847 protein-coding genes, 18 tRNA genes, 1 other RNA gene, 6 pseudogenes and 3 riboswitches (2 of these 875 only partly in view) are annotated in these 922746 nt (G+C 54.0%); of the genes and pseudogenes, 456 read left to right on the forward strand and 416 right to left on the reverse strand.

Features of this window, described 5'->3' with window-relative positions:
• The 3 genes in view from ACOCF6_RS14965 to ACOCF6_RS14975 are tightly spaced (at most 27 nt apart) and all read right to left on the reverse strand, a layout consistent with a single transcriptional unit that may run on beyond the window.
• Window positions 1–112, reverse strand: partial view of a DUF4337 domain-containing protein gene (locus ACOCF6_RS14965; RefSeq protein ID WP_482461136.1) — the 5' portion only. The gene continues 419 nt to the left of window position 1, outside the view; only the first 112 of its 531 coding nucleotides appear in the window; it begins with the start codon at window positions 110–112; its stop codon lies off the left edge, out of view.
• Window positions 113–139: 27 nt separating this feature from the next.
• On the reverse strand, window positions 140–976 hold the full coding sequence (locus ACOCF6_RS14970) for a 1,4-dihydroxy-6-naphtoate synthase (protein ID WP_482461137.1): 837 nt from the start codon (window positions 974–976) through the stop codon (window positions 140–142).
• Window positions 973–2103: an aminopeptidase gene (locus ACOCF6_RS14975; RefSeq protein WP_482461138.1), complete on the reverse strand. Its 1131-nt coding sequence runs from the start codon at window positions 2101–2103 to the stop codon at window positions 973–975. The genes ACOCF6_RS14970 and ACOCF6_RS14975 overlap by 4 nt, the downstream gene beginning before the upstream one ends.
• 255 nt (window positions 2104–2358) lie before the next feature.
• On the opposite strand from ACOCF6_RS14975, the gene ACOCF6_RS14980 reads away from it, so the two are divergent.
• The 5 genes from ACOCF6_RS14980 (at window position 2359) to ACOCF6_RS15000 (ending at window position 9964) form a co-directional block, all read left to right on the forward strand.
• A complete protein-coding gene (locus tag ACOCF6_RS14980) occupies window positions 2359–4377 on the forward strand; it encodes an FAD-dependent oxidoreductase (RefSeq protein ID WP_482461139.1) in 2019 nt (672 codons plus the stop codon).
• A 38-nt stretch (window positions 4378–4415) separates the two neighbouring features.
• Window positions 4416–7046, forward strand: a complete 2631-nt coding sequence (locus ACOCF6_RS14985; protein WP_482461140.1) for a molybdopterin-dependent oxidoreductase — start codon at window positions 4416–4418, stop codon at window positions 7044–7046.
• A 91-nt stretch (window positions 7047–7137) separates the two neighbouring features.
• Complete coding sequence (locus ACOCF6_RS14990) at window positions 7138–8832, forward strand: radical SAM protein (RefSeq protein ID WP_482461141.1); 1695 nt, start codon at window positions 7138–7140, stop codon at window positions 8830–8832.
• The gene (locus ACOCF6_RS14995; RefSeq protein WP_482461142.1) at window positions 8829–9008 is read left to right on the forward strand and encodes a hypothetical protein; all 180 of its coding nucleotides are present in this window, start codon (window positions 8829–8831) and stop codon (window positions 9006–9008) included. The genes ACOCF6_RS14990 and ACOCF6_RS14995 overlap by 4 nt, the downstream gene beginning before the upstream one ends.
• Window positions 9009–9100: 92 nt before the next feature.
• Window positions 9101–9964: a GGDEF domain-containing protein gene (locus tag ACOCF6_RS15000; RefSeq protein WP_482461143.1), complete on the forward strand. Its 864-nt coding sequence runs from the start codon at window positions 9101–9103 to the stop codon at window positions 9962–9964.
• Between the two features lie 23 nt (window positions 9965–9987).
• On the opposite strand, the gene ACOCF6_RS15005 is transcribed toward ACOCF6_RS15000, so the two are convergent.
• The 3 genes from ACOCF6_RS15005 to ACOCF6_RS15015 all read right to left on the reverse strand — a co-directional run bounded on the left by ACOCF6_RS15005 (window position 9988) and on the right by ACOCF6_RS15015 (window position 12246).
• Window positions 9988–10488: a chemotaxis protein CheW gene (locus ACOCF6_RS15005; RefSeq protein WP_482461144.1), complete on the reverse strand. Its 501-nt coding sequence runs from the start codon at window positions 10486–10488 to the stop codon at window positions 9988–9990.
• Window positions 10489–10559: 71 nt separating this feature from the next.
• Window positions 10560–11960, reverse strand: a complete 1401-nt coding sequence (locus ACOCF6_RS15010; protein ID WP_482461145.1) for a methyl-accepting chemotaxis protein — start codon at window positions 11958–11960, stop codon at window positions 10560–10562.
• A complete protein-coding gene (locus ACOCF6_RS15015; protein ID WP_482461146.1) occupies window positions 11899–12246 on the reverse strand; it encodes an MCP four helix bundle domain-containing protein in 348 nt (115 codons plus the stop codon). The genes ACOCF6_RS15010 and ACOCF6_RS15015 overlap by 62 nt, the downstream gene beginning before the upstream one ends.
• 190 nt (window positions 12247–12436) lie before the next feature.
• On the opposite strand from ACOCF6_RS15015, the gene ACOCF6_RS15020 reads away from it, so the two are divergent.
• The 4 genes from ACOCF6_RS15020 to ACOCF6_RS15035 all read left to right on the forward strand — a co-directional run bounded on the left by ACOCF6_RS15020 (window position 12437) and on the right by ACOCF6_RS15035 (window position 17979).
• Window positions 12437–13144 carry a response regulator transcription factor gene (locus tag ACOCF6_RS15020; protein ID WP_482461147.1) on the forward strand — a complete coding sequence of 236 codons (708 nt, stop codon included), beginning with the start codon at window positions 12437–12439 and terminating at the stop codon, window positions 13142–13144.
• Window positions 13141–15270: a PAS domain S-box protein gene (locus tag ACOCF6_RS15025; RefSeq protein ID WP_482461148.1), complete on the forward strand. Its 2130-nt coding sequence runs from the start codon at window positions 13141–13143 to the stop codon at window positions 15268–15270. The genes ACOCF6_RS15020 and ACOCF6_RS15025 overlap by 4 nt, the downstream gene beginning before the upstream one ends.
• Before the next feature lie 228 nt (window positions 15271–15498).
• A complete protein-coding gene (locus ACOCF6_RS15030) occupies window positions 15499–16020 on the forward strand; it encodes a response regulator (RefSeq protein ID WP_482461149.1) in 522 nt (173 codons plus the stop codon).
• Window positions 16021–16056: 36 nt separating this feature from the next.
• Window positions 16057–17979 carry a methyl-accepting chemotaxis protein gene (locus ACOCF6_RS15035; RefSeq protein WP_482461150.1) on the forward strand — a complete coding sequence of 641 codons (1923 nt, stop codon included), beginning with the start codon at window positions 16057–16059 and terminating at the stop codon, window positions 17977–17979.
• 160 nt (window positions 17980–18139) lie between these two features.
• Here ACOCF6_RS15035 and ACOCF6_RS15040 read toward each other — a convergent pair whose 3' ends face one another.
• The 19 genes from ACOCF6_RS15040 to mraZ form a co-directional block, all read right to left on the reverse strand.
• Window positions 18140–18637, reverse strand: a complete 498-nt coding sequence (locus ACOCF6_RS15040; protein ID WP_482461151.1) for a chemotaxis protein CheW — start codon at window positions 18635–18637, stop codon at window positions 18140–18142.
• A gap of 53 nt (window positions 18638–18690) precedes the next feature.
• Window positions 18691–20316 carry a methyl-accepting chemotaxis protein gene (locus ACOCF6_RS15045; RefSeq protein WP_482461152.1) on the reverse strand — a complete coding sequence of 542 codons (1626 nt, stop codon included), beginning with the start codon at window positions 20314–20316 and terminating at the stop codon, window positions 18691–18693.
• Window positions 20317–20516: 200 nt separating this feature from the next.
• The gene (gene ftsZ, locus ACOCF6_RS15050) at window positions 20517–21689 is read right to left on the reverse strand and encodes a cell division protein FtsZ (protein ID WP_482461153.1); all 1173 of its coding nucleotides are present in this window, start codon (window positions 21687–21689) and stop codon (window positions 20517–20519) included.
• 164 nt (window positions 21690–21853) lie between these two features.
• Window positions 21854–23095 carry a cell division protein FtsA gene (gene ftsA / locus ACOCF6_RS15055; RefSeq protein WP_482461154.1) on the reverse strand — a complete coding sequence of 414 codons (1242 nt, stop codon included), beginning with the start codon at window positions 23093–23095 and terminating at the stop codon, window positions 21854–21856.
• 32 nt (window positions 23096–23127) lie between these two features.
• Window positions 23128–23952 (reverse strand): cell division protein FtsQ/DivIB, encoded by an 825-nt coding sequence (locus ACOCF6_RS15060; RefSeq protein WP_482461155.1) that lies wholly within the window; start codon window positions 23950–23952, stop codon window positions 23128–23130.
• Window positions 23953–23956: 4 nt separating this feature from the next.
• A complete protein-coding gene (locus tag ACOCF6_RS15065; RefSeq protein WP_482461156.1) occupies window positions 23957–24889 on the reverse strand; it encodes a D-alanine--D-alanine ligase in 933 nt (310 codons plus the stop codon).
• Between the two features lie 3 nt (window positions 24890–24892).
• The gene (murB, locus tag ACOCF6_RS15070; RefSeq protein ID WP_482461157.1) at window positions 24893–25792 is read right to left on the reverse strand and encodes a UDP-N-acetylmuramate dehydrogenase; all 900 of its coding nucleotides are present in this window, start codon (window positions 25790–25792) and stop codon (window positions 24893–24895) included.
• 5 nt (window positions 25793–25797) lie between these two features.
• Entirely contained in the window at window positions 25798–27174 is a 1377-nt protein-coding gene (gene murC / locus ACOCF6_RS15075) for a UDP-N-acetylmuramate--L-alanine ligase (RefSeq protein WP_482461158.1), read from the reverse strand.
• 30 nt (window positions 27175–27204) lie between these two features.
• Entirely contained in the window at window positions 27205–27426 is a 222-nt protein-coding gene (locus ACOCF6_RS15080) for a hypothetical protein (protein WP_482461159.1), read from the reverse strand.
• Window positions 27427–27429: 3 nt separating this feature from the next.
• Complete coding sequence (gene murG, locus ACOCF6_RS15085) at window positions 27430–28536, reverse strand: undecaprenyldiphospho-muramoylpentapeptide beta-N-acetylglucosaminyltransferase (protein WP_482461160.1); 1107 nt, start codon at window positions 28534–28536, stop codon at window positions 27430–27432.
• On the reverse strand, window positions 28533–29678 hold the full coding sequence (ftsW, locus tag ACOCF6_RS15090; protein ID WP_482463372.1) for a putative lipid II flippase FtsW: 1146 nt from the start codon (window positions 29676–29678) through the stop codon (window positions 28533–28535). The genes murG and ftsW overlap by 4 nt, the downstream gene beginning before the upstream one ends.
• A complete protein-coding gene (murD, locus tag ACOCF6_RS15095) occupies window positions 29675–31015 on the reverse strand; it encodes a UDP-N-acetylmuramoyl-L-alanine--D-glutamate ligase (RefSeq protein ID WP_482461161.1) in 1341 nt (446 codons plus the stop codon). The genes ftsW and murD overlap by 4 nt, the downstream gene beginning before the upstream one ends.
• A 20-nt stretch (window positions 31016–31035) precedes the next feature.
• On the reverse strand, window positions 31036–32112 hold the full coding sequence (gene mraY / locus ACOCF6_RS15100; RefSeq protein ID WP_482461162.1) for a phospho-N-acetylmuramoyl-pentapeptide-transferase: 1077 nt from the start codon (window positions 32110–32112) through the stop codon (window positions 31036–31038).
• A 163-nt stretch (window positions 32113–32275) separates the two neighbouring features.
• Window positions 32276–33655 (reverse strand): UDP-N-acetylmuramoyl-tripeptide--D-alanyl-D-alanine ligase, encoded by a 1380-nt coding sequence (locus tag ACOCF6_RS15105; protein WP_482461163.1) that lies wholly within the window; start codon window positions 33653–33655, stop codon window positions 32276–32278.
• Window positions 33656–35179 carry a UDP-N-acetylmuramoyl-L-alanyl-D-glutamate--2,6-diaminopimelate ligase gene (locus tag ACOCF6_RS15110; protein ID WP_482461164.1) on the reverse strand — a complete coding sequence of 508 codons (1524 nt, stop codon included), beginning with the start codon at window positions 35177–35179 and terminating at the stop codon, window positions 33656–33658.
• Between the two features lie 27 nt (window positions 35180–35206).
• The gene (locus tag ACOCF6_RS15115) at window positions 35207–37195 is read right to left on the reverse strand and encodes a penicillin-binding protein (RefSeq protein WP_482461165.1); all 1989 of its coding nucleotides are present in this window, start codon (window positions 37193–37195) and stop codon (window positions 35207–35209) included.
• Window positions 37192–37533, reverse strand: a complete 342-nt coding sequence (gene ftsL / locus ACOCF6_RS15120; protein ID WP_482461166.1) for a cell division protein FtsL — start codon at window positions 37531–37533, stop codon at window positions 37192–37194. The genes ACOCF6_RS15115 and ftsL overlap by 4 nt, the downstream gene beginning before the upstream one ends.
• Before the next feature lie 28 nt (window positions 37534–37561).
• Window positions 37562–38500: a 16S rRNA (cytosine(1402)-N(4))-methyltransferase RsmH gene (gene rsmH / locus ACOCF6_RS15125; protein WP_482461167.1), complete on the reverse strand. Its 939-nt coding sequence runs from the start codon at window positions 38498–38500 to the stop codon at window positions 37562–37564.
• Complete coding sequence (mraZ, locus tag ACOCF6_RS15130) at window positions 38501–38980, reverse strand: division/cell wall cluster transcriptional repressor MraZ (RefSeq protein ID WP_482463374.1); 480 nt, start codon at window positions 38978–38980, stop codon at window positions 38501–38503. It lies immediately after the preceding gene.
• Window positions 38981–39338: 358 nt separating this feature from the next.
• On the opposite strand from mraZ, the gene ACOCF6_RS15135 reads away from it, so the two are divergent.
• Entirely contained in the window at window positions 39339–39776 is a 438-nt protein-coding gene (locus ACOCF6_RS15135; protein ID WP_482461168.1) for a hypothetical protein, read from the forward strand.
• Window positions 39777–39826: 50 nt separating this feature from the next.
• On the opposite strand, the gene istB (ACOCF6_RS15140) is transcribed toward ACOCF6_RS15135, so the two are convergent.
• The 12 genes from istB (ACOCF6_RS15140) to queF all read right to left on the reverse strand — a co-directional run bounded on the left by istB (ACOCF6_RS15140) (window position 39827) and on the right by queF (window position 49130).
• On the reverse strand, window positions 39827–40564 hold the full coding sequence (gene istB / locus ACOCF6_RS15140; protein WP_482458893.1) for an IS21-like element helper ATPase IstB: 738 nt from the start codon (window positions 40562–40564) through the stop codon (window positions 39827–39829).
• Window positions 40551–42068, reverse strand: coding sequence for an IS21 family transposase (gene istA, locus ACOCF6_RS15145; protein WP_482458892.1), 1518 nt, complete (start codon window positions 42066–42068; stop codon window positions 40551–40553). The genes istB (ACOCF6_RS15140) and istA (ACOCF6_RS15145) overlap by 14 nt, the downstream gene beginning before the upstream one ends.
• 115 nt (window positions 42069–42183) lie before the next feature.
• Window positions 42184–43068, reverse strand: a complete 885-nt coding sequence (locus ACOCF6_RS15150; protein WP_482461169.1) for an HD domain-containing phosphohydrolase — start codon at window positions 43066–43068, stop codon at window positions 42184–42186.
• A 72-nt stretch (window positions 43069–43140) separates the two neighbouring features.
• A complete protein-coding gene (locus ACOCF6_RS15155) occupies window positions 43141–44121 on the reverse strand; it encodes an HD domain-containing phosphohydrolase (protein ID WP_482461170.1) in 981 nt (326 codons plus the stop codon).
• Between the two features lie 415 nt (window positions 44122–44536).
• The gene (locus tag ACOCF6_RS15160) at window positions 44537–44881 is read right to left on the reverse strand and encodes a hypothetical protein (RefSeq protein WP_482461171.1); all 345 of its coding nucleotides are present in this window, start codon (window positions 44879–44881) and stop codon (window positions 44537–44539) included.
• Window positions 44882–44918: 37 nt separating this feature from the next.
• Window positions 44919–45422: a hypothetical protein gene (locus ACOCF6_RS15165; protein ID WP_482461172.1), complete on the reverse strand. Its 504-nt coding sequence runs from the start codon at window positions 45420–45422 to the stop codon at window positions 44919–44921.
• A gap of 24 nt (window positions 45423–45446) precedes the next feature.
• Window positions 45447–45811, reverse strand: an RNA gene (gene rnpB / locus ACOCF6_RS15170) — RNase P RNA component class A.
• Between the two features lie 152 nt (window positions 45812–45963).
• Window positions 45964–46680 (reverse strand): zinc ribbon domain-containing protein, encoded by a 717-nt coding sequence (locus ACOCF6_RS15175; protein WP_482461173.1) that lies wholly within the window; start codon window positions 46678–46680, stop codon window positions 45964–45966.
• 42 nt (window positions 46681–46722) lie between these two features.
• Window positions 46723–47850: a Nif3-like dinuclear metal center hexameric protein gene (locus tag ACOCF6_RS15180; protein ID WP_482461174.1), complete on the reverse strand. Its 1128-nt coding sequence runs from the start codon at window positions 47848–47850 to the stop codon at window positions 46723–46725.
• Window positions 47851–47964: 114 nt separating this feature from the next.
• Window positions 47965–48041 (reverse strand) — tRNA-Ile (locus ACOCF6_RS15185).
• Window positions 48042–48109: 68 nt separating this feature from the next.
• Complete coding sequence (locus tag ACOCF6_RS15190; protein ID WP_482461175.1) at window positions 48110–48673, reverse strand: elongation factor P; 564 nt, start codon at window positions 48671–48673, stop codon at window positions 48110–48112.
• Window positions 48674–48698: 25 nt separating this feature from the next.
• Window positions 48699–49130, reverse strand: a complete 432-nt coding sequence (gene queF, locus ACOCF6_RS15195; protein ID WP_482461176.1) for a preQ(1) synthase — start codon at window positions 49128–49130, stop codon at window positions 48699–48701.
• Between the two features lie 90 nt (window positions 49131–49220).
• Between queF and ACOCF6_RS15200 the strand changes: the two genes are divergently transcribed.
• The 5 genes from ACOCF6_RS15200 to ACOCF6_RS15220 all read left to right on the forward strand — a co-directional run bounded on the left by ACOCF6_RS15200 (window position 49221) and on the right by ACOCF6_RS15220 (window position 54832).
• Window positions 49221–49697 (forward strand): MaoC family dehydratase, encoded by a 477-nt coding sequence (locus ACOCF6_RS15200; protein ID WP_482461177.1) that lies wholly within the window; start codon window positions 49221–49223, stop codon window positions 49695–49697.
• The gene (locus ACOCF6_RS15205) at window positions 49697–50434 is read left to right on the forward strand and encodes a hypothetical protein (RefSeq protein WP_482461178.1); all 738 of its coding nucleotides are present in this window, start codon (window positions 49697–49699) and stop codon (window positions 50432–50434) included. The genes ACOCF6_RS15200 and ACOCF6_RS15205 overlap by 1 nt, the downstream gene beginning before the upstream one ends.
• Window positions 50435–50445: 11 nt before the next feature.
• Window positions 50446–51621 carry an aminotransferase gene (locus tag ACOCF6_RS15210; protein WP_482461179.1) on the forward strand — a complete coding sequence of 392 codons (1176 nt, stop codon included), beginning with the start codon at window positions 50446–50448 and terminating at the stop codon, window positions 51619–51621.
• A 22-nt stretch (window positions 51622–51643) separates the two neighbouring features.
• Window positions 51644–51946, forward strand: coding sequence for a hypothetical protein (locus ACOCF6_RS15215; protein WP_482461180.1), 303 nt, complete (start codon window positions 51644–51646; stop codon window positions 51944–51946).
• A gap of 186 nt (window positions 51947–52132) precedes the next feature.
• The gene (locus tag ACOCF6_RS15220; protein ID WP_482461181.1) at window positions 52133–54832 is read left to right on the forward strand and encodes a sigma 54-interacting transcriptional regulator; all 2700 of its coding nucleotides are present in this window, start codon (window positions 52133–52135) and stop codon (window positions 54830–54832) included.
• Window positions 54833–54870: 38 nt separating this feature from the next.
• On the opposite strand, the gene ACOCF6_RS15225 is transcribed toward ACOCF6_RS15220, so the two are convergent.
• Entirely contained in the window at window positions 54871–56511 is a 1641-nt protein-coding gene (locus tag ACOCF6_RS15225; protein ID WP_482461182.1) for a choice-of-anchor L domain-containing protein, read from the reverse strand.
• A 473-nt stretch (window positions 56512–56984) separates the two neighbouring features.
• Here ACOCF6_RS15225 and ACOCF6_RS15230 point away from each other — a divergent pair, with 473 nt between their 5' ends.
• The 3 genes from ACOCF6_RS15230 to ACOCF6_RS15240 all read left to right on the forward strand — a co-directional run bounded on the left by ACOCF6_RS15230 (window position 56985) and on the right by ACOCF6_RS15240 (window position 63108).
• Window positions 56985–57587: a hypothetical protein gene (locus ACOCF6_RS15230; RefSeq protein WP_482461183.1), complete on the forward strand. Its 603-nt coding sequence runs from the start codon at window positions 56985–56987 to the stop codon at window positions 57585–57587.
• 76 nt (window positions 57588–57663) lie between these two features.
• On the forward strand, window positions 57664–62466 hold the full coding sequence (locus tag ACOCF6_RS15235; RefSeq protein ID WP_482461184.1) for a hypothetical protein: 4803 nt from the start codon (window positions 57664–57666) through the stop codon (window positions 62464–62466).
• A 105-nt stretch (window positions 62467–62571) separates the two neighbouring features.
• A complete protein-coding gene (locus ACOCF6_RS15240; RefSeq protein ID WP_482461185.1) occupies window positions 62572–63108 on the forward strand; it encodes a DUF3617 family protein in 537 nt (178 codons plus the stop codon).
• Between the two features lie 186 nt (window positions 63109–63294).
• Here the strand turns inward: ACOCF6_RS15240 and ACOCF6_RS15245 are convergent, their stop codons facing one another.
• From ACOCF6_RS15245 to ACOCF6_RS15265, 5 genes are all read right to left on the reverse strand, one after another.
• Window positions 63295–64851: a glycerol-3-phosphate dehydrogenase/oxidase gene (locus ACOCF6_RS15245; RefSeq protein ID WP_482461186.1), complete on the reverse strand. Its 1557-nt coding sequence runs from the start codon at window positions 64849–64851 to the stop codon at window positions 63295–63297.
• Window positions 64848–66338 (reverse strand): glycerol kinase GlpK, encoded by a 1491-nt coding sequence (gene glpK, locus ACOCF6_RS15250; RefSeq protein WP_482461187.1) that lies wholly within the window; start codon window positions 66336–66338, stop codon window positions 64848–64850. Before glpK ends, ACOCF6_RS15245 begins: the two co-directional genes overlap by 4 nt.
• A gap of 75 nt (window positions 66339–66413) precedes the next feature.
• A complete protein-coding gene (locus ACOCF6_RS15255; protein WP_482461188.1) occupies window positions 66414–67070 on the reverse strand; it encodes a DUF6989 domain-containing protein in 657 nt (218 codons plus the stop codon).
• Between the two features lie 82 nt (window positions 67071–67152).
• On the reverse strand, window positions 67153–68796 hold the full coding sequence (gene panP / locus ACOCF6_RS15260; protein ID WP_482461189.1) for a pyridoxal-dependent aspartate 1-decarboxylase PanP: 1644 nt from the start codon (window positions 68794–68796) through the stop codon (window positions 67153–67155).
• A gap of 233 nt (window positions 68797–69029) precedes the next feature.
• Window positions 69030–70643 (reverse strand): sensor histidine kinase, encoded by a 1614-nt coding sequence (locus ACOCF6_RS15265; RefSeq protein ID WP_482461190.1) that lies wholly within the window; start codon window positions 70641–70643, stop codon window positions 69030–69032.
• A 376-nt stretch (window positions 70644–71019) separates the two neighbouring features.
• Here ACOCF6_RS15265 and ACOCF6_RS15270 point away from each other — a divergent pair, with 376 nt between their 5' ends.
• The 6 genes from ACOCF6_RS15270 (at window position 71020) to ACOCF6_RS15295 (ending at window position 83477) form a co-directional block, all read left to right on the forward strand.
• The gene (locus ACOCF6_RS15270; RefSeq protein ID WP_482461191.1) at window positions 71020–73680 is read left to right on the forward strand and encodes a CBS domain-containing protein; all 2661 of its coding nucleotides are present in this window, start codon (window positions 71020–71022) and stop codon (window positions 73678–73680) included.
• Between the two features lie 173 nt (window positions 73681–73853).
• Window positions 73854–74246 (forward strand): hypothetical protein, encoded by a 393-nt coding sequence (locus ACOCF6_RS15275; protein ID WP_482461192.1) that lies wholly within the window; start codon window positions 73854–73856, stop codon window positions 74244–74246.
• A 129-nt stretch (window positions 74247–74375) separates the two neighbouring features.
• A complete protein-coding gene (ppnP, locus tag ACOCF6_RS15280) occupies window positions 74376–74690 on the forward strand; it encodes a pyrimidine/purine nucleoside phosphorylase (protein ID WP_482461193.1) in 315 nt (104 codons plus the stop codon).
• 129 nt (window positions 74691–74819) lie between these two features.
• Window positions 74820–75746: a tRNA glutamyl-Q(34) synthetase GluQRS gene (gluQRS, locus tag ACOCF6_RS15285; protein WP_482461194.1), complete on the forward strand. Its 927-nt coding sequence runs from the start codon at window positions 74820–74822 to the stop codon at window positions 75744–75746.
• 52 nt (window positions 75747–75798) lie between these two features.
• Window positions 75799–77004 (forward strand): NHL repeat-containing protein, encoded by a 1206-nt coding sequence (locus tag ACOCF6_RS15290; RefSeq protein WP_482461195.1) that lies wholly within the window; start codon window positions 75799–75801, stop codon window positions 77002–77004.
• Window positions 77005–77258: 254 nt separating this feature from the next.
• Window positions 77259–83477 carry a fibronectin type III domain-containing protein gene (locus ACOCF6_RS15295; RefSeq protein WP_482461196.1) on the forward strand — a complete coding sequence of 2073 codons (6219 nt, stop codon included), beginning with the start codon at window positions 77259–77261 and terminating at the stop codon, window positions 83475–83477.
• A 111-nt stretch (window positions 83478–83588) separates the two neighbouring features.
• Here ACOCF6_RS15295 and ACOCF6_RS15300 read toward each other — a convergent pair whose 3' ends face one another.
• Window positions 83589–84179, reverse strand: a complete 591-nt coding sequence (locus ACOCF6_RS15300; protein ID WP_482461197.1) for a DUF502 domain-containing protein — start codon at window positions 84177–84179, stop codon at window positions 83589–83591.
• Window positions 84176–85204 carry a tRNA 2-selenouridine(34) synthase MnmH gene (gene mnmH / locus ACOCF6_RS15305; RefSeq protein ID WP_482461198.1) on the reverse strand — a complete coding sequence of 343 codons (1029 nt, stop codon included), beginning with the start codon at window positions 85202–85204 and terminating at the stop codon, window positions 84176–84178. Before mnmH ends, ACOCF6_RS15300 begins: the two co-directional genes overlap by 4 nt.
• A gap of 138 nt (window positions 85205–85342) precedes the next feature.
• Between mnmH and ACOCF6_RS15310 the strand changes: the two genes are divergently transcribed.
• The 8 genes from ACOCF6_RS15310 (at window position 85343) to ACOCF6_RS15345 (ending at window position 95242) form a co-directional block, all read left to right on the forward strand.
• Window positions 85343–87277, forward strand: a complete 1935-nt coding sequence (locus ACOCF6_RS15310) for a right-handed parallel beta-helix repeat-containing protein (RefSeq protein ID WP_482461199.1) — start codon at window positions 85343–85345, stop codon at window positions 87275–87277.
• 166 nt (window positions 87278–87443) lie between these two features.
• The gene (ileS, locus tag ACOCF6_RS15315; RefSeq protein WP_482461200.1) at window positions 87444–90218 is read left to right on the forward strand and encodes an isoleucine--tRNA ligase; all 2775 of its coding nucleotides are present in this window, start codon (window positions 87444–87446) and stop codon (window positions 90216–90218) included.
• Complete coding sequence (gene lspA, locus ACOCF6_RS15320; protein WP_482461201.1) at window positions 90218–90718, forward strand: signal peptidase II; 501 nt, start codon at window positions 90218–90220, stop codon at window positions 90716–90718. The genes ileS and lspA overlap by 1 nt, the downstream gene beginning before the upstream one ends.
• Before the next feature lie 110 nt (window positions 90719–90828).
• Complete coding sequence (locus ACOCF6_RS15325) at window positions 90829–91212, forward strand: hypothetical protein (RefSeq protein ID WP_482461202.1); 384 nt, start codon at window positions 90829–90831, stop codon at window positions 91210–91212.
• A 123-nt stretch (window positions 91213–91335) separates the two neighbouring features.
• Window positions 91336–92718 (forward strand): cytochrome c biogenesis protein ResB, encoded by a 1383-nt coding sequence (resB, locus tag ACOCF6_RS15330; protein ID WP_482461203.1) that lies wholly within the window; start codon window positions 91336–91338, stop codon window positions 92716–92718.
• The gene (ccsB, locus tag ACOCF6_RS15335) at window positions 92715–93569 is read left to right on the forward strand and encodes a c-type cytochrome biogenesis protein CcsB (RefSeq protein ID WP_482461204.1); all 855 of its coding nucleotides are present in this window, start codon (window positions 92715–92717) and stop codon (window positions 93567–93569) included. The genes resB and ccsB overlap by 4 nt, the downstream gene beginning before the upstream one ends.
• Window positions 93570–93615: 46 nt before the next feature.
• A complete protein-coding gene (locus tag ACOCF6_RS15340) occupies window positions 93616–94587 on the forward strand; it encodes a Tim44 domain-containing protein (RefSeq protein ID WP_482461205.1) in 972 nt (323 codons plus the stop codon).
• A 7-nt stretch (window positions 94588–94594) separates the two neighbouring features.
• The gene (locus ACOCF6_RS15345; RefSeq protein ID WP_482461206.1) at window positions 94595–95242 is read left to right on the forward strand and encodes a cation diffusion facilitator family transporter; all 648 of its coding nucleotides are present in this window, start codon (window positions 94595–94597) and stop codon (window positions 95240–95242) included.
• A gap of 23 nt (window positions 95243–95265) precedes the next feature.
• Here ACOCF6_RS15345 and ACOCF6_RS15350 read toward each other — a convergent pair whose 3' ends face one another.
• The 8 genes from ACOCF6_RS15350 to ACOCF6_RS15385 all read right to left on the reverse strand — a co-directional run bounded on the left by ACOCF6_RS15350 (window position 95266) and on the right by ACOCF6_RS15385 (window position 103515).
• A complete protein-coding gene (locus ACOCF6_RS15350) occupies window positions 95266–95670 on the reverse strand; it encodes a hypothetical protein (protein WP_482461207.1) in 405 nt (134 codons plus the stop codon).
• Between the two features lie 5 nt (window positions 95671–95675).
• Window positions 95676–96845 carry a vWA domain-containing protein gene (locus ACOCF6_RS15355; protein WP_482461208.1) on the reverse strand — a complete coding sequence of 390 codons (1170 nt, stop codon included), beginning with the start codon at window positions 96843–96845 and terminating at the stop codon, window positions 95676–95678.
• 8 nt (window positions 96846–96853) lie between these two features.
• Window positions 96854–98107 (reverse strand): amidohydrolase family protein, encoded by a 1254-nt coding sequence (locus tag ACOCF6_RS15360; protein ID WP_482461209.1) that lies wholly within the window; start codon window positions 98105–98107, stop codon window positions 96854–96856.
• 240 nt (window positions 98108–98347) lie between these two features.
• Complete coding sequence (panC, locus tag ACOCF6_RS15365; RefSeq protein ID WP_482461210.1) at window positions 98348–99199, reverse strand: pantoate--beta-alanine ligase; 852 nt, start codon at window positions 99197–99199, stop codon at window positions 98348–98350.
• Entirely contained in the window at window positions 99196–99996 is an 801-nt protein-coding gene (panB, locus tag ACOCF6_RS15370; RefSeq protein ID WP_482461211.1) for a 3-methyl-2-oxobutanoate hydroxymethyltransferase, read from the reverse strand. The genes panC and panB overlap by 4 nt, the downstream gene beginning before the upstream one ends.
• Window positions 99997–100100: 104 nt before the next feature.
• Window positions 100101–102077 (reverse strand): methyl-accepting chemotaxis protein, encoded by a 1977-nt coding sequence (locus ACOCF6_RS15375; RefSeq protein ID WP_482461212.1) that lies wholly within the window; start codon window positions 102075–102077, stop codon window positions 100101–100103.
• 34 nt (window positions 102078–102111) lie between these two features.
• Window positions 102112–102483, reverse strand: coding sequence for a PilZ domain-containing protein (locus tag ACOCF6_RS15380; protein ID WP_482461213.1), 372 nt, complete (start codon window positions 102481–102483; stop codon window positions 102112–102114).
• A 54-nt stretch (window positions 102484–102537) separates the two neighbouring features.
• On the reverse strand, window positions 102538–103515 hold the full coding sequence (locus ACOCF6_RS15385; RefSeq protein ID WP_482461214.1) for a class II fructose-bisphosphate aldolase: 978 nt from the start codon (window positions 103513–103515) through the stop codon (window positions 102538–102540).
• 316 nt (window positions 103516–103831) lie between these two features.
• Between ACOCF6_RS15385 and ACOCF6_RS15390 the strand changes: the two genes are divergently transcribed.
• Together ACOCF6_RS15390 and ACOCF6_RS15395 are read left to right on the forward strand one after the other, a co-directional pair.
• Window positions 103832–104785: a peptidylprolyl isomerase gene (locus ACOCF6_RS15390; RefSeq protein ID WP_482461215.1), complete on the forward strand. Its 954-nt coding sequence runs from the start codon at window positions 103832–103834 to the stop codon at window positions 104783–104785.
• Between the two features lie 112 nt (window positions 104786–104897).
• Complete coding sequence (locus tag ACOCF6_RS15395) at window positions 104898–105977, forward strand: peptidylprolyl isomerase (RefSeq protein ID WP_482461216.1); 1080 nt, start codon at window positions 104898–104900, stop codon at window positions 105975–105977.
• 115 nt (window positions 105978–106092) lie between these two features.
• Here the strand turns inward: ACOCF6_RS15395 and ACOCF6_RS15400 are convergent, their stop codons facing one another.
• The 9 genes from ACOCF6_RS15400 to ACOCF6_RS15440 form a co-directional block, all read right to left on the reverse strand.
• Window positions 106093–106833 carry a response regulator gene (locus ACOCF6_RS15400; RefSeq protein ID WP_482461217.1) on the reverse strand — a complete coding sequence of 247 codons (741 nt, stop codon included), beginning with the start codon at window positions 106831–106833 and terminating at the stop codon, window positions 106093–106095.
• A 115-nt stretch (window positions 106834–106948) separates the two neighbouring features.
• Complete coding sequence (gene hldE / locus ACOCF6_RS15405) at window positions 106949–108415, reverse strand: bifunctional D-glycero-beta-D-manno-heptose-7-phosphate kinase/D-glycero-beta-D-manno-heptose 1-phosphate adenylyltransferase HldE (protein ID WP_482461218.1); 1467 nt, start codon at window positions 108413–108415, stop codon at window positions 106949–106951.
• Complete coding sequence (locus ACOCF6_RS15410; RefSeq protein ID WP_482461219.1) at window positions 108408–109367, reverse strand: GSU2086 family protein; 960 nt, start codon at window positions 109365–109367, stop codon at window positions 108408–108410. The genes hldE and ACOCF6_RS15410 overlap by 8 nt, the downstream gene beginning before the upstream one ends.
• A complete protein-coding gene (gmhA, locus tag ACOCF6_RS15415; protein ID WP_482461220.1) occupies window positions 109364–109945 on the reverse strand; it encodes a D-sedoheptulose 7-phosphate isomerase in 582 nt (193 codons plus the stop codon). The genes ACOCF6_RS15410 and gmhA overlap by 4 nt, the downstream gene beginning before the upstream one ends.
• On the reverse strand, window positions 109942–111003 hold the full coding sequence (locus ACOCF6_RS15420; RefSeq protein WP_482461221.1) for a glycosyltransferase family 2 protein: 1062 nt from the start codon (window positions 111001–111003) through the stop codon (window positions 109942–109944). Before ACOCF6_RS15420 ends, gmhA begins: the two co-directional genes overlap by 4 nt.
• A gap of 205 nt (window positions 111004–111208) precedes the next feature.
• On the reverse strand, window positions 111209–112252 hold the full coding sequence (locus ACOCF6_RS15425) for a rod shape-determining protein (RefSeq protein WP_482461222.1): 1044 nt from the start codon (window positions 112250–112252) through the stop codon (window positions 111209–111211).
• Window positions 112253–112386: 134 nt separating this feature from the next.
• Window positions 112387–112848 carry a dioxygenase family protein gene (locus tag ACOCF6_RS15430; RefSeq protein ID WP_482461223.1) on the reverse strand — a complete coding sequence of 154 codons (462 nt, stop codon included), beginning with the start codon at window positions 112846–112848 and terminating at the stop codon, window positions 112387–112389.
• A 5-nt stretch (window positions 112849–112853) separates the two neighbouring features.
• Window positions 112854–116429 (reverse strand): transcription-repair coupling factor, encoded by a 3576-nt coding sequence (mfd, locus tag ACOCF6_RS15435; protein ID WP_482461224.1) that lies wholly within the window; start codon window positions 116427–116429, stop codon window positions 112854–112856.
• A 28-nt stretch (window positions 116430–116457) separates the two neighbouring features.
• Window positions 116458–117033 (reverse strand): MXAN_5187 C-terminal domain-containing protein, encoded by a 576-nt coding sequence (locus ACOCF6_RS15440; RefSeq protein WP_482461225.1) that lies wholly within the window; start codon window positions 117031–117033, stop codon window positions 116458–116460.
• Between the two features lie 184 nt (window positions 117034–117217).
• Between ACOCF6_RS15440 and glmU the strand changes: the two genes are divergently transcribed.
• Complete coding sequence (glmU, locus tag ACOCF6_RS15445; RefSeq protein WP_482463376.1) at window positions 117218–118591, forward strand: bifunctional UDP-N-acetylglucosamine diphosphorylase/glucosamine-1-phosphate N-acetyltransferase GlmU; 1374 nt, start codon at window positions 117218–117220, stop codon at window positions 118589–118591.
• Between the two features lie 59 nt (window positions 118592–118650).
• Complete coding sequence (locus ACOCF6_RS15450) at window positions 118651–120768, forward strand: putative bifunctional diguanylate cyclase/phosphodiesterase (RefSeq protein WP_482461226.1); 2118 nt, start codon at window positions 118651–118653, stop codon at window positions 120766–120768.
• 127 nt (window positions 120769–120895) lie between these two features.
• Here the strand turns inward: ACOCF6_RS15450 and ACOCF6_RS15455 are convergent, their stop codons facing one another.
• The 6 genes from ACOCF6_RS15455 to ACOCF6_RS15480 form a co-directional block, all read right to left on the reverse strand.
• Entirely contained in the window at window positions 120896–122197 is a 1302-nt protein-coding gene (locus ACOCF6_RS15455; RefSeq protein WP_482461227.1) for a DUF4403 family protein, read from the reverse strand.
• Window positions 122198–122288: 91 nt separating this feature from the next.
• Window positions 122289–123704: a lipase family protein gene (locus ACOCF6_RS15460; RefSeq protein WP_482461228.1), complete on the reverse strand. Its 1416-nt coding sequence runs from the start codon at window positions 123702–123704 to the stop codon at window positions 122289–122291.
• A gap of 182 nt (window positions 123705–123886) precedes the next feature.
• Entirely contained in the window at window positions 123887–124153 is a 267-nt protein-coding gene (locus tag ACOCF6_RS15465; protein WP_482461229.1) for a Txe/YoeB family addiction module toxin, read from the reverse strand.
• Window positions 124147–124389 (reverse strand): type II toxin-antitoxin system Phd/YefM family antitoxin, encoded by a 243-nt coding sequence (locus ACOCF6_RS15470; protein WP_482461230.1) that lies wholly within the window; start codon window positions 124387–124389, stop codon window positions 124147–124149. The genes ACOCF6_RS15465 and ACOCF6_RS15470 overlap by 7 nt, the downstream gene beginning before the upstream one ends.
• Window positions 124390–124473: 84 nt before the next feature.
• Window positions 124474–124800: a CopG family antitoxin gene (locus ACOCF6_RS15475; RefSeq protein ID WP_482461231.1), complete on the reverse strand. Its 327-nt coding sequence runs from the start codon at window positions 124798–124800 to the stop codon at window positions 124474–124476.
• Window positions 124801–125198: 398 nt separating this feature from the next.
• Complete coding sequence (locus ACOCF6_RS15480) at window positions 125199–125678, reverse strand: T6SS immunity protein Tdi1 domain-containing protein (RefSeq protein WP_482461232.1); 480 nt, start codon at window positions 125676–125678, stop codon at window positions 125199–125201.
• Window positions 125679–125848: 170 nt separating this feature from the next.
• Here ACOCF6_RS15480 and ACOCF6_RS15485 point away from each other — a divergent pair, with 170 nt between their 5' ends.
• Window positions 125849–126034: a hypothetical protein gene (locus ACOCF6_RS15485; RefSeq protein WP_482461233.1), complete on the forward strand. Its 186-nt coding sequence runs from the start codon at window positions 125849–125851 to the stop codon at window positions 126032–126034.
• A gap of 36 nt (window positions 126035–126070) precedes the next feature.
• Window positions 126071–128950 carry an excinuclease ABC subunit UvrA gene (gene uvrA / locus ACOCF6_RS15490; protein ID WP_482461234.1) on the forward strand — a complete coding sequence of 960 codons (2880 nt, stop codon included), beginning with the start codon at window positions 126071–126073 and terminating at the stop codon, window positions 128948–128950.
• Window positions 128951–128964: 14 nt separating this feature from the next.
• Here the strand turns inward: uvrA and ACOCF6_RS15495 are convergent, their stop codons facing one another.
• From ACOCF6_RS15495 to ACOCF6_RS15555, 13 genes and pseudogenes are all read right to left on the reverse strand, one after another.
• The gene (locus ACOCF6_RS15495; RefSeq protein WP_482461235.1) at window positions 128965–130308 is read right to left on the reverse strand and encodes a radical SAM/SPASM family putative metalloenzyme maturase; all 1344 of its coding nucleotides are present in this window, start codon (window positions 130306–130308) and stop codon (window positions 128965–128967) included.
• A gap of 16 nt (window positions 130309–130324) precedes the next feature.
• Window positions 130325–130537, reverse strand: coding sequence for a hypothetical protein (locus ACOCF6_RS15500; protein ID WP_482461236.1), 213 nt, complete (start codon window positions 130535–130537; stop codon window positions 130325–130327).
• A 302-nt stretch (window positions 130538–130839) separates the two neighbouring features.
• On the reverse strand, window positions 130840–132471 hold the full coding sequence (locus tag ACOCF6_RS15505) for a methyl-accepting chemotaxis protein (RefSeq protein WP_482461237.1): 1632 nt from the start codon (window positions 132469–132471) through the stop codon (window positions 130840–130842).
• A 315-nt stretch (window positions 132472–132786) separates the two neighbouring features.
• On the reverse strand, window positions 132787–133641 hold the full coding sequence (locus ACOCF6_RS15510; protein ID WP_482461238.1) for an ABC transporter substrate-binding protein: 855 nt from the start codon (window positions 133639–133641) through the stop codon (window positions 132787–132789).
• A gap of 21 nt (window positions 133642–133662) precedes the next feature.
• Window positions 133663–134517: an ABC transporter substrate-binding protein gene (locus ACOCF6_RS15515; RefSeq protein ID WP_482461239.1), complete on the reverse strand. Its 855-nt coding sequence runs from the start codon at window positions 134515–134517 to the stop codon at window positions 133663–133665.
• 22 nt (window positions 134518–134539) lie between these two features.
• The gene (locus ACOCF6_RS15520; protein ID WP_482461240.1) at window positions 134540–134929 is read right to left on the reverse strand and encodes a molybdenum cofactor biosynthesis protein MoaE; all 390 of its coding nucleotides are present in this window, start codon (window positions 134927–134929) and stop codon (window positions 134540–134542) included.
• 327 nt (window positions 134930–135256) lie between these two features.
• The gene (locus tag ACOCF6_RS15525) at window positions 135257–137239 is read right to left on the reverse strand and encodes a (Fe-S)-binding protein (protein WP_482461241.1); all 1983 of its coding nucleotides are present in this window, start codon (window positions 137237–137239) and stop codon (window positions 135257–135259) included.
• A gap of 41 nt (window positions 137240–137280) precedes the next feature.
• A complete protein-coding gene (locus ACOCF6_RS15530; RefSeq protein WP_482461242.1) occupies window positions 137281–138630 on the reverse strand; it encodes an electron transfer flavoprotein subunit alpha in 1350 nt (449 codons plus the stop codon).
• 81 nt (window positions 138631–138711) lie between these two features.
• The gene (locus ACOCF6_RS15535; RefSeq protein WP_482461243.1) at window positions 138712–139524 is read right to left on the reverse strand and encodes an electron transfer flavoprotein subunit beta/FixA family protein; all 813 of its coding nucleotides are present in this window, start codon (window positions 139522–139524) and stop codon (window positions 138712–138714) included.
• 116 nt (window positions 139525–139640) lie between these two features.
• Entirely contained in the window at window positions 139641–139826 is a 186-nt protein-coding gene (locus ACOCF6_RS15540) for a DUF6290 family protein (protein ID WP_482461244.1), read from the reverse strand.
• Window positions 139827–139854: 28 nt separating this feature from the next.
• Window positions 139855–140727: a succinate--CoA ligase subunit alpha gene (gene sucD / locus ACOCF6_RS15545; RefSeq protein WP_482458956.1), complete on the reverse strand. Its 873-nt coding sequence runs from the start codon at window positions 140725–140727 to the stop codon at window positions 139855–139857.
• Window positions 140727–141896, reverse strand: a complete 1170-nt coding sequence (gene sucC / locus ACOCF6_RS15550) for an ADP-forming succinate--CoA ligase subunit beta (protein ID WP_482461245.1) — start codon at window positions 141894–141896, stop codon at window positions 140727–140729. The genes sucD and sucC overlap by 1 nt, the downstream gene beginning before the upstream one ends.
• 229 nt (window positions 141897–142125) lie before the next feature.
• A riboswitch (molybdenum cofactor riboswitch) is annotated at window positions 142126–142244 on the reverse strand.
• A 2-nt stretch (window positions 142245–142246) separates the two neighbouring features.
• Window positions 142247–143617, reverse strand: a pseudogene (locus ACOCF6_RS15555) (aldehyde dehydrogenase family protein); the annotation flags it as partial.
• A 383-nt stretch (window positions 143618–144000) separates the two neighbouring features.
• On the opposite strand from ACOCF6_RS15555, the gene ACOCF6_RS15560 reads away from it, so the two are divergent.
• On the forward strand, window positions 144001–145977 hold the full coding sequence (locus ACOCF6_RS15560) for a sigma-54-dependent Fis family transcriptional regulator (protein ID WP_482461246.1): 1977 nt from the start codon (window positions 144001–144003) through the stop codon (window positions 145975–145977).
• Between the two features lie 92 nt (window positions 145978–146069).
• Here ACOCF6_RS15560 and ACOCF6_RS15565 read toward each other — a convergent pair whose 3' ends face one another.
• The 6 genes from ACOCF6_RS15565 to ACOCF6_RS15590 form a co-directional block, all read right to left on the reverse strand.
• Window positions 146070–146243: a hypothetical protein gene (locus tag ACOCF6_RS15565; RefSeq protein WP_482461247.1), complete on the reverse strand. Its 174-nt coding sequence runs from the start codon at window positions 146241–146243 to the stop codon at window positions 146070–146072.
• Between the two features lie 141 nt (window positions 146244–146384).
• Window positions 146385–146975: a TetR/AcrR family transcriptional regulator gene (locus tag ACOCF6_RS15570; protein WP_482461248.1), complete on the reverse strand. Its 591-nt coding sequence runs from the start codon at window positions 146973–146975 to the stop codon at window positions 146385–146387.
• Between the two features lie 152 nt (window positions 146976–147127).
• Complete coding sequence (locus ACOCF6_RS15575) at window positions 147128–147955, reverse strand: SHOCT domain-containing protein (RefSeq protein WP_482461249.1); 828 nt, start codon at window positions 147953–147955, stop codon at window positions 147128–147130.
• 247 nt (window positions 147956–148202) lie between these two features.
• On the reverse strand, window positions 148203–148733 hold the full coding sequence (locus tag ACOCF6_RS15580; protein ID WP_482461250.1) for a hypothetical protein: 531 nt from the start codon (window positions 148731–148733) through the stop codon (window positions 148203–148205).
• 50 nt (window positions 148734–148783) lie between these two features.
• Window positions 148784–149056 (reverse strand): DUF4242 domain-containing protein, encoded by a 273-nt coding sequence (locus ACOCF6_RS15585; protein WP_482461251.1) that lies wholly within the window; start codon window positions 149054–149056, stop codon window positions 148784–148786.
• A gap of 35 nt (window positions 149057–149091) precedes the next feature.
• A complete protein-coding gene (locus ACOCF6_RS15590) occupies window positions 149092–150411 on the reverse strand; it encodes a hypothetical protein (protein WP_482461252.1) in 1320 nt (439 codons plus the stop codon).
• Window positions 150412–151106: 695 nt separating this feature from the next.
• On the opposite strand from ACOCF6_RS15590, the gene ACOCF6_RS15595 reads away from it, so the two are divergent.
• From ACOCF6_RS15595 to ACOCF6_RS15610, 4 genes are all read left to right on the forward strand, one after another.
• Window positions 151107–152249, forward strand: a complete 1143-nt coding sequence (locus ACOCF6_RS15595; protein WP_482461253.1) for an iron-containing alcohol dehydrogenase — start codon at window positions 151107–151109, stop codon at window positions 152247–152249.
• Window positions 152249–153466 (forward strand): two-component system sensor histidine kinase NtrB, encoded by a 1218-nt coding sequence (locus ACOCF6_RS15600; protein WP_482461254.1) that lies wholly within the window; start codon window positions 152249–152251, stop codon window positions 153464–153466. The genes ACOCF6_RS15595 and ACOCF6_RS15600 overlap by 1 nt, the downstream gene beginning before the upstream one ends.
• Window positions 153454–154839 carry a sigma-54-dependent transcriptional regulator gene (locus ACOCF6_RS15605; RefSeq protein ID WP_482461255.1) on the forward strand — a complete coding sequence of 462 codons (1386 nt, stop codon included), beginning with the start codon at window positions 153454–153456 and terminating at the stop codon, window positions 154837–154839. Before ACOCF6_RS15600 ends, ACOCF6_RS15605 begins: the two co-directional genes overlap by 13 nt.
• A gap of 358 nt (window positions 154840–155197) precedes the next feature.
• A complete protein-coding gene (locus ACOCF6_RS15610) occupies window positions 155198–156283 on the forward strand; it encodes a radical SAM protein (RefSeq protein ID WP_482461256.1) in 1086 nt (361 codons plus the stop codon).
• 195 nt (window positions 156284–156478) lie between these two features.
• Here the strand turns inward: ACOCF6_RS15610 and ACOCF6_RS15615 are convergent, their stop codons facing one another.
• Complete coding sequence (locus ACOCF6_RS15615; RefSeq protein ID WP_482459040.1) at window positions 156479–157567, reverse strand: IS5 family transposase; 1089 nt, start codon at window positions 157565–157567, stop codon at window positions 156479–156481.
• A gap of 624 nt (window positions 157568–158191) precedes the next feature.
• On the opposite strand from ACOCF6_RS15615, the gene ACOCF6_RS15620 reads away from it, so the two are divergent.
• From ACOCF6_RS15620 to ACOCF6_RS15645, 6 genes are all read left to right on the forward strand, one after another.
• On the forward strand, window positions 158192–159397 hold the full coding sequence (locus ACOCF6_RS15620) for an iron-containing alcohol dehydrogenase family protein (protein ID WP_482461257.1): 1206 nt from the start codon (window positions 158192–158194) through the stop codon (window positions 159395–159397).
• Window positions 159398–159633: 236 nt separating this feature from the next.
• Window positions 159634–160536 (forward strand): AAA family ATPase, encoded by a 903-nt coding sequence (locus ACOCF6_RS15625; protein WP_482461258.1) that lies wholly within the window; start codon window positions 159634–159636, stop codon window positions 160534–160536.
• A 2-nt stretch (window positions 160537–160538) separates the two neighbouring features.
• Complete coding sequence (locus tag ACOCF6_RS15630; protein WP_482461259.1) at window positions 160539–161948, forward strand: VWA domain-containing protein; 1410 nt, start codon at window positions 160539–160541, stop codon at window positions 161946–161948.
• Window positions 161949–161991: 43 nt separating this feature from the next.
• On the forward strand, window positions 161992–162303 hold the full coding sequence (locus ACOCF6_RS15635; protein ID WP_482461260.1) for a hypothetical protein: 312 nt from the start codon (window positions 161992–161994) through the stop codon (window positions 162301–162303).
• A gap of 39 nt (window positions 162304–162342) precedes the next feature.
• Window positions 162343–163452 (forward strand): glycerol dehydrogenase, encoded by a 1110-nt coding sequence (locus ACOCF6_RS15640; RefSeq protein ID WP_482461261.1) that lies wholly within the window; start codon window positions 162343–162345, stop codon window positions 163450–163452.
• Window positions 163452–165464 carry a PAS domain-containing sensor histidine kinase gene (locus tag ACOCF6_RS15645; protein WP_482461262.1) on the forward strand — a complete coding sequence of 671 codons (2013 nt, stop codon included), beginning with the start codon at window positions 163452–163454 and terminating at the stop codon, window positions 165462–165464. Before ACOCF6_RS15640 ends, ACOCF6_RS15645 begins: the two co-directional genes overlap by 1 nt.
• Window positions 165465–165466: 2 nt before the next feature.
• Here ACOCF6_RS15645 and ACOCF6_RS15650 read toward each other — a convergent pair whose 3' ends face one another.
• Both ACOCF6_RS15650 and ACOCF6_RS15655 read right to left on the reverse strand, forming a co-directional pair.
• Entirely contained in the window at window positions 165467–166678 is a 1212-nt protein-coding gene (locus tag ACOCF6_RS15650; protein ID WP_482461263.1) for an MFS transporter, read from the reverse strand.
• Window positions 166679–166905: 227 nt separating this feature from the next.
• Window positions 166906–167397 (reverse strand): NUDIX domain-containing protein, encoded by a 492-nt coding sequence (locus tag ACOCF6_RS15655; protein ID WP_482461264.1) that lies wholly within the window; start codon window positions 167395–167397, stop codon window positions 166906–166908.
• 352 nt (window positions 167398–167749) lie between these two features.
• On the opposite strand from ACOCF6_RS15655, the gene mftA reads away from it, so the two are divergent.
• From mftA to ACOCF6_RS15745, 18 genes are all read left to right on the forward strand, one after another.
• Window positions 167750–167857, forward strand: a complete 108-nt coding sequence (gene mftA, locus ACOCF6_RS15660; RefSeq protein WP_482461265.1) for a variant-type mycofactocin precursor — start codon at window positions 167750–167752, stop codon at window positions 167855–167857.
• Window position 167858: 1 nt separating this feature from the next.
• Window positions 167859–168107, forward strand: a complete 249-nt coding sequence (gene mftB / locus ACOCF6_RS15665; protein ID WP_482461266.1) for a mycofactocin biosynthesis chaperone MftB — start codon at window positions 167859–167861, stop codon at window positions 168105–168107.
• Entirely contained in the window at window positions 168097–169137 is a 1041-nt protein-coding gene (gene mftC, locus ACOCF6_RS15670) for a mycofactocin radical SAM maturase (protein WP_482461267.1), read from the forward strand. The genes mftB and mftC overlap by 11 nt, the downstream gene beginning before the upstream one ends.
• Window positions 169138–169208: 71 nt before the next feature.
• A complete protein-coding gene (locus ACOCF6_RS15675) occupies window positions 169209–171170 on the forward strand; it encodes a mycofactocin system FadH/OYE family oxidoreductase 2 (RefSeq protein ID WP_482461268.1) in 1962 nt (653 codons plus the stop codon).
• The gene (locus ACOCF6_RS15680; protein WP_482461269.1) at window positions 171170–172174 is read left to right on the forward strand and encodes an electron transfer flavoprotein subunit alpha/FixB family protein; all 1005 of its coding nucleotides are present in this window, start codon (window positions 171170–171172) and stop codon (window positions 172172–172174) included. The genes ACOCF6_RS15675 and ACOCF6_RS15680 overlap by 1 nt, the downstream gene beginning before the upstream one ends.
• Window positions 172171–173469, forward strand: coding sequence for an FAD-dependent oxidoreductase (locus tag ACOCF6_RS15685; RefSeq protein ID WP_482461270.1), 1299 nt, complete (start codon window positions 172171–172173; stop codon window positions 173467–173469). Before ACOCF6_RS15680 ends, ACOCF6_RS15685 begins: the two co-directional genes overlap by 4 nt.
• Entirely contained in the window at window positions 173466–173744 is a 279-nt protein-coding gene (locus tag ACOCF6_RS15690; protein ID WP_482461271.1) for a ferredoxin family protein, read from the forward strand. The genes ACOCF6_RS15685 and ACOCF6_RS15690 overlap by 4 nt, the downstream gene beginning before the upstream one ends.
• Before the next feature lie 77 nt (window positions 173745–173821).
• Window positions 173822–174706, forward strand: coding sequence for an electron transfer flavoprotein subunit beta/FixA family protein (locus tag ACOCF6_RS15695; RefSeq protein WP_482461272.1), 885 nt, complete (start codon window positions 173822–173824; stop codon window positions 174704–174706).
• 64 nt (window positions 174707–174770) lie between these two features.
• A complete protein-coding gene (mftF, locus tag ACOCF6_RS15700; RefSeq protein WP_482461273.1) occupies window positions 174771–176204 on the forward strand; it encodes a mycofactocin biosynthesis glycosyltransferase MftF in 1434 nt (477 codons plus the stop codon).
• A gap of 101 nt (window positions 176205–176305) precedes the next feature.
• Window positions 176306–176422, forward strand: a riboswitch (molybdenum cofactor riboswitch).
• Between the two features lie 29 nt (window positions 176423–176451).
• The gene (locus ACOCF6_RS15705) at window positions 176452–178188 is read left to right on the forward strand and encodes an aldehyde ferredoxin oxidoreductase C-terminal domain-containing protein (RefSeq protein WP_482461274.1); all 1737 of its coding nucleotides are present in this window, start codon (window positions 176452–176454) and stop codon (window positions 178186–178188) included.
• 133 nt (window positions 178189–178321) lie between these two features.
• On the forward strand, window positions 178322–178567 hold the full coding sequence (locus ACOCF6_RS15710) for a MoaD/ThiS family protein (protein ID WP_482461275.1): 246 nt from the start codon (window positions 178322–178324) through the stop codon (window positions 178565–178567).
• A 32-nt stretch (window positions 178568–178599) separates the two neighbouring features.
• Window positions 178600–179148 carry a hypothetical protein gene (locus ACOCF6_RS15715; protein WP_482461276.1) on the forward strand — a complete coding sequence of 183 codons (549 nt, stop codon included), beginning with the start codon at window positions 178600–178602 and terminating at the stop codon, window positions 179146–179148.
• A gap of 4 nt (window positions 179149–179152) precedes the next feature.
• Complete coding sequence (locus ACOCF6_RS15720; RefSeq protein WP_482461277.1) at window positions 179153–179377, forward strand: MoaD/ThiS family protein; 225 nt, start codon at window positions 179153–179155, stop codon at window positions 179375–179377.
• A 1-nt stretch (window position 179378) separates the two neighbouring features.
• The gene (locus ACOCF6_RS15725) at window positions 179379–180221 is read left to right on the forward strand and encodes a HesA/MoeB/ThiF family protein (RefSeq protein ID WP_482461278.1); all 843 of its coding nucleotides are present in this window, start codon (window positions 179379–179381) and stop codon (window positions 180219–180221) included.
• The gene (locus ACOCF6_RS15730; RefSeq protein WP_482461279.1) at window positions 180218–181105 is read left to right on the forward strand and encodes an IclR family transcriptional regulator; all 888 of its coding nucleotides are present in this window, start codon (window positions 180218–180220) and stop codon (window positions 181103–181105) included. Before ACOCF6_RS15725 ends, ACOCF6_RS15730 begins: the two co-directional genes overlap by 4 nt.
• Before the next feature lie 265 nt (window positions 181106–181370).
• Complete coding sequence (locus ACOCF6_RS15735; protein WP_482461280.1) at window positions 181371–181661, forward strand: hypothetical protein; 291 nt, start codon at window positions 181371–181373, stop codon at window positions 181659–181661.
• A 99-nt stretch (window positions 181662–181760) separates the two neighbouring features.
• Window positions 181761–182015: a type II toxin-antitoxin system Phd/YefM family antitoxin gene (locus ACOCF6_RS15740; RefSeq protein ID WP_482461281.1), complete on the forward strand. Its 255-nt coding sequence runs from the start codon at window positions 181761–181763 to the stop codon at window positions 182013–182015.
• Window positions 182015–182290 (forward strand): type II toxin-antitoxin system RelE/ParE family toxin, encoded by a 276-nt coding sequence (locus tag ACOCF6_RS15745; protein WP_482461282.1) that lies wholly within the window; start codon window positions 182015–182017, stop codon window positions 182288–182290. Before ACOCF6_RS15740 ends, ACOCF6_RS15745 begins: the two co-directional genes overlap by 1 nt.
• A gap of 337 nt (window positions 182291–182627) precedes the next feature.
• Here the strand turns inward: ACOCF6_RS15745 and glmS are convergent, their stop codons facing one another.
• The 3 genes from glmS to ACOCF6_RS15760 are packed head-to-tail and all read right to left on the reverse strand — an operon-like array spanning window position 182628 to window position 187187.
• A complete protein-coding gene (gene glmS, locus ACOCF6_RS15750; protein ID WP_482461283.1) occupies window positions 182628–184457 on the reverse strand; it encodes a glutamine--fructose-6-phosphate transaminase (isomerizing) in 1830 nt (609 codons plus the stop codon).
• A gap of 46 nt (window positions 184458–184503) precedes the next feature.
• On the reverse strand, window positions 184504–184965 hold the full coding sequence (locus ACOCF6_RS15755; RefSeq protein WP_482461284.1) for a response regulator: 462 nt from the start codon (window positions 184963–184965) through the stop codon (window positions 184504–184506).
• Window positions 184962–187187, reverse strand: a complete 2226-nt coding sequence (locus ACOCF6_RS15760) for a sensor histidine kinase (protein WP_482461285.1) — start codon at window positions 187185–187187, stop codon at window positions 184962–184964. The genes ACOCF6_RS15755 and ACOCF6_RS15760 overlap by 4 nt, the downstream gene beginning before the upstream one ends.
• Before the next feature lie 159 nt (window positions 187188–187346).
• On the opposite strand from ACOCF6_RS15760, the gene ACOCF6_RS15765 reads away from it, so the two are divergent.
• Both ACOCF6_RS15765 and ACOCF6_RS15770 read left to right on the forward strand, forming a co-directional pair.
• Window positions 187347–188411: a hypothetical protein gene (locus ACOCF6_RS15765; protein WP_482461286.1), complete on the forward strand. Its 1065-nt coding sequence runs from the start codon at window positions 187347–187349 to the stop codon at window positions 188409–188411.
• A 182-nt stretch (window positions 188412–188593) separates the two neighbouring features.
• Window positions 188594–189082 carry an outer membrane beta-barrel protein gene (locus ACOCF6_RS15770; protein WP_482461287.1) on the forward strand — a complete coding sequence of 163 codons (489 nt, stop codon included), beginning with the start codon at window positions 188594–188596 and terminating at the stop codon, window positions 189080–189082.
• Window positions 189083–189159: 77 nt separating this feature from the next.
• Here the strand turns inward: ACOCF6_RS15770 and ACOCF6_RS15775 are convergent, their stop codons facing one another.
• From ACOCF6_RS15775 to meaB, 8 genes are all read right to left on the reverse strand, one after another.
• A complete protein-coding gene (locus tag ACOCF6_RS15775) occupies window positions 189160–189894 on the reverse strand; it encodes a tetratricopeptide repeat protein (protein ID WP_482461288.1) in 735 nt (244 codons plus the stop codon).
• Between the two features lie 43 nt (window positions 189895–189937).
• Entirely contained in the window at window positions 189938–191416 is a 1479-nt protein-coding gene (locus ACOCF6_RS15780; protein WP_482461289.1) for a lytic transglycosylase domain-containing protein, read from the reverse strand.
• A gap of 52 nt (window positions 191417–191468) precedes the next feature.
• Entirely contained in the window at window positions 191469–192365 is an 897-nt protein-coding gene (locus ACOCF6_RS15785) for a YihY/virulence factor BrkB family protein (protein ID WP_482461290.1), read from the reverse strand.
• A gap of 61 nt (window positions 192366–192426) precedes the next feature.
• The gene (locus tag ACOCF6_RS15790) at window positions 192427–192738 is read right to left on the reverse strand and encodes a YtxH domain-containing protein (RefSeq protein WP_482461291.1); all 312 of its coding nucleotides are present in this window, start codon (window positions 192736–192738) and stop codon (window positions 192427–192429) included.
• A gap of 2 nt (window positions 192739–192740) precedes the next feature.
• Complete coding sequence (locus ACOCF6_RS15795) at window positions 192741–193136, reverse strand: DUF948 domain-containing protein (RefSeq protein WP_482461292.1); 396 nt, start codon at window positions 193134–193136, stop codon at window positions 192741–192743.
• A gap of 152 nt (window positions 193137–193288) precedes the next feature.
• Window positions 193289–194140 carry an energy-coupling factor ABC transporter ATP-binding protein gene (locus ACOCF6_RS15800; protein ID WP_482461293.1) on the reverse strand — a complete coding sequence of 284 codons (852 nt, stop codon included), beginning with the start codon at window positions 194138–194140 and terminating at the stop codon, window positions 193289–193291.
• 2 nt (window positions 194141–194142) lie between these two features.
• Entirely contained in the window at window positions 194143–194901 is a 759-nt protein-coding gene (cbiQ, locus tag ACOCF6_RS15805; RefSeq protein WP_482461294.1) for a cobalt ECF transporter T component CbiQ, read from the reverse strand.
• A complete protein-coding gene (gene meaB, locus ACOCF6_RS15810; protein ID WP_482461295.1) occupies window positions 194898–195845 on the reverse strand; it encodes a methylmalonyl Co-A mutase-associated GTPase MeaB in 948 nt (315 codons plus the stop codon). The genes cbiQ and meaB overlap by 4 nt, the downstream gene beginning before the upstream one ends.
• Before the next feature lie 216 nt (window positions 195846–196061).
• Here meaB and ACOCF6_RS15815 point away from each other — a divergent pair, with 216 nt between their 5' ends.
• On the forward strand, window positions 196062–197291 hold the full coding sequence (locus ACOCF6_RS15815) for a Tll0287-like domain-containing protein (RefSeq protein ID WP_482461296.1): 1230 nt from the start codon (window positions 196062–196064) through the stop codon (window positions 197289–197291).
• Here the strand turns inward: ACOCF6_RS15815 and ACOCF6_RS15820 are convergent.
• Together ACOCF6_RS15820 and ACOCF6_RS15825 are read right to left on the reverse strand one after the other, a co-directional pair.
• Window positions 197281–197439 carry a hypothetical protein gene (locus ACOCF6_RS15820; RefSeq protein WP_482461297.1) on the reverse strand — a complete coding sequence of 53 codons (159 nt, stop codon included), beginning with the start codon at window positions 197437–197439 and terminating at the stop codon, window positions 197281–197283. The two genes, ACOCF6_RS15815 and ACOCF6_RS15820, sit on opposite strands and share 11 nt — an antisense overlap.
• 24 nt (window positions 197440–197463) lie before the next feature.
• Entirely contained in the window at window positions 197464–198528 is a 1065-nt protein-coding gene (locus ACOCF6_RS15825; RefSeq protein WP_482461298.1) for a threonine aldolase family protein, read from the reverse strand.
• Window positions 198529–198684: 156 nt separating this feature from the next.
• Between ACOCF6_RS15825 and ACOCF6_RS15830 the strand changes: the two genes are divergently transcribed.
• Window positions 198685–199566, forward strand: coding sequence for a L,D-transpeptidase (locus tag ACOCF6_RS15830; protein ID WP_482461299.1), 882 nt, complete (start codon window positions 198685–198687; stop codon window positions 199564–199566).
• A 33-nt stretch (window positions 199567–199599) separates the two neighbouring features.
• Window positions 199600–200082 carry a hypothetical protein gene (locus ACOCF6_RS15835; RefSeq protein ID WP_482461300.1) on the forward strand — a complete coding sequence of 161 codons (483 nt, stop codon included), beginning with the start codon at window positions 199600–199602 and terminating at the stop codon, window positions 200080–200082.
• 6 nt (window positions 200083–200088) lie between these two features.
• Here ACOCF6_RS15835 and hemB read toward each other — a convergent pair whose 3' ends face one another.
• A complete protein-coding gene (hemB, locus tag ACOCF6_RS15840; protein ID WP_482461301.1) occupies window positions 200089–201066 on the reverse strand; it encodes a porphobilinogen synthase in 978 nt (325 codons plus the stop codon).
• Window positions 201067–201335: 269 nt separating this feature from the next.
• Here hemB and ACOCF6_RS15845 point away from each other — a divergent pair, with 269 nt between their 5' ends.
• On the forward strand, window positions 201336–202343 hold the full coding sequence (locus ACOCF6_RS15845) for an OmpA family protein (RefSeq protein WP_482461302.1): 1008 nt from the start codon (window positions 201336–201338) through the stop codon (window positions 202341–202343).
• A gap of 90 nt (window positions 202344–202433) precedes the next feature.
• Here ACOCF6_RS15845 and ACOCF6_RS15850 read toward each other — a convergent pair whose 3' ends face one another.
• The 3 genes from ACOCF6_RS15850 to ACOCF6_RS15860 form a co-directional block, all read right to left on the reverse strand.
• Window positions 202434–203687: a nickel-dependent lactate racemase family protein gene (locus ACOCF6_RS15850; protein ID WP_482461303.1), complete on the reverse strand. Its 1254-nt coding sequence runs from the start codon at window positions 203685–203687 to the stop codon at window positions 202434–202436.
• A gap of 104 nt (window positions 203688–203791) precedes the next feature.
• On the reverse strand, window positions 203792–204034 hold the full coding sequence (locus ACOCF6_RS15855; RefSeq protein ID WP_482461304.1) for a YtxH domain-containing protein: 243 nt from the start codon (window positions 204032–204034) through the stop codon (window positions 203792–203794).
• Between the two features lie 86 nt (window positions 204035–204120).
• Entirely contained in the window at window positions 204121–207099 is a 2979-nt protein-coding gene (locus ACOCF6_RS15860; protein WP_482461305.1) for an NAD-glutamate dehydrogenase domain-containing protein, read from the reverse strand.
• A 232-nt stretch (window positions 207100–207331) separates the two neighbouring features.
• On the opposite strand from ACOCF6_RS15860, the gene cobO reads away from it, so the two are divergent.
• Together cobO and ACOCF6_RS15870 are read left to right on the forward strand one after the other, a co-directional pair.
• Entirely contained in the window at window positions 207332–207859 is a 528-nt protein-coding gene (cobO, locus tag ACOCF6_RS15865; RefSeq protein WP_482461306.1) for a cob(I)yrinic acid a,c-diamide adenosyltransferase, read from the forward strand.
• A gap of 38 nt (window positions 207860–207897) precedes the next feature.
• Window positions 207898–208302, forward strand: coding sequence for a cobalamin B12-binding domain-containing protein (locus ACOCF6_RS15870; RefSeq protein ID WP_482461307.1), 405 nt, complete (start codon window positions 207898–207900; stop codon window positions 208300–208302).
• A gap of 70 nt (window positions 208303–208372) precedes the next feature.
• On the opposite strand, the gene ACOCF6_RS15875 is transcribed toward ACOCF6_RS15870, so the two are convergent.
• A complete protein-coding gene (locus tag ACOCF6_RS15875) occupies window positions 208373–209116 on the reverse strand; it encodes an ABC transporter ATP-binding protein (RefSeq protein ID WP_482461308.1) in 744 nt (247 codons plus the stop codon).
• On the reverse strand, window positions 209113–209811 hold the full coding sequence (locus ACOCF6_RS15880) for an ABC transporter permease (protein ID WP_482461309.1): 699 nt from the start codon (window positions 209809–209811) through the stop codon (window positions 209113–209115). Before ACOCF6_RS15880 ends, ACOCF6_RS15875 begins: the two co-directional genes overlap by 4 nt.
• Window positions 209812–210031: 220 nt before the next feature.
• Between ACOCF6_RS15880 and ACOCF6_RS15885 the strand changes: the two genes are divergently transcribed.
• The gene (locus ACOCF6_RS15885; protein WP_482461310.1) at window positions 210032–212383 is read left to right on the forward strand and encodes a penicillin-binding protein 1A; all 2352 of its coding nucleotides are present in this window, start codon (window positions 210032–210034) and stop codon (window positions 212381–212383) included.
• 143 nt (window positions 212384–212526) lie between these two features.
• Here ACOCF6_RS15885 and ACOCF6_RS15890 read toward each other — a convergent pair whose 3' ends face one another.
• Entirely contained in the window at window positions 212527–213768 is a 1242-nt protein-coding gene (locus ACOCF6_RS15890; protein ID WP_482461311.1) for a L,D-transpeptidase family protein, read from the reverse strand.
• A gap of 246 nt (window positions 213769–214014) precedes the next feature.
• On the opposite strand from ACOCF6_RS15890, the gene ACOCF6_RS15895 reads away from it, so the two are divergent.
• The gene (locus ACOCF6_RS15895; protein WP_482461312.1) at window positions 214015–215880 is read left to right on the forward strand and encodes a YgiQ family radical SAM protein; all 1866 of its coding nucleotides are present in this window, start codon (window positions 214015–214017) and stop codon (window positions 215878–215880) included.
• Between the two features lie 92 nt (window positions 215881–215972).
• On the opposite strand, the gene ACOCF6_RS15900 is transcribed toward ACOCF6_RS15895, so the two are convergent.
• The 8 genes from ACOCF6_RS15900 to mnmM all read right to left on the reverse strand — a co-directional run bounded on the left by ACOCF6_RS15900 (window position 215973) and on the right by mnmM (window position 222293).
• Entirely contained in the window at window positions 215973–216176 is a 204-nt protein-coding gene (locus ACOCF6_RS15900) for a cold-shock protein (RefSeq protein WP_482461313.1), read from the reverse strand.
• A gap of 190 nt (window positions 216177–216366) precedes the next feature.
• Window positions 216367–216957 (reverse strand): MlaC/ttg2D family ABC transporter substrate-binding protein, encoded by a 591-nt coding sequence (locus ACOCF6_RS15905; protein WP_482461314.1) that lies wholly within the window; start codon window positions 216955–216957, stop codon window positions 216367–216369.
• 11 nt (window positions 216958–216968) lie between these two features.
• Window positions 216969–218351, reverse strand: a complete 1383-nt coding sequence (locus ACOCF6_RS15910) for a TolC family protein (protein WP_482461315.1) — start codon at window positions 218349–218351, stop codon at window positions 216969–216971.
• Window positions 218352–218366: 15 nt separating this feature from the next.
• The gene (gene mlaD / locus ACOCF6_RS15915) at window positions 218367–218816 is read right to left on the reverse strand and encodes an outer membrane lipid asymmetry maintenance protein MlaD (RefSeq protein WP_482461316.1); all 450 of its coding nucleotides are present in this window, start codon (window positions 218814–218816) and stop codon (window positions 218367–218369) included.
• 56 nt (window positions 218817–218872) lie between these two features.
• Window positions 218873–219619 carry an ABC transporter ATP-binding protein gene (locus ACOCF6_RS15920; protein ID WP_482461317.1) on the reverse strand — a complete coding sequence of 249 codons (747 nt, stop codon included), beginning with the start codon at window positions 219617–219619 and terminating at the stop codon, window positions 218873–218875.
• Window positions 219620–219626: 7 nt separating this feature from the next.
• Window positions 219627–220397: an MlaE family ABC transporter permease gene (locus ACOCF6_RS15925; protein ID WP_482461318.1), complete on the reverse strand. Its 771-nt coding sequence runs from the start codon at window positions 220395–220397 to the stop codon at window positions 219627–219629.
• Between the two features lie 118 nt (window positions 220398–220515).
• Complete coding sequence (gene hpnI, locus ACOCF6_RS15930) at window positions 220516–221703, reverse strand: bacteriohopanetetrol glucosamine biosynthesis glycosyltransferase HpnI (RefSeq protein ID WP_482461319.1); 1188 nt, start codon at window positions 221701–221703, stop codon at window positions 220516–220518.
• A complete protein-coding gene (gene mnmM, locus ACOCF6_RS15935; protein WP_482461320.1) occupies window positions 221703–222293 on the reverse strand; it encodes a tRNA 5-(aminomethyl)-2-thiouridylate-methyltransferase MnmM in 591 nt (196 codons plus the stop codon). Before mnmM ends, hpnI begins: the two co-directional genes overlap by 1 nt.
• A gap of 86 nt (window positions 222294–222379) precedes the next feature.
• Here mnmM and ACOCF6_RS15940 point away from each other — a divergent pair, with 86 nt between their 5' ends.
• The 12 genes from ACOCF6_RS15940 to mnmL all read left to right on the forward strand — a co-directional run bounded on the left by ACOCF6_RS15940 (window position 222380) and on the right by mnmL (window position 233273).
• Window positions 222380–223273 carry an RluA family pseudouridine synthase gene (locus ACOCF6_RS15940; RefSeq protein WP_482461321.1) on the forward strand — a complete coding sequence of 298 codons (894 nt, stop codon included), beginning with the start codon at window positions 222380–222382 and terminating at the stop codon, window positions 223271–223273.
• Between the two features lie 193 nt (window positions 223274–223466).
• Window positions 223467–224240, forward strand: coding sequence for a ParA family protein (locus ACOCF6_RS15945; protein WP_482461322.1), 774 nt, complete (start codon window positions 223467–223469; stop codon window positions 224238–224240).
• Entirely contained in the window at window positions 224233–225090 is an 858-nt protein-coding gene (locus ACOCF6_RS15950; protein ID WP_482461323.1) for a ParB/RepB/Spo0J family partition protein, read from the forward strand. Before ACOCF6_RS15945 ends, ACOCF6_RS15950 begins: the two co-directional genes overlap by 8 nt.
• 152 nt (window positions 225091–225242) lie before the next feature.
• Window positions 225243–225668: an ATP synthase F0 subunit B gene (locus ACOCF6_RS15955; protein ID WP_482461324.1), complete on the forward strand. Its 426-nt coding sequence runs from the start codon at window positions 225243–225245 to the stop codon at window positions 225666–225668.
• A 2-nt stretch (window positions 225669–225670) separates the two neighbouring features.
• The gene (locus tag ACOCF6_RS15960) at window positions 225671–226282 is read left to right on the forward strand and encodes an ATP synthase F0 subunit B (RefSeq protein ID WP_482461325.1); all 612 of its coding nucleotides are present in this window, start codon (window positions 225671–225673) and stop codon (window positions 226280–226282) included.
• Complete coding sequence (gene atpH / locus ACOCF6_RS15965; RefSeq protein ID WP_482461326.1) at window positions 226279–226821, forward strand: ATP synthase F1 subunit delta; 543 nt, start codon at window positions 226279–226281, stop codon at window positions 226819–226821. Before ACOCF6_RS15960 ends, atpH begins: the two co-directional genes overlap by 4 nt.
• 8 nt (window positions 226822–226829) lie before the next feature.
• Window positions 226830–228338 (forward strand): F0F1 ATP synthase subunit alpha, encoded by a 1509-nt coding sequence (gene atpA / locus ACOCF6_RS15970; RefSeq protein WP_482461327.1) that lies wholly within the window; start codon window positions 226830–226832, stop codon window positions 228336–228338.
• An 18-nt stretch (window positions 228339–228356) separates the two neighbouring features.
• Entirely contained in the window at window positions 228357–229223 is an 867-nt protein-coding gene (atpG, locus tag ACOCF6_RS15975) for an ATP synthase F1 subunit gamma (protein WP_482461328.1), read from the forward strand.
• 57 nt (window positions 229224–229280) lie between these two features.
• Window positions 229281–230696, forward strand: coding sequence for a F0F1 ATP synthase subunit beta (gene atpD, locus ACOCF6_RS15980; RefSeq protein ID WP_482461329.1), 1416 nt, complete (start codon window positions 229281–229283; stop codon window positions 230694–230696).
• A gap of 39 nt (window positions 230697–230735) precedes the next feature.
• Window positions 230736–231152, forward strand: a complete 417-nt coding sequence (locus ACOCF6_RS15985) for a F0F1 ATP synthase subunit epsilon (protein ID WP_482461330.1) — start codon at window positions 230736–230738, stop codon at window positions 231150–231152.
• Window positions 231153–231341: 189 nt separating this feature from the next.
• Window positions 231342–232343, forward strand: coding sequence for a methyltransferase (locus tag ACOCF6_RS15990; RefSeq protein WP_482461331.1), 1002 nt, complete (start codon window positions 231342–231344; stop codon window positions 232341–232343).
• A 9-nt stretch (window positions 232344–232352) separates the two neighbouring features.
• Complete coding sequence (gene mnmL, locus ACOCF6_RS15995) at window positions 232353–233273, forward strand: tRNA modification radical SAM protein MnmL/YtqA (protein WP_482461332.1); 921 nt, start codon at window positions 232353–232355, stop codon at window positions 233271–233273.
• Here the strand turns inward: mnmL and ACOCF6_RS16000 are convergent.
• Window positions 233270–233905, reverse strand: coding sequence for a response regulator (locus ACOCF6_RS16000; RefSeq protein ID WP_482461333.1), 636 nt, complete (start codon window positions 233903–233905; stop codon window positions 233270–233272). The genes mnmL and ACOCF6_RS16000 overlap by 4 nt on opposite strands.
• A 259-nt stretch (window positions 233906–234164) precedes the next feature.
• Between ACOCF6_RS16000 and ACOCF6_RS16005 the strand changes: the two genes are divergently transcribed.
• From ACOCF6_RS16005 to ACOCF6_RS16035, 7 genes are all read left to right on the forward strand, one after another.
• Complete coding sequence (locus ACOCF6_RS16005; RefSeq protein ID WP_482461334.1) at window positions 234165–234464, forward strand: STAS domain-containing protein; 300 nt, start codon at window positions 234165–234167, stop codon at window positions 234462–234464.
• A 78-nt stretch (window positions 234465–234542) separates the two neighbouring features.
• Window positions 234543–234722 (forward strand): SAP domain-containing protein, encoded by a 180-nt coding sequence (locus ACOCF6_RS16010; RefSeq protein WP_482461335.1) that lies wholly within the window; start codon window positions 234543–234545, stop codon window positions 234720–234722.
• A 33-nt stretch (window positions 234723–234755) separates the two neighbouring features.
• The gene (locus ACOCF6_RS16015; RefSeq protein ID WP_482461336.1) at window positions 234756–235691 is read left to right on the forward strand and encodes a carbonic anhydrase; all 936 of its coding nucleotides are present in this window, start codon (window positions 234756–234758) and stop codon (window positions 235689–235691) included.
• Window positions 235692–235733: 42 nt separating this feature from the next.
• Window positions 235734–237470: a methyl-accepting chemotaxis protein gene (locus ACOCF6_RS16020; protein WP_482461337.1), complete on the forward strand. Its 1737-nt coding sequence runs from the start codon at window positions 235734–235736 to the stop codon at window positions 237468–237470.
• A gap of 72 nt (window positions 237471–237542) precedes the next feature.
• Window positions 237543–238034 (forward strand): chemotaxis protein CheW, encoded by a 492-nt coding sequence (locus ACOCF6_RS16025; RefSeq protein WP_482461338.1) that lies wholly within the window; start codon window positions 237543–237545, stop codon window positions 238032–238034.
• Between the two features lie 266 nt (window positions 238035–238300).
• A complete protein-coding gene (locus ACOCF6_RS16030; RefSeq protein WP_482461339.1) occupies window positions 238301–238636 on the forward strand; it encodes a hypothetical protein in 336 nt (111 codons plus the stop codon).
• 106 nt (window positions 238637–238742) lie between these two features.
• The gene (locus ACOCF6_RS16035) at window positions 238743–238952 is read left to right on the forward strand and encodes a hypothetical protein (RefSeq protein ID WP_482461340.1); all 210 of its coding nucleotides are present in this window, start codon (window positions 238743–238745) and stop codon (window positions 238950–238952) included.
• Between the two features lie 108 nt (window positions 238953–239060).
• On the opposite strand, the gene ACOCF6_RS16040 is transcribed toward ACOCF6_RS16035, so the two are convergent.
• The 9 genes from ACOCF6_RS16040 to ACOCF6_RS16080 all read right to left on the reverse strand — a co-directional run bounded on the left by ACOCF6_RS16040 (window position 239061) and on the right by ACOCF6_RS16080 (window position 252427).
• Window positions 239061–240074, reverse strand: coding sequence for a sodium:calcium antiporter (locus tag ACOCF6_RS16040; RefSeq protein ID WP_482461341.1), 1014 nt, complete (start codon window positions 240072–240074; stop codon window positions 239061–239063).
• 2 nt (window positions 240075–240076) lie between these two features.
• On the reverse strand, window positions 240077–241894 hold the full coding sequence (locus ACOCF6_RS16045; RefSeq protein ID WP_482461342.1) for a KUP/HAK/KT family potassium transporter: 1818 nt from the start codon (window positions 241892–241894) through the stop codon (window positions 240077–240079).
• A gap of 64 nt (window positions 241895–241958) precedes the next feature.
• Entirely contained in the window at window positions 241959–242666 is a 708-nt protein-coding gene (locus ACOCF6_RS16050) for a response regulator (RefSeq protein WP_482461343.1), read from the reverse strand.
• A gap of 46 nt (window positions 242667–242712) precedes the next feature.
• Entirely contained in the window at window positions 242713–245427 is a 2715-nt protein-coding gene (locus tag ACOCF6_RS16055; RefSeq protein WP_482461344.1) for a DUF4118 domain-containing protein, read from the reverse strand.
• Window positions 245424–245993, reverse strand: coding sequence for a potassium-transporting ATPase subunit KdpC (gene kdpC, locus ACOCF6_RS16060; protein WP_482461345.1), 570 nt, complete (start codon window positions 245991–245993; stop codon window positions 245424–245426). Before kdpC ends, ACOCF6_RS16055 begins: the two co-directional genes overlap by 4 nt.
• A gap of 136 nt (window positions 245994–246129) precedes the next feature.
• Window positions 246130–248196, reverse strand: coding sequence for a potassium-transporting ATPase subunit KdpB (kdpB, locus tag ACOCF6_RS16065; protein ID WP_482461346.1), 2067 nt, complete (start codon window positions 248194–248196; stop codon window positions 246130–246132).
• 4 nt (window positions 248197–248200) lie between these two features.
• Window positions 248201–249985: a potassium-transporting ATPase subunit KdpA gene (gene kdpA / locus ACOCF6_RS16070; RefSeq protein WP_482461347.1), complete on the reverse strand. Its 1785-nt coding sequence runs from the start codon at window positions 249983–249985 to the stop codon at window positions 248201–248203.
• Entirely contained in the window at window positions 249982–250215 is a 234-nt protein-coding gene (locus ACOCF6_RS16075) for a hypothetical protein (protein WP_482461348.1), read from the reverse strand. The genes kdpA and ACOCF6_RS16075 overlap by 4 nt, the downstream gene beginning before the upstream one ends.
• A gap of 229 nt (window positions 250216–250444) precedes the next feature.
• On the reverse strand, window positions 250445–252427 hold the full coding sequence (locus tag ACOCF6_RS16080; RefSeq protein WP_482461349.1) for an APC family permease: 1983 nt from the start codon (window positions 252425–252427) through the stop codon (window positions 250445–250447).
• Between the two features lie 242 nt (window positions 252428–252669).
• On the opposite strand from ACOCF6_RS16080, the gene ACOCF6_RS16085 reads away from it, so the two are divergent.
• Genes ACOCF6_RS16085 through ACOCF6_RS16095 form a run of 3 tightly spaced genes read left to right on the forward strand, consistent with a single transcriptional unit; the run spans window position 252670 to window position 255018 of the window.
• Window positions 252670–253572 carry a 4-deoxy-4-formamido-L-arabinose-phosphoundecaprenol deformylase gene (locus ACOCF6_RS16085; RefSeq protein ID WP_482461350.1) on the forward strand — a complete coding sequence of 301 codons (903 nt, stop codon included), beginning with the start codon at window positions 252670–252672 and terminating at the stop codon, window positions 253570–253572.
• Window positions 253569–253796, forward strand: coding sequence for a DUF4911 domain-containing protein (locus ACOCF6_RS16090; RefSeq protein WP_482461351.1), 228 nt, complete (start codon window positions 253569–253571; stop codon window positions 253794–253796). Before ACOCF6_RS16085 ends, ACOCF6_RS16090 begins: the two co-directional genes overlap by 4 nt.
• Window positions 253777–255018, forward strand: a complete 1242-nt coding sequence (locus tag ACOCF6_RS16095) for an exo-beta-N-acetylmuramidase NamZ family protein (protein WP_482461352.1) — start codon at window positions 253777–253779, stop codon at window positions 255016–255018. The genes ACOCF6_RS16090 and ACOCF6_RS16095 overlap by 20 nt, the downstream gene beginning before the upstream one ends.
• Before the next feature lie 30 nt (window positions 255019–255048).
• On the opposite strand, the gene ACOCF6_RS16100 is transcribed toward ACOCF6_RS16095, so the two are convergent.
• Together ACOCF6_RS16100 and ACOCF6_RS16105 are read right to left on the reverse strand one after the other, a co-directional pair.
• Window positions 255049–256755, reverse strand: a complete 1707-nt coding sequence (locus tag ACOCF6_RS16100) for a B12-binding domain-containing radical SAM protein (protein ID WP_482461353.1) — start codon at window positions 256753–256755, stop codon at window positions 255049–255051.
• Between the two features lies 1 nt (window position 256756).
• Window positions 256757–257779: a CapA family protein gene (locus tag ACOCF6_RS16105; protein WP_482461354.1), complete on the reverse strand. Its 1023-nt coding sequence runs from the start codon at window positions 257777–257779 to the stop codon at window positions 256757–256759.
• A gap of 82 nt (window positions 257780–257861) precedes the next feature.
• Between ACOCF6_RS16105 and serS the strand changes: the two genes are divergently transcribed.
• The 8 genes and pseudogenes from serS (at window position 257862) to ACOCF6_RS16145 (ending at window position 264350) form a co-directional block, all read left to right on the forward strand.
• Window positions 257862–259136: a serine--tRNA ligase gene (gene serS / locus ACOCF6_RS16110; protein WP_482461355.1), complete on the forward strand. Its 1275-nt coding sequence runs from the start codon at window positions 257862–257864 to the stop codon at window positions 259134–259136.
• Window positions 259137–259192: 56 nt separating this feature from the next.
• Window positions 259193–259280, forward strand: a tRNA-Ser gene (locus ACOCF6_RS16115).
• Window positions 259281–259341: 61 nt separating this feature from the next.
• Window positions 259342–259779, forward strand: a complete 438-nt coding sequence (locus ACOCF6_RS16120; protein ID WP_482461356.1) for a DUF6538 domain-containing protein — start codon at window positions 259342–259344, stop codon at window positions 259777–259779.
• 80 nt (window positions 259780–259859) lie between these two features.
• On the forward strand, window positions 259860–261377 hold the full coding sequence (istA, locus tag ACOCF6_RS16125) for an IS21 family transposase (RefSeq protein ID WP_482458892.1): 1518 nt from the start codon (window positions 259860–259862) through the stop codon (window positions 261375–261377).
• Window positions 261364–262101: an IS21-like element helper ATPase IstB gene (gene istB, locus ACOCF6_RS16130; protein WP_482458893.1), complete on the forward strand. Its 738-nt coding sequence runs from the start codon at window positions 261364–261366 to the stop codon at window positions 262099–262101. Before istA (ACOCF6_RS16125) ends, istB (ACOCF6_RS16130) begins: the two co-directional genes overlap by 14 nt.
• A 175-nt stretch (window positions 262102–262276) precedes the next feature.
• Window positions 262277–262414, forward strand: coding sequence for a hypothetical protein (locus tag ACOCF6_RS16135; RefSeq protein ID WP_482461357.1), 138 nt, complete (start codon window positions 262277–262279; stop codon window positions 262412–262414).
• 431 nt (window positions 262415–262845) lie between these two features.
• A pseudogene (locus ACOCF6_RS16140) lies at window positions 262846–263211 on the forward strand (JAB domain-containing protein); the annotation flags it as partial.
• A 137-nt stretch (window positions 263212–263348) separates the two neighbouring features.
• Window positions 263349–264350, forward strand: coding sequence for a tyrosine-type recombinase/integrase (locus ACOCF6_RS16145; RefSeq protein ID WP_482461358.1), 1002 nt, complete (start codon window positions 263349–263351; stop codon window positions 264348–264350).
• 457 nt (window positions 264351–264807) lie between these two features.
• Here the strand turns inward: ACOCF6_RS16145 and ACOCF6_RS16150 are convergent, their stop codons facing one another.
• Together ACOCF6_RS16150 and ACOCF6_RS16155 are read right to left on the reverse strand one after the other, a co-directional pair.
• A complete protein-coding gene (locus ACOCF6_RS16150; RefSeq protein WP_482461359.1) occupies window positions 264808–265380 on the reverse strand; it encodes a DUF2628 domain-containing protein in 573 nt (190 codons plus the stop codon).
• Between the two features lie 74 nt (window positions 265381–265454).
• Entirely contained in the window at window positions 265455–265811 is a 357-nt protein-coding gene (locus tag ACOCF6_RS16155; RefSeq protein ID WP_482461360.1) for a hypothetical protein, read from the reverse strand.
• Window positions 265812–265956: 145 nt separating this feature from the next.
• On the opposite strand from ACOCF6_RS16155, the gene ACOCF6_RS16160 reads away from it, so the two are divergent.
• Window positions 265957–266295 carry a hypothetical protein gene (locus ACOCF6_RS16160; RefSeq protein WP_482461361.1) on the forward strand — a complete coding sequence of 113 codons (339 nt, stop codon included), beginning with the start codon at window positions 265957–265959 and terminating at the stop codon, window positions 266293–266295.
• 93 nt (window positions 266296–266388) lie between these two features.
• Here the strand turns inward: ACOCF6_RS16160 and ACOCF6_RS16165 are convergent, their stop codons facing one another.
• A complete protein-coding gene (locus ACOCF6_RS16165) occupies window positions 266389–266724 on the reverse strand; it encodes a hypothetical protein (RefSeq protein WP_482461362.1) in 336 nt (111 codons plus the stop codon).
• 426 nt (window positions 266725–267150) lie between these two features.
• Here ACOCF6_RS16165 and ACOCF6_RS16170 point away from each other — a divergent pair, with 426 nt between their 5' ends.
• Both ACOCF6_RS16170 and ACOCF6_RS16175 read left to right on the forward strand, forming a co-directional pair.
• Window positions 267151–267405: a hypothetical protein gene (locus tag ACOCF6_RS16170; RefSeq protein WP_482461363.1), complete on the forward strand. Its 255-nt coding sequence runs from the start codon at window positions 267151–267153 to the stop codon at window positions 267403–267405.
• A gap of 235 nt (window positions 267406–267640) precedes the next feature.
• Window positions 267641–267832: a hypothetical protein gene (locus tag ACOCF6_RS16175; RefSeq protein ID WP_482461364.1), complete on the forward strand. Its 192-nt coding sequence runs from the start codon at window positions 267641–267643 to the stop codon at window positions 267830–267832.
• Between the two features lie 38 nt (window positions 267833–267870).
• On the opposite strand, the gene ACOCF6_RS16180 is transcribed toward ACOCF6_RS16175, so the two are convergent.
• Entirely contained in the window at window positions 267871–268305 is a 435-nt protein-coding gene (locus ACOCF6_RS16180; RefSeq protein ID WP_482463378.1) for a bacteriohemerythrin, read from the reverse strand.
• Window positions 268306–268575: 270 nt separating this feature from the next.
• Between ACOCF6_RS16180 and prmC the strand changes: the two genes are divergently transcribed.
• The 3 genes from prmC to ACOCF6_RS16195 are packed head-to-tail and all read left to right on the forward strand — an operon-like array spanning window position 268576 to window position 270245.
• Window positions 268576–269430, forward strand: coding sequence for a peptide chain release factor N(5)-glutamine methyltransferase (prmC, locus tag ACOCF6_RS16185; protein ID WP_482461365.1), 855 nt, complete (start codon window positions 268576–268578; stop codon window positions 269428–269430).
• 18 nt (window positions 269431–269448) lie between these two features.
• The gene (locus tag ACOCF6_RS16190; protein WP_482461366.1) at window positions 269449–269676 is read left to right on the forward strand and encodes a hypothetical protein; all 228 of its coding nucleotides are present in this window, start codon (window positions 269449–269451) and stop codon (window positions 269674–269676) included.
• A gap of 17 nt (window positions 269677–269693) precedes the next feature.
• Window positions 269694–270245: a hypoxanthine-guanine phosphoribosyltransferase gene (locus ACOCF6_RS16195; protein WP_482461367.1), complete on the forward strand. Its 552-nt coding sequence runs from the start codon at window positions 269694–269696 to the stop codon at window positions 270243–270245.
• 13 nt (window positions 270246–270258) lie between these two features.
• Here the strand turns inward: ACOCF6_RS16195 and ACOCF6_RS16200 are convergent, their stop codons facing one another.
• The 7 genes from ACOCF6_RS16200 to ACOCF6_RS16230 all read right to left on the reverse strand — a co-directional run bounded on the left by ACOCF6_RS16200 (window position 270259) and on the right by ACOCF6_RS16230 (window position 279122).
• Window positions 270259–272397, reverse strand: coding sequence for an ATP-binding protein (locus ACOCF6_RS16200; protein ID WP_482461368.1), 2139 nt, complete (start codon window positions 272395–272397; stop codon window positions 270259–270261).
• Between the two features lie 41 nt (window positions 272398–272438).
• Entirely contained in the window at window positions 272439–272984 is a 546-nt protein-coding gene (locus ACOCF6_RS16205) for a TOL_0243 family YfiR-like periplasmic protein (protein ID WP_482461369.1), read from the reverse strand.
• A 31-nt stretch (window positions 272985–273015) separates the two neighbouring features.
• Window positions 273016–275094 (reverse strand): TOL_0244 family TonB-dependent receptor, encoded by a 2079-nt coding sequence (locus ACOCF6_RS16210; protein ID WP_482461370.1) that lies wholly within the window; start codon window positions 275092–275094, stop codon window positions 273016–273018.
• A gap of 183 nt (window positions 275095–275277) precedes the next feature.
• Window positions 275278–275802, reverse strand: a complete 525-nt coding sequence (locus tag ACOCF6_RS16215; protein WP_482461371.1) for a YfiR family protein — start codon at window positions 275800–275802, stop codon at window positions 275278–275280.
• 11 nt (window positions 275803–275813) lie between these two features.
• On the reverse strand, window positions 275814–277847 hold the full coding sequence (locus ACOCF6_RS16220) for a TonB-dependent receptor plug domain-containing protein (protein WP_482461372.1): 2034 nt from the start codon (window positions 277845–277847) through the stop codon (window positions 275814–275816).
• Between the two features lie 224 nt (window positions 277848–278071).
• A complete protein-coding gene (locus ACOCF6_RS16225) occupies window positions 278072–278527 on the reverse strand; it encodes a ferritin-like domain-containing protein (RefSeq protein WP_482461373.1) in 456 nt (151 codons plus the stop codon).
• A 130-nt stretch (window positions 278528–278657) separates the two neighbouring features.
• The gene (locus ACOCF6_RS16230; protein ID WP_482461374.1) at window positions 278658–279122 is read right to left on the reverse strand and encodes a peroxiredoxin; all 465 of its coding nucleotides are present in this window, start codon (window positions 279120–279122) and stop codon (window positions 278658–278660) included.
• A gap of 345 nt (window positions 279123–279467) precedes the next feature.
• On the opposite strand from ACOCF6_RS16230, the gene ACOCF6_RS16235 reads away from it, so the two are divergent.
• Window positions 279468–279875 carry a 4Fe-4S binding protein gene (locus tag ACOCF6_RS16235; RefSeq protein WP_482461375.1) on the forward strand — a complete coding sequence of 136 codons (408 nt, stop codon included), beginning with the start codon at window positions 279468–279470 and terminating at the stop codon, window positions 279873–279875.
• A 2-nt stretch (window positions 279876–279877) separates the two neighbouring features.
• Window positions 279878–281500, forward strand: coding sequence for an ammonia-forming cytochrome c nitrite reductase subunit c552 (locus ACOCF6_RS16240; RefSeq protein ID WP_482461376.1), 1623 nt, complete (start codon window positions 279878–279880; stop codon window positions 281498–281500).
• A gap of 108 nt (window positions 281501–281608) precedes the next feature.
• On the opposite strand, the gene ACOCF6_RS16245 is transcribed toward ACOCF6_RS16240, so the two are convergent.
• From ACOCF6_RS16245 to ACOCF6_RS16280, 8 genes and pseudogenes are all read right to left on the reverse strand, one after another.
• Window positions 281609–282082, reverse strand: coding sequence for an SH3 domain-containing protein (locus ACOCF6_RS16245; RefSeq protein ID WP_482461377.1), 474 nt, complete (start codon window positions 282080–282082; stop codon window positions 281609–281611).
• Between the two features lie 108 nt (window positions 282083–282190).
• Window positions 282191–282424, reverse strand: a pseudogene (locus ACOCF6_RS16250) (type I restriction-modification enzyme R subunit C-terminal domain-containing protein); the annotation flags it as partial.
• Window positions 282425–282685: 261 nt separating this feature from the next.
• Window positions 282686–283678, reverse strand: coding sequence for a hypothetical protein (locus ACOCF6_RS16255; protein WP_482461378.1), 993 nt, complete (start codon window positions 283676–283678; stop codon window positions 282686–282688).
• 70 nt (window positions 283679–283748) lie between these two features.
• Window positions 283749–284054 (reverse strand): hypothetical protein, encoded by a 306-nt coding sequence (locus tag ACOCF6_RS16260; RefSeq protein ID WP_482461379.1) that lies wholly within the window; start codon window positions 284052–284054, stop codon window positions 283749–283751.
• Window positions 284055–284199: 145 nt separating this feature from the next.
• On the reverse strand, window positions 284200–284937 hold the full coding sequence (istB, locus tag ACOCF6_RS16265; protein ID WP_482458893.1) for an IS21-like element helper ATPase IstB: 738 nt from the start codon (window positions 284935–284937) through the stop codon (window positions 284200–284202).
• Window positions 284924–286441 (reverse strand): IS21 family transposase, encoded by a 1518-nt coding sequence (gene istA / locus ACOCF6_RS16270; RefSeq protein ID WP_482458892.1) that lies wholly within the window; start codon window positions 286439–286441, stop codon window positions 284924–284926. Before istA (ACOCF6_RS16270) ends, istB (ACOCF6_RS16265) begins: the two co-directional genes overlap by 14 nt.
• A 63-nt stretch (window positions 286442–286504) precedes the next feature.
• Window positions 286505–287011 (reverse strand): hypothetical protein, encoded by a 507-nt coding sequence (locus ACOCF6_RS16275; protein ID WP_482461380.1) that lies wholly within the window; start codon window positions 287009–287011, stop codon window positions 286505–286507.
• A gap of 500 nt (window positions 287012–287511) precedes the next feature.
• Entirely contained in the window at window positions 287512–287988 is a 477-nt protein-coding gene (locus tag ACOCF6_RS16280; protein WP_482461381.1) for an SH3 domain-containing protein, read from the reverse strand.
• A gap of 436 nt (window positions 287989–288424) precedes the next feature.
• Here ACOCF6_RS16280 and ACOCF6_RS16285 point away from each other — a divergent pair, with 436 nt between their 5' ends.
• The 5 genes from ACOCF6_RS16285 (at window position 288425) to ACOCF6_RS16305 (ending at window position 293694) form a co-directional block, all read left to right on the forward strand.
• Window positions 288425–289228: a LexA family transcriptional regulator gene (locus ACOCF6_RS16285; protein ID WP_482461382.1), complete on the forward strand. Its 804-nt coding sequence runs from the start codon at window positions 288425–288427 to the stop codon at window positions 289226–289228.
• 114 nt (window positions 289229–289342) lie between these two features.
• The gene (locus ACOCF6_RS16290; protein WP_482461383.1) at window positions 289343–290008 is read left to right on the forward strand and encodes a cobalamin B12-binding domain-containing protein; all 666 of its coding nucleotides are present in this window, start codon (window positions 289343–289345) and stop codon (window positions 290006–290008) included.
• Window positions 290005–291039: a uroporphyrinogen decarboxylase family protein gene (locus tag ACOCF6_RS16295; RefSeq protein WP_482461384.1), complete on the forward strand. Its 1035-nt coding sequence runs from the start codon at window positions 290005–290007 to the stop codon at window positions 291037–291039. The genes ACOCF6_RS16290 and ACOCF6_RS16295 overlap by 4 nt, the downstream gene beginning before the upstream one ends.
• Window positions 291029–291634, forward strand: coding sequence for a DUF1638 domain-containing protein (locus tag ACOCF6_RS16300; protein ID WP_482461385.1), 606 nt, complete (start codon window positions 291029–291031; stop codon window positions 291632–291634). Before ACOCF6_RS16295 ends, ACOCF6_RS16300 begins: the two co-directional genes overlap by 11 nt.
• Complete coding sequence (locus ACOCF6_RS16305; protein ID WP_482461386.1) at window positions 291631–293694, forward strand: hybrid sensor histidine kinase/response regulator; 2064 nt, start codon at window positions 291631–291633, stop codon at window positions 293692–293694. The genes ACOCF6_RS16300 and ACOCF6_RS16305 overlap by 4 nt, the downstream gene beginning before the upstream one ends.
• Window positions 293695–293704: 10 nt before the next feature.
• Here the strand turns inward: ACOCF6_RS16305 and ACOCF6_RS16310 are convergent, their stop codons facing one another.
• The 17 genes from ACOCF6_RS16310 to ACOCF6_RS16390 form a co-directional block, all read right to left on the reverse strand.
• On the reverse strand, window positions 293705–294517 hold the full coding sequence (locus tag ACOCF6_RS16310) for an Lcl C-terminal domain-containing protein (RefSeq protein WP_482461387.1): 813 nt from the start codon (window positions 294515–294517) through the stop codon (window positions 293705–293707).
• Window positions 294514–295380, reverse strand: coding sequence for an HDOD domain-containing protein (locus ACOCF6_RS16315; RefSeq protein ID WP_482461388.1), 867 nt, complete (start codon window positions 295378–295380; stop codon window positions 294514–294516). Before ACOCF6_RS16315 ends, ACOCF6_RS16310 begins: the two co-directional genes overlap by 4 nt.
• A 199-nt stretch (window positions 295381–295579) precedes the next feature.
• Window positions 295580–296881, reverse strand: a complete 1302-nt coding sequence (gene bamD, locus ACOCF6_RS16320) for an outer membrane protein assembly factor BamD (protein WP_482461389.1) — start codon at window positions 296879–296881, stop codon at window positions 295580–295582.
• Between the two features lie 2 nt (window positions 296882–296883).
• On the reverse strand, window positions 296884–298632 hold the full coding sequence (rpoD, locus tag ACOCF6_RS16325) for an RNA polymerase sigma factor RpoD (RefSeq protein ID WP_482461390.1): 1749 nt from the start codon (window positions 298630–298632) through the stop codon (window positions 296884–296886).
• A gap of 24 nt (window positions 298633–298656) precedes the next feature.
• Complete coding sequence (gene dnaG, locus ACOCF6_RS16330) at window positions 298657–300417, reverse strand: DNA primase (RefSeq protein WP_482461391.1); 1761 nt, start codon at window positions 300415–300417, stop codon at window positions 298657–298659.
• The gene (locus tag ACOCF6_RS16335; RefSeq protein WP_482461392.1) at window positions 300414–300905 is read right to left on the reverse strand and encodes a CvpA family protein; all 492 of its coding nucleotides are present in this window, start codon (window positions 300903–300905) and stop codon (window positions 300414–300416) included. The genes dnaG and ACOCF6_RS16335 overlap by 4 nt, the downstream gene beginning before the upstream one ends.
• Window positions 300906–301012: 107 nt before the next feature.
• Complete coding sequence (locus ACOCF6_RS16340; RefSeq protein WP_482461393.1) at window positions 301013–301456, reverse strand: GatB/YqeY domain-containing protein; 444 nt, start codon at window positions 301454–301456, stop codon at window positions 301013–301015.
• Between the two features lie 52 nt (window positions 301457–301508).
• Window positions 301509–301706: a 30S ribosomal protein S21 gene (gene rpsU, locus ACOCF6_RS16345; RefSeq protein WP_482461394.1), complete on the reverse strand. Its 198-nt coding sequence runs from the start codon at window positions 301704–301706 to the stop codon at window positions 301509–301511.
• A 147-nt stretch (window positions 301707–301853) separates the two neighbouring features.
• Window positions 301854–302180 carry a phosphoribosyl-ATP diphosphatase gene (locus ACOCF6_RS16350; RefSeq protein WP_482461395.1) on the reverse strand — a complete coding sequence of 109 codons (327 nt, stop codon included), beginning with the start codon at window positions 302178–302180 and terminating at the stop codon, window positions 301854–301856.
• Window positions 302177–302938, reverse strand: a complete 762-nt coding sequence (gene hisF, locus ACOCF6_RS16355; RefSeq protein ID WP_482461396.1) for an imidazole glycerol phosphate synthase subunit HisF — start codon at window positions 302936–302938, stop codon at window positions 302177–302179. The genes ACOCF6_RS16350 and hisF overlap by 4 nt, the downstream gene beginning before the upstream one ends.
• Window position 302939: 1 nt before the next feature.
• Window positions 302940–303671 carry a 1-(5-phosphoribosyl)-5-[(5-phosphoribosylamino)methylideneamino]imidazole-4-carboxamide isomerase gene (hisA, locus tag ACOCF6_RS16360; RefSeq protein ID WP_482461397.1) on the reverse strand — a complete coding sequence of 244 codons (732 nt, stop codon included), beginning with the start codon at window positions 303669–303671 and terminating at the stop codon, window positions 302940–302942.
• Window positions 303672–303689: 18 nt separating this feature from the next.
• Window positions 303690–304316, reverse strand: a complete 627-nt coding sequence (gene hisH, locus ACOCF6_RS16365) for an imidazole glycerol phosphate synthase subunit HisH (protein ID WP_482461398.1) — start codon at window positions 304314–304316, stop codon at window positions 303690–303692.
• Complete coding sequence (locus ACOCF6_RS16370; RefSeq protein ID WP_482461399.1) at window positions 304313–305869, reverse strand: bacteriohemerythrin; 1557 nt, start codon at window positions 305867–305869, stop codon at window positions 304313–304315. Before ACOCF6_RS16370 ends, hisH begins: the two co-directional genes overlap by 4 nt.
• Before the next feature lie 32 nt (window positions 305870–305901).
• Entirely contained in the window at window positions 305902–307965 is a 2064-nt protein-coding gene (gene glyS, locus ACOCF6_RS16375; RefSeq protein ID WP_482461400.1) for a glycine--tRNA ligase subunit beta, read from the reverse strand.
• Window positions 307962–308843: a glycine--tRNA ligase subunit alpha gene (glyQ, locus tag ACOCF6_RS16380; RefSeq protein WP_482461401.1), complete on the reverse strand. Its 882-nt coding sequence runs from the start codon at window positions 308841–308843 to the stop codon at window positions 307962–307964. The genes glyS and glyQ overlap by 4 nt, the downstream gene beginning before the upstream one ends.
• An 81-nt stretch (window positions 308844–308924) precedes the next feature.
• Entirely contained in the window at window positions 308925–309842 is a 918-nt protein-coding gene (locus tag ACOCF6_RS16385) for a PLP-dependent cysteine synthase family protein (protein WP_482461402.1), read from the reverse strand.
• A 38-nt stretch (window positions 309843–309880) separates the two neighbouring features.
• On the reverse strand, window positions 309881–311902 hold the full coding sequence (locus ACOCF6_RS16390) for a proton-conducting transporter transmembrane domain-containing protein (RefSeq protein ID WP_482461403.1): 2022 nt from the start codon (window positions 311900–311902) through the stop codon (window positions 309881–309883).
• Window positions 311903–312265: 363 nt separating this feature from the next.
• On the opposite strand from ACOCF6_RS16390, the gene rho reads away from it, so the two are divergent.
• The 12 genes from rho (at window position 312266) to ACOCF6_RS16450 (ending at window position 323628) form a co-directional block, all read left to right on the forward strand.
• On the forward strand, window positions 312266–313513 hold the full coding sequence (gene rho, locus ACOCF6_RS16395; RefSeq protein WP_482461404.1) for a transcription termination factor Rho: 1248 nt from the start codon (window positions 312266–312268) through the stop codon (window positions 313511–313513).
• A gap of 234 nt (window positions 313514–313747) precedes the next feature.
• The gene (gene rpmE / locus ACOCF6_RS16400) at window positions 313748–313948 is read left to right on the forward strand and encodes a 50S ribosomal protein L31 (RefSeq protein WP_482461405.1); all 201 of its coding nucleotides are present in this window, start codon (window positions 313748–313750) and stop codon (window positions 313946–313948) included.
• Between the two features lie 84 nt (window positions 313949–314032).
• Window positions 314033–314734: an FAD-dependent thymidylate synthase gene (gene thyX / locus ACOCF6_RS16405; protein ID WP_482461406.1), complete on the forward strand. Its 702-nt coding sequence runs from the start codon at window positions 314033–314035 to the stop codon at window positions 314732–314734.
• A complete protein-coding gene (locus ACOCF6_RS16410) occupies window positions 314734–315660 on the forward strand; it encodes a DUF1385 domain-containing protein (protein ID WP_482461407.1) in 927 nt (308 codons plus the stop codon). Before thyX ends, ACOCF6_RS16410 begins: the two co-directional genes overlap by 1 nt.
• A 62-nt stretch (window positions 315661–315722) precedes the next feature.
• The gene (prfA, locus tag ACOCF6_RS16415; RefSeq protein ID WP_482461408.1) at window positions 315723–316790 is read left to right on the forward strand and encodes a peptide chain release factor 1; all 1068 of its coding nucleotides are present in this window, start codon (window positions 315723–315725) and stop codon (window positions 316788–316790) included.
• Window positions 316791–316853: 63 nt separating this feature from the next.
• The gene (locus ACOCF6_RS16420; RefSeq protein ID WP_482461409.1) at window positions 316854–317123 is read left to right on the forward strand and encodes a cytochrome c3 family protein; all 270 of its coding nucleotides are present in this window, start codon (window positions 316854–316856) and stop codon (window positions 317121–317123) included.
• Between the two features lie 96 nt (window positions 317124–317219).
• Window positions 317220–318983, forward strand: a complete 1764-nt coding sequence (locus ACOCF6_RS16425; protein ID WP_482461410.1) for a transporter substrate-binding domain-containing protein — start codon at window positions 317220–317222, stop codon at window positions 318981–318983.
• 3 nt (window positions 318984–318986) lie between these two features.
• Window positions 318987–320411, forward strand: a complete 1425-nt coding sequence (locus ACOCF6_RS16430; protein WP_482461411.1) for a sigma-54-dependent transcriptional regulator — start codon at window positions 318987–318989, stop codon at window positions 320409–320411.
• Between the two features lie 354 nt (window positions 320412–320765).
• A complete protein-coding gene (locus ACOCF6_RS16435; protein ID WP_482461412.1) occupies window positions 320766–320993 on the forward strand; it encodes a DUF551 domain-containing protein in 228 nt (75 codons plus the stop codon).
• Between the two features lie 25 nt (window positions 320994–321018).
• Window positions 321019–322335, forward strand: coding sequence for a dicarboxylate/amino acid:cation symporter (locus ACOCF6_RS16440; protein ID WP_482461413.1), 1317 nt, complete (start codon window positions 321019–321021; stop codon window positions 322333–322335).
• A 27-nt stretch (window positions 322336–322362) separates the two neighbouring features.
• A complete protein-coding gene (locus ACOCF6_RS16445; protein ID WP_482461414.1) occupies window positions 322363–322563 on the forward strand; it encodes a ribbon-helix-helix protein, CopG family in 201 nt (66 codons plus the stop codon).
• A 273-nt stretch (window positions 322564–322836) separates the two neighbouring features.
• Window positions 322837–323628 carry a sulfite exporter TauE/SafE family protein gene (locus ACOCF6_RS16450; protein ID WP_482461415.1) on the forward strand — a complete coding sequence of 264 codons (792 nt, stop codon included), beginning with the start codon at window positions 322837–322839 and terminating at the stop codon, window positions 323626–323628.
• Window positions 323629–323688: 60 nt separating this feature from the next.
• Here the strand turns inward: ACOCF6_RS16450 and ACOCF6_RS16455 are convergent, their stop codons facing one another.
• From ACOCF6_RS16455 to ACOCF6_RS16480, 6 genes are all read right to left on the reverse strand, one after another.
• Window positions 323689–323970, reverse strand: a complete 282-nt coding sequence (locus tag ACOCF6_RS16455; RefSeq protein WP_482461416.1) for a hypothetical protein — start codon at window positions 323968–323970, stop codon at window positions 323689–323691.
• A gap of 74 nt (window positions 323971–324044) precedes the next feature.
• The gene (locus ACOCF6_RS16460) at window positions 324045–324827 is read right to left on the reverse strand and encodes a hypothetical protein (RefSeq protein WP_482461417.1); all 783 of its coding nucleotides are present in this window, start codon (window positions 324825–324827) and stop codon (window positions 324045–324047) included.
• 78 nt (window positions 324828–324905) lie between these two features.
• Window positions 324906–325349 (reverse strand): hypothetical protein, encoded by a 444-nt coding sequence (locus tag ACOCF6_RS16465; RefSeq protein WP_482461418.1) that lies wholly within the window; start codon window positions 325347–325349, stop codon window positions 324906–324908.
• 130 nt (window positions 325350–325479) lie between these two features.
• Window positions 325480–327249, reverse strand: coding sequence for a hypothetical protein (locus tag ACOCF6_RS16470; RefSeq protein WP_482461419.1), 1770 nt, complete (start codon window positions 327247–327249; stop codon window positions 325480–325482).
• Window positions 327250–327489: 240 nt separating this feature from the next.
• Window positions 327490–329625 (reverse strand): L-lactate dehydrogenase (quinone) large subunit LdhH, encoded by a 2136-nt coding sequence (ldhH, locus tag ACOCF6_RS16475; protein ID WP_482461420.1) that lies wholly within the window; start codon window positions 329623–329625, stop codon window positions 327490–327492.
• Window positions 329625–330173, reverse strand: a complete 549-nt coding sequence (locus ACOCF6_RS16480; RefSeq protein WP_482461421.1) for a LutC/YkgG family protein — start codon at window positions 330171–330173, stop codon at window positions 329625–329627. The genes ldhH and ACOCF6_RS16480 overlap by 1 nt, the downstream gene beginning before the upstream one ends.
• 411 nt (window positions 330174–330584) lie before the next feature.
• Between ACOCF6_RS16480 and ACOCF6_RS16485 the strand changes: the two genes are divergently transcribed.
• From ACOCF6_RS16485 to ACOCF6_RS16500, 4 genes are all read left to right on the forward strand, one after another.
• A complete protein-coding gene (locus tag ACOCF6_RS16485) occupies window positions 330585–332537 on the forward strand; it encodes an L-lactate permease (RefSeq protein WP_482461422.1) in 1953 nt (650 codons plus the stop codon).
• 174 nt (window positions 332538–332711) lie between these two features.
• Window positions 332712–334082 (forward strand): FAD-binding oxidoreductase, encoded by a 1371-nt coding sequence (locus ACOCF6_RS16490; RefSeq protein ID WP_482461423.1) that lies wholly within the window; start codon window positions 332712–332714, stop codon window positions 334080–334082.
• 142 nt (window positions 334083–334224) lie between these two features.
• The gene (locus ACOCF6_RS16495; protein WP_482461424.1) at window positions 334225–335463 is read left to right on the forward strand and encodes a (Fe-S)-binding protein; all 1239 of its coding nucleotides are present in this window, start codon (window positions 334225–334227) and stop codon (window positions 335461–335463) included.
• Between the two features lie 272 nt (window positions 335464–335735).
• Window positions 335736–336830, forward strand: a complete 1095-nt coding sequence (locus tag ACOCF6_RS16500) for a phosphotransacetylase family protein (protein WP_482461425.1) — start codon at window positions 335736–335738, stop codon at window positions 336828–336830.
• Between the two features lie 218 nt (window positions 336831–337048).
• Here the strand turns inward: ACOCF6_RS16500 and ACOCF6_RS16505 are convergent, their stop codons facing one another.
• A complete protein-coding gene (locus ACOCF6_RS16505) occupies window positions 337049–338035 on the reverse strand; it encodes an NAD(P)H-quinone oxidoreductase (RefSeq protein ID WP_482461426.1) in 987 nt (328 codons plus the stop codon).
• Window positions 338036–338221: 186 nt separating this feature from the next.
• On the opposite strand from ACOCF6_RS16505, the gene surE reads away from it, so the two are divergent.
• The 8 genes from surE (at window position 338222) to ACOCF6_RS16545 (ending at window position 343938) form a co-directional block, all read left to right on the forward strand.
• A complete protein-coding gene (gene surE, locus ACOCF6_RS16510) occupies window positions 338222–338965 on the forward strand; it encodes a 5'/3'-nucleotidase SurE (RefSeq protein ID WP_482461427.1) in 744 nt (247 codons plus the stop codon).
• A gap of 58 nt (window positions 338966–339023) precedes the next feature.
• Window positions 339024–339689 carry a protein-L-isoaspartate(D-aspartate) O-methyltransferase gene (locus tag ACOCF6_RS16515; protein ID WP_482461428.1) on the forward strand — a complete coding sequence of 222 codons (666 nt, stop codon included), beginning with the start codon at window positions 339024–339026 and terminating at the stop codon, window positions 339687–339689.
• Between the two features lie 32 nt (window positions 339690–339721).
• Window positions 339722–340684, forward strand: a complete 963-nt coding sequence (locus ACOCF6_RS16520) for a sigma-70 family RNA polymerase sigma factor (RefSeq protein ID WP_482461429.1) — start codon at window positions 339722–339724, stop codon at window positions 340682–340684.
• 39 nt (window positions 340685–340723) lie between these two features.
• Window positions 340724–341239: an adenine phosphoribosyltransferase gene (locus ACOCF6_RS16525; protein ID WP_482461430.1), complete on the forward strand. Its 516-nt coding sequence runs from the start codon at window positions 340724–340726 to the stop codon at window positions 341237–341239.
• A 36-nt stretch (window positions 341240–341275) separates the two neighbouring features.
• On the forward strand, window positions 341276–342247 hold the full coding sequence (locus ACOCF6_RS16530; protein ID WP_482461431.1) for an ABC transporter substrate-binding protein: 972 nt from the start codon (window positions 341276–341278) through the stop codon (window positions 342245–342247).
• 2 nt (window positions 342248–342249) lie between these two features.
• Window positions 342250–343017, forward strand: coding sequence for an ABC transporter permease (locus tag ACOCF6_RS16535; RefSeq protein WP_482461432.1), 768 nt, complete (start codon window positions 342250–342252; stop codon window positions 343015–343017).
• A 1-nt stretch (window position 343018) separates the two neighbouring features.
• Window positions 343019–343801, forward strand: a complete 783-nt coding sequence (locus ACOCF6_RS16540) for an ABC transporter ATP-binding protein (RefSeq protein ID WP_482461433.1) — start codon at window positions 343019–343021, stop codon at window positions 343799–343801.
• A gap of 60 nt (window positions 343802–343861) precedes the next feature.
• Window positions 343862–343938, forward strand: a tRNA-Arg gene (locus ACOCF6_RS16545).
• Between the two features lie 219 nt (window positions 343939–344157).
• Here ACOCF6_RS16545 and ACOCF6_RS16550 read toward each other — a convergent pair.
• From ACOCF6_RS16550 to ACOCF6_RS16560, 3 genes are all read right to left on the reverse strand, one after another.
• Window positions 344158–344577, reverse strand: a complete 420-nt coding sequence (locus ACOCF6_RS16550; RefSeq protein ID WP_482461434.1) for a hypothetical protein — start codon at window positions 344575–344577, stop codon at window positions 344158–344160.
• A gap of 33 nt (window positions 344578–344610) precedes the next feature.
• Window positions 344611–345012: a CHC2 zinc finger domain-containing protein gene (locus tag ACOCF6_RS16555; RefSeq protein WP_482461435.1), complete on the reverse strand. Its 402-nt coding sequence runs from the start codon at window positions 345010–345012 to the stop codon at window positions 344611–344613.
• Window positions 345013–345175: 163 nt separating this feature from the next.
• Window positions 345176–345553, reverse strand: coding sequence for a hypothetical protein (locus ACOCF6_RS16560; protein WP_482461436.1), 378 nt, complete (start codon window positions 345551–345553; stop codon window positions 345176–345178).
• Window positions 345554–345941: 388 nt separating this feature from the next.
• On the opposite strand from ACOCF6_RS16560, the gene ACOCF6_RS16565 reads away from it, so the two are divergent.
• A complete protein-coding gene (locus tag ACOCF6_RS16565; protein WP_482461437.1) occupies window positions 345942–346400 on the forward strand; it encodes a DIP1984 family protein in 459 nt (152 codons plus the stop codon).
• A 279-nt stretch (window positions 346401–346679) separates the two neighbouring features.
• On the forward strand, window positions 346680–347129 hold the full coding sequence (locus tag ACOCF6_RS16570; protein WP_482461438.1) for a hypothetical protein: 450 nt from the start codon (window positions 346680–346682) through the stop codon (window positions 347127–347129).
• A 300-nt stretch (window positions 347130–347429) separates the two neighbouring features.
• Here the strand turns inward: ACOCF6_RS16570 and istB (ACOCF6_RS16575) are convergent, their stop codons facing one another.
• A complete protein-coding gene (gene istB / locus ACOCF6_RS16575; RefSeq protein ID WP_482458893.1) occupies window positions 347430–348167 on the reverse strand; it encodes an IS21-like element helper ATPase IstB in 738 nt (245 codons plus the stop codon).
• Window positions 348154–349671: an IS21 family transposase gene (gene istA, locus ACOCF6_RS16580; RefSeq protein WP_482458892.1), complete on the reverse strand. Its 1518-nt coding sequence runs from the start codon at window positions 349669–349671 to the stop codon at window positions 348154–348156. Before istA (ACOCF6_RS16580) ends, istB (ACOCF6_RS16575) begins: the two co-directional genes overlap by 14 nt.
• A 723-nt stretch (window positions 349672–350394) precedes the next feature.
• On the opposite strand from istA (ACOCF6_RS16580), the gene ACOCF6_RS16585 reads away from it, so the two are divergent.
• A complete protein-coding gene (locus ACOCF6_RS16585) occupies window positions 350395–351600 on the forward strand; it encodes an ADP-ribosylglycohydrolase family protein (RefSeq protein ID WP_482461439.1) in 1206 nt (401 codons plus the stop codon).
• Window positions 351601–352146: 546 nt separating this feature from the next.
• Entirely contained in the window at window positions 352147–352452 is a 306-nt protein-coding gene (locus ACOCF6_RS16590; protein ID WP_482461440.1) for a hypothetical protein, read from the forward strand.
• 193 nt (window positions 352453–352645) lie between these two features.
• On the opposite strand, the gene ACOCF6_RS16595 is transcribed toward ACOCF6_RS16590, so the two are convergent.
• Window positions 352646–353578 (reverse strand): restriction endonuclease, encoded by a 933-nt coding sequence (locus ACOCF6_RS16595; RefSeq protein WP_482461441.1) that lies wholly within the window; start codon window positions 353576–353578, stop codon window positions 352646–352648.
• A gap of 130 nt (window positions 353579–353708) precedes the next feature.
• Between ACOCF6_RS16595 and ACOCF6_RS16600 the strand changes: the two genes are divergently transcribed.
• Complete coding sequence (locus ACOCF6_RS16600; RefSeq protein WP_482461442.1) at window positions 353709–354080, forward strand: helix-turn-helix domain-containing protein; 372 nt, start codon at window positions 353709–353711, stop codon at window positions 354078–354080.
• A 173-nt stretch (window positions 354081–354253) separates the two neighbouring features.
• Here ACOCF6_RS16600 and ACOCF6_RS16605 read toward each other — a convergent pair whose 3' ends face one another.
• The 6 genes from ACOCF6_RS16605 to ACOCF6_RS16630 all read right to left on the reverse strand — a co-directional run bounded on the left by ACOCF6_RS16605 (window position 354254) and on the right by ACOCF6_RS16630 (window position 364260).
• Complete coding sequence (locus ACOCF6_RS16605) at window positions 354254–357253, reverse strand: type I restriction endonuclease subunit R (protein ID WP_482461443.1); 3000 nt, start codon at window positions 357251–357253, stop codon at window positions 354254–354256.
• Window positions 357250–358311, reverse strand: coding sequence for a type II toxin-antitoxin system antitoxin DNA ADP-ribosyl glycohydrolase DarG (gene darG, locus ACOCF6_RS16610; protein ID WP_482461444.1), 1062 nt, complete (start codon window positions 358309–358311; stop codon window positions 357250–357252). The genes ACOCF6_RS16605 and darG overlap by 4 nt, the downstream gene beginning before the upstream one ends.
• A 16-nt stretch (window positions 358312–358327) precedes the next feature.
• Entirely contained in the window at window positions 358328–358990 is a 663-nt protein-coding gene (gene darT, locus ACOCF6_RS16615; protein ID WP_482461445.1) for a type II toxin-antitoxin system toxin DNA ADP-ribosyl transferase DarT, read from the reverse strand.
• Window positions 358987–360417: a restriction endonuclease subunit S gene (locus ACOCF6_RS16620; protein ID WP_482461446.1), complete on the reverse strand. Its 1431-nt coding sequence runs from the start codon at window positions 360415–360417 to the stop codon at window positions 358987–358989. Before ACOCF6_RS16620 ends, darT begins: the two co-directional genes overlap by 4 nt.
• The gene (locus ACOCF6_RS16625) at window positions 360414–362750 is read right to left on the reverse strand and encodes a type I restriction-modification system subunit M (RefSeq protein ID WP_482461447.1); all 2337 of its coding nucleotides are present in this window, start codon (window positions 362748–362750) and stop codon (window positions 360414–360416) included. Before ACOCF6_RS16625 ends, ACOCF6_RS16620 begins: the two co-directional genes overlap by 4 nt.
• Before the next feature lie 133 nt (window positions 362751–362883).
• Entirely contained in the window at window positions 362884–364260 is a 1377-nt protein-coding gene (locus ACOCF6_RS16630) for a tyrosine-type recombinase/integrase (RefSeq protein ID WP_482461448.1), read from the reverse strand.
• 644 nt (window positions 364261–364904) lie between these two features.
• Window positions 364905–364983: riboswitch (cyclic di-GMP riboswitch) on the forward strand.
• A gap of 318 nt (window positions 364984–365301) precedes the next feature.
• Between ACOCF6_RS16630 and ACOCF6_RS16635 the strand changes: the two genes are divergently transcribed.
• The 7 genes from ACOCF6_RS16635 to ACOCF6_RS16665 all read left to right on the forward strand — a co-directional run bounded on the left by ACOCF6_RS16635 (window position 365302) and on the right by ACOCF6_RS16665 (window position 374400).
• A complete protein-coding gene (locus tag ACOCF6_RS16635; protein ID WP_482461449.1) occupies window positions 365302–367593 on the forward strand; it encodes a multicopper oxidase domain-containing protein in 2292 nt (763 codons plus the stop codon).
• Window positions 367594–367986: 393 nt separating this feature from the next.
• Window positions 367987–368229, forward strand: coding sequence for a hypothetical protein (locus tag ACOCF6_RS16640; RefSeq protein WP_482461450.1), 243 nt, complete (start codon window positions 367987–367989; stop codon window positions 368227–368229).
• 104 nt (window positions 368230–368333) lie between these two features.
• A complete protein-coding gene (locus tag ACOCF6_RS16645; protein WP_482461451.1) occupies window positions 368334–368573 on the forward strand; it encodes a GSU2403 family nucleotidyltransferase fold protein in 240 nt (79 codons plus the stop codon).
• Window positions 368574–368764: 191 nt separating this feature from the next.
• Window positions 368765–370861: a fibronectin type III domain-containing protein gene (locus ACOCF6_RS16650; protein WP_482461452.1), complete on the forward strand. Its 2097-nt coding sequence runs from the start codon at window positions 368765–368767 to the stop codon at window positions 370859–370861.
• A 566-nt stretch (window positions 370862–371427) separates the two neighbouring features.
• Window positions 371428–372669 (forward strand): ice-binding family protein, encoded by a 1242-nt coding sequence (locus tag ACOCF6_RS16655; RefSeq protein ID WP_482461453.1) that lies wholly within the window; start codon window positions 371428–371430, stop codon window positions 372667–372669.
• Window positions 372670–373049: 380 nt separating this feature from the next.
• Complete coding sequence (locus ACOCF6_RS16660; RefSeq protein ID WP_482461454.1) at window positions 373050–373262, forward strand: hypothetical protein; 213 nt, start codon at window positions 373050–373052, stop codon at window positions 373260–373262.
• 295 nt (window positions 373263–373557) lie between these two features.
• On the forward strand, window positions 373558–374400 hold the full coding sequence (locus tag ACOCF6_RS16665) for an alpha-1,2-fucosyltransferase (protein WP_482461455.1): 843 nt from the start codon (window positions 373558–373560) through the stop codon (window positions 374398–374400).
• A gap of 561 nt (window positions 374401–374961) precedes the next feature.
• Here the strand turns inward: ACOCF6_RS16665 and ACOCF6_RS16670 are convergent.
• The 11 genes from ACOCF6_RS16670 to ACOCF6_RS16720 all read right to left on the reverse strand — a co-directional run bounded on the left by ACOCF6_RS16670 (window position 374962) and on the right by ACOCF6_RS16720 (window position 385271).
• A complete protein-coding gene (locus ACOCF6_RS16670) occupies window positions 374962–376113 on the reverse strand; it encodes an ice-binding family protein (protein ID WP_482461456.1) in 1152 nt (383 codons plus the stop codon).
• 443 nt (window positions 376114–376556) lie between these two features.
• Entirely contained in the window at window positions 376557–377498 is a 942-nt protein-coding gene (locus tag ACOCF6_RS16675) for a TerC family protein (RefSeq protein ID WP_482461457.1), read from the reverse strand.
• On the reverse strand, window positions 377480–377722 hold the full coding sequence (locus tag ACOCF6_RS16680) for a PGPGW domain-containing protein (RefSeq protein WP_482461458.1): 243 nt from the start codon (window positions 377720–377722) through the stop codon (window positions 377480–377482). The genes ACOCF6_RS16675 and ACOCF6_RS16680 overlap by 19 nt, the downstream gene beginning before the upstream one ends.
• A gap of 78 nt (window positions 377723–377800) precedes the next feature.
• Window positions 377801–378085, reverse strand: a complete 285-nt coding sequence (locus ACOCF6_RS16685; protein ID WP_482461459.1) for a TFIIB-type zinc ribbon-containing protein — start codon at window positions 378083–378085, stop codon at window positions 377801–377803.
• 362 nt (window positions 378086–378447) lie between these two features.
• A complete protein-coding gene (locus ACOCF6_RS16690; RefSeq protein WP_482461460.1) occupies window positions 378448–378666 on the reverse strand; it encodes a DUF6290 family protein in 219 nt (72 codons plus the stop codon).
• 57 nt (window positions 378667–378723) lie between these two features.
• A complete protein-coding gene (gene htpX, locus ACOCF6_RS16695; RefSeq protein WP_482461461.1) occupies window positions 378724–379590 on the reverse strand; it encodes a zinc metalloprotease HtpX in 867 nt (288 codons plus the stop codon).
• A gap of 223 nt (window positions 379591–379813) precedes the next feature.
• Complete coding sequence (locus ACOCF6_RS16700) at window positions 379814–380788, reverse strand: 4Fe-4S dicluster domain-containing protein (protein ID WP_482461462.1); 975 nt, start codon at window positions 380786–380788, stop codon at window positions 379814–379816.
• Window positions 380781–381422: a TorD/DmsD family molecular chaperone gene (locus ACOCF6_RS16705; RefSeq protein WP_482461463.1), complete on the reverse strand. Its 642-nt coding sequence runs from the start codon at window positions 381420–381422 to the stop codon at window positions 380781–380783. Before ACOCF6_RS16705 ends, ACOCF6_RS16700 begins: the two co-directional genes overlap by 8 nt.
• 114 nt (window positions 381423–381536) lie before the next feature.
• Complete coding sequence (locus tag ACOCF6_RS16710) at window positions 381537–382307, reverse strand: 4Fe-4S dicluster domain-containing protein (RefSeq protein ID WP_482461464.1); 771 nt, start codon at window positions 382305–382307, stop codon at window positions 381537–381539.
• Between the two features lie 86 nt (window positions 382308–382393).
• Entirely contained in the window at window positions 382394–384961 is a 2568-nt protein-coding gene (locus ACOCF6_RS16715; protein ID WP_482461465.1) for a molybdopterin-dependent oxidoreductase, read from the reverse strand.
• A gap of 10 nt (window positions 384962–384971) precedes the next feature.
• Window positions 384972–385271 (reverse strand): cytochrome c3 family protein, encoded by a 300-nt coding sequence (locus ACOCF6_RS16720; protein ID WP_482461466.1) that lies wholly within the window; start codon window positions 385269–385271, stop codon window positions 384972–384974.
• A 134-nt stretch (window positions 385272–385405) separates the two neighbouring features.
• Between ACOCF6_RS16720 and ACOCF6_RS16725 the strand changes: the two genes are divergently transcribed.
• Window positions 385406–385753: an ArsR/SmtB family transcription factor gene (locus ACOCF6_RS16725; protein ID WP_482461467.1), complete on the forward strand. Its 348-nt coding sequence runs from the start codon at window positions 385406–385408 to the stop codon at window positions 385751–385753.
• 145 nt (window positions 385754–385898) lie between these two features.
• Window positions 385899–386591 (forward strand): MgtC/SapB family protein, encoded by a 693-nt coding sequence (locus tag ACOCF6_RS16730; protein ID WP_482461468.1) that lies wholly within the window; start codon window positions 385899–385901, stop codon window positions 386589–386591.
• Between the two features lie 189 nt (window positions 386592–386780).
• Here the strand turns inward: ACOCF6_RS16730 and ACOCF6_RS16735 are convergent, their stop codons facing one another.
• Window positions 386781–389249, reverse strand: a complete 2469-nt coding sequence (locus ACOCF6_RS16735; protein WP_482461469.1) for a methyl-accepting chemotaxis protein — start codon at window positions 389247–389249, stop codon at window positions 386781–386783.
• A gap of 87 nt (window positions 389250–389336) precedes the next feature.
• A complete protein-coding gene (locus ACOCF6_RS16740; RefSeq protein WP_482461470.1) occupies window positions 389337–390104 on the reverse strand; it encodes a substrate-binding domain-containing protein in 768 nt (255 codons plus the stop codon).
• 425 nt (window positions 390105–390529) lie between these two features.
• Between ACOCF6_RS16740 and arsB the strand changes: the two genes are divergently transcribed.
• Together arsB and ACOCF6_RS16750 are read left to right on the forward strand one after the other, a co-directional pair.
• Window positions 390530–391582 carry an ACR3 family arsenite efflux transporter gene (gene arsB, locus ACOCF6_RS16745; RefSeq protein ID WP_482461471.1) on the forward strand — a complete coding sequence of 351 codons (1053 nt, stop codon included), beginning with the start codon at window positions 390530–390532 and terminating at the stop codon, window positions 391580–391582.
• A gap of 236 nt (window positions 391583–391818) precedes the next feature.
• Window positions 391819–392646: a phosphate ABC transporter substrate-binding protein gene (locus tag ACOCF6_RS16750; RefSeq protein WP_482461472.1), complete on the forward strand. Its 828-nt coding sequence runs from the start codon at window positions 391819–391821 to the stop codon at window positions 392644–392646.
• A 76-nt stretch (window positions 392647–392722) separates the two neighbouring features.
• On the opposite strand, the gene ACOCF6_RS16755 is transcribed toward ACOCF6_RS16750, so the two are convergent.
• The 3 genes from ACOCF6_RS16755 to ACOCF6_RS16765 are packed head-to-tail and all read right to left on the reverse strand — an operon-like array spanning window position 392723 to window position 396209.
• Entirely contained in the window at window positions 392723–393670 is a 948-nt protein-coding gene (locus ACOCF6_RS16755) for a diguanylate cyclase domain-containing protein (protein WP_482461473.1), read from the reverse strand.
• Window positions 393667–395271 (reverse strand): HAMP domain-containing sensor histidine kinase, encoded by a 1605-nt coding sequence (locus ACOCF6_RS16760; RefSeq protein WP_482461474.1) that lies wholly within the window; start codon window positions 395269–395271, stop codon window positions 393667–393669. The genes ACOCF6_RS16755 and ACOCF6_RS16760 overlap by 4 nt, the downstream gene beginning before the upstream one ends.
• Complete coding sequence (locus ACOCF6_RS16765; protein WP_482461475.1) at window positions 395268–396209, reverse strand: substrate-binding domain-containing protein; 942 nt, start codon at window positions 396207–396209, stop codon at window positions 395268–395270. The genes ACOCF6_RS16760 and ACOCF6_RS16765 overlap by 4 nt, the downstream gene beginning before the upstream one ends.
• A gap of 303 nt (window positions 396210–396512) precedes the next feature.
• Here ACOCF6_RS16765 and ACOCF6_RS16770 point away from each other — a divergent pair, with 303 nt between their 5' ends.
• From ACOCF6_RS16770 to ACOCF6_RS16790, 5 genes are read left to right on the forward strand one after another with little or no spacing between them, the layout of a single operon-like run.
• On the forward strand, window positions 396513–396824 hold the full coding sequence (locus tag ACOCF6_RS16770) for an ArsR/SmtB family transcription factor (protein WP_482461476.1): 312 nt from the start codon (window positions 396513–396515) through the stop codon (window positions 396822–396824).
• A gap of 11 nt (window positions 396825–396835) precedes the next feature.
• A complete protein-coding gene (locus ACOCF6_RS16775) occupies window positions 396836–397783 on the forward strand; it encodes a permease (RefSeq protein WP_482461477.1) in 948 nt (315 codons plus the stop codon).
• Between the two features lie 16 nt (window positions 397784–397799).
• Window positions 397800–398027 carry a thioredoxin family protein gene (locus ACOCF6_RS16780; RefSeq protein ID WP_482461478.1) on the forward strand — a complete coding sequence of 76 codons (228 nt, stop codon included), beginning with the start codon at window positions 397800–397802 and terminating at the stop codon, window positions 398025–398027.
• Window positions 398024–398413 carry a thioredoxin family protein gene (locus ACOCF6_RS16785; protein WP_482461479.1) on the forward strand — a complete coding sequence of 130 codons (390 nt, stop codon included), beginning with the start codon at window positions 398024–398026 and terminating at the stop codon, window positions 398411–398413. Before ACOCF6_RS16780 ends, ACOCF6_RS16785 begins: the two co-directional genes overlap by 4 nt.
• Window positions 398410–399093 carry a cytochrome c biogenesis CcdA family protein gene (locus ACOCF6_RS16790; RefSeq protein ID WP_482461480.1) on the forward strand — a complete coding sequence of 228 codons (684 nt, stop codon included), beginning with the start codon at window positions 398410–398412 and terminating at the stop codon, window positions 399091–399093. Before ACOCF6_RS16785 ends, ACOCF6_RS16790 begins: the two co-directional genes overlap by 4 nt.
• A 99-nt stretch (window positions 399094–399192) precedes the next feature.
• Here the strand turns inward: ACOCF6_RS16790 and ACOCF6_RS16795 are convergent, their stop codons facing one another.
• The 10 genes and pseudogenes from ACOCF6_RS16795 to ACOCF6_RS16840 all read right to left on the reverse strand — a co-directional run bounded on the left by ACOCF6_RS16795 (window position 399193) and on the right by ACOCF6_RS16840 (window position 407027).
• Window positions 399193–399462: a cytochrome c3 family protein gene (locus ACOCF6_RS16795; protein ID WP_482461481.1), complete on the reverse strand. Its 270-nt coding sequence runs from the start codon at window positions 399460–399462 to the stop codon at window positions 399193–399195.
• An 84-nt stretch (window positions 399463–399546) separates the two neighbouring features.
• Window positions 399547–400056: a hypothetical protein gene (locus tag ACOCF6_RS16800; RefSeq protein ID WP_482461482.1), complete on the reverse strand. Its 510-nt coding sequence runs from the start codon at window positions 400054–400056 to the stop codon at window positions 399547–399549.
• A gap of 54 nt (window positions 400057–400110) precedes the next feature.
• The gene (locus ACOCF6_RS16805; protein ID WP_482461483.1) at window positions 400111–400779 is read right to left on the reverse strand and encodes a cytochrome b/b6 domain-containing protein; all 669 of its coding nucleotides are present in this window, start codon (window positions 400777–400779) and stop codon (window positions 400111–400113) included.
• 90 nt (window positions 400780–400869) lie between these two features.
• Complete coding sequence (locus ACOCF6_RS16810; protein WP_482463444.1) at window positions 400870–401394, reverse strand: hypothetical protein; 525 nt, start codon at window positions 401392–401394, stop codon at window positions 400870–400872.
• Window positions 401395–401415: 21 nt separating this feature from the next.
• A pseudogene (locus ACOCF6_RS16815) lies at window positions 401416–401907 on the reverse strand (cytochrome c3 family protein); the annotation flags it as partial.
• A gap of 84 nt (window positions 401908–401991) precedes the next feature.
• The gene (locus ACOCF6_RS16820; RefSeq protein ID WP_482461484.1) at window positions 401992–402228 is read right to left on the reverse strand and encodes a hypothetical protein; all 237 of its coding nucleotides are present in this window, start codon (window positions 402226–402228) and stop codon (window positions 401992–401994) included.
• A 57-nt stretch (window positions 402229–402285) separates the two neighbouring features.
• On the reverse strand, window positions 402286–402666 hold the full coding sequence (locus ACOCF6_RS16825) for a response regulator (RefSeq protein WP_482461485.1): 381 nt from the start codon (window positions 402664–402666) through the stop codon (window positions 402286–402288).
• Between the two features lie 36 nt (window positions 402667–402702).
• A complete protein-coding gene (locus tag ACOCF6_RS16830) occupies window positions 402703–402984 on the reverse strand; it encodes a hypothetical protein (RefSeq protein ID WP_482461486.1) in 282 nt (93 codons plus the stop codon).
• Between the two features lie 313 nt (window positions 402985–403297).
• Window positions 403298–404710 carry a sigma-54-dependent transcriptional regulator gene (locus ACOCF6_RS16835; protein WP_482461487.1) on the reverse strand — a complete coding sequence of 471 codons (1413 nt, stop codon included), beginning with the start codon at window positions 404708–404710 and terminating at the stop codon, window positions 403298–403300.
• Window positions 404703–407027 (reverse strand): hybrid sensor histidine kinase/response regulator, encoded by a 2325-nt coding sequence (locus tag ACOCF6_RS16840; protein WP_482461488.1) that lies wholly within the window; start codon window positions 407025–407027, stop codon window positions 404703–404705. The genes ACOCF6_RS16835 and ACOCF6_RS16840 overlap by 8 nt, the downstream gene beginning before the upstream one ends.
• Window positions 407028–407211: 184 nt before the next feature.
• On the opposite strand from ACOCF6_RS16840, the gene ACOCF6_RS16845 reads away from it, so the two are divergent.
• From ACOCF6_RS16845 to ACOCF6_RS16855, 3 genes are all read left to right on the forward strand, one after another.
• Window positions 407212–407520, forward strand: coding sequence for a PilZ domain-containing protein (locus ACOCF6_RS16845; protein ID WP_482461489.1), 309 nt, complete (start codon window positions 407212–407214; stop codon window positions 407518–407520).
• On the forward strand, window positions 407520–407834 hold the full coding sequence (locus ACOCF6_RS16850) for a hypothetical protein (protein ID WP_482461490.1): 315 nt from the start codon (window positions 407520–407522) through the stop codon (window positions 407832–407834). The genes ACOCF6_RS16845 and ACOCF6_RS16850 overlap by 1 nt, the downstream gene beginning before the upstream one ends.
• A 263-nt stretch (window positions 407835–408097) precedes the next feature.
• Window positions 408098–408841: a septal ring lytic transglycosylase RlpA family protein gene (locus ACOCF6_RS16855; RefSeq protein WP_482461491.1), complete on the forward strand. Its 744-nt coding sequence runs from the start codon at window positions 408098–408100 to the stop codon at window positions 408839–408841.
• A 29-nt stretch (window positions 408842–408870) separates the two neighbouring features.
• Here the strand turns inward: ACOCF6_RS16855 and ACOCF6_RS16860 are convergent, their stop codons facing one another.
• A complete protein-coding gene (locus ACOCF6_RS16860; protein WP_482461492.1) occupies window positions 408871–409701 on the reverse strand; it encodes an HDOD domain-containing protein in 831 nt (276 codons plus the stop codon).
• A gap of 246 nt (window positions 409702–409947) precedes the next feature.
• Window positions 409948–410667, reverse strand: coding sequence for a FadR/GntR family transcriptional regulator (locus ACOCF6_RS16865; RefSeq protein ID WP_482461493.1), 720 nt, complete (start codon window positions 410665–410667; stop codon window positions 409948–409950).
• A gap of 160 nt (window positions 410668–410827) precedes the next feature.
• Here ACOCF6_RS16865 and ACOCF6_RS16870 point away from each other — a divergent pair, with 160 nt between their 5' ends.
• From ACOCF6_RS16870 to ACOCF6_RS16895, 6 genes are read left to right on the forward strand one after another with little or no spacing between them, the layout of a single operon-like run.
• Complete coding sequence (locus tag ACOCF6_RS16870) at window positions 410828–411355, forward strand: YkgJ family cysteine cluster protein (protein WP_482461494.1); 528 nt, start codon at window positions 410828–410830, stop codon at window positions 411353–411355.
• Entirely contained in the window at window positions 411352–412530 is a 1179-nt protein-coding gene (locus tag ACOCF6_RS16875; protein WP_482461495.1) for a class I SAM-dependent rRNA methyltransferase, read from the forward strand. Before ACOCF6_RS16870 ends, ACOCF6_RS16875 begins: the two co-directional genes overlap by 4 nt.
• A 16-nt stretch (window positions 412531–412546) precedes the next feature.
• On the forward strand, window positions 412547–413131 hold the full coding sequence (locus ACOCF6_RS16880; RefSeq protein ID WP_482461496.1) for a nitroreductase family protein: 585 nt from the start codon (window positions 412547–412549) through the stop codon (window positions 413129–413131).
• Window positions 413132–413145: 14 nt separating this feature from the next.
• Window positions 413146–413817: a metallophosphoesterase family protein gene (locus tag ACOCF6_RS16885; RefSeq protein ID WP_482461497.1), complete on the forward strand. Its 672-nt coding sequence runs from the start codon at window positions 413146–413148 to the stop codon at window positions 413815–413817.
• Window positions 413818–413865: 48 nt separating this feature from the next.
• Entirely contained in the window at window positions 413866–415152 is a 1287-nt protein-coding gene (locus tag ACOCF6_RS16890; protein WP_482461498.1) for a putative DNA modification/repair radical SAM protein, read from the forward strand.
• Window positions 415152–415904 carry a TIGR03915 family putative DNA repair protein gene (locus ACOCF6_RS16895; RefSeq protein ID WP_482461499.1) on the forward strand — a complete coding sequence of 251 codons (753 nt, stop codon included), beginning with the start codon at window positions 415152–415154 and terminating at the stop codon, window positions 415902–415904. Before ACOCF6_RS16890 ends, ACOCF6_RS16895 begins: the two co-directional genes overlap by 1 nt.
• Here ACOCF6_RS16895 and ACOCF6_RS16900 read toward each other — a convergent pair.
• The 9 genes from ACOCF6_RS16900 to hemW form a co-directional block, all read right to left on the reverse strand.
• Window positions 415891–417561 (reverse strand): mucoidy inhibitor MuiA family protein, encoded by a 1671-nt coding sequence (locus tag ACOCF6_RS16900; RefSeq protein WP_482461500.1) that lies wholly within the window; start codon window positions 417559–417561, stop codon window positions 415891–415893. The genes ACOCF6_RS16895 and ACOCF6_RS16900 overlap by 14 nt on opposite strands.
• A 276-nt stretch (window positions 417562–417837) precedes the next feature.
• Window positions 417838–418338: an RNA recognition motif domain-containing protein gene (locus ACOCF6_RS16905; RefSeq protein ID WP_482461501.1), complete on the reverse strand. Its 501-nt coding sequence runs from the start codon at window positions 418336–418338 to the stop codon at window positions 417838–417840.
• Between the two features lie 22 nt (window positions 418339–418360).
• Window positions 418361–419125 carry an SDR family oxidoreductase gene (locus ACOCF6_RS16910; protein ID WP_482461502.1) on the reverse strand — a complete coding sequence of 255 codons (765 nt, stop codon included), beginning with the start codon at window positions 419123–419125 and terminating at the stop codon, window positions 418361–418363.
• Window positions 419126–419176: 51 nt separating this feature from the next.
• Window positions 419177–420061: an RluA family pseudouridine synthase gene (locus tag ACOCF6_RS16915; RefSeq protein WP_482461503.1), complete on the reverse strand. Its 885-nt coding sequence runs from the start codon at window positions 420059–420061 to the stop codon at window positions 419177–419179.
• Between the two features lie 3 nt (window positions 420062–420064).
• Complete coding sequence (gene hisG, locus ACOCF6_RS16920; protein ID WP_482461504.1) at window positions 420065–420940, reverse strand: ATP phosphoribosyltransferase; 876 nt, start codon at window positions 420938–420940, stop codon at window positions 420065–420067.
• A complete protein-coding gene (gene hisI, locus ACOCF6_RS16925) occupies window positions 420937–421314 on the reverse strand; it encodes a phosphoribosyl-AMP cyclohydrolase (protein ID WP_482461505.1) in 378 nt (125 codons plus the stop codon). The genes hisG and hisI overlap by 4 nt, the downstream gene beginning before the upstream one ends.
• A 191-nt stretch (window positions 421315–421505) precedes the next feature.
• A tRNA-Met gene (locus ACOCF6_RS16930) sits at window positions 421506–421582 on the reverse strand.
• Between the two features lie 54 nt (window positions 421583–421636).
• Window positions 421637–421713, reverse strand: a tRNA-Met gene (locus ACOCF6_RS16935).
• 148 nt (window positions 421714–421861) lie between these two features.
• Window positions 421862–423013 carry a radical SAM family heme chaperone HemW gene (gene hemW, locus ACOCF6_RS16940; RefSeq protein WP_482461506.1) on the reverse strand — a complete coding sequence of 384 codons (1152 nt, stop codon included), beginning with the start codon at window positions 423011–423013 and terminating at the stop codon, window positions 421862–421864.
• A 68-nt stretch (window positions 423014–423081) separates the two neighbouring features.
• On the opposite strand from hemW, the gene ACOCF6_RS16945 reads away from it, so the two are divergent.
• The 4 genes from ACOCF6_RS16945 to ACOCF6_RS16960 all read left to right on the forward strand — a co-directional run bounded on the left by ACOCF6_RS16945 (window position 423082) and on the right by ACOCF6_RS16960 (window position 426190).
• Window positions 423082–423390 (forward strand): c-type cytochrome, encoded by a 309-nt coding sequence (locus ACOCF6_RS16945; RefSeq protein ID WP_482461507.1) that lies wholly within the window; start codon window positions 423082–423084, stop codon window positions 423388–423390.
• A 55-nt stretch (window positions 423391–423445) separates the two neighbouring features.
• Complete coding sequence (locus ACOCF6_RS16950) at window positions 423446–423733, forward strand: DUF507 family protein (protein ID WP_482461508.1); 288 nt, start codon at window positions 423446–423448, stop codon at window positions 423731–423733.
• Between the two features lie 7 nt (window positions 423734–423740).
• Entirely contained in the window at window positions 423741–424001 is a 261-nt protein-coding gene (locus tag ACOCF6_RS16955; RefSeq protein WP_482461509.1) for a DUF507 family protein, read from the forward strand.
• 95 nt (window positions 424002–424096) lie between these two features.
• Complete coding sequence (locus ACOCF6_RS16960; RefSeq protein ID WP_482461510.1) at window positions 424097–426190, forward strand: transglycosylase SLT domain-containing protein; 2094 nt, start codon at window positions 424097–424099, stop codon at window positions 426188–426190.
• Between the two features lie 58 nt (window positions 426191–426248).
• Here ACOCF6_RS16960 and ACOCF6_RS16965 read toward each other — a convergent pair whose 3' ends face one another.
• From ACOCF6_RS16965 to ACOCF6_RS16975, 3 genes are all read right to left on the reverse strand, one after another.
• Window positions 426249–426728 carry a hypothetical protein gene (locus ACOCF6_RS16965; RefSeq protein ID WP_482461511.1) on the reverse strand — a complete coding sequence of 160 codons (480 nt, stop codon included), beginning with the start codon at window positions 426726–426728 and terminating at the stop codon, window positions 426249–426251.
• A gap of 143 nt (window positions 426729–426871) precedes the next feature.
• Window positions 426872–427459, reverse strand: a complete 588-nt coding sequence (locus tag ACOCF6_RS16970) for an acyloxyacyl hydrolase (protein WP_482461512.1) — start codon at window positions 427457–427459, stop codon at window positions 426872–426874.
• Window positions 427460–427508: 49 nt separating this feature from the next.
• Window positions 427509–428930, reverse strand: coding sequence for a B12-binding domain-containing radical SAM protein (locus ACOCF6_RS16975; RefSeq protein WP_482461513.1), 1422 nt, complete (start codon window positions 428928–428930; stop codon window positions 427509–427511).
• A gap of 352 nt (window positions 428931–429282) precedes the next feature.
• On the opposite strand from ACOCF6_RS16975, the gene ACOCF6_RS16980 reads away from it, so the two are divergent.
• The 29 genes from ACOCF6_RS16980 to ACOCF6_RS17120 all read left to right on the forward strand — a co-directional run bounded on the left by ACOCF6_RS16980 (window position 429283) and on the right by ACOCF6_RS17120 (window position 463620).
• Window positions 429283–429873, forward strand: a complete 591-nt coding sequence (locus ACOCF6_RS16980; protein WP_482461514.1) for a flavodoxin family protein — start codon at window positions 429283–429285, stop codon at window positions 429871–429873.
• 41 nt (window positions 429874–429914) lie between these two features.
• Window positions 429915–430736 carry a polysaccharide deacetylase family protein gene (locus ACOCF6_RS16985; protein WP_482461515.1) on the forward strand — a complete coding sequence of 274 codons (822 nt, stop codon included), beginning with the start codon at window positions 429915–429917 and terminating at the stop codon, window positions 430734–430736.
• A complete protein-coding gene (locus tag ACOCF6_RS16990; RefSeq protein ID WP_482461516.1) occupies window positions 430733–431398 on the forward strand; it encodes a glycosyltransferase family 2 protein in 666 nt (221 codons plus the stop codon). The genes ACOCF6_RS16985 and ACOCF6_RS16990 overlap by 4 nt, the downstream gene beginning before the upstream one ends.
• A gap of 15 nt (window positions 431399–431413) precedes the next feature.
• Window positions 431414–432793 (forward strand): radical SAM/SPASM domain-containing protein, encoded by a 1380-nt coding sequence (locus ACOCF6_RS16995; protein WP_482461517.1) that lies wholly within the window; start codon window positions 431414–431416, stop codon window positions 432791–432793.
• 52 nt (window positions 432794–432845) lie between these two features.
• Entirely contained in the window at window positions 432846–433724 is an 879-nt protein-coding gene (locus ACOCF6_RS17000) for a lysophospholipid acyltransferase family protein (protein ID WP_482461518.1), read from the forward strand.
• Between the two features lie 123 nt (window positions 433725–433847).
• On the forward strand, window positions 433848–434105 hold the full coding sequence (locus ACOCF6_RS17005; protein ID WP_482461519.1) for a phosphopantetheine-binding protein: 258 nt from the start codon (window positions 433848–433850) through the stop codon (window positions 434103–434105).
• Complete coding sequence (locus tag ACOCF6_RS17010) at window positions 434102–435388, forward strand: B12-binding domain-containing radical SAM protein (RefSeq protein ID WP_482461520.1); 1287 nt, start codon at window positions 434102–434104, stop codon at window positions 435386–435388. Before ACOCF6_RS17005 ends, ACOCF6_RS17010 begins: the two co-directional genes overlap by 4 nt.
• Window positions 435385–436221 carry an ACP S-malonyltransferase gene (locus tag ACOCF6_RS17015; RefSeq protein ID WP_482461521.1) on the forward strand — a complete coding sequence of 279 codons (837 nt, stop codon included), beginning with the start codon at window positions 435385–435387 and terminating at the stop codon, window positions 436219–436221. Before ACOCF6_RS17010 ends, ACOCF6_RS17015 begins: the two co-directional genes overlap by 4 nt.
• Window positions 436218–436640: an acyl-CoA thioesterase gene (locus tag ACOCF6_RS17020; protein WP_482461522.1), complete on the forward strand. Its 423-nt coding sequence runs from the start codon at window positions 436218–436220 to the stop codon at window positions 436638–436640. The genes ACOCF6_RS17015 and ACOCF6_RS17020 overlap by 4 nt, the downstream gene beginning before the upstream one ends.
• Window positions 436637–438019: a lipid biosynthesis B12-binding/radical SAM protein gene (locus tag ACOCF6_RS17025; RefSeq protein WP_482461523.1), complete on the forward strand. Its 1383-nt coding sequence runs from the start codon at window positions 436637–436639 to the stop codon at window positions 438017–438019. The genes ACOCF6_RS17020 and ACOCF6_RS17025 overlap by 4 nt, the downstream gene beginning before the upstream one ends.
• Window positions 438020–438200: 181 nt before the next feature.
• Window positions 438201–438941 (forward strand): 3-oxoacyl-ACP reductase FabG, encoded by a 741-nt coding sequence (gene fabG / locus ACOCF6_RS17030; RefSeq protein ID WP_482461524.1) that lies wholly within the window; start codon window positions 438201–438203, stop codon window positions 438939–438941.
• A complete protein-coding gene (locus tag ACOCF6_RS17035) occupies window positions 438938–440143 on the forward strand; it encodes a beta-ketoacyl-[acyl-carrier-protein] synthase family protein (RefSeq protein WP_482461525.1) in 1206 nt (401 codons plus the stop codon). The genes fabG and ACOCF6_RS17035 overlap by 4 nt, the downstream gene beginning before the upstream one ends.
• Window positions 440140–441183 carry a beta-ketoacyl synthase N-terminal-like domain-containing protein gene (locus ACOCF6_RS17040; protein ID WP_482461526.1) on the forward strand — a complete coding sequence of 348 codons (1044 nt, stop codon included), beginning with the start codon at window positions 440140–440142 and terminating at the stop codon, window positions 441181–441183. Before ACOCF6_RS17035 ends, ACOCF6_RS17040 begins: the two co-directional genes overlap by 4 nt.
• Window positions 441167–441559 (forward strand): hotdog domain-containing protein, encoded by a 393-nt coding sequence (locus tag ACOCF6_RS17045; protein ID WP_482461527.1) that lies wholly within the window; start codon window positions 441167–441169, stop codon window positions 441557–441559. The genes ACOCF6_RS17040 and ACOCF6_RS17045 overlap by 17 nt, the downstream gene beginning before the upstream one ends.
• Window positions 441556–442179 carry a LolA family protein gene (locus tag ACOCF6_RS17050; RefSeq protein ID WP_482461528.1) on the forward strand — a complete coding sequence of 208 codons (624 nt, stop codon included), beginning with the start codon at window positions 441556–441558 and terminating at the stop codon, window positions 442177–442179. Before ACOCF6_RS17045 ends, ACOCF6_RS17050 begins: the two co-directional genes overlap by 4 nt.
• Window positions 442180–442204: 25 nt before the next feature.
• A complete protein-coding gene (locus ACOCF6_RS17055) occupies window positions 442205–442897 on the forward strand; it encodes a lipoprotein insertase outer membrane protein LolB (protein ID WP_482461529.1) in 693 nt (230 codons plus the stop codon).
• Between the two features lie 6 nt (window positions 442898–442903).
• Window positions 442904–445450, forward strand: a complete 2547-nt coding sequence (locus ACOCF6_RS17060; RefSeq protein ID WP_482461530.1) for an MMPL family transporter — start codon at window positions 442904–442906, stop codon at window positions 445448–445450.
• Window positions 445451–445488: 38 nt separating this feature from the next.
• The gene (locus ACOCF6_RS17065) at window positions 445489–446322 is read left to right on the forward strand and encodes a CvfB family protein (protein ID WP_482461531.1); all 834 of its coding nucleotides are present in this window, start codon (window positions 445489–445491) and stop codon (window positions 446320–446322) included.
• Between the two features lie 206 nt (window positions 446323–446528).
• The gene (locus ACOCF6_RS17070; RefSeq protein ID WP_482461532.1) at window positions 446529–450038 is read left to right on the forward strand and encodes a PAS domain S-box protein; all 3510 of its coding nucleotides are present in this window, start codon (window positions 446529–446531) and stop codon (window positions 450036–450038) included.
• Between the two features lie 201 nt (window positions 450039–450239).
• The gene (locus ACOCF6_RS17075; RefSeq protein WP_482461533.1) at window positions 450240–451148 is read left to right on the forward strand and encodes a GGDEF domain-containing protein; all 909 of its coding nucleotides are present in this window, start codon (window positions 450240–450242) and stop codon (window positions 451146–451148) included.
• Complete coding sequence (locus ACOCF6_RS17080; protein ID WP_482461534.1) at window positions 451141–454305, forward strand: GAF domain-containing protein; 3165 nt, start codon at window positions 451141–451143, stop codon at window positions 454303–454305. Before ACOCF6_RS17075 ends, ACOCF6_RS17080 begins: the two co-directional genes overlap by 8 nt.
• Window positions 454302–455579: a two-component system sensor histidine kinase NtrB gene (locus tag ACOCF6_RS17085; RefSeq protein WP_482461535.1), complete on the forward strand. Its 1278-nt coding sequence runs from the start codon at window positions 454302–454304 to the stop codon at window positions 455577–455579. Before ACOCF6_RS17080 ends, ACOCF6_RS17085 begins: the two co-directional genes overlap by 4 nt.
• Window positions 455572–456372 carry a response regulator gene (locus tag ACOCF6_RS17090; protein WP_482461536.1) on the forward strand — a complete coding sequence of 267 codons (801 nt, stop codon included), beginning with the start codon at window positions 455572–455574 and terminating at the stop codon, window positions 456370–456372. Before ACOCF6_RS17085 ends, ACOCF6_RS17090 begins: the two co-directional genes overlap by 8 nt.
• 3 nt (window positions 456373–456375) lie before the next feature.
• A complete protein-coding gene (locus tag ACOCF6_RS17095) occupies window positions 456376–457332 on the forward strand; it encodes an HD-GYP domain-containing protein (RefSeq protein WP_482461537.1) in 957 nt (318 codons plus the stop codon).
• Window positions 457325–458641, forward strand: a complete 1317-nt coding sequence (nosR, locus tag ACOCF6_RS17100) for a response regulator c-di-GMP phosphodiesterase, NosR family (RefSeq protein WP_482461538.1) — start codon at window positions 457325–457327, stop codon at window positions 458639–458641. The genes ACOCF6_RS17095 and nosR overlap by 8 nt, the downstream gene beginning before the upstream one ends.
• Before the next feature lies 1 nt (window position 458642).
• The gene (locus ACOCF6_RS17105) at window positions 458643–459296 is read left to right on the forward strand and encodes a GTP-binding protein (RefSeq protein WP_482461539.1); all 654 of its coding nucleotides are present in this window, start codon (window positions 458643–458645) and stop codon (window positions 459294–459296) included.
• Window positions 459293–460591, forward strand: coding sequence for a sensor histidine kinase (locus tag ACOCF6_RS17110; RefSeq protein WP_482461540.1), 1299 nt, complete (start codon window positions 459293–459295; stop codon window positions 460589–460591). The genes ACOCF6_RS17105 and ACOCF6_RS17110 overlap by 4 nt, the downstream gene beginning before the upstream one ends.
• A 20-nt stretch (window positions 460592–460611) precedes the next feature.
• Window positions 460612–463026, forward strand: a complete 2415-nt coding sequence (locus tag ACOCF6_RS17115) for an ATPase, T2SS/T4P/T4SS family (RefSeq protein ID WP_482461541.1) — start codon at window positions 460612–460614, stop codon at window positions 463024–463026.
• Window positions 463027–463062: 36 nt separating this feature from the next.
• Entirely contained in the window at window positions 463063–463620 is a 558-nt protein-coding gene (locus ACOCF6_RS17120; RefSeq protein WP_482461542.1) for a response regulator, read from the forward strand.
• Between the two features lie 101 nt (window positions 463621–463721).
• Here ACOCF6_RS17120 and ACOCF6_RS17125 read toward each other — a convergent pair whose 3' ends face one another.
• The 5 genes from ACOCF6_RS17125 to ACOCF6_RS17145 form a co-directional block, all read right to left on the reverse strand.
• Window positions 463722–464963 carry an ice-binding family protein gene (locus ACOCF6_RS17125; RefSeq protein WP_482461543.1) on the reverse strand — a complete coding sequence of 414 codons (1242 nt, stop codon included), beginning with the start codon at window positions 464961–464963 and terminating at the stop codon, window positions 463722–463724.
• 715 nt (window positions 464964–465678) lie between these two features.
• Window positions 465679–465960, reverse strand: coding sequence for a hypothetical protein (locus ACOCF6_RS17130; protein WP_482461544.1), 282 nt, complete (start codon window positions 465958–465960; stop codon window positions 465679–465681).
• Between the two features lie 4 nt (window positions 465961–465964).
• A complete protein-coding gene (locus ACOCF6_RS17135; RefSeq protein WP_482461545.1) occupies window positions 465965–466300 on the reverse strand; it encodes a hypothetical protein in 336 nt (111 codons plus the stop codon).
• A gap of 371 nt (window positions 466301–466671) precedes the next feature.
• Window positions 466672–468108: an ATP-binding protein gene (locus ACOCF6_RS17140; RefSeq protein ID WP_482461546.1), complete on the reverse strand. Its 1437-nt coding sequence runs from the start codon at window positions 468106–468108 to the stop codon at window positions 466672–466674.
• 93 nt (window positions 468109–468201) lie between these two features.
• On the reverse strand, window positions 468202–468399 hold the full coding sequence (locus ACOCF6_RS17145) for a hypothetical protein (protein ID WP_482461547.1): 198 nt from the start codon (window positions 468397–468399) through the stop codon (window positions 468202–468204).
• Between the two features lie 588 nt (window positions 468400–468987).
• Between ACOCF6_RS17145 and ACOCF6_RS17150 the strand changes: the two genes are divergently transcribed.
• The 9 genes from ACOCF6_RS17150 to ACOCF6_RS17190 all read left to right on the forward strand — a co-directional run bounded on the left by ACOCF6_RS17150 (window position 468988) and on the right by ACOCF6_RS17190 (window position 476234).
• Window positions 468988–470235 carry a tyrosine-type recombinase/integrase gene (locus ACOCF6_RS17150; protein ID WP_482461548.1) on the forward strand — a complete coding sequence of 416 codons (1248 nt, stop codon included), beginning with the start codon at window positions 468988–468990 and terminating at the stop codon, window positions 470233–470235.
• Between the two features lie 7 nt (window positions 470236–470242).
• Window positions 470243–470860 carry a hypothetical protein gene (locus tag ACOCF6_RS17155; RefSeq protein WP_482461549.1) on the forward strand — a complete coding sequence of 206 codons (618 nt, stop codon included), beginning with the start codon at window positions 470243–470245 and terminating at the stop codon, window positions 470858–470860.
• Between the two features lie 34 nt (window positions 470861–470894).
• A complete protein-coding gene (locus tag ACOCF6_RS17160; RefSeq protein WP_482461550.1) occupies window positions 470895–471143 on the forward strand; it encodes a hypothetical protein in 249 nt (82 codons plus the stop codon).
• Window positions 471144–471487: 344 nt separating this feature from the next.
• Window positions 471488–471718 (forward strand): helix-turn-helix transcriptional regulator, encoded by a 231-nt coding sequence (locus tag ACOCF6_RS17165; protein WP_482461551.1) that lies wholly within the window; start codon window positions 471488–471490, stop codon window positions 471716–471718.
• Window positions 471719–471902: 184 nt separating this feature from the next.
• Window positions 471903–472772 (forward strand): replication protein RepA, encoded by an 870-nt coding sequence (locus tag ACOCF6_RS17170; RefSeq protein WP_482461552.1) that lies wholly within the window; start codon window positions 471903–471905, stop codon window positions 472770–472772.
• 176 nt (window positions 472773–472948) lie between these two features.
• On the forward strand, window positions 472949–474466 hold the full coding sequence (gene istA / locus ACOCF6_RS17175) for an IS21 family transposase (RefSeq protein ID WP_482458892.1): 1518 nt from the start codon (window positions 472949–472951) through the stop codon (window positions 474464–474466).
• On the forward strand, window positions 474453–475190 hold the full coding sequence (gene istB, locus ACOCF6_RS17180) for an IS21-like element helper ATPase IstB (RefSeq protein ID WP_482458893.1): 738 nt from the start codon (window positions 474453–474455) through the stop codon (window positions 475188–475190). The genes istA (ACOCF6_RS17175) and istB (ACOCF6_RS17180) overlap by 14 nt, the downstream gene beginning before the upstream one ends.
• Before the next feature lie 330 nt (window positions 475191–475520).
• Entirely contained in the window at window positions 475521–475715 is a 195-nt protein-coding gene (locus ACOCF6_RS17185; RefSeq protein WP_482461553.1) for a hypothetical protein, read from the forward strand.
• Between the two features lie 243 nt (window positions 475716–475958).
• Entirely contained in the window at window positions 475959–476234 is a 276-nt protein-coding gene (locus ACOCF6_RS17190; protein WP_482461554.1) for a hypothetical protein, read from the forward strand.
• A gap of 676 nt (window positions 476235–476910) precedes the next feature.
• On the opposite strand, the gene ACOCF6_RS17195 is transcribed toward ACOCF6_RS17190, so the two are convergent.
• The 5 genes from ACOCF6_RS17195 to ACOCF6_RS17215 all read right to left on the reverse strand — a co-directional run bounded on the left by ACOCF6_RS17195 (window position 476911) and on the right by ACOCF6_RS17215 (window position 483948).
• Entirely contained in the window at window positions 476911–478281 is a 1371-nt protein-coding gene (locus tag ACOCF6_RS17195; RefSeq protein ID WP_482461555.1) for an InlB B-repeat-containing protein, read from the reverse strand.
• A gap of 120 nt (window positions 478282–478401) precedes the next feature.
• Window positions 478402–478713, reverse strand: coding sequence for a hypothetical protein (locus ACOCF6_RS17200; protein WP_482461556.1), 312 nt, complete (start codon window positions 478711–478713; stop codon window positions 478402–478404).
• Window positions 478710–483017: an RHS repeat-associated core domain-containing protein gene (locus tag ACOCF6_RS17205; RefSeq protein WP_482461557.1), complete on the reverse strand. Its 4308-nt coding sequence runs from the start codon at window positions 483015–483017 to the stop codon at window positions 478710–478712. Before ACOCF6_RS17205 ends, ACOCF6_RS17200 begins: the two co-directional genes overlap by 4 nt.
• A gap of 443 nt (window positions 483018–483460) precedes the next feature.
• Window positions 483461–483535, reverse strand: a tRNA-Cys gene (locus ACOCF6_RS17210).
• 53 nt (window positions 483536–483588) lie between these two features.
• Window positions 483589–483948, reverse strand: coding sequence for a hypothetical protein (locus ACOCF6_RS17215; protein WP_482461558.1), 360 nt, complete (start codon window positions 483946–483948; stop codon window positions 483589–483591).
• A gap of 123 nt (window positions 483949–484071) precedes the next feature.
• Between ACOCF6_RS17215 and ACOCF6_RS17220 the strand changes: the two genes are divergently transcribed.
• From ACOCF6_RS17220 to ruvA, 4 genes are all read left to right on the forward strand, one after another.
• Window positions 484072–484815 carry a YebC/PmpR family DNA-binding transcriptional regulator gene (locus ACOCF6_RS17220; protein WP_482461559.1) on the forward strand — a complete coding sequence of 248 codons (744 nt, stop codon included), beginning with the start codon at window positions 484072–484074 and terminating at the stop codon, window positions 484813–484815.
• A 63-nt stretch (window positions 484816–484878) separates the two neighbouring features.
• On the forward strand, window positions 484879–485364 hold the full coding sequence (gene msrA, locus ACOCF6_RS17225) for a peptide-methionine (S)-S-oxide reductase MsrA (protein WP_482461560.1): 486 nt from the start codon (window positions 484879–484881) through the stop codon (window positions 485362–485364).
• On the forward strand, window positions 485364–485894 hold the full coding sequence (ruvC, locus tag ACOCF6_RS17230; protein ID WP_482461561.1) for a crossover junction endodeoxyribonuclease RuvC: 531 nt from the start codon (window positions 485364–485366) through the stop codon (window positions 485892–485894). The genes msrA and ruvC overlap by 1 nt, the downstream gene beginning before the upstream one ends.
• The gene (gene ruvA, locus ACOCF6_RS17235; protein WP_482461562.1) at window positions 485891–486487 is read left to right on the forward strand and encodes a Holliday junction branch migration protein RuvA; all 597 of its coding nucleotides are present in this window, start codon (window positions 485891–485893) and stop codon (window positions 486485–486487) included. Before ruvC ends, ruvA begins: the two co-directional genes overlap by 4 nt.
• A 111-nt stretch (window positions 486488–486598) precedes the next feature.
• Here ruvA and ACOCF6_RS17240 read toward each other — a convergent pair.
• From ACOCF6_RS17240 to mutS, 11 genes are all read right to left on the reverse strand, one after another.
• Window positions 486599–486675, reverse strand: a tRNA-Pro gene (locus ACOCF6_RS17240).
• Between the two features lie 65 nt (window positions 486676–486740).
• On the reverse strand, window positions 486741–487517 hold the full coding sequence (locus tag ACOCF6_RS17245) for an SPOR domain-containing protein (RefSeq protein ID WP_482461563.1): 777 nt from the start codon (window positions 487515–487517) through the stop codon (window positions 486741–486743).
• Between the two features lie 11 nt (window positions 487518–487528).
• A complete protein-coding gene (argS, locus tag ACOCF6_RS17250) occupies window positions 487529–489217 on the reverse strand; it encodes an arginine--tRNA ligase (protein WP_482463393.1) in 1689 nt (562 codons plus the stop codon).
• Window positions 489218–489316: 99 nt separating this feature from the next.
• Window positions 489317–489466, reverse strand: a complete 150-nt coding sequence (locus ACOCF6_RS17255; protein ID WP_482461564.1) for a hypothetical protein — start codon at window positions 489464–489466, stop codon at window positions 489317–489319.
• 2 nt (window positions 489467–489468) lie between these two features.
• Window positions 489469–489771 carry an FtsB family cell division protein gene (locus ACOCF6_RS17260; protein WP_482461565.1) on the reverse strand — a complete coding sequence of 101 codons (303 nt, stop codon included), beginning with the start codon at window positions 489769–489771 and terminating at the stop codon, window positions 489469–489471.
• A gap of 4 nt (window positions 489772–489775) precedes the next feature.
• Window positions 489776–490711, reverse strand: coding sequence for a UDP-glucuronic acid decarboxylase family protein (locus tag ACOCF6_RS17265; RefSeq protein WP_482461566.1), 936 nt, complete (start codon window positions 490709–490711; stop codon window positions 489776–489778).
• A gap of 2 nt (window positions 490712–490713) precedes the next feature.
• On the reverse strand, window positions 490714–492069 hold the full coding sequence (locus ACOCF6_RS17270) for a UDP-glucose dehydrogenase family protein (protein WP_482461567.1): 1356 nt from the start codon (window positions 492067–492069) through the stop codon (window positions 490714–490716).
• 68 nt (window positions 492070–492137) lie between these two features.
• Window positions 492138–492980 (reverse strand): 16S rRNA (cytidine(1402)-2'-O)-methyltransferase, encoded by an 843-nt coding sequence (gene rsmI / locus ACOCF6_RS17275; RefSeq protein WP_482461568.1) that lies wholly within the window; start codon window positions 492978–492980, stop codon window positions 492138–492140.
• On the reverse strand, window positions 492981–494243 hold the full coding sequence (locus ACOCF6_RS17280; protein WP_482461569.1) for an N-acetylmuramoyl-L-alanine amidase: 1263 nt from the start codon (window positions 494241–494243) through the stop codon (window positions 492981–492983).
• A 203-nt stretch (window positions 494244–494446) separates the two neighbouring features.
• Complete coding sequence (locus tag ACOCF6_RS17285; RefSeq protein WP_482461570.1) at window positions 494447–499912, reverse strand: choice-of-anchor D domain-containing protein; 5466 nt, start codon at window positions 499910–499912, stop codon at window positions 494447–494449.
• 564 nt (window positions 499913–500476) lie between these two features.
• Window positions 500477–503089: a DNA mismatch repair protein MutS gene (gene mutS / locus ACOCF6_RS17290; RefSeq protein ID WP_482461571.1), complete on the reverse strand. Its 2613-nt coding sequence runs from the start codon at window positions 503087–503089 to the stop codon at window positions 500477–500479.
• A 230-nt stretch (window positions 503090–503319) separates the two neighbouring features.
• Between mutS and ACOCF6_RS17295 the strand changes: the two genes are divergently transcribed.
• Both ACOCF6_RS17295 and ACOCF6_RS17300 read left to right on the forward strand, forming a co-directional pair.
• The gene (locus tag ACOCF6_RS17295; RefSeq protein WP_482461572.1) at window positions 503320–505755 is read left to right on the forward strand and encodes a hybrid sensor histidine kinase/response regulator; all 2436 of its coding nucleotides are present in this window, start codon (window positions 503320–503322) and stop codon (window positions 505753–505755) included.
• Entirely contained in the window at window positions 505748–506062 is a 315-nt protein-coding gene (locus ACOCF6_RS17300; protein ID WP_482461573.1) for an Hpt domain-containing protein, read from the forward strand. Before ACOCF6_RS17295 ends, ACOCF6_RS17300 begins: the two co-directional genes overlap by 8 nt.
• A gap of 82 nt (window positions 506063–506144) precedes the next feature.
• On the opposite strand, the gene pta is transcribed toward ACOCF6_RS17300, so the two are convergent.
• Both pta and queC read right to left on the reverse strand, forming a co-directional pair.
• On the reverse strand, window positions 506145–507149 hold the full coding sequence (pta, locus tag ACOCF6_RS17305) for a phosphate acetyltransferase (protein ID WP_482461574.1): 1005 nt from the start codon (window positions 507147–507149) through the stop codon (window positions 506145–506147).
• A 115-nt stretch (window positions 507150–507264) separates the two neighbouring features.
• On the reverse strand, window positions 507265–507972 hold the full coding sequence (gene queC, locus ACOCF6_RS17310) for a 7-cyano-7-deazaguanine synthase QueC (RefSeq protein WP_482461575.1): 708 nt from the start codon (window positions 507970–507972) through the stop codon (window positions 507265–507267).
• A 92-nt stretch (window positions 507973–508064) separates the two neighbouring features.
• Between queC and ACOCF6_RS17315 the strand changes: the two genes are divergently transcribed.
• Both ACOCF6_RS17315 and ACOCF6_RS17320 read left to right on the forward strand, forming a co-directional pair.
• On the forward strand, window positions 508065–508901 hold the full coding sequence (locus ACOCF6_RS17315; protein WP_482461576.1) for a single stranded DNA-binding domain-containing protein: 837 nt from the start codon (window positions 508065–508067) through the stop codon (window positions 508899–508901).
• Between the two features lie 200 nt (window positions 508902–509101).
• A complete protein-coding gene (locus ACOCF6_RS17320) occupies window positions 509102–509524 on the forward strand; it encodes a pentapeptide repeat-containing protein (RefSeq protein ID WP_482461577.1) in 423 nt (140 codons plus the stop codon).
• A gap of 85 nt (window positions 509525–509609) precedes the next feature.
• Here ACOCF6_RS17320 and ACOCF6_RS17325 read toward each other — a convergent pair whose 3' ends face one another.
• From ACOCF6_RS17325 to ACOCF6_RS17410, 18 genes are all read right to left on the reverse strand, one after another.
• Complete coding sequence (locus tag ACOCF6_RS17325; RefSeq protein ID WP_482461578.1) at window positions 509610–511727, reverse strand: LPS-assembly protein LptD; 2118 nt, start codon at window positions 511725–511727, stop codon at window positions 509610–509612.
• On the reverse strand, window positions 511720–512997 hold the full coding sequence (locus tag ACOCF6_RS17330; RefSeq protein WP_482461579.1) for a bifunctional folylpolyglutamate synthase/dihydrofolate synthase: 1278 nt from the start codon (window positions 512995–512997) through the stop codon (window positions 511720–511722). Before ACOCF6_RS17330 ends, ACOCF6_RS17325 begins: the two co-directional genes overlap by 8 nt.
• 1 nt (window position 512998) lies before the next feature.
• Window positions 512999–513853, reverse strand: a complete 855-nt coding sequence (gene accD, locus ACOCF6_RS17335) for an acetyl-CoA carboxylase, carboxyltransferase subunit beta (protein ID WP_482461580.1) — start codon at window positions 513851–513853, stop codon at window positions 512999–513001.
• A 90-nt stretch (window positions 513854–513943) separates the two neighbouring features.
• Window positions 513944–514741, reverse strand: a complete 798-nt coding sequence (gene trpA, locus ACOCF6_RS17340) for a tryptophan synthase subunit alpha (protein WP_482461581.1) — start codon at window positions 514739–514741, stop codon at window positions 513944–513946.
• A gap of 25 nt (window positions 514742–514766) precedes the next feature.
• Window positions 514767–516926: a methyl-accepting chemotaxis protein gene (locus tag ACOCF6_RS17345; protein WP_482461582.1), complete on the reverse strand. Its 2160-nt coding sequence runs from the start codon at window positions 516924–516926 to the stop codon at window positions 514767–514769.
• A 102-nt stretch (window positions 516927–517028) separates the two neighbouring features.
• The gene (locus tag ACOCF6_RS17350; protein ID WP_482461583.1) at window positions 517029–517538 is read right to left on the reverse strand and encodes an LEA/WHy family protein; all 510 of its coding nucleotides are present in this window, start codon (window positions 517536–517538) and stop codon (window positions 517029–517031) included.
• Window positions 517538–518170: a transglycosylase SLT domain-containing protein gene (locus tag ACOCF6_RS17355; protein WP_482461584.1), complete on the reverse strand. Its 633-nt coding sequence runs from the start codon at window positions 518168–518170 to the stop codon at window positions 517538–517540. Before ACOCF6_RS17355 ends, ACOCF6_RS17350 begins: the two co-directional genes overlap by 1 nt.
• A gap of 396 nt (window positions 518171–518566) precedes the next feature.
• Window positions 518567–519172 (reverse strand): OmpW/AlkL family protein, encoded by a 606-nt coding sequence (locus tag ACOCF6_RS17360; protein WP_482461585.1) that lies wholly within the window; start codon window positions 519170–519172, stop codon window positions 518567–518569.
• Window positions 519173–519549: 377 nt separating this feature from the next.
• Window positions 519550–520605, reverse strand: a complete 1056-nt coding sequence (gene cydB, locus ACOCF6_RS17365) for a cytochrome d ubiquinol oxidase subunit II (protein ID WP_482461586.1) — start codon at window positions 520603–520605, stop codon at window positions 519550–519552.
• A gap of 3 nt (window positions 520606–520608) precedes the next feature.
• Complete coding sequence (locus ACOCF6_RS17370; RefSeq protein WP_482461587.1) at window positions 520609–521955, reverse strand: cytochrome ubiquinol oxidase subunit I; 1347 nt, start codon at window positions 521953–521955, stop codon at window positions 520609–520611.
• A gap of 268 nt (window positions 521956–522223) precedes the next feature.
• The gene (gene cydC / locus ACOCF6_RS17375) at window positions 522224–523876 is read right to left on the reverse strand and encodes a thiol reductant ABC exporter subunit CydC (RefSeq protein ID WP_482461588.1); all 1653 of its coding nucleotides are present in this window, start codon (window positions 523874–523876) and stop codon (window positions 522224–522226) included.
• Complete coding sequence (gene cydD / locus ACOCF6_RS17380; RefSeq protein ID WP_482461589.1) at window positions 523873–525615, reverse strand: thiol reductant ABC exporter subunit CydD; 1743 nt, start codon at window positions 525613–525615, stop codon at window positions 523873–523875. Before cydD ends, cydC begins: the two co-directional genes overlap by 4 nt.
• 90 nt (window positions 525616–525705) lie before the next feature.
• Window positions 525706–526113 carry an RrF2 family transcriptional regulator gene (locus tag ACOCF6_RS17385; RefSeq protein WP_482461590.1) on the reverse strand — a complete coding sequence of 136 codons (408 nt, stop codon included), beginning with the start codon at window positions 526111–526113 and terminating at the stop codon, window positions 525706–525708.
• A 232-nt stretch (window positions 526114–526345) separates the two neighbouring features.
• Window positions 526346–527434, reverse strand: coding sequence for a 6-phosphofructokinase (locus tag ACOCF6_RS17390; RefSeq protein ID WP_482461591.1), 1089 nt, complete (start codon window positions 527432–527434; stop codon window positions 526346–526348).
• Between the two features lie 15 nt (window positions 527435–527449).
• Window positions 527450–528295 (reverse strand): twin-arginine translocase subunit TatC, encoded by an 846-nt coding sequence (tatC, locus tag ACOCF6_RS17395; RefSeq protein ID WP_482461592.1) that lies wholly within the window; start codon window positions 528293–528295, stop codon window positions 527450–527452.
• Window positions 528296–528336: 41 nt separating this feature from the next.
• On the reverse strand, window positions 528337–530640 hold the full coding sequence (gene rnr / locus ACOCF6_RS17400; protein ID WP_482461593.1) for a ribonuclease R: 2304 nt from the start codon (window positions 530638–530640) through the stop codon (window positions 528337–528339).
• 62 nt (window positions 530641–530702) lie between these two features.
• Complete coding sequence (locus ACOCF6_RS17405; protein ID WP_482461594.1) at window positions 530703–531584, reverse strand: pseudouridine synthase; 882 nt, start codon at window positions 531582–531584, stop codon at window positions 530703–530705.
• Window positions 531584–532432 (reverse strand): PA4780 family RIO1-like protein kinase, encoded by an 849-nt coding sequence (locus ACOCF6_RS17410; protein ID WP_482461595.1) that lies wholly within the window; start codon window positions 532430–532432, stop codon window positions 531584–531586. The genes ACOCF6_RS17405 and ACOCF6_RS17410 overlap by 1 nt, the downstream gene beginning before the upstream one ends.
• A gap of 357 nt (window positions 532433–532789) precedes the next feature.
• Here ACOCF6_RS17410 and ACOCF6_RS17415 point away from each other — a divergent pair.
• Window positions 532790–533317, forward strand: a pseudogene (locus ACOCF6_RS17415) (M23 family metallopeptidase); the annotation flags it as partial.
• Window positions 533318–533327: 10 nt separating this feature from the next.
• Here the strand turns inward: ACOCF6_RS17415 and ACOCF6_RS17420 are convergent.
• From ACOCF6_RS17420 to ACOCF6_RS17530, 23 genes are all read right to left on the reverse strand, one after another.
• Window positions 533328–535376: a GspE/PulE family protein gene (locus ACOCF6_RS17420; protein ID WP_482461596.1), complete on the reverse strand. Its 2049-nt coding sequence runs from the start codon at window positions 535374–535376 to the stop codon at window positions 533328–533330.
• A 103-nt stretch (window positions 535377–535479) separates the two neighbouring features.
• Entirely contained in the window at window positions 535480–536472 is a 993-nt protein-coding gene (locus ACOCF6_RS17425; protein WP_482461597.1) for a hypothetical protein, read from the reverse strand.
• Window positions 536469–537197, reverse strand: a complete 729-nt coding sequence (locus tag ACOCF6_RS17430; protein WP_482461598.1) for an ABC transporter ATP-binding protein — start codon at window positions 537195–537197, stop codon at window positions 536469–536471. Before ACOCF6_RS17430 ends, ACOCF6_RS17425 begins: the two co-directional genes overlap by 4 nt.
• A gap of 2 nt (window positions 537198–537199) precedes the next feature.
• Entirely contained in the window at window positions 537200–538336 is a 1137-nt protein-coding gene (locus ACOCF6_RS17435) for an ABC transporter permease (RefSeq protein ID WP_482461599.1), read from the reverse strand.
• Window positions 538320–538622, reverse strand: a complete 303-nt coding sequence (locus tag ACOCF6_RS17440; protein ID WP_482461600.1) for a hypothetical protein — start codon at window positions 538620–538622, stop codon at window positions 538320–538322. The genes ACOCF6_RS17435 and ACOCF6_RS17440 overlap by 17 nt, the downstream gene beginning before the upstream one ends.
• Before the next feature lie 21 nt (window positions 538623–538643).
• Window positions 538644–539126, reverse strand: a complete 483-nt coding sequence (locus tag ACOCF6_RS17445; RefSeq protein ID WP_482461601.1) for a nitrous oxide reductase accessory protein NosL — start codon at window positions 539124–539126, stop codon at window positions 538644–538646.
• A gap of 84 nt (window positions 539127–539210) precedes the next feature.
• A complete protein-coding gene (locus ACOCF6_RS17450) occupies window positions 539211–539708 on the reverse strand; it encodes a nitrous oxide reductase accessory protein NosL (RefSeq protein WP_482461602.1) in 498 nt (165 codons plus the stop codon).
• A gap of 23 nt (window positions 539709–539731) precedes the next feature.
• Window positions 539732–540133 carry a hypothetical protein gene (locus tag ACOCF6_RS17455; RefSeq protein WP_482461603.1) on the reverse strand — a complete coding sequence of 134 codons (402 nt, stop codon included), beginning with the start codon at window positions 540131–540133 and terminating at the stop codon, window positions 539732–539734.
• A gap of 138 nt (window positions 540134–540271) precedes the next feature.
• Window positions 540272–540979, reverse strand: a complete 708-nt coding sequence (locus ACOCF6_RS17460) for an energy transducer TonB family protein (RefSeq protein ID WP_482461604.1) — start codon at window positions 540977–540979, stop codon at window positions 540272–540274.
• Between the two features lie 96 nt (window positions 540980–541075).
• A complete protein-coding gene (locus ACOCF6_RS17465) occupies window positions 541076–543364 on the reverse strand; it encodes a TonB-dependent receptor (protein WP_482461605.1) in 2289 nt (762 codons plus the stop codon).
• Window positions 543365–543595: 231 nt separating this feature from the next.
• Window positions 543596–544150 carry a hypothetical protein gene (locus ACOCF6_RS17470; RefSeq protein ID WP_482461606.1) on the reverse strand — a complete coding sequence of 185 codons (555 nt, stop codon included), beginning with the start codon at window positions 544148–544150 and terminating at the stop codon, window positions 543596–543598.
• 64 nt (window positions 544151–544214) lie between these two features.
• Complete coding sequence (locus ACOCF6_RS17475) at window positions 544215–545453, reverse strand: peptidase MA family metallohydrolase (RefSeq protein WP_482461607.1); 1239 nt, start codon at window positions 545451–545453, stop codon at window positions 544215–544217.
• A gap of 2 nt (window positions 545454–545455) precedes the next feature.
• On the reverse strand, window positions 545456–547333 hold the full coding sequence (dxs, locus tag ACOCF6_RS17480; protein ID WP_482461608.1) for a 1-deoxy-D-xylulose-5-phosphate synthase: 1878 nt from the start codon (window positions 547331–547333) through the stop codon (window positions 545456–545458).
• A gap of 7 nt (window positions 547334–547340) precedes the next feature.
• Window positions 547341–548234 carry a polyprenyl synthetase family protein gene (locus tag ACOCF6_RS17485; protein WP_482461609.1) on the reverse strand — a complete coding sequence of 298 codons (894 nt, stop codon included), beginning with the start codon at window positions 548232–548234 and terminating at the stop codon, window positions 547341–547343.
• Window positions 548235–548246: 12 nt separating this feature from the next.
• Complete coding sequence (locus ACOCF6_RS17490) at window positions 548247–548477, reverse strand: exodeoxyribonuclease VII small subunit (protein WP_482461610.1); 231 nt, start codon at window positions 548475–548477, stop codon at window positions 548247–548249.
• Window positions 548478–548532: 55 nt separating this feature from the next.
• Complete coding sequence (xseA, locus tag ACOCF6_RS17495; protein ID WP_482461611.1) at window positions 548533–549873, reverse strand: exodeoxyribonuclease VII large subunit; 1341 nt, start codon at window positions 549871–549873, stop codon at window positions 548533–548535.
• Between the two features lie 131 nt (window positions 549874–550004).
• The gene (locus tag ACOCF6_RS17500; RefSeq protein WP_482461612.1) at window positions 550005–550643 is read right to left on the reverse strand and encodes a TPM domain-containing protein; all 639 of its coding nucleotides are present in this window, start codon (window positions 550641–550643) and stop codon (window positions 550005–550007) included.
• A 5-nt stretch (window positions 550644–550648) separates the two neighbouring features.
• Window positions 550649–551509, reverse strand: coding sequence for a TPM domain-containing protein (locus tag ACOCF6_RS17505; protein ID WP_482461613.1), 861 nt, complete (start codon window positions 551507–551509; stop codon window positions 550649–550651).
• A 19-nt stretch (window positions 551510–551528) separates the two neighbouring features.
• Window positions 551529–552113 (reverse strand): LemA family protein, encoded by a 585-nt coding sequence (locus tag ACOCF6_RS17510; RefSeq protein ID WP_482461614.1) that lies wholly within the window; start codon window positions 552111–552113, stop codon window positions 551529–551531.
• A gap of 30 nt (window positions 552114–552143) precedes the next feature.
• Window positions 552144–552416, reverse strand: coding sequence for a SemiSWEET family sugar transporter (locus tag ACOCF6_RS17515; protein WP_482461615.1), 273 nt, complete (start codon window positions 552414–552416; stop codon window positions 552144–552146).
• Window positions 552413–553156, reverse strand: a complete 744-nt coding sequence (locus ACOCF6_RS17520; RefSeq protein ID WP_482461616.1) for an RNA methyltransferase — start codon at window positions 553154–553156, stop codon at window positions 552413–552415. Before ACOCF6_RS17520 ends, ACOCF6_RS17515 begins: the two co-directional genes overlap by 4 nt.
• 110 nt (window positions 553157–553266) lie before the next feature.
• A complete protein-coding gene (locus ACOCF6_RS17525; protein WP_482461617.1) occupies window positions 553267–553899 on the reverse strand; it encodes a DedA family protein in 633 nt (210 codons plus the stop codon).
• A gap of 123 nt (window positions 553900–554022) precedes the next feature.
• Complete coding sequence (locus tag ACOCF6_RS17530) at window positions 554023–555054, reverse strand: GTPase-activating protein (RefSeq protein WP_482461618.1); 1032 nt, start codon at window positions 555052–555054, stop codon at window positions 554023–554025.
• 260 nt (window positions 555055–555314) lie between these two features.
• Between ACOCF6_RS17530 and ACOCF6_RS17535 the strand changes: the two genes are divergently transcribed.
• Together ACOCF6_RS17535 and ACOCF6_RS17540 are read left to right on the forward strand one after the other, a co-directional pair.
• A complete protein-coding gene (locus ACOCF6_RS17535) occupies window positions 555315–557159 on the forward strand; it encodes a tetratricopeptide repeat protein (RefSeq protein WP_482461619.1) in 1845 nt (614 codons plus the stop codon).
• Between the two features lie 91 nt (window positions 557160–557250).
• Complete coding sequence (locus ACOCF6_RS17540) at window positions 557251–558210, forward strand: AMIN domain-containing protein (RefSeq protein WP_482461620.1); 960 nt, start codon at window positions 557251–557253, stop codon at window positions 558208–558210.
• Between the two features lie 95 nt (window positions 558211–558305).
• On the opposite strand, the gene ACOCF6_RS17545 is transcribed toward ACOCF6_RS17540, so the two are convergent.
• From ACOCF6_RS17545 to ACOCF6_RS17570, 6 genes are all read right to left on the reverse strand, one after another.
• Window positions 558306–558668 (reverse strand): cytochrome C, encoded by a 363-nt coding sequence (locus tag ACOCF6_RS17545; protein WP_482461621.1) that lies wholly within the window; start codon window positions 558666–558668, stop codon window positions 558306–558308.
• 78 nt (window positions 558669–558746) lie between these two features.
• On the reverse strand, window positions 558747–560210 hold the full coding sequence (locus ACOCF6_RS17550) for a hypothetical protein (RefSeq protein ID WP_482461622.1): 1464 nt from the start codon (window positions 560208–560210) through the stop codon (window positions 558747–558749).
• Window positions 560211–560254: 44 nt separating this feature from the next.
• Window positions 560255–562195 carry a multiheme c-type cytochrome gene (locus tag ACOCF6_RS17555; RefSeq protein ID WP_482461623.1) on the reverse strand — a complete coding sequence of 647 codons (1941 nt, stop codon included), beginning with the start codon at window positions 562193–562195 and terminating at the stop codon, window positions 560255–560257.
• A 71-nt stretch (window positions 562196–562266) separates the two neighbouring features.
• Window positions 562267–563016 carry a hypothetical protein gene (locus ACOCF6_RS17560; RefSeq protein ID WP_482461624.1) on the reverse strand — a complete coding sequence of 250 codons (750 nt, stop codon included), beginning with the start codon at window positions 563014–563016 and terminating at the stop codon, window positions 562267–562269.
• A gap of 102 nt (window positions 563017–563118) precedes the next feature.
• Window positions 563119–564084, reverse strand: a complete 966-nt coding sequence (locus ACOCF6_RS17565) for a DUF2226 domain-containing protein (protein WP_482461625.1) — start codon at window positions 564082–564084, stop codon at window positions 563119–563121.
• Between the two features lie 344 nt (window positions 564085–564428).
• A complete protein-coding gene (locus tag ACOCF6_RS17570; RefSeq protein WP_482461626.1) occupies window positions 564429–566678 on the reverse strand; it encodes an NADP-dependent malic enzyme in 2250 nt (749 codons plus the stop codon).
• Between the two features lie 231 nt (window positions 566679–566909).
• Here ACOCF6_RS17570 and ACOCF6_RS17575 point away from each other — a divergent pair, with 231 nt between their 5' ends.
• From ACOCF6_RS17575 to ACOCF6_RS17610, 8 genes are all read left to right on the forward strand, one after another.
• Window positions 566910–567392, forward strand: coding sequence for an HIT family protein (locus tag ACOCF6_RS17575; protein WP_482461627.1), 483 nt, complete (start codon window positions 566910–566912; stop codon window positions 567390–567392).
• Window positions 567392–568318, forward strand: coding sequence for an ROK family protein (locus ACOCF6_RS17580; RefSeq protein WP_482461628.1), 927 nt, complete (start codon window positions 567392–567394; stop codon window positions 568316–568318). Before ACOCF6_RS17575 ends, ACOCF6_RS17580 begins: the two co-directional genes overlap by 1 nt.
• A 19-nt stretch (window positions 568319–568337) precedes the next feature.
• On the forward strand, window positions 568338–570602 hold the full coding sequence (locus ACOCF6_RS17585) for a M6 family metalloprotease domain-containing protein (protein ID WP_482461629.1): 2265 nt from the start codon (window positions 568338–568340) through the stop codon (window positions 570600–570602).
• Between the two features lie 136 nt (window positions 570603–570738).
• On the forward strand, window positions 570739–571623 hold the full coding sequence (locus ACOCF6_RS17590; protein ID WP_482461630.1) for a DUF362 domain-containing protein: 885 nt from the start codon (window positions 570739–570741) through the stop codon (window positions 571621–571623).
• A gap of 4 nt (window positions 571624–571627) precedes the next feature.
• Entirely contained in the window at window positions 571628–573178 is a 1551-nt protein-coding gene (locus tag ACOCF6_RS17595) for a 4Fe-4S binding protein (protein ID WP_482461631.1), read from the forward strand.
• Between the two features lie 136 nt (window positions 573179–573314).
• On the forward strand, window positions 573315–573650 hold the full coding sequence (locus ACOCF6_RS17600; RefSeq protein WP_482461632.1) for a hypothetical protein: 336 nt from the start codon (window positions 573315–573317) through the stop codon (window positions 573648–573650).
• The gene (locus ACOCF6_RS17605) at window positions 573634–574476 is read left to right on the forward strand and encodes an HDOD domain-containing protein (protein WP_482461633.1); all 843 of its coding nucleotides are present in this window, start codon (window positions 573634–573636) and stop codon (window positions 574474–574476) included. The genes ACOCF6_RS17600 and ACOCF6_RS17605 overlap by 17 nt, the downstream gene beginning before the upstream one ends.
• Window position 574477: 1 nt before the next feature.
• Entirely contained in the window at window positions 574478–575398 is a 921-nt protein-coding gene (locus ACOCF6_RS17610) for a diguanylate cyclase (protein ID WP_482461634.1), read from the forward strand.
• 92 nt (window positions 575399–575490) lie between these two features.
• Here ACOCF6_RS17610 and ACOCF6_RS17615 read toward each other — a convergent pair whose 3' ends face one another.
• A complete protein-coding gene (locus tag ACOCF6_RS17615) occupies window positions 575491–576525 on the reverse strand; it encodes a cytochrome c3 family protein (protein ID WP_482461635.1) in 1035 nt (344 codons plus the stop codon).
• Between the two features lie 183 nt (window positions 576526–576708).
• Here ACOCF6_RS17615 and nadC point away from each other — a divergent pair, with 183 nt between their 5' ends.
• From nadC to ACOCF6_RS17650, 7 genes are all read left to right on the forward strand, one after another.
• The gene (gene nadC / locus ACOCF6_RS17620) at window positions 576709–577533 is read left to right on the forward strand and encodes a carboxylating nicotinate-nucleotide diphosphorylase (protein WP_482463395.1); all 825 of its coding nucleotides are present in this window, start codon (window positions 576709–576711) and stop codon (window positions 577531–577533) included.
• A gap of 3 nt (window positions 577534–577536) precedes the next feature.
• A complete protein-coding gene (locus ACOCF6_RS17625) occupies window positions 577537–578517 on the forward strand; it encodes a biotin--[acetyl-CoA-carboxylase] ligase (protein ID WP_482461636.1) in 981 nt (326 codons plus the stop codon).
• A gap of 1 nt (window position 578518) precedes the next feature.
• The gene (locus ACOCF6_RS17630) at window positions 578519–579283 is read left to right on the forward strand and encodes a type III pantothenate kinase (protein ID WP_482461637.1); all 765 of its coding nucleotides are present in this window, start codon (window positions 578519–578521) and stop codon (window positions 579281–579283) included.
• Between the two features lie 145 nt (window positions 579284–579428).
• Window positions 579429–581507 (forward strand): elongation factor G, encoded by a 2079-nt coding sequence (fusA, locus tag ACOCF6_RS17635; RefSeq protein ID WP_482461638.1) that lies wholly within the window; start codon window positions 579429–579431, stop codon window positions 581505–581507.
• A 36-nt stretch (window positions 581508–581543) separates the two neighbouring features.
• Window positions 581544–582659 (forward strand): SPOR domain-containing protein, encoded by a 1116-nt coding sequence (locus tag ACOCF6_RS17640; protein ID WP_482461639.1) that lies wholly within the window; start codon window positions 581544–581546, stop codon window positions 582657–582659.
• A gap of 111 nt (window positions 582660–582770) precedes the next feature.
• Window positions 582771–583724 (forward strand): hypothetical protein, encoded by a 954-nt coding sequence (locus tag ACOCF6_RS17645; RefSeq protein ID WP_482461640.1) that lies wholly within the window; start codon window positions 582771–582773, stop codon window positions 583722–583724.
• Between the two features lie 59 nt (window positions 583725–583783).
• Window positions 583784–584668, forward strand: a complete 885-nt coding sequence (locus tag ACOCF6_RS17650) for a GTP-binding protein (protein ID WP_482461641.1) — start codon at window positions 583784–583786, stop codon at window positions 584666–584668.
• Between the two features lie 52 nt (window positions 584669–584720).
• On the opposite strand, the gene ACOCF6_RS17655 is transcribed toward ACOCF6_RS17650, so the two are convergent.
• Complete coding sequence (locus ACOCF6_RS17655; protein ID WP_482461642.1) at window positions 584721–585158, reverse strand: methyltransferase family protein; 438 nt, start codon at window positions 585156–585158, stop codon at window positions 584721–584723.
• 265 nt (window positions 585159–585423) lie between these two features.
• Here ACOCF6_RS17655 and ACOCF6_RS17660 point away from each other — a divergent pair, with 265 nt between their 5' ends.
• Window positions 585424–586251, forward strand: coding sequence for a cytidylate kinase family protein (locus tag ACOCF6_RS17660; RefSeq protein ID WP_482461643.1), 828 nt, complete (start codon window positions 585424–585426; stop codon window positions 586249–586251).
• On the opposite strand, the gene ACOCF6_RS17665 is transcribed toward ACOCF6_RS17660, so the two are convergent.
• The gene (locus ACOCF6_RS17665; protein ID WP_482461644.1) at window positions 586233–587120 is read right to left on the reverse strand and encodes a PHP domain-containing protein; all 888 of its coding nucleotides are present in this window, start codon (window positions 587118–587120) and stop codon (window positions 586233–586235) included. The two genes, ACOCF6_RS17660 and ACOCF6_RS17665, sit on opposite strands and share 19 nt — an antisense overlap.
• Window positions 587121–587198: 78 nt before the next feature.
• Here ACOCF6_RS17665 and ACOCF6_RS17670 point away from each other — a divergent pair, with 78 nt between their 5' ends.
• From ACOCF6_RS17670 to ACOCF6_RS17680, 3 genes are all read left to right on the forward strand, one after another.
• Complete coding sequence (locus tag ACOCF6_RS17670) at window positions 587199–587855, forward strand: endonuclease III domain-containing protein (protein WP_482461645.1); 657 nt, start codon at window positions 587199–587201, stop codon at window positions 587853–587855.
• Between the two features lie 118 nt (window positions 587856–587973).
• Window positions 587974–588840, forward strand: coding sequence for an NAD(P)-dependent oxidoreductase (locus ACOCF6_RS17675; RefSeq protein ID WP_482461646.1), 867 nt, complete (start codon window positions 587974–587976; stop codon window positions 588838–588840).
• Between the two features lie 80 nt (window positions 588841–588920).
• Complete coding sequence (locus tag ACOCF6_RS17680; RefSeq protein WP_482461647.1) at window positions 588921–590525, forward strand: thiolase family protein; 1605 nt, start codon at window positions 588921–588923, stop codon at window positions 590523–590525.
• A 63-nt stretch (window positions 590526–590588) separates the two neighbouring features.
• Here the strand turns inward: ACOCF6_RS17680 and ACOCF6_RS17685 are convergent, their stop codons facing one another.
• From ACOCF6_RS17685 to ACOCF6_RS17700, 4 genes are all read right to left on the reverse strand, one after another.
• A complete protein-coding gene (locus ACOCF6_RS17685; RefSeq protein ID WP_482461648.1) occupies window positions 590589–591053 on the reverse strand; it encodes a hypothetical protein in 465 nt (154 codons plus the stop codon).
• Window positions 591054–591088: 35 nt separating this feature from the next.
• On the reverse strand, window positions 591089–594226 hold the full coding sequence (locus ACOCF6_RS17690) for an efflux RND transporter permease subunit (protein ID WP_482461649.1): 3138 nt from the start codon (window positions 594224–594226) through the stop codon (window positions 591089–591091).
• A 136-nt stretch (window positions 594227–594362) separates the two neighbouring features.
• Window positions 594363–595739 (reverse strand): efflux RND transporter periplasmic adaptor subunit, encoded by a 1377-nt coding sequence (locus tag ACOCF6_RS17695; RefSeq protein WP_482461650.1) that lies wholly within the window; start codon window positions 595737–595739, stop codon window positions 594363–594365.
• A gap of 129 nt (window positions 595740–595868) precedes the next feature.
• Window positions 595869–597155, reverse strand: a complete 1287-nt coding sequence (locus ACOCF6_RS17700; protein ID WP_482461651.1) for a TolC family protein — start codon at window positions 597153–597155, stop codon at window positions 595869–595871.
• Window positions 597156–597507: 352 nt separating this feature from the next.
• Between ACOCF6_RS17700 and ACOCF6_RS17705 the strand changes: the two genes are divergently transcribed.
• Window positions 597508–598803 (forward strand): HDOD domain-containing protein, encoded by a 1296-nt coding sequence (locus tag ACOCF6_RS17705; protein ID WP_482461652.1) that lies wholly within the window; start codon window positions 597508–597510, stop codon window positions 598801–598803.
• 76 nt (window positions 598804–598879) lie between these two features.
• Here the strand turns inward: ACOCF6_RS17705 and ACOCF6_RS17710 are convergent, their stop codons facing one another.
• From ACOCF6_RS17710 to ACOCF6_RS17735, 6 genes are all read right to left on the reverse strand, one after another.
• A complete protein-coding gene (locus tag ACOCF6_RS17710; RefSeq protein ID WP_482461653.1) occupies window positions 598880–600262 on the reverse strand; it encodes a sigma-54-dependent transcriptional regulator in 1383 nt (460 codons plus the stop codon).
• On the reverse strand, window positions 600259–601359 hold the full coding sequence (locus tag ACOCF6_RS17715) for a two-component system sensor histidine kinase NtrB (RefSeq protein ID WP_482461654.1): 1101 nt from the start codon (window positions 601357–601359) through the stop codon (window positions 600259–600261). The genes ACOCF6_RS17710 and ACOCF6_RS17715 overlap by 4 nt, the downstream gene beginning before the upstream one ends.
• A 22-nt stretch (window positions 601360–601381) precedes the next feature.
• Complete coding sequence (locus ACOCF6_RS17720) at window positions 601382–602053, reverse strand: ABC transporter ATP-binding protein (RefSeq protein ID WP_482461655.1); 672 nt, start codon at window positions 602051–602053, stop codon at window positions 601382–601384.
• 13 nt (window positions 602054–602066) lie between these two features.
• Window positions 602067–603227: an ABC transporter permease gene (locus ACOCF6_RS17725; RefSeq protein WP_482461656.1), complete on the reverse strand. Its 1161-nt coding sequence runs from the start codon at window positions 603225–603227 to the stop codon at window positions 602067–602069.
• Entirely contained in the window at window positions 603227–603691 is a 465-nt protein-coding gene (locus tag ACOCF6_RS17730; RefSeq protein WP_482461657.1) for a Fe-S-containing protein, read from the reverse strand. The genes ACOCF6_RS17725 and ACOCF6_RS17730 overlap by 1 nt, the downstream gene beginning before the upstream one ends.
• A gap of 171 nt (window positions 603692–603862) precedes the next feature.
• Entirely contained in the window at window positions 603863–604288 is a 426-nt protein-coding gene (locus ACOCF6_RS17735; RefSeq protein ID WP_482461658.1) for a heavy-metal-associated domain-containing protein, read from the reverse strand.
• A 388-nt stretch (window positions 604289–604676) separates the two neighbouring features.
• Between ACOCF6_RS17735 and ACOCF6_RS17740 the strand changes: the two genes are divergently transcribed.
• The 50 genes from ACOCF6_RS17740 (at window position 604677) to rplQ (ending at window position 639445) form a co-directional block, all read left to right on the forward strand.
• Window positions 604677–605525, forward strand: coding sequence for an RNA polymerase factor sigma-32 (locus tag ACOCF6_RS17740; protein WP_482461659.1), 849 nt, complete (start codon window positions 604677–604679; stop codon window positions 605523–605525).
• A 144-nt stretch (window positions 605526–605669) separates the two neighbouring features.
• Window positions 605670–605746 (forward strand) — tRNA-Thr (locus ACOCF6_RS17745).
• 28 nt (window positions 605747–605774) lie between these two features.
• Window positions 605775–605859, forward strand: a tRNA-Tyr gene (locus tag ACOCF6_RS17750).
• Window positions 605860–605963: 104 nt separating this feature from the next.
• A tRNA-Gly gene (locus ACOCF6_RS17755) sits at window positions 605964–606040 on the forward strand.
• A gap of 5 nt (window positions 606041–606045) precedes the next feature.
• A tRNA-Thr gene (locus ACOCF6_RS17760) sits at window positions 606046–606121 on the forward strand.
• 68 nt (window positions 606122–606189) lie between these two features.
• Complete coding sequence (gene tuf / locus ACOCF6_RS17765; RefSeq protein ID WP_482461660.1) at window positions 606190–607380, forward strand: elongation factor Tu; 1191 nt, start codon at window positions 606190–606192, stop codon at window positions 607378–607380.
• Window positions 607381–607450: 70 nt separating this feature from the next.
• Window positions 607451–607600, forward strand: coding sequence for a 50S ribosomal protein L33 (gene rpmG / locus ACOCF6_RS17770; RefSeq protein ID WP_482461661.1), 150 nt, complete (start codon window positions 607451–607453; stop codon window positions 607598–607600).
• 27 nt (window positions 607601–607627) lie between these two features.
• Window positions 607628–607704, forward strand: a tRNA-Trp gene (locus ACOCF6_RS17775).
• A 99-nt stretch (window positions 607705–607803) separates the two neighbouring features.
• The gene (gene secE / locus ACOCF6_RS17780) at window positions 607804–607986 is read left to right on the forward strand and encodes a preprotein translocase subunit SecE (protein WP_482461662.1); all 183 of its coding nucleotides are present in this window, start codon (window positions 607804–607806) and stop codon (window positions 607984–607986) included.
• Window positions 607987–607997: 11 nt separating this feature from the next.
• Window positions 607998–608525, forward strand: coding sequence for a transcription termination/antitermination protein NusG (gene nusG / locus ACOCF6_RS17785; protein ID WP_482461663.1), 528 nt, complete (start codon window positions 607998–608000; stop codon window positions 608523–608525).
• Between the two features lie 53 nt (window positions 608526–608578).
• Window positions 608579–609001: a 50S ribosomal protein L11 gene (rplK, locus tag ACOCF6_RS17790; RefSeq protein ID WP_482461664.1), complete on the forward strand. Its 423-nt coding sequence runs from the start codon at window positions 608579–608581 to the stop codon at window positions 608999–609001.
• A 42-nt stretch (window positions 609002–609043) separates the two neighbouring features.
• A complete protein-coding gene (gene rplA, locus ACOCF6_RS17795) occupies window positions 609044–609745 on the forward strand; it encodes a 50S ribosomal protein L1 (protein WP_482461665.1) in 702 nt (233 codons plus the stop codon).
• Between the two features lie 165 nt (window positions 609746–609910).
• On the forward strand, window positions 609911–610435 hold the full coding sequence (rplJ, locus tag ACOCF6_RS17800) for a 50S ribosomal protein L10 (protein ID WP_482461666.1): 525 nt from the start codon (window positions 609911–609913) through the stop codon (window positions 610433–610435).
• 48 nt (window positions 610436–610483) lie between these two features.
• On the forward strand, window positions 610484–610864 hold the full coding sequence (rplL, locus tag ACOCF6_RS17805) for a 50S ribosomal protein L7/L12 (RefSeq protein ID WP_482461667.1): 381 nt from the start codon (window positions 610484–610486) through the stop codon (window positions 610862–610864).
• Between the two features lie 156 nt (window positions 610865–611020).
• Entirely contained in the window at window positions 611021–615520 is a 4500-nt protein-coding gene (gene rpoB / locus ACOCF6_RS17810; RefSeq protein ID WP_482461668.1) for a DNA-directed RNA polymerase subunit beta, read from the forward strand.
• An 89-nt stretch (window positions 615521–615609) separates the two neighbouring features.
• Window positions 615610–619824 carry a DNA-directed RNA polymerase subunit beta' gene (gene rpoC / locus ACOCF6_RS17815; protein ID WP_482461669.1) on the forward strand — a complete coding sequence of 1405 codons (4215 nt, stop codon included), beginning with the start codon at window positions 615610–615612 and terminating at the stop codon, window positions 619822–619824.
• A 458-nt stretch (window positions 619825–620282) separates the two neighbouring features.
• Window positions 620283–620654, forward strand: coding sequence for a 30S ribosomal protein S12 (rpsL, locus tag ACOCF6_RS17820; RefSeq protein WP_173197011.1), 372 nt, complete (start codon window positions 620283–620285; stop codon window positions 620652–620654).
• Between the two features lie 27 nt (window positions 620655–620681).
• Window positions 620682–621152 (forward strand): 30S ribosomal protein S7, encoded by a 471-nt coding sequence (rpsG, locus tag ACOCF6_RS17825; RefSeq protein WP_482461670.1) that lies wholly within the window; start codon window positions 620682–620684, stop codon window positions 621150–621152.
• A 29-nt stretch (window positions 621153–621181) separates the two neighbouring features.
• Complete coding sequence (fusA, locus tag ACOCF6_RS17830; protein WP_482461671.1) at window positions 621182–623260, forward strand: elongation factor G; 2079 nt, start codon at window positions 621182–621184, stop codon at window positions 623258–623260.
• A 35-nt stretch (window positions 623261–623295) separates the two neighbouring features.
• A complete protein-coding gene (gene tuf / locus ACOCF6_RS17835; RefSeq protein WP_482461660.1) occupies window positions 623296–624486 on the forward strand; it encodes an elongation factor Tu in 1191 nt (396 codons plus the stop codon).
• Window positions 624487–624504: 18 nt separating this feature from the next.
• Window positions 624505–624813 (forward strand): 30S ribosomal protein S10, encoded by a 309-nt coding sequence (gene rpsJ, locus ACOCF6_RS17840; protein WP_309359003.1) that lies wholly within the window; start codon window positions 624505–624507, stop codon window positions 624811–624813.
• Between the two features lie 30 nt (window positions 624814–624843).
• Window positions 624844–625470 (forward strand): 50S ribosomal protein L3, encoded by a 627-nt coding sequence (rplC, locus tag ACOCF6_RS17845; protein ID WP_482461672.1) that lies wholly within the window; start codon window positions 624844–624846, stop codon window positions 625468–625470.
• 19 nt (window positions 625471–625489) lie between these two features.
• On the forward strand, window positions 625490–626113 hold the full coding sequence (rplD, locus tag ACOCF6_RS17850) for a 50S ribosomal protein L4 (RefSeq protein ID WP_482461673.1): 624 nt from the start codon (window positions 625490–625492) through the stop codon (window positions 626111–626113).
• Window positions 626110–626394: a 50S ribosomal protein L23 gene (gene rplW / locus ACOCF6_RS17855; RefSeq protein WP_482461674.1), complete on the forward strand. Its 285-nt coding sequence runs from the start codon at window positions 626110–626112 to the stop codon at window positions 626392–626394. Before rplD ends, rplW begins: the two co-directional genes overlap by 4 nt.
• Before the next feature lie 21 nt (window positions 626395–626415).
• Window positions 626416–627240, forward strand: a complete 825-nt coding sequence (gene rplB / locus ACOCF6_RS17860; RefSeq protein ID WP_482461675.1) for a 50S ribosomal protein L2 — start codon at window positions 626416–626418, stop codon at window positions 627238–627240.
• 20 nt (window positions 627241–627260) lie between these two features.
• Window positions 627261–627539: a 30S ribosomal protein S19 gene (gene rpsS / locus ACOCF6_RS17865; RefSeq protein WP_482461676.1), complete on the forward strand. Its 279-nt coding sequence runs from the start codon at window positions 627261–627263 to the stop codon at window positions 627537–627539.
• 14 nt (window positions 627540–627553) lie between these two features.
• Window positions 627554–627889 (forward strand): 50S ribosomal protein L22, encoded by a 336-nt coding sequence (rplV, locus tag ACOCF6_RS17870; RefSeq protein WP_482461677.1) that lies wholly within the window; start codon window positions 627554–627556, stop codon window positions 627887–627889.
• A gap of 24 nt (window positions 627890–627913) precedes the next feature.
• On the forward strand, window positions 627914–628546 hold the full coding sequence (gene rpsC / locus ACOCF6_RS17875) for a 30S ribosomal protein S3 (protein WP_482461678.1): 633 nt from the start codon (window positions 627914–627916) through the stop codon (window positions 628544–628546).
• Window positions 628547–628579: 33 nt separating this feature from the next.
• Window positions 628580–629005: a 50S ribosomal protein L16 gene (gene rplP, locus ACOCF6_RS17880; protein ID WP_482461679.1), complete on the forward strand. Its 426-nt coding sequence runs from the start codon at window positions 628580–628582 to the stop codon at window positions 629003–629005.
• A complete protein-coding gene (gene rpmC / locus ACOCF6_RS17885) occupies window positions 628992–629180 on the forward strand; it encodes a 50S ribosomal protein L29 (protein ID WP_482461680.1) in 189 nt (62 codons plus the stop codon). The genes rplP and rpmC overlap by 14 nt, the downstream gene beginning before the upstream one ends.
• Window positions 629181–629190: 10 nt before the next feature.
• On the forward strand, window positions 629191–629448 hold the full coding sequence (gene rpsQ / locus ACOCF6_RS17890) for a 30S ribosomal protein S17 (RefSeq protein ID WP_482461681.1): 258 nt from the start codon (window positions 629191–629193) through the stop codon (window positions 629446–629448).
• A 17-nt stretch (window positions 629449–629465) separates the two neighbouring features.
• Window positions 629466–629834: a 50S ribosomal protein L14 gene (gene rplN, locus ACOCF6_RS17895; RefSeq protein ID WP_482461682.1), complete on the forward strand. Its 369-nt coding sequence runs from the start codon at window positions 629466–629468 to the stop codon at window positions 629832–629834.
• A gap of 18 nt (window positions 629835–629852) precedes the next feature.
• Window positions 629853–630179, forward strand: coding sequence for a 50S ribosomal protein L24 (rplX, locus tag ACOCF6_RS17900; protein WP_482461683.1), 327 nt, complete (start codon window positions 629853–629855; stop codon window positions 630177–630179).
• Window positions 630180–630197: 18 nt separating this feature from the next.
• Entirely contained in the window at window positions 630198–630737 is a 540-nt protein-coding gene (gene rplE / locus ACOCF6_RS17905; RefSeq protein ID WP_482461684.1) for a 50S ribosomal protein L5, read from the forward strand.
• 20 nt (window positions 630738–630757) lie between these two features.
• Complete coding sequence (locus tag ACOCF6_RS17910) at window positions 630758–630943, forward strand: type Z 30S ribosomal protein S14 (protein ID WP_482461685.1); 186 nt, start codon at window positions 630758–630760, stop codon at window positions 630941–630943.
• 39 nt (window positions 630944–630982) lie between these two features.
• A complete protein-coding gene (gene rpsH, locus ACOCF6_RS17915) occupies window positions 630983–631381 on the forward strand; it encodes a 30S ribosomal protein S8 (RefSeq protein ID WP_482461686.1) in 399 nt (132 codons plus the stop codon).
• Window positions 631382–631407: 26 nt separating this feature from the next.
• Window positions 631408–631947, forward strand: a complete 540-nt coding sequence (gene rplF, locus ACOCF6_RS17920; protein ID WP_482461687.1) for a 50S ribosomal protein L6 — start codon at window positions 631408–631410, stop codon at window positions 631945–631947.
• 19 nt (window positions 631948–631966) lie between these two features.
• Window positions 631967–632332 carry a 50S ribosomal protein L18 gene (gene rplR / locus ACOCF6_RS17925; RefSeq protein ID WP_482461688.1) on the forward strand — a complete coding sequence of 122 codons (366 nt, stop codon included), beginning with the start codon at window positions 631967–631969 and terminating at the stop codon, window positions 632330–632332.
• Window positions 632333–632352: 20 nt separating this feature from the next.
• The gene (gene rpsE / locus ACOCF6_RS17930) at window positions 632353–632841 is read left to right on the forward strand and encodes a 30S ribosomal protein S5 (protein WP_482461689.1); all 489 of its coding nucleotides are present in this window, start codon (window positions 632353–632355) and stop codon (window positions 632839–632841) included.
• Window positions 632842–632864: 23 nt separating this feature from the next.
• Window positions 632865–633044, forward strand: coding sequence for a 50S ribosomal protein L30 (rpmD, locus tag ACOCF6_RS17935; RefSeq protein WP_482461690.1), 180 nt, complete (start codon window positions 632865–632867; stop codon window positions 633042–633044).
• 15 nt (window positions 633045–633059) lie between these two features.
• Window positions 633060–633503, forward strand: coding sequence for a 50S ribosomal protein L15 (gene rplO, locus ACOCF6_RS17940; RefSeq protein ID WP_482461691.1), 444 nt, complete (start codon window positions 633060–633062; stop codon window positions 633501–633503).
• Window positions 633503–634810, forward strand: a complete 1308-nt coding sequence (secY, locus tag ACOCF6_RS17945; protein WP_482461692.1) for a preprotein translocase subunit SecY — start codon at window positions 633503–633505, stop codon at window positions 634808–634810. The genes rplO and secY overlap by 1 nt, the downstream gene beginning before the upstream one ends.
• Window positions 634811–634813: 3 nt before the next feature.
• Window positions 634814–635476, forward strand: coding sequence for an adenylate kinase (locus ACOCF6_RS17950; RefSeq protein ID WP_482461693.1), 663 nt, complete (start codon window positions 634814–634816; stop codon window positions 635474–635476).
• The gene (gene map, locus ACOCF6_RS17955; protein ID WP_482461694.1) at window positions 635463–636212 is read left to right on the forward strand and encodes a type I methionyl aminopeptidase; all 750 of its coding nucleotides are present in this window, start codon (window positions 635463–635465) and stop codon (window positions 636210–636212) included. Before ACOCF6_RS17950 ends, map begins: the two co-directional genes overlap by 14 nt.
• A gap of 18 nt (window positions 636213–636230) precedes the next feature.
• Window positions 636231–636344: a 50S ribosomal protein L36 gene (rpmJ, locus tag ACOCF6_RS17960; RefSeq protein ID WP_173197078.1), complete on the forward strand. Its 114-nt coding sequence runs from the start codon at window positions 636231–636233 to the stop codon at window positions 636342–636344.
• 22 nt (window positions 636345–636366) lie between these two features.
• Window positions 636367–636735 (forward strand): 30S ribosomal protein S13, encoded by a 369-nt coding sequence (rpsM, locus tag ACOCF6_RS17965; RefSeq protein ID WP_482461695.1) that lies wholly within the window; start codon window positions 636367–636369, stop codon window positions 636733–636735.
• A 27-nt stretch (window positions 636736–636762) separates the two neighbouring features.
• Entirely contained in the window at window positions 636763–637158 is a 396-nt protein-coding gene (gene rpsK / locus ACOCF6_RS17970) for a 30S ribosomal protein S11 (protein ID WP_482461696.1), read from the forward strand.
• 30 nt (window positions 637159–637188) lie between these two features.
• On the forward strand, window positions 637189–637815 hold the full coding sequence (gene rpsD / locus ACOCF6_RS17975) for a 30S ribosomal protein S4 (protein WP_482461697.1): 627 nt from the start codon (window positions 637189–637191) through the stop codon (window positions 637813–637815).
• Between the two features lie 67 nt (window positions 637816–637882).
• Window positions 637883–638905 carry a DNA-directed RNA polymerase subunit alpha gene (locus tag ACOCF6_RS17980; RefSeq protein WP_482461698.1) on the forward strand — a complete coding sequence of 341 codons (1023 nt, stop codon included), beginning with the start codon at window positions 637883–637885 and terminating at the stop codon, window positions 638903–638905.
• Between the two features lie 39 nt (window positions 638906–638944).
• Window positions 638945–639445 carry a 50S ribosomal protein L17 gene (rplQ, locus tag ACOCF6_RS17985; protein WP_482461699.1) on the forward strand — a complete coding sequence of 167 codons (501 nt, stop codon included), beginning with the start codon at window positions 638945–638947 and terminating at the stop codon, window positions 639443–639445.
• A 75-nt stretch (window positions 639446–639520) separates the two neighbouring features.
• Here rplQ and ACOCF6_RS17990 read toward each other — a convergent pair whose 3' ends face one another.
• Complete coding sequence (locus ACOCF6_RS17990) at window positions 639521–639973, reverse strand: YaaR family protein (RefSeq protein ID WP_482461700.1); 453 nt, start codon at window positions 639971–639973, stop codon at window positions 639521–639523.
• A gap of 115 nt (window positions 639974–640088) precedes the next feature.
• On the opposite strand from ACOCF6_RS17990, the gene ACOCF6_RS17995 reads away from it, so the two are divergent.
• From ACOCF6_RS17995 to ACOCF6_RS18005, 3 genes are all read left to right on the forward strand, one after another.
• Window positions 640089–642305 (forward strand): sensor histidine kinase, encoded by a 2217-nt coding sequence (locus ACOCF6_RS17995; protein WP_482461701.1) that lies wholly within the window; start codon window positions 640089–640091, stop codon window positions 642303–642305.
• A gap of 60 nt (window positions 642306–642365) precedes the next feature.
• The gene (locus ACOCF6_RS18000) at window positions 642366–643754 is read left to right on the forward strand and encodes a sigma-54-dependent transcriptional regulator (RefSeq protein ID WP_482461702.1); all 1389 of its coding nucleotides are present in this window, start codon (window positions 642366–642368) and stop codon (window positions 643752–643754) included.
• A gap of 163 nt (window positions 643755–643917) precedes the next feature.
• Window positions 643918–645246: a S41 family peptidase gene (locus tag ACOCF6_RS18005; RefSeq protein ID WP_482461703.1), complete on the forward strand. Its 1329-nt coding sequence runs from the start codon at window positions 643918–643920 to the stop codon at window positions 645244–645246.
• An 11-nt stretch (window positions 645247–645257) separates the two neighbouring features.
• Here the strand turns inward: ACOCF6_RS18005 and ACOCF6_RS18010 are convergent, their stop codons facing one another.
• The 7 genes from ACOCF6_RS18010 to secA form a co-directional block, all read right to left on the reverse strand.
• Window positions 645258–645488 (reverse strand): hypothetical protein, encoded by a 231-nt coding sequence (locus tag ACOCF6_RS18010; RefSeq protein WP_482461704.1) that lies wholly within the window; start codon window positions 645486–645488, stop codon window positions 645258–645260.
• Between the two features lie 21 nt (window positions 645489–645509).
• Entirely contained in the window at window positions 645510–646313 is an 804-nt protein-coding gene (gene trpC / locus ACOCF6_RS18015; RefSeq protein ID WP_482463397.1) for an indole-3-glycerol phosphate synthase TrpC, read from the reverse strand.
• Window positions 646314–646346: 33 nt separating this feature from the next.
• Window positions 646347–647399 (reverse strand): anthranilate phosphoribosyltransferase, encoded by a 1053-nt coding sequence (trpD, locus tag ACOCF6_RS18020; protein ID WP_482461705.1) that lies wholly within the window; start codon window positions 647397–647399, stop codon window positions 646347–646349.
• A gap of 139 nt (window positions 647400–647538) precedes the next feature.
• A complete protein-coding gene (locus tag ACOCF6_RS18025) occupies window positions 647539–648624 on the reverse strand; it encodes a response regulator (RefSeq protein ID WP_482461706.1) in 1086 nt (361 codons plus the stop codon).
• Between the two features lie 108 nt (window positions 648625–648732).
• Window positions 648733–650025 (reverse strand): serine hydrolase domain-containing protein, encoded by a 1293-nt coding sequence (locus tag ACOCF6_RS18030; protein ID WP_482461707.1) that lies wholly within the window; start codon window positions 650023–650025, stop codon window positions 648733–648735.
• Window positions 649988–651169: a bifunctional glutamate N-acetyltransferase/amino-acid acetyltransferase ArgJ gene (gene argJ / locus ACOCF6_RS18035; RefSeq protein ID WP_482461708.1), complete on the reverse strand. Its 1182-nt coding sequence runs from the start codon at window positions 651167–651169 to the stop codon at window positions 649988–649990. The genes ACOCF6_RS18030 and argJ overlap by 38 nt, the downstream gene beginning before the upstream one ends.
• Before the next feature lie 2 nt (window positions 651170–651171).
• Window positions 651172–653868, reverse strand: a complete 2697-nt coding sequence (secA, locus tag ACOCF6_RS18040; protein ID WP_482461709.1) for a preprotein translocase subunit SecA — start codon at window positions 653866–653868, stop codon at window positions 651172–651174.
• A gap of 195 nt (window positions 653869–654063) precedes the next feature.
• On the opposite strand from secA, the gene scpB reads away from it, so the two are divergent.
• Window positions 654064–654843, forward strand: coding sequence for a methylmalonyl-CoA decarboxylase (gene scpB / locus ACOCF6_RS18045; RefSeq protein ID WP_482461710.1), 780 nt, complete (start codon window positions 654064–654066; stop codon window positions 654841–654843).
• Window positions 654844–654903: 60 nt separating this feature from the next.
• Here the strand turns inward: scpB and ACOCF6_RS18050 are convergent, their stop codons facing one another.
• The 3 genes from ACOCF6_RS18050 to ACOCF6_RS18060 all read right to left on the reverse strand — a co-directional run bounded on the left by ACOCF6_RS18050 (window position 654904) and on the right by ACOCF6_RS18060 (window position 657606).
• A complete protein-coding gene (locus tag ACOCF6_RS18050; protein ID WP_482461711.1) occupies window positions 654904–655854 on the reverse strand; it encodes a YbgA family protein in 951 nt (316 codons plus the stop codon).
• A gap of 3 nt (window positions 655855–655857) precedes the next feature.
• Window positions 655858–657099 (reverse strand): glucose-1-phosphate adenylyltransferase, encoded by a 1242-nt coding sequence (gene glgC / locus ACOCF6_RS18055; RefSeq protein ID WP_482461712.1) that lies wholly within the window; start codon window positions 657097–657099, stop codon window positions 655858–655860.
• A 231-nt stretch (window positions 657100–657330) separates the two neighbouring features.
• Window positions 657331–657606, reverse strand: coding sequence for a cytochrome C (locus ACOCF6_RS18060; RefSeq protein WP_482461713.1), 276 nt, complete (start codon window positions 657604–657606; stop codon window positions 657331–657333).
• Window positions 657607–657776: 170 nt separating this feature from the next.
• On the opposite strand from ACOCF6_RS18060, the gene ACOCF6_RS18065 reads away from it, so the two are divergent.
• Window positions 657777–658049: a BrnT family toxin gene (locus ACOCF6_RS18065; protein WP_482461714.1), complete on the forward strand. Its 273-nt coding sequence runs from the start codon at window positions 657777–657779 to the stop codon at window positions 658047–658049.
• Window positions 658009–658281 (forward strand): BrnA antitoxin family protein, encoded by a 273-nt coding sequence (locus ACOCF6_RS18070; protein WP_482461715.1) that lies wholly within the window; start codon window positions 658009–658011, stop codon window positions 658279–658281. The genes ACOCF6_RS18065 and ACOCF6_RS18070 overlap by 41 nt, the downstream gene beginning before the upstream one ends.
• Window positions 658282–658422: 141 nt before the next feature.
• Here ACOCF6_RS18070 and ACOCF6_RS18075 read toward each other — a convergent pair whose 3' ends face one another.
• The gene (locus ACOCF6_RS18075) at window positions 658423–658632 is read right to left on the reverse strand and encodes a hypothetical protein (RefSeq protein WP_482461716.1); all 210 of its coding nucleotides are present in this window, start codon (window positions 658630–658632) and stop codon (window positions 658423–658425) included.
• Between the two features lie 105 nt (window positions 658633–658737).
• Window positions 658738–659088: a hypothetical protein gene (locus ACOCF6_RS18080; RefSeq protein WP_482461717.1), complete on the reverse strand. Its 351-nt coding sequence runs from the start codon at window positions 659086–659088 to the stop codon at window positions 658738–658740.
• A gap of 795 nt (window positions 659089–659883) precedes the next feature.
• Here ACOCF6_RS18080 and ACOCF6_RS18085 point away from each other — a divergent pair.
• Window positions 659884–660057, forward strand: a pseudogene (locus ACOCF6_RS18085) (tyrosine-type recombinase/integrase); the annotation flags it as partial.
• A 77-nt stretch (window positions 660058–660134) separates the two neighbouring features.
• Window positions 660135–661034: a UV DNA damage repair endonuclease UvsE gene (gene uvsE, locus ACOCF6_RS18090; RefSeq protein ID WP_482461718.1), complete on the forward strand. Its 900-nt coding sequence runs from the start codon at window positions 660135–660137 to the stop codon at window positions 661032–661034.
• 53 nt (window positions 661035–661087) lie between these two features.
• Here uvsE and ACOCF6_RS18095 read toward each other — a convergent pair whose 3' ends face one another.
• Entirely contained in the window at window positions 661088–661792 is a 705-nt protein-coding gene (locus ACOCF6_RS18095) for a cytidylate kinase-like family protein (protein ID WP_482461719.1), read from the reverse strand.
• Between the two features lie 138 nt (window positions 661793–661930).
• Between ACOCF6_RS18095 and ACOCF6_RS18100 the strand changes: the two genes are divergently transcribed.
• The 10 genes from ACOCF6_RS18100 (at window position 661931) to ACOCF6_RS18145 (ending at window position 670927) form a co-directional block, all read left to right on the forward strand.
• Window positions 661931–662356, forward strand: a complete 426-nt coding sequence (locus ACOCF6_RS18100) for a DUF1499 domain-containing protein (protein WP_482461720.1) — start codon at window positions 661931–661933, stop codon at window positions 662354–662356.
• 36 nt (window positions 662357–662392) lie between these two features.
• Window positions 662393–662863, forward strand: coding sequence for a (2Fe-2S)-binding protein (locus tag ACOCF6_RS18105; protein ID WP_482461721.1), 471 nt, complete (start codon window positions 662393–662395; stop codon window positions 662861–662863).
• On the forward strand, window positions 662860–665031 hold the full coding sequence (locus ACOCF6_RS18110) for a xanthine dehydrogenase family protein molybdopterin-binding subunit (protein ID WP_482461722.1): 2172 nt from the start codon (window positions 662860–662862) through the stop codon (window positions 665029–665031). The genes ACOCF6_RS18105 and ACOCF6_RS18110 overlap by 4 nt, the downstream gene beginning before the upstream one ends.
• Window positions 665032–665035: 4 nt before the next feature.
• A complete protein-coding gene (locus ACOCF6_RS18115; RefSeq protein ID WP_482461723.1) occupies window positions 665036–665803 on the forward strand; it encodes an XdhC family protein in 768 nt (255 codons plus the stop codon).
• Complete coding sequence (locus ACOCF6_RS18120; RefSeq protein ID WP_482461724.1) at window positions 665800–666729, forward strand: NTP transferase domain-containing protein; 930 nt, start codon at window positions 665800–665802, stop codon at window positions 666727–666729. Before ACOCF6_RS18115 ends, ACOCF6_RS18120 begins: the two co-directional genes overlap by 4 nt.
• Window positions 666730–666768: 39 nt before the next feature.
• Window positions 666769–667224 carry a hypothetical protein gene (locus ACOCF6_RS18125; protein WP_482461725.1) on the forward strand — a complete coding sequence of 152 codons (456 nt, stop codon included), beginning with the start codon at window positions 666769–666771 and terminating at the stop codon, window positions 667222–667224.
• Window positions 667225–667749: 525 nt separating this feature from the next.
• A complete protein-coding gene (locus ACOCF6_RS18130; RefSeq protein WP_482461726.1) occupies window positions 667750–668652 on the forward strand; it encodes a pirin family protein in 903 nt (300 codons plus the stop codon).
• A 54-nt stretch (window positions 668653–668706) separates the two neighbouring features.
• Window positions 668707–669612, forward strand: coding sequence for a YceI family protein (locus ACOCF6_RS18135; protein ID WP_482461727.1), 906 nt, complete (start codon window positions 668707–668709; stop codon window positions 669610–669612).
• Window positions 669613–669631: 19 nt separating this feature from the next.
• Window positions 669632–670246, forward strand: coding sequence for an NAD(P)H:quinone oxidoreductase (gene wrbA, locus ACOCF6_RS18140; protein WP_482461728.1), 615 nt, complete (start codon window positions 669632–669634; stop codon window positions 670244–670246).
• A 177-nt stretch (window positions 670247–670423) separates the two neighbouring features.
• The gene (locus ACOCF6_RS18145) at window positions 670424–670927 is read left to right on the forward strand and encodes a ferritin-like domain-containing protein (protein ID WP_482461729.1); all 504 of its coding nucleotides are present in this window, start codon (window positions 670424–670426) and stop codon (window positions 670925–670927) included.
• Between the two features lie 67 nt (window positions 670928–670994).
• Here ACOCF6_RS18145 and ACOCF6_RS18150 read toward each other — a convergent pair whose 3' ends face one another.
• From ACOCF6_RS18150 to ACOCF6_RS18200, 11 genes are all read right to left on the reverse strand, one after another.
• A complete protein-coding gene (locus ACOCF6_RS18150) occupies window positions 670995–671237 on the reverse strand; it encodes a YheU family protein (protein ID WP_482461730.1) in 243 nt (80 codons plus the stop codon).
• A 41-nt stretch (window positions 671238–671278) separates the two neighbouring features.
• Complete coding sequence (locus ACOCF6_RS18155; RefSeq protein ID WP_482461731.1) at window positions 671279–672085, reverse strand: rhomboid family intramembrane serine protease; 807 nt, start codon at window positions 672083–672085, stop codon at window positions 671279–671281.
• A 49-nt stretch (window positions 672086–672134) separates the two neighbouring features.
• Window positions 672135–672512, reverse strand: coding sequence for a hypothetical protein (locus ACOCF6_RS18160; RefSeq protein ID WP_482461732.1), 378 nt, complete (start codon window positions 672510–672512; stop codon window positions 672135–672137).
• 377 nt (window positions 672513–672889) lie between these two features.
• Window positions 672890–673708 carry a hypothetical protein gene (locus tag ACOCF6_RS18165; RefSeq protein ID WP_482461733.1) on the reverse strand — a complete coding sequence of 273 codons (819 nt, stop codon included), beginning with the start codon at window positions 673706–673708 and terminating at the stop codon, window positions 672890–672892.
• A gap of 51 nt (window positions 673709–673759) precedes the next feature.
• Complete coding sequence (locus ACOCF6_RS18170) at window positions 673760–674164, reverse strand: helix-turn-helix domain-containing protein (protein ID WP_482461734.1); 405 nt, start codon at window positions 674162–674164, stop codon at window positions 673760–673762.
• A gap of 49 nt (window positions 674165–674213) precedes the next feature.
• Window positions 674214–675005, reverse strand: a complete 792-nt coding sequence (locus ACOCF6_RS18175) for an ABC transporter ATP-binding protein (RefSeq protein ID WP_482461735.1) — start codon at window positions 675003–675005, stop codon at window positions 674214–674216.
• Window positions 675006–675061: 56 nt separating this feature from the next.
• The gene (locus tag ACOCF6_RS18180) at window positions 675062–676240 is read right to left on the reverse strand and encodes an ABC transporter substrate-binding protein (RefSeq protein ID WP_482461736.1); all 1179 of its coding nucleotides are present in this window, start codon (window positions 676238–676240) and stop codon (window positions 675062–675064) included.
• Between the two features lie 87 nt (window positions 676241–676327).
• Window positions 676328–677371, reverse strand: coding sequence for a branched-chain amino acid ABC transporter permease (locus ACOCF6_RS18185; RefSeq protein WP_482461737.1), 1044 nt, complete (start codon window positions 677369–677371; stop codon window positions 676328–676330).
• Window position 677372: 1 nt separating this feature from the next.
• The gene (locus tag ACOCF6_RS18190; protein WP_482461738.1) at window positions 677373–678266 is read right to left on the reverse strand and encodes a branched-chain amino acid ABC transporter permease; all 894 of its coding nucleotides are present in this window, start codon (window positions 678264–678266) and stop codon (window positions 677373–677375) included.
• Window positions 678267–678277: 11 nt separating this feature from the next.
• Window positions 678278–680182 (reverse strand): AMP-binding protein, encoded by a 1905-nt coding sequence (locus tag ACOCF6_RS18195; RefSeq protein ID WP_482461739.1) that lies wholly within the window; start codon window positions 680180–680182, stop codon window positions 678278–678280.
• Between the two features lie 38 nt (window positions 680183–680220).
• Window positions 680221–680988 carry an ABC transporter ATP-binding protein gene (locus ACOCF6_RS18200; protein ID WP_482461740.1) on the reverse strand — a complete coding sequence of 256 codons (768 nt, stop codon included), beginning with the start codon at window positions 680986–680988 and terminating at the stop codon, window positions 680221–680223.
• A 523-nt stretch (window positions 680989–681511) separates the two neighbouring features.
• Here ACOCF6_RS18200 and ACOCF6_RS18205 point away from each other — a divergent pair.
• The 13 genes from ACOCF6_RS18205 (at window position 681512) to ACOCF6_RS18265 (ending at window position 696690) form a co-directional block, all read left to right on the forward strand.
• Window positions 681512–682381 carry a hypothetical protein gene (locus tag ACOCF6_RS18205; RefSeq protein WP_482461741.1) on the forward strand — a complete coding sequence of 290 codons (870 nt, stop codon included), beginning with the start codon at window positions 681512–681514 and terminating at the stop codon, window positions 682379–682381.
• 29 nt (window positions 682382–682410) lie between these two features.
• A complete protein-coding gene (locus ACOCF6_RS18210; protein ID WP_482461742.1) occupies window positions 682411–683223 on the forward strand; it encodes an enoyl-CoA hydratase-related protein in 813 nt (270 codons plus the stop codon).
• Window positions 683224–683265: 42 nt separating this feature from the next.
• Entirely contained in the window at window positions 683266–684435 is a 1170-nt protein-coding gene (locus ACOCF6_RS18215) for an isovaleryl-CoA dehydrogenase (protein ID WP_482461743.1), read from the forward strand.
• 12 nt (window positions 684436–684447) lie between these two features.
• Complete coding sequence (locus ACOCF6_RS18220) at window positions 684448–685254, forward strand: alpha/beta fold hydrolase (RefSeq protein WP_482461744.1); 807 nt, start codon at window positions 684448–684450, stop codon at window positions 685252–685254.
• A 28-nt stretch (window positions 685255–685282) separates the two neighbouring features.
• A complete protein-coding gene (locus ACOCF6_RS18225) occupies window positions 685283–686890 on the forward strand; it encodes a carboxyl transferase domain-containing protein (RefSeq protein ID WP_482461745.1) in 1608 nt (535 codons plus the stop codon).
• A 136-nt stretch (window positions 686891–687026) separates the two neighbouring features.
• Window positions 687027–687473: a PaaI family thioesterase gene (locus ACOCF6_RS18230; RefSeq protein ID WP_482461746.1), complete on the forward strand. Its 447-nt coding sequence runs from the start codon at window positions 687027–687029 to the stop codon at window positions 687471–687473.
• Window positions 687474–687480: 7 nt separating this feature from the next.
• Window positions 687481–688275 carry an enoyl-CoA hydratase/isomerase family protein gene (locus ACOCF6_RS18235; protein WP_482461747.1) on the forward strand — a complete coding sequence of 265 codons (795 nt, stop codon included), beginning with the start codon at window positions 687481–687483 and terminating at the stop codon, window positions 688273–688275.
• A gap of 37 nt (window positions 688276–688312) precedes the next feature.
• Complete coding sequence (locus ACOCF6_RS18240; protein ID WP_482461748.1) at window positions 688313–690322, forward strand: acetyl/propionyl/methylcrotonyl-CoA carboxylase subunit alpha; 2010 nt, start codon at window positions 688313–688315, stop codon at window positions 690320–690322.
• Window positions 690319–691239, forward strand: a complete 921-nt coding sequence (locus ACOCF6_RS18245) for a hydroxymethylglutaryl-CoA lyase (RefSeq protein WP_482461749.1) — start codon at window positions 690319–690321, stop codon at window positions 691237–691239. Before ACOCF6_RS18240 ends, ACOCF6_RS18245 begins: the two co-directional genes overlap by 4 nt.
• Before the next feature lie 47 nt (window positions 691240–691286).
• Window positions 691287–692945 (forward strand): AMP-binding protein, encoded by a 1659-nt coding sequence (locus ACOCF6_RS18250; RefSeq protein ID WP_482461750.1) that lies wholly within the window; start codon window positions 691287–691289, stop codon window positions 692943–692945.
• 144 nt (window positions 692946–693089) lie between these two features.
• The gene (locus ACOCF6_RS18255; RefSeq protein ID WP_482461751.1) at window positions 693090–694256 is read left to right on the forward strand and encodes a beta/alpha barrel domain-containing protein; all 1167 of its coding nucleotides are present in this window, start codon (window positions 693090–693092) and stop codon (window positions 694254–694256) included.
• A 213-nt stretch (window positions 694257–694469) separates the two neighbouring features.
• Complete coding sequence (locus ACOCF6_RS18260; protein ID WP_482461752.1) at window positions 694470–695774, forward strand: MFS transporter; 1305 nt, start codon at window positions 694470–694472, stop codon at window positions 695772–695774.
• Window positions 695775–695889: 115 nt separating this feature from the next.
• Complete coding sequence (locus ACOCF6_RS18265; RefSeq protein ID WP_482461753.1) at window positions 695890–696690, forward strand: class I SAM-dependent methyltransferase; 801 nt, start codon at window positions 695890–695892, stop codon at window positions 696688–696690.
• A gap of 125 nt (window positions 696691–696815) precedes the next feature.
• On the opposite strand, the gene ACOCF6_RS18270 is transcribed toward ACOCF6_RS18265, so the two are convergent.
• Both ACOCF6_RS18270 and ACOCF6_RS18275 read right to left on the reverse strand, forming a co-directional pair.
• The gene (locus ACOCF6_RS18270) at window positions 696816–697226 is read right to left on the reverse strand and encodes a nuclear transport factor 2 family protein (protein WP_482461754.1); all 411 of its coding nucleotides are present in this window, start codon (window positions 697224–697226) and stop codon (window positions 696816–696818) included.
• Between the two features lie 118 nt (window positions 697227–697344).
• Window positions 697345–698766 carry a sigma-54-dependent transcriptional regulator gene (locus ACOCF6_RS18275; protein ID WP_482461755.1) on the reverse strand — a complete coding sequence of 474 codons (1422 nt, stop codon included), beginning with the start codon at window positions 698764–698766 and terminating at the stop codon, window positions 697345–697347.
• A 310-nt stretch (window positions 698767–699076) separates the two neighbouring features.
• Here ACOCF6_RS18275 and ACOCF6_RS18280 point away from each other — a divergent pair, with 310 nt between their 5' ends.
• The 14 genes from ACOCF6_RS18280 to ACOCF6_RS18345 all read left to right on the forward strand — a co-directional run bounded on the left by ACOCF6_RS18280 (window position 699077) and on the right by ACOCF6_RS18345 (window position 713215).
• Complete coding sequence (locus ACOCF6_RS18280) at window positions 699077–702061, forward strand: PAS domain-containing protein (protein ID WP_482461756.1); 2985 nt, start codon at window positions 699077–699079, stop codon at window positions 702059–702061.
• A 1-nt stretch (window position 702062) separates the two neighbouring features.
• The gene (locus ACOCF6_RS18285) at window positions 702063–702452 is read left to right on the forward strand and encodes a response regulator (RefSeq protein WP_482461757.1); all 390 of its coding nucleotides are present in this window, start codon (window positions 702063–702065) and stop codon (window positions 702450–702452) included.
• Between the two features lie 254 nt (window positions 702453–702706).
• Window positions 702707–703207, forward strand: a complete 501-nt coding sequence (locus tag ACOCF6_RS18290; RefSeq protein WP_482461758.1) for a ferritin family protein — start codon at window positions 702707–702709, stop codon at window positions 703205–703207.
• A gap of 86 nt (window positions 703208–703293) precedes the next feature.
• Window positions 703294–703692 (forward strand): pyridoxamine 5'-phosphate oxidase family protein, encoded by a 399-nt coding sequence (locus tag ACOCF6_RS18295; protein ID WP_482461759.1) that lies wholly within the window; start codon window positions 703294–703296, stop codon window positions 703690–703692.
• A 50-nt stretch (window positions 703693–703742) separates the two neighbouring features.
• The gene (locus ACOCF6_RS18300; protein ID WP_482461760.1) at window positions 703743–704321 is read left to right on the forward strand and encodes a superoxide dismutase; all 579 of its coding nucleotides are present in this window, start codon (window positions 703743–703745) and stop codon (window positions 704319–704321) included.
• 108 nt (window positions 704322–704429) lie between these two features.
• Window positions 704430–704768 carry a c-type cytochrome gene (locus ACOCF6_RS18305; RefSeq protein ID WP_482461761.1) on the forward strand — a complete coding sequence of 113 codons (339 nt, stop codon included), beginning with the start codon at window positions 704430–704432 and terminating at the stop codon, window positions 704766–704768.
• 108 nt (window positions 704769–704876) lie between these two features.
• A complete protein-coding gene (locus ACOCF6_RS18310; protein WP_482461762.1) occupies window positions 704877–705356 on the forward strand; it encodes a class II SORL domain-containing protein in 480 nt (159 codons plus the stop codon).
• Between the two features lie 196 nt (window positions 705357–705552).
• Entirely contained in the window at window positions 705553–708543 is a 2991-nt protein-coding gene (gene fdnG, locus ACOCF6_RS18315) for a formate dehydrogenase-N subunit alpha (protein ID WP_482463399.1), read from the forward strand.
• 10 nt (window positions 708544–708553) lie between these two features.
• Window positions 708554–709438, forward strand: a complete 885-nt coding sequence (gene fdxH / locus ACOCF6_RS18320) for a formate dehydrogenase subunit beta (protein WP_482461763.1) — start codon at window positions 708554–708556, stop codon at window positions 709436–709438.
• Window positions 709428–710060, forward strand: coding sequence for a formate dehydrogenase subunit gamma (locus ACOCF6_RS18325; protein WP_482461764.1), 633 nt, complete (start codon window positions 709428–709430; stop codon window positions 710058–710060). Before fdxH ends, ACOCF6_RS18325 begins: the two co-directional genes overlap by 11 nt.
• Window positions 710057–710983 carry a formate dehydrogenase accessory protein FdhE gene (fdhE, locus tag ACOCF6_RS18330; protein ID WP_482461765.1) on the forward strand — a complete coding sequence of 309 codons (927 nt, stop codon included), beginning with the start codon at window positions 710057–710059 and terminating at the stop codon, window positions 710981–710983. The genes ACOCF6_RS18325 and fdhE overlap by 4 nt, the downstream gene beginning before the upstream one ends.
• A gap of 153 nt (window positions 710984–711136) precedes the next feature.
• Window positions 711137–711691, forward strand: a complete 555-nt coding sequence (locus ACOCF6_RS18335; RefSeq protein WP_482461766.1) for an acyloxyacyl hydrolase — start codon at window positions 711137–711139, stop codon at window positions 711689–711691.
• Window positions 711691–712755 carry a hypothetical protein gene (locus ACOCF6_RS18340; protein ID WP_482461767.1) on the forward strand — a complete coding sequence of 355 codons (1065 nt, stop codon included), beginning with the start codon at window positions 711691–711693 and terminating at the stop codon, window positions 712753–712755. Before ACOCF6_RS18335 ends, ACOCF6_RS18340 begins: the two co-directional genes overlap by 1 nt.
• A gap of 151 nt (window positions 712756–712906) precedes the next feature.
• On the forward strand, window positions 712907–713215 hold the full coding sequence (locus tag ACOCF6_RS18345) for a hypothetical protein (protein WP_482461768.1): 309 nt from the start codon (window positions 712907–712909) through the stop codon (window positions 713213–713215).
• An 84-nt stretch (window positions 713216–713299) separates the two neighbouring features.
• Here the strand turns inward: ACOCF6_RS18345 and ACOCF6_RS18350 are convergent, their stop codons facing one another.
• From ACOCF6_RS18350 to ACOCF6_RS18360, 3 genes are all read right to left on the reverse strand, one after another.
• Window positions 713300–713731, reverse strand: coding sequence for a response regulator (locus ACOCF6_RS18350; RefSeq protein WP_482461769.1), 432 nt, complete (start codon window positions 713729–713731; stop codon window positions 713300–713302).
• Between the two features lie 151 nt (window positions 713732–713882).
• Complete coding sequence (locus tag ACOCF6_RS18355; RefSeq protein ID WP_482461770.1) at window positions 713883–714185, reverse strand: hypothetical protein; 303 nt, start codon at window positions 714183–714185, stop codon at window positions 713883–713885.
• A gap of 116 nt (window positions 714186–714301) precedes the next feature.
• Window positions 714302–714490 carry a putative signal transducing protein gene (locus tag ACOCF6_RS18360; RefSeq protein WP_482461771.1) on the reverse strand — a complete coding sequence of 63 codons (189 nt, stop codon included), beginning with the start codon at window positions 714488–714490 and terminating at the stop codon, window positions 714302–714304.
• Window positions 714491–714664: 174 nt separating this feature from the next.
• On the opposite strand from ACOCF6_RS18360, the gene ACOCF6_RS18365 reads away from it, so the two are divergent.
• Together ACOCF6_RS18365 and ACOCF6_RS18370 are read left to right on the forward strand one after the other, a co-directional pair.
• Window positions 714665–715081: a thiol-disulfide oxidoreductase DCC family protein gene (locus ACOCF6_RS18365; protein WP_482461772.1), complete on the forward strand. Its 417-nt coding sequence runs from the start codon at window positions 714665–714667 to the stop codon at window positions 715079–715081.
• A 278-nt stretch (window positions 715082–715359) separates the two neighbouring features.
• Window positions 715360–715941: a type 1 glutamine amidotransferase domain-containing protein gene (locus tag ACOCF6_RS18370; protein WP_482461773.1), complete on the forward strand. Its 582-nt coding sequence runs from the start codon at window positions 715360–715362 to the stop codon at window positions 715939–715941.
• A gap of 80 nt (window positions 715942–716021) precedes the next feature.
• On the opposite strand, the gene ACOCF6_RS18375 is transcribed toward ACOCF6_RS18370, so the two are convergent.
• Window positions 716022–716438: a hotdog fold thioesterase gene (locus tag ACOCF6_RS18375; RefSeq protein ID WP_482461774.1), complete on the reverse strand. Its 417-nt coding sequence runs from the start codon at window positions 716436–716438 to the stop codon at window positions 716022–716024.
• Between the two features lie 249 nt (window positions 716439–716687).
• Between ACOCF6_RS18375 and ACOCF6_RS18380 the strand changes: the two genes are divergently transcribed.
• On the forward strand, window positions 716688–717005 hold the full coding sequence (locus tag ACOCF6_RS18380) for a cytochrome C (RefSeq protein WP_482461775.1): 318 nt from the start codon (window positions 716688–716690) through the stop codon (window positions 717003–717005).
• A gap of 46 nt (window positions 717006–717051) precedes the next feature.
• On the opposite strand, the gene ACOCF6_RS18385 is transcribed toward ACOCF6_RS18380, so the two are convergent.
• Both ACOCF6_RS18385 and ACOCF6_RS18390 read right to left on the reverse strand, forming a co-directional pair.
• Window positions 717052–717792 (reverse strand): J domain-containing protein, encoded by a 741-nt coding sequence (locus ACOCF6_RS18385; RefSeq protein WP_482461776.1) that lies wholly within the window; start codon window positions 717790–717792, stop codon window positions 717052–717054.
• A 61-nt stretch (window positions 717793–717853) separates the two neighbouring features.
• Window positions 717854–718453 (reverse strand): hypothetical protein, encoded by a 600-nt coding sequence (locus tag ACOCF6_RS18390; protein WP_482461777.1) that lies wholly within the window; start codon window positions 718451–718453, stop codon window positions 717854–717856.
• A gap of 243 nt (window positions 718454–718696) precedes the next feature.
• Between ACOCF6_RS18390 and ACOCF6_RS18395 the strand changes: the two genes are divergently transcribed.
• The 3 genes from ACOCF6_RS18395 (at window position 718697) to ACOCF6_RS18405 (ending at window position 721030) form a co-directional block, all read left to right on the forward strand.
• Window positions 718697–719254 (forward strand): Hsp20/alpha crystallin family protein, encoded by a 558-nt coding sequence (locus ACOCF6_RS18395; RefSeq protein ID WP_482461778.1) that lies wholly within the window; start codon window positions 718697–718699, stop codon window positions 719252–719254.
• Window positions 719255–719889: 635 nt separating this feature from the next.
• Window positions 719890–720270, forward strand: coding sequence for a rhodanese-like domain-containing protein (locus ACOCF6_RS18400; protein WP_482461779.1), 381 nt, complete (start codon window positions 719890–719892; stop codon window positions 720268–720270).
• A 40-nt stretch (window positions 720271–720310) separates the two neighbouring features.
• The gene (locus tag ACOCF6_RS18405; RefSeq protein ID WP_482461780.1) at window positions 720311–721030 is read left to right on the forward strand and encodes a lipid-binding SYLF domain-containing protein; all 720 of its coding nucleotides are present in this window, start codon (window positions 720311–720313) and stop codon (window positions 721028–721030) included.
• A 202-nt stretch (window positions 721031–721232) separates the two neighbouring features.
• Here ACOCF6_RS18405 and ACOCF6_RS18410 read toward each other — a convergent pair whose 3' ends face one another.
• The gene (locus ACOCF6_RS18410; RefSeq protein ID WP_482461781.1) at window positions 721233–721388 is read right to left on the reverse strand and encodes a hypothetical protein; all 156 of its coding nucleotides are present in this window, start codon (window positions 721386–721388) and stop codon (window positions 721233–721235) included.
• Window positions 721389–721561: 173 nt separating this feature from the next.
• Here ACOCF6_RS18410 and ACOCF6_RS18415 point away from each other — a divergent pair, with 173 nt between their 5' ends.
• The 5 genes from ACOCF6_RS18415 (at window position 721562) to istB (ACOCF6_RS18435) (ending at window position 726334) form a co-directional block, all read left to right on the forward strand.
• Entirely contained in the window at window positions 721562–722215 is a 654-nt protein-coding gene (locus ACOCF6_RS18415) for a protein-L-isoaspartate(D-aspartate) O-methyltransferase (protein WP_482461782.1), read from the forward strand.
• Between the two features lie 96 nt (window positions 722216–722311).
• Entirely contained in the window at window positions 722312–722716 is a 405-nt protein-coding gene (locus tag ACOCF6_RS18420) for a DUF4124 domain-containing protein (protein ID WP_482461783.1), read from the forward strand.
• A gap of 345 nt (window positions 722717–723061) precedes the next feature.
• Window positions 723062–723820: a hypothetical protein gene (locus tag ACOCF6_RS18425; RefSeq protein ID WP_482461784.1), complete on the forward strand. Its 759-nt coding sequence runs from the start codon at window positions 723062–723064 to the stop codon at window positions 723818–723820.
• 272 nt (window positions 723821–724092) lie between these two features.
• Window positions 724093–725610, forward strand: coding sequence for an IS21 family transposase (gene istA, locus ACOCF6_RS18430; RefSeq protein WP_482458892.1), 1518 nt, complete (start codon window positions 724093–724095; stop codon window positions 725608–725610).
• Complete coding sequence (istB, locus tag ACOCF6_RS18435) at window positions 725597–726334, forward strand: IS21-like element helper ATPase IstB (RefSeq protein WP_482458893.1); 738 nt, start codon at window positions 725597–725599, stop codon at window positions 726332–726334. Before istA (ACOCF6_RS18430) ends, istB (ACOCF6_RS18435) begins: the two co-directional genes overlap by 14 nt.
• A gap of 114 nt (window positions 726335–726448) precedes the next feature.
• Here istB (ACOCF6_RS18435) and ACOCF6_RS18440 read toward each other — a convergent pair whose 3' ends face one another.
• Window positions 726449–726919, reverse strand: coding sequence for a hypothetical protein (locus tag ACOCF6_RS18440; RefSeq protein ID WP_482461785.1), 471 nt, complete (start codon window positions 726917–726919; stop codon window positions 726449–726451).
• A gap of 82 nt (window positions 726920–727001) precedes the next feature.
• Here ACOCF6_RS18440 and ACOCF6_RS18445 point away from each other — a divergent pair, with 82 nt between their 5' ends.
• The 3 genes from ACOCF6_RS18445 to ACOCF6_RS18455 all read left to right on the forward strand — a co-directional run bounded on the left by ACOCF6_RS18445 (window position 727002) and on the right by ACOCF6_RS18455 (window position 729028).
• The gene (locus tag ACOCF6_RS18445; RefSeq protein ID WP_482461786.1) at window positions 727002–727652 is read left to right on the forward strand and encodes a hypothetical protein; all 651 of its coding nucleotides are present in this window, start codon (window positions 727002–727004) and stop codon (window positions 727650–727652) included.
• A 91-nt stretch (window positions 727653–727743) separates the two neighbouring features.
• Window positions 727744–728556: a hypothetical protein gene (locus ACOCF6_RS18450; protein WP_482461787.1), complete on the forward strand. Its 813-nt coding sequence runs from the start codon at window positions 727744–727746 to the stop codon at window positions 728554–728556.
• Between the two features lie 298 nt (window positions 728557–728854).
• A complete protein-coding gene (locus ACOCF6_RS18455) occupies window positions 728855–729028 on the forward strand; it encodes a DpnD/PcfM family protein (RefSeq protein WP_482461788.1) in 174 nt (57 codons plus the stop codon).
• A gap of 213 nt (window positions 729029–729241) precedes the next feature.
• Here the strand turns inward: ACOCF6_RS18455 and ACOCF6_RS18460 are convergent, their stop codons facing one another.
• Complete coding sequence (locus ACOCF6_RS18460; protein WP_482461789.1) at window positions 729242–729949, reverse strand: hypothetical protein; 708 nt, start codon at window positions 729947–729949, stop codon at window positions 729242–729244.
• A gap of 159 nt (window positions 729950–730108) precedes the next feature.
• Between ACOCF6_RS18460 and ACOCF6_RS18465 the strand changes: the two genes are divergently transcribed.
• The 7 genes from ACOCF6_RS18465 (at window position 730109) to ACOCF6_RS18495 (ending at window position 735276) form a co-directional block, all read left to right on the forward strand.
• Window positions 730109–730681, forward strand: coding sequence for a hypothetical protein (locus tag ACOCF6_RS18465; protein ID WP_482461790.1), 573 nt, complete (start codon window positions 730109–730111; stop codon window positions 730679–730681).
• Entirely contained in the window at window positions 730675–730863 is a 189-nt protein-coding gene (locus ACOCF6_RS18470; RefSeq protein WP_482461791.1) for a hypothetical protein, read from the forward strand. Before ACOCF6_RS18465 ends, ACOCF6_RS18470 begins: the two co-directional genes overlap by 7 nt.
• Window positions 730860–731318: a hypothetical protein gene (locus ACOCF6_RS18475; protein ID WP_482461792.1), complete on the forward strand. Its 459-nt coding sequence runs from the start codon at window positions 730860–730862 to the stop codon at window positions 731316–731318. Before ACOCF6_RS18470 ends, ACOCF6_RS18475 begins: the two co-directional genes overlap by 4 nt.
• Window positions 731308–732417, forward strand: coding sequence for an ATP-binding protein (locus ACOCF6_RS18480; RefSeq protein WP_482461793.1), 1110 nt, complete (start codon window positions 731308–731310; stop codon window positions 732415–732417). The genes ACOCF6_RS18475 and ACOCF6_RS18480 overlap by 11 nt, the downstream gene beginning before the upstream one ends.
• A 211-nt stretch (window positions 732418–732628) precedes the next feature.
• Complete coding sequence (locus tag ACOCF6_RS18485; protein WP_482461794.1) at window positions 732629–732937, forward strand: hypothetical protein; 309 nt, start codon at window positions 732629–732631, stop codon at window positions 732935–732937.
• A gap of 55 nt (window positions 732938–732992) precedes the next feature.
• Window positions 732993–733763, forward strand: coding sequence for a tyrosine-type recombinase/integrase (locus tag ACOCF6_RS18490; RefSeq protein WP_482463401.1), 771 nt, complete (start codon window positions 732993–732995; stop codon window positions 733761–733763).
• 247 nt (window positions 733764–734010) lie between these two features.
• On the forward strand, window positions 734011–735276 hold the full coding sequence (locus tag ACOCF6_RS18495; protein ID WP_482461795.1) for a phage integrase: 1266 nt from the start codon (window positions 734011–734013) through the stop codon (window positions 735274–735276).
• A 5-nt stretch (window positions 735277–735281) separates the two neighbouring features.
• On the opposite strand, the gene ACOCF6_RS18500 is transcribed toward ACOCF6_RS18495, so the two are convergent.
• Window positions 735282–736004 carry a helix-turn-helix domain-containing protein gene (locus ACOCF6_RS18500; protein ID WP_482461796.1) on the reverse strand — a complete coding sequence of 241 codons (723 nt, stop codon included), beginning with the start codon at window positions 736002–736004 and terminating at the stop codon, window positions 735282–735284.
• A 127-nt stretch (window positions 736005–736131) separates the two neighbouring features.
• On the opposite strand from ACOCF6_RS18500, the gene ACOCF6_RS18505 reads away from it, so the two are divergent.
• The 7 genes from ACOCF6_RS18505 (at window position 736132) to ACOCF6_RS18535 (ending at window position 740887) form a co-directional block, all read left to right on the forward strand.
• Window positions 736132–736386: a DNA-binding protein gene (locus ACOCF6_RS18505; protein ID WP_482461797.1), complete on the forward strand. Its 255-nt coding sequence runs from the start codon at window positions 736132–736134 to the stop codon at window positions 736384–736386.
• An 84-nt stretch (window positions 736387–736470) separates the two neighbouring features.
• Window positions 736471–737373 carry a helix-turn-helix domain-containing protein gene (locus ACOCF6_RS18510; protein WP_482461798.1) on the forward strand — a complete coding sequence of 301 codons (903 nt, stop codon included), beginning with the start codon at window positions 736471–736473 and terminating at the stop codon, window positions 737371–737373.
• Between the two features lie 578 nt (window positions 737374–737951).
• On the forward strand, window positions 737952–738917 hold the full coding sequence (locus ACOCF6_RS18515) for a hypothetical protein (protein WP_482461799.1): 966 nt from the start codon (window positions 737952–737954) through the stop codon (window positions 738915–738917).
• Window position 738918: 1 nt separating this feature from the next.
• Window positions 738919–739407, forward strand: coding sequence for a hypothetical protein (locus ACOCF6_RS18520; RefSeq protein WP_482461800.1), 489 nt, complete (start codon window positions 738919–738921; stop codon window positions 739405–739407).
• The gene (locus ACOCF6_RS18525) at window positions 739400–739870 is read left to right on the forward strand and encodes a hypothetical protein (protein WP_482461801.1); all 471 of its coding nucleotides are present in this window, start codon (window positions 739400–739402) and stop codon (window positions 739868–739870) included. Before ACOCF6_RS18520 ends, ACOCF6_RS18525 begins: the two co-directional genes overlap by 8 nt.
• Window positions 739867–740523: a hypothetical protein gene (locus tag ACOCF6_RS18530; protein WP_482461802.1), complete on the forward strand. Its 657-nt coding sequence runs from the start codon at window positions 739867–739869 to the stop codon at window positions 740521–740523. The genes ACOCF6_RS18525 and ACOCF6_RS18530 overlap by 4 nt, the downstream gene beginning before the upstream one ends.
• 22 nt (window positions 740524–740545) lie before the next feature.
• Entirely contained in the window at window positions 740546–740887 is a 342-nt protein-coding gene (locus tag ACOCF6_RS18535) for a hypothetical protein (protein WP_482461803.1), read from the forward strand.
• Window positions 740888–740895: 8 nt separating this feature from the next.
• Here ACOCF6_RS18535 and ACOCF6_RS18540 read toward each other — a convergent pair whose 3' ends face one another.
• The gene (locus tag ACOCF6_RS18540; RefSeq protein ID WP_482461804.1) at window positions 740896–741060 is read right to left on the reverse strand and encodes a hypothetical protein; all 165 of its coding nucleotides are present in this window, start codon (window positions 741058–741060) and stop codon (window positions 740896–740898) included.
• 73 nt (window positions 741061–741133) lie between these two features.
• Between ACOCF6_RS18540 and ACOCF6_RS18545 the strand changes: the two genes are divergently transcribed.
• From ACOCF6_RS18545 to ACOCF6_RS18615, 15 genes are all read left to right on the forward strand, one after another.
• The gene (locus ACOCF6_RS18545; protein ID WP_482461805.1) at window positions 741134–741757 is read left to right on the forward strand and encodes a nucleotidyltransferase domain-containing protein; all 624 of its coding nucleotides are present in this window, start codon (window positions 741134–741136) and stop codon (window positions 741755–741757) included.
• Complete coding sequence (locus ACOCF6_RS18550) at window positions 741735–742184, forward strand: hypothetical protein (protein ID WP_482461806.1); 450 nt, start codon at window positions 741735–741737, stop codon at window positions 742182–742184. Before ACOCF6_RS18545 ends, ACOCF6_RS18550 begins: the two co-directional genes overlap by 23 nt.
• A 356-nt stretch (window positions 742185–742540) precedes the next feature.
• Window positions 742541–744046: a sigma-54 interaction domain-containing protein gene (locus ACOCF6_RS18555; protein WP_482461807.1), complete on the forward strand. Its 1506-nt coding sequence runs from the start codon at window positions 742541–742543 to the stop codon at window positions 744044–744046.
• A 28-nt stretch (window positions 744047–744074) separates the two neighbouring features.
• Window positions 744075–747473, forward strand: coding sequence for a DEAD/DEAH box helicase family protein (locus ACOCF6_RS18560; protein WP_482461808.1), 3399 nt, complete (start codon window positions 744075–744077; stop codon window positions 747471–747473).
• The gene (locus tag ACOCF6_RS18565; protein WP_482461809.1) at window positions 747470–748996 is read left to right on the forward strand and encodes a type I restriction-modification system subunit M; all 1527 of its coding nucleotides are present in this window, start codon (window positions 747470–747472) and stop codon (window positions 748994–748996) included. The genes ACOCF6_RS18560 and ACOCF6_RS18565 overlap by 4 nt, the downstream gene beginning before the upstream one ends.
• Window positions 748993–750171 (forward strand): restriction endonuclease subunit S, encoded by a 1179-nt coding sequence (locus ACOCF6_RS18570; protein WP_482461810.1) that lies wholly within the window; start codon window positions 748993–748995, stop codon window positions 750169–750171. The genes ACOCF6_RS18565 and ACOCF6_RS18570 overlap by 4 nt, the downstream gene beginning before the upstream one ends.
• Window positions 750172–750188: 17 nt before the next feature.
• Window positions 750189–753455 carry a DEAD/DEAH box helicase gene (locus tag ACOCF6_RS18575; protein ID WP_482461811.1) on the forward strand — a complete coding sequence of 1089 codons (3267 nt, stop codon included), beginning with the start codon at window positions 750189–750191 and terminating at the stop codon, window positions 753453–753455.
• 6 nt (window positions 753456–753461) lie between these two features.
• Window positions 753462–754094, forward strand: coding sequence for a hypothetical protein (locus ACOCF6_RS18580; RefSeq protein ID WP_482461812.1), 633 nt, complete (start codon window positions 753462–753464; stop codon window positions 754092–754094).
• Between the two features lie 39 nt (window positions 754095–754133).
• On the forward strand, window positions 754134–755144 hold the full coding sequence (locus tag ACOCF6_RS18585; protein WP_482461813.1) for a PGN_0703 family putative restriction endonuclease: 1011 nt from the start codon (window positions 754134–754136) through the stop codon (window positions 755142–755144).
• A gap of 36 nt (window positions 755145–755180) precedes the next feature.
• The gene (locus tag ACOCF6_RS18590; RefSeq protein ID WP_482461814.1) at window positions 755181–756884 is read left to right on the forward strand and encodes a DUF3696 domain-containing protein; all 1704 of its coding nucleotides are present in this window, start codon (window positions 755181–755183) and stop codon (window positions 756882–756884) included.
• On the forward strand, window positions 756884–757825 hold the full coding sequence (locus ACOCF6_RS18595; protein WP_482461815.1) for a hypothetical protein: 942 nt from the start codon (window positions 756884–756886) through the stop codon (window positions 757823–757825). The genes ACOCF6_RS18590 and ACOCF6_RS18595 overlap by 1 nt, the downstream gene beginning before the upstream one ends.
• 349 nt (window positions 757826–758174) lie before the next feature.
• Window positions 758175–759482 carry a DUF2130 domain-containing protein gene (locus ACOCF6_RS18600; protein WP_482461816.1) on the forward strand — a complete coding sequence of 436 codons (1308 nt, stop codon included), beginning with the start codon at window positions 758175–758177 and terminating at the stop codon, window positions 759480–759482.
• 105 nt (window positions 759483–759587) lie between these two features.
• Window positions 759588–763019: an STY4851/ECs_5259 family protein gene (locus tag ACOCF6_RS18605; RefSeq protein WP_482461817.1), complete on the forward strand. Its 3432-nt coding sequence runs from the start codon at window positions 759588–759590 to the stop codon at window positions 763017–763019.
• 1 nt (window position 763020) lies between these two features.
• Window positions 763021–769266: a DEAD/DEAH box helicase gene (locus ACOCF6_RS18610; RefSeq protein WP_482461818.1), complete on the forward strand. Its 6246-nt coding sequence runs from the start codon at window positions 763021–763023 to the stop codon at window positions 769264–769266.
• A 234-nt stretch (window positions 769267–769500) separates the two neighbouring features.
• Window positions 769501–771669, forward strand: a complete 2169-nt coding sequence (locus ACOCF6_RS18615) for an AAA family ATPase (protein WP_482461819.1) — start codon at window positions 769501–769503, stop codon at window positions 771667–771669.
• Between the two features lie 14 nt (window positions 771670–771683).
• Here the strand turns inward: ACOCF6_RS18615 and ACOCF6_RS18620 are convergent, their stop codons facing one another.
• Window positions 771684–772685, reverse strand: a complete 1002-nt coding sequence (locus ACOCF6_RS18620) for a helix-turn-helix transcriptional regulator (RefSeq protein WP_482461820.1) — start codon at window positions 772683–772685, stop codon at window positions 771684–771686.
• Between the two features lie 135 nt (window positions 772686–772820).
• Between ACOCF6_RS18620 and ACOCF6_RS18625 the strand changes: the two genes are divergently transcribed.
• The 11 genes from ACOCF6_RS18625 (at window position 772821) to ACOCF6_RS18675 (ending at window position 787274) form a co-directional block, all read left to right on the forward strand.
• Window positions 772821–773399 (forward strand): hypothetical protein, encoded by a 579-nt coding sequence (locus tag ACOCF6_RS18625; protein WP_482461821.1) that lies wholly within the window; start codon window positions 772821–772823, stop codon window positions 773397–773399.
• A 72-nt stretch (window positions 773400–773471) separates the two neighbouring features.
• On the forward strand, window positions 773472–774797 hold the full coding sequence (locus tag ACOCF6_RS18630) for a hypothetical protein (protein WP_482461822.1): 1326 nt from the start codon (window positions 773472–773474) through the stop codon (window positions 774795–774797).
• A gap of 1 nt (window position 774798) precedes the next feature.
• A complete protein-coding gene (locus tag ACOCF6_RS18635; protein WP_482461823.1) occupies window positions 774799–776823 on the forward strand; it encodes a hypothetical protein in 2025 nt (674 codons plus the stop codon).
• Window positions 776807–779467 carry a DEAD/DEAH box helicase gene (locus tag ACOCF6_RS18640; RefSeq protein ID WP_482461824.1) on the forward strand — a complete coding sequence of 887 codons (2661 nt, stop codon included), beginning with the start codon at window positions 776807–776809 and terminating at the stop codon, window positions 779465–779467. The genes ACOCF6_RS18635 and ACOCF6_RS18640 overlap by 17 nt, the downstream gene beginning before the upstream one ends.
• 82 nt (window positions 779468–779549) lie before the next feature.
• Window positions 779550–780116, forward strand: coding sequence for an ATP-dependent Clp protease proteolytic subunit (locus ACOCF6_RS18645; protein WP_482461825.1), 567 nt, complete (start codon window positions 779550–779552; stop codon window positions 780114–780116).
• 9 nt (window positions 780117–780125) lie between these two features.
• Window positions 780126–782369, forward strand: coding sequence for an ATP-binding protein (locus tag ACOCF6_RS18650; RefSeq protein ID WP_482461826.1), 2244 nt, complete (start codon window positions 780126–780128; stop codon window positions 782367–782369).
• Window positions 782366–782797: a hypothetical protein gene (locus ACOCF6_RS18655; RefSeq protein ID WP_482461827.1), complete on the forward strand. Its 432-nt coding sequence runs from the start codon at window positions 782366–782368 to the stop codon at window positions 782795–782797. Before ACOCF6_RS18650 ends, ACOCF6_RS18655 begins: the two co-directional genes overlap by 4 nt.
• Before the next feature lie 8 nt (window positions 782798–782805).
• Entirely contained in the window at window positions 782806–783189 is a 384-nt protein-coding gene (locus ACOCF6_RS18660) for a hypothetical protein (protein ID WP_482461828.1), read from the forward strand.
• Window positions 783190–783207: 18 nt separating this feature from the next.
• Complete coding sequence (locus ACOCF6_RS18665) at window positions 783208–784806, forward strand: hypothetical protein (protein WP_482461829.1); 1599 nt, start codon at window positions 783208–783210, stop codon at window positions 784804–784806.
• Window positions 784807–784957: 151 nt separating this feature from the next.
• Complete coding sequence (locus ACOCF6_RS18670; RefSeq protein ID WP_482461830.1) at window positions 784958–785740, forward strand: hypothetical protein; 783 nt, start codon at window positions 784958–784960, stop codon at window positions 785738–785740.
• A gap of 49 nt (window positions 785741–785789) precedes the next feature.
• Complete coding sequence (locus ACOCF6_RS18675) at window positions 785790–787274, forward strand: DUF2779 domain-containing protein (protein WP_482461831.1); 1485 nt, start codon at window positions 785790–785792, stop codon at window positions 787272–787274.
• Window positions 787275–787288: 14 nt separating this feature from the next.
• On the opposite strand, the gene ACOCF6_RS18680 is transcribed toward ACOCF6_RS18675, so the two are convergent.
• From ACOCF6_RS18680 to ACOCF6_RS18690, 3 genes are read right to left on the reverse strand one after another with little or no spacing between them, the layout of a single operon-like run.
• Window positions 787289–788182, reverse strand: a complete 894-nt coding sequence (locus ACOCF6_RS18680) for a plasmid partitioning protein RepB C-terminal domain-containing protein (protein ID WP_482461832.1) — start codon at window positions 788180–788182, stop codon at window positions 787289–787291.
• A 5-nt stretch (window positions 788183–788187) separates the two neighbouring features.
• Window positions 788188–789054: a ParB/RepB/Spo0J family partition protein gene (locus ACOCF6_RS18685; RefSeq protein WP_482461833.1), complete on the reverse strand. Its 867-nt coding sequence runs from the start codon at window positions 789052–789054 to the stop codon at window positions 788188–788190.
• Window positions 789020–790561 carry a recombinase family protein gene (locus ACOCF6_RS18690; RefSeq protein ID WP_482461834.1) on the reverse strand — a complete coding sequence of 514 codons (1542 nt, stop codon included), beginning with the start codon at window positions 790559–790561 and terminating at the stop codon, window positions 789020–789022. The genes ACOCF6_RS18685 and ACOCF6_RS18690 overlap by 35 nt, the downstream gene beginning before the upstream one ends.
• A gap of 41 nt (window positions 790562–790602) precedes the next feature.
• Between ACOCF6_RS18690 and ACOCF6_RS18695 the strand changes: the two genes are divergently transcribed.
• Window positions 790603–791019, forward strand: coding sequence for a hypothetical protein (locus tag ACOCF6_RS18695; RefSeq protein WP_482461835.1), 417 nt, complete (start codon window positions 790603–790605; stop codon window positions 791017–791019).
• 21 nt (window positions 791020–791040) lie between these two features.
• Here the strand turns inward: ACOCF6_RS18695 and ACOCF6_RS18700 are convergent.
• Window positions 791041–791115 (reverse strand) — tRNA-Val (locus ACOCF6_RS18700).
• Window positions 791116–791375: 260 nt separating this feature from the next.
• Between ACOCF6_RS18700 and ACOCF6_RS18705 the strand changes: the two genes are divergently transcribed.
• Window positions 791376–792236, forward strand: coding sequence for a cytochrome c3 family protein (locus ACOCF6_RS18705; protein WP_482461836.1), 861 nt, complete (start codon window positions 791376–791378; stop codon window positions 792234–792236).
• Between the two features lie 134 nt (window positions 792237–792370).
• Here ACOCF6_RS18705 and ACOCF6_RS18710 read toward each other — a convergent pair whose 3' ends face one another.
• The 4 genes from ACOCF6_RS18710 to ACOCF6_RS18725 all read right to left on the reverse strand — a co-directional run bounded on the left by ACOCF6_RS18710 (window position 792371) and on the right by ACOCF6_RS18725 (window position 796968).
• A complete protein-coding gene (locus ACOCF6_RS18710; protein ID WP_482461837.1) occupies window positions 792371–793588 on the reverse strand; it encodes a putative nucleotidyltransferase substrate binding domain-containing protein in 1218 nt (405 codons plus the stop codon).
• Window positions 793589–793773: 185 nt separating this feature from the next.
• The gene (locus tag ACOCF6_RS18715; RefSeq protein ID WP_482461838.1) at window positions 793774–795774 is read right to left on the reverse strand and encodes a solute symporter family protein; all 2001 of its coding nucleotides are present in this window, start codon (window positions 795772–795774) and stop codon (window positions 793774–793776) included.
• Between the two features lie 16 nt (window positions 795775–795790).
• Window positions 795791–796102 (reverse strand): DUF485 domain-containing protein, encoded by a 312-nt coding sequence (locus ACOCF6_RS18720; RefSeq protein WP_482461839.1) that lies wholly within the window; start codon window positions 796100–796102, stop codon window positions 795791–795793.
• An 89-nt stretch (window positions 796103–796191) separates the two neighbouring features.
• Window positions 796192–796968: an IclR family transcriptional regulator gene (locus ACOCF6_RS18725; RefSeq protein ID WP_482461840.1), complete on the reverse strand. Its 777-nt coding sequence runs from the start codon at window positions 796966–796968 to the stop codon at window positions 796192–796194.
• A gap of 526 nt (window positions 796969–797494) precedes the next feature.
• Here ACOCF6_RS18725 and ACOCF6_RS18730 point away from each other — a divergent pair.
• The 8 genes from ACOCF6_RS18730 to ACOCF6_RS18765 all read left to right on the forward strand — a co-directional run bounded on the left by ACOCF6_RS18730 (window position 797495) and on the right by ACOCF6_RS18765 (window position 807440).
• Window positions 797495–799642 carry a PAS domain S-box protein gene (locus tag ACOCF6_RS18730; protein ID WP_482461841.1) on the forward strand — a complete coding sequence of 716 codons (2148 nt, stop codon included), beginning with the start codon at window positions 797495–797497 and terminating at the stop codon, window positions 799640–799642.
• 100 nt (window positions 799643–799742) lie between these two features.
• Complete coding sequence (locus tag ACOCF6_RS18735; RefSeq protein WP_482461842.1) at window positions 799743–800873, forward strand: SPFH domain-containing protein; 1131 nt, start codon at window positions 799743–799745, stop codon at window positions 800871–800873.
• A gap of 47 nt (window positions 800874–800920) precedes the next feature.
• Window positions 800921–802117 carry a M24 family metallopeptidase gene (locus ACOCF6_RS18740; RefSeq protein ID WP_482461843.1) on the forward strand — a complete coding sequence of 399 codons (1197 nt, stop codon included), beginning with the start codon at window positions 800921–800923 and terminating at the stop codon, window positions 802115–802117.
• Between the two features lie 157 nt (window positions 802118–802274).
• On the forward strand, window positions 802275–803603 hold the full coding sequence (locus tag ACOCF6_RS18745; protein ID WP_482461844.1) for a citrate (Si)-synthase: 1329 nt from the start codon (window positions 802275–802277) through the stop codon (window positions 803601–803603).
• A 149-nt stretch (window positions 803604–803752) separates the two neighbouring features.
• Window positions 803753–804133, forward strand: coding sequence for a desulfoferrodoxin (locus ACOCF6_RS18750; RefSeq protein WP_482461845.1), 381 nt, complete (start codon window positions 803753–803755; stop codon window positions 804131–804133).
• 117 nt (window positions 804134–804250) lie between these two features.
• Complete coding sequence (gene lptF / locus ACOCF6_RS18755) at window positions 804251–805399, forward strand: LPS export ABC transporter permease LptF (RefSeq protein WP_482461846.1); 1149 nt, start codon at window positions 804251–804253, stop codon at window positions 805397–805399.
• 2 nt (window positions 805400–805401) lie between these two features.
• Window positions 805402–806481 carry an LPS export ABC transporter permease LptG gene (lptG, locus tag ACOCF6_RS18760; RefSeq protein WP_482461847.1) on the forward strand — a complete coding sequence of 360 codons (1080 nt, stop codon included), beginning with the start codon at window positions 805402–805404 and terminating at the stop codon, window positions 806479–806481.
• A gap of 32 nt (window positions 806482–806513) precedes the next feature.
• A complete protein-coding gene (locus ACOCF6_RS18765) occupies window positions 806514–807440 on the forward strand; it encodes an IPT/TIG domain-containing protein (protein WP_482461848.1) in 927 nt (308 codons plus the stop codon).
• A gap of 42 nt (window positions 807441–807482) precedes the next feature.
• On the opposite strand, the gene ACOCF6_RS18770 is transcribed toward ACOCF6_RS18765, so the two are convergent.
• The gene (locus ACOCF6_RS18770) at window positions 807483–810143 is read right to left on the reverse strand and encodes an MMPL family transporter (protein WP_482461849.1); all 2661 of its coding nucleotides are present in this window, start codon (window positions 810141–810143) and stop codon (window positions 807483–807485) included.
• A 196-nt stretch (window positions 810144–810339) separates the two neighbouring features.
• On the opposite strand from ACOCF6_RS18770, the gene ACOCF6_RS18775 reads away from it, so the two are divergent.
• Both ACOCF6_RS18775 and ACOCF6_RS18780 read left to right on the forward strand, forming a co-directional pair.
• Entirely contained in the window at window positions 810340–810741 is a 402-nt protein-coding gene (locus ACOCF6_RS18775; RefSeq protein WP_482461850.1) for a secondary thiamine-phosphate synthase enzyme YjbQ, read from the forward strand.
• Between the two features lie 65 nt (window positions 810742–810806).
• A complete protein-coding gene (locus ACOCF6_RS18780) occupies window positions 810807–811064 on the forward strand; it encodes a hypothetical protein (RefSeq protein WP_482461851.1) in 258 nt (85 codons plus the stop codon).
• A gap of 103 nt (window positions 811065–811167) precedes the next feature.
• Here ACOCF6_RS18780 and ychF read toward each other — a convergent pair whose 3' ends face one another.
• The 9 genes from ychF to ispE form a co-directional block, all read right to left on the reverse strand.
• The gene (gene ychF, locus ACOCF6_RS18785; protein ID WP_482461852.1) at window positions 811168–812262 is read right to left on the reverse strand and encodes a redox-regulated ATPase YchF; all 1095 of its coding nucleotides are present in this window, start codon (window positions 812260–812262) and stop codon (window positions 811168–811170) included.
• A gap of 70 nt (window positions 812263–812332) precedes the next feature.
• Complete coding sequence (gene pth / locus ACOCF6_RS18790; protein WP_482461853.1) at window positions 812333–812923, reverse strand: aminoacyl-tRNA hydrolase; 591 nt, start codon at window positions 812921–812923, stop codon at window positions 812333–812335.
• Window positions 812924–812942: 19 nt separating this feature from the next.
• On the reverse strand, window positions 812943–813530 hold the full coding sequence (locus tag ACOCF6_RS18795) for a 50S ribosomal protein L25 (RefSeq protein ID WP_482461854.1): 588 nt from the start codon (window positions 813528–813530) through the stop codon (window positions 812943–812945).
• Between the two features lie 84 nt (window positions 813531–813614).
• Window positions 813615–814559, reverse strand: a complete 945-nt coding sequence (locus tag ACOCF6_RS18800; RefSeq protein ID WP_482461855.1) for a ribose-phosphate pyrophosphokinase — start codon at window positions 814557–814559, stop codon at window positions 813615–813617.
• A gap of 226 nt (window positions 814560–814785) precedes the next feature.
• Window positions 814786–815718, reverse strand: coding sequence for a peptidylprolyl isomerase (locus tag ACOCF6_RS18805; RefSeq protein ID WP_482461856.1), 933 nt, complete (start codon window positions 815716–815718; stop codon window positions 814786–814788).
• 50 nt (window positions 815719–815768) lie between these two features.
• Window positions 815769–816668 carry a SphA family protein gene (locus tag ACOCF6_RS18810; RefSeq protein WP_482461857.1) on the reverse strand — a complete coding sequence of 300 codons (900 nt, stop codon included), beginning with the start codon at window positions 816666–816668 and terminating at the stop codon, window positions 815769–815771.
• 237 nt (window positions 816669–816905) lie between these two features.
• The gene (locus ACOCF6_RS18815; protein WP_482461858.1) at window positions 816906–817295 is read right to left on the reverse strand and encodes a hypothetical protein; all 390 of its coding nucleotides are present in this window, start codon (window positions 817293–817295) and stop codon (window positions 816906–816908) included.
• Between the two features lie 259 nt (window positions 817296–817554).
• Window positions 817555–817629: transfer RNA gene (locus tag ACOCF6_RS18820), tRNA-Gln, on the reverse strand.
• 37 nt (window positions 817630–817666) lie between these two features.
• Window positions 817667–818509, reverse strand: coding sequence for a 4-(cytidine 5'-diphospho)-2-C-methyl-D-erythritol kinase (gene ispE / locus ACOCF6_RS18825; RefSeq protein ID WP_482461859.1), 843 nt, complete (start codon window positions 818507–818509; stop codon window positions 817667–817669).
• 192 nt (window positions 818510–818701) lie between these two features.
• On the opposite strand from ispE, the gene ACOCF6_RS18830 reads away from it, so the two are divergent.
• From ACOCF6_RS18830 to ACOCF6_RS18840, 3 genes are read left to right on the forward strand one after another with little or no spacing between them, the layout of a single operon-like run.
• On the forward strand, window positions 818702–819727 hold the full coding sequence (locus tag ACOCF6_RS18830) for an agmatine deiminase family protein (protein WP_482461860.1): 1026 nt from the start codon (window positions 818702–818704) through the stop codon (window positions 819725–819727).
• Window positions 819724–820617 carry a carbon-nitrogen hydrolase gene (locus ACOCF6_RS18835; protein ID WP_482461861.1) on the forward strand — a complete coding sequence of 298 codons (894 nt, stop codon included), beginning with the start codon at window positions 819724–819726 and terminating at the stop codon, window positions 820615–820617. Before ACOCF6_RS18830 ends, ACOCF6_RS18835 begins: the two co-directional genes overlap by 4 nt.
• Before the next feature lie 3 nt (window positions 820618–820620).
• Complete coding sequence (locus tag ACOCF6_RS18840) at window positions 820621–821151, forward strand: DUF2721 domain-containing protein (protein WP_482461862.1); 531 nt, start codon at window positions 820621–820623, stop codon at window positions 821149–821151.
• A 105-nt stretch (window positions 821152–821256) separates the two neighbouring features.
• On the opposite strand, the gene ACOCF6_RS18845 is transcribed toward ACOCF6_RS18840, so the two are convergent.
• The 3 genes from ACOCF6_RS18845 to ACOCF6_RS18855 all read right to left on the reverse strand — a co-directional run bounded on the left by ACOCF6_RS18845 (window position 821257) and on the right by ACOCF6_RS18855 (window position 825165).
• Window positions 821257–823335 (reverse strand): methyl-accepting chemotaxis protein, encoded by a 2079-nt coding sequence (locus ACOCF6_RS18845; protein ID WP_482461863.1) that lies wholly within the window; start codon window positions 823333–823335, stop codon window positions 821257–821259.
• Between the two features lie 65 nt (window positions 823336–823400).
• Window positions 823401–823889: a rhodanese-like domain-containing protein gene (locus ACOCF6_RS18850; protein ID WP_482461864.1), complete on the reverse strand. Its 489-nt coding sequence runs from the start codon at window positions 823887–823889 to the stop codon at window positions 823401–823403.
• Between the two features lie 85 nt (window positions 823890–823974).
• On the reverse strand, window positions 823975–825165 hold the full coding sequence (locus tag ACOCF6_RS18855) for a pyridoxal phosphate-dependent aminotransferase (RefSeq protein WP_482461865.1): 1191 nt from the start codon (window positions 825163–825165) through the stop codon (window positions 823975–823977).
• Between the two features lie 155 nt (window positions 825166–825320).
• Between ACOCF6_RS18855 and ACOCF6_RS18860 the strand changes: the two genes are divergently transcribed.
• From ACOCF6_RS18860 to ACOCF6_RS18890, 7 genes are all read left to right on the forward strand, one after another.
• Window positions 825321–826202: a DUF2156 domain-containing protein gene (locus ACOCF6_RS18860; RefSeq protein ID WP_482461866.1), complete on the forward strand. Its 882-nt coding sequence runs from the start codon at window positions 825321–825323 to the stop codon at window positions 826200–826202.
• A 113-nt stretch (window positions 826203–826315) separates the two neighbouring features.
• Window positions 826316–826708, forward strand: a complete 393-nt coding sequence (rpsF, locus tag ACOCF6_RS18865) for a 30S ribosomal protein S6 (RefSeq protein WP_482463403.1) — start codon at window positions 826316–826318, stop codon at window positions 826706–826708.
• A gap of 21 nt (window positions 826709–826729) precedes the next feature.
• Entirely contained in the window at window positions 826730–827050 is a 321-nt protein-coding gene (rpsR, locus tag ACOCF6_RS18870) for a 30S ribosomal protein S18 (protein WP_482461867.1), read from the forward strand.
• A gap of 10 nt (window positions 827051–827060) precedes the next feature.
• The gene (locus tag ACOCF6_RS18875; RefSeq protein WP_482461868.1) at window positions 827061–828023 is read left to right on the forward strand and encodes a YybS family protein; all 963 of its coding nucleotides are present in this window, start codon (window positions 827061–827063) and stop codon (window positions 828021–828023) included.
• A gap of 23 nt (window positions 828024–828046) precedes the next feature.
• Window positions 828047–828490, forward strand: a complete 444-nt coding sequence (rplI, locus tag ACOCF6_RS18880; RefSeq protein ID WP_482461869.1) for a 50S ribosomal protein L9 — start codon at window positions 828047–828049, stop codon at window positions 828488–828490.
• A gap of 130 nt (window positions 828491–828620) precedes the next feature.
• Window positions 828621–829940 carry a hemolysin family protein gene (locus ACOCF6_RS18885; protein ID WP_482461870.1) on the forward strand — a complete coding sequence of 440 codons (1320 nt, stop codon included), beginning with the start codon at window positions 828621–828623 and terminating at the stop codon, window positions 829938–829940.
• Window positions 829941–830021: 81 nt separating this feature from the next.
• Entirely contained in the window at window positions 830022–833255 is a 3234-nt protein-coding gene (locus ACOCF6_RS18890; RefSeq protein WP_482461871.1) for a YhdP family protein, read from the forward strand.
• Window positions 833256–833332: 77 nt separating this feature from the next.
• Here ACOCF6_RS18890 and lpxC read toward each other — a convergent pair whose 3' ends face one another.
• Window positions 833333–834160, reverse strand: coding sequence for a UDP-3-O-acyl-N-acetylglucosamine deacetylase (gene lpxC, locus ACOCF6_RS18895; protein ID WP_482461872.1), 828 nt, complete (start codon window positions 834158–834160; stop codon window positions 833333–833335).
• A 2-nt stretch (window positions 834161–834162) separates the two neighbouring features.
• Complete coding sequence (cysE, locus tag ACOCF6_RS18900; protein ID WP_482461873.1) at window positions 834163–834837, reverse strand: serine O-acetyltransferase; 675 nt, start codon at window positions 834835–834837, stop codon at window positions 834163–834165.
• 211 nt (window positions 834838–835048) lie between these two features.
• Here cysE and ACOCF6_RS18905 point away from each other — a divergent pair, with 211 nt between their 5' ends.
• The 5 genes from ACOCF6_RS18905 (at window position 835049) to ACOCF6_RS18925 (ending at window position 840535) form a co-directional block, all read left to right on the forward strand.
• The gene (locus ACOCF6_RS18905; protein ID WP_482461874.1) at window positions 835049–836674 is read left to right on the forward strand and encodes a fumarate hydratase; all 1626 of its coding nucleotides are present in this window, start codon (window positions 835049–835051) and stop codon (window positions 836672–836674) included.
• A gap of 174 nt (window positions 836675–836848) precedes the next feature.
• Window positions 836849–838069 (forward strand): 30S ribosomal protein S1, encoded by a 1221-nt coding sequence (gene rpsA / locus ACOCF6_RS18910; RefSeq protein WP_482461875.1) that lies wholly within the window; start codon window positions 836849–836851, stop codon window positions 838067–838069.
• Window positions 838070–838285: 216 nt separating this feature from the next.
• Window positions 838286–838990 (forward strand): PilZ domain-containing protein, encoded by a 705-nt coding sequence (locus ACOCF6_RS18915; protein ID WP_482461876.1) that lies wholly within the window; start codon window positions 838286–838288, stop codon window positions 838988–838990.
• 10 nt (window positions 838991–839000) lie between these two features.
• Window positions 839001–839507, forward strand: coding sequence for a chemotaxis protein CheX (locus ACOCF6_RS18920; RefSeq protein WP_482461877.1), 507 nt, complete (start codon window positions 839001–839003; stop codon window positions 839505–839507).
• A 134-nt stretch (window positions 839508–839641) separates the two neighbouring features.
• A complete protein-coding gene (locus tag ACOCF6_RS18925; RefSeq protein WP_482461878.1) occupies window positions 839642–840535 on the forward strand; it encodes an ATP-binding protein in 894 nt (297 codons plus the stop codon).
• Between the two features lie 86 nt (window positions 840536–840621).
• On the opposite strand, the gene ACOCF6_RS18930 is transcribed toward ACOCF6_RS18925, so the two are convergent.
• Complete coding sequence (locus ACOCF6_RS18930) at window positions 840622–841299, reverse strand: outer membrane protein (protein WP_482461879.1); 678 nt, start codon at window positions 841297–841299, stop codon at window positions 840622–840624.
• A gap of 218 nt (window positions 841300–841517) precedes the next feature.
• Here ACOCF6_RS18930 and ACOCF6_RS18935 point away from each other — a divergent pair, with 218 nt between their 5' ends.
• A complete protein-coding gene (locus ACOCF6_RS18935; protein WP_482461880.1) occupies window positions 841518–841991 on the forward strand; it encodes an FKBP-type peptidyl-prolyl cis-trans isomerase in 474 nt (157 codons plus the stop codon).
• A gap of 90 nt (window positions 841992–842081) precedes the next feature.
• Here ACOCF6_RS18935 and ACOCF6_RS18940 read toward each other — a convergent pair whose 3' ends face one another.
• Both ACOCF6_RS18940 and ACOCF6_RS18945 read right to left on the reverse strand, forming a co-directional pair.
• Window positions 842082–843728, reverse strand: a complete 1647-nt coding sequence (locus ACOCF6_RS18940; RefSeq protein WP_482461881.1) for a putative manganese-dependent inorganic diphosphatase — start codon at window positions 843726–843728, stop codon at window positions 842082–842084.
• 120 nt (window positions 843729–843848) lie between these two features.
• Window positions 843849–845189 (reverse strand): DEAD/DEAH box helicase, encoded by a 1341-nt coding sequence (locus ACOCF6_RS18945; RefSeq protein ID WP_482461882.1) that lies wholly within the window; start codon window positions 845187–845189, stop codon window positions 843849–843851.
• Window positions 845190–845491: 302 nt separating this feature from the next.
• Here ACOCF6_RS18945 and ACOCF6_RS18950 point away from each other — a divergent pair, with 302 nt between their 5' ends.
• The 5 genes from ACOCF6_RS18950 (at window position 845492) to ACOCF6_RS18970 (ending at window position 850118) form a co-directional block, all read left to right on the forward strand.
• The gene (locus ACOCF6_RS18950; RefSeq protein ID WP_482461883.1) at window positions 845492–845923 is read left to right on the forward strand and encodes a Fur family transcriptional regulator; all 432 of its coding nucleotides are present in this window, start codon (window positions 845492–845494) and stop codon (window positions 845921–845923) included.
• 94 nt (window positions 845924–846017) lie between these two features.
• Window positions 846018–848003, forward strand: coding sequence for a ferrous iron transport protein B (gene feoB / locus ACOCF6_RS18955; protein ID WP_482461884.1), 1986 nt, complete (start codon window positions 846018–846020; stop codon window positions 848001–848003).
• A complete protein-coding gene (locus ACOCF6_RS18960) occupies window positions 848000–848197 on the forward strand; it encodes a hypothetical protein (protein WP_482461885.1) in 198 nt (65 codons plus the stop codon). The genes feoB and ACOCF6_RS18960 overlap by 4 nt, the downstream gene beginning before the upstream one ends.
• The gene (locus ACOCF6_RS18965; RefSeq protein ID WP_482461886.1) at window positions 848194–848838 is read left to right on the forward strand and encodes a metal-dependent transcriptional regulator; all 645 of its coding nucleotides are present in this window, start codon (window positions 848194–848196) and stop codon (window positions 848836–848838) included. The genes ACOCF6_RS18960 and ACOCF6_RS18965 overlap by 4 nt, the downstream gene beginning before the upstream one ends.
• A gap of 86 nt (window positions 848839–848924) precedes the next feature.
• A complete protein-coding gene (locus ACOCF6_RS18970; RefSeq protein WP_482461887.1) occupies window positions 848925–850118 on the forward strand; it encodes a cofactor-independent phosphoglycerate mutase in 1194 nt (397 codons plus the stop codon).
• Between the two features lie 65 nt (window positions 850119–850183).
• Here ACOCF6_RS18970 and ACOCF6_RS18975 read toward each other — a convergent pair whose 3' ends face one another.
• Both ACOCF6_RS18975 and nudC read right to left on the reverse strand, forming a co-directional pair.
• Window positions 850184–852133, reverse strand: a complete 1950-nt coding sequence (locus tag ACOCF6_RS18975) for a DUF6600 domain-containing protein (protein ID WP_482461888.1) — start codon at window positions 852131–852133, stop codon at window positions 850184–850186.
• Window positions 852134–852283: 150 nt separating this feature from the next.
• The gene (nudC, locus tag ACOCF6_RS18980) at window positions 852284–853168 is read right to left on the reverse strand and encodes an NAD(+) diphosphatase (RefSeq protein ID WP_482461889.1); all 885 of its coding nucleotides are present in this window, start codon (window positions 853166–853168) and stop codon (window positions 852284–852286) included.
• Window positions 853169–853278: 110 nt separating this feature from the next.
• Between nudC and mltG the strand changes: the two genes are divergently transcribed.
• Entirely contained in the window at window positions 853279–854283 is a 1005-nt protein-coding gene (mltG, locus tag ACOCF6_RS18985; RefSeq protein WP_482461890.1) for an endolytic transglycosylase MltG, read from the forward strand.
• Between the two features lie 82 nt (window positions 854284–854365).
• Here the strand turns inward: mltG and ACOCF6_RS18990 are convergent, their stop codons facing one another.
• The 13 genes from ACOCF6_RS18990 to ACOCF6_RS19050 all read right to left on the reverse strand — a co-directional run bounded on the left by ACOCF6_RS18990 (window position 854366) and on the right by ACOCF6_RS19050 (window position 864344).
• Window positions 854366–855211 (reverse strand): HDOD domain-containing protein, encoded by an 846-nt coding sequence (locus tag ACOCF6_RS18990; protein ID WP_482461891.1) that lies wholly within the window; start codon window positions 855209–855211, stop codon window positions 854366–854368.
• A complete protein-coding gene (locus tag ACOCF6_RS18995) occupies window positions 855208–857139 on the reverse strand; it encodes a GspE/PulE family protein (protein ID WP_482461892.1) in 1932 nt (643 codons plus the stop codon). The genes ACOCF6_RS18990 and ACOCF6_RS18995 overlap by 4 nt, the downstream gene beginning before the upstream one ends.
• Before the next feature lie 84 nt (window positions 857140–857223).
• Window positions 857224–858390, reverse strand: coding sequence for a metallophosphoesterase (locus ACOCF6_RS19000; protein WP_482461893.1), 1167 nt, complete (start codon window positions 858388–858390; stop codon window positions 857224–857226).
• Complete coding sequence (locus ACOCF6_RS19005; protein ID WP_482461894.1) at window positions 858375–859022, reverse strand: ribonuclease HII; 648 nt, start codon at window positions 859020–859022, stop codon at window positions 858375–858377. Before ACOCF6_RS19005 ends, ACOCF6_RS19000 begins: the two co-directional genes overlap by 16 nt.
• A gap of 125 nt (window positions 859023–859147) precedes the next feature.
• Complete coding sequence (rplS, locus tag ACOCF6_RS19010; RefSeq protein ID WP_482461895.1) at window positions 859148–859504, reverse strand: 50S ribosomal protein L19; 357 nt, start codon at window positions 859502–859504, stop codon at window positions 859148–859150.
• 47 nt (window positions 859505–859551) lie between these two features.
• Window positions 859552–860124, reverse strand: a complete 573-nt coding sequence (locus ACOCF6_RS19015) for an RNA methyltransferase (RefSeq protein WP_482461896.1) — start codon at window positions 860122–860124, stop codon at window positions 859552–859554.
• Complete coding sequence (gene trmD, locus ACOCF6_RS19020; RefSeq protein WP_482461897.1) at window positions 860105–860848, reverse strand: tRNA (guanosine(37)-N1)-methyltransferase TrmD; 744 nt, start codon at window positions 860846–860848, stop codon at window positions 860105–860107. Before trmD ends, ACOCF6_RS19015 begins: the two co-directional genes overlap by 20 nt.
• Window positions 860845–861366 (reverse strand): ribosome maturation factor RimM, encoded by a 522-nt coding sequence (rimM, locus tag ACOCF6_RS19025; protein ID WP_482461898.1) that lies wholly within the window; start codon window positions 861364–861366, stop codon window positions 860845–860847. Before rimM ends, trmD begins: the two co-directional genes overlap by 4 nt.
• Window positions 861367–861597 carry a KH domain-containing protein gene (locus ACOCF6_RS19030; RefSeq protein WP_482461899.1) on the reverse strand — a complete coding sequence of 77 codons (231 nt, stop codon included), beginning with the start codon at window positions 861595–861597 and terminating at the stop codon, window positions 861367–861369.
• A 56-nt stretch (window positions 861598–861653) separates the two neighbouring features.
• Complete coding sequence (gene rpsP / locus ACOCF6_RS19035) at window positions 861654–861920, reverse strand: 30S ribosomal protein S16 (protein ID WP_482461900.1); 267 nt, start codon at window positions 861918–861920, stop codon at window positions 861654–861656.
• 56 nt (window positions 861921–861976) lie between these two features.
• Window positions 861977–863338 (reverse strand): signal recognition particle protein, encoded by a 1362-nt coding sequence (gene ffh / locus ACOCF6_RS19040; RefSeq protein WP_482461901.1) that lies wholly within the window; start codon window positions 863336–863338, stop codon window positions 861977–861979.
• A 137-nt stretch (window positions 863339–863475) separates the two neighbouring features.
• Window positions 863476–864054: a sulfurtransferase-like selenium metabolism protein YedF gene (gene yedF / locus ACOCF6_RS19045; RefSeq protein WP_482461902.1), complete on the reverse strand. Its 579-nt coding sequence runs from the start codon at window positions 864052–864054 to the stop codon at window positions 863476–863478.
• Window positions 864055–864056: 2 nt separating this feature from the next.
• Window positions 864057–864344 (reverse strand): putative Se/S carrier protein, encoded by a 288-nt coding sequence (locus ACOCF6_RS19050; protein ID WP_482461903.1) that lies wholly within the window; start codon window positions 864342–864344, stop codon window positions 864057–864059.
• A gap of 77 nt (window positions 864345–864421) precedes the next feature.
• Between ACOCF6_RS19050 and ACOCF6_RS19055 the strand changes: the two genes are divergently transcribed.
• Both ACOCF6_RS19055 and ACOCF6_RS19060 read left to right on the forward strand, forming a co-directional pair.
• The gene (locus tag ACOCF6_RS19055; protein ID WP_482461904.1) at window positions 864422–864670 is read left to right on the forward strand and encodes a hypothetical protein; all 249 of its coding nucleotides are present in this window, start codon (window positions 864422–864424) and stop codon (window positions 864668–864670) included.
• A gap of 1 nt (window position 864671) precedes the next feature.
• On the forward strand, window positions 864672–865160 hold the full coding sequence (locus ACOCF6_RS19060; protein ID WP_482461905.1) for a DciA family protein: 489 nt from the start codon (window positions 864672–864674) through the stop codon (window positions 865158–865160).
• A gap of 508 nt (window positions 865161–865668) precedes the next feature.
• On the opposite strand, the gene ACOCF6_RS19065 is transcribed toward ACOCF6_RS19060, so the two are convergent.
• The 3 genes from ACOCF6_RS19065 to ettA form a co-directional block, all read right to left on the reverse strand.
• Window positions 865669–866742 carry a type IV pilus twitching motility protein PilT gene (locus ACOCF6_RS19065; RefSeq protein ID WP_482461906.1) on the reverse strand — a complete coding sequence of 358 codons (1074 nt, stop codon included), beginning with the start codon at window positions 866740–866742 and terminating at the stop codon, window positions 865669–865671.
• Between the two features lie 82 nt (window positions 866743–866824).
• Window positions 866825–868615 (reverse strand): DUF4388 domain-containing protein, encoded by a 1791-nt coding sequence (locus ACOCF6_RS19070; protein WP_482461907.1) that lies wholly within the window; start codon window positions 868613–868615, stop codon window positions 866825–866827.
• A 48-nt stretch (window positions 868616–868663) separates the two neighbouring features.
• Complete coding sequence (gene ettA, locus ACOCF6_RS19075; RefSeq protein ID WP_482461908.1) at window positions 868664–870343, reverse strand: energy-dependent translational throttle protein EttA; 1680 nt, start codon at window positions 870341–870343, stop codon at window positions 868664–868666.
• 177 nt (window positions 870344–870520) lie between these two features.
• Here ettA and ACOCF6_RS19080 point away from each other — a divergent pair, with 177 nt between their 5' ends.
• From ACOCF6_RS19080 to ACOCF6_RS19125, 10 genes are all read left to right on the forward strand, one after another.
• The gene (locus tag ACOCF6_RS19080; protein WP_482461909.1) at window positions 870521–871012 is read left to right on the forward strand and encodes a ferritin-like domain-containing protein; all 492 of its coding nucleotides are present in this window, start codon (window positions 870521–870523) and stop codon (window positions 871010–871012) included.
• A 160-nt stretch (window positions 871013–871172) separates the two neighbouring features.
• The gene (locus ACOCF6_RS19085; protein WP_482461910.1) at window positions 871173–872315 is read left to right on the forward strand and encodes an efflux RND transporter periplasmic adaptor subunit; all 1143 of its coding nucleotides are present in this window, start codon (window positions 871173–871175) and stop codon (window positions 872313–872315) included.
• 19 nt (window positions 872316–872334) lie between these two features.
• On the forward strand, window positions 872335–872922 hold the full coding sequence (locus tag ACOCF6_RS19090) for a DUF4337 domain-containing protein (protein WP_482461911.1): 588 nt from the start codon (window positions 872335–872337) through the stop codon (window positions 872920–872922).
• Window positions 872923–872930: 8 nt separating this feature from the next.
• Window positions 872931–876059 carry an efflux RND transporter permease subunit gene (locus ACOCF6_RS19095; protein WP_482461912.1) on the forward strand — a complete coding sequence of 1043 codons (3129 nt, stop codon included), beginning with the start codon at window positions 872931–872933 and terminating at the stop codon, window positions 876057–876059.
• Window positions 876060–876096: 37 nt separating this feature from the next.
• Complete coding sequence (locus tag ACOCF6_RS19100) at window positions 876097–876498, forward strand: hypothetical protein (RefSeq protein ID WP_482461913.1); 402 nt, start codon at window positions 876097–876099, stop codon at window positions 876496–876498.
• Between the two features lie 7 nt (window positions 876499–876505).
• Entirely contained in the window at window positions 876506–878299 is a 1794-nt protein-coding gene (locus tag ACOCF6_RS19105) for a GspE/PulE family protein (protein ID WP_482461914.1), read from the forward strand.
• A gap of 169 nt (window positions 878300–878468) precedes the next feature.
• Window positions 878469–879461 carry a biotin synthase BioB gene (bioB, locus tag ACOCF6_RS19110; protein WP_482461915.1) on the forward strand — a complete coding sequence of 331 codons (993 nt, stop codon included), beginning with the start codon at window positions 878469–878471 and terminating at the stop codon, window positions 879459–879461.
• Window positions 879458–880174 carry a dethiobiotin synthase gene (bioD, locus tag ACOCF6_RS19115; RefSeq protein WP_482461916.1) on the forward strand — a complete coding sequence of 239 codons (717 nt, stop codon included), beginning with the start codon at window positions 879458–879460 and terminating at the stop codon, window positions 880172–880174. Before bioB ends, bioD begins: the two co-directional genes overlap by 4 nt.
• On the forward strand, window positions 880171–881532 hold the full coding sequence (bioA, locus tag ACOCF6_RS19120) for an adenosylmethionine--8-amino-7-oxononanoate transaminase (RefSeq protein ID WP_482461917.1): 1362 nt from the start codon (window positions 880171–880173) through the stop codon (window positions 881530–881532). Before bioD ends, bioA begins: the two co-directional genes overlap by 4 nt.
• A gap of 134 nt (window positions 881533–881666) precedes the next feature.
• Window positions 881667–883064, forward strand: coding sequence for a sigma-54-dependent transcriptional regulator (locus ACOCF6_RS19125; protein WP_482461918.1), 1398 nt, complete (start codon window positions 881667–881669; stop codon window positions 883062–883064).
• A 3-nt stretch (window positions 883065–883067) separates the two neighbouring features.
• Here the strand turns inward: ACOCF6_RS19125 and ACOCF6_RS19130 are convergent, their stop codons facing one another.
• The 16 genes from ACOCF6_RS19130 to yhbY form a co-directional block, all read right to left on the reverse strand.
• Complete coding sequence (locus ACOCF6_RS19130) at window positions 883068–883532, reverse strand: PaaI family thioesterase (protein WP_482461919.1); 465 nt, start codon at window positions 883530–883532, stop codon at window positions 883068–883070.
• A gap of 82 nt (window positions 883533–883614) precedes the next feature.
• Window positions 883615–883691, reverse strand: a tRNA-Asp gene (locus ACOCF6_RS19135).
• Window positions 883692–883745: 54 nt separating this feature from the next.
• Window positions 883746–883821, reverse strand: a tRNA-Val gene (locus ACOCF6_RS19140).
• Between the two features lie 9 nt (window positions 883822–883830).
• Window positions 883831–883907 (reverse strand) — tRNA-Asp (locus ACOCF6_RS19145).
• Between the two features lie 32 nt (window positions 883908–883939).
• The gene (locus ACOCF6_RS19150) at window positions 883940–884218 is read right to left on the reverse strand and encodes an HU family DNA-binding protein (RefSeq protein WP_482461920.1); all 279 of its coding nucleotides are present in this window, start codon (window positions 884216–884218) and stop codon (window positions 883940–883942) included.
• A gap of 210 nt (window positions 884219–884428) precedes the next feature.
• Window positions 884429–885685, reverse strand: coding sequence for an ATP-dependent Clp protease ATP-binding subunit ClpX (gene clpX, locus ACOCF6_RS19155; RefSeq protein WP_482461921.1), 1257 nt, complete (start codon window positions 885683–885685; stop codon window positions 884429–884431).
• Complete coding sequence (gene clpP, locus ACOCF6_RS19160; protein ID WP_482461922.1) at window positions 885682–886281, reverse strand: ATP-dependent Clp endopeptidase proteolytic subunit ClpP; 600 nt, start codon at window positions 886279–886281, stop codon at window positions 885682–885684. The genes clpX and clpP overlap by 4 nt, the downstream gene beginning before the upstream one ends.
• 45 nt (window positions 886282–886326) lie before the next feature.
• Entirely contained in the window at window positions 886327–887637 is a 1311-nt protein-coding gene (gene tig, locus ACOCF6_RS19165; protein ID WP_482461923.1) for a trigger factor, read from the reverse strand.
• A 62-nt stretch (window positions 887638–887699) separates the two neighbouring features.
• A tRNA-Leu gene (locus tag ACOCF6_RS19170) sits at window positions 887700–887784 on the reverse strand.
• A gap of 114 nt (window positions 887785–887898) precedes the next feature.
• Entirely contained in the window at window positions 887899–888255 is a 357-nt protein-coding gene (locus ACOCF6_RS19175) for an SUI1 family translation initiation factor (protein WP_482461924.1), read from the reverse strand.
• A complete protein-coding gene (locus ACOCF6_RS19180; protein ID WP_482461925.1) occupies window positions 888252–889073 on the reverse strand; it encodes an NAD+ synthase in 822 nt (273 codons plus the stop codon). Before ACOCF6_RS19180 ends, ACOCF6_RS19175 begins: the two co-directional genes overlap by 4 nt.
• Window positions 889073–889921, reverse strand: a complete 849-nt coding sequence (locus tag ACOCF6_RS19185; RefSeq protein WP_482461926.1) for a nitrilase-related carbon-nitrogen hydrolase — start codon at window positions 889919–889921, stop codon at window positions 889073–889075. The genes ACOCF6_RS19180 and ACOCF6_RS19185 overlap by 1 nt, the downstream gene beginning before the upstream one ends.
• A gap of 97 nt (window positions 889922–890018) precedes the next feature.
• Complete coding sequence (locus tag ACOCF6_RS19190) at window positions 890019–890435, reverse strand: YraN family protein (protein ID WP_482463405.1); 417 nt, start codon at window positions 890433–890435, stop codon at window positions 890019–890021.
• 2 nt (window positions 890436–890437) lie between these two features.
• On the reverse strand, window positions 890438–892177 hold the full coding sequence (locus ACOCF6_RS19195; protein ID WP_482461927.1) for an aldehyde ferredoxin oxidoreductase family protein: 1740 nt from the start codon (window positions 892175–892177) through the stop codon (window positions 890438–890440).
• Between the two features lie 8 nt (window positions 892178–892185).
• Window positions 892186–892836: an HAD family hydrolase gene (locus ACOCF6_RS19200; RefSeq protein WP_482461928.1), complete on the reverse strand. Its 651-nt coding sequence runs from the start codon at window positions 892834–892836 to the stop codon at window positions 892186–892188.
• Window positions 892833–893153 (reverse strand): ribosome assembly RNA-binding protein YhbY, encoded by a 321-nt coding sequence (yhbY, locus tag ACOCF6_RS19205; RefSeq protein WP_482461929.1) that lies wholly within the window; start codon window positions 893151–893153, stop codon window positions 892833–892835. The genes ACOCF6_RS19200 and yhbY overlap by 4 nt, the downstream gene beginning before the upstream one ends.
• A gap of 254 nt (window positions 893154–893407) precedes the next feature.
• Here yhbY and shc point away from each other — a divergent pair, with 254 nt between their 5' ends.
• The 4 genes from shc (at window position 893408) to hpnH (ending at window position 899519) form a co-directional block, all read left to right on the forward strand.
• A complete protein-coding gene (gene shc / locus ACOCF6_RS19210; RefSeq protein WP_482461930.1) occupies window positions 893408–895456 on the forward strand; it encodes a squalene--hopene cyclase in 2049 nt (682 codons plus the stop codon).
• A gap of 123 nt (window positions 895457–895579) precedes the next feature.
• On the forward strand, window positions 895580–896572 hold the full coding sequence (gene hpnA, locus ACOCF6_RS19215; protein ID WP_482461931.1) for a hopanoid-associated sugar epimerase: 993 nt from the start codon (window positions 895580–895582) through the stop codon (window positions 896570–896572).
• Window positions 896573–896584: 12 nt separating this feature from the next.
• A complete protein-coding gene (gene dxs / locus ACOCF6_RS19220; RefSeq protein ID WP_482461932.1) occupies window positions 896585–898453 on the forward strand; it encodes a 1-deoxy-D-xylulose-5-phosphate synthase in 1869 nt (622 codons plus the stop codon).
• Between the two features lie 67 nt (window positions 898454–898520).
• On the forward strand, window positions 898521–899519 hold the full coding sequence (gene hpnH, locus ACOCF6_RS19225; protein WP_482461933.1) for an adenosyl-hopene transferase HpnH: 999 nt from the start codon (window positions 898521–898523) through the stop codon (window positions 899517–899519).
• 100 nt (window positions 899520–899619) lie between these two features.
• On the opposite strand, the gene ACOCF6_RS19230 is transcribed toward hpnH, so the two are convergent.
• The 7 genes from ACOCF6_RS19230 to ACOCF6_RS19260 all read right to left on the reverse strand — a co-directional run bounded on the left by ACOCF6_RS19230 (window position 899620) and on the right by ACOCF6_RS19260 (window position 905779).
• A complete protein-coding gene (locus ACOCF6_RS19230) occupies window positions 899620–900711 on the reverse strand; it encodes a type IV pilus twitching motility protein PilT (RefSeq protein WP_482461934.1) in 1092 nt (363 codons plus the stop codon).
• Window positions 900712–900956: 245 nt separating this feature from the next.
• Window positions 900957–901619, reverse strand: a complete 663-nt coding sequence (locus ACOCF6_RS19235; RefSeq protein ID WP_482461935.1) for an SOS response-associated peptidase — start codon at window positions 901617–901619, stop codon at window positions 900957–900959.
• Window positions 901619–902194, reverse strand: coding sequence for a PAS domain-containing protein (locus ACOCF6_RS19240; RefSeq protein WP_482461936.1), 576 nt, complete (start codon window positions 902192–902194; stop codon window positions 901619–901621). The genes ACOCF6_RS19235 and ACOCF6_RS19240 overlap by 1 nt, the downstream gene beginning before the upstream one ends.
• Before the next feature lie 135 nt (window positions 902195–902329).
• Window positions 902330–902872 (reverse strand): DedA family protein, encoded by a 543-nt coding sequence (locus ACOCF6_RS19245; RefSeq protein ID WP_482461937.1) that lies wholly within the window; start codon window positions 902870–902872, stop codon window positions 902330–902332.
• Between the two features lie 76 nt (window positions 902873–902948).
• On the reverse strand, window positions 902949–904022 hold the full coding sequence (locus tag ACOCF6_RS19250) for a hypothetical protein (RefSeq protein WP_482461938.1): 1074 nt from the start codon (window positions 904020–904022) through the stop codon (window positions 902949–902951).
• A gap of 137 nt (window positions 904023–904159) precedes the next feature.
• Complete coding sequence (gene tpx, locus ACOCF6_RS19255) at window positions 904160–904789, reverse strand: thiol peroxidase (RefSeq protein WP_482461939.1); 630 nt, start codon at window positions 904787–904789, stop codon at window positions 904160–904162.
• A gap of 27 nt (window positions 904790–904816) precedes the next feature.
• Window positions 904817–905779 carry an NADPH:quinone reductase gene (locus ACOCF6_RS19260; protein WP_482461940.1) on the reverse strand — a complete coding sequence of 321 codons (963 nt, stop codon included), beginning with the start codon at window positions 905777–905779 and terminating at the stop codon, window positions 904817–904819.
• 273 nt (window positions 905780–906052) lie between these two features.
• Here ACOCF6_RS19260 and amrS point away from each other — a divergent pair, with 273 nt between their 5' ends.
• On the forward strand, window positions 906053–907069 hold the full coding sequence (gene amrS, locus ACOCF6_RS19265; protein WP_482461941.1) for an AmmeMemoRadiSam system radical SAM enzyme: 1017 nt from the start codon (window positions 906053–906055) through the stop codon (window positions 907067–907069).
• A 10-nt stretch (window positions 907070–907079) separates the two neighbouring features.
• Here the strand turns inward: amrS and gptM are convergent, their stop codons facing one another.
• Window positions 907080–908360, reverse strand: coding sequence for a geopeptide radical SAM maturase (gene gptM / locus ACOCF6_RS19270; protein ID WP_482461942.1), 1281 nt, complete (start codon window positions 908358–908360; stop codon window positions 907080–907082).
• 379 nt (window positions 908361–908739) lie between these two features.
• Between gptM and ACOCF6_RS19275 the strand changes: the two genes are divergently transcribed.
• From ACOCF6_RS19275 to ACOCF6_RS19300, 6 genes are all read left to right on the forward strand, one after another.
• Window positions 908740–910569, forward strand: coding sequence for a TonB-dependent receptor plug domain-containing protein (locus ACOCF6_RS19275; protein ID WP_482461943.1), 1830 nt, complete (start codon window positions 908740–908742; stop codon window positions 910567–910569).
• Window positions 910569–911447 carry an ABC transporter substrate-binding protein gene (locus tag ACOCF6_RS19280; RefSeq protein WP_482461944.1) on the forward strand — a complete coding sequence of 293 codons (879 nt, stop codon included), beginning with the start codon at window positions 910569–910571 and terminating at the stop codon, window positions 911445–911447. Before ACOCF6_RS19275 ends, ACOCF6_RS19280 begins: the two co-directional genes overlap by 1 nt.
• A gap of 10 nt (window positions 911448–911457) precedes the next feature.
• The gene (locus tag ACOCF6_RS19285) at window positions 911458–913401 is read left to right on the forward strand and encodes an ATP-binding protein (RefSeq protein ID WP_482461945.1); all 1944 of its coding nucleotides are present in this window, start codon (window positions 911458–911460) and stop codon (window positions 913399–913401) included.
• 144 nt (window positions 913402–913545) lie between these two features.
• Window positions 913546–914157 (forward strand): L-threonylcarbamoyladenylate synthase, encoded by a 612-nt coding sequence (locus ACOCF6_RS19290; RefSeq protein WP_482461946.1) that lies wholly within the window; start codon window positions 913546–913548, stop codon window positions 914155–914157.
• Between the two features lie 21 nt (window positions 914158–914178).
• A complete protein-coding gene (locus ACOCF6_RS19295) occupies window positions 914179–914544 on the forward strand; it encodes a hypothetical protein (RefSeq protein ID WP_482461947.1) in 366 nt (121 codons plus the stop codon).
• A 193-nt stretch (window positions 914545–914737) separates the two neighbouring features.
• The gene (locus ACOCF6_RS19300) at window positions 914738–916024 is read left to right on the forward strand and encodes an O-acetylhomoserine aminocarboxypropyltransferase/cysteine synthase family protein (protein ID WP_482461948.1); all 1287 of its coding nucleotides are present in this window, start codon (window positions 914738–914740) and stop codon (window positions 916022–916024) included.
• Window positions 916025–916157: 133 nt separating this feature from the next.
• On the opposite strand, the gene ACOCF6_RS19305 is transcribed toward ACOCF6_RS19300, so the two are convergent.
• The gene (locus ACOCF6_RS19305; protein WP_482461949.1) at window positions 916158–916394 is read right to left on the reverse strand and encodes a hypothetical protein; all 237 of its coding nucleotides are present in this window, start codon (window positions 916392–916394) and stop codon (window positions 916158–916160) included.
• 423 nt (window positions 916395–916817) lie between these two features.
• On the opposite strand from ACOCF6_RS19305, the gene ACOCF6_RS19310 reads away from it, so the two are divergent.
• The 3 genes from ACOCF6_RS19310 to ACOCF6_RS19320 all read left to right on the forward strand — a co-directional run.
• Entirely contained in the window at window positions 916818–917603 is a 786-nt protein-coding gene (locus ACOCF6_RS19310; protein WP_482461950.1) for a DsbC family protein, read from the forward strand.
• 28 nt (window positions 917604–917631) lie between these two features.
• Window positions 917632–918168 carry a hypothetical protein gene (locus tag ACOCF6_RS19315; protein ID WP_482461951.1) on the forward strand — a complete coding sequence of 179 codons (537 nt, stop codon included), beginning with the start codon at window positions 917632–917634 and terminating at the stop codon, window positions 918166–918168.
• A 62-nt stretch (window positions 918169–918230) separates the two neighbouring features.
• Window positions 918231–922746, forward strand: partial view of a pilus assembly protein gene (locus tag ACOCF6_RS19320; RefSeq protein WP_482461952.1) — the 5' portion only. Its footprint extends 302 nt past the window's final position; the window shows 4516 of its 4818 coding nt (coding positions 1–4516); it begins with the start codon at window positions 918231–918233; the stop codon falls past the right edge of the window.

Here is a 922746-nt window from a genome sequence, read left to right on the forward strand (position 1 = left end):
TCGCGCGAGACGAAAATTTCCCCATGTAGAGGGTCGTCAGGGCCGCCAGAACCGCCATGATGGCTGTCGATAGCGCCAGCCAACTCGTCCATTTTTCTTTCTGTTCCGACATACAGTTGAGCCTCCTTCTGCTGAGTAATTAAATGAATAGTGATGTATCGGAAGCCGGAATAATACCCGAATTCGCGGCACGTCGCAACAGTTCGGCAATGGCATGTTCACCCTCTTCACCCAGGTCGGCGGAGAAGTCGTTAACGTACAGGCCGATATGGGCTGCGCAGACCTCCGCGCTCATCTCCTGGGAGTGCTCACGGATGTACCCTGCCGCCGCCGTCGGGTTGCTGCGGGCATATTCCACGCCGGACCGCAAGGCCCGCTCGATGACGGCGATGGTCCTGGCTCCCAGCGAGCGCCGGGCAACGATGCCCCCCAGCGGGATCGGCAGACCGCTTTCCCTTTCCCACCATTCCCCCAGATCAAGCAGCTTGTGCAGGCCGAAGCCCTGGTAGGTGAAGCGCGATTCGTGGATGATCAGGCCGGCATCGGCGATGCCGCTGGTGACGGCATCCATAACCTCGTTGAAGGGCATGATCAGGAAATTCTCCAGCCCGGGATCGAACAGCCGCAGCAGCAACAGGGCGGTGGTGTAGCGCCCCGGTACGGCAATCACCCTGTTGCGCAGCTCGGACGGGTCAAGATTGTCACGGGCCACCAGCAGTGGCCCGCAACCGCGGCCCAGGGCGCTGCCGGAGCGGAGCAGGGCATAGTCATTGCGGATATGCCCCAGGGCGTGGTAGGAAACCTTGCTGACATCCAGTTCACCCTTCAAGGCCAGCCCGTTGAGGGTCTCCACATCCTCCAGCCGCTCGTGGAAGGAGAGGCCGGCCGTATCCACCAGGCCATGCACCAGCGGGTAGAACATGAAGGTGTCGTTGGGGCAGGGCGAGAAGCCGAGAGTCAAGGCGGGAGACGTCATAGCGTCAGTTTCCCGTTATCAAGGATGACCTCTTCGCTGTTGTCCTCCATGATCAGGGTTACCGTCGGCTGATAGAAGACGTAATCCTCATGAAAGGGTGCAGCGACAACCCCGCCGAAACCGGTATTGTCGCCCAGGGCCAGGTGAATCGTGCCCAGGATCTTTTCCGCTTCCAGCACGTTGTCCGGGCGGCTGGCCTTGTCATTGGTGCCGATGCCCAGTTCGGCCAGATTACGGCAGTCCTCATGCTCTTTGAACTGGGCTTCAAGACGGGTCCGCAGCGGGTCGTCGCCTTCGATGCGCTGCACCCGTCCATCGGCAATTATAAACGTCAGCGGGCTGTCCAGTTTGCTGGTCGGCCCCCATTCGACCACCATCTTCCCGTGACTTTCCCCTTCCAGCGGCGCCAGATAGGCCTCGCCGGCCGGCAGGTTGCCGAAGCAGCCGGGTGCGGTCAGCAGTCCGTCGTCTCCGCCGGCGTCCCGTCCCCGTTTGCAGATGTGCATGGCCGTGCCGTTGGGAGTCTCAATGCGGACCCACTCCGCCCGGTTGACCGCCGCTACCAGACGGGCGGTGCGGTCGGCCAGGGCGGGCCAGTCCACATCCATGGATGTGGCGAACATGTCGGGATCGAAATGGGGCAGGGAGGCAAAGCGCGCCCCGGCGTGGCAGGCCAGTTTGCGGTAGTTGGTGTGGCTGGTGGAGTTGTTGCTCATGGCGATGATGATACGTGGTACATCGGAGGCGTTAGCGGCAACAATCTCCCGGGCGCGGATCAGTTGTTCCGGGGTGATGCATTTGTCCAGCAGGTCGTCCAGGATGCCGCCCTTCTGCAGTCCGGACATGATCGTACGCCCGAAGGTGGCTTCCCAGAGCATCTGGGGCGGCTCAACACCCGAGGCGAACGTTGCCGGAAAATCGACAAACTGTCCGCTGCCGTAGCTGCTGCTGGCAAATCCTGCGGCCTGGCGGGCAGTCAGGTTCAAGCGCTGGCGGCGGTCGCGGTCTGCTTCAGAGGCGTTTTCATCAGGGCGGATGCGGTCGCTGAAGACCAGTACGGTATCGCCTGCTGCAATACCCATATTGATTTCAAAAAGTGAGCGGAATGAGTGGTCAAGATTGTCCATGATGGTTACTCCGAACGTTGTTTGGGATGTATTGTCTGTCGTTATGTACGTGATAGTGGAATGTACATAGCACAGAATTGAAAAAGATGAAATCGGTTCGCACCAATAGCAGATGCCCAACTATTTTTTCCCTTGATTTCTGGAGTGTTATTGTGATAATCATGCATACTGTATACAATTTCCGCAGACATGTTTTCATAATAATTGCAGATACTTAACCCCGTAAATCAGGGGTGCCGGTTTTTGGAGGTTCGAGTGGCTCAGGTAGTCTTTTCCACGTGGGGTAGAAGTGTTGTCGACAACAGAAATATATCCGGAGAAGCACAGCAGGTAACATACAAACTGCCGGTGGCTTTTGACGGTGAGCGTCCCCTGCGTGCATTCATGGGGTGGGATGGTGTGATTCTTTTCGACAAGGATGTCGATGTCCCGGCCATGACCGCCGAATATATGAAGCGGGTCCAGACCCTGTACTGCTGCGGCAGGTGTACCCCGGGTAAAAAGGGGACCAAGGTGCTGATGGACCTGTTCCAGAATGTGCTGAAAGGTACGGCCAGCGAAGCTGACCTGGACACAGTCGGAGATCTGGCCGAGCTGCTGAAAAACTGCAAGTGCACTCTCTGTCAGAGTGCCACGGTGCCGGTGTTTGACGCTGTAACGCATTACCGGGATCAGTTTGTCGCCTATCTGAAGGGGAACTTTTCGCAGAAACCGGCCAATTACATCCACAAGATCACCGCACCCTGCATGGACAAGTGTCCCGCCCATATCGATATCCCCAAATATATCGAGGAGATCAAGAATTACCAGTACGGTGAGGCCCTGGCCACCATCCGCCAGAATATGCCCATGCCGGCTGTCTGCGGCCGGGTCTGCCCGCATCCCTGCGAGACCGCCTGTCGTCGCAAGAATGTGGACGATTCCATCAATATCATGGTGCTGAAGCGTACCGCCTCGGATTACGAGTGGATGCACAATGTCACTCCCCCCAATCAGACCAAGCCGAAGCGGAACAAAACCGTGGCGATTGTCGGCGCCGGCCCTGCCGGTGTGGCCTGTGCCTATTATCTGGCCCTGGAAGGGTACCAGTGCACGATCTATGAAGCGTTGCCCGAAGGTTTCGGCGGCGGCATGATCGCGGTCGGCATCCCGGCATATCGTATGCCGCGCCATATCCTGCAGCGCGATATCGATATTGTTCAGGCGCTGGGTGTCGAGATCATCTACAATTGCCGCGTCGGCAAGGATATCTCCCTGCCGGAACTGAAGCAGAAGTACAATGCCGTGTTCCTGGCTCCGGGTGCGCACCGCTCCAAGCCGATGGGTGTCGAGGGCGAGGATAAGGGTTATAAGGGTTTCCTCTCCGGTGGTATCGACTTCCTGCGCGAGGCCTACATGAGCCGTCCTACCGGCATGGGCAAGAAGGTCTGTGTAGTCGGAGGCGGCAACACCGCTATCGACTGTGTCCGGGTGGCCCTGCGTGAGGGCGCCGAAGAGTCCATCCTGCTGTATCGCCGCTCCCGCAAGGAGATGCCGGCCGATGTGTGGGAGGTTGACGGCGCTGACGAAGAAGGTGTCAGGTTCGAGTTCCAGGTGCTTCCGACCAGGATCGTGGTGGATGCCGGTGAGCAGGTGATCGGCGTGGAATGCGTCCGCATGGCCATGGGTGAGCCGGATGCCTCCGGTCGCCGTCGTCCCGAACCGGTGCCGGGCAGTGAATTCATTGTCGAGTGCGATACGGTCATCCCGGCCATCGGCCAGGATCCTGACCTGAGCTTTATCCCGCCCGACATGGGTATCGATATTACGAAGTGGAACACGGTCGTCACCAAGTACCTGCCGTTGAAGGATGCTGCCGGCAAGGACCTGAAAGACGGCATGGGCAACATGCTCTCCCGTTCCCTGATCACCGACTGCGACGGCGTGTTCGCCGGAGGCGATGCCGAGATCGGCCCGCTGACTGTGGTGGCCTGCATCGGCAACGCCCATCGTGCTGCCCTGGTCATCCAGCGCTGGCTGGAAGAAGGCAAGGCCTATCTTTCGGAACAGGATATTTTTGACGATCTGCTGACCTATCTGGGGGTCTACGACAAGGGTGAGAATGTTCCCTGGCTGGATTCCTGTGACCGCGCCAACCAGAAAGAGGTGCATGGCAAGGAGCGCGCTGCCAAGGGCAACTACCGCGAGGTTGAACTGGGTTTCAGTGACAGCACTGCCCAGATCGAGGCGGACAGGTGTCTGCGGTGCTACAGGATGGCAATGGTGGCTCTGTAATTTTATTACTTATTTAGAACGTACTGGAGATATACGGCATGGCACATTCAGAGCCCAGCGACAAAAAGACGACGGCAACACTGACCATTGACGGAAAACAGGTAACGGTGCCTGTTGGAACCACCATCCTGGAGGCCGCTGCGGAGTTGGGGATCAAGATTCCGACCCTCTGCTGGCTGAAGAAGGTCTCCACAACCGGCGCCTGCCGGGTATGCGTGGTCAAGGTCGAGGGTGTCGAGCGCTTCATGACCGCCTGCAACACCCCGGTCAAGGACGGAATTACTGTTACAACGACGTCTCCTGAGCTTGAGTCGGCACGGAAAAAGACACTGGAGTTGATGCTGGTCAATCACCCGCTGGACTGCCCGATCTGCGATGCCGCCGGTGAGTGCGATCTGCAGGATACCTGTTACGGATTGCAGGTGGACAAGAACAAGTACGGCGCCGAACTGGAGCGCCTGCCGATCCGTTATGACTGGAAACTGCTGGAAAGCGACCCCAACCGCTGCATCCTGTGTGAAAAATGCGTCAAGGTCTGTCGCGAGGTTGTCGGGCGCGAGGCGATCGAGATCGTTGATCGCGGTGACCGTACCATTATCGACACCCTGACCCGCGAACCGCTGGACTGTGATTTTTGCGGCAACTGCATCAATGCCTGCCCGACCGGTACCCTGATCAGCAAGCCGTTCAAGTTCCGTGGTCGTCCCTGGACCTTTGAGGTCAGCAACAGCGTCTGTGGCTTCTGCTCTTCTGGCTGCGAGATCGAGTACCACGCCAAGGATGGCCGGGTCGAGCGGGTCACCAGCTCCGATGACGGCTTTAACAAGGGCAACCTCTGCATTAACGGCCGTTTCGGCTATGCCGCATTCAACTCTTCGGGTCGCCTGACAACGCCGCTGATCAAGGATGCTTCCGGCAATCAGCAGAAAGCTACCTGGGAGCAGGCGCTGGGTGTGGTTGCAGGAAAGCTGAAACAGATCATCTCAACCGATGGCCCGGCCGCCGTGGCCGGCATCGGTTCCCCGCGTGTGACCAATGAAGAAAGCTATCTGTTCCAGAAATTCCTGCGCGGTGCGGTCGGCACTAATAATATCGACTCCGAGGCCCGTCTTGGTTTCCTCCCGGCACAGATCATCCAGTACGAGATGCTCGGCTACAGCGGCGGCACCTTTCCGATGGATGCAATCGAGCAGGCTGAAACTGTCATCGTGATCGGCAGCGACCTGAAGGGCGAGTCGGCCGGTTTCGCCTACCGCGTTATCCAGGCCGCCACCAAGAATGATGCCAAACTGGTTTTGGTCAACAGCCGCACAACCTCCATGAACAAATTTGCCAATTCTTTCCTGCAGTGCCGTCCCGGCAGCGAGGCCTTTCTCGTGGCCGGCCTGATCAAAGCTGTCATCGAAGAAGGTGTGGCGAATCTGGATTTCATAGAAAAGTGCACCCGCGGTCTGGGTACCTTCAAGGCTTCGATTGACACACTTGCCTTCGGGACGATTGTCGAGGTCACGGGCGTCAGCGAGGTTGCACTGCGCGAGGCGGCCCGGCTGATCAACCGCGGCGGGCGTACCGCCGTCATCTACGGTGCAGATGTCATTAGATCTGCAGATATGAAAAATGCCGTTTCAAAGGTGGTGAATCTGGCGATACTGATCGGCGCTGTAGGATATCGCGGGGCCGGCATCTATCCGCTGGACGAGAAGAACAATACCCAGGGCATGCTGGATATGGGGGTTTGCCCCGAATACCTGCCGGGCTTCCACACCTACGAGCATATGGCCGCCCAGTTCGGCAAGGCCTGGAATTGTACGGTTCCTGCCACCGCCGGCAAGGACCTGTTCCAGATCATCGAAGGGATCGAAAAAGGCGAGATCAAGGCCCTGTATGTTATGGGCAATGATCCGCTGCATTTCATGCCCGATCGCAACCGTGTGCTTAAGGCTCTGCAAAAGCTTGAACTGCTGATAGTACAGGATCTGTTCCTGACCGAAACGGCCCGTCTGGCTACTGCTGTGCTGCCTGCCGCAACCGCCGCCGAAAAAGCCGGTACGTTTACAGCCGTCGACAATCGGGTGCAATGTTTCAGCGCTGCCGTCGCTCCGGCCGGTCAGGCCCGCACCGATGCCGATATCCTGACGAGACTGTACAGTCTCGTTGCACCGGTCACCACCATCCCTGTCCAGAGTACTGAAGAGCTGCACCATGAAATCACCGCCTTGACCGGGTTGTACACTGAAACCTGCGATCACGACGGTTGCCGCATGGGCAGGATCAAGAACCGCCTTCCTTTCAGCGACAAGCCGTCCAATTTTGCAACCGTTGTTCCGGAAGCGCTGCCGGCGACTGATCCGTCCTATCCCTTCAGCCTGACCATTGCGCCGATCCTGCATCACAACGGCAGCATTACTCTCTGGTCGGACAACAACATGGCTGTGGCAGGTCAGGGGTATGTTGCCATCAACCCTGCAGATGCCGCCAAAGCCGGCATTGCTGCCGGCACTGTTGTCAAGATTTCCTCCGCATTCGGCGCTGCATCTCTTCCGGTTCAGTTGTCCGGAAACATCCAGAACGGCGCCCTGTTTGTACCCGCACACTTCCGCGAGTCACAGGCCGGTCTGCTGTTGAAGGGGACAGCCAACACCGTTGCCGTCAAGCTCGAAAAGGCCTGATGCTTCTGACTGGTGACGATCTCAAGGCGCTGCCCCCTGGACAGCGCCTTTTCTTTTGTGCAAATCCGCAGCACCCTGTTATACTCCCGCCATGAGCTGGAAAATCAAACAAAAACTGCGCGCCCTGCTGGCTGCCGAAACCAGCCTGACCAGTGCCGGATCTGGTCATGGCGGTGGCCTCTCAATCTGCCTGGTGTATCCCAACCGTTACGGCACCGGCATGGGTAACCTGGGATTTCAGACGGTGTACCGGCTGCTGGCGGATTGTGCGGATATGCAGTGTGAACGCGCCTTTCTGCCGGATCGTGATGATCTGGAAGAATACCGCCGCAGTGAATCTCCGCTGCTTTCGCTGGAGTCTCAGCGCCCGCTGGCGGATTTCGACATCATCGCCTTCTCCACCTCCTTTGAGCCGGACTATCTGAATATTCCGGTCATCCTGACGTTGGCCAGAATCCCGCATTATTCTGCTGAGCGCACCCAATCCAATCCGCTGATCATTGCCGGCGGAGCGGCCTTCTTTATCAACCCCGAGCCGGTGGCCGATTTCATGGATGCGATCTGCATCGGGGAAGGGGAGGTTATCATCCCCGGACTCATGGCGGCCCTGCTTTCCCCCCGCCAAGGTGAGACCCGCCATGCCCTGCTGCTGGCCCTGGCAAACGTTCCCGGTATCTATGTGCCCTCCCTGTATCATCCCGTCTACAGTCAGGGACGGGTTGACGGCTATCGGGTGGAAGACGGAGCACCCTATCCGGTGGCCCGGGGCACGGCCTGTCTTAAACAGCACCCGCCCTCTGCGTCGCAGATCCTGTCCGAACAAACCGAGTTCGGCGACATGTTCCTGATCGAGGTCAGCCGCGGCTGTCCACGGGGTTGTCGCTTCTGCAGCTCGGGATTCATCTATGGGGCCTTCCGTCAGCAGCCCTATGAACATCTTACGGCGCTGGTTGATGAGGGGCTTGCCCATCGCAGCAAGATTGGCCTGGTGGGGGCGGCGGTTTCAGACTATGCTGATATCGGCCGGCTCTGCCGCTATATTGTCGACCAGGGGGCCAAGGTCTCGGTTTCATCCCTGCGTATTGACCGGATCGATCCGGAGATGCTGGATGCGCTGCTGGCCAGCGGCCACAGAACGATCTCCCTGGCTCCGGAGGGGGGCTCGCAGCGTCTGCGCGACGTGATCCGCAAAAACCTGACTGAGGACCAGATTCTGGATGCCTGCGAGATGCTGGTTTCCCGCGATATTCTTAACCTGAAGCTGTATGTCATCATCGGGCTGCCAACCGAGACGGATGCTGACCTGCACGAGCTGGTCCGGCTGGTGTTAGCGATCCGCGAACGGGTCATACAGCGGGCGCGGGCCAACAATCGGCTGGGAGAGATCACCCTGTCGGTCAATCCCTTTATCCCCAAACCGTTTACCCCCTTCCAGTGGTGTGGCATGGAGCCACTCCCTTCGCTGGAGCGCAAGGTGAAGTTCCTTGAAACCAGCCTGCGCCCCCTGTCAAATGTGCGGCTCAAGGTGGAGAGTCTGCGCGAGTCCTATCTGCAAGCGCTGCTGTCGCGGGGTGATCGGCGGCTGGCGCCGCTGATTGTCAGTATGTCTGAAGGCTTCAATCTCAAGAAGGCGGCCAAGGCCTGCGCTATCGACACGGACTGGTATGTACAGCGTACTATCAGCGAGGATGAATTTATGCCATGGTATGTTATCGGTACGGCCGAGACCGCCATGCTTCGGCGGGAGTATGAACGAGCATTGGTGGAAGAGGGCAAAACAGCTTGAAGATCTGTACGATGTGCCGTAAGGAGTACGATGAACATGCCGACCGGTCAGAGTATGCCCAGGCGGGCGAATGGCTAGCGGGCGAGGTCTGGCAGGATGCCGGGGAGCTGTGTCCGCTCTGTCTGGAAAACCGTGCCCGGCTGGTGATGATGTACTGCCACGAATACAATACCTGACAGGTGGCAGATGTTATGTGAATCGCGTATCCTGCGGTACTTGCTGAATCAGCAACTAACTACCCGCTGCATGAAACGGAGAGGGATGAACCGTGCATATTGAGGATTATTTCAAAAGGTTCTTCATCTACCTGGAGTCAAAAAGCAGGCTTGTGAACTTTTGTATCGGCCTGATGTGCGCTCTGGTGGTCGTCTTTTTGGATTGTATTGACAGACAGGAGTATCAGTTTGCGTTCTTATACCTGTTTCCGGTCGGCTTAACCACATGGTTCGCCGGTCGTCGCTCCGGAATTATTATTGCCCTGTTCTGTTCGTTTGCCTGGGTAATTGACAACCATGCTCAATATGCAGTTTCGCTTGTCTGGAACACCGTATCCACGATCGGTATATTTCTGGTCATCAGCATGCTGGTGCACAAGGTTCGCATTATGTGGGAGAACGAGCGTCAGCATTCTCGGCATGATTTCCTGACCGGTTTTCTGAACACCCGCGCGTTCCAGGAGATAATGGAATACGAAATCAACCGGCTGGCCCGGTTGGGAAAGCCGCTGACCATTGCTTACATTGATCTGGATAATTTCAAGGAGATCAACGATAAATTTGGACACATTCGGGGGGACGAACTGCTGAAATGTTTTGCCGCGAGCCTTGCCGGCCGGCTTCGAAAAACAGATCTGGTAGCCCGCATCGGAGGCGATGAGTTCGTGATCCTGCTGCCGGAAACCGATCAGGAATCGGCACAGGTTGCACTGCACAAAATTAAGGACAATCTCCTGCACGACATGAAGAAAGAACACTGGTCGACAACTTTCAGCATGGGTGTTGTCACCTGCATGGAACCGCCTCTCGACAGCGAAGAGCTTATCGTCATGGCGGACGAACTGATGTACAAGGTAAAAGAGGACGGTAAAAACAGTATCAGGTTTACTGTCTATCCGCCGGTCGGCGGGGTGTAGAACACACAATTATCCAAAAACTCCTAGAGCGCCCCTGTTGCGTCGTTGTTAATCATTATGTCAGTTAAATCACCCGAGCTGAAGACCTTGTCTATATCCAGGATCATCACGAAATGACTATCCTGTTTGCCCATCCCCTTGATGAAGTCGGTATTGAGTCTCGTGCCGATATGGGGAGCGGCCTCGATCTGACCCGGTTCCATCTCGTTCACCTCTTGAACCGAGTCGGCCAGCGCCCCGAGCAGGATGGTTTCATCATCCATTTCGACCTCCGCCACGATGATGCAAGTGTTGATGCTCTGTTCGGTTGCTGTCATGCCGAATTTCAGGCGCAGGTCGATCACAGGCACCACACTCCCCCGCAGGTTGATGACTCCCCGCATGTAATCAGGAGTCTGGGGCATCTTGGTGACGGTGCTGAACTCCAGAATCTCCCTGACTTTGGCCACATCCAGGGCGAAAATCTCCTCGGCCAGTTTGAAGGTCAGGTACTGGGTTGTTTCGGTAATTGTTGAGACACTCATGTAGTTTCCTCCGTGTATCGAATATCAGAATCAGCTCCCCCTTTACGAAAGGGGGAGTTGCCGTTGGTTTTTCAGAATCGTTCAAATTCATCATCCATATGATCGGCGCCGCTTTTTTCTCCCAGTTGGAGGTGAACACCTTTGCCGTCCTTCGCTGGGGCGGCAAAGGCCTTGCGACTGATGTGGCCCACCTGCGCTTTGTGCTGCGGGACACGCACGACACGAGCCGTCTGGCGGGAGCCGCTGCTGTCGATGCGGAAGAAAGAGATGGTGTCTTTCAACATATCAGCCTGGCTGGCCAGTTCCTCCGAGGTGGAGGCCATCTCTTCGGAAGCGGAGGCGTTCTGCTGGATAACCTGGTCCAGTTGCTGGATGGCCTTGCTGATCTGCTCGGCGCCACTGTCCTGCTCTTTGCTGGAAGCGGAAATTTCTTGAACAAGTTCGGAGGTCCGCTGGATATCCGGCACCATCTTGTTCAGCATCTCTCCGGCGGTCTCGGCCACCTGCACGGAGCGCGACGACAGGGTGCTGATCTCACCGGCCGCGGCCTGACTCCGTTCCGCCAGCTTCCTGACCTCGCTGGCGACAACGGCAAAACCTTTACCGTGCTCTCCGGCCCGGGCGGCCTCAATGGCGGCATTCAGGGCCAGCAGGTTGGTCTGGCGGGCAATCTCCTCGATGATGGAGATCTTGGTGGCGATCTCCTTCATGGCGGCTACTGTTTCGGTGACGGACCTGCCACCTTCTTTGGCATCAACAGCGCTCTTGACGGCAATTTTCTCGGTCTGGCCCGAGTTGTCCGAGTTCTGCTTGATGCTGGAGGACATCTCTTCCATGGAAGAGGAAATCTCCTCGGCGCTGGCGGCCTGCTCGGTGGCCCCCTGGGACATCTGCTGGGCCGTGGCCGAAAGCTGCTGGCTGCCTGAAGCCACGTTGTCGGTGGCGCCCATGACATCCCCCACCACTTGTTTGAGTTTTTTCACCATATTGCTGAGGGCGGCCATCATCAGGCCGGTCTCGTCCTTGGAGTTTGATACGACCGAGATGGTCAGATCGCCGGCGGCCAGGGCGTTGGCAGCAGCCAAGGCCTCGTTGATCGGGCGGGTGATTCCGCGGGTCAGGAAAATCGCTGTAAAAACGGATGCCAGAATGGCTATCACACCGAGGCTGATCATCGTATTCCGAGATGATTCAAATTTTTTAATTGATTCTTCATAGCGCATCATGCTTCGTTCCGTATTGTGGTTGATTAATGCTTCAAGTTCCTCAGAAATTTTCCGTCCGGCTGGTGCCGCCTCCTTGCTAAGCAGCATGGCCGCATCGGCTTCTTTGCCGGTCGTGGCCAATTCAATAACGTGATTGTTGAGCGGGGCGGCTGTTGCAATTGCCTGCTTAATTTTGGCAATAATCTCATGCGCCTTCTTGTCTTCCTTTGAAGTTAATCCCTCCATTTTTTTTGAATTTGGTGTCATATCCTTCACGAGCCTTTATAATCCGTTGCTGATACTCCTTCTGCTTCTCTGGTATGTTGGTGACAATGATATTCCTGAGATTGATAAAGATCTGACTCATGTCGTTATTTACATCACCCAGTAGATCAGTGCGGACATTATTGACCGTGACAATCCGCGTCAGGTTTTTCTGGACATCTGACATCCCGATGACTCCTACCACTATTAACGTCACCATAATCACCAACACCAAGCCAAAGCCCAGTGTCATCCTCTTTCCGATTTTCATGTTATTAAACCACTGCATGGCAGATTCTCCTTTTTCTCTTATTCGTACGCATTTTTTTCAAAGACAGTAAACCGCATAAATCCGTGTTTTCAAGGGGTTGTCAGAAACTGTCAGAAAATTCCTTACATGTTCACCCTCAATATGTCGTATATTAAAAGGGCGATTTATCGCACTTCTCCCCTTGCTGCAGACGCAGGAAACCCTACTAATGAACAGTACTGACGACAGCGCTTATGTTAGACAGCAGAATATCATTGTGGTTGAAGACAACCGGGAATTGCGAGATATCCTTGTGTCCGGTTTAGAGCACTTTGGTCACCAGTTGCAGGGTGTTGGAGACGGCCGAGCCCTGGATAAAGCTCTGGCGGTGTTCCCGGCGGACATTATTATTCTCGATCTTGGTTTGCCGGGAGAGGATGGAATCGCCATTGCCAGACGACTCCGTGAAAACTGCAGCTGCGGTATTGTGATGGTAACGGCCCGCGAACGTCTGGACGAGCGGGTACTTGGTCGTGAGACCGGTGCCGACTTGTATTTTGTAAAGCCGGTTGATATCCGGGAGTTGAATGCGGCACTGATCAACCTGGCACAACGGCTTGAGAAACCACCAGCGCCCATCTGGTACTTTTCTGCCAGAACCTCGACGCTGCTGACGCCCCAACGGGTACCAATTCCGCTGACTGCACAGGAATGCATCCTGATGCAGAAATTGCTGGAGACACCGGGGGCAAATGTATCCCGTGAAGAGATTTTCAGGGCGTTGAAGCAGACAAATGATATCTATGCTGATAAACGTCTGGAGGCCCTGGTCAGCCGCCTGAGGCGCAAGGTGCGGTTCGCCGACCCGGCATGCAAACTGCCGGTGCGTGCCCGTCACAACCTGGGTTACGCCTTTCTGGAGGAGGCTACGTCATGAGCACGGAACCGGAGACGGTTGTGACAGCTCCGCTCTTGCCAGCTTCTGAACCGAACGGGAACGGGGCGTCAGCGGCCGCACCTGATGCGGAGTTGCCGACACTGGCAGAAAGATTTCGACCGACACTTGCAGCAACCATAGCGGCCTTGCAGGACCTGGATCGAGCGGAACAGGCGTCTTATGATGCCGCCATACTTCTGCAACAGACGTTTGCCAGTCTCAACGAATCCGTCTTCATCGTCCAGGCCGGCACCCGGATCATACTGAATGCCAACAGAGCTGTTGAAACAATGTTCGGCTATTCCCTGGACGAAATCATCGGCAAACATACCTCCTGTCTCCATCTCAACGAGGAGATGTCTCTCCGCTTTGGAAGTGACATGGCTGCAGCCTACAGGAAAAAAGGGCGCTTTGAGACCACCTATCAGATGGTGCGCAAGGATGGTACCGTCTTTGATTCCGAACACTGTGTTACCCCAATCCGTAATGCCGACGGTGATATTAGCAGCCATGTATGTGTGGTGCGCGACATCACTGAGCGTACGCGCACCGATCTGGAACTGAAAAGGCTTGTTCAGGAGCAGGGGGTAATCCTCGATAACGCCTGTGTCGGCATCACACTGACTAAAGACCGGAGGTTCGTATGGGTCAACAACAGATGTGAAGAGATGTTCGGCTATGTCAAGGATGAGATGGTGGGGAAAAGCACCGCTCTTATCTACCCTTCGGAGGCAGCTTTCGAATTATCGGGCAAAGAAACCTATGACAAGGTCTGCAGAGGGGAGCTTTATACATCCGAACTGGAACTTAGGCGCAAGGACGGCTCGATCTTCTGGGCGAAGTATTACGGAAAGGCTATCGATCCCGCGAATATTTCTGCCGGTACCATCTGGATTGTGGAAGATATAGAGGCACACCGAAAGGCCGATCAGGCACTGATTGAGAAGTCTTTGCTGCTGAAAGAGCTTAACGATAACCTGGAAGTGCGTATACAAGAGGCCGTGGAGGAGTTGCGCCAGAAGGATGCAGTAATGGCCAGCCAGAACAGGCTGCTTGTAGATCTGGCACCCGAAGCGATTATCGTCCTTGACGCGGAGTCAGGCCGCATCGTCGATGCCAATGTCAAAGCGGAGCAGCTGTTCGGCTACAGCCGCGATATTCTGCTGTCATCAGACCCTCTGCAGTTTTATTCAGATAAACAGCCTGATGGGCGACTGCCGGCAGCTTCTTTCTATGAAAACGCAGACAGGGTTGTGGCAGAAGAAGTCTTCGTCATAGAACGCTCGATAAAGGGTGCCCATGGTATCGATACCGTGTGCGAGGTTCGACTGGTCAGACTCCCATCGCCGGACAAAGTGCTGATCCGCGCCAGCTTCTTCGATATAACCGAGCGTACGAAGGCACAACAGGAGCTGGCCAAGGCTCTGGATGCCGAACACCGTCTAAACGAGGAACAGCGCCAGTTTATGGGACTCGTTTCCCATGAACTGCGCACGCCGCTTGCAATTGTCGACGGCACGGCCCAATTGCTTGTGATGCAGGCCTGCAAGGATTCCGATTGCCTCAGACACGCCAATACAATCCTGTCTTCAACCAAACGACTTTCCAGCCTGATTGATACCTGTCTTACCGATGAGCGCCTGCGTACCTCCGGATGGACGCCTGCCATGGTGCCGGCGGATATCAGCCTATTGCTCCGCAATGTCATCATGCATGCCCAGGTCGGTAGCACGGTACATCTTATCCACTCAGAAATTGAGGAACTCCCCGAACAGTATGCGTGTGACCCCATGCTGTTGCAGGTGATGTTCAACAACCTGCTTGACAATGCCATAAAATATTCACCGGATGGCGGCGAAATTTGCGTACGAGGCTGGAACTCTGGTGGTGGGGAGCTCTGTTTCGAGGTTGCCGACCAGGGTGTCGGCATCCCGCATGACCAGTTCGAAAAGGTGTTTGACCGCTTCTATCGTATCGGGAATATACCTGAAATAGCCGGTGCAGGACTCGGACTGCACATCGTAAAACGCATTGCAGAACTACATGGCGGTGCAGCCAGTTGCAGTAGTGAACCGGGGAAGGGCGCCGTCTTCGCCGTGCAACTTCGAAGCAAAAACGGTCCCTAGATTGCCAAAAGCCTTCCCTTCCCGACCATTCCATTCTATTCCCTGATCCGATCCTTGCGCCTGCCTTGTCAACATTTGTCAGAAACTGTCAGAAACTGTCAGGTAAAATACGTATACAATACGTGTAGTTAAGGCTTTAATAAAATATAACAATTGATATTGTGTAATCAAGTCAGGTGCTCGGAGGGTGCTGCTACGAAGCGGCTTATAAAGACTGCGGTGCATACAATGGAGATGATAGGAACCATGACAGGCGTTATGACCGAGGACTTCAACAACAGCCAATTGCCTCTGCACCAGAAAGGACATGAAACCATTCTGCTTGTGGAAGACGATCCGGCCATGCTGTTATTGGTAAGGAAATTGCTGGAACACTTCGGCTATCGAATTCTGATCGCGCATAACGGTGCAGACGGGCTTGCCCTGTTCCGGAATGCTCAGGAGGCCATTCATCTGATCCTGTCAGACGTGATCATGCCTGAGAAAAACGGGATCGAGATGAGTCAGGACATTTACGCGCTCAATCCCGACATCCCGATCATCTTCATGAGTGGGTACGCCGCCGACTTCATGGAGCAATTCCAGAACTCTTCTTTGGTTGCCGACTATATTTCAAAACCGATTGAAGTGTCGCTTTTGCTCACCAAGATCCGCAAGGCCCTGACAGCTTCTCTGCCACTGTTGTCCATTTCGGATATGCCGCAGATGCGATCTGTTGTAGAGGTTGAGATGGAACCAGATAGTAACTAATATGGATCAGAATATAGACTTCATTGGGGACAAATCATGTGGAATAACTGGAGCATAGGCACCAGAATCAGTTTAGGCTTCAGTGTGACCCTTATCCTGCTGGTCCTGGTGGGGTACACGGGATATGCCAATCTTGTCACCTTGATGGATCGCAGCGTCAAGACGGAAGAGATGCAGATGGTCGTTAAGAATCTTCTGGAGGCGCGCCGTCACGAAAAGAATCTGATAATTCGTCGTGAAGCCGAATATCGGGACAAAGCCTTGAAGGCCACCGCCGAGATGAAACGCCAAGCCTTGGCCACCAAAGAGCGGTTCAGTCGGGAGGACAGCAAAAAGCTGATTGATGACCTGCTTGCCGTTACAACGGTCTACGAAGACGCTTTTCGGCGACTCGCCCTGCTTGTACTGTCCGGCGGGTCATCGATTCCTGAGCAGACAGAACTCGACAAGAAGATGGTGGCGGCTGCCCGAACGGCACAGGAACGCTGCGAATCTGCGGTCAAGATTCAGAAAGAGGAAATGGCAGTCGCTTTTGCCGCAGCCCTGCGCACCATATTCATCCTTTTTGGTCTGGCTCTCTTTGCCAATATAATCTTAGCCGTTCTGATCACTCGCAGCATAACCGTTCCTCTGAAAAGGATCGTAACTTCTGCCCGTACGATCGCTGAAGGTGATCTTACAATTGAGATCGCTACGAGCTCAAAGGATGAGGTTGGGCTGCTTGCAACTTCATTGAAAGACATGAGCTTGAAACTGGGTTCTCTTATCAGTCAGGTCTCTGGCATAGCTGCCAATTCAGCGGTCTTTGCCAATGGTCTCCACTCTGGCGCCGAGCGGATTGCCAGCGGAGTTGAGAATGTTGCTGCCCAGGCCATCGTTGTGGCGACTGCTGGAGAGGAGATGTCGGCTACTTCCGGAGATATTGCACAAAACTGTCAAATGGCCTCCGAGGGGGCGCAACGTGCAGCAGAATCTGCTCGAAACGGAGCCGTTGTAGTGGATGCAACCGTTGCGATCATGAGCCGGATCGCTGAGAACGTGCAGCAAACCGCCCGTACCGTCGAGAATTTGGGAGCGCGTAGCGATCAGATCGGCGCTATCATCGGTACCATCGAGGATATCGCCGACCAAACCAACCTGTTGGCTCTGAATGCTGCCATTGAGGCGGCCCGGGCAGGTGAGCAGGGGAGAGGGTTCGCCGTGGTTGCCGATGAGGTGCGTGCACTCGCTGAACGCACCACTCGGGCCACCCGAGAGATCGGCGAGATGATCAAGACCATCCAGGTTGAGACCAAAGGCGCAGTGGCTGCCATGGAACAGGGGGTGCTTCAGGTGGAGACCGGTACCATGGAGGCGGCAAAGTCGGGCGAAGCGTTACGGGAAATACTGGAACAGGTTAACGATGTCGCCATGCAGGTCAGCCAGATTGCCACTGCTGCCGAAGAACAGACCGCCACTACCGGAGAGATATCCGGCAATATGCAGCAGATCACTACAATTCTCCAGTCTACCGCCCAGGAGGCCCACACCTCGGCAATGTCGACCAGTCGGATGAATGTCCATGTCGAGGAGATGATGACCTGTTTTGCCGCATTCAAGCTGAATGAGGATGTTCAGTTGTCACTATCAAAAGCCAAGAGCGCCCACATGATCTTCATCGGCAAGATCAAATCCCACCTGGACGGAGTTGCAAAGGTAGATCCGGACAAGCTCCCCACGCATCTGACCTGTGCCTTCGGCAAATGGTATCAGACCAAGGGACATGAAAATTGCGGACAGTTCAGTCATTTCAGAGAGATAGATGCTCCGCATGCCAGGGTGCATGACCTTGGCAAGCAGGCGATTGCTGTCTTCGACAGCGGCAATCATCAGAAGGCACGTGATCTGTGTGCAGAGATGGTTTCTGCTTCGGAAGTTCTGATTGAAATCCTTGATAAATTAGCGGTTGACTGCAAATAAGTGCACGAAGCTCGATACGGTCATAATCTCAGCCGCTAACGAATAAAGCCTTACTGTCATAGAACAGTAAGGCTTTGTTACGCGTATCATTACCAGCATTTCGGTAGACATGGTTGCCGGTATAATAACCCTTGCACGGGCTGGACATTCGCGAGTTGCTTCACCCTCCGATCAGCAAGGCCTTTTCCTCATGCGAAAACAATCTCTCCAGATCCAGCAGCACCAGCAGGCGTTCGGCCTGGTTGATAACGCCGGTGATGCACTCCTGATCGATGCCTCCAGACACGACATTGGGCGGCGGCTGGATCTCGCTGCCTGAAATGCGGATGACCTCGGAGACCGAGTCCACCACGAATCCCATCAGTTCGCCGCTGATATCCATGACGACGATGCGGGTCTGGGTACCGTTGTCCCGTTCCATCAGGCCGAACTTCTTGCGCATGGATACGACCGGGATGATCTTGCCACGCAGGTTGATGATGCCTTCAACATACTGCGGCGTATTGGGCATGTGTGTGATTGGAATCATGCGGATGATCTCGCGCACCTTGAGGACTTCGATGCCGTATTCTTCATTATCAAGCTTGAAACTGACCAGCTGAATCAGCTCACCGGATGAATTGCTACCTTCTGTTTGTGTTACCGGCAGATTTGACATCTTATCGTCTCCCTGGGGTTAATGTTCCATCTGAAGGAACAGTTAAGCTGCCGTCACAGTTTAAACTGTTTCACCAGTCTCTGCAACTCCTCGGCATTGCCGCTCAGCTGGGCTGCTGCAGTTGCTGATTCCTGGGCACCCTGCGAGGTCTGCTGGACCACTTCGGTGATCTGCATCATATTGCTGGAGATCTCGCTGGTCGTGGCGGTCTGCTCTTCAGCTGCGGTGGCGATCTGGTTGACCTGCATGGCCACGTCATTGATCTGCTGCAGGATTTCCTGCAGCGCCTGGCCTGATTTGGCAGCTTCCTCCGTACCGGTCTCGACCTGATGGACGCCCTGTTCCATAGCTGTCACGGCGCCCTTGGTCTCTTTCTGGATGGCCTTGATCATTTCACCGATCTCTTTGGTGGCGCGGGTGGTGCGTTCGGCCAGGGCACGGACCTCATCGGCAACAACTGCAAAGCCGCGTCCCTGCTCACCGGCACGGGCGGCTTCGATGGCGGCGTTCAGGGCCAGCAGGTTGGTCTGGTCGGCGATGTCTTCAATCGTACCGATGATGGCGCCAATCTGGTCACTTCGTGCCCCCAGGCTTTCCACAGTCCTGGCTGTTTCCTGCACCTTCTCGGCAATCTGCCCCATGACCACCACGGTTCTTTCGACAACTTCGGCCCCGTCGCTGGCGGTTTGTGAGGCGCGCTGCGCCCCTTCGGCGGCCATCTGGCAGTTCTGGGCAATGTCACCCGAGGTGGCCGACATCTCCTCGCCGGCCGTGGCAACAGTACTGGCCTGGGCAGCAACCTCTTCGGCTCCGGTGGCGATATGCTCGGCAGTTGCATTGAGCTGGATGGCAGCTGATGCCACCTGGGAGGAGGTGCCGGAGATCTGGCTGATGATGTTGTGCAGTTTGTCAATGAACTGGTTGAAGCTGGCGCAGATGGCCCCAAGTTCGTCATTGCCGCTGTAGGTCAGGCGCTTGGTCAGGTCCCCTTCACCCTGGGCGATGTCTTTGACCAGATCTTCGATCTGGGTCAGGGGGCGCTTGATGGAGCGGATCAGCAGTGTCACCATGATCAGAACAAAAATGAAGGAGGCCGCAACGATCGTAACTGTAAGGATGACGACGCGATGGTCTGCAGATGCAAGCTCTTTCTTTGATGCAGTTATAGCTGCGTCATTAGCAGTGGCATAGTCGACGATCTGTTTTTCTGCCTGATGGGAAAACTGCTTGAACTCACCGATGGCCTTGTTGGCATCCTGGGCAGTGGTGATTGAGCCGCTTTTAATCTGATCGAGTACCTTCTTGAAGCCAGACTCGTATCCTTCCAAATTCTTGGAAATTCCGGCCAAGATCTCCTTCTCTTTTGGATCCTGCTCCAGTTTGGCCAGTTCATCCATGCGCTTTTTGGCGTGCTCACGGGCCTCACTCCATTTTTTTACGTAGTCATCAATTTTTGCCTGGTCGGGAATCGCCATGAAGGCATCCTTCTCGTAGCGGCGCATCATATTAATGTTGGCCCGCATGCGCTGGGAATACTCGACGATATTCGAGTCAACATCAATGACCTTATCACTCTTGGCGACGATGGCATTGAGCTCATATAAACTTACCCCGCCCAACAGCAGCAGAAAGAAGAGGCATACCCCGAATCCCAGTATCAGCCTTGTTCCGATCTTCATATGTCCTCCCGAGTTACATAATTAACTAGTTCACACAAATGTAACATATATGTAACGATTGTCAATAATATAAACTCATGAATATGCTGGAATGAAACGGTTTTTGAATAAAAAAAGCCCGGGTCTCCAGGAGGGGGAAAGCGGAGAGCCGGGCAAAGAAGGGGTGGCAGTTTGCACTGCCCCCCAGTCAATTGTGTTGTTTAATCTACGGACTTCCTCAGGAAGGTGGGGATGTCATACTGATCGTCATCGTCCTCGATAAAGGAAACAGCCGGCCGGATCCGGGAAACGTTCTCGGTCTGCTGACGATCGCGGATGAAGGTCGGTTTGTCGAGCGAGTGCCGTGAAGAGCTGGTCTGCTTATCGGTAACCGGGATACTGGCAAAACCGCGTTTGTGTCCGCGCTCCACATCAAAGCGGTCGCCGAAGCCGGTAGCGATGACGGTGACCTTGATGGTGTCGCCCATGTCGTCGTCCCGGACAACCCCGATCTTTATGTTGGCGTCTTCATGGACCTTGTCGTGAACGATCCGGTTGACCGTGTTGTAGTCGTCCATGGTCATGGTGGTCGAGCCGGTGATATTGACCAGCACACCCTTGGCGCCGGAGATATCGTTGTCTTCCAAGAGCGGGCTGGCGATGGCGTTGTTGACCGCATCGGCAGCGCGGTTGTCGCCGGCGCCCACACCGATTCCCATCATGGCCATGCCGCGTACGCTCATGACGGTTTTTACATCGGCAAAGTCCAGGTTCATGAAGCCGGTGGAGGTGATCAGTTCGGAGATGCCCTGAACGGCCTGGCGAAGGACATCGTCAGAAGGCTTGAAGGCGTCGAAGAGCGACATGTTTTTGCCGGCCTGGCTGATCAGGCGGTCGTTGGGGATGATGATCAGGGAGTCAACATGCTTCTTGAGTTCATTGATGCCGGCTTCGGCTGCCTCGGTTTTGGGTCTGCCCTCGTAGGTGAATGGCTTGGTCACGACACCCACGGTCAGAATGCCGGCCTCGCGGGCCGCTTCGGCGATGACCGGCGCAGCGCCGGTACCGGTGCCGCCGCCCATGCCGGCAGCGATGAACACCAGGTCGGAACCTTTAAGGGATTCCAACAGCGGTTCACGATCCTCCAGAGCGGCATCCCGGCCAACCTCTGCCTTGGTTCCGGCACCCAGTCCCTTGGTGAGCAGGCGGCCGAGCTGTATCTTGACGGGGGCCTTCGAGTTGCGCAGCGCCTGTGCATCCGTATTTGCAACGATAAAATCGACTTTATGTATAGAGCTGGCGATCATGGTGTTGACAGCATTGCCGCCGCCACCGCCTACTCCAATAACTTTTATTACAGCACCCACATCTATTGCTTCATCAAATTCAAACATGCTTCTCCCCCTTGTGCAGTGAGCAGTATTCCGTTCAATTGGGTAAAATGTAACCGCAATCAGTCAAAGAATCAAAGGAAAAAAAACAAAAAAACAGTGAGCTTAAAAACGGCTTAAAATTCAGTTTGTTGCCGTTTGACCGCTGATTCGCACGTTATTGCTTTTTAGAAAAATTCCTTGAACCAGGTTTTCATGCGCCGCATGGTTGTGTTGAAGATGCTGTCATCCGATTTGCCCGGCGGAAAATGCTCCCGCGAGCCCGAATTCCTGCTGCCGTAGACCACCAAACCGACGCCGGTGGCATAAACCGGTGAATTGACCACATCTACCAGTCCGCCGATCCTCTGGGGTACACCGCGGCGCACCGGCAGGTTGAAGATCTGTTCGGCCAGTTCCGGCATGCCTTCCAGGATGCTGGAGCCGCCGGTGATAACCACACCCGATGCAATGGCATCCTCCAGCCCGGATTTGATGATTTCACGGTTTACCAGGGTGAAGATCTCCTCGACGCGGGGCCCGAGGATCTCGCACAGCACGTTGCGGGACAGCTCACGCGGTTTGCGCCCGCCCACACTGGGCACTTCTATCTTGTCTTCCTTGCCGACCAGTGATGACAGGCAGCAGCCGTATTTCTGCTTGATCTTCTCGGCTTCGGCCATGGGGGTACGCAGCCCGACGGCGATGTCGTTGGTCAGGTGGTTGCCTCCCAGCGAGAGTACCGAGGTGTATTTGATGGCCCCTTCGGCAAAGATGGCGATGTCGGTGGTGCCGCCGCCGATGTCCACCAGGCAGACCCCCAGCTCCTTTTCGTCGGCGGACAGGACCGCCTCGGAGGAGGCCAGTTGTTCCAGCACGATATCGGCTACATCCAGGCCGGCCCGGTTGCAGGATTTGACGATGTTCTGGGCGCTGGCCACGGCACCGGTGACGATGTGCACCTTGGCCTCCAGGCGTACGCCGCTCATGCCCAGTGGCTCGCGGATGCCGTCCTGTTCATCGATGATGAACTCCTGGGGCAGGATGTGGATGACTTCGCGATCCATGGGAATGGCGATGGCCTTGGCGGCATCGATGACCCTGCGGACGTCTTCCTGGGCCACCTCGCGGTTTTTGATGGCAATCACGCCTTGGGAGTTGATGCCCTTGATGTGTCCGCCGGCAATGCCGGCAAAGACGGATTTGATTTCGCAACCGGCCATCAGTTCGGCCTCTTCGATAGCCTTGCGGATAGAGGCAACCGTGCTCTCGATGTTGATGACAACACCCTTGCGCAGTCCGCTGGACGGGCTGGTGCCGATGCCGACGATATCGATACCATCCTCCGTAACATTGCCGACAATTGCGCAAATCTTGGTGGTGCCGATGTCGAGACCGACGATCAGATTATCCCTTCTGGTTGCTGACATACTCCCCCCTGCCTGGTATCTAAATTATGAAGTTAGCTCTTTTTGACGATGATTTTATCATTGTAATCAAGGTCGATGTAGTGCAGTGACGACCGTTGAACCATCAGTTCCCGGTAGATACGCGCAAATCGGTCAATCTTTGCGGCAAAATCACCGGACCCGACTTTTACCGGAAGTCCGCCTGCGGCGGTAAAAAGGGTGAAGCCGTAGCCCTTATCGTAATGAATCTCCGATACATCCGCAAGGATAAATGCTCCCCGCTCCCGTAATATCCCCAGCAGTTCACAGGTGGTTTTCAGTGCTTCCCCCGTCCCTGACGGGTTGCTGCTCAATTCTTCTTCGCTAAAGCCGGTTACAACCGGGTAATCCAACTTGTCTCCTTGGTTGAGGACCTTGAAGACGGTGCCTTTCTTATCCAGATAATAGATGTAGCCCATGTTGACAATCGCCAGCGGTTCCCGCTCGGTAATCGTTATGGAAAGCCTGTCCGGGAAGTAGCGATGGATGCGGACGGTCTCGACCCAGGGATTCTGGGCCAGCTGTTCCCCCATCCGTTTCAGATTCATGCGGGCCAGGTCCTGCCCGGCAGTGACACCGACCAGGGCCAGGATCTCTTCGCGGCTCAGGCGCTTGGCATCGGATACTTCGATGTTTTTGAGCCGGAAGAAGGTGGCGGCTCCAACTGCGCGATAGCCTGCATACAACACCCCGATAATCAGCGAAAAACCGGCCAGAGCCAGGGAAACCGTGCGCAGCGGACGCAGGTATTTTCCCCACTGAATCGGCTTGCGCTGGATCTTGACCTTGTTGGGAGCCACCTTGTTGCGCTGGTATTTTGAGGTTGAAAAATCGCGCACGGGTTCAGTCTGCCTTTGTGTGAAGTGCTGCCGTTTCGATGATGCGTTCTACCAGGGCCTCGAAGGTCAACCCGGCGCCCTTGGCGGCAATTTCCGGCAGCAGGCTGAGTGCCGTCATGCCGGGCAGGGTGTTGACTTCCAGGACATAACTTTCGCCCTCATCCGTGACTAGCAGGTCTACCCGGCTGTAGCCGGAGCACCCCAGGGCGCGGTGGGCGGCCAGGCCGATCTGCTGGGCTTTTTTGTAGAGTCCGGCTTCGAGCCGGGCCGGGAAGATATGTTCGGCCATACCGTCGGTGTATTTGGCTTCAAAATCGTAGAATTCGTTCTTCGGTACGATCTCAATGGCACCGACCGGCTGGTCATCCAGTATGCCGACCTGCACCTCCTGCCCCTTGATGTACTGCTCAACCAGAATCTCGTTATCATGGCGAAAGGCCAGCTTCACGGCTGCTTCCAGCTGGTCGGCCTGTCTGACGATGGAGACGCCGACCGAAGAACCCTCCTGAACCGGTTTGACGACCAGCGGCAGGCCGAAACTCAGCTTTTCGATGTGTACCTGGTCTCCGCGACGGTAATAATGAAACGGAGCGGTCAGGATCCCGGTCGAGGTAAAGGTCTGTTTGCTGTAAAGCTTGTGCATGGCAAGGGCACTGGCCAGTACACCGGAGCCGGTATAGGGAATCTGCAGCAGTTCGAGCAGTCCTTGCACGCAGCCGTCTTCGCCGTAGCGGCCATGCAGTGCAATAAAGGCGGCCTGTATCTTTTCTGCGGCAAGCACGGCAGGCAGATCCCGGCCCACGTCAATGGCCACGGCGTCATACCCCTGCGACAGCAGTGCCTGATACACGGCAGCGCCGCTTTTCAGTGAAACCTCGCGTTCGGCGGATAGTCCACCCATCAATACGCCGATGCGCTTTGTTTTCATAGTCGCCATGGATTATTCCTCGCCCAGAATGCGGACTTCTTCTTCCAGTTGTATTGCACAGCTTTTGAATACCCGATCCTTGATAATGTCTGCCAGCTGGAGAAAATCGGCTGCCGTAGCATTGCCCCTGTTGACCAGGAAATTGGTGTGCACCTCTGAAACCTGGGCGCCGCCGATGGTCAAACCACGCAGTCCGGCCGCGTCGATTAATTTCCAGGCCGCCTGGCCGGGAGGGTTCCTGAAGAATGAACCCGCATTGGGGAACCTGACCTTTTGGGCATCCTGTCGTTGCAGCAGGCAGGCATCCATGGCCGCAGTGATCGCCTCCTGACTGCCGGCAGAAAGCTGAAAATCGGCCGCAATTATAATTTTATCAGGATCAAGTTGCAAGCTGCGATAACCGTAATTCAGCGTATCCTTCGTATACAGAATAATTTTCCCGTCCACCAGTATCTCCACGCAGGTGATGCGGTCGAAGATCTCACTGTTATGGGCACCGGCATTCATTCTGACCGCACCGCCCACGGTGCCGGGGATACCAACCAGAAATTCCAGTCCGGTCAGACCGTGCGCTTCGGCCAGGCGTGACAGGTCAATATTGCGTACCCCGGCTTCAGACCGGATGGTTCCATTGCCGGTGGATTCCATCTGGTTCAGTTTTTTGAGCGAGATGACGACTCCCCGGAAGCCGCCGTCACGTATCAGCAGGTTATAGCCTCCGCCGATCACAAGCCAGGGGATCTGCTGCTCTTTCAGAGTTTTCAGCAGTTCCAGCAGGTCTGCCCGGTCGCGGGGGATGGCAAACAGGTCAGCCGGCCCTCCGACCCGCAGTGATGTATGCCGGGCCAGCGGTTCATGTTCGAGCATTTCACCGTTAAAGCAGCTGCTGATGGCTTCGCTGAGAAGGCTCATAAGTATTATGTCCTCAGGAGCTTGAGCAGGGCCTCGCCGGCCTGCCAGATATTTCCGGCGCCCAGCGTCAGCACGATATCGCCCGGTTGATAGATCCCGGCCAGATGCTCGGGCAGGGTTTCCCGGTCGGCAACATAGCTGACATCGCGCTGGCCATGCTTTTTGATGGCAGTGGCCAGTGTTTCGGCGGAAACGCCTGTGATCGGCTGCTCACTGGCGGCATAGATATCGGTCAGGATCAGTACGTCCGCATCGTAGAAGCATTTGACGAAATCGTCGAACAGCTCTTTGGTACGGGAGTAGCGGTGCGGCTGAAAGGCGACCACCAGTCGCCGTTCAGGCCAACCACTCTTGGCGGCTGCCAGGGTGGCCTTTATTTCTGTCGGATGATGGCCATAGTCATCCACGACCATGATGCCGTCCACTTCGCCCTTGACCTGGAAGCGCCGCCCCACGCCGCCGAAACCGGCAAAGCCGTCCTGGATCAGGTTGAAGGGGATGTCCAGCTCCATGGCGACCGCAATACAGGCCAGGGCGTTGAGGACATTGTGGGCTCCCGGCATGGCATAGTTGACCTCGCCCATGCGATAGCCCTTGTAGTGTGCGACGAACGATGTGCGCCCTGCCTCCATGCGGATGTTTGTGGCGCGGATATCGGCCTGGCTTGAGAGTCCGTAGGTGACGAAGCGTTTTTTTACCAGCGGGATGATGTCGGCGATGTTGCCGTCATCCAGGCAGAGAACTGCCAGGCCGTAAAACGGGATCTTGTTGATGAAGTCGACGAAGATGTCCTTGATCTGGCTGATGCCGCCGGTATAGAAATCCAGGTGGTCGGCATCGATGTTGGTCACCACGGCAATGGTCGGGGAGAGCTTCATGAAGGATCCGTCTGATTCATCGGCCTCGGCCACCAGGAACTTGCCCTGACCCAGTACTGCATTTGTTCCCAAGGTATTGAGTTTGCCGCCGATAACGATGGTCGGGTCGATACCGCCGTGGGTCAGGACTGTGGCCACCATGGAGGTGGTCGTGGTCTTGCCGTGGGTGCCGGCGATGGCGATGCCGTATTTCATGCGCATCAGCTCGGCCAGCATCTCTGCCCGGGGAATTACCGGGATCATCCGTTCCCGTGCCTCCAGGACCTCGGGATTTTCCTCCTGCACGGCGGTGGAAGTGACGACAACATCCACGTTGGTCAGGTTCTGGCGGGCGTGGCCGATATAGATCTCGCCGCCGATGGATGCCAGGCGGTCGGTGGTATCCGATTGGCGCAGGTCCGATCCGGAGACCTTGTAGCCCAGATTCAGCAGCACCTCGGCGATACCGCTCATGCCGATGCCGCCAATGCCGACGAAGTGTATCTTGTCTATTTTACCGTACATGGGAACCTTCTTTCTGGCTGGCTCTCTATTCTATGCAATCCACGACTGCTGAGGTGTTCCTGATGCTGACAACAATTGTGCCCGTTCGCCGTAAGTGGCGGGCAGATGCCCGGATTTCTGTGAAGGCGCCCGGTTTGTGAGCAGCTGCAGCCGTTCCTCACGGGAAACATCCGAAGCTGGTCGGGCGGGTGCTGCCGCTGTTCGTTGAACAGACTGCTGCATGCGGGATGAGGCGGAGTCAGCGATACGCATACGTTACCCCCTGAGCATTTCGTCAACGATGATCTGTGCCGCGTCCAGGCGCGCCAGGCCGAAGGCCAGGGCCCCGGTCTGCTGCAGCAACGCCGGATCGTTCATCATGTCCCTGATTACTCCGGCCAAGCTCTCACTTGTCAGTTCATGTTCAAGCAGCATGAAGCAGGCCTGCTTCTTGAGCAGCGCCTCGGCATTCCTGCGCTGGTGGTCATCGACCGCGTGCGGAAACGGAATGAACAGGCAGGCCTTGCCGCAGGCCGTGACCTCCGCAATGGTGGTGGCGCCGGCCCGGCAGATGATCAGGTCGGCCCTAGCGTATTCTGCGGCCATGTCACTGATAAAGGCCGTCACCCTCGCTTCGACACCCTCCCGGCGATATGCGGCCGCAACCTGCTCAAGATCCTTTTCCCCGGTCTGGTGGGTGATCTCCAGTTTGGCGCCGGCCTGTTTCAGTGCCGGCAGGGCCGCGACCATGGCCATGTTGATGGCGTGGGCACCCTGGCTGCCGCCGAATACAAACAGGCGAAAAGCGGGGGATGTTGCATGATGCACGGGTAGATCTTCCATGTTCTGGCCCTGCTTGATGGAATCTACCATCTTCAGGATCTGTCGCCGCAGAGGATTGCCCGTTACGAGTACTTTATCTTTCGGGAAGAACTTTTCCGATTCCTCCAGGGTTATGAAGACCCGCCCGGCAAACCTGGCCAGCAGTTTGTTGGTCATGCCGGGGATGGCATTCTGCTCATGGATGAAGCAGGGCACTTGCATGCCGCGTGCCGCCAGCACCATCGGCAGGGAAGCGTAGCCGCCGACACCCAGCACGAAATCCGGCCGGAAGGCCTTGAGTATCTTGCGCGACTGGGCGTAGCCGTAGATCATCATACCAGCGGCCTTGAGCTGGCTGAAGCCCCCCTTGCCGCGCACCCCGGCGGCGGAAATCAGTTCCAGCCGGTACCCGGCGGCCGGCACGGCGCGCGCCTCGATACCGCGCTCGGTGCCCACAAAGAGTACCTGGTTGGCCGGATCACGGGCCAGAAACTCTTCGGCTACGGCCATGCCGGGAAAGAGATGCCCACCGGTGCCGCCACCGGCGATGAGTAGCTTCATTTCTCCTCCTTGAGCTTGATCGGCTCGATCTTCAGACCGGAAGAGATATTGAGCAGGATGCCGACGGCAAACAGGCTGATCAGCAGGGAGCTGCCGCCATAGCTGATAAAGGGGAGTGCCAGGCCCTTGGTGGGCAGCAGCCCGGTAACGACGCCCATATTGACCGTGGCCTCGATGCCGAACAGTACGGCGATCCCCAGGGCCAGGAAGCGCCCGAAGGTGTCGGGAGCGGCCACCGAGATGCGCATGGCGCGCTGCACCAGCAGGAAAAACATGCCGATGATGACGACCACCCCCAGGAAACCCAGCTCTTCACCGACCACGGAGAGGATGAAGTCGGTGTGGGCCTCGGGCAGATAGAACAGTTTCTGCTTGCCTTCACCCAGCCCCTGTCCGAAGACGCCGCCGGTCCCCAGGGCCAGCCAGGACTGGATGATCTGGAAGCCTTTGCCTTCCGGGTCGCTCCAGGGGTTGGTCCAGGCTTCCATGCGTCCCTTGTGGTAGCCTCTGCTCAGCTTGTAGGCCAGGAGCGGCATGGCCAGCAGGATCATGGAAATAATATGGCTCAGGCGTGTCCCGGCCGCAAACAGCATGGTCATGGCGACCGCCACCAGCGTCAGGGCCCCCCCCAGGTCCGGCTGCAGGGCCAGACACCCGATCAGGATCGCCAGAATGATCATATAGGGAACAATGCCGCTGGCAAAGCTTTTGACCTTGTCCTGCTTTTTGTCCAGGGAGTAGGCCATATACATGATCAGGGCCAGTTTGGCCATCTCGGATGGCTGCAGGTTGAAACCGGGCAGCTTGATCCAGCGGGACGCTCCGCCGGCTTTGCCGCCGATGCCGGGTATCAGGACCATGACCAGCAGTACCAGGCACAGCAGCAGTGCCGGAACGGCCATTTTACGCCAGAAACGGTAATCAATGTGCATGACACCCAGCATGATGGCAAAGCCGACAATCGCAAACAATCCCTGGCGCTTCAGAAAGAAGAAGCCGTCGTGGAAGCGTTTGGCCGCCATGATGTTGGAGGAAGAATACACCATGACCACCCCGAAGCAGGTCAGGGCAATGGCCATCAGCATGATGACCAGGTCGTATTCTTCCAGTTTTTTAAGCATCAGTTTCATGGCTGTCCCTATAATGCCTTTACCGCAGCAATGAAACGCTGGGCACGTTCTTCATAATCACGAAACATGTCGAAGCTGGAACAGGCCGGCGACATCAGGACAGTGCCACCCGAGGTCGTAATCTGGGCCGCCAGCCAGACCGCTTCTTCCAGGGTTGCCGCCCGGTGGGTATCGGTCAGCGAACCCAGTTCGAGCTGCATGCGGTCGGCGGCCTCACCAATCAGGATCAGATGCTGTACCCGCTCCTGGATCAATGCCACCAGCGGTGCATACGACCCGCCCTTGTCCTTGCCGCCGGCAATCAGGGTGATGTTCTGGAAACTCTCCAGGGCCTTTTCCACGCTGCCTACATTGGTGGCCTTGCTGTCCTCATAGTAGCTGACCCCCTTGAACTTGCGCACGAATTCCATGCGGTGGTGCAGCGCTTCAAAGCTGCATACTGTTTCAAGTGCCGCTGCCGGGGGGCAGCCCATCAGCAGCGTGCAGGCCAGGGCCACCATGATGTTTTCCAGATTGTGCACTCCGGTCAGACGGAAGTCCGCAGTCGGAAACAGCTCTTCGCGTCCCTGGTGCCGGAACGTGATCAGGTTGTCGCGGTAAAAGATGCCTTCGGACAGCTCCAGCTTGCGGCTGAAGGGGAACAGGCGTGCCTTCAGTTCGGGTGCATGTTTCCAGACCAGTTCGTCGTCACGGTTGACCACGGCAAAGTCCTCTACGGTCTGGTTCTCGAAGATCCGCAGCTTGGCGTTGATGTACTCCTGATAGCCGGCATAGCGGTCGAGGTGATCTTCGCTGATGTTGAGCAGTGCGGCGACCTTTGGCCGGAAGGAGCTGATCCATTCCAGCTGGAAGGAGCTGATCTCGGCCACGACACGGTCAACCTGCTGGCCTGACTCGACCAGTTCCAGCAGCGGGTCGCCGATATTGCCGCCGACGTAGGTTGCAAATCCGCACCCCTTGAATATTTCGCCGGTCAGGGTGGTTGTCGTGGTTTTGCCATTGGTGCCGGTAATGGCTATCAGAGGGGCGGTAATAAACCGGCTGGCAAGTTCGATCTCACTGACAATTTCCACGCCTGCCGCTGCCGCTTTTACCAGCAGGGGATGATCCATGGGTACGCCGGGTGATGCCACGATCAGATCGCTGGTCAGGAAATCGGATTCATCGTGGCGTCCCAGGGTCCAGCTGAGATTCAGCGCGCCGAGTTCATCCATCACGCTCGCCAGGGCAGTTTCATCACGCTGGTCGGTCACGGTCACCAGGGCACCCCGCGAGGCCAGGAAACGTGCCACTGCCACACCGGTGCGGGCCAGGCCGACGACGAGTATGAGTTTGTTGTTCAGGTCCATAAGTTCCTCACGTCAGGAATCTAGCGCATCTTCAGTGTTGATATCGCCATCAATGCCAAAATGATGGTGATGATCCAGAAACGCACGATGATCTTCGGTTCGGCCACGCCTTTCAGCTCGAAGTGATGATGGATCGGCGCCATGCGGAAGATGCGTTTGCCGCGGTATTTGTATGACCCGACCTGGAAGATGACCGACAGCGCCTCGACCACGAATACCCCGCCGACGATGACCAGCAGCAGCTCCTGTTTGGTCAGTATTGCGATAATTCCCAGGGTGCCGCCCAGGGAGAGTGACCCCACATCCCCCATGAACACTTCGGCCGGATAGGAGTTGAACCAGAGGAAGCCGAGTCCTGCCCCCACCATGGCGCCGCACAATACCGCCAGTTCTCCGGCACCGACTACCCGGGGGATCTGCAGGTAGGCCGACAGGGTGGCATGTCCGGCCACATAGGCAAACAGCATGTAGGTGGCGGCGTTGATGGTGACCGGCCCGATGGCCAGTCCGTCCAGCCCGTCGGTCAGATTGACGGCATTACTGGCCCCCACAATCACCAGGGCTGCAAAGGGAATGAACCAGAACCCCAGATCCGGGTGGAAATTCTTGAAGAAGGGGAAATAGAGCTGCTCGCTGAAACCGGGCTTGATGAACAGGAAAACGGCCACTGCACCGGCCAGCAGGACCTGCCAGAACAGTTTCTGTCGGGCTGAAAGTCCCTTGGTGTCCTTTTTTACGACTTTCTTGTAATCATCCACAAAACCGATCAGACCGTAACCGATCGTGATGAAGAGCGCCACCCAGATATAGGCGTTCGTCAGGTCGGCCCACAACAGGGTCGGGATGATGATGGCGGCCAGGATCATGACGCCGCCCATGGTCGGCGTACCCTGTTTCTGTAGATGCGACTCGGGACCATCGGTGCGGATTACCTGGCGGGCCTGCAGCCCCTCAAGCATGCGGATGATCCAGGGGCCGACAATGAAGCAGACCAGCAAGGCCGTGATCATGGCATAGATGGTGCGAAACGTCAGGTACTTGAAGATGTTGAAGAGTTTGACGTTGGCAGACAGTGGATAGAATATGTGATACAGCATAGGTGCCTTTCCCTACCCCTGAGAACCGGATAGTGTCTTATACCAATTCCATATCAAGGCCCTATCTTCGTTGGCTCGTCATCGGCTGCTCAACGTACTGCCGTGTACGTCTCGCAGCCTCAATCCTCGCCGCCTTGATATCATCCTTGATCTGGAATTGGAATTAGCGGAACTCAGTCCGGATCTTCTCCGCGACCTTTTCCATCTGCATGCCCCGGGAACCTTTCAACAGCACAAAATCTCCATCAGCTGCATTCCTGATGATGTCGCATGCGATCTCGACATGGGACAGCCCCTGGATAATTGACTCAGCTGGCATCCCTGCACTTTTGGCGGCATCGGCACAATGTACGGACAGGGGCCCGTACAGGTACAGCCGATCGGCCACCTGGGCTGCCTGGACACCGATCATGCGGTGCAGCTCGGCTTCGTTGCTGCCCAGTTCCAGCATGTCGCCCAGCGCTACGAAGGCGGCCTGGCCGCCCTTGAGATCCGCCAGGGTCGCCAGAGCTGCCCCGACTGAGGCCGGATTGGCATTATAGCTGTCGTCGATCAGGAACATCCCGCCAATCGCTTCCAGGTTGAAACGCTTGTCGTAGGGGCGGAACAGTCCCAGGCCATTGGCGATGATCTCGGGTGTCATGCCCAGGGCATGCGCTGTTGCGGCAGCAGCCAGGGCGTTGTAGATATTGTGGCGGCCGAATGCGGCCAGGGCCACGGGCTGCTGCGCAGCGCCGATATGCAGCGTAAAGCTCTGGCCGCCGGTTCCGTGTGACTGTATAGCAGTGGCACGAACATCCGCGTGTTCCAGTCCGAAAGTGATGCGCCTGACCCCGGCCGGTGACGGCTGCACGGCAATCAGGGGGTCGTCGGCATTGACCACGGCGCATCCGCCGGCCGGCAGACGCAACAGCAGTTCGCCCTTGGCCTGTGCCACCTTTTCAACGCTGCCCATGCTCTCCAGGTGAGCCGGAAAGGCGTTCAACACCACGCCGACCTGCGGGGAGGCGATCTGTGCCAGCCGGTCAATCTCCCCCGGTTCGCTCATGCCCATTTCCAGCACGGCCCAGCCATGTTCCGGCTGCAGCCTGAAAATCATCTGCGGCAGGCCGATCAGGTTGTTCAGATTGCCGGCGGTTTTCAGGCCGGGCCCGATCTGGTCCAGAATCGTGGCCAGCATCTCCTTGCAGGTGGTTTTGCCGTTACTGCCGGTGATGCCGACCACCGGGATATCGTAGCGGCCCCGATAGACCGCTGCAATGTCACCGAGGGCCTGCAGTGTGTCGTTGACCGCGATGCAGGTCACAGAATCCGGCAGCTGGTGGCTTGTCAGCCATGACTCCTCGCACAGGGCCATGTCAACTCCCTGGTCGGCAACGGCTGCCAGGTAATCGTGACCATCGAAGTTTCTGCCGCGCAAGGGGACAAACAGTTCTCCGGCAACAACAGTGCGCGAGTCGGTGGAAATGCCGCCTACCTCACCTTCGGGGGGACCGATGATCCGTCCGCCGGTGGCGTCGGCTATGTCGCTGATGGTGAACATTCAGCCCGCCAGTTCCGCACAGGCGAGGGCGGCCTGTTCGCGGTCATCGAAGTGATGTTTGGTTTTGCCGATGATCTGGTAGTCCTCATGCCCCTTGCCGGCCAGCAGTACGATGTCCCCCGGTTGCGCCAGCCGAACCGCCAGACGGATCGCTTCCGCGCGATTCTCCTGCATGGTGAATCCCTTGACGGTGAAGGTGCCGGTGAGTTCGTTCAATGCATATTCGCGATAACCGAGCGGTGTGATGCCGGCCTTGACCTGTGCCAGGATGGCGTGTGGGTCCTCGGTGCGCGGATTGTCGGAAGTGACGATTGCCAGGTCGCTCATCTGTGCGGCAATCCTGCCCATGATCGGACGTTTGCCTGGGTCGCGGTCACCGCCGCAGCCGAACACCGTGATAATGCGCCCGGTGGCCAGTTCCTTCAGGGTCGTCAATACGTTTTCCAGGGCATCGCCGGTATGGGCGTAATCCACCAGCAGTGTGATGCCGCGGGTGTTGGCTATGCGTTCCATGCGTCCCGGAACGGTGGCATGTGATTCTATCCCGGTCTTGATTGCTGCCAGCGGCAGATCGAGGGCGATCCCGGCCGAAACCGCCGCCAGGATGTTGGAGAGGTTGAACCTGCCCACCAGGTGCGACGTGAACGAGATGTCTCCTGTGGGTGTGACCAGTGTGCCGCTGAGTCCATTGACGGACGATGTCACGTCAGTGACCTGCACGTCGCCCCGGTAGTCGATGCCGTAGGTGATAACCGGACAGCTTGCCCGGGCGGCCATAACGGCACCATACGGGTCGTCCATATTGATTGCGGCCCGCCGCCGCGGCTTTGCTGCGGTTGGGCGCAACAGCTCGGAAAACAGCCGCTGTTTGGATTCCAGGTAGCTTTCCATGGTTTTGTGGTAGTCCAGGTGGTCACGGGTCAGGTTGCTGAAGATACCCACATCGAAATGGCAGCCATCCACCCTTTTCTGCTCCAGGGAATGGGAGGAGACCTCCATGACAAATGACTGTGCCCCGGCATTGATGAGCTGGCGAAATGCTCCCTGCAGCTCGGTCGATTCCGGGGTGGTGTGGGACGCCTCGATCCGGGTCGTCCCGAAGCGGTAGCTGATGGTGCCGAGCACCGCTGGCGGCATGCTGGCTGCTGCCAGGATAGCCTCGATCAGATAGGTGGTCGTGGTCTTGCCGTTGGTGCCGGTGATGCCGACCAGCGGCAGAGCGAGTGTCGGATTGCCGTAAAACTCGGCTGCGATCTGTGCCATGGCCATGCGGCCATCAGCAACCCTGACCCAGGGTATACCGGCCGGGGCGTGGGTCTCATCCTCCAGGATCACTGCCGCCGCTCCTGACTGGACCGCGGCTGTGATGTACGCATGGCCATCAGCTGTGGCGCCGCGCAGGGCAAAAAACAGTGTTCCGGGAGTTACCGTGCGGGAATTGCAGCTCACCGCTGTGACCGTGATCTTATCATCGCCGTGGAGGTCGTACGCTGTTATCGCTGTGAGTAGCTGGGAGAGTTTCATGGTATCTCCGGATCCTGTACGTGCTGTTTATGCGGCCGGTGCAAACTTGATCCAGACCTCGTCGGCACCCTTGATCGCCTGACCGGGAGCTGGACTCTGTTCCGCGGCCCGCCCGCTGCCCAGCAGCCTGATATTGATATTTCGTTTTTCCATCACCTGCAGAACACGTCGCATGCTCATGCCGCGAAAGTCGGGCATGACAACTGCGCCGGCAGCAGGCACTTCCATTGGATCGCCTTCCGACATGCTGTCCTGGTTCACCGTTTGTGTGACCGTAGACTGTCCGCCCCTGTTATCGGCCAGCCTGGTCTGTTTGCCCGCATCAGATGGGGCAGCCACCTTCATGTAGGCCAGTGAGTTCTGGGCAATGGCACGGAAGGCCGGTGCTGCAACTACACCGCCATATTGACTGGTTTTGGGTTCATCCACCACGACCAGAATCGTGAGCCTGGGTTTATCGGCCGGTATGAATCCGACGAAGGAAGCGGTCCGTTTCGCTCCGTAGCTGTGTGTGACCGGATCGGCCTTCTGGGCTGTTCCAGTCTTGCCGGCGACCCTGAAACCTTCCACGGCGGCGTTTGTTCCGGTCCCGCCGCTGCCCGTGACCGATTCCATCATCCGGGTGACCTGCTGGGCCGTATCCTGTGAAATAACCCGGTGGATTATCTGCGGTTCGAACTTCTGAACCTCCTGACCGCTGTCATCCAGGATGCGCTCGACGATATACGGTTTCATCAGGTTGCCGCCGTTCGCCACGGCTGAAACGGCTGAAACCAGCTGCAGGGCGGAGGCGGAGACCCCCTGTCCGAAGGATATGTTGGCAAGGTCGACCCCGTACCAGCGGTGATTGTCCCGCAGGTTTCCGGGGGATTCTCCCGGCAGGTCAATGCCGGTGCGCTGCCCGAAACCGAAGCTCTTGAGATAGCGAAACAGTCGCTCATCGCCCAGTTTGAAACCGATCTTCGCCGCTCCGATATTGCTGGAGAATTTGAGCACATCAGAGACTGAAAGCCGTCCATAGCTGTGAGTATCATGGATGGTGCGATCGGCAATCTTGTAGCTGCCGTTTTCACAGTTGAACGTATCGGTCGGCTTGACGATTTTCTCTTCCAGGGCGGCTGCGATCAGGAACACCTTGAAGGTAGAGCCCGGTTCAAAACTGTCGGCAACGGTGCGGTTACGCAGTTCGGCCTGGGAATACTTGGAATACGCGTTGGGGTTGTAGCTTGGGAAGTTGGCCATTGCCAGGATTCTGCCGCTGCCGGTTTCCATTACCAGTGCCATGCCGTTTTTGGCTCCGCTCTCGGTAACCGCCTTGGCCAGTTCCTTTTCGGTGATGTACTGGATATTCTTGTCCAGCGTCAGGATGACATTTTTACCGGGCGAGGTGTTCTTGATAACGGTGTTCTTTACCTCGATATCACGTCCCAGGTTGTCACGCTCTGTCACCAGGAAACCGGTGTTCCCGAGTATGGTGGCATCATATTTGAGCTCGATCCCTTCCAGGCCGTTGGGCTCTTTTCCGGTGAAGCCGAGTACGTGAGATGCAATCTCTATGTTGGGGTAAAAGCGCTTGTTTTCTTTGACAAAGCCGATCCCGCGCAATTTCATGTTCTTGACGCGAATGGCAATTTCCGGCGTCAGCCTGCGTTCCAGCCAGACGAAATGCCTGCTGCTGGAGAGCTTTTTTGTGATCTCGCTTTTGGGTGTGCTCAATAAGGGTGCCAGAACTGCGGCAGTGCCGTCAATGTCCTGGATGTGTCGGGGTTCGGCGTAGCAGGAGTCCATTTCGACCGAGACCGCCAGGGGGGTGCCGTTGCAATCCAGGATCGCCCCGCGTGCCGGGGTAAGCGGGACGATGCGCTGATGCTGTTTGTCAGCACGTTTTATCATCTCCTCGTGCTGGATGATCTGTAGATAAAAAGCGCGTGCGGTGACACTCAAGAACAACAGGCCAAAGAAGGCTCCGATCATGACGATTCGGATCCGGGCCCATTTCTCCCGATCATCCTTCATTTGACGAGAACTACCTGTTGTTCTGTGGGCAGTGCCATACCAAGTTCACCTTTGGCGATGGTCTCGATCCGGGCGGGTGTTCTGAGAGAGGCCGCCTCAAGTTTGAGGCGCTTTTGTTCCTGCTCGGTCTCTTTGAGCGTGCGGCTTGCCTCGGAAATCTGCAGGTTCAGATCCACCAGTTTGAAACGTGACCAGACATGAAAGACCGAAACAATCGTCAGCAGTACCATGCAGATCATCATGAATTTGAAAATATCAAGGCGGTTGGTTGCCAGTTCCGCGCCGCCGAAGGGGCGTGGTGCTGCAACCTTTCCGTAGTCAACTCGTGCCTGTGCCATAGGTTACCTCCTTACAAACAGTACAAAATTACAGTTTTTCCAGCGCCCGCAGTTTCGCACTTCGCGATCGTGGGTTTTCGCCGATCTCCGTGTCGCTTGCCATAACCGGCCTGCCTGTCAGTATCTGTACCCGCGGCCTGCTGTTGCAGACGCAGACCGGCAGATTTCGCGGACAGATACAGCCGGTGGTGTATTCCCGGAAGATGTGCTTCACGATCCGGTCCTCCAGGGAGTGGAACGAGATCACCACGCCCCGGCCACCCGGTTTCAGGCGCTCGATGGCTGCCCTCAAGCCTTTTTCCAGATTTTCAAGCTCCCGGTTGACCGCAATTCGAATCGCCTGGAAGGTGCGGGTGGCGGGGTGGATGCGTTCGTCCCATTTTGCCTTGGGAACGGCGCCCTTGATGATATCCACCAGCTGCAGCGTGCCGGTGATAGGCGTTTCCTGGCGGGCCTTGACGATAAAGGATGCGATACGTTTCGCCCAGCGATCCTCACCGAAGTCCCAGATGATCCGCTCCAGTTCCTCTTCCGATAGCTCATTCAGCAGTTCTGCGGCGGTCTGTCCCTGGCTGGTGTCCATGCGCATATCCAGCGGAGCGTCATGTTGAAAGCTGAAACCGCGCTGGCCGCTGTCGAGCTGATGCGAAGAAACACCGATATCGAGAATGAAGCCGTCCAGGGCGGATATTTCCAGGCGTTGAAGGTGCTGTTCGAGTTCGCCGAAGTTGCCGTGAACCAACCGTGCCGCAGCTCCGAACTCTGCCAGACGCTGGCCCGTGGCCTGCAGCGCCTCCTGGTCCTGGTCGATGCCGATCAGCGTGCCGCCGGGGGTGCAGCGCTCCAGGATCAGGCGTGCGTGCCCGCCTCCTCCCAGGGTGCCGTCCAGATAGATGCCGCCCGGTCGCGGATTCAGGTAGTGAATGACTTCATCCGGCATGACCGACAGGTGGCGGAAGGTTTCCATTCAGATCCCCAGTGCGGCCAATGCTTCGGACTCGATCGGGAAGTTCTTTTCATCCTGGGCATTGACGCGGCTGTAGGTCTCCTTGCTCCAGATGTCGAAGCGCTGCCCCATGCCAACGAACCAGATATCACGCTCCAGGGCTGCATGAGAGCGGAGCGATGACGGGACCAGCACCCTGCCCAGCTTGTCGGTGATACACTCTTCTGCGGGATTGATGATTTGCCGCTTGATGCTGTTGAGCTGGACCGAGGTGAAGCCGCCTTCGTTGGCCAGGATCTTTTTCTTTATGTTGTGCCACTCGGACAGGGGGTAGACGGAAAGGCCGCGCCCGAAGGTACCGTCCCCCAGATCCACCGGAGCGGCCTTGGTGATGATAAAGCGCTCATCGCCCGACTGGTTGACAAGGCTGTCCCGGAACTTGACCGGGATGCAGGTACGCCCCTTGCCGTCGATGGTGCTTGGATTTTCTCCCCCGAACAGGGCGGTTCCGTCGATCATCTGCCACTCATTTCCACTTTTTTCCACTTTATGGGAAATTTATAGCGCTCGTCAAGGTTCATGTCAAGATAAAATATGATTATTGTGAAGGTTTTTGTTACCTAACCCATATAAATTCCATTTGGCATTATTATGCTTCCGGTGGGGTGATTTGCTTTTTGATATTTTTTAAATAGTTATGAACTAAGGGGAATGGGCTTTTGGGATAAATATCTACAAAAACTTTATTTGAGTTCATGGATTGTGTGTTATTTACAGTCGGCAGGTGAATTCTTAAGTTTGTGAGTAGTTAATGCTCTGTACGGTAAATTTTCCACCGATACGGGTGGACACCATTCGCTTGGATCAGATTCTTGTCGAATCTAGAAATCCTCATTCAATTCACTATAAATCTGTGAAGTTCATTTTTTCTGATGAATGCGTGATAACGATAGATGTCATGTTGCGGATTTTGTCTCTTGCAAACCAGATACTTTGCTCTGGCAAGAGAGTTGAAATGGTCTTTGAAGGGGATCCCAATAAGTTAATGGGATATTTGGTTGGTGTGAAATTTTTTGAATTTCTTGATCCCATTATAGAAGTACAACCGTCCAGGCCAAATGGATCAAGCGCCGGATATGTTGGAAAAAATGCTGAAGTTGTTGAGGTGATGAGGATTGGTACAATCAAAATTGAACAAATTGCTGTTTCAAAAACGGTTGATTCTTTTTTAGAGAATATTCAAAACATGTCATTGAAAAAGGCTTTGAAATCATCCTTGTTTGTCAATCGGCATTGAATTTTGACCCGCTATAGGCGTTCAATTTTGACCCACCCCAGCAGTAGTTTTTAGTTGTTTATCCTCGTTCTGATTCTCCAGCTTTCATTTCCGGTTTCCACTATCTCGCAGTGATGAGTGATCCTGTCCAGCAGGGCTGTCGTCATCTTTCCATCCCCGAATACCTGTGGCCATTCGCCGAACGTCAGGTTGGTTGTTATGATCAGCGATGTTCTCTCGTAAAGCTTCGAGATCAGGTGGAACAGGAGTTGGCCGCCGTTCTTGGAGAATGGCAGGTAACCCAGTTCGTCAAGGACAACCAGGTCATGCCTTGCCAGGTGTTCCGCCAGCTTGCCACCCCGGTTGTCGAGTTTCTCCTGCTCCAACTGGTTCACCAGATCCAGTACGTTGAAGAACCTGGCTTTCCTGCCATTTCTGATACTCTGCCGAGCTATGGAGATGGCAAGGTGCGTCTTGCCGGTTCCGGTACCGCCGACCATGATGATGTTGCTGTGATCGGACAGGAAGCTGCCATCATAGAGGGTTCTGACTTGCATCTCATTGACTGGTGTGGCTGCGAACTCGAACCGGTCGAGATCCTTGTCTACCGGGAACCTGGCCAGACTCATGCGGTAACGGATGCTTCTTAACTTCCTCTCCGCCATCTCCGCTTCCAGGAGGTCGCACAGTATCTTGTCCGGAGTGGCCCGACTCTTTATCCCTGCCGCCAGCACCTCATCAAGGATGGACTTCATTCCGTACAGTCCGAGCGTCCCGATGGCTTCCATCAGTCGGTCACGCAGTACCATAGGCACCTCCCGAGAGGAGGCGGTCATAGCGGTAACAGTCCACCACCGGGACCAACCTGAGCAGCGGCAACTGTGCTGACGGCTGCAGCGGTTCCGGTTGCGGCTCATCGTGTGTGCGTGACAGAATGGTGAGTATGACATCGCTGCTGACCGTCTTGTCGGCTATCGATTTGGCGCACGCTTCTGCCACGGCTTCCAAGCCATAACGACGGACGACGCTCAATATCCCCACGAACTGGCGATCTCCGTCGCTGCGTTCCGCCAGTATCTTTCTGACCTCACCCATCGATTCCGGCAGATCCCATTCCTTGAAGGGGGCACCGTTTCGCAAGGCTCCCGGTTTCTGCTCCAGTACGGCGATATAATGCCAGGGGTCGTAGATGACCTTGTCACGACTGAGGTTACGGTCGTGGACTCCAACCGTTGTGCCGTTCATTACGATGATCACCCGGCTTGCGTATGCACGTACTGAGACTGTTTTACCGACAGCCATCGCATTGACGCTGTAACGGTTGCGGTCGAAGCTGATCAGGAGCTGCGGCGACACACGCGCAACGCTTTCCTGATAACCATCAAACGGAGACGGCATACTCAGCAGACGGTTGCGCTCTTCGGCAAACACCTCGTCAATGGTTCTGGTCCTGAGCTCGGGATGCTTGAAAGTGGCGGCGTGATTGCGGCACTGGTCCAGTAGCCATTCGTTCAACTCAGCCACGTCCTTGAACCGCCTACGCTGGGCAAAGAAACGTTTCCTGACTACGCCGACCTGGTTCTCGACCTGTCCCTTCTCCCAACCTGCGGCTGGCGTACAGGCTACCGGTTCAAACAGGTAGTGGGAGGCCAGGTTCTGGAAGCGACGGTTGAACACCCGGTCTTTGCCCATCAGCACCTTGGTAACTACCGTCTTCAGGTTGTCGTAGATGCCTCGCCTGCAGACACCGCCAAAGAACTCGAAGGCCCGGACATGGGCATCCATGACCATCTCAAGAGTTTCACGGGTATAGGCGACACAGAACGGTTTGCGGCTGTGACACAGGCGGAAGTGGGCGATCTTTATCTCTACGGGGACACCACCGAGTTCGACCTTCTCGTAACTCCAGTCGAACTGGAAAGCGTCACCAGGGTCATAGGCAAGGGGTATGAAGGCCTTTACAGCAGCCGTGCCGTCTGCTTTCTTCCAGTTGCTCACATAGCGGCGGACGCTGTCATAGCCTCCTTCGTATCCTGCACGCTGTAGCTGCTCAAACAGGATCTGAGAGCTTCTGCGATGGCGAACAGGCTTGCTGTTGTCCTCAGCCAGCCATTCAGAAAGGCTGGCTTCAAAGGAGCCGAGCTTCGGACGTGGCTGTTCAGTCCTTACGTACTTCTGGTCGGTCATGCCGGTGCGGAGGATGGTTCTGACGGTGTTCCTGGCAAGGTTGAATTCGCGGGTTATCTCCCGGATGCCTTTGCCATCTCGGTAGTGGGCGTGACGGACTTTGCGGATGGTTTCCACGTTCAGCATCTCCTTTCGGTACTCCTCTCTCTGGTTGGTTCCAGAGAGTATGGAGGAAGGTGCTGAGGTGGGTCAATTTTGGACGCCGATTATCCCCCTAAGTGGGTCAATATTGCATGCCGATTCACAGGGAGATTTCGGTTATCGCCTGGGATTTTGAATAGGCAGCCCGATACGGACGGTCGGATGTCATGGCATCGTAGGTGTCGGCAACCTGTACGATTCGAGCCCAATAAGGTATGTCTTCACCGGCCAGGCCATCCGGGTACCCATTTCCATCGTATCGCTCGTGGTGGTGGTATACGGCAGGTATAATATCGTTCAGAAAATTGAGAGGCCTCAGGATATTCTTCCCTTCGACCGGGTGTTGCTTTATGGATTCAAATTCCATCTTGTCGAGTTCTGTACTCTTCAGGAGCAGGGTTTCAGAGACCCCGATCTTGCCGATGTCATGAAGAATTCCAGCTATTCGAACCCGTTCAATATCGGCAGCGCTCAGCCCAATCATCGTGGCTAGATGCTCAGAAATCTTGCCGACCCGCTCGGAATGACCCTTGGTGTAGGGGTCCTTGGCTTCCACTGCCAATGCCAGGGACTGGATTGTCTGGAGGTTCAGCTTGTTGATGTAGTTTTCATCTATGGAGTCCGACTGGATGAAACGCAGGTTAGTCTGCCCCAGTCTTATTTCATCTTGGTGGGCGAGGCGAATGAACGAAATCGGCTCGCCATTGACTTTGGTGCCATTCCGGCTGCCGAGATCTTCGATGTAGTAGAAATTATGAACAACCAGAATACGGGCATGCCTGCCCGAGAGGTAATTGTCGTTGATGTGGAGGTCCACACCCTTGAGCCGGCCAATGACAACCTGAGGAACGTCCAGTGAGAAGGTGGAAGTTTTGGTTTTGTTTTTGAATTGAAGGATGGCCTGACGTTTCTTCCCGACACAATCGTTTTCCTGATTGTTGGAGAAAATCATGGTCATTTCGGCTTCATTTATGGTGTCGTCCATAGACGGTCTCCGCCTGTTTATTCTACTGCATGGTTCGGGATATGGCTCTTCCGTCGGTCTTCAGAACCGGCACTAGCGTTTACCGGAAGACTGCCTGTTTATTCTCCCTTTTGCGGCTGAGGTGCCGTCCTTGTTATTTTTACTCTGAATGATTTTAACCATGATGTGGCTTATAACAGGGTCCAGTTGGGTTCCGGCGCAGCTGGAGATTTCTTTTATGGCCTGATCCTCTGTGAGGGCGACCCGATACGGGCGGTCGGAAGTCATGGCTTCATACGTATCTGCAACCTGAATGATCCGGGCCCACAGGGGGATGTCTTTGCCGGACAGACCAACCGGGTAACCCTTGCCGTCAAAACGCTCGTGGTGATGGTATATGGCAGGTAGAATATCGTTAAGGAAATACAGGGGCTTCAAAATATTTTGTCCCTCCATGGAGTGAAGCTTGACTACTTCGAATTCACACTCTTCAAGTTTCTCCTTTTTGCCGAGCAAAATCTCGGAGACCCCAATCTTTCCTATATCATGGAGGATCCCCGCGATTCGTACCCGTTCAACGTCACTTTGTTGAAGACCCATCTTCGTTGCAAGTTCTTCAGATAATTCTGCAACCCGCTCGGAATGACCTTTGGTGTATGGGTCCTTGGTTTCAATTGAAAGTGCAAGAGACTGGATCATCTGCAGGTCCAGTTTTTTTACGTAGTTTTCGTCAATAGTGTCCATCTGGATAAAGCGCATGCTGGTTCGGCCCAGGCTGATTACGTCCTGATCAGCGAGGCGAATGCGTGTGACAGGCTCACCGTTGACCCTGGTGCCGTTCCGGCTGCTGAGGTCTTCGATGTAGTAGGAGTTGTGAACGACAAGGATGCGGGCATGTTTTTTGGAGATAAATTTGTCGTTTATATGTAGATCCGACTCGGTAGATCGACCGATAACGACCTGGGGCGAATCCAGCGCGACGGTGCCCATTCTGTCGTTTGCGAACTGGAGTATGGCGCGCCGCTTTTCCTCAAGGTTCAACTCACTCAATTCGTGTGGGAGTGTCGTATTCATTTCAACCTCTGGTTAACAAACGGGTGGTAGTAAAATCTATTTTGGAAGTCAATGATCAATATGAATTCAATTAGATGTTAAATGCGACATAATTAATCCTGTTTGTCTTTTGAGCTTAAATTGTACTGAAATATTTATAAAATTACAACTCCATATTCTAATATAACCTTAAAGAAATTTCGATGCATGACAGACCTGACATTGTCTGTATTGCAAGTAACAACGCATAATTAGGTGGAGGTGTCGCTGGTGATGGATAAGTATTAAATGAAATTTTTAATGAGTTTGGTTGTGTGGTGGGGATGTGAGACTACATTTCTTTCGCGCAACGACATGCTACCGGGTTGAAAATATCGAATCGGTTCAGGTGAAATCAGAAAGGGGAAATAGTGGAGTGCTGATGGTGTCAGGTTAACTATTTCTTACGCCGGTCCGCCAGCGATACCACCTTGGGGCTGCCGCCCTCCTGGCGGACGCGTTTGCGCTCTTCCAGCTCCTGTTGCTCCTGCTGCTGGCGCTCCTCTTCCAGGGGGGATACCACCGGTTCCAGCTGGATCGGCGTACCTCCCATGGTAAAGGGGGCGTACTGGAGCTGGAATTCATCCAGAATCCAGGTAAACACCTGCAACGGAAAGGTGAAGACCAGCAGGCGCACCTGCCACCAGCCAGGCTTGCCGTCGGGCGTGATCTCTTCGATGCGGGCGTAAAATCCGGGCTTATTGTCAACATGCACGAGGACGACGTCGTTGATGGCTACCATGAAAAATCCTTGTAGTTAATTTGTATTGGTAACATGTTTACCCGCCGCTGAGCAGAAGCGCCCGATCAAGGCGCAGCCCGGTTATGCGGCCGGCCCTGGTGACAGCTTCGCGCAGATCCTGTTCGTATGTGAGAAACGTACCGAGTTGGTCCGATGTCAGCCGCTCTTCGACCTGCTGGCAGTTGAATACCACGCAGGTCAGCGGGCGATAGCCCGGGGCCATGGTGCAGCCGGATGCGTCAGAGTAGGGGCAGTCCGGATTGCTGCTGAAGTCAGGAACTACCAGCTTTGTACCATTCTTCAGATAGGCCAGTATATCCAGAACAGTAACGTGGTATTTGCCAAACCGGCAGCACTCGCCGCCGCAGCTCCGGCAGATGTTTGAACTGTCTGCTGCAAGAGCCAGCTCAACAAGGTTCTGTTTGAGCTGCATGATCTTCTTTATCAGGTTGTTGAGCTCTGTCGCTGTGCTGGGTGACAGGCTGGTATACATTGTGCGCGCGGTTGCTACTGCCTGATCCCACGCTGCCTGGTCGTTCACGGTTACATCCTGAAATAAAATATTGGCTGAAGCAGTCCATAAGCCGGGTTCTGTTCCCGGGAGCGGTTACCCCCTCCCGGGTGATGGCCATTCATCTGGGTCTGCCGTTACCGACAGCCTCAAGCAGCCAACCCGGAGGCACGGGCGGGTAGCCCTTAACGCCTCCCTATTTGGCCTTGCTCCTGACGGGGTTTACCTGGCATCCGCCGTCACCGACGGACCCGGTGAGCTCTTACCTCACCCTTTCACCCTTACCTGCCGAGGCAGGCGGACTTCTCTCTGTGGCACTTTTCCCTGGGGTCGCCCCCGCTGGACGTTATCCAGCGTCATACCCTGTGGAGCCCGGACTTTCCTCCCTTCGTTAGAAGAGCGGCCACCTGTCCTACTTCAGCCAAACCTTGTGTGGCTTCGCATATGGTCCATCTGCGGCGTTGCGCTTGTCCTCGTCACTGCGTCGCAGCGCTGCTGCGCCTCATTTCTCGGACTGCCCGCGCCTTGCATATGGAGCCATCTGCTGTGCCACAAACCGGCAAACAAAAAACTATTGTGCGGCTGGTTGCTGCAGAACCAGCATCCGCTGGCAGTGCGGACAGGAGATAAGCTCGTCGGCTCGGTAGAGGCTGTTGTAGAGCTGCGGCGGCAGGTGCATGTTGCAGCCCAGGCAATAGCCGTCACGGGCAACTGCAACTGCCTGGCCGCGCCGCTGGGCGCGCAGGCTGTCATAGCGTTTCAGGATATTGGCCGGCAGTTCTTTTGTGATCGTGTCCCGGCGCAGCTTGTCGACGTCGATGTCCTGCTGGACCTTGTCGATCTCAGTCTGCTTCTCGCTGCTGCGCTGACTGGTATTCTGCTCCAGTTCCGCAAGTGCGGCCTCGCTGCTGGCAATCTCGCCGTTCAGTTCGTCCAGTTGCGTGATCTTCTGCAGGATCTGTTCTTCCAGTTCGGCGACCTGTTTGCGTGCCGCTGCGATTTCGCGACCAACTGCCTGATATTCCTTGTTGGTCTTGATCTCTTTCATATTGGTTTCGGAGCGGTGGATGTTTTCCAGTTCGGCCGCATGGTTGGCCTCAAGTTCACCCTTGTCCTTTGTCAGCTGTGCTGCGCGGATTTTCAGCCCTGCGACCCCCTCCCGGGCGGTGTCGAGAGACTGGACAATGCCGTCCTGGTCAGACTGCAGAGAGTTCTTTGTGGCTTTCAGGACGTCGACCAGCAGGTCGATCTGTTGCAGCTGTTCAAGTAAATCCAGTCGTTTCTTCAAATCTGTTTCCTCCGTTTTCAAATATTGAGTGGTCACTTCATGTTATCGTTGCAGGTAGTGAAAGGGGTCGTATTCTCTCTGTGATGCCGTTACCTGACAAGCGTCAAAGCCGGCATCCATCAGTTTCTGCTGTAATTGTTTCTGCACGGCTGCAGCCATGATGATCTCGGTAGGAAAGTGGCCGGCATCAATCAGGGCGATCCCCAGATCTTCGGCATCACGTGCCTCGTGATACTTGACGTCGCCGGTCACCAGAACGTCTGCTCCGGCTCTTGATGCGGTTTGCATCACGGAAGCGCCGCCGCCGCTGCAGAGGGCCACTTTTTTTACCTTCGCGGCCGGATTGCCGATAAAACGCACCCCGGGAGCACTGAGTTGTGTGGCTACCCGATTGGCGTACTCCGCCAGCGTTGTCGCTTCAGCCAGGTAACCGGTTCGTCCCAGACCCCGTTTAGCGCCATCATTATGCAGCGGGTAGACATCAAAAGCCGGCTCTTCGTAGGGATGTGCAGCAACCAGCGCTTTCAGGGCCTGTGCCAGATGCGTCCGATCAACGAGCAGTTCCAGCCTGAATTCCCGAACCTTTTCGAACGTCCCCACGGTGCCGATATGCGGGGTGGCTCCCTCCAGCGGGGTAAAGGTGCCTTCGCCGGGTGCTGCAAAGGAACAGTCACGGTAGGCGCCCAGCGATTCGGCATGGGGCAGAAGGGCGGAGCGCAGCTGTTCAAGATGGTCTTCGGGCACAATGACCACCAGTTTGGTCAGTTCTTGTTCGGAGGTAATCCTGAGTACCGCGCAGTCGGAAAGTCCCAGCCGTTCCGCCAGAACATCGTTCAAACCACCATCGGCGATGTCGTAATTGGTGTGCATGCTGACAATTGCCAGACCGCCGCGAATGGCGGCATGGATCAACTTCCCCTGGGTAGTGGCAGTGGATATGTTCTTTTGCGGTTTGAATATCAGGGGATGATGGGTGACAAGCAGTTGACAGCCGGAGGCTACGGCTTCCTCGATTACAGCCGGAGTAGCGTCAAGTGCAACCAGGATGCGCGTGACTCCGACTGTTGGGTCACCCAGCTGCAGTCCTACGTTATCCCATGTTTCCGCCAGGCTGGCCGGAGCTATTTTGTTAATGATTCCAAGTATGTCGGAAAGTTTGGGGGTTTTCATCCGGCACAAACAAAAAGAGTGCAACCTGTCGGTGTGCACTCTTGTGGAATTGATGATATGGGTCGCCCCGTTCGTAGTATTGCCGGCATCCGGCGTGACTTCCTTCGTATGAATTGGTGGGCCCACCAGGACTCGAACCTGGGACCAACCGGTTATGAGCCGGTGGCTCTAGCCAACTGAGCTATAGGCCCGTGCGAAAGAGTCATACTAAGGAAGCCTGCCGCGACTGTCAAGCAAAAATTACAAGACTGGCAGGTATTTATGCCCTTGAGATGAAGCGGCCATCGCGGGTATCGACCTTGACCTTTTCTCCTGCTTCCAGATAGGGGGGCACTTTGATTTTCAGGCCGGTCTCAAGGATAGCGTCTTTCGTTTCAGCGGTTGCGGTGGCATTTTTCATGGCCGGTGCGGTCTCGGTGACCGTCAGTTCCACGGTCATGGGGAGTTCCACGTTGACCATGCGTCCCTGAAAGATGCCCAGCACGACCTCGGTGCCTTCCAGCAGAAACTGACCCAAAGACTCGAAATCCGCTTCCGGCATCTCGTACTGTTCGTAGTTTTCCAGGTCCATGAAGACCCCGCCTTCACCGCTTGCATACAGGAACTGCCCCTTGTGGCGCTCGAAATCGGCTTCATCAACCTTGTCGCCGGAGCGGAAGGTCTTTTCCAGTACCTGGGCGGTGATCAGGTTGCGGTACTTGGTGCGGACCATGGTGTTGGCCCCGCGGGCGGTGGGGGAGCTGACGGTGACATCGACGATCAGGCAGGGGGCGCCATCCAGCTGGATGACAAGCCCTTTTTTGAAATCAGAGGTAGTGAACATTGAAAAACTCCTTGCTCGGGATAATTTACTTTCTGCGGAATTCGGCCGTAGGCCAGAAGGGGATGCCGCCGCGGGGGGTGAATTCACCGCGCACCGTCAGCCAGACCGGTTCCAGCAGCCGGACCAGGTCATTACAGATACGGTTGACGCAGGATTCATGGAACTCCCCATGCATGCGGAACGAACCCAGGTATAGCTTGAGGCTTTTGCTCTCGACGCAGAGCTGGTCGGGCTGGTAATCGATGACGATCTTTGCAAAATCCGGCTGTCCGGTTAGCGGACAGAGGCTGGTGAACTCGGGGCACTCGATATGCAGCGTTCCCACGGCGCCGGCCGGATTCATATCGGTCTGGGCAAACGGGCTGGGAAAACATTCCAGCAGCACGGCATCGGGCTGGTCATAACGGTAGGCAGTGGCGCCCGAGCCCAGTGATTTCAAATTTTCATGCAGCGACATGATTCTCCCCCTTGTGATCAAACAAGTTTTCTGCGATACCATAGCAGAAGAACCCTTGGCAATCATTTTTTCAGAAACGGGGGAAGAGAAATGTCTGCAGCCGACGACCTGATAACGTATTATGAACCGCAAATCGGTTCGGAGATCCACTGTGGTCCCTGGCTGGAGATTACCCAGGAGCGCATCGATGCCTTTGCGGCGGCCACCGGCGATGTGCAGTGGATCCATACCGATCCGCAGCGGGCCGCGAAGGAGTCTCCCTATGGCACTACCATTGCCCATGGCTATCTGACCCTGTCACTCCTGCCGTTTCTGACCGAAAGCAATGCCCCCGGTTTTTTTGAACGTACCTATCCCGGCATGCGGCTGCGACTTAACTACGGTCTCAACCGGGTGCGCTTCCCTGCACCGGTCCCGGCCGGTTCCCGAGTCCGGGCGCATACGTCCCTCTCGGCACTGGAGCAGGTCGGCGGCGGTGTCCAGTTTACCTACATGATTTCTGTCGAGATCGAAGGCCATGAAAAACCGGCCTGCGTGGCCGAGTTTCTGGCGCGGGTCTATCCCTGATGCATACCTGTCCCAAATGCGGTCATCCGCAGGCCCGAGGCCCGGAAAGCTGTCAGCGCTGCGGCGTGATCTTTGCCCGCATCCGACAGGCAGAGGTCCCAACTGAAGATGTACAAACTGGGCAGTCCCGGCGCGCTCAGCCGGAAGGTCTGCTGCGGGGCCGGATTCTGACGGTCAGAAGCGGGGAACCGATGTGGACCATCATTGTCAAGGCATCGCTGTTGCTGGCCCTGGCCGTATGGGGGCTGCGTCTTGCCAGTCAGCCGATCGCCAGCAATGTTGTCGGGGAATCCTTTCTGCATCTGATCAACCTGCCATTTCACGAGGCCGGTCATATCTTCTTCACCCCGTTCGGGCGCTTTATCCAGATTCTGGGGGGAACGTTCGGCCAGCTGATTATTCCGGCGGTCGTCATCGGCACCTTCATCCGCCAGCGCCAGCCCTATTCCGCGGCAATCGGCCTCTGGTGGCTGGGTGAGAGTTGCATGGACATCGCTCCCTACATCGATGATGCCCGGGCCGGGCAGTTGATGCTGGTGGGAGGGGTCACCGGCAGCGAGGTGGAGGATTATCACGACTGGGAAGGGCTTTTGGGCCGGCTGGGGATGATGCAGTATGACCACGCCCTGGCGCGGGTCGCGTTTGTCTTCGGGATTCTGATCATGCTGACGGCGCTCTGCTGGGGTGCGCATATCCTATGGCGGGAATATCTGCTGCGCGAGCGAGTCGCCCGCTGAAGGGAGTAATCATGCAGTTTGCCATCAACCCGCATATTCGCGCCGTTCACTTTCCGCCGATCTCCGAGGTCAGGGGGTGGCTGGCAGAACGACCGGACACCGGACTGGAGCTGATCGACCTGTGCCAGGCCGTGCCCGATTATGCCCCGGCCCCGGAGATGACTGCCCACCTGGCGGACTTGTTGGCGGATCCGCAGACCTCCAAATACTCACCCGATGAGGGGCTCCCCGAGGTGCGGGAAGCGCTGTGCGCCTATTACGGGCGGAAGTATGACGCCTCCCTTTCGCCCGCCAACCTCTGCCTCACAATCGGCGCCAGCCAGGCCTTCTGGCTGGCCATCGTCACCCTCTGCCGGGCTGGAGACGAGGTTGTGGTCCAGGCGCCCTACTATTTCGATCATGCCATGGCGCTGGATATGCTGGGTATCCGCGGGGTGTATGCCCCCTTTGATGAAGCCGATGCCGGTCTGCCGTCAGTGGCAACCATTGAAGCCCTGATAACGGCAAAGACCCGCGCGGTCCTGCTGGTGACCCCCAGTAATCCCACCGGCGCCATCACCCCGCCCGGACTGTTGGCTGAGCTCTACGACCTGGCGCAACGTCACCAGATCGCCCTGATCCTGGATGAGACCTACAACGAGTTCATCCCGGGCGGAGCCCGTCCCCACGACCTGTTTACCCGGCCGGGGTGGGGCGAACACCTGGTGCAGATCGCCTCCTTCGGCAAGACCTATGCCCTGACCGGCTACCGGGCCGGCATGCTGGTGGCCTCGCAGCAGTTCATTCACCACGCCCTCAAGGCCCAGGATACCATGGCGGTCTGCCAGCCGCGCATCACCCAGCACGCAGTAAAATACGGAGTTGATAATCTGGACAGCTGGGTGGCCGCCAACCGTGATATGATGACCCGTCGCCACGACCTGTTCCGCGCGGAGTTCCTGCAGCCGGGCAATTCCTTTCAACTGGCCGCCAGCGGGGCCTTTTTCGCCTGGGTGCGCCATCCCTGGCCGGAGATGACCGGTCGCCAGGCGGCCCGGCGATTGGTGGACGAGGCCGCGATTCTCTGTCTGCCGGGCGAGGTTTTCGGCCCCGGTCTGGAGGGCTATCTGCGGCTGGCCTTCGGCAATATTCGCGAGGAAGCGATTCCCGAGGCGGTGCGGCGGTTTCGGGGGATGGATACCGAATAATACATAAGTGGTGGAGGGCAACGTGACAATCGAAGAGACCGACATTCGATCGGGGTTGAGCGAAATACGCAGGCGACGCTGGTATGTGTGGCTGGTGATTCTGGTCTATTTCCCGTCAACCTGGCTGACGCTTGAGATGACGCAATCGTACCGTATAACCGGCGTCGTGTTTGCCGTATGGTTCGTATTTCTCTGTGCCACGGTTACCCTGTTTGCCGTTGTCAGCTGCCCCCAGTGCGGAAAGTCCTTTCACATGCGCAACTCGACCCTTTCCTTTGCCCGCAGCTGTCGTCACTGCGCCTTGCATCTCAGGGGAACGGGGTAGAGCGAAAGCGAAAAAAATATGGACACACATAATAAGAATTGTATAATTTACCTGCCTGTGACTGCAGAAAAAGACCATTTCCATATAGTTATTGCCTGGCCTTATCGGTCAATTTTTGTTTCTGATGGAGTTTTTGATAAACAAACCGTACAAGTCCTTCGTCCAATAAGTTAGAGGTACGACACGATGCCGGAATCTAAAGCCACAGCAACCAAGGCTGACCAAGAGCCGGCAAATACCTTGCCCCCCCCCGCACACACGTTACTACACTCCATGATCCGGCTCACGTTTCGAAAAGGGGATTCTCCCTGGATCGTGCTGGTGGCCGGCCTGCTTATTACTGTACTGGCAAGCCTGTTCATGAAATCGAACATGGACAGGAATGCAGAGCGGGAATTTGCCCATGAATGCCGCGAAATCCAACTGGCTGTTTCAGACAGGCTTGAAGGCCAGGCCCTGATCCTGAAGAGCATTGCGGCGTTTATTGAAACATCCGACACCGTCACGCTTCAGAAATGGTTGAGCTATTCCCGGTTCCTGGCGTTGCAAAAAGAACTTAAAGGTGTACAGGGACTTGGCTTCTCACTTCAGATCCCGCCGGGCGATGTATCCCGACACGTGCAGCAGAAACGTCGTGAAGGTTTCCCGGAATATACCGTGAAACCGGAGGGAGATCGCACCGCTTATTCCTCCATCATCTATATGGAACCTTTTTTGGGTCAAAATCAGCGGGTATTCGGCTATGACATGCTCACGGATCTCTCCATGCGTACTGCCATGGAACATGCCCGCGATAACAATTTTGCTTCACTCTCCGGAAAAGCTGCCTTGTTCCAAGATGCCAAAGCAGATGGGCAGACCGGTATCCTGATGTATTTTCCGGTCTACCACAAAGGTCTACCGGTCGGATCGCTGAAGCAACGCCGTGCCGCACTCTATGGATGGGTCTTTACTCCCTGCCGGATGGACGAATGGATGCAGGGTATTCTTCGTGAAATCAACTTGATGGAAGCGATGAAGCTGAATTTTCGGATTTTCGATGGTACGCAGCCTTCCCCCCACAGTCTGCTCTACGAATGTAACCCTGCTGCTGTTCAGAAAAACGTGTCAGATGTGCGTTTCATCCATCAGGCGCCGTTTGTTTTCAACGGTCAGCGCTGGACAATGCTCTTTACAAAAACCGGCGGCGGGCTCTTCAGCGTCGAATATTCGAAGATCTGGATCGTATCGGGTAGCGGCTTTGTCATTACCGTCCTCCTGTTTTACCTGATCCGTGCCCTGCTGATTATTCGCACCGAAGCGGAGAAAATTGCAGAAATTCTGACCCTGGATCTCAGGAAAAGCAAACAGTTCACCACCGATATTATCAACTCGCTGCAGTCACATATTGCGGTGCTGGATGCGGACGGGTGCATCGTATCGGTAAACGAACGCTGGAAGAACTATGCCGTTGAACAGTGCAGTGCCGGTACATCCGGCAATGATCTGGGCAAGCGTTACCTGGAAGTGTGTAAAAACAATAATTGCACGGGAGATAGTAAGAAGATCGAAGAGATTCGAGAAGGAATACAGTCTGTTATATGTAGCGCGCAGGAAAAATTCACCTCGGAATATCCCTGCCTCTCCAAGGGGGGCAAACGCTGGTTTCTGATGAGTGCCTCCAGATTGACAGGCGCCCCGCTTGGCATTGTTGTTTCCCATACCGATATCACGGCTCAAAAACTGGCCGAACAGGAGCTCAAGAACGTTCTCACCGAACTTGACGAGCGGGTCGAGAAGCGGACGACGGACCTGACCAGGGCGAATGTACAACTCAAGGATGAGATAGCGGAACGGGAAAAGATGGAGGCGTCCCTGCAGGTTGCCTACAAGGAAATCAATGACCTCAAGGACCGTCTGCAGGCCGAGAATATCTATCTGGAGAAGGAGGTCGCCAGGAACCATAATTTCGGTGAATTTGTCGGTCAAAGCAAACAACTTTCGCACCTCTTTGAACGGATCGATCAGGTCGCGCCCATGAATGCGACCGTACTGGTGCTTGGCGAGACCGGCACCGGCAAGGGGGTTGTGGCCCGTGCCATCCACAGCAACAGTGCCCGCAAGGGACGCCCCATGATAACGGTCAATTGCACCGCACTGCCGGCGAACCTGATCGAAAGCGAACTCTTCGGCCGTGAGCGGGGTGCTTATACCGGCGCTAATGCCCGCCAGCCGGGGCGCTTCGAACTTGCCAACGGCGGCACCATCTTCCTGGACGAAATCGGCGATATGGCGATGGAGCTGCAGAGTAAATTGCTCCGGGTCATCCAGGACGGCGAGTTCGAACTGGTGGGCAGCCCACGCACCGTCAAGGTTGACGTCAGGATCATTGCCGCCACCAACCGGAATCTGGAAGAAGAGATCCGCAATGGCAGGTTCCGGGAAGATCTGTTCTATCGGCTCAATGTCTTTCCGCTCACGATCCCGCCTCTTCGGGAGCGCAAGGAAGACATCCCGCTGCTCGTCAATCATTTTGTTGATAAATTTAACAAGAAAAACAGCAAGAAGATCGAGACCGTTTCAAAGGATACCCTGAACACCCTCCAGGAATACCACTGGCCCGGCAACGTGCGGGAATTGGAGAGTGTTATCGAGCGGGCTGTTATCATCAGCCAGGGGAGCGTGCTGCAGGTTATGGACCGCTTCGATTCTCCCAGGAATACCGATGAAGCATCTGCTGAGCCGGGCGTCAAAGGCATTGCCGAACTGGAGCGTGATCACATCCACCAGGTGCTTCAAAAAACCGGCTGGCGGATCAATGGTGAAAAAGGGGCGGCGGTCATCCTCGGCATCAACCCCAGCACGCTCCGCGCCCGGATAAAAAAACTGGGCATTGTTCGGGATTAAAGGGGCTCTCCCTCCTGTCGGGGATGGGCGTAGTGTCGCTATCTTATGACAACCTTGCTGACACTGACCTTCCCGTTGCTGATCCGTAACGACCCTTCAATTACGGTAAAACCTTCTGCAGGCAGATACCTGCTGTCAACACCCCCCTGCAATACTATTTCTACCGGCATGTTCAGTACCAGCTCTTCAAGAAATGTTTGATTCCGGGCACGTAGCACGTCACCCGTTACGGATTCATCGTACGCTGCCTGAATGGTATTGTGCTCCCCGGATGTCTGACCAGAGCGCAACACGGTTAAATTTGGCATAAACGCAGCTTCAAGCGCAAAATCGGAAATCATCGCGACACTGCATTCATTGCCGAGAGCCGAACATCCCGACCAGAAAACCGTCGAATGCCAGGAGGGGGATGCCCTCAAATCCACCTGGGTCCCATAGGCATAGTCTGCGGTGCAGATTCCGGGACAGACAAACGACGGCGATGCAGGTGATGTGCTGGCAACTGTTCCTGAACCGGTCCCATTGTTGACAACAGTAACGTTCAGTACGCGCCTGCTGTCGGCCGAGGTGGCCAGGGTCGACTGGGCGAAGACGTCTGTAGAGCCGGCCGACGTTGCGGTTACAAGAGCCGCATCGTGGCCGGTACAGATGTCCGCCGGTACTGACACCGTAACGAGGAATCGTGTGCTTGCCAGGGTGTCCAGCGGGCCGACCGTCATGGTAGTTGTGCCGGTAGCGTCAAACAGGGTCGGCCAGGCATTGCCCGTTACGGTCAGGGCAAAGGTATCAGTCACGCCACCCGTGTTCTGCAGTTCCAGTTCATAGGAGGTCGAGCTCCCGCAGGATGCCATATTCTGGATGTTGGCAGGAGTCAGGGTGACCCCATACTGTGCGCTGACCAGAGACCGGCTGCCGATAAAGACGTTTGAATCCCACGCGGCATCCCCGGCATCTGCAATGGCAAGCTTCATATGGTGGGTCACTCCGGCATCAACAACAGAAGAGCAGGTCAAGACCCTGGTAAAACCATCCATTTCGATATTGTAGGCTGACAGCGTGTTATCGACAAAAAAACCGCTGTTCACTCCGTTGTTGATCGTGTTTACCGAAACATTTGCCCCGTTGATTGATGCACAGTTGACGCCATCGATAAAAAAACCGAAGACATCGTTGTACTGTGAATTTACGTACTCATTGTACTCTTCGGAAGCGAACACATAGGTGAATGATATGTTGGGGTTTTGGGGAACAAAATCGAATTCAAGCACACAGGCATCGAGGGTGTTTTTGCCGGGAATCAGCGAGTCAAGAGTTGCGTCCCCATTTTGCCAATTGTTCGTAGAGATACCGGCATATTTGTTGGGGCCCGGCACATTGGTAATTAGTCCGGTGCTCAAAATAACCCCCATCGGCATAGCGATGCCCACATCACCTGTTACGGCATAGGTCCCGGCAGCGTGATCGGCGCACGTGGCGCTTGCATTGGAAATCTGGACTCCCTGTCCGACCAGGGCATTCGCCAGGTCAACAGCGGTAAGACCCTGACCTTCCTGTTGTAAGAGATGACCGGTGATGCTGATGGCAGGCGGGGCGACAGCAGCCATCCCTGTAGACGCAGAGGCACAGACTACTGCGAACGACAGCAAAATGAAGCACAATACCCGGATACACATTCTCATAGCGCCTCCTCGTTTCGCTCATGTGAAAAATATGCATGGGCATTTTGCAAAAGATCATCCAAAACCGCAGCAGGCACGGCACAGTTTTTTCATATAGTCATTAAATAGCCCCGTAACGTGCGTTTTTAATACTTTTGTCTGAGAATCAAGGCTGTCTTCAGGGTCTGGCATTACGCAGTGCTAGAAAAATATTACAAATGTTGCTCGCCATATTTGGTAAATTTATCAAATATAACGACACAAACCCCTCGTAGTGATCATGTCCTAACCGCCAACCAGAAATTAAATTCTGTAATTTCAATCCATTACAAAAAAAATAACAAAACTTGCCTTTTGGCCTGCCAATTGCCTATTCCTTTGTACGGGTTAAACACGATCCGGTTGGTCGTTTAACGTGAGAATCCGATGCAGTGATATGTATGCACAAACGGAAACCAATGTCTCGATGGGACGAAAGATAAAAGGATACGGCCATGAAGAAAACATCTCGCAACAACAGATCAGTAATCATGATGCTGCAGACAATCATCGCACTGACATTGATTCTGCTGACACACGGTAGAGGTGCTGCTGAGCCGTCGCCGGCATTCATTGAATGGCGTCTGTCCGACGCGAAAGTGATCAACTGGGGAACGGTGAGCAACGGGGTAGAAGGGAGTATGCGCTCCGGTATCAGGATCGAGGCGCGGGCGGAAACAACAACACCGGGGGCGATCTTTTCTGGAGGAACATTCAGCACCACCCTGAACGCCTTCAGGCCTGTCGAGGACATGGGCGACCAGAAGGCGGGCGTCTGGTATCTGCGCGGCCAGTGGAGCGTGACGGCACAAGGAGCTGATCCGGCCATCCTCAAGGCCCGCTACAATCCCTACAGCATATCCGGGCAACTGACGGCGACTGTCCCCTACGATCCGGCGTTTGCCACCGGGGCCATGGAGGCGGAGGTACGGCTGCAGCGCGCAGGCACCAGGCCGCGAACCGGACGCATGACGGGGGGATCATTTTCTGGGTCAACGAATTTTGAAGGAACACTGACAACTCCTTACATTTCAACAACAATAGTGAAAAGAGAATGATCCAGATGGAAAAAGTGAAAGGCAGAACAGAGGCAGCAGTACTGACATGTCCAAACACAATGAAAGGAGAACAGAGATGCGACGAATCGAAAAAACTGTGAAGCATCTACAGAGCAGCACGTATTCCGTGCTGGCCATTGTTATGGCTTTGCTTTTCGCCATGACTACAGAAGTCTACGCCAATGTGCCGGGCCGCCCGTTACCCGGAGGAGCTGTGCCCAATCCGGGCAGCCAGCAGCAGGAACTCGCAAACATTACGGCCCCGGCCGAATGGAACGTGTTCGAATTTGTTGTCACCTGCGGTGCCTGCCATGCCGGTACCGTGGACCAGCACACCGCCCCCTTCGGCAATTGGGCCGGCGGCAACATGGCCAGTGCAACGCGCGATCCGATCTTCCGCGCCGCCCAGATCAGCACCAATGACACTGTCAAGGCCATCACCGGCCAGGATGGCGCCGGCAACGTCTGTTTCCGCTGCCACAGCCCCAATGGCTGGCTCTCGGGACGCTTTGACCCGGCCCTGGGGGGCAAGCCTGACGGTTCGAGCCTGATCCAGAGCATCCTGCTCTCCACCGATACGGAAGGCATCAGCTGCGAGGGGTGCCACCGCGCCGTCGGTAATGTGACCACCAAGCGTGCCGACCTCAACCCCCTGGAAAAAGTCTGGAACCTGCTCGCCGGCCTCTTTGACTGGGAGCATCTGGGCAAGGAGCCGGTCGACCAGGTCGGCACCCCTACCACGGTTGCAGGCAATCCCTACGGCGACACGTCACTGCAGTACCTGGAAGGTATGACCTACATCGGCAAGTATTCGGGCATGACCGACGTGTACTTCAGCGATCTGCCGCTGGATGGTACTCCCTATACCGGACAGATCTATGCGGTCTATCCGCCCACCTGGGCCGCCGATGGCAACCCCATGAATCCGGTTCCGCCAGGCAAGCCGGCGCAGAATTCCGCAGGCCAGTATCTTGCCTATAACCTGGACGGCACGCTGCCGCCACTATTGGAAGTGCCGATCGGCACACCGACCAGTCCGTCCGGCACTCCGGTCTTTGCCGCCCAGGCCTTCTCCATCGAGCACCCGACCGTCGGCGGCGGCGGTCGCAGCGGCAGCAAGTTCCCGTTCGTTAACAACGGTACGGCGCGCAACGACCTGCAGCCGACACTGACCGCCGGCCCGGGAGGATCGACCAGCGGCAGCGAATTTATCCGCACCTCCGAATTCTGCGGTTCATGCCACGACCTGACGGTGCCGGTGCTCAATCACGGCATGCCCGAACAGCGCACCTATTCCGAGTGGAAGTACAGCTCCTACGCCCAGTCATCGCACGTACCCGCCGATCCATTGGGCAAGCGGACCACGGCAGGTGCCGAGCGGTGCCAGGACTGCCACATGCCGCAGCTCAAGCATGAATACACCGACCTTGATTCCGGCAGCTACAACGCCGACCCCTGGCTCGTCGGCGGTTTCCCCTACGGCAAGAACCGCGCTGCACAGGGGGGCACCTCGCAGCACAAGCTGACCGGTTCCAATCGTGACCTGCCGCAGATCATGAAGGTGCTCTATCCGGAAGTAGACATGGAAATCCTCGGCGCCCCGATCGGAAGGGACCCGCGCGTCTTCCCCGGCATGCTCTCCGACCGCAGCCCCATGTGGGACCGGGCCAAACAGAATACGGAAATCACGCTGCGTGACGGCGTCGATGTACAGATCACCCAGGCACCGACCGAAGTAGTCGGGCAGCCGGGTGTATATGAAATGAAGGTAAAAGTCATCAACAAGTCCGGCCACCGCATTCCGTCCGGCTACCCGGATGGCCGCCGCTTCTGGCTGTCGGTCCAGGCCAAGGACGCCACAACAGGCGCACCGGTGTATGTGTCCGGCGTGTACGATGACGCCAGTGCGACACTCAAAACAACCGCCACCGAGGCCTTCAAACGCTCCCTGGGCAACGTCATCGACGCCACAATCCCGGCCAATAATGCCGTGCAGGTCTATGAGCGCGTCACCGGCATGTGCTACAGCGACACGGGCAAGAGTGCCTGGATCTACCCGGAGCCGGCCTCTGCCGTTGCTGCCGCCTGCACACCGTCACCTTCCGTACTCAACAACTTCATCCTGTTTGACAACCGCATCCCGCCCAAAGGATTCGATGCCGCCAATGGCCGTCTGGCCGGCATAAAGTTCTGGAACTACGACCCGATTACCTTTGCGCCGTTTGAAGAGCAGACCCGCTTCAGCGCAGCCCAGCTGGCCGAAGGTTCCGATGAGGTGACCTACCGTTTCACGGCAGCCACCGGTGCAATCCTGACCGCATCGGCGGAGGTGTACTGGCAGACCCTTACCCGTGAATTCGTCGAGCACCTGCGCACGGCCGATACCTCCACGGTTCGTCCGCTAGCTCAGCCCAATCCGCTCAATGTCAACTATCCGAATGTCCCCAGCTACCTGAGCGACTCGATCAACGGTCTGCCGCTTTCTTCCTACACGACGCTGGACGGCGCACCGCTGAATGATAACTGGGGTGGAGTGGCCTATGCCGCCTGGCTGGCTACCGGCAAAGGGACACCATTCCTGGTTGACCGTGATGATACGGCCATGACCGCCGCACCGGCTGCACCGGTGCTGAATGTGCGGGCCCTGATCCCTTCCGATCCCGACTTCATTGATCCGGTAACCCTGGCTCCCGATACCTTTGCCGCCAAGTTCTCTTGGACCCCGGTTCCCGATGCCGACGGCTACACGGTCTGGATCCGCTACGGCAAGGATACCACCGGCGCCACCGCTGACTGGGATCGTCTGGTCACCATGGGCAAGGATGTCACCTCCCACACCGAATATGTGCTGGGTGACGCATCGGTCGGCTCTCCGGGCAAGACCTACGGCTTCAAGGTCGTAGCCTTCAACGGCAAGGGGGCAACCGCATCCGATGTTGTTGACCACACGATTGCCTCCGGCCTGCCCGCCGCGCCGAGCAACGTGACGGCCAGCAACTCTCAAGCCAGCGGCTCGACCGATGCGCAAATCCAGCTGAGCTGGTTCGACAACGCTGTTAACGAAGCCGGTTTCGAAGTCTGGCGCTACGGTCCGATCAGCATCAACGGTGTGCCGGTTGTCTATAACGGCCTGCCGCCACTCACCATCCTGGGCGGTTCCCCTGCTGTCGGCGGCGGTCTGGGAACCCAGACAGGTGCACCGGCCATCGCGGGACAGACGATAACCGGAACCAACAGCTACATCGATACTGCCGGCCTGCTGGCCACCGCCTGCTATACCTACCAGGTCCGGGCCTTCACGGCCAACCTGGATGTCTCGACCTTCGCCCTTGCACCCAACCAGGGATGCACGGTTGGCGCCAGGTCGATCAACCTCAGCGCTGCTGCCGCAAGCGGCACCCGCGTCAACCTGACCTGGACCAGTAATGTCAGCGATGCGACCGGTTTTGCGGTCAGGCGTGACGGCGTCCTCATCGGCAGCGTGGCCAAAACAGCAGCGTCAACGTACAGCTATGCCGACACAACAGCACAGCCCGGCATCACCTACACCTACATTGTTGAGGCCAGCGGTTCCGTCCCGCTGGTTGTAGCCAGTGTCAGCGCAACAACCCCGGCGGTCCCGCTGGCACCATCTGCGGTCAGCGCCGTGGCTACGGGTGTTCAGGTTACCGTGAGCTGGACCGACAACTCAAATAACGAAGACGGCTTTGTCGTCGAGCGTGCCCCGGTTTCCACCAGCGGTGCGGTCGGCGCCTTCCAGCAGGTACCGGGCGTGGGCGCATTCCTGGCACCCAATACCCTGTCGTTCCTGGATACCAGCCCGCTTGAAGCTCAGACCTCGGTCTATCGCGTCAAGGCGATCAGCCTGGTGAATGGTGACTCGGGCTACGCCAACAGCAACAACGTGACTGTGGGTCTGTTTGCCCCGATCAACCTGGAGGCAACCATCAACGCCGGTCTGCCGGCAGTGACCAACGTGAACGTGACTGTGAACTGGACCGATGTTTCACAGAAAGAAACCGCGTACCTTGTAGAACGCAAAATCGGCGCCACGGGGGCCTGGACACCATATCCTCTGCCGGCGGACAGCACGACCCTGGCAGATCAGTTCCCGGTCTTTGCGGTTACCGCTTCCGTCGCTGCCCGTACCGTACAATTCCGTGTAACGGCCCTGGCCGGTACGTTGGCTTCGCAAACGGTGACAACTGCGTTGATCGTTCCGGCACGCCCGAACACCGGCCCCCGGCCAACCATCAACGGAGCAACCGGTACAACCCTGAATGTGAACTTCACCCTGCCGGCCGGTTCGGTCGGCTATCAGCTCCAGCGTCGCGTCGGTACCGGTGCCTGGACGAACCTTGGACCGACACCGGGTTCAGGCGCCATCAGCTTCACTGACACCGGCCTGAACAACGGCACGACCTATCAGTACCAAGTGAAGGTGGCCAACCCGGGCGGCTGGTCTGTCAGCTGGTCGAGCACCGGATCGGGAGCAACACTTGCAGCGCCGGCAGCACCGGCCACCCCGACCGCGTCCAATACCGGCAGCTGCAGCGCCACCAACTCTGGTGCCTGCATCCAGACCGTGAACTTCACGATCGCCGCCACAGCGACTGCCGGCTGGGAAGCACAGGTTTGCCAGGGGCTCACCACCACCAGCAACACCCTCAACGCGACCAACCTGCAGACCGGAACCGGCCAGGCCTGTGCGCCAACCGGCGCCGGCTGGACGGCCCTGGCGGGTACTACCACAGCCGGCGCACAAAGCATCACCAGCGGCGGTCTGCTCGACAACACCTTCTACAGCTACCGGGTTCGCCAGAGCAACGCCGTCGGCGCTTCCAACTGGTCCGGCCTGCGCAGTCTGAAGAGGCAGTAGACTCGACCTCTGGCGCGGGGCAACCCCGCGTCAGAACCTTCATCAACCAGCGCCGCCGTACCCCGACAGGTCCGGCGGCGCTTCACTCATCAAGGGGAGTCCGTCATGAGATATACCATCCCAACCCTGCCGCTGGCTTTGCTGGCACTGTGCATCTCCGCTCAGGCCGAACCGCTCAACGTCAAAGCGGGTCTGTGGGAAACCACAACCACAAGCGTAAAACAGGGTGCCAGGCGCCCGACCAATTTGGACCAACTGACGCCGGAACAGCGTGCCAAGGTCGAACAGAAACTGGACAGCCAGGTCAAAAAGGAAACCCGCACCGTCATATCCTGCCTGAAGGACGAGCAGATCCAGAGCGGCGAAGCATTCATCGGCAGGTCCCACCAGGCATCCTGTACCTACACGTTTCCGACCCGGACTTCCGAAGATCTGGTTGCCAACCTCCATTGCTCGGGGGCCAACGCCATGACCGGACGCGTCGAGATGCACGCTGTTGATCCGGAACATATGAGCGGACTTGTCCATATGACCTACGGCGACGCAGACAGGCAGCAACTGCTGAACCGCAACATAATAAGTGCCCATTGGATCAAGGGAGATTGCGGTACCGTGACGGCACAAAATCCTTCCGGCCACTGAGGAGTCCTAACGGTTATTGATTGTGGTGGGTTTGCCGAACGGAGCGGAGAGCTTTCTGCCGCGCACGGGAAAAAGCGATATTGCCGGATTATTCAAGGAATTGTGTGACGAGTACCACGTAACTTTTAAATCTAACCACCCTCAATCCCCCCTTACTTAAGGGGGGCAGCCTCTGCCGCATCACCTTCACGCCAACAGATACCCCCGCGCCAGCGCGCAATATTCCGCAACCTGCGCCTCCTGCCACGCCCGGTCCCTCCCCAGTTCACCCGCCATCAACTCCGCCACAACGGGTGCTGCGGCCATGCTGGCGCGGGCATCCAGCAGCAGCGCCCTGGTGCGGCGGGCCAGTACATCCTCCACGGTTCTGGCCCACTCAAAGCGCACCGCCCAGACGACCTCGCCCCGGCAGTAAGGCAGCGCCGGGTGCAGCGCTTCGCTCCGGGCGGGGTTCTCATCCAGCATGCGCTGCAGTGCCGCCCCGTCGCTGCCGTAGGCCTGCCTGGGATCATCGACTCGGCTACCTTCCTGCCAGCCGTGCAACTGCAGGTTGCCGGTGACGGACGGCCGGTCGTCCAGTCCGGCGACCTGGGCTGCGGCAGTAACCGTGTCTTCGCCCATCTTGCGGTAGGTGGTCCACTTGCCGCCGGCAATGGTGACCAGGCCGCTGCTCTCCACCAGCAGGGTGTGGTCACGGGACAGGGAGGCGGTGTCGCCTGTGTTGTCGGAGCGCACCAGCGGCCGGATGCCGGCGAAGACGCTCAGCACGTCGGCGGCTGTGGGATGTCGGGTCAGGTAGCGGGCGGCATGGGTCAGCAGGAAGTCGATCTCTTCCGGCAGGGGTCGCGGTTCGAGGCTGGCCGCAGCGATGGGGGTATCGGTGGTGCCGACGATTGTCCGGCCGTGCCAGGGGACCGCGAACAGCACCCGGCCGTCGTCGGTATGGGGCACCATGATGGCACTGTCGCCCGGAAGGAAGGAGCCGTCCAACACCAGATGCACCCCCTGGCTGGGGGCGAGCAGAGGACGAGCTCCCGGGTCGATCATCTGTCGTATCGAGTCGATAAAGGGGCCGGCGGCATTGACCACGACCCTGCCGCGGAGGTGGTACTCACGCCCGCTTTCCGAGTCCCGAGCCACCACCCCCGCCACCAGGCTCCCCTCGCGGAAGATGCTTGTCACCGGCAGGTAATTGATCCCCACCCCACCCAGGTCGGCCAGGGTCAGGGCCAGGGTGATCGCCAGGCGGGCGTCGTCGAACTGGCCGTCGTGGTAGATCACCCCGCCGCGCAGGCCGTTCGGCTCCACGGTCGGGATGTGCTGCAGGGTCTCCTCCCGCGAGAGCAGGCGGGAGGGGCCGAGCCCCAGCTTGCCGGCCAGGACGTCGTACAGCTTGAGGCCGATCCCGTAAAAGGGGCCTTCCCACCAATCATACAGGGGGACTACGAAGGAGAGGTTATGCACCAGGTGGGGGGAGTTGCGGATCAGGAGTCCGCGCTCCCTGAGCGCCTCCAGCACCAGGGAGAGGTTGCCCTGCTGCAGGTAGCGCACCCCGCCGTGGATCAGCTTGGTGCTCCGGCTGGAGGTCCCCTTGGCGAAGTCGCTCTGTTCCAGCAGCAGGGTGCGATAGCCGCGGCTGGCCGCCTCCAGCGCCGTGCCCAGGCCGGTGGCGCCGCCGCCGATCACGATCATGTCCCAAACCTGTGTCTCATCCAGCTGTTGCAACAGTTCCGTACGCGTCATGGCTGCTCCCACCCTTTCGTCCGCTCCAGAGCCCTGCTCCAACGCTGGCGCAGCTCCGCAGCCTGTCCCCGATCCATGCGGGGGGTAAAGGTGCGCTCGGCCTGCCAGAGTTGGCCGAGCTCCTCACGTCCGCTCCAGTAACCGATTGCCAATCCGGCCAGATAGGCCGCCCCCAGCGCCGTCGTCTCCCGTACCCTCGGCCGCACGACCGGGCAGCCCAGCAGGTCGGCCTGGAACTGCATCAGCAGGTCGTTGGCGGTAGCGCCGCCGTCCACCCGCAGTTCAGCCAAAGGCGAGCCCGAGTCCGCTTCCATGGCCTCCAGGAGATCGGCGGTCTGGAAGGCGATGCTCTCCAGGGTGGCCCGGGCGATGTGCCCGGCGCTGGAGCCGCGGGTTAGGCCGAACAGGGCGCCGCGGGCGTAAGGGTCCCAGTGGGGGGCGCCCAGGCCGACGAAGGCCGGCACCAGGTAGACGCCGCCGTTGTCGGGCACCGAGGCGGCTAGTGTCTCCACCTCCCCGGAAGTGCGGATAATACCGAGGCCGTCCCGCAGCCACTGCACCGCGGCGCCGGCCACGAACACGCTCCCTTCCAGGGCGTACTCGGTCCGGCCGCCGATCCGGCTGGCCACGGTGGTGAGCAGCTTTTGCTTTGATACGACCGGTTTGTCACCCGTATGCATGAGCATGAAACAGCCGGTGCCGTAGGTGTTCTTGACCATCCCCGGCCGGTCGCAGAGCTGGCCGAACAGCGCCGCCTGCTGGTCGCCGGCCATGCCGGAAATCGGCAGGCGCGCGGCCAGGAAGCGGGCCGCGGTCTCGCCGTAGACCTGGCTGGAGGGGACGACCTCCGGCAGGACCTCAGGCGGTATCCGCAGGATCTCCAGCAGTTGCAAGTCCCATTCCCCCCTGTGGATGTTGAACAGCAGGGTGCGGGAGGCGTTGCTGGCGTCGGTCACGTGCCGCTCGCCCCCGGTCAGATTCCAGACGATCCAGGAATCCACCGTGCCGAAGGCCAGCTGGCCCGCCTCGGCCCGGCTGCGCGCACCGGGAACATGGTCGAGGATCCAGGCCAGCTTGGTGCCGGAAAAGTAGGCATCCAGCACCAGTCCGGTGCGCTCGCGGAAGAGCGGTTCCAGCCCCGCGGCCTTGAGGCGGTCGCATTCTCCGGAGGTGCGCCGGTCCTGCCAGACGATGGCGTTGTGGATCGGCCTGCCTGTGCTGCGATCCCAGACAACCGTGGTTTCGCGCTGGTTGGCGATGCCGATGGCGGCGATGTCCGTGGCGGTCAGCCCGGCCCGGGCGATGGCCTCCATTGCCACGCCCAGCTGGGAGGCCCAGATCTCCTCGGCGTCGTGCTCCACCAGCCCCGGCTGCGGGAAGATCTGGCGGAATTCCTTCTGGGCGACAGCACGGACGTTGCCGTCGTGGTCGAACACCAGGGCGCGGGAGCTGGTGGTGCCCTGGTCCAGGGCAAGGATGAAGCTCATTGTGTATGACCTCCGGCAGAGTGATCAGGCTGGCTTTACAACCTATTCCGTATGCTTGTCAGGTTTAGTCTGACCCTAACCAAGTAACCGAAAGGCAATGATGTAGGAGAGCCATATCCACAGGCCCTGGCAGATCCCGGCGCAGATGCTGAGGCCCCAGTGCCGCTTTTCCAGAAACAGAATCGCTGTAGGCAGGCTCAGGGCGATCAGGAATTCGCCGCCGATGATGTACCAGGGGGTGTTGCCCAGCATGTGAGAATTCCGGTAGTACCACCAGCCGGCGTTCCTGGCCCACTGCTCATACAGCGGGATGTTGATTGCGCCGAACAGGGCGATCAGGAGCGAGGCGACCGGTACACCCCAGCGCTTACCCATCCACCAGCCGATGTATCCCAGTTGGGTCACGACGATCATCCAGGCGAAGGGCATGTACAGGGGCGAACGCAGCACGAACGGGCCGCCCGGCAGGTACACCAGGGTAGCGGTCGTATCCACCAGCCAGCGGTCTGCCAGGAGTTCCGTCCAGCCGGTTGCCAGCCCGAAGAGCAGGATTCGCCCCAGCAGGGCCTCATGATGACGCCAGACATACCAGCTATAGATGAGCGACATGGCGAATGTAATTACGGCGGCGGTGGGCCAGCCCCAGGCGACACATGAGCTGGTGAAGTTCCAGGCCAGCACGAAGATCAGGGTGAGTAGGACGAAACGGCTGCTGCTGGCGCGGGTGGGCATGGGAATAACCTGTGGTAGTGCCTTTGGACTGTCACGTACCCGACACGGGTGTCAGGTGCAATGATGGGCGCATGTCATCGTGTCACGGTAGAGACACCAATTCCCGGATCTGCTCCAGCAGGGCCTGGATGTCCGGCTGGTCGGCGATTTCGCATTCCTCATCGAGGACCGCAGCAAGAATTTCTTCGGTCGTCAGGGGATTGGCCAACACCACGCGGAAGACGGTGATGGTGTCACCGTTGTAGCGTCCCGGGGCGAGACGGGTGCGGGAAACGAAGGTTTTCCCGGCCTCGCGCTGACGTTTCTGCATGGTTTCGATGATTTTGTCGAGCAGTTCGTTGATCTGGGCCGCCCGCTCCACCGGGGCCAAGGCCAGGGCCGTTTGCACCCAGGCCGGGATGTAGCGGTAGGTGAGGATGTTGAGTTCGGGCTCGGAAACCAGTTCGAAGTCGGGATGGGCGTCGATGCGGCGGGCGAAGCGACGGGCGCGCTCGATGCCCTGATCGATGAGCAGTTCATACCCCTTGCGGCCGATAATGGAGAGGCCAGCGTGCACCAGCATGGCCATGCCGGGGCGCGAACCTTCCAGGGTGCGGCTGCCCAGATCTCTTGAGCCGCGGCGGATGATGTAGGCGGCGTGGTGCTCGATGGAGGAGAGGGTGGCGGGGTCTTTGAACACCACCATGCCGGCGCCCATGGGTACATAGAGTTGCTTGTGGGCGTCGATGGTCACCGAGTCGGCCCGTTCGATGCCCCGCAGCAGGCCCCGGTAGGTATCGGAAAACAGGGTCGGTCCGCCCCAGGCGGCATCCACATGAAAGTGACAGCCCAGCTCCGTTGCCAGGTCGGCCAGGGCCTCCAGGGGGTCGACGTTGCCCGTCTCGGTAGTGCCGGCAATGCCGATCAGGCTCAACGGACGGATGCCTTCGCCCCGCAGTCTGTTGCAGTGCTCCCGCAGCCGCTTCATGTCGATGCGGTTGTTGTCGTCCGTCTCCACCGCGATGAGGTTGTCCTGTCCGATGCCCAGCAGGTCGGCGGCTTTCCTCAATGAATAATGCCCGCGGCGGGACACCAGGATGGCCAGGCCTCGGCAGTCCAGATGCTGCAGTGCCTTGAGCAGTCCCTCCCGGGCGATGCCTCGAAAATCGCCCGAGGGGCCGCAGAGGCGGTTGCGGGCTGCCCACAGGGCGGTGACGTTGGCGATGGTGCCGCCGGAGCAGAAGGCGCCCAGAGAATAATTGCTGTTCTGGATCCACTGGCTGTAAAACGCGTCGCTGTTGCTGTAGATCAATCGATGGATCATGGCCAGCACCTGCCGCTCCATGGGGGTGAAGGCGCGGGAGGTTTCCACCTTGACCAGGTTCTGGTTCAGGGCGGTCAGGATCCTTGAGAGCGGCAGCATGAAGTAGGGCAGGGCGGAGGTCATGTGTCCGATGAATCCGGGCGAGGCGGTATGCACGGATTGGGAAACGAGTTTTTCCTTGAGGAAATCCGTGTAGTCGGAAACGAAGGTGGGCTCTTCCGGGATGCGTGACCGGGAAAAATCCCCCTCGATTTCATCGAGGTCGCGTTCAACCGCGACGATATGTTCCTGCAGAAAACCCATCAGATCATCGGAAATGGCCTGATCGACGCGACCCAGGGTGGAGTCGGGGGCTTCCGGGACGGTAAAAATCCGGTATATATTCTCCAGATTGGCTTGGGCAAGTTCTCTTGATTTGGGCATGGGAGTGAAGTCACCAATTTTTCAACGGGTTGAATGAATGGCGAAAAAACGTGTTTTCGCCGGAGATGTAACGCCATGATAAAAAAAGGATATAAGTGTATACCGAACCGGCCCGCCTTCTGTCAAATTCAAAAAGGATGGAGCGGATTGAGTAACTGTATGGAGGCCGAGGATAATGAAGAAGGAGGTGTGTCAAATTCTACTGGTGTGCCGGGAATGCCATGCAAATTTTTTTATGAATTATTAACGGACGCCTCGCCGGATGATTCTCCGCTTGTTGCAAGGGTAAAATAGAAGCATGCGCCCTTGCCCGGCTCACCCTCTCCCCAGATCCTCCCGCCGTGGCGGCGGATGATCCGTTCCACCGTGGCCAGGCCGATGCCGAAACCTCTGTACTCTTCGGCGCAGGCAATGCGTTGGAAGGGGGTAAAGAGTTTGTCTATCTGCGCCATGTCGAATCCGACGCCGTTATCCCGGACAAAAAATGTCGGCACGTCGTCAATATCGGTCGAACCGAACTCAATGACTGCTACTTCTTGTTTGCGGGTATATTTCCAGGCGTTGCCGAGAAGATTGTCCAGAACCACATGAAGAAGGCCGGCGTCAGCGCAGGCGGTCAGCCCTTCAGCGATATGGATATCGACCCGACGACTTTGCTCTGACAGCATTAAATCAGCGGTAATGATTCGTGCAATCGTAGAGACATCAATCATTTCCAGGCACAGCTCTGTGTGCCCCAGGCGGGAGAAATTAAGCAGAGTGTCGATAAGTCGGTTCATGCGGCAGGTGCCGTCGAATATTTCGCATATGTACTTATTTTCCTGCTCGCCCAGCTTGTCGTCGCACAGATCGCGGAGAACCTGGCAATAGCCGTTGATGGCGGTCAATGGTTTACTCAGGTCGTGGGCTACCGTGTAATTGAATGCCTCCAGCTCCCGGTTGGCCTCCTCCAGCGCCATGGCCCTTACCGCCAGATCGGAGTTCAGTTTTTTAATCTCATTCTCTGTTCGCTTGCGCTCGCTGATATCTCGAGTCACTTTCGAGAAGCCGAGCAGATCACCGTTGGTATCGCGCAGGGCGGTGATAATTACGTCGGCCCAGAACCTGCTCCCGTCCTTGCGAATCCGCCAGCCTTCATCCTCAGCCCGCCCCTCGGTTTGAGCAACGGCGAGCGCTTCATCCGGCCTGCCCGCTTTTCGATCCTCTTCCGAATAGAAACATGAAAAATGTCTGCCGACAATTTCCTCGTCTCGATATCCTTTCAGGCGCTCGGCACCAGCATTCCAATTCTGGACGTTGCCGTGTGCATCGAGCATGAAGATGGCGTAATCCTTTATACATTCGACCTGTACGCGGAACAGCTCCTGGTGTTTCTGTATGTTTGCCTCGTACTGCCTGCGCAGGGTGATATCGCTGACAAAGGCGAGAACCAGCACACCGTTGACAGTCTCGATATAGCTTAGGCTGATATCTACCGGGAACTCGCTACCATCCCGACGGAGTCCGGCAAGCTCGATCAACTGGCTCATCGGCCTGATTTTGGGCTCGGCGAAGAAATCCGCCTCATGTTTACCGTGGCCATCGCGAAATCGTTCCGGAATAAGAATGGAATGGGGCTTGCCCATAATCTCCTTTGCCTGATAGCCGAACATCTGTTCTGCGCGGCTGTTGATCAGCAGTATGGCGCCGGAGCTGTCGATGATAACGACTGCCTCGGCCAGCGACTCCAAAAGTGTGCGCACCGTGACATCGCCATAGAACAGCCCGGAGGCAAACGCAATTTGACGATGAATCCTCAACTCTTCTTCCAGACGAGCTTTTTCCAGCTCAAGGCCAGGTGTGGACATGGGCGGCTCCATTGATTCCGACTGGTTTATGCTGTTTAGAGTTTTCTCATATGTTAAAAGCGTTTTAATTGTATCACGGGGGCGGGTGAATTCAAGCTCTTGGTCGGGAGCACGAGTTGACTCGAATTAAATGTAACCGTAGCTGGTAGCAAACAGGAAATGCTGCATCATAGTAAAGAGATCGTCCCGGCCGTGCCGATGCATACATATGTAAGGCCGCCCTGGGCATACGATTTGTCGTATGCTGGAATTTGGCGAAACAACTCTCCAAAGGAGGCCTTATCCAATTGACGATATCACAGTTCATCTGTCATATATGAACTGTTAGCGGGCCTTACATGCACGTAGATTGTAAGTCGAAGACGGGAAAGAGCTGATGGACGTCATCACCACCCACATAAATGCGGATTTCGATTGCCTGGGCGCCATGGTTGCCGCCCTGCGGCTCTACCCCGGGGCGCTGGTCTCGTTTCCCGGTTCCCAGGAAAAGGGGGTGCGCGATTTTGTCGCCCGCTATCCCGACTACCTGCCGCTCTTTACCCGTGCCAGGGAGATAAACCTGGATGCCGTCACCCGCCTGATTATCGTCGATTGCCAGCAGCCCGTCCGCATCGGGCGTTTTGCCGAGATCCTGCAACGTCCCGGTCTGGAACTGCATGTCTATGACCACCATCCGGTTTCTGACGAGAGCATCCATCCGACCGGAGGAATCGTTCGCCACAGCGGCTCCACATCCACCATCCTGGCCGGAATCCTTCAGGGACAGGGTGTCGTGATGACACCCGCAGAGGCGACCCTGATGATGCTCGGCATCTACGAGGACACCGGACGCCTGCTGTACCCCACGACCACCCGGGAGGATTACCTGGCGGCCGCCTGGCTGCTGGGGCAGGGCGCCAACCTGAACATCGTGGCCGACACCGTTGCACAGGGGTTGACCAGTAAACAGGTCGGGCTGCTGGACAGGCTGCTGAAAAACCTGAAGACCACCGTGTTCGACGGCATAGCCATCTCGATTGCCTACGCCTCCTCCGACACCTATATCGCCGATATCGCCGGACTGGCGCACCTGGTGCGCGATATGGAAAATCCGGATGTGCTCTTTCTGGTGGTGGCCATGGAAAAACGCGTCTGCCTGGTGGCCCGCAGCCGCGTGGCGGAGGTCGATGTGGGCGAGATCATGCGGGGCTTTCATGGCGGCGGTCATCCCTCGGCCGCTTCGGCCACGGTTCACGACCGGTCGCTGAAGCAGGTGCTTGCCACGCTGGAGGAGGTTGTGCGGCTGGCGGTACCGCCGCGGGTCTCGGCCGGCGATATCATGTCTGCACCGGTCAAGACCATGCCGCTCGGCACTTCGATTGCCGAGGCCCGGGAGCTGCTGACGCGCTACAACTGCAATGCCATGCCGGTCATGGACGGGCCGCGCATGGTCGGCATCATCTCACGCAAGACAGTGGAGAAGTCGCTTTACCACGATCTGGGCTCCGCCCCGGTCAGCGACTTCATGCACACCGAGTTCCTGCGCGCTGCCCCGGATACGCCGCTGGCTGATATTCAGTCCTATATGGTGGAGGGCAACCGCCGTTTCGTACCGGTTTTTGCAGAGGAGCGACTGGTGGGGGCGGTAACGCGCACCGATCTGATGCGGCATGCCTACGGCGGCCGGCGCGGCCAGTCGGAGGCGCTCTACGATGTGGAAAAGCTGGAACCGGCTCCCCACAGCAACTCCATTGCCGCTGTGATCAATAAACGGCTCTCCGCGACCACCATCGCACTGCTGCGTGAGTTGGGTGCGGTCGGTGATGAACTGGGGCTGGCGGTCTACGCGGTGGGGGGCTTTGTCCGTGACCTGCTGCTGGGCATGGAGAACTTGGATATGGATGTGACGGTGGAAGGGGATGGCATCTTCTTTGCCGAGCGTTTTGCCGCCACCCGCGGCGGCCGGATCCGCAGTCATCCGACCTTCGGTACTGCGGTCGTCATCCTGCCCGACGGCAGCAAGGTCGATGTGGCCAGTACCCGCCTGGAATACTATGAATCGCCCGGCGTACTCCCCACGGTGGAGCGCTCGTCGCTGCGCCACGACCTGTATCGTCGCGACTTTACGATCAATACCCTGGCCTTCTGTCTCAACAGCGCCCGTTTCGGCCTGATGACCGATTATTACGGCGGCTGGCAGGATGTTCAGAAACGTACGGTCAGGGTACTGCACAACCTGTCGTTTGTGGAGGATCCGACACGCGTTTTCCGGGCCATACGCTTTGAACAGCGCCTGGGTTTTGCCATTGCACCCCATACGGAAAACCTGCTGCGCAGTGCCGTGCGGATGAACATCTTCACGACCATCGGCGGCCGCAGGCTGCTGAACGAGCTGATACTGATCTTCATGGAAAAGGAGCCGATTGCTGCGATCGAACGCATGGCGGCGCTCGGATTGCTGCCCTGCATCCACCCGAATCTCAAGCTGGTGCCGGAGAGCGGGCGGGTGGTGCATGAGGCCGCCCGGGTACTGACCTGGTTTCGACTGCTGTATCTGGAGGATGCCTGCCAGCAGTGGCAGGTCTACCTGCTGGCCCTCTGCGACGGGCTCAAACACGAAGAATTTGAGGAAACCTGCCGCCTGCTGGCGATACCGGGCCGGGTGATGGTGCGGGTATTCGCCCAGCGCCGGCATGCCGCGGGCATGCTCGATGCGCTGCAGCGCAGGATCAGGCGCGGTCCGGAGATCCGTAACAGCGAGGTCTACATCTGGTTCCGCGACCTGTCGCTGGAGATGCTGCTGTATCTGGCTGCCGCGGCCCGCCAGGAGGAGGTCAGGCGCTATGTCTCACTGTACCTGACGCGTCTGCGCCAGGTGCGCTGCTCGCTGGACGGCGAGGCGCTCAAGGCCATGGGGCTGCGGCCCGGCCCGCAATTCCGCCGTATTTTGGAGCGCCTCCAGGCAGCCCGGCTGGATGGCGAGGTTGTCAGCGATGATGATGAGCTGGCACTGGCTGCGGAGCTGATTACGCCAAAAAACCGAGCAACTGTGTCGTAAATGCAACAAAAAGTCGCTTTGCCTTGGTTCTGTGTGCTTGGGCTTATACGGAAAAAATCGCCAGAATCCTTCTTTAATGAGAGGTTACGCGGGTCCTTCGGTCCGTGCTTCTACTTGGCACCTTCGTTGCAAACAGAATTGGCGAAGTTATTATGAATTGCCGGGAGAACTCCATGAATCGATTCAAGAAAATGGCCGCATTTATAACACTTCTCTCTCTACTCAGCGCCAGTACTTCCGCATTTGCCGACGACAATGCCTTTCGCGACACCTTTCAGAGTGCCTTTTACGGCGGCGCCGTGGGAGCGCTGGTTGGCGCGGCCCTGCTGGTCTTCACAAAAAAACCGGCCGACCACCTTGATTATATGGGCTTTGGAGCAGCTGCCGGCGTCCTGGCCGGTACGGCCTATGGTATAGGAAAAGCAACGCGCTCACTGGCTTCGATCGAAAACGGCTCGATTAAAATAGCCATGCCGACAATCATCCCCGATCTGAGCGAGTCTCCGGTCACCAAGCAGACGGTGCTTTCCTTCCGGGCCGATATCCTGCGGGGGACCTTCAATTAGATTCATGCTCTTTGCATAACCTTGGTTGTATTCGCCCGTTGCAGCTTCCTGCAGCGGGTTTTTTCTTTTGCGTCGCAGTATGGATTGCGGTTATAACCGATATACTTTACTACAATCGAAGGAGGCAGTATGTCAGATTTCAGCAACGTAACCGTGGTCAAAAAGGCCAATATCTACTTTGAGGGCAAGGTCGCCAGCCACACGGTCCTGTTTCCGGACGGCAGCAAAAAGACGCTCGGCATCATGCAGGCCGGCGAGTATGAATTTTCCACCGGCGCAGCCGAGATCATGGAGATCCTTTCCGGTGAGCTGCAGTGGCAGATGAAGGGTGACAGCGCCTGGACAAAGATCGTGGGGGGCGAGGCCTTCAATGTGCCGGCCAATTCGGTGTTTTTGATGAAGGTGCCGGTTGTGACCGACTACTGCTGCTCTTTCATCGCTTAGGAACGGTCTTTTTCCGCTCTGGCTGCGTAAGTCTTCGGTGCTGCTTGTGCGGTGTAGCGCTGCTACACCTCCGCGCATCCCCTCGACAGCCTTGCCAGAACGAAAAAATCCTCGTTCCTTACAACTGTCATGAATAAAGGCACAAACTCCATAGTCGGCCGTTTTGCCCCGGCACCCACCGGGGCGTTGCATACCGGTTCACTGGTGGCGGCGGTCGGGAGCTGGCTGCTGGCCAAGTCCGCCGGCGGCCGCTGGCTGCTGCGTATGGATGACCTGGATACGCAGCGCCAGGTGGCGGGCATGGCCGATGACATCCTGCGGACGCTGGAGTGTTTCGGTCTCCTGTGGGACGGGGAGATCTCCTGGCAGAGTCGCCACCGGGAGGCCTACCGACAGGCCTTTGAGCAGCTGCAGCAGCAGGGGTTGGTTTATCCCTGCGGCTGTTCACGCAAGGAGATTGCCCAGGCTGCTTCGGCTCCACATCCGGATGATGATACGATCCCGTACCCCGGTACCTGCCGGGACGGCATACGGAGCGGGGCCCAGGTCCGTTCCTGGCGGGTGCGGACCAGGGATGAGTTGCTCTGTTTCGTTGACCTGCGCCGGGGCAGCGTCTGCCAGAATCTGCAGCAGGGGTGCGGTGATTTTGCACTGCAACGGGGGGATGGCGAGTTTGCCTACCAGCTGGCGGTGGTGGTGGATGATGCCCTGACCGGCGTGAACCAGGTGGTGCGCGGAGATGACCTGCTGGCATCGACACCCCGCCAGATCTACCTCCAACGACTGCTGGGTCTGGCGCAGCCGGCCTACTGCCACCTGCCGCTGGTGACGGGACCGGGTGGTGCCAAGCTCAGCAAGCGGGATAACCTGGTTTCCCGGCACCCCGAAACCTACCGCGGCCGGGAAGGGGTGTTGCTGCTGGCGGTGCTGCGCTTTCTGGGGCAGGTGCCGCCCGTGGAACTGACCGGTGCGACCTGCCGGGAGATTCTCCAGTGGGGCGCCGATCATTTCGATGTTGCCCGTATCCCCAGAACAGGTGGGGAGTTGCGGGTCTGAGCTCCTGCCGTGGTTGGCACACAACTGTCTGATTCGTACGAGAGGGGAATCCATGCTGCGTTTGATCAAGAGTATCGTGCTGGCGTCTGTTATCGCTGTTGTTGCCGGCTGCGGCGGCGGGGGCGGCTCATCGCCGCGGCTGGTTGCGATTATGGTCCAGACGGCCAGCCCGCTGGTGCCCCTCGGTTCCGGCTGCCAGTTCAGCGCGACCGGCAGCTACTCCGACAACAGCAGTGCTGATCTGACCTCACGAGCCACCTGGAGCTCCTCGGACACAGTGGTGGCGACCATCAGCAACAGTGCCGGGAGCAATGGCGCGTCGCTGTCGGTTTCGGGCGGCTCTGTCACAATCACGGCTGCGCTTGGCGGGATAACGGGTTCCTACGTGCTGGGTGTCGTGCCGATTGGTGGCACGGTTCAGGGGACTCCGCTGAACTTGGGTAACAATGTCAGCACCTTTGCCGGCAGCGCGGCCGCCCTCAATCTGCCGATCGGCATAACGACCGATGGCCGCAACCTGTATGTGGCCGACAGCAACAATAACAGGATCAAAAAAATTGTGATTGCCAGCGGGGCCGTTACAACCGTGGCCGGTTCCGGCCTGCTGGGTACGGTGGATGGCACTGGAACGGGAGCACGGTTTTACCACCCCAGAAGCCTCACCACGGATGGCACCTGCCTGTATGTAGCTGAACTGGAAAGCAACAAGATCCGCAAGGTCGTTATTTCCAGCGGTGTCGTTTCGACGATTGCCAGCGTAACCTCACCAGCCGGTATCACGACCGATGGCATCAATCTGTTCGTGACCGATTTTAACAGCCACACCATCAACAGGATTGCCATCGCCACCGGTGTTGTTACGCCACTGGTCGGAATTGCCGGTACCCCGGGCTCAATTGACGGTTACTCCTCTGTTGCAACCTTCAACCATCCGGTGGGCATTACCACGGACGGCAGCCATCTGTATGTAAACGATTCCGGGAGCGGCCTGATCCGCAGGATTGTGATTGCCAGCGGGGAGGTGTCAACGCTGGCCAACGGGTTTACAAATCCTGCCACCGGCATCACCACCGACGGCACCTATCTGTACGTGGCGGATTACGGCAATACGATCAGCAGCATCGCCCTGTCCGGGGGCGGTGTTACGCAACTGCTCGGAGCTGCCGCGGGATTCGGTCATCCGGAAGGGCTCACGTCGGATGGCAAGAGTCTCTTTATTGCGGACAGCAACAACAATTCCATTCGCATGCTCAGGTAGAATAATGCTGCCCTCCGGCTGAATGCCCCGGCCCTCCTGCTCCGAATGCGACCAGGAGGGCCGGCTCTTTTCTGGGACAGGCGTCATTTTTAGCTTAACTTGAGGCCCTGTTTTTCCGATACGAACTATGATGCAGGACTGTCAGACGGCACGTTCGCAAGATTGGAACCCTCCTCAACCATCCTTTATCAAACGCAGCACACGTTGGGAATCCGACTGACGCACTATTCTGAAATCAGGGTTAGGAGCAGTGCTTGACAGGAAACATTGTAGTCTCAATCATACTTTCTGCGGTTTTGATGCTGATGCCATCGGCAGTCTGGGCGGCGCCCGCAGCCCCGGTTGTCAGCGAAGCAGTATCCGTTACCCAGACCGGATTCAGCGCCACCTGGCAAGCCGTGAACGGTGCGACCGGTTACCAGCTGGATGTCGCCACCGATCCGGGCTTTACCAGCTATGTCAGCGGCTACATGGCGCTGGACGTGTCTAATGTCACCAGCTACCCCGTCATTAATCTCAGTTCCGGAATTCCCTATTTCTACCGCGTGCGTGCCTATGACGGCAGCGGCACCAGCCTGAATTCCAACACCAGCTCTCTGGTAACCCTGCCTCCTACCCCCAGTGTTCCGGTTGCGGCTGATGCTGTAAACGTAACCCAATCTGGATTTACTGCCGGCTGGAGTGCAGCGATCGGCGCCACCGGCTACCGCCTTGATGTTTCAACAGATTTCAGTTTTACCTCTCTTGTCAGTGGTTACAGCAATAAGGATGTGGGTAATGTCATCAGCGTATCCGTCAGCGGTCTGGCGCCCAGCACAACCTATTATTACCGTGTGCGGGCATATAACAACGGCGGTACGTCGGTAAATTCCAATTCCACGGTACTGAGTACCCTGCCTGCTATCCCGGATTTCCCGGATGTCACCGGCGCAATTGCCATCACCCAAACCACTTTTACCGCCACCTGGGCTGCAGTGGCCGGTGCCACCGGTTACCGGATTGACGTTGCTACTACGGTCGGGTTCACTACTTTTGTCACCGGCTACAGCAACAAGGATGTAGCTAATGTTACCAGTTTCGGAGTCAGTACTCTCAAGGCCGGTACCACCTATTTCTATCGGGTCCGTGCCTATAATGCCGGGGGAACCAGCGCAAACTCCGACACCGCTGCCCTGGTAACGCTTCCGTTACCGCCGGCTGCCCCGGCTGTCACCCCTGGTGCAACCTCTATCACGCAGACCAGCTTCATCGCCAACTGGGTTTCCGTAACCGGTGCAGGCGGTTATCAGCTCGACATTGCGACCGATATAGGTTTCACGTCTTTTCTTGCCGGCTTTGACAACAGGGATGTAGGTATTATCACAAGTTTTTCCGTCATTGATTTGACTGCCGGCACAACCTATTATTACCGTGTCCGTGCCTATAACAATGGTGGCTCCAGCATCAACTCCAGCACGATTACATTGACGACGGTACCTCTGGCTCCGGTTGCTACAGCAGCGACAGCTGTTACCCAGACCGGCTTCACTGCCAATTGGAATGCTGTAAGCGGGGCAACCGGGTATAAGCTGGATGTGGCAACCGATTCAGCGTTTATCAGTATTCTCAGCTCTTATAAGGATAAGAGTATAACCACCGGTACCAGCGCTGCCATTACCGGTCTCGTAGCCGGAACCGGTTACTATTATCGCGTCCGTGCCTATACCAGTGGCGGGACCAGTGCCAGCTCAGATCCTATCAACCAGTACACTCTTGCGACCCCTGTTGCGACTGCTGCAACCAATGTCAGCCAGACCGGTTTTACTGCTACCTGGAACCCCGCTATCGGAGCGATTGGCTACAAGCTTGATGTGGCCACCACGTCCGGCTTTACCACCTTTGTCAGCGGCTTCAACAACCTGGAGATGGGCCCGGCAACCAGCGCTGCCGTCAGCGGCCTGACCGGCGGTACCACCTATTATTACCGGGTACGCGCCTACAACAGCACAACGACCAGTACCAATTCCAACGTCATTACCCAGGCCACTCTCTCCACCCCGGGGGCTACCGCAGCGACGCTGGTTACCCAGACCGGTTTTACCGCCAACTGGAGTGCCGTGGGCGGGGCCAGCGGCTACCAGCTGGATGTCGCCACTGATAACGGCTTTACCGACTTTGTCAGCGGCTACAGCAACAGGGATGTGGGACTTGTCACCAGCTGGTCGGTCAATGGCCTGACCCCCGGTGTCACCTTTTACTACCGGGTGCGGGCCTACACCAGCGTCGCCACCAGCACCAACTCCAACACCATTTCCCAGATCACCCTGGCGACGCCGGTCGCCACCCCGGCGACACTGGTTACCCAGACCGGTTTTACCGCCACCTGGGGTGCGGTGGCCGGCGCGACCGGTTACCGGCTGGATGTGGCCAGCGATGCCGCCTTCAGCACCATTCTGACCTCCTATAGCGACAAGAATGTACTCAATGTTACCAGTTCTGCAGTTACCGGTCTCATTGCCGGCACAAACTACTATTACCGGGTCCGGGCCTATAACATTACCGGGGCGACCGTGAGTTCCAATGTAATTACGCTCACCACCATTCCTCCTGCGCCGGTTGCCACTGCCGCTACGCTGGTTACGCAGAGTACGTTCACTGCCAACTGGAATCCGGCGGCGGGGGCACTCGGCTACAAGCTGGATGTGGCCACCAATTCGACATTCACTGCCTTTGTCAGCGGTTTCAATAACCTGGATATGGCCAGCGCGACCAGCTCCGCCGTCAGCGGTCTCTCGGCCGGCACCAGCTATTATTACCGGGTGCGGGCCTACAACTCTGCTGGAACCAGCGGCAATTCCAATTTCATTACCCAGGCCACCCTCTCCATCCCGGTTGCCACTGCGGCGACGCTCGTTACCCAGACCGGGTTCAATGCCAACTGGAATGTCGTGAACGGGGCCAGCGGCTACCAGCTGGATGTGGCCACAGATAACGGCTTTACCAGCATTGTCAGCGGCTACAGTAACAAGGATGTGGGGCTTGTCACCAGCGCGCCGGTCAGCGGGCTGACACCAGGTGTTACCTATTACTACCGGGTGCGCGCCTACACCAGTATTGCAACCAGCAATAACTCCAACACCATCACCCAGATCACCCTGGCGACTCCCGTCGCCACCCCGGCGACACTGGTTACCCAGACCGCTTTCAAAGCGAACTGGGATGCGGTGGTCGGTGCTACCGGCTACCGGCTGGATGTGGCCACCGATGCCGCCTTTAGCAACATGATCACGGGCTATAACGACAAGAACGTGCTCAATGTCACCAGTTATGCAATCAGCGGACTGACTGCCGGCACGGGTTATTATTACCGGGTGCGGGCCTTTAACAGCAGTGCTACGACCGTCAGTTCCAATGTCATCAATCCCACGACCTTTCCTTCTGTACCGGTAGCCGTTGCCGCGACCGCCATCACCCAGAACGGATTCAGCGCCAACTGGAACCCGGCGCTCGGGGCAACCGGATACCGGCTGGACGTGTCCCTGGCTACGACCTTCAGCACCTTTGTTGCCGGCTACAATGATCTGGATGTGGGCAATGTCACCAGTTATGCCGTCAACGGACTGGCCGCCGGCACCAGCTACTATTACCGGGTGCGGGCCTATAATACCGGTGGGACCAGTGTCAGTTCCACGCCCGTCATTACCCTGAAAACGGTGCCGCTGGCGCCGGTCGCCGCCCCGGCAACAACTGTTACCCAGACCGGTTTCAAAGCCAACTGGGGTGTCTCCAACGGGGCCAGCGGTTACCTGCTGGATGTGGCAACCGATTCCGCTTTTACTGCATTCGTCAGCGGTTACGAAAACAGGAATGTGCTGGCCGTTACCACCTACAGCATCACCGGTCTGACTGCCGGCGTTGACTATTATTACCGGGTGCGCGCCTATAATGCCGGCGGTACCAGCGACAGCTCCAATGTCATTGCCCAGCCGACCCTGGCCACCCCGGTTGCTGCTGCGGCGACGTTGGTCACCCAGACCGGCTTCACCGCTGCCTGGGGGGCTGTTGTCGGGGCAACCGGCTATCGGCTTGACGTTGCCACCAATTCGACGTTCCTGGCATTCGTAAGCGGATATAACAACAGGGATGTAGCCAATGTCACCAGCTTTGCCGTCAGCGGACTGACCGCCGGCGTCACCTACTACTATCGGGTCCGTGCCTACAGTACCTCTATCACCTCCGCCAATTCCAATGTCATAACCCAGGCCACCCTGGCGACCCCGGTCGCCACTGCGGCGACGCTGGTTACCCAGACCGGTTTCACCGCCACCTGGGGTGCGGCCACCAGCGCCGGCGGCTACCAGCTGGATGTGGCCATTGATGCAGGTTTTGCCAGTTTCGTCAGCGGCTATAACAGCAAGGATGTCACCAATGTCACCAGCGCGGCTGTCAGCGGTCTCTCCCCCGGCACCACCTACCATTACCGCGTCCGGGCCTATACCAGCGCCGCCACCAGCACCAACTCAAATACGATCACGCAGATAACCCTGCCGGCAACCCCTGATGCTCCGACAGCCATGTCCGCCACCTCAGTCACCCAGTATACCTTCACCGCCAACTGGGGGGCCGTCAACGGTGCCACCGGCTATCGCCTGGATGTATCGGCTGATTCCGGCTTCGCCAGTTTCGTCAGCGGTTACAACAACAAGGATATGGCCTCTGCCACCAGCTCTATCGTCAGCGGGCTCTCGGCCGGCACACTGTACTACTACCGTGTCCGGGCCTACAATACGGGCGGGATCAGTACAAACTCGGGTGTCATCAACCAGGCCACCCTGCCCGCGACCGCCTCTGAAGTACCGACGGTTACCGTCGCGACTGTAATTACAGCAACTGCTTTTACCGCTAATTGGGGAGCAGTGATCGGCGCGGACGGCTATGTGCTTGATGTTGCGTTTGATAATGGCTTCACCAGCATGGTCACAGGCTACACAACCAAAAATGTGGGTAATGTAACAAGCATTGTTGTCAGCGGGCTTACACCGGGCACCACGTATCATTACCGTGTCCGGAGTTATAATGTTGCCGGAACCAGCGCCAATTCCAATACGATAACAACCTGCACCCTGCCGGATGCGCCGGTTGCCTCTGCGGCAACTGCCGTTATCCTGACCGGCTTCAGTGCCTCCTGGATTGCTGTGACCGGTGCCAGCGGCTATCAACTCGATGTGTCGACGAATCAGGCTTTCAGCAGCTTTGTTAGCGGCTTCAACAGCAAGGATGTGGGAGCTGTCACCAGTTTCACAGTCAGTGGACTGACTGCCGCCACGACCTACTACTATCGGGTCCGGGCCTATACCGCTGGAGGGGCCGGCAGCAACTCCGATTTCGTCACTGTCGTGACGCTGCCGGTGGCACCGGTCGCGACGGAGGCAAACTCGGTGACCCGGACCGATTTTAACGCCACCTGGAACATTGTCAGCGGGGCTTCGGGATATCAGCTTGATGTCGCCACTGACCAGTGGTTTACCAGTTTCGTTGCAAATTACAGCAACCGGGATGTGGGTAACGTCACTTCATTTGCCGTAAGCGGTCTTGCTGCGGGCACGACCTACCACTACCGTGTCCGCGCCTATACCAGCGGCGGTGTCGGTGCGAATTCCAATCCCATTATTCAGGCAACTCTTCCTGAAGTTTCTGCCGCTCCGGTCTGTACAGCTGCCACGAATGTGACCGCCTCCGGCTTTACCGCCAACTGGGAGTATGTCTATGGCGTTACCGGTTACCGGATAGATGTTTCGAAGACTGACGCCTTCTCAGATCTTGTTGTCGGCTACAATAATTTTGATGTTGGCAATACGAATACCGTAAATATTGTCGGCCTCACACCCGGGTTAGCCTATTTTTACCGGGTCAGGGCTTATAATAGCGGTGGCAGCAGTCCGGACTCAAATGTCATCATGGTGCCCGCCGTTTCTGCAACCCTGACAGTAACCGTTAACGGTAGCGGGGGAGGTTCAGTGCACAGTGATACGGGTGGAATTGCCTGTATCTCTGGTTCTCAGAATAATTGCAGTGCGGGTTATGATGGCGGCGTACAGGTGACCCTGACTGCCACGGTCGATTCCAGCTCCATTTTCACAGGCTGGACCGGTGACTGCAGCGGGACGGCCGCCTGCCTCGTCACCATGGACACCGCCAGAAATGTGACCGCAACCTTCAATACCTTTCCGCCGGTGCGCATCTTCGACGCAGTTACCCCGCGCTATTTCGATACCCTGCAGGCGGCTTACAACGCTGCAGCGGACGGTGACGTCATTCAATTGCGTGACGGTACCCTGGTTGGCGAACTGTTGGCCAACCTCCCGGTCAGCGTAACGGTCAAAGGGGGCTTCGACGCCACCTACTCTGATAACAGTCTGGATACGAAACTCCAGGGCGTGGTGACGCTGCAGCAGGGAACGGTCAGGATGGAGAAGGTGAAGCTGGGATTATAAGGGAAGATTCCGGATAAAGTCGCCCTCATCCGCCCCTGCGGGGCACCCTCTCCCAGGGGGAGAGGAACACAGGTTCGTGGATATGGTTAAGTAGCAATTGGTTGAACGCCGTCAGGTAATCACAGCCCCGCCGGAAACGACGAATTTGACGGCCTCTTCCACCGTCATACCACTCTCGAAGACATCCTCCTCGCGAAAGAACAGGGCAAAACCGGAGGTCGGATTGGGCATGGTCGGTATATAGACCACCACCAGACGTTCGCCGTTGCGCTCCACCTCCGCCGTTACGAAGCCGACCGCCTTGACGCCCGGGCGGGGCCAATCCACGAAAACTGCCCGCCGGTAGGATGATTTACCTTCCTTGAAGACCTTGGTCAGCTGCTTGCTGGAGGAATAGATCGCGTTGACCAGCGGGATGCGGTTCATCAGGTTGTCACCCAGCTTGAGCAGCTGGGTACCCAGGACATTGGTGGCCAGCAGGCCGCCCAGGTAGATAACCACGACGCCGGTGATGATGCCCAGTCCGGGAAAGTTCAGTTCCTGTTTGGTGATGATGCTGAACAGCCGGTCGAGATAGCTGCTGAGGATGCCGTCGGTAAAATTGAACAGGAACTTGAGGATGAAGAGGGTGATGCCGATCGGGATGACAACAAACAACCCGGCGATAAACGTCCCTTTGAGATGCTTGACAATGAATTTCATGCGTGTCCCCGACCCTTCCAGAACTCTGACAACAGCTGCTCCGCTTCTGCGTAATCCTCCAGATCCATTTCCAGCTCCGGCGTCCAGGGGCGGTGCTTGTAATAGAGTTTGTCATAGTAATGCGTTATCAATCCCCGGCCCAGCCCCTCTATGTCCCAGTCCGCCAGCAGGCCGGCCAGCTCGGCGTAACGTTGCCCCCCGAGTTTTTTTCTGATCCGTTCCAGCGCCTCTGCCATTGCCTCCCGGTATTCTTCACGGGCATATTCCACCGCCAGTCTGCGCACACGAGTTTCCAGCGAGGCCACGCACCAGACTTTGCAGCTTCCGGCCATGACCTCGTACAGGTTTCCCGGCAGGGCGATCCTGCCGATGCGGGGGCTCTCCCCCTCCAGCACAATCGGGCGGTCGGCAGGTGCCCTTTGAAAGGCGTCCCACAGCAGGGTTTCAAAACGCTTCTGGCTGAGGGTTTGATACAGGCCGACCTCGCCAAAGGCCGAGCCGCGATGACAGGCCAGTCCCTCCAGGTCGATCGATGTCCAGCTTGATTGGTCAAGGCCGTTGATGAAGGTCGTCTTGCCGGTGCCGGTCATGCCGTGCATGACGATCAGCGGGGCCGGCGGTGTGAATGCCTCGAAGTATTTAATGACCAGGCCCCGGAAGGCCTTGTAGCCGCCGCGCAGCTGTACGACCGGATAGCCGCTCATCTCCAGCAGGATCGCCATGGAGAGGCTGCGCAGGCCGCCGCGCCAGCAGTAGACCACGATCGGCCGGCCGGCGGCATGGGCGGCGATCTCCGCCACCATGGCGCCGAAGCGGCTGCAGGTCAGTACCAGTCCGCGCTGGCGGGCCTGCTGCGGACCAACCTGCTTGTAGATCGTACCGACCTCGACCCGCTCCTCGTTGTTGAGGATCGGGACGTTGATCGCGCCGGGCAGGTGGTCTTCGGCAAACTCCAGCTGTGTGCGCACGTCGATGATGCAGTGACTGTCCAGCAGGGCGGGGGTAAAGGTGCATTTTTCAGGCATAGTGTCCAGGCTCCAGGTCAGTTAGTATAAGCGACACTGACCGTACTGGCAACAGTGTAATGGGGGCGGGTTATTCTGGTTGAACCGGCTGGCTGGATTGTTGCACAAGAATAACTATCCATCTCAGGGGGGATTGTCATGAAAACGGCTATTATGCTTTTTGTTTCGATTGTATTCGGCTATTCATCACCAGCCTGTGCCGCCGACTATCATGTCGGCCCCGGCCATACGTACTCCGCTATCGGTGATGTCGCCTGGGAAACCCTCCAGGCCGGGGACACAGTCTATATCCATGCCCGTCCGGCACCCTATTATGAAAAATGGGTGCTGAACCGGGTCGGCACCGTCAATTCGCCGATTACCGTCAGCGGGGTGCCGGACGCGAACGGGGCCCTGCCGATTATCCATGGCGAGGGGGCGACAACGCGCACCCAGTTGGATTACTGGAACGAAGAGCGCGGTATCCTCAAGATCGGCGGTTCCAACAAACCGGCAGATGGAATGCCTGGTTACATCGTGATCGAAAATCTGCACTTCCGCAGGGCCCGGGGGGACTTTACCAGACACGATGCGACGACCGGCAGCTACAATGGAAATGCTTCCGGGATCTACGTGGAGAAGGGTGACCATATCACGGTACGTAACTGTATTATTGAGGATAACGGCAACGGCCTGTTTGTTGCCAGTGCTACAACCGACATGGTGGTTGAAGGCAACTATATCTTCGGAAACGGCAACAGCGGCAGTATCTACGAGCACAATACCTACACCGAGGCGCGGGGAATCCTCTACCAGTTCAACCGCTTCGGTCCGCTCTGCAGCGGCTGTTCTGGCAACAATCTGAAGGATCGCTCCTCCGGTACGGTGATCCGTTACAACTGGATCGAAAGCGGTAACCGCCAGATGGATCTGGTGGATAACGAGGGTAGTGTGGACCTGACCACTGCCCCGGCATACCTGAAGACCTATGTGTACGGTAATGTATTGATTGAGCCGGATGGCGCCGGCAATAATCAGATTCTTCATTTTGGCGGAGACTCAGGTACAACTGCCAAATACCGCGGAACGCTGTACTTTTGGAATAACACGGTCGTTTCGATGCGAGCCGACAATACTACACTGTTGCGATTGTCAACCAACTCACAGACGGCCGAGGTCTGGAACAACATTCTCTATGTCACGGCAGCAGCGAACCGACTGGCTCTGTCAGATTCGTCCGGCACGGTGCGTTATGGCGGAAATCTGTACAAGTCCGGTATCTCGGCTTCCCATTCCGGCGTGACTGGTTCAGTTACAAACCTCGGCGGAAATGTCACTGCGGCCAGTCCCGGTTTTGTGGACGAGTCACTTCAGGATTTTCACCTGTTGGAGTCCTCACCCGCACGCAATGTTGCTGTTTCCTTGCCGCTTGCCATGATGACCTTCCCGCTGGATCGTGAATATCTGAAACACCAGTCAGAAATTCCCCGCCCGACAGATACGCAGCTTGATATCGGCGCTTTTGAATTTCCAGTACCACAGAGGATATTAACCATAAACATCAATGGCTCCGGCTCCGGCTCGGTCAGCAGTGATGCAGATCATTCCGGGATTGCCTGTCCCGATATGTGCCAGGCCCCATTTGCTGATGGCTCAGTGGTTACTCTTGGGAACTATCCTTCCGCCACCTCTGTCTTCGCCGGCTGGAGTCCAATCTGCAACAGCGATCCGTGTGTTTTGGCCATGGATGCTGACAAAGACGTAACGGCAACCTTCAATCTGGCCCAGGTGAAGAACAAAACTACTGCCACAAACTACGGAACACTCGCCGATGCACTCTCTGCGGCAGTGACAGGCAACGAACTGTTGCTGCTGGGTATGCAGTACAACGGGGTGGTTTCCCTGGATGTTGGCGTTATCATAAACGGCGGCTGGGACAATATATTCGGTATCAAGAACGGTACGCTGACAACTCTGAATGATGGCTTGACGGTTGTGAACGGAGTATCGATTGCTGATACGCTAAACGTGAAGGGGAAACTGACGATCAAGGGAGGCAGTCTGCGGGTGCGGGATGTGAAGGTGCATTCGTAATTTCTGAATCTGTGCAGGCGTTGGAAACAAAGGGGGCCTCCAGATGGAGAGAGCCCCTTAGTTTTGTTGGCGAACCGTGTTTGATTGCGACTCCTTGACTTTTCAGCATGCTGCCTGTAATTTATTAAAATTTTAGTCCTACAATCAGTGCGGAGGCTTTACCACTATGGAATATAAAGACACCCTCAATCTACCGGCCACCGACTTTCCGATGAAAGCCAACCTGAACCAGCGCGAGCCGGTCATGCTGGCCAAGTGGGAAGAAACCGGCCTGTACAGTGCAATGGAGGCTGCCGGAGCCGATAAACCTCTCTACGTGCTGCACGACGGCCCTCCCTACGCCAACGGTCACATCCATATCGGCCATGCCCTGAACAAGATCCTCAAGGATTTCGTGCTCAAGGTCAAGCGCATGCAGGGCTTCCACGCCCCTTATGTCCCGGGCTGGGACTGCCACGGCCTGCCGATCGAGCTGCAGGTGGAAAAGAACCTGGGCTCCAAGAAGAGCCAGGTCTCCAAGCTGGAGATGCGCAAACTGTGCCGCGAGTATGCTGCCAAGTTCGTCGAGATCCAGAAGGAGGAGTTCAAACGTCTGGGGATCCAGGGTGACTGGGAAAATCCCTACCTGACCATGAAGTACGAATATGAAGGCTTGACCGCCGGCGAACTGGCCAAGTTCGCTCACAACGGGGGGCTGTACCGTGGCCGCAAGCCGGTGCACTGGTGCTCGTCCTGCGTGACCGCCCTGGCCGAGGCCGAGGTGGAATACGCCGATCATACCTCGCCTTCGATCTATGTCCGCTTTGCGGTGCAGGATGACCTCTCCTCTGTCATCCCGGCCCTGGCCGGCAAGCAGGCCTATGTGGTCATCTGGACCACCACCCCCTGGACGATCCCGGCCAACCTGGCGGTTGCCCTGCACCCCGAGTTCGACTACGTGGCGCTGGAGACGGAAAAGGGCGTGCTGATCGTTGCAGAGGGACTCAAGGATTCATTCCTGGCAACGGTTGGTCTGACCGGTTCGGTTATCGCCACCTTCTCCGCCACCCTGCTGGAGCGCAAGAACTGCAAGCACCCCTTTTACGACCGGAACTCGGTCATTCTGCTGGGCGAGCATGTCACCCTGGAGGCCGGTACCGGCTGTGTCCATACGGCCCCCGGCCATGGCCAGGAAGACTACGAACTGGCCCTGAAAGAGGGACTGGAGGTCTACAACCCGGTTGACAACTACGGCAAGTATCTCTCCACCGTGGAGTTCTTCGCCGGGCAGCAGGTCTTTGCCGCCAACCAGAGTGTGATCGACAAATTGATTGAGGTCGAGGCGCTACTGCAGACCTCCAAGATCAGCCATTCCTATCCGCACTGCTGGCGCTGCAAGAAGCCGATCATCTTCCGCGCCACCGAGCAGTGGTTCATCAGTATGAAGGCCAATGACCTGCGCGGCAAGGCCCTGGGGGCCATCGACCAGGTGCAGTGGATCCCGAAATGGGGACGTGAGCGGATTCATGGCATGATCGAAAACCGCCCGGACTGGTGCGTGTCGCGCCAACGATCCTGGGGCGTGCCGATCACCGCCTTTTCCTGCACGGCCTGCGGCGAGTACGTGGCCGACGGGAAACTGATGGATCATGTGGCCGCTATTTTCAAGGAACACAGCTCCGATGTCTGGTTCGACTGGAGCGCCGAGCAGCTGTTGCCGGCCGGTACGGTTTGTCCCAAGTGTGGTGCTGCCTCCTTCGAGAAGGAAAACGACATCCTTGATGTGTGGTTCGATTCGGGCGTATCCCATGCCGCCGTGCTGGAGGCCAATCCCAAGCTGGCTTCACCGGCCGACCTGTATCTGGAAGGGAGCGACCAGCACCGCGGCTGGTTCCACTCGTCCTTGCTGGAGAGTGTTGGTTCACGCGGTGTGGCGCCCTACAAGAGCGTCCTGACCCACGGCTTCGTGCTGGACGGCAAGGGGCACAAGATGAGCAAGTCCACCGGCAACGTGGTGGCGCCCGAGGATGTCATCAAGAAGTTCGGCGCCGATGTGCTGCGCCTGTGGTGTTCGGCCCAGGATTACCGCGATGACACCCGCATTTCCGAAGAGATCCTGACCCGTGTATCCGAGGCCTATCGCCGCATACGCAATACCTGCCGTTATATTCTGGGGAGCATTTCGGATTTTGATCCGGCAGCCCATTCGGTGAAACCCGCCGATATGCCCGAGATCGACCGCTGGGCCCTGCACCAGCTGGAGATGCTCAAGGAGCGGGTGCTGACCGCCTACCAGGATTTTGCCTTCCATGTCATCTACCAGGACGTCAACGGTTTCTGCACGGTGGAGATGAGCTCCTTCTACCTGGATATCCTCAAGGACCGCATGTACACCAGCAAGGCCGATTCCCTCAGCCGCCGCAGCGCCCAGACCGTGCTGCACGAGATCCTGGATACCCTGCTCCGTCTGCTGGCCCCGGTGCTCTCCTTTACCGCCGATGAGGCGTGGCAGCACATGCCGGCCCGCAAGGAACAGAGCGTCCATTTGGCAGCTTTCCCGCAGCTCCATCCCGAATGGAAGAACGATGCGCTGGTGGAGCGCTGGGACCGTATTATGAAAGTTCGGGCCGATGTTTCCAAGGCCCTGGAGCTGGCCCGGGTTGCCAAGACCATTGGCCACTCTCTGGATGCCAGCGTGGCTATTGCTGCTCCGGCTGAACTTATGCTCTTCCTGCGCGAGTATGAGGTCGAGTTGCCGAGCATCTTCATCGTTTCAAAGGTGACATTGCTTGACAGTGTTGATGGTGAGTGTTGGAATTCTGAAAACATTGAAGGGCTGAGGGTTCAGGTGACTGCAGCGCCCGGCGCCAAGTGCGAGCGCTGCTGGTATTACAGCGAAGAGTTGGGCACTGATGAGGCACATCCGGCCATCTGCCCGAAATGTACGGCGGCGGTGTTATAATGAAACCACGCTATACCCTGTTTGTCACCCTGACGATGTTCGGGCTGCTGTTCGATCAGGCGACCAAGCTGTATATCGACCGCAGCATGCAGCTGTTTGACACGATCCCGGTGGTTTCCAATTTTTTCAACATCACCTATGTGCGTAACCGTGGCGCCGCCTTCAGTTTTCTGTCCGAGGCCTCCTGGCGACTGCCGTTTTTTATTGCCATCACCCTGGTGGCTGCCATCGCCATCCTGGTGGCGTTTCACAAGCTGCGCGATGACCAGAGGCTGGCCCAGATCTCCATGGCCATGATCTTTTCCGGGGCTGTCGGTAACCTGATCGACCGGGTGCGACTGGGTGAAGTCATCGATTTCCTGGATGCCCACTGGTATCGCCACCACTGGCCGGCCTTCAATGTGGCTGACTCGCTGATCTGTGTGGGAGTGTTCCTGTTGGCCCTGGATATGCTGCTGGAAGAAAAACGGTCGAAAGTCGGTCGTGCCATGGACAAATAAGATCAATTTAGTTGACAATATGATTGTGATTGTTTAGTCAATTGGTGTATGTTTCTGTTGACAGCTGTACTGAATTAACGAACTCACTGACAAGGTCAGGCCTCGTAATAATGCATCTAACGTTTCGACATATGGCACTGCTGCTGATCATCCTCTATCTGTTAATCCCGGTCATGGGGTTTGCACATGTCACTGCACCGGATGTCATGGCAACGGACCTCCGATCGATTGACCGCTTGGCGGATTCTCCCTGCGATCACTGCCCCTGCAGTGATGAAGAGGGTTCGCATTGCTGTGATACCTCTTCCTGCAGCTGCTCGTATCACAGTCCGCCCGAGCAGGGTGTTCAGGTGAACTATGCCCCGGTTGTAATCATTACCCGCCATACCGATTCTTTCTGGCTATTGCCCCAGGTGTACAGTTCCATTTTTGTCCCTCCCCAGAACCAGTCCCCAGATGTTTTTCAGATAGCATCGAACAGCCGGAAACGGTGAAGCTGTTGGGAGTTGTATGACAGTGCAACAACTGAAGCCTGCTTCACGGGATGCGTGCATAAACGAAACATAGCAACTGGACACCTTTGAACATAACTTCTAACTAACTAAAGGAGTTTTCGCGTGACAGCCAAACAGCAAAGTTTTATCCAGTCCCTCTGGGATTTTTTCTGCTCCTTGAAACTGACCATGTTCCTGCTGATCTCCCTGGCGATCCTGTCAATCATCGGGACGATCATTCCGCAGGGGACGCTGCCGCCGGAGTATCTGGCGACAATCAGCCCCGCCAAACACCAAATTTACAAGACACTCGGCTTTTTCGATATGTACCATTCCTGGTGGTTTATCCTGCTGCTGTATCTCTTGACGGTCAATCTGGTGGCGTGCTCCATCAAACGCCTGCCGCATATCTGGAAGATCATTTCCCAGCCTACACTGACCATGAGCAGTGGCCTGGAGCAGTCCCTTCCCAATACCGCTTCGTTCAAAACCAGTGAACGGCCTGAACAGCTGAAAGAGAAACTCTCGGCATTTCTTGGTTCAGAGTTTGCCCGGCCGGTCGCAACAGAGGCTGACGGTGCCTGGCACCTGTTTGCTCAAAAAACACCCTGGTGCCGACTGTCGGTCTATTTTGTCCATCTGAGCGTGATCATCATCTTCATCGGCGCCATGATCGGCTCACTGTTCGGCTACAAGGGGTTTGTGAATATCCTCGAAGGGGAAAGCGTCTCAAAAGTTATGGGGCGATCAGATAAAGAGATTGATCTCGGCTTTTCGGTGCGCTGTGAGCAATTCAGTGTTGCGCTCTACAAAACCGGGGCACCCAAGGAGTTCAAAAGCATCCTGACCGTCCTGGAAAACGGCCGGCCGGTGCCCGACTACACCAATGTCCGTGTGATTGTCAACGATCCGCTGACCTACAAAGGGATCACGTTTTACCAGTCCAGCTACGGCAATGCCGGCAACTACTTTTTTACCGTCAGCGGGGCCGACGGTAAGAACGCCGTCCCGGTGACCCTGGATACGAATACCACAGCCACCCTGCCTGACGGCAGCACTATGCATGTCATTGAAGCGACCGACGATGTCTCACAATTCGTTCCCTCGCTCTCCGGTCCGGCCGTTCAGGTTGAAATCCATGGACCCCAGGGAGGCAGTGAAAAGGTCATTGTCTATGCCAACCATCCCGAATTGAATATCCAGCACGCCAAGGAGCATAATGGTGGAATGGTGCTTCAGTATAAGGGTGCCCAGAAAAAAATGTATACCGGTCTGCAGGTAGCCAAGGATCCGGGTGTATGGACCGTATGGCTGGGATGCGCACTGATGGTGGTGGGGATCTATGGTGCCTTTCTCATGTCCCACCGCCGCGTCTGGATACGCATCCAGAGCGGAACCGTTACCATTGGCGGCAATGCCAGCAAGAATCAGGCTGCCTTCGAGCAGTACTTTGAAGAGCTGGCAAAAAAACTTAAAAGACATCTTTCAGGGGAGGAACACTCATGACCAGCTCGCTTTTGTTTAATGTAACGACCGTTGCCTATCTTGTCTCCATGCTGCTGTTTTTCGCATTCATGGCCAGCCGTGTAAAGGGCCTCGGCACCGCCGGTATGATAGTTGCCTACGGTGGACTTTTGGCGCAGACCGTGGCGATCGGACTGCGCTGGAAGGAATCCTACGACATGGGTGTCGGCCATGCGCCGCTCTCCAACCTGTATGAATCGGTGGTCTTCTTCTCGTGGACGATCGTGCTGATCTATGCCATTCTTGACATCAAGTATAAATACCGGGTGATCGGCGCCTTTGTCATGCCCTTTGCTCTGCTCGGCATGGCTTGGGCCCAACTCGGGATGAGCAGTGGTATCGAACCGCTTGTGCCGGCGCTGCAGAGCAACTGGCTGCTGTATCATGTTATTACCTGCTTCCTGGGTTATGCCGCCTTTGCCGTTGCCTGCGGCATCTCCATCATGTACCTGATCAAGGCCGGCAGCGAGGATTCCGGGGATGCAGCGGCCGGCAGCGGCATGCTGGCCATGTTTCCGCCCATCAGGGTGCTGGATGACCTCAACTACCGGGCCATCATGATCGGATTTCCATTGCTGACCCTCGGCATCATCACCGGGGCCGCCTGGGCCAACTACGCCTGGGGCACCTACTGGAGCTGGGACCCCAAAGAAACCTGGTCCTTGATCGTCTGGTTCGTGTACGCTGCTTTCCTGCACGCCCGCTTCACCAGGGGCTGGGTCGGCAAGCGGGCGGCCTGGCTCTCGGTCATCGGATTTGCTGCCACGATTTTCTGCTACCTGGGGGTCAACCTGTTCCTGTCAGGTCTGCACAGCTACGGCGGCGGAAAATAGCACAATCGGGATTTAATGATTTTGCAGTCAACCAAGGAGCAAGAAAATGAAAAGACAGATATTATACGCTAGTACCTTACTATTGGCTGTGATGTTTCTGAGCATCACCGTGCTTGAGCTCAATGCCCATGCCAGGGCCGGGAGCAGTCGTTCCACGGGCAGCCGCGGGACGCGCAGCTATTCACAGCCGGCCAGTCCACCGTCCCAGGCGATACCGCCTCGCCAGCAGGCTGCGCCGGCACCGGCACCAAACACCTTCCCGCAACAGCAGCAGAGCGGTGGATTCATGAGGAATATGGCCGGCGGAGTTCTGGGTGGAATTGCTGGAGGTATGCTGGGAGGCATGCTGTTCAGGAGTCTGGGGATGGCAGGGGGCGGCATGGGCGGCGGCGGTGGTATCGGCTTGTTTGAAATCATCCTGCTGGCCGGGATCGGCTACCTGATCTATCGCTTTATCAAAAATAAAAGAGCGGCTGCCGAATCCGCTAACCATTATGATCAGGGCGGTTATCAGGGTGGAACAGTGACTCCCATTTCAAATGAATATGGCGGTAATCAGCTGCCGACGGGTGATGTGAATACCGGTCTGGGATATATTCGTCAGATGGACGGTTCATTTGATGAACAGCGTTTTAACGATTTGATAATGGATAATTTCTTTAAAATCCAGGGGAGCTGGATGAATCGCGACCTGGCACCGGTGTCCGGGCTTCTGACCGATGAGATGAAACGGATCTTTCAGGAAGATCTGGACCGTCTGCTGCGCGACAAGCAGGTCAACCGGCTGGAGAATATCGCTGTCAGAAATGTGGAGATCGTAGAAGCATGGCAGGAGACCGGTCAGGATTACATCACCGCCCTGATTTATGCCAACCTGCTCGATTACACCACTGACGATGTCAGCGGCGCGGTCGTCTCCGGCAGCAAGACTGAACCGGTGAAGTTTGAGGAGTACTGGACATTCACCCGGCCGGTCGGCAACAACCCCTGGCGCTTGTCGGCCATCAACCAGAAATAAAGGATACATGGAAACCGCTAATATTGGCACGCTGTACCGGCGTGCCAGTCTCCTGGCTGTCTTTACAATTATCTACAACCTGATCGAAGGGGCGGTTTCGGTCTGGTTCGGTGCTGCCGATGAGACCCTGGCCCTGTTCGGGTTCGGGGTCGATTCGTTCATCGAGGTCATCTCTGCGATCGGTGTCTGGCACATGCTGCGCAGAATCCGGATCAGCGCAGGCGAGACACGGGACGAGTTCGAACAGCGAGCGCTCAGGATTACCGGCACTGCCTTCTACCTGTTGTCTGCGGGTCTGGCAGCGACGGCGGCGGTCAATATCTATCAGCAGCACAGGCCCGAGGCGACGCTCCCGGGTGTCGTCATCTCCTCCCTCTCCATCTCGTTCATGTGGTTCCTGATTCATCACAAGACCAGGGTCGGCACTGCGCTTAACTCACCGGCCATCCTGGCGGATGCCGCCTGCTCGCGGGCCTGCGTCTACCTTTCGTTGGTGCTGCTGGCTGCCAGTCTGGGCTATGAGTTGACCGGGATCGGCAGCCTGGATGCCCTGGGGGCGCTGTTTATTGCATGGCTGACCTGGAGGGAAGGGCGGGAAGCATTCCAAAAGGCGGCGGGTATGGCATGTTCATGCAGTTGTCAGTGCAAAGGATAAGTAGCAGTAGCGGACATATAGTGTCACAGATCTCCACTCATCTCCTGCAGCAGGTACAGTTTTGGGTTCAGCGCGGCAACACAGCTGATAACCTCTTTCAATCGTTCTTCATCCAGTCCGCACTCCTCGTCGATCCCCTGGAAATACGTGAATCCCTTGGGCAGCGGTGAAAAGCTGCCTTCCCGCAACAGTGAGACATCCACCATATCGTTGACACGTCCCGTGGCTTCCCATGGGTCGCGGTAGTTGAACTGGCGCGCCACGACCTGCAAACCCATGCCGTTTTTGAACGCTGCCCGCACCTCGAAGGAGAACTCCCGCGGGGCGCTGTAGCTATCGGTCCTGCCCGAGCGCGCCATGACCTCGGCGCCCGCTTCCTGCAGCAGTGCCCCGACAGACTCGGCGGTCATCGGCTTGAAATTGTCCATACTCTCTATACCTCCAGTCTGAGTTCAACTCCCCACGGTGCCGGTTTTTCACCCCCTGCAGTCAGAACCCACAAGGTCGGGAAAGCCATCGTATCGGGTACAGGGCCGATGCCGTCGGTCAGGTAGATGACTGCTGCCGGCAGCGGCTGCATACCCTGAGCAAATTCGAATACCGGCCGCAGATCTGTGAAACCGCCGCCTTCATAGATTTGAGCCACGCTTGATGAACTGTTGAACGTCTCAATCTGCTGAATGCGGCTGTTGGCGTACAGGACGGTGATGCGGGCATCCCGTCCCCGGGCGATCTGCAACAGTTCTGCGGCAAAGGCCTCCCGCAGTTGGGGCGTGTTTGTCGAGTCGCTGACGTCGATGCCTATCAGCAGGTTCAGCCTGCCGCATCTGCGGATACCCGGGGTGTCGTGGCTGAATCGGCGGTGCTCGCGCATCCAGGTTGATGTATGGCCAACCCTGCCGGCTGTTGCAACAAACTGGCGCAGGATCTGTTGCCAATGGATCGGCGATGGGCGCAGCAGGGAGTCCACAATGGTACGGACGTCTTCCGGGACCTCTCCGTCACTTCCTCGCAGGCTGTCACGAGTCATGGAGCGCATCATCTCCTCTCCCAGCGGCAAGGGGGTGCTGTCGGCTTCGCTCCAGATCTTGTGGTCATCAAGTGTTGCCGCATTCTGAATCTCAGCCGAACCCTGTCCGCACGCTCCGCGACTGTCCTGCTCTCCATCTCCATAGCCGCTTCCCTCCAGGTTGCCGATATCAAAGGGAGGCACCAGTGCGTCGAAATATTCCTCTGCAGCCAGTCCGCAGTCCTGTCCGTACATCTCAGGCATGAGGGCATCGGCCGGCAGTCCGGCCACGGTAGGATTGATAGCCAGATCACAGCAAATGTCCCAGTCATGCTGGTTGCGGTCTTTTCTCCGCAGCGGGTGCAGGTGCAGGAGGTGCTTGATGAGGTGCTCCAGAAGCGCCTCCTGTTCGACAGGGGCCAGTTGGCTAAACAGGGGAGGGTTGAGGCAGAGGGTCGGAACACCGTTGCGAACCGTTACACCGGCTGCGTGCGGAGAACCTGTCAGCTGAGAACGCCGCAGATTGAGCAGGAAATGCCCATAGAACGGCTTGTTTCGCAACAGGCGGATGATGGCGTTTTCGAGAGTGTTCATCGGGATGGTTACGCGGCGCCGTACAGCCCGTTCAGGCACACGTCTACGATTTTACCCTGGCCAATGGCACGCTCCAGCAGACCTTTTTCATCGCTTCCGACATGTGAAATGACTTGGAAATCGGCGCGTTTGCCGACTTCAAGTGAACCGAGCGTGGCAGAAAGACCGAGGGCGGCAGCTCCGCCGCAGGTGGCCATGCGGAATAAATCAACCGGTGAGAGTTCCCCTGCGAACTGGTCCAGGGCAAAACGCATCTCGTCCCACAGGGAGAGCGAATCATTGCTGGCCAGAGAGTCAGTGCCGAGTGCCAGGGGGATACGGAGCTTATTGAACAGTGCCAGCGGTGCGCGCCCCACGTCCAGTCGGTCGTTGCTGCGGGGGCAGATGCAGATCGTAGCACCCCGTTGTTTCAGGATGTGGGCATCCGCCAGGCTTGTGTGGACGCAGTGCACGGCCAGGGTCGCGGGAGTCAGCAGGCCGTGGCGGTCGAGCAATTCGGTGGAGGAACAGCGGCGGGGGGGCATGAGATACTGTTCCCAGCCGACAAAGGGGTACAGCTCATCGGCCAGCGGTCCGCTGGTACCGAAGATGAAGTCGCTTTCAGCCTGGGATTCGGAGATATGGATAGCCAACGGCAGTCCGCGGGAAATGGCCGCTTCGCGGATCAGCGCCAGATTGCTCTCGCCGACCGTATAGGGGGTATGGGGGGACAAGCCGGGAGCCATAAATCCTCCGGGCATACTGTCGACAGCAGTCACGGCCTGATCCAGGCGTTCGCGAAATTTGGCGGTATCGTAGCCAAGCGTTTCAAAAAACAGCCGGCCACTCAGCGGGGGAACGGTATAGGAGGACGCCAGGTCATAGCGGGAGATGATGTCCCCGACGGCGGTCGTGCCCGATTCGACGCACTTGCGCAAACCTTCCACCAGCGATGCACGAAAATCTTCACCGTTCAGTCCACGTGTGATTTTGATCATCTGGATGATCCAGTCCGTGAAGCGCCGCGGGTTGTAATCCACATGGGTACGCAGGCGCCAGGAAGGGAAATGGGTCAGTTCAAGGTGAGTGTGGGCATTGACGAAGCCCGGCACGATGGCGCAGTCGTGGTGCTCTACCACCGGAGCGGAATGGGTTTTTTTCAGTTCAGCCAGGGTTCCGGTTGCAGCTACCAGGCCGTCACGCACGAGAACCGCTCCGCCGGCGATGGGGGGGACATCGGGGTTTATCAGCCAGGCGGCGGCATGTATGGTGGGGTCGGACATATCATTCCTCCGTGGTATGAATAGAATTATACCTGAAGAAAGGCTAAATGGATACACGCTCCATCAAATAACTGCAGGCGGAAAACGCATGTTCTCCGCCTGCAGAAGTGTGATTCAGTTAAATTTTGAGTGGTCAGTGCACGCACTTCAGTTTGGACTGACCGGCCTCTTTCCGCTGCAGGTCTGCGCCGGTGACGATGGCACGTTGGATTTTGCTTTTGAGCATGATGCTCTGTACGGTTACAGTTCCTCCCCCAGTACGGTATTATCGATCAGGCGTGTCGATCCGATTTTTACAGCCAGGGCCAGCAGCGTCGATTCTGTTGCAGTTGTAACCGTTTCCAGTGAGCCGGTATCGCGGAACTCCAGATAGTCTATCGTCGCGGCAGATTCAGACTGGATGACAGCCAGCGCGGCCACGCGCAGGGAGTCTGCCTTTCGTTCACCTGCTGCAAAGCTTTGCCGCACCAGCCGGATCGCCCTGGACAGACAGAGGGCGCTTTGCCGCTCTGCCGCCGACAGGTAGGCGTTGCGTGAACTCATTGCCAGTCCGTCCGCCTCACGTACAATCGGCATGCCGACAACCTCCACCGGCATACTCAGGTCCGTTGTCATGCGGCGGATGATTGCCAGTTGCTGGAAATCCTTCTTTCCAAACAGGGCTACATCCGGTTGAACGATATTGAACAGTTTGGTCACGACGGTGGCAACACCATCGAAGTGGCCGGGGCGACTGGCTCCGCACAACGGCAGGGCCAGCTCTTGTACCCTGATGGCGGTCTGAAAGCCGGGTGGGTACATCTCCGTTGCAGAGGGGGTAAAGACGATATCGACGCCACATTCCCGGGCGATGGCGCAGTCGCCGTCCAGATTGCGCGGATAACGTTCCAGGTCCTCACCCGCTCCGAACTGGATCGGATTGACAAAGATCGACAGTACCAGCACATCTCCCCGACGGCGTCCTTCACGCAACAGCGAAGCGTGCCCTTCATGCAGGAAACCCATGGTAGGGACAAAGACGATGCGTTTGCCTGTATGCTTGAGCGCATGTGCGGTCTGCTGCACGTCTGTTATTGAACTGATGATCTTCATGAAAAGGAGTGCTCTTCTGTCGGAAATTCGCCAGAGCGGACTTCGGCCACATAGCTTTTGACAGCGTCGCTGATGATCGGTCCCAGTTCGGCATAGCGTTTGACGAATTTGGGTGAATATTTCTCGCACAGCCCCAGGATGTCGTGAATCACCAGCACCTGGCCGTCGCAGGACGGGCCGGCGCCGATTCCGATGGTCGGAATGCTCAGTTCTGCTGTGATTTGCGCCGCCAGTTTGGCGGGAATTCCTTCCAGCACCACAGCGAAGGCACCGGCGCTCTGGACGGCATAGGCATCCTCCAGGATACGGTCGGCCTGCTCTTTGCGACCCTGTACCTTGTAGCCTCCCATGCGGTGAACCGACTGGGGGGTCAGGCCGATATGGGCCATGACCGGGATATCGATCTGGCTGACGGCACGGATGACGTGGGCCATGTTCATGCCTCCCTCGATCTTGACCGCCTCGGCGCCACCTTCCTTGATCATTCGTCCGCAGTTGCGGCAGGCCTCCTCGCTGCCGGTCTGGTACGACATGAAGGGCATGTCGGCTACTACCAGCGCCCTGGGTTCGGCGCGCCTGACAGCCCGGGTATGGTAAATCATCTCGTCCATGGTCACCGGCAGTGTGGTGTCATGCCCGGCGACGACTACGCCGGCCGAGTCCCCCACCAGAATGACGTCGGTTCCTCCGCCGTCCACCAATCGGGCAAAGGGGAAGTCATAGGCGGTCAGCATCGTGATGCGGCGACCGTCCTGCTTCATCTGGAGAATTTCAGGTATGGTAATTTTCTTTCGCATATGCCCCTGTTTCTAGCTTGATAAACAGAATGAATTCTATTATGCCCTGCCTGCAGTGCAGATACGTGCACACTCAAAATGCTTATAGTGTTGCCACAATAAAACTAAAACTGGCAGGTACGGTTCTTCATGGATTCCAGCTCCTGAATCACCTCGGCGCTCTGCAAGCGGCGCTGTTCCATGTTGTCGAACATTTCCTTGACCATTTCGCTGACCGATTCCACGGTGAGGCTGATTTTTCGGCCGTCCTCAACCTGGCGGCCGGTGGACTTCACCATTTCGTGGGCCATATCCTTGATGGTCTCGATGGAACGGGCGATACTCCTGGTGGCCTTGGCCTGATCGGTTGATGCGGTAAATATTTGAGAGGTCATGGTACTGATGTCTTCCATGGACTTTGAGACGGTCTGGACGCTGAGAACCTGTTCCTGTGTGGCCAGTTTGATCTGCTGGGTCATGTCCATGGAACAGAGCGAACGATCGAAGATTGCCTTGAGGGTTTCGCCGGTGGAGTGTCCCAGTTCAACCCCCCGGTGAACAAGATTCTTTGTAACGGTGATGTTGCTGGCAGCCGTCTTTGACTCGCTCATGATCTCTTCGATAATGCCGGTAATCTCTCCGGTTGAATGTCCTGTCTGGAGCGACAGGTTTCGGATTTCATCGGCTACCACACCAAAGCTTTTACCATATTCGCCGGCCTGGGCGGCGATGATCGAGGCATTGAGCGCCAGCAGGTTGGTGCGTTTGGTAATGTCATTGATGACGCTGATGATATTCTCGATACGGCTGCTGTTTTCCGAGAGGCGTTTGATGGCGTCGTAGGAAAGTCCCACCGAGGTCTGGATTTCAGCAAGAGAGTTGATGGTTTCGGTCACTACGGCGAGACTCTCGTCGGCCTGGGCTTTAACCTGGCTGGAGACCTCGTGGGAGATGGCTGCATTCTGTTCGACGCTGCCGATGGTGCTGTTGATCTCTTCCATGGCCGCGGCTGACTGGTGGACTATGCCGGCCAGATGATCCAAGTTGCGGGTGACCTGCTCAATGGCGACCGAGATCTCGTTAACGGCGGTGCTGGTCTCATCCACTGATACCATGACGCCTTCCGAGGCCGAGGCAATGATGGCGGTGCCGTCTGCCACGGAATCGACATTCTCTTTGAGATTCATGACATTGCGGGAATATTCTTCGCGGCTTCCCAGCAGAAAGGCAAAGGAGCTTTCCATCTCGCTTGTCAGGGTATCGATGGAGGTCAGCAGGTTGATGCGGGTGATGGCTGATGAAACCTGATCGGCGAACAGCATGATCGTATCGACATCGGAATCATTGAGGGCGCGCTTGCTGGATTTATTGTCGATGCCGAACGCGCCGATGGTATGCCCCTTGACCACAATCGGGCAGAGTACAAAGCTTTTTGAGCGGAGCGGTTCCAGATTGTTATAGGGAGCTTTCAGATGAAAATCTTCCGGATATTTGGAGATGTCGTCGATCAGATAGACTTTCTTTTCGGCAAAACATTTGTAGATCACACCGATCCTTGCATCAAGAGGCAAGGAGATCTGTGAAGTATCGAACGCGTCTGTCCCGGTTGTGACGACGAAACGGAGCTTGTTACCATCCTCGGTCATCAGGATGTTGACCCGCTCATAGCCCAGGACTTCATGCAGTCCTTCAGCACACAGTTGCAGAATTTCACCCAGATTGAGGGACATCTGGATCTTGCTGCTGATGTGATGGAAGTTTTTGATGTTACTGTCCAGCACCTTGTAGCGGTTTTCAAAAATCTCCTTCTGGACCTCAACTTCGCGGTGCAGGATATCAAGTTCCACGGCCCGCTCATGTAGTTCGTCACCGTTTTTTCCGATCAGGTATCCCAAGGTGGAAAGCACAAATGCCGTCCCGATTCCCATGTAGGTGTACAGGAAAAACTGCTTGTTGTTCACAACGATATCGCTGAAAATCTGCCCGAAAAACGATTGGTTATCGTCGTAGAAAAACACTAGTCTGATAAAGGTCCAGCCGATAGGTGCGCCGATGCCGAGCATGAAACCGGAAAAGGAGTATACCGTCGATTTTTTTGTCATGGTGTTGTCCTTATGTGACAGACCTGCAAGCTCTCTACTCTGCGGCAAGTTTTTCGTCAATGGAGAGGTGGATCTCCTCAATGACTTTTTCAGCGTCGTCGATATTGTAGGTGACGATATTTTTCAGGTGTGTATATGAGTCCAGATCCATCTTCTTGAAGGTGAATCCCATTCCGTTTTCATCGATCCTGCTGACCGTGCCGTTGAAATTGACATCGATCTCGGGAGAGGTGCCGGTGAGGATGATGGTGATATCGACCGGGTCGCCTTGCTGCAATCGTTCACTGGTCAGCATGAACATGCCGCTCATGCTGAGGTCTTTAACCTCGCCATGAAACTGGCGCTCAGCTGTCTTGATCGTTGCATCTACCTTGAAATTGACGCGGGAAAATTTTCTGGTGCTCATATCAAGGGCCTCCTGAATATAAAAGGGCAGGTGATACCTGCCCCTGCACTGTTGCTATGCTTTTCCTGCTGAGCCCAAAACCGTTTCATTCTTGTGCTTGATCAGTTTGACCAGCTCTTTGCGGGCCTCGCCCAGGTACTTGCGTGGATCGAATTCCTTGGGATCCTTGGCAAAGTACTCGCGCACCTTGGCGGTTACCGCCAGGCGCCCATCGGAGTCGATGTTGATCTTGCAGACGGCGCTGGCCGCAGCCTGGCGCAGCTGTTCCTCGGGGATTCCCACAGCACCTTCCATCTTGCCGCCGTATTTGTTGATCAGCTCCACATATTCCTGTACGACCGACGAGGCGCCATGCAGGACGATCGGGAAACCGGGGATGCGCTTTTCGCATTCTTCCAGGATATCGAAACGCAGGGGAGGGACCGGCTGTCCGGCCTTGAACTTGTAAGCTCCGTGGCTGGTTCCGATGGAGATGGCCAGGGAGTCGACGCCGGTTTTCTTGACGAAGTCTTCAACCTCCTCCGGCTTGGTGTAGGTTGAATGCTCGGCGGAGACCTCATCCTCAATCCCGGCCAATACTCCCAGTTCTCCCTCTACCGTGACGTCGAACTGGTGGGCGTATTCTACAACCTTGCGGGTCAGGGCAACGTTCTCTTCGTAGGGCAGGTGCGAGCCGTCGATCATGACCGACGAGAAACCACTGTCGATACAGGATTTGCAAAGCTCGAAAGAGTCACCATGATCCAGGTGCAGGCAGATCGGTATGTTGGAGCCGTTTTCGCGGGCCATCTGCACCGCACCCATGGCCATGAAGCGCAGCATGGTTTCATTGGCGTAGCTGCGGGCGCCCTTGGAAACCTGGATGATGACCGGGGAATTTGTCTCGGCGCAGGCAGTGATAATAGCCTGGAGCTGTTCGAGGTTGTTGAAGTTGTAGGCGGGTATGGCGTACTTGCCTGCCATTGCCTGAGCGAACATCTTTTTTGTGTTGGCCAGTCCCAGTTCAGCGTAATGTACCCTCTGCTTTTCCATCGTGCCCTCCATCGGTATGGTAGTGGAACGCCAGCGGCGTCGAATCTCCCGGCCAATCATCTTCAACTGTATACAGCCGCATATAAATATCATGTAAATGGTGTTGAATCAAGCTACTAAACAAAGCTTGTTCATGGAGGCTGAATTGCCTCAGGTACGACAGAAGAGGCCTGTTCGCGCAGCAATACGATAGCCCGCGCGCCGCTCAGGATGAAGGTCAGGGCGATCAAGATAAAATGGTTGCGCATACTCGGCCGGGTATGCTATTTTTTTAAAGTTTATAACTACTTTTATATACAAGAAAAAGGAGATTTACGTGAAAGCCATTTCCATTGCAAAAATCATTATTGCTTCCCTGAGTGCAGCGGCGCTTTTCGGTTGTCAGGGCGGTTCGCCGTCAAATGGTTCGAAATCGGATACAAAAAAAGAGGGTAAAGTTCTGGCCGAGGTTAATGGCGGCAGCATCACTACCGCAGACTTCAACCGCGAACTGAAAAATCTGCCGGAATACCTGAAAGCAATGGCCGATACACCCGAGGGGCGCAAGGAGATGCTGGATACGATGGTTATCCGTGAACTGATCCTGCAGCAGGCCTCCAAGGATGGATTGGACAAAGGCGCTGATATCGAGGAAAAACTGCAGGATTTGAAAAAGCGTCTGATCGTTGAGTCCTTCCTGAAAAAGAAGGTTGAGACGGAGTCCCAGGTGTCTGATGCCGATCTGCAGAAGTTCTACGAACAGAACAAGGATAAATTCAAGACCGGTGATCAGATCAAGGCCAGTCACATCCTGGTGAAAACCGAAAAAGAAGCCAAGGATGTCCTGGCTCAGATCAAGGCGGGCGGGAATTTCGAGGAACTTGCCAAGAAGCACTCGGCGGATTCGTCAGCAGCCAAAGGCGGCGATCTGGGCTGGTTCGGCAAAGGTTCCATGGTGCCGGTTTTTGAAAAGGCCGCCCTGGCTCTCAAAGAAGGACAGATCTCTGATGTTGTCAAATCAGATTTCGGTTTCCATATCATCAAGCTGACCGGTAAGCGTGCTGCCGGTGTACGTCCCCTGGAAGAAGTCAAGGAGCAGATCAAGGGTGCCATCATGCCCCAGAAACAGCAGGAAATTTTCCAGAAGATCAAAGAGGAGCTGAAGAAGAGCGCCAAGATCACGGTCAAGGAAGACGTCCTGAAGGAAATGGGCGGTAAAAAGGAAGAAGGCAAAGCCGAGGAGAAAAAAGCGGCAGAGCCAGCCAAGCCGGCCGCAGCAGAGAAAAAGTAGTTCAGTGATCTGCCTTAAGCCAGCTGTTTCATATTGTAACTAACCGGAAGGGTGGGGTCTGCCCACCCTTCCGTGTTTACTTCATCCTGCCAGATACCAACAAGGAATGAGCATGATAAAAAATCAAACCATCTTTGCCCTGCTGCTCACCGGTTTTTGTCTGTTCATGGCTTGCGGTTGTGCAACTAAAGGCGTGGCTGTAACCAAAGAGCCGGCAGCAGCAGCCAACAAGACCGGTCAGCCCGTTGCAGCGCCAGCCGTATTGAGCATATCCTCCAAAATTGTTAATACCATTGCTGCAATCGTCAATGACGAGATTATTACGCTGAATGATGTCAGTCGTGAAGCCCAACCCGTCATACGTGAAGCCGAAAAAAAATCGGCCCTGAATAACGACAGCCGCAGCCAGATACGGCGTGCAGCCTTGGAACACCTGGTCGAAAAGAAGCTGATTGATCAGAAGATCAAGGAATTGAACATCAAGGTGACTGATGAAGAGATTCGGCAAGCCATCGATGATGTCAAGAAGCAGAACAATATGGCATCGCAGGAGGTGCTGGTGACGGCCCTGGCCAGCCAGGGACTTACCTTTGAACTGTATCGCAGCCAACTGAAGGAACAGATTGAGAAACTCAAGCTGGTAAGCATGGAGGTTCGTGCCAAGATTCAGGTCGGTGAATCGGAGATGCGGGAATATTATGAGGCCAATCGTGCCAAGTATTCCGAGGAAGAAACGTTCCGGGCCCGTCATATCTTCTTCCGCACCAATGAAAAAGCGCCTGCCGACGACATCAAGCGTACCATGAATACGGCCTTGATGGTGCTGGCTGAAGCCAAAAGCGGCAAGGATTTTGCCGAGCTGGCCACTTCATATTCCGAAGATCCTGCGGCTCGCAAGGATGGTGGCGCACTGGGTACCTTCAAGAAGGGCGACATGATGCCCGAACTGGAAGCGGCCATAGTGGCCATGAAACCGGGTGAGGTCAGCGAACTGGTGTATACAACAGCAGGATTTCATATCGTCAAGCTGGAAGAACGTACCAGCGGCAAGTTGAAGCCTTTCGAGAGCGTCAAGGTCGATATTGAAGATGCGCTCTACCGAAAAAAATCCGAGGAGCGCTTTAGTCAGTGGGCCAAGGAACTGCGGAGTAAAGCCAGCATCGAGATGAAGGATCTGAGCGGGATTCTCTGATCATATTTAATACAATATCCTTACAACAAATTAAGCCGCTCTCCTGATTGGAGCGCGGCTTTATTGCGTTTGGAAAACAGTACCGTCAGCTGACTGTGACGTTTGTGAAAACCGGTTACGGGCGGCGGCGAAGATACCCGAGGAACTCCTCGCAGCTCAGCTGCTTTTTGCTGACAAGGTGGGAGATCTCCCGGCTCAAGGCCGTTTTTTCGCCCGCCTTCATTTCATCCTTGAGCAGTACAAATACCGGAGTATTGCTGCTGTAGGGATTGAGGCGGAGTTTTTCGAGCAGTTCGAAGGCCGACATGTCCGGAAGCATCAGGCAGACAAAGGCCATATAAACCGGGTGGATGGAGGATAGCGCCCTGGCCTCTTTCGCGGTGTAGGCCTTGACAACCTCGAATCCGACCGTTTCGATGGTCTTCGACAGTTTTTCTTCCCCCAGGCGTGATACGACCATGGCCTGGAGATCCCAGGTTTCTGCATCTTCCGTCAGGCCATAGACCGCCAGACGTTCCAGCAGATAGCTTTCATCGATCGGCAGTGTAAAGAATCCTGCCACGGGAAAAACACCGCCGACTTTACCGGCTTCGCTTAAATATACCGGCAGGATCGGGATGTTTCGGGTTTCCGGGTTGCTTTTGACCGTAAGCAGCAGTCCCCAGCCGTCATCGGAGAAGGGTGAGATATCCAGAATTACGCCTAAAGGCCGACCAGCGGCCAGATTTTCAACCCTTTCCAGACGGCAGCGATACCCTCCTGATGTCAGGTACGAACAGAGTTGCTCTTCCCGACCAGAGCCGGGTTTAATGCCAAGGATCCACAACTCCCTTCCGGAAGCAATATTTTCCGGCATGTCCACCTCCTGTTAGTATATAGCAGCCTGCAATAGAAGGTGCTTACGAGATATTCATGCTTTCTGATAGCAGAATTTCCTCCAAAAGGCCACCCAAATCAGCGGGAACGCTTCCTCAGGCGTAGCGTTCCAGAATCCGCTCGATAATGTTGGTCGTTGACTTGCCGTCTACGAACGTAACCAGTTCAACTCTTCCCCCGTAGGACTCGACTACGTCTTTCCCAACCACACTGTCCGCGGAATAATCACCCCCCTTGGCAAGGATATGGGGTTTAAGAGCCGTAATCAGCTCCAGCGGCGTGTCTTCATCGAACAGCACGACATAATTGATGCAGTCCAGGGCCGCCAGTATGTGGGCCCGCTCATCCTCATTGATCAGGGGCCGGTTTTCGCCTTTGAGACGTCGCACCGAGGCATCGCTGTTGAGTCCCAGTATGAGCAGGTCGCCCAGACCCCGGGCCTTCTGCAGGTACTTGACGTGGCCGGCATGCAGCAGGTCAAAACAGCCGTTGGTAAAGACGATCTTTTTACCCCGCGCTTTTTCGGCCGTGATGATGGCGGTCAGCACATCAAGATTCTTGATCTTGGAGTCGCTGTCGCTATGGGACAGTGCCACGGCATTGATGATTTCTTCCGGCGAGACGGTTGAGGTACCCAGTTTGCCTACAGCGATGCCGGCGGCGATGTTGGCCAGGCGGGCCGCTTCGGCCATGCCCAGCCCTGCGGCCACGCCAACGGCCAGTGAGGCCAGCACGGTATCGCCGGCACCGGACACGTCAAAGACCTCCCGTGCGACGGTGGGAATATGCACGGCCTCCTCGCTACGGGAGAACAGGGACATGCCCTCTTCACTGCGGGTGATCAGCAGGTGTTCCAATCCGGCCTTGGTCATGATCAATCCGGCCGCCTGTTCCAGGGAACCGCTGTCCGTGATGGCCATGCCGGAAGCCGCTTCAGCCTCCTTGCGATTGGGGGTCAGCAGGGTGGCCCCGCGGTAGCGGCCGAAGTCGGTGCCTTTGGGATCCACCAGTACGGGAATCCCCTTGAGGGCGGCTGCCTTGATGGTTGCTTCGATGACACGCGGGGTCAGCACCCCCTTGAGGTAGTCCGAGAGCAGGATGACGCTGAATTGACCGGCCTGGGCAGAGATCCAGCTGCAGACCTGTGTCTCCTGCTCTTCCGAAAGCGGGTCGCGCGACTCACGGTCGATCCGCACGATCTGCTGATGTGAGGCCACGACCCGTGTCTTGCGGCTGGTGCGGCGTTCCGGGTCGCGAAATATGGCGTCAATTGCCACCTCACGGCGGGTGAAATCATCCAGCAGGGCCCGGCCATTTTCGTCCTCGCCGATCACCGAGCAGACTGCTACCTGCGCTCCCAGGGCCACCAGGTTGTTGACCACATTGCCGGCGCCACCCAGGCGCAGCTCCTCACGGACAATGTCCACCACCTGCACCGGTGCCTCGGGCGAGATGCGCTCGGCCTTGCCCCACAGGTATTCGTCCAGCATCAGATCGCCGATCACCAGGCAGCGGATGCTGTCGATACGGCTGAAAAGGGATTCGATCGTTTTTCTATCCATGTGCATGTCCGATCCTGTCCAGTATCCCCGCTGACAGCAGCGGAATCATGATCTCGTGGTGGCCGGTGATCGTCAGGCCGCGGCTATCGCCGGCCGTGGGGCGTTTGACGACGTTCTGCAGCGGGCGATAGTGCTGGGTCATGTCGAAATTGGCGGTGGTGAAGCCATCCACGTGATAGCCCATATTCTGGGCGATGGATAGGGCCTTGAGGAAGACTTCCGGCATGATCACGGCACTGCCGATGTTGATAAATACGCCGCCATTGCCCAGCGTGGAAACCACCGAGGTAAACAGGCGGAAATCGGTATAGGTGGCCTGGCCCAGTACGGCGCCGTCGCAGGCCGGGTGCTGGTGGATGATGTCGGTGCCCACGGCCACATGCACGGTGGCGGGGATGCCGTTATCGTAGCAGGTTGCCAGCAGGCTGGAGGCGCGATAAGGATTTTCGTTATTCACAATGAAACGACCCAGCGCCTCACCGTACCCGATCCCATCGGCTACACCGGCCTTGAGGGCACCGTTGATGTCGCGTCCGGTCTCCTCGGCCATGCCGAAGGTGCCGCAGTGCAGTACCTTGCCCACGTCCTCGCTGGTTTCGCCTATCAGGGAAATTTCGTAGTCATGGATGGTGGCCGAGCCGTTCATGGCCACGGCGGTAATGATGTCGGCCTGGATCAGCCTTTTCAGTACCGGCTGCAGTCCGCACTTGATGACATGCCCGCCGATGGCGATTACCACTGGTTTTCCGTTCTGTCGCGCCTTGACAACGGCGTTGATGACGGCGTTGAGGTTCTCCCCGCCCAGTTGATTGGGCATGGCCGCCAGCAGCTCTGAAACGCTCATGCCGGCGGAAATGTCGCCGGCAAAATCACGCTGCAGCGAAACCTTGTTGCTGCGCTCGGCAATGGGGTAGGTGGTGACGCGGGAAAGATCGATCGGTTCTAATTTCATGGGAGTTCCTTCCCGAACAGCGACTTTTCCACCAGGTCGCAGACGATGTGGATGATCGTGATGTGTCCCTCCTGGATGCGGGGGGTGTCGTCAGAAGGTACAACCAGTGCCAGGTCGCAGGCACCCTTGATGCTGCCGCCATCCTTGCCCAACAGGCCGATGGTGCGGCAGCCGCGAGCCTTGGCAATGTCGAGCGCCTTGAGCACATTGGGTGAATTTCCGCTGGTGGAGATGCCGACCACGGCATCACCGGGAGCTGCCAGGGCTTCCACCTGGCGGCTGAACACCGCCTCAAAACCATAGTCATTGCCGATTGCGGTCAGGATGGAGGTGTCGGTGGAGAGGGCGACAGCCGGCAGCGCCCTGCGCTCCATCTTGAAGCGTCCGACGATTTCGGCCACGAAATGCTGCGAATCGGCTGCTGATCCGCCATTGCCCATAACCAGCAGCTTGTTGCCACGATTAAGGGTGTCTGAAATCAGGATACCCATCTCGGCGATCAGGGGAACCATGTCGCGTTCGAGCAGGTCGATCACCGTCCGGTGGTCCTGCAGTTGTGCCTGTATTTCCTGTATCATACAACCTCCAGTGGGTGTTCCATGATGCTGATGCTGTGGGATGCGGCAATCTCCTTGAAAGGGATCGCCCCTTCCATGCCGGGGAAATGCACGCCCTCTGCCCCCTGCACGGCAATCAGGTCGGGATCGGCACTCTGCATGGCGGCAATCTGGCGAGCGAGGCTGCGGGCTGCGCCAAACAGCGGCAAAGGATAGATCGTAATGCTCGTGTGCAGTCCGTGCCAGCCCCGTTTGCGAAATTCCTTGAACTGCCTGCGATGCAGCAGCAGGGTAAAGCGATGTCCGAGCCGTGCCGCGGCAACAATGCTCTCGACCGTCTCGTACAGATCGCCGGCCTGTGTCCCCTGGCCGAAATAGATACAGTAATGCCGGGCGACGCCCCAGCGCGACAGATACTGTTCACGGCTTGTGCGGGACTGTTCCTGTCGCCTCTCCAATGATCCGAAAACGGTTTCCCGGCCGCAGATCAATTCGGGGTGCGCCGTTACACAGGTGCGATAGCCTTTGGTCTCCACCCTTCTGATGTAATCTCTCAGACACCATTCACCACCATCCAGACTCTCGTCAAATCTGCCCAACTGCCTGTGCATCTCGCCTCTCAGCAGGAGCGTCGCAAACGAAAGCGAGAAGGTTTCCATCAGTGTGCAGCCGCTTACCGGACGGGGTGTTGATAGTGCGGGAGCGCCGCTGCCCCGGAAAACCGGCGAAACGATGCCGACTTGCGGCATCAGGGCAGTGTCCAGCAAGGTCTTCAGCCAGCCGCTGCAAACCATTACATGAGGTCGCACCACGATGGCGAAGTCGCGATCTGAACTGGCCAGCCCCATGTTTATGGCCGGAACAAGTCCTATGTTGCGTTCGGAGGTGATAAAGAGGGCGTTTTCAGCGAGTGATTCGGAAAACTCTTCCAGCATCAGTTCGGTTTCACGGCTGCTGCCGCTGTCGACGATAATCAATCGGGCTTCGGGTGAATGGGTGAGGATGGCAACCAGGCAGGCGCGGGTTTCAAAGGGGTTGTTCCAGACAGGGACAATTATGTCGACGGAGGGTAAGGGCATAATTCGTTATGAGAATAAAGACATAAAGCGAATCTTTACCACGGAGACACGGAGGCACAGAGAAAGGCCATACAAACCGGAATGCCGTAAATTGGGAGATACGAGGCAATGCGTACGATCATTGCAGCAGGTTTTGTTTGGCATTACCAGTCCGTCGAGGTTTGATTTTCTCCGTGTCTCCGTGCCTCCGTGGTGAAAAGTGAATTTACGATGATATGGAAACGCGCCGCAGAAGGTCAAGCTCGTCCAGCACCTTGCCGGAGCCGAGCACAACACAGTCCAGCGGGTTTTCTGCGATCAGGACCGGCACCTTGGTTACCTCGCGCAGCAGCATGTCCAGGTTGCGTAGCAGGGCGCCGCCGCCGGCCAGGAAGATGCCCTTGTCGACGATGTCGGCCGCCAGTTCGGGCGGGGTCTTTTCCAGGCAGATACGGACTGTATCGACAATCGAGTTGACCGCTTCCTTGAGCGCATCACGGATTTCGTCCGAGTTGACCTCGATGGTTTTGGGAATGCCGGATACCAGGTCGCGCCCTTTGACCAGTTTTGTCAGTACCTCAGGGCCGGGATAGGCCTCGCCGATATCGATCTTGATCGATTCGGCCATGCGCTCACCGATCTGCAGGTTGTATTTCTTGCGGATGAATTGGACGATGGCCTCGTCCATTTTGTCGCCCCCCATGCGGGTGGACTGGGCGTAGACGATGCCGGCCAGGGAGATGACCGCCACCTCGGTGGTGCCGCCGCCGATGTCAACCACCATGTTGCCGGATGCCTCTGTGATCGGCAGGCCGGCGCCGATGGCAGCCGCCATCGGTTCCTCGATCAGGTAGACCTCGCGGGCGCCGGCCGATTCGGCCGATTCCTTGACAGCACGCTTTTCCACCTGGGTGATGCCGGAGGGGACACAGATGACGACGCGCGGGCGTACCAGGGTCTTGCGGTTATGGACCTTGTGGATGAAGTAGCGCAGCATCTCTTCCGTGATATCGAAGTCGGCGATGACGCCGTCCTTCATGGGGCGGATAGCGGTAATGGAGCCGGGTGTGCGCCCCAGCATCAGCTTGGCCTCCATACCGACCTTGAGTACCTTCTGCTGGCCGTTGGGCATTTTCTGAACAGCGACAACCGATGGCTCGCGCACTACGATGCCCTTGCCCTTCAGATACACCAGGGTGTTGGCGGTTCCCAGGTCGATAGCCAGATCATTGGAAAACATCCCGAACAGGTAATCAAATATCTTCAACATTATTTTAAGATCCTTTCAAGTGTGTGTTGCGTGCTGGTATGGTGGCAAAGGGCAAAAAGATTAGCAGAGTGATGGCATAAATGCAAGGATGAAAAGATGTTTTTCCGCCGGAGACCGTTCAACTCAGAAACGTACTATTCCGTTTCCAGTATCAGGTCGAAGGTGCCCCCCCGTTTCCCGGCTTTGGGATAATGCTGGGTGATCAGGCCGGCGTAGCCGCGCATATCAACGAGGATGTGGATGTGGCTCGGGCGGCGCGCATAGGGAGGGGGGAATGAGGTCGTCAGTTTGTAGCGTCCTTGGCTATCCGTTACAATCGCCGCCCGGTAGGCGTCACTGTACTGTCCGTCAGGACCGGCCTGCCAGAACTCTATACGGGCACCGGGAATCGGCCGGCAGGTTGCTGCCGAGCGGACTATGCCCTTGAGGATATAGCCGCTGCCGATCTTCGAGCGCTGTGGCGCATTGGGGCGGTAGAAGGGGCCGATCTCGTCCTGGAGGGTCGGGGTGCATTTCCAGGCGGCTTCCGCCGGAAAAGCCCGGCCGTCCAGGACCGCCATCAATACAACGACCAATATAACAGCTATCCGATTCATGATGCTCACCCCGCTGGTTCAGCCGGAAGCAGCCTCTGCAGCACACTCTTCGACAACTCCAGTATATCCTCGAAGCTGGTGCCCTTCAAGGTGCAGACCAGCTTGTAATCAGGCGTGAACTGGTACTTTTTCGGCTCATTGCGCATCATGGCGATGATCAGGTCAGGCGGGGCCGGAGTGCGGGGGTGGAACGAGATGACGATATGCTTGCCGTCGAAATCGATCTGCCGCACCAGCAGCCGCTTCAGCAGCACCCGCAGTTTCATGGTCTCGAACAAATAGGCTGTGGCCAGCGGATATTTACCGAAGCGGTCGCTGACCTCATTCTGTACGTCGATGACATCATCCTCATTCTCGGCCTGGGTCAGTTTCTTGTAGATCACCAGGCGGTGATTGGTGTCCTTGATGTAGGCCTCGGGGATGAAGGCCGGCACCTTGAGGTTGATCTCCGGCTCGACCCGTTCGATCATCTCCTCGCCCCGCATGCGGCAGATGGTCTCCTCCAGCATCTGGTTGTACAGTTCGAAACCGATCTCGGTCACGGTGCCGGACTGACGGTTGCCGAGCATATCGCCGGCGCCGCGGATCTCCATGTCATGGGTGGCGATACGGAAACCGGCACCCAGTTCGGAGATGTCCTGCAGGATCTTGAGACGCTCGCGGGCATCACTGGTGATGGATGCCTCGCCCGGGATCAGCAAATAGGCGTAGCCGCGCTGGGTGGATCTGCCGACCCGGCCGCGCAGTTGGTACAGTTGTGACAGGCCGAACTTGTCGGCATGGTCCACGATCAGGGTGTTGGCATTGGGGATGTCCAGGCCGGATTCGATGATGGTGGTGCAGAGCAGCAGATTGGTCTCGCCGTGCATGAAACCGAGCATGACCTTTTCCAGTTCGTGCTCATCCATCTGGCCGTGCCCCACAGCGATCTTTGCCTCCGGCACGATTGCCGCCAGCAGTTCGGCCCGCTTGGCGATGGTTTGCACCCGGTTGTGGACGAAGAAGACCTGGCCGCCGCGGCGCAGTTCCCTCACCACCGCTTCGCGGATCAGCTCCTCGGAGAAGCGCGCAACAAAGGTCTTGACCGCCAGCCGATCGACAGGCGGGGTGTCGATGATCGACAGGTCGCGGATGCCCATCATGGACATGTACAGGGTGCGCGGGATGGGGGTGGCGGTCAGGGTCATGACATCCACCACAGCCCGGAAGGCCTTCAGGCGCTCCTTATCCTTGACGCCGAAGCGCTGTTCCTCGTCGATGATCAGCAGCCCCAGGTCCTTGAAGGCCACGTCCTTCTGCAGCAGGCGGTGGGTGCCGATGACGATGTCCACATCGCCCTTCTTGAGCCGCTCCAAGGTGGTCTTCTGCTCTTTGGGGGTGCGGAAGCGCGAGAGCACCTCCACCGTAACCGGATATTCCTTCAGGCGGTCGTGGAAGGTCTCGTAATGCTGCTGGGCCAGGATGGTGGTCGGAACCAGCACGCCGACCTGCTTGCCGTCCAGGGCCGCTTTGACGGCGCCCCGCAGGGCGACCTCTGTCTTGCCGTAGCCCACGTCGCCGCAGACCAGGCGGTCCATGGGACGGGAGTGCTGCATATCGGCCAGCACGTCCTGGATGGCCGAGAGCTGGTCAGGTGTCTCCTCCCAGGCAAAGCTGGCCTCGAACTCGCGGTACATCTCGTCCGGCGGCGAAAAGGCGAAGCCCTCGCTGATCTGACGCCGGGCGTAGATCTCCAGCAGTTCACCGGCCATTTCCTCGATGTTCTTGCGGGCCTTGCCCTTGGATTTTTCCCAGCCGACCCCGCCCAGCTTGTCCAGGCCGGGTTGGCTTCCCTCCGGTCCGACGAACCGCTGTACCAGCCCCAAACGGTCCACCGGCAGGTACAGCTTGTCGCTGCCGGCGTACTCCAGCAGCAGGAAGTCGCCCCCGACACTCCCCACGCTGAGATGCTGCAGGCCGTGGTAGCGGCCGATGCCGTGGTCGATATGCACCATGAAATCGCCCGGCTTGAGTTCGGCCAGAGAAGCCAGGACCTGTTTCTTGCGGACCTCGGAGACGCCCCGCCTCCGCACGCGTTTGCCGAACAGCTCTTCCTCGGCGATCAGTACCAGGCGGGCATCCGGCAGGCGGAAGCCGCGGGAGATGTCGCCCAGCAGCAGGGTTACGCTCCCCCCTCCCGACCTCCCCCCGCTGGTGGGAGGAGTCAAGCTCCCTCCCCCAGCGGGGGAGGGTTGGGGAGGGGGTGTCGCAAGTTCCATTGCTTCCGCAAAGCTGTTTTCGCTGATGCTGCAGGGAATCCCGTAGGGCGCCAACAGCTCTTTGAGCCGTTCCGCCTGGGGCCGTTGATGACAGACGACTATCACCCGCTGACCATTGTCAAGCCATTCACGCAGGCTGCGTGAAAGCGGCGTCAGGGCATGGGTGGTCTCCTTGGAAACGGTTATGCGCAGGTCGTTGTTTGCCTGGCAGGGGATGACAATCCGGACCGGTTCTCCTTCCCCGCTGACCGTCAAGCCGGACAGCTCCAGGCGGCTGTGCCCGGCAACCAACGTGTCGAAGGCGTCCGCGTCCAGGTACAATTCCCCGGGCGGTGAGTGGGGCAGGCCGGCCGCCCTTCCCTTGAGCACGCCCGCTGCAATCTCTTCAGCCAGTCCGGCCAGCGCCGCGCGGATGGCTTCGGGGTCGAGCATGACCAGCAGGCAATCCGGGGCGTAATCGAAGATCGTTTCCAGTCCGGGGTGCAACAGGGGCTGGAGGTATTCGACGCCGTGGTAGTAAACGGCATTCTGCAGGTCGCTCAGGACTGCCCGGCGTTTGTCGGCACCGATGTCCAGGTCGTCACAGATCTGTTTCAGGCGCGGGGCGATATCTGCCAGAACCTCGTCCGTCAGCAATATCTCCCGCGAAGGGAGCAGCACCAGCTCCTCAATCGGCTGCAGCGAGCGCTGGGTGAGCGGGTCAAAGGCGCGCATGGTTTCAACCGTGTCGCCGAAAAACTCAATCCGTATCGGGGCGATCATATTGGGGGGGAAGATGTCCAGGATGCCGCCCCGCACCGCAAAACTGCCGCGATCCTCCACCAGGGGGACATTGGCGTAGCCCATCTTGACCAGCCGGTGTAACAGGTCGTCGCGCTCGAACTCTTCGCCGGCCACCAGGTAGCAGGATGCCTCGCTGAAGGTCCGTTGCGGCAGAATCCGTTGCAGGGCCGCAGCCACCGGCATGACCACGATCCGTGCCAGACCGTTATGCAGCCGGAAAAGGGTGTCGAGACGGGCTCCGGAGATATCGGGATGGGGCGATACCGGGGAGCAGGGCTGGCTGTCCCAGGTCGGAAAAACCAGGGGGGCATTATCGGCAGTGCAATAAAACGCCAGTTCCCGCCGGAACTCTTCGGCTGTGTCCTGGTCGGGGGTCAGGAGGAGCAGGGTTTGCGCCTGGCTGCGCAGTACTTCTGCAATAACGCAGGCCGCTGCCGAACCTTTCAGGCCGGGCAGGACGATGCGCCGCTCGCCTTGGCGCAGGGCTGCCTGGATGTCGACCAATTGGGACAGCAGGGATGTGGTTGTGAGATGGGTCATAGGGATGCCGGGGGAAAACAGCGGTGGGTCATTTGCGCAGGCTGGCCTTGATCTTGGGCTTGCCATCCTCCACAACGACGCGGAAGACCAGGTCAGCGCTTCCCAGTCGGGCGGTCAGGGCGGCCTTGCTCTTTTCTATAGTGGCTGCCACCAGTTCGAGGCTCAGTTTCTCCACCGGCAGGTGACAGGCCTTGCGGGCCTCGCGCAGCTCATTGAAAATTCGATCCAGTTCCGTGTTGTGATGGGGATGATGGAGTTCTTCTTCCGGGATGATTTCTTCGTGGTGCCCCGGTTTTTTTGCCTTTTGGCGCAGGTGCAGATCCCTGATGAAGCGGTCACGGGAGTACTTGCCCTCCTCGATCAGGCGCAGAATCCGGTTCCAATGTTCGCGGTAGGTATTGAGGCGGGCCACCAGCATGGTGTATTTATGTTTGTACATGGTATTGTTGATGGGGACATTGGCGTAGCGCCGTACCATCTTCTCGACATCGCCCAACAGCGGCAGCGGTTCGCGCTTCTCGAGTCCGACAAAGTACTGTTCGTAACGGGTAATCAGTTCTTTAATCTGGTGCTCAAGTTTTGTCAGGTCTTCGGCAATTGCCATTCAAAATCCTTGTTCAGCTGTACCTGCGCTTGAATGCCGAATATATCCAACCCTGCAATTTAAGTAAAGTCTTAATCATTTTGCCGACGCTATTGACTTGACGACCTGTAGTGGTTCGCATAAAATCTCGCTGATTTGCTGTCGATTCGGTACTAAATTTCGTAAACAAGGGAGCTGGGATATGATGGAAAATGTTGCTGCAATCATACTCGCCGCAGGCAAGGGTACCCGCATGAAATCAGGACTGGTCAAGGTGCTCCACCCGACAGCCGGTCGGCCGATGATCGCCTGGCCGGTGGATGCCGCCCGCGCTGCCGGGGCAACACCAGCCGTGCTGGTGGTCGGCCACCAGGCGGAGGCGGTGCGCTCAGTATTCCAGGGTATCCCGGACATCCGCTCAGCCATGCAGGCCGAACAGCTGGGCACCGGTCACGCCGTGGCCTGCGCCCGTAATGAGCTGGCCGGCTTCAACGGTACGGTCCTGATCCTGTGCGGCGATACGCCGCTGTTGCGGGTCGAGACCCTGCAGGGCCTGATTGCGTTTCACCGCGAACAGGGCGCCTCGCTGACAGTCCTGACCGCCACCATGAACAACCCCTTCGGTTACGGTCGGGTGATCAGGGACAGTGCCGGCCGGGTGGTGCGCATCGTCGAGCAGAAGGATGCCACACCGGAAGAACAGGCCATTTGTGAGATCAACAGCGGCATCTACTGTATGGAGGCCGGCTTCCTGTATGCCAACATCGGTGCTGTCAGCAGCAATAATGCCCAGCAGGAATTCTACCTGACCGATCTTGTTTCGATCGCAGCAGATAAGGGGCTTACCTGCCTGGGGCGCCCTGTGGATGATGCCGACGAAATTATGGGGGTTAACGACCGCGCCCAGCTGGCGGAGGCGTCACGCATCCTGCGCAGGCGCATCAACCACGACCTGATGTGCGCGGGGGTCTCCCTGCTCGACCCGGAACATACCTATATTGATCATGGCGTGTCGATCGGCCCCGATACGGTCATTCATCCCAATTGTACCATCAGCGGTGCAACGGCCATTGCTTCCGGTTGTACGATTGAAAACGGTGTGACGATCAAAAACTGCACTATTGGTGACGGTTGTCACATCAAAACCGGCTCGGTGCTGGAAGACTCGCAGCTGCAGGAACAGGTCAGCGTCGGCCCCATGGCCCATCTCCGGCCGGGTACAATACTCCATGATCACGTCAAGATCGGCAACTTTGTCGAAACCAAGAAGATCGTCATGGGTGAGGGATCGAAGGCGTCGCACCTGACCTATCTGGGGGACGCCGCGATCGGCAGCAACGTCAACATCGGCTGCGGCACCATCACCTGCAATTATGACGGCGTCAACAAGCATCGCACGATCATTGGCGACGATGTCTTTATCGGCAGCGATGTGCAACTGGTGGCGCCGGTTGAGGTCGGGCGCAATTCCCTGGTGGCGGCCGGCACAACGGTGACAATGGAAGTGCCGCCCGATTCGCTGGCCATTTCCCGGGTTCCCCAGGTAAACAAGGTCGGCTGGCGTTTGAAAAAAAGGTAACCAGGTACTGTCACCCCGCTTCCTGGTAGTTTCTATTCGCGCAGCATGAAAGCAGACCCGTGACCGACACCCCGCAGGACATACGAAACAGCGCACCGATCCTGATCATCGAAGATGATGTCGGTTTTGCCGAACTGATGGAAACAGTCCTGGTCGAAGACGGATATCGCTGCCGGTCTGTTACCAGCGGCAGGGATGCCCTGGGCTGGCTGGCAGAAAATGTTCCGATGATGATTATCCTGGATTACGCCCTGCCTGATATGACCGGTTCCCAGTTCATTGAGCAGATGCGAGAGCTGGGCATGATACTACCCTTCATTATGGTGACCGGCCGGGATGATGCCAATCTGGCCGTGCAGATGATGAAGTTCGGGGCCTGCGATTATCTGCTGAAGGATACGACCTTTCTTGACCGTCTGCCGGCGGTAGTTGCCCGAACACACCAGGAAGCTGAAACACGGGAACGCCTGCGGCGGACCGAGCTGTCGCTGCGGCAGAGTGAGTCGCGACTGATGCGGGCCCAGAAGATCGCCGGTATGGGCAGCTGGGAATGGAACATCCAGACCGGCGAAATTTACTGGTCGGATGAACTCTTCCGCATCTTCGGACTGAACCCCGCTGATCACCCGCGGATCGAGCTGGATTGGGTTTTCAGCCTGGTCAACCCGGTGGACCTGCCCGCATTCAAGAAGGTTATCTTTGCCGCCGCCAAAAACGGCCAGGCCTTCAATGTCGTTTACCGCATCATTTCGAGCATTGAGGGGGAGGTTGTCGTCAACAGTCAGGGCGAGGTGGAGTATGACGCCGATGGCCGGGCACAGCTCGTATCCGGCACGACACTGGACATCACGGCCCGCATCCGGGCCGAGAGCGAGATCCAGCAGCTGATCAACTACGATACCCTGACCGGACTTCCCAACCGCAGCCTGCTGCATGACCGCCTCAAGCTGGCCATTTCCCATGCCTCCAGGGAACACGAGCTGGTCGGTGTGCTGTTTCTGGATCTGGATCGTTTCAAGGGTATTAATGATACCCTGGGGCACCGCGTGGGTGACCGGCTGCTCAAGACCGTTGCCAAGCGCCTGTCCGCCTGTGTCCGGGAAAGCGACACGCTGGCGCGCCTGGGGGGCGATGAATTTGTAGCCATTCTGGTTGGCGTGAATTCCGCGGAAGGCATCACCACCGTTGCCAAGAAAATCCTGATGCTGATCTCCGAACCGGTCTACATCGATGATCAGGAGATTTATACGTCCGGCAGCATCGGCATCGCCGTTTATCCCATGGACGGCGAAGACAGCCACACCCTGCTCAAACATGCCGACCTGGCCATGTATCAGGCCAAGGAACTGGACCGCAACAATTTCCAGTTTTTTTCCCGCGAGATGAACATCAAGGTGCTGGAGCGGATGATGCTGGAAAACTCCATGCGCAAGGCGCTGGAGCGGGAGGAGTTTTTCCTGGTCTACCAGCCCCAGGTGGATGCCCGTACCGGCCTGATCACCGGCATGGAGGCCCTGCTGCGCTGGCAGCACCCTGATCTGGGATTGCTGGCGCCGGATAAATTCATTTACCTGGCAGAGGAAACCGGATTTATCGTTCCGATCGGCGAATGGGTGCTGCGAAACGCCTGCCGGCAGAACAAGGCCTGGCAGCAGCAGGGACTGGCAGCGGTCCGCGTGGCGGTGAATCTGTCGGCGAAGCAGTTCGGGCAATACCACCTGGATGAGATGATCGCCGCCACCTTGCTGGAAACCGGGCTGGAGCCGGAATGGCTCGAACTGGAGATCACCGAAAGCGCCATCATGAAGAACGCCGAGCAGAATGCCACCATTCTTCGCAAGCTGAAGGACATGGGGGTCAGCCTGGCGATTGACGACTTCGGCACCGGCTACTCATCCCTGGCATATCTCAAGCACTTCCCCATCAGCCGCCTCAAGATCGACCGCTCCTTTGTGCGGGATATCACCACCAACCCCGACGATGCCGCCATTGCCGAGATTATCATCGCCATGGCCCAGACCCTCAAACTGAGCGTCATTGCCGAAGGTGTCGAAACGCGCGCCCAGATGGAGCTGTTGTCGTTCAACAACTGCATAGAGATGCAGGGCTACCTCTTCAGTCGGCCGGTACCGGCGGAACAGTTTGCGAAATTCCTCCGCGACGGATTGAAATACTGACAAATTGTGCGGTTCCGACGCATTGTTACGTATGCATGCCGTTCCTTGAGGGACGGCTTTTTCGTATCTGCAGCGAAGGTCTGGCACCCTCAGCACCCTTCGGCAGCACGTATGAATCCGGTCCGGTCTACCTCAAGCTGATGTTCGATGCCCCTTCAACTAAAACCTGGATTGACAGTCTATCTGTTGTAACAACGCTCTCGCCAAGCTGCAATGTGCTGACTGAGCCGGATAGGAGCATGTGTCCGCCGAGCGGAATGCCGGTTAATGCCGAGGACGCTTTTTTGCGCACGCTCTCCAGTTGTGTAACAATCGAGCTGTTCAATTTCTCCTTGATCGTATCGCGAATCGTGCCGCTGAAGAGCCAGCTGCCGACACCGATGAAAAAGCCGGCGTTTTTCGTGTCGAAATCCACATTTTCGAATGACAGCACGTTGAGCTGTGGATTGTACACAGGCTTGGCAATCAGCGTCAATTCGCCTTCAAAATCGCCAACGGATGTCAATGTTATGACGAGGTTCCCGTCTTCACCTTTCAGGCTGAAGCTGCGCACGGTGATTTTCTTGTCATCGCCGAAGGTTTTATTCAACAGCAGCGGGTTCAGTGCAGTCACAAAATCTGCAAAGAAGATATCGGTGGCCAGGCGGATATGAAACTGGTTGTCGATTGCGCTGAGTTGCTGTGCAGACGGCAACGGCCGCGCCGGCACTGCAGTCGGCTTTGGCCCGAGAGTGATCTCGGCAGCTGTAACCAGTCCGACAGAGAGATGAAGCTTGTTATTTGCCGCCCGCAACGGGCCAAGCACGATCTTCTCCGGCGCCAGTTTCAGCCAGGCGCTGAAGTTCTTGTCAACCAGCACCGGGGTAAAGGCATTCTGCCATAGGGGCGCAATTTTTTCCCGGAGCATGACGGATTCGTTGACTTTCGCATCGATAATCGGCGCAAGCAGCTTCTGCACCGGTTGGGTAGCTCCTTCAGCCATGCTTCTCGGCTTCAGCGTAAGCGGCCCGAGTTTGACCGTCTCGGCAAGCCCGTCGGAAAGCCCGGTATAGTACAGCTCGGTTTTAAGGCGCCAGTCAACGGTAGGGGTAATTTTGGCCTTGAAGCGCAGATCCGTCTTCAGCGGGACGGTCGTGAACATGCCGTAGCCAAAGGTTAACTGCACCGGTAATGATACGTACACAAAATCATTCGCGGCCGTAATGACCGCCGGTCCTGCTCGCAGAACCTCTAATGAAGTTCCCAGACCGCCATTGCCTCTGTACAGCTCCTTTTTCAGAGACTGATTGAGAATACGGCTCAAATCCGCCGTCGCAGCATCAACACTCAGGTTTATGACAGATAATGCGGGAGCAGTAACCACCGCAGAACATACGGAAGCTGTTGACAGGACAGAAACTAACAAGCCGATAAGGCAGCGAAGCATCATGTTATAACCCCAATTGCTGTGTAAGGTGTTTATTCGTGGTAACGACATGGGTGGCAGGAGCGGCGTGTCAGCTGAGCCCCTGGCTCTTCCCTTACTTCTTAAAACTGTTCAGCCAATTCCATCCGTTGCTCAACTCCGGAAAGGCCGCACCGAGATGGACAGTCTTGGTCGGGTCCGATGGGTTGAAGTTCAATGAAACCGTTTCCCGCATCAGTTCAACCCCGGGACCGGTCCCGCCGTGCCGCTTGCCCCCTGCACTGCTGAAAGCGTCGAAGGCAACCTGGGAGTTGCCGTAGGGCACCAGTTCGTCACTCTGGTGGTGATACATCCTGACTGGTACCGTCGGCCGCCAGGTGGTGCCGCTGTTCTGGGGGTCGCGGAACGAATCGTTCTGGCGCAGGAACGAATAGGCTGAACCGGCCGCTGTGTCCGTGGCGAGCAAGGAGGTGAATGTGGTGGTCAGGACGCTTTTCGGCACAATCGGGTTGGCCGGGCTGAAGGTCATCCCCATGGCCTCGCTGATCTTGTCGGCCGTCGTGTTGCCGGTAAAGAGCGGAGGTATGGTGCTGTTGAAGGGGGATACCAGAGCCGACGCAGTATTGAAGATGCTGCTCTGCCCGCCGTACGAATAGTTATATCCGGTGAGCAGGAACGGCAGGAAGTAGGGAGCCTTGGAGGTGTCGTTGGAGAGCATCAGGGTGCGCATGGTGCCGGACAGATCGTGCGGGCCGGAAAGCGCCGCCGCAGCGGTAACCGTGAACTCCGCTGCATTGCGGAGCTGCAATTCCCGGGTGGTCGTCATGGTCACATAGCCACCCTCCGAATAACCCATGAGGAAGAGCTGGTTGTTCCAGCTGCAGGGGGAGGACGTTGCGGCGATTGCGCCACGACTGGCACGGAGCATGTCGATCACCTGGCGTGCCAGGACAGCACCGTTTACGTAGGGTTGCGGGCTGGTATTGTCGCCCAGTCCCTCGTAATCCGCCATGGCAACGGCATACCCGCTGGCGGCAATGGCGGCGGCCACCATGACCTCAGGATAGTCGGCAGGGCGCTCCATGTGAAGCAGGTACTGGGAGGGGGAGTAAAGGCGGAACGGTTCGGTGCCATGCTGATACATGAGGATCGGCACGCTGGGGCGGACGCCGGATACGGCCCGGGGCAGAATCAGCAGACCTGTCATGGTGTGGGTGAGACCGTCAGCGCCTACAGACTGGTAGGTAATTTTCTGCATATCCAGGGTGTAGGTAATGCTGGTCAGCATCGAACCAAAGTTGCTGGCAAAACTGACCCAATCCCACCCACCCAGCGAACGGGCGATATTCAATGGATTGCTCACGGCGCTTGTGACAGAGGCCATAAGCGTCGCAGGTGTGACACTGACCGCGCCTGATGTCGACGGGTTCGTTGTCGTGGTTCCGCTACCGCCGCATCCAGCGGTCAGGATAGTTGCCAACAGCGTAGCAATGTACAGTGTTTTTTTCAGTATCCGGTAGATGTTGTTCATTGGATCGACTCCTGTCTCAGGCATGATGAACCTGCGTGCTTGCCTTGTGATGGACGATTCTATCACATTGGTTGAGACCGGAGAATGCAATTCTCCGGAGGCCTTATCAATGGGGCGGCGCTTGACCTGCGCGGCGTTGTTTGCCGCGACATGGTGGGCACTCGTTGGCTGGTCAGCTTCCGCTATTCGTAATGCGTCCACATTCGGATAATCTTTACAGTCTTTATGTCGTCCAAAACCTCATAAACCAGTCGATGCTGAATATTGATTCTGCGGGAATATGCACCTGACAAGTCGCCTACAAGTTTTTCATGTGGAGGGGGATTTTTGATGGGATTTTCTTTGATAATTTCCAGTAGTCGTTCGGCTTGTGGTTTTAACCCGGAGTGCGCGATCTTTTTTGCATCTTTTTGCGCCTGCTTGGTAAATACAAGCTGCCAGCCTACCACGCTAACTCCTCACTGCACTCGTCTACAGGGGTATTAAGACCTTTCTTGATGGACTCTCGCATACCTGGTATTGAAGTAAGAAATAAGGTTTCCTGGATTGCCCGCCAATCTTCTTCGGAGATGAGGACAGCCGAATGCCGTTTGCCAACAATCTGAATCGGGGCATGCGATAAAGCGACATCATCGACAAGGTTATAAAGGGATTTTCTTGCTTCTGTTGCTGTTAGCGTTGTCATTATAAATCACCCCCATTTCGTACGTTAAATCGTACGCTGGAGGTCGTTTTAAGTCAAATTGTTTTTCATCCAACGGTTCTGTGGTTAACCGGCGCGCAGTTTTTTTGCGCGTCCGGTTGAGCGTGTTGTTGGACGTGGTGTAGTTTCAATAAGACGACCGCTTACATATTTATGTAAAACACTTGCTATCAGCGTCTGGTAAGGCATGCCTTCCTCTGCTGCCCGTGTTTGAACATCCTCAAGATCCCGAGAAGAAAGCCGAATGTTGATTCGCTTGTCTTTAGTAAGTGTAGATGAAGCACTTGCCGCGTAACGGGCTATCTCGTCCTTGAGATTTGGCACAGACTGCCATTCTCCCTTTTCGAAGGATGTAAGGATATCCTCTTCATATTTTGCTTCTTTAGTTTTCATGGTTTATTTCCTCTAGTAGATATTTTTTTGTGGCAATTCGACTTGGTATTATCGTCTTCAGAAAGATCTCTTTGTCCGTCTCGACAAAAGGTATCAAGTATGCGTAACCTCGGATCCGAACGACATAAATTCGCTGATTTGGGTATTGCTCTGTGTTTGGGTGTGAAACAACATCGAGAAGCGCTCCATGAGACATGGCTGCCAATACTTCCTCAAAAGACACGCCGCGTTCCAATTTTAAGTGAATATTCTTTTCAGTATTCCAATTAATAGGTTTCATAGTGTAATCATAACCAAAAGTGTGCCTTTTGTCTTCATTTATTGTTTCGTTCAACGGCTCGGCGCTTGACCTGACGGGTGGCCTTATCGCCCGGTCATGGTCCGAGCGCAAGTTAGAGCTATTTTTCTAATTCAACTGCCTTGATCTGAGTACCAACTGGCAACGATTTAACTTGACGTTGAATTTTTCCATGCGCTCTGAAATGAGCCGAGAGGTTTATAGGCTGAAGATTTTCGAGTGAAAATTTCCCGTTTAACGTGGGCGGTATATTGTAGCTGAAGCATTGGCCTACTTGGAGCACTACTCCACTTGAAAGCAAGTCACCAATTAACTGAGGAGCAAACCACTCATTTGCATTGTCTGGTAGTTGTCGTAGCTGAAAAAATTCATCAGTGTCATTTGCGATGCAATGCAACTCCGCACTGCCAACGTCGAGCCAATAAATTTTCCCGTCTGAATCTTCTAAAAATGCATCTCCGAGTGTTGAAACCATCCTTAGAATAAAATTGTCAGGAACAAGCCACCGCCATTCGCTCAATAGATCTTCAGAGGTATACCCCGTCAAATCTACCGCCAACTCATTCCAAGTGATTTTCATTATGTATCCCTCTATTGCTTTAACTCGTATTTGTCCGGTTTACGGTCAATACTCCATGAGTTCTTACATTTTACTATAGCCTAGAGTCCAATTATTCGTAGTGTGCGTAAAAATTGTCAAATTAGTCCGCACTATATAACCCCATTATGATTCCTGTCAAAGGAGATTGCATGAACACCATTCCAAATGCCGTTTTTGCGAAATATATTGCTATCTCACCAAAGGCAGGGTGCCGGTCTCTTCTCATGCGGAATATAAAAAATGGCTCAGACATTATCTTGATTTCTGAAGCAAGTATGTTCCTCTTGATCTGTATCCAAATGGTAAAGTTTCTTCAAAACTATGCCGGATTGTGATATATCTGAATGTCACTTTGCAGTAAAGGAACCCCCATGGCACACGACAAGATCATCATCAAAGGCGCCTGCGAACACAACCTCAAGTGCATCGACGTGGAGATCCCCCGCGACCAGCTGGTCGTTATCACCGGCATCTCCGGTTCGGGCAAATCGACCCTGGCCTTCGACACCATCTACGCCGAAGGGCAGCGCCGTTATGTGGAATCACTCTCGTCCTATGCCCGCCAGTTCCTGGAGCAGATGGAAAAACCGGATGTGGAATCCATCGAGGGGCTTTCCCCGGCCATCTCCATCGAGCAGAAGACCACCAGCAAGAATCCCCGCTCCACCGTCGGCACCGTCACCGAGATCTACGATTACCTGCGCCTGCTGTTTGCCCGCGTCGGGCGCCCCCACTGCACCTCCTGCGGCAAGGAGATCACCTCCCAGACCGTTTCCCAGATGGTGGACCAGATCATGCTGCTGCCGCCGGGGACCAAGCTGACCCTGCTGGCACCCATGATCCGCGGCCGCAAGGGGGAGTACAAGAAGGAGCTCAACCAGCTGCGCAAGGAGGGCTTTACCCGGGTCGTCATTGACGGCAAACCCCATGAGCTGGCCGACGAGATCGAACTGGACAAGAAAAAGAAGCACGACATCGATATCGTGGTGGACCGGATTGTGGTCAAGGATGAGATCCAGCGGCGGCTGGCCGATTCCCTGGAGACCGCCCTGCACCATGCAGACGGGGTGGTGAAGGTGGAGGTGGTTCATCCGGCGGATAGCGATCCTTCCCCCGATGGAGAAGGGGGGCGCGGGCGGAGTAAAAAGGCGGAAAAACCGCACACCATGCTCTTTTCCGAAAAACTGGCCTGTGTTGATTGCGGCATCTCCTACCAGGAGATCACCCCGCGGCTGTTCTCTTTCAACAACCCCCATGGCGCCTGTCCGGAATGCACTGGACTGGGCACCCGCATGTATTTCGATGCCGAACTGGTTATTCCCAACCCGGAACTCTCCCTGCGCGAGGGGGCCATCGCGCCCTGGGAAAAACGGTTGTCGGGCTGGTTTCACCTGATCCTGGATGCCCTGGCCAAGGCCTACAAGTTCGATATCCGCACACCCTTCAAAGAGCTGCCCGAATCTGTCCGCGATGTGATCCTGAACGGCTCCAGGGGTGAAAAGATCGAGTTCTGGTGGGAAGAGGACGGCGACCGCCGCCATACCTACCAGAAGGAGTTCGAGGGGGTGCTGAACAATCTGCAGCGCAGGTGGCGGGAGACCGAATCCGACGCGGCCCGGGAAGAGCTGGAAAAGTATATGAACGTCATGCCCTGTCCGACCTGCAACGGGGCCCGCCTGCGGCCGGAGGCGCTGCACGTGCTGGTGGGGGAAAAGACCATTCGCGACGTAACGGCGCTGGCCATTCGCGATTGCCTGGTCTTCTTCGAGGGGTTGGCACTGACCGACAAGGAGCAGGAGATAGCCCGCCGCATCCTCAAGGAGGTGCGCGAACGGCTGTCGTTCCTGGTGAACGTTGGGCTGGATTACCTGTCGCTGGACCGCACGGCCGGTACGCTTTCCGGAGGGGAGGGGCAGCGTATCCGCCTGGCGACCCAGATCGGATCATCCCTGGTGGGGGTGCTCTATATTCTGGACGAGCCTTCCATCGGCCTGCATCAGCGCGACAATGCCCGTTTGCTGGACACCCTCCGGCACCTGCGTGACATCGGCAATACGGTCCTGGTAGTGGAGCACGACGAAGAGACCATCCTGGAGGCCGATTACCTGATCGACATGGGCCCGGGGGCCGGGGTGCACGGCGGTGAGGTCGTGGCCCAAGGTACGCCGGCGGAGGTCATGCGCAATCCCGCCTCGCTGACCGGACGCTACCTGTCCGGCGAACTCTCCATTGCCGTGCCTGCCAAGCGGCGCACGGGATCCAAACAGCTGCGGATTGTTGGCGCCAGCGAGAACAACCTCAAGGATATCACGATCGATATCCCGCTGGGGGTCATGACCTGCGTCACCGGTGTCTCAGGGTCGGGCAAGTCCACCCTGGTGATCGACACCCTGCACAAGACCCTCAGCCAGCGGCTGTACCGCAGCCGGGAAAAGGCCGGGGCCGTCCGGGATGTACTGGGGTTGGAGTACCTGGACAAGGTCATCAACATCGACCAGTCACCCATCGGCCGTACCCCGCGCTCCAATCCGGCCACCTATACCAATGTCTTCGGAGATATCCGCGACCTGTTCTCCAATCTGCAGGAGTCCAAGCTGCGCGGCTACAAGCCGGGGCGCTATTCGTTCAATGTCAAGGGGGGGCGCTGCGAGGCCTGTTCCGGGGACGGCATCATCAAGATCGAGATGCACTTCCTGCCGGATGTGTATGTGGAGTGCGAGGTCTGCAAGGGGGCGCGCTATAACCGGGAAACCCTGGAGGTGCTCTACAAGGGCAAGTCGATAGCCGATGTCCTGGCCATGACCGTATCCCAGGCCCTGGAGTTCATGGGGGCCATCCCGCGCATTCGGAACAAGCTCAAGACCCTGGAGGAGGTCGGGCTGGGCTACATCACCCTGGGGCAGTCGGCCACGACCCTGTCCGGTGGCGAGGCCCAGCGGGTCAAGCTCTCCAAGGAACTCTCCAAGCGCTCGACCGGCCGGACCATCTATATCCTGGATGAACCGACCACCGGACTGCATTTCCATGATATCGCCAAGCTGCTGGACGTCCTGCAGACACTGGTGGAGGCCGGCAACACGATCGTCATCATCGAGCACAACCTGGATGTGATCAAGACCGCTGACTGGATTATCGATCTGGGACCGGAAGGGGGCGACCGGGGAGGGGAGATCATTGCTGCCGGCACACCGGAACAGGTGGCCAGGGTGACCAGATCATTTACGGGGCAGTATCTGCGGAAGATGCTTTAGTACGATGTATTATCTCAGCGCAGGCATTGAAACACGCCGGTGCACCACAGGCATGACCCGCAGGGTACACTTCTGATGTGGCAGTCCTGCTGGAAATCATCGGTCTGCACATAATCGCAGGGTGCCAGGCCGCAGCTGGCGCAGGAGGGATAATCGTAGGTCAGTACATCCCGGCGAAAGGCGCTGAATTCGGGATTGTTCCAGATCTGCAGCATGTCCTGATGGGCCAGAGTGCCGAACACCCTGGGCTTGACGGTCTGATTCCAGCCGCTGGCAAAGCATTCATAGCGATGCCACAGAAAGTAACAGGGCGATATCTCGCCGTTCCAGGATACGAAGGCGCTGCCCTCCTCGACAAAGCTGCATTTCCGTTGCTCCTTGAGTGCCAGTTCCGGCAAGCGCAGATCCAGTCCCGTCCTGTCGGCCACAGCCTTGGCCGCAGCAAATATTTCAGTGACCTCGTCCAACCTCTGGTGCTCGAACTTGAGCAGCTTTTTCAGGTCAAGCATGATCCCCAGCTGCTCTGCCTCGGCTTTCATCGCTTCAACCAGATCCACGATTGCCTGGTTTTCAGGGGTGCGATTGATTGTGCGCCAGCGCACCTCATGATAGCGCTGGATGTCGATGCCGGCCTGGAGGCCCTTTCTGCGCCAGGTGTTATACAGGGCCAGCGCCTGGTCGGAGATGTTGCAGAAGACCGCTTCATGGGCGTGCTGTTCGTCGTAGGGCAGCACATGGGTGACGATGGCAAAATCAACCCCGCGGCTGGCCGCCCATTCCAGTGTGGCCGGAAGTTCCCTGATATTGCTGTGCATGGCCACAAACTCAATTCCGATCTCTACCGCGGGCCGCATGCAGATGCCCTTGGCATGCTTCAGGGCCAATAAGGACATGTCGATGGCATCCACATCGCCCCCCTCGCGCAGGCTGCTGAACTGCTCGGGGGCGATGGCATCAATGGAGATGCAGACCTTGTCCAGTCCGGCATCAACCAGGGATACGGCCCGCAGGTGTGTCATCAGCTGTCCGTTGGACTGAAAGCCGATCCACCCGCGGGACGGCATCAACCGTTTTGCCCGGCGGATGAAGGATTCGAGATGGGGATTCAGCAGCGGTTCGCCGATGCCGTTGAGAATCAGTGCCTCAACGTGCGGCAGCGCCGCTTCCAGGCGGGTAAACAGCTCCGGCGAAAAATCACCTTCGCTGACATCACTGCCGCGGTTCTGCTTGACGCACATGAAACAGTTGAGGTTGCAGCGGGTGGTGGCTTCGACAAAGATCTTGGTGGGAAAGGCACGCAACGCGGCCTCGGATGGTTCTGACTCGCTGCTGCTATGTCTGTGTCCGGCTCTGCTCACATCAATTTCACCCGAATCAGCCTGTCTGCTGCTGCTGTTTGACCATATGCAATGCCATGCGCATGATATCCGAATAGCGCTTTATGTCCAGGTTTCTCATGATCTCGTCAATGCGGTCTTTTTCTTCGTCGGAGATGCGCACCGTGACAACCGACAACACGGCTGCCCTGGTTGGCTTGACAGTTCTTTTAACCGGTTTTTTCGTGTACGCTCTTTTTGCAGTGGCCATTTCAAAACTCCATCAACAGTTAAGTGCAAAGCCTGTGTTCTTCGGATCCCGAGAGATGGTCATCGGTTTCCTGTTCTCAGCTACGTTCCTGATACGTTAGTGCATAGCGAAGTTCCGGGTATCCAGTAGCAATAGCTACGCCAACTCTCACTGTTCTGGATGCACGGCTGTTCAGGGGCATCGGAACCGGCTGCCGGATACCATGGCACGGTGATCCGGCCCGGCTTCAGCGGTTGCCGAATAAATCCTCTTTGTGGCAAAAATCCTCACTGTGTGCCTCGATTGCGGCGAATGCCCCCACCTTAGGCCGCCAGGATGAATTGCCCGACCATGCGTTGCAGACCATCGGCACAGGTGGAGAGCTCACGGGCTGAAGAGGCCGAATTGTGTGAAAACGAGGCGCTCGTTTGAATCACATCTGTGATCTGCTGGATGTTGCCGGATATATCCATGGACGTAGAGGACTGCTGTTCTGCGGCAGTCGCGATCTGGTTTATCTGCAGGGTGACGTCGCTGATCTGATTGAAAATGTCCTCCAGGGCCTTCCCTGACCTGGAGGCGTCCCGCGTACCCCGCTCCACCTCCTGGACCCCTTCCTCTATGGCCGCGACCGCGCCTTTTGTATCCGTCTGTATCGCCTTGATCATCTGGCCGATTTCCTTTGTTGCCCGGGACGTCCGTTCGGCCAGGGCACGCACCTCATCGGCAACCACAGCAAATCCGCGCCCCTGCTCACCCGCCCTGGCGGCTTCAATCGCCGCATTCAGGGCCAGCAGGTTGGTCTGGTCGGCAATGTCTTCGATTGTTCCGACAATCTCCCCGATCTGGTCGGAACGTGCGCCGAGATTCTCAACCGTCGCGGCAGTCTTTTTGACCCGCTCCGAAATACGGTTCATGCCGGCAACTGTTTCCCGAACCACTGCAACACCCTCGGTAGCCAGATTGCTGGCCTGCCGGGAACTCTCCGCGGCCGCAATGCAGTTATTGGCTATTTCCGATGAGGTGGCCGCCATTTCTTCGCTGGACGTGGCGACGGTTCCGGCTTGCGCAGCGACCTGCTCGTTGCCGGTAGCGATCTGTTCCGAATTTGTGTACAGGGAGTTGGAGGCGGTTGCCACAGTATCCGCCGTGCTTTTTATCGATGCGATCATTTCACCGATCGAGGTCAGCATGCGGTTGATGTTTCTGCCGAGCTGTCCGATTTCGTCGTTGGCATATATTTTCAGCTGCGTCGATAGATCACCGTCTGCTACCCGGTTCATGGCTCCGGCCACGCGGTTGATCCTGGTGACGAAGTTGTTGATCAGGAAGATGGACGCCGCCAGGCCCAGGCAGATGGAAAGCGCCCCCGCCACAAGTTGAATCAGCTTTACCCGGTCATACAGGGCAACCGCCCTGTTGTACTCGGCAATCACATTCTCGCGCTGAAACTTCACCTGTTCGTCGAACAGGGACTGCACCTTCTGGGTCAGCGGCACACCCTCCTTGAGCAGCAGCGCGACAGCCGCGTCCCGCTGGTTGGCATCGACCAGCTCCAAGACACGGTTGTTGGCGGCCACAGCCGGTGCAATGGCGCTTTTGACGCTTTCCAGCAGCCCGATCCCCAATCCTGATGTTTCCAGTTCCGACAGCTTGACCATGGCCTCCCTGTATTTAGCCCGGGAGTTGTCGATGCGTTGTTTTACCTTCGCGACTTCATTTCGTTCCGTGAGCAGGACCGCCATGCGCACGTCCCCCTGGATCTCTTCCACCGCCTTCGAGGCTTCCAGGGCATACACGGTCTTCAGGTAGTTGACCTGTGCAATCTGCTTCACATATGCGTTGACTTTGCGGGTGCTGCCGAGACCCAGGCAGATCATGATCACAATCATCAGCAGCAAAAAACCGAACACCATTCCCAGCTTGACCTTGATTCCAAATTTAGCAAAAAACATGTACCTGCTCCTTTATATATACTCATTCCTGATCCCTTTACTGCCAGGCGGGCCGATGATGTCAGCACCTGCCGGAAAGGGGATCAGCAAAATCCACGCCATGATGCTAACAGTATGTTATGAAAGGATTTGTTGTAGATGTGTGCCGACAAAAAAGAAAACCTTGGGGAGAACTTCAACTGGAGGGTAGGGCGCTGTGTAGAGATTGTCAGCAGCAGCGTAAGGACGCTATCTGCACTGCCGCGAAACTACCTGTTTCGGCGATCCCCCGGCATTGCCGGGGGATCGTACAAGATTGTTGCTGCCAGGTCAGGTTTACAACCCCAGTTCAGCCGGCTTCCTGCCGGCATCCGGGAAGAACAGCGGTGCGCCGAACTTATCCACGCCGAAGCGGCCAATGGTCTCCTGGGTCTTTTTCGCTATCATGAAATCGGCAAAGGCCTTGCCCCCCTGGGCATTGACCTTGGGCCACTTGACCGTGTTGAGTTCGATGACGTGGTAGATGTTGAGCAGTTTGCTGTCCCCCTCCACCAGGATGACCAGATTGAGCCCCTTTTTCAGAGACAGGTAGGTGGCGCGGTCCGTGAGGGTGTAGCCCTTCTTTTCGGCGGCCACGTTCAGGGTCTGCCCCATGCCGAGGCCGGTCTGCTGGAACCACTTCTGCCCCTCCGGGTTGACGCCAGCCCCTTTCCAGAGACCTTTCTCCTTGGCATGGGTGCCGGAGTTATCGCCGCGTGAAACGAAAATGGAACCGGATTGGGCGATGCGCTTCAGGGCGTCTGCGGCCGTGGCGCCCTTGACCTTGGCCGGGTCACTGGCCGGGCCTACAACGATGAAGTCGTTGTGCATCACCAGGCGGCGATTGGTGCCGAAACCGTCGGCCATGAATTTCTTTTCGGCATCGGGCGAGTGAACCAGCAGTACATCGGCCTCACCCTTTTCACCCATCTTCATGGCCTGGCCGGAGCCGACCGAAATGGTCTTGACCTGAAAGCCGCTCTGCTTTTCAAACTGCGGTATCAGTACATCCAGCAGTCCCGAATCCTGGGTGCTGGTGGTGGTGGCCAGGATGACGGTCTTCGAGGCGGCCTGGGCGGCCGTTCCCCAGAGGAGGAGGGCGAGTGTGGCAACGAGTGTCGTGAATCGGGACAGGAACTGTTTCGTGATCATGGGCTTCTCCTTTGATTGATATTATTTTTTTTGTAGTTGATTCCATTCTTTTGAATCCGGGAAAAAGAGCGCTGCGCCGAAACGCTCCTTGCCAAACTCGGCGACAATCCGCTGCCCCTTGGCGGGTGACGTCAGCCAGCTGACAAACCGGGCCACATCCTCGTGGTTGACCTGCGGGAATCGCTGCTTGTTGATCGGTATCAGGGAAATCCGGTTCAGCAGGGCCTCGTCACCTTCAACAAGAATCTCCAGTTTGATTTCCTTCTGTATCGACAGGTAGGTGGCGCGGTCGATCAGGGTATAGGAAGCTGAAGTACTGGTGAAACGGAGTGTCGGCACATTGCCTTCGCTCCCCTTGTCAAAAGTCTTGTACCATGTCCCGGCCGGTTTCAGGCCGGCCTTGCCCCACAGCTCCATCTCGGCCACATGGGTCCCGGACCTGTCTCCGCGGGTGACGAAGGGCGCCGACTTCTCTACGATCTTCTTGAGTGCGGCGCTTGCCGACTTCAGGCCGCGAATACCGGCCGGATCACTGGCCGGACCGACGATGACGAAGTCGTTGTACATGAACGGGATGCGCTCCGTTCCGAAACCTGCTGCCACAAACTTCTCCTCCAGCGAGCGGGCATGCACCATCACCAGATCGATATTCCCCTTTTCCGCGATCTTGAGGGCTTCGCCGGTACCGGCTCCCACATGCCGCACGCGGATGCCGGTCTCCTTTTCAAAGCCGTCTTCCAGGGCCGACACGATCCCGGCGTCAATGGGGCCGATCGTGCTGGCCAGCAGGATAAAGCCCTTCTCCGCCTGCGCCGCAGTCGTCCAGATGCAACTCAAAAGCATAAGCGCCAGCATGATTCCGGTCAGTTGTCTCATACCGTTTCTCCTTTTCCTGCAGTCATGTGATATCGGCATACTTCTCGGTCTTGTGTATGGTAGCCATCTTCTTCATGCGGATGATCCCGAATCGGCAGGCCTCGAAGGCATCCTCGCTGTTGGGCGAACTGGCCGCCACCAGCGAGATGATCTCGCCAACGGCCAGGCAGCCGGTGCGCCGGATCATCAGCACATCCTCCAGGTTCCAGCAATGTTCCAGATCCTTTGCGATACCCTCCAGCTCCAGAATTGTATCTCCCTGAGCCTTGTACTCTATGCAGGTGGTGGGTTTGTCCGAACCGGCCTGCTTCTTGACGACCGCATAGTGAAATACGACGGAACCGGAGAACGTCGAGTTAATGTCATTATAGACAACGGCAGGATCGATGGGGGTTTCAACAAGTTTGACCATGGTACGGTACCTCACTGGCGAGTATAAAAAGCAAAACGCCCCTTCTCGATCGAAAAGGGGCGCAGACGAACCAGCGGCAGCAGCACGTCAAGCACGAGTTCCCCTTTTCGCCCCAAATAGGCGGGATAGTTCGTTCACGAAGTTGTTTTTGCCAAAACAAGGCAAATACAACTTCTAACTCACTAAAGGAGGGCGGCACTGTTTCCGGTGGCACCCGCAGGTTGTGCGCCGTGAGGATGTATCCCTGGTAGGCGCAGCAACTCGGAGACTGGCAAAATATGGCGGCACTATAGCTGGAACGGTATTTTCTGGCAAGCAGGAAAACGGCTAAGCGATCGCCTCCGCCATGACCTCGGCAATATCCTTTACCCGGACCACATCAGCCACGCCCAGGTCCTTCAAGCCATCCTCCATCATGGTCATGCAGTAGGGGCAACTGACGCAGAGCGTATCCGGCACCTGCTGCTCCATGGCTTCCTTGACCCGTTCCAGATTGATTCTGGTCCCGGACTGTTCCTCCATCCACATCCTGCCACCGCCTGCCCCGCAGCAGAAGCCGTTTTCGCGCTTGCGCTCGAACTCGCCCGCCGATTTTCCGGTTGCGGCCTGCAGTACGGCGCGTGGCGCCTCATAGGTGTCGTTATGGCGGCCCAGGTAGCAGGAGTCGTGAAAGATCATATTGCCCTGTTTTGATTTTTGGGTCACTGCAAGCTGGCCGCTTTTCACCAGCTCTGCAATCAGTTGGGAATGGTGCAGTACCTCGATTTCAAGCCCGTACTGTTGGTAATCATTCTTGAGCGTGTTGAAACAGTGGGGACACTGGGTCACAACTTTGGTGATCCCCTTCTCTTTGAACAGGGCAACATTTTCCCGGGCCATTTTATCAAACACAAATTCATTGCCGAGGCGGCGCACGCTGTCGCCGCAGCACTGTTCTTCCTTGCCCAGCACACCCCAGGAAACACCGGCCGCGTCCAGGATGGTCGCGAGTGCAACGGTAACATGCTTGTTGCGGCTGTCGAAGGCCCCGGCACAGCCGACGTAGAACAGGTACTCTGTCTCGCCCGGTTTGAAGCTGCGGTCACCCAGCTGGCTGCTCCATTTGGTCCGCTCCGAAGGGGCGATGCCCCAGGGATTGCTGCGCTGTTCCATGTTCTCGAACAGGTTGAGCAGCTCTTCGGGGAATTGGGCCTTTTCCTGCACCAGGTGGCGGCGCAGCTTGACGATCTTGGGCATCTGTTCGATCAGTACCGGACAGACCGAAGTACAGGCGCCGCAGGTCGTACAGGACCAGATTGCCTCCTCGCAGACCGTTCCTTCCTTTGCATCGCCGATCAACGGCAAAGCTCCAGCTCCACCATCTTTAAGTGCCGGACCGTTGTTGAGCAGGTTGACCTTGATATCGTGAACGACTCGCCGCGGGTTGAGCGGCTTGCCGGTGTTGTGGGCCGGGCAGAGGTCCTGGCAGCGGCCGCACTCGGTGCAGGTCAGGGAATCGAACAGGTCCTTCCAGCTGTACTGCTCGACACTGCTGACGCCGTAGCGCTCTCCCTTTTCAAAGGTCTCCCTCGGCGGCGTGACCGGTTTTGCATGATTCTTGAAGTAGCAGTTGGGGATGGCGGTCAGGATGTGCATATGCTTGCTGCGGGGCAGAAAGTTCATGAACAGCAGCAGCACCAGCGCGTGCAGCCACCAGGCAGCGCTTGCCAGGCCTGCCAGCGTATCTGCCGGAAGCCCATGCAGCAAAGCTGCTACGGCGGATGAAACCGGCCGCCATGGGTCGGGTTGCCCCTGAGCGATCTGGGCGCCGTTCAGCAGAAAGAAGGCGGTCATCAGGGTGGCAATCATCCCCAGGATCAGCAGGGCCTCGCCGCTGGCGGGACGGGTGTACTCGTTCCCCAGATATTCGGGCGGAAAGAACAGGCGGCGGGCCAATGCCACCAGCACGCAGCCCAGGGCAATAACCGAGACGCCATCGAAGAGCAGTGCCAAACCATGGTGTAAAGGCGTCGGCAGCAGCGCCAGATTGATGCCCGGAATCAGCCCCTCCAGCAGAAATTCGCCATTGGCGATCAGCAGCACCATGAAGGCCCAGAACAGCAGGAAGTGGTTGAATCCATAGGGCCGGGCCAGTACCCGCTTCTGGGCGAAGGCATAGCTGAGCATCCCGAACAGGCGAGCGCCCGGGTTGTCGAAACGATTCTCCGGCGCGCCGATGGCTACCAGCTGCAGGCGCTGATAGCAGCTGAACAGAAAGGAGAGGCCGGAAACAGCGAATATGGTGGTGAATATGGTTTGATGGAGCGACATATTAAATGTACCTCGTAACAATATTCCTGATTCAGTTAGAATCAGGCTGCGGCTCTGGTCGTCTCGTAGCGGCCGCTTTGTGCTTTAAGTTCACGAATTTTCTGGATGAACGCCGGTATGACCTGAAACAGGTCACCGACCACCCCGTAGGTGGCGATCTGGAAGATGGGTGCCTCCGGGTCGCGGTTGATGGCGATGATGGTGTCTGAATCCTGCATGCCGACCATGTGCTGGATGGCACCCGAAATACCGCAGGCGATATAGATCTTCGGCCGTACGGTCTTGCCGGTCTGGCCGACCTGCCGGCTGTGGGAGATCCAACCGGCATCGACGGCACTGCGCGACGCGCCAACCACTCCGCCCAATTCGTCGGCCAGTTCCTGCAGCAGGGCAAAATTATCCCTGTTCATCAGGCCGCGTCCGCCGGACACAATGATCTCGGCTGCAGCGACATCGACCTGGTCCTTGCCGTCCCGGTCAAGGATGACCTCCAGTACCTTGACCAGAATATCCTTTTCCTGCGGGGCAAATACCTCATGAATAACCTCACCCTTTCTGCCGGGCTGGAGTTCGGGCAGGTGCATGACGTGGGGTCGCACGGTGGCCATCTGGGGACGGAACTTGTCGCACATGATGGTGGCCATGATGTTGCCGCCGAAAGCGGGGCGGGTCTGCATCAGGTTGCGTTTGTCGTCGATCCCCAAGCCGGTGCAGTCAGCGGTCAGTCCGGTCTTGACCACCGTTGCCACGGCCCCGGCCAGGTCGCGACCCTGGGCGGTAGCGCCCATCAGGATTACCTCCGGGCGGTGCTTGCGGATCAGGTGGCAGATGGCATCCGTATAGGACTGGGTGCGATAGTGTGTATAGACCTGGGCATCCAGGAGAATCGCCTTGTCGGCGCCATGCTCAAAGGCCTCGCTGCACAGGTGCCTGACATTATGGCCGATGATGACCGCGCTGAGCTCTACTCCCAGGGTTTTGGCCAGGTCGGCCCCGGTTCCCAGCAGTTCCCAGGAAACCTTGGCGGTGACGCCATCGTACTGCTCGATAACGACCCAGACACCGCGGTAGCTGGCGAGCATCCGCTGCAGCTGCTGCCCTTCTTCGTCGAACTCCTCTTCAACAGGGGTGGCGGAGGCGGCCAGCTGTTCGAGGATCTTCAGTTCTTCAGGGGTGAAGAACATCTCCAGGGCAGTGGCCGGGCAGATCTTGACGCATTTGAGACAGCCGATGCATTTGGCAGTTTCTATGATCGGTTCACCCGAGTCGGTCATCTCGATGCAGTTGACCGGACAGGAACTCTGGCAGCGGGCGCCGCAGGCGATGCACTTTCCTTCGATCAGGCTGGCGACGCCGCGGGGTTTTTTCAATTTAGTTGTTGTTTCGCTCATGGATGCGATACCTTTTCTTTGAGTAAGTTCCCTTCGACTCCGCTCAGGGAACGGGTGTGCGCTGAGCTGAGTCGAAGCGTGTCATACTGTCAGCAGATCCTTGCTGAGCAGTTTGTCGATCAATAGATTGGCTGTCCCGACCGGATCACCGATGCCATCGCCGATGATTTCTCCCTGGTCACGCTCCGGAGAAAAGATCTTGCTGACCCAGGTTGGTGAACCTTTAAGGCCGACGGTTTCGACGTCAAGCTTGAGAACCGAGTTGTCCCATACCTTGATTTCCATGTCCTGCGCATCAAGGCGCATCGGTACAATCGGGTAGCGGGGACGGTTGAGCTCCCTGACGACCGTGATCATGACCGGCAGCGGGGCTTCAACGATCTCGTGCCGTCCTTCCAGTTTGCGGCGGACCTTGATGGTCTTGCGCAGAAAGTCGATGGATTCGATCCGGTCTACCAGGGTCAATTGGCTGAAGCCCAGGCGGGAGGCGATGCCGGGGCCGACCTGGGCGGTGTCGCCGTCAATGGTCTGTTTGCCGCAGAAAACGATGCCGACCTTTTCCTGCTTATCAAGCCGTTCAATGGCAGCCGAGAGGACCTTGCTGGTGGCCAGGGTATCGGCGCCGCCAAAGCAGCGGTCGGAGAGCAGGATGGCTTCATCCACTCCGACTGCACAGGCCTTGCGCAGGGTGGCCACGGTGTTGGGCGGCCCCATGGATAAAGCAACCGTGCGTATGCCGTAGCGGTCCTTGAGCCTCAAGCTCTCCTCTAGGGCATGCGAATCGTAGGGATTGATGATAAAGGGTATCCCATCCCGGATCAGGGTATTGGTGACCGGATCGATCTTGACCTGGGTGGTATCCGGTACCTGTTTGATGCATGATATGACAAGCATGAAAGCGACTCCGTATGTTTGTGTATGTTACGTTTGAAGTAGTCGGGGGATTGCTCCCCCGGCCATGAAAGGAGCACACATGGCAATGTGCTCGTCCAACACCTACGCTTCTGACTTCAATGTATATTCGCACGGCTGGATGAGCCGGTAATAAACGAGGCATACTGATTCATCGCTTCCCGCATAAGCGTGGAAACACTTTTACGGGTATCACGCAGCATTTCGTTCAGAAATGCTTTCTCATTATCGTTCAGCCGTATGGATATAACGTTGTACTTCGGGTTTTCCTTGTATTTTCCCATATCACGATCCCCGTTGATTCGTATCTGGTTACGGCTTATAGATCCTGAGCAGCGCCTGGGCCATCTCGGCCGGGCTGTCCGCCACGCTGATGCCGCACTCCCGCAATATGGCGACCTTCTCGGCCGCCGTGCCCTTGCCGCCGGAGATGATGGCGCCGGCATGGCCCATCCGTTTGCCGGGCGGGGCGGTGACCCCGGCGATGTAGGCCGCTACCGGTTTGGTCATGTGCTCTTTGACAAAGTACGCGCCTTCTTCCTCCGAGGTGCCGCCGATCTCGCCGATCATGATCACGGCGTCCGTGTCGGCATCGGCCTCGAACATGCGCAGGACGTCCAGGTGGTTGGTGCCGTTGACCGGGTCGCCGCCGATGCCGACGCAGGTGGACTGCCCCAGGCCGAGGCAGGTCAGCTGCCAGACCGCTTCGTAGGTCAGGGTGCCGGAACGGGAGACGACGCCCACCCGACCCGGTTTGTGGATGTAGCCCGGCATGATGCCGATCTTGCATTCGCCGGGGGTGATGACACCCGGGCAGTTGGGGCCGACCAGGCGGGTCTTCTTGCCCTTCATGTACTGTTTGACCTTGACCATGTCCAGGACCGGGATGCCTTCGGTGATGCAGCAGACCAGTTCGATCCCGGCGTCGACCGCTTCCATGATGGAGTCGGCGGCAAAGGGGGGCGGTACGTAGATGACGCTGGCGGTGGCGCCGGTCTGGTGTACGGCATCTTCGACGGTGTCGAATACGGGAAAGCCGTCGATGGTGGTGCCCCCCTTGCCGGGGGTGACGCCGCCGACCATCAGGGTGCCGTAGTCGCGGGCCCCCTGGGCGTGGAACAGTCCGGTGGCGCCGGTGATGCCTTGTGTTATGACTTTGGTGTTCTTGTTGATCAGGATACTCATTAGTTGTCTCCTTTCACGGCAGCGACGATTTTCTGGGCAGCGTCGGCCATACCGTCGGCGGCGACGATGTTGAGGCCGCTCTCGGCCAGCATCTGTTTACCCAGATCCACGTTGGTGCCTTCCAGACGTACCACCAGGGGAACGCTGAGGGAGACCTGCTTGGCTGCAGCAATGACGCCGGTGGCGATGACGTCGCACTTCATGATGCCGCCGAAGATGTTGACCAGGATGCCGCGTACGTTCTTGTCGGAGAGGATGATCTTGAAGGCCTCGGTGACGCGCTCGGCTGTGGCCCCACCCCCGACATCCAGGAAGTTGGCCGGGTCGCCGCCGTAATGCTTGACGATGTCCATGGTGGCCATGGCCAGTCCGGCACCGTTGACCAGGCAGCCGATGTTGCCGGTCAGGGAGATGTAGGAGAGGTCATGCTGGGAGGCCTCGACTTCGTTGGGGTCTTCTTCGTCGTAGTCGCGCATGTCGCTCAGTTTGGGGTGGCGGAAGACGGCGTTGTCGTCGAAGCCGAATTTGGCATCCAGGCAGATCAGGTTGTTTTCGGCGGTGATGACCAGCGGGTTGATCTCCAGCATGGAGCAGTCACAGGCGATAAAGGTTTTGTAGAGTCCCTGCAGGACACTAACGGCCTTGCCCACCAGCTTGCCGCTTAGCTTCAGGGAGAAGGCGATCTTGCGGCACTGGAAGGCGGTCAGGCCGACCAGGGGGTCGATGGTTTCGGTGAAGATCTTCTCCGGGGTCTTTGCTGCGACCTCTTCGATGTCCATGCCCCCTTCGGTGGAGGCCATGACGGTGACCTTGGATGTGCCGCGGTCAACCACCAGGGAGACGTACAGTTCATTGGCGATGTTGCAGCCGTTTTCCACCAGGACGCGGGTGACCAGTTTGCCTTCCGGTCCGGTCTGGTGGGTGCGCAGGGTCATGCCGAGCATTTCCCTGGACAGTAAACGCACTTCGTCGGCGCTGCGGGCCAGCTTGACGCCGCCCCCCTTGCCGCGGCCGCCGGCGTGGATCTGGGCCTTGACGACCCAGGGGCCTTCGCCCAGGCGCTTGGCCCATTCCCGGGCACCGGCGCTGTTGTAGCAGACGTGGCCGTCAGGGACCGGTACGCCGAATTCCCTCAAAATTGCTTTGGCTTGGTATTCGTGGATGTTCATTGCTTCTCCTCATCTATCTGATTACATTCTTGGGTATATCTGACTGCAGTACATATTTTGGAGCTGCTTCAGGCACAATGTAACGCCGTTGCCTGATGCCTTGATATCTGTAACCAACCAATTCTGAATCGTTTTAACCGTAAACAGATTCTGTCCTGCCCTGGGCAAAAAAATAGGGGCTCCTCGGACGAGAAACCCCCATGCCCCCCCTTAAAAAGTTTAAGGGGGGGAAGTAGCGGTATGACTCCTTTCCAAAAGGGAGGCTCTGCCGTTTCCGGCAGAACCCATGGGTCGGTTACCTTGAGAGTTGACTCTGGTAGGTGCAGCGACTCGGAGATGTCAGTGCTCAGTTAGTTGGCGTCTGCGTTCCTGCGTGCCAGTCGCTTGATGTTGAGCAGGTTTTTGTAGCCGACGTTCTCGGTGGTGATATTGCCGCCGGTTGCGCCGCATCCCAGGGTCAGGGAAGGGACCAGGGTGTTGTACAGTGCGCCGATGGTGCCGTGTACAGAGGGCTGGTTCCAGACTACCCGGTTGGCATCAACCCTGAGTGCAAACTCGTGGGCAATGTCTTCATTCTCGGTAAATACAACGGCCGAGTGTCCGGCGCCGCCGTGATCCAGTTGGGTTGCAGCGGCTTTGATGGCTGCATCCTTGCTTTCAGCGACGTACCATCCCAGCACCGGTGAAAGTTTCTCGCGGCTCATCCAGTCATCACCGCCGGTTGTGGTCAAGGGTACGATCAACAGCTTCCTGTCGGCCGGGATTTTGAAACCGGCCAGTTCGGCGATGACCTGCGGGCTTTTGCCGACGATGGCCATGGAGGGCACACCTCTCTCCTTGTCGAACATAACGCTTTCCAGCTGGGCTTTTTCTTTCTCGCTGCAAAGGTAGGCTCCGCTTCTTTCGAACATTATCAGTGCCTTTTCGGCGATGTTGCGATCATCGAAGATGATCGACTGGTCGGAAGAACAGATGGTGCCGTTGTCGAAGGTCTTGGAGGCGATAACGTCTTCTACGGCCATACGCAGATTGGCGCTCTTTTCGATGAAGACCGGCACACCGCCAGGTCCGACACCCAGGGCAGGATGGCCGGAGCTGTAAGCGGCCTTGACCATGGCGCCGCCGCCGGTGGCGATGACGATGGAAACATCCGGGTGTTTCATCAGGGCGTCGGTGGCCTCGATGGAAGGCTGGGTGACCCACTGGATACAGTTTTTCGGGGCTCCGGCAGCCACAGCGGCGTCCAGCATGATCTGGGCGGCTGCTGCGCTGCACTTCTGGGCGCGGGGATGGAAGGCCAGGATGATCACGTTACGACCCTTGAGTGCGATCAGGCATTTGAACATGGTGGTGGAGGTCGGGTTGGTGGTCGGTGTAACGGCTGCGACGACACCGAAGGGCTCGGCGATGGAGATGATGCCGTCGGTTTCATCAATGACGCCGACCGACTTGCCGTCCTTCATGTAGTCGTAGACCACCTGAGTGCCGAAGTGATTCTTGATGACCTTGTCTTCCACGTTGCCGATGCCGGTCTCTTCAACTGCATGCACTGCCAGGATGCGCTCGTTGGCCACACCGGCCTTGGTCATGGCCTCGGTGATGCTGTTAACCTGCTCCTGGGTGAAGCCTTTGAACTCTTCCAGTGCCTTGATGGCCTTTGCTGCCATCTGATCGATTTCCTGTGCTGCCTGAATTGCTGCTGTTGTCATGACTAACTCCTTTGTTTGAAATGGGGTGAATGATTACCCTCAGAACTGCTTGAGTCGGTTTCGGATACTCATTAAATAGAGCAGTGTGTATGCCAAAAAATAAAACCTTTTTCTAAATTATGATTCTGGAGAGTGGAAAAAAATATTTTCAACGGATTTTCGGAGGGTTGGAGATTGGGCCAAGCCGCTATAAATATTTCAAAGCTGCTTTGTATGGGCATCTCAAGGTGTGTCAGGAGCGCTGATGTGTTCCAAGTCGAGACACATTTACTGTGATGTGTTCCAAAATGGAACTGACTAACACTGTTTTGTGGCACAGAAATGGCATATGTATTCAGTGTAAATTGAAACCAGAACTGACGTTTGAATTAGACCGATTTGCTGCGGAGGACTACATGGGAAGTTTGGCAGTCGATAAGCTCAATTGTATCCGGAAGGCCCGCGAGGACTTCCTGTCACACGGGATCATCCCGGCGGGTGTTGTGAACGAAACCATTATCCGCTCCTGGCAGAGATCCGCTGAACGCGGTATCGGTATGGAGCGTGGCGAGACCCGCTGCACCCCGCGCCATGACCTGATGCGGCGCAGGGATATGAATAATGCGCTGCTGCTCCGTTCTCAGCCGGTTATGGAAAATCTGTATCATGAGATCTGCGGGACCTCCAGCATGGTGCTGCTGGCCGATCATGAGGGGGTCGTGCTCCACTCCATCGGCGACCCGGATTTTGTGGATCAGGCCCAGAAGGTCTACCTGAAGCCGGGCGGCATCTGGTCGGAAGGGGTCAACGGCACCAACGCCATCGGAACGGCGCTTGAGGAACAGACCGCGGTTCATGTCCACAGCAGCGAACATTTTATCGACAAGAACCGTTTTATCAGCTGTTCGGCTACCCCGATCTTTGATCCGAAAGGTGGCATTCTGGGAGCCCTGGATGTTTCGGGTGATTATCGCGTTCACCAGAAACACACCATGGCCCTGGTGCGTCTATCGGCCCAGATGATCGAAAACCAGATGTTCATACCCGAATTCCCGGAGGACATCATCATCAGTTTCCATGTGCGTCCGGAATTCATCGGTTCCCTGTATGAGGGGATTGCGGTATTCACCCCCGACGGCCACCTGGTGGCCGCCAATCGCAGCGCCCTGCTGCAGTTGGGTCTAGACCGGTTCCGGATGGTGGGACAGACCTTTTCTTCGCTGTTCCGGCTCACCCTGCCGAAGCTGATGGAACAGTCCCGTTTCGTACCGCAGCCGGTGCTGAAGCTGGCGCTTATATCGGGAGCTGAGGTCTTCGGAAGGGTTTGGCACGGCGCTCCGGTCTCGCCGGTCACCTGTCTGCCCATCAGCGCCCAGGTGGCAACCGCTGTGGCAGCGGCTGGCGCAAAAAGCAAAGCGGAAGGGGTGCCTCTGGAGGAGCTTACGCTGGGTGATCAGAAGATGCAGGCGATCATTACCAAGGCCCTAAGGGTTGTGGGACACGACATTCCGATCATGATCGAAGGCGAGTCCGGTACCGGCAAGGAACTGCTGGCCCGCGCCCTGCACATGGCGGGTCCGCGCAAGAACGGCCCGTTCATCCCGATCAACTGCGCCGCAATCCCGGAAGGGCTGATCGAATCGGAACTGTTCGGCTATCAGGAAGGCGCCTTTACCGGAGCCCGCCGCAAGGGGCAGATCGGCAAGATCAGGGAAGCCGACAAGGGCACCCTGTTTCTGGACGAGATCGGCGAGATGCCGCTCCAATTCCAGGCGCGCCTGCTGCGGGTGCTGCAGGACCGGACGGTGACCCCGCTGGGGGGCAGCAGCAGGCATCAGGTTGATCTGGGGGTGATCTGCGCCACGAACCGGAGGGTGCGGGATGCGGTTGCAGCCGGCAGCTTTCGGGAGGACCTGTACTATCGTCTGAACGGACTGTTGCTGACACTTCCCAGCCTGAAGGAACGGGAGGACCGGGTGCAGCTTGCCAGGAAAATACTGAATGACCTTGCGGGCGGGGGGCGCACCGTCGGCATCAACTCCGAAGTCCTGCGGATCTTTGAAAACCATCCCTGGCCCGGCAATATCCGCCAGATGCATAATGTCCTCAAAACCGCCCTGGCACTGCTGGGTGATGGAGAAGAGATCACCGTAGATGATCTCTCGGAAGATTTCATCGAACAGTCCGGTTGCGATGTCAACGGCGGGAACAGGAGCGTGGTGCTGTCGGCAGGAAATAGCGGCAATGCGCTTTTGGCTGATGTCGAAGCCAGATTCATTTCCACGACGCTCGGCCAGACCGGCGGGAATATCGCGGCGGCGGCCAGAATTATGGGTATCGGCAGAAATACGCTCTACCGCAAGTTACGCGGACAGATGCTGGAAGCTTCCTGACCTGTTGCTGAGTGTGCGGGAAATGCAAAAAAAACCGCCCGGGAAATGGACGGTTTGCAGGCTGCAACAGGACGGACGATGCTTGCAGGGTGTTACGCGGCTTTCTTGAAGGCATTATCAACTTCAACGAATGAGTCCTCGTCGTTGTTCAGGCATTTCGGGCATTCAAGGGCTGCAAAATTGGCACTGACCGTTATTGGTGTAAAGTCCTTGGCCAGGCTCTGGTAAAAACATACTCCGCATTCAAATGTATTTTTCGGTTCCATAGTGTTCTCCTTTTTCGCGCTGATTGTGGTTGCTTGGTGTTTTTTCGCCCGTTTCATGTCAGCATTCAAGGTGCGTCAATCTGGATCGCTACACTAATCAAACGTTTGTTTTGTTGTAACCCGTAAAAAAACAGTGACGTACTATTTTAGAACCCCCCGTGTGAAAATATCCATGATGTGGCGGATCAGCTGCTCGTCCCGCTCCGCGGCATGGTCGACCAGTTCGGCGGTGGCCGGTTCCAGCAGGAAATAGAAATTGATCATGCCTGCCAGGGCCAGGACTGTATCGGTGGGGTCCAATCCGGCGCGGAACTTTTCATGGGAAAGGCCGTCGCTAAATGTTTCCAGAAGTATCTGCACCACGTGCTTGATAGCCGGCTTCACGATGGTCTCAAAGCAGGGGGTGGGATTGGTCAGTTCACTGGTGTAGAAGCGGAGCAGGTAGGGATTCTTGCGGTACCGTGAAACCGTGGCACGCACATACAGTTCAAATTTCTGCAGGGTATCGATTTCCAGCAGTTCGATCTCGTCCAGTTTTCCCAGAATGGCAAACTGCTCCGTCAATACGGCAGCATATAGCCCCTCCTTGCCGCCGAAGTAGTAGGAGATCATGGAAAGATTGACCCCAGCCGCTGCGGCCAACTCGCGTACACTGACACCGTGCAGTCCCTTCGCTGCAAAGAGCGGAACAGCTGCTGCTATGATGTTGGCGCGACAATCATTATCTGCCATAGGTGTTCACCTGCTTCTTTCTGATGTTACTGGTACATCAAACGTTTGATTGATGTAAGTATACTCGCAAAAACAGAAAATGCGAATATCAAATTCGCATTTTCTGCTCAACAAGAGACACCATGGTTGCGTACAGGTTGACCGGGTATGCTTTAAAGACTGTTCAGGATCTCCATTCTCTTGCTGCGATACTCTTCTTCCGTGATTAGTCCCTTGTTCTTCAGTTCGTTGAGTATGTTCAGACGCTCGGCCGGGCTGCGGGTGTTGTCATTACGTGTAACCGGTTGAGCTGGGTTGCTCTGCAGCGGCTCTGTCTTTGCTGCGGGAACCGCGGGTGGTTCGAGCGGCGGCATCCAGCCATCAGCGAATGCGACCCAGTCCTTCCTGAGAAGAGTCACGTCCGGACCTGTCTGGGGAAGAATCTTCCAGTCGCCGGTTGCAACGCTGGCTCGCTTCCCTGGTGTAAACGGCACCAGGCGTCGGTCATCGCGTTCGTTAACATCCTGCCGTACAAGCCCGAAGATGATATTGAGCCGGCCGGAGCTCACAAACATGCGGCCGGTCGTCACCTTGGGGGTTTTAGCCAAACCGTACAGCGCCTTGTGCAGTCCGATGACTGCAAAGGTGACATCTTCACCGGGAAGGGCCTGGCGCAGGCCAAGTTGCAGCTGGGGCACCAGAATATCCAGAGATTCCCTGGAGAAGAGCGGCTCGATGCCGTTGCTGTCGGGTGTACGGACGTCCAGCGACGACAGTACGGCGGTGAGTCTGGGCAGTGAAAATTCAGAGGGATGATTGTTTTGAACCGCCTTGACGTCCCGGGCGGAATCCTGGTTCTCCAGCGCCACAAACTGGTCACGGCTCTGCCAGAGCTGGCGACCGTCAGAAGCATGCAAGGCAATGGAGGTCGCAAGAAGGATCAGTAATGCAGCAGTTACAGAACAGAGCCATTGAGCATTTCTACCGTGTAACATCTTCATACATCCTCCGTTACTGTTGGAATCGATTGGCACCCAAGCTGAATGTATTGTACGCAATACCTGAGCCAATATGAATTAGAATAACGATGTTACTGTGTAAAATATTAGGCGAAAAAAAACAGGGGCACCGTAAGTGCCCCTGTTCCCAGTCTCGTATCGCGCTATTTTTGCAGCTTTACCGCTACGGTTGCCATGCCGCTATGGGTCAAATGGCATGTGTAATAAAATCACGCTTTCGAGGACGGATCTAGAACGGAAGTTTACCATAACCCATCAGGCCAAAGGCAGGGGCCAGCAGGCAGGTGAACGTCAGAACGATGAACATGGTGGCAGCAACCTTGGGGTTGATCTTGCCGTAGGTAACGCCGGTAACGGTAAAGCAGATTACGACAAACGTTACATTCATGAATGCAAGAAAGGGAACTACGCCGATGATGGTTTTGCCATCGGGCTTGACTCCGCCGCCGGTGGCATACAGGAATGCGTAAACCGCACAAACAATGCCAACCAGCAGAGCGCCGTTACCAACAGTGCGCAGATCTTCGACGCCTGTCAGAAGTGCGTGACCGGTCTGCAGATACAGGACGCCGAATACGAACAGCAGGCCTGCGGTAAAGGGGTCGGTAAATACAGCGGCCTGCAGGGTGGCACCGATAACAACCAGGATACCGACAACCGCACTGACAAAACCGGTGCTTTTGGCTTCGCCGTAACCCAGAAAAAACATACCAACCGGAATCCACATAATACTGATTAAAACAAGTAATGCTAACGTCATGTCATCCTCCAATATTTTAAATACAGTCCCGTGAGGGAGCAAAAGGATACTTATTCGGCTGTGGTCGGATCAATCATTGTCTTGACTTCTGCAACGCTATTGGCAGGGAAGCCGCCCTGTTTGGCGTGCTCCAGCACCATTTCCTTGTTGGGAGCAATGTAGATGCAGTAAATCTTGTCATCGGTCACAAAGCTTTCCACCCACTGGATCTGCGGGCCGAGGCCCTGAAGAACGCTGCAGGATTTTTGCGAGATTGCCTGAAGATCTGCCGGAGGAATATTGCCGGCTCCGGGGATTTCTCGTTCGATCACGTACTTTGGCATGGGAATCTCCTTTTCAATCCGTACTGTTCAGCTGTTTACCAGTAAAACATGGTCCCGAGTGCAAACTGGTTGGAGTGCTGCTTGGCGCCGTCCATCCAGGTGTTCTGGGCCCAGATGTACTCAGCCACAAACTGGGTGAACTTGTTCAGGTTGTACGCAAGCATGACCACGGCCGATTCCTGGTTTTTCATGATAGATGGGCCAGCCGGCTCATTGTCGTTTTTCTCCTGGCGGGTCGTGCCGTAGTTGGCGCCGAGCTTGAAGGAGGGTGTCAGCTGATAGGTGGCCTGGAGCAGGTACCCATAGGCCAGTCGCTCCTTGCCGTTAGCGTCAACCGCAGAGCTGTTGGCTCCCAGGACGTCGCCATCCTGTGCGCTCAGCATGCCCAGGCCTCTGCCGACGTAACCTGAACCCATCAGGTTCAGTCCGCTGAAGCCGACGCTCGCGCCACCGGCGCCGCCGATGGAGTGATTGTCTTTTCCTGCGCGGGCGATCGTAGTGGTTGAAGCGGGTACCAGGACGGTTGAACCTGTTGTTTGATCAATCTCATAATGTGCGGCTGTCGTTGTCCCGGTGTCTTTGCGGGTAGCGGCCTGGAACAGGCCGGAAGCCCAGGCCTGCACGGATGTTGCCCCGAACACTTTGGCATAGGATATTTCGGCCTCTACGCGGGGTGAGTTGGTCTTGCCGGTGTCGCTGCTGATCTTGTAGGGTTCGGCGATCTCCAGGGCTACTTTTACGCCGCCCATATCGGGTGTGGTATAGCGAATCTGGGGTCCGAAGTTGGTATAGAGATAACCATAGCCGATGTGGCCCAGGGTTGTGCCGCCACGAAATGCAGAACCCGGAATTGTGCCGGATGTCAGCAGGGTCATGTCGTTCAGAATGTTCTTGCCCTGGTACAGGTTGAGCGCGCGGCCGGCCAGCAGTTCGCCGTAGGCACCCTTGGCGGTGTAGAAGAACTCGCGGAAATCGATATTGGGTGAAGTGTCAAAACGTGTACCTGATTTATTCTGAATATTCGGGTAGATACCGACCCGAACGGATGAATCCACGCCAGCCGTGGTGGGTGCCTTGACATTTAATGCGATTACTGAAGGCAGGAGACCGACGCCGACACCGAAGCGCTGATCTTGTCCGCTTCCGGCGCCGCCGGCGCTGAGCAGGCTCAGGGCGCGATCACCCGCAGGTGTAGGGGTGGTCGTGGCATAGGTAGAAAATACATCCACGATTCCATCTGTGCTGAGCTGCCAGCCGTTCTCGCCGCCGATTACAAAGGCTGCGCTGCATGGTTTACTGAGTGACAAGGATACTGCCGCCAAAAGTCCAACTCCGAGTAAGATGCTTTTCTTCATAGTATTCTCCCTCTTGCAATAAATTTTAATACTGAAACAAGAACATCCATTGAACTGCAAACCAGCAAAAAACTGTTTCATCAACGATGTGTCCAGCCATGTAGGCTGAACGTGGTACGTCTCTCCTTTCTTTGAGTAGTGTGATTCCTGTGCTCCGATCTCCTGCGCCTGGTACTCGATAAATAGTGCGTCTTATATTTGAAGTTCCTGAGCCGACTGGATCTTGAGCCCCCACTCAAGTGTGCAGCCACGACTCGCTTTCAAAAGCATGACGAACCTTGTGCAACCACAGTGCCAAAAATAAAACAATGGTTTTTTTGTTTAATATCGGTGTGTTGCGGCTGTGAGTGTTGAAAACACAGTATCTCGACGAGGTGTAGATAAACGGGACACATTTTATAACATGCCGTAATCATTGTGTGATATAGTAATGAGGAAGAGTTCTACACCGTGGAGAATAGTCACACGCGTCACTGCAGAAAGAGATTTGGTTGGGTACGGGATCAGGTAAGGGGAAAATAATTACGGCACGGCTCAAAAAACGATAATAATTAAAACCTGGTTTGGTATTGGGCATAAGCATTGCTTGTAAAAGTATACAGATCTTCACGCAGATGCCCCCACATCCGTGTTGGATTGCGAGTAGCCGGCTCGCCATGAAAGGTATGTACATGGAAAAACATCAGGATAACACTTTGCATAATTATAAATTTGAAGTGCCTGAGATAATATTCGGCAGAGGTATGCTGAGCCAGGTGGGGCCATGTGCCCGCAGGCTGGGAGGCAAAAAGGTATTTCTGGTCAGCGACAAGGGGCTGTTTCATGCCGGGTGGGTCGATCTGGCCATGCGGAGCCTGCTTGATGCCGGTCTGGAGTTTGTTTACTTTGACGGCATCACCCCGAATCCCAAGGACCATGAGGTGGAAGAGGGGGTCAGGGAATATATGCGTCATGGTGCCGACGTGATTGTCGGTCTTGGTGGCGGCAGTTCCATGGATGCTGCCAAGGCCATCGCCATACTTGTCTCCAATGGCGGAAAAATCCGTGATTTTGAGGGCCCGGACCGCATCATCCGGCCCCTTCCGCCGCTGGTGCTCTGTCCGACGACCTGCGGAACCGGTTCCGATGTTTCCCAGTTTGCAATCATCAGTGATACCGAGCACCTGCGCAAGATATGCATCATGAGCCGTTGTGTTGCCCCGGATATCAGCCTGACGGACCCGGATACACTCGGAACCCTGCCGGATGAGTTCGTCGGCACCACCGCTACCGATGCCCTCAGTCACGCCATGGAGGCCTTCTTTTCGATTGCCTCGACGACCCTGACCGATGTCCACGCCATCAAGGCGCTGCGTCTTCTGTCCGGCAGCCTGTCGGGCGCTGTTCATGAACGTCGGCCGGATGACATGGAAAACCTGGCACGGGCCAGCCTGCACGCCGGTATGGCTTTCTCCAACTCCATGCTGGGCATTGTTCATGCGCTGGCACACCCGATTGGCGGGCTGTATGACGCAAACCACGGCAGCATCAATGCGATTCTGCTGCCGGAAGTGATCCGTTACGACATGCCGGTTGTAACCGAAAAGCTTCAGGAGCTGGCCTGGGGACTCGGCCACCGCGCCAACGGCGATATCAGCGCCGCCAGTGAAAAGGTTCAGGAAACACTCGACCTGCTGCTGGAAGCCAGCGGCGCCCCGCGTACCCTGCGCAGCATCGGAGTCCTGCGCAAGGACCTGCCGGAACTGGCGCGCCAGGCACTCAAGGACGTCTGTATTGTCACGTCCCCGCGTGAAGCGGATGAAGAGGATCTCCTGCGCATCCTGGAAAGGGCTTACTGATGGACAGGATTGCCGTTCGAACCAAGATGGACGAATCATCGCTTGAGCGGCTGCTGGGGTTGGATAGTTCCAAAATCGGCTTCTATGCCGAGGTTAAGCAGAAAATACACGAACTGGAGGCAGCCAATCTGGGGCTGCGCAGCAAAAGCAGCGAGCTTCAGGCCATGTTCGACTCCATCAGTGACGGGGTGATTGTGTATGACAATAGCGGCATGGTGCAGCATCGCAACCATGTCTGCCCGCAGTATTTCCCCCAGGAGACCCTCCCCGGCTGTTCCTGCCGCGAGCTGTTTCATCCGGAGCACGCCTCCGCCCCGCTGGCCTGCCCTGTAGAGCGGGCCCTGGCCGGCGAGCGGGTTGAGGTCTCGATTGCTTCCCTGTCTACCGTGGGAAAGTCACGTTATTTTGATGTTACCGCGACTCCCATCGAGGATAGCAAGGGTGAGCAGCACCGCGCGCTTCTTTTCCTTCGTGACGTCACTGAAAAACGCGTGCAGGAGCTGCAGCTGATACAGGCCGAAAAGCTTTCCAGCATCGGTGTTCTGGCTGCCGGTGTCGCCCATGAGATCAATAACCCGCTCTCATCGGTTGCCGGCTATGCCGAGGCCCTGCTCAGGCGCTTCAAGGATGAACATGCACTGGCGGATGATCCCAGGCTTGACGATTTCCCGAAATATCTGCAGGTGATCGTCCGGGAATCGTACCGCTGCAAAGGCATCATTGATTCCCTGCTCTCCTTCAGCCGCAAGTCTGACGGTTCGGTCTGCAACATAAACATCAATGAGATTCTGCAGGAGGTTCTGGAGCTGGTGCGCTACAAGTCGCACTACGACAAGATCGAAATCCAGGCCAATCTCCAGGATGGCCTGCCGGATGTTATCTCCGATCCGACCGGTTTGCGCCAGGTGTGCATGAATCTTCTGATAAACGCCCATCAGTCCATTAAAGGCGCCGGTGTCGTGGAAATATCAACCGGAGTGACCGGGCAATCGATGGTTATGTTCCAGATCCGCGATTCCGGGTGCGGCATCTCCAAGGATGCCATTGAACAGATCTGGGATCCGTTTTATACCACCAAGAATGTGGGGCAGGGCAATGGTCTCGGGCTGGCTGTCACCTACAACATCATTAAGCGTCTGGGTGGCGAAATCAGTGTGGAAAGCCAGGTTGGCAAAGGATCGAAATTTACCGTAAGGATACCGGCATGTCAGAAATAGTTCGAAATGATACAAAAGTACTCGTTGTCGAGGACGACAAATCGCTGCGGGAGCTGCTGCAGATGGAATTGTCCCGTTCCGGATACAAGGTGACCGCCACTTCCAGTGGTGAAGAGGGGCTGACGGTGTATCGGGAAGAGATCTTCAATGTGGTGCTGCTGGATGTGCGCATGCCCGGCATGGATGGCATTGAGGCCCTCAAGCTGATGCGGGTTGAGTCGACGATTCCGGAAGTCATCATGTTCACCGGCCACGGCACCATAGAAACAGCTGTGGAATGCATCAAGCATGGCGCCTATGATTATCTCACCAAGCCGGTAAAGCTGGATGAGCTGGAGATGCTGATCGACAAGGCCTGCGACAAAAACCGCCTGCGTCTGGAAAACATTAATCTCAAGCTCGAGATCAACCGTTTCAGCAATCATCGCATTATCGGCAGAAGCCAGCCGATCCTGAAGGTCCTTGAAACCGTGCAGCGCTGGGGTGCCACCGATGAGCATGTGCTGATCACCGGAGAGAGCGGCACCGGCAAGGAGCTGATCGCCCGGGCGGTACATGATGCCAGCCGCCGCAGCAACAAGCCCTTTGTCACGGTCAACTGCGGACGCTTCGATGCCAACACCGCGGAGAGCGAGCTCTTCGGACACATGCAGGGGGCCTTCACCGGGGCGAACAAGGGGCGGGCCGGGCTGTTCGAGTTGGCTGACACCGGCACCCTGTTCATGGATGAGATCTCGGAAATGCCGCTGGACGTCCAGGTCAAACTTCTGCGGATCCTTGAGACCAGTACGTTCAAGCGCATGGGGGGCAATCACGATATCCGCGTCAATGTGCGCTTCGTCTTTGCCTCCAACAAGATCCTGGCGGATTGCGTCAGCCGCGGTGAATTCCGGGAAGACCTGTACCACCGCATCAATCTTCTGCCGATTCCTGTGCCGCCGCTGCGTCAGCGTCCCGAAGATATTCTGCCGCTCTCCTGGTACTTCATCCAGCAGTGCAATGAAAACGATGCCCGCAGCTGGGAAATTACCGATGAAGCCATGGCTTCGCTGACCGCCTACCAGTGGCCGGGGAATGTCAGGGAACTCCGCAATACCATCCGCAGGGCCTGCATCCTTGCCAACGAGCCGGTTATTACCCCGGACCTGTTTCCCTTTGCCCCTCAAAAAGCGACTTATTCACCGGCTGCAAGCGTAACGCGCAATGAGGATGCCACCTTTACGGCCTCGCCGCTCTGGGCGGTTGAGCGCGATCATATCCAGAAGGTTCTTGAGCTGGTAGACCAGAATAAGAGCCAGGCTGCCAAACTGCTCGAAATCGACCGCAAAACCCTGTACAGCAAGCTGGAGCGTTACGGCCTGGAAGTTGTCTGACATTGAGAGAGGTTGTTGCTGTCAAGCCGGTTCGCCACCAGATGGATTCACATGGGTGTCAGCACATGTTATCCATCGCTGGTTGACCGGTTTTACATCCTCACATGTATCCCGTCTGTTAATAGTGTTGCTTTTTTCCACACCAACCATAACCGCACAGTTCGTGCACCTATCCGTATCGTTCACGTTATGTTGCATGTTGCTAAATAATAGTAACTTTCCACCCTGGAGCTCAGTTGTTCCGGGTTGGGTAAATAATACACAGTGTAGAGCATATCTACAGTTTGTCCTGAACATGATTGCGTGCTGGTGGCAATGTTAAGCTGACCGTAGTTCAATCTACCGGGAAATGATTACCATGGGACATGCAGAGGTGTTGCCGCAATTGGAGCTGGCTGGGTTGCGTTCTCCCGCACTGCTGACGCTTGCCATTACCGGTGCCTGCAATCTTGCCTGTTGCCATTGCTGGGTCAGGGCCGGAGAGGCGTCGGCACCTGCACATGTATCAATGCGGAAGCTTTGTGTATTGGTGGAAGAGTTTGCTGTTCTCGGCGGTGAAGGTCTCCGGATTACCGGTGGCGAACCGCTGTGTCATCCCCGCTGCATGGATCTGCTTCGATTCTCCCGTTCTCAGGGATTGGAGAAGGTTGTGCTCCAGACCAACGCCATGCTTTTCAGGGATGATCATATCGCGGCTCTGCAGGAACTTGATTTTCCCGGCCTTGCGATTCAGATCAGCCTGGATGGCGTTCAACCCCATTCCCACGATCTGGTACGGGGTGCCGGCGCTTTCAGCGGTGCGCTGCAGGGAATTGTGAAGCTTGTCCAGGCGGGGTTTGCCAGCAGGATTTCGATTTTTTTCACAGAGATGCGCCATAATCTTGCAGAAATACCCGAGCTGCTCGCTTTTGCGGACAGTATGGGCATTGGCTCGGTTTCGACCGGCGCATTGGTCCTGTGCGGACGCGCTGCTGAAACGTCGCCGCTTGCCCCGCCCGAGCTGAAGCAGTACATGGAGCTGCTGGAGCGCTTCGATGGTGACAGCCGCTTCCGGGAGCTCTACAGAAAAATCGGAACCGTGGCAGCGCTGGAGTGGCGGGCAGGAGATGCCACGCGACAGGGTTGCTGCAGCTTTGTTGAAAATCCATACCTGACGCCGGCCGGTCGGCTGTATCCCTGTCTGCTCTGTCACGCGGATGAATACTCTGTGAGCGGGGTATTTGATAAGGGGCTGGCGCGAGCCCTTGTCGAAGGGATTCCGCTCTGGACATCCCTGCAGCAGATCAGCTGCGCGCGCTCTGCTGCGCTCCCGGAGTGCCGGGATTGTCCGGGCAGATTGTCCTGTGCGGGAGGATGCATGGGGCGGGCCTGGGGGAGTTGCGGCAATCTGCTGGCCGCCGATGATCGTTGCGAGGTGCGCCGGACAATCTATGGTCTGCCCTGAAATTTCCGTTAACCCGGCAGACGTATATCAGGTCTTTGAAAAACTCACCGATTCAAGTGATATATCCTGAACTTGAGTTTTCTCGGAGAGAATCAGCTTCATTTTTTCATTTATTCAACTATGTTATTGCTCTTTGAAGCCATTTTGGCCACTTAATCGGCCCGGATTTCGCCTTTTGGGCGGTTTCCTCCCGCTTTATGTGGCACAGATCCCCAAGTTTCGCATTCGGACCAGGTTGTAAGCCGTTACTGCCAGGGTAAAGTGCCAATCGATCTTCTTGATACCTCGATAGCGAGTCTTGCGGAACAGGCCAACAGTCTTCAGCCAGCCGAAGACCTCCTCAATGCGTTTGCGAAACTTCTGGCTCGCTGCATAGCTGATGTGGCGGGTGGTGCGGCCATCAATTGATGAACGACGTCCCTTCTTAGTGGTGTTTTGCGTAACATGAGGCGTTACGTTCAACTCTCGCATGGCTGCGACGAATCCACGAGTGTCGTAGTTCCTGTCGGCCGCTATGCTGATTCGTCGCTTTCGTGGAGCTACCTTGGCAACCATGGCCTTGGCGGTTTCACGCTCGGCAAAGCCATCAGCGATGGTAACAGCACTCGTCATGACCAGCCCATTCTGGTTCTCAGTCAAAAGATGGGCGGCAAACGACAACCTGGGTTCATGGTTGACACCTTTGCGGTAGAGCCTTGCTTCCGGGTCTGTGCTGGATGCGTGAGTATCGTTGGTCAGTTTCTCACCCTGGTAATCACGAGTCGGGTTCTTGCCGCTTGGGGGCTCATGCTCGTCGTTCTTTGGCTTGAAACTTTTGAGAGAAGCCCATGACTGGATCAGGGTGCCATCAACACTGAAATGATCCTTGGATAGCAGCTTGCCGCGCCTGGCCTGCTCAAGCACTTCCGCAAGGAACTTGGCGGCAATATCGGTCTGAATAAGACGATCCTGGTTCGTAGTGAAGCTGGAATTATCCCAGACCGGCTCATCGAGCCCCATCCCGAGGAACCAGCGGAACAGAAGACTGAAGTGGATCTGCTCAACAAGTTTGACGTTGCTGGGAATTGAGTACAAAACCTGAAGCAGCATGGCTTTAAGCAACCGCTCCGGCGGAATCGAAGGCCGACCGGTATGGGAATACATCTGGCAGAACACCGGTGAAAGATTCTCAAGTGCAGCATCTACCATCTGTCGGATAGGACGAAGTGGATGATCCTTGGGGACAAAGGACTCCGGTGAGAGATAAACGAACAATGCATCAGATGGTAGATCGAAACCGCGCATACTTATTCTCCTGAAATATCAGCAAGATATGCGCGAAATCTTAGCATAAATTGGTGCCAAAATCACCGTAAATACAACGAGTTTTTCAAAGACCTGATATAGGTTGTTTCTTGAACTTTTCATGCCTTGCGCGTCTTTCGTGGTCAATAGCTTTTCTCGCTAAATCAGCCATTCCTGTAACCCGCTACCCTTCAATGTACTCCCTGTTGGTCTGTTGTTCCTTGCCCTTGCTGAATCGGTTGGGTGGAAATTCCCCACTGTAGATAAAATCCATAGCCATAAAAGCACACATTGTGGACAAAATTATATAAAACTGTTTCATATCGCCCCGCAGTTTTTTCCCGCCACGCATCCCCATCCAGTAAGATAATCGTAACATGCCGTAATAAAATGATAAATTAAATTGGCATTCTACTTGCTAAAGCCATAGATAACTCGATCACGATGGGCCTTCATGGAAAGATAGCCGGCTCGTTTGCAGTATATAGAGATGATCGTAAAACTTGGTTATGAGGAGGTGGTCACAAAAAAACCGGAGCAGAATGAAGGAGCAGTAAACGCAGCACTGTAATGGAATAAAAACAGTTAAACAAAAAACCCACACCCAAAAAGGAGGAAGTACCCATGTCTCACAACAAAGATGTCAAACGGACCCTCAAGAATGAAAGACTGGAATACCCGATCAAGATGATGCACGCATATCCTTCCGTAAATGTCGGTTGGGGTGCACATACAATGGTTGGCAATGATGCCAGAGCACTGGGTATGACCAATGCGATGATCGTAACCACCGGCCTGAAAGGCACCGGCATCGTCGAGACGATCCAGGGCGTGCTGAAGGCAGCCGGGGTTAATTCCGAAGTTTTTAGTGGTGTAACACCTAACCCGAAGGACCATGAAGTTATGGCAGGCGCCAAGGCCTTGGCTGCCGGCAAATTTGACGGTCTGATCAGCCTCGGCGGCGGCAGCTCCCACGACTGCTGCAAGGCCATCAAACTCGTTCACAGCCATGACGGCCAGGATGTACGTACGTTTGAAGGTGCTTTCAAGGCAACCAAGGCCAACACGATTCCCCAGCTGGCCATCAACACCACATCCGGTACCGGTTCGGAAGTGTCCTGCTTCTCGATCATCAACCATACCGACAAAAAATACAAAATGGCCCTGTTCGATCCGAACTGTACTCCCAGCAAATCCATCAATGATCCGTTGATCCATCAGTGTATGCCTGGCGACCTGGCCGGTTACACCGGTATGGACGCACTTGCTCATGGTGTTGAAGCTATCACTTCCCGTCTGGGTGTTATCTCCGCTTATGGTCCTGGCCTGAGCGCTATCTCCCTGATTTTCGGCAACCTGCGTCAGTCCGCAATGAACCGTAACAACGACAAAGCTGTCGAGGCTATGGTATGGGCAGAAATGGCAGCCGCTTACAGCTTCAACAGCGCCGGTCTCGGCCTGATCCACAGTATGGCACACGCCCTGGGCGGTATGTACGATGCCCCTCACGGACTCTGCAACGCCATCGGCCTCGGTCCGGTCATGACCTTCAACCTGCCGGCCTGCCCTGAGCGCTTCAAGATGATGGCACAGGCTGCCGGTATTGATACAAACGGCATGTCCGACATGAAAGCCGGCGAAGCCTTTATCAACGCCTGTCTGGAGCTGAAAGCCGACCTGGGCATCACCAAGACCTTCACGGATCTCGGTCTGCTTGAAAAAGACGTTGAAGGTCTGTCACGTTTCTCGGTCGCCGATATCTGCACCGAAGGCAACCCGACCGATACCGGTCTGCAGGATATGATCAAGATCTTCCATCAGTGCATGTAATTTTTATCTGATTCATTGTGTGCCCCATGTGATGTTATGCCGCTGGCCCCGAAGAGAGGATGCACCTCGCCGGGTGTCAGCGGCTTTTTCTTTAACTAATTTTCCGGGATCTGAAAAACATCAAACAATGTTCTCGTACAGGCTTGAAGATTGCAATGAAGATTACAGAACCAATGATGTTGTTTCTCATCAACACGGCACATGCTGAATTTCAAATTCAATGACACGAGGCGCATATGATAACCGAACAAGGAGTTAAGGAGTTTCTTCATTCAGGCGGCTACATTGCCGATGATGCCATTGCCACCGCCGTTTTTCTGGCACTCCGCATGGAGAAGCCGATCCTGATCGAAGGGCCTCCCGGTGTCGGCAAGACCGGTCTGGCCAAGGCCCTCTCTGCTGCCCTGGATTTCCCTCTGGTGCGGCTGCAATGCTACGAAGGGATTGACGAGGGCAAGGCACTGTATGACTGGGAATACGGCAAGCAGCTGCTCTATACCCAGTTGCTGCGCACCCAGCTTGACAATTACCTCTCCGTGTCGGCCGACCTGCGGGAGGCCGTCGAGCGTCTGTCCGCCGAAGAAAGCCTCTTTTTTTCCAAAAACTTTCTGGTTCAGCGGCCGATCCTGCGCAGCTTTCTGTCGGAAAAACGATCCCTGCTGCTGATCGATGAGATCGACCGTTCCGATGATGAGTTCGAGGCCCTGCTGCTGGAGTGTCTGAGCGATTTCCAGGTCTCGATCCCCGAACTGGGGGTGATCGAGGCCAAGCGCAAGCCGCTTACGATCCTGACCAGTAACGGCACGCGCATGATCTCCGACGCACTGCGGCGCCGTTGTCTGTACCTCTACATCGGCTATCCGGAACTGGAACGGGAAGTGGAGATCGTCCGGGTGAAATTCCCCGAAATTTGCGACGATCTGGCGCGCCAGATGGTGGCGTTCCTGCGCAAGGCCCGCGATCTGAACTTGCGCAAGCCCCCCAGTGTTTCCGAAACCCTGGACTGGGCCCAGGTGCTGTCGATCCTCAAGGCAACGCAGCTGACACCGGAGGTGGTCGCCAATACGGTGGGCGTGATTGCCAAGCACCAGAGCGACCTGCAGAAGGTAACCGATCTGGCTGTACAGGAATTGAGCTGACCATGGAACGGATCATCGCCGGCTTTGTCGCCGCACTACGTGAAAGCGGCATCCGCGTCTCACCCGGTGAAAGCCTGGATGCGGTTCAGGCCCTGGGCCTCTGCGGCATGGAAGGGCGCCGGTCATCCCGGCAGCTGCTGCGCCTGACGCTGGTGAAGAACGTCAACGATATTCCGACCTTTAATGAGGTCTTTAACCGCTATTTCAGCCGCTTCAAGTTTTTTGATCCGGATGTCAATATTCCCGATCTGATGGATGCCGCCCTCACCGAGATGGAGGGGGAATTCAACTACCTGGACCAATTGCCGGGCGACGATCACGACGACAACGGCCCGTTGCTCAAGCTGGACAGCGATATCAATCCGGAGGATCTGGCCGAACTGAAAAGCCTGACGGAGATAGACCCGGATGACACGGACGGCATTGAAATCGTTGTCCAGATGAAGGGGTACCGCGGGAAGGCCAAGAAGCCTCCCCGACCGACGCGCCGTTATACGCAGAATCCGCTGACAATCGAGCTCAACAAAAGCAGCAGTACCCAGAGCGGCATCACCTTTACGGTGGAAGAGCAGATCGCCATGCAGGATGTGGTCTCACGGATGATGATGCGCCTCCGCAAGGACATGAAGCGGATGAAGAACAACCAGAATCGCGGGAAGCTGCACGTCATCAAGACCATCCAGAAAAACTACCGTCATGACATGGTGCCGTTTCAGGTGGCGCTGCGCCGCAAACGCCGGGAAAAGCCGCGGCTGGTGGTCCTGTGTGACGTCAGCTTTTCTGTGAGCCATGCCTCACGCTTCATGCTGCTGCTGCTGCATACCCTGCATAATCAGATGCTGGATGTGCGCAGTTTCATCTATAACCGTGAAATTGCCGAAATTACCGAAATGCTGGCCAATATGCCGGTCAACGACCTGATGGAAACCATCGACAAGGGCGACATAGTCGATCTGGATGAAAACAGCAGTTTCGGCCAGGTGTTTCTGGCGTTCAAGAAACGGTACTTGGAGAACCTGCGGGGGCGTCCGGCCTTTATCATTCTGGGGGATGCACGCAACAACTATGACGAGGCCAACGACTGGGTGCTGGGCGAGATACGCGAGAAGGCCCGCTACATGCTCTGGCTGACCCCGGAAGAGCGTGATACCTGGAGCCGCGGCGACTGCCTGATGGATATCTACGGGGCCTATTGCGACAAGGTGGAGGTCGTGAAAACAGTCGATGATCTGAGCCTGGTCGTGGAGGACCTGCTGCGCGACATCTATGCTGATCGAGCCGATCCGGTTGACAAGCAGAGAATTCTGGATGCAAAGGCGGCGGAGGTTTACGATTCCAAAGACTACTACACCCGGGGTGCGGGCGGGGGCGGTGAGCCGGTTTTTGACCCGTCCGGGCGCAGCAGTTGGTAGCGGCTTCGTGCCGATCTACATCAAAAACAATAAGGAGTACCAGATGAGTTGTGATAGTAAGAACCACACGATGCATATGTGCGCACTCAAGCGCCAGGGGCTGGAGGAGTGCATCACAAGCCTTTCAGACAAGCCCACGGTTGAATGCAGAAACTGCGGCGCCAAGGCGAACAGCTCGGAAAACCTGTGCGCTGCCCATCTGGGTGACTGGGCGCCCAGTGTGGAGGGCGGTCACGGTACGGTCGGTATTGAAGAGATCGGTAAACCGCATGAGGGGGCTGGTGTCAAGGAGGAGAGCGAGCCGGAGATAGCCATCAAGCAGGTGCCGGGGGACGGTGTCTGCGGCGGGTACTGAGTTCTGGGTAGTGCTGGATTGCAAGGGGGGAGAAACGTCATGAGCCGGATGCTGCAGTCACCAGGTCGCTATGTACAAGGGTTCGGTGCCATCAAGGAAATCGGTCTGCACGCGTACCCTCTCGGAACGTGTGCCCTGGTTATCGGCGGAAAGACCGCCTTGTCGCTGTGCGGTCCCGATATTCTGGCCAGCCTTGCTGAAAAAGGCATCCCCTGTCATCAGGAATGCTTCCAGGGGGTATCATCCCAGCAGGAAATCAGACGGCTTACCGGCATCGCAGCTGCAAACAGGGTCGACATCATCATTGCCCTGGGCGGAGGCGCCGCGATCGATGCCGGCAAGGCGGTGTCCCATGAGATGAAGCTGCCGGTTATCGTTGTCCCCACGGTTGTATCCACTGATGCCCCCTGTTCTGCCCTGTCGGTCGTGTACACCGAATCAGGGGTCTTCGAGCGTTACCTGCTGCTGCGACGGAACCCGGATTGTGTTCTGGTGGATACGGCACTGGTAGCCGGATCGCCGGCCAGATTTCTTGTCGTCGGCATGGGAGATGCCCTGGCCACCTTCTGGGAATCGGATACCTGTGCCAGAAGCGGAAAACCCAATCTGATCACCGGCGCGGTGACTCCTACCCTGGCGACCAGGGCACTGGCGAGAACCTGCTACGAAACATTGCTGGAATCCGGACTTCAGGCAAAGCTGGCTGTTGAACGGCATGTCGTCACACCGGCAGTGGAGGCGATTGTAGAGGCCAACACCCTGTTGAGCGGCCTGAGTTCTGAAAACGGCGGGCACGCCGGGGCCCATTCGATCCATAACGGCTTAACGACCCTGAACGCCGCGGGGCAGAAACTCCATGGCGAAAAGGTTGCCTTCGGGGTCCTGGCCCAGCTTGTGCTGGAAGGTCGCCCGGCGCGTGACATCCGTGAGGTGCAGGATTTCTGTTTCAGTGTCGGGCTGCCGCTTTGCCTTGAAGATCTGGACATAGTAGACCCGACCCCGGAAGAGATCCGGCAGGTTGCCTTTGCCGCAGTAGCCGAAGCTGAAACCATTCACGCAACCTGGTTTCCTGTCGCTGCGGAAATGGTCGAAGCCGCAATCCGGACCGCCGATGCCCTGGGAATCCGCTACAAAAAGGCGCTGCGCTGATGATGAACCCTTGTGCTGACAAGCTGTGCCAATCCTGCACGGTGGATGACCCGCCGCCTTGTACATCTGTGGATTCGACACACCTCCTTCAAACCTATCAGGTCCGCCAGCATGAGTTGGAGCTGCAGGTCGAAAAGCTGCGCCGTGCCAACCAGGAGCTGGAGGTCGCACGCAATAAATACGCACTCCTGTACGACAGCGCCCCGGTCGGGTATTTTTCGTTTGACCGACAGGGGAGCATCCGAACCGTCAACCTGACCGGTGCCAATCTGCTGAAAATGGAGTGTGCCACCCTGGTCGGCCTGCGATTCGAGCAATTCGTTGCCAGTGAGGATCGCTTTATTTTCGCTGATTTTCTGCGGATGGTCTTTCTGGGGCGCGACAAGATGACCTGCCGGGTCAAGCTCTCCGTCAAAGGCATCCAGCCGGTATATGTGCGGATAGAGGCGATGGCTGCCGGAGCGGGTGACGAGTGCCATGCCGCAATGGTGGATATCACGGAGCGAAAACGGTGGGAAGAGTTCCTGCGGGAAAGCGAATACAACCTGGCCAAGGCCCAGTCCATGTCCCATGTCGGCTCCTGGCGCTCGGATCCCCTGACGGGGGAATTGCGTGTTTCGGACGAACTGCTGCGTATTATGGGGCTGACACGCGACGAGACCACCCCGGAGGTGCTGGCGAACCTGATCCACCCGGAAGATCGCGAGTACGCGTTGGCTCTTCTGCAGCAGGGGGCCGAGCAGGGCAATAACTACGAGATTGAACATCGACTGCTGCTCAGGGACGGCACCTCCAAATGGGTCTATTCGATCGTTGAGCCGTCGGTCAATATCGCCCGGCAGGTCGTCAAGCTGTATGGCACGACACAGGACATAACCGAACGCAAACAGGACGAAGTCCGGCTGCGCAACAAGAAAAACGAGCTGCAGGCCATATTTGATGCGGTCAACGACGGGGTCATCGTTTTTGACCATAATGGAAAGATTCAGCACCTCAACCATATCTGTCCGCAGTTTTTTCCTCCTGAAGTCCTTTCCGGGGGGTGCCGGGATGTGTTCCACCCGGATGTTGCCACCTCGCCGCACAATTGCCCGGTTGAAATGGCTCTGCGTGGCGAGCGGGTAGAGACGTCCATGGTTTCTGTTCGCGAAGGGCACAATACCCGCTATATCGACATCACCGCCAACCCGATCAAGGATGAGTTGGGGGAGAAAACCCGGGCGCTGGTGTTCCTGCGGGATGTGACACTGAAGAGGCTGCATGAAATGCAGTTGATCCAGACCGAAAAGATGTCCAGTATCGGTGTGCTTGCCACGGGGATTGCCCATGAAATCAACAATCCGCTCACCTCGGTAGCGGGTTATGCCGAGGCGCTTCTGCGCCGCTTTCGCGACGAACCCTCTCTGGGGACGGATGTCAGGCTGGAAGTTTTTCCCAAGTATCTGGAGGTCATCATCCGGGAATCGTATCACTGCAAGGGGATCATCGGCAGCCTGCTCAACTTCGGCCGGAAATCCGACGGCCTGCTCGGAACCGTGAATATAAACGGGATTCTTCAGGAAATCCTTGAGTTGCTGCGGCACCATCCGAACTATGGAGAGATGGAGGTTTCGGCTGAGCTGACGGAACATATGCCTGTTATCATCGGTGATGCTTCGGGGCTGCGTCAGGTGTTCATGAACCTGGTGATAAACGCCTGCCATGCGATCAAGGATGGTGGTCGGGTTGAGATCACGTCGACCTTCTCGGATGAAGATCAGGCCCTCTACGTCCAGGTCCGCGATACGGGCTGCGGCATAGCGCCTAATGTCATTGACCGCATCTGGGATCCCTTCTTTACGACCAAGGAGGTTGGAAAAGGGGTCGGTCTTGGCCTGGCACTCACCTACAATATCGTCAAGCGCCATGGCGGCGAGATCAGCGTGAAAAGCACGGTCGGTAAAGGTTCGCAGTTTACGGTGCGCTTGCCGGTCCGCTGCGAACCGGAGCATGAAAATGGTGCGGAATTCTGAAGCTACCCGGAGATGGATGTTGACGAGTGGGTCGCTTTTCCCTTGGGAAGGCTGCGCAAGAAGAAGAAGGCAAGCGGCGGCAGCACAACCAGGAAGGGCAACAGCAGGTAAAGAAAGGCCGAGCTTACGCCCGATCTGTCGGCCAGCATGCCCACCAGCGGACCGGTGCAGACGAACAGCAGCCGGAAGCAGAGCGACTGCAGCGACAGGATGCCGGCCCGGTTGGCTGACGGGCATTCCTTTTGCGTGATGTTGAGCATCATTGGTCCCCGCATCCCCCGCATACTCGTCAGCAGGTAATAGAACAGAAAGCCCCACACCCCGCCGAACGTTCCCAACCCCAGATACCCCGTAACAACCAGAACCAGAAACAGTAGCGCCATGGAGCGGTCACCCAGAAAGCCATGGATGCGGTGGCTGGTCAGGGAAAAAAACGCTACAGTCAGGTTTGCACCGCACCACACCGGGCCGAACCAGGTCAGCGGCACCCCGGCATGCTGCATGTAGGGCTGGATCAGCCAGACCGGATAAAACGACGCGATTCCCAGGACCGCATTGATCAGGATGGTGTAGCGCAGACCCTTGTTTTCGACGAAGGCATAGCGGGTCGATTGCAGCGCCTCAGTCAGGTGGCTGGCGGGCGCGGTGATAATCCGGGTCGGCTCGGTCATGGTGCGGGTCAGGAGCAGGGCCAGCAGCCAGACCCCAACCTGCAGGATGAAGGGGAGTATCGGCGCATAGGCGTAGATCACTCCGGCGAAGAGCGCCCCCAGCGCCTCGCCCCCCTGGGCCAGGCTGCTCATGCGCCCCTGGTGGCGGGCGTAGTGCTGCTCCGAGCCATCCGCCTTGAGGGTTTCGTACAGAAGCGCGCTGTCAGAGCCGCTGATGAATGCCAGGGAGATCCCCAGCAGGATCTCGGCGGCCATGACATGGGTGAAGGTGGCGGCAACTGTATAGATCCCCCAGCCGACCATGCCGAGCAGTGCTGCCAGGGTCAGGGAGACACGGTAGCCGATCCGGTCGCTGATGTAGCCGCTGGGGTACTCCATCAGCACCATCACGACCGAGAGGATACCCTGCAGCAGCAGGATCTGGGTCAGTGAGAGGCCGATGTGATCCTTCCAGAACAGGGTGATGATCGCCATCGGAAAGAGCGTCATCTGCAGGAAGGAAAAGGCGTACAGTTTTCGGATGTTGGAGCGGGTGGTTTTCATAAGAGGTTGGTGGATCTATTATCCCACAAAAAGAGTTTACCGCAGAGGAACTTCAAAACCTTTGGGGGGTAAGTCGAAGTCTTGAAAGCAAAAGTCCTTTGGGGAGAATCAAAGTTCTTCATGTTTTCCCCACGATCTTTCTGTTGTTGTCGTACCTCTGTTTTTGGTTTTCCTCTGCGTTACCCTGCGTCCTCTGCGGTAAACGATTTATTAGGTTCATGTGTCGGCTACCTGCCTTTCTCGGCAAAGTATCTCCTGATCAGCAGGTTATGCAGCGGGAAGCCCAGTTCGACCGGTTTCTTGATCAGGGCGATCTCCTGGGTCTCTGAAGATGAGAACGGCTTCAGGCGGCTCTCGGGCTGCCGCGCGGCCAGGCCGCTGATCACCAGGGTGTTGTCCAGACCGTTTTGTACATCGTACAGACTGATCGCGCCGGCAGAGATCTGAATGCCGGTTTCCTCAAAAAATTCCCGCACGGCACCCTCCTGCCAGGTTTCGCCCAGGTCCAGATAGCCTCCCGGCAGTACCAGTGTCCCTTTTTGCGGTTCAATATTTCTTCTGGCCACCACCAGACCCTCCCCGACAGGCACCAGCAGAACTACTACCGGTATGGGATTCAGGTAGTTCGTGTTGCCGCAGGAGCTGCAGGCAATCGGCCATGGCTGCGCCACAGGGAATCTGGTGCCGCAATGGGAACAGCAGGAATTCTTTTCGAACATGAGAGTGCCTTTCGTGGCAGTAATAAACTGCAGTATTCAGAAAAAATTGTATGCACCCTTTGTTCCTGTATACAGTTTCGGCTGAAAACACAAAACAGAGGTTTAAAATATTGTAGATAAAATACTCACTGTTGATATTTTCTACACGAAACGAGCCGCGGGCACGAATCCGCATCTCTTGACATGTCCCATTTTTCCCCACTTCGGATTGTGCAGGTGTGGACAGTTGTATTAAAACACTTGAAATTGTTATTTAAATCATCGTTATATTTATTGGCATTGCCGTTGCAATACAGAGAACATACTACAGCGCATCTTTAAGCGGTGCGACACAGAACGAAAGGAGAATAACATGGAAGTTGAAAATCAGGCAGAGGTAACTTGTAGCGAAGAACCGCGTATCCTTGACGAGATCCAGGTTGAGGAACTCGCAATCGACGGCATCTGCGGGGTGTACTAGGATGGCTGCGGCAGGCATAAAGCTGCATCCGTCCTGCCGCGCGCGGCAAGAGGGGTTCGGTCTCCTGTTTTACGACTGCAAGGGACCGCGCCTCCTCTTCGCTGCAACTGGCACCCTCCTGCCGGCCGACTACTTTGCGACCGTGCGTGCCCGGGATGAATTTCCCGCCGGTACATCGGAATCACAGAAGAAGGCCCTGCAGAAATTTGTAACGCAACTCCTGGAAAAAGGATTTCTCCATGAGCAATAAATATGTCGAAATGGGGATGCGCTCCCCGGTAAACCTGACCTGGGAGGTTACGCTGGCCTGTAACCTGCGCTGCACCCATTGTCTCTCCTCATCCGGTGAAAAGGCCTGCAACGAGCTCTCCACCGCCGAGGCGCTGGATCTGGTTGAGCAGCTGCATACCGCCGGTGTCTTCCAGGTCAATTTCGGTGGAGGCGAGCCGTTTATCCGTCCCGATTTCGAAGAGATCCTGGCCGCCTGCCACAGGCACGGCATCATGACCTGCATCTCCACCAACGGCACCCTGATTACCCCAGAACTGGTCAAGCGCCTGTCTGTTAATCGCCTGGTGGCGATTCAGGTCAGCCTGGACGGGGCCAAGCGGGAAACCTGCGACGCCGTACGCGGTGCCGGAGTATTCGACGCCGCCATAGAGGCCGTCAAGCTTCTGGCAGCCACCAGGATCCCTGCCAGTATCAATACCGTCCTGACCACCCAGAATGCCGATGAGATTCCGGCCATGCACGATCTGGCCAAGTCTCTGGGTGTCTCCCTGCGGGTCAGCCGTTTCCGTCCTTCAGGACGCGGAGCGGAGAATTGGGAATCACTGCGCCCGACCCCGACCCAGCTGATCGCCTTTTCCGACTGGCTGGCCGCCAGCGGCGATGTGCGTACCGGCGACAGCTTCTTCTCGCTGACATCGCAGGAGCGCCAGGGTCTGGGACTCAACCTGTGCGGTGCCGCCAAGCTGACCTGCTGCGTCAGTCCGACCGGCCACATGTATCCCTGCGCCTTCCTGCAGAGTGACCGCTTTGAAGCCGGCGACCTCCGTACCAGCAGCTTTCAGGAGATCTGGGATACGTCGGAGATCTATGAATCCTTCCGTAACCTGCGCATCCATTCCTGCGAAGAGTGCACCCGTTTCGATCAGTGTCACGGCGGCTGTCCGGCCGTGGCCTGGCATCTGAAGAACGATATCAACGGCGGTGACCCCGAGTGCCTTGAGCGCTGCGTGACATCCATTGCCGATAACCGGCTGCCGGCGGCAGCATAAAAAAATCCCCCCTCCCCGTGCGGGAGGGGGGATGAAATTATACGAAGGCATTTTATTAAGGAGCTACCACCATGATGTTCCCGAATCTGTTTTCACCCCTTAAGCTGGGTGCGACCGAGGTGAAGAACCGCATTTCCTTCCAGCCGCACCTGACCAATCTGGCCATAGGCAATCTCCCCAGCGAAAAGCAGATGTACTACTGGGGCGAGCGGGCCAAGGGAGGGGCCGGTCTCGTCATCACCGAGGAACTGACGGTCCATCCGACTGACATGTCCTACGAGAAGCTGATCGACGTGTACCATGCAGAGGTGATTCCCGGCTTCAAGAAGATCACCGACTACGTGCACCAGTACGACTCCAAGATCTTCGCCCAGCTGAATCACAACGGCCAGCAGGGTGACGGCAGCCTCTCCCGGCTGCCGGTCTGGGCACCGTCTCCGATTCCGGACGTCCTGTTCCGTGAGACCCCCAAGGCAATGGAGCCGGAGGACATCGAGGAAGTGGCCCGCTATTTTTACAAGAGCGCCATCCATGTGCGTGAGGGCGGCTTCGACGGGGTCGAGATCCAGTTCGGCCACTCCAGTCTGGCGCGCCAGTTCCTGTCGCCGCTCACCAACTTCCGCAGCGACGAATACGGCGGGAGCCTGGAAAACCGGATGCGGGCGCCGCTCAAGTTCATCTCCGCGGTGCGGAAAGCGGTCGGCAAGGACTTTACCCTCGGCATCCGCATGTGCGCCGACGAGATGATCCCGGGCGGGCTCGACCTGGGCCAGGTCCAGGAGATCTGCGCCCTGTTCGAGGCATCCGGTCTGATCGATTTCATGGACCTTTCCATCGCCACCTTCTACAACCTGTACCTGGTGGAAGGCTCGATGCATACGCCACTCGGTTACACGATCCCGCTGGCTGCCGGCATTCGCGAAAAAATCAAGCTGCCGGTCTTCTGCACCGGCAGGATTAACGACCCGGTCATGGCCGAGAAGGTACTGGCCAGCGGCCAGGCCGACATGATCGGCATGTGCCGGGCCCTGATCTGCGACCCGTACCTTCCCAAGAAGGCGCAGGAAGGCAGACTGGACGACATCCGCTACTGCATCGCCTGCAACCAGGGCTGCATCGGCCGGATCGGCATGAACAAGAGCCTTGGCTGTGTGCAGAACCCGGCCATAGGCCGTGAGAAGGAGTGGGGCGAAGGGACCCTGGAAAAGGCCGGCGTAAAGAAGAAAGTAACGATCGTCGGTGGTGGCCCGGCCGGCATGTGGGCCGCCAAGATGGCCGGCCGACGCGGCCACAAGGTCACCCTCATCGATCGCAACGAGGCCCTGGGCGGTCAGGTTATAACCGCCATGAAGGGGACCGGCCGCGACGAGTTCGGTGTCATTATCCGCAACGAAAAGAGCCAGATCGACAAGGCCGGCGTGACCGTCAAGCTCGGTGTGGATGCATCTGCAGATCAGCTCCTGGCCGATAAGCCGGATGTGATCATCGTGGCCACCGGCAGCGTCCCCAAAAAACACCCGGTGGGCGGGGCCGATGGCCCGGCGATCTTCAATGTCCTGCAGGTGCTCAACGGTGAGGCCGAACTGGGCGAGAGGGTCTGCCTGATCGACTACGACGGACACCAGCGTGCCACAGCCACCGCCGAGTTCATTGCCGACCAGGGGAAAAAGGTTGACATGATCACCTCCAGCCTCTTTATCTGTGCAGAACTGGGGCCGACCCAGGACCTGTACTCGTCACGCCAGCGCCTGCTGCAGAAGGGGGTCACCTTTACCCCCGACATCGCCATCATGGAAGTCGGCGGCGCGGCCGGGGCCAAGACCGTCAAGGGCTTCAACGTCTACTCCAACGTCTGGTTCGAGTGGGGTCCCTATGATTCCCTCGTCCTGGCCATGGGACAGCAGGTGGACGACGACCTGTACATGAACCTGAAGGGGAAGGTGCCCGAGCTGTACCGGATCGGCGACTGCGTTGCCCCCCGCAAGGTCGATATGGCCATCTGGGAAGGTCATAAACTCGGGAGGGAGATCTGATGGGTATCAACGGCAAAATCCTCGTTTTTGTCGATCTTCCGAACGGCGAACTCGACGAGACCGGTCGGGGCCTGCTCTCCTACGGGGCGCGCCTGTCCGTCACCCTCGACGCCCCCTGGGGTGTAGCTGTTGCCGTTGCCCCCGACAGCCAGCAACTGGCCGCCTTCGGCGCTTACGGCACCCCGACGATTACCTGCATAACAGCAGGAGAGACCCTGCTCGACACGCCGGTGCTGCTGGGAAAAAACCTGGCCGCACTGGCACAGGATGAACTGGCGCGCGTCATGGTTTTTCCCCACAACGACCTTGGTGCAACCCTGGCACCGGTGGTTGCCCATGCGCTGCAGGCCGCCGTCATGACGGAGCTGGTTACCGTCCGCAGCAGCGAGGACGGCATCCGCCTCTCCCGCAAGGCCCTGGGGGTCCGGATTGCCGAATCCAGGACATGGGACTGCAGCCGCCCGCTGGTGGCCACGGTGCCCCTGCGTTCCCTGAGCCAGGTGCTCCTGCCGACGGTGCGTCCCACTTCGCCTTCTGTGGCCAGCTGGCGTCCTGCCGCAGCATTCACCGGCGCCACCTCAGCGGTGATCGGCCGGATACCGCCCGACCCGCAGACCGTTGACCTGACCGAGGCGGAGGTGATCTTCAGCGCCGGTAAAGGGTGCGATCCGACGGTCTTTGAGCAGATGAAGGAATTGTGCCGGCTGCTGAATGTCTCCTTCGGTGTCACCCGTCCGGTGTATGACCTGGGCTGGACCGGTTTCGAGCGGATGGTCGGCCAGACCGGCCGCACGGTCACACCACGGCTCTATCTGGCCCTGGGTATTTCCGGCTCCATGCACCATGTGGGTGGCATCAAGGATTCCCGCCGCATCGTGGCGGTCAACACGGATGCCAAGGCCCCCATTTTTCCCAATGTGGATGAAGGGTACGTGGCCGATCTCAAAGAACTGCTGCCGCGCCTCCTGGTCCAGGTTAAAGCACGGATCGGAGGTGCGCCATGAGCAAACAGTATCAGGCAATCGTAATCGGTGCCGGACCGGCCGGCTCTTCCGCCGCCCTGACCATGGCCCAGGCCGGGCTGGATGTGGCCCTGGTTGAGCGCGGTACCTATCCGGGCGAGAAGAACATGTTCGGCGGAATCCTGCACCGCATGACCTCCATCGAGGAGCTCCTGCCCGACTTCCTGGCCAGCGCACCACTGGAGCGCCACATCGCCAAGAAGGGCACCACCTTCATGACCGGCGAGGCCAGCTTCCATGTCCAGCACGAAACCGTCAATTTCGACCGTGCTCCCTACAACGGCTATACCGTTTTCCGCCCGCGCTTCGACCGCTGGCTGGCCGAGGAGGCTGTCAAGGCCGGCGCCACCCTGATCAACCGCTCCACGGTGGATGACCTGATCCGCAAGGACGGGAAAATTGCCGGTGTCACCATCCAGGGGCGGACTGGACAGCTGCATGCCCCGGTGGTGATCGCCGCCGACGGAGTCCTGTCGTTTACTGCCCAGAAGGCCGGTCTGCGCCGTCCGAAATTCAACGCCGACCAGATGGCGGTGGGGGTCAAGGCCCTGATCGATATGTCGCGCGAGACCATCGATGACCGTTTCGGCCTGGCGCGCGACCAGGGTTTTGCCAACGAGTTCGTCGGCTGCACCGGCGGTGTGCGCGGCGGCGGCTTCCTCTACACCAATTACGACTCACTCTCCATCGGACTGGTCTTTCATCTGGCCAGCCTGCGCACCAGCGGCAAGACCCCTTATGACCTGCTGAATGCCTTTCTGGAGCAGCCCCAGGTGGCCAAGCTGGTGCGGGGTGGACGGCTGCAGGAATATTCGGCCCATGTCATCCCCGAAGGGGGCTATGACATGATCCCTGAGCTGTACGGCGACGGCATCCTGGTCGCCGGCGACGCCGCGGCGCTCTGCAACGCCACCGGCGTCAACCTGGAAGGGATCAACCTGGCCTCGCACTCCGGCATTCTGGCCGGCAGGACGGTGATCGCTGCACACGAACGGCAGGACTTTTCTGCCAAAACGCTGAAACAGTACAAGCAACGGCTCGACCTGAGCTGGGTCATGAAGGATCTGAAGGGATTCAGAAACGCCCCCAAGATGCTTCATATCAACCGGATCTACAATGAATACCCGGAACTGGTCTGCAGCATGATGGAGCATCTCTATCGCATCGACGGCACCCCCAAGACCAGTATCCCCAAACTGATCCTGCGGGAGGTGAAGGAGAAGGTCGGGCTGAAGAACGTCATCTCCGACGCATTTACCGCCTGGAGGGCATTGTGAACATAGACGAGATTTTCGACAACACCAGCTTCACCATTGACCGGGAACCACATATTCTTCTCAATTACGAGATCTGCACCAGCTGTGACAACCGCGGCTGCGTCAACTCCTGTCCGGCCCGCTGCTACACCTGGTCGGAAGAGGATCAGAAGATGACCTTCGTTCATGACGGCTGCCTGGAGTGCGGTACCTGCTATGTAGTCTGCCATCGTGACGCCTTTACCCGCTGGCGCTATCCCCGGGGAGGATTCGGGGTTGCCTACCGGATGACGTAGAGGCAATGTTGAATTGTGAATGTTGAATTCAATCCAAAATCCAACATTCAAAATTTAGAATTTCTTTGGAGCTATCCATGCACAACAATAAACTCGACATCCTCGTTCTCCTGCGGGAAGCCAGTGATCCCCGCCCACCGGCACGGGTCACAACCCGCGGTTCGTCCATCAGTGACCGGGGCCTGCGCCGTATGCCGAATCCGGCCGACCTGTCGGCCCTGGAAGAGGCGCTGCACCTCAGGGACCAGCTGGGAGCGCGGGTGACCGTGCTTGCCATCGGACCTGAAAGTCTTGATGACACCATCCGCCTGGCCTTTTCCCTGGGAGCGGACCGGGGCATCCGTTTCTGGGATCACGGCCTGGAAGGTGGCGATGCAGTGGCCGACGCCCGTGTGTTGGCGCGTATCACCAGCATTCTTGTGCCGGACCTGATTTTTACCGGCAACCAGATGATTGATAAGGGTGATGACCCGGCTCCGGCCCTGGCTGCTGCTGCCTCCGGCATGCCCTGTCTCTCCGCGGTCGTTGCATTTACCCCCAAAAAGGAATGGGTAGAGGCGGAGCGCAAGTCGGATCGCGGTTCACGCCAGACTGTTTCCGCCCCGTTGCCCTGTTCGGTGCTCTTCGAGGAGGTGCGGGTTCCGCGCTATCCGACGGTCGAGGCGGTGGTGGATGCATTGAGCGTTCCGATCGAGGCCTGGGATCTGGCGCACCTGGGGCTGCCCTTCTGGGAGATCGGCGCCAGCGGCGCCTATCTGGACGCAGCCGATTACGGTGTCCCCCGCCCGGATCCGGTGCGGGTCGTGACACCTGATCCGAAACTGCCGGCCTTCGAGCGGATTCTTTCGCTGCTCTCCGGCGGCATCAAGGCCCGTGAGGGGCGGGTGCATACCCTTTCGGTCGATGATACGGCCGCCGGCATCATGCGGATCTTTAGCGAAGAAGGGTTGTTGGCAGAATGATCGTGATACATCCTGCAGTTTGCACTTGTCCTCAACGGCCTATATCTAACTAAGGATATTCAAGATGAACTATCGCCTGGCGCAACATGTGGAGCTGGTGGAACGGGACGGGGGCATATTCCTCCTTTCAAAAACGCCGCTCTGCGTGCTGCGTCTCAACCGCTCGCTGGCAGACCTGCTTGAACGGGGGGCGGGCGGGGCAGCGATCATCCCGACCGCAGCCGAAGTCCCCGTCATGGAACAGCTGGCCGCCAAAGGTTTCGTAGAACGGCTGCGCAGCACACAGCACCAGACGGCAGCGCAACCCGACATCAGTATTGTCATCCCGGTCAAGGACCGCGCCGACGAGCTGCAGCGCTGTCTGACCTCCCTTTCCCTTCTTAACTATCCTCAGGAAAAACTCCAGATAATCGTGGTTGATGACGGCAGCAGCGACGATTCCCCGCTGGTGGCGCAGCGCTTCGGCGCAGTGGTGGTGCCGTCCGGCGGGACAGGCAGAGGGCCTGCTGCTGCCCGTAATGTGGGCGCTTCCAAGGCGAGTGGCGAGATTCTGGCCTTCATTGATTCCGACTGCAGCGCTTCACCGGAGTGGCTGAACGAGCTGCTGCCCGCCTTTGACAATCTTGCCATGGCTGCGGTGGGGGGGCAGGTGGACGGCATGTGCACGGCCTCGGCCATTGACCGCTATGAATCGATCATGTCCAGCCTTTCGCTCGGTTCCCGAGAGCGTACGGGCAGCGGCGGTGACGACACCTTTTATCTGCCGAGCTGCAACCTGCTTGTCCGGCGAACCGCCTTCCGCAGCGCAAACGGTTTCAGGGACGAAATGCACGTCGGTGAGGATGTGGACCTGACCTGGCGTTTGCGCGACAACGGCTGGACCATCGCCTACCTGCCGGCGGGAAACGTACTGCACGAGCACCGCAGTTCGATCCGCTCCTTCATGTCCCGTCGTTTCGATTACGGCACCTCCGAGGGGATGCTGCAGATCCTGCATCCCGATCGTCGCAAACGGATGGTGGTCCCGCCGCTGCTGGCCTTACTGCTCTCCCTGTGTCTCATGGCCCCCTTCAGCGGGTGGTGGCCGCTGCTGCTGGCGGGAGCGCTGCTGGCAATCGATGCAGCGCTTGTTCGGGTACGGATCCGTAAACAGGGGCTGCCGATCGGCGTCGGCGCAATCCTGGCCGGTCGACTGCGGGCCACGGGGAGCCTGGTGTATTACCTCTGCTATCACCTGGTGCGCTACTATTCGGTGCTGCTGATTGTTTCTGCCCTGATTATGCCGCTGCTCTGGGCGGTATTCGCCCTGATCCTGGCCTGCGCTGCCGGGGTTGATTACGCCGTAAAAAAACCGCCCTTGTCGTTTCCCGTTTTCACCGGCATCTACCTTCTGGAGCAGCTTGCCTATGGCAGCGGGGTATTCTGGGGTTGTCTCAACCGGAAATGTTTCGCCTCCTACAAGGTGCACATCCTCAGTCAGGCGGAATTGCCGGCCTAGTTGACAGCAAAACATGGTAAATAAAACATGATTTGTTGGTCATGGGGCGCCTGGTCAGGGGGGTTGATATGAAGCTGGCTCAATTCAGAAACATTTAGTATAATAGTATCTTACTCCGAGCCTCATCGCCTACAGGATCTATCCCACGGCGTCTGGCCATTGGGTTGCGCGGGAAACGGTGCAGCCTTCCTTTGAAAAGGAGAATTTCAACTGTGCCCGCCACAGAACAAAGGGAAGGAGAACAGGTATGGACAAGATTGCTCGGATTGACATGGGGGCTGCAGGCGGCCCGAAGGTAACCGTTGGCGACCTGGGTGAATATGCCGGGTTGGGCGGCAGGGCGATGACCTCTCTGGTGGTTGCCGCCGAGGTACATCCATTGGCCCACCCGCTGGGTGCCGAGAACAAACTGGTGATCTCCCCCGGTATGCTCAGCGGCACCACCGGCTCCATGACCGGCCGGCTGTCGGTCGGCTGCAAAAGCCCGCTGACCGGCACCATCAAGGAGTCCAACGCCGGCGGCCAGGCGGCCCAGGTGCTGGCCAGGCTCGGCTACGCCGCCGTCATCCTGGAAGGGAAGCCGGAGGGCAACGACCTCTATAAAATTATTATCAACAAGGACGGCATCCAGGTCATTGTGGACAACAGCCTCAAGCTGATGGACAACTACCCGCTGGTAGCCAAACTGCGTGAGGAGTATGGCGACAAGGTGGCCTACATGACCATCGGTTCGGCCGGGGAGCGCAAGCTGCTGGCCGCCTCCATCGCCTGCACCGACCCTGAATTGCGTCCCACCCGCCACTGCGGCCGCGGCGGCGTTGGAGCGGTCATGGGCGCCAAGCGGGTCAAGGCGATCATCCTTGACGACGCCGGCTGCAAGATGCGTCCTGCCAAAGAATTGGAAAAGTTCCGCGACGCCAACCGCAAGTTCGTCGAAGGCCTGCGCAAGCACCCGGTTACCGGCGAAGGTCTGCCGGCCTATGGCACCAACGTCCTGACCAACGTATTGAACGAAGCTGGTGGTTATCCGACCAACAACTTCAAAACCGGCCAGTTTGAAGGCGGTTCCAAGATCAGCGGCGAAGCCCAGGCCGAACTGGAAATCAAACGGGGCGGTTCCGCCACCCACGGCTGCCATCGCGGCTGCGTCATCCAGTGCTCCGGTATCTACAACGACAAGGACGGCAAATACCTCACCAAGCAGCCGGAGTATGAAACTGTCTGGTCGCACGGCGGGCACTGCGGCATCTCGAATCTGGATGCCATCGCCCAGATGGACTACATGGACGACAATTTCGGTGTCGACACCATAGAAATGGGTGTCACCATCGGTGTTGCCATGGATGCCGGGCTGGCAGAGTTTGGTGATGAAGCCGGTGCAATCCGCCTGTTGGAGGAAGTTGGCAAGGGGACTCCGCTGGGGTGCGTACTCGGCAGTGGCGCGGGAATCACCGGCAAGGTCTTCGGTGTCGAGCGGGTACCGGTCGTCAAGAATCAGGCGCTCCCGGCCTATGATCCACGCGCTGTTCAGGGTATCGGCGTCACCTATGCAACCACCACCCAGGGCGCCGACCATACCGCCGGTTACGCCATCGCCACCAACATCCTCAAGGTCGGCGGAGACGTGGATCCGCTTAAGACTGAAGGTCAGATCGAGCTGTCGCGCAACCTGCAGATCGCCACGGCCGCCATCGACTCTACCGGTATGTGCCTGTTCATCGCCTTTGCGATCCTGGATCAGCCGGAGACCTTCCAGGCGCTGCTGGATATGCTCGGTGCCTTCTATGGCATCACCATGACCGGCGACGACGTTGTGGCGCTGGGCAAGAAGGTGCTTTCCGCCGAGCGTGATTTCAACACCCGGGCCGGTTTCACCAAGCACGATGACCGACTGCCGCGCTTTTTCTACACCGAGCCGATCGCGCCCCACAACCAGACCTTTATGATGAAGGACGAGGAACTGGACGAAGTCTTCAACTGGTAGTTCGGCGTCCATATGTGCGCCATCTCGGCCCTGTCCTCGGGACTCCTTTGTGCGGCGTAGCGCTGCTACACCTCCGCGGAGTCCCTGTGGGCGGGGCCGACCTGACACAAATCTGAACGCCTCAGGGGCACTTATGGTATTGGATATCGCTTTGTTCGCCGGCCTGATCTGCAGCAACCCGATGCTTTCCGGCCACGGACAGAGAGAGTTTAAGAATGAGTTTCCGGACAACATCACCGTCCGTCAGCTCAGGGATCTGCTGGGCATTGACCCGGCCGTTCCTCTGCTGGTAATGGTCAACAATCATGGAGAGTCGGAGGAGATGGTCCTGAGCGACGGTGACCGGGTCGCGCTATTCCCGCCGATCGGCGGAGGATAGGGTCGCATTCTTGAAGGTATGGAGACAAGCTGATGGAGGACGCACACCAGGCACGACTGCACCTGAATCTTGAGCCGGACCAGCTGAATATCTTTTTCCCGTTGCTCCAGAAGGGTGTCTCGGTTCCGGCCATGGTCGGCTGCACCCTGAAAAGCCTGCTGTGCGATCAGTTTGCCATTCCTGCCGATTATGTCACCGACCGGATCACCACCATTTTTATTGATAACCGTCCCGTGGATGATCTCGAACGCACCACAATACAGGATGGTTCCCGTGTAACCCTGTCGGCTGCCATGCCGGGACTGGTCGGTGCCACCATGCGGCGGGGAGGGTTCTATGCCGCACTGCGCCAGGGTATCAGCCACCTGGAGCATAATGTATCAACGGTAGGTGAGTGCGGGACCGTCCGTTTGAAGCTCTTCAACCTGCTGCTGGCTGAACTCGGGCCGCTCGTTCTGTCGAAAGGTCTGATCCTGGAGCCTGGTGAACTGTCCGATCTGCTTAAAAATATCCCCGGCCGGCGGGATGAAACCCCTGATTTCACAGAACCGGTATTCCTGACAGCTTTATTCAGTGAGTGAGACTATGCACGTAACCGTAAAACTGTTTGCTTCATTTCGCGCGGGACGTTTTGACATTGAGATCAGAGAGTATCCGGCCGGAACCACTGTGGCGGACGTGGCTGACAGCCTGAAGCTGCCGCTCGCAGAGCTGGGGATCATGATGGTCAACAACCGCCATGTCAAGCTGGAGCGCGTACTGGTTGAAGGGGACAGCCTGGCGCTCTTTCCGCTCCTGGGCGGGGGGTGACATGGAGACGCTGCCGATTTTCGTGCGCGATCATGCCGAAAACCAGCTGCTTTCCTGGAACAGCCAGGTCGAGGCGGCAGAGCGTTTCGGCGTATCCCTGGCACAGGTGGAAGAGACGGCCCTGGAAAGGGACCTGCTGCCGGCCCGTTATCAGCGCAATCGCAAGGCATTATCCGTCGGCGACCAGTTGGCCCTGTTCCGCAGCAGTGTGGCCGTGATCGGTTGCGGCGGTCTGGGTGGCTACGTTGTAGAGGAACTGGCCCGTCTGGGGGTCGGCAGGATCGTTGTCATTGATCCGGATGTGTTCGAAGAGCATAACCTGAACCGCCAGCTGTACAGCTCGCCGGCCAATCTGGGGCAGCCCAAGGTAACAGCGGCACTCAAGCGTGTGAACGACATCAATCCCGCGGTCACCCTGGTCCCGGTTCTGGCCGCCTTTTCTCCTGAAAACGGGACGGAGCTGCTTGGCGGATGCCGGGTAGTGGTTGATGCACTCGACAGCATACAAGTCCGCCTGGAACTGGCGGATGTCTGCACTGCCCTGAAGATCCCGCTGGTGCATGGCGCCATTGCCGGGTGGTTCGGGCATGTGACCACCCAGCACCCGGGCGACGATACGCTGCGAAGCATGTACCGCTCCTGGAAATCCGGCAAGGGTGTTGAAGAGACACTGGGAAATCCCTCCTTTACCCCCGCCCTGGTAGCCAGTCTGGAGGCCGCCGAAGTCTGCAAGCTGCTGACCGGCCAGGGGCCGACGCTGCGGGGGCGGCAATTGATAGTGGATCTATATTCAATGGAGATACAGGTAGTTAACTTACTAGGAGATGACAGGGAAACGGCATGAAAGCAGTAGCGGAAAATTACATAATTCAGACTGTATCGCGAGCCCTGGATCTGCTTGAGCAGTTCCAGGTAGGCGATGCAGAGCTTGGTATCACCGATTTGAGCAATCGTCTGAACCTGCGGAAAAACAATGTGTTTCGACTGGTTGCAACCCTGAAGGCAAAAAATTATATCGAAATGAACAATTCTACCGGCAAATACCGGCTGGGGATCAAGACCAGGGCACTCGGACAGGTCGCAACCCGCTTGATTGATTTTACAAACCTTGCCCGTCCCTTTCTGAATGATCTCAAGCAGCAGTGCCATGAAACCTGCTATTTCTCGATTATCAAGGACCGCTACACATTTTGTCTGGACGGTGTGGAATCAGACCTGCCGGTACGAGTGGCACAACGGGTCGGCAGCAGCCGGCCGCTGTACTGCACGGCTGCGGGGAGAGTCCAGCTGGCTTTCCTGGATCCGCACAAACAGATGGAGCTGTTGTCCGGCTCTGAAATGAAGGCGCTGACCCCCAGAACAATTACTGATCCTGCCCTGTTGCTGCTTGAGCTGAACAGGGTGGTGCAGCAAGGCTACGCCATTGATGACCAGGAGCACGATGCCGGTGTCATGGAGATCGCTGCACCTGTGTTTGACTCGCACGGCGTCATCATCGGAGCGCTCAGCATATTGGGTCCGGAGATGCGTCTGGCGGGTTCCCGGCTCAAAAATGAATTGCTGCCGCTTGTCTGTCAAAGCGCTGAGCGTCTCTCCAGTTCTCTGGGATATTGCCGGACGGAGGAGGCACTCACCCAGGTCAGCCTGCAAACGACCAAGCCGAAGAGAAAAACAAGAAAGCTCGAGGCAGCGCCGTTTTCACTCGACGGTGTAAAAAACTATTGCTGATGCAGGACGCTGCAATTGGAAAAATGCGCGGATAATCAGCGGTGCTGCGCTGCATCGGAAGCTGTAACGGAAAAAGTCCCCACAATCGTGAGGACTTTTCTGCATTCAGATCAGAATTAATCCTCTTTCAAGTAATGCCCCGTAACGGATGACAAACTGTACTTCTCTGCAATTAAATAAGGTAATCTAGTAAAACTCCCCGGTTCTTCCACGGAGAAGAAAATGGGAGTTCATCAGGAATTCCAACCGTTATCTGGAGGGCACTGTGCCGAATGCACTGGCAAGACTCAAATACAATCTGCAGACGAATGGATTTGACCCGTCACTTCTGGCCGAAATGGAGAACGAGTACGCCGAGTTGGTCAAAAAGGCGGACGCGCTTGAGACTCTGTTGATTACTATTGTACGGACCGGCTGGCCATGGGATGAAGAGGGGGAGCCCATCGTGATCCATGATGCCGTCAAGGGTGGTTTTACGACTGCGATGGTGGAAGCGCGGAACCTGCTCGGTCTGAATCTCGCCACCAGGATTACCCGTACCGAACCGAAGACCTGAGATTGCCGTACGAATTCCGGTACGGCGTAGACAACACTGTTGACAATACTCTTTACCGCATGGTTAAATGTGTTATAAAGAATGCCAAGGGGGTTGGTTATGCCGCAGATATCTGCCAATGATCTTAAAATTAAAGGGGTTTCTGTAATTGAAGCCATGCTTGCCACTCAACCGGAAGCAGTAATTTCCGTTCGCGGCAAGGAGCGGTTTGTGGTTATGGATATGGACCATTATCATTACCTGCGTGAATGCGAACTGGAATCAGCTCTGGCCCAGACCCGTGCCGATCTTGCAGAAGGGCGCTTTGTCAAAGGGAGCGCAGAAGATCATCTTGCCCGTCTAAAGGCCGCGTGATGAGCTGGTCCCTGGTATTTACCGAGCAGTACGAAAAACGTGCCCTGCATTTTCTAAGGTGCCACCCGGAACTGGAAAAACAGTATCTGAAGACTCTGCAATTACTGGAAGCCAACCCGTACCATTCTTCATTGCGCCTGCATCCGCTGTCCGGGCGACTTTCCGGATTGCATTCGGTCTCAATCAACCTGTCCTACCGTATCACTCTTGAGTTTCTGCTAAAAGATCAGGAAATTATTCCGGTAAACGTTGGCGACCACGATAGTGTGTATTGATCTATTCGATGTGTAAATGAATTGGGATTGTTGGAACGCTAACCCCCGATAGGGTGTTTTTCCCTCGGCTATATGCAAACCGACCTGCGAACCAAACAACTCTTGCATACCCGCATGCAACGCCCGCATATTGCATCATACAATGATCTAAACAAACGGCGGAAATCAGCAAAGGCCACTTTCTTTTTGAAAGTGGCCTTTGCTTTGTGTGCCTGAAAAGTTCTTTCAGTATTCAACTTTATTTTCCAGTTCACAACTTTATTTCCGAGTATCCGACTTTATTTTTCAGTATCCAACTTTATTTTACGGCTACAACCCTCAGTACCACACAACAAAACTACTCCACGGTAACACTCTTCGCCAGGTTCCTGGGTTGGTCCACGTCAGTGCCCTTCAACACCGCTATATGGTAGGCCAGCAGCTGCAGCGGCACCGACAGCAGCAGCGGGTCCAGGTCCTCGTCCAGCGTAGGGATGCTGATGATATCCTCGGCCCGGCCGCAGATATCATCATCCCCTTCGGAACAGAGGGCGATCACACGACCGCTGCGGGCAATGACCTCCTCCATGTTGGAAACGGTCTTTTCGTAGGCACTGTTTTTCGGCACGAGCATCACCACCGGAACGTCTTCGTCGATCAGGGCGATCGGGCCGTGCTTCATCTCCCCGGCCGGATACCCTTCGGCGTGGATATAGGAGATCTCCTTGAGTTTGAGCGCCCCTTCCAGGGCGATCGGGAAGTTCTTGCCGCGCCCCAGGTACAGGAAATCACGGGCATTCATGTATTTCTTTGCAATCTTTTCCGTGACAGCGTTCAGCTTGAGGGACTCTTCCAGCAGGGCCGGCACCTTTTTGAGCGCCATGATCATGCGATGGCCGGAGGCGGCGTCCAGAGTGCAGTTGGCCCGTCCCAGGCGGATGGTGAACAGGTACAGGGCGGTCAGCTGGGTGACGAAGGCCTTGGTGGAGGCCACCCCGATTTCCGGGCCGGCGTGGGTGTAGATCACATTGCCGGCTTCACGGGCAATGGAGGAATCCACCACGTTGCAGACCGCCATGACCATGGCGCCGCGGGATTTTGCTTCCCGCAGGGCCGCCAGGGTATCGGCGGTTTCGCCTGACTGGGAGATGACCATCACCAGGGTGTTGTCGTCAATGACCGGGTTGCGGTAGCGGAACTCGGAGGCGATGTCGACCTCGACCGGGATGCGGCAGTAGCCCTCAAGGTAGAACTTGCCGACCAGTGCGGCGTGCCAGGAGGTGCCGCAGGCGATGATCACCATGCGCTTGACGGATGCCAGCTGACGGTCGCTGAATGCCAGGTCGCCCAGGTACACATCACCTTCTCCCTCCAGCAGCCGGCCGGCGATGGTGTCGCGCACCGCCCGGGGCTGTTCGTGGATCTCTTTCAGCATGAAGTGCTTGTAGCCCCCCTTTTCGGCCATCATCGGCGACCAGTCAATGTGGCGGGGCGTTTTTTCCAGCGGCGCGCCGCTGATGGTGGAGAAGCTTGCCGCGCCATCGCGGAAGACGGCCATCTCCCCATCCTCCATGAAGACCATCTCGCGGGTGTGGGCCAGGATGGCAGGGATGTCCGAGGCGACGAAGAATTCCCCCTGGCCCAGCCCGACGACCATCGGCGAGCCCAGTTTGGCGGCGATCAGGGTGCCGGCTTCCTGTTCATTGAGTATGCAGACCGCATAGGCACCCTGCAATTCAGCCAGCGCCTGGCGCGCCGCCTGCTCGAATCCTGGCGCGGTTTTGAGCTTTTCCTCCACCAGGTGGGCAATGATCTCCGTATCGGTATCGCTTTTGAACACATGACCCGATTGTTTCAGTTGTTCCTTCAGTTGCAGGTAGTTTTCAATGATGCCGTTATGAACCACGATAATCGACCCGGCCTTGTGGGGATGGGCATTTATCTCGGATGGCCGGCCGTGGGTCGCCCAGCGGGTGTGGCCGATACCGATGACGCCGGATAAGGGCTGCGCTTGCAGCAGGTTCTCCAGGTTGACCAGTTTGCCTTCGCTGCGCCGGATTCCGGATTCGCCCGATTCCAGCGTTGCGATGCCGGCCGAATCGTAGCCGCGGTATTCAAGTTTCTTAAGGCCTTCCAGGATGATGGGGGTGGCCTGCTGTCCACCGATATATCCAACAATTCCGCACATTCAGTATTCCTCCGGTTGATTTTGTATCTTAGTAAGTTAGACGGTGCTAGTTCCCCTGCAGATGCGGTACCTGCATTTCCATGATCATCAGGCCGAGACGGGCCAGTACCTCCGAAAACCTCATGTAATCGACCGGCTTGGTGATATAGCCGTTGCATCCCAGGCTGAAGCAGTTCTGGATTTCGCGGGGGTCATCCGTGGTCGTCAGCATGATGATCGGTATAATCCGCAGCTCAGGGTCCCCCTTGATCCGTTTGAGTACCTCGATGCCATCTACCCCGGGCATGCGGATATCCAGCAGCATCAGGTAGGAGTGTCCGCGCTGCCGGTGGGGCCCGCTGCCGTTGGATGGCCCGTAGAAGAAGTCCAGTGCGGCCTGTCCATTGCTGAGACGGATGATCGGGTTGGTGACCCCGGTCTCCTGCAGATTGTCCCTGATCAACTCGGCATGGCCGTCATCATCCTCGACAATCAGGATGGTGGCATCATTATTTTGTCTCGTGATCATGCCGTGTGTACCTCATTTTCCTGTACCTCTGTCAAGGGAGGCGCCGGCAGCGTTACATAAAAGCGGCTGCCGCATCCCGGTTCGGATTCTGCCTGCATGGAACCGCCCAGACGATCGATGATGCGTCGTGACATGGTGAGTCCGAGGCCTTCTCCCTGTGTGTCGTTGCGGTTGACACGATGAAAAATCTCCCAGATGCTGTCCAGATGTTCGGGGGGAATTCCGATGCCGTTGTCCGCGAAACAGTAGCGCACCCCTTCGTCGCACAGTTCGCTGAAAATCCGGATGACCAGCGGTCGCTCCGGAGAGCGGTATTTCAGAGCATTATCCATCAGGTTGCTGAAGACCTGGTTGAGCTGGATCTCATCAGCGACACAGGGTGCCAGATGTCCCACCTCAACCATCGCATTGGCAGCTTCTATCTGATAGGCCATGGATGCCACTATTTTCGCCATGACAGCCTGTATGTCAAGTGTTTCGTAACAGATAGCCGCTCGCCCCAGTCGGGAGAGGCGCAGGAGACCGTTCAGCAGGTGGTCCATTTTTTCGATGCTGCCGATGATAAAACCCAATGACTTCGGGATACTTTCCCGCAGAATCGGCTGCAGAAGTCCCATTTCATGCTCTCCCGGGTTGATCTCCGCGATGATCCGGTTGATTTCATCACAGCTTTTTGCCAGCTTGCGGCTGAAACCCTGGACATTTACGAGTGGCGACCGCAGGTCGTGGGATGCTACGTAGATGATCCCTTCCAGTTCTTTGTTCTTCTGCTGCAGTTCTGTCATCAGACGGTCGAGTTTCTGCTCGGTCTGTTGATGACCGGCAATCTCCTTCTGCAACTGATCATTCGCCCGGGTCAGCTCTTGTGAGCGCTCCTCAACGTGCAATTCAAGGGTCTCGTTGGCATAGGTGATCTCCAGGAATTTCTGGTTGAGGGCATCGGTCATGACCCGGAAATTGTTGATCAGCTGGTCGACCTCGGCGATCATGCTGGTGGGCCAGGTGTAGACCTTATCCCGCAGGAGCCGCTCCGGCATATCGGTTGTGAGCCGGGATATTTCCCGCAGAGGTGCAGTCAGCCGGTGGGAGGCGACCAACGACGTCATCAGGGTCAGCAGGTTCAGGGCCAGGACCACCGCCAGAGAATTGATCTGTTCTTTGAAGAGTGTCCGCTGATAGTGTGCATAGGGTGCTTCCACCACAATGGTCCAAGGCCTTTCGCCGGCCAGTACGGTCGAGAGGCTGTAGCTGGATTGGTGTGCGCGTTGCCAGAGCGGCAGAGGCGACGACGCAGCTGGCATGCAGAGTTTGATGTTCCCGCTGCCGGTGCTCGACATAACCCCGTCCGGGCAGGGGTTGAACGTGCTCAAGGGGAGCCGGGCTTCATGTGTGCTGGCAATAACCTTGTTGTTGTCGTCGACCAGTGTGATGATATGCTGCGGCTTGAAACGCGAGCTGTTCAGAGTCTCCCGGATGGATGCCGTCCGGTGGGCCGTGAATTCCCGCGCGGTCAGTCCGGCGGATTGCAGCTGCATCCTGAGCCTCAGCTCATAGACCGCAATCCGCGAGCTGCCCTCAAGCCCGTCGAACAGGTCATGCGAGCAGCGCCGATCCACCTCCCTGCCTTGGACCACCATGACAATTACGGCGGGAATAGACACCGTTGCCATCATCAGGTTGAAGATCATGGTGTGGATGGGCACCGTACAAGGCGTATTCCCGGCACCGATGTCCAGCAGCCGGGGGAAAAAACTCATCAGCAGGCTGGCGGCCAGGGCATTGGTAATGCCGATTACCCAGTACATCAATATGGCTGCCACGGTACCCATTAACGGCACCTGCATGACGTACTGAAAGAAGATCCAGATCAGCGGCACGCCCAGCAGCGGCCAGTAGATGGCGTCATACAGGATGATGTTCCGGGTTGTGCCGCGGCGCAGCAGGTATCCTACGAAGGCCGCTTCGGCGCATAGCCAGATCATGGCGTAGGGGTGCCCGAACAGCACGATCGTCCAGGAAGATGAGATGGCCGCGACGGTCAGGCCCCAGCGTATGCCGAACAGCCGGACGGTCAGCAGGGTGGCGATGCTGCCGAAGAGATAGTTGAAGCCGGTGAACAGGCGCAGCGCCAGGAAATTGCCGGCAAAGCCCGCTGCCAGCAGGCAGAGCAGCAGGAGGAGATTCCTGCTGTCCAGTGTCAGTTTTCCCCTTGGTTCACTCACCCACGTCTCCCGAATGCGGTATCCAGAACAATTCATATACCATAGTTTACGGTGCAGGGTAAGCCGATTCGCCCGGAAAACAGCAAAAGACAACTTCGGTCTTGAATTGCCCGCCAATTGCGGCTATCATTCCGACAGAGACGTTGGAGGTTCATCCGTGTGAATATCGAGCAAATGAAACTTGTTCTAAAGGAAATGCTGGCCAGAACCGATCTGACGCCCTGCGTGGTGGGGCATCGCGGGGTCGGCAAGACGGCCGGTATCATCCAGGTCTGTCGTGAAGCCGGCTGGCGCTATGTTGCGTTGCGTCTGGGGCAGATGGAGGTGGGTGACCTGGTGGGTATCCCCTATCGCGAAGGGGGGATCATGCACTGGTCGCGGCCGTCATGGTGGCCGGCCGACGATGACCCGCCAACGGTTGTGCACTGCGATGAGCTCAATCGAGCCCAGCAGGAGGACACCCTCCAGGCGATCTTCCAGTTTGTGGAGCCTCCGGTTGAGGGGCAGCTGCGGGGCCTGCACACCCACCGGCTGGCCGCCCGGCACAAGGTTGTCGTGACGATCAATCCACCGGACGGAACCTACCAGGTGGCGACCCTTGACCGGGCCCTGATCGATCGCATGGTGATGCTGTTCGTGGAAAGTGACCACAGCTGCTGGGCCCGCTATGCGGCTGAGCGCGACCTGGATATCGGCGTGCGGCAGTTTCTTGACGGGAACTCCGGGTTGCTGGCACGGCAGGGGGCAGCGATGGATCTCCAGGTGGAACCGACCGAACGGGCCTGGGAGATGGTCAGTATTCTGCGGAAAAACAGCCGCTTCCCCGGTGAGCTGGAGATGGAGGTCTATGCCGGTATTATCGGCCGGGAGGCGGCCATCATGTTCATGCGCTGGCTGGCTGACCACCGCCATCGGCCCCTGAGCGCTGACCAGGTGCTCAACGCCTGGGCAGATGTGTCAGACAAGGCCGCTGCCCAGCGTGACGACCTGCAGGCTGCCACCATCAACGATCTGACCGCTACGCTGCAGGGGGCAGCAGCACTGTCGGCGGATCAGGAACAGAACCTGGTGGCGTACATAGCAATCCTGCCGCGCGACCTCCGTTTTGCGTTTATCAAGTCGCTGCTCAAGATGCCTGCGGTTGCATTGGCTATCAGCCAGGACAAATACGATGCGGTCGTATTCGATGCCATGCGCGCTATCAGCGCTGAGGCGGTGGGGTGATCTGATAACCGGTCACTGCACGTATATCGCACCTCCTGCTACGCGGGTTAGGTGCGTTAACGAAATTTTCTGAAATTCATAGAAAATTTCTAACTTACTGCCCCGAAATCGGGATAAGTGCGTTAACAAAATCTTCTGAAATTCGTAGAAAATTTCTAACTTACTAAAAAAAGGAGAAACGTATGAAAAAGACGATCATTACCCTGTTGGCCATTATGTCCATGGCAGTCACTGCAGCAGCTGCTGATTCCATCGCTGTCGGGGTCCGCGCCGGAGGCGAAATCAACAGTGACAGCCAGATCATCAAGAACAGCGAGTTCTACGAGGCCTTTGGCGACCTGTACATCAACCGCCTGGTTTCGGTCGGCGCAACCCTGGCGTATTCAGCGGCGGACCACAGGAACCTGGGATCCTTCAGACGGGAAGAATCGTATCCGATTACGGCCCTGTTCAAAGTCCACATCCCGATTCCAATCATTCAGCCGTATGCAGGTCTCGGTCAGGCCTTTATCTTCCATAAAAACCATAGCGCTACCGGTTCTCCAGTTGCCTTTGCCGGGGCCAACATCAGTCCGCTGCCGATCCCGCTGTTTTTGAATGTTGAATATCGCCATCAGTTTAACGGCGGGGACCTGGATTTTCTGGCCGGCGGGGTCGGGATTAAATTCTAGCCCCTGACAGGGATCATCAAGACGTAAAAAAGGCCGTCGAACGTGACGGCCTTTTTTGCAAGTTTTATGTTCAGCGGCTATTTTCTGGCTGTCATGCGGCGCTGCATGCGGCCGCCCATTGACGCCATCTGGTGTTTCTGGATGGCTGCCATGTTTTCCAGATGGAACTGGTACCACTGGTCTCCGAAGTGGCGCATCTTCATCTTTCTTCCCTGTTGCAGGTTCTCCAGATTCTCCTTGATGCTGGCATCTCCCGGCATTTTCTTGAGTCCCTTTTCCAGAGTCTCTTTTGCCTTGCTGGTCTCGCCGCATTCCACCAGGCAGTAGGCGTACAGGTTCCAGAACAGCGACTCCTTTGAGGTCCACTGGAGCGCTTTTTCGAAGGTTGCCATCATCTTGTCCTTCTTCTGGCGCTTCATGTAGCAGATGCCCAGCATGCCCATGGCGGCCCAGTTTTTGAAGAAGGCCTTTTCCAGGAAGGGGAAGGCGTTTGAAAAATCGCGCTTCATGTAGTAGATCATGCCGATCTGGGCATTAAGCTGTCCCTCGACATAAATTTGCCATTTGCCGTATTTCAAGGCGTCCTTCAGTTCACGGACTGCCTTCTCGAAGCGCTGTCCCTGCAGGTCCTTGCCGGCCGTTTCCAGGGCAGTTGTCACCTTTTTCATGGTGATCCGGGAAAACAGCAGGAAAACGCCGATAAATACAACTAGGGTGATCATCAGCGATCCCCACCAGACCAGCTTGAAACCGAACAGGAGGATCAGCAGCACTGCCACTGCGGCACCTGCAGAGATAAGAAGATTATACATCAGGACTTCCTTTCATGATTGTGTAGCAGGCATGCGGGTAGAATCAGCTTTTTTCCCCGGAGGGAACCATCTGCCCGTTTTTTTCAATGAATTTGGCGATAATGATACGTCGTCCCGGTTTAAGGGCAACCCTGTTTTTCAGGTTGTTCCAGGTCGAGAGCAGTTTGGTGGAAACATTGAAGCGTTTGGCAAGCTGATCCAGGGTGTCACCCTTCTTCACGACGTAGTATTTGGCGAAGTTGCCCTTTTTCGCTGCTGCCTGTGACGTCCGCCCTTCATGGCTGAAATTCACGGTCTGCCGAATCGGTACGACCAGTGTCTTGCCGGCAATGCGGGTTTTTTGGGAAAGACCGTTCAGCTCAGACAATGCCGCAGGAGTTGTGCTGAATCTGCGGGCAATGCCCTTGAGAGAATCCCTTTTTCCGGCATGGTAATGGGTATAGAGAACCTTTTCGGTGAAGCGCTTGTCCTCAGGCACCTTTGCATATTCGAGTTCGAAGAGTTGCTTTGTGCCTTTGGGCAGTTTGAGGTCGTAGTCCGGGTAATTGGGCGGGGTACACCAGTGACGCAGGTCCGGATTGAGCTCCCGGATGGTCTCGTAGGTTGTTCCGGACAGCTTTGCTATCAGCTCCAGGTCTGTGCGCGAGGGGATCTTTACGGTCTCGAACTCAATGGCCGGCAGATAGGCGATATCCGAAAAACCATAGCGGGCGGGGTCCTTGGCGATGATGGCGGCTGCCAGCAGTTTGGGTACATATTCCTTGGTTTCCCGTTTGAGGTAGGAGCCGCGGGAGATTTCCCAGAAGTCACTGGTGTTGTACATATTGATGGCGCGCAGGATCTTGTTCTCGCCGGCGTTGTAGCCGGCGGCTGCCAGGTACCAGTCTCCCTTGAACATCCCGTACAGCTCTTTCAGGTAGAGGGCGGCTGCGGTTGTCGCCTTGACCGGGTCCTTGCGTTCATCGACCCATTGATCAATGCGCAGGGCATAGCGTCGTCCCGTGTCAGAGATGAACTGCCAGGGACCTACGGCATTGGCCCACGAACGGGCATGCAATTGAAAGCCGCTCTCGATCATGGCCACGTAGACCAGATCTTCCGGCATGCCCTCACGCTTGAGGATCTCCTTCATCATGGGGATGTAACGGGATGAGCGGGAAAGCCAGCGGGAAAAGGATTGCCGGCCGCTGGTCTGGAAATAGTACAGGAAGTATTCGACCTTGCTGTTGAGTGCCAGCGGTATGTCGGACAGGGGCAGTTCCACATCGGGCAGGTCAAGCTCGGCGGCGTCAGCAGGTGTGCCCTTCAGTTCTTCGATGGTGAACAGCTCCGCGACCGGTCCGGCGGGCTGGTCGCGGGCATCTGCCGCTTCGTCCATCGGGACGAGCGCAGGTACCTCGACTGCAGCCATGAGCGGTGCATTCGGGCGTGTGAGCTCTGACAGGAGTGCCTGAGTCGCTTCCGTTGCCGCTGCCGGCAGGCTGTACAGCAACAGAGCTATGATGACTGCGCAATAATTCATTCAATATCCTGATATTAAAGTCAGGGAAGTATAGAGGAGTTGCTGCGGAAAGTCAATCGTGCGAAAGCCCTTGCTGTGCGGGCATCTCAGGGGTGATGTCTCCGTTAGTGCCTGCTGCTGGCCGGATCGTCGCAGAAGCTTTTTGTTGAATGTGCCAGACAATTTCCATGCCGGCCAGGACGATGATCCAACTGGTGTAGATCCAGATCATGAAAACTGGCAGCAGAGCCAGGGTTCCGTAAATGGCGTTATAGCGTGAGACCCCCAGCTGAAAATGGATGAAGGTCCATTGGGCGGCCTGCCAGGCCGTGCCGGCAATCAGGCCGCCTGTCAGCGCATGCCGGAGGCGTACCCGCACGTTGGGGATAAAGAAGTACAGGCAGACCAGGGCGATCCAGATACTGAGGAATGGGACCAGCCGCAGAAGCAGCAGCTTGCCGATACCGGGCAGTCCCAGGAACCACTGCGCCACACCCTGGTGCAGAAGAGTGGTGGTGAGACTGACCGCCAGGGCGATCAACATCGGGATGCCGAAGATAACGATCAGGTAATCGCGCAGCTTGTGATGGACCGCCTTGCCGCGACCGATCCCGCAGATCTGGTTGAAAGCCTCTTCAATATTGTCCAGTGTGGCCATGACCGACAGGAACAGGGTGATCAGGCCGACAGCACCCAGAGAACCGACGTGGGTATTGTCGATGTAGCGCAGGATGCTGGCAACGACCTCCTGAGACCCGCCGGCTACATTAGAGAGGAGTGTCGGGGCCAGGGTCGTGTGAACGTCGAGCGCCTTGAGAATGGCGAACAGGATTGCCAGAAACGGCACGATGGAGAGCATGCTGGAAAAGGAGAGTGCTGACGCCAGGGTTGTGCAGCGGTCGGTAAGGAATTTTTCGGCCAGCTTTCTGCCGGTATTCCAGATCTTCTGCTGGCGCTCGGTGAGATACATGGCCGCCTCATAAAAAAAAGCCCACCGGAGTGGGCTTCGTGGATAGGAACCTTACACGGACTTAGAGGGTGGAAACGCGCTCTTTTTCCTTGCTCATGGCCTCGCGGCCGGCTTCGATGGCGGAAGCAAGGATGGATTTTTTCTCGATGATGGTCTCTTTGCCGTCATCGATGGCGGTTTTGATCTTTTCCTGGGCTTCTTTGGTGTATTCCTTGATCTTGTCGACGGCATCCTCGGCAAAATCAGCAATGGTTTCGCGCATTTCTGATCCGCTCTTGGGCGCATACAGCAGAGCCAGGCCGGCACCGATGGCGGCTCCGGCAACAAATGATACCAGTACGGTTCCTGCGCAGATTCCTTTTTCTTCTGACATGGTTACATTCCTCCCCGTTTTTTGAGATATTGTTCGAGTACGTACCTGCCTGCCACTTTTGCACCGGTTACCCAGGCCGAAGTGGTATTGAGCACGCCGGCCACAACGCCGACCGACCGGTTGATCGTGCTCAGATTGGTCCCGGTTTCACCCAGGGCCGTCAAGAATCGTTTGACATCAACGGTATGCTCTGCAACCCCGCTGCTGACCGTCTTCAATTCCACCAGCAAGGCGGTCAGTTCCTGGATGGCCGGTTTCAGCTCCTGTTGGACCATGTCGTGGAGCGATCCCACTGAAGCGGCGGTGCGCTTGACCGTCAGGATGACCGGAATCAGCGTCACTACCAGTAGTAACATTGAAGCAGCAATTGTTATCAGCGCAAGTTCGGTAAGACTCATGTGACCTCTCCAGAGTGCGATGCTTGTATCAAATTTAAGTAGGGCTAAGTATAGAGCAAAAAGGAAATATTTCAATCGAATAAAAAGCCTGAGAAATCACTGTTTCACCGTGCTTGCGCAGGGTGTGGAAAAATAATCGGGTCAATAAGGGGTTACCGGCTGCGCTCCTGTTCGAACGCTTCCAGGATGTCCCTGCGTGCCTCGCCGATGGTCAGAGGAATTCGCCGGAAGGGGAGGTTGTCGCTCGTCTTCAGCTGATGAATCAACTCTGCTATGTAGGGCAGGCGCAGCTTGACTCCGGCCAGATCGTCGCGGTTGTTGAATACCTCCTCCGGCGTGCCGCTGCGGGCCAGTTTTCCCCGGCTGAGGATGTGCAGGCGGTTTAGGAAGACCGGTACCAGATCGACGCTGTGGGTGGCTATGACAATGGTCACGCCCGATTCCCGGTTAAGTCGGGTCAGCAGCTCCATCATGCGGTATTCGCCCATGGGATCGAGGCCGGCGGTCGGTTCATCCAGCAGCAGGATCTCGTGTCCCATGGCCAGTAATCCGGCAATGCAGACCCGCTTCTTCTGGCCGTAACTCAGGTTGTGAATGTCCTTGGCTGCCAGGTCGGCCATCTCTACGGCTTCCAGGGCATCAGCCACCCGCCGTTGGACTTCCTGTTCGTCAAGTCCCATGTTGCGCGGGCCGAAGGCCACATCCTCGTAGACCGAATGGGCAAAGAGCTGGTCGTCGGGGTTCTGGAACACCAGTCCGACCTTGCTGTAGATCTGGCGTGGGGAAAGCCGCCGGATGTCGTCGCCGTCAAGCAGTACCTCTCCGCTGAAATCCTTGATCATACCGTCCAGCAGTTTGAGCAGGGTTGTCTTGCCCGATCCATTGGAGCCGAGGATGCCGCAAAACTCCCCCTGCCTGACATCCAGGCGGATACCGGACAGGGCAATGGTGCCATCGGGGTAGCGAAAGGAATCTATCTGTGCCGAAAGGCGGGGAATAGACATGGTCAGTTCTGCAGCTTCCAGGCTGCGGTGGCAACAATGGCGAACAGCAGCAGCCCTGCCAGCTGCTGTCCACCCAGGCGTGAGCCGCGCAACAGGGGCAGGCTGCCGTCATAGCCGCGCTGGGACATGGCGACGGTCATGGCCTGGCTGCTGTCAAAGGCCCGGATGGTGAGCATGCCGGCCATGGCGCCAAAGGATTTGAGTCCACGCCGCATGCCGCAGTAGCCCAGGCGGTTTTTCTGGGCGGTGTAGACGATACCGGCATCGTCATAGAGCATGAAGAGCGAGCGCCAGGCGAACATGGACACATCCACCAGGCCGCGGGGAACGCGCAGCCAGGCCAGGGCTGCCATGGTTTCGGTAAAGGTCATGACCTGACTCAGCAGCACTGCAACCGAGACAGCACCGAGGATGCGGGAGGTGATCAGCATACCTTCGTGGAGTCCGGCCGTATGTCCGGCCAGCTCAAGCGATCCCAGCCTGAAGAAGGTTACGGATTCTCCGGGCCCCATGAACGTCTTGAGCACCAGAATTACAACGGCGATGAACAAGGGATGCAGAAGACGCAATATCAGCACCCGCAGCTGCATTCCGGCAATCAGCGCCACCGGCAGGCAGATCCCGGCCACCTGCCAGGGAAAGGAGCTGCTGCGGGAGCTGATGACCAGGGCCAGCAGCAGGCCGGCGGCCATCAGACGGGTACGCGGGTCGACGGCCGTGACGGCTGCATGTTCATTTAGTTGTAGGTGCAGGTGTCTCACCGCTCTCCCATCATTCTTGTCAGGACCAGCTCTGCAGCTGAATACGGGTCGATCGTACGACTGCCCATGCCGGTTACTACCGTGTCAAGGGTGCCGTCAGTCGCCATATACTCCAAGGCCTTTTTGAAGAGGCTGTCGCGCAGGATATCCATGAAGTGGCGCTCGTTGCGCTCCCGCAGAAAATCGTTGATGGTGCCGCTGGAAATGAGATGCTCGCGGTGCAGCAGGATTTCAGCTACCAGTTCTTCTATGCCGACTCCGCGCTGGGCCTCGGTCTTCAGGACTTTCGGACTCCAGCTCCCTGCTGGTGCGCAGCGGAACTCGAGCATGGTGGCCAGTTCACGGGTGGTCCGGTCGGCCCCGTCCCGGTCGGCCTTGTTGACCACGAAGACATCGCCGATCTCCAGAATACCGGCCTTGATGGCCTGGATATCGTCCCCCAGTCCCGGGACCATGACTACGCAGGTTGTGTGGGCGGCCTTGACGATGTCGACTTCATCCTGTCCCACGCCGACCGTCTCGATGATGATAATCTCCATTCCCAGGGCATCCATGACTAGGGCGACATCGGACGTGGAACGGGACAGCCCGCCCAGGGCGCCGCGGGTGGCCAGGCTCCGGATGAAAACCCCCTCGTCCGTGGCATGACGGTTCATGCGGATGCGGTCTCCCAGGATGGCGCCGCCGGTGAAGGGACTGGTCGGATCGATCGCCACAACGCCGACCTTCCTGCCCTGACTGCGGAAGGAGGCGGTCAACTGATCCACCAGTGTTGATTTACCAGCCCCCGGTGGACCGGTAATGCCGATGATGTAGGCATCGCCGGTGCGGGGATAGAGGTGTTTCAGGTTATCGACAGCCTGCGGCCGGTTGTCGTCGATGTCCCGCATCAGCCGTGCTGCTGCGCGGATATCGCCACTCAGAACCATTTCAGAAAGGGACATGATTGAATACTCGTCAAATGGAATAGTGAGAACAAACAAGGCTCATCATATAGCACGATCAGGGCGGAAATACAATCCGCCTTCAGATGTCGGCCGGGGGCGGGCTAAACGCGAAGAATTGATTTCGTCCTTGCCAAGGTATGCTGAGCGGATATAATCAACTTCATGCCAGCAGTCAGTAAACCAACTCTCCCGGAGCAGCGGCAAGGGATTCCCATGAACTTTCTTTCAAGACGCAGCGTCAATACCAAATACAACATCATCTCATCCCTGCTGCTGGTGGCACTGTTCATCGCTCTGGCCTACAGCAGCTATCGCCGTGAGCAGTCGTTGATCCTCAAGAGTGCAGTTGACAATGCCCGCACCATCTCGCGCCAGATCATCGAAACGCGTGATTACCTTTCCAGAAGCGTGACGTCCGAACCGGAATATAATGAGAGCCTGATCCCCCAGGTGGCTGCCAGCAGGGTAGCCCAGCAGCTTACCCGCGGTTCCGGATACTATGTTCGCCAGGTTTCACTGCGCTACCGCAATCCGGACAACCGCCCCGACAGCTTCGAGACTGCGCAGCTCACGCTATTCCGGGATGCCAAGGCCGGCGAGACCTGGCAGGTTACACAAGAACAAAGCAAAAAGTCTCTGCGCTACCTGCTGCCGATGGTGGCGGACCAGTCCTGTCTGACGTGTCACGGCAGCTATGATACCGCCCCCGCTTTTATCCAGAGGCGTTTTCCCCGCGGGCATTATTCCTACGGTTACAAGGTCGGCGAAGTCATCGGCGCGGTTTCCGTTTCCGTGCCAATGGAGGGACTGTATCGGCAGATCGGTGCCAACCTGAAGCGGGACATCCTGTATGACGGGATTGTGCTGCTGCTTTTTGTTGCCATCAGTGGCTGGATTATTCGCCGGACGATCCTCACGCCGGTCAAGGCCGTTGCCGCACGTATTGCTGCGGTTGCCCACAGCGGAAATTTTTCGGAGCGACTGGAGCAGCGGGGAGAGGATGAGATCGGTGAATTGGTCGGCTCGTTTAACGAACTGATGGCAGAGCTGGATCGAAAAACAGCTCAGCGGGTTGAGTCTGAGGATCGTTACCGAAACTTCATCGAGATTGCCCAGTCGCCGATTGTGACCTTCATGTCAGATGGCAAGATCGTTATCTCCAATCTGAAGGCCGAGAAGCTGTTCGGTCTGACCAAGCAGGAATTGCTCGGGCAAAGCATATTTGATTTCCTGGAGCAGGGTGAGGAGTTGCAGCGGGCGGTGGAGGAATATTTCTCGGCTGACAGCAGCAATCTGATCGGTACCACTACCCGTCAGAAGGTGCGTGATGTGTGCGGCAGGCTCTTTGAGGTCGAGCTGGTCATCTCCGTATCCCAGTCGGATCAGAGCCCGATGTTCAGTGCCATACTGCGGGCGGTGAGGGAGCAGGGCATCAGTAAATGATGATATAGCCGTGCTGCTCGGCGATCTTCCTGACCTCATCCTTGTCCGTTAAATGGTAGGTTTTTCCCTCCAGCGTGAACAGGTAGCCTCCTGTCCCGTCAGGTTTGGCATCCTCCAGAAGTGCTTCGTATGTCGCTGTTTTTACCATGTCCCCGTATCCCCCCCCCGTAACTTACCGTACTGACGCCGATTGCACCGCAACGACCAGTTTTTGCACATCCTCTTCAGTTGTCTGCCATGAGCACATGAAGCGGGCGCCGCCCGTGCCGATAAACGAGTAAAAATGCCACCCGGCGGCCCGCAGGGCAGTGACGGCCCGGTCGGGCATCTCGGCAAAGACGGCATTGGCCTGACAGGGGGACATCAGACTGACTCCCGGTATCTTTTCCAGTTCATCCGCCAGGGTCCGCGCCATACGGTTGGCATGAGTGGCATTCCGCAGCCAGGTGCCGTTTGCCAGCATGCCGATCCAGGGGGCCGAGATGAAGCGCATTTTGGAGGCCAGCTGACCGGCCTGTTTGCAGCGGAATTCGAATTCTTCGGCCAGGTCCCGGTTGAAAAAGACCACCGCCTCGCCAATGGCCATGCCGTTTTTGGCACCTCCCAGGCAGAGTACATCCACACCAGCCTTCCAGCTGATCGCAGCCGGCGACACATTCAGGGCCGCGACAGCATTGGCGAAGCGGGCGCCGTCCATCTGCACCCGCAGACCGTAGCGACGGGCGATTTCGCCGGCAGCGCCGATCTCTTCAGGGGTGTAGACGGTTCCCAGTTCAGTGGACTGGGTCAGGCTGAGGACCCTGGGTTTGGGATAATGGATGTCACTGCGGCGGGTGATGGCCTGTTCCACGGCTTCCAGGTCAAGCTTGCCGCCCGGCCCCGGGATATGCAGGATCTTGGTGCCGTTGGAGAAAAATTCCGGTGCGCCGCACTCATCGGTTTCCACATGGGCCAGTTCATGGCAGATAACGCTGTGATATGAGCGGCAGAGGGCCGCCAGGGCAAGTGAATTGGCTGCCGTGCCGTTGAAGACGAAAAATACCTGGCAATCGGTTTCGAACACATCCCGGATGCTGGCGCAGGCCCGCTCAGTCCAGTCGTCATCGCCGTACGAGGGCGCAAAGCCGCGATTGGCGTGATCCATGGCCTGCCATGCCTCGGGACAGATGCCGGCGTAATTGTCGCTGGCAAACTGGTTGAATACCGGGTGTGTTTTCTTGCTTGCGTTTTTGGTCACTCATGCCCTCCCTTAACCGCTTCTTGAACAAGCACATTATCATGCAACCATGCAGTTTACCAGACATTCGACGTCGCTGGAGCGACAAGTAGTTGAATATCTCGAAGAAAATGACTAGTATGCAGTTTGATCAATTATGACAGAAGGATACGCCCCATGCGTCAGAGCCGGATGCGGTTTTCTCACAAGTTTGTTCTCATTACCCTGATTACCGGCCTTTTGGTGGGTTTTACCGTGCTGCGAACGCCATCACAGACCAGCGATCCGTCCGCTTCCCCGGCGGATAAAGCTATTGAAGATCTCTCCCGTGTTGAATATCCGAGCCTGAAAGAGATCCGCTGGCACCCCCATTTCATTCAGCCGCATCAGTCTCTGGAATCGCTGTTCGGAGAAGATTGGGTCTGGGTGGCCCGCTTTAACCGTATCGATCGCCGGCATGTGTACCCCGGCATGACCCTCAAGGTTCCGGACCGGATGGAGGATGCCCGCGGATATGCACCTGTACCCCGTGTGTATGAACCGGCCCGGCGGCATGAAAAATATATCCTGGTGGATATTACCGAACAATGGCTGGGTGCCTATGAATACGGAAAACTGGTGTTTTCGGCGCCGGCCGCCACCGGCAAGGCCGGCACCGAAACACCCACCGGTCTGTTCAGTGTGGACGCCCGTCACCTGACGCACACATCATCGCTATACAAGACGGCCAACGATGAAGAACAGTATCCGATGGATAACGCCTTGCGCTTTTATATCGGAACGGATAATGTTTCCTACTGGCTCCATGCGCGGGATCTGCCCGGCCGGCCCGCTTCTCACGGCTGTATCGGCCTGTATGATGAAGAGATGCAGAAGCGGGTCTTTGCCACTCCTGAAAAACCGGTGCTGCTGGATTCGCAGAGGCTCTACGAATGGGCTGTCGGTGAATCGGAATACGGCGATGACTACGGTGAAATTGATGAGTTGGAAGATGGTCCGGTGGTTGAAGTGCGCGGCGGCCTGCCGCGCTATCTGGACCGGAGTCCTCGGAATAATTAATGAAGTAGGCATATCTCGGGACAGGAGGCGAATGTGAAACGGATACTGTGTGCAGTGCTTTTGGCGGTGATTCTGACGACACCGGCGTATGCAAAAAATGTTTACCTGAAGAGTGGCGGCGTCATTCAGGCCAAAAGGGCCTGGCGCGCTGACGGAAAGGTATATGTGCTGGCTACCCGCCACACCCTGACCTCATTCGAACCGTCTGAAGTCGACATGAAACGGACCTTTCCCAGGCGGCACCGGGTTGTGAGGAAAGTAGCCGCTGTCCAGCCGCAGGCTAATCCGGCAAGCGCCACTCCCAAAGGAACTGCAGCTCAACCGCAGCCTAAGACGGCAACGGCCGCTCCCAAAGGAGCAGCCGTAAATCAAAAAGAAGCTGACGAAAAGGCCGGCATTACGATTAAAAGCCTGCCGAAGCTGCCGGGGAAATCACCCGCCAATCCGGCACCGTCAAGCGGCGGCGGAACTATCAAGCAGCATAAGAAGGAAATGGCGGAAAAAATCGGCGAATAGTTATCGTTAGCCCTGTTTCAACCAGTGCGCAACGTCCTTGGCATGATAGGTGATAATGATGTCGGCTCCGGCCCGCTTGAAGCTGAGCATGGTTTCGAGCACGACGCGCTCCTCGTCGATCCAGCCATGGGCTGCCGCAGCCTTGATCATGCTGTACTCGCCTGACACGTTGTAGACCGCCAGCGGCAGGTTGTATTCGTTGCGCAGGTCGCGCAGGATATCCAGATAGGGCAGACCCGGTTTGACCATGATGATATCGGCGCCCTCGTCGATGTCTGAAGCGGCCTCACGCAGTGCTTCCAGGCGGTTGGCCGGATCCATCTGGTAGCTGCGGCGGTCGCCGAACTGGGGGGTCGATTCGGCCGCTTCGCGGAATGGCCCGTAATACCCGGATGCATATTTGACGGCGTAGCTCATGATCGGTATCTTGTCGAACCCGTTTTCATCCAGTTCCTCCCGGATGGCTGCCACGCGGCCATCCATCATATCCGACGGCGCCACCATGTCCGCACCCGCCCTGGCATGGGAGAGTGCTTCCCGTGCCAGCAGTTCCAGCGTCGCATCATTGTCGACGTCCCCGTCCCTGATAATCCCGCAATGGCCGTGATCGGTATATTCGCACATGCAGACATCGGTAATGACCGCCAGACCAGGCACCTCGCGCTTGATGGCGCGGATGGTTTCCTGGATGATGCCGGTGTCGCAATAGGCATCGCTGCCGACCGCATCCTTGGTTTCAGGTATGCCGAACAGCAATACCGCCGGGATGCCGAGGGCATACACCTCTTTGGCTTCCGCCACGATATGTTCGATGGACTGCTGATAGATACCCGGCATGGACGAAACCTCTTTTTTTATACCGGTTCCGAATGCCGAAAACATCGGGTAGACAAGGTCATTCACCGATAAGGTTGTCTCGCGCACCATCCGTCTGAATATCTCATTTCCTCGGATTCTGCGTGCCCTGAATTGCGGGAAAAACATGTGATCCTCCTCAAGCTGCTTATGAATTCATTTGAAAATAGTACTCCAACGATCGTTGGAAATGCAAGCGTCTGCATCTGTAGACGCACAAAATATGATATGTGAAGCTTGCAATTCTGATTATCGGAGCAATACTGACAGTTAGTTATATTGATGACTATCTAAGAAGATCAATTGAGTCTTTTTATGTTGTGCATTGAGATTCATTTGTGGTAAATGAATCCTAACTATCGGATGTTGATGACATCAAGCAAAAAGGAGGTTCACGTATGAACGGCATGAGAACGATGGTACGAGTTTTACCTGTTTTGGGAATAGCGTTGGCCGGGTCGTTAAGCGGATGTGCAAATCTTGAAGTGAATACAACGCGAGGCAATATACCGGGCTACTACATACGGTCCGAGATGCAGGAAGCTGACCGGGCGGTCGAGGCGGCGCGGAAAGCGGGCAAGGATCAGGCCTGTCCCGCAGAGTTTAAAGCTGCTGAAGATGCCAAGAACAATGCCTATGACGTATTCAGGGCCTGCCATACCGAAGAGGGCGCTGCACTTGCGAAAGCGGCCACCGCTAAAGCTAATGCCCTGTGTGCCTCCACGCCTGCACCCAAGGCTGTCGAGCCTCCAGCGGCACCCGCTCCGGCTGCTCCGACAGCAGCCCTGTCGATCGTCCCCGCCACAATTACCAAAGGCCAGTCCGCTTCACTTAACTGGAGATCCCAGAATGCATCCAAATGTGACGTTCAGCCGGGTATCGGCCAGGTTCCGCCTCAGGGTGCCAGGTCCATTACGCCTGATGACACTATCGCATATACCCTTTCCTGTTCCGGCGCAGGTGGCACGGCAACCAGTGCGGCCAGCGTAGCCGTTGTTGCACCGCCTCCGGTTGTTGTACCTCCCAAGCCGGTAGTCTCCGCGGCCGCAGAAAAATTCTGCAGCAAGCCGGCCGTACTCAATATCCAGTTTGATACGGACAAGTCTGCGATCAAGCCCCAATACGATGGCGAGTTGAAAGCTGTCAGCGATTTTCTCAAGGAATTCCCCAATGCCAAGGGCGAGATCTCGGGGCACACCGACAATGTTGCCAGCAAGGCCTACAATGACAAGCTTTCACAAAGTCGTGCCAACAGTGTCAAGAAGTACATCGTAGAAAAATTCGGTATTTCAGCCGACCGGATTAGTGCCAAAGGCTATGGATTCTCAAAACCGGTTGCCAGCAACAAAACCAGGGAAGGCAAAGCCAGGAATCGCCGTATTGAAGCCAACTTTACCTGTGACTAAATCAACATATGTGAAGATTCACTGAATAACAAACCGCCCTTCCGGATTTATCCGGAAGGGCGGTTGTCGATTTGATGCTGTCTGGCGATCTTACACCGGCAGCACGCTGCCCCCCTCGGGCATGACCAGAGTTGTCCAGTCCGGCGTGAGGACGAGTGCGGCGTGCTGAAGGGCTTCGTCGAGAGTCCGGACAGGCAGCATCCCCATCTCTTCCACCTGTTGTCCGGGAAACTCCGAGACCAGGATGATTCTGAAGCGCTGGGCCTTCTGCAGGATCGAATAGGCGGTCTGGCCGTTGATTTCGTACTTTTCCCGCAGGGCCGCTTCAAACTGGTCCAGCTGCTTGTAGCGAAACCAGTTGAAAAAGGTCGAATTGCCGAAACCGTCGCGACATTCGGCCAGCAGGATCATCACCCCGCCATCCTTGAGAGCCTGGGCCGCATATTCCATTGATTTGTGGGCCTGAATCAGATTGATATCCTTGGGAAACCCACCGCACGATACAATCACCATATCGCTTTTCTCACGCAGAGGATAGGAGAAGTGCTCCCGGTAAAACCGGCAGCCTTCTTCATGGGCTTCACGCCAATGGCCTGCAAAGACGGCGATGATGCGCTTGTCCGGAGCGAGCACGGTATTGAGGATAAGATCGGGAGAGGCCAGGGCGCAGGCCTCGCTCATGGCCTGGTGGACCGGGTTGTTGTCCAGGTTTCCGGTGACGGCCCGCAGGTTTTTGCCGCTGCCATGTCCGGGGTTCAGTACGGCAAAGTGGCTGGCCATACAGGCCTGACGGCTGGCGATGCCGGGCAGTATCGACTTGCGCCCGCCGCCGAAACCGGCAAAATAGTGGAATCCGATAACGCCGGTCAGTAGCAGGCGGTCCGCCGCGACCGCCCGGCGGTTGATGCGGACATCAATCCCGTTGGATGTCCTGCCGATAGAGACCAGTTCCGCCTGATTGTCACAGTCGTGATCCCTGACCCGGATGCGTCCAAACAGTGTTCCGAGAATTTTATCATGCTCGTGGGTGGTCTGGGGGCGATGTATTCCCAGTGCGATCAGGATTTCAATATCCGCGTCGGGGATGCCCTGGCGGTTGAGCCGCTCCACCAGCAGGGGCAGGTAGATCTCGCTGCCGGTATAGCGGGTAATATCTGAGGTGACGATGACGACCTTTTCACCCGGTTTGAAGGAGGAGATGACGGTGTGGCATGCATCAAGTGCTGCAGTGATGAGTTCTACAGGAGACGCCGTAGGTTCGGGAACAGACGGTTGGATAATGCCGCCCAGGCGTTGAGGGGGTAGATCAAGCGAAAATGCAGATGAACCGTATTTTACGTGCATGAGCACCTCACCAGGAACGATCGCAAAAGGAAAAGGCGTAAAGAGCAGCCATTGACAGCCAGCTTTTCTTTACGCCCTGATCTGCTTCCAAGGTTACCCGGAGACTAGATCCAGGCATCCCCGCCGTCATACTCGTATGCATCGGTCTTGGTGCGGGGTGTTACCTTGAACTTGGCTTCACGGGCCAGACGGCGCACCTTTTCAGCGGCACTTTCACCGAGATCAGAAAGTTTGCCGCGTACTTCCCGGCCCGGTTTCGGGGTCAGCAGGAGTGCTGCGGCGGCGCCGATGATGGCTCCCGAGGCAAAGGCTATGACTGCTGCTGCTGAGTTGCTGCTGTTTGACATGTTGAACTCCTTGTATAGAGAGATCTGGAATCCGGTGTGATGAGTAATCTTTCTAGCACATCCGTGAAGCCGAGTAAAAGTGTTTTTTACGGGAGAGTCTTTGCCAGATGCCGCCGGATCAATTCTTCAAAGTCTGCATCGCGATCGCCGGCATAGACAAGGGATGAACCGATCTCGGCTGCCAGAATGGCGGACAGGTACTTGCCGGGCAGCCTCTTGATGCGCTGCCGGACGACTCGCCTCTCCCGCAGGATGTGCGGCAGGTGGCAGAGTATCGCCTGATAAAAGGGGGCCTTCAGGCGCAGGGCGGGGTGGCTCTCGAAAAATGAAAACAGGCGGGCGTACTGGGCGTTGATTTCAAGGCTGAGAGCGTCTGAAATCTCCGTACAGAGCAGGCTGCCGGCTGATTCCCGCCGACGCCGCAGGATCAGCCGGGCCTCATCAGCGGCCCGTTTTTCCAGGATGGTCAGCACATCGCCCACATAGGCATCCTTGCATTCCATGAATTCAGCATCGGACAGCAGCAGGTTGGCAATAATCTCGTAGGAAGACGAGATAACGCCGCATTTGTTGGCTGAGGCATCCCGCATGATCGTTGCGCCAGCCTTCTGGAGTTGCAGTCGCGCCTCGGGTGTGATGAAGGAGTTGGCCCCTTCCACGATCACACCCGCCGATGGCCGCCCTTTTTCATCCAGAAACAGGCGCCAGTTCTGGCCATCGATAGTTTCGGGCCTGCCGCCGGCCGGGATGAACAGGTCGGCCGGCACAGTGAAGATCATGCTGTTGTACTCACGATAAAAATCGTCGATATCAAGCCACTCTTCCACCATTCCATCTTTCGTCCTGCTGACCTTGCGGTGCAGTTCCCGCAGACCCTCCATGCGCCTGCCGGTCCGGAAGACCATGTAACCGCCCATCCCCAGATGTTCGGGTAGAAACGCATCCAGATCGTGAGCCAGTACGATGCGTTCAAGTTCCTTGCGATGGATGCCGTTCGGATCATACAGGGCAGCAGTTCCATCAAGAATCAGTCGCACCTGCATTTGCGGACAGCGGGCAAGCATGATGCGCAGTGAATTGCCGGCCACATCGCCATTGGGGCCCCCGGTCATTTTAAGCGAAAATGCATCCCGCGTAATATCGATTCCGGATACCTCGGCCATGGTGATCTGAGCAAATTTCACGACACCGGCAGAGGTGACGCCGTACTCCTTGTGGTTGATACCGATGCGTTTGCTGGACATGATGCCGATACCGAGGATGTAGCCCCGTTTTTTTGACAGGGAGGCGATGGCCTCGATCATGTTGTCATGCATATTCTCGTCAGGGCCGATCTCGATCGGTTCGTCATCGCCGTAATAGTCCACCACCCGGGGGTCTTTTGCCAGGCCGTCTTTTGTGATGAAGATATCCAGAAAGGCGTTGGCGATGCCGTACTGAAGTTTGTAAAGCCGGAGGTTCTCCGAATCGCTGCCGGCCTGATCAAGATCGGATGCATCCAGCGTCAGCGCCATTTTTGAGCCGCCTTCGTAGATGTCCTTGTTCTTGAGGTGCTGGGTGTGGGCCAGGACGTACACCTCGCGGAAGAGCGTGTTGGCCGAGGTGATGTAATCGTCGGCGCTGCGGGCGATAACCGTGCGCCAGCCGCCGCGGGCGATGTCGGAAAAACCGACGTGATAGCCGGCCCCATACCGGCTGTAGAAGAAGGTTACCCGGAAGGGGAGCTGGTCGGGCAGGTCGCCGGTGAACTCATGCCCCATGTCTCGCAGATACTCCGGGTTGAGCCGGATGGCGAGGGCCTGTTTCTCGATTACGAAGAAGTTGGTCTTGAGGGCGTGCATGATCATCAGGAAACAGCAGCGGTAGACGGCCCGGCGGATATCGTCCAGCCAGCGGTGGCCGGTGTTGTACCCCTCCACCGCCTCCAGCGTCTCAATCAGCAACGTGCTGTAGACCGTATCGCGCTCAACGAGTGCCGGGTCGAAGCGGGTCCGGAAGAACCTGACCAGCAGCTGGGCCATTTCGGGGTGGTCATAGAAGGCGCGCTGAACATCCTCCAGTCCGAAGCGCTCGGGCTGGTTGTGGGCCAGACTGGTGTGGCAGAATGAAACGAAGGCGTTGACCAGCGAGGCGTCTTCGCCCGACATCAGCCCCTGGACGACAAAATCGTTATAGGCGTGTGACGAGGTGGAGAGAATCTGGGTCGTGCAGAGCTCACGTTCGAGCCGTTCGGACAGCTGCGTGCCCGGATACAGCGGCTCTCCCCCACGGGTCTGGACGAAGAAGGCCCCCAGGAAATAGGGGTGGATACCGTTGGAGATGGTCTGGCAATAGGCGCGACGGATCGCGATGCCCAGCCGGTTGAAGACCTCCAGCAGCTGCAGCAGAAACTCCTCCTGGGGCGGATTGCCGACGGCGAACAGCACGCGGGTCTCGATGCGGCCGTCGCGTTCGACATTGATCATATCCAGGAAAAGTCCGCCCGCGGCGTTACCGCGCTCAAACAGCCATACCAGCCAGGCGATCCGGCTGGCCGGTGACATGCGGATGTAGTTTTCGTTGTTCAGCCACAAAATTTTCAGCAGCCGATCGAGCTTTGATTGATCGAAATCGGGAAAAGAAGTCCGCAGTTCGCTGCGCACCTTTTTCAGCAGCGCTGCCGGTATCGCTACTTCCTGCGTCAGATCGATTTCATGGTTCTGGCGGAGGTCGAATTCGAAACGCTGCACCTCCAGCTCTTCTGCCATATCCGGCATGGGGGCGGTCGAGTGTGAGAACATGGCATAGGAGATCTCCCGCTCTCCGATGCGCCGCAGGGTGTCGTAGAGTGAGCCGGGTAGATTGACCGAGGCCAGCATGAGCAGTTTTTCGCGATCGACCAGAATGATGCGCTGATTGCGCTTCAGGCTGGCCATTTCCCTCGCCAGCAGCGCAACGGCATCCTCTTCATCTGCCATGGCCTGGAAAAAGTAAGGGCTCATATGCTGCTGCAGCCAATGGGCATTTTCACGTGTCGTTTTACGTTCCGAGGCTGATTTCCGTCTGATGATGGCGGACAGGTTCATTGCAGCTCCTTCGTACCCTCATGAAGTCGGCCGATGTTGCCAGCCGTCAGGTAGATGCATATGCACTACTGCTCGATAATATACTGCCGGGGACGGTTGCGGCAACGCTATAATGCCTTTCAGCCGGCTAAAGCTTTGCTTGACTCATTCACACCCGAATTGCTATAGTCGCACCGCTGTTTTATTGCAGTGTAATCATAATGGATTGATTCTATCGTGACAGGGGCAGCGGATGGGGTTGGAGCGGGGATGTGTTCAAGTCTATACCGGTAACGGCAAAGGTAAAACAACCGCTGCGCTTGGGTTGGCCTTGCGTGCCGTTGGCCGGGGACTTCGGGTCTGCGTATTCCAGTTCATCAAGGGGGGTGGGCCGTACGGTGAGCACCTGATTGCTGAGAAGTTGGCCCCCTTATTGACCATTATCCAAAGCGGCCGACCGGGTTGGGTCAACACCAAGGATATCAGCGAGGACCGTCGCGTGGCCCAGGATGCGCTGCAGCAGGCAAAAGAGCTCCTGACCTCAGATGCCTATGATCTGGTTGTTCTTGATGAGATCAATGGTGCCGTGGGCTTTGGCTTGATCGATGTGGAGCAGGTGCTGGACGTGATTGCCCTGAAACCGGAGCGGGTCGAGTTGGTGCTGACAGGGCGGAATGCCCATGAACGGGTGATCGCAGCGTCTGACCTGGTGACCGAAATGCGTGAGATCAAGCATTATTATGCAGCCGGTGTTCCGGCGCGCACCGGTATAGAAATGTGAGTATGATATTTTTCACTATATGAAGGAGGAGATGAGTAATGGCTGAAAGAACATTACGTGTACTTGTGGGAAAACCGGGCCTGGACGGCCATGATCGGGGGGCCAAGATTATTGCCCGCGCCTTTCGCGATGCCGGCTTCGAGGTTATCTACACCGGTTTGCATCAGACCCCGGAGCAGATCGTTGCCGCTGCAATCCAGGAGGACGTTGACTGTGTCGGTCTGTCCATTCTGTCCGGCGCACACAACACCCTGCTGCCGCGTGTCTGTCAGCTGTTCAAGGAGAAAAACGCCACTGACATCAAGGTGTTCGGCGGAGGCGTCATTCCCGAGGACGACATCCCTGCTCTCAAGGCCGCCGGTATCTGCGAAGTTTTTACACCGGGAACATCTACCGAAGATATTGTTAAGTGGATTCAGACCAACATCCTGCCAAGAGCCTGAAAAAACAGGTCAAGGGCGCACAGCATCAGAGGTCTTTTCTGCCCGTGGTCCTGTGTGCCCTTGACCCTGATTATTCCAACGTAGTGTAGCCGGTCCGTTTGAATGCAGCCACGAAGTCATTGGCCGGATGTGCAATGACATCCTTCGGTCTCCCTTCCTGAATTACCGCCCCAGATTCCATTACCAACAGCCGGTCCACCACCCTGAACGCCTCAATGCGGTCGTGTGTTGCAATAATGGCTGCCGTACCTGATTCGTGCAGGATGCGCCCAAGATCCTCAGCCAGGGTAATCCTGGTCGGCAGGTCAAGACTGGAGAAGGGCTCATCCATCAGGATCAGTTCCGGTCTGACGGCAAAAGCACGGGCCAGGCTGACACGCTGCGCCTCCCCGCCCGACAGTTTATGCGCCGAGCGCCCGGCCAGATGACCGACCTTGAATGTGTCGAGGCTCTCTTTGGCCCGGTCCCGTGCTTCGCTGCGCTTGACGCCTCGTATGCGCAATCCTTCGGCCACATTGTCAAGCACTGTCGTATCAAACAGCAGCGGCTCCTGGAAAACCATGGCAATCCTGCGACGGTATGCGATCTCCCCACTCCGGGTAACCTCTTCGCCTTTGAAAACCAGGTTGCCGCCATCACGATCAATCAGGCAGGCCAGTCCCAGAAGAAAGCTGGATTTGCCGGCTCCGTTGGGGCCGATCACCGCCAGTTTTTCCTCGGTGGCAATGGAGAAAAGCGGCACGTCCAAGACTGATACTCCACCTCGTCGGATGCGCAGGTCTTCAACGGAGAGTAAGGCACACGGAGTACTCATCGCGGTCGCTCCCGTTGCTGAATGACCGTCAACAGGTAGTTGACGCCAAAGGCCAGCAGCAGCAGGATCAGTGACAGGGCTATGGCCACGTCGAAATTGCCTTTGCCGGTTTCCATGACCGTGGCTGTGGTCAGCACCCGCGTCTGCCCCTTGATATTGCCCCCTACCATGATGGAGGCCCCTACCTCGGAAATCACGCCGCCGAAACCGGCCATGACCGCAGCCAGCAGGGGCAGGCGGGCCTCTCTGATCAGTATCAGTATCAATTGGAAATGCGTAGCCCCCAGTGCCCGTACCTGCAGTTTGAGATTGGCGGGCAGGTTCTGGATCGAAGCGATGGTGATGCCGGTTACGATCGGGGTGGCGATGACAGACTGGGCCAGTATCATTGCTGCGGGTGTGTAGAGAATTTCAAGAAAGCCCAGTGGTCCGTTGCGCCAGAGGAAGATTGTTACAAACAGGCCGACCACCACGGGGGGCAGCCCCATGCCGGTATTGACCAGGCTGATGACCAGGCGCCGGCCGGGGAAGTCGGATAAGGCCAGAAACACGCCGGCCGGAATGCCGATGAACAGGCTGGCCAGGGTTGCGCAGCCGGAGATCTTGAGTGACAGCAGTGTTACCGCCAGCACCTCCCGATCGAGAGAGAAGATCAGCGTTAATGCAGTGTATATGCCGTCGATGATCAGTTCCATAAGCCTGCATTTATATCGAAGCAAGGGGTGCTTTACAAGGATAAAAATAGGGTGATGCTGCGATCATCGCACAGGAAACGGTTCTGATTGTAATATCCCCTCTGGAATGGGAAAAACTGATTATGCTTGAATTCTTAGGCTGATATAGGCTATTTTGCACAGTCTGCAGTTTGGAAATGACACGTTAACCCGGATGCAATTCCGGAAGGAAGATAGAGAAATGAACCCAATGAACAGGAAAACACCAGCAACGCCCAAAGGCAAAGGGTTCATGCAGGCTCTGCTGCTGATTGTCGTGACGCTGGGAGTGGTGGCGCTCTTGGGCATATCAGGCTATGTATTCTATCTGTTGGCAAAGTTGCCGCGGGTGGATCGTTTGGCAGATTACAAACCACCCATTGTGTCCCAGGTTTTTGGCGATGACGGCAGCCTGGTGGGGGAGTTCTATCTCGAACGCCGCATTGTCGTGCCGGTCAACAAGATGCCGCGCAAACTGATTCAGGCCTTTGTTGCTGCCGAGGACGCCAGCTTTTACCAGCACAAGGGGATTGACTACTTCGGTATTGTCCGGGCCGCGGTAAAGAACGTGATCTCCATGCGTAAGAAAGAGGGGGCTTCCACGATTACCCAGCAGGTAACCAAGTCCATGCTGCTGACACCGGAAAAAAATTATACGCGTAAAATCAAGGAAGCCATTCTGGCCAAGCGCATGGAGGAAAAACTCTCCAAGGACGAGATCCTCTACCTGTATCTCAACCAGATCTATCTGGGAGCTGGCGCCTATGGTGTGCAGGCTGCTGCCGAGACCTATTTCGGCAAGAACGTAGATCAGCTCAACCTGGCTGAAATCGCCATGCTGGCAGGGCTTCCCAAGGCGCCCAACACCTATTCCCCCATAAAGCATCTGGAAAAGGCCCGCGAGCGTCAGGCATACGTGCTGGATCGGATGGTCAAGGAGGCCTATGTTACTCCGGCCGAGGCCGACCATGCCAAAAAAACCGTTATTTCCATCCACCCCATGAAGAAGGTTAACAGTGAGCAGTCGGCGTACTTTCTTGAGCATCTGCGTATTCAGCTGGAGGAAAAATACGGAGAGGAAAATCTTTACAAGGGTGGTCTGAAAATATACACCACCATGAGCGCTGAAATGCAGCGGGCGGCGTACGACAGCATCCGCAGCGGTCTCAAGGCCGTGGACAAGCGCCAGGGTTTCCGGGGTCCGCTCAAATACCTGAAGGAGGCTGATGTCGAGGCCTTCTGCGGTAAAGTCGAGGACGGGATTGATTCTGCGGCCCTGAAGGCGGGAGATAACTACCAAGGGGTTGTGGTTGGCTTCCATCCCGAAAAGGGTGAGGCGATCGTCAGGGTCGGTGAGCGCACCGGACTGCTCACTCGCAAAAACATGTCCTGGGCCGGCAAGGTTGGAATGATCAACAGCTACGGCAAGCCCGAGAAGGGCGTAAAGGCCCTTACACTCGGCTCTGTCATCGATGTCTCGGTTGTAACGCCTGATGTTGATAAGAGCGGTGCCCAGTTTGCGCTTGACCAGACCCCGGATGTCCAGGCCGCTCTCGTGGCAATCGATCCTCGCAATGGCGGCGTCAAAGCCATGGTCGGTGGCTATGATTTCCGCAAGAGCCAGTTCAATCGTGCCATGCAGGCCAAACGGAATGCCGGCTCGGCCTTCAAGCCGGTCATCTATGCGGCGGCCCTTGAAAAGGGGCTGACAACCGCCACGGTCATAAACGATGTCGAAGTGGAATATCCGGACGGTACCGGTAAAATTTGGAAACCCAAAAACTATGACAACACCTTCCGGGGTCCGGTAACCATGCGCGAAGCGCTGACCTATTCCATCAATATTGTCAGCGTGAAAATAATGGAACAGATTGGTGCGCCCTATACGGTTGACTTTGCTAGAAAACTTGGTTTTACCTCAAAGATTGAGCCCAACCTGGCGCTGGCACTGGGCGCCGCCAGTGTGTCGCCCTTCGAACTGACCGGAGCCTATGGGGTCTTTGCCAACAAGGGCATGTTGCTGCCGTCGTACTTTATAACCAGGGTGACGGACAACGACGGAACGGTACTGCAGGAAACGTCACCCCCGGTGGCAGTCCCTGCGGTTTCGCCGGAAGCTTCCTATGTAATTACCAACCTGATGCAGAGTGTTGTGATGAGCGGCACCGGGCATCGTGCCACCATCAACCGTCCCGTGGCCGGCAAGACCGGGACTACCAATGATTCCAAGGACGCCTGGTTCGTCGGTTATGTGCCCCAGCTGGTGACCGGTGTGTGGGTGGGATATGACCAGGAACGTTCGCTTGGATCAGGTGGTACAGGTGGGCAGGCCGCGGCCCCTATTTGGGCTGAATTCATGCAAAAGGCGACAGCATCGCTGCCGGTAGAGGATTTCCAGGCTCCGGAGACGGTTTCCTTTGTGCTGATCAATCCCCGTACCGGACGCTTGGCGCGTGAAGGCACTCCGGGTGCGGTAATGGAATGTTTCATCAAAGGCACCGAGCCGAACAGCTACGACGGTGACGGCGCTGAAGGCGGATCCGCCAAGCCTTAATAAGTTGGAAATTATTTCTGTAGTTTATTCAGAAATAATTTAGTGAGCGTACTTAATCCGTTTATTTGGTCTAGGATAATTGGGATTCACGCAATAAGGGGCGCTGAGGCGCCCCTTATTGCGTAGAAGACAGTAGCGGTGATTCAGAGTGAGATGTCTACTGCAATTCCTGATTTGAGTCGAACAATGGTTTCAACCTTCTTCCAGTCAACCTGTTCCGAAAGGTTCTGTTTTTCAATCAGTTGTCTTGCTTCCAGCGCAAGCCCGCTGCTCTTGCCGTACACATCCCGATGAACCTCCAGAAAAACGCGCCCTTCCTCGGTGACTGCCAGCTTGACCGGCTTATAGATGATCTCTCCCGGGGTGTTGACCTTGATCTCTTTGAAAAACTCCTCCATCTGCTCCGGATAGACCCTGATACAGCCGTGACTGGCAAAGCTGTAGATTGACCAGGGCTTGGTGGTACTGTGGATCAGGATACCGGGGATGGAAGTCTTGATGGCATATTTCCCCAGGGGATTGCTGCCGCCGGGAGCGACTTTGGTAATGACCTCCTTGCCATGATCCTCCATTTCCGACTGGATCGACGGCGGCACGTGCCAGGTTGGGTCCTTCATCTTGGCAGTGATCTTGAATTTCCCGGTAGGGGTTTTCCAGTCGTATTTTTCGGATTTTACCGCAACACCCAGTGCAACAGGCAGTGAGATGGCCAGTTTGCCCTGTCTGAAGTAATATAGGGTGCGATCGGGGATATTGACGACAATGCCGTTTTTCATGCGTTGGGGGACAATTTTGCGATTATTGTACAACAGTCTCTGGCCGATTTTGAGATAGGCCTTGTGGTCGAGTTTGTTTGTTTTGATCAGGTGCTGTTGGCTGACTCCCAGTTTGGCGGCCACCAGGCGGATGGTATCGCCTTTTATCACGGAATATGTACTGGCGGTGCCGACCAGTTTGTCCGAGGTGATGTCGTCGGAGAAATACTCTTCTTCCGCTACCGGTGATGGAGATATGCTTTCCTGTGTTACAACCGGAGGCTCCGGCATGACAACCGGCGCTGGCTGAGATTCAACGGCAGCAACAGCCGGTGCCTGCCGGGGAGCGTCGACAGGAGATTCTGCTGGTGTGAGCGACGACCTATCGGCAGCAGCGGGTGGTGACGGCAGCATCTCGGGCGCTGTAGTCGTCTCTGCCGGCTTCTTCGGCGATGCCGCAAGTATTATGCGGGCTTTTTGAATGGTCAGGAGATAAAAGCGTTCTGACTGTTCGAAGTCATTGGCCTGCAGATAATGTTCAGCAATTGCAAAAGTAGCTTCGACACTCTTTACCTCATCGGTTATCTTCCGGGCGGTTGCGGTTTGCTGCAGGAGGGACAGTTCAGTCATGGCGTCCTGACGGGTGTCGGCCCAAACTGGATGATACCACAAGGTTGCAAGGGCGATTGTCAGCACATATGTTATATGTCTTGCCGGTGAAGTTCTAGATATAGTATTCATAGACATATACATACAATATGTTGTTAAAGCTAATCAATACCTTAATTGTTGCTGCATGATTATTTTCAACGTGAAGATTGTCTTGTTTCTTGTACAGGGCTTCAGGTTGTTCAACTGCTTGCCCGGAGTGTAGCCATGCCTTTTATACCCACAACCCGTGAAGAGGTCGCCAAGCGCGGCTGGAGTGAGCTGGATGTCATCTTTGTCAGTGGGGACGCCTACATCGACCATCCCGCGTTCGGCGTGCCGCTCCTGGCCCGTTGGCTTGAGAAGCACGGTTTCAGGGTCGGCATTATCGCCCAGCCTGATTGGCGTGCCAAGGAAGCCTTTACGACCCTTGGGCGCCCCCGGCTCTGTTTCGCTGTCTCGGCCGGCGCCATGGACTCGATGGTGGCCCATTATACCCCGGCCCGCAAGCTGCGCCATGATGATGCCTACACGCCCGGCAATAGGCATGGTGCCCGCCCCAACCGTGCTACCATCATCTATACGTCGCGCCTGAAAGAGGCCTATCGTGATGTGCCGGTGATCATTGGCGGTATTGAGGCCTCGCTGCGCCGCTTTGCCCATTATGATTTCTGGGAGGATAAGGTGCGCCGTTCAATCATCTTTGACGCCAAGGCGGATCTGCTGATCTATGGCATGGCCGAGCGGCCGCTGCTGGAAGTCATCAGTCGCTTGAACGCCGCTGAGCAGATCCAGGATATCCGTACGGTGCGGGGAACATGCCGGGTGGCCGGAAAAAGTGAATGGGACAGTTTGGTCCCTTCTGGCGTCAGGGATGATATTCTTGAAATCCCTTCCTATGAGGATGTTGCTGCCGATAAGTCCCTGTTTGCCAGGGCGTTCCATCTGGCAAGTCGCGAGCAGAACCCCGCTTCTGCCCGGACGATTGTCCAGCGCCACGGCGAACGCGTGCTGGTTTCCTCCCCTCCGGCTCTGCCGCTATCTGAGGCGGAGATGGATGCGATATATGCGCTGCCATTTGAGAAAGCGCCTCATCCGTCGTATCAGGAACAGATTCCGGCCTGGGAACAGATCAAGACATCCATTACGAGTCATCGCGGCTGCTTTGGGGGCTGTGCCTTCTGCGCCATTGCCATGCATCAGGGCAAAACGATCCAGTCGCGCAGCGAAAACTCCATCGTGGCTGAAGCCAGGGCAATGGCCGCTAAAGCTTGGTTTCGGGGCAGCATCAGTGATGTTGGCGGTCCGACTGCCAATATGTACGGCCTGTCCTGCAAAAGTACGGTCGCTGGCCCTGAGTGCCGTCGGGCTAGCTGCCTTTTTCCGGCACGTTGCCCGCATCTTGAAACCAGCGACAAGCGGGCCGCCGGTTTGTTGCGCAAGGTGCGCGGTGTCGAAGGTGTCAGGCATGTCGCCGTTTCCTCAGGGGTGCGCTATGACCTGATGGAGCGGCAATCTGATTATTTCCGGGAACTGGTCGGTCATCATGTCAGCGGTCTGCTCAAGGTCGCTCCGGAACATTTCGCCGATCATGTTACCGCCCTGATGCGCAAGCCGGGCAGAAAAGCCTTTGACTCTTTTCTGCGCCGATTTCGCGATGAGAGTGACCGGATCGGCAAACGGCAGCAGATTGTACCCTACCTGATTTCCGGGCATCCCGGTTGTACCTTGGCGGATATGCTCGACCTGGCCCTGGCGCTCAAGTCGTTGGGTTTCAAGGTGGAGCAGGTGCAGGACTTTACCCCCACCCCCGGCTCGCTTTCGACCTGCATGTATTATACGGGAATCGATCCGGACAGCGGCAAGGTCGTGTATGTAGCGCGCAGTGATCGGGAAAAGGGGCTGCAGAAGGCTATGCTGCTCTGGCACCAGCCGGCGGAGCGCAACAAGGTGCTGGAGGCGCTGCGGGAGTTGGGAAGAGAGGATCTGGCGGCGGCGCTGGTCGGTGCGGTCGGCAGTGGAGGTCGAGAAAAGGGTACGGTGGCAAAAGATAGTCGCAAGCGGAAAGGGACGAACAGTACTCGTCAGCAATGAATGGGCACGTTATTCTGTCATCCGGAATGCGCAAAACAAAACGCCCGCTGAAATATCAGCGGGCGTTTTGTTGTAAGCGTTTGATTGAAGAACTAGCGGGCCTTCTGGACGTTTGCAGCCTGGAGCCCTTTGGGACCCTGGGTGATGTCAAACGTAACAGCATCGCCTTCAGCGAGTGATTTGAAACCGTCGCCCTGGATGGCGGAGAAGTGAACGAATACATCCTCGCCACCCTCCTGCTCGATGAAGCCGAACCCCTTGGTGTCATTAAACCATTTAACCTTGCCCTGTGCCATTTCCTACCTCCTTTTTTCTCCGGTGCTACGCCGGAACTGTGAGATACCGCTTAAGTTTCCGGAGTCTGATGCAGGAAAAGTGCAGAGCCTGGTCAAACATGCTGCTTCAACGTTCTGCAAAAACTTCCGAAACTTGCTGCTCGTGTCGTTTATCATAGGCGTAAAACAGGTGTCAAGCAAAAATTATGTGTTACAGCGCCTTCAATTCGTCGGTCTTGGTCTGGAGTTTTTTTACCAGTTCGGGGTAGCCATTCGATGTGATGATCTTGTTGAATTGGCTGCGGTAGTTTGACACCAGGCTGACCCCCTCGATGACCACATCATAGACCATCCATTTGCCATTCTGGTTGATCATGCGGTAGTCCAGGGTGAATTCGTCACGCTTGGCTGTCACTACCTTTGATTTGACCTCAGCATAATCACCATCACGCGATTCTTTCAGGTATATGATCTTCTCGTTGTTATAGGATTCTATCTTGCTGGCATAGGAGTTTTCCAGCAAGGATGCGAACAGATCGGAGAACTGCTTTTTTTCAGCCGCAGAACGCTGATTCCAGTGTTTGCCCATGGAGCGTTTGGCCATTTCGTTATAGTCAAAGATGACGCTGATGGATTTTTTCAGCATCTGGCGCCGTTTATGGTCATTCTTTTTCAGTTCCTTGTCGGAGACAATTCTGACGACCTCATCCACGGTCTTTTTTACTTCGTCGGTAACCCCGGCACAGGCGTTTGTTGCCAGAAAAATCCCTGCAACAGCCAGCAGTATATAGCGTTTGAACATTTAATTCCCCTTTACTTGTTGGTTGATACCGGCGGTTGGCCGATGGCATAGTCCAGGTTTGACTGGGCGATGCGGTAGTTATAGATAGACTGGAAATAGGACGCCCTCATGCGGGCGTAGGCCTGCAGCGCCTCCAGGATGTCCTTGGCTGGTCCGACGCCGAAATCAAAATTTGCTATGGCTGCCATTCCCCATTTTTTTGCATTGGTAAAGGCATTGTGCGTTGCAGTGACGCTGTTTTCAGCCTCTTTAAGGTCCAGGTAATACTTTTTGATCTGGAGCGGGATGTTGGCATCAGCGAAGGCCTTGGTGCTGAGCAGACGGTTGTACTGGGCACGCTCACCGGCAACCTTGGCGCTCGTGATGCCGAAGTCCAGCTTCCAGCGGGCACCGAGGGCCACACCTCCATTCAGGTGCTTGAACTGGTCAGTGATGTAGGGGTTATTAATGCGATCACGGTCGTCGGCATAGGCCCAGGAAAACAAGCCGCCCAGGAAAATGTCGGGATAGTAGTTGGCCTTGGCTGCCTCGACCAGGGCGTGGCGGGCTTTTATGCCTTCGGCAATCTGACGGTATTCCGGTCGGTTGCTGCGGGCCTTGTCCAGGTAGGTTTCAAAGTCCGGGACAACAGATTCATCCATGAGCAGCCGTTCGCTGCTGATTTCCAGCTGGGTGTCGGAAGAAATCCCGAGCCGGGATTTGAGTGCTGCCAGCGCAAGTTTTTCCCCCTTGCGGGCTTCTTCCAGGTACTTGGCGACCTCTCCGGAAAAGGCGTCCAGTTTGTACAGGTCAATCTCGTCGGCACCTTCAGAGCCCTGTTCGATCATGTTTACAGCCTTGACTCTGGCTTTGGCGAGGCTTTCCTGGACCTCTGTCACCAGCTCTTTGAGCTCTCGAGCCAGCAGCAGTCCGTAATAGTATTCACGAACCTTGAGGGCGATCTCGTTGGCCCGCTGCACTTTGCGGGAACGGTCGACTTCGATGCCGTGGGTGGCAGCCTTCATGTTTTCGGATATCTTCCCGAAGGTGTAGAGAGGCTGAATGAGGGTGGCATCCGTGCTGGTGAACCAGGTCATTTCACTCAACTTGAAGTGCCTGTCAGTGGCAATGGTGGGTGAGATGTCCTGTCTGCGTGCCTGGGGTGCCGGACCGAAGAGTGCGGTTACCTCAAGCTGGGGATAGCGATACGAGCCGGCCTCATCCAGTTTACTGGTGGTAAGGTCGATGTCGGCCTGGGCCTCACCCAGTTCAGGTGCGGATTTAAGGGCAATACGGATGCAGTCGTCTACCCCCAGCACAAGCCTGTTTTCGGACACACTCTCTGCGGCATGCACCAGGTGGGGGGGGGCGAGCAGTGCCCCGGCAATAAGTACCGCGATAAGGGATGATCTCATGATGGTATCTCGCTATTAAACCTTTCCATGGATAAATTTACTGACCAGTTCCTCGATATCGATGGCCGATTCGGTTTCTCTGATCTTGCCGTTGTCTGTCAGGAACTTGTCCGAACCACCCGGCTTGAGTTTGATGAATTTGTCACCGATGATCCCGCTGGTGCGGACCGATGCAATGACATCGTCGGTGATATTGACACCGGATTTGATCTTCAGGAGGGCCACGGCCCGGTCTCCAGATTTGGGATCAAGCGAGATGCGGTCGACCTTTCCAACCTCTACCCCGGCCACCTCTACCCGTGCCCCCGGTTTCAAGCCCGAAACCGAATCGAATTCTGCCGACACGGAATAATAATCGCCACCCATGATTTCCATCTTGCCCAGCTTGATGGAGATGTAGCCCAGACAGAGCATGCCCACCAGCATAAAGACGCCGACGGTCATTTCCAGTTTTGCCATATTCATGTTGTACCTCGTTGCTTCATACCTATCTTAATCAGGTTTGTGAGTTAGTCAAATTACTACACCATCTGGATCGGTCCATCCAGGCTGCCGCTGATAAACTGTTTCACCACCGGATTGGTGGAATTCCTGATTTCATCGGCCGAACCGAACTGCAGGATTTCCCCGCGAAAGAGCATGGCCACGTTCTGGGCAATATCAAAAATGTCCGGAATTTCATGGGAGACGATCACTGCAGTAAAGCCGAATTTCGCGTGGGTTTCCCTGATCAGTTGATGTATGGCCCGCTTGATGATCGGGTCCAGTCCGGTCGTCGGCTCATCGAAGAGGATGATCTTGGGGTTGAGCAGCAGCGCCCGCGCCAGCCCGACCCGTTTTTTCATGCCGCCGGACAGCTCATCCGTAAATTTCTGTTCCACATTCTTTAGTCCTACGTCCTCAAGCGCAGAAAGTACCCGCGTGCGAATCTCGGATTTCGACAAGGTGGTTTTTTCCTGCAAAGGAAAAGCGACGTTTTCGAAGACGTTCATGGAATCAAACAGGGCTGCGTTCTGAAAGAGCATCCCGAATTTCTCGCGGATGCGGTTCAATTCGGAGCGACGGATGCCGAGAATGCTTTCGCCATCTATTTCGATATCTCCGCTGTCCGGCTGCATCAGGCCGATGATATGCCTGAGCAGGACACTCTTGCCCTCGCCGCTGGGTCCGATGATGGCGGTGATCTGGCCGGCGGGTATCGCCAGATCCAGCCCGTTGAGTACCTTCTGGCTGCCAAAGGTTTTGTGGAGTTTGGTCAATTGGATCATGGCGTGCTCACAGCAGGATCGAGGTGAGGAAATAATCCCACACCAGGACCAGGACAGATGTCAGTACAACGGATTCGGTGGTGGCCTTGGAAACGCCTTCGGCGCCGTGGCCGGCATAATAACCCTTGTAGCAGCCGATCCAGGCGATGATCACCCCGAAGGAAAAAGACTTGGCAATGCCGGAATAGACATCCCGCCAGACAACCGCCTTCTCCATCTCGTAGAAATAGGCGCCCGGATTGACCCCCAGCAGCTTGACCCCCACCAGCCAGCCTCCGTAGATGCCGACAACGTCGAATATGGCGCATAACAGCGGCACGGACAGCATAGCGGCGATAAATTTGGGTGTGATCAGGTATTTGAACGGATCCAGCGCCATGGTTTCCAGGGCATCGATCTGCTCGGTGATGCGCATGATGCCGATCTCGGCTGTAATGGCGCTGCCGGCTCGACCGGTCACCATCAGGGCTGTCAGCACCGGACCCAGTTCGCGGATCAGTGAGAGTGCCACGGCCGTTCCCAGCATGCCTTCAGAGCCGAATTTGGCCAGGGTGTAATACCCCTGCAGGCCCAGTACCATGCCGGTAAAGGCGGCTGTCAGGAAGATGACGAACAGCGACTTGGCGCCGATGAACCTGATCTGCTTGAGGATCTGGAGCGGACTTCCGGGACGGCGGACAATCATGTAAAGCGAGTAGAGAAGAAACCATCCGATTCTCCCCAATTCGCGCACTGCGCTGATCGTAAGACGTCCTATTGCCTGAATTATACCGGACACACTGCTACCTCGAAAAAAGTAATTTTGACTTATACCGCACTTGATTTGAAATTGTAAAGAAAGAATGATTTTGTCGTGCTATGAATTGAAAGCAGCGGGCAGGGCGGCTCGTCTGAGATCAGATCAGCTCTTCCAGCTTCCCGCCCGGTTTCAGCCTGAAGCGGGTGCCGCGCCATTCTACCCGGTTGCCCAGGAAGGACAGCGCCCAGCAGAAGGAGGCCAGCATGTCCCGGAGCGGTAACAGCCAGAGCCAGCGGGGGAGGAGGTTGTCCCGTACGAAGGTACGGCTGAAATGGATGCTGATCCCCAGTCGCACGCTGTACAGCAGGGCAATGGCGGTCAACCCTGTCTGCAGTGAGGGGGCGAGCAGTGCCGCCGCTACAACCGCAGGAAAGGGCAGGGTGATGCCGGAGGCCAGGTAGCCGCCCGGTCGGCTGACCCGCATGGTGCGGGCCCAGCGCAGTTGTCGGGAGAGCACAGACATCAGGTTCTCGGCTTTGACGATACTCTCCACATAACAATCATCCAGCGCTATCCGCCAGCCGGCCTGGTGGATCTTGTTGCCCAGTTGGTAGTCATCAGCCAGGTAATCAGCCAAAGCTTCGAAGCCGCCGATCGATGCCAGCGCTTCGCGGCGTACGGCCATCGATGCACCCAGTGCAAAGGAGAGTCCTTCCAGTTGCAGGGCCACCAACACGTTCGGAATCATCTCGGCGGTAAAGCCGGTTGCCTCCAGGGCGGTTGCGATGTTGTGGACTTTAGAGGTGCGGTAGAGCGAGGTCACCAGTCCGGTCTGCGGATCGTCGAAATGTGACATGACCGAATTCAGGTATCTCGGTGCCACGCGGATGTCGCTGTCGCAGACGATGATAATGTCATGCCCTGCCCGGGGGAAGGCGTTGATCAGGTTGGAAACCTTGTAGTTCGGTCCCTGGATGGCCGGATTGATGATCAGTGAGATATCATGGTCGGGATGGTTTTCAATCAGCCTCCGAATGACCGCGATAACCGGGTCGTCGGCCGATGCTGCTGCAAAGATTATCTGCACCGGCCCGGTGTACTCCTGTTGGCAGAAGGAAGCGAAGTTGTCATAACTGTCGGCGTCCATCCCCTTGACCGGCTTGAGAATCGAGACACCATGCCGCAGGGTTGCATCAGAGGCAGATTCCGGTTTCTGGCAGCCTGTCGGGAGCATTCGGCAGAAAAACCTCCGGGCACACCAGAGGGATATCAGGCAGTAGGCTGTGGCGGGAAGTACCGCTATAAATGGCAGCAGGGAGTATATCATCAGCGTGTCTTCCGGCATCAGATCATCTTCTGGATGAGAATGAAATAGGGCGCCCCAACAGGCACGTTGATCTGTCCCATGCGCCAGGCATGAAAACGGTTGGGTGCCAGCTGCGTTACCCGCTCCTCTACAGCAGTCCGCTCCGAGTCCCCCCCTGCGTGACCGGGGTAGACCGTTATCGCCACGATGCCTCCAGGGGCAATGATTTCAAAAGACTGTTCAAGCCCTGCCAGGGTTGATTCCGGACGGGTGATCACCTCCCGGTCGCCGCCCGGCAGGTAACCGAGGTTGAAGATGACCGCCTGGACCGGCTTCACGCAGTGTTCAGCAATGGTCTCGTGACCGGCATGGATGAACTCTACCCATCCGATATGGCCGGCACTTTTCAGTCTGGCTCCGGTTTCGTCAATGGCCTGTTGTTGTATATCGAAGGCCCAGACCCGGCCTCCCGGACCCGCCAGCTCCGCCAGCAGCAGGGTGTCGTGACCGTTGCCGCAAGTGGCGTCGATGACATGGTCTCCGCTTCTGACAAACTGGCGCATGAAGAGGTGCGAGAGGGGAACCGGTCCGCGCAGGGCGGGCATCTCAGGTGGTGTGAATAAAATCATGGCCGAAGACAGTAACAGAAATGTTCCGCTTTCGCCACCGTGAAATTGGTTGCATAGCAGCAGGGAAACAGGGTAGTAACAATGCCATGATACTAAAGAAAACGGCAGATGCAGGGCAGGGTGGACATCGGCTGGACGAGGCGCTTTCCACCATGTTTGAGGCGCTCAGCAAGTCCGAGGCACGGCGGATTATCGATCGCGGCGGTTGCGCGGTAAACAGCAGCATGGTGCGGGTAGCCTCACGCACGGTCAAGGCCGGAGATGTTATCGAGGTGGGGGTGATGGAGGCGGGACGTTTCCGCGAACTGCTGTTGCCGCCTGAAGCCGTGCTGTATGAGGATGGGGAGCTGATCGCGATCAACAAGCCGGCCGGCATAAATAGTCAGCGTACCCCGTACCAGCTCAAAGGTACTCTTGAATACTGGGTATCCGAGTATTTCAGGAAGCAGGGCAGCAATGAGCCCTGCCGGGTGATCCACCGGCTTGACCGGGGTACCTCGGGAGTCATGTTGTTTCCCAAACATAAACGTGCCGCCGCCTGGCTGTCGGCCCGTTTTCACGACAATCAGGTGGAGAAGTGTTACCTGGCGCTGGTCTGCGGTCGGCCGGATCAGGCGACATGGACCGTGGACGGCGCCATCGGCAAGGTCGCAAGCGCCCGTTACGGCATCATGGACGGGGGGCGCTCAGCCGTTACCGCATTTCGTTTGCTGGCCGCATCCGACCGGTATTCACTGATAGAGGCGCGCCCTCTGACCGGTAGAACTCATCAGATTCGTGTTCATCTGGAGTCGTCAGGATTGCCGATTGTCGGGGACACAACCTATGGTGGTGCACCGGCCGGGCGGATGATGCTGCATTGTTCCTCATTGTTGTTCAAGGACGAGCGTGGTGTTGCGATTAAAGTCGATGCTCCGCTTGATGGTGCATACGAAGATCTTGCAAAACAGAACGGACTGATTACATCCCTGACGCCATAACGGGTATGACTCTGGTGCTGTCGGATAACATCAGTGGGTACCCAGTCTGGCAGTTCCGGTTTGAACAGTGCGTCGAGGTGTGTTAAAAAAAATAATTTCCAATACCGGACCGGTTGTGCTAATTTTCCTGCTCCCCGGCGCACTTCGCACCCACGCGGTATCTCAACTCAACCAAGGCAGGAAGCACACGTCCATGTCCAGAATCATCTGTATCGCCAATCAGAAGGGTGGCGTCGGCAAAACGACCACTGCCGTCAATCTGGCTGCATCGCTGGCAGCTGCTGAACGGCCGACCCTGTTGGTGGATATTGACCCGCAGGGCAATGCTACCAGCGGTGTAGGGGTTGATAAGTCCAGCCTTAAACACACGGTTTATGATGCCCTGATAAATGAAGCCGATCCATGCGGATTGATTGTCGATACCGGCCATCCTTTCCTGCATATCCTGCCATCTAACTCCGATCTGGCCGGCGCTGAGCTGGAACTGGCCACTGAAATCGGACGGGAGCATAAACTGAAATTTGTTCTGGCGGCAGTAGCAGAACAGTACCGCTATATCATTATAGATTGCCCACCATCGCTGAGTCTCCTGACCATCAATGCCATGACCGCCGCCCACTCGGTTCTGATACCGCTTCAGTGCGAGTTTTACGCCATGGAGGGCTTCTCCCAGATATTGCATACGATCAAGCTGATTCAGAAAATGATCAACCCCTTGCTGACGATTGAAGGGATTCTGCTGACCATGTTTGATTCCCGCGGAAATCTGAGCAAGGATGTGGCGGAAGAAATACGGACGCATTTTCCCGGACAGGTGTTCCAGTCGGTTATCCCACGAAATGTGCGTTTGGCAGAAGCGCCAAGCCACGGCAAACCGATCATTTATTACGATATCTCCTCGCGTGGATCAGCCAGCTATCTGCAGCTGGCCCGTGAGATCATTCAAAGGGAGGCAGCCAATGGCTAAAATAGGTGGCCTCGGCAGAGGGATGGCAGCGCTCCTGCAGGTAACGGAAACGAACGACGACACTAAGGCCTATTTCATTTGTCCAATTGAGCAGATTCGGCCCAACCGAAACCAGCCGCGCAAGCATTTTGCGTCCGATAAGCTCGAAGAGCTGGCTGCTTCGATCCGCGAAAAAGGTATCATTCAGCCGCTGGTCGTGACCAAGAAAGACGGTTTTTACGAAATCATCGCCGGAGAGCGCCGCTGGCGTGCATCCCAGAAGGCCGGGTTGCACGAGGTGCCGGTGGTTATCCGCGAAGCCAGTGAAGACGCGGTCATGGAGCTGGCGCTGATCGAGAACATCCAGCGACAGGACCTGAATGCTATTGAAGAGGCCCATGCCTATCGCTCTCTGGTCGAGCACTTTAATATCTCCCAGGAGGATGTAGCCAAGCGGGTCGGCAAGAACCGTACAACCGTGACCAATGCCCTGCGCCTGCTCAAGCTGCCCGACGCGATCCAGCACGATATAGTCGAGGAGCGTCTCTCCATGGGGCACGCCCGCGCGCTGTTGGCGCTGGAAAGTGCTGATCTGATAGAAAAGGCCCGCCATGAGATTCTGCATCGCCAGTTGAGCGTGCGGGCTACGGAAGAGCTGGTGCGACGACTCAAGGTCAATCCCCACCCCTCGGCCAGTCGCAAAAGACCTCAGCAGCCGGATCTGTTGATGAGCTCTCTTGAGGAGCAGTTGCAGAAACGTTTTCAATCGCGGGTTGCTATCCGGCGGGTAGGGACAAAGGGCGGTCGACTGGAGATACATTTCAGCGATTCGGACGAACTGACCCGCATTATTGACTTGCTCGATATCTGATGACCAGATACGCGACAGTTCTTGAAAAAAATAAATGTATACATATTTGAAAATATCTTGACATAGTCGGCGTAACCATGATAGCTAACGTCTGTTTTACGCCCGTATCTGGGATACAGTATACAACTCAGCATACCTAGAAGGGGTAGGTCGTGATTGAATTAAATCTAGCATTTTTTGTCCAGGTAGTTAATTTCGGGATTCTCGTCCTCGTCCTCAACATCTTTCTTTACAAGCCGATCCGCAAGGTATTGTCCGAGCGACGTCAGGTGGTCGAGGGTGCCCGGGACAAGGCTGCGTCTGTTGATCTTGAGGTTCAGGAGAAAATGGCTCAGTACGAGGCCCGGCTGCGTGATGCCAAGGCAGAGGCGACTGCTCGCCGTGCCGAATCCCTCAAGCAGGCGCAGGTGGAAGAAACTGCGCTGCTGGAAAAGGCCCGCACAGAGGCAACCGCTTCTCTTGGTACGATACGTGACCGTGTGGCCAAAGAGGCCGCTGACGCCAGGGTGCTGCTGAAGCAGCAGGCCGAACTTCTTTCCGGCGACATCTGCGAGAAAATCCTGGGGAGGGGCCTGTAACCATGTTGATGGTATCTGAACGCACCAAAAAAATAGCACTCTCCTTGGCATACATTGCCGTCATCATTCTGGCCGCCAACACAGGATTTGCCTCTGAAGGGGGTGGTGGTGCACATCACCCCGATAGCGGCGCCCAGATGAAAGATTTTGGCTGGCGTGTACTCAACTTTGCAGTTCTGGTGGGTATACTCTGGTATGCACTCAAAAAGGCCGATGTCAAAGGATCGTTGGGGGCCCGACAGACTCAGATCGAGAAGGATCTGAAAGACGCCCAGGAGGGCAGGGCCGCTGCAGAAGCCAAGCTGGCAGAATATTCCGGCAAACTCAATCAGGCCACAAAAGAGATCGATGAGCTACAGGCCGCAATAGTACGTGAGGGTGAGCAGGAAAAAGAGCGCATCATTGCCGAAGCAAAGATTGCCGCTCAGAAGATCGCTGCCCAGGCCGCCCAGTCTGCCGAACAGGAAACGGTCAAGGCTCGTGCCGAGCTGCGTGCCGAAGCTGCCCGTCTGGCTGTGGAGATCGCAACCGGGAAGCTGACCGGCGCCATCCAGAAGGCCGACCACGATCGATTTGTTGGTGAATATCTTGACAAGGTGGTACAGATCCAGTGATCAATAATACGTTAGCGCGCCGCTATGCCAAGGCGCTGGTACAGATTGGCTCCGAGGGCGGACTGATTGACCGTTTTCGCGAGGAGCTGACTGCCTTTGACCGTATGTTTTCTGCCAATCCAGATCTGAAAGCTGTGTTTGCAAATCCGGCCTTCACTGAGGTGCAGAAAAAAGAGATCATGAAGGATCTCGTCGCCAAGGTAAATTGTTCAGAACTGGTCGGCAATTTTCTGTTGCTGCTGGTGGACAAAAACCGCGTGGCATTCCTTGATCAGATTGTTCATACGTACCAGACACTGGCTGATGAGCAGTCCGGCATTATCCGGCCGATCATCAAGACAGCCTTTGCGCTGGACGCCAGTCAGGTGGCTTCCATTCAGGATGCACTTGAGAAGAAAAGCGGTAAAAAGGTTATCGCTCAGGTCAGCGTTGACCAGAGCCTGCTGGGTGGCGTGGTCACTCAAATCGGCGATACGGCATTTGACAGCAGTGTGAAAACTCAGCTTAAACGGATTCAAGATATATTACAGAAGGGGTAAATTCTTCCATGGAAATCAGAGCCGAAGAGATCAGTGAGATCATCAGGAAACAGATCAAGGAGTATGGCAAGGAGGTTGAGGTGTCGGAAACCGGCACGATCATCTCCATCGGTGACGGTATTGCCCGTATCCACGGCCTGGCTGGCGCCATGGCCGGTGAGTTGCTGGAGTTCCCCGGCGGCGTTACCGGTATGGTTCTCAACCTGGAAGAAGATAACGTCGGCGCCGCCATTCTCGGTGAATTCTCCGAGATCAAGGAAGGCGACACAGTTAAGCGTACCGGCCGCATCACTGAGGTTCCGGTAGGCGATGCCCTGATCGGTCGCGTTGTTAACGCTATTGGTCAGCCCATCGACGGCAAAGGCCCAATCAACACCAGCAGCTTCAGCAAGGTGGAGATCAAGGCCCCTGGCATTGTTGATCGTAAGTCGGTCCATCAGCCGATGGCTACCGGACTTAAGGCGATTGACTCCATGGTTCCAATTGGCCGCGGCCAGCGCGAGCTGATCATCGGTGACCGTCAGACCGGCAAGACCGCTGTTGCCATCGATACGATCATCAACCAGAAGGGCGGTGATGTGGTTTGTATCTATGTCGCCATCGGCCAGAAACGTTCCACGGTTGCCCAGGTTGTGTCCAAACTGACCGAGCATGGCGCCATGGATTACACGATCGTCGTTGCCGCAACGGCTTCCGAGTCGGCTCCGCTGCAGTTCATCGCACCCTACACCGGTGTTACCATGGGTGAGTTCTTCCGCGACAGCGGCAAGCATGCCCTGATCATCTATGATGACCTTTCCAAGCAGGCTGTCGCCTATCGTCAGCTCTCCCTGCTGCTCCGCCGTCCGCCAGGACGCGAAGCCTATCCGGGTGATGTTTTCTATCTGCACAGCCGCCTGCTGGAACGTGCCTGCAAACTGTCCGATGCACGTGGTGCCGGTTCATTGACCGCACTGCCGATCATTGAGACCCAGGCCGGTGACGTATCCGCCTACATTCCGACCAACGTTATTTCCATCACCGACGGTCAGATCTATCTGGAGTCCGACCTGTTCTTCTCCGGCGTACGTCCGGCCATCAACGTCGGTCTGTCCGTTTCCCGCGTCGGTGGCTCTGCACAGACGAAATCGATGAAACAGGTGGCCGGTACCCTGCGTCTTGACCTGGCCCAGTATCGTGAGATGGCTGCTTTTGCCCAGTTTGGTTCCGACCTGGACAAGGCCACCCAGATGCAGCTGGAGCGTGGTGTACGTCTGGTTGAGATCCTCAAGCAGCCACAGTACCGCCCGATCCCCAACGAGAAGCAGGTTCTGGTTATTTTTGCCGCCAACAACGGCTTCCTGGACGATTTACAGGTTTCTGCTCTCAAAAAGTTTGAAATTGAGATGTATGCATTCTTTGATAACCGTCAGGCAGAACTGCTCGCGGAGTTACGCGACAAAAAGGCCATTGATGATGATATGAAGGGCCGGATCGTTGCTGCAATGGGTCAGTTCAAGAAGGAATTCACCGCGTAAACAAGGACGGTTTGAGCTATGGCAAGCCTTAAAAGCATTAAAAAACGGATCGTATCCGTAAAAAATACGCGTCAGATCACCAAGGCCATGAAAATGGTCTCGGCTGCCAAACTGCGCCGTGCCCAGGAAAATGTTGTTGCTGCCAGGCCGTATGCAAGAAAGCTTGGCGAAGTGCTGCAAACATTGTCGGCAAATCTTGAGGGTGATCTCCATCCGTTGTTAGAGAAACGTGAGGCCAAGAAACTTCTTCTGATTGTTCTTACCTCGGATCGTGGTTTGTGCGGCGGTTTCAATACCAATCTGTGCAAGGCAGCTGACCGCTATATCAAGGAAAAATCGGACACATACGAGCAGATCAGTGTCATGACAATTGGCCGCAAAGGATATGAATTCCTCAAAAGCCGCTATACAGTGTATAAAAACTTCTCCAATGTTTTGGCAAAACCCAATTATCAGACAGCAGCCATGCTTGCTCAGGAAGTCATCGACGGATTCGTTGAAGGCGAGTACGATCAGGTTGAACTTCTTTATAATTCATTCCGCACCGTTATGACTCAGGATATCACCTTTCAGCAGATGTTGCCGGTTGAACCTGAAGTAAAAGGTGTTGCCGATGAAACTCCTGTTGAGTTTATCTATGAACCGTCTGTTGGTGATCTGCTGGCCGAGATACTGCCGAAAAACATCGAGGTTCAGATCTTTAAAGCCATGTTGGAGACGGTAGCCGGTGAACATGGTGCCCGTATGACCGCTATGGACAGTGCATCCAAAAATGCCAATGAAATGATCGGCAAGCTGACACTCCAGTACAACCGTGCCCGTCAGGCTGCCATTACCACCGAGTTGATGGAGATTATCTCCGGTTCAGAATCAATCAAGGGTTAATACTTAACTAAACGAAAGACTATATGAGGCCGCAGGGCCGCAGGAGGACACCGTTCCATGAGTCAGAACACAGGTAAAATTTCGCAGGTCATCGGCGCCGTTATCGACGTTGAATTTGAGCCCGGCAAACTGCCGGAGATCTACCACGCATTGCGCGTGACAAATCCGGCCATTGATGACCGTGAAAACAACCTCGTGCTGGAAGTTGCCCAGCATCTCGGTGAGAACTCGGTGCGTACTATTGCCATGGACTCTACTGACGGTCTCAAGCGCGGCCAGGTAGTTATTGATACCGGCAAACAGATCTGTGCACCGGTTGGCGCCAAGACCCTAGGTCGCATCATGAACGTTATCGGTGAGCCGGTTGACGAAATGGGTCCGATTGGTAACGAGAAAGAGTACGCTATTCACCGTGAAGCTCCTTCTTTTGAAAATCAGTCAACCAAGGTTGAGGCATTCACAACCGGCATCAAGGTTGTTGACCTGCTGGCACCTTATGCCCGCGGCGGCAAGATCGGCCTGTTCGGCGGCGCCGGCGTCGGCAAGACGGTTCTGATCATGGAACTGATCAACAACATCGCCAAGCAGCACGGCGGTTACTCCGTATTCGCCGGCGTTGGTGAGCGTACCCGTGAAGGAAATGACCTCTGGATGGAGATGAAAGAATCCGGTGTTCTCGATAAAGCCGCTCTCGTGTACGGTCAGATGAACGAGCCTCCAGGGGCCCGTGCCCGCGTTGCCCTGACCGCTCTCTCCGTCGCCGAGTACTTCCGTGACGAAGAAGGCCAGGACGTTCTGCTCTTCATCGACAACATCTTCCGTTTTACCCAGGCAGGTTCAGAGGTTTCGGCACTGCTCGGCCGTATCCCTTCCGCCGTTGGTTACCAGCCTACGCTGGCCACTGAGATGGGTGAACTGCAGGAACGCATTACTTCAACCAAGAAGGGCTCCATCACATCAGTACAGGCGATCTACGTACCTGCCGATGACTTGACTGACCCGGCTCCGGCAACCGCTTTTGCCCACTTGGATGCAACCACGGTTCTTTCCCGTCAGATCGCAGAGCTCGGTATCTATCCGGCTGTTGACCCGCTCGACTCCACCTCGCGTATTCTTGATCCGCAGGTTATCGGCGAAGAGCACTACGCCGTTGCCCGCTCGGTTCAGTACGTTCTGCAGAAGTACAAGGATCTTCAGGACATCATCGCCATCCTCGGGATGGATGAACTCTCAGAGGAAGACAAACTGGTTGTTGCCCGCGCCCGTAAGATTCAGCGCTTTCTGTCACAGCCGTTCTTCGTGGCCGAGGCCTTTACCGGTTCACCCGGCAAGTATGTTGAACTCAAGGACACGATCAAAGGCTTCCAGGAGATCGTTGCCGGTAAGCATGACAGTATGCCGGAACAGGCCTTCTATATGGTCGGCTCGATCGAAGAGGCTATTGAAAAGGCCGCTAAACTGGCTGCAGTATAATTAACCTTACGGGAGTTTCTCCCTTTCAAGGAATGATATATGGCTGAAAAGATGAAGCTTGAAATAGTCACCCCCTATAGCAAAGTGCTTGATCAGGAAGTGGAAGAAGTCACTGCCACCGGCAAGCTTGGCGAGTTCGGCGTACTTCCCGGGCATGCCCCCTTCCTGACCTCACTCCGTATTGGTGAGTTGTGCTACAAGAATAACGGTGTTGCAGCAACCATGGCACTTAACTGGGGCTACTTCGAGATCAAGGACGATAAGATCATCGTTCTGGTTGAAACTGCCGAATCTGCCGACGAAATCGATGTGGAGCGTGCCAAGGCCGCCCTCGGCAGGGCAGAAGAAGCTCTCAAGAAGCTTACTCCAGAAGACAAACAGCATAAGGTCTATGAAGCTGCTCTTGAGCGGGCGATCATACGTATGCAGGTGGCCGGTAAGGCTGTCCGTAAATAGGATTTCACCTCATAACTGGAATTAATTAAGAGCGGCAGCGATGCCGCTCTTTTTGTTTGTGTGGCGCGCACTGATTTGTTTTGCTATAACCCTTACAACGGCAATGGGCTGGTGCCTGCCACATAGAACCTGATAAATCAGGTAGTGCTATTGTTGTACCGAAATACTGCGTTCCTGGAGATACTCAATATGTCAACGACCGAATGGACAATTCCCGACCTGCTGCAGCTGTCTGGAGGTTACTGGAGTACCTGTGCATTGCATGCCGCCGTAAAACTGGACATCTTCAGCCTATTGGAAGCCACTCCCCTGACAGCTGGAGAGGTTGCGCATCAATGTGCATGTGATGTGCGCGGTACTGCCATGCTGCTGGATGCTTTGACGTCACTCGCTCTATTGGAAAAAACGGCAAGCTCCTATAGTTCAACAGCGTTTGCCAAAGAGCATCTGTCCCGGACATCGCCCGCATATATGGGGCATATCATCATGCACCATCACCATCTGATGGCAGGATGGAGTAGGCTTCACGAAGCAGTGCAAAGCGGAGGGCCGGTTCGTGAACGGGTTGCACAGGGTGACGATGCAGCTGTCAGGGAGAGTTTCCTGATGGGAATGTTCAATCTTGCAAGCCTGCTGGCTCCCCGTATCGCCCATTCGATTGACCTGTCCGGCCGCAAGCGTCTGCTTGACCTCGGTGGCGGGCCCGGGACCTACGCTATCCACTTCTGCCTCGCACACCCGGCGCTCTCGGCAGTGATATATGATCTTCCTGCGACCAGATCATTCGCAGAAAGCACCGTTTCCCGCTTCGATCTTTCCGGGAGAATCACTTTCATACCCGGTGATTACCATGCGGAGCCTGTTCCGACCGGCTTTGATGTTGCATGGCTGTCCCACATACTGCATGCCGACGGACCTGAAGCCTGCACGGCACTATTGCGCAAAACGGTTGCAGCCCTCGACCCGGGCGGTGTCCTGATGGTGCAGGAATTTATCCTGGACGATGCCAAGGACGGACCGGCCTTCCCGGCACTTTTTTCACTCAATATGCTGCTGGGAACCGAGGCGGGACAATCATATTCCGAGAGTGAGCTGACTGGCATGATGGTTGCGGCCGGTCTGTCTGATGTGCACAGGCTTGAGATAGAGCTCCCTAACGGTGCCGGGGTGATGAGTGGTCGCAAGCGCTAGGTGTAAGCGTTGAGCTCCGTGGCAAAAAGCTACAACGCCTTCTCTGAAGAGCTGAAACGTGTCTTTGGCTGCCGGGTGCAGCGCATCTCAGTTGATGCCGGTTTCAGCTGCCCAAACCGTGATGGTTCGCTGGATACCGAGGGGTGCATCTTCTGCGGAGGACATGGGTCCGGCTCCCATGGAATCATCCGCAGTCTCTCCGTAGCGGGCCAGATTGAAGACGGCAAGGAGGTCATGCGACGCAAATACAAGGCGCAACGCTATATTGCTTATTTCCAGGCCTATTCCAATACCTATGCCACTGTTGATCACCTCAGGTCGCTCTATACTGAGGCCATGTCTGTACCCGACGTCGTCGGTCTGATTATAGCAACCCGTCCTGATTGTCTGCCAAATGATATCCTCGATTATCTTGCCGAAATCAACAATCAAACCTACCTTTGGCTGGAGCTGGGAATCCAGTCCATTTATGCAAGAAGCCTGTCATTCATCAACCGTCATCATGATCATGCGTGTTCGGTGGATGCGCTGCTGCGGGCCAAGTCCCGGGGGGTGAGGGTCTGCGCCCACATCATACTCGGACTGCCGGGCGAGACGCGCGAGGAGATGCTGGACATGGCCCGCGAATTGAATCGCTTGGGTGTCGACGGAGTCAAACTGCACCTGCTGCATGTCATGAAGGGGACGGTGCTGGCTGAGATGTACGGGCGGGGTGAGGTGGGAGTGCTGGATAGAGATGCTTATGCCGGCCTGGTGTGCGACTTCCTCGAACGGCTTGACCCAAGGGTGCTGATCCACCGCCTGACCGGTGACGGCGGGCATGCTAATCTGGTGGCGCCGTTATGGTCACTGAAGAAATTCGAGATACTCAACCTGATTGATGCAGAGATGAAGCGCCGCGGGATACGACAAGGGGCAAGCCGGGTTTAATCGTTGTCGGCCAACTTGTATTTGATCAGGCCCGCCAGGCTGGTTATGTTCAGTTTCTTCAGGATACGCATCTTGTAGGTGCTGACCGTCTTGACGTTCAAGGATAACTTCCAGGCAATTTCCTTGTTTGTCGCACCGGAAACCAGCATTTCGGATACCTGCTGCTCACGTTCAGAAAGTGCCTTGGTTTCCGGTATATTCTTTCCCGAGAGAAATCCGACCTGTAATCCCGACAGCACCTCTTCCAATAGATTCTCACTGACAAACTTCTTCCCCAAGGCAACCTTTTCAATGGAATACATAAGTTCCGAAGGATCGCATTTCTTGCTGATGTAGCAGTCTGCTCCAAGGGAATACGCCTTGACAGCATACTGTTGCTCGGTATGCATGCTGACAACGACAACCGGAAGGTGCGGGTTATCTCGCTTGATGTGATTCAAAACCGCAAACCCGCTGATATCAGACAGCGTCAAATCGAGTAGAACGACATGGTAGTCGTTGTCCCGAATCTTCTGCAATGCCTCGCCGCCGGATCCGGCCTCATCACAGTATACATCCCCGTCCAACTCCTGCAGGAGAAGGTGGGTACCCGCTCGTGTGACAACGTGTTCATCAACGATAAGAATTTTCATGTCACCAATCCATCGTGTGTAGGATCCTCAGTAACGCAATAATTATAAATGGGTATTAGAAATGCGCAAGCAATGGACAAGAAAAATCATAGGAAAAATGTAATCCAATTCTTACAAAGATGTCAGCAAAATGCCACCATTGCTATTGAATATTTATGAGGTTTAATTGAAACACCCGTGTCCACTCCATATAAGCAAGGATAGTGACGTATTGTGATAGTTGCTCCTTGCCCGTTTTATCCCCTGAAAGGGTCAGATTATGAATTTAGCGTATTCATCTGCAGCAACAACACATCTCACCGGTGACTGGACCATTGCGGGTGTTGTACAGCAGGTGAACCGATTAACGGAATTTGAAATCGGCTGTGCCCGAAACGGCGTCACCGTTGTTGTCGATTGCAGCGGTATCGATGGAATCGACCTGAGTGGTTTTCAGTTGCTGTATGTCTGGCTTCACTGCATCCAGTTGAACGGGCTGCGACCCAAGCTGGTCAATATGCCTGAATGGATGCGTGAAGCCCAGGAACTGCAAGGTGTCTCACAGGTATTTGAAAATTAAATACGGGAGTGCGGCATCGTTTGATCGTATGAAGCTGGAAGTAAGCTGAAGATATTCATATCGAAAGGGAGGGTTGTTATGAAGCTGGAAGTCATTAAATCAATCGCAGAGTTGTACAGCATCAAGGCCAGCAGGATGAAGAAGTCCGAACTGGTGAGGGCCATCCAGCATGCCGAGGGGAATGAGCAATGTTTTGAGGCCGGCAAGTCTGCCACATGCGGTCAGATCGGCTGCAGCTGGCGTGAAATCTGCTCTTAGAATTGAATCCAGTACATGTGAAAGGAGAATATTATGCAGAGGTTCAACTTTGTAAAGACTGGTTCAACTCTGTTTTCAGCAGTTGTCCTGGCGATATTGATAGCCTGGGGGGGCGGCGCAGAGCTTGGTCGTGCGGAAACCGGCGTCGACAAGCGGGTCGAGGAGTTCAAGGCAGGCATAAATAAGCCTGCCTCGCATGGTGATGAGGGGGCTGCAACAACCGTCGGCCATGGAGAAGACAAGAAACCGGCTGCAGAACATGCGCCGTCCAAGAAGGAGAAACCCGTGGCTCATGCCCCGTCCAAAAAAGTGAAGCACGCGGCTCCAAAGGCTGCTGCTCACGCAGTAGGTGGCCACGGTGAGCATGTCGCCGGGGTTGATGCTGATGAGGCGCTCAAACGGCTTCTGGACGGAAATAAGCGTTTTGTGTCGGGACATGCCAAGGGACCCAACAGGACGTCTGCCCGACGAGCGGAACTTGCCAAGGCGCAACACCCGATTGCGGTCGTAGTCAGCTGCTCCGACTCACGGGTGCCGCCAGAGCTTCTGTTTGATCAGGGCTTCGGTGATGTTTTCGTGGTTCGAACAGCCGGTAATATTGTCGATTCCATTGAGCTTGCAAGCATTGAGTATGCGGTTGACCATCTCGGCACTAAGCTCGTGGTTGTTCTTGGACATGAGCGCTGCGGAGCGGTAACGGCAACCCTGCAGGGTGGGGCTGTTCCTGGTAATATCCAATGTATTGTAGATACCATAAAACCTGCCGTAGAAAAGGGTAAAGCGCGCCATACAGGGCACGGTGAACTTCTGGACACCTGTACCAAGTCGAATGTGAAGATGGTCGCGGAAAAGATTCGAACTACGGCGCCGATCCTCTCGGAAGCGGTAGAGGATGGTATGTTGAAGGTGGTAGGTGCTTTTTACGACTTGGACACCGGGATGGTAGATATGACCTATATGCCGAACTGAATCTGAATTCTAGCTTCCGGTATTATTAACAAGGAGAACGCCATGAACATCATGAAAAATATGAAGATAGGAACCAAAATACTTGGCCTCGTCGGCATCATGATCATCCTGATGGGAGCATTGGCCGGTTACGGCATACTGCAGCTGAAAAGTGCCGGAAACGAGGTAGTGGGACTGGCAGAACAGGAAATCCCGATAACCGCTGTGATCAACGAAGTCAGCATTGTTCAGTTGGACCAGGAGGTCCTGTTCGAACGGGCCATCCGTCTTGGGATAACCAACCAGCCGTCGGAGTTAAAAAAAGTAGTAGAGGAGTTTGGAAAAGCGGTTAAAGAAGCCGACGTAATGTTGAAAAAAGGCGACACTCTCATAGACAAGGCACTCAAGGACACAGTCGGAGATGCCGTCGCTCAGAAGGAGTTCCGGGAGATAAGCGAAAAAATGAAAGTTCTGGAAAAAGAATATAAAGACTATGAGCATACGGTGGCACAGGTATTTGCACTACTTGAAGAGGGGAAAATGAGCGCAGCGGCAAGTCTGGAAGCAAAGGCAGAGACCGAAGGGAATCAGGTGGAAGCAGTTTTCAAAGACTTCATCAAACTTCTTGAAAAGAATGTCGAAGGAACGGTCAAAAAGATCGAGGAGGACGAGGCGTTGGCGGTCAAGATGATGATAATCCTGACCGTGGCAGCCCTGATCCTCGGACTGCTGATCGGAATCTTTGTAACGCGCGGCATCACTCGTCCCATCAACGAGGCCCTGGGTGTTGCCAACGCCCTGGCCCAGGGAGATCTGACTATCTCGGTGGTTTCTGATTCCAAGGACGAGACCGGCCAGATGATGTCCGCCCTCAGTAATATGGTGGAAAAACTCAAACAGGTGGTGGGGGATGTCATGGGGGCCACTGACAACGTGGCTTCCGGTAGCCAGGAACTCTCTGCTACGGCCCAGCAGATGTCCCAGGGGGCAACCGAACAGGCTGCCAGCGCCGAGGAGATCTCCTCCTCCATGGAAGAGATGTCCTCCAGTATCAAACAGAACGCCGACAACTCGGGGCAGACCGAAAAAATCGCCATCAAGAGCGCCGCTGACGCCAAGGAAGGGGGCCGGTCTGTCACCGAGACTGTTGCAGCCATGAAGGAGATTGCCACCAAGATCTCCATCATCGAAGAGATTGCACGCCAGACCAACCTGCTGGCTCTGAACGCCGCCATCGAGGCCGCCCGGGCCGGTGAGCACGGCAAGGGCTTCGCCGTGGTCGCCTCCGAGGTCAGGAAGCTGGCTGAACGAAGTCAGGCCGCGGCCGGAGAGATCAGCACCCTTTCGTCGCGCTCCGTGCAGGTGGCCGAGACCGCCGGTGAGATGCTGAACAAGATGGTGCCGGATATCCAGCGGACTGCAGAACTGGTGCAGGAGATCAGTGCCTCCAGCAAGGAGCAGGATACTGGCGCCGAGCAGATCAGTAAGGCCGTCCAGCAGCTGGACCAGGTTATCCAGCAGAACGCCTCCGCTTCCGAAGAGATGGCCTCCACCTCGGAGGAGCTTGCCAGCCAGGCAGACCTGTTGAAAGACACGATCTCCTTCTTCCGGATCGACAGCAGCGGATCACGGCAAACCGCCCACACCGTACGCCTGCCGCAGCACAAGGCCCAGGTGGCCCACATCGGTCGCAAGGCCGTGTCCGCCCCAGCGAAGAAGACCGCCGGAGGAGGTGTCAATCTTCAGCTGGGGGACAAAACAGGTGCCGACAAAATGGATGAAGAGTTTGAGTCTTTTTAAGCTCAAAGGGAAGACAGGGTGCGGAGGCCAGGGCAGCTGGGAATAACCCCGCACCCTGATAAAGGAGCCATTATGAGCGTTGCGACAATAACGGAAACTACCCAGTATCTGACCTTTAAACTCGACGATGAAGTCTTTGCCCTCGATGTTGCCAAGGTCAGAGAGATTCTGGAATACACCACTGTCACCAAGGTGCCCCAGACCCCCGACTTCATGCGGGGGGTCATCAACCTGCGGGGAAGCGTGGTACCGGTGATCGACCTGCGCCTGAAATTTGGAATGCCGGCAACCGAACAGACCGTCAACACCTGCATCATTGTCACGGAGGTAGGTATGGACGGTGAAACGGTGCAACTGGGCGCTCTGGCAGATTCGGTACAGGAGGTGGACGAGATGGAGCCGGACCAGATTGAGGCCGCGCCCCATATCGGCACGAAACTTGATACAGACTTCATCAAGGGGATGGGCAAGCAGGACAACAACTTTGTCATGATACTGGATATCGACAAGGTGTTCAGTTCGGGAGACCTGGCAAGCATAAACCAGAAGCCGTTTGCAGGGTAAATCTATTCATCATGTGTGACAACGTGGCGGTAGGGGCTCTGGATGGTGAGTCATGGGCTCTTTAATTGTCGCAAAAGTGCGCGAGGTACTTGACAAGGAGGTGCTTTTACTGGAAGATAATTCATTGTGATAGACATGCTGCCGGATCGTTGCAATACCGAATAAAGCCTGCCTTTGAGAGAGAAATGCAGGCTTTATTTTGGCGCCCGAGCGCCACTAACATACATAACAGGACTGTTTCTCAAATTGAAGGAGGTAAGCAGGTTATGACGTTGTCATTGGTAGATGTACCGAAAGATGCCGTGGTTGTTAGCTCAATCATTGAAAAAACACTGTCGAACGGAATGCTGGTGGAGGTTTTCCTTGTCAAATACCCCCGCCAGTACGAGGCCGCTCTCTTTATTGAAGGACATTTCAAGCCCGGGCCGCCTGTGCCGCGACCGGTAGACAACCCTACCGAAACGGCCGCCTACTGGATGGGAGTTCGTCCCAAAGTGGGATTGAGTCAAGCGGAAGGAGATGAAATTCTGGGAGCTGTAAATGTCCAGAACAAGCTTCATCACTGCTATTTTTCCGACACGTGGGGGGTTGTGGAGGCGTAGAAAGCTGTGCAAACAGAATACGTAGGTTGAGTCGCAGATTAAACCTGTTGATGGGGTGATATACCCATCAACTTGATGGTGAAATGAATTGTTGTGAGGTATGTCTATGGACTCTCGAAATGCTTCCATTCAGGTTCTCCGAAGAGAACTGCGGGCTTCCATGGGGGATCGAAATAAACTGAGCAAGCTGCACTCTGTTGTTACACAACAGATCAACACTACCTATGGCCAGGAGAAAGAACTTCTGCTGAATTTCAGGCAGGAGGTTCGTGACGCTCTTAATTGCAGTGCATCCAACAACTGGGGAACAAACTAATGTCCCGCTTGATTCTCTTGCATGACTCCCTGCCTGAAATTAATGTACGCAGTGAAGACACACCGACACACCCAATGACCATGTCCGTATTCTTCCGACATCCCGCCGTCAGATTTTACCCATAAAAATCAGCAGCAGAAACATGAAGTAAAACGCTCCACCTACCAGCAACGTCCCCGGCGTCAGGTGCTTTTTTATCCGAATCTGCAGGTAGGCCGCTCCGACCGAGGCGAAAGTCAGGGCCACGGTCAGCAGGGCCGCCGTATTGAGCTGCCAGTCGGTCATCAGGATGCCGATGGCGGTGATCATCGAGCCCTGGAAGACCATGGCACCGGTGACATTGCCGATTGCCAGAGTGTCCTTGCCCTTGTTGATCCAGATCACGCTGTTGAACTTCTCCGGCAGTTCGGTTGCGATCGGCGCGATGATCATGGCCAAAATAAAGGGCGATATGCCCATCTGAACGGAAATGATCTGGACCTTCTCCACAAAGATATACGATCCCCACACGATCAGCAGCAGGGAACTCAGTACCTGTATACCGATGATATACATATGTGGGTCATGGGATTTGGGGGCGAAGTAGCAGGGTTCTAGATCCGACTCTTCAACCTCATGGCATGTATCTCCCTCACAGCGGAGAGTTTGAAGTACATACCCGCCGTAGGTCAGAACCAGAGACAGGGCGATGAAGGTTTTGATCACCGGGTGTCCGCCCAGAAACGAGGCGGTAATCGCCACGGCATACAGGATCAGGAAATACTCCATGTCGCGCCGCATGACGATCGTATCCACCCGCATGACCGGGTAGTCGTCCCGTTTCTTCTTGTTCCAGATCACCGCCAGACCACTGATGAAAAAGGCCAGTGTCCCCAGCATGAAGGGCGCGCCGATGATGGCGCCGACACCGATCTTGTGTCCCGCTTCGGGAGTGCCGAACATGATGGCCACGATTGGCACCAGGGTTTCCGGCAAGGCGGTGCCGACTGCGGCAAAGACACTTCCAACCGCTCCATCGGACAGATTCATCTTCTTGCCGAACCACTCCAGGCCGTTGGTAAAGACCGTAGCTCCCAGCAGGATAATCCCCAGGGCAAGTAATAATAACAACCAGTTCATCATGATTACATCTCCACCCTGGTTACGACGCCCTGCAGTTTGGCGGCCGGAATTTTGTAAAACTGCACGAAGTTTGGGGTCAACTTCTTGAGGGTTGAGAAGACCTTCCAGAATGGATTGCCGGTGGAGATGTCCTCAATGCCGTAAAATATAACCTTCTCCACGATGCCGTTAGCTCTCAGCAGTTGTTCGATGTCAAACAACTCCATGTACCCTGCTCTGACTTCAAATGCATCCAAACCGGTACCCAGGTCGCTGGTCAGCTTGCTTTCCTGTCCATAAGGTTCATCTGTACGGATGATGGAAATCAGCACGTTGCGCTCGTAAATAATGTTTGACCGGATGGTGCAGTGTACCAGGTAGGGGGGGATAGTGTTCCATTCTTTGACAAAGAACAGCCCGGTGCCGGAGATGTGTCCCTTTTTGTAGATCTGCTCATAGCTCATCAGATAGGTTTCGAGGTCGAGCGGTTTGAGGGCGAGGTACAGAGCCCGCTGTCCCTTGGTCCAGATCAGGATGGCTGCCAGCGGGATCGAAGCCAGGATCAGTGACCAATAGCCGCCATGGGGCAGTTTATTCAAGTTTGAGAACAGGAAGATGAAGTCGACAACCGTAACCAGAAGTGCTACCGGCACCTTCCATTTCTTCTGGGTTCTGGAAAAAATCATGACCATCATGATGCCGGTAATCGTCATGGTGCCGGTCACCGCCAGACCATAGGCCGCTGCCAGGTTTTCTGATTTCTTGAAGATCACCATGATCATGATGACCAACGCTAACAGAATCCAGTTGACGGCGCCGATATAGATCTGAGATTTAAGCTGGTGTGAAGTGTAATCAACTTTCAGCAATGGCAGGATGCGGGTGGTGATACCCTGGTACACGATCGAGAAAACACCGCTTATCAAAGCTTGTGAGGCGATCACCGTGGCCATGATTGTTAACACAAGAAACGGGATATAGAGCATCGCTGACTGGGACTGCACCATGCCGAACAGGATGTTTTTAGCATCCGGGTGGGTCAGTATGAAGGCTCCCTGTCCCAGGTAGTTGATCACCAGGGCTACAAAAACTATGTACCAGGCACGCTTGACCGGTTTGCGCCCGAGATGTCCCATGTCAGCGTATAGCGCTTCCCCCCCGGTTGCGCAGAGGATGACTTCGGACAGGATGAAAAATCCGGCCATGCCGTTTTTTGCCAGAAATCCGATGGCATAGTGAGGGCTGATGGCAGCAAGGATGCCGGGGAACGAGAACAGGGCAATAACGCCTGAAATGGTCAAGGCGGAGAACCAGACCACCATGATCGGCCCGAAGGCATTGGCGACCTTGTCGGTGCCCTTGAACTGGAAGATGAACAGAAATACTGCGATGATGGCGGCGATCAGAATCAGCATTGACTGGCTGAGACCACTCAGGGAGGGAATCAGCAGGGCACCTTCCACAGCCGATAGTATACTGATGGCAGGGGTGATGACGCCGTCTCCCAGCAGCAATGCCACTCCAAGATAGGAAAGGAATGTGATGAAGACCATTTGGCGCCCCGGCTTGATCATACGAACCAGGATTTCGCGCAGAACGATGGTGCCGCCTTCTCCTTTGCGACTCAGGCTCATGGCCAGCAGGGCGTATTCAATATTGACCAGGATCATCAAGGTCCAGACGATTAATGAGATGATGCCGAAAACGTTTTCCTGAGTAGGTTTAGTCAGGGCGATAATAACGGTCAGGGTATAGATCGGGCTCGTGCCGATGTCACCGAAAACCAGCCCCATTGATTTTATGATGCCGCCCCAGAAGGAGTCGGTCTCGCCATGCTTCATTTGTTTGCCTCCGGAGATAAAAGAATCTTTTATACACCCGCAGGCTAATGATCTCAATTACTTTCTAGGTTGGCAGCTTGAGTCGGTAACCCACCCCAGGCTCAGTGATGATATGCTGCGGCCGGGAAGGGTCGATTTCCAGCTTGCGCCGCAGATTACTGATATTGACCCGCAGCACATGAGGCTGCTCCAGGTAGGCCATGCCCCAGACCTGCTTCAGGATCTGACTGTGGGTCAGGACCTTGCCGGCGTGGACAACCAGCAGCCGCAGAATGTCATATTCGGTCGGTGTTAACGAGATTTCTATGCCAGCCACCATCACTCGCCGGCTGCCCAGATCCACCTGCAGGTCGGAACTGTTGAACACCGGTTCGGGAATCTCCTGCAGCGAGCGGCGCAGGTTGGCCCGGATACGGGCCAGAAGTTCACCGACACCGAACGGCTTGGTGAGATAGTCATCAGCCCCGGCATCCAAGGCTGCCACCTTGTCATTTTCGCGGTCACGCACCGACAGGACGATGATCGGCACCTGGGACCATTCCCGGATCCGTTTGATCACCTCGATACCGTCCAGATCCGGCAATCCCAGGTCGAGCAGAATGACGTCCGGACGAAACGCAGCGGCGGCAGCCAGACCTGCATGGCCGTTTTCTGCCTCATTCAGAGTGAATTCCTCACTGGACAATACCGTATGCAGAAAGCGCCGGATGGCCAGCTCATCATCGATAACAAGTATGCGGGGGAGGTTGTCCGTAGTTCGTTCAGCTGTCATAGTCTTATTCCCCCGTTTTTAGCAAGATAGAAGGTATTTTCTGCGTTTATTGGCAGGAAATAACTTCGTTAACGCGCTTATCCTGTTTATCAGGGTTAGCTAAAGGTAAGCGTATTACGATACTCAGCCCTCCACCTGTACGGTTTTCGGCACTGATCCTGCCACCGTGGGCTTCAACAATTCCCTTGCAGATGGAAAGTCCCAAGCCTGTCCCTCCAGCTCCTTCGGGAACCGGGATGCGATAGAATTTGTCGAACACGCGTTTCAGGTCGTGTTCAGGAACGCCCGGGCCCCTATCGGCAACTTCAAGCAGCAGCCATGGTGCGTCCGTTGTCGCGACAATCTCGATGGGACTATCCGGCGGCGAATATTTCAGGCTGTTTTCCAGCAGGTTGACCAGTACCTGAATCATCAGCACCAGGTCCATCGGTACCAGCGGCATGACCGGCAGCATTTTGAACGACACCTTGCGGGTGTCGCTGCGTGTTTCCAGTACGGCCAGGGCACAGCCCACCAGTTCCTGAACATCGCAGGGTTCAAGGTTGAGCTTGACTGCACCAGCCTCGATGCGGGTCATGTCCAGCAGATTGCCGACGAAACGGTTCAGACGCTCGGCCTCGCTACAGGCGGTATCCAGCAGCTCTCGGCGCGCCAGATCATCAAGATGCCCCCCTTTCTCCTTCAGGCTGGTGAGGACTCCGGTGACAGTGGACAGAGGGGAGCGCAGGTCATGTGAGATGGAGTTGAGCAGCGCCCGTTCAAGATTTTCCCGCGCCTGTAGAATCTGGGCCTGCTCGGCCTGGCGTGAAAACTGGATCCGCTCCATGGCCATGGCGGCCTGGGTGGCGAAGGCGTCCAGCAGACGGCGGATGTCCTGTGCGTGATAGGCAAACTCACTCTCCAGGTGTACTCCCATGACCCCCAGCACACTGGCCGGAGTCTGCAGGGGCAGATAGATCAGAGCGGCGGATACGAGTGTATCCGTGGCGCGCCCGGCCGGATGGTTGTTGCGGAAGGCCCAGTCGGCCACGGCTTGTTCCTTGACGTCCAGCACCAGCCCCTCGCTGGTCGCCTGGATATCGAGCCGTTCCCCTTCCGGCAGGAGGATTACCACTTGGGCGTTTAAGGCCTCTTCCACGTTTCTGAGCACCGCCTTCAGCACGGCGCTGATATCAACCGAAGCGGCCAGATCCCGGCTCAGGTAGTACAGGCTGGCGGTCTGCACCTCGCGGGTTCGCATCACCTCGGCTCGCTCCTTTGAACGGGCTACCAAGGTACTGATCACGACTCCAACCACGAACAGTCCCACAAAGGTCATCAGATACTGGGTGTCTGCCACGGCAAACGTCATGCGCGGGGGAATAAAGAAAAAATCGAAAGCCAGTACGCCGAGGCAGGAGGTGGCGATGGCCGCCTTGCGGCTGAGTCGCACCGCAGCTATCACTACAGCCAGCAGGTAGAACATGACCATGTTGGTTGGTGCCAGAAAGGGGCGCAGCAGTTCACACAATACTGTTGCGGCTAAAACAAGTGCAAGGCTGGCCGCATACCCACGCAGTTCAAATGGAGTGCGGCGCTTGTGTACGGTAGCGGCCCCAGCGGACGTATCCGGTTCGAAACTGACGATAACAACATCTATGGCCCCGCTTCTGCGGATGATGCGGTCCACGATCGGTGTTTGCAGGATTTTGCGCCAGTTGCGCCTGGTTGGTTTACCCATCACGATCTTGGTGATATTGTGTCGTGTGGCGTATTCCATAACCGCGTCGGTTATATCGGTTGCAGTGACGGACGCAACCAGGCCTCCCAGGCTCTCCGCCAGACGCAGGTCGCGCCAGATATGCTCCCGGTTCTCCCGAACATGACGACTGTCTGTCGGAGTTTCGATGTAGACCGTAAACCATTGCCCCTTCAACTCCTCGGCCAGACGACAGGTGGCACGGATCAGTTTTTCACTGTAGGGGCTGCCGCTGACGCAGACCAGCAGCCGTTCCGCCGTCGGCCATGGCCCGGCAATGGACTGGGTCTCCATGTAGGCGCGCATCTGGTCGTCCACCCGGGCGGCGGTCCGGCGCAGCGACAGCTCTCGCAAGGCCATCAGGTTGCCGGGACGGAAGAACTTCTCGATGGCTTTGGCAGCCTGATCGGCGATATAGATTTTCCCTTCGTGCAGGCGCTGCAGCAGGTCTTCAGGGGGAATGTCGATCAGTTTGATCTCGAAGGCCAGGTCCAGCAGGCGGTCCGGCACGGTCTCGCGCACGATGATGCCGGTGATCTGGGCCACCACATCGTTAAGGCTCGCGAAGTGCTGGATGTTGACCGTGGTATAGACATCGATCCCGGCTTCCAGGATCTCTTCCACATCCAGCCAGCGCTTCTCGTGCCGCGATCCGGGGGCATTGCTGTGGGCCAGTTCGTCCACCAGCACGATCTGCGGCCTACGGGCCAGGATGGCATCGATGTCCATCTCCGGGAGCATGACTCCCTGGTAGTTGATTTCCTTGCGCGGCACAACCTCCAGCCCCTCCAGCAGGTAGTCGGTTTCGGCGCGGCCGTGTGATTCGACATAACCGACCACCACATCGCGGCCATCGACCTTGCGTTTGCGGGCCGCCTCCAGCATGGCGTAGGTCTTGCCAACACCGGCGGCATAACCGAGGAAAATTTTCAGCTTGCCCAGTTCGGCGGTAACCTCTTCGGCCTGGGCTAGCTTGAGCATCGCCTCCGGGGATGGGCGTATGTCGTCGCTGTTGTTGGTCATTGGTGCAGTTTATCAATTTCCAGATTCAACACAAGCACATTCACCCGCGGTTCTCCCAAAAAGCCCAACTGGCGCCCTTCGGTTGCCTGGGCAACAGCCTTTACCAGCATGTCTTCGGATACGCCGCGCGCCTTGGCCACCCGCGCCACCTGAAGCCTAGCCGACTCTGGCGTGATGTGCGGGTCGAGCCCGCTGGCCGAGGCCTGCGCCAGGTCGGCCGGGATTGTACCGGTGACTCCCGTATCGCGGAGCGCCTTGACCCGGTCACCCACCGTCTTCAGGTAATCGGGGTTGGTGGGGCCTGAATTGGAACCACCCGAGGCCATCGAGTTGTAGCCAAAGTCGGTAGATGCGGAGGGGCGCGGCCAGAAGTATTTAGGGTCTGCAAAGGGCTGGCCGATCAGGGTCGAACCAATCTCCTTGCCGCTCTTGTCGGTTATGAAGCTCCCCTTGGCCTGTTTAGGGAATACGGCATAGGCGATGCCGGTGACCACGGCTGGGTAGATGCCGCCGCAGATGATGGTGAAGATTATGAAGAGCAGGATGGCCGGTTTTATGTCTTTCATTGTTTTGTCTCCTTTTGTGTCATTCCCTCCCACTTGACGGGGGAGGGTTAGGGTGGGGGTGAAGCTGGCAAGAGCGATTAGCTTGCAACATCTCCCACCCCCTAACCCCCTCCCGCATGGGGAGGGGGGACTTTTTTTACACCACCAACCCGATCACCATATCAATGACCTTGATCCCCACAAACGGAGCGATAATCCCGCCCACCCCATAGATCAGCAGGTTATGGATCAGCAGTTTTTCGGCCGGCATGGGGCGGAACTTGGTTCCTTTCAGGGCCAGCGGCACCAGCATCGGGATGATGATGGCGTTAAAGATAACCGCCGACAGGATCGCGCTCATCGGTGTGGCCAGATGCATTACGTTCAGCACTCCCAGTTGCGGGTAGATGGAGAGCAACATGGCCGGAATAATGGCAAAATACTTGGCCACGTCATTGGAGATACTGAAGGTGGTCAGGTTGCCGCGGGTCATCAGGATCTGCTTCCCTACCTCCACGATATCCAGCAGCTTGGTCGGGTTGCTGTCCAGGTCGATGATGTTGGCCGCCTCACGGGCCGGCTGGGTGCCGGTGTTCATGGCCACGGCCACGTCAGCCTGAGCCAGGGCCGGGGCGTCGTTGGTGCCGTCGCCGGTCATGGCCACCATGTAACCCTGTTCCTGGTACTCCTTGATCAGGCGGAGCTTCTCCTCGGGCTTGGCCTGGGCCAGGAAGTCGTCCACCTGGGCCTCGGCGGCGATGGCGGCTGCAGTCAGCGGGTTGTCGCCGGTGATCATCACGGTCTTAATCCCCATGCTGCGCAGTTGCAGGAAGCGCTCCTGGATGCCGGTTTTGACGATGTCCTTGAGGTTTATCACCCCCAGAATCTCACTACCCTTGCTGACTACCAGCGGCGTAGCCCCGCCCCGGGCGATCTTGTCAACCACATCGGCGAGATCAGCGGGGATAGTTGCAGCACCACTCTTTTTAACAAACGCAATCGTCGAGTCCGAGGCACCCTTGCGGTAGCTTGTACCCTGCAGGTTGATGCCGGAGAGGCGCGTGTCGGCACTGAACTCCACCACCTCCGTATCCTTGGGCGTTTCCCTGGTCAGTCCGTACTTCTGTTTTGCCAAAACCAACACACTGCGACCTTCCGGGGTATCGTCGGACAGCGACGCCATCAGGGCCGCCTCGGCCAGCTCCTGCTCGCTATGGCCACCCACCGGGACAAAGGCCACCGCCTCACGGTTGCCGTAGGTAATGGTGCCGGTCTTGTCCAGCAGCAGCACGTTGACGTCACCGGCGGCCTCGATGGCACGGCCTGAGAGGGCGATGACGTTCTTTTGGAACAGGCGGTCCATGCCGGCGATGCCGATGGCCGGCAATAGTGCGGCAATGGTGGTCGGCGCCAGACAGACGAACAGCGCCACCAGGATTGTTAATGATACCGGCGTACCATGACCGGCCGCTGTGACACTGTAGATCGAGAGTGGACTGATGTTGGCGCAAACCGCGAGGAAGACCACGGTCAGGGCGATCAGCAGCACCTCCAGGGCGACCTCGTTGGGGGTCTTACGACGTTTGGCCCCTTCGATCAGACCGATCATCCGGTCCAGGAAGGTTTCACCCGGGTTGGCGGTGATCCTGACGATGATGCTGCTGGAAATGACTGTGGTGCCTCCGGTTACGGCGCTGCGGTCGCCACCGGATTCGCGGATTACCGGGGCCGACTCGCCAGTCACCGCCGATTCGTTGACCAGGGCTGCACCCACAACAACGTCACCGTCACCAGCGATCATTTCATTTGCCTCGACCAGGATCAGATCACCTTTATGCAACTGGCTGGCGCCTACAGTGGTGAAAGCGCTTTTGAACTCTGGCTTGGAGAGCAGCTTGGCGGTGACGTTGGTGCGTGACGAACGGAGGCTGGCGGCACGGGCCTTGCCCCTTCCCTCGGCCAGCGCTTCGGCAAAGGTGGAGAAGATAACTGTCAACCAGAGCCAGGCAGTGACGGCGCCGGTAAACCAGGCCGGTTCCGTGTTGGCGCCGGTCAGCGACATAACGAAGGTCACCAGGGTGATGACACTGGCGATCTCGACGCACAGCATGACCGGGTTGCGCCAGAGGGTCCGTGGATCAAGCTTTTTGAGGGAGTCGAACAGGGCGCCTTTCAAAAGCGCTGCGTCGAAGGCTGATTGCGGTTGCTGTATATGTTTCGACATGACGTTAGATACCTCCCAGCATGGTCAGATGTTCAACAATCGGTCCCATGGAGAGGGCCGGAAAAAAGGTCAGGGCACCAACGATCAGGATTACCAGTGTCAGCCAGAGGGCAAAGGGAACCTTGTCGGTCGGCAGGGTGCCGAGGCTGGGGGGGACGTACTTCTTCTCCGCCAGGGAGCCGGCCATGGCCAGCACCGCGATGGCCGGTACGTAACGACCAAGGGTCATGGCCAGTGAACCAAACAGGTTGTAGAAATTGACGTTGGCGTTCAGGCCGGCAAAGGCACTGCCATTGTTATTGGCCATGGAGGCAAAAGCATAAAGCACCTCGGAGAGGCCGTGGGCGCCCGGATTGGCCATGGATGCCACGGCGGACTTCGAGATCATGGCGAGCCCAGACAGGATCAGTACCGTCACCCCGGCGGTCAGGATGGCTAGGATCGACATCCACATCTCGCGCACCTCGATCTTCTTGCCCAGGTATTCCGGCGTGCGGCCGATCATTAGCCCTGAGACAAAGACCGCGATGATGGCGAAGGCCAGCATGGTGTAGAGACCGGAGCCGACCCCACCGAAGATGATCTCGCCCAACAGGATCAGACTCAAGGGCATCATGCCGCCGATGGGGGTGAGTGAGTCGTGCATGGTATTGACCGCACCGCAGGAGGTGCCGGTGGTGGCCACGGTGAAGAGGTTGCTTCCGGCCAGGCCGTTGCGAACTTCTTTCCCTTCCATGTTGATACTCTGTACGCCCAGCTTGGCCACCAGCGGATTACCGCTGCTCTCCGCCCATTGCAGGACGCCGAAGGCACCGATCAGGATAAAGAGCATCACACCCAGCAGCATCCACCCCTGGCGGGTGTTTCCCACCATGACCCCGAAGGTGTAGGTCAAGGCGCCGGGGATCAACAGGATCAGCAGGATCTCGATAAAGTTGGAAAGCGGTGTGGGGTTTTCAAAGGGATGAGCCGAGTTGGCGTTGAAGAAGCCGCCGCCGTTGGTGCCCAGTTCCTTGATCGCCTCCTGTGAGGCCACCGGTCCCATCGGGATCGAAACCTCCTTGACGATCACGTTCTCGGTGACCGGGTTGCCCTTGGCATCCTTGAGCTGTGCACCGTTTGCGTCCATTTTGGACTTGTCGTAGTTGGTGGACTGGATCAACGGCACGGTCTTGTAGCTGCTTACGTTCTGGATCACCCCCTGGGAGACCAGGACGATGGAGAAGATGATGGAGATCGGCAGCAGGATGTAGAGGGTACAGCGGGTTGTATCGACCCAGAAGTTGCCAAGCCCGGAGGTTTTGCGACGCACGAAGCCGCGGATCACGGCGATCGCAATCACTATGCCGGTGGCGGCGGAGACGAAGTTGTGTACGGCCAAGCCCACCATTTGGGTGAAGTAGCTGGCCGCCTGCTCACCGACATAGGCCTGCCAGTTAGTGTTGGTCACAAAGCTGACCGCCGTGTTGAGCGCCAGTTGCCAGGTAAAGGCCGGGACTTTTTGCGGATTCAGCGGCAGCAGGTGCTGTGTCATCAGCAAGATGAAGAGCGACACAAACAGTGCCAGGTTGAAGAGCAGCACGGAACCGGCGTAGCGTTTCCACCCCATCTCCTCTTCCGGCTTCACACCGCTGATGCGGTAGATCAACCTTTCGCAGGGGCCCAGGACGGGCGACAGGAAGGTCCGCTCCCCCTGGAAGACCTTGGCCATGAAGGAGCCCAGCGGCTTGACCAGGGCCAGCAGTACGACGAAAAAGAGGATTGTTTGCAGCCATTCGTAGATGTTCATGATGTTTTCTCCGTGGTGTCTGACGTGCTGACATTGAGCAGCTGGCGAGCTATGTTCACCGGGATGACGGCCCAGGAGTTGCTCCGGCGGTCGAACACAGGTATCTGGCCATGTTCATAGTCGGGAGGTGGAACAGGTGTGATGCCCTCTTCATACTGAAGCATATCAGCATTCTCGAATGTTTCACCCGCGTAAAGACCGTTGTCAGTATTGAACAGATAGGCTTTCATGGCTGTGCTCCCTGTCATCAGGATGTTCTTCATGATTTTTAGTACGATAGAAGTTGCGTTCGGCATTTTTTGCCGAATGCAACTTCGTCAGCGTACTTATCCTTGTATAAGGACAGGGTAGCAGGGAGGAGATAAATTGGGTGTCAAAATGGGGGTCTGAAAGGTCAAGAGAGTATCAAGAAATGGCAAGGGGGCCGGGCGGCCCCCTCGTTACAGGCAAAAACTCCTGTTATGTCCGCACCCTGATCGGCATGATCACCGTGGTCAGGCCGTCCCACTGCAGGCGGCGCTGGATGGCAAAGGCGGTCTCGTTGTGCAGCAGCCGATGATAGAACTTCTCCAGGCGGAAGGTGATCTGGCCGGTGAAGACCGTGGAACGGGGAAATTCCTCTGCTGTATGTTTGCAGAGTTCCACGGCACTTTCCACCACGTCGGTTGCCAGCGCCGTGCGATACTCGGCGGCAAAGCCGAGCTTGCGTGCCATGGCCACATACTTTTCCAGGCCCGCCTGCACCGATGTCTCCAATGCCTCGATCTCCTCAGCCCCCTTGAAGGAACCGGAATCGATCAAGGCCACCGAGACAAAGATCACATTCTTGTAGGTCTTGGGAAAGGTGGAGAGTATGGAGAAGAGGGTGTGTACTCCGAAGCCGCTGTAACCCGAGACTAGCTGGATGGCGGTGGGGGCGTTGCGGTCGATGGCCGGCGGCTCTCCGTGTGCAGATACCGGCACATCCAGCAGGGTCTCGTCCAGATCCTTCATCCCCTGCCTGACCCTGACATAATGCCCCTTGATCAGGTAGCAGAGGCCGATCACCACCGATGTGATCACCAGGGTCATCCAACCCCCCTCGGCAAACTTTTCATAGGTTGTGATGGCGAGAATGGTCAGGCAGAGCAGCAGCCCCACCAGATGGACCAGCAGGTGACGGAACCACAGCGGGTCTTCCTTCCGGCGCTGAATGAAAAATTTTGACATGCCCAACTGGGACAGGGAGAAGGTGATGAAGACGTTGATCGAGTACATGACCACCAGGGCCGATACCGAACCGCCCGTGTAGAACAGCAGGGCAATGGCTGCGCTGCCCATCAGGAGGATACCGTTACGCATCGTCAGGCGTACGGACAGAGCGGCGAAGCGGTGCGGAAACCAGGAATCGATGGCCATGTTGGACATGACCCGCGGACCGTCCACGAAGCCGGCCTGGGCCGCCACCAGTAACAGGGCCCCCTCGGAGAAGATGGTGATAAAGGAGATCCAGTTCCCCATGGGCCAGCTGCCAAAGAGAGAATCGGCCAATACGGCATTAAGGGTCTTGCCCTCCACCGGCTTGACACCAACCAGGGAATAGCACAGGAAAAGCACCCCGGCGGTGAAGGCCAGCGATGTGGCCATGTAGACCATGGTGCGCTTGCCGGTCTGGACGCGGGGCTCGCGCATGATCTGCAGGCCGTTGGAGACCGCCTCGATGCCGGTGTAGGTACCGCCGCCCAGGGAGTAGGCCCGCACGAACAGAAGCAGAATGCCGAAGAGGCCGATACTGGAGATGTCGTGAGTTAAGCCGGCCTGGACATCGTTTGCCAGTGGGGCGATCTTGTCAGTATGGGTAAAAACCCCGTAAACCAGCATCAGCATATGGCTGGCAACGAAGGTCATAAAGATCGGGACCATGACCGATATGGATTCCTTGACGCCACGGATGTTGAGGATGATCAGGATCACTGTCAGGGCACAGGCCACCGGCACCTTGTACGGGTGGTACGCTTTGGGAATGAAACTGAAAACGGCATCGCAGCAGGAAGCGATCGAGATGGTAATGGTCATGACATAATCCACCAGCAGGGCGCTGCCCGAAACCACCCCGGCCTTTTCCCCCAGCATGTGGGTGGCCACGATATACCCACCGCCGCCGTTGGGAAAGTGTTCGATGATCCGCGAATAGGCATAGGAGATGATGAAGACCGTCAGCGCCGTGGCCAGGCCGAGAAATACGGCCAGATACGTATGTTCTCCCAACGCCTTGAATGCTTCCTCCGGACCATAGGCCGATGATGACAGGCCGTCGGCCCCCAGGCCGACCCATGCCAGGACCGGAATCAAGGCTAACTTGTGGAAGAGGTGCGGATCCTTAAGGTGCTTGGGGGTGCCAATGACAGCGCGGATAATTTTTGAGAGAAAATTGCCGTTGTTTGAATCTGTTTCCGTAGTCATTATGCCTCCGTGCATGGCGGACCTGCATGGCCAGGATCGGGTGAAGCGGGTTTCCTGTATGCAATTGTGTCCTGAAATTACGGTAACATTATCGGTATCAAGGAAGTATCAAGATGGTGGTTGACGGTATCAAGAAAACATAAAGAAGGGCAGGCGGTAATAGTGTATACATATTTGGGTTTTACTCTGCTGACAAAGCTGATACACTCATCTCCCTAATTTCCCGGCAGAGAGACCGATCCATGATAGAAAAAATCGTAGCACTTAAGGTGGATGTAGATACCTACGCCGGGACGCGGGACGGCGTGCCCAATCTGCTGGCCGATATGGCCCGCTTTGGCGTCAAGGCCACCTTTTACTTCTCCATGGGACCAGACAATTCCGGCAAGGCCATCCGGCGCATCTTTACCCGCCCCGGGTTTCTGCGGAAGATGCTGCGCACCAAGGCCCCGGCGGCCTACGGCATCAAGACCATGCTGTATGGTACGCTGTTGCCGGCGCCGATGATTGCCGAATCGTTCCCCCATGTCCTGCAGGAGACCGAACGGCAGGGGCATGAAGTCGGTATCCACTGCTGGGACCATGTAAAGTGGCACGACTATCTGCCCTGGTTTCCCAAACATCTGACCGCCATGGAGCTGGGGCGGGCCAGCGCCCTGTTTGATGAAATCTTCGGGCACCGGGCCACTACCACCGCGGCTCCCGGCTGGACCGTTTCTCCCGATTCACTGGAGGTGCAGGACGCCCTGGGGCTGTCCTATTCCAGCGACGGTCGCGGCAGCGCCCCCTTCTATCCGGTGATGGGAGGGCGTCGTTTTCGAACCCTGCAGGTCCCGACCACCCTGCCGACCGCCGACGAGATCTTGGGCGAGAACGGTGTCACACCTGAAAATATCCATGAGTATTACTGCAACCACCTGAAAGAAGGGCTGAATGTCCTGACGATCCATGCCGAACTGGAGGGCAATGCCATTCGGCCGGCCTTTGTCCGCCTGCTGGAGCGCTTCCAACAGGCAGGTGTCCGCTGCATCACGCTGGGGGAGGCGGTACGGAATCTTTCCGGTGCGCCGGCCTGTACGATCACCATGGGTGAGATTCCCGGTCGTGCCGGCAATGTTGCCATTCAGGGAGATGTGATCCCGTGATCTTCCGTTATTTCAAGGTCCGGCACCGCGATATGGTCTACCTCAAGTTCATCCTGGAGGCTTATGAGGGGATGAATGTCATGAGCACCGTGGACAATGTGGCCGGCATCATCCGGATTGCCATTATGGAGGGGTTCGAGGCGGACATGGATGCACTGCTGGCAGAGCTGGGGCAACAGGTTGTCATGGAAGCGGTGGAGTGGCATGAACCGCCATCTTTTTAAGGCACTCTTTGCGACTGTTGTTCTGTTTGTTCTTGTCGAGGCGGTCGTCTGTTCCGCCTCGGTCCTGCCCGGTATCGACGTGCTTTCCGCCCAAAACTACGGCATTCTGCAGAACAAGCGGGTCGGACTGATCACCAATCACACCGGCCGCAGTGCAAGCGGCGTCAGCACGATCGACATCCTTTACCGCGCACCGGGCGTGCAGCTGGTCGCCCTGTTCAGCCCGGAGCACGGTATCCGGGGCGAATCCGATGACAAGGTCTCATCCGGAGTGGATGCGAAGACCGGCCTGCTGATCCACAGCCTGTACGGGAAAAGCTGCCGTCCTACCCCCGGGATGCTGCGGGGCATTGAGGTGCTGGTGTTTGACATCCAGGATATCGGCACCCGCTTCTACACCTACATCGGCACCCTCTCGCTGGCCATGCGGGCGGCCAGAGAGGCCGGCATTCCCTTTGTGGTCCTCGACCGTCCCAATCCGCTTGGCGGGAAGCAGGTGCAGGGCGCCATCCCGACAACGATTCTGCCGGAGCGCACAAACGGCTGCGGTGCCATTACCTCGATCCATCCCATCCCCACCCGCCACGGCATGACCGCTGGCGAACTGGCCCGGCTCTTCAACTCCGAGTTCGGTATCGGCTGCCAGCTGACCGTGATCCCCATGCAGGGTTGGCAACGCTCCATGTATTTTGATCAGACCGGACTGGCATGGATCAACCCGTCTCCCAACATGAAAAGCCTGGATGCCGCCATCCTGTACCCCGGGCCGGGAACGCTGGAGACCACCAGCCTCTCGGTCGGCCGCGGAACAGCCAAAGCCTTCCTGGCGTACGGAGCGCCCTGGGTCGATGCCGCCGCAGTAATCAAAAACCTTTCCGCGCGGAAGATACCCGGACTCCAGTTCGAGGCCTGTTCCTTCATTCCGACGACCCCCGGTTTTTCCTACAAGGGCAGGACCTGTTACGGTGTCTGTGTCACAGCTCTGGATCGTGAACTGCTTGATCCGGTCCAGGCCGGTCTGCAGATGGTCCAGGCGTTTCATGATGTCCACCCGGGGCGTTTCCGGGCATACGGTGGTTTTGCGACCGAGGTGGGTGACAGGGAGGCGTGGGGGCTGCTGACGAAAGGTGCCATGAGGCCGGAGCAACTGCTGGAACGGTGGGATGTGGCGTTACGGCGCTTTATGGAGATTCGGAAGCGCTATCTGATCTACGGCGAGTGAAACTCTCCATCCTGTGGGATGGGTGAGTCACTATAGTGATATAATCTTTAGTCCTTCCCCCGTGCTTGAGGCATATACAAATGTGATCACGACCGGGGTCTCTAGCCATGTTCCGATGCGATAATCAATCCTGAACGAAAAACGAAAGGCCTTTACCCGGCTGCCGGGGGGCAGGTCCAGGTCGGCGGTCAGTTCACGTACTGCGGGCCAGCTGCAAGCCTGCTGGCGGCCCTCGATAAACTGCGGCAGTTTTCCCTGGCGCGGCATCTCGCAGCAACAGAAATCGAAGAACAGGGCATCGGCAAGCAGGCTGTCAGCGGCGCTATCCACACCGGATGCTGCCAGGCGAAAAAACAGCTCGTACAGCCGCAAGGATGAGAGCCCGGAAAGCGTCACTGCAGCGGCGTTGGCGGCCATGCGATCCAGCAATGCCGAGAGAGGTGCGGTGCGGGTCAGCAAGTGCAGCGCTGTGCCAAACCCGCTGTGATTGTAAAACAGGTCCAGCAGTCGGCCGATTGTCTCGATGCGGCCGATGGCATCATAGGACAGCCAAGGATTGCGCAGGATGATATAGGGTGGTGTTTCAGAAAAATGATACGCCTCTCGAGCGGCAATCTCACGCATGGGTGCCCCTTTGAGCACCTTGAGCGGTTCGACCTGAATCTGATGGGGGTGGAGATCTGCCACGGCCTGCAGCGATGTCAGGAAGGCCCCGTAATCCTCGCCCGGCAGGCCGGCCACCAGGTCAAGGTGCAGCTCGACAGCGGTTTCGGCCCGCAGTCGGCGGATGACATAAAAGATGCGCCCCAGATCGGCGGTGCGATTGACCTGTTTCAGGGTGTCGCTGGATGCCGACTGGACACCGATTTCAAAACGGAACATTCCGGCCGGCACCCGTGCCAACAGTTCAAGAGAGGCATCGCTCAACAGGTCGGCGGCGATTTCAAAGTGAAAGTGGCTGCCCCGGTTGTGCTCCAGGATGAAGCGCCAGATCTCATCAGCCCTGCGGGCATCAAAGTTGAATGTGCGGTCGACCAGCTTGACCTGGGGCACCCGCTTCTGCATCAACAACTGCAGATCGCTCTTGATGCGCTCCATGGAGTAGGAACGCACCTGCCCTTCAACGGATGACAGGCAGAAGGCGCAGGAAAAAGGACAGCCGCGGGAGGTTTCAACGTAGGTCAGCGGCTTGTCCAGATCCACCAGCCCGGCTTCGAACGGGGAGGGTATGCTGTCCAGCTGCAGGTATTCCCGGTTGTGGGGGCCGCTGGAAATATCATTGCCATCGCGGAAAAACAGGTTGCTCATCTCTTCAAAAGCGGATCCGGAAAGTAATTCCGGGTCACGGCTGGCCAGTGTCCCTGCCAGTTGGCGGAATACGGCCTCACCCTCGCCCTTGATGACAAAATCAATTGCCGGATGGTTGTGCATCAGCTCAAAAATGCCAAAGGATACCTCAGGGCCGCCCAGCACAATGCGTGTTTCCGGGGCAATCTTTTTGATGTCGGAAACGATCCGCAAGGTCTTTTCCACATTCCAGATATAGCAGGAGAAGGCCACCAGGTCTGCCTGCTCAGTCATGATCTGGCGCAGCAGATGTTCGCGCGGTTCGTTGACGGTGTACTCGCGGATGGTGACCGAAACTCCCGGCAGGTCGCGGCAGCACGACGCCAGGCAGGGCAGTGCCAGGGAGGCGTGGGAGTATTTGGCATGCAGAGTTGTCAGCAGGATTTTCATGTCAGAACTGTACCATATAGCGGTTGTCACGCATCTGTATGTGTGTTTTCAGCGGGCTCGAAAGACTGTTCAGTTGATCGATGATCTCCGCGGCCCGCTTGCCGGATGCAGGCTGCGGCTGGAATCCGACCCGACGGTGGTTGATTTCCAGCGGCAGCAGTTCGGCCTCACGCTGCCCTTCGCTGAATCTCAGCCGTACCAGGGCGCCGGCATCCGCGGATGTACCCTTGCTGGCAAAGGTGAAGTTGCCCAGGCTGTAAAAGATTATGCCTGCTTTGTACTTCTCGATACCCCGCAGTACATGGGGATGGTGGCCGATGATCACATCCGCGCCGGCATCGATGGCCGTGTGGGCTATCGTTCGCTGGTATGGCTGGATGTCACTCCTGCCCTCCGTGCCCCAGTGGAAGCTGACGATGACGTAATCGGCCTGCTGTCGTGCCCGCAGGATGTCCTCGACGAAGTATTCTTTGTAACCGGGGGCTGTGCCGGGACGGTGTTTGCCGGCAAAGAATTCCGCCGGCTGGGTCAGCGAGTATCCCAGAAATGCAATCCTTTTGCCTTTGATCGTATAGAGCGCTATCTTGCGGGCCTCGGCAAGATTCTCTCCGGCGCCGATCCAGGCGATGCCGGCATTCTTCAGGTGTTCCATCGTATCGGCCAGGGCCTGTCCGCCAAAATCCATACTATGGTTGTTGGCAAGGGTCACCAGGTTGATGCCGGCATGCCTGAGCGCTCCGGCCAGCTCCGGTTCGGCCAGGAAGCGGAATTTTTTGCCAATAAACTCCTGGCCGCTGCGTGCAATTGGTGACTCCAGGTTGGCGATGGTGATGTCGGCGGCTTTCAATTCCGAAGCAAGCCCCCGAAACGGGAAATCATAGCCGCTGTTGCGAATGGAAGCCGCCCAGCGGCCGGCCAGCATGACATCACCAACGGCATTGATAATGATCTCCCCGGCCTGTACGGTCAGCGGCAGGCAGGTGAGTGCGAAGGTGAGTATGATTGCGACTGCTCTCAGGTGCATTTGGGCTCTTTTGAATTGACGGGAGGGTGACTCCGGTGCTAATAAATACACGCTTACCCATAATAAATAAAGGTGTTTAAAGATGCTTGATACGAAATTTATCCGTGAGAACCTGGAAGAGGCCGAGCGCCGTCTGCGTACCCGTGGCGGGGCTTCCTATTTGGAAGGGTTCCGTGAGCTGGATGAGGAACGCAGAAAACTGTTGTTCGAGAACGAGAAGTTGAAGGCCGAGCGCAATCGGGTTTCAGACGAGATCGGGCGTGTCAAGGACAAGAGTCAGGTTCAGGACCAGATCCTGGAAATGCGGGCTGTCTCGCAAAAGATCAAGGAGCAGGATGAGGAACTCAAACTGCTGGAAGAGAAGCTGCACACCTTCCTGCTGACGGTGCCGAATCTGCCCGACCCAACAACCCCCCTGGGTACGTCGGAATCGGATAATGTCCTGGTCAGGACCTGGGGTGAACCCGGTAGTTACAGCTTCGCACCCAAGCCCCACTGGGAGATCGGCGAGGAGCTGGGCATTCTGGATTTTGAATGCGGCGCCAAGCTGACCGGTGCCCGATTTACCCTCTACCGCGGAGCCGGGGCCCGGCTTGAGCGGGCGCTGATCAATTTCATGCTCGACCTGCACACCGGTTTGCACGGTTATATGGAGGTGCTGCCCCCCTTCATCGTCAACAGCGAAAGCATGACCGGCACCGGGCAACTGCCCAAGTTTGAAGAGGATCTGTTCAAGCTGAAGGATACGGATTTTTATCTGATCCCGACCGCCGAGGTTCCGGTCACCAATATCCATCGTGGTGAGATCCTCAAGAAGAGCGACCTGCCCATCTGCTATACGGCCTACACCCCCTGTTTCCGCAGCGAGGCCGGCTCCTATGGCAAGGATACCCGCGGCCTGATCCGCCAGCACCAGTTCAACAAGGTGGAGATGGTCAAGTTTACCCATCCCTCAGAATCGTCTGCAGAGTTGGAAAAACTCACATTGAATGCCGAGAAAGTACTGCAGCTGCTGGGGCTGCCCTATCGTGTCATGGCGCTGTGCAGCGGCGACATCGGCTTTTCTTCGGCCAAGACCTATGATATCGAGGTCTGGTTGCCGGGACAGAGCTGCTATCGTGAGATATCATCCTGCAGCACGTTTGGCGATTTCCAGGCCCGGCGGGCAAGCATCCGCTTCCGCGAAGAGGAAAAGTCCAAGCCGGAATTTGTCCACACCATCAACGGTTCCGGCCTGGCGGTCGGACGCACGCTGGTTGCGATCCTGGAAAATGGCCAGCAGGAGGACGGATCGGTAGTTATTCCGGAAGCGCTGCGTCCCTACATGGGTGGCCTGGAAAAAATTATCAGGCAGTGATGGTGTCTTTGTCTTTGAAATTCTGAAATGAGTGTGCTATAGAAATAAACCGATTTGGAGAGGTGGCCGAGTGGTTTAAGGCAGCGGTCTTGAAAACCGCCGAGGGTAACACCTCCGTGAGTTCGAATCTCACCTTCTCCGCCAACTTATAAAGTAGTTGAAATAACTACTGATTTTATAGCCCTTGCTTAAAGTGAGACCTTTTATGAGACCTCCTAAGCAAGGGCTATTGTCATTTTTACATCATGTATTTGTTCGTAATGACATCTATTATTACAGAGCAGATATCCCTGCTGACCTGCGTCACCTCTTCATTTCATCAGAAATAAAACAATCCCTTAAGACAAAAGACTCAAAAATCGCAAAAGTATTGGCTATCAGCATGGAATACAAGCTACAGCAGACTTTCTGCATGATCCGTAGTGGTATGTTGCCTAATGATGTTATTCAAGGTCTTGTAGTCGAATTACAACCATCTAAAGCACCAAAGACCAGAGGAAAACTGTTATCTGGGCTTGTAGGTGATTACGTTGAAGGTAATGAGTCCAAATGGACGTATAAGACCAAGCTGGAGGTCATGGGGTGTCTTAAGCTGATAGTGGATGTGAATCGGCATGCAATATTGACCCACTTAGGGGGATAATCGGCGTCCAAAATTGACCCACCTCAGCACCTTCCTCCATACTCTCTGGAACCAACCAGAGAGAGGAGTACCGAAAGGAGATGCTGAACGTGGAAACCATCCGCAAAGTCCGTCACGCCCACTACCGAGATGGCAAAGGCATCCGGGAGATAACCCGCGAATTCAACCTTGCCAGGAACACCGTCAGAACCATCCTCCGCACCGGCATGACCGACCAGAAGTACGTAAGGACTGAACAGCCACGTCCGAAGCTCGGCTCCTTTGAAGCCAGCCTTTCTGAATGGCTGGCTGAGGACAACAGCAAGCCTGTTCGCCATCGCAGAAGCTCTCAGATCCTGTTTGAGCAGCTACAGCGTGCAGGATACGAAGGAGGCTATGACAGCGTCCGCCGCTATGTGAGCAACTGGAAGAAAGCAGACGGCACGGCTGCTGTAAAGGCCTTCATACCCCTTGCCTATGACCCTGGTGACGCTTTCCAGTTCGACTGGAGTTACGAGAAGGTCGAACTCGGTGGTGTCCCCGTAGAGATAAAGATCGCCCACTTCCGCCTGTGTCACAGCCGCAAACCGTTCTGTGTCGCCTATACCCGTGAAACTCTTGAGATGGTCATGGATGCCCATGTCCGGGCCTTCGAGTTCTTTGGCGGTGTCTGCAGGCGAGGCATCTACGACAACCTGAAGACGGTAGTTACCAAGGTGCTGATGGGCAAAGACCGGGTGTTCAACCGTCGCTTCCAGAACCTGGCCTCCCACTACCTGTTTGAACCGGTAGCCTGTACGCCAGCCGCAGGTTGGGAGAAGGGACAGGTCGAGAACCAGGTCGGCGTAGTCAGGAAACGTTTCTTTGCCCAGCGTAGGCGGTTCAAGGACGTGGCTGAGTTGAACGAATGGCTACTGGACCAGTGCCGCAATCACGCCGCCACTTTCAAGCATCCCGAGCTCAGGACCAGAACCATTGACGAGGTGTTTGCCGAAGAGCGCAACCGTCTGCTGAGTATGCCGTCTCCGTTTGATGGTTATCAGGAAAGCGTTGCGCGTGTGTCGCCGCAGCTCCTGATCAGCTTCGACCGCAACCGTTACAGCGTCAATGCGATGGCTGTCGGTAAAACAGTCTCAGTACGTGCATACGCAAGCCGGGTGATCATCGTAATGAACGGCACAACGGTTGGAGTCCACGACCGTAACCTCAGTCGTGACAAGGTCATCTACGACCCCTGGCATTATATCGCCGTACTGGAGCAGAAACCGGGAGCCTTGCGAAACGGTGCCCCCTTCAAGGAATGGGATCTGCCGGAATCGATGGGTGAGGTCAGAAAGATACTGGCGGAACGCAGCGACGGAGATCGCCAGTTCGTGGGGATATTGAGCGTCGTCCGTCGTTATGGCTTGGAAGCCGTGGCAGAAGCGTGCGCCAAATCGATAGCCGACAAGACGGTCAGCAGCGATGTCATACTCACCATTCTGTCACGCACACACGATGAGCCGCAACCGGAACCGCTGCAGCCGTCAGCACAGTTGCCGCTGCTCAGGTTGGTCCCGGTGGTGGACTGTTACCGCTATGACCGCCTCCTCTCGGGAGGTGCCTATGGTACTGCGTGACCGACTGATGGAAGCCATCGGGACGCTCGGACTGTACGGAATGAAGTCCATCCTTGATGAGGTGCTGGCGGCAGGGATAAAGAGTCGGGCCACTCCGGACAAGATACTGTGCGACCTCCTGGAAGCGGAGATGGCGGAGAGGAAGTTAAGAAGCATCCGTTACCGCATGAGTCTGGCCAGGTTCCCGGTAGACAAGGATCTCGACCGGTTCGAGTTCGCAGCCACACCAGTCAATGAGATGCAAGTCAGAACCCTCTATGATGGCAGCTTCCTGTCCGATCACAGCAACATCATCATGGTCGGCGGTACCGGAACCGGCAAGACGCACCTTGCCATCTCCATAGCTCGGCAGAGTATCAGAAATGGCAGGAAAGCCAGGTTCTTCAACGTACTGGATCTGGTGAACCAGTTGGAGCAGGAGAAACTCGACAACCGGGGTGGCAAGCTGGCGGAACACCTGGCAAGGCATGACCTGGTTGTCCTTGACGAACTGGGTTACCTGCCATTCTCCAAGAACGGCGGCCAACTCCTGTTCCACCTGATCTCGAAGCTTTACGAGAGAACATCGCTGATCATAACAACCAACCTGACGTTCGGCGAATGGCCACAGGTATTCGGGGATGGAAAGATGACGACAGCCCTGCTGGACAGGATCACTCATCACTGCGAGATAGTGGAAACCGGAAATGAAAGCTGGAGAATCAGAACGAGGATAAACAACTAAAAACTACTGCTGGGGTGGGTCAAAATTGAACGCCTATAGCGGGTCAAAATTCAATGCCGATTGACACACAACAACCAGGAAATAGGAGAATACCTAGGCAACAAGTGGGAGACCATGAAACCCGTGACCATCGTGAAACAGCTGATCCAATACCTCTACTGACAAGGAGACCATCATGAACATACATAACATTAAAGAGATAACCTGCATCATGTGTGAAAACTGTTACGACATCATCATAGAAGAGAACAGCCAGGAGTTAAGGGGAGTGTCCTATTGTTGTCATTGTGCTGATATGGAGGTGCAGTCATGAGATGTGAATATTGCACTAAGAAGTTAGGAGGTAATGAGATATCTCATGGTATCCGCTATGGAACAGTAGATGAAAGAACAGACTCCTTTTTACCAGATCGTGACTCAGCTCCAACAGTAATCTGTCAACCATGCGGAGAGATGCTTTTAAAATTAATCTACGTAAAGCTCAATAAGACCACCACCTACCAGCCCATTAGACCCTTCCAGAGCAAATAACCCATACCACTATAAGCATTTTAACCACCAAGGACCACAGAACCCTATATCTGCGTCCAACGCACAAGGAGAACTACCATGACAATAGATACCCTATTTCCAATAGATGCCATCACCCAGAAATGTAAACCCATCAGGTTCAAGACCATAAAAGCTGTTTACGAGACATTGATCATACGGGAAGAACTGACCAACTATCTTAATACAGGGATCAGATACACTGCACCAGTTCAAGTATTCAATACCTTTAAGTGGTTACAGCAGGAGACCAAGGAGCATTTCATAGCTCTACATCTCGATGGCAAAAACAGATTGATATGTATCGACCCCATTTCTACAGGTTCCTTAAATCAATCAATCGTTCACCCCAGGGAAACTTTTAAGAACAGCCTACTCTCATCAGCAGCAGCAATTATATTGATACATAACCATCCGACCGGAGACCCAAGCCCAAGTCAGGAGGATCTAGCTATCACCAGGAGACTTTCTGAGGCGGGAGAGATATTAGGAATTAAGATATTGGATCACATCATTGTCGGAGAAACCTATCTGTCATTTGTAGAACGAGGACTTCTGTAATCACCGTAACACCACCCATCAAAATGTAACCCACCTGAACAATCAATCACCGGTAACAAATCAAACAATTACATAACAACAGGACACAGGGGCTATTCCGCTCTTTTGTGTGCCTGTATTCCAAGGAGGAGTACGTCATGTCTGTATATAAACGAGGCAATAAGGGTGTTTTCTACATGAATTTCACGGTAGATGGGTTTCGTGTAACCAGGAGCACTGGTAAGTTTACCATGAAGGAAGCCAAATTAGTTGAGGCTGTTGAGAAGAAACGTATGATGGTAGACGGAGCATTATCACCAAGAGAAAAGGCCGCAAGAATGCCACTGAGCATTGCAATACAGAAGGTCTATGATGAACGCTGGAAGGACAACAAAGATGGTCTCAAGTCTCAACGTATAGCTGAAAAGTTAATGGACATTACAGGTGACATACCCATTAGCAAGATAGATGAGGATGTAATTAAACGGTTAATCAAGAAGTTGGAGGCTTCAGGTATAAAAGGAGCCACAGTAAACAGGTATCTTGCCACCCTAAAGACATTACTACGTCATCACCGGCAACCATGGGAACATATCAAACTCAAAAAGGAGAACAAGGGCAGGATACGTGTCATATCCAGAGAAGAGGAATCCACTGTAGTCAGCCTGTTACGGAACACCGAGCATAACAGTAGGAGACATTACTTTCCTGAAGTGGCTGACTTGGTTGAAGTCCTAGTGGATACAGGCTGCAGGTTATCTGAGGTGTTAGATCTCCGCTATGACGATATCAACTTTGAAACCAATCTGATCAGTATATGGATAAACAAAGGTGAAAGGCCCAGGAGCATACCAATGACCGAGAGGGTAGGGGCTATAATGAAGAACATGAAGGGTAACGGTGTAAGTAAACCATTCACTGTTGACAAATATCAAGCTGGAACGGCATGGGACTGGACACGTAAGGAAATGGGATTTATGAATGATCCAGAGTTTGTATTACATGCTCTGAGGCATACCACCGCTACCAGACTAATTGATAAGGGTATCGATCTCTACACGGTAAAGGAGTGGTTGGGGCATAGCACGATACAGGTAACAGAACGGTACGCTCATTTGAATCCTGATAAATTGGTACACGCAGCAAATATGTTGGAATGAAGTAAGCGTTGATATGGGTGCTTATAGGTGATATAAACTGAGACCTAAAGTGAGACCTGTTGTGTCAAAAATAATCAAAAGTGAGGGCTAGTTGGTAAAAGAGGTCTTACTGCTAACATGCAGTAATATAAAGAGAGTCTTGAAAACCGCCGAGGGTAACACCTCCGTGAGTTCGAATCTCACCTTCTCCGCCATAATGTAGTCCGGCATAGTCCGGTTAAGTAAAAAAGCCCCTGAGAAATCAGGGGCTTTTTCTTTTCTGTTGTTTGTTGTAGTTCGTTGCTGTACGTTTAAAACCGGTGGTTTTTGGGGTACTCTTCAGGAGATACCCCATAGTGGCTAAATATGGATACCCCGAAACAGGAGGTAAATACTATGCCTAAACGGGTTTTACCGTTGACAGATGTTCAAGTTCGCAATGCCAAACCAAAGGGCAAACCACGCCATAGAATTATCATCAAATTGTTATTCTCGTCAGGTGCTGTCCCATGAATGCAATCATAGTGGAGAAAAAAACGGCAAACAGAATTGTCATGAGCACACAGATGACAATCCCCAGCGTGATAACCCACTTGTTGACCCCACCCAGTTCCTGTAGCACCGGAATATAGTTCTGTGCTGATTGTGCCGCCCTGATCTCAATAACCTTTCCCTTGACATATCGGTAGTACAGATAGTTGCCGATCATTCCAATTCCCAAGTGCAGGAGGATGTTGACCCCGGGAATACAGAAGACTACAAAAGTAATTGCAGCTAACGCATACATCTTCCTGTACAGAAACCAGATAAACGTGAAACCAAAACAGGACCAGTTCCAGGTAACACGAAATTCCTCTTTGCCCGAAATGGTAAACTTTGAGAAATTCTGGATGTAGTAGTGGGCATTGGGCCCGACAAACTCACGGATTTCATCACTGCTGATGCTGTCAATGTTTATGGTATTCGCAGGGTCAAGATTCAACATAGAGCCACAGTAGCGGCATTTTATGGCGCCATCGAGGATTGTTTCTTTGCAGTAAGGGCAGATCATATGTCGGTACTCCTTATTATCAATGCAGCACGGCTGAAATCTTTACGCCATTCCTGGATCATATTTCTAACGTACTAAAAAGGACAATCAGCATCCACAACAACCTTCCCGGTAGCGATACACCTGGTTTCTCCAACAAACCTGATTACATCCTCCAGTGATGAGTAGACCGGCGTCACGCTTGCGGAACCTTGAGTCTCCTTAGGTTTCACTGCACTCTTCCTCACCGGAGGCCCTCCTTCCGCGATATACGGTAAAACCTCCCCGAGGTTCTTTTCACGGTATGTTATCCACCATGCTGCTGATTGTTCACCCTTGAGCTGAGGTTCGACCTCTTTGAACACTGCTGGGTCGCTCTGTTTCCAGGTGGCCAGTCTCTCCTGTTTTATCCGCTTTGCCCACGCTACCTGTTTTTCTGAACCTTTCAGCATATCTGCGACCTCTCGCTATGGTGTTGGATGTAAGAGCGCCTGGACCAGGTTCCTGACGCTCAGAGGGTGCCTGACCTGAAGAGTATATTTTATCTGTCTATGCTATACTGTAACAAATAGAACCTTCATTATGGAGATAATAATCATGAAAAAAGTCTTGTTGACCCTCATAGCTGCGCTAATAGCAGTTTCTGTCGTCGGTATCGAATTCGCTCAGGGGGCTTCGACCCCTGCATCTGCTGGTGGCGCTCCGGCTGGCGCCGGCAGCTATACGCCAAAATCGGCCGGTTTCCCCGCAACCGCTGGTACTGCTCCTGCCGGTGCCGGTAGTTATACTACTACAAATGCCGGTTCCCCGGTATCCTCCGGCGGTGCTCCGGCCAGCGCTGGTACCTATACCCCTTCACCTGCGGTTTCTCCTGCAACAGCTGGCGGTGCCCCTGAGATCGGAAGTATAACCATACCTCCTCCAGGTTCAAACTGATTACAACCAAAACATGACATCAATATGAAAAGGCCACCCTGAAGTGGCCTTTTCATATTTTAATCTCTTACCAGTTGTATCTTTTTGCAATCGTTACCGGTAGTCACGATACCGTGGTTCGTCATAGGCACGTCCGCGTTCCTCATAATAATAATTCGATGGCCTACGCTCATAATAGTATCCCTGCCGATAGTGAGGTCGTGGCTCTTCATAGATGACAGTCTGGCGTGGTTCTGAATACACCCGTTGCTCATAGACCACAGGCGGTTGGACAATAGTTGCTACTGTGGCAGCTACCGTGGAAAGGATTGCTACCGGAATCCAGAGCGGATTGATGCCGCCGCCATGGTGATCACCGGCAAAGGCAGTGTTGACAAGCATGCTTGAAATAAACCCTATGGCAACGATGGTGGAAATAACTTTGTTCATGTTGTAATTCCTCCTGTGTAATTAAGATTCAATTCTAAGAGGAGCATCATGCATGCCAACCAGCGTGTAAATTAAATGGTAGAAATAATAGGTGGATACAGGCTCGGTCGAAAATAGACAGTATGTTATGGGCTGAATTGAACCTGATAATACCTCAATTGAGTCAGGAGATGCTGTATCAGGAAGTAGTAAGTTCCAAACAGCAGTGTCAATACATGATCGCAATTATTATTTATTGCGTGAATTCAATATTTTATCATACTTCATATGAGGTGTGATTTGAGTATATAAGGTCGCATGAGTCGTGAAATAATATTTGAATAGTATTATAGACAATACTTTCAGCTAGTTGCAGTATTTAGATTTTTGGCTCAACATATGCAGTTACTAGATATAGATTCGCCAAATTATCCGGAGGTATTACCCATGAAAAAAGTTCTTTCCACACTCGTTGCTGCTATTGTTGCCATTTCCTTTGCTGGTATTGTTTGCGCAGCTGAAACAACAAAAACTAACATCAAGACAGAAACAACTACTACCAGCCCTGCTGGCGAAGTAAAAGTAGAGAAAAAAGAAGTTAAAAAAGTAAAGAAAACCAAAAAAGCAAAGAAAGCTAAAAAAGAAGCAGCACCTGCTGCTGAAACAACAACTACAACAACGACTACTCCTGCAGCCAAGTAATTTTATTTTCAGAATGGATAAAAAGGCCGCATCTTCGGATGCGGCCTTTTTATATTTCTATCTGCATTTCATGTTTGACAGGTGTACCAGAATAAAAGGTGATTTTGGCTATACTGAGTATCTTATCAGGTGGTTGGCCGGATTGGTTTCTAAAGTTAACGGCGGATTTTTCCGATAAGTCCTCATGAAAGCAGAAACCTTATGATGACGTTGGGTGGATGAGGCAGGAGGTGTTATGAGGTTGAATCTCTTGATTATTTTTCTTGTCTGTGGAGCATGCTCAGTAACAGGCTGCACCAAAGTAAGTAAAGAGGAATTGCAGGTCAAAATTGACAGGTGTGCTGCTGCAGGGATGAACTATACCTATCTGCTTGACTATAAAGGCGATCCCTATGAAGTCATGTGTGTCTCCAAGCGCTTGAGGTAGGCTGCCCACATTACTAATAGATTTCAGACCGAATCTGCTCAGGTCATCAACACAGGTTCTTTTCTTGAACCAACGAAAGAGGCATAGTGCGAATCACAGATAACTATATGGTCAATCAGCCAGAAATTCAGGTAGGTTGAAAGTTCTGCTGCAACTGCTGTAATCCCTCTTGAAAACCGATCTTTAAACTCACTTATTTTCAACGAAAATTCTTTATGTAGCTTTTGATGCTCCTCAAGTTGAGGATACTGCTGGTCTTTCATCCAGTTTTCCTCGGCATTGAAATGATACCAGGCATAATCAACAAGCCTGTTTAGTATGATGGTTACTTCTTCCTGGGGAGCGCCATTATCGATGCAGAGAGTGGTCTCGTTAATCAGGGATATCAAGTGCTGGTGATGAACGTCGAATTGCTTTATCCCCAGAACAAAGTCTTCGGTCCACGTGATTTGCGGCTTTGTGTACTCCTTGATGTGCCGGGATTATGAATGATTATACACATAGCATCATTGTATTCTGTTTATCAAGCATCTGCTCGTCCGCCCCCAGGTGTTCTCCGTGATGCTTCGGCTGGCATACCCCCAACAACCAGCGGAGTTTCCCCCTCAATTTTACATGAATTCTGTTAAGCATATTACCGGGTATTGGCAGGTCAATGGGTCTTATTTTTGTGGAGTAGAGCCGGAATATGGGATACTATCAAAAACGTACGCATCCGGTTTATGTGGGCCAGGAACATCAGCATGACACAAATGGAAACATGGACAACGTTGAAGGTTCTCAGCTGGACAAAGGAATTTCTGGCCGGCAAAGGGGTCGACAACGCCCGCCTGGAAGCAGAATGGCTTTTATGCGCCGCTACCGGTCTCGACCGGGTGGGCTTGTATCTCAACTTTGATAAGCCGTTGAGCGATAAAGAGCTTGCAGATTACCGCGTCATGGTTGCCCGCCGTGGCAGACGTGAACCATTGCAGCACATTCTTGGCAGCCAGGAGTTCTGCGGCCTCGAGTTCGAGGTTACGCCGGATGTGCTCATTCCCCGCCAGGACACGGAAACGCTTGTACATGAGTCGCTAAGGCTGATGCCGCAAGCTGGGTCAATACTCGACGTTGGCACGGGGAGCGGCTGCATTGCCGTCTCAGTGGCGAAGCAGTTGCCGATGGCAACGGTAACGGCGATCGATATTTCCGGGGAGGCACTGGCGATTGCCCGGAAAAATGCTGAAAAATACGGGGTTGCCATCGAGTTTCTGCAAGGATCTTTGTGTGAACCTGTGGCAGGGCGATACTTTGACCTGATAGTCTCCAATCCGCCCTATATACCGAGCCGCGATATCGAGGCACTGGAGCCTGAGGTGCGGGATTTTGATCCCCGCGGCGCACTGAATGGCGGAGCAGACGGTCTGGATATCTATCGTTCTCTGATTCCGTCGGCACTCCCCTGCATGAACCCGGGCAGCTGGCTGGTGGTGGAGATCGGGGCGGGGCAGTCCCAGGATGTGATGCAGCTTTTCCGGGCGACCGGTGCTTTTGGCGACGTGATAACGGCATGTGATCCAGGCGGAATCGTCCGGGTTGTCGGGGGACAGCGAAAATAGCCAGTGCATGGAGATGCCATGATAACCTGTGAACTGAGTAGTACCTGCATATTTTTCAATGACATGATGCCTGATATGCCGGCTGTGTCCGAATACCTGAAGGAAAAATATTGCCACGGAAACTTCGAACCCTGTGCCCGATACCAGATTTACCTGGAATTCGGCCGAGAAAAAGTACCGGTCGGATTGTTCCCAAACGAAGAAAATATGGTGCCGATAATTGCTGCCGAACTTCGGACACATTGAAATGAAAGGTGGTCAGCATGACAGTTACCGAAGCACATACCGTACTCTCTGAAGCAGATCTGCTGGTCGGAGAAACTGAGGTTTTCGCAGCCATTGACCGTATAGCCAATGAGGTCACCGCACTGCTGAAGGAGTCCAATCCCGTATTGCTGTGCATTATGAACGGCGGGCTCATCTTTACCGGTCAGCTATTGACCCGGCTGGTGTTTCCATTGGAGGTGGATTATGTCCACGCCACCCGCTACGGGCATGAGACGGCCGGTGCACACCTGCACTGGACCGTCAGACCACAGCTGGATTTGAAGGGCAGGACCGTGCTGCTGCTTGACGACATCCTGGATGAAGGGGTGACACTGGCGGCCATTGCCGAATACTGCCTTCAGCAGGGAGCAGAGAAGATCTATATGGCCGTACTGGTGGAAAAGCTTCACCTGCGCAAGGTTACGCCCGGCATGCGGGCTGATTTTACCGGTATTGAGGTCGGAGACCGTTTCCTGTTCGGCTATGGCTTGGATTACAAGGGATATTGGCGAAACGCGCCCGGGATCTATGCGGTAAAAGGTTTGTAGCAGGTTTCGACTATCAGGCGGCAAGCCATTTCTTCATCAGTTCCCGGATTTGCATCAGGGTGAACGGTTTGGCCAGATAGTCATCCATACCGTTAATCAGGAACTGTTCGCGATCACCCTTTATGGCCTGGCCGGTCAGCGCGATAATGGTGGTACGCGGCCTGGATTCGGCTGCCTCCCGTTTACGAATTATATGGGCGGCTTCAAATCCGTCCATAACCGGCATCTGGCCGTCCATCAGGATTATATCGAACTCAGACCGTGTCCAGGCATCAACAGCCTCTTTACCATTGGCAGCACATTCAACCTGATAGCGCAGCAGCTGTAAGATGGTGATAATCAGGTTTTGATTGGCAGCGTTGTCCTCGACAACCAGGATGCGCGGGACAAGATCAGTCATTTCCCGTTTCAGCGGCAAGGTATGCGCGCCGGCTGGAAATACAGGTTTTTCGGGGATGGCTGTTCTGTCTGTATGCCTGTTTGTGTATGATGTCGGATCGGATGCTTTCTGCGAAGCATCGGCCATGTGCGTGGCGCCGGTATTACCGCCTTCGGAGGCTATATACGGCAGCCGCGCAGTAAACCAGAAGGTTGATCCTTTTTCCGGTTCGCTCTTTACCCCGATACTTCCCTCCATTAATTCAACAAGTTGCCTGGCAATCGTCAGGCCCAGCCCGGTTCCTCCAAATGAACGGCTCATTGTGCCGTCAGCCTGCGAAAATCGTTCAAAAACCCGGGTCTGTGCTTCGGACGCTATGCCGATACCCGTATCCCGTACCTCAAAGTAGAACATACCGGAGCTTTCATCGCCCTCTCTTTGCCGGACAGTGAGACTGACTTCCCCCTGCGCAGTAAATTTGATGGCGTTGTTGATCAGGTTTACCAGGATCTGGCGGATACGGCCATAATCCCCCAACACCAATGCCGGAACTTGTGCACTGAGTTGGCTGGTCAGCCTGATGCCTTTGCGCTGGGCTGAGCCGATGAACAGTTCAATGACGCTATGCATGGTATCGTTCAGGGAGAAGGGGGCGATCTCCAGTTCAAGCTTGCCGGCCTCGATCTTGGAGAAGTCGAGAATGTCATTGATAATGGAAAGCAGCGCGTTGGAAGATTGATGCACTGTTTCGGCGTACTGACGCTGTTTTTGCGATAAAGGGCTTTCCAGCAGCAGTTCAGTCATGCCGAGAACACCGTTCATAGGGGTGCGGATCTCGTGACTCATGTTTGCCAGAAATTGTGATTTGGCCTGGTTGGCGGCTTCGGCCTCTTCTGTGGCGGTCTTCAGCTCCATAACAGTTGTTTCCAGTTGCAGATTGGCCTGGCGTAGCTCGCTGGTACGCAGTGCCACCTTCTCCTCAAGCTCTTCATGATGTTGTTTCAGTTGCCCATCCCGCAGTTCTATCTGCGTCAGCATTTCATTAAAACCATTGACCAGATCGCCGATTTCATCATCTTCAGCACACCTGGCACGGATTGCATAATTCTTTTCACTCGAAACCTGCTTCATTGTTGTCGAAAGGCTGAGCAGCGGTTCGGAGATGATCGCCTGCAGTTTTGATGAAATGATGTAGGCGATCAGGAGGGCAACGATCAGGATTACTCCGAGCATAACAAAAGAACGCGACAGCTTTGATGTCAGTTCGCCGATGTCAGAGATGATTAGTATGGTGCTGATCTGCTGGGAGTCGGCCAGAAAGGGAAGCACGGTTTTGATGTTGGCATGGCGAGCCCATAAGGGGGTTTGCTGGGTAGCCATGGAAAGAAGATCGGCTGCCGGGATGCGTTGTTTGGTACCATCTGTGATGATGTTCAGGCCGAGGGACTGCTGGTCGATGCCTTTGCGAATATACAAAGCGAACAGCTCGTTGGAAGGAGTGATGACGGCGGCAGCAATAACATTGGGGTTTGCGGAAAGGCCTTCGAGTGTCTCGCTGGCTGCTTTCGGATCATCAAATGAAACAGCGGCTGCTGTGTTGCTGCCGACAATATTTGCCAAAATCCGCTGGTCTTCCAGAATCATGGTGCGGAATGACAGCGCCGCATCGGTGAAAAACGCGATGGTAACCATCACCAGCACCACTCCGCTGGTGACCAGCATGATGTGCATGAGTTTGCGTCGTATGGAATATTTGCGGATATAGTTGAACATATATTCCTGAAGATTATCCTCTAATTCAGCTCGAACCAGGGTTACTCGAGAACGGTCGTGGCCAGCCTCAGCAGATGAGAGCTGATTCTGAGATTTACAAGCTGGGCAGCCCGGTTATTGATGCCAAACTTTATTTTATCTCCGGCAGGTAACAGTTCAATCATGCCGCCGGCAGCTGCAAAACCTTTGCAGTCACTTACAGTAAGGATTGAGCGGGGAGCTATGGAAGCAAGTAGCTGGGTGAGAGAGGTCTTCACCGCAGCATTGATGAACAGTATATTGCACTCGCTCAGATCTTCAATCCTGCTGAATTGTCGTATGACCAGCCTGCGGTTTTTGATGGATTTACCCGCGAGTGTTTCAATGACGTCATTCAATGGGCTTTTCCCTACGATGCAGATAGTCAGGGACGCATTCTCCCGGCGCGGTGTCGATGCCGGCCAATCCACATATTTTGCAAAGTTGTACAGATAGGCCGCTTTCACCTCGTACTCATTGAGCTGTTTCGACTCAGCCCAGCCGGACGGCGTGCAGCATACCAACAAGCCCGCCAACATGAGAATGGAACGCAGCATAAACTTTAGCATAGTATCGTGCTCATCATTGAACAGGTCAGCATCAGAAATTCCATGTCAGCTTGCCGTAGAAGCTGCGTTCGACTTCGGATGGTTTCGTGTTGATATATTCAGGTATGAATTCGGCATGATGGCTTTCAAAGAGATTCCTTCCAATCAGGGCCAGCTCAAGACCCTTGGCCGGCTTCCAGGCCAGGCGTGCATCCATGGTGATATAGCCGCGTATGGACTGCCCGTCGATAGAATCCAGGCGGTCAGTGCCGCGCAGCCACAGATCCAGAGAAACCTGACGACCCAGATCAAAACCGGAGCGCACGCTGAACTGATGCAGCGGTACATCCGCTTCGGCGTTGCGCTTGTTGATGCTGTCTGCGCTTGTGCCGTCAAGAAACATGGTGAGATTCTGATAACTGTAGGATGACTGCAGGCGCCACCAGTCGCATGGCGTCCATTCAGCGGAAAGTTCAACGCCGACCGCATGCCCATGCATGTCATTGCTCAGAAAATAGGGCTGAACAGCATTGGTTGCCGGTCCTGATGCGGGCTCTGTATATAACGTTCCCGGGCTGATGACTCTCAGATTTTTGTATGAGTTGTAATATGCTGCAATATCAAAGGAGAGATGGGACAGTGGTTTGGTGCGGTAGCCGATTTCATACGCCAGAAGCTCTTCGGATTTGAAGTGCTTATTGCCCACTATTTCAAGTCTGAGCAGCGGTGTCGTTGGAATCGTGCGATAGTTATAGCGGATGTCCTGCTCTCCTTTGGTGCTGGAGCGAACCGCTCGTGAAACTGCCGCCCACAGGGAATTATTCGGTGTTATTGTCCAGAGCAGACGTCCATTGGGCTGTACATCAAAGCCTGAGTAGTCGTTGTGTTCAAAGCGTGAACCGACGATCAGGGATAGTGTTGCCGGAATCAGGGTGATTTCATCGTGGATAAAAGTGCTGAACAGATTGTTGGTGACCCGCTGCTGATCAAATGAAAGAGTCGGTGTATTTGCTACTTCATACTGGCTGAAGCGATACCCGAGCCCCCATACGATGTCCTGGTAACTTCCGAACGAAAAGCGGTGCTGCATATCCAGGTCGAAGGTATTGAATGTTTGAGGTGAAACGAGCATGTCGCGCTCGGTATGATCATAGTACAACTGCAGAGAAAGGTTGTCCGTGTCTGACAGGGCACGCTGCCAGCGGGTGAGGATGTTGCCGCCGCTCACGTCTGTTCCGTGCTGCACATCTCGCATGTATGGAGGGACCAGGTTGAACAGGGTGTTGGTCTCGTTGAGTGTGCCGGCGTAATAATCTCCCTGGAACGTCAGGTTATCCTGAAGAGTCAGCTGCGAGTCAAATCGGAAGCCTCCCTGGGTGGTATGCCAGGAATCATTGGTGCTATTGCCTGATGCATCAACAAAATTGTCGCGCTCGTTATGTTTCGCATACAGTCGGATATTGGAAGATTCACCAATGGCGGCGCCATATCTGGCTGTTGCGAATGCCGTTTCGCTGGTCCCGCCCCCTGTGCTGACCAGTGCCCCCTGTGTCTTGTCCGCTGATTTAGTGATGATATTGATAACACCATTGACCGCATTGGCGCCCCAAAGCGCCGCACCGGGACCTCGAATGACTTCTATGCGCTCGATATCTTCAAGCACGGTGTCCTGTACTTCCCAATAGACCCCGATGAAGAAAGGTGTGTAGAGACTGCGCCCGTCCATCAGCACCAGCAGCTTGTTCGCAAAGCGGCCATTGAAACCGCGTGCGGTCACTGCCCATTTATTGCTGTCGATCTGTGCTACCTGGACCCCTGGAACCATTCTGAGGGCATCAGCAATTGTGGTAACTCCCGAGCGGTGGATGTCATCCTGGCTGATGACGTAGATTGCTGCCGCGGCATGGGCTATTTTTTGTGATTTTTTTGAAACCGAGGTTACGGTGATGTCCAACAGCTCTTCAATATTGAAGGCCGTCAGATCAACCCGGGATGGAGCTGACGTCATTTCGGCATCAACAGGGCGGGACTGCATCAGTATCAACAATCCGGCTGCAAGCAGTACAAGGTGAAACTGACTGGTCAGCAGCCGCTTAATTGCCGAATTTTTCCAGGAGTAGCGTGATTTCATACGTAGCCTTATCTTGGTGTTGCCAGGTCAGTACTGCGATCGGTTATACAGGAATAACCCACTTTGTAAGCATATTAAAACTAAAGTGTACTAATACACTGTTTGCATACTTAATGCGAGCGACTTGTCAGGACATCAGAAAACCTGTTCCGGCGACCGACGATCCCTGCCGGCAGAGCCCCATTACCGTACAATCTTTGCGAGCTTGAGCAGGTTTGAACTAATGGTCAGGCGGGATCTCCTGGCCTCATCATGGTTGATTTCGAAGCGGATCCTGTCATCATGCTTGAACAGGCCGATCATGCCGTGATGTGATGCAAACTGACTGATATTACTGGCCGTCAGGATCGGCATTCCGGATGCTTGATGAAGATATGCCGCCAGATCATCCTGCTGGGACTGATCGATGAACAGCAGATTACACCCCTGTACCTCCTGCGGACCGTTTATAGACCGTATCTTGACGGTTTTTCCTTTTGAAATCCGGTCCTGGTACGTATCACTGCTGCCTTTGAACGGGTTGGTCCCGGCAATGCAGATGCTCAGCTGGTTGTTCCCTGAAAGGGAGTCCGCCGGCCACTCAACAAATTTTGTAAAATTGAATAGCATCGCTGCCGTCACTTGGGATTCGGACGGATCAAGTGCCAGGGTCGGAACTGAAACCACGCACAAGAGTCCGGCTAACACGGCAGATATGCATAGTTTCATTGGCTTCAACATTAGAACCGGTAGCTCAGTTTTATACGAAAGTTGATGCCGTCCTGATCGATGATGTCCTGTCTATGCTCGCTTGAGCCCGGATCTCCGTAGCGTGTGTCGAACAGATTGTAGATGCTGGCTGAAGCCTCCAGGCCCTGAATCAGGTTGCGACCCAAGATCGTCAGGTTTGCTGTTACCGCATCCCTGGTCCGGTTGCCGGCCAGTGTCAGGCGGGGGCTGGAATATTGGAGCTCTGGTGAAATAAAGACAGACGATCGGTAGACCGGCATACTGATATTGGCCTTTGCCAGGTGGCGCGGTGAGTTGACCTGCCAGGCGCCGCTGTCGGCATCTGTCGCTTCCTGCCAGGTATAGCTAACGCGTCCCATCAGTCCGGATTCAAATTTAGCCTGCAGAACGAGATCGACACCCTTTGCCTCCACCCGGTCGATATTGCGGTAGACCATCAGGTTGTCGGCCGGATCGGTCACCAGAGAGATCAGGTTGTTAATGCGGTAATAGAAGGCTGAGACCGAAGAGTTGTAGATATCGTTGTAATATTGCTCCCAGATCGCCTCATAGGTGCGGATTTTTTCAGGTTTCAGGTTCGGGTCGGATTTCCCGGTTTTTCCGCCGTCAAAATAGTGGGATTCATAGGCGTTCGGTGCCCGGAATGCTTCGCCGTACATCAATTTGAAGGTGGTGGTCGCGATTGGTGTCCAGATCAGTGCCGCACGGGGATTGACTGAATTGAAACGCCCATAATCGTCGTAGCGTACCCCGGCATTCAGAAACAGGGATTTAAAGATGCTGTGCTCGCTCTGTCCAAATGCACCCCAGTTTGTGGAGCTGTGGTTGTAGTCCAGGTTTGATTTGAATGGCTCCACATCCATATTGGTTTGAGACGTGCGCAGGTTGTGCCTGAATTCAGCTCCGACAGTGAATCGGTGTCGCTCCGAAGGTTTTATATCGGCCATGGCCTCGCCGCCCCACCAGTGAGCGTGCGCCATGTCGCGAACGATTACGTACGGCTGACCAACTACCCTGTCGTAGGTGCTCCGCCCTTCATATTCATAGGCATCGTAAAACAGTCTGGCCGAAAAATCAGTGAACTTGCCGAACGTGTGCCGGTAGGAAAGATCGACATAGCCCCGGTCATCCACTGTGTAATTGGGCTTGGTGTTGAATACAACTTCGTATGCTCCGGTCGGGATACCTTTCTTTCTGGTGCCGTACAAACCGGACAGGGTGAAATCACCGTAGGAGAAACGGGAATACATGGATTTGGCGGAATCATAATCATTGTCATGGGAAACGGACCCGTTGGGATCCGCTGCGTATTCAGGATAATAGACTTTGCGCTGGCCGGCGCTTTCCAGCCAGGAACCCGACACCAGCACACCGAGTCCTGCGCCAGAAACATTGCCGTAGCTCATCCGTCCTTTCCAGGTTTCATTGTCACCGGCAGCAATGGCCGCCTCTTTGTTCACCTCCCCGGATGGTCGGGTGATGATGTTGATAACACCGAAGAAGGCATTGCTGCCGTACAGCGACGAGCCCGGTCCCCGCACAAACTCCAGGTTGTCGATCAGGTCGATGTCGAGGGGGAATTCGGTTCCGAGAGCGGCGGTATCAAAGAGATTGTCATTGAGCCGGTGTCCGTCAATCAACAGCAGTATCCGCCCGTTGTAGTCCCCGTGCCGCCCGAATCCCCGGATCCCGATATAGCTGTAATTGCGGTCAGAGGTGACGTACAGTCCCGGAATGGACCTGATGATATCTGCCAGCGTCCGGTAGCCGAACATTCTGATTTCATCAGCAGTTATGATAGTGACGCTGGCGGGTGCCTCTGTGACCCGCTGTTCAAAGCGGGATGCGGTGATGACCCTGGCTACTTTGATTTCCATCAACTCTTCGAGAGAAAGTTCGGACAGGTCAGTTTTTTCGGTTCGAAACGTATCGGCAAATGAACATTCTGAAAATGTTATCCCTGACAATGCTATCGTCAGGCATGCCGTCAGAAGCCTCCACGGAATTTTTGACCCTGTTTTCATACCGTTACCTGTTTGAAATGTTGGTCAACATGTGGCGCGTGTCCCAGGATTCCGGGTTGCAGAACCGGTGAGACATGAAAAAGCGTTTTATAACCAGGGTTAATGTTGCCGGGATTTTACTGGAATTTATGATTTTTGCAAGCAGGGATTTGTCGTGAAGAAAAAACAAAAGGCGCATCCTGAATCGGAAGCGCCTTTTGGTAATTACTGCGAGGCGGTTTGAATCACCCCTCGGTCAGCACGTGCTCCTCGTAGATGATTTCCAGCCTGCGGCGGTGCCCAAGCTCCACATCGGCGAAGTTCATCAGAACCTTCTGCAGCCGCTCGTCATCAGTCATGCCGGCAGCGGCTTTGTACAGCTGATAGGCATTCTCTTCGGCTTTGAGCGCAAAAGTCAGGATTTCCTGATAGGTCATGTCGGGTCGGAAGGTTACATCTATCAGGTACTTGGCGATACTGGTCTCAGGTATGGTGCATAGTTTGTGGCTTTCTGCCTTGTCAGCGTCAATCTTGCTGAAGACATCCTTGTGCGTGGCCTCTTCTGCCGCAAGCTCAGCAAAGATCTTTTTTGCAGCCACCGTGGTACTCAACTCTTCAGCAAATTTATAGAGCTGGTAAGCGGTCTCCTCGCGATCAATTGCGAATTTGATAACATCGTCCAGTGTTACAAATTTCTCCATGGTTCGACTCCATTCCGAGTGATGTGGCACTATCATCCTGCCATTCAGGCGGTACGATAGTGATCCTGATGTGCTCAATTCTGCAGAGATTTATCGTCTTGTCAGTTTGGCGTCAATATTGATGGATGCATCATGCTTTTGCAAGAAATTCAAATACCTGGGCCGGATGCAGTTCGGCTTTGGCTACGTTTGTCCAATGCTTCCTGATGATGCTGTCCGGACCGATCACAACCGTCGAACGGATCGTACCGGTGGTTTTTTTGCCGTACATGATCTTTTCACCGAAGGCCCCGTAGGCGGTCATCATGGCCGTATCAGGGTCGGACAGCAATGTGAAGGGCAGGTTGTGACTGCTGATGAACTTGCCATGGGAAGCGATGCTGTCCTTGCTGACTCCCATGAGTACAATATTCTTGCTTGCCAGTTGACTGTAGCCATCCCGAAAGCCGCAGGCCTCTTTCGTGCAGCCTGGCGTGTTGTCTTTGGGATAGAAAAAGATAACAACGGTTTTTCCGGCATACGTTTTCAGGTTATGCCGGGTCCCGTCACTCCCCTCCAATGAAAAATCCGGTGCTATTGTCCCTTCCAGTGACATGACCGTCCCCCCGCGCACAAAATATAAACAAGACTGTTTGTGTCCACATTAGCAAAAAACAGACATACGTCAATCTATTTATGCTTCGAATGCGTATCTTGAAAAACTATACCGTCAGAATTTGACCTGGGTCAATTGATCCGGCCCTTTTTTGAATAATAGTATCTGTACGGCATGCGAGGTGTGCTGCGTGTTTGTAATTCCAATTCCAGATCAACGAGCTAGGGCCTTGATATGGAATTGGTATAACCGGTTGCTGGTGCATCACCGGAACTCTGGTATGCTTGTCTGGGCCGGGCGTGTATGCGCCCGGGAAATCCGCAATACATCAGGAACAGGATTGGTATGGGTATTACCCGCAAGGAATTTTTCCGCCAGGGGATTTTCTCCCTCGGCAAGACGGCCATTGAGATCGCCGGCACGTTCAAGGGGGGAGAAGCTTCCGATGCCCCTGTTATTCCGGACACAGTGCCAACAGGCGAACCCCGGCCTGACATGTCTGCTGCAGCGTTCAACGAGCGCTGCCTGGCCCGGAACTGCGGCTGTTTTGCCTGCGTGGAACGCTGCCAATCCCGGGCCGTCATGGTGGTGCCTGGTGAAGGCATTCGCATAGATGAAGCGCGCTGCAGCGGTTGCGGGACCTGCGAATATGTCTGCCCGGTCAACCCCAAGGCGATCATACTGCAGCCCCGTTCTGCCCCCGTTAAACTACCTGCCATGAATGCGGTCAACACACCCGAGAAAGGAGAATGAACATGCTGAAAAAAAAACTGGCACTGATAGCGGCAGTAGCAGGTGCGCTTGCCGTACTGTCACTGCCCACCCTGACTACCGCCGTCAATAAGCCTGCCACCAAAGTGGCCGGTGACGGCAGGGCCAAGTGTTATGAGTGCCACGACGAGGTCAAGGCCCTCAAGGAGGGCTCGAAGCACGCCAAGCTGGCCTGTACGGTCTGCCACGACAAGATGGATGCGCATATGCAGGACCCGGAGAAGAACAAGCCGGTCACGCGCATCGACCAGGCCCTGTGCGGCAAGTGTCACAAAAGCCAGTATGAAAGTTTCTTCAAGGTCAATTATGACGGCGGCGCCCGCAAGGAGAAAGGTGTGCCTGCCGGCCGCTCCCCCATGCAGGACAAACTGCTGGCCCCCTATGGTTTCACCTTTGAGCACAATGAACCGCGTGGCCACGCCTTCATGGTCATCGACCAGTTTGCCGTGGATCGTTTCCAGGGCGGACGTTTCCAGTTCAAGGATGGCTGGAAGGGTATCGACAAGACCGGCAAGACCTGGGATGTGCTGGTTGACAAAGGCAAGGATTACAAGCTGAAGGAAACCGCCATGGCCGGTAATCCGACCTGCATCCAGTGCAAGACCTCCGACCATATCCTCAAGTGGAAATTTATGGGTGACAAGGATCCCAAGGCCCAGTGGGACCGCACCTCCAATATTGTTGATGTGGCCAAGGACACCAACAACCCGGTCGGCTGCATCCACTGCCATGATCCGCACGGCACCCAGCCCCGTGTGGTGCGTGACGGCCTGATCCAGGCCATTGAACGCGATACCAAGAACAACATCTTCTCCAAGGGGGGCGCAACCGACCTGAAGGTGATTTCATTCCGTGACGGTTTCCGCAAGATCGGCATCATGCAGAAAACCGATTCCCGCATGATGTGCGCCCAGTGTCACGTCGAGTATGCCTGTGGCGCCGGCACCCAGTGGAGCGACGGCAAGCCGGTCAAGTATGATGACCAGCGCACCAACCACTTCCCGCTCAAGAACGCCCTGCAACTGCTCAAACATTACAAGGATCTGGACTTCTTCGACTTCAAGCACGCCGTCACCGGGGCCCGATTGATCAAATTCCAGCACCCCGAAGCCGAGACCTATGCCGGCAGCGTACACGACCGGGCCGGCGTCCAGTGCCACCAGTGCCATATGCCCAAGCAGAAGGGCAGGGACGGCAAGATCTTCTCGACCCACGGCGTTGTCAAGCCCAAGCAGAACGTCAAGGCGGCCTGTCTGGGTTGCCACCCGAAAAGCACTGTTGAGCAAAAACAGTACGAACTGGATTCGGTCATCAACTACACCAAGGGCAAGATGCGCAAGGCCGAGTACTGGCTGGGCCAGTTGATCGACTCCTATGCCGCTGCCCAGCGCATGGGTGTGACCGATAGCGTCCTGACCCAGGCCCGTGAGAAGCATGAAGAGGCCCATGTGCTCTGGGAATACTGGACCGCCGAAAACTCGGACGGTTTCCATAACCCCGACCTGGCCCGTGAAAGCCTGACCGGCTCGATCGCCGCCTCCAAGGCCGGCGTCAAGATCCTCAACGATGCCATGGCTGTGGTCAAAAAGGATGAACCGAAAAAGTAGGCATCAGGTACAGTGATGTATGAAACGAAAATGGCTGTCCTCGAAACGAGGGCAGCCATTTTATATTCTGAAAAGTTGCGTAGTGCTGATGTTTCCCGAGTGTTCCCGTTAATTTCCTTCCACAAAGGCCTTATTCATCCAGCCCTGCTTTGCAGAATTACCTTTCTGCCAGGTGATCTTTACCCAGTTGTCCCTGGTTTCTAGGACCTCGATGGCTTGTCCCGCCTTGAGTACGGCAATGGAGCGGCTTTTTGCGGATGGCGTACTCCGGACATTTACTGACGCCTCTTTCTGGTTGATTCTGGTGGTGCCTGCCTTGGAGTTGGGCGAACTGTGCGGGGCTGTTTCAGAGGGAGTGTTAGCAGAATCCGGGGTGTTGTTTATGCTGGTCATCTGCATTTCAGGCGGATTTTCAAACTTCCCCTTTTGGATCGTGGTGCGGGTCGTATCATCCGCTTTTTTGGCAACTGTTGCTTCGCTTTTGCCCGAATCAGCGGTATTGACTGAGGCACAGGCCGATAAGAGCAGCACTGTACCGAAAAGTATCGTTGACTGAAGTCTACTGTTGAATCTGGTTGTCATGATGGACTCCTTTTCCATAAAAGTATGATGCAGAATAATTCGTACCTATGTAGTCTCAGCTGAAGGGGTAAGGTCAAAAACATTCAGTAGTATACCACCGGTTTGACACTACGCCGCTGCCCGCAGTTCAATATCCTGCAGCAGCTGAATGAACCTGGGTGCCCCGGCGTCGCCGAAGAGCCCATCCAGTCCCTCGGTGTGCAGGTCGGTGAAGGGCGGCTCGTACAGGAGGCCGGGGTCCATGCTGCCGTTCTGGGTCAGGTAGCTGACTACCTGGTCAATGAACCTGATCTGGGTGGCCGAATAGGTCGAGTTGTGCAGGAACTCGCCGAAGGCCTCGCTGGCCGCCTCGCGCCCGTTTGACGCCGTAGCACATCAGGTATTCTAGCACCTTGTCTAGAGACACTTCACCGCATGCTCCAGCGAGCGCCGGGCGTAGAAACAGCTGGTCCGCGGGGCGCCTGCTCGGCTTCGCGGACAGTTTTGTAGAGTTCGGGCCAGTTGGTGCTTAGGAAGGTGAAATTGGACATTGCAACTCCGGTACTTGTAGAGATCTTATGATCGATTCAACGGCTGAGCACCCGCCCCGGAATTTGTTATTTTTTAATTGAATTGATCATTGAACACAAGACTGCTTGCAACTAGCTTGAAAGTTGGAAGATGCAGTTTTTGAAGCTGGTCAAGCGTACTGATATTGTCAGTACGTTTGAAAGCCATAAACTGAAGAAGAATCATTTTATTATCATTGTGAATTGTTACAAAATGAGTGACTCTCGCCTTAGTTGTTATATCTAATACCTGTTGGGTAATGTCGTAAACAACCATTGCTGCAGGTGCACCATCAAGTACAATATTTTTTGACGAGATAAACTTTCCACCCTCTGGAATTGAGCTTTTTAGTTCTGTTGGTGTGAAAAAGTCTTTCTGTTCTTCTTTTGAAAGTTTAGGTGGAGGAACTGACTTAATCATCATAGCGCTGATAATAGGACCGTGACCAGCCCCATTCTGAAACATTTGAATCATGTCAGGCCTATTTCCTTCCTTTCTGCTCCAACTTGCAGGCAAGGTGATGGTACAATCTACCCCTTTAGAATCAGTATGCCCCTTGGTCCGAAAAGTTTGCTTCCATCCTTCTGCTAATTCACTTGTTGGCTTCCTCAAATACCGTGGGTTTGCCGACAAAAGAGTAGTCAATATCGATTTTGGTAGCTGGCCTTTTGATCGATCATTGACTTCTTTGAGAAAATCTACAGCTTGGGGGCGAGTAATCTCCTCACGAGGTATTAGCTTGGACAGCTCCATTTTGAAGTCAGTCCACTTCTTCTCTCCAATTTCGCTTTTGAGTTCCTTTTCAATACTAATAGTGCTTTCACCAAGCGCGCTATAATTATATGCAACCCATGCCTCTTTTACATCTTTTGCGAGATCCGGAAATTTCTCATCAATCCGCTCCAAGGAATCTTGCTGACCAACAATAAATCCGTAGGTCTGACTTAACTGCTTCCAGCGAGAATCTTTAATATCAAAGGTTTCTGCGTGCGATTGAATGCTCATTAGAGAAATAAGTGCGGCAATAAAAATGGCCAGATATTTCACAGTGTATTTCCCCTTAATTCTGGTCGAATTGTAGCAATTCAGCCGCTTTGTAATTTGTGATGGTTACTTCCTAAGAAAGCGTCGATTGCGAAATCGTTTCCCTCAACCGTCCGGCTTCTTTAAGTATCCCCGCCGCTTGTTCAATACTCGCCTTGTCAGACTCTCCACCTTGCAACATTTTCAGCAGTTCTTCCAAGAGACGAGACTCAAGTTCATCAAGTAGGTGGTGTGACGCATCTGTACCGTACTTTTCGATAAATTCAGTAAAGTGGGGTAAAGCGACTTTGATTAGTCGCTCAACGCCGTCTGTGTCCAGAACTTTGGGAATATCAAGTCCTGCCTTTAGTATTTTAAGTTTTAAAACGGCAAGACACACAATGGCCTGATACGCAGAATAAAGTGCCCACGCTATCGGAGAAACAAAGGGTCGGGCCTTTTCAGCATCGATGGTTTGCTGTCAATCGGCATTGAATTTTGACCCGCTATAGGCGTTCAATTTTGACCCACCCCAGCAGTAGTTTTTAGTTGTTTATCCTCGTTCTGATTCTCCAGCTTTCATTTCCGGTTTCCACTATCTCGCAGTGATGAGTGATCCTGTCCAGCAGGGCTGTCGTCATCTTTCCATCCCCGAATACCTGTGGCCATTCGCCGAACGTCAGGTTGGTTGTTATGATCAGCGATGTTCTCTCGTAAAGCTTCGAGATCAGGTGGAACAGGAGTTGGCCGCCGTTCTTGGAGAATGGCAGGTAACCCAGTTCGTCAAGGACAACCAGGTCATGCCTTGCCAGGTGTTCCGCCAGCTTGCCACCCCGGTTGTCGAGTTTCTCCTGCTCCAACTGGTTCACCAGATCCAGTACGTTGAAGAACCTGGCTTTCCTGCCATTTCTGATACTCTGCCGAGCTATGGAGATGGCAAGGTGCGTCTTGCCGGTTCCGGTACCGCCGACCATGATGATGTTGCTGTGATCGGACAGGAAGCTGCCATCATAGAGGGTTCTGACTTGCATCTCATTGACTGGTGTGGCTGCGAACTCGAACCGGTCGAGATCCTTGTCTACCGGGAACCTGGCCAGACTCATGCGGTAACGGATGCTTCTTAACTTCCTCTCCGCCATCTCCGCTTCCAGGAGGTCGCACAGTATCTTGTCCGGAGTGGCCCGACTCTTTATCCCTGCCGCCAGCACCTCATCAAGGATGGACTTCATTCCGTACAGTCCGAGCGTCCCGATGGCTTCCATCAGTCGGTCACGCAGTACCATAGGCACCTCCCGAGAGGAGGCGGTCATAGCGGTAACAGTCCACCACCGGGACCAACCTGAGCAGCGGCAACTGTGCTGACGGCTGCAGCGGTTCCGGTTGCGGCTCATCGTGTGTGCGTGACAGAATGGTGAGTATGACATCGCTGCTGACCGTCTTGTCGGCTATCGATTTGGCGCACGCTTCTGCCACGGCTTCCAAGCCATAACGACGGACGACGCTCAATATCCCCACGAACTGGCGATCTCCGTCGCTGCGTTCCGCCAGTATCTTTCTGACCTCACCCATCGATTCCGGCAGATCCCATTCCTTGAAGGGGGCACCGTTTCGCAAGGCTCCCGGTTTCTGCTCCAGTACGGCGATATAATGCCAGGGGTCGTAGATGACCTTGTCACGACTGAGGTTACGGTCGTGGACTCCAACCGTTGTGCCGTTCATTACGATGATCACCCGGCTTGCGTATGCACGTACTGAGACTGTTTTACCGACAGCCATCGCATTGACGCTGTAACGGTTGCGGTCGAAGCTGATCAGGAGCTGCGGCGACACACGCGCAACGCTTTCCTGATAACCATCAAACGGAGACGGCATACTCAGCAGACGGTTGCGCTCTTCGGCAAACACCTCGTCAATGGTTCTGGTCCTGAGCTCGGGATGCTTGAAAGTGGCGGCGTGATTGCGGCACTGGTCCAGTAGCCATTCGTTCAACTCAGCCACGTCCTTGAACCGCCTACGCTGGGCAAAGAAACGTTTCCTGACTACGCCGACCTGGTTCTCGACCTGTCCCTTCTCCCAACCTGCGGCTGGCGTACAGGCTACCGGTTCAAACAGGTAGTGGGAGGCCAGGTTCTGGAAGCGACGGTTGAACACCCGGTCTTTGCCCATCAGCACCTTGGTAACTACCGTCTTCAGGTTGTCGTAGATGCCTCGCCTGCAGACACCGCCAAAGAACTCGAAGGCCCGGACATGGGCATCCATGACCATCTCAAGAGTTTCACGGGTATAGGCGACACAGAACGGTTTGCGGCTGTGACACAGGCGGAAGTGGGCGATCTTTATCTCTACGGGGACACCACCGAGTTCGACCTTCTCGTAACTCCAGTCGAACTGGAAAGCGTCACCAGGGTCATAGGCAAGGGGTATGAAGGCCTTTACAGCAGCCGTGCCGTCTGCTTTCTTCCAGTTGCTCACATAGCGGCGGACGCTGTCATAGCCTCCTTCGTATCCTGCACGCTGTAGCTGCTCAAACAGGATCTGAGAGCTTCTGCGATGGCGAACAGGCTTGCTGTTGTCCTCAGCCAGCCATTCAGAAAGGCTGGCTTCAAAGGAGCCGAGCTTCGGACGTGGCTGTTCAGTCCTTACGTACTTCTGGTCGGTCATGCCGGTGCGGAGGATGGTTCTGACGGTGTTCCTGGCAAGGTTGAATTCGCGGGTTATCTCCCGGATGCCTTTGCCATCTCGGTAGTGGGCGTGACGGACTTTGCGGATGGTTTCCACGTTCAGCATCTCCTTTCGGTACTCCTCTCTCTGGTTGGTTCCAGAGAGTATGGAGGAAGGTGCTGAGGTGGGTCAATTTTGGACGCCGATTATCCCCCTAAGTGGGTCAATATTGCATGCCGATTCACAGGTTTGCATCTTTTGAAGGTCGAACTGTTCTGCTATTGATGCAAAAAAATCACGCATTTTCGGATCATTTGCTGCTGCCTCTGCGGCAGCCTCAAACTTGATAGCTGCCATCGAAGCCGAAACAGCTTTCGCTGGACCTAGTGCTGTGATTGCTGACCAAAGTTGATCTACCGCCTCTAAGCGGCGTTTGTCTAAGGCCGCTTGGCGACTCATCATACCTGCCATAGCACCGCTGCTAAGAACAGCGATTTGATTCTCTTTACTTCGCAAGTCTGCACGAAAAGATTCCTCACTCTTTCGAAGATCCGTTCGAATCGTTTCCAACTTGTTATCAAACTCATGCTGAACGCTCATTGCCAAGCGGGTTGAAATGATGGAACGAAATAGCCACAATGCACCGCAGAGCAATGATGTTGTTGAGATTGCGGGAATCCAGTCAAGCAGGTTCATAATTGATCTCCGCACTTCATCATATTTGAATTCAATTATTGCGGGGTTATTGTGCTTTTACACCTTGTTTTGCCTAAACCACTTCAAGTAATGCTCGCTTCCCCTCTTCAGACCCTTCAGTTGCAACAAAATAAAGTGCCACATCAATAGGTTCATCAATTTATCGCATAGATTGCGCCCGTAGGGCTCCTTCAATTCGATTCATGTCAGGCTTGCAGCGCATCTCTTCATAGCAGAAACAAGGGTCATTATCCATGAGAATGAGCACTCATTAGAGATATTGTATACAACAAGCAACACCCAGGTCGTCAAAGCCAGGGATACGGACACTGCCCGGAATTCACCCGCGTCTCAAGCCGGGGTTTACTGATTGAAACTGTCAACGTTGGGGGCGGTTGCAGGAGGTACTATCTCTAATACCATGCAAACAAAAAGCCCCCGTTCGGTACGTACCGGACGGGGGCTTTTGAATCAAATAAAGGTAGACCGATTTTTAGAGATTACCGGTGAGCATGTATGGACTTTCCTTCTACAAAGGACTTTTCCAGCCAACCCTGACTGAGCGTATTGTCTGTCTGCCACGTGATCTTGAGCCAGCTGTCCTTTGCTTTCAGAACCTTGATCGCTTGTCCATGCCTGAGTTCGGCTACGGTTCGGCTATTCAGTGACGGCGCACTCATGACGTTTACGAGCGTTTCGTGCTTGCTGGTTTCCCGGTCTGCCTGAACGCGGTCCTGTGTGCTTTGCGACATAGAGTTGTCGGCTACGGGCATCTCCGAAACATTGAAGGACGGCAGTACCCCGATCATTTCAGACTCATTTACAAACTTTCCTCTAGCAATTGTGACACGTGACGTCTCACCCGTATTGCCGGTGTTTGCCTCACCGGTTGAGATGAAGGCGCATGCTGCTGACATAAGTACTGAACCGATAACAATCGCCGATTTGACCCTGCTGCTGAACCTGATCATCTTCATGTTCTCCTGTTGCAAAAAAGTAAAATGCGAAATTGCATAAAGCATATGACGGCTTGGCTGAACCTAAAGTTACGGTCAAAACAGTATCGGCATTGGGGAGGTGCAAGAGGATGTACTTCGAAATGAAGTAAAATGCGATAGCGTTCGCTTGTATGTACATCATTTTCGGGTGTAGTTAAAGAGAAAAATGAAATGGCAGCAGTAATATTGATTTCAAGTGGCTGGGACGTCCGGCGGTTACCGGGCGGGGTTTCGTGGAGTATCAAATATCAATTGCCCTTGCCGATAGAATGTGACAGATAGTAAAGCTGATTGTTATTTGGGTCTGAAAATGCTATAACTTGTTCGAATTCGGCACAATTGTCACGGGTTGCCGGCCTTGGCGGGTGTGTTGTGATGGCAGTTAATTCCAGAATCCTGAAGGGAATTACCAAGTATGAGTAATGTGGTCAATAATAAAGTTTCTCAATTGCATGAAGAGTGCATCGAAATCGGTAAAGTATCGCCTGAGACATCCAGGATGAGGGTGCCGGGCGGCCACGTCCTGATCAATACCAAGGATACCCTCAGCCGCATTAAAGAGGAGTTGGGCATACAAACCGATGTAGAACTGGCCGAAGCCATGAGTGTCGGTATCCGCCGGATACATAACTGGAAACAGCGCAATACGATTCCGACCGAGTCGATCGTCGCAATCTGCGGTTCGGAAGGGCTGGATCTGGAATTTATCCTGACCGGCAACAAGGCTCACACTGGCAGATATCAGTCCGACGAGAACATGTCTTCAGATTCTTCGGATGTTTGCGAACAGCCCAGGGTCTGTCCGCCCCACAAGAGATTCGTCAAATATGATTCCCATGGCAATGTGATCTGCTCGTTTGAGTCACCGCAGCTCGTCGATGTGCTTGCTCCGGGAACCAACTGGCTGATACATGCCCTCGGCGTGCAGCCGGAAGACCTGCTGCTGATGAAGGTCATCGGTGACAACATGTCCCCCTGGGTTCAGGACGGTGATCTGGTCTTTGTGGATACTTCCTACAAGAGCACCATCAACGGCGGTGTACTGGCCTTGCGCTACGCCGACGGCACCATGACGGTCCGCCGGATCTTCCGCAACCCGGACGGAACCCTGCTGGCAAAATGCGATGCGGAAAGCTCCGAACCGGAGGTGCTGGATATCAGCAATGAAGACATGTACCCTCTGGTTGTGGGACGGGTCGTGCGGCGTCTTGTAAGATAATGCCGGGCTGAAGGCCGCTCTGTTGCACAGTTTGTTTTGGCGTTTTCACGGTTTCAAGGTATAAAGTGTTATTCCGGCAGCACAGGTCGCAACTGCCCGTCTTGGAGGCTCTGCATGGGGAATAGACACTTCACCGACTACTACAATGCTGTTTTCGACACCGACCGTGAGCGGGCGCTGCTTGTTATCCAGCAGGCCCTTGACGCGGGTGTTACTCCCGAAGAGGTCGTTTTCTCCATTGTTATCCCCGGCATGGAGAAGATGATCGGCGGCATGATCACCGACTCGCTCGTTACCCTTTCCCAGCACTTTCTCGCCTCCCAGATCGCAGAAGAAGTTACCGATATGCTCATTCCCCGCTTTAAAACAGCCCCCGAGATGCAGGGACAGGTCGTTATCGGCACCAGTTACGGCGATTTCCACGGCCTGGGGAAGAAGATTCTCTGTGGTTGCCTGCGGGCCAAGATGTTCCAGGTGACGGATGTGGGCATCAATGCCCGACCGGAACGCTTTGTGGAAGCGGCTCTGGACGTTGGGGCCGGTGTGATCGGAATTTCGTCCATGATGGTCCATACCGCCGTGGGCGAGAATGGGCCGCGCCGGGTGCGGGCGCTCCTGCGGGAACAGGGCCTGGAAGAGCGCATCAAGATCGTGGTGGGCGGGGCGCCTTACCGTTTTCATGACACCCTTTACCGTGAGGTGGAGGCCGATGCCTGGGGGGCGACCGCTATCGAGGGGGCCGAGATTATCGCCGGCCTGATCAGGGGGCTGCACGCATGATGACCGGCATGCAACGTCTGCAGGCGCTCATGACCGGACAACGGCCGGACCGTGTGCCGGTGTTCTGCAACCTGCTGGATCAGGGGGCCGCTGAGCTGGGTATGGGGATTAAGGAGTATTATGCCAGCGGCGTGAACGTGGCCGAGGGGCAGCTGCGCATGCGGGAAAGGTACGGCTACGATGGCGTCATGGGGATGTTCTATGTCGGCATGGAGGCTGAACTGTTCGGCTGCCGCAACATCGTGTATGCCAAGGACGGGCCGCCCAATGTCGGCCATCTTGTTATCCAGAAAGAAGAGGATATCGCAGCGCTGGAGGTTCCTGACGACTTCAGCCAGCTGCCGCGCTTCCGGGAACTAACTACTTGCATCCGCATCCTCAAGGAGCGCGCGGCAGGGCAGTACCCGGTGATCGGTGATGTCACGGCCTCTTTCAGTCTGCCGGCGCTTTTGATGGGCATCTCCGGCTGGATGGAACTGTTTCTGTGCGGCGATCCCGGGTTGCGCTCGCTGCTGCTGGAGAAGTGTTCCCTGTTCTGCCGTCGACATATTCAGGCCCTGCGCCAGGCCGGGGCTGACCTGATCATCTACACCAATTCGGTGGCAACGGCCAATTTCATCACCCTGCCGCAATTCAAATCCCTGGCGCTGCCGACGGTTCTCAGCGATCTTCAACCGGTCGGGACGGATGATGTCATCTACTTTAACGGGGGCGGCCGGATCAATCCCCAGTTGTCAACACTGCTGGATCAGACCGGATTGCGGGCCTTTTACATCAATCCTTTTGACGATATTGCCGAGGCCAAGTCAGCGCTGGACGGACGGGCGCTGCTGGTGGCCGCCATCAACGACATCAGCCTGATACTCTGGACGGAAGAGGATATCAACCGCGAGGTCAAGCGGATCATGGACACGGGCAAAACGGGCGGTGGTTTTATCTTCAGCACCCTGATGATGCCCTGCGCCATTCCTGAAAAGAATATCCGCGTCATGCTTGACGCGGCTTACCGCTATGGTCGCTATGATACGTAATCCGTGTGATGAAAAATGCCTTTTGATGATCGGCTGCGGTATCCTCCAGAAGGAGATCCGCTATTTGATTGCAAAAAACAGCTGGCCGGTATCGGCTGTGTTCCTGCCTTCCGGGCTGCATACTGATTTCGGCAAGCTGCAGCGCACCCTGGAAAAGAGCCTGGCGGCACATGCCGGCCAGCCTGTTTTCGTGTTCTACGGGGCCTGTCACCCGCTGATGGACCGCATCCTTGCCGCGGCCGGTGTTGTCCGCACGCCCGGTCAGAACTGCGTTGATATCTGCCTGGGGCACGAAACCTTCTGCCGCGAACTTGAGGCCGGCGCCTTTTTCCTGTTTGAGGAGTGGGCCCTGAGCTGGGACAGCATCGTCGGCGGTGAGCAGGGACTGGCCCCGCTGGTCATGCGGGATATCTTCCGTGAAGCCCATACCCATCTGCTGGCCATCCGCACCCCCTGTTCGGGCGATTTCTCGGCCCAGGCCGAGGAGATCAGCCAGCGCACCTCGCTGGAGCTGCGCTGGCTTGACATCGGGCTGGAACATCTGGAACGGGTGCTGGAAGCGACTATCAGCAACGCCCTGCAGGAGCAAGCATGAGCGATAGCGTCACACTGCCGGCTGAGGAATTGCGGGCGCTGCAGGAACGGGTGTCTGTCCTTGCCAGGAGCAGTGCCCACCTGAAGCTGGTCAACAGTATGCTCACCCGTCTGAGTTCGGTCAGCGGGCTTACCAATGTGATTGAGAATATCCTTGCGATCCTGATGGAAACCATCGGAGGTTCGAACCTGATCGTTTACTACACCGTTGACGGCCGCTGGTTTTCCCGGGATGTCTACGGCTCCGAACGTGTGATGGCGGCACCCATGGACCAGCTTGTTCTGCGCTGTATTCAGGCTGAGACCTTTGTACGTTCATCACCGGTCGTGGCAGCGCTACCCGGCGGTGCTGTCAGCCATGAAAACTGGGCCTTCCCCCTGATCATGCAGCAGCGCATGATCGGGGTAGTGGTTATGGAGGGTATGCAGCTTGCGGACGTTTCCATTCACCGCGAATTGCAGCCTTTTTTTGTGTATGCTGCCCTGATGCTGGGCAATGAGATCTCCAACTACAGCGTACTGGAGTCAGCGCACAACGAATTGATGGAGGCTCACCAGGAACTGGAGTGTGAAATCGAGGCCCGCCAGGAAGCGGAGGAGCACTACCGGATGCTGTTTGAGCAGTCTCCTGATGGTATTCTGCTGGTGGATTCCGTGACCAAGATGCTTATCAGTTTCAATACGGCGGCTCACAGGCAATTGGGGTACACGCGCGAGGAATTTGCCGCATTGAGCATAATGGATATTGATGCGCTTGATTCGCAGGAAGAAATCGAACAGCGCACCCGGAACCTGCTGAAACATGGCTCCTTGCTCTTTGAGACCGTTCACCGCACCAAGGACGGACAGCCCCGTAATGTACTGGTTTCGCTCAAAGTGCTTTCATTGCATCGCAACGGCCAAATCCTGTCGATACACCGTGATATTACTGACTTCAAAAAAATCGAGGAGGAGCTGCTTAAGTCCCAGAAGCTTGAATCAGTGGGCGTATTGGCCGGGGGCCTTGCCCACGACTTCAACAACCTGCTGACGGCCATTGTCGGCAATATTTCCCTGGCTGCCAACTGTCTGGACCATGAATCCCGCCCGGCCGCTTTGCTGGCTGAAAGTGAGAAGGCATGTCTGCGTGCCCGTGATCTGACCCAGCAGCTATTGACCTTTGCCAAGGGGGGCACCCCGGTCAAGCAGTTGGCATCCATCGCCGGGATCGTTCGGGACAGTGCAACGTTTGCCCTGCGCGGCTCGGGTGCGAGATGCGAATTCCACATTCCTGCTGACCTTTGGAGCGCTGAGGTTGATACGGGGCAGATCAGCCAGGTGATTCACAATCTGGTTCTCAATGCTGAGCAGGCCATGTCCGGTAGTGGTGTCATAGAGGTCAGCTGTGCAAATGTCCCTGCTGACTCCCTGGGCGATTGCCCCCTGAACCGGGTGCGGATCGATATTCAGGATACGGGCATCGGAATCCAGCCGGAATACCTCCGGAAGATCTTTGATCCCTATTTTACGACCAAACAAAAGGGGAGCGGACTCGGCCTGGCATCCGCCTATTCCATTATCGGAAAGCATGGCGGCAGCATTGAGGTGGAGTCGACCCCGGGCAGAGGAACGGCGTTCCATGTCTTTCTGCCGGCCGCTGCAGGTTCAGCGCTGCAGGACCTGCCGGAGGATGTTTCGCTGCCTACCCGCAGCAGCAGGATCCTGGTTATGGATGATGAGCCGATTATTCTGAATGTGGTTACCGAGATGCTGCAATACATGGGGCATGAGGTGGAAACGGTGCGTGATGGTGCTGAGGCGGTTCAGGCGTATCAGAGGGCGTTGACTGACGGCAGGCGCTTTGATGTTGTGATTCTCGATCTGACGGTCCCAGGCGCCATGGGTGGCAGGGAGGCAATGAAACTCCTTGTGCAGCTTGATCCGGGGGTAACGGCGGTGGTTTCCAGCGGCTATGCCAATGATACGACGGTTTCCGACTTTCAATCATTCGGTTTTGCAGGCGTCCTGGCGAAGCCTTATACCCTGCATGAAATTGAAAAGGTGCTTGCGGGACTGCGCTGACAGGATGATGTCAGGGTGCGTTTCTCACCGGCCAGAGGTAGTAGTAGTTGCTCCCGGCAAACGGCCGGATAATCCCGTTCCAGGTATTTGCCGCAAAGAAATGATCCTTCTCCGTCCCTGACGTGGTGGACGTCCAGTAATTGCCGGGCTGCACGCGCGCAAAGCCGCAGGTAACCAGATAGTCAGCGATAAAATGTCCAAACGCACTGCCCCAGCCCGCTTTTTTGCCGAAAAAAAGAAGTCCTTCAAAATCCTCTTGTGTCGGCATACGCCAGTCATTATATCCGGCATAGCGCTCCTGGTTCAGTTTCTCAATCAGTTTAACGGCTTCCGGGTGCTTCATGGGTTTCGTGGAAATGTTTGCGTTGCGGGTCCACATGAGTCTGGTTCGTGTTTCCACGACGGTCTGCCTGTTTACGGCGTAATAGGAGGCCTTGAATCCCTCGGATGGTGTTACACCCTCGTTTATGACGTTACTGTCCGGAACAGCGTTGACTATGCATTTGAACTTTGTTTCCAGACCCTCGGGAATGTCCTTGGCATGCATCCAGGAAATTCGCCGGTTTTTGCCAAGGGGAATCGAACTGCCGAAATCACCGGACATGGAAAGCATGTGAGAGGAATACCTGGTGCCATTGATATTAAATACAACCTCCACACCTGAGTGCGTTTCTCCACTCCTGCCAAGCAGATCATACTCGATGGACAGCTGAGAGCTGGATAAATGCGTCCTGAGATTTGAAACCTCTGCTGCCGAAAGAGGGTGGCCAAGGCTCAGAAAACAGAGGAACAGGATGACGGCAGGATACTGCAGACGTCTCATGTATGACCTTCTTCATGAAAGCCTTCGACCAGCTCACATTCAGTTTTACCGGCTCCGATCATTATCTCCTCCAGTTTGGCCCACACCGATTCGTCCATCCGGAGCGTGTTGATTTCCTGAAATACGTCTTCCGTCAGGATGGCTCTTGAATTCAGGCTCATATTCAGCATGCGGCTGTTGAAGTTAACCAGGCGTACGATAGCGAGCAGGATGTCCTGCGAATCGACATGTTCTGAGTGATGATCCGCTACAATTGCACGGTAGACAGGAGGTATATTCCAGTGATCCATCAGCCGGCACCCCAGTTCGACGTGCAATTCAGAGAAGGCGCCCAGTATTAATTCCCTTTCGAGAACAATGCCGGATTCCTTGTCCTGGCTGATCCGCTCCAGGGCTTTGAGAATATACAACTTACCGATATCGTGGAGCAGGCCCGCCATATAAGCCTGGTCTGCCAGATCCGGATGTCCGGTTCTCATGGCAAGCGACTGGCAGCCGAGGGCGCAGGCGTGCGAATGAAGCCACAGGTCCTGCATGACATCATTGACAACGGGGTTGTCGGATGTATGGAGTGCCGACTGGGACGCGGCCATGGCAAGGTTGGTGATCTGCCTCGTTCCCAGGCGAATGGCCGATTCCTTGATTGTTTCAGAACGCTTAAGCCCGGTAAATGCAGCGGAGTTGGCCATTTTGAGAACCTGGGCAGACAACCCCTGGTCTTCATTGATGGTGCCTACAATGGCATCGATATCTGTTGCCGGATCGCCAAGCATCAGGAGCAGTTCCACCGCAACAGGGTTGAAAACCGGCAACTCAATGGGTAACAGGCAGAACGATATGCGCAGATCCAGAGAAACACTCATTGGGACTACCTCCCGGGGCTTTTTCGTGTGTGTCATTGTAGGACGTTCATGAGTGGAATGTCAATCAAGACAAGGTGACCGGTGCCTTTTCAAGATCTTGGTGCTGCGTGTCATTCACTGAGGGGATAGAGCCGTTATGTGGCTTCGGCGGTTGCCGTTGTCCTCGGCTGGGTTCAAAAGGTTGTGAGTTATGCTGCGATTAATTTCCGCGGACCACTGTTGCCAGCGATGAAAAGATTTCCGTCTGCTTTGTCTGCTCATGATAAATCTCAATCCGGCTGCGCAGTTCCTGGCCGATGACGCTGTTTTCACGAATCTTTACATTCATCGTGAACTCAATCAGTTTCCCGATTTCCAGGGCATCCACTCTGAAGGCAATCGTATTCACGGATTCCTGCTGGAAGACTACACCCGGAGCATCCAGAAATTCGATCTGTTCCGGAAGATGCACCCTGGCTGTCAATCTCCGGTCCGGGACGGTTCCCACATTCAGAAGTGTTATGCGATACTGCATCTGTTCACCCCGGATCGGCCGGGGGGTAAGCGGCCTGGCTACAACGCGGACAAGTGGGGCGGCTGTGATGATTGGGATGTCCCGCGTCCGGACAACCTGGCCGGACAGATTTGAGGAAGCCTGGAGTGATACGGTGGCCTTATGCCCGTCCAGCAGGTGTAGCGGCATGTAGAATGAGACAGTGCCACGTAAGCGGCCCCCTTTTCCGATTGCGATGATTGTTGGCTGCGGCGCGGCTATGTTGTTTATAGTCACCTGCGGCCGGTACTCTGCCGGGGCGCTGACCGCCAGAATAAATTCCTCATCAACGGGAGCCGGGTTGCTTATCTGAAAGGGAATGAAACCGGTCTGACCGGCCTCCACAACCAGATCTTTTATTGATACAGTGATGGCTGCCGTGATATCGACCGGTGTGATATTTCGAGCGGCCCGCTGTTTTCGTTGATCAGCTCCGGAAGCCCTTTTTCCGACTGCCGGCCCGGTTGGGCGGGCCTGTTCCGCAGTATCCTGCTGCATCAAGTTCCTGCGGCTGTCTGACTGTTCACCTGCCACCTGGTTATGGTCTGCAGCACGTGCGGTGCTGTGCCGTTCCGCGCCAGGCTGCGGCTGGATGTTGTGCTTTTTCAGCTTCTCAACGGTGTCGGGTGTGAAGGGATGACCGGCGAACTCCCGGGTGAAGTTGCCGATGCTGTGTGCGGCAAGTTCATTGTCGCCTGATTTGAGACCGGAACGTGCCAGCAGGAGCAGGGCTACATCCCGCAGGGGGGTGTCGGGAAAGAGCTGATTGAGGGTTGAAAGTTTTTTGGTGGCCAGCAGGTAATCGTCATTCCGGTAGGCGTTGAAGGCATCGACAAACATGCTGGAATCGTCGATTTCCGCTGCAACGACAAAACCGGTTCCTAGCAGCACGATAATCAGGCTGTTCAGAACCGGTTTGATTGATGCATGTATCCTGTTTATGAGGGTCAGGATGCAGTGCCCGCTCATGGTTATTCTACGAAGCTTTTGAGTTTCTTGCTGCGGCTGGGGTGACGCAGCTTGCGCAGAGCCTTGGCTTCAATCTGGCGGATACGTTCACGCGTGACCTCAAAATCCTGGCCGACCTCTTCCAGGGTGTGGTCGCTCTTTTCACCGATGCCGAAGCGCATACGCAGCACCTTTTCTTCCCGGGGGGTCAGGGTTGACAGTACGCGGGCGGTCTGCTCGGAAAGGTTGGCCTTGATGACCGCATCAATGGGAGAGACGACCCCCTTGTCTTCGATAAAATCACCCAGGTGGGAATCTTCTTCCTCGCCGATGGGGGTCTCCAGGGAAATCGGTTCCTTGGCGATCTTGAGCACCTTGCGCACCTTGTCGAGCGGCAACTGCATCCGCTCGGCAATCTCTTCGGGGGCGGGCTCACGGCCGTTTTCCTGAACCAGCTGCCGACTGGTGCGGATCAACTTGTTAATGGTCTCGATCATGTGTACCGGGATGCGGATGGTGCGGGCCTGATCGGCGATGGCACGGGTAATGGCCTGGCGGATCCACCAGGTGGCATAGGTGGAAAACTTGTAGCCGCGCTGGTACTCGAATTTGTCGACGGCCTTCATCAGTCCGATGTTGCCTTCCTGGATCAGGTCGAGGAACTGCAGACCGCGGTTGGTGTACTTTTTGGCGATGGAAACAACCAGTCGGAGATTGGCTTCGATCAGCTCGCTTTTGGCGATGCGTGCCTTGCACTCGCCCTCCTCGATGGCGATCAGCGCGGTTGACAGTTCAATCGCTTTGAAACCGGATTCCTGCTCGATCTTCTGGAGTTTGCGGGCGGCGCCGCGCAGCCGCTTGTCCAGTTTATCCGTTTCTTCGGCATCCAGCTTGAACTTTTTCAGATCCAGGGCCGCCTTGTCTTCGTCCCTTTGAAATTTATCGACCAGGGCCTTGATCTTGTCAGCGGGAATAATGGCTTCCAGGTCGGAAAATTCCCTCATCATCCGATCGACCTTGAAGGAAAGCTCTTTCAGGCGCTCGGCAATCTTGTTGATATGGCGGTCTTTCATGCGCAGGGATTTAAGCTGGTCAGCCTGGATATCCTTGGCGCTGCGCAATTTCTTCTCAAGCTCTTTTTTCTTGGGCGCAGTCTTGGCTGCCTCCAGTTCTGCAACAATCTCTGCCAGTAAGGTGTCCTGGGCAGCGATAGAGTCGATAACTTCAAGGATGCGGGTCTTCTGGACATCCTCCTCGCCTTCCTCCAGTTGTTCTTCTTCCACCTCTTTGCTGATCTCGGAGGCATTGATCTGGAACTTGCGCAGTTTCTCGCCCAGCAGCATGACCTCTTTGACAGTGATGGGTGTGTTGAGGATGACGCTGGCAACATCCCGTTCACCGTCTTCGATGCGCTTGGCGATTTCAACTTCGCCTTCGCGGGTCAGGAGTGAAACGGAGCCCATTTCGCGCAGGTACATACGCACCGGGTCGCTGGTCCGTCCGATGGTGCCGGCTTCGAATTCAACCTCTTCGGCCTCACCCTCGACCTCTTCTTCATCCTCAAGATCGGTCTTCATCTTGGGAATCTTGATTTTTTGATCAGAGTCGACGATCTCGATATCCATGTCACCGAACATCCCCATGACATCATCAATCTGCTCGGTTGCGATGTCGGGCGGAAGTATGTCGTTAACTTCGTCGAAGGTCAAAAAGCCTTTTTCCTTACCGAGGTCGATCAGGTGTTTTACTTCATCCAGATTTTTCTTAGCCATTCAATTCACCTCAAGCTGCAGTCATTAGGACTGAATCTTCGATTTTCTGGTGCGTAGCGCTTCTGCTTTTTTGAGGAGTGCGGCGTGTTCCGGGCTGTCCGGGTCGAGCACAGCCAGTTGTGCGATAATCTCCCTGATGGGCAGGATCGCCTGTTTCTCCCTGCTGCGCAGGCAGCTGTCAAAGGCGGAGCGCCAGTCGATATCGGCCATCCGCGCATCGGAAACGAGCAGTCGCGACAGGATGGTCCTGACTTCAGGGGTTTCAATACTCTCTGACAGGTGGCTCAGGGCCAGGGCATGGTCATTGTCAGCCATGGTGTCGAGCATCAGTCGCGCGAGCTCCAGGTAGTCGCCATCAAACAGATTTTCTGGACCTGTTGCGACCGCCTGTGCCCGGGCTTCAGGATAGCTGCACATCAATGCCAGCAGCATTTCCTGGATAGGGTCGCCCTTGAGGGCTACGTTTCTCAGCTCTTGTCCGGTCGTGTCCCGCTCTGTCAGGGACATGCCGCCCATGCGTTTGCGAAAGGCGTGGGCGGTAATGCCCAGCAGGCGGCAAATCTCTTTTTCGTACAGGTCACGCTCAACCGGGTCGGCTATTTTTTTGAAGCGCGGCAGCAGTTCATCGATGATTCGGACCTTGCTGTCGACACTGTCCGGTGGTGTCTGGGCCAGCAGGGAACGGATAAAAAATTCGAAGGCCGGCCGGGCTTTGTCGCGGCGCGCTTTAAATGCCTCAATCGTGTTGGCAGCCAGGAAGCTATCCGGATCTTCTCCCGGGGGGAGCGTAATCACGTACGCCGGCATCCGCTGTTCGAGAAAGAGTTCCATTGAACGAATGGTGGCATTTTTGCCGGCTTTGTCACTGTCGAACAGCGTATATACCCGTTCGGCGTGACGCTTGATCATGCCGGTATGGGTGGTGGTCAGTGCTGTGCCGCAGGTGGCAACCACGTTGCGGATACCGGCCCGGTAGAGCGCCAGATGGTCGAAATACCCTTCCACAATAATAATGGAGTTCTCGGTCCGGATGGAGGGCAGGGCCAGATCCATCCCGAACAGTACCGCGCTCTTGTGGTAGAGCGGTGACTCCGGAGAGTTTATGTACTTGGGCAGCGAGGCATCCAGGACGCGTCCGGCAAAGGCGATCACATAGCCCTTGCTGTCCCGGATCGGGAACATCAGGCGATTGCGGAACTGGTCGTACCAGCCGCGCTCGCTCTTTCTCACGACCCCCAGCTTCTGGGCGCATTCCAGATCAACGCCGCTGATTTTAAGGTGCTGCACGAGAGCGTCGATGCGGTCGGGTGCAAATCCGAGACGGTATGCCTCGGCGATTTCTCCCGTGGCCGCACGTTTTTCGAGATATTCCCTGGCAGCGGCCCCTTCCGGCTTCTGTTCCAGCACTGACCGGTAAAAAAGTGCGGTCAGCTCGTTGATACGCTGGTAGGACTGCCGATCATTCTGGGCCTGCTTTTCGGCCGGACTGAGCTGACGCTCCTCAATCTCGACCCCTGTTTTGCGGGCCATCAATTTGACCGCTTCAGGGAAGCTGAGCCCCTCGATTCTCATGATGAACGAGAAGGCGTTGCCGCCGGCGCCACATCCGAAACAGTGGAAAATCTCCCTGGCCGGGTTGACATTGAAAGACGGGGTTTTCTCGGCATGGAACGGGCAGAGTCCGGTAAAGTTGGCGCCTGCCCGTCTCAGCTGGACATACTCTGAAACAACATCGACTATCGAGAGCCGTTCTGCGATTTCGCGAACCTTGTCGTCAGGGATCATGGCTGTGCGACCGACTTGCTCCGCCAGACAGATAAAATCCAGTCACCGCTTACGGCGAACAGGTTGGCTGATTCTGAAGCACGGATCTTCTGCTTCACCTTCTCAGGCATGAAAGCGGCTGTGGCCGTACTGAACAGCAGACTCAGCAGCAGTGCCCCTTCAGCTGCCCCGATCAGTATGCCGCCCAAACGATTGAGGCTGCCCAGCATGACCAGTTTCAATGCGGCGGTGAGTACGTTTCCTGCAATGTGGGCGACGATACCGGTCGCCAGCAGGAGCAGGATAAAGGCTAAAAACGAGGATACATGCACAGGCAGATGCAGCACGGTGCGTATCGGGGTTGAGAGCAGCGGGTAATAACGGTAGGCCAGCCACCCCCCCAGTATCAGTCCGGTCAATGATGCTGTTTCATTGACCAGTCCGCGAGTCAGGCCTTTCAGGGCAAAAAAGATCAGCACTGCCAGGATGATGATGTCGAATAGATTCATCGTAGTGCCTTGTGCCGCTTACAAAGAAGGGGCAATCGAGTAGAAAGCCCCTTTCACTGGTATGAAATCATGCGCTTAAAGCCTCACTGTCGGCTGGTTGCGGCGCTTCAGGCAAGTTTCTGCTTAACTGCGTCGCTGACGGTTTTTCCGTCGGCCTTGCCGGCTGTCAATGGGGTGAGCATTTTCATGACTCTTCCCATGTCCTTGGCTCCCTGGGCGCCTGTTTCCGCAATAACCCGGTCAATAAGTTCGTTGATTTCTTCTGTGCTGAGCTGAGTCGGCAAAAACTCCATCAGTATGGCCAGTTCGGTTTCTTCCTGCTGAACAAGATCAGCCCGGTTGCCTTCCTGATACATTTTGATTGATTCGCGACGCTGCTTTACCAGGGTAGAGATGACCTCAATGATACCCTGGTCATCCATTTCGACCCTGGTGTCGATCTCACGATTTTTAATGGCTGAACGCACCATGCGGACAGCCGAAAGGCGCAGGGTGTCCCGCGCCTTCATGGCTGTCTTCATCGACTCGTTTAGTTGATCCTTGAGCGACATGCAGTTGTGTTCCTGACCCAGTGTACTGGATAAGCTTCGTTGAGGTTTGCTACTAGTCAACCATCTTGCGCTGCTTTTTGAGGGCGCGCTTGCGGGCCGCAATAGCCTTCTTCTTGCGCTTGATGCTTGGTTTTTCGAAGTGTTCACGCTTGCGAACCTCGGAAAGAATTCCCGCTTTTTCGCACTGCTTCTTGAACTTCTTCAGGGCGAGTTCAAACGGCTCGCTGTCTTTAATTTTTACTCCTGGCATCTCATATCCCTCCCCTCATCGTAAAGTGATAACATATCATCTGGATAGTGCCATAATGCAAAAATTACAGAGTTGCATATGATACCAGCAAAACTGCCAAAGTCAATATAATTGTTGTCTGGCGCAACTGGGGGTTTTCTGCATGGTCTAAGGGGTGCGTGAGGCCTTTTCCAGGATGCCGGAAGTGCCGAACCGGCGGCGCAGTTCGGCGTTGACCTCTTCCAGCGGGATATCCTGATGCCCCAGCAGTACCAGGGTGTGGAAAAACAGGTCGGCGACCTCGTAAACGATCTCTTCCCGTACGCCCCCCTTGGCGGCAATGACAACCTCGGTAGCCTCTTCACCGATTTTCTTGAGGATCTTGTCGATCCCCTTCTGCATCAGCGAGGCGGTGTAGGAGGTATCCGACGGGCTGGCCTTGCGGTCAAGGATGACCTGATAAAGCGCGTCAAGGATGTGTTGTTGATCACTCATAGGCGTACCGGAACTCCCTTTTCCTGAAGATACTGTTTGGCTTCACCGATGGTGTATTCACGGTAGTGGAAGATGGATGCCGCCAGGCAGGCGCTGGCGCCGGCTTTGGTGAAACCGTCGTAGAGGTGCTCCAGGTTGCCGACTCCGCCCGAAGCGATGACCGGGATGGAGACAGCGTCCACCACGGCCCGGGTCAGGGCGATGTCGTAGCCGTCCTTGGTGCCGTCGCAATCCATGCTGGTCAGCAGGATCTCGCCCGAACCATACTCTTCCATCCGGATGGCCCATTCCACGGCGTCGATCCCGGTCGGATTGCGGCCACCGTGGGTGTAGACCTCCCAGCGCATCTCGCCCGGAACGCGGCGGGCATCGATGGCAACCACCGTGCACTGCGATCCGAAGCGCTCGGCCGCTTCCTTGACAAACTCGGGGCGATGAACGGCTGCGGTATTGATGGAGGTCTTGTCAGCACCGGCGTTGAGCATGCGGCGGATATCCTCAACAGTGCGGATGCCGCCGCCTACGGTCAACGGCATGAAGACCCGCTCGGCGGTGCGACGGACGACGTCGATGATGGTGTCGCGCTGGTCGGAGGATGCGGTGATATCCAGGAAGGTCAGTTCGTCGGCACCTTCCTGGTCATAGCGTTCTGCAATTTCCACCGGATCGCCGGCGTCGCGCAGTTCCAGGAACTGGACCCCCTTGACGACGCGTCCACCTTTGACATCCAGGCAGGGAATGATGCGTTTGGTCAGCATATCAGACCTGCCCCCTGGTCAGTGTCACCGCTTCGGCCAGCTTGATGGCGCCGGTGTAGACCGCCTTGCCGGTAATTACCCCGGTGACACCGCTGGATTCGATCGCCATCAGATTCTCAATGTCCTTCAGGCTGGACACTCCGCCCGATGCGATGACCGGAATGGAGACCGCTTCAGCCAGCGCTTTGGTCGCTTCCAGATTCGGTCCCTGCAGCATGCCGTCGCGGGAGATGTCGGTATAGATGATGGCAGCCACGCCGCAATCCTCGAACTTGCGTGCCAGATCGACGGCGGTGATATCGGTCACCTCGGCCCAGCCCTGAACCGCCACCATGCCGTTCTTGGCGTCTATGCCGACGACGATCCGGCCAGGGAACTTGGCACAGGCTTCGCGTACCAGTTCCGGATTGCGCTGGGCAGCCGTGCCGATGATCACCCGGGAAAGACCCAGTGACAGGTAGGCTTCGATGGTGGCGATGTCGCGGATACCGCCCCCCAGTTGCGACGGGATGGTGATGGCTGCCAGGATGGCTTCGATGGCCGCCCGGTTCTTCGGTTCTCCGGCAAAGGCTCCATCCAGATCGACGATATGCAGCAATTCGGCCCCCTGGTCCTGCCAGGCGCGGGCCTGGGCAGCCGGGTTGTCGTTGAAGACCGTATCCTTGTCCATCAGCCCCTGTTCGAGGCGGACGCATTTACCTTCTTTCAGATCAATAGCGGGGATAACAAGCATGTGAGAAAACCTTTCAGATCAGCCTTTGAATTCAGCAAAATTCTTCAGTATCCGCAGTCCCACATCCTGGGACTTCTCGGGGTGGAACTGGGTGGCGACGATGTTGTCTTTCCAGATCGCAGAGCAGAACTCGAAGCCGTAATCGGTGGTGGTGGCGATGACCATATCATCGTCCGGTTTCACGTAATAGGAGTGGACAAAGTAGACGTTGGAGTCGTCAGCGATGCCCTCAAAAGCCGGCGGACGGCGCTTGAAGCGCAGCTGGTTCCAGCCCATCTGCGGCACCTTCAAACGCTCGGCAGCTACCGTCATGTCCTCGGGAAACCGCAGGACATGACCGGGAATCACATTCAGCCCCTTGTAAAGTCCGAATTCAACGCTGTCGGTGAAGAGCAGCTGCATGCCGACACAGATGCCGAGAAACGGACGGCCTCCGGCGATGACCTGCAGGATCGGATCGACGAAGCCGGCCTGCTCCAGGTTGTGCATGCAGTCTCGAAAGGCGCCAACTCCGGGCAATACGATCTTGTCCGCCGCCAGTACGGTCTGCGGATCTGCAGTAATGATCGCCTCTGCACCGATCTTCTCGAACCCTTTTTGCACGGAGCGCAGGTTGCCCATGCCATAGTCAATGATTGCAATCATTTGATACCGTTCTTGTTGAGGTGATGGCCGTATTTTTTGTCAGTGCCCTTGATATGGTTGATCAGCCAGTCCTGCAGAAAATTAATGACATCCTGGGCGATCAGCGGCGCGCCGGCATTGAATTTCCCGATCAAATCGGTAACCTGATCGAGCAGCTTTTTGTGCAGGGCTTTATGCTGGGTTTCTTCAGGGTAGTGTGTTTGGGCAAAACTGCGCTCTTCATCGGCAAAGTGATTGATCGTGTATTCCGCCAGGCCGTTCAGCACCCGTCCGACAGCTTCCTTGCTTTTTTTCTGCTGCATTGCATCGGCCAGGTCATTGACCATGTTGAAGAGGACCTTGTGCTGGTCATCATACTTTGAAACCCCGGTTGCAAACGATGGATCCCACTCCAGGGCCTTTGACAGGCGGAAATGGCCGACCAGTTCGTGCAGGTTATCAACCTCTCGGGCAAGCGTGCTGGTTGCCAGGGTGGTGCTGTGTGAGTTTTCTACGTTGCGGTTGACGACATCGGTGATCATCTGGATGTTGCTGGTGATTTCATGCGTCGTGGCGGTCTGCTCCTCGGCAGCGGTGGCTACCTGGCTGATCTGCATCGACAGTTCATTGATCTTGCTGAGGATATCTTCCAGGGCTTCGCCGGAACGGGCCGTCTCGGCCGTACCCCTCTTGACCTCGTCGACCCCTTCCGACATGGAGCTGACAGCGCTCAGTGTTTCACTCTGGATGGCCTTGATCATGGCGGCAATCTCTTTGGTGGCCTTGGTGGTACGCTCAGCCAGAGCCCGAACCTCGTCGGCAACAACCGCAAAGCCGCGCCCCTGTTCACCGGCCCGGGCAGCTTCGATGGCCGCGTTCAGCGCCAGCAGGTTGGTTTGATCGGCAATGTCCTGAATGGTGTTGACGATGGCGCCGATCTGGTCGGAGCGCTTCCCCAGGCTTTCGACGGTTTGCGATGAGACATTGACCCGTTGGGCGATGCCTTCCATCAAGCGGGAACTGCTTTGAACCAGTTGGGAGCCGCTGTGGGTCTGTTCAGTCGCTTTCTGGGCACTCTCGGCGGCACACAGGCAGTTGCGGGCGATGTCGCTGGAGGTGGCCGACATCTCTTCACTGGCGGTGGCGATAGTATTGGCCTGCATGGCAACATCTTCGGCAGCAGAGGCCATGGCGTCCGTGGTGGATCGAACGAGCACGACCGAATCGCGCACCGTGTCCGCGACGGAGAAGAACTGGCGCATGGCCTTGTTCATATCGGTCATCATGGTGTTGAAGGCGGTCGCCAGCCGCGCAAACTCTTCGCTGCCAACCACATCGGCCCGCACGGAAAGGTCACCAACGGCGGCTTTTTCAAGGGCGGCAACAATCTGGGCCAGCGGCTTGAAAGCAATATGGGACAGCATGCCTATCAGGACAGATGTGGCACCAGCGAGTACCACCCCGATGATGATTGTCAGCAGCAGATCACTCTTCGGATTAAACAGAGCCATGGATGCAACCGCAAGCAGAATTCCGATGGTGTTTCCCGCAACGATCCTTGCTGTAAATGACATGAATTATCCTTTGTGCTCAGTTGGTTTGTCGGTCAGGCTATCTTGGAAAAATCGGCAATCTGTCCGAACATGCGGGCGATGGCTGTCAGCAGGGCCAGGCGGTTGCTGCGAACGCGCTGGTCCTCCGCCATGACCATGACCCGGTCAAAGAAGGCATCCACCGGACCGCGCAGGGTGGCGATCTCGGTCAGGGCATCCAGCCATGAGCCGGCTGCAACCCTGGCTTCAACGGCGATCTTCACCGTTTGAAATGCCTCGTACAGAGCGTTTTCAGCCGTGTCCTCGAACAGGGCCGGATCGACCGGCGCATCCGTGCCTTCCTTGATGATGTTGCCGACGCGTTTGAAGGCCACGGCCAGAGGCTCAAAGTCGGAATGGTTTTTGAACTCGGCCAGTGCCGCAACACGGGCCTTCACATCCACCAGCTCATCGAAGCCTGCGGAAACGGCCGCATCCACCGCATCTCCCGGATAGTCGTTACCCAGCAGATTGACAAAGCGGGCGCGGAAAAATTCCAGCACCTCACTCGCAACCTGTTCCCTGGGGCGGGTCAGTTTTGCAGACAGCAGTTCCAGCGCCTGGCTGATCAGCCCTGAGAGCGACAGGCGGTAGCCCCTGTCCAGGATGATGCTGATGATGCCGATGGTGGCGCGTCGCAGTGCGTACGGATCGGCGGCGCCGGTCGGTATCAGTCCCACCCCGAAACAGCCGCAGATCGTATCCAGCTTGTCGGCAATAGAGACGAAGGCGCCGATGTCGCTGGCCGGCAGTTCTCCGCCGGCCAGGGTCGGCAGGTAATGCTCGGCGATGGCGGCCGCCACGGCAGAGTCTTCGCCTTCCAGCAGGGCGTATTCACGCCCCATGATGCCCTGTACCTCGGGGAACTCGCCCACCATGGCCGACACCAGGTCGGCCTTGCAGAGCCAGGCGGCCCGGGCGGTCTGTGTTGTGACAGCCGGGTTCAGCCTTGTTGCCAACCCTTCGGCCAGTGCCCTGAAGCGTTCCATCTTTTCGTAGGAGGTGCCCAGTTTCTGCTGGTAGACGACCTTCTTGAGGGCATCGACGCGCTCGTCCAGTGTAACCTTCTGGTCTTCATCGAAGAAGAAGCGGGCATCGGACAGACGCGCCCGCAGGACGCGCTGGTTGCCTTTGATCACCACCGATGGATCATCGGTCAGGGTGTTGTTGATGGTGATGAAGCCCGGCAGCAGCTTGCCTGCGGCATCCACGATGGAGAAATAGCGCTGGTGGCTGCGCATGGAGGTGATCAGGACCTCTTTCGGCACCTTGAGGAACTCCTCCGAGAAGGTGCCGTGCACGGCACTGGGGTACTCCACCAGAAAGCTGACCTGTTCCAGCAGCTCCTCGTCCGGCAGCAGATGGCCGCCGGCTGCGATGGCGACGCGGTGGGTCTCGCGGCGGATGATCTCCTTGCGGCGTTCCGGGTCAGGGATGACGAAATGACGTTCGCACTCTTCCAGGTAGCCTGCATAATCACGCACCGGAAAGGTTGTATTGGCCATGAAGCGGTGGCCGCGGGATACGGCACCGCTGGTGATGTTGCCGAATTCGAACGGCACGACGATGCCGTCAAACAGGGCCACGATCCAGTGGATCGGCCGGGCGAAGCGCACGTCCAGCTCACCCCAGCGCATGGATTTTTTGAAGGGTATGTCACTAATCAGTTTGGGCAGGATTTCGGAGAGCAGTTCATGGGTTGGCCTGCCGGTTTCGGTGCGGGTAACGGAGATATATTCACCTTTATCCGTGGCAACAATCCGGATGGCGGATACATCGACCCCCTGGCCACGGGCAAAGCCCTCAGCCGCCTTGGTCAGTTTTCCGTCAGCGTCGTAGGCGGCCTTTTTCGATGGCCCGGTAGCGGTGATCTCGGCATCCGGCTGAATCGCCGGAATATCCTTTACCACCAAGGCCAGGCGTCGCGGTGTGGCCAGGGTTTTTACCGAGCCGAAGGTCAGGCGGGCGGCCGTCAGCTCGCGTGTAATCATGGCCTCCATCTCGGCCATGGCCCGCGGGATGAAACCGGCCGGGATTTCTTCGGTACCTATTTCCAGAAACAGTTCTTTGGTGCTCATCGGGCTGCACCTCCTTTCAGCAGCGGAAAGCCGAGTCGTTCACGCATCCGCAGATATCCTTCGGCGCAGATGCGGGCCACATTGCGGACCCTTCCGATATATGAGGCGCGTTCGGTGACCGAGATGGCCCCGCGGGCGTCCAGCAGGTTGAAGGTGTGGGAGCATTTCATGACGTAATCGTAGGCCGGCAGGACCAGCTCTTTTGCCGCCAGACGCAGGCACTCCTTCTCGTACATGGTAAAGAGCTGCAGCAGCATATCCACATCAGCCTCTTCGAAGTTGTGTTTCGAAAACTCCACCTCGCTCTCGTGGTGGATATCGCCGTAGCGGATGCCTTTGATCCATTCCAGGTCGTAGACATTGTCCACCCCCTGCAGGTACATGGCAATGCGTTCACAGCCGTAGGTGATTTCGGATGGAATCGGTTTGAGGTCGATGCCGCCGGCCTGCTGGAAGTAGGTGAACTGGGTGATCTCCATGCCGTCCAGCCAGACCTCCCATCCCAGGCCCCAGGCGCCCAGGGTCGGTGATTCCCAGTCATCCTCAACGAAGCGGATGTCGTGCTTGGCGGGATCTAGTCCGAAGGCGCGCAGCGAATCCAGGTACAGGTCGAGGATGTTCATGGGGGAGGGCTTCATGATGACCTGGAACTGGTAATAGTGCTGCAGGCGGTTGGGGTTTTCCCCGTAACGCCCGTCCGTCGGACGGCGTGAAGGTTCTACATAGGCAACATTCCACGGTTCAGGACCGAGAACGCGCAGAAATGTGGCGGGGTTAAAGGTGCCGGCACCTTTTTCGGTGTCATAGGGTTGCTGGATAACGCAGCCCTGCTTGGCCCAATAGCCTTGCAGGGAAAGAATCAGATCCTGAAATGTCACGGTAGTGGTCCTCCGACAGGAGAGTGGATTACAAAGAATTGTTAAAATAGCAGGTATGTGTCTTCCGGTCAAGAATGAGCGTCAGGGCGGGCAGTCGGCGCAGACTGATTTGAACAGGTTGGTGCTCAGGTAGCGGTCGCCCCGGTCGGGGATGATCACTACAATCGTGCCCGACTCAAGCCCATCGGCAAGCTGCAGCGCGCCAGCAACGGCGGCACCGCCTGACATGCCGCAGAAGATGCCTTCATGGATCGCCAGCTTCCGCGCGGTTTCAAACGCCAGATCATCTTCGATCACGATCTTGCTCGTCAGGGCGGTCTCATCATAGATCGGTGGTACGATGGCCTCGCGCATGTTTTTGAGCCCCTGGATCCTGTGCCCCAGCACCGGTTCGATGCCGATTACGCTGACCTCCGGCTTGAATTCCCTGAAAAAGCGGGACAGCCCCATCAAGGTGCCGCCGGTACCCATGCCGGCAACGAAGTGGGTGACTGTTCCGCCGGTCTGGCGCAGGATTTCCGGGCCGGTTGTTTCATAATGGGCCAGCACATTGTTGGGATTGGCGTACTGGTTGGGCATGTAGTAAGTGTCCGGATCCGCGTCGTGGATTTTGTGGGCCAGGCGGATGGCGCCGTCGGTGGCTTCACACCCCGGAGAAAGCACGATCTCGGCGCCGTAGGCCTCCAGTACGGAGCGGCGCTCTACACTGACACAGGCCGGCATGACTAGTTTGATGCGGTAGCCGCGGGCTGCGGCGATCATGGCCAGGGCAATGCCGGTGTTGCCCGAGGTCGGTTCCAGAATGACCTTATCGCAGGTCAGCTCACCGCTCTGCTCGGCGGCCAGAATCATCTGCCGGGCAGGCCGGTCTTTGACCGAGCCGCCTGGATTGTTGCCCTCCAGTTTGGTCAGGATGGTTACCCGCGGATTGGGATTGATGCAGGAAATTGCCACGACGGGAGTGTTGCCGATTGAAGCGATAAGACTTTGCCCTTTCACGTAAATCCTTTCTTTATGCAGCCGGAGTTTGTTGCTGTTTACAGGAAATCTGACAGCGCCAGCAGTACGATCAGGGCCGCGAAGATATACAGGATATAGCGGTTGAGCTGACCGTTCTGCAGTCGTCGGATCACTGCCAGTAGCCGGTCTGTGGCGGCAAAGAACGGCAGGATGCCTTTTTCTAGCACGACCTCGGGGACATGCGAGTGGAAGTGTTCCGGTGCCGGAAATAGAGCGCTGACAGTTGGTTCATGCCGGTCGGGTTTCAGAACCCCGCTGAAGATATGCACCAGCATCTCGGCAAAGGAGGATGCGGTGTATTGCATGCTGGAGGAGGGGGCGGCATAGCCGCAGTCCCAGGTGCCGCTTTCTCCGACCGGTGTCGATTTGAGACGATGAACATAGAATACGATCAACAGGATGATGGCCAGGATCAGGATGGCTGCAGCAATACTCAGCCCGTAGAGATGGGCGGTGGTTTGAATGGATGGCAATACGGTTACGTGTTGCGGAACGATGCTGCTGATGACCGGTTCTACCAGTCTGATTGCGAGAGTTGGCAGCACACCGATCAGTATGCAGAATCCGGCCAGGATCGCCATGGCAGATGTCATGGCCGGATTTTCGTGCGGCTTCGGCAAATTCATACGGGGTTCACCCAGGAAAACACCGCCGTAGACCTTGACGAAACAGGCTAACGCCAGACCGCCGGTCAGGGCCAGTGCCGGGGCGGCCAGCGCCAGAAAGGCGGCCGCACCTCCGGAGGTCGTACCGAAGCCTTTGAATATGCCGAGGTAGACCAGGAATTCGCTGACAAAGCCATTGAGTGGCGGCAGTCCGCAGATGGCCACGGCCCCGATCAGAAACATCACGGAGGTCAGTGGAAGTGCTCGCGATAACCCGCCCATCCGGTCGATTTCCCGAGTACCGGCCATGTGGATAATCGCACCTGCCCCCAGGAACAGCAGTGATTTGAAGAGCGCGTGGTTGAGCACATGCAGCAGTGCCCCGGCCATGCCGAGTACGAACAGAATCTGGTTGCCGGTCGAGAGCCCGATCAGTGCCACGCCGATTCCCATGACGATGATCCCGATGTTTTCGATGCTGTGGTAGGCCAGCAGGCGTTTGAGATCATGCTGGCCGATGGCAAACAGCACGCCGGCAACGGCTGATAGGATGCCCAGGCCGAGGAAGAGTATGCCCCACCACAGAGGCGGGGTCGTGTAAAAGGATATCACGCGCAGCAGTCCGTATATCCCCATTTTTATAACGATCCCCGACATGATGGCCGAGATGTGGCTGGGGGCATTGGCGTGGGCGCTGGGCAGCCAGATATGCAGCGGCATGATGCCGGCCTTCAATCCGAATCCGATCAGGGCCGTCAGCAGGATCCCCAGTGAGGCCGGGGCTGTCGGGTCAAGGCTGCCGACCAGCGGAAATGCGAAGCTGCCGCTGCGTGAGAGCAGCACACAGAGTACAAACAGTGAGATCGTGGAGACGTGGCTGGCAACCAGGTAGTGAATGCCTGCCTCACGTACCTCGGAGCGGCCATGTTCCAGGCACATGGCAAGAAATACAAGCACGGCCATGGCCTCCCAGAAGATCAGAAGGTTGATCAGGCTGGCTGAGATCAGCAGCATGATGATGGCGGCAGCGACCAGTCCCAGATACAGGGTGAGCAGGCTTTCTCCACGGTTTTCCGTTGTAGTGGCGCAGTAGCCGCAGGCATACAGGGAGATGCAGAACGTGACGGTCAGCACCGGGACAAGAAAGAAGGCCGAGAGCGGGTCAAGCCGGAACAGCATCTCGCCGAGCGGCAGGCGCCAGGCCACTTCGATTGTTTCGGTACTGCCCCCCAGGAGCAGTATGCTGCCAGCGGCCGCCAGCCCGGCAAGTGCCCCGGCGGAAATGAGGCTGCAGGCTATTTTGCGGCCGAGGAACAGGGGGACGCGTGCAGACAGGGCTGGAATGCCGGAAACAGCAAAGCACAGTGCAGCCAGGAAGGCGAGTTCCAGCGCAGTCATCTGAGCATTGACCAGGGCAGCAGTATTGTCAGGCATCTTGTCATACGCGATGTATAGCGTTTACCTGCCGGACGGGTCAAGATAATTAACGGTTAAACAAGGGGTTTAGAGTGTATTTTTTGTTGACAAGCCCGAGACAATAGAGGTAACGTACTTTCAACCTCTGTATTTATCAGTATCCGATAGCTGCTACTCGATCCCAAATCCTTCATAATAACTTGTAACAGTATCGAATCCACTATCAGGACACCCCAACGAACTTTGTTTTTTCTCTCAACGGCACGTTTACATGTCAAGGTGCTCCCCGCGTAACTTCCGCGTTAGAGGTCAAACGTCTACATCCGAACATCCCATATACGTACGCAATTCAGCCATTGTTTCGGCAATGCAGGAGAACAGATGAACCTACAGGAATTGAAAGGCAAAAAGATCAATGAGCTCAATGCACTGGCGCGTGATCTCAACATCGAAGGAGCGTCCAGCCTGCGCAAGCAGGATCTGATCTTCGCCCTGCTCAATGCTCAGACCGAGCAGAACGGCATGATCTTTGGAGAAGGCGTTCTGGAAACCCTTCAGGACGGTTTCGGTTTTCTCCGGGCCACTGATTACAACTACCTGCCCGGGCCGGACGATATCTATGTGTCGCCCAGCCAGATCCGGCGTTTCAACCTGCGGACCGGTGACACGGTTGCCGGACAGATCAGGCCTCCCAAAGAGGGTGAGCGTTATTTTGCCCTGCTCAAGGTCGAAACGGTCAATTTCGAGCCGCCCGAGGTGGCCCGCGACAAGATCCTGTTCGACAACCTGACCCCCCTGTATCCCGACGAAAAACTCAAACTGGAGACGGTCCATGACAACCTGCCCATGCGGGTGGTCGAGATGGTGGCACCCATCGGCAAGGGGCAGCGCGGACTGATCGTGGCCCCGCCCCGTACCGGCAAGACCATGCTGATCCAGAATATCGCCAATTCCATTGCCGCCAACCATCCCGAGGTCTATCTGATCGTGCTGCTGATCGATGAGCGCCCGGAGGAGGTAACGGATATGCAGCGCTCGGTCAACGGCGAGGTCGTTTCCTCAACCTTTGATGAACCGGCCACCCGTCACGTCCAGGTGGCTGAAATGGTCATCGAGAAGGCCAAACGTTTGGTAGAACACAAGCGCGATGTCGTGATCCTGCTGGACTCGATCACCCGTCTGGCGCGGGCCTACAATACGGTTATCCCGCCATCCGGCAAGATCCTTTCCGGCGGTGTCGACTCCAATGCCCTGCATAAACCCAAGCGTTTCTTCGGCGCCGCCCGCAATATCGAGGAGGGTGGCTCGCTGACGATCATCGCCACGGCGCTGGTTGATACCGGCAGCAAGATGGATGACGTTATTTTTGAAGAGTTCAAGGGCACCGGCAACATGGAACTGCATCTGGACCGCAAGCTGGTGGAGAAGCGCACCTTCCCGGCCATCGATATCAACAAGTCCGGAACACGCAAGGAAGAGCTTCTGATCGAAAAGGTATCCCTGAACCGGATCTGGATCCTGCGCAAGGTGATCCACCCCATGAATGTGGTGGACAGCATGGAGTTTCTGCTGGACAAGCTCTCGGAGACAAAAAGCAACCAGGAATTCCTGGACTCCATGAGCAAATAGGAAACGGTCTTTTTCCGCCCTGGCGGCGTAAGTCTTCTGGACCAGTCGTGCGGCGTAGCGTTGCTACGCCTCCTCCTGATCCATCGACAGCCTTGCCAGGACAAAAAAATCTCGTTTCATTGACATAGGGCATCAGAAAAAAAGGGTTGCAAAAAAAAATCCAAGTCGTTACGATTACACTTTACTGCGAACACTTAATTATTATTGAGTAGCGCCGATTTGAAGGAGGAAGAAATGAAAGAAGGAATTCACCCGATGTATTCTGATGTCACCGTGAAGTGTCTGTGCGGCAATACGTTTCAGACCCGTTCAACCATCAAGGAAATCAATACGGAAATCTGCTCTGCCTGCCACCCGTTCTTTACCGGCAAACAGAAACTGATGGACACCGCCGGACGCGTCGAGCGCTTCAAAAAACGTTACGGCCAGCTCTAGCACACGTCAGCTGCAATGCAAGAGGGGGATTTTGTCGAATGGACAAATCCCCCTTTTTGCATCCTGACTACGGGACGCTTACCTATGAATGTTACCCTGATCGAACACACCCCCAATCCGGAACAGACCGTGGCCCTGGCCGCCCGGCTCTGCTATTCGCCGGTCTCCATCGGTGAGCTGCGCGAAAAACTGGAATCGGCCGACATCGAGCGGTTCCTGGACAAGATCATGTCCCTGGGACATCATTCGGTTCTGGAACATGTCTCCTTCACCTTTGCCATCGAGGGCATCTCGCGGGTGACTACCCACCAGCTGGTGCGTCACCGGATCGCTTCATTTTCGCAGCAGTCACAGCGCTATGTATCCCATAAAGAGCATTTTACCTCGATCATGCCGGACACGATTGCCGAGAACGCCGAAGCACGCCAGATTTTTGCCTTCATGTCCGAGACAGTGCACAAGGCTTATGCCCAGCTGGTCGAGATGGGCATTCCGGCCGAGGATGCCCGCTATATCCTGCCCAATGCCACCGAGACCAAGATCATCATGACCATGAACGCCCGGGAACTGCTGCATTATTTTGCCCTGCGCTGCTGCCAGCGTGCCCAGTGGGAGATCCGTGAGATGAGTAACGAGATGCTGCGCCTGGTGAAACGGGTCGCTCCGGTCATCTTCCGCACGGCCGGCCCGGGATGTGTGGCGGGACCTTGTCCGGAAGGACAGTTCTGTTGCGGTCAGACGAGTGAAGTGCGCGAATTCTTTAAAAAACTGGACCAAGGATTATAATGGAAAAAATAAATGTAGGCGGGCAGGCTGTTATTGAAGGGGTTATGATGCGTGCCCCGCGCTCCGTTGCTATTGCTGTCCGTCGTGCCAACGGCGAGATCGTGGTGCGGAAAGAACTGGTCGTGCCGCTTTCCGAGCGCTACCCGATCGTAAAACTGCCGATCCTGCGTGGTGCCGTGGCCCTGTTTTCATCGCTGATCATCGGCATCAAAGCGCTCAACTTTTCGGCCAACGAAGCCATGACTGAAGAGGAAAAGGACAAAGAGGGCGAAAAGGCAGGCAGCGAACTCTCCTCCTGGGCCATGGCCGGCACAATGACGGTGGCCTTCGGTTTCGGCATCTGCCTGTTCTTCCTGTTCCCGTTGTACCTGACCAAGTTGATGACACCGGTCATCGGCGACAATAACATCATCTTCAACCTGGTGGACGGTGTCATCAGGGTGCTTATATTCATCGCCTACATCTATGGCATCTCCCAGATGAACGATATCAAGCGGGTCTTCCAGTACCACGGGGCTGAGCATAAATCGATCTTTGCCTATGAAGCCGGTGAAAAGCTGACAATCGAAAACGTCCGTCGCTACAGTCGCCTGCACCCCCGCTGCGGCACCAGTTTCCTGCTGATTGTCATGCTGGTCAGTATCGGGGTGTTTTCGCTGATCCCGAAAGAATGGCTCTTTGCCTACAAAGCCGGATCAAGGATCATCCTGCTGCCGATGATAGCCGGCATTTCCTACGAGTTCCTCAGGTGGAGTGCCAAAAATGATACCAATCCGCTGGTCAAGCTGATCATCACCCCGGGCCTGGCACTGCAGCGCCTGACAACCGGCGAACCGGACGATGCCCAGCTGGAGGTGGCCATCCGCTCGCTGGATGAGGCGCTGGAAGTCAATGCCGGCTTTGCGGATGACAGGTTGGTAGTCTAGGGATTACAAGTCCACCTGTGAAAAAGGGTGGAGCATATTTGTTACTGATTTGAGGTTTAATAATGTTTGACAAGATAGAAGAATTAGAGCGGCGCTACCAGGAACTGGAAGCGCTTTTGTCCGATCCGACGGTGATCTCCAATCAGCCGGAATTCCGCAAGCTTTCCCGCGAACACTCTGATCTGAGCAGCCTTGTGGCGGCTTATCGCCGCTGGCGCAAGGTGTACGAGGATATTGCGGATAACCGCGAAATGCTGGCAGACCCGGAAATGAAGGAGATGGCCGAAGAGGAGTTGAAGGGGCTGGAGGCAGAGAAGGAACAGCTTGAAGCCGATATTCAGCTGCTGCTGCTCCCCAAGGATCCCAACGACAACAAGAGCGTTATCCTGGAGATTCGCGCCGGAACCGGCGGCGACGAGTCGGCCCTGTTCTCCGGGGATCTTTTCCGCATGTATTCCCGTTTTGCCGACGCCAACCGCTGGAAGGTAGAGATGATCTCCTGTTCCGAGTCGGAGCGGGGAGGCTACAAGGAGGTGATCGCCTCTGTCGAAGGGGAGGGGGTCTATGCCAAGCTCAAGTATGAGTCCGGCACCCACCGCGTGCAGCGCGTACCGGAGACCGAGGCCCAGGGGCGCATCCATACCAGCGCCTGTACCGTGGCGATCATGCCCGAGGCCGAGGATGTGGATATCGACATCCGGCCGGACGATCTGAAGATCGACGTCTACCGTTCATCCGGGGCCGGCGGCCAGCACGTCAACACCACCGACTCGGCCGTGCGCATTACCCACCTGCCGACCGGCACGGTGGTGGCCTGCCAGGAGGAACGCAGCCAGATCAAGAACCGGGCCACGGCCATGAAGGTTCTCAAAACCCGTATTCTTGCCACTATCCAGCAGGCTCAGGACGACAAGATGGCAGCTGACCGCAAACAGCAGGTCGGTTCCGGCGACCGCTCCGAGCGTATCCGCACCTACAACTTTCCCCAGGGGCGCATGACCGATCATCGCATCGGCTTGACCCTGTACCGTCTGGATTCGATCATGGCGGGGGATATGGGCGAGATTGCCGATGCCCTGCGGGCGCATTACCAGATGGAGGCCTTGAAGGCCCAGAGCGAAGGGGCTTGAAAAAATACAGGGCTAATGTTATGACCGCAGTAAACTTAATCTGAAGCGGGAGGGGGGAGTGGCATGAAAAGGATCCTGTTCGTGCTGTTGTTGATTGCTGCCAATGCATATGCCTCGGATATCATCCAGTTGAAGAACGGTGTGGTCTTCAACCATATCAGCCATCAGTCCGATAAGGTCGGCCTCTGCTCGGCCTGCCATGTGGAGATTGAGGGGACCCCGGGCAAGATTCCCGGCCTCGGTAAGGAATGGGCCCACAAAACCTGTGTCGAATGTCACGATATCTTTGAGGTGGGGCCGACCAAGTGCGGCGGCTGCCATATCAAAAAGTAAATCACCGGAGCGGGACAGCTGCCAGCGCAGTTTTTCCGCACAACGCCCATAGTTTCTTCGCCACCATCATTCCCAGCCAGGTGAGCAAGCAGGCCCGTGATTGTAATTAACCCGCACGTAATATCCCGCATCCTTCCGGTTGGAACTGCCACCGTTGTGTTCCTGCTTGTCCTCTGGACGTTCCCTCTAACGTCAGGGGCGCTTGAACTGGAGGTGGCGTCTCCACCGATCATCGTTATCGGCGGTGACCGCGATTACCCCCCCTATGAATTTCTTGACAAGCATGGAAAACCTGCCGGCTACAATGTAGATTTGACCAGGGCCATTGCCGATGTTATGGGGATGCAGGTTGAGTTCCGCTTTGGCGGCTGGACTGAGATGCGCACCTCCCTCATAAATGGTTCCGTGGATGTCCTTCAGGGAATATCCTTCTCAGAAGAGCGCACCAGGACGCTTTCGTTTTCCCCGCCCCACACGATCGTCAACCACGCCATCTTCGCCCGCAAGGAGACCTCGCCAATCAGTTCGGTTGAAGGTCTGCGCGGCAAGGAGATTGTCGTGTTCCGTGACGGCATCATGCACGATTATCTGAGCTCGCTCGGGTTCAGCAAAAACCTGGTGATGACCGATACCCCTGCCGATGCACTGCGTCTGCTGGCTTCCGGCAAGCATGACTACGCTGTCCTGGCCATGTTGCCTGGTATGTACATCATTCGTGAACACAAGCTCTCCAACCTGGTGCCGGTTGCAAAAAGCATCTCTACCCAGAAGTACTGTTATGCGGTCAGAAAAGGGAATGAAGAACTCCTGGCCCGCTTCAACGAGGGGCTGGCCATACTCAAGAAAACCGGCCGCTATCAGGAAATCTACGACCGTTGGCTGGGTGTTCTCGGGCCGCCCAAGGTGGCCTGGGAAAAGGTGGTCTGGTATGGGGCCATGGTGCTGGGCCCCTTGCTGCTCATCCTGGCCGGCACGGTGATCTGGTCGCGTACGCTCCAGAAGCGGGTGGCCCAGCGCACGGAAGAGCTGGCGCTGGAGGTGAGCGAACGAAAACGCGCCCTGGAGGAATTGAAGCTCCACCAGGACAAGCTGATCCAGGCTGACAAGATGGCCTCGCTTGGCATCCTGGTTGCCGGTGTTGCCCACGAGATCAACAATCCCAATGGCCTGATCCTCCTGAATATGCCGATCCTGCGCGAGGTGTATCAGGATGCTGAAGAGGTACTGGAAGAGCGCTACCGCCTGCAGGGGGATTTTACGCTCGGCGGGCTGCCCTATTCGCGGATGCGCAACGAAGTTCCCTGTCTGCTGGAGGAGATGCAGGAAGGGGCCAACCGCATCAAGCGGATTGTAGAGGAGCTGAAGGATTTTGCCCGTCAGGATACATCCGCTGCAAGCGAGCCGATCGATTTCAACAGCGTCGTGCAGGCCGCCGTCCGTCTGGTGGACTCGTCGATCCGCTCAGCCACCGGCCGCTTCGAAACGCGCTACGCCCCGGATCTGCCCATAATTCAGGGCAATGCACAACGGATCGAACAGGTGGTGGTCAATCTGATCCTGAACGCCTGCCAGTCCCTGCCGGACATGGAGCACGGCGTTTCCCTGGCCACCTGCTACGACCAGGAGGCCGCAACGGTTATGCTCACTCTGATAGATGAAGGGAGCGGGATCGCTCCGGAGCATATCCCCCATCTGACCGACCCGTTTTTCACCACCAAGCGTGAAAGCGGCGGTACCGGTCTCGGTCTTTCGGTGTCGGCGACCATCGTTAAAGAGCATGGTGGTACACTGGCATTTGATTCCGCCCCCGGCCGCGGCACCACTGTCACCCTGACACTACCCTGCAGCAGAAGGACCTGACCGATGAATTCATCCCTCTTTCCCCACTTAGGCGTGCTTCTGGTCGATGACGAGCCGGCCTGGCTTCGCTCACTGAGTCTTACCTTGGAGCGTTCAGCCGGGATTGCCAACATCATCACCTGCCAGGACAGCCGCAAGGTGATGGATTTGCTGGCCAGCCACGAGATCGGCCTGGTATTGCTTGATCTGACCATGCCGCACCTGACCGGTGATGAATTGCTCGGTATGATTGCCGAGCGGCATCCGGAGATAGCGGTGATCATCATCAGCGGCATGAACCAGATCGAAAGCGCGGTCAACTGCATCAAGCTGGGTGCCTTCGACTATTTTGTCAAGACAGTCGAGGAGGACCGGCTGGTCAGTGGCGTGCTGCGTGCCATCCGCATGCTGGAGCTGGAGCGGCAGAACCGTGAGATGTCGAGCCGCATGCTGTCAGGGGAGCTGAAATGCCCCGCGGCCTTTGCAGGTATTGTCACTACCGATCGGGCCATGCATGCGATCTTTTCCTATATCGAGGCGGTGGCGATGAGTTCCGAGCCGCTGTTGATCATGGGAGAAAGCGGCGTCGGCAAGGAACAGATCGCCAAGGCGGTCCACACCCTGAGCGGATGTCGCGGGCAGTTGGTGGCGGTGAACGTGGCCGGGCTGGACGACAATGTCTTTGCCGACACGCTCTTCGGGCACATGCGCGGGGCCTTTACCGGTGCCGACCAGCCGCGGCGCGGCATGATCGAGGAGGCTGCCGACGGCACCCTTTTCCTGGATGAGATCGGCGACCTGAGCATCGCTTCCCAGGTCAAGCTGCTGCGGCTGCTTCAGGAGGGGGAGTATTTCCCCCTGGGAAGTGATCGGCCCAAACGACTCAAGGCCCGCGTGGTCGTGGCCACCCATCAGGACCTGTCTGTTAAACAGGCGGCCGGTACATTTCGCCGCGACCTGTATTACCGTCTCTGCACCCACATGGTGCATGTCCCGCCACTTCGCGAGCGCAAGGCGGACCTGCCCCCGCTGCTGGATCATTTTTTGGAAGAGGCCGCTCGTGCCCTCGGCAAGAAGAAGCCGACCCCCCCCCGCGAGCTGCTGCAGCTGCTGGCCACCTATAGTTTTCCTGGCAACATCCGAGAGTTGAAAGCCCTGGTGTACAATGCCGTCAGTGTTCACCGTGACCGGGTGCTTTCGATGGATACGTTTCAGAAGACGATCGGGCGGCCGGAACCGAAGCAGATTCAGGACCTGACCAAAAGTCCCGAACAGAACCTGTATGCCGGGCTGGAACGCCTGCCGACCTTCGGCGAGGCGGCTGAGCTGCTGGTGGAAGAGGCCATGTCACGTGCCAATGGCAACCAGACAATCGCGGCCCGTTTGCTGGGGATCTCTCAACCGGCCCTCAGCAAACGCCTCAAGCTTCGCGGTGTCGTCCCCCACTGATTTTCTTTCAAACCCGGTTGTATTCATCGCTGCTTCCCCGCCTTCCAAATCCTGATACACGGAATACCTTTCCTGAAAGGGTCATAACCCTGGTTATGGTTATAACCGGGGTTATTGCTGTTCAACTACCCTAAATAACAGCATAAATACCGATTTGCCACAGATACGGCCTTTCCTCCGGTTATACCTCTTTATTCTGCATTGCTATCGTAAAACACAAATAAATACAATAATATCAATATGTCAAAAATGTTTACGGTGCTGGCATCCCGATTGCTAACATACCGTTATATTGGGAAGCAGGTCATTATGTCGGCAGATGCCTGACAAGAGATTCAGGGAAGGAGATACACGATGGCGATGGAATGGATTGATACGAAGGTTCGGCTGCCGAACGAAAGTGAGCGGGTGCTGCTCTACACGCCCTATCCGGTCTTTGGAGATGATTATACCTGTGTTGGAAATTTTGAGAGCATCAAGGCCTGCACCACGAAGGTCGGGCGGAAGAGCGTCCGCATATTTACCCACTGGATGCCGCTGCCTGAACGGCCATGTACACGAACCCACTGCTGCGACAAATAAACCAACTCAGGTAAAAGGAGACGTCATGAAGACAAAAAGATTTTACCAGCATCTGTATTTCCAGGTATTGACCGCCATCAGCATCGGTATCTGTGTCGGTCATTTCTATCCCGAGACCGGCGCAGCCATGAAGCCGCTGGGTGATGGCTTCATCAAGCTGATCAAGATGATCATTGCGCCGGTTATCTTCTGTACCGTGGTGACCGGCATTGCCGGCATGGAGGACATGAAGAAGGTCGGTCGGGTCGGCGCCAAGGCGCTGCTGTATTTCGAGATCGTCTCGACCCTGGCACTGGCGATCGGGCTGCTGGTGGTCACTGTCGTCCAGCCGGGTGTCGGCATGAATGCCGATGTCTCCAAGCTGGATACCAAGGCCCTGGTGACTTATACCGCCAAGGCGCAGTCGCACAGTACGGTCGACTTCCTGGTCAACATCATCCCCAGCAGTGTGGTGGATGCCTTTGCCAAAGGGGATATCCTGCAGGTGCTGCTTTTTGCCATCCTGTTCGGTTTTGCGCTTTCCATGCTGGGTGAGCGCGGCAAGGTGGTCTTCAAGTTTATCGACGAGGTCTCGCACGTCCTGTTCGGTATCGTGGGCGTGATCATGAAGGCCGCTCCCATCGGCGCTTTCGGTGCCATGGCCTTTACGATCGGCAAATTCGGGCTCGGTTCCCTGACCAAGCTGGGCATGCTGATGGGGAGCTTTTATCTGACCTGCCTGCTGTTCGTCTTCATCGTCCTGGGTGCCATCGCCAAGATGTGCGGTTTCAGCATCTTCAAGTTTATCAAGTATATCAAGGAGGAGCTGCTGATCGTGCTGGGTACCTCATCCTCGGAATCGGTTCTGCCGCGCATGATGGCCAAGCTGGAGAACCTGGGCTGCACCAAGTCGGTGGTCGGCCTGGTGATCCCCACCGGTTATTCCTTTAATCTGGACGGCACCTCCATTTATCTGACCATGGCGGCGGTCTTTGTTGCCCAGGCCACCAATACCCCCCTGACCATGACCCAGACCCTTACCATCCTCGGGGTGCTGCTGCTGACTTCCAAGGGTGCGGCCGGCGTTACCGGCAGCGGGTTCATTACCCTGGCAGCCACCTTTGCGGCCATTCCGACCATTCCGGTCGCCGGTCTAGCACTGATTCTGGGTATCGACCGTTTCATGTCCGAGGCCCGCGCCCTGACCAACCTGATCGGCAATGGCGTGGCGACTGTGGTGGTCTCCCGCTGGGAGAATGAACTTGATATGAACAGGATGGCGCAGATACTGAACAATGAGACCGACCTTGAAGCGGAGGAACCGGAGCTCCTGCTGGATACGGAGCCCGTTGTTGCCGAGTAATCTGTACGAAGATCCCGGAGATGAATTATGTCATATAGCAAGCTTAACCCGCGTTACAATGTCGTTTCCATGCGAGTCACTGATAAAGAGAAGGCCATCCTTGATGAGATGTCCAGGCGCACCAGCAAAAGTCTTTCAAAGGTGATGCGGGAAGCAATAGAAGTGTATTCCCGTGACGTGAGCCGGTTGTCGGCCGGAATCAGCTGTGAGACCTTACAGGGGGGATGAACTGGCTGAAATCAACCTTTGAATCACACCGTCTGATTGCAGGAAGAGCACATACTGCCATGTGTGCTCCTTTCAAACCGGGGGATTTTCCCCCGGTTTTTTTGTATCTGTACTTTATGACTCCAGAGGTTGGAGTCGTTGTCAGTCTTTTGTTTGATGTCTGGTCGGCAGTCAGCGTAAGTATGATGCTGGTCCGGGCTCATGGAATAAATCTGGATAATGACCCGCCGGATGGGTATGATACGAGGAATTACAGGGGGAGGGGGAAGAGGGATGTCCGCTTGGTTGCTGTATCTTGCCCTTGGGGCGTTTGCAGGTGTGTTGGCCGGACTGCTGGGAGTCGGAGGCGGGCTGGTGATCGTGCCGATTTTAACGTTTATCTTCACCGCCCAGGGATTGCCGGTTGAGCATATCCTCCATCTGGCACTCGGCACCTCTCTGGCCAGCATCATGTTCACTTCGGTCTCCAGTCTGCGGGCCCATCACGGACGGGGTGCAGTCAACTGGTCTGTCGTCAGGCGTATCTCCCCGGGTATCATGCTCGGCACCTTTTTCGGCTCATGGGTCGCCGCCCAGCTTTCGACCGGCTTTCTCAAGATTTTCTTTGTCATTTTTCTGTATTATGTTGCCATTCAGATGCTGCTGAATATCAAGCCCAAGCCGCATCGTCAGCTGCCCGGCCGTGTGGCGATGACAGGCGTTGGCGGGCTGATTGGCGGGGTTTCCAGCCTGGTAGGGATCGGCGGCGGCAGCATGTCGGTGCCGTTTCTGATCTGGTGCAATGTCGCCATGCATACCGCTGTCGGCACATCTGCGGCGATCGGCTTTCCAATCGCACTGGCCGGAGCAGCCGGTTATCTGGTCAATGGTCTGGCGGTCGAACTTCCCTCGTATACCTTCGGGTTCGTATACCTGCCGGCACTGGTAGGGATCGCCGCGGCAAGCATCCTTACGGCGCCGTTCGGTGCGCGGTTGGCCCATTCGCTTCCAATTGATAAGCTTAAGAAGGTGTTTGCCCTGCTGCTGCTGGTCATGGGGACCAAGATGCTGCTGAGTCTGTTTTAGATTGCAATGTCGTGGAGGCGCAGCGGCGGAGCAGAGCGAAGACCGTCTGCCGCCGCGTTGTTAGGTGTCTGGATCTCTGTTGTTATTCTTTGCAGCAACGGCCTTTATTGACTTACTTTGTATCACCAGAAACATTCCATAAACTCCGATTGCGGCCTCACCAACAAGCACTCCTAATGCTCGCCAACCGCTCATTACCAATCCAGGACTTTTAGGGAGAGCCCAATGCCGATAGGTGATGTTTCCCGTTAAAAAATATTGCTTCGCAGAAAGTACTGCGATCAGGATAAAGCAACATGACAAAAAGAATGTGCCTTTATGCTTTTTTATGTTTTCAATCATCATTCACCTAACGGTGTGGGGGCGCAGGGGTGAAGCTTTAGCGAAACCCGTCTGCCGCCTTGTTGAGAACTATCTCATTTTTCATGCTGGTTACCAGCACTTTGATTCAACTTTTCACCATCACTATCAGTTAGATTTCTATCGAATGACAGCTTAACGAAACTTCGAGATGTTCCGCCTGTGAATGTTTCTTTTGAATGTTTGACCTTAACTGCTGTGTTTCCAATTGCCCAAAGAGACTCTATTGTATCTCTGTTGTTTTTATACTTAGTCTCAGTTTGTTCATCTTTAACAGTCGCATCACCGAATCTTTCATTGCACCAGCCAACTAATTTCTTGTAGTCTGCCCATGAAACACTCTGATCTCCATAGTTCTCTCGGTAATCTTTTGGTGATGAACCGTAAACGGAAAATAGCCCTTTAGCATCAGAACGGATATATATTGTCATATTTTTAATATCTAACTTTTCAATACTAATATCGGTTGTGTAAGTATTTGTTCGTGTAACTATCCTGTTTCCATTATTTCCAGACCACCCAGGTGGGTGCCATTCTGTCGATTTGTATAATTCACTCTCTTCAAACTTTTTCCAGCTGAAAGACGCCCAGAACTCTTTATTCCCCAGCAACTGTAGAAGCTCCGTTGGCTCACTGTAATTCTTATTGTTCCAATTAATTTTACCTTCAGTTTTGTCCTCAGTTTTTTTGACATCAATGGCATCTTCAGTCAGAGCTTCTCCGCTACAGTCAATCTCAATCCTGTCGGGAAGTTCTATCGTCTTACACCCTGAAATAGCTGATGTGTACATGCCAAGATTAAGACACATGGCACAGATGCCTAAACACAAAAATTTCATTGCCTTCGTCCTCTCTTATCCTCGCTCAACGGTGTGGGCGCTGAACTGACGGGTTTTCGAACAGGTCTAGCGTTTTGGTTAATTGCTGTCCATAATTCGTTCACGAACCACTAACATGCCTCTGTCAGTTCGATACGCAAATTGTTTAACATCAAGGCGAATTACGTAATCCTGTGTAACTAAACCAAGTGGTATATGCTTGGGATCGTTGGTTTTAGTCACTGTTGTAATCAAAAATCCATCCTTTACTTCCCAAATACAGGCATAACTATTATTGATATTGGTATTTTGCTCACTCTTAAATATGGTGTCACCCGAACATGTTCCATTATTAAAAAAGGATGATGAACCCGTTAAAGTACGGCCTCTAATGGAATTTAAATCAACCAACCACTTCCCAACTAGCTTCTGCCGAATTTCAGCATCGTCTAGTCGTGGCTTACTCTGACTTTCGGCGGCGATAGCCACAGTTATCGGCAATATCAATAAAAAACACACCGAGATGATTATTCTAATATTCATTTGATCTCTTTTCGATTAACGGCTTGGGCGTGACCGGTGCGGCGAATGTTTATCGCTGCACCCGAGACAACGCGAGAGCTAGGACATTCTTGACTTTCAAAGATAAACCAGTCCTTTTTCTCTATTACAATTAATTTTTTGGCACGGCTTTAATATATCCGTTATTGCTGGCAGTGCCCACTTCTGACCAGTAAACATGCGAGTTGTCAACTGCGATGCCACAGCGACTAATAACGTTGACACTGGCAAGGGTGGTAAATTGTCCTCCCTGCTTTGGAATTTTTCTCAATTCACCTGACCTGATGTAGTAGACGAATACTGAATCCATTGCCAGATCATATCCGTCTGCTTCGGCTAAAGTTGTAATTGTGCCGCCGTTCTTTCCGGTCTTTTTAAGAGCTCCGCCATTGATCCAAAAAACATCTGTAGAGTCCACGGCGATTGGCCCGGCATAATCGACATTGGATGCAAGAGTGGTGACAATACCGTCGTTTATTCCTGCTTTTTTAACGTTCCCTGCAATTCCATACTCGGTCCAGTAAACATTTGTGGAGTCCACTGCAAGGAGATAAGCGCCAATAACTTGCAATCCTGATGCTATGATGCCGGGGGTTCCGCCGTTCTTGGAAACCGTTGTTATGCCAATGTATGGCCAGAACACGTTGGTATCGCTGAGGGCAATTGATGAACAATTGCCAGATGTCCCAAGTGTGGTGGCGGTCCCTCCATTTTTTCCGACTTTTTTGACAGCAAATCCATAATACTCAACCCAGTAGACATTCATTGAATCAAGTTTTACTGACAAAGGGACGTTAAGACCTGATGCAAGTGTGATGACGGACCCACCAAGCTTGTCTACTTTCATAACTGCACCGAATTGACTGAAATATACACTATTATCATCGACGGCTACTGAAGTAGGAAGATCCAAACCACTTGCTATGACTAGTGGTGCTATATGCGAATCTTTCACGGGAATACGTGAAGAAATTGAGCGGTAGTCTGCACTGCCGTAGGACGACGGCTGATACTGGGATCCGTCATAATAGACGACTCTCAGGTACTTCACTGCTGATAGATCGACCTGGCCATTCGGCGCTACGGTGGATGTCGGCACGATATAAAGCTCTCCACCGTTTTTGATCAGGTTGGTTCGAGAATGATCAACCAAAGAGAACTCACTAATGGTGCATCCCAGATACTGATTATTCGCATCGTATAGCCAGCATAACATGTTGTAGGCATGAGATTCGGCAGTCAAAAAGCTAGATTTCGCTGCAGAAAGCCCATCTGACGTAATCATGCCACCATTGGCTGAGTCATATTGTATGGTGTACCCTTGGGAAGGGAAGCGGCGGAGTGCTGTGATGTACTGTGATGAATCCGTCGGAGTGGTCCAGTCTTCCGCGGAATAGAGATACTGGTGCGTTGCATCGGCGGAGCTGCCTGGCTCGTGGAGGGTTTTCTGCAACGATGAAGTCTGCCCGTTCTTCAATTTGAGCTGAAAAACCCAAGTGCCCGCCAGCGGCATTGTATATGGATTTGCTCCATAATAGATACACCCGCCAATGTAAGGCGTTCCGTAACTCGTGGTACCCAGCTGACTGTTAGAGGAGGTGATGGTCCACTGCCAACCATTCGGCGCTGTTACGTTAAAGCTATCAATGTCGGCTGCGGATATGGAATTGTTATAATATACCTGAACATTCAAATAACAGGTTGGTCCGTTATTGGAGTTGTCAGGTGCAGCGTTTTCGTAAAGCCAGCCAACGTTTGTTATCAAGCTGTTCGTTGCTCCGCTTGAGGCTGATCCCGTAGGCCCACTTCCTCCGCAGCCCAACAAAGCAACCAGAGTCGCTATGAATAAACCCTTCACTACATTTGTTACACTGCATTTCATTGGATAGCCTCTTTTTGATTAGTGATCACTCTTTGTTCTGATCGGTAGTAAGTCGTTTCCAGTATAAAGTGTGCGGGAATATATCATGCACCTTTGTCTTCACCAATTTAAAAACTACTTATTGCTACATGTTGCAGTCTGAATAAAGAATGCGGGACAGATTTATTCCACTGGTCTTGGATATAAAAAAGGCCGGGTCACTCAGATCCCGGCCTTTCCTTGAAAAATATATGTACCTTCTCAATCCTTCAGCTGTTCCGCCAGCAACTCCACTGTATGCCGCACCCGGATATCTTCTCCGTCCTGATCCAGGCCGCCCCTGATCTGCATGACGCAGCCGGGGCAGTCCATGGCTACCAGTGGTGCGCCGGTGTCCTTGATGTTCTTCAGCTTCCTCTGCAGGATCGGTCCCGAGATCTCCGGCAGCTTCATCGAGTAGGATCCCCCCATGCCGCAGCACATGTCACACTCGAACATCTCCTTCAGCTCGTAGCCCGCCTTCTGCAGCAGTTCCCGCGGCTGTTCCGACACCTTCAGGGTCCGCTTCAGGTGGCAGGAGTCGTGGTAGGTGATGGCGCCCAGCTCCTGTCCCTCTTTCAGGCTCAATCGTCCCTCGTCCACCAGCCGCTTGACCAGTGTGGAAAAGTCGATGGTTTTTGAGGCCAATTCACGTGCCTTCGGCAGATATTCGGTCTGCCCCAGGCTCTCGAAGGTATTGATGAACTCGTGGTCCAGCGCAACGGTACAGGTCGGGCAGGCCGAGACCACGTAGGTCACGTCTTCTGCCAGCAGGGCCTTGATATTGTCGACCGCGTTGCCGGCCGCGGTTTCGTAGGCGCCGTTGTAGCGAGCCGGCGCGCCGCAGCAGGTCTGGTCCTGCGGGAAGATCACCTGGATGCCGGCCTTGTTCAGTACCCGGACCAAGGCCTCGCCCATTTCGGGGTAGGCAAAATCGATCAGGCAGCCGGCGTAGAAGGCGGCCTTCTCTGTGCAGGCCGGCTGCTTGATCTCCTTGAAGCGATCGCGGAACGGTTTTTCGGCAATGGCGGGCAGGCTGCGGCCATCGGTCAGATCCGCCAGGAACATGGGCAGGTGTCGAACGAATTTGCCCGAGGTAAAGGGCTTGCCGGCCAGGGAGGCCGCCCGCAGCATGCCGTGGAAGAGCTTGCGGTTGTTGACCACGGAGTAGATCGCCTTCTGCAGCAGCGGCAGCCCCTGATCCTGTACCAGACGGCGCCTGATCTCCATGATCAGCTCGGGGATGTCGATCCTGCCCGGGCAGACGTCCTTGCAGGCCCCGCACTGGATGCACAGTCCCTGAATATCCTCTGATTTCTTCAATTCATCGAACCAGGCCGTCAGGATAGTGCCGATGCCGCCGGTGTAGACCTTGCCGAATACGTGTCCTCCCACCAGGCGGTAGACCGGGCAGACGTTCAGGCAGGAAGCACAGCGGATGCACTGCAATGCCTGCTTGAATTTGGGGTCAGCCGCCATCTCGGAGCGGCGGTTGTCCATCAGGATGATGTGCAGATCCTTCATCGATCCGTCGGTGTTGGGGGTAGGGCCGGTGATGATCGAGACATAGCTGGTCAGCAGCTGGGCGGTGGCGCTGCGCGGCAGGGCTTTCAGGATCGTGGCGACGTCGGCATAGCTGGCAATCAGTTTTTCGATGCCGACCAGGGCGATGTGAATTTTGGGCAGCGAGGTGACCAGGCGGGCATTGCCTTCGTTGGTCATCAGGACGATGCTGCCGGTCTCGGCCACGGCGATGTTGCCGCCCGAGATGCCCATGTCGGCCTCCAGGAACATGGGGCGCAGCTTGTCGCGGGCCACCTTGACCAGCCGCGGGATGTCGGAGGTCAGGCGTTCGTTGACCTCTTTGCTGAACAGGTCGGAAACCTCCTCCTTGGTCATGTGGATGGCGGGCATGACCATGTGCGAGGGGGTCTGTCCTGCCAGCTGGATGATCCATTCCCCCAGGTCGGTCTCCCCGACCGCAATGCCGGCTTTTTCCAGATACGGATTGAGGTGGATCTCTTCCGTGGCCATCGACTTGGATTTGACCACGGTCTTGACGCCGTTATCCTGGGCGACCTTGAGGATGTATTCCCTGACCTTGGCCGGATCATCCGTTCGGAACACCTTGGCACCGCGCGCCACGGCGTTCTGTTCGAACAGATCCTGGAGCAGGTCCAGGTGGGAGGCGGCATAGGACTTCAGTTCAGCAATGCGTCCCCGCAGCTCCTCGAAATCGATGCCCTCATAGGCCTTGGCACGGTTGACCTTGTAGGCCTCGGAAAACTTGCCCAGCGCCCCGGTCAGGTTGGCGTCGTTTACCGCTTTATGGATGGATTCCTTGAATTCGGTTGCCATTAGTTCGTTCCTCCCAGCGCATCGCAGAAGATGATGATCAGCCGCTCCGGTCCATGGACCCCGATGGTCAGCACCCGCTCGATATCCGCTGTCCGGCTCGGTCCGGTGATCATGGCAATGTAGCCGCTCTTGTCGGGAGTTAGTTTGGTCAGCAGGGTCGGCATGTCGGGCAGCAGGCCGGCTGTGGGGGCAATGGCGATGTGGATGCTGGTGAGAGACGATACCAGGCGCTCTTCAATGGCGCTTGAATCCTGCACCAGTGTACCGGTATCCGCCAGGGCCCACTGCATCTGGCTGATGCCGATGCGGGCGTCAGCCGCCAGCTCGCGGGTGACCTCGAACCGCAGCCCGGGAACCGCCGGCAGCGTTTGGCGATCCATTCCCTTCAGAAAGCCGCCTTCCGCCCAGAGAGCGTAACGGCCATGCTCATCGGCAACACCTTCTTCCAGCAGAAACTGCCTGACAAATTCCAGCACCGCGGTCTTTGTTTCGAAGCGGTACACCTCTGCGCTGACCCCTTCGGCCCTTGCTTTGAATTGTTGGTACATGGTGTCGGGTCTCCTTTTTGTTCCTGCCGGAAAGACGTTTTATTCAGGTATCGTTTGTGAATTGGTCTGATATCAGTTGTCTGGTCGTATTATTTTCGAAAATCGTACTTGTAAAACCAGATTACAACTTACGATAAACCATTAAATAATCCCGTGTCAACAGACATTTACAAATTTATAAAAAAATATATTGACAGGTAAATGCGAATCAGGATAATTGGTAATACAAATTTACATAACCTGATTTTATTATTATTCACTCGCTGGCATACAACCGAACCCAGATAAACTGGATAAGTGCGTTAACGAAATTTTTTCTGCAAAAAGCCGCAGAAAAATTTCTAACTTATTAATCGAAGCAGATATACAGACAGTTGTCATTCACCCCTTACCATGGAAAGGAGAAACATCATGCCCTGGATTCAAACGTACACCCCCGCGGGAGGCAGTCTCGGTCTGTCAGCACTCATTGCTGCCATCCCGCTGGTCGTCATCTTTGTCTGTCTCGCCGTCCTCAAGATGAAGGCCCACAAGGCAGGCCCTCTGGCGGTCGCTTCGGCCATCGCTATTGCCATCGCTGTGTGGGGGATGCCGGCCAAGCTGGCCGGTCTTGCCTTTGCACAGGGCGCGGCCTTCGGTCTGTTCCCGGTCTTCTACATCGTTATTACGACCCTCTTCCTCTATAACATAACCGTCAAGGGCGGCCAGTTCGAGATCATCCGGGCATCATTGGCCGGCGTGACCGGAGACCGCCGCATCCAGGCCCTGCTGATCGCCTTCTGCTTCGGGGCCTTTATCGAAGGCGCCGCCGGATTCGGTACACCGGTGGCCATCGCCGGCGCCACCCTGGTGGGGCTCGGTTTCCGGCCCCTGTATGCCGCCGGTGTCTGCCTGATTGCCAACACCGCGCCGGTCGCCTTCGGCGCCATCGGGATTCCGGTGGTGGCCCTGGCCGGGGTCATGGGCTACGGCGATGACGGCATGATGAAGCTTTCCACCATGGTCGGCCGCCAGTTGCCGTTCATCTCGGTTGTTATCCCGTTCTACGTGATCATGATCATGGTCGGCTGGAAAAAGACGATCGAAGTCCTGCCGGCCATTATCGTCTGCGGTGTGACCTTTGCCGTTTCCCAGTGGGCTACCGCCAGCTATCTCGGTCCCTACCTGCCTGATATCACCGCGTCGCTGGCATCCATGGTGGCCCTGGTGGCCCTGCTGCAGGTCTGGCAGCCCAAGACGACCTATGTGTTCGACCATGAGACCCATACCGGTTCAAAGGAACAGCATCATTATACCGTAGCCGAGGTGTTCCGCGCCTGGGCGCCCTACCTGGCCCTGACCGTCATGGTGCTGCTGTGGGGCATCCCCTCCATCAAGGCCGAATTGGACAAGAGCAAGGTGGTTATCACGGTTGCCGGACTCAATGATATGATTGTCAAAAAGGTTTCCAAACCGGAAGAAGGCCTGAAAAAGATTGCTGCAGTCACTGCGGAAGCGGACAAGCTGTTGGCAGCGCTGCCGACAACAGAGCCGAAGCTGGTTGGTGCCATCACCATGCTGAATGAACTGAAGGGGCTGGAAGAAAAATTCCTGCCGGTTGAACAGGGGCTGAATGGTAAAGGAGCTGTACTGACAGAAGAACGAACTGCCGGATTCAGTGTTCTTGCGAAGAAGAGTGCCGATATTCAGAAGCTGGTCAAAGACGATCTGGAAAAGAATAAAATTGTGGCCAAGGATCAATTCAAACCTCTCACCAAAGCGCTTGCCGATCAGCTTCCCATCAAGCTGCCGGCCAAGTATAACTTCAACTTCATGTCCGCTGCCGGTACCGCCATCCTGATCGCCGCCTTCCTCTCGGCCCTGATCTGCGGCGTCGGATTCGGCGATGTGGTCAAGCTGGGCGGAAAGACCCTCTATGACATGCGTTTTCCAGCCGTTACCGTTGCTTCCGTGCTCGGACTGGCCTATGTCATGAATGCCTCCGGCATGACCAACTGCCTGGGACTGATCTTCACCAAGACCGGCCACTGGTTCCCCTTTATTGCCCCGTTCCTTGGCTGGCTGGGTGTGTTCCTGACCGGTTCGGACACCTCCAGCAACGTCCTTTTCGGCGGCCTGCAGAAGGCAACTGCCGAACAGCTCGGACTCAATCCGATCCTGACCGGTGCGGCCAACACCAGTGGCGGCGTCATGGGCAAGATGATCTCCCCCCAATCGCTGGCCGTTGCCACCGCGGCCTGTGGTATGGTAGGTGAGGAGGGAACGCTGTTCCGCTTTACCCTCAAACACTCCATCTTTCTGACGGTGGTTGTTGGTGTTATTGTGTACTTACAAGCCTACTACCTCCAATGGATGATACCGTAACGAGGACGAACGAGGATTTGCGGAACCTGGCGGCGTTTCGCTTCCTCCCCCGTTGTGCGGCGTAGCGCTGCTACGCCTCCGCCGGGTCGTCTCGAAACCTTGCCAGAACCCGCAACTTCTCGTCCGGGTGGATCAATCTGTAAACGTCATCGAGTTATCAAAGAGAGGTTATCGATGGAGACATCATTCATCAATGAGTTGAAACAGATAGTGGGTGGACAGTACACCCTGACCGACCGTGAGTCCCTGGCAGTCTACGGTTACGACTCAACACCGGAGATCGAAAGCCTGCCGGGGGCGGTGCTGCTGCCAGGTACTGCCGACGAAATCTCGCGCATCATGCGCCTGTGCCACGCTACCGGCGTGACGGTCACCCCCCGGGGATCGGGCACCAACTTGTCGGGCGGTTCCCTGTCGGCCGGAGGGGTGGTGGTTCAGACCAGCCGCCTGAACCGCATCATCGAGGTCGATGAAGAGAACCTGACCGCCACGGTTCAACCGGGTGTTGTTACCAGCGCCCTGCACCGGGAGGTGGAGTCGCGCGGCCTGTTCTATCCGCCCGATCCGGGCAGCATGAACATCTCCACCATGGGGGGCAACGTTGCCGAGAACTCCGGCGGCCTGCGCGGCCTGAAGTACGGGGTCACCGCCGACTATGTCATGGGACTGGATACCATTCTGGCGGATGGCGAACTGCTTCGCACCGGCGGCAAGGTGGTCAAGGACGTGGCCGGCTACAGCCTCAACCCCCTGCTGGTCTCATCAGAAGGGACCCTGGGGTTCTTTAGCGGCATCACCGTCAAGCTGATCCCCAAGCCCCAGGGCAAGATCACCATGCTGGCCCATTTCCCGGCGCTGCAGGATGCGGCCCTGGCGGTCTCGGCCATTATCGCCGCCAAGGTTATCCCGGCTACCCTGGAATTCCTCGACAAGGTCACCATCCGGTGTGTTGAAGAGTACGCACATGTCGGTCTGCCGCTGGACGTGGATGCGGTACTGCTGATCGAGGTGGACGGGCATCCGGTGGTGATTGCCGAGGAGGCGGCTAGCGTGGCCGAGATCTGCAAAAAACACCGCTGTTCATTCTTCCAGACCGCCCAGAATCCTGCTGAAGCACTCAAGCTGACGGAGGCCCGTCGGACCGCACTTTCTGCCCTGGCCCGGCTCAGGCCGACCACCATCCTGGAGGATGCCACTGTGCCGCGCAGCTGCATCGCAGCCATGCTGAAGGTTATCCAGGAATCGGCCCGGAAATACAACGTGGTCATCGGCACCTTCGGCCATGCCGGCGACGGCAACCTGCACCCCACCTGCCTGACCGATGAGCGTGACCAGGATGAGATCAAGCGGGCCCACGCCGCCTTCGGTGAGATCTTTGACGCCGCCATCGCCATGGGCGGCACCATCACCGGCGAACATGGTGTCGGTCTGGCCAAGAAGAGGTATCTGCCCAAGCTGGTGGGTGAATCGGGTATCCGCGTCATGCGGGGGATAAAAAACGCCTTTGACCCGAAGGGGATATTAAATCCCGGTAAAATCTTCTAAAATCGTTTGCCACAGAGGACACAGGGTTCACAGAGAACGACAAAGGCAAAATTATTTTCAGGCAGAATCTTAACGTTATCATCCTTGTAACTTGTTGTTTCCTCTGTGTTCTCTGTGCCCTCTGTGGCAATAAGAGGTTCTTATGGACTACGTCAAACTGATCAATTGTATGCGCTGCGGCATGTGTCTGCCGGCCTGTCCGACCTACAAGGAAACCTTCCTTGAAACCGCCTCGCCGCGCGGGAGGGTGGCCCTGATCCGCAAGCTGCAGGAGGGTGATCTGGACCAGTCGGAACGGCTGCTGGAATACCTTTCGCTCTGCCTGGACTGCCAGGCCTGCGCCTCGGCCTGTCCCTGCGGGGTCAATGCCGGCGAGCTGGTGGCGGAATTTACCTGTGAACGCAAGGAAGCGGGCGGCCTCGGTTTCATGGAGGATCTGATCCTGCGCAGACTGGTGCCCCATCCCGACCGGCTGGAAACATCCATGGTGCCGATGCGGATGTACCAGAATAGCGGCCTGCAGAAACTGGTTCGCACGCTGGGTGTACTCAAGATGTTCCCCAAGCAGCTGGGACGGATGGAAGGTCTGCTGCCGGAACTGCCCGACCGACCGCTGCGTCAGGAGATCCAGGAGGTGACACCTGCGGAAGGCCAAGAGCGCGGGACAATCGGATTCTTCCTGGGGTGCGTCATGAGCCTGATCTTCTCTGATGCCAGCCGGGCCACCATCAAACTGCTGGCCTCACTCGGCTACAGGGTGATCACTCCCCGCAGCCAGGTCTGCTGCGGGGCCCCCAATATGCTGGGCGGTGATCTGGAAGGACTGAAGCAGGCCGCCCGCACTAATGTGGAGATATTCGACGGCTATGATGTGGATTTTATTGTCACCGACTGCGGCGGCTGCGGGGCTGAGCTGAAGAAGTATGGGCACCATATCGACGGTGAACCGGCAGCGCGCTTCAGCGCCAAGGTGCGCGACATTTCGCAGGTTCTGGCTCTGCATGCCGAAGAGCTGCGTGGGAAACTCAAGCCGCTTGACCTGGTGGTGACCTATCACGATCCCTGCCATATCGCCCATTGCCAGGGGATTCGCAAGGAGCCGCGTGATCTGCTCAGGCTGATACCGGGGTTGACCTACAGGGAACTGGAAACGGCCGATGCCTGCTGCGGCAGCGCCGGTACGTACAATATTGCCAAGCCGGAGATGTCCGACCGGATCCTGCAGCGCAAGCTGGATACGGTGCGGGCCAGCGGCGCCCAGGTGCTGGTGACCAGTAACCCGGGCTGCCTGCTGCAGCTGAAAAAGGGGCTGGCTGATCAGCTGCCGGGTGTCAGGCTCATGCACCTGACTGAGCTGCTGGCGCAGAGCATGGCCGGCTGATTCTTCGGTACAAAGAAGCAATCCTGCAGATCTGTTAGGAACAGGTGTTGGACGAGCACATACTGCCATGTGTGCTCCTTTTTAGTACGTTAGAAATTATTTCCGAGGTTTTTTCGGGAATAATTTCGTGAACGTACTTATCCCGATTTATCGGGGCCTTGGCCGGGGGGATTTCTCTCCCGGCCTTTTGAATTGATAGACGAATCAACAAGCCCGGTCTATAATTCAACAATATCTGCATGAACTGCTGTTCCGTGCGAGGATCCCTCACCATGGCAAAAAAAATATTTATCGCAGCCACCGGGCAGAACTGCGGAAAAACCACCACCAGCCTCGGTTTGATGCACCTGGCGCAAAAGAAGTACAGCCGGGTTGGTTTCATCAAGCCGCTCGGCCCCAAACCGGCCAGCTTTCATGGCAGTACGGTTGACAAGGATGCCGCCCTGATTGCGCAGGTTTTCGGACTGGAAAAAGATCTGCGCTGGATGTCGCCGGTGGTAGTCCATCCCGATACGACCCGTAAGGTGGTCGATGGCGAGCTTTCTCCCCGGGAACTCCAGGAAAGGATCATGCGGGCCTATACCGAACTGGAAAAACAGTGCGATATCATCATTATTGAAGGATCAGGGCACCCGGGTGTCGGCTCGGTGATAAAGATGTCCAATGCCCGCATTGCGCGGATGCTGGATGCGCCGGTGTTGATGGTGACGGGTGGCGGCCTGGGAAACGTCGTGGATAATATCTGTATGGGGTTGGCCCTGTTTGAAAAGGAAGGTGTTCAGGTGCGGGCCGTACTCGCCAACAAGCTGATCCCGGAAAAGCGGGACCGCACCCTGGATTACCTCTCCCGGGCCCTGGCCGATGAACAGATGAAGGTGATCGGCGGGGTCGATTATCACCCGGTCCTGGCCAATCCCACGCTCAGGCGGGTGTCCAAGCTGCTGGGACTGCCCCTGCAGGGCAACCGGCGTGAAATGGGCCGGATCATCCACCATGTCCAGATCGGCGCCGCTTCGACCCAGAGGGTCACCGAGCTGATCCGTGAGTCTTCCCTGCTGATCGTCACCAGCAGCCGTGATGAGCTGCTGGTGACGCTGGCCAATCTCTACAAGCTGCCGGCCTATCGCTCGTGCATCGTCGGCCTGGTGATTCCCGGCATCGCCCCCATCAGCACCATTACCCAGATGATCCTTGACCAAAGCAACATCCCCTACATGCGAACCAAGGAAAACACGACTGCCGAGCTGTACGGCATGATCAGCGAGGATGTATCCAAAATAACCGCCGATGATACTGAAAAGCTGGGCCTGATACGTAGCCTGGCAGAAACCTATATTGATTTTGATCTGCTGGATGAGCTCTTCTAAATCAGTTCCCCCTCCCTTGACGGGAGGGGGTTAGGGGGTGGGTGAAGCTGCAACATGCTAATTTCATAGCAACCTCCCCCTCACCCTAACCCTCCCCCGCCAGGGGGGAGGGGACTTTTTGGACTTTTACAAGAAGCTCTGTTTTAAGATACATACAAAAAAACCGGCCGGGAACTGAATCCCGGGCCGGTTTTTTCGTGGGTTGTATTGTGTTCGAGCTAGCGAATCTTCAGCACGATCTTGCCGAAGTGCTTGTCCGCTTCCATCATGCGGTGGGCATCCACCACCTGGTCGATGGTGAAGACCTTCTCGATGATCGGCACAATCGTGCGGTCGGCGAATTTGGGAATGGCGCGGCGGGTGAATTCGGCCACGATCTCCCCCTTCTCCGGAACCGGCCGCGAGCGCAGTACGCTGCCGATGATCTGCTGACGCTTGACCATCATCAGGGCCAGGTTCAGCTCGGCCTTGATGCCGCTGGTGACACCGATGACCACCAGTCTGCCCTTGTAGCCCAGGGAGTTCATGTTAGGAGCCAGGTATTTGGCGCCGACATGGTCGAGGATCAGGTCGACCCCCTTCTTGGCGGTGTATTCCTTGACGACCTCGGTGAAGTCGGGCGTCTCGCGGAAATTGATCAGGCAGTCGGCACCGATCTCCTTGACGCGCTCCATCTTCTCCGGCGCGGCGGTCACGATCAGTTTACTGGTCGGAGTCAGGGCCTTGGAAAGCTGGATGGCGGCCGTATTGACTCCGCCGCCGCCGCCGTGCAGGATGGCGGTCTGGCCGTCCTTGAACTCGCCGATCATGAAGACGTTCAGGAAGGCGGTGATATAGGATTCGCAGACGCAGGCCGCCTCCTCGAAGCTCATGCTTTCCGGTATAGCCATCAGATGTGCAGCATAGGCCACGGCGTATTCGGCGTATCCGCCGCCACCCACCAGCGACATGACCTTGTCGCCTATCTTCCAGCCGCTGACACCTGTTCCCAGTTCTTCAATAACCCCGGCCACCTCCAGGCCGAGGATTTCCGAATCCCCCGGCGGCGGCGGATACTTGCCTTCGCGCTGCACCAGGTCTGGGCGGTTTACCGTTGTGGCGAACACCTTGACCAGTACCTGACCTTCGCCGGCGACAGGCCGTTCAGCCTCGCCCACCTTGAGCACCTCAACCCCGCCGAAACCTTCCATTAGTACTGCCTTCATACACATGACCTCCCGAAGATTATATGCCGCATCCATTCTGTATCAAAACTGCGTTTGGGGGATGAATGTACCCAGTTCACCGTTTTTTGTAAACACAAAACAGTCAGGCAGGCACGGCTTGATTTCTGACCCGAATTCTGCCATAACAGGCCGGCTTGTCACCTCAACAGCAACGGGATCAATCACATGCACATCATGGTCACCAACGACGACGGTATCCATGCCCCCGGTATTCTGGCGCTGGCCGAGGCCCTGCGCGAACTGGGCACGGTTACGGTTGTCGCACCCGATCGCGAGCGGAGCGCCGCCGGCCATTCCCTGACTTTGCACTCGCCCCTGCGGGTGTTCGAGCTGCGCGCAGGCTTCTTCGCGGTGGACGGCACGCCGACCGACTGCGTCAACATGGGCATCAACAGGCTGCTGGCGGTCAGGCCTGATCTGGTGGTGTCGGGTATCAACCACGGCGCCAACCTGGGTGATGATGTGACCTACTCCGGTACGGTGGCGGCTGCCATGGAGGCCAACCTGATGGGCATACCGGCCATCGCCGTGTCGCTGGGGACCTTCGAGCGCCATGGGCATTTCGATGCCGCTGCCCAGGTGGCGGTTCGGATCGCCCGCCAGGTGCTTGCCAACGGGCTGCCGGCGGATACCTTTCTCAATGTCAATTGCCCCGATTGCCCGGCGGATGAGATGCAGCCCCCCCTGATTACCCGCCAGGGTACCCGCTCCTTTATCGGCAAGATCGTCGATAAAACCGACCCGCGCGGTCGCAAGTACTACTGGATCGGTAGCGAAGAGCCGGAATTCAACGACGAACCGGGTACCGATTTCCATGCCCTCAACCGCAAACATGTATCCATCACCCCGCTGCACCTTGATCTGACCAACTACGAATCCATGAAAATACTGTCCGGCTGGACCCTGTGACGCATCTGGACATTGTGCAGAACTTTTGGTATATTCCCGCCTTCTTACGGGGCTGAACATGAAATATGAAATTGCCAGAAAAAAGATGGTGCAGGACCAGATCGCCCAGCCGACCGCGGGGGACCGTCAGCCGGTTACCGACCGACGGGTGCTGGACGCCATGCTGAAGATACCGCGCCACATCTTTGTGCAGGAAGCCTTTGCCCTGCAGGCCTACAATGACACCTCGCTGCCGATCGGTGAAAAGCAGACCATCTCGCAGCCCTATATCGTCGCGTTGATGACGGAACTGCTGGCCCTGACCGGGGGCGAAAAGGTGCTGGAGATCGGTACCGGCTCCGGTTACCAGACCGCCATCCTGGCCACGCTGGCCGATCGCGTCTGTACAGCGGAACGCATCCGCCCCCTGGCGCTGCGGGCCCGCAAATGCCTTGATTCTCTGAGGCTGTTCAATATCATGCTCAGGATCAATGACTGCGCTGACAGTCCCGTCGGCTGGGAGGAAGAGGCGCCCTTCGATGCCATCATCGTGACCGCCGGTGCGCCCGAGATCCCGCAGGTGCTGACCGACCAGCTGGCCGTCGGCGGCCGGCTGGTGATCCCGGTGGGGAACGAGGCGGAGCAGCGCCTGGTGAAGATCGTGAAAGGTGCTGACGGTGAGCTTGTGACCGCTGCATCCATAGGCTGTCGTTTTGTGCCGCTTATCGGCAAGCAGGGGTGGTAAGAGTTAGTTCTGAGAGGATTGTGGGGAGAGCCATGAAACGTGATGAGTATCTTGGAAATGGTTTCATAGAGGAAGAACCTCCGCCGGTTGTCGGACTCTCGCTTGATGAGGTCGAAGAACCGCAGGTGTTTCCCGATGAGGAGTCTGTCGATGCCGCTGCTGATGAGGAGCTGCCGATAACGGAGCTGGAGCATTTTGACGACGCCATCAAGATCTACCTGCGTGACATCCAGCGTACGCCGCTGCTGAACGCCGAGTCCGAGAAGGAACTGGCCCGCAAGGTAGAGAAGGGGGACAAGCAGGCCCGCAATACGATGATTGAATCCAATCTTCGTCTGGTGGTCAAGATTGCCAAGCGTTATATCAACCGCGGCCTGCCGTTTCTGGATCTGATCGAAGAGGGCAACCTGGGGCTGATCAAGGCGGTGGAGCGCTTTAATCTGGCCAAGGAATGCCGTTTTTCCACCTATGCCACCTGGTGGATCCGTCAATCCATCGAACGCTCGCTGGTCAACCAGTCCCGTACCATCCGTTTGCCGGTGCATGTCTCCGATGATATCAGCCGCATGCTCAGGACGATTCGCGGATTATCGCAGGAATTGCACCGCGATCCGGATGCAGAAGAGATTGCCGCTGGCATGAAGACCAAGGTGGCCTATGTCCGGCGCCTGATGACCCTGCTGCGCCGGACCTGCTCGATGGAAACCCCCATCGGTGAAGGAAACGATTTTCTGCTGATTGATACCATTGAGGATCTCTCCCAGGTCTCGCCGTCGTTCCAGCTTGAGAATGTCAGCTGCTATGAGCGGATTTCGGCCCAGTTCGACATGCTGACCGAAAGTGAGCAAAAAATCCTGGCCCTGCGTTTCGGGCTGGACGACAATGAACCGCAGACGCTGGATACCATCGGCCAGCAGTTTGGCGTCACCCGGGAACGGATTCGCCAGATCGAGGTCAAGTCGCTGGAAAAGCTGAGAAAATCAACGGAAACCTGAAATAAAAACTACTACCTGCTACAGGAAAGGAACCGTACCATGGAAGATCTCAAAAACATTATCCGCGATATCCCCGATTTCCCCAAGAAGGGCATCATTTTCAAGGACATCACCACCCTGCTGCAGGATGCCAAATCCTACCAGCGCATGGTGGACTCGATTGCGAACCGCTACGTCGGCCAGCGTATCGACAAGGTGGTCGGTGTCGAGGCCCGCGGCTTCATCATCGGCTCAGCCCTGGCATACAAGCTGGGTGCCGGCATCGTACTGGTGCGCAAGCCGGGCAAGCTGCCATCGGAAACCTTCAGCAAGACCTATGACCTGGAATACGGCACCGATACCCTGGAGATCCACCGGGATGCCATCAAGCCGGGAGAACGGATCCTGATTGCCGACGATCTGCTGGCTACCGGCGGCACCATGTCGGCCGTGGTTGATATGGTTACCAGCATGGGGGGCGAGATCGTGGAGTGCTGTTTCATGGCCGAGCTGGATTTTCTCGACGGCCGCAAGAAACTGCCCGCAGGCAAGGTGTACTCACTGCTGAATTTCTGATAACAAAAACGTTCATAAACCTTGGGGAGGTACACGATGAGACGATGTGTTGCAGGTATGGTGGCATTACTTGTTGCAGTTTCTGCTGTTCCCGCGCTGGCTGCTGACGTTGTGCGCCTGGGCAACCTGAAATTCGCCCATTACGGCGCCGTTTCCTACATGAAGGAGATGTGCGGCAAGTATAACCTCAAGGTCGAAGAACGCGTCTTTCCCAAGGGTATCGATATCATCCCGGCCATCATGGCCGGCGAGATCGATATCGCCGCCTCCGCGGCAGATGCCGCCATTGCCGGTCGCGCCAGCGGTGCCCCGGTTTATGTTGTGGCTGGCTTTGCCAAGGGTGGGGCCAGGATCGTTGCCCAGGCCGGCTCTAGCATAAAATCCGTAAAAGATCTCAAGGGCAAGAAGGTGGGCGTGGCCCGCGGCGGCGCTCAGGAACTGCTGCTGATGGCCGAGCTGGAAAAGTTCGGCCTGACGTGGTCCGACAAGCCGGGCAAGGATGTGCTGATCGTCTATCTGGCCTTTGCCGACCTGAATCAGGCTCTGGCAGCCAAGCATATCGATGCCATGTGCCAGTCCGAGCCCCAGTCCTCCCAGGCCATCAACAAGCGGTTCGGGGTCGAGATCCTCAAACCCTACGACACGCCCATGGGTGAACCGATCCGCGCCCTGGTGATGACCGAGAAGATATACAGGGAAAAGCGGGATGTGGCGGAACGGACCATGATGTGCTTTGTTGAAGCCACCACGCTCTTCAACAAGGACATGAAGCTGGCCGAGAAATATGTGCGCGATAACATGTTCAAGGGGCAGATCAGTTCCGAGGATTTCAGGGATGCCATGGACAACGCCGACTACACCTACGACATCAGTGTCGAGCACATCGATATCACCACCAGGCTGATGCAGAAATACGGTGTCGGCCGGATGGCCAAGCCCCCCAAGGCGGCTGACTGGGTCAAGCTGGATCTGCTGCAGAAGGCCAAAGCAGCCCTCAAGGTCAAGTAGACGTGTCACCCGGTCTGAAATCCCTGCTGCGGGGAGTGGCCATGCCGGTCATCCTGCTGCTGGTCTGGGAGGCGGTCTGTCGGGCAGGCCTGGTTTCGCCGATCATGCTGCCGTCGCCCAGCGCCATTGTGGTCAAATGGGTGGAATGGCTGCGTTCCGGCGAATTGCTGGTGGACGTGCTGGGCAGCATGGGGCGTGTGACCGGCGGTTTCCTGTTGGGTGCCGGGCTGGCACTGCCGCTGGGGCTGTTCATGGGGGCCTCGCCCCGCACCTATGAGTATTTCAATCCCATCATCCAGGTGCTGCGCCCGATACCCCCGATCGCCTGGATACCGATGTCGATCCTCTGGTTCGGCCTGGGCAACCCCCCGGCCATTTTCCTGATCTCCCTGGGGGCCTTCTTCCCGGTGCTGATGAACACCATCGCCGGTGTCCAGAATGTGGACGGGATCTACCTGCGCGCAGCCCGCAATCTGGGGGCAGGGCACGGCACCATGTTCCGGAGGGTGATTCTGCCCGCTGCTACCCCCTATATCCTGGCCGGCATCCGCATCGGGATCGGCACAGCCTTCATCGTCGTCATCGTGTCCGAGATGATCGCCGTCAACAACGGCCTCGGCTACCGCATCCTTGAGGCGCGCGAATTCATGTGGTCCGACAAGATCATCGCCGGCATGATTACCATCGGCCTGCTGGGGCTGGCCATTGACCAGGGCATGAATCTCCTCAACAACTATCTGCTGCGCTGGCACCGCGGCCTGGATACCTGACGTGGACTATATCTCGATCTCCAATCTCTCCAAGACCTTCGAGGGCAGCGACCGCAGCGTAGTTGCACTGCAGGATATCAACCTGTCGCTGTCGCAGGGTGAGTTCGTCTGTCTGCTGGGGCCGTCCGGCTGCGGCAAATCGACCCTGTTGAATGCCGTTGCCGGGTTCATCCCGCCCAGCTCAGGCGACATCGTCGTGGACGGCCGCCCGGTCAGGGAGCCGGGCCCTGACCGGGGTGTTGTCTTTCAGGAATATGCCATTTTCCCCTGGATGACGGTCGCCCGCAATATTTCCTTCGGTCTGGAGATAAAGGGGGTCTCAGCGCTCGAGACGCGGGAGCGGGTGGATGTCCTGCTGGACACGCTGGGTCTGCGGGAGTTCCGTGACCGTTTCCCCAAGGACCTGTCGGGCGGCATGCGGCAACGGGTCGCCATTGCCCGTCTGCTGGCCATCGACTCGCCAGTCATGCTGATGGATGAACCCTTCGGCGCTCTGGATGCTCTGACCCGCAGAACACTGCAGGACGAACTGCTGCGTATCTGGCGTGAATCCGGTAAAACCGTTCTGTTTGTCACCCACAGCATCGAGGAATCGCTCTACCTGGCCAACCGGATTGTAGTCATGACCTATCGCCCCGGCACGATCAAGCGCAATCAGGTTGTGAATATGGCCTATCCCCGGGATCCGGCCGGGGTCGAGTTCAACGAGCTCAAGCGGGAGCTGGGACGTCTGGTGATGGAGGAGCAGGAGCGCTTTACCCACGATGAAATGAGGGTGGAGTGATCATGCGGCGGCATGTGAAGGTTGCTTTTTTCCGTCCGGCAGGGTATAAGAACTGTTCCTGTCCCCGTAGCTCAGCAGGATAGAGCACTTCCCTCCTAAGGAAGGGGCCGGTCGTTCGAATCGACTCGGGGACGCCAATAAAAACAGGCACTTACAAGGTTATCTTGTAGGTGCCTTTTTTGTTTTATGATAAGAGTTGTACTTTAGTTGTACTTTTGAATTTTACTACTCTTTGATTTTTTCTACATTTTTAATGCGAATGGCGATGGCTAGCATTCTCGTCTGTTGACTGTCGTACGGTATTCTGGAGAGCTTCATTGACAGTTGTCTGCCAGCAGTTCTGGTGGGTATTGCATTTATGGGAGCACTTCGCCGTTAATAAGCGCAATGAGTTCTTCGTCAGTCATCTCGTGGATTGGTTTTTGGGGTATTTCCAGGTAAGTTGTTTCTGTCCATCCACAACGACGCCCGAGATAGTATTTTATCATGTCCCGATCTCCTTGCAGCGCCATGGAGAGCAGTTTTTGGCTGACGGCTGCTTCGCCTTTTGCTCTACCATATTCCAAAGCCGTTCGGAGTTTAGGTAATTCATTTTTCTTGGTGCAGAATACGGGTTGCGATATTCCACAGAGGGCTGCTATTGCCTTGTCTGAGAGTCCGTGCAGCGCCCACTGCTCTATTCTCACGTAGTCAGGTTCCCATGGCTTGCGGCCTACCTTTTTTAATTTCTCCGGTGGCTTTGCCCTGCTTGTTCTTTTTTTTACTCGATTTTCCATTATTAAATTTCCTCTATATTATTGTTGTGCCGGTTATTTGCCAGTCGCCATCCAGCGATAATTTTTCTCTGCAGTTAAAAATATCACAGCATCCCTGAAAGAGTATCCGTCTCGCTGCACCAGCACGTCGATGGGATTGAATGACTTGGCGCAAGGGAAGCAGGTGGCCCGATTCTTTGCACGATGCCAGACAAGCGAAGGTCGGTTGTCTGGGTGACAGAATGCAGCGGACTGACCGTGCTGATCGAATTGAACAATCTGGTCAATAGGATAGCACCTCGCATTTTCGATCATCTCTTCATTTATTTCATTTGCTTTGAGCGGGTAGCCTTTTGAGGCCATGACCAGATGGCGTAGTTCACGAGCTTCCAAATATAGTTGCTCAAATACGTTCATGCAGAAAGACGCTGACAGTTCGCCGGGATCGTCGGCCAATGCGGTCTGTCATTTTTGTTTCCTCCTGAATGTCGTCGCTGGTGGCCACCGGCTTTCGTTATGATTCAAGAAATAACAAATTTTAGTCGCACGCAAAAAAGGACAAAAAATGTACTAGTTTTTTGTCCGGATATTTTTTTGTTAAGAAAAATGTGGGGAGGGGTTATTGCTGGTCGGAGGACGGCTTTTTAGAATGTTTCTGGAGAATTGAAGATAATGATTTTGCGGTGATAGCAGTGTGAATATGCCTCTCCACATTTTTTCGGATCGCATCATCACTTTGTGGAGGAGTATTGTGTTTTTCCTTAATACGGACTCTCACTCGCTCTTTAATCTCTTTTTCGGTTCCGCCTCGTTCAATTTCCTGTAAATAAAATACGGCTTGATCAATAACCTCTTGTTTTGTCTCGCGTGGTCGCCCCTTCCTTCGTTTCATTGTATCGACCTTGTTTGCAATCAGACCCCATTCTTCGGGTGAAATGTCTGTAAAACGATTTTCTCGGATTGCTTTTGCTATGGTTTGCCAGTCTAAGTCGGTCATTTATCACATCCAGTAGAAAGTGGCCTTCTTGTTATACCTTACGATATCTTACGCAAATCTGCGGGAATATCCCAATTATTTCAGAAACAAGCTTCCCTCGCGCTTTTATCCCCTTGTTCTTTTGATCTGCTTCACCGTCGAATAGTATCATTCTGCGCCGTCGGCTTATACTGTTTTGAATTTGTCAAATAACCAAAGAGGATGCCGATGGCCGCACCACAATGCACTAAATGTTCGAGGCTGGAATGGGATCATACCTGTCAGGCATTTCCCTGTGGAATACCGGATGAGATCTTTCTCGGTGCCTATGATCACAGGAGACCTTATCTCGGAGACGATGGAATCAAGTTTTTAAATTCAGCAAACTATACAGAGGGAGGAACAAGTCATGAAATTAGCAGAAGCATTGAACGCGCGAGCGAATTGCCAGCAGAGGATTAGCCAGCTTAAAGAGAGGTTGATCTCATCAGCCAAGGTACAGGAAGGGGATGCTCCTCCAGAATCACCTGGCGAATTATTTGCCGAACTTGACCGGTTAACCGCAGAGATGGAAACTCTTATGCGCCGAATTAACCGAACCAATGCCCAAACATTCTTCGAGGGCGGCACAACGATATGCGACGCTCTTGCCACAAGAGACATGCTGCAACTGCGCCAAAGCATTAATCGGCAGGTAGCTCGTGCTGGCGTAATCGAGCAGAACCGATATAGTCGGTCTGAAATTCGGTTTATCAGCACGATAAATATTGCATCTCTGTTGAAGCAGGCAGACGAATTAAGCAAGAACCATCGCGAACTTGATGCCAGAATCCAGGCTGCAAATTGGGGTACGGAACTCGTAGAGTAAAAACTTAGCTGGTAGCCGATTTGAACAGAGGCGAGCACGAAAAATCAATGCGTCTGATGTGACTCCAGTGCTCGGTTTATTACCGGGTTAGGCCAGGACAAGCATTCACGCATTCGGACATGATTATGTCCATAACTGCCTGGGCGGCAAGCGAACCTTCGGGTACAAATTATGCCCTGCATTGTTACACGCGCAAAGTTACGCCTCTTCGGAGGCTGCAATGTTACTACCGCGTGCAGGTCTGTTCAATTGGTGAGGGTGGGGTCGGGGGCTAAGGAAATGATTTTAGGAACTTATTATAGCGGCGATAACGACAACAGGCTGAAGATGCTACAATATGGATGCTATTACGATATGCTCCGTAATTGGATCACTATGGCAGGGGTCCGTCGGTTGCGGTATCGCACTTCACCGGATTGGACAGACGTGACCCAGTTGTGGGAACAATTCCGCGAGGGAGGGCACTTTGACCATCGTAGAATCCAGATGTCTCATGATCTGATTGCCGCCCGGTTCAGGATGGTAGCACAGCAGTTGGCGTTACCTGATGATGAAAAAGAAGGCGCATGGTATGATTTCTATAGAGATGAGGCTGCTGCATGGTTGGCGAACGATGACTTTCTGCGATACTTTATGATCGCGTTATCCGAGAAGGATTCCAGCGCTGGATATGATGCCGAGGAAACTATGTTCGAGATGATGCGTAAGCAGTATATCGAATTGCTTTAACAATATTGGGATGCCGCGTAGAGTTTCGGACGATTGAGGGGGGGGGACACTGAAAAGTGGCTGCATCCCTCGTCGTGGTAACCAATATCTCACCCCGTAATAGGCTGGTGTAAGCCTCACCTCTGGTGAGCTCCCCAGAGATACTTGCGGGGTGGGACTGGAGTCAACAGGTGGTGCCATCCCACCCCACTGACTGTTGGCTTTGGGTGCAATGCCGAGATGGCGGCATTGTTATGTCAATCGGCATTGAATTTTGACCCGCTATAGGCGTTCAATTTTGACCCACCCCAGCAGTAGTTTTTAGTTGTTTATCCTCGTTCTGATTCTCCAGCTTTCATTTCCGGTTTCCACTATCTCGCAGTGATGAGTGATCCTGTCCAGCAGGGCTGTCGTCATCTTTCCATCCCCGAATACCTGTGGCCATTCGCCGAACGTCAGGTTGGTTGTTATGATCAGCGATGTTCTCTCGTAAAGCTTCGAGATCAGGTGGAACAGGAGTTGGCCGCCGTTCTTGGAGAATGGCAGGTAACCCAGTTCGTCAAGGACAACCAGGTCATGCCTTGCCAGGTGTTCCGCCAGCTTGCCACCCCGGTTGTCGAGTTTCTCCTGCTCCAACTGGTTCACCAGATCCAGTACGTTGAAGAACCTGGCTTTCCTGCCATTTCTGATACTCTGCCGAGCTATGGAGATGGCAAGGTGCGTCTTGCCGGTTCCGGTACCGCCGACCATGATGATGTTGCTGTGATCGGACAGGAAGCTGCCATCATAGAGGGTTCTGACTTGCATCTCATTGACTGGTGTGGCTGCGAACTCGAACCGGTCGAGATCCTTGTCTACCGGGAACCTGGCCAGACTCATGCGGTAACGGATGCTTCTTAACTTCCTCTCCGCCATCTCCGCTTCCAGGAGGTCGCACAGTATCTTGTCCGGAGTGGCCCGACTCTTTATCCCTGCCGCCAGCACCTCATCAAGGATGGACTTCATTCCGTACAGTCCGAGCGTCCCGATGGCTTCCATCAGTCGGTCACGCAGTACCATAGGCACCTCCCGAGAGGAGGCGGTCATAGCGGTAACAGTCCACCACCGGGACCAACCTGAGCAGCGGCAACTGTGCTGACGGCTGCAGCGGTTCCGGTTGCGGCTCATCGTGTGTGCGTGACAGAATGGTGAGTATGACATCGCTGCTGACCGTCTTGTCGGCTATCGATTTGGCGCACGCTTCTGCCACGGCTTCCAAGCCATAACGACGGACGACGCTCAATATCCCCACGAACTGGCGATCTCCGTCGCTGCGTTCCGCCAGTATCTTTCTGACCTCACCCATCGATTCCGGCAGATCCCATTCCTTGAAGGGGGCACCGTTTCGCAAGGCTCCCGGTTTCTGCTCCAGTACGGCGATATAATGCCAGGGGTCGTAGATGACCTTGTCACGACTGAGGTTACGGTCGTGGACTCCAACCGTTGTGCCGTTCATTACGATGATCACCCGGCTTGCGTATGCACGTACTGAGACTGTTTTACCGACAGCCATCGCATTGACGCTGTAACGGTTGCGGTCGAAGCTGATCAGGAGCTGCGGCGACACACGCGCAACGCTTTCCTGATAACCATCAAACGGAGACGGCATACTCAGCAGACGGTTGCGCTCTTCGGCAAACACCTCGTCAATGGTTCTGGTCCTGAGCTCGGGATGCTTGAAAGTGGCGGCGTGATTGCGGCACTGGTCCAGTAGCCATTCGTTCAACTCAGCCACGTCCTTGAACCGCCTACGCTGGGCAAAGAAACGTTTCCTGACTACGCCGACCTGGTTCTCGACCTGTCCCTTCTCCCAACCTGCGGCTGGCGTACAGGCTACCGGTTCAAACAGGTAGTGGGAGGCCAGGTTCTGGAAGCGACGGTTGAACACCCGGTCTTTGCCCATCAGCACCTTGGTAACTACCGTCTTCAGGTTGTCGTAGATGCCTCGCCTGCAGACACCGCCAAAGAACTCGAAGGCCCGGACATGGGCATCCATGACCATCTCAAGAGTTTCACGGGTATAGGCGACACAGAACGGTTTGCGGCTGTGACACAGGCGGAAGTGGGCGATCTTTATCTCTACGGGGACACCACCGAGTTCGACCTTCTCGTAACTCCAGTCGAACTGGAAAGCGTCACCAGGGTCATAGGCAAGGGGTATGAAGGCCTTTACAGCAGCCGTGCCGTCTGCTTTCTTCCAGTTGCTCACATAGCGGCGGACGCTGTCATAGCCTCCTTCGTATCCTGCACGCTGTAGCTGCTCAAACAGGATCTGAGAGCTTCTGCGATGGCGAACAGGCTTGCTGTTGTCCTCAGCCAGCCATTCAGAAAGGCTGGCTTCAAAGGAGCCGAGCTTCGGACGTGGCTGTTCAGTCCTTACGTACTTCTGGTCGGTCATGCCGGTGCGGAGGATGGTTCTGACGGTGTTCCTGGCAAGGTTGAATTCGCGGGTTATCTCCCGGATGCCTTTGCCATCTCGGTAGTGGGCGTGACGGACTTTGCGGATGGTTTCCACGTTCAGCATCTCCTTTCGGTACTCCTCTCTCTGGTTGGTTCCAGAGAGTATGGAGGAAGGTGCTGAGGTGGGTCAATTTTGGACGCCGATTATCCCCCTAAGTGGGTCAATATTGCATGCCGATTCACATTGTTATTTGAATCGTGGGAACGGAGGGCTCTTGGTGGTGAACCATTCGAGGGAATTGTACTCTCGCTATCGTACTATCGGAACTAATAGTGTGGTGCCGGCCTTAGTTGCCGGACGGAGGTCCAGGGACGTTTCGGACGTATGCGCGACGCCATCCCTTGAGTATGTGGCACGTTGCCTCTGGGCCGCACGCTAATTTGCTTCGTTCCCACGATTGAGAAAGAATTAAAAGTTCAGAACGCCGCTTGTACGTCCGGGCATTCGCATCGCGCAGTCCGGGTAGCGGGCCACTGGATTGGCAAAGCAAGCGGCGGGGTGGGTGGCGAAATCCACCCACCTCTGATTACAACAGAATATGCATGATGGACGGGTGAGCGCTTGGTGTCGATGCATAGCACCTCTCGCAGCCAGAGCCTCATCGAGCAGCCACCAGCAACCTCTCAATGAGGTCGGGATACCTAAATCGGGTCCCATATTGTGCTGGTGGCATGCTTTGGCCGCAAGTAGCACGTTGCTCCTGGGCCGCACGCTAATTTGCTTCGTTCCCACGATTGAGAAATGAATCTGAAACAGAAAAATAGTAAGAACAATTCGAGGATACCCATGTTGGGAGCAATTGCAGGTGATATAATCGGCTCGTTATACGAATTCGACCCTATAAAGACAACTGAGTTTCCGTTGTTCGCTCCAGGCTGCCGATTTACTGATGATACTGTTTTGACAATTGCGCTGGCAGAAGCACTTGTATGGGAAAAAGATTATTGCCAGTTGCTGAAAGAATATTACAACCGCTACCCGAATGTGGGCTACGGCGGCAAATTCATCACTTGGGCGGCGGGACCATCTATAGAGCCGTACAACAGCTTCGGCAACGGGGCGGCCATGAGGATCAGCCCAGTTGGCTTTTTTTTCAATACGCTTGAAGATGTATTGGCACAAGCAGAGTTCTACACCGCTATTACCCATAACCATCCTGAAGGCATAAGGGGGGCGCAGGCAACGGCAGCAGCAATCTTCATGGCAAGAACCGGCGCAGGAAAAGAGGAGATTCGCAGCTACATTGCCAATAACTTCGGCTATGATCTCACCCGCACCTGTGCACAAATTCGGCCACATTACAGCTTTGATGTCACCTGTCAGGGAAGTGTCCCGGAGGCAATCATCGCCTTTCTGGACTCAACGGATTATGAGAGTGCCGTCCGATTGGCTATCTCCCTAGGTGGTGACAGTGACACACTGGGTTGTATAACCGGAGGCATTGCCGAGGCATTTTATGGAGTGCCGAAATGGATTGAGTTAAAAGCATTAAGGTGCCTGAATAGGGAATTACGGAATATTGCATCCCGATTTTACAGCAACTTATCCGACAGCCATTTTCATAATTTATCAGGAATATCAAATAGTACTCCTGCTGAATTGAGACAAGTAATCATGCAGTGGGAGGAGTCTGTAAAATGGATATCAAGGGGATATGACTGGACTGAGTATGACCATGATTTGGCGTTTCGGGAAGATCTAGATCGTGTGATTGCAAATTACTGTACCAAACACCCTTTGCATAAATCAGATGCCGACAAGATAATCCGGATTGACAGTAAATTTCGAAAAGTCACCAATGAAACTGACAACTGTGTATGTCTGGACAAAAAAGGCAGGCCCAGTAGCCTGCTCGGTGGACATAAGGGGTTGTCGCTCTCAGAATTAAAGAATAAATACTGGTATTATTTCCGCTGGCCGAAAGATTTCGATACCGTCACAGATGATTTTGAGCAAATTCAATGTTCGTCTAGAGTCAAGCAAGTTCAATGAGTTGACAAATGGACCGATGGAGGAAATATCGTCCTCCCAGCCAGGAAAATTATTTATTTGTGAATTCCCCTCCCCTCAAAACGGATGGAGTGAGCCTCACGTAGTGAGCTTTCCAGATTGCCCTGCGGGGTGGGACTGGAGTTAACAGGAGGTGCCCTCCCACCCCACGAATGTTGGCTCCAGGGGCAATGATGGGATGGCGACATTGCCTAACTTAAAATGTTTTCCCGCTCCCACGCCGAGACGCGTAAGTGTAGGATCGGCGTGCGTAGGTTTAGATGAGTCGCCACCCTCACTAAATTCACCGGGAACTCTTGTTCTTTGAATCGTGGGAACGAAGGGGTCTTGATGGTGAACCATTCGAGGGAATTGTACCCTCGCTATCGTACCATCGGAACTAATAGTGTGTTGCCGGACGAGAGCCTCGGAACGTTTCGGACGTATGTGCGTCGCCATGCTTAAAGGATGTAGCACGTAACGCCGGGGTTGCATGCTAATTTGCTTCGTTCCCACGATTGAGAGAGCAACATATGGAGGGATGCTATAATGACCGCAACATGCAAAATTTACCTGATCACCAAGATGGGTCCAGCAACTATTACATCGAGTCAAGAATTTAACAGCCTCGGCTCATTTAATGTCTCTGGTCCAGGGAAACGCACTGCCAAAAAATGGATCGAGAATGCTTACGGCGCATTTGGGCACACCATTGGAACATGCGCAGCACCATGCGACCTGCACTGTGCAGCAATGCAACTCCAGCAGGAACCGAAGGAAGAGATCCAGTTTGACCGATTCGAGGGTGAAATAAAAGAGTATGACAGCGGTGTACCGGACGGCTGTGTGCCGTAAGAATTTAGAGGCCTGCTGCTTTGGCCCCTAAGCGACATGTGGCTATACCGTTCAGACGGCTCTGGCAGTGGTCTAGTATGGGGTTAGTAGGGATACTGGCATTCGGACAATGTGGTTTAAGCTTCATTGGTCAGCATCGTCAACTTAATGCCCATGTGAACTGAATGATGCAGGACTTTGTGAGCCTGCTGTGTCATAAACTCATATTCAAGTTTAGTTGCGAACAGACAGTGCCTTTCGGATTTTTGTATTCCTCGAAAAAGCTATCATCGACTTGTAATTCAGCGGAGTTCTCCATAACTGGAGCCACGCCTATTCTCCGTTCTCCCATTAGCTCGATAAGAGCCTTGAGATCTACCAATTGGATCGGAGCTACTCCAAAGCGTTTAGCTTCGGATATTGCAGGCGGTGTATAAGCTGATGTCGTAAAAAATATTCCGTAGTCAGCGCGCCCTGCGATTGCTCCTCTAAAATCTCGAATTGCACAACTCGGTACTTTGCCATCTATGTAGCACTTGCATTGCCATGCAACCCGCATTCTGACAAGATTAAAGCCACCTACAGGTAGAAACCCTTCTCCATCTACACCGCCATCACCTGTTCTTCCAGTCACGTACGCTTCTACGCCGCTTTCAGCCATAATATTGGCACACAACCTTTCAAAGCCTATGGCAGGTAACCCAGGGAGAATTTTTACAAGTTCTGTTATCCATGATTTGGTTGCAGGTAGTTCTTCTTGTTTGTCGTCATCTTCGGGGGCAACTTGGTTATCGGATATAGCTTTCTTTGTTGAGGTATCGTAGATTTGCTGGGCAGTATACTGATCCAGAGGGATCTCCCAGCCTTTAGGTGTAAGTTTCCATGTGCCACGTCCAGATTTTACCATAGGCTCGAGTATTTCTGCATTTACGAGGTACATCCGTGCCCATTGAATGTCGTTTGTGAACTTTGATGCTCCTGAGCAGAGCACCGCATCGGGCAAGTCTTTCCCAGATGCGGTTATTCTATCAGCAATCCAACCTTTGACAGCTGCAGCCTTACCGGAGCCGTCCATCTCCCTTAATGCCTCTACCACCATTGAAATGTACGATATCTGAATTTTACTTGTGGCCGTGCTTGTTGTCATAGTGCTCCCCCTGGAACAAGTTGAATCGAGAAGGAATGAACATACACTCATAGCGTGCATTTACTAGCACTATTATTTTGCACTCTTTTGGTGGTACTTGGCAGGCGCTCACCGTTGCTATAGTTCGACCATGGGAACAGACAAAATACTAAGCAGCAAAGCAATCGGCGAGAGAGTTAAATTTCGCAGGCAGGACATAGGCATGTCTCAGGAACGCCTGGCAGAAATCCTCGAGATTTCGTACCAGCAAGTCCAGCGGTATGAAAGTGGCCAGAACAAGGTCAGTGTTGAGAGGATACAACAGATAGCAGCAGCTCTCTCAGTGCCAGTTCTATATTTTTTTGAGGGTAATCCTGCCCCAATCGTATCAGAGCAACAAGAGCACTACGCCCCTTCTGATGAAGAAAAGACCCTCCTGAAATATTTCGAGAGGGTCTCTGGTAAATCAAATCGTCAATTTGTTATCAGTGCTGCACGCTTAGCCTCGAGAAATAGGTCTTAACAGTTGGTGCATACTAAAGCCCAAAACGCAGAATGATAAAATGTGCAAAAATAATGAAGGTCCGTACGGATGAGAAAAGACAGTTATTTCGGGAAAAATATAGCCGGAATACAGAGTTCGAAGGCTTAGCGGATGGATCTCCGGTGTAGTAACCGGGGAGGGTTTTGATCAGGTCACATCCTTGCCTCAATTGGAGCATGTTTCTCGTACGTCATCTTAAACACCATATCTGACACATACCGCTTAAACGACTCATTCTGGACGAATTGTTTGTACGCCTCGGTGTCATCCTTCAGCAGGGTTAGCATGACCCGTGTGAGTGCCTTGTCGTGCTCCAGGCGGGCTGTGTTCGGGGTGTTCTGCTTCGCGTTCTGGTAGGCCTGATCAGCGGCCACCTTGGGCGCTATGTCCTCCTGGATGCGTTTTGAGACACGGTCTACATCGGTGAAAAGGGTGCTGAACTGCTCATTGAAAGATTTGATGATGTTGCTGAGACGATCCAGATCCGGCTCCGGCTTTCTGCCACCGCCTCCGACTGGGGTTGGCTCTATCTCGGCGTCATCATCAGCCAAAATAATCTTCATGGTGGCCTGTTTTTCAGAACGGTAGCTGTCCATGTCGATGGTTTCAATAATGCCCTTGGATAAATCTTCTTCCTTGGGTGCTGGCAGCTTTGGCACGAGGAATGTCAGGAATATGGAGAGCTTTTCCCATTCAGCATTGTTGTAGGGCAGTATCGACGACAGGAAGTCATACGTGCGTGTGAACGCCTTTCCGTTCCCCTTGAAGTCCACTTGGCCATTCTCGTCCAGTTGCTCCAGGTACACTGCTACACAGGCATCCAGGATCGGATCTATCTGTTCCCGCTTCGCACCATCCAGATAAAGCTGAACGAACTGCTCAATATCTTCGCTGGTGTAAACCTGGCGACCATCCAGGGCCGCTTTCAGATCGTGCAGCTTGTTCGGGTCAGTCTCCTCACTCAGCACTGTAGTGCGGTAATAATCCGCGAATGCCTCTTTAATGGTATCGGTGTCGTTGGTGAAATCCAGTACGAACACGTCGTGCTTTTGCGGGTGGGAGCGGTTGATGCGCGACAAGGTTTGGACAGCTTTGATGCCGGACAGCACTTTGTCCACGTACATTGTATGCAGCAATGGCTCGTCGTAGCCGGTCTGGAACTTATCTGCGCAGATCAGGAATCGATATGGATCTTCCTGGATTTTGTCCGCAATATCATTACTCGGGAAACCGTTCAGTGACGCCTCGGTGACCTTGCATCCCTGGTACTCGTGCTCTCCTGAAAAAGCGATGATGCTTTGAAACTGACTCTTACGCTCCAGCAGATATGTTTTAAATGCATGATGATATTGAATGGCCCTTTCGACACCGCTGCAGACCACCATGGCACGCGCATGGCCGCCGATCTTGTTTTTGGCGATCACCTGCTCGTGGAAGTGGTCCACCATGATCTCAGCCTTCAATCGGATGGCGTGGTCGTGGCTTTCCACATAGCGCCGCAGTTTTTTCTGGGCTTTGTTCTTGTCAAACTCTGGGTCATCCTTAACTTTTTTCACCAGTTTGTAATAACTACTGACCGGAGTATAGCTTTTGAGTACGTCCAGGATGAACCTCTCCTGGATTGCCTGTTTCATGGTGTAACTGTCGAATGGCTTATGTTTTACTTTCCCCTCTTCGCCGGGGTATGGCTCGCCGAACATATGCAGAGTCTTGTTTTTCGGGGTGGCGGTAAAAGCAAAATAGCTGGCGTTGGTTAGCATCTTGCGGGCGGCCATCCGCTTCTCCAGGGCATCATTGATGGTGTCTTCAGGATCGCTAAGCGAGGCGTTCAGTGCCCCAGATGTCTTGCCGCCCTGGCTGGAGTGGGCTTCGTCAATAATGATAGCGAAGCTTCTGCCTCGGTGCTCATCACCGATTTCGTCCAGTATGTAGGGGAACTTTTGCACCGTGCTGATGATGATCTTCTTGCCGCTCTCGATAAACTTGCGCAGGTCGCCGGACTTATCGGCATGTCCTACCGTTGACCCCACCTGCATGAAACCCTTGATTGTGTTCTTTATCTGGTCGTCCAGGATACGCCGGTCGGTTATAACTATCACCGAGTCGAAGATGTTTTTATCATCCTTGCGTAGTCCGATAAGCTGGTGGGCCAGCCAGGCGATGGAGTTGGACTTGCCGCTGCCTGCCGAGTGCTGGATCAGATACCGCTTTCCGGCTCCATTCTGCAGCACGTTATCCAACAGGCGCCGTACCACATCCAGCTGGTGGTAGCGTGGGAATATTTGTTTACGAATCTTTTTTCGGGTCTTGGGGTGAATCTCTTCGACGATCTGGGCGTAGTTCTCGATGATGTCCGTGATACCCTGTGGGGTGAGGATACGTTTCCAAAGGTAGTCGGTCTTGAGTCCGTCCCGGTTGGGAGGGTTACCCGCACCGTCGTTCCAACCCCGGTTGAACGGAAGGAACCACGAAGCCTTGCCCTTTAGGTCGGAGCACATCTGCACTTCGCAGTCATCCACGGCAAAATGGACGATACAGCGTCCAAAGTTGAACAGGCGCTCCTTTGGATCGCGGTCGCGGCGATACTGCTCTACAGCGTCCTCAACGGTCTGTTTGGTCAGACTGTTCTTCAGCTCGAAGGTGGCAATGGGCAGGCCGTTGATGAACAGCCCCAGATCCAATGCCCTGCGGGTTTCGTCGCGGCTGTAGCGGAATTGGCGGGTGACACTGAAACGGTTGGCGGCGTACTGGAGGGCTGCTTTGCTGTTACCGGGGGATGGGGTGCCGTAGAAGAGGTCGATGGAATATTTCTCGTGTTTCAGGCCGTTGCGCAGCAGGTCGATCACACCTCGATTGCCACACTCTTTCTCCAATCGGGCCAGGAAGCGACGGCGCACCGGGGTGTCACTTTCCAGTTCCAGCTCTACGGCGATTGCAGGTTGGGTAGCCTGCATAAAGTCACGCAAGTACACCAGATCAACGCAATACTCCCGGTCGTAGTCACGGGCGTCTCCAAGCAACCAACCTGTACCACCATAGGCCTCCGGCGGTGATTGAATACCTTTAACCGGCAGCGGGACGACAGAGGCCCTGCCGGTCATGGCAATGCAGATCAGATCCTCCAGTCCACGCTCGCTGGTATCGGTGGTCATGCCATGCACGCATCGGAAATAGTGCTGATCCATCCCTTTCGAGCTAGGACATCGGCTGCCAACGCAATTTGTCGCCGTGAGAACTGCCGTTTGCGGTCGCTCCATGCATAGGTCTTCGTAACGATATCATCGATAGCTTTGGGTTGCTCGTGGGTGACTATCCAGTGGACTGTGGCCAGTAACTCCAGTCCGAATGGTGACTCGAATCCTTCGACTAAATCAAAAACCTTGTTCATTCGTGAGACGGTTTCAGTTTTGTCTTTGAGGAAGGTTCGTGCGTCTTCGAGTGCTCCCGGTACGAGTTCCAGCTGTTTGTCCGGAGCGTCACCGCCGTCGGCGTAACCGGAAACCAGGTGCCCCTCGACCGCCTTTAGTACGTGTCTGAGATTGTCAGCGTAGGGTCCATATGGTCCCTTGATATATTTCAGCTGCAAGGGTTCTTCTGCGGTTTGCAGGAAGTACATCAGCTTATGCACTTCCAACAGCGATATGAAGGGGTCCAGCAGTCCGGCAAAATAACGTTGCATCAGTCCTACTAGAGCCGCACGTCCAGCCGTCATTTTTGGTACTGCGCTGGAGCTGTTTGATCGCTCATCTGCAAGGACTTCGCTTGGCTCAAATATGATGACCCTCAGTTCTGCAATATCACGTAGCTTCGCTTCTATGCGAGGTCGGACCTTCGACCAGTCCAATCCCCCCAACCCGCTACCCAGAGGCGGGATAGCTATCGACCGGATCTTGCGAGTGCGAATTTCGTCTGCTAACGCGGTAAGGCCTGCATCAATATCTTCCATCCGGCTCTTCCCTTTCCAGTGCCGTTTGGTGGGGAAGTTGATTATATACTGGGGATTCGTCAGTCTGTTGGTCGCATATATGAACATCCGGCCCGGTTGCACTTCGTCTCGCTTGCATGCTGCTGCATAAGCCTTAAAGTTCTCCGGAAACGCATTCTTGAACTGTAGTGCGATACCACGCCCCATGATACCTACGCAGTTCACGGTATTTATTATTGCCTCGACGTCTTCAGCGAGTATGTTTCCCTTCTTGTACTCGATCATAAGAAGCCTCTCTCTTTCAATAGTACCATTCTCGTTTAATTTCTACACGTGGTCTGTGCCCTGTTGCTTCCAGCGCTGCAATAACCTGATTGTAAACCTGTTGCGACATTACGCCAATACGTGAAATCAGCTCCCATGGAAACTGCTGTTCGACTAGAAATTCCGCCTGCTTGCCTTCCTTGCATTGTTGCCAGTTGCTGGCCTGCACGGCGGGCCAGTTAATCTCGCCGAGTTGTTCCAAGCTGCACCTGTCTTCAAAATAGTAGGCTCCGGCATTCGATAGTGTATATGCCCAGCGCAGACCACGTGCTTCCGCCCATGCTACCGATTGCCGCAAATCCGCTTCTATATGAATAATAGGGCCTTGTCCGCCATGATATGCCATCTCGGGGTGATTCGCTCGTGATATCAAAAAAAGCATGACAGATCTTGGACAGAAGTAGAACGGCACGCAATCGCCAACGTGCAGATTAGGATAGTTGGTCAGGGTCAGTTCATTGAGTCGTCGCTGTTTAATGCCATTCATTCCGATGGTCGTACCAGGAGGCGTACGTCGCATAATCTCTGCGTCGCACCAGAGGCAGCCGCTGGCGAGAATCGATGCCAGTCGGTCGACATGGACTATGTGATAAATTTTAGGATGAGCCGGAACGGCTAGAACGGCTGGAACGGCTGTCATGCCGCCTCCTCTGAAAAAGCATCCAAATCTTCAATTTCGGCACTATCGTCTATTTCGTCCAAAGATTCAAGCTCTTCAATCTCATTCGGCAACTGTGCCGCAGCCTCCCGTACATCCAGCTTGCCGGTAACTACGTCGGCGATCAGGCGGGTGCGGTACTCGCGGATCAGGTCGATTTCTCGCTCGGTACGAGAGATTGTTTTTGTAATAATTATCGTCTCAGATTCAATGCGTTCAATTATGGCCTCTTGTTCAGCAACTGGTGGAAGAAGTATTTTGAAGTTTTTTATCTGATCCGGGCTGAGATGAGGAACGCTTATTCCCGTAAAAATTGGTGTCATATATGTAGAAAACATTCTACCTTTTAAAAGTAAAATTAAGAATCCAGCACATATTTTCTCCGTTGGACGTATTCTGGCAACCCGCTGAAGTAATAATGATGGAACATCTTCGTTGTCAACGACAGAGGCGCGTACCCCAGAACTGACTATTGGTCTGTCCATTCCGAGAACTATATCACCTGGCACCAATTTAAATGCCTCAAGTTTGTCACCAATGCAGCGTTTCCAGTAGACAGTTTGATCCCAGCGTACCCCAGAAGGAGTTACATTTATTCCTCGAAGAAGCCTAGTGTCACTTTTACTTTGAGAAAAGCCGGAGCTTGCAAATGGAAATCCGGTCATAAGTTTAATAACTCGACCTAATCGCAGCTCCTCCCAATGTTCCGGTATCTCTCCCAACCACTCAATACCCGATGGTTTCAGGCGGACATTCGGATCAAGACCATGGGTGACGGCACGGTGGATGATGACCTGCTTCTGCTCATTCAGCAGCGCAATAACCTTCCGTTTGGCCCGAATGGTGCGCTCGATCCGTTGGTTGGTGTGGTTGAGGAAACGGACGATGGCGGCTTGTTCATCGGGGGGAGGGAGCGGTGTATTAATCAACTTGAAGTGTTCTGGGCGGAGACTCCACATGTCTGAAGTAATGCCGTAGGACCAGCGCTCGGCCTCTTTTGCAAAGTGCGGTGTACGGTAGAGATGATGGAAATACCACGGATTATGATTCTCCCGCAGACGTACTACCACATAGGCGGGGCTGATGATGCCACGGAAGTCAGAGGTGCCGATTGCTCCCTGCCATGCACGCATCTTGTTGTAGGCAATGTCTCGCGGACAGACGAGCTTGTAAGCAGACTTGTCCTGCTTTGAGCTGTCTTTCTTGGAGCTGTTGGCCAGTAGCGCCTTTTGCTGAATAATGCCACGGGTGATAGTGACAGAAAGCATCTCTTCGTCGGGGTGATTGCGTTCCTTCATCTCCGTGAAAATGGCCCTATTCGGCAGTATATCCCAATGCTTCGGAACTTTGCCAACCCATGCGTGCCCTGACTCCCGATATTCCGGATATGGTTTGAGATCGGCGATCATGCCTTTCCACCTTGCAGTAGATCATCCAACAACCCTTCCGCCTCCTGCTCCACCGCCAGAATATCAGCCCGTATCTCTTCCAGCGTCCGCAGCGGACGCGGCTTGTAGAAGTGGCGAGTAAAGCTGATCTCGTAGCCTATCTTGGTCTTGGCTTCATCCAACCAAGCATCCGGTGAATAGGGCAGTACCTCTCGGCGGATGAACGCTTCAACGCCACCATCTTCCAAGAGTGGCACCTGTTCGGTGTCACGCAGGTCGGTATCAGGCTCGTACTCGATCACACAGGGCTTGCCGCCGACAGTTATCTCATACAGACCCCGCAACGGGTCGGGCGTGGCCTTGCCCGGCTTATGGATCTTTGAAACAACCGGCGGTGCTGTCTCCACCCGCCAGCTGACTGCCTTCAGTATCATCTTCAACTCTGTTGCAGGCAGCTTGCGCCCCTGTTTCTTCAGGGCATCATCCACCGCAGCACGGAACAGGTTGTGATCCTCGAACAGTTCGCCACCGATGGTATCACGCAGGGTGGTTGCAACCTCGACCAACCGGGCATCACGCTTCCAGGTGTTGCTGTCCAGCAGCTTCCTCTTTTTCTTCTCCGGCAGCCCCTTTTTGCTCCCTTCCTCGTCATCGCCGTCATCATCGCTGCTGCCCCATTCGGCCAGGTATTTCTCAACGGCCTTGGCGATGCTGTCGAAGTTATCAAACAAGGGATCACCGAACTCGTCATGCAGCTGCGAGCGTAGACCCTCATCCCCGGAGGCAAAGCGGAGCGATTCAATGGCCGGAATTGTCAACTGGCTGTGTAGCCGCAACGGGCGCTCCATCACGATCTTCCAGTAGCCGAAATGCTGGTTGGGGAACAGCTTGGACTGCTCCGTCTCTTTAAATGCCAGGTAGGTATCACAAACCAGCTTGATGTCGTCCTCGGACAGCTCGCAGTTCTTCTTGCCCAGATTCTTGCGCAGCGGCTTGAACCAACTGCTGGCGTCGATCAGCTGCACTTTCCCTTTGCGGTGGTCCGGCTTGCGGTTGGACAGTACCCAGATATAGGTGGCGATGCCGGTGTTGTAGAATAGATTGAGAGGCAGGGCGACAATGGCTTCCAGCCAGTCGTTTTCGATGATCCAGCGGCGGATGTTGCTCTCTCCCTGGCCGGCGTCACCGGTAAACAGGGACGAACCGTTGTGGACCTCGGCAATGCGGCTCCCCAATGGACTCTTGTGGTTCATCTTGGAGACCATGTTGGCCAGGAACAGTAACTGTCCATCACTGGAGCGGGTCACCAGCGAATATTCGGGATCGTCGCCATGGCTGATTTTGAAACGGGGATCGCGCATGCCATCCTTGCCCCCCATATCCTCCAGATCCTTCTTCCAGCTCTTGCCGTAGGGGGGATTGGAGAGCATGAAGTCGAATTCTTTGGCCGGGAAGGCGTCATGGGCCAGGGTAGACCATTCGGCACCACCGACGATGTGGTCGGCGTTTTCCCCTTCGCCCTTCATCAGCATGTCGGCCTTGCAGATGGCGTAGGTCTCCGGGTTGATCTCCTGCCCGAACAGGTAGGTCTTGACCTGCTTGCCGTCGGCAGAGGTCAGCTGCAGCAGTGTCTCTTCCGCCAGAGTCAGCATCCCCCCGGTACCGGCAGTGCCGTCATAGAGCTGATACGAGCCGGATTGAATCTTATTCGCAATGGGGAGAAATATCAGGTTGGCCATCAGCTTGACGGCGTCACGCGGGGTCCAGTGCTCCCCGGCCTCCTCGTTATTGTCCTCGTTAAACTTGCGGACCAGCTCCTCGAATACGGTACCCATGGAATGGTTGTCCATGGCCGGCAGCTTGACCGAGCCGTCGTTATTCAGCACCGGGTTCGGACTCAGGTTTATCTCCGGGTTCAGGAACTTTTCAATCAGGGTGCCAATGGCATCGGCCTTGGAGAGAGTCGGTATCTGGTTGCGGAACTTGAAGTTTTCCAGGATGTCCTGCACGGTCTGGGAGAACCCGTCCAGATATGCTTCGAAGTCCTGGCGGAGCTGCTGCTGGCTGTTGCAGGAACGGAGATCACGCAGGGTAAAACGAGATGTATTGTAAAAGGCCTGGCCGGCAGCCTCGCACAATGCAACCCGTTGTTCGGTTATTCCAGCGTCATCCAGCATCTTCTTGGTATCTAACACTGCCTGTTTGGTCGGCTCCAGCACGGCGTCGAGGCGGCGGAGTACGCACATCGGCAGGATGACATCAGGGTACTTTCCGCGTTTGAAAAGGTCGCGGAGCACGTCGTCGGCAATGCCCCAGATGAACGAGATAATTTTATTGTGTGTTGCTTGATCCATTTGATTACATCCGTTCACTGCGTAGGTTGGAGATTTAAAGTGTTTACATAGCAGAAAATGGGACTAAATGACAATGTAATGAGTCTTTATTGGAATAACTGTTCTGCAGGACCAGACGCATAGCGAAGCGGCACTATGCGGTTTTACGTTGGATCGGTATGACCTTGCTTTCAGTGGAGGTGATTATGCTCTTCAGCTTTCGCTCCCATGCTTCGAGGGCTTGCTGTTTCTCTTTGTCATATCCATGGCGGTTGTAGGTGCGGATTATGCCTTGTTTGACATGGTTCAGTACGGCGTCGATAATCTCATCCATGAACCCGATGCTGGCCATGAAAGTTGCAGCCGTCCGGCGTAAATCGTGAGGAGTAAACTTTTCAACTCCCAGTCGGTTCTCAGTAGCCGGCTTACCATCCTTGGTATAGAGAGGCTTGCCATTGGTGTCTGTTCGTGGCCATACGAGGTTGCGTCGGACAGAAACGGGCAGGGCATGGGAGTCAATGGCCTGTTCCTTTTTCTTGTGGGGGCAGGGAAAGATAAATCCTTTGTATTTCTGATCTGCCGGTATTTTTCGTGCCTTCTTTATTTGTTCCATTGACTCGGCGACGAACTCCAGTGCCGTGTTAGTTAAATACACACGATGTTCTTTGCCGTTCTTCGATCTCTCTGCTGGAATAGTCCACCAATGGCCGCTGATCTCTTTGGTGTGCATCCCAGACACTTCCCCTGGCCGTTGTGCAGTGATGAGCACCAATTTCAATGCTCGCTTGATTTCGTCACTGATGGCAGCGGTGTCCATGCCCGTCCAGAGCGTTTTGATCTCAGCCTCTGTCAACGTGCGTTCCCGGCTGGTATTCGGCGCGAGTGCCTTGACCCCGGTGCAGGGGGTATGTGGGAGGATGTCACGCTCCACTGCAAAGTTGAACATCTTGCGAACGACCTTCAATACCTGGTTACTCATGGCCGGGGTGCCACGGTCAACGATGTTCTCAAGTAATAACGTCATGTCTCGTTTTGTGATGTCTGCTGCCTTGCGCTTGCCCCATATCGCCACGATCTCTTTGTTTAGTAACCTTTCGTCTTCTTTCCACGATTTCTTGAACTTCTGGGCGTGTTTCTCCACGTACTCTTCCACCAGCTTTGCAACAGTGAGAGCCTGCGCTTGTGCCGCTTCCTCTGCTATACGGTTAGCCTGTTTTCTCTTCTTCTCCAATACAGGGTCGGCGCCATCTGCACTGCCACGGCGGAGAGCTTTCACCTTTGCCAACTCGCCTTGATATCGTTCGCGAGCATCCTTCAAAGATGTCTCGCTGGCCTTCTTCGATGTGGCTACATAGCTTCCAAGAGACATAAACCGGCGTTGGCCGTCTATCTTGTACTGATAGAAGAATGTCATGGTGCCGGAAGGGTGGACACGGATTCCAAAGCCAGGTTCTTTTTCCGCCATGCAGTCGTAGGTTTTATCCACCAATTTCAGATTTCTGATCGTGGGATCGTCAAACTTGGCTTTCATAGTCGCCTCTGGAATTAGTTGTACTTTAGTTGTACTTTTTAGGTTGTCTTTTGGTGTAAAACGATGAAATGCTATGAGGGAATTATTGCGGATTACAAATGATAAGTCAAAGATTTATTTAGATATAATTGATGTGTGACGTAGGGGCAGGAAATGCTATGAAATACTTACATTCATTTACTCCTAAGGAAGGGGCCGGTCGTTCGAATCGACTCGGGGACGCCAATAAAATCAATGGCTTGCAGACGCGTTCTGTAAGCCATTTTTTATTGCAATTAGTTTTGTTACCGTTTTGATGGTGCTTTCAGAAATGCACTCTTGAAATTCTTGTCTTCGTAATGAATATAACCTGAACCAGGACCAAAGGGAAAACTGAATCAAGTATTATGGTGTTCCCATAACTCTCCCGTCCCCAGAAACCGATATGATACCTCATTAAATGTCTCTTATATCATACTTCAGTATGATGAACTGTATCATTTTGAGACTGAGTGCGTCATGAGATTATCTGTAACTATTTGAAAACACACCTGATTTGCTCTTGTGTAAATCAGGCATGATTCTTGATGATTCTTGTGTGTAATTAAAGGTGCAGATCGAAATCAATTCAGTTTTTAATGCCAAAATATAACAAAATATACCTAAAACGAAAAAGCTAAACCCCTTGCGAAGGGGGGACAGAAAGCGTCGGATCTTCGTAGTGAAGATGGCCGGGCTGCCGAAGGAATTATTCTTTCAGGTATGTCCGGTTTTTTTGTTGGAAAGACTTCTGCAGAAGATACCTGTTCATTGAAAACGCCGATCTGGACTGTGGCCTTTTTTGAGCCATCAGCTATTGAAAGATCACGTTATGCAATGGCTGAATTGAGATGGGCACATCCGCTTTGTCTGGTTTTCAAGGAGCGTCTCGTTATGAGACCGAAACATTTGGAAAGTGAGGTGAATCGATTTAAATACCGTGAGCACGAATCAATCAGCACTAACTGTTAACCGTAACAAGACATCTCTTCGAATAACGTCATTCGAAAGGGGGGTACACTCATGTTAAAGATAAAAAGGCTTTCATATCTGAGCTACGTTTTTCTTGTGTCCCTTATTGCCGCAATTGCCGGGAACGCAGACGCCAGTTCCCAGGCACCACAAACATGGCTTCCTGGAGATTGCATTCCGCAGTTTGCCGTTAAGATGCCTGTGTTTGGTCCCGGCCTCAACGCCGACCTCCCGAGGGTGGATGCCCTCAGGCACCCGCTGCTTACGGTGAAGATGAAAGAAGCTGCCCGTGCGGTGCTTCCTGACCCCATAGTTGCTCCTTACCCGGCGACAGATTCAAACGGCAACTCCTGCCCAGCGGTCTCGTTCCAGAATACCAGGATTTGGGCCTACGAGACCTCCGACTCCATCACGGGAAAGCTACTCGGCCCCGCATTCTGGCCGGCGGTGACTGTTGAAGCCCGCAGATACATTCCTACGCTGATGAACTATGTCAATGAGCTGCCCAGCGGCCCCGGCACCCTGCAGGACCTGATCACGGTGGACCAGACGGTACACTGGGCCGACCCGTCTAACCTTGCCTGCATGATGAGGATTACGCCCGTTAATTGTGCCTCAAATCCCGGCGACCCCTGCTGCAAGGCATACTCTGCCAGCACACCGGCAGTTCCGCACCTGCATGGAGGCGAGATCCCCTCACAGTTTGACGGCGGTCCCAATGCCTGGTTCACGCCGGACGGCAATAAAGGGCCGGCATACAGCTCTCTCACCAAGCCGGTTCCCGGCAAGGCGACCTATCTGTATAATAACTTCCAGGAACCGGGAACCCCATGGTTTCATGACCATGCCCTGGGTGCCACCCGCACAAACGTATACAGCGGCCTGGCAGCCTTCTATTTTATCCGCGACCCGCTCACTGAACCGAAAAACCTGCCGGCCGGGGCATATGAAATCGAGATGGCCATACAGGATCGTCAGTTCGATGCAAACAGCCAGTTATTCTTCCCTGACGGCAGTGGAACAAATCCGGCCGCAAGCAACCTCAACGGCACTCCGCCCAATCCGGCCATGCACCCTTTCTGGATTCCCGAGTTTATCGGTGATGTGGCTGTGGTGAACGGTTCCCCCTGGCCCTATCTCAATGTTGATCCGCGTCGTTACCGTTTCCGCATAGTTGACGGCTCCAACGCCCGCTTCTATAACCTGACCTTCGGTGACGCCATAATCGACGGGCTTTCTGTACCGGTTCCCGTTTATGCCATCGGTGCTGACGACGCCTATCTGGACAAACCGGCCGGGCCGCTCAGCACGGTATTCATAGCTCCGGGCGAACGAGCGGACATCATCGTAGACTTCACGGGCTTTGCCGGAAAGAACATAACCGTCACCAATGATGCGCGTGTCCCCTATCCGGCAGGGCCAGCGGTTCCCGGCACGTTAGCCCCTCTACCTGGTGATTTTGCCCAGCCGGGCATGGCCAGAATCATGCAATTTCGTGTAGGCAGCAGCGTAGTAGCCGATACAAGCTGCAACCCAGCCGCAGGTGGATGCACACGCCCGAAACCGATCGTCCGTCTGACCGACGGCATGGGAAATATTGCAGCCGGGGTAAAGATTGCCAATGTCCGGCAGCTCGTTCTGAAGGAGCACACCGGGTTTGATATCACCACCAACCCGCCTATTGAAACGGGACCGCTGGAAGTCCTGGTTAATAACACCAAGTACGATGGGTTGATGTCACCCGGTAATGCAGCGGTCTTTCCGAAGGATGGCATCAGTGAGCTGCCGCGTGTCGGTTCGGTCGAGCTGTGGGAGATCATCAACCTGACGATGGACGCCCACCCGATGCACACGCACCTTACGCAGTTCCAGATCCTCAACCGCCAGAACTATGATATGGATGGGACGATGGGGTCGAATCTGGCCGGCGGTTACCCCGCTGCCTGGGCAGCTGCCTTTTTTGGTCCCCTGCTGCCGCTTGCCTGTGACGGCATCGACCCGCTGAACCCCTGTCCGGGGTATGGTCCACCGCTTCCCTACAACGTCCCCAACACGGACGGCGCTCTCGGTGGTAACCCGGCACTCACACCTTACCTTGTGGGTAGCCCTGCCAAGCCGGCGCCGGAAGAGGCGGGTTGGAAGGATACGGCCAAAGCACTCCCTGGCCAGGTGACGCGGATCCTGGTGCGCTGGACACCGACAGGCACGCCACTGGCAAAGACCAAACCCGGAGAGAACCTCTACCCCTTTGATCCGACCAAGGGGCCCGGCTACGTCTGGCACTGCCACATTATCGACCATGAGGACAACGAGATGATGAGGCCCTACAAGGTAACGAGATAATTTGATGTGCAGAATCAGCAGCAAGGGAGGGCCGCTTTGGGTGGTCCTCCCTTGTCAAAGGGGCAAAAATACCTGCCTGGACGGAATCTCTGCAAGTCATGAAGCCGGGTTCCAGTCGGCAGATTTCGTTTTCGCAGAGCTTGCCTGCGGCAGCAATTCTTCGGAGAATTCTGGGGACATCCATACTTAATTCAACATTGACTCTTGATATAGAAAACATTGACTTTAGCTCATGGCTCGAATCGCACGTGTTATAGCTGCCGGTATTCCCAACCATGTTACCCAGCGGGGCAATAGAAGGTTGCCGACTTTAAAGCTCAGGGACAGCAGAGATGGTAAAATTCACTTCCAAATATAATTAACCCCTGATATTACGCAAACAGGGGTTAAACTATGATTAAAGATCTCTCTATTGAATCAAGAACGCTACATGCCGAATTGATGGAAAGCTTGTCGATTCGTGAAGCCCAAAGAAACATCGGCAACCTTGATGGATCCTTTTCGACAAAAATTATTTCTGGGCGAGAATATTTGTATTACCAACACTACTCCGCCGGAAGAGGGAAGAGGAGCTTCTGTCTGGGCGCTAAAACCCCCGCACTCGAAGAATTGGTTGCCCAATTCAAGACCGAGTAACGGGAAAACATCGACAATCCAATTGGGACTCGAGAATATGTGCTCAATTGATAGCGGTAAAGATAGCAGTATTGCCTTCAAGCATTGTTCGGGTAATTCGTGAGATGGTTGAATGCTCGGTTTTGCGAGTCGGCGGAATCCTTGTTGACACACAAGCCTTTGCCTGTATCGGCAACCTGCTGGGTGTTAAATGGGACGAGACAACCATCTTTATGCTGGACGGTGACATCGTGATTGAGAAAAACATCAGTATCGCTGTACTTGGCCTGAATAGCCTTGTTTTTATCGCCATCTCTCCCTTGAGAAAGTGTGGCCCACACTGTGGTCTGGCTTGGTGTGGCTGATGATCTGTTCATTGCCGTTTCGTCTGCAATGCAGGTAACAGACTGTTCGAGATGCGTTTACCGAAGCACGCTCAATATTTAATGGTCACTTTGCATTTACCCCTTCTGGTGATACCCTTTCAATTAGACAAATAAAATCTTACTTCACATTGTCATTTCTTCTTATGTCTGTAACAAGGAGGAATCAACCCATGAAGTATTCCCTCTGGTTTGTCACTCAATGCCTTATCACCACGTATACCCTGCCTTGCAGAACAATGAATCATATCTACCTGATACGCAGAATGTTCAGTATGCGGGCGATATGGCGATGGAGTCGCCGGATCAGCTTGCTGTTTCTGCTGTTCCTGTCGCCAGGTCTTACGCAGAGCTACGGGGCAACGCTGTCCGTTGTCGTGTCAGGTTCCGGGCACGGTTCCGTCAACAGCTCTCCGCCCGGTATTACCTGCCCGGGAACCTGTTCCGGCATATTCACCGATTTCACCCTTTATCAAAATCCGCTGCCCGATTCCATTTTTACCGGATGGGGCGGCGCTTGCGCCGGCATGGAATACTGCGCCCTTACCCTGAGCAGCGACAAGGTCGTGAACGCCTTTTTTGAACTGAAATACACACAGATGACAGTCAGTGGTTCATATTACGGTGCGATACAGGAAGCGTACGATAATGTTGCACCAGGGGGCAAAGTAATCGTTGTAGCCCGTGATCAGGCGGGAGGCCTGACTCTTGATAAAGCGATCGACTTCACGTTAGTAGGGGGATTCGATGATGCGTTCAGCTCGAATGCAGGCAATAGCACGAAACTCCATGGGGCCGTAAGTATCAGGGAGGGAAGCCTGAGAACAAGTAATATTGTAGTCGTTTCGTCTGTTCAGGCAATGCCACCATCAGCTCCCTCCGGCGTGACAGCCACGGCAGGAGACGGTCAGATCGTTATCAGTTGGAATGATGTGCCGGGAGCGACCTCCTATAATGTGTATTACTCCACATCATCCGCAGTATCCAGGGCAAACGGGACCAAGGTTGCAGGGGCAAACAAGGGGGATGCGGTATCCGGCTTGACCAACGGCGTCACCTACTATTTCGTGGTAACAGCAGCAGACACAAGCGGTGAGGGTGTTGAATCATCCCCGGTCATCATGACCCCGTTCAATGCCGCAGCGCCTTCAGCGCCTGACGTGGCGACCGCCTCTGCCGGCAACGGCCAGGTGGAAGTAGGTTGGAGTGACGTTGCCGGCGCCACATACTACAGCGTCTACTGGTCTACTAACCCGGGAGTTACTACCGCAACCGGCACGAAGATATCGCCGCTGGCAGCCTCACCCTATCCGCATACCGGGCTTACCAATGCAACGACCTACTACTATATTGTCACTGCTAACATAGGGGCAACGGAAAGTGCAGCATCGCCGGAGGCGTCGGCAAAACCCGCGGCAGCGGCGGTCAATCCCAGGCTGCTGAAGAGGACTGTCTATGCGGTAACCGGGGGGAAAACACCGAAAACAACAAAAACCATTACCCTCTACGCATATGATGCGACGTCGGGATATAAATCACATGAGTATAACTATACGTACGCTGAAACCGAACTATTCACCGGGTCCATCGCTTACGAATACGATGCTGATGGAAAGGAAACCAAAAGATCCTATTACGATATTAATAATACCCTTTTCAGGTATACAGCGACCACATATAACCCGCAGGGAAACAAGTTGCTGATTGCCAGCTACTTTGTCTATGACGTGTATGCGATCCTGCAGGATGCTATCTCCAACGAGTATGATCTTGAAACGGGCGATCTGCTGTTGAAGGTCTCCATCATTAACGCGGCCGGGCAGACAACTGCATATACAACAAACGAATATAATGCGGCCGGAAGCCTGACCAAGAAAAGTAACTATAAAGTTGGAGAGCTACAAGATTATACAGAGTACGAATATAGAGAATTTAACGGGAAGGAATATGAGATAAAGAGGTCTTCCTACAACGGCTTTTCGGGGCTTATAAACATGATTGTCAAGATTGAACATGAAGTGGCCAATGATAAATTACGTGTAATACGTGAAACTACCTATAACGGCTTAACCGGGCTGATGACGAAATATTCAACGAGTGAATTTAATGCTGACAATAAACTGATAAAAGCCTCAAACTACGATTTTGCGAACAACCCGACAGGGTATGGCGTGCTTGTGTATAATGCGGCCGGGAAGATGACAATGACTACGACCTACGCCGCCACCGGGGAAGTAACTGCACGTACCACGGATGAATACGGCTATTGAAAAGATACCGTAGGCGAGAACGGTGCGTGTGATGCAAGGTTAGACAACAGTGCTTGGGATTCTCCGGTTGGTCAAAGTTCCCTGATGATGGCCACCCAGAAACGGCTTTTCGTGGACAACTGCTTTTTTGGGGATAAATTCCCATTGTTCATGAAGAGCCGGCCTGTTCATGCCATTCCACCCTCAATTACGCATGTCCCCGCCTGCCCCTTGCCTCATCCCCACAGATATCTGCTGAAATTGCGGACAAACCTCAGATAACCACAAGTTTCTGCGGATTTCCACGTTGGATTATTCTGCCCGACAGGCTCCTCTGCCGTCACATCAGCCTGTTATTGCAGGCGTATTTTATTGTTGTTGCCCTGCTGCGGTTATTGGCAGGCTACTTGCCTTTACTAAAACAACAGAATGATGACGACCACAACAATTTCAGATCAGTTTGAGCTAGCGGAATATAGAACCATGAGGAGTGTTGCAGTGATTATGAGGTTAGACGTTTAGCGGATGCGCAGTAGAAGTTCAGTGAAGGATAACCGGTTGCACCAATGTCAAAGGGGATTTTTTTTATGAAACGTTTTATGTCAACAAAAGCAGGTCTTGTGTCCTTGTCGGTTCTGAGTGCCTTTATGTGCAATGTACCGACAGCCGCAGTCGCTGATCCGGGCACTCTTGGATCGGCCGCAAATTTCGGTGTTTTCGGCGGCGGCGCCGGGATGACCAACCAAGGCCTGAATACGGTTGTTAACGGCGATATCGGGACGACTGCCGATTCGACGCTGGTTACCGGCTACCACGACCTGCACGCAGTCTTTACTGAAACAACCATGAACATCGGAACAGTCAACGGGACAGCCCATACCGCTGTTGCTCCGGCCGGTTCCGTTCCCAATGCCATTGCAGCCGCAGCCGCACTCGATATCCAGAGCGCCTATGACAGCCTGTCTCCTGCCGCACTTCCGGGCGGGATCGATGTTTCAACCCTGGGTGGCGGCGCCGGTGAACTGGGCAACCGTACCCTCGCCCCCGGCGTCTACAAATCCGCACCCGGAACCTATGCCATTCAGGGCGGCGACCTCTACCTTGACGGCCAGGGCGATCCCAATGCCATCTTTGTCTTCCAGATGGGAACGTCACTGCTGGTCGGCGGCCCGGGAGTGGCATTCCCCCAGAGCGTCATTCTTGTTAACGGTGCCCAGGCCAAAAACGTATTCTGGCAGGTCGGCAGCGCAGCCACGATCAATGCCGCCGGCGGCGGCACCATGGTAGGAACGATCATCGCCGCTTCCGGCATCTCGACCTCTACTGCCGGCAATGTCGATAGCGTAACACTGAACGGCCGGGCTTTGGCCCTGCATGCTTCCGTGACCCTGGTCAATACCACCATCAATGTTCCCGGTGTGACCGTTGTAGCGGTTGAACCACCCGTTGTTGTAGATCCACCGGTTGTCATTGAACCGCCCGTCGTTGTCGTACCACCAGTCGTTCCTGCTGTACCCGGCGTTACCGTGACCGGTACCCAGGCAGCTGATGTGGTTGCAGTCGCAGCTACCGGCGGCGCTATCAATGTCCAGAACAATGGCGGCCATGTTGCGGTTACTGAAAACGGAACCGGTACGATCAACATCGTCAACAACGGCCAGCTGCTGACCGTAACCAACACCGGTAATGGCGTCGTAGCAGTCAACAACAGCTGTACTGCCGCTGTAACAATTACCAATACCGGTAACGGGAATATCACCGTGAATGCAAGCGGTTCACTTCCGATCACCCTGACCTACGCCGATGGACTTGACCACGTCTACCCATAAGCTGACAACAGCAAACAGGTAACACGAAAGGCCGTCTCCGGACGGCCTTTTCTTGTGTGTGTTTGGCGTATGGGGAAACAGGTTTGTGAACCGATTCAATCTTTAATATAGAAGCTTACTTGTTTCGAGGTATGTCTGATGCCAGCATAGGGAGGTCGCACTATAGTACGGTTTCCGCAGAAATCTGCGGCTTTTGCGGCAGATTTTTACTTCTTTGTTTCTCCTGGTATTTGTTGGTCACCTTTAAAATCGAATAGTTATCGGATTGCAGCGATTTATGCCCTCTCCGGCATGCAAGTTGCGATAAATCCCCTGACAGTGTACAAGCCATTTCGTATTCTTGTGCGCGATTTTACTTGTTATTTTCAAGGAGACAATTGATGAAAAATCTACAAAAAAAATTTCAGCCGTTGGAAGAATTAGATAGCGATGAAGTATATCGCCGTATCAAAGATTATGCCCTGGAAACAATAATCATGACCCAGAGGCTGCAAAATCTCGTATTTCTGACGTCTGAACTGCTGAATTCATTGGATCACATCTCTATTCGTCCCAATTCGAGCAATCCAAATTTGATGATATTCAAGTCTTAACCGGTACTGGCGAGATCGTACGGCTTAGAGAGACGACGGATGTGCTACGCTTCATCCGGCCTACAATCATGCGATGCGATACGTGTTATCCAACCCCGGATAAACGTTAACGAAACTTTCTGCAAAAAATGTCTACCGTACTAAAAGCGCAGAAAATAATTTCTAACGTACTAAAAATGTATTTACAAGATACGTTTTATTGGATACTACCGCTTAACGATATGAATCATATCCCACTGATATTCAAAAAAACTGCAGTGCATCGCAGCAACGATTCGATATACCGGATACTCACGTGACAACTTTTTTGGAAGAAATCGGACCTAGGCAGCTGATTACGATGTCATCACTCGGCAATCACGGTTTCGGCAACCAGATCTTTCAGTATGCATTTCTGAAAACTTATGCCCGCATACACAACCTGAGGGTTGAAGCCCCGTCATGGCTGGGTACCTATCTCTTTGGCCACAATGATCCTCCCGTAATCCGAACACTGCCGGAAATTTACTTTGATTCTGACTCACGTGACAAGGCAACGCTTGAACAGCTTGACGCTATCCAGCACGATGTGGATATCAGGGGGTTCTTTCAATTCCATACCAGCTTTTATGCACACTATAAGGATTATTTTAGGTCTCTGTTTCAGCCGGTCCCCGCCCTTGCAAACAGGCTTTCCTTGCTATATGAAACATTGCGGAGCCGCGGAAAAACCGCCATCGGCATTCACATCCGCCGCGGTGATTATGCACAGGTAAACCATCGCTATCTCTATATCACGCCAACTGAATGGTATCTGGAATGGCTGAGGGGATTCTGGGAAACGTTGGAGGAGCCCGTTCTTTTTATCGCCAGTGATGAGCCTGAAAACGTGCTTGCCGACTTTGCTGCCTATAATCCGGTCACGTATATTGATTTGGACCCGACGCTGACTCCCGATGTTTTTTGTGCCGGTTTTTATGTTGATTTCTACCTGTTAAGCAGGTGTCATGCGGTCGCGATATCCAACAGTACCTTTTCCTACGCAGCATGCATGTTGAATGAGACCGGGGTCATCTTTGCCCGGCCCCATTTGCCTACGAGGAAGCTGGTCCCGTTTGATCCCTGGAACAGTGAGGTCCTTTTGAGAGATGAAGTGTAATGGAAGTCTGCCAACTGGCTGACGTCAGAATTTCCTGCATGATCTCAGGATAGAAACTGTCGTGACCTTGCAGCCGGACCGACAGTGAAATAGTGTGAAGTGCGTCCTTCAATGGTTCGCCGGAAATAGTAAAGGCTTGCAGAAATGTTCTGCAAGCCTTTACTCGTATATCAGATGTGTTGCAGTTATGGCGTCAAACGAACGGGAATGCCTGCACTATCTATCTGCCCGGAACCGGGAGGGGCGGGGGAGCCGGCAGTCCCGGAGGAGCGGGTGGTTGCACCCAGTGACATCCCTGTACCATGAGGCTCCCTGAAGCCAGTATTGCCATTATAAGAATCATGCGAATTGTTTTCATAGCGGACCCTTTCTTCTTCCTATTTGATTGTCAGCAGCGGTGTTTGGAGTCGGGCGTTTCTTATGATACGTACACCGCATCGCCATGCCAGTTGTGAGGGTACGCGTATCAGCGGTGACGCGCTCTCAATCGCTTGATGTTCCTGGGTGGCGTGCGGTTTGTGCTGCACTTTGTATACTGTTGCCCGGACAACTGCGCTTGTCTTACAGAGCCGGAGCGGTAATGGCCGTTGCATCCAATGTTACCGCCGTCTGTGCCAAGGCCCGGCCGGTCAGCTTTGCGCCGGTATTGAAAGAAATCAGAGTCTGACTCAGGATAATCCCCTGGAAATCAGCCGCGGTTCCAAGAGTTGCCTGGCCGGCGACTTGCCAGAAGATATTCTTGGCCTGTGCACCACCGCTCAGGGTAATGATGGCACTGTTATTCACGGTGAGGTCCTGTGAAATCTGAAAGATCCAGACGTCACTAGCGCTGCCGGAAATAGTAACGCCGGCGTTTGTTATTAATACTCCGGTGCCCCATTTATAGAGACCGGGCACGAGTGTCAGTCCGCTGATATTGCCGGCACCCAGTTCGGTGAAATCGGGCAATGTTCTGCCGGCGGCATCGGTAAAGGCGATTTCCATATCGCTGATAGCCGTAGTCATCTTGGCTGGAGTTGGGGGGGCGTAGTCGGATGCGTATATTCTACCGGTTACTGGCGGTTCCGCTGAGGTTGAAAATTCATTCGAGGGATCCGCGCTCAGAGCAAATCCGGTTATGAAGCTTGCGGCGGCGGGACTGACGCCGATGTTGCCGACTACTGCGGTGGTTCCTGTGGTTGATACAGCTGATTTCGCCAGAATCACGAAATCACCGGCTGTCCCAAGGTTGACCGCCTGGCGGATTGATCCGATACCTGGTCGCACCTTAATGGCATTCACGTTGACCTTGCCCTGCTGCAGTGTGACCTTGCCCAGGATCGTTGTCGTATCTCCCGCGATTTGGGTAAACGAACTGTTGTAGCCACCCTTGAAGGTCACAACGCTCAGCAGCGGGTTGTTTGCCAACAGGGGTCCGGAAATGGTTGCGCCGCTGATTTCTATGACATCGCCATCAATGGCGGTATCATAAGCATTCTGGATGGTTGAAAGAGGAGCAGTGCCATTTATCTGCGCCGATGACAGGGACCCGGCGCCGGCTGCCAGATTCCCGCCCGCTGCTGAAAAAAACTTTGACGCCGGCTTGACCTTACTGTCTCCAATGCACACAACTTCAGTACGATCAGGAAACTGCACGATCTTGCAATCAGTGGCACCAAAAGACAGGGACTGTTCAAACAACATCAGCAGACATACGAGAACGATTTTCTTCATGGTGTTACTCCTTTTGTTTCAATCGACAATCTCTCCAACAGCAATTTCCAAAGTTTGAGTATCTTGTGAAGCCCCGTTATCGAGCATGTATGACGAAGCGGCAGGCTTCTGATGGATGCCGCTAAACGCGGTTGCAGTTATGAGCCTTGCTTCGACAGCAGGTTACAACTTGCGTGCCAGAGTCGATGTGGAGGCGGGGTGATGTGTAAGATGCTGATTTCGTGGGGTGATTGTTTTGAGGACGTATGTGAAGAGAGGTTGGAACTGTCACTATCAGCCATCGGATATGACAGAACTAGTAGATATGGTGGTTTTGGTGATATGTTGTCGCTGATGCCGTTGCACGCTGCCCGGTACCTTCCCGCCAAACCGGTGTGATCATGCAGCCCCGCATAAAACCGGCACCGACCTCATGGGGCGTCAACTCACCATTTTCCCATTTGTCAGGGATCGATCGGTATGACCTGGCTCACACGCTTTTTGCCGAAGAGCAACGATGCAGCGACTGCCAGGCCCAGGCAGGCAAAGATCACCAGTAACGAAACCTGAATCGGGATGGTAACACCCAGGGCAGTTGCGATCATCTTGCCGCCGACAAAAGCCAGGATGGATGAAATCCCCAGCTTCAGGTATACGAACATCCCCATGACGCTGGCCAGCAGGAAGTAGAGCGCCCGCAGCCCCATGATGGCAAAGATGTTGGACGTAAAGACGATGAACGGATCAAGGGTCACGGCAAAGATGGCCGGAATGGAGTCAATTGCGAACAGTACATCGCTGCTCTCGACCATTACCAGTGCCAGGAACAGCGGACTGGCTACCAGCAGTCTTTTCCGGCGTTTGAAAAACCAGTCTCCCCGCACCCGGTTCGTGAAGGGAAACAGCTTGCGGGCCAACCGGACCAGCAGGTTCTTGTCCGGATGGACCCCTTCTTCCCCGCCAAAGGCCATTTTCCAGGCGGTAAACAGCAGCAGCACTCCGAACAGATAGAACATCCAGTGGAAGGTAGTCAGCAGTTCAATGCCGGTGAAAATAAAGAGCCCCCTCAGGACCAGCGCCCCGATGATACCCCACTTGAGGATGCGGGCCTGGTGCTCGCCGCGGATCTTGAAGTAGCTGAAGATCATGATAAAGACGAACAGGTTGTCGATTGAGAGCGACTTCTCGATAATATAGCCGGTGAAGAACTCCAGCGCCTTGGTTTTACCCAGCATGGCATAGATGCCGATATTGAATGCCATCGCCAGCGAAACCCAGACCATGCTCCAGGTCAGCGCCTGGCGGAATGAAATCGTGTGGGCCGTGCGGTTCATCCCCAGGTCGATCGTCAGCATGACGACCATCAGCACACCGAAGATCCCCCACATTATGGTTTGTTCCGACATCCGTTTCCTTTCCTCATCCGGGCAAAGCGCTCTTTTACCGTAATTAGCAGTTTTCTGGCCCAGACGAACTCCGTGGCGAGAATCGCCAAGCCGACCGGGATTACCACAATCGCCGGGCCCGGCAGCACGATCATGGCAACTCCGGCAGCCAGGATCGTGAAGCCGACCACGATGACGATCAGGCGCTTGGCCTGATCCAATGTCCTGAAAACAAAATGCTTCATGGTACATCCCTCGTAACCTTCAGGACAAGCGTACCACACATCCCCTTGAGCTTCCAGTGAGCTGCGCCGCCGATTGAATCAGTCGAACAGCTCCTGCAGAAACGATTTTTTTTGGTGCGGCTTATAGCCGTGGGAATCCCTGTGGCCATAATTTTGGGCATGTCCGTCCGCATAGGCCTGTGGCTGTGGTGCCTGCTGGTGCAGTGGCGGAGGAGCCGATACCTGTGGAGCAGATCGTTCGAGGATCTTGTCGAGTTCCCCCCGATCCAGCCAGACCCCCCGGCATTCCGGACAATAATCGATTTCAACACCCTGGCGCTCGGACATGACGAGATTGACGGTGGTACATACGGGACATTTCATGCTGGTATTCTCCTTTTAGTAAGTTAGAAAATGTTTTCTGCGATTTTTATGCAGAAAATATTTACGTTAACGCACTTATCCTGCTCAGCAGGACTGGTACGATAGAAATTTTTGCAGAAAAGTTCGTTAACTTAGTTATCCTGTTTTTCAGGGTTAGGGTTGATGTTCACTGGCAATGCGAATCAAGAACCGGCTTGATATCCTGCCGGCATGTTTCCTGTGCCGCCTGTGCCTGTACAGCCCATACAAATGCCATTGCTGCAAGCCCAATCATCAGTATCTTCATAGTACCTTTTCACCTCCTTGTTGGTTGTGTCAGTATGCCGGAAAGTATCCGATCATCCGCTTCAGTTCTGAGTGCGCTACATGCATAGTTTGCGCTGCCTGGATCTCCAGAGGTCAATGGCCTCCCGCATGATTTCGGAGATGCTTTTGGAGGTGGTTTTGGTCAGTTTTTCCAGGGTTTTCTTTTCGTCATCGTTGATGCGCAGTGAAATGACATTCTGCAGCTGCTCGGTTTCCTTTTTCTTCTTTTTGAATGATTTCGGTTCCTTGCTGATAAGTTTTCTGGTGTACGACATGGTTTCCTCCTGTGTGGTGTTGCGGGACAATAATGTCCAGCGCTTGGGGTGGTCAGTTCAGTGCGTGCGGGTGGCCAGTGCTTCAAGTCGTGCGATGCGTTCCTCCATTGGCGGGTGGGTCGAGAAGAGTGACATCAGGCCGCCGCCTGTCAGCGGGTTGACGATAAACATGTGGGCCGTGGCAGGTCGTTGCTCCTGCATTGGTATGGCCTGGGAGGCATTGTGCAGTTTGCGCAGGGCGCCTGCCAGTGCCAGCGGTCGGCCGCAGATCCCGGCGCCGGAGGCGTCCGCCAGATATTCACGGGAGCGGGAGACCGCCATCTGGATCAGCATGGCGGCGATCGGTGCGATGATCGCCATGGCCAGCGAACCGATCAGGCTACCGGCTCCGCCGCCGCTTTCATCATCGCTGCGACCGGCGCCGAACATGGCACCCCATTGCAGCATGTTGCCGATCATGGATATGGCCCCGGCAAAGGTAGCGGCGATGGTGGAGATCAGGATATCCCGGTTTTTCACGTGGGCCAGTTCATGGGCCATGACCCCTTCCAGCTCATCGGGTGAAAGTATTCGCAGGATTCCTTCCGTAGCGGCGACAGCGGCATGATCGGGGTTGCGGCCGGTGGCAAAGGCATTGGGGGATTCGTCGGGGATGATGTACACCTTGGGCATGGGCAGCCCGGCCTGTCGGGCCAGACGTTCAACCATGCCATAAAAAGCGGGGTGATTCTCACGGGTGGTTTCCCGGGCGTTGTACATCCTGAGGACAATTTTGTCGGAAAACCAGTAGGAGCCGAAGTTCATGACAGCCGCCATGAAAAAGGCGAACAGCATGCCCCCCTTGCCGCCGACGGCGCCGCCCATGATGACCAGCAGAATGGTAAGCAGGGAAAGGAGAAGGGTGGTTTTGAACGTGTTGATCATTGTAAATACCTCCGTCGATTTTGCGTCGCCGGAGGTAATAAAAAAGACCTTTACCCACGGCGAAATACGCATTGGATAAAGGTCTTGCTTGCAATCTATATTGTTCCCGGTCCGAGTCTTGCGACTGTGTTGACGAACGCGGGATCAGCCATGTCTCCGGCTGATAGCTACTCCCCTTTATGTTGATGTAAATGTAAGTATCCGTTCCGTGTTTGTCAAGTAGTCATTTTACGGAAGTAGATCCTGTTGATATTTCAGCCGGTTTCGGATCGCCATACAATGTGCGCATCCGCACTGCTCCGTCCAGGCAAAATTCCTGACACAGGCCGCAGCCGGAACACAGCCCTTGATCAAAGGTCGGCAACAGGTCGGATTCCTTTGTCTGCAGCGCACCGGTAGGACAGATGGCAACACACCCCTGGCACGCGCTGCAGGTTTCAGCTATTGAGACACATGAGTCGAAGTGATTCCTTAACCTGACTGCCAATTCCTGGGTGAGGCTGCTTCTGGTTCTGTTCAGCACTGCCCTTCTGATCGGTACCCGCTTCACAGCGTATTCGATGCGGCGCTCGGATGTGACATCGGCGCCGGAAAGAATGGTGTCTGCGCTCTTGAACAGGGCCGTGCGAAACGCATTGAAGAAACCCCGGCGGTCTACTGATTCGCCGCGGTAATGGATATCATGCGCTGTATCTGCAATACGCATACAGCAGCCTCCATCCAGCAATCCTGCCCCGGAAAGTGTGTTCAGGCGCAGCCGCAGACAGGGGATCATTGCGCTGTTGGGACAGTTTGCACAGGCACTCAGGTTGAGGGTAAGTTCCCCGACCAGGGAGTGGCAGAGGGCCAGAAGGTGCTCTTCAGAAAGGCCCCCTAGGCAGGCCAGGGCGGCGTTGGCATGCTCTCTGGTGCGAATGCAGCCCAGCACGGGTTCAGGAACCTTGGAGAGTTGCGCCAGACAGGCGTCGATATCGCTATTCTGTTCCAATGCTCCAACCGGACAGACTGCGGTACAGAGCAGGCAGCCGCGGCACTGCTCCGGATTGATGGAAATGCCGTCGTCCAGTGTAACAGCCCCGTGGGGGCAGATGTCGGTACAATGACGGCAGCTGCTTTCGCTGTACCGCATCCGCAGACAGCGGGAGGCATCAATAACCAGGTCATCCCTGCTGCCGGTTACAGTTCCGTTTTCAGCCATGGTTGCTGCAGGTCAAGGCGGCATGGTCGGCAGAGACAAAAGCGGCGGTACAGCGCGCGATAGCCTGGTAGAAGGGTGCTTCGGCGTCAGTGATGATGGCGGACGTAAACGGCTCCAGCCACGGCAGCAGGAACCTGTCGAGAAATGCCCTTTGGAGAGACACGATTCGGAAGACTTCATCTGTATCACCCGAGACCTCCACCTCGCGTTGCTTGAAGGCCAGGAAAGACATGAACTCCAGCTCAACGGCAAAATGGTCCGGCAGTTCGTGGAAGTCATCGGCCAGTTGCAGTCCGCAGTTGTGGTAGAAAGCCGCAACCCTGGCAGTGGAATCGCCCATGACGGTTTTGGCGTCGTCAAGATAGATCGAACCGTAGGGTGGGGCCACCAGCTGGAAGGGGCCGATGAAGAGGCGGGCATGTTCGACCGCCAGAGCGTCAAGGGAACTTTTGCTGCTTGCAGCAACTGCTTCAAAGGCATATTGAGCGGCATCCGGAGCGACAGATGCAAGAAGCGCCGCAAGGGTTGCGCAGCACTTCTCCTCGATCAGTTCATTTGATGGTGGATAGAAACAGGCCGCCAGCAGACGGTAGACATCTTCGCGTGTTGCGGTGATAGTGTTGTTTTCTGTCATGGCAATTAATTCCCAACCGGACAAGTCGAAACCAAAAGTATATATTTCAAGATTGAAAAAGGATGGGACTTACGCCCCATCCCGAAGATTACATCAACACAACACTACTTGCTATCAAACCTTATTCCCGCCTTTAAAGGCGCGGATATACGCTACATTGGGCCTGGTGCCCTTATCTTCCTTGAGGCGCGTCGGCTTGTATTTTTTCAACATCTTGGCCGGTTCGCCGGCAGGATCGTTCAGGTCACCGAAGATGCGGGCCTGGGCCGGACAAGCCGCCACACAGTTGGGCTGTTCACCTTTGTCAACACGGTGGGCGCAGAAGATGCACTTCTCAACCACACCTTGCTTGCGGATGTTATCGTAATCGGGGTGAACGTACTTGTGCTGGTTGGGAATAACAGCGCCGGCCGCTTTGGCGGTTTCGGCGCCCGAGGCGGTGCAACCGGCTATCAATACGCTGGTATCGCGTGCTGCTGCGTGGGGGGCTTCTTTTCCGATATTGGCACTGATAACCGAGTAGGCCGCTTTCTCCTTGGCTACATCTGTGGCGCTGTAGGGGCAGGCCTTCTGGCAGCGGCGGCAGCCGATGCAGCGTTCATCGTTGTGCATGGTGATACCGTCGGCGGTTTTGAACATTGCTTTGGGCTGCACCGGGCAGGCTTTGACACACGGTGCATCGCTGCAGTGATTGCAGAGCACCGGGATTGCAGTAAAAGCAGTTTTTGGGAATTTGCCCTCTTCCTTGTAAATAAAATCGGCCCAGTTAAAGGTCTGACCGTTGGCACGGGCCTGGGTATTGTTTTCGGTCTTGCAGGCCAGGGCGCAGGCACCGCAACCGACACATTTCTGAAGGTCAATGACCATTCCGTATTGTTTTGACATGTAATTATTTCCCCTTTCCTAGCCCTGATAAACAGGATAAGTGCGTCAACGAAGATATTTTGAGCTTGAAAATATCGTCTGACTTACTAAGCTTTTTCGATCTTGACGCCGGTGAAACCACCGTTACGTGCCGTAGCACCGCTCAGACGGTCATAATCATCAACCAGAAGTTCGTTATTGTTGCCGCCGCGCGGCTGGGCTTTGGCATAATCCTTGGCTGCAACGCGGCCATAGGCCCAGTGCCCCTGGCCGTAGCATTTGGCCACCGTGCCGGGACGGACACCTTCCCATAGCTTGGCTGTCGTAACGATGGAACCGGTGGTCGAGGTCAGGCGAACCGCATCGCCGGTCTTGATGCCGAGTTTCTTGCCGTCGATCGGGTTGATCTTGACCACATCCCCCCAGCTGTCGTCGCCCACATCGACCTTCTTGAACTCCTGATACCAGACGGTGTTGGCGCTGCGACCCTCGCGGTTGAGGCGGGATTTGTAATCGATGAAGGTAAACGGGTATTCCTTGTCGCTGCCGTGGCGCTTGGGCGACTCGTAGTGCGGCACAAAGGCCAGCTCCCCCCGGGCCTCGTAACCACTGACCTGGAGGATATCGTCGATGGTGGTCTTGTGTTTTTCGGCGTGTTCCTTGAACGCTTTCTTTAATGTTTCGCTGTAGAACTCAAACTTCTTGGTCTCGGTCTTGAACTTGCCCTCGAATTTTTTGGTATCGGGATTGTCCTTGCCCCAGTTCTTTTTGTACTTGTAGGTCTCGGAATTGTAGATGCCCTTTTTCCTGAAATCGGCCCAACCGGCAATCTGGTCGCCTTTCATCTTTTCCTTGCCGTTCCAGACCTTCTGGGAGGAAATCTTGGCGGCAATCTCGGTGAATTCGGCGGCGTTGGCCGGTTTTTTCCTGGTCTCAGGGTCTTCGAAGGAGGCGTAGTAGTCATACAGGTTGGCAAATCCACGGGCCTTGAGTTTTTCAGCCAGCAGCCACATGACTTCGATCTCTTCGGCCTTGACATTCCAAAGCGGTTTTGCCACCGGCTGCTGAATCGAAATATGGCCGTGCAGATTGGCCATGTTGCCGATAATCGAGAGCTTCTCGGTCGGAGCAAAGGTGGCCGGCAGGATGATATCGGCGTATTGGGACATCTCGGAGGCATTGGTCACCATGTGAGCGAAAAAGGGCATCTTTGCCATGACTTTTTCCCAGCGCTGAGTGCCGGTGGCCGAGAAGACGAAGTTGCTCCAGGTGCTGATAAATACCTTGATGGCATCCGGATTCTTGAGCAGGCCGTTGGCCACGTTGTTGGTGACTACGCCGCTGCCCGGCTTGCCCCCCATCATGGCCGGCATATCCTTGGCGCCGCGCCCGTCGATCTTCTTGCCGTGGCCGTGGTGCTCGGCCATTTCGTCGATAAACTGCTTCTTGATCTCCGGGAACTTCTCGGTCGGTGCGCTGGAACTCTGGAAAACGCCCCCTTCGGTCTCGATCGAGCCCAGGATGCCGTTCAGGGCGTAAACCGCCATGGAGGCGTAGGTGCCGCGCGGGGTCATGGCCACGCCGGGGCCCATCCAGACGGCACAGGCCGCACCAGCCTTGCCCATGGCGCGGGCCACGCGGATGATCTGCTCTTCAGGGATCAGGCTCTTCTTGGCGGCCCAGGCCGGGGTTTTGTCTTTCAACTCCAGGTTCCAGTACTTGATCATGCCGTGGGTCTGCTTCTCAACAAAGGCGGCTTCATCAATGGCAGCACCGGTTTTGAAGAGATTTTTGCCATCCTTGAAATCGCCGACAAACTCCCTGCTCCAGAAACCTTCGGTCAGGAGCACGTGTGCCAGGCCGGCAGCCAGGGCGCCGTCCTCGCCCGGCTTGATCGGCAGCCACTCGTTGGCCTTGGCAACCGACGCACTCATGCGGGGGTCGACCGCAATCAACGTACCGCGGTCAAGGATCCCGTTGAACTTGGCAATGGCGTTGGGCACCTGACGGTTTGAAGAGAGCGGATCGCAGCCCCAGACCACCAGGCACTTGGTCTTGGCCAGATCGTAGTCGCGGTAGCCGAAGAAGCCCTGGGTATAGCCGGGTCCCATCTTCTCGGCCTCGGCGCAGAGGGCGCTGTGGGAGTAGTAGTTGGGAGTGCCGAAAATCTTGGGCAGCGTACCGTAGAGCAGATCGGTGGCGGTGGAAGAATAGCGGCCGCGCATGTACATCAACTTCTCCGGCTCGTTGTTCTTGCGCAGTTCCATCATCCTGTCGGCAATGGTATCCAGAGCCTCATCCCAGGTGATCGGGACGAATTTCGGATCGATGCCGCGCCCTTTTAGGGGATTAGTGCGTTTCATCGGCACCTTGATCCGGTCCGGGTCATAGGTCTGCTGGATCATCAGGTGACCGCGAGGACAGCAGTAGCCGCCATTGGCCTTGGAAAGCTGGTTGCCGCGCACCTTGACGATGCGTCCCTCCTGGACAAAAAACTCCACCGGGCACCAGGCGGTACATCCCTGACACGTGGAAGGGATCCACTCTCCCTTGGGTGCGTCACCGGCCGCAGGCGCATGACTGGCAGCAAAGGCGTTCAGCTTCGGCAGCCCTATGGCAGCCACCGCGCCGGCGGCAGCGGTTACTTTCAGAAAATCTCTGCGTTTGATTTCCATTCCAATCCCCCTATTTTTTATGGCACTTGGCGCACGCGCCTTTAACCGAAAATGCTTTCTTCCCATTGTGGCAGGCGCCGCAGGATTTGCCCGCCCGCATCTGCTTCATGGTGACGGACCTGTGCTGACCCTTGCTCAGGTAGAGTTTGTCATGGCACTCGGTACAGGCCTGAGCCATTCCTGCCACATGGGTCTCGTGACTGAACAGGACATCGCCCCCCTTGTTCTTCAGGGTAATGTCTCCTCCGCCGACGGATGCAAAAACCGGCGTGGCAATCAGCAATAAAGCGATAACAAGCGAGCCCTTCATAACTACCTCCTCAATGGGTTTGCAAATCGCAGAAATTATAACCGTGTTTACGGATTTATCAAGCGGATAATATCCGCTCATGCGGATAAATAGCTCTATTGACGAGACCTGCTATCTGCTTTATAAACATCAACATGAAACATCTCGCCCAAACCTTAAAGGCTCTTTCCGACCCGATTCGTCTGCGCATCGTTCTGCTGCTGCAGGCCGAAGGTGAGCTATGCGTCTGCGACCTGATGGCTGTGCTGGGGTTGCCCCAGTCCACCGTGTCGCGGCACCTGGCCTACCTCAAGCGCAGCTGCTGGGTTGATACCCGCCGCGAGGGGGTCTGGATGCACTACACCCTCAGTCGGGAAAGCTGCACAATCTGCAAGGAATTGCTGCAGACCCTCAAGCGGCATGCCGGAAACCTTTCCGAGGCAACATCCGACCGTGCTGCCCTGGCTGAATTCCTGAAAGACAAACCTGTCAGCTGTTCCTGATCGACAATTACTTCAGCAATTATTCAGTAGACATCTTTAAAAGCGGCGCCGACAATACAGTTATGCAATCGGTCAAAGTTATTGACTGATTGCATAACTGTGCGGCTCCAAAATACAAAGCAGCCAACCACAAGAGGATCAGGTTATGGATATGGAATGGCTCAACATATTCTCACATCTGCTGGTTGCAACTGCGGCTGGTGGTCTGATCGGGCTGGAACGGAGCTATCATGGCCGCCCGGCAGGATTCAGGACGCACACGCTGGTCTGTGTCGCCTCAAGCCTGCTTATGCTCGTAACGATGTACCAGGACAAATGGTTTGTCGGAGCGGCTCTGGATACGGTTCGGGTCGACCCGACCCGCATGGCCCAGGGGGTCATGACCGGGATCGGCTTTCTGGGGGCCGGCGTTATCATGCGGGAGGGGTTAACTGTTCGAGGGTTGACCACAGCGGCTTCTATCTGGATTACGGCTGCAATCGGAATTCTAGCCGGCGTCGGGTTCTACAGCGCCGTGGTCATTGCAACAGCCATTACAATCGGGACGTTAACGGTATTCAGGAAGGTAGAAAACAGGATGCCCTCGCAGATATTTGCACATCTGAGCATCCTCTGTGGTCGGAACAATTTTCTGTCCGAGGCGAAAATCAGAGCAGTGCTGTCAATAAATGGATTTTCAGTTGCTAATGTAAGCTACCAGTTGTTGCATAATGGTGTACAGATGGAAAATCGTATGACTGTGCGTACCATGGATAAAGACAATATTGAAAAGCTCTCGAATGCACTATTGGAATTGCCGTCAGTGATAGAATTCAACATCTCGCAGGCTGGTGACTGAGCATAACATCCCGCTCATTAATCCGGAGCAACGTATTCATTGCTGACCCTGTTGGTCTGGTGGATATACAACCTGATAAATATCAATTCTTACCAGCACCCTTCCAGAAAAAATATCCTGCAAACAGTTTCCGGATGAAAATGGCCGGTCATATGATGACCGGCCGCTCTCATTACGTGCTAACGAGTCTCAGCACTTGAACCAGGAAGCCATTCTGTCCAACTCTCCTGCCAATTCATTCAGGTGGGCCGCGGCCGCGCTGATATTGCCGGCCGCGGTCTCGGCATCGCGGGTAATGGCGGCAATCTGCTCGACACCATGTGAGACCTGGCCAGCCACCGCAGACTGCTCTTCCGCCGCCACGGCGATCTGATTAACAACTGTGACGCTTTGATTTGATGCCTCAACTATGGCTTCCAGGGAATTGTTGGCTTCGTGGGCCAGCGTGATACCTTCAGCCACTTTCACGGTTCCCTGCCGCATGGCAGCTACTGAGCGTTCGGTGTCTTTCTGGATCTGTCCGATGGTGGTGGCGATATCCTGGGTGGCCTCGGCTGTCTGTTGTGCCAGTCTGCGTACCTCGTCCGCCACGACGGCGAATCCACGACCTGAATCGCCGGCCCGGGCCGCCTCGATGGCGGCATTCAGTGCCAGCAGGTTGGTCTGATCGGCAATGTCGTTGATGGTACTGATAATGTCGCCGATCTTGGTTGAACTTTCGCCCAACGCTTCAATGACCCCGGCTGCGTCACGAACCGAGGCGGCGATCTGTTCCATGCCGGTAACGGTGCGTCCGACCACCTCGCGGCCGGTGGTGGCACGCGCCAGGGCATTGCCCGACTCAGTCGCTGCAGTGTGGGCATTACGGGCAACATCGTCAATGGTCTGCGTCATTTCAGTCATGGCCGAGGCCGCCTGGGTCGATTCATTCGCCTGTCGTGCAGCTCCGGTCGAGAGGTCGCCGGAATCCCTGGCAAGCCCCTGGGCACCGCTGCTCAGGTCGGTTATCGCCCGGCGCAGCCCCTGGGTGATTTCTGCCAGTTTGGCGGTGGCCGCATTAAAGTGCACCGCCAGCGCCCCGAACTCATCCTTGCGATTGTCATCCAGGCGTCCCGAAAAATCGCCGCCGCCGAAGCGCTCAGCCATCTGGGAAAGCTCGCTGATCGGCTTGCTGATGGAGCGCAGCACCAAGCCACTCAGCAGCACGCCGATAATCAGCACTGCCAGTCCCAGGATTGAAACGGTGGCGATGTTGGTCCGAAATACCGCATTGACCGACTTGACCGCCTTTTCCTGCTCGGCCTGGGCGCTGGTCATGCCCTTTTTACCTTCTTCCCGCTGGGCGTGGAGCAGTTCCTGCAGCTTGGCATTCAGATCCGCAGACTGCTTCTTGACGGCTAGTACGTGATCTATTGTATCAGCCACGCCGCCCTTGGCCAGCAATTGTCCCTTGACCTCGTTCAGAGAGCTGATCACAGCGGACACGGCCGCCGCTCCGGTACCCTTGCTGCCCTTTTTCCCGCCCACTTTGCCCTGCAAGGCGGCAGTACGGCTGAAGGCTGCATTCATGGCGCCTTTGATGTCAGCCAGTTCCTTGGGGTTGGCTGCGGTAAAGATATCCCGGATCAGGCGGCTGATCTCGGAACCTTCGGCAATCAGCTCGCTGGAAACGCCGAGGATGCTGCTGGCGCTGCCGGCGCCCTGCAGCGAGGCATCGAAGCGGGTGTCTTCCTGTGAAAAGTCCTCGGCCGCCTTTTCGACGATATCACCCATGACCACCGTCATCTGGGCCATGCGCTGGACCGTCTGGGCCAGGGTCTGGGCGAAAACTTTGCGCTTTTCATCGTCCGGTGCCGTCAGGATGCTGATCTTCTGGGGAATCAGGCCATCGGCCCCGGTTACGCGTTCCTTGACATCCGTCACACCTTCCAGCAGTGGTTTGGCGGCAATCGGATCGGCCTTGACCATCTCACTTCCTGCCAGCTTGCGGGTGGCAGCGTTGAACTTGCTGGTGGCAATGGTGACGGCGGTTTTGTTGTCGGCCGCTGCAACTTCTATGACCGTTTGCTTTACCTCGCTGAGGGCATTACCGGCATTCTGGACATCGCGCAGCTTCTTGGTAATCCTTTTGACACCCTGGTTGGAGGCGGAAAGCTGGGTCATGGAGCCGGATTGTGATTTGCGCATGGAACTGTCCAATGAACGCAGCTTCTGGGCAATCTGCTGCAGTTTGCCCTTCATGGTCTGATCGGCGGCTCGTCCCGCTTCCTCGGCTTTCAGACGCGCTTCGGTTACCGTGATCATCTCCTTGGTGATGGCCGCCAGTTGCTCCATGCCGGTTGAATTGGTCGAACCGGTAAATGAAGCCAGGTCTTTGGACAGGGTGGTCACCCCACCCTGGGACTTTTCAACGTCGCCCCTGGCAGCGGTAAATTCTGACATGCTCTGGGTGGCGGACAGCTTTACCAGTCCGGAGGTGTGCTCCTGAACTGCTCGCTGCAGTTCTATGGTTTTTAATTGATAGGGGGTTGAGCGTTCGGTGAGGATATTAAGCTTGCCCTTGACAACATTCATCCCGATCAGGCTGGAACCACCGATTGCCAGGATGCCGACAACGGTGACTGCCATGATGAGATAAAGTTTACTCTTGATAGTCATGAACACTCCAGTGTTAAAATCCGCTTATGCGGATGTAATTGCATGAAAAAGGGCGTCGCATAGCGAACGCCCCGGTAGTCGATTGGATTAATCCTTGATGTATTTTTTGCCTTCGCCCTTGAAAAAGTCGACAATTTTTTTAACAGCGGGGGAGGCATCGCCCTTGGTGATCAGCATCAGTGGTCGGCTGATGTTGGGGGTCTCGACGATCTTGACCTTTTCCTTGTTGCCCGGCAGGTTTATGAAGCCCATGCTGACCGCTCCGATCCCTTCGGGAAACTGTCCGACATCCTCAATCTCCTTGCGGGTGGTTTCAACCTCAAGCGCACCGGCAACATACTTTGTGCCGTCCATGATGGACTTTTGGAAAACCTTGCGGGTGGCGGATCCCAGGTGCGAAGTGATAACGATGACCGGCAGGTCAGGTCCGCCGACTTTTTTCCAGTTATCGATGGTGCCGTTGTGCAGGCCCTTCAGTTGTTCCTTGTCGAGCTTGGAGACCGTGTTGGAGGGATGGACGATAACCTTGATGACATCATCGGTAATGACGTTCGGTTTCAGGTCGCCGGTGGCGGCCTTGCCCGAGGCGTCCTTCATGCTGGCGACCGCGTCAGCCAACTCTTCCGAGGCCATTGCAGCGTCACATTTGCCTGCCACCAGGTCTTCCAGTCCATTTCCGGTTCCGTTGCCGACCAACATCAGATCAATGCCGGTGGCTTTTTTCAGGGCATCCTTACCCGGTTCCATAATGCGTTTCTGTACTGTTGTCGAGCCGTTCAAACGGACGGTTTCTGCGGTGGCGATTACCGGGAACAGCAAGCTTGTGGCCAACAGGGTACTCAGAATGCGTTTCATTGGGACTTCCTCCTTGGGGATGTGTTGCCTCAAAAACAATTTTCAGTATATGTATAGCAAGCCGCTATTTCACGTAGTGTGAACTGTAACATAATTGTAACAGTAGTAAAGCCGTCTCCCGGTTATTTATGGTTAATGTCGTGCTGCAAGAGCTTCAATTGAAGTATGATTCTTTATCTGATTGTATGAAACAGGCACGACCAATATACAGTATTCAGTCAATTAGCTAAAATTCATAATACCCCTCGGTTCACTGGCCTACGCAGAGGCGCCGGAATGAACTATCTCCCATCATAACTGACCGGTAACGCCTCGGCGCCAGCCTGAAAACCTGATTGATTCGAGTTGACAGTAACCTGAATATCTCTTGAGGTATCCGCAAAAGCGGATATAATTATCTCACATTCTTATTCGTGAGGTGCCGTATGTCCGAACATCTTTCCCGCAGGCTCTCTTTCCTCGATCGCTGGCTGACACTGTGGATCTTCGCTGCCATGGCCCTGGGGGTCGGCCTGGGTTACTACGTCCCCGGCACGGAATCTTTCATCAACTCCTTCCAGGTTGGTACCACCAATATCCCGATTGCGGTCGGCCTGATCCTGATGATGTACCCTCCTTTTGCCAAGGTGAAGTATGAGGATATGCCGGAGGTCTTTCAGAATAAAAAGATTCTTGGCATCTCGCTGGTCCAGAACTGGCTGATCGGTCCGGTGCTGATGTTCGTGCTGGCGGCACTGCTGCTACCGGACAAGCCGGAGTACATGGTGGGGCTGATCATGATTGGTCTGGCGCGCTGCATCGCCATGGTAATCGTCTGGAATGAACTGGCCAAGGGCAACACCGAGTACGCCGCGGGGTTGGTGGCCTTCAACAGTATCTTCCAGGTACTGTTCTACAGTGTCTACGCCTGGTTCTTCATCACGGTCCTGCCGCCGCTGGTGGGACTGAAGGGAGTGGTGGTGGATGTCAGCATCCACCAGATTGCCGAGAGCGTCTTCATCTATCTGGGCATTCCCTGCATCGCCGGGGCGCTGACGCGTTTGATCGGTGTCAAGCTCATGGGTAAGGAGCGCTACCACCGCGAGTTTGTACCTAAAATCGGCCCGATGACCCTGATTGCCCTGCTGTTTACCATCGTGGTCATGTTCAGTCTCAAGGGCAATCTGATTGTGCAGTTGCCGCTGGATGTGGTCCGTATCGCCATCCCGCTGCTGATCTATTTTGTGGTGATGTTTCTGGTGTCATTCTGGATGGGTAAAAAGGGGGGTGCCGATTACAGCAAGACCACCACCCTGGCCTTCACTGCTGCCAGCAATAATTTCGAACTGGCCATCGCTGTAGCGGTGGCGGTCTTCGGGATAAATTCCGGAGCGGCCTTTGCGGCGGTGATCGGGCCATTGGTGGAGGTGCCGGTCATGATCGGACTGGTGAATGTGGCTTTCTGGTTTCAGCACCGATGGTTCCAGGCTCAGGATTGATGATGCTAATATATATAATTACAAGTACCCGTATTTTTTTACGGTTGGGTGGAGTAGGCAATTCTGACGCTTCGCTGTAGCCCTCGTTGCTATTGCCAAATAATAATCCGGATTTCGGTACTCAAATTCAAACAATTTGTAGAAATGTTACAATTAGGTTACAGGCGGGTTGCAAATTAATCTCCTCTGTGCTTTATTAATATATCGTATACACATTGCTTGGGAGGTTAGGCAGCATGCATTTTTTAATCCGCAGGGCATTCATCGCAACTTGTATTGTCATGACCTTATTCACGTCTGTTGCCTGGGGCGCTTTGTCCTATAACGGTTCTTCAACCATCGGCATGGGATTTATGCAGATCGGGGCAGTGGATCAGTTCAGAAAATATACCGGCATTAAATTCAATACTATTTCAAATGACGGCACCGGAAAAGGACTTAAGGCACTCGTGGAAGGTAAGGTCCAATTAGCAGGCGCTTCTCGCCCGCTGAAACCTGAAGAACTGACTCAGGGCCTTGTACCTACCACTATCGGTTTTGATGCGATTGCGGTGTTTGTTCATACCGATAATCCTGTCAAGGAACTCACAAAAGCCCAGTTAAAGGATATTTTTACCGGCAGAATTCGCAACTGGAAAGAGGTTGGCGGAAAGGATGCACCGATTGTGCCCAATATTGAAATACTCACCGGCAAACGCGCCACGATAGAGATGTTTCAGGAAATGATTCTTGACGGCGAAAAATACGGCGCGGGTTTCAAGCAGATCGACTTGCCTAAGGATCAGATAGTAGAAATTGGACATCAAAAAAACGGCATAGCCTCTGCCAGCAGGGGGCTCCTGGTTGCCGTAGGTCAGGAAATGAGAAGTCGTGTCAAAGTCATCAAAGTCAATGGCTATAACCCGACACCTGCAAATGTACGCTCGGGTAATTATCCTATCTCCCGCTCCCTGTATATGGTGACAATGGGTGAGCCAAAAGGGGAAGCAAAAACATTCATGGATTATGTCTTGTCGCCTGCCGCTCAAACGATAATGAAGAAAAACTTTGTAGCAGTAAAATAATGTAAGAGGGCTTTAACAGGCAATCTTCTGGGGTGAATAGAGCCGTTCAACGCAGCTGTTAAGCGTGTGGATTCATTCAGGTAGATTCGCCAACAGCCCCTAACTCAGAAGGACTGAAGAAGCTGTAGCTGTTTCCCCCCTGGTGTTTGGAACGATACATGGCAATGTCCGAGTTGAGGATAAGTGCCTCCATGTCCGCACCGTCCTGCGGATACACCGCGATACCGATACTGGGTGTGACCGTCAATACGTTGCCTTCAATCTCCATTTCCGCATTCAGGCTAGCGGTCACTTTATTTGCCGAACAGACAACGTCCTCCCGACAGCCTACGCCGGTTATTACAACCAGAAACTCGTCACCACTCAGACGGCACACCGTATCGACGGATCGAAAGAGCGACTTCAGTCGTCTGGCGATCTCCTGCAAGACCTGATCACCAACAGTATGACCGTGAGTATCATTGATTGCTTTGAAGCGATCCAGGTCGATAAATATCATCGCCACCTGCTCTGCATTGCGGTCGGCCGCGGCACAGGCCATATGCAGCCGTTCCTTGAGCAGGGTGCGGTTCGGCAGGTCGGTGAGCGCATCGTGCAAGGCCAGGTGACGGATGCGCTCTTCGGTAAAGAGTCGATGGGCGCAGTCAGCCAATGCCACCATCAACCGTTCAATCATGACCGGTTTGATAACGTATCTGTCAACCCCGATATCAATCGAACGGAGCAGATAGTCGGTCTGTTCGAATGCAGTAATGACGACGATCGGCACATTCTGATCCACCTGGCGGATGTTCTGCGCCATGGTCAAGCCGTCCATGACCGGCATGAGGATGTCGGTAATTACAATATCCGGGTGCATGGCATGATACGCTTCAAGCCCTCTGGCGCCATTGACCGCCGAGGCAAGCGTACCGACCCGGGGACGCAGAATGCGCTCTATACAGATGCGCGTATCGTCGTCATCCTCCACATATAAAACGGAAAGCGTTTTCAGATATTCCCTGTCAGATTCGCTGCAGTTCATACAGAGTCCTTTATACAACTGGTGGAAATGGTGAATTCCGCTCCGCCGTCCACATTTGCAGCGGTGAGTCTCCCGCCAAAGTGTTCCTCGATGATGATTTTTGACATATATAGCCCGACACCGCTTCCTTTGTCCTGCCCCTTGGTCGTGAAATACGGGTCAAAGATCCGTTCGATAATTTCGTCGGGAATACCGCCGGCATTATCCCATATTTTCACAACAGCATCGCTGCCCACGCAAGATACCGTTATTTTTATGACCGGATGTTCCACTGCCCGTTCCATCAGGATATCCTTGGCGTTGTTCATGATGTTGAGCAACACCTGGTTGTACTCGTTATAGTACCCTTCGATAACGACGTCATCGGTCTTGTTAACCCGTATCGTAATGCCCTGCTTCGATACGCTCGCCTCCATCATGGCAATGACCTTGTTGATCCCCTGAATCACGCTGAAGATAACCTTGGCCTTGTCAATGCTGAAAAAACTGCTGAAATCATTGATGGTCTGGGACATGAACAAAATCGATTTCATCGATTTGTCCACATCATCGGCCATCTCTTCAGGGGTCAGGGTACCCATGTCATATTCTGTCTTGATACTCTGCACGATCAGTCCCAGATTGTTGAGCGGCTGGCGCCATTGGTGGGCGATATTGTTGATCATCTCTCCCATGGCAGCCTGTCGCCCCTGGGCCAGCATGACCCTGTCCTTCAGACGCAGTTCATTTACGGCAGATTTTACCCGATCCTCCAGCGTCTGATTGAGGGCTTCCAGCTGGATCTGCTTGACCGACAACGCCTCCTGAGCCATCTGGCGGTCGGCAATTTCTTCTTCCAGCATGGCGGTCTGCATCCGCAGATCGTTGTGTGTGTCCCGCTGCTCTTCCGTAAGCTCCCGAAGCTGCCGGAGCATGGTGTTGAAGGTCTGTGACAGTTCCCCGATCTCGTCATTTGTTACAATATCGATTACTCCGTCAAAATCCCCCGCGCCGACTTTTTTAACACTGCCGGAGAGTTGGTTGAGGGGCCTGGTAATTTTATTTGCATACCACCAGGAACCGGTTATACCAAACAGGAGGATCAGCCCAACGAACGGTATGCCCTGTACCAGTATCTCGTTAAGCTCCTGTTTGATGACATCTTCTGACAACCCTACATGGACACGCCCGAATTCCCCTCGATGAATCTGAACCGTTATGTCCTCAAGCTGTTCCTCTTCGGTCTGGATCTTCTGGATAAGCGCTTTTGCAGTTGCTGTGGCTGTGCGATCCGTCTTGAGTAGATCACGGGGGAACATTGGCCCAAACGTATGCGCCAGTAGTGTCCCCTGCGGATCGACAATGTAGATGTAGCGGAGATCCTCTTCATTTTTCAAGGTTTCGTTGATCAGCAGCTGCAGGGCGATTCTGTTTTCCGTCAGAATAGGCGTAACAGCAGAAACCGATACATTCCGGGCAATTGACGCACCGCGTTTGTGCAGTTCCATGTCCAGGCGTTTCCTGAATTCCAGCTTCATGTACAGCAGCATTGCCAATAATACAAACAGCACGAGACTGCACACCCCGCCGATATACTTTATTTTGAGCGAAACGTATCTCATTTTCCCTTTTTCCGCTGTGCCGCAACCCAGCTGTTCATGGACCGTATGGTATCGTAATTCCTGTCATCGCCGGCTACGAAGCTGTCGATCATCATGCCGTCCAGTATTTCCTTCCCTTCCGGGTCATTGGCGGCAGAGAGCAGAACATCCAGCAACCGCTTTTTCAGTTCAGGGTCAATCCCCGGTCTTACTACGATTGGCGGGATTCCGTACGGCTCCGATATGGCGATGATTCTGGTCTGGGAGGTCTTTTCCGGTGTCCTGCGTGCAGCATACTCCCAGATAAGGCTGTCGACGGCGGCGCCATCCACCAGTTTTTCCGCAACGGCCCGGATCGACTTGTCATGACCGTAGGTGAATTCAAAATGTGAAAAATAGCTTTCCGGTGTTTCATTCATCCTGGCCAGCATATAGGTGGGCACCAGTTTGCCGGAATTGGATTTCGGGTCGGCAAAAGCAAAGGTCTTGCCGCGCAGCCCCTGGAAATTTTTGATGGGGCTGTCCTTGTGTACTATGATGTACGAATAATATTTCGGCTTGCCCTTGACCAGCGGCATTGCCAGCAGTTCCATGCCGAACTTTGTTTTCCCTTCCACATAGGGACCTGCACAGACAAAGGCGGCATCCACATTGCCGGTTTCCAGCAGACCGTTCATTTCGTCATAGTTTCCCCGATCCACCAACTGCACCGGCTGCCCCAGCTTCTTTTCAATATATTTCTGAAGGCGCTGGTAGTACACGTACCCACTCTTGGGGGTAATCATGGCTCCCATGCCGATACGCAGCGGCTGTTCGGACCGGGGGGGGGCTGGCTTCTCGACTGTCGTGTTGGATTTCAGGTTGACCTGAACCGGCTCCGTGCGATTGCAGGCGGTGCTTATCAGCAGCACCAGCAGGGAACCGGTCAACAAGCATAGCAGACGGCGGGTTCTTTTCATGAATAGCCCTCCTGGATATAAATCACGAAACTGTCTCTCTCATTGACAACCATATACAGTATGCAAATAGTAGCGCAACTATGCGCGATTGCAATTGAGTTTGCGGTGATTATCCGATTGTATGCCTAAATATCCCCGTGTAGAGGCGGACCCGGTACTTTATCTGCATTTTCCAGACATGTAACAGCTTGGGCTGTCCGTGTAAGGGTTGATAGAGTTCGCGGCATGAATGCGAGATATTTTATTGACATCATGTGATTGAATGCTTATATGATTATATAATCATTGATTGGGGGGGACGATATGGATAAAACATTTTTTCAGGCAGAGATCCTGAAGGCCCTCGCTCAGCCAACCCGTCTCAAGATTGTTGATTTTCTCCGAGACGGCGAGCGCTGTGTCTGCGAGATCTTTCCGGCGATAGGCGAGGAGCAATCCAACACTTCACGCCATTTGAACCTGATGGTCTCTTCAGGGGTCCTCTTTCGACGCAAGGAAGGTGTCAAGATCTTCTACGCCTTAAAACATCCCGAGATTTTGGAAATAGTCGGCCTGGCAACGAGGATCATGACCCAAGAGATTACCGGCCGTCACCAACTGCTGAAGGCGGCCTGAGGATAGAGGAAATGCTGAAACTATCTGCCGACTACATCGTCTTCACCTTGATTGGACTGGCCCCCGGTTCCCGGTCGGGCGAGGCCCTCAACTTCTTTATCTATGACACGCTGAAGATCTTCCTGCTCCTGACAATCATCATCTATGTGGTAGCGATCATACGCACATCCTTTCCGCCGGAACGAACCAAGCGCATGCTGTCGCACAAGCGGGAGTATGTGGGAAACGTATTGGCGGCACTGCTGGGCATTGTTACGCCCTTTTGCTCCTGCTCGGCGGTGCCGCTCTTCATTGGTTTTGTGGAGTCGGGTGTGCCTTTGGGGGTGACCTTTTCCTTCCTGATCTCATCGCCGATGGTCAACGAGGTGGCGCTGATCATGCTCTGGGGCCTTTTCGGCTGGAAGATTGCCCTGATCTACATTGGAAGCGGTCTGCTGGTAGCCATTGTCGCCGGGATTGTCATCGGCAAGCTGAAGATGGAGCGGTATGTCCAGGACTACGTCTGGGAGATGCAGGTTGGTAACGCCGAGATCCTGCAACAGACCTTTCGTGAGAAACTCGACTATGCCCGGGAATATACGTTTGAACTGCTGAAGAAGATCTGGCCCTATGTGGTGGTCGGGGTTGGCCTGGGGGCCTTTATCCACGGCTTTGTACCGCAGGACTTCCTGGCGCGCTGGGCCGGGCGCGACAACCCTTTTGCCGTGCCGATCGCGGTCGCTTTGGGGGTGCCGCTCTACAGTAACGCCGCCGGCGTAATTCCGATTGTACATGCCCTGATGGAGAAGGGGATGGCCATCGGCACGGTGCTGGCGTTCATGATGGCTGTCACGGCACTGTCGCTGCCCGAGGCGATAATATTGAAGAACGTGCTCAAAAACCGTCTGCTTTTTACCTTCTTTGGCATCGTGGCTGTTGCAATTATCTGCGTAGGGTATGTATTTAACGCAATCCTCTGACGAAAGGAACACTACCATGAAAATCGAAGTCTTGGGAACCGGCTGTGCAAAATGTAAAACCCTTTATGAAAATGTGAAGAAGGCTGTAGAGGATATTGGAATGGAAGCGGAAATTGTGAAGGTGGAGGATATTCCGTCAATCATGAAGTATGGCGTCATGAGCACCCCAGCGCTGGTAGTTGACGGCAAGGTACTTTTTACCGGCAAGGTTGCATCTGTCGGGGAAATCAAGGGGCTGATATGAAAAGAACTTTCATATCAGCCGTACTGGCATTTTTATGCCTGGTTACTGTCACATTTGCCGCGGAACTGCCCTCCTCCAATGATGCCTTCATCCGTGCTGCTTTGGCATCCGGTAAACCCATGGTGGCTGACTTCGGTGCCCGCACCTGCATCCCCTGCAAGAAGATGGCACCGATCCTGGAAGAACTTAATCGCGAACTGAAAGGCAGGGCTAATGTTACCTTTACCGATGTATGGGCAGCGCCGGGTATTGCACAGGACTATCGGGTTCAGATGATTCCGACCCAGATATTCTTTGACGCTAAAGGCAAAGAGGTCAAGCGTCATATGGGTTTCATTGATAAAGCTAATATTCTCAAAGAGCTCAAGGCGGCAGGTCTCAAGTGAGCTTTCTGGACAATATCGAGCAGATCATCACGCTCTACCCTATGATTGCTTTTAGTGCAGTCTTCCTGGCAGGCGTCCTTTCCTCAGCCTCTCCTTGTGTGCTGGCTACAATTCCGCTGGTGGTCGGCTTCGTGGGAGGGTATGCCCATGGTGACCGCCGGAAAGCTTTTGGCTATTCCCTCGCGTTTATCCTGGGGCTGTCGATCACCTTTACCGCCTTTGGGGCGGCAGCCGGACTGCTGGGCACCATGTTCGGGACTGTTGGAGGGTGGTGGTATGTGGCTGCGGGAATTGTGGCCCTGACAATGGGTGGACAGATGATGGGGTTTTATGAAATCCGCCTGCCGATAACGCCTGATTTCAAGCCGAAGCAGGGAGGTGTCATCGGCTCGTTTATCCTCGGTCTGTTCTTTGGTGTGGTCTCCTCACCGTGTGCCACTCCGGTGCTGGTGGTGATCTTGACGTATGTGGCTACAAAAGGACAAATACTCTACGGTACTGCGCTGCTTTTTGTCTACGCCATCGGTCACTGCCTGCTTATGCTGGCAGCCGGCACATTCACCGGTTTCGTTGAATCGTTTGCTCAGTCCAAAGGGATTGCAAATTTTTCCAAATGGACGAAACAGATTGGTGGGTTTGTAGTTGCAGCCGTTGGAGCCTATCTGCTCTGGCAGGCGTAGCACATCCTGAGAAATCAGAGGCTTAGTCCGGCAGTGAAAAACCTTTCATGAGGAATTTTCTGCGGAGACGGGATGGCCCATCTCCGCAGAAATGCTAAGCTACTTGCTGTGACAACCTTTACAGTTTGTGGGGCCTTTTTTCATCTCGCTGTGACAGTCCTTACACGCCTTCTTGTGCGCTAAATCCTTACCAAAGCCGGTAATCTTGCCTCCTTCTGCTGTTTCATGGCACTTCTTGCAGTCCTTAAGTACATCGGCATGTGCTTTGTGCTTGAAGGAAACCGCTTTTTTCATCTCTATCACGTCTGCTGCACTTGCTGATCCTGCAAAAACAGTTACCGCCAGTACTGCGACCATCATCATCTTCATGCTTACGCTCCTTTGTTGTGATTGTGCGCTGTGCGCACTTAATTCATGATTGCAACAATGTTGATCATGTTGTTATGGCGGTGGTCAGTTGTTACACGAATTCATGCTGTTGCATTTAGCAGTCATGGTTTCGATAACCCGCATAAAGTAATTCCAGACATTGTAGTGCTGAAGACCGAGGACAACCAGCCCGGATATGAACACCATATTGAAGTAGTCCCCCAGGGCGCCTGAGGTGAAGTACAGCAAATAAAAGAACACCCTGAACCACACATGGGTTGATGTGTTACCCGGCTCCCGATTGTTAAAGATCCTCCCGCCAATGAGAATCAAGGAACTGAGAGTAGATGCGCCAAATACGCAATTGACAAGTATCACCGGCGGAGTTGAGCCGAGCAGGTCCATGATGCTTGCCGAAAGTGATCCAACCAGGCTCTGTTCTTTGAAATAAAAGGCGATTGCGCTGGCGATCAGAAAAACAAGTACTCCACGCAGGCCACCGCGGGCATTGTTATACAGATCATCCAGACTCGCCCCGGCGGATTGGTTTTGTGGAAGTTTTTCGAGTCCGCTGACAATTTGAGAGAGTGACATAATGGCGCCTCCATAAGGATTCGACATGCTGATAAAGAATAGAATGGTATGGTTCTACAACTGACCTATTTCTTGGTGAGAATGCTCGGCTCCGTGATGTTCTACTTTTTCCCAACCTGTCCACATTGGTTTGAAATAGGCCAAAGGAGTTGAGCCCAGAGTCGCCAGGTACACATGGGTGAACAAGAAGGCGCATAGCGAGCATGCCAGCAGGAAATGCATGGAAACAAGGAGCTTGAGCCCGCCTATTATTAGTACCAATTCGCGCATCGGTCCCATGTTCATAAGCAGAATACCCGTCAGGCTGACGAACGGCATAATCACAAACATGATGGCCAGATAGGCTGACTTCTGAAGAGGGTTGAACTTGCTCTCCGGTGTGGCATGGTGAGGATTGGGGACCCCCATAAAATAGGCAAAGAAATAGAACACGATCTGTCGGAATAGTCCGGTCGTCAGATCGTTCCCCTTGGGTATGTAGATGTTGGCCATGGAGTCGGAAACCATCTTGTAGTAGAAGAACCAGATGGAAAAAGAAAGTGCCACAACTATTCCCGCGGTGTTGTGAAGCATGATAGCGGAACGGTAGCTGCCTAATATGGTGACATATTCAGGGAAGCGGATTTGCGCACCCGAAATGCACAGGGAGACTATTCCCAACGCATTGAGCCAATGCCAGATACGGACGGGAGTTGGTTGAAGATAGATCATTTTTTCACTCATGACAGTACTCCTTTAGTAAGTTAGAAGTTATTTTCTGCGTTTTTCTGGCAGAAAATGGCTTCGTTAACGCACTTATCCTGTTTATCAGGGTTATGGTCTGTTTTTTCTGCTCAGAAATCGAAGAAACCCGTGTCCGACCGGCATGACCATTCCACCAACAATGATAAGGAGCCCGATCTTGTTCATGACGCCATTGCGGGCAGATCCCATCAGGTAAAAATTGGGAATGGCGTGCAGAGCATCCAGCGCAGCACCTTTTTCGACGGCTACCTGCCGGAAGGTCCCGTTTTGTTCAGGGAACGACAGATTGCTGGTCTGCATGATTTCCGGGCCGGATGCGTGACAGAAGGTACAATCCCAGCGATTATCAAAAGTTTGGAAGGAATGGGTGGGTTTGACCGGAGTCAGTATGGCTTTGAGGTACATGAATTTGTTTGACGGATCGTGGTTGAACTTTCGTAATTCGTCCAGGGAGATATAGTTGTCGCGGTTTTTGTCGATGAGATACTGAATGTCGCTGTCATTGGCATATTTCTGCAACTCCTCAAAGCTTACCGGATTGGGTTTAGATTCAGGGGCAGCGTCTTCCCGTTTGACGATGTAAATGGTTATCACATAGTCTTCTGCCTTGCTGTGGCAAGTAACGCAGGCAATTGCTCCAAGATGTAATCCTGTCTGTGGAAGCCATTGAGAGTGGGAAGCGGTTATTTTTAAATTGTCGTGGCAGCTGGCACATTGTTTGTTCATTTCTGAGGCTGAGATTTCCCCCGGCGAGTAAACTCTGTGAGGATTATGGCAGCCGTTGCAGGATGCTTTTGTTGAGTGAATATTTGTAGAATACAGCTTGAGGATATCACCGTGGCAATCACCACAACTGGTTGTGCGGGCAACCGGTTTTCCGTTGGGATGATCACTTGTTATAGCGTCGTGGCAGGTTGTGCAACCGAATTTGGCATGAGTGGTATGTCCAAAGCTTGTGGGATTGATATAGTTTTTCACACCTACCATGGCCTGGTTTTCATGGCAGGTAATGCATGCTTCATTTTTGTTTGAGCTGTCTCCAAAAAAAGGCCCGGTTGCCTGTGCCGGAGCCCCGCCAGCAATACAGGACACAACGAACAACACCATGATAATGCTGTACTTAGCACGTAGTAAATGGTTTCCGTATTTCACGGTAAACCCCCTTTTCTTGATTGGGATTTGTCCTGCGTTTTACTGATGCTCGTGTTTAATTGCTTGCGTTGTTTCTGCTCCAGTTTTGGCTTGTCTCTTCAAATTGAAAATCATTGGAGCAAGTTGGGCTATAACGATCAGGGCACATAATCCCAGAAATACCCATACAATCGGTTCCGATCGATTACTTCGAACTTCTTCAGCGGCCAGGGCCGGAATTGCAGTTGCTGCCAGAATGCATGCAACCAATCTGAATTTTGTTAGTATCGATGACATGGTTTGTTCCTCTCTGTAATTCAAGATGGTACGCAGATGATTTGTATGACAGTACTGCTATGCTGCTTTGAGAGCACTTTCGACAGCTTGTTTGATTTCATTTGAATCTTCCGGAGTCACCGGTCGTAATGCGTAGTAATAAATACCTTCCTTCCTGATTCGTTTTACAATGGGAAGCGAGGCCTCATCTGATACCAGTATTACTGCCAAGTGGCGGTTGCACTTTTTAAGAAGCCGTACCAGCTCGAGAAGATTGATCTTTTTGTCAAAATCGCTTCCCAGCAGTACTACTGGAGTCTGCTTTTCCAAAATGCTGCTGATAACATGGACAGCCGAATTTGTGGTTTCAACATGGTAGCCGGCTTGGGAGAAATGGTCGGCGACCTCTCTCAAAAATTCTGTGTCCTTGTCCGCAACCAATATGCCTCGTTCTTCCATGGTCGCCTCGTTTAGTACTTAAAATGGCTTGTATTCCTATTTCTCCGCGTGATTATCAGTATTCGCTGTAACAGTTTCTTGCTTTTTATGTCCGATAGCGGCGACGCCTTTGATCATTGTTGCCAGTAGAACCAAACCGGGAATTACCTGTACGGTGATGATGGCCCCGAAAAAGATCAGAAACAGCTTGGGCATTAATTCTGCTCCCGAGGAAATCTGGTTGATGACCGCAAAAATAACGGTACCCATTATAACCATACCTATAATCATTGCATTGGCCAGTTTTTGTGTCCTGCTTTTCAGTTTGTTGGGTTCCATGACAGTCTCCTTTTATTATTGAAATTGATTCATTGTTAGTATGGTAAGAGCAATCTGGGTGCCAACAAGTCAGTAAAGAAAAACATAGAGGCAGGTATAAATGAAAAGATAACAATAACAGTATGATACTGATTTGGTGCGTGCGTGGCGCACGTCACCTGAACAAATGAGTGCATGTGAACAATAATGTTTAATTGTTGAGAAATATTTGAAATATTCTTGTTTAACAGTATGTTATGTCAAATGGTTCGGAAAACTGTGATTCCTGCATTACAGGAATTTTCCTGTAATGCAGGAATAGAGGAGGGGGTAATTAACTTTGCAGTTGGATGCCCTGTTTCTTGAGAAGAGCATACAGCCGAGAAGTGGAGAGTCCGGATACGCGGCATGCTTCTGCGACGTTATTATCAGTGAGGGACATGAGATCATGCAGGTACTGTTTTTCCGCATTGGTATAAATTGAATCGCGAAACTGGTGAAGTTGGGGGAAACTGACACTGCCGTCACGTACTGTGGGAGGTTGTGAGTGTGGTTCATGTTTAATGGTGGATTTGGTAACTTCAATTCTCAGGTTAATGGGAAGATGTTTCGAAAATAAAGTTGATTCACAGCGAGCCGCTGCAATGGTTCGTTCGAGGGTGTTGACCAGTTCGCGGACATTGCCCGGCCAACTGTAGGCCGCCAGCATGTTCAAAAACTCAGGAGAAAACTCTTTGGATGCTGTACCGTAGTGTGTGCAGATCCTGTCCGTATGAAAGCGAGCCAACTCTTTAATATCTTCGGGATGCTTTCTAAGGCTCGGAAGTTCAATTACAAAGGTACTGATTCGGAACAGCAAGTCTGAACGGAAGCGATCATTTTTTACCATTTCATTCAAATTACGGTTGGTGGCAGCCACCAGCCTGAAATCACTTTCCAGTTCACGATTACTCCCCAATGGTCGAAAGCGATGTTCCTGCAAGACACGCAGGAAAACCTTCTGCAATGAAAGGGGCATCTCTCCGATCTCGTCCAGAAAAAGCGTTCCACCATTGGCTTGATAAATAAGACCTTCCCGAGCCTGGTCGGCATTGGTGTATGCCCCTTTTTCATGGCCGAATAGCGTTCCTTCGATCAAGTTTTCCGGAAGAGCTGCACAATCAACCACTACGAAGTTCTTTTTTCTGCGAAGGCTGTTTTGATGAACGGATCGGGCGAACAACTCTTTGCCCGTGCCCGTTTCCCCGCAGATGAGTACGCTGGAATCACTGGTCGCAGCCTGAGCAACATGATCAAGACATTCATTCAAGCAGACGCTGTTGCCGATAATCCCATCCCGTTTAATGGTCACAACATCGTTTGTCGCACTTCCGATTTTCTTCTGTTCCCGGTATTGAAGTGCGCGCATTAATGAGAGGGTGATTTCCTTGATCGAGGCGCCTTTCTCGAGATAGTCCCAGGCGCCGAATTTAATGGCTAACTCGGCGCCATGCGGGTCTCCGAGACCGGTTATAATGATGATTTCAGGAGCTGAAGGCAATTTAGGAAATCTTGACAGAAAGTCGAGACCATTGCCATCTGGCAGGTTGACATCCAGAAAAACTACGTCGAACAGCTCAGTGGTGGCTTTTATCAGGCCATCGCCAAGTGTATAGGAACTAATTGCTTCATATCCTTTTTGTCTGGCCACAAGGGATAATGACTGACACATCAGTTGATCGTCGTCAATAATCAAAATTTTAACCATTCGTTGCCTCGTGTTGCTGTACGTTATCAAGTACCCGACGAATTAGAGATGCAATTTCCGCACGGATGAGTGGCTTCAGCGCCAGTTCTGTGACGAACTCGGCGACTTCTCCAATATCATCCGAGTCATTATTTAATTCTGTATCATTTCCGGTGCAGAGAATGACGGGGATGCCGGGTTGGCACAGAGACAATTCCCGGGCCAGCTCTGTGCCGTTCATATGCGGCATGGATTGGTCGGTTATGACGAGATTAAACTTTTCAGGATCAGAGCGAAACAATTGCAACGCCTCAAGTGGATCAGTGAGTGAAATTACCTGGTAACCGAGCTGCTTCAGCATCCGTTCTGTTCCGAAAATAAAATTTACTTCATCATCTACCAGCAGGATACATTCGGTACCTGACAAGATGCTGAAGGTTTGTATGTCATCCGTGGCATTTGATATTTTATTCAAACGAGGGATATAGACTTTAAATTGTGACCCGTTATTCGGCTTGCTTTCAACCGAAATGGCACCACCGTGGGTACTCAGGATTCCATGGATAACCGAAAGACCCAGACCGGTACCCTCGGACTGCCCCTTGGTGGAAAAAAAAGGATCGAAGATGCGATCGATGGTCTTTTCATCCATTCCGTGGCCATTATCCCTGACGGTCAGGCACAGGTAGGGACCTGGTGACAGGCAGCCCGAATTGGTTACGGCAACATGGTCAATATCGATATTATCCAGCCAGATATCCATCTCGCCATACGTTTTACCTCGCATGGCGTGGAAAGCATTGGTACAAAGGTTCATTACGATCTGTTGAATCTGGGTAGGATCGGCGAACACAAGTCCCAAGTTCTTATCGATATGAAGTCGAATCTCGATTGAGGGTGTCAGGGTCGCCCGCAGGAGCTTGAGGCATTCACTGACGACATGGTCAACCCGGACTTCCTGCCGCTCCTGCTCCCCTCGTCGGCTGAATGTAAGAATCTGCTTGACCAGGTCTTTTCCTCTCAGACCTGATTTTAATACGACATCCAGCAGTTCCCGAAGTGAGCTGTCCGGGGGTGATTCATCTAGGGCTATCTCGGTGCAGGTGATAATGGATGCCAGTGTGTTATTGAAGTCATGGGCTATGCCCCCGGCCAGAGTACCGATTGCCTCCATGCGCTGAGCTCGTCTCAACTGGCTTTCCAGTTGCATTTCGTAGGAAACGTCACGAATTAGAGCGACATGACTTATAATGTTTCCAGCGCTATCCGAAACCGACCAGGTGATTACGTCCAGTTCAAGTGTGGCTCCGTTTTCCTTCTGATATTGAAGATGGTCGACGAGGTGATCTGCCTGAAAACTGGCCTTCAGAATGGTTTCATAAAGTAGTCGTTCCGGTTCCAGTTCTACCAGCGTGTTGATGTTGTGACCGATCATGTCAAGGTGGGTCCGGCCATTTATTTTTGTAACCGCCGGGTTTGCATACTGGATGACCCCATCACCGTCGATCAGGAATATGCCTTCATTTGCCTGTTCGATGACTGATGCCAGTAAGCGGTACTCTTTCTCAACCTTCTCGCTTTCATAGGCCACTCGTAGAGTGGTAATGCCGTAGGAGAGATCATCTGCTAATTCGGACAGCAGCTTGACTTCATCTTCATCAAAGGAGTTTGCTTCACCAGAAAAAATAACCAGTGCCGCGAATGGACAGCCGTTACTGATAAGAGGCAGTGAAATGGACGAATAGAATCCGTGCCTGAGGGCGTTCTCCCGCCAAATCTCCCATTTTGGGTCAAACTCAATATACTGTACTACCACTGGTTTTCCGGATTTGATGGCGGTTCCGGTTGGACCTCGGCCAAAATCCGTATTTGACCAGCTCACATTAAGATTTTTAAGATAACCCTGCTTATCTCCCCATTGGGCTACTGGTTTAATGGTCTTTATGCCATCCTTTTCCGCAATACCGACCCAAGCTACACGGTAGCCTCCTGCCTCGACTATCGTTCGGCAGACATTCTGCATCAACTGCATTTCGTTGTCGGCCCTGATGAGCGTCTGGTGGCATTCACTATATGCTTTGAGTGCCCGGTTTAGTCTGCTGAGAGCTATCTCCCGCTTTTTTATATTAGCTTCGCTTCTGCGAATCGAAAAATACAATAGCCAGGATGAAATTATAATAAAGACAATGTTATTGACTTCGAGTAACTTGACGGTGGGATGTTTATGAAACAAGCTGGTGATGATCTGTGCGGAGCTGAATATAAGCCAGATGCCGCCGATGCAGGCGTAAAATAAGACAATGCTGAATGGGCTGAGCTGAAACTTGAATTTTCTCATGGATTCTCAGGTGAAAATTGCAATTATATTGTATACGCAATAACATAAAAAATTGTAAAGCACAAAGGATTCAATGAACACATATTTAAAGCTTATATCATAATCATCTGCTTGCAATAGGCCGGTCGTAAATGAGATAATCAAATAATATTTTTTGACCCGTGCTCTGACAAAGGAGGTTGTTATGGCTTCGTTGTATGCTGTTCAGCGACAAGGCTGGAGGCTTGGGTGTGGCGACAAATGCGTGCTGAAGCACAGCGGAAAAACGGTGGAGTGCGTACTGGTGGATATTTCGATATCCGGTCTTCTGGTGAGCTGTTCGGACGATTTCGCAGAAAGCATCCACCCGGGGGACGTATGCGGAATTAATCTGTGTGGCGATCCGATGGCCTGTCCGAGCGAGATCGACTGCAGGGTGGTTCGCAGGGATTCTGCAAAAATTGGTTTACAGTTCCCTTTTGAGATCCGTCAGAAGAGTGGAGGCTGCTTGTAATGAAACTGTGTTGGATTTGTGTAATGCTTTTGCTGGCACAGGGGATGCCCTGTCTGGCCGATTCTTCGTTGAAGGAATCCGGAAAGGAGATCGGTCAGGGGTTCAAGAAGATTGGTCAGGATACCGGTAAGGCCTTTAAAGAAGGAGGCAAGGAGGTCGGCCAGGGATTCAAAAATCTCGGCAAAGAGACCGGAAAGGCATTGAAGGAGAGCGGCAAGGAGACCGGTCAAGCTGCAAAAAAGACGGGAACGACAGTGGGAGAGTGGTTCAGGGGGGTAGGCCGATCCTTCAAAAAGTTTTTCACAGGTAGTTAGTGCACATCTATGCTGTATGCTGAATCCTCCCACCCGATACAGAGGCTGTTTTATTCCGCAGATCGTTGATCATCCAGCAGCATCACCACGCAGCCAGGGTTTGAATTCTTCCCGATTAACATTACAACTATTTACTTTTTAAGACGAAATGCGTATAGTCTGCCGCGGCTGAAGCGTCCGTTTGGAGGCGAAGGCCTGCTTGTATCAATCCCTCTGAAAGAGCGCACTGCATGCACACATGTTTTGTTAGTGAGAACGCACGCATGTATGGACTGATTATCGGTATGCTCTGCTGCGTTATCGTTGGATTGTCAGGCGCTCAGGTGTCGCATGCATATCGCCCCGATTCCACAACGCAGCGTAGAAGTTGTCAGCCTTACGCCATAAAAGGTAAGCACTATAAGCCGCTTACCAGTCATGCTGGCTTTGTGCAGGGAGGCACTGCCAGTTGGTATGGCAGCGATTTTCACGGCAAGGAAACGAGCAGTGGCGAGGTCTACAACATGCATGCCTTGACAGCCGCGCACAAGACGTTGCCTCTCGGTGTATATGTCAAGGTGCAAAACAAGAAGAACGGCCGCGAAATAGTTGTGCGGGTCAATGATCGCGGCCCTTTTATAGATGGGAGGATCATTGATCTTTCCTATTCGGCGGCCAGAAACCTCGGCGTTGTGAAGAGCGGGACCGCTCCGGTCCTGATTGAAGCTCTGGGGTATCCCGGCAGAGCCAAGAAAGGGAAAACGGCCTATCGTTCACCCTTGAGCTACGACAGCGGTTCATTTGTTATCCAGGTGGGATCCTGCTCCAGTCTCGAAAATGCCCAAAGTATAGCCGATTACATGAGGAAGCGGTACATCTTCACCAGCATCCGCGAAGCGGTTATTAACGGGGAACGCTATTATCGTGTCCATGCGGGCAATTATGAGTCACTGCAAGAAGCGGAACGGGTACGGAAATACTCGGCCAACAAGCTGATTAATGAAGGATTTGTTGTGGCGTCGGACTGATTGATGCGGGCATCAAGTCGAAATGACTTTCAGTGTAGTATGGACAATGAACCGGTCATAGCCGACTCCATCTTTGTCCAGGCTGACTCGTCCAGATAGAGCGGGCCGGCTTTCGTCACGGTTTCATTGGCCGTTTTCTGCGATGGATACAGGCTCAGATGAAAGTTCCGGCTGTTGACATTTACCATGCGGACTATGGCGAGCAGGAGATCTTCGGGGTCAACATCTTCAGCATGATGATCTGCAACAACTGCACGGTAGATGCCGGGAAGGTTCCAGTGGTCCATGAGCCGGCAGCCGAATTCCACATGCATTTCCGAGAAGACATTCAGCAGCAGATCCCTGTCAAGAACCAGCGCAAGTTCACCATTCTGGATGATTCGCTCCAGCCCTTTCAGCAGGTACAGTTTGCCGATGTCATGCAGCAGACCTGCCATGTAGGCTTGATCGGCAAGATTCTGCTGGCCGGTGTGCAGCGCAACCGATTTGCATCCGAGGGCACAGGCATGAGAGTGGAGCCAGAGATCCTGCATGACATCGTTGACGACGGGGTTTTCGGATGCATGAAATGAGGCATGGGATGCCGCCATGGCGAGGTTTGTTATCTGACGCGCCCCCAGGCGGATTGCCGCGCTTTTAATTGTTTCGCACTTGTTGCGGCCCATGTAGGTCGGGGAATTTGCCATCCTGAGGACTTGAGCCGCAAGTGCCTGGTCTTCGTTAATGGTTCTCACGACATCAAAAATATCCGTATATGGTTCGGCCAGCATCTGAAGCAGGTCCAGCGCCACTGGATTGAAGACCGGTATTTCTATGGGTTGTGTACATAACGCGTAGCGGATACGGATGTGGACACTCATATGATCTCCTTTCATTACCTATGCTTCAGCAGAATGAATAGTATTATATCTCTAGTTTTATTTAGTGACAATTATACTATCGGACTGTTCTTGTAAAATAGTGTGATTTGAATCACCAAAACAGGTCAGCGTTTGGTAGGTCAGAAATTATCCTGTTTATCTGGGTCAGGGGAATTCGAAATTAGTTCGTTGGCTGATCAACTCTCCGGAAGTTTGACAAACAGCCGAAGTATGCGGAACCGTGGTTTATGGCTGTTGTCGCGTTACGTAGGCGGTGCTGCGCTGCTCGGCAAAGGTGAGATGCTCGATCATGGCATCGCGCGCCCCGGCAGCGTCCTTTTCCTTGATGCAATCGAAGATGCGGCTGTGGTGGTGGAAGAGCAGGTGGTGATCTTCCCGGGTAAGATAGACGGCCCGCCAGACACTCTGCTGGAACTCCTTCATGGCGTCAAACAGGCTCTGCATCAGGTGCAGCCAGACGAAATTGTGGGTTGCGCGGGCGATGACGATGTGAAAATTTGCATCCAGATCCTCGGACTGTTTCAGGCCGTCCAGGTTGCGCCGCATGCCGTCAACAATCTCCTCAAGCCGCCGCAGATCTTCGGGCAGGGCCCGCTCGGCGGCGTAATATGCCGTCCACGACTCCATTCCCTTGCGTACCTCAATCACATCCAGGGCGCGCTCCTGTTCAATGCGGATCAGCTCTGTCAGGGGGTTGCCGGCAGCGGTTTCCACCAATGACAGGATCACCGTGCCACCACCCTGATACGACATCACCAGTCCGGCCGCTGCCAGATTGTTGATGGCCTCCCGCACCGAGGGGCGAGAAACTCCGAACATCTCCGCCAGTTCACGTTCAGGAGGCAGCTTGTCGCCGGGAGAAAACTCTCCGGCCAGTATGGAAGAGCGTATCTGGTCAGCGATCTGTGATGAAACTTTTTTGGGTTTTATGGGCTGGAATTTCATCCGGGTCCGATCATGCAGACGGCATTGATGTTATGGCCACTTCTATCTACTACATTTTATTCAACCTTGCAACAGTATCAGCCTCCGTTCATGCCGCTGCGTCTCGGCATATCACTAACTGTTGCTTTGAATTCACCCGGTTTTATGATACCTGTTGATCATGAATAAACTGCTCGAAAATTATTACCAGATGGTCTCCCGTGTTGATGGCCTCTGCCAGGGAATTCATGATGTTCTTGCCGGTCAGATCACCTGCAGCAAAGGGTGCAGCAGCTGCTGCACGGCAATCACCCTGTTCCCTGTGGAGGCGGCAGCTCTGAACGCCGCTCTTCAAGCCCTGCCGGATCCACAACAAGCCGTTATCCTTCAGCATGTGGCTGCGCATGCCGAGGGAGAACGCTGCCCCTTGCTTGATGATCACAGCTGTCTGCTGTATGACGCCCGCCCGATCATCTGCCGCACCCACGGTCTGCCGATAGTCTATACGGAAGGCCATGAGCAAAAGTCCGACTGCTGCCCTCTGAACCTGAGTGAAGAGGGACAGTCGGTTCCGGGTTCGGCCACGATTGATCTTGATCGGCTCAACACGCTGCTGGTGGCGGTCAATGCTCTCTTTCTTTCTTACTCAGATATCGATGGCCTACCCGAACGCATGACCATTGCCGAAGCGCTGAAAGTGAAACCATGACCAAAATCCGTTTGAAAAAACATGAAGACCGCCGCATCAGATCAGGACATCCCTGGGTTTTCAGCAATGAGATCGAACGGATCGACGGGGCGTGCGATGCCGGCATTTCCGCCGAACTGTTTGATGTTGCCGGCAGTTTTCTCGGATGCGGTTACTATACCCCCCAATCACTGATAGCGTTCCGGATGCTTTCACACCAGCGGGAGGATGTGGACAGTGTCCAGTTCTATGAACAGCGCATTGCAGCTGCCCTGAAGCATCGTCGCTCCATCTATCCCGCCATGAAGACCTTCCGGGCCGTGTACGGTGAAAGCGATTTTCTTCCCGGTCTGGTGGTGGACAAATACGATGAGTATCTGTCTCTTCAGATGCTTTCTGCCGGCATGGAGCGGCGCAGCGACCTGATTCTGGAAGCTCTGCAGCGGGTTTATTCTCCCAGGGGTGTCATTGCCCGCAACGACGTGGCCGTACGTGCCCTGGAAGGACTGGATCAACAGATACGGGTACTGGCAGGAGAGATCCCCGAACTGGTGGAGATGGAAGAGAATGGTCTGCGCTTCCTGATAAACCTGCGTGAGGGGCAGAAAACCGGCGGGTTCCTGGACCAGAAACAGAACCACCTGCTGCTGCATGAAATCTGCCGGGACAGGGCGGTGCTGGATTGCTTCTGCTACGCCGGGAGCTGGGCCGTGCATGCCGGACATTTCGGGGCTGCTTCGGCCCTGGGTCTGGATATCTCAGCCCGGGCCGTGGAACAGGCGTCACACAACGCCGGGTTAAACGGGCTGGCAGACCGGGTTGTCTTCGAGGAGTGCGACGTCTTCGACCGGCTGCGATCGCTCAAACATGAGGGGAAAAAATTCGGGGTGATCATCATGGATCCCCCCGCTTTTGTCAAGAACCGCAAAAGCATAGCCGAGGCCACCAAAGGCTACCTGACCGTCAACCGACGCGCCCTGGAACTGCTGGATCCGGGCGGGTATCTGATCACCTGCTCCTGCTCATTCCACATGGGCCGCGAGCCCTTCCGCGAGATGCTGATCAACGCCGCCAAGCTGGCCAGGCGCGAGGTGCGGCTGGTGGCCACCTGTTCCCAGGCCCCGGACCATCCCGTCCTGTTGTCGTTCCCCGAGTCCGAGTACCTCAAGTGCTTTGTACTGCAGGCAGTTGCGTAATAAAAAGGGGTGACTCATGGTAAAAGGCAGTGAAAAACGTCAAGCGGATCATCCGGTCGAGCGGCTCTTCGTTGATCGCTGGTCGCCGCGGGCCATGTCGGGCGAGGAGATACCCTGCGAGGAACTGTTGACGCTGTTCGAGGCGGCCCGCTGGGCGCCGTCATCCATGAATAACCAACCCTGGCGCATGCTTTACGCCACCCGCAGCAGTCGCCATTGGGCCTTGTTCTTCGATCTGTTGGTGGACAGTAATAAGGTGTGGTGCGCCAATGCCGCGGTGCTGGTGGTTGTGATTTCCAAAACCACCTTCGATAACGGCAAAGCGTGCCGCACCCATTCCTATGACAGCGGTGCGGCCTGGATGAACCTGACCCTGCAGGGCAGTCTGCTGGGGCTCGTAGTGCATGGAATGCAGGGTTTTGACTACGACCGGGCCAGGGATGCCCTGGGAATACCGGCGGAATTCCAGATAGAGGCCATGGCCGCCATCGGCAGACCGGGCAGGGTTGAAGATCTTCCGGAACAGTTGCAGTCCCGGGAAGCGCCCAATGACCGGAGGCCGCTGGCACAGAGCGTCTGCGAAGGGCCGTTTTCGCTGTGACAGGTGGAATTGCCATGCCGCCCCGCACCTTTGTGATCGGTGACATCCATGGCTGTGCCGCTACCCTGAGGCGTTTGGTGAATGAAACGCTTCGACCTGCCCCCCATGACCGCATCTACCTGCTGGGCGACTTGATCGACCGGGGACCGGACAGCAAGGGGGTGCTGGATTTCATCTTCGAACTGCGGGCGCGCGGAGTGGCTGTCGATGGTGTTCGCGGCAACCACGAGGAGATGTGTCTGCATGCTGGTGAAGATCATTACTACCTGAGCCTGTGGTCCGCCAACGGTGGGCTGACCACCCTGGAAAGCTTCCAGGCCGACGGCCCGGGTGACATCCCTCAGCGCTACCGTGAATTCCTGACCGCTCTTCCGCACTACATCATGCTGACAGATTTCATCATCGTCCACGCCGGCCTCAATTTCGATCCCCTGTGCCCCTTCGAAGATACCAGCGCCATGCTCTGGACACGCTCCCCGGTTGTCGACCGGCAGCGCATCGGCGGCCGGCGCCTGATCTGCGGCCACACGCCTGTCTCGCGCGAACGGATCGAGGCATCGCTGGAGAGCGACAAGATCATGCTCGACAATGGCTGTGTCTTTCTTGGACGGCCCGAGTTGGGGGCTCTGGCGGCGCTCGAACTGGAGAACATGACCGTGCATTTTCAGGAAAACTGCGACATTTAACCCCTTGCGGTGATGTATTCTGTCGCACCACGGTGGTATCCTTTCCCCATGTTTTCACTCCCCCTTGAACAGCGCCTGGAGATCCTGGCCGACAGCGCCAAGTACGATGTCTCCTGCTCATCCAGCGGCAGCATCCGCTCCGGCAAGGCCGGGGCCCTCGGCAGCACTGCTGCCAGCGGTATCTGCCACACCTGGAGCGCCGACGGCCGCTGCATCTCGCTGCTCAAGATCCTCCTGACCAACGCCTGCATCTACGACTGCGCCTACTGCCTCAACCGCCGCTCCAACGACATTCCCCGCGCCGCCTTTACACCCGACGAGATTGTCGATCTGACGATGAACTTCTACCGCCGCAACTACATCGAGGGGCTGTTCCTCAGCACCGGCGTGATCCGCTCCACCGACTACACCATGGAACAGCTGATCGCCGTGGTCCGCCGGCTGCGAGAGGTGGAACGTTTCAACGGCTATATCCATCTCAAGCTGGTGCCGGGGGCCGATCCGCTGCTCATTGCCCAGGCGGGGCGCTATGCCGACCGGGTCAGCATCAATATCGAACTCCCCAGCAGGCAGAGCCTGGCTCTCTTGGCGCCGGACAAGCCGCGCGAGTCGGTCATCAACCCGATGCGCCAGGTCAGCGGGCTGCTCCTCGAAGCCAGGGAAGAACGTACGAAGTCGCGTCGTGCCCCCCGCTTTGCCCCGGCCGGGCAGAGCACCCAGCTGATCGTCGGGGCCACGCCGGAGAGCGACCGCGACATCATCACCCTGACGGAGGGGCTGTACAGGAAACTGGAGCTGAAGCGGGTTTACTACTCGACCTATATACCGGGATCCATGGACAGCCGTCTGCCGGCACTCCCCACACCGCTACTGCTGCGGGAGCATCGCCTGTACCAGGCTGACTGGCTGCTGCGCTTCTACGGTTTCAGCGCCCACGAACTGCTGGACGAGACGCGTCCCAACCTGGATATGCGTTTCGATCCCAAGAGTGACTGGGCCCTGCGCCACCTGGAGTTGTTCCCGGTGGAGGTCAATCGGGTGGAGTACGAGGTCCTTCTGCGGGTGCCGGGGATCGGCGTCCGTTCGGCCCAGCGCATCGTGCAGGCGCGGCGCGGAACACGCCTAGGGGAGGTGGAGTTGAAGAAACTGGGTGTCGTGATGAAGCGGGCCCGCTATTTCCTGACCGCGAGCGGCCGTTATCTGGGGGGGATCCGGTTGGACGGACCGCGTCTGATGGAGCGGATGCTGGCACCGACCCGCCGACCGGCGCGCCTGGATCAGCTGGAGCTGTTTGCCGTTGTGCCGGACATCTCGGCGGTGACAGGGGAGTTGTGATGGTGAGTTACCGTTTTGACGGCAGTTTTGAAGGATTCCTCTGCGCGGTGGCAAGCTGCCTGGAGCAGGGGGGTGAATTCCCGGAATTCGTACCGGCGGGAGATGCTGCCGAAGCCGGGCTCTTTGCCGGCGACATCTGCGAGGTGGCAACCGAGCGGGATCGCGCCGTGGACTTTCGGCAGCGGTTTGTGGCAGCCGTGTCGCAGGATGCCTTTGCCACAGCGCGCTATGCCTTTCATAGCCAGCAGGAGGGAGTAGAGCAGCTCCTGTGGCACTATCTTCGGCTGGGTCTGGAGCGGGGCAGGGGGCTGTGCGGGATGCTGGCGAAGGAGCCGGTATATTCAATCAACCGCATTGCCCGGCACGTCTCCCACGAGGCCCACAAGTTCAAGGGCTTTGTCCGTTTTCGCCAGGTGACGGCCGGGTTCCTGTACGCCACCATCGAACCGGAAGCGGATATCCTCCCCTTGATCGCACCGCACTTTACGGAGCGGGTGGGGGATCGCCCCTGGATGATCCATGACCTGCGCCGCAACCAGGCGGCACTCTTTGATCTGCGCTCATGGCGGCTGATCCGGGATATCGAGTTGACCGCGGAACCTGGCATCACCGCCGCCGAACAAGACTATGCCGCCCTGTGGCAGCGCTATTTCCAGCACCACGCCATCACAGAGCGGCATAATCTCAAGCTGCAGCAGAAACACGTCCCGATGCGGGTCAGGAAGCACCTGACAGAATTTACAACCCCGTAACCTCCCGCTCCTTGGGGTACTCCACCACGATACCGAATGTAAGTTCCCGCTTTTCCCCCGCCTTCAGCGGCAGTTTCCAGGTCAGGCGCCCGTCTGCCTTGATCTCATCCGGTTTGATGGACGGTTCGTCCAGGGTTACCTTGATTTCGGCATCGCCGGCCAGCGGCAGCTGGTCGCGGATCGTCACGGTCTGGTCTTCGGCCCGGAAGTTGGCCGCTTCGATGCGGTAGCGGTAGCTCATGCGGTTCTTGCCGAACAGTCCGGCCTCCTTGTGCTGTTTCAACTCCTCACGCTTGACCGTTACCTGATCGTCGCTGCCGAAAAACAGATCGAACTTCTCGCCGGCCGCCACTTTCTTGAGGTAAGAATTGCCGGTAAAGGTGTTACCGGTGAAGATACTGACCCGACCCGGCAGAAGCGGATAGCCGGCGTGATTAACGATCTCTGATTTGAGAAAGACCAGCGGCGAAAGTTTGGGGGTTGCCAGGAATTCCAGGTTGACCGGCAGCTGTTCCATGGCCACTACCGAGCCATGTTGGCGGTTGTCGGAGGGAATATCCACGGTACGGGGAATGCGGAAGCTGACGGAGGTCTGCTCACTGCTGGCCTGGGCCGTCAGATATTCGGCCGGTACGGTTTCCTTCATGACTTCGTCCGATTCAGCCTCTTCCGCGTCCAGCATGGCTCGTCGGGCCTCCATCTTTTTTGCCCGCATGGGAGCCGGGGCCGACATCACCGGGGCGGCCATCGGCATGGGGCGGTAGAAGGAGAGCCGCCAGGGATACAGCTCCGGTGGTGCCCCTCCGGCGGCCGGACGGGCGGTAGAGAGGTTCAGTTCCACATTGGTCCAGTCTTCGCCGGTCAGCTGGCGCACCAGGGCGCGGAAGGTCAGGCCGGCACTTTTCCCATCCGCCGCCAGACGTGCATCGTAGGACGGTTCCCAGCCGGCCTGCCCGGTAACCGCCGAAAGGGCCAGGGTCAGGTTTCCGGGGCGGGTCACCTCCAGAGTAACCTCGACGCTCTTGCTCTCCTTGCGGCCGGCACCGCTGATCTCGTCACGCTGGCGCCGCAGGGCGTCAATCTTGTCCTTGATCTGGCGCTTTTCACCATCCAGGTCGCGGCTCTGTTCCTCGATCTTGCTTACCCCGCTGCCGACAAAACCCGAGGCGTCCTGTAACTCGGCGGTGGTAGGGCGGCCGATGGCCAGCTCCTTGGAGATGCGGTCACCCCAGGCGACACGGATCGAATCCAGAAAGGCCTTCTGGGAAGTCAGCCCGGCCTTGCGGGCGTCAATTGATCCTGACTGGCGTTCCAGAGTGCGGATTTCGTCATCGATCTCCTTGACCCGTTTGTCGCCGCTCTTTTCCAGGAATTCCCGTTTTGTCTCCAGCCCGACAATCGTCACCCCGGCCGTGCCCTTTCCTTCGACCCGCACGGAATCATCCTGGATCAGGGTGGGCAGGTTGTCGAACGCGACCAGGTAGCTGCCCGGTTTGAGGGTCAGGCCGGCGGTGCGGGTCGTCATGGCCCGGTCGGGATAGACGGTCACGGACGTGATGAGGGGTGTCGTCTGCAGGCGCTGCAGGTCGGCACCGAAGGCAACGACCGGTGTCAGCAGCAGGGCCAACAGTAGTGAATAGCGTGAGCAGTGTGACATGGGTATCTCCTTGTGGGTGGAGTCAAAGGTGTTCTGGAGTCGAAGTATAGCAAAAACAGCGGACAATGCACGTGGAGATATTGCAGAACTATGTATGGTAAGGGTGTGGCTGCCTGCGCCGGTTTTACCTTCTGCCCTGTGTGGGATTTACTCCATATACTTGTGCAGGGTTTTCGTGTATGTAATGAGTGTAACATGCCGGTATGATTGTTAATAAAAAAAGAAAGCCGCCCCTCATTTGGGCGGCTTCCTTTTCGTATTGTTGTCGTGTTGTTGTTACTTCGGTGAGCGGGTGCGAGGGGTTGTTGCGGAACTCCCCGGACGTTTGCCCTGGAACGGCCTGGCGCCTGGCCGGGCCGCTGGTTTCTCACCCGGTTTTGCAGCTCTGGCTGGCTTGTTGCGTTGATCCGGCGGAGAATCCGCCTTTGGCCTTGGTCGTGCTCCCGGCTTTATTCCGGGTTGAACGCCCGGTTTGGGGCCTGCTTTCATCCAGGGCTGTTTGTTGCCGCCGGATTTGGACATGCCCGGCTTCTGGGGGCGGGCGATGCTGACGACAATTTCCCGGTCGATCAGGTAGGTGCCGTCCAGGGTCTCGACAACCTCCTCGAGGCTGATGCCGGATGCCATGCGCACGTAGCCGCAGCGCTTGAACTCCCCGGTTTCCGGGTCAATGATCAGGTGCACGGAGGTGACCGTACCCATGACTGAAAACAGCTTCCAGACGTCTTCTTCGGTGGCGTTCTCCGAGATATGTCCTACGTAGATTTCTTTTGCCATGTTAGTTCCTTTAGTGTGTGCGTTACAGGTTGTCGCGGTGAATCGCGAACGGTCCCCAGGCCTGGTCGATGGACATGATCTCCAGGGTGTTGATATTGACATGGGGCGGACGGTTGACAACCCAGGCCACGGTCTCGGCGATATCGTCAGCAGTCAGCGCCTCAGTCCCCGCGTAGACCTGGGCGGCCTTGTCGTCGTCCCCCTTGAAGCGCACCTTCGAGAACTCGGTCTCGGCCATGCCGGGCTGGATGCAGCTCACGCGCACCCGTGTTCCCAACAGGTCACTGCGCAGGTTGCGGGAAAACTGGGTCACAAAGGCCTTCGTAGCGCCGTAGACGTTGCCGCCCGGATAGGGCCAGGCACCGGCCGTGGAGCTGATGTTGACGATATGTCCGCGGTTGCGGGCCACCATGCCGGGCAGGATCAAACGGGTGCAGTACATCAGCCCCTTGATGTTGGTGTCCACCATGGTCTCCCAGTCGTCCAGATTCACCTGATGGGCCGGTTCCAGCCCTAGAGCCAGGCCGGCGTTGTTGAGCAGTACGTCGATCTCGCGGAAACGTTCCGGCAGGGCCTCTACCGCGCCCTGCACCGCCTCGCGGTCGCTGACATCCAGCGGGATAATATGGATCTCGGCTGCTGTGGAAAGTTCCTCCTGCAGCGCCAGGAGCGGGTCAATTCGCCGCGCCGTCAGCACCAGGCGATTGCCGGACCGGGCGAAGCTACGGGCGCAGGCTGCTCCGAAGCCGGACGATGCACCGGTGATGAAGATGGTTTGAGCGCTCATGTCAAGACCTCCTGTATTTTTCTCCGCCAGCAGAATTGAATTGATTTCGTGCTAGGACGGGATCAGTCGCTGCACGGCAGAAAGCAGTTCTGGTGTAGCGATGCCTCTCTGCTCGCATAATTCCAGAAACCCGTCAGGAAGAGGGGCGCAGACCGTCAGTGGTCCGCTGTCCGGACGTATCAGGACTGTTTTGAATGAATGCAGGGCGAATCCTTCGTAATCCGGCAGCTCCTGGCTGCCGTAGCGCTTGTCTCCCAGCACCGGGTGACCAATGCTTTCCAGGTGTCTCCTGATCTGGTGCATGCGGCCACTGATCGGAACGACCGCCAGCAGGGTGCAGCCGGATCCGGCGGTCATGATCTCGTAGCGGGTCTCGGATTCCTTGTCATCCAGCGGCAGGTCGATCACACCACTGGCCGGGGGGGAACCCTCCACCAGGGCCAGATAGAGTTTGTCCAGGCCGGTGTCTTTGACCTGGCGGCCGTAGATGCCGGCCGAGGAGGAGCTTTTGGCGAGGATGACGGTGCCGGATGTCCCCCGGTCGAGTCGGTTGACCGGGTACAGTTTGCACGGGGTGGCCCGCCACTCCATATAGGCGGTGCCCTGTTCGACCAGGTCGTCTTCCAGTTCTGCTGTGCGGTGCATGGCCAGTCCGGCAGGCTTGTTGACTATGGTTATCTGGTTGTCTTCATAAAGGATGTCAAGTGCGGGTCGGTCTTCACGCAGCAGCGCGGTCAGGACGGCACTTTCCTTGAGGGTGACGGTATCGTTGCAGGTAAGCAAGGTATCCGGAGAGGAGGCCGTACCATTCAGCTTGACGGCGCCGCTTTTGATCAGTTTGCGGGGGTAGGCCGCGGCAGCCGTCGGCAGGAGGGTGCGCAGGAAACTCTCCAGCCGGCGGCAGTGATCACAGGGTTTGATTATATAGGTCAGCATGGGTCAGATGATCTTGTTCAACGGGTATTCAATGATGCCTTCCGCTCCCAGTTTGATCAGTTCCGGCACGATCCGGCGGACCTCTTTTTCTGACAGAATGCTTTCGATGGAAAGCCAATCCGACTTGTACAGGTGCGATACGGTCGGATTTTTCAGGCTCGGCAGCATGTTGGTGATGGCTTCGATCCTGTCGGCCGGTGCATTCATCTTGAGGCCGACCATGCCCTCTGCGGCCAGGGATGATTTCAGCAGGGTGGCGATCTGGTCAATCTTGGCGCGTTTCCAGGGATCTTCCCAGGCCGCCTTGCTGGCGATCAGGACCGGCACAGATTCCATCAGTTCGCAGACAATGCGCAGGCCATTGGCCTTGATGGTCGAACCGGTCTCGGTCACTTCAACGATGGCGTCGCACAGGCCGTCCACGACCTTGGCCTCGGTGGCTCCCCAGGAAAACTCTACGTTGACCGGGATGTTGCGCTCGGCGAAGTAACGGGTGGTAAATCCGACCAGCTCGGTGGAAATGGTGGCTCCGTGCAGGTCCTCAGGGCCCTGGACCTTGGAGTCACCGTTGACCACCAGTACCCAGCGGGCCGGACGGCGTGAGACCTTGGAATAGACCATCTCGCAGACTTCGATAACGTCGGAATCGTTCTCACGGACCCAGTCGCGCCCGGCGATGCCCGCATCGATCGTGCCGCGCTCCACATATTTGCCCATTTCCTGCGGACGGATCAGCTTGCAGTTCAATTCCTCATCGTCCACACCGGGAAAATAGCTGCGTGACGAGATGCTGATCTGCCAGCCGGATTTCTTGAATAAAGCAACGGTTGCTTCTTCCAGGCTCCCCTTGGGGATACCGAGGTTGAGTAAATGGCTCATTTTTTATAGACCTCCTTGGGATCGAACAGCGGGTTCGAGTGCTCCACCCATTCCCCGTTTTCCCATTTTACGTAGAAACAGCTGCGATTGCCGGTGTGGCAGGCGGCCGGACCGTTCTGTCTGACCTTGATGATGACGGTATCGGCATCGCAGTCAGTCAGTACTTCGACGACATCCTGGGTGTTGCCGGACTCCTCGCCCTTCATCCAGTATTTGTTGCGGGTGCGGCTGAAAAACCAGGTCTTGCCGTCTTTCAGCGTCAGGTCGAGGGTCTTCTTGTCCATGAAGGCCACCATCAGCACTTCGCCGTTCTCATGGTCCTGAATAACGGCCGGTATCAGGCCGCCCATCTTGTCAAAATCGATCTGGATCACGCTATTCTCCTTGAAGTACGTAGTCCGGATAAACCGGATAAGTGCGTTATCGAAATGACTTTTTTCAAAAAGCGAAAAAACATTTCGAACTTACATAATAGTGCCGAAGTATATGGTTTCAGGCGATGAAATGCAAGCATCCCCTGATGGCCGGAAATAAAGAAAGGCGCCCTGTAAAGGCGCCTTTTGAATGGTGGCTGCTCAGGGACTCGAACCCCGGACCTAGCGAATATGAGTCGCTTGCTCTAGCCAGCTGAGCTAAGCAGCCAAAAATTTAAGAACGCCCCTTTAGTCCAGAGAACCAAAGAGGCGATATTTGTTTTGGTTGCGGGGAGAGGATTTGAACCTCTGACCTTCGGGTTATGAGCCCGACGAGCTACCAGACTGCTCCACCCCGCGACAATTGAAGAAACATGTTTATAGCCTACGGAGTAGCTCAGGTCAATAACTATTTTCGTGCTGCAACGGTCATATTATAATAACTGCTGAAGTAACGATGTGTTACGCTATTAAATTAATTTGCTGCAGAGTTTGTGTGCTCTGGCCGTCATGATGCCAGGAACTGCAGAAACACCTGGTTAGACAGCAGCATACCGCGTCGCGTGAGTCGGACTCCGGAAGGCTTTTTTGACAGAAGTCCCTGTTTCTGTGCTGTAGCAAGCGCTTTCCCGAATAAATCCTCAAGCCCGGTTCTGAACTTCTGTTCAAAGGTTTCAAAGATAACGCCATCCGACATGCGCAATCCCAGGAACATATGCTCGGCCATTGCGTCTTCACGGGAAAGCTGTGTGGTGTCACGGCGGGGAAGTTCACCCTGCTGGACTGCACGGGTGTACTCATCCAGGTCAGCTACATTACTGAAGCGGGTTCCGTAAGCGGCATCCAGCAGATAGGAATGGGCTCCGGCACCCATTCCCAAATAGCCGTCTCTGTGCCAGTAGCCGCTGTTGTGCTGAGAGCGAAATCCGGGCCGTGCGTAGTTGGCAATCTCGTAATGTTCGTAGCCGTGTAACCCAAGCAGGTCGTCTGCTGTCTCGAACATCTCCGCAGCCAGGTCCTCATCCGGGAGCAGTGTGCTGTCCTCTGTGTACAGGTCAGCGAAGCGGGTATTTTCTTCAATGGTCAGTCCGTAGACCGAGAGGTGTTCCGGGGCAAGCTTCAGGGCCTGCTTCAGGTCTTTGCGCCACGCTTCCAAGGTCTGCCCGGGGAGGGAATTGATCAGATCAATGCCGATGTTATGGAAATTCGCCCTGCGTGCCGCGCTGAAGGCCGTCTGGGCCTGCTTTGCTGTATGGATGCGCCCCAGTTTTGCCAACATCCGGTCATCGAACGACTGGATGCCCAGAGAAAGGCGGTTGACCCCGGCCCGGCGAAAATCAGACAGCCGCCGGAAGTCAACGGTTCCGGGGTTGGCCTCCAGGGTGATCTCAGCACGGTCTGCAAGCCCGAAGGTGCGTTCTGCCTGTTCCAGCAGGAGGGCTATCTGCCGGGGATCCATTAATGACGGAGTACCGCCGCCGAAATAGATGGAATCCAGCTTCGGCCGCGTGGCTGTCTCTTTTGCAACGAGGTTCATCTCGCTGCACAGCAGCTCGGCATAGCGGTTCAGATCATTGCCTGAATGTTCTTGAGAGTAAAACGCACAGTACGGGCATTTTTGCTGACAGAAGGGTATATGGATATAGAGGCGTGAGAACATAATGAATTGCAATTTTATCTGGAACAGGTAGAATAAGTCCACTTTAAACTGAGGTGAGGGGAGGCGGTATGAGACGAAAAGTTTCTGTGGTTCTGGTGTGTGCGGCGATCTTGCTACCTGCCGTGATTGCACGGGCCGAGAGCAGGGGCGAGCAGCTCTTTAATCAGAAGTGTGCCATGTGTCACCGTGTCAAGGCTAAAGGCGGCGCCATTGGACCCGAGTTGACCAAGGTGGCTTCCCGATTGAACGAAGGTGATCTGAAGGCCCAGCTTGAAAATCCCAAGAAACGGAATGCCTCAAGTTCGATGCCCTCATTCAGAACACTGTCAAAGCCGGATATGGATGCCCTGCTGGGCTTTCTGAAAACATTAAAGTAAACGGGATGTTCCCTGAAGGGCCTGCCGGAAGGCGGGCCTTTTTATTTGAGGCTCTATGCGATTAAAGGAAGATCAGATCCATCGGTTGTCCGAGAAGGTATACAATGACCTGTCCGCTGCCGGCCTGATAACGCCGCGGCGCGAGCGGGGGGCAGTGGTTGAGGGGATTGCGAAAGCCATTGCCGGGGATATCAGCAGTGAACAATCCCTGGAGCGGGACGCCGAGCGTTTGCTGGATGAAACCATCGCCGGCCTGGGGCGGGCTGCCGCTGACATCGACCGCCGCAAAATGCTCAGGATGATCAAGGAAAAACTGGCAAAAGAGCGGAAGATAGTATTATGAGGGTGTTATGAGTATATCCGAAGACCGCATATCACATCTGGCCCACCAGATTGTGGAGCGCATCTGGCGCGACGACCTGGCTGACTGGACTGACGAACGACGTGCTCTGGATTGTATCAAGGAGTCGTTGACGGCATATTTTCATGTCGCTGAAGAGATTGAAGAAGCGGTACGCGCCAAGCTGAAAACAAAGGTTCCGGGCAGCCGCGACTGGGATATCCTGTACCACAAGTTTTATCAGGAAGAGTTGACCAGGCGGAAGTGGTAATGTAAGGCCGGCCGTCTCCTTATTGATTGAAGGGTTCATAATCGCAATGGCCAAGGGCGTCTGCCCAGGGCCATTTTTTACGAAAGGCAGGTTGCATGTTGCATTATTCTGTAAAATTGATTGCCGTTGCCGTAACAGCTGTAGTTCTCCTCTCTCCGCCACCATGTTCCTCAGGTGCCGATGATCTGCTTGCCCAGGCTGCTGCGCAGTTTCGCGACAAGGACTATATCGATGCGGTTCGTATAGCCAAAAAGGCGGGTGATTCTCCACAGAGGACATTTCTGCTGGGTGTGTCGCAGCTGCGAATGGGAAAGGCCGAAGAGGGGCTGCCGCTGCTGATTGAAGCTGAGTCGAAACTGCCGCTTGCGGCTGATTATGCCGTTCTGTACCAGGCCGAATCGCTGCTGAAACTGAAAAGATATCCGGAAGCAGCCGCTAAGGCTGCATCCATGCCGAAGGGGTTCCCGGCGTCGCTGCTGCTTCGCCGCGCTGCAAAACTGCATGCGGATATAGTCTACGAGTCTGGTGATTATCCTGCTGCCCTCAAGGCCTATCAGGCGTTTGTGGAAAAATATCCATCCGGCTCTGATTCCGTGGAGGCACTTTATCAGGCTGCCCGCTGTCGGGAAGAAACAGGTGACAGGAACGGCAGTGTCGCGATCTATCGCACGATCTGGCTGAACAATCCGACGGCTGTCCAGTCGGCGAAATCCCAGGAACGGCTCAAAGAACTGGAAAAATCCGGCGTAAAAAATGCTCCCTATACCACTGAAGAGCTCCTGAAACGGGCATCGACGCTTGCAGCCCAGAATGAACATTCCGGTGCGCTGCGGGTACTCCGGTCGATCCCGACAGAAGGACAGGCACCGGCTGTCGCCGACCGCATTGAGTTGCGCAGCGGCATGGCTCTCTACCGCCTGAGAAATTGGAAAGAGGCCGAAAAGAGTCTGACAAAGGCAGCCGGTACGACGATCCCAGGGATTCGTTCCGAAGCCCGTTTCTGGCTGGCCAAGACGCTGGAGCGCCAGGACAAGAACGAGCGTGCGTTTGAACTGTATATGGAGTTGGCCGGAGAAGGCAAAAAACAGGAATATGCGGATGATGCCCTGATGGAAGCTGCCGGACTGCGCCGCAGCCAGGGCAGTTATAGTGAGGCGGCGCGCCTGTACAAGCAGATCCTCAAAAACTGCCCGGATTCAAAATTCAGTTCCCGGGCCGCATGGGAATCCGGCTGGTGCCATTATCTTGCCGGCGAATATGCTGTTGCGGCAGAAGTGTTCAAACCCTTGCTCAAAGATGAAGCTATACGGGAAAAAGTCATCTACTGGCTGGCCCGGACCCTTGAACATACCGCCAGCGCTGAAGCGGACTCTTATTACCGCGTATTGCTGAATGACTACCCGGCCGGTTTTTATGCTACCTGGTACCGGGATCAGAAGGGGATCAGGGATGTGCGCGAAGCGCTGGGCCAGCGCAGTGCGCTGGCTGAATTACCGCTGGCTGCCGGTTTTGAAAAGCCCCGGCTGTTGGCGCTGTTGGGGATGGCGGACGAGTCCCGTACGGAAATGACGGCAGCCCGGAAAAAGGCTGGTGACAAGAAGTCGCTCTTTCCCGGCCTGGCGCGCACCTATCTGGAAATGAAGGACTACAGTTCGGCCATTGCCCTGTTTCTTCATAATCGGCCGGTGAAATGGGATACGGCCAGTCTGCCGCTCTGGAGTGCCGGATATCCGTTAGTCTACAGCGCTCCTGTTGCCCGGTACACCGCAGACAATTCGCTTTCTGAGGGGTTGATCTATGCCCTGATCCGGGCCGAAAGCGGGTTTACCCCTGCGATCAAATCACATGCCGGCGCCATCGGGTTGATGCAGCTCATGCCGGCCACTGCCAAGGCTACCGCTCGCGAGAATGGTGCCTTCAATCCGCAGAATCTTGTTATTCCGGATTATAATATCAGGCTGGGCACGCGCCATTTTCGTGATCTGTTGAAAGAGTATGACGGGGATGTTGTGTACTCGATAGCAGCGTACAATGCTGGTGCCGCGGCAGTGGATCGCTGGAGGAAAAATTACAGGGTGCTGAAGAAGGACGAGTTCATCGAGAGCATTCCGTATCAGGAAACGCGTGATTACGTCAAAAAGGTTTATGCCTCTGCAGCAACCTACCGGCAGCTGTATGGCCTGAAGTAGTCAGCAGTTTCAGGGAATTGCCCGGTTCAGGCAATGATGAAAACAGCAGAAATCAGCATCACTTTTCGGTGTCGAGCTCTCTTTCTTTCCGTATGGCGACAAGCCCTTCTGCCAATGGTTTTTTCCACATCCACTCCTTGAAGAGTTTGCGCAGGTCATCAAGCGTAAAACGTTCGGTCAGGTGAATCAGATTGTAGTTCTTGAAATCACGGTCCTGAAATTTTCGCTTGATTTCTGCCAGGTCCTTGCCGAAATAGCAGGTTACATTCAGCCCTTTTTTAATTTTGTTGCTGAAAAGGGTGTGCAGGTCAAGAATGAAATTGCTGTTGTCTTCAAGGTAAGGGTTGGTCTGCAGCCGTTCCAGATTTTCTTTCTGCAGCACCGAGCCGAGCTGGCGCGACAGGTCGCCGATCACATCGTAGAGACCTTCGATATATTCCTGCTGTTTCTCGTAATGCCGTTTATACTTGTCAAGCTGATCCTGCAGCTGTCTGATCGTTGCATCTGCCTCTTCCAACTGGGCCTTTTTTCCAAACATGTCGGGTATCTCCTGGTATGGATTGTCTGAAAAACACCTGATTTGTACTGTCCTGCTGTTACCATGTTACTGAATTCCTGTCAAATATCCCGTTGCCTGAGCCATTACTATATCGAAATATTGTGCTGATACCACTGTCTTTCTCAGTAATACACCGATACACCCATCAGAATCTTGTTGGAGTTGATTGGTTCGTTGGGACTGGCGGTGCCGGCGTTGGAAATGTGATGATAGCGGTATTCCACATTCAGCGCGGTGTTCCGGTCTATGAAATATTGCAGTCCGGTGCCCCCCTGATAGCTGAAGCAGAGTTTCGTCCCCATGGTCGGCAGTCCCAGGTCCACGAACAACGGTCCGCCCCCGGCCAGCACATAGGGGGTCATGCCATCCAACGCAGTAAAGCGCCAGTGCCCGAGCATATATCCGCCCACCATGGAGCGTCCGCCATAATTAATTGCCATGTGGTAGGGCAGTTCCAACAGCAGTTCGTGTCGTCCCTGATACCAGCTCCCTTTTCCAACGTCCTCCGAGAGGAAAAAGCCAGCCCGGATAATCGCATCCAGGGTCTGTACCTGGTGCCGAGTTGTGCCAAAACCGACGAAGGAGCTGCCGTAGCCAGCCAGTAAGCCGAATTCACCTTTGGCGGTGGAAACCACGTTGTCGCCCCTGGCAGCAGGAGGAAAAAACAGTACGATGAGTGTGAAGATCAGGGGCAGGCTTATTCTTGACATAGGTGTGGTTCTCCGTGTTGAAACTTTATGGATAGAGTGTGTAATTAAATTACCATTTTTGCTTCATCTGAAAGGCAAGTATCTCCGGCAGATGGCTCAGAAATGAATAAAAACTGTGGGGTGATTTCCAGAGCATCCTGGCATAGCCTAGAGTGATGCGCGGGCGATGGTAGAACCGGCGGATGAATTCGTCATACAGACCATTGATCTGCTCCCTGGTCATTCCCTTTGGAACGAAGACGGTGTTGATGCAGTTCATCAGCTCCCAGTTCTCGTCAAATTCCCCGAATTCGCGGATGGTGCTGTAGACCGGGGCGCCGGGGAAGGGGGTGAACTTGGTGACGTTGATCTCGTCCAGCGGCAGCGACAGGGCATAGTCGATGGTGCGGCGGATGGCGGCCTCATCCTCACCCGGCAGGCCAACCATGAACAGCCCTTTGACCCGCATGCCGGCTTTTTTAACCATCAACAGTTTCTGTCCCACCTCATCCAGTCTGTAAAACTTGCGATGCTGCTTCAAAATCTCCGGGTCACCCGACTCGATGCCGAAGTTGACCTGCCAGCAGCCGGAACCCTTCAGTAATGCCAACAGTTCTGCGTCCACATGCTCCAGGCGGGCGATGCAGTTGTATTTGACCCTGATCCCCTTTTTCGCCTTCAGTTCGCAGAACTCTGCTACCCGTTTGCGATCAAAGGTGAACAGGTCATCGTAAAAGAACACATGGCGGATGCCGTAATCCCGGTTCAGCATGGCCACATGCTCCAGGATGTATTCCGGTGAATTGAAGCGGAAGCCGCGGGAGAAGACCGAGCGGTCGCAATAGGAGCAGGCATAAGGGCAGCCGCGGCTGGAGATGATGCTGGTGTTGGGGGATTTGGCGTAGCTGAAGAGCGGCAGCCGGTAGAGCCGGGGAAAATCGGGCAGCAGGTGGTAGGCCGGGAAGGGGAGGCTGTCCAGGTCCGTGATCAGCTCCCGCTGCCCGGAGCAGACCCCCTTGCCGTCGTTACTGCGATGGGCAATGCCGGGAATCTGTTCCACGTTGCAAAACCCGGCGCGGGCCAGGTCCAGCATGGTATTTTCCCCTTCACCGATTACCAGGTAATCCAGGGCCGGATAGGAGTCCAGCAAAGGCGCGCCAATCGTACAGGCGTGGGCCCCTCCGAGAACGGTGGTTATCTGCGGAGCCTTTTCCTTCAGTAATGTGGCGATGCGGTTTGTTTCGGGAAACGACGAAGTGGTGCAGGAAAAGCCGACTGCACTGCAGCCGGATGCGATAATTTTGGCGACCATCACTGCGTGGGATTCCCGACTGGCATACCCGTCGATAATCTCCACATCAATGCCATGCTTTTCCAGCCAGGCCGCGATGCTCAAAATCCCCAAGGGCGGCATCAGGTTGAAGATGGTGGTGATGTCATTCACACCCTTGATGAAGTTACTGCCATAGGGGTGAAGAAATACTATTTTCACTCGAATACTCCGCTTGGAACAGGTTTTCTCTGGTTCACACTGTTTCCGGCTGCCGCGTGAATACCTATACCACAGAGTCGAGGGAAAAGCAGTTGCGTAAATCCGATCTCTATCGGAAAAACATTTGACAATGCTTATTGATTACGTCAGTGGTAGATAATCTCACGGAAGTATGTACCGGTTTTATTCTCTTAACAATCACCCGGGGGGGCATGCTCACCGGTTGTGGGCTTTTTCCCGAGGTTCCCGCTCACGCTCTTCAGATGATAGACTGCAGGCCGCAGCAATGTAACGGCTGATGTCATTATAAAATTTCGGCGTAATTTACTGAATTATCCTTTACGGAGTTGTTGTGATTACAATTTTGAATCTTTCTCCCCGGAAAAACGGAATCAATGATATCCTTTGCCAGCAATTGTGCGACGGTTTAGACAGTAACGACAAGAAGTACCACTATATAAAGCTCAGAGACATGAAGATCAAGCAATGCAGCAATTGCCGTGTGTGCATGAAAGCTCCTGAAGAGACACTTGGTGAATGTTATCTTTCAGATGATATGGACAATCTGTTACAATCAGTACTGATATCAGAAAAACTTATCGTCTCATCACCGGTCAATTGTTACGATCTCCCTTCAATAATGCGGATCATGCTGGAACGGATGGGTGTTTTCTGTTACTGGTCTGATAATATGTACTCACCGAAAATCAGGCCGATCAAAAAGAAAATTAAAGGCATGTTGATTACAACCAGCGCATTGCCCGGGCTGTTGGTACCCGTATTGACAAATGTAAGAAAAACGTTTCGCCTGTTCGCCAAGCCGATAGGTGTACAAAATATTGAATATTTTCATATAGGGTTAAAAGGAAGAAGGGTGGATTTGAATTTTACTGATAAAGATCGAAAACTTTGCAATAAAATTGTAGACAAATTATCATGCTGAATCCGTATGCACAATCTATTGGCTGCTGCGAAGAATAGCTGATGCACGTATGCCAAAATATCTTGACGGTTGATGTAGAGGATTGGTATCACGTATGCGGAACCGGCGGGGTATCGGCAGTGCATTCCGGTGACACATCGCGGTTGAACGGTAATATTGAGAAAATACTGGCACTGCTGTCAGAGTACAATCAAAAGGGGACATTTTTTATACTCGGTTCTGTCGCGGAATCGGACCCATCCCTGGCGCCAATGATTGCTGCAGCCGGTCATGAGATCGCATCCCATGGGTATTCCCACACCCTGGTGAGCCAATTGTCTCCTGATCAGTTCCGGGATGAAATCAAACGCACTGACAGCCTCCTGCTTGAACAGACCGGCCAAAAGCCGGTAGGGTTCCGGGCTCCGCAATGGTCTCTGTCCGAAAAGCAGCCATGGACTTTTCAAATCCTGAAGGAAGAGGGGTACCTGTATGACTCCAGTCTCAATCCGCTTCCGTTTGTCGGCAACCGGAACGGCAGCCGGACCCCCTTTGTTATGAACGAACGTGCTGGAGAAATCACCGAATATCCACCGATGGTGACTCCAACGATTCTGGGAAATCTGCCGACAGGTGGCGGCTGGGGATTCAGATTTTTCCCTTTGACCATGATCACAAAAACCATTGATACGTTGAACAGCTTGCAGCAGCCGGCCGTTCTGTATCTTCATCCTCGTGAAATTGATCCGGATGGTCCCCGGCTGGAATTGCCATTGCTGAAGAGTTTTGTTGCCTACGGAACACGAAGGGATGCTGCTCCACGATTAAAAGCGCTTCTGAGTCATTATCGCTTTACCACCCTCAAGGAACTAGCAATCAATTGACTACTCCCTGCATTTTGATCCCTGCATATAATGCAGAAAAAACCATTCTGGCCGTGGTTCAGGAGTGTCTGGGGCATGGCCTGCCGGTGGTGGTTGTGGATGACGGCTCTTATGATGATACGTCCGGCCGGATATCGGAATTGCCGGTGTCGCTGCTCCGCCATGAACACAATCGTGGCAAGGGCGCTGCCCTGAAAACCGGATTTGCCTGGGCGATTGCTGCCGGTTGTGATGGTGTGGTCACGGTTGATGCCGACGGCCAGCATGACGTTTCAGCTATTCCAAAGCTGGTCGCTTCTGCGCAAAGCGGGGGCTGGGGAATCCTGATTGCGTCCCGGCACTCCCAGTTCGAACAGATGGCCGGTCTCAGGAAATTCTGGAACCGGGTGGGTGTCTGGTGTATCTGGAAGCGGACCGGTTTTGAGATTACTGACAGTCAGTCCGGTTTCAGGTACTATGACTGTGAGGTATTGAAAAAGGTATCACTGCAGTCGAATGGCTACGCTCTGGAGATGGAGATCTTCCTCAAGGCCTGGAAGTGTGGTTTTACGGTCGGTTCTCTCCCGATTGAAGCACGGGTAGCCGATGGTCGCTCAACCAGCCACTATCGGCCGTTCAAGGATACGGTCAACATCAGTATGACATTTTTACGCAATATGTGACGAGGCATCTACAGCATGATTAACACCCTCAAAACCTACACCAGAGAGAAAGTGCTTTCCTATCTCCTGAACATGGCGACCAATTCATCGGATGAAACCCTGATCAAGATGACCCATCTGATGGAAATGATCCCCAAGAAGGACTACTACAAAGAACGCATCCGCTGGATCAGGGGTCTGGTCCGTGACAAACACCCCAGCATCGAGTTTCCACGGCGGATTCTGCGTGACCTGCACCCCAACCAGCGTGACAAATGGATCAGCAACCTGGCCATCAATCACCTGCTGAACGGGACAAACAAGCGTAAGGAATGGGCCGATCTCAACGGCTTCTACCCCCCTTCAACGGTGGTGATCAGCCCCACCATGAAGTGCGACCTTAAATGCTACGGCTGTTATGCCGGTGACTACGGCAAGTCGCTGGAACTCTCCCTGGAAGAGCTGGATTCGGTGCTGCTGCAGATGAAAGAGATGGGCATCTACTTTGCCGTTATCTCCGGCGGTGAACCCTTTTACATGCAGGGCATCTTTGACATATTCAGGAAGCACAGCGACATGGCCTTTCTGGTCTTCACCCACGGCGGCCTGATCGACGAGGCCATGGTTGAGAAACTGACCGAGGTGGGCAATGTCATGCCGTCCTTCTCCCTGGAAGGGTATGAGCCGGAAACCGACGAACGCCGCGGCGCGGGGCATTTCAAGAAAGTCATGCGGGCCATGGATCTGCTGCGCGAAGGGGGGCTCTCCTTCTGCGGCTCCTTCACTCATTCCAGCAAAAACTCACACATCATCACCAATCCTGAGTATATAAACATGCTGCTGGCCAAGGGGGTCTTTGCCCTGTGGCTGTTCTCCTACGTCCCGGTCGGGAGAAAGCCGGATACCGGGCTGATGCCCACCCCGGAACAGCGGGATGGTCTGCGCCGCAGCGTGGCCGGGTTCCGTGACAGCAAGCCGATGCTCTTCATCGATTTCTGGAATGACGGTCCGATCGTTTCCGGTTGTCTGGCCGGTGGGAGAAAATATTTTCATATCAATGCCAACGGCGATATCGAACCGTGTGTCTTCTGCCATGTAGCCGTTGACAATATCCGGCGCACAACCCTGCGGGATGCGTTGGCATCACCGTTTTTCAGAAAGATCAGGGAAAAGCAGGGCGGGCATGACAACCTGCTGCGGCCCTGTATGCTGATTGACCATCCCGATGTCGGGCGTGAAATTTTTCAGTCGGAAGGTGCCTATGCCACTCACGATGGTGCGGACGAGATCTTTACTGCGCTTTCTGACCAGATGGATCAATACTCTGATGCCTATGCGGAGATAGCCGATACGGTCTGGGAAGAAGAGTTCAAGGATCATCCGCGAAAGTCCAAGAAAACCGGAAGCAAGAAATGACGTTCCTGGTACAGGCACCATATTCATCACCAGTTGCTGACGAGACAGCACGTTGACATTTTACAGCAGCCTCAACCTGTTCTTGATCAAGCTGTTCACCATCCTGGTGCCGCGCCGGCTGTTCCCCCCCTTCACCTTTTTCTGGGGCGGTCTGTTTTACCTGTTGCTGACCGGTACCCGGCGGGCTGTGCGTTCCAACCTGCGGGTTGTTACCGGCAGGAACCGTGTGGAACCGCTGGTGTTTTCAGCCTTTCGCATGTTTGCGCACAACTGGTGCGATGTGATGCTGATGATGCGGCTCAGGGGTGAAAAACTCCAGGCCCTGATCGGGCAGCGCAGCAGCAGTGCACCCCTGGATCAGGCGCTGGCGGCCGGTACCGGCGCAATTCTGGTGTCGCCTCATCTTGGCAACTGGGAACTGGGCGGGTTGGGTCTGGCCGACCTGGGGTACACGGTCAATGTGCTGACCTTCCGTGAGCCGGATGAAAAAGTGAATGACCTGCGTGAGGAGGTCCGGCAGGAGCGTGGCATCCGCTTCATCTACGTCGACCGGCATGATGCGTCGCCGTTGGCGATCATCGAGGCGGTCAATGCCCTGCGGCGCAACGAGGTGCTGGCGCTGCTGGGCGATCGTGACGGCTCATCCCACACAATCAGGCTGGATTTTTTCGGCATTCCTACTGATATCCCGGTCGGGCCGGCCTATCTGGCACTTGCCAGCGGCGCGCCGGTTATCCCGGTATTTGTTCCCATGGAAAACGGGAAATATTCAACCCTGATGGATGAGGCGATCTACTTCAGGGGCGGGCACGGTCAGCATGGCGAGGCTATCCGCAGCGGTATGCAGTGTCTGGTGACGGTTTTTGAACGCTATATCCGGCGGTATCCCGACCAGTGGTATAATTTTTATAATTTTTGGGGTTCTGAATAAGATATGAATATGCAGCGATAAAAGCGCACAGTATTAATGAAGGTCGGCTCAAACATTGACAATATTCCGGCGCATGGAAACAAGAATACAGATACGTAGTTACTTTACAATGAGGTGTAGAAGATGTCCGAAGAGTTGATTCCGAAGGTTAAGCAGTTGATCATCGATAGCCTGCGTATCGAGGGCATGACGCCCGACGAGATCGAGAACGATGCCCCCTTGTTCGGCGAAGGGCTGGGGTTGGACTCCATCGATGCCCTGCAGCTGGTGGTGGCCATGGAGAAGGAATTCGGCGTAGTAGTCCCTGATGCTGCTACCGGCAGCACGGTCTTTGCCTCGGTGCGCAGCATGGCTGCCTATATCGGTGAACACCGCAAATGAAAGTACTATTGATCTCCCCCGGCTGGCCCAAGGGGAGGTTGTGGGGCGAACTGGCCTTCAAGTTTCCCTCGCTTTCTCTGGCTGCGATTGCCGCTGTTACCCCACCGGAATGGGATGTGGCATTGTGTGATGACAGTATTGAGCAGATAAACTTCGACACGGATGCAGACCTGATCGCGCTGACCGCCATGACCCCCCAGGCACCGCGCGCCTATGAAATCGCCGCCGCTTTTAAAAGCCTCGGCAAGACCGTGGTCATGGGCGGTTTTCACGCCAGCAACCTGCCGGATGAGGCGCTGACAAACGTTGATGCGGTGGTCGTGGGAGAGGGGGAGGTCGTCTGGCCCCGGCTGCTGGCGGATTTTTGCGCCGGCACACTCCAGCGGACCTACAAGCCGGATACGATGATCAGCATGGCCGATATTCCGGTTGCCCGCCGCGATATTTTCAAAGGCAAGGACTATCTGCTGACCAATACCATCCAGACCACCCGTGGCTGCCCCTTTGACTGTGAATTCTGCTCGGTAACCGCCTTTTACGGGCGCAACTACCGCAAACGCCCGGTGGAGCAGGTGCTGGCCGAGCTGCAGGGCCTGAAGAAATCCAATGCCTTCGTCTTTTTTGTGGATGACAATATCGTGGCTGACCGCAAGTATTCCCTGCCGCTTTTCCAGGGGATGAAGGGCATGGGCTTCAAGTGGCTCTCCCATGCGCCGATCGATTTCGCCGCTGACCGCGAACTGATGCGGGCCGCCGGGGAGTCCGGCTGCCTGGGAATGTTCGTCGGCTTTGAATCGCTCAGCCAGGATACGCTGGCCGCTATGGGCAAGGTCACCAACCGGGCCCAGTCCTTCATGTCGGACGCCCAGGCCTTCCGTGACAACGGGATCGGCATCCTCGGCTCCTTTGTGCTCGGCAATGACGGCGATACCCCCGAGATCTTCCCGAAACTGCTCCGTTTCTGCGAGGATGCGCGTCTCGAAGCGGCCATTTTCCCGCTCTTAACCCCCTATCCCGGCACCGCTGTCCGGCGCCGGCTGGAAGCGGAAGGTCGCATCATCTCCAGCAGCTGGAGCGACTATGACATGGAACACATCAACTTCCAGCCCAGGGGCATGACGATACAGCAGCTGCAGGAAGGCTACGACTGGCTCAACAGCTCGTTTTACTCCTTCCCTTCCATGTATCGCCGGCTCTTTAAGCTGCACCGTTCGGTACAGGTCTTCGGACCGATGAACCTCGGTTTCCGGGCTGCCATCCGGCGCAAGAGGAGCGGGGCATGATCTGCTGGATGTTTCCGGGCCAGCCGATAGCCTTTGCAGATATGCCGCGCGACGATGCGGACTTTCAGGACATCGCCCGGCTCTGCCGGGATACATCCGGTTTTACTCCACTGGATGATGGCACAGCCGTTTCGGGACTCAGTGAGAGTGTCCGGCTGCAGCTCTTCGGCACCTGCGTCAGCCTGTATCGCAGCAACCAGCTGACGGAGCAGGGAGTCGTGCCGGACCTGATTGCCGAACACAGCATGGGCATCTATCCCGCACTGGCGGCAGCCGGATCGATTGATCGTGCCACCGCCCTGGCCCTGACCGGCCGGATCGGTGTTGCCATGGCGCAGATGGGCCGGCAGAGGGCATATGCCCTGGGAAGCGTCATCGGGTTGCCGCTGGAAGCGCTGGAAACAATTGCGGCGGGCAACGGTGTTCATATTGCCAACCACAACACCTCGCGCCATTTTCTGCTGGCCGGTGAGCACATGCGGGTGGAGGTGGCGCTGCGTGAGGCCGAGGCCGCCGGCGCTTTTTCCGTGCGTGCCTTTCCCTGTGATGCCCCGCTCCACACACCACTGATTGCGGAGATAGCCCCAGAGCTGCAGCGGATTGTGGCGGACTACAACTACGGTGAACCCCGCATACCAATTATCGAGCACATCGGACAAACACCCCTGACAGGCGCCCAAATTGCCGGTTTTCTGGTGGATGAACTGCATCGCCCGGTGTATTGGGGGGCGACCTACCGTTATCTCCATTCCCGGGGGGTGACGCGTTTCCAGGAGCTGGGAGTCGGCTCGGCGCTCGCCAAATTCAACCGCTGGATCGATAGTGAACAATGAAATATCACGAAACGAAAATTCGCGTCCGATTCAATGAAATCGATGCCTACCGGGTGGCCTGGCACGGCCATTACGTGGCCTGGCTGGAGATCGGCCGCAACGCATTGGCCGGCGAGTTCGAGCTGGATGCCTTCCAGCTGGCGGCCGCCGGTTATCTGGGGCCGGTTATCAGCCTTGATCTGAAATATCTGCGCCCGGCCCGCTTTAACGAAGAACTTACGATCAAAACCTCCCTGCGGCGCACCGCCACCGCCACCCTGGAATTTGTCACCATCATCGCCGGACCTGACGGTGCCAAGGTGGCCAGCGGTACCACGACCCATGCCTTGACCGATCTGGATGGCGTGCTCCAGTTCCAGCTCCCGAGTGTGCTCGAAGAGCGCATCAGTCGGATGCTGGCCTGGCTGGAGGTGCCGTGAAGCTGCTGCTGATCTCTGCCAACCGTGAGCGCGATCCCTATCCGGTCTTCCCGATCGGGCTGGCCTGTCTGGCCGGACCGCTGGCAGCTGCCGGTCATGAACTGAGCGTGCTCGACCTCTGTTTCGAATCCGATCCCGCACTGGCCGTTACCTCTGCACTGGCCGAATTTTTGCCCGATGCCGTTATCATTTCCCTGCGCAACCTGGACAACGTTACCTGGCCGGGCACGCGCAGCTACCTGGAAGGATTGGGGGACATCGTCGCCCTGTGCCATGGCCGGGTCGTGACGATTATCGGCGGCTCCGGATTCTCACTGATGCCGGTCGAGATCCTGGCCGCGGTCGGCGCCGATTACGGTGTGGCAGGGGAGGGGGAAGAGGTCCTGCCCCAGCTGCTGTCCTGTATCGAATCGGGTGCTGATGCCTCAGCCCTGCCGGGAGTGGTCGTGTCGGGAGCGTCATCTTTTCTGCCGCCCCGCCTGATTTCCCGAATCTATACGCCGGAGCGCGCCCTGTTCAATGTGACCCGTTATCACAGCGAAGGGGGCATGGCCAACGTCCAGACCAAACGCGGCTGTCCCTTCGGCTGTGTCTACTGCACCTACCCGCTGCTGGAGGGGCGCTGCATGCGCCTGCGTCCGATCGTGGAGATCATCGCCGAGATCCGTACCCTGGTGGTTGATTTTGGCGTTTCCTACCTGTACTTTGTTGACGACATCTTTAACTATCCTCCCGAATTTGCAGCTCAACTGTGTCAGGCCATGAAGGCGGCCAAGCTGCCGGTCAACTGGTCGGCCTTTATCAACCCTGATTTCATCACAGCCGGGTTGATGGACGACATGCTGGCGGCGGGCTGTGATGCTGTGGAGTTCGGCACGGATTCGGGATCACCGCAGATGCTGAAAAACCTGCGCAAATCATTCACCGTTGAGGACCTGCGGAGGGCTTCCCGGCTTTGCACAGAGTTGGGAATGGATTTTGCCCACTATATGCTGTTCGGCGGGCCGGGGGAAACGCGGGAAACGATCCTGGAAAGCTTCGCCCTGATGGACGAGTTGGAGCCGACAGCGGTCATCGCCATGACCGGTATCCGCATTTATCCGCATACCGACCTGCATCGCTGTGCTGTTGACGACGGCATCATGCAGGAGTCTGCTTCACTTCTGGAGCCGGTGTTCTACATTTCACCGCAGATCCGGGACGGTTTTGCCGACCTGATTACCACGGAGGCCATGAAGCGCAGGAACTGGATTGCACCCGGCCTGGAGATCAATGCCAGTTCCGCCATGCTGGACGCGATCCGCATGTTCAAGGTCAAGGGGCCGCTCTGGAAGATGATCAAACGGCTCGGACGAAGCCACCACCGGCCGCTCAGCTGACCCCTGCAGCGATCCGGCACCTGCCGGCTGCGGCTCAATTCGCCACACACTGGACTTTTTACGGTGTGACCAGTATAGTGATCTTTGAATTATGTATCAGTACGCTGAAGATATTCCCGGGTGTTTGACGGATTTTATTTTGTAACTGTACGTATCCATGTGTATCAGGGTTAGGGTGATTATGGAGTTCAGGGATTCAACAGTAGTTGTCACCGGCGGGACCAGGGGTATCGGCAGGGCCATTTCCCTGGCATTTGCCCGTGCCGGCGCCACAGTATTCGCCGCCTATCTGGCCAATGACGGAGCAGCACAGGCTTTGACCAACGAGGCTGACGGACTGCCGGGAACCATTACCCTGTTCAAGGCCGATGTGTCTACCTCCGCGGGCGCGACTGGATTGATCAACTCCGCCGCGGCACAGTCAGGGCGTATTGATGTACTGGTAAACAACGCCGGCATTGTCAGGGACTGCTATCTGGCCATGATGTCGGACGATGACTGGGAGGCGGTTATCCGCTCAAATATCAATCCGCTGTTTCACTGCTGCAAATGGGGGCTGCGCAAGATGATGGGGCGCCGCTCCGGCAGCATTATCAACATCTCCTCCATCTCCGCTCTGATCGGAACCCAGGGGCAGACTAACTACGCCGCCTCCAAGGGGGCTGTCATCAGTTTTACAAAGTCGCTGGCCCGCGAAGCCGGTCCGATGGGTATCCGGGTCAACGCCGTCGTGGCCGGGATGATTGCGACCGACATGACCGCGGCCCTGAAGCAGGACGTGGTGGAGCAGGTTGTCAGCAGATCGGCACTGGGCAGGATCGGTACAGCAGAGGAAATTGCGGCCGTTGTCCTGTTTCTGGCGTCGGAGCAGGCCTCGTATATCACGGGGCAATCCATAATCGTTGATGGCGGTATCGTATGAGCAGAAAACGCGTTGTTATCACCGGCCTGGGGATGTTCTGCGGGGTCGGAAAGAACATAGCAGAATTCAGCGAGGCGCTCTGCACAGGCAGAAGCGGCATACAGCCGTTGGACCTGTTTGATGTCTCGCCCTTTGCGTCAAAAATAGGTTCCCAGATCAAGGGCTATGATCCGCTTGATTATTTCGATGCCCGCACAGCCCGCAAATTGTCCCGCACCGATCAGTTCGGTGTGATTGCCGCCGGCGAGGCGCTGCGCGACAGCGGCGCTGGAGAGTGCTATTCCCCGTACGAGATGGGCGTTTCCATGGGCGGGGGCGCTGCCGGCATGTTCCAGGGAGAAATCTGGCTGAAGGCACATCTGGATGGTCTGGATGAGCACCCATCACTTTTGCGCGGCATCCTGCCGGATCAGACCTCGACGGATATTGCCCGGACCTACAATCTGTGCGGCTATCAGGGTACGGTCACGACCGCCTGTTCCTCCTCCGCAACCGCCATCGGCTGGGCTGCCGATCTGGTGGCCTGCGGACACCAAAAACTGGTAGTGGCAGGCGGCGCCGATACGTTGTCCATGCTGACCTTTGCCGGCTTCAATTCACTGCGGGTGGTCGATCCCCAGCCGTGTGCCCCGTTCAGTCTTGGCCGTCAGGGCATCTCCCTGGGTGAGGGGGCGGCTTTCGTGGTACTGGAGCGCGAGGAGGATGCCCGGGCGCGGGGCGCCAGGATTTACGGCGCTGTGCTGGGCTATTCCCTGGCGGGTGAAGCCTACCACATGACGGCACCCGAGCCGGGCGGAGCGGCGGCGGCGCGGGTCATGCGCGAGGCCCTGGAACGCTCTGCTGTGGATGTGTCGCAGGTGGGCTGGGTCAATGCACATGGTACTGGAACCCCGCTCAACGATGTGGTCGAATCGAATGCCATGAAACTGGTCTTTGGCGAGCGGGCTCCCCGGGTTCCGCTCATATCCACCAAAGGGATGACCGGGCACTGCCTGGGGGCGGCCGGGGCGATCGAAGCCGTTGCAACGGTGATTGCACTTAATCGGAAGATGCTTCCCCAGACGCTCAACTATCGTGGCCGGGACCCGGAGTGTGATCTGGAGTACTGCCATGCCGGCAGCCGTCCCACCGATTGCACGATTGCCATGTCCAATTCCTTTGCCTTTGGCGGCAATGTCACTTCTCTGGTGCTGTCACTATGAATACTCCCATCTCGGAAATCGTTGTTACCGGTTACGCCGCCATATCCGCTGCCGGAATAGGTGTTGGCGCCATTCAGGAACTTATGCGCACCGGCGGCGACGCCCTTACGGCCATGCCGACTGAAGTGCTCGGAAGGGACGGCTATCGCTGGGGGAAGGTGGATGGTTTCAAGGCCTCCGATTTCATGCCGCCGATGAAGGCCCGCAAGATGGACCGCTGCAGCCAGTTTGCAGTAGCCATGGCCGGTCTGGCGATGAAGGATGCCGGCCTTGATCTGAAATTGCTGCAGCCGGAACGGGTCGGCATAGCTCTCGGCAGCGGCTTTTGCGGCGTCTCCACCTCCGCCGAATTTCTGGATGGATATTTTTCGGGCGGTGTCGAGGGATTGATCCCGATGATATTTCCCAACACCGTCCCCAATTCCCCGGCCAGTAACGCCTCCATCGAACATGGCATCAAAGGGCCCAATGTCACACTGGTGCAGCGCTTCTGCTCGGCGGAATCGGCCTTCATGCTGGCCTGCCGCTTTATTGAGGAAGGGCGGGCCGATGTCATGCTGACCGGCGGATCTGATGAAATGATACCGCTGATCATCAAGGGCATCAATGCCCTGGGCCAGATGACCCGCACCTCCGTACCGTTCGGCGAAGGATGCGGTGTTATCGTGCTGGAGAGTGCGGCCCATGCCGCCCGGCGCAAGGCAGCGGTCAAAGCCCGTGTTGAAGCCATTGCAACCATCGGAATGCTGGCCCCCGGATTTGAACGGGAAGGGCTCGACCTGTTGACCGCCTCCGCAGGCAGCTGTTCCCACGTCTCGCTCTCCGGAACGGCCACTGACATGCCGGTGCTTCTGGAGCGGTTTACCGGCTGTACCATGATCGATACCGGGAGTGTTACCGGTCGTTCGCTGGCCATGGGAGGCACCGCCATGGCTGCTTTGCTGTCCTTCCTCCAGCCCGGCCGGTCCGGTCTGCACCTGGTTGCCTCGCCCGATGGTCCCTACTTCTCTATCCGGTTCAGTGGTGGCCCTTCTGTTTAATCCCGATCCGGCCTCATATCTGCCGCACCGCTACCCTTTTCTGCTGCTTGACCGGATTATCGAGCTGGAAGCGGGCGTACGCGGAGTTGCGCGGAGCGGCGTCACCGCGACCACCGGCTTTCCCCAGATCCTGATGATCGAATGTGTGGCCCAGTTGTCCGGCATAGTTGTTGCCCAGACAGAGGGGGAGGGCGGTTTTCTGGCTTCCATCGATCATGCCGAATTTTCCGGTTCCCCGGCTGTCGGGGATCTCCTGACAATCTCGGCCCGGGTTATCAAATCGTTCGGCCGGCTGTTCATGGTTGAAGGGAGTGTTGTCAGCGGAACCGACCGGCTCCTGACCGTGCAGCTGACCCTGGGGGTGGGTAAGCTATGATGTCCAAGGCGAATGTTCACATATTCATTTTGTTGCTGCTGGCGCTGCTGCTGAACAGCTCTCCCTGCCAGGCCCGCAGCATCTCCCCGGTTGACGGGCTGGAGGCCCTGCGCCGCTGCTTTGCCGGCATTTCCGACTTTACGGCCGACATTACCCAGGAAAAACGGCTCACGCTGATGAAACGGACCATGGTGATGAGCGGCTCGCTGCGCTTTAAAAAGCCCGATCTGTTTTTTATGGAGATAAACCCGCCCTTCAGCAGCCGCATGCTGCTGCACGACAGCGTCATCGAACAGAGCGCCGGCAAAGACCGGACACCCACCAGAATCGTGCTTCCACCGGAGCAGGGGTTGAAACAGTGGTTTTCCAAGCTGGCTTCACCGGTCACGTCCAAGCCGGACGGCGTGGATGTGCAGGCCGATTTGACCAATTCCGTTTATACCCTGACGATCGCCTCGCAGGGCAAGGGGCAGGTCAAGGATATTTCCATCGTTTTCCTGGCGGACGGCACCATCAGACGGCTTGTCATCAGCGAGCAGAACGGCGACAAGTCCACCATGACCCTGAAAAAGGTACGGCGCAATGTCGGCCTGAGCGAGCGGGATTTCCGACTTGACTAGATTAGCTGTTACGAAAGATCACTCTATGCCGTTGTATCGATTCTTAAAACTCCTGCTGCCGCTTCTGCTGCTCTCCGCCTGCGCTACAATAGCAACACCACCCCTGGACTACCGTCCGGGCGCTGTCGTGGAAACGCTTTCCTCGGCTGTTTCCCTCTCGATCCATTCCACGGACAGCAGTATGGCGGGGAGCGGCTATATGGTCTTTCGTCGCCCCGATCAACTCCATCTGGTGGTGCTGTCACCTTTCGGAACGACCATGATGGAGGCCTATGCCCTGGGAGACCGCATTACGCTGGTCTACCCGTCAAAGTCTGTGGCCTATGTGGGCAGTTTCGACGAACTGCCTGTCAAGGGCGGTCTTCAGGGGTGGAGCATGATGCGCTGGGTGATGGATGCCGACCCCAGGGATGCTGATCATTTGAGCGGGATAGTGGAACGCACCAGTAAACTGGGTTTTACCGAAAAGGTAACCTACGAGCATGGACTGATCACGGCCAAGGAATCCCCGGCCGGCGATCATGTCTATTACGGCAGGTATGCCCTGGTCAATGGTGTCCCGCTTGCGACGGAACTCGATATCCGCAATGGCCGCGACGACCGTATCCGCATGGTGCTGGATGAGCCGGAGGTCAACACACCGCTTGAAGACGCCGTGTTCGCACCCCGTCTTGACGGCCTGACGGTCCTGCCGCTTTCCGCCATCCAGGGGCTGTAGAGCCCCATGCCCCGGACCCTGTTCTCCAAACTGACATCCCAGTTCAATTCCCTCACCCGCCGCCACCTGGAGTGGGTCTTCCTGGTCACCACCACCAGACCCCGCGCCGTACTGGGTGCCTTTCTCCTGGCGCTGCTGCTCTCGGTCGCCGTGATCTGCACCACCCGTTTCGATGCCGATATCTTTCAGCTCTTCCCGGCGCGCCAGCCGGCCTTGAAACTCCTGCTCGACTCACTGCAGTGGAGCGGCAGCGCCAATGAGGCCTATTTCCTGCTGGAAGGGGAGAAACAGGTGCTGCCCGGCGAAGCGGAGCGTTTTGCCGAGCGGCTGCGTACGGCACAGGTGAATGGACAACCGGCCTTCCGGCGCATCACCTGGCGGGTCTTCGATGATAACGAGGCCGCTGCCTTCAACGCCTTTATCGCCTATGCCGTAACCCGTCCCCAACTGTTTATCGGCCCGTCGGATGTCCCCGGACTGCTGCAGCGCTTTGCACCGGCAGTGATGGACGATTCCCTGCGCCGACTCCAGGGGGATCTGGCCGGTCAGTTTGGCGGCGCCATGAGCGGACTGGCCAGTGCCGATCCGCTCTACCTGCGTGACCTGATCCTGCCGCGGCTCAAGGCTGGCAGCCAGGCGCTCGACCTGGACCCGACATCGCCCTACTTTCTGTCGCGGGACGGCAAGGTGCTGATCATGATCGCCGAACCGGCTCGACCAATACAGGACATGGTCTTCGCCCGGGCACTGGTGACCACCATCAACCAGGCCCGTGCCGGGTCGAAGGTGGCAATCTCCTGCGCCGGTGCCCATATCAGCGCTGTGTTGGACGAGGCGGCCATGAAGTCCAATATCCTGGCCTGCATCCTCTCTTCGCTGGCGGTGGTGCTGGCGATCTTCTATGGGGTCTACCGCCGAATGCTCCCCACGCTGCTCCTGCCGCTGATCATCGCCGTCGGGGTGGTTTTGGCGCTGGGGACCGCCGGACTGATGCTCCCTTCGATTCACATCATCTCCTTTGCCTTCATGGCCCTGATCATCGGCCTGGGAACCGATTACTCGATCCACCTCTACGACCGCTTTCACAGCGAGCGAGCGGCCGGCAACGGAACGGATGATGCGTTGCGTCTGGCTGTGGTCGATACCGGTCACAGCCTCTTTACCGCTGCCACCACCACGGCCATGCCCTTCTTCGCACTGATGGTGTCCGATGTGCGCGCCTTGTACGAGCTGGGACTGCTGGTCGGGCTGGGGGTGGTCTTCTCACTGTATGCCACCTTTTTCTTTCTGCCTCCTCTGCTGGTCTATATGGAACGTCGCTTTCCCGCAGAATACCGGCCAATCCCGGGCCTGGGCATGGGTGCGGTCTGGCGACTGACCGGCAGGTTTCCCCGTGCGGTGGTCGGTCTCTCCATCCTAGCAATCTGTCTTATGGCTGCGGCCTCTACGCGAACCTTCTTTGACGGTGATCTGAAAAATCTTCAGCCGCAAAATTCAGAGGCCTTTCTGGCCCAGGGCAAGATCGAACTCCACCTGAGCCTGGCGCCTAAACAGATGCTGGTGGCGGTGGAGGGGCCGGAATTGACCGGGGTCCTGCGGCGTGCAGCAAAAGTCGAAGGGCTGGCCCGAAATTGGCTGAGCAGAGGCGCTATCAGCAGTTGGTCATCTCTGGGACAGATCATCAATAACCGGGACAGCCAGCTTGAAATTATCCGCGCGGTCTCCAATACGTCAGGCAGCGGACTGCCGGTTGGCGAATTGAATGCCGCGCTGATCAGGCAGGGCTTTGAAACGGGGCCGTTTCAGCCGTTTATCTCCGCAATCTCTGCCGGCACGGCTCAGACTCCGGTACCGGAAGAGGAGGCCATTGTCCGGCTCAAGGCCTCACCGCTGCGAGGTGTGGCGGACCGCCATCTGGTCAGGGATGCGAGTGGGTACCATGCGCTGGTGTACCTGTACTACCAGAATACCGGCTTCGATCAGGCCCTGTTTCTGCGGGAGCTGACCGGCATCGATCCGCTGGCTCGGGTTACCAGTGTGGATCTGGTCAGTTCACAGCTGGCTGCTTCGGTCAGGAAAAGCTTCCAGTGGGGCTTCCTGGTAGGCGGTCTGCTCGTGTTGTTCCTGCTGCTGGCCCATTTCAAATCACCCAGTGGTATTTTCTACTCCATGTTCCCGGTGGTTGCCGGTTCGCTGGCCATGCTGGGTGTCATGGCGCTGTGCGGGATGGGACTCAATTTCATGAACGCCATGGTGCTGGTGACGATCATCGGCATGGGGAGTGACTACGGCCTGCACATTCGGCACCGACTCATTGCGGATGATCAGCAGGAACGGGAGGGGCGTTTCATTCAGGCCGGCCGAGCGGTACTGTTGTCGGCGCTTACCACTATTGCCGGTTTTGGCTCCCTGGCACTTGCTGACTATCCCGCCCTGGCATCCATCGGCTGGGCCACCAATTTCGGGGTCGGATTCACGGTCCTGTTTGCGCTCCTCACATTGCCGGCTGTGATCGTGCTGCTTGCAAGGCGCAACGGCTCAACAGCCAGCTAGCTATTATTTCATCAAACCTGGAAAGAACGAGATACCCCATGCTCCTTATTGGTAACTACAATCAGTTGAAAATCGCCAGAATCAACGCTTCGGGCGCATTGCTATCGTCAGACGAAGGCGAAATCCTGCTCCCCGGGAAGCTGGTACCCAAGGGGGCCGAGCCGGGCAGCCTGCTGAATGTGTTCATCTATGTTGATTCGGAGGATCGTCTGACGGCCACGACCAGGAAGCCCCGGGCGGTGGTGGGTGATTTTGCCATGTTGAAGGTCAAGGACAACGTGACCGTCGGCACCTTCCTGGATTGGGGTCTGGAAAAGGACCTGCTGCTGCCATTTGGTGAACAGACGGTTCCGCTGCGCAGGGGCGAAGATGTGCTGGTGCGCGTCTATCTGCACAGCAGCGGCCGGATTGCCGCTTCAACCAAACTGGAGAAATTCCTTCTGCCGGTGGATTTTTCCCTGGCCGAAGGTGACATGGTAGAGCTGCTGGTCTATGCCCTCAGCGATCTGGGTGCCAAGGTTGTGATCAACAATGCCTTTGGCGGTCTGCTGTTCCGCACTGAATTTTTGATCGAGCCGGCCTGTGGCGAGCGGCTGCAGGGCTATGTGAAAAAGATCCGCGAGGATGGCAAGATCGACGTTACGTTGCGAATGGGCGGTCTCCGTGAGGCTGCCAATGACCGTGAGGTGATCCTGGATGCCCTCAAAGCCCATAACGGTATACTTCCCCTGAACGACAAAAGCTCGCCGGAAGCGATCGCCACTGTGCTGCGTCTGAGCAAGAAGAGTTTCAAAAAAGCGATTGGCGGTTTGTACAAGGAGGGGCTGATCGACATGACCACCGAGGGTATCAGGCTGCGCGCCCGAGTTTGACCGTGGGGCAGGGGCGCGGCTGCCGGGATACCCTTCACGATTTATTTCCTTCCACGACATCATCTCGTACAGATATTTTCTGCAAATCCGTCCAACTCCCTGGCTTTCTTGCATCAGAATGTGAAGTTGCGCTGTACAACTGCATTTATTTGGAATTTCCGGAATGCTGTGGTACGTATTGGGTCAGTTAGTCTCTGGAGGGATAGATGACCCAGCCACCGTCACGATACCGGAAAGCAAGCATCAAGACCAAGGTAACCCTTACCGTACTGGTGACCGTCTCGCTGCTGATGATGGCCCTGTCTTGGAATATCTACTTTTACGTACACAGCATGATGAGCAGGAACATCATGGCCCAGCAGTCCACATTGGTGACCGAAATTGCCGACCAGCTCAACGGCAGAATCGAGCTGGCCCGTCATCAACTGATGCTTGCGGCCACAGACATTAACAGCCAGTCCCTGACAGACGCAAATAAACTTCAGCATATCCTTACCCAGTCCAGCCCGATCCAGATGATTTTTGACGCCGGCCTCCTGGTTATCGGGCGAGACGGGCGGGTCATTACCGAAAGCATGGGTTTTCCGGAGCTGGTCGGTGTGGATCTGCGTTTCCGTGATTACGTGAGTGAGCCGCTGCGAACCGGCAAACCCTTCATATCGGCCCCATTCCGCCTGAGCATACCGCCCCACACACCCCTGGTCGCCATGGTCGTGCCGGTCAGGGATAACAGTGACCGTATCATCTGTCTGCTGGCAGGCTACCATACTCTCGGAACAGACCAGTTCCTGACCAGTCTGTCAGCCAAGCGCTTCGGCTCCGGCGGATATCTGTACCTCCTTCACGGCCGCACCATTATGATGCACCCGGACAGCGCCAGGATCATGGAGACGATCCCGCCAGGAAAAAACCTGGGGATTGATAAGGCGCTCCAGGGCTTCGAGGGCTCCCTGGATAATGTCAACTCCAAGGGGCAGCATATGTTGAGCGCCTTCAAGCAGGTCGGCCAGACTGGCTGGATTCTGGCCGCCAATATTCCCCACGATGAAGCATTCAAGCCTCTGAATCAGCTGGCCGTCAATGCTGCCATCATTTCTGCTGTCGGTATCCTGGTCTCTCTGGGCATCGTCTGGCTGGTAACCCGCCGTCTTACCAAACCGATTCTGCACCTGATACAGCATATTGATGGAGCTGCGACCGCCGGTGACGAGTGGACTCCTCTGGCGGTGAGGACCGGCGATGAGATCGAGCGTCTGGCAACCACCTTCAATACCATGATGACCGAGGTTCGGACCGCCAGGCAGGCCCTGGCGGATGAAAAGGATTTTTTTAGCGGGATCATACAACATACCGCTGCCCCGCTGTTTGTCATCAACCGTGACCACACCATCCTGTTCTGGAATAACGCTCTGGCCAAACTAACCGGCAAGAGCTCGTCCCAGATGATACATACCAAACAGCAGTGGTCGGCGTTTTATGCTTCAAATCGTTCCTGCCTGGCAGATCTTGTTATCGACCGTAACATCAAGGTTATGGCGGAATTTTATTCCAATTCTGAAAAATCCATGTTTGCGGACGGCGCCTACCAGGCTGAGGGATGGTTTGACGATATCGGGGGACAGAGGCGTTATCTGTTCTTCGAGGCTGCTCCCATCTTGAACAGTCGCAATGAGATCGTGGCTGCGGTTGAAACCCTGGAGGACATCACCGAGCGCAAACTGGCCCAGGAGGCGATGGCCAGCCACAATCTCTTTCTGCAGGAAATTCTGGATGCGATACCTACACCGGTATTCTACAAGGATACAACTGGTGCCTATATCGGCTGCAACAAGTCGTTCCAGGCCTTTGTCGGTCGTACGCTCGCGGATGTGGTCGGCAAAACCATTGCTGACATCATGCCCGATCTGTATGCAGAAAAAACAGAGCAGCATGATCAGGAGGTCATCAAGGAAAGGAGTGCATTCAGCTATGAAGGTGAGCTGATGCGCTATGACGGCCAGGAGCGCACGGTGCTGATGAGCAAAGCGCCGTTTTTTACGGGCAGCGGTGAACTGGCCGGCATCGTCGGCGCCTATGTAGATATCACCGAACAGCGCCAGATGGATGAGCAGATCCGTAAAATGTCGCGGGCGCTTGAACAGAGCCCGGCTACCATTGTCATTACGAATCTTGTTGGCGACATCGAATATGTGAACCCGAAATTCTGCCAGACCACCGGATACACCGCCGAGGAAGCTATCGGCCGGAACCCGCGCGTACTCAAGTCGGGTGAGATGCCATCCGATGGGTATGCCGAAATGTGGCAGACCATCTCCTCCGGAAAAGAATGGCGCGGTGAATTTCACAACAAACGCAAGGACGGCACACTCTTCTGGGAATATGCCTCTATCTCGCCGCTGTTCGACAAGGGCGGCCGCATTACCGGCTATCTGGCGATCAAGGAGGACATTACCGGGCGTAAGGCGGTTGAGGCCGAGCTAGCTGAGAGCCGCCTGGAGCTTGAGGCCAAGCATGTCGAACTGGAGCAGCTCTTCGATCAGGTGGCACATGCCAAGCGGGAATGGGAGCAGACCCTTGACCATCTGCGTGATTTCGTCATCCTGACCGATGCCGGACACCGCATCCGGCGCTACAACAAGCTGCTGTCCGATATTACCGGCAAGCCGATCAACGAGCTGGTCGGTGCAGACTGGCAGGAGCTGATTAGCAAGGCCGGGTTTCAATTTGTCACCTTCAACGGCAGCAGCGGTGAAATTTTTCACAAGCCGTCGCAACGTTCCTACGATATCACCATCTATCCCATTGAAGACCAAGGGGTGGTGACCGGCCATGTGGTCTCGATCAACGATACAACCGACCTGCGTGCCACCACGCAAGAACTGGAAAAGGCCTACGCAGAACTGAAGGAGGCCCAACTGCAGATCTTCCAGCAGGAGAAGATGGCCTCCATCGGACAGCTGGCGGCCGGGGTGGCACACGAGATCAACAACCCGATGGGCTTTATCTCCAGCAATCTGGGTACGCTGAACAAATACATCGATCGTTTGGCCGAATTCATCGCTGCCGGTGATCAGTCGCTGGCAGTGTGCGCCGGGAGCGGGGAGGCCGAGAAACTGAAAGATCTCAGGAAGCGGCTTAAAGTTGACTTTATAATGGAAGATGCCCGCCAGTTGATCAACGAGAGTCAGGATGGCGCCGGTCGGGTGCGCCGCATCGTACAGGACCTGAAGAGCTTCTCCCGGGTCGATCAGGCGGAGTGCGCCCTGGTAGATCTGAATGAATCTCTGGAAACCACCATCAACATCGCCTGGAACGAAATCAAGTATGTTGCCACCCTCAACCGGGAGTTCGGTGACATCCCGGACATACTCTGCTACCCCCAGCAGCTTAACCAGGTCTTTCTCAATCTGCTGGTGAATGCCGCCCATGCCATAGGAGAGAATCAGGGTACTATCACAATCCGCACCTGGGGTGAGGGTGATGATGTGTTTGTGTCGGTGTCAGACTCCGGCTGCGGCATCCCGGAAGAGATCCGGCAGCGCATTTTCGAGCCGTTTTTTACCACCAAGGAGGTCGGCAAGGGCACCGGGCTGGGGCTTTCCATCAGCTACGATATCATCCGCAAGCATGGCGGAGAGATACAGGTGGAAAGTGAAGTCAACAGAGGTACCACCTTTATTGTCAGGCTGCCGGTACACGGATCGCAGCCGGAATAACCTCCAACGCCCTAAAAACGGTGCCTGACTTGGACTTTCCCCAAGCTGTGATATACTCCAATATCTTTGTGGTGAATTCTGGCAAAGCCGTCGGAATTACATAACCGTTCAGATATTCCATGGCAAGAACGGCATAAGGATCCGTAACGAAACAACAAAAATGAACTGCTTATATCGTAACGGCTCCTAAGGACAACACCGATGAATCAAATTTCCGCTGAAAAGCTCTTGGACAGCCTGTTTGACGGCGTCTACTTCGTGGACCGCAACATGCGGATCACCTACTGGAACAATGCGGCCGAGCGGATTACCGGATTCGATAAAACAGAGGCCATCGGCATCCGCTGCTCTGACAACCTGCTGCGACATATTGATGCGAATGGGTGCGAACTCTGCCTGTATGGTTGTCCGCTGGCCGCTACCATGCAGGACGGCACGTCACGCGAATCAAACATGTTCCTGCATCACGCCTTGGGACATCGCGTCCCTGTTTCGGTCAGAACTTCCCCGGTTCGTGATGATAACGGCGAAATTGTCGGGGCGGTCGAGATCTTCAGCGATAATTCAAGCTCGCTGCAGATTCTGCACGAATATGAAAAACTGAAACAGGACGCCTATCTGGACACCCTTACCGCTGTCGGCAACCGCAGATACGGAGAAATGACCCTTTCCACACGCATCTACGACCTGCAAACCCACGACATTCCCTTTGGCGTCCTGTTCATGGACATAGACCATTTCAAACGTTTTAACGATTTATACGGCCATAAAACCGGGGATGATGTGCTGGTCATGGTGGCCAGATCGATTTCACTCTCCTTGCGGAAAATGGACGTTGTTGCCCGCTGGGGTGGCGAGGAGTTTATCGTCATACTACCGGGGGCCACCGGGGTGGTCATCAAGTCATTATCGGAACGCATCCGTCTGTTGATCGAAAACAGCTTTCTTACCGTTGGACATAACAATTTGCAGGTCACGGTATCGATCGGGGCGACCATGTCCCGGATTGACGATACGGCTGAGACTGTGGTGAGCCGTGCAGACAGGCTTATGTACCTCAGCAAGAGCAGGGGACGCAACCGGGTTACGGAAGATGGGGACAATGGGTGAGCTGAATTCAGACATACTGCCACCACAGCAGGAACACCAGATTACGATCCCGGCCTCTCCCCTCAAACGCCTGGTTAGCGGGCTTGCCCTGCTGGCGGTTCTCGTCGGGGTGTTGGGGGTATTCCTGCTGTTTCATACGCGCAGACTGGCACTGGAGCAGGCCGAAACAACCGGCAGGATGCTTACGGGAACACTTCAGCAAACCATCGGCGAGATGATCCGGAATTCCGACATGGCCGTCCAGAACGTTGTCGGCGAGATTGTTCATCAGTCTGCAACGGGAGGGATAGACTCTGAAACCTTGGAGAGATTCATTGATCGCCAGTATAACCTGATCCCCGAGCTTGAAGGGTTGAGGGTAACCGATGCCAGCGGCATGATTGTCCTCGGCAGCGGCAAAAGGCCCACCATACCGATCAGCGTGGCTGACCGCGATTATTTCATCTACCTGAAGGGACACCCGGAAGCCGGGCTGTTTATCGCCAAACCGCACCTGGGCAGGATCTCCAACAACAGTGTCGTTTCCTGCGTCAGGCGCATTTCCCTCCCCGACGGCTCGTTCGGCGGCGTAGTTTACGGCGCCCTGCCGCTTCAGCGCTTCAGAGACCTGTTCAATAAAGTTCCGGTAGGCCGCAATGGATCCATCGCTCTCCGCCGGGACGATCTTTCCCTGGTCACCCGCTACTCAACGGCACAGAATGAAATAAATGAGCCGGCAGCCGCTTCCGACCTTGTTTCGGAGGCCTGGCGGACACTTCTCAGCCAGGGGAAAACCGAAAACGGTTCCTATACCGCCACGAGCAAGGCCGACGGCATCAGTCGCATCAATTCCTACAGCCGTGTAACCCGCTACCCGTTATATGTCAACGTCGGTCTTGCGTTGGACGATGTCCTGGAGGAAACACGACAGGAGATGCTCGTGTTCGCCGGCTCGTTCACAGTTTTCCTGGCCCTTGCCTGCGTCTTGGTCTGGCAACTGCAGCGTAACTGGCAGAGATCTTCTGCCGCAAAGCATGAACTGAAGCGTAATTTTGAGCGTCTGAAATTGATGCAGGAGGTCAGCCAGTATCATGCCACCACGGTCCAGGACCTGCTGGATTTCTCTCTGGGCAGAGTTATTGCGTTGACCGAAAGCAGCATCGGCTACATCTATCATTACCATGAAGAGAAGCAGGAGTTCGAACTCAACACCTGGTCGAAGGGGGTCATGGAGGCCTGCAATGTAGCCGAACCCCAGTCTATCTACCATTTGGAAAAGACAGGCCTCTGGGGCGAAGTGGTCCGGCAACGGCGGTCGATCATGGTCAATGACTACGCTGCCGCTTCTGAGTTTAAAAAAGGGTATCCGCAGGGGCATGTTCAGCTTGCCCGTTTTCTGAGCATACCCATATTCGATAATGACAGGATCGTGGCGGTGGTGGGTGTGGCCAACAAGGAAGACGCCTATGACCAGTCTGACGTGCTGCAGCTGACTTTGATGATGGAAGGGGTCTGGAAGATTACCGCGCGCCTGATGCTGGAAGAGCAGGTAGTGCACTCCGCCCATGAATGGCAGAGCACCTTCGACTCCATCAGCGACAGCATCGCGCTGATAGATGCCGAACAGCGGGTCATTCGCTGCAATCGTGCCACAAGTCAGGTGCTGGATCGCGACTTTGCCCAGATCCTCAACCAGCCCTGCTGGAAGTTGTTTCATGGTTCTGACGCGCCCATAGCTGATTGTCCCATGAGTAAAGCGAAGCGCTCACTCAGTTCGGAAACCTCGACGATTCAGCACCACGAGCGCTGGCTGGAAGTGACCGTCGACCCGATGCTTTCAGAGGATGGTGTTCTGACAGGTGCGGTGCATATTGTTCGCGATGTGACGGAGCGGGTCGAGCTTGTCAAGTTGCTTCAAGAAGAAAAGGCCCTGTACAAGGACCTTGTCGATACGCAGCCGGCCGGCATGTACCGCCTGCGGGTCAGGTCACTGCCAACCTGTTCTGCTGAGGAATGGCGTGAGGTGTATGCAACTCATTATTCGGTCGAAATGGTCTCTGAGCGTTTTTGCACCATCCTGGGGATCGATGCACCCGAATTTAAAGACAATCCCGGCATCGTGCCTGACCTGATAATTCCGGATGACCGGGCTGATTTTGCAGTGGCTAATGTCCGGGCAATTACCGATCTGATACCTTTTACATGGGAAGGTCGCATCACGAAAGAACAACACATCCGCTGGATCCGTTTTGAATCCCTGCCGAGGAAGCTCGATAACGGCGACGTGCTCTGGACCGGCGTTGCAACAGATATCACCGATTCCAAACTGTCCGAAGCAACACTGCGTGAAATGCAGGCCCAGATGATGCAGAACGACAAATTGGCCACCATCGGACAGCTGGCTGCCGGTGTGGCCCATGAAATCAATAACCCGATGGGGTTTGTCGGCAGCAATATGCTGACACTGACCAAGTACATCGAGAAATATAACCGCTATATCGACCGGATTGAACAGGAACTGCGCGCCGGTTTTTCCGGTGAGCTGCCGGAAGCTATCCTGGAGTTGCGCACGTCGCTCAAGCTGGAGTATGTCATGCGCGACATCCTGGTGCTCGTTGATGAGAGCAATGATGGCATCGAGCGTGTCAAACGCATCGTCCAGGACCTGAGAACCTTCTCCCGCGCCGATTCCTCCGCAACCGGTTCGGCCGACCTGAACCGCTGCATGGACAGCACCATCAATATTGTTATCAACGAGATCAAATACGCGGCCGAAATCAAGCGTGAATACGGCGAGCTGCCAAAGGTGGTCTGCAATGCCCAGCAGATCAACCAGGTCTTCATGAATCTGCTGGTCAATGCTGCCCATGCCATCCAGGCCAAGGGTGAAGCTATCGGTGAGATTGTCATCCGCAGCTGGTGTGATCAGGACAATGTCTTTGTATCGGTATCCGACAGCGGCTGCGGCATTTCAGCGGAAAACTGTGAAAAGATCTTTGATGCCTTTTTCACTACCAAGGAGGTCGGCAAGGGGACCGGGCTGGGCCTCTCGATTTCTGCGAACATCATACGAAAGCATGGCGGCGAAATCATGCTGGCGAGCGAAATAGGCGTCGGGTCGACCTTTACCATCCGACTCCCGTTGGTGCCGCCGCAGGTTGAGGGAGGTCAACAATGAGTGATACCCGGGCTGAACATGGCGAAAAACTGCTGCTGGACCGCCTCAATCAGCAGTTGCGTTTTACCCAGGAGATTATCAATGCCATCCCCACGCCGGTCTTCTACATGGACCGTGTCGGTCATTACATCGGCTGCAACCGGGCCTTTGAACAGTTTTTCGGCCTGCCGCAGCACGAGTTGATCAATCGCAGCATCCGGGGCATAAACCCCATGAAGCCGCATGAGCTGCATGAACGGATGGATCGGGAATGCCTGACGACCAACCAGCCCTGCCGCTATGAGGCCCGCCTGGCGAATGTCAATGGAGAAGCGATTGATGTGATCATCACCAAGGCCCCTTACCTGGCAGACATGGGTAAATCAGGCGGTGTTGTCGGCACCTTTACCGACATTACCGAACGCAAGCAGAGCGAGATTATGTTGCAGCAGATGCAGGGACAGATCGTGCAGCAGGAGAAGATGGCCTCCATTGGCCAGCTGGCAGCCGGTGTTGCCCATGAAATCAACAACCCGATGGGGTTTATCACCAGCAACCTGACCTCCCTGGCTAAATATGCAAACAAGCTGGATGAGTATATCGCCGCACTGCAGCAGTCTCTCGGCTCCTGTCCCTCGCACCCTGACACGGTCGAGATCGACAAGCTGCGCCAGAAGCTGAAGGTGGATTACATCATCAGCGACGTGTGCGAGCTGGTCAACGAGAGCCTGGATGGTGCCAACCGGGTCCGCCGCATCGTCCAGGACCTAAAAAGCTTCTCGCGGGTGGATCAGGTGGACTGTTGCCGGACCAACCTGAACGAGGCGCTGGAAACAACCATCAACATCGCCTGGAATGAGCTCAAGTATATCGCAACGCTGGACCGGAATTTCGGCGAACTGCCCGAGATACTCTGCTATCCCCAACAGCTCAATCAGGTGTTTCTCAACCTGCTGGTCAATGCATCCCAGGCCATGGAAAAGCAGGGCAACATCACGGTTTGCAGCTGGTGTGACGGTGATAATGTCTATGTCTCAGTGAAAGACAACGGTAAGGGCATGCCGAAAGATGTGCAGAAACGGGTATTCGAGCCGTTTTTTACCACCAAGGAGGCCGGCAAGGGCACCGGTCTGGGGTTGTCTATTTCGGCCGATATTATCCGCAAGCATGGCGGCGAAATTTCCGTGGAAAGCGAAGTCGGTGAAGGCACGATCTTTACCGTGAGGCTGCCGGTTAACAGCCCGCTGCAGCAGGCAATACATGTCGATGAAGCAAAAGGAGCAAACAATGACTGAAAATCCTGAACAGATCAAGATACTGTGTGTTGATGACGAGCGCAATGTACTGCGGGCCCTGGAGCGAATTTTTCTGGATGACGATTACGAGATCGTGCTGGCCGGCTCGGGTGATGAAGGCTTGAAGATCATGGAAGATTCCGGCCCTTTCCAGGTGGTCATTTCCGATTATCGCATGCCGGTCATGAATGGTGTCGAATTCCTCAAGGAGGTCTACGGCCGTTGGCCCGAAACGGTCCGGATTGTGCTGTCAGGTTACGCCGATGCCGGTGCAATTGTAGCGGCCATCAACGAGGGGCATATCTATAAATTCATCCCCAAACCCTGGAATGACGACGAACTGCGGATCACAATCCAGAACTGCCTGGAACGTTTTTTTCTGCTGAAAAACAATCGCGAACTGCTGGGAGAGCTGGCCGCCGCCAACCAGGCCCTGGAAGAAAAGGTGCAGCATCGCACCGAACAGCTGGAATTGCGCAACCGTGCGCTGGAGTTTTCCCAGAATCTGCTCGGCAACCTGCCTGTTGGGGTCGTCGGGATAGACGAAAATGGCATGATTGCCTATTGCAATGCCATTGCCATGGAGAGGTTGAAGCATGTTTGCTGTGACATTTTCGGAGCGAATGTGGCACACTCCTGCGATGTCTCATTTGGTGCCCTGGTTGAGCAGGTCCGCCGTGAAAAAAGCGTGACTGCCGAGATCACTCTGGGTGGCAAGCCCTGCCGGGTTTTGGCGCGTACTACGGCGTTTTTTGAAAGCGAAACGGTTGTATTGGTATTTTTGGAGGTATAGCCTGTGCGAACCGTTCTTTTTGTTGATGACGAGCTATCAATCCGCAACGCCATTGAACGCATGTACCTGGAGCGTGACGATGTGCGCTGCCTGTTTGCTGCTTCCGGTCAGGAAGGGCTGGAGATCCTGGCTCGGGAAGAGGTCTGGGTGGTGGTTTCGGACTACCTGATGCCCGGCATGCGGGGGATCGAGTTCCTCTCGAAGGTCAAGGGGGTGCGGCCCGACACCGTACGGATCATGATGACCGCCTATGCCGACCTTTCCATTGCAATCGACGCCATCAACAAGAGCGAGGCCTATCGCTTTGTCACCAAACCATGGAATAACAAAGAGCTGATGGATACCGTCGATGAAGCACTGATGCGCTATCAACTGATCCAGGCCCTGGGGAACGCGGACGAGACGGTCTATCTTTCCCTGGCGCAGACGGTGGAGCTGAAGGATCCGTACACCAAAGGGCACTGTGACCGGGTGGCCCGCTATGCCGTTTCCCTGGCCCGGGCTGCCGGTTTGAGCGCTGACATGATCAACGATATCAAACATGGCAGCTGGCTGCACGACTGCGGCAAGATCGGGGTGCCGGAGGGTGTGCTCAATTATCCCGGCAAATTGTCCGAAGTCGAAATGGAGACAATCATGCAGCACCCCCGCTGGGGATCGGAAGTTGCCCGCCAGGCCCGCATGTCGGACACGGTTATCAATATCATCCTGTACCATCATGAGCGCTTCGACGGGAAAGGCTATCCATCGGGACTTGAATCTGGGCACATCCCTATCGAGGCCCGGATTGTCGCTATTGCGGATGTGTTCGATGCCCTCTATTCCGATCGCCCCTACCGCAAGGCATACGCATTTGACCAGGCGATCGAGATCATGCATGAGATGACAAAGAATCACTTTGATCCGATGCTGATGGAACTGTTTCAGCCGATTGCCGAGGAGGTGCGCACCAATGTCTGAAGAGCAGCAACGCATAACCGTCATGCTGGTTGATGACGAGGAAAATATACTGAAGTCCCTGCAGCGCCTGCTGATGGATGAGGATTTCGACATCGAAACAGCAACCTCTGGCGAAGCCGCCCTGGAAAAGCTGCAAACCCTCGACAATGTCGGTCTGATCGTTTCCGACCAGCGCATGCCGGGCATGAACGGCGCAGAGTTCCTGGGACGTTCGCAGGAATATGCCCCGTTGGCCCTGCGCATTCTCCTGACCGGTTATTCTGACATCAATGCAACCATCGATGCCATCAACACAGGTGGTGCGTATCGCTATCTATCCAAGCCCTGGAACGATGACGAGCTTGTCCAGACCGTTCGTGACGGGGTGCGTCAGTATGCCCTTATCTCAGAAAACAAGCGCTTGAACGATATTATCGTACAGCAGAACGCGGAACTGCAGGAATGGAACACAAACCTGAAAGAACGGGTGCTGCAGCAGACAACGGCCATCCGGAAAAAAAGCGAAGAGGTACAGGCTGCCCTGGAGCATGTGCGGGAAGACTACCAAGGCATGATCACGGCACTGTCAAGTCTCGTGGAGATGCGCGGAGAGGAGGTGCGTCACCATGCCCGCAAAGTGGCGGAGCTTTCCGTCAATGCCGCCCGGGAGATGGGGATCGGTGGTGAAGAGCTTGAGACAATCCGCATTGCCGCATTGCTCCATGATATCGGTGAAATCGGCATACCGGAACGAATCCTTACGCAGCAGCCGGAAACCATGGATGCGGAGGATTTTTCCCTTTACAGCCTGCATCCGGTGCGGAGCCAGATGGCTCTCGTCAACATTGCCGGGCTGCGCAAGGCCGGCACACTGATCCGGCATCATCACGAGCGCTATGACGGCAAAGGATTTCCCGACGGTCTGGCAGGTGAAGCAATCCCCCTGGGCTCGCGGATTCTGGCTTTTGCCGACCAGATTGATCGCGCGGCCCGGACCGCAACAGGAGCAGTGGCGGAGACCGTTCTAGCGCGTCTGGAGCTGGATCTCGGTGCCAGGTTCGACCCTGCTCTCATGCGGGTTTTTCGTAAAATAGCCAAATATGCCTACTTCGCCATGTCATCCGGTGATATCCCTAAAGACATAGAAATAGAGTTGCGGCCCGAGGAGGTCAAGCCGGGGATGACTCTTTCCCGCAGCGTAGTCAGCGGATCGGGTATGCTTCTTCTGTACCGGGGAATTGCGCTGGATGAGACAATGGTCAGGGCGATCTGCAGCTACTATGAACTTGATCCTCCCAAACGCGGAGTGTACGTCTTGACAAAACATTGACATGATCGAATTCGACGAACAGCAGAAAAAAATGGTGCTCAAACTGGTCTACTACGGCCCGGCACTGTCCGGCAAGACCACCAATCTTCTGACACTGCATGACCAGCTTTCCCTGGACGGGCGCGGCGAACTGATGATGCTGGACACCACCGAGGACCGCACGATCTATTTCGACCTGCTTCCTTTTTTCTATGAGTCGCCACTGGGGATGAAGATCAAGCTCAAGGTCTACACCGTGCCGGGGCAGGTGCGCCACGACGCCACCCGCAAGGCGGTGCTGCAGCGGGCCGATGGCGTGGTGTTTGTTGCAGATTCCCGGGTGGATCAGATGTCGGTCAATTTCGAGAGTTTTGATAACCTGGAGAAAAATCTGAGCATGGTGGGACTTGCCATTGAGCGCTTGCCGCTGGTGGTGCAGTTCAATAAACGCGATCTGACGGAGATCGTCCCGGAAGATGAGGTTCGTCGCGCCTGGGGGCCAACCGGCCTGCCGGTGTACATGGCATCGGCTCTCCAGGGGTGGGGGGTGCAGGAAACCTTCCGGAAGGTGTTGGGGCTGACCTTCGATGCGGCCAATGCCCGCCATGGATTGACAGCGCGATACGGGGTCGAACGGGAGCTGTTTATGTCCCAGATACTCAAGGTGACGACATGAGTACCGCTACACCGCAGGTAACATTCATCGTAGGCGAGGAGCGGCGCCTGGCCGAGATCATTTCCCGGGCCGAAATCGAGCCGCTGCTGCGCAGCCTGGTCAAGGCCGGACCGCTCTGGGCGGCGGTATTGGATGAAGACGGATTGCCGTTGTGCCGTCAGGGGGATGACAATCCCCTGGAACCGCTGCGGGAGATTCGCCACGGCCTGCTGGTGGAAGGCGAGCCCCAGGGAATGCTGGTGATAGCTGTTGACCCGGCTGTCGGCAGCGATGCCGATGCGCTGGCCCTGCTGGCCCGTGATGCCCTGCAGCTGACAGTTACCAATAATCTCAAGCGGATGCTGACGACGGAGATGCATACGACCATCGTACAGGAGTCCTACGATCAACTGCTGGCAACCAATCAACGACTGGTCGAGTCTGAGAAGCGCTATCGGGAATTGGCCCTGCAGCTGGAACGGAAGGTGGAAGAGCGTACCGTTGAGCTGCAAAAAGCCTACAGCCGCATGCTGCAGCAGGAAAAACTGGCGGCTGTCGGGGGACTGGCGGCCGGCATGGCCCACGAGATCAACAATCCCAACGGTTTTGTGCGCAGCAATCTGGAGACCTTCAACCGCTATTTCCGGAAAATGCAGGAAATGGTCAATTGTTATCAGTTGCTGATAATGAATAATACGGCATTGCCCCTGCTGCAGCAGCAGAGCGAGCAGAAACGGCGGGAGCTGAAGCTTGATTACATCATTGCCGATGCCGCCGAGCTTCTGGCACAATCAATCGAAGGATCAGACCGCATCGCCCGCATTGTGGCCGACCTGAAGAGTTTCTCCCATGTGGATGAAACCGGCCAGGCGGATGTTGATCTGAACACCGAGCTGGAGCGGACCGTTGCGGTCTGTTCGCCTCAGTGCCCCCCGGATGCGAAAATTCTGAAGGAACTTCAGCCATTGCCGCCCTTCGGCTGCCATCCGGGGCTGCTCTCCCAGGCGTTCCTCAATATTATCCAGAATGCTGTCCAGTCCCGTGCTGAAGGCCTCGAATTACAGCTCTTCAGCAGATATGCGGACAATGAGATTGTCATACGCATCATCGACAACGGCTGCGGTATTCCGGCAGACAATCTGAAGCGGGTTTTTGAGCCCTTTTTCACCACCCGCGAGGTGGGGAGTGGCACGGGGATGGGGTTGACGATCGCCCGGGAGATCATCAGGGACGCCGGAGGAAGTATCGAGATCGATTCCCTGGAAGGAACGGGTACTACGGCTACCATTCGGCTGCCGATCAGTGCAGAGTGTTGAGAGGGTTGAAAAGGTGAATTATGAGTAAATATGCCGAACTCTTCAAATCCATGGGTGGCCAGACAGCTGCGACTGAAACTGTTGACGGGATCGCTGCGCTGGATGCTCCCGGGGCAACGGAGCAGGGTTTTACCCTGTTGTTTGTTGATGATGAAGAGAATGTCCTCAATGCCTTGCGGCGCATCTTTCTGGAAGAGAACTACACCATCCTGACCGCCACGTCGGGACAGAAGGCACTTGAAATCCTGGGCCAGCAGCCGGTACAGTTGATTATCAGCGACCATCGCATGCCGGGTATGAGCGGTGCCGAACTGCTCAAAACCGTGCGCGAAAAACACCATGACACCATCCGCATCATGCTGACCGGCTATGCCGATGTCAACTCGATCATGGGTGCCGTCAAGGACGGTGCGGTCTACAAGTTCATTACCAAGCCCTGGAACGACGAGGATCTGCGGTTGACGGTGTCGCTGGCGCTGCAGCAGTACGTCCTGATGCACGAAAATCGCCATCTGAAGGAGTTGGCCCGGCAGCAGCAGACCAAGATCAAAAGCTTTGCCGGCCTGTTTGAACAGAACCGCGGCATGCTGGGGGATATCCTGGTCAAGGCCGGATTGATCGGCCCTGAAGAGCTGGAACTGGCCCGCCGCCAGAAGGATGCCAATGAGTACCTGGGTGATTTCTTTGTCAGGGTGGGTGTCCTGACCGAATCCAGGATCATTGCCGCACTGCAGAAGCATCTGGGGGTGGAGTACATCGACCTGCGGGAGATAACGATCACCCAGAATGTGGCCCGCTGCCTGCCCCGGGAGTTATGTGAAAAAAGCCGCCTGGTGCCGGTCAGGCTCGATGGGAGCGCCTTGACGGTTGCCATGGCCGATCCCTCCGATATCATCACCTGTGACAATATCGGGCGGGTGACCGGGTTGCGGGTTGTGCCGCTGCTGGCAGCCTCGTCCCAGATCGTCGAAAAGATCGTGCAGGCCTGGAGCGTAGTCGAGGATGGTGGCGATCTGGGTGATTTCAACGATCTGGAACCGCTGGACGAGATCGACATCGTCCTGGACGAAGAAGAGGAGGAAGCCAGTGTCGAAGAGCTGATCGGCTCATCCAAGGTGCCGCCGGTGATCCGCATCGTCAATGCCGTCATCTCCGAGGCGATCCGCTACGGTGCCAGCGATATCCATGTCGAGGCCAAGACCAAGTACACGGTGATCCGCTACCGCATCGACGGCATGCTGCACGCCAAGATCCGCATCCCGGCCGATCTGCACGCTGCAGTGGTCTCGCGCCTCAAAATCCTGGCCAAGATGGACATATCCGAACGGAGGCGTCCCCAGGACGGACGCATCACCGTCAAGTCTGGTACGCGCATTGTGGATATGAGGGTTTCATCGCTCCCCACCATAAACGGCGAAAAGATCGTCATGCGCATCCTGGACAAGAGCGCTGCCATCAAGCGCCTGGATGAGCTGGGCGTGCTGGAAGAAGACTTCCGCAGCATCACGATCATCAGCCGCAAGCCCCAGGGGGTGATCATCGCCACCGGCCCGACCGGCAGTGGCAAAACCACCATGCTCTACTCGCTGCTGTCGGCCATGATGAACCCCAGCAAAAACTTTGAGACTATCGAGGAGCCGGTGGAGTATTTTCTGGAAGAGGCCAATCAGGTTGCGATCCATGAGAAGATCGGCCTCTCCTTTGCCCAAGTGCTGCGGGCCACCCTGCGCCAGGACCCGGATGTCATCCTGGTCGGAGAAATCCGCGATTTTGAAACCGCCGATGTGGCCTTCAAGGCGGCCCTGACCGGCCATATGGTGCTCTCGACACTGCATACCAACAGCTCGGTGGCGTCCATCACGCGCCTGGTTGATATGGGCATCAAACCCTATATTCTGGCCTCTGCCCTGGAAGGGGTGATTGCGCAGCGCCTGGTGCGCAAGGTCTGTAGCGGGTGTGCCACAAAGGTCGCTCCGGATACTGCCTTGCTGGACCTGCTGCGCCTGCCGCCGGATTTTTTCGGTTCAGCGGTTGAAATCGGCAAGGGTTGTCCGCAGTGTAACAACACCGGCTACCGCGGCCGGGTGGGCGTGTATGAGATGTTTGTGATGAACGATGATTTCCGTCAGTTGATCGGGGTTGATTACAAGGAATCGGACCTGCTCAATCTGGCCCGTACCAATGGCATGCGGACGCTCCTTGAGGATGGTCTGGAAAAGGTGCAGCGCGGTTGGACCACCCTGGAAGAGATCGTGCGGGTTATCGGTCCGACGGTGCGTCTGGAGAGGTCGTGCGAGGCCTGCGGGAAAAACATCGATTCCAAATTTCTGTTCTGCCCCTACTGCGGGTCATTCCGGCACAATTGCTGTAAAAACTGCCGCATGCCGCTGGAGGAGGGGTGGAAGGTCTGTCCTTTCTGCGGTGAGGGGCGGTAAGCAAAGTACTCGATAACGATTTCAAGGAGTCATGTCATGAAAAACAGAATCCTGCTGGTGGATGATGAGTCCAACGTACTGTCCGCTCTGAAGCGCGCCCTGTTCGATGAACCTCTGGATATCACCTCTGTAACCAGTGCAGAAGAAGCACTCGGGATTTTGAAAGAACATTCTTTCAAAGTCGTCATATCTGATGAGCGCATGCTGGGGATGCAGGGTTCTGAGTTTCTGGCACAGGTTCGCATAAACTACCCCGACACCATCCGGATGATGCTGACTGGTCATGCCACCCTGGAGGCGGCCATGAAGGCGGTCAACGAAGGGGAGATCTATCGTTTTTTCTCCAAGCCGTGGGACGACCATGATCTGAAGTTTGCTATCCGCGGCGCCGTCGAGAAATATGATCTGGAGGCTGAAAACCGGAGGCTGTTGGCCACGGTAAAACAGCAGTCGCTGGAAATCAAGGTGCTGGAGAAGCGTTATCCCGGAATTTCGCGGGTTGAGAAGGATGACCGGGGCGTTTTTGTGTTGCCGGATATTCCGGAGGATGAGATTCAAAATATGCTGGCCGAATGCGAGCAGGAAGTCAGGTAACAAATTTCATGGGAAGCTGATGTACTGCCCCCATTCATTAACCCCACAAGAAAAGGCCGTCCGGAGACGGCCTTTCGTGTTACCTGTTTGCTGTTGTCAGCTTATGGGTAGACGTGGTCAAGTCCATCGGCGTAGGTCAGGGTGATCGGAAGTGAACCGCTTGCATTCACGGTGATATTCCCGTTGCCGGTATTGGTAATCGTTACAGCGGCAGTACAGCTGTTGTTGACCGCTACGACGCCATTACCGGTGTTGGTTACGGTCAGCAGCTGGCCGTTGTTGACGATGTTGATCGTACCGGTTCCGTTTTCAGTAACCGCAACATGGCCGCCATTGTTCTGGACATTGATGTTGCCGCCGGTAGCTGCGGTTGCAACCACATCAGCTGCCTGGGTACCGGTCACGGTAACGCCGGGTACAGCAGGAACGACTGGTGGTACGACAACGACGGGCGGTTCAATGACAACCGGTGGATCTACAACAACGGGTGGTTCAACCGCTACAACGGTCACACCGGGAACATTGATGGTGGTATTGACCAGGGTCACGGAAGCATGCAGGGCCAAAGCCCGGCCGTTCAGTGTTACGCTATCGACATTGCCGGCAGTAGAGGTCGAGATGCCGGAAGCGGCGATGATCGTTCCTACCATGGTGCCGCCGCCGGCGGCATTGATCGTGGCTGCGCTGCCGACCTGCCAGAATACGTTTTTGGCCTGGGCACCGTTAACAAGAATGACGCTCTGGGGGAATGCCACTCCCGGGCCGCCGACCAGCAGTGACGTTCCCATCTGGAAGACAAAGATGGCATTGGGATCGCCCTGGCCGTCAAGGTAGAGGTCGCCGCCCTGAATGGCATAGGTTCCGGGTGCGGATTTGTAGACGCCGGGGGCGAGGGTACGGTTGCCCAGTTCACCGGCGCCGCCACCCAGGGTTGAAACATCGATCCCGCCCGGAAGTGCGGCAGGAGACAGGCTGTCATAGGCGCTCTGGATATCGAGTGCGGCTGCGGCTGCAATGGCATTGGGAACGGAACCGGCCGGAGCAACAGCGGTATGGGCTGTCCCGTTGACTGTTCCGATGTTCATGGTTGTTTCAGTAAAGACTGCGTGCAGGTCGTGGTAGCCGGTAACCAGCGTCGAATCGGCAGTCGTCCCGATATCGCCGTTAACAACCGTATTCAGGCCTTGGTTGGTCATCCCGGCGCCGCCGCCGAAAACACCGAAATTTGCGGCCGATCCAAGAGTGCCCGGATCAGCGACTGCGGCTGTCGGTACATTGCACATAAAGGCACTCAGAACCGACAAGGACACAAGACCTGCTTTTGTTGACATAAAACGTTTCATAAAAAAAATCCCCTTTGACATTGGTGCAACCGGTTATCCTTCACTGAACTTCTACTGCGCATCCGCTAAACGTCTAACCTCATAATCACTGCAACACTCCTCATGGTTCTATATTCCGCTAGCTCAAACTGATCTGAAATTGTTGTGGTCGTCATCATTCTGTTGTTTTAGTAAAGGCAAGTAGCCTGCCAATAACCGCAGCAGGGCAACAACAATAAAATACGCCTGCAATAACAGGCTGATGTGACGGCAGAGGAGCCTGTCGGGCAGAATAATCCAACGTGGAAATCCGCAGAAACTTGTGGTTATCTGAGGTTTGTCCGCAATTTCAGCAGATATCTGTGGGGATGAGGCAAGGGGCAGGCGGGTCCAGGGGCCTCGTACGAGCCCGCCCCGATGAATCCGGAATTAACAGCTCTCTTGGCCGTAAAAGTACGCACGCACTCGATGATTTGATGTAGTACATGGTTTGTCTTTGAGATGAAATTGCACCAGATATCCGGTGGAAGTTCTGTGGAGTCATGCGATGGGGGAGGCTGGTCGTCAATGAACGATCCGGATGCAGTGGAATAGCTGACAGAGGTGTCCTGATTTCTGGCTGTTGGGGCAGCCAGTATGCAGGCTGCCCGTTTTGACCCTGATAAACAGGATAAGTAAGTTAACGAAATTATTTTCTTGCCAAAAAGCGCAGAAAATAATTTCTAACTTACTAAAACTATTGTGACGGTACTTCGCTGACCGGGAACGTTGCTGATTCCATGGGCGGCTTTTGCAGAAACGCCCAGATCGCATTCGTGTTCAATCCCATTGCCAGAGCAATCTGTGCGACATTCAACCCTTCAAGTTTCATGGATCGTGCACGCGCAGCGCTGGTTATATGTACAAAATCTATTTTTGGCAGAAGTGATGACCTGTCCTCTTGTATCGGCATGATCACCACCGCAGGTGTAATTACTGGAAGCGCTACGGCTCTGCCATTGATTCCATCGTACGTCATAACATTATCCTTTTTGTATTGCCCATAGATACCGGTGTTGCGAATCGTTACAATGGCCCATCCCCAACTCCAGCATATCCTTTTTCAGTTTGTCCGGCAGATTGACTAACTCCGGTTCCACACCCCTGAACCGCGCACATTGCATCCATACGGAAAGGAGCTGCAGCCCGCTGATGTCAGCGGATTTAATCTTGTCGCAAATGACCTGGATTTTTTTCTCTCCGGCAACGGTTGCCAGATGTAATGCCTCGGCCAGCGAATTGATGATATTGAGGGTAACTCCCGCGTGGGTCATGTCTCCCTGCAGATGGGTAGTTGTACCTTCCGAATAAAGCTCCATGTTTGTCTCCTTTCCATGCCATTAATTAATTCGGGTTTTTACAAGCAAGTAGGGTAACGCAAGTAGCCTGCCAAAAACATTTGAGCCAAGGCAGGTCTTGATTCGTCCTGTAATAACGGCATATTGGGTGCTGAGAAGAGAATGTTGTGTTGAATGGAGTGGTTGATTATTCCGCAGTATTTTGTGGCAGCCTCAGGAAGCTGTGGGAGAGAATTACCCTGAGGGGCTCCCTCAGGTAGCTGAAATGTAAATGGGAGAGGTGTATCGCCAACAGCTTTGAACTGGAGCAAAATTGCTGCAGTACTACGAAGTAAAAATAAGAGAATATACGTGCGGGTGTGACTGCAGCAGGTTTCGAATACTGCTGTGGGTTAATTTTTGCTAGCCAAGCTGGCCCACTTCTCAATGATCGATACTAATTCCGAAAAAATGATCGGTTTACTCTGATAATCGTTCATTCCGACGGCAAGGCATTTGTCACGGTCTTCCGGCATGGTATAGGCTGTGAGCCCGATTACCGGTGTTTCGTGGTTTAAAACTTTTGATGTCTGATCGCGAATAACTGTCGTAGCCGTATAACCGTCCATTATCGGCATCGAGCAGTCCATAAGTACCAGGGTGTATTCTACCTTTTCCAGCATATCGACGGCTTCCCGGCCATTGTTGGCCAGATCCACCCTGTATCCGGACCTTTCCAGGATCGTCTTTAACCCGACCTGATTAGCCAAATCATCTTCAACCAGCAGTATGCGGATGTTTCTCCCGGTTGGTGTGAGAGGTAGATGCAACCCCCCGTCGGATCTCTTTACCGGGGGGGCTCCTGTTTTCTTTTCCTGCTTAGCCAATGTCACCTCAAACCAGAAGGTACTCCCCTGGCCCTCCACGCTTTCTACCCGGATAGCGCCGCCCATCAGTTCAACAAGCTTCCGGGAGATCGCGAGACCCAATCCGGAGCCGCCGAAACGGCGGGTAGCACTGTTATCCGCCTGGCTGAATGGCTCAAATATTTTTTTAAGCTGGTTATCTGCTATTCCGATACCCTGGTCACGCACGGTGAAGCGCAGGTTCGCCTGGTGTTCCTGTTCCGCAACCTTACTGATCCGCAGGCAGACGGAACCATTTTCGGTAAACTTTATGGCATTATTGACCAGGTTATTGATGATCTGGCACAAACGGAAGGCGTCACCCTTCAGGAGTCGCGGCACATCCGGTTCTATCTGTGTGTCTAACAATAGCCCCTTGTCTTTGGCACAGAGTGCCAGGATGGCCATGGCAGAGTCAATCTCTGCCTGTAGATCAAATGCCCGTATCTCCAGCTTAATTCCGGATGACTCGATCCGGGAGATATCCAGGATGTCATTGATTAAATTCACCAGGTTATTGCCTGAATCCTTCAGAAGCCCTACATACCGCTGCTGTTCCTGAGTCAATCCGGTCTCTTCAAGAAGTTTGGCCATGATGATAACCCCGTTCATGGGGGTGCGGATCTCGTGGCTCATGTTGGCGAGGAAGCGGCTCTTGGCAATGTTGGCAAGGCTGGCTGTTTCGGCCTGCTCTTTGGCAACTTTCAATTCCTCAATAAGTTTTTCAGAGGTTATCAATTGCTGTTTCAAGTCGGAATGGGTCTGCTGCAACTCTTCGTTCTGCATCTCCAGTTCCACTTGGCGAACCTGCAGTTCGTGCAGCAGTCTCCTGGCATCCATCTCTTCGGCGAACGGTTCCTCGCTAGCAGGTTGTGAGACCAGCTTGGTCTCGGCTTTCCTGCGCAGTTTTTTTAATGCCGTATCGGATGTTGCCTCGTTGTCCATGCGTTATTCCCTCATCGTTATAATAATCTACTCTTTGGGTTTTTCAACCGACGCCCGCATTTAGCTTCGATCGATGTGTCAGCGGTCATATCGTTAAAGGTAATGACCACCCCAGCGATCTTGTTGCCCATGGTGAGTACGGCTTGATTCGTAGCTGATAAGGTGGGTTGGTTTTGATGAGCCGGTTTGATGGTGACGATTGGCTTCATAATCGTTACCAGAAAAGCGGAACCACTGCGAAGCTGTGGATTGGCGGATATTGGCATGGAAGGTGCGAATCTTTACACTCATTACTATACTACTGGTGATACCACCACAGATGCCACGCTTTGGCCTCCTCGTTAAATCACCCCATCGGGGCTAACAAGCCCGTCGTCCAGTAAGTCAAGGTTGTAGGTTTGCGGTGGTACGAAGCCTTAACCTTACTGGCAAGCCAATATACAGGCGGCGAGGTGTAGCCAAGTGGTAATTGATAATGCCGCTAGGCGTTATACTAAAGCCGGTACGGCTAGGTAGAGTGTCTTAAACAAAGTCCCGTCAAAAGTCACGTCAAGTAAATAGAAAAGGCCATGCTGTGAAGCATGACCTTTTCAATAAACCTAACAAATATAGGTGGTTGTTTGGAGGCGGCGAGCGGATTTGAACCGCTGAATAAAGGTTTTGCAGACCTAAATGCCTTCCGAACGGCGCTTCTCTATAAATCTCACATTGTTTCGTCGTGTCTCGTAAAGCTTGCGTAACATATTAACATAACTTAGATAATTGTGCTTCAATTAATCTTGATTGTCTCTTTGTGTATCATGGCGTATTATCGGTCGTCTCAATAAATCTTATTCATATGAGGCCACGTATAAGCCACGTCAGTTACTTGGGGGCAACATGCCAGAATTCAAGGGCAAATTATCGGATTTGTACCTTAAAGCATTAAAAGCAGAAATCAAGAAAAAATTGCTAAACAAGGAGTATGATCTCAAGGAGTATGATCTACGTGAAGGTCATGGTTTTGGTATTCGCGTGCGAAAAACAGGAGTGATAACGTTTTTCTATATGTATCATTTTGATGGAAAGCGGAAGTTCCTCAATCTTGGAATTTATCCAGATATTTCTTTATCAGATGCACGCCAAGCATATTCAGACGCAATTTCAAATGTCAAAAAAAATATTGATCCTAAAGCCCCACCTCCGCGACTTCCACCAGAACCTGAAATATTGACGGTTTCAAAGTTAAAAACATCATACATTGAACACATTAAAACTCATCTAGTTGCACGCTCTGTTATGCATCAAGACAACCGGCTAGAAAAGCATTTAATACCCGTATGGGGCGACCGTGATGTTAGTGGCATTTGCCGTCGTGACGCCATATTGTTGATCGAAAGCATTGCGGAAAAAAAGCCGGGGGCAGCGCGTAATGTGTTGCTTGCTGCAAGAGCAATGTTTACCTATGCAGTTCACCGTGAAATGATCGAGTACAATCCCTTTAGTGGCGTTGGCCTGGCCGTACCACAAGCATCTCCAAATTCGAGGGAGAGAGCACTATCTGATGATGAAATTAAACACGTTTGGCACTCACTTATAACTAAAAGCGGATCTGATATAATACCTCGCGCTATTTTGTTTGTCTTGGTAACTGCCCAACGGCCCGGAGAAGTGGCAGGAATGCATATCAGTGAATTTTCTGTGGGGGAGGGCAAAGCTCTTTGTCTAACCTGTAAACGGTGCGGCTGGTGGACGATTCCCGCCAATCGATCTAAAAACGGCAGAGAAAATCGAGTATATTTAACCCCTCTTGCCGTGTCTCTCATGCCATCGTTTGATGAGCACATATTTAAGGCATCAAGGGGGGCTGAAGGTCCTGTATTGGTAAATTCATTGAGTCACCATGTGACTCACAACAGTAATCCACCATTCTTTGGACTTGAGCGATGGACTCCTCACGATCTGCGCAGAACAGCTGCTACATGTTTGGCATCAATTGGTTGTTCTGACGAGATTATTGATGAAATTCAGAATCATAAAAAAAGAGGGGTAATACGAACATATAATCGATATAAATATGAAAAAGAGAAAAGAGTATGGCTTATGAGGTGGACGGAGCATATAGAGAAACTTATAAATGGAGTCTGATATAATCATGCAATCACCCACATTGAAAACCTATATCCGGACCCAGTTCTCGAAATTCGACTGTAGTGATTTTTCTCCATTGCCAGGAGTTCGCAATGCAGCTGTGATTTTTATGGCGTGGACATTACCTGCCGTTCTTGCCGTTACTTTTACGAACTGGCGTGGTCAATATACAAGTGTGAAGTATCTTAATGCTGCTATCTCTGAAGGTATTGGCCCACACCTTTGGAATGTAGTTGGCGCCGTCGGAATAGCTCTCTTTGGCCTGTTTATTCTTGTGCCACACTCGAAGTGGCTTGCATTGGCAGCCAATAATGTTTTGGTTAATACGTATGCCATTGGCGCTCTCACCTTCGGCATACTGTTTGGGCAATGGGCAAATGCTTTCGCTACAGCAAATCTCGACCGGTGGCAGGCATGGGCAAATGGGGTTGGTTTCGGCTTCCTATTTACCATAGTAATCACGCTCAATTTCATAATTTGGTATCTCGGCTACCTTTCGATGCCGGCGCGAAATAACACTGGTTTCGCTGCCAAGTTATCGACTGTTGATCTTCGAGTACGCGCCATTTTTGGTGTTCTATTTGTAACCGTTCCCACCATCTGTCTTATGTTGGAGAAGTAGAAGTTTAGTCGAACCAATCAACCGGAGGCTTAGTATGGAAAATAAACCAATTGATGAATGGTTTCGAGATGACCTGAACGTACTTTTAAATATAGTGCGTTCTCAGGTTGTCGCCTCTCATGTAATTGTTATGGAGGAAATCCGCGCTCTTCAGGGCAAAACCTTTGACTGTGACGCTGAGGTTAGTCGGCTTGAGGAACATCGAAGAGGCCTCGTAGAGCATTTTAATATCCCTTACGATGCCCTGGCCCGTGTTTTAAAAAATAAACAAGAGTCACTTTAAGAGTAGGTGAAGCAAGTTTCATAAATAGGCGAGCGAATCTTACAATTTCATTCTAAACAATTATGGGCCGGATTTTTCCGGCCCATTTTTTGTAGTTGTGAACTGACTAGTAATTTAATTTACACTTCATTAAGTTTATATCGCAATTTGATTTACACTACATTCAATTTAAGTGTCAACATCCCTTCACTGCATTTACACTACATTTAACTTCCTGTCAACATAACCTAACTAGCTGAAATAATTGATAAATATGTTGACATCTGACACAGTATAACGTACTAAAGAACATATATGGATCAGATTAAACTCCATAAGACAAATATTAAAAGGGGGAAATAGATATGCTCGAACAGCAAGGTGATAGGTTCCTGCGGATACCCACTGTTTTACAAATACTCGGGATTTCCAGAGCTACGTTGTATCGATTCTGTCATCAAAATGCAGGTTTTCCAAAGTTACAAAAGCTTGTACAAGGCAGCGGAAGTAGGTGTGCTTCGGGTTTATGGGCCAGCACATTGTACGGCTGGATGGAGAATCAGAAGCAGAAAGAAACAACCCCCCAGGTAAACTAGCGTGAACTAGTTATACCTGAGGGGCCGGACGGACGGGCGTCTGCAAACGACCGTTCCTGGGTTGGAACCCTAGGAACATCCTACCATTAACTCATTGCGACTGCAATCGTGTGAGTTCCTTGCTACCAGCCCGTCCTCCATTCAAGGAGGGCAAGATGTTCAGACATTGTTCACGGTGTCAGCCGTGAGTCAGAACCAATGTATTTCTATAAAAAAATCAGTCATAAACCTGTTGGCCGATGCTGTAGCCATCGAAGAAGAAACTGCCAAAGAAGCTGGGATGATAGGCTACATGGCAAGGGCAATGGTACAGTCAACCATGCCAACGAAAGACCCTAAAACAACCCACTTTGAGCGAAAGAACGGTTTTATTACGCTTACAATGGTAGCCATGAAAAAGGATATTGGATTACCGTATGGCGGTATTCCGCGCCTTATCATGCCATGGATAGGCCGTGAAGTGGTGAGGACAAGGGAACAAAAAATTTTTCTTGGTGGTAGTCTGTCCGATTTTTTGAAAGAGCTTGATCTGCACCGCACCGGAGGCAAGAGGGGCGATATAACCCGTTTGAGGAATCAATTAACACGGCTTTTTTCGGCGGGAATATCGGCGGTATATTCAAGCAATGAGCGTATGGCATTGAAGCAAACGCTCATTGCAGAGGAAGCTGATCTATGGTGGAACTCTAAGGAAATACACCAAGCGGGACTATGGGAATCCACCGTGACGCTAGGAAGTGGATTATATAAAGAACTGTTGGAGTGCGCCGTACCAGTTGATATAAGGGCGTTGAAGGCACTCAAAAACAATTCAATGGCTCTAGATATTTACAACTGGCGATCATACCGGAATACCTACTTGTATAAATCCACGCTGATACCGTGGGAAAGTCTGCACAGGCAGTTTGGGGCTGATTATAAGGCGACATATCATTTCAAAGCCGAATTTCTAAAGAATCTGAAAAAAGTGCAGGTTGTCTACCCTGAATCACGGCAAGACGTTACGGACAAGGGGCTTATAATTCAACCTTCAAAGACGCACATCATACGATGATAACCCTGTTTATAGAGTGAGTTGTTTGCGCTGATTTACTGATATACTGATTTATTTGTGAATCGGCATGCAATATTGACCCACTTAGGGGGATAATCGGCGTCCAAAATTGACCCACCTCAGCACCTTCCTCCATACTCTCTGGAACCAACCAGAGAGAGGAGTACCGAAAGGAGATGCTGAACGTGGAAACCATCCGCAAAGTCCGTCACGCCCACTACCGAGATGGCAAAGGCATCCGGGAGATAACCCGCGAATTCAACCTTGCCAGGAACACCGTCAGAACCATCCTCCGCACCGGCATGACCGACCAGAAGTACGTAAGGACTGAACAGCCACGTCCGAAGCTCGGCTCCTTTGAAGCCAGCCTTTCTGAATGGCTGGCTGAGGACAACAGCAAGCCTGTTCGCCATCGCAGAAGCTCTCAGATCCTGTTTGAGCAGCTACAGCGTGCAGGATACGAAGGAGGCTATGACAGCGTCCGCCGCTATGTGAGCAACTGGAAGAAAGCAGACGGCACGGCTGCTGTAAAGGCCTTCATACCCCTTGCCTATGACCCTGGTGACGCTTTCCAGTTCGACTGGAGTTACGAGAAGGTCGAACTCGGTGGTGTCCCCGTAGAGATAAAGATCGCCCACTTCCGCCTGTGTCACAGCCGCAAACCGTTCTGTGTCGCCTATACCCGTGAAACTCTTGAGATGGTCATGGATGCCCATGTCCGGGCCTTCGAGTTCTTTGGCGGTGTCTGCAGGCGAGGCATCTACGACAACCTGAAGACGGTAGTTACCAAGGTGCTGATGGGCAAAGACCGGGTGTTCAACCGTCGCTTCCAGAACCTGGCCTCCCACTACCTGTTTGAACCGGTAGCCTGTACGCCAGCCGCAGGTTGGGAGAAGGGACAGGTCGAGAACCAGGTCGGCGTAGTCAGGAAACGTTTCTTTGCCCAGCGTAGGCGGTTCAAGGACGTGGCTGAGTTGAACGAATGGCTACTGGACCAGTGCCGCAATCACGCCGCCACTTTCAAGCATCCCGAGCTCAGGACCAGAACCATTGACGAGGTGTTTGCCGAAGAGCGCAACCGTCTGCTGAGTATGCCGTCTCCGTTTGATGGTTATCAGGAAAGCGTTGCGCGTGTGTCGCCGCAGCTCCTGATCAGCTTCGACCGCAACCGTTACAGCGTCAATGCGATGGCTGTCGGTAAAACAGTCTCAGTACGTGCATACGCAAGCCGGGTGATCATCGTAATGAACGGCACAACGGTTGGAGTCCACGACCGTAACCTCAGTCGTGACAAGGTCATCTACGACCCCTGGCATTATATCGCCGTACTGGAGCAGAAACCGGGAGCCTTGCGAAACGGTGCCCCCTTCAAGGAATGGGATCTGCCGGAATCGATGGGTGAGGTCAGAAAGATACTGGCGGAACGCAGCGACGGAGATCGCCAGTTCGTGGGGATATTGAGCGTCGTCCGTCGTTATGGCTTGGAAGCCGTGGCAGAAGCGTGCGCCAAATCGATAGCCGACAAGACGGTCAGCAGCGATGTCATACTCACCATTCTGTCACGCACACACGATGAGCCGCAACCGGAACCGCTGCAGCCGTCAGCACAGTTGCCGCTGCTCAGGTTGGTCCCGGTGGTGGACTGTTACCGCTATGACCGCCTCCTCTCGGGAGGTGCCTATGGTACTGCGTGACCGACTGATGGAAGCCATCGGGACGCTCGGACTGTACGGAATGAAGTCCATCCTTGATGAGGTGCTGGCGGCAGGGATAAAGAGTCGGGCCACTCCGGACAAGATACTGTGCGACCTCCTGGAAGCGGAGATGGCGGAGAGGAAGTTAAGAAGCATCCGTTACCGCATGAGTCTGGCCAGGTTCCCGGTAGACAAGGATCTCGACCGGTTCGAGTTCGCAGCCACACCAGTCAATGAGATGCAAGTCAGAACCCTCTATGATGGCAGCTTCCTGTCCGATCACAGCAACATCATCATGGTCGGCGGTACCGGAACCGGCAAGACGCACCTTGCCATCTCCATAGCTCGGCAGAGTATCAGAAATGGCAGGAAAGCCAGGTTCTTCAACGTACTGGATCTGGTGAACCAGTTGGAGCAGGAGAAACTCGACAACCGGGGTGGCAAGCTGGCGGAACACCTGGCAAGGCATGACCTGGTTGTCCTTGACGAACTGGGTTACCTGCCATTCTCCAAGAACGGCGGCCAACTCCTGTTCCACCTGATCTCGAAGCTTTACGAGAGAACATCGCTGATCATAACAACCAACCTGACGTTCGGCGAATGGCCACAGGTATTCGGGGATGGAAAGATGACGACAGCCCTGCTGGACAGGATCACTCATCACTGCGAGATAGTGGAAACCGGAAATGAAAGCTGGAGAATCAGAACGAGGATAAACAACTAAAAACTACTGCTGGGGTGGGTCAAAATTGAACGCCTATAGCGGGTCAAAATTCAATGCCGATTGACAGTTCAGGGGCGGGAAAGGCATTAATAGGCGGTGTGAACCCAACTACCGGGGACAGGGGCGGCATTCTGCCTACTCTTGGACGCATGACAGGGGTAACTAACCGGGTGCAAAGCGCAACAGACCAATTGAAGGATATGGGATCTGATTTTGGTGGGAAAGTGGCTCAAAAGTTTGGATCTAAAAATAGTTCCACACCACCACCAGCTGCACCAAGTGGCGTTGATCTAAGATCTGATAAGCCGGATTAGTTAAGAGGGTAGTGATATGTCAGCCAAAATTATCAGTCTTTGCGAGTACCGTGAGCTGCTGCAACGGATCGAGGCCGAAGCTCTTGAGCTGGAACCATTGATAAATCTATATGAATCTGACATGGCCGTGAATGAGCATTTGTGGTTGATGGAAATAGCCAGGTCAATTGTGTACCCGCCGTTGTATTGTATCCAGGGTGGTAAAAAGTGATTCAAAAATGGTCTAAATTTGGTCTAAAAATGGTTCGATTTTGTTCAAATTCGAGTAGAAAAAGTGTCGGAAATATGCCGGTTTTGGGAGATAGTGAAACTTTAAAATATGGGTGTTCCCCTAAAGGGCCGTTCTGGAAGGTTTCACCCCGAACCACGCCATGAAACCGGCGAGTTTCAGCCCTGACGGGTTCCGGCCACTGAACGCAAAAACTTTAAATCAGCGTACCAGGGAGATTGCAACATGGGAAAATACAAATACGAAAAAGTGTCACATGGGATACATAAGGTTATCAATAAAAACTCAAAAAATCCCTTCTTCGTTTTCTGCCATATCAACCAGGAGCAGGTAGACAGGCTTTTGCAGCTATCAGCACACACAGGATTCACTCCTGATAGAATAGTTGCATTCGCCACTATGAGTCACGTGGATACTGAGCTTGCTAAACTGGCAGCAGGGGAGGGCATTACGACCAAAGATACCGTGCCCGATATTGAGGTCATAAACTGTGAAACTTGATTCAAAATCAGCTAATTAGGTTCTGAATTGCAACCCCAAATAATTCAAAACCAATGTAACATTGATTCGAAATTGAACAAAATTTGCTTCATGCTTGATTCAAATAAATGTAATCGGTTTGTATCACCATAAGGCAATGGTCTTTGAATCCCCATTGCCTTAACCGCTTAGTAGGGGTGCTATGTCAAGTACACTGTCGGAAACAGTAAATGTTGGCTGTTTAATAATGTGCCAATAATAGAAATGAGAACTGAAAGGTAACGTAATGGTAAAACAGACTGATTCAATAGATCATATTGCCCTAGCTCGACTCGTCGAGGCCGGAGCGATTCGGGGAGCGGATGTGGTAGGCCAACCGGGAGGTTGGGGGGTTGTTATAAAGTATGGCATGGTGGAGCGGCCACTTGTTGCACGGAGCGGTCGGCTCCGACTCTTCAAGCGATTTGAGACGTTGGTGGTTTATTTGAAGGATATAGGCGTGTCCAAGTACAGTGTAGATGCATCCAGTTATGATCCTGATTCAGCCAATAAAAACTTGGTGCGTCGTCCGGATGCTTCAGCGCGGTTGCGGAAGTTACATGAAGCATATACGAAATTATCAGATTAATGAGCTTTTGACATGCTTTACGAATTATTCAATATTTATGGTCAAATTGATTTGCTGTGTAAATACGGATTAATCATCTCCATGGCCTTCTCGGCGTTCATTTTGGTGAACACGGTCGTTATCTTTTTCCTTGTCATGACCATGCTTTTTGCTGCTCTGGTTCATATTTAGGATCACAACAGGTCCGGAAGTCAGGGGCGTGTTTGGAACAGCAACACCGGTGGTTGCAGTAGTTGACATCATCATTGGTGCGGCGGGCGCGGGAGAGTCACTGCCGATGATGGCAAGGTCCTTGACCCGTACCGATCCCAGCTGGATGATAAGTGGGTTCATGAGTTTCGTCGTGCCGACAACATTCAAGTAGGTACTGTCATAACCCCCCTGCAAGGTAACATCAATTGCTCTGGAGGCGGTCACTCCTTCGTTCAAAGTAATCCCCCAGATATTTATGACATCGCCGGTGAAGGCATGATTGTAAGCTTCCTGGAGCGATGTGTAAAAAGTGCCGGATACATTAATATGCTTTGTCGTATCAATATCGAACGTTGCGGTAGCCGTTGTATCGGAATTCAAGGTCACCTGGCAGTTTGTCTCAGGGCAAACCCCATTCGACAACGTCCAGCCGTTGAATAGGGAGTATTGGTCTGGTGCAGGGGTCAATGTGATTAATTCTCCAGTGGGAAACGTTGATGAACAGTTTGTATTACACGCAATACCCTCAGGGCTGCTAGTGACAATCCCTCCACCTGTGCCAATGAAACTGACTTGTAATGTCGAAATCGATGTAGTGAATCCGTATGAATTCCCGGCAAGTTGGTAGACAGGAAAGTATGCGCTGCTAATGGAGAGAAAGTGGTTATTTTCATTATTGGAGATGCCGCTGCCAAAGTCATTGGCGATTGCTGCTGTAAACGACTTGTAATCGATGCGGATGTCACCGTTTTTGAACAGGACCACTTCAAAGTTGTTCGGCAAGGCAAGCCCTTGATCGGTATAGGATTCCGCCTGCCATTCAATGACAACCCGGTCGCCTTGAGGCAGATCGGTCTTGTGCAGAACAAAGACACCACCATTGAAATACGACGTAAGGTCATTGTTCCAGGCGGCGATGACAGGCCCGGTAGTAGGCAGATTGAATGAGTTTACAGAACCGGCGGAACCGAACCAGATGTTACCGTTGGTGTCAATGGTGATCTGGGTATATGTTTGACCGTAGAAGGTAAATGCAGGCCATGTCTGAGGTAGTTGATAGATCAGAGATGCATCGTCGCCATAGACATAATCATACTCGGAGGATGTGTCCGCGATCAATCCGGAGTCCGCGCCATCCCAGGATGGAGTGAGTTTCTTGTTTAAACCGTAGATACCGTCTGTGGAGGCAAATGCGTTAATCGAGAGGGTCAACATCAAGAGTAATGCCATTATGGTGAGTGGTTTCATGTATGGTGCTCCTGAATCAGGATTGTTGCACAGTCTGTCAATTTAACATCTCTAGCGAATATTATTGTACAGGTAACTAGTCTTCACGAAGTTATGTTCGGCTCTATTCGGGTCTGCCCCCTAGGGCTTTTCAAATACTGGTACGTACCAATATGCTCGCTTATTGCGAAACCATTCTGAAAATTGTTGACAATCAAATACAGCTAATTGCCGCATAGAAATTTCATAACGGCGGAACATCGCTAATAATTCTCGCAATGTCGTTTCGTCTATTTCATCTTTGTTCACAGTAATATTGATGGTGTCGCCACGACCTTCATATTTTATGGAGCATTTTAATTTATCTAGCCATTCAAAAAATGCGGCTTCATCATATGCAGAAAAGAAAACGACTCTTGTAGCTTCTAATACAACTGCTTTGGTATTATTCATCGAGTTTTCCCTCCTGGATAAACATTTGTATAACCACCACCTGGGGTTTGAACGTCCCAATGTGGACCTCCATGTGCCCCTGCGCCTGGTCCTGTTGGAACCCAAACTCGACCTCCCTTATCTGGGTAGCCTCTTCCAGGACCATTGGGGTTAGGAACAGTTTGTCCGTCCCATCCTTTTGGAGGTTTATAGCCATCAGCTGGACCAGGAGGACCCGGTGCTTTTGCATCACTACTTGGCGGTGTCGGAACATTATTCTTGTTTAGCAAAGGGTTAATGATATTGTTCCACAGTGCTTGACCACCGATAACTCCAATTCCTAAACCAATTAACCCCCCTATTGCAGCACCAGGAGGGCCACCTATTGCACCTCCAACTAATGCACATGGAACCGGATTAAGTCCATAAGGGTCAATGAAGTTTATCGGATCATTTTGGACATATGAAAATACATTTATTCCTCCGTTATAGGAGCTCGGATCTTTAGATATAAACCTTCCTTCCCTCGGATCATAATACCTCGCTCCCATCTCCGTCAGGCCACTCTCTAGGTCATATTCCTTGCCAACGTACATAAAACTGTTGCGGAAAGGTGTCGTCTGCTTTGGCACTCCAAAGCTGTCGTAACTGTAAGTCTGGACGGGAACCGCTGATTCGTTGGAAATGGCCGTGATGCTTCTCAATCCGTCTGCGTGGAAAAAGTAATAAGTGCCGTCTCGATCCATGGCAAGGTGTTCATCGACACCGGGACCGTGGATGTAATAGGTTGTTGTGGTGCCGCTGCTGTCGGTATAGTACTCAACGGCAATGTTATTCTCGTCGTACAGGTATTGCCAAGTGCCAATGACCTTCGGATCATTACCGGTGATAAACGTGGTCACCTTCTTCTCTATCCTTCTGTCGAAAGGATCGTATTTGAAGTCAACGGTCCTGCTTTCCACAATAACGTTGTTGACCTTTCTGAATATGAGCACCTGAGTCAGCCGGTTCTCTAGGTCCCAAGTCAGCGTCCAACCCTTGTTAGGAGCATTGGGGATGGTTCTTGTGATTTGGTTGCCTGCATCGTCATACTCGTAGCCAAGTTGTTTGCCGTGGGTCATGCGGTTGGCTGCGTCATAAGCGTAGGTAGCGAGAGCCAGCGATTCCTTGGGACCGGGACCGCCTGTCCTGTTGCCGACATCATCATAAGTGTACTTTTCAGAGCCTTTGGGGGTATCGGTCTGGGTCAGACGGTAGATTTCGTCGTAGTGGTAGGTTTCGGTGCTGTTAGGTGTGATCTTGCTCTTGCGGTTGCCGGTCTTGTCAAAACCGGAGTAGTTGGCAAAGGTGATGGATGCTGTGCTGGTGGAATGCTTGATCTTTTTGAGCCGGTCCAGATTGTCATATTCATGTTCCACGGTGATACCGACAGGTTGATAGGTAATGGTATTCCGTCTACCCAGCTTGTCATAGAGGTAAGTAAAAATTTTGGTTCCGGCTGTGATGATCCAGGGGCGGTTGGCTTCGTCGTATTGGTACGAGATTGACCTTGAACCGGTTGTACCGCTGTAGGTAACCTGTTGTCGCTGTCCCAGCTTGTCATATTGGTCGTAGCTGACCGTCCGGGTGTTGGTATTGTCCTTAACACTCTTCAGCCGCCCTTTGTAGCTGCCGCCAGTGTAGTTGCTAAAGGTATAGCTGATGTTGGCGTTGCTGGCGGCATTTATCCTGCCGTTGCTGTCATAGCCATATGATGAATTGGGAGTACTGTTGTTGTCATTGTATTGTTTGCTGATTATCTGACCGCGATTATTGTAGTCATAGGTAACTTGCAGGATATCCGTGTCCACAACCACTTTGAATTTTTTAAAGAGTTTCCCATTGGGGTGATAGGTGTAGTGGTACTTCTTGCCCATGGGGTCGGTTTCGTACTCCAGACGACCGGCCTTGTCATAGGAATAGATCGTGGAACGCTGGTCGGAAGGTTGCTTGGAAAGCTGATTGGCATCCGTGATGCTGGTGAGTTTGTCCGCGCTGTTGCCACATGAAGGACAGCTGGTACCACCATAGACCAGGCTGGTTTGTTTCTGACGGGCATCAGTGATAGTGGTTATTTGGCGGTTGAAATCGAAAAGATATGTTGTCGGCTTCTGTTCGGCATCCGTGACTGAGTTGACGTTATCATTTTTATCGTAACCGTAGGTGGTGACGATGTCCGGCTGGCCGGTAACGCGGGTAGTGACGGTGTACAGGCGGTTCCGGTTGTCATAGACTGATATAACCATCTTTCTCTGCGTACCGTCCCTGTCCAGGATCGCATACCAGATGTTATTGCCGTTAGCGTCGTAGGCGACATTGAGAAGGCTGGGGTCAAAGTAGCTGGTGGTGACTCCATCCGGAGTGACCACAAATTTCAGGAATCCAACAACCTTCGCAGTCCGGTTTTCCGGAGTGTCTTCATAATAGCTGTAGGTCGTCACCTTCTGATTAGAGTCGGTAATGTCCTTGATCTTGCCGTTACTGAAATAGCGGGTGACAGTGGTTGCCTTGGTTGGATCGGTAACAGTGGTGACCAGGTAGCCATCTGTATCAACAGTATAGCTGTAAGTGGTGGTTAGAATGTTCGCACCACGTTTGTCGTCCATTCTGGTGATGAGGTTCTTGAAAGCGGGATTTGTGTTGTTTAGGTCATATGTGTAGCTGAAAGCAAACCTGCTATTGATGCGGCTGTCGCTTGCAGGATCGCCAACCAAGTCCGGGTCAATACCTAATGCGGCTATATCCAGAGGTTCTGTCTCACTGGCCACATTACCCATGGCATCATAGATATAGAAAGTGGTGTAGCGGATGTCGTTCACTGGCGGAGCTGTTATAGATTTACTGAGTCCATTGGGATAGTAGGTATAGCTGGTAGTGTTCCCAAGAGGGTCGGCCTTACTGCGTATGTTCTCGCTTAAACTGTCGTATGTAAATTGCCAGTTATTCTGATCTTTGTCGGTAAGTGTAAAATTCTTTATCGGGACGTATGACGTTTTATTGTTGGAAACCACGATCATTTGTAGTGGAAAATAGTCGGGGATTTTACCTGCTGAAACCGGGGCTGCAAATACGTAATCACGATACTTTTGATTATTATCGGTGGCTTTAGTAACCTTTTGACCGGTGTAAACATATGTGGTTGTAAATTGTCCCGGATCAGTCTTGGTCTCAAGTAATCCGTTCGAGGTATTATAGGTATATCCCCAATGATCGCCACCAGGAAGCGTCAAGGTATCGAGCTTTCCACTAGGGTAGCCGAGAGTGTAATCCTTGTCGTTTGGGTCCTTAATTGTTGTGAGCTTGCCGCTTGTTGGGTCATAGCTAAAGCTGACGGTTCTTTTGCTCGGGTCGGTAACCCCGGTAAGCTTGCCGTTGTTGGGATCGTAGGCAAAGGTAAGAGTGTTTCCGTACTTATCCATCAGAGAGGTGATGGTGCCAGAGGAGTTAAAGTTACGTTTCAAGCCGTCCGGTTCTGTGATGGTCCAGGTGCCATCACTATTATGGATCAGAGTAGAATTATCACCTTTTGGTGAAACATATGCTGTGTTGTAATTGTTGTAGATGCGGCGCTCCCCATGATACCAAAACACTTTGGAGCTTCCGGCGCCACTTTGCAGCGTCATTTCATAGGTACGACTCCAACCATTACCGATAGTACTGGGGGCAAATGGATTGCTACCGTAGTAAAGTGAAATGTCTAGGGCAAGTGGTTGGCCGCTGTTTACCGAAAATACCCTTTGGTCGTGAGAGAGACTGCCTGTAACCAGGTTTACGGACGAACCAGCTGGCAACTTACAAGCATTGTTAAAGTCACCGCCCTGGCAGTCGGGGGATGCCGAAGGGATTATAAAGGCTTCTTTGAATACATCAGTGTGTAGCTGCCCTGTTGCATAACCGCTCATTTGCTTATTATCAATCAGTCCGGTATACGACGGACTGATTGCAACAATATGGGAGCCTTCTTTGTTGCGAAACACCCTGTATCCAAAGCTTTTCCACGGGTTGGTAATGGTTGGTGGCGAAGTGTACGTATCTGTATCTGGGGCAAATACTACAACTGTGCCGTTTGAACATGAGACCAAATTGCTGAGGTAATAATATGTTGAAGCATCGTTAGAACCTTCAGAAAAACATTGGTAGGCTACCCACTCGGCACCAATTACCGAGTTTCCAGATTGTGGGTTGCATGAAGTTGAAGCAAAACACACTGTATGAGAAAACAAGATAAGTCCAACAAGTGACAGTAAACGGAAGGCGGAGGCGATACCGGAGAATTTACGCGGCATATCTAAACTCCTTTGGAAGGATGTTATGAGAAGGAAGTCATGGCAATTTTCGTGCAAACTATCACCAAGCAGCATTAAAAACAACATAAATTAGTGTGTTTTAGATGAGGGGGAAGTTCATTGATTACGATTATCAAAGAAGAAACCATAAGCGATAAACTTCGTAAGAGCGGCCTATTGCATCCAGTGAAACGCATGAAAGATGTTGGTGCATATTAAAGTACAACGTGGCCGCATCTAGTTATGATCCGGATACGGCCAAGAAGATACTTATCATTCCGGATGTTTCAAAACGACTACGAAGGTGTTTGACGCTTATAACGGGTTTGTGGAGTTAATTGATAGGGGGGCTGTATCGAACGAAATTGGAAATAAGGCCACGCGATAGGCCACGTTAAAAGCAAAAAGGGTTACCCTGTACTAGGCTAACCCTTTGTATTTATTGGAGGCGGCGAGCGGATTTGAACCGCTGAATAAAGGTTTTGCAGACCTCTGCCTTACCACTTGGCTACGCCGCCATATACAATTGAGAAGAGTATTTATATAGAATCATCCCCCGTGTTGTCAATCCCTATTTGAACCTGATTGCAATTCCGGTGGCGCGGTACTCAGTTGTCGGCATAACCAGGTAGGTAGTCGTATGTCCGGTGACCTCCGGCAGGATAACGGCATCGGCACCCATTTTGGCGGCTTCTTCTCTGATGGCGTTGAAACCCCATTCGCGGATATCAGGGGTAAGCTGGTAGTCGGCGATGCCGTAGACTTCGCGGCTGACCTGAATCCGCCCCACCTTGGTATAGGTCCTGATAAGTTCATCCTGCGCCAGGATGGGCGGCAATTCATGCATCGGGGGGAGTGTAACGCATGCGGCTAACATCAGCAGCAGGAACGTTATGGGAACAAGCAGCAACCGGTTGCGATGAGTGAGCATGACTGGTCTGTCCTTTACAGGGGCTTTTTAGTATGGACAGCGGGTAGTCAGCATGCTACTATTTGCCGCTTTTTCCGGCAACAAAAAAATGCTTTTTACATTAATCTCTAAGGAGCGGGAAAGATGTCTGGACACAATAAGTGGAGTACGATCAAGCACAAGAAGGGTGCGGCTGATGCCAAGCGCGGCAAGGTCTTTACCAAGATCATCAAGGAGATTTCCGTGGCTGCCAAGCTGGGCGGAGCTGATCCGGTTGCCAATCCGCGCCTGAGGACGGCGATTGACAAGGCCAAGGCCGAGAACATGCCCAAGGACAATATCGAGAGGGCCATCAAGAAGGGCTCCGGCGGCATGGAAGGCGTTACCTACGAAGAGATCATCTACGAAGGCTATGGACCGGGGGGGGCGGCCGTACTGGTGGAGGTGTTGACCGACAACCGTAACCGTTCGGTATCCGAGGTGCGCAGCATCTTTTCCAAAAACAACGGCAATATGGGTGAGGCAGGCTGCGTTTCCTGGATGTTCAGCAAGAAAGGGCTGATCATTTATGACAAGTCCGTTGATTTCGATCAGCTCTTTGAGGCTGCCATAGAGGTTGGTGCCGACGATGTGGCTGAACAGGACGAGCAGTTCGAGGTTACGACCGAACCGGGTTCCTTTATCGAAGTGCGCGAGGCGCTGGCGGCCAAGGGCTTCAAGCATGTCAACGCCGAGATCACGATGATCCCTCAGACTCTGGCGGTCCTGGAGGGGAAGCAGGCCGAGAGCATGCTGAAGCTGATGGACAAGATGGAGGATTGCGATGACGTCCAGAACGTCTACTCAAACTTTGATATCTCGGCGGAAGAGATGGAAAATATGATGTAAGAGAAAGGGGGCTTCGGCCCCCTTTTGCGTTACTGGGTAAAGCGTTTCTGAGAGTTTGTTTATATGTGTCTGGAGGATCAGATGGAAAAAGCCACCTTTGCAGCCGGCTGTTTCTGGGGTGTCGAGGATGCCTTTGTGACTGTACCCGGAGTCCTGTCAACGCTGGTCGGGTATACCGGCGGTCAAATGGAACATCCCACCTACCACGATGTCTGTACCGGTATGACCGGTCATGCTGAAGCGGTCGAGGTGACCTTCGACCCGGCGATCATTTCCTATGACCAGCTGTTGACGATATTCTGGCAATGCCACGATCCGACCCAATTAAACCGCCAGGGCCCTGACCTGGGGACCCAGTACCGGTCCGCGATCTTCTGTCACTCCGAAGAGCAGAGGGTAGTGGCGGAGGAGTCGCGTGAGGAGCTTGATCGTTCCGGCCGACTGCGCCGCCCGATTGTTACCGAGATCGTGCCGTGTGCCACCTTTTGGACGGCTGAGGAGTATCATCAGAAGTATCACCAGAAGCATGGCGGGGGCTGTGGGTTCTGATGCGAGTACTCGGTATAGACCCCGGTTCACGCATCACCGGCTACGGCATTGTGGATCAGTTGGGCAACCGGCTGGTTCATGTGGATAACGGTGCCATCTTCACCGATAAGGCTGCGGATTTCGCCGGGCGACTGAAGCGGATCTTTGAAGGCCTGTCTGAGGTCATCGCCGAATACCGCCCTGATGAGGTTGCAGTGGAGAATATCTTTTTCTCCACCAATGTGCAGAGTGCTCTCAAGCTGGGTCAGGCCCGAGGTGCCGCGATCGTCGCGGCTGTCCATGCCGGGCTGCCGGTTGCCGAATATACGGCGCTGCAGGTCAAGCAGGCCGTGGTGGGGCAGGGGCGGGCCGAAAAGGGACAGGTACAGAAGATGCTCAAGATTCTGCTCGGACTGCCTGAAATAGCGCAGGAGGATGCCTCAGATGCCCTGGCGGTTGCCGTCTGTCATATCAATTCCCGCGAACTGCTGCAGAAAGCAGGTCCGGCAATCCCGAAACGAAAGACCTCTTGGAGGAACTACATACCATGATTGCTCTGCTGACCGGAAAGATCGCCTATAAATCCCCTGATCATATCATCCTGGATGTGAACGGGGTCGGCTACCGGGTTATGATCCCTTTTTCCACCTATTACGAGCTGCCAGAAGAGGGTACCGTCAGTCTGCACATCCATACCAGCGTCCGTGAAGATGCGATCCAGCTGTACGGATTTCGTACCCGCCTGGAAAAGTCTTTCTTTCAGTTGTTGATATCCGTATCCGGCGTCGGCCCCAAGCTGGCCCGCGATATCCTTTCCAATATCCAGCCGCAGGCTTTGTCCCAGGCCCTTATGCTCAGCGACATCCACAAGCTTTCCACCATCCCGGGTATCGGCAAGAAAACCGCCGAGCGTCTGATACTTGAGTTGAAGGACAAGGTCGGGAAACTGGATATTTCCGCGCTGCCCGCAACAGAGGCACGCGGAATACCCGCTGAAGATGTTCTTGAGGATGTGGCCTCGGCACTGCTGAATCTGGGATACAAGGAGCCACAGGTCAGGAAGGCGTTGGGCGGATTGGATGCCAGCGGAGACGCAGGCGTTGAGGTATTGTTGAAACAGGCATTGAAGATCTTGATGAAATGAGGATGGTTGTGTCCAGGGAGAGAATTATTTACTGCTGTCAGTGCTGATATGATGCTGTGCAGAAAATACAAAAAAGGGTTTAACCGCTAGCGGTTAAACCCTTGAATTGTCTGGTCGGGGAGACAAGATTCGAACTTGCGACCCCCTGCTCCCAAGGCAGGTGCGCTCCCAGACTGCGCTACTCCCCGACGAAAGAACATTATGTACCATGGAATAGATGCTTTGGCAACAAGTAAGTTGCTTTCTGATGAAATTAGTCCGGAATGACAAGCGCCGTTTTGCCCAATTTGCCTGCCAGTTCCTTGGCCGCCTCCTGATCCAGTCTTTTGCCCACACGTACGCGGTACCAGATTCCCTTGTCACCCTGGTTTGAATCCACGATATATGCCTGGTAGCCTTTGGCCGCCAGTTTGCCTTTCAGGGCCTCAGCTTCTGACCTGAGCGGGAAGGATGCCACCTGGACGGTAAAGGAGCTGTTCTCGGAGTGCCTTGCTGCTGATTTGTCTCCACCGGCAGGTTTTTCCGGGGCTGGCTTTGTCGGTTCGGAGGCCGCTGACCGGTTCAGATTGGTTGGGATGGCCGCCTGAAGCGGCTGTTTTGATTTGTCATCCTTTGTATTGATACCTGAACCGAGTACATTGCCCTTTTGCCCGCTGGGCAGGGTTTTGTAGAAGCTGAGCGGCGGGTCGCTTGTGGCGGTGCCGGGCGCTGCAGACGGCTGTTGCGTTGTGGCTGGAACAGGTTGTGAAGGGGCAGTTGTTGCCAGTTGAGCTGCTTGGGGTGGTTTGGGTGGCGGAGTCGGCTCTTTTACTGCGGAATTTTCCAGGCTGTTCTGCTCGGTTGCCGCCTGAAATGATTTCTTGGCGGACTTTTGCGAGAGGAACCAGCCGGTTCCGAAGCCTGCAATGAAGATGAGTCCCCCGGCTATTATCAGGATGGTCGTGAAAAGTCCATTCGACTCTTTGCGCTGTCTGCCTGGCCCCTGGGGGGTGACATAGGATTTTTTCGGTTCGCTGTAATCAATCCGCATGGGAGACTCCGTTACATTCTTTCGGGTGCCGATATACCCAGTATGACCAGGGCATTTCGCAGGGTCTGGGCGGTACGTTTGAGTAAATACAGTCTGGCTGTGGTCAGTGCCGAATCTTCGCTGATCACTCGATTCTTGTTATAGAAGCTGTGGAAGCAGCCGGCCAGTTCCGTCAGATAGTAGGTCAGGCGGTGTGGTTCGAAGTGCTGGGCGCTGTCGTCAACCGTATCGGGCAGAGCTGACAGCAGTTTGATCAGCTGCAGTTCTTCCGCTGTGTTCAGAACCGCGAGATCTGCCGGCTGCGGATTCTCCGGTGCAGTGAAGCCCTTTTCACGGGCATTCTCAAAGATGCTGCAGATTCTGGCGTGGGCATACTGTACGTAGTACACCGGATTGTCCGGCGATTGCTCTTTTGCCAGATCGATATCGAAGACGAGCTGCGAATCCGGTTTGCGCATGATGAAGAAAAAACGGGTGGCATCACGGCCGACCTCATCGATCAGGTCCCGCAGAGTGACATAACTGCCGGCACGCTTGGATATCTTGACCTCTTCACCGCCGCGCATGACGGTTACCATCTGGTGCAGCACGTATTCAGGCCATCCCTTGGGGATGCCGCAGTTCAGGGCCTGCAATCCGGCCCGCACACGGGTAATGGTGCTGTGGTGATCCGAACCCTGCTCATTGACCACCCGGGTGAAGCCCCGCTCCCATTTGTTGCGGTGATAGGCTATGTCCGGCACAAAATAGGTGTAGGCGCCATCGCTTTTGCGCATGACACGATCCTTGTCGTCGCCGAAGTCTGTCGTACGCAGCCACAGGGCTCCATCCTGCTCGTACGTGTGGCCGTTATCGCCGAGTTGCTGTACGGTTGTTTCAACACTGCCATTTTCATACAGGCTTGATTCAAGCGTAAAGACATCAAACTGCACATCAAAGGCCTTGAGATCCAGGTCCTGCTCGCGACGGAGACAGGCTACGGCGAAGTCCCGAATGGCATCCAGATCCTCCGGATTGCCAAGGGCTGTCACGTGGCGGTCATTGGAATCCACGGTTTCCTTTGCCAGATAGGCCCTGGCCACATCCTTGATGTACTCGCCCTGGTAGCCATCTGTCGGCCAGCGTTCATCGTCCGGCCCGATATCCTGGCAGCGGGCCTGTACCGAGAGGGCCAGGTTGGTGATCTGCTGTCCGGCGTCGTTGTAGTAAAACTCGCGGGTTACATCCCACCCGGTCGCATCCAGCAGGCGGCAGATCGTATCGCCGATAGCCGCACCCCGGCCATGACCGATATGCAGGGGGCCGGTGGGGTTGGCACTGACGAATTCCACCTGTATTTTTTTTGCTGCGCCGGTAGATGTGCGGCCATATGCTGCACCCTGTGACTCAATCTCAAGCAGGGTCTGCTGCCAGGCGGATGGCGCGACAATGAAGTTTATGAAACCTGGTCCGGCGATCTCGCACGAGGACAGCAGGCCATTTCCGCTGCCGATATGGCGGATGATGATCTCGGCGACCTGACGGGGCGCTTTACGCTCACCTTTGGCGGTCTGCATGGCGATATTGCAGGAAAAATCCCCATGCTCAGGATTGGCCGGCGTGCCGATAATGACGGCAGGAAAGGGTGACGTGATCAGTTCATCTGCTGTGGCAGCAGCTTTCAGGGCGGATTCGACGAGGGCGGCTATTCTTTGTCGCATCATATCTAATGGGGTTCCTTCGTAAGTTGGCAGTGATTTTCTGAACAGGAACTGGCCGAAAATAACGTAGTTAAAACAGGTGTTCTGATGGCCAGGGCTTCAGTCTGTTGATTGGGAGGTGTCTTCGCGCAAATCCTTGATGCTGATATCACGGGAAAAGTCGGGGCAGCGCGCCCCGCCGTCGCAGACACTGAACCGCTTGTTACAGTTCTCGCGCCAGGCACAGATGGCACAGCTTTGTCGTGGCATGGTTATTGTTCCTGCTTCTTTTCCTGGGGGAATTGATAGATGACTTCGTTGCTACGAACCAGGCCGAAGTCTTTGCGGGCAATGCTTTCCAGGTAGCGACGGTCGGTCTTGAGGGCGACTATTTCGAGTTTCAGCCTCTCGTTCTCAACCTTGGCATCTGTCAGGCGGGCGTTGATTCTGGACTTGTCGTGCCTCAGTTCATAAATACGCAACAGTCCCTTGTCACCGAATACGGTAAAAAACAGGATGAAGGCGATGCATCCAGCAGGAATAAGGTACATCCTTTTTTGAAAGGAAACTTTCACGTGCTTACCCCTTGCGAAGGCGGCCGGAAAAATATGCTGCGGTGCTGCGGAGCCCGCTTTCCAGATCTATTGCAGGCTTCCATCCCAGTTTTTGTGTTGCCAGCGAGATATCGGGTTGCCGTTGCTTCGGATCGTCCTGCGGCAAAGGTTTGTTGATGATCCCGGAATTCGATCCGGTTATTGTAATGATTTTCTCGGCAAATTCAAGGATTGTATTTTCGACCGGGTTGCCAAGATTGACCGGCCCAATAAAGTTATCGCATTCCATCATGCGAATCATCCCCTCCACCAGGTCGGAGACAAAGCAGAACGAGCGCGTCTGGGAACCATCGCCATAGATGGTAATATCCTGGTTCCGCAGGGCCTGGAGCATGAAGTTGGATACAACCCGCCCATCATTTTCAGCCATACGCGGACCATAGGTGTTGAAGATGCGGATGATGCGGATGTCGACGTTGTTCTGGCGGTGGTAGTCCATCATCAGGGTCTCTGCCACCCGCTTGCCTTCATCGTAGCAGCTGCGGATACCGATCGGGTTGACGTTGCCCCAGTAATCTTCCCGTTGAGGGTGAACCTGGGGATCGCCATAGACCTCGGAGGTGGATGCCTGCAGGATTCTGGCCTTGACCCGCTTGGCCATACCCAGCATGTTGATGGTGCCCATGACGCTGGTTTTGACGGTCTTGACCGGGTTGTACTGGTAATGTACCGGTGAGGCCGGGCAGGCCAGGTTGTAGATGCGGTCAACCTCCAGCAGGATCGGCTCGACGATGTCGTGGCGGATGACCTCGAAGCGGTGGTTGTCCATCAAATGGATGATGTTGTCCTTGGCTCCGGTGAAAAAATTGTCCAGGCAGATCACGTCGTGACCTTCATCCAGCAGACGCTCACACAGGTGTGACCCAATAAAGCCGGCTCCGCCGGTGACCAGGATGCGCATGGCTATTTCACCATCCCGCAGGTGCTGCCGCAGCGTCCCAGGGGGATGTAGCGGAAGCCGGCAGTTGCCATGCGGTCAGGTTTGTAAAGATTGCGGCCATCCACGACCAGGGGGGTTTTCAAGACAGACTTGATGCGGTCGAAATCCGGATTGCGGTATTCGCTCCAATCGGTGATAACCACCAGGGCATCGGCGTTGGCCAGGATGTCATACTGGTTATGGCTGAACTCGATGCGGTCACCGAACACCTTTTTGGCTTCTTTGATGGCCTCGGGATCGTGGGCCCGGACAGTGGCACCGGCTGCCAGCAGGCGTTCGATGATCGTGATGGACGGGGCTTCACGCATGTCATCGGTGCGCGGCTTGAAGGACAGTCCCCAGCAGGCGATCGTACGGCCGGTGAGTGGCTGCTCTTCATCCGGGGCACCGAGAGCTTTGATCAGCTTGTCGGCCAGGACCTCTTTCTGGAGTTCATTGACCTCTTCGACCCCCTTGAGCAGCAGGAAGTCGTAGTTGCATTCCTCGGCCGTCTTGATCAAGGCCTTGACGTCCTTGGGGAAACAGGACCCGCCGTATCCGGGACCGGGAAAGAGAAAGTCGTAGCCGATGCGGGTATCGGAACCGATGCCTTCGCGCACGGCAGCCACGTCGGCACCCATGCACTCGCACAGTCCTGCAATCTGGTTCATGAAGGAGATGCGTGTGGCCAGCATGGCGTTGGCGGCGTACTTGGTCATCTCGGCACTGCGGATATCCATAACGATCATGCGGTTCTGCTTGCGCATGAACGGGTCGTAGAGTTCCTTCATGATCTCGGCAGTGCGGACGTTGTCGGTACCGATCACGACCCGGTCGGGTCTCATGAAGTCATCGATGGCGGCGCCTTCCTTGAGGAACTCCGGGTTGGAAACTACGTCGAACTCCAGATTGATCCCGCGCAGGTCCAGTTCCTCCTGTACGGCAGCCCGGACCTTGTCGGCGGTTCCGACCGGGACGGTAGACTTGTCGACGATGATCTTGTAACCGGTCATGGCGCGGCCAATCTCGCGGGCAACACCCAACACATATTGCAGGTCGGCAGATCCATCCTCACCGGGCGGGGTGCCGACGGCAATGAAGCTGATCAGCGATGACTGTACGGCGGCGACTGTATCAACCGAGAAAGAAAGTCGCCCCTCGGACTGGTTGCGCAGCACCATTTCTTTGAGGCCAGGCTCATAGATCGGGATGATGCCCTGTTTGAGGCCTTCAATCCGGTCTTCATTGATATCAACGGTGATAACGCTGTTGCCGCTCTCGGCAAAACAGGCCGCAGCCACCAGTCCGACATAGCCGGCACCAAAGATACAGATTTTCATTGTAGGAACTCCCAAGGAAGATTAATGGTTTTACATAGCATATTATCCACCTGTAATTCCAGCACTATTTACATCGATTTCGCGTCATTCCTCAGTTGCAGCGCTTCGGCGTAGGTCTCGCTTCTGGAAATGCCTGTTATCAGAGCAGCTTTCTTGGCAGCGTCCTTCACGGAAAGCCCTTCTTCTTCCAATAGCCGTCGCAGCAGGCCCGCAAGCGGTTCAGCCTCGGTCGGGACAATCTCTCCCGGAGCAATCAGGATGACGACCTCGCCCCGAACCTTGCCCCGGGCGATGTGTGCCAAGATTTCCGGAGCCGTACCGCGGATGAATTCCTCATAGATTTTGGTCAGTTCCCGGGCTACCACGACCTGCCGCTCACCCAAGACCGCGCGGATATCAAGCAGGCAATCCTCCAGCCGGTGGGGCGCCTCGTACAGCACCAATGTTCCGGGCAGGGTGTTCATCGCAGTCAGGAAGGCCCGGCGCTTGCCTTGCCGGGCAGGCGGGAAGCCGGCAAAGGTGAAGCTGTCACTGGGCAGTCCTGAACCAGCCAGGGCCGTAATCGCGGCACAGGCACCGGGGATCGGGATCACCGGGATATTTTCTGCCACGGCGTCGCGCACCAGGTTATAGCCGGGGTCCGAGACACAGGGGGTGCCGGCATCAGAGATCAGCGCCACATTTTTCCCCTGGCGCAGGCTGTTCAGGATGCGCTCTCCCTTGAACTGCTGGTTGTGGTCGAAATAGGAGGTCAGGGGTTTGGAGATGTTGAAATGATTGAGCAGCTTGAGGGAATGGCGGGTATCCTCGGCGGCGATCAGGTCCACTTCGCCCAGGATGCGTACGGCCCGGTAGGTGATGTCCTCCAGGTTGCCGATGGGGGTGGCGACTATGTAGAGGGTGCCGCTCATCTATTTCAGGCTTGAAATATACCCGCGTACACCATCCAGGATGCCCTCGGCGGTCATCTCCAGGTAGGCCGGGTCTTTCAGTCGGGCTTCCTCGGTTGCGTTGCTCAGAAAGGCGGTTTCTACCAGGATGCTGGGCATGGTAGCCCCCACCAAGACGTAGAAGGGACCCTGCTTGACCCCCAGATTCTTGACGTCGACGTGCTTGCCGCGGATTTTTTTGTGCAACGCTTTCTGGACCTCATCCGCCAGGTGGGCGGAGTCGTTCAGTTTGTAATTGGCCATCAGGTCGAACAGAATCGCCTGCAGCACGCTGACCTTCTCCAGAGACGTGCCGTTCTCTTTGGCGGCCAGCTGGGCCGCCTTCTCGGTCTTGGCCAGATTGAGGTAGTAGGTCTCAATGCCGGCGGCATGGCGGTTGGCGGCTGCATTGGCATGCACCGAGAGGAACAGGTCTGCATTGACCTTGTTGGCAATGGCGGTGCGCTCCTCCAGGGGGATGAAAACATCGGTAGAGCGGGTCATGACCACATCCAGCCCCAGTTCCTCCTTGAGCAGATCACGCAGTTTGAGACCGACAGCCAGCACAACATCCTTCTCCTGGAGGCCACTGGGACCAACGGCACCGGGATCGTGTCCGCCGTGGCCGGGATCGAGTACGATCCTGCGGATCTTGGAGATACCGGGTTTCTTTGAGGTTCTGGGTTTCTTTTCGACAGCAGCAGGTTCTTCGTGTTTAGGCTCTGCTGCCGGTTCGGGGGCGCTGGTTATGGATGGTTCCAAGCGGCTGATCTCGGCAGGGCGCTCTCCGCGCACATCGATAATCAACCGGGTCGGCTCGGAAAGGGCAAAGACTTTGAAGTCCTTGATGTTTACCGTGTCGAGAACCACGCGTACCACGTCAGCCTTAAACTGTCCTACCCGGGCGCCCTTCAGCAGGCCGTCACCGATGGTGATATCTTTGACGTTCCTGCCCAGTCTGGTGCGGTTGATATCGATGTAGACCCGGCCGGGGCCGACCTTGCCGAGTTGATGTGCCTCCCAGGTGACATCCCGGTCCAGTTCCAGTGAAATGCGGGTGTAGTCGGGGTTGGACCAGTGTTTCATCTCATTCAGCAGTGCCGGGGGTCGCACAGAGGCCGAGGACTGATCAGTGAAGACCGGCTGCTTTTTTTTGATGCCCTTCTTCTTTCCGGCCTGGGCAGAAAGCGGGAGCAACAGGCAGACGATCAGCAGGCAGCTAAGTATGTGAAAAAATCGATTCATGGGGTCGCTTTATTGTCAGTTGGGTCTGTTTGGAAAGGTAACGTGTTCTTTTAACAGAATTCTCTGCATTTAACAACTGTTGTCATTTTTTTTGCTCTGCTGCCGGAATACTCTCTGTCTCTGTGATGTCTTAGATTGGTTCAAGTTACAAAAAAAGCCACCCTGTTTGCGAGTGGCTTATAATGAAAAACTGTCAGAAGATCTTATGGACTGATTGTTATTCCGTCCACTCTTAGGCTACCACTTAGAACAGATATGGTACCTTTAATTGATATGTTTTTTACGACCGCATCTGCATTCTGGATGCTGATTGAACTGTTCAGCGTCGTCGCTGCGCCGGCAGGTGACTGATAGAGCCCGTTCCATCCCCCTGTCAATGTCATGGTTTTATTGAGGATCAGCGAATTGATCGTTAGTTCCGTGGCCAGCATCCTGATCTCGTCACCGGGGGATGCCGATTCCACAAGTGTCTCGAGAGAGTTGTCGAGAATGCCTTGTGTGATGTTCTTATAGTTGAAAGCACGGGAGAATATGGCGGAAACCGTCTTGCTGCCGGTCATTTCAAGGTTGCAAGTATCAGCGGTGCAATCTCCTCCCCATGTTGTGAATAGTGAAATAGGGTCCGGCGTGGCGGTAAGGCTTACTTTTTTCCCATAATCAAATTGTGCGCTGCAAAAGCTCTTCGGACAGAAGATACTGACCGGTGGATCGTCGTTGCTGGCCAGGTTTGCCAGGACATCGCCCGTGCCGGTACCATCAGCCAGGGTTACCGCAAGAATGTAGGTCTGAACCGAGGCACTGCACGTTGTAGGTTCCGTGCCCACATCCCCCTGACAGACCCAGCTCCAAGGATGGCCGTTGCCAGATACCGCCGACGGAGTGCCTTTGGCACAGAGCGATGCCGGGGCAAGTGCGGCAAGGACTTTGCCGTTATCTCCGCCACAGTCGCCGGCAACAGGAGAGCGAATAATGGTGATTCCCGTACCGGGCGTTTCAATAATTCCTGCGATTGTGGTTGCCCGGCTCACTACGGTATATGATCCGAAAACAGGCAAGCTCAGGTCAATGCTCCACGAACTGGTGCCTGTGGCAGGCAGCCAGGTGGTGCCACCATCGCTGGACACTTCCACCAATGAGACCGAATCGCCTGCTGTGCAGTCAGCCGTGCCTGATATGGAAACGCTTGGAGTGTTGGTTATAAATCCCGAATCCGGGGTTGAGATGGTTGATGTGGCGGTTATGCCGATGCCGGTCAGGCTGACAGTCGTCGAGTAATGGCCGAAGTCATTCGAGACTATTTCCAGCGTGGCGTTTTTACTGCCGGTTGAAGTGGGAGAGAAGGTGACATCGATGCTGCATTGTCCCCCGGTGGTGACGATGGGGGTTAGGCTGCCACAGGTCCCGGGTGCGATGCTGAACAGGTCGGCATTCGTGCCGGTCAGGGCCATGCTGGTTATGGCAAGGTTACCCATCCCGATCAGTTCTGGTATCCCACTGGAGATGGTTACCTGCCTGGTCAGGGAACCATGTGAATTGATTTGATTGAATGCCAAGTTATACGTGGACAGACTCATCACCGGAGCGGCAAGAGCTGTTACGGCAAACACGGTATGGTCACTTGCAAAGGAGGGGGATACGGACAGGGAGGCCAATTGGTTGCTGACGGCAAAGTCCGAGTTCGATGCAGACCAGGTGCCGCCGCCATCAATGCTGTTGAAAACGTTGACGCCGAACATCCCCGCAAAAAGTGTCTGATCGCTGGGGTAATTGGGGGAGAGTGTCATCGCGTTGCCGAAGTTTCCGTTGTTCATCTTGGCCCAGTTTGCCCCCCTGTCGGTGCTTTTGTAGACACCTGTGCTGGTATTCACAAACAGAGTCTGGTCACTGGCATACCCCGGAGAAATTCTCAGGGCATTTATCGATCCCGATACTCCGCTGTTCGACAGGGCCCAGGAAGAGCCGCCATCAGTGCTTTTGTACATGTTGGATGAGATAGCTGCAAATATTGTTTGATCGCTGGCAAAGGCGGGAGATATGGCCAGTGACAATGCTGCTACGTTAGTTGTCCCCGTGTTCGCAACGAACCATGATGCACCACCATCAGTGCTTTTGTAGACCTCGCCGCTATTCCCGGCAAATATCGTATGATCGTTGGAAAAAGCCGGAGAGATTGCGAGCGAAAAAACCATCGTCGGTGTGAGTCCAATATTTGAAGGTGACCAGGTAGAACCGCCATCTGTGCTCTTATAGACACCGCTGAGAAATGTTCCTGCAAAGACCGTTCGATCGGTCACATACGCAGGGGATGCGGCAATTGCTTGTACCATGTATCCTGACAGGGGCTTGGTCCAAGTGTCACCGCTGTCCGTACTCCTATATATCCCGTCCGCTCCGAGAAAAAGGGTGTGATCGCTGGCATAATTTGGCGAAACGAGCAGTGGTTTTGCACTGGTGTTCAGGTCGATACCCGTTTTTCCTGCGGTCCAGGTGACGCCGGCATCACTGCTGCGATAGACGATTCCGCCTGCCTGGGCGGCAGAGCAGTTTACTGTTGAACCGTTGTTGAGCCCGGTACAGCTCCACCTCCACGGGCCGATACCGGTAACAGTTGAAGGTTCGCCGCCAGAGCAGAGGTTTGTGGTCGGGGCTGATGAATATCTTTCGATGCTGGCACTACCGCAGACGCCGATGTACTGAACCGGAGCGTTCAATAAAATTGAAACATTTCCCGCTCTGTCGCGCAGCCTGGCATAAACGGTCTCTGGCAAGCCGGCAGTTACGATACTGTACTGTTTGGTTGTGTTTGCAGTTTGCCAGGGAGTCCAGCTCATGCCGTCGTAGCTTAGCGAAATCTCCATGTAGCCACAAATCGGAGCCGGATAGATTTGAATACAGGCTGTATCTGTATCGTGGGCATTGGCATTCAGGCCGACTGTTAGTGAAGAGCCGTCTTTATACACGGCACTGAGAATGGTGCCGGTTGGAGCCGTACGATCAATGGCAATGGATATTTCGGCCGATGGTGTTTCAATAATCCCGGAGCGTGTGGTCGCCCGGCTCTTGATGATATAGGTTCCCGCAAGCGGGAAAGGAAGGTCGATTCTCCATGATGTCGTGCCGGTGGCAGTTTGCCAGGTGGCACCGCCATCGGTGGAAGCCTCCACCAGCCTCACCGGATCATAGACAACACTGACTGTTGTTCCGGAAACGGAGACGCTCGAGGCATTTGTGATATACCCGGTAGCAGGCAATGTTATTGCTGAGGTGACGACCGCGTGCAATATCGGCGCACTCAAAATCACCGATACATTCCCGGCTTCGTCACGCAGCTTGGCATACACGGTTGTCTGCTGGCCGACCATGGTAATGTTGTACTGTTGCTTTGCGGTTGCCTGCACCCAAGGGGTCCAGGTAACACCATCATAACTTAGGCTAATATCCTGATACCCGCAGGCGATCGGGAGCACATCCAGGCAAAACATGTCTGGGGTATTGGCGCGGGTATTCAAGGCAATAGTAATGGATGTCGCGTCGGTTGATACGGCGCTGAGAATTGTGCCGGTTGGAGCCGTACGGTCAATTGTGACAGTTATCCCGGCCTTGGGTGTTTCAACAATGCCTGCGATTGTGGTTGCCCGGCTCTTGATGGTAAAGATTCCTTCAAGGGGAAACACAAGGGTTCTGCTCCAAGATGAGATGCCGGTAGCCGGCAGCCAGGTTGTGCCACCATCAGCGGAAACCTCCACCAACGTCACGGTGTCGCCGCCTGCTGCGGAAGCAGTCCCTGAGACGCTGACGCTTGTGGCGTTTGAGATATGACCCGTGGCGGGGGTGGTGATGGCCGAGGAGACGGAGACGCCGGTCCCACTCAGGGCGATACTTGTCGGACTATTGAACGCATCGTACGGCGTGAGCGTCAGCGTGGCGCTTTTGTTGCCGGTAGAGGTGGGTGTAAACGTGATATCAAAGGTGCATTGTCTACCGCTGACGACTGTTGGAGTCAGACTGACACAGGTCCCGGGAGCGATGCTGAACTGGTCGGCATTCGTGCCGGTCAGGGTCATGCTGGTTATGGCAAGGTTACCAGTACCCTTCAGCCCGGCTATTCCGTTGGATATAGTCACCTGTTTGGTCTGGGATGCTCCATTTGATTTGACTTGATTGAATACCAGATTGTTCGAGGACAGACGCATCATCGGAGCAGCAAGCGCGGTTACGGCAAACACGGTATGGTCGCTTGCGAATGAGGGGGATGCGGACAGGGAGGTCAACTGGTTGCTGACGGCAAAGTTTGAATTCGATGCAGACCAGGTTCCGCCAGCGTCGGTACTGTTGAAAACGTTGACGCCGAAAATTCCAGCGAAAAGAGTATGATCGCCGCTGTACACAGGAGAGAGCGCCAGGGCGCTGTAGTTGCCGCTGGTGATGGCGGACCAGCTTGCACCCCGATCGGTGCTTTTGAATACAGCGTTGCTGGTGGTGACAAACAGGGTCTGGTCGTCGGCGTAGTTGGGTGACAATTTCAGGACTGAAGGCGAGCCGGTAATTCCGATATCGGACAAAATCCAGTTTGCGCCGCCATCGGTGGATTTATACAAATGAGAGTGAGGGCCGCCACTTCCATACTGGCCATCAGTTGTAGCTGCAAAAATGGTTCCATCACTGGCAAAGGTCGGGGATATGGCAAGCGACAGGGGGGATACCGCTCCCATTCCAGTGTTGGATGCAGACCAAGTAGCACCGTTGTCGCTGCTCTTGAACACTCCGGCGCCATTTGTTCCGGCAAATATCGTATGGTCGCTGGAAAATGCGGGAGATATCGCAAGAGAAAAGACCATAGTTGGCGACAGCCCGGTATTCGAAACAGTCCAAGTAGTGCCGTTATCGGTGCTCTTGTAGATACCGCCCAGATACATTCCGGCGAACATTGTTCTGTCGCTGGCATAGTTCGGTGAAGCGACCAAAGCATTTGTTTTGTACCCAGTCTGCGACATGGTCCAGGTATCGCCACCATCGGTGCTTTTGAGGACACCGTCTGCCCCGAGGAACAGGGTGTGATCGCTGGCGTAACTAGGGGAAACGAGCAGCGGTGATGCATTGGTGTTCAGGCCGATACCTGTTTTGCCTGCGGTCCAGGTGACACCGGCGTCGCTGCTCTTGTACACAACACCACCCGCCTGCGCAGCGGAACAGCTTGCCGGTGTGCCGCCGTTGAGACCGGCACAGCTCCAGAACCACGGGCCGATGCCGGTGACGCTTGAAGGGGTGCCGGTGGCACAGAGGTTTGACGCAGGTGCCATTGAGTAGTTGACGTTATTTGCACTGCCACAGATACCGTCGGCTATAGCTTGTGCCGTGAATGTTGATAGGAGGATGGAGTTGGAGTTTGCTCCAGTGCCGTCGCTCTTCCATAGCTCCTGGCCAATGAAACCGCCATTATTGGCGGTAAAGTAAAGCGTTCCGTTGACATTGGTCAGGTTGGCGGGGGAAGAACCGGTGACGCCGGGATAGATGTCCTTTACAAGCCGCGGGGTCGCAGCGAAACCCGGCGCTGCGCTGCATAGTGTGATGCCTATGAACAAAGCACAGAAAGCCATCATTACCAAAATTGTATTCCTCAAGGCACGTTTCTCCATCCAGGTCATAAGCCGCAAGTTATTCATATCCATGTTCCCTCTTGTACGCACGTTCATTGAAATTTGTAGTCGAGCCGGGTAACCATGTCATCACGCGTACGGTATGTATTTGTCGTAATGCTATTCCTGCAAGATCCGATTTTTGGAATGCATATTCGGCATCGACAATTCAGGCGTGTACCCCATCATCCTCTCACACCCTGCTTGTTCCAGCTTGTGCAGCAGCTCACTTGGCCATGCCTGTGACGGAGTGGGGAGCGGTCCCGGCGGCAACGGAAGCTAGCGACATGGTGGTCAGGGTAAGCAGGACGAACAGAGCCACTATTAGTGTATACAAAATATGCCTACTACGCTTCCTGGTAGGAATCAACTACAAAGTTAAATGGTTATGTAAATGTGGTGTGTAAAGTATCTTTACGCTTTATTTATAACTGGAGTGATACCAGTGTGTTATGCGAGTGTAAAATTTCTTTACATATTGCGTAACCAGCAGGATTTAAATGGAAATAAAAAATGAGGTGTTTTGAATAATCAAGTGGGTAAGGGGGGGAATCGCCTTGTCTTGCAGTGGAGGATAGTGTCATTGTTTATCCCATCTCACACCATCCGCTTCAGCTCATCCAGCAGGTTGAGCGCCTCCAGCGGGGTCAGGGTGGAGATATTGAGCTTCTTCAGGCGCAGGCGCAGCTGATCCTCGCTGGATTCGAACAGGGAAAACTGGGGTGAAGGTTCACGGATCGGCTGCTTGCTGCCTTTGGCCAGACGTGGTGCCCCCTCCTCGAATTCGCCGCTTTCCAGGTTGTGCAGGATCTCCTTGGCGCGTTCGATCACGTCGGCCGGCATGCCGGCCAGACGGGCGACCTGGATGCCGTAGGAGTGGGAGGCGCCGCCGGGGATGATGGTGCGCAGGAAGATGACCTGGTCGTTCCACTCCCGGACCGCCACGGTGAAGTTCTTGATGCGCTCCCGGGTGGTGGAAAGCTCGGTCAGTTCGTGGTAGTGGGTGGCAAACAGGGTCCGGGCCCGGCAGGTCGGCACGTCGTGGATGTATTCGGCCACGGCCCAGGCAATGGACACACCGTCAAAGGTGGAGGTGCCGCGGCCGATCTCGTCCATGATGATCAGGCTGCGGGGTGTGGCATTGCGCAGGATGCTGGCCGCTTCCATCATCTCCAGCATGAAGGTGGACTGGCCGCGGGCCAGGTTGTCTCCGGCCCCGACGCGGGTAAAGATGCGGTCGGCGATGCCGATGCGGGCTGCAGCTGCCGGGACGAAGCTGCCGGCCTGGGCCATCAGGGTGATCAGGGCCACCTGGCGCATATAGGTGGATTTACCGGCCATATTGGGGCCGGTGATCATCAGGAGCTGGTTTTCGGTAGCATCCAGGCGGGTGTCGTTGGGGACAAAGCGTTCGCCCAGTTTCATCCCTTCGATGACCGGGTGGCGGCCATCCGTAATCTCGATCACGTCCGATTCGTCCACCAGCGGCTTGCAGTAGCTCCGTTCATCGGCCACGATTGCCAGTGATATGAGTACATCCAGTGTCGCCAGGCCATCGGCGGTCCGACAGATGCGTTCGGAGCGGGCGGCAACCAGCTCGCGGATCTCCTGGAACAGGCTGTACTCCAGATCGCAGATGCGATCCTCGGCCCCCAGAACCTTTTCCTCATAATTCTTCAGCTCTTCTGTGATGTAGCGCTCGGCATTGGCCAGGGTCTGGCGGCGGACGTAATCGTCCGGAACAGCCGCCAGGTTGCTTTTGGTTACCTCGATCGAGTAGCCGAAGACCCGGTTGTAACGGATCTTGAGGGTCGAGATGCCGGTGCGGGCCCGTTCCTGGGCCTCCAGGCGGGCTATGAAGCCTTTGCCCTCCTGGCTGATGGCGCGCAGTTCGTCCAGTTCTGAATTGTAACCTGACTCGATGACACCCCCTTCGCGCAGTGAAAAGGGGGGCATTTCCACGATGCCGCGTCCGATCAACTCGCGGATGTCATCCAGGGTGTCGATACTGGACGCTAACGAGCGCAGCAGGGTACTTTGCAACGATTGGAATTGTTCCAAAAGCACCGGGAGCTGTTGCAGAGAGTCGTACAGGGCTCGCAGGTCGCGGCCCCCGGCACTGGCCATGCCGATGCGTCCGTTGAGGCGCTCCAGGTCGGAAATCCCTTTCAACTGCCCGATGAAACCGTCGCGGACCCCAGCCGACTCCAGCAACTCCTCCACAGCATCCAGACGCTGGCGGATCGGCTCCAGGCCGATCAGGGGGTAGTTGAGCCACTGCTTCATGCGGCGGGCACCCATGGCGGTACAGGTTTTATCCAGGCAACCCAGTAAAGATCCGGCCTTGCGCCCTTCGGCCATGGTGGCGGTGATCTCCAGGTTGCGGCGGGTTGCCGGGTCGAGAGCCAGATGCTCAGAACGCTGGTAGACGCGGATGTCGCGGATGTGAGGGATGGCGGATTTGCGGTTCTCACGCAGATAGTACAGGGCTGCCCCGGCCGCCATCAGCCCGGCCGGCATGCTGTCCAGCCCCAGTGCCTCGGCCGAGGCTGCGCCGAACTGACCGCAGAGCAGGGTTGTGGCGTAATCCCGTTCGTAGACCCAGGCCGGGGCCCGGGAGATCATCCGCTCTGCCAGCAGACTCCGCAGCTCAACGGCCACCGTATCCAGCTCCAGCCCATCACTCAACAGGATTTCCCGGGGACTGACACAGACCGTCTCAGCGGCAGCGGCTCCGCTGCCGGTCAGCTCGGTTACGCGGAATTCTCCGGTGGAGAGGTCCAGCCAGGCCACGCCCCATTGTTCTCCGGCACCCTGGCAGATGGACAGCAGGAAATTGTTCTCGTCCGGCTGGAGGCTTTCGGCCTCGATCAGCAGGCCGGGGGTGATAACCCTGACTACCTCGCGCCGCACGATACCCTTGGCCTGCTTGGGATCTTCCACCTGTTCGCAGATGGCTACCTTGTGGCCGGTCTCGATCAATTTTGCGATATAGGGAGTGACGGAGTGGTAGGGTACTCCGCAGAAGGGGATTTCATCGCCGCTCCCCTTGTTGCGGGAGGTGAGGGTGATGTCGAGGATGCGCGATGCCAGTAGGGCGTCGTCCAGAAACATTTCGTAAAAATCTCCCATGCGGAAAAGCAGGATCGCATCGGGGTAACCCGCTTTGATCTCCAGGTATTGTCGCATCATGGGGGTCTGTTCAGCCATGGTTACGTGCCTTTTGGTAGCGTTGATATGGGACCTGTCCCGTATATAGAATCCAGGGAAAAACGACCGTGTGGTTGTAGCACAGGGGTGCTGGAATTTCAAGGCGTTGCACGCCTCACCGCATCGGATGTAGAGCAGTTACTTGTGGAATCAAAAATCCATGCTAACATATAAAATTTCCAACACGCACCGGCAGTCGATCAACACTGCCTTACTCGACAGGAACCTGCATGCATTTGAATCTAAATCTGAAACGTAAAATTATAGGGATAATTATTACCATTATTTTGATGCTGACCGCTGTATTCGGCTATTTCATGAAAACGGCCGTGTATGCATCTCTCCAGGAGGAGGTTGACAAACGGGCTCTAGCCATCGGCAAACACTTTGCCGAGTTGTCCGCAGAGGCCGAGCTTACCGACAGCACATCCGTCCTGAAGACCCATCTTGCCGATTACATCGCCACGGAAAGCTATCTTGCCTATATCGTCATTATTGACGGTGACGGCCAGGTTCAGTCCCATTCTTTCCCCTCAATTGTTCCGCCCGAGATTCTCACAACTCTCCAGACACGCAACAACGATGAATCGGTCCATTTTTTCCGTCGCTCTGACGGCATTGAACTGGAAGACTTCTCGATCAAGATCGGGACCGGCCTTGAGGGAAACGTTCATGTCGGTATATACGAAACAAAAATTGTTGGTGCGATCCACCGTCTCTTGTTCCGTCTGATTCCTTTTTTGCTGACGGTGATTCTGGCCGGAATACTGGTTGCCTTCCTTCTGGCAAGCGCCATCACCCGTCCGCTTCAGGTGTTGTCGGACGGCGTCAAGCGGGTTACCCGCGGCGATCTGGATTTTCTTATCAAAGTCCGTACCGGGGACGAGTTCGGACAACTGGCTGAAGCATTTAACCAGATGACCGGAAACCTGCGGGAAAGCACTGTATCGCGGGAATTCATGGAAAAACTGGTCAATACCATGAACGATGTACTGGTGGTGATTTCTCCGGAAGGTGTAGTCATGAGTGTCAACAGGGCCTATTACGAGTTGTTCGGCTCTGTTCCTTCCGAAGTTATCGGACGGAGGGTGGATGAATTTGATCCGAACGATACTCCGGTCAGGATGTTTGCCGCCTATGAACAGTCGCTGGAAGACGGTCAGGTGCAGGGAATTGAAAGCCTGTGCTACTCGGTAACCGGAGAGCAGATATCGCTTCTGTTGTCGCTGGCTGTTATGCGCGACGAAGATGGTGCACCCCAGGCGATAATCTGTGCAGCCCAGGATATCAGCGACATAAAGCAGGTCCAGTCAGAGCTGCATCTCAAACAGGTGGAACTGGAAACACTCAATCAGCAGCTGGAAGACCAGGTTGCTTCACGTACCGCAGAACTGGCTATCACCAACGAAGGGTTGCGGGCTGAAGTGGCTGAACGTATGCGTACCGCCGATGAACTGGTACTGGCCCGTGATGTTGCCGAGGCTGCCAGTCGGGCCAAAACCGAATTTCTCGCCAACATGAGCCATGAAATGCGCACCCCGTTGAATTCGATTATCGGCGGCGCAGAATATCTTGAAGGTGCGGTAGTCGTGCCGGATCAGCAGCGCTGCCTGGAGATGATCCGCCAGGCAGGCGACAGCCTGCTGGTATTGGTGAATGATCTGATCGATCTCTCGCGCATCGAGGCCGATCAGCTGGAGTTGGTCAAGAAAGAGTGCAATCTGGCAGATACCCTGGAAACAGTTGTCTGCATGCTGGGGCTGGAGGCTGGGCGCAAACAGCTTGCATTCACTCTGGAAATGGCACCGGACCTGCCCCATTTTGTGATCGCTGATCAGGCCAGGCTCCAGCAGATCATGGTCAACCTTGTCGCGAATGCCATAAAATTTACCGGAAATGGCGGAACCGTGACCGTGTCGGCGCGACCTGCGCTCATTGAGGATGGTATTGTTCAGGTTGTGTTTGTGGTTCGCGATACCGGTATCGGTATTGATGCCAGTAAAGTTGACATGATTTTTGAGAGCTTTGCCCAGGCGGACTCCTCCATTACCAGGCGTTTCGGCGGTAGCGGCCTTGGACTTGCCATCAGCCGGCGGCTGGTAGAAACAATGGGGGGGGAGATTAAACTGGAGAGTGTTCCGGGAATCGGAAGTTCATTTACCTTTTTGATCAGTTTTCCATTGGTTGATCATGGGGTTGCATCACCGCAACGTTCGCCGGAAAAGGTTGTCTGGGGAAATGATGAAACTCAACCCGCTGGTGGAGATTCCCTGGCGGACTCGTCGCGTGTGCTCCTGGTGGATGATTCTTTCGAAAACCGGGAATTGATACGCCTCTTGCTGTCACGGCAATCTCTGACCCTGGACGAGGTTAATAACGGCCGCGAGGCTGTGGAAATGTTTGAACAGCATGAATATGCGCTGATACTGATGGATATCCAGATGCCGATCATGGACGGCTATACCGCTACCCGTATGATACGCAGAATCGAGGAACGGCGTGTCTTGCGACGGACGCCGATTGTGGCGCTGACCGCTCATGCCTATGAGGTGGATATTCGCCGATGCAAGGAATCCGGTTGTGACGATCACATTGCCAAGCCGTTCAAAAAAAAGGTGCTGCTGCAGTGCCTGGCGCGATTTGTCCGGGGAATTGAACATGGATAGCAAAAAAGCTGTACCTATTCTGATCGAGGTAGAGCGGGAACTGGTTTCGATCGTACCAGATTATCTGAAAAACCGTGTATCAGACTGCCTCTTGATCGAGTGTTTGCTGGACGCAGGGCGCCTGTTTGAAATCCAGTCGCTGGGACACCGGATGAAAGGTTCCGGCGGCAGTTACGGGTTTGATGAAATCTCTGAAATTGGTGAGGTGCTGGAATGTGCAGCTCTGGTTCCGGATGCAGATGCAATCAGGTCTGCCGTCGATCGCTTGCGCAGATACCTGTCGAGTATTACGGTGTCGTATATCTAACGATCTGTTTTCATACATCCTGCAAAAAAGAGGGTGAGCCCGCACGGGCTCACCCTCTTTTCAGTTATACCCGTCAGCCGATTTATCCCTGTGATGCCTGCACTGCAGTAATGGCGGTTACATTGACGATATCATCCACAGAACAGCCGCGGGAGAGGTCATTGACCGGTTTGGCCAGTCCCTGGATGATCGGTCCGACCGCTTCGGCTCCGGCTACGCGTTCTACCAGTTTATAGGCGATGTTACCGGCATCCAGGTCAGGGAAGATCAGGACATTGGCTTTGCCGGCCACCGGGCTGCCGGGAGCCTTTTTGTCGCCAACCTTGGGAAGCAGGGCGGCATCAGCCTGAAGTTCGCCGTCAATCTGGATGTCCGGTTTGATCTGTTTGGCGATTTCAACGGCCTTGGTGACTTTATCTACATCAGCGTGACTGGCGCTGCCTTTGGTGGAGAAGGAAAGCATGCCGACGCGGGCCTCTACATCCAGAAAGGCCTTGCAGTTTCCGGCTGTTGCTACGGCTATTTCTGCCAGGGCCTGTGCGTCCGGGTTCGGATTTACGGCACAGTCTGCAAACAGAATGATGCCGTTCTCGCCGAATGAGGGGGTCTTGGTGATCATCAGGAAGAACGAGGATACGGTCTTGATGCCTTTGGCCGGCCCGACGGTCTGAAATGCGGCCTTGAGCACATTGCCGGTGGTGCCTGTGGCCCCGGCCACTTCTCCCCCTGCATCACCATTGCGCACCATCATGCCGGCGTAGTACAGATTGTCCTCGGCGGTCAGGAGCTTTCTGGCCTCGTCAGCAGTCAGCCCCTTGCTTTTGCGCAATTCGACCAGGTCGGCTACATACTGCTCCAGCTTGGGGGATGAAGCGGGATGAAGCAGTTCGACTCCGGCAAGGTTGATACCTTTGGCGGTGGCTTCGGACATGATTTTGCCGGGATCACCCAGAACAACGATACGTGCCAGCCCTTCCTTGACGATTTTTTCGGCAGCAAAGAGCATTCTTTCATCATAGCTCTCCGGCAGTACCACGGTCTGCAGGTTTTTTCTGGCTTTTTCCTTGATCTGATCGACAAGATGCATGCGGGTAACCTCCAACAAAAAATAATAAAACAGGGGTTGTATTTATAGTCGAAACGCAGGGAACGGTCAAATAAAAAAAGCCTGAAATATCAGGCTTTAGCAAGGCTAAAAAACTTTATTTTTCCTGAAGTTCGGATGCCGCCGCAGCAGTTGCATATGTAATCGGGTCCGTCATGCCGGCTTCAAGAAAACCCTTCAGGCGCAGACGGCATGAGTCGCATTGACCGCAGGAATGTCCTGCAGGGGAGGGGTCGTAACAGGAATGAGTCAGCCCATAATCCACACCCAGGGCGACACCGGCGGTAATGATCTCTGCCTTGGTCATGCTGATCAGCGGGGTGTGGATGTTGAAATGTCCTGTGCGCTCCACACCGGCCTTTGTAGCCAGGTTGGCCATGGTTTCGAAGGCAGCTATGTATTCGGGGCGACAGTCGGGATAGCCGGAATAATCCAGGGCATTGACACCGATGTAGATGTCAAAGGCACCCAGTACCTCTGCCCAGCCGAGGGCGAAGGAAAGGAAAATCGTGTTGCGGGCCGGGACATAGGTCACCGGGATTTCATCCCCGACCCCATTTTTCGGTACAGCGATATTTGCCGTCAGGGCACTGCCACCCATCAGTCGCAGGTCAAAATCCACCACAAGGTGTTCCTGTGCACCCATCCGCTTTGCATTGGCCTTGGCAACCTCCAGTTCGTAACTGTGTCGCTGGCCATAGGAAAAGCTGATGGCATACGGAGTAAAGCCTTTGTCAATAGCCATTGCCAGGCAGGTGGTGGAGTCCAGGCCACCGCTGTAAAGAACAACTGCGTTTCGTTTCATCTATCATTCACCCCGTTTTTGACGTTTCAGAAGCACTGATTTCGTGATAGTATCAGAAAAGCGTTGTTGGTAAATCCAAAAAAGGGGATTGTATGAAAAAGATCATGTTCCTGTCCGCGTCACTTTGTACTCTTATTGCAGCTGTTGCCATAGCTGCTGAAACACCTGCCAAGCCGGCAGTTGCTGCGGTTGAATCGGCTGCACCAGCAACAAAGCCAGGGCATCCTTCCATTCCGGCAGATCCTGCTCAGGCCGCTCCAGGTGCTCCCGCCGCTCCATCTGCACCTCAACCGTTGTCCGGCAAGGTTATCCAAACCATGAGCGCCGGTGGCTACAGCTATGTGTATATCGAGCAGGCAGACGGCAAGAAAGTCTGGGTGGCGGTTGCGCAAACTCCCGTCACGGTTGGATCCGTGATGAGTTTCAAGCCGGGTATGGAGATGGGGAAATTCGAGAGTAAAGCCCTGAAGCGTACCTTTGATTCCATCATCTTCTCGGATGGCGTCATTTCAGGAGCTGCAGCAGGGGCTGGTGCTGATCCAGGAAAAGGTGAGGGAACCTCTCCCGGCAGCAGTGGAGCTGTAGCAGCCAAAACCGGGAAGATCTCCGTGACAAAGGCAAGCGGAGCCAATGCCTACACAGTTGAAGGTGCAATTAAGAACAGCTCCAAGCTTCACAAGAAGAAGGTTGTCATTCGCGGGCAGGTCGTGAAGGTGTCCGGCGGCATCATGGGGAAAAACTGGATCCATATTCAGGACGGCACTGGTACGGCAGCCAAGAAAAACCATAACCTTGTTTGCACCTCTGTCGCTGACAGTGCTGATGTTGGTGATGTCGTTACGATTACAGGGACACTTTACAAAGACAAGGATTTTGGCTCTGGTTACAAATATGCGGTAATTGTTGAGGATTCCAAGATCACCAAGTAAAAAACCGGATACCAATTACATGTAAGAAAAGCCTCTCCGGATCGGAGGGGCTTTTCTTTGAACTGATTACAAGGGATGCAGATCAATGTATACGTTAACGATGGAAAATATCCTTAGTTAATATTTACAAAAGAGTTCTGTACCTGCTATAGTGATAACATTAAATGCAGCACATATATTGCTTTTGGAAGGAATCAGGTATGAAAAATCGTCTCGCTATTCCCGTAGAAACCCTGCTTCCGCTTCTGGTAGCATGTCTTATCTGTCTTACCCCAGTGCATTCATCTGCTTTTGTTCCTGAGGACCTTGAGCGTCTCACAAAGCTGAAAAACTGTCCGGGGTGTGACCTTAGGGGAGCTGACCTGCGGGGTTTTGACCTGTCTGAAGCCAAGCTTGAAGGAATTAATCTGATGGGAGCCAATCTGGAAGGTGTCAATCTGGAGGACGCGACTCTTGAGGATGCCGGTCTGGAAAAGGCCAATCTGCGGAATGCCAATCTGCATGGCGCATCTTTGGATCATGCCAGTGTAGAAGATGCTGATATGGTGGGAGCAGATCTTCAGGATGCCACCTGGATTGATGGCAAGGTCTGTAAAAAAGGGTCGATTGGCCGGTGTAAATAGTCAGCTTACCATGCGTGGATCGGAACAAAACGGGACACCTCCCATAGATGCGAGGGTGTCCCGTTTTTTTATGTACCCGAGTGTCCTATTTGCCGGCCAGTCCGGCAGGTGTTGAACCGAAGCCGAAAGCACCCATCAGGTTGAAACTGACCATGAACGATTGACCGGGATTGGTGACACGCCGATCGAGGAACGAAAGGCTGACACTCCAGCACTGGTGCCGATATTCGGCTGAATAAACGGATTCAAGAAAGTTTTGACGATCAAAAGAGTAGCGTGTTGTGTAGCCGAATGCCCACGGTTTGAATATCCTGGTGGCCAGCCGTCCTTCCAGATACTCGACTTGGTTATGTGCCATGTGATAACTGATTCCCGCGGTTGTGCCGCGCCTGTCATCAACCTGCAGGCCCGGAGTAGCGCTGGATATGTAGTTTTCGTAAACATTGTATCGGGCATCAAAGCTCAAGCGCGCCTGGGGAAGCAGCCATGTGTCCGATTCCAGAATCACATCCGTCCAGGGTCGCTGGGTATCAACCATGGTCAGCAGATCCTGTCTGCTTCCATCGAAGCTGTAGCCTTGTGAGAGTTTCAACCGCATCAGGTCACGGTATTCAGTTGTTTCTCCGCTGCGGAATTTACCGCCCAGATAACTGGTCAGTGAGTAGTACAGGATATTCTGGTGGACGATGCGGTCGGTAACATCGTAGTGCGGCAGGCGGTGCTGATCTTGCTGAGGCGTTACGGAATAGGCCAGCTCCGGTATCATCTCATGCCGCAGTTTTAGAAGTGTTTCTCCTCCTGAATCATAGACCTTGCTGAAGGCGGTGGAAAGGCGCAGACCCGCTTCAGGAAGCAGGCTACCGTCGTGTTCATTCACAGAACTGCCGGTCGAGATATTTTCTGTATTGTATGCCCGCAGGTGGGCACCGGCATAGGCCGACAGGTTGAGATAGCCAGGGATCCCGGTCACCAGTGTCAGGCGCGGGAAGCCGTAGAGGCGCTGTCCGCTGGTTCCGCTTTCACGGTAAAAGTTGGTGGCACTGGAATCGAGATCAAAATACACAGGGGTGGAAAATATCTGCTGACGAACAGCGGCCAGGCCGATTTCCGGAAGGGTTTGCAGGGTGCTTTTGTTTGATACAGCGTAATAATCCTGGGTATAGCGCAGGTTGGTTGTCAAGGCATAATTTTGCCAGGTTTTGAGGAAATTGACGGTGCTGTCGTTGGATTGGCGATTATAGTCGCCGCTTTTTGTTCCGTAGTCATTGAGAAACAAGCGGTCGGTCGTCATATTGATCAAAGTACGCAGATTCATCTGCGGTGAAAAGATCTCGCGGTGGGACTGGGAGATAACGCCGCGAGGGCTATCGGTATTCAGGTCATAGATCAGGTAGCCGCCCAGATTGCCGGTACTGCCCTGTTTGCGCAGGTAGCGGTAGTCAAGACCTGCGCCAACGCCGCGCTTGCTCTGAATGTCAAGGTCAATGGTGGCTTCCTGGCTGGGAGAAATAGCCCAGTAATAAAAGATATCGACCTCAGCCCCCTTTTTTCTGGAAAAGTCGTAGCCGAAGCGGGGGAAGAGAAATCCTGATTGCCGTTCGCGTTTGACCGGAAACACAGCGTAGGGGAAGTAGAAAATCGGCACGTTCTTGATGTAAAAGACAACATCTTTTGCAGTGCCGTATTCATCGAGGGTCATGTCAAGATTACTGGCACTGAATTTCCAGGAGGGGATCTCGGCATCGCAGGTGGTGTAACTGCCCTGACTGGCTGAATAATCATTTTCTCCCGTACGAGAAACGGTGTTGCCGCTGAAATGCATGTTGTTCTGCTGCAAGAATATCCTGCCCCTGGCCAGTTCTCCGCGACCGCTTTCCAGTTCGACAGTGACCGAATCGCCCTTGATTGTGTCACCACCCTTGACAATGACGACATTGCCCGCGGCCTTGATACGTTGGTTCGTGCGGTCGTACGTAGCATTGTCTGCTGTAAGGGTTGCTCCCTGCCACAGCAGCACAACATTTCCCTTGGCCGTAATAACGTCATCCGCCTGGTTGTGCTCCATCGAGTCGGCATTGATACGTATGCCGTCATCGGGCTGACCGGCTGCATCTCCCCATGCCAGGGCTGATGCCAGACAGACAATGCAGAGGGCAGTCATGAACGTTTTGATTATGATTATCGGCTGCAGTGACTTAGCCACGAATTCCCTCGAAGTTTATTCCCGCAAGCCAGGCCTTTGCCTCACCAACAGTGAACAGCGAACCGCACACAAGAATCAGGTCATCGTTGCCGGCTTCCCGCTGGGCGCAGGTGATTCCGTTGGCAACGCTCCCACAGGCCGTAGCTGGAATTCCGAATTCCGAGAGTATGGTGGCCAGATCCACATCCTCCATGGCACGGTCTACCGCGGGGCTGACACAATAACATGTCGTCGTAAGCGGCGCCAGTGCGGAAATAATCTTCCGCACCTCCTTGCCGGACATAATGCCAAGCACCAGTAACAGCTTCCGATAGTGCTGGTCCCCCAAGGCTTCGGCCAGCGCAGCAGCGCCGGCTGCGTTGTGAGCGCCGTCAAGCAGCAGGGGAGGGCTGCCCGGTATGAATTCCATACGACCCGGCCAGCGCGCGTGCAGTATTCCTTGTCGCAGTGATTCGTTTGATATGCTGAAGCCAGCGGAGCTTGCAGTTTCGGCAGCTGCCAAAGCCAGGGATGCGTTCTGCGACTGGTAGCGTCCAGGGATGCCGGTGGTGAGATTATTCAGTGTCGTACGGAGCCCGCTGTACGTGAGGGTTCCATCCGCATTCCAATGGGCAGACACCGTTGAGTCGGTCCAGACCAGTCTGTCGTTGTCATGCGGAAAACAGGAGACAATGGCGCTGGTCGCTTCCTGGGTCTGGTGTCCGATAATAACCGGGGTATCAGACTCAGCGATGCCGGCCTTTTCAACAGCGATCTGTTCCAGGGTCGTACCCAGATAGTCGCAGTGATCAAGGGAAATGGGGGTGACCACCGTCATGAAGCCCTTCAGGGCTGCGGTCGCATCGGAACGACCGCCCATGCCGGCCTCCATGATGGCGATTTCAACCTGCTCTTCTGAGAAATACAGCGCGGAAAGCGCCGTAACAATTTCGAAAAAGGTTGCTTCTTCGGGGGCTGCGGCCATGACGGACTCGAGTAGTGGTTCGAGTCGTTCCGCAGAAATCTCGGAGCCGTTAATCCGGAATCGCTCGCTGAAGCTGACCAGATGGGGGGAGGTAAACAGCCCAGTGCGCAGGCCGGATGCGGACAGGATGCTCGCCAGGTACGCCGACGTAGAGCCCTTGCCATTGGTGCCGACAACATGAATGCTGCGGAAGGAGTGCTCGGGGCATCCGAGGCGATCCAGGAGAAGCCTTACTCTGTCGACTCCGGGGCGGATGCCGAAGCGCCGCCGGGCATAAAGTTTCTCCAGGACACCATCCAAGGACATCTCAGGCTGCAGGGCGGTGGAGCATCTTGAGGATGGAGCTGATTTTAGACCGCATTTCCGTGCGGGGGATGATGACGTCCACCATACCATGGTCAAGCAGGTATTCGGCACGCTGGAAGCCTTCGGGAAGCTTCTGGCGGATGGTCTGCTCGATGACACGCGGTCCGGCAAATCCGATCAGCGCTTTGGGTTCGGAAATGTTGATATCCCCAAGCATGGCGAAGCTGGCGGTCACCCCACCGGTTGTGGGGTCGGTCAGGATGGAAATAAAGGGCAATCCGGCCTTTTTGAGTTTGGCAAGTGCGGCCGAGGTTTTGGCCATCTGCATCAGGGAGAGGATGCTTTCCTGCATGCGGGCGCCGCCTGAGGCTGAGATGATAATCGCCGGCTGCTTGTGTGCCAGGCTGCGCTCGATGGAGCGGGTGATTTTCTCGCCCACCACACTGCCCATACTGCCCCCCATGAAGGAAAAGTCAAAACAGGCGACCTGAACCGCAGTGCCGTCGATCGTTCCCTCGACACAGATGACCGCATCCTTGGAACCCCCTTTTGCCAGGGCCGCATCGATACGCTCCTGATAGCTCTTGGCGTCTTTGAACTCCAGGAAATCAACCGAGGTGACCCCTGCATCAAACTCCTGCCAGGTACCCCCGTCAAGCAGCACTTCAAGACGCCGGCGGGCAGAGATTCGGTAGTGATAGCCGCATTTGGGACACACGTTCAGGTTGGTGTCGATATCCTTGCTGAGAATGGTTTCCGAACATCCCGTGCACTTGACCCACATGCCCTCGGGAACCTTTATTTTTTTGCCCTCGGATTTGTCTATGCCCGCTTTTTCTCTATTGAACCAGCTCATGGTTGGACCTCGTATATTTAGTTTCGCTCAAAAAATTTAACGTAAATGAAGTTGCTTGGTAACAGAAATGCCACGTGCTGTCAAGTCAGATTACTGCGGGAGTATGGCCTGTTTGAGTGCCTGGACAAAGCCCTTCAGTTCGTGTTGCAATTGAGTTCCGGAATACTGCTGGAAGAGCTTGACAATGGCGCTGCCCACGACAACTCCGTCAGCCAGTGCGGCGACACTGGTTGCCTGTTCAGGTGTCGAGATTCCAAACCCGGCCATGATAGGGAGAGTGACCTTTTCTCTGACCCGTGCCAGCTCACTGGCAAGGGAACCGGAAATCTCCTGTCTCGCACCGGTAACCCCGGTGACGGTGACATAATAAATAAAGCCGCGCCCAAGCCTGTTTACAGCATCAATGCGGGATGAGTCAGAGGTGGGGGTGAGGAGGAAGATGACATTCAAGCCATGTTTGTTGGCGGTTCGCAAAAATTCATCAGACTCTTCGGGCGGCATGTCTACCAGCAAAACACCGTCAACACCGGCCTGTACGGCATCACGGCTGAAACGCTCATAGCCGTAGGCGTGGATCGGATTTAGATATCCCATCAAAATAATAGGAATTTCGGTCGTTTTGCGGACATTCCGAACAATAGCAAGGATTGCTGTCAGGGTCGCGCCCGCAGACAATGCCCGCTCAGAAGAAAGCTGGATGGTCGGGCCATCAGCCATGGGGTCGGAAAACGGAACACCGAGTTCGATAATATCTGCTCCCGACTCTTCCAGCAGGTGGATCATCTGCTCCGTTGTTGTCAGATCGGGATCACCGGCGGTAATAAACGTTACCAGGGCTTTTGATTTCGATGATTTGAGTGCCTCAAGGCATTGAACAAGCCTGCTCATGGTTCATGTCTCCGTGTTGTTGATCTCAGATCTTGAAGCCCGACATTTCTTTCTCGAGCAGGTCGATCTGCTTGGAGAGTCCGGTTACGGCACCTTCCATTACTTTGGCTGCCTCGGTATTGGCAGAAGTCGATGACTGGATGTTGCCGACCGACTTGGAAATCATGGCGCTACTCTGGGCTTGCGAACCGCTGGCTTTGCGGATCTGATCGATCAACGTGGTGACATCTTCCGTGGCGTGAGCGATCAGATTGCTGGTACGGCTCTGTTCACGTGTGGAGGTCCGCACATGAATGGTCAGATCTTTCATCTGTTCGACCGCCGTTGTGATCAGTTCACTGCCACGTGAGTGCTCACGGGCCGAACTGGCGATATGCCCGACCATCTCCTCGACGCTTTCCATGGCCTCTTTGATGCTCTGACTGCCGCGAGCCTGCTCGACAGTGGCGCGGGCGATCTCGCGGACCTGGACGCTGGCTTTCTGCACACCGCTGACTATCTTGGCCAAGGCTGTGCCGGAATGCTGGGACAGTTTCTCACCCTCGGTAATGCTTTCTTCGGCCTGGTTGATGGCGTTCACTGCCCGACGGGTCTCTTCCTGAACACCCATGATGACTGTGGCGATCTCTCGGGTTGAACTGCTGGTGCGCTCGGCTAGTTCCCGGATCTCGTCGGCAACCACAGCGAAACCCTTGCCATGCTCTCCGGCCTGGGCAGCAATAATGGCAGCATTCAGTGCCAGCAGATTGGTTTGCTCGGCGACTTCGTCGATGACCGAGAGGATGGCGCCGATGTCGTTGGCTCGCAGAGACAGGTTTTCTACAACCTCGGCCGTGATGCGCGAAGAACTGCGGATGGCCTGCATGCCGGCAATTGCTTCTTCCACGGCCAATTTGCCTGTTTCGGCATCCTTTTTAACCCCTTCCGTAATAACGGAGGTGTCCAGAGCATTCTTTTCTACCTGCTTGATGGTTGCATCCATTTCGGCAATGGATGACGCCGTCGTACTGGAGGCATCCAGCAGGTTGACGATGCTGGTACTGATCTCTTTGATAGAGGCGGTCATCTCGATAATTGACGAGCTGACTTCATCCACCGAATCACCCAGTTTTTCAGCACTGATGGCCACCTCCTCAACGCTGGCGGCCATTTCAAGGATGGAAGCGGATGTTTCCGAAGCCGAGGTGGCAAGCTGTTCGATACCTTCTGATACCTCTTTGACGGACGTATTGATGTAGTCAACGGCCCGGGATGTTTCAAGTACGGCGGCTTCCTGAAGATGTGCGGAACTGACTACTTTTCGGGAGGCCTTCTCGATGTTGTTATCGATAGCGGTAAGCACCTCGGAGGTAGAACTGACCCGTGATACCATGCTGTGCAGGTTTTCGGCCATGGTGTTCATGGCAGTGGCAAGATCAGCTGCTTCTCCCCCGCCTGTCACGGATAGCCGGGAATCAAGCTTGCCGTCGGCAACAGCGCGGGCAAATTCGACACAGGCGCGCAGCGGCCGTGTAATGGAAATGGTAATAAAAAACGAGAAAATAGCGATCACTCCGATCGCAATCAGCGTGATGATCCCTGAAAGAATCATTTTGGCTTTTATGCTTGAGGCAACCCGCTCTTCGGTTGTGCTGACATCCTTATGGATGATAGTGACCATCGATGCCACGGCAGTGCTGAAGGTGCTGAAACGCTGGGCCTGCACGCCACTCATCAGGTAACTGGCCTTGAGGATATCTCCTGACCCGGCGGCGGGCAGTACCTCGTCCAGCAACGTTTTTTTGTATTCCTTCCAGATCGTTTCCGCCTTGTTCATCGCTTCCCGCTTCTGGGGAGATTCAAGTGATTCAAGTACGATGCCGAAATTCAGTTCGACGTCAGACACCAGATTCTTGATGGTGGCCTCACTCTTGTCGGCAACACTTTTGTCGGTTTCCAGCATGAAGTTCTGCATTTCACTGTTGATCTGGAAGAGATCTGATTTTAAGAGGGCGATGCTTTCAAGGGCATCCTTGTTGTTTTGAATGATCCTGTAGGAGGAACCGCCGATTCTGGATTCGTTCAGGAGCATCAAACATACGATAGCCACAAGCAGGATGCAGGTAAAGGCTGCTGCTGAGAGCAACACCATTTTTGTGCGCAGAGTGAGGCCGTTGGCGCCGTTCTGAGACGAGGATGTCTTCACTGAACAACTCCTTGTGAATCGTGAATGTACGCAGGTAAAGCCGCAAAACTATACCAGAGCAGCAGCTTTCTTATCAAGCAAAAAGACCCCGCACCAGACCTCTCAGCGGATGCCGCGCAGCATATTCCGCAAACGGTTGATGGCGGCTTCGGGGCGGTATTGCTCAGGAACAATCAGGGTGTCATGCTTTTCTACGGGAATGATCATCTCTCCCCAAGGATACTCCAGGTGGAGTCTGGCGTTCATCCGGTAGGGGAGCTTGTCCAGATCGGGCTGTCGCTTGATGATCTCCAGCAGATCGCTGAATTTAAGATGGACCGGCAGACGCATATCGGTTTCTTTCCCGGAGGGAAAGATAACGGTTTGCTGTGTACCGCCGGTTGAGAGGGGCAGGGTCATGACGCGCAGGTCATAGGTGTAACCCAGCAGTGACAGATCGAAGGTGTTGGGATTGCTGATTCCAAGGTGAAATTCGATATCCACCCCGGAAGAATCCAGCCCGACCAGGCTGGTTCCTTTAACCGTAATACAAGGTTCCTGGATGAATGCTGCGCAGCCCGACAACAGGGTTTGCAAGATTATGATTGCGATGAAAACACGCACGCGATACATCAGCGTGTTCTCGTTCCTGACTCATCCATCGCCAGTAGTTCGGTCTGGCGACCCAGGTCGCCTCGCAATTCCACGCGAACCATCCGGATTTTTTTCAGGTAGGCATCGGCTTGAGGGCCCTGACCGCAGTACAGTTTTTTTGCCCGTTCCAGATTTCCCTGAGCCATGGTGAGTTTTGTGTACAGTTCGCGTACGGCTGCTTCGGCACATTTTTCATCGTTTTCCATGTCAGACGGTGCATAGCCGTGACTCATGGCGCGGCGCGGCATGAGTTGCCAGACGCCCAGTGCTCCCTTGCTGGAAACAGCCTCGGCCGCCAGTTGATGGCCACCAGTCTCAGCCAGGGCGATTTCGGCCAGGTCGAAAGGCATGAACGGAGTTCCGAGGGTTTTTGTGAAACAGAGAGCAGCCAGTTGGCGTGAACGTTTGGGGGTTGTACGGCGGGCAAAGGCGGATTCAATGGCTGCTACCTGCCGTTTGCGCTCGCCCATGGAGATACCTTTCTCCAGAAGTCCCTTGATTTCACGTTCGAGGGGGGTCTCGGCCGAAACGGTGGCTGCAGGAGGCAGTTCCGTTTTTTTGACCGAAGCAGATTCGCATGCTGCGAGTATGAGCAGGCATGACAGATACATTAGTTTTTTTCGCATAAGTAAGAGTGGGGTCAGTTGTGGGGGCTTTGCCGGACCGGCGCGAGCGCCAAAAACAAAATGAATTCCGGCTGGATACTCCTTTCAATGGGGATGTCCCGAAAAAGCCAAAGTCCCGGTGGTCCGAGACTTTAGGTTGGCTTTATTCAGGTGGAATGTTTCTACACTACTGAATAACAAATGTCAAGTTAATCAGGGAAAAACCGTAATAAAACAATGAGTTATAGTGCGATAGCTACCCCTGGATCCTCCCTGGGTTGCCTGCTGAAAATTCACGAATAAGTCTGCGTTTTACTTTAGCCGAGTAGGCGAAAAGACCACCGGGGATTCATTGTCCCCAGTGGTCTCATTTGGATCAATCTGTGCTTTCAATGAGATAACTTAGAATCGATAGCCAACGCCCAGGCCGAACAGGTGCGGATCAAGGGCAAGGTCATACGTATTGGCACCCACCTTCATTTTTGTTTCTACATTGAGATATTTATAATCAATATTGAAATACAGGTTCTCTTTGATCTTGATGTCGGCACCTGCCTGAGCCGCCCAGCCAACGCTATTATCAATTGTGAAATCAGGATCTACTGCGCTGATCTTGGAGTTGAACGGAAATACGAAATTAACACCGAAGCCGACATAGGGGCTCACCAGGCTTCCTGCAAAGGGGTGATACTTGGCTGTTACGGTCGGTGGAAGCAGCCAGGTCGAGCCGGCAAACGCACCGTTGAGCTTGATGTCATGACGGGTTACGGCAGCAATCAATTCGGCAGAAACGTTCTTTAAAAAGAAGTATTCAAGGTCAAGTTCCGGAACGACATCGTCACTAATGCTTACCTTTGCAGCTGTGAAATTGGTGCTTTCATCCGGTTTAACATAGATTGCCCTCATACGCACACCGAATTGCTTGAAATCCTCTGCAGTTGCGTTTCCCGCCACAGCTAAGCCCATAACCAGTACAGCACCCATTACAGCCAACGCATTTCTTGTCATCTGTCGCTTCCTCCAGTTGCTTATTTTGAGGGGCTACCTCAATCTGAAAAAGGATCGAATTAGTGAGCAGACAAAGAAGATTCTGTTGATCTTATTTAGTTAAAAAAATGACGTAAGTCAAGTTTAATTTGATATAAATAAAAAATATTTTGATATTTAATAAAATTGCGTAAGAAGTAAGAACAGAGGAGGGGGGCAATTCACGGAGTCGTGGGCAGGATACGCTGTCTGTGCGGTATGTAGAGCGATCAGAGTTGCAGCTGGATGGATAGTAGTACGAAACGTTGCTTCGGCACCAAAATATGCCAAAGTCCCGGTTACCCGGAACTTTGGCATATTTGTCGGTCAGACGAAGAGTGCTGTGACGTCCCGGGACATTAGTAAGCCTCGGAATTCCCGATAATATCCTCTTCGCGGATTCTTGCCCTGAAGATGCGATAGACCCAGATCTTGTAGCAGATAACGGTTGGTACAAATATCAATGCAACAACCGTCATAATCTTCAAGGTCAGCAGGCTGGAAGACGAGTTGTAGATGGTCAGGTTCGAGGCTGCATCCAGGTTTGAAGGGAGCAGGTTTGGAAAAAGTCCGGCCACCCCGGTAAAGACAACGAAAACGATCGTCAGGCATGAGAAGATGAATGCTTTGCCAGTCTCGCTCTTTCCGGCAAACACCTTCACCAGAAGCAGTGAAGCAACCGCAATAACCGGAATGATCAGCAGAACAGGTGCCTTCATAAAGTTGCCATACAGCTTGGTGGCTGGCCAGGTGTAGCCGAGGAATACCACAGCAACGATCAAAAGTGCGGGCCAAAGTCTGTTGGCCATGGCGGTTGCCCGATTGCTCAGGTCACCCACGGTTTTGAGAGAGATGTAGAGCGATCCGTGCACGGCAAACAGCAATACAAACAGGACCCCGGTGATCAGGCCGTAGGGATTCAGCAATCCGATCAATGAACCCTCGTACGCGAATTGCAGCGTCGTAAAGTCATTGCGCATGGGGATACCGCGGAAGATGTTGCCGAATGCCACCCCGAACAGCAGGGCGGGCAGGAAGCTTGATACAAGTATGGCCTTGTCCCAGGTCTCTTTCCAGAGTGCCCCATCAAGCTTACCGCGGAACTCGAACGATACGCCACGAACGATCAGGGCAAAGAGAAGCAGAATCAGGGCCGAATACAGGTTGCTGAACATGAGCGCATAGGTGGTGGGAAATGCGGCAAAGGTTGCTCCACCAGCTGTCAAAAGCCAGACCTCATTGCCGTCCCACACCGGTCCAATGGCATTGATCAGGATGCGCTTTTCAGTGTCATTCTTGGCGATGAAAGCGGACAGAAAGCCGGTCCCCAGGACAAAACCATCGAGCATGAAATATACTGCCCAGAGAACACTCCACAATACGAACCAGGTGATTTGGAAAACTGAAATATCCATGGATTATGCCCTCCCCTGAACATTGATGATGCCGGAAAGGTCCTTATCGGGACCTTTCTTGGCGTATTTGACCAGCAGGAAGATATCTACTGCCCCCAGCAGGCCGTACAGTACGGTAAAACCGAGCAGGGAAAGACCGACTTGCGTAGCGGTAACTGATTTGGAGACCGCGTCGGCCGTTTTCATCACCCCGTAGACTATCCAGGGCTGACGGCCAAGTTCAGCCACCAGCCAGCCAAATTGTTCGGCCAGATAGGGAGCCGGAATTGCAAATACCATGAGCAGCAGGAACGCCCGCTGATCAACAAAATTATTCCTGCGGGAAAGGATGATTGCCAGCAGACTGGCCAGGATCATGAACGTGCCGATTCCGGCCATGAGGCGGAAGCTGATGAATGTCGGCGTCACCGGTGGACGGAGCTCTACGGGAAAAGCCTTGAGGCCCTTGATTTCGGCGTTGGGATCCTTGAAGGCCAGAAAGCTGAGTGCATTGGGTATGCAGAGCCCCTCTATCGAGTTGCACTCACCGGCTACGTTCGGGAAGAGCAGAAGGTTCATGCCGACTCCGCGTTGTGTCTCCCATTGTGCTTCCATGGCGGCAAACTTGGTGGGCTGGGTTTTTGCAATTTCGACAGCGTGGAAGTCGCCGCTGATTGCTACGATCAATGATGCCGTAAATGCCCAGACAGCTGCCATCTTGAATGAGCGCGTAAAAAAATCGACTTCATTCTTCTGGAGCAGGTGCCAGGCGGATACGCCCATAATGACAAATGCTGCCAGGGCATAGCCGGAAAGCAGAGTGTGTGAAAACTTGATCCATCCATAGGGATTGGTAAGAACGGTGACAAAGTTCTCCATTTCCGCTCTGCCGTTCCGGATGACATAACCGACCGGTTTCTGCATCCAGGCATTGGCGAGAAGTATGAATAGTGCGGAGAGATTCGTTGCGATTGCGGCAAGCCAGATGGAGAGTGCGTGCACTTTTTTTGGAATCTTTTTCCAGCCGAAAATCCATACTCCGATGAATACCGACTCAAGGAAAAAGGTAAGGGTGGCCTCAATTGCCAGGGGTGCGCCAAAAATATCCCCTACATACCGGGAATATTCTGCCCAGTTCAGGCCGAACTGGAACTCCATGGTGATACCGGTGACTACACCCAGTGCAAAGTTGATCAGAAACAACTTGCCCCAGAACTTGGTCATGCGTAACCAGGTTTCATCACCGGTTGTTACATACTTTGTCTCCATCCAGGCTGTCATAATAGACAGCCCGAGTGTTAGTGGAACGAAAATCCAGTGAAACATGCAGGTTGCTGCAAATTGAAGCTGACTGAGCGTTACTACATCCATACTTCCCCCTTGTTAGGCTGCGTGTTGAAATCGTGTATCTTGGGCTGTTGCACATAGTGATGTATTCATAATTGTTTGTGAGTCAATAATGGTGCGGAAAAATTAGATGTAACTGCTGATTGATGTTTATGTGATTTTAATGGATATTTGATGAAAAAATAATATGTTTGCTTATATCAAAAATATAGAACAAACAAGAGCCTTTTTATCTTTAAGTCAGGCGAAAGAAATTGTCAACAAAAAATAATGTTAACAGTTTGAAAGTTTTTCAGGATTGTTCCAGGCGAATGATTGAATCACCAAGCGCCAGGCAGGCGGGACGATGTGAAATGACAAGGAGAGATGTGCCTCCAGCGCCCCTGAAGCGTTTGTTGAGGCGCGACACCACCTCGCGTTCAGTCGCAGCATCCAGACCTTCGGTCGGCTCGTCCAGCAGCAGAATGGGCGCATCCTTGAGCAGCGCCCGCGCCAGGGCGATACGGCGCGCTTCACCGCCGGAGACAGCAGAGCCGTTGATTCCCACCAGTGTGTCCAGGCCCAGCGGAAGCCCCGTTACCCAGGTTTCAAGGTAACAGTCACCGAGGACCTGGCGGAGTTGTTCCTCATCGGCAGCATCGTTTCCAAGCAGAATATTTTCTCGAATAGTACCATTGAACAGGTGCGGACGCTGAGGTACCGCTGCAATCATGCCGAGTAACTCGTCCTTCGCCAGATCACGGATTTCAATGCCTCCCACGGTAATGCTCCCCTCATAGGTGCGAAAGCGGAGCATGATCTCTACCAGCAGGCTTTTTCCGACACCGCTTGAGCCGTTCAGGACAACGCTGCTGCCTGCGGGGACTGTCAGGGAAATATTCTGCAGAACTGGTATTCCCGGAAGGTAGCAGGCTGATACACCCCTGAAGCAGATCTCATTTCCGGTCGGCCGCTTAGCCGGGTTCGGAATGTCGGGCACCGGTACGGGGGCATCCGCAAGTTCAAAGATGCGTGCTGCCGACTCCCGTGCCGCCGGCAGCAGCTGGAAGGCTGCCGGCAGTTGGCCGACGGCTTCAAAGACAGCAGCAGAGAACAGCAGCAGCATCACCAGCTGCGGTGGAGGGATCTGGTGGGCAACAACCTGCATGCTGCCGGTCAACAGTACCGCAGCTACTCCGGTACCGGCAAACAGCGCCATTCCGCCAAGGGAAAGGCCGTTTATTCGCCCTAAGCGCTCTTGCTCAGCGATCAGATTTCTTGACAGTTCATCAACCGCAGCGGCCTGACGTTCCACTGCCCCCAGAAGGATCAGCTCTTCGCCCCCCTGCAGACCTTCGGTCACCCTGCTGCGCAGATCCGCGGACAATTGGGCGGATCTGCTGCCCGGCTCTTCCGAGATTCGGCGAATCAGCAGGGGAAGCCCCGCACCAGCCAGCAGCAGAAACAGCAGCATCATCGCAGCGGACGGAGGGCTGAACCAGAGAAGAAAGACAAGGGCTGCAGCTATGGAAATTGTTCCCACCGCAAGCGGTGCAATGATTCTCAGATAAAGGTTTTCCAAGGCATCCACATCGGCCCGCAACCTGCCAGCCACATCGCCGTCCGCATACCGCTCCAGGCCGGCCGGAGCCAAGGGTTCGAAGCGCTTGAACAGCCATACCCGCAGTTCTGCAAGAATTCTGAAGGTCGCCTCATGGGAGACCAATCGCTCCCCGTAGCGCCCTACGGTCCTCGTTATGGCCAGAAAGCGTATGGCTGCCGAAGGAAAGAAATAATTGAAGGCCGCCCCACTGCTGCCGGATATTGCCATGGATGCGATAAACCAGCCGGATACAGCCATCAGTAGTGCGTTTGCTGCAATCACCACCACGCCCAGTACAATTCCGACGGACATCCAGAGCCATTGACTGCGGGAAATTTTCAGGAAACGGACAAAGTGGGTCACACCGCATCCTCCTGCAGCATCAGAAAGCCTTTCGGAGAAACGACCCGGTCTATGCGGCCATTGATCATCTCCGCCACTCTCCCGGCACACAACAGGGTCTGCTCACGATGGCTGATAACCAGAACCGTACGCCCCACGGCCAGCCTTTCCAGTGCCTCGCACACCAGTCGCTCATTTTCGGGATCAAGTCCTGCTGTCGGCTCGTCCAGCACCACCAGGGTTGCCCGTTGCAAATACGCCCTGGCAAGGGCCAGGCGCTTTAACTCGCCACCTGACAACCCGGCGCCGCGATCCCCCAGCAGGGTGTCCAGGCCACGAGGCAGCCGATTGATGAAATGGGCGGCTGCAGCGGCTTCGAGGGCGCTGTCAATCTCATGTTCTTCGGCATCCGGTCGACCCAGAAGGAGATTGTCACGCACTGTTGCCGCAATAAAATAGGGGCTCTGGGGGACCCACGCCAGTCTGGACCTCCATGAGTCGGGCGCCAGCGTGGTCAGGTCCCGGCCATTGATCAGGATGCGTCCTGATTCAGGCCGGGCCAGTCCGATCAGAAGCCGCGCCAGCGTGGACTTGCCTGCGCCGCTCTCACCTACCAGGGCGGTGATGCTCCCGGCCGGCAATTCCAGATCAACACCGTTTACACCGCCCCGGTTGCCGCCATAGCGGAAAGAAACCCCTTCAAAGAGCACAGTCGGGGGGGCTGCCGGGGGAAGCAGGGATCCGGCAAACCCTTCAGGTAATGGTCTGGCCAGGAGCGGTGCTATCCGTTCTGCGGCCGCCATCCCCTGCATTCGGGCGTGATATGAGAGTCCCAGGTTGCGCAGCGGCAGGTAGAATTCCGGAGCCATGAGTAAAACGAAAAGCCCCTCTCCAAGGGACAGGTTTCCCGCAAGAAGCCTGAAACCAACGATTACAGCAACCAGTGCCGTCCCTACGGTTGCAAAAAATTCCAGTGTGAAAGCGGAGAGGAAGGCAACCCGCAATACCGTCATGGTTGCTGAGCGATATTCTTCCGAAACGCGGGCTACAACCACCGCTTCTTTTTTTGCGGCTCCGAAGATGATCAGATCAGGCAAACCCTGAACCAGGTCGATCAGATGGCCGGCCATTCGGGATAGACGGCTCCACTGGCGCCGATGGAGCTGTTCTGAACCGCGGCCGATCAGCATCATAAACAGGGGGATAAACGGGGCGGAAAAGAGCAGCACAAGCCCGGAGCGCCACTCGGATGGGATAATTATGGTCAGGAATATGAGCGGCAGGATCGCCGCCAGGGAAAGCTGGGGGAGAAAGCGGGTGAAATAGGGTTCCAGTTCATCGACACCCTTGGTGACGGTTTCGATCAGCGAACCGGTTTCATCCCCAGCCAGTCCGGAAGGACCCAGGGATTGAATCTTGCGATACAGTCTGTTGCGAACCGCCTGCTTGACCCGGGCAGCGGCCGCTGCTGACCTGGTTTCCAGGATGTAAGTGCAGAGGCTCCGTCCTGCTGCCAGCAGAACCAGCAGCAGTATTACCGGCACAACCGACGATACATCGTCACCCTGCATAACGACACGCTGGCAGGCTGTTGCCAGCAGGCGGGCCTGGAACACGATCAGCAGGCCGATTATAACGGCCAGGCAAATAATGCTCACCAAGAGCCAGCGGATATCCCTGGCTTCGGCAAACAGCAACTGCTGTGCGCTGCTTGCCCCCTGATCGCTGCTGTCGGTGTGCTCTTCGGATTGTTCAGTCATAGGGAGAGATGTATGCAGGGGCTGAAACTGTTCCCAATCATCTGTTGGCGGGGTGTGCAGGAGTTATGGCAGGCGTGATGGATGCCGGCTTTACTGATTGTTTGCCAACTCTTTCAGGCTGACGCTGGCGAGAATTTCTCGAACCTGTTTCTGTACGTTGACCCACACCGGATGCACCTTGCAGGAAGAGGAACGGTCGCATTCATCGCCCCCTGGAACGCATCTGTTGGGGATGATCGGGCCTTCAACCGCTTCGACTACTTCCAGGAGGGTGATCTTGTCGGCTGCACGCCCAAGGATGAAGCCGCCCCCGGTGCCGCGATATGATTTGACGAGGCCCATTTTGCTGAACTGCTGGAAAATTTTGGCAAGAAAGGTGGGAGGGACATCAACAGCCGCTGCAATATCGCTCAACAGGCAGACCTGGTCGCCGGGACGGGTGGCCAGATACACGATGCCGCGGATTGCGTATTCACCTTTGCGAGTAAGCTCCATCATACAAATACCCTCTAACCCTTAAGTGCAGGAAACCCGCAGTAATAAATTGATTTGGCCGGACATCTTAAATAATGCGGGTAATTCACAAAAACTGTTTCAAAAAAGCTGGACTTATATCGTTCGACAATAACTGCAGAATTTATTACATAATTTATTAAAAGACTATTTATGTCTTTTTAGAGGTTTTTGCAGGTACTGTCAATAAAAAAACACGAAGTTTTGCGTTTTCGGTTCAACGTCCCATCATGATACCGAGATCCTCGGCTGTTTGAACAATTTCACCGTTCGGATCAACCAGCTTCAGGCTGCGAGTGGCCTCCTCTATGCTGACCGAGGTGATGCTGCGACCTTTCAGGCAGGCCATGCGTCCGAATTCTCCGTCAGCCACCATCTGCACCGCCTTGGTGCCGAAGCGGCTGCCCAGGGCGCGGTCAAAGGTGCTAGGTGAACCGCCGCGCTGCAGGTGCCCCAGAACGGTTACCCGCACGTCCATCTCGAGGCATTGTTCGATCTGTCTGGCAACGTACTGGCCGATACCGCCCAGGCGTTCGATTGTGTAGCGTTCGTCGGCAGTTTTGGCAACCACCCGGTCGCCTCCGGCAGGGAATGCCCCTTCGGCGGCCACGACGATGCTGAAGCGGCTGCCGCGGGCAGCACGTGCCTTGACTGCTGCACAGATCTTGCCGAAGTCATAAGGGATCTCCGGGATCAGGATCACGTCTGCTCCGCCGGCAATGCCCGATTCCAAGGCGATCCAGCCGGCATAGCGTCCCATGACCTCGAGGATCATCACCCGGTGATGGCTCTCGGCGGTGGTATGCAGCTTGTCAAGTGCATCGGTTGCGGTTTCCAGGGCGGTGTTGTAGCCAAAGGTAAAGTCCGTCTCGCGCAGATCATTGTCAATGGTTTTTGGTATCCCCACTACCGGTACACCTTTGTTCGCCAGTTCCAGCGCAATCTTGAGCGAGCCGTCACCCCCCACCGCTATCAGTGCATCGATACCCAGGGTGCGGATGTTCTCCATAACCCTGTCGGAGATATCCATGCGGATGGTCTTCCCATCCCGCTCCACCGGATAATCAAAGGGATTGCCACGATTCGTGGTACCCAGGATCGTTCCGCCGCGGGGCAGGATGCCGCGTACGTTATCCATGGTTAACGGTTTGCATTTACTCAGATCCAGCAGGCCATCAAAACCATCCTCGATACCGATTACCTGCCAGCCATGGCGAATGATGGCTGACTTTACAACGCCGCGAATGACGGCGTTCAGACCCGGACAGTCCCCGCCGCCGGTGAGGATGCCGATTTTCTTGTTCATACATGGTCTCCTGGGTCAGGTAGCGGGGAGTTCCGGTTCTGCGACAATACGTTTTTTGCCGAAAATCAGGGCAACCCACACGCTGACTTCATACATCAGGTAGAGCGGAACCATGATCACGAACATGGTGATCAGGTCGGCATGGAAGGCGGAAATGATGGCGCTGGCCAGCAGGGCGTACTTGCGCTTCGGGGCCAGAAAGGCGTAGCTGACAATGCCGAAGCGCGCCAGCAGCAGGGTAATTACAGGCAGCTCGAAAATCAGCCCGAACATCAGGATCAGACGCAGGCAGAAATTGACATAGGCGCTGATGTTGAACCAGCTCTGCAAACCTTCTGCTTCGTACGAAAGAGAGAAATTGATGATGACCGGCCAGATAATGATCAGAAAAAACATGGCGCCGACGCAGAAGGTAACGGTCGCAGCGGTGATGAAGGGGATTACCAGGCGCCGCTCCTTGCGGGACAGTCCCGGGGCGATGAAGAGCCAGAGCTGGTGGAAGACGATCGGCAGGACAATAATAAAGCCGGCCAGCATGGAGATCTTGCACTGGATGAAGAACGGTTCCAGAGGTGCGCTGTAGTTCAGGGGACGCTGCTTGATTGGAGCGTTGACCTCCTGCTCCAGTTTGTAGCGGGTATACAGAGCAGGCGACCATTCCTTGACCTGGGTGTAGACCTTCTTTTTGATGCCGGTCAGGTAGGTTGTGCCTTTCAGGGGCTTTTCGATGAAATTGAGCAGTTCTGTGGAAAAGTTCCATGCCACCCCCATGCCGATCACGACGGCTATAACGATGACCATGAGACGCTTGCGCAGCTCAACCAGGTGTTCAATAAAGGGGAGGACTTTTTCTTCTGACATGCATCTTACCTACCATAGTGGCGTTCTGTTGCGCAACCGGTTTAGCGTCTTTTTTTTCGGGATGACTGCGAGCCGACTGGAGTTCGGGCTTTGCCGGCACCCTTTTCCTGGCTGAGTCCAAGGTTACTGACCCGTTTGCCCCTGACCGGGATGCGGGGATATTCGATCTGTTGGATATCAGCCACAGCCAGCATGTTCGGTGGCGCCGAAGTGGTGTGCCCAACCAGGGCAAACTCTATCCTGCGTGTAGCCGGAATGACCGCTGCCACCGTGACCCTGGTCTTGTCGCCGATACGGAAGACCCGTTTGAGTCGCCGGCCGATCAGGGAGTGCTGTTTCTCCACAAAGGTGTAGAGGTCGTCATTCAGGGTGGTGATGTGCACCAAGCCCTCCACGAACAGTTCCTCCAGTTCCACGAAGAAGCCGAAAGCGGTCACGCCGGTGATGAAACCGTCGAATTCCTTCCCCAGGTGCTGCTGCATGAACTGCACCTTCTTCAGCTCGACCACATCCCGCTCGGCTTCCATGGCAACCCGTTCGCGTTTGCTGGTGTGTTCAGCGATCTCGCCCAGGCGCTCGGTGGCGATGGCGAGCTGCTTCTCGGCCCGTTTGTCACCCGTGTGCTCTCCCGCTGCCAGGGCCGCCCGCAGGATGCGGTGCACCACCAGATCCGGATAACGTCGGATCGGGGAGGTGAAGTGGCAGTAGCAACGGGATGCCAGGCCGAAATGTCCTAGGTTCTCGGCCGCATAGCGGGCCTGTTTCATGCAGCGCAGCAGGGCGTAGTTGAGCATGCGTTCTTCCGGTTTTCCCTCGGCCTGGGCCAGCAGACGCTGCAGGTCGGCAGGATTGACCCGCTCCTCGACCAGGGCGAATTCATAGCCGAAGCCGTAGACGAATTCCTGGAAATTGACCAGCTTGGCCGGATCGGGGTTCTCGTGGACCCGGTACAGGAAGGGGATGCTCCTATCGGTGACGTAGGCGGCCACCGCCTCGTTGGCCGCCAGCATGAACTGCTCGATCAACTGATGGGCCAGGTTGCGCTCGGCGCGGATGATCCCTTCAGTCTGGCCGGTCAGGCCGATGATGATCTCCGGTTCCGGCAGGTCGAAGTCGATGCTGCCGCGCTGCTTGCGCATCACCATCAGGGCCAGGGCCAACCCTTTCATCTCCATCAGCATGGGCGCCAGGGGGCGGTGCTTGTCCGTTGCCTCCGGGTCATTGTCAACGATGATCTGCTTGACGATCGTGTAGGTCAGGCGGGCCGTGCTTTTGATGACGCTGGGGTAGAAACTGGATTCCAGCATGTTCCCCCTGGCGTCGAAGAGCATCTCGGCCGTCATGGTCAGGCGATCCACATGGGGGTTGAGCGAGCAGATGCCGTTGGATAGGCGCTCGGGCAGCATGGGGAGGCAGCGGTCCGGGAAATAGACCGAGGTGCCGCGCAGGTAGGCATCACGGTCCAGGGCGCTGCCCGGCCGGACGTAGTTGGAGACATCGGCGATGGAGACCCACAAACGGCTGTTGGTCCCCTCGCGGCGCAGGGAAACGGCATCGTCGAAGTCGCGGGCGGTCTCGCCGTCGATGGTGACAGTCGGCATGCTGCGCAGGTCCACCCGACCCTTCAGATCCGCTGCTGAAACGGTTTCCGGCACGTTATCGGCTTCGGCCAGTGCGTCCGTGCCGAAGACATGCTGCAGGTCAAAGCGGCGGATGGCCGACTGCACTTCCACCTCGGGATCGTCCGGCCAGCCCAGTACCTCCACGATCCGCCCCTCGGCCGGGCGGCCGCCGATCGGGTAGGAGGTCAATTCAACCACCACCTGATGGCCGTCCTCGGCTTTGCCGCGCCCCTTGGGGGGGATGGCGACCACCAGGTTGAGGCGGCTTTCCTCGGGGATCACGACCGCACCCCGGCTGGTCTCCTCGTAGCGTCCCACGATCCGACTGCTGGCCCGCTGGGCGATGGCCGTGATGCGCCCCTCCTGTTTGCCGCCACCCATGCGGCTGCGGCCGGCCTGTACCTCGACCGTATCGCCATGCATGGCGCTTTTCATGTAGCGCTGGGGGATAAAGATATCTTCGCCGCCCCCTGTTGGGGTGACAAAGCCGTAGCCGTCACGGTGGGTGGACAGGGTGCCCCTGATGCTCTTGACGGCCGTTGCCAGCGCGTAGCTGTTGCCCTTGAAGCGGATGAGCTCACCGTCATCAGCCATATCATCCAGCATGCGCTTGAGTTCATGTTTGACGTGGCGTCCACCGAACTCCCGCAGCAGTCCGGCAAACGGGATTGCTCCATCCTGTTCTTTCAGAACCGCCAGAATATTTTTCTTGGAAAGTTGCATGGTCTGTTCCTATCGTACGATTGTGAAGGTTGTTACTGCGCTTATTCAGCCAAAGAGCGCTTCTACCAGGTCAGTTCGCGTTCGGAGCAGAATACCCTGTCCTTGCCGCTGACCGGATCGCGAAATCTCACCGTCTTGGCAATCAGACGAAGCGGTTTCACGAAGTCATCGGCCTGCTCCGGTTGCAGCTCAGGGTAATAACGGTCATTGAGTATTCTGAATCCCAGGCCGCTCATGTGGATTCTCAGCTGATGGGTCTTGCCCGTAATCGGGATCAGGTCAAAGCGGGCGATGTGACCAACTTTCTCCAGCATGCGGATGGTCGAACGGGCATTCGGGGGGCCGGGAACGGTCTGCATCCGAAACCAGGGCTCGCCCTTGACAATCCGATTCTCGACGGTCCAGTCGGTCTCTTCCGGAACATGAGGGCATTCGGCCAGGGCCTGATATGATTTTGCTATCAGGCCGTTCGCGAACAGCCTGGCATACAGCCCCCTGGTTGCAGGGTTGACGGAAAACATGACAAGCCCTGCCGTCTCACGGTCGATGCGATGCAGCGGCACCAGATCCACATTGCCCGTTCTGTTTCTCAAACGGTTCAGCAGGCATTCATTGACATACCCTCCCCCCGGTATGACGGGCAGGAAGTGTGGTTTGCAGGCCACCAGCAGGTGGTCATCCTGAAAGAGGATCTGCTCGGTAAACGGTATCACCCGCTCCTGTGGCACTTCTCTGAAATAGAGCAGCTGCTTGTGCGGGACATAAGCTGTATCGGCAGATATCGGGACATGGTCGGCATTGAGGACCTTGCCGTCATTGATGCGCTGCTGCCAGCAACTGCTCGCGACCTGTGGAAAACGACCGGTCAGAAATTCAAGAATCGAAGGGTAGGGCGACGCGGCAGCCGGCAGGGTGACTTTTGAGGGGGTGGCGGAAATCGCCATCAGCTGGTCCCGGTTGCCTTGGCCAACCGTCGTTCGTGCCAGATCCGGGCAGAGTCCACTTCACGCATGACGCCTCCGACATCAGCCGGTTTGGCGCAGGGGGTAAACTGTCCGGTAAGTTTGGTCGTAGGGGTGAGCTGGCCGCTGGCGTAGAGCTTCCAGATCTCCTTGCCGTATTCGCTGGTCAGGAGTTCGGGGGCAAAACGGCCAAAATAGGCGGTCATATTGGCCACGTCACGTTCGAGCATCTTGCCGGCATTGTTGTTACCCGCGGCATCAATGGCCTGGGGCAGGTCGATGATGACCAGTCCGTCTGCGCCGACCAGGACGTTGTACTCGGACAGGTCGCCATGGACTGTCCCGGCGCAGAGCATGAGGACAATCTGCCCCATTATGGCGCTATGGTAGTCGCGGGCCTGCTCAGCCGTCAGTCTCATGTCGTTCAACCGGGGTGCGGGATTGCCCTGCTCGTCGACCACCAGTTCCATCAACAGGATCCCTTCGACGTAACTGTACATTTTCGGCACGCGGACACCGGCGTCAGCTAAACGGCCCAGTGTCTCAACCTCGGTATTCTGCCAGGCTTCCTCCTGCTCCTTGCGTCCATAGCGGCTGTTTTTCTCCATGGCGCGCGCCTGGCGGCTGTTCCGTACCTTGCGCCCTTCCTGATACTGTGACTGCTGGCTGAAGCTCCGTTTAGCGGCCTCCTTATAGACCTTGGCGCAGCGGATCTCTCCGTGAGACCGGACAACGTAGACTTCGGCTTCCTTGCCGCTCATCAGCTGGCGGACAACCTCATCGACGAAGCCGTTGATGACAAGTGTTTCAAAGCATTTTGGAATTTTCATATGTGTGCAATCAGCCTTTTTCTATAACGTTTGTATGCCGTTGTGAATTATTCACCGCACATACTAGCATACCCGGCAGTCCAGTTGGACTCTTTTTTGATGATGTATGAACATGTCCTGTGCAGAATATGCATTGAATCAGGTAGACCGAAGATGCTACATTCCAGTCTAAGATGCACTGATCCCCGCCCTCCGGATATATTTGTGAAAACCTTTCAAGTCACCCTGTTGTTCATCGTACCCTGTTATATGTGTGTTTGTCTGATGTCCTCACCTGTTGCCGGGATCGAATTCCCTCCGGAGCTGTCTGAACTCACAGAACAGTCGGGGGCCGCACGTCCTCTGACCTCAGTCTGCATGGATTTCAATGCACTCAATACCCGTATCCGTGACAACAGGATCGACAGCAGGTCTGCAGGGATCGAAATCAAGCGGCTTCTGTCAGAGGTGCGGAATGTGTATTACCGGGCTGGCGGCGGCGATTATCCGAAATCCGCCTGGGCCTTCCCTTTGTCTGGATATGATGCCAGGGCGATTGGCGGTGGCAGGCGGCATGGTTATAGCGCTCGTGGCTACGACTTCTTCAGCGGCAACCGTCATGGCGGACACCCCTCCTACGATATCTTTATCCATGACCGCAACCAGGACGGACTTGATGACCGCAGCGGCCTGCCGATAGCGGTCCTTTCATTGACCGGGGGGATAGTCGTGGCACTGGAGAAAAATTGGGTGGCGGGAAGTCCTTTGCGGGGGGGGAATTATATCTGGGTCTATGATCCTGTGTACGACCAATTGGTCTACTATGCTCACAACGCAGATGTTCTGGTGGACCTGGCTGCAATTGTCAAGCCGGGTGACCCGCTTGCTACTGTCGGGCGGACGGGTCGTAATGCTGCTAAACGGCGCTCGCCGACTCATCTGCATCTTTCAGTAGTAAAGAATCAGGGAGGACGTCTGATCCCGTTTGATGTTTACCATGACCTGGTTCGTGCCGACAGACGGCAACACCGTTCCTAGTTGCTTTTGCAAATGTATCTGCAATCTTCTCCCGTCCTGACTCGATCTGTTCGTAGGGCACTGTTCTCAGTAGTTCCTCAAGGGTTGTCTCACCTGCCTGGACCCGCCGGAAACCATCATCGATCATGCTGAGACGGTTCGTTGATGAAAATACAATATTTCGCAGGGAGAGATTGTCGGGGCGGCGGTTGATAAACAGCAACTCGTCACGGTTGGGAATCCAGAGTTCTACGATAGGAAGGCGGCCGCTGAAGCCGGTATAATGGCAGTCAGGACAGCCCTTGCCCATATAAAAAACCATGCTGTCCAAGGATGGAATGCCGAATTCTTCCAGGAGTTTTGCGGGAGGTGAATAGGACACCTTGCATTTCGTACAGATGCGGCGCACCAATCTTTGGGCAAGGACACAACGAAGCGTCGTTGAAATCAGACTTGGTTCAACACCCATATCAATAAGCCGCGTTACCGAACTGGTTGCATCGTTGGTGTGCAGGGTTGATAGTACGGTGTGCCCCGTGAGTGCTGCACGCATAGCAATTGTTGCGGTTTCAAGGTCACGGATCTCACCGACCATGATATTATCAGGATCCTGACGCATAAAGGCCCGCAACAGTCGGGCAAAGGTATTGCCGATAATCTCGTTTACCTCGGTCTGGATGATACCGTCTATGCTGTATTCAATCGGGTCTTCAATAGTCAGCGTTTTTGATCCGGGGGTATTGATATGGGAGAGCGCGGCATACAGGGTTGATGACTTTCCCGAACCGGTCGGTCCGGTAACCAGAAAGATGCCGGTTGGTTTGTCAAGGGCCTTGTAGAACGCTGCAACATCTTCGGGAGCGTATCCCAATCCCTCCAGAGTAATGGTTCCAATCCGTTTGTCCAGAATTCGAATGACCACATTTTCGCCGTATTGCGTTGGCACCGTCGATACTCTGAAGTCAACACTGCGAACCTGTCCTTCCTTGGATACTTTCATTTTGAAGCTGCTGTCCTGCGGACGGCGACGCTCGGAAATATCCATGTCGCACAGAATCTTTATCTTGGAGACAATCTGCCGGGCGTTAGCGCTAATCAACGCCCCATCGGCCCCCAGATCTATGGTCTGCAGGATACCATCCAGGCGATAGCGGATCTCCATGCCGTTTTCGGTCGATTCAAGATGGATATCGCTGGTGCCATCCTTGATGCCGGAGGTAATGATCCGTTTGGTAAGGTAATCCACATCTGCGCTGATAAAGTCATTTACGTATTTTGATCTGACACCGTCGCGTTCCTGATCTTCGGTAAGTTCGAAGTGCAGCTTTGCATGCTCGGAAACCCCGGTGATTTTGAAGATTTTTTGTTGAGCAATTATGATATCGCTCTCTTTGGCAATGACCGGGGCAATGTGCATCTTGCAGCATCTTTCAAGTTGAGCAAGTTCATCCCGCTGGATAGGATATGCCATGGCGATGGTCAGGATATTGTCCCTGCAACGGATGGGAACGATCCGTAGCCGTTGGGCAAATGTCGCATTGACGAAGCTGGAAAGCGAAGAATCGAACCGTACGCCGGCCAGACCGACGAACTTCATATCGTGCTGGAGGGCTATGGCACGGGCAACCTGTTCTTCATCGAGCAGATGCTGCTTAATGAGTGCCCTGCCGAGCGGGACATTCTCTTCTGTACTCAATTTTAAAGCATTTTTTAGCCGCTCTTCGCTGATCAAATTCAGCGAAACCAGTATCTCCCCCAGTTTTCTACGCTTGTTGTTGTGGTCAAGAACGAATTCCAGATCATCAGCTTTCAGAAACCCCATCTGACACAATATCTGGCCAATAGGCAGTTCAGGATTGAGCTGCTGCATTTCCAGCGCCTGATCAAACTGCTCATTGGTAATCATTTTGTTGAGTATCAGCAATTCACCGAGTTTTACTTCCGGCATAACGACAACCTTTACGGGACTGGATAGAAAAAAACAGGGGGAGATCTTTGCTAAAGTTTACCGCTGCTTTTGCGGAATGCAATTGACAGTCAGTAAATGAGGATCAGAGCCGAAACGATGTGGACAGCATGCGCCAGCTTGCGATCAGGGTAAACAGCAGATACAGGATCAGCGTCATGGCCGTAAGTCGCCGCTGAATTGACGGGATGACCTTGGAAAGGCTTGTACAGGAGGAAAAGGTTGCCAGCGCCCCCACACCCAGGCCGCCGACCGCCCCGCCCAGCAGGGTGGCGTAGAGGGCGTAGCCGATGTAGCGATACTCCTTCTGCAGGATGCAGAAGGGGCAGTGATGGCTGGGGAGTTCGTAGAAATAGAGGCAGATGAACGAAACCAGTGCAGCGGCCGCGACGATAAAGGTCAGGCTGCTGAGGGTTGAAAATAAAATTGCCCCCCGACTTTTAACGTAGAAGAAACAGCCGCTGGCCACGGTGGCGGCCATGCATACGAAAAATGCCAGCTGCATGGGGCCGTTCGGCAGGCCGGCAATCTCCCCGGCAATGCTGTGCGTGTCGGTACTGAACAGGCTGCCGCAGCAGGAGGTGATCACATCGGCTTTCAGGTTGTAGAAATACACAAACTGGAATATGGCTTCCAACAGCACCAGCGGCACCAGGATATTGAGCAGTCCGTATTTGGCCTTGATCAACGGATAGTCGTAGCCGCGGGTATCGACGTGGTTGATGATCAGCCAGACCCCCGCAAGCAGGCAGTTGACAATTTTCAGGATCAGGACCGGGTAGCCGTAGCTGTTGACCCCCAGGCTGCCGGCCGCGCACATGGCGCCGGTGAACTGGCTGTGCAGGTTGTCGGCGGTGAATATGTACAGGAACAGGGATGCTATCTGGAAGAGCAGGATGTAGCTGAGGATGATGGAGATCAGGTAGGTGCGCCGCTCAAGGTCCAGCTGCAGTTCGCTACCGCTCTGCAGATCCCATTTTTCCAGGATGCGGGTCCCGTACCAGCCGGCGTAGATCAGCATCAGCGACGTCAGCAAGGATGCAATTGTAAGTGCCAGGATGGCGGGGTGCTGGATCATGATGCGCCCGTGATGTCGGTAATCCGGCCGTCCCGCATGCCGACAACGGTGTCGGCCAGCCCGGAATCAAATACCAGCGGGTCATGGCTGGCGATCAGAACCGTCTTGCCTTGTGCCTTCAGGTCGCCGACGATGGTCATGAATTCAGAGGAAAGCTTGCTGTCGAGATGGGCGGTCGGTTCGTCGGCAATCACAATGGCCGGGTTGTTGATCAGGGCGCGGGCGATGGCCACCCGCTGCAGTTCTCCGCCCGACAGCCAGTCAATCGGTGAGGCCGCAAGGCGTGAAACCGAGAACAGTTCCATCAGCTCCAGGGCGCGCCGGCGGAAGGCTGCCTGGCTCTCACCGGTCGGATAGGCCGGCAGCATGATGTTTTCCAGTGCGCTGATCCCCTTGACCAGGTTGAACTGCTGGAAGATGAAGCCGAAGGTCGTACGACGGATCTCGGTCAAAAACCGTTCCGGCAGGCTGGTGATATCCAGTGCGGCCTCACCACCGTTTTCCGGGAAAAACGAGGTGTGGATGCCCTGCAGACGGATGCGGCCTGAACTGGGACGGGCCATGCAGCCGATCAGTGCCAGGAGCGTTGTCTTGCCGGATCCGCTGGGACCCTTCAGGATCGTCAGGCCTCCCGGCTGTATGGCCAGGTTCACCGCATCCACCGCGGTAAACTGGTTGTGCTTGCCGCTGTTGTAGGTCTTTGTCACGCTGCTGAGTTCGATCATGCTTATGACCTCATGGCGGCATCGGGTGGTACGGTGGCAGCCAGCCAGGCCGGAATGATGGTTGCTGCGGTATAGGGCAGTACGGTCAGGAAAAAAAGTACCGTCAACTGATAGGCGTCGATAACCGGGGTCAGCTTGAACTGGGGGTAGATGACCGACCACCCCTTGAGGGCGTGCTCGAACAGCGCTGCCGAGAACAGGAATACATGGCCGTAGGCCAGCACGGTCCCCACCAGGAAGGCCGACAGCGAGATCACGATCCCTTCCCAGAATTTGAGCAGCAGCACATCCGAGGTCTCCCAGCCGATCGACTTGAGGATGCCGATTTCCTTGCGCTCCTCGGCCGAAAGCCCGGTGGCCTTGTCCCAGGCGAAGATGATGAAGGAGAGCACCGCCACGGCCAGCATGACCACCATCATGCCGCCGCGCCATTCGAAGAGCGAGTCGTAGGTTCTCAGGATCTCGCTTTTGAGGATCGGGCGCGTGTCGGGGAACAGTTCCGCGATCTTGGCGGCGACCGTGGTCTGTTCCCGGGGGTTGGCGACGGTCACGGCCAGGTCGGTGGCGTAGCCTGCGGGCAGGTTGAACATGGTCTGGAAATCCTCTGCCGACAGTACGATCAGGTCGGAAGAGATCAGTTCGGAGCTGCTGGGATAGATACCCTGCACCGTGAGCAGCAGGGTGGCATTGGCGGAGGAACGCAGGGTCAGCATATCACCGGCCTTGACCCGCTGATTACGTGAAACCCCCGGGCCGATCAGGATGTTGCCCGGTTCGATGGTCGGCTCTTCCGGCACCAGCAGGGTGTAGTTGGCGCCAAAGACCTGGTCGTAGTAATAACCCCACAGTCGTGGCGATACAGCGGTCACCCCCCGGATGGAGCTGATCTGCCTGCCGTATCCGGCCGGTATCAGGTCGTGGCGCCCGGCGATCATCCGCTGTACGACCATATCGGGTGCCTCCTTGAGGAGTTGGACCGCTTCCCGTTTCATGGCCTGCACGAAAAAGATCAATGAGGCGATCACAAAGACGATCAGCGCATACACGATCAGCAGGGAAACGTTCTTCGACTTCCTGCGCAACAGGGAAGAGAGGGCAAAGTCGAGGATATTGCCGTGGCGGTTAAGGGGTGCGCTCATGGGGCCTCTGGATAGGTGGCGTTACAAATGATCCGGACGGGAAGTGCTCCAGTGCCGTGGGGTGGTCCTGGAACGGGGCAAAGCGGTCGGCCATGGCCGGATGGCGGGTATATCGGGCTTCGGTAAACAGACAGAGATCGGTCAGGCGCAGGGTTTTTACCAGCCCGACTCTTTCCTTTTGCTCCGGAGCGGATGAACTTCGGCTCAGATATGTGTGCAGCAGCATGCCAAAAATAAGCACAACGTGTGTTGCCGTGAAACAGATGTAGGCAGTTGATTTGCGCATCAGAGGATGACCATTGCAGGGTTATTCCATGGACTTCAGGATTGCCGGTGAGACCTCATTGAAGTGCAGAACCTTTTTGCCTTTGTGGTCCTTGAAAAAGGCCTGGGCATCGACCGCTTTTCCAAAAGGCACCAGTTCTTTTCCCATGGGGCCGTACACATCGCTGCCAACAACAAAATATGACTGCCGGGCGTCTATTGGTTTAAGGGTATAATAATCATGGACGGTTACGGCCGCAATGGAAGCCTGTCTTTTTGCGGGGGAGTGCTTCTGCATGCTGTGATAGTAGGTAAAGAAATCCTTGGCCCCGTCAAAAAACAGTGTGGAGGAGTCTGCAAACGTGATGCTGACGACCCAGTCCGGGTATTTGCTGACAAACATCCCGCAGACCGGGCATTTGTCCTTTGCCGCCGGGGTAGGGGAGGCTTGAGGTGTTGCAAAGGCTGCTGAATACAGTAACGTCAGACTGAGAAGCAGTGTCGCCAGAAATCTGAATGATTGCATGGTAAATCCTTTGTTGATCTCGAAAAATCCTGGTACCAGGGCAGCCGGCAGGTACGAAGCCTGCCGGCTGCCCTGAAATACGTACTACATTTTATGGTCGCCATGCCCCTTGTGTTCCTGGGGCTTCTTGTTTTGTGTCTTGTCGCTCTGTTCCTTTTCGGCGGCCTTGAGAGCCTCGCCGAATGTGGCCGGCTTGCCGCCATTGGCCTTGATGAAGGCATCGGCCTCCTTCTTGTCGGCAAAGGCCCATTTTGCGACCGGCGTCATGACTCCTTTCTTGGTACCACCGATAACCCAGGCGGCACTTTTGGCGTCAATCAGTTTTTTGGTGTTGTAGTCAGCCACCTGGAATGATTTGACGGTCTTGGCTTTGTTTTTCGACAGGTCGGTTACGATGCAATTCAGGCTGCAGGTGCCGGCGCTGCTGCTGTCGGTGTAGGTTACGATCATGCGGCTGTGGGCGAACTTGGTGCGATCCATGCCGCAATGTACACAGGCATCCGGGGCTTCGACCTTGTCTGCAGCCAGACAAACGGTGCCGAGCGACAGCACAAGCAGCATGGCTATCCAGAGTTTCTTCATAAGGTATATCTCCTCTTCAAAGATTATTTTTTGGTCTTCGACGGTTGTTTCACCTTCACCATGTCCTTGTCACAGCCGCACTTGCCGGGCTTTTGGCTGACGGAACCGCAATCACACCCGTCGCCGCAGCCGCAGGCATACTTGCCGTTGATGGGGGCGGACATTTCCTTGCCGTCCAGCGCGTAATATACCTTGGTCTTGTCAACCTTTGTGACGGTGGTTTTTACCAGATCCTTGCCGCAGCCGCACTTGCCTTCCTTCTTGGCCAGGCTGCCGCAGTCGCAGCCTGCGCCGCAACCGCAGACATAGATGGTATCGCCGGCTTTGGTTTCGAACTTTGCTTTTACTCCCTTGTCCGCCATGACCATGCTGACAGTCGACAGAACAAACAACATTGACAGTACTACCAGAACAAATCGTTTCATGGTGTTACCTCCTGTGAAATTTGTCTGAAAATCTTACCGTGGATACCATGGAATGTCTAGGTACATTCTGCCGTATCCCGGCAGTTTCAAGATTTCCAAGGTCAATCGCCCTGGGACGGTACGTATCTTTTTCTCTGCTTATTGAAGCCGGAAATGTACCGGCATGACAATCTCTGCAGCGACCGGAGGGCGCGGGAACGGTGCCACGGCTTTGACGGTATCAATGGCGCACGTGTCCAGAACCTGGTAGCCGCTGCTGTTCCTGATCTGCAGCGAGAGTATGCTGCCATCCTCGGCGACAATAAAAGCCAGTACTACTTTGCCGCTCCACCCCATGCGGCGGGCAACGGCAGGATAGCTCAGCCGCTTTATTATCAGGTCGCGGATATAGGAGAAGTGTTCCTTGAGGTATTTCTGCTGGGCTTTTTCCGGTGTTATCTTCTCTTGATCTCGCTGGTCCGGGCGAGATTCTGCAACGGATTTTGATACTGTTGACTCGGCACGGATCTTTCGTGGGGCAATCTCCGTGACCACTGTGTCAGACGGAGCTATGGCATGTACCGGCAACGCTTGTTGACCGACGACCAGCACCGGTTGCGGTGCCGGCGAGACGTGTTCCTTCTGAACCGGTCGGGGCGATGGAGAAATCGCCTGCTTGGAGGTGACAACCTGCTGCCCGGGTTTGTACATCGTGTGATATTCGCGGGCCGGAAAGTCATTGAGTGTGAGATCGATGACTACCGGCGAAGTCAACGTCACGTTTTTAACAGTCAGACTTAGCACCAGCACCAGTAATCCCAGGTGCAGGACGAACGAAATGGCCAGCTCCTTTGCCAAGCTACCCATTGGATACCTCCGTTTCCAAGCATACGGTATTGAGTACCATGTCGGACTCCACATCCTTGTAAGCGCACGATTGTGTACTTACAAGAAAATCAATTCTCAAAATTTCACGGTAAGTCCGGCATAAAATGAACGCCCCATCCCGGGTACAGGGATGTTTGCGGGAATCGCGGACCCCGACATGGTGGCACCCTGACCGGTATAGACTCCTCCCAACGGCAGGTTGTAGAACCTGTCAAAGAGGTTGGTGATGCCCAGATCCAGACGTGCATATTTCCATTCGTAACTGCTGCGCAAATTGAACAGGCTATATCCGCCGGTCTTGAGCTCATCCCTTACCTGGGAGACCTCCTCCTTGTCAGCAACAAATTCCGCTTCGACACTATTTGACCAGCCCCAGATCTTATGAATAATCACCAGTTTTGCGTTTGGCGGCATGATGTTGTACAGATTGTCGCCGGTTGTCTCGTTAGTGCCCCTGACGTAACTGAACTTGCCGGTCGCTGAAAAACGGCCGAAGTTGTCGGTTGTTGCCAAGGGGACATGGCCGGAGATATCGAGCCCGTAGAATTGGGCGGATTGGTTCGCAAACTGGAGATACACGAAACCGCTCCTGGCGGTCAGGCTGTTCTGTACCGCCGTACTTGTGCCGCAGACGCTGGTTGGGCACCGGCGGGCATCGATGTAGTCCTGGACATAGGTAAAGTAGGGCGTGATCTTCAGGCCCCAGCTCTCCCCGGCAGGATCATGCCAGTCGGCAGTGGCACTAATGGTGTGCGCCACTTCGGGCTTCAGGTCGAGATTGCCGATGTAATAGTTGCCGTCGCCGGTGAAATTGATCATCTCCATCGCCATGGTGTTTGGCGACCAGGCATACCGTTCGTAGAGATTGGGTGAGCGGGTTTTCATGGCATAGCCGCCCTCGAAAGACAGCATGGCACTCTGGGTATGGCGGGCCAGGGTGGTCAGGTCCAGATTGTAATCGGAGCGTTGGCGGTGGCGGGCATTGAAGGTGGTAACCGGGAACAATGGTGCGCCATTGTACATGGGTCCGTTGTTATAACCCTGTATGGTACCGGTATCCATGTCGACCCACTCGCCGCGCGCTCCGGTCAGGGTCAGCCACTCCGGATTCCAGCGGGCCTCCCATTCGGCAAAAATGGCCAGGCGGTCCCGTTGGCCGTCATTGATGTTCTTGAACGTGTTGGGGGCCATCCCTCCCGTGGTGAAGCCGGGCGGCAGGACGGACGGAGAAGGGGGCCACCAGTCGTCCAGGCGGTAGCGTTGGTATTCGGCCCCCATCCGCAGGATGTCGCGTTCCGAAAGCACAACATCGGCCTTGAGTAAGGCGCCGGTGTTATTGCCCTCGGTCTCCATGGGCATGCCGGGAGCCACGAAGGTTGCAGCGCTGCCGTAGAAGTACTGCTTGTCGTTGGCGAAATTCATGGTGTGCCGCGTATGTTCATTGTACAAGCGGGTTTCCAGAGATCCCCATTGATAGTTTCCGGAATACCTGAGATTGCCCTGAAAGCTTTCGTTAAAGGTCATGTCCATGCGCTGGTTCGGGAAGCCCTGATAGGGTATGTGCTGATAGCCGAAGTTCAGGTTCAGCAGATGGTTTTCATGACGCAGAGCGACGTCGAGCAGGTGATTCTCGGACCGGTAGCTGGACGAGCCGACCTCATCGCCGGCGATCCAGTGAGGGCCGTCAATGGTACCGGTGGCCTGTGTTCCCGGCTTGAAGTTCCTGGCGGCCTTGTAGTTGCCTGATTGCGCGATTGAGCCGTTGTAGCTGGCGCTCGCGGTTTCATTGGCAATCGTTGCCGACAGGTTGGAACCGAAGGCATCACCGTTCGAACGATAGAAAGCCCCCAGTTCGCCGGTGGTCAGCAAACCTTCACCGTGACCGGCAAAGCGCGGTGTCCGTGAGTTGACGATGATCGTGCCGCCGATGCTGTCACCGCCGACGCTGACCGGGGCCAATCCTGCAAAAACCTTGACGTTCTCCACATTGGTCGGATTGATGTATGAGAGCGGCGGGTTCATATGGTTGGCACAGGCCGAGATGAGATCCATGCCATTGACCTTGGTTCGGATACGGTCGTCGGCCAGCCCGTGAATGACCGGCAAGCCGGAAACTCCGCCGGCGCTGTAAAGGGTGACGCCCGGCACGTCGCCCAGCAGTTGGGATGTGTCGTTTACAGAGGGACGCTGGGCGGCAATAGCGGCGGCATCCAGGGTGTCGGTATCGGCGGGTGCCGGTTGCGGCTTGGCGCCGATAACCAACGCATCATCAAGCTCCAGCTGTTGCCTCTTTGGCTCTTCGGCTTGCACCGCGCAGGCAGTCATGCCCCAAGCCAGGATTGTAGCGATAGTTGTTTTATTCATTATGTAAATCTCCTTATCAATTCATGAATTATTCCGATACAGGTCGTACCGTGTATTCACCGCTGCCGCGATCGAGCAGCAGTCAGATGCATGCTTGCCGCGCACTGTAGGTGCAGGAATACGTCAGCATCGGCACGTGCAGATACGCCTTGATTCTCAGGTGTACGAGGCGTGAAAACACAAGTAGGCAGCAGCGCCACAATAGGTGCTTACAAATGCTGCAGGGAACATTCAGACGAGCGGAGTAAGCCTTGGGGGTGGATCAGGAGGTTCGCCGTGGCGGGATGTCAGGCGTTGGGTTGGGTTGGTATAGGTGGTATCAGTGTGGGGGATACTGAATTGTTCTGTGAAATGAAAAGGCAATATTTCAGATGTGTCGTTGACTGACAGGGCGGGGTGTTTCCCGCTTCCGCAGGGGCAGCCGCAGGCGATAATGGTCTTCTTTTCAACCGGTTTCTTCTTGCAGCAGTCAGATATGCTGTCTTGATCTTCTTCGTGTGCATAAGACTGTTGTTTCAGTTTTTGCGCACAGCAGCAGGTTTTGTTTGCCCTGTTTTCCAGTGAACAGCCACAGATGTTGCAATCACCAGAACATTCGCCTGTTGCTGCATGGGCGGTGCTTGCAGGATGCAGGGTAAACGATACCAAAGGACTCAAAGCCATAAGCAGGTACATAACGGCTAAAACTGTAGCCATCAGGCGGCGCGACAAGCTATTATGCCGATGTCCTTTAGATAACGTGTCCATTATTTTTATAAGTATTGTCATCTTGACCTGGTTAGTCAAGATGTTTTAATCCTGCATTCCTATGAAAATGCTTAGTGATGATAAAATGCCGATTGCTTCCCTCTCACATCACGGAATTTTGCCACTCTTTCACGAGGCCCTCATAACTGAGATTGTAGCTTTGCAGGGCCGCTGCAACGGCTTCATTGATCCCTATTCCCTGGCCAAGTGCTGTGAGCATCTGCTGAACCCTGTGCCAACCGTAGGCGCTTACCACATAATTCACCAGGCTGTAACTCTGCTGGTAGGCGATATTCGCATCGGCAGTAGAAAGACCGGTAAAGCTTCCCTCCAGCTTGCGAATGTCAACGGCGGCAGCTTTGCTGCTGCTCTGCAGGTGTGCTGCCCTGGAATCAGCCAGCTGCTTGCGGCCAAACATTTCGGCAATGCCTTCGTTCAGCCAGATGGGACAATTGCCTTTGGTCAGGTCATAGACCACCACATGGGCGTATTCGTGGAAGAGTACCGAGCGCAGGCCGGCGCTGATTTCGCTCAAGGCCCCGAAGGGCAGCCTGATGGTGCCGTCGTACACCCCGCCCGACCAGTCAGGGGAATTGGTGACGGTTTTGTAGTCATCGCGCTTGTAGATTACTACCGGTACCCGTGCTTCGGGGAAATGCCCCAGTTCTGCGCCGACCTGGTTGGAAGCGGACTCCAGGACATCCAGGACATCCAAGGCAAACGCAGTAGGCACTCCCGGATCATAGGTCAGATTGAACCGGGAGCTGTGCCCCCGGTCCATCTTTTCCTCGACAACGGCTTCTTTGCGGGCCTTCTCCAGCAGTTGGACAATATCACCGCGTGCGGGGGCCAGTTTGAGCGCCTGCTCCCACAACTGCACCGCTTCCAGGCGGTTTTCAGTCTCATACAGCACCAGGCCGAGATACACGAGTGCTTCAACGGATTCCGGCTGCAGCGCGCGGACACGTTCCAGTTCGTAGCGGGCAACATCGTATTTTTTCATTTGGAACTGGCAGACGCCGCGCAGCAGTATGTATACCGGTTCGTCTGGATACAGTTCAAGCGCCTTGACAAACTGCCCGTCGGCCTGTTCGTACTGTCTCTGCTTGAAGTATGTCTGACCGTAAGCTGCATACCCTTCTGCCAGGTTGCGTTTGAGGCCCTGGTTGAGAGGATACAGTTCGTATGATTTGCGGGCCTGTTCGAGCTTTTTTTCGGAGCTTTCAGAACTGCGGGAGCCCGGCGGGGACGTCTCGTTCGAACCGGCGTGCAGCTGGAACGGAGCTGAAAACAGTACAAGGGTGGCAATCAACAGAGACAGGATGTTGCGGTGTCTTCTCATGGTCATGATCGGGACAGGAAGCCTTGAACTGACCTGCTGATGCCTGCCGGATCCAGGCCCAGCTGGGCGCGCAGCTCATGCTGTTCTCCCTGGGGGATGGCGTTGTCAGGGTAGCCGAGACGCAACACCCGTGTGCCGCTCAGGCCATGTTCCTCCAGCAGCTCCAGCACTGCTGTTCCGAAACCGCCCTGCAGGGCATTTTCCTCAATGGTGATCAGGGAGCCGTATTTACCGGCCAGTTTCAGTATCAACGTTGCATCCAGCGGTTTTACAAAGCGTGCATTGACAATTGTCAGACGGATGCCGTGCTGCTGCTCAAGCTCAGTTGCGGCTTCCATTGTCGGCGCAACCATTGATCCCAGGGCCAGCACAGCACCATCACACCCTTCTCGCAGGATTTCTGCGCGTCCGACGGGGATCGCCTTCAAGGTCTGGTCGAGCGGCACACCGTAGCCGTTGCCGCGCGGGTAACGCACGGCAGCTGGAGTGCCCAGGTCAACAGCTGTTGCCAGCATGTGCTGCAGCTCATTTTCGTCTTTGGGGGCCATCAGGGTCATGTTGGGCAGGTGCCGCAGGTAGGAAAGGTCAAAGGCGCCGTGGTGGGTCGGGCCGTCGCTGCCTACCACCCCTGCGCGGTCAAGGGCAAAGGTGACCGGAAGGTTCTGCAGACAGACATCGTGAAATACATGATCGTAGGCGCGCTGCAGGAAGGACGAGTAGACGGCAAATACGGGCCGGAGTCCCTCGGCGGCCAACCCGGCGGCAAACGTGACGCCATGCTGCTCGGCAATACCGACGTCGTAGAAACGCTCGGGAAATTCCTTGGCGAAGCCGGACAAACCGGTGCCGTCCGGCATGGCGGCAGTGATCGCCACAATCCGATCGTCTTCAGCAGCCAGCCTGCAGAGTGCCGAGCCGAAGATGGCGGTGTAGGAGGCGGCCCCCCCCTTGCCTTTGAGAACCTTGCCGCTTGCGATATCGAACGGCCCGACACCGTGAAACAGTGAGGGGTTGTCTTCGGCCGGTTTGTAGCCCTTGCCCTTCTTGGTCAGTACATGGATCAGTACGGCATCATTGAGCTTTTTGACACTCTGCAGGGTTTCGATCAGCATGGGCAGGTCGTGGCCGTCAATGGGGCCGATATAATTGAATCCGAAGGCCTCGAACAGCATGCCCGGTGTGAAGAAGCCCTTGAAGGAATCTTCTACTTTACGGGCAATGTGCAGGACCCCTTTGCCCACATCCACCCGTTTCAGGAATGATTCCACATCCTTTTTGAAGCGATGCACGAACTCGCTGGAAGAGGTGCGGCTGAGAAAGTTGGAGAGTGCGCCGACGTTCTCGGCGATGGACATTTCATTGTCGTTGAGGATAACGATCAGGTCCTTGTCCAGATGCCCGGCGTGATTCATCGCTTCGTAGGCCAGACCGCCGGTCATGGAACCGTCCCCGATCACGGCCAGTACCTTGTTTTTCCGTCCGTCCAGGTCGCGGGCTGCCGCAAATCCGGTGGCCGCCGAGATGGATGTGGACGAATGGCCGACGTCGAAGGCGTCGTGGGGTGATTCAGCCCGCTTGGGAAAACCGCTGATGCCGTTCAGGGTCCGCAGGGTGCCGAAACGGTCGCGACGTCCGGTCAGGATCTTGTGGGCGTAGGCCTGGTGCCCCACGTCCCAGACGATCTTGTCGGCCGGCGTGCTGAACACCTTGTGCAGGGCTATGGTCAGTTCGACCACTCCCAGACAGGGTGCCAGGTGTCCGCCGTTTTTGGCACAGGTTTCAATAATCATCTGGCGCAGTTCTTTTGCTACGGCAGGAAGCTGCTGGGCAGAAAGTTTTTTCAGGTCGTCAGGGGAATTGATTGTTTCAAGAATGGACATAGATACCTTAGTTTTTCCGTTTGACAATATACGTGGCGATCTCCCGCAGCGGATCCGCTTCGATGCCGAATATCTCCAATGCCCGCATGGCTTCGTCCATCATGGCCTGGGCCTCTTCCTTGGCCGCCGCCAGCCCCATGACAGCCGGGTAGGTGGCCTTGCCGCGGGCCTCGTCACTGCCCGCATCCTTGCCGATCTCTTCGGTGGTGCCTTCGATATCCAGGATATCGTCGGCGATCTGGAAGGCCAGTCCGGCAGCTTCGCCATAGCGGGTGATGGCGGCCAGTTTCGGACCTGATGCGCCTCCCAGAAGGGCGCCGGCAACGACGGAGGCCTTGATCAGGGCGCCGGTTTTGTGGGTGTGAATATACTGTACGGTCGGCAGATCGATGTCCGGTTTGCCTTCGCTTTCCATGTCCACAACCTGGCCGCCGACCATGCCGTAGGAGCCGGCACAGGTGGCAATTTCGTGTATTACGGCCAGTTGTGCAGCCGGGTCGCTGGCGCCGGTACTGCGCGGGTCGCTGACCAGTTTGAAGGCCTCGGTCAGCAGGGCATCACCCGCCAGAATGGCAATCGCCTCGCCGAAGACCTTGTGGTTGGTGGGGTTGCCGCGACGGAAGTCGTCATCGTCCATGGCCGGCAGATCGTCATGGATCAGGGAATAGGTGTGGATCATTTCCATGGCGCAGGCAGCCGGGATGGCCCGCTCCGTATCGCCGCCGACCGCCTGGCAGGCTGCCAGCATCAGGATCGGCCGCACCCGCTTGCCGCCGGCAAAGACCGAATAGCGCATGGCCTTGTGCAGGCTGTGTGGCAATTCCGATTCCTTCGGTAGAAATCTGTCCAATGCGGCATCGATGCGGGCGCACTGTTCTTTAAGATATGATTTTAAATCCATGGGAGTGTCCCCTTATCCTTCTTCAGGTTCAAATGGTTCACGGGAAAACGTTCCGTCCTTGCGCTTGAGCAGTACCTCTACCCGTCGCTCGGCCTCGTCAAGTTTTTTTGCGCAGAAGGAGGAATGCTTGACCCCTTCTTCAAATGCCTTGAGAGAATCCTCCAGGGAAAGTGAGCCGCCCTCAAGCCGTCGCACGATTTCTTCCAGTTTTTTCAGGGATGTTTCGAACTTTTCCGTTGCCATAGCATGTGTCCTTAAAGTTGTTAATTATTTCAGAAACTCTCCAAAGCGTCAAGTTTTACGGTTCCTCAAGACCTTCCACGCGACAGATCGCTCTGCCGCGGTACAGCTGGATGGTGATGCGATCATCTTCGGCCAGTTGGGCAATATCGGTCACGACTGTTCCTACACCGATACCTGCAATGGCGTATCCGCGGGAGAGTGTACGCAAGGGTGAAAGAACCTCCAGGCGTGCCGCTACGCCACTGAAGGCCTGTTTCAATCCCTGAGTCTTGTTCAGTATCAGGCGTTCGGATTGCAGGGAAAGTGTTGTGAGCTTTTGCCGAAGTTTATCTGTCTGGCGCTCCGGGCTGTGAAATGCCAGCACGGAGTGCAGCCGTTCGTACTGCTCCCGGCGTCGCAGGGTGGCATTCTCCAGCGCCAGTTCGAGCCGTTCTGTAAGGTCGTCCACCCGTTGGGTAAGGTGACCCAGCATGGTGCTCGGGTCATGCAGAGACCTGCGCAGCGCATCAACACGGGCATCCAGGGCTGTAAGACGGGATTCCATTGCCATGCGCAGATGGTGCTGGAGTGCCTCCAGTTGTCCGCGCAATTCCAGGGAACTGGCAATCACCAGTTCCGCTGCCGCCGATGGTGTCGGGGCTCGCAGATCGGCCACAAAATCGCAGATCGTCCAGTCCGTTTCGTGGCCGACCGCCGAGATGACCGGCAGTTTTGAACGGTACACCGCCCGTGCCACTGCCTCCTCGTTGAAGGCCCATAAATCCTCCAGGGACCCACCTCCGCGCCCGACGATCAGCACGTCCACCAGGCCCAGGCGGTTCATGTCATCAATTGCCCGGGCAATCTCCAGTGCAGATCCTTCACCCTGTACACGCACCGGGTAGAGCAGTATTTCCAGGGAGGCGAAGCGTCGTTTCAGGACGTTGAGTATATCATGGATGGCAGCACCGGTGGCCGAGGTGATGACCCCGATGCGGCGCGGGAAAGCCGGCAGCGGCTGCTTATGGGCTTCGTCAAAGATACCTTCCTTGGCCAGGCGCTCCTTGAGCTGAACAAAGGCCATCTGCAAGGCACCGATGCCGGCTGGTTCGAGGTATTCACAGATCAGCTGGTATTCGCCGCGCTGGTCATATACCGATATGCGGCCCCGGGCGATCAGTCCCATGCCGTCGGTCGGCCGGAATTTCAGATTCTTGACCGAACCCTTGAACATGACACAGCGCAGTTGGGCGCCCGTATCCTTTAGGGTGAAATAGATGTGGCCAGATGAAGGTGTCGAAAGGTTGGATACTTCTCCCTGCACCCAGAGCTGTTCGAAATTTTCCTCCAGAACTCCGCGCAAAAGGGCGGTCAGGCGGCTGACCGTCAGAATTGTTTTTTCGGCAAAAATATCCATATGTCCGCCATTGTAAGTGAAAACCTGGTCGGGTCAATAAAAAAGCCCCGATCCTGATAAACAGGATATGTGCGTTTACGAAATGTTGAGGGCCGGCATTTCTGTCGGCCCTCAACAAACATTTAATGGTTTCATTCCTCTAGCAGGTCGGGCAGCTCATTAACGTCGTCGCGCCGGCGGGGAAAGTGTTGGCGGAGGACATCGCCCATCTCGGCAATCACGCCGACCAGCGCCTCTGTCAGCTGTCCCTGGCGAATGCCTGAGGTGAGAGTGGAGGCGAGCGCGGTCCAGCGCTCTGGCGAGATGACGGTGTTGATGCCGCGGTCCCCCAGGATCCACACCTTACGCTCCAGCAGGGAAATGAAGATCAGGATGCCGTTCGCATCGCGGGTGCGGTGGAGTCCGTTTTCGTAGAAGACGTGCATCGCCTGTTGGCGCACAACCTCACTGACACGCGCGGCTGGGGTGAAGGCCAGCTTGAGCAGCGGCAGGCGGCGCACAGCGGCCAGAGTCGGGAAATAGAGCACAAAGGCCGCAGGGAGGAAAAACCAGACCGAAGTGTCATGAATGATGAGCGCCAGGGCCAGGGCCAGGGCGGCAGAAATGATCGCTGCCGCCTGTACGGCCGCTTCACGGTAGTCGTCGCTCTGCGCCACCAGCAGGGGGACGATCTCGCCCGACGTGTGCGCCTCGGCCTGGCTCACCGCAGCCCGTATGGCTGACTGTTGATCTGTTGTGAGATGCGTTGTGATTGTCGTTTTTATTGTCATGCCAGTCACCAGTCTCCGGATGCGCCGCCGCCGTCAAAACCGCCGCCACCGCCGGAAAATCCGCCTCCGTCGCCCCCAAATCCTCCCCCGCCGAATCCGCCACCCCCGTAGAATCCGCCGCCTCCGTGACCGGAGCGGGCCATGCTGCTGAGCAGAAAGCCCGCTATCAGCCCCACTACTACCAACAGGAGCAGAATCCCCAGTCCCAGGCCGGAAAAGGCCATGCCTGCGGCCAGAGGCAGGCCGACTCCCCCGGCCAGGCCGCCCAGGTAACGGGAGATGGAGCCCAGGGCCACTGCGGCAACCCCGGTGAAGATCAGGAAGGTCAGCAGTGTTGAAGATCCGTTATGCCGCGGTTTGCTCTTCCGCTCGGCAGGGCTGGCCTTGAATTCACCCTTTGTGGCGGCCATGATCCCGTCCACACCCGCGTCAATGCCCTGGTCGAAGTTGCCGGTTTTCAGATGCGGCCGCATGACATCCCTGATGATCCTGCCCGCTGTTAAGTCGGGCAGTACGCCTTGTAGCCCCAGACCGACCTCTATGCGCACCTTGCGTTCAGCCTGGGCCAGGACCAGCAGTACCCCGTTATCCGTGCCTTTTTGGCCGATCTTCCACTGATCGGCCACCCGGATCGTAAACTGGTCGATATCATCACCCTGGAGGGAGGGGACGGTCAGTACGACAATTTGTGTCGTCTGGTCACGTTCGAACGCGGCCAGTTTCTGTTCAAGGCGCGAGGCGGCCTCCGGGGAGAGCATCCCGGCGTAGTCGTTGACACGTCCGCTGAGTTGCGGTACATCCAGCGCCAGCAACGGGAGCGGCATGAGCAGCAGGATGGCCAGTAGGAGTATGCGCTTGATGAACATGTCTAGATGCCTTGTCCTGTCAGAACTTTACCTTGGGAGCCACCTTGGCGCCTTCTTCGGCCTTGAATGCCTCTTTGCGCTGCAGATGCAGCATCATCGAGTTGGTCAGGGAATTGGGGAAGGTGCGGATGCTGGTGTTGAAGATCTGTACCGATGCGTTGTAACGCTCGCGGGCCACATTGATGCGGTTCTCGGTCCCTTCCAGCTGTTTCTGCAGATCCATGAAGTTCTGGTTGGCCTTGAGATCCGGGTATTTTTCAACCACCACCATCAGGCGGGAGAGGGCACTGGAAAGCTGGCCCTGGGCCTGCTGGAACTTGTTCAGACTATCGGGGTTGCTGAGAACGTCCTTGGAAACCTGCATGGATCCGACCTTGGCACGGGCCTCGGTGACGGCCTGAAGCGTCTCGGACTCATGTTTGGCGTAGCCCTTGACGACTTCGACCAGGTTCGGGATCAGGTCGGCACGGCGTTGATAAGCAGATTCTACGTTGCCCCAGGCGGCGGTGACCGCCTCTTCATTGGCCTGCATGGTGTTGTAGCCGCAGCCGGACAGGAGTGTCAGCAGCAGGAACAGGGGGAACAATGCTGATGGGCGTTTCATGGTTTTTACCTCCGTGAATTTTGGGTTGTATCAGTCATGCACTGCATCGTTGTTGCGGTAATGTACCTTCAATATAGTAAGCATGATGTTACAAATCAAGGGCACGATGTTTGCCAGAACAAGCGGCAGGTCGTGGATCAGGACACCGTACATCAGCCAGAGCGCAAGACCGATGGCAAGCAGAAGCGGCTGCCAGATGGAGATGTCACGGGCATGTTTCGTCCGCAGGGTTTTTACCAGTTGAGGTATGGCGGCGATGCTGGTAAGCGCCCCCGCAACGAGGCCGATTGTTGTGGGGTTCACGATCGCTTTCTCCCGTCGAAGCCGGAGCTGGCCCACTCGATCTGGGTCAGCATGCCGCGCAGGATCGAGACCTCACGATTGTCCAGTTCAGATCGGAAGAAGATGCGCCGCATTGAGCGCATGATGTGACCCGGGTTCTGCTCGTTCAGAAAACCGATTTTTTGCAGGCAGCTGTCCATTTGCAGGAACATCGACTCCATTTCGGCCGATGTGGCGATCTGCAGTTCCCTGCCGCCGCCGGGCGATTCACCGGCCTTGCCCAGTTCATAACAGAATACGAGCACTGCCTGGGAAAGGTTGAGCGAACCGTACTCCTCTGCCGTCGGGATTGTCGCATGCCAGCGGCACAGGGACAGCTCGTCGGTGGTCAGGCCGCTGTCCTCGCGGCCGAAGACGATGGCCGCCCGGCATTCCGGCCCGGCCTGTTCCCTGAAGGTGCTTGCGAGTTCGGGCGGAGACATGATCTCCTGGCGATACTTGCCGTGGCGGCGTGTTGTGCCGGCCGTAAGGGTGCAGTCGGCTAGGGCAGATGCCAGGTCAGGGAAGACCTCGGCGCTTTCCAGCAGGTCCCTGGCCGATACTGCAAATTTAAGCGATTCCGGATGGAAACGGTCGCAACCATTCACCAGGCGCAGGTGTCTGAATCCCATGTTTTTCATGGCGCGGCAGGCCATGCCGATGTTGCCGGGTGATTGCGGTTCGACCAGAACGATGACCGTGTTGTCAGTGAATGTACTCATAGGTGTACCTGATCCTGATAAACAGAAGATAGCATCTAACTCGCTGCCCCAAAATCGGGATAAGTGCGTTAACGAAACTTTTTTCTGCAAAAAACGCAGAAACCAGATTTCTAACGCACTAATTGAGACCTGCGTAGAGCCCGCATGCGCTCAAGCCGGATGCGGGCCGGTTTTTTTACTTTCCAGGCGTGGTACATATGGCCGCACCACGCCGTCATGATAAGTCCAATGAGTGCCAGCAGCAGATAATGTTCATATTTGCCGACATCTTCGAGAAACAGTGAGGCGCTTTTGCCAAAAAGGTATCCGGCCAGAGAGAAGATGGTGGCCCACGCAAACGCACTGCACAGGTTTATCAGGAAAAACGTACGTGGAGAAAGGTTGGTTATTCCCAGGATGATTGGAAGTATGATCCTGAAGCCGTAGGTGAAGCGGGAGATGAAAGCCACAAAAGCGCCGTATTTTCCGATCAGGCGAATGGAGTCGCGGAACCTGCGTGCGATGAAATGGAAGCGCCGCAGCAGTGATGTACCCTGTATCCGGCCAAGGTAAAAATAAAACTGATCGCCGAGAAAAGATCCGGCAAAGGCGGTCAGAATCACTCCGCTTATATTCAGATAGCCTTGGAAGGCCAGGAAGCCGGCCATGATCAGAATGGCCTCTCCTTCCAGAAAGGTTCCGATAAAAAGCACCCAGTAGCCGTGGAGTTCAAGGTAGTCTCTGAGAATTTGCTGGAAATGCACTAACCGCACCCGCCGGCAGGGCCAAAAAGCTGATAGAGGCAGCTAATCCTTGCCCTGATACCCAGGATCAGTGCGTTAGCCAAATTCTTTTCTGACGGAAAACCGCAGAAATTAATGTGTGGCTTACAAAACAGCAAGACGACCAGCAATCTCTGACCTCATAAGGTCGATCATTTCGTCAATACGGGCATGACTGTCGATGATTCTGGCTTCATCCTCCAGGCGCGAGAGCAGTTTTTCTGTCTTGTCGTTATCCAGCAGGACAGTATAGCCTCCGGCTTCGCCAATACATTTCTCGACAAGTGTGCGTCCTTCCCGAGAAAGGTACGCCATAGCCACTTCCTGGAGGTCATCGACCAGTTCAGTCAGTTTTTCCACGCTGTGCGTTTGGGGGCTGTCGGGTTGTGGGGTGGGGGGGATGACAGGTGCTGAAAATGCTGAAAATTCTTTGGGCTGAGTTGCGTTTTTTTGAGCCTGAGACGACGCTTCTTTTATCTGGGAAGATATTTTCCGGGAGCTGGCAGTTTCCCAAAGCTTGCTGAGATTGACCATCTGCAGAAGGTCATACAGCATGAGCTCTTCAATCGGCCTGGTAGAGCGCACTTCAAGGCGTGCACCCGGCAGGGCGGCAATCTTGCGGGATTCATCAGGTGATGTTTCAATGGCCCGCGAACCATCGTGATAGAACCCGATTGGCAGGCCGTTGCTGTAAAACATCATGGCATAACGGTCGGCGGTATAAAAATGGACAACTCCATTCATGTCCTGATTCTTTATGCGTGCAAGCATGCTTTTTATGTCTACCTGCCTGACTTCATCCCCATTGAAAAGTTTTGTGCCGAGAACCAGTGCGTGGGCGCACATGGCGAGATCGGTCGTCATGCGGTAGACATTGATCTCGCCTCCGGCGCTGAAGATTTTGTCAAACATCTGCGTGATGGCCTCAAATCCGGTTTTATCTTTATCCGCCTCAGAACTGACAGCGCAGATCAGTTTTCCCTTTGCGAAAATGCAATAAGCCTCGAAACCGGCGGCAGTATGACTAAGGTAACCGGTGAAGTGGCCTTTGCCAAGTTTTTCAAGTATATCGGGGATGATAACTTTGTCTGCGGAAATTTGCTCGTAGAGCGGGTTTGCTTTAGGCAAAAAATGCATTGCCACTGCCTCCGATGTAGTATTGGATGCGCTTTTGAGTGCTGGAATCAGTCAAAGTGCTTGAATGTCATGCGGTTGATAACGTAAAGTATTTTAAGGATCATGTCAAAAACTAAATTTAATCGCCGATCGTGCTGAAAATACTAATATAACCAGGTTATTGTACTTGACATTAATAGGTTTGTTACAGTACTTTCATCCTGTTTTAATCTTAGCTTTACTAGATAATAGCGTCAGTGGAGACGAAAGGAACACCAAGGGTGAGTTCTAAGAAGGATAAACTCATAGAGGAAGCCCAACGACTGGCATTGCGCGGGCAGCTCGATAAGGCCATCAAAGCTTATGAACAGGTGATGGCGCTGGATCCTTCCGCCCTTAATCATCGACAGAAGCTGGCCGAACTTTTGGTGAGGGCCGGTCGGTCTGATGACGCGCGTGCCGAATTTGAAGCGATCGGTAAAAAATTCACTTCCGATGGCTTTTATCTTAAGGCTATCGCCGTGTACAAGAAGCTGCAGGGGCTTTACCCAGGAGACATTCCTATTACACTGACCCTGGCCAGCCTGAACGAGAAGCATGGTCTGGTGGCCAATGCCTTGGCGGAATACAAACAGGTCTACGATTATTATGAGAGAGCTTCCAACAGGGAAGATGCACTCACTGTGTTGGAGAAAATGCAGAATGTTGATCAGCAGAATATCAACGTAAAGCACAAGCTTGCTGAGGCCTATTTCCAGCTTGGCAAAAAAGACGATTCCTATGCAGTTTTCAGTAAGCTTGCAAAGATCCTGCAGGATCGGGGCGATGCAGTCGCGTTTGCGAAGCTTGATGCACGTATTCAGCAACTCTTCCCCCAAAAATCAGAATTTGCCCTGGAGATCCTAGCCGAGCAAATTGCTAACGGCAATGCCGCCAGTGCTGTTACCGGTCTTCAGGCATTGCTGCGCACCAATTCCAATGACAAACGCATCTGGGAATTGATTGTAGAGGCATTCACTCAGCTGAATCAGCCTCAAAAGGTGAAGGTCGCGTATCAGCATTTTCTCAAATGTTTTCCGAACGAGCTTTCTGCGCAGGTTGGTTTGATTGGATGTCTTGTTTCTGAAAAGGATCTGAAAGGTGCCTTGGCACTGCTTGACAATTACGAACTGGGATTGTTCGCAGGACGTTTTCTGGAGGATCTTGAGCGTATCTATCGTAGCCTTGATACAATAGACCCGATCAACCTGCGTGTTCTTGAGGGGCTTAATCGAGTGTGCATGGCTCTCGGCAAGGCTGAAGATTCTGCTGCTCTGCAATCCAAGATACAGTCTTTGCAGGGAGTATCTGATAAGGGGCCTGACGTTGCTGCGCACGTTCAGGAGGATTCCTTTGAAGAGCAGTCTTTTTTTGGCGGGCAGGCTAGCGATGAACCTGAATTCGGTGAAGTGTCTTTTGCCGACATAGACACTGAAATCTCATCAGCTGATAGCCGGTCTGTTTCCAGTGCACCTGTTGACGCAGGAGTCTTTGAAGATTCGGAAGACGAGGTTGATATAGAGGTTGAGTTCGATGTCGATGATGACGACTTTGAAATCCCTCTGGACACGGCTGATACCCCAGGTGATGATTGGCTCGATGCGGCCGGAGAAATATTCGATAACATTGCAACCAAGCCTCGCGGGGTCAAGTTTGCCAGTGGACTGGATGGGGCAGATGCTCAGTCCCATTATGATCTTGGCGTGGCATTCAGGGAAATGGGGCTTTACGATGAGGCCATAAACGAATTTCGACAGGCATCTGCCGATGGTGGCAGACGTCTGGAGTGCCTCGTACTGCAAGGTGCCTGCCTACGCGATAAGGGCGACCTGGTAAACGCTGAAAAGGTGTTGAAAACTTTAATGAATCCGGGTCTTGGTCTTGAAGATGCCAGCTCTGTTAAGTATGAGCTTGCTTTGACCTATGGAGCCATCGGCAAGAATGATCAACTTGTAGAGTTGCTTACTGAGATAGAAAAGTCAAATTCGGGATATCGGGACGTCCGTGTTCGACTGGTTGCTGCCGGCAAGGATAAGAACTCTCTTGATTTTTCCGATGATGAATTACTTAAATTTGATCTTAATTGACTGTCCGCGGCATTAAACTACACCCTGTATATGAGCTTTTGTTGCTGTGAACGACGTTGATAGAAAAAATTGCGATGAAGGAGGTTGATGCATGAAGAAAATGGTTCTCGGTCCGGTAGGAACGTTGTGCCTGTTTGCGGTTTCAATTGCTAACCCTGCATTGGCAGCAGAGCTGCTCGAAGTCAATCCTGTAACATCCGGTTCTGGTGTTGTCATAGAAGTATCGGCAGATATTCCTATGACCTATACCTATTACAAGGTGCCGGGGCAGGCCCGTGCTGTGGTTGATATTGCCGACGCCGACCCGGAAAAAGTTGAGCCGCTGATCGTCGTAAATAAGGGAGCTGTGTCCAGTATCAGTGTCGATAAGGCCCTGATTTCGGATATGACCGTCAGCCGTCTGGTCTTTAACCTTGTGGCGGAATCTGATATTTTTGTCAAGCATGCAGCTGATCGAAAAAAACTATTGATTACTTTCGGTAGCGGAGCGACTGTAGCTGCTGATGCACCCGCACTGAGTCCCGTTCCGGTTGCTGAATCTAAGCCCGTTGCTGTACCTGTTCCTGTAGAAGAACCTAAGAAGCCTGAGGTGGTGGCTGTTGTTGCTCCGGCCAATTCGCTTACCAAGGAAGAGGAAGACCCGCTTGGACTTGATGAGCCGGCTCCTGCTGCAGCCCCGGCTGCTGCCCCGGTCGCAGCCCGTTCTGAAAAAGCAGAGTCGGTTGAGTCTGCTATTGTTGACCAGTCGCCCTCCAAGGCCGTTGTCAAGGGGATTGTCATTGGCTCATCCTTTATCGATATCCAGGCATATGGAAATGTTGATAAAATAAAGCACGTAAAGCTTACCCAGCCGGACCGCTTGGCAATTGATATTCCGGGTGTGACCACATTAACTGCGAATAAGGTACCGGTTAATAAATTTGGTATTGCAAAGGTTCGGATTGGGACTACCCCTGGTGTTGTTCGTGTTGTGCTGGATGCATCCCGGTCGCCTTTTCCTCCCTATTCAGTTGTTTTTACAGAAAATGGTGTGCGGGTTAACTTCAAATAGACTCTTCTGAATATGTTGGTGAAACAAAAAAAACAGCCTGCGTACGCAGGCTGTTTTTTTGTTGAGCTAAAAAGAAATTGGGGTTTTAGAAAAAGCTATTTCTTGTTTTCTTCCATAATGTAGTTCAGAAGAACAACTGTTTCCCTGATCTCCTGTTTGTTCATGTCAGAATTCGGCTTACGCAGCATCTTGATGCCATAGGCCTTTATTGCCTGTCTGTCGAATGTCTGACCGGTTATGGGAGCGCGACCGGTTTGAACTGCGATGACCGTGCGCTCCATGGTGTGACACTTGACGCATTTCTTTGACATCATCTCGAACGAAGCCTGGTACTGCGCAGGTATACTTGCAGGATCAAAATTCATGACCGCACCACGTCCTTTAACTTTGACGCGTGCATCTGCATTGACTGAAATACTAAATGTGATAAGTGCCGTCAGGAAAAAGAGTTTTCTCATAAATACTCCTCGGTGCAATGTGTTCGGTTTCTTATAGCAATAAATAAAAATATCTGCAATCTACATCTTAACTAACTGTTAGAAACTGAATGTTGCACCTAACGTCCCGATGCGGTTGATAACGGTCTGTCCGATTTCATATTTGAACTCAGTGGACAGCTTGAAGTTCTCGAGTGGAGTGTAGCCAAGGGTTGCAATGTATCGTCGTGAGTTGTTTCTCTCAAAGAAGGCGCTTTCACTTTCATTCTGCAGGAATTCAAAGCGTGCAGCAGCAATCAGATTGACCAGGAGGGTTACTTCACCTTCGACTGTGAAAGCCTTGGAGATAACCTTGGCCCATGGGTGTGCAGCAAGTGCTGCATTGTCATCTTCTCCTATATTTGCCAGCATGCGCAGACGGTAAATCTTGTAGAGAAGTTCAGTGTCTACACCGGCACGGTAGTACGTGTTTCTTGGATCATTTGAATTGCTTTTACCATTTTTGCCATAATAACCATAAGCGCCAGTTGTTACGGTCAAAAAGTCGAGGATGTTCTCCTCCTTGTCCAAGTCAATATTGGGCTCGTTACCCAGGTAATCTGCTCCACCGAACTTATAGGAAACATGTCCGTAGGCGTCCTTCTCGTTCTGACCTTTGCGGTTGACGAGGCCGGCGGCTACAAAGAAACGTTTGCCCAGGATACTGTTCAGTTCCAATGCATCCTGGGGCTGCTGAATCCTGAATTGTGATTCACTACCGACCGAGTAGGAGTAGGGGACATAATCGTTCGTGACAGAGAGCTTGTTATTGGTCTTCCAGAGTCCAAGCTTAGGCTGCATGCGGCCGATTTTAAGGTTGACAGGGGTGCCCAGCAGATTGCGCCACTGAATGAAGAATTCATTGATGTTACTTCCGGCGTTCGACGGAGTCGCACTTGTATTGGAGTTGCCTGATCCTTCAGTATAGGCAACATAGGTGCCAAAGAATCCAATCTTGTCACGGAAATTACCCGCAGCATGCAGTTTGAACGAGCGTGCGGCGAAATCTACCTCGTTGCCACCGACGATATTTCTTCTGTCGCCGGTATAATAATTGATCGAGCCTGTAAAAGATATCGGCAACTGTTCAGGAATGCCGGCCAGGATCATTCCTTCTGACTGGGTCTCTTCCGGCTCAGCAACTACGGCAACCGCGACAGGTGCTGCTTTCGCAGTCTGAGGTGCAGCATCTGCGCCCATGGCGCCGGCTTTCAGCTTGCTCAGCTTCGCTGTATCACCATCACCCTTGACGTTAGGTGCATCAGCGGCTGGGGTTTCAACTGCAGCAGCAGTATTTTTTGCAGGTGCCGAAACAGTTTTCTTGGCGGATTTGCTTCCCTTGCCGACATACACATAGGAGTTTTTGAGGAAGGCATCGCCGTACTCGTTCAACTCAGGGTAGATGGTGTGACAGGTGGTACACTCCACCTTGTGGGCGCGGCTGAAGGCTGGTACAGCGTGTGACGTTGAAACATTGATTACGAGCATCATTATGCATGTAATGCTAAGTACTAAAAATTTCATAGGACCTCCTGATTGTAAATGTTCTTTAGATGGATAGCATTGTTTCAATAAACAGGGTTATTTATATCGCTGCCTGGTCGCCAATTGCGAAAATTCTTTGAAATATAGACAGTATAACCTAATGTACTGTTTCTGAATAAATAGGTACAGGCGGCATCCTTCTGCTCTGCAGTCAGAGAAGCAGATGATTGAATTGCAGCTTCAACGTCAGAATAATAGCCGGCCGTGTTTGTCGTTGTTTTAACGTCGTTGTCGAAGAGCCAGCTGATGGAATCATAAATCAGACGTTTGGCATAGTAACGGTTGTGGGCGAATGCACCGTAATCATGGTGGAGCAGGTTATAATTGAAGGCAGCTCCCATATTGTTGTCACCTGTACCAGTTATGCCGGGTGAAGCGGTAGCAGAACGACATGTTTTGGTTGCGGATACATAGGTAAATGATGTTGTTCCACCAGTTTGCCAGTTTTTTACTGCCTGATTTTCCGAGCAGCTTCCGGATTCCACGTAGCCGACAACATATGGTTTAGTGAAGAAATAAGGATTGGTAGTTGCGAAGTAAATAAACAGTTTTTCTTTAATCATTACATTCAGAGCTTCCATCGCAGCGTGGAATTGTTCTCTCTCGTGATTTATAACATCGGCGCTCATCGCGCTGTGGCAGTTGGCGCAAATTGTGCTGGTCAGCTCAGTGGCGATGGCTGTTACTTTGTCATTGCTGCTCTTTTTAACCGGCAGAAAGGTGTGTCTGCCCGGCTTCATGTGGCAGGTAATGCAGGGACCAGAAGTACCGGTGTTGCTGTAATTCCCGACGCCAATCCTGTCGTGAGCATATTCAGAAGGATTATTGTAATACTGCGAACTGTAGAACTCAAATCCGCTGGTTCTAAATATCGTCGCACCAGCTGTCAGGTAGTGAGAATTTTCGAACCCGGCATTTGTGAAGTTATAAGGACCGCTCGGAGTGATCACTTTGTTATCTGTCTTGGTCGGGTTTGCCAGCTCTTTGATGACTTTTCCGTTTTCCCGTCCCACATGGCAGTTCAGGCAGATATTTGACTCTCCGATATTGGGGTAGGTAACAGGTATGCGAACCCGCATTTTGCTGACGGTAGACTTGTTGTAGTAGGCCGTTACCTGCCCAACTGAACGTCTCTTGTAGCCGTAAGCGTAGCCTTTGCCATCATCATGACAGACGTTGCAGGCAAGTACTTCTTTACCATCCGTCTTTGAGGTGCCGCCGTACGCTGGCGCAATGCTTTGATTTGCCAGGAAGTTGATGTGACCTGTCGCAGTGTGACAGCGAACGCAGTCAGCACCAAAAGAGTTGGCTGGAGTGGCCCCTGGGGTTGCTGTGCTGCGGGCTGGATCCCTGCCAAAATCATAGTTTCTCCATGGAAGAGCTGTGACATCTCCTTTACCGCTGCGCGCCCATTGGCGTAATTTCTCCATATTCGAGCTGGTGTCATGAGGGTTGTGGCATTTTCGGCAGTTTGATACATAATTTTTAGTGACGTAGCGCGCATTGTATGCGCCGCTGGTGTATGCTTTTAACGTTGGAGTTGAGAAATGATCTGTAAGGGTGTTGGTGATTTCACCCCCGAAATCCCTGCTGGTACTGTAAGCATTATTAGCGTTGTTGATGTTGTGACAGCCTGCGCATTTACCCGCATCATCAGGATTCTTGATCGGGTTGAATGCGGCACCGATTGTGTGACATTTATTGCACGATGCGGGATGGGTGAAGCCTGTGCCATGACAGTCTCCGCAGCCTGCTCCGCCTTTGGTGTTGTGGGCGGAAAGTTTCCACTCGTCCACGACATTCTTGCCAGTGCCTGGTGTCACCCAGCTAACATCTTGGTGACAACTGATACAGGCTGTTGAATCATGTGCTGCTTCGGGGCTTGTCCCGCCCGAACCGCATCCGGCAAGCAGTAGAGCCATGCCGATAGATATAAACAGAGAAGCAGAGTACGCTAATTTCATTGGTTCAAACCTCCTGAATCCGAAGTGGAGCAATCGGACTTAAAAAAGGCGGGAAAACCCGCCTTTTTGAATTATTTGAGTAGTCGGTAGATATACATGAAGGTGCCACCGACGGACAGTCCTGAGAGCAGACCTGCATACCGGTTGACGGCTTGGGAAAATCCAACCCTGAGAGGATAGCTGTCAATATCGGAGGTTTCTTCAGTCATAACGGCGATAATGTCCTGCCAGTCCTTGTCCCACTGGAAAACCTGAAGGTAGAGTTCTGATCCCTTCCAGAGGAAGATGCAGATAAATACGATGCCGAACGCAATAAAACCCTTTGAAATCGTAGCGTCCTTGATTGTTTCGTAGATCTTTCGAATGATTTCGAGATTCATGACGCACAAGAAAACCCAGATGGCATTTTCAACCATCTTGATGTTTCTGATGGTGTTGGGACTCGGGGTCGGGTTGACAAGCAGGAACAGACCCGAAAAGGCCAGAACGGCAACGGTTGATAAGTACACGTACAGTTTTTGACCGGAGATTTCGAACGTCTTGCAGAAAACGTAGTATTCGAGGAATCCGTGGGTGATCAGCATGATCGCCAAGGTTCCTATGATGTAGTGAAAGGCAGAAAGCTTGTAAAAATGTACAAACGGGTTGATCGCATAGGCCTGGCCGAGAAAGATAAGAAAGAATCCGATCGAGATACTCGTCCAGACACGTGCGTTTCCTAAGCTGAAGTAAAAGCTGACGGCTCCTGCAACACCCCAGAATATTACCTGGATGAGATCGAACGGATTAAGCTGGGTGAGCAGTTCGACGAGATTTTCCATATACCCTCCAATGAAGACCAGTTTTGTAACTTAGGAATTATTTCCTGCGCGTTTGGTAGAATAATTTCATCAACGCACGATTTCTGTGTGTCAGGAGTAACGCTAGAATTCTGATTTTGACACAGTTATGAGTGTAGTAAGTTTTTCCATCAGCAGTTTGGTGTTTGTGCCACTGATCAGCAGTTTTGCTGCCCGCTCAACGCCGTTAAGAAGTTTTGTTGAACCAACATCGTCAATTAAGCAGGTGTTTCCGCCCAGGTCTGAGATTTCTTTGTCGACGATACCGCGACCAACCTTGCCGATGTATTCAATCACGATGTTCTTGAACTGATCTTCCAGCTCAGATAGCTTGAGCGAAACGGATTTCTTATCCCGCTCATCCCGCTCTTTGTGGATTTTATCCGTATCCAATTGGTGGCGGGAAACAGATGTGTCCCAGATCTTCTGGATATTGGCTACCTCCAGAAGGTCCACTCCCATCAGTTCCTCCACCCCTTGGGTCGAGAACAGGTCGATTTTAGCGCCGGGCATCCCGGCGATTTTCTGGGATTCGGTTGAAGATGTCTCGATGTCGTGAGAACCGTCATGGAAGAATCCGAGCGGGTTGCCGTCCTTATAAAAAATCATGGCGGAACGGTCTTCTGTAAAGATGCGCAAACAGCCATTCATCTGGTCGTCCTTGATCTTTTCCAGCAAGGTCTTGATGTCGATCAGTTTGAGCTCTTGGGCCTTGTAGAGGATCTCTCCCTGGAGCAGGGCATGAATGCACATGGTGAGGTCTTTGGAGAGTTTGTAGACATTCATGGCGCCGCTGTTTGAGGTCACCATAAGTTCTACCAAGGCGGAAAGGGCTTCAAAGCCCGTCAGTCGCCCACCTTTCTGTTCTTCAAGGAGTACGCTGACCAGTTTACCCGCTTCAAACACAAGGATGGTTGTTGATGACTGAAAAACAAAACTGGCGTAGCCGGTAAACGCACCTGAGCTCAATTTTGTCATGACTTCCGGCAGCTTAAGCTTGGTGGCTGCCAGGTTTTCAAACAGGGGGTTGCCTTTGGGAAGAAGGAACATCTGCGCCTCCTGAGTCGGATGGGCTTCGGACAGCCGTGTAAAATGATGACAATCTTTAAATCAAAACAGTCGTGATGTCAAAACAAATTATGCGAATTTTATATGGAATTGCTTGTAATCACAGCAATAAATTCAAAACCAGTTTTTCGGCAAATAACTGCATGTGGAATAAAACCTCGTTATTTCGCGTATCTAGGGCGTTGGTTGATCTTGCTATTCAAAAGCATGTAACTCCCTGAATATCAATAAAAATAACTTTAAAAGGCAGGAGGTTGAGCTGATGAGCCGGTACCTGCTGCCTTTATAGGGTAAAGATTAAGCAATATTTATGCCATGGTCGCCTTTTAGGTAGCTTGGGCATCCACCACGGCAATAGCGGCCATCTTGACGATGTCATCGACACTGTCGCCGCGCTGCAGGACGTGCACCGGTTTGTTCATGCCCATCAGGATCGGACCGATGGCCTCGGCGCCCCCCAGGTGGTGCAGCAGCTTGTAGCAGATGTTGCCGGAGTTCAAGTCCGGGAAGATCAGGATATTGGCGTTGCTCTTGAGCTTGGAGAAGGTGAAGCCTTCCAGCAGTTCGGGAACAACGGCCGTGTCGGCCTGCATCTCGCCGTCCACGATCAGCTCGGGGGCCCGCTCCTTGACGATCTCCACCGCCCGCCGCACCTTCTTGGCCTGGGGGTGGTTGACCGAACCGAAGTTGGAGAAGGAGAGCATGGCTACCCTAGGTTCGATATCCAGCATGCGCACCTTCTCGGCCGCCAGGATGGCGGTCTCGGCCAGTTCTTCGGCGGTCGGATCGATGGTGACGGTGGTGTCGGCCAGGAAGTAGACGTCATTCTTGAAGACCATCATGTAGAGGCCGTGCACGCTGGAGAGTCCCTGCTGCTTGCCGATGACCTCCAGGGCCGGGCGGATGGTTTCGGGATAGTGGGTGTCGATGCCCCCCAGCAGGGTGTCGGCATCGCCCATGCGCACCATCATGGAACCGAAGTGGGTGCGGGACTTGCGGCGCAGGATGCGCTGGGATTCGGAGAGGGTCAGTCCCTTGCGCTGGCGCAGGTTGTAAAGATCTTCGGCGTATTTTTCCGTCAGCTCCGAGTCGGTCGGGTCGATGATCGGTATCTCCAACTCAATATTGAGTTCCGCCAGCTTCTGCTCGATCTTCTTTTTGTCGCCGATCAGGATCGGATGGGCGATCCCTTCTTCCACCAGTTCCTTGGCGGCCCGCAGGATCTTTTCATTGTCACCTTCGGGGAAGACGACGGTCTTGGGATCACTCTTGGCCTTGTTGATGATCATGCGCATGATCTCTTTGGATTTGCCCTGGGTCGATTCCAGGTGCTCGATGTATTTGGCCATGTCCTCGATCGGCTGGCGGGCCACGCCGGTCTCCATGGCAGCCTGCGCTATGGCCGGAGCGACGTGCAGCAGGACGCGCGGATCAAAGGGTTTGGGGATGATGTAGTCGCGGCCGAAAGCGAATTTCTGGTTGCCGTAGGCCTTGCAGACCGAGTCGGGCACCTCTTCCCGGGCCAGCTGGGCCAGGGCCTTGACAGCCGCCAGTTTCATCTCTTCGTTGATGCAGGTGGCGCGGCAATCCAGGGCGCCGCGGAAGATGAAGGGGAAGCCCAGCACGTTGTTGACCTGGTTGGGATAGTCGGAACGGCCGGTGGCGATCATGACATCCTTGCGTACGGCATGGGCATCTTCCGGGGTGATCTCCGGGTCGGGATTGGCCATGGCGAAGATGACCGGGTTGGGGGCCATGCTGGCAACCATCTCCTTGGTAAAGGCCCCTTTGGCGGACAGGCCGAACAGGACGTCGGCACCGTTGGCGGCCTCTTCCAGGGTGCGGAAGGGGGTGTCGGCGGCGAAGAGCTCCTTGTAGGGATTCATCCCTTCGGTCCGGCCCTTGTAGATGACCCCCTTGGTGTCGCACATGATCATGTTATTGGGCTTGACCCCCAGGGAGATGGCCAGCTTGGCGCAGGAGTTGGCCGAGGCGCCGGCACCGTTGACGACGATGCGGATATCCTCGATCTTTTTGTCCACCAGGTACAGAGCATTGAGCAGGGCGGCGGAGGAGATGATGGCGGTGCCGTGCTGGTCGTCGTGGAAGACCGGGATCTTCATGGTCTTCTTGAGGGTCTCTTCGATGTAGAAGCATTCCGGAGCCTTGATGTCCTCCAGGTTGATGCCGCCGAAGGTCGGTTCCAGCAGCTGGCAGGCCTTGATGATCTCGTCCGGGTCCTCGGTGTCCAGCTCGATGTCGAAGACGTCGATGTCGGCAAAGCGCTTGAAGAGGATGCCCTTGCCCTCCATGACCGGCTTGCCGGCCAGGGCGCCCAGGTTGCCCAGTCCCAGGACAGCGGTGCCGTTGGAGACGACCGCCACCAGGTTGCCCTTGGCGGTGTACTTGTAGGCGTCTTCCGGGTTCTGCTGGATGGCCAGGCAGGGCTCGGCCACACCCGGTGAGTAGGCCAGCGACAGGTCGGCGGCGGTCTGGCACGGTTTGGTGGAGATGACTTCGATCTTGCCTTTGCGACCGGTGGAATGATACTCGAGCGAGTTCTTAAACTTTGCCATCTCTTCCTCCATATTTTAGTTAAGTTAAAATAACATCGGTTTATTGGGTGTTTATGACGTATACTTTTATTAAAAGTGAAAAAGGATAGTCTTCCTCCTTCATATTTGTCAAGCAGTTAATGGTAGTCAGTAAAAAATCATTCTATTTTATGTTTACTGCACTAATATCTTGCCTCTTTCGGATCTGCTGATACAATTTAAGCCCACATTTAACTGGAACAGGAGGCATGCATGGAGCGGATCTGGGCACCTTGGCGGATGTCATATATCAATAATAATACAGCGGATCATGGCTGTATATTCTGCCCTTCAGATACCGCTGATCGCGAACGTCTGATACTTGCCCGGAGCGACGCATCCCTGATGATGCTCAATCGCTATCCTTACACAGGCGGCCACCTGATGGTGGCGCCTTTGCGGCATACAGCCGGACTGGACGATCTCGGAGATACGGAATTGCTGGATCTCATGCACCTGCTTCGCAAAGGGAAGTCTCTGCTGCAGCGGGTTGCCAAGCCGGATGGTTTCAATATCGGCATCAATCTGGGCAAGGCAGCCGGCGCGGGCGTGGAGGAACACCTGCATATACATATTGTCCCGCGCTGGAACGGTGATTCGAATTTCATGACCGTTGTCGGCGATGTGCGGGTGATCCCTGAGGGGCTCATGACCTGCTTCGATCAGTTGGCGCAGGCGCTTGCGGTGGAAAATTGATGGATAAGCTTTTAATCGGTATAGATATCGGCGGCACTAACATGCGCTGCGCTCTTGTCGACAGAAGTGGGGCCATTTTCGAGCGTCGTCGCTGTTTCAGCCAAATAGGAGAAGGGCGGGAAGCCTTTTGTGGACGCCTGCTATTGGAAATTGAGGAACTGAAAGATGCGGCGTTAGTGCGCGGCAGACAGGTGGGGGCCATAGGGATAGGTATTCCGGGGCTGATTGCTAAACACGGCCTGATTCATTCTTCAGTCAACATGAGGCCGCTGGAGGGTTTCAATCTGGCAGGATTTGTCGAAGCACGATCAGCTCTGCCGGTGGTTTGCGGCAATGATGCCAACATGGTTGCGTTGGGTGAACAGCGTTTCGGCGCTGGTCAGGGATTTTCCTCATGTATGGTGATTACGATCGGCACCGGATTGGGGAGCGGATTGATTCTTGATGGCAAGCTCTGGACCGGCTGTGGAGGGTTTGCGGCGGAATTCGGTCATATAACGGTTGATCCGGAAGGGATACCGTGCCCTTGCGGGAACCGGGGCTGTCTGGAGCAGTATGTCTCAGCCGGGGCACTGGTTCGATTTGCTCATGAAAGGATGTCCGGACAAGCAGCTGATGTATTGACGGCTGAAAAGGTTGCCTGGCTTGCATGCCAAGGTGATGCTGTTGCGCAGTCAGCTTTTGACCAGCTCGGCTACTGGCTGGGTATCGCTCTTGCATCCCTGACTAATATGCTCAACATTCAGGCTGTAATCATTGGTGGCGGTGTTGGATCCAGCTTTGAGCTTCTGCAGCTGGCCCTGCATCAGAATCTTCAACAGCGTTGTTTTTCGCTGATGTCTGATGGTCTTGTAATAAAAAAGGCCCAGTTAGGGGATGATGCCGGCTTGCTGGGGGGCGCGTCCCTGGCAGTGGATACCATTTGACCGTCACAAGGAAATAACCGTGCGTAAGAAGTTGCTGTTCATCTGTATCTATATGCTAGCCACCGCAGCCACGCTTTACGCCGGTCCTGCTTCGCCCGACCCCATTGATATCAAGCAGCCCGACGGAAGCTCTGTCAGAGCTAGAATTCGTGGAGACGAATTCCAGAACTGGACCGAATCCGAAGTGAGCGGACACACAATCCTCCTGAACAAAGCGACGAGATACTGGGAGTACGCAGAACAGAACAAAGATGGCACTCTCAGGCCAAGCGGTATGCGTGTGTTATCCAAGGGACTCAGGGCGCCTTCATCGCTACCAAAGGGACTCAAACCACCACGGGACAACGAGCTTGAGCGACGTCAGCAGCACATGCTCAACGACGTCTATCAGGAACGTTTGAAGAGTTCACTGATGACTGCTCCTGCATCTTCGATGTCCTCTGATAGTGCCACAGCAGAGGCTGCTCCGGGAGACTGGGTGCCCGTACCGGTGTCCGGATCTAAAAACGCGCTGATTGTGCTTATAAGTTTTGCAGACAGGGCCATGCAGACATCTGCTGCCGACTGGTACACAACCGTATTTGATGGGGGCGCTGCGTCTGTTGCCCGGTATTTTAATGACAATTCTTTCGGGCTTATGACCTTTTCTCCTGCGCCGCACTCGCAGACCGGTAATCCCGCAGGCATTGTGAGTGTTGCTATCGCTGACACGCATCCCAATTCAGGAAAATCCTACAACTATACGACCGAAACAAACATCCTGAATCATGCGCTTGCGCAAGCGGCCTTATATGTGGACTTTGCCAGTTTCGACACCAATAACAATGGAATATTGGCACCATCAGAGTTAAGCATTTACTATATCTATGCCGGTTACGAGAGATCCGGAACAACTCTGGAACCCAACATCTGGGCCCATGCCTGGGGGGGGGCGATTACTGCCGGGACAAAGACCGTTACGCAATGGGCTCTCAGCGGAGAACTGAATAATTCCAGCGTGCAGCATCCGATGGGCGTTATTGCCCACGAACTCGGACATGCACTGTGCGGACTGCCCGACCTTTACGATGTTTCTTTTACCTACAACCCTGAAAAACATACAGCTACCGGCAACCAGGCCATGGGTGCGTTTTCACTGATGGCCAGCGGCAGTTGGGGAAGGGATTCTGCCGACCTGTATAGCGGAACGACTCCTGTGTCGCTCGACGTCTGGTCCCGTGAATTCCTTGGCTGGTCATCACCGCTTGTACCCGTAACTTCCGGTGCGATCAGTATTGGACCTTCGCTGGCTGCAAACAACTCGGCCTACAAGCTGATCGTTCCAACGTTGAGTATGACGGAGTATTTTCTTGTCGAAAATCGTCAGCCGGAGAACTGGGACAGAGGGCTGAAGCGTTGGCTCGGAGCGGAGTGGCAAGGCGGCCTTCTTATTTTACATGTCGACAACGCCGCTGGCTCATACCCGAGCAACAATATCAACAGCTCTACAGCCAACAACGCCTTTTCAGGGGGGCATCAGGGGGTTGTTCCCCTGCAGGCCAGCACCGAAACCTGCAATATGCTGTCGAACGGTTCAACCTGCAGTGGCAATGCCACCACGCTCTATTATGCCGCGAACAACTCCAGTTTGACACCTGCCAGTTCACCCAGCTCCAATTATTACAGTGGTTCAGCGACTAATTTCAGCCTGACGGGCATATCTGCTCAGAGCAGCATCATGTCGGCCTTTCTCCTGCTTCCGCCATCCGCCCCCGGAGTTCCTGAGATCACATCCGTTGCGGCCGGCAATGCACAGGCAAACATATATTTTCAACAGCCTGATTACGATGGCGGCAGTCAGATCATCAGCTATACAGTTGCGTCAAACAGCGGACATTCAGTTTCGGGTGACACGGTGCCAATTACTGTCTCTGGTCTTGTCAATGGCCGATCCTACAGTTTTTTCATCAGAGCGACAAATGCTGTTGGTACGGGTCCGGCTTCAGATGAATCCATCAGTGTGACTCCGGGTATAGTTTTTATTGATGATGCCTATGCAACGGGATACCAACTGCTGCAAGTTGCGTATGATGCTGATGTGCTTGAAAAAAAGATCAAGATCCTGGCCGAAGCCAAGGTCGGTGAACTTGCGGTCTCCCCTGCAAATGTCAACGGTTCGATTACCATTAATGGTGGTTATAATGACGCCTTTTCTGATGATGATGGACTGCCCGCAATCCTGAGTAAGGTAACCCTGTCGGCCGGAATGACCAGGTTAAAGAATGTGGTTGTGAGATCGCCATAACTGAATTGAAATCACGCGCAGCACTCAAAAGCCCCGCAGGTCTTTCGACTGGCGGGGCTTTTGAGTGCTTGAAAAAAGGCAGCAGTGGCGTACAATACGATAAAAATAATCCAAAACGTTGCGCAGAGAGGGCCATATGGATAGGCGATCATTTTTGAAGGCCGCGGGAGTTGCCGCGCTGTTGTCACCCACGTTGGTCAGGGAAGCGCTGGCGGCAAAGGAAAAACCGCAGGTGGCGGTGGCTGAAGGCACGGATTATCCTTCCATTACACGCAAAGCCATCAACGCTCTGGGTGGCATAAAGCGTTTCGTTAAGCCGGGTGATGTCGTGGTGGTCAAGCCCAACATGGGCTGGGACCGATCCGCTGATCTGGCTGCCAATACCCACCCCCAGGTAGTCAGGGCGGTGGTGGAGGAGTGTCTGGCCGCTGGTGCCAAAAAGGTCAAGGTGTTTGACTATACCTGCAATGATGCGCGGCGCTGTTATGTGAACAGCGGCATCGAGGGGGCTCTCAAGGGGATGAAGAACGTAGAGTGCAAGCAGATCGAGCCGGAACGTTTCAGGAAGGTCGCCCTCAACGGCCAGTTCCTGAAAGAGTGGGAGTTGTATGACGAGGCGCTCTCAGCCAATGTCTACATCAACGTGCCGATCGCCAAACACCACGGGCTCTCCAAGCTGACGCTGGGGCTGAAGAATGTCATGGGTATCATGGGAGGCAACCGGGGGTACATCCACCGCAACCTGGATGCAGCCCTGGCAGATGTCAACTCGCATGTAAAGACCCATCTTACGATTATCGATGCCACCCGCATCCTGACGGCCCATGGCCCCCAAGGCGGAAATATTGCAGATGTGAAGGTGCTTAACAAGGTAATTGCCTCAACCGACACGGTCGCTGCCGATGCATTTGCAACCACACTGTTCGGCATGAAGCCGTCCGATATCCCGGTGACGGTTGCTGCCTATAAACGCGGCCTGGGAGAAATGAACCTGGACAGGATCAAGATTGTGAGAGTGTAGAAACGTGAAATCTTCACCGGCGCGCATCTGTCAGTTGATCTTTCTGACCCTGTTTCTGATCCTGTTCATTCAGACGGAATACCGTGGTCGTGATGAAATCAATGCTGCCGTTAATACCTTTTTCAGGGTTGATCCGCTGGTGCTGGTCAGTTATCTGCTGGCCGCAAAGGCATGGACCTGGCTGCTGCTGCCGGCAGTGATGATGGTCGTGGCCACGCTGCTTCTGGGGCGTTTTTTTTGTGGTTGGATCTGCCCGTTGGGCACGATCCTCGACCTGCTGACATCAAGAATCCGCAAGACGGCTCCAATCAGGGTGCTCAAGGGGAATACCAAGTACTGGCTGCTGTTGCCGTTGTTGTCGGCTTCGTTGTTCAATCTCAACCTGATTGGTTTGCTGGACCCGATTGCCATTCTGCTGCGCGGTCTGACATTTTTGTTTTATCCTCTGCTGGGACTGGCGGCCAGGGAAGGCTGGGTGGAGTTGTATCACCTGATCGGTGAGCGGCGTGATATCCTGGCGCCGGCGTATAACCTGATCCGTGACAATCTTCTGCCGTTTCGCGATACGATCTACCCGCTGGCGTTCCTGTCAGCTGCCATGCTGCTGGGGGTGATCGCACTGGAGCGTTTTGAGACGCGCAATTGGTGCCGGAACCTCTGCCCGCTCGGCACACTGCTGGGCTGGCTGGCACGCTTTTCACTGTTCAGCCGTATTCCTGAGGTTATTTGCGGAGATTGCGGACAATGTCGTGATTTTTGTCCGACCGGTTTTGACGGAGATGCTCTGCTCAAGGAGGAGTGTATCCTCTGTATGGAGTGCCGGCAGGGGTGCCCTCATGACCGGATATCATTCCGTCCGTCGCTGAAGCTGAAGGGCGGGGGTCCATTTCTGCCGGCGCGCCGTCTGCTGTTGGGCAGCATGGCCGGCGGACTGCTGCTGGCTGTGCCGGCGCGTTTCCGATCGCCGGAAAAGGAGCTGCGCCTGCTGCGTCCACCCGGGGTGCGTGATGAGGATGAATTTCTGAAGAAATGTGTTCGCTGTGGGGAATGCATGAAGGTCTGCCTGAAAAGTGCTTTGTACCCTGCGGCATACCAGGCCGGTCTTGCCGGCATGTATACGCCGCTGGTCATTCCCCGACTGGGATATTGTGAGTACAATTGCACCTTGTGCGGCCAGGTCTGCCCGACCGGGGCAATTCCTTCACTGCCGGTGGAGTCCAAGCGGTGCGAAGTAATCGGCAAGGCGGTCTTCGACAAAAATCATTGCCTGCCGTTTGCCCGCAAGATCGACTGCATTGTCTGTGAAGAACATTGCCCGATTCCCGAGAAGGCCATCCGCTCCCGCGACGTGCAGATTATCGGATTGGACGGACTACTCAGGACGGTCAAGGAACCCTATGTGATGGAGGAAATCTGCAACGGCTGCGGTATTTGCGAGAATGTCTGTCCACTGGAAACGAAGGCGGGCATTGAGGTGTTTGCCGTAAAGAACCGGGCGCCCATCCGCCCGCAATCAGTCGGGCAGGAGATACATACTTCCAGTGGCTATCCCTGATGGTTAAAATTGATGTGTCACGTGCCTGATTATGTATTCCGGGAAAGCAAACTTTCATTGACTTAAACACATATCTTTATTACTGTCTGCACTCAATTGGCACTCAGTGATTAATTTATCAAACGGGACGTTCAATATGCAAAAGATACCGTTAATGCTTGCAGCTGCCGACATGGTGCTTGCCCGCGAAGTCTTCCGAGGAGACAGCCCAGCTGGAATGCCGATCTGTGGCAAGGGTACTGTGTTGACGGATGCGTTGATTGCCAGGCTTGATCACCTTGATATCCAGTCGGTCTATGTTGAGGGGCATCCTGTCTGGGAAGACGGTGATCGCTCGCTTGACGATGTACTTTGTGATCTGGAAAAACGCTTTGTGAAGGTTGCTGATGACCCCTTGACTGCCAAACTTCATGAAATTTACAAGGCTTACCTGATCAAGTCTATGGGAGATGACAGTGGACGAGAAGCGTAATGAACTGAAAAAGATTATTATGGACACCAAGACGCTGCCCACGTTGCCCGGTGTCATCAATAAGCTTAACTCCCTGTCGGAGAATGAAAAATCTTCGGTTCAGGAGATGGCCAAAATCGTCTCATCCGATCAGGTGTTGTCCGCTCGTATTCTTCGATTGGCCAATTCCCCCTCCTACGGCTTTTACCGCGTTTCCACCATATCAAATGCCATGATTCTGTTGGGCGTTAACGTGGTGAAAAGCCTGGCGCTCTCGTCCTCTATATTCGAAATCATGGAGAAGAACAGTGTCGGCCTCTGGGAACATTCATTGGGGGTCGGCGTTGCCGCCAACCTGATCGCCCGTAAACTGGCCCTGCCGGAATGTGAAGAAATTGCCACTGCAGCGTTGCTTCATGACATCGGTAAAGTCATTATCAGTCTGAAGTGCAGCGAGGCCGAGGTTGCAATCCGCCGTACCATTCGCGAACAGGATATCTATACGCGGGAAGCAGAACGGCAGGTGCTTGATACCGATCATGCTGAAATCGGTGCCTGGCTGGCGAAGAGCTGGTTTCTGCCGGACAAGCTGAGCGAGCCGATTGCCTGCCATCATGATGTGGCTCAGTCGGGGAACCACCGTATCAAGACCTCTGTTGTCCATATCGCTGATGTCCTTATCAAGGCCAGCGGGTTTGGGAATAGCGGTGATACCTACGTTCCGATGATTCAGAAGATCGCCTGGGAAACCCTCAAGCTCAACGAGCAGCTCCTGGCCGAGATTGTCGAAGAGATCGAGGACAAACTGGTAGAAGTGAAGAATTTCAGTCTCGAGCTGCAAAACTAGCATGCCACAGCCTGTCCGGATATCTCTTGTATCCACGGACCAGCAACTTGCCTTTCACATCCAGCTGCGCTTGCAGAGCAAGGGGTATCAGGCCGCCAGTCTGTCCTGTATCTCCGGTGTCCTGGGCGCCTTCTATTCCGACCCTCCTGATCTTCTGATTATCGACCTTACTACTTCGGACGAACTCTGCACAAATCTGATCAAAACCCTGCGAAACGACAGTTTTTTCAGTGCCATTCCCATCCTTGGCCTGATGGGGCCGATAGATTGTGATGCCTTCAATTTGCATGACTGTCTCCTTGATGATTTTGTTCATCTCCCGCTTGACTTCAATGAGCTGTTCTGCCGTATATCTCTGTCTCTTTCACGTCTTAAGCGCATTTTCGACAACAATCCCCTGACGCGACTGCCTGGTAACACATCCATTCATCGTACCATCGAAGATGCCATGGGCAAGGATCTGGCGGTCTGTTATGTGGATATCAACCACTTCAAACCCTACAACGATGTGTACGGTTTTTCCCATGGCGACGAGGTCCTGCGGATGCTCTCTCGAATCATGTTCAACGCTGTGCGGGATTCGGGGGGTGGTTTCTGCGGTCATATCGGAGGAGACGATTTTGTCTGCATCCTGCCGATTGAAAAGGCGGAGGGGGTTTGTAAGACCATTATTGATTATTTCGACCAGATCGTGCTTGATCTTTTTGATCAAGAGACCAAACTGCGCGGCTATTATGAAGGGTGCAACCGCAAAGGGGAGCGGGAACATATTCCCCTGATTTCGGTGTCGATTGGCGTGGTGCTGATGAATTCCCCCAAGATCCTGCATCATGCCAAGGTGGCTGAGGTGGCCGCCGAACTGAAAAAACTTGCCAAGGGCTCACACGGCAGTCGCTATGTAGTTGATCATCGCAAGTCGTAGAGCGTCAGAGGGAAGCTGTTTATAGTAAAAAAAGGCGCACACCGTTTCGGGTGTACGCCTTTTTTATGTATGTCCATGCGGTAAGTGGGACGTTACATCATCTTATGGCATTTGATGCAGTCATCAACATCGAAAGCATCTTTCCCTTTGCCGTGACAAACTCCGCAGGCTTTGCCCTTTTCCATGTCTGCCATGGTTGCTTTGGTCGCTCCAACCCGGTAGGGGAATATCTTGGTATGACAATCGGCACATTTGTATGATTGCAGGTGGAATTCGTGACTGAACGTGGCCTGGCCGGCCGGTTTTGGAACCATATAGCTGAGTGTGCCGGGTTTCATGCCCTTGTGACATTTGGCGCAGTCGCCGGTTGAAGCAAAGACGTCCTTGCCATTGTGGCACGTGCCGCAGGATTTACCCTTGGCCATGTCGTCCATAGTGGCTTTTCCGACAACCGTTTTGTAGGGGAATGTTTTTGTATGGCACTCCTTGCATGAATAAGCGGCCGTATGAATAGTGTGGCTGAAGGTGGCGGGGGTGAACCCCTTGAGGTTGAAGACAATGTCTTTCGGTTTCATGCCCTTGTGGCAGCGGTCGCAATTGGCGGACACTGCAAAGGCCTTTTTGCCGTTGTGACAGGCGCCGCAGGTTTTGCCCCGTTCCATCTCGGACATGGTTACCGTCTTTTCCTTGCCGGTGATGACCTTCCCGTTATGGCAGCTTCGGCAGGCACCACCGGTTTTGGCAATATGAACGGCGTGGCTGAAGGTGGCATCTCCAAGACCCTTGATTTTATAGGTTATATCACGCGGCTTGCCCTTGTGGCATCTGGTGCAATCCTTCTCGGACGACACGCTGAATGCTTTTACCCCGCTATGGCAGGCGCCGCAGGACTTGGTTGTTTCCATTTCGGCCATGGTAAAGTGCTTGCGGTTTCTGAGATTATAGATAGCGTCGTGGCAGATTTTACAATTATTGTTGTATTTCTTCAGGTGCACGGTGTGGCTGAAGACAACCGGTTCGGCGTTTTTGAAAGGGAATCTGATGTCCTTTGTTTCTGCAGCACCGGCGTAGACTGCGCTGAACACTATAATCGCACAGGCTAACAGCATGGATAGATGTTTCTGCATGGTACCACTCCTCTAGCGTAATAAAATTACATTTTCAAGCCGGTTACTATACAGACTGACCAGTTCATCGTCAATTGTAAATTAGCGCAGGGGATGAGCGGCCTGAAACAGCGGTTTTGCGGTTGATACACTGCCATGACCTGTGCTATAGATGGTCACATTTTACGCAGAGGCGGAACTATGATGCTTTCTCTCGACCGATTGATTGAACAGGCACTGCTGGAAGACATCCATACCGGAGACATTACCACGCAGGCGGTTGTCCCGGACAAGCGTCCAGCCTCGGCCCGCCTGATAGCCAAGGAACCGCTGGTTCTGGCCGGGCTGTTTGTCGCTGAACGGGTGTTTTTGCGTCTCAACCCCGCTGTTCGCTTCACAGCCTGCCAGGTTGAGGGATCTGCTGCCGACAGGGGCGATATCATCGCAATGGTTGAGGGCAATGCCTCCGACCTGCTCATGGCCGAGCGGGTGGCGCTTAACCTGCTGCAGCGTATGTGCGGTATTGCCACGCTTACATCCCGCTATGTCGAGGCGGTCAACGGCACAAAGGCCCGGATTGTGGATACCCGCAAGACCACCCCGGGACTGCGTGAGCTTGAAAAATATGCCGTTCGGGTTGGTGGCGGCATCAACCATCGCACCGGTCTCTATGACGGTGTGCTCATCAAGGAAAACCACATCGTGGCCGCCGGCGGAATTGCCGAGGCGATCAGACGCGCCCGCGCCTATATCCCTCATACGCTCAAAATAGAAATTGAGACCGAGACAGCGGAACAGGTTGGAGAAGCGCTTACCGCCGGGGCTGACATCATCATGCTGGACAATATGGACTGCGACACCATGCGGGACTGTGTAAAGCAGATCGCCGGACGGGCCCTGGTGGAGGCTTCGGGCGGTGTCAACCTGGATACGGTGCGGGCCATAGCAGAGACCGGCGTTGATATTATTTCGATCGGTGCCTTGACCCACTCTCCCCGCGCCATGGACATCTCCATGCTGCTGGATTAAGCGGTGTCGATTGCTGCCGCCACCATACTGCGTCTGTTTCGCGAGGCGGGTAACAACTATGTTTCAGGTGCCTTGATCAGTCGTGAACTGCAGGTGTCGCGCACCGCAGTATGGAAACATATCAATGCCCTTCGCACGGCCGGGTACGTGATTGAGGCGATCCCGTCGCGTGGTTACCACCTGGCCTCAACGCCGAATATTCTCAGTGAAGAAGAGTTGCGGGAAAGATTGCATACAGCGGTCATCGGTCGCCGGCTGGTCTGTCTTCACGAGACGTCATCCACCAATGCTGATGCCTTCCGACTGGCAGAGGATGGTGCTGACGAAGGAACGGTGATCATTGCTGATGCACAGTGCGGGGGCAAGGGGCGCATGGGTCGGGTCTGGTCATCGCCGCCGGGTATAAATCTGTACTGTTCGGTGATTCTCCGGCCGACCGTGAAGCCGTATCAGGCCCCGCAACTGACCTTTCTTTCTGCTGTTGCTGTAGCCCGGTCCATCGAGCTGACTACTGCCCTGAAACCGGAGATCAAGTGGCCCAACGACGTGCTGATACGCGGCTGCAAGGTGGCCGGACTGCTCAATGAAATGAGCGCCGAAACCGATTGTATCAACTTTGTTATCCTCGGTGTCGGAGTTAATCTGAATATGTCTGCAACACAGTTTCCCTCCGACCTGCGCACCCCGGCGACCTCACTGCAGCTGGAACTGGGGCGGCCGGTCAACAGGGCGCAGTTTGCAGCAACCATGCTGCATGAGCTGGATCGTCTGTATGGTGATTTTCTTCTGTACGGCTTTGGGCCGGTTCGGGAAGAGTGGCAACAGCGCTGTAACGCCAATGGTCGTGAGGTCAGTGTGAGTGATGGCGGCGCCGAAACCATGCGGGGCATGTTCGTTGGTATCGATGGCGACGGCGCCATGCTGGTCCGGCTAGCGGATGGCAGGGTGGAGCGTATTTTAAGTGGCGATGTGAGGGTGATCTGACATGCTTCTGGTAATCGATGTCGGCAACAGCAATATTGTACTGGGGGTATATAACGGTCTTGAGCTTGTTCGCAACTGGCGACTGTCAACCGACAAGTCACGCACTTCGGATGAGTATGCGGTTCTGCTGCACAGTCTCTTCGATCAGGCAGGCCTAGGCTTTGCTTCGGTCAAGGCCGCTATCATCTCATCAGTGGTACCGCCATTGACCGGGGTGATGGAAGCCATTGTCCGTGATTTTTTTCATCACACCCCCTATGTGGTCGGCCCGGGTATCAAAACCGGCATGCCGATCCAGTATGACAATCCGCTCGAGGTGGGTGCCGACCGGATTGTCAATGCCGTTGCGGGGTATGAAAAACACCGCTGTGCCCTGGTGATTGTCGATTTCGGCACCGCCACAACGTTTGATTATATTAATGCAGGGGGTGAGTATTGCGGCGGAGCCATTGCCCCCGGGTTGGCAATATCGGCTGATGCCCTGTTCCAGCGGGCGAGCAAGTTGCCGCGCATCGACATTGTCAAACCACCTCAAATCATTGCCAAGAACACGGTCAATTCCATGCAGGCCGGTATCTTTTTTGGCTACGTCGGCCTGGTGGACGAGATCGTCAGCCGGATCAAGCTGGAGAGCAAGGATTCCCCCAGGGTTATCGCCACCGGTGGACTGGCAAACCTGATCGCACCCGAATCCCGCACGATCGAAGAGGTGGATGTCTTCCTTACCCTTGATGGGTTACGGATATTATACGAACGCAACAGGTAAACCGCCGGAATACCAAAATTGTTGCATGAGAACCTGGCACGAACGACATAAGGAAGCCGTAACGAAACAACCGGGAGTGTGACCGTTCATTCGCAACGGCTCCTGATTCGATTGTTCATATCATTCAACTCAAGGAGGAGAAAAGATGGGACAGTTTGACACGGGCAAGATCCGCAATCTTGGCATTGTTGCACATGGTGGCGCCGGAAAAACCTCGCTGGCTGAAGCGATCCTCTTTGATACCGGTATGATCGACCGTCTGGGGCGGGTGGATGATGGTTCATCGACCATGGACTTCGAGCCTGAGGAAATCAAACGCAAAATCTCAATCACTTCAGCCCTTGACCACTGCGAATGGGATGGACACTCCATCCACATAGTGGATACTCCCGGGTACGGAAATTTCATTGCCGATACCCGCGCCTGCATGAGGACCCTTGACTGTGCCGTGGTGATCCTGTCTGCAATCTCGGGTGTCAAGGCCCAGACCGAGGAGATCTGGAACTGGGCCAACGAATTCGAGATACCCCGCATCGCCTTCGTTAACAAACTTGATCGTGAAAGGGCCAGTTTTTTTCGGGCGATCGATGATATGGAAAAGGCTTTAGGGGCCCGTGGTGTGGCCGTCCAGATGCCGATCGGCAGCGAAGCTGATTTTCAGGGGGTGATCGATCTGATCACCATGAAGGCCTGTTTTTATGCCAAGGATGGTTCCGGCAGCTTTACCGAGGGGCCCGTGCCGGCTGAGTATGTCGATGAGGCGGGCAGATTGCGCGAACAGATGATCGAAGTTGTGGCAGAGGCCTACGATGCACTGACCGAAAAGTACCTGGAAGCGGGCGAACTCAGCGAGGAGGAGATCCTGGACGGCCTGCGGGTCGGGACCATGCGCAATACCTTCACCGCTGTTCTGTGCGGTTCCGCCACTGCCAATATCGGAGTGAAACAGCTGCTGGATGCCGTCTGTGCCTATCTGCCGTCGCCGCTGGATCGTACCAAGGCGGTCGGTACTCACCCTAAAAGCGGTGAAGTCATCGAACGGGCCCCCGATGAAAAGGAGCCCTTTTCCGCACTGGTGTTCAAGACCACGTCAGACCCCTACACCGGCAAGATCACCATTTTCCGGGTCTACTCAGGTGTGCTTAACTCGGATTCCACGATTTTCAACTCCACTAAAGGGATTGAAGAACGTATTGGCCAGATCTATGAACTGGAAGGCAAGAAACAGCATCCCATCAAACAGGCGGTTGCCGGTGATATTGTCGCCGTCGCCAAGTTGAAAGAAACCGTTACCGGCGATACACTCTGTGATGCTGCCAAGCCGATTGTCTATGAGCCGGCCAAGCAGCTGCTTCCGGTCATTTCCTATGCCATTGAGCCCAAAACCAAGGCCGATGAAGACAAGATTCACAGTGCGTTGCACCGTATGATCGAGGAGGAGCCCACTCTTGAGTCGCATCGTGATGACAAGACCAAGGAATTTATCATCTCCGGAATGGGGCAGGTGCATCTGGAAGTCATTGTTGAAAAGCTCAAACGCAAATTCGGTGTCGAGGTCGTCCTGAAAACGCCGAAAGTGCCCTATCTTGAGACGATTCGGGGTACGGCCAAGGTACAGGGCAAATACAAGAAGCAATCCGGAGGACGCGGCCAGTACGGCGACTGCTGGATTGAGATGGGGCCGACCGGTCGCGGAGAAGGTTACGTATTTGACGATAAGATCGTAGGAGGCGTCATACCGCGCCAGTATATTCCGGCCGTAGACAAGGGGATCTACGAGGCATCCCTCGAAGGTTATCTGGCCGGTTATCCGGTGGTTGATTTCAGGGTAGCGCTCTATGACGGTTCATTCCATACGGTTGATTCTTCGGAGATGGCCTTCAAGGTTGCCGGTTCCATGGCCTTCAAAAAGGCCATGGAGATCTGCAAACCGGTCCTGCTGGAGCCCATTGTGAATTTGAAGGTAACGGTGCCGGATGAGAACATGGGAGATGTCATCGGTGACCTTAACTCACGCCGGGGCAAGGTTGTGGGGGTAGAACCGAAAGCCAATTCCCAGATCATCCGGGCGGTCGTGCCGATGTCAGAGGTGCTGGCATATTCCAATGACCTCAAATCAATGACCAGCGATCGTGGCCTTTTCAGTACGGAGTTTTCCCATTACGAAGAACTACCTTCCCATTTATCCCAGAAAGTTATTGCCGAGGCTCAGGCTGGCAAATAGGAATATCGTGACGGTCTAATTTAAGGAGGCATATCAATGGATATCAAGTTCAACAAGGATTCGGAGGGCGGCCCCCAACGGGGTGTGACTGAAGAAAAGGGAAAACAGAATGTACTGCTGGTTGTTCTGCTGATTCTGGTGGCAGGTTTTGGTTATATCTATTTTTTTACCGGGCTGATCAAGCCGACACAGGAGCAGAAGGTCGCAGAGGTGCCCCTGGTATCGCAGGTTGTCAAGAAACCCTTGCCGTCTTCGGATGGCGAACCGCTCAAGGCTGACGCAGGCAATAGCGCGGAGAAAAAGGAAGCCGCACTACCTGCGAAGCCAGAGCCGGTCAAGGCCGAACCGGCACCGGTTGCCGCAGCCAAGCCTGCGGCAAAAACGGTTGCCAAGCCCGCTGATGTCGTGAAAAAAAGCGAGACGCCTCAGCCTGCTGTAATGAAACCTATGCCGGTCGCTGGCAAAGCCGGGGAGAAGAAGTCGACTCCGGTAGAGAAAAAACAGCCGGCGGTAGCCGAGAAGAAGCAGGATGTTGCCGAGAAGAAGCCGCTTCCGCCAAAAAATGTCGACAAAAAAACCGCAGATGCGAAAAAAGTTGTCGAAAAATCCGGCACAGCAGCTGTTATTCCGCCTCAGCCTAAAAAAGAGGTTGCGAAGACAGCCAGGAAAGAGCCTGTTGTTGCGGGTGATGCGGCCGTTTCTGGCCGCTGGACGGTTCTGGTGGGGAATTATGTGCTGGAAGAAGCCTTGGCGACTGATTTAGCCCGGGTCAGGTCGGCCGGTCTTGAAGCCTATGTTGTCCAGGGCGGCCAGAAAAAAACCCATATGAATCGACTGTTGCTGGCGCAGTATACTGATCGTGCATCCGCCCAGATTGAACTGGATAAATTGAAACGCTTTACATCCGACGCTTTTATTCTGGACAGCCCAGGAATGCATAGTGTGTATGCCGGTTCATACCTGCTCGATGCACGGGCCTCTTCCGAGCGGGAACGGCTTTCTGCGTCCGGGTATACTCTGACCCTGAAGCGTGCCGATGTAGCAATTCCATCGAAAAATTTGACCGCCGGTTCCTTTACCGACAAGAAAGCGGCTGAGGATGTCCTGAAAAAACTGCGGGCAGCGGGCGTCAAGGCAACGCTGACACGCTAAGCCGCTGGATTGAACAACCTGCTACATTACTTTAACAAGAACGGCATAAGGAGCCGTAACGAAATAAACTGGATCCCCTCCGTTTTTCGTCACGGCTCCTAATCGAGATGTATGGCTGATCCAATCAGGTTTAAAATATCTTCGGCAGTTGCAGCTTTTGTCAGGCCCGGTGTGTCAGTCGACCAGAAACAGTCAGGGCTCGAAACGGCTTCGTCTCTGGGACCGTTCGACCGGGTGACTCTTATCTACTGTTTGATGAAGGATGCGGATGTTGATGTCAAACGGGCAGCCGGCCATTTGTTTGCCGGACTGCCAGAAGATGTCATTCTGCAGTATGTGAATTCTTCCGAAGCCCATCCTTCCGTCCTGGATGCAATTGCCAGGATTCATCATGCCAGGCCCTGGGTTGCACAAGCGCTGCTGGGTAACGAGTTTTTGTCCGGACCTGCCAGGGCTTTTTTGCAGAAGGGGGAACTTTCCTCTTCCGCGCTGCCTGTGATCGCACCGGTAGCGGAAAGTGACCGGGAGCCTGTTGCCCAGAGCCCGGCAGATCAATTGGATGACCTGGCTGATGATGCGACTGACGCGTCAGTTGATGAACCCGAGGAAGCGCTCGCGGAAGAGCCCGCAGCTATTGATGAAGATGATGAGCAATATCTCAGCAAGTACAAAGTCGCCATGATTATGGGGATTAGCGAGAAGATCAAGATGGCTCTGTCCGGTGATAAGGAATGGCGTTCGATCCTCATCAAGGACTCCAACAAGCTTGTCTCGGGCAGTGTTATCAAAAATCCGCGCATAACGGATGGCGAGATCCTGACGATCCTGAAGGTCGGTGTCCAGAATGATGAAATCATCCGTTTGATCTGTGCCAACAAGGAGTGGACCAAGAATTACATGATTCGCAAGGCATTGATCGACTGCCCTAAAACACCGCTTCCCAACTCCCTGCGCTACCTGGCGTCATTGAATGAGAAGGACATTGCGAGTTATGCAAAAAGCAAAAATATATCTTCGGTACTTTCTACGCAGGCCAAACGACTGCTTCTTGCCAAAAAACGCTAGATTTGCAAACAAAAAAATGTTTTCTGCACGTATCCAATTTTTCTGGACTTGGAGCATAGATGGCACTCATTAACCACGCCAAGCGTGAGATTAACGCCAAAATTGTATACTATGGCCGCGAGGGGGTCGGCAAACGCAACTCTCTGCAGTATATCTACGACAGAATCAAGCCCTCATTGCGGGGAGATCTGAAATCACCGTCAGGCAGTGGCGATTCGTTGTTCTTTTTTGATTTCAGCCCATTTGAAAAACCGATGTTTGGGGATTATCGCATTCGCTTTCATGTGTATACCCTGCCGGGAAAGGTCGCCAATCCTGCTGCCTGGAAAATGACACTCAAAGGGGCAGACGGGCTGGTGATAGTCGCAGACGCCGCTCCGGAATCTGCAAACGCGGAACTCGATTGCATCTCTGTGTTACGGGGCTTTCTGGCCGCGTATGGGGTGGGGGTGAATGACATCCCCAGTGTCCTTCAGCTTAACAAGGGCAGTAGCAGTCGTGACATGTCTGCCGCAGGTATGGCTGCTGCGCTTGATCTGCCGAATATTCAGGTCTGTTTGTCTGATACCTCTAGCGGTGAGGGCGTGCTGGAGTCACTTTCGCTGCTTTCCCGCGAGATTATGACACGGATTGGGAACGACGATGCATTGCGGCTTGGAGAAGGTGAGATGCCGCCGGTGGATGGGGATGGCGTAGAGGTGTCTGCAGCGGTTTACTCCCCTGGCATGAAAACAGATGAACCGGTCAACGGATCGCTTCAGGTGATTGAAGAAAATACCGTGTTAACAAAAGTGGAGCATGAAACAGGTGACAATCGGCTACAGGTGGTGATGGCTGTGGAAGGTGCTACCTGCAAAGATGGCATCATCAGGGTTCCGCTGGAGTTTGCTCACGCCGGTTCAATGTGCAGGCTGGTAGTGTCGATTGCACTTGATCCGGTGTAGTCCCTGCACAAATTGTACATCACGTAACAGAAAAATGAATATCGCCGTCAAATCACTGCTTGTAGTTACGTGAAGCAGGGATTATAAAGGGTACGCGTTGCTGGTACCCCCTGTATTCTTCTCCAAATGATTCTACAAGCCGGCGCTCCTCGATCAACCCACCTATGATGAAATATACCAGGGAATAGAGTGTCAGCAGGAGCCATTGGACCGTCATTACAGGATTCAAAATCAGAAAAACGAGTGAGTAGAAATAAAGTGGATGGCGCATATGGGCATAGCATCCGTTGGTGACCAGCCTGTGAGGTTGTGTGTCGGTTGAGTGAATCTGGCTGGTGCCGAGGAAATCACCTGCACCGGTCTGACGTATGCACCGGAATATGATACCGGCTGCAAGGAGCTGTGCCGCGTACATAACCAGACTCCAGATTCCGGGTGCGAAATAAAGCACCGGGGATGTATGGAAGGCCGCCATGACCCAGACAAGCATGGCGCACGACGCCAGATTGTAGCATAGCCGGTAATAGTGGGGCGCGCTGGCTGCAATCCGGCTAACAATCAGTTTTACCCGGTTCGCAGCGAACAGGGAATGTACAACGGCGAAACAGGCAAAACGTACGGTGAAAACCAGGTAATCAGGCAGAATTGACTCCTTGAAAAAGAATATGGGGAGAAAAGTAGCATTACCTTCTTGTTAACACAATCACAACATGATATATAGCGCGACAGCGATTAGAACGTAGAGAGGAGTGTACATGGCAGTTATTACTATTTCGCGGGAAATGGGTACGGGTGCTTATCATATCGCCGAAGAACTTGCTCGAAAGCTCAAGTACACACTGGTCGATGGCGAACGTATCGGTGCCAGTGCGCAAAAATACGGACTCGCACCAGATATGCTTCAAATGGTGGACGAAAAGCCGCCCTCCTATATTACTGCTGAGGACCGTAAACGTGCCGCGGCGCTTAATACCGTTGAACTGATCCTGCTGGATTTCGCCCGCAAAGGGAACGTCATCCTGTATGGCCGTGGTGGCCAGGACCTGTTGAAGGGCTGCAGAAATGTTCTCAGGCTGCGCTTTACTGCCGATTTCGAGGAGCGCGCCGAGCGCTTTGCAGAACGGGAATGGATTGATCCGGATTTGGCGCGATCCATGATTCGCCGAAGTGATCATCAGCGGGGCGGGTTTATTCACTTCTATTTTGATCGCGACTGGAACGACCCGTTAGGCTATGATATGACCTTCAACACGTCGCGCCTGTCCGAAGAGTCGATCGTGGAAAGTATTGTCTCCTGCGTAAAGGATCCCGGTCTTAAGGATGCAGAGAAGGGAGCTGTGGAGCTGATCGACAATACCATTCTGATGAAAAAGATAGAAACAGCCTTGCTGAATGCTGTTGATCTGGATTACCGTCCCTTCACTATCGAGGCAGAGAAGGGGGATGTTGCCGTAAGCGGCTATATCGCCTCTGAAGAAGAAAAGAAAACAGCACTCAAAATCGTCAGCTCGATCAAAGGGGTAAAGACGGTTACCGAGGATATTCAGGTCGTTAATTACAAGGCCTACAAAGACAAAAGCTGACGTTGCCGTTCAGACATGCGTTTCCTGAGGGGGGCGAGGAGGGCGTCGCTAAAGCCGATGCCGCCTCGCCCCTTTCCCATTTCCAGCCCTTCTTCGATTCCGTGAAAATCTGATCCTGCGGTCACCAGAAGTCCCGCATCATCCGCTAGACGTCGTAGAAACTCCATTTCGTCCTCTCTGGCCATGTTATTGAACACCTCAATGCCATCAAGCCCCATATCCGACATTTCAAAGATAATATCACGTAATTCCTGGCGATCGGTGCTGACGGTGGTCGGGTGGGCCAGGACGGCAACCCCCCCGATTCGCCTGATCTCCTTGATGGCATCATCGATCGGCCAATAGCATTTGGGAACATTGCAGGGGACCAGGTAGCGCCGGAAGGCATCTTCGACGGAACATGCGTAGCCTCGTTCCAGCAGGGCGCGGGCGATGTGTGGGCGGCCGATGGCGTCCCGCGCGAAGTCCAGCACCTGGGAAAGTTCGATGGCTTCACGATTCTCTTCAACAAGCATGACATTGACCCGCTCCAGGATATCAATGTTGCGATGTTCCCGCCGCTCACGAAATCCATTCAGTTTTTCAAGAAACTTGCAGTCAGTCACATCAATGCCGTAGCCTAACAGATGCACGTCCTGCCATGATTTGAACTGAACCGAGAGCTCTACCGCAGGAATGACATCAATGTTGCAGAGCATACCGGCTGAAATGCCCTCGCTCACACCCGCCACCGAATCATGATCAGCTATGGCAATTGCCACGAGTTCAGCTTTAGATGCTTGAAGAACCAATTCTTGAGGTGTAAAGGCTCCATCTGAATAATTGGAATGGATGTGGAGGTCGATAAAATTACGGTTGTCGTTTTTCATGGAGTCATCATAGCGTCAATATGATGAAAAGTAAAACCGGTCTTGTGTGACTATCTGTGTTGGGGTAGTATTTCCAGAATGAATTCAGATAATATTCATAGAGTCATTGCCATTCTGCGGGAGGAATACCGCTCATGGAAGACACCCGCAGTCACGATCGTTGCCCAGTGTGATCACAGCCCGTTCAAGGTGCTGGTATCCTGTATCATCTCGCTGCGGACCAAAGATGAGGTCACTGCTCTGGCTTCGGGCAGACTCTTTGAAAAAGCCGGAACACCTGCTGAGATGATGAGACTGCCGGTTGAAGATATTGCCCGTCTGATTTACCCGGCCGGATTTTACCGCAACAAGGCTGCCCAGATCGCTGATATCTCTCACAGGCTGGAGAAAGACTATGGCGGAATTGTTCCGGATGACATCGATGAATTGCTGAAATTCAAAGGGGTAGGACGTAAGACCGCCAATCTGGTCGTAACACTTGGTTTCGGTAAGCCGGGAATCTGTGTGGATACCCATGTTCACCGTATATGCAACCGCTGGGGTTATGTTGCTACCAAATCGCCTGACGAGACGGAGTCTGTCCTGCGAAAAAAGCTGCCGGCCGAGTATTGGATTGAGATCAACGACCTGCTGGTGGCTTTTGGCCAGAACCATTGCCTCCCGGTATCTCCGTACTGCTCCAGCTGCCGTCTTGCAGGAATGTGTGACAGGCGGGGCGTCGCTTCGTCGCGCTGATCTGCTGATTTAAAAAAGTGTTATTTTTTGAACTAGGGTGTTGCCAGCGGCATAAATACCATGTAATATTGCGCTGAATTTAATTATAAATTATATCCTATTTCAGGAGGCTGCAGATATGTTGCGAAAGATCGGTTTTATCGGGTTGGGTACCGTAGGGAAGCATATGGCCGCCAACCTGACCAAGGGTAATTATGAATTGACGATTTTTGACAGTAATCAGGCGGCCGTTGCCGAGGTGGTCGCACTGGGTGCCATGGCTGCGTCTTCAGCTGCAGAGGCTGCCAAAGGGCGTGATCTGGTGATCGCCATTGTCCCTGAAGGAGATGAGTTGGGCGGCCTGTTTTTCGGAGATAAGGGGATTCTGGCAGGAATCGATCCCGGTACAATACTGGCTGACATGGGATCACACTCGCTGGAAACCACCTTGAGGATGTCTGACGAATCGGACAAGAAAAAGGTGCTGTACCTGGATGCGCCGGTATGGGGGAGTAAGGACCATGCCGCTAACGGACTGTTGACGATTATCATCGGCGGTGACACGTCACTGGCAGGCAAATGCCGAGAGCCGTTCTCTTTCTTTGGCCTCAACACGATTCACGTAGGCAAGATCGGTGATGCCACCAAGATGAAGTTCATCGTTAACATGGTGCAGGCCGAGTTGGTGCAGGTACTTGCAGAAGGCATCGTATTCGGGGAAAAAATGGGCTTCGACGCTGATAAGATTCTGGAGGTGCTCGATACCCGCGGGGTGGCTTCGCCGCTGTTCCACTTGAAGGGGCGCGCTATGGCACGCAACGACTTTACCCGCAGCCTGGCACTCAAGTATGTTCATGAACAGCTTCACATGGTCATGAGCGCAGCCCGCTTGATGGGGCTTCATCTTCCTGCAGCCGAAGCGGCTGCAAAGGTTTACGAACAAGGTGTCGAGGCGGGGTGGGGCGAAGAGGATTTCTCGGCAGTCATCAAGGTGTTGCGCAAGTAGGTTGGTGTAACATTCTTCGCATCTGATACAGATTGAGGCGTCCGGCAGGTTGGACGCCTTTTTTTGTCAAGGAGTATGCAATGAGCACTCAGTTCTGTCCCCGTCAGGTCTATGTCGCCGCATCATGGATGGCACCAGTAGGGCGCTATAATGGCAAGGATAAGGAAAACCTTTCCTTTCTGGAGATGGCCGAGCGCTGTGGCGAGGTGTTTGCCGGTGGTCCTGTGCGGCGTCGCGATATTGAGGCGGTTGTAGTCGGCAGCCAGAACCCCTCAGCCTTTTCCGGGGTGGATAATACCGCAGCCAAGATTGCCGGCATCCTGGGCATTTCCGGGGCCAAGTCGGTGCTGATCGATACCGCTTCGTCTTCGGGTGCCTCGGCTTTCGAGAATGCCTACCTTGAAGTGGCTTCGGGGCGCTACGACTACGTGCTGGCCATCGGCATCCAGAAGATGAGTGACGCCTCGACACTGGATTCGACCCGGATTATCGCCGGGGTGATCGATCGTGACGAATCGGAATTCGGCCTGACCATGCCGGCCTGCGGCGCCCTGGTGGCGCGGGCACTCAAGGAACGGCTCGGTCTCAGCGATGAGGAGTGGACCGCCTATTCGGCCCTGCTGACTCAGCGCAGTCAGCGCTTTGCCGCGCAGAATCCGGATGCCCATAATAACCATGCCCTTGAAGTGGCGGACTATTACCGGCAGATCGCCAGCAACAAGAATTACCGCTACTGGGACCCCTTGCGCTACCATGATTTCTGTCCCATGTCCGACGGCATGGCAGCGGTCATCCTGACGTCAAAACCGCAGGATGTGCTGGTCAGCGGAGTGGGAAGCGCCACGGATATCCCGACCATCGCCGACCGCAACTATTTCCATTCCTTTCCGGCCACGGTTATTGCTGCCGGCTACACCTACGGCATGGCCGGAATCAAGGATATCCGCTCCTTTGCCGGCAGGCTGCACGTCAATATGCATGATCCCTTTAACGGCTTCGGCCCGATCAATATGGTGGACCTGGGGATTGTGGGTCGCAACCGCCTGATGGATGCACTGTTCGATGATGACCTGACCGGGCCGAACGGCGCGTTCCCTACCAACCTGACCGGCGGGCTGAAAGGTCGTGGCCATCCCCTGGGGGCGACCGGCATGGTGCAGATTGTGGAAAACCACCGCCTGATACGTGAACGCGGTTTTGCCGCCGGACTGTCCCATTCCATCGGCGGGCCGATCAACAACAATGTGGTCGTACTGCTTGAGCAGAGCGGGCACTTTCAATCCCGCCGGCATGAGCCCTTTAAGCCGTGGGGATTGCCGTCACTGGGGAGGCTTAAGCCCAAAGGAGTTACTATTGATGCTCTGCTGACGTCAGGCGGGCCGGTTGCAGGCGCTTTTGTAACGTCGACTGCCCGCTTCAACTACCGCAGCGGCAAACCTGAAGCGGTCATCCTTATTATCTCCTGTCGATTTGAAGGTGCCCGTTATCGCTTTTTGTTCGGCATTGATGGCGAACATTATCCCCAGATTGCGGTGTTCAACGGTGGTGATCCGGTAACGATAGAACGTGTCGACGGCGCCATCATGGTCAATCGCATGCCGGTGCGCAAGTTCTACACCCGCACGATCAACGGTCTGGTGGAGTTGGCCGGTACCGGCTGGAAGAAATTGACCGGCAAAGGATAGGCCCTTCGACTCCGCTCAGGGAACGGAGATGTACGCTGAGCGGAGTCGAAGGGAATGTAAACTCTATTTCACCGTGTACCAGAATTTCGCCTGGCGCACCTTGCCGTCTTTCGGCTTGAACTTGCACATCACACCGTATTTCCCCTTTTTGGCCATCTCAAAATCTGCACCGAAGTGTCCGTGCATGCCCATAAGCTCCCTGGTCTGTTCTTTCTTGTCCGGTCCCTGCATCTTGACGGTAGCTTCGCCCTCAGTCAGGGCCTTGCCGCTTTTAACATCCTTGAGCGCCAGAGAAATGTGATGGGTTTCCTTGACCCCTTTGGGCATATCCATGCCCATGGCCTTCATGGCATCCGCCATGGTCTGGATGGTGAAGGTGGCCTTGATGCCGTCCACCACCTCTTCATGGGCAACACCGCTCATGTCGGCGTGGCCGGCGTGCATGTCGTGGCCCGTGTGGTCGGCGGCGAAGGCCGCCGGTGCGGCCAGGGCCAGGATTGCTGCGATTGCGAGTACCAGTTTCTTCATTGTCAGTTCTCCTTTGGTTTGTTTGTTGAACGTCTTTAGTGTTTCATTCCGCTGTATTTCAGCCTGCCCTTCCGCAAATCCCGTTTCTTCATCATCACGAATATCACCGGCGTCATGATCAGCACGTGCACAGCCGACGAGATCATGCCGCCGATCATGGGGGCGGCGATCGGTTTCATCACATCGGCGCCGGTACCGGAAGACCACATGATCGGGATCAGTCCCAGCAGGGCCACAGCTACGGTCATGAGTTTCGGCCTGAGTCTGAGTACCGCGCCTTCGAAGGTGGCGTCATAGATATCCTGCTCCGTGCAGGGGCCATCCTTCAGCTTCTTGTCCAGCGCCTCGTGCAGGTAGATCACCATCACTACCCCGGTCTCCACGGCGATACCGTACAGGGCGATAAAACCGACCCACACCGCCACCGACAGGTTGTACCCCAGGGCCGAGACCAGATAGACCCCTCCCACCAGGGCGAAGGGGACCGAGAGCATGACCATGGAGGCCTCCAGGGCCGAGTGGAAGGTGAAGTAGAGCAGGATGAAGATGATCACGATGCCGATCGGCACCAGCATCTGCAGGCGGGCCTTGGCCCGGACCTGGTTCTCCCACTGACCGGACCAGGCCACATAGTAGCCGGGCGGCAGCTTGAGATTCTTTTCCAGGGTCTGTTTGGCCTCGGTCACGAAGCCACCCATGTCCCGACCGCGAACGTTCAGGAACACCAGGGATCGGAGCAGTCCCCCCTCGCTGTTGATCTCCGGTGCACCGGTGGAGATCTTCAAGCGGGTCACCAGTGAGAGCGGCACCTGGGTGCCCCCCATGCCGCTGACCAGGATGCGGCGGATGGCCGGGATATTGTCCCGGTAGTCCCGCAGGTAGCGGATACGGATCGGGAAGCGGTTCCTCCCTTCCACGGTAGTGGAGAGCGCCGCGCCCCCCAGGGCGGTCTCGATGACATCCTGAATATCACCCACATTGACGCCATAGCGGGCAGCAGCCTCCCGGTCGATGTCGATGTCGATGTAGTTGCCGCCGGTGACCCGTTCAGCCACCACATCGGCGGCACCGTTGATCGGCTTGAGGATCGCCTCGGCCTGAATCGCCAGGTCCTTGAGCACGTTCAGATCGGCCCCGAAGATCTTGACCCCCAGGTCGGTGCGCACCCCGGTGGAGAGCATGTTGATGCGGTTGATGATCGGCTGGGTCCAGCCGTTTCTGACACCGATCTGCTGGAGTTTTGCGTCCAGCTCGGCCACAATGTCGGCCTTTTTCATCCCCGGCCGCCACTGCTCCTTGGGCTTGAGGATGATGATGCTCTCGAACATGGAGACCGGCGCAGGGTCGGTGGAGGTCTCGGCCCGGCCGACCTTGCCCAGGACATGCTCCACCTCGGGCATGCTCTTGATGATGGTGTCCTGAACCTGTATCAGGCGCTTGGCCTCGGTAATGGAGACATTGGGCAGGGTCACCGGCATGTAGAGCAAGGAGCCCTCGTCCAGGGGTGGCATGAATTCGCTCCCCAGGTTCATGAAGAGCGGTACGGCAATCAGCAGGGCCATGACATTCAGGGCGATGGTGGTCTTTTTCCAGACCAGCACCCAGCGGATGACCGGTGAATAGAGCCGGATGAAGAAGGTGGAGACAGGGTTGGAGCTCTCCGGCGGCATCTTGCCCCGCATGAAGTAGTACATCAAGACCGGCACCAGGGTGATGGCGATCATGGCAGAACCCATCATGGAGAAGGTCTTGGTGAAGGCCAGGGGGTGGAACAGCTTGCCTTCCTGTCCCTCCAGCATGAACACCGGCACAAAGGAGAGCACGATGATGGCCAGGGAGAAGAAGATGGCGCGGCCGACCTGCTTTGCCGAGGTAATAACGAGCTCCAAGCGCTTCGCCGCTCGCTCTTCCGGTGGCATCTCCGACAGGTGGCGATAGCAGTTCTCCACCATGATCACCCCGGCATCCACCAGCACACCGATGGCAATGGCGATACCACCCAGGGACATGATGTTGGAGGTGACCCCCATCAGCTTCATGGTGATAAAGGCGATCAGGACGGAGATCGGCAGGGTCAGCACGATCACCAGGGCGCTCTGGAAGTGCAGCAGGAAGACCAGGATCACCAGGGAGACGACGACCGACTCCTCCAGCAGGTTCTTCTTCAGGGTTTTAATGGCCCGCTCGATCAGGTCGGAGCGGTCATAGGAGACCATGATCTTCACGCCCGGCGGCAGACCCTTCTCCAGTTCCTTGATCTTGACCTTGACCCGGTCGATGACGTCCTTGGCATTCTCGCCGTAGCGCATGACCACGATGCCGCCTACCGCCTCCCCCTCGCCGTTCATGTCGAGCATGCCGCGGCGGATGGCGCCCCCCATCTGGACCGTGCCGAGATTCTTGACGTAGATCGGGGTGCCGCGCATATCGGCGCCGACCACGATATTCTCCAGATCTTCCTTGGACTTGACGTAACCGCGGCCGCGGATCAGGTATTCGGCGTCGGCCTGTTCGATCAGCCGGCCACCCACATCCTTGTTGGCCGCCTTGACCGCCTCCATGACCTTGCCGGAGGTGACCTTGTAGGCGAAAAGTTTGGTCGGGTCCAGATCGATCTGGTATTCGCGCACCAGACCGCCGATGGAGGCCACCTCGGCCACCCCCTGGACGGTGTTGAGCTGGTAGCGCACGAACCAGTCCTGCAGGGTGCGCAACTGCTCCAGGTCGTAGCCCTTGCCTTCGATGGTGTACCAGAAGACATGACCGACACCGGTGCCGTCCGGACCGAGGGTCGGCACCACGCCGGGCGGCAGCAGCGAGGCGGCATAGTTCAGCCGCTCCAGCACGCGGGTCCGGGCCCAGTAGATGTCGGCCTTGTCTTCGAAGATCACATAGATCATGGAGAAGCCGAAGGCCGAAGAAGCGCGAACGGCCCGCACCTGGGGCAGTCCCTGCAGGTTGACCGCCAGGGGGTAGGTGACCTGGTCCTCCACCACCTGGGGCGAGCGGCCGGGGTAATCGGTGAAGACGATCACCTGGTTGTCCGACAGGTCCGGGATGGCGTCCACCGGGGTGCGGTAGACCGACCAGAGGCCCCAGACGATGACAAGCCCGAACATCATCAGGACGATGACCCGGTTGCGGGCGGAGTATTCGATAATTTTTTCGATCATGAGTTAGAACCTTATAAGGCGTTTAGCCACAGAGTACACAGAGATCACAGAGCAGAACAAAACAGCTGGCAATATATCTACAATAAATACCTGATTTTTTCTGAGTCCTCTGTGCTCTCTGTGGCAGAAACAGATTTTACATCTTCATATCATCCATCTTTAATGGTTCCTTCTTGGGCAATGTAGGTTGCCCCTTGGTATCCGGCTTGGCCCCGCCGGTATGCTGGCTGTGGTCCTGCCCACCGCCCCCCTTGAGCTGCGATTCGGAATCGATCAGATAGCCGCCGGATACCGCCACCTTGTCACCCGCTTTGAGGCCTGACAGGATCTGGACCTTCTCTTCGATCCGCTCACCGACCTGGACATCACGCGGTTCAAACATGCCCGGTGTTGTTTCCACCCAGACTACCTGGCGTTTGCCGGTATCGATAACCGCTGTGACCGGGATGATGATGCCCTTGACCAGCGGAACCCTGATGATGGCATTGACGAACATGTCCGGTTTCAGGCGGTGGCCGGGGTTGGGCATTTCCACCCGGGCCTTGACCGTATGGGTCTTGGGGTCATGGAACGGATAAATGAAGCTGATCCGCCCCTTGAAGGACTCGCCATGTTCGACTGCGGAGCGTATTTCCACCTGCTGGCCGACCCGCACATAGGGGACTTCATTTTCGAAGACATCGATCTCCACCCAAACCTTTGAGAGGTCGGCGATATTGAACAGCACCTCACCCACATTGACGTACTGACCCTGCTGCACCATCTTTTCGATGACGATACCGGAGAGCGGCGTATAGATCGGCAGGCGGATGGTCGGTTTGCCGGCCTTTTCCAGCTCGGCGATCTGGCTCTCCTTAACCCCGTACAGCATCAGGCGCTGTTTGGCCGACGCTACCAGGCCGTCGCCGTTCTGGGAGATGGAGGGGATCGGGGAATTTTTCAGCTGCGCCCGGCTCTTGACCGCCAGCAGGTATTCCTGCTGGGTTGCCAGCAAATCTGGCGAATAGATCTCGGCCACCGGCCTGTCCTTGGATACGAAGGCGCCAACGGTATTGACATTGAGCCTGTCGATCCGACCGGCGATCCAGGCGGTGACTTTGGCCTGCCGCGACTGGTCGAACTGCACGATACCGACGGCGTTGATCTCCTTGTTCAGGGAGCCGATTTTGGCCTCGATGGTGGCCACATTGGCCATGACCCGCTGGGTCGGGGAGAGCGAGACATGGCCCAGCATCGCGGCCTGCTGCTTCTGTTCCGGGGTCTGGGGGGTACCGTCGGCAGGTGCGCTGTCGATTTTCTTGATCAGCTCCATGCCGCAGATCGGGCAGGTGCCCGGTTTGTCCTTGATGATGAAGGGGTGCATGGAGCAGGTGTAGAGTTGCTTGCCCTGGGCTGCCTTGCCTTCGGCGGCATGGTCGTGTCCTTTGTGCTGCCAGGCATACCAGCCTCCGCCTGCCAGCGCAGCGACAATAAGTACGATCAGCGGGATTGCGATTTTCTTGTTTATTGACATACTGATGACCTCGTATTTTTTCTCCCCCTCCCTTGACGGGAGGGGGTTGGGGGGTGGGTGAAGTTGCGAATGGTGAGCAGGTTGCACTTTCCCCCCCACCCTAACCCTCCCCCGCAAGGGGGGGGGATATTATTTTTGTTTTTCCAAAGTCGTAACCAGCTCAACCCCGACCGCCGCTTCCAGCTGCGCCAGTTTCATCATGTACTCAGCCTTGGAGTCGTACAGTTCCTTCTCGTAGTTGAACAGGTTGACACGGCCGTCCAGCAGGGTCAGGAAATCCACCTTGCCCACCCGGTAGCTGATGACAGCCGACTCCAAGGATTGCTCAGCCTGGGGGATGATCCCCCCCTTGTAGAGCTCTACCAGTTTCCTGCGCCGTTCCATCTGGGCCAGGGTATCGCTGATGGCGTAGCTGATGCTGTTTTTGAGGCTGTTCAGCTCTTCCATGGACATGGTCGTTTCGGAGGAGGACTCGGCCAGCATGGCCCGGCGTTTCTGCTGCTGAAAGGGGAGATTGAAGGTAACCCCCAGGCTGAACATGTTATAGCCGGGGTCATTCATGGAGGCTTCGCGGAACATGTACTCGAAGGAGAGGTTGAAATCCGGATAGAATTCCTTCCGCGCCAGCCGGTGTCCGGCCATACCCTTGTTGGCCAGGGTAACCAGATTCTTGACCTGGGGGCGGGTGTCATAGGCCAGATCATTCAACTGTTGGGCAGAGAGAGTGATCTGCGGCAGCTCAAAATCGGCCACCGGTCCGACGGGTGTATCCGATGGGCGATACAGCAGGTAGTTCAGGTTGGCGGTCAGGCTCCGGCGCTGCTGCTGCAGGGTGATCTGCATGTCCAGCATCTTGGAGCGTTCCAGTCCGGCCTTGAAGATATCCTGCTGGACCCCCTGGCCGACAGAGTAGCGGGATTCGGCAATGGTTACAAAGTCGTTGATGATCTGCAGATTCTTTTCGATGATCTCCAACGCCCTGTCCACTGAGTAGAGCTGGTAGTAGGTTTCCGTGACCATCCGTTTCAGTTCGAGCCTGCGTTCCTCCGTCTGCCAGCGGTACGACTCGGCCTCGTAGCCGGCAATCTCCTTGCGGATGGCCCGTTTGCCCCAGAAGGGGAGCTGCTGACTGATGCCGACCACCTTGGCGGACTGGGGGTCCTTGTTGAAGACCAGCGGTTCGCGGGCCATCATGTTCTGCAACTTGAACATGAACATGGGGTCATCCAGGCTTCCGGCCTGGCGGGCCTTGCCGACATACATCTGCCAGCGGGCCTGGGAGGATTTCAGCTCGGGGTTGTTGGACAGGGCGCTAGCGATCAGGGTGGGCAGGTGTTCGACTGTTGCGATGGTTTCGGCAGGGGTGGGTGTTGCGGAGAGGATCATCAATGCAAGTAAGGCAATTATAGCTTTCATGGCAGCCTCGCGAATCTCTGGGATAGTACCCTGAAGTATACATGGAGTATGCCAATTTACAACATGCTGTTTTTTTTGAATATTTTTTACAGTTGTTGACCGGGAACTCTGGGGTTGTCGAATATTCTACAATCCCATGCGAATATTCTCCTTATGCTGTTGCATACAACAAAGCCGCTCGTGCATGTTATCCTGCGTTGCCGGGCTGGACAGGAAGGTGATGGCGTGATGCCTGTCAACATGGTTCTTCTGTTTGATTGCCGTCAACCAGCTGCCGGGAGTCGGGCGATTTGATAACGCAGGCATTCTATGGTATTTTTATGCCACGGACTCTTACATCAGGAAGAAAGGCATGAACATGGCGGTTATATTCCAGGCGGATCTCAGCTTCATGCCATTCCAGGACATATTCCAGTGGATCGATATGAACCGGTTGTCATGTTGTGCCACCATATCCCGGGAGGGCGACGAGGATGTGACCTTTTACATGGAGGAGGGTAAGATCATTTTTGCCGCCTCCCAAAAACCGGGGTACAGGCTGGGAGAATGTCTGGTCAAGGTTGGCGCCCTGACCGCATCCCAGGCTGATCAGGCCCTCAGAGAAATTACCTTGTCCGGTGCCCTGTTCACCCGCCTGCTGGTGGACAGGAAGTGGGTAACGATCGAGACCTTGACCACGGTGTTCGAAGATTTGGTGGAGAATCTCCTGGTCGACATCTTTTCCCGTACATCCAGCATGGTCACGGTCAGCACACCGCTTCCAGAATCGGCGCTGAAGGGCCCGATCCAGCTGGAGACCGGCCGGGCGGTCTTCGATGCCGTGCGGGTTATGGATGAGGTCAGAAGGGATGCCCGTACGCTTGACAGTGCCTATGAGGAGATCAATAAACGGCTTTTCGACGAGGAATTCGAATTACCAGCCATGCCTGGCATCATCTCGCATCTGGTCCGCATCATGGAGGACGAAAAAAGCACCTTTCAGGACATGGCAAAGCTGATCATGACCGATCAGGTGCTGATCTCCAGCATCCTCAAGGTCGCCAACTCGTCATTTTACGGCGGGACCGGCAAAGTCGATTCACTGCAGTTCGCCATCGTGAAGCTGGGATTGAAGGAGATCAGGAATATTGTCACTGCGATCCAGATCCGCTCCCTGAAATTTAAGGATGTACCAAGGGAGCAGTTGCAGGAGATCCTGGACAACTCCATGAAAATCGCCTTCATTGCCAGCGGCCTGGCACGCAGCTGCCGTCTCGACCCGGAAGAGGCCTTTATCGGGGGGCTGCTGCTTGACTTGGGTAAGACCGTGATCCTGAATGTTGCCAAGGATATCAAAATCGAGAAGAGCCTGCTGGATAATCTGATTGACACCCGCCACGCCGAAATCGGCGCCATGATCGCCAAGAAATGGAACTATCCCGAGACGATCCAGAACATGATCCGCTATCACCATTACCGCAATTTCGGCGAGTTTTCCAACAGGATGATCGAGATGATGCAGGTTGCGGACCAGATCGTCCAGATGGACGGAGAGGGTGAAATTGACCAGGAACGGTGCGTGTCGCTCGGCCTCTCGTATGAGATGATCATGGATGCCTACGACAATGCGATGGACACCTTCGGCCAGATCAAGTCACTTTCTGATTGACGCACATCGTGCGCCAATCCCTTCTCCCAAAGGAAGAGCCGGTCGAAGGCGGGGTGAGGGGATTTGTCTCCGATCTTCACACACCGGGCTTCTCCGGCGGAACGATCCCGTACTTCTCCATGCGGTAGATCAGGGTATGCCGCGGTATCCGCAGGAAGCGGGCCGCCGCGGTCTGGTTCCACCCGTTGCGCTCCAAAGCCTGCACCACCACCTCCCGCTCCAGCTGCTCCAGTGAATAGCCTTCGTCCGGCAGGTTGATCACGATACCAGAGGCCGTTGAAACACCCGCTGACACAGAAATGTTGCGGATCTTATCCGGCAGGTCGTCGCAGGGGATGGTGTCGCCACTGCGCATGATCAGCAGCCGCTCCACCAGGTTTTCCAGTTCACGCACGTTGCCCGGCCAGGCGTAACGTGTCAGGAGTGTCAGGCACGGTTTGTCAAAGTTCACCCTTGCGGCATTATGTTTGATGCAGAAATGGCGCAGCAGCAGGGGGATGTCGTCACGCCGCTGCCTGAGCGGCGGCAGGTGGATCGGGATGACGGAGAGACGGTAATAGAGGTCTTCGCGGAAGACGCCGTCGCCTATGGCCTTCTCGATATCCAGGTTGGTTGCGGTTACCACCCGCACATCCAGTTTCTGCTCCTGCGTGCCACCCACCGGCACGATCACACGTTCCTGCAGAGCCCGCAGCAGCTTGGGCTGCAGCTCCAGCGGCAGTTCAGCCACCTCGTCCAGGAAGAGTGTGCCGCCATCGGCCAGCAGGAATTTGCCGGTCTTGTCCTTGATGGCGCCGGTGAAGGCCCCCTTGACATGACCGAACAGCTCGCTTTCCAGCAGGTCGTGGGGGATGGCGGCACAGTTGATCGCCACGAAGGGACCATTCCTGCGACCGCTGCCTGCATGAAGCGACCGGGCCACCAGCTCTTTGCCGGTACCTGATTCACCGGTGATCATGACCGACGCTTCCGTGTCAGCCACCTTGCGGACGATTTCAAAGATCTTTTCCATGGCTGCCGATGAGCCGACCATGCTGCGGAAATCGGCCCGGTCGGACAGTTCACTCTTCAGTCGCTGGTTCTCGACCGCCAGTCCGCTGAACTGCAGCGCCTTGGCTACTGTCAGGCGCAATTCGTCACGGTTGAACGGTTTGGTGATGTAGTCGTAGGCCCCGGCCTTCATGGCCTCTACGGCGATATCGACGGTGCCGAAGGCCGTAATCATGATTACCAGCGTTTCGACCGAGCGTTCCTTGATCGCCTTCAGCACCTGCATGCCGTCCATGCCGGGCATCTTCATGTCGGTGATCACCAGGGCAGGCGAGACCTCTTCGAAGCGCTGCAAGCCTTCCTCACCGGAAGCGGCGGTGGCCACGGCATATCCGGCTTCCTGGAGGTTGTATTCCAGTACCCGCCGCAGCGAGGTATCGTCGTCGATGATCAGGATGGTTGGTTTCATGCGGCACCCTCCTGCAACGGCAGTCTGACGGTTACGGTTGTACCTTTGCCGGATTCGCTTTCAATTTCCAGCGTGCCGCCATGCCCCTCGATAATCTTGCGGGTCACCGCCAATCCCAGGCCGGTGCCGTCCGCTTTGGTTGTATAGAATGGCTCAAAAATGCGCTGCAGATTGTCCGGGGCAATCCCGGAACCGCTGTCGCGGAAGGTGATAGCAAGCCCTGACGCTCCCCGGCTGAGGGTGATACTGACGCTGCCGCCGGTGGGCGTGGCCTGCAGGGCGTTAATGACGATGTTGAGGAAGGCCTGGCGCAGCTTTTCTCCATCACCTCTGATGTCCGCCTCTTCGGTCCTTGGCTCAAAACGCAGGGACACGCCCCGATCCTGGGCGTCCTTTGTCACCAGGGTGACGATGGTCTCAAGCTCCTCCCGGATGGAGCAGGCACGCAGTTCCATCGGCTGCTGGCGCGCCATGCGCAGGAAGTCCTCGACTACATGGTTGAGGCGCTCGGTCTCTTTGATCTGGATCTCGATAAATTCGTGCTTCGGATCGCCGGGCTGGTAGTCGTCGCGCAGGATCTCGGCCGTACCGCGGATGGAGCCGAGCGGGTTTCTGATTTCGTGGGCCAGTACTGCAGCCATCTCACCCAGGGTGGAGAGCTTTTCGGAACGCCGCAGCTGTTCTTCGATGGCAATGATCCGCTCGGACTGGGACTGCAGTTTATGGCAGGATTCCTCCAGCCCTTCTGCCGTGCGCTGCAGCTCCAGGCTGCGTTCCCGCTCACGCTGGGCCAGCAGGCCTGTCACACCGCCGACGACGTTGTACATCACGATCTCCAGATACTTTTCCATCTCCATGGTCAGCTGCCCGCCCCACTGGAACAGTATATGCGGGGCGTAGACTATGCTGACGACCAGAGAACAGGTCAGTCCGCCCCGAAAGCCGAACCAAAGGGCTGCCAGGATGATGGGGAGATAGTAGAAACGCTGAAAGATGTCATGCAGATAGTGAAGATGCAGCGGCGTCAGATAGTGCAGCAGGCTGATGCCAAGGATGGAGAGGCCCAGCAGGCCGATGCGGAAGGCGGACGGTTTCATGAGTTCTTTTATAGCCCAGAACCTAATTATTCACAACCTTGCCGTCTTTCAGGTGGATGGTGCGATCGGCATAGGTTCCGTTCTCCGGGTTGTGGGTGACCATGACCACCGTCTGTCCGGCTGCGTTCAATTCACGAAATAGCGCCATGACCTCCTCACTGGTCCTGGAATCCAGGTTGCCGGTCGGTTCGTCGGCCAGAAGGATGTGAGGATTGTTGACGATTGCCCGCGCTATGGCGACCCGTTCCTGTTCTCCACCGGAGAGCTGGTTGGGCAGACGGTCAAGTTTCCCCCCCAGGCCGACCCGTTCGAGTACCTGGCGTGCAGCATTCTTTTTGGCCGCTGTACTCATCCTGACAATGGCTAGCGGCAGCATAACGTTCTCGATTGCGGTCAAATAGGATATCAGGTTGAACGACTGGAAGACAAACCCCAGGTTCTGCGCCCGGAAGTCGGCCAGCCCCTCGCCGGGGAGTTGATACAGTTTGATGCCGGCCATCTCCACATCTCCGGAGGAGGGATGGTTCATGCCACCCAGGACGGACAGCAGGGTACTTTTGCCTGATCCCGACTGGCCCATGATGGTGATGAATTCTCCTGCTTCAATGTGTATGTCCACACCGCTCAGCGCTTCGATGACATCATCACCGCTGGAGTACTGTTTCTTTACGTTTTTGATTTCAATCAGTGCCATAGTATCCTCAATTTTATAATGCTCTCAGGGCTTCGGTCGGGTCCATCTTGCTGGCATGCAGTGCCGGGTAGAGGCTGGCCAGGATTCCCAGTATCAATGCCAGCCCGATGGAGCCAAAAGCGACCTTCGAGTCCCAAATCAGATGGGCATTCCTGCTCTCCGCCATGAAGGGCAGGGCCAGTTTGGCGCCCCCCATGCCGACGGCATATCCCAGAAACCCGGCCAGCAGACTGACCAGGGCCGCCTCCAGCAGGATGATCCGCATGATATGACTCTTCCTGAAGCCGATGGCCCGGAAGATGCCGATCTCGACTGTCCGCTCGTTGACACTCCCCATCATGGTGACGAAGACGATCAGGGATCCGATGAAGACCACCACCCCGGCCATGGCATAGGAAAAACGCCTGAACTGATCAAGTGCCTTGAGACGCCCTTCAACCACCTGCTGGATGGCCGAAACCTTGGCATCCGGCAGTTTCTCCGCGATCTGGGTGACCATGTCGCCGATCGGACAGCCGGAGCAGAGCGCCGCTACCTCGGCCATGCTGATTTTGCCCTCCTTGCCCAAAAGTTTCTGGGCCTTGGGCAGGCTGGCAAAGACCAGCGCGTCATCCTGTGATCCGGTCTGCTCCAGAACACCTGAGACCTTGAAGGCTTCCCCTTTGATGCTCAGGCTGTCTCCGGGAGTGACGTTAAGCACTTTAGCTGCGTCGGAACCGAGCAAAAGGTCGTGATCCGACGCGGGTTCGTTGCCGAACACCTTCCACCACTGCTTCATCTTCAATTCGCTGGCGAAGTTGACACCAACCAGCAATACATCGTGGTTTTGTATTTTTATGCCGCCCAACACCTTGGGGCTGACAGCCGAAATGTTCTTATGGTTGGTGATGGTCCTGATCTTCGCCAGATCGTCTTCACGAATCTCGCGTTGATCGAAGGTTACACCTCCCAGGCTGATGCCGCCGTAGTTCATGGACAGCCCGTTGCTCTGGGGGGTAACGAGGATATTTGCGCCGAACTCATCCAACTTGCGTTCGATGTCGCTGGACATGGAGCGGGTCAGGGTCACCAGGGTGACGATGGTGGCGATACCCACCATCAGACCGATGGTTAGAAAGGCCATCTTGGCCTTGCGCCGCTTGAGGTTGTTGATGGAGATAGTGTGCAGTTTCATCAGAAGTATCTCGCTCCGCCCCTGAGGTCATTTACTGAAATAGAAATAGTGCTTCCGTTTGGTTGATAGGGAAGGTAGCCGGGGTTGCAGCCGCCGGTTGCGTTGGGACCCAGACGGTTGATGGCGAACTTCTGGTTGCAGTTCTTGCAGTTCATCTTGTCCCCCTGCTGCTCATACCCCTTTTTGGACTTATAACAGGCATCGCAGGCATCAAAGGCTGTTTTTACGGTGCCATCGGGGGTCTTGACCGCGAAAAAGTTGATCTCCTTGCCGTTATCCACAAATTTGTAGAAGCGGGCCTTGCCGTCGGACAGCTTGGCAACGGGGATTGTTATGACAGTGCCATTGGCCTTGACCGTTTCATACTTGCCCAGCGAGAAGGCAAACACAGTGACCGTCCCAACCAGCAGCGCCAATACTACAACACCTGCCCATACAACCTGTTTTGTGCAATTTTTTGCCATTTCAATCTCCTTTTAGTAAGTTAGAAATCATTTCCTGAGTTTTTCAGGAAATGATTTCGTTAACGCACTTATCCTGATTTTTTGGGCTAGTAAGTTAGAAATCATTTTCTGAGTCTTTTCTGGAAATGCGTTCGTTAGCGCACGTGTCCCGTTTGTCGAGATTAGTTCTGATTATTTTTTCGAACCACAGCCACCCTTGGTACCACAACCACCGCAGCCACCCGAAGATGAGCCCTTCTTGCCAATGTCCCTGCCAGTTACCTGCTTGAACTGCTCCGGTGTCAGCACCTGCTGTACCTTGCTGACAAAGCCGGCACGATTTATTGTATTGGCCAGGGCCTCTGGCTTTACGGCAGTTGTGTCATAGCCCACGACCACCCAGCCCCCTTCAACATCAATCTCGGTAACCGCCACCCCTTTCAACGACTCAAGCGCTGTGGTGATCTTGCTTGAGCAACTGCCGCAGGTCATGCCGCTTGTTTTCAGGACTGCGATTGAATCAACGTTTACTCTGGCGTTCACGCGAAAAGCCAGCGCAATCAAAAGCAGGGCTGCTGTTGTGATGATGATGCCGTTTATGATGGTGCCGGATTTCATAAAAGTGTCTCCGTAACTTGTGCTCAGCTTGGTATGTAATTCAACTATCCAAGTGTCGTGCCAATAAGATGTATGTGTGTAACCAACTAAAATTAAAGTATTTTATGTCGTTGTTGGAGAGTGCCTATGCATTTGAAGGAAGAATATCCTTCAAAAGGTGTAGATTATTCTACATCATGCAACGAAGTGATTTTTCCGGATTGGGTGCAATGCTACAATTGCGGAACATGGATGGCTGACGAAGCCTTGAGATGACTAGGGTATTGGAAATGGGCGATCATGTGTATACGAGTACCTTGGGAAAATACTTGAAATGCAGACATGACAGTGATATTTTGTTAGCAGTCAGCTAGGCAGAGTGCTAATTATCAGAAATGAGGAGCGGGTCATGGTAGCACAGTTACCGATTGTTTCCGACAGCTTGTCGTTGTATCTGGCAGAAATCAGGAAGTTTTCCGTGCTGAGTGAAGAGGATGAGCATCGCATTGCGGTGAAGTTCTTTGAGGAAAAGGACCTTGAGTCGGCCCATGCGTTAATAACCTCTAATCTGCGTTTTGTCGTCAAGGTAGCGGGGGAGTATCGCCATTATGGACTCAAGGTGCTTGACCTGATACAAGAGGGAAATGTCGGCTTGATGATGGCGGTGAGAAAGTACAACCCCTACAAGGGTATTCGCTTGATTTCGTATGCCGTATGGTGGATTCGTGCCTATATCCAGAACCATATCATGTCCATGTGGAGTCTGCTGAAAATTGGTACGACGCAGGCCCAACGCAAGCTGTTTTTTAAGCTGAGGGAGACTAAAAACGCCATCCTCAAGATGAACGATGGCGAAAATGCTTCCCATTCTGCAGCACTGGCGTTGAATGTCTCAGACAAGGAAGTTGCTGAAATGGAGCAACGCCTGCAGGGTGATTACTCTCTGGATGCCGAATTGTCGTGCGGGGACGGATTGACTGCGCTGGAAAGTCTGGCGGACGAGCGTATGAATCAGGAAGACCTTCTGGCTGAATGCCAGGAAAGCCGGCAGTTACAGCAAAAGGTTGCGCAGGTGGTTGCGGTTCTGAATGAGAAGGAGCGCTTTATTATTGAACGTCGCATTACATCTGACGAGCCTTTGACTCTTCAGGAAATTGCCACCCATTTTTCAATTTCCCGGGAACGCGTGCGCCAGATTGAAGAGGGAGCCTTGAAAAAGGTCAGAAATACATTGATACCATTGTTATCCGCAGCCTGAAAGGGTTCGTGGTGAAATTGCGATGCGTCATTCCGACGGAATGGCGCATTTTATTTTTTTTGACAATAAAAAAACTTGACAACTTCAAGCAAACTCTTTAAATAAACAAGTTCTGTTTTCATGCCAGTTATGAAAAATAGATTGGCCCCGTTAGCTCATACTGGTAGAGCAGCTGACTTGTAATCAGCAGGTGATCCGTTCGATTCGGATACGGGGCTCCATCGAATCATTAACAGTGTCATCATCCCTGGAGGGATTCCCGAGCGGCCAAAGGGAACAGACTGTAAATCTGTCGTCATCGACTTCGGAGGTTCGAATCCTCCTCCCTCCACCATACAATCTCCGGAAACCGGCAACAGGGTACGACTCAGGAGACATTGGTCGCACGTACTGGTAAGTGTTCGGTTGGATGGTTTCCAAATATCTTCGTCTGGTAGCGCGGGAGTAGCTCAGTTGGCTAGAGCGTCAGCCTTCCAAGCTGAGGGTCGCGGGTTCGAGTCCCGTTTCCCGCTCCAGTAAAGCCCACATAGCTCAGGAGGTAGAGCACTTCCTTGGTAAGGAAGAGGTCTCCGGTTCGAGTCCGGATGTGGGCTCCATATTTTACGCAACATAATTCTGCAGAGCAGGTACACCAACAACATTTGGACCGAGGAGGGCCTTACCCATGGCGAAGGCGAAATTCGAGCGCAACAAACCACATTTGAACATTGGCACAATTGGCCACGTTGACCACGGCAAGACAACCTTGACGGCAGCCATCACCAAGGTATTGGCCGGAAAAGGTCAGGCCGAGTTCAAGGCATTCGATCAGATCGACAATGCCCCTGAAGAGCGTGAGCGCGGTATCACCATCGCCACTGCCCACGTTGAATACGAGACCGACAAGCGTCATTATGCTCATGTTGACTGCCCCGGTCACGCCGACTACGTAAAGAATATGATCACCGGCGCCGCCCAGATGGACGGAGCGATCCTGGTCGTATCCGCCGCCGACGGTCCCATGCCTCAGACACGCGAGCACATCCTGCTTGCCCGTCAGGTAGGCGTACCTTATATGGTAGTATTTCTCAACAAAGCCGACATGGTAGACGACGCTGAACTGCTTGAACTCGTCGAGCTCGAAATCCGCGAGCTGCTTTCCAGCTACGACTTCCCTGGCGACGATATTCCAATCATCAAAGGCTCGGCACTCATGGGTCTCAATGGTGAAAAAGGCGAACTTGGCGAAGACGCCATCAACGCCCTCATGGATGCCGTTGACAGCTATATCCCGCAGCCTGAGCGTGCCATCGACAAGCCATTCCTCATGCCTGTCGAAGACGTATTCTCCATCTCCGGTCGTGGTACTGTTGCTACCGGTCGTGTCGAGCGCGGCATCGTCAAGGTTGGTGAAGAGGTTGAGATCGTCGGCATGAAAGCCACTGCCAAGACCACCGTAACCGGTGTAGAGATGTTCCGCAAGCTGCTCGACGAAGGTCGTGCCGGCGATAACATCGGCGCCCTTCTGCGCGGTGTCAAGCGCGAAGACATCGAGCGCGGTCAGGTACTTGCCAAGCCGGGCAGCATCACCCCGCATACGAAGTTCAAGGCTGAAGCCTACGTACTGACCAAAGAAGAGGGTGGTCGTCACACCCCGTTCTTCAACGGCTATCGCCCCCAGTTCTACTTCCGTACAACCGATGTAACCGGAGTGGCCGAGCTTCCAGCTGGTATTGAAATGGTTATGCCAGGCGACAACGTAGCCATGACCATCAAACTGATCACCCCGATCGCCATGGACGAAGGTCTCCGTTTCGCCATCCGTGAAGGTGGTCGTACCGTTGGCGCCGGCGTCGTCAGTTCGATTATTGAATAACTTAGCAGATTGTGCGTGGCGATTTTAATCGCTACTTGTTATAGCCACTGCTCATATAAAGGATGCTGCAATGAGAGACATTATTACGCTCGCCTGCACTGAGTGCAAGCAGAGAAACTACACAACCACAAAGAATAAAAGAACAAAACCTGAGAAGCTCGAGTTTAGCAAGTACTGCCGTTTCTGTCGTAAGCATACTCCGCACAAAGAGACCAAGTAGCTTTTAAGGTTTGGTTGTTAGACGCACAGGGCAGTAGCTCTAACGGTTAGAGCACCGGTCTCCAAAACCGGGTGTTGAGAGTTCGAATCCCTCCTGCCCTGCCATTAAACCAAGCCGCTTACGCTCAGGCTGAAACGCGAGTATGCATGTGGTTGAGTCGCGCCAGAAATAATTCTGAACAGGCGTATTCGTCAGGAGTTGTCATGCAAAAAATTATGACGTTTATCGAATCGGTCAAGCTGGAGCTTGGCAAGGTTACATGGCCTACCCGTAAGGAGACTGTCGCAACCACAAGTGTGGTTGTAATGATTGTTTTTATTATTTCGCTCTATCTGGGCGCTTGCGACATCGTGCTGTCTAAACTGATGCGATTGATACTGGGATAAAGGATTTATATATGTCCATGAAATGGTACGGGGTTCATACATATTCCAGTTTTGAGAATAAAGTAAGGCTTAACCTGCTGGAGCGTATTAAAAATGAAGGAGTTGAAGAGTTTTTTGATGAAATTCTGATTCCTTCTGAGACCGTTGTTGAGCTTAAAAAAGGTGAAAAAAAGACCTCTTCGCGCAAGTTTTTCCCGGGATATATCCTTGTTAAAATGATATTGACGGATGAAACATGGCATATTGTCAAGGAAACATCCAAGGTAACCGGTTTTGTAGGCGGTAATACCCCATTTCCAATCGCTGATGAGGAAGTATTCAAGATAACCAGGCGAATGGAAGAGGGAGCGGAGAAGCCTCGACCTAAAGTTTTGTTTGAAGTCGGCGAAACGGTACGTGTCATTGACGGACCTTTCCTTAATTTCTCCGGCATTGTTGAAGACGTCAAGCCTGATAAAGGCAAGCTTCGCGTGACCGTAACCATTTTCGGCAGAGCAACTCCGGTAGAATTGGAGTTTATGCAGGTTGAAAAGAACTGATTCAGCTTAAAATATTTATAGAATAAGGCATTTGGCACACAAAGGAGCACCACATGGCAAAGAAGATTACAGGCTATATCAAGCTGCAAATCCCCGCCGGCAAAGCGAATCCATCTCCACCGATCGGACCTGCGTTAGGTCAGCACGGTGTCAATATCATGGAGTTCTGCAAGGCTTTTAACGCTAAGACTCAGGCTGAAGAGGGTACCATAACCCCGGTTGTCATTACGGTGTACGCAGATCGCTCCTTTACCTTCATTACCAAGACACCTCCGGTACCCGTTCTAATCATGAAATCAGTTGGTATTACAAAAGGGTCTCCCGTACCTAACAAAACAAAGGTCGGCAGTTTGACAAAAGCGCAGGTCGAAGAGATTGCAAAGAAAAAGATGCCCGATCTTAATGCAGCTTCTGTTGAGGCAGCCATGAGAACTGTCGAGGGAACGGCTCGATCAATGGGCATTGATATCGTCTAATCAGTTTCCATATATTTAAAGAACCAAGAGAGAGGTTGTATCATGTCGAAGAGTGCTAAAAAACATACCGCGGCAATGTCACAGATTGACAGATCCAAGGTCTATGAACTCGGAGCCGCCCTTGATGTCGTCAAAAAGGCCTCGTATGTAAAATTTGACGAAACGGTTGATGTTGCCGTTAAGCTGGGGGTTGATCCGCGGCATGCCGATCAGATGGTACGTGGTGCGGTTGTGCTTCCCAACGGCCTCGGCAAGGATGTGCGGGTTCTTGTATTTGCCAAGGGTGAGAAGGAAAAGGAAGCCCTTGATGCCGGAGCTGATTATGTCGGGGCTGATGACCTTGTCGCCAAAATACAGGAAGGCTGGTTTGAGTTCGATACCGCCATTGCAACACCTGATATGATGGGCGTTGTCGGTAAAATCGGCAAGTTGCTTGGACCTCGCGGCCTGATGCCCAACCCTAAAGTCGGTACGGTTACCTTTGAGGTCAGCAGGGCTGTCAAGGAGTCCAAGGCCGGCAAGGTTGAGTTCCGCGTTGAGAAAGCTGGTATCGTACACGCACCGGTCGGCAAGGTGTCGTTTGATGCTGAGATGCTCAAGGGCAACATTTTGGCGATTGTTGAAGCTCTGGTCAAGGCCAAGCCTTCCGCTGCCAAGGGTACCTATATCAAGAAAATCAGTGTGTCATCCACAATGGGGCCTGGTATCAACCTTGATATCAGTGATGTAACATCCCAAATCTAATACAGTTTATAACAGTTCGCCAAAGTTAATGACAGCAGGTGCACTCAGCTTAAACCGATGTGTATCGCGGACCTGCCGAGACTTGGGTAACGTAAGGTATAACCTTGCGCTTCCTGGCTTTGGCCGGGGCATTGCCCCAGATACCAAAAGAAAGGAGGAAGTCGCTTGAACAGAGATAACAAGCAGGAACTGGTAACAGAAATGCATGAGCGGCTCACACGCGCCAAGGCAGTCTTTTTAGCTGACTTTCGCGGGATGAGTGTAGAAAAAGCCACTACTCTGCGGAATGAGCTTCGTGGCGCTTCGGTTGAGTACAAGGTGTTTAAAAACACCCTGCTTGATCGTGCCGCACAGGGCACTGATATGGAATGTCTCAGTCCCTATCTCAGTGGACCTACAGCCATTGCCATTTCGTATGATGATCCGGTCAGTGCTGCCAAGGTTCTCAGCAAGTTTGCAAAAGACCCGCAGGGAAAGTTTGTTCTGAAGGTCGGGGTACTTTCCGGTAAGCTGCTGGATGTCAAGCAGATACAGGCACTTGCAGAATTGCCTTCGCGAGAAGTTCTTATCGCCAAGATGCTCGGCTCAATGCAGGCACCTGCCACCAATTTTGTCGGCGTGCTCGCTGCGCTGCCGGGTTCGCTGGTGCGCGCACTCGATGCCATCCGGGCTCAAAAAGCCGGCAACTAACAAGAGTTATTTATTTTACCAACTATATAAATTCGGAGGAATACACCAATGGCAATTACCAAAGCAGAAGTCGTCAGCTTTATCGAAAACATGACCGTACTGGAGCTCTCCGAGCTCGTTAAGGAACTCGAAGACAAGTTTGGTGTTTCTGCCGCTGCACCTGTTGCAGTAGCAGCAGCAGCCGGCCCCGCAGCATCCGCTGAGCCTGCCGAAGAGCAGACTGAATTCGATGTTATCCTCAAGGCCGCTGGTCCCAACAAAATCAACGTCATCAAGGTTGTCCGTGCTCTGACCAGTCTTGGTCTCAAAGAAGCCAAAGATGCTGTTGACGGCGCCCCTAACGCAATCAAAACCGGCGTTACCAAGCAGGAAGCTGAAGATGCTAAAAAGCAGCTGATTGAAGCCGGCGCTGAAGCTGAGATTAAATAATACGCAGTACCTTTGATGTAATGTAAGCCAAGGTCGCCTTGTGCGGCCTTGGCTTGTGCTGTTTGGGCAGGACCCCCCTTCCGTTCCGGTAGTCAGTGATTCCAGTCGGTTATATTTCGGCTGGACGTCTTTATGATACTCGCCAAAGGAGAAGCTATGGCTTATTCGATCGCCAATAACCACCTCTTGCGCAAAAACTTCGCCAAGATCAAGAACATCATTGATATTCCCAACCTGATAGATATTCAGAAAAACTCCTACCGGCGTTTTCTCCAGCAGGAAGTCCCGCCGGAGTTGCGTAAAAACTCTGGTCTTGAGGCCGTTTTCAGAAGCGTATTTCCAATCAAGGACTTTAGTGAAAGTGCTTCACTGGAATATGTTTCCTACGTGCTCAACAAGCCAAAGTACGACGTTGAAGAGTGTCATCAACGTGGTATGACATTTGCCGCCCCTATGAAGGTCAAAGTGCGGCTTGTCATCTGGGATACCGGTAAAGAGTCTGGTGTCAGGGCTATCAAGGATATCAAGGAACAAGAGGTCTATTTCGGTGAAATCCCGCTGATGACCGAAAATGGAACTTTTATTATCAATGGTACTGAGCGTGTAATTGTCAGCCAGTTGCATCGTTCACCAGGCGTGTTCTATGATCATGACAAGGGCAAGACGCACTCCAGCGGCAAGGTTCTCTATTCAGCCAGAGTAATTCCCTATCGCGGATCCTGGCTGGACTTCGAGTTTGATCATAAAGATATCCTTTACGTTCGTATTGACCGTCGTCGCAAGATGCCGGCAACAGTATTGCTTAAGGCGCTGGGTTATTCTGCCGAGCAGTTGCTGAACTATTATTATAAAAGTGAAGACATCTACCTTTCTGGTGAAACCCTTACCAAAGGCATTGAACCGGAACTGCTGACTCTGCAGAAGGCTGTTGTTGATGTCGCTGATCCAAAAAACGGCGAAGTCATTGTCAAGGCCAATCGAAAATATACCAAAGCGTCCATCAAGAAGATGCTTGACCATGGTATCAAAACCGTCCCGACTGTTATGGAAGGCGTTATTGGTCGTTATGCTTCGTCGGATATTGTAGATCCTGCAACGGGTGAAGTACTGGTGGAATGTAATGAAGAAATCACGGTCGACAAGTTTGAAGATATCAAGTCCCGTGGTGTCTCATCTTTCAAAATAATCTTTATTGACAACCTGCATATTACCTCATCGTTCCGCGACACACTGGTGGGTGACAAGATTAACAGTTGTGATGAGGCGTTGATAGAAATCTATCGTCGTCTTCGTCCGGGTGATCCTCCTACACTCAAGAGCTCTTTGGCCTTGTTTGATAACCTGTTTTTCAATCCGGAACGTTATGATCTATCAGCTGTAGGTCGTCTCAAGTTGAATTACAAACTCGATCTCAAGGTGTGGGAAGACTGTACTGTCTTGAATGCCCCGCGTATGCTGGGCTCCGAAGATGTGAGCAGTTTTGAAAACCTGGTGGCAAAGCTGAGCAGCGGAGATGATCAATTTTCGCAATATCTGATGCAGAAGCTTCCCGCGGATCTGGCGAAGAATCTTAAGAAGATCGATTCCACCCATGTAGCAACCGAGAAGATCAAGGAACAACTGATTCAGGAGTTTAATAATCTGATCAGAGACAATGATTTTTTCCAGAGGGAGGTATTTGCTTCACTGCCTCTGGGTGCTGCAACCGTCAAGCTGACGGAAGCTATTGAACAGGGTGGCTACGACGAAAATCGACGTGCTATTGAGATGCTTCGACGTAACCGCATGGTATTCGAGGATCTCTATAGTGATGTGTTCCTGAAAAGCGACCGCAATGACATTCTTGAAATTGTTCATTATTTGATCGATCTTAAAAACGGCCGTGGTGCTATTGATGACATCGACCACCTCGGAAACCGTCGTGTCAGGGCCGTTGGCGAACTGCTGGAGAACCAGTACCGCATCGGGTTGGTCCGTATGGAGCGCGCCATCAAGGAGCGCATGAGTCTGCAGGAGGTTGAGAATCTCATGCCTCATGACCTGATCAACTCCAAGCCGGTTTCGGCGGTTGTTAAGGAGTTTTTCGGATCGTCACAGCTTTCCCAGTTCATGGACCAGACCAACCCTCTGTCCGAGGTTACCCACAAGCGCCGTCTTTCGGCCCTCGGACCTGGTGGTCTGACCCGCGAACGAGCCGGCTTCGAAGTCCGAGACGTTCATCCGACCCATTATGGCCGTGTGTGCCCGATCGAGACCCCGGAAGGTCCCAACATTGGTCTGATTGCGTCGCTTTCCACTTACGCGCGGATCAATGAGCACGGTTTTGTCGAAACCCCGTATCGTATCGTCCAGGAAGGCAAGATAACTACTGAAGTCCGGTTCTTTTCCGCTCTGCAAGAAGAGGGTCATGCCATTGCCCAGGCTAATGCTGAAGTTGATAAGAATGGCCGATTTGTAAATGATTATGTCTCTGCTCGAAAGAGCGGTGAATTTATTCTGGTTCATCGGGATGAGATTGAGCTGATGGATGTTGCGCCGATGCAGCTGGTTTCAGTTGCAGCGGCATTGATCCCATTTCTGGAGAATGACGACGCCAACCGTGCTCTGATGGGTTCAAACATGCAGCGCCAGGCAGTACCACTGCTGCGTGCTGATTCTCCCCTGGTGGGAACCGGTATGGAGCGTATTGTTGCCAAGGACTCCGGCGTTTCCGTTATTGCTCGCCACAACGGCGAGGTCGAATCGGTGGATGCATCCCGCATTGTTATCAAGATCGATGAGGATGAGCATGATGAGACCGGTACAGGCGTCGATATCTACAACCTGATCAAATTTGCCCGTTCCAACCAGAATACCTGTATCAACAACAAACCGGTAGTGAAGGTTGGTGATAAGGTCAAACGCGGCGCCGTCATAGCTGATGGTCCTTCCACTGAGATGGGTGAACTGGCATTGGGGCAGAATGTGATCGTTGCCTTTATGCCATGGGGCGGCTACAACTTCGAGGACTCCATTCTGGTCTCGGAGAAGATGGTCAAGGACGACCGCTACACTTCCATACATATTGAAGAGTTCGAGTGCGTTGCCCGGGATACAAAATTAGGTAAAGAAGAAATTACGTCGGATATTCCCAACCTGGGTGAAGAAACGCTCAAGGATCTGGATGAGTCCGGTATTATCCGTATCGGTGCTGAGGTTAAGCCTCAGGATATCTTGGTTGGTAAGATTACACCAAAGGGCGAGACTCAGTTGTCTCCCGAGGAAAAACTGTTGCGTGCCATCTTCGGTGAAAAAGCCGGTGATGTCCGGGATACCTCTTTGACTGTTCCTCCAGGTGTTGAGGGTACCGTCATTGGTGCCAAGGTTTTCTCGCGTAAAGGCAACGACAAGGATGCCCGTACGGAACTGATCGAGAAGGCTGAAGAAGATAAATTGCGCAAAGATGAATTGGACGAGATCCGCATTATCCGTGATTCGGCCGTAGGTAAGCTGAAAAAGCTTTTGCTGGACAAGACTCTGGCTGTCAAGATGGAAAAGAATGACGGAACACTTATCCTGGCTAAAGGCAAGAAAATAACAGAAGAAGCGCTCAAGTCCCTGCCGATTGACGGCTGGGGCAGTATATCCGTCAGTGATGGCGGGGAAACCGATGACAAGGTTCACCAGGTTCTGGATACCTTGAATCGCCAGATCGACCTAATCCACAGTGTTTTTGATGACAAGATTCAAAAACTCAAACGTGGTGACGATCTGCCCCCCGGTGTTATCAAGATGGTCAAGGTCTATATTGCCATCAAGCGTAAACTGCAGGTTGGAGACAAGATGGCCGGCCGTCACGGAAACAAGGGTGTTGTTTCCAGGATCCTGCCGGAAGAGGATATGCCGTATATGGATGACGGCCGTCCTGTTGAGATCGTTCTCAATCCGTTGGGTGTCCCATCCCGTATGAACGTTGGTCAGATACTTGAGATTCATCTTGGGTGGGCTGCAAAAGGTATTGGCTGGAAAATTGAGGAGATGCTGCAAAAGCATACTTCTGAAGATAACCTCAAAAAATATCTGAAAGATGTATATAGCGACCCTGAAGTCTGGAAATTCATTGAAGGAATGGATCGTGATGAATTGCTGAAAGTTTGCCGCAGGCTGCAGCGCGGCGTTCCCATGGCATCTCCCGTTTTTGAGGGAGCATCTGAAGAAAAGATCAAGGGGATGCTCGCCAAGGCCGGGTTCCATTCATCCGGGCAGGTAACCCTGTTCGACGGCCGCACCGGAGACCCGTTCAAGCACAAGGTAACTGTAGGCATAATGTATATCCTCAAACTGCACCACTTGGTTGATGATAAGATTCATGCCCGTTCCATCGGACCCTACAGTCTCGTTACCCAGCAGCCGCTGGGCGGCAAGGCCCAGTTCGGTGGTCAGAGACTGGGAGAGATGGAGGTTTGGGCCATGGAGGCTTATGGAGCGTCCTATGCCTTGCAGGAGTTTCTGACGGTAAAGTCCGATGACGTTTCCGGCCGTACACGGATGTACGAGGCCATTGTCAAGGGCAAACACACCCTTGAACCAGGCCTGCCGGAATCCTTCAATGTTCTTATAAAAGAGCTGCAGTCGCTTTGTCTTGACGTAGAACTGCTGGAAACAGTCGAAGAGTAGGGCGGATTACCAAGATAATCAAAGCAATCCGCATGTGAGTATGTACAGCTCTTTACCATGCATCGCCACGAATAACGGAGGAGAACATAGTGGAAGATTATTTCAGCTTTTTTGATAAGCCCAAGGATCCGCTCCATTTCTCGGCCATTCGCATATCGGTTTCGTCCCCGGAAAAAATTCGGGAACGCTCCCACGGGGAGGTTAAAAAACCGGAGACCATCAACTACCGCACCTTTAAACCGGAGCGTGATGGACTTTTCTGCGCCAAGATATTTGGACCAACCAAGGACTACGAATGTAATTGCGGCAAATACAAGCGCATGAAACACCGTGGTATCATCTGCGAAAAATGCGGTGTCGAGGTTATCCCATCCAAGGTTCGTCGTGAACGTCTGGGTCATATAGACCTGGCCACGCCGGTTGCACATATCTGGTTTCTCAAGTCGCTTCCTTCGCGAATCGGCAACCTGCTTGACATCACGCTGAAAGACCTTGAAAAAGTGCTTTATTTCGAGGGTTTTGTCATCAGCAATCCCAAAAACACCCCTCTCCAGTTTTGTGAAGTGATGGCTGAGGATAAGTATATCAAGCTGCAGCAAGAATACGGTTCCGATGCCTTTGAAGGCGGCATGGGGGCTGAGGCCATCCGGGAGTGCCTCAAGTCGCTTAACCTGGATGAGCTTGCAGTCCAGTTGCGTACCGACATGATGGAATCAACCAGTGAGGCCAAACGCAAGAAAAACGCCAAGCGCCTCAAAGTTGTGGAGGCTTTCAAAAATTCCGGTAATAAACCGGAGTGGATGATTCTGGAGTGCATCCCCGTTCTGCCGCCTGAGCTTCGCCCCTTGGTGCCGCTGGATGGCGGACGGTTTGCGACATCGGATCTTAACGATCTTTACCGTCGTGTCATCAACCGAAATAACCGCCTCAAACGTCTCTGCGAACTGCAGGCTCCAGAGGTTATCATCCGCAATGAAAAACGTATGCTGCAGGAAGCTGTTGACGCATTGTTTGATAACGGCCGTCGCGGTCGTGCCATTGCCGGTCCTAATAAACGTCCGCTGAAGTCGCTCTCGGATATGCTCAAAGGCAAATCCGGCCGCTTCCGTCAGAACCTGCTCGGAAAGCGTGTTGATTACTCCGGTCGATCGGTTATCGTTGTCGGTCCGGAACTGAAACTGCACCAGTGCGGTCTTCCGAAAAAAATGGCATTGGAGCTGTTCAAGCCTTTTATCTATAACAAACTTGAAGAACGTGGGCTCGTTACAACCATCAAGAGTGCTAAAAAGATGGTTGAAAAAGAGCGGCCGGAAGTCTGGGATGTACTTGAAGAGGTTATCAAGGAACATCCGGTTATGCTGAACCGCGCTCCGACACTGCACCGACTCGGTATTCAGGCATTTGAACCTGTGTTGATCGAAGGCAAGGCTATACAGTTGCATCCGCTGGTTTGTACCGCTTTTAACGCCGACTTCGACGGTGACCAGATGGCGGTGCATTTACCCCTTTCAATCGAGAGCCAGGTCGAAGCGCGCGTATTGATGATGTCAACCAACAACATCCTGTCACCGGCCCATGGTAAGCCGATCATTGTGCCATCTCAGGATATGGTTCTGGGTGCATACTACATGACCCGTGACCGATTATATGAGCCTGATGTAGATGAAAAAACATCACGGGCCAGGATTGATGCTGAAACCGGTAAACTGATCTATCGTGCGGTAAAAGGTACCGGAAAGATATTCTCGTCCACCGACGAAGTCAGGATCGCCTTTGATGCCGGTGCAGTCGACATGCAGGCCAAGATTCGTGTGCGTATGAAAAATCTTGCCTCAGATGAGAGCGTTCAGCTTATTGATACAACTGCTGGCCGGGTTGTCCTGAGTGAAATCTTGCCGGATTCGGTTCCTTTCAGTGCCGTCAACAAGGTCATGAACAAGAAGGAACTCTCCAACCTTGTGGATACCTGTTACCGTTTGGCAGACAGCAAAGAGACCGTTATCCTGGCTGACAAACTGAAGGATATCGGATTCCGCTACGCCAATCTTGCCGGTATCTCCATCTGTCTTGATGATATGGTTATCCCGGAAGGCAAGCAGGGTATCATAGATACTGCCAATGAAGAAGTCAAAGAGATCCAGAACCAGTATACCGAGGGTCTTATTACCGACGGAGAACGATATAACAAGGTAATCGATATCTGGGCAAAGGCCACAGAGGACATTGCCAAAGAGATGCTTGAAAACCTTTCCAAAGAAACATATATCGTCGAAGGTATCGGCGAAATCAAGGAATCTTCGTTTAATGCCATTCACATGATGGCCGATTCGGGTGCTCGTGGTTCCGCACAGCAGATTCGCCAGTTGGCCGGTATGCGTGGTCTGATGGCCAAGCCGTCGGGCGAGATTATTGAAACCCCGATTACCGCCAACTTCCGTGAAGGTCTGACGGTTCTGCAATACTTTATTTCCACCCATGGTGCCCGTAAAGGTCTTGCGGATACGGCACTTAAGACGGCTAACTCAGGTTACCTGACCCGCCGTCTGGTTGACGTAGCCCAGGATGCCATTATCACCGAAGACGATTGCGGTACATTGGATGGATTGGTTGTGTCTTCATTGACCGAGGGCGGGGAAATAATCGAGCATATTGGCGATCGTATTCTTGGTCGTGTGGCTTTGGACGACATTCTCGACCCGATTACCGGAGAGGTTCTGGTTGATACCAATCACCAAATCGATGAGAACCTGGTCAAGCGCATTGAAGATGCCGGCCTTGAGAAGGTCAAAATTCGCTCGGTGCTAACCTGCCAGAGCAAGCGTGGTATCTGTGCCAAGTGTTATGGTCGTGACCTGGCACGTGGTCATATTGTTAACATGGGTGAGGCGGTAGGCGTAATTGCAGCCCAATCCATCGGAGAGCCGGGTACTCAGCTGACGATGCGTACGTTCCATATCGGTGGTACCGCTTCACGTCACGCTGAACAGACCTCACTTGAGGCGCGTACGGATGGAACGATTAAATACATAAATCTTAATACCGTTGTTAATCCTGAAGGGCACCACATCGTTATGAACCGTAACGGTGAGGTTGCCGTAATTGACGATACCGGCCGGGAACGTGAAAAATACACGGTTGTATATGGTGCCAAGATTAAAATAGCACCGGGCGGCAAGGTTAAGCAAACTGCCACCATTGCTGAGTGGGACCCCTTCTCCATGCCTATTCTGACAGAGTTCGCCGGTAAGGTTAAGTTCGGTGATATTGTTGAAGGTGTGACAATGGAAGAGCAGTTGGATGAAGTTACCGGTCTTTCCCGTAAGGTTATTGTCGAATCCAAGGATAGCGATAAACGTCCACGGATTGCTATCAAGGACGCCAGCGGAGACAGCACTGCTACGATTGGTCGTTACTTCCTTCCGGCCGGGGCTAACATTTCAGTACACGATGATGCTATCATCAGCGCTGGTGACATTATTGCCAAGATCCCTCGCGAAACCACAAAAACAAAGGATATCACCGGTGGTCTTCCACGTGTTGCCGAGTTGTTTGAAGCAAGGAAACCCAAGGATTTTGCTGTGATCACCGAAATTGATGGACGTGTTTCATACGGCAAAGATGCCAAGGGCAAGCGCAAGGTAATTGTGACGCCAGAGTTGGGCGAGCCAAAGGAATATTTGATTCCAAAGGGTAAACATATCAGCGTACATGAAGGTGACCATGTTCGCGCAGGTGAACCTCTTATGGATGGTTCTTCAAATCCGCATGACATTTTGCGCGTTCTCGGAGTTAAGGAACTGGCCAAATATCTGGTTGATGAAGTCCAGGAGGTCTATCGTCTGCAGGGCGTAAAGATCAACGATAAGCATATTGAGGTCATCGTCCGACAGATGCTGCGACGTGTTCGAATTAAGGACGTCGGTGACACCACGCTGCTTGTGGACGATCAGGTTGAGCGTTTTGTGTTTGAACAGGAAAATGAGAAGGCACTGAACGACGGTAAGCGCCCAGCTGTTGCAGAACCGTTATTGCTTGGCATTACCAAGGCCTCGCTTTCAACGGAGTCATTTATTTCTGCAGCATCGTTCCAGGAAACAACCAAAGTTCTGACGCAGGCAGCTATTGAGGGTAAGATCGATTTCCTGAGAGGGTTGAAAGAAAATGTTATCATGGGCCGTTTGATACCCGCTGGTACTGGTTTGGCCCGCTATCGCAATCTTCGTATTCAGTCCGGGGCTTCTGTTGTAGAGGCATCCCAGGCTGATCAGGCAGATGACATGGCAGAAATGCCGGAAGCTGCCTGAGTTTCATGAGATAGAGTTGCCAAGGGCGCATTTCTTTGCGCCCTTGGTTTTGTAATTTGCTGCAAGCAGATATATTTTTTGAACATGTTGTTTTTATGTTGACAAACACCCTGTTGTCTTGTATTTAATACGTCTCTTTTGAGGTCAGTGCCCAAAGCAAATAGCTTTGCGAACATGAATGGAGCTGTCGGTTTAATTCCGGCCCTACACCTATTCCATTCCCCACCACGTTTATGTGCTTCCGCGCTGAACCGGCCACGACCTCAAGCCACCTGTATGACCAGTTAGTTGATGATGAAGTGAGTTACTGTGCTTGGCAGAAGAATGTCTGGTGGAAAATAAATAATTCGTGTAAATGAAAAATAAATTGACAGTGTGTTAATAAATTTGTTAATGTCGCGATTCGCTTCTTTCGAGCGTGCGACTTGGATATTTTGTGTTGGGAGATAATAACGACTATGCCGACAATTAATCAGCTCATTCGTATGGGCAGGGAAAACAAGAGAGATAAGTCAACTGCGCCTGCGCTCAAGTGCTGTCCTCAAAAGCGTGGTGTTTGTACGAGGGTTTATACAACGACTCCTAAAAAGCCAAACTCTGCTCTCCGTAAGGTTGCGAGGGTTCGCTTGACAAATGGTATAGAGGTTACTTCGTATATCCCGGGTGTAGGGCATAACCTGCAGGAGCATTCCGTGGTTCTGATTCGCGGCGGCAGGGTCAAGGACCTTCCGGGTGTGCGTTACCATATTGTACGCGGTACGCTTGACTCGGTTGGCGTAAAAGGTCGTATGAAGAGTCGTTCGAAATACGGCGCAAAGCGACCGAAATAATAGCACTGATTCGTTGAGGGGATAGATATGCCAAGAAGAAGAGAAGTTCCCAAGAGAAATATTTTGCCGGACCCAAAATATCATGACAAGACGGTTGCCAAGCTCATTAATATCATGATGCTGGCAGGCAAGAAGAGTATTGCCGAGTCAATCCTTTATGGTGCACTCGATCTGGTTGCCCAGCGCGCCAATGACGAGGCTGTCAAAGTTCTCAAAAAGAGTCTGGATAATATCAAGCCGATGCTGGAAGTGAAGTCCAGGCGTGTTGGTGGCTCTACATATCAGGTGCCAATCGAAGTTCGCCCGGACCGACGTGTATCGCTGGCCATGCGCTGGTTGATCAAGTATTCGACGGCACGTAGCGAAAAGACCATGAAGGATAAGCTTGCAGCTGAGATACTTGATGCATTTAATAACAGGGGTGCCGCTGTTAAAAAGCGCGAAGATGTACATAAGATGGCCGAAGCCAACCGTGCTTTTGCTCATTATCGCTGGTAATATAGCATAACTAGTTTTTGGAGGATTCAGTGCCCCGTTTAACGCAGCTTGAAAATTACAGAAATATAGGGATCATGGCCCATATTGACGCCGGTAAGACGACGACAACTGAGCGTATCCTTTATTATACCGGTGTTTCCCATAAAATTGGTGAAGTCCACGAAGGTACTGCCACCATGGACTGGATGGAGCAGGAGCAGGAGCGTGGGATAACTATTACGTCTGCTGCTACAACCTGCAGCTGGCGTGACTATAATATCAATATCATTGATACACCGGGTCATGTTGATTTTACAATTGAGGTTGAGCGTTCGCTGCGTGTTCTGGATGGTGCCGTTGCTGTGTTCTGTTCAGTAGGAGGCGTTGAGCCGCAGTCTGAGACTGTTTGGCGTCAGGCCGATAAGTATGGCGTTCCCCGGCTTGCTTTTATCAATAAGATGGACCGTGTTGGCGCTGACTTTTTTCGCGGCGTGCAGATGATCAAAGATCGTCTCAAGGCGAATCCGTTGCCGATACAGCTCCCTGTTGGTAAAGAAGAAAATTTCAAGGGCGTTATTGACCTTGTTCGTATGAAAGCGGTTATCTGGACAGATGAATCACTGGGTGCTGATTACAGTGAAATGGAAATTCCAGCCGAATTGCTTGATGAAGCCACTGAATATCGTGAAAAAATGATTGAGGAAATATCCAGTCATGATGACGCGCTGATGGAAAAATACCTTAGTGGAGAAGCGTTGACTGAGCAGGAAATAATGTCCGCCATCCGTACCGGTACTATCGCCATCAAATTCTGTCCTGTAATCTGCGGATCTTCTTTCAAAAACAAAGGTGTACAGAATCTTCTGGACGCAGTTGTTGATTATATGCCTTCACCGATGGATATTCCTGCAATCAAGGGTATCGATGTAGACAGCGGTGCTGAAATTGAACGTGCTGCTTCTGATACTGAGCCGTTCTCTGCTCTCGGTTTTAAGATTATGACCGATCCTTTTGTTGGTCAGTTGACATTTTTCCGTGTCTATTCCGGTGTAGCAAATGCCGGGTCCTATATTTATAACTCGACCAAAGGCAAAAAAGAACGTCTTGGTCGTATTCTCAAGATGCACGCAAATAAACGCGAAGAGATTAAAGAGGTTTTTGCCGGTGATATTGCCGCTGCAGTTGGTCTTAAATATACAACGACGGGCGATACTCTGTGCGATGAAGATAAGCAGGTTATTCTGGAATCAATTGAGTTCCCTGAACCGGTTATATCGATTGCAATTGAACCAAAAACAAAAGCAGAACAGGAAAAGCTTGGTTTTGGTTTGCAGAAATTAGCCAGTGAAGATCCTTCGTTCCGCGTCAAGACTGATGAAGAAACTGGCCAGACCATTATTTCCGGTATGGGTGAGCTTCATCTTGAGATCATTGTTGACAGGCTTAAGCGTGAATTCAAGGTTGAGGCCAATGTCGGTAAGCCACAGGTCGCTTACCGTGAAACCATCACCAAGAAGGTCAAGGTTGAAGGCAAGTTTGTTCGTCAGTCAGGTGGTCGCGGTCAATATGGACATGTCTGGCTCGAAATCGAACCGCAGGAAGCAGGTAAAGGTTTCGAATTTGTTGATGCAATTAAAGGCGGTGTTGTCCCGCGCGAATATATTCCCGCTGTCGGAAAGGGCGCTCTTGAAGCAACCGATAACGGTATCCTTGCTGGCTTCCCTGTTGTAGACGTAAAAGTGACCCTGATTGACGGTTCTTATCACGAAGTTGACTCTTCGGAGATGGCATTTAAGATTGCCGGATCTATGGGATTCAAAGAAGGTTGTGCCAAGGCCTCTCCAATTATTCTGGAGCCCATTATGTCGGTCGAGGTTGTAGTGCCTGAAGACTATATGGGTGATGTAATTGGCGACTTGAATTCAAGACGCGGTCGTATTATGGGTATGGATAGTCGTGCGGGAGCTCAGGTTGTGTCTGCAATGGTTCCGCTTGCATCAATGTTTGGTTATTCAACGGATCTACGCTCTGCCACGCAGGGTCGTGCAACCTACGCAATGACTTTTGACCACTATGAGCCTGTTCCTAAGTCTGTAGCTGAAGAGATCGTTGCTAAAGTAAAAGGTTAATCTTAATAAATAGATAGCAGAGGAGGACCTGAGCAATGGCGAAGGCGAAATTCGAGCGCAACAAACCACATTTGAACATTGGCACAATTGGCCACGTTGACCACGGCAAGACAACCTTGACGGCAGCCATCACCAAGGTATTGGCCGGCAAAGGTCAGGCCGAGTTCAAGGCATTCGATCAGATCGACAATGCCCCTGAAGAGCGTGAGCGCGGTATCACCATCGCCACTGCCCACGTTGAATACGAGACCGACAAGCGTCATTATGCTCATGTTGACTGCCCCGGTCACGCCGACTACGTAAAGAATATGATCACCGGCGCCGCCCAGATGGACGGAGCGATCCTGGTCGTATCCGCCGCCGACGGTCCCATGCCTCAGACACGCGAGCACATCCTGCTTGCCCGTCAGGTAGGCGTACCTTATATGGTAGTATTTCTCAACAAAGCCGACATGGTAGACGACGCTGAACTGCTTGAGCTCGTCGAACTCGAAATCCGCGAGCTGCTTTCCAGCTACGACTTCCCTGGCGACGATATTCCAATCATCAAAGGCTCGGCACTCATGGGTCTCAATGGTGAAAAAGGCGAACTTGGCGAAGACGCCATCAACGCCCTCATGGATGCCGTTGACAGCTACATTCCGCAGCCTGAGCGTGCCATCGACAAGCCATTCCTCATGCCTGTCGAAGACGTATTCTCCATCTCCGGTCGTGGTACTGTTGCCACCGGACGTGTCGAGCGCGGCATCGTCAAGGTTGGTGAAGAGGTTGAGATCGTCGGCATGAAAGCCACTGCCAAGACCACCGTAACCGGTGTAGAGATGTTCCGCAAGCTGCTCGACGAAGGTCGTGCCGGCGATAACATCGGCGCCCTTCTGCGCGGTGTCAAGCGCGAAGACATCGAGCGCGGCCAGGTACTTGCCAAGCCGGGCAGCATCACCCCGCATACGAAGTTCAAGGCTGAAGCCTACGTACTGACCAAAGAAGAGGGTGGTCGTCACACCCCGTTCTTCAACGGCTATCGCCCCCAGTTCTACTTCCGTACAACCGATGTAACCGGAGTGGCCGAGCTTCCAGCCGGTATTGAAATGGTTATGCCAGGCGACAACGTAGCCATGACCATCAAACTGATCACCCCGATCGCCATGGACGAAGGTCTCCGTTTCGCCATCCGTGAAGGTGGTCGTACCGTTGGCGCCGGCGTCGTCAGTTCGATTATTGAATAACACGTTACGAGGATAACAATGCAGAGCCAGAAGATAAGAATTCGCCTTAAGGCATATGACCATAAACTCCTGGATGTATCAGTTGGGGAGATTGTTGACACTGCAAAACGAACAGGTGCTCGTGTAGCAGGACCCATACCGTTGCCGACCGTAATCAACAAATATTGTGTGCTCCGTGGCCCGCATGTTGATAAAAAGTCTCGTGATCAGTTCGAAATCCGCACACACAAGCGGTTAATCGACATCCTTGACCCTACTCAGCAGACTGTGGACGCCCTCATGAAATTAGATCTTTCAGCTGGCGTGGATGTTGAGATTAAACTGTAGCTGGTTATCACTACTTGGATGGGAAGAGCTATGAAGAAAGGTATCATTGGAAAAAAACTGGGCATGACCCAGATATTTACTGAGGACGGAACTCGGGTGCCGGTTACTGTAGTACAGGCAGGTCCCTGTTTTGTCACTCAGAAGAAGCTTCAGTCGACTGATGGATATTCGGCAGTTCAAGTGGGCTTTGAATCAGTCAATGCCTCAACTTCCACAAAACCGAAACTCGGTCACTGTGCCAAGTCCGGCAATGGTGTTTTCAGATACCTCAGGGAAATGAAGTTTGACAACGTTGCCGATATGAATTTGGGAGACTCTCTCACTGTAGATCAGTTCCTGCCCGGCGACTTTGTTGATGTTACAGGTACGAGTATTGGTAAGGGTTTCCAAGGCGTTATTAAGCGCTGGAACTTTAAGGGCGGTCGTGCTTCACACGGCTCCCGGTTCCACAGAGCCCCAGGTTCGATCGGCGCATCTGCAACACCTTCTCGCGTTTTCAAGAACAAGAAAATGCCCGGTCAGATGGGAAACGAAAAAGTTACCGTGCAGAGACTTCAGATTGTTCGTGTTGATTCTGCTGATAACCTCCTTTTAATAAAGGGAGCTATTCCAGGCCACAAGAATAATATTGTCCTAATTAAACAAAGTATAAAGTAATAGTTCGGGAGTTACGAGTATGCCTTCGATAGCATTATATAATATGACCAGGCAGCAAGTTGGGGAAATACAGTTGTCTGATGATGTGTTCGGTGCTGAAGTTAAAGAGCATTTGATGCATCAGGCTCTTCGTATCCAGCTTGCAAACCGTCGAGCTGGTACAGTCGCAGTAAAGAATCGCTCTGCAGTATCTGGCGGCGGTAAAAAACCTTTCAAACAGAAAGGTACCGGTAATGCTCGTCAGGGATGCAGTAGGGCTCCACAGTATCCTGGTGGTGGTGTCGCATTCGGGCCTCAGCCAAAAGAGTATAATCTGAGCATGAACAAGAAGGCGCGTAATGCTGCTATACGCTCTGCTTTGTCCATGCAGTTAAAAAATGACCGCATAACCGTTGTCGACAAATTGGTGTTTGAGTCAATTTCGACCAAGGATTTTGTGGTGTTTATGAAACGATTTGATCTTGAGCGCTCATTGATTGTAACTGATGAGATAAATCATAATCTCATTCTTTCAGCCCGCAATGTACCACATGTTAAATTGCTAAAGCACGATGCTCTTAATATTCATGACATGCTGAAGTATAAGCACATCATTTTTACCCAGGGCTCGGTTCTGACTGTTGAAGGAGTGCTGCAGAAATGAACATTTATTCCGTTATAAAGAAACCGCACGTCACGGAAAAAACTTCTCTTGGTAGCGATTCAACCAACACAGTATCATTGGTTGTTGACAGGGATGCCAACAAGATTGAGATCAAACAAGCTGTCGAATCCCTTTTTAAAGTAAAGGTTTCGGGAGTAAGAACGGTCAACGTGGCTGGCAAGATGAAGCGCTTTGGAAAAACAAGTGCGAAACGCTCAAATTGGAAAAAGGCGTACGTGACCCTCCAAGAGGGGCAATCCATAGATTTCTTTGAAGTCTAATTAACACGTTCGGGGTTCACAATGGCAATCAAAAGTTATAAACCTACATCAGCAGGACGCAGACACCAGACCTGCTCGACGTTTGAAGAGATCACGAAGACAACGCCTGAGAAATCTCTGCTTGTTTCCCAGACTAAAACTGGTGGCAGAAACTCTTTTGGCCGCATCACTTCTCGTCACATAGGCGGTGGTCATAAGCAGAAGTATCGCATTATTGACTTCCGTCGTGAAAAGACCAGTATACCTGCGAAGGTTGCAAGTATTGAATACGACCCGAATCGTAGTGCTCGTATTGCTCTTCTTCACTATGTTGACGGTGAGAAGCGATATATCCTTGCACCACTGAATCTCAAAGTCGGTGATACAGTGATCAGTGGACCTGAGGCTGACATCAAGCCTGGGAATGCGCTTCCGTTACGCGCTATCCCGCTGGGCACAATCATTCACAACATTGAGCTCAAGATTGGAAAAGGCGCTCAGCTTGCCAGAAGTGCTGGAACATTTGCGCAGTTGATGTCGAAAGAAGGGAAATATTCGCAGATTAAACTTCCTTCCGGCGAAGTGCGACTGATTCTGCAGGATTGTTATGCAACAATTGGTCAGGTAGGTAATTTGGACCACGAAAATGTTAATATTGGCAAAGCCGGTCGCTCCCGTTGGCTGGGAAAACGTCCAAAAGTCCGTGGTGTTGCAATGAACCCGGTTGACCATCCACATGGTGGTGGCGAAGGACGTACTTCTGGTGGTCGTCATCCGGTTACGCCTTGGGGTATTCCTACTAAAGGCTACAAGACCAGAACCAACAAGACTTCTGATCGGTTTATAGTAAAAAAACGCAGCAAATAATATCGAGAGGCTGACACTTTATGGCACGTTCAATTAAAAAAGGTCCATTTGTCGATGGACATCTGATCAAGAAAGTTTTGGCAGAAGGTCCGAGCTCAAAAAAGATCATTAAAACATGGTCGCGGCGTTCGACCATAACTCCAGACTTCATTGGGTTGAGTCTGGCAGTACATAATGGTCGCAAGTTCATTCCTGTGTTCGTTACCGAGAATATGGTTGGACATAAACTGGGTGAGTTTTCACCGACAAGAACTTTTCACGGCCATGCAGCCGATAAGAAGAGCAAAGTTAAGAAGTAGTAAGGGGAATTTATATGGAATCCAGCGCTAAACTTGTATCTGTACGACTCTCTCCCAGGAAAACGCGCCTTGTTGTTGACCTCGTAAGGGGAAAAGCAATACAGGATGCACTTAATACGTTAAGATTTATGCCAAATCCGTCGGCAAAAATGCTTACAACACTCCTTCGTTCCGCTGTTGCTAATGCTGAGCAAAAGGGGATAGCTGATGTTGATCGGTTATTTGTTAAAACAATTTTTGTTGATGGTGGTGCAGTGCTGAAACGATTTGTTCCACGTGCTATGGGGCGTGCCAGCAAGATTCGTAAACCTACCAGCCATATTGCAGTCACTCTTTCCGATACGAAGTAGTTTTTATTTTTCCGGAGGTGTAGTTTGGGACAAAAAGTACATCCAATAGGTTTCAGGCTTGGTGTTATCAAAACATGGGACTCCAAGTGGTACGCGGAAGCCGATTATGCAAAATATTTGCATGAAGACATCTCAATTAGGAAGTATCTGAAAAAGCGCCTTTATAATTCGGGTGTCTCTAAGATTGAGATTGAGCGCGCTGCTAATAAAACAAAGATTAATATTCATACCGCCAGACCGGGCCTTATTATCGGTAAAAAAGGGTCTGAGGTGGAAACTATAAAGAAGGAGCTTTCATCGCTCACTTCAAAAGAAATATTTATTAATATTCATGAAGTACGTAAGCCTGAGCTTGATGCTCAACTTGTAGCCGAGAATGTTGCGTTGCAACTTGAAAGAAGGATTGCCTTCCGTCGCGCTATGAAAAAGAGTGTTACATCCGCACTTAAATTTGGTGCAAAAGGGATCAGGATTACCTGCTCAGGACGTCTTGGTGGTGCTGAAATGTCCCGTACAGAGTGGTATCGTGAGGGCAGGGTGCCTTTGCATACACTACGCGCAGATATCGATTACGGTTTTGCCGAAGCAAAAACAACGTACGGTCTTATTGGTATAAAGGTTCTCATTTTCAAAGGTGAAATTTTACCTGGTCAGTAACACTTTTAATTTGCATAACAGGAGCATGTATCAATGTTAATGCCTAAAAGGGTAAAGCATAGAAAGCAGATGAAGGGCCGCATGTCCGGCAAGCCTTGCCGTGGTATCACTCTTTCATTTGGTGAGTTTGGGCTTCAGGCAACTGAATGCGGTTGGCTTGATTCTCGTCAGATTGAGGCAGCTCGAATTGCCATGACACGATATATCAAGAGGGGTGGTAAAATCTGGATACGTGTGTTTCCCGATAAACCACTGACTGCTAAGCCTGCTGAGACAAGGATGGGTAAAGGTAAAGGTTCTCCTGACTCATGGGTTGCTGTTGTTAAGCCGGGGACAATTTTATATGAGATGGAAGGCGTTACAGAAGAAATTGCGCGTGAGGCACTCCGACTCGCTGCACATAAATTGCCTCTCTCTACAAAGTTTATAGCACGGGAGGTAAGCCATGAAGCCAAGTGAATTACGTAAATTGACTGCCGAAGATCTTACAAAGAAACAGGGCGACCTCACTCAGGAGCTCTTTAATCTCAAGTTTCAGCTGCATACCGGCAGGCTTGAAAATACATCCAAGCTGAAAACTATCCGTAAGGATATTGCTAGGGTCAGCACAATAATTACTGAGAACAAGGCATAGGGAGCATCAGATGAGTGAACGCGGTCACAGAAAAACTCAAGTAGGCGTTGTGGTAAGCGACAAGATGGAGAAAACTGTTGTTGTTAAGGTCGACCGTCTTGTCAAGCACCAAGTATATAATAAATATATCAAACGCAGTGTGAAGTATAAAGTGCACGATGAGCAGAACTGTTGTAAGGTAGGTGATCGTGTTCAGATTATCGAATGCCGCCCTCTCAGCAAGGATAAACGTTGGAGCCTTAAGCAGATCATCGAAAGCATTTCTTAGAACAGGGGTATTGAGTAATGATACAAATGCAATCAATACTGGATGTCGCAGACAACTCGGGTGCCAAGAAACTTTTTTGTATTAAAGTTCTGGGCGGTTCAAAGCGTAAATACGCTGGAATTGGTGATATTATAGTCGCTTCTGTACGCGAAGCACTTCCTAACTCCAAAGTTAAGAAGGGTGACGTTGTTAAGGCAGTCATTGTTAGAACTGCAAAGGAGCTTGGCCGTCCTGATGGTTCGTATATTCGATTTGATGACAATTCGGGTGTAGTCATTAATAACGCAAAAGAGCCGGTGGGAACACGTATCTTTGGCCCGGTAGCCAGGGAATTACGTGCCAAGAAGTTTATGAAAATCATTTCCCTTGCGCCTGAAGTACTATAAACGGAATCGGAGAAAATGATGCAAGCCACGAAATCTCATGTAAGCAAGGGCGATACGGTAATGGTAATTGCCGGCAAGGAGAAGAGCAAAACCGGCCAGATTCTCCAGTTATTGCCCAAAAAAGATAGCGTTGTAGTAGCAGGCCTTAATATGGTAAAGCGCCATTTAAAGGCTAAAGGCAACGAGCCGGGTGGGATCACTGAGAAAGAGGCCCCAATCCACATTTCCAATGTTATGCCGTTCTGTGCCAAGTGTGCCAAACCGGTTAGAACTCGGAAGAAGGAACTTGAGAATGGTGACAAGCAGAGAATCTGCATTAAATGTGGAAGTTCTCTTGAGAAATAGACTGGAGGCATTAACAATATGTCGCGTTTAAAAGATATTTATCAAAATGAAATTATTCCCAAGTTGCGTTCTGACTTCAGTTATAAGAATGTAATGGAAGTTCCTAAAATTGAAAAAATTGTTCTGAATATGGGACTTGGTGAAGCAATCCAGAACGTGAAGATTCTTGATTCAGCTGCTCTTGAGTTAAATGCCATTTCAGGACAGAAGTCTGTTATTACAAAAGCAAAGAAATCTATTGCAACTTTTAAGCTTCGTCAAGGTATGCCCATTGGCTGCATGGTTACTTTGCGTCGTGATAAAATGTATGAATTTCTTGACAGACTCATGAATGTATCGCTTGCAAGGGTACGTGACTTTAAAGGTGTTTCAGGGAAAGCCTTTGATGGTAAAGGCAACTATACCTTGGGCATCAAAGAGCAACTGATTTTTCCGGAAATCAATTATGACTCCGTTGATAAGATTAAAGGGCTCAATATAACGATTGTGACGAGTGCCAAGACAGATGAAGAAGGTAAAGCCCTTCTCAAGTATCTAGGTATGCCGTTCAGGAACTAAGACAACTCCGGGAGGATTCCGTGGCAAAAGTTTCAATGATTATCAAGTCTCAGCGTAAACCAAAGTTTAAGGTTCAAGAACACAGTCGATGCAAGATATGTGGAAGACCTAAGGCTTTTTATCGCAAGTTTCAGATGTGCAGGATCTGCCTTCGCAAGTATGCTTCTGCAGGCCAGATACCTGGCGTGATTAAATCCAGCTGGTAAATATTATAAAGCTTGAGAAATAGATAGGAGTTACCCAAGATGTCCATGACAGATCCCGTTGCTGACATGCTAACCAGGATTAGGAATGCTAATATGGTTAAGCTGCAGAAAGTAGACATTCCTTCTTCAAATCTGAAGGTCAGTATCGCCAATGTTCTTAAGCAGGAAGGTTTTATTAAGAACTACAAGGTTATATCTGATAACCTCCAAGGGATACTCAGGGTTTATTTGAAATATGTTGATGAGAAGGACAGTGTCATCAACGAAATAAAACGAGTAAGTAAGCCTGGCGGTCGTGTTTATGTAAAGTCGGAAGATATTCCGGTTATCAAAAGTGGACTTGGAGTTGCTGTTCTGTCTACATCTAAGGGTGTTATCACCGATAACGTTGCTCGTAAGGCTGGCGTTGGTGGTGAACTTATCTGCACCATCTGGTAATTATTGCGATCAAGGAGTATGAACAAATGTCGAGAATAGGGAAGCTTCCCATAGAAATACCCAAGGGTGTCAAAATTGGATTTGTGGATTCAATACTTACGGTGCAGGGGCCTAATGGTAAGCTTGTCCGTCCCATTATGTCCTGTGTCACTCTAAATATAAGTGAAACTTCTCTGGAAGTTACCAGGAACGATGAGACCACGAGTTCACGGTCTGCACACGGTCTGACCCGTACTCTTATCAGTAATATGGTGGTTGGAGTAACCAAGGGCTTTCAGACAGATCTTGAGATTAATGGTGTCGGATATCGTGCTGAAGTCAAGGGTAAAGAACTTGTTCTCAGTCTAGGTTACTCTCACCCGGTGAATTTTCTTATCCCTGATGGAATATCCATTGAAGTTGAAAAAATGACTAAACTGTCAGTTAAGGGCTATGATAAGGAAATGGTTGGTCAGACTGCCGCTAAGATCAGATCCTTCCGCAGTCCAGAGCCATATAAGGGCAAGGGTATCAAGTATGCTGACGAGACTATACTGAGAAAAGCCGGTAAGACAGGCAAGAAATAGTCTTTATAAGGAGAAAATTGTGGCTAAAACTTCACTCAAAACTATAACAAGGCTCAAACGTCAGGTTCGCGTACGTAAGAAAGTCCGTGGAACAAGCGAGCGTCCGCGACTCAATGTTTTTAAAAGTTCTCGACATATTTATGCCCAGCTAATTGACGATACAAAAAATATAACTCTTGTTGCTTGTTCTACTTTGTCATCTGGTACTGGTGAACTTTCCTATACCGGTAATGTAGCGGCTGCTGTACATGTTGGTAAGGAGATAGCCCGACTGTGCATTGACAAAGGTATTACATCGGTTGTATTTGACCGAAATGGTTTTTTGTATCATGGCAGAATCAAGGCACTTGCAGATGCCGCCCGCGAGGGTGGGCTTCTTTTCTAAAGCAATAGAGGAGGCTTTCATTGAGTAGAATCAATCCCGCAGAACTTAATCTAACAGATCGTGTTGTACATATTAGCCGCGTTGCCAAAGTAGTAAAAGGTGGACGACGATTCAGCTTTTCTGCACTAATTGTTGTTGGTGACGGAAACGGTCATGTTGGCTATGGTCTAGGTAAAGCAAATGAAGTTCCTGAAGCTATACGTAAAGGTGTAGAGCAGGCCAAGAAAAATCTTATTAAAGTGCCTGTTAATCAGAATCAAACGATTCCTTTTGAAATTGAAGGCAAGTTTGGCGCAGGCAAGCTTTTGATGAAGCCGGCGTCTGCAGGTACCGGTGTGATTGCAGGCGGCGCTGCACGAGCAATATTCGAGGCTGCAGGCATAAATAATATTTTGTCAAAATGTCTCGGTTCAAACAATCCTCATAATGTTGTTAAAGCAGCTTTTGCAGGATTGCAGCGGCTTAAGACTCCTGAAGAGATCGCAGCTCGTCGCGGAATAACAGAATAACTTTTTTTTGAGGTGATTGTATCATGAGCTCCAAATTACAGGTAACGCTCATCAAGAGCACAATTGGTAAACCTAAAAAACATCGAGACATAGTAGCCGGTCTTGGCTTAAAAAGGCTGAATCATTCAGTAGAACATGCTGATACACCTGAAATTCGCGGCATGATATCAAAAATCAGCCATATGCTGAATGTAGCACAGTAAAAAGGGGCGCTTATCATGGATTTGAATACACTCAAACCAGCACTAGGATCAACGAAAAATAGAAAACGTATTGGTCGCGGTCCAGGTTCTGGTCATGGAAAAACGTCGACTAAAGGCCATAAAGGTCAGAAAGCACGTTCTGGCGGTAGCATTAAAGCGGGATTTGAAGGTGGGCAGATGCCACTTCAGCGCCGTCTTCCAAAGCGTGGGTTTACACCTTTGACCCGTGTAGAATATTCTGTTGTTAATCTCAGTCAGCTTGATATTTTTGAAACAGGTTCGACTGTTGATGCAGCTTCACTTGTTACCAAAGGTTTAATCAAGTGTTCGCTCGATTCTGTTAAGATCCTGGGGAATGGCGATTTATCAAAAGCATTGAAAATAACCGCAACAAAATTCAGCCAATCCGCCAGAGACAAAATAGTAGCTGCTGGTGGTACTTGTGAGGAGACGGCATAGTGCTTGAAGCACTCAAAAATATATTTAAAATTCCTGAATTAAAGAATAGGGTTCTTTTCTCTCTCGGAATGTTAGCTGTTTATCGTATTGGATGTTTTATTCCAACTCCGGGTATAGACCGTATTGCATTGGCTTCGTTTTTTAAACAGGCTCAGGGTACTTTACTTGGTTTGTTTGACATGTTTTCCGGGGGTGCATTGGAGAGGCTTTCTGTATTCGCACTTGGAATCATGCCTTACATTTCTTCTTCGATTATTTTCCAGTTATTGACTGTGGTTGTCCCTGCAATCGAAAAACTGTCGAAAGAAGGCGAGTCGGGTCGTAAAAAGATCATTCAGTACACACGCTATGGCACAATGCTTTTAAGTGTTGTACAAGGTCTTGGCATTGCTATAGGTCTTGAAAGCATGCGTGGTCCCGCTGGTGAGCTGGTTGTACCAAATCCTGGCTGGTCCTATCGATTGATGACCGTAATTACACTTACTGCTGGTACCGCCTTTATTATGTGGCTTGGCGAGCAAATGTCTGAAAAAGGCATTGGTAATGGTATTTCACTCATTATTTTCGCCGGCATAGTCTGTCGTATACCGACAGCTATAGGCAATACAATTAAGCTTGTTAATGCTGGTCAGTTATCACTTTTTGTTATTATTTTCGTGCTTGCCATTATGTTTTTAGTAATTGCTGGCATTGTTTTTGTTGAGCGCGGTCAACGTCGTCTTCCAATTCATTATGCTAAGCGTGTTGTTGGATTGAAAACTTTCAACGCTCAGTCTTCCCATCTACCCCTAAAAGTTAATATGGCGGGTGTAATTCCTCCAATATTTGCTTCCTCAATAATCATGTTCCCAGCAACGATAGCGAATTTTATTAATATCCCCTGGGTTCAACAGGCAGCGAAGAGCTTGACGCCGGGAAACTGGATTTATAATATATTTTTTGTTGCGTTCATAATATTTTTCTGCTACTTCTATACGGCTGTAACATTTAACCCAATTGATGTGGCTGAGAATATTAAAAAACACGGTGGTTACATTCCAGGCATTAGACCGGGAAAAGAAACATCCGATTTTATGGATAGTGTTCTTACGAGGCTGACTTTTGCTGGAGCAATATATATATCTGTAGTTTGCGTCCTGCCTTCTATACTTATTGGAAGATTTAATCTTCCTTTCTATTTTGGCGGTACGGCGCTGCTCATTGCTGTCGGTGTTGGAATGGATACTGTTGCTCAGATTGAATCGCACTTAATTACTCGTAATTATGAAGGTTTTTTGAAAGGTGTGCGTATCAGGGGGCGTAAGTAGCAGATGAATCTGATTCTTTTTGGTCCACCTGGTGCAGGTAAAGGCACACAGGCCAAGTTTATAGTTGAAAGGTTTCATATCCCTCAGATTTCAACTGGTGACATGTTGCGTGTCGCAGTTAAGGATAAGGCTCCGCTTGGTTTGATTGCCAAAAAGATTATGGATGCTGGTTCGCTTGTGCCTGATGATGTTGTTTTGGGATTGATTGAAGAGCGTCTTGTAAGATCGGACTGCTGTGAAGGTTTTGTGTTGGATGGATTTCCAAGAACAATTCCGCAAGCAGAAGCCCTTGTGTCAATATTGGATAGCATGGGTAAGTCCATTGACCATGTCATATCACTTGATGTTAATAACTCTGAGATAGTAGTCCGGCTTTCTGGTCGCCGTACTTGCTCTTCATGTGGTAAAGGTTTTCATATAAAGTTTGATCCTCCCAAGATGAATGGTGTTTGTGATTCATGTAATTCGCCATTGGTTCAGCGCGATGATGATACAGAAGATACGGTAAGAAATCGTTTGTCCGTTTATGACCAAATGACTGCTCCGTTGAAAAAATATTATGAGTCACTTGGTTTGTTGCGGCATGTAGATGGTAGTGGCTCAATACTGGGAATACAAAAGCAAATTGAGTCAATACTTCAAGGAGTAACTGGTGATCGTCCTTAAGTCTCCTCGTGAGATTGATCGGATGAAAGTTCCTTGTAGGATGGTCGCTGAAATCCTTGCCCTTCTTGAAGAGCGCGTTAAGCCAGGTGTAACCACTTTTGAATTAGAAGCATTAGCCTCTGCAGAAGCTGCTAAGCGAAATGCAAAAGCTGCTTTTAAGGGTTACTGCAATTATCCGAGCGCTTTGTGCTGTTCTCCGAACAGTCAGGTTGTACATGGAATGCCAACCAAAGTTCCTCTTAGGTCCGGTGATATTCTTAGTCTGGATTTCGGAATTTTATACGACGATTTCTTTGGTGATGCAGCCATAACGGTTCCTGTTGGTGATGTTTCAGTGGTTGCGGAATCATTAATCAAGACAACTCAAAAGTCTTTGTTGGTCGGGATTGATAAAGCGGTTCCAGGCGGAAGGCTTTTCGATATATCTCATGCTGTACAGTTCTATGTAGAACAGCGCGGTTATTCCGTAGTTCGTGATTTTGTTGGTCATGGTATCGGTAGGAAGTTGCATGAAGATCCGCAGATACCTAATTATGGTCAGCCGGGTAGCGGGGTTAGATTAAAGGTTGGAATGGTTCTGGCTATCGAACCAATGATCAATGAAAAATCATTTGAAGTTAAAGTTCTTGAAGATGGTTGGACTGTTGTAACCTGTGATGGTGGGCTTTCAGCGCATTTTGAGCACACTGTGGCTATAACAGAAAATGGGCCTGAAATTTTGACACGTGTTAGTTAAAGCGTGAAGGAGAGTTACATGAAAGTACGTGCATCTGTTAAGAAGATATGTGATAAGTGCAAGATTATAAAGCGTAAGGGAGTTGTCCGTGTTATTTGCGACATCCCGAAGCATTCCCAACGTCAGGGATGAGTAATTAAAGGAGGACATTCAATTGGCACGCATCTCAGGCATTGATTTACCCAAAAATAAGCATATCGTTATCGCCCTTACTTATATTTATGGTATTGGCAGATCAACCGCAGAGAACATTGTTGCTTCCGCAAAAATTGATCCGGACACCCGTACGGATAAATTGACAGAGGCTGAAGTCTCTAGACTGCGTGATGAAATTGATCGCAATTGTAAAGTTGAAGGCGACTTGCGTCGAGAAATATCCATGAATATCAAGCGCCTCATGGATCTTGGATGCTATCGTGGTCTTCGACATAGAAAAGGCCTTCCAGTGAGAGGCCAGCGTACCAAAACAAACGCTAGAACTCGTAAGGGCCCTGCCCGTACTGTTGCTGGTAAGAAGAAATAATTCTATTTAGCACTTTGGAGAACACGAATGGCAAGTCCAGCTAAGAAAGTTGTACGTAAAAAAAAGGAACGTAAGAACATCAGTAATGGTGTTGCTCATATTCAGGCGACCTTTAATAATACCATTATTACTATAACTGACCCAGTCGGTAATGTTATTGCGTGGTCAACAGCAGGTGCAAAAGGCTTTAAGGGCTCACGCAAAAGCACTCCTTTTGCAGCTCAGATTGCATCAGAAGACTGTGTTAAGAAAGCTCAGGAGCATGGCCTCAGGAGCGTTGAGGTTTATGTTAAGGGTCCAGGTTCTGGTAGAGAATCTGCTTTGCGAGCGCTGCAGTCAGCTGGTCTGAACATCAGTTTCATAAAGGATGTCACACCGATTCCTCACAACGGTTGTCGTCCTCCAAAGCGCAGAAGAGTCTGATTAAGTTTTAACATATCAAGGAGGTTTTCATTGGCTCGTTATACAGGACCTTCATGCCGTTTGTGCAGAAGAGAAAACATGGAATTATTTTTGAAGGGTGAACGTTGTTATACTGATAAGTGTGGTATAAAGCGACGTAGCTATCCTCCCGGCCAACATGGTCAAGGTCGTTCAAAAACATCTGCTTACGGAGTTCAGCTTCGTGAAAAACAAAAAGTACGACGAATTTACGGTTTGCTTGAAAAACAATTTCGTGGTTATTTTGCAGAAGCAGATCGTATGAAGGGTGTAACAGGTGAGAACCTGCTTTCTCTTCTTGAAAGACGTCTTGACAATACGGTGTATCGATTAGGGTTTGCCTCTTCACGCACTGAATCACGGCAGTTGGTAATGCACGGTCATTTTTCTCTTAATGGTCGCAAGGTAAACATTCCATCGATTCAGCTGAAATCAGGCGACGTAATTGAATTGCGCGAGAAGAGCAGAAAAATTGTAACTGTAAATGACTCTCTGGAAGCTGTTGTCCGTCGCGGTATCCCACAGTGGCTCGAACTTGATCGGGATGCGTTCAAGGGGGTCCTCAAAGGATTGCCTGTTCGCGAAGATATTACTACCCCGATTCAGGAGCAATTGATCGTCGAGCTCTACTCCAAGTAATCTTGGGATCATAGTTTATCTACCCGTAACGTCGACAACCGGACAATACTCTCCGGAGGAGGTTGTAATGTATAAAAACTGGCGAGATCTTATCAAGCCGAAGCAACTTCAGGTTGAAAAAGAATCTCTTTCAGCAACATATGGTAAATTTTTTGCAGAACCGTTTGAACGTGGATTTGGCACTACTCTTGGTAATTCTTTAAGAAGGATTCTGCTTTCTTCTTTGCAGGGCGCAGCGATTACTGCCGTCCGTATCAAAGGGGTTTTGCATGAATTTTCTACAATTCAAGGTGTAACGGAAGATGTTACTGACATTATCCTCAATTTGAAGGGTGTAAGGCTTAAGCTTCATTCTTCTGATGGTGCAACTATTCATATTAAACATAAGGGTGAAGGACTGATTAGCGCTGGTGACATCCTTGTAGGGCATAATGTTGAAATAATGAATCCTGAGCATCATATAGCCACTTGTGGAAAAGATGCCAATTTCGAAGTTGAACTGACTGTTCGAATGGGCAAGGGGTATGTTACTGCTGATAAAAATCGTGATGAGAAGGCGCCTGTTGGTACCATACCAATCGATTCAATATTCACACCGATTAAAAAAGTAAATTTCGCGGTTTCAAATGCTCGTGTTGGACAAATGACTGATTATGATAAATTAACAGTTGAAGTCTGGACGGACGGCAGTGCTAAGCCTGAAGATGCTATTGCATATGCTGCTAAAATAATGAAGGAACAGCTTACAATCTTTATCAATTTTGATGAAGAAACTGAACCTCAGTTATTTGAAGAGTCACAAGAGGAAAAAGACAAGGTAAATGAGAATCTTTATCGTACGGTAGAGGAGTTAGAACTTTCTGTACGTTCAGCCAATTGTCTCAAAAATGCTGGAATCAAGCTGATTGGTGAATTGGTTTCAAAAACTGAGGCTGAAATGTTGAAAACTCAGAATTTTGGACGTAAGTCGTTAAATGAAATCAAGGATATTCTGAATGATATGGGACTTACATTCGGAATGAAAATAGATGGTTTTCCTGACCCCGAATTTCTGCGTAGACTACGTGGTGAGCAGAAAGAAGAAGAATAGTCCTCTGAACAGTTAATTGCATCAGAAAGGAAAAATGTTATGCGTCATGGAAATTCAGGTAGGAGATTGGGTAGAACCACTAGTCATCGTGAAGCGATGTTTAGAAACTTGGTAACCTCATTTCTCAACCATGAAAAAATTACTACAACAGATGCAAAGGCAAAAGAGATTAGATCCGTTGCTGAAAAGATGATTACACTTGGTAAACGTGGTGATCTTCACTCTTTGCGTCAAGCGGCATCTTATATACGCGAAAAATCTGTTGTAACTAAATTGTTTACTACCATTGCTCCTCGTTACAAGGATCGCCCTGGAGGGTACACTCGTATCGTTAAACTTGGAATTCGTCAGGGAGATGCTGCACCTGTTTCGATCATTGAACTTGTAGAAGAAGAGATGACGCCCAAAAAGGTGCGTCAGAAAGCTGTAGTGGCTTCAGCGCAACCCAAAGTTGTAGTAACGCCAGCATCTAATGTTACAAATACAGCAACCGATGCAGTTATCGAAACCGCCGAGGGTTCTGAGACACCTGCTAATTAATACCTTTTATTGACTTGAATAAAGGCAAGGGTTATGTTTTACCCTTGCCTTTTTTTGTTTTAACGACATTTTGTGTCAAGTTATTAAATCTACAACCAAACCTTTGATGCCGATTACTTTTTCAGTTATAGCCATATTGTTTTTTTGTTCGTGAATGATGAGATTATAGAGTTTGTCTGCCTCAAGATTGATTGTGGTGATAATTTCAAAATAACGAGGATTCTGTGGTGTTCCCCCGTATTTGTCCAAGCGGTATGCTTCATTGCTGATGCGTTTTACTAACCTGCTTAGAATATCTCGAAAGCTCAGAAAATTTGGAATTGTTGGTTCCTTTTCAAGTTTCTCCCCTGCTAAATCAATTTCCTTTCGTAACTCATCAATTTCTTGGTTGTAGCCATTAACTTCTTTATCCTGCTGAAGCATTTCAGTTGAAAAGAGTGATCGTGCTACAGAACCATTATTAGCGGAAGAGGTGTTAGTTTTCTTTGTCTCAATTTTACGAGACGTCAAAACATCGAGAATTCGCATAATATCTCCTTTCATTATAGTTGCTATTTGTATCACATCGCCAGGATTCAGGCAAATGATGCATTTTTGCAACAATCGCATTTGCATCAACCTCTGCTTATGGTATATTCCGCGCATGGACACTAGGATCACAACATACGAAAGAAATAAACGCATCCGCGAAGCTGTGATTATCTGTCTTTCCATACTTTTAATCATATTCCTTACCAGGGCTGAGATTCGACTCACTCAGATAAGTGCCGATGCTCCCATGGGTAGTAATATCGCCATTTTTGGTGTAATTAATATTGTGATTTTACTTGTAATTTTACTTGTTTATCTTGTCTCTCGAAATGTTGTAAAGCTATTTATGGAGAGTCGCGCAAATCCTTTTGCGACACGACTTCGTACAAAGCTTGTACTTTCTTTTGTTGGGTTGTCACTAGTTCCCACCATGTTGCTGTTTTTTGCCGCTGCAGGTTTTATCAATAATACTGTTCATAACTGGTTCAACACTCAGGTCGAAAGCTCTCTCAGCGAATCATTGGAAGTGGCTCAAACGTATTACAAAAATTCTGCATCGAATGCACTGTACTATGGTCGTCAGATCAGTGGTTTTATAAAGACGAATAAACTTCTTAACCAGGACAATTTACCGCAATTAAAGGAATTGATTCGTCAGAAGCAGAAAGAATACAATCTGGGGGTTGTAGAAGTATACTCTGCTCAACGTGAAGAATTGGTTCAAGCGTCTAACCCGGATGTTCCAAAGGGAGAGTTTACTAATCCGGCATCGGAAGATATTAACAGAGGATTGGCAGGCAGTGAACTGACCCGTATTAACCAGGCCGGTAAGGCTGATTTAATTCGTGGGATTGTTCCCGTTTATTCTACCTGGAATCAGAAGGATGTTGTCGGTGTAGTCGTTGTAAATTACTACGTACCTTATTCCTTGGTCAATAAGATGAAGGAGATTACTGCCTCGTATCATGAGTTTCGCCAACTCAAAATTCTGAAAAACCCGATACGGACCGGGTATATTATTACCCTGTTCCTGATTACGGTTGTTATTGTTTTTTTTGCGTATTGGATGGGAGTATATCTTGCCAACAGCATGACCCGGCCATTGCAGGAATTGGTCGAGGCGACTCGTGCTGTTGCGGACGGTAATCTCAGTGTTCATATTGATTCATACTCGACCGACGAGATTGGTATGTTGGTGCAGTCTTTTAACAGGATGACAGACGATTTGCGTGCAAAACAGCAGGCTCTTAATACATCCAATGATGAACTGTATCGTATCAATCAGGAGATTGAGCAACGCAGGCGTTACATGGAAATTGTTCTGCGTAATGTTGCTGCCGGTGTAATATCGGTTGATAGAGAGGGGGTTATTACAACCATCAACACGTCTGCTGAAAAGCTTCTTAAAATAAATACCGGTTCTGTGATGGGGAAAAATTTTCGGGAAGTGCTGCGTGAGTCTCATCTGGATATTGTTAAGGAAAGTTTGAAAGATCTTGTGATCGCTAAACAAGACACAATCAACCGTCAGATCACCCTTGATATCAGTGGCACACGGCTATCGCTTCACTTGCACCTTACTATGTTGCGGGATGAAGCTGGAAATTTCATGGGAACCGTGTTGGTACTGGATGATTTGACCCAAGTGATGAAAGCTCAACGTATGGCTGCATGGCGTGAAGTAGCCCGGCGGATTGCCCATGAGATAAAAAATCCGCTCACTCCTATCCAGCTTTCAGCCCAGCGTCTCCGTAAGCGCTATCTTTCCCGTTTTGGTGACGACGAGAAGGTTTTCGATGAGTGCACTGAAATGATAATAAAGTCTGTAGATGACCTGAAGAATCTGGTTAATGAATTCTCTAATTTTGCACGAATGCCGGCTATCCAACCGGAGCTCAATGATTTGAATGCGATTATCCGAGAGACCCTCACTCTCTATCAGGAGGCTCATCGCGGTGTTACGTTTGATTACATCCCGGATGAACATCTGCCGCTTCTTAAAATAGACCGTGACCAGATCAAGCGGGTAGTGATAAATCTTCTAGAAAATGCAGTGGCCGCCATGGATGAGAAAGGCACCATCCAGATTACCAGTCACTACGACCCGGAACTCAAGATGGCCGATTTCCGTATTAGCGATGACGGTCCCGGAATCCCGCTTGAGGATCGGCCCCGTCTTTTTGAACCATATTTTTCAACAAAAAAAACCGGTACAGGACTTGGCTTGGCGATTGTCAACAGTGTCATCACCGACCATAATGGTTTTGTAAGGGTCAAGGATAATCATCCGCGGGGAGCCTGCTTTGTAGTGGAGTTACCGGCGGGGTAATTTTGGTTGCACGGGTACTTTATAAATACGTGAGATTCATATACTGAGAGGGCCCATAGCGTGTCAAAAACCATACTTGTTGTGGATGATGAAAAAGATATCAGGATCTCACTGACCGGGATACTTGAGGATGAAGGATATCAGGTAGTAACTGCCGCAAGCGGGCTGGAAGCGTTGGAGTCCGCCCGGGAGGAGTTGCCGGACCTTGTACTGCTTGATATTTGGATGCCTGGAATGGACGGACTTGAGACGCTTGAAAAATTGAAAAGTTTTTTTCCCTTTATCACGGTCATTATGATATCGGGCCATGGCACTATAGAAACCGCTGTACGGGCTACAAAACTTGGTGCATTTGACTTTATTGAAAAACCGTTATCGCTTGATAAGGTGTTGATCTCTGTCGTAAATGCATTGCGGATGAAAGATCTAAGCGTAGAAAATGATGAACTTAAGCGGGTTGTCGGCAATGAACATGAATTGATTGGAGCATCGGATGCAATTGTTGCTTTGCGTGAGCAGATCATGCGTGTCGCACCGACGAATGCCTCAGTGCTGATAAGCGGTGCCAATGGAACCGGTAAGGAGTTAGTCGCCCGCTCAATCCATTATTACAGTCAACGCCATAATAAGACGTTTGTAGCAATAAATTGTGCTGCCATTCCTGAGGAGTTGATTGAGAGTGAGCTCTTCGGTCATGAAAAGGGTGCTTTTACCGGAGCATTAGCGCAGAAAAAGGGGAAATTTGATCTTGCGGATGGCGGTACACTTTTTCTGGATGAAATTGGTGACATGTCCCTCAAGACCCAGGCTAAAGTGTTACGTATCCTTCAAGAGAGGTGTTTTGAAAGAGTTGGCGGTACCCGACTGGTTGCGGTGGATGTGAGAATTATCGCTGCAACTAACAAAGATCTCGATGATGAAATCCGTCAAGGGCGATTTCGTGAAGACCTCTATTATCGCCTGAACGTGGTTCCATTTCGTGCACCCGCACTGCGTGAACGTTCTGATGATATCCCGCTTCTGGTGGAGTACTTTGTCAGTCTGTTCTACCGGAAGGAGGGACGTGAACCCAAGCTTTTTCTTCCTGAAACACTGGAAATCCTCAAGCAGTATCATTGGCCAGGAAATGTGCGTGAGCTCAAGAATATCATTGAACGAATTTTAATTATGACGCCTGGGCGGATGATATCAAGTCACGATGTTCCAGACCTGACAGGAGGTCACAATGAGATCGAATGCTCCTACCCAGCGCATGATGGAGCTCTTGCACTGGCCACCTTGCGGGAAGCTCGTGAGGAGTTTGAACGAGAATTCATCATTCAAAAGCTCGAGGAAAACGACTGGAATATCTCGCGGACTGCCGAAGTAATTGAACTGGAACGCAGCAACCTGCACCGTAAGATCAAAAGCTACGGGATTGATGTGAGACATAGAACTGCTCAGGATTAGTAGTAACGCATTGATTGGTTCCTCTTGTATGTCAGATTAACTACACCGAATACACCAATGTTTCCGATCGCAATGTAACGGCAGTACTGCTCTTGAGAGCCGTTAGTACCTGCTTGAGAGATGGTGTCGCACTTTAATTGTTTTTTATGGAGCGTTTTTTATAATGAAAAAAACAGTATCAAAAACCTTGATAGCTGTTGTTCTGGCAGGCATCTTTCTTTGTCTTGCGCTGATCCTTATGAATATCTGGACACCGCGGGAAAAGAATTCCGATGCCGCATATCTATCACTCTTGCAGGAAGCCTTTTCATCAGTAAACAAATCGTATGTGGAAAAGCCTGATGGGAAGAAGCTTGTCCAAAGTATGGTTACTGGCATGTTGGCTTCATTGGATCCGCATAGTGCCTATTTGCCCCCTGAACCGTTCAAGGAGATGGAGGTTCAGATGTCGGGAGCATTTGGAGGTGTTGGCATCGAGCTGGGGACAAAAGAAGGCAAATTGACGGTAATCGCTCCAATAGATGACACACCGGCTTTTCGTGCAGGCATTCAGGCTAATGATCATATATGGAAAATTGACGGTACCACAACTCGTGATATGAACATATCGGCTGCCGTCAAGCGCATGAGGGGTGAAAAAGGGACTCTGGTAACGCTGACTATACTGCGAGGTGATTCTTCAGCGCCCCTGACCTTCAGCCTGGTGCGTGACATCATCAAAATAAAGAGTCTGAAATCGAGGTTACTGGAACCAGGCTATGGTTTTATAAGAATAGCCCAGTTTCAGGCACGTACCGGTAGTGATTTTCGACAGGCACTGCAGGAATTGCACAATGCAAACGGAAGCACGCTAAAGGGGCTGGTAATTGACCTCCGCTATAATCCCGGCGGGCTACTAGGCTCGTCAATCGAAGTGGCAAATTGCTTTATTGGGGATGATATCAAAAATACCCTGATCGTTTCCACCAAAGGTCGTGCACCGTCAGCCAACCATGAATTTAATGCGACTCTGGGAACCAAGGAACCACGATATCCTATTGTTGTTCTGATTAATGGCGGCAGCGCCAGCGCCTCCGAGATTGTCGCCGGTGCACTCCAGGATCATAAGCGGGCAATAATAATGGGTAAGCAGAGCTTTGGCAAAGGGTCTGTGCAAAGCATCATTCCGCTGCGAGGAAATGCTGCTCTCAAGTTGACTACGGCTCGTTACTACACACCCAGTGGTCGCTCGATTCAGGCCAAGGGTATTGAACCCGATATTATTGTTGATCGGGTGAAGCCGATACCTGCAAAAGGGAATATGGAAGGAAATCTTAAGGAGAACGATCTTGAAAACAGGCTGGCTCCGGACAGCGCTAAAGTATTGCAGATTCCTGCCCCTGCCTTACAAGGCGCTGATGCAGAGATTGCTAAAGATTACCAGCTCCAGCGGGCGCTGGAGCTGCTGCGATCGCTGCAGATGATTAAAGAGCAGGGGTTCAGTTTCAGATAGTAGGTGGTATCTCAGGTTAGCCCGCGATTACGGAAAATTCGCATTAGCAGAACGCCGAGGATTGATAAGCAGAGTCCTACGCATAAGAACAGATAGCCGATGGAACGGCCTTCTCCCCAGCCAAAAAGGTCGCGTCCCTGCATGAACATGATAAGGCCTACACCGCCAAAGCAGCCGATGCCGCCAACAATATATGCCACAAAAGCAATGACAGCCAGTCCGATCCCTTGTATCTTTGCCATCTGATCCTCCACAAGCGTCTGTTAGTCGTTCAGCAGTTCCTGTAATTTGGCTGCGATATCTGCTTCCCGCATCAGTGATTCACCCACAAGAAAAGCCCCGGCCCCGTTGCCTTTAAGTCGCTGTATGTCGGCGCGATTGTTAATGCCGCTCTCGGTCACCAGCATGCAAGTGGAGGGCATCATGCGCGCCAGGCGGCCGGTAGTACCCAGATCGATGGCAAAGGTCCGCAGATTACGATTGTTGACGCCGATAAGAGAACACTCCGTTTGCAGAGCCTTTTCCATCTCGGTTTCGTCGTGAACCTCCAGCAGCACATCAAGATGCAATTCATGCGCGACTGCCGTGAACTCCCGCAATTGTGACAGTTCAAGGCAGGCGGCGATCAGCAAAACCGCGTCAGCTCCGGCCGCGCGTGCCTCGTAGATCTGGTATGGGTCGATGATGAAGTCTTTGCGTAACAAGGGCAGGGAAACGGTTTCGCGGATCAAAGCCAGATAGCGCAGATGTCCCAGGAAGAAATGCTCGTCAGTCAGTACCGATAGGCAGGTGGCTCCATTGTTCTGGTAGATTTCTGCGATATCCAGCGGATCGAAGTCTGGTCGGATAATGCCCTTGCTGGGAGAGCCTTTTTTGATCTCGGCGATGATGGCGGTCCAGCCCGTTGCCGCGGCATCCCGCAGAGCCCTTTCGAAGCCGCGTGGCGTATCTTCCAAGTCGGCTATGTGAGCCTTCAGTTCGGCCACGGTTGTGTGTGTGCGAGCCGTAGCAACCTCTCCACGTTTATACTCGACGATCTTCTTCAGGATGTCCGGTGTGTCATTCAACGTCTGTTTTCCCTGCACAAAGCCCCCGGGTGCTTAAATATTGGTAAGTGACACAAGCTTTTGAAGCTGATTCATTGCTTTTCCGGAGTCAATGGCTTGTGAAGCCTGAAATATGCCTTCAGCCGGTGTGTCAACTGTGCCAGCCGCTACTAAGGCGTAGGCTGTATTCAAGAGGACAATGTCTCGCCGCGCACCCTGCTCGCCTCCCAGCACTGATTTTACAATCTCGGCGTTGGCGGTGGCATCCCCGCCGCGCAAAGCATCCATGCTGCAACGGACAAGACCGAACTGTTCGGGATTGATGGTTCCCAGCTTGACCCCCGCCGGCGTGACCTCGGCAATCAATGTGTCGGCGGTGAGGGTTATCTCGTCCATTCCATCCAGTCCGTGGACGACGAAACCATGCCTGCAGCCCAACTTGTGGAGTACACCGGCCAGTTTTTCCACCAGATCGGCACGATAAACACCCATGACCTGACAATCCGCTCCGGCCGGATTGGTCAGCGGACCAAGAATATTGAAAATCGTGCGAATGCCTATCTCGCGGCGTGGACCGATGGCGTGTTTCATGGCACCGTGTAGAGCCGGGGCAAAGAGGAAGCCGACTCCGATCTCGGAGATACATTTTTCCACGATCTCCGGGGCGATATCCAGGTTGACGCCCAGTCGCTCCAGGACGTCGGCACTGCCACAGATCGATGAGACCGACCGGTTGCCGTGTTTAGCAACTTTGACGCCACAGGCCGAAACCACGAAAGCAACCGTAGTGGAAATATTAAAGGTGTTGGTGCCGTCTCCGCCGGTGCCGACCACATCGAGGATGGTTTCGCGGTCAATGTTGATGTCGTCACGATCCAGATCGAGCACGTTTCTGCCGACCCTGATGGGTGTGGCCCGCTCACGCATGACCCGGGCCGCGCCGGTGATCTCCTCGACAGTTTCGCCCTTCATGCGCAGGGCAGTAATGAAGGAGCCGATTTGAGCCGCTGTGGATTCACCGGACATGATCTGGTTCATGACCTCGATCATCTCCCCTTCAGAAATATTTTCTCTCTCGACAACCTTGGCAATGGCTTTTCTGATCATTGGTGCGTCCTCCTGGCCCCGATCAACGGGATAGTACGTTCATGAAATCAATTCTTACGTACTGGCATGGAAAAATAAAAATGGGGATGCGTGAACATCCCCATGTTTGTGACGGTTTTGAACGGGTGTAGTCTGTTCTTTACATGCCTTCCTTGATTTTGCGGATGGCTTCCTTGATCATGGTTTCGGCCAGATCAGGCACGACTTCCCATACGATACGTTCGATAACTTCCTTTGATGCGCCAGCCAGAGCAGCTCTGAGTTGATCTTCGGTCATCGCAGCCGGAATTGCCGCTACTGATGGAACGGCTTCCGGTGTTATCAACGGGGCAGGGGCTGGAACTGGCTCCTCAAATGAAAGCGCTTCAGGTTCATTGACAAGAGGTGTGGTCACAACAGGAACAGCCTGTTCTTCCGGCTCAGGCACGCTAAATTCGAAAGCACTGTCTTCAATCACCGGCTCCGGTTCAGCAAAGGCAGATACGGAAGGCTCCGCAATGATGGTTTCCTCGAATTCAAAGGTTTCTTCTTCAACCGGAATCCACTGAGAACCGGTACCATCACTTGCCGGAGGCTCGACAGCTTGCTCTGCTGCCGTTTGCACCACTGGTGCCTCAGTGACCATGGAAAAAATGTTTTCATCCAACACCGAAGAACTTGCTGCCTGTGGGGCTTCCACTGCAGGTTCTGCCGCTTCTCCAGGAGCGGTGAAGGCACCCCAGATATCATTGGTTGATGCGGTCTCTTCAATCGGCGGGGCTACTGTGGGCTCAATCTCGAATTCCGCATATGCGGGGGCTGCCAAATCCGCTTCAACCGGTGCAGCCGTTGGTGCTGGCGCTCCGGAACGTGATGCACCCAGGTCAAAGAGTGCCTTGACCTTGGTAATAATCTGCTGGGATTCAAAAGGCTTGGCCAGGAAATCATCAGCCCCGCAGCTTTTGGCCTTGTTTTCATCAAACGGTTCGAAGGAACCGGTCAACAGCAGTATCGGTTTAGTTGCCAGAGACGGGGTTGCACGGACAGCTTCGCAAACCTCGTAACCTGACATGCCGGGCATGAGGGCATCGATGAGAAGGACATCAGGATTCTGTTCCTGAGCCTTTTCGACGGCGGCCTTGCCATTGTCCACCACGGTGAGGGAATAGTCTTCGCCCCCGAAAATGATGCCGACCACCTTTTGAATGGTGATGCTGTCATCGGCAAGGAGAATCTTGATGCTCATGTGCCCCTCCTGGTCAGGTTCATAATGGAACGCAAAAAAAAGCTCAAAAAAATTATCATACCGGCGCTAACGTGTCAAGTTTTAAGCGGTTCGGGGTTGTTACATATTTTACAGTACTTCGCGGGCACTCGGAGGGGGTGAAAAAACCGATGCGGCGATGGTGGATATGTCGCTGCGCAGACGGTTGATGTGACGGGTATCACGGTAGTTGAGCCTTACTGTTAGCAGGATTACGAACAGGTCACGCTGGGGGTCGATCCAGATGGAAGAACCGCTGTAGCCGGTATGGCCGAAAGACATAGCAGAGAAAAAACTGCCCCGCGGCGACGAGTAGGGTGAATCTATATCCCATCCCAAGCCGCGCACTACGTGTCCGTTACTATAGAAATAAGGTGAGGTCATCTGCGACACGACCCGTTCGTTGAAGACAGGTATGCCGTGAAGTTTGCCGTTATTGAGAATCATGGCGGCAAATCGTGATAAATCGGATGCACTGCTGAACAGCCCGGCATGTCCGGCCACTCCACCCAGAAGACGGGCATTTTCGTCCTGGACAATCCCGCTGAGCAGTTCGTTAGCGGTTCCGATGGTCGGAGCGATGCTGCCGGCCCGTTCGTGGGGCGGAAGGAACATGGTATCACCCATGCCGAGTGGCCCGTAGAAATTCTCCCGGCAATATCTGTCAAGCGGAACCCCGGATGCGCGCTGGATCAGTTCAGCCAGGAGAATGAAATTTATGTCAGCGTAGCGGAAGCTGGATCCGGGAAGTCTGCCGCTCCTCTGGATGCCCATCTTGTAGATGGCCGTTTTGAGTGGCTCGACACTGCTGAATGCAATATCATTGAGTCCCGAGGTGTGGGTGAGCAGGTTGAGTATGGTTATATCTTCCCGGCCTGTTCCCTCGAATTCGGGGAACCAGCGGGTCAACGGATCCAGCAGGGTAATGCGACCCTCTTCCAGCAGTTTCATGATTGCCGGAGCAGTTGCAACAACTTTGGTAAGTGACGCGATGTCGAACATTGTTCGTTCGGACAATGTTGCTGAATCAACCGAAAATCCAACCTTGCCGCGAGAGGTTGTGTAGATGACTCCCTCGTGATTCCCGACCAGGACAACACCACCTCCGATGTAGCCTTGAGCCACGGCCCTTTCCAGCATAAAATCAATCGTAGCGGCCCGGCCAGCATCCAGGAGTTCATCTGCTGCATACAGTGGTGCCTGATTGAAGTAAAGACAGAATGAGACGAGAAAGCAGACGATGTGCAGGAAGTTGCCTGCCCGGGTCAGGTCTGGCGGTATGCGGGTAGTATGGACGTCTGCCGCTTTGGGTGACGAAGTGCAGCGCGCCAGTGCTGCATCTTCGTCAGGTGCGGTAATCGGCATTGATGTTGATATATTCATGGGACAGGTCGGATGTGTAGACTGTTGCCACCCCGGCAGCGAGGCCGAGATCGACGGTAACGGAAAATTCTTTCTGCTTCAGCACTTCTGTGCCGCGAGCCTCGGCATCACTACCTGCAAATACGCCGTTCATGGCCATGCAGACATCGTCAAAGTGAAGTGACAAACGTGTTTGATCAACAGTCGCACCCGAATATCCCACTGCAGCAAAGATGCGGCCCCAGTTGGCATCCTGTCCGAAGAAAGCGGTCTTGACAAGGCTGGAGTTGGCAATGGCCAGTGCCGCACGTTTAGCATCAGCGTTACTGGCTGCACCGGTCACCCGGATCTCAACAAATTTGGTGGCCCCTTCACCGTCCTTTACAATCTGCTTGGCCAGTGAGAGCAGCACGTCATGCAGAACTGTTTCAAAAGCGGCGGCCTCCGGGCTGTCGGCAGCAATCAGTGGATTGCCGGCCATGCCGTTGGCCATGATCAGGCAGGTGTCGTTGGTGGACATGTCACCGTCAACGGTGATGGCGTTGAACGAACACTCCACGGCGTTCCGGAAAGCAGCCTCCAGAAAAACGGTTTCCACTGCAACATCGCTGATGATGAACGACAGCATGGTGGCCATGTTGGGCATGATCATGCCGGCCCCCTTGGCAATGCCGGCGATGCTGTAGCTGATGCCGCCGGCCTGGCCGCTGCGGGCCTCCATCTTGGGAAATGTATCTGTGGTCATGATGGCCTGGGCAATATCATCCAGTGTGCCGGATGAAAGACCGTCAAGCAGGGTCGGGATGGCCGTCATGATCCGATCAGTCGGCATCTGTACGCCGATAACACCGGTGGACGAGACCTGCACGGCATCATCAGGGATGCCGAGGCCCGCAGCCACGAGATGGGAGGTCTCCCTGGCCACATGCATTCCATTTTCGCCGGTGCAGGCATTGGCATTGCCGCTGTTGACCAGCAGGGCCTGTGTGTTGCCGCTCCTGATACGCTCGGCAGAAAGCAGCACCGGTGCTGCCTTGACGGCATTAACCGTAAAAACGGCGCAGGCCTGGGACGGAATCTCTGAGAAAATCAGGGCCAGATCCTTGCGCCCCGGCTTCTTGATCGCCGCTTCAACGGCCGAAAATTGAAAGCCTTTGATATCCATGTCTATTTCCCGCAACACTTCTTGTATTTTTTACCGCTGCCGCAGGGACAGGCATCGTTTCGGCCGGCCACCTTCTGACTTTTGGCCGGTTCATGGGCATGCTCATCATCGGCAGAAAGGTTGAATACCAGCTTCTGGCTGCGCTGCTGCTGCTCTTCCTCAATTTTTTCAACCTCATCCGGGTGTTCCACCTGTACCCAGTAGATGCGCTCAACCACTTCTTCGCGGATGCGGATGATCATCTCCATAAAGAGGTTGTAGGCCTCTTTCTTGTATTCCTGTTTGGGATCCTTCTGCCCGTAGCCGCGCAGTCCGATACCTTCCTTGAGGTGATCTATGTTGAGCAGGTGGTCTTTCCAGTGGGTGTCGATGGCCTGAAGCATCATCACCTTGATCAGGTGATCGATCAGTTCATCACCCATTTCATTGACCCGGCCTTCAAAGATGGCATGGGCCTGCTCCTTGAGGGTGTCCCTGAAGTTGGTCGGATTCAGCCGACCCATTACCTCGTGCGGCAGATCAAGCTGCAGGTTGAAACACTTGAAGACGATCTCGCTGATGCCCTTCCAGTCCCATTCATTGGCCGGGGTCTTGTCAATGGCGTAACTGGCGACGATCTCCTCGATGGTTTCATCCAGCATCTCCAGGAAGCTGTCGCGGATCTCCTGTCCGGCCAGAATCTCGCGGCGCTGGGTGTAAATGACCTCGCGCTGTTTGTTCATGACATCGTCGTATTCGATCAGGTGCTTGCGGATATCAAAGTTGTGGGCCTCAACCTTCTTCTGGGCATTCTCGATGGAGCGGGTAATCATGCCGTGGGTGATGGCTTCTCCCTCTTCGATCTTGAGGATGTCCATGATCTTGGCCACCCGTTCAGAGCCGAAAATCCGCAGCAGGTCGTCCTGCAGCGACAGGTAGAACTTGGAAGATCCGGGATCGCCCTGGCGACCGGAACGTCCGCGCAGCTGGTTGTCGATGCGGCGCGATTCGTGGCGTTCGGTACCCAGGATGTGCAGGCCGCCCAGCTTGATCACCGCATCATGTTCCGCTAAGCATTCAGCCTTTGATTTTTCAAGAACGGCCTGGTATTCCTCGTCGCTGGCTTCCGGGTTGGCCTTGCGCCACTGTTTGGCCAGGGCTTCACCATTGCCGCCCAGCAGAATGTCGGTACCACGGCCGGCCATGTTGGTGGCGATGGTGATGGCCTTCAGGCGCCCGGCCTGGGACACGATCTCGGCCTCTTTTTCGTGCTGCTTGGCGTTGAGTACGGTGTGCGGGATACCCTGGCGCTTGAGCAGTTCTGAAAGTACCTCAGATTTTTCGATTGAGATCGTACCGACCAGGCAGGGCTGGCCGACGGCGTAGTGTTCCTTGATATCTTCGATGACCGCGTTGAACTTCTCCATTTCGGTCTTGTAGATCACGTCCGGGAAGTCGGGGCGCAGGAGTGGCCGGTTGGTGGGTATCACCATGACATTGAGCTTGTAGATCTTGTGGAATTCTTCGGCCTCGGTATCGGCCGTACCGGTCATGCCGGAGAGTTTGGCGTACATGCGGAAGAAGTTCTGGAAGGTGATCGTAGCCAGGGTCTGATTCTCGTTCTCGATCGTGACCCCTTCCTTGGCTTCAATAGCCTGGTGCAGTCCGTCGGACCAGCGGCGGCCCGGCATGAGACGTCCGGTGAACTCGTCGACGATCATGACCTCGCCGTCTTTTACCACGTAATCCACATCGCGCTTGTACATGGCGTGGGCCCGCAGGGCCTGCTGCGTGTGGTGCAGGAACTCGATGTTGCGCGGGTCGTACAGGTTGTCGACCTTGAGCAGTTTTTCGACCTTGAGGACACCCTGTTCGGTCAGGGTGGCACTCTTGGCCTTTTCATCGATGGTATAGTCGCCGCTGTAGGCCTTGCGTTTGCCGGAGAGGGTGTTGGCCTCCACGTCATGCATCTCGCCCCGTTCCAGCTGGGGGATGATGCGGTCGATGATGTAGTATTTATCGGTGGATTCCTCCGTTGGTCCGGAGATGATCAAGGGCGTCCTGGCCTCATCGATCAGGATGGAGTCTACCTCGTCGACAATGGCGTAGTTGAAGCCGCGCTGTACGTAGTCGTCCAGGGAAAATTTCATGTTGTCGCGCAGGTAGTCGAAGCCGAATTCGTTGTTGGTGCCGTAGGTGATGTCAGCGGCATAATTGATGCGGCGCTGGTCGTCCTCAACTCCATGCACGATGACGCCGACGGTCAGCCCCAGGAAGCTGTAGAGCCTGCCCATCCATTCCGAGTCACGCCTGGCCAGATAATCATTGACCGTGACGACATGCACACCCTTGCCGCTGATGGCGTTCAGGTAGGCGGGCAGGGTGGCCACCAGGGTTTTACCCTCGCCGGTCTTCATCTCGGCAATCTTGCCGGCATGCAACACCATGCCGCCGATCAGCTGCACATCGAAGTGGCGCATGCCCAGTACCCGTTTGCCGGCTTCACGACAGACGGCAAAGGCCTCGGGCAGCAGGGCGTCCAGGGATTCTCCTCTGGTGTAACGCTCCTTGAATTCAGCTGTTTTTCCGCAGAGTTGCTCGTCGTTTAACGCTGCAACGGAGGACTCCATTGCATTGATTTTCGCTACGATCGGCCAGAGTTTTTTGAGCTCGCGCTCATTTTTGCTGCCGATGAATTTCTTGATAATTGAACTGAACATTTACTACTCCAGGATGTTATATGATTGAAAAAAAGCTTCTAAAGCTAGCACAAATCATGTTGCGACTCAATAGAAAAGGGGAACAGGCCTTGTCTGAAATGCCGGTCCCGTTGCGACCTGTATACGCTTACCGGCTTGCAAACAGGGGATGGTGGTGTAAGATTCAACTAGCCATTTCACTTCAGGAGACAACCCATGTCGTTAGTCATAACCACGCATAGTGACCATATCGGGACCATTACCTTCAATCACGCCGAAACCCGCAACAGTCTTTCCAACCAGCTGCTCAAGGAACTGATCGAGGCGCTGGAGTTTTTTGAGAAGCGAAAAGCCCGTGCGGTGGTCATTCGAGCGGCAGCCGGTGTCAAGGTCTGGTCATCGGGCTTCGATATCACCGAACTCCCTGTTCCCGGCCGCGATCCGCTCTCCTACAACGATCCTCTGGAACAGGCCCTGCGAGCGATCCAACTGTTCCCTGCACCGGTGATCGCCATGATCGAGGGGAGTGTCTGGGGCGGGGCCTGTGATCTCTCCTTTATCTGTGATATCGCCATCGGCTGTCCAACGGCCGCGTTTGCCATCACACCGGCCAAGATCGGTGTACCGTATAATTCCACCGGAATCCTGCATTTCATCAATGTGGTCGGGCCGCGCATGACCCGCGAGATGTTTTTTACCGCCAAGCCGATCGATGCGGAGCGAGCACTGCAGGTCGGCATACTGAACCATCTGGTGCCGACTGATGAACTGGAGGCCTTCTGTTACGCCATGGCGGCGCAGATATCGGAAAATTCACCCCTGGCTATTGCGGTCATCAAAGAACAGTTGCGTCTGCTGGGGAATTCCCACCCTTTAAGTCCCGAGACCTTCGAGAGGATTCAGGGCCTGCGCAGAAGGGCCTATGACAGCGCCGATTATCTGGAAGGGAAGAATGCCTTCTACGAGAAGCGTAAACCGGTATTTAAAGGGGAGTGATCTGCACTGTTCAGGTTGGTATAAGCCGGGAGCGGCTGAAACAATCGCTCCCGGCTTGCATTACACGTGGTTGCGCAGCATCAGTTCAGCCGGGTGGGGCGCAAGATAAACCTGCTGCCTGAGGTAGGATTGATCATATTTTGCAACATAGTGCTTCAGCAGGGTCAGCGGTACCAACAAGGGAACCAGCTGGTCATGATACTGTCGGATCGTTTCCAGTAATTCGCTTTTCTCCGCAGAACTCAGCTGCTTTTTGAAATACCCCATGATATGCATCAGCACGTTGGTATTCTTCTTTGCCGTGGCGTGCAGTGACAGCCCCTTCATCAGCAGTTCCTCGTAGCGACGGAACAGTTCCTCCTGCTTCATTCCCTTGCCATGCGCCACAAGTATACCCATGTCGCGGTAGATCTGGGGACTATGGGCCATCATGACCAGTTTGTGGCGGGTGTGAAACTCCACCAGGCCGCCAATATTGGCCGGGCCGCACAGAAAATCCTTCCAGCGGCGATAGCTGAAGACCCGTTCGATGAAGTTCTCACGGATGTGCGGGTCAAGCAGACGACCTTCCTCTTCCATCGGCAGCAGTGGAAAATGTCGGGCCATGGCTGCGGCAAACAGGCCGCTGCCGGTTTTGGACGGCATTCCGGCCGGACCGTAGACCTTGACCCGGAACAGACCCGAGCTGGGTGAATCCTTCTTGAAGATGAAGCCGCACAGGTCAGCATTCTCCAGTTCCCGTGTTGTGGATTCGCAAAAGGCCAGCATCTGGCCGGTCTTGTCGATGCGGCTAAGCCGTGTCATCAGGCGCGGATTGGCCGGATCACCCTCCAGTCGCATGGCCTCGCGCGGCGTGCTCATGCCGCAGCCCACTTCCGGGCAGACCGGCAGGAAACTGAAAAATCTGCCCAGGGTATCGGTGACATAGTGGTCGTGCTTGTGGCCGCCGTCGTAGCGGACATGCTCCCCCAGCAGGCAGGCGCTGACGCCGATTCTTATGGGGGACGTCATTTCCTATTTATCCTTGCGGGGCACAACCACGATGCCGGACTCGGTAATCGTATATCCCTTCCTGCGGTCATCATCATGATCATAGCCGATGACGCTTCCATCCGGGATCACGACATTTTTATCAATGATGGCTCTCTTTATCTTCACATGGCGCCCGACATTGACATTTTCAAAGAGGATCGAGTCTTCAATCAGGCTGTAGCTGTTGACCTTGCATAAAGGACCGAGGATGGAGCGCCGAACCGTGCTGCCGCTGGTGATGCAGCCTGCGCAGACATACGAATCGATGTTTACCCCGCGGCGGCTGTCATCGTCAAACACGGTCTTGGCCGGCGGCAGGTTGCCCTGGTTGGTCAGGATCGGCCATTTGTAGTTGTAGAGATTCAATTGCGGCGACACATGGATCAGATCCATATTGGCCTCATAATAGGAGTCGAGGGTTCCCACATCCTTCCAGTAGCCGCGCTCTTCGGCCTTCATACCGGGAATCACATTGTCGTTGAAGTTGTAGGCAAAGATCCGGTCATTGGCTTTCAGCATCATCGGGATGACATGCTTGCCGAAATCCAGGTCCTCGTGCAGTTTCTTCCCCTCCTGCAATATCTCGATCAGTTTTTTCGTCGAGAAGATGTAGTTACCCATGGAAGCGAAGCAGGTTTCGCGACCCGGTATGGTTTCCGGTGTCTCGGGCTTTTCCGTAAAGTCGGTGACCCGGGAGTCATCATCTACCGATAACACCCCAAAACGGCTGGCCTCTTCACAGGGAATCTCCAGGGCGGCGATGGTGATGTCGGCCCGGTTCATGCGGTGGTAGTTGATCATCTGGGTGATGTCCATCTTGTAGATGTGGTCGCCGCCGAAGATCGCCACGTAATCGGCATCCGAAGATTCCACAAAACGCAGGTACTGGATGATCGCGTCGGCAGTCCCTCGGAACCACTCCTCGCTTTCGCTGCTGGTCTCAGGCGAGATCGCCACGTAGAACTCGCCCAGGCCGGTCCATTTGCCCCAGGATTCGCGGATATGCTTGTTCAGTGAAAAGGCCCGGTACTGGGTCAGGATGTACACCTTCTTGATGCCCGAGTTGAACATGTTGGAGAGGACGAAGTCGATAATCTTGTATTTTCCGCCAAAGGCGACGCTCGGTTTGGCCCTGCGCTCGGTCAATGGACTGAGCCGTTCGCCCTTGCCGCCGGCCAGCACCATTGCAATCGTGTTTCTGCCCACATTGTCCATGGAATACATACGCATTCCTCCCCGATATAGTTTTGTGCCGATTTTTTGTATAGTAGTTACATTGATCTTTATATTCAAGTGATTCTAGCTAGTTTATGCCAAGGAATGTGGATTTCGTTGATTGTATGAAAAAATCTTACTCTGGATCGGCTCTTTGGAGTGGATAACAGTACTGTCGGGAAAAGCAGGGTGGACAGCGAACCAGCAACTCACCGTCCAGTGAACGGTTGATATTTCCACTTATTTGTTGGCCTGAACCAGCTTGTGGCACAGTAAGCACTGCTCTTTTGGCGGATGTGACTTGGGCAGGGGAATAAACTGGATGCCGTGGCAGGCGGCACAATCCTTTTCCACCCTAGCCCGGTCTGCTCCCGTACGTAGGGCATCATGAAACCTGCTATGCCTGTCGTCGTACGGAACGCTTTTAGTCTTTACCCTGTCTGTGCTCATGAAGAGTGTACCGAGAACAGCAACGATGACAGCAGCAAACAGCAAATCTCTCTTAGAAAATTTCATGGGGTTCCTGGATGGTCTCTTTAAGCTCGATTACAAAATTGACCCAACGGTGTTCAGGCTGACCCGCCTTCGACGGGTCTTTCCGAAGGTTGGGCCGAGTCATGTTCTTTTATTAAAAGTTGTAACATAAAAGCTTTGACCTAATTATATATTGTTGTTACATTAAATCCATGATCATTGAGTTCGATACCGTCAAAAGAGAAAAGACCCTGTTGGAGCGTGGGCTTGACTTTGCTGATTCTGACAAGGTGTTTGCCGGTATTCACTTTGTTGCACCTGATGATCGTCTTGATTATGGCGAGGAGCGTTTCTTCACCGTTGGCCTGTTGGATGGCCGAATGGTGGTGATTGTCTGGACTCCGAGAAACGACGCCCGCCGAATTATTTCTATGAGGTACGCCAATGACCGCGAAATCAGCCGTTACAAAAAACACCTTGGTTGATCCGGACGATGCTCCGGAATTGACCGATGCCTGGTTTGAAAAAGCCGACCTTATGCAAGGCACCAAACTTGTCCGTCGTGGCCGTCCTGCCGGGCAAACCAAGGCATCACAAACAGTCCGTTTTGATCTGGATGTTCTCGCAGCCTTCAAGGCCACTGGCAAGGGATGGCAGACCCGCATGAACGAAGCATTGCGGGAATGGTTGAAGGAACATCCGATGAAGCATGCGTGAGTTAGAAGTCCGTTTGATCTCCAGCGTTTTTCTCAAATTTAGATTTAACAAAGTGGGCAAACTTCGAATGAAAGTAACCAAGGCACCCATTGATTCACCTCTTTCTTCGTTAAGGCATGCCAAACCCACTTCAGGCGACATTCAGGGCATCGGATCGAAGTACAAGCAAATATTCCCACGCACAATTCCGGCAGCAATAGAAATCAAGTCAATGTAGACAGGCAGTCTGCCGACTTCCTGCATTTGGTTGATTCCATAAAACATGCCTGCGGGGCAAGCAAGCAGGCCAAGGAAGCTACTGTATAGTTTCCATTCCTGCTTGGTTGTTCTTATCTTTGAATTAGTTGTCATTTTCATCGTCCAACGGCTGGGCAGAACACCGGCGGTTTTAGGCCGGTGCTTCTGTCTGGTTATACCTCGCCTTGCGGTGGGGCAGGAAGGGAGGCGGGAGCATGTTTAAGGATTTTTATACATTAATTGTATGTCACGATCTAAATCTTTTGAAAATTCCTTTGGGGTTAGCGATTGAATCTGTTTTCTATATTCTTGAAGTAATTTGTCTCTTTGTGGCCGCGAGTCTCCAAATTGCCCAACTCCGTCTTCAACGACAAGTATCATTTTTGTCAATGTTGTTACTACTTTCTGGAGTTGTTTTTGTGTTACTGCAATGTCTTGTTGATTTGCTGATACCTCATTTACTTTCGAGTCAATATATTTTACTTGCTGTTCTAACGTTATGTATGGGGTGGTTACCTTTGTGTTTGGATTATTTTGAAAAAATAGGAGTGTTGCCGTACGAGAACACAAACAAGAGAATATCCAAAAATAGCGGTTGATTTCATGCGGTACGCGAGAGTTGGAACATCCATTTGTCATCTTGATAGCAAAGTGACGACGAAAATGAGCAAAGCAATACTCGTTAAAATAATGACAAAAAACCAGAAGTTGCCAATCTTTTTTCTGAAATCAATTAAGAACCAACCCTCAAAATACGCGCCTAAATACATTATGGGCAGCAACAACAACGCAAGAAGGATCCAAGAAAGTTTCATATCGGTGTCTGGCCTGTAGGATCAGAGCTTACCTTGTAGACGTGCTTGTTCTTGACTTTGTTGTTTCGTATCTCTTGGAGAATTTCTGACAAAGTCGCTTCACTTGATGTCTCTGCTCTGTCCCCTGCCCAAATTGCCTGAAAAATAAAGCCTCCTGCTTCCTCTGCCAGCACTTGCAGCGCCGTTGCCAAAGGTTCTAGTATTTCTGGTTCTAGGTCCCACACTGGCTCGTTCCAGTCCGCGTTATCCGACAAAAGCGAACATGAGCATCCACCGTCACGCGAGAACAAGAGGGCTCCTTTATATGGCTTATTTAGCTTTTCAACTCGCAGTCCTGAGAGCTTTGACAACCTCTGAGCACTTACCCGGTTTTCTTGTGATGGGATTGCATATGCTTGAAGGCACATTTTCTTCGTCTTCCTTTTTTACCTTCCAACGTCTCAAGGCACCAGCGGCGGAGCGTCAGCGGAGACCGCTGTTGCCGCTGGTTATCTGTTTCAGTCAGTTGTCTTTTCATAGCTGGCGATGACTCCGCTACTCATCTGGACCTCTAACTGCGCACACGTTCCGACATTCCTATGCCACCCACCTGCTGCAAGCCAACTACGATATCCGCACCATCCAGACCAAACTCGGTCACTCCAGTTTAAAGACCACCATGATCTATACCCATTGCGTTCCGGTCAGGACGATGAAGGAGGCAAAGAGCCCGCTGGATTTCTGAAGACAGCACATGCTTGTGCGTGCTATTCCACGTTTAGTCACTAATTGCACTTAACGGAATTCCGAGGAATCCACTCCATGCGTTTTGGCCTCTGCTGCCTGTTTCACAATGAACCGGTTTTGTTCCGGACAACCACCGCCAAGGCGCTGTTTGCCCTGGGTCGCGCAGATCAATTGCTCAAGCTGTCCGGCATCTGCCTGCACAATGTCCGCAACCTGCTGCTGGCGCTGGAGGTGGTCCAGCGTCTCGGCATACGCGCCTTCCGGATCATGTCGCCGCTCTTTCCCCGCATGACGCATCCTAATGTGGGCTACCTCCTGGGCGATCTCCCGGATGGAGATGCCATCGCACTCCTGCTGGGCACGATCCGGATCTACGCCCAACAGCATGATATCCGGCTCAGTTTTCACCCGGACCAGTTTGTCGTATTGTCGTCGCCGCACCCGGCGGTGGTGGCAAATTCCATGCGGGAGCTGGAATACCAGGCGGGGTTGGCTCAAATCCTGGGCGCTGATGTTATCAACATCCATGCTGGCGGGGTGTACGGGGACAAGTCAGCGGCACTGCAGCGCTTCTGCCGGGTGTTTCCGGGGCTGCCTGAAAATGTCAGAGCCCGCCTGACACTGGAGAACGATGATGTCAGCTACACGGTCCGGGACCTGCTGCCGGTCTGCCAGCAGCTCGCAATCCCGCTGGTGTATGATGTGCACCACCATCGCTGCAACCCGGACGGACTGTCTGTTGAAGAGGCGACGCTGCTGGCGGGTGAAACCTGGCAGAGGGTGGGGCGGGAGCAGTATTGCCATCTCTCCTCGCCGCGGGCCGGCTGGGGGGGCGGCAACCCCAGGCCGCATGCCGATTATATCGATCCGGCCGATCTGCCCGACTGCTGGCAAGGACGGGAGCTGACCGTGGACATCGAGGCCAAGGCCAAGGAACTGGCGGTGGTTCGACTGATGGACGATCTGAAAGGGTGAGTACCCACGGGGAATCAAGCGAAGGCCGGATTCCTGCTGCCGCTCGGCATCTGTTATTGTGAGACAACATACCCGGCAATCGTCCGGGCGATTTTCTCCGGGGTGCAGCGGTCGTTATTGAACAACAGATCGTAGAGTGCCGGGTCATGGTCATTCTGGCTGAGAAAATCCCGGGTGAAATGATCCCGCGCTTTCTGCTGACGATGCATCAACCTTTCCGCATCCTCCGCTGCAAGATTCAAACGGCGGGCGAGTGTGGCTGATTTGAATGTGTCGGAGGCATACATCCTGAAATGATGGGAATGTGCAAGATGCCGGGTGATGATGGCGCCCCCCAGCTCGACAATAATCACATTCCCCTGTTCTGCCAGCGCCACCACATGGCGGGAGAGCAGCCTGAAATACTCCTGATCGCTCTTCCAGCGGGGCGAGAAGGTTGCCAGGACTTCATCCAGAATCCGGTTGTTTTCCCCCAGCGTCTGCAGGATCTCCTCTGAGATATTATGGCGACGGGCCACCTCTTCCAGAACAGCCTTGTCGATCAGCACCCATTCATCGCCGCTCTTCTCCATCATGATCTCACGCAGCTGTTCGGCCACCGGATACCCTTCGCAGCCGTATTCCCGCGAGATGGTGATGCAGGGGCGCGGCTTCGGTTGTCCGTGCTTTGAAAACGCCTTCTCTTTCTGTCTGCGGTTGTACTCCTCAAGTGATCCGATCCTCAAATCTACCGAGGGAATTAACAAATTATCCGGCATGCTACCTCCTGTAAATTTTCATGACAGTCGTATCAGACTGCGCTATAAATGCAACTATGGTGTGAACGGATTATGGGTATATACAATAATGAAGGTTGGAAGGAAAGCATGCAGACCAGATCGGGGAGAATTTTTGTTATGACCATCGGATTGCTGGGGATTTTGGGATGTGCCGGTGAGCGCCCCAACAACCTGGGTGCGCGGGACGGACTCCTGGCTGCATGTCCCGATTCTCCCAACTGTGTATCGAGCCAGGCTGCTGACGGTGGGCACCGGATCGCAGCGCTGCTGTTTAGCGACGATCCCGATGCGGCCTTTACCCGCTTGAAACGGGTTCTCGGACAACGGGGCGACACCACTATCCTGGAGGATTCGCCCGGCTATCTGCGGGTGGAACTGCGTACGCTCCTGTTTGTGGATGACGCTGAATTCCTGCTGGACCGCTCGCAGCAGGTTATCCATGTACGGTCCGCTTCACGACTGGGCTATTCCGACCTGGGCAAGAACCGCAGCCGGATGGAGCAGATCCGTAAAGAATTTACTGGCGATGGGAATAAACCTTGAGTCTGATTAATTTCACCGCATGAAAGGAGTCAGGTGATGATCATTTTCACTGTTAACGGCACAGAACAACGAATTGAAGTTAGCCCGGATACGCCGCTGTTGTGGGTTTTGCGGGAGAAGCTGGGGCTGACCGGCACCAAGTACGGCTGCGGCCAGGGGTTGTGCGGCGCCTGCACGGTCCAGATCAACGGCACCCCGCAGCGCTCCTGCATCACTCCGGTGGGGGATGTTCAGGGGAAAAAGGTGCTGACCATCGAGGGGATCCCGGAAAACCATCCGCTCAAGAAGGCCTGGCTGGCCCAGGAAGTCTCCCAGTGCGGCTACTGCCAGCCGGGTCAGATCATGACTGCTGCGGCGCTGCTGGCAAAGAAGCCAAAACCGACCGATGCCGATATCGATAGCGCCATGAGCGGCAACCTGTGCCGCTGCGGCACCTATGGCCGTATCCGTCGGGCGATCCATGCTGCCAGCGCCAAGGCTGCTAAGAAGGGAGGGCGGAAATCATGAGCACCTCATCCAAAATGAGCCGGAGACAGTTCATCAAGACCAGCGCCCTGGCCGGTGGCGGTCTGCTGCTGGCCTGCCACCTCCGTATCGGAACACGCGAAGCAGCAGCTGCCGGCGGAACTGATTTTGCCCCCAATGCCTTCCTGCGCATTGGAACAGACGAGTCTGTGACGGTGATCGTCAACAAGTCCGAGATGGGGCAGGGGGTTTACACCTCGCTCCCCATGCTGGTGGCCGAGGAGCTGTGCTGCGACTGGAAGCGAGTGCGTTTCCAGCCGTCACCGGTGGCCCCGGAGTACAACCATGCCCAGTTCGGACCGATTATGGTCACCGGCGGCAGCACCAGTGTGCGTTCCGAGTGGGACCGGCTTTCTCTGGCCGGGGCTGCGGCCCGTGAGATGCTGATCGCCGCGGCTGCAGGGCAGTGGCAGGTCGAACCGGCCGCCTGTCGGGCAGAAAATGGCGTTGTACACGGCCCCGGCGGCAAACAGCTCAGCTTCGGCAAGCTGGCCGCCAGGGCCGCCAAGCTGCCGGTGCCCAAGGAGCCGAAGCTGAAATCGAGTGCGAAAACAGTGCTCGGCAAGCCGCTCCACCGCCTGGACAGTCCGGCCAAGGTCAACGGTACGGCGGTTTTCGGCATCGACGTCCATGTGCCGGGCATGCTGACTGCTGTGATTGAACGGCCGCCGGTCTTCGGCGGCAAGGTCAAAAGCTTTGAGCCTGCCAAGGCACTGGCCGTCCCGGGCGTTAAACAGGTATTGGCGGTTGATGCGGGTGTGGCCGTGGTGGCCGACGGCTTCTGGCCGGCCATGAAAGGACGCGAGCTGCTGCAGGTCGTGTGGGATGAAGGGGCGGGTGCCAAGGTATCGACCTCCGCCATGCGGGAGGAGTATGCCCGCCTGGCTATCACCCCCGGCCTGGTGGCCCGCAGTGAGGGAAACGCAGCTGCTGTGCTGGCCAAGGCCGGCAAACGCTTCGAGGTTCAGTACGAGGTGCCCTATCTGGCCCATGCCCCCATGGAACCGCTCAACTGTTTTGTTGACCTGAAGAAGGACAGCTGTCTGATCCGCACCGGCAGCCAGTTCCAGACCGTGGATCGCAATGCCGCGGCGCGGGTGGCCGGACTCAAGCCGGAGCAGGTCTCCCTGGAGACTACCTTTCTGGGGGGCGGCTTCGGTAGGCGGGCCTGTACCGGCTCGGATTTCGTGGTCGAAGCGGTGCAGGTGGCGATGAAAGTTGGGCAGCCGGTCAAGGTAATCCGCACCCGCGAAGACGATATGCGGGCCGGTTACTACCGTCCCCTGTGGTACGACCGGATTGCGGCCTGCCTGGATGACCGGGTGCTGCCACTGGCCTGGCAGCACCGCATCGTGGGGCAGTCGATCATCGCCGGCACCCCCTTCGAGTCGGCCATGGTCAAGGATGGCCTGGATGATACATCGGTGGAGGGCGCCGCCAACACCCCCTACGCCATCCCCAACCTGCAGGTGGAGCTGCACAGCCCCCGCAATGCCGTGCCGGTGCTCTGGTGGCGCTCGGTGGGGCACTCCCACACCGCCTTCGTGGTGGAGAGTTTCCTGGACGAACTGGCCCATGCCGCCGGTCAGGACCCTTACCAGTACCGCCGTCGGCTGCTGACAAAGCACCCCCGCACCCTGAAGGTACTGGAAACCGCCGCCAAAAAGGCCGGATGGGGTAAGCCGCTTCCCAAGGGACGTGGAAGGGGCATTGCCGTGCATGAATCGTTCGGCAGCTTCATCGCCCAGGTGGCCGAGGTGTCCCTGGACAAAAAAGGCAACATCAGGCTGCACCGGGTGGTCTGCGCCGTCGATTGCGGCCGGATTGTCAATCCGGACACGATCAAGGCCCAGATGGAATCGGGCATCACCTTCGGTCTGTCGGCGGCCCTCTACGGCGCGATCACCCTCAAGGACGGCCGGGTGGAGCAGGGTAATTTTCATGACTACCCGCTGGTGCGCATGGCGGCCATGCCAAAGGTGGAGGTGCACATCATCGACAGCACAGAACCGCCGGGCGGTGTGGGCGAACCGGGTGTGCCTCCGATTGCACCGGCCGTGGCCAATGCACTGTTTGCGGCCTGCGGGGTACGGCTGCGCTCACTGCCCATGACGCCGGAAAAGATTGCAGCTGCACGAAATAAGGGGTGATCGATTGACCGATCTGGATCTGTATGAGGAAGTGGTACGGCTCACCCGCCGGGGTGAGCCGTTTGCGCTGGCTACCGTTATCGCCAGCAGCGGTTCATCACCCCGCAAGGCCGGTGCCAAGATGCTGGTGCGCAGCGACGGCAGCTTTTGTGGCACAGTCGGCGGGGGGCGCGTAGAAAAGGAATCCGTCGCGGCGGCGCTGGCGGCGCTGGCGGATGGCGCAACCCGCACGCTGGACTATGTCCTGACCGCTGAAAACGGTTTTGCCTGCGGCGGGAGTATGTCGGTCTACATCGAACCCCAGGGGCGCAGGCCGCTGCTGGTCATGTTCGGCGCAGGTCATGTGGGGCGGGCGGTGACTGCTCTGGCCCGCGGCTGCGGCTTCCGGGTGGTCGTGGTGGATGATCGTCCCGAATGTGCCGTTGCGGAACTGCTTCCCGAAGCCGACGAGATAATCTGTGCCCCGGTGGATGGTGCCTTTGCAAGCCTGAAGTTGGACCAGGAGAGTTTCGTGGTGATCGCCACGCCGGGGCATCTGCACGATTTTGCCGCGGTGCGGGGCTGTCTGGCTACCCCGGCCGGTTTTATCGGGCTGCTGGGAAGCCGCCGCAAGCGGGAGACCCTGCTCAGAGCCCTGGAAGAGGAGGGTTTTGATGCCGGACAGCGGGCCAGGGTCGTCACCCCGGTGGGGCTTGATATCGGCGCCCAGACCCCGGAGGAGATCGCCGTCAGCATCGTCGGGCAGCTGATTGCTCTCCGGAGCGGGATGTGACCTGCCGAGTTGCTGCCATCCTGCTTGCGGCCGGAAAATCCCGACGCATGGGGAGCTGCAAGCAGTTGCTGCCGCTGGGCCACTGCACGGTGATACATCGCTGTCTCGACGCACTTGCTGCGGGCGGGGCCGACGAGATCGTGGTGGTCGTTTCGGAAGAGGGCTCTGACGTGGCCGAGGCGGTCCGTGCGTACCCGGCCAGGTTCGTGATCAACACGGCAGTGGATGGTGACATGGCCTCCTCGGTGCGGGCCGGTCGTGATGCCCTGACGACTGCGGCGAGTGCTGTGATCGTCCTTCCCGGCGATTATCCGCTGGTCACTGCCGGCACCATTGCCGCCCTGATTGCCGGGCATGCTGCGTCACCGGACAGGATCATCATCCCCTGTCACGACGGCCGGCGCGGGCATCCGCTGCTCTTCCCCCGCTTCATCCTGGATGATCTGGCCAAGGGCTTGACCCTGCGTGACCTGGTGCGGGGGGATCCAGACCGGATCAGCTGTATTGATGTGGCCGATCCGGGAGTATTGCATGATATGGACACCCCCGAGGATTATCAGCATATCCGCAGCATGATTCAATCAATCGAGGAATCTTACGAAATAATGCCAGAGACCGTGATAGAAAACGATGAATGGGAATCCCGCTGCCATGGCTGCGGAGAGTGCTGTTTTGAAAAGATTGAGGACGACCAGGGGACGATTTTCTACCTGATGTCCGCATGCCGCTATCTGGACCTGGAGACCCGTCAGTGCCGTATTTATGAAAATCGTTTTGTCATCAACCCCGATTGTGTCAAGCTGACCGCCGAACTGGTGCCGACCCTGCGCTGGCTGCCACAAACGTGCGGCTATCGTGCGGCAGCCCATCCGGATGTACCGCCCATGCCGCAGCGGGGGCGGTCACGCAGGAAAAAGAGCCGCTGATGTGCATAATGGGGCTTCGAACCCATTGGAGAAAAGCTGATGGCTGATTTTCAAAATCCCCTTAAAAACTCGCGTTTCTCCCATCCGGATGCCTTTTCTGGGTACAACGACTATGTCGAAGCAGCCAGTTTTGCGGTCCTGGGCTGCATCGGCGGGCTTGATTACATCACCGGCTACGAATTCGGTTTTTTTATTTTCTACTTTATCCCGGTAGCCATTTCCTCCTGGTACTGCGGCCGGCGTCTGGGGCTGCAGGTTGCCTTCGGTTCGGCCATTGTCTGGTACCTGTCCGACAAATTCACCCACCATCCCTACTCCCACTCCTATTTCATCTACTGGGAGATGTTTATGCGCCTGGTCTCGTTTCTCACCACGACCCTGACCATCTCTCGAATTCGTGAGATGGTCTTGAAAGAGGAACAGATGCTGAAGGAATTGATGGTTGTCAGGCAGGAACTGGACAGCATGAAGCAGGGGGGCAGTCACGTCCGCTAGTGTCACGATGCCGGCGATAGTGGAACCGTACCTCTGTTGAGAAAGATATGAGCCAGCCGCCGGTGTTGCGCTTGGCCGAGGCTGCCGCGTGTGGCAATTCATGGGATTGTAACTCTGATCTGCTCCGCCCGGCTTATTGTTTCGCTGGTAGCCATAGCCTAAAAGAACAAGCCTAGTCCCGTTGTCTTCCCGCCCTGTTTCTCTGGATACCACTTCATACGTACGATAATTCCGGAACAAATTCCGCTGATATTCCAGCGGGCAATCGACCCTGGTCAGCAGTTCGGGTACGGGTAACCATGCGCATAAATTATTTGCGCCGCCTCCCAAAAAGTATTAACGTGGAACAAAAGACAGAAAAGGTCTTTAATTGGGTGTTAGTATGAATACAGTGATCGCGCTGGAGGCAACGCTCGTATCCTACGGTATCGTTTGGGGACCTGCTGCCAAGAGGAGATTTGTTGCACCTGCTTTGCAATCTGATAAACCAACACACTGCCGGAAATAACTGAAAGGAGCTCATCCATGACCACCCGCCGCATTGCCAAGATCTTCAAAAGCCGTCCCACCGTCGAAGGAGCCGGTGTTCATCTGAAACGGGCCTTCGGCAATTCCCAGGTGCCCCAGTTCGACCCGTTTCTGATGCTGGATGATTTTCATACCTCCAACCCGGACGAGTATCTGCTCGGATTTCCCTGGCACCCCCACCGGGGTATCGAGACCATTACCTATGTGCTGGAGGGCCTGGTGGAGCATGGCGACAGCATGGGCAACAAGGGGGTCATCGGGGCCGGTGATGTGCAGTGGATGACCGCCGGCAGCGGCATTATTCACCAGGAGATGCCACAGCTGAGCCCGACCGGCACCATGTGGGGATTCCAGTTCTGGGCCAATCTGCCGGCCAGGCAGAAGATGATGGCGCCCCGCTACCGCGACGTCAAGGCCGCTGACATCCCGGAAGTTACCCTGGAGAACGGCGTAAAGATCAAGGTGGTTGCCGGTGAGGTGGGGGGCGTGAAGGGACCGGTGGGAGATATTGTGATCGAGCCGGAAATGCTGGATATCAGCGTGCCGGCCGGCACCAGGTTTTCACACTCCTTGCCGTCCGGTCATACCGCCTTTGCCTACATCCTGTCCGGTGAGGGCTATTTTGATGATCAACGGGATGCCTATGCCTATGAGATGATCGGTCACGGCTGGTCGGATACGGAGCGCCGCTGTCTCTGCGGGATTGAAACCGTGGTGCTGTTTGAGCATGCCGGTGCTGCGGTGGAAATAACGACGACTGACAATGCGCTGCGCTTCCTGTTTGTTTCCGGCAGGCCGCTGGGCGAACCGGTGGCCTGGTACGGCCCGATCGTGATGAATACCCAGGAGGAGTTGAAGACCGCTTTTGAGGAATACCAGCGGGGGACGTTCGTCAAATGACCCTCCGCTTCGACCGGACCCTGCGCCCGGTCCGCAGAAAGGAGTTGATCGTGTATGAATGCAACCATAACCGCAGGTGAACTGCAGCAGCTGATCTCCAGCGGTTCTGTCACTTTGCTGGATGTCCTGCTCCCCGAGGATTTTGCCTGTCGGCATATCGCCGGGGCAGAAAATGCCTGTGTCTACGAGATGGTTTTTCTGGAACATGCCGCGCAATGTGTGCCGGACCCGGAACAGACCGTCGTTGTGTATGATGACAGCGGCTCGACCCTGGCCGCCCGCACCGCCAAAGAAAAACTGGAGCGCGCCGGGTATCGCACGGTAAGGATTCTGGAAGGAGGCCTGCAGGGCTGGCTGGCGGCCGGATTTGCGGTTGAACAGAGCACCCCGTATTCTCCGCCAATTGTCCTGGACGGTGTGTATGCGATTGATACGGAAAAGAGCGTTGTGGAGTGGCGCGGCCGTAATATCAATAACCGTCATTTTGGCCGGATCACGATCTCCGGGGGAGAGGTGGCCACGTTGAACGGATTGCCGGTGTCGGGCAGATTCGTGCTGGATATGAATACGATCACCAACCTGGATCTGCAGGATGAAGGCTGGCGAGGCATGCTGCACAAGCATCTGAAGTCAGAGGATTTCTTTGACGTGGAACGCTTTCCCACCGCATCCTTCGAGTTGCGCGGTGCCGCTCCGATTGCCGGGGCCACACCCGGAACAGCGAACATGGAAATTGCCGGTGTACTGACGATCAAGGGCACAGCCCGGCCGTTCTGTTTCCCGGCGATGATCGCGGCGGAGGAGGATGGAATACTCAAGGCCCAGGCCGCCATCGATCTCGACCGTACGCTCTGGGATGTGAGCTATGGATCGGGCAAGCTGTATGAGCGGCTCGGCATGCATCTGGTGCATGACCTGATCAGTATCGAACTGTTTATCGTTGCACAAAAAGCGACATAATTAACAGGAGGAGCAAATCATGTGCAAGGTATTGATAGTACACTACAGTATGTACGGCCATATTTACCGGATGGCCGAGGCAGTAGCCGAGGGTGTTCGTGAGGTGCCGGGCTGCGAGGCGATCATCAAGCGCGTTCCCGAAACACTGCCGGACGAGGTCCTGGGGAAGATGGGGGCGCTGGAGGCCGGGAAGGGGATGGCCCATATCCCGATCGCCACGATCGATGACCTGGCCGATGCCGATGCGATTATCTTCGGTACGCCGACCCGTTTCGGCAACATGTGCGGCCAGATGCGCCAGTTCCTGGATGCCACCGGCGGGCTCTGGCTGAAGGGGAGCCTGGTGGGCAAGGTCGGCAGCGTTTTTGCCAGTTCCGCTACCCAGCACGGCGGCCAGGAATCCACCATCCTCAGCTTCCATACCACCCTGCTGCATCAGGGCATGGTCGTGGTCGGGCTGCCGTACTCCTTTGCCGGACAGATGGGGGTAGGGGAATTAACGGGCTGCTCACCCTACGGTGCCTCAACCATAACGGGCGGTCAGGGTGAACGGATGCCCAGCGAGAACGAACTGGCCGGTGCCCGTTTTCAGGGTGCCCACGTGGCTAGGATTGCTGCCAAATTGAAAGGGTGAACCTGATAAATACTCGGCCACAGAGTACTCAAAGCTCACAGAGGGAAATTCGAAAGATATAGTTTGTGCCCTTCTGCACGCACAAATTCTCTGATGAATAGCTTACTGCAGAGATTTTCTCTGTGACCTCTGTGGCAATCGTTGCTTTTGAAGGATCTTTTGAAAGGAGAATCACCTATGGGATCAAAAGGACGTGAGATTATCGGGATGGATGTGGATGAGCTGCTGGGGCTGTTGCGCAGTGCCTACAGTGACGAATGGCTGGCCTATTACCAGTACTGGCTGGGAGCCAAGCTGGTCAAGGGGCCGATGAAGGATGCAGTCGGCGCCGAATTGCTGCAGCATGCCACCGAAGAGCTGCTGCACGCCGATATGGTGGCCATGCGCATCATCCAGCTGGGAGGAACACCGGTCACCAAACCGGAGGAATGGTACAAATTCACCAACTGCGGCTATGAAGCGCCGGACGACCCGTTCGTCAAGACACTGCTGATGCAGAACATCAAGGGCGAGCAGTGCGCCATCGGTGTGTACAAGCGGCTGATGGATCTTACCAGGGAAAAGGACCCGGTTACCTACAATATGGTCCTGACCATCCTGCAGCAGGAGGTGGAGCATGAGGAGGATCTGCAGGCGCTGCTGGAGGATTACGAGCTGATGATCCGGGCCTTCAAGGAATAACGTGACCGGTTTTTTTGAATCAGGCGGATTTATGCTACGCGCCTCCGGTGTTGCCGGAGGCGCGTAGCTATTTCGCAGCCACGATATTCCAGGATTCGGTCGTGACATCGTACACCACCCTGGCGGTATGTAACTCCAGCTGACGGCGTACTTGGGAGACCTTGTCATCAAGCGTATAGCCTGAATCCCCCAGATCAGCCCACTCCCGCGTCACAAACTCCCGCAGCATGTTCAACAGGGTGTCCGGGTTGATCTGTTCAAAGGGTATCTCTATCCCTTCCTCCTGCTGGTCATTCTTTTCCTGAGTCATTACAGCTTCCCTCAACATACAGATTTATACATAGGAGACGGTCAGATATAGCGCAAGGCTCCCACCAGGGCCCACCCCAGTGCGCCAACGGTTGCCAGGCCGCACAACAGTGCCAGGGCCTGATCGAACGTGTTTTCACGCCTGCGCTCGTTGTAGCCCAGGAGTGCGCCAACAATGATGCCGCCCAGGATCCCGCCGCCGTGGGCCCAGTTGTCGATACCCGGGAAGATCAGTCCGAAGATGAAGAGCGTGATCACCCAGCCGCTGACTTCACGGTATACCGATCCGCCATAGGCGCCGCCCCGGCTTTTTCCGTAGAAGAGCAGGGCGCCGATCAGGCTGCAGACCGCTGCCGAGGCGCCGATGGTGAGCGGAGTACCGGCCAGGTAGGAAAACGTGTATCCGCAGACACCACCCAGGGTGTAGATCGTGAGCATGCGGCTACTGCCGTACTCGCTGGACACCCAGGGTGCGATCTGTTTCAGGGCCATCAGGTTGAAAATGATGTGCAGAATGCCGCCGTGCAGGTAGTTGGCGCTGAGCAGCGTCCAGGTCCGGCCGAGGTGGTCGATCGGATAGGTGCCGGTGGCACCCAGCAATAAAAGACTGGTCTGACCGGGTGACAGAAAACCACCGGAGCCGCTCTTCAGCATCAGTGAAAGAGCAAAGTACAGCACGTTGACGGTGATGATTGCCTTGACCAGCCAGTCGCCATCCACGGTCCCCCGTGTCCAGTTAAGGAACTGCCACCAGGGCGCGGAGCGGGCTGTGCCGCACCAGGAACAGGTTGTTTCTTCGCTGCCGATCAACTGTCTGCAACGGGGACAGAGTTTTGCCCGTTGTGCCATGCCTGCACCTCGTTCGTAGGGTTTTAGTTTTAATGTTACGGAGGTTGTTTTATCTCAGCAGTTCTACTTTCAGCTGTTCATCGATGCAGCTCTCTTCAATCGCATCCCGGGCCCACGTTTCCGGGCAGCGGGCCAGTACCCGTGCAGCACCTTCGGCCACAGCGGTAATGTTGCTCCAGAGTGCGTTGCGAATCGAGTGCAGTTCATTCGGATCGGCCTTGCGGCCCTTGGCCAGGCCGCGGCAGCGTTCGCAGAGCAGGGCCAGGCTGTCGATAGCGGGCTCGCTATCCGGACGATATTCCCAGGGGCGCAGATCATCCTTGCTGTCGCACCATTCGCACTTGAAACCCGCACGCTTGCCGAGCGTCTTGCCGAGGAGCTGGATCGCTTCCTGATGCGCCCTGTTGGCCTGGTATCCTTTGGTCATATGTATGTACTCCGCTCTGGTACAGATGTCGTTGGTTAATACCAATTCCATATCAAGGCCCTATCTTCGTTGGCTCGTCTTAGTGAGTTAGAATGTGAAACATTCGTGAACGAACTATTCTGACTTGTCAGGGCAGGCCGCTCAACGTACTGCCCTGTACGCCTCGCAGCTTCACTCCTCGCCGCCTTGATATCATCCTTGATCTGGAATTGGAATAAGTATCGGATGCTGTTGGTCTCGCTTCAGGAATCAGCGGCCCAGTATATGGCATTACAAATCAAATGGCAAAATATCCTCGTTGCTCCGGACAGCAAAAGGGCGGTGAGTCTGCTGAACTCGCCGCCCTGTCTGTTTGTGCTGCCCTGCCTTGTACCTTGCTAATGGGATATGAGGATCGGGACGGTCATGAAATTCAGAAGATGCCGGGCAACCGGGCTGTGCATGAAAACCCCCCGTCGTGACTGGGCATAGGCCCCCATGACGAGCAGGTCTATTTTTTGTTCGCAGGCGTGATTCAGCAGCAGATCCCCGATGGACATGCCGGAGCTGGCCTGGATCTGTTCGTGTGCAGCCCTGACAGCATGTCTCCCCAGGTGGGCGCAGATGCTCATGGCGTTGTCCGCATCGCTGCTGTCGCTGCTGCCGGCCGGGGTGATGGTGACAACACTGACGTGGCTGGCCTTTTCCAGTATGGACAGGGCGTCATTGGTAGCGCGTACCGCTTCCCGCCCCGATTTCCATGCGATCATGACCCGCTCGCCGACCACGGAGAAGTCCCCGGCATAGGGCACTACCAGCAGCGGACGACCGGCACCCAGGCCCAGGCGCTCGGGGAGATCAAGCGGAGTGCTCTTGTCCGGCGAGCTGTGGTCGGGCTGGCCGATGATCACCAGGTCGGTATAATAGGCATACAGATTGAGAATTTCGGTGACGCTGACGCCGACAACCGACCAGTCTGCAAAGAGCCATTCTGCCGAAATGCCTGCCTGAGCGGTTCTCTCGCAAAACAATTCTTCCGCCTTCCGGGCTGTCTCGGTGGCTCCCATGCCGTGTCGCGGTGCATAATAGGAGTGGGAAAGCACGTAGAGCCCCTTCAGATGGGCACCGTGGGTGCGGGCCAGGCTGATTGCCAGTTCAAGCCTGTGCGAACAGCTGGGAGAATTGTCAATGTGCAGCAGGATGTCCTTGAGAGCCATATAATCTCCTTCGAAACTGCGCCATGCCGGGCGGCGCTGATGCCAGCCGGTTTACCCGGAAGGCGGGAGCTGGAAGCGTTCGATCATGCGGTAGCGGTAGTCTACGATCTCTTTGCGCAGTTGGGCCAGTTTCGACATCTTTTCGTCAAGTTTGTTGATATGGACATCGAGCATTTCAATCAGGCGCGGGATGATCTTGGTGGTCTGCTTTGCCTCGGCATAAGCGGCGTCCAGTTCCTGCATCTCCTTGATGCTCAGCCCCATTTCCTTCAGCCTGAGTATGAATTTGAGCTTTCGTACGCCGCTGGCCGAATAGGCCCGGTTGCCCCCGTCAAGGCGATGGGGCGGCTCCATGATCCCGACTTCCTCATAGTAGCGCAGCGTCCTGGTCGTCACACCGATAGTCCTGGCAAGTTCACCGATAGAAATGTATTGCTCGTTGGATTCACTGGTCATGGGTATCACCTGGTGTGCCTGGTAGTATTCTCGCAAAAATCCGGCCTGTTCACAGCCAACGCTTTCTTCTCCGGTAGTGTTTGAGCTCCCGATAACTTTTCTTCTCGGCGCTGTCGGACATGCCGAGGTAAAACTCCCGAACGTCTTCATTGTCCTTCAGCTGTTCGGTGCTGCCGTTCAGTACAATCCGGCCACCTTCCATGATGTAGGCGTAGTCGCAGATGCTGAAGGCCACATTGGCATTCTGTTCCACCAGCAGGATGGTGGTTTTTTCTTCGCTGTTGATCTTCTTGATCAGCTGGAAAATCTCCTGTACCAGCAGGGGAGCGATCCCGAGCGAGGGTTCGTCCAGCAGCATCAGTTTCGGCCTGGCCATCAGTGCGCGCCCGATGGCCAGCATCTGTTGCTCGCCGCCGCTGAGATAGCCGGAAAGCTGATTTCTGCGTTCGCGCAGACGGGGAAAGTAGTCATAGACCAGGTCCTTGTCACGTTTGAAGCCGGCCTTGTCCTTACGGGTATGCCCGCCGACAATGATGTTCTCCTCAACGGACAGATCTTCGAACACCCGCCGTCCTTCCATGACCTGGAAGATGCCGCGGCGGACGATCTCTTCGGGGTCCCTGTTGTTTATCGATTCCCCCATGAAATCTATCGTACCGTCGGTAACCTCTCCTTCCTCAGATTTCAGGAGGCCGGAAATGGCTTTGAGGGTGGTGCTTTTCCCGGCACCGTTGGCGCCCAGCAGGGCCACGATCTTGCCCTCCGGGACCTCCATGGTCAGTCCTTTCAGGACCAGGATGACACGGTTGTAGATGACTTCTGCGTTGTTGATTCTCAGCATGATGATAACCTCAAGTTGCTGCAGAGGGCCTTTCAGCCCCCTGCAGCCGGTTCAAATTACAGGCCGAGCCATTCCTTCCTGCGGGGTGTTTCCTGGTCTTCAACCTTGGCCAGTTTGCCACCCTTGATGACATAAATGGTGGTCTTGGTGGTCGGGCGATGGTCGCTGGCGGTGTAGGTGATCGGCGGAACCAGACCTCCGGTATCGAATCCTTTCAAGGTCTCCAGGGCTTTCTTGACCCCTTCGCCGGTCAGCTGCTTGTTCTTGTCGGCGATGCGCAGCCCCTCGGCCCAAGTCAGGCCATAGGCCCAGCCGCGCACGTAGACGGTATCGGGGTTTTTGGTAGGGTGTTTCTTGTTCCAGTCCAGAATCTGCTTCATGCCCGGAACATTGGCACCGTATGGAGCGTGGGTTGTCATGCCGTACACACCTTCAGCAGCATCCTTGGCCAATAGCGGCAGGGCTTCGGTCATGCCGTAGTTGCCCAGGAAAAACTTGGTTTTGATGCCCAGTTTTTTTGCATCCTTGAGAAGGACTGCACACCACGACACGGTTGTCTGGACATAGGCATAGTCGGGGGCCTTTTTCTGCATGTTCAGCAGGTTTGAGGTGACGTCCTGGAAGCTGGCCGGGATTATCTCTTCGTGCACCAGATCAATGCCCAGCTCCTTGGCATACTGTCTGCCCGCTTCAATGGGGGCCTTGCCGAAACCGTGATTGGGATAGATGAAGGCTACCTTGGGAGCGCCTTTGCCTTTAAAGTCTTTTTTTACAAACTGGAGGAATCCACGGATCTGGTCTGAGTAGCTGGCGCCGACGAAGAAATTATAGGGGGTCTTGCTCGGGTCGGTCAGGTGCCCGGAAAATGAAGCAGAAAAATAAGGAGTCTTATCCTTGGTGCAAGTGTCCTTAAGCGCTTCTGTGTCACCAGTGCCCCAGCCGTTGATCATGACAACTTTATCCGACTCGCAAAACTTTTTATAAGCAGCGGTGGCTTGAGGAATCTTGTAGGCATAGTCCACGTTGACCAGTTCGATCTTCTTGCCGTTGATGCCACCTTTTCCGTTGATCATGGCGATAGCGTCCTGAACTCCTTCGGCGAAGGGTTTGCCCACATCAGCCGTTACACCGGTCAGGTCCCACAGTCCACCGACCTTGATGGTCTCCGCGCCCCAAGCCGGGAGTGCCAGAAGTGTTGCTGCCGCCATTGCCAACAAACTCTTGTACATGCTCATACCTTCCTCCTCGTTGATGGTTAATACTGCCCTCTTGAATGCTACGCCCCAGACTTCAGACAGATGCTGCAAACCGCTAGATATGATTCAGTGTGAAAACGGATACAGTTTCCAGTAATTTTTGATGGTGTACCACCTGGCAGCCATGCCGGACGGTTCGAAGATCAGGAATACGATAATCAGGATCCCGAAGACCAGTTCCTTCAGGGATGAAAAGATTGTGACGAGATCAGGATACGAGGCCGAGAGTGCCGTTGTGATCAGCCGCAGAATCTCCGGCAGCAGGGTAATGAAAACCGCCCCGAAGATTGACCCCAGAATGCTGCCCAGGCCGCCGATGATGATCATCCCCAGGTAATCGATGGCAACCGTGATCGGGAAGGTTTCCGGGGAGATGATCTTGGCCTGGTATGCCATCAGGGCCCCGGCCGTGCCGACAAAATACGAACTGACGCCGAACGAATACAGTTTGTACTTGAGCAGGTTGACGCCCATGACCTCGGCCGAAATGGCCTGATCGCGGATGGCGATAAAGGCCTTGCCCGGTTTGGTGCGGAACAGGTTTCTGCTGAAAAATACGGCTGCAATGACCACGATATAGATCAGGTAGAAAATCTTCTTGTCGCTATCTAGCGCAAATTCACCCAGCTTGGGGGTCGGTATGGTCAGGCCGTTTACGCCTCCGGTAACCGACTCCCATTTTACAATCACGAACTCGACAATGAAATGGGCCGCCAGGGTGGCCATGGCCAGATACAGACCTTTGATCCGCAGCGATGGGATGCCGATGATCATTCCCAGGCAGGCGGTCATCAGTCCGGCCAGCGGGATGCAGAAGTAGAACGGCAGCCCGAAGCGGATCCCCAGGTAACCGGCCGAAAAGGCGCCGATGGCCATGAAGGCCGCGTTGCCCAAGGAGATCAGCCCGGTAAATCCGGTCAGGATGTTGAGGCCGATGGCGCCGATAATGGCGATACCGATCCGGTTGCTGACGTCCAGGACATAGTTTGACGAGTAGAAGGGTACTGTTAGAACCAGGCCGACGAACAGAACCACCAGCATTCTGGTGAGCCGGGAGTCAAAGATCGTCATGTCCGCGCCGTAGCTTGTCTTGAAATCACCGCATTGCATATCAGACCCTTTCTATTTTCTTCTTGCCGAACAGGCCATAGGGTTTGAACATCAGGATCAGGATCAGGGCGATATAGGGGGCGACTTCCTTGGCGCCGCCGCCGACGGCCGGATCAATGTAACCGCCCGAGAGATTCTCCAGGATGCCGATGATGATGCCCCCCACGATCGCACCCAGGATGCTGTCAAGCCCGCCCAGGATAACCACCGGCAGTACCTTGAGCCCCATGAAGGCCAGCGACATGTCGACCCCGCCCCGGATGGTGCCCAGCAGGATGCCGCCTACCGCCGAGACAATGGCCGAGATGCTCCAGGCCAGGGCGAACATCTTCTTGACGCTGATGCCCATGGAAAGCGCAACCTGCTGATTGGAGGCCGTGGCCCGCATGGCGACGCCCGCTTTGGAATACTTGAAAAAGAGCGTCAGCAGCGCCACCAGGAAGGAAACGCAGACCAGGGCATACAGATAGCCCTGGGAGACCGGGATCGGCCCGATCTGGACCGGCGTGGACGGAAAGATCTCCGGGAAGGGGATGGTGTTGGTGCCGTACTTCATCTGAATCAGGGCCTTGAGGATGCTGCCGAGTCCCAGGGTAACCATGATGACCGATATCAGGTGGGACCCGATCAGGGGGCGCAGGATGACCCGTTCGATCAGCAGGCCCAGGATTGCCGAGAATGCCAGGGTGATCAGGAATGACTGGAAAAAGGGGACATTGTACTTTGTCAGCAGGTCCAGGCAGATGTAGGCGCCCACCATCAGGAATTCCCCCTGGGCCAGGTTGAGGGCGCTGGTCGCCTTGTAGATGATGACGAAACCGGTGGCGACCAGGGAATAGATGCTGCCCACTACCAGGCCGTTGATCAGCAGTTGAAACAGAAAGGTCATGTCCATAAGGATGTCCCCTATAAATTTCTGAAGTGGACCGTGGTGTTGATCCGGGTGCTCTTGCCATCTTGCAGGGCAATGGTGATGTCGACCGGCATGCTGGTCACGCTCTGATACAGTCCTTCTATGATGGCGTGGTAGCTGTGATCGATGACCGCCCGCCGCACCTTGCCGGTCCTGGTGAGTTCATCCTCGTCCGCGTCCAGATCCTTGTACAACAGCGCAAAGCGTTTGATCCGGGCTGCTTCCGGAAGTCCCTGGTTGACTCTGGCCAGCTCTTTTTCAATGAAATCGGCAACCTCCGGTTTGGATGTCAGGTCGCTGTAGGTCGTATAGGCGATTTTGTTGTCGCCGGCCCATTTCCCGACGATGCGGCCGTCGATGCAGATCAGCGCGGTCAGATGCGGCCGGCCCTGGCCAATGGCGACCGCTTCCTTGATATACGGTGAAAACTTCAGCTTGCTCTCCACAAACTGGGGCGCACAGCGTGACCCGTCTGTCAGCCGGAGTATGTCCTGCAGGCGGTCGATGACCACCAGATGGCCGCTGGGATCGAGCTGCCCTGCGTCACCGGAATGGAGCCAGCCGTCCTTGAGCGCTGCAGCGGTGGCCTCGGCATCCTTGTAATAGCCCTGGAATGTGCCGGCGCCCTTCAGGAGGATCTCGCCTTCGGCTGAGATGGAGATTTCGGTGCCCGGCAGCGGCAGGCCGACCGTGGCGCCCTGGATATCCCCATCCCGGTGGATGCAGGAAATGCCGGAAACCTCTGTCAGGCCGTAGACCTGCTTGAGGTTGACGCCGATGGCGTGGAAAAATCGGAAGACATCCGCTCCCAGGGCGGAACCTCCGGTCAGGGCCGACCTGACACGGGTCAGGCCGAGCCGGTCGCGCAAGGCCCTGAAGAGGCAGACATGGGCCAGGGCGTACTGGATGCGGGCAATCAGCGGGATCGGTTTGCCGGCCAGCTTCAATTCCGCAACCATTTCTCCGATGGGCATAAAGGTGCTGTACATGAAGCGTTTGAAAGGGGTCGTGTCCATGATCCTGACCTGGACCGATGAGGCGATGCCTTCCCAGACCCGGGGAGGGGAGAAGAGGATGTGCGGCCCGATCTCCCGCAGGTCGGACAGTACGGTTTCCGGTTTTTCGGGGAAATTCACGGCAAAGCCGATCGAAAGTGCACTGACCAGGGAGATCATCTGCTCGCCGAACCATGCCAGCGGCAGAAAGGAGACGAATTCGTCGCTGTCGCGTTTTGTATCCACCTGATTCAGGCTGACAGCCATGCTCAACAGATTGCGGTAGCTGAGCAATGCGCCTTTCGGTTCGCCGGTGGTGCCGGATGTCGTGCAGATGATCGCCAGGTCGTCGCCCCGGCCCCGGGCAATGCGCTGTTCAAAGCTGCCGGGGTGCTGCTCATCAAGCAGCCCGCCGCGTCTGAGCAGCTCTTCGTAGGAGGTGAGGCACTCGTCCTTGTAATGGCGCATGCCGCGCGGGTCGCAGTAGATAACACCGGCCAGTACGCTGAGGCGGCCCTTGATCTCCAGAATCTTGTCCACCTGTTCCTGGTCTTCCGCCACGACGTATCTGACGTCGAAGCGCTCAAGAAGAACTGCCAGTTCCGCTGGTGTGGAATCCTGGTACAGGCAGAGTGCTACGCCGCCGGCCGCCTGGGCGCCTACAACCGCGAACAGCGATGTCGGGCGGTTGTTGCCGATAACGGCCACGGTTTCTCCCGCCTGGATTCCAAGGGAGGTAAGTCCCAGCGAAAGCAATTTTACGCGCTCGTAATATTGCTTCCATGAAATCGCCTGCCAGATGCCGCGGGTTTTGGAGCGCAGGGCGGTTTTTGAGTCGCCGAAGCGTTCCGCATTGGTGTGCAGGAGCTTTGCGAGGGTAGTTTCATCCAGGTTGATGTTCAACGGCAATCCTCCTTGATGACGTCAGTTTCCACGGTACATTACTCGTCTTCCTCGCCAAGATAGGCCTTGATGACGTGCGGGTTCTGCTGCACCTCTTCCGGTGTACCGCAGGCGATCTGTTTGCCGAAGTCCAGAACACATACAGAATTGGAAATGTCCATGACTACACCCATGTCGTGTTCAATCATGATGACTGTGACCCCGCGTTCCTCGTTGGTATCGATGATGAAGCGGGACATGTCCTCTTTTTCCTCCAGATTCATACCGGCCATCGGCTCGTCCAGAAGCAGGATCTTCGGCTCAAGGGCGAGTGCCCTGGCAAGTTCGACCCGTTTCTGGAACCCGTAGGGAAGCGTTCCTACGATCTTCTTGCGGATGCTCTGGATGGAAAGGAATTCGATGATCTCTTCGACGAACTCCCGGTTGATGATCTCTTCCTTCTGGGCCGGACCATAGAAAAACCCGCCCTGGATCAATCCGGCGTGCTGATGCAGGTGTCTGCCGATCATCAGGTTATCGATGACCGTCATCCCCTTGAACAGGGCGATATTCTGAAACGAACGGGCTATGCCCATCTTGGAGCGCTGGAAGGGGGGCAGGCCGGAAATATTGGTGTCTTCGAAGATGATTTTGCCCTTCTGCGGCTGGTAGACCCCGCTGATGCAGTTGAGCATGGAGGATTTTCCCGCACCGTTCGGGCCGATAATGGCGAAAATCTCTCCCCTGATGACCTCGAAGGAAACACCTGACAGTGCACGTACGCCGCCAAAGTTCAACTGAATGTCGCTGCAGGAAAGTTGGACCATTGTAAATCGGCTCCTTTTGCTGAATGAATGCTTCCCGATATAACAAAGTTCTAGCAATGAGACGACAAAGCATTTTTCTTGAGGGTGTAGTTGCTGTCAGTAGAAGTTTGTTTGTAAAAGCTCTGTATAAGCTGTGATTGTGCGGTGTGTTGACGTAAGGTGCAAAGCCTGATGTGGTGCGGCAATAACGCCTAATTGCTGCTTAAGAACGATCGTCTTGAAGCTGATGTGAGGTGACTATAGCAGTTTTATTTCAAATTTAAAACAAAATTTCCAGTATAGTAAAAATATGTTTTAATACTGCTTGACATAAACGTAAGCTGTAGATAAAACTGGTGCATGATGTATGGCTCAGCTAGGATTAGCCGGCATTTCTCCGCACAACAGTCTGTGCAGGGCCGTTTCGGAGCACGGGACGCCGGAACGCAGTTGCTTGACGTAAAGAGCCGGACGTACCTAATGCCAGTTTGCAGAATCGGGTCATGTCTATGGAAAGTTCTGAAGGAACATGTACTATAGTCGTATGAGCAAACTACCTGGAAATGAGCCGCTGTTTTCGCAGCAGGGACGCGAGTTGTCGTGTCTGGGCGATATCAACGCCCTTGAGCTTGACGAGAAGGAACGTATCTACACCACCATCATCCCTGCCCGCATTTTTGAGCTGGTGGATATTTCGCCCCGCACATTATGCGGAGCGGATGGCAGGCGCCGAGTGACCATCATTGCGCCTCAGGGTATGGGGCTGGCGCGGATAGAGGTCCGGCCGGATCCGGATGATCGTCATACCGTGTTCTTCCTTGATATTGCGGATACCCATTTCCGACAGATGGAGCTGTCGTTCTGCATCATTAACGATCCCTGTGCGCCCCGCTTTGATGTGGATGTTGACGAAAACGGCAACAACAACTGCTTTGCCACTCTGGGTCGCAACCGGCCGGAGGAGATCAGGAGCATGCGGGCGGGACTCTTTCCGAACCAGACCAGCCGGGGACTCAAGATGTTCGGGGAGTTCTTTTCCAGATTTGAGCGTTTTGTCGATGCCCTGGGAATGGACATGATCGTTGCTGAACCGCTGACCTATGACAATGCCATCCGTTTCGAGAAGTACGGCTTCGATTATCTCAACGGCCGGCGCATGATGGAGGAGATCAATCGTGAGTTCCGACCGGGTGGAGTCCTTTTTCGCGACTTGGACGGCTCCTCGCCTTTCCGCATGCCGGGCATGGAAAAAACGGTGCATGGCAGGAGCTGGGCCATTCATGACGGGATTCTCGACGAACCGTGGGATGATGTCTCGGTCGATAAAATCCTCGATGAACCGTGGGACGAGGTCAAGATTTATAAAATGATCGGGCAGCATGCCGGTCTGAACACCTTTCCGGACAGACAATAATAATTCCGTTGCTATGTTGGAGGATGTACATGGATGTGCCGAAGCTTAGAGAATCGCTGCTGGAGGTGGAGAACCGGGTTGCTGTGCTGACCTTCCAGCGCGACGATGTCCGCAATGCCCTGACCGGTACGGCCCTGGTCGACGACCTGCTGCAGACAGTCAGCTGGGCTGACGCTGAAACAGGGGTCTCGGTCCTGATCATCACCGGTGACGGGGCGGCTTTTTCCTCCGGCGGCAACGTCAAGGAGATGCAGGAGCGCAGCGGCACCTTCGCCGGATCGGCGATTGAAATTCAGGAACAGTATCGCCGCGGTATCCAGCAGATTCCGCTGGCCCTGCACCGGACCGAGATTCCGCTGATTGCAGCTGTCAACGGACCGGCCATCGGGGCCGGCTTCGACCTGGCCTGCATGTGTGATCTGCGGATCGCATCCAGTCGGGCGCTGGTGGGCGAGACCTTTGTCAATCTTGGCATCATTCCGGGAGACGGCGGCGCCTGGTTTCTCCAGCGCCTGGTGGGGTATCAGCGGGCTGCCGAACTGACGCTCAGCGGCAGGCTGGTGAAGGCCGAGGAGGCGCTGCAGCTGGGCCTGTTTCTTGAGGTAGTTGCACCGGAAGCATTGATGACGCAGGCCCGGGAACTGGCAGGCCGGATTGCGGCCAAGCCGCCCCAGGCTGTGCGCCTTACGAAACGCTTGATGAAACTGGCACAACGATCTGAATTGCCTGATTTCCTGGAGACCTGTGCGGCCTTTCAGGCAATGGCGCACCATACAGCAGACCACCAGGAGGCGGTCAGCGCCTTTCTGGAGAAGCGCGACGGCAGATACAGGGGCGAATGACGGTAACGGTTGTACGGTTGGACGAACAAGGAGGGTGGACCAGTGAAACCATATCCGACACTAAATTTTGATCTGGGTGAAACCGCCGACCTGTTGCGGGATACTGTCCAGGGTTTTGCCGGGGCAGAGATTGCCCCCCGCGCAGCGGACATCGACCGCGACAATCACTTCCCCATGGACCTCTGGCGCAAGATGGGGGATCTGGGGCTGCACGGCATCACCGTATCCGAAGAGTACGGCGGGGCCGGCATGACCTATCTGGAGCACGTCGTGGCCATCGAGGAGATCAGCCGGGCCTCGGCCGCGGTTGCCCTGGCCTATGGCGCCCACTCCAATCTCTGCATCAACCAGATCTACCGTAATGCCAGTGAAGCGCAGAAGCGCCGTTATCTGCCCAAACTGATCAGCGGCGAGCATGTCGGTGCCCTGGCCATGAGCGAGTCCGGTGCCGGTTCCGATGTCGTCAGCATGCGGCTGCGGGCCGACCGCAAGGGTGACCGCTTCATCCTCAACGGCACCAAGATGTGGATCACCAACGGTCCCCATGCCGACACCCTGCTGGTCTATGCCAAGACCGACATCAACGCCGGTTCCAAGGGGATCACCGCATTTCTGATCGAGAAGGGCTTCAAGGGGTTCTCGACCGCCCAGAAACTGGATAAGCTCGGCATGCGCGGCTCCGATACCTGTGAACTGGTCTTCGAGGAGTGTGAAGTACCGGAAGAAAATGTCGTGGGGCACGTGGGTGACGGGGTCAGGATCCTGATGAGCGGTCTGGATTACGAGCGGGCCGTGCTGGCTGCCGGTCCCCTGGGCATCATGAGGGCCTGTCTGGATGTGGTTATTCCGTACATCCATGAGCGCCGCCAGTTCGGAAAAGCCATTGGCGAGTTCCAACTGATGCAGGGCAAGCTGGCCGACATGTACAGCACCATGAATGCCTGCCGGGCTTACGTCTACGCGGTTGCCCACGCCTGCTGCGGCAAGAACGCGATCCGCAAGGATGCGGCCGGTGCCATCCTCTACGCCGCTGAAAAAGCCACCTGGATGGCGCTGGAGGCGATCCAGATCCTGGGCGGCAACGGCTATATCAATGAGTATCCCACCGGGCGCCTGTTGCGTGACGCCAAGCTCTACGAGATCGGTGCCGGAACCAGCGAGATCCGCCGCATGCTGATCGGCCGCGAGTTGTTCAATGAAACCGCACCGTAGTCAGGGTATCCAATGACGCTGAAAGCCACAATGGAAGAACATACATTCTTTGTGCGGGCCGGCGGCCACAACCTGCGGGTCATGACCCTCAGTCCCGGCGGAACGGTCCAGGATGATGGGGCGACGCTGGTCTTTCTGCACGAGGGGTTGGGCAGTATCGGCCAGTGGCGCGATTTTCCCTCCCTGCTGGCGGATTCGACCGGGATGCGGGCGCTGATGTACGAGCGCTACGGATTCGGCGGCTCTGACCCGCTGCAGGAGCCGCGCGACGTCCGCTATCTGGAACGGGAGGCCCACGAGGTTCTGCCGGAACTGCTCTCGCTCTGCGGTGTGACGGCACTGATCCTGATCGGCCACAGCGACGGCGGCACGATCGCACTGCAGTATGCGGAGCGTTATCCGGAAGCTCCCCTGGGGGTGATCACGGAGGCGGCCCATGTCTTTGTCGAGGAGGTCACCATCGCAGGCATCCACGCGGCGGTCAAGGCTTTTGAAACAGGCGGCTTGCGGGAAAAACTGGCCCGTTTTCACGGTGACGGAACCGATGCCATGTTCCGCGGCTGGAGTGATACCTGGCTTCTGCCTGAATTTCGCGTGTGGAACATGGTTGACCGTCTGGACGATATCCGCTGTCCGGTTTTGGCGATCCAGGGTGAGCAGGACGAGTACGGCACGGCAGCCCAGCTGCAGGCCATCTGCGGCCGGGTATCCGGACCCGCTGAATGTCTGCTGCTGCCGGATTGCGGTCATATTCCCCACCACCAAGCCCGGGAGACAGTGCTGCGGGAGATGACGCGTTTTATCGGGCAATTGAAATGACCGGAAGCTATTAGGGAGAAATCACTATATGACAGTTCTCAAGAGTACCATCAAGAGCGGTTCCGAGGAATTCAGCCGCAATGCGGAGCTGATGACGACCCTGGTGGCAGATTTGCGGGAAAAGGTGGCACGCATCACCCTGGGGGGCGACGAAAAGGCCCGCACCAAGCATATCGAACGGGGCAAGCTGCTGCCGCGGGAGCGCATCCGCCAGCTGCTGGATGTGGGGTCGCCCTTTCTGGAACTGTCGCAGTTTGCCGCCTGGGGCATGTACGGCGCCGATATCCCGGCGGCCGGCATCATCACCGGCATCGGCCGGGTGCAGGGGCAGGAATGCATGCTTGTCGTCAATGATGCCACGGTCAAGGGGGGCACCTATTATCCCCTGACCGTCAAGAAACACCTGCGGGCCCAGGAGATTGCCCGCGAGAACAACCTGCCCTGCATCTACCTGGTGGATTCGGGCGGTGCCAATCTGCCGCAGCAGGACGAGGTTTTCCCGGATCGGGATCATTTCGGCCGGATCTTCTATAATCAGGCGACCCTGTCGGGGCAGGGCATCCCCCAGATCGCCGTGGTCATGGGTTCCTGCACGGCCGGCGGCGCCTACGTGCCGGCCATGTCGGACGAAAGCATCATCGTCAAAAACCAGGGCACGATCTTTCTGGCCGGACCGCCGCTGGTCAAGGCTGCCACCGGCGAGGTGGTCACGGCCGAGGATCTGGGCGGGGCCGATGTGCACTGCCGCACCTCCGGGGTGACGGATCACTACGCCGTGGATGACGCCCATGCCCTGGCGATCGCCCGGCGGATCGTCGGCAACCTGAACCGGGTCAAGCGGCCGGATTTAGCGCTGAAGCCGCCGTTGGAACCGCTCTTTGACCCGGCCGAGCTGTACGGCATCATCCCCACCGATACCCGCAAGCCCTATGATGTGCGCGAGGTCATTGCCCGGGTCGTGGATGGTTCGGAATTCGACGAGTTCAAGCAGCTGTACGGTACGACCCTGATCTGCGGTTTTGCCCATATCTGGGGCTACCCGGTCGGAATTGTGGCCAACAACGGCATCCTCTTTTCCGAGTCGGCCCTCAAGGGGGCCCATTTCATCGAACTATGCAGCCAGCGCGGCATTCCGCTGGTGTTCCTGCAGAATATTTCCGGTTTCATGGTCGGCAGCAAGTACGAGGCGGGCGGCATTGCCAAGGACGGCGCCAAGATGGTTACGGCGGTGGCCTGTGCGGCGGTACCGAAATTCACGGTCATCATCGGCGGCAGTTTCGGGGCCGGCAACTACGGCATGTGCGGCCGCGCCTACAGTCCCCGTTTTCTCTGGATGTGGCCCAATGCCCGCATTTCGGTCATGGGTGGGGAGCAGGCCGCCAGTGTGCTGGCGCAGGTCAAGCGGGACGGCATGGAGGCGCGCGGCGAGAGCTGGAGCGCGGAAGAGGAAAACGCCTTTAAAGCGCCCATTCGCGATCAATACGAATCACAGGGGCATCCCTACTATGCCAGCGCCCGCCTGTGGGACGACGGCATCATCGACCCGGCCGACACCCGCATGGTTCTGGGGCTGGGCATATCGGCCGCCATGAATGCGGCGCCGGAGAAAACCCGCTTCGGCATATTCAGAATGTAATACCAATTCCATATCAAGGCCCTATCTTCGTTGGCTCGTCTTCGGCTGCTCAACGTACTGCCATGTACGCCTCGCAGCCTCAATCCTCGCCGCCTTGATATCATCCTTGATCTGGAATTGGAAAAAAGGGGACAACATGGGAACATTTCAGCCGGCTGACCCGCACTTCGAGGAACGGGTGCGGTCCAGTTTTGAGAAACAGGGGATCATGGCAACGGTCGAGGCGCGTCTGAACAGGATTGTCCCGGGGGAGGTGGAGATCGAGTTCCCCTTTTCCCTGACATTGAGCCAGCATAACGGCTACATCCACGCCGGGGTGATGACGACGGTGGTGGACAGCGCTTGCGGATATGCCGCCTATACCCTGATGCCGGTCAATGCCGATGTGCTGTCGATCGAATACAAGATCAATTTCATGTCACCCGCCATCGGAGAAAGCTTCAAAGGGATTGGCAGGGTCGTCAAGGCGGGCCGCACCATCACGGTCTGCGCCGGAGAAGTGATTGCCGTGGCCAACGGGGTGGAAAAGGTGGTCGCAGTCATGCAGGCCACGATGATCACTGTCCAGTCAGAGACGAAATGAGGCAGCTATGAGCGAAGCGACTATCCTTACACAGATTGACGACCAGGGCATCGCCACCCTGACCATGAACCGGCCGGAGGTGCATAACGCCTTCGACGATCTCCTGATCACGGAGCTGACCGCAGCCTTGAAAAGCCTGGCAGCGAACGATCGTGTCCGGGTTGTGCTGCTGACCGGCAGCGGCCGGAGCTTTTCGGCCGGTGCGGACCTGAGCTGGATGCGGCGCATGGCGGACTACAGCTGGGATGAAAATCTGCGTGATGCCCTGGGGCTGGCTGCGCTGATGCAAACTATCAACGATCTGGCCAAGCCGACCATCGCCCTGGTGCAGGGTGCGGCCTACGGCGGCGGGGTAGGGCTGGTGGCCTGTTGCGACATGGCTGTCGCCACGGAGCGGGCCGCTTTCTGCCTGTCGGAGGTAAAACTCGGACTGATGCCGGCGGTCATCTCCCCCTATGTCGTCGCCGCCATCGGAGCGCGTGCCTGCCGGCGCTATTTTCTGACGGCGGAAGCGTTCGATGCTGCAGAGGCCTTGCGGCTCGGCCTGCTGCACGAAGTTGTAGCGGATGATGCGGCGCTCCGGTCACGAGGACAGGAACTCGCCACAATACTTCTGAAAAACGGACCCCAGGCCATGGCTGCAGCCAAGGATTTGATCGCGGCCATTGCCGGCCGCCCTCTGGCTGCGGGGCTGATTGCGGACACCGCCGGCCGGATCGCGGACCGGCGCGCTTCTGCCGAAGGGCGTGAAGGCTTGTCGGCTTTTCTCGAAAAACGTACCCCCGGGTGGGTCAGGCCGTAACCTGCCAGCCACCATCTGAATAAAAAGGACTCCAGCTATGTTCGATAAAATCCTGATTGCAAACCGCGGCGAGATCGCTTGCCGTGTTATCCGCACCGCACGCCAGATGGGTGTTCGCACCGTGGCGGTCTACTCCGATGCCGACGCCGCTGCCCTGCATGTCTCCCTGGCTGACGAGGCCTATCATATCGGACCGGCCCCGGCGCGGGAGAGCTATCTCCGTCCTGAGCTTATCCTGGATGTTGCCCGCAGAAGCGGCTGTCAGGCCGTCCATCCCGGTTATGGCTTCCTTTCGGAAAATGCCGAATTTGCCGAGGCCTGCCTGCAGGCCGGGATCGTCTTTATCGGTCCCCCCACAGCCGCTATTCGGGCCATGGGCTCGAAGAGCGCGGCCAAACGCATCATGGCGGATGCGGCTGTGCCGCTGGTTCCCGGTTATCACGGCGAGGATCAGGATGCGGCCCTGCTGCGCCGGGAGGCGGACAAGATCGGTTATCCGGTTCTGATCAAGGCCACCGCCGGCGGAGGCGGCAAGGGGATGCGGGTGGTGGCTGACCCGGCCTCGTTTGAGGATGCACTGGCGGCAGCCAAGCGGGAGGCCCTTTCCGGCTTTGGTGATGAGCGGGTGCTGCTGGAGCGGTACCTGACCCGGCCCCGCCATGTGGAGATCCAGGTCTTTGCCGATTCCCACGGCAATGCCGTTCATCTCTTCGAGCGTGACTGCTCCATCCAGCGCCGTCACCAGAAGGTGCTGGAGGAAGCACCGGCGCCGGGCATGGATGCAGTGCTGCGGGACAGGATGGGGGCAGCCGCGGTAGCCGCAGCCCGGGCCATCGGTTATGTGGGGGCGGGAACAGTGGAATTCCTGCTGGACGAGGATGGCTCCTTCTATTTCATGGAGATGAACACCCGTCTGCAGGTCGAGCATCCGGTCACGGAGATGATCACCGGCCAGGACCTGGTGCAGTGGCAGTTGAAAGTGGCCGCCGGCGAGCCGCTTCCCTGCAGTCAGGGGCAACTGGCCATCGGCGGGCATGCCATCGAGGCCCGCATCTATGCCGAAGATCCGTCCCGTGATTTCCTCCCCTCCATCGGCGACCTGCGGCACCTGCGCACACCGCGTGAGAGTGCCCATGTCAGGATCGACACCGGTGTGCGCCAGGGGGACAGTGTCAGCATCCATTATGATCCGATGATCGCCAAGCTGATTGTCTGGGATGCGACCCGTGCCGGGGCACTGCGCCGGCTGCGCGCTGCCCTGGCTGACTATCAGGTGGTGGGCGTGACCACCAATATCGAGTTTCTGGCGGCAGTGGCCGCCCATCCCGCCTTTGCCGCGGCAGAGCTGGACACCGGTTTCATCGAGCGTCACCATGCGGCCCTGTTTCCGGAATCGACGCAGGTCACCGACCGGGTGTTGGCACTGGCTACCCTGCATGTGCTCCTGCGCCGCTCCGGTGAAGCAGAAAAGGTGGCGGCCGCCTCCCATGACCGCTGGTCGCCCTGGCACCTGACCACCGGCTGGCAGATGAACGGTGACAACCACCATGTCCTGACCTTGCGTGATGGTGACTCTGCGGTCTGCGTAACGGCCCATTACCGCGCTGACGGTTATCTGCTGGAGCTTCCCGGCGGACAGCTGCAGGTGCGCGGCAAGCTGGATGAGGAGGGCCATCTGCTGGCCGACCTGGGAGGAGCGCGGGTCTCGGCCAGCGTGGTGTGCCACGGAAATGACCTGACGGTCATCACCGGCGGCAGCAGCCATCGTCTCACGCTGCATGATCCCTTGGCCCATGCCGGAGAGCAGGAGGAAGTCGGCGGGCGGCTGACCGCACCCATGCCGGGCAAGATCGTGGCGCTGCTGGTGCAGGCGGGGGCTGCGGTGGAACGGGGCGCCCCGCTGGTGATCATGGAGGCCATGAAGATGGAGCATACCATCACAGCTCCGCGGGACGGGGTGGTCTCGGAGATACATTACGCCGTGGGTGCTGTGGTCAATGAAGGCGCGGAACTGCTGGCCTTTGCCGCTGAAGTGGAGATTGCATGAGGCTTCCCAAATTCGTCAAAATTGTGGAGGTCGGTCCGCGGGACGGCCTGCAGAAAGAGCGGCTGATCGTACCGACCGATGTGAAGATCGAGCTGATCAACCGCCTGACCGCTTCGGGGCTTTCCGCCATAGAGGCCACCAGCTTCGTTTCACCGAAATGGATGCCGCAGATGGCGGACAGCGCCCAGGTGATGGCCGGCATTAGCCGCCGGCCCGGGGTCAGCTATCCGGTGCTGGTGCCGAATATCAAGGGCTTCGAGGCTGCTGTTGCAGCGGGCGCCACCGAGGTGGCCGTGTTCGGCGCAGCCTCCGAGACCTTCTCGCAGAAGAATATCAACTGCTCGATTGCCGAGAGCATGGAACGCTTTGCCACGGTGACCGCTGCGGCAGCAAAAGTGGGGGTACGGGTACGCGGTGCCGTCTCCTGCGCACTCGGCTGCCCGTATGAAGGCGAGGTTCCGCCCGCCGCGGTGGCATCCGTGGCTGCCAGGATGCTGGAACTCGGCTGTTATGAGATCTTCCTGGGCGATACCATCGGGGTCGGCACACCGGGCAAGGCCCAGGCCATGGTTGATGCAGTTGCCGACAAGGTGCCCCGTGAAAAGCTGGCGGTTCATTTCCATGATACCTATGGCCAGGCGCTGGCCAATATCCTGGCCGTTCTGGAGCGCGGCATTTCGGTGGTTGACAGTTCCGTGGCCGGATTGGGCGGTTGTCCGTACGCTCCGGGGGCCGCCGGCAATGTTGCCAGCGAGGATCTCCTGTATATGCTGAACGGCCTCGGTATCGAAACCGGTGTTGACCTTGACACCCTGATAAAAGCGGGTAATTATATCTCCGAAATTATGGGGCGCCCGTCAGGTTCCCGGGTCGCTCGCGCACGGTCCGCTGCCGCTGCTGCTGCCGTCACATGCTGATACGATTCGCACCAGATAACTATTCATGAACCAAGGAGGAATATCCCATGTCCCGACAGATTGATCTCACCGTAGGTGCACTGCTTGATGATATGGCCGTACGTTTTCCAGACAACGACGCCCTGGTGTATCCGGAGCGCAATCTGCGCTACAGCTATCGCCAGTTCAATGATGTCTGCCGCACGGTGGCCAAAGGACTGTTGAAGATGGGGGTGAAGAAGGGCGATAACCTCTCCATCTGGGCCTACAATGTGCCGGAATGGGTCATCCTGCAGTTCGCTACGGCAAAAATCGGTGCCATACTGGTCACGGTCAACACCAGCTACAAGTCAGCGGAGCTGGAATACATCCTCAACCAGTCGGACTCAAACGCGCTCTTCATGGTCAGTTCCTTCAAGGATACGGATTATGTCCAGACTGTCTATGATGTCGTCCCGGAGCTTAAAAACAGCACAACCGGCAGCCTGAGCAGTCCGAAACTGCCCCACCTGAAGAATGTGATCTTCATCGGTGATGACACCCCGGCCGGCATGCTCAACTTCAAGCGCATCCTGGAACTGGGGGCCGAGGTCAGCGATGCTGACCTGGCCGCAGTCGAAGCTACCCTGAACTGCCACGAAACCATCAACATGCAGTATACCTCCGGTACTACCGGCTTCCCCAAGGGGGTCATGCTGACCCATTACAATGTGGTCAACAACGGATACAATATCGGCGAGTGCATGAAGCTGACCGAAAAGGACCGTCTCTGCATCCCGGTGCCGTTCTTCCACTGCTTCGGCTGCGTGCTGGGTGTCATGGCCTGTGTGACCCATGCCACCACCATGGTGCCGGTGGAGATCTTCGATCCGCTCAATGTCCTGCAGACGATAGAAAAGGAAAAATGCACCGGTGTGCATGGCGTTCCGACCATGTTCATCGCCGAGCTGGAGCATCCCGACTTCAAGACGTTCGATCTGACATCCCTGCGCACCGGCATCATGGCCGGTTCCAACTGCCCGATCGAGGTCATGAAAAAGGTCATCAGCGAGATGCATGCCTCCGAGATCACCATCGCCTACGGCCAGACCGAATCCTCGCCGGTCATCACCCAGACCCGCACCGACGATGCCATCGAACTGCGTGTGGCTACGGTCGGACGTTCATTGCCGGACGTGGAGGTCAAGATCGTCGATATCGAAACCGGCGCAGCTCTGCCGCCCGGCAAACAGGGTGAACTCTGCACCCGCGGCTACCACGTCATGAAGGGCTACTACAAGATGCCGGATGAAACCGCCAAGGCGATCGATGCCGACAAGTGGCTGCATACCGGTGACCTGGCCATCATGGATGACCACGGCTACTGCAAGATCACCGGCCGCATCAAGAACATGATCATCCGCGGCGGCGAGAACATCTACCCCCGCGAGATTGAGGAGTTTCTGTATACCCACCCCAAGGTTTCGGATATCCAGGTTTACGGTGTGCCGGACCGCAAGTACGGCGAGCAGGTCATGGCCTCCATCATCCTCAAGAAGGGGCAGGAGATGACGGAAGACGAGGTGCGCGAGTTCTGTAACGGCAAGATTGCCAATTACAAGATCCCGAAATACGTCCGTTTTGTGGATTCCTACCCCATGACCGCCAGCGGCAAGATCCAGAAGTTCAAGATGCGGGATATGGCCATAAAAGAAATGCAGCTCGAAGACGCCGTACCGACCGCGTAGGGTGCGCCGCTTTTTCCCGATCTCCGCGTTGCCCTCGTCGGGAGTTGTGCGGCGTAGCGCTGCTACGCCTCCGCCCCCCTCCTCGGGACGCCTTGACCTCGGAAAAAATCGACGCACCCTCGACTTCACAGCGAGGGTTGCGATATGACCGAATACGATTACTGGCGGATCTTTCCGCGCATGCCCCGCAAGGTGACGATCGGAGACATAACGGTGCGGGATGGCTTCCAGCACGAGGAAAAATTCATCTCCACCGCCGCCAAGATTTATTACCTGGAAGAGCTGATCTTCGCCGGCTGCCGCGATATCGAGGTGACCAACCTGGGCAACCCGCACCTGATGCCCCAATTCCGGGATGCGGAGGAGCTGCTGGCACACCTGCGGGGTGACACGTTCCGCAAGCGCTGCGCCGGCCGGGGGATCAACTACGACGACATCTGCCTGACCGCCATCACCATCCGCGAGTCGGCCGTGGAGCGGGCCATCGAGTTGAAGAAAAAAGGCATCGGTCCGGACCGGCTGCTGATGATGGTTTCCACCGAGGAGCAGCATCACTATGCCAACTCCGGCTGTACGCTGCCCGAGTACTGGAAGGAATGCGAGCGGGCCATCAAGAAGTGCAACGATGCCGGCATGCGCATGTGCGGTACGGTCAGCACGATCTGGGGCAGCCCGATCGGCGGGGCGACAAACCTCGGGGACGCGGTCGAGTTTACCCGGCGCTGGCTGGAGATCGGGGCGGCCGACATCGAGCATGCCGATCACGACGGCAGCGCCTCGGCCCCCGATGTGTACCGCTATTTCTCCATGATCCTGGATGCGATCCCGAACAGCGACCTGCATATCGCCCATTTCCACGAGACCAAGCGGGTCGCCTCTGCATCGGTATTGGCCGCCCTGCAGGCTGGCATCACCCGCTTCGAGGCCACCCTGGGCGGTCTGGGCGGCCAGCCGGCCAACTTCCTGGACGACTGCCCCGTCAAGGGCACCGGCGAGTACTATTACAAGGATCCCCGCTATGTGGGTCTGGTGACGCTGGAAGACACCCTGGTCCAGATCGATGAAATGGGGATACAGCATGGCTGGGATCTGGACCGTCTGCTGGTGCTCGGCAAGCAGCTGGAAAAGACCATCGGCAGGAAGCTGCGCTCCGAAGCCATCATCAACGGCCGGACACAGAAGGAGGGGCATCCGCAATACGCCCGTCACGGTCTGGCTGCTGCAAAGCAAAAACTCGGTGAACAGCCGGGGCAGAATTTTCCGTCCCACTGGGCACCGCAGGCGGTGCTACCGGAAAAATACCGCGGTTAGTAAAATCCCATAAAAAGAAATTTAACCGCAGAGGACGCAGAGAAAACCACATAACAAGTAGATACACCAACAGAAATGAGTCCCAAAAAGGTAAGAATTTGTTTTTCAAGAACCCATTGTATTTCCTCTGCGATCCTCCGCGTACTCTGCGGTAAAATGTTTTTGCTGGTTTGAAATCGCTGCTGATTTGCAAACCCGACGGAGAATACCGCCATGCCCCCCTTGTGTCCCCCCCGTTTCAATGTCGTCCGTTGGTCCATCTATACAATCCTGATCCTGACCTACATGCTGGTGTTCTTCCACCGTATGGCCCCGGCGGTCATTTCGGCCGATCTGATGAAAGCCTTCAGTACCTCGGGTGCGCAACTCGGGTCCCTGGCGGCCATGTATTTCTACATCTATACCCTGATGCAGATTCCGGCCGGCGTGCTGGCCGATACCCTGGGTGCCCGTTTTACCGTGTCGGCCGGCAGCCTGGTGGCCGGGGCCGGCTCGATCATGTTCGGTCTGGCGGGTACCTTTGCCGGGGTTTCCACCGGGCGGGCGCTGGTCGGATTGGGGGTCTCGGTCGTTTTTGTCGGGCTCTTCAAAAGCAACAGCGTCTGGTTCAAGGAGCGCAATTACGGGATGATCAGCGGCTTAACCCTGCTGCTCGGCAATATCGGTGCCATCGCCTCGGCCGGCCCTCTGGCCGGTCTGCTGAAGACCTATTCCTGGCGCACGGTCTTTATTGTGCTGGGGTGTGTCACCATCGGACTGGCGCTGCTGACGGTGCTGATTGTCCGCAACCGTCCGGAAGATCTGGGGTTCCCCTCCCTGCGCGAGATGGAGGGCAAGGCGAGTCACCCGGCCAGCCAGCAGCACTGGTGGGATAGTCTCAAAAGTGTTGTCAGGACCGGGGCCACCTGGCCGGTACTGTGGGTCGATCTGGGCATGGTCGGGAGCATGCTGGCCTTTGTCGGTCTCTGGGCGATTCCGTATCTGCGGGATGTGCATGGCCTGGGTCGCTCGGCGGCAGCGGACTATACAACAACCGCGCTGGCCGGTTTTGCTGTCGGATCGATGCTGTTCGGCTGGCTGTCCGACCGCATCGGGCGGCGCAAGCCGATCATTGTTGCCGGCACCCTGATCTATACACTGGCCTGTCTCGGGCTGGCCTATGCCCCCTGGAGTCCCGGTCCGGCCGGTCTGGCCCTGTTCGGGCTGCTCGGTATCGGCTCTGGAGGCTTTATTGCGACCTTTGCCAGTGCCAAGGAGGTGGTGGCACCGGCCCTGTCCGGCATGGCTGTCGGACTGGTCAACACCGGCCTGTTTTTCGGGGCGGCCGTCATGCAGCCGCTGTTCGGCTGGGCCATGGATCTGGCCTGGGACGGCAAGACCGCCAACGGCCTGAGGGTCTACGCGGCCGGGGACTATCACTCCGGTTTTCTGTTCATGCTGGCCTTTGCCGTTATCGGGGTCTGCGGTGCGGCCAGGGTGCGGGAGACGCACTGCCGTAATATCACCATCTCAAATTAACCTACCGCTATGAAAAATCTAAAACCAACCCCCCTCAGTCCCCCCTTGTCAGGGGGGAAGATTAGAAGTCTCCCCTGACAAGGGGAGATTTAGAGGGGTTTGCTGGAGGTGCCGGATGGCAGATGTCTATGCCACCATCGCAGATGCGGAACATGAGGTGCAGGAACGTCTGGTCACAGTGCTGGAACGCCGGGCAGCCGATCGTCAGCAGCAGGAGATGCTGCGGACGTATCTGGCTGATATCGAACTGGAGGAGGGTGCTGCGGTGCTGGATGTGGGCTGCGGCACTGGGCCCGTCAGCCGCGAACTCGCACGTCGTCCCGGCATCGGCCGGGTGGTGGGGATAGATCCATCCCCGGTGTTTCTGGCTGCGGCCCGGAGACTCTCGGCCAGTCTTCCCAACCTGAGCTTCATGGAAGGTGACTGCCGAAACCTCCCCTGTCAAGACAACAGTTTCGACGCGCTGGTCTTCCACACGACCCTCAGCCATATACCCGGTCCGGCCGCGGCCCTGTCAGAGGCCTACCGGGTGCTGCGCCCCGGCGGTCTGCTGGCGGTATTTGACGGCAACTACACCACGACCAGTCTGGCCACCGGTGATTTCGATCCGTTGCAGGCCTGTGCCGATGCCGCCATGGCAGCCCTGGTGCACGACCGCTGGCTGATTCCCCGTCTGCCGGGGCTGGTCACTGACGCCGGATTCACCATCACCAGGCAGCGCAGTTTCGGTTTTGTCGAGACCACGACACCGGATTACATGCTGTCTATTGCGGATCGCGGGGCGGATGTGCTGGCTGCATCCGGCCGTATCGGCGAGGAACTGGCAGCAGCGCTCAAGGCAGAGGCCCGGAGTCGCGTTGCTGACGGGAAGTTTCATGGTGCGATTGCCTATACCAGCCTGGTGGCAAAAAAATAGCCCCGATCTCCTGCAAGCGGTTCTTGCACTGATTGGGGCTGGCTGTTCAACAACAAAACAAGCCCTGTCATCCCGGAAAGTTTCCGCAGAAGACAGGGCTTGTTTGTGTTCGTATGCAGTGCGCCTCAGTGCGCGATCGACTGCCGGAACTTGTTGATCTCCCTGATCAGTTCGGTGCGGTCGAAGTAGATCTCGTTGCGCCTGATCTTGCCCTGGTCGTCGAACTGCAGAAAACAGAGCGCCGTGCACTCGACAACCACCCGGTCGCCGACCGGGATGCGCGCCTGCAGCCGGTTCATGAAACCGCCTTCCAGGGGGATCGGCTCCAGCTGGGTCCAGACCCAGGTCGGATTATGCCCCAGCACCTTGGTGAAATAGACCGTCAGCTGATCCTTGCCCTTGATGCCGGCCGGGCGGCCCGGATCCAGGAAAAAAGCGTCATCGTTGTAGAACTCCAGCAGCTTTTCAGGCTTGTTTCCTGTCCAGCACGGCAGCCAACGGCTTGTGAATTCTCTCGCTTCTTCGGTTGTCATCATGGTGTGATGCTCCTTGATCAGGGGATTGGCGTTGTTGGAAATACTGCTAAGCGTGATTGCAGCGGAAACGTATTCAATTCTATACAGAGAACCGATGAAATCGTCAATCCATGTCTGTCTATTTGGCCCTGCGCAAACGATTATTAAGGGCCTGCCGGGTGATGCCAAGCATTCCGGCGGCCGTGCCCTGATTGTTTCTGGCGATTTCCAGTGCCCTGTTGATCAATACCGTCTCGGCCTGTTTCAGGGTGGGAAAGGTCGGGAATGAGATGCCATGTGGATGACCGTTGATTTCTCCGCTCTCCACTTCGTGAAAGGCCCTGGCAGGCTCCTGTTCCCGGGCGATGATGGTTTTGAGGAGCGTTGTGGAAAGCTTGGAGGTTGTCGTCCTGCTGACAAAGTCGTGGACGATCGATTGCAGTTCGCGGATATTTCCGGGGAACTCGTAGGTGGCAAGGAAATCGACCAGTTCCTTGCGGTAGGATAGTTTCCCTTTCCCCATGGCCTGTGCGGCCTGCCGGATAAAATGGTCCAACAGAAGCGGGATATCGCCTGTCCGTTTGCGCAGCGGCGGGATCGCGACCTGGTGGGTGCAGAGGCGGTAATAAAGATCCTTGCGAAACTTCCCCTCATTCATGCAGAGCCAAAGGTTTTTGTTGGTCGCCACAACCAGCCGTGCGCTGCTTTTGAGCGGGGTATCGGAGCCGAGCTGGTAGTATTCGTTTTCCTGCAGCAGTCGCAGCAGCTTTATTTGAGAAAGCTCGTTCAGGTCTCCTATCTCGTCCAGGAAGATGGTGCCATTGGCCGCCTTCATGATCAGGCCGTCGCGATCATTCAGTGCGCCGGTAAAGGCACCCCGCCGGTGTCCAAACAGGGTATCGGAGAACATCTGGTCGTCCAATCCGGCGATGTTGATACTGACAAAGCCCCCCGCACAACCGCTCAGTGTATGTACCGCCCGTGCCACCAACTCCTTGCCGACTCCGGTCTCACCGGAAATAAGCACCGGCTGCCTGGATTTTGCCACCACAGTGACATACCGCAGCAGCGTCAGCATTTCCCTGTCCCGGGTAATGATGGAAGGGAGGTGCGGCGCCTGGTCAGTGCTGTTCTCGTCGCCGGACTTGTCCAGCAGCATGATGTCCTCATTCAGGCTGCGCAGTTCCAGTGCCCTTTTGACACTGGCGATAAAGCGATTGATTGAAATCGGCTTGGTCAGATAGTCGACCGCTCCTGTTTTCATGCAGTCGATGGCAATGTCGATGTGGCTTTCGGCGGTCACAACGATTACCGGGATATGTGGTTTCAGCGCTGAAAACATCTCCAGCAGGTCCCTGCCATGCAGCTTGGGCATTCTCAGGTCGATCACGACCAGGGCTGCCTCCTCTGCTTTGAAATATTCCAGTGCCTGTTGGCTGTCGTCGTAGGTAATTACATTCTGGAATCCTTCGTGGCACAGGAACGACTTCAGTAGTGACAGGGCATCCACCTCATCGTCCACCAGCATTATGGGATAGGAACTGAAATCTTGAGGGTTCATGTCAGAGCTCCCTTTTGATGTTATTTATTCAGGAACTGAAAACGATGGCATACTGCATAAACTAGATATATTTAATTTTGGCAATGATCAAGCTGATTCAGGTCGTTGAACTCATAGAGCAACAATTATTGCATGTCTCACGCAATATTGCATCAGGTCATAGCCAATTGCTGCCGGATTAGAATCCACCCCTTTCCATTAACGACGTTCTAATTATTCAACAGTTGCAAATCCGCTTGATAATCTTATAGTTGGAAAATATATAAGGGCTAAGTCTCGCGCTGGAGGAGCTCTAAATGGATAATATGCCATGACCCCGATAATCAGTCGTTTCAAGCGCTATGGCGCGTCCGTATTATTAATTGCCGCGGCTTTTCTGCTGCGCATTGTCATCGAAGAGCTGGTAGGTTCCGGTCTTCCGGTCTACATCACATTCTACCCCGCCATCATGTTCATAGCGCTTGCCGCGGGTCTGGGGCCTGGCCTGCTGGCCACTGCCACATCAGCGATACTGGTTGACTACTTCATTATTTCACCACGAGAATTCGGTAATTGGAATCATGGAGAGGCCGCAAACCTGATCCTCTTTACCGGCATGGGTATCTTTCTGAGCCTGGTCGCGCGTCGCTATCGCCAGGCTCAGGATCAACTGGAGAGCAAGGTTGAAGAACGTACCGAGAAGTTGAGACTCGCCAAGGACGAATGGGAGCGCACCTTCGACAGTATTCCGGACCTGATTTCCATCATTGACAGTCAGTACCGTATCACACGTGTTAACAAGGCCATGGCTGACCGTCTTGGAAAGACTCCGCAGCAATGCGTCGGTCAGACCTGTTACTCGATGATCCATGGTTGCAGCAGCACCCCCGGGTACTGCCCTCATACCATGTCCATGACTGACCACAGCGGGCACGAGAACGAGGTCTGCGAACCTGTACTCGGCGGTCATTTTCTTGTCACCACAACTCCGTTATTCACCCAACAGGGTGATGTCTACGCCACGGTCCATGTGGCCAGAGAAATTACGAAGCTGAAGCAGACCGAAAAGGCTCTGAGCGACAAAGAAGAACGGCTGCAGCTTTTTATCGAACACGCCCCGGCGGCCCTGGCCATGTTCGACCGGGAGATGCGCTACATTAAAGTCAGCCGCCGCTGGCGCAGTGACTATGGACTGGGAGATCGTGATGTAACCGGCGCATGTCACTACGATGTGTTTCCTGAGATATCCGAACAATGGAAAGAGGCCCATCGCCGCGCACTGGCGGGTGAAGTGCTGAGTGCGGAAGCCGACCGATTCGACCGGGCCGACGGCTCGGTTCAATGGGTGCGCTGGGAAATCCGGCCTTGGTACGATTCAGAAGGGAATGCCGGGGGGATCGTGATCTTCTCTGAAGACGTCAGCGAGCGTAAGCAAATTGATGATGTCTTACGGTTTCTTGGGCAGTGTGGTGTCAGCGGTTCAGGAGAAGGGTTTTTTCAGGAACTGGCGCGCTACCTGGCGCGGTCTCTCAACATGGACTTCGTCTGCATCGATCTGCTGGATGAGGACCGGTTATCCGCCCGGACACTGGCCGTATTCCACAACGGCCAATTCGAGGACAACGTCTCCTATACCTTGCAGGACACCCCCTGTGGTGATGTCGTGGGCAAGAGCATCTGTTGCTTCCCGCGGAATGTGCGGGGGCTGTTTCCCAAAGACGAGGTGCTTCAAGACCTGCAGGCGGAGAGTTACCTCGGCACAACGCTCTGGAGTTCGCAGGGAAAACCGATTGGCCTGATCGCGATCATCGGGCGGCAGCCGCTTGCGGATACTCGGCTGGCGGAATCGATTCTGCAAGTGGTGGCGGTGCGTGCGGCGGGTGAGTTGGAGCGCCAACAGGCCGAGGAATTGCTGCGCCTTGCCCATGACAATCTGGAAATGCGCGTCGCGGAAAGGACGGAGCAGCTGGCGGAGACCGTGGAGACCCTGCTTGATGAAGTTTCCAACCGGGTCGTGGCGGAAAAAAGCCTCCTGCGTCTCAATAGACTCTACACCGTGCTGAGTGAGACCAATCAGGCCATATTCCGTGCCAGCGATCGCGATGCCATGTTCTGCGATATTTGCCGCATAGCCGTGGAAGACGGCGGCTTCCTCCTCTCCTGGTTGGGGTTGCTTGACGAGGATAGCGGACAGATCAGGATGGTGGCATCACACGGGGCAACCAGCTATCTGGATGACATCCTGATCACGAGCATGGAGGAGCCTGCAGGTCTTGGGCCGACCGGGATCTCAGTGCGGGAAGGCACCTATTATGTATGTAACGACTTCCAGAACGATCCCTGCACACAACCCTGGCACGAACGGGGCAAGGCTCACGGCATTCAGGCCTCGGCGTCCATCGCTCTGAAGGAGGAGGGGCGGGTGGTTGGCGCCCTGACCCTGTACGCGGGAGAAAAGGACTTTTTCGACCATCAGCATGTGACACTGCTCCGGCAGATGGGAGAGGACGTTTCCTTTGCCCTCGATTACCTGTCGCGTGAAGCGCGCCGCCAGAAGGCGGAACGGGACCTGCGGGAGGAAACCCTGGAGCGTCTGCGCTCCGTGGAAGCATTGCGTGAGAAGGAACAGATGCTCCTGCAGCAGAACCGCCAGGCTGCCATGGGTGAGATGATCGGAAATATTGCCCATCAATGGCGTCAACCTTTGAACACCCTGGGGCTTTTTACCCAGAGACTGGGGTTCTTCTATGGTTCCCCCAGTTTCAACAAGGAATTCCTGGACACATCGGTCGCCAAGTCCATGGAAATCATCCAGTATATGTCACGTACCATCGATGATTTCAGGTCCTTTTTCTCCATAGAGCGGGAGAAATCGGAATTCAGTATCAATGAAGCGGTAAACAAGGCGCTGTCACTTGTGGAAGCCGGCTTCAAGGAGCGCAGAATCATCATCGATCGGGAGGAAAGCGGGGAGGTCATGATTCACGGTTTTGCCAACGAATATGCCCAGGTCCTGCTGAATATATTCAGTAATGCCAGGGACGTGATGAATGAACGCTCAATCGAGTCTCCCCGGATAAACATCACCATCGGAGTTGAAAACGGGGTGTCAGTGCTGACCATCTCGGACAATGGCGGCGGCATTGCCGAGGATATTATCGACAAGATATTCGACCCCTATTTCACGACCAAAGGACCGCAGCTGGGGACAGGCGTCGGCCTGTTCATGTCAAAGTCCATCATAGAAAACAACATGGGGGGCAGACTTTCGGTACGCAATACCGAAGTGGGGGCCGAGTTCCGGATTGAGGTCTGATGTGAGCCTGCAGAAACCATTATCGATCCTGCTGGTAGAAGATGATGAAACCTCACGGGAGATCATCTGCTCCATGCTGGAGATGGGATACCCCCAAGCACAGATCTATAGCGCCGGCGACGGAAATGCCGGCCTTGACAGTATCCGTACGTATCTGCCGGAGATTGTTATCACCGACATCAGCATGCCTGAACTGGATGGAGTCCGGATGCTGGAAAACATATCAGCGATCAATCCGGCTGTCAGGGTAATCGTTATAACTGCGCACAGCGACAGGCAAACAATCCAACGGATCAATTCAACAGGGTTCGATTTCGAACTTGTTCCCAAGCCAATCGACTTCGAGACCCTGTTTGCATCGATCAACCGCTGTATCGCATCACTGCCATGAGTTTATAAAACAGCAACAATTGTGACACCGCGCAACAAATGTCTTGGTATTGATCTTCGCCAGACATCCCGCCTTTTCTCTGATTCCACCCTGAATATCTGCAATTTATGTTGCAGCTCCCGTTAGTCGTGTAGCAGTGAATACGGTCGTAACTATCCAATATTTCACACTAGTTTGGTTGAGGCGAATTGGTTCGTTTTCTGCTTTGCATTCCTTTGTATGCGACATTATCACAAGCGATCAAAGGAACCACCATGAGCGATATGACCGAAATGATGACAAAGCAGATGTTTCTGGAAGTATGCATGGATATCGAAGGGCTTTGTGCGGGGTTGTACCATTATTACAGCGAGATATATGAAGATATTCCTGAAGCGGCCAGACTCTGGAAGAAAACGGCCCTGGAGGAAGAAAATCACCTGAGACAGTTCGGACTGGCGTTGCGACTGATAAACGAAACAAAATTCGAAGTCTTGAAGGACAGCCTGAAACGGGCATATTCAACCCAGAACAAACTCCAGAAACTCATTGATCACATTAAAAGCAACAAGCCTGATCTGATGACTGCCGTTTCAAAAGCGGTCGAGATGGAAGAAACAATTGCCGATCTTCACGCCCACAGCGCACTCATTTTCAAAGAGGAGTCCATTCAGAAACTGTTCAAATCACTGAGCGAAGCCGACCATGACCATGTGGCCGACCTGCAGCGCTTCCGGACAATCCTTTCCCTGCCGCTCTGCGACATGGCAGGGTAAGAACTGCTGCCTGGAAAAAGCACATCGTTTCCGTGAATTTCGGAAAGCAGGTAACGTACAATATAGCCATGATGGAGAGACGCCCTATGATCACACAACCGATAAAAAGCCTGTTAGAAAATACCTCGTACGTGTTTGTCGCGACGGCAGATTTGTGCGGTCGACCCCACATGGCCATCGGGGAGCAGGTTACCATTTCAGGCGATTCCGTGCTGATCTTTGAAAACTGGTTTTGTCCGGTAACACTGCAGAATATCGCCTGCAACACCCAGGTGTCGGTTGTGGCAGTAGTGCCGGACACGGGAAAGGGCTACCAGTTGCTCGGATCGGTCATCCGGAGCGCGGATGTGGCCATCCTCAATGGCTATGATCTCTCCGTCACGATGCCTGATGTACCCCAGGTCTTGACACGGTTTACCGTCAAGGTCGACAAGGTACTGGAATTCACCAGCGGGATTCATACAGACATGCCGATCGTTGTATAACGCACCAGTATTGGTTGCAGAAATTTCACCAGATGAAAGGAGACATACCAATGACGTATGCTGCCAAGGATTTTACAAAGCTGCTGGATATGAAGGACTTTAGCGAAACCCTGCTGCAAAATCACTTTACGCTGTATCAGGGCTATGTCACCAACACCAACAAGCTGCTGGAGTCACTGGAATCCCTGCTCAAGGCCGGCAATGCCGCCCGCCCCGAATTCGCAGAGATGAAGCGGCGGCTGGGATGGGAGTTCAACGGCATGCGCCTGCATGAACTGTATTTCGGCAATTTGGGTGGATCCGGGACACTTGATCCGGGTGGCACGCTTTCAAAACAGCTGACAGCCTCCTTCGGCAGCAAAGAAGAATGGGAAAGCGACTTCAGGGCTACCGGGGCAATGCGCGGTATCGGCTGGGCCGGGTTGTACCAGGACACGACCAATGGCAGTCTGATGAATTTCTGGATCAACGAGCATGATGTTGGCCACCCGGCCGGATGTACGCCGCTCCTGATCATGGATGTGTTCGAACATGCCTTTATGCTGGATTACGGACTGAAACGGGCTGTGTACATCGACGCATTCTTTGCCAACATCGATTGGAAATCAGTAGAGTCGAGACTCCTCTGACCTTGCTTGAAGCGGCTGTCACCAGCCGGTTAAAGGTAATGACTATATGTTCAGCAGTGTTGCTGCAGTTCCGTAGCCTGATAGATTCAAAATAAACGGAGGAGATCCATGAAAGTTTTTATGAGAGCAAGTGCGATAGCCTGTTTGTCGATTTTCGGCATGACAGCCGGATTACTGGTAACTCCGGAAGCCGGTGCCGCCGCCATGCAAGGAGAAGTCGGATTCAAGGAATACTGTGCTGCATGCCACGCCGACGGCGGCAACATAATAAAGGCCGACAAGACCCTGTTCCGCAAGGACCGCGAGAAACACGGCATCAAGACCGCCAAGGACATAGTACGTACCATGCGCAAACCAGGCGAAGGGATGACTACATTCGACAAGAAAACGATATCCGATAAAGAGGCAAAGGCCATTGCCGACTACATTGTAAAGACATTCAAGTAAGGTCACGATCTCACCTGTCTTTGCTCAAGGACCTCCTCCGGTAGGCCCGTTTTGGATCCACTGGGAGCAGTGACTACTTCATTCCGCAACAATCGAGAGGAGAAACTCATGAACAGGCGGACCTTTCTTGCAACAACACTGATCGGCTCGGTTGCAGCCGGTATCAACAGCGCAGCTTCGGCAGCCGAGCGTTATTTTCCGCTCAAGGTGGATCCGTCGCTCTTCGACTCGATCAACCGGGTCAAAGTTCCAGGCAAAAAATCCCCCCTGGAAATGTCGCACGCTCCAGTCATCTCGGCACCGAAATCTGTTAAGGCCGGAGAGCTTTTCACTGTAGAGGTCTCTGTCGGCGAAAAAGTCCACGATATGGGTTCCGCACACTGGATCGAGTATATCGAGCTGGCTATCGGAAACGAACCGGCCGGCAGGGTGGAATTCCAGCCTAGAGGGTTCATGAAACCCAAAGCCAGCTTCACTATTGCCCTCCTCAGGGAGATCGCACCGAACGGAGTCGTTACCCTGGTTGCATTCCAGCGCTGCAACCTGCACGGATTATGGGAATCCACTCTGGATGTCATGGTTAGTTGACGCATTGAACCCGATCATGATCCGGTGCATTCCTGTAATCGTCTGTATGGAATAATGACAGATTTCGAGTAAGCGGTCATTTCGTTGCAGGCTGAATTTGATCGATTTCACGCAGAAATGGAGGTGTGGAATGCAAGTGACCCGAAGAACGTTTTTCAAGGTTTGTGCTTCCGGACTGGGAAGTTCCAGTGTTGCCATGCTCGGCTTTTCGCCGGGCGAGGCGCTGGCGGAGGTGCGCGAGTTCAAGCTGACCCGCAGTAGCGAAACCCGCAACACCTGCCCCTACTGTTCGGTGAGCTGCGGATTGATCATGCATAGCCTGGGGGACAGGGCAAAAAATGCCGAGTCGTCCATCTTTCACATCGAAGGGGACCCGGACCATCCGGTGAACCGTGGCACCCTCTGCCCGAAGGGCGCCGCTCTGGTGGACTTCATCCACAGCCCCAACCGGCTCAAGTATCCGGAATACCGCGCCCCCGGCTCCAAGGAATGGAAGCGCATATCCTGGAATGAAGCGTTTACGCGGGTAGCCCGGCTGATGAAGGATGACCGGGACAAGAACTTCGTTGCCAAAAACACCGCCGGCGCCACGGTCAACCGCTGGCTGACCACCGGTTTCCTGGCGGCCTCCGCCTCCAGCAACGAATCGGGTTACATTACCCACAAGGCACTTCGCAGCACCGGCATTCTGGCATTCGACAACCAGGCCCGGGTCTGACACGGGCCAACGGTGGCCAGTTTGGCCCCCACATTCGGTCGCGGTGCGATGACCAACCACTGGGTGGACATCAAGAATGCCAACGTCATCATCGTCATGGGTGGCAACGCCGCCGAGGCACACCCCTGCGGCTTCAAATGGGTAACCGAGGCCAAGGCCAACAACCATGCCACCTTCATCGTAGTGGATCCCCGCTTCACCCGCTCGGCAGCCGTTGCGGACCTGTATGCGCCGCTGCGCACCGGCACGGACATCGCCTTCCTGGGCGGGGTCATCAACTACCTGCTCTCCCGTGACAAGATCCAGCACGGATACGTCAAGGCCTACACCAACGCTCCCTTCATCGTAGCAGAAGGGTACAAATTCGATGACGGCTTGTTCTCGGGTTACGACGGAGCGGCGCGAAAATACGACAAAACCACCTGGGCCTATGAAATGGGTCCGGACGGCTTTGCCAAGATAGACGAGACCCTGCAGCATCCCCGCAGCGTGCTGCAACTTTTAAAAACTCACTATTCCCGCTATACGCCGGAAATGGTGAGCAGTATCTGCGGCACACCGAAAGATATCTTCCTCAAGGTGTGTGAGCACATCGCCACCACCTCGGCACCCGACCGCACCCTGACCTTCATGTACGCCCTGGGCTGGACCCAGCATTCGGTGGGATCGCAGATGATCCGTACCGCAGCCATGCTTCAGCTGCTGTTGGGCAACATGGGCATGGCCGGGGGCGGGATGAACGCCCTGCGGGGTCATTCCAACATCCAGGGACTGACCGACCTGGGTCTGTTGTCCGACCTCCTGCCGGGCTACCTCACCATGCCCAGGGAACAGGAGACCGACTACCATGGCTACATCGACAAGCGGGCCCTCAAGCCGTTGCGCCCCGGCCAGATGTCCTACTGGCAGAACTATGCCAAGTTCCACGTCAGCCTGATGAAAAGCTGGTTCGGCGATGCCGCCACCAAGGACAACAACTGGTGCTTCGACTGGCTGCCCAAGCTGGACAAGGTGTACGACGTGCTTCAGGTGTTCGAGCTGATGCACCAGGGCAAGCTGAACGGTTATTTCTGCCAGGGATTCAACCCCCTGGCCGCCTTCCCCAATAAGGCCAAGATCGGCGAGGCCCTGGCCAAGCTGAAATACCTCGTGGTGATCGACCCATTGGCCACGGAAACCTCCTGCTTCTGGGAGAACCACGGTGAACACAACGACGTTGACCCTACAAAGATCCAGACCGAGGTGATCCGTCTCCCCTCGACCTGTTTTGCCGAGGAACATGGGTCACTGACCAACTCGGGCCGCTGGCTGCAATGGCACTTCAAGGGCGCCGAGCCTCCGGGCGAAGCCAAGCCGGACGCCGACATCATCGCCGGCATCTTCCTCAAACTGCGGGAGCTGTACCGCACGGAGGGGGGCGCCTTTCCCGACCCGATCCTGAACCTCACCTGGAGCTACCGAATCCCCCAGGCCCCGTCGGCAGAGGAACTGGCGAGGGAGTTCAACGGCAAGGCCCTGGCCGACCTGACCGACCCCAAGGACCCGACCAGGGTCGTGCTGACAAAAGGGCAGCAGCTGGACGGCTTCGCCCAGCTCAGGGACGACGGCAGCACGGCCTGCGGCTGCTGGATCTATTCGGGGGCCTGGACAGAGAAGGGCAATATGATGGCGCGGCGGGATAATTCCGACCCCTCGGGACTGGGCAACACCCTCAACTGGGCCTTTGCCTGGCCGGCCAACCGGCGCGTTCTGTACAACCGCGCCTCCTGCGACCCGGAAGGCCGCCCCTGGGATCCGAAGCGCAAGCTGGTCGGCTGGGACGGCAGCAAATGGAGCGGCGCCGACATACCCGACTTCAAGCCGGATGCGGCCCCCGGCGACCCCATGAGCCCTTTTATCATGCTGCCGGAAGGGGTCGGCAGGTTGTTTGCCCTGGACAAGATGGCGGAAGGGCCCTTCCCCGAGCATTACGAGCCGTTCGAAACGCCCATCGATACCAACCCGCTGCATCCCAAGGTGATCAGCAATCCGGCGGCGCGCGTCTTCAAGGGCGACATGGAGGCCTTCGGCAAGGGCAAGGAGTATCCCTACGCCGCCACCACCTATCGCCTGACAGAACACTTCCATTTCTGGACCAAGCACACCAATCTGCTGTCCATCATGCAGCCGGAGCAGTTCGTGGAAATCAGCGAGGAGTTGGCCAGGGAGAAGGGCATCAAGGCCGGCGATCGGGTCAAGGTCTGGTCCAGCCGTGGTTTCATCAAGGCGGTGGCGGTGGTGACCAGGCGTATCAGGCCGCTCCTGGTGGGCGGCAGGACCGTCCACCATGTGGGCATCCCGCTCCACTGGGGCTTCAAGGGCCTTGCCAGGAGTGGCTACCTGGCCAACATCCTGACCCCCTTCGTGGGCGATGCCAACACCCAGACCCCGGAGTTCAAGTCGTTCCTCGTCAACATCGAGAAGGCCTAGGAGGTGGCTCATGGCACTGCAATCACTTGATATCACCCGCCGTTCCGCCACCACCACCCCTTCGCCCAGCCAGCGCAAGACTGTTGAGGTGGCCAAGCTGATCGATGTTTCCAAATGTATCGGCTGCAAGGCCTGCCAGGTGGCCTGCATGGAGTGGAACGACACCCGCGATGCCATAGGCCAAAACCATGGCGTGTACGACAACCCGACTGACCTGACCGAAAACTCCTGGACAGTGATGCGCTATGCCGAAGTGGAACTGGAGCAGGGTAAGCTTGAATGGCTGATCCGCAAGGACGGCTGCATGCACTGCGCCGATCCGGGCTGCCTCAAGGCCTGCCCGGCGCCGGGGGCCGTTGTGCAATACAGCAACGGCATCGTGGATTTCCACGAGGAGAACTGCATCGGCTGCGGCTACTGCATCACCGGCTGCCCGTTCAACATCCCCCGCCTGTCAAAAAAGGACAGCAAGGTCTACAAGTGCACCCTCTGTTCCGACAGGGTGGCGGTGGGGCTGGAGCCGGCCTGTGTCAAAACCTGCCCTACCGGGGCGATCGTGTTCGGCACCAAGGAGGCAATGATCCGTCACGCCGAGGAACGGGTCATTGACCTGAAGAGCCGGGGCTTTGCCAAGGCGGGCATTTACGACCCGCAAGGGGTGGGCGGCACGCATGTGATCTATGTGCTGCAGCATGCCGACCGGCCTGAGGTGTATTGCGGTCTTCCCAGGAATCCGACCATCGGTCCGCTGGTTGACCTGTGGAAAGGGGCGGCCAAGCCGCTGGCCTCTTTTGGCCTGGCCATGGTTGTCGCCGCATCCTTTTTCCACTACGTGACCAAGGGCCCCAACGAGGTCTCGGCAGAGATCGAGAAGGAGTTTGAAGATGAAAAATGACCCCGATAAACTGCTCCGCTATACGCCCTTCGAACGGGCCAATCACTGGTTGGCGGCCATAACCTTCATCCTGCTGGCGCTGTCCGGGCTCGCTTTCTTTCATCCCGCCTTCTACCCGCTGACCCAGTTGTTCGGCGGCGGTGTCTGGACCCGTATCCTGCATCCCTTCATCGGGGTGCTGATGGCCCTGTCGTTTGGCGTCATGTATGTTCATTACCGGAAGCTGAATCTTTTGACGCCGGCCGACAAGGAATGGCTCAGCCATGTCCGCGAAATGGTGGATGGCGATGACCTGCATATGCCGGAAGCGGACAAATTCAACGGCGGCCAGAAGCTCCTGTTTTGGCTGCTGGTGGCCAGCATGCTGCTGCTGATCCTGTCCGGCATCGTTATGTGGCGGGCCTATTTTGCATTCATGTTCCCGCCTGCAGTGATCCGCCTCGCTTCTGTCGTGCACGCCATAGCGGCTACCGTTATGATGGCCCTGATCATCTTTCACATCTATGCCGCCATCTGGACCAAGGAGAGTATCGACGCCATGCTGTACGGCCATGTCAGACGCGCCTGGGCCAAGCAGCATCACCCGGCCTGGTTTCGGCAGATGACGGGAGGGGACAAATGAATACCGATCGCCGCATACTTGAACCTGGTCAGATCGAAGCACCGGCCGGACAAATCCGCTTTCTGATCCCCCCGGGGCGCGACCTGTTTGCGCGCCGTGCCGAACGCTTCCGACAACTTTTTCCGGGCCATTCTCTGGGAGATTACCTGGCCTTTCTGGCATTACTGGCAGATGCGCAACAGGAGGCTCTGAACAGCTTTCCCGCGTTGCCCCTGCCTGATCCGGATGAACAGGCGCTTTGTCGCCAGCACGGCATGCCGTTGCTCGGCGCCCATTCCTGGAAACGGAATCCGGCCTGGCGAGTGGCCCTGTCAATGATCCTGCAGCTGATGGAAGCGAATTCGCTTCCATCAGCTGCACGCACGACGTTAGCCGACTTGCAGCAGGCGAACGAATCCGGGTTGGAGGAGATGGCAGACAGGATTCTGGCGGGCGATCTGGCAGCTGTTTCTCCCCGGGAATTGCCGTTTGTTGCCGCCGCTTTGCAGGTATATTGGGTATGGATGGCGTCATCCCTGGGAGAAGATGCCATTGGTCGGCCGGAACAGGGTGGGATATGCCCGGTGTGCGGGGCATACCCGAGCACCGGTATAATACGCTTCGGCGGCTCAGAACAGGGATTGCGGTACCTGCACTGTTCTCTCTGTGCCTCCCAATGGCATATGGTGCGGATCACGTGCAGCAACTGCGAATCCACCTGCGGGATCAATCACCACACCCTGGACGGTTCGGACGGATCGGTAAAGGTTGAGAGCTGCAACAATTGCAATGTCTATCTGAAGTTGTTGTATCTGGAAAAGGACAGCCGGATGGATGCAACGGCAGATGACCTGGCCACCCTGGCACTGGATATGCTGATGGAACATGAGGGCACGGTGCGTGGTGGTCCAAACCTGTATTTTCATCCCGGCAAGTCACTCTGAAAGTTGTGTTCCAAGCCAGTGCCAGCCATTGGAACGTTTGTCCCATGCAGTCTTTAGACACGTGCACCTGGGCTGCAGATGGCATGCCGTTGCTAGAGCAATTGTTTTCGGAGTATGCTATGTTTCATTTATTTACCAACAAAAGGTTAAATCATGAAAGCGTATGTAATCCTTTGTGCATTTTTGCTGGCAATGTCGGGGAATCCCGGACCGGCCGAATGTTCGGCCACAAATGGAGGTTGGAGCGAGGCCGGTGTCCGCATGGGGATTCAGTCCGGGCCAAAGCATGAGTATTTCCATCTGTATGAGCTGTTTGCGGTGTATGAACTGCCATGGGACTGGCGGTCATCCTCGGGGTGGGGGATTGTCCCGCAACTGAATACATCGCTCGGAGCGATTCACACTTCAGCAGAGACGGGGGCTATCGGTTCCCTCGGAACCGGTCTGGTCATATCCAAGACGGGCATCAACCTGGTCCCGGAATTGGGCATCAATGTTGACTTGATGGACAAGCGTTACTACGGAAAACAGGATTTCGGCAGTAATCTTTTGTTCGGGGCCTATATCGGCCTGGCCTATCATTTTGACTGCGGACTCGGCATCGCCTACCGTATGCTTCATCTGTCGAACGGCCACATTTTCTATCCCCAGGATACTCCCAATCCGGGGGTTGACTTGCACATGCTCAGCACAAGCTGGAATTTCTGATGTGCATCATATCCAAAATATTCGGCTTGATACGACTATTCGCTGCCGGTCGCTTTTGCGTACCCGGATGCAATCGGATTCACCTCTGTCTCGGAATTGTCCTGGTCCTCCTGATGGCATCATTCATGACGCCATCCCGGGTCCGGGCACAGGAAATATATGCGCTGGGCGGTTTTCTGCAGAGTTTCAATGAAGATAGGAGAACGTATTCCTGGCAGCTGGAATATATCGAAAGTCTGGGCGAAAACTTCGGCCTGGGAGTGGCCTACCTCAACGAGGGGCATGTACCGAATCACCATCGTGACGGCAATGCGCTGAATCTATGGGCACGCACCGGGTTGCTGGACCGCAGGCTCACTCTGGCAGCCGGTATCGGTCCTTATTACTTCTACGACACCATGCCGGCAAACTCCGGTAAAGGATATCAAAACGACCATGGCTGGGCGGCGATCTTCAGTACTGCCGCCACCTGGCATCTGGACAGCCATTGGCTTTTTCAGCTGCGTACGAATGTGGTGGAAAATTTCGATACCTTTAATTCATTCTCCGCGCTGGCCGGCATCGGTTACAAATTTGACGAAAAGACAACTGTGCGATCCTCCCTACATCAGGGCCTCGTGGATGTTTCAAAAACGAATAACGGGATCACGCTGTATGTCGGCCAAACCATCGTGAACAGTTTCAAATCCCAGAAATCTGAAGCGCTGGCTGTTGAGTACCGTCGCCGAATTCATCCCTATTTTGACTGGACCGCCTCCTGGATGTATGAAGGCGACTCCCGACTTATCCGTCGCAACGGACTAGCCAGCCAATTGTGGGCTGTCAGGGAATTTATGGATGATCGATTATCCTTCGGGATCGGTGGCGGCGTCTATTTTCCCCTGGATCATCGCGGTAATATACTTGAATCACGGATTTCCCGAACCGCGTGCGGCATCGTAACCCTGACCTCAAGCTACCAGCTCATGCCCCCCTGGGATGTGCGCGTGGCCTGGAACCGCGTCATCACCGACTACAATCATGACACCGACGTGATTCTCGGAGGCATCGGATACCGTTTTTGACGGTATAACGCGGCAGCAGGTATTCCATAAATTGTATCAGTCATATCAAAGCCTCCCGCTCGCCTTTCCGGCGCCGTAATATAATGTACCTCCGAAAAACATCGTAGTAGTATTAGATCATAAGGAACGTACTCAGTGAAAGGAGACGGCCATGAAAAGAATTTTCTACCTGTATTTTTTCTTGGCAATGACTGTGCTGATTTCGGCCGGACCTGTTCTGGCTGATGAAGTTGGGGTGAAAGATCAAAAGATGAGAAAGGATGAATGCCTGCTGGTTGCCAGAAATTGTCCCAGCCCCGATTACCGGCTGCAGGAGCGAATCAATCGCTTACGAGACGAAATTGACAGGGGGACAGCCGTTTATAACCCGGAAGAACTGGGTGTGCTGAGACGAAAGCTGGAGGATGCGCGGGCTACTCAGGAGTTCTTTATACACGAAGGCCCCTCGATGCCATATTGAGGCTATGTTTTCCTGGTGTGTCGAAAACTGATGGAAGATAATCGGGCAAGCGAAAGCTGCCCACCCTGGGAAAGGGACTGCTCACTACACCTGTTGCCGGACGTCTGCAATGCTCTGTTCAATAACAGCAAACAATTCAGATAAATCAACCGGTTTAATAATGACATGGTCAAATGCAACGACTATCCCGTCCGGGTTCCGCAGGATGAATTTTCCGTTTGCAGCGGATTCAGCCGCTCTTCCGGTAATGGCTATAACCTTTGTGTCAGGCCTGATTGCCAGGATCGCCTGCGACATCTGCACACCGCACATCTCCGCCATGTTGATGTCTGTGAGTACGATTTCAGGTGTGTGCGCTTTAAAGAGCTCCAGGCCCGTTCTGCCGTTAATGGCTGTGTAAAATACAACTTCAGGGAATTTTGACGTAAGAATGGATACCTGAATTCTAAGAATAAGCTCGTCATCTTCTACAAACAAAATTGAAATTGACGTGTTGGGATCAGTTGCGGATTCCATGTCCCGCCTCAATTCTGAGTTCAGCACCTACGTCGGTGTTTCGCACGGTAAGCCTTCTCCCCATATTCTTCTCAATACTGTTTTTTGACATGAAGAGACCAACTCCCGTGCCTTGCTGTAACCTTTGGTGGTATAACTAAGGGTAGAAAATTCATTTTTCAAGCAAAAAGTCTAAAATCCTGCTGACTTCGTCAAGTTTCTGTTTAAGGTTGTTCAATTCATCAATTGTATAAACGGCTCTACCCTTGGCAATCTCTTCCTTGAGCCTCTCGATCTTGTCCTGGATGGAAACTGCCGAGTTGCCGCAGTTTCTTGCCACCAGCAGGCATTCGTCCTTTTGCTGAATTTGTTGTTCCGAAGAATCCGCTGGATTAGCTTCTTCTGCAAAAATCGGCATAAGGTTTGAGGTCAGTGAAAAGAGTATTGCTGTAACATGTAGAAATATCCTTCTCATGTTAGACTCCAATCTGAACATGGAATTATAGCGTACATCACTCATCTCAGAACGAGTCAACGTGTCAGAAACGGTCACGTCATCCTCTGCTGTGGAGCGTGATGCCGATTCCCGAATCACTCAGCAAGAGATGCCTGGCCCAGGATCCTTTCAGCTTCCGCCAGATCCTCTTCTGCTACCTGAATCTCCTTCAGCAGAGCCCCATCCCCCAGAATTTGCAATGAATATTCAATCCCTCCATGTTTCAGAAGCTGTTCAACCCGGCTCAGGTCGGAGTCTTGTATCGAATCATAAAAGCGTGCCATTCTCATCACCCCCATCCCCGGCAAGATCCCCTTGGTGTTCGAGGTCTGTCCGATCTTGATACCCTTATCATAGCATGAATCGCAGGTACGTTTAACACCCTTATCGTAGCGGATTGGCTATGCATTCCAGGCAGTATTTAGGATATAATTACCTCAGGCAGAAGGGGGTTTCAGATGATCAGCATGCCCGCATTCCCGTTACGTCTCTTCTATGACGGTTCCTGTTCGATCTGCGCCACGGAGGTCGAACGTTACGGCCGCATGGATCGTGATGGACGCCTGATCCTGGCGGATATCAGCGCCCCTGACTTCGATCCGGCCCCTTTCGGCATCACCCGGGCGGAATTCATGTACCAGATGCACGCCATCGACCGGAACAACAGTGTCTTTCGCGGGGTGGAGGCCTTCTGGGCCATCTGGCAGGCCTTCCCGACCTCAACCGTGCTGGGTTTGTGCGGCAAGCTGATCATGCTGCCGCTGGTCAATCCGGTTGCCAGGCTCTGTTACCGCATCTTCGCCGGCATCCGCGGCTACCTGCCGAAACGGCGCAGGGATTGTTCCAGTGGTGAGTGCCGGATCGGAAGGGGGTAATGTGCAATGAACCCCGCTGAAAGATGGGATCGTTACCCCATAGAAACATAGGAGTATAATTGAGGCAGCCGGAAGGAGTGAGTGTCATGCGCAGAGGCATGAGACTCCACCACCATCTTCCCGGTCCCGATCGACCTGATCAAGATGTTCCTGGAGAAGAGCGGCAAGGTCTGACTCAAATGGTGGATGGAATGCTATAATAATGAATATGAATCAGAGTGATATGCAGCGGCCGATACAGCCGTTTGTCGTGAACAAAAGGGGGGAGGAGGCAGCCTATGAAAGCATTGATCCTGAGTGACAATGGTTTTGAGGACTCCGAGCTTCTGGTGCCATATTACCGGATTCAGGAAGCCGGCTATACGGTGGATGTTGCTGCGGAGAAGAGCGGTATAATCCGCGGCATCCACGGCTATGAGGTTCTTGCGGTTAAAAGCTTTGTTGATGTCGATGTCAGGGAGTATGTGGTGCTGATCCTGCCGGGCGGCAAGGCGCCCGCGTCTGTGCGCAAGGACCCGCAGGCGATTTCCATTGCCCGCCATTTTTTCGACGCCAACAAGCCGGTTGCCGCCATCTGTCACGGTCCCCAGACCCTGATCTCGGCGGGACTGCTGAACGGCCGCCGGGCGACCTGTTACCAGACGATGGCCAGGGAGCTGCAGGAGGCCGGCGCGCTCTACGAGGACAGTGAAGTGGTCGTGGACGGCCGTTTGGTTACTTCCCGGCAGCCGGCAGACCTGCCGGCCTTCATGCGCGAACTGATGAAACTGTTGTCGCTCAGGGGTGTGTGCATCCCTGACGAATATTGGGGTGATGATGCTGCGATTCCCTTTGAGGCGACGATTAAGACACGGATGTGATTCGTTGCAAGCGGAGTTGAGGCTCGCAGGATGACGGTCTGCAGATCCGGTCGAGGCAGCCTGGCCGGTACAATCTATAGTTATATGTTGGCCACCGTGAGTCGTGAAATACACACAAGCTTATCCTCTTCGTTATAAATCTTGATTTCCCAGATTTGAGTCGTGTTTCCAATATGGATCGGCTTCGTTACGCCGGTAACCCATCCGCCCGTTACGGGTCGTATATGGTTGGCGTTTATTTCAAGCCCGACAATTCCTTTCTTGTCTGTGTTGATGCATAAGCCTGCCGCGATACTGCCCAATGTCTCGGCCAATGCGACCGAAGCCCCACCATGGAGCAAGCCGACCGGCTGTTTTGTCCTGTTATCGACCGGCATTCTTGCTTTCAAATAATCTTCGCCAATCTCCAGATATTCAACCCCGAGATGTTCGATCAATGTATCCTTTGATCTCTCTGTGAGCTGATCCAGAGTAGCCTGTGTTTTCCAAATGGTCATATTTAGGTTCCTCCTGCTATCTGCCGGCTGATATCCTGTATAAAAGTGTGAGTGTATGCCGCAAATTCAATTACTCTTCTCCCGGCAGGCACCTTGAATTCAGGTAAAATATATCACATATGATCTCTTGCTATATATTGATTTATGCTATTATCCTGTTTTCACATGACAAGCTGGCATGCTGAACTGCTGTTGTTGTCTAACTTGAAGTACCGTGCCAGGCAATCTTTTTTCGGGGAGGAGAAATGTATGAAACGCTTGGTTGTAACTATGGGTCTGCTTGCGGCGGCATCTCTGGCTCTGGCCGGTGGCGGGGCCTCTCTTGAGAAGGGTAAGGAGCTGTTTGTTGGCAAGCAACTGGGGACGAACGGGAAAACCTGCAACATCTGCCATCCCGACGGAAAAGGCCTGGAAAAGGCAGCCGTATATGATGAGGCGGAACTGGATGAGATCATCAATCAGTGCATCAAGAGCCCGCTGAAAGGGAAGGTGCTTGATCCAGCATCATCCGAGTTGAAATCGCTCGTGATGTACATAAAATCATTGGCACCACCCGTGCGACACTAGGGCTGAGCAGGCAATGCAGACAGATTGGCTATATGGAACTACGGGTCTATCTGCCGGACCATGTATCCCTGCGGGGGAAGGGTGCTACAATTTCCTTCCATGGTGAAGTGAGAGCGCCCTCCCGTTTGTCCACTGAATAGACGGCGCCATTGGTCGTGTCCATAATCAGCAGGTTGGAAGCGTCCTGCTGTCCCAGCGGCACATATCTGCCGACTCCGCTGTAGTTTCGATAGAACAGGAACGCCGCCAACATCGCGGCGAGCAGGATACAGGTTTTCATGATGTAGATGAACAATGTTCTTCCTACGCTGTTCAGTGTGCTCTCTGCAGGTTTGCTTCCCGTTACTCCCGCAATTTGCTGCCCCCCCGTTCTTTTGGTACCCATCAGAGGGGAGTAAGGGCCCGCTGCTTTTCCTTCCATATCCTCGCCGTAAAAATCCTGATTAAAGGTGTAGAAAGCCTTCTGGTAGATCGCTTCGAATTCCGACCACGAACGGGCAACATCTTCTTTGGCCCGTTTGCGGGCATCCTGTACATCTTCATTAAACTTGGTGCTATGCCATCCGTCATGACGGAATCTAAGCAGTTGATCGTATCTGGAGCGTTTGACGGGGTCGGAAAGTATTTTCCAGGCCTCGACCAGCCGCACCATCTCCTCGTGGCCGCCCCCCATGTCCGGATGGCAGCGGGCCGCCTTGTGCCAATAGGCTTTGTGGATATCGCTGACCGTCGAGTCTATCGGTATTTCCAGAAGTTCGTAGTAATTCCTTAGATTATCTGCACTCATGGTACCCATTCAATGGGTCATGACAGTCGCTGCTAATAGCTGATGATGAACTGTCGACCTCTTACGGGTTGTCAAATACATGAATATTCAGTTTTGTACCGGGCGGCAGGGCCGGTCCGCTGAAAAGATCGGCTGGCGGACTGACTGTTGCACTGCTGTCGCCGTAGGCATAATCGACAACGCTATGTCGGCCGTTGTCGTCAAGCCAGATCTGTCGATCGTATTCTATGCCGGTCACTTCACCGGCAAGATATGATTTCGAGGCACGGTCCCGGCATTCCAGCGGGTTATTCACCCGGATGATCTCGTTGAGACAGCGCTCGATACGCGCGGCACGTGCCGTAATGTCATGTCCGGCCTTTTCAAGCGATTTCCGGTCTGCAACCTCGAAAAAACCCATGGCTACGGAAAGGGAAACCCTCTCCCAGCCCTGTTCTGACCTGCCGCTGTTCCATGTTGTCACAAAAATCCCGGCCGGACGTTTCTCTACGTAAATCTCTGCCATACATCCCTTCGGTGACTTTCCGGACCAGACCTGGCTGCGGTTGATCTCCCTGAATACCTTGATCGAGCAGTCGGCCAGAGGTCGCAGTTCAAGAGCCTGCGCCGGCAGGCTTATGGCAAGGACAGTCAATGTTGTTACCCAGATTAGCAATCGCATATGCACGTTCCTTTTATCAGCAGATCAAAATCATCTGATTGTATTATACGCCGTTGCAGATGAATTGTGCCCCGCTTATTCCAGTGCTAAGGTCGGGTAACCGGTAGCAAATATATATTCAACCAAAGCGTATTGTATTAAATAACCTTCTATAACGGTATGTTGAATGGATTGATAGTCCTACCTTATTTTGGTATACTTGCATTAGAGGGTGCAAATATATCAGGAAGGAGTTGAGTGAACATGAGAGGCACATCACATCTCAAAGCAGTTCGGGAACACGGCGAACATGGAGATGTACCGGTGATGACAACTGATCGATCTCATGATGCACGGGGTAGCTGGCTGGAAACCACGCGATTGCCTGCCTTGCTGGACGATATGGAACGGATGATGAGTGAGCTTGTCCGTCGGCCGTTTGCAGGCTTCGGTACAACGCCGTTCCGTGGGTTGCTGGGCGACCTGGGTACGATCGGCTCGTCGCCGGCAATTGATGTCTTTGAAGAAGATGGAGCGATTGTAGTGAAGGCTGAGTTGCCCGGTCTTACCCGTAAGGATATCGAGGTCAAACTGATCGACAATACCCTGGAGATCTCGGGTGAGAAAAAAACCGAAGAAAAAATAGACCGAAGGGATTACCTGAAGGTCGAACGTTCCTACGGTAAATTCAGCAGGACATTGCGCTTGCCGGAAGGTCTGGATGGTGAGCACGTCACAGCCAACTTCTCCGATGGCTTGCTTGAGGTCAAAATACCGCGTATCGAGAGCAAACGGGTCGTACATAACATTACGGTCAAATGATGTTCGCTGTCCGCACGAGAGCGGCAAGGGCGGGATGGCGCAGGCTGTCCCGTCCTTGGTTTGTCCTCTTTCCTTCCATTCACTGATCGTACAGATTTGCTCCCTGTCTGCTAAAAACAGGACTTGACCACCCCGCCGTCGACCCGCAAGGCCGCCCCGTAACTGCTTCTCCTTTCCCTATTTCGACCGAATTTTATTTTCTGGTACGCAGAAAATTGACGACTTCCCCGCGCACCTGGATCAAGTCATGATCAAGCCCGGCGGCGGAGGATGACCAGAGAAAGTTGTCACAGAATCTGGACTGCAGACATCCTGTCAAAGAGTTATTGTGTAAAATATTAACAATAACAAGCAATTGCTGACACTGGGCATGTGCCCGGGTGGGGACGCGAGCAACATTGCTTGCAACAGCAGGGACAGGAAGTGCATCTAAACAGCGCGAAGCAGTAAGAATATTGATCGGTACATTATTATTGCAGCTGACATATATGTTGCTGATTGTCAGGTTGATTGTTCTTGAATGGAACAGTGCTGCGAGTCCTGATAAAGCTGCTACAGGCGGGCATGCAGGATATGCTATAATTAACTATGTTGAAAGGGTGCAACGCCCTGTTTGGCAACAGCAAGGAGAGGAGATGAGTACCATGCTGGAAAGTTTCAATGTCACCGCTGAAACGGTGAAGGAGTGCCTGCATCATGGCGACCCGCTGCAGTTTGTTGAAGTGCGCCATCATCACCAGCACGACTGGAGCCTGTTCAAGGCACGGGGTGCATTGCGTCTTGAGAATAACGCTCTGGAACAGCATCTGGAGGAAATCCCCCGCAACCGGCCGATCGTGGTTTTTTCGGACTGTCCGGGAGATGAGCCAAGCTTCCAGGCCGTCAAAATTTTGCAGTCACATGGCTGGAACGATGTCCATAAGCTGATCGGTGGGTTTGATGCATATCTTGAAGCCGGTCTTCCGGTGGAGCCGGTATCAATGTCAGTGCCTGCAACCAGGATCATGCTGCTCTGATGGTGCTGGCAGCTAAAGGTGTCATGAAGAGGAGATTGTCATGAAAAAAACAGTACACATGTGGAAGAGTTGTCTATGGGCAGTGAGCGGCATCATTATGTTGGTGATGATTGTGTGCCTGCGTAGCACTGCACTCGCCTCGGATAAGGCGGAAGCGCAGTCGCTGGTCGATAAATCCAAGGGAACCCTCACCGATCTGATGAGTGATGACCATTATACCTGGCTGCACGATCACCTCAAATCCGCCAAAGGTGTGGTCATCTTCCCGCAGATTCTCAAAGCGGGATTTTTTCTGGGCGGCTCCGGCGGAACCGGTGTCCTGCTGGTGCGTAACGAGGCAACCGGTACCTGGAGCGATCCCGCTTTCTACACGCTTGGTTCAGTGACGTTCGGCCTTCAGTTCGGGGCTGAGGCGGCGGAAGTGGTCATGCTGGCGGTGAACCAGAGGGCCATTGATTCGCTGCTCTCATCTTCCGTGAAGCTGGGAGGGGATGTCTCTGTTGCCGTCGGTCCAATCGGCGGCGGGGCAAAAGGGGCGCTGATGATTCCGGAGGTGCGGGCTGATTTTGTTTCCTTTACCAAGACAAAAGGTCTGTATGGCGGGCTCAACCTTGAGGGATCCGTGATGCAGGTCAGGGCCGGCCTCAACCATTCATACTACGGCAAAGTGGTCACGCCGAAGGATATCCTGATACGGAAAGCGGGTGGTGAAGCGGGCGCCAATGAGCTCCGCTCGGTCCTGGAAAGGGCTTCCAGGTAACTTCTTCTTATCGCATCGGCATGACATGAGGCCGGAATCCGGTTTAGTAAGTTAGAAATTATTTTTTGCGTTTTTCAGGCAGAAAATAACTTCGTTAACGCACTTATCCAGTTTATCTGGGCTTAGGCAGAAAGAGCGGGGCTGCATGCACAACCCCTCTCTTTCTCTTTCTCCTGCGGATGATACTCTTCACACTATATAGTTAATGATCCGGTTCAATTGCTATCGGCTCACAGACGTTGTTTTTGTCGTGGGCCGTGGCTTCACATCTGGCACAGCTGAACTCGGCCTCGCCGGTCAATGTGCCGAGCAGCCGGGAATCGGTCACAGCGCAAACTTTCACTTGTTCGCCTGACATGACATGCACCTCCTTTTTCGTGAACATCCTTCTGCTTCATACCTATTATACTATGCGTTTCCGGCACAAATGAACAGTGTCGCCATAGGGGCGAAAGGCATGCTGAACCGAGCTGCGGATCGTGCTAAAATACAGGTATGGCAGAGTTGGTCGAGCACAGGGGGATGAGGCGCATGAACGACTTTTCTACACTGCGGAAACTGATGGTGGAACAGCAGCTGGTGCCGATGGGGATTTACGACCAGGCCGTGTTGGCCGCCATGGCAGCGGTCCCGCGGGAGGAGTTTGTTCCACCCGACATGCGCACACGGTCCTACGAGGACGGCCCGCTTTCCATTGGTCAGGGGCAGACCATTTCCCAGCCTTTTATCGTGGCCTACATGGCCCAGGTCCTGGAATTGAAGCGCACTGACCGGGTGCTGGAGATCGGGACCGGTTCCGGCTATGCCGCGGCCGTCGTGAGCCGCATCGCAGCTGAGGTCCACAGCATCGAACGACTGCCCAGGCTGGCTGATTCGGCGCGGGTGCGTCTGGAAGGATTGGGCTATCTCAATATCCACGTGCACGTGGGGGATGGAAGTCTGGGGTTGCCCGGCCATGCTCCCTACGACGCCATCGTAGTGACCGCCGGTGCGCCGTGGGTGCCGGAGGAGCTCAAACAGCAGCTGTCTCTGGGGGGGCGGTTGGTGCTGCCGGTGGGGAAACATCTTGATCTGCAGGAGCTTGTCAGGGTACGCCGCACAGGGGCGCACGGGTATTCGACCGAAAGGCTGATGGGGGTCCGCTTTGTTCCCCTGGTCGGTGCAGACGGCTGGCAAGGGGGCTGAAGAGGCTGTCGCCAGAATAGTCCTTTCCTGGAGGCTCAATCGCGTTATACTATCGATATATAATAACTGGTTATCAGCCGAGAAACGAGGTGTCCCATGTTTAGAATTGCAATCATACTGGCAGTGGTCTTCTGCAGTGTGCCTTCCGTTAATGCCGATACCTACAGGTGGACTGACGACAAGGGGGTGGTCAATTTTACAGACGACCCCAGAGTGATCCCGGACAGATACAGAATAAAGGCACAGAAAGGGGAAGATATCACCATTAGCAATCCCAAGGTCCAGCAGGAACTCAAGGCGCAGGAGGAGAAGGCGCGTCAGCAGGAAAACAGCAGGCCGCGTATTGTTCCCACCCCTGACTATGTACCGCCTCCGCTTCCTGTGGTAGTGGCGCCCAAATCCGACTCGGATGAACTCCCGCCCGGACGTCCCAAAAGCCAGCGTATCCGGGAGAATGTTGAACGGCGTGAGGCAGAGGAAAAGGGCCTGCAGCAAAAGTAAGTGTACGAGAAGGTTGCTGGATTATTACCAATGCAGGAAATGATGTACTACGAACAGAATGTGTCGTACGTTGTTTCGCTGTGTGCTGCCTGCCTAAACGACCCCTAAGGTGTAATCCGCACGTGCGTAATAAAAATAAAAGGGGTTGGCCGTATCGGCTAACCCCTTGTAATTTTTGGTGGGCGCTACTGGGATTGAACCAGTGACCCCTGCCGTGTGAAGACGTTCCCCTGACCTAAATAGCTGAATTATAAACAGATATATTTTAGTTATCTGTTTCCCGCCTAGTATTTTGAGTTATTCCTCAGCAGTTTCACACATAACATTCACCATAGGAGGTGACGTATGAACTACATGGATACTCTTCAGGCCATCAACCCTATTGCTGCGCTCAAAGCCCTTGGAATAGAAGCTACAATCAAAGGAGCTTATCTGAACTTCCCTTGTCAGTGCGGGAAGACCGCAGTTCTTAAGGCATATGGAGATAAAAAGAACGTTATGTATTGTCCAGGATGCAAGGCGACGGGTCATATTATCAAAATGACCATGGAAAAGAAAGCCCTTGATTGGGAGGGAGCTAAAAAGTTCCTCAAGGACTACATGCCAACTGACAAGCTTATCGAGAATAAGCTCAGTTTCGAGTATGACCTCCAGTATACCAATCATCTGGAAGCACGTGGGTTAACTAAAGAATTTTGCGCTAAAATGGGTGTTGGAAGACCAAAAGGAAAAACCATGCTTGCCGGAACAATTGCATTTATCATTCTTGATCGTGAGCGTGACCCTATCGCCTACTATGGTCTGAGGATCAAAGACCAGCGTCCAGTCTTTCACAAATCGTTCAATCCAGAACTCTATCTCTACAACTTCCATAATATCGAAGAATACAACGAAGTGTTTTTTACAACTGACATCTGGAAGTGTCTGTATATTATTCAAAAAGGAGGAGCAGCCGTTTGTAACTTTGGCTTGCCCTACCTTTCAATCAGCCACACGGAGATGTTGCAGAAATTCCAAGCCGTTCTGTATGTAAAGGACGACAATATTTCAGAGATTAAAAAACAAGTCCTAAAGATGGACAATTTCTTTAAGTTTGTAGACTAAAAAAAGAATCCCTGCTAGATACTAGTGGGGATTTTTAATTGGGAGGGATTATGTTTAAAAAATCAGATTCAGTTGTCTTAGGATTCATTATGTATATGCTGATTCCTTATGCTGTACTTGGTTTTACCACAGAATCCTACAGCTGGCAGGATTGTGAATCGGCATGCAATATTGACCCACTTAGGGGGATAATCGGCGTCCAAAATTGACCCACCTCAGCACCTTCCTCCATACTCTCTGGAACCAACCAGAGAGAGGAGTACCGAAAGGAGATGCTGAACGTGGAAACCATCCGCAAAGTCCGTCACGCCCACTACCGAGATGGCAAAGGCATCCGGGAGATAACCCGCGAATTCAACCTTGCCAGGAACACCGTCAGAACCATCCTCCGCACCGGCATGACCGACCAGAAGTACGTAAGGACTGAACAGCCACGTCCGAAGCTCGGCTCCTTTGAAGCCAGCCTTTCTGAATGGCTGGCTGAGGACAACAGCAAGCCTGTTCGCCATCGCAGAAGCTCTCAGATCCTGTTTGAGCAGCTACAGCGTGCAGGATACGAAGGAGGCTATGACAGCGTCCGCCGCTATGTGAGCAACTGGAAGAAAGCAGACGGCACGGCTGCTGTAAAGGCCTTCATACCCCTTGCCTATGACCCTGGTGACGCTTTCCAGTTCGACTGGAGTTACGAGAAGGTCGAACTCGGTGGTGTCCCCGTAGAGATAAAGATCGCCCACTTCCGCCTGTGTCACAGCCGCAAACCGTTCTGTGTCGCCTATACCCGTGAAACTCTTGAGATGGTCATGGATGCCCATGTCCGGGCCTTCGAGTTCTTTGGCGGTGTCTGCAGGCGAGGCATCTACGACAACCTGAAGACGGTAGTTACCAAGGTGCTGATGGGCAAAGACCGGGTGTTCAACCGTCGCTTCCAGAACCTGGCCTCCCACTACCTGTTTGAACCGGTAGCCTGTACGCCAGCCGCAGGTTGGGAGAAGGGACAGGTCGAGAACCAGGTCGGCGTAGTCAGGAAACGTTTCTTTGCCCAGCGTAGGCGGTTCAAGGACGTGGCTGAGTTGAACGAATGGCTACTGGACCAGTGCCGCAATCACGCCGCCACTTTCAAGCATCCCGAGCTCAGGACCAGAACCATTGACGAGGTGTTTGCCGAAGAGCGCAACCGTCTGCTGAGTATGCCGTCTCCGTTTGATGGTTATCAGGAAAGCGTTGCGCGTGTGTCGCCGCAGCTCCTGATCAGCTTCGACCGCAACCGTTACAGCGTCAATGCGATGGCTGTCGGTAAAACAGTCTCAGTACGTGCATACGCAAGCCGGGTGATCATCGTAATGAACGGCACAACGGTTGGAGTCCACGACCGTAACCTCAGTCGTGACAAGGTCATCTACGACCCCTGGCATTATATCGCCGTACTGGAGCAGAAACCGGGAGCCTTGCGAAACGGTGCCCCCTTCAAGGAATGGGATCTGCCGGAATCGATGGGTGAGGTCAGAAAGATACTGGCGGAACGCAGCGACGGAGATCGCCAGTTCGTGGGGATATTGAGCGTCGTCCGTCGTTATGGCTTGGAAGCCGTGGCAGAAGCGTGCGCCAAATCGATAGCCGACAAGACGGTCAGCAGCGATGTCATACTCACCATTCTGTCACGCACACACGATGAGCCGCAACCGGAACCGCTGCAGCCGTCAGCACAGTTGCCGCTGCTCAGGTTGGTCCCGGTGGTGGACTGTTACCGCTATGACCGCCTCCTCTCGGGAGGTGCCTATGGTACTGCGTGACCGACTGATGGAAGCCATCGGGACGCTCGGACTGTACGGAATGAAGTCCATCCTTGATGAGGTGCTGGCGGCAGGGATAAAGAGTCGGGCCACTCCGGACAAGATACTGTGCGACCTCCTGGAAGCGGAGATGGCGGAGAGGAAGTTAAGAAGCATCCGTTACCGCATGAGTCTGGCCAGGTTCCCGGTAGACAAGGATCTCGACCGGTTCGAGTTCGCAGCCACACCAGTCAATGAGATGCAAGTCAGAACCCTCTATGATGGCAGCTTCCTGTCCGATCACAGCAACATCATCATGGTCGGCGGTACCGGAACCGGCAAGACGCACCTTGCCATCTCCATAGCTCGGCAGAGTATCAGAAATGGCAGGAAAGCCAGGTTCTTCAACGTACTGGATCTGGTGAACCAGTTGGAGCAGGAGAAACTCGACAACCGGGGTGGCAAGCTGGCGGAACACCTGGCAAGGCATGACCTGGTTGTCCTTGACGAACTGGGTTACCTGCCATTCTCCAAGAACGGCGGCCAACTCCTGTTCCACCTGATCTCGAAGCTTTACGAGAGAACATCGCTGATCATAACAACCAACCTGACGTTCGGCGAATGGCCACAGGTATTCGGGGATGGAAAGATGACGACAGCCCTGCTGGACAGGATCACTCATCACTGCGAGATAGTGGAAACCGGAAATGAAAGCTGGAGAATCAGAACGAGGATAAACAACTAAAAACTACTGCTGGGGTGGGTCAAAATTGAACGCCTATAGCGGGTCAAAATTCAATGCCGATTGACACCTCTCTCTCGCAGTTTGTAAATTGTCAATATCCATCTTAGTTATTTTTCAGTATCCACCAATGATACTCCTACCACTTAAATTTAGAGGTGGTTCATCTGAAACATTCTCGATGTCAAAAATAGTTTTGCATTTCGGACAATGTACCGATCCTGGATTCCATTCCTGGAGGATATGAATCTGTTTTTCTACTATACAAATTGGACATGCAAAATGGACAGGATCACCTTTGAAACGATACACGAAAGCTTTTGCATTCGTTTTGATAAGATCATAATTATTAACTTTATCATCCCAACTCTTTTTCTCCCGCATTTCTTCTTTTAGCTGATGGTTCTCCTCCTGAAGACGAAGCAGATCTTCTCGAACCTGGAATAGGTCGTCCTGAACCTTCCCTATTTTTTCCAAAGCCTCTGATACCTTTTCTTTAACCTTCTGATCAACCGTCTGATCGAGAGTAAATTTCAAAGCATCTTTTGCGAACTTTATCCCTGCATATGCCGCTGCAAAATCTATCATCAATGCCTCCAAATCCTGTTTTTATCAAATTACCACAGTGTTAGAGCAAATATACAAATAATTTAATTATTTATTTACACGTATGCAGAAAACTGATCGCCACGTTATCCGGCAATTTTTAGAACAAGTCGATTGGGTCACTGTTTCCTCAATGGCTCTTTTAATGTTCGGCAATAAGCAAAAGGAGAGCGTCAGAATTGCTAACGCCTGCCTTTATATGATGGCGCGCACCAAAAGGACAGACGCTATCAAGCGCCTTGCCTGTCCCTATGCCGTGGTATATGCCAAAGCCCAGACCAAGCGCAAGCGACTTGGCACCAGCATGTTTGATCACGACAACAAAACTCGTGAGTGCATAGCTAAATATATCCACGACCGAAGCTCTGAGCTTATTCAGAGCCTTCACTTACATGTTCCATCAGACGCCTATATCAAGGATGTCTTTTTTGAGATGGACAACGGCCACATGACCGACAAACAGCTGAGGGAGAAGCTGGAGAGGTATTACACGAAGCCTGGGGCGTTTCAGGTTGTGTTCTTTATGGCGTCGCCATACAAAGCCCACTGGAGGACCAGGGACAGGATTTTAGATGATGAACAGCGCAGACTGAAGAAGATTCTGATTCTTGCAAAGGAGATGTTGCCCCAAAAGCCCAACCGAGTGATTGCGGCTTCCTATGAGCAATTTCTAGAAGACGGAAAGCTTTACAATTTCAAGGGAGAAAATGTTTAATATCCCTATTTCCATGTACACTTTCAAAAAGTATGTTATTTTAATTTAGCCAGGTTGTCGTTGAAAAATATTATCTAGAGTGGAGGATATTTTGCAAATAATTCTCAGGATTATTTTAGTAGCTTGTCTGGTCTCAGTTTCTTTTTCAGATGGATTTTGTTTTTTTGATAAAATATCCGTTTCAAGCAAAATGAAAGATATGGCTAAATCATTAGCCATTAAAACAGTTTCCAATGGAAACAATAGCAAATTAGATGTTGAGAGTGTTTCTGTATTAGAAGTTGGTAAGAATAAGGGGAATGGATCACCAGTTAAATACCAAATTAAGGGATATATAACCTACAAGGATCTTGAAGATTATCCCCCAGGATATACAGGTGGCTTTCCAATTTATATACGGAATATGACAGACAAGAAAAAGCCATATAATAATGTTGAAGTTTTTAGATATTCTACAGATGAATTTGATAAGCTTGTTATTTGTTCAGATTCTGGTGTTTGCTTAAATGAAGGAGAAAAAGTTCAAATTACATATCGTTATGAAGCCTCTTCAAATAACTCTACAGCCAATAATACTCAAGCAGCTAATAATTCATCATCAAATAAAGTTGAAGCTACTAAAGTAACTTTGAGCATAAAATCTAGAAAAAATGGTGAAGATATTAGACGTGATGTAACGGTTGGGAAATTAATAACTCTTAAAAATGGAACTAAAATAAAATTATTGGAATTTACAAAAAATATTGAAAACTTTGCTCCTGAATTAAAAGGTGCTGCTGCAAAAATTGAATACAGTTCTAAAAATAATAAGGTAGTTCAGACAATACTTGTCTATGAAAAACATCACGAGATTAATCAACAACAAAAAACTGATGAAATATTGACATTGATCAAGATCAAATAGCTAGCAAGTAATTGTACTTCTTTTGCACATAATCCACCCTATAGGAATCTCTCCGCTACATTAAAAAGACAGGACCGCTCCGCTTCCCGAAACGTCTTTTCACTATTCTTGACGAAGGACCATAATCAGCCAAGACTGTTTCACAGACATGTCTGCTTACGTCCATTCGTTTTTCTTCAAAGGAAAAAAAGACCATTCAGAATCCTGTCTTTTTAATTCCGCTACGCTCCACCTGGACTAGCTCCGCTTCCCTTTCAGTGCCAAGGAAAAACTCCTTGAGCCTAGAAGGGAGGTTGGTATGTTTAAAAAAATTTACAATATTGAGATTGAAGAGAGTTTGGTGAGAGTGGTTAGCATCAAGGCTGATTCACACTATGACGCTTTGTGTAAAGCTAAGAAACAGTATGATGATGAAGAAATCATCTTGAGTTCTTTCGACTACAATGGAGTTGTGTTTAGAAATGTAAGATAGGATTTTTCCCGATTAAATTCGGGAGTTTTCCTTGTCCCTTTCAGTGTAGCTACGCAGTCAAGGTCCTTACTAGGGTAACCTCACGTTCCACCCCCAGAAGAATTATTCAACAGTACCACCCCCTGTTAAAGATTCAGTTTTCAAACTGAAGGTAAGATTATGTAGATTCAATTCTAGATTATAATGGGAACTTAACTAAGGGGTAACTTGCTGTTAAATTTGTAATTTTTGAGTTAACCAGTTATCTAAATCAATTTTCAATAATCGACTAAAATCATCAAAAAAATAAGAATGAACCACTGTTTCTGAAAAACCAACATGATCTTTACATATTTTTTTATTTGTAAAATATTCGTCAAAAAGTCCTGAAGACATGAGTTTGAAAATTATTGAATCACTTATTTCATCAATATTTATACTGTAACCTCGTTCTTCATTTTCCCATTTGTTGCATATCTCGGAATATAATCTATAGGCGTGGGATGAAAAGAAATAATTTGGTTTTCTGAAGAAAAGCCTATTTATATTTATATCCTCTTTTGGAATATTGTTTGCGCAATATGTCAGTAGCATTGTGTAGACAAAGACATTTATAGCGTGGGGGGGAATACATTCATCAACTTGATACTGAGTAATTCCAAGCATTTTATACGTAAATTTATTTTTATTATATAATTCAATTTTCTCTTCCCATTCATAACATAGATACATGGTAGATATGAAACATAAATAATCAAGTAAACTTCCTTCAAAGATACCTTTCTCTTTAAGTTTCCCAATGTCGTTATAAGCTGTCTGCATCATACCTTTAGAAATACCTAAATCACCTATAATTAAGTCCTGAAAAGGACTTAATTCTCCCATCTTTTCTAATATTTCTAAATAGTATGCATGTTTCTTTAAAATAAATTTCCTGTCCATAATTCCTCCAAGAAATAAAAATATCATTCAAACATATATATGTCAATAATAATAAATTAGGATAATATCCTAAATAATGGGTTGACAATCTGTGTGGGTATTCTATTATCGAATTAGCGTTACAACACACACGTTTAAAATTGTTTTTGGGAGGATAGTATGGCTCACGAAGAGAAAGTGCTTGAATTATTGCAGGTTATAAAGATTGCCGATGATAAGACTATCGGCGAGATTATGGCGCATCGTGGAATTTGGACAGCTGGAACTTCAGCCCGTAACCAATCCAACAGAGCTATGAAGGAACTTGCAGACGTAGGAAAACTTGAGAAGGGAAACGGCTTTTACCGGACTTTAGACTGTAAATCAGAATATAAGGGTCACGCCAAACTTTTAACCTCCTGCCTAGCTGAAATTCTTAAGACCCCACATCACCCAACCATATACAGAGAACAGACATTCTTAAATGGACTGCGAAGTGATGCCGTTATTCTTTTAAATAATAAGGATAAAGCCTCGTGTTTCATTCTCGAAGTTTGCCACAGCGAAACGCATGAATATCTGAAGGGAAAGCATGATGAATGGTTGAGGCAAGGAATATCTAAAACCCTGTCAGAGCTGTTTGGATTCAAAATACCATTTGCGGCCTTTGTCTGCGAAGGAAAGGAGACTGGATTTGCGACCCCGCTTAAAGATGTCCTCTCTAACCTCAGAAAAGGAGATTTGCCATGTTAAGTCTAACTGAATTGATCGTTAACCCTTATTTGTTGTGTTCCCTGGTTCTGATCACTGGCTACATCATCGGAAGAGTACACGGAGAGAAACTGGCGCTTACCGCAATAACCATGAATCAGGTGAAAGCAGACAGTGACCGTGCGTGGCAGGAAACCATCAAAAGATTTGGAGGTGTGAAATGAACGAACTTCAAGCAAGACCAAGTTTTGACCTCTCCACAGTGGCCGGGATGATGGGAAACATCACACCTCACCAGCTTCCATCTCTTAACCCTAACGCTGGAATCTTTGGTGCATGGAAGTACAAAAAGAAAATGGAACTGGCAGCAGCAGGATTTGACGCCGATGCAAGAATTGCAGGAAGTCAGAACGCTATGGTTCAGGCTCGCACTGAAATGATTATGACTGTTCTTTTGGCAGGAGACCGCTTCAAGGCTGAATGTCATAAGCTTGAACATGAAACCATCATGCGGGATTATGACAAGCAGTACCGCCAAGAAGAAGTCACTGGCATTAAGTTGCAGAATCAAATTCTTTACGAACAATCCAGAGAAGCTAAGTACTCAGCCGACACTGCGGAACTGGATTACAGGGCAAGGAGCAAAGCAATCAGGGCGGAATTCGGCGATGATTTCTAATTTTAGGATTGGAAATACGCCGTCGTATTCTCCTGTAAAGATTACGGAGGGCGACCGCTATAAACACATCTTCATTGCTGGAATGCCTGGGGCGGGTAAAACTGCCCTGCTTTCCAATATGTGGAGGCAGGACTGTATTTTGAAAACTGCCAAGGTGCTGATAGATCCTTCAGGATTCTTTGCTCAGGACGCTTACTCGATGAGTGGTGGTATCTATTGTTCGATTGATAATCCGGTCGGCATAAACCCAATGATGGACGGTTATGCACCTGATGACATCGCAGATAATTTGATTGAGTGCATAAATCAAGTTGTTGAATTATCTACTGAAAATGTTTCTTTAACCGTAAGGATGAGATCAATTTTGAGGGAAGCAATTCTCTGGTGTTTGGAAAATAGCCGTAGGCGTTTGGATAGTGTAGTGGATTATCTGAAGAACCGAGCCAATGGACACGCCGAGACGCGCCAGAGTCTCATTGACCGCATCAATCTATTCATTCAGGACAAACGGATGCACACGATTCTTTGTGAAGCGCCTCCGATTAACTGGGAGGATATCATAGAGAATAAGCGGACCTTCATTCTGGACTGCCACGGTATGAGTGAAGACAAGATGATTTTTCTCGGGACTCTCATAACTCATGGAATTAAAAGTTATTTGAGATATTCGAGAAAGACAGAATACAAACCGCTTGCCCTATATATTGATGAGTGCCACCTGTTTATTAATCCCAACTACTTCACTATTTTGAAAGAGGGGAGAAAATACCATGTCTCAGCAATCCTTGCGACTCAGGACTTCGCTAGTATGCCCAAGCAGCTCACCGAAACAATACTTTCCAACGTCGGAACGCTTGTATCCTTCCGTGTCGGATATATGGAAGCATCGCTACTGTCCAGAGAGTTCCCAAGCTTGCAGACTAAAGACCTGCAAAGCCTGCCTAAATTTCATTGTGCATTTCGAACATTCAGTGGGGAGGGTATAGCTAAGACGATGGCTCCTCCGTTTGTCAAAAAGAAAAAACCGCAACGCACTGAGTTATTTAAAGAAAAGTTTAAATTTGGATGGTTCGCATTAGACGGGTCTTGCCCTGCGTAAATGACTTTGACCATATACGCAGCAGGCGTTCGCTGAAGCTCAAAACGAGTGGAAACCTGCCAGCAATGGAGAGGGGTAACTTCTGGAGCCTTCTGTGGCGAACCGTGTCAAGTATCCAATAGGAGAAGGCTGAGGGTATTTGGCTAAAACAGACCATCGTTTTTCACGGCTCCTCTGAACCAAGGGGAGCCTCATTAAGACGGGAGATAAGATGGAACTCTTAACCGCCAAGGACGTTGCAGTAATAATGAAAACCTCAGAATGGTTTATCTATAAGCACTTCAGCGTCTTTGGTGGATTTAAAATAAAGGGTGTTGTCCGTTTCGAAAAATCTGTTGTAGAGGAGGTGCTAAATGGGAGCATATCGGCATCAAGGGAAATGGCGGTTCGACTTCATGAAGAACGGTCAGAGGTACACGGACAGCGGATTCGAAACGAAGCAGGAAGCAAAAGCGGCAGAAGCAGAGGCAAGAAAGAAAATAGGCAAGATAAATACGGACTTCTTGAAACTCTGCACTAAAAAGCTTGAGGACATTGAAATCAAGCGCAGCGCTAATCACTTCCGCGACAACAAGATGATCTTTAAAAAGTTAATAGTTGAGTGGGGGGCAAAAAAGGAAATTACCAGGGACGACGTTGAGGCTTTTCTTAATAATATTGCCCAAAAAAGCCACTACACCGCCAACCGCTATTTGAATCGCATTAAAGCTCTTTTCAATTACGGCATCGAGCGTGAGTGGTTCACCTACAATCCCGCCGGTAAAGTCAAACCCTTTCCTGTAGACAAATCCAAAAAGTATATTCCATCCATTGAGGACGTTATTAAAGTTCTTGACCAAGCCAATCAGCAAGACAGAGGTTATCTCTTGATGGTTATTCATACGCTGGCAAGAATCAGGGAGATTAATTATCTAAAGTGGGCGGACATACACGAGGCATATTTGACCCTTTACACCCGTAAAAGCAGGAATTCAAACCTTGAACCAAGGGATATACCAATCAATGAAGTTTTAAAGGAGGTGATAGATAATTTAAAACCTACGGAAATAAAAGAGGGAAACCTTATTAAACAGTCACCGTATGTATTCGTTAATCCAAGAACAAAAAAGCCTTACGACTATCGGGACAAGTTTATCAAGACCCTCTGCACCAAGGCAGGAGTCAAGCCGTTCATGTATCACAACCTCAGACACTTTGGAGCAACGCTATTATCAAGTGGAGGAAGCGGAACATCTGATATATCCGCGATACTTGGACATTCAAGGGTTAGTACAACAGATGGATATATTCAGAGTCTTAAACCAGGGATGGTTGAGGCGATGAAAAAAATGGAGAATATCAGGTGATTTACCATAACATTCCCCATATTCTTTGTAAATGGTGGGCGCTGCGGGTTTCGAACCTGCGACCCCTGCCGTGTGAAAGCCGAAATTATGTTTTTACCAGTGAACGGCCATATACAACAATAATCAATAAAACCTATTATAAACAGTATATTGAGTCTGATTGCTTGTTTGTCATTGTTTGCCGCATTACCCCGTGATATATTCACAATGTGCTCCATGAGTGCTCCATGAAGTCGCAGGGGGTAAAATGAAAGAAAGCATCGGTGTTGAGCTGTTGCGCAGTAATAAGGTCAATTCCAAAGAAAAGACTTTTGAAATCAACGATACAAAGCTCAAAGGATTCACTCTTAAAATTTATCCTGACACGGTTTCCAAAAAAGGTGAAATAATACCTGGGGCAAAAACGTATCTTGTTCGCTATAGACTGCCAGATGGTAAACAATCACGGATCATAATCGGCAGACACACTTTATATACACCAGCCCAGGCGCGAGATAAAGCTGAAAAAATTCTTCGCAATATCAAGGACGGTATAAACCCGAAAATTGAAAAGCAGCACCCCAAGGTGAGTCACACCTTCAAGTCCTTCCTCGAAGATGAATATTCCCCGTGGGCGGAAGCACAACGCAAAGATGGCAAGGCCACAGTCAAAAGGCTCAAATCCCGTTTTTCTGATTTTCTGGATCTGCCTCTTACGGAAATAACGCCGCTGATTGTCGACAAGTGGCGTACCGGGCGATTGAAGGCCAGCAAACGGCCAGCAACATGTAACCGTGATCTCACCGCGATAAAGGCATTCCTGTCAAAGGCGGTTGAATGGGAACATCTTGAACACCATCCCCTTGCGAAAGTGAAACCGTTAAAAGTCGACAGCGTGGCAAAAGTGCGCTTCTTGTCTGCCGATGAAGAAAAGCGACTTTTGAAAGCTCTCGACGATCGGGAGGAAGTGGCACGGGCAGAACGGGCAACCGCTAACTTGTGGCGCAAGGAGAGGGGTTACCCGTTATATACCGATCTGAACTCTGTCACATTTGCGGATCACTTGAAGCCCATGGTGCTCGTCTCTCTCAATACCGGCATACGTTGGGGAGAACTTGCCAGCTTGGCCTGGGACTCGGTTGATATGAAAAAGTCACTGATTACCGTTATCGGCGACAAAGCCAAAAGCGGAAAGACCCGCCATGTTCCCTTGAACAGTATCGCTTTGAATGCCCTGAAGGATTGGAAAAAACAATCGGGCGGTGAAGTGGTATTTCCTGGCAGGGACGGCAAAAAGACCTTAGACAACGTGAACAAGTCATGGAAAGCTGTTCTGGATGCGGCTCAGATAAAAAACTTTCGCTGGCACGATATGCGGCACCATTTCGCAAGCTGGCTGGTGATGGCTGGAGTCGATCTGAATACGGTTCGTGAATTGCTGGGGCATTCTGATCTGAAAATGACCCTACGGTATGCCCATCTTGCACCAGAACATAAAGCTGCTGCAGTTGGACTGTTGGTCAAGAAGAAGTAACAGTTTTACCTTGGTAGCATCAGAAGATATCTAATCAACTCGGCGTTTACATCTGTACTGTTCGGTGCCTCTTTCATGTGTACACGACAGGCCGTAGTGATGACATCAGCCTTGTGTTCCGGTGATAACTTGACGAGGCCCTGCATTTTTTCGATGTAACTTTCTGCCGCCAGCAAATATGCCTTGAAAATTTCCGCTGGAAAAACCGCCTTACCACCCTTCTTGAAGAACTCAAACATCCAATTTTCACTTGAAATCGTGCTTCTCTGGGCCAGCCAACTCATACTAACATCCAGCGTATCGGCAATGGATTCAAGCTCGTCAACTGTAGGCAGATCATGACCGGCCATTAAATCTTCAACCCTGGCCGTTTCTAAGCCGCTTTCCCCGGCAAGCCACTCTACTGTCCTCTCCCCAAGTTCTCGCATCAACCTTGTGGTGAACAAATCATCGATCTCAATCGTTACGGTAACCGGCCTGCCGGAGTCTCCGATCTTCTCTTTAATAATTCTGACTGGACCTTGGTGAAGCAACAAATTATCTGTAGAAATATTCTCTCTGACACAGAAAGCGATAATTTCTTCATAGGGAAGCGAATTACGAGCCCGCCAAGAAGACACCGTTGACTGTCTAACCCCAAATACCTCTCCCAACGCAGCATCTGAGCCAAGCCCCTTCATGCGCCGTATTTCATCAAGTACTTCGCTTGCGGATCTTGTTATAAACATTGTGGCCTCAAAATGCGATATCAATATTGACATTTAACGCAATATGCGTTAAATGTGTACCATGGTATGACAAAACATAGCATTATATGATTCAAAATTCTACGAAGAACTGAAGGGAGAGCAAATTATGGGGAAGAAATTGTCAGAGCCATCCATCACGCCACGAGGAATGTCTGAAAATGCTGCTGCTGAATATATAGGAGTTGCGGCAATTTCATTACGTCAAGGTCGTTGTGAAGGCCGACGAGAAAACCGCATGCCTCCTCCACCGTACATAAAGCTTGGTCGGAAAATTCTGTACCTGAAAGATGATCTTGACCGCTGGTTGGAGATGTACCGGGTTGCGTTGGCCATTGTGCTGATAATTCTGACCTCACGATAAATGCACTCTGCAGGCGAATTCTACAATCCTTGGCGCCTGTTTATTGGTTGCATTATTCCGAATGCTATCTCAAGGAGCACCGAATTGTCTTCGACAGCAAAACTTGTTTTCGGAAAGCTTTGTCAGTATGCCGGCCAAAACGGGCAGGCGTATCCGAGCTATAAAACTCTTGCCGGTGATGTCGGCGTGGAACGTCGTCAGGCCATAAGGGCTGTGAAGGAACTTGTCGATTATGGCTTGATCAAACCGGTTGGGCGACGGAAGGGTGACGGCGGATTCACCTCCAATATTTATGCTTTTCTCTGGCACCAGACTTTTTCAGATGATGGCCTTACGGACCCTGGTGACAAAAATGACACCAGGGGTGGTGTCACAAATGTCACTACCCCCCAGTGTCATAAACGACACCACCTGGTGTCAGATATGTCACCCAAAGAGAATCATACAAGAGAATCAAATAGTGAAAAGACAACAACAGAAGAAATCAGGTTGTTGTTATCCGGAACGCCGTTGTCAAAAATCTCCGTAAAAGAGGTGAGGATTCTGATCAAGCGCCACGGTAGCGAGAGGGTTATGCAGGCTGCCGACATAGCCGCAGAAACCTGGCGACGGGATCTCAAGGAAATCCGGAACCCCGGCGGCTATCTCCAGGCATTCTGTGTGGATCTCGTCGTACCGGAATGGTATGAGCCTCCGCACGTTCGCGCTGCCAAATTAGAAGATGCAGCAGAACGGAAACGTGCCGAGGACGATAAGCAGGAGGATTTGAAGAAAGCGGAAGCGCAGAAATCAAAAGAACGAGATGACTACTGGCACTCCCTGTCCAAAGAGGACCAAAATAAATTCATCGAAGATGAAAAGTATTCATCGCCCATTGGTGAGTTCCTTCCGGAAATAGGAGTGGTTGCACTTGCCAAGTCAAAGGCTTGGGATCGCCGTTCACAAATGACCACAAATACTGGCTCCACTATTGAACCATCGCCGTGAAAGCGATGATTAATCAATAAGTTGCATGGTATTATGAAACAAACAAAACAGTTACAACTTTTCAGATAGGAGAGATTTTTCGCAGCATCATTGCCCGGTGTACCAAGAGCTGGTGAGTCTTATGGCCCGGCCGGACACCACCCACGGGATTGGCCAACCTAAGCAGAGCCCTTCATGTCGAGGTACACGCACCTCCCCCTCGCATGATCGTATGCAGTCAGAAATCCGAAGACGACCGGAATACCCCCGGTATCGGCGCCCCTGGAAAGGCGTTTCCGCTCAACGATATGTATCTGTTGATCCGGAATCTGAGGAAGGACCGGGAATACCCCCGAAGTCCGGCGCCCTGGAAAGGCATTTTCTGACAGGCACAATCGAGGACCTGTTTGATGTGAACCACCGGTAGAGTCCCGGTTCACGACAGACAGCAGACTATTGGCAGGAATCCTTGCCAGGTCCACATACAAGGGACACTACTAAAAGCAGGAAGGCGGAGCTGCTACCGCTGGCATGGCGATGCCGGAAAAAGAGCATGTCATCTCACCACGCAGGCCGGCAACGGCCAGAGGAACCAAAACATGAATCATCGATGGCCACGATCACCACATTCGCAGACGGAAGCAATATTTCATGGGATTCGTTCGATCCGGGAAATGAAAAAGAGCAATCCATTCGGATTACGCTCCTTCGGCTCCTGGGATTCTTACAGAAGCCATGCCCATCGCTTTGTCGACTTCATGATCGGCAAAGGCCGGACCTGCCTGTTGGACACCCTGTCGGTACACAACGACATGGCGGAGTATCTGGCGCATATGCTGGCCTACTATGACGAAAAGAAACGCTCCCGCCAGACCATGGAGACTTTGCTCTCGGCATTGGGAAAGTTCGAGTATGCCCTGAACCGTTACATCTGTAAGCATTGTCACGACGTCCCGTTACTGGAGACGGAACCAATCCGGCTTGAGTACTATGCCCGGAGCCGAAGAGTGTTGCGAAAATCGAGCAAGGTCTTCGATAACCGGGCCTATCCCGACCCGGTACAGCTCATAGCGACCATCCGGAATAAGACATTCCAACTCCAGGCATCGCTGCAATATGAAGGGGGCTTACGGACTGAAGGGGTGGGCGCACCGAGTAACCGCAGATTAAAGAATCCCCTGACGGCAACTGGCCTGCGCGGCATCAGCACCGATCCGGTCACCCGCAAGCCGATTGGTATCGTTGCTTCCGTGGAAAAAGGCGGAAAAGAAACTGAACATTACGTTTCCTTCCTAACCTATCGGCGCCTGGAGCAATACATTAAAGAATTCGGCAAGCTGGAAAGTGACTACTCCGAATATGTGGCGTCAATCAACCTGGCGGCAAGAGAGACCGGCCAGTACACGCCGGGCCGCGGCAGTCACGGTCTCAAGCACAACTTCGCCCAGGAACGTTACCTGGAATGTATCAACCACGGACTGACACACGAACAGGCCCTTCAGCAGACCTCCCTGGAAACCTCCCATTTCCGGCTGCGGGAAACCCTGACCTACACGAGAGGATGACATGACCGAGCAACTGAACCTGATAACAGGCCTGACGGAACATGAGCGGAAGAAGCTCTTTTCCTGGCTGGCGTCGCTCCCGGAGGAAATGATTATCGAAATTTTCCAGGAGGGAGTGAAGAGATCGTTCCAGCTCAAAGGGGAGCGTCCCGATCTCCCCGGCAGGATCAACAAGTACTGCGCCTTTGTCATGGCGGCCCGCAAGGGGGGATGGGACACCGTGAAGGGTAAAGGGTACCGGGTTGCGGAGAAAGAGCAATACGATGACTTCTCCCACCTGCGCAAGGCCAATGCCGCCATCCTGATCAGCAGGGGGAGGAAGCCGCTCTTGCGACGTCAGATTCTGGCCTACTGGGGCGAAGTCAAGGAGTTGCAGGCTGATGGCATGGGTTTTCGAGTCATCGCCGGATATCTCCACAGCAAGCGCAAACTGAAGGTATCAGCAACGTATCTCAGCAAAATCTGGAAGGAGATGGAAACAAATGGTTGATTTCGAATTCAAGGGAATACGAGTGAACGCCACGGGCGAGTTGGAACGGTTTGACTACAAGGATTCCGGTAATCGTGGTCAGACACGGTTTAACCGGAACATGGTGGTTACCGTTGGATTCTGGGATTTTGTCATCGTCAATGATCTGTATGAGCTGGCCATGGTGAAGTCCACCCTGAGCTACTTCATGCAGGCCTACTGGAAGCGGAGCAGCAAGGCGGGCAGCAAGATCGAACTGGCAACGGCACTTTTTCATGATGATGATTTCAATTCGCAGGCACTCAATATGATTGCCCGGCAGAAAAACAACATTCAGTCCCTGGAAGTCAGTGTGACTAACGACGGCAGACCTGCAGGAGAGGTCTATCTGAGCGCCCAGGAGGTAATCATGCTGGATATTACCATCGGCAAGGCCATCAATCTGCTGTCACCAGACTACAAAATTATCAATGGTGCTCTATGAGACTGTTGGCGCACCTGCATCCTGATCATTCCAGTCCGATCATCACCGTGCATGAAGCTCTGAGGCTGCAGCGGCAGAATCCGGAAGAATGGGGAAGACGATATTTTTACGATCTTATCCTGCTGAGGTACTTGCTGCCGATTGACCGGGGGGCGGCCTCCACCTTCGCCTCCCCCAAAGGCTGTCTGGAAAGGCGCGGCAAGAACTCCAAAGGTATCGCCCACGAACTAGTGCTGAAGTACATCTGCAACCAGGAGTCATGGCCGGTGAAACTGTGCGGGAAAGAGTACCTGCTGGAGATATCATCGGCAATCGACGAATACTTCGTCTATGAATTCCATACCCGCAATAGCTGCTTTGTTGATTGCAAAATATTTCTGAATCCCAAGTCCGGGCTTTACAAAGAGACAACTGGCCGTATCGGCATCGAGATAACCAATCCAATCTGGTGGACGAAGTTCTTTAAGAGAAGAGCACAGGAGAAGTTCGATCTCGCTGTTTTTGAATTGAAAATGCTCCCGGAGTGGCATGTCGCCCATCCGGTCAACTTAACCATCGAAGAGCTGAAGGAGCTACAGGAGAGAATCTTTGACTTTCTGAGCAGGGAAGCAAAGCTTACCTGGCTGTGTAAACCGGCATACGTGAAGATATGAAAGGCTAATGGGAGGTTATCCGATGATCAAATACTATGACGCCCAGCAATGGTTGAAGGAACGGCAGCCGAAACGGGCAAAATTCCCTGCAGTACTGGTTGCCATATTCGTTACCCTGCTGACCAGTGCGGTTGCCGGCCTGCTGGTCGGCCTCTTTTTCCCAAAGTCCTTCTGGTACTGGGCCATCGGCATCGCCTGCATCTCGTTGCCGTACATCCTGATGGACCGGGTGCAGGTACGGCTCTATCACGGCTATGTGAAGGGAAAACCGTTCTGGACGCTCATCAAGTACGCCTACTCCAGCACAGATTACCGACCCTGTTACGTCCCATGGTGGTACTGGCGCTGGTACTACTGGTGGTAGGGGAATATTTAGTATCCCAAAAGGGTGGCTGTTTTGGATACCAATATGGCGCCGTTTTCGCCACCTTCTGTCAATGCCGCATTTTTGGGTACAAAAATGGTACCTTCAATGCGGCATTGTTCCTTTGGTGGCTTTTTAGTATCCAAAACAGGTACCAAAAATGCCGCAACCATTTATTCACCAAAATTGAGAGGCAACAAATAATAGTTGCATGACGTTCTCATTTGGATTACAAATGCAATCATTATGAGAACGGAACTTAAGACAGAACAGAAAAGATCGACAGGGCTTGCAGAAACTCTGTTCAGCGATTACCGGCGGCGCATTCTGGCACTCTTGCTGTTACGTCCCGACGAGCATTTCCATGTCCGGGAAATTTCCCGGCTGACAGGGGTTCCGTCCGGTTCGATGCACCGGGAATTGAAGCTGATCACTGATGCCGGGCTGCTGTCACGACACTCGGCGGGGAATCAGGTACGCTACCAGGCCAACCGAGATTGTCCGATCTTCCATGAACTGGCCGGGATCTTCCGCAAAACAAGCGGCCTGTCTGATATTATTCGGTCAGCCCTTCAGCCGTTGTCCCCGGCTATCAAAGCGGCGTTTATTTTCGGCTCTGTAGCCAAAGGAGAAGAAAAGGCGACCAGTGATGTAGATGTCTGTGTCGTCGGGTCCGCATCCTTCACCGAAGTTGTGGTGGCCCTGGCGGATATGAACCAGAGAATTGGCCGGGAAATCAATCCGGTAGTCATGTCCTTTGATCAGTTCGCTGTCAAGCTGGCTGTTGGCGAGCAGTTTACAACTCGTATAATGAATGAACCAAAATTCTTTCTGATAGGTGACGAGCATGACCTTGGAAAATTTGCTTAACCTGGAAAAAATCGGGCAGTTGAAAAGCCACGTAACCGGAAGGGAGGAGATGCAGCGGCTGCTTGAAGCGGCCCGTCGCAATCTGGCCGATGCCGGCGTTGATGTGATCAGCTGCGAAACGCGCTTTGACAGCGCCTACAAGGCCATCATGCAGCTTGCCCTTGTCGCCATGATGGCGAACGGTTTCCGGCCCGATACCAGCAGGCCGGGACATCACATGACAGTGATCCAATCGCTGCCCCAGACCATCGGCCTTCCAACCGCACGAATGGCTGTACTCGATGTACTGCGCCGCAAACGGAACCTGACGGATTATTCCGGGGGCTGGGTCGATGAAGTCTCCATGGAACAGTGCATTACCGAGGCGAAGGATCTGCTGCGGGATGTCGAGGCATGGCTTCAAGAGCAGCGACCGGAATTGATCTGATTTCACCCATTGAACTTGATGCACAAAGAAGGAAACGCATGCCAACGCTGCACTGGACAGGAAAAGATAAAGTCGTCAAGCATCACCACGAGGTTCCGTTCAAGACCCTGCGGCTAGAGTATATGCATATCCAGCAGGAATACTGACTAAATATGAATATCTGCAGTCGTTGAGAAACATGACTGCTCATACCTGCCAACAGAGACTTATGGTGCTGCTCAATGGATGGCAAAATCAGTGAGTCGAGTGGTTGGCAGGTTAGCCTATTAAATCCTCAGTCTCACCCCAACACAGAACATTTTATTGTAACCATAAAGATTCTTGTATTGTGCTAACATTCCCTGTATTCTTCCGCCATGAAAAGGATTCTATTGGCATGGATTGGGCGAACAGACCTCAAGTCGGGCCTGAATAAGGGCCAAGACGGACTCGGTCCTATTGCAAACGCACTGGATGCCCGCACATTCGATCACGCATATTTCATCAATAACTATCCTGCCAATGAAGTCAATCCCTACATAGACTGGCTGAAATCACGATTTCAGGTTCCAATATCCCATCATGGCGTCGTGCTGACCAGTCCGACCAACTTCGGCGAAATCTACCATGCCGCTGTTGAAGTCATAGAACAGGTTCTGGAAAAGCATGGCAGGAATGTTAATCTCACATTCCATTTGAGTCCCGGTACACCGGCAATGGCGGCTGTCTGGATTCTTCTCGCCAAGACCCGCTATCCTGCTGAACTCCTAGAATCGTCTGTTGAACAGGGAGTACGGACTGCAAACGTACCATTCGATATCTCCGCAGACTTCATCCCGTCTCTTCTGCTGAAATCCGATGAACGCCTTGAACGCCTGAGTGCCGGCTTGCCTCCGGAGGCGCCGGAGTTCGACCAGATCATCCACCGCAGCTCCGTCATGAAGAACGTGGTTGCAAAGGCCAGGCGCATCGCGCTTCGTTCCGTACCGGTCTTGATTGAAGGCGAATCCGGAACCGGCAAGGAACTTCTGGCGCGGGCCATTCACCGGTCGAGTCCGAGGAAGGACAAACCCTTCATAGCCGTGAACTGCGGGGCTATCCCATCTGAGCTGGTAGAGTCTGAATTCTTCGGGCACAGGAAAGGCGCCTTTACCGGGGCGACCAACGACCGTAAAGGGTGTTTTGAAACAGCAAGCGGGGGAACCCTCTTCCTAGATGAGATCGGCGAGTTGCCTCTTTCGGCGCAAGTGAAGATACTGAGAGTTCTGCAGGAAAAGGAAGTGGTCAAGGTAGGAGACAGCGCGCCGGTCAAGATTGATGTCAGGATCGTAGCCGCAACCAATCGCAATCTCATTCAGGAAGTGTCACTCGGAAGTTTCCGGGCCGACCTTTATTACCGGCTGGCCGTGGCAGTGCTCATGCTTCCCCCGCTCCGTGAACGTGACGGTGATATCAGTTTGCTCATTGATCATATGCTTGGGGAGATAAATCGTGAGAGCGCTGGCGAGCCTGGCTACATTGATAAAAAAATTTCTGCTAGCGCAAGAAATATTATGCTTTCGTACCCCTGGCCGGGCAATGCCAGGGAGCTTTTCAACACCATTCATCGTGCTGCGGTATGGTCACCGGATGAAATTATTACCGTCGATGATATTCGCGAGATTCTACTTCCGGAACCGCTTGCAAGCACGCACACGTCTGCGGAACTCTTACATGCCGACGGCGTAAACCTGCCGGAAATACTGGCTAATATCACTCGGGATTATCTGCTGAGATCTCTCAAGCAGACCGCCGGCAACAAGACGAAAGCCGCCAAAATGTTGGGCCTTCCCAACTACCAGACCTTCACCAACTGGTGCGAAAAATACGGTGTGGAAGATTAGTGGCACAACCGTTGCTGTATAGGGAGGCATGAGCGAGATTATGCAATCCACCAACTTTGAAATACTTCGCCCAAGCAACCCTATCCTGGCTGATCTGGGTGGCTTTGCTGAGCAATATGCCTGGCCGGATCCCTCCAGTGCCCTGGTGAAGCTCCGCGCGTATATCGAAACCATTGTAGGAAACCTCTATTCCGCTTACGGTCTACCTCGTCTCTATCAGCCAAGCCTGAACGACCTTATCAATAACCAGTCCTTCCGTGATGTAGTCCCCACTGTCATTCTCGACAAATTCCACGCTATCCGCTACCACGGCAACAAAGCAGCCCATGGCGAGCCGCAGTCCCCGGAAAAGGCCCGCTTTCTGCTCCGCGAGGCGTTCGATCTCGGTTGCTGGTTTTTCATAACCCAGTGTGGCGGCACCAAATCCGATTGCCCGAGCTTTCAGGAAATACCGGCACCGGCGACCAGTGATCTGGAATGGAACGCTTTCAAAGAAAAGAAAGCCGTCCTGGAAAAACTGGCTGCCCAGGAAGCCCGGATGCAGGAGCTGCTGCAGGAGCTGGAAGCCAAACAGGCAGCCATTCAGGTAGCGCAGAAACAGGCTTCCGAGCTGAAGGACATCGCCAAGGCGGGCAAACAGGCTGCCGATGCCCTTGCCTTTGATGAAGAGACCACCCGACTGCGCCTGATCGACAGCATGCTGGCTGAGGCCGGCTGGAACGTCGGCGCCAATGGGAGCAACACCGAGTTTGTCGTCCAGGAGGAAGAGGTCAAGTGGCAACCGACCACTACCGGGATCGGCTATGCCGATTACGTCCTGAGGGACGACAACGGGCGTCCGCTGGCGGTGGTCGAGGCGAAGAAGACTGCCAAAGATGCCAACATCGGCCGCAAACAGGCCCAGCTCTATGCCGAAGGGCTGGAAAAGATGCATGGCCAGCGGCCGGTCATCTTTTACACCAACGGCTTTGACGTCTGGATGTGGGACGACAAGGGGGGCTATCCGCCACGCAAGCTGTACGGTTTCTACTCCAAGGATAGCCTTCAGTATCTGGTCAACTACCAGCGGGATTCCCGCAAGCAGCTCGACAGCGTAATCCCCAATCCGGACATCGCCGGTAGACTCTATCAATTACATGCGATCAAGCAGGTGTGCGAACGGTTCACCGCCGGTTACCGCAAAACCCTCATCGTTCAGGCCACCGGCACCGGAAAAACCCGCGTTGCAATCTCCCTGGTTGATCTGCTGCTGCGGGCCGGATGGGTCAAGCGGGTGCTGTTTCTCTGTGACCGGAGGGAATTACGCAAGCAGGCCAAGAATGTTTTCAACGAATTCATCAACGAACCGATGACCATCGTCCGGGCCGGCACCGCCAAGGACCGCACCAAGCGAATCTACCTGGCCACCTACCCGGCAATGATGAAGATCTTTCAGACCTTCGACGTTGGTTTCTTCGACCTGATCATCGCCGACGAATCGCACCGCAGTATCTATAATCGCTACCACGACCTGTTCCAGTATTTCGACTCATTCCAGGTGGGACTGACCGCCACTCCGGTGGATTTTATCAGCCGCAACACCTTCCGTCTCTTTGACTGCGAGGAGCAGGACCCGACCGCTTACTACCCGCTGGAACGGGCTGTCGATGAGGGGTATCTGGTCCCCTACGAAGTCTATACCCACACCACCAACTTCCTGCGCAGCGGCATCAAGTATAGCCAACTTACGGACGAGCAGCGCCAACAGCTGGAGGACGACGGCGAAGACCCGGAAACATTTGAGTATGATGCCACCCAAGTTGACAAGCAGATCTTCAACAAGGAGACCAACCGGGCCATCCTGCGCAACCTGATGGAGCACGGTATCCGTGATGCCTCCGGCCAGAAGGTGGGCAAAACCATCGTCTTTGCCCGCAGCCACCAGCACGCTCTGCTGCTCTCCCAACTCTTCGACGAAATGTACCCCCAGTATGGCGGCAACTTCTGCCAGGTGATCGACAACTACGACCCACGGGCCGAACAGCTGATTGACGATTTCAAGGGAGACGGGGGCAACAAGGATTTGACCATCGCCATTTCGGTGGACATGCTTGACACCGGTATCGACGTTCCCGAAATCGTCAACCTGGTCTTTGCCAAACCGGTCAAGTCAAAGGTCAAGTTCTGGCAGATGATCGGCCGCGGCACCCGCCTCTGCAAGCACCTGTTCGGCCCGGACCGTCACAAGACCGTCTTCCGGATTTTTGACCACTGGGGGAACTTCGAATATTTCGACCAGAATCGCCCTGAAGCTGAGCCTGTACAGGGTAAACCGCTGATGCAGCGGGTTTTCGAGGCCCGGATAGAACTGGCTGAAACAGCCCTTGCCAAAGCCGAGTTGGCAATCTTCGAGAAGGCCGTAATCCTCATAGGGAAAGACCTGGCGTCCCTGCCGGAGCAGACCATAGCCGTGCGGGAAAAATGGCAGGAGAAGCGAAGTGTCTCCCGGCCGGAGGTGTTAAACCAGTTCTCACCGGCAACGGTGCAGGTTCTCAAACGGGTGATTGCTCCGCTCATGCAGTGGGTGCCGATCCGCGACCATGTTGACGCCTATGAATTCGACCTGCTGGTAGCTACCATGCAGACCGAACTGCTGCGGGGGAGCGGCGTCTTTGCCGACCTGCAGGGGGACCTGATCAACCGAGTGGCAACCCTGCTCATGCACTTGAACCCGGTACGGGCCAAGGCCGAGACCATCAAGAAAGTCCAGCAGCCTGCCTTCTGGGAGTCGGTCAGCGTTCCGGCGCTGGAGGAGGTCCGTCAGGAACTGCGCGCCATCATGCACCACCGGCAGAAAGGGGATGTTGACCCGAGCCAGCCCAAGATAGTGGACGTCAGCGATGGCGAAATCGAGTTTACCCAGCGCAAGGCCAACCTGAAGGAAGTGGATATGGCCGCCTACAAGCGCCGGGTTGAAGAGGCGTTGCAGGAGCTGTTCACCAGCAGCCCGACCCTGCAGAAGATTCGGGCAGGCGAACCGGTAACCGCTGGCGATCTGAATGCCCTCATCTCCCTGGTACTCACCCAGCATCCGGGAGTGAACCTGGAACTGCTCAAGGAATTCTACGCCGAGACCGCAGCCCCGTTGGACTTCATCATCCGCTCACTTATCGGCATGGATCCGGAAGTGGTCAAGCGTCACTTTGCCCTGTTCGTGCAACGTTACCCAAAGATCACGGCCAACCAGACCCTGTTCCTGAGCCTGCTGCAGAACCATATCGCCAAGTACGGCACCATCGAGCTGGCAAAGCTCTATGAGCCACCCTTTACCAACATCAACAGTGACGGCCTGGATGGCGTCTTCACCGACGAACAGCAGATCGATGATCTCCTGACCATCATTCAGACATTTCAGCTACCGCACAACAAGGAGTTTGCCCGAGCATGATTACCGGACCGCTTAAAAGCAGCATTGATAAACTATGGGAAGAGTTCTGGACCGGCGGGGTTACCAACCCGCTGACGGTAATCGAACAGATCTCGTTCCTCATGTTCAGCCGTCTGATGGACATCAACGAAACCCGCAACGAGAAAAAGGCCCAACGGACCGGCAAGCCAATGAACCGAAGGATGTTCAGCGACAGCGAGCAGGATCTGCGCTGGCACAAGTACAAGCATCTTGGCGCCGACCTTATGCTCCCCCATGTGCGGGACAAGGTGTTCCCGCATTTCAAGAGCGTAGCTGTGGACGGCGCCAAGTTCGGCGAGTACATGAAGGACGCGCAGCTCATGGTTCAGAAGCCAAACCTGCTGGTATCGGCAATCAATATGATCGATGCCCTCCCTCTCACCGAAGGGGACACAAAGGGTGATCTGTACGAATATCTGCTCAGCAAGCTAACTACCGCAGGCATCAATGGCCAGTTCCGCACACCACGGCACATCATCCGCCTGATGGTGGAGTTGCTCAATCCATCCCTGGAGAACAACGAGGTCATCGGTGATCCGGCTTGCGGCACCGCCGGCTTCCTAGTGGAGACGATGCAATTTCTGCAGCGCAAGTACACCTCGCCCGAGGGGATCATTGACCATGAAGGTGAGAAAATCTACTCCGGAGACCTGCTGGAGCCGCACCGGGAGCATATCCAGAGCAATCTGATCCACGGTTTCGACTTTGATGTCACCATGCTTCGCATTGCCGCCATGAACCTGTTGTTGCATGGCATTGATGCTCCAGATATCCATTACCAGGACACCCTGAGCAGCAACTTCCCGGACAAGTTCCCCAGGCATGCCCAGAATTTCTTCGACGTGATCCTGGCCAATCCGCCGTTTAAGGGGAGCCTCGACTTCGAGGATGTCCACTCGTCGCTGCTGGCCCAGGTGAAGACAAAGAAGACCGAGCTTCTATTTGTAGCGCTAATTCTGAGGATGCTCAAGAATGGTGGCCGTTCCGCCACCATCGTTCCGGACGGCGTACTATTCGGCTCGTCCAAGGCCCATGTGGCGCTGCGGCAAATGCTGGTGGAACAGAACCAGCTGGAGGCAGTCATCTCCCTGCCATCCGGCGTCTTTCGCCCCTATGCCGGGGTGTCAACCGGCATCCTGATCTTCACCAAGGGGGGCAAGACCGAGGATGTCTTTTTCTATGATATGCAGGACGACGGCTATTCTCTGGATGATAAGCGGACACAGCTTTACGACAGTAACTTTGCCGGTGATCTACCCGGTTGCCTGGCAAGCTGGCAGGGGCGCGACCCGAAAAAAGATACTGATCGCACAGCTAAGGCGTTCTTTGTACCAGTAAGCGAGATTCGAGAGAAGAACTATGATCTATCGCTGAATCATTTCAAGAAGACAGTGCATAAGGAGGTGCAGTACGAGTCACCCAAAGAGATTTTAAAGAAGATGAGGACGAATGAAATTGGGATTATTTGCGACATGAGAGCATTAAGAGGCATGTTAAGATGAGTACCAATTGGAAAAAGTCTAAGCTGTCTAAATTCACAGAAGTCACTTCTGGTCAAGGAGCACCTCAATCAGCTAATGCCTTCGATGAAACAGGGATTCCATTTATAAGGGCTGGGAGCCTTGATTCACTTGTTAAGGGTGGGAGAGAAATTGATTGTGAGCGTGTAAGCGAGGAAGCATCTCGAAAATACAAGTTGAGATTGTTTGCGCCAGGAACAATATTATTCGCAAAAAGTGGAATGTCTGCAAAACTAGACAGAGTTTATCAACTGAAATCTGCTGCTTATGTGGTTAACCACCTGGCCGCTATTATCCCCTCCGATGATTGCGATTCGGTTTTTCTTAAGTATTGGTTGCAATCTAACCCTCCTAGTAGATTAATAAAAGACGATGCTTACCCTTCAATTCGGCTTTCAGATATTGAGGAAATTGAAGTTCCTCTACCATCAACAAAAGCAGAACAGCGCCGTATTGCCGCTATTCTCGACAAGGCCGATGCCATCCGCCGCAAACGGCAGGAGTCCATCCGTCTGACGGAAGAGTTCCTCCGCTCCACCTTTCTGGAAATGTTCGGCGATCCGGTGACAAATCCGAAGGGGTGGGATTTAGTGCCGATTAAGGAGTTGGGGAATGTTACGACCGGAAATACTCCTTCACGTGAAATCTCCGAATATTACGGTGAAGGCATCGAGTGGATTAAATCTGACAATATCAATACTCCATACCATTTTCTTACTGAAGCCAAAGAGCGGCTGACACTTGATGGACAAAAAGTCGGGCGAATTGTTCCAGAGAATTCAACACTTGTAACCTGCATAGCCGGGAGTCCAGAATGCATTGGAAATGCCGCCATTGCCGACCGACCGGTTGCCTTCAATCAGCAAATCAATGCGGTCACTCCTTTTAAGAGAACAGACCCATATTTCCTGTATGTACAGATTCTCGTCGCAAAAAAACTAATTCAGGGACAGTCCACTGAAAGCATGAAAGGCATGGTAAGCAAGGGCAAGTTTGAAAATATTTCCTTTCTCAAACCGCCTTCCAACCTGCAAGCAGATTTCGGAAAAATATTTATCCATTTTCACGGAATGATTCAGAAGGCAGACTCTTCAAACCAGAAAAGTACAAATCTCTTCAATTCCCTTGTCCAACGGGCTTTTCGAGGAGAGTTGTAGACTTTATTGAGAAATCTATGACACTTATCCCGCTTCATACTACGGAAATAACTCTGCCCGACTTGAAATTGAAGGAGCTTAAGATCGGCGGCAATAGAGTTACGCGACATGCTTTCGTTGCGCAGCGGGTAACAGTGACTCTCTTCGAATCGGAACACGCCGGCTGGTATCTGCTGCAAACTGGGTTACCAAGGCCATATGACCGTTTATATCTCCGCAAACCATCAAAGAGAAGTCCTGTCCCTAATCGGGAACTCAGCCTTGAGTTAACAAGATCGTGCACTCTCAATGAAATTGATGCAGAAACGTCCTTCCGCTGGTTACAGCATCCGTCAATGAATGATCAGCGCGATCCTGATGCGGTTGTACACTCTTGGACGGATCAATTCCTTTTTCGTGAAAACAGACCAGATCTGAACCGAGCCGGTTTGCGCAAGCCTCAACTTGGGGCGCTTCATGCGGTATCTGCATATTTTTCAGTAAACCGAGAACTGGAACCTGCAACGGTGGTGCTGCCAACAGGCACAGGAAAGACCGAAGCAATGCTGGCAACACTGGTCTACCGGCAGATACCCAAACTTCTGGTACTTCTTCCTACAAATGCTTTACGAGACCAAATTACGGGTAAATTTCAGGGACTAGGATACCTTCCACACCTTGGTACTGTTCCGTTTGATGTCGCATTGCCATGTGTCACTCCGATCCGGACTGGCATTAGATCCGTTGCTGAAGCAGAAGAACTCCTGCTCCATTCGAATGTGTTTATCGCCACTGCGAGTGTTTTGACTGCCAGCGATCAAGCAGCAGTTGACCGGTTATGTGAGGGGATAACGGATCTTTTCATTGATGAAGCGCATCATGTCTCTGCAACTACCTGGACAAAAGTCAGGGACCGATTTGCAGGGAAAAAAATTGTGCAGTTCACGGCTACCCCATTCCGGAATGATGGCAGTTCGCTGGGCGGCCGAATTATCTACAACTTCACCATGGGAGAGGCACAACAGGCTCAGTATTTTCGTAACATAGACCTTGTCCCCGTGGAAGAATACTTTGCAGGCAAAGGTGATCAAGCCATTGCCTGCAAGGCTGTTGAGAGGCTTCGTGCCGACCTTGCCAATGAAAATGACCATCTGGTGATGGCACGATGTGAAACCAAGAATAGAGCTTCCGAAGTACTCCCCCTTTATGAGCGGCTGGCCCCGGAATTCAATCCGATCATCGTACATTCTGACATGAGTAAAGGAAGAATCAAAGACGCGCTGGATGCATTGTTTTCCCGGAAGTCTCGGATAGTGGTTTGTGTAGACATGCTGGGGGAAGGCTTTGATCTCCCGAACCTGAAAATAGCTGCGATTCATGACATTCACAAGAGTCTGGCTATTACCCTTCAGTTTATTGGCCGGTTTACACGGCAGACTCAAAATGTTGGTGACGCATCAGTAGTGGTCAACATTGCGGAACCGGAAGTCGAGTCTGGTTTGCAACATCTGTATGCTCAGGGTGCGGATTGGGACAGCGTGTTGCGACGAATCTCGGAAGATCGGATTGGTAGGGAAATTCGACTACAGGAAGTAGTGGAGGGTTTAAAGTGTAAGGGAGACCTGCACCATCAGCTATCACTATGGAACCTGCGCCCATCGTTTTCTTCCATGCTTTTCAAAACCAGTTGTGAAAGTTGGCAGCCTGAGCGTTTTGAGGAGATTCTGCCCAAAGCAACGGATCATTGGTTTGCTATTAGCGAAGACGAAAAATTGCTTGTCGTGTTGGCTATTTCCCAGGCCCCTGTCAAATGGGGGAATTATAAAGACCTGCGTGACAGTGTGTACAAGCTGTTGATTGTCCATTGGGATAAGGAGCGGGCTGGACTATTCGTGTTTGCCAACGACTATAAATGGTTCCGAGTCGAGAGATTGGTAGAATTGTTGTGCAGCGAACAGTGTGAGCTCCTTTCAGGGCCGAAGGTCTTTAATGTGTTCAATGGGCTCAAGTATCCTCTCGTAAGGAATCTTGGTGCTTCCCAGATTGGGGCGATCAGTTTCACTCAATACTTTGGCCCGAATGTCACGGAAGGGCTTTCATCAATAGAATCTGCCCAGTCTTACCTCAGCAACCTTGCCGGATTGGGCTACGACAATGGCGAAAAGGTTATCTGGGGCTGCTCACAGAGGAAGGGGAAAATCTGGTCGGTCAACAGCGGATCGATTTCTGATTGGATGTCATGGGTGAAAACTGCGTGGGATAAGGTTACAGATGGGGATGTTGATGAAGCCAATATTACTCGCGATTTCCTTAGGCCCAAGAAAATTTCTTCGCCTTATTCGGAGTATGCCATTGCCATTCAATGGGGTGAGCACATCCAGGCTGATCCCGAAGATAGAGTGATGATAGTATTCGGGGAAATTGAAGTCCCCCTTTATCTGGTTGATCTGAAGATCGTCAACCAAGGATCTGGCTTGCCTTACCACATTTCCATAAGCGATGAGAATAATGAGTCCATATATGCGTTCGCAATCGATGGTGAACTCTCGGCTGGCTATAGTTACTCACTGATTTCCGGGAATCCTGTTTCGGTAAAACGAGGAAATGGAAATCCAAAACCAATAACCGAACATCTCACTACTGATCCATGGATAATTCAGTATGCGAATGGATCATATTCTTACAATCGGTTTCTCATCGAACTGCCTCAGACCATAGGAGAATTTGCAGCCGAACAGATTGACAGTTGGGACTGGAGCGGAATTGATATCACGAAAGAATCAATGGGCAAGAACCGCATAATTACTACAGTCCAGTGGCGTGCATTTGAGCGAATCAAGGATCTTTATGATGTGATTGTGAACGACGATTCGAAAGGAGAGGCTGCAGATCTGGTGGGGCTCAGAATAACTGATGATCAGATTCACCTTGGGTTAGTTCACTGCAAATATTCCGGTGAAGAAAAACCTGGGGCCAGAGTAAAGGATTTTTACGAGGTGTGTGGGCAAGCACAAAAATCGATCCGTTGGAAGCATGCCGGGATAGGTTACCTTTATGAGCACCTGAAAGACCGGGAAGAAATATGGAATCAGGCATCTGCCAGTCGGTTCTTGAAGGGGAGTCTGTCGGATCTTGCTAATATTAAGCGTCGTTCTCGTACTGCAGCCGTTAAACTTCAGGTTTACGTAGTTCAGCCTGGATTAAAAAAAGAAGCTGTGTCTCCTGAAATGTTACGTGTTCTTGGTAGCACAGCTCTCTATCTGAAGAACACGGCTCAGGCAGACTTAGTAGTTGTTGGATCTTGATTGTAAATGAGAGAACTTATGCCAGCTCAGAATCGCGTAACTCCCTTTGGTGAGATTATCTCCTGCCCGGAGAATGGCCTTTATCTTGGCAACAGAGGAGAGTTGAAGGTTGATGATCAACGGCAATTGATCGGCCTCTCCCGCTGGGAAAGGCAAAGCTGGATCTATTGCAGTCTTGACAAGAAATTTGAACCAAAGGAAGGCGATAAGCCGCTAATCTATACCAAACTGTTTTTCATGGATGAAGTTACCGCACTGGCCGCGGGCCATCGTCCCTGCGGATACTGTATGCCGGATCGTTTTGAAGCGTTCATTGCCGCATGGCTGGTAAAAAATCCGGAGTACGGTTATGGAAAGTATGACTACAAGAAAATTGACCGGATTCTTCACTATGAGCGTAAAAACAGTGATCGTAGCAAGCAGACCTATCCGGCAAAGCTCGCAAATCTTCCAGACGGTGTCATGGTAACGCTGGATGTGGCCTCCGGTGAGAGTTTTCTGCTGCAAGACCGCCAGCTTCGCAAATGGTCGCCGACAGGATATGCAGAGCCGATTTATATTGACCCAGGCACGGACGTTCAGGTACTGACGCCACGGTCAATAGTCAATGCAATCAATTCAGGGTTTTTGAGGCCGTGATGATCATCTGCCACAACGTTTTTCGATTCAGGAGCGATCATGAACGACTTCGATAGTTACACTCGTGAGCATCAGGTTACCTGGCGTAGTAATAATCTGAAAAATCAGACCCATGGTGAGCATAACAAAGTAAAGTATCCCTTCATCCTGCCACGAGCTATCTGGCAGGAAGGCTTATGGCATGGAATTCAGGCAGGATCTTCCCAACCTTTGACAACATACCTCCATGATAACCAAATCGACCATCATACCGGCGTACATAACCTGAGAAGTTCCTGGACACTCTGTGCCAATCTGTACTTTCCGTTCCGCCTGGATATGGAGTTGATGGCAGGTTTTCTACGGCAGTATGTTTCGCCTAACATTGCTGAGGTCACAGGAATCGAGCTCGAATACGCTGCCGATTCGCCGTACGACCCGAAAACTTTGCTGGGCGAACCGGATGGATCGCGGGGCAAGAACCAGACCTCGCCGGATGTGGCGTTCATTTTTAGATCCTCGGATGGTGGCGAAGGGATTGTTCTCACTGAAAACAAGTTTGTGGAGCACTCGTTTTATCCCTGTTCCGGCAGGAAGCCGAAATACGGCAATCCCGATGCCTGTCGCTGTCTGAACTTCGATACGATGTACTCCGACAAGGAAAAACAGTGCTATTTGCTCAACTGGCAGGCTGATGGTCGTGAGAATAGAAAATACTGGGACTTCATCAGGATCAGCGATGATGGCAAAAAGCTCCTCAAAAAGTGCCCTGCGGCCGTGGCCGGTTACCAGCTATTCCGCCAGCAGGCCCTGGCAGAGGCCTTCATCCATTCCGGCAGATTTCTACAGGCAGTTTCATGTGTCGCCTACGACGCACGGAATGAAACGTTGCAGCGCTGCCTCAAAAGCACCGGCTTAGACCGAATTGAGGACTGGGGGATATTGTTCAACGGTAAATCCCTGTTCAAGACCTTCACCCACCAACAATGGGTAAACTGGGTCGAGCACAACGACACATCCGGTAAATGGGATGATTGGGTTAGTTATGTCAAAAACAGGTATGGATTCTGATGCGCCGGATATTGATAAGGACTCACGGAGAACACAATGATCATTAAAGCTCTCACCATAGAAAATTTCAAAGGCATCCGCGAACCGGTCCGGATAGAGTTCAAGCCGATCACTCTGCTCTTTGGGCAGAACAGTGCCGGGAAGAGTACAATTCTTCAGGCACTTCATTATGCCAGGGAACTACTGGAACGACAGAATGCCGATGCTGATTTAACACTGCAAGGGGGAGAATTTGTTGATCTGGGCGGGTTTGAAAATCTGGTTCATGGCTATGACCGGAATCAACCTGTGCGATTGAGGTTTGATTTAGATCTGACCAAAGACGATCTGCCCGAATATCATTCCGGCAATCGTTCAGGGAAAATCCATTCGGAACGGGAACGTCAACTCCAGGAATGGAATCTTAGCTCGCGGGTTTCGTCAGCCTGGGTGAGCTTAACTATGATTTGGAGTGATTGGCGCGCACGATCATTTATCAGTCAGTATGAAGTTGGCATAAATGGCGAGCATTTTGCCCGGATAAGTGCTGCAGTAGATACTCGTCGGGTATGGATTTCAGCGCTGAATTTTAATCACCCCTTGTTTATATCAAACGATGACCCGCAACACAGAAATGAAGATGAACCACCTTCCTCACAGCTTGAATTACTTTTTGAAATTGTTACGAATGTAAAGCAATCCACTATGGATTACCCCACAGAATCGGCTATGAGGGGGAATGTCGAAGTTGAACTCGATCAGGATTTTGCAGTTCCTGCCTGGGGAGGATCAATAAACATATCCGAAGGCTGTCTTCAGGATCTGTCAATCCATGGTGATGATTCAGACGTTGTGTATGACGAATTTACTTTTTACATCAACCAATTGATCGTTGGCCCTGGTGAATTACTTCGTGAAGAACTTAAAAAGTTTCGTTACCTGGGACCAATCCGCGAAATCCCACCTCGGAATTATCAAGAATTACGCTCCCCTGACGCCTCTCGCTGGGCAAGTGGCCTTGCTGCATGGGACATACTTTATGCAAGTGATGATAACTTCATTTCAAGGGTTAGCTATTGGATGGATACTAAGCTGAAAACCGGTTACAGCGTCGAAATGAGGCGGTACAAAGAATTAAAAACGTCGTCTCTGCTTTACCATCAACTCATCTCCAATGATCTGCTTGATTCTGAAGTAGATATTCGGAGTGAAATATTGCGGTTACCTGAAAAACGCAGGCTTGTTCTTTATGATAAGGCGCGCGACCAGGATTTACTTCCGCAAGACATAGGTATCGGAATTTCTCAAGTTCTTCCTGTTGTCGTATCGGCTCTTGCGGGAACTGGATTGTTAGTCGCTATAGAACAGCCTGAACTACACATTCATCCAAGATTGCAGACAGAAATAGGGGAACTTATTCTCAGGGCGTCTTTGGATAATCCTGAGAATATGTTCCTTATTGAAACTCACTCTGAACACCTCTTACTTCGAATCATGAAAAAAATGCGTCTTTTCGCTTCAAACATGCAATCTTATGGAGAAGAGATCGTTGATGCTGCAGATGACGCCAGTTATGCTGAAGATACCTTTTATTCTGAGGATCACATTTATGCGGTAAATCCTGACCATGTTGGTGTCTGGTTCATCGAGCAGTGTGACTCCAAGACGGTAGTGAGGGAAATGCCTCTGAACAAGCAAGGTGAACTCGTCAAAGCATGGCCGGATGGTTTTTTTGAAGAAGGGCTGCGGGAGGTATTCTGATGTCGTTGATGTCCGAGTATGCCCTGACTCCTGCGGTTTTTGACGCCATGCATTATTCTAGCGATGAAATCATTGAGAGCAATTTCGCCTTGCTGAAAGAGGCATTGTTTAACGAGGGGATTGTCAGGAACCTGTATGGTGGAGAGTGGCGGGAACAATTCTCCGATCCTGGCCGGTCGTGGCACCAGCGTGGCAAGGAGTTGTTGAAGAAGCTCATCAAGCAGAACCGGCTGAGGCCTCACGCTCCCAGCCATCTACCCTTTCCGGAAAATGATCACGGATGGTGTGAGGAAGCCCTGGCAACCCACGAGGCCGTCCCATTGGGCGGTATCGTCACCACGTCTGAAACCGCCGCACTCTATCCACGGACGCATCCGCTGGTTACCAACATCGGCAAGCTGTCAAGTTCGTTATGGTGGAGCAAAAGGGGGAGTTCGTCTCGTCCTTGCCGGAACACTACTTCGTATCTTGAGCATTTGCGTTTGGTGCTTGAATGTTCCAATTCCATTATGTTTATCGACCGGAACCTGGATCCGACACGAGCGAGTTATCGTGAATTCTTCAGGTTGCTTGAACCTCTCAGGAACAGGGAGTTTCCTCCTTTGGTGGAGATTCATCGTACTGTTTATGCAATGGAACGGGAAGGTAGAAGAACTTACGGTATTGATGAATGGAAACGTAGATTCTGTGATTCCCTGTCAGGGCTCGTCGCCGGAGTCGACTTGAAAGTCGAAGTCTTTATCTGGGATGAGATGCACGACAGGTACCTTATCTCCGACATATTCGGAATACTGGCTCCCAACGGATTCGACATCAGCAGAAATCCCGCTGAATTGACCACCTGGACCTGCGTTTCTCGAAGCGATCGGGATGACATTACCCGTGAATATGATCCTGCCTGTCATCGTCATCATCTGTGTGGCAGATTTGTGATCGCGTAGCTTCCATCGCAGGCTAGAAAGGGTACCCGGCTGACCTTGTGACAAGGGACCAGAGGCCCCCGGATTTGTTGCGACGCGCAGTTTCGCATATTGTCCCGGTGGGCCTTTTATTTAAGCCGTTCGGTGAGTTTACAGCAGCACAGGAGGCAGTGAAAAAAGCACCGAAGGAAGATCACTAGCGCAAGTTATTTTATTGCAAAATAAATTATCTTGTGCTTGTTGCCAACACACAAAAACTATTAACTCTATAACTACTTGTTTTTTTATGCCTTCAACACTGGCACAACCTTTGTAATACAATTGAATAATTGCAAAGCAAATTATGAAAAGTGCCAGTAAGGAGTATCACATGAAAAGGATCATCGTATCGGCGGATGAGTTAATCTCATGTCCAAAATGTTCGTCACAGTTCCCCTTAAAAGAAGGAATAACCAAACAGACCCTCGATAAATACGAGGATGAGTACGATAACGAGTTCAAGCAGCGCGAAGAGGATTTGCGCAAAGAGTTGCAGTCCGACATTGAGCGGCGATTGGTCAAGAGCCATGCTGCGGAAGTGGCAAAGGTTCGTGACGAACTTGCAGAAGCAATGACAGCACAAAAGGAATTGTCTGAAAAGATTGAAGCGGTAAAGGCCGATGCCCGGGCAAAAGCGCTCAAGGAGTTTGAGACTGAAAAGGATGCCCTGCAGCAAGATCTGACAGAACGCGACAGTCAGCTGCAGAAACTGCGTGACAATGAACTACAATTGCGCCGGGACAAACAGAAGCTGGAAGAAGCTCAGCAGAACCTTGAGCTGGAAATGGCTCGCAAACTGGACGAAGAAAAGGCCCGTTTGGTCAAGCAGATTCAGACCGCCGAGAGTCAACGCTTCATGCTGAAAGAGGCCGAGCTGCGTAAGAAGATCGAAGATGCTCAGAAGGCCAACGAAGATCTCAAAAGGAAGCTGGAGCAGGGTTCGCAGCAGCTTCAGGGCGAAGTCCTGGAATTGGAACTTGAGGACCTCCTTAAGTCCGGGTTCCCTTTCGACACCATCGAACCGGTTAAGAAGGGAGCGCGAGGTGCAGATGTCATCCAGACTGTTTCTACCCGTACGGGCCAGGTATGCGGAAAAATTGTTTGGGAAGCCAAGCGGGCTGAAAACTGGTCTAATGGATGGGTCACCAAACTGAAGGAGGATCAGCAGGCGGTTGGAGCAGAAATAGCCGTCCTTGTTACCACTACCATGCCGAAGCATACCTCTGATCCGTTCATTCTGTATGACGGTATTTGGGTAACAAACTTTAGCGCTGCCAGGCCTCTTGCTGAGGCGCTCCGCGAAATACTCGTCGAACAGCAGAAGTCCCGGGCCATTTCTCTGGGCAAGAACGAAAAAATGGAGGCGATCTATGATTATCTCTGCAGCCCTCGTTTCATCCAGCGGATTCGTGCCCTAGTTGACGCATACACAGGAATGAAACGCGATCTGGATTCCGAACGCGCCGCCATGGAAAAAATCTGGAAGAAGCGTGAAAAGCAGATTGAGCGGGTCACCCACAATATGATGGGGATGTGCGGGGAGATTCAGGCAATATCGCAGGATTCCATGCCGCATCTCAATGATATTGGTCAATTGGAACAGATCAGCCAGGAGACTGACCTATTGGAGCAAAATTAGAGCTATTTTGATTTATGGGATTACAGCATGATGTCGTTTGATCTCGTTCATATACGAACCTGAATAAATTTCCGTCCGGTCTATTATTACCCTTGGGGAGGGGCCATGCACAAGTGCTCTGATATAGTCACGAATATACTGGAGAGAAATAACCTCGCCAGTACTGACGGCCGCATGCTCTGCAAATACAGGTGCTCTGAAAACGAATATACAGACATACAGGCCGCGCTGCGCGATGTCATAAGGTTCAGAAATGGCCATCTCCCCCAAAGCAGCATTTTTGAGTCTGCAGCGTTCTGTCTCTATGCCTCTGAATGGTGGCGAAAGAATTATGACTCCGGGCCATGGAAATGGGACGGGATTCTCGTGTCGCTTGGGATGGATGAGGATCACAACAGGATAGACCTCTATGACCCTATTCGACTCGGGTTGAGGTTCTGGAAGAGGAGCCTGTTGACCGTGGGAGACAGGAACGCCTATTTCATTACGCTCGCCTGTGAGGGAGGGCTACCCCTTAAAATTATTCATCGGGAGGGGTACAGCTACCTCCAGCAGTACCTCAAGGCGCTCCTCAATGAATTCCGGGTATATGGCCGAGGAGAAATCAGTCCCTTTGAACTCGCCGGCCGGATTGGGTCGCGCCTACCAAAGGGGCTCCGCCAGAAACCACTGTTTCAGCTATGTGGAGAACTGATTGAACAAGTATGGAATCTACAGTATCGCATCGGTGATACATCGACCCCAATAGAGGACCTGGACCGGACACTTCCCAGCTGGCGGGACGGCTTCCCGCTCGTGGTGTCAGACGAGGCCGCCAAAGCACTCCTGAACAGCCTCATCAAGGATGCGGTCAAGATAGCCAGAATCCAAGAGATCAAGATCACCACTGTTCTGAAAAGAACAGGCTCATCCTTTCGGCTCGAGCGCAAGATACAGATTCCCCCTTACTTTGACGCCCCATCTCTGGCGGAGCAACTTCAGATCCCGGTCAACCAACTACCCTACAACGTGCAGCTCTATTTATGTCAGCAATCGGCCGCCCGTCAGCTCTTGGCGCTGGTTACGAGAAGAACGGCAGGAGATGATGGCAGATTCGCAGCGGAAATCCCCAGCGGCACCTCCAGCACAGTATCCGGTAGTAGCGCGACAGAGCAACTCTGGCTGGATGCAAGATCAAACAACCTGACCAGGGAGATCCGGAACATCAAGGGAAGTCTCGGTCTATCTGATTTGCCATGGGTCTTTTCAGCAAAAGACAGCGATACCGATCAATGGGAGCTAATCGGAGAAGGAGGTCTACGTACAAGACATCCATTCGCGCTCATGGCAATTCCAAGCACGTCAAGCATAACCAGCAGTGATGAACTCTGCGAATACCTGGGAGATGACCAGCTATTAGGTAGGCAACTCTACCGTATCTCGGGAACGGTAGTCGTATCGGACGGTACAAGCAATACGACCATATGCACAAAGGCCGCTGAGGAGGAAAGCGCACAATACGCAATATCAGGAGAGTTCCTCTCTCACGGGACCTTTGGATCCAATATCTACAGAGGATTTCCTAAAATCGTCAGCTATCTGGAAAATGGATCTATCCAGACCATCCCGGCAACTCAGCTCCAATGGAGGACGAGAAAAGGGAATGACGGATGGAAATCTGACCTGATCGACTGCTGCGGGCCAGTTGCCATCCGCCATGTGAAGCAGGGCGAAACGCACTTTATGGCGAAAATCGATGTGGTGCCCAAGACCGGCAAAATAATGTTCATCCCAGGGAGGAACGCTCGTGAAGGCGCTATAGAAATCACCGGGATGGCCGCCATGCATTACGGATGCGCCTCGAATCAAGCAAATCTGCAGATTTTGACATCCTCTATTCCAGATGGGACTCGTTTCGAGTGTATTTCGGAGAGCGATCCGCCTGCGAACCTAGACGTACATATCAGATGGAATCTCGGACAGGAACTTGTCTTGAGCGTGCCGTACCCGGCGAGGGGCGTACGCTTCATAAACCGCGACGGCACCGTCCTGCATACCGACGATATTGTCCACATGTCACGCATGTCGGGAGTAACTGTTCAAGTCATGGACCTAAACCCGAATCTCACATTCAGTATCGAGGCAACAGCGTTATCGAATAGGCTGTCAGGCATTAAGCTGGACAGTATCAAGCTTGTAGAGGTTGCACCTGGCCGCCATGAGATTGACCTCCGGCAGCTGCAGGACGGATGCAATCTGCTATTCGCTGCCGTCGAGGATCTCGATGCGATGATCAGGGTCGGGGTCATTTCCAGCAATTATACAACGTTTCCCCAAAGGATTTATATCGCCCGGTACGACCTGAGCATTCAACCTGATAAAGACTCTGGTGAGGTATACATTCCAGAAAAGGAATTGAAGACATTGAACGGGGACGCGTCTCGATTGGAGTTCAGGGCGTTTCCGTTGACGAACCCCGACCAAGAGTATGAGATTCTGCCGGCCACAAACCCCGGCAGATGGCAGTTCCATAAGGAGGACAGATCTCTGGGGCCATGGCTGATTACCGGATGGGATGGCGATTGGTGTAGGATCAGGCCGTTGTGCTGGACGGTCTATAATGACTCCACACCCATACCGGTGGATACTATAGACAGGTCGTTTGAATCAGTAGCAAAACTCATAACTCCACGTGATCGTTCTGACGCCTGCGACGAACTTCTGGGGCAACTATCTGCAGACCCCAACCATGCCGACTGGAAAAAAATCAACGCCTGCTTCAACCACTTGAAGCATTTGCCTGCAACCACCTTTGACATCATCGGTCGTTTGGCCCGCCACCCGGATGCGGCGGCGACCGTCCTCTTGAAGACTGGTGAAGATACTTTCGACGAGGTCTGGTCCGGTCTGGAGCGGCTGCCGTTTGCATGGTACCTCGTACCGGTGTCGTCATGGATAAAGGCGGCAATAATACGCGAGCAACAAATGAGGGAAGCCCTCGCCCCGCTTGCAGAATCGTTTGACGGCAATCTGGATTCGGTTGTAGATGCCTCATTCAGGACGTTCTTCAATCAAGTCCCTATAAGGCAGGCGGGGATGCAATCTTTGGTGGAACTCGCTAAGCACCAGTTGTTTTCAACGCTGATCCCCAACTTGCAATATCTACACATGTTTACTATGAGGAATGCACACCAGACCATGAAGATGGTGATTCTGACGCCGGCAGAGCAGGACCTGTTACAGATGCACGCAGACGACATTTGGCCCATGTGCCCAGAGCTCGGCGAGGAATGGTGGCCCACCGTACATGGGCATATACCTGAAGAACTCCATTCCCTCTGGAATACCACGATGATGGGGCCAGAGTATCGCCTGTCGGTTCTTAACGCCCCTGTCGCCGCGGCCTTTTGTGCCGCCTTCAACATTAAGCTCAAAAAGCGCATGATTTTCAACATACGGAAGCTCCGCGAGTTCGATCCGACATGGTTTGACGTTTCGTACGGCTTTGCGCTGGCATCGAGTATTGGGTACTGCATATGCAACGACATGGAGATCTGACATGACGAACGAATCAAATTCATATTTTTCAACTTTGGTCAGAGAGCTGGGGCAACGTGCAGCTCGGGCGTTCATCAGCAAATTCAGCCCGGTATCAAACCCATTGCGCCTCCACCTCCATGACGTTTTCGAAAGACCGTCAGGCGAACCGGGGAGTTTTCTCGCTGACCCTGTATTTGAGGCGAGCTTCGGTTGGCAGCAGGCGCCAATGGCCATGCAGGAGTTGGCCGGGAACCTCCTCAATAAACGCCTCGTCAAGGCTATGGATAACCCGCCGAAAGAGTTGGAGGAACAGAAGTTCGGTGCAGACTGGCATCCATATGCGCATCAGGTAACGGCATGGAATGCCTTGAAGGAAGCACCGCCGCGCTCCATTATTGTCAGCAGCGGTACCGGTTCTGGTAAAACGGAGTGTTTTCTGGTGCCAATACTAAGTGATCTGGCCGACCAGTTGGACAAGAAAGAAACTCTCGAAGGCGTGCAGGCGTTGATGCTCTACCCATTGAACGCCCTGATCAACAGCCAGAGAGACCGCCTGAGAGCATGGACGACAGAATTCAAGGGGGGAATCAGGTATGCCCTCTACAACGGAGATACCCCTGACGAAGAAAAAAAATCCGTACAAGCCGAAAAACCCGAGGAGGTGCTGTCCCGCAAGCTACTCCGGGCATCGCCACCGCCCATTTTGGTAACAAACTCGACCATGTTGGAATATATGCTCGTTCGCCAGCAAGACAATCCTATAATCGAAAAATCAAAAGGGAAACTGAGGTGGATCGTTCTCGACGAAGCCCACACCTATATAGGTTCCCATGCAGCTGAAATTTCGCTGCTGCTGAGGCGAGTGCTGCATGCTTTTGGAGTGGAGGCTCATAACGTCCGGTTCATCGCTACGTCGGCGACTATCGGGAGCGCAGGCGATGATAACGCGGTTCGACAGCTTCAGCATTACCTGGCAGATGTAGCAGGCATTGACCCGTCCAGAGTATCAGTGGTGACCGGGAGCCGGTACGTGCCTCCTTTGGACAAGATATATTCTGGAGTGGATGTCCCTCTGCCACCAGTCGCAGAACTCAAGCATCTCGATCCGGCGGCACTCTACGAAACACTGGCAAAAAACAAGAATGCCCGGACAGTCCGGCAATCGCTGACTGACAAAGGACCAATGACTATTTCGGAGCTTTCTGAAGCGTATGTCGGCAAGAAAAACGTGTCACTGGACGATAAAGCGCAAACGCTCGAGCTGCTCGACTTATGCAGAATTGCGAAGCGTGAGGATGAAACTCTCATCCCACTGCGAGGGCATCTGTTTCACCGCACCCAGAGCGGTATCTGGGCCTGTTGCAACAGTACCTGCTCGGGCCGGGAAAACACTCACCTGAACAGCCCCGAGTGGTCCTTTGGAAAAATCTTTATGGAGCGCCGCGAAAGATGTGACGCCCCAGATTGCGGTTCCAGAGTATATGAATTAGTTTTTTGTGACTCCTGTGGGGAGGAGTATTTGTCAGCCGAAGAAAATGTGATTGATGAACAGTCCGTCTTGGTACCGTACAGCATTGATACCAATGAGGATGATACAGAAGACGAGGGACTTGTAGACGACGAGAACCCTGACGAGGAGCAGGAACAGTACCCCTACTCGTTCCCTAGATTAATCACAGATGCAAAGTTTGTCGAAGTACCTGCTACGGTTGACAGGATCACTGGACATATCGGCGATACGGGCAAGAATTCCATACAGCTCGGCCTGACGCACCTGGATGACGGATTCCGCTGCCGTCGATGCGGCCAAAAAGAGAAACGACAGGGACAGCTCTTCAGACCGGCCCGCTCCGGAGCCGCATTCCACCTGCTTATGTCCGTACCGACACTGCTAGAACATACCCCGCCTATTTCAGACAAGGCCTCCAACGTGCCGTTTGGCGGCCGGCGGCTCATAACATTCAGCGATAGCAGGCAAGGCACAGCCAGGTTTTCTCTCCAATCACAGTTAGACGCGGAAAGAAACTACTCTCGTAGCTGGTTGTACCACCAGATATCAGCAAACAAGAGCAGCCACGACCCTGAGGAACTGGCGAAGAAGAAGACTCAACTTGAGCAGTTGGAAGGATTGTATAAGCAGACCCCTATGGAAGCGCTCGCAGTAGCAATATCGAATATGAAGAACGATATAGAGAGCTGTGAATCATCGGTGGGAAGCACGCTATCATGGGGAGACTCTCTTCATCTTATGCAGGCGACAAAAGTCTTGCAGGATTGGATGCCGGAGCAGTGGAAGCACACTGCGTTCAAGCACTTGAACTCGCATCAGATAGCGCAACTCTGCCTGATCAGGGAGTTTGCTCGAAGACCGAAGCGCCAGACGTCGTTGGAAACCCTCGGGCTGGTTTCCCTCCATTATCCGGATCTGGATAGAATCAGCGATACAGACCTCCCCCCAGCATGGAAACAAAGAAGGCTTGGCGTCCAGGACTGGCGAGACTTCCTGAAAATCGCGGTTGATTTCTCCATTAGAGGAGCCTGCGCTGTACAAGTACCTCAAGAGCACTCTCGCTGGATCGGCATAGACCTGCCGACACGCTTCCTGATCGGGCCGGATGAAGTTCCGGCAGGTCGCTGGCAGCTACGCTGGCCGATGGTGCGGGATGCTATCCCCCGCTCACGACTCCCGATTCTCCTCTTTCGTGCTCTTGCGTTGTCCCCAGAGAACCGATCCGATCGATCCGATGTCAATGAACTTCTGGCAGCGGCATGGACGCAGATACGGACGAAGCTGTTGGCACAGGAACACGACGGATTCCGTCTGAGCCTCGAACGAAAGGTGGAGTTCAAGTCAGTACAGGATGCGTGGTTTTGCCCAGTCACCCGACGAGTAGTGGATGTGACGCTGCTAGGGTGGTCACCTTACACGTCAATGGAAATCCCCGAAAGCCTGGCCAAGTGTACGAAGATCCGACTACCCGAGCTGATGTACCCGTTTACCCGAGACAACGGCCAGTCAGTTCCGCGCGAAAAAATCCTGGACTGGCTGGAGACAGATGCCCGGATCGCTGACCTCCGGAAGCAAGGGGTCTGGTCGTCATATAGCGACCGGATCGCCACGTTCAGTGATTTCTACCGGATCAACGAACACTCGGCACAACAGAACAGCTCCCGGCTTAGGAAGTTGGAGGAGGGGTTCAAGTCTGCCCGGATCAATATCCTGAGCTGTTCAACGACCATGGAGATGGGTGTAGATATCGGTGGCGTATCTTGCGTAGCAATGAACAATGCTCCCCCGTCACCTGCTAACTATCTCCAGCGGGCAGGCCGGGCGGGGCGACGTAAAGAATCCGCCGCAGTCAGCTTTACCCTATGCCAAAGCGCTCCGCATGGAGAGTCTGTGTTCTCCAATCCGGTATGGCCGTTCAGAACGCCTATCAAGCTTCCACATGTTTCGCTGCAAAGCGAGCGCATTATTCAGCGGCACATCAACGCGCTTACTCTTACCCGATTCCTGCAGCAGCACGCTCAGGATCTGACCAAGCTGCAGTGCCAGTGGTTTTTTTCTTCACCGTCAGAGGATGCCAGCTCTCCAGCCAGTATTATGGAGCTATGGGTACAAAAGCATGAGGACCGGCTTTCAGATGCATGGTTGATTAAAGGGTTAAGGCGATTGTCTCACGGAACAGCCCTGGAAGGCGTTGAGCCTACACGGTTGCTAGAGCAAGTGGGTCTTCAGCTCAAAAGGATCAAGGAAAGATGGCTCGAAGAAGAAAATGCCCTTCAGCTTGAATTGGAACATGCTGGGGGTGCGCCCACAGATCAATCAAAAGCGTCGCCGGCACAGCTCGCAATCCTGAAGCAATTGAAGCGCATCTACGATGAATATCTGCTGGGGGAGCTTGCCGCGTCAGGGTTCTTACCAGGTTATGGCTTCCCTACGGCAGTGGTTCCATTCATCAACTCTACATTGGAGACTTTACGCCATGATGGAAGGGCATCCAAGGAGCGCGAGGACAACCGCTCACAAAGGCGGGGGTATCCGTCCCGCGATTTGCCGATGGCGATCCGAGAGTACGCCCCAGGCAGCGATATCGTTATCGATGGACAGGTGTTCACATCAGAAGGAGTCACGCTGAACTGGCACGTACCGGCCGGGGACTATACTCAGGCGCCAGAACTGCAGTCGTTTAAAAACGCTTGGCGTTGTCGCAGTTGTGGCTCCAGCGGCACTCGATCGACAATTCTACATAGCTGTCCAGTCTGCGGGGCGGAGTCCGATCTGTTGGTGATCAAGCCATACCTCCAACCGGCGGGTTTTGCCGTAAACATCTATACCGAGCCTCACAATGACTTGTCGTATCGCAAATATATGCCGGTCCATAAGCCATGGATAACTGCCGGTCAGACGCCCTGGTCGCCCCTGCCGCGCCCCGAGCTGGGCCGCTACAGGTTCAGCCACGAGGGGCACATCTTCCACCAATCCGGGGGTTTGATGGGGCACGGCTACGCCATTTGTCTGCGCTGTGGGCGCTCAGCATCAGAGACAGCCACCGGTGGTACTTTGCCATTTGAACTCCAGGACCACTACCGGTTACGGGGAGGCAAGGAGAGAAATGGCCAGTCGTTATGCCCTGGGAATGACCAGCAGTGGGCAATCAAGAGGAACCAGTGGCTAGGGTTGGGGGTGTCTACCGATGTCTTTGAACTGCAGCTCTCGGACCCAGTTTCAGGAGCTCCACTCAACAGTGATGTGGCGGCATATTCTCTTGCGACAGCCTTACGGCAGGCGCTGGCAGAAGAGTTAGGGATCAACGATCGGGAAATAAGCTGTGCGAGTATCCCGTCTCGTACGCCGACCAACCAACTGGCGCGATCCATTGTGCTCTACGACACATCGACAGGAGGAGCCGGCTTCGTTGCCGCTGCCGCGTCCAATCTTCCCAAATTGCTAGAAAGAGCCAGGGAGATCCTTACATGCAAGAAGAACTGTGACACGGCTTGCCACTCGTGCCTGTTAACCTATGACACGCAGCATGATGTGAAACGGCTGAATCGCCATGAGGCCATGGCACAAATTTCCCCGCAGTTACTGAAAGGCTTAAGCCTGCCGAAAGAGCTGCATTTTTTCGGCCCCCAATCCAGACTTGAGTTCGACGAGTTGCATTTTGCCCTTTATAGGGAAATGCAACGGAGCGATGTTGACGAGTTGCGTATCTATCTGGGGGGGAATCTCGAACACTGGGATTTTCTGGACTGGCCGCTTCGATCCTCTCTTCTCAAATGGGCCAGCGAAGATCGCAAGGTGGTATTGCTGGCGAAGAAAGAGGCCATCTTTTCACTCGACTCATCAGTAGCAAACCCACTAGCCAGCTTAATCGAGGCAGGAGGCATCCAGCTACGCGAGATTGTTCCACAAGAGGATGACCTCCATATCCCCAACCTGATTGCAGAGGTAGGGGGTGCCCACAGGACCGTCAGATGGGCAACAACTTCGCCTGACTGCTTAACCCCATCAGAATACTGGGCAAGGGCAAACCAGGACGACCGGTGTGTAAAAGTTTCAAATGGACTGCCGTTGTCGCCGATCAAGGGACTCGTTATTGACACGGGTAAAGTAAGAAGAGCCCCGCCAGGGAGTTTTACCGAGCTGGTTATCACGAAGCAACTGGATGGTCCAATCAACAATTTTGGTGGCCTGTTTTGGCAGCAGGTATGTTCGAAGCTTCCGCATCTAAAGGAACGGTTGGAACAGAAAAATCCGATTGCCAGTGTCGAGTTCAGGGACAAGTTTTTCTCGTCCCCTATGAATGTTAAATTATTGGGAGAAGTAACTAAGGGCCTAAGTGCGTATTTCGGAAAGTTCGACACAGGCGTCAAACTCGTTGTCGAAACGGTCGATTTCGTCAAGCAAAATTACAAACCTTCTGAGTTGTTACATGACGATTGGCAAATCCGTCAGCACAGGAACGCTGCCATAGAACAGCTGTTAAAGGCGTCAGGTGGAGCAATAACAGTAAAAGAGGTGCCAAAGTATCAAGCTCAGCATGCGCGGGATATTTCAATTGTCTGGAGTGACGGTGCCAAGTGCACGATACGGCTCGATCACGGCCTCAGCTTTATGAAGAGCGTATCCATAGTTCAGTTCAACTTCAATGCAGATTCAACGGCACAAGTTGCATTACTCAAGACGCAATCCTTCAATGCGACGAACAGGCTTGGGGCTACTGGAACTTATATTTATCTTTCAGATGTACAAAAGTAAGTAATCATCAGTGCAAATTGAAGAAAAGCGTCACAGAGGTTACACGAGTGGCTACACGGAAGCCATCAAATGGTTAGGCAAATCGACTAATTGACCTGCCTCAAATTTCTATACCAAGTTTTGAATTAGTTTTTTGTCGTTTGTTGAATTTTTCGCGGTTGATTGTCCAATTCTGTCAATGACAACGGATATTGTTGATTTAAAGACAATAGCGTTCGACAGGCAGGAGGGTTCATGCAACCGCAATATTTCAGAAAAAGAAGAAGAGGAACAAAACGCAGTCGCATCGGTAAGGTTGCCAGTGAGTACAGGCCGCTACTCGGTACATGGCTTATTGAAATTGCCATACTTCTTGACTGGCACAGGCCAACTAAATTCGGGAAATGGCCTGATATTTTCTCCGATGAAGATTTCCTCGCACTCACCGGTATCCCTGATCCTTACGATACCGATGACGATGATGAAGACGAAACCTCTGCAAAGATACCAACCGCAAAAAACTGCCTCAAAATGCTTGAAAAACATCTGGCAGCTCTTCAGAAGGTCAAGGTTCCTGACCGTCTGGCACTGTTTGATAACATTGAGCTTCTGGCAGACTTGGTTGGCTTGAACGAAGCAGATCAATGCGTTCTTGCTTTTGCTGCGGCAATGGATCTGTTTCCCCCTTTCAAGGGAGCAATATCTTCCAGGTGTGAGAAAACATCAAACCAGCTTATCTGCCAGATTCTCAGCAGGATCTCCGGATTTTCAGAAGCTGAGTTCCGATCATCAATTGGAGGCGATAGTCTCCTCATCAGTACTGGATTAATTCGTAATTCCAAGGGAGTTGTTGATCTTGAGGATAAACTTGACGTATTCGAAGGTCTGAGCTCAATCCTCTTGTCACCCCACCTGAGTACCGAAGAGCTTTCCGGCAGATTTCTAAAAAGAGCTTCCAGTCCGACTTTGACACTGGAAAATTTTTCCCACCTGAAAAGCGACATAGTTGTGATGCGCGACTATCTATCGAATGTCCTGGATGAGAGGACAACAGGCGTCAACATCCTGCTGCACGGTAAACCGGGGGTTGGCAAAACGGAATTTGTTCAAACCGTTGCGGCTGAAATGGGAGCTGACTTGTATGAGATCGCGTTTTCAGACGAGGATGGAGATCCTATTAAGGGGGCTGCTCGCCTGCGGGCCTTTAACTTCTGTCAGCGACTTCTGGCAAGGACCAGTAATGCCGTCTTAATGTTTGACGAAATAGAGGATGTATTCCCGGCTGATTACGGAATGTTCAGCTTTCTCATGGAAGATAATGGAGGAGGGAAAAGCAGCGGGAAAGCATGGATAAACCGGACGATGGAGCGTAACCCCGTACCGGCAATATGGATAAGTAACCGGATTGGGCATATTGACCCTGCATATTTACGAAGATTCGACTATTCAATTGCGTTTTCAATACCACCGGTCGCGGTGCGACTGAATATTGCAGAGTACCACCTGGGATGTTTTGATCCTCCCCAAGCGTTGATTGAAAGAATTGCCGGCAATGATGAGATAACACCCGGTCAGCTTGATCGAGCAGCAAAGGTCGCAAAAATTGCCAGTGGCGGAAATAATGTACGTGCAATTCAGCTTATTGAGCAAACGCTCGACAGAAGCACAACATTACTGGGTCAGAAGCGAACACCAAGCCGTAATGTTCTTCGAACGGGCTATAAACTCGATTATCTCAACACTGACATCGATATCCCTTCTATCGTTAGTGGGTTGAAGCGGCGCCCGAGAGGAACCTTCTGCTTTTATGGAGCAGCTGGTACGGGAAAAAGTGAACTCGCTCGTCATATCTCCGATGAGATTGGTAAGCCTCTCATTCTGAAGCGGGCTTCCGACATCTTAAGCATGTGGGTTGGGGAGTCCGAGAAGAACATTGCTGCCATGTTCACGGAAGCTCGTCAGCAGGATGCCGTTCTTGTCCTGGATGAAGCTGACAGTTTTCTCGCAGACCGGCGGGACGCCCAAAGAAGTTGGGAGGTAACACAAGTAAACGAGTTGCTTACACAGATTGAAGCATTTGAAGGGATTTTTGTCTGCACGACGAACCTTATGGAAAAACTCGACCAGGCAAGCCTCAGACGTTTTGCCTTCAAGGTCAAGTTCAACCCGTTATCTTCGGAGCAAAGATGGCAGATGTTTTGCCAGGAGCTTGTACGTCTTGGCGGAAGTGAAGAGGATATCGGGCTGTGGGAGGCAAAGATCCGTGGACTGGAGAAACTGACGCCAGGAGATTTTGCTGTAGCTGCACGACAATTCGAACTTTGGGAAGTAGTGGTAACACCCGGTAAACTTTACGAACAGCTCCTGAAAGAATGCGAGGCAAAAGGAGCAATAAATCGCCCCATAGGTTTTGGCGCTCAATAAGCTTACTTCGAGGGTTATTCGTAAAGATCGGCCATTTCCTGGGCAGCCGCTTTTAATTCTTCGCGCATCTCTTCCGGTTCGAGTAGTTCTGCCTCTGGACCGAAAGAGAGTATCCATCGTTTGACATCATACCAGCCAGATGTATTCATGGTGAGAACGATGGAGCCGTTCTTTGACTTGGTAATTTTCTGGTCTTTTGCCCAGCGGCGTTCCTCAATGTAACGAGCCTGATCGGCAGGAAATCTAACTTTTACTGTTACAGGGTCGTCATAAAAAACGCCAAACGCATTATCCAGAAGTGCATCTGGATCAAAATCTTTTGGCTGGTCAAACGGTGCATTCAGAATTGATATGTTCTGTATCCGCTCTACAGCCAGGATTCTGATGTCGCCAAATGATGTAGCCCTGATGAAAACATACAGTCCTCCGTTTCGCTCGAAGAAGCGAAGTGGATCAATTTTGAAGTTTTTAATTTTATCATCACCAAAAGAGTGATATTCAATATTGCATGTCTTTTGCTGAAGAATGGCCTCTGTAAGATCATCGATAATTTTCTCTTTGCCGGTATAATCTTTCGCAAACTGTGATGCAGGGCTAAAAAGTGTCTTAACTTTTTCCAGTCGCTTTTCAAAACCGTCCGGTACGAAGGTGTCAAGTTTCGCAAAAGCCCGGTTAATTTCTGTTTCGATATCCGTTCCTTGGTAAAGACGTGCATGCCCTTTCAGGAAATAAAGGGCAATCACCTCGGTGAGTGACAGGTTCAGGTCAGCCACCTTCATATTGGTGAAACTGGTTACTTGATCCTTTTCCTTGAGGTAATATCGTACGTCGCTGCCCAGCAGAGCTTGATCTTTCGTAATCACAAAGTAGAAATCGTCCTGCAAGGTTTCTATTGTACGGTAGGCCTGCCGCTCGCTGGTTTCCAGTCGTTTTGCCAAATCCTTGATAGTTGCACCGCATGGTTGCGCCAGCAGGTTTATTGCATCGAATAATTTCTTCATCCTGCGTCCACGCATGTGACCTCCGTGTCAACCCGTTAAGAATATGCAGAAGTGGCATATTATTATGTAAGTTGGTTGTTGTCCAGATCTGTCATATATATGCCGTAACCTAATATATATCGTGAGTTATCATTGAGAAGAGGAGGAGTTATGTGTGCAGTTATCAGAGATCCGAGTATGACCCCTATTTCGGTAAATCAGGCTGAAGTTAGGGCGATCAATTCGCTTAATGAAATTCTTTATTCCGTGTTGCCAGTGCGATCACCAGAATCGCGCGAAAGACTATTATTCCTGCTCACTCCTGAAGCGCAACAACAACTGGCAAGCAAAATTTCTGATGAAGAACGAAATCAGGTTGCCGTAGCGATGGCACCAGCAATTGCTGCAGGGGAGAGAATCAAATCCGATTTTTTGTCAAACATCAAGATGGATCAAGAGACATTTACGAAAAAAATCGCAGAAGCTGTTTCGACAGGAAACATTCCGGATGCACTCAGCGATATTTGTAATCGTTGCAGAGGGATTGTTCAGAATGTCGAATGGGTCAATGTCTTTGCTTGGCAATTGCCGATCATGCAGCCAGAAAGCGCTGAATTGCATTTTGATATTGCACGAGCACTGGGTGGTATATTTTATCTGGAAAGATATATGAAGCTGCAGAACACTGGCACTGATAATTTGGCTTCTGAGAGAGTTACTGCTTTATTGAAATTGGTTTTTGAAAATTGATAGATAGTCGCTCATTGATTGCAGATCCAATTATACATTATCAGTCTGTTACCTATAGACATTGAGGATTGAATGGAAAATATAACATGGGGTCTATTAGGACCGGAAGTCATGAGCGGAGAAAGGCGCACTCGTACTCTAGGATTAGGGGCCTCTGTACGGGCTTTTAACGAACTAGCTGTACCAGGTATAGGAGGCACGTGGTTTGGAAAACAGTTGTTTTTGGCAACATTGGGAGTTGCAGTCGCTGAGAAGGCGCGTGCTTTAGGGAAGCGAGTTCATAACATTGAAACAGCAAATGCAATCGAAGCTCTTGCCTGTTTCCTCGCATTCAACACCAACAGCTGGAAAAGTGATTCACGTTTACTTGGTATTACAAAAATGCAAGGCAAAGAGAATGATATACGATTTGAAATTCTGCGAAAACCTGGCTTCTATGTAACTCAGCCCATGCGAATGGCAACTGTTCAAGCATTACCATCGTTAGGACTTGTAGAATCCAATGGCAGCAGGTTCAATGCATTTATATGTTCACAAACGGGCCGTGACTTTATAGAGGCACAGTCGATAGACTACAACCCATGTCATTACAGCAGAAGCATTTTTGATTTCTTAGTTGCTTGGACAATGGGGGAATCTGTCAATATATCCACGAACGATAAATTACGAAGAGCCCTATCGCCTCTTGAGCCTATGACCAAAAGAGGCTGTGAAGTTCTGAGAGACCGCCTTATCCAGGGAAGCATACATGAAAACCTGGCGGACAAAGAACGACGTCGCTCAGCTCTGGAATGGGTTGACACATTGCGGACCAATCCAAATCAAAGTATCGATTGGGAGGCTAAGCCATCCATTATCAATGTCAATCATTGGCATGATTTGCATACAGGTTCTTTATTTTTTGCTACTCGCGATGCTGCGATACAAACACTTGATCTCTTAGAAGCACATATCAGTAATCATACAGAACTAGAATTCAAACTCGGGGACTCATTGCCTGACAATATCAAAGCGTCGATTACGGTTTTGAGAGAATGCGCTCAGAAGTTTCTGAGCAAGGAGCATAATGATGAATTAGGTAATAGTTTTTGCAGAGAATGTGTAGATGAACTAGATAGTGTGGTACTTGCTAACATAGTCAAAAGGGACGAACGCGTACTCCGATTGCGTGGACGGCTAGTATTGCCTGGCCCAGCATTTAGAAACGACTCAAACCAAGAGATCACACCGTCAGATGAGGATGAGACCGAAGAGACGGGTAGTTCAAAATCAATTAAATTGCCAGATGGAATTTCTCATCGGGTAAGAAACTTTTTTCTCCTAAATGCTGATTTAAATTGTGAACTTCACGAATGGCTTGGTCAAAATGAAGCGTTAAACGTAAGGGAGGAGCTATAAGATGTCTGAATCTTTTAAATCTCCTTCTTTGGCCCAACATTTTGAAGCACCTGATAATTTTCGGGGGCGCTTCGGATGGCTATGCGGTTATTCTGCTGACGCGGATTTTCTCAATGATGCAGCAGAACGATTTACTCGACAAACGCAGAGACAGCGTGCATATGAAGGCAGAATCGCACTTGCCCTGATGCTTGATCCAGGAAATCCTCCAGTTAGACTAGATGAAACGCCCGCCGTAATGCACCTGCCAATAAAGGATTCGAATAATAAACCATTTGTATTGCTGCATGCTAAAGTTGCCATTTTGGGATTTCGTCACGAAAGTGAAACGAGTCGATGGCATCTACGATTGATAGTTTCTACAGGAAACTGGACATGCGAAACTTTGGAAAAAAGCCTAGATCTCGCTTGGCGTATAGACATTTCAAGCGAGGACGTAAATAATATTACCGATCCCTTACGACAACACTGTTCCGACATAAGATCCGCTTGGAATCTGCTGAGCTGGCTAGGTAATTATTACGACCTGAGGGCGTTAAACCCTCTATTGCCTGGCAAAGTGGATAGTGAGTCTGACAATGCCAGAAAAACTGTAATGTCCTGGATTGAAGCAACTTCTTTAATTGCTGGACAAACACAACCACGATTTATTGACAATCGTAAAGCCTCATTGTTCAAACAACTTCCAGAAATGATCAAATTAGTTGGATCTGCAGTTAGGCGCAACTATCTCGGTATGGGTTCTGGTTTTTTTGAGAACTCATCAGATGATTCCGTGCCTTCCGTTTTAAAAGATATTGTTGATTCTCTAAAGGAAAATCAGCTCTTGACTGCAAATCCAGAAATAGATGTATTTGTAAACCCTTTGTCATGCCAGGCTGTTGCAAATTCCCTCAAGGCATTATCAAAAGCTGGTTTTACGGTAAGACCGGCAGGACAGCCAACAGATTTGTTCGTCAATCCACTCCTCAAGCGCTCCCTACACGCTAAATTTATATTCAGTGCCAATTACCGAGAAAACTCCAATTACTGTAACAGTTCTTGGCTTTATCTCGGTTCAGGTAATTTGACGGGTCCGGGGTTCAGCAATAAGATGTCAGTTAATGGGGGGAATCTTGAGGCAGGTGTTATTTTTGCTCCAGATAATCTGTATTGGGGAAGAAATAAAGACTTGGCTCCTGAACAATTGATTTTCAATCTGTTACCTGTGCAATGGGAAACTGATGCCACTACTCTTACTGCTCCACTTTCAGCAGGGGCAGAAATGCCTGAGCGGGCCATCCAATTCACCGCACCTCCAGTTGCCTGGATGCTATGGCTCCAGACCGATGGTTTGTCTTATCTGAAATCCCCTGGAGGAGAAAAGGAATCATTTGAAGTTATTGATACAAATGAACAAGTTTGCACATCAGACTCTGAGGGTAAATTCTTGTGGATGTTTGGTAGACCTCGCTTTGCAACTCTGCGTTGGAATTTAAATGGCAAGCCACAAATATCAGCCGTCCCCGTACTTGACGAATATGGTCGTTTAGCCGCGACGGAGTTACCGCAAATTGATCTCGATGAAGCATGGTGGCAATTGGCAAATTTTCCGATTCCACCGGAAGACGAAGAATTACTTCCAAAAGATGATCTTCCCGCTGACAACCCAACAGATCCCCCTGATCCTAATGGTGCAGCATCTTCCTCATCTGAAGCAAATTACCCCATACGAACGATGATGGAGCTAATTGAAAACATTGCGGCAAAGCAAACTTCAGTATCCCGAGATGATTGGACTGCATGGTGCACAAGGCTCGAACAGAGCTTGATACAGGCGAAAAACAGCCCTGTGATCAAATCATTTGAGGCGTTGGGGATCAATTCACTTAGCCCTCTGTGGGAGATGCCCTTTCGCCCAGTTTTTGCTGAAAACGATAAGACCGATGAAGGATTACGCTATGAAGCTGTTTTGCAACGAGTTGAATCAGCGTGGAATTTCACTTCGTTGAGCAAAATCGGAGGAAATAATGAACTCGCGATTTAAAGGGTGGGAGAAAGTTTCTTCCTGTCTACAGGATTATGCAAATAATCCTTTAAGCCTGAAACGAAACTATTCTCTAAATACTGGCCAACGAGCCAGTTTGATTGAAATAGCGAGGCGTATTCCCAAAAATGGAATTATTGTCGCTGATGAAGTTGGTATGGGCAAGACATGTATAGCCGTTGAGTTAGCTCGTAGTGTTGTAGAGTCTGGTGGAAGGGTGGCGATACTCGTGCCCCCTGGCCTAGGGTACCAATGGCGTGAAGAACTGCGTATGGGGGATGTTGATGCTCCGCTCATACTCCGTAGCCTTTTACAGTATCTAAGTGCATGGGAGCTGGATAAAACTGAACATCAAAAGCCTTGGTTTAAACAGCAAGTGGTAGTGATATCCCATGCATTTACAAATTGGAGATTGGGTGCAGATACTGTTCCTTGGAGATGGGCATTGTTGCCGGATTTCTATGCGCATTGGCGTCAGAGAACAACAGGACGACTACCAAGGGGATACAATAATTATATAAAAGATAAATTATCAGATTCATGGGTAAAAAATGCTGTAAAGAGTATTTGCAGCGCAATTCCGGAAAATGAGCAACATCCAGCGTGGCAACTTGCAGCTGAATTGAGTGAACAAACACCATGGCCGGGCGCACTTGAAGCTGAAGAATATGGCAGCAATGAAAACCTAAGACCATGGTTGGAGCGTGCGGTTGGTTTGGGATTGGGAATTTTTGATTTGGTGATCGTTGATGAAGCTCACAAAAGTCGAGGTTACGATAGTGGATTGTCACGACTTCTGGATAAGGTCGTACTGTCGTCGCCAGAGGCACGCAGGCTTGCAATGACCGCGACCCCAGTTGAGTTAGATGTCAGCCAATGGAAACAAACCTTGAGCCGTATTGGACTCACGGATTTTGATATGCTCAATCAGGCAATCGGGAATTATTCTGATGCTGTTCGCCGCGTGCGTCAATGTCCTAACAGTCTAGAGGCACGTGAACAGTACCGGCAATCTTCTTTAACATTTCAAAGGGAAATGTCTCCCTACCTTTTGCGTCGTGACAAGCGGGAAGACCCTGCAGTACAAAGTTTCAAAAAGCATTCAGGTCGGCAAATGAATGAGTATCGCTGTGAAAGGGATATTTCAATTGAGACTTCATCACTTGACCCCGTGTGGAAACAGGCGGTATGTGCTGCAGAGGCTCTTTCCGTTGTAACTAGTCTTTCTGAGAATTCTGTCGCAAAACGTTTGAGGCTGACTTTGGGAAATGGTCATGGTATTTCCGCATTAATAGATCAAAATAAACGAAACGAAAAAGATCGTCATCAAGAAGAATTTGAACAGCAATCTGCTATATCTGCTGCAGTCACAGATAGAATATCTGATCAAAAACGAGAAGACCGCACTCAATGGTGGTTAAATGTTATAAAGGGACCATTTCTTAATGGTGATGATGTTCTGTTTTATCATCCAGCCATTATGGCAGCAGTGCAGGCTATTGAAGTAGTTACCGAGAAAAATGGGAAGGTTTTGGTTTTTGGTCGATTCACAAAACCGTTACACGCATTGGTGGATTTGCTTAACGCACGGGAAATGCTGAGATGTTTGCAAAACGGGCAACTTTGGCCTCAATCGAAAGTTCACGGGGACCCCAGTGATGACATGGAAAACAGTGAATGGCCCGCTCTTAAGGCCGCACATAGTCAATTACAGAGCTGCATTCCACTTCAACAGATTGATAATTTATTGAGCGAGCAATATAAAAAGCTCGAAAATCTAAGAATCACATTACGGCGCCATCTAATTCATACCCTTGAACAAGGTCTCATTGAAATACAAGCCGATGAGCGGTCACAAAATCTATTCAAGGCTTTTAAAGAGTCTATTGACTCGTCAGCTGATGAAGATAATTCGATTAGTCCTCTGACTTTGGTCAGTAATGCTCTGTCTGAATTGCTTGGAGAGCAAAGTGATTCACTCAACCATAGGCAACTCACAGATGCGTTTATTCAACTTCTTAATGCTTTATCTGATCGCAGCGAAGGAGATCACGATGGCGATGGCAAGTTGAGTACGCAGGAAGCATCCGACCTTTGGCCAACTCTTTTAGAAAGGTTAGATGAAGAATATAATCGTCCCCAAGGAAGCTTCGCGCGGCTGATGTACGGAGGGACGAAGCCTGAATCACGTCGAATGATTCAATTAGCTTTTAACCGCTCAAAAAGTTTTCCTAAAGTGCTTGTTGCACAATCTATGGTCGGCCGTGAGGGTTTAAATTTACACAAGGCCTGCCGGACAGTGGTATTACTGCATCCGGAATGGAACCCAGGTGTAACAGAACAGCAAATTGGGCGCATTGACCGAGTTGGCAGTGAATGGGAAGTGCAATTAGAGAAAGCTATTAATTCAGGTTGTCCAGCTGATTTGTTGCCACGAATTGAAGTTTGTCCTGTAATTTTCAAAGGAACATACGACGAGTATAATTGGTCTGTTCTGAGAGAACGGTGGGATGATTTGCGTGCTCAGTTGCATGGTGTAGTCATCCCTTCCAGGCTGGCAGGTAATGATTTGAGCCTTCAATTGCTGATCGAAGAAATTGCCAAATCCGCACCAAATTTTTCGCCTTTAAATCAGTTGATCTAATATAAAATATCTGTTGTTTGTCCAATAATGTCATTCGCCGGGTGTACCTGTAGATCATCACATACTACAGGAGGAACACCCCATGTCAGACAAGGACAAAGAACCAAAAGAAAACGGACTCAATGATTACGGCATTATTTATCTCTCAGGCCCCATCAATGGGGGCACCGCAGAGGGAATTTGCAAGCAGATCATTGAGTACAACATCAAAGGAGAAGTCAACCAGCTTCAGATGATCATCAACTCGCCTGGCGGATCATGCCCAGCCGGTTTTTCCATCATCGACATCATGGAGTGGTCTCGTATCCCGATTTATACCACCGGTATCGGCATGATCGCCTCCATGGGACTCCTGATCTTCATGACCGGTGAAAAGGGCCGCCGAGTCATCACCCCCCGCACTTCAATACTTTCCCATCGTTTCTCTGCATTCAACTTCGGCAATCACAGCCAGCTCATCGCGGGTCGCAAGGAGGAAGACCTGGAGCACGAGCGCATCCTGCAGCACTACCTGACCTATTCAAATATCAAAGACAAGGCCGAACTTGAGACATATCTGCTCAGGGATGTCGATACTTGGCTGTCTCCTGATGAGGCTATAAGTCATGGGCTTGCTGATCTAATTGAACCAATCCGGAAAAGGAAATAGGGGGACGTCATGAATACCGCAAGTATGCAAACAGGCTACTCCCCATGTGATCAGGCTGCTCAGGTTATCGCATTTGCACAGCCAAAAGACCAAACACCTGTATTGCGAGCCTTCAGTGATAACTTTGACCATCTACAGGCACTGGAATTCGAAACAAAACTGATGCTGGCTGCTGCATTCATGCTCAGATGTCAGCAGAAGAGTGTGCCATCTGATGTCCAGTGGAGTGAGTACAGCCTGTATTTCCCTTTTCTCCCCCCAGAGACATCGTTAGAACAGATAAAGGGGCTGTTGCAAAAAACAGCAGAAGAGAACCGTCAGCGGGAAGCGGAATCAACACGCCGCGGAATAAATCTTCTGTTTCCCTTGTTCTGTGGGACATGGCACCTGGAGAGTTTTGAACGCGCTGTAGTCTTGCTTCTGTTTATGAAAGCAACCGCCCCTCAGGTCATAGACATCTTCAAAAAATGCCAGTTTGAGGATGGTAATTATGACGGGATGGAAATTGGCAGCCTGTTGACCATTATCAGTGATTCGCTCCGTGACCATTTGGAGAACCGTCGCTATTTCAGCGTTGATGCAACCTTGAAGCGGGATAGCATCATCATCTTCTGTGGCCATCTTGACGAAAGTACCAATATTCTGAATGTAAGCGTGTGCCTGCACGAGCGGGTCGTGCGTTTCATTCTGGGGGACAACAATCTCTATAACTCGATTTTCAGTGGCATCAAGCGTGAACGAAGTGATGTAAATCTTGGCCAGGTAATCTTGCCTGACAGTTTGAAAGAAGAGATCGAGTCACGAGTCGGCACCTATCTGCAAAGTCGTGAAGATGGCAGCATGCACGAACTTGATGAATTCTTTGGCTACGGTACGGCACTGACTCTTTTATTTCACGGTCCGTCCGGAACCGGGAAAACCATGCTGGCACAGGGTATTGCTAACAGGTTCGGTAAGGAAGTTATCTCTCTAAACATCACAGAGGTCTCCGAGCGTCGCGGGTCGCCAGAAGATCTGCTGGAAGCGGTATTTCACGAAGCTTCGATGCATGGGGCCATTGTATTTCTCGATGAGTGCGATGACCTGTTCGAAAATAACTCAAGAATCAGCAGAGCGTTATTGATCGAAATTGAAAAAGCCCATTGCGTTGTGATCCTTGCCACCAACAAACCCGTTGATCTTGATCCTGCCATGGACCGCCGAATTGCCATGAAAGTCCCATTTCTCCTACCGGACTCAGAACTGCGCTTTGAGATGTGGAAAGCTTTAATTCCTGCTTCGGTGGAACTGTCACCTGACGTAGACCTGAACCAGTTTGCCGAGCGATACCGCTTTAGCGGGGGTCTGATAAAAAACAGCGTCTTTATGGCTCTGGCAGCGATACTGAAAAATGGCGGTAAACGCCCGGTAATTACCCATGAAGAATTGGAAAAAGCAGCAAATCTTCAAACGGCCTCGTTGAGCGACCTGAACCGCATCTGTTTTGTGCGAAAACCTGACAAGCGTATCGATGAATTACCGCTCAGCAGGAAACAGCGAAGTGAATTGAACAATCTGGCAAAGGCTTGGGAATGGCTGAACAGTCAGGATCTGGGATGCAACCTTTTGTTCAATTGTAATGACATCGAGACTGGAGTACATGCTGTTTCCGGGCTTGCAGCCGCTTGCGATATGACTCTCAGAGTTTTCGATTTTGCCCAGGTATCTGCCGTGTATGAAGATGCCAAAGTTATTGATCCGGTATCCCAACGACGGGTGTATCCGATGGTTGCTGCATTTTCAGCGGCAGCCACAGACAAGGCCATCACGCTCTTCATTGATAATGTCGGAGAGGTTGGCAAGATCATTGATACCAACTTTGAGAAGGCTTCCAACAGCATGTACCCGGAAATGCTCGCCCAGCTTCGTACGCAGAAAGGTTTTTTCTGCCTCGTTACAAAAGATCTGAAAAGCGGATTGTGCCCTACTGAGTTTCATCAACTCGTAAATCTGGCTTTCCCGCCTGAAGAGCTTCAAATGCGTTGCTGGGAGGCATGCCTGGGGGAAAACAACTTCAGCGATGAGATCTTGGTAGACATAGTTCAGCAATACCCGATGCATGCAGAAGAAATCAAGTTCATATCCCGACAAGCAACGGTCAGGTCGATCATGCAGAGCGCCAGTACAAAGCCAGACATGAAGTGCATCTTGGATGTCGTGTCCGGGTATCGGAAAAAGATTTCGGCACCGATCCTTTTTGGAGCTGCCACATGACATTGTCGCTAAATAAATTGAAAACCAACGAAATCGAACGGAATGAAAACATCATCAGTCGCTCTGTCAAGGTTGGCATATTTTGGTTGGTAGATAACATCATCGTGGGTGATGTGGTCGAACTGGATGAGGCCATGCCTTACGGGGAGGCTCTCCAGTATGGCGGACATTACGAGTTCTGGGAGAAACTGAAAGCCGACAGCGATGTAGAGTACAAGTTCAAGTCACATGCTTATGACTACTACCCGAGGGGGCGCATGGTCTGTTTTCCGAAACGTCAGACCGTACGGCTATATGTCGACCATTGTATGAATGACGATGCTGTTAATAGTGCCCTGGCCTTCTTCTCACCTCAGGGTTACGAAGTCGAAATTGACACTGATGATCACTACCGCTGTGCGGAGTGTAATCCACACTATATGGAATAGGTGACGCCATGATGATAGGTGACCAAGACGAAGGCTTTGAAAAAGAAGCCAAACTTAGATCAATTCATGCCCAGGTGCTGGAAATTCAGGAAGCACTTTATCAGTGGAAAAAGTTTATGGAGGTGGCCAAGCTGATAAACCCCGAATTGTGTGAAGGGGCCTTTGAGAGGCGACCATGTATAAGAAAGCTTCGCTACATCGGGTATGACAACTGGCCAGAGCCGACCAGATCTGAAATGAATGCAGAAGGACACGGTTATTTCGTCCATGGAAATATCTACAACTCGACTGACTTCAATGGCGCAACTTATTCCATTGAAGGGTGGTCAGAAACAGAGAGTGGAAGAGTAACTGGGTGTGCATACTTTGAATGGATAAAGGAAAGCGATTAAGAGCCCGTGAGACTCAATATGAATCTGGAATCAATTAAAATATGCATACAGTCAAAGCTTGAAACTCTACTAGGGGAAGATCTGCCTCGTCAGGGGATAATTGCTGGCGAAGGCTTGGCAGTTCTTGTTCTCTCATCACTCTGGGGCAGAGAGATTTCGGTCAAACGCCTTGATCTATATAAGGATTGGCCAGATGAAGCTGTAGAAGTGCACGGACCGATACATTATTCCAGACCTTCTCTTGATGATGATTCGTATCACATTATTTCCCAAAACGGTTTCAGTGTTCTATCCTCAAGCACCAATGGCATTCTCACTGCTCATATCATACAGAGGTGTCAGGCAAATTTTGGAAAAGACCGAACCATGGCAATACTGCACGCGCTTAACCTGAATGCTTTTGGAGTCGGCTATGACTGCTACAGCAAACATCTCTATTTCACCGCAGAATTTGTTGAGTTTTTTCGTTCCAGACAGTTGCGCATACAGTCTCCTGTCTCGGCGGAAAGCCTTCTTGAATTGCTAAAATTCCAGCAGATTTGTGATTGCTACGTTGATCTCGAAGAAGAGGTTGACCTGCTTGTGGGGTATAGAAAAATCAGCGACAAGCAAGGACTGGTTGGGGTTTATGGTAACAATGTCAGCGCCCGCGGGAAACTAATATATGATGAATTTAGGCCAGTTTTGGAACCATTTTGCCGACTAATCGAATTTGAACAACCCGTTCTGCCAGGTTTTGAAGTGCCTATGAATTTGCAGTACCAATTGATATTCTATGCTGGAACAGATTGTGGCAGGCATGAAAATCTCATTAATCTACTGACTCATTTCAATTATGTATCTTTTGATTCATATGTATTTGCATTACTGTACAATGTTGCCTTGCGCAGAAGTTCATCAATAATAACAAAAAAACGACTAATAATTGCAATGTCGTATGCAACAACCACTTGCATGGTAATGGTTGATCCGGAATGCCTGCAGCATGATTTTGCTGAAAAACACACAAAATACATTGATCTGTTCAGAGTAATGCACCCATTTTGCGTAAGTACTTTGCTGGCATTGGGTCTTAACATTATCGGAATGTACAAGGCTATATGTTTGATTCGAGCATTCTCCAAGAAAAACGGGAATCAGATTATTGGCCTTATTGAGACCCATAAAAGAATCGGGTACAAGTTGGAGGAGATTTCCAAATCATCAATTGATCAACTTATTGAAACATACAGGGTCACAGCCGGTATTCCGTTGATTGAAAATCAGGTTGATCTCAGCACATTTGAATACCGAGGGTCTGTGGTAGAGTTAACAACCACCGCTGAACTCGAAATCGAGGGTTGGAGAATGAATAACTGCGTGGGAGGTTATGCGGCGGTTCTAAAATCAAATTCAGGGAAGACCAGGATTTTTCATATCGACGGAATGAGCCCTTCAACAGCAGCTATTTACTATGAAGAAGATAGTAGGGACGTCATATTTGAGGTTTATGGCCATAGTAACCGAGATGCTCTCCCGGAGCATTTAATTGTCGCTGAACGGCTGGGAAGTTATCTGCTCAATACACTATGGAACAGATACAAAAGTAGTGAGTTCGAGTCGTTACTGGCTGCATAGCCACTCTGAGTTATAAATGATGCTTCAGGTAGACCGCACAAGTGATAAGCGTTTATAGCGGTAGGATAGTGGTAGTAAGGCAATCACTGATTGATTCATCCCAATCTGACCATGCAAAATACTTATCTATTCAATTAAACAGGGAGTGAAAATGAATATTAGGGAAATTGTCGGCATCGCGCCAAATTACAGCCTGATTAACAGGGAGGAGCGTAATTTTGCGGCCATTTTATTTGCCGCGCTTTGCAAACCGGGTAATTCCGAAAGATTTTTGAGTTATTGCGAGTATCATCCCGATTTTGGCGACGATTTTGGCATTTACGTTGAATATTCCTATCTTCGTGACTTGTGGAACAGCCTTAAAGACGAGAATGTGAAAAAAGAAATTATACGACAGCACCTCAGGATCAACAATATTGATGATATTCTGGATCAACCAATTGTGGAAATAAATCGGAAATTCGGTGTCGGTGGTTCTCCTTCTCGTGACTTTATTCAGTATCCTGGGAAATGGGCTATCATCAACTACAATAATAACTTTCCAGATAACACAGACTTTTTGAAGATCTGCAGGTTCAAATGGTCATTTAATATTAAACCGGACATTGTTATTCATTTAAATAAGGACAAGGCAATATGTATTGAAGCGAAATACGAATCGCGCGAAGGGCAATACCCTGCATCCGGGCTTGAGAAAGATATCTTCAAAAAACGAAATGTCCCTTATATCGGCCAAATGGAGCTGCAGAAATACATGATGGAGGAACTTCTCGGCATAAAAACTGATTTTATGTTCCTGGTGTTCAAAAAAGAGAAAAGTGATACTCACAAGGTCGTGAGTTGGAGTGAAGCATTTGGCTGCCTTGATTTGAGTGATTTGCCGCCGTTTGCTATTGAGATGGCAGGCAGAATCTCAAATTCACAGTCCTTGTGATTAATCAGCCTGCAATATATCTCCTCTTGCAGTTGAAAAGGATATCACCATGAATAACAAGAAGAGCAGTTTTTTTCTCAGCAAATCCCGTTTCATTAAAGGGATGCAGTGCCACAAGGCCCTTTGGCTCCAGACTCATAAACCCGAATTGCAGGATGAGGTGAGCGCATCACAACAGGCAGTGTTTGATGCAGGTACCGACGTGGGTGTCCTTGCTCAAAGTCTGTTCCCAGGAGGTACTGAGATCCCTTTCGAAGGGTTGTCGGTTCCTGATCAGCTTGCAATGACTCAGGCTGAAATCAAAAAGGGTACAAAGACTATCTATGAAGCCGCCTTCAGCTTTGATAACGTTTTCTGCAAGGTTGATATACTCCACAAGGGCAGGAGCGGCTGGGAACTGTATGAGGTAAAGGGCTCGACAGAAGCAAAAGAAGTCTATCTGAATGATATTGCCGTTCAGTACTATATCGCGGCAGGATCTGGAATAACCGTTAAAAAGGCTTCGCTGGTCCACATCGATAACAGCTATGTGCGTGATGGAGATATTGATGTCCAAGGACTCTTCGCAATTCAGAATGTTACCAAAACGATTCTTGAACGGCAGCCCGCTGTGACTAAAGAGCTGAAGGCAATGAGAGACATGCTTAAAAAAGAAGTGCCGGCAATCGATATCGGTCCTCACTGTTCTGATCCTTACACCTGCTCTTTCCATGGACATTGCTGGGAACATATACCTTCTCCGTCGGTATTTGATTTTGCTGATATCGGGAAGCCGAACGGATTCATTCTTTATAATCAGGGCATTATCAAGATGAAGGATGTTCCGCGCGATTCACTCGGATGGCGCCAACAGTTGCAATACGACGGTACATTGAATAAGAAGAATGCATTTGAGACCGATGCAGTCAGGAAATTTCTTAAATCACTTTGGTATCCGCTGGCATTTATGGATTTCGAAACCACCTATATGACTCCGGTACCTCTGTTTGACGGAACACGGCCTTTTCAATCGGTGCCATTCCAATATTCCCTCCATTGGGTCAAATCAACCAAAGGCAAGCTAAACCATTGTGAATTTCTCGGATCAGTCAAAGGCGATCCTCAGAAACAGTTCCTTACCACTTTGTTGGACTCAATTCCGGAAAACGCATGTGTGTTGACCTGGAATAAGGCATTCGAGGGGAAAGTTTTACGCGCTCTAGCCGAACTATTCCCGAAATACCAAAAACGGATTCAGTCTGTTCTCGACAACATGGTTGACCTGATGGCCCCTTTCCGGAGCAAACATATTTATCACTGGCAATTTGAGGGTTCGTATTCCATCAAGTATGTTCTTCCTGCGCTAATACCGGAATTGACGTATGAATCATTGAATATTTCGGATGGGGGAACGGCTGCTGAAAGTTGGTTGAGAATGAGAGCGTCAACAAATGTAGAGGAACAAGAGCAAATCAAGCATGATCTTCTGGAGTACTGTCATCTTGATACGCTGGCTATGGTAAGGATTCTGGATAAAATGAGAGAGCTGGTCTAGTTTATAGATTTTTCTCACTCCATATTTTTCAGCCTGAAAAAGTCAAGCTCAGCGATATGCTTGAATTTGTCATAAGTTGGTCCATGTAATTCACACAGATATTTTGCAACCGCGTCGTTGCAGAGCAGACTTTTCAGATATGCCTGCATGGATGTCATATCGATCATCGCTGTACCGTACTGCTCCTTCAATGAGCCTATTTCCCTGGATAGGGCAAGACTCTCTTCCTCAAGACGAGCCTGGCGAGCCAATATTGCCGGCGTCTCCTTTTTCGGTTTGCCTTTATTGACAAGCTGATTTGCCGGTGTTGCATCCAGAAGGGCCTTGGCATAGTTGCAGTTGAACTTGTTCTGGTCATTCATCAACATGGCAGCGTTAATCTGCCGGGGCGCTTTCATTTTTCTCAATACCCTGAACACCGGTTCCGGCACGGCCTTATCCTTCAGCAGTTCGACCGCCTCGGGGCAGATACCTTCAAGCAGATTCTTCTTATTTCTGATGGTTCCGATGTCGAGATTCAGGACACGGGCGAGCTTTTCCTCGGAGACTCCTGACTGTACAGCCTTCACGATCATGCGATGTTCCTGAATTGCAGAAAGCCGATTGATATATTTGTTGTAGGTATAGGTCTCGTCATCGGTGGAGATCAGACAGGCGACGCGCTCCACTCCCAATTCCTTCAAGGCCATTATCCGCAGATGGCCATCGAGCAGGAGATACCCTTTCCCCTTTTTCAAGGGTGCGACCACAGGGGCTTCGATAAGGCCCACTTCCCGAATTGAGGAAAGGACCTGAGCATACTTTCTGCATTTCCTTGCACAGATGGAAATACTTTTGGTGGGGAGCAACTCCTCCACGGCAAGTTCGATCAATTTTTCCTGGAATCCCTGCTTTATTATGTTTGCCATCGCCGCTACCTTTTCAGAAGATCCGTTACATGCAGAGGTATTTCATACATGCCAACGGCCTTCAGCTGATTGGTGAAATGGACATCGTTCAATAACTGGCGCAAAGCCACGGCTGTGTAATCCAATACATCCTTGATATAGTTCGACTGAGCCAGCAGCCGTTTCTTTTCTCTGGCTCCATTCTCATAGGCTGCAATCAGATCTTCTGCCGAGACTTTGGCATTATCACGGTGTGGAGCTGAAAGCCCTTTGCCGTAATGTTTCCGCCGGGAGATGATTTTCTGCAAAACAACCAGCTTCTTCCCGGTCAAGGCCCCCGATTCATACGCTTCCGTCAAGGCCATCTGTACAGCGGTGTCGTCTTCCGCCGCGATGTTCAGCGCCTGGTATAACGGAATTCGCCCCTTTTCCACGGCGTTGACCAGGTATTCCTCCCCCTCTTCGAGCAGCCGGATGATGCCTCGAATATAGTCTTTTCCAAGGTTGGTCTTGGCAGCAATGGCATCGTCCGCGTACCCCTGGCCTTTCAGATACTTGATGCTCTGCAGGAGTTCCAGGGCACTGCTGTTGCGCCGGGCGATATTCTCCACCAGGCTCATGAGATGTGCATCTTCTTCACTTACCTCGCGAACGATCGCGGGGATTTCAGTCACCCCGGCGGCAATGTAGGCCTCGATCCTCCCTTGCCCACAAACCAGGTCATATTTCTTGCCGTTTTTCGAATCTTTTCTGGGAGCGACTGTTATGGGCCTTTTCAGGCCGACGCTCCGAATGTTCTGCCGGATTTCTTCGGCAATGATCTGATTGCGCACCCGTGGGTTCAGGATGTGAATATCTTCAATGGGAATAAGCGCTACGGCCCCATGATCCATGTTCCACCGCCTTGTCGAGAGAGATGTTGATGCTCAGCTTCAGCAAATAATCCAGAGTGTCGGTACGAAAGCCGTCAAGAAATCCTGCGTTCACCTCCGACAGTTTCAACTGCCCATCTGAAAACTCCAGCGCGGGCAGGATGTAGTAATCCTGAATCGCTTCATTACGGATATCCATGCGTACCGCCACGGTTATGTCGGGACGAAGGCCGCTGTCAAAGCGGATTTTCCAGCGCCGGATTCCGGCAGGGGTAATGAAACAGCGGCTGATGACAACTGAAATGAACAGATTGCAATTCAACTCCAGCAGGTAGCTTTCCCGATCGATGGGAATCTTCCTGCCGCAAAGGTTCTCTATGGTGCGGACTACATCGGTAACAATCTCGGCATGGAGGGTGCGCAGCCTCTGGTTGATGGCAACATACTGGTAGTCGCGCTTCGGGGTATACCCGATCATCTGATAGACCCGCAGAAGGCCGCCGAAACGATTGCGGATCAGACTGCAGGGAGGTAAGAAATCAGCTTCGTCAATGATCAGTGCGGAAAGGCGTCCCTGCCTGGCGTATAAATCCCGTAGCCCCTGCAGCAGCTCTTCGTCGGTAGTCTTTTTGTTACGTTCCCGGTATATTCCTTGGACTGTGTAGAAACGCTCCATGTCCACTACGGGCTCGAAGGCGTGTTCCTTACGAACCCATTCGCTTTCCGGATTGGGCTTGGCTCTGCTCTTCATCTTGCCCGATGTGCGGTTGAATAAGTTGTTGCCGACGTACTTCTCATTGGTCAGCACCTCGCATACGGTCCCTCGTGACCATGGACGGTCAAAATGGGTTTTTACCCCTTGTGTGTTCAGCTGGGTCGCAATTTCAGTTTCACTCGTCCCGGCAATGAACTGGTCATAAATCCAGAGCACAATCCGACAATCCTCGTCTGACCCCGGCATCAGAATCACCCGTTCGGTGAGCAGGCTTTTACGCTGCCCCATTGCCAATTCCTGCTTGGGGTTACCGGCTTCATCCAAGAGCATGCGCCGGAGCCCGAAACCCGCCACGCCTCCCTGCCGGTATCCTTTTGATACCAGATTGCATTGTCCCGCCCATACCTTCTGCGAGAGCTGGCGGCAATAGTCGCTGGCGCTTTCATCCCGAAGCAGGGTCATAATACGGTCGGCAATGTTGCTGGTTAACGTAAGTGGTTTTTCGCATGACTGACACAAAACGTTTTTGCGTTCCAGCCTCATACGGTGATACTCAGCCTCTCGGCTGTCTACAAACCGTCCCCAGCGGCTTTCGTCCAGATACAGGACAATGTTGTATCCATTCCGACCTTGCTCCACATCATCAATCAAGCTCTGAAACTGTTCCCGCTTTTCCGTGTTTATTCCGCTAACGCCCAGGTCAGCATAGGCTTTGATAATTTCAATTCCGTATTGAGCGGCATAGGTACGTATTGCACGTTCCTGGTTTTCTGGCGACTCCACCTGCAACTCTGTGGACATACGGATATACATGGCCCCCTTCAGGCGAAGGCTCATTATTTGGCTTGGAGTATATGCCGTTCCCGTTTGCAGCATTTTCTGCATATCTCCTTGTTACAACTCAAAATATTCCTGTAATACTTTCATCCAACAAGGGGCGTATGTCTACAATGAATTTGTGGCAGATTAGCCACAAAAAAGATCTCAACAATGGCGATGTAACGAGATATATTATGAGGTTGCTGCAAAAGCAGGGGATTACGACAAAGCAGGTGGCGAGCGACCTCAACATACCTGTCGAACGGGTACGGAACTGGTATTATCGGGATACAGGCATGACAGCTCTTGATCTGCTGAGGGTGATGCAGGAATATGAGTTTGTCAGGCAGGCGGTTGAAGGTTCATCGTCGCTTGAATGCGATGAAAAAAGACTACCCAGCAACACAAAGTGCTCCATATGTGCTCCACAAAATAAAAAACTGGTTAGCTAATTAGCTAACCAGTTGATTTTGTGGTGGGCGCTGCGGGTTTCGAACCTGCGACCCCTGCCGTGTGAAGGCAGTGCTCTCCCGCTGAGCTAAGCGCCCTGAATGATTAATTGAATAGCAGAGCGGATCGCCCGTGTCAAGCTCTCAGATGTGGACTGATAGTGTAAACAAGATAAGTATTGTCTTTTATTTTATTGTGATATCCATATGTTGTGCGAATAATTGTGGTTATTTTTCATTGACGACTCTGCCAAAGAGTGGCATTATCCCGAATTATTTTTAATTACTGTTTGAAAAACTGATGACCATTCATCGCATGAATTGGTTTACAGAATTATATTTTTGCATGAGGAGGAACGATGAAGAGTCTGGAAACGATGTTGAGGGTAGTTTTTGTTACAGCCATGCTGACCGCTATGCTGGCGGTTTGTGCATATGCTGCCGACAAGCCGGTGTTGACCGTTGCTGACTGTGGTAAGTGCCATTCGGCTGCACCTGCTGACATTGCAGCAAATGGTGGAGCGCACAAGACGAGTGTTTCATGTCAGGATTGCCACGCAGGTCATCCGCCATCAGTCAAAAAAATTATCCCGGTCTGTAGCCAGTGCCATTCTGAGAAGGCGCACTACAAGCTGGCCAACTGTCTGCGGTGCCATAACAATCCGCATACCCCGAAAATCATCAAGCTTGCAAACAATATCACCGAAGAATGTCTGACCTGCCATACCAATCAGATCATCAAGCTGAAGCAGGTCAAGAGCAAGCATACCAACCTGGCTTGCAGTTTCTGCCACAATGTTCACGGAAAAATCCCGCAGTGTACCCAGTGCCACAAGCCGCATAGTGCTGATATGGTGGCCACTGAATGTAAAAAATGCCACCAGGCCCATATGCCTACAGCAGTATTTATGACTCCTGATACACCTAACAAGATGTGTGCAGCCTGTCATAAGAAACCGTTCGAGATGCTTGCCAGCAGTGATGCCAAGCACAAAGCTGTGCTTTGCGTAACCTGCCATAAGGACAAGCACAAATCGATTCCAACCTGCCAGAGCTGTCACGGTGCACCGCACCCGGCCAGCATGATGGCTCGTTTCACGAAGTGCGGCGAATGTCATAGCGTTGCACATAAATTGAATCATTGGGAAGCAGGCACGTTGAAAGCAACCGATAAGCCGACACCTGCCGCGTTGCCCAAAAAGGGCTCCAAGAAAAAATAGGTAGCGTACTGAAGTAGCAGTAAGAAGGCCGGTGAATGATTTCACCGGCCTTCTTTTGTTTGATGGTTGGAAAGGTATTTGCTGAAACTATTAGTAAGTTAGAAGTTATTTGTCCTGGTTATAAGAGTTCGGGGTTACACGATTGAAAAGTTGGTGTGAATGATTTTCTGCAAATCCTCGATCCTAATAATAGCGTGGCGAATGCGCTCACGTTCATCGGCAGACAGTTGGTAGGGATTAAGATGGTATGAATCATTCTGGATGCCTTTGATGGCCTTGATTTGCAGCAGGATGCGGTGTTTGGTCAGAATATGATAGGCGCTTCGCAGGTCGCTGGCCATGGAAGATGAAAAACTGCCTTCCTGTTCAAGCAGACAGATACGCTCAACGGTGTTCGTAGCCGGAATGCTCTGATTAATGGACAGGATGCGGACATTCATCACGAGCGGTGCCCATGCCAGCAGTTTCAGGTTGAATTCCCCCTTGTGCTCACCGCTGCTTTCCGTCCAGAGCCGCTTCAGAAAACCGAGGGCCAGTTTCATCTCGGTGGCGGCCTTGGCCATGCCCCATAACACTCTGGAATAGTCCCGCTCCATATCCCTGATCATGGTAACCAGCTCATTCGCCAGGCTGCGATCGCCGGCCACATAGCGGGCATCAGAGAGGACAATCAGGTCCATCATGTTTTTTGCGTAATCCGCTACCTCATAGCGGACAATTGCCAGCAGCCGCTTGCGCCATTGTGACAGCGAGCCTCGCCATGTCTGATTGGAAGGCATTATTCCACCGGTGCAACGTTTGAAGCCGGCCTCTTCCAGTCGATCCACCAGCAGGTTGGAGTAGTCAAGAAAGTAATAATCGACTGCTTCACCGCCCCCATCGCCGTACACAATAAGATAATCCTGGTCAGTAATCAGGGTCTGTTCCTCGCGGCCATCACTGCCCATGCTGACCAATGCAAAGGGTATATCCGGCAGTGGTCTGCCCGCTGCCTCCATTTCAGCCGCAACCAATACCATGGCCCGTTTGGCTAATACATCCCGGTAGTGTGTGCAGGATTGGTGCAACGAGGAAACAGAGGATGTCAGCAGAAAGCGTTCCATTTCGATCCGGTTCAGGTCATCATGGATACCCTTGAGTCCATGGCTATCCGCTCTGTCGATGGCACGGTCAAGTTCAGTCGCTTGTACATTCCATTCGGCCATGCTCTCGCGGTCGTGGATCAGGTTGGCATTGAGACTCCGCAGAAACGTGCTGATCTCGGCTGCTGTGCAGTAGCGGGTTATGGTACTCAGATCGTTAAATTGCCCCGTCAGTGTGTCCGGGGTGTGGGGGAGAGGGGTGGTCTCCACGATGGTCTCCTCATGCACGCAGCTGGAAATGCTGATGGGCTTGATAATAAAAAAAGGGAAGGCCGAAGCCCTCCCCACTATACCACAATCAAATAGAAATCAAAGCATCAGACCCGATAATCGGGATACGTACGTTAGAGAAAGTGTTTTCTGCAAAAGTTCACAGAAAACACTTTCCAACTTACTTAATGGTCAATAGCCTTGGCCATGCCGAGGCCGGTATTCTGGCGGACATAGACCTCGTCAAACATTTCTTCGGAACGTTTGTTGGGGAAGAGCAGAGCACCGAAAATTGCGGCAAGGAAACCGAGCGGGATCGATATGATGCCCGGGTTTTTCAGTTTCAGGATCGGCTCGCTGAGGCCCATGATGGACTTGCCGTCTTTGCCGAGAACATCTTTTCTGGCTTTCTCAAGGGCCTTGGTATCTTTGGCATCAAGTGCTGCACCAGGAGGCAGGGCAGCCTGTTTCTTTTCCAGGGCGGTGATCACCTTTTCGGCGCCTTTGGCAACCAGTTTCGGATAGGTCATGTTGGGGGAAACCATAACCAGGCCGATGGAGGCGATCGTACCGACCACCAGACCGGAGATGACACCGGCGGTGTTGAACTTGCGCCAGAACAGCGACAGTACGACGACCGGCAGGTTGCCGGAGGAGGCCACAGCGAAGGCCAGGGCCACCAGGTGGGCAACGTTGGCTTTCTCGGCAATGATACCGATGAAAATGCCGACGGCTCCAACCACCAGCGAGGTGATGCGGGCTGCCATAACCTGCTCGTGCTGGTCGGCATGGCCGTCCTTGATGACGTTAACATAGATGTCGTGGGCGATGGCGGCCGAAGCAGCCAGAACCAGACCGGACACAACCGCCAGGATCGTGGCGAAGGCCACCGAACAGAGGAAGGCCAGGAAGATATCGCCGATGATCGGGGCGATGTCGGCACCCAACTGCTGAGCCAGCAACAGGGTGGCCATGTTACCGCCGGCGTCAACCTGGGTAATGCCCTGCGGAGTGACGTGGATGGCAGCGCCGAAACCGAGCAGGGTGGTCAGGACGTAGAAGCCGCCGATGATGAACATGGCGATGATAACCGACTTGCGGGCGGCCTGTGCGGTCGGTACGGTAAAGAAGCGCATCAGGATGTGCGGCATACCGGCGGTACCCAGAACCAGGGCCATACCGAGGGAGATCTGATCCAGCGGAGCCTTCATGAACAGGCCGGGCTCAAGGAAGCGCTGACCGGCATCCACGCCGTTCAGGGTAACGCCATCCTTCAGCACCAGCTTGGAGACGTGATCCTGGATATCCAGGCTGTTGACGATGTCATTGAAAAAACCGATCGGGTTGAATCCTGCCTTCATCATGACCAGGAAGGAGAGCAGGAAGGCGCCCGACATGAGCAGGCCGGCCTTGATGATCTGGACCCAGGTAGTGGCGGTCATGCCGCCGAAGACGACGTAGCCGACCATCAGGATACCAACGCCGATGATGGCGGTCCGGTAAGGAACGCCGACCAGCAGTGCCATCAGTTTGCCTGCGCCGACCATCTGGGCGGTCAGGTAGAAGGTCGAGACAGCCACGGTAGCCAGAGCTGCCACGGCGCGAACCGGCTTGGGGTCGGTACGGAAGGAGAGGATATCCCCCAGGGTGTACTTGCCGGCGTTGCGGCACGGCTCAGCCACGATCAGCAGAACCGTGATGTAGGCCACCAGCCAGCCGACCGAGTACATGAACCCGTCATAGCCGTACAACGAGATCATACCGGAAATACCCAGGAAGGACGCGGCCGACATGTAGTCGCCTGCAATCGCCCAGCCGTTCTGGGTACCGGTGATACCACCACCGGCTGCATAGAAGTCGGCAGTCGTCTTGGTCTGCTTGGCGGCCCAGACAACAACACCCAGGGTGATGCCGATGATGACGGCGAACATGGAGAGGGTGATCGCCCGGTTGGCTTTCAGCTCTCTTTTCGGTTTTATCGGTGCAGCCGGTGCAGCAGCAGGTGCCGGTGTAGCTGCTCCCGGTGCGGCAACAGCAGCAGGTGCGCCGGGTGCGGCGGCAGGAGCCGCTGCGGTGGCAGCAGGAGCTGCACCGGCAGCGGGGGCGTTCTTCGGCTCTTCAGCAAAGGCGGCTCCGGCAACGGTGAGGGTCAAACTGGCGGCGATGATGATATTCTTGAAAGTCATGTCGTATCCTCCTTTTCTAAAGATGAAGTTCGTCGATAAGTTCTTTGGTCAACCGGTCGAAATCCTTGTTGGCAACGTGGGCATAATACAATGCCAGCGCCCAGGATACGAAGAACTGGGAAAGGGCGAAGACATACCCGAAATTGATGACACCAATCATCTTGATCTTGAAGAGACCTGGTGCATAGGCTGCTCCGATGGGGAGCAGGAAGTAATACACGCTGGAGAAGATCCACCAGCCAAAAAGAAATGCCTGCTTTTTGTGGTGGAGTTCTACAAATTTAGGGTTTTTTGCGATTGCTGCCCAGTCATACTGTTTCTCTGCCATGAGATACTCCTTTCTTATAGATGTTCGTTGTACAGCACAGGGTGTCGATCTCCGTTCATGCCTCCTTTCGAAGTATTTAATTCAAATCTTTATACGGGGGTTTTTGCATAACCGAATTTCATGGAAAGGGTTTTGGCGCTCTCCTGCATGGATGGAATGATTTCCATTTCAAGCCGTTCCTGAAGCATGCGGAAGGATGGTGCCAGCATGGTCAGTGCTCCCACGACCTTGCCGGCATAATCCCTGATGGCAACTGCTACAGCGCAGATTCCTTCTCCCAGACCGCCGAAGTCAACAGCTACACCGGATTGGCGAATATCACTCAATTCCGTTTCAAGTTTCTTTATATCGGTTATGCCACTCATGCTGGCCCTGCGTTTGCCCAATCGTTCAATCATGTCGGTAGAACTCATGGCCTTGATGGCCTTGCCGGCTGCATTGGTAAAAAACGGGAAACGTCTGCCTACCATGGCAGTGGTTTTGATCTGCTGAAATGAATCGACCATATCCAGAAAAAGAACCTCATCATTGTTCATAACGGTCATATAGACCGCTTCATCGTGCTTGCGTGCCAGTTCTTCCATGACCGGATGCGCTAATCTGATGAGGCTGGCGCTTTTCAGGATGTGCTGCGACATTTCAAAGGCATATATTCCGAGTCGGAAGGTGCCGGTTGACTCGTCGCGCTCGATAAGTCCTTTGTCCTCCAGTGTTGCCAGAAGCCGGAATATCTTGCTGCGGCTCAGATCAAGTTTTTTTGCCAGAACAGGTATCGTTGCAACCGAGTCTTCGGCAGCAAGGACTTCAAGAAGGTCAAATGCCTTGAGTACGGACTGAACTGAATATGCCCCTTTTTCTTTGTCCATGTGCACTCCGCGACTGGATTCGGGTGTGTTGTAACATATGTTTTAAAACCATTTTTAAATCATTTGATACTTTTGTAATACAATGTTCTAAATAGGTCAACATTTTTTTAGCATAAAAAATATGAGTATAAAAAAATACCTCAAAAACAGCCTGTTATAATAAAATATCCATCCACAAAAGTTTAATTTCGTCGATTTTAATAATGTAACCACTGTTTTATTATATTGTAATTTGCGCGATGAACTCGCTTCGCGAAGAGCATAATGCGTGCCGTAATTTGATTATCGGTCAGAATCTGTTTTGCCCGTATGTACCCTGTTCATTGAGGCTGACAAAAAGAACTTCGAAAAAAACATGTATACTTTGTATTCGGGTTCGGGCTGACCAGTGCTGGATGGCTGAAAAAAACTATTGCGACCGGCAGTGGTTCGCAGGTACTATCCGCGCAATATTTTCAGCAGTGTTGAGCATGTGTTCTTTGCCCATTCGCGTATGCGTAATTGAATTTTCCTCCTTCGAGCCCCCATGACACTTTCGCGCAAAATAGTCCTTGTAATTGTCAGTACCTTTATTGCCCTGATTTTTATTGCTGCGGTGACCTCTGACATTATTCTGCTCAACAGCTTTGCCATGTTGGAAAAAAAAGTGCTCAGGGATGATGTCGCAAAGGTTGCCAACGAGATTGAAGAAAGCTTTCCCGAACTGGATGCTGCTGCTAAGGACTATGTTGATATGCTTCGACAGGGTGCCGCAAAAGCAATCGACTCCCTGGATGTCAACTCGTTCACGACGCACCGGATCGATTTTATCGCTTGCTATAGCAGCGCCGGAGATCTGCTTGCTTCCCGGGCAGCAGATTTTCATGGACGCCGTGCCGCTGAGTTGACGCAAGAACATCTTCGCGATCTGCGGCAGGCATCCCTCTACTACCTGGAGCGGGTCGCCACCACCCCGTTGCATGGTTATTTGGCGTTGAACGGAGATGTGGCGCAGTTGACTTGGCGGGCGTTGGTTAATGGAAGCGTTCTGGTGGTTGGCAAGTATGTCGATAATGAAGAACTGCACCGTATTTCCGCACTAACCAAATTTGCTATAGATGCCCGGCCGGTTGCTGCTGTCGGACAGCCCGCCGATTTCATACAAGCACGTACCAAGCTCACCAGCGGTGAATTATTTCATACCTCTACCCATGAGAATAGCCAGATTTCTGGTTATTCACTTTTCAATGATATCTACGGCAAGCCGGCTCTGCTGCTCAAAATCACAGAGCCGCGTCTGATCTATGAACAGGGGAAGGTCAGTATTAGCTATATACTTATTGTACTGGGTATTTCCGGTGCTGTTTTCTGTGTTGTTATGCTCTTTTTTATCCGGGATACGGTACTCAAGCGTCTGACTATGCTCATCTCAAAGATGGGCGACATCAGCAGGCATGGCAATATATCGGAACGGCTCGAGATCCATGGGGAGGACGAGCTGGAGGATCTGGCCGGCTCGATCAATGCGATGCTCGCATCGCTTGAGTCAGCCGAACATGCTGTCAAGGAGAGTGAGGAACGTTATCGTGCCCTTTTCGAACGAGCTCCGGATTCAATTATCATCATAGGGACAGAAGGGGCTGAAGCCGGCCGTATTGTGGATGCAAACAGAGCCGCTGCTCATCAGCATGGCTATAGCATCGAGGAGCTTTGCTCGTTAACGATCCATGATCTCAACACACCGGAGACCAATCTTGTTTCCGGTAAGATCATGGAACGAATTGCCAATGGTGAGTGGGTCACGTGCGAGCTATGGCATTTCAGAAAAGATGGCTCACAATTTCCCATTGAAGTTCATAGCGGACCGTTCACTATTGGCGGCCGCAACTATATCCTCGGTTTCGACCGCGACATCACTTCACGTAAATTGGCCGAAGAGAGTGATCGGATGTACCTTGAACAGATCAGCATGTTGAATATTGAGCTCTGTTACAAGGCAGCCGAGCTGGAAGTGGCAAACAAGGAGCTGGAGTCATTTAATTATTCGGTCTCGCATGATATGCGCGGGCCCCTGACCCGGATATCAGGATACTGCCAACTGATGCTTGATGATGACACTGCAGTTGATCCCCAGATCAGAACCTATCTGCAGAGGATTTACGAATCCTGTTGCTGGCTGGATGAAATGCTCGACGCCATGCTCAAGCTTTCCCGGTTGGCCCGTACTGATTTTGTCCCAGTGGAGGTTGATCTCAGCGCAATTGTCGCGGATGTGTTGGGCGATCTGGTTCAGGCTGAACCGGACAGGGTTGTTGATGTGAGTATTGCCCCTGAAGTGATGGTGGTTGGCGATGCTCGCTTGCTCAAGATACTGGTGAGTAACCTGATAAATAATTCCTGGAAGTACAGCGCCAGATCGGAGCGAACCAGTATTGAATTCGGTGTGATGAAAAACGGCATGCAGCCGGTATATTTTGTCCGTGACTGTGGTGCCGGTTTTGACATGAAGGATGTTGATAAACTTTTCCGCGTATTTACCCGTCTGCATGATCCTACTCAGTTCAGCGGCAGCGGTATAGGGCTGGCCACGGTTCAGCGGGTCGTTGCCCGTCATGGAGGAAGAGTTTGGGCTGAGGGTGAGGTGGGGCGCGGTGCGACTTTTTTCTTTACCCTCGCGCCTGACATATGCAGGTAGTAACAGGTACATTTTCCTCAATTAAAGCGGGAAAAACCTGGAAGGCTGATTCGAAAGGCACACCCCCAGTATGGGGAAACTATGTCGAGGAGGAACCTTTATGGGTTTATGGGACAAATTAAAGGCAGAATTGATAGACATCGTACAGTGGCTGGATGATACCAATGACACCATCGTATATCGATTTGAACGCTATGGAAATGAGATCAAGTACAATGCCAAGCTGATTGTCCGCGAAGGGCAGATGGCTGCCTTTATCAATGAAGGGCAATTGGCCGATGTATTCAAGCCGGGCACCTATACGCTTACAACACAAAACCTGCCGCTGCTTGCGACCCTCAAGGGGTGGAAATACGGATTCGAATCGCCCTTCAAGGCTGAGGTGTATTTCTGCTCAACCCGCCAGTTCACCAATCTGAAATGGGGTACACCCGGGCCGGTGACCATGCGTGACCCCGAATTCGGTGCTGTTCGTGTGACAGCGTACGGACTTTACTCCATCAAGCTCAAGGACCCGGCAGTATTTATCCGTGAGATTGTCGGCACTGACGGCAACTTCACCACAGAATCCATTCAGGATAACCTGCGCGGCAAGATCGGCATGCGCATCAAGGAAGTTCTGCCTGACGCCGGTATCCCGATAATCGATCTGGAGGGCAAGGTCGTCCAGCTGGCTGAGACCATGAAAACCAGGATCGCTCCCGCCATTGAAGCGCTGGGGCTTGAACTGACTGAGGTGCAGGTGCAGGATATCGGCCTGCCGGAAGAGGTGGAGCAGGCAATTGATAAAGCCGGTGCCATGCGGGCTATCGGCGATATGCAGAAGTTCACCCAGTACGAAACAGCCAATTCCATCAACGACGCCGCCAACAATCCGGGCGGCTTGGCCGCTGCCGGAGTGGGTGTCGGCATGGGGATTGGTATCGGCGGCCAGATGTCCGGAGCCATGGGTGGGATGTTTGCCGGGCAGGCACAGCCGCAGCCTGGAGTCGGAGGTGCATTGTCGGCTCCTCCGCCTTTGCCTCCTCAGGTTCAGTTCTATGTTGCTGTTAATGGACAGCAGGCCGGTCCATTCGATTTGGCGGCGTTGCAGCAGATGGCCCGCTCCGGACAATTGACCCGCGAAAGTCTGGTATGGAAGCAGGGCATGACAGCCTGGGATGCAGCCGGGCAGGTTGCAGAGATGTCGGCCCTGTTCGAAGCTGTTCCTCCTCCGCTTCCGACTGTCTAACCGTATGTCCACATCCATGCAGCTTGATAAATAAGAAAGGTTTTTCCATGCGTCTTACACCTGCTACCGAACTCGAATACCGCTGCAAGAAACTTCAGGACCTGATGGCAGGGCAGGGGATGGATGCGGTGATCATTATCCAGAATGCCGACCTGTTTTACTTCACCGGCACCACCCAGAGCGGATGCCTGTATGTTCCTGCTCAGGGGCAGCCGATCTACATGACCCGTAAGGATTTCAGCCGGGCGCGGATGGAGTCAGGTTTGAAGGAGGTTGTGCCATTCGTTTCCATGAAGGATATTCCTGCTATTCTGGCCCGGTTCGGATATCCCCAGCCGAAGCGGATCGGCATGGAGCTGGATGTTGTGCCGGTTAACTTTTTCGCGCGCTATAAAATTGTCTACCCCCATGCCGAATATCTGGATGCCACGCCGCTGATCCGTCAGGTACGGATGATCAAATCTCATTACGAGATCCATTTGATGAAGGATGCTGCCGATCAGGTTCATCGGGTTTGGTTGCGGGCCGGAGAGGTGATCCGCGAGGGGGCTACCGATCTGGAAATTGCCGCTGAGCTGGAATATACCGCCAGGAAAGACGGGCACCAGGGACTGGTCAGGATGCGCGGATTCAACTCTGAATTGTTTTACGCCCAGATATTTTCAGGTACAGACAGTGCAGTGCCGGCCTATGCCGATACGCCCCTGGGGGGGCTGGGACTGAATCCATCATTCGGGCAGGGTGCCGGACTCAAGCGCATTGAGCGCGATGAACCAATCATTATCGATTTTGCCGGCTGTGTTGATGGCTACCTGGTTGATCAGACCCGTGTTTTTGCCATTGGCGGTATATCCGAGCGTCTCCAGCGGGGCTATGACGATATGCTGGCGATCCAGCGCCACATGATGAAAATAGCTGTGCCGGGGATCAGTTGGGGAGCGGTCTACGATGAATGTCTGGCTTTGGCGGTCGAGTTGGGCTACGCAGATAATTTTATGGGATTCACGGGGTCGCAGGTCTCCTTCATTGGCCATGGAGTGGGTATCGAAATCGATGAATTCCCGCTTATTGCCCGTGGTTTTAATGATATGAGACTGGAGGTGGGGATGGCCTTTGCCTTCGAACCCAAAGTCGTTTTTCCGGGCGAGGGCGCCATCGGTATTGAAAACACCTTTTACATCAGCAATGACGGGCTCAAACAATTGACGTACTCTAGTGAAGAGCTTGCATTTCTGACACAATAATCATCCCGCAAAATTTTTGTTGCATTTTATCAAAGCTTTGGTATAACTACGGCACCAAATTGTATACAGTATTCTAAAAAGCGAGTATTTCTTCCTGTAACCATCTGATTTATCAGATAGTTTCATTTCACCCCCACCAAGAAAGGAGAGTACACAAATGGCTTTGAAAGAAACACTCAAGCAGAAGATCGAGGAGCATCGTCCGCGTACCACCCGTCTCGTCAAAGAATTCGGCAAGGTAATCATCGATCAGGTTAACATCGATCAGTGCATTGGCGGTGCCCGTGACATCCGCAGCCTCGTAACCGACATCTCTTACCTGGATCCTCAGGAAGGCATCCGTTTCCGTGGCAAGAACATCCCCGAAACCTTTGCAGCGCTGCCAAAGGCCGCCGGTTCTGCGTATCCGACCGTCGAGTCCTTCTGGTATTTCCTGCTGACCGGTGATGTTCCTACTGATGCTCAGGTTGCAGAGGTTGTTGCCGAGTGGAAGACCCGCCAGGTTGTACCCCAGTATGTGTTTGATGCCGTTCGCGCCCTGCCGCGTGACAGTCATCCGATGGTCATGCTTTCGGTTGCCATGCTGGCAATGCAGAAAGACTCCAAGTTTGCCGCTTGCTACAACTCCGGCAAATTCAACAAAATGACCGCCTGGGAAACCGTCTATGAAGATGCCTGCGACATCGTTGCCCGTATCCCGGTAGTTGCTGCCTTCATTTACAACCTGAAATATCGTGGCGACAAGCAGATTGCAATCGACCCAACCCTCGACATGGGTGCCAACTTTGCCCACATGATCGGCCAGAAAGAGGAGTACAAGGACGTTGCCCGTATGTACTTCATCCTCCACTCCGACCACGAGTCCGGAAACGTTTCAGCACACACGACTCACCTGGTTCATTCAGCACTGTCAGACCCTTACTACGCATACTCTGCAGGTCTGAACGGCCTGGCAGGCCCGCTGCACGGCCTGGCAAACCAGGAAGTTCTCGACTGGACCCTCAAGTTCCAGGAGAAATATTGCAAAGGCGTCGAGCCGACTCCAGAGCTTATCAAAGCTGCTCTCTGGGATACACTCAACGCCGGTCAGGTTATTCCGGGCTACGGCCATGCCGTTCTCCGCAAAACCGATCCACGTTACATGTCACAGCGTGAGTTCTGTCTCAACACCCCCGGCCTGAAAGACGATGCATTGTTTAAAGTCGTTTCCATGATCTTTGAAGTTGCCCCCGGCGTACTGACAGAGCACGGCAAGACCAAGAACCCATGGCCAAACGTTGATGCACAGTCCGGCGTTATCCAGATGTACTACGGTCTGACCGAGTTTGATTACTACACCGTTCTGTTCGGTGTAGGTCGTGCACTTGGCTGCATGGCCAACATTACGTGGGATCGTGGTCTGGGATACGCAATCGAGCGTCCTAAGTCCGTTACTACTGCCATGCTTGAAAAATGGGCTGCAGAAGGTGGCCGCCAGCTTTCCTGATAACTCAATTCATTCAGTTTTTTATGGGGATGCGGCAACGCATCCCCTTTTTTTGTATTTCCTGTTTGCAAAAAACTGAAAGTGCGATATAAAGGATAAAATTTGTCGTGTTAGGCAAGGATGTAAATTTCACAAAAAAGGAGAGGAATATGCCGAAAAGTCTTGAAGTCTACAAATGTGCACTATGCGGAAACATTGTTGAGGTTGTTCATGCCGGCGGAGGAGAACTCGTCTGCTGCGGTGAAGCTATGGGGCAGCTGACTGAGAACACTGTTGATGCAGCCAAAGAGAAACATGTCCCGGTCATCGAGAAAGTCGCCGGCGGTTACAAGGTAACGATCGGCAGTGTGCCCCATCCGATGGAGGAAAAACACTATATCGAGTGGATCGAACTGATAGCTGACGGCAAGGCTTACCGCCAGTTTCTCAAGCCGGGTGAAGTGGCCACAACGGTCTTCTGTGTCGAGGCCGCCAGCGTGACGGCACGCGAACTGTGCAATCTGCACGGCTTGTGGTCGGCTACCGCGTAAATTTCTCGAACCATATTTTCAAGTGAAGCCTGCCAGGTTCTAAAAGCCTGACAGGCTTTTTATATTTCATGCACCCTGTCTTTACAGTCGTGACGTAGTCATGTATCATCACCCGCAATGAAACGTATTCTCAGCCTGTACATAATCCGCGAAATTGCCTCTCTGTTTCTGCTCGGGATCATGGTGTTTACCCTGGTTCTGCTGATGGGACGCCTGATCAAGCTGACTGACCTGGTAATATCGCGAGGCGTACCTTTGGCAGATGTCAGCCGGATGATCCTGTACCTGATGCCTTCCTTTCTGGTGTTTACCATTCCGATGGCTTTTCTTCTTGCAGTTCTGCTGGCATTTGGCCGTTTGTCGGCCGATAACGAGATTACGGTTATGAAGGCCGGCGGTATCAGCCTGATGCAGATGATGCCACCGGTGGTGCTGTGCGGACTGTCAGCAGCGCTGCTGACGCTTGTTGCCAGCACGGTTGGTGTTCCCTGGGGCAATAGCGCCTTCAAGAGCCTGAGCTTTGATGTGATGAAGCAGAATGTGGCCGCAACGGTTCGCGAAAAGGTCTTTTGGGATGATATACCCGGAATTGTCATGTACATCGAGCACTATGATGAGGAACGACATGCCCTCAAAGGTGTCATTATCCATGATGGTCGCGATCAGAGGCGGCCGTTGACCATCTTTGCAGCGGATGGTGTTATCGGCGGGGCAACTGCGCAGCATGATATCCGCCTGGCTCTCAATAATGGCAGCATACATGTTGCCGGCAAGGCTGATGAATACCGCTTGATTCATTTCGGGGAGTATATCATGACGATCGGAGGTTCCGGCCAGGGGAGCGGGATTGGCAGGAATGAACAGGATATGACGGTCGCGGAGTTGCTCCGGCAGATTAATAGCCCTGCCACGACGAAAACGGTTCGCTTGAAAACAACGTCCGAGCTTCACAGCCGCTTTGCTTTTCCGTTTGCTTCACTGGTGTTTGCGGTGGTGGCAGTGCCGCTCGGGATGCAGAATCGCCGTTCGGGAAAGTCGGCCGGATTCGCCACCAGTATCGGCATTCTGCTGGCCTATTATGTTGTGCAGTCGCTGTTGAGGACTCTGGCTGACAAAGGGAGCCTGCCGCCTGTTCTGGCGCTGTGGCTGCCCAATCTGATCTTCCTCGGTCTGGGATGGTATCTGTTGCGGCAGGCGTCGCTGGAACGCGGTCTTCATTTCCCGAAGGTTCCGGGCGTGTTTCTCCGTAACCGGAAGACGTCCTGAGCATGGGCATACTCAATCGCTACATAGCTATTGCCTGGTTACGGCTTTTGGCGTTATGCCTGGGCAGTTTTGTGGCTGTGTACCTGGTTTTGGATATGATGGACAAGATCCCCCGATTCATTCGCGCCGGTGGTGCTGTCCCGGATATGTGCGCCTTTTTCATCTTTAAGCTGCCTGAAATGGTTGGTCAGACCGCTTCCTTTTCGATTCTGATGGCCACCCTGCTGACGCTGGGACTGTTTTCCCGCAACAGTGAAATTACCGCCATGCGCAGTTGCGGAGTCAGCCTGTTTAAAATTTCGCTGCCCATGCTGGTACTCGGCCTGGTAGCCAGTCTGCTGCTGCTGGTTAATGCGGAACTGATTGTACCGAAAAGTTATGAAAACATGGAGCGGATAGAGAGGGTCTCCATCAAGAAACAGGGTATTAATGCGGTGTTCAAGCGCAACAACATCTGGTTTCGCTCCGATTCGATGATCCTGCAGGCTCAGCTGTTTGAGCCGAAGGAGAAGACGCTCCAGGGAATCATCGTCTGGAAGCTGGATGCATCCATGAATCCGCTTGGTCGAATTGACGCCGAATCTGCGGTGTTTCAAAATGATCGCTGGATATTGAAAAAGGCCGTTGTGAAAGATTTCACCCTTGGGCAGGGCTTTACCACTCGAACGGTGCCGGACATGGAGATCGCCCTTAAACTGCGGATTGATGACCTGAAGGTGCTGGATAACAACGCGGATAATCTCAGCTATCGCAAATTGAAGGAATATGCAGACAATCTGCGCAGCGGTGGTTATCAGGCCTTTCGCTACATGACCATGATGCACGCCAAGCTATCGGCCCCCTTTGCCGCCTTTGTGATGGTGGTGCTGGGCATACCCTTTGCCATCAGAAACAGCCGTTCAGGCGGTATAGCCCTTGGCATCGGGGCGAGCGTCGGTATCGGGTTTGCCTATTTCGTCGTAAATGCAGTGCTGCTCTCATACGGTCGCAGTGGTGTGCTGCCACCGGTTGTGGCGGCCTGGGGGGCAAACCTGATCTTTGTTCTGGGTGGAGTCTGGCTTTCGATGACGGTAAGGGACTAATGCAGATGCTGTGAAATACCATGAGGTGGACAATGAAACGTATCACAATCCTTGTAATGGTTGTAACTCTCTTTTGTATCGGGAACCTGACTGTCTGTGCCGCTGAACGACCTCAGCGCGTCAAATCCCTGGCAACGCCGGTAGTGGGGGCTCCTGCTGCAACAGCACCTGCAATCCTCAGCATCATACCCGCACAGGCGGAACCCGGTAGCAAGGTGATGATGTTCGGGTCCGCATTCGGTTCACAGGCCAGTGCATATCTTGGCAGTGTGGAGATACCGGTCAAACTCACTGAAGAGCGTCAGCTGGAATTTGTCGTGCCGCAACAGCTTGAGCCGGGCATTTACGCGCTCTATCTGAAGCGTTCTGACGGGGCAGTCAGCCGCCCGTACAATTTCACCATATTGCCTCTGCGTCCGGTGTTACATGGCTTATCGCCGGATGTGATCGGTTCGTGCGCACAGGGTGCTGAACGTGAAGTAACGGCCCGCGGCCAGAACTTCCTGGACAAGTCGCAACTTGTTTTCGATGGAGCTGTGCTGAAAAGCCGCTATGAATCGGCCGAAGCGCTTACGTTTAACGTGCCGCAGGTGACGGGTGGACTGCATCAGGTTGTCGTCAGGAATTCTCCGGATAATAGCACCGTGGCCCTTGGGCTGATGATCGAGACCCGGCCCGAAATTGCACAGGTCATGATTGGAAGCCAGTATGTGAACTACTATGAACTGGTTATCGTTGGGAAAAACTTTCAGCAAAACTCTTCAATCTATGTTGACGGGCAGAAAATCGGCGGGCAGGGTGGCCAGGACATGGCTGAGCGTGAAAAGCTGGTGTATGTTGACTGTACGAAACTGATCTACCAGCGACACCCCTTTTCGCCGGTCAACAAGGATTTCCGTGTCATGGTCATGAATCCGGGAGGCGAGGCCAGCCAGATTATCAATGTATCGGCACCCTGACAGTTCGTGCTTCGACTCCGCTCCTTGAGCGGAGTCGAAGGTTTAGCGTTTGCCCCAGACCTCCAGTAACGCCGGCAGGAATACCATAAATACTGCTACACTGGCGACCATCCCCAGCGACATGACAGCGCCAATACTGAAAACCCCCTGATGATGTGCCACCATCAAGGCGCCGAAGCTGAACAGTATCGTCAGCGCATTCAGGAATACACCGATGCCGGCGCTGCTTATGGCTACTTGGGCCGGCGATTCAATCCCCTGACGATAGCGGTTGATGATGTAGATTGCTGAATCGATCCCTACACCCAGAATCAGCGGCAGTACGATGATATTGGCCGAATTGAAGCGAATCCCGGCCATCCACATGCTGCCTATCATTATCAGAAGTCCTGCTGCCAGCGGTAAAGAGCCGATCAGGGCAAAGCGGATGCTCTTGAAGTTGATCAGCAGAATCACTGCAATTCCGACAAAGGCATAGCCAAAGGCCTTGAGATAGGAGTCGCGCAGCACGGTCAGCGATTCGTAGACCATCACCGGTTCACCGGTCGCATTGGGAACTACGCTTTTGACCTGGCTGACAAACTCATGCAGCGGCTCATGTTCGAAAATCTCTTTTTTGGGAGCGATCTGCAACAGGAATTTCCCGCTTTTACCCACAAAACGGCTTCTTAGCTGTTCCGGAACATCGGCGGCGCTGACCGGTGATGCCTCCAGGCTCTCCTTCATCATGAGCAGTTTGTCGGGTAGTTCTGCAAACATTCCCCCCTGAAACTCTCGCAGCATACCCAGAGCGTTCTTGTCTTTTTCTTTTTCCAGTGAGGCAAAGAAGCCATCCAAAGTGACTAGAAAGGCTCCGACCGGTTTGGCTTCGATTGTTTTTTCCGATTCCAGAGCTTTTTTCAGTTTGTCTACACGGTCGCGGAAGTTTTCGAAGACAGTCGGCAGCTCCATGACTCGCAGGTTCTCTTCATATGGAACCGGTTTAACTGTGTTCATGATCTTTTTCAGAGCAGCCAGTTCAGCAAGCTTGGCATCCTGCTGTTCAGGAACCAGAGCCAGCAGGCTGACAACATGGTCTACTTGCGGCAGTTTTTCCAGTTTCGTCGTCAGTTGCCTGGCATCTTCTGCATTCTGTGCGGTCACCACTGCGAAGTAGCCGGAATTCTCCTTGCTGCGCATCAGTTTGTAGGCATATTCCACTGATTGCAGCCCTTTAGCCTGCAGATTCATCAGGTTGTAGTCGAACTGAGTGTTTATTGCTGGATAGATACAGGCGAGCGAAAGAATCAGAGTCGCGGCAATGACTGTGCGAGGCTTGCTGAACAGTGCTTTTGCAAAAAATCCTCCGTTATTAATTGGAGGGCTGGGTCGGGTGGTGGCCGGTTTTCTAAAACGTTCCAGCAGGATCAGCATGGCCGGCAGTACGGTGAAGGTTGCTGCAACGCATATGAAGACACCGCCGGCTGCAATGATGCCAAGCTCGGCGATACCCTTGAAATCGGTAAAGGCAAAGGTGGTGAAGGCCATGGCCACGGTGGCAGCGGCCATTATGATGGAGCGGATGTTGGAGGTCAGGCCGATTTCAATGGCGGTTATTCCATCGGCACCACCTCTGAGCTCCTCCTGGTAGCGTAAGACGACTTGGATGCCATACTCGACACCCAGTCCGATAAGCATGATGGCGAAGACCATCGAGAGGATGTTCAGGTGACCGATGACCAGCGTGGCAAAACCGAAGGAGAGACAGATGCCCACAATCAGCGACACCATGGCAGCGATGACATTCAACAGGCCACGGAAGGCGAATAAGAGAAGAATCACGGTCAGGGACAGGGAGAGCAGAGTGGCAATTTCCAGATCACGCTGACTGGTGGCCATCTCCTCGTATTCCAGAACCGGAACGCCGGTCAGACCGCCAGTAATTCCCTTGAACTCGGGCTTATTCAATATTTCCGCCAGGGCTGATCTGGTCGCCTTGATAGCTTTTTCAGATGCGGTGAAACTGCCCTGTTCCTTGATCGGCAGGATGGTAATGACCTGTTGTTTACCGGCACTTTCCAGCATGGATGGTTTGCCGTCGCCACCACCTTTCAGGAAGGAGTCCATTGACATATTGCTGTTCTTGCCGTCAAATCCCTTGAAACCTTTATCCAGGGTTGTCAGCATGAAGGTCAGGCTTTTCAGGGCAACCGGATCGGGGGCGGCCAGATAAGCGTCAATTTGAGCAGTGAGGCTGGTGAAAAGTGTTTGTACAGACGGAGATGCGGCCAGATCCTTCAGTACTGGTGCAGCCATGGTCAGGGTATTTCGCAGATTTTTGATATCATCGAGCGGCATGAACAACAGGCCGTTTTTGCGGAAATAGGGCAGTCCGCCGGGGTAGAAAACCTCGCGAAAAACGCCTTTCTCCTGATTAAGTTTGTAGTAGAGTGCATCAGCGGCACGGGTAGCCCGTTCTGCATCGTCAGATTCGATGACAGCAACGATCTCTTCCTGATCACCGAATTCGGCACGGTAGGCGCGGTAATCCACCTGAAAAGGGGCGTTTTTCGGCATCAGGTCATCCCGGCCGGTGAGAAACTCCATTTCTTTAACCGTATACAAAACAGATATAACGGAAAACAGCAGGGCCAGGCCAAGGATCAGGCGGGGGCTTCGGGAAACAACCGTAAAAAGACGGCTTGTAGTGCGTTGTTGTGACAAAATATGCTCCTTGTCATGAATGACGGGATAAACTCGAAGTCAAGACGTTCTTGATGGATGCGGATTACAACACGGGGAATCCTGATAAAAATACTTGCGAAAAATATCAACATTTCTGAATATACTTCTATCCTGTAAATGTCAATCTTCAGGATGTTTGTGCCAGTTTATCAAGCCTATCTGCAGGAGGTTGGTGATGCAAACGGCAGAATTTAAAATATCAACAAATAGGCGTACCCAATTGGTGCCGATTACCCGCCAGATCAGCGGTCTGATCACCACCAATGGTTGGCAGAGCGGGGTACTTACCATTTTTATACCGCATACAACTGCCGGAATTACAATTAATGAAAATGCAGACCCGGATGTTGCACGGGACATAGAGTGGTTTTGTGACAAACTCGTTCCGAAGCTCAGCGATTTCCACCATGCTGAGGGGAATTCTGATGCCCATCTCAAGGCCAGTCTGTTCGGATCATCACTGCAGGTAATCGTGCAGGATGGTAAACTATTGCTGGGGACCTGGCAGGGGATCTATTTTTGTGAATTTGACGGTCCTCGGCAACGCAGTACCTGTGTGGCGTTTGTAGCAGGATAATTTATATTGTATTATTTTTAAAAAACTCTGATATAATAACATCACATAAAAGGAGGTGACTTAGAATGGTAATAGCCCAATTGTCACCGAATAGTGTGGCGGCAAATCCTTCATATCTCAATCCCTTGGCGCAGTCAGACAGGCAGGCGTCAACCGCCAAAGCCAGCGAATCGGTGCAAACCAGTATTAAACAGATACAGACCGACACAGTAACGCTTTCAAGCCAGGCCCTGAAAATGGCATCACAGTCCTATTCACCGTCAGAAGAAGCAAAAGAGGGTGCACCTGAAAAGACTTTTGAGAACGTGCAGGGAAAACGATGATTCCTGGCCCGTGATTTTGATCTGGGGTTCTGGAAGAAGAAAAAGGCTGCATGGTCATTGACCAGACAGCCTTTTCTATTATTGAATCGATAACGTCAGATCGTTAAACGTTGAATCGAAAGTGCATTACGTCTCCATCTTTTACAACGTATTCCTTGCCTTCAAGTCGCATTAATCCCTTTTCCTTGGCTCCCGATTCACCGTTGCAGGCAATATAATCATTAAATGCGATAACTTCAGCCCGAATAAAGCCTTTTTCGAAGTCCGAGTGGATTACACCTGCTGCGCCAGGCGCTTTGGTTCCGTTTACAATGGTCCAGGCCCGAACTTCCTTTACACCGGCAGTAAAATAGGTGATCAGGCCAAGCAGTTCATAGCCGTTGCGGATCAGACGGTCAAGTCCCGCTTCCTCTAACCCCATGTCCAGCAGGAAAGCATGTTTTTCGTCGCCATCGAGCTCTGAAATCTCAGCCTCCAGTTTTCCACAGATGGTGACTACTCCAGCTCCTTCCTGCGCAGCGATCTCCTTCACCTGGGCAACAAACGGGTGCATGCCCAGAAGGTCGTCTTCGGCAACGTTGGCCACATACAGAACCGGTTTGTCGGTCAGCAGGTGCAACTCGCGCATCCAGAGACGTTCATCCTCATTCTCCGCAACGCCCTTGAGCTTTTTGACCTGCTCCAACAGGGCACGTACGCGCTGGTAGAACTCAACCTCTTCCTTGGCTTTCTTGTCACCACTGCGTGCCATCTTCTCCGCACGCTGTATTTTCTTATCCACCGTGTCAAGATCCGCCAGAGCCAACTCGGTATTGATCACTTCGATGTCATCTACCGGTGAGACACGCCCGTTTACATGAACCACATTATCGTCGTCGAAGCAGCGCACGACGTGGACAATGGCATCCGTGCTGCGGATATGGCCCAGGAACTGGTTGCCGAGACCTTCCCCCGAGCTGGCGCCTTTAACCAGTCCGGCAATGTCAACAAATTCGATAGTTGTGGGCTGTATCTTCTGGGGATTGACGATGGCAGACAACAACACCATACGCGGGTCTGGAACCTGCACGATGCCAACATTCGGGTCGATTGTGCAGAATGGGTAGTTGGCCGATTCAGCGCCGGCCGATGTTAACGCGTTAAAGATGGTAGATTTGCCGACATTCGGCAAACCGACGATACCGCAATTGAATCCCATAGGTCTATCCTTTAGTAAGTTGCTGGTTTTTTCTGCGGGGTGTCCGGCAGAAAAAAATCCGTTGAATGCCCTATGCTGTTTTCAGGGCCAAATAATCCTTGTTGTTATAGAGGCTCATTGCTTTAGGTAGCCCCTCATCCATCATCATTTCAAGCATCTCAAGGCCACCGTCCAGTACGGTGGGCAGGATTTCCATGTCAGCGGGTGGGATATTCCCCAATACATAGTTGACCGTATCGCCGTGCACGGGTCTGCCGATGCCGATACGCAGCCGAATGAAGTCGCCCTTGCCCAGCTGTTCCATGATCGAGCGCAGGCCGTTGTGGCCGCCATGCCCGCCACCCTGCTTGAGCCGGACCGAGCCGAACGGAATATCCAATTCATCGTGAGCGACAATCAGGTGTGAAAGGGGTAGTTTATAGAACTGGAGCGCCTGCATGACAGCCTGCCCAGAGAGATTCATAAAAGTCTGCGGTTTGAGAAGTATGAGACGGTTACCCTGATAATTCCATTCTCCGGCCAGACCCGAGAATGATTTTCGGGTTATGGTGAGGTCTTCAAGGTGAGCCAGGCGGTCCAAAAAAAGGAAACCCGCGTTGTGGCGGGTCCATTGATACTTGGGGCCGGGATTGCCCAGCCCCGCTATGACGTACGTTTTCATTTTATTTGCGTGTCAGTGATCAGGCTTCAGCAGGCTTTTCAACTTCCTTGGCCCTGCCGAGAACACTGACGACCGGTGTTTTAGGGTTGTCCAGAATTTTGATGCCATCCGGAACCTGAATTTCACTTACATGAATCGAATGGGCGACCGCCAGATCAGTGATATCGATTTCAATGTGATCGGGGATGTTGCCCGGCAGGCATTCAACGTGGAGCTCATGGTGAGCCAGGTCGAGCAGTCCGCCTTCCTTAACGCCGATGGCATCGCCTTTCAGAATTACCGGCACGGTAACGCGCAGTTTTTCTGTCATATTGACGCGATGGAGGTCGACATGCTTATAGGTGCCTTTAAGCGCATCGCGCTGCAGGTCGACAATGATTGCCAGGGCCTGGTCCAGACCACCGCCTCCGACCAATGTGATCAGGTTGTTCTGGCCGCCTTCTCCGGCAGTTGCTTCCCGAAGTTCGCGGTAATTTATGCTTACAGCTACTGGATCCATACCTTTGCCGTACACGACGCCAGGAACCTTATCGGCAATTCTCAACTGGCGGCTGATACCCTTGCCGGTTTTCGATCTCAATTCAATATTCAACTGTTTTTCTTGCATAGTGTTCCTCCAATAGGTGTGGCGGGAATGTCCCGCCCGGTACTCGCACAGTAAATTCTATTGTTGTGAATCCAGTCATTTTCTTTATACGAAAAGAGAACTGACCGATTCGTCCTCGTGAATACGCCGAATCGCTTCGGCCAGCAGATCGGCTACGGATAACATGCGGACTTTGCCGGTCTGCTGCTCCTTGTCGCCAAGAGGTATTGTGTCGGTCAGGACAATCTCTTCGATGTCGGAATTGTTGATGCGCTCTATGGCCGGCCCAGAGAGAACGCCGTGGGTTGCACAGGCATAGATAGCCCGGGCTCCGTTTTCCTTGAGAGCCTTTGCTGCCTGGGTAAGGGTGCCGGCTGTATCGATCATGTCATCGAGGATAATAGCGATCTTGTCACGTACATCACCGATCAGGTGCATCACCTCGGCTACGTTGGGACCGGTTCGGCGCTTGTCGATAACCGCCAGGGTGCATTCCAGCCGTTTGGCAAAGGCTCGGGCGCGCTCGGTGCCGCCAGCATCCGGGGACACCATGACGACCTTTTCCCCTTTGAAACGGTTTTTCAGGTATTCGAGAATTACCGGCGCGGCATACAGGTTGTCCACCGGGATATTAAAGAAGCCCTGGATCTGGCCGGCATGCAGGTCAATTGTGACAACCCGGTCAACCCCTGCGGTCGTGATCAGGTCGGCTACCAGTTTGGCGGTGATCGGGGTGCGCGGCGCGGCCTTGCGGTCCTGCCGGGCATACCCGTAGTAGGGGATGACGGCTGTGATTGTTGCTGCCGATGCCCGTTTGAGGGCGTCGGTCATAATCAGCAGCTCCATCAGATTATTATTGGTAGGTGCACAGGTGGACTGGACGATATAGACGTCACGACCGCGGACATTCTCGGTGACTTCAATCATGATCTCGCCGTCAGAGAAGGTACGAACACGGGCGGCTCCGAGGGGCACATGAAGGAAGTCGCATATTTTCTGGGCGAGGGCGGGGTTGGAGTTTCCGGTAAAAACCCTTATCTTGTCGTGCATGATCGTACAGTTACCTTTCAATGTGAAAGAGAATCTTGGCTAAATGACCGGAGTCGACTGGAGATCACAAAGGCAGGAATTCCCGTAAATGCAAATTTTTACAATATCATGGCATCAAAGTCAATCTTAAATACGCGTATCATCTGGATTGTTGAGCTGTCCGCTATACTGAAAAGTGAGTCAACCGGCGTACATGAACGGTTGACTGACCGAGTATGATCAACTGTTATTTTTTCTTTTCAATTGGGTTGCCGGCGTCCTGTGTCTTTTCGGATTTTGCATTATCAACATCCGGTTTTTCGCCATACACTTCCATGCCGGCTTCTTTAACGGCCTGTTCCACAAACTCCTGAGCCTTTTTCTGCTCCTGTTCGGCCTTCAGCTTGTTGTAAATATATTCCCTGGCATCACCAAAAGGAGCGATATGCTTCTCCTGCCGCTCGTCCAGCCTGATGATGTGAAATCCGTAGGGCGTCGTCACGAGCGGGCTGAGTTCGCCGATCTTGAGTGCAAAGGCTGCTTTTTCAAACTCTTCGGAATTGGTTTTGCCGAGGGTAATCGGGGCAAGTTCCCCTCCCTTTGTGGCAGAGTTCTGGTCTTCGGAAAGTTCAGCCGCCAGTTTGACGAATTCCTCTCCTCTGCTCAATCGCAACAGGACATTTTCCGCCCTGTTGCGCGCCTTTTGTTTATCCTCCGGTTTATCCTCTTTCGTCGAGGCAATCAGGATATGCCGTACCTTTATCTGTTCGGGAAGCTGGAACTCCTTTTGATGCTCCTGATAATAGTTTTTCACTTCCGCTTCCGGTATGTTCACACCGGCGGTTACAACTTTGGCAAGATATTCCTGGGTGATAAAATTGTCGATAACATAGCCCAACTGCTCTTTTATCTCCGGTTTTTTGTCAAAGCCCTCTTTTCTGGCTTTGGCAACGACCGCTTTTTTCATCAGGATTTCCCTGACAATGCCATAGCGCTGTTGAGGATTGTCCTGGAAGCGTTTCTGAACGACGGGTGGTTGACTGGCAAGGATGCGATCCAGATCCGCTTCCCGGAGTATGAAATCCCCCACCTTTCCCAGAACCGGATTGGTTTCTTCCGCTGATACTGCACCAGCCGTTGTAAACATGAAAACTGCCACGATAATGGATTTTGCAATCATAGTTCCCTCTCCTGAAGAAAATAGCCAACTACGTTTTGTTCGGAATATTTTTAAAATGCATACAATAGATTAAACCAGAACTTGTCACCTTCCGGCTTGTTCTCTACGAGCAATTCCTTCTGATACTTGAAAGCGAACGACATGTTCTTGTAATCGTATTTAAACTGGGGCCCAATTGCAAAAACCTGCCCCTTGTTCCCGTCGCTTCCGACTTTGACACCGTTCAACTCATCAACGGTAACCTGCTTGTAGAAATAGCCGCCGGCTCCCGCTGTAAAGGCATTGAATTTCTTTGCCAAGGTATAATCGAAATGAAATTCCTGGCCGGACAGGTAAGAATTTGCATCGTTTTTGGTGTTGATGTCATACATGAATTTGCCAGAGGCTTCTAAGCCGCTGTCGCTCAGATACGTTGCAGCTACGATTGGAACAAACGTCCAGTAGTTTCTGCCTATGTTTGCCAGGTCGTTCTTGTCGTAGGCACCGATGGGGATATCCACATCCACTCCGGCGACATAATGCAGATTTTTTGAATGCCACGAAAGTATCAACGGACTTACCACAAGATCTCCCAGGCCATTATTGCTCTGGCTCCTTCCCGGGACAGCAACCTCAAGATGGACAATCGGCAGAATCACTTGCATGCCAATGTTTCCGCCCAATAGTTTTCCCTTGGTCACATGCACCACTCTGACCACGTTGGCGAGTGCGTCAAGCTCGAATTTGGGAATGGCGTTGTTGCCGTCTTTGTCCTTGAGGCTGCCGGCGGTATAGTAGGTGACGTAGTTGAGAAGATAGGTGCCGGGAGGAGGGAACATGCCGGCCCCGAAACCTTCGACTCCGTTGTTATATGCTCCGCCGCCACCTTCAGTCGCAAAGCATGCTGATGAAATGCAGACAGATAGAGCCACTATTAACAAAACAAAACTTCTTTTTGCGGGTGTTCGCATACGGCTGACCTCCGTGTGTAATATTAGGGCATTAAATCTCAATCAGATTGGTCTTATACCACAGACATTTGCAGCTTATCAAGTTGGATGGAAGGCGGAACGAGGTGCCGACATGAGGCCCTGTAAACATTCAGGATGGTATTTGGAAGTCTTTATATAGAAAAAGGCTCCGGAATATAACCGTAACCTTTTGCCACAGTGGTCGGGGTGTCAGTAATTAAAGGTAGTTGCTGAGGCTTATGCTGTCGGTTGATCGTGCTCAATCCAGCTTCGGGCCTCTTCAATCGTCTTGAACACGTTATACAGGATCGATACACCTGTCAGTTCAGCAATTGCAGTATACATCCGCAACAAGCCATATTCTACGGCAGCATTTCCGACAAAAACGGTCTTTCCTCCGTGTCGTACTCCACTGGCCAAGGTTTCTTTGGTCGCTTTAGCTATTGCTTCAAATCCCTGTCGAGATATTGATTGCATTGATCCGTTTGTAAATTCCCAGATGACATCCTTAACCATGCCGTTTGGGTAGAATTCCTTTACAGCCGCGATTACTTCTTCAGCCGCTAAATCTCCATTGACTGACATGGTTAGCAAGCTGCCTTCAATTTTAACGTCAATTGTTGCCATGTCTGGTCACCTAAAGACTCTCATTGGAATCCAGTATATTACTGCCATGTTACCTGCTCAGCAGTCGTCAGAGAATTCGGCGGAAGGTTCGGATCATACTGCTGGAGGTCATCAGTTACTTTTTTGTGCTATAGCCTGATATTGACATGTATGCGGAGCTGTGGATATGACAAAACCCCTTACTTCTGTATACCTGTTTGTATACCAAAAAAATAAGAGGTCTGTATATTGACTAGCAAATCAGCTAGATAGTTTGTTGTGGCTGGGGCGCCAGGGATCGAACCTGGGAATGCCGGAATCAAAATCCGGTGCCTTACCGCTTGGCGACGCCCCATCAAGAGTTGCTACAAAAAAAAGAAAAAACTTGGGTTTTACAAGGTTTCCGCAACCACCGCAAACCAGCTGGTTGTAGCAGTCAGGGCTATCTGTGCTTTTTCGGCGGTCTCCTTGTCCTGATACAGACCAAAGACCGTCGGACCGCTTCCCGACATCATGGCACCCAGCGCTCCGTGTTGCAGCATTGAATTCTTTATTTCTGCAATAACCGGGAAAGCAGGAATTGTTACAGACTCCAGATCGTTTGCAAAGATGGCACAAACATCTTTGAGATCCCGGTAAGAATCAGGAAGTTTATTCAGCTCGCCCCTGTTTGTCAACTGTAAATTGTTGTAGACCCAAGATGTAGAGACAGGCACGCCAGGGTTCACTAGCAGTATCCAAGCAGCCGGCATCTCCGGCATAGATGACAGGGCTTCTCCAATTCCTTCGGCCAGTGCTGTTTTTTTGAATACAAAAAAGGGAACATCAGCGCCCAAGGTAACGCCGATTTCCATCAAGCGCTGATCGGAAAGCCCCAGCTCCAGCAGTTCATTCATGCCCATCAGTACGGAGGCTGCGTCACTGCTTCCACCGCCCAGACCAGCTGCAACCGGAATCTTCTTGATGATCGAAATCTCAGCTCCCTGTGTGCCGGTGGAAAGTTCCAGCAGAGCATTGGCAGCCTTCCAGGCAATGTTGCCAGGCCCGTCAGGTACGCCATTCATTCCGCAGGAAACCGTTATGCCGGGAGTTTTTGTCAGGGAAATGGTGATCTCGTCGCAGAGATTGACGCGCTGCATGACCATGCGCAGTTCATGATAACCGTCCGAACGGCGGCAGATGACATCAAGGAGGTAATTTACCTTGGCGGGCGCCTTGAGTGTAAGACTGTTCAATGTGTCTCCGTCACTTTTTATTTTGGGCCCAGAGGGGCAGCTAGTTTTCTAATGCAAGCAGGCGTATAAATCAAGGCAAAATTTGATACAGCTCTGCAGCACTCTACTGGGGGCTTGCACAGCTCAGGTTCTGCCTCTATACTGTGCCGTGATACATTGGCACTGAAAACGGCAAATACGAGGAGATTACGTGTGAATCCAAGACTTCCCGCCGAATGGGAGGCCCAGGACGGCGTTCTGCTGGCTTGGCCTCACGAAGGCACAGACTGGTCCTACATGCTGGATGATGTCCGTCCGGTTTTCGTCGAGATAATCCGGCATATAGCCCGCTTTGAACGGGTGCTGCTGGCAGCCCCCGATGCTGCCGATGCAGCAGGGTTTCTGGCCACAGCCGGAATTGACATGTCGCAGGTTATCATTTGCGAGATGCCGAACAACGATACCTGGGCACGTGATTTCGGTCCTATCAGCGTGATCTACAATAATCAACCGGTGCTGTTGGATTTCGGATTCAATGGCTGGGGGCTGAAGTTTCCCGCCAATCACGACAACCTGATCAACAAGCGCCTGAAAGAGCAGGGTGCCCTGGTCCCCAATCTCAAGACAATCGGTCTGATCATGGAGGGGGGCAGCATCGAAAGCGATGGTCTCGGCACGATCCTGACTACGTCCCACTGTCTGCTTTCGCCCAATCGCAACCCGCAGTTGGACAAGAGCGAAATCGAGCAGGCCATGGCTTCACTATTGGGTGCCAGGCGGGTGCTCTGGCTCAACCATGGCTGGCTGGCCGGAGATGACACCGATTCCCACATTGACACCCTGGCGCGCATCTGCCCCGATAATACCATCGTCTATCAGGCGTGCGACAACCCTCTGGACGAGCACTACGAGGGGTTGAAGCTGATGGAGGAGGAACTGAAGTCCTTCAGGGCACCGGACGGTTCACCGTATCGTCTGGTTGCGCTGCCCTGGCCCAAGGCCCGTTTTGATGAGCAGGCTCACCGGTTGCCGGCCACGTATGCCAATTTTCTGGTCATCAATGGAGCGGTACTGGTGCCGGCGTACGGGGATCGGGAGAATGATGAGAAGGCGCTGGACTGCATACGTCAGACCTTCCCCGGTCGAGAGCCCATCGCTATCAACTGTCTGCCGTTGATTGAACAGCACGGATCGCTGCACTGCGTCACCATGCAGCTCCCTGCAGGGGTGCTGCCATGACACGTTCTCGCGTATTAAAAACCGCACTCATTCAGCAGAGCTGCGGCAACGATAAGCAGGCAAACCTTGGTAATACCGCTGCCATGGTCAGGCGTGCCGCAGCGTCAGACGCTGAACTGATAGTTTTGCAGGAACTGCACGCCGGCCCCTATTTTTGTCAGATCGAGGACCCTGACTTGTTTGACCTGGCCGAGTCGATACCGGGAGAAAGCAGTCGTTTCATCGCAGATCTGGCGCGGGAGTTGGAGGTTGTAATTGTGGCTTCACTCTTCGAACGACGAGCGCCCGGGCTGTATCACAATACAGCCGTAGTGTTTGAAAGGAACGGCGAGATCGCCGGGACCTACCGCAAGATGCACATACCGGACGACCCCGGTTTCTATGAAAAATTCTATTTCACTCCGGGCGACCTGGGATTCAATCCGATCAAAACCTCGGTTGGAACCCTGGGGGTGCTGGTCTGCTGGGATCAATGGTATCCCGAAGCGGCCCGCCTGATGGCATTGGCAGGTGCCGACCTGCTGATATATCCGACCGCCATCGGCTGGGACCCGGCTGATGCAGGAGCTGAAAAGGAACGCCAGAGGGATGCCTGGGTGACCGTGCAGCGCGGCCACGCCGTGGCCAACGGTCTGCCGGTGCTGGCGGTCAACCGGGTTGGCTTCGAATCTGCTTCGCAGCAGCCGCACAGCGGTATTCAGTTCTGGGGAAGCAGCTTTGTTGCCGGGCCGCAGGGTGAGATTCTGACTGAGGCGTCACAGGACAAAGAGGAAATTCTGCTGACAGACATAGATCTGCAGCGCAGTGAATCCGTGAGACGCATCTGGCCGTTCCTGCGCGACCGGCGCATTGATGCCTATTCTGACCTTACAAAGCGCTACCGGGACTGACCCATGACATTATTCGATAAAGAAACGATGGAAGCCCTTTCCAGTTCTCACATCCTGACCTCCATGATCACCCCCGCGGTGCTGATCTCGGCCTGCGGAACGCTGATCTTTTCCACTTCGGCCCGCCTGGGGCGGATCTTCGACCGGGTCAACGTCTTGAAGGGGGAGGTGGAGGCGGTGATAACCGGGAAGATTTCCTATCCGGTCGAGAGGATGGAATTTCTAAAACAACAGGTTGCCCTGGCCAAGAAACGCGCAACTCTGATCCAGAAAGCAATGGGTACCCTCTATACTGCAACCGCGCTATTTATTGCCTCCAGTCTTGGTATTGCTGCCAACGTGGCTTTTGGCACGCCTGAGCAGGCCTGGGTAGCGACACTGATCGCACTTTCAGGTGGCGTTTTTCTGTTCGTTGCTTCGGCACTTTTGCTTTACGAAAGCCGCTACAATCTGAGGTTTGTTACCCGCAATATCGAGTTCATCGAGTTCCTGCAGGAAAAAGCGCACGAACAGAACAAATCCGCACCGTTATAATCTCCATGCTTCCGGATTGGTATCATTGGATCGATAGTACGTTACATCCATTAGACGTATTTCCCCCAGAAAATTCAGCTAGGGCTTGACCCGCAGTCGTGCGGCTTAGACTTCGAAGGAGTTGATGCTGGATGAAAGGGTTCCGGCCTTCTCGCGCAGGGAGTCGGCGGCCTGCTCCATGGAATTGGCCAATCTGCCGAGTTGATCGGCAGTTTCGCGGATGTTTCCACTTGCGGTGACGATGGCCTGGCTCTTCTGTTTCTGGACAGAGATGGAGTTGTTGATTTCATTGGATTGGTTCAGGAGATTATCTGCAATATGCGATATCTGTATGCTGGTGTCCGATTGCTCCCTGGTCGCTACGGCGATCTCCCATGCAATCTGCTTGATCTGCTCCATGAGACGGTTCATGTCGCCCGTATTGTCGTTCTGCTTTCTCACGGCCCGGGAAATTTCATCGATCTGATCCCGCAGCGTTCCGATGGATTCATTGATCGAGCTGATAACCACTACTTCGGCGGTTGTTTCCATATGAATGGTACGTGACATCTCGGTTGAGGCCAGTGAGGTGTCATAAATACCTTCAAGCGCATTCTTTACCCGTTCGATCAGGGTAATGCCCTCCTGGACAGCATCCATGCCGGCATGGGCCATCTTTACACTGGAACTCGATTCGGACTGAACCGAGGTAATGACATCGACGATCTCCTTTGTGGAGAGGAATGTGCGGTCGGAAAGGGAACGGATTTCCGAGGCAACCACTGCGAATGAACGGCCGTGCTGACCTGCCTGTGCCGCCAGAATTGCAGCGTTGAGGGCTAACAGCCCTGTCTGTGAAGCGATGTCTTCGATAACGGTGATGATCTTGCCGATCTGTACGGATTTTGAGCCGAGTCGATTGACCACCTCGGTCAGGGCGGAAACACTATGGCGGATATTCTCAATACCTGCCATGGCTTCGTGGATGGCAACCATCCCCTGTTCGGATGAAGCGCGCGAGACCTGTTCGGCCAGTCTCACGGAATGGTTGGCGGTATCCTGCACTTTTTTGATGGCAGAGCCGATCTGATCAATGGATTGGCTGGTCTCTTCGGCGAAAAGGGAGAGCTTTTCCACACTGGATACGATGGCATTACCGGAGATCACCATTTCGACCAGGTCTGCTACTGCCTTAAGGGCGTTAGAATCCAGATCCCCCGCATTGACGGATACCTGCGATATGGATGCGGCCAGTTCTGTGGCTGCGGATGACGTAGATGTCGCGGCGTCGAACAGTTGGCGTGAATTTTCCTGCAGGTGGGACACGGATTGGTCCACATCTTCAATCGAACGGACCGTCTTCTCGATAGCACTGTTCTGGATACGCACGGACGAGAGAACCTGACCCGAAGATTCGGCAATGTTTGCTGCCGCTTGATTGACATCACTGGAGATGACAGCGGTCTGGCGGATCATCCGGCGAAGATTTGCCACCATGCTGCGGAATGAATCTGCCATGAGACCGATTTCATCGTTCCGTTTTACAGAGATATCTATCGTCAGATTACCTTTGGATATGATGTGAGCGCTGGTAGAGATCTCTTCCAGAGGCTTCGTAATCGATCTGAAAATTGAGGTGAGGACGAGTGCCGTTACCAGAATCAAGACGGTAGCGATTAACCCCATGGCGATGGTTGTGGTGACGATATAGCTGTCGGTCCGCTGCCGGGACCCGGTTTTGAATTCCGTCATCAGTTTGAGCAGTTTGTCGGTGTTGGCTGAAAGCTTGCCAAAGGTGATCATGGTATCGACATCATCAGGGTTCGGGCGGGAGATTTTCAGGAAGTCCAGGACCCCTTTTTCGATGTTTATCCATTCAGGTTTGATCCTGGTGTTAATGGCCTCGATGAGCTCTTTGTCATCGGCTTTTGCGACAAGGGCATCAAGATTATTTCCGAACAGGCGGATTTCATCGCGGACATTTTTTACCGTCTGGGGGTTGTCGGGGATAAGAACGATCTCGGTAATGTCTCGTAACACCATATGCAAGCTTGTGGTCTGATGTTCCAGAAGATCTGCAATTTCAATGCGATCCTGAACAAGGCTGAAGGTGTAATAACCGGCACACCCCAGAGCGGTCATGAAAAACAGCACCATTGTGGTGAGAGAAATCATTCGAAATCTGATGGTACTGCTCTTTTTCATGAGGGTGCCTGATTATGATATGAAGTCACTGAAATTGCGGTCTGTCGGTGTTCTTCTTATCAGCCTTATTGCTGCAACGGGAATTTCTTGGCTTCCCATCCCTTGGTTCCTTCGCGCAGCCACATGACTTTCCTGTAGCCTGCCTTTTTTGCCAGGACAGCGGCTTTGTAGGATTTCCAGCCACTCGGCCCATCGCTATAGAATACGATTGAGGTGTTTTTGTCAGCTGGAAGCTTGCCGAGATCGAAGACGTCCTTGGAGGAGTCAAAGTCGGCCTTGTAGTCGCTGTTTTCTTTGTAGGGCAGGGCGGTGGCGCCCGGAAGATGGCCTTTGCCGAAGTTGATCGCGGAGCGCATATCGAAAAAACGGGCCGCCTTTTTGTCAGCAAGCGACTTGGCTTCCTCTGCGCTGATGATCTTGCCCCCTTCCAGGCTCTTCGGGGTATCCGGTTTGTTCTCAGCCGCGAATGACTGAACGGATAGGCAGGTAACGGCACATAACATCACAAGGATGACGAAGCTTTTGGCAGTGCTGTTGAAGATCCTATGGTACATGGTGACTCCCAATTGATTTAATGAGATAATGTAGCTGTTATTTATACACAAAAGCAGCACGTAGCTGAAGATAAATATTAATGTGTTATTTCAGTCCCACTTCTTGTGCCAGAGCTCTCCAGGCTGGCAGGCTGCGCTCGATAATCCCCTTGTCAACACAGTAGGCGATGCGGAAGAAGCCGGGCGCTCCGAATCCGGCGCCCGGCACCAACAGGATGCAATGCTTTTGGGCCAGCTTGACAAACTCGACATCATCGGCCAAAGGAGATTTCGGGAACAGGTAAAAAGCGCCGTCCGGCTTGACCATGCTGAAGCCCATACCGGTCAACTCCTTCACCAGCAGATCACGCTTGGCCTGGTACTCGGCAATATCCACCGATTCGTCCTGCAGCTTGGCCACCAGGCGCTGCATGAGGGCCGGTGCATTGACAAAACCGAGTACACGGTTGCTGAAGACCGCCCCCTCCATGAACTGCAGAGCTGTATCCATGCGTGGATTGGCGGCCAGGTAGCCGATGCGCTCACCCGGCAGGGCCAGGTCCTTGCTATGTGACGTGACGATAATCGAACTTTCCACCAGCGGAAAGATGTTGGGAACGTGCTTGTTGTCATAGGCGATGCGGGCATAAGGTTCATCGGAAATGACGTAGATCAGGTGGCCGTTGTCCCGGTGAATTTTCTTGAGGACCTCTCCCAGTTCGCGCAGGCTCTCTTCAGGGTAGATCACGCCGGTCGGGTTGTTGGGCGAACAGATCAGGATGGCCCGTGTTTTTGAGGTGATGGCCTTTGAAATGGCCTCAATATCCAGCTGGAATGTAGTGTGGTTAGTCCAGACCTCCACCGGAACGCCTCCGTGGTTGTCGATGTAGAACTTGTATTCCACAAAAAACGGAGCCAGGATGATAACCTCTTCGCCAGGATTAAGGATGGTCTTGAGTACCACATTGAGCGCTCCGCCGGCCCCGCAGGTCATGATGACGTGCCCGGCGGACACATCCAGTCCTGAATCCTTTGACAGCTTGGCGGCTACGGCAGCGCGGGTCTCGGTATAGCCGGCATTGTTCATGTAGCGATGCATGCCGGGCAGTGGATTTTTCGCCAGTTTCATGAGTTCCCGCTGGAAGGCCGCGGGCGGCTCCACATCCGGATTTCCCAGGGTGAAATCATAGATATTTTCTGCGCCGAACTCCTGTCGCAGGCGCTCTCCTTCCTCGAACATCTTGCGGATCCAGGATGATTTGGAAATATGACCGGCGATTTTCATGGCGATAGCCATTGCTGTTTCCTCCGTTGATTTATTTGTGGTAGTTACAGTTGGAAATCATTTTTTTCTGAATCAGGAACACAAGTAGATATTGTTTAAGCAAGTATCCTGTTTATCAGGGTTAGCATGACGCCGTCGAAATACTACAACATATTGCGGAGAACTCAATGGAAATTCCTGCCTGGCCCGCTTCCCGCCCGCTTGATATCAGTGATAAGCCGCTCTTTGACAGCATTTTTGAACAACTGCAGCCTCGCGTCTCCGAATTCACATTTGCCGGTCTGTACCTGTTTTGCACGGCACATGAATATTGTCTTGCCATGATCGGCGATTCTGTTGTGGTGCAGGGAAAGGGGTATGACGGTACGCGCTACTGTCTGCCGCCGTTGGGTGGCGATGTTATCGGCGCGTGCGAGGTGTTGCTGGATGCCGGTCTGGAGCTGTATGGCGGCGAAGACGCCTTTGTGGAACGGTTTCTCACAGGCATGGATTGCGTGGTTGTAGAGGACCGCGACTCCTTTGATTACCTGTATCTGCGGGAAGAGATGGCAAACCTGCCGGGTAACCGTTTTCACAAGAAGAAAAACCGGATCAATTATTTTGCTGTACGCCATACCTATCAAGTCCATGTGTATTCAGCGCAGCATCTGTGCGACTGTTTGCAATTGCTGGATGAATGGGGACGGGTGGCGGAGGTAGAGGGTAATCGCTCCTTCGGACTGGAGATGGATGCTACGGCCGAGGCCCTGGCGATGGTGGATGTCCTGGGGTTGGAAGGTGTTGTGGTGACGGTGGAGGGAGTCGTGCGGGCTTTTGCGCTGGGGGAGCGCCTCAACCGGGAAACGGCCGTTTGCCACTTCGAGAAAGCCGACCACTTCATGGAGGGGCTTTCGCAGTTGGTCAATCGTGAATTCTGCCGCCTGCTCTTTGCCGACTGTCGGTTCGTTAACCGTGAACAGGACCTTGGCGAGCCCGGACTGCGCAGTGCCAAGCTATCTTACCACCCCGTGGAGCTGGTCAAGAAATTCAGGGTGCAGCGGAAAAAATAAAATGATTGCACTTGCCTGGAAATTATAGTACAAAACTCGTTCTTTAAAACGGCTCAGGCCGTATCTCCTTGCTCCGGGTAGGACCGGGGCTCGTAAACCCGTGAGGAGGCTTTATTATGAGGAAGTACGAAACAATTATCATCCTCCATCCCGACCTTGGCGAAGACGACATCAAAATCGTCACCGGCAAAGTATCGGACGTTATTACGTCCTTTAAGGGTGAGTTGCACCGGATGGATGACTGGGGTATCAGGAAACTGGCCTACTCCATCAAGAAATGTGCTCGTGGACGCTATTACTATGTCCGCTATGACGGCGTTGCAGAGATGATCGCCGAACTTGAGCGCCGTATCAGGCTTGATGAGAAGGTGCTTCGATATCAGACAGTCAACATTACCGATGAACCGGAAAAGGTTGTGCCAGAGAAAAAGGCACCGGTGGTTGAGTCCGACGCGGATGAGGCTGCTGAAGTGGAAGAGGCCCCCGTCGAAACTGCAAACGAATAATTTCCTGGAGGATATACTATCATGAGTGACGAAAGACCAACCAGCACCTATCAGCGCCCTTCTTCAGGACCTGGCCAGCGCCCCTCAACCGGCCCTGGCGGACCGCGTAAGAAACGCCCTTTCCAGCGCCGGAAGGTGTGCCGCTTCTGTGCCGAAAAAAATCTGTCGATCGATTACAAAGAGCCGCGCACACTTCGATACTTCATTTCGGAGCGTGGTAAAATCGTTCCGCGCCGCATCTCAGGAAACTGTGCCAGACACCAGCGTGAAATTACCGAGGCCATCAAACGTGCCCGGAATATTGCCCTGCTTCCGGTTGCATCAAACCACGTACTTCCCTGATTCCTGATTGATGAGCCTGACCGACAAGGCCGGACATGTCGTTAGTTCCCGCATATTCGCGGCTCTGATTGGCATGTCCGGCTCATTCATTCTGTTTGCAGCATATCTGGTGATACCCCCGGCGGGTATCTTTTCCGGATTGCTGGCCCCATTCCCGGTAGCATATGTTCGCTTCCGTCACGACCGCTGGATTGCGAGTATCAGTGTTCTGGGCGGCACTGCTGCCATGACTGCAGTATTTGGTCTTACCGCCGGCACCTTCTATCTGGTTCAATGCGGCTTGATTGCTTTGTTGCTGCCGGAACTGCTGTTGCGAGGGTTCAGCGGAGTACGGTCGATTGCCTGGACGACCGCCGCAAATATGACCCTGTTGACGTTGGCGGTTATCTTCTTCAGCATATCCAGCGGCCAGGACATCCATCAGTTGGTCGTTTCTGAAATTCAGGGCAGTGTTGCACAAGCAGTCAGTATTTATGAAAAAAGCGGTGTTAAAGGCGATGAGCTTGTTGTACTGAAGCAGACCATGTCCACGGCAGCTGACCTGGTTATCAGGATGTATCCGGCCTTGGTAACGATTACGCTGATTGCCATGGCAGGGTGTAATCTGGCCCTTTTGCGGCGTTTCGCAATAATCGGATTCCATGATTTGAATCTCGGTGAGTTCAGAGAATACAGAAATCCTGACATTATCGTATGGGTTCTCATTGCGGCCGGTTTTTCCATGCTTGCCGGCAGCCATCTCATCACTACTCCGGCTCTTAATATTCTGGCAATCATACTGCTTCTTTATTTTCTGCAGGGACTGGCGGTGTTGTTTACCATTATAGCCCGTCAGAGCATTGCGGGAGTCCTGCGCGCCGGATTGTATATCATGCTGTTGCTGCAGCCGTATCTGGCAGCGCTGGTCGCAGCAATAGGAATATTTGACCTGTGGGGTGATTTTCGCACCCCCAGAAAACAGGAAAACCTGTAAAACAGGCTTGAAAGGAGAGTTTTATGAAGCTGATTTTGAAAGAAAACATTGAACATCTGGGGCTCATCGGGGATATCGTCAAGGTTGCCCCCGGGTATGCCCGCAACTATCTGCTCCCCAAGGGGTTGGCGGTTGAGGCTACTGAAAAGAACGCCAAGGCGCTTGAGCACATGAAACGTCAGATGGCCTACAAGAAGGATAAGGCTCTGGAATCAGCAAGGAACCTGGCTGCCAAATTGACAGAAACACCGGTTCAGCTGCTGCATAAGGCTGGTGAAGAGGGTAAGCTGTTCGGTTCGGTTACCAATATGGAAATTGCGGCCTTCCTCAAGGCAAAGGGCTTCGAAATTGACCGCAAGACCATTCTGCTGGCAGAGCCTATCAAGAATGTTGGTGAGTTCGACGTAGCGGTAAAGGTTCACCCAGAAGTAACTGCCAACCTCAAAGTAACGGTTGCAGCTGCCTGATTTATCGTCTTACCCGTACAGATTATGCCAAGAGCCTGCCGGAACATTTCCGGCAGGCTCTTGTTTTTTATACGCCGAGGGCTCTTACAATGGCATTGACATTAACGAAGTCATAAAGGAATATACCGGCATGTCCATTTCTGCCATTTATATAGTATCCGTTCTTCTGCTGGTTGCAGCCAATGGTTTTTTTGTTGCATCTGAATTTTCTCTCGTGGCGGTCCGCCGTTCCCGCATCATGGCACTGGCTGAGTCCGGCAACCGTCGTGCCAAGTTGCTGCTGGGTCTTCTTGATCATCTCAACGCCTACATCTCAGCCACACAACTGGGTATTACCATGGCCTCTCTTGCGCTTGGCTGGATTGGCGAACCCGCCGTGGCCAGGTTGCTGGAGGCCCCGCTGCGCGGCCTGGTGTCAGACTCACTCCGGCATACCATCTCGTTTGTTGCTGCATTTACGATTATAACCTTTCTGCATATCGTGCTGGGAGAGCTGGCTCCCAAAACCCTGGCGCTTGAACGTGCTGAACGGGTTGCCCTGGCTATTGCCTGGCCGATGCGCATATTTCACAATTTTTTCCGCTGGCCGATCCTGCTCCTGGACTGGGCCGGTTCGAGTACGGTCAGATTGTTCGGACTTCGTAAAACAGGTGATTTCTCCTCGGTGTATACGGTAGATGAGTTGCGCCAGATTATCGATGTTTCTCATAAAAGCGGCACCCTTGAGCCGGATGAACAGCGTCTGTTGCATCGGGTGTTCGAATTTACCGACGCCGAAGTGCGTGAGGTTATGATGCCGCGTACCCGTGTTGTCGGCCTGGAGTTGTCATCTCCTCGCGATGAGGTCGTGAAGATCGTGCTGGAAAATATGTATTCACGTTACCCGGTATACCGGAAAAGTATTGAGGAAATCGTCGGGGTTGTGCATGGGAAAGACCTTCTGGGCCGTTTGGTGGCCGGTGATGCATTTGATCTTGCGTCCATCATGCTGCCGCCGGTATTTGTTCCGGAAGGGAAGAAGGTGAGCAGTCTACTTAAGGAAATGCAGCGTTCGCGCAACCAGATGGCGTTTGTAGTTGACGAGTACGGCGGCTTGAGCGGTCTGGTAACGACCGAGGATCTGATCGAGGAGCTGGTGGGAGAGATCAGGGATGAACATGATGCCGGCGAGGCGGTACATTTTCAACGGATGGCGGATGGAAGCCAGCTGGTAGACGGACTGCTCTCAATATTCGAACTTGCCGATGCTATTGGTGTCAAGATGGTTGATGATGTACCCTATGAAACGGTTGCAGGCCTGATCCTGCATGAATTGGGCAGGTTTCCGTTACGCGGAGAGTCGGTTGTCTGGCATGACTACCGACTTGTCTGTGAAGAAGTGACCCCTACATCCATCCTCAAGGTGCATATTGTCAGACTGATTCCGGCGGCTGCTGCTCAGGAAAGTTGAAGGCAAATGCTGTTGACGCGGCCTGTGTTACGGTTTATCCTCATCAAAATCTAAGTACCTCAAGGTGCATCCTCACCCCCGATGCAAAAACGAACCTACATCAAATTTTCCGGAATTCTGGCGCTGATAGTCGCGACTTTGATTATCGGTGTTGCCGTATTTCTACCCCGCTTGCTGGATATCAATGCCTATCGAGATGAAATCCTTGCCGCCCTTCAGCAATCTCTCCATCGTAACGTCACCTTCAGCAGCGGTACATTTGCCTGGCACTTCGGGCCATCCTTTGATTTTACCGGTGTTACGGTAAAAGAGCCTGACGGACGCAGCGATTTTCTTAAAGCAGAACGGATAACCGTGAAGCTGGCGTTATTGCCTCTGCTGGAGAAACAGGTTGTTTTGCAGGATGTGCGTGCAGATGGTGCCTTTATCAACCTGGTGCGGAACAGCGATGGCACTCTTAATATTGATGATCTGCTCAAGCCGTCAAAAGACTCGGCACCGGTTCATTTCAGAAAGGTACAGCTGAGACGCAGCTCCATACAGTGGCACGATCTGGCCATCCAGAAGGAAGGATTTCAGTCTGTTGTCCGGAACATTTCCCTTGATCTTGACCGGTTGGCACGTGGTCGCAAAGGTAACATCAAGTTGTTCTGCGAACTGCCAGTAATATCCGGTCTGCCGGGAACATTCACTATGGCTGGTTCGGTAAAGCTACCGGAACAGGACCGCCCACTGACAGAAGCGGAATTGAACGGTGCCGTAGATCTTAAGCAGTTCGAAATCGGCCGCTTCTGGCCATATTACGAACGTTTTATTCCATTTGCCAATACCGGCGGTAAACTGGATGTGTCTACCAGCTTTAAGGGGCGGATCAAGGATTTTGGCGCCAAGGGAAAGATTCGTGTGAGCGGAGCATCAGTGGTTTGGCCGAAAATTTTCCATTACACTGTTGCGCCACGTGCACTTCAGCTGAATTATGATCTCCGCCTGACCGCCTCTTTGATCAATGTGCCTGCTCTGGAACTGACAACGGACGGTTTTCGAATTAAAGGCAGTTTTCAGATGCACGACTATGCCGGCAAGGATCCGCGTATCATTACCAAGGCAAGCACCCCCGGTACCTTCCGTTACGAGGAGATCAGGAGTTATGTGCCCTATGGCATCATCCCGACGGATACGTCTGATTATATCGAACATAAGATCAAGGCCGGCGTCTTCAAGCTCGATACGGGGATTCTGGACGGTCGTATCAGCCAGATTACCCATATGGAACTGGGTGATAACCATAAGACCCTTTTTATTCGTGGACCTGTGGAGAAGGCCGTTCTCAGCTACGGTCCCAAGGCGCCGGTTTTTTCCAACATCAAGGGTACGATCGAACTCAAAGACAAAAATTTCAGCCTGATCAATATGACAGCCCTGTTTGGAGAATCTCCGCTCAAGCTGAATGGTTCGATTACCGAATACAACACCGATAAACCGTCCGATTATCCGGTACGCATGGAAATCACACCGCACCCGCCCGAAGTTGCCTGGCTGGCCCGGATCGCAGGTGCTTCCAGGCTGGAGTTCAACGGCACCTCGGCACTTGTTCTGACTGGCAACGGCCATTATTCTGCGTATCGACTGAATGGAGGCTGGGAGCTTAAGCAAGCGGCGTATCTATTCCCGGGAGCAATCCGCAAACCGGCCGGCATGGTCAACCATCTCACCTTTTCTTCCGTCATCAGTGCCGGTGAAACCAGGTTGACCAGTCTGGCGTACAATTTATCTCCCCTGATGCTTTCAGCTACAGCTCATTTGAAGTATAGCGGACAGCCCTATCTGGGATTCGAAGTTCAGACCAATCCCTTTACCATGGGCGAAGCACTTCCCATTATGATCGGGTGGCAACAGTACCACCCGCGCGGCAGGCTGCAGGCCCATATCGCCGGTTCCGGCAACCCGGAGGAATTCTCTGCCATGAATTTTACCGGGAATGTTGCCCTCAATTCATTTGCTGTTCAGCCGGACGATAAACTGAAGGTCATCAGCGGCATCAACGGAAATATCTCCTTCAAGGGCAATAGCCTCGAAACATCCAATGTTTCTGCCCGCTACGGTGATTCTCCGCTGAATGTCAAGGGCAGGATAGGCAGTTTGAAAAACGGTGAAGCTGAAATAACGTTGTCCTCCCCCCAATTGTTGCTGAGGGATCTCAATCTGGCACCAATAAAATCGGATGTAGCCATACGTCGCATGAACAGCAATTTCTCTGTCCGAGAGGGCAGATACACAATCAATAGTTTCTCAGGTCTGCTGAATGCCTCCAATTTCAGTATCAGTGGCGTGTATGCCGGTGGACGCTCCCCGGAGGCTGCTTTTACTGTTACCTCATCAAATCTGGATGTGGATGATCTTCTGCTGCTTGCCAGGCTGGGGGAACAGGGCGGTAGTGCAGCGAATCAGGGTGCTAAAAAAACTGATATGAAACTCAAGCTGATTGCCGAGGCCGGAAAATACGGCAGGATTCCTTTCAGCAAGCTGAATGTGGCAGCTCATCAGGACGCAGGCATACTTTATCTGCAGGGGCTTGATGCAGTCGTATTTGGCGGCAGACTGGCAGCCAAGGGCAGAGTTGCCCCCGGAGGCGAACTGGGCAGCCGCTATGACCTCAATTTCAATCTTGAGCGGGTTGATGCCGACCGTTTTCTGCATGCTCTGGATATATCCCGTGATGTAACCGGATCTTTGAATGTGCAGGGTGATGTAACCGCTCGTGGGGATGCCTTGGCGGATATCAAAAAGACAGCACTGGGCAATGTTCGGCTGCGGCTTGAAAACGGAAAGCTGCGCAAGTTCAATGTGCTTTCCAAGATGTTTTCTATCCTCAATGTGTCACAGTTGCTCAAGATGCAGTTGCCTGACATGGTTGCGGACGGCATGCCCTACAATGAAATCAAGGGCAGTTTTGCCATCAGTGACGGCGGTGTTGTCACTCAGGATCTGTTTATCGCGAGCGATGCCATCAACGTGTCGGTAGTTGGAAAAGCCGATATTGTCAAAGAGGATCTGAATTTTACAATCGGTGTCCAGCCGCTCCAGACAGTTGACAAGGTCGTCAACCGCATACCGGTGGTGGGCTGGCTTCTGACCGGCAAGGATAAGGACTTCCTGACGGTCTTCTTTGAGGCGAAAGGGAAGTGGTCCGATCCTCAGGTTTCAGCAATACCGGCCAAGTCTTTGGCTAAAGGGGTGTTTAATGTCTTCAGGCGGGTCTTTGAGCTGCCGGTGCGTCTGTTTACGGATACAGGAGAGGTGATATTGGGGAAATGAACCAACGCGCATTAGAGCGTAAACCCCGCATGCACCCATAGCGTGGTGCATGCGGGGTTTTTTGTCGATGCCGGCATTTAGTAGATTGCGTAGTTGGCGGGATCCGAGAAGAGTTCTTTCAGCAGCAGGTTGTTGAGATAATGGCCGGTCTTGTTGGCTTCGACCTTGCCCATGATACGGTAGCCGCTGGTGTACAGGTCTCCGATCAGGTCGAGGATCTTGTGGTTGACCAGCTCCTTGCGGTAGCGCAATCCATGGGGATTGACGATGTCATCAGTGCCGATTACCACCGCATTATCCAGCGATCCGCCCTTGGCAAGCCCGGCCTTTTTGATTGCTTCGATTTCTTCCAGCAGGGTAAACGTTCGCGAATTGATGATCGCGAAGGCGTTCTCCACATCCGTGACCCGTTTTTTCTGCTTGCCCACCGGCTGGCGGAACTCGATGGTCATGGTGATATCCAGGGTATTGTGCGGTTTGATGCGTACCCAGGCGTCATTGTGCTTGACCTCCACCGGGCGCTGCACCTTCAGATACACGCTGTTTTCGGGGAATTCATATACTCCGGCTTTCCACATGCCCTGGTAGAACTCCCAGGCCGATCCATCCAGAATCGGTACTTCGGGCCCGTCGATGTATACGAGGCAGTTGGTGATCCCTGAAAAATAGAAGGCCGCCATCAGGTGTTCGACCGTGGATACCGATACCCCCTCACGGGCGATCAGGGTCGACAGGCGGGTATCGGCCACCATATCGTAACGGGCCGGAATGGTGATGCCTTTGTAAATGAAGGCGATGCCGAATTCGCGTCGTGGAAGGAATTCAAGGGTAACAGGCTGGCCGGTATGCAGGCCGATACCGGTGATTTTAAAGATGCGGTTGATGGTTGTCTGGCGCTTGATCATGATCAGGCATCCAGCCGCTTTTTCAACTGTTCATGTTCTTTGGCAAGCAGGTCATATTTCCGTTCCAGCTCACGAATCTGGTCGAACAGGCAGGAAATGGCCTTGGCCTCTGGGTCAGGCAGCTGACCATGCTGAAGATCTGCCCGGCCGACATCCTTTTTCTCCTGCTCCATGACCATTCTGCCGGGTATGCCGACAACGGTGGCGTTCTCGGGAACCTCTTTTACGACCACCGAATTTGAACCGATTTTAGCTCCCTTGCCGACGGTGAACGGTCCCAGTATCTTGGCGCCTGAACCGATAACCACGTTGTCAGCCAGGGTAGGGTGCCGCTTGATCTTGTCCCAGGTTACGCCACCCAGGGTTACGCCGTGATAAAGGGTTACATTGTCGCCGATTTCCGCTGTCTCGCCAATCACTACGCCCATGCCATGATCGATGAAAAACTTGCGGCCGATTTTAGCGCCGGGGTGGATCTCGACTCCGGTCAGAAACCGACCGATATGGGAGGTGAAACGCCCCAGGAAATAGAACTCATTGATCCAGAACAGGTGGGCGATCCGGTAGATCCACAGAGCGTGCAGGCCGGGATAACAAAAGATGATCTCAAACACGTTGCGTGCCGCGGGGTCGCGTTCAAAGACCGAATTAATATCTTCGCGAAGGTTTTTGAACATAGCTGAATACCTCGAAAGTCAGTGAAAAACCGAAGGGATACAGGTAGCATACCCCAGCAAATGTGTCAAATTAATCGTTTTCCTGCACGCAAACTTTATGTGTAAACTTCGCACTCGACAAAGAGGTCAATTTTAACTAAGATGGCCTCCCTGTATACACTATCTCGGTCCTCTGCGGCCTACCACCAATGACACGAAAGGAGCTTTACCCATGGCAACTCCCGAATTTACGTATCAGGACCCGTTTCCGATTGGCCCGGACAAGACCGTGTACCGCAAGATTGAAGGTTCAGAAAAATACGTTGTAGTTGAAAAATTTGCCGACAAGGACGTCGTCCGGATCTGTCCCGAGGCGCTCTCGATTCTGTCGAACGAGGCCATGCGTGATGTCTCTTTTCTGCTGCGTCCGGCCCATAACGAGCAGGTTGCCAAGATCCTGAGCGACCCGGAAGCATCCATGAACGACAAGGGCGTGGCACTGGCCTTTCTGCGCAACGCCGAAATCGCTGCCCAGTTCGACCTGCCGGTCTGCCAGGATACTGGCACGGCCACCATCGCCGCCAAGAAGGGCCAGCAGGTCTGGACCGGTGTCAGGGATGAGGAGTGGCTCTCCAAAGGGATTTACAAGACCTACACGGAGGAAAATCTGCGCTATTCCCAGACCGTGGCACTGGATATGTATGAAGAGATCAACACCGGCACCAACCTGCCGGCCCAGATCGACATCCTAGCCACTGACGGTGATTACTACAAGTTCCTTTTTATGGCCAAAGGGGGCGGTTCCGCCAACAAGACCATGCTGTATCAGGAAACCAAGGCCCTGCTCACGCCGGATAAGCTTGAAAAGTATCTGATCGAGAAGATGAAATATCTGGGCACCGCCGCCTGCCCCCCCTACCACATCGCCTTCGTCATCGGCGGCACCTCGGCCGATGCCTGCATGAAGACCGTCAAGCTGGCCACTGCCAAGGAACTGGATGGACTTCCCAGCCAGGGCAACGCACATGGTCAGGCCTTCCGCGATATCGAGCTGGAGGAGCGACTGCTGGTCGCCGCTCAGAAACTTGGCATCGGCGCCCAGTTCGGCGGCAAGTACTTTGCCCACGATGTGCGCGTTATCCGCCTGCCCCGCCATGGCGCGTCCTGTCCGGTCGGTATGGCGGTTTCCTGTTCGGCCGACCGCAACATCAAGGCCAAGATCACCCGGGACGGCCTGTTCGTGGAGGAGATGGACCGCAATCCCGGACGTCTGATTCCGGCCCAGTACCGCGGCAAGCATGAGCATGGCGTCAAGATTGATCTGAACAAGCCGATCAAGGAGATTCTGGCCGAGTTGAGCAAACACCCGGTCTCAACCCCGCTGCTGCTGAACGGCACCATCGTGGTAGGACGCGACATTGCCCACGCCAAGTTCAAGGAGATCATGGACAGTGGCAAGCCGTTGCCCGAGTACCTGAAGAATCATCCGATCTATTACGCCGGTCCGGCCAAGACCCCCAAGGGCAAGGCCTCCGGCTCTTTCGGCCCCACCACTGCAGGTCGCATGGACAGCTACGTCGATGAGCTTCAATCCAAGGGCGGTTCGATGATCATGATCGCCAAAGGCAATCGCAGCCAGCAGGTAACGGATGCCTGCAAGAAGTATGGTGGTTTCTATCTCGGCTCCATCGGCGGCCCGGCCGCTGTTCTGGCGGAAGAGAATATCAAGAAGGTAGAGTGCATCGATTTCCCTGAACTGGGGATGGAAGCGGTCTGGAAAATAGAAGTGGAAAATTTCCCGGCCTTTATCCTGGTGGATGACAAGGGCAATGATTTCTTCAAACAGCTAGGATTGTAAAAGGTCAGCAGTTGGTATAAAGGCCCCCCGATTGCCAAGGTAACCGGGGGGCCTTTTTAATTATTGCTGGAGTTCTTTGGACAAATACCTCACATTAGACAGCTTGACACAGCGGATCATACTTGAATAACCTGCCCGCTATAAAAATCCAAATCACGGAAATGGGAAGAGCCAATGACAGATACTGACGATCTGAAGGGTGCAGTGGAAGAAGAAGCTAACGAAGAAAGCTTTGCTGAGCTTTTTGAACAGCAGAGCGCCAAGCAAAGTGCCTGGCTGGAGCCGGGGCAGAAGGTAACGGCGCGGGTACTGAAAGCCAATGCCGAGTGGATCTTCATCGATACCGGCCAAAAAGGGGAAGGGGTTGTTGACAGCAAGGAGTTCCTCGACCTGGATGGTAATGTGACGGTCAAGGAGGGTGACAGCATCGCTGCCTATTTCTTGTCCTCCAGTCATGGGGAGATGCGCTTTACCACAAGGCTTGGCGGCAGCGGCGCTTCCGGCAGCGCGCAGCTCGAAGATGCGTGGCGCTCAGGTGTGCCGGTTGAGGGCGTGGTTGAGAAAGAGATCAAGGGGGGCTACGAAATCAAACTGGGCGGCACGGCCCGGGCTTTTTGCCCCTTTTCGCAGATTGCACTACGTCGTGTGGATAACGCTGAGTCGCTCATTGGTACGCGTCTGGCATTCCGCATCTCCGACTACGCTGAGAATGGGCGTAATATAGTTGTTTCCCGTCGGGCATTACTTGAAGAAGAACAACGCCGGCTCAGGGAAGAGGCCCAATCCGCAATCTCTGTAGGGATGACGGTTGCCGGTACGGTTACCTCGCTGCAGGATTTTGGCGCCTTTGTTGATATCGGCGGCCTGGAGGGGCTGATTCCTATTTCTGAGATCGGCTGGAGCAGGGTCAATGATGTTCGCGATGTGCTGAACATCGGCCAACAGGTGCAGGTTGTGATCAAAACAATCGACCGTGAGAAGGAGCGCATTTCTCTCAGTCTCAAGGATACGTTGGCAGACCCATGGGATCAGGTTCTGGAGAGGTTTCCGGAGGGGTCGTTCCATACCGGCAGCGTGTCACGACTGGCTCCTTTTGGCGCTTTTGTTACCCTGGGGGACGGCGTCGACGGATTGATCCATATTTCCAAGCTGGGCGCCGGCAAACGCATCAATAATCCGCGCGAGGTCTTGAAGGAAGGTGAGGCGGTCGAGGTCAGAATAGAGGCGGTCAACCGCACTGAACACCGCATTTCTCTGGCTCTGGCAGGTGTCGCCCGCGCTGCCGAAGAGGAAGAAGCAACGCTGTCGGAATATCGTAGGCAGGCATCCGAAGCGCCCAAAGGGATGGGGACGTTGGGAGACCTGTTGCAGGCCAGAATGAAAAACAGGAAATGAGTTCAGGCAATAGATGTATCTGTATTCTTGGAATTTTCTTTTAAGTGTTGCCACATGATAACCATCTGATATACATAACACAGAAGATTCTTTCAACTTGTGCCCGCAGGTTCACTCATTCGAATGAATGTTGAACAGAAGCACGGAATCTGGATGAAATCTGTGGCGGGTAAATGCTAACACACTATCCGGTTTACCAGGGTTAGGAATGGTTGCATGATTCTTCCGGTAATCAGTTATCCGCTGCTCGTTATCTCATATAATGCGGACATACGTAGGGCGTTCCTGGAAAACCTGCAGCGTATTAATGCGACAGGAGTGGCGTGCGAAAGTTTTCTTGAGGCAGAGGATAGTGCCCGTGATGGGGTATTCAACGGGGTTTTGGTAGACCTTCAATCCATAGTTAAGGCTAAAGGGGATGAAAAGGTTATTGCCTGTTCGTTGACCGGATTTTATCCGACACTCAGGGTGAGGGCAATCGGGGGGATGCTGGTGCCCATGGCCATGCCGGGAGATGCCAGGCAGGATAACAGTCTCAGCGATTTTCTCAACAAAAGCTGCCGTGCCTTTACGCCGAGACGGCTGAGACGTCACCGCCGCCGGGATATTGTCCTTTCAGCGGTTTCAAGCTTGCGAGCACCAGAGGACCGCCTGTTCGCTTTGAATATGTCCTGGGGAGGGGCATTCATTGTTGATGCCCACCCGGAACAGTATCAGATCAGTCAGGATATTCAGATTGCTTTTCCTGAATATTCGTACTCATTTATCGCTTCCGTCCGCTGGATTTGTCCATGGGGGTTGCGGCGGATTCCAGGCGTAGGTGTGGAGTTCCGCAGTATCGATGAACACATGGAATCAATGCTTTCAGCAATACTGCAACATGATAGAGAAACAGATCGAGACAGGATGGTAGCCCGTTAAGGAGGTTGCGATGTCATTGCCCGCATTGATGTATGATCAACTCGGTACAACTGAAGATGAACTGATCGCGCAGTTTCACAAAGATGTCCAGGACGTCTTTACCACCATGGTGGGGGTTGAGGATCTGCTGCATCTGCCCCTGCAGGTGGATCCCAAGACCCATTTCAGTGATTGTATTACGGCGATGGTGGGGTTGGCTGGTCTTTTTAATGGTCTCGTCAGCCTGCATGTACCGCAGAAACTGGCGCTTTCATTCACATCGAGCATGATTGGCATGGACGTCTCCGAATTGAATGAAGATGTCAACGATGCCCTGGGTGAAATCGCCAATATGATCGCGGGATCATTCAAACATCATCTTTCCAAGGATGGTCATGAAGTCAGGCTTTCGACCCCCTCGGTTGTCAGCGGCAAGGAATATGTAATCTCTTCGGGGTCTCTGGCAAATACCCTCACATTACTTTTTGATTCCAACGAAGAGTGGTTCATGATAAGTGTCGTAATTGATATGGATTAGTTAACACCTTTCTGATGTGAATAAATTAGTCACTGGTCGCCACATCGGGAGGGCAGTGATTTTTTTTGTCTACGTTTTATTGGTTTGCCTCCCGGAAATTTATCCGGAATACACTATGAAAAGAAAGAGAAACAATGCTCAATTTGAAACCTGAAGTTGTTGCCCAGCTGGAAAGAGTACTCAGTTCCGTTGAAATGTTGCTTCCCAAAGCCGTTGCCCCGATTAACTGGGCAACATGTCACGCTGCCAACTGGCGCCGTCATTCATTTTCCGGCTATCTCGAACCGGTCAGGGTGACGGATACCACAACCCTGAACGAGCTGCTGGGTGTCGAGGAGCAGAAGGAGATCATGGTCAGCAACACCAGGCAGTTTCTGGCCGGTTTGCCGGCCAACAACGCCCTGCTGTGGGGGTCACGTGGTTCGGGCAAGTCGTCGCTGGTTAAGGCCCTGCTCAATGAGTTCGGGCCCAAAGGGTTGCGTTTCATCCAGGTTGAAAAGGAAGATCTGATCTATCTTTCCGAAATATTCACCGCTGTTGAGAACCAGCCTTATCGCTTCATCCTCCTGTGCGACGACCTGACCTTTGAGGTCGGTGAGTTGAGTTACAAGATGCTGAAAAGTGCCCTGGACGGCTCGGTTTATTCGGCGCCGGAGAACGTTCTGATCTATGTCACCTCCAACCGTCGCCATCTACTGCCGGAATATGAAAGCGACAACATTGGCGGCAAATTTGTCAGGGGCGAACTGCAGCAGAGTGAAGCCATGGAAGAAAAGGTGTCGCTGTCCGACCGTTTCGGCATCTGGGTGGCCTTCTACGCCTTTTCCCAGGATCGTTACCTTGACGCCGTGCGTCTGTCGGTCGAACGCGAAGCGCGCCAGCGCAAGCTGACGATCCCCTGGAGCAAGGAACTGGAGCAGGATGCCGTTCAGTGGTCCCACGACAAGAGCAAGCGTTGCGGTCGGACCGCGTTTCAATTTGCAAAAAACTGGGTCGGGCGCTATCTGCTTGCCAAGGACAATGCCTGAATAAACTGTAGATCTGTTTGATTCCATCAAAAAAGCCGCAACCTTTAGGGGAAGCGGCTTTTTTGTACCTGGATGTGGCAGCAAGGTCAGAACTTGAATTTGAATCCGACCAGCGCGTTGTGGCTTTCGAATTTCATGTTGCTCGAAATAACATCGCCATCAAGATTTGCCTTCTCAGTCACGAAGTAACGATAACCGATGTCGAGTGAATAGCGGCTGTTAAGAGCAATATCCATGCCTGCGCCGACCTGGGAGGCAAAGACGGTGTCGTTGCTTTCATCATACAACGGCGTGTATCCCTGTATGCTGCCAACCCCGTTGGTATTGCTGATGTGTATGGTTGCAAAGCCGATGCCACCGCCCACATAGGGCGTTACACGGGAAGGGTTATGCAAGTCGAAGTACGCGTTGAACATGGTTGCAAACACCCCCACGTCTCCGTCAACATTGCGGAAACGTTCGCCGGTTGAATTGTTGGTGACCTTGTCGATACCGGCGTGACGGTAGGATAGTTCGCCCTCCAGTCGCAGGAACCCGAAGTCATAGCCTCCGGTGCCGCCAACGTAGACACCCGGATCGAAAGTGACCTGATCGCTGAACGAACCGCCGCTACTGGAGTCAAAGCTGTTCACAGTGGCATCCCTGGCAAAGCTGGTGCCCAGGAATCCGGATACGTAGGGGCCGGGACGATCGGCAGCGGCCAGGCTGAGAGAAGGAATGGAAAAAATGAGAAGGGTGAATACGATACCTAGCAACGTTTTCATAATGAACCTCCGCATGTCTGGAATGTTGATGGCGCTGTGGCAGGTTTCAAAACAAGCTTAATTCAGCACAACACTGAATTGAGGCTATTATATCAGGTATCCCGACAACATCAAATACTTCTCGGCTGTTTTGCGTTGCCTGCTGACATTTTTCCCGTGATGTGGTATGAGAGAGTCGGGTGCTGAACAAAATTCAACCAGCATAAGGAGGTTGCAGGATGGGTATCAGGAAAAGTGCGGTTATCGTGGCGGCGTTGTCGTCAATGTGTGTCATTCCGGCAATGGCTGCCCAGGAGCAGGCCGGTTCCAAGGAAAAGAGCACTGTCTCCAAGATGGTTGTTACCGCCAAGACGGTTATTTCGGCTTCGGGACTCAAATATGTCGATGTCAAGGTTGGCAGTGGCGCGTCGCCGGTCAAGGGCAAGCAGGTCAAGGTGCACTATACCGGAACCCTGGAGAACGGCAAGAAGTTCGACAGCTCGGTTGACCGCAAAGAACCTTTCTCTTTCGTTATCGGGGTTGGACAGGTCATTCCCGGCTGGGACGAAGGGGTTATGAGCATGAAGGTCGGCGGCAAGCGCAAGCTTATTATTCCGTCAAAACTGGGCTACGGTGAGCGCGGAGCAGGCGCAGTCATTCCTCCCAATGCTACGCTTCTCTTTGATGTTGAGTTGCTGGATGTAGCCAAATAAAGCAGGGTGAAATTACCGGGTATGAAAACGGGGAAATGCGAAGAGCATTTCCCCGTTCCCGGTTTTTGCGTCAGACCTGGAAATTCCCTGTCAGAGCGCCCCCAGAACCTTTAACAGATGCGGCACCATCTGCTTTTTACGCGACATGACCCCCTTCAGCTCATACAGGTGCGGCTCCAGCTGGGTATATCCCATGACGTGGGCCAATTCGTTTTTCCCTTCCACAAGAAAGAGTGATGTCTCGGTGTAGATGTCGGTAACCATCAAGCCAGCCAGTGCCAGCCGATCCTGGTCCTTGATTCGCTTCAGCGCTTCCCGTAAATTATCCTTGAGATCATAGAATTCATCGAACCCGACGACCTCCACCTGACCGACCCCGAAAAGCGTCTCGGCGGCGTTGAAATGTTTAAAGTCGGCCCGGACCGCCTTTTCCGGAGTGCCGTAGGCGCTGAAGCCGCTACAGGAAGAGAATATCTCCCTGCCGAAGGTGGCATGGTCAAGCTTTGCCAGCCCTTCCAGCCATACAACGATTTCCCGGTCGCGAGCCGTCGTAGTCGGGGACTTCAGGATGACCGTATCGGAGAGGATGCCGGACAGAAGCAATGCGGCTATCTTTTGATCCGGATCAAGTCCCCGTTCACGATACAGGCTTGCAACCAGTGTACAGGTACTGCCGACCGGGGCAGCCATAAACGTGATTGGCTGATCAGTCGGTGAGTTGCCAAGCTTGTGGTGGTCGATGACTTCAAGAATTTCGACCGATTCGGCGCCCGGGACGGCTTGGGCCAGTTCATTGTGGTCCATCAGGATCAGTGCATAGGGTATCGGAGCCAGCAGTGACGACTTGGTGGCAATCCCGGCGATGCTGCCGTCTTCTTCTACGACGACAACGGCCGATTCTCCCGAGTGGAGCAGCTTCAATCGCAGATGTTCCAGCGGTTCAGCCACCCCGACCTTTTCAAATTTCGGTTCCACGAAGCATGATAGCGGTGTGGAAAGCCGGGCCAGCCAGGCGGCTGTGGCTGTGTCGTGGGTTGTGGAGATAATCGTGGTGCCGGCTGCCCGGGCTGCGGCCAGCAGCCCGTCATTGACCGTAAACCCGCCGGTAATGACCAGAATCCGTACACCTCTTTCGATGGCGGCCTGCTGAATTGACGGGCGGTCACCGGTCATGACCAGCAGCGTTGCCGGGTCATAGCCTTCGATTCGCCTGGAGAACGAATCCTCAATCATGGCCCCGATAAAGAGGTGCAGATGCTCGACATCATCGGTCGCTGTTCCTGTCAGAAAAACACCGTTCAGGCATTCTGCCAGAGCGCGTTGTGAAGTATCCACACCCCGTTTGCGATCGGTTCCGGCGACCAGGTATTTCTCTGAAAGCTTCAGCAGGGATACGAGACCGATGGGGGTCTTGTCCTTGTCCACCACCGGCAGTACTCGGATGGTATGGTGGTGAAACAGTTCCAGGACCTGCTTGAGCGTCATGGTGGCAGAGGCGGTGACCGGCTGGCGTTTGAGGATGTCCCGCACCTTGGGATGTACATCCGATAGGTACAGTGGTGCCTCAATGCCAAGACGCTCAAGGATATAGCGGGTCTGGGGATTTGGTTCTCCGGCCATGGCTGCATGGACATCGGGCAGACCCTGTCGTTTCTTCAATTCCGCATAGGCAATGGCTGACGCTATTGAGTCGGTATCGGGGTTTTTGTGCCCGATTACATAAATTTTTCTGTTCATGGCTGCTCCGAAATTATGAAGTTCGAGAAGTATAGAGACGGCTTGACAATAAGTCAAACAGACACAAAAAAGGACCGGCGCAGTGCCGATCCTTGTTTGAAATCTATTCGAGCCTGACTATCAACGCGCCCGGGGTGCCCGTTGCGGATGGCGGGCAGCTGGTGCTGAGGACGGCTGAACCGGTTTTCCGCCTGGCGGTTGCGGCCTTCCCGATGCAGGCGATTTGGGAGCGCCCGGTCTGCCCGGGGTTGCATGTGTTGATTCCCGTTTTGCCGGTTTCTTGTGGTTCTGGGGCGGACGCGGCGGGCGGGCAAACTCGCTGTCCTTGTGAGGTGCCGGAATGCTGTAATCGAACCCTTCAATCGTACGCCGTTCGATCTGTGAGTTGAGTTTCTTCTCGATAGTCCGCACCATGATCGTGTCATCGGCGGTCACCAGGGTAAAGGCGTCACCGCTGCGGGCAGCACGGCCGGTACGGCCGATGCGGTGGATATATGCCTCGGGCGTGTCGGGGATGTCATAGTTAACCACATGGGAAATCTGGGATACGTCAATGCCGCGGGCGGCGATGTCGGTGGCTACCAGAATCTGATAGGTACCGTCACGGAAACCGTCCAGGGCAGCCTGACGGCGGTTCTGGGAGAGGTTGCCCTGCAGCGAAGCGGCCTTGTAGCCGGCAGCTCCCAGCTGTTCTCCCAGGCGTTTGGCGCGGTGCTTGGTGCGGGTAAAGATCAGCACCGAATCCGTATCGGTATGTTTCAGCAATTCAAGCAACAGGCCCGTTTTCAGATGCTGTGCAACCGGATACATGGCATGGGACACGGTGACCGGCGGTGCGGTGCTGCCAACCTGGATCGTAACCGGTTTTGACAGGATATCTCCGGCCAGCCGGCGGATGTCGTCCGGCATGGTGGCCGAGAACAGAAGCGTCTGCCGCTTTTCGGGGATGTGTTTGAGGATCTTGCGGATATCCGGCAGAAATCCCATGTCGAACATCTGGTCGGCCTCGTCCAGTACCAGTACTTCCAGGCTGGACAGATTAACCGTGCCCTGGCCGATGTGGTCGAGCAGCCTTCCGGGACAGGCTACGACGATCTCGACGCCCTGTTTCAGTTTGCTGATCTGGGGATTGACGTTCACACCGCCGTAGATGGTCATGCTTCTCAGGCGGGTCTGTTTTGCCAGTACGGTGATGGCCTCGTTGATCTGTTCCGCCAGTTCACGGGTCGGGGCGACAATCAGCGCGCGAATCTTGCCGCGTTCGCCCTGCATCAGGCGGTGCAGGATCGGTAGTGCGAAAGCAGCGGTTTTGCCGGTGCCGGTCTGGGCCAGGCCCATGACGTCAAGGCCCTGCATGACAGGGGGGATGCCCTGCGACTGAATCGGTGTCGGTGAGATGTAGCCTGCAGCCGTAACACCGGCAGCAACCTGGGGATGGAAATTGAATTTCTTGAAATCCATGTAACTCCTTCTTTGTAGTGAGTCAGAAGCTGTTTTCTGCACCTGGTTAAGGCCGAAACTAACTTCGTTAACGCACGTATCCTGATTTTCAGGGCTGGTTGAATGCATAAAAAAGGCCCCGGAGTAATTCCGGGGCCTACGTTGACGTGATTTTCCGGGAACAGCACTTTACTTTTGTTACCGTACCAGCTTTGATCTTTACATGTCAAGTAGTTACTTGGATATGGACCGAGTCCGAGAAAAGGATTGACAGGCGTGCAGCACCTCTTTATATTGAAAATCATGTTCAATAAGGAGCGCTGATGATCCTGCAAAAGAAAAAAACCTTCAATGAATTTGCAGCCAACAAAGGTCTTCGTTCCACACGCCAGCGCGATATTATCCTTGATGTATTCCTTTCCACCCATCAGCACGTCAGCGTCGAAGAGCTGTACCTGAAGGTCAAGTCCAGCAGTCCCGGTGTTGGTCAGGCAACGGTCTACCGTACCCTGAAACTGTTTGTCGAGGCCGGTCTGGCCCGTGAGATCCTGCTGCATGATGGTCAGACGCGCTATGAACATGTCATGGCCGGTGAACATCACGACCACCTGGTTTGTACCGGGTGCAACGCAATCATCGAGTTCGAGAATGAAACCATAGAAAAACTCCAGAACGAGATTGCTACTCGACATGGATTCATGATCAGGAGTCACAAACTGGAAATTTACGGACTGTGTGCAACCTGCCGAGGCTGATTCCAGCCATCATATAGCCCTCGTGTCGTAAACGAGGGAGTTTTTTTGCCGGTAAAATGAAAATGATTATCAAAAGCAGGAAAGGAAGCAGTGCATGGCAACAGGCAGCGACAATCAGCAGGAATCGGCGCAATCCAGGGATGCCGTCAAGCGGGTGGCCCTGGTGGGCAACCCCAATGTGGGCAAGAGCGTACTCTTTAATGCCCTGACCGGGGCGTATGTGACCGTATCCAATTATCCCGGCACGTCGGTCGAGGTTTCCCGCGGCAACGCGACTATCGATGGTGAGACGTGGCAGGTGATCGACACGCCCGGCATGTACTCGATCCACACCATTACAGAGGAGGAGCGGGTCGCCCGCGAGATCCTGTTGAACGAATCGCCCGACGTCGTGCTGCACGTGCTTGACGCCCGCAACCTGGAGCGGATGCTGGCCATGACGATCCAGTTGATTGAGGCCGATCTGCCGGTCATACTGGTGGTCAATATCATGGACGAGGCCGAGCGGATGGGGCTCTCAATCAATCTGGAACTCTTGCAGCAGCGTTTGGGCATTCCGGTGATCGGTGCTGCCACGGCCCGTAAGCGGGGTCTGGACGAGATTCGCAAGGCCGTGGTTGACTATCACTGCGTTGCGCCGCGCCATTTTGCCTACAGCCGGTTATTGGAAAAGGACGTTGCCCAGGTCACGCAGCATATGAGCGGTTCCTACATCATGTCGCCCAAGTCGTTGGCGCTGCTCCTGCTACAGCAGGACGAGGAGATTACCCGGCTGTTCAGGGAATGGGACCGCGCCGGTTATGCGGAGCTGGCCGAAAAAGTGCGCGAGATCGCCTACGACCGGCGTGAATCATTTCACCTCGACCTGTCGCTGGAGCGTAAGGATATTGTCAGAAAGCTGATCAAGGATGTGCTTGTTGCACCGGAAAAGCGGGTAATTACCTGGGCCGAACGGCTCTCGACCCTGTCGGTGCGACCCTTGACCGGTGTGCCGCTGCTGCTGATCGTGCTCTACTTCGGACTCTACAAGTTTGTCGGTGAGTTCGGCGCCGGCACGGTAGTCGATCTGCTGGAAAAAAAGTTCTTCGAAGGGTTTTTCAATCCCTGGGTCATAGGTGTTGTCAAGGGGATCGTCCCCTGGGAGATCATCCAGGAACTGTTCGTCGGCGAATACGGCATCATCACCCTGGGCATCCGCTATGCGGTCGGCATCATCCTGCCGATCGTAGCGACGTTCTTTATCTTCTTCTCCTTTCTGGAGGACACCGGGTATTTTCCGCGGTTGGCGCTGTTGGTCGATCGCCTGTTCAAGCATATCGGTTTGACGGGGCGGGCGGTCATTCCGATGGTGCTGGGGTTCGGTTGCGACACCATGGCAACCATGGTGACCCGCACCCTGGAGACGACGCGCGAGCGGGTCATCGCCACGCTGCTGCTGGCCCTGGCGATCCCCTGCTCAGCCCAGCTGGGTGTGATACTGGGACTGCTTTCAAAGGCGCCCGGCGCACTGCTGGTCTGGGGGCTGTGCATGCTGCTGCTCTTTATACTTGTCGGCCTGCTGGCCTCGAAGGTGATGCCGGGTGAGGCCCCCATGTTCTACATGGAACTGCCCCCCATGCGCCTGCCACAGCTGGGCAACGTCCTGACCAAGACCTACACCCGCATGCAGTGGTATTTCATGGAGATTCTGCCGCTGTTCATTCTGGCCTCGGTGCTGCTCTGGCTGGGCAAGGTGACCGGGTTTTTCGAAAAGATGATTGTGGCGATGACCCCGGTGATGGCCTCCATCGGCCTGCCGAAAGAGACGGCCGTGGCCTTTATCTTCGGCTTCTTCCGTCGCGATTACGGTGCTGCCGGATTATATGATCTGCAGACCAAGGGGCTGATGGATGCCCGCCAGCTGACCGTGGCGGCGGTGACGCTGACCCTGTTCATTCCCTGCATCGCCCAGTTTCTGGTAATGAAGAACGAGCGTGGCTGGAAAACGGCCAGCGCCATTGGCGTCTTTGTCAGCCTGTTTGCCTATGGCAGTGGGTATCTGCTCAACAAATTTCTGCTGGTGACGGGTATACTGGCGTGAAATGCGGATTCTGCGGACATGAGTTTGACGAGGAAGAGGGTAAAAAGGGGTGCGGCGGCTGTCCCGGCGGTTGCCACAACATTCATTGCCCGCGCTGTAACTATAAAAACCCGCTGGAGCCGGGTCTGATAAAATCCATCAGGAAACTGTTTGATAAAAATGATACGCCAGCTGACAAGGGGGGTCGCAAATGAAACTGTCGGAAAAAGCTGAAGAGGTCCTTGAAGCGCTGTGGGTGGTCGTGGAAGAGGAAGGGCAGGCCTTTCTTGATCCTGAAACCATGGGATTTCCGACCGATGATCCCGTGTACCTTGAGCTTGCCGGGCATGCCTTGATCGAGGTCCGCCAGGGCATGATCTACTTTCGACCCGAAGGGCGCGAGGAGGGGAAGGTTACCATCCGGCGTCATCGCCTGGCGGAACGCCTGATGATGGATGTCCTCAATATTCGAGGTGATGAAGGGGAATACAAGGCCTGCCAGTTTGAGCACCTCCTGAACGAAGGGGCCGATGTCAAGGTCTGTACCATGCTCAACCATCCCTCCACCTGTCCCCACGGAAAGCCGATCCCGCCCGGCGCATGTTGCGATGAGGCCCGTGCCCAGGGTGATCTGGGGATTGTGCCGTTGACCGAGTTCAAATCGGGACAGGAGGGCGAGATCGCCTATATCCAGACGGAAGACAACAAAAAGATGCAGAAGCTGATGGCCATGGGGGTATTACCGGGCAACAAGATCACCCTGGTCCAGTCGTTCCCTTCCTATATCTTCCGGGTAGGATATTCCGAATTTGCCATCGACACGAACCTGGCCCGGGAGATATTTGTCAGAAAATGATTTCGAATGAGCCTGGAAGGTTGACAAGCGGATGATTCGGAAACTAATATAACCGGATAATTAACTGTCAGCACAGAAAGGCTTTTATGAAGATCATCATTCTCCTCGGCGATGGTATGTCCGATGTAATATACAGCGAGTTGGGCAATAAATCACCGCTTCAGGCCGCAGAAACACCGAACATGGATTTCATGGCACAGCATGGGCAGGTTGGGCTGGCCAATACCGTTCCGGATGGCCTGCCGCCCGGCAGTGATGTCGCCAACCTTTCGGTTTTCGGCTATGACCCGCGCAACTGCTACACCGGCCGTTCACCGCTGGAAGCGGTCAGCATGGGCGTGGAGCTCGGTCCGGATGATGTGGCCTTCCGCATGAACCTTGTCACCATCACCCCCCACGGCAGCAAACTCTACATGGAGGATTTTTCGGCCGGTCACATCTCGACAGAAGAGGCCCGCGAGCTGGTCGAAACCCTGCAGCAGGAGTTGGGCAGTGCCGAGATTGAATTCCATGCCGGAGTCGGCTATCGCCACCTGATGGTCTGGCGGGGCGGCAAGGACGGCATGCGTTCCACGCCTCCCCACGATATCACCGCCAAGGCAATCCTGGAACATCTTCCCAAGGGGGATGGGGCCGACCAGTTGATCAACATCATGAATTCCTGCCAGATGGTCCTGCATGATCATCCCGTCAACCGCAAACGCAAGGAAGCTGGTCTGCTGCCGGCTAACTCAGCCTGGCTGTGGGGACATGGCAAAACCCCGAAAATCACACCATATCGGGAAAAATTCGGTTTGAGCGGCGCGGTTATCTCGGCTGTTGACCTGATCAAGGGGATCGGCGTATGTGCCGGTCTGGACATCATCAATGTTGAGGGCGCCACCGGCTATATCGATACGAACTATCTCGGCAAGGCCCAGGCTGCCCTGGCAGCGCTGGAAGACCACGATTTTGTGTATGTGCATGTTGAGGCGCCTGACGAGGCCTCACACTCCGGCCGGATGGATCACAAGATTCAGGCCATCAATGATTTTGACAAGCTGGTTGTCGGCACCGTACTGGAGGGGATCAAGAAGTTCGGGGAGTATGCTGTTCTCTGTACGCCGGATCATCCGACACCGGTCCACCTGATGACCCACACCGCCGAACCGGTACCGTTTATCATCTACCGCGGCGGGGCAGCGGCAGGCAATGGCGCGGCTTCATACGATGAGGAGCAGGCAAAGGCCACCGGCCTAGTTGTTGAAGGGCATCGCTTGATTGAGATGCTGTTGAAGTAACGACACTATGATATAAACTGACAAAGGGCATCCAATGCGGATGCCCTTTTTTGTGCAGGAGCTGTCTATCTCAGTTCCCTGTCTTTTCGTTCTTTGTCCCTGTTGTCCCGGTCGCCCGCATTCTCCGGTGTCGTCACTTTCCACACCTTTTTCTCTTTGGAGTCATTGGGAGCACGCTCTCCTCGTTGTGGTTGTGGTTGTGGAGCCGCTTCGCGGGGTGTAACAGTCTGAGGAGCTCCTCGTCTCGGTGGTTCCTGTTGCGGCTGGGCGGCAGGAGCAACTGCCGGTGTACTTGCCCGCCGTGGCTGCTCCACACGCTGGGGAGTGGTCACAATGGACGAGGGTGGGGCTGGTTGCGCTGCCGGTCGGGGAACTGGAACTATTGCCCGCTGCCGGTTGTCTTCACGCCTGGGTTGTTCCTGATGCTGCTGAACACCAGGCGCAATAACCGGCGGGTTGATGCGTCGTGGCTGTTCCGGGCGCGGCTGTACCGTTGCGGGTGTGGCAGGTACCGGTTGAGTTGTTGATTGTTGCTTGTTTTGTTCACGCTTCGCTGGATCTTCCTGATGGCGTGGGCCGGGAGCTGTTATATGCTCATTCGGCGTGACAGCCGGGTAGACAGTCCGGTTCTCCCTGACCGGCGGAGTCTGCTGGCCGGGTGCGGTTGTAGCAGGTGCTGGCTGCTGACGCCGGCGCTGTGAGCCTGCCTCAGGAATCACCCGGGGGAAACGGTTGCGCAATTCGCGACTGTCACGATGCTCGCTGCGGGGCGGGGCGACCCGCGAAGGGGTCTGCCGGATGATCGGCATGCGGGTTTCACGCAGCGGCTGGATACGCGGACTTCCTATGGAGATGGATACCGAAATGCCCGGGTTTCGTACCGGCTGTTGAATGCTCGTCCTGCCCCTCAGGAAATCATTGTGCGGTACGAGCGTCATACCGCCCCGCTGGTTGCGGTTCCGATATACAACCGTCGTGGGGTTGATGTTCACCGTGGTGGTAATGGCACTCTGCCTGCCATAGTATCTGCGGCCATAGAAGATCTCACCGGGGGCCAGGGGGGTCCAGCCGACTTGACTGCCGCTGGAGTACCATCCCACGAATCCGGGTCCCCAGTACACATCGCCGCGGGCCGGCGGCACCCAGCACCAGCCGAAGCCGCTTACAACGGCCCAGCGGCCGTAATGATAGGGAACCCAGCCCCAGTTTTCAAAGGATACCCAGACATAGTCGTCGCCTTTCCAGATCCAGCGCCCGTCGCGGTAGGGAGCCCAGTCGTCCGAAAGGGTAACGGACGGCCGCCAGACCATACCGTATTCCGGAACACGGCTCCAGGTGCCGTTTGAATCGAGATCCGCCGCGTGGCCACGCAGCTCGTCCGGCAGATAGGACTCGCTCCTGGCTGAACGGGACTGGGAACGGTCAAGGTCCATGTTCCAGAATTCCCAATTGTCGGCCGGGTTGAGCGGCAGGAGTTCGCTGTGCCCCTCCTCAAGGGCGATATGTTCACCGGCACGCACCTTTGTGCGGCTGCCATTACCCTCCACATAGGCCGTTCCCTTGAATATGGTAACATCCTCCTGATTGTTCGGGAGCATATCGATGCGCAGCCGGGTACGGGCAGCCGGAACCACGGTGGTGTCGTCGGCGTCTATCTGAAGCCCGTTGTCGCCGCTGGTCTGAGCCGTCCGCAGGTATAACCTTCCGCTGGCCAGGTGCAGGTGTACGAACGCGTCCTCATTTGCAAGCAGGTCGAGTTGGGAACCGCCATCCAGTCGTACCAGCGTGCCATCAGGAAGCTGAATTTCTGCCCTGCTGTTGTCAGGGCACCAGACCGCGTCCCCTTCATCAAGAGGTGTGTTGATGGATGCGGACAGCCATTCCTCATCATCAGGCGTCCGGAACAGAACATCGCCATCAATGTAGCGGATGTTGGCGGGGCCAATCATGCCGGCCAGCGCCAATGTTGGAGCCATGAATACTACTACCAGGCATATCCAGATGATTCGTTTCATGTTGTTCTCCTTGCCCTGTGCGGGCGTACGGTAGTGCCACTATCTCTTACACTCTGTAACGCAAAGAGCATGCCGTTCTATATGTCCCGGTATATCAAATGGTTATGGATAGCAACCCGGTGATCTGCCGCATATGAGGTTTAAGATGAGCTATTTGAAGTTGTCGATGATCCAGCGTGCAATGCTGCGCTTGCCCGGGAGCAACGGCAGGGCGTCAGACGGGAACCAGCGGGCATCCTCCAGTTCGCTCCGTTCGACGCGGATTTCGCCGGCTGCATAATCTGCTACAAAGCCGGCCATCAGCTGGGCCGGAAAGGGCCAATTCTGGCTTCCGACATAGCGCACGTTGCAGATCTCTATGCCGGTTTCCTCCCTGACCTCACGGATGGCACATTCCTCCAGCGATTCGCCGAAATCCAGAAAACCTGCCACCAGGCTGTATCTTCCCGGTATCCATTCCGCCTTGCGGGTCAATAACAGTTCATTGCCCCGCTTGACGAGAATAATGGCGCAGGGGTGAATATGGGGAAAATGGTGGTGCTTGCAGGAGGTGCAGCGTTTGCCCCAACTGGCGCTGATCGGTTCCGTTGCTGCGCCGCAGCGGGAACAGTGTCGACTTTGGCGCTCCCAGTGCAGAATCTGTTTTGCCAGACCTGTCAGGGTCAGGGTCTGGATGTCCACCTGCTCACAGGTATTGTTGAAATCATCGCTGACAAAAGGAGGTTGCAAGGCCTGACTGCTATCAATCGATACAACCCTCAACGGCTTGCCACGCCAGGTACCGATGCAAAGTGGGGGGTGTTTCACACAGAGCCAGGCTGGTAACGCTCCCTGCAGCAGGTTCAGTCCATCGCGTGTTTTCTCGAGTATTGTGCCGTTTCCCTGCAGGATTACCCAGGCACCTTCTTCCGTTATCTGATCCTGGGCGGGGGCACGGAATTCGAATTCAGACTTTATTGAGGAAAAGTTGAACGCTAAATTAACCGTTTCCGGGTATACAGCTTCTTCGCACGTGGGCAATTGTTTTGTTGTCATGGTTAACCTCAACGTTTATGAAAGTATCCTTGAAAAACACCATATCATAAAAGGGTACATTATTGCTGCCCGGACTTGACTCAGGGGGATTTTGTCAACATAATGCCGCTATGTTTTCTACCCGTTTTTCTCCAAAATTCCTGGTCGTGTCGGCTGTACGAATTTTGCCGCTCCTGCTGCTGTTGTGGTACCTCATCTGTCTTTTTGTCCCGCCAGGCAATGGTTCAAAAATACATGATATTTCATTCCCGCCCGGTAGCGGCATCCGCAAGCTGGCCAATGAACTCAAGGCAAGCGGCATGATCCGCAGCAGCTGGCACTTTATGCTGGTTACACGTCTGCGAGGTCAGGCCCATCGTCTGAAAGCCGGGGATTACCGCTTTAATGACGCCATGACGCCGGATGTGATCCTGGCAAAACTGGTTGCAGGAGACGTTGATTTCCGCAAGTTCGTTCTTCCCGAAGGGTATTCCATGCACCAGGCCGCAGAATTGCTGGAGCAGAAGGGCTATTTCAAAAGTGCGACCTTTTTGGAGCAGTGCCGGGACCCGGCACTGCTTAAACGACTTGGCCTGAGCGTGGCGACGGTGGAAGGTTATCTGTATCCGGCTACCTATAATCTGTCACGCAGTGGAACTGAGGAACAGTTGATCGCCCAGATGGTTGCCCAGTTTGAAAAACGGTATGCCGATCTGACGCATACGGTTGGTGCTGCGACCGGCTTGTCCCGTCACCAGGTCGTCACCATGGCATCGTTGATCGAAAAAGAGGCGATCGCTGCTGAAGAAAAACCCGTGATTGCCTCGGTATTTCATAACCGTTTGCGCATCGGCATGCCGCTGCAGAGTGATCCCACAGCTGTGTACGGCGTGCGGGCCTTTGCCGGGAAGGTCACCAAGTCAGACATTGAACGGCACTCTCCCTACAATACCTACCTGATCAAGGGACTGCCCCCCGGTCCCATCGGCAATCCGGGCATTGATGCACTTAAGGCGGTCCTGCACCCACCCACTACACCGTATCTGTATTTTGTTGCCCGCCAGGATGGCACCCACCAGTTTTCCCGTACCCTGGATGAACACAACCGGGCGGTGACGAAATACCTCAAACATTAAACCTGTGTTGCACTTCAATGAAAAAGCCGGACCCTGCATTTCAGGGTCCGGCTCAAAAACAGGGCTAAGAATGCAGTTCCTGTCACATGTCTTCTAATTCACCGGCATCCTCTACAACAATCTCCAATTCCGCCAGGGTGATTTCCTTCACCCCCAGGGCCTGGACTTCAGGACAGGCTATCAGGGCGATCTCGGAATGCTCTATGATATCCTTTCCAACCTTTCTGCAGGCTTCGTTGGCAAGTCGCACCACGGTCAGAAGAATATTTGTTGTGTCGAATTCCGCTTTGTGATGCTGGATGGAGATGTTTGCATAGGTTTCCGGCAGGCTCCAGGAGCGCATCAGGTTGTAGCCCACCTCTTCGTGCATGGAGCAGAGTATCTCGTCGATCAGGGGTTTGGTCAGGGTTATCCTGCTTTCCCCGCTGCGAATAATATCATCCATGACCTTGAGCAGCGCCAGTTTGCCGATATCGTGCAGCAGCCCGCCCATAAAGGCCTGGGATGACAGGTCCGGATAGCCGGCCTTGCGGGCCAGCCACTTGGCCCCGACAGCACAGGCGAAGGCATGACTCCACAGGGCCTGCATGTTCGTGTTGAGGATCTCGTTTGATGACTGGTAACTTTCAAGCTGTGATGCCATCATGGCCACATTGGCGATCTCCTGCGCACCGAGCCTGACGATGGCCTCCTTGATGGTTGCGACCTTGGAAAGGCCGGCATAATAGGAGGAGTTGGCCACCATCAGGACCTTGCCGGCTAGGGACTGGTCCTCGCTGATCAATTCCAGTACCTCGTCGATGGTAAAATCGCGCCTGGCGAGGGTCTGCTGGAGGCGTACCGCCACGGAATGGAATACGGGCAGGTCGGACAGGTCTCCTGAAAGATGCTCCTGTACCAGTGCAATTAATGGTTTATCCGTGCTCATTCATTTACCCCCAGAATTCTGTGCAATTCGCCCAAAGGCCGCGGTTTGCCCAGTTTGGGTAGATCCGTGATGATCTCTTTGACGGAGACCTGGCCCTGTGCGGCTTTTACCAGGCCGTCCTCGAAGAGTGTCACCAGTCCGGCTGTTTCAATGCTCAGTTTCCTGATTTCAAGGGAGCTTTTTCCCATCAAAATGGCCTCACTCAGGTTTTCGTTCATGATCAGTGATTCAAATATCCCTACCCGTCCTTTGTAGCCACTGAAGCGGCAGGCCTTGCATCCGCGCCCCTGCTTGAACTTGGCTCCGGCAATATCCTTGGCGGTGACGAACATGCGACTCAAGTCAAGCGGAGAGGGGGTATACGGTTCCGCACAAGCCGGGCAGATTCTGCGCATCAGTCTCTGGGCAACGATGCAGGTGATCGTGGATGCAATCAGAAACGGTTCGACCTGCATGGTCAGCAGGCGGGTCAGCGCCCCGATGCTGTCCTCGGTATGGAAGGTGGTGAACACCTTGTGGCCGGTGAGGGCAGCTTCAATGGCGGTTTCGGCCGAAAACTTGTCGCGCACCTCGCCCAGAACGATAATGTCGGGATCCTGGCGTACGATATGCCGCAGGGTCTCTTCAAAGGTCACGCCGATCTTGGGGTTGATGGAACACTGGCAGACACCGTCCAGTACGATCTCGACCGGGTCCTCGGCCGTAATGATGCTGGTATGGATATCGTTCACAAAATTGATGCAGCTGTAGAGGGTACTGGTCTTGCCGCTACCGGTGGGTCCGGTGATGATGACAACCCCGGTAGGTGTCTCGACGGCATTGTAGATGAAGTTCTCCAGCATGCGCGGTGCCATGCCGATGTCCTTGATATCGAGCAGGGAGGCCTTGTTGCTGAGCAGCCGCAGAACGATTTTTTCACCGTAGATGGTGACAAAGATTGAAACCCTCAGATCCAGGCTGACGCCGTGTTTGCGGCTTTTGAACAGGATGCGCGCATCCTGGTGTCGCCGTTTCTCGGCGATATCGGCCTGGCCCATGACCTTGAGACGGGTCGACAGCTGGGGGGCCATGCTGCGGGGAAAATCCTTGTAGTGCTGCATGACGCCATCCCGGCGGAAACGGACACGCAGGCGGTTGTCCATCGGCTCCATATGGATGTCACTGGCATGCTCGTCGATGGCATCATCCAGAATGGCGTTGATAATGCCGATGATCGTGTTTTCATCAGCAGCAACATGGGCCTGGGTCGATGTCTGCTCAAGCGCAGAGAGCGCTTCCAGGACAGTGGCCTTGGAGGTGATGGCCGGTTTGAAATTTTTGCCGAGCAGCCGTTCGGCTGTTTGAAGGGCCAGCTGGTCAAGCGGGTCGCCAAAGGCAACAACTACCTTGTCGCCGTCTCTTTCGACCGGGAGGATACAAAAATCCTTGCAGACATTGTGTGGGATCAGATTGGCGAGGGTTCTGTCAAGTTTTCCGAAATCGATTGTGACAACCGGATAGCCCAGCTGATATGAAAGGGTTTCCAGCAGTCGGCGTTCCTCAATAAACCCGCCCTCAATCAGGATTTCTCCGATTCGCTTCTTTCCGCCCGACTCCTTTTGCAGGCCGAGTGCCTGGCGCAGGTCTGCATCAGTCAGGTAACCGAGTTCAACGAGCAGATCGCCGAGACGAATATTGATCTGGCTGGATCGCAGGGATTCCTTTACCTGATCACGATCCACATAGCCGAGCTCGATCAGTGTATCCATCATTGTCTGCGGAGTTGCAATCTTCTTGCGTACCCGCAGGGCGTAGTTGAGCTGCTTTTCGCTGATTATGCCTTGATTGAGCAGCAGGGCGGCCAGAACTCCGGCTTCCTGTTCAAGCGGCACCAACTCAAGCGGAACATTTTCCTGCTGCTTGGGCACTGAGGGGCTTTGGGTTGTCATATGGTCACTCCCTGGGACGAAAAATAATAATTGGAAGCACTCAAAAATGCAACGTTCTTGTTGTGGGCTGAGCGCAGTGCGTGATTATGACGGCGGAGGGGCGGAAACGATATCGATGATCGTTACCTCGGGCGGGGCCAGCAGGCGCATGGGCGGTCCCCATGTCCCGCTGCCCCGTGAGACATGGATGGTTGAATGATGTTGCGTCGAGGTTGTTCCGCATGGAATCGGGAATTTCAGAAGAACAAGAAAATTAAACGGAAATATCTGCCCTTTATGGACGTGTCCGGATAGTTGCAGGTCGAACAGGCCGTCACTTGTGGCCGGGATTTCCGGACGGTGTTTGAGCAGGAGCCGGAAGCCTTGGGCAGGAACAGATCGCAACAGCTCGGGTTCCGATGGAGCGATGAGCGGCACCCCCGGGCCCCGATGGGCAGGGTCGTCGATTCCGCTGATTGTGATCCCTTCGGGAAGTGTGACGGATTGGTTGCGGAGTACGCTAAAGCCGGCTTTGCGGGTGAACGCCAGCGCCTGATCAAGGCCGGCATAGTGCTCGTGGTTGCCGGTCACGGCATACTTGCCGAGCCTTGTCGGTACTGCGGCGATCATGTCAGCCATCCGGTCCCGGTTCGAGCTGACCGTTTCGCGTGACAGTCTGCCGTCCACCAGATCGCCGGTTGAAATCAGGATGTCGGGATGTGCTGCCCTGACAGCCTGCAGAACGGATTCAAGCCGGGATTCGCGGAACAGCAGCCCCACATGTACGTCGGATATCTGTACGAGCCTGATGCCGGGCGCGGATGGCGGCAGTTTTGTTGTGGTCAGCGTTACGTGGTCAGTCCGGATATGACGGGCTTCATACAGGGCGTACGCGCTAGTACACAGGGCAAGGATCAGGGCGATTTCACAGGTAATGGCTGCGGTCAGATATCCGGGTACCGTGGTTTTAAAAATGCGCCGGGAAAGCCAGACAACAATCCGTACCAGGTCCGTTGCCGCCAGGGCGGTACAAAAGATAAAGACAGTTCCCATCCAGATATAGGCCGGCCAGGCGATCCACAGAGCTGTCTGTTCCAACCCGGCGCTTTCGGACATGCGTACCAGCAGCGGGGCAAGTGTCATTAGCAGCATAAACAGAGCCAGAGCTGCGGATGGCGAGCGTCCCGGAGAAAATGCCTGGCGCAATCTGACAAAGGCATAGATATGGATGCCACCGTACAGCGAAAGGAAGGAAATCAGGAAGATGAACATACATGTTCCTTGACGCCGCCGAAGGTCAGGCGGTGAACCGGGGAGGGGCCGAGTCGGCGGATCGCTTCCATATGCAGTGCGCTGCCGTAGCCCTTGTGGCCGCTAAAACCGTATCCGGGATAAACCAGGTCCAGTTCCCGCATCAGCCTGTCACGGGTGACCTTGGCTATGATCGAGGCTGCTGAAATGGAATGACTGAGTGAATCCCCTTTTTTGATGGTTTTCTGGGGGATAGGGGAGTTGATGGTGCTGATGCCGTCGATCAGAAGATAGTCAGGCTGTGGAATGAGTTGTGATACCGCCTCAAGCATGGCGTGACGCGTAGCCTGAAGGATGTTGATCCGGTCGATCAATTCGGGTGAGCCCATGCCGATGCCGACGGCGACCGCCTGGGTCATGATGGTATCAAAGAGTTGTTCACGTTTGTCCGGGGAAAGTTTTTTGGAATCATCGACCCCCCTGATGAACAGTCCGACGGGAAGAATGACTGCTGCAGCAACAACCGGTCCGGCCAAGGGACCACGGCCGGCCTCATCAATGCCGGCGATCAGCTGATAGCCGTTACTGAGCCCCTGCCGCTCGAAGGAGAGCTGGTCAACCGCTGGCAAACTGAAGAGTTCGGTCTGAATCATCGCTGTATCCGGACCCTGATAAACAGGATAAGTGCGTTAACTAAATTTTTTCCTGCAAGAAATCGCAGAAAATAATTTCTAACTTACTAAAAGCAAAAAGCCCCGCTGAGCGGGGCTTTTTAATCTTAAGCAGCTTTGACGTACTTGCGCTCGCGGATACGGGCAGCCTTGCCGCGCAGTTTGCGCAGGTAGAAGAGCTTGGCGCGGCGAACATGTCCGCGGGTGATGACCTCGATCTGCTCAAGGATCGGGGAGTGGAGCGGGAACACCCTCTCAACGCCGATGCCATTGGAGATCTTGCGGACTGTAAACGTCTCGCGAATACCGCCTTTCTGACGGCCGATTACGACGCCCTGAAAGACCTGGATACGCTGTTTGTCGCCTTCGACGATTTTTACATGCACCTTGACGGTATCACCAACCTTGAAGGGGGTGATATTCTTCTTCATCTGTTCGAATTCCAGGAAATCGATGGTATTCATTGGTTTGTTTCCTCCTCTATGTCTCTCTTTGTTGCGAATATATGTTTCTACTGCATACCTACCAGTCGATCGAGCATAATTGCCGCCGCTGAACGGACTGAGAGGTGATTATATGTGCCTGCTCCTGCAATGGGTTCAAGGATCAGGTCAGCTGACTCAAAGCACTCATCCGTTAGTCCCCAGCCGGTTCCCAAAAGAAGCAGGTATGGCTGCTCCGGATTGCCGAGCATCTGCTTGAATGCCGCTATTGTGCTACTTCCCGGGCGATGGGCCGCCCCCGTAATCACTGTTTTGACCGGTTCTGTGAAACCTTTCTGGAAATCACTGACAGCACACTCCAGATTGTCGACCACTCTTACAATATCAAGTGCTTCCTTGCGGTCTGGGTTATAGGCAGCACCCCAGCCGGCCTGCCAGTGCCCGGTAATCCTGAGTGCCAGGCACTGTTGGTCGTGCGACGGTGTAACGATATAAAACCGGTCCAGACCGAATGTTCTGGATGAACGGGAAATATCATGAAGGTCCAGATTGGTCAGCGCAGTCGTGACAATCTCGTGATGCTTGTTATAGACCGGGTGGTGCACAAGCGCTATTGCCAGATTAGCGACTGGAGGCATCATCTTGCTCCAGTTCTGCCAGGATTTTACGGTCTTCCTTGGTGAAGGCCATACCTGCCATGAGATCGGGCCGGAGCGCAATCGTACTGCGTAATGACTCGCGACGTCGCCATTTCCGGATCAGTTCATGGTTTCCGGACAGCAGCACCTCCGGCACACCCAGTCCCCTGAATTCAGGGGGGCGGGTGTAGTGAGGGTACTCCAGCAGTCCATCACAGAATGAATCACCCTCTGCCGATTCCTGGTTGCCGAGTGCTTCCGGGATGAGTCGTGTAACCGCGTCCACAATTGCCATGGCGGCGATCTCACCGCCCGACAGAACCACGTCTCCGATGGAGATGTCATCCTGGATACACAGTGAACGTACGCGCTCGTCGATGCCCTCATAGCGACCACACACGATGATCAGTCCCTTAAGTTCGGACAGTTCTGTGGCTACCTGATGGGTCAGCCGGCGCCCACGTGGAGAGGTCATCACCACGGTTGAAGCGGGGCGAAGCTTCTTGACGGATTCAATGCAGCTGGTCAGTGGCTCAACCTTCATCACCATGCCGGCTCCGCCTCCATAGGGGGCGTCGTCGGTGGTCTGGTGCCGGTCAGTGGCCCAGTCACGGATGTTGTGTATGTCAATGTCAATGAGCTGCTTATCTCTGGCGCGTCTGATGATACTTTCATCGAACGGTCCGGAGAACATGCCGGGAAACAGGGTCAGTATGTCAAATTTCATAAATCAAGCAGGCCTTCAAGCGGCGTGATAACAATTTTACCACTCACCAGGTCAACCTGTTTAACGACATCACCAATGGCCGGGATCAAATATTCACGTTTATCATTCCGGACCACATAAATATCACTGCTGCCGGTTTCAAAGATATCGGTGATTGCTCCAAGCAACATGCCATCATCAGTCACGACCTGAAGTCCAATCAAGTCACTCCAGTAATACTCGTCATCTGACAGTTTCGGCAGATTGCATCGTTTCAGGCATAACTCGTTTCCAACCAGTGGCTTGACCTGGTCGATGTCATCAAAGTCCTGAAGGCCTATAATGAATTTGCCTGAATTGGCATTGAAACATTTCAGATTGAGTTCACGCAACGTCCCGTCAGCTGATTTCAAGACAACGGATCGTGCCGCACTCAGGCTTTCGAAATTGCCCGAGTAGGAGTGTATCTTCAATTGTCCCTTGATACCGTGGGTACCTATGATTTTTCCAACCGGGATCAGTTCTTCCGAATCACTCATTTATTCCACAATTTTAAGAATAGCCTTGTTGTTGCCCTTGGTAGATACCGCATTGAGGATAGTCCGGATCGCCTTGGCGGTACGTCCTTCCTTGCCGATGATACGCCCCATATCTTCCTTGGCGACAGTCAGCTTGATAACCAGTGTGTCCTCTTCCATCTCTTCGGTTGCCATAACCTTGGAGGGGTCGTCGACCAGTGACTTCGCGATGGTTTCAACAAGTGCTTTCATGGCGGTATCCTCTGCTCATTGTAAAATGACCGGCGGACCGGGATGGAATACGGGCACTAAGCCGTAGCTGCGGCTACCTTGTCCAGGATTCCAGCATTTTTGAGAAGCTGTCTGACGGTGTCGGTAGGTTGAGCACCCTTGCCAAGCCATGCAATGATTTTGGCTTCATTCAGTTTGACTGCGGCCGGGTTCTTTGTCGGATCATAGGTGCCCATGTTTTCGATGAAGCGGCCATCCCTGCGGCAGCGCTCGTCTGCAACAACGATCTGATAGAAAGGTCTTTTTTTTGCGCCTGCACGAGCAAGCCTGATTTTTGTTGCCATTGTGATTCCTCCTGGGTTGTTCCTTCTGCGTTATTTATAAAACTGTGATGCGTATGTTATCCAAACGGCAGCATGCCCTTGCCGAGACCCCCCATACCTTTGAGGAGACCTTTGGGCCCGAGCTTCTGCAGTTGTTTTACAACTTTTTGCGCTTCGGTGAAGCGCTTGAGCAGTTGGTTAATCTCGGGAACAGTCGTGCCGCTGCCCTTGGCAATACGCAGTCTGCGGCTGCCGTTAATTATGCTGTGATTGGCCCGTTCGCCTGGTGTCATGGAGCGGATGATGGCTTCAATCCGTTTCATCTCATTTTCACTCGGCTGGGAGCCTTTCATCTGTTTCATCATCTTGCCCATGCCGGGTATCATGCCCATAATCGATTCCAGTGATCCCATCTTCTTGATCTGCTGGAGCTGGGCGAGGAAGTCCTCCAGATCAAACTGGCTCTTCTTGAGTTTCTGCTGGAGTTTGGCCGTCTCTTTTTCATCAAAAATCGACTGGGCCTTTTCCACCAGGGTGAGCACATCACCCATTCCCAGGATGCGTGATACAAGACGGTCAGGGTGGAAAACTTCAAGTGCATCCAGCTTTTCGCCGACGCCGACAAACTTGATCGGCTTGCCGGTAACAGCCTTGATAGAGAGGGCCGCACCACCCTTGGCATCACCGTCCAGCTTGGTCAGCACAACGCCGGTGATTTCAAGGCGTTCATTGAAGCCACCCGCTACGTTGACCGCTTCCTGGCCGGTCATTGCATCGGCTACAAAGAGTATTTCCAGAGGCTGGGTGGCGGTTTTGATCTCCGCCAGCTCACTCATCAGAAAGTCGTCAATCTGGTGTCGGCCGGCGGTATCAAGAATAACCGTGTCGTAGCCGTTCAGCTCAGCGAAGCGCATGGCTGCAACGCAGATATCGACCGGCTTTTGATCTGACGAAGAATCAAAAACTTCAAGTCCGAGCTGTTTGCCGACGGTTTTCAGCTGTTCGATAGCGGCAGGACGATAAACGTCTGCAGGCACAAGCAGCGGACGACGCTTAAGGCCTTTCAGATGTCTTCCAAGTTTGCCGCAGGTGGTTGTCTTGCCGGCTCCCTGCAGTCCGACCATCATAATTGCTACCGGTGGTTTTGCGGACAGATTGAGAAGATTGTCACTTCCTCCGCCCATGACAGCAACCAGCTCATCGTGAACAATCCTGATGATCTGCTGGCCGGGTGAGAGGCTCTGCAGTACCTCAACGCCGATGGCTTTTGTCCGGACGCTTTCAACAAAATCCTTGACGACCTTGAAGTTGACATCAGCCTCAAGTAACGCCAGGCGCACCTCGCGCAAGGCATCCTTGATGTTTTCTTCGGTCATTACTCCCTGGCCGCGGAGTTTTTTGAAGACCGACTCAAGTTTTTCGGAAAGGCTGTCAAACATCGTTGGTTACGTCGTCTCTAAAACGGAGTATTCTGACCCCTGAGCGGGATAAGTTTGATACGAGTCATTACGGAACTGACTAAAAGGGGATCACTATAAAGTATGATATTGAAAACTGTCAAGAACTATTTGGATTACTAGAGCTTTATCACCTGTCCGGCTGTCAGCAGGCTCTCGACAGTGGTGAGCATATTGGTTGTTGTCCCAGCCTGCAGTTTGTCCTTGAGCTTGAAGAAGTCCAGACACATTCCGCAAGAAAATAATTCTATACCCATGCCATGAAGTTTTCCCAGTGCTTCCAATACGTCAGAACCTTCGCAGGTCAGAAACACCCCGGTGTTGAGAAAAAGCATGCGTGAGGGCAATTCGCTGGATTCGAGAAGTGTATGGATGAAGTTTTTCATCAACAGTCTGCCGAGTTCCTCTGGTCCATCCCCCAATCGGTCGGAGGTTATCAGCAGAATGCGGCTGTCATCTGATGCCGGAAGAGAAGCGGGGCCGACTTTATCAGGGCCTCCGGAAATGGTGAGGATCCAGCTTGCGCCATCCTGTTGCTCGGCAACCTGATAGCCACGATTTCGTGAAAAACGGGTAACATTTTCACGGGGCGCGCCATTATCCAGAATCACCCGCACCCCGCCCTGTGCTTCCAGCGCTTTCTTGACGTTGATAACAGGAGCCGGACAGGCCTGATTTCTGCAGTCAATTGTTTCCATGATCATACATCTCCGCACAGATCTTGTTCGTTATGATATTTTCCGCCGCTAAACCTGTTGATGAAAGCAGGTAGCAACTGTTCCTCGGCAAGCACCCGCATGACCTCGTCCTTGATTTCCGGGCCAATGCGCAAGGCCAGGCCGCAGTCTGTCATCAGTTGCCGGGGAGCAGGAATGAGCAGGATCGAAAGCCCGCGGGATTTCAGGGTGCTTTCAGCCTTCATTACCCGGTGGGCAGAATTGAAGACGGCCAGAAAATCACCTTCCTGAACCATGAGTCTGTTCTCCATAATTAGATTGCCTGTAACAAAAGAAGCAGATTGACAAACGGTATGCGAGTTTCTACTATGCCCAAAAGGAGCAATGTATGCAAGTGTGGATCACTGCCACTGGACTCATCATTCTAGCTTTTGTTGTCAGCGTCCCGTGCGGGTATCTGCGTCAGAACTACAATAAATACTCATTCATGTGGTTCTTTCTGATTCATCTTCCGATCCCGTTTATCGTGCTTTTACGGGTAAAAGCCGGACTGGGATGGCAGATTATTCCGCTTACCCTGGGAGGCTCGGTGGCAGGTCAGGTTATTGGCGGTATGCTCAGCCGCCGGAGAAGGTAGCATGGCAAAACGGCCCCGATTGCGATATCCCTTGCCTCTCAGTGATGTTGTCCGTGTTGAGTTGACTGCAATCGGGTTGGCAGAACGTTTGAAAGAGGCCGAAATATGGCGGCTGTGGCCCGAAGTTGTCGGCAAGACAGTTGCTGCCAGGGCGACGCCCCTGCGTATCATCAAAGGCTCTCTCACCGTTGCGGTATCCAGTGGCCCCTGGAAGCAGGAGCTGACATTTCTCAAGGGAATGATGATAGAAAAGCTCAATGAACGTCTGGGTGGGGAGGTCGTCAGGGAAATAGTGCTCAGGTCTGGACAGATAGGCAGAGATGCTGTCTTGGCTCCGGAGCCACCAGAAGATGCACCCCGCAAAAAACAGCTGACAGCTCGTCAGTTGTCCTACATTGAGGAGCAGTCGGCAACAATTGCCAGCCCGGAAACCCGTGAAGCCTTTATTGCACTGATGACGACAAGTTTTGAAAATACCCGCAAAACCTGATAGCCGTATTCCCCATCCCCAGCCTTAACGCAGGAATCTCCCGGTTGAAACTAGTGAATGTGGCAGCCCTTGCAATGGGCCGGCCCCGCCTTTTTCATGGCATGGCACGTCCGGCACAGCCTGTGTGCAACATCCTTGCTAAACCCTGCAATATGGCCGGGGGTTTCACCGGCTTTCCTGTGACATACCTTGCAGTCGCTTTTGTGATAAGACTGGTGTGCTTTGTGGGAGAAGGTTACTCCATTTTTTAACTGAAGAATATCAGGATTGTCAGCCGCAAAAGAAGATGTTGCTGCGAGGAATAATACAGTAACTAGCCATTTCACGTTGTTTCTCCGTTGGGAAGTTGGAATAAGGCCGCTTCGGGAGCGGGTTCTCGTGTGGCAAAGTGATTGTATTTATTGGCAAGCATTTATTGTGCCATTAAATTGCCCGGCATCAATGTGTGGTAATCCTCGTTATTACATCCTCGTGTCTGTGTGGCTGCCCCTTCTTTCCAAATAATAATTTATTCGCTCTCGAACATGACCTTGCGTTCAAAATCCATTGAGTGGGTCAAACGTTTAGCATCCTCTATGGTTATTTTATCCTGTTTGTACAGTTCCAGCAGATGCATATCAAGGGTCTGCATATGATATTGGTTCGCCCCGTTTTCGATGTGTTTCTCGATTTCGTCCAGCCGTCCATCACGAATGCAGGCCTGGATGGTTGTTGTGGCGCGCATGATCTCGACTACCGGCAGGATGTTTTCGCCGGATTTATCCTTGATCAGGCGCAGGGAAACGGTTGCCACGAGGATATCTGCCAGTCGCTGTCTGATAATCTCCTGAGCTTCGGGAGGAAAGTGGCCGATAATTCGATTGATAGTCGAAACGGCCCCGTTGGTATGCAGGGATGAAAAAACCAGGTGTCCGGTTTCAGCAGCCTTGATGCAGGCGTCGATGGTTTCCTTGTCGCGCATTTCACCAACCATTATCACGTCCGGATCCATTCGCAGTGCTGCCTTGAGGGCGGCACTGAAGCTGTCCGTGTCGATTCCCACCTCGCGCTGGATGACACAACTCTTTTCCGAGTTAAAGATAAACTCGATCGGGTCTTCGATGGTGATGATATTGTAGCTGTGGTTCTCATTCAGGTATCTCAGCATTGAGGCCAGCGTGGTTGATTTACCATTACCGGTAGGGCCGGTGACGAGGATCAGTCCGTTGGGCGCTTCCGCAATTTCGGTTAGAACCGCTGGGATGTTAAGCTCCTGAAACGTGCCGATGTGCGGCGGGATGACCCGCATGACTATCCCGTAGTGACCCTTCTGGCGAAAGATGCTGACACGGAAACGGCCGCCGCTGGCCAGGGCGTAGGAGGCGTCAGACTCCTTCAGGTCGCTGCTTAGCTGGCGATTATTATGCCCCAACACTTCGGCAGCGATCAATTCGGTATCAGCTGCAGTCAGGTTTGCCATCTTGGCCCGGATGAGCTGGCCTTTTCCTCTGAAAAAAGGAGGATTGTCCACTTCGAAATGTATGTCCGAAACCTGCTTCTGGAAAGCGATATCCAGTATCTGGTGCAGCATGTTTATGTCCATAGAGGTCCTCTCTTTGTTAAAACTCTGACAGTCATATTATCATAAAAAAAAGTTATTTCCGCTCTGGTCCCGATTATCAGGGCTAGGGGTGCTGGGTTAATTTTTCAAATTTCTTTCGGTACTGGGAATTGTCCAGTACCAGTCCGGCGTGACGAGACACGATTTCCAGGTACTCCGTCTTGACCGGAGTCGGTGGCGTCTGGCCGAAATCAGCATAGATCAGAGCGATGACGTTTCCTGACATAATCAGCGGCAGAAGAAGAATTTTGCTGCTGTAGGGTGTGCCGATTATAGTGTAGAGCTGGGTTTTCAGCAGTTCATCCGAGCTGAGACCGTAAAACATGCGGCGCTTTTCAATTGCTTCCTGAAAAACCGATGGTTGCCCGAGAGAGATCTTGAACATCAAGGGGCTGGTTGGTCCTGAACTCTTGTCAGCATTGATACCGATACCTTTTTCGGCAATCAGGTCCGTAGCAACGGCAACAAATGTAATGGCCCGTTCAAAAAGGGAGGAAACGTACTGCAGTATTTCCAACGCAATCTCCGGAGGTTCCCTGAGCGCACCGAGGGTTATGATGCTCTCTTTTAATTTGCGCGCCGCCTGCCGGTCCGGTTGGGTAAAGGACTTTTCGATAACCAGGCTGAAGGATTGAATGAAACCTTCCATTGCCGTCACGAAGGAATCGGTACCATATCCCAGGGAGGGGCGTGGAAATAGTGTTTCAACACCTTCCTCCAGTACATGGACAGGAGAGGTTTGATCATTAAGTGCCGTGCTCAGCTGAAGAATGGAGATTCGAGGGTACGTTTCCCGTTTCTGCCGAAGCAGCAATGACACGGTTTGGTGTGTATGACCATTTCCTATGAAGGCCGGATCATCGAAGATCAGCAATGGCAGCAGGTCCCGTGAAAATGACTGCTCGATAATCAGATTGAGATTGGTGTCATCATCGGTTGTGAACACAATGTAGCCTTTATGCCTGCAGACCGTTGTAATCACATGTTTTATAAAGGGGTCACGACTGAACACAATCACGGCCAGCGGCAGTCTGCCGGATACGCCTGATCCTTCACCAATCATGGGCGTCGTTGAAATCCGGGTCAGGAGCGAGCAGAGTTTTTCCTGTCCGTCATGGGGGAGTTTGTCCAGTTCAGCAGCAATGATCGTGCGGTGCTCTTCAGTTGCATCATGATCCTTGAGGCCGATAAAGACGTCGGGAATCTTTTTTGTGAGACCGTCGAGGGCATCCAGGCCCAGCAGGTCAGCGGTGACGGATTGACTCGCGTTGCTGTTTTTTGGTATGTCAGATCCGGTTGCTTCTCCGGCTGAAAAAAAGATATCCTCCAGCGTGCCGTCCCGCATTTTTTCATCATAAATACGGAGCGCATCCATCAGGATCGCCTGGGCGTTCAGAAGTATTTCCCGCTTCAGTATTTCTGGAAAATAGCGGTATTCATCGCTTGTATCGACCTTTTCCACGTCCAGCGAAAAGGTACCGCTGGTCCAGGTCAGTACTTCGACGATGGTCATCTCAATCAGGCATTCCAGGCCGCTATAGGCGTTATCCGGGCTGATGGAACCCTGCTCGATCAGGGTTGCGATCAACGGTTTTCGGCCGGCTCCTGATTCTCTCTGGTTATGGAGTGCCTGATCAAGGCATTCCTGGGTAATGAAGTTTTTCTCGACCAGGATCTGGCCGATACGGACACTGTTGTTGAGATGATTTGCGCTGGCGAAATACCCGTCACTGAAGACCAGTTGGCTCTCCCCCTTGTCGCTTTTGATACTGAGGGTGCCGGATTTTCTGGTGGAATGAATCAGCTGAATAACATCAACTATCGGCAGGTGTGCCAGGTCTCCGGTGAAGGACATGAGAGCTTATCCTTTCATTGCAATGGATGTGGTGATGTGTCCGGTTAATTACGCGCGAGTCAGCTGACGGTATTTGATGCGATGGGGTTGGTCGGCGGCTGCCCCCAGGCGTTTCTTGCGGTCTTCCTCGTACTCGGAGTAGTTGCCGTCAAAATACACCACGTTGGAATCTCCCTCGAATGCCAGTATATGGGTGGCAATACGGTCAAGGAACCAGCGGTCATGGCTGATGACCACGGCGCAACCGGCAAAGTTTTCCAGGGCCTCTTCCAGGGCGCGCATGGTGTTGACATCCAGGTCATTGGTGGGCTCATCCAGCAGCAGCACGTTGGCCCCTTCCTTCAGCATGCGGGCCAGATGGACCCGGTTTCGTTCGCCACCAGAGAGCATGCCGACTTTCTTCTGCTGATCTGAACCGGAAAAGTTGAAACGGGACACATAGGCCCGTGAGTTGACCGCAATCTTGCCGAGCTGGATCTGCTCGTCACCGCCGGAAATTGCCTCCCAGATGGTCTGCTCCTGTTTGAGAGCATCGCGGGACTGGTCCATGTATCCGAGCTTGACGGTCTCGCCGATCCGTATGGCCCCAGCATCACACTGTTCCTGTCCGGTGATCAGCCGGAAGAGGGTCGTTTTGCCGGCCCCGTTGGCGCCGATCACGCCGACGATCCCACCAGGAGGCAGGTTGAAGTTCAGGCCTTCGTACAACAGCCGGTCGCCATAGCCCTTGGCCACATCATTGAACTCAACCACGACCCCGCCCAAACGGGGTCCGGGAGGGATGTAGATTTCCAGGTCCTTGGCCTGCTTCTCGCTTTCCTGGGCCAGGAGCTGCTCATAGGAGCTGATACGCGCCTTGCCCTTGGCGTGGCGACCTTTGGGTGACATCCTGATCCATTCCAGCTCGCGCTGCAGGGTCTTCTGACGCTCGCTGGCGGTTTTCTCCTCCACTGCCAGACGACCCTGCTTCTGTTCCAGCCAGGAAGAGTAATTACCTTTCCAGGGGATGCCTTCACCCCGGTCCAGCTCTAGTATCCAGCCGGCAACGTTGTCCAGGAAGTAGCGGTCATGAGTTACTGCGATGACCGTACCGGGATAGGAATGCAGGTGATGTTCGAGCCAGGCCACCGATTCCGCATCCAGGTGATTGGTCGGTTCGTCCAGCAGCAGGATATCCGGTTTTTTGAGCAGCAACCGGCAGAGTGCCACCCGGCGTTTTTCGCCACCGGACAGTACCTGTACCTGCGAGTCGCCCGGTGGGCAGCGCAGGGCGTCCATGGCCATCTCCAGGCGACTGTCCAGGTCCCAGGCATCCAGATGGTCAAGTTTTTCCTGGAGTTCGGCCTGACGTTCACACAGTTTTTCAAAATCCGCATCCGGCTCGGAGAATTTATCGGTGATGGCGTTGAATTCGGCCAACAGGTCGACGGTCTCCTGAACCCCTTCCTCCACGATCTGACGGACTGTCCTGGACTCGTCCAACTGTGGTTCCTGCTCCAGATAGCCGACTGTGTAGCCCTGGGAGAGTACCGCCTGTCCGTTGAAATCTTTATCCACCCCGGCCATGATCCTGAGCAGTGAACTCTTGCCCGAGCCGTTCAGGCCCAACACGCCGATTTTTGCGCCGTAAAAATATGAGAGTGAGATGTCCTTGATAACCGGTTTTTTGTCGTAAAACTTGCTGACCCGCATCATTGAATAGATGATTTTGTTGGGTTCAATTGCCACGCCGAAACCTCCTGCAATAAGATGACTTCTTTATTACACGCCCATAGCCGGAACTGTCAATTGCTTTGGCGAACTGGGCAGTTTCATTTGCTTGACAAACAGGACAAAAATGGTGTTATTTGAAACTAAGAGTTTATAGTATCATTTTTTTCATAACCTGCAGGAAAGGAGACGACCATGAGTATCGACGTGCAGGAGGCCATCAAGCGTTCCATACAGACCGAGAAAAACGCCATGAATTTTTACCAGTTGGGAGCTCGCCAGATGAAAGACCCTGACGCCCGCCGGATTTTTGAGACATTGGCCCGGGAAGAACGGGAGCATGCCGCGCATTTTTTCAAGGTGTATCGCGGACCTGATATCCCTTCACTGGCGGACTTTCTGGACATACCGGCCGATAACGAGTCCAACTGGATCAGCTCACTGGCTCGCCTGATCGGTGCTGATTTCAGTGAGCAAAAAGCATTGGAATTGGCCATGGAGAAGGAACAGAAGCTGGAGATCGCACTGCGGGAGTCCGCTGCGAAGATTGCTGATAACGAGGTGCGCACGGTGTATGAGTGGAACGCCCATGAAACCCACAACCACTATCTGCTGATCGAGGCCGAATACTCCCGCATCATGGGGATGGTGGATGAAACGGATATGGATACCTACGTCAGGGAATAACAACCGGCTCGCAGAACATGGTAACAACAAAAACCCCTAGATATACAAGGGGTTTTTGTTTTTTTTGGCTGTTGCGGAATTGCTGTGGTCGTAGCAACTGAGTTGGTATATAATTTTGCGCCCATGAGTTCATTTGCAGGTATTTGTTTCGGAGTAGTGGATGATGACTCGTTATCGGAGATGTGTTTGGTTTTTCTTGCTGGCGCTCCTTGCAGGTAGTGCGGGGTGTGCCAAAAAAACTGAAAAACCACGACCACGACCTCCCGCCCTGGTCGATGTTGTTGCGGCTACCCGGCGAAATGTGCCGGTGCAGCTCAAGGCGATCGGCACCATGGAGGCGTCTGAAAGTGTGGTTGTCAGGACCCAGATCAGCGGTGAACTGACCAGGGTCGCCTTTCGTGAAGGGCAGGAGGTGCAGAAAGGGGCCTTGCTGTTCCAGCTCGATCCGCGCACTTATCAGGCCGCTATACGAAAGGCTGAAGCTGCATTGGCCCGGGACCGGGTCATCCTGTCGAATGCCCGCAAGGACTACGAGCGCTACTCGCAACTGGTCAAGGACGGCATCGTTACCCAGGAGCAGGCCGAGGGCTACCGTACCAGGGCTGAATCGGCTGCCGCCGATGTGGCTGCCGATCAGGCTGCGCTTGACAGCGCCCGGGAACAGCTGGCGTTTTGCACGATCACCTCGCCGATCAGCGGCCGTCTGGGTGTACTGGCCGTTGATCGCGGTAACGTGGTCAAGGCCAATGATACGGTACTTGTTACGATCAACAAGTTGACCCCCATCAATGCCACATTTACCATTCCTGAGAAGGAATTGCCCGTATTAAAGTGCCATATGGCTGCCGGCAAGGTTGTGGTAGAGGCGGAGGTGACGGGAGGGGCTGGCAAGGAAAGCGGGGTTGTTTCCTTCTTCGATAATACGGTTGACCCGACCACCGGGACCATCCGGATCAAAGCATCCTTCAGCAATGCCAGAAAACAGCTCTGGCCCGGCCAGTTTGTCAATCTGTCGATTACCCTTGCCATGAAGAACAACGCGGTAGTTGTGCCGAGCCAGGCGATCCAGACCGGGCAGAAAGGGCAGTTTGTCTTTGTCGTGAAGCCGGATGCATCCGCCGAACTCAGGCCGGTTGTCGCCAGTTCCGTCGTACAGGGCCTGACGGTTATAGAAAGTGGACTCCAGCCGGGTGAACAGGTGGTGATTGATGGCCAGATGCGGGTCGTTCCGGGCGGCAAGGTCGAAATCAGGCAGCCGGAAAAGCCGGGAACGGCCAAACCAGCTGCGCCGGCAGTAAAATAATCGAGTGGAGAGTGGTTGCATGGCGGAAATAGAACTTCCCAATCCCGAAGAGCTTGAAGAACAAAAAAAGGATGTATTTTCCAAACGGGTTGCCCTGTGTACGGCTCTCTTCGCAGTCATGCTGGCGATTACATCGCTGGGCGGCAACAATGCTGCAAAAGACATGATGCTGTCACAGCAGCAGTCATCCAATCAGTGGGCTTTTTACCAGTCCAAGGTCATGCGTGAGCACCTTTATCGGGTTGAGCAGCAGCAGGCTGCGGCGCTGCTTGTCGAACGCGGGGCCTCAATGAACCCGCAGGCGCGGCAACTGTACGAAAAAAACCGACAGTCATATGCCGCCGAGGAAAAGCGCTATAACTCCGAAAAACGTGAGATAGAACAGGCAGCAAAAAAGTTTGAAAGCCAGCGCGATATAGGTGTCGCCAAAGACCCCTACTTTGACTATGCCGAAGCACTTCTGCAGATCGCCATCGTCATGGCCTCCATCTCGATCCTGTCCGGCTCGCGCCCGGTATTTGGCCTGTCAATAATCTGCGCTCTCACGGGATCATTGCTGTGTCTCAACGGTTACCTGCTGCTGGTTCACGTGCCGGGACTGGGCTGACAGGATCAATGAACCTCTCGGAACTCTTCATAAAACGTCCGATCATGACCAGCCTGGTGATGCTGGCGGTCATGATCTTCGGCCTGTTTGCCTATCGCCTGCTGCCGGTCAATGACCTGCCGAGTATCGACTTCCCCACCATCCAGGTGCGGGCCGACCTGCCTGGCGCCAGCCCGGAGACCATGGCCTCCTCGGTTGCCACGCCCCTGGAGCGCCAGTTTTCGACCATTGCCGGGCTGGATTCCATGACCTCCACCAATGGTCAGGGGCTCTCAATCATTACCCTCAAGTTTTCCCTGGAAAAGAGCATCGACTCGGCAGCCCAGGATGTCCAGGCTGCCATCTCCAAGGCGGCCCGCCAGCTCCCCCAGAACATGCCGACCCCGCCCTCCTATCAGAAGGTCAACCCGGCCGACCAGCCGGTGCTCTATCTGGCCCTCAGTTCACCGACCCTGCCGCTGTCAGACGTCAATGAATTCGCCGACACGATCATCGCCCCGCGCATCTCCATGGTCAATGGCGTGGCACAGGTACTGGTCTTTGGCTCGCAGAAATATGCCGTGCGGGTGCAGCTTGACCCCAGAGCTCTCGCCAGCCGCAAGATCGGCCTGGATGAGGTGGCGGCCGCCCTGGACAAGTGGAATGTGAACCTGCCGACCGGGGGCTTGCAGGGGGCCAAGCAGGCCTTCACCATCCAGGCCTCCGGCCAGCTGTATGACGCCGCGGCCTTCAAACCGCTGGTCGTGGCCTACCGTGGCGGCGCTCCGGTGCGCCTGCAGGATATTGCCATCGTCAGCAACAGTGTCGAAAACGACAAGATCGCCGCCTGGTACAACACCAAAGGTGTCTCCACCCGGGCCATCGTTCTGGCCATCCAGCGCCAGCCCGGCACCAACACCATCGAGGTGGTAGACAGCATCAAGCGGCAGATGCCCGGCTTCCGCAGCCAGTTGCCCGGCTCGGTTGACCTGAATGTCCTCTTCGACCGCACCGATACGATCCGCGAATCGGTTACCGATGTTAAGTTCACCCTGCTGCTGACGATCGCCCTGGTTATCCTGGTTATCTTTCTCTTTCTGCGCAACCTTTCAGCCACGGTCATCCCCAGCCTGGCCCTGCCGCTCTCCATCATCGGCACCTTTGCTGTCATGTATGTCCTCGGTTTTTCGGTCAACAACATCACCCTGATGGCCCTGACGCTGTCGGTTGGATTCGTGGTGGACGATGCCATCGTCATGCTCGAGAACATCGTCCGCCACATGGAGCATGGCGAATCGCCCATGGATGCCTCATTACGGGGATCGAAGGAGATCGGCTTCACGATCATCTCCATGACGATCTCGCTGGTGGCGGTCTTTATCCCGGTGCTCTTCATGGCCGGCATGCTGGGCAGGATGCTGCACGAGTTTGCCGTGACCATCACCTTTGCCATCCTGATCTCCGGGGTCGTGTCGCTGACCCTGACCCCCATGCTCTGCAGCCGTTTCCTGAAACCGGTTGCCGAACAGAGACATGGGCGTCTGTATAACGCCATGGAACGTTTTTTCGATGGCATGCTGCAGATGTATGAGCGTTCACTTTCCCGGATCCTCCGCTTCCGGCGGACAACGGTGGTTGTTACCTTTGCCATGATGATCGTCACGGTCTGGCTCTTTGCATCAATGCCGATGGGGCTGTTGCCGTCGGACGATATCGGCGCTATCTTCGCTACAACCGAGGGTGCCCAGGGGGTCTCCTTCGAGGAAATGAAGACCCAGCAGGGTAAGCTGATTGATATCGTCCTGCAGGAACCGAATGTGGAGGCCTTCATGTCATCGGTCGGTGCCAGCGGGACGCGGGTCGGCTCCAATTCCGGCTTCTTTTTCATGAAGCTCAAACCCCGGCACCAACGAACCTTGAATGCCGATCAGATCATCCAGAAACTGCGACCGAAGGTTTCATCGGTTCCGGGCATTATGATGTTCATGCAGAACCCACCCCCCATCCGTTTGGAGGCGACTCTGGCCAAGGCCCAGTACCAGTTTGTGCTGCAAAGCCCGGATACGGAAGAGCTTTACCGCCAGGCGGCGGCCTTTGAACTGCGGGTGCGTGGCCTGCCGATGCTGCAGGACGTGACCAGCGACCTGCAGATCAAGAATCCCCAGGTCAATCTGGATATCGACCGTGACCGGGCGGCCTCATTGGGGGTTTCCGCCCAGCAGATCGAGGATACCCTCTATTCAGCCTATGGTTCACGGCAGGTATCCACCATCTATTCCCCCACCAACCAGTACCGGGTGATACTGGAACTGGAGCCGCGTTATCAGCTTGATCCCGCCTCCCTGGGGCTGCTGTATGTGCGCTCGGGCGGTGGTCAGCTGGTACCGCTGTCGTCGCTGGGTACCCTCAGAAACGACCTGGGCCCCTTGTCGGTCAATCATCTGGGACAGATCACCGCTGTGACGATTTCCTTCAACCTCAAGCAGGATGTCCCGTTGGGCGATGCGGTGGTGGCGGTCGAGAAGGAGGCCAAGACCCTGCCGGCTTCCATAACGACCGGTTTTCAGGGGACGGCCCAGGTCTATCAGGCCTCCACCAAGGGACTGGCCCTGCTGCTGATCATCGCCATCCTGGTGATCTACATCGTGCTGGGCGTGCTGTACGAAAGCTATATCCATCCACTGACGATCCTGTCCGGTCTGCCGTCGGCCGGATTCGGCGCGCTGATCACCCTGCTGATCTTCGGCAAGGACCTGAACCTGTATTCTTTTGTCGGCATCATCATGCTGGTCGGCATCGTCAAGAAAAACGCCATCATGATGATCGACTTTGCACTGGAGGCCCAGCGCAATGAAGGCAAGACACCCATGGAGGCCATCTATCAGGGCTGCCTGGTCCGTTTTCGTCCGATCATGATGACCTCCATGGCAGCGCTGATGGGGACACTGCCGATCGCTATCGGTTTTGGCGCCGGTGCGGAGTCGCGCCGGGGCTTGGGGCTGGCTGTGGTAGGCGGCCTGCTGGTGTCGCAGCTGCTGACGCTTTATATCACGCCGGTGGTATACTATTACATGGATCGGATTCAAACCTGGGCTCAGCTGCGATTCAAAAAACCTCAATATCCCGGCGTGCATGCCGATAAAGAACACATAGTGTGAGTAATTTCGGCAGGGAACAAGAGCGGGGAGTGTGAGCATGGCCGGCGCTTCAGTCAAGACACTAAAAATTCCGGAAGACATCGAGTACCGGGTAATCGGTAACGCCTTTGGCCTTCTGATCTCGTTGGCAGGGCTGCTGGGCGGCACCATGCTCAATCAGCGCAGTTTCGAATACTGGATGGATGATCTGGTCCCGCTGCTGTTCTCGGCCTATATGGTCTTCCGCCTGTTCCGCAACTTCATTGCTACCCTGACACTGTATCAGGATGCCCCGCCACATCGCCGCCCCCCTGCACAGCGTGTCCAGGCCGATCAGGCTGCTTTTGCCCAGCTGCCGCCGGTTCCGAGTTATTCCGCCGAGCAGGTGGTTGAAGAGGTGGCCAAGCGGATTGAAGCTCAGAAGGCTGAAGCACAAAAAAAGAACAAAATGATGAATTGAAGGTGCTATGGCCGATCCGAAAAAGCTGACCCTTGAAAACTGCGCCCGCCTGCTCCAGAAGCGGAATTTGATATCCCCGGAACAACTGACCGAGATACTGGCCCGGGGTAAAACCCAGGAAACACGTCTGTATGCCCTGCATCAGTCGGGCGGTTCGCGCAGGATCCAATCCGGAACGGCCGATATCATCTCACCGGCCGAAGTCATCGCTTCGTTCAATCTCGAATTGCACGGCACGTCAGGCAAATTCCTGACCGAGGACCTGGTTACCGAGGCCGTCTCCCTGGCGGTTGGTCTGCCCTATCTCAAGATCGATCCGCTCAAGCTGGATCTGGAGGTGGTTACCTCCCACATTCCCCGTCCATTTGCCCTCAAGAACCTGATAGTTGCGGTTGCCGAGAGCAACGGAACCATCACCGTGGCGGTGGCTGACCCGTTTAACGACGGCGTCATCAATGAACTGGCCAATGCCCGCCAGCTTTCCATCAAGCGTGTACTGAGTTCCAAGAGCGATATCCTCAAGATCCTGCGGGAGTTTTACGGCTTCCGCGCTTCGGTCATGGCAGCAGAGGCGGAGTCAACCACGACCGTCGATCTGGGCAACCTGGAGCAGGTCTTCAAGATGAAGGGACACCAGGAAATCGAGGGCAATGACAAGCATGTCATTTCTGCGGTCGATTTTCTGCTGCACTACGCCTTCGAACAGCATGCCAGTGATATCCACATCGAGCCCAAGCGTGAGAAAGGGCTGATCCGTTTCCGTATCGATGGCGTCATGCATAATATCCACGTGATCCCCAAGCCGCTTCACAATCCGATTGTGTCCCGCATCAAGCTGCTCTCCCGCATGGACCTGGCCGAGAAGCGCCGTCCGCAGGACGGCCGCATCAAGACCAATTTCAATAACAAGGACATCGAACTGCGGGTTTCAACCGTACCGGTGGCCTTCGGTGAAAAGGTGGTCATCCGGATCTTTGATCCCGATATCCTGCTGCAGGACCTGGACAGCATGGGTTTTTATCCGCGGGAGATGTCGCTGTACAACTCCTTTATCCGGCGACCCAACGGCATTATCCTGGTGACCGGCCCGACCGGATCCGGAAAGACGACGACCCTGTATTCAACGCTGCGCAGCCTGTCGTCACCGGAAGTCAACATCATCACGGTCGAGGACCCGATCGAAATGGTCATGGAGGAGTTCAACCAGATCGGTGTTCAGCAGACCATCGGTGTCGGCTTCGACACCATTCTGCGCAACATCCTGCGCCAGGATCCCGATATCATCATGATCGGTGAAATCCGCGACAAGGAAACTGCGGAAAATGCCGTTCAGGCGGCACTGACCGGGCATCTGGTGCTTTCCACCCTGCATACCAATGATTCTGCCTCCGCCATTGTGCGCCTGCTCGACCTGGGGGTACAGCCATTCCTGATCTCGGCCACGGTGATCGGCATCATAGCCCAGCGCCTGGTACGGAAGATCTGTCCCCATTGCAAGAAGATGCGTGAACTTTCACATGAAGAGCGGGACTATCTCCAGATCGGCAAGAAATCCCACGTGGTCTGGGAAGGGGAGGGGTGCAAGGAGTGCCGTGGAACCGGCTACAGGGGGCGTACCGGCATCTTTGAAGTCCTTGACATGAACGAGCGCATCAAGTCCATGGTGACCGGTTCGGTCGAACTGGCAGATCTGATGGCTGCTGCCCAGGACAACGGTCTGGAAAGCCTGCGTCAGATTGCCATCCGCAAGATGCTGGAAGGGTCGACGACCTATGAAGAGGTTATCTCGATGACCGGGTAGTTGCCGGTTTCTGCATTATGAAGAAAAAACCGCTGAGATGTTCGGCGGTTTTTTTGTGCTGAAACAATTTGATATAAGCAAAGGCAGCAATTGTGGTTGTAAACACGATATGTGCTGGTGGTTGACAATATGTGGTAAGCTATGCTAACGATTATCCCGGAGGTAGTGCATGGAACTTCGAGCTTTTATTCAAAATAGTTCTGACAAGGTGATTGCCGGGGAGCAGTTTGCTCGGGAAGATGCCTTGCGTTTGTCGGCGGCTGCCGGTACCGACCTGTATCTGCTGTTTGCCGAGGCATCCCGCATCCGGGAGCATTTCAAGGGGAGTGCGGCTTCACTCTGCTCGATCATCAACGCCAAATCGGGGCGCTGCCCGGAGAACTGCGCTTTCTGTGCCCAGTCCGCGGCCCATTCGACCAATGTCCAGGTCTACCCGCTGGTGGATGAGGAAGAGATCGTGCGCTGCGCCCACAGTGCCGAGCAGAACGGCGCCCGTTGTTACGGCATTATTACCAGTGGCACCGGTATTGCCCCGGGAGCCGAACTGGAGAAGATCTGTCGCGCCGTGCGCCGCATCAAGGCTGAAACGGGCATAGATCCCTCCTGTTCCCTGGGGATTCTGGATCTTGAAACGGCGCTGTTGCTCAAGCAGGCCGGCATGGTGACCTATCACCATAATCTGGAAACTGCCCGCAGTTTCTTCCCCAGCATCTGCACGACCCACGACTACCAAGACGACGTGGAGACGGTCAGGGCCGTCAAACAGGCCGGCTTGAAGGTCTGTTGCGGCGGCATCTTCGGTCTGGGAGAGGGTTTTGAGCATCGTGTGGAACTGGCCGAAACATTGCGGGAGCTGGATGTGGATACGGTCCCGATCAATTTTCTCAACCCGGTTGAGGGCACCCGTCTGGCGGATGCCAACTTCCTGACACCGCTGGAGTGTCTGAAAATAATCGCCCTATACCGCTTTATGCTGCCGGAAAAGAATCTGACCGTGTGTGGTGGGCGCGAAAAGAATCTGCGGGAACTGCAGTCGTGGATTTTTCTGGCCGGGGCCAGCGGCATGATGACCGGCAACTATCTGACCACGCCCGGACGTGATCCGGAACAGGACCGGCAGATGCTGATAGACCTGGAGCTGACGATCGGAGAGTGCGGGTGAGTAAGGGACTATTCATTACCGGAACCGATACCGGTGTCGGCAAATCGATTGTAGCGGCCACACTGGCGCGCCTGTTGCGGATGCGCGGACTCAACGTCGGGGTCATGAAGCCGGTTACCAGCGGCTGCCGCGAAGAGAATGGCCGGCTGATCTCTGATGACGCCCTGCTGCTTTGCCAGGCCGCCGGAGTTGCCTGCTCGGATGATGTGGCTCCGTATCTGCTGCGGGAGCCGGTTGCACCGGCCGAGGCGGCCAAGCAGGATGGGGTGCGCATCGATTTTGGCCGTATTCGCGATGCATTTGACCGATTGGCGGCAACCCACGATTTCGTGATTGTGGAAGGGGCCGGAGGGCTGATGGTGCCATTGGCCGGCGGCATGCTGGTGGCCGACCTTGTCCGGCAGCTGGAGCTTCCTCTCCTGGTTGTGGCCAGACCAAACCTGGGCACCATCAACCATACCGTGTTGACCTGCTTTGCCGCGCAGCAGATGGAGTTGCGGGTGGCCGGCGTGATCATCAACAATTACCCGCTTGAGCCGGATCTGGCTGAGCGGAGCGCACCCCATCATATCGGTTCCCTGTGCGGGGCAGCCGTGCTCGGTATCTGGCCGCATCGTGATGACATCGACGAGATGGAAGCTGTCGAGGGATTGGCCGACTGGCTGGATGGCCAGCCTGAAACGGATATCGTACTGCGGGAACTGGGGCTGTGAGCGGCTTTTCGACAGAACAGCTGCGGGAGTGGGACAAGCGGCACGTCTGGCATCCCTTCACCCAGATGCAGGATTGGGAACAGGAGCAGCCGATTGTCATCACCAGGGGCGAAGGCTGCTGGCTGATCGACAGCGACGGCAAACGCTATCTGGACGGGGTGGCCTCCATGTGGACCAATGTCCATGGCCATTGCCGGCGCGAGTTGAATGAAGCGCTCAAGGCGCAGGTGGACCGGCTGGAACATTCCACCCTGCTGGGACTGGCCAGCGAGCAAAGCATTCTGCTGGCCCAGCGGCTGGCGGAGATCACACCGCCTGGACTCGACCGGTTCTTTTATTCCGACAACGGTTCCACTGCCATGGAGGTGGCGGTCAAGATGGCCTTTCAGTACCAGGTCCATCGCGGCCGGCCGGAGCGGACACGTTTCATCACCTTTCACCATGCCTATCATGGCGACACCCTGGGTGCGGTCAGCGTGGGGGGCATCGATATCTATCACGGCACCTTCCGGCCGCTGCTGTTCGAGGCCATCCAGGCGCCTGCGCCCTATTGCTACCGCTGTGAACTGGGCTGCAGTGACCCTGCGACCTGCGGCATGAAGTGCCTTGATGCCCTGGAAGCTCTGCTGGTAGAGCATGGCGCCACCTGCGCCGGCCTGGTGATCGAGCCGCTCCTACAGGGGGCCGGCGGCATGATCGTGCAGCCGCCCGGATTTCTGACCCGGGTGCGGGAGTTGTGCGATCACCACGGCCTGCTGATGATTACGGATGAGGTTGCCACCGGTTTTGGGCGGACCGGCCGGATGTTCGCCTGCCAGCATGAAGGGGTGCTGCCGGATATTATGGCGCTTTCCAAGGGGATCGCCGGAGGGTATCTGCCGCTGGCCGCCACGGTGACCACGGAAGAGGTCTACAGTGCCTTTATGGGGGAGTATGCCGAGCTCAAGACCTTTTTTCATGGGCATACTTTTACCGGCAATCCGCTGGCCTGTGCCGTGGCCCTGAAGAGTCTGGAACTGTTTGAAAGCGACAACCTGCTGGAGGCCCTGCAGCCCAAGATCGCCCGCCTGAGCGAGCGGCTGGCTGCATGTGCCCGGCTGCCGCATGTGGGTGATGTCCGCCAGTGCGGCATGGCGGCCGGTATTGAGCTGGTGGAGGATAAGGCCACAAAACGGGCCTATCCCTGGGAGCAGAAGGTCGGCATTCGCGTCTGCCTGGAGGCCCGCAAGCATGGTATCTTCTCCCGTCCATTGGGGAATACGGTCGTCGTCTTTCCGCCGCTGGTGATTTCTCCGGATGAGCTGGAACTGCTCATGGATGGGCTGGAACGGGCGATACGCTCGGTAACCGGTGATTGAATCACAAACGACCCCTCTGGAAGGAGGGGTCGTTTGTTTTTATATCTGCTGGTAGAGTGACTTTCTGATTGCATTTAGGAACGTTTGCCGATTAAATACCTCCCAGAATATCTGAATTTGAAGGCGAACCGCTCATGAACCACGATCCACTCATTCACATCCTGTTGATCGATGACGATGACTCCGGCAGGGAGGCACTGGGGCTGTTGCTCAAGTCAGCCGGGTATGCCGTTACCGTTGCGGCCACAGGTGAAGAGGCCTTGGCCATCATGGAGCGGGATTCGTTCAGCCTGATTGTGTCGGATCTGTTTCTGCCGGACAAAAGCGGTATAGAGATCCTGCAGCATTCCCGGCGCCTGTCGCCCACGACAGAGGTTATCGTTGTGACCGGTTTCGCCTCGGCCGAGACCGCAGTCAGTGCCATGAAAGAGGGGGCCTTCGACTATATTACCAAGCCGGTCAATTTCGAAGAGCTCAAGATGGTGGTCAATAAGGCCCTGGAAAAGCAGCAGCTCCTTTCCGAGAATGTCTATTTGCGCAAGCAGCTTCAGGGCCGTTTCGAGTTCACCAATATCGTCGGCACGTCACCGGCGATGAAGCTGGTTTTTGAACGCATGTCGCGGATCGTCAAGACGGATTCTACCGTTCTGATTACCGGTGAATCCGGTACCGGCAAAGAACTGGTAGCCCGGGCGCTGCACTACAACGGCATGCGAAAAAACAAACCGTTCGTGGCGGTTAACTGCAGTGCTATTCCTGAACTCCTGCTGGAGAGTGAGCTGTTCGGGCATGAACGCGGATCTTTTACCGGAGCGATCAGGGACAAGGCCGGTAAATTCGAGGCCGCCAACCACGGCACGATCTTTCTGGATGAGATCGGCACCATGCCCTTGCATCTGCAGACCAAGCTCCTGCGGGTCCTGCAGGAACAGGAGGTGGAGCGCGTGGGCTCGAACAAGTCGATCAAACTCGATGTGCGCGTGCTTTCCGCGACCAATATTGATCTGGAACAGCAGGTCCGTCAGGGCCAATTCCGTGAGGATCTATTCTACCGGCTCAACGTGATTCCGTTGCATCTGCCGCCTCTGCGGGAGCGGAAACAGGATATCATGGCGCTGGTGGCGGTGTTTCTTGATAAATGCTTCCATCTCATGGGGCGCTCACCAATGACCATCAGCAGGCGGGCACTGGAAGCGCTTGAACAGTACTCCTGGCCCGGTAATGTCCGTGAGCTTGAAAACCTTGTTGAACGATTGGTGGCGCTGACGGAGGGTGATGTTATTCATATCGAGGATCTTCCGGTTGAGGTCTGCGGACAGGGTGTCATCTCCGGCGATATCTGCCTGGAACTGACTGAACAGGGTATGGATATGGTCGCGGCCATAGCCGAGATCGAACGCAAGTTGATTACCCAGGCACTGCTGCTTGCCGGCGGAGTCAAGGCGCGGGCCGCCACGCTGCTGGGGGTCAACAGAACCACGCTGGTCGAGAAGATGAAACGGATGGGGATGCTGGGTGCTCCGGAATTATGACCGCTAAGCGGATGTGTCTTCTTTCCGATCCTTTTTAATGCGGAATACAGCCTGGAACGTGGCGGCCTTGATATTCTCCTCGGTAAAGATGCACACCTCGCCAGCGATGTCACGTTCGGTCTGTCCTGTTACGCTGGCACATGCCCGTACACGTCCCCAGCGCACCGGCGCATGAAACTTCAATGACAGGTCAATTGTTGCAAAATGAGTACCCTCTGGCAGCACTGTTTTGATAGCGATCGCCAGTGCTGTGTCTGCCAATGAAACAATCGCTCCGCCATGCATCAGACCCATCCCCTGACAATGTGACGCTGAGAACGGCATGGAAAGTTCCGCGTTCCCCGCGCAGGCATGTTCTATATGCATCCCCAGGAATTCCTCGAAGGGAGCCAGGGCGATCCATTCCGGCAGGGTGAAGGGCAGGGGGGTGTCTTTTTGAATTGGGCGTGTAAAGATTGATTCGTACATATGGTCACCTTGTCAAAACCGTAAATTGAATATTAAACGAAGAAGGGTATCTGCTTAACAGCAGATACCCTTCTTCGTTTAATGGCGGGGTTGACGGGGCTCGAACCCGCGACTTCCAGCGTGACAGGCTGGCACTCTAACCGACTGAGCTACAACCCCAATCTCTTGAAACGGTCAAAAAAACAGGGAAAAGGATTCTTTTCCCTGTTGGTATGGTGGGCGAAACAGGGATCGAACCTGTGACATCCAGCTTGTAAGGCTGGCGCTCTCCCAGCTGAGCTATTCGCCCTTATTTTTATGGCGGGGTTGACGGGGCTCGAACCCGCGACTTCCAGCGTGACAGGCTGGCACTCTAACCGACTGAGCTACAACCCCGCAAACACAGGCAGAGATGCCTGTGGAGATAACTATTTGCTGTTAACGGCTTCCTTCAGGGTTTTGCCCGGCTTGAACTTGGGTACGGTAGCAGCAGGGATATTGATTTTTTTACCGGTTTGCGGGTTCTGACCTTTGCGGGCTGCCCTTTTTGCAGTAGAGAAGGTGCCGAAACCGACCAAGCTTAATTTATCGCCTTTTTTCAGAGCTGATGTTACGGAGCTGATGAAAGCTGCAACAGCTTTCTCGGCTTCAACTTTTTTCAGACCGGCCTGCTCTGCTACTGCGCTAATCAGTTCAGCTTTTGTCATGTTACACCTCCTGAAATTTGTTTGTGTGTACAAAGCGACTCACTGTTTACCAGATTCTTTTGTGAACTGTCAAGAAAAAAATACTCGCAAACGTACAGTTTACGGGCAATGAGAGGCTTTTTGCATGATACACATTCAGATTGCATTCGCTGGAAAATCAAGGGTGTTCTCTGTAATTACCTGAATTAGCAGATGTTTGTATCAAGGCTGTCAGGCGGCGTCATTGACCTGCTGTTCATAGACAACAATCGGCTTTTCCTTGTGGTAAATCACATCTTCACTGATGACAACTTCCTTGACGTTCGGCTGGGATGGAACATCATACATGATATCCAGCATGGAATTTTCCAGAATGGATCGCAAACCGCGTGCACCGGTATTGCGCTTGAGTGCCTCTTTGGCAATGGCCACCAGCGAGCCGTCGGTAAATCGAAGGCGGACGCCTTCCAGATCGAACAGCTTCTGATACTGTTTGACCAGGGCGTTCTTGGGCTCCTTGAGAATCTGTACCATGGCATCTTCGTCCAGTTCGGTCAGGGTTGCCAGCATGGGCAGTCTGCCGATAAACTCCGGAATATAGCCATATTTGAGCAGGTCATCGGGGGTAACATTGAGGAGCAGTTCACCAAGTTTCTTCTCGGCGCGCTTCTTCACATCGGCGCCGAATCCCAGGCTTTTCATGCCGATGCGCTGCTGGATGACGCTTTCCAGGCCGGCAAAGGCGCCGCCGCAGATGAAAAGGATATTGGTGGTATCGACCTTCATGAATTCCTGCTGGGGGTGCTTCCGTCCACCTTTGGGCGGGATGCTGGCAACCGTGCCCTCGATGATCTTGAGCAGGGCCTGCTGTACTCCCTCTCCGGATACATCACGGGTCAGGGATGGTGATTCGCTCTTGCGGGCAATCTTGTCGATCTCATCGATGTAGACGATGCCTTTCTGGGCCCGTTCCACATCATAATCGGCGGCCTGCAGCAGACTCAGGATGATGTTCTCTACATCTTCGCCGACATAACCGGCCTCGGTCAGGTTGGTGGCGTCTGCCATGGCAAACGGAACCTTGAGGATGCGGGCCAGGGTCTGGGCCAGCAGAGTCTTGCCTGAGCCGGTCGGACCCAGCAGCAGGATGTTGCTTTTCTGCATTTCAACTTCACCCGGCTTCTGGCCGGATTCAATACGCTTGTAATGATTGTAGACGGCTACGGAGAGTACCTTTTTGGCCTTGTCCTGACCGATGACATATTCGTCGAGGATATCCTTGATCTCCCGGGGTTTGGGCAGTTTCTTCATGTCCGGCCCCAGGGTCTCCTCCATCTTGATCTCTTCAGCGATGATATCGTTGCAGAGCTCGATGCATTCATCACAGATATACACCGCCGGACCGGCGATAAGTTTTTTAACCTCTTCCTGGCTTTTGCCGCAGAAGGAGCAGGTTAGATTTTCCTGGTTCGTGTCGCGACGAGTCATGGTGCACCTCCGCTGTCCGTTTTCCTGGTGACGATAGCGTCGATCAGCCCATATTCTTTTGCATCTGCGGCGGACATGAAATAGTCCCGCTCGGTATCATTTTCTACCTTTTCAAAGGTCTGTCCGGTCATCTCAGCCAACAGGGCGTTCAACTCATCCTTCATGCGCAGGATTTCCTTGGCATGGATGTTTATGTCCGTGGCCTGCCCCTGGAATCCTCCCAAAGGTTGGTGGATCATGATCCTGGAATGGTTGAGGCTGAAGCGTTTCCCTTTTTCACCGGCCGCCAGCAGGAAGGCGCCCATGGAAGCGGCCTGGCCGACGCAGATGGTGGAAACCGGTGCCTTGATGTAGCGCATGGTGTCGAAGATCGCCATGCCGGCCGTGACTACGCCGCCGGGAGAGTTTATGTAGAGATGGATGTCTTTGTCAGCGTCTTCGGCTTCGAGAAACAGAAGCTGGGCAATAATCAAGTTGGCAACATGATCATCGATGCCACCGCCCAGAAAGATAATGCGTTCTTTGAGCAGGCGAGAATAAATGTCGTATGAGCGTTCTCCACGTCCGGTTTGCTCAACTACTATCGGGATATACATGATGCCCTTTCTGTTACGCCTTTAAGCTGCACATTCTATATTATATTACTTTGCAGGTAATTTCGCGGCATCAATCTCGGTAACAACGGCACTGTCCAGCAGGAAACGGATGGCCTTGTCCTCCTTGATTTCGGAGATCAAAGAATGCTGGGCGTTTTTGTTTGTTGCGTAATACTCCTTGATGCGTCCCAGCATATCCGGATTTCCAGCGGCGATCAGTTCATAGCGTTGTGCAAGGTCTTCATCACTGACACTGATGTTTTCCTTTTCTACCAATGCCATCAGCAGCAGTCCGCCTTTGACCTTGTCTTCGGCCGAGTCACGGAAACGGAGTCGAAAGCCCTCGTCATCCAGGCCCATCATTTCGATGGACATGCGTTGACCCTTGAGTCGATTCTTGAGGTTCTCCAGCATGTGGTCCAGCTGTCGTTTAACCATGGATTGGGGAACATCCAGCGGGTTTTTCTCGATCAACGCCTGAATGACACGCTCCTTCAGTTCGTTTTCGATGCGCTCCGATTCCTGTTTCTCCAGATATTCTGCCATCTTGGCGCGCAGCTGTTCCATGTTCTCGTATTCACCGAACTGCTGGGCAAATTCATCGTCCAGTTCAGGCAGCTCTTTGCGCTTAACCTCTTTGAGCGTGACCTTGAAAACACCCTCTTTGCCGGCAGCTTCTTTGGTTTTGTAGCCTTCGGGCAGGGTGATGCGGATTTCCTTTTCTTCGCCGCACTTCATGCCGACCAATTGCTCTTCAAAGCCGGCCGGCATTTTCTGTGATCCGACCTCAAGCTCGGTCCCCTGGTCGCTGCTGCTTTCTTCCGGAAATCCATCTACGGAAAAGCTGTAGTCGAGAGTTACCGTGTGACCTGTTTCAACTACGGCGTCTTCATCCAGGGGGATGAGTTGTCCCATGCTTTCCTGCATGCGCTTGATCTCGCCCTCGATATTTTCGGGGTTGAGCACAAATTTTTCCTTGCTGATTTCAAAACCGGTATAGCTGTTCAGCAGGATCTCCGGCATGATTTCGACCAGTGCACTGTATTTGAACGCCGATCCCTGCTCAAGGCGGTCGCTCTCAATGGTGGGGGAATCAATCGGTTCGATCTTGTGTTCATCCAGGGCTTTGAACAGGGTCTGCTCGTAAAAACGCCGCATGACCTCGTCACGCATCGTGTCACTATAGGTGCGCTTGATTAACTGCAATGGCGCTTTGCCCGGGCGAAAACCCTGTAATTTGGCCTTTTTCTGGATGCCGGCGTAGGTTTTTTCAATTTCGGCATCAACCCGCTCTGCCGGAATTTCGATGGATACTTTCTTGGTGACGGGGTTTATCGTTTCGACGGTAACCTGCATGATGTGACCTTTCCTGATGAAATGTTGGTGTACGGTGATGTAAAGGGAGGATGAAATCAAAATGGTGCGAGAGAGGAGACTTGAACTCCTATACCGTGAGGTGCCAGATCCTAAGTCTGGTGCGTCTGCCAATTCCGCCACTCTCGCAAACTTATGTACTGCTTTTTCTGTCAGCGCCAAACAACTGCGCATGAATTGAATAAACAAAAATATGTGAAAAATTACATCGGGTCAAGATATTTATTGCGGTGATTGTGTAAACTAGCCGCCAGCCGGTTTTGCGCGGTAGCCGCGGCTCTGCAATTCGAGGAGGAGCGTATCGCGGTGATCCCCCTGAATTTCAATGATGCCGTTTTTGACAGTGCCGCCGCAGCCGCAGCGCTTTTTCAGTGCTCCGGCCAATTCCTTCAGGGCTGGTTCCGGCAAGGGAATGCCGGAGATAACAATGACTGTTCCGCCGCCGCGCCCCTTGGTTTCACGGCGCAGACGCACCGTGCCGTCGCTTGGTGTGGCGTGATTGGTCTGCTGTTTTACCTTGCTGTTTTTCGGGGTCGCAGACTGCTTGAGCATACCGGTTTCAGATGAATAGACGAGCGTGCTATTCGAGTTGTTGTTCATTTTCCCCAGTCCCTGGCATATCTGAAATCTCGGTCAATCGTACGGTTTGATACCTTGGCAATGACCGGCAGGCGCCGTTTGAAGTGCGAACCTTGAATTTTACGATAGATCTCATCGATAAACTCACTATCGAAGCCTTCCGTAACCAGCTCCGGTTTCGTCCAGCGCTGATCCACCATCCGATACAGGAGCTCATCTACCTGGCGGTATGAGAATCCCAGTTCTTCTTCATCGGTTTGGCCGGCCCAGAGATCTGCGGAGGGCTGTTTCTCGATGACCGCAGCCGGGACGCCCATTGTTGCGGAGAGCTGCCAGACCTGGCTTTTGTAAATGTCACCGATCGGGTTGAGTGCCGAAGCCATGTCACCATAGAGTGTTCCATACCCCAGCAGCAGCTCCGTTTTGTTGCTGGTGCCGAGAACCAGCGCACTCAGCAGCGCCGAATGATCGAAAAGAACCGTCATGCGTTCGCGGGCCATCTTGTTGCCGCGCCGCATGTTGTTCGCATCGGGAAACAGGTCAAAGTAGGCGTCCACCATCGCCGTGATCGGCACGACGGAAAAGTTGATGCCGCATGCCGTTGCCACCAGCCGTGCATGGGCCTCGCTTTCAGGATTGCTGGTCTTGTAGGGCATGCAGATGGCATGGACGTTCTCGGGGCCCAATGCCTCTGCGGCGATAAATGCCACCAGTGCCGAGTCAATTCCACCCGAAAGCCCCAGCACGACCTTGCTGACACCAACTTTACGCACTTCATCCCGTACGAATCCGACCAGCAGTTTTCTCAGCAACCCCGTATTGGCTTGTAATCCCGACATCAGCGCCCCCTTTTGAGCGCGATGCGCCCAAGCTCCTGCATCGTCACAAATAGATTCTCGTCACGCATCATCGGCGAAAAAATACGTTCCCGCCGCAACGCACCTTCATCAACCCTGGCGGTGACAAAATCCTCCTCCAACAGCGCACCGCGAACAATTGACTCGCCCGAAGGCGAGATATATTCCGAGCCCCCCCAGAAGTTGACCCCATCCTCATAGCCGACCCGGTTGCAGTAGAGCACCCGACAGTTGAGGAACAGGGCGGTGGTTGAGACCAGTTTCTGCCAGGATGCTGCCGAGCCGAGCGAATCGCCTTCTATGCCGCGAGCAGGACTGCTTGAAAGGCAGATCAGTGTCGTGGCACCGTCCATGGCGAGGATGTAGGAGGCCGACAGGTGCCACATGTCCTCACAGATCAGCATGCCGAAGCGGCCAAATTTAGTATCGAAGGCCCGGAACATCTCACCCCGTGCCAGGTAGCGCTGCTCATCGAAAAGGCCGTAGGTCGGCAGATATACCTTGCGGTGCAGGTGGCGGATTGCGCCGTCCTCAAGATAGATCGCAGTGTTGAAAAAATGGTAGTCTGCGGTCTCTTCGACAAAGCCGATGGCGATCGATATGCCACGTGACAGTTCGATCAGGTGCTGGATTTCAGTAGAGTCGACGCGCAGCGCCACTTCAGGCACAAGGTCTTTCAGAAAATAACCGGACAGCGCCAGTTCGGGGAAGACGATCAGATCAGCTCCCGCAACCCTGGCCTTTTCGATTTCCCTCGCAATGGTGGTCATGTTGTCGGTAAGGCAGCCGAGTTTCGGTTTTATTTGAGCCAGAACTGCGGTGAAATCCATGGTGACTCCTTTTATATCCTAACCCTGATAAACAGGATAAGTGCGTTAACGAAGTTATTTTCTGCCTGAACAGCGCATAATATAACTTCTAACTTAACTAATATGCCAAGTCAAAAGCGTTTTTGATGTGATCGATAGCGTGCCGGCCGTCAGTATGCAGCAGGATGGCAATTACGTCAAAGCGTGCATTGTTGTCATGCAGCCGGTTTTTTCCGAGCCAGGTCAAAGCGGCTTTGGATATCTGGCGCTGCTTGAACGGGGTTACTGCCAGTTGCGGCACTCCGTAAGAAAACCCGCGACGGGCCTTTACCTCGATAAATACCAGACTTTTATCACCAGGATCACGGGCGACGATGTCAACTTCGCCTCCCTTGCAGCGGAAGTTGCGCTCCAGGATCCGGAAGCCCCGTGCGATCAGGAAATTTGCAGCCAGCTCTTCCCCCAGTTCGCCGGTTCCCTTGTTGCCGCCGGATGCGGCGGCCGGGGCGGGATCGGATGAACTGCGGCCGAACAGATTCACGGCTGATCCGCCAGAAACCCGGCATCTTCAAAGCAGCCGTCAGGATTCAGTCCGCGGATGCGGTAGTACTTGTCCAGCTCCTCCTCGAAGCGTCGGCGGTCGATGGGGTGGATGAGTATGCCGTCACCGCTTGATCCCGCTTCGCTGAAGAAACGCTCCGGCAGGATGTCATTCTTGCGGGTGAAGCCATTGGCGCAATTATAGTAGCGCTCGGTCAGAACGATGCGCCGGCCGATCTCTTTCAAGCGCTGGGGGGAATAGGTGATGCCGGTGGCAGCGGTCAATAGTTCGGCATATTCCTCCAGGCTGGCGCCGAAAAACGAGAACTTGCAGGCCACCAGCGAATCCACCGCGGCATTGCTGTCTTCGGCAATGGTGATGATGCGGGCCTTGCCGGAAAAGGAAAAACGGTTCGTCGGTACCGGCTTGCGCAGGATTTCGTGGGAGATGGGGTAGGCCCGCAGATGACAACCGCCACGAGAGCTGGTGCAGTAGGCCAGGGCCATGCCGTAGGCGCCGCGCGGGTCGTAGGCCGGCAGTTCCAGGGATTTGACACTCATGGACAGTTCCGGACGGCCCATCTGCTCAGCCACTCGACGTGAGCCGAGAGCCAGTAATCCGCCTTCACCGCGGAGCAGGGCCATGTCTTCCAGCAGCACGGGGATCTCGTCGGCAGTCGGAAAGCGGCCCCTGATCTCTCCCCAGGCCGAAAGGGTCGCGGCGGCGGTGATGGTATCAAGTCCAAGCTCGTTGCAGATGCTGTTGGATGTAACAATGGCAGCCAGGTTGTCAATGTTGTTGAGTGCACCGAAATGGGAAACGGTCTCGTACTCCGGCAGGTGCCCACCGTCTCGATCGGACTTTTTGCACTGTATCGGGCAGCCGTAGCAACCGTCCTTTTTCGCTCCACAGGCCGCCTTGATGGCAGGCCCGGAATAATTGGCAGAGTTGGCAAAGTAGGTCTTGCGGAAATTATCGGTAGGGGCCATGCGGCGCTGGGCCATCAGGTCGACCAGTACCGGCGTGCCGAACTCGGCGATTCCCAGAGGGCCGAAGATTACCGGCGAGGCCTTGAAGAGCCGCATTACGTCCTGACGGGCCTGGTTGAAGCGGTCCGGATCGGCGATCTCCGTCTTTTGCTCTCCATCGACCACAATCGCCTTGAGGCCCTTGGCGCCCATGACGGCTCCCAGGCCGCCGCGGCCGACGGAGTTGCCTTCCCCCATCATGATGTTGGCGAAGAGCACCCCGTTTTCGCCGGCCGGGCCGATTGCCGCCACACTGCCGTGTTCCTGCAGCGCCGCGACGGTGGCGGGAATCTTGCTGCCCCAGAGATGTCCGGCCGGCAGAATTTCGACCTGTCCCGCAACAATCCGCAGGGTCACGGGCGCAGTACTTTTGCCGGTGATGAAAAGCGCATCCAGTCCGGCGGCCTTGAGTCGCCAGGCAAAGCGTCCGCCGGCCGAGCAGTCGTAGATCGTGCCGGTCAGAGGGGAACGTGATACAACCGACAGGCGGGCAGCAGTGGGGGCTGCTGTGCCGCATAGCGGGCCGACTGCAAAGATCAGGGGCATGGCCGGGTCAAATGCATCAAGGCGGAAATAGTCGCGCATCAGGCGGACTCCCAGCCCGCGACCCCCCAGGTATTCCTCCAGCCATTGACGCGGAATATCCTCGAATTGCGAGCTGCCGCTTGTCAGGTCCACCCTGAGTATCCTGCCGGTCCAGCCGTTCATAAATAGATTTAACCCGCTATCCCTAATATGTTGATAATGTCGCTGCATGAGTCTGCCGAATATTTCGACTCGTTCAACTCGTCGCTGTCTCCGTAACCCCATCTGCAGCCGATGGTGGTGATACCCGCGTAATTGCCGGCCTGGATGTCGTTGATGCTGTCGCCCACCATAACCGCCTCAGCGGGGCTGCAGCCCAGCTTGTTGATGACCTGCAACAGGGGCAGGGGAGACGGCTTCATCTCGGCAAAGGTGTCCCCACCGGCAATAATGTCGAAAAAACCGTCTATTGCCAATGTTTTCAGGATCAGTCGGCTTAACTCCTCGTTCTTGTTGGAGATGATTGCCAGGCGCATGCCGCTGTCGGCCAGTTGCTGCAGCAGTTCCCGGACGCCGGGATACAGCCTGCTCTTATCGGCGATATGGATCGCATTGAATTCTGTGAATGCGGCCAATCCCCGGCTGATCTCCGCGGGAGAGTCGGTGGCAAGTGCCCGTTGAACGAGATTGCGGGCCCCTTTGCCCACCAGTTGCCGCACCTGAACGGGGTCGAGTTGCTGACGACCGAAACCAGTCAACATGTGGTTGACGGCATCGGTCAGGTCATGAAGCGAATCAACCAGGGTGCCGTCCAGGTCGAACAGAACCGTTGCAATGGTCATGGGGCTGTTTTCTTGAGCGGTTTATCTGCGCTTGGCAGGACGATGACAGGTGTTGAGGCCGGTCGATAGAGCAGAAAGGTCTTGCCGAGAATCTGGGCGACTTCTGCGCCACAGGCCTCAGCAAGGCTGGAGGAGGCCTCATGTTTGTCAAGTGTGCAGCTCTCAAGCAGTTTGACTTTGATCAGTTCGTGATGGTCAAGGGCCACGTTGGTCTCGGTGATCAGGGCCTCCTCGATCTCTTTTTTGCCGATCTGGATCAGTGCTTTGAGTTTGTGTCCAAGGGCCCGCAGGTGGCGCTTCTGTTTTCCGGTCAGCATGTTGGTTGTTGCTCCTCGTGGTTCATCAGTCTGTTCATCTTGTTAGCTGCTGTTTTTATATCACAGCGAAGTCGTGGCGGTAAACCACAATTGCGGAACGGGACAATCTGGATTATCCCTGGCAGCTGTGTTACATCGGGTTATCCGGATTTGAAAAAGGATATACATTTATTGATTTTCGTGATATTAAAGCACAGTTTAGCTGTCGTGTAGCCAAGGCCATTGCCGTTTTGCGGCCATCAGGAGCTTTGTGAATGAACCCGAGTAAATATCCGATTTCCACGGCCTTGACGTCGTTCAACACCGAAACTGCCGCACCGGTTATAGAGGCAGTGAAAAAAAATGCCGCCAAGGTCCATCACCTGCCGCCCTCCATCTGGAAAAAGATGGTCGGAGATGCCAAGGGCCCGCTTGACAAGGCCATTGAGCGGACCCGGGATTTTTTCTTTCGTGAACAGTTGCCTGACGGCTACTGGTGGGCCGAGTTGGAGTCCAATGTAACGATCACCTCCGAATACATCATGCTCTTCCATTTTCTGGGCATGGTTGACAAGGTGCGTGAACGCAAGATGGCCGGCTATATCCTCAGCAAGCAGACGGCTGAAGGTTTCTGGACAATCTGGCATGGCGGTCCGGGTGACCTCTCTACAACGATTGAGGCCTATTTTGCCCTCAAACTCGCCGGTTATCCGGCTGAGCATCCGGCCATGGTCAAGGCGCGGGAGTTTGTGCTGGCACATGGCGGGATCCTCAAAAGCAGGGTTTTCACGAAGACCTTTCTGGCGTTGTTCGGAGAATTTTCCTGGCTGGGTGTCCCTTCCATGCCGATCGAACTGACGCTGCTCCCCAACTGGGCCTACTTCAATATGTATGAATTTTCCAGCTGGGCCCGTGCAACCATCATCCCGCTGTCGGTGGTCATGTCCGAGCGGCCGGTGCGCAAGCTGCCACCCTGGGCCCGGGTTCAGGAACTGTATGTCCGGCCGCCGCGGCCGACGGATTATACCTTTACCAAAGAAGACGGCATTCTGACCTGGAAGAACTTCTTTATCGGTGTCGATCATCTGCTCAAGGTCTACGAGTCAAGTCCGATCCGTCCGTTCATGAAAAAGGCCACCGCCACGGCGGAGCAATGGATTCTGGAACACCAGGAGCCTACCGGCGACTGGGGCGGCATTCAGCCGGCCATGCTCAATGCCATTCTGGCCCTGCACTGTCTGGGGTATGCCAACGATCATCCCGCCGTTGTCAAGGGGCTGGAGGCATTGGCGAACTTCTGCATTGAAGATGACGAAAGCCTGGTTCTGCAATCCTGCGTTTCTCCGGTATGGGATACGGCCCTGGCCCTGGTTGCCATGCAGGAAGCGGGAGTTCCCAAGGATCATCCTGCTCTGGTGAAAGCGGCTCAATGGCTGCTGGACCTGGAGGTACGTCGCAAGGGGGATTGGCAGATCAAATCGCCGGACCTTGAGCCGGGTGGCTGGGCCTTTGAATTTCTCAATGACTGGTATCCGGATGTGGATGACTCCGGTTTCGTCATCATGGCGATCAAGGACATCAAGGTTCGCGATAAAAAGCATAAGGAGCAGGCCATCAAACGCGGGATCGCCTGGTGTCTGGGGATGCAGAGCGAGAACGGCGGCTGGGGCGCTTTCGACAAGGATAACACCAAGCATTTGCTCAACAAGATCCCCTTTGCCGATCTGGAGGCACTCATCGATCCGCCCACGGCGGACCTGACCGGCCGCATGCTGGAGTTGATGGGAAGTTTTGATTATCCCAAGAGTCATCCTGCCGCTGTTCGCGCCCTTGAGTTCATCAGGAAGGAGCAGGAGCCGGAAGGACCCTGGTTTGGTCGCTGGGGGGTTAATTACATCTACGGCACCTGGTCGGTACTGTGCGGTCTGCAGGCCATCGGCGAGGATATGAGCCAGCCCTATATCAAGAAAGCCGTCAACTGGTTCAAGTCCAAGCAGAACATGGACGGCGGCTGGGGGGAAGTCTGCGAGTCGTATTATGACCGTTCTCTGATGGGGAGCGGAGCGAGTACCGCCTCCCAGACAAGCTGGGCGCTGCTGTCACTCTTTGCAGCCGGTGAGGCTGGTTCCAGTGCAGCTGCCCGTGGGATCGAGTACCTGCTGGCGACCCAGAAACTGGACGGAACCTGGGATGAGGATGCCTTTACCGGCACCGGATTTCCCAAGTTTTTCATGATCAAGTATCATATCTACCGTAACTGTTTTCCGCTGACGGCATTGGGACGCTACCGCCGTCTGACGGTTGATTCCGCAGAGCATAAGTAACCTGTCGTCAGCTGTTAGCTCACGGAGCCCGTTTATCCGGGCCAGACGATCATCTCAGGGAAGCCCCGTATTGCGGTCCGGGGCTTTCCACTTTTTTATAGAGCCAGTACGGATGAGCGGTATATGAAGACCTTTATCACCGGTGCAACCGGTTTCATAGGCGCAAGCATCGTCAGGGAGCTGCTGAAGGCTGGACGCGAGGTGCGGGCTCTGGTGCGGAAGGGGGCGGATACCTCCAACCTGACCGGACTCGATGTGGAGTTCTGGCAGGGTGATCTGCGCGATCATGCCGGTCTGGGGCAGGGCTTGAAGGGATGCGATGTATTGTACCACGCCGCAGCCGATTACCGCCTCTGGACCCGCGATCCGGCCGAGATGTACAGCATTAATGTGGATGGCACGACCGCTATCCTGGAAGCTGCTCTGAACAACGGTCTCTCGCGGGTGGTCTACACCAGCAGTGTCGGAACGCTGGGCAACCCGGGTGATGGAACGCCGGGGAGCGAGACGACGCCGGTGGGTCTCGACGATATGGTCGGGCACTACAAAAAAAGCAAGTTTCTGGCGGAGCGGGCGGCGGAAAAATTTGTTGCGCGGGGCCTGCCTCTGGTGATTGTCAACCCGTCTACACCGGTTGGTCCCCTCGATATCAAGCCGACCCCGACCGGCAAGATCATAGTCGACTTTCTGAACCGAAAGATGCCGGCCTATCTGGATACGGGTCTGAACATCATTGCTGTTGAGGATTGTGCCCGCGGCCATATTCTGGCAGAACAGAAGGGGGCTGTCGGACAGAAATACATCCTGGGAAACGCCAACCTGACACTGCGGGATATTTTTGCAATTCTGGCAGAAATTACCGGGCTGTCGGCCCCCAAAGTGCGTTTGCCCTATAGGCCGATCCTGCTGGCGGCCTATATCAACGAGGGAATTTCGCGAATTACCGGCAGAGAGCCGCTGATCCCGTTGGCGGGGGTGCAGATGGCAGCCAAATTCATGTACTTTGATCCATCCAGGGCGATACGTGAGCTGGGCCTGCCCCAGACCCCGGTACACGAGGCCCTGCAACGGGCGGTGGAGTGGTTTCGTCACAACGGCTATACGCGTCAGCAATGAACCGAGGTTATTATGTTACTTGAATCAATCAATAATCCGACAGATCTGAAAAAACTCTCAACCGAGCAATTGCCGCAGCTTGCTGAAGAGGTTCGCCAATTCCTGCTCAAAACTGTCTCCAGTACCGGCGGCCACCTGGGTTCAAACCTGGGGACGGTCGAACTGAGCATAGCGCTGCATTACTGTTTTGATTCTCCCAAAGACAAGATTGTCTGGGATGTGGGGCATCAGGCATACACCCACAAGATCCTCACCGGCAGACGGGATCAGTTCCATACCCAGCGTCAGTACAAAGGTCTGTCAGGCTTTCCAAAACGCTCCGAATCGGAGCATGATGCCTTCGGGGTCGGCCACGCATCCACCTCCATCTCGGCCGCACTGGGCATGGCGGCGGCAGCTGACCTGACCGGCACACGAAACCACTCCATAGCGGTGATCGGTGACGGATCCCTGACCGGCGGCATGGCCTTTGAGGCGCTCAATCAGGCCGGACACCTCAAGAAGAACCTGATCGTCATCCTCAACGACAACGAGATGTCCATCTCCAAAAACGTGGGTGCCTTTTCCGCCTTTATCTCCCGTAAGATGACCGGTCGCTACTTCCGTGATTTGAAAAAGGAGATGCAGGGGCTTCTCACCAGCATCCCGGCCATTGGTACGGATATACTGCACTTTGCCCGCAAGGCAGAAAATTCGCTGAAGGGGTTTCTGACACCGGGAGCCCTGTTCGAGGCGTTGGGATTTGACTACCTCGGGCCGCTGGATGGTCACGACCTGCCGCAACTGGTGGAGGTGTTCAACAACATCAACCAGCTGGATGGTCCGCTGCTGGTGCATATCATGACAACCAAAGGCAAAGGGTATAAGCCTGCTGAAGATACACCCGCCAAGTATCACGGTGTCGGTGTCTTTGATATTGCCACGGGCAAGGGCGCTCCCAAGGCCGGCGCCATGTCCTATACCGACGTATTCGGCGAGACACTGGTGGCCCTGGCCGAACAGGATCCCAAGATCGTAGCCATTACCGCCGCCATGCCGGACGGTACCGGGCTCAATACCTTTGCGGAGCGCTTTCCGCAACGCTTTTTCGATGTCGGGATTGCAGAACCGCATGGCATGACCTTTGCCGCCGGTCTGGCTGCCGACGGTTTCCGGCCGGTAACCGCCATCTATTCCTCCTTTGTGCAGCGGGCCTATGACCAGGTTTTTCACGACATCTGCCTGCAAAAGCTGCCGGTAACCATCGCCATGGACCGTGCCGGTCTGGTGGGTGATGACGGCCCGACCCACCACGGTGTTTTTGATATTTCGTATCTGCGCCATCTGCCGGGGCTGACAATGATGGCCCCCAAAGACGAGAACGAACTGCGCCATATGCTTAAGACGGCGATCTATTCCGGTGTGCCCATGGCTCTGCGCTACCCGCGTGGCGCCGGTTATGGCGTCGAGTTGGATGCAGAGATACAGACACTGGAAATTGGTCGCGGAGAGTTGCTGCAGGATGGAAACGATCTGTGCATCATAGCAATTGGCTCTACGGTTTATCCGGCCCTGGAGGCTGCAGAGGCGCTCGGCCGCAGGGGGATCCGCGCGGGAGTGGTCAATGCCCGTTTTGTCAAGCCGCTGGATGCCGAGCTGATCCTGTCTGTGGCGAAGAAAACCGGTCACATCGTGACGGTCGAAGAGAATGCCCTGCAAGGCGGATTCGGCAGCGCCGTACTGGAACTGCTCTACGACAACGGTCTGCAGGATGTGAAAATCAAGCGTCTGGGCATACCTGATCGCTACATTGAACATGGCAGTCAGGCGCAACTGCGCAAGGATGTCGGTATAGATGCCGAAGGTATTGCTGCGTCGGCGGAAGCTTTTATCAAAGGGTGAATTGTTGTCTCAGTTTGTGACTATTCTGTAGCTTTTAGTTTCTAAGTATTGTGAAAGGAAGTAATCAATGCGTTTCCCGTTTCGTCTCAACTATGACCTGACCAAGTACATCATCAGCAACAAAATTAACAAGGTTGAAAAATACCCCCTGGTATTGATGCTTGAACCAACGCACCTCTGTAACCTGGCCTGTTCAGGATGCGGGCGTATCCGCGAATATGCCGATACCATGCAGGAGATGATGAGTCTGGAGGATTGCCTGAAATCGGTGGATGAATGCCCGGCACCGGTGGTTACCATAACCGGCGGCGAACCGTTTCTGTATCCCCACATCTACGACCTGATTCAAGGGGTGCTTGAGCGCGGCAAGCATATCTATTTCTGCACCAACGGTATTCTGCTGGAAAAGGCGCTGGACAATATGACGCCCCATCCAAATTTCACCTTAAACGTTCATATGGATGGTCTGGAGGAAACCCATGACCGCATTCTGGAACGCAAGGGTGCCTTCAAGATAGCCATGGAAGGCATCAAAAAGGCCAAAATGCTTGGTTTCCGGGTCTGCACCAATACCACCATTTTTAATGAAACCGACCTGGTAGAGATCGAGATGCTCTTTACCCATCTGGAAGAGATCGGTGTCGACGGACTGCTGGTGGCCCCCGGTTTCGGTTACGAAGCGGTCGGGGAGAAGTTGTTCCTGGAGCGGCGGGACATCGAGAAGAAGTTTGCCGAGGTGTTTGAGATGAGCAAGAAGCATCGCTTCTTCTCAACGCCCATGTATCTCCGCTTTCTGAAAGGCGAGAAAAAACTGGAGTGCACCCCCTGGGGCAACCCGACCCGCAACACGCGCGGTTGGAAGGCTCCCTGCTACCTGATCACCGATGCCCATTATCCGACCTTCAAGGAGATGATGGAGAAGACCGAATGGGAGAAATACGGGGTCGGTAAGGATGTACGCTGTGCACAGTGCATGATGCACTGTGGTTTCGAGCCGACCGTGGTCAACGAGATCGGCAAGAGCTGGAAGGATATTCTGGAGATGATGATCTGGAATTTAACGTAATAAAATCATTATGATGTGCTGTAAATAAGCCCCTTTACCGACTAGTCGGAAAAGGGGCTTATGTTTTGATTGAGTGTTTTATGGTGTTCTTCAGGTCCTGTCAGTCATAACTGTTTTCGAGCATGAGAGACCTCTCAAACTCATCCGGCTTATTGGCGGCCTGCTTTGCCGTTTCGAGATCGATCTTGCCGGCCCGGACCAACGCGAGAATATGCTGGTCAAAGGTCTGCATGCCGTAAAGATCCCTGCCTTTTTCGATGTATAAAAGGATCTCATTGGTTTTGGACGAATCGCAGATGCAGTCCCGTATGCCATGGGTTACCCAGAGAACTTCAACTGCAGGAATCCTGCCGATAAGATCCATTTGAGGCATCAGACGCTGGGCGATTACCGATACGAGACAGTTTGACAATCGTTTTCTGGTGTTTGCCTCCTGATCGGTAGGGTAGAAGGCGACCAGTCGGGCTATGGCGTTGATGCTGTCTATGGTGTGCATGGTGGATAGAACCAGGTGTCCGGTCTCTGCTGCTTTGAGAGCAGTATCCACGGTTTCCTTATCGCGCATTTCACCTATAAATATTACATCCGGATCCTGCCTCATGGCCGCTGCGGTTGCTTTACTGTAGGAGGCAGTATCCACGCCGACTTCCCGCTGGCTGATTACCGATTTATCATTCTTGAAAATATACTCGATCGGTTCTTCGATGGTAATGATATGGGCACGGCGGGTCTTGTTGATATATTCAATCATAGACGCCAGAGTGGTGGATTTGCCGTTGCCGGTTGCACCAACCACGAGTACCAGTCCGCGCCGCAGTGAAGAGATCTTCTCAAGAATCGGCGGAAGGTTCAGTTCTGCAAACGATTTGATTGCAGCAGGGATAATCCGCAGGACGATGTTGTAGGCCCCCCTCTGCAGGTAAATATTGGCGCGGAAGCGGCCGTAACCTTCCAGGTTATAGGCAACATCAAGCTCTGCTATGGCGTCGGCTTTGGGAATCTGGACGATCGACTGGGAAATGATCTCATCGACAATGGCATAGGTTTCCTGAGGGGAAAGCGGATGGTATTTGACCTGCAAAAGTTCACCGTTTACCCTGAAGAGAGGGCTTGCGCCAACCTGCAAATGAATATCGGACGCACCTTTTTGAATTGCAGCAATAAGCAGTTTTTTTAACATTTCAGCGTTCATGTTGATGTGCCTCAAGATCAATCGGAAAATATCAGGGTTTATTACTTATTCTGTAAAGATTCTTATAGAGACGGATCAATTTTGTCAACAGGTGAAACTTGAACCCAATTGGGGAAAAGTACGAGGTTAGCACACCGCTCACGCCACGGTTAGTTGTTTGTCCGGAATCTGGCTACCCGGTCAATGCCCGCAAATCTATCCAACAGATATTTTGGGGGGGCTGAGTACTGCTCCAGTGAAATCCATCATACCTGGGCGATGCAGGCCGGTGAGTCAAAACGGGGATTGTTCACCAGTTCGGGCACCTTGTAGGCGGTCATCCCAGAGGCCTGGAATGGAATAAAGAGCTGTTGCAGTTGTTCCGGGTCGTGCATGTTCTTGCTCAGCCAGAGCGGGAAGTTGTCTGGATGGATGATGACCGGCATGCGGTCATGAAGAGGTGCTACCAGTTTGTTGGCTGCAGTGGTCATGATGGCGAAGGTCTCGATCTGGCTGCCATCAGGAGTTTTCCACGCCTCCCATATACCGGCCAGGCACAGGGGCGATTGATCCGCCATCTGGATGTAGTATGGCTGTTTCTTGGATCCGGAGTGCTCCCACTCGAAAAAACCTGAGGTGGGGATAATGCAGCGGCGGTACTTGATGGCGTGGCGGAAGGCCTGCTTTTCGGTGATGGACTCGCAGCGGGCATTGATCATGTGGCTGCCGAAGCTCAGGTCTTTCGACCAGCTTGGCACAAAGCCCCACTTCAGAAGATCAATGCGGTTGTGGTCGCCGTCGCTGCGAACAACAGCTACGTTCTGGGTCGGTGTCACATTGTAGCGCGGTTCAAGCTGCGGTACCTCAATCAGGCTGAATATCTCTTTGAGAACGTCAGCAGGTATGTTGGATACGAATCTGCCGCACATTATGGTTTTAACCCTTTTGCTTCCCTGAGTTTTCTTGTTACCCGAACGATAATGTTTTTGATAACCGTGCCTGATGCCGTGTATTTGAAATCATTTTGATACATCGGGAGCAGGGGTTTTAAAACCTCCCGCATCAGGAACTCCATCAATTCGCGTGTCTGTTGTTTGGCTTTTTCCCTGATGGTTATGTTTCGGGCAATGCACATTACGCCCACAATCCCGCCGCCAGGCAAAATCCATGGGAATTTGGTCACCGAAACTTTAACGATATCGCCGTTTTTGTGGGTGATGGTTTCGCGCTGATCCTCGATAGGCTTGCGATGTTTCATCACCCAAAGATCATCCTGAAGAGCCTTTTCAGCCTGCTCACGGGGCATAAGGTCAAAATCGGTGTAACCTCGAATTGTATCCATATCCAGACCATAATGGCGGGCTTTGGTAGAGCTGGCACAAATAATCTTCCCGCCGGTGAATTCTCCTCGTTCTGTAGCAAAATATTCTTTTATTACTATGGAATCACTGGTGTTTTTCAAGAACGCATCAAATATCAATACTTCTTGCATGGATCTTCCCATAACAATCTCCTGTGTTTTCGAATTTCAACCTGTTCCGGGCAGTTATCGAATCCATTTTACCGGCTTAGACACAGGTTTCAAACACCTTTTCAATGTCTATTTTCGCGCAATAACTATCAGCGCCCCCATGGACTTTCAGCGCTTTTTTATCCGGTAGCGGTAAAACCAGATAGCTCCGCCTGTCGCCGCGATTGCCAGCATGGTGAGGATTTCAAAGTGTTGAATGTCCTGCAGCACTGTTCGAAACAGGTGGCCGAAATAGTATCCGGCAGTTGAGACAAGTACCGCCCAGAGAAGCGTACTGCAGAAGTTGAGGCCGACAAAACGTATGGTGGAGAAACCGCTGGCACCGATGACGATCGGGGTGATGGTCCGCATGCCGTAAATGAAACGATAGACAAGAATGGCAATGACGTTGTAGCCGACGAGGAAGCGGCGAATCTTTTCAACGCGGGGCTCCCATCGGGGTTTTTTCTCCAGATAGGCCTTGCCCCTGCGTTTACCAACCTGGAAGAGGGCCTGGTCCGAAGTGAAGGCCCCGATAAAGGCTGTCAGCATGACCCATGGCAGATAGAGATGCCCGCTGTGCGCCAGGAAGCCGGCGATGATTACGATGGTCTCCCCCTCCAGCAGAGCCCCGATGAGGAGAGCCGGATAGCCGTATATGTCGACGAACATTTCAAGGTTCATGCACAACAATACCACAAAATCTGCAGATGTGATCGGACTCAGGTAGTTCTTGGTTCCAGGTCGGCTACGGTTTCTCTTTACCCTGAAACACGACTTCTATGCGAACAGTGAATGCGAGTGTGGTAGGAAAGCTTCCATCTGTTTGACGAGGCCAGGAAATCTCCGGTTCAAGCTCATAAAAAAGCCAGCTTTTCAGGAAATTCTGTCGATAGCGGGCAAGCATCCGGTAATTTCCCGCCTCGCCATCAATACTGGTGTTGCCATAGACGCCACCCGCCAGGGTTATGGCTCTTCGCTGCGACAGTTCCCGAATCAGGGATAACTCCGAGCCCCATTCCATGCCTTTGATCTCATAAGAAACCGTACCGGCGTTTGACCACCTGAGCAGAGTATTCTTGTCAAGCAGTCGCTCCAGGTCAATCTCCGTTGTTTCTCCCAGGCCCTCAAATTTCTTGACAAAAAGCGTTTCACTGCAGCGCAGCAGCGAGATATCGCTGAATTTGTAGGTGTACTGCAAGCGGCTCCGTACGAATGATTCCGGAGGTATTTTAAACAAAAAACCGGCCCCAAGAAATATATCCAGGTCCGGTGTCCTGAGCAGGTCATAACGCAGTTCGGTGTTGACGATGCGCGTAGTGGTCGGTGAGCTCCTGTCGAAGCCGGGACTGCCGGAATCCTGCGGGAGACTGGGTGATACTGGATCTGGTTCGTTCTCTCCTGAAACAACCAGACGGAGACGTTCATTGATCCTGGAAAGTTTAAGATTGGCCCGCAACGTCGTTCCTAATTTGACCTGACCCCTTTGCTCCACCCGGAGTGAACTTCGCCAGCGGAGCTGATATTCTGTCTTCTGTTGGTTTTCGGTCTTAACATTGCCGAAAAAGTTATCAAAGCGGATCACCTGTTCGAGTATATTCTGCTCTAGTTCGTAGTGTGTCTTGTCTACGGTTGTGCCGGCGTCCGTTGTATCTTCGTTCTGGTCTGAATTCGTCGATCCGGTAGTTACCGCAGGTGCGACCGGTTCAGCAGTCTGTCCGTCTGCGGCGAATGCCCCCCCGGCACATACGGGCAGTATCATGAGCTGAGCAGCCAGGGCAAGCACACAAAGCCATCGCAACGAATCTGATTGGTCGACCATACGGCGCTCCATTAGGAGGAATTCAGGTTAGCATATTTTATTTCACTATAAATATCAATATGAACTCAGCCGGCAACACTCTGCCAGAGGCGCACTCGTATCCAGGCATTGGGGGATCTTGCGACTATAGCTGTACCTTATGGTTCGTTCATGATTGTTGCTGCTTTATTAAAGGCTGTGTCAAGATCCGGAAGGTGTGACAGTTCAGGAACGACCTGAATGAATCTAACGATCCCTGTCCTGTCTACAACGATCAGCGAACGGGCCAGCAGCAGGCTGTCGTCCAACATCAGACCGGTTGACCTGCCGAAGGAGCCGTCCCGGTAGTCGGAAAGGAAGGTGATGTTGCTGAGCCTGGCTTCCTCGGCGAACCGTTTCTGGGCAAAGGGCGTATCGCGACTGATCGTGATGAGTTCGATGCCTGCCGGGAGGTGTGCTCCCTGTTCTCCCAGATAATGTGTCTGCACTTCGCAGACTCTGGTGTCGATGGACGGTACCAGGCTGATCAGCAGTACCTTGCCTGTTTGCTGCGAAAGATCAACCTTTCTCATGGTGTAGGCATCTGTCAGCATGGTTGCCGGAAGATGGTCGCCGACCTGCAGGGCTGTCCCGATCAAGCGGTGCGGTGCTCCTTGTATGGTCACCGATGTGCCGGGTGTCGATGAAGCGGTATCGACAGGGAGCTTAAGCGTGCCGGTCGTGGCGCATCCGGACAGGATGACAAACAGGCCTGCGGCTATAAGTTTCCCGATAGATGAAGTATTCATGATAGTTCTCCTTGTGTGGCCCTGTAGTCAGGGCAGCAGAACGATCTTGCCCAGCGTACTGGATTCCATCACGGCATGGTGGGCGGATGCCGCCTCGGCCAGAGGGATTTCCCGGCTCACGACCGGGCGCAGGGTGCCGTCTTCAAGTCCTGCCACAAAGGCAGCGTGCATGCTTGCCAGTTCCTTGTCGGTAGCATTGTAGAGGGTCATGCCGAGGATGGTTGCCTCCCGCATCATAGCGTTGCGCGGATCGATCTCCACCCGTCCCCGGCTGCCGATGATCACCAGCCTGCCTTTGGGAGCCAGCAACGGCAGATCATGATCAAGGTTGACATTGGCCAGCATCTCCAGGATGACATCAACCCCCTTGCCGCAGGTCAACCCCTGTATCTTGTCCAGATAGCCCTTCTCGCGATGGTTCAGTACGTGGTGTGCCCCTTGGGCCAGGGCCAGTTCCCGGCCCGCGTCCGTTCCTGCCGTGCCGATGACTCTCATTCCGGCCTTGCGGGCGAGCTGGATGGCTGCGATCCCCACACCGCCGCTGGCGCCATGTACAAGAACAGATTCACCGGCCTGGGCTCCGGCGCGCTGGAACAGTGCCCTGTAGGCAGCACCGTAAGGTACGCCGATGGCAGCGCCCTGGCCGAAGGTGATGGCGTCGGGCAGTGGATGGGTCTGAAACTCATTGCAGAGGACCAGTTCGGCATAGGTCCCGGAGAGCGACCAGGCCACATAGACCCGTTGCCCGACGGAGCGGTGCTGTACGCCGTCACCGATGGCGATGATCACTCCGGCTGCGTCGATGCCGGGCGTATACGGTAGTTTCAGATCCGGCCGGTAAAGTCCGGAACGGATATAGGTATCAACCGGATTGACACCGGCCGCCTTGACCGAGACCAGAACCTGGCCCGGACCGGGCATGAGCTCGGGGATATCTTCAATCTTCATCACTTCGGGTGGGCCGAAGGAATGTGCACGGATTGCTTTCATACGCTTGCCCCTTTTGGTTTATGATCTGATAATACAAGACCATTTTACTCCTGATTGCTTGGTCGTAGTATAAAAAAACATTGAACCTGCCCGGTTGAATACTGGAGTCGGTTGCTTGGGATGATGATGCTGTTTCGTATTGATGGACACGTGTTCAACATGTTTTGTGCGCCCAGATGCCGCCCCGCTGGTAGCAGGGCTTTGCTTTGGCAGGGCAGGGTGCTATAGTTAATAGAAAGCAGGTGGTTGTCTGCAAATAGCAGGAGGTCCGGCATGAAAGAAGCCATGTTCTACGAGCGGGAAGGAGAGGGACAGCAGGTACGTTGCCGCTTGTGCCGTTTCCGCTGTCTGATACATGATGGCGCCCGCGGTATCTGCGCTGTTCGCGAGAATCGTGGCGGCACTCTTTACAGCCTGGTCTACGGCAAACTCTGTGCCGAGCATATTGATCCGATAGAGAAAAAGCCGCTCTTTCATGTCATGCCGGGCAGCAAGACCTATTCTGTCGCCACTGTGGGATGTAACTTCCACTGCCGCCACTGTCAGAACTATGCCATCTCCCAGGTAAATCTGAATACTCCCATTCAGGAGGGCGAGGATCTTACGCCGCAACAGGTCGTGCAGCGGGCCTTCGACAATAACTGCAGCTCGATTTCATACACCTACACCGAGCCGACCATCTTCTTCGAGTTCGCCTACGATACCGCCCGCCTCGCCCGTGAAGCCGGGCTGAAGAACATTTTCGTTACCAACGGCTACATCAGCAGGGAGGCGCTGGCCACCATTGCCCCGTTTCTGGATGCCGCCAATATCGATCTGAAAGGTTTTTCCGAGGGATTCTACCGCGACGTGATCCACGCCCGGCTGTCCGAGGTGCTCGACTCGATAGTCGAATATCGACAGCAGGGGATCTGGCTGGAACTCACCACCCTGCTGATCCCGGGACTTAACGACACCGAGAGCGAGCTGCGCGGTCTGGCAGAGTTCATCGTCACCAATCTGGGGATCGATACACCCTGGCATGTGAGCCAGTTTTACCCCACCTACAAATTGACCGACCGGCCGCGGACACCGCTTGCGACCCTGCGCAAGGCCTGTGAAATTGGACGCGCCGCCGGTTTGCGCTATGTCTACGAGGGCAACGTGCCGGGCGAAGGCGGCGAGAACACCCGCTGCCCTGCCTGTTCAACCCTGCTGATCAAACGCTACGGATACATCATCGAGTCTGACAGGATCAGGGGTGGGGCCTGCCCTGACTGCGGCGCCGCCATCGCCGGTATCGGGCTGTGAATTCGTTGCTTCAACGCCTGTGAGCCAGGTCCTGACGTACGATCCGCTCCAGGGACGCATCCAGGATGGTCCGGCGACAATCGACACCATCGATGGCTCCGCTCTTCAGCCTGCGGAAGAAGCGGCAGCCGCCGAAACAGAGCGGCAGATAGGCGCACTCCAGGCATTCGTCATTCTTCCACAGCGCCAGGTTATGGGATACACGGTAATCTTCGACCCCCCCGGCCAGACTCCCCACCCGCAGCTCTTCCTGCCCCATGAACACCGGACACTTGTAGAGCGAACCATCATGCCCCACCACCAGATCGTTCCTGAATTCAATCATGCAGGCTGCTGATTTCAGCCTGGGTACCGGAAAGCCACGCTTCAAAACCTCAGCACGAAGAAAAATGCCGGCTTCGATCATCCAGGGCTCATGGCTGCAGGCGCAAGCCGAGCTGATTTCAGCGGAAACGCTGCCGTCAGACTTGGGCATGATCGGAGAGAAGGCCACCGCTTTGAATAGTTTCGGGTTCATACCGCGAGCAATGATGTCATCCAGCAGTTCCGGAAAGCGCTGATAATTGGCGCTGGTATAGTTTCCCCCCAGATCTACCGGCACCAGTTCGTAAATTCCAGAGAGATTGGCCACAATACGATCAAAGCTGCCCTGGCCGGAAACATACGGGCGTTGCTGGTTGTGGATCTCGCGAGGGCCATCCAGGGTGAGCCGGACCGCAGCCAGTCCCAGCGGCAGCAGTTCCTGCACAACCGATCGGGTCAGCAGCGTGCCGTTACTGAAGATGTTGAAGGCGAACTTCACGCCGTGCTTTCGGGCCGCTGAGCCAAGCCGGGTGGCGATGTGTACCAGCAGGGGCAGCGCCATGAGTGCCTCGCCGCCGTAGAAGTCCATGGTCACATCCAGGCCGGTCTGCATGCGTTCCGTTACCCATTGCACCAGCAGGTCGGCGGTTTCCGGTGACATTGCAAAACGTCCTCGAAAGGGGTCTTCGAAGCAGTACGGGCAGGCCAGATTGCATTCCAGGGTCAGGGTTGCCAGGATGGAGAAACGGCGGACATCGCGTTTGAAAGTCGCCAGGACCGCTTGTTTCTCCGATTCCCGGTCAGGCACCAGCACCCCCAGGCGAGCAAGCGTCACGGTCTCGTTCTCCGTCAGAGTGTTCTCGGTACGGATTCTGTCCCAGAGCGCTTCTGAACACTCCGCTACGGCGCAGCGCCGGGTAGCGAGCAGCAGCAAGCGCCCCGGTTTGTCGGCGCAGGGATAAACCTTCAGATAGCGGGTAATTTCCATGCGTGCTCCCGTCCTTGCTCTCATGGTTACGTAGGGTTACGGATGTAGTTCCTGAAAATATGGTGGAATGGATTGTTTTTCGTGCTCGCAGCTCAGCGTGCAGCATGTCTTGTGGTACGTCCAGGAAGATCTGTTAGATATTCACTTTCTCGCAGATCTTCCTGTGCGTTGCCTACCGCTTCCTGGCTCTGTTTACCTGACCTTCGTTGCTCCGGTCACACATGTGCAGCCGTGTTCCGCATCCAACTCATATCCCTCTTCCAGCACCATCAGATCATCCTGTTCTTCTCGCATCCGTTCCACCTCCTTTTTTTGAAAATGTTGTTCTATCGGCTGGACAAGCAGCTTCTGATACTGCTATAAACCCTTTACATTTTCTATGTCAACTTATAGCCCCTCACATATTATCTGTCTGCTCCTGGCACTCATCTGTTTTGTCACCTCGTCAGCGCGAGGAGAAGAGCAGGAGGACACCCTCGGGCTGTTTAGCGCCTGGCAGGTATCCTCTTCCTCGGCAGCCCGCGTACCCAAGCCGCTCTCTCGTACCGCCGAAAACATCACCGTAGTTACCCGTAGAGATATCGAGGCACTTAACGCCCATACCCTGGCGGATGTTCTGGCTACAGTCCCCGGAATACAGACCGATCCACGCGGGGCTCTGGGCAATCTCGTCTTCAGCTACATCCAGAGTTCATCGAACGTGCATGTCCTGGTGCTGTTGGACGGCGTGCCTCTCAATACGCTGGGTGAAAACTTCTCCGACGTGGGGCTGGTTCCGGCCCAGATCATCGAGCGGGTCGAGATTGTCAAGGGTGCTGCATCATCGACCTGGGGCCAGGCCCTGGGCGGGGTGATCAATGTCATCACCCGGACTCCCGACAGTGGTCGGGCCATGGGCGGCTCGGTTACTGCCTCCATCGGCAGCCGGACCACCAGCGATTCCCGGGCGGAACTCTCCGGTTCTGCCGGTCGTCTGGGCTACTACCTCTCCGGCGGCTACCTCGGTTCAAATTCTTTGACGCCGCACACCAATGTATCGTCCAACGGTATCTATAGCAAGCTGACCTGGAATCTCCCTGATCAGGGCAAGCTCTGGTCTAGCTTCAAGTATGACCGCGCCGACCGCGGCACCTTCTGGGGCGACCCGCTCCTGGATTTCAAGGAAGACCAGTCCCAGCACAATATCAACGCCACGATGGGAATGAGCAGACCTCTGACAGGACAGCTTGAGCTTGAGCTGCTTGGTCGTTTCTCCTCCCGGCATCAGGATGTTTTCAGCTCCCAGATATCGGACAATGCACCCCTGCAAACCATCAACGGCCGGGAGCGGGTCAGCGGCGCAAGCGCAAAGCTGGTCTGGCGCGGCAGCGGCAATCTGCTGGTGGTGGGAGGGGACTACGAACATGCCGAGATAACTGCTAACGACGCGTCAATCCAGGTCAACACCCTGGACAGGGTTGTGGACCGCTGGGGCGTCTACCTGAACGATACCGCCAGCTTTGGCCCGGTTTCCATCATCCCCGGCGCCCGTTTTGACCGGACTGTCAGCGGTGGTGACCAGTTCAGCCCTTTGCTGGGCATAGTCTGGCAACTTACGGATGCCACATTGCTGCGCGGCTACACGGCCCGCGGCTACAGCCTCCCCTCATTGCTTCAGGATCGCCAGCCCGAAAAGGTCTGGACCAGTCAGATCGGTGTTGAAAGCACGGCTGTGCCCTATCTCTGGCTGAAGGGAACGCTGTTTCGCAACGAGACCTGGAACGTGTTAAACATGCGAAACCTGGACCCTGCCGCGGCCGAGTCGCGTACTGCCATGGGGGCCGAGCTGGAGCTGCGCACCACGCCGGTTTACAATACCTCGCTGGGGGCCGGTTATACCTTCACCGACAGCCTGCACGACAGCGACGGATCCCAGGTGTATGCCGACCCTCGCCATACCGTGCAGCTGGCCCTGCGCTATGATGACCAGGTCTGCCGCGCTGTGCTGACCGGCCGTCACATCATGTGGAACGCCGTGCCCGGCTACAACGGTCGCTACGGCGGCCTGATCTGGGACCTGCACCTGGGGGCTACGCTCTTCAAGCGGGAGCACACCTCTCTTGAGCTGTTCTTCTCAGGGTACAATCTGTTCAATGGCGACCAGTACCAGGATGAGCTGGTTAAAAACGCACAACGCTGGTTCGATGGCGGAATCAAGGTGAGGTTCTGATGAAACGCCTGGTTCTTGTCATACTCGCCTGTGCGGTCATGCTCCCTTCCCTGGCGCAGGCCTATGATATCCTGGTGCTTCAGAGCCGTCAGGATGCCGCTTTCGAGGAGGTGCTGAAGGGCTTCCGAAATGAACAGGCCGCTTCGCAGCGGGTGATCGTACTGTCCGCTTACGCCGAGGTTGATCTCGTCCGGATCGTCCGCGAGGATCGTCCCAAGCTGATTCTGGCCGTGGGTGACGCCGCCTTGACAGCTGCCCGCAAGGTCCAGAATACTCCGGTAATTGCCGTAATGTCGCTCGGCATCCATGGTCCGAAGGTTTCTCAGGCCAACCTGACCGGCATCAGTATGTTTGCAGCGCCGGAACGCTATATCAGCATGTTCCAGAGTATGAAAATCCGGCGAGTAGGGGTTGTCTACAATCCGGTCAGGAGCAGCTGGTACTTGCGTGAGGCGCGCCAGGAGGCAGAAAAGGCGGGAATCGAGCTGGTGACCCGCGAGGTGCTGTCATCCCGGGAGACCGCGGCCCAACTCTCCTACCTGGCAGGGAAGGTTGATGCTCTCTGGATGCTGCCCGATGTCACGGCGGTCACCCGGGAATCCACTGAATCCTACTTCCGATTCGGCCAGGACCATGCCATTCCGGTTATTTCATTTGCCGGCAGCTATCTGGGGCTGGGGGCGGCAGTGGTGGTTGAAATCGATCGTTTCGAACTTGGCCGCCAGGCCGGTAATATGGCCACCGCGCTCCTCAGCGGCAGCAGGATTGGCGACTTGCGACCCGTGTACCCGCTCGGCACAAGCTACAAGGCCAATTCCGCCGTGCTGATGAAGCTTGGTCCAGCCTATATTGAAGTGAATAAACTGGTAACCAGGTGAAGGATTGACCATGTCAGCCTATTCGCGATGGTCAGAATTTCGTACCAGTTTTCAATTCAATCTGTTTTTCATCTTTACCCTGTTGACCTTTCTGATCGCCTGCCTGTTGAGTTCCCTGTACATCATCAATGAAATCAATGAAACACACCATCTCGCCGCTGAACAGCTGCAATTGAGAGCTAAACATCTCGCCGAATCCGTCCGGCTGCCGCTGTATGCCGAAAACCGGGACATGCTGCGCCAATTGGCCGTGCAGGCGGCCCAGGCCAGCGAAATCCATGCAGTGATCATCAGCGCGGCTGACGGCAGAGTGCTGGCCGATATCCATAACCCGAAACTTCCCAATCCAACGAAGCTGATCAGCCAGACAGTGGATGTGCACAGCAGTCAGCTGGTTGATTCGGTTGAAGCGTCCATGATTGGCGGTTGGGATCCCGCCGTAGCACTGATTGGCAGCGTGCGCATGGAACGCGGTACAGACGACCTGTCACGTGCGATGCGCCAGATGATCATGCTGTCCGTTGGCTTGGCCGTTATGTTCTGGCTGGTGGTCTCATTGCTCTGCCATCTGGTGCTCCGCCGGGTAACCCGCTCTTTCAACACCCTCGTACACGGCATAGACGCCATGCAGGGTGGTGACTTTACCTCCAGGATAGCTATTGAATCCGATGATGAACCGGGCAGGGCAGCCCGCGCCATCAATCATCTGGCAAGCATATTACAGCAACGCAGCGAAGAAAATTCCCGTCTTCAGGAAGAGCGCCTGGAGCTTGAGCGCCGAATGTTTCAAGCCCATAAAATGGAGAGTCTGGGGGTGATGGCGGGCGGCATTGCCCACGATTTCAATAACCTGCTGCAATCTATTATCGGCAATATGGAGCTGGCATCGAAAAAGCTTGCCTCAGGTTTGACGCCGGATAAATATATCTCCCATGCCATGGATTCGGCCAGGCGCGCGGCTCTGCTTACAAATTTGATGCTGACCTATGCGGGCAAGGGTGTATTATCCAAAAATGAACTGAACCTGAATGAGCTGGTCAGAAACAATGCTGAAATTCTGGGTGCTGCCACCCCTGCAACCGTTTCGATGGAACTGTACCTTGCGGCAGAGTTGCCGGCCATTATGGCAGATGAAGCCCATATCCAGCAGTTGGTCATGAATCTGATTGTCAATGCAGCAGAGTCTATTGAGGAGGGGCGACAAGGCCAGATCAAACTTACCAGCGGAATCCAGGACTGTGATCAATCCAGCCTGGCTGCCAGTCTGCTGGAGGAGAAACCGGAACCGGGGTGCTATGTTTTTTTTGAGGTCAGGGATAATGGCTGCGGTATGAGCGCGGAAACCCTGAAACGCCTCTTCGATCCGTTCTTTACGACAAAGTTCACCGGGCGCGGCCTGGGGATGTCTGCTGTCATGGGGATAATGAAAACTCACTGCGGTGCTCTGTTTGTGGAGAGCGAGCCCGGCCGGGGAACATGTTTCCGGGTGTTGTTCCCGGTCTCGGAATCTGCAGTGCAGGTCACAGGTACTGAGTATGCAGCTTCCCAGCCGGAAACAGGCGCGATTCAAGGGAGTCCGCTTTCCGGTCTGGCGCTGGTGGTGGATGATGAAAAACCTGTCCTGAGGGTTTGCGCCAAGATGGTAAAACTGTGTGGTTTCTCCGTGATTACCGCTTGTGATGGTGTTGATGCGGTCTCAAAATTTCGTGAACATGCTGATGAGATTGTGGTTGTTCTGATGGATCTTACCATGCCGCATATGGATGGTATTGCCGCCATGAGCGAAATCTGCCGCATCAGGCCGGACATCAAGGTGATACTTTCCAGTGGATTCAACGACGATGAGCTGAGTGAGCGCCTTACCAGTCAGGCGGCCCCTGCAGGCTTCATCCGCAAGCCGTACAGCATGGATGTGCTTGAGAGCGAACTGCAGAGAGTCGTGCAGGCTGATTGAAGCCCGGTGTCCGTGCAGATTACAAACGTGCAGTTCATAAAATTGAAGACGTCTTCTGATTTATTGGCTATTATCGCTCAATAAAGAAGACGGTTACTTTAGGAAGACAGCATTCCAGCATCTACTCTGTTCAATGGGTTATATATGATTCTTGCCATACATCCGGACCATCCGCAACCTCACCAGATCGCCCGAGTCGCCCAATGTCTGCGGGATGGCGGCATCATTGCCTATCCCACCGATACTACCTATGGCATCGGCTGCTCTATCTTCAATAAAAAAGGAATAGAGCGCATCTACCGGATGAAAGGGCGGGAACGAAACAAACCGTTTTCTTTCATCTGTTCCAGCGTATCTGAAATATCCCAGTATGCCAGGGTAACCAATGTCGCCTTCAAGTATCTGAAACGATATCTGCCGGGGCCATATACCTTTGTTCTTGCTGCAACCCGCGATGTACCCGATCTGCTGCTGACGCGCCAGAAAACAGTGGGAATCCGAATTCCGGATAACCGCATTTGCATTGACCTGGTGCATGCGCTGGGAAATCCGATCATTACCACCAGTGCAAATCTGTCCGGCGAAGAACCCGTTGGTGACCCGCTGGTGATCGAGAGCACGTTTGGCAATCAGCTGGACATCATCATCGACGGCGATATCCTGATGACGGACGTCAGTTCGGTGATCAACCTGGTAGGTGATGTGCCCGAGGTGCTGCGTGCCGGTCTTGGTGATGTGTCCTGGTGTGTTCAATGAACCTTGTCGAGGATGATGTTGATGCGTAAAAGGTCAATCCGCAATGGCATGCGTCTGGTGCTGTCGGCCCTGATCATTATACTGATTGTCAGTTTTTATCATGGCGGCGTGAGTGACGTTTTATCTCTATCGTACGAAGCTGAAATGCGATTCTACCGATTGGGAATCTTCTGGGCTGCTGTAATGGGTGGCTATGGGGTGATTCAATCGGCTTTTGGATTGATACTTCCGTCCCGGCAGAGCGATTCAGGTGTCAGGGTCATGCCTTCGATATTTCTGATCGTTGGTGTTGTTTCACTGTTTTTTTATCTTTTGGCTGCTTCGTTTGATGCCCCCTATGAACCCACCCGTGAGCGTCTCCGTCCTGGCGAGACCATTACAATTTAGAACGCTTTCAGTCAGCCGGTTTTAGATGACGGGATACAGAAATCAGCCTGTGATCTGCCTGTATAATTTGTATGTAGCAATATCCCTATAAAGCACATTTATTTTGTGTGAAATATATGAATATACTTGACTTGAATGCATGGGAAATATATCTTTTAGTCACAAAAGCCGTATAAAACAGGAGGATTTCGCCATGTCAGATATGCCGCAATCAATTGAAACATTAGCTCTCCATGCAGGACAATCTCCCGACTCGAGCAGTCTTTCCCGTGCGGTTCCCATTTATCAGACGACCTCGTATGTATTTAAAAGTTCGGAACACGCGGCAAATCTCTTTGGTCTCAAAGAGTTTGGAAATATCTACACCCGTTTGATGAATCCCACAACGGATGTGCTGGAAAAGCGTCTGGCGGCAATGGATGGTGGGGTCGGTGCCCTTGCTGTTGCATCCGGACAGGCCGCTATTACCTATGCCGTACTCAATATTACCAAGGCCGGACAGAATATCATTTCATCCAACTCACTGTACGGCGGTACCTACAACCTGTTCCACTATACCCTTCCCCGGCTAGGAATCACGGTCAAGTTTGTTGACACCTCCGACCCGGAAAACGTCCGTCAGGCGATCGACGACAACACGCGCCTTGTGTATACCGAATCAGTTGGCAATCCAAAGAATAATGTCGATGACTTTGAAGCTATCGGCAACATTACCCGTGAAGCCGGTATCCCCTTCATCGTCGACAACACGGTAACCACCCCTTTCCTGTTTAAACCGCTAGAGCATGGTGCTGATATCGTTGTCTACTCACTGACCAAATTCATCGGTGGTCATGGCACGAGCATCGGTGGCGCGGTGGTTGACGGCGGCAAATTCCCCTGGAATAACGGTAAATTCTCTGAATTTACGGAGCCTGACCCTTCGTACCACGGTCTCAAATTCTGGGATGCATTGGGCAATCTTTCTTACATTCTGCGGATGAGGGTTTCGTTGCTGCGCGATATGGGTGCCTGCATATCCCCCTTTAATGCCTTTCAATTGCTGCAGGGTATTGAAACACTGCATGTCCGCATGCCCCGTCATGTGGAGAACGCCCGTGCAGTAGCGGCATGGCTGGAGAAACAGCCGCTGGTCTCGTGGGTAAATTACCCCGGTCTTGCCAGTCACAAGGACGTTGCCCGGGCCCGCAAGTATCTGCCAAAAGGCGAGGGCGCCATTATCGGATTCGGCATCAAGGGCGGTTTGCAGGCCGGCAGGGTGTTTATCGACAGCGTCAAGCTGCTTTCACACCTGGCCAATGTAGGCGATGCCAAATCGCTGGTGATCCACCCGGCTTCCACAACCCATCAGCAACTCTCCGAGGAGGAGCAGATTTCAAGCGGCGTGACCGCCGACTTTATCCGTCTCTCGATCGGTATTGAGAACGTTGAAGATATCATTGCAGATATCAAGCAGGCGCTGGAGTTGTCCCAGGCGTGACGTTTTTGTTGCGATTGGTGTAAGAACTGGATTGAGAAGTGGTGGCGTTGAAGGATTAAATAGAAAGAGTTCGAAACAGAAAAAGGCCGCATCTGCTGATGCGGCCTTTTTTGTACAGCTATGGTTGTAACGCTTACTTTGCAGCAGGAGCAGCGGCAGGAGCAGCGGCTTCAGCAGGCTTTGCTTCTTTTTTAACGGCTTTCTTTGCTTTTTTTGCTTTTTTAGCAGGCTTTGCAGGAGCAGCTTTATCAGCAACAGGAGGGTGACCGGCAGGCATTGCAGCAGGTGCAGCAGGCTCAGCAGCACATACGATACCAGCGAAAGAAACGGCAACAAGAGCAGCTACGATGGAGGATAATACTTTTTTCATGATTGAATCTCCTTTGATTGGTGGTGTTGTTTCTTGGTATATGATGTAGCATTTGTTGTGCCATAGCTGATACGGATTTCAACTATCTGATTATATTGATATTGTGTGTAAATCTGGCGCTGAAGACAAAAAATGACTGCCTCATTTGGTTGTCCGATGTCTCAAATGGGGTGGTTTTGTTGGTGGCCAGCAGATCATCCCAGACATAGTAAAGCAGGGCCGTGATTTCAATAGATCTGATTGCCACTGCTAGGCAAAAATTGCAGGGTTATCGAGTCACGAATTCCGTGCGCTATGAAAATTTTGCATGGTAATGGATGCGCTGAAAATAAAATATAGTAATATCAGACTGTTAATGGTATTGAATGCTGGGCACTCTTCGTGCATCTACATGCAGCGTACATCCAACTGAAAGGATTCACCATGTTTAAGGAATTGATTTTTTCACTCGCCCTCTCTGTCATCATCGCCTCGCCCTCGTTTGCCATGGCAAAGGATAATTGTGGTGGCGATTGTACCTCCTGCCACTCCCTTACCATAACAGATGCCAATGAACTCCTCAAGAAGACCGGTATCAACGTCAAGTCCGTCAAGCAGTCTCCCTCGCGGGGGCTCTTTGAACTTTTGGTTGAAAAAGACAGCAAGCAGGGTGTCATCTTTATCGATTACGGCAAAAAGCATCTGTTGCAGGGCATGATTGTTAATCTGGAGACGCTTCAGCCGGTTTCGGCCCATGCCCAGGATCTTCCCCAGCCCAAGCAGACCACATCAGTCGATGTCTCAAAAATTCCGGTCAACAATGCCGTGATCATGGGAAATCCCAAAGGGTCCAAAAAGCTCTATGTGTTCACCGACCCGGACTGCCCCTACTGTAAAAAAGGGCATCTTGAACTGAAAAAACTGGCCGCAATTGCGCCGGACGTCGCTATTCACATCATGCTGTTTCCGCTGCCCATGCATCCGGCTGCCTATGACAAATCCAGGGCGGTAATTGAAACAAAAAGTCTTGATGTGATGGATAAAGCCTTTGACGGTCAGCAGATTCCTCCGCCGACCAAAGAGAGCAGCAGGAAGGCCATCGATGAAATCATCGCGTTTGCCAATGCCAATGGTATTTCCGGAACACCGACGATGATTATGCCGGACGGCAAGGTTGAAGTCGGCATGCGCGACGCCGAAACCTTGAAAAAGATGCTTGAAAATAAATAATACAATTTCTGTTACAAGGGGATCAACCGTGAGTGATTCATCAAAAAACCTAATGGAAATTTACGATGATATTGATCTTTGCTACAAGGTGCTGGGACTGACCTTTAGTGACCCGCCTGATCAGGTCGACAAGGTCTATCGCGGCCTGGTGGACAAATATAACAGCGAAATGCACTCTTCTGATCCGGAAGCCCGTCAAAAAGCGAAGGAGAATCAGGACCAACTGCACGACCTTTATGAAAGAATCACCAGCTCGATGATTTACAAGGATTATGCCCGTGAGTATGAAAAATATAACTCCTTAAAAAAAGAACTTGCAGACAAAAAACAGAAAGAGGAAAAGCCGGCGGTCATGGTACGCTGCCCGTATTGCAGTAAATTGATCTCGGAAAAGATCAAGGTCTGCATGTATTGTCACGGCAAGATTTTATCTCCAATGGAGATGCTGATGAAGAAGGTCTTCTCAAAGCGGAATGTGGTCGTCATGGCAGTTGTGCTGTTTGTTGTTGCAGTTAGCGTCATTATAGTGATGAATCCTCAGGTTGTCAGGAACGTAATAAAGTAATAGATCTGGCGGTGTGTCGCTGTTTATTGTATTCGGGAGGTGTAACAATGAGAGGAACGAGTATGAAAAAAATTACGATGGTGTATCTGATGGCTTTGGTTGGAGTGCTGTTTTCATCATCAATGGTGTTCGCAGCCAATACCAGAACTTTTATTGCATATTTTGGTACCGAAACAACCCCTACCAACCGTTCGGTTACCAACTACACCAGCACAAGCTCCAGTCCGACAGATTTCAACGCTGCCAATGGTCAGGGCGGATCTGTTAAGCTGAACAACGCCAATATGGCCTTTGCGACTGCTAAAGCAGGTAACTCGGGAAGCAGCACAAATACGATCGAGGTTACTCCGGATGCTACGCACCAAATAAAAAGTATCTATTGGATACGGTGGGATTCCTCGGATCAGGATAGAATTTCCAGTTGGACCAATAAAACACCTTCTCCAGATAAAATATCTACTGTTTCCTTCAGCGATATGACGTCGGGTAGTGGTGATCCCAGAACCTGGTACATCTGGGTTGTCTTTGAACCCAGGGCCGTGGTCTCCTCATACACCATAACCGGTAAAAGATATCCGATCGATTACCCCGGCAACACGGATACAACAAGCTCTGCATATACGTGCAGCAGTACAGGGTTACTTGATACCGTGGCGGTGACAGGTTCTACAACCTCAACATCAGTTACCACAACCGGGGTAGCGACGAATGCCACTCCGACATATTACGTTGGAAATTCATCAACGTCGTGTCAAGTCGATAAATTTAGCGATGACAATGGCGCCAGTTGGACCACCGCCAACCTGCTTCCTGCGGGTGGACCCTACACCTCTTTAAAAACAGACCCGATCACCGGGAATTACAATTTCTATGTAAGTTACAGTGTCAAGCAATATACCATCACCTCCGCACTTGATACGACCGGTTCAACAACCTGCGGTTCCGTTACACCCGTTACAAACACCTACAATGTTGGTTCTAACCAGACCTTTTCAATTATTCCAAATGCCGGATGTGCTATTGCCAGCGTAATTGTAACTGATTCCAACAATAGCTATACCAATCAGAATGTAACGGATGCTGTCCTGGCTGCCGGTAATACGTATACATTTACCAATATTCAGGCAAATGGCTCAATAACCGTCAAATTGATCGGGGTGTCCTCGACGTTGGGAAGTGAATACTGCCAGGTGCCTTCGTTTATTGCCGGGCAATCGTCGCTAAAGCCCAATGTTCTAATCATCTTCGATAACTCGGGAAGTATGGCGAATTATCCTTATCTGGATAATTCGACAAACCAACCATATACCTGCGACACGAGTGGTAAGACTACAACAGCCCCGGCCGGTGTTAGCTGCTCGCTTTCCAATATTCAGAACTTTTACGGCTATTTTGCCAAAGACAAGATGTACACCTACACAAGCACAACCAAAAAATTTACCATCAATACCAGTGCAGGTCTGAGTTACAAGAAGGCGACATCTGTAAGTAAATGTTCCGATATAACAGATGGTACGGTACTTTCGGGCAATTATCTGAATTACCTGTGCATGCAAAAATTGGATGTTGTTAAAAACATCCTGGTCGGTGGCAAGGTAGATGCTGCGGCGGGAGTGGCCCGCGGTGGAGCTAATGGTACTACGTCGTTTTTTCTGAAAACCAACGGAGGCATGTTGGTAGAGTACGGTTTGACCGAGCCGAGTGGACTTATCCACAGGACAATAGGGACGGTCAGGTTAGGTTTGATGACGTTCAATAATAATGGTTCCGAAATCGCCACAGCTGGTTCAGCTGAAGATGGCGGAACGGTTGTTGCTGATCTGGGGTCCGACCTGAGCACTATGGTGGCACGGGTAGAGGCTGTTGCTAAAGAGGGGTTTACCCCCCTGTCTGAATCATTTTATGAAGCGATACGGTATTACCAGGCGGGAAACAGTGCGTACAACGGGACAAGTTATGCTGCCAAGGACCCGATCCAGTATAAATGCCAGAAACATTTTGTCATTATGCTGACAGACGGTGAGCCGACCAATGATAAAAATGTGCCGGGAGTGACGGGAGCCAACGTGACGGACTCTAACTTCACCACCTGGTACAACGCGTTGCCGGCTGCGGATAAACCGGCTTCATATACCTCCTATCCTTACTTGCCGAGATTGACGTACTATGCCCACAACAACGATTTGCGCAGTGACATTGCCGGTAAACAGAATATTACCTTCTTTGCCGTGTATGCCTTCGGCGATGGCACCGGGAGGGCAATATTGAAAGAAGCCGCCAAGTATGGTGGTTATACCGATGGTTTTACCGGTCTGGCATTAAACAATAAACCGGATGCCGGTGAATATAATGATACCTATTACGAAGCTACAGATGGTGACGTGCTGGCGGCAAATTTGGAGGCGGTTTTCAGTTCCATAACCGCTCGTACCTCCTCCGGTACTGCCGCCGCTGTTGCCAACAACAAGAGTGGTGAGCGGGGTGCCAACCTCATACAGGCGCTGTTCTTTCCGCAATGGAAGAACAGTTCGATAAAATGGCTGGGTGAGATGCAGGCGCTGTGGTACTACCTCGATCCGCTGATCGAAAATAGCGGCATCTTTGAAGATACCGTTGCCGACAATATGCTCAATCTGCTTCAGGATAAATATCCGCCAAGTGACTCGTTTCTTACAAAATCGCTCTGGAGAGCGGGGGCCCAGCTGCAGAAAATGAGTGCGAGCAGTCGTCTGATCTATACCCCCCTTTCAACAGCCTTGCCGCTTACCCATGTTGACAATGCCTTCAAAACTGCCAATCTGGCTACGTTACGTCCATTGATGAACCTGGGGCTGGCTACGGATGCGGGTGCTATAACAGATGTGCAGGCCGGATATCTTGTCAATTACGTGCGTGGTACTGATCGTACCGAGTATCGGTCTCGCAAAGTGAGTTTTACTGACCCTAGAACTGGTCTGCTGAATACGGCTGACCCTGCGGAATGGAAGCTGGGCGACATCATAAACTCGACACCCCAGGTCGAGTCCTCAATCAAGTTGAATTATTATGATACCAAATATGGTGATCCTGAATATCCCAAATTTCATCGTTCAAATGACTACAAAAGTAGAAATGTCGTGTATACATCCTCCAATGACGGTATGCTGCACGCCTTCAGGCTGGGGACGGTGACAAACATCAATAGTGGCTCACATCCGGAACTTGTTGCAAAAATATCCGGCACCGATTTGGGAAAAGAAGAGTGGGCCTTTATTCCCCAAAATGCGCTGCCGTATCTCCAGAATCAGGCCGGCACGGACTACTGCCATCAGTGTCTGGTGGATGGTCCCATAGTCGTCCATGATATGTCCATTCATACACCCTCCTCAGGAAATTATTGGGAGCAAACGCGCGTTACAACTGAATCGACACCAGGTAATATTGATTTTCCCAACACGAGTTGGAGGACCGTTCTGATCGGTGGGATGGGCCTGGGTGGGGCCAGTCGCGATAAGAACAGCAATTGCAATGAAACCCTGAATCACGATGCCATTGCCTCAAACAATACGGATTGTGTCAAGACCCCTAAGGCCGGCATCGGCATGTCCTCCTACTTTGCGCTGGATGTTACGAATCCGCTGTCACCGACGTACATGTGGGAGTTCTCTGATTATTCGATCGCCCTTGCTGCCGACAAGGGCCTGGGGTTTACAACCCCCGGACCTGCGATTATGCGGACCAATGCCCTGTCACCCGGAGGTGAGCCCCTTCCAACAAAAAATGGCCGCTGGTTTGCCGTCTTTGCTTCCGGTCCCACCGGCTCGATCGACCCGGTGAATCGTCAGTTCACGGGGCGCTCCGATCAGAATCTGAAACTGTACATCGTTGATATAAATGGTGGTTCCACCTTTACAAAATGCACTACCACCGGACAGACCGGCTGCAATTACTGGGTAATTGACACTGAAATTAAATATGCCTTTGCCAACTCTTTGGCAGGTTCAGTGATCGATCTCGATATAGCGGAGAAAACGAGAACCGGCTTTTATGCCGATGATGTGGCCTATATCTCCTACACCAGGGCCTCCCTGGATTCGACCGCATCCCCGGGACCGTATCCGACCGCCTGGGACAAAGGCGGTGTCTTGCGGCTGGTGACCAATAACAATCCGGATCCAGCGACCTGGTTTATCAGTGACCTGATCAAGGATATCGGCCCGATCACCTCATCGATTTCCAAGCTTCAGGACCGGGCCAACAAGAAAATGTGGGTATATTTCGGTGAAGGACGTTATTTCTTTACGGGTGATGAGGTAAATGTCCAACACAAGTTCTACGGTGTGCAAGATCCCTGTTACACACAGTACACCGGGACGGACCAACGATTTGCAATGGAGACCACCCGGACCGCATGTGTTGCTGTTCCCAGCGATCTGAGCACCCTGCAGGACCAGGGCGGCACGCCGCCGGCAGTAAAATTGGATACCAACAAAAAGGGCTGGTATATCACCATGGATCCTGCAGCCGGTACCTCCGGAGCCGAAAGGATCGTCACCGACGTAACCGCTGCTACGAATGGACTGGTTTTTTATACAACCT

This window comes from Geobacter psychrophilus, from assembly GCF_056821595.1.

Excerpts from the sequence above, each read along its gene's own strand:
- ACOCF6_RS14970 (WP_482461137.1), bottom strand. The coding sequence starts at position 976 with ATGACGTCTCCCGCCTTGACTCTCGGCTTCTCGCCCTGCCCCAACGAC.
- ACOCF6_RS14975 (WP_482461138.1), bottom strand. The coding sequence starts at position 2,103 with ATGGACAATCTTGACCACTCATTCCGCTCACTTTTTGAAATCAATATG.
- ACOCF6_RS14985 (WP_482461140.1), top strand. The coding sequence starts at position 4,416 with ATGGCACATTCAGAGCCCAGCGACAAAAAGACGACGGCAACACTGACC.
- ACOCF6_RS14990 (WP_482461141.1), top strand. The coding sequence starts at position 7,138 with ATGAGCTGGAAAATCAAACAAAAACTGCGCGCCCTGCTGGCTGCCGAA.
- ACOCF6_RS15005 (WP_482461144.1), bottom strand. The coding sequence starts at position 10,488 with ATGAGTGTCTCAACAATTACCGAAACAACCCAGTACCTGACCTTCAAA.
- ACOCF6_RS15010 (WP_482461145.1), bottom strand. The coding sequence starts at position 11,960 with ATGACACCAAATTCAAAAAAAATGGAGGGATTAACTTCAAAGGAAGAC.
- ACOCF6_RS15015 (WP_482461146.1), bottom strand. The coding sequence starts at position 12,246 with ATGCAGTGGTTTAATAACATGAAAATCGGAAAGAGGATGACACTGGGC.
- ACOCF6_RS15020 (WP_482461147.1), top strand. The coding sequence starts at position 12,437 with ATGAACAGTACTGACGACAGCGCTTATGTTAGACAGCAGAATATCATT.
- ACOCF6_RS15025 (WP_482461148.1), top strand. The coding sequence starts at position 13,141 with ATGAGCACGGAACCGGAGACGGTTGTGACAGCTCCGCTCTTGCCAGCT.
- ACOCF6_RS15030 (WP_482461149.1), top strand. The coding sequence starts at position 15,499 with ATGGAGATGATAGGAACCATGACAGGCGTTATGACCGAGGACTTCAAC.
- ACOCF6_RS15035 (WP_482461150.1), top strand. The coding sequence starts at position 16,057 with ATGTGGAATAACTGGAGCATAGGCACCAGAATCAGTTTAGGCTTCAGT.
- ACOCF6_RS15040 (WP_482461151.1), bottom strand. The coding sequence starts at position 18,637 with ATGTCAAATCTGCCGGTAACACAAACAGAAGGTAGCAATTCATCCGGT.
- ACOCF6_RS15045 (WP_482461152.1), bottom strand. The coding sequence starts at position 20,316 with ATGAAGATCGGAACAAGGCTGATACTGGGATTCGGGGTATGCCTCTTC.
- ftsZ (WP_482461153.1), bottom strand. The coding sequence starts at position 21,689 with ATGTTTGAATTTGATGAAGCAATAGATGTGGGTGCTGTAATAAAAGTT.
- ftsA (WP_482461154.1), bottom strand. The coding sequence starts at position 23,095 with ATGTCAGCAACCAGAAGGGATAATCTGATCGTCGGTCTCGACATCGGC.
- ACOCF6_RS15065 (WP_482461156.1), bottom strand. The coding sequence starts at position 24,889 with ATGGCGACTATGAAAACAAAGCGCATCGGCGTATTGATGGGTGGACTA.
- murB (WP_482461157.1), bottom strand. The coding sequence starts at position 25,792 with ATGAGCCTTCTCAGCGAAGCCATCAGCAGCTGCTTTAACGGTGAAATG.
- murC (WP_482461158.1), bottom strand. The coding sequence starts at position 27,174 with ATGTACGGTAAAATAGACAAGATACACTTCGTCGGCATTGGCGGCATC.
- ACOCF6_RS15080 (WP_482461159.1), bottom strand. The coding sequence starts at position 27,426 with ATGCGTATCGCTGACTCCGCCTCATCCCGCATGCAGCAGTCTGTTCAA.
- murG (WP_482461160.1), bottom strand. The coding sequence starts at position 28,536 with ATGAAGCTACTCATCGCCGGTGGCGGCACCGGTGGGCATCTCTTTCCC.
- murD (WP_482461161.1), bottom strand. The coding sequence starts at position 31,015 with ATGGACCTGAACAACAAACTCATACTCGTCGTCGGCCTGGCCCGCACC.
- mraY (WP_482461162.1), bottom strand. The coding sequence starts at position 32,112 with ATGCTGTATCACATATTCTATCCACTGTCTGCCAACGTCAAACTCTTC.
- ACOCF6_RS15105 (WP_482461163.1), bottom strand. The coding sequence starts at position 33,655 with ATGTTCACCATCAGCGACATAGCCGACGCCACCGGCGGACGGATCATC.
- ACOCF6_RS15110 (WP_482461164.1), bottom strand. The coding sequence starts at position 35,179 with ATGAAACTCTCCCAGCTACTCACAGCGATAACAGCGTACGACCTCCAC.
- ACOCF6_RS15115 (WP_482461165.1), bottom strand. The coding sequence starts at position 37,195 with ATGAAGGATGATCGGGAGAAATGGGCCCGGATCCGAATCGTCATGATC.
- ftsL (WP_482461166.1), bottom strand. The coding sequence starts at position 37,533 with ATGGCACAGGCACGAGTTGACTACGGAAAGGTTGCAGCACCACGCCCC.
- rsmH (WP_482461167.1), bottom strand. The coding sequence starts at position 38,500 with ATGGAAACCTTCCGCCACCTGTCGGTCATGCCGGATGAAGTCATTCAC.
- istB (WP_482458893.1), bottom strand. The coding sequence starts at position 40,564 with ATGGTACTGCGTGACCGACTGATGGAAGCCATCGGGACGCTCGGACTG.
- istA (WP_482458892.1), bottom strand. The coding sequence starts at position 42,068 with ATGCTGAACGTGGAAACCATCCGCAAAGTCCGTCACGCCCACTACCGA.
- ACOCF6_RS15150 (WP_482461169.1), bottom strand. The coding sequence starts at position 43,068 with ATGGACGACACCATAAATGAAGCCGAAATGACCATGATTTTCTCCAAC.
- ACOCF6_RS15155 (WP_482461170.1), bottom strand. The coding sequence starts at position 44,121 with ATGAATACGACACTCCCACACGAATTGAGTGAGTTGAACCTTGAGGAA.
- ACOCF6_RS15160 (WP_482461171.1), bottom strand. The coding sequence starts at position 44,881 with ATGGTAGCCATCAACGACGTCGTCCTCGTGCATGTTGACAATAAGCCC.
- ACOCF6_RS15180 (WP_482461174.1), bottom strand. The coding sequence starts at position 47,850 with ATGAAAACCCCCAAACTTTCCGACATACTTGGAATCATTAACAAAATA.
- ACOCF6_RS15190 (WP_482461175.1), bottom strand. The coding sequence starts at position 48,673 with ATGTTCACTACCTCTGATTTCAAAAAAGGGCTTGTCATCCAGCTGGAT.
- queF (WP_482461176.1), bottom strand. The coding sequence starts at position 49,130 with ATGTCGCTGCATGAAAATTTGAAATCACTGGGCTCGGGCGCCACTGCC.
- ACOCF6_RS15200 (WP_482461177.1), top strand. The coding sequence starts at position 49,221 with ATGTCTGCAGCCGACGACCTGATAACGTATTATGAACCGCAAATCGGT.
- ACOCF6_RS15205 (WP_482461178.1), top strand. The coding sequence starts at position 49,697 with ATGCATACCTGTCCCAAATGCGGTCATCCGCAGGCCCGAGGCCCGGAA.
- ACOCF6_RS15210 (WP_482461179.1), top strand. The coding sequence starts at position 50,446 with ATGCAGTTTGCCATCAACCCGCATATTCGCGCCGTTCACTTTCCGCCG.
- ACOCF6_RS15220 (WP_482461181.1), top strand. The coding sequence starts at position 52,133 with ATGCCGGAATCTAAAGCCACAGCAACCAAGGCTGACCAAGAGCCGGCA.
- ACOCF6_RS15225 (WP_482461182.1), bottom strand. The coding sequence starts at position 56,511 with ATGAGAATGTGTATCCGGGTATTGTGCTTCATTTTGCTGTCGTTCGCA.
- ACOCF6_RS15230 (WP_482461183.1), top strand. The coding sequence starts at position 56,985 with ATGAAGAAAACATCTCGCAACAACAGATCAGTAATCATGATGCTGCAG.
- ACOCF6_RS15235 (WP_482461184.1), top strand. The coding sequence starts at position 57,664 with ATGCGACGAATCGAAAAAACTGTGAAGCATCTACAGAGCAGCACGTAT.
- ACOCF6_RS15240 (WP_482461185.1), top strand. The coding sequence starts at position 62,572 with ATGAGATATACCATCCCAACCCTGCCGCTGGCTTTGCTGGCACTGTGC.
- ACOCF6_RS15245 (WP_482461186.1), bottom strand. The coding sequence starts at position 64,851 with ATGACGCGTACGGAACTGTTGCAACAGCTGGATGAGACACAGGTTTGG.
- glpK (WP_482461187.1), bottom strand. The coding sequence starts at position 66,338 with ATGAGCTTCATCCTTGCCCTGGACCAGGGCACCACCAGCTCCCGCGCC.
- ACOCF6_RS15255 (WP_482461188.1), bottom strand. The coding sequence starts at position 67,070 with ATGCCCACCCGCGCCAGCAGCAGCCGTTTCGTCCTACTCACCCTGATC.
- panP (WP_482461189.1), bottom strand. The coding sequence starts at position 68,796 with ATGCCCAAATCAAGAGAACTTGCCCAAGCCAATCTGGAGAATATATAC.
- ACOCF6_RS15265 (WP_482461190.1), bottom strand. The coding sequence starts at position 70,643 with ATGTCCACACCTGGCCTTGAGCTGGAAAAAGCTCGTCTGGAAGAAGAG.
- ACOCF6_RS15270 (WP_482461191.1), top strand. The coding sequence starts at position 71,020 with ATGGACGTCATCACCACCCACATAAATGCGGATTTCGATTGCCTGGGC.
- ACOCF6_RS15275 (WP_482461192.1), top strand. The coding sequence starts at position 73,854 with ATGAATCGATTCAAGAAAATGGCCGCATTTATAACACTTCTCTCTCTA.
- ppnP (WP_482461193.1), top strand. The coding sequence starts at position 74,376 with ATGTCAGATTTCAGCAACGTAACCGTGGTCAAAAAGGCCAATATCTAC.
- gluQRS (WP_482461194.1), top strand. The coding sequence starts at position 74,820 with ATGAATAAAGGCACAAACTCCATAGTCGGCCGTTTTGCCCCGGCACCC.
- ACOCF6_RS15290 (WP_482461195.1), top strand. The coding sequence starts at position 75,799 with ATGCTGCGTTTGATCAAGAGTATCGTGCTGGCGTCTGTTATCGCTGTT.
- ACOCF6_RS15300 (WP_482461197.1), bottom strand. The coding sequence starts at position 84,179 with ATGAAATTCATTGTCAAGCATCTCAAAGGGACGTTTATCGCCGGGTTG.
- mnmH (WP_482461198.1), bottom strand. The coding sequence starts at position 85,204 with ATGCCTGAAAAATGCACCTTTACCCCCGCCCTGCTGGACAGTCACTGC.
- ACOCF6_RS15310 (WP_482461199.1), top strand. The coding sequence starts at position 85,343 with ATGAAAACGGCTATTATGCTTTTTGTTTCGATTGTATTCGGCTATTCA.
- ileS (WP_482461200.1), top strand. The coding sequence starts at position 87,444 with ATGGAATATAAAGACACCCTCAATCTACCGGCCACCGACTTTCCGATG.
- lspA (WP_482461201.1), top strand. The coding sequence starts at position 90,218 with ATGAAACCACGCTATACCCTGTTTGTCACCCTGACGATGTTCGGGCTG.
- ACOCF6_RS15325 (WP_482461202.1), top strand. The coding sequence starts at position 90,829 with ATGCATCTAACGTTTCGACATATGGCACTGCTGCTGATCATCCTCTAT.
- ccsB (WP_482461204.1), top strand. The coding sequence starts at position 92,715 with ATGACCAGCTCGCTTTTGTTTAATGTAACGACCGTTGCCTATCTTGTC.
- ACOCF6_RS15340 (WP_482461205.1), top strand. The coding sequence starts at position 93,616 with ATGAAAAGACAGATATTATACGCTAGTACCTTACTATTGGCTGTGATG.
- ACOCF6_RS15345 (WP_482461206.1), top strand. The coding sequence starts at position 94,595 with ATGGAAACCGCTAATATTGGCACGCTGTACCGGCGTGCCAGTCTCCTG.
- ACOCF6_RS15350 (WP_482461207.1), bottom strand. The coding sequence starts at position 95,670 with ATGGACAATTTCAAGCCGATGACCGCCGAGTCTGTCGGGGCACTGCTG.
- ACOCF6_RS15355 (WP_482461208.1), bottom strand. The coding sequence starts at position 96,845 with ATGAACACTCTCGAAAACGCCATCATCCGCCTGTTGCGAAACAAGCCG.
- ACOCF6_RS15360 (WP_482461209.1), bottom strand. The coding sequence starts at position 98,107 with ATGTCCGACCCCACCATACATGCCGCCGCCTGGCTGATAAACCCCGAT.
- panC (WP_482461210.1), bottom strand. The coding sequence starts at position 99,199 with ATGAAGATCATCAGTTCAATAACAGACGTGCAGCAGACCGCACATGCG.
- panB (WP_482461211.1), bottom strand. The coding sequence starts at position 99,996 with ATGCGAAAGAAAATTACCATACCTGAAATTCTCCAGATGAAGCAGGAC.
- ACOCF6_RS15375 (WP_482461212.1), bottom strand. The coding sequence starts at position 102,077 with ATGACAAAAAAATCGACGGTATACTCCTTTTCCGGTTTCATGCTCGGC.
- ACOCF6_RS15380 (WP_482461213.1), bottom strand. The coding sequence starts at position 102,483 with ATGAGCACCAGAAAATTTTCCCGCGTCAATTTCAAGGTAGATGCAACG.
- ACOCF6_RS15385 (WP_482461214.1), bottom strand. The coding sequence starts at position 103,515 with ATGGAAAAGCAGAGGGTACATTACGCTGAACTGGGACTGGCCAACACA.
- ACOCF6_RS15395 (WP_482461216.1), top strand. The coding sequence starts at position 104,898 with ATGATAAAAAATCAAACCATCTTTGCCCTGCTGCTCACCGGTTTTTGT.
- ACOCF6_RS15400 (WP_482461217.1), bottom strand. The coding sequence starts at position 106,833 with ATGCCGGAAAATATTGCTTCCGGAAGGGAGTTGTGGATCCTTGGCATT.
- hldE (WP_482461218.1), bottom strand. The coding sequence starts at position 108,415 with ATGGATAGAAAAACGATCGAATCCCTTTTCAGCCGTATCGACAGCATC.
- ACOCF6_RS15410 (WP_482461219.1), bottom strand. The coding sequence starts at position 109,367 with ATGAAATTAGAACCGATCGATCTTTCCCGCGTCACCACCTACCCCATT.
- gmhA (WP_482461220.1), bottom strand. The coding sequence starts at position 109,945 with ATGATACAGGAAATACAGGCACAACTGCAGGACCACCGGACGGTGATC.
- ACOCF6_RS15420 (WP_482461221.1), bottom strand. The coding sequence starts at position 111,003 with ATGCCCTTACCCTCCGTCGACATAATTGTCCCTGTCTGGAACAACCCC.
- ACOCF6_RS15425 (WP_482461222.1), bottom strand. The coding sequence starts at position 112,252 with ATGTTGAAGATATTTGATTACCTGTTCGGGATGTTTTCCAATGATCTG.
- ACOCF6_RS15430 (WP_482461223.1), bottom strand. The coding sequence starts at position 112,848 with ATGAATCGGATAGCTGTTATATTGGTCGTTGTATTGATGGCGGTCCTG.
- mfd (WP_482461224.1), bottom strand. The coding sequence starts at position 116,429 with ATGACCCATCTCACAACCACATCCCTGCTGTCCCAATTGGTCGACATC.
- ACOCF6_RS15440 (WP_482461225.1), bottom strand. The coding sequence starts at position 117,033 with ATGGCAATTGCCGAAGACCTGACAAAACTTGAGCACCAGATTAAAGAA.
- glmU (WP_482463376.1), top strand. The coding sequence starts at position 117,218 with ATGGAAAATGTTGCTGCAATCATACTCGCCGCAGGCAAGGGTACCCGC.
- ACOCF6_RS15455 (WP_482461227.1), bottom strand. The coding sequence starts at position 122,197 with ATGATGCTTCGCTGCCTTATCGGCTTGTTAGTTTCTGTCCTGTCAACA.
- ACOCF6_RS15460 (WP_482461228.1), bottom strand. The coding sequence starts at position 123,704 with ATGAACAACATCTACCGGATACTGAAAAAAACACTGTACATTGCTACG.
- ACOCF6_RS15470 (WP_482461230.1), bottom strand. The coding sequence starts at position 124,389 with ATGACAACGCTAACAGCAACAGAAGCAAGAAAATCCCTTTATAACCTT.
- ACOCF6_RS15475 (WP_482461231.1), bottom strand. The coding sequence starts at position 124,800 with ATGAAAACTAAAGAAGCAAAATATGAAGAGGATATCCTTACATCCTTC.
- ACOCF6_RS15480 (WP_482461232.1), bottom strand. The coding sequence starts at position 125,678 with ATGAAAATCACTTGGAATGAGTTGGCGGTAGATTTGACGGGGTATACC.
- ACOCF6_RS15485 (WP_482461233.1), top strand. The coding sequence starts at position 125,849 with ATGAACACCATTCCAAATGCCGTTTTTGCGAAATATATTGCTATCTCA.
- uvrA (WP_482461234.1), top strand. The coding sequence starts at position 126,071 with ATGGCACACGACAAGATCATCATCAAAGGCGCCTGCGAACACAACCTC.
- ACOCF6_RS15500 (WP_482461236.1), bottom strand. The coding sequence starts at position 130,537 with ATGGCCACTGCAAAAAGAGCGTACACGAAAAAACCGGTTAAAAGAACT.
- ACOCF6_RS15505 (WP_482461237.1), bottom strand. The coding sequence starts at position 132,471 with ATGTTTTTTGCTAAATTTGGAATCAAGGTCAAGCTGGGAATGGTGTTC.
- ACOCF6_RS15510 (WP_482461238.1), bottom strand. The coding sequence starts at position 133,641 with ATGATCACGAAACAGTTCCTGTCCCGATTCACGACACTCGTTGCCACA.
- ACOCF6_RS15515 (WP_482461239.1), bottom strand. The coding sequence starts at position 134,517 with ATGAGACAACTGACCGGAATCATGCTGGCGCTTATGCTTTTGAGTTGC.
- ACOCF6_RS15520 (WP_482461240.1), bottom strand. The coding sequence starts at position 134,929 with ATGGTCAAACTTGTTGAAACCCCCATCGATCCTGCCGTTGTCTATAAT.
- ACOCF6_RS15525 (WP_482461241.1), bottom strand. The coding sequence starts at position 137,239 with ATGTCGCTCCATCAAACCATATTCACCACCATATTCGCTGTTTCCGGC.
- ACOCF6_RS15530 (WP_482461242.1), bottom strand. The coding sequence starts at position 138,630 with ATGAGCGAAACAACAACTAAATTGAAAAAACCCCGCGGCGTCGCCAGC.
- ACOCF6_RS15535 (WP_482461243.1), bottom strand. The coding sequence starts at position 139,524 with ATGCTTGTCATATCATGCATCAAACAGGTACCGGATACCACCCAGGTC.
- ACOCF6_RS15540 (WP_482461244.1), bottom strand. The coding sequence starts at position 139,826 with ATGGGAAAATACAAGGAAAACCCGAAGTACAACGTTATATCCATACGG.
- sucD (WP_482458956.1), bottom strand. The coding sequence starts at position 140,727 with ATGAGTATCCTGATCAACAAGAACACCAAAGTCATAACACAAGGCATC.
- sucC (WP_482461245.1), bottom strand. The coding sequence starts at position 141,896 with ATGAACATCCACGAATACCAAGCCAAAGCAATTTTGAGGGAATTCGGC.
- ACOCF6_RS15560 (WP_482461246.1), top strand. The coding sequence starts at position 144,001 with ATGGGAAGTTTGGCAGTCGATAAGCTCAATTGTATCCGGAAGGCCCGC.
- ACOCF6_RS15565 (WP_482461247.1), bottom strand. The coding sequence starts at position 146,243 with ATGGAACCGAAAAATACATTTGAATGCGGAGTATGTTTTTACCAGAGC.
- ACOCF6_RS15570 (WP_482461248.1), bottom strand. The coding sequence starts at position 146,975 with ATGGCAGATAATGATTGTCGCGCCAACATCATAGCAGCAGCTGTTCCG.
- ACOCF6_RS15575 (WP_482461249.1), bottom strand. The coding sequence starts at position 147,955 with ATGAAGATGTTACACGGTAGAAATGCTCAATGGCTCTGTTCTGTAACT.
- ACOCF6_RS15580 (WP_482461250.1), bottom strand. The coding sequence starts at position 148,733 with ATGACGTTAGCATTACTTGTTTTAATCAGTATTATGTGGATTCCGGTT.
- ACOCF6_RS15585 (WP_482461251.1), bottom strand. The coding sequence starts at position 149,056 with ATGCCAAAGTACGTGATCGAACGAGAAATCCCCGGAGCCGGCAATATT.
- ACOCF6_RS15590 (WP_482461252.1), bottom strand. The coding sequence starts at position 150,411 with ATGAAGAAAAGCATCTTACTCGGAGTTGGACTTTTGGCGGCAGTATCC.
- ACOCF6_RS15600 (WP_482461254.1), top strand. The coding sequence starts at position 152,249 with ATGGACAGGATTGCCGTTCGAACCAAGATGGACGAATCATCGCTTGAG.
- ACOCF6_RS15605 (WP_482461255.1), top strand. The coding sequence starts at position 153,454 with ATGTCAGAAATAGTTCGAAATGATACAAAAGTACTCGTTGTCGAGGAC.
- ACOCF6_RS15610 (WP_482461256.1), top strand. The coding sequence starts at position 155,198 with ATGGGACATGCAGAGGTGTTGCCGCAATTGGAGCTGGCTGGGTTGCGT.
- ACOCF6_RS15615 (WP_482459040.1), bottom strand. The coding sequence starts at position 157,567 with ATGCGCGGTTTCGATCTACCATCTGATGCATTGTTCGTTTATCTCTCA.
- ACOCF6_RS15620 (WP_482461257.1), top strand. The coding sequence starts at position 158,192 with ATGTCTCACAACAAAGATGTCAAACGGACCCTCAAGAATGAAAGACTG.
- ACOCF6_RS15625 (WP_482461258.1), top strand. The coding sequence starts at position 159,634 with ATGATAACCGAACAAGGAGTTAAGGAGTTTCTTCATTCAGGCGGCTAC.
- ACOCF6_RS15630 (WP_482461259.1), top strand. The coding sequence starts at position 160,539 with ATGGAACGGATCATCGCCGGCTTTGTCGCCGCACTACGTGAAAGCGGC.
- ACOCF6_RS15635 (WP_482461260.1), top strand. The coding sequence starts at position 161,992 with ATGAGTTGTGATAGTAAGAACCACACGATGCATATGTGCGCACTCAAG.
- ACOCF6_RS15640 (WP_482461261.1), top strand. The coding sequence starts at position 162,343 with ATGAGCCGGATGCTGCAGTCACCAGGTCGCTATGTACAAGGGTTCGGT.
- ACOCF6_RS15645 (WP_482461262.1), top strand. The coding sequence starts at position 163,452 with ATGATGAACCCTTGTGCTGACAAGCTGTGCCAATCCTGCACGGTGGAT.
- ACOCF6_RS15650 (WP_482461263.1), bottom strand. The coding sequence starts at position 166,678 with ATGAAAACCACCCGCTCCAACATCCGAAAACTGTACGCCTTTTCCTTC.
- ACOCF6_RS15655 (WP_482461264.1), bottom strand. The coding sequence starts at position 167,397 with ATGTTCGAAAAGAATTCCTGCTGTTCCCATTGCGGCACCAGATTCCCT.
- mftA (WP_482461265.1), top strand. The coding sequence starts at position 167,750 with ATGGAAGTTGAAAATCAGGCAGAGGTAACTTGTAGCGAAGAACCGCGT.
- mftB (WP_482461266.1), top strand. The coding sequence starts at position 167,859 with ATGGCTGCGGCAGGCATAAAGCTGCATCCGTCCTGCCGCGCGCGGCAA.
- mftC (WP_482461267.1), top strand. The coding sequence starts at position 168,097 with ATGAGCAATAAATATGTCGAAATGGGGATGCGCTCCCCGGTAAACCTG.
- ACOCF6_RS15675 (WP_482461268.1), top strand. The coding sequence starts at position 169,209 with ATGATGTTCCCGAATCTGTTTTCACCCCTTAAGCTGGGTGCGACCGAG.
- ACOCF6_RS15680 (WP_482461269.1), top strand. The coding sequence starts at position 171,170 with ATGGGTATCAACGGCAAAATCCTCGTTTTTGTCGATCTTCCGAACGGC.
- ACOCF6_RS15685 (WP_482461270.1), top strand. The coding sequence starts at position 172,171 with ATGAGCAAACAGTATCAGGCAATCGTAATCGGTGCCGGACCGGCCGGC.
- ACOCF6_RS15695 (WP_482461272.1), top strand. The coding sequence starts at position 173,822 with ATGCACAACAATAAACTCGACATCCTCGTTCTCCTGCGGGAAGCCAGT.
- mftF (WP_482461273.1), top strand. The coding sequence starts at position 174,771 with ATGAACTATCGCCTGGCGCAACATGTGGAGCTGGTGGAACGGGACGGG.
- ACOCF6_RS15705 (WP_482461274.1), top strand. The coding sequence starts at position 176,452 with ATGGACAAGATTGCTCGGATTGACATGGGGGCTGCAGGCGGCCCGAAG.
- ACOCF6_RS15710 (WP_482461275.1), top strand. The coding sequence starts at position 178,322 with ATGGTATTGGATATCGCTTTGTTCGCCGGCCTGATCTGCAGCAACCCG.
- ACOCF6_RS15715 (WP_482461276.1), top strand. The coding sequence starts at position 178,600 with ATGGAGGACGCACACCAGGCACGACTGCACCTGAATCTTGAGCCGGAC.
- ACOCF6_RS15720 (WP_482461277.1), top strand. The coding sequence starts at position 179,153 with ATGCACGTAACCGTAAAACTGTTTGCTTCATTTCGCGCGGGACGTTTT.
- ACOCF6_RS15725 (WP_482461278.1), top strand. The coding sequence starts at position 179,379 with ATGGAGACGCTGCCGATTTTCGTGCGCGATCATGCCGAAAACCAGCTG.
- ACOCF6_RS15730 (WP_482461279.1), top strand. The coding sequence starts at position 180,218 with ATGAAAGCAGTAGCGGAAAATTACATAATTCAGACTGTATCGCGAGCC.
- ACOCF6_RS15740 (WP_482461281.1), top strand. The coding sequence starts at position 181,761 with ATGCCGCAGATATCTGCCAATGATCTTAAAATTAAAGGGGTTTCTGTA.
- ACOCF6_RS15745 (WP_482461282.1), top strand. The coding sequence starts at position 182,015 with ATGAGCTGGTCCCTGGTATTTACCGAGCAGTACGAAAAACGTGCCCTG.
- glmS (WP_482461283.1), bottom strand. The coding sequence starts at position 184,457 with ATGTGCGGAATTGTTGGATATATCGGTGGACAGCAGGCCACCCCCATC.
- ACOCF6_RS15755 (WP_482461284.1), bottom strand. The coding sequence starts at position 184,965 with ATGATCACGAGACAAAATAATGATGCCACCATCCTGATTGTCGAGGAT.
- ACOCF6_RS15770 (WP_482461287.1), top strand. The coding sequence starts at position 188,594 with ATGAAAAAGACGATCATTACCCTGTTGGCCATTATGTCCATGGCAGTC.
- ACOCF6_RS15775 (WP_482461288.1), bottom strand. The coding sequence starts at position 189,894 with ATGTATAATCTTCTTATCTCTGCAGGTGCCGCAGTGGCAGTGCTGCTG.
- ACOCF6_RS15780 (WP_482461289.1), bottom strand. The coding sequence starts at position 191,416 with ATGAATTATTGCGCAGTCATCATAGCTCTGTTGCTGTACAGCCTGCCG.
- ACOCF6_RS15785 (WP_482461290.1), bottom strand. The coding sequence starts at position 192,365 with ATGTATCTCACCGAGCGCCAGCAGAAGATCTGGAATACCGGCAGAAAG.
- ACOCF6_RS15790 (WP_482461291.1), bottom strand. The coding sequence starts at position 192,738 with ATGTCAGAAGAAAAAGGAATCTGCGCAGGAACCGTACTGGTATCATTT.
- ACOCF6_RS15795 (WP_482461292.1), bottom strand. The coding sequence starts at position 193,136 with ATGAGTCTTACCGAACTTGCGCTGATAACAATTGCTGCTTCAATGTTA.
- ACOCF6_RS15800 (WP_482461293.1), bottom strand. The coding sequence starts at position 194,140 with ATGTCTATTCCCCGCCTTTCGGCACAGATAGATTCCTTTCGCTACCCC.
- meaB (WP_482461295.1), bottom strand. The coding sequence starts at position 195,845 with ATGTCCCTTTCTGAAATGGTTCTGAGTGGCGATATCCGCGCAGCAGCA.
- ACOCF6_RS15815 (WP_482461296.1), top strand. The coding sequence starts at position 196,062 with ATGAACTTTCTTTCAAGACGCAGCGTCAATACCAAATACAACATCATC.
- ACOCF6_RS15820 (WP_482461297.1), bottom strand. The coding sequence starts at position 197,439 with ATGGTAAAAACAGCGACATACGAAGCACTTCTGGAGGATGCCAAACCT.
- ACOCF6_RS15830 (WP_482461299.1), top strand. The coding sequence starts at position 198,685 with ATGCGTCAGAGCCGGATGCGGTTTTCTCACAAGTTTGTTCTCATTACC.
- hemB (WP_482461301.1), bottom strand. The coding sequence starts at position 201,066 with ATGTTTTTCCCGCAATTCAGGGCACGCAGAATCCGAGGAAATGAGATA.
- ACOCF6_RS15845 (WP_482461302.1), top strand. The coding sequence starts at position 201,336 with ATGAACGGCATGAGAACGATGGTACGAGTTTTACCTGTTTTGGGAATA.
- ACOCF6_RS15850 (WP_482461303.1), bottom strand. The coding sequence starts at position 203,687 with ATGCACGTAAAATACGGTTCATCTGCATTTTCGCTTGATCTACCCCCT.
- ACOCF6_RS15855 (WP_482461304.1), bottom strand. The coding sequence starts at position 204,034 with ATGTCAAACAGCAGCAACTCAGCAGCAGCAGTCATAGCCTTTGCCTCG.
- ACOCF6_RS15860 (WP_482461305.1), bottom strand. The coding sequence starts at position 207,099 with ATGAACCTGTCCGCCATCATCAGACGGAAATCAGCCTCGGAACGTAAA.
- cobO (WP_482461306.1), top strand. The coding sequence starts at position 207,332 with ATGGGGTTGGAGCGGGGATGTGTTCAAGTCTATACCGGTAACGGCAAA.
- ACOCF6_RS15870 (WP_482461307.1), top strand. The coding sequence starts at position 207,898 with ATGGCTGAAAGAACATTACGTGTACTTGTGGGAAAACCGGGCCTGGAC.
- ACOCF6_RS15875 (WP_482461308.1), bottom strand. The coding sequence starts at position 209,116 with ATGAGTACTCCGTGTGCCTTACTCTCCGTTGAAGACCTGCGCATCCGA.
- ACOCF6_RS15880 (WP_482461309.1), bottom strand. The coding sequence starts at position 209,811 with ATGGAACTGATCATCGACGGCATATACACTGCATTAACGCTGATCTTC.
- ACOCF6_RS15885 (WP_482461310.1), top strand. The coding sequence starts at position 210,032 with ATGAACCCAATGAACAGGAAAACACCAGCAACGCCCAAAGGCAAAGGG.
- ACOCF6_RS15890 (WP_482461311.1), bottom strand. The coding sequence starts at position 213,768 with ATGACTGAACTGTCCCTCCTGCAGCAAACCGCAACCGCCCGGAAGATA.
- ACOCF6_RS15895 (WP_482461312.1), top strand. The coding sequence starts at position 214,015 with ATGCCTTTTATACCCACAACCCGTGAAGAGGTCGCCAAGCGCGGCTGG.
- ACOCF6_RS15900 (WP_482461313.1), bottom strand. The coding sequence starts at position 216,176 with ATGGCACAGGGCAAGGTTAAATGGTTTAATGACACCAAGGGGTTCGGC.
- ACOCF6_RS15905 (WP_482461314.1), bottom strand. The coding sequence starts at position 216,957 with ATGTTCAAACGCTATATACTGCTGGCTGTTGCAGGGATTTTTCTGGCA.
- ACOCF6_RS15910 (WP_482461315.1), bottom strand. The coding sequence starts at position 218,351 with ATGAGATCATCCCTTATCGCGGTACTTATTGCCGGGGCACTGCTCGCC.
- mlaD (WP_482461316.1), bottom strand. The coding sequence starts at position 218,816 with ATGAATATGGCAAAACTGGAAATGACCGTCGGCGTCTTTATGCTGGTG.
- ACOCF6_RS15920 (WP_482461317.1), bottom strand. The coding sequence starts at position 219,619 with ATGATCCAATTGACCAAACTCCACAAAACCTTTGGCAGCCAGAAGGTA.
- hpnI (WP_482461319.1), bottom strand. The coding sequence starts at position 221,703 with ATGCCGGAAGACACGCTGATGATATACTCCCTGCTGCCATTTATAGCG.
- mnmM (WP_482461320.1), bottom strand. The coding sequence starts at position 222,293 with ATGATTTTATTCACACCACCTGAGATGCCCGCCCTGCGCGGACCGGTT.
- ACOCF6_RS15940 (WP_482461321.1), top strand. The coding sequence starts at position 222,380 with ATGATACTAAAGAAAACGGCAGATGCAGGGCAGGGTGGACATCGGCTG.
- ACOCF6_RS15945 (WP_482461322.1), top strand. The coding sequence starts at position 223,467 with ATGTCCAGAATCATCTGTATCGCCAATCAGAAGGGTGGCGTCGGCAAA.
- ACOCF6_RS15950 (WP_482461323.1), top strand. The coding sequence starts at position 224,233 with ATGGCTAAAATAGGTGGCCTCGGCAGAGGGATGGCAGCGCTCCTGCAG.
- ACOCF6_RS15960 (WP_482461325.1), top strand. The coding sequence starts at position 225,671 with ATGTTGATGGTATCTGAACGCACCAAAAAAATAGCACTCTCCTTGGCA.
- atpA (WP_482461327.1), top strand. The coding sequence starts at position 226,830 with ATGGAAATCAGAGCCGAAGAGATCAGTGAGATCATCAGGAAACAGATC.
- atpG (WP_482461328.1), top strand. The coding sequence starts at position 228,357 with ATGGCAAGCCTTAAAAGCATTAAAAAACGGATCGTATCCGTAAAAAAT.
- atpD (WP_482461329.1), top strand. The coding sequence starts at position 229,281 with ATGAGTCAGAACACAGGTAAAATTTCGCAGGTCATCGGCGCCGTTATC.
- ACOCF6_RS15985 (WP_482461330.1), top strand. The coding sequence starts at position 230,736 with ATGGCTGAAAAGATGAAGCTTGAAATAGTCACCCCCTATAGCAAAGTG.
- ACOCF6_RS15990 (WP_482461331.1), top strand. The coding sequence starts at position 231,342 with ATGTCAACGACCGAATGGACAATTCCCGACCTGCTGCAGCTGTCTGGA.
- ACOCF6_RS16000 (WP_482461333.1), bottom strand. The coding sequence starts at position 233,905 with ATGAAAATTCTTATCGTTGATGAACACGTTGTCACACGAGCGGGTACC.
- ACOCF6_RS16005 (WP_482461334.1), top strand. The coding sequence starts at position 234,165 with ATGAATTTAGCGTATTCATCTGCAGCAACAACACATCTCACCGGTGAC.
- ACOCF6_RS16010 (WP_482461335.1), top strand. The coding sequence starts at position 234,543 with ATGAAGCTGGAAGTCATTAAATCAATCGCAGAGTTGTACAGCATCAAG.
- ACOCF6_RS16015 (WP_482461336.1), top strand. The coding sequence starts at position 234,756 with ATGCAGAGGTTCAACTTTGTAAAGACTGGTTCAACTCTGTTTTCAGCA.
- ACOCF6_RS16020 (WP_482461337.1), top strand. The coding sequence starts at position 235,734 with ATGAACATCATGAAAAATATGAAGATAGGAACCAAAATACTTGGCCTC.
- ACOCF6_RS16025 (WP_482461338.1), top strand. The coding sequence starts at position 237,543 with ATGAGCGTTGCGACAATAACGGAAACTACCCAGTATCTGACCTTTAAA.
- ACOCF6_RS16030 (WP_482461339.1), top strand. The coding sequence starts at position 238,301 with ATGACGTTGTCATTGGTAGATGTACCGAAAGATGCCGTGGTTGTTAGC.
- ACOCF6_RS16035 (WP_482461340.1), top strand. The coding sequence starts at position 238,743 with ATGGACTCTCGAAATGCTTCCATTCAGGTTCTCCGAAGAGAACTGCGG.
- ACOCF6_RS16040 (WP_482461341.1), bottom strand. The coding sequence starts at position 240,074 with ATGATGAACTGGTTGTTATTATTACTTGCCCTGGGGATTATCCTGCTG.
- ACOCF6_RS16045 (WP_482461342.1), bottom strand. The coding sequence starts at position 241,894 with ATGAAGCATGGCGAGACCGACTCCTTCTGGGGCGGCATCATAAAATCA.
- ACOCF6_RS16050 (WP_482461343.1), bottom strand. The coding sequence starts at position 242,666 with ATGACAGCTGAACGAACTACGGACAACCTCCCCCGCATACTTGTTATC.
- ACOCF6_RS16055 (WP_482461344.1), bottom strand. The coding sequence starts at position 245,427 with ATGACCAACAACAGCGACGACATACGCCCATCCCCGGAGGCGATGCTC.
- kdpC (WP_482461345.1), bottom strand. The coding sequence starts at position 245,993 with ATGAAAGACATAAAACCGGCCATCCTGCTCTTCATAATCTTCACCATC.
- kdpB (WP_482461346.1), bottom strand. The coding sequence starts at position 248,196 with ATGTCGAAACATATACAGCAACCGCAATCAGCCTTCGACGCAGCGCTT.
- kdpA (WP_482461347.1), bottom strand. The coding sequence starts at position 249,985 with ATGAACATCTACGAATGGCTGCAAACAATCCTCTTTTTCGTCGTACTG.
- ACOCF6_RS16075 (WP_482461348.1), bottom strand. The coding sequence starts at position 250,215 with ATGAAAGCCTATCTGTTCAATACTGACAACGGTCTTTACGCGGGTGAA.
- ACOCF6_RS16080 (WP_482461349.1), bottom strand. The coding sequence starts at position 252,427 with ATGACTACGGAAACAGATTCAAACAACGGCAATTTTCTCTCAAAAATT.
- ACOCF6_RS16085 (WP_482461350.1), top strand. The coding sequence starts at position 252,670 with ATGATAGAAAAAATCGTAGCACTTAAGGTGGATGTAGATACCTACGCC.
- ACOCF6_RS16095 (WP_482461352.1), top strand. The coding sequence starts at position 253,777 with ATGAACCGCCATCTTTTTAAGGCACTCTTTGCGACTGTTGTTCTGTTT.
- ACOCF6_RS16100 (WP_482461353.1), bottom strand. The coding sequence starts at position 256,755 with ATGAAAATCCTGCTGACAACTCTGCATGCCAAATACTCCCACGCCTCC.
- ACOCF6_RS16105 (WP_482461354.1), bottom strand. The coding sequence starts at position 257,779 with ATGCACCTGAGAGCAGTCGCAATCATACTCACCTTCGCACTCACCTGC.
- serS (WP_482461355.1), top strand. The coding sequence starts at position 257,862 with ATGCTTGATACGAAATTTATCCGTGAGAACCTGGAAGAGGCCGAGCGC.
- ACOCF6_RS16120 (WP_482461356.1), top strand. The coding sequence starts at position 259,342 with ATGAGACCTCCTAAGCAAGGGCTATTGTCATTTTTACATCATGTATTT.
- istA (WP_482458892.1), top strand. The coding sequence starts at position 259,860 with ATGCTGAACGTGGAAACCATCCGCAAAGTCCGTCACGCCCACTACCGA.
- istB (WP_482458893.1), top strand. The coding sequence starts at position 261,364 with ATGGTACTGCGTGACCGACTGATGGAAGCCATCGGGACGCTCGGACTG.
- ACOCF6_RS16135 (WP_482461357.1), top strand. The coding sequence starts at position 262,277 with ATGAACATACATAACATTAAAGAGATAACCTGCATCATGTGTGAAAAC.
- ACOCF6_RS16145 (WP_482461358.1), top strand. The coding sequence starts at position 263,349 with ATGTCTGTATATAAACGAGGCAATAAGGGTGTTTTCTACATGAATTTC.
- ACOCF6_RS16150 (WP_482461359.1), bottom strand. The coding sequence starts at position 265,380 with ATGATCTGCCCTTACTGCAAAGAAACAATCCTCGATGGCGCCATAAAA.
- ACOCF6_RS16155 (WP_482461360.1), bottom strand. The coding sequence starts at position 265,811 with ATGCTGAAAGGTTCAGAAAAACAGGTAGCGTGGGCAAAGCGGATAAAA.
- ACOCF6_RS16160 (WP_482461361.1), top strand. The coding sequence starts at position 265,957 with ATGAAAAAAGTCTTGTTGACCCTCATAGCTGCGCTAATAGCAGTTTCT.
- ACOCF6_RS16165 (WP_482461362.1), bottom strand. The coding sequence starts at position 266,724 with ATGAACAAAGTTATTTCCACCATCGTTGCCATAGGGTTTATTTCAAGC.
- ACOCF6_RS16170 (WP_482461363.1), top strand. The coding sequence starts at position 267,151 with ATGAAAAAAGTTCTTTCCACACTCGTTGCTGCTATTGTTGCCATTTCC.
- ACOCF6_RS16175 (WP_482461364.1), top strand. The coding sequence starts at position 267,641 with ATGAGGTTGAATCTCTTGATTATTTTTCTTGTCTGTGGAGCATGCTCA.
- prmC (WP_482461365.1), top strand. The coding sequence starts at position 268,576 with ATGACACAAATGGAAACATGGACAACGTTGAAGGTTCTCAGCTGGACA.
- ACOCF6_RS16190 (WP_482461366.1), top strand. The coding sequence starts at position 269,449 with ATGATAACCTGTGAACTGAGTAGTACCTGCATATTTTTCAATGACATG.
- ACOCF6_RS16195 (WP_482461367.1), top strand. The coding sequence starts at position 269,694 with ATGACAGTTACCGAAGCACATACCGTACTCTCTGAAGCAGATCTGCTG.
- ACOCF6_RS16200 (WP_482461368.1), bottom strand. The coding sequence starts at position 272,397 with ATGTTCAACTATATCCGCAAATATTCCATACGACGCAAACTCATGCAC.
- ACOCF6_RS16205 (WP_482461369.1), bottom strand. The coding sequence starts at position 272,984 with ATGCTAAAGTTTATGCTGCGTTCCATTCTCATGTTGGCGGGCTTGTTG.
- ACOCF6_RS16210 (WP_482461370.1), bottom strand. The coding sequence starts at position 275,094 with ATGAAATCACGCTACTCCTGGAAAAATTCGGCAATTAAGCGGCTGCTG.
- ACOCF6_RS16215 (WP_482461371.1), bottom strand. The coding sequence starts at position 275,802 with ATGAAACTATGCATATCTGCCGTGTTAGCCGGACTCTTGTGCGTGGTT.
- ACOCF6_RS16220 (WP_482461372.1), bottom strand. The coding sequence starts at position 277,847 with ATGAAAACAGGGTCAAAAATTCCGTGGAGGCTTCTGACGGCATGCCTG.
- ACOCF6_RS16225 (WP_482461373.1), bottom strand. The coding sequence starts at position 278,527 with ATGGAGAAATTTGTAACACTGGACGATGTTATCAAATTCGCAATTGAT.
- ACOCF6_RS16230 (WP_482461374.1), bottom strand. The coding sequence starts at position 279,122 with ATGTCACTGGAAGGGACAATAGCACCGGATTTTTCATTGGAGGGGAGT.
- ACOCF6_RS16235 (WP_482461375.1), top strand. The coding sequence starts at position 279,468 with ATGGGTATTACCCGCAAGGAATTTTTCCGCCAGGGGATTTTCTCCCTC.
- ACOCF6_RS16240 (WP_482461376.1), top strand. The coding sequence starts at position 279,878 with ATGCTGAAAAAAAAACTGGCACTGATAGCGGCAGTAGCAGGTGCGCTT.
- ACOCF6_RS16245 (WP_482461377.1), bottom strand. The coding sequence starts at position 282,082 with ATGACAACCAGATTCAACAGTAGACTTCAGTCAACGATACTTTTCGGT.
- istB (WP_482458893.1), bottom strand. The coding sequence starts at position 284,937 with ATGGTACTGCGTGACCGACTGATGGAAGCCATCGGGACGCTCGGACTG.
- istA (WP_482458892.1), bottom strand. The coding sequence starts at position 286,441 with ATGCTGAACGTGGAAACCATCCGCAAAGTCCGTCACGCCCACTACCGA.
- ACOCF6_RS16275 (WP_482461380.1), bottom strand. The coding sequence starts at position 287,011 with ATGAACCTGCTTGACTGGATTCCCGCAATCTCAACAACATCATTGCTC.
- ACOCF6_RS16280 (WP_482461381.1), bottom strand. The coding sequence starts at position 287,988 with ATGAAGATGATCAGGTTCAGCAGCAGGGTCAAATCGGCGATTGTTATC.
- ACOCF6_RS16285 (WP_482461382.1), top strand. The coding sequence starts at position 288,425 with ATGAGTAATGTGGTCAATAATAAAGTTTCTCAATTGCATGAAGAGTGC.
- ACOCF6_RS16290 (WP_482461383.1), top strand. The coding sequence starts at position 289,343 with ATGGGGAATAGACACTTCACCGACTACTACAATGCTGTTTTCGACACC.
- ACOCF6_RS16295 (WP_482461384.1), top strand. The coding sequence starts at position 290,005 with ATGATGACCGGCATGCAACGTCTGCAGGCGCTCATGACCGGACAACGG.
- ACOCF6_RS16300 (WP_482461385.1), top strand. The coding sequence starts at position 291,029 with ATGATACGTAATCCGTGTGATGAAAAATGCCTTTTGATGATCGGCTGC.
- ACOCF6_RS16305 (WP_482461386.1), top strand. The coding sequence starts at position 291,631 with ATGAGCGATAGCGTCACACTGCCGGCTGAGGAATTGCGGGCGCTGCAG.
- ACOCF6_RS16310 (WP_482461387.1), bottom strand. The coding sequence starts at position 294,517 with ATGAGACGTCTGCAGTATCCTGCCGTCATCCTGTTCCTCTGTTTTCTG.
- ACOCF6_RS16315 (WP_482461388.1), bottom strand. The coding sequence starts at position 295,380 with ATGAGTGTTTCTCTGGATCTGCGCATATCGTTCTGCCTGTTACCCATT.
- bamD (WP_482461389.1), bottom strand. The coding sequence starts at position 296,881 with ATGAGCGGGCACTGCATCCTGACCCTCATAAACAGGATACATGCATCA.
- rpoD (WP_482461390.1), bottom strand. The coding sequence starts at position 298,632 with ATGGCTAAGAAAAATCTGGATGAAGTAAAACACCTGATCGACCTCGGT.
- dnaG (WP_482461391.1), bottom strand. The coding sequence starts at position 300,417 with ATGATCCCTGACGACAAGGTTCGCGAAATCGCAGAACGGCTCTCGATA.
- ACOCF6_RS16335 (WP_482461392.1), bottom strand. The coding sequence starts at position 300,905 with ATGAATCTATTCGACATCATCATCCTGGCAGTGCTGATCTTTTTTGCC.
- ACOCF6_RS16340 (WP_482461393.1), bottom strand. The coding sequence starts at position 301,456 with ATGTCGCTCAAGGATCAACTAAACGAGTCGATGAAGACAGCCATGAAG.
- rpsU (WP_482461394.1), bottom strand. The coding sequence starts at position 301,706 with ATGCCAGGAGTAAAAATTAAAGACAGCGAGCCGTTTGAACTCGCCCTG.
- ACOCF6_RS16350 (WP_482461395.1), bottom strand. The coding sequence starts at position 302,180 with ATGAGTGATCAACAACACATCCTTGACGCGCTTTATCAGGTCATCCTT.
- hisF (WP_482461396.1), bottom strand. The coding sequence starts at position 302,938 with ATGCTGACCAAACGCATCATTCCCTGCCTGGATGTCAAAGGTGGACGC.
- hisA (WP_482461397.1), bottom strand. The coding sequence starts at position 303,671 with ATGCTTGTTATCCCCGCTATTGATCTGAAAGAAGGTAAATGCGTCCGC.
- hisH (WP_482461398.1), bottom strand. The coding sequence starts at position 304,316 with ATGATTGCAATCATTGACTATGGCATGGGCAACCTGCGCTCCGTGCAA.
- ACOCF6_RS16370 (WP_482461399.1), bottom strand. The coding sequence starts at position 305,869 with ATGTCATTTACAGCAAGGATCGTTGCGGGAAACACCATCGGAATTCTG.
- glyS (WP_482461400.1), bottom strand. The coding sequence starts at position 307,965 with ATGAGCACCAAAGAACTGTTTCTGGAAATAGGTACCGAAGAAATCCCG.
- ACOCF6_RS16390 (WP_482461403.1), bottom strand. The coding sequence starts at position 311,902 with ATGCCTGACAATACTGCTGCCCTGGTCAATGCTCAGATGACTGCGCTG.
- rho (WP_482461404.1), top strand. The coding sequence starts at position 312,266 with ATGAACCTACAGGAATTGAAAGGCAAAAAGATCAATGAGCTCAATGCA.
- rpmE (WP_482461405.1), top strand. The coding sequence starts at position 313,748 with ATGAAAGAAGGAATTCACCCGATGTATTCTGATGTCACCGTGAAGTGT.
- thyX (WP_482461406.1), top strand. The coding sequence starts at position 314,033 with ATGAATGTTACCCTGATCGAACACACCCCCAATCCGGAACAGACCGTG.
- ACOCF6_RS16410 (WP_482461407.1), top strand. The coding sequence starts at position 314,734 with ATGGAAAAAATAAATGTAGGCGGGCAGGCTGTTATTGAAGGGGTTATG.
- prfA (WP_482461408.1), top strand. The coding sequence starts at position 315,723 with ATGTTTGACAAGATAGAAGAATTAGAGCGGCGCTACCAGGAACTGGAA.
- ACOCF6_RS16420 (WP_482461409.1), top strand. The coding sequence starts at position 316,854 with ATGAAAAGGATCCTGTTCGTGCTGTTGTTGATTGCTGCCAATGCATAT.
- ACOCF6_RS16430 (WP_482461411.1), top strand. The coding sequence starts at position 318,987 with ATGAATTCATCCCTCTTTCCCCACTTAGGCGTGCTTCTGGTCGATGAC.
- ACOCF6_RS16435 (WP_482461412.1), top strand. The coding sequence starts at position 320,766 with ATGGCGATGGAATGGATTGATACGAAGGTTCGGCTGCCGAACGAAAGT.
- ACOCF6_RS16440 (WP_482461413.1), top strand. The coding sequence starts at position 321,019 with ATGAAGACAAAAAGATTTTACCAGCATCTGTATTTCCAGGTATTGACC.
- ACOCF6_RS16445 (WP_482461414.1), top strand. The coding sequence starts at position 322,363 with ATGTCATATAGCAAGCTTAACCCGCGTTACAATGTCGTTTCCATGCGA.
- ACOCF6_RS16450 (WP_482461415.1), top strand. The coding sequence starts at position 322,837 with ATGTCCGCTTGGTTGCTGTATCTTGCCCTTGGGGCGTTTGCAGGTGTG.
- ACOCF6_RS16455 (WP_482461416.1), bottom strand. The coding sequence starts at position 323,970 with ATGATTGAAAACATAAAAAAGCATAAAGGCACATTCTTTTTGTCATGT.
- ACOCF6_RS16460 (WP_482461417.1), bottom strand. The coding sequence starts at position 324,827 with ATGAAATTTTTGTGTTTAGGCATCTGTGCCATGTGTCTTAATCTTGGC.
- ACOCF6_RS16465 (WP_482461418.1), bottom strand. The coding sequence starts at position 325,349 with ATGAATATTAGAATAATCATCTCGGTGTGTTTTTTATTGATATTGCCG.
- ACOCF6_RS16470 (WP_482461419.1), bottom strand. The coding sequence starts at position 327,249 with ATGAAATGCAGTGTAACAAATGTAGTGAAGGGTTTATTCATAGCGACT.
- ldhH (WP_482461420.1), bottom strand. The coding sequence starts at position 329,625 with ATGGCAACCGAATTCAAGGAATCCATCCATAAAGCGGTAAACGACGCC.
- ACOCF6_RS16480 (WP_482461421.1), bottom strand. The coding sequence starts at position 330,173 with ATGTACCAACAATTCAAAGCAAGGGCCGAAGGGGTCAGCGCAGAGGTG.
- ACOCF6_RS16485 (WP_482461422.1), top strand. The coding sequence starts at position 330,585 with ATGCCCTGGATTCAAACGTACACCCCCGCGGGAGGCAGTCTCGGTCTG.
- ACOCF6_RS16490 (WP_482461423.1), top strand. The coding sequence starts at position 332,712 with ATGGAGACATCATTCATCAATGAGTTGAAACAGATAGTGGGTGGACAG.
- ACOCF6_RS16495 (WP_482461424.1), top strand. The coding sequence starts at position 334,225 with ATGGACTACGTCAAACTGATCAATTGTATGCGCTGCGGCATGTGTCTG.
- ACOCF6_RS16500 (WP_482461425.1), top strand. The coding sequence starts at position 335,736 with ATGGCAAAAAAAATATTTATCGCAGCCACCGGGCAGAACTGCGGAAAA.
- ACOCF6_RS16505 (WP_482461426.1), bottom strand. The coding sequence starts at position 338,035 with ATGAAGGCAGTACTAATGGAAGGTTTCGGCGGGGTTGAGGTGCTCAAG.
- surE (WP_482461427.1), top strand. The coding sequence starts at position 338,222 with ATGCACATCATGGTCACCAACGACGACGGTATCCATGCCCCCGGTATT.
- ACOCF6_RS16515 (WP_482461428.1), top strand. The coding sequence starts at position 339,024 with ATGAAATATGAAATTGCCAGAAAAAAGATGGTGCAGGACCAGATCGCC.
- ACOCF6_RS16520 (WP_482461429.1), top strand. The coding sequence starts at position 339,722 with ATGAAACGTGATGAGTATCTTGGAAATGGTTTCATAGAGGAAGAACCT.
- ACOCF6_RS16525 (WP_482461430.1), top strand. The coding sequence starts at position 340,724 with ATGGAAGATCTCAAAAACATTATCCGCGATATCCCCGATTTCCCCAAG.
- ACOCF6_RS16530 (WP_482461431.1), top strand. The coding sequence starts at position 341,276 with ATGAGACGATGTGTTGCAGGTATGGTGGCATTACTTGTTGCAGTTTCT.
- ACOCF6_RS16550 (WP_482461434.1), bottom strand. The coding sequence starts at position 344,577 with ATGGAAAATCGAGTAAAAAAAAGAACAAGCAGGGCAAAGCCACCGGAG.
- ACOCF6_RS16560 (WP_482461436.1), bottom strand. The coding sequence starts at position 345,553 with ATGACCGACTTAGACTGGCAAACCATAGCAAAAGCAATCCGAGAAAAT.
- ACOCF6_RS16565 (WP_482461437.1), top strand. The coding sequence starts at position 345,942 with ATGAAATTAGCAGAAGCATTGAACGCGCGAGCGAATTGCCAGCAGAGG.
- ACOCF6_RS16570 (WP_482461438.1), top strand. The coding sequence starts at position 346,680 with ATGATTTTAGGAACTTATTATAGCGGCGATAACGACAACAGGCTGAAG.
- istB (WP_482458893.1), bottom strand. The coding sequence starts at position 348,167 with ATGGTACTGCGTGACCGACTGATGGAAGCCATCGGGACGCTCGGACTG.
- istA (WP_482458892.1), bottom strand. The coding sequence starts at position 349,671 with ATGCTGAACGTGGAAACCATCCGCAAAGTCCGTCACGCCCACTACCGA.
- ACOCF6_RS16585 (WP_482461439.1), top strand. The coding sequence starts at position 350,395 with ATGTTGGGAGCAATTGCAGGTGATATAATCGGCTCGTTATACGAATTC.
- ACOCF6_RS16590 (WP_482461440.1), top strand. The coding sequence starts at position 352,147 with ATGACCGCAACATGCAAAATTTACCTGATCACCAAGATGGGTCCAGCA.
- ACOCF6_RS16595 (WP_482461441.1), bottom strand. The coding sequence starts at position 353,578 with ATGACAACAAGCACGGCCACAAGTAAAATTCAGATATCGTACATTTCA.
- ACOCF6_RS16600 (WP_482461442.1), top strand. The coding sequence starts at position 353,709 with ATGGGAACAGACAAAATACTAAGCAGCAAAGCAATCGGCGAGAGAGTT.
- ACOCF6_RS16605 (WP_482461443.1), bottom strand. The coding sequence starts at position 357,253 with ATGACCACCGATACCAGCGAGCGTGGACTGGAGGATCTGATCTGCATT.
- darG (WP_482461444.1), bottom strand. The coding sequence starts at position 358,311 with ATGATCGAGTACAAGAAGGGAAACATACTCGCTGAAGACGTCGAGGCA.
- darT (WP_482461445.1), bottom strand. The coding sequence starts at position 358,990 with ATGACAGCCGTTCCAGCCGTTCTAGCCGTTCCGGCTCATCCTAAAATT.
- ACOCF6_RS16620 (WP_482461446.1), bottom strand. The coding sequence starts at position 360,417 with ATGATCGCCGATCTCAAACCATATCCGGAATATCGGGAGTCAGGGCAC.
- ACOCF6_RS16625 (WP_482461447.1), bottom strand. The coding sequence starts at position 362,750 with ATGGATCAAGCAACACACAATAAAATTATCTCGTTCATCTGGGGCATT.
- ACOCF6_RS16630 (WP_482461448.1), bottom strand. The coding sequence starts at position 364,260 with ATGAAAGCCAAGTTTGACGATCCCACGATCAGAAATCTGAAATTGGTG.
- ACOCF6_RS16635 (WP_482461449.1), top strand. The coding sequence starts at position 365,302 with ATGTTAAAGATAAAAAGGCTTTCATATCTGAGCTACGTTTTTCTTGTG.
- ACOCF6_RS16640 (WP_482461450.1), top strand. The coding sequence starts at position 367,987 with ATGATTAAAGATCTCTCTATTGAATCAAGAACGCTACATGCCGAATTG.
- ACOCF6_RS16645 (WP_482461451.1), top strand. The coding sequence starts at position 368,334 with ATGGTTGAATGCTCGGTTTTGCGAGTCGGCGGAATCCTTGTTGACACA.
- ACOCF6_RS16650 (WP_482461452.1), top strand. The coding sequence starts at position 368,765 with ATGAAGTATTCCCTCTGGTTTGTCACTCAATGCCTTATCACCACGTAT.
- ACOCF6_RS16655 (WP_482461453.1), top strand. The coding sequence starts at position 371,428 with ATGAAACGTTTTATGTCAACAAAAGCAGGTCTTGTGTCCTTGTCGGTT.
- ACOCF6_RS16660 (WP_482461454.1), top strand. The coding sequence starts at position 373,050 with ATGAAAAATCTACAAAAAAAATTTCAGCCGTTGGAAGAATTAGATAGC.
- ACOCF6_RS16670 (WP_482461456.1), bottom strand. The coding sequence starts at position 376,113 with ATGAAGAAAATCGTTCTCGTATGTCTGCTGATGTTGTTTGAACAGTCC.
- ACOCF6_RS16675 (WP_482461457.1), bottom strand. The coding sequence starts at position 377,498 with ATGTCGGAACAAACCATAATGTGGGGGATCTTCGGTGTGCTGATGGTC.
- ACOCF6_RS16680 (WP_482461458.1), bottom strand. The coding sequence starts at position 377,722 with ATGAAGCATTTTGTTTTCAGGACATTGGATCAGGCCAAGCGCCTGATC.
- ACOCF6_RS16685 (WP_482461459.1), bottom strand. The coding sequence starts at position 378,085 with ATGAAATGTCCCGTATGTACCACCGTCAATCTCGTCATGTCCGAGCGC.
- ACOCF6_RS16690 (WP_482461460.1), bottom strand. The coding sequence starts at position 378,666 with ATGTCGTACACCAGAAAACTTATCAGCAAGGAACCGAAATCATTCAAA.
- htpX (WP_482461461.1), bottom strand. The coding sequence starts at position 379,590 with ATGATCAACACGTTCAAAACCACCCTTCTCCTTTCCCTGCTTACCATT.
- ACOCF6_RS16700 (WP_482461462.1), bottom strand. The coding sequence starts at position 380,788 with ATGGCTGAAAACGGAACTGTAACCGGCAGCAGGGATGACCTGGTTATT.
- ACOCF6_RS16705 (WP_482461463.1), bottom strand. The coding sequence starts at position 381,422 with ATGACAGAAAACAACACTATCACCGCAACACGCGAAGATGTCTACCGT.
- ACOCF6_RS16710 (WP_482461464.1), bottom strand. The coding sequence starts at position 382,307 with ATGTCAAAACAATACGGAATGGTCATTGACCTTCAGAAATGTGTCGGT.
- ACOCF6_RS16715 (WP_482461465.1), bottom strand. The coding sequence starts at position 384,961 with ATGGAAATCAAACGCAGAGATTTTCTGAAAGTAACCGCTGCCGCCGGC.
- ACOCF6_RS16720 (WP_482461466.1), bottom strand. The coding sequence starts at position 385,271 with ATGAAGGGCTCGCTTGTTATCGCTTTATTGCTGATTGCCACGCCGGTT.
- ACOCF6_RS16725 (WP_482461467.1), top strand. The coding sequence starts at position 385,406 with ATGAAACATCTCGCCCAAACCTTAAAGGCTCTTTCCGACCCGATTCGT.
- ACOCF6_RS16730 (WP_482461468.1), top strand. The coding sequence starts at position 385,899 with ATGGATATGGAATGGCTCAACATATTCTCACATCTGCTGGTTGCAACT.
- ACOCF6_RS16735 (WP_482461469.1), bottom strand. The coding sequence starts at position 389,249 with ATGACTATCAAGAGTAAACTTTATCTCATCATGGCAGTCACCGTTGTC.
- ACOCF6_RS16740 (WP_482461470.1), bottom strand. The coding sequence starts at position 390,104 with ATGAAACGCATTCTGAGTACCCTGTTGGCCACAAGCTTGCTGTTCCCG.
- arsB (WP_482461471.1), top strand. The coding sequence starts at position 390,530 with ATGTCCGAACATCTTTCCCGCAGGCTCTCTTTCCTCGATCGCTGGCTG.
- ACOCF6_RS16750 (WP_482461472.1), top strand. The coding sequence starts at position 391,819 with ATGCATTTTTTAATCCGCAGGGCATTCATCGCAACTTGTATTGTCATG.
- ACOCF6_RS16755 (WP_482461473.1), bottom strand. The coding sequence starts at position 393,670 with ATGAACTGCAGCGAATCTGACAGGGAATATCTGAAAACGCTTTCCGTT.
- ACOCF6_RS16760 (WP_482461474.1), bottom strand. The coding sequence starts at position 395,271 with ATGAGATACGTTTCGCTCAAAATAAAGTATATCGGCGGGGTGTGCAGT.
- ACOCF6_RS16765 (WP_482461475.1), bottom strand. The coding sequence starts at position 396,209 with ATGAAAAGAACCCGCCGTCTGCTATGCTTGTTGACCGGTTCCCTGCTG.
- ACOCF6_RS16770 (WP_482461476.1), top strand. The coding sequence starts at position 396,513 with ATGGATAAAACATTTTTTCAGGCAGAGATCCTGAAGGCCCTCGCTCAG.
- ACOCF6_RS16775 (WP_482461477.1), top strand. The coding sequence starts at position 396,836 with ATGCTGAAACTATCTGCCGACTACATCGTCTTCACCTTGATTGGACTG.
- ACOCF6_RS16780 (WP_482461478.1), top strand. The coding sequence starts at position 397,800 with ATGAAAATCGAAGTCTTGGGAACCGGCTGTGCAAAATGTAAAACCCTT.
- ACOCF6_RS16785 (WP_482461479.1), top strand. The coding sequence starts at position 398,024 with ATGAAAAGAACTTTCATATCAGCCGTACTGGCATTTTTATGCCTGGTT.
- ACOCF6_RS16795 (WP_482461481.1), bottom strand. The coding sequence starts at position 399,462 with ATGAAGATGATGATGGTCGCAGTACTGGCGGTAACTGTTTTTGCAGGA.
- ACOCF6_RS16800 (WP_482461482.1), bottom strand. The coding sequence starts at position 400,056 with ATGTCACTCTCTCAAATTGTCAGCGGACTCGAAAAACTTCCACAAAAC.
- ACOCF6_RS16805 (WP_482461483.1), bottom strand. The coding sequence starts at position 400,779 with ATGAGTGAAAAAATGATCTATCTTCAACCAACTCCCGTCCGTATCTGG.
- ACOCF6_RS16820 (WP_482461484.1), bottom strand. The coding sequence starts at position 402,228 with ATGTCATCGATACTAACAAAATTCAGATTGGTTGCATGCATTCTGGCA.
- ACOCF6_RS16825 (WP_482461485.1), bottom strand. The coding sequence starts at position 402,666 with ATGGAAGAACGAGGCATATTGGTTGCGGACAAGGACACAGAATTTTTG.
- ACOCF6_RS16830 (WP_482461486.1), bottom strand. The coding sequence starts at position 402,984 with ATGGAACCCAACAAACTGAAAAGCAGGACACAAAAACTGGCCAATGCA.
- ACOCF6_RS16835 (WP_482461487.1), bottom strand. The coding sequence starts at position 404,710 with ATGGTTAAAATTTTGATTATTGACGACGATCAACTGATGTGTCAGTCA.
- ACOCF6_RS16840 (WP_482461488.1), bottom strand. The coding sequence starts at position 407,027 with ATGAGAAAATTCAAGTTTCAGCTCAGCCCATTCAGCATTGTCTTATTT.
- ACOCF6_RS16845 (WP_482461489.1), top strand. The coding sequence starts at position 407,212 with ATGGCTTCGTTGTATGCTGTTCAGCGACAAGGCTGGAGGCTTGGGTGT.
- ACOCF6_RS16850 (WP_482461490.1), top strand. The coding sequence starts at position 407,520 with ATGAAACTGTGTTGGATTTGTGTAATGCTTTTGCTGGCACAGGGGATG.
- ACOCF6_RS16855 (WP_482461491.1), top strand. The coding sequence starts at position 408,098 with ATGTATGGACTGATTATCGGTATGCTCTGCTGCGTTATCGTTGGATTG.
- ACOCF6_RS16860 (WP_482461492.1), bottom strand. The coding sequence starts at position 409,701 with ATGAGTGTCCACATCCGTATCCGCTACGCGTTATGTACACAACCCATA.
- ACOCF6_RS16865 (WP_482461493.1), bottom strand. The coding sequence starts at position 410,667 with ATGAAATTCCAGCCCATAAAACCCAAAAAAGTTTCATCACAGATCGCT.
- ACOCF6_RS16870 (WP_482461494.1), top strand. The coding sequence starts at position 410,828 with ATGAATAAACTGCTCGAAAATTATTACCAGATGGTCTCCCGTGTTGAT.
- ACOCF6_RS16875 (WP_482461495.1), top strand. The coding sequence starts at position 411,352 with ATGACCAAAATCCGTTTGAAAAAACATGAAGACCGCCGCATCAGATCA.
- ACOCF6_RS16880 (WP_482461496.1), top strand. The coding sequence starts at position 412,547 with ATGGTAAAAGGCAGTGAAAAACGTCAAGCGGATCATCCGGTCGAGCGG.
- ACOCF6_RS16885 (WP_482461497.1), top strand. The coding sequence starts at position 413,146 with ATGCCGCCCCGCACCTTTGTGATCGGTGACATCCATGGCTGTGCCGCT.
- ACOCF6_RS16890 (WP_482461498.1), top strand. The coding sequence starts at position 413,866 with ATGTTTTCACTCCCCCTTGAACAGCGCCTGGAGATCCTGGCCGACAGC.
- ACOCF6_RS16895 (WP_482461499.1), top strand. The coding sequence starts at position 415,152 with ATGGTGAGTTACCGTTTTGACGGCAGTTTTGAAGGATTCCTCTGCGCG.
- ACOCF6_RS16900 (WP_482461500.1), bottom strand. The coding sequence starts at position 417,561 with ATGTCACACTGCTCACGCTATTCACTACTGTTGGCCCTGCTGCTGACA.
- ACOCF6_RS16905 (WP_482461501.1), bottom strand. The coding sequence starts at position 418,338 with ATGGCAAAAGAAATCTACGTAGGACATATCTCGGAGAACGCCACCGAA.
- ACOCF6_RS16910 (WP_482461502.1), bottom strand. The coding sequence starts at position 419,125 with ATGAGCGCTCAAACCATCTTCATCACCGGTGCATCGTCCGGCTTCGGA.
- ACOCF6_RS16915 (WP_482461503.1), bottom strand. The coding sequence starts at position 420,061 with ATGCTGACCTATATAATCAAACCCTGTGATCACTGCCGCCGGCTGGAG.
- hisG (WP_482461504.1), bottom strand. The coding sequence starts at position 420,940 with ATGAGCCATTTACTCAACCTCGGTATCCCCAAGGGGAGCCTGGAAGAA.
- hemW (WP_482461506.1), bottom strand. The coding sequence starts at position 423,013 with ATGTTCTCACGCCTCTATATCCATATACCCTTCTGTCAGCAAAAATGC.
- ACOCF6_RS16945 (WP_482461507.1), top strand. The coding sequence starts at position 423,082 with ATGAGACGAAAAGTTTCTGTGGTTCTGGTGTGTGCGGCGATCTTGCTA.
- ACOCF6_RS16950 (WP_482461508.1), top strand. The coding sequence starts at position 423,446 with ATGCGATTAAAGGAAGATCAGATCCATCGGTTGTCCGAGAAGGTATAC.
- ACOCF6_RS16955 (WP_482461509.1), top strand. The coding sequence starts at position 423,741 with ATGAGTATATCCGAAGACCGCATATCACATCTGGCCCACCAGATTGTG.
- ACOCF6_RS16960 (WP_482461510.1), top strand. The coding sequence starts at position 424,097 with ATGTTGCATTATTCTGTAAAATTGATTGCCGTTGCCGTAACAGCTGTA.
- ACOCF6_RS16965 (WP_482461511.1), bottom strand. The coding sequence starts at position 426,728 with ATGTTTGGAAAAAAGGCCCAGTTGGAAGAGGCAGATGCAACGATCAGA.
- ACOCF6_RS16970 (WP_482461512.1), bottom strand. The coding sequence starts at position 427,459 with ATGTCAAGAATAAGCCTGCCCCTGATCTTCACACTCATCGTACTGTTT.
- ACOCF6_RS16985 (WP_482461515.1), top strand. The coding sequence starts at position 429,915 with ATGCACGTATGCCAAAATATCTTGACGGTTGATGTAGAGGATTGGTAT.
- ACOCF6_RS16995 (WP_482461517.1), top strand. The coding sequence starts at position 431,414 with ATGATTAACACCCTCAAAACCTACACCAGAGAGAAAGTGCTTTCCTAT.
- ACOCF6_RS17005 (WP_482461519.1), top strand. The coding sequence starts at position 433,848 with ATGTCCGAAGAGTTGATTCCGAAGGTTAAGCAGTTGATCATCGATAGC.
- ACOCF6_RS17010 (WP_482461520.1), top strand. The coding sequence starts at position 434,102 with ATGAAAGTACTATTGATCTCCCCCGGCTGGCCCAAGGGGAGGTTGTGG.
- ACOCF6_RS17015 (WP_482461521.1), top strand. The coding sequence starts at position 435,385 with ATGATCTGCTGGATGTTTCCGGGCCAGCCGATAGCCTTTGCAGATATG.
- ACOCF6_RS17020 (WP_482461522.1), top strand. The coding sequence starts at position 436,218 with ATGAAATATCACGAAACGAAAATTCGCGTCCGATTCAATGAAATCGAT.
- fabG (WP_482461524.1), top strand. The coding sequence starts at position 438,201 with ATGGAGTTCAGGGATTCAACAGTAGTTGTCACCGGCGGGACCAGGGGT.
- ACOCF6_RS17035 (WP_482461525.1), top strand. The coding sequence starts at position 438,938 with ATGAGCAGAAAACGCGTTGTTATCACCGGCCTGGGGATGTTCTGCGGG.
- ACOCF6_RS17040 (WP_482461526.1), top strand. The coding sequence starts at position 440,140 with ATGAATACTCCCATCTCGGAAATCGTTGTTACCGGTTACGCCGCCATA.
- ACOCF6_RS17050 (WP_482461528.1), top strand. The coding sequence starts at position 441,556 with ATGATGTCCAAGGCGAATGTTCACATATTCATTTTGTTGCTGCTGGCG.
- ACOCF6_RS17055 (WP_482461529.1), top strand. The coding sequence starts at position 442,205 with ATGCCGTTGTATCGATTCTTAAAACTCCTGCTGCCGCTTCTGCTGCTC.
- ACOCF6_RS17060 (WP_482461530.1), top strand. The coding sequence starts at position 442,904 with ATGCCCCGGACCCTGTTCTCCAAACTGACATCCCAGTTCAATTCCCTC.
- ACOCF6_RS17065 (WP_482461531.1), top strand. The coding sequence starts at position 445,489 with ATGCTCCTTATTGGTAACTACAATCAGTTGAAAATCGCCAGAATCAAC.
- ACOCF6_RS17070 (WP_482461532.1), top strand. The coding sequence starts at position 446,529 with ATGACCCAGCCACCGTCACGATACCGGAAAGCAAGCATCAAGACCAAG.
- ACOCF6_RS17075 (WP_482461533.1), top strand. The coding sequence starts at position 450,240 with ATGAATCAAATTTCCGCTGAAAAGCTCTTGGACAGCCTGTTTGACGGC.
- ACOCF6_RS17080 (WP_482461534.1), top strand. The coding sequence starts at position 451,141 with ATGGGTGAGCTGAATTCAGACATACTGCCACCACAGCAGGAACACCAG.
- ACOCF6_RS17085 (WP_482461535.1), top strand. The coding sequence starts at position 454,302 with ATGAGTGATACCCGGGCTGAACATGGCGAAAAACTGCTGCTGGACCGC.
- ACOCF6_RS17090 (WP_482461536.1), top strand. The coding sequence starts at position 455,572 with ATGACTGAAAATCCTGAACAGATCAAGATACTGTGTGTTGATGACGAG.
- nosR (WP_482461538.1), top strand. The coding sequence starts at position 457,325 with ATGTCTGAAGAGCAGCAACGCATAACCGTCATGCTGGTTGATGACGAG.
- ACOCF6_RS17105 (WP_482461539.1), top strand. The coding sequence starts at position 458,643 with ATGATCGAATTCGACGAACAGCAGAAAAAAATGGTGCTCAAACTGGTC.
- ACOCF6_RS17110 (WP_482461540.1), top strand. The coding sequence starts at position 459,293 with ATGAGTACCGCTACACCGCAGGTAACATTCATCGTAGGCGAGGAGCGG.
- ACOCF6_RS17115 (WP_482461541.1), top strand. The coding sequence starts at position 460,612 with ATGAGTAAATATGCCGAACTCTTCAAATCCATGGGTGGCCAGACAGCT.
- ACOCF6_RS17120 (WP_482461542.1), top strand. The coding sequence starts at position 463,063 with ATGAAAAACAGAATCCTGCTGGTGGATGATGAGTCCAACGTACTGTCC.
- ACOCF6_RS17125 (WP_482461543.1), bottom strand. The coding sequence starts at position 464,963 with ATGAAACGTTTTATGTCAACAAAAGCAGGTCTTGTGTCCTTGTCGGTT.
- ACOCF6_RS17130 (WP_482461544.1), bottom strand. The coding sequence starts at position 465,960 with ATGACGTACGATGGAATCAATGGCAGAGCCGTAGCGCTTCCAGTAATT.
- ACOCF6_RS17135 (WP_482461545.1), bottom strand. The coding sequence starts at position 466,300 with ATGGAGCTTTATTCGGAAGGTACAACTACCCATCTGCAGGGAGACATG.
- ACOCF6_RS17140 (WP_482461546.1), bottom strand. The coding sequence starts at position 468,108 with ATGGACAACGAGGCAACATCCGATACGGCATTAAAAAAACTGCGCAGG.
- ACOCF6_RS17145 (WP_482461547.1), bottom strand. The coding sequence starts at position 468,399 with ATGAGTGTAAAGATTCGCACCTTCCATGCCAATATCCGCCAATCCACA.
- ACOCF6_RS17150 (WP_482461548.1), top strand. The coding sequence starts at position 468,988 with ATGCCAGAATTCAAGGGCAAATTATCGGATTTGTACCTTAAAGCATTA.
- ACOCF6_RS17155 (WP_482461549.1), top strand. The coding sequence starts at position 470,243 with ATGCAATCACCCACATTGAAAACCTATATCCGGACCCAGTTCTCGAAA.
- ACOCF6_RS17160 (WP_482461550.1), top strand. The coding sequence starts at position 470,895 with ATGGAAAATAAACCAATTGATGAATGGTTTCGAGATGACCTGAACGTA.
- ACOCF6_RS17165 (WP_482461551.1), top strand. The coding sequence starts at position 471,488 with ATGCTCGAACAGCAAGGTGATAGGTTCCTGCGGATACCCACTGTTTTA.
- istA (WP_482458892.1), top strand. The coding sequence starts at position 472,949 with ATGCTGAACGTGGAAACCATCCGCAAAGTCCGTCACGCCCACTACCGA.
- istB (WP_482458893.1), top strand. The coding sequence starts at position 474,453 with ATGGTACTGCGTGACCGACTGATGGAAGCCATCGGGACGCTCGGACTG.
- ACOCF6_RS17185 (WP_482461553.1), top strand. The coding sequence starts at position 475,521 with ATGTCAGCCAAAATTATCAGTCTTTGCGAGTACCGTGAGCTGCTGCAA.
- ACOCF6_RS17190 (WP_482461554.1), top strand. The coding sequence starts at position 475,959 with ATGGGAAAATACAAATACGAAAAAGTGTCACATGGGATACATAAGGTT.
- ACOCF6_RS17195 (WP_482461555.1), bottom strand. The coding sequence starts at position 478,281 with ATGAAACCACTCACCATAATGGCATTACTCTTGATGTTGACCCTCTCG.
- ACOCF6_RS17200 (WP_482461556.1), bottom strand. The coding sequence starts at position 478,713 with ATGAATAATACCAAAGCAGTTGTATTAGAAGCTACAAGAGTCGTTTTC.
- ACOCF6_RS17205 (WP_482461557.1), bottom strand. The coding sequence starts at position 483,017 with ATGCCGCGTAAATTCTCCGGTATCGCCTCCGCCTTCCGTTTACTGTCA.
- ACOCF6_RS17215 (WP_482461558.1), bottom strand. The coding sequence starts at position 483,948 with ATGCTCACTCATCGCAACCGGTTGCTGCTTGTTCCCATAACGTTCCTG.
- ACOCF6_RS17220 (WP_482461559.1), top strand. The coding sequence starts at position 484,072 with ATGTCTGGACACAATAAGTGGAGTACGATCAAGCACAAGAAGGGTGCG.
- msrA (WP_482461560.1), top strand. The coding sequence starts at position 484,879 with ATGTGTCTGGAGGATCAGATGGAAAAAGCCACCTTTGCAGCCGGCTGT.
- ruvC (WP_482461561.1), top strand. The coding sequence starts at position 485,364 with ATGCGAGTACTCGGTATAGACCCCGGTTCACGCATCACCGGCTACGGC.
- ruvA (WP_482461562.1), top strand. The coding sequence starts at position 485,891 with ATGATTGCTCTGCTGACCGGAAAGATCGCCTATAAATCCCCTGATCAT.
- ACOCF6_RS17245 (WP_482461563.1), bottom strand. The coding sequence starts at position 487,517 with ATGCGGATTGATTACAGCGAACCGAAAAAATCCTATGTCACCCCCCAG.
- argS (WP_482463393.1), bottom strand. The coding sequence starts at position 489,217 with ATGCGACAAAGAATAGCCGCCCTCGTCGAATCCGCCCTGAAAGCTGCT.
- ACOCF6_RS17255 (WP_482461564.1), bottom strand. The coding sequence starts at position 489,466 with ATGCCACGACAAAGCTGTGCCATCTGTGCCTGGCGCGAGAACTGTAAC.
- ACOCF6_RS17265 (WP_482461566.1), bottom strand. The coding sequence starts at position 490,711 with ATGCGCATCCTGGTCACCGGCGGAGCCGGCTTTATTGGGTCACACCTG.
- ACOCF6_RS17270 (WP_482461567.1), bottom strand. The coding sequence starts at position 492,069 with ATGAAAATCTGTATCTTTGGTGCCGGCTATGTCGGACTGGTGGCTGCG.
- rsmI (WP_482461568.1), bottom strand. The coding sequence starts at position 492,980 with ATGAGCGGCACCCTCTACATAGTCGCCACCCCCATCGGCAACCTGGAG.
- ACOCF6_RS17280 (WP_482461569.1), bottom strand. The coding sequence starts at position 494,243 with ATGAATCGATTTTTTCACATACTTAGCTGCCTGCTGATCGTCTGCCTG.
- ACOCF6_RS17285 (WP_482461570.1), bottom strand. The coding sequence starts at position 499,912 with ATGGATATGAATAACTTGCGGCTTATGACCTGGATGGAGAAACGTGCC.
- mutS (WP_482461571.1), bottom strand. The coding sequence starts at position 503,089 with ATGGCTGAACAGACCCCCATGATGCGACAATACCTGGAGATCAAAGCG.
- ACOCF6_RS17295 (WP_482461572.1), top strand. The coding sequence starts at position 503,320 with ATGCATTTGAATCTAAATCTGAAACGTAAAATTATAGGGATAATTATT.
- ACOCF6_RS17300 (WP_482461573.1), top strand. The coding sequence starts at position 505,748 with ATGGATAGCAAAAAAGCTGTACCTATTCTGATCGAGGTAGAGCGGGAA.
- pta (WP_482461574.1), bottom strand. The coding sequence starts at position 507,149 with ATGCATCTTGTCGATCAGATCAAGGAAAAAGCCAGAAAAAACCTGCAG.
- queC (WP_482461575.1), bottom strand. The coding sequence starts at position 507,972 with ATGAAACGAAACGCAGTTGTTCTTTACAGCGGTGGCCTGGACTCCACC.
- ACOCF6_RS17315 (WP_482461576.1), top strand. The coding sequence starts at position 508,065 with ATGAAAAAGATCATGTTCCTGTCCGCGTCACTTTGTACTCTTATTGCA.
- ACOCF6_RS17320 (WP_482461577.1), top strand. The coding sequence starts at position 509,102 with ATGAAAAATCGTCTCGCTATTCCCGTAGAAACCCTGCTTCCGCTTCTG.
- ACOCF6_RS17330 (WP_482461579.1), bottom strand. The coding sequence starts at position 512,997 with ATGTCCTTGGATGGTGTCCTGGAGAAACTTTATGCCCGGCGGCGCTTC.
- accD (WP_482461580.1), bottom strand. The coding sequence starts at position 513,853 with ATGAGCTGGTTCAATAGAGAAAAAGCGGGCATAGACAAATCCGAGGGC.
- trpA (WP_482461581.1), bottom strand. The coding sequence starts at position 514,741 with ATGAGCAGGCTTGTTCAATGCCTTGAGGCACTCAAATCATCGAAATCA.
- ACOCF6_RS17350 (WP_482461583.1), bottom strand. The coding sequence starts at position 517,538 with ATGTATCGCGTGCGTGTTTTCATCGCAATCATAATCTTGCAAACCCTG.
- ACOCF6_RS17355 (WP_482461584.1), bottom strand. The coding sequence starts at position 518,170 with ATGTATCTGTCATGCCTGCTCATACTCGCAGCATGCGAATCTGCTTCG.
- ACOCF6_RS17360 (WP_482461585.1), bottom strand. The coding sequence starts at position 519,172 with ATGACAAGAAATGCGTTGGCTGTAATGGGTGCTGTACTGGTTATGGGC.
- cydB (WP_482461586.1), bottom strand. The coding sequence starts at position 520,605 with ATGGATATTTCAGTTTTCCAAATCACCTGGTTCGTATTGTGGAGTGTT.
- ACOCF6_RS17370 (WP_482461587.1), bottom strand. The coding sequence starts at position 521,955 with ATGGATGTAGTAACGCTCAGTCAGCTTCAATTTGCAGCAACCTGCATG.
- cydD (WP_482461589.1), bottom strand. The coding sequence starts at position 525,615 with ATGACTGAACAATCCGAAGAGCACACCGACAGCAGCGATCAGGGGGCA.
- ACOCF6_RS17385 (WP_482461590.1), bottom strand. The coding sequence starts at position 526,113 with ATGATGGAGCTTACTCGCAAAGGTGAATACGCAATCCGCGGCATCGTG.
- ACOCF6_RS17390 (WP_482461591.1), bottom strand. The coding sequence starts at position 527,434 with ATGAACAAGAAAATCGGCATCCTCACCGGCGGCGGGGACTGTCCGGGT.
- tatC (WP_482461592.1), bottom strand. The coding sequence starts at position 528,295 with ATGTCAGAAGAAAAAGTCCTCCCCTTTATTGAACACCTGGTTGAGCTG.
- rnr (WP_482461593.1), bottom strand. The coding sequence starts at position 530,640 with ATGCAACTTTCCAAGAAAAATATTCTGGCGGTTCTGAAAGAACAGGAT.
- ACOCF6_RS17405 (WP_482461594.1), bottom strand. The coding sequence starts at position 531,584 with ATGGCGATTTCCGCCACCCCCTCAAAAGTCACCCTGCCGGCTGCCGCG.
- ACOCF6_RS17410 (WP_482461595.1), bottom strand. The coding sequence starts at position 532,432 with ATGAAAATTCCAAAATGCTTTGAAACACTTGTCATCAACGGCTTCGTC.
- ACOCF6_RS17420 (WP_482461596.1), bottom strand. The coding sequence starts at position 535,376 with ATGCCGGAAGTAAAACTCGGTGAATTGCTGATACTCAACAAAATGATT.
- ACOCF6_RS17425 (WP_482461597.1), bottom strand. The coding sequence starts at position 536,472 with ATGATCCAGCACCCCGCCATCCTGGCACTTACAATTGCATCCTTGCTG.
- ACOCF6_RS17430 (WP_482461598.1), bottom strand. The coding sequence starts at position 537,197 with ATGATCGAACTCAGCAGCGTGACAAAGACCTACAACAGCGGCAAGCAC.
- ACOCF6_RS17435 (WP_482461599.1), bottom strand. The coding sequence starts at position 538,336 with ATGAGCGCACCCCTTAACCGCCACGGCAATATCCTCGACTTTGCCCTC.
- ACOCF6_RS17440 (WP_482461600.1), bottom strand. The coding sequence starts at position 538,622 with ATGCGCAAATCAACTGCCTACATCTGTTTCACGGCAACACACGTTGTG.
- ACOCF6_RS17445 (WP_482461601.1), bottom strand. The coding sequence starts at position 539,126 with ATGCAATCATTCAGATTTCTGGCGACACTGCTTCTCAGTCTGACGTTA.
- ACOCF6_RS17450 (WP_482461602.1), bottom strand. The coding sequence starts at position 539,708 with ATGAAGAAACTCTGGATAGCCATGCTGCTTGTGCTGTCGCTCGGCACC.
- ACOCF6_RS17455 (WP_482461603.1), bottom strand. The coding sequence starts at position 540,133 with ATGAAACGATTTGTTCTGGTAGTACTGTCAATGTTGTTTGTTCTGTCG.
- ACOCF6_RS17460 (WP_482461604.1), bottom strand. The coding sequence starts at position 540,979 with ATGGGTAGCTTGGCAAAGGAGCTGGCCATTTCGTTCGTCCTGCACCTG.
- ACOCF6_RS17465 (WP_482461605.1), bottom strand. The coding sequence starts at position 543,364 with ATGAATAAAACAACTATCGCTACAATCCTGGCTTGGGGCATGACTGCC.
- ACOCF6_RS17475 (WP_482461607.1), bottom strand. The coding sequence starts at position 545,453 with ATGAGAAGACACCGCAACATCCTGTCTCTGTTGATTGCCACCCTTGTA.
- dxs (WP_482461608.1), bottom strand. The coding sequence starts at position 547,333 with ATGTCCATTCTTGAAACAATCAATTCCCCTGACGACCTGAAAAAACTT.
- ACOCF6_RS17485 (WP_482461609.1), bottom strand. The coding sequence starts at position 548,234 with ATGGATTTAAAATCATATCTTAAAGAACAGTGCGCCCGCATCGATGCC.
- ACOCF6_RS17490 (WP_482461610.1), bottom strand. The coding sequence starts at position 548,477 with ATGGCAACGGAAAAGTTCGAAACATCCCTGAAAAAACTGGAAGAAATC.
- xseA (WP_482461611.1), bottom strand. The coding sequence starts at position 549,873 with ATGGATATTTTTGCCGAAAAAACAATTCTGACGGTCAGCCGCCTGACC.
- ACOCF6_RS17500 (WP_482461612.1), bottom strand. The coding sequence starts at position 550,643 with ATGACAATAAAAACGACAATCACAACGCATCTCACAACAGATCAACAG.
- ACOCF6_RS17505 (WP_482461613.1), bottom strand. The coding sequence starts at position 551,509 with ATGTTCATCAAGCGCATACTCCTACTGGCCATCCTGCTGCTCATGCCG.
- ACOCF6_RS17510 (WP_482461614.1), bottom strand. The coding sequence starts at position 552,113 with ATGAAACGCCCATCAGCATTGTTCCCCCTGTTCCTGCTGCTGACACTC.
- ACOCF6_RS17520 (WP_482461616.1), bottom strand. The coding sequence starts at position 553,156 with ATGAGTACATTCACTGACAACACGGTCATCGTTCTGGTCGAACCGCAA.
- ACOCF6_RS17530 (WP_482461618.1), bottom strand. The coding sequence starts at position 555,054 with ATGCATTTTTTGCCTAAAGCAAACCCGCTCTACGAGCAAATTTCCGCA.
- ACOCF6_RS17540 (WP_482461620.1), top strand. The coding sequence starts at position 557,251 with ATGAAGAAAATGGTTCTCGGTCCGGTAGGAACGTTGTGCCTGTTTGCG.
- ACOCF6_RS17545 (WP_482461621.1), bottom strand. The coding sequence starts at position 558,668 with ATGAGAAAACTCTTTTTCCTGACGGCACTTATCACATTTAGTATTTCA.
- ACOCF6_RS17550 (WP_482461622.1), bottom strand. The coding sequence starts at position 560,210 with ATGAAATTTTTAGTACTTAGCATTACATGCATAATGATGCTCGTAATC.
- ACOCF6_RS17555 (WP_482461623.1), bottom strand. The coding sequence starts at position 562,195 with ATGAAATTAGCGTACTCTGCTTCTCTGTTTATATCTATCGGCATGGCT.
- ACOCF6_RS17560 (WP_482461624.1), bottom strand. The coding sequence starts at position 563,016 with ATGGAAAATCTCGTCGAACTGCTCACCCAGCTTAATCCGTTCGATCTC.
- ACOCF6_RS17565 (WP_482461625.1), bottom strand. The coding sequence starts at position 564,084 with ATGTTCCTTCTTCCCAAAGGCAACCCCCTGTTTGAAAACCTGGCAGCC.
- ACOCF6_RS17570 (WP_482461626.1), bottom strand. The coding sequence starts at position 566,678 with ATGGCAAAGTTTAAGAACTCGCTCGAGTATCATTCCACCGGTCGCAAA.
- ACOCF6_RS17575 (WP_482461627.1), top strand. The coding sequence starts at position 566,910 with ATGGAGCGGATCTGGGCACCTTGGCGGATGTCATATATCAATAATAAT.
- ACOCF6_RS17580 (WP_482461628.1), top strand. The coding sequence starts at position 567,392 with ATGGATAAGCTTTTAATCGGTATAGATATCGGCGGCACTAACATGCGC.
- ACOCF6_RS17590 (WP_482461630.1), top strand. The coding sequence starts at position 570,739 with ATGGATAGGCGATCATTTTTGAAGGCCGCGGGAGTTGCCGCGCTGTTG.
- ACOCF6_RS17600 (WP_482461632.1), top strand. The coding sequence starts at position 573,315 with ATGCAAAAGATACCGTTAATGCTTGCAGCTGCCGACATGGTGCTTGCC.
- ACOCF6_RS17610 (WP_482461634.1), top strand. The coding sequence starts at position 574,478 with ATGCCACAGCCTGTCCGGATATCTCTTGTATCCACGGACCAGCAACTT.
- ACOCF6_RS17615 (WP_482461635.1), bottom strand. The coding sequence starts at position 576,525 with ATGCAGAAACATCTATCCATGCTGTTAGCCTGTGCGATTATAGTGTTC.
- nadC (WP_482463395.1), top strand. The coding sequence starts at position 576,709 with ATGCTTTCTCTCGACCGATTGATTGAACAGGCACTGCTGGAAGACATC.
- ACOCF6_RS17630 (WP_482461637.1), top strand. The coding sequence starts at position 578,519 with ATGCTTCTGGTAATCGATGTCGGCAACAGCAATATTGTACTGGGGGTA.
- fusA (WP_482461638.1), top strand. The coding sequence starts at position 579,429 with ATGGGACAGTTTGACACGGGCAAGATCCGCAATCTTGGCATTGTTGCA.
- ACOCF6_RS17640 (WP_482461639.1), top strand. The coding sequence starts at position 581,544 with ATGGATATCAAGTTCAACAAGGATTCGGAGGGCGGCCCCCAACGGGGT.
- ACOCF6_RS17645 (WP_482461640.1), top strand. The coding sequence starts at position 582,771 with ATGGCTGATCCAATCAGGTTTAAAATATCTTCGGCAGTTGCAGCTTTT.
- ACOCF6_RS17650 (WP_482461641.1), top strand. The coding sequence starts at position 583,784 with ATGGCACTCATTAACCACGCCAAGCGTGAGATTAACGCCAAAATTGTA.
- ACOCF6_RS17655 (WP_482461642.1), bottom strand. The coding sequence starts at position 585,158 with ATGCTTGTCTGGGTCATGGCGGCCTTCCATACATCCCCGGTGCTTTAT.
- ACOCF6_RS17660 (WP_482461643.1), top strand. The coding sequence starts at position 585,424 with ATGGCAGTTATTACTATTTCGCGGGAAATGGGTACGGGTGCTTATCAT.
- ACOCF6_RS17665 (WP_482461644.1), bottom strand. The coding sequence starts at position 587,120 with ATGAAAAACGACAACCGTAATTTTATCGACCTCCACATCCATTCCAAT.
- ACOCF6_RS17670 (WP_482461645.1), top strand. The coding sequence starts at position 587,199 with ATGAATTCAGATAATATTCATAGAGTCATTGCCATTCTGCGGGAGGAA.
- ACOCF6_RS17675 (WP_482461646.1), top strand. The coding sequence starts at position 587,974 with ATGTTGCGAAAGATCGGTTTTATCGGGTTGGGTACCGTAGGGAAGCAT.
- ACOCF6_RS17680 (WP_482461647.1), top strand. The coding sequence starts at position 588,921 with ATGAGCACTCAGTTCTGTCCCCGTCAGGTCTATGTCGCCGCATCATGG.
- ACOCF6_RS17685 (WP_482461648.1), bottom strand. The coding sequence starts at position 591,053 with ATGAAGAAACTGGTACTCGCAATCGCAGCAATCCTGGCCCTGGCCGCA.
- ACOCF6_RS17690 (WP_482461649.1), bottom strand. The coding sequence starts at position 594,226 with ATGATCGAAAAAATTATCGAATACTCCGCCCGCAACCGGGTCATCGTC.
- ACOCF6_RS17695 (WP_482461650.1), bottom strand. The coding sequence starts at position 595,739 with ATGTCAATAAACAAGAAAATCGCAATCCCGCTGATCGTACTTATTGTC.
- ACOCF6_RS17700 (WP_482461651.1), bottom strand. The coding sequence starts at position 597,155 with ATGAAAGCTATAATTGCCTTACTTGCATTGATGATCCTCTCCGCAACA.
- ACOCF6_RS17705 (WP_482461652.1), top strand. The coding sequence starts at position 597,508 with ATGAACATGGCGGTTATATTCCAGGCGGATCTCAGCTTCATGCCATTC.
- ACOCF6_RS17710 (WP_482461653.1), bottom strand. The coding sequence starts at position 600,262 with ATGAAACCAACCATCCTGATCATCGACGACGATACCTCGCTGCGGCGG.
- ACOCF6_RS17715 (WP_482461654.1), bottom strand. The coding sequence starts at position 601,359 with ATGAAACCGTCCGCCTTCCGCATCGGCCTGCTGGGCCTCTCCATCCTT.
- ACOCF6_RS17720 (WP_482461655.1), bottom strand. The coding sequence starts at position 602,053 with ATGGCACTGATTGAAATCAAAAACGTAAAGAAACAGTACTCCAGCGGT.
- ACOCF6_RS17725 (WP_482461656.1), bottom strand. The coding sequence starts at position 603,227 with ATGAAACTGCACACTATCTCCATCAACAACCTCAAGCGGCGCAAGGCC.
- ACOCF6_RS17730 (WP_482461657.1), bottom strand. The coding sequence starts at position 603,691 with ATGGCAAAAAATTGCACAAAACAGGTTGTATGGGCAGGTGTTGTAGTA.
- ACOCF6_RS17735 (WP_482461658.1), bottom strand. The coding sequence starts at position 604,288 with ATGAAATCCGGCACCATCATAAACGGCATCATCATCACAACAGCAGCC.
- ACOCF6_RS17740 (WP_482461659.1), top strand. The coding sequence starts at position 604,677 with ATGGTAGCACAGTTACCGATTGTTTCCGACAGCTTGTCGTTGTATCTG.
- tuf (WP_482461660.1), top strand. The coding sequence starts at position 606,190 with ATGGCGAAGGCGAAATTCGAGCGCAACAAACCACATTTGAACATTGGC.
- rpmG (WP_482461661.1), top strand. The coding sequence starts at position 607,451 with ATGAGAGACATTATTACGCTCGCCTGCACTGAGTGCAAGCAGAGAAAC.
- secE (WP_482461662.1), top strand. The coding sequence starts at position 607,804 with ATGCAAAAAATTATGACGTTTATCGAATCGGTCAAGCTGGAGCTTGGC.
- nusG (WP_482461663.1), top strand. The coding sequence starts at position 607,998 with ATGTCCATGAAATGGTACGGGGTTCATACATATTCCAGTTTTGAGAAT.
- rplK (WP_482461664.1), top strand. The coding sequence starts at position 608,579 with ATGGCAAAGAAGATTACAGGCTATATCAAGCTGCAAATCCCCGCCGGC.
- rplA (WP_482461665.1), top strand. The coding sequence starts at position 609,044 with ATGTCGAAGAGTGCTAAAAAACATACCGCGGCAATGTCACAGATTGAC.
- rplL (WP_482461667.1), top strand. The coding sequence starts at position 610,484 with ATGGCAATTACCAAAGCAGAAGTCGTCAGCTTTATCGAAAACATGACC.
- rpoB (WP_482461668.1), top strand. The coding sequence starts at position 611,021 with ATGGCTTATTCGATCGCCAATAACCACCTCTTGCGCAAAAACTTCGCC.
- rpsL (WP_173197011.1), top strand. The coding sequence starts at position 620,283 with ATGCCGACAATTAATCAGCTCATTCGTATGGGCAGGGAAAACAAGAGA.
- rpsG (WP_482461670.1), top strand. The coding sequence starts at position 620,682 with ATGCCAAGAAGAAGAGAAGTTCCCAAGAGAAATATTTTGCCGGACCCA.
- tuf (WP_482461660.1), top strand. The coding sequence starts at position 623,296 with ATGGCGAAGGCGAAATTCGAGCGCAACAAACCACATTTGAACATTGGC.
- rpsJ (WP_309359003.1), top strand. The coding sequence starts at position 624,505 with ATGCAGAGCCAGAAGATAAGAATTCGCCTTAAGGCATATGACCATAAA.
- rplC (WP_482461672.1), top strand. The coding sequence starts at position 624,844 with ATGAAGAAAGGTATCATTGGAAAAAAACTGGGCATGACCCAGATATTT.
- rplD (WP_482461673.1), top strand. The coding sequence starts at position 625,490 with ATGCCTTCGATAGCATTATATAATATGACCAGGCAGCAAGTTGGGGAA.
- rplW (WP_482461674.1), top strand. The coding sequence starts at position 626,110 with ATGAACATTTATTCCGTTATAAAGAAACCGCACGTCACGGAAAAAACT.
- rplB (WP_482461675.1), top strand. The coding sequence starts at position 626,416 with ATGGCAATCAAAAGTTATAAACCTACATCAGCAGGACGCAGACACCAG.
- rpsS (WP_482461676.1), top strand. The coding sequence starts at position 627,261 with ATGGCACGTTCAATTAAAAAAGGTCCATTTGTCGATGGACATCTGATC.
- rplV (WP_482461677.1), top strand. The coding sequence starts at position 627,554 with ATGGAATCCAGCGCTAAACTTGTATCTGTACGACTCTCTCCCAGGAAA.
- rplP (WP_482461679.1), top strand. The coding sequence starts at position 628,580 with ATGTTAATGCCTAAAAGGGTAAAGCATAGAAAGCAGATGAAGGGCCGC.
- rpmC (WP_482461680.1), top strand. The coding sequence starts at position 628,992 with ATGAAGCCAAGTGAATTACGTAAATTGACTGCCGAAGATCTTACAAAG.
- rpsQ (WP_482461681.1), top strand. The coding sequence starts at position 629,191 with ATGAGTGAACGCGGTCACAGAAAAACTCAAGTAGGCGTTGTGGTAAGC.
- rplN (WP_482461682.1), top strand. The coding sequence starts at position 629,466 with ATGATACAAATGCAATCAATACTGGATGTCGCAGACAACTCGGGTGCC.
- rplX (WP_482461683.1), top strand. The coding sequence starts at position 629,853 with ATGCAAGCCACGAAATCTCATGTAAGCAAGGGCGATACGGTAATGGTA.
- rplE (WP_482461684.1), top strand. The coding sequence starts at position 630,198 with ATGTCGCGTTTAAAAGATATTTATCAAAATGAAATTATTCCCAAGTTG.
- rpsH (WP_482461686.1), top strand. The coding sequence starts at position 630,983 with ATGTCCATGACAGATCCCGTTGCTGACATGCTAACCAGGATTAGGAAT.
- rplF (WP_482461687.1), top strand. The coding sequence starts at position 631,408 with ATGTCGAGAATAGGGAAGCTTCCCATAGAAATACCCAAGGGTGTCAAA.
- rpmD (WP_482461690.1), top strand. The coding sequence starts at position 632,865 with ATGAGCTCCAAATTACAGGTAACGCTCATCAAGAGCACAATTGGTAAA.
- rplO (WP_482461691.1), top strand. The coding sequence starts at position 633,060 with ATGGATTTGAATACACTCAAACCAGCACTAGGATCAACGAAAAATAGA.
- ACOCF6_RS17950 (WP_482461693.1), top strand. The coding sequence starts at position 634,814 with ATGAATCTGATTCTTTTTGGTCCACCTGGTGCAGGTAAAGGCACACAG.
- rpmJ (WP_173197078.1), top strand. The coding sequence starts at position 636,231 with ATGAAAGTACGTGCATCTGTTAAGAAGATATGTGATAAGTGCAAGATT.
- rpsK (WP_482461696.1), top strand. The coding sequence starts at position 636,763 with ATGGCAAGTCCAGCTAAGAAAGTTGTACGTAAAAAAAAGGAACGTAAG.
- ACOCF6_RS17980 (WP_482461698.1), top strand. The coding sequence starts at position 637,883 with ATGTATAAAAACTGGCGAGATCTTATCAAGCCGAAGCAACTTCAGGTT.
- rplQ (WP_482461699.1), top strand. The coding sequence starts at position 638,945 with ATGCGTCATGGAAATTCAGGTAGGAGATTGGGTAGAACCACTAGTCAT.
- ACOCF6_RS17990 (WP_482461700.1), bottom strand. The coding sequence starts at position 639,973 with ATGCGAATTCTCGATGTTTTGACGTCTCGTAAAATTGAGACAAAGAAA.
- ACOCF6_RS17995 (WP_482461701.1), top strand. The coding sequence starts at position 640,089 with ATGGACACTAGGATCACAACATACGAAAGAAATAAACGCATCCGCGAA.
- ACOCF6_RS18005 (WP_482461703.1), top strand. The coding sequence starts at position 643,918 with ATGAAAAAAACAGTATCAAAAACCTTGATAGCTGTTGTTCTGGCAGGC.
- ACOCF6_RS18010 (WP_482461704.1), bottom strand. The coding sequence starts at position 645,488 with ATGGCAAAGATACAAGGGATCGGACTGGCTGTCATTGCTTTTGTGGCA.
- trpD (WP_482461705.1), bottom strand. The coding sequence starts at position 647,399 with ATGATCAGAAAAGCCATTGCCAAGGTTGTCGAGAGAGAAAATATTTCT.
- ACOCF6_RS18025 (WP_482461706.1), bottom strand. The coding sequence starts at position 648,624 with ATGAGCATCAAGATTCTCCTTGCCGATGACAGCATCACCATTCAAAAG.
- ACOCF6_RS18030 (WP_482461707.1), bottom strand. The coding sequence starts at position 650,025 with ATGAATATATCAACATCAATGCCGATTACCGCACCTGACGAAGATGCA.
- argJ (WP_482461708.1), bottom strand. The coding sequence starts at position 651,169 with ATGGATATCAAAGGCTTTCAATTTTCGGCCGTTGAAGCGGCGATCAAG.
- secA (WP_482461709.1), bottom strand. The coding sequence starts at position 653,868 with ATGTTCAGTTCAATTATCAAGAAATTCATCGGCAGCAAAAATGAGCGC.
- scpB (WP_482461710.1), top strand. The coding sequence starts at position 654,064 with ATGTCGTTAGTCATAACCACGCATAGTGACCATATCGGGACCATTACC.
- ACOCF6_RS18050 (WP_482461711.1), bottom strand. The coding sequence starts at position 655,854 with ATGACGTCCCCCATAAGAATCGGCGTCAGCGCCTGCCTGCTGGGGGAG.
- glgC (WP_482461712.1), bottom strand. The coding sequence starts at position 657,099 with ATGTATTCCATGGACAATGTGGGCAGAAACACGATTGCAATGGTGCTG.
- ACOCF6_RS18060 (WP_482461713.1), bottom strand. The coding sequence starts at position 657,606 with ATGAAATTTTCTAAGAGAGATTTGCTGTTTGCTGCTGTCATCGTTGCT.
- ACOCF6_RS18065 (WP_482461714.1), top strand. The coding sequence starts at position 657,777 with ATGATCATTGAGTTCGATACCGTCAAAAGAGAAAAGACCCTGTTGGAG.
- ACOCF6_RS18070 (WP_482461715.1), top strand. The coding sequence starts at position 658,009 with ATGACCGCGAAATCAGCCGTTACAAAAAACACCTTGGTTGATCCGGAC.
- ACOCF6_RS18075 (WP_482461716.1), bottom strand. The coding sequence starts at position 658,632 with ATGACAACTAATTCAAAGATAAGAACAACCAAGCAGGAATGGAAACTA.
- uvsE (WP_482461718.1), top strand. The coding sequence starts at position 660,135 with ATGCGTTTTGGCCTCTGCTGCCTGTTTCACAATGAACCGGTTTTGTTC.
- ACOCF6_RS18095 (WP_482461719.1), bottom strand. The coding sequence starts at position 661,792 with ATGCCGGATAATTTGTTAATTCCCTCGGTAGATTTGAGGATCGGATCA.
- ACOCF6_RS18100 (WP_482461720.1), top strand. The coding sequence starts at position 661,931 with ATGACCATCGGATTGCTGGGGATTTTGGGATGTGCCGGTGAGCGCCCC.
- ACOCF6_RS18105 (WP_482461721.1), top strand. The coding sequence starts at position 662,393 with ATGATCATTTTCACTGTTAACGGCACAGAACAACGAATTGAAGTTAGC.
- ACOCF6_RS18110 (WP_482461722.1), top strand. The coding sequence starts at position 662,860 with ATGAGCACCTCATCCAAAATGAGCCGGAGACAGTTCATCAAGACCAGC.
- ACOCF6_RS18125 (WP_482461725.1), top strand. The coding sequence starts at position 666,769 with ATGGCTGATTTTCAAAATCCCCTTAAAAACTCGCGTTTCTCCCATCCG.
- ACOCF6_RS18130 (WP_482461726.1), top strand. The coding sequence starts at position 667,750 with ATGACCACCCGCCGCATTGCCAAGATCTTCAAAAGCCGTCCCACCGTC.
- ACOCF6_RS18135 (WP_482461727.1), top strand. The coding sequence starts at position 668,707 with ATGAATGCAACCATAACCGCAGGTGAACTGCAGCAGCTGATCTCCAGC.
- wrbA (WP_482461728.1), top strand. The coding sequence starts at position 669,632 with ATGTGCAAGGTATTGATAGTACACTACAGTATGTACGGCCATATTTAC.
- ACOCF6_RS18145 (WP_482461729.1), top strand. The coding sequence starts at position 670,424 with ATGGGATCAAAAGGACGTGAGATTATCGGGATGGATGTGGATGAGCTG.
- ACOCF6_RS18150 (WP_482461730.1), bottom strand. The coding sequence starts at position 671,237 with ATGACTCAGGAAAAGAATGACCAGCAGGAGGAAGGGATAGAGATACCC.
- ACOCF6_RS18155 (WP_482461731.1), bottom strand. The coding sequence starts at position 672,085 with ATGGCACAACGGGCAAAACTCTGTCCCCGTTGCAGACAGTTGATCGGC.
- ACOCF6_RS18160 (WP_482461732.1), bottom strand. The coding sequence starts at position 672,512 with ATGACCAAAGGATACCAGGCCAACAGGGCGCATCAGGAAGCGATCCAG.
- ACOCF6_RS18165 (WP_482461733.1), bottom strand. The coding sequence starts at position 673,708 with ATGGCTCTCAAGGACATCCTGCTGCACATTGACAATTCTCCCAGCTGT.
- ACOCF6_RS18170 (WP_482461734.1), bottom strand. The coding sequence starts at position 674,164 with ATGACCAGTGAATCCAACGAGCAATACATTTCTATCGGTGAACTTGCC.
- ACOCF6_RS18175 (WP_482461735.1), bottom strand. The coding sequence starts at position 675,005 with ATGCTGAGAATCAACAACGCAGAAGTCATCTACAACCGTGTCATCCTG.
- ACOCF6_RS18180 (WP_482461736.1), bottom strand. The coding sequence starts at position 676,240 with ATGAGCATGTACAAGAGTTTGTTGGCAATGGCGGCAGCAACACTTCTG.
- ACOCF6_RS18185 (WP_482461737.1), bottom strand. The coding sequence starts at position 677,371 with ATGCAATGCGGTGATTTCAAGACAAGCTACGGCGCGGACATGACGATC.
- ACOCF6_RS18190 (WP_482461738.1), bottom strand. The coding sequence starts at position 678,266 with ATGGACATGACCTTTCTGTTTCAACTGCTGATCAACGGCCTGGTAGTG.
- ACOCF6_RS18200 (WP_482461740.1), bottom strand. The coding sequence starts at position 680,988 with ATGGTCCAACTTTCCTGCAGCGACATTCAGTTGAACTTTGGCGGCGTA.
- ACOCF6_RS18205 (WP_482461741.1), top strand. The coding sequence starts at position 681,512 with ATGAGCAAACTACCTGGAAATGAGCCGCTGTTTTCGCAGCAGGGACGC.
- ACOCF6_RS18210 (WP_482461742.1), top strand. The coding sequence starts at position 682,411 with ATGGATGTGCCGAAGCTTAGAGAATCGCTGCTGGAGGTGGAGAACCGG.
- ACOCF6_RS18220 (WP_482461744.1), top strand. The coding sequence starts at position 684,448 with ATGACGCTGAAAGCCACAATGGAAGAACATACATTCTTTGTGCGGGCC.
- ACOCF6_RS18225 (WP_482461745.1), top strand. The coding sequence starts at position 685,283 with ATGACAGTTCTCAAGAGTACCATCAAGAGCGGTTCCGAGGAATTCAGC.
- ACOCF6_RS18230 (WP_482461746.1), top strand. The coding sequence starts at position 687,027 with ATGGGAACATTTCAGCCGGCTGACCCGCACTTCGAGGAACGGGTGCGG.
- ACOCF6_RS18235 (WP_482461747.1), top strand. The coding sequence starts at position 687,481 with ATGAGCGAAGCGACTATCCTTACACAGATTGACGACCAGGGCATCGCC.
- ACOCF6_RS18240 (WP_482461748.1), top strand. The coding sequence starts at position 688,313 with ATGTTCGATAAAATCCTGATTGCAAACCGCGGCGAGATCGCTTGCCGT.
- ACOCF6_RS18245 (WP_482461749.1), top strand. The coding sequence starts at position 690,319 with ATGAGGCTTCCCAAATTCGTCAAAATTGTGGAGGTCGGTCCGCGGGAC.
- ACOCF6_RS18250 (WP_482461750.1), top strand. The coding sequence starts at position 691,287 with ATGTCCCGACAGATTGATCTCACCGTAGGTGCACTGCTTGATGATATG.
- ACOCF6_RS18255 (WP_482461751.1), top strand. The coding sequence starts at position 693,090 with ATGACCGAATACGATTACTGGCGGATCTTTCCGCGCATGCCCCGCAAG.
- ACOCF6_RS18260 (WP_482461752.1), top strand. The coding sequence starts at position 694,470 with ATGCCCCCCTTGTGTCCCCCCCGTTTCAATGTCGTCCGTTGGTCCATC.
- ACOCF6_RS18265 (WP_482461753.1), top strand. The coding sequence starts at position 695,890 with ATGGCAGATGTCTATGCCACCATCGCAGATGCGGAACATGAGGTGCAG.
- ACOCF6_RS18270 (WP_482461754.1), bottom strand. The coding sequence starts at position 697,226 with ATGATGACAACCGAAGAAGCGAGAGAATTCACAAGCCGTTGGCTGCCG.
- ACOCF6_RS18275 (WP_482461755.1), bottom strand. The coding sequence starts at position 698,766 with ATGAACCCTCAAGATTTCAGTTCCTATCCCATAATGCTGGTGGACGAT.
- ACOCF6_RS18280 (WP_482461756.1), top strand. The coding sequence starts at position 699,077 with ATGACCCCGATAATCAGTCGTTTCAAGCGCTATGGCGCGTCCGTATTA.
- ACOCF6_RS18290 (WP_482461758.1), top strand. The coding sequence starts at position 702,707 with ATGAGCGATATGACCGAAATGATGACAAAGCAGATGTTTCTGGAAGTA.
- ACOCF6_RS18295 (WP_482461759.1), top strand. The coding sequence starts at position 703,294 with ATGATCACACAACCGATAAAAAGCCTGTTAGAAAATACCTCGTACGTG.
- ACOCF6_RS18300 (WP_482461760.1), top strand. The coding sequence starts at position 703,743 with ATGACGTATGCTGCCAAGGATTTTACAAAGCTGCTGGATATGAAGGAC.
- ACOCF6_RS18305 (WP_482461761.1), top strand. The coding sequence starts at position 704,430 with ATGAAAGTTTTTATGAGAGCAAGTGCGATAGCCTGTTTGTCGATTTTC.
- ACOCF6_RS18310 (WP_482461762.1), top strand. The coding sequence starts at position 704,877 with ATGAACAGGCGGACCTTTCTTGCAACAACACTGATCGGCTCGGTTGCA.
- fdxH (WP_482461763.1), top strand. The coding sequence starts at position 708,554 with ATGGCACTGCAATCACTTGATATCACCCGCCGTTCCGCCACCACCACC.
- ACOCF6_RS18325 (WP_482461764.1), top strand. The coding sequence starts at position 709,428 with ATGAAAAATGACCCCGATAAACTGCTCCGCTATACGCCCTTCGAACGG.
- fdhE (WP_482461765.1), top strand. The coding sequence starts at position 710,057 with ATGAATACCGATCGCCGCATACTTGAACCTGGTCAGATCGAAGCACCG.
- ACOCF6_RS18335 (WP_482461766.1), top strand. The coding sequence starts at position 711,137 with ATGAAAGCGTATGTAATCCTTTGTGCATTTTTGCTGGCAATGTCGGGG.
- ACOCF6_RS18340 (WP_482461767.1), top strand. The coding sequence starts at position 711,691 with ATGTGCATCATATCCAAAATATTCGGCTTGATACGACTATTCGCTGCC.
- ACOCF6_RS18345 (WP_482461768.1), top strand. The coding sequence starts at position 712,907 with ATGAAAAGAATTTTCTACCTGTATTTTTTCTTGGCAATGACTGTGCTG.
- ACOCF6_RS18350 (WP_482461769.1), bottom strand. The coding sequence starts at position 713,731 with ATGGAATCCGCAACTGATCCCAACACGTCAATTTCAATTTTGTTTGTA.
- ACOCF6_RS18355 (WP_482461770.1), bottom strand. The coding sequence starts at position 714,185 with ATGAGAAGGATATTTCTACATGTTACAGCAATACTCTTTTCACTGACC.
- ACOCF6_RS18360 (WP_482461771.1), bottom strand. The coding sequence starts at position 714,490 with ATGGCACGCTTTTATGATTCGATACAAGACTCCGACCTGAGCCGGGTT.
- ACOCF6_RS18365 (WP_482461772.1), top strand. The coding sequence starts at position 714,665 with ATGATCAGCATGCCCGCATTCCCGTTACGTCTCTTCTATGACGGTTCC.
- ACOCF6_RS18370 (WP_482461773.1), top strand. The coding sequence starts at position 715,360 with ATGAAAGCATTGATCCTGAGTGACAATGGTTTTGAGGACTCCGAGCTT.
- ACOCF6_RS18375 (WP_482461774.1), bottom strand. The coding sequence starts at position 716,438 with ATGACCATTTGGAAAACACAGGCTACTCTGGATCAGCTCACAGAGAGA.
- ACOCF6_RS18380 (WP_482461775.1), top strand. The coding sequence starts at position 716,688 with ATGAAACGCTTGGTTGTAACTATGGGTCTGCTTGCGGCGGCATCTCTG.
- ACOCF6_RS18385 (WP_482461776.1), bottom strand. The coding sequence starts at position 717,792 with ATGAGTGCAGATAATCTAAGGAATTACTACGAACTTCTGGAAATACCG.
- ACOCF6_RS18390 (WP_482461777.1), bottom strand. The coding sequence starts at position 718,453 with ATGCGATTGCTAATCTGGGTAACAACATTGACTGTCCTTGCCATAAGC.
- ACOCF6_RS18395 (WP_482461778.1), top strand. The coding sequence starts at position 718,697 with ATGAGAGGCACATCACATCTCAAAGCAGTTCGGGAACACGGCGAACAT.
- ACOCF6_RS18400 (WP_482461779.1), top strand. The coding sequence starts at position 719,890 with ATGAGTACCATGCTGGAAAGTTTCAATGTCACCGCTGAAACGGTGAAG.
- ACOCF6_RS18405 (WP_482461780.1), top strand. The coding sequence starts at position 720,311 with ATGAAAAAAACAGTACACATGTGGAAGAGTTGTCTATGGGCAGTGAGC.
- ACOCF6_RS18410 (WP_482461781.1), bottom strand. The coding sequence starts at position 721,388 with ATGTCAGGCGAACAAGTGAAAGTTTGCGCTGTGACCGATTCCCGGCTG.
- ACOCF6_RS18415 (WP_482461782.1), top strand. The coding sequence starts at position 721,562 with ATGAACGACTTTTCTACACTGCGGAAACTGATGGTGGAACAGCAGCTG.
- ACOCF6_RS18420 (WP_482461783.1), top strand. The coding sequence starts at position 722,312 with ATGTTTAGAATTGCAATCATACTGGCAGTGGTCTTCTGCAGTGTGCCT.
- ACOCF6_RS18425 (WP_482461784.1), top strand. The coding sequence starts at position 723,062 with ATGAACTACATGGATACTCTTCAGGCCATCAACCCTATTGCTGCGCTC.
- istA (WP_482458892.1), top strand. The coding sequence starts at position 724,093 with ATGCTGAACGTGGAAACCATCCGCAAAGTCCGTCACGCCCACTACCGA.
- istB (WP_482458893.1), top strand. The coding sequence starts at position 725,597 with ATGGTACTGCGTGACCGACTGATGGAAGCCATCGGGACGCTCGGACTG.
- ACOCF6_RS18440 (WP_482461785.1), bottom strand. The coding sequence starts at position 726,919 with ATGATAGATTTTGCAGCGGCATATGCAGGGATAAAGTTCGCAAAAGAT.
- ACOCF6_RS18445 (WP_482461786.1), top strand. The coding sequence starts at position 727,002 with ATGCAGAAAACTGATCGCCACGTTATCCGGCAATTTTTAGAACAAGTC.
- ACOCF6_RS18455 (WP_482461788.1), top strand. The coding sequence starts at position 728,855 with ATGTTTAAAAAAATTTACAATATTGAGATTGAAGAGAGTTTGGTGAGA.
- ACOCF6_RS18460 (WP_482461789.1), bottom strand. The coding sequence starts at position 729,949 with ATGGACAGGAAATTTATTTTAAAGAAACATGCATACTATTTAGAAATA.
- ACOCF6_RS18465 (WP_482461790.1), top strand. The coding sequence starts at position 730,109 with ATGGCTCACGAAGAGAAAGTGCTTGAATTATTGCAGGTTATAAAGATT.
- ACOCF6_RS18470 (WP_482461791.1), top strand. The coding sequence starts at position 730,675 with ATGTTAAGTCTAACTGAATTGATCGTTAACCCTTATTTGTTGTGTTCC.
- ACOCF6_RS18475 (WP_482461792.1), top strand. The coding sequence starts at position 730,860 with ATGAACGAACTTCAAGCAAGACCAAGTTTTGACCTCTCCACAGTGGCC.
- ACOCF6_RS18480 (WP_482461793.1), top strand. The coding sequence starts at position 731,308 with ATGATTTCTAATTTTAGGATTGGAAATACGCCGTCGTATTCTCCTGTA.
- ACOCF6_RS18485 (WP_482461794.1), top strand. The coding sequence starts at position 732,629 with ATGGAACTCTTAACCGCCAAGGACGTTGCAGTAATAATGAAAACCTCA.
- ACOCF6_RS18490 (WP_482463401.1), top strand. The coding sequence starts at position 732,993 with ATGATCTTTAAAAAGTTAATAGTTGAGTGGGGGGCAAAAAAGGAAATT.
- ACOCF6_RS18495 (WP_482461795.1), top strand. The coding sequence starts at position 734,011 with ATGAAAGAAAGCATCGGTGTTGAGCTGTTGCGCAGTAATAAGGTCAAT.
- ACOCF6_RS18500 (WP_482461796.1), bottom strand. The coding sequence starts at position 736,004 with ATGTTTATAACAAGATCCGCAAGCGAAGTACTTGATGAAATACGGCGC.
- ACOCF6_RS18505 (WP_482461797.1), top strand. The coding sequence starts at position 736,132 with ATGGGGAAGAAATTGTCAGAGCCATCCATCACGCCACGAGGAATGTCT.
- ACOCF6_RS18515 (WP_482461799.1), top strand. The coding sequence starts at position 737,952 with ATGAATCATCGATGGCCACGATCACCACATTCGCAGACGGAAGCAATA.
- ACOCF6_RS18520 (WP_482461800.1), top strand. The coding sequence starts at position 738,919 with ATGACCGAGCAACTGAACCTGATAACAGGCCTGACGGAACATGAGCGG.
- ACOCF6_RS18525 (WP_482461801.1), top strand. The coding sequence starts at position 739,400 with ATGGTTGATTTCGAATTCAAGGGAATACGAGTGAACGCCACGGGCGAG.
- ACOCF6_RS18530 (WP_482461802.1), top strand. The coding sequence starts at position 739,867 with ATGAGACTGTTGGCGCACCTGCATCCTGATCATTCCAGTCCGATCATC.
- ACOCF6_RS18535 (WP_482461803.1), top strand. The coding sequence starts at position 740,546 with ATGATCAAATACTATGACGCCCAGCAATGGTTGAAGGAACGGCAGCCG.
- ACOCF6_RS18540 (WP_482461804.1), bottom strand. The coding sequence starts at position 741,060 with ATGGTTGCGGCATTTTTGGTACCTGTTTTGGATACTAAAAAGCCACCA.
- ACOCF6_RS18545 (WP_482461805.1), top strand. The coding sequence starts at position 741,134 with ATGAGAACGGAACTTAAGACAGAACAGAAAAGATCGACAGGGCTTGCA.
- ACOCF6_RS18550 (WP_482461806.1), top strand. The coding sequence starts at position 741,735 with ATGACCTTGGAAAATTTGCTTAACCTGGAAAAAATCGGGCAGTTGAAA.
- ACOCF6_RS18555 (WP_482461807.1), top strand. The coding sequence starts at position 742,541 with ATGAAAAGGATTCTATTGGCATGGATTGGGCGAACAGACCTCAAGTCG.
- ACOCF6_RS18560 (WP_482461808.1), top strand. The coding sequence starts at position 744,075 with ATGAGCGAGATTATGCAATCCACCAACTTTGAAATACTTCGCCCAAGC.
- ACOCF6_RS18565 (WP_482461809.1), top strand. The coding sequence starts at position 747,470 with ATGATTACCGGACCGCTTAAAAGCAGCATTGATAAACTATGGGAAGAG.
- ACOCF6_RS18570 (WP_482461810.1), top strand. The coding sequence starts at position 748,993 with ATGAGTACCAATTGGAAAAAGTCTAAGCTGTCTAAATTCACAGAAGTC.
- ACOCF6_RS18575 (WP_482461811.1), top strand. The coding sequence starts at position 750,189 with ATGACACTTATCCCGCTTCATACTACGGAAATAACTCTGCCCGACTTG.
- ACOCF6_RS18580 (WP_482461812.1), top strand. The coding sequence starts at position 753,462 with ATGAGAGAACTTATGCCAGCTCAGAATCGCGTAACTCCCTTTGGTGAG.
- ACOCF6_RS18585 (WP_482461813.1), top strand. The coding sequence starts at position 754,134 with ATGAACGACTTCGATAGTTACACTCGTGAGCATCAGGTTACCTGGCGT.
- ACOCF6_RS18590 (WP_482461814.1), top strand. The coding sequence starts at position 755,181 with ATGATCATTAAAGCTCTCACCATAGAAAATTTCAAAGGCATCCGCGAA.
- ACOCF6_RS18595 (WP_482461815.1), top strand. The coding sequence starts at position 756,884 with ATGTCGTTGATGTCCGAGTATGCCCTGACTCCTGCGGTTTTTGACGCC.
- ACOCF6_RS18600 (WP_482461816.1), top strand. The coding sequence starts at position 758,175 with ATGAAAAGGATCATCGTATCGGCGGATGAGTTAATCTCATGTCCAAAA.
- ACOCF6_RS18605 (WP_482461817.1), top strand. The coding sequence starts at position 759,588 with ATGCACAAGTGCTCTGATATAGTCACGAATATACTGGAGAGAAATAAC.
- ACOCF6_RS18610 (WP_482461818.1), top strand. The coding sequence starts at position 763,021 with ATGACGAACGAATCAAATTCATATTTTTCAACTTTGGTCAGAGAGCTG.
- ACOCF6_RS18615 (WP_482461819.1), top strand. The coding sequence starts at position 769,501 with ATGCAACCGCAATATTTCAGAAAAAGAAGAAGAGGAACAAAACGCAGT.
- ACOCF6_RS18620 (WP_482461820.1), bottom strand. The coding sequence starts at position 772,685 with ATGCGTGGACGCAGGATGAAGAAATTATTCGATGCAATAAACCTGCTG.
- ACOCF6_RS18625 (WP_482461821.1), top strand. The coding sequence starts at position 772,821 with ATGTGTGCAGTTATCAGAGATCCGAGTATGACCCCTATTTCGGTAAAT.
- ACOCF6_RS18630 (WP_482461822.1), top strand. The coding sequence starts at position 773,472 with ATGGAAAATATAACATGGGGTCTATTAGGACCGGAAGTCATGAGCGGA.
- ACOCF6_RS18635 (WP_482461823.1), top strand. The coding sequence starts at position 774,799 with ATGTCTGAATCTTTTAAATCTCCTTCTTTGGCCCAACATTTTGAAGCA.
- ACOCF6_RS18640 (WP_482461824.1), top strand. The coding sequence starts at position 776,807 with ATGAACTCGCGATTTAAAGGGTGGGAGAAAGTTTCTTCCTGTCTACAG.
- ACOCF6_RS18645 (WP_482461825.1), top strand. The coding sequence starts at position 779,550 with ATGTCAGACAAGGACAAAGAACCAAAAGAAAACGGACTCAATGATTAC.
- ACOCF6_RS18650 (WP_482461826.1), top strand. The coding sequence starts at position 780,126 with ATGAATACCGCAAGTATGCAAACAGGCTACTCCCCATGTGATCAGGCT.
- ACOCF6_RS18655 (WP_482461827.1), top strand. The coding sequence starts at position 782,366 with ATGACATTGTCGCTAAATAAATTGAAAACCAACGAAATCGAACGGAAT.
- ACOCF6_RS18660 (WP_482461828.1), top strand. The coding sequence starts at position 782,806 with ATGATGATAGGTGACCAAGACGAAGGCTTTGAAAAAGAAGCCAAACTT.
- ACOCF6_RS18665 (WP_482461829.1), top strand. The coding sequence starts at position 783,208 with ATGAATCTGGAATCAATTAAAATATGCATACAGTCAAAGCTTGAAACT.
- ACOCF6_RS18670 (WP_482461830.1), top strand. The coding sequence starts at position 784,958 with ATGAATATTAGGGAAATTGTCGGCATCGCGCCAAATTACAGCCTGATT.
- ACOCF6_RS18675 (WP_482461831.1), top strand. The coding sequence starts at position 785,790 with ATGAATAACAAGAAGAGCAGTTTTTTTCTCAGCAAATCCCGTTTCATT.
- ACOCF6_RS18680 (WP_482461832.1), bottom strand. The coding sequence starts at position 788,182 with ATGGCAAACATAATAAAGCAGGGATTCCAGGAAAAATTGATCGAACTT.
- ACOCF6_RS18685 (WP_482461833.1), bottom strand. The coding sequence starts at position 789,054 with ATGGATCATGGGGCCGTAGCGCTTATTCCCATTGAAGATATTCACATC.
- ACOCF6_RS18690 (WP_482461834.1), bottom strand. The coding sequence starts at position 790,561 with ATGTATATCCGTATGTCCACAGAGTTGCAGGTGGAGTCGCCAGAAAAC.
- ACOCF6_RS18695 (WP_482461835.1), top strand. The coding sequence starts at position 790,603 with ATGCCGTTCCCGTTTGCAGCATTTTCTGCATATCTCCTTGTTACAACT.
- ACOCF6_RS18705 (WP_482461836.1), top strand. The coding sequence starts at position 791,376 with ATGAAGAGTCTGGAAACGATGTTGAGGGTAGTTTTTGTTACAGCCATG.
- ACOCF6_RS18715 (WP_482461838.1), bottom strand. The coding sequence starts at position 795,774 with ATGACTTTCAAGAATATCATCATCGCCGCCAGTTTGACCCTCACCGTT.
- ACOCF6_RS18720 (WP_482461839.1), bottom strand. The coding sequence starts at position 796,102 with ATGGCAGAGAAACAGTATGACTGGGCAGCAATCGCAAAAAACCCTAAA.
- ACOCF6_RS18725 (WP_482461840.1), bottom strand. The coding sequence starts at position 796,968 with ATGGACAAAGAAAAAGGGGCATATTCAGTTCAGTCCGTACTCAAGGCA.
- ACOCF6_RS18730 (WP_482461841.1), top strand. The coding sequence starts at position 797,495 with ATGACACTTTCGCGCAAAATAGTCCTTGTAATTGTCAGTACCTTTATT.
- ACOCF6_RS18735 (WP_482461842.1), top strand. The coding sequence starts at position 799,743 with ATGGGTTTATGGGACAAATTAAAGGCAGAATTGATAGACATCGTACAG.
- ACOCF6_RS18740 (WP_482461843.1), top strand. The coding sequence starts at position 800,921 with ATGCGTCTTACACCTGCTACCGAACTCGAATACCGCTGCAAGAAACTT.
- ACOCF6_RS18745 (WP_482461844.1), top strand. The coding sequence starts at position 802,275 with ATGGCTTTGAAAGAAACACTCAAGCAGAAGATCGAGGAGCATCGTCCG.
- ACOCF6_RS18750 (WP_482461845.1), top strand. The coding sequence starts at position 803,753 with ATGCCGAAAAGTCTTGAAGTCTACAAATGTGCACTATGCGGAAACATT.
- lptF (WP_482461846.1), top strand. The coding sequence starts at position 804,251 with ATGAAACGTATTCTCAGCCTGTACATAATCCGCGAAATTGCCTCTCTG.
- lptG (WP_482461847.1), top strand. The coding sequence starts at position 805,402 with ATGGGCATACTCAATCGCTACATAGCTATTGCCTGGTTACGGCTTTTG.
- ACOCF6_RS18765 (WP_482461848.1), top strand. The coding sequence starts at position 806,514 with ATGAAACGTATCACAATCCTTGTAATGGTTGTAACTCTCTTTTGTATC.
- ACOCF6_RS18775 (WP_482461850.1), top strand. The coding sequence starts at position 810,340 with ATGCAAACGGCAGAATTTAAAATATCAACAAATAGGCGTACCCAATTG.
- ACOCF6_RS18780 (WP_482461851.1), top strand. The coding sequence starts at position 810,807 with ATGGTAATAGCCCAATTGTCACCGAATAGTGTGGCGGCAAATCCTTCA.
- ychF (WP_482461852.1), bottom strand. The coding sequence starts at position 812,262 with ATGGGATTCAATTGCGGTATCGTCGGTTTGCCGAATGTCGGCAAATCT.
- pth (WP_482461853.1), bottom strand. The coding sequence starts at position 812,923 with ATGAAAACGTACGTCATAGCGGGGCTGGGCAATCCCGGCCCCAAGTAT.
- ACOCF6_RS18795 (WP_482461854.1), bottom strand. The coding sequence starts at position 813,530 with ATGCAAGAAAAACAGTTGAATATTGAATTGAGATCGAAAACCGGCAAG.
- ACOCF6_RS18800 (WP_482461855.1), bottom strand. The coding sequence starts at position 814,559 with ATGCACGACAAGATAAGGGTTTTTACCGGAAACTCCAACCCCGCCCTC.
- ACOCF6_RS18805 (WP_482461856.1), bottom strand. The coding sequence starts at position 815,718 with ATGATTGCAAAATCCATTATCGTGGCAGTTTTCATGTTTACAACGGCT.
- ACOCF6_RS18810 (WP_482461857.1), bottom strand. The coding sequence starts at position 816,668 with ATGCGAACACCCGCAAAAAGAAGTTTTGTTTTGTTAATAGTGGCTCTA.
- ACOCF6_RS18815 (WP_482461858.1), bottom strand. The coding sequence starts at position 817,295 with ATGGCAACAATTGACGTTAAAATTGAAGGCAGCTTGCTAACCATGTCA.
- ACOCF6_RS18835 (WP_482461861.1), top strand. The coding sequence starts at position 819,724 with ATGACACGTTCTCGCGTATTAAAAACCGCACTCATTCAGCAGAGCTGC.
- ACOCF6_RS18840 (WP_482461862.1), top strand. The coding sequence starts at position 820,621 with ATGACATTATTCGATAAAGAAACGATGGAAGCCCTTTCCAGTTCTCAC.
- ACOCF6_RS18845 (WP_482461863.1), bottom strand. The coding sequence starts at position 823,335 with ATGAAAAAGAGCAGTACCATCAGATTTCGAATGATTTCTCTCACCACA.
- ACOCF6_RS18850 (WP_482461864.1), bottom strand. The coding sequence starts at position 823,889 with ATGTACCATAGGATCTTCAACAGCACTGCCAAAAGCTTCGTCATCCTT.
- ACOCF6_RS18855 (WP_482461865.1), bottom strand. The coding sequence starts at position 825,165 with ATGGCTATCGCCATGAAAATCGCCGGTCATATTTCCAAATCATCCTGG.
- ACOCF6_RS18860 (WP_482461866.1), top strand. The coding sequence starts at position 825,321 with ATGGAAATTCCTGCCTGGCCCGCTTCCCGCCCGCTTGATATCAGTGAT.
- rpsR (WP_482461867.1), top strand. The coding sequence starts at position 826,730 with ATGAGTGACGAAAGACCAACCAGCACCTATCAGCGCCCTTCTTCAGGA.
- ACOCF6_RS18875 (WP_482461868.1), top strand. The coding sequence starts at position 827,061 with ATGAGCCTGACCGACAAGGCCGGACATGTCGTTAGTTCCCGCATATTC.
- rplI (WP_482461869.1), top strand. The coding sequence starts at position 828,047 with ATGAAGCTGATTTTGAAAGAAAACATTGAACATCTGGGGCTCATCGGG.
- ACOCF6_RS18885 (WP_482461870.1), top strand. The coding sequence starts at position 828,621 with ATGTCCATTTCTGCCATTTATATAGTATCCGTTCTTCTGCTGGTTGCA.
- ACOCF6_RS18890 (WP_482461871.1), top strand. The coding sequence starts at position 830,022 with ATGCAAAAACGAACCTACATCAAATTTTCCGGAATTCTGGCGCTGATA.
- lpxC (WP_482461872.1), bottom strand. The coding sequence starts at position 834,160 with ATGATCAAGCGCCAGACAACCATCAACCGCATCTTTAAAATCACCGGT.
- cysE (WP_482461873.1), bottom strand. The coding sequence starts at position 834,837 with ATGTTCAAAAACCTTCGCGAAGATATTAATTCGGTCTTTGAACGCGAC.
- ACOCF6_RS18905 (WP_482461874.1), top strand. The coding sequence starts at position 835,049 with ATGGCAACTCCCGAATTTACGTATCAGGACCCGTTTCCGATTGGCCCG.
- rpsA (WP_482461875.1), top strand. The coding sequence starts at position 836,849 with ATGACAGATACTGACGATCTGAAGGGTGCAGTGGAAGAAGAAGCTAAC.
- ACOCF6_RS18915 (WP_482461876.1), top strand. The coding sequence starts at position 838,286 with ATGATTCTTCCGGTAATCAGTTATCCGCTGCTCGTTATCTCATATAAT.
- ACOCF6_RS18920 (WP_482461877.1), top strand. The coding sequence starts at position 839,001 with ATGTCATTGCCCGCATTGATGTATGATCAACTCGGTACAACTGAAGAT.
- ACOCF6_RS18925 (WP_482461878.1), top strand. The coding sequence starts at position 839,642 with ATGCTCAATTTGAAACCTGAAGTTGTTGCCCAGCTGGAAAGAGTACTC.
- ACOCF6_RS18930 (WP_482461879.1), bottom strand. The coding sequence starts at position 841,299 with ATGAAAACGTTGCTAGGTATCGTATTCACCCTTCTCATTTTTTCCATT.
- ACOCF6_RS18935 (WP_482461880.1), top strand. The coding sequence starts at position 841,518 with ATGGGTATCAGGAAAAGTGCGGTTATCGTGGCGGCGTTGTCGTCAATG.
- ACOCF6_RS18940 (WP_482461881.1), bottom strand. The coding sequence starts at position 843,728 with ATGAACAGAAAAATTTATGTAATCGGGCACAAAAACCCCGATACCGAC.
- ACOCF6_RS18945 (WP_482461882.1), bottom strand. The coding sequence starts at position 845,189 with ATGGATTTCAAGAAATTCAATTTCCATCCCCAGGTTGCTGCCGGTGTT.
- ACOCF6_RS18950 (WP_482461883.1), top strand. The coding sequence starts at position 845,492 with ATGATCCTGCAAAAGAAAAAAACCTTCAATGAATTTGCAGCCAACAAA.
- feoB (WP_482461884.1), top strand. The coding sequence starts at position 846,018 with ATGGCAACAGGCAGCGACAATCAGCAGGAATCGGCGCAATCCAGGGAT.
- ACOCF6_RS18965 (WP_482461886.1), top strand. The coding sequence starts at position 848,194 with ATGAAACTGTCGGAAAAAGCTGAAGAGGTCCTTGAAGCGCTGTGGGTG.
- ACOCF6_RS18970 (WP_482461887.1), top strand. The coding sequence starts at position 848,925 with ATGAAGATCATCATTCTCCTCGGCGATGGTATGTCCGATGTAATATAC.
- ACOCF6_RS18975 (WP_482461888.1), bottom strand. The coding sequence starts at position 852,133 with ATGAAACGAATCATCTGGATATGCCTGGTAGTAGTATTCATGGCTCCA.
- nudC (WP_482461889.1), bottom strand. The coding sequence starts at position 853,168 with ATGACAACAAAACAATTGCCCACGTGCGAAGAAGCTGTATACCCGGAA.
- mltG (WP_482461890.1), top strand. The coding sequence starts at position 853,279 with ATGTTTTCTACCCGTTTTTCTCCAAAATTCCTGGTCGTGTCGGCTGTA.
- ACOCF6_RS18990 (WP_482461891.1), bottom strand. The coding sequence starts at position 855,211 with ATGAGCACGGATAAACCATTAATTGCACTGGTACAGGAGCATCTTTCA.
- ACOCF6_RS18995 (WP_482461892.1), bottom strand. The coding sequence starts at position 857,139 with ATGACAACCCAAAGCCCCTCAGTGCCCAAGCAGCAGGAAAATGTTCCG.
- ACOCF6_RS19000 (WP_482461893.1), bottom strand. The coding sequence starts at position 858,390 with ATGTTCATCTTCCTGATTTCCTTCCTTTCGCTGTACGGTGGCATCCAT.
- ACOCF6_RS19005 (WP_482461894.1), bottom strand. The coding sequence starts at position 859,022 with ATGATTCAGACCGAACTCTTCAGTTTGCCAGCGGTTGACCAGCTCTCC.
- rplS (WP_482461895.1), bottom strand. The coding sequence starts at position 859,504 with ATGAATACCATCGATTTCCTGGAATTCGAACAGATGAAGAAGAATATC.
- ACOCF6_RS19015 (WP_482461896.1), bottom strand. The coding sequence starts at position 860,124 with ATGATGCCTCCAGTCGCTAATCTGGCAATAGCGCTTGTGCACCACCCG.
- trmD (WP_482461897.1), bottom strand. The coding sequence starts at position 860,848 with ATGAAATTTGACATACTGACCCTGTTTCCCGGCATGTTCTCCGGACCG.
- rimM (WP_482461898.1), bottom strand. The coding sequence starts at position 861,366 with ATGAGTGATTCGGAAGAACTGATCCCGGTTGGAAAAATCATAGGTACC.
- ACOCF6_RS19030 (WP_482461899.1), bottom strand. The coding sequence starts at position 861,597 with ATGAAAGCACTTGTTGAAACCATCGCGAAGTCACTGGTCGACGACCCC.
- rpsP (WP_482461900.1), bottom strand. The coding sequence starts at position 861,920 with ATGGCAACAAAAATCAGGCTTGCTCGTGCAGGCGCAAAAAAAAGACCT.
- ffh (WP_482461901.1), bottom strand. The coding sequence starts at position 863,338 with ATGTTTGACAGCCTTTCCGAAAAACTTGAGTCGGTCTTCAAAAAACTC.
- yedF (WP_482461902.1), bottom strand. The coding sequence starts at position 864,054 with ATGGAAACAATTGACTGCAGAAATCAGGCCTGTCCGGCTCCTGTTATC.
- ACOCF6_RS19050 (WP_482461903.1), bottom strand. The coding sequence starts at position 864,344 with ATGGAGAACAGACTCATGGTTCAGGAAGGTGATTTTCTGGCCGTCTTC.
- ACOCF6_RS19055 (WP_482461904.1), top strand. The coding sequence starts at position 864,422 with ATGCAAGTGTGGATCACTGCCACTGGACTCATCATTCTAGCTTTTGTT.
- ACOCF6_RS19060 (WP_482461905.1), top strand. The coding sequence starts at position 864,672 with ATGGCAAAACGGCCCCGATTGCGATATCCCTTGCCTCTCAGTGATGTT.
- ACOCF6_RS19065 (WP_482461906.1), bottom strand. The coding sequence starts at position 866,742 with ATGGACATAAACATGCTGCACCAGATACTGGATATCGCTTTCCAGAAG.
- ACOCF6_RS19070 (WP_482461907.1), bottom strand. The coding sequence starts at position 868,615 with ATGTCCTTCACCGGAGACCTGGCACACCTGCCGATAGTTGATGTTATT.
- ACOCF6_RS19080 (WP_482461909.1), top strand. The coding sequence starts at position 870,521 with ATGAGTATCGACGTGCAGGAGGCCATCAAGCGTTCCATACAGACCGAG.
- ACOCF6_RS19085 (WP_482461910.1), top strand. The coding sequence starts at position 871,173 with ATGATGACTCGTTATCGGAGATGTGTTTGGTTTTTCTTGCTGGCGCTC.
- ACOCF6_RS19090 (WP_482461911.1), top strand. The coding sequence starts at position 872,335 with ATGGCGGAAATAGAACTTCCCAATCCCGAAGAGCTTGAAGAACAAAAA.
- ACOCF6_RS19095 (WP_482461912.1), top strand. The coding sequence starts at position 872,931 with ATGAACCTCTCGGAACTCTTCATAAAACGTCCGATCATGACCAGCCTG.
- ACOCF6_RS19100 (WP_482461913.1), top strand. The coding sequence starts at position 876,097 with ATGGCCGGCGCTTCAGTCAAGACACTAAAAATTCCGGAAGACATCGAG.
- ACOCF6_RS19105 (WP_482461914.1), top strand. The coding sequence starts at position 876,506 with ATGGCCGATCCGAAAAAGCTGACCCTTGAAAACTGCGCCCGCCTGCTC.
- bioB (WP_482461915.1), top strand. The coding sequence starts at position 878,469 with ATGGAACTTCGAGCTTTTATTCAAAATAGTTCTGACAAGGTGATTGCC.
- ACOCF6_RS19125 (WP_482461918.1), top strand. The coding sequence starts at position 881,667 with ATGAACCACGATCCACTCATTCACATCCTGTTGATCGATGACGATGAC.
- ACOCF6_RS19130 (WP_482461919.1), bottom strand. The coding sequence starts at position 883,532 with ATGTACGAATCAATCTTTACACGCCCAATTCAAAAAGACACCCCCCTG.
- ACOCF6_RS19150 (WP_482461920.1), bottom strand. The coding sequence starts at position 884,218 with ATGACAAAAGCTGAACTGATTAGCGCAGTAGCAGAGCAGGCCGGTCTG.
- clpX (WP_482461921.1), bottom strand. The coding sequence starts at position 885,685 with ATGACTCGTCGCGACACGAACCAGGAAAATCTAACCTGCTCCTTCTGC.
- clpP (WP_482461922.1), bottom strand. The coding sequence starts at position 886,281 with ATGTATATCCCGATAGTAGTTGAGCAAACCGGACGTGGAGAACGCTCA.
- tig (WP_482461923.1), bottom strand. The coding sequence starts at position 887,637 with ATGCAGGTTACCGTCGAAACGATAAACCCCGTCACCAAGAAAGTATCC.
- ACOCF6_RS19175 (WP_482461924.1), bottom strand. The coding sequence starts at position 888,255 with ATGAACAACAACTCGAATAGCACGCTCGTCTATTCATCTGAAACCGGT.
- ACOCF6_RS19180 (WP_482461925.1), bottom strand. The coding sequence starts at position 889,073 with ATGTCGGGATTACAAGCCAATACGGGGTTGCTGAGAAAACTGCTGGTC.
- ACOCF6_RS19185 (WP_482461926.1), bottom strand. The coding sequence starts at position 889,921 with ATGGATTTCACCGCAGTTCTGGCTCAAATAAAACCGAAACTCGGCTGC.
- ACOCF6_RS19195 (WP_482461927.1), bottom strand. The coding sequence starts at position 892,177 with ATGAACGGCTGGACCGGCAGGATACTCAGGGTGGACCTGACAAGCGGC.
- ACOCF6_RS19200 (WP_482461928.1), bottom strand. The coding sequence starts at position 892,836 with ATGACCATTGCAACGGTTCTGTTCGACCTGGACGGCACCCTGGTTGAT.
- yhbY (WP_482461929.1), bottom strand. The coding sequence starts at position 893,153 with ATGCTGACCGGAAAACAGAAGCGCCACCTGCGGGCCCTTGGACACAAA.
- shc (WP_482461930.1), top strand. The coding sequence starts at position 893,408 with ATGAACCCGAGTAAATATCCGATTTCCACGGCCTTGACGTCGTTCAAC.
- hpnA (WP_482461931.1), top strand. The coding sequence starts at position 895,580 with ATGAAGACCTTTATCACCGGTGCAACCGGTTTCATAGGCGCAAGCATC.
- dxs (WP_482461932.1), top strand. The coding sequence starts at position 896,585 with ATGTTACTTGAATCAATCAATAATCCGACAGATCTGAAAAAACTCTCA.
- hpnH (WP_482461933.1), top strand. The coding sequence starts at position 898,521 with ATGCGTTTCCCGTTTCGTCTCAACTATGACCTGACCAAGTACATCATC.
- ACOCF6_RS19230 (WP_482461934.1), bottom strand. The coding sequence starts at position 900,711 with ATGAACGCTGAAATGTTAAAAAAACTGCTTATTGCTGCAATTCAAAAA.
- ACOCF6_RS19235 (WP_482461935.1), bottom strand. The coding sequence starts at position 901,619 with ATGTGCGGCAGATTCGTATCCAACATACCTGCTGACGTTCTCAAAGAG.
- ACOCF6_RS19240 (WP_482461936.1), bottom strand. The coding sequence starts at position 902,194 with ATGGGAAGATCCATGCAAGAAGTATTGATATTTGATGCGTTCTTGAAA.
- ACOCF6_RS19245 (WP_482461937.1), bottom strand. The coding sequence starts at position 902,872 with ATGTTCGTCGACATATACGGCTATCCGGCTCTCCTCATCGGGGCTCTG.
- ACOCF6_RS19250 (WP_482461938.1), bottom strand. The coding sequence starts at position 904,022 with ATGGTCGACCAATCAGATTCGTTGCGATGGCTTTGTGTGCTTGCCCTG.
- tpx (WP_482461939.1), bottom strand. The coding sequence starts at position 904,789 with ATGAATACTTCATCTATCGGGAAACTTATAGCCGCAGGCCTGTTTGTC.
- ACOCF6_RS19260 (WP_482461940.1), bottom strand. The coding sequence starts at position 905,779 with ATGAAAGCAATCCGTGCACATTCCTTCGGCCCACCCGAAGTGATGAAG.
- amrS (WP_482461941.1), top strand. The coding sequence starts at position 906,053 with ATGAAAGAAGCCATGTTCTACGAGCGGGAAGGAGAGGGACAGCAGGTA.
- gptM (WP_482461942.1), bottom strand. The coding sequence starts at position 908,360 with ATGGAAATTACCCGCTATCTGAAGGTTTATCCCTGCGCCGACAAACCG.
- ACOCF6_RS19275 (WP_482461943.1), top strand. The coding sequence starts at position 908,740 with ATGTCAACTTATAGCCCCTCACATATTATCTGTCTGCTCCTGGCACTC.
- ACOCF6_RS19280 (WP_482461944.1), top strand. The coding sequence starts at position 910,569 with ATGAAACGCCTGGTTCTTGTCATACTCGCCTGTGCGGTCATGCTCCCT.
- ACOCF6_RS19285 (WP_482461945.1), top strand. The coding sequence starts at position 911,458 with ATGTCAGCCTATTCGCGATGGTCAGAATTTCGTACCAGTTTTCAATTC.
- ACOCF6_RS19290 (WP_482461946.1), top strand. The coding sequence starts at position 913,546 with ATGATTCTTGCCATACATCCGGACCATCCGCAACCTCACCAGATCGCC.
- ACOCF6_RS19295 (WP_482461947.1), top strand. The coding sequence starts at position 914,179 with ATGCGTAAAAGGTCAATCCGCAATGGCATGCGTCTGGTGCTGTCGGCC.
- ACOCF6_RS19300 (WP_482461948.1), top strand. The coding sequence starts at position 914,738 with ATGTCAGATATGCCGCAATCAATTGAAACATTAGCTCTCCATGCAGGA.
- ACOCF6_RS19305 (WP_482461949.1), bottom strand. The coding sequence starts at position 916,394 with ATGAAAAAAGTATTATCCTCCATCGTAGCTGCTCTTGTTGCCGTTTCT.
- ACOCF6_RS19310 (WP_482461950.1), top strand. The coding sequence starts at position 916,818 with ATGTTTAAGGAATTGATTTTTTCACTCGCCCTCTCTGTCATCATCGCC.